Genomic DNA, 922,746 nt, shown 5'->3' on the forward strand with positions numbered 1-922,746 from the left:
ATAACTTTAATTAATCTATCCAAAAATCAGGTTCTATATTACTGCCTAACATTGTACAATCTCCGCATGCAGCCGTAACCATAACAAATGGCCCACCTGGAGCGATAATATCTCCTGGGACGTCGTTAGTATCCACAAATGTCAACCTTCGGGTTCTAATCGTATTAATTAATCCTCCATCTAATAAAGGCGCATCTACTTCACAACTTGTAATATAATCTGGTAATGGTTGAAATGGATCTGGAAATACATCTCTATAATTAAAAAATATCCGCTCCTCTGAAACTGAGGACACATCAAAAAAACCTACTACATTTTCGCTGGGATCAGTAACCGAAATCATATTTCCAGCTAAAAAACCTGGTTGAATTTGAGAAAATAAACTTTCTGAACTAGAAAGCTCATTAAGAACTCGATAAAAAGTAAATGATTCTAAAGATTGCACAAATTGTTTAACTAGTATACTATAACGACTTCGTATAATAAAATCATCTGAAGGTATAAATCTAATGAGCCTATTTGATACACGATCTTCAGAAAGATCAGTGGTTTCTGTTTGGATAATGGTATTGGATTTTATGGTATTATAACAAACTCTTTCTTCTTGACTTCGAGGAGCAACATCTACTTCAGGTGGGGTTTCAGAAATAATTATAGCATCTCTAGCGCTCCAATTTGGTGCAATGATCTGATAAGTTTCCTCATATTCATAACGGTATAATCTAGAATTTCCTGTAGGATCAAAACTAGTAACCTGTATGGACACTCCATCTAAACCTTCAGTTTCGTTTGAATCTTGAATAGCTTTAACTTCTTCTATTTCGGAAGTGTTAGCAGTAAGTGTAACTGTTTGAGACTGGTATTCTCTTCCATTATTAGTTACGATCATCAGTTGGTACTCGTTATTTGGTACGGCATTAAATTGCGTGGTAGATACATATTTTCCAGGTTCAGTTTCTTGAAAAAGAAATACATTTTGTGATCCATCAATAACACGAACATCTGCATTTGATTCGGGTAAAGGCCCATCCTCTTCAAGCATAAATGTTCTGGATAAATTTATCTCTTGATGCTTAAATTCATTGGTAATGGTAGCTTCTACAACTAACGCATCTTCAAAAGTAATGCTTTCAATTTCAATTGGTTCAACACAACTATTTATAACAAGAGTTGTAAAGATTATAAGAAGAGAGAAAAATTTTATTTTTTTCATAAAATAAAAATGATTACTAAAATTTTAAATTATAAGTTATTGTTGGTACTGGAATAGAAAATATTGAACTTTGCAAAGCTCTTATTTCTCCATTATCGGTTACAAAAAATACTGAATATGGATTGTTTCTTCCTAAAACATTATATATAGAAATATTCCAGAAACTATGTGCAAGTTTTTTTATTTTATGATTTCCTTCAATATTTAACCCAATATCAAACCTATAGAAATCAGGAATCCTAAACTCATTACGATTACTAAATATGACTCTTTCTGCACCATTAAAATTAAAACTACCAACAGGAAAAGTTACAGGTCTACCAGTTTGATATACAAAAGTGCCAGAAAGACTAAATCGTTTTGTTAATTTATAATTAGTTACTAAACTAACATCATGGGGTTTATCAAAATTAGAAGGAAAAAAATCTCCATTATTAACACGTTCTTCAGCAAATTCACTATCTAATTGTATCAAAGAACGTGAATAGCTATAGCCTAACCATCCATTGAGACGCCCTTTATTTTTTCGTATTAAGAACTCAACACCATAAGCTTTACCTTTTCCTTGTAAAACTTCAGTTTCTATAGCTTCATTTAGTAATAATTGTGCACCAACTTTATTATCGAGTATGTTTTTAGATCTTTTATAAAACCCTTCAAGACTAAACTCATATGTATTACCGTCTAAGTTTTTATATAACCCTAAAGAGAATTGTGCTGCTTGTTGAGGTTTAATATTTAGGTCAGATAGTTTCCATGTATCTGTAGGCGATACAGTAGTATTATTAGATAGCGTATGAATGTATTGATATGTATTATTAAAACTAGCTTTTATAGAATAATCATTACCTAATAAATACCTAGCTGAAGCTCTAAATTCTGGACCTCCATAAGTTTCAATAACTTCATTTTCTTGAAAATTATCTGTTCTAATTAAAGTCCCTTGGTTTCTTGGCAAGCCGTCAGTATAGACTCTTTGAGCAAAATTGTCTGAAGCACCTAATGAAGCATAAAAAGAATATCTAATCCCTAAATTTAATAGAAGTTTTTCATTCACTTCAAAATTATCCGAGATAAATAAAGCAGACTCTAAAGCTCTTTCTTTAGGGATTTCTAAAGATTCAACTATAGATTCTGTTCCTTTTGGATCAATATTTCCGGGATTAACGTTATATAATTTGCTAGAGATGCCATAATCAAACTTATGAGCATCACTATATAAATATTTGAACTTTAATTTTAATTCTGTTTCTTCGACGGTATACCCTAAATCAAAATTCTGATTTGAATTTCCTTCAAATTCAATATTGAATTTATATTGACTATTGGCTACAATAAGACTCCCTGAGTTTTTATCGTTAAAGGTATGATCCCATTTTAGAGTCGCTAATCTATTTGTGTATCCAAAAATGGTATCTGACGTAATACTAAAATCATCATTGCTAAAATATCCAGTAGCTTCAACAGTATTTTTTTTGTTAATATCATGGCTATATTTAGCAATAAAATCATAAAATGAAGCTTGACTATTTTGTAATGAAGGCTCGTCCAAGGATCTTAAAATCCATTCAGAATATGTTCCTCTACCTCCAATTAATAAAGAAGATTTTTCCTTTATTATAGGTATTTCTGCTGTAATATTACTTGTAACAGGGCCAATTGAAGCTTCGGCTGAGATCTTTTCTTTGTTTGCACTTTTTGTAGTAATATCAAAAACCGATGATAGTCGGCCACCATACTCTGAAGGAATATTACCTTTATATATATTAGCACTACCTGTAGAAAATGGATTTATCGCAGAAAAAATACCAAAAAAGTGAGCAGGATTATAGATAACACCATTATCTAATAAAATGAGATTTTGGTCTTCTTTACCACCTCTTACATTATACCCTGACGAACCTTCACCTGCAGTTTTTATTCCAGGTAAGGTAGTAGCTACTTTTAATATATCTCTTTCACCTAGTATTAGTGGAATATTTTTGATTTCCTCAATTTTTATTTGAGTAACACCGCCAATAGCTTCTTTAATATTTCTATCTACATCTGCCTCGATAACGATTTCATCTAATAATTCGGTATCGTCTTTTAAACTCAAATCTAAGGTGCCATCGTTATATAAAATAACTCTTATTTTTATGTCAGCTACTCCTAATGCTGTGGCTTCAATTATATTTGAACCAGAAGGTAATTCTATAGAATAAAAACCATTACTATCTGTAATTGCACTAATCGTCCTGTTTTTTGCTAATACTGCTACTCCAGAGAGAGCAGCATTTGTATTTACATCACGGATATAACCAGATAGTGTATAACTTCTGTTTCTAGTACCTCTTTTTTCTTTACCTATTCTAAAGGTTTGAATAACTTCATTTTGAGTGCTATTATTTTCTTCTACATATGTAGTAGTTTCTGGAATATCACTTTCAACAATTTCATTACTACTTTTATTTTTAAAAAATGCATTAGGTAAGGTATCATAAATTAATGCGCTTTGTGTTAAGATGATTTTATTGTCTGGAGTTATATAATAGTTTATAATTGTTTTATTAAAGAGGTCATCAAGAATATCATTTAAAAATACATTGTCATACTTACCAGAAATAAGAGTTTTGTCAAACCAATTTTCAATAAAATAAAAGCGATAACCTGATAAGTTCTCGATTTTTTTAATAATATCAACTCGTGTAGAATTTTCATATTCGATAGAAATCCTTTTTTCGTTTTCTATATTTTGAGAAAGAAGTAAATGAGAACTTATACAAAATAATAAAAGTAAAAAATACTTCATCTCTTTATGCTGTTTTATTGATTAAAGTATTTAAATGCATCATAAATTGTGATATAAATTCGTCAAAATTAAATTTCATTAAATGCCTATGTTCTTTATAAAAGGAATTAATACTTTTTTTATGATTTGGAAATACTTGTATAAAATCTCTTTTAGATTTTACTAAGAAGTAATTAGCGTTATAGTGAAGGAAAAGCTTATTTTGATATGTAAATTTAGTATAAGCAAAACTACCATTCAAATCTTGAGCTTTCGTTTTAGTATGCTTACTGAGTAATGCTATATTATTATTTTGATAAATTACTTCATAGAACCCTTCAATTTTCGCTGATGTTATTTTATTGCCTGGATAAGACATATTCACGAATAAATGATTATCAATAGTAAATTGTTTAATTTTTTCTGGGATTAACTGAAATGCAAATTGCCCAGATTGATTTAGCAATCTAACAACTACCAAATTATTATGAATATCGTATTTCAAGTTAATATCATAATAAGGTTGATCGTCATATACAACGTTTCCTATTGGATATTGAGAAGGCGTATAATTAGATAAAAAATATTGATTGTTACCTTCTATTGTGGTATATTTTTCTTTGTATTCAACACCGTTGTAAAGATCAATATTCCCTACACCTACTATAGAGTCAAACCATTTATAATATTGTTTCTCATTGAAAGAGTTTTGAGAATTAATTATAGAGGTGCTAAATAAAAAAATGAAAATTATGAATTTCATTAGTTGGTTGATTGATGATGAGTTAAAAGTAGCTATTAATTATTATATATTTTGTTAATGACTTATTAATATTAAAAAACCCTTAAAAATTTTTAAATAAGATCATGAAATGCTTGCTTTTTTATTTTAAATGCTTAATTATTAATTATTTGAAAAATTATAATTTTTAAAAACATCCAAATGTTAAAACTAGGCGTATATATTTCAAATGAGAGTAAAAGTTACTTTCAATGAAAATTAAAAATGCATTAATAATTTAAATTTAGAAATAACGTTTAATAAAAAAACCCGATACTATTATGGAAGATAAAGCAGCAAATAGCAATAGAAGTTTAAAAGTAATTTTAGGAATAGCAATAGCATTGCTTATAGGTACAGGAGTATATAGTTACACTTTATACAGCAGTGGTTTAGAAACTGAAAAACAATTAACAGAAGAGAAACAATTAGTGTTAAACTCTTTAAATGAAAAAGCAGAACAATTAGATGTAGCCATAGGAGAAAGTCAAGTTGCAAACGAAAAATTAATTGAAGCTAAAGAGCGTATAGAAAGTTTAGCTGCATCTTTAGAAGCATCAGAAGGGACTGTAAGAAACTTAAGAAACTACAGACGTAAATTCCTAGCATTAGAAAAAGAAATGGATGCATTATTAGCAGAAAACGATGCTCTTAAGCTTGAGAATTCATTATTAGCTACTTCTTTAGATAGTACACAAACAGAGCTTAATGAACGCTCTATATTTAATGATTCGTTATTAGCTCAAAACTCAGAATTAGCGACTATTGTTGATGATGCTTCAATTTTATCAGCAGCAAGTTTAAAAGGTTTTGGAGTTATTGTAAGAACTTCGGGTAAATTAATCCCAACAGAACGTGCGCGTAGAGCCGATAAAGTTAGAGTTTGCTATACGATCGCTAAAAACACCTTAGTAGGATCTGGAGATAAAGAGTTTTTTGTACAAGTATTAGATCCAAATGATAATGTTTTAGGACTAAATGAGCAAATAGAATTTGAAGGGCAAATAGTAAATTATAGCTTAATAAGTAAGTTTAACTATGAAGGAAACAATTTAGATATTTGCGAGTTTGTAGAGCCAGATGGAAAAAGTAAATTCGAAAAAGGACGTTATGTAGTTAACGTATATGATGAAGATAGATTAGTAACATCTTCAGAATTTGAATTAAAATAATACCTCCGAACTTAACTTCATAAAAAAGGCTATCGATTTCGATAGCCTTTTTTAATTTCATATAATTATGATTGAATTATTGTAATCCTCCCACCATATCTTCTGGTTTTACCCATGCATCATAATCTTCTTCAGAAACATAACCTAAGTTAATAGCTTCTTCTTTTAGAGTAGTTCCGTTTTTATGTGCTGTGTTTGCAATTTCAGCAGCTTTATAATATCCAATTTTGGTATTTAAAGCTGTGACTAGCATTAAAGAGTTATTAAGTAATTCTTTAATTACTGAGTGATTAGGCTCAATGCCTGATGCACAATTTACATCAAAACTCACGCAAGCATCTCCAATAAGTTGTGCAGATTGTAATAAATTTGAGGCCATCATTGGTTTAAATACATTTAACTCGTAATGTCCTTGTGTTCCTCCAACGGTTATTGCAACATCATTACCCATTACTTGTGCACAAACCATTGTTAAAGCTTCACACTGTGTTGGATTTACTTTCCCAGGCATAATAGAACTTCCTGGTTCGTTTGCTGGAATAATAATTTCACCAATACCACTTCTTGGTCCAGAAGCCATCATTCGAATATCATTTGCAATCTTATTTAAAGATACTGCTAATTGTTTTAAAGCGCCATGAGTTTCAACAATAGCATCATGTGCTGCAAGTGCTTCAAACTTATTATACGCAGAAATAAAAGGTAACCCTGTAAACTCTGCAATAAACTCAGCTACACGTTTGGCATAACCTTTTGGTGTATTTAGCCCTGTTCCTACAGCTGTTCCTCCTAAAGCTAGTTCACTTAAATGAGGTAGCGTATTTTCTAAAGCTTTTAATCCGTGATCTAATTGTGATACATATCCTGAAAATTCTTGACCGAGGGTTAAGGGAGTAGCATCCATTAAATGTGTACGCCCAATTTTAACAACATCTTTAAAAGTTTCAGATTTTGCTTTAAAGGCATCTCGTAGTTGTATTACCCCAGGAATTGTAGTTTCTACTACTTTTTTATATGCTGCAATATGCATTCCAGTAGGGAACGTATCGTTAGACGACTGAGATTTATTAACATCATCATTAGGTTGAATAGTTTTCTCACCTTCTCCAATAACATTTCCAGCAATTTGATGTGCTCTATTGGCGATTACTTCATTCACATTCATATTACTTTGTGTACCAGAACCTGTTTGCCAAATTACTAGCGGAAATTGGTCATCGTGCTTTCCTTCTAAAATTTCTTCACACACTTGAGCAATTAAATCACGTTTTTCAATAGGCAATACCCCTAATTCACAATTGGTAAAAGCTGCAGCTTTTTTAAGGTAAGCAAAACCATATACTACCTCTAGAGGCATTGATGCTGGAGTTCCAATTTTAAAATTATTTCGAGAACGTTCAGTCTGAGCTCCCCAAAGTTTATCGGCAGGTACTTTTACCTCACCCATAGTATCTTTTTCTATTCTATAACTCATAAAAGTTTTATTAATTTTAGGATTACAAATTTACAATTTTATTGTGGATTAACTTAGTCTCTGTTTACCTGATACTTTAACATAATTGTATTTTTTTTAACATTAAAATACTTAAATTAGCTATCGAATTATTTGACAACATATTTTATACATAAAACATAAAAACAATGGCAGCAATTAGACTAGGAGATGAAGCTCCAAACTTTACAGCACAAACTACAGAAGGAGAAATTAACTTTCATGATTGGTTAGGAGATGGATGGGGAATTTTATTTTCACACCCAGCAGATTATACACCAGTATGTACTACAGAATTAGGAACAGTCGCTAAATATAAAGCAGAATTTGATAAGCGTAATGTAAAAGTGGCAGCATTGAGTGTAGATGGTATTGATTCTCATCACGGATGGGTTAAAGACATTAACGAAACTCAAGGAACTACAGTAAACTTCCCAATTATAGCTGATGAAGATCGAAACGTGTCTGAGCTTTATGATATGATTCACCCTAATGCAGATAGTAAGCTAACCGTACGTTCTGTGTTTGTAATCGGAAACGATAAAAAAATAAAACTAACGATTACATATCCAGCGTCAACAGGACGTAATTTTGATGAATTATTACGCGTGGTAGACTCGTTACAGTTAACGGCGTATCATAAAGTTGCAACCCCTGCAAATTGGAATAATGGTGACGATTGTGTAATTGTGCCAGCGGTTGCTAATGAGCAAATCCCTGAGTTATTCCCTAAAGGGCATACAGAAGTAAAACCGTATTTACGTATGACGCCTCAACCGAATTTGAATTAAAAAAATGACCTATTTTAATTTTAAATATAAAAGATGTTTTTAGCTATTGGCCCAATCCAATTGATTTTACTTTTTTTGATTCCTGTTGGTGGAATTTTACTTTTGATATTTTTTTTATTAAAGAAAGCAAGAAAAATAGATAAGGATAAAATATCTAAAATGAAAGATTAATAATTAAACAACTTTTTATTTAATAACCTGTTCATAAATCTTAATTTTAGTATTGTATACATTTAAGCTTTATAGTATCTTTGCCACAGATTTATTAAAAGACACACACAATTATGTTTGATTTCGATCAGTATTTAGGATTTTTAGCATTTTTAACGATATTAACCATCGGATTTTGGTTAATGATATTTCTTATCACTTTTGTAATTCCTTATTGGATTGGAGGAGCTGCAATTGAGCGCGTTAAAGAAATTATGGCTGACCGTAAAGCTAAAAGAGAAGCATAATTTTAAAATACTATATAAAAAAAGTAAAAAAAGGGGAAGCATTTGCTTCCCCTTTTTTTGTTAGTTATTTCATCATTGCAAGGCTTGTTGAACTCGTTTCAGAAACGAAGTAATCTTTTAAACTGGAACTAGAGAGATAAACAGATTGATTGCTTCACGTTCGCAATGACGTTAAAATTAACCTTCAAATTCAAAATCCTCTTCACCACCATTATTATTTCCTTGATTACGACGGCGTTGATTTTTTTGTTGATTGAACCTGTAGGTAAATGATAAGTTTATGCTGCGTTGTCTGAATTGAAATTCACCTTCATTAAAAAATGTAGGAGTTGTTGTTTCAGATCTACGTTTCCTACTATTAAAGACATCACTAATATTAAGTGCGATCGATCCTCTTTCGTTAAATACATCTTTACTAAATGCTAAATTAGCAGAGAATAAACCTTCATTTCTGGTTTGTGCAGTTTCACTAGGCCCACGATAAAATAAACGTGTTTGCCAATCGATGCCTCCTGGTAATGTATATTTATTGTTTAAACGAACAAACCAGCTAAAGTTATCGGCATCAAAATTAGTGCCGTTAAAATCACCACGTGTTTGATTTTCGAATATATTGACATTTCCGTTAATATTCCATTTACGAGTAGGTCTATACGTTACTGTAAACTCAAACCCGTAACGACTACTAGATCCTAAATTTACAGGAGTTCGTCTAATTACAGGAATCTCTTCACCACCAATAAGCACAGTTGTTCCAGTATCTTCTGTAATAAAAGTAAATACATCTGTAGAACGTTGGTAAAAAATAGATGAATTTAATGTTAGCTTTCCGAATCTATTTAAATATCCTAAATCAAAAGCATTAGAAAAACTAGGATCTAAATTTGGATTCCCTTGAAATAAATTTGTTAAACTACTTTGAGAGGGGAATGGGTTAATAAATCGTGATCTTGGTCTTCGTACACGACGACTATATCCTAAAGTAAGGCTTTGTTTCTCTGTAAATTCATACCCTAAATTAACGGTAGGGAATAGGCTAGAGTAATCTATTTCGTTAACATCGTTTGTGGTGCGTTGATCTACAGTAACTTGTGTATCTTCAAAACGTAACCCTAGTAAATAAGAAAACTTATCTTTTACTTTACTACCATATTGTACATAAACCGCATTGATGTTCTCTGTATAAACTAAATTATTACTTAAGTTATTATCTCTACTAAAAGCGCCATTTGCTATAGTGTCTACTGCAAAATCGGTGTCTTGCTCTCTAAAGCTACCGCGATAACCAACTTCGAACTGACTACTTTCTCCAATTGGTTTTACATAATCTGCTTGTAATAAAAATCGATCTTGCTCATCGATTGTGCTTACAGTACGATCAATGATTCCATTTTGAGTAATCGTTGAAAATTCATCATCATCACTATTTTCATATTGAAAATCTGCAGTAAGCTTGTGACTACTGTCTTCTCCAAACTGCTTATCAAAATTCAAACCATATTGAATCGTTTTACTATCACTAACTTCAGGATCTAAACGAAAAGTTTCGGTTGCGATTCCTGCACCATCAATAGTAGTAGTGTTATTACGTGTTTCGCTTTCGTTATCACTATTTCTATAAACAATGTTTCCTGTTAAAGAAGTATTATCATTTAAATACCACTCTGTACCAAAATTAGTATTAAAACCTTTTCGAATACGCTCGGTTTCTCGCTCCTCATTTAAAAAAGTATCTGGATTATCAAACGGAATTCCATTGTCATCAATACCACTATTAAAAAATCGAGAACTATTTGAAGATTCCCCAGGGCTTTCTCGATAACTATATCCCGAAGTATTAAAGAAATTAAAATCTCCGGTTCTGTAGTTGATATTTCCTGAAGCTCCTGCCGTTTCTGGATATCCACCATTTACGGTAATGGCCCCGTTTAATCCTTGCAATTTACTGCGACGTAAAATAATATTAAGAATACCTGCGGTGCCTTCTGCATCGTACCTAGAAGAAGGAGAAGTAATAACCTCTACACGTTCAATAGCTTCTGCAGGAAGTTGACGTAAGGCATCAGTGGAGTTTAACCCAACTAAACCAGAAGGTTTCCCATTTATTAAAATTCGAACATTATCATTCCCTCTTAATGCTACATTACCTTCAACATCAACAGAAACAGAAGGCACATTATCCAAAACATCACTTACTGTACCTCCACGTACGGTAAGATCTTTACCTACATTATATATTTTCTTATCAAGCTTAATTTCTACAGTCGTACGCTCTGCTATCACTTCTACAGCAGCTAAAGATTGTGCATCAATATCTAATATTATAGTGCCGAGATCTTCGTCCTTGCTAAGAGTTTTATTGAGCATTTTTTCTGTTTTGTATGAAATATATTCAATAGAGATATCATAAGTTCCTGTGGGAACAGAAATTTTAAACTCTCCTTTTATATCAGTAATACCACCAGTAATTATTTTATTTTCTTTTTTACTAAAAAAAGCAATAGTAGCATATTCTAAAGGTTCGTTGGTTTCTTTGTCTAAGACCTTACCATTAATAGTAACATCTTTTAAAGCAACATTTGTTGTAGGTTGTTGAGCATTAGTAATTATACTACTTAATGTAGTAAGTAGAAGAGTTAGGAGTAGTTTGTTCATTCTATAATTTTGCTTGTTAGACCGCAAAAGTATAGCAAGGTTTAACCGGCATTGGTTAAAGTTGTGTTAAAAGAAAAACCCTACAAAAGCAAGTGTGTTAAAGTATGCTTAAAACGATTTCAGGTGGCCGACCTATAACAGCTTTATCTCCATTAATAATAATAGGACGCTCAATAAGTTTTGGATTATTAACCATTATAGAAATCAATTCCTCATCAGTTAATGTTTTGCCTTTAAAATTCTCTTTCCAAATAGCTTCACCTTTACGAATAAGCTCTAAAGGTGTAATGCCTAATAAAGAAATGATATGTTTCAATTCTTCAACATTAGGAGTGTCTTCAAGATATTTAACGACTTCAAATTTTTTCCCAGAATTTTCAAGGATGTCTAATCCACATCGAGATTTACTACATCTGTTATTGTGATATATTTTAATCATAATATTTGTTATCTCTTCAAATAAGAGCTCTCTTTTATTTTGTTTATGAACTAGTCTTCATTTTTTTGCCCCATAGCCATTAAATACGATTTTAAAAATGGCTCTAATTGTCCATTCATAACTGCGTCTACATTTCCTGTTTCATGACCTGTGCGTACATCTTTAACAAGTTTATAAGGGTGCATTACATAATTTCGTATTTGACTTCCCCATTCAATTTTCATTTTCCCAGATTCAATGTCATCACGTTCGGCTTGTTGCTTTTTTACTTCGATCTCATACAGTTGAGACTTTAGCATTTGTAATGCACGTGCACGATTATCGTGTTGCGATCGTGTTTCTGAACATGAAATTTGAATTCCTGTAGGTTTATGTGTAAGCTGGACTTTAGTTTCTACTTTATTTACATTTTGCCCACCAGCTCCACTAGATCTAGCAGTTACAATTTCGATATCTGCTGGATTAATATCAATCTCAATGGTATCATCAATTAATGGATACACATATACCGAAGCAAAACTAGTATGGCGTTTGGCATTACTATCAAAAGGAGAAATACGTACTAAACGATGTACACCGTTCTCACCTTTTAACCATCCAAAAGAATAATCGCCTTCAATTTGTAAAGTCACAGTTTTTATACCCGCAACATCACCGTCTTGATAATTAAGTTCACGTACTTTAAATCCGCTATGTTCAGCATACATTAAGTACATACGCATTAGCATTTGTGTCCAATCACAACTTTCTGTACCACCTGCACCTGCTGTAATTTGTAATACAGCACTCATACTATCGGTTTCACTAGAAAGCATATTTTTAAATTCCATATGCTCTAATAACTCCGTAGCTTTAATATATTGAGTAGTGACTTCTTCTTCTGTAGATTCTCCTTCTTTAAAAAAATCATAAAGAATATCTAATTCGTCAACAAGAGTTTCTAGTGAGTTGTAATCACCAACCCATTTTTTATTAACTCGTAATGTTTTAATTATTGCTTCTGCAGCTTTAGAATCATTCCAAAAATTAGGATCAAAGGTTTTTTCCTCTTCATTTTGGATCTCTATAAGTTTGACATCTAAGTCAAAGATACCTCCTTAACGCACCAAGGCGCTCCTGAAGATCTTTAATTTGATCTGATGTTATCATAAGTTAAATTACTTTCTGCAAAAATAGAATTTATAAACTTTTATGGAAATTAAAAAGATGATTATTTAGTTCAAATTATGTAGCTTTATGGGCTAAATTTTTATGATGAAAAAAACAATTCTACATTTCGTTTTATTATTATTTATTACTAGTAGCTTTTCTCAAGGATTAAAAGGAAAAACATTAAAAAATTATAACGGTTATTTTAACTTCTTTTATGAAGAAGCTCAAGATAAAATCTATTTAGAAGTTAAGAATTTAAATGAAGAATTTCTTTATATAAGTTCATTATCTAGCGGTATTGGTTCTAACGATATCGGATTAGATCGCGGACAATTAGGAGGAGAACGTTTAGTTAAATTTATAAAGGCAGGAAATAAATTATTGTTAATTCAGCCAAATCAAGATTATCGTGCGATAACAGATAATGTTCTCGAGCGCAAAAGTATAGAGCAAGCATTTGCAAAATCGGTACTTTTTGGATTTAAGATTGTAGAAACCAAAGATGGAACTCATATTATTGATTTTACACCATTTTTAATGCAAGATACACATAATGTGATTGGACGATTAAAATCAAATAGAGAAGGAACATATAAATTAGATCTAACTAAAAGTGCTTTAGCTTTAGAACGAACAAAAGCATTTCCTAAAAATGTAGAGTTTGAAGCGTTGTTAACTTTTAAAGGAGAACCAACAGGGCGTAATTTACGAACAGTAACACCTACTGCATCTTTAGTAAGTGTTGTACAGCATCATTCGTTTATAGAGTTACCAGATAATAATTATAAACCAAGAGAATTTGATGTGCGTAGTGGTGCGATATCTATGTCTTATTTAGATTATGCAACTCCTGTACAAGAACAAATCAGAAAAAGATACATTACACGTCACCGTTTAGAAAAGAAAAACCCTAATGCAAAAATTAGCGAAGCTGTAGAACCTATTATTTATTATTTAGACCCTGGTACACCAGAACCTGTACGTTCTGCATTACTTGAAGGTGCACGTTGGTGGAATGAAGCTTATGAAGCTATAGGGTACAAAGATGCTTTTCAAGTAAAGATGCTCCCACCAGATGCCGACCCTATGGATTGCAGATTTAATGTGATACAATGGGTACACCGCTCGACTAGAGGATGGAGTTATGGTTCTAGTGTTTCAGATCCACGAACAGGTGAGATTATTAAAGGACATGTAAGCTTAGGGAGTTTGAGAATTCGTCAAGATTTTTTAATTGCACAAGCACTGTTAAACAAACCATTTGCTAAAGATGATGATAATTACAAACCAATGTTAGATATGGCTGTGGCAAGAATTCGCCAATTAAGCGCACATGAGGTGGGGCATACTATTGGTTTTGCTCATAATTTTGCTGCAAGTACTAATAATCGTGCTTCGGTAATGGATTATCCACATCCAACGATAACACTAAAAAATGGAAAGGTAGATTTAAGTAATGCTTACGATACAGGTATTGGCGATTGGGATAAGGTAACTGTAGCTTATAGTTATTCTGAGTTTGATAAAAGTGCAAATGAAAAAGAAGAATTAAATAAAATATTAAACAAAGCCAAAAAAGATGGACTACGTTTTATTACTGATAGTGATGCAAGACCGCAAGGAGGAGCGCACGCTTTAGCTCACCTGTGGGATAATGGAAATAGTGCATCAGAAGAATTAGAAAATGTATTAAAAGTAAGAGCTAAAGCAATCGATAATTTTTCTGTAGATAATATTCGATCTTTTGAACCATACTCAATATTAGAAGACGTATTTGTGCCTTTGTATTTCTTTCATCGTTATCAAGTTGAGGCAGCAGCAAAAGTGGTTGGTGGTTTAGATTATAACTATGCTGTAAAAGATGATGGACAATTAACTACTGAAGCTGTAGATGTAAAAATACAGCGAGAAACTTTAAATGCAATTATGACTGCTTTAAATGCTAAAACCTTAGCTATTCCAAAAGATAAATTAAATTTATTCCCTCCAAGAGCTTTTGGTTATGGACGTACAAGAGAATCTTTTGTAGGTAAGACTGGTGTTGCTTTTGATGCTTTAAGTGCAGCTTCTACAGCAAGCGATATGTCTTTACGTTTATTATTACATACAGAACGCGCAAATCGTTTGGTGCAACAAAAGAGTTTAGATAAATCTCAATTAGGTTTAGCAGATATATTGGATGCATTAATTAATAACTCATTTCGTGCTAAACATAACGATGCTTATTTAAGTGAAGTGCAGCAAAACATAAATGTAAATGTGTTAAAATATGTAATGAATTTAGCTGTGAACTCTAATGCTTATTTTCAGGTAAATGCAATAGCTAATAAAACAATTAATGATCTAGCGAAAGGCTTCGATAAAAATTCAGCTTACGATTTACAGTATTTAACTTTAATAAAAGAATTTAGAACAAAACCAGAAAAATTCACAATAAAAGCATCACCAAGACTTCCTGATGGTTCTCCAATAGGAACTGATGTGTGTTATTATGCTGAAAATTAAAAATTAGATTATGATTATAGATTTAAGAAGCGATACGGTTACAAAACCAACTCAAGGAATGTTAGATGCAATGATGAGCGCTAGTGTTGGTGATGATGTATATAAAGAAGACCCAACGGTTAATGCTTTGGAAGAAAAAGTTGCAGAGATGTTCGGAAAACCTAAAGCTTTGTTTTTCCCTACAGGAACAATGGCAAATCAAGCAGCAATTAATTTACATACGCGACCAGGAGAACAGGTAATTTGCGATAAATATGCCCATATATATAACTACGAAGGTGGAGGAGCTTCCTTTAATAGTGGGGTGTCTTGTAGATTGATAGATGGCGATCGTGGGATGTATACAGTAGAGCAAGCTGCTGCTGCAATTAACCCTCCTGATTTTTATCATAGCCCTCTCACAAGTCTAATAGAAATAGAGAACACAACTAATAAAGGAGGAGGAGCTTGCTGGGATTTTAATGAGATTAAAAAATTGCAAAAGCTAAGTAAAGACAATGGCTTAGGATTTCATTTAGATGGTGCACGACTATGGAATGCATTAATAGCAACAGAAGAAACACCTAAACAATATGGTGAAGCATTTGATACTATTTCGGTATGTTTAAGTAAAGGTTTAGGGTGCCCAATTGGCTCTGTTTTAACTGGAGACGCTGAGTTTATGGATAATGCTATTCGTATCCGTAAAATATTGGGAGGTGGTATGCGGCAAGTAGGATATCTCGCAGCAGCAGGAATTTATGCTTTAGATCATCAATTTGAGCGTTTACAAGAAGACCATAATAAAGCGAAAGAATTAGAAAGTGTTCTAGGAACACTATCATTTATTAAAAAAGTTGAACCTGTAGAAACCAATATTATTATTTTTGAGTTGAATGATACTGTAGATGAAGTAAAATTCATGTCTGAACTCAAAACAAATAATATTCATATTATTGGAATGGGAGGTGGAAAATTACGTATGGTAACCCATCTGGATTATACAGATACAATGCATCAGTTTTTATTAGAGAAACTAAAAGGATTTCAATTCTAAATGAATATGTGTAATTAAAATTTATAGATCTATGAAAATTAAAAATGTAGTTTTATTAGTGCTTATGATTCCTATGTTTGTTATTGGACAAGATTCTAAACTTTCAATGTTTGATAATTTTATTGGGAAAACATGGAAAGCAGATGGAAACTGGGGTGATGGTAGTAAATTCAAACAAGAAATAACATTTAAATATGCTTTAGATCATAGAATTATTATCACCAATGCTAAAGGGTTTATAAATAAAGAACAAACCGAATTAGGGTTAAGAAATCACGGAGTTAGACGATATGACAAAACATCAAACAATATAAAGTTCTGGGAGTTTGATGTTTTCGGAGGCTTAACAGAAGGTATTGTTTTTGCTGAAGGGAGAAATATTGTTTATCAGTATAGTTATGGTGATTCATTTGTTACCGATATGTGGGAATATGTTGATGATTCAACTTATAATTTTAAGATTGGTAATTACAAAAACGGTGTTTGGAAACAAGTGTATTTAAGTACTCAATTTAAAGCTATAGAATAGGAATAGCATTAAATTAATCATTTTTTTACTGATAAATCATTAAATAAAACAATGATTTCAATTAAAAAAGAAGCAATACCTTTTATGGCTATTGCTTCTTTTTTTATAATTATTTTGGAACTACAAACCTTTAAATATATACGTAGTCCCTACGTATTTTATAATTCAATTATAATCTCTAAATTTAAAAAGCAGTAAAATCCAAGTATTAATTCCATTTAAAACACTGTCAATCAAATTGCTTACCTTGCCTTTATTAAAACTATACCTATGAAAACTAAATTATTTTTAATAGTACTCATTATATCAGGATTATACTTTACGAGTTGTACCGAAATACAAAATTCTAATTTGTCTGCAAATATCTCTGTAGACGAATCTGTAAAAAAAACATTTAATACTGAAGGGCGTTTATTTTTATTTTTATCTCAAAATCCAAATGTAGAACCACGAACGCAAATATGGCCTAATCCAAGAAACAAGACTTATATTTTTGCAAAGAATATAAATAATTTCAATTCTAATACAGATTTAATAATATCTCATACTGAAGATTGGGAAAGTACTACAGAGTTTACATTAAGTACTCTTCCTAAAGGAGAATATTATGCACAAGCTTTATGGGATCAGGATACTAGTGAATCTAGAACAGATGCCCCAGGAAACATTTACAGTGAAAAACAAAAAATAATAATTAATGAAGAAGCTATAAATTTTACTGTGTTGTTAGACAAAGTAATTCCGAAAAGAACAATTACTGAGCATAATTTAGCTAAAGTAATAAACTTAAAAAGTGAATTGCTTTCAGAGTTTTGGGGTAAAGCAATGCATTTAAAAGCATCAATATTATTACCACATAATTACAATACTAATAAAGCTTATGCTATTCGTTATAATGTAGCAGGTTATGGTGGGAGGTATACACGAATTAATAGATTACTTAATAATTCTGAATTTATGAAATGGTGGGATTCACCAGAATCGCCACAAATTATTACTGTATTTTTAGATGGAGAAGGCCCTTTTGGTGATTCTTATCAAATGGATTCAGATAATAGTGGCCCTTATGGAGAATCTTTGGTGAAAGAATTAATTCCATATATTGAAAATACTTATAGAGGTACAGATGATATGAAAACTCGCTTTGTAGATGGTTGTTCAACAGGCGGATGGGTATCTTTAGGGTTACAATTGTACTACCCAGATACTTTTAATGGTGTGTTTTCGTATAGTCCAGATTCTATTGAGTTTGAAAATTATCAATTGGTAAATATCTATGCAGATAAAAATGCATTTACTAATGAATTTAATTATGAGAGACCAGTTATGCGAAATACAATGGGCGAACCTGTTTTAGCATTAAGAGAGTTTATCCAATACGAAAATGTATTAGGAAACTCGAACACTTACCTTAATTCTGGCGGACAATTTAGTGCACATACAGCATTATACAGCCCAAAAGGAGATGATGGATTGCCTAAACCTTTATTTGATCCTAAAACAGGCGTTATTGATGCTGAAGTTGCAGAACATTGGAAGAAATATGATTTTAAACTTCACGCTAAAAATAACTGGACAACTTTAGGCCCAAAACTTCAAGGAAAAATTTATGTATGGATGGGTGATATGGATGATTTTTATTTAAACCCGGCAACCAGAGCGTTTGATGAATTTTTAAAAGGAACTCAAAACCCAAAATCAGACGCTATAATTGAATTTTCTGCTATGCAAGGCCATTGCTGGCAATTTTCTGACAGAGTAGTATTGGAACAAATACAAGAACGTATAGATAAATTATGAATTAATAAAAGTTTTGTGAAAGCTAATTGTGATTACTCATAAAATAATAACTAAATTAGTATTTCATTAAAAAACGCTCCAAAAATGAACCTTACAAAATCGCTCAGAAAGCAAGGCTATGATTTAATTGATGGCCCTATTAGAAACCACAATCTCTTACAACTTTGGTTAAAGAAGAGTTTTAATGATGTTCAATTATATTATTCACATATTGATCATGCTTTTACAAGTGATGTGAAATTTAATGAAATTGAAAACACAGCACTTAATGTAGATTCAACAACAAAGAATAAATATGGTTTTAATATTGGAATTACTTTAGTTGAAGAGATTTTAAAATCTCTAGGTATAGGAATGTTTGAGCTTTCGACAGAAGTTTCATCTGGAAAGATGATAACTATAAGTTATGATAACTCTATAACAAAAGAAGTTCCTATAGGAGAAGTGCAAAGTTACTTGTCTAACGCAGATTTTAAACACCCAAATAGACCTCTATTAAATAATGCTAATAGAGATAATATATTAATTATAACGGGTGTATTATGTGCAAAAAACCTCGTAGTTGAAATTGAAACAGATTTTAATTTGAATTCTAATTTAATGACTAAGCTTGATACTATGGCAGGTGGAAAGATTGACTTCTCAATGGAGAATAAAAATATGATGAAAATGGTGTCTAGTAATAATAATTATTTTCCTATAGCTATAAAAGCAAATAGAATAGATTTTGATAAAGGGCACTTTAGTAACACAAACCTCGTAACAGATAATAGAAATTTCTTTTAATTAAAGAAAGTCGATCATGTGTTAAATAAACTAAATCTAAGTGTTATTTAAATAAATCCATACCTGGAATATTAGGCATACCATCTTTAGCAACTGCAGCTAATTCGGTTTCATTTACATTACTAGCTTTTTCAATAGCTTTATTAAGTGTAATAACTAAATAGTCTTCGAGTTGTTCTTTATCTTGAAGAAGATCATCACTAATATCTATGTTTTTTATGACTCTGTTAGCTGTTAAAGTAATTCTTAACTGTCCATCACTACTTTGTTCATCAACAAAAACAGTATCTAATCGTTTTTTAGTGGCTTCGACTTTGGCTTGGGTTTCTTGTAATTTACCCATCATTCCTTTTAAATCTCCAAACATTGGTAAAACTTATATTTTAATTAAAATTTCTCAACAAAAATATAAAATTGCGTGTTTGATAAAACGTTTTTTAATGGAAAAATATATTTATAAAGATTAATTTATAATACTGTGTTTTTCGGATATAAAAATTAATCTTTATAAGTCTATTTTTAATGCTATTTTTGCTATCCTTACATTTAAAGATTAATGAGCAAACATCCTATTCCTCCAATAGCAAGAAAAATCCCTAAAGAACTTTCAATACACAGCGATACAAGAATAGACAACTATTTTTGGCTTAACGATAGAGAGAACCCTGAGGTAATTGATTATTTGAATAAGGAGAATGCGTATTTTGAGGAAATGACATCTCATACGAAAGATTTTCAGAATAATTTGTTTGAAGAAATGAAATCTCGTATTAAAGAAGATGATGAAACAGTACCATACAAATACAATGGGTATTGGTATATAATGAAATTTGAAAAAGGAAAAAATTATCCAATTTATATACGTAAAAAAGAAACATTAGAGGCAGAAGAAGAGTTATTGTTTGATTGTAACAAAATGGCCGAAGGCTTTGCGTATTTTAAATTAGGAGGAATTAGTATTAGTCCAGATAATAACTTAGTAACTTATGGTATAGACACGGTTAGTAGACGACAATATACACTTCACGTTAAAAATTTGGTTACGGGAGAAGTTTATAGTGATACTATAAAAAACACTACAGGTTCTGCAACTTGGGCTAATGATAATAAAACAATTTTTTATACCCTAAAGAATGAACAAACACTTCGTTCTGAAAAAGTATTTAAACATAGAATAGGAGAAGACTCTGCTAATGATACTCTTATTTATACAGAGGAAGATGAAACTTTTGGAGTAACTGTTTATAAAACAAAATCTAAAAAATACCTTGTTATTACTAGTTATAGTACTTTAACGACTGAATCTCAAATTTTAGATGCTGATACACCTAACAATGCATTTAGAATTTTTCAACCTAGAATTAGAGGTTTAGAATATAGTATTAGTCATTATGAAGATTCATTTTTTATTGTTACGAATGCTGATAAAGCAACTAATTTTAAATTAATGAAAACTGATGAGGTTGAAACCTCAAAAAGTAACTGGAAAGAAGTAATTGCACATAGAGACAATGTGCTTATAGAAGATGTTGATATATTTAAGGATTTTCTGGTAATTAGTGAACGTAGCAATGGACTTAACAAAATTCGTATTAGACGTTGGGATACTTTAGAAGAGTATTTTTTACCATTTGATAATGAAACCTATACAGCATATACAACTACAAATGTTGATTTTAATACTACAATATTACGCTATAGTTATAATTCATTAACAACACCATCTTCAGTAATTGATTTTGATATGGTTACTAAAGAAAAAACCATTAAAAAAGAACAACAAGTTCTTGGTGGTAAATTTAATAAAGATAATTATGTGTCAGAACGTTTATGGGCAATTGCTGGAGATGGTACAAGAATACCAATGTCTTTAGTATACCATAAAAACACACAAAAATCTTCAAACACTCCATTATTACAATATGCTTACGGATCATATGGTTCTACCATAGATCCATATTTTTCAACGATGAGGTTGAGCATGTTAGATCGTGGTTTTATTTATGTAATTGCTCATATTCGTGGAGGAGAATACTTGGGACGGCCTTGGTATGAAAACGGTAAACTATTAAATAAACGTAATACGTTTACAGATTTTATAGATTGCTCTAAATTTTTGATTAATGAAGGTTATACATCTGCACAACATTTATATGCAATGGGAGGAAGTGCTGGTGGTTTACTTATGGGAGCAATAGCAAATTTAAATCCAGAATTATACAATGGTATAGTTGCACAAGTCCCTTTTGTAGATGTAATTAGTACAATGTTAGATGACAGTATTCCATTAACGACTGGAGAATATGATGAGTGGGGTAACCCTAATGAAAAAGAATACTATGATTATATCAAAAGTTATTCGCCCTATGATAATATTGAATCTAAACCTTATCCAAATTTATTAGTTACTACTGGGCTTCACGATTCGCAAGTACAATATTGGGAGCCAGCAAAGTGGGTAGCTAAATTGAGAGATTTGAAAACAGATTCTAATCTTTTACTATTACATACTAACATGGATACTGGTCACGGCGGTGCTTCAGGACGTTTTGAGCCACTAAAAGAAGACGCAGAAGAATTTGCTTTCATATTCGATTTAGAAGGAATTAATGCCTGAGTTGATAAAAAAACTACTTATTTTTGCTCCGTTAAATTTACATTTAATAAATTAGAAGTATAATAGGAAACTATTTATGAACGACAACAACAATGTATTTGATAATGTTTTAGATCTCATAGGAAAAACACCACTTATCAAATTAAACAAAATAACAAAGAATTTTAAAGGAGAATATTTAGCAAAAGTTGAAGCCTTTAATCCAGGTCATTCAGCTAAAGATAGAATTGCTTTATATATTATTGAAGAAGCTGAACGTAGAGGTTATTTAAAACCAGGAGATACAATTATAGAAACTACTTCAGGCAATACAGGGTTTAGTATTGCTATGGTGAGCATTATTAAAGGCTATGAGTGCGTTTTAGCAGTTAGTTCCAAATCTTCTTTAGATAAGATTGATATGCTTAAAGCAATGGGAGCTAAGATCTATGTTTGCCCAGCTAATGTAAGTGCAGATGATCCTAAATCATATTATCAAGTAGCACAAAGACTGCATAAAGAAATTAAAGGATCTGTATATATTAATCAATATTTTAATGATTTAAATTCGGAAGCACATTATAGAACTACTGGACCAGAAATATGGGAACAAACAAATGGAGCTATTACACATTTAGTAGCTTGTAGTGGAACAGGAGGAACAATTTCTGGTACAGCAAAATTTTTAAAAGAACAAAACCCTAAAATTAAAGTGATCGGGGTTGATGCTTACGGTTCAATTTTAAAAAAATATCACGAGACAAAAGAAATAGATACGAATGAAATTTATCCATATAGAATTGAAGGTCTTGGGAAAAATTTAATCCCATCATCTACCAATTTCGATATTATAGATGAATTTGTTAAAGTATCTGATGAAGAAAGTGCACATACAGCAAGAGATATTTCTAAAACAGAAGGATTATTTGTGGGGTATACTAGTGGAGCGGTACTTCAGGCTATAAAACAACTTAATGCCATCGGAAAATTTAAAAATACAGATAAAATTGTAATAATTTTCCCAGATCATGGCTCACGTTACATGAGTAAAGTATATTGTGATCAATGGATGGGAGCACAAGGATTTTTAGATTCTGAAAGAGAATCGATGGAAGAACAACAAGTAAAATATATAAAATAAGAGCAATTATAATAATAACTTATTTAATTATTAAATATTTGTTAAAGAAATAATTATGCAAAGAAAATATAATTATATAATTTTGTGCTCTACTAACTAAGATTATTATTGGTGATGAAGGATTTATTTGAAAAGATATATAGAGATAAAGGCCCTTTAGGAAAATGGGCTTCACAGGCAGAAGGCTATTTTGTTTTTCCTAAATTAGAAGGGCAGATTTCTAATAGAATGAAATTTCAAGGAAAAGATGTAATTACTTGGAGTATTAATGACTATTTAGGTTTAGCTAACCATCCTGAAGTTCGCAAAGTAGATGCTGAAGCTGCTGCAGAATATGGGTCTGCTTACCCAATGGGTGCTCGTATGATGTCTGGTCATACATCTCTTCATGAACAATTGCAAAACGAATTAGCTTCTTTTGTAAATAAAGAAGCTGCTTATCTATTGAATTTTGGATATCAAGGAATGGTCTCTACAGTTGATGCTTTAGTATCTAAAGATGATATTATTGTTTATGATGTAGATGCGCATGCATGTATTATAGATGGTGTACGTTTACACATGGGTAAACGATTTACCTATAAACATAATGATGTTGAGAGTTTAGAAAAGAACTTAGAGCGGGCTACTAAAATGGCTGAGCAAACTGGAGGCGGGATTCTTGTAATTTCTGAAGGTGTGTTTGGAATGAGAGGGGAACAAGGTCGTTTAAAAGAAATTGTAGCTTTAAAGAAAAAATTTAATTTCAGACTATTTGTTGACGATGCACACGGATTTGGTACTTTAGGTAAAACTGGAGCCGGAGCAGGTGAAGAACAAGGAGTTCAGGAAGATATTGATGTCTACTTTGCAACATTTGCAAAATCATTAGCAAGTACTGGAGCTTTTATCGCTGCTGATAAAGAAATTATTGATTATTTAAAATATAATTTAAGATCGCAAATGTTTGCTAAATCATTGCAAATGCAATTAGTTGTAGGAGCATTAAAAAGATTAGATATGTTGAGAACAATGCCAGAGTTAAAAGAAAACTTATGGACCATTGTTAATGCATTACAATCTGGCTTAAAAGAACGTGGTTTTAATATTGGAAACACACAAAGTTGTGTAACTCCAGTATATTTAAATGGTAGTATACCTGAAGCTATGGCTTTAGTTAGAGATTTAAGAGAAAATTATGGAATATTCTGTTCTATAGTAGTTTATCCAGTGATACCTAAAGGGTTAATTTTACTTAGAATGATTCCTACTGCCACGCATACCCTAGAAGATGTTAATGAAACTCTAGATGCATTTGATGCAATTAGAGAGCGATTAGAAAACGGAACTTATAAGCGTTTATCTGCTGCTTTAATAGCTGCAATGGGAGAATAATAGTTTTTCTTAACTAACTAACCTAAAATAAACAAAAAAGAGTTGCCTAATAATAAGTAGCTCTTTTTTTAATAAATTTCTTTTTTGAATGTACATCGTCTTTTATGAACTTTTGGGTTAAAATTTTTCCAAATTTTATGAATAGCAGTGTTATCTGCTAACTCTGGCCCTCTAATACATTCAACAATACCTTTTTTTGCAAATTCTTTATAGAATTCATCAAATATAATTGCTGTGACTCCTTTGTTTTGATATTCAGGGACAATCCCTATTAAATAAAAAGTAACGGAATCATTATGTTTTTTCGCTTTTAATAGATGTTTAAACCCAAAAGGAAATAATTTCCCTTTCATTTTTTGAAGCGCTTTTGCATATGATGGAGTTACTATAGCAAATGCAATAAGTTTATTATTTTTATCTGTAACAAACTTCACATATTCAGGATCCAAAAACGGGATAAATTTCTTTTTAAAATAATCTCGTTGTAACTGGTTAATTTCTACAAAAGTGGATAGTGATTCATGAGATTTACTAAAGACATCAAACATCTCATCTGCATAGGGTAAAATATCTTTACTATTATTAAAAACTAATGTTTTTAATTGATATCTCTTTTTTATAATGGCTTGTATTCTTGTAAATGATTCATGTGGAATATCTTTATATAAAAATTTACTTTCTAGATATACTTTTTCGACCTGAAACCCTAATTGCTCATAATGAGATGCATAATAAGGATGATTATACCAAGTTATCATATTACCAATATGATCAAACCCTTCGGTAATCACTCCAACCTTATCTAAATTAGAAAACCCTACAGGGCCTTCTGTATAATCTAAATTATATTCTTTACCAATACGATTAATCTCTTTTAATAAAGCTTTAGAAACATTTATATCATCTATAAAATCAAACCAACCAAACCGCATTTTTTTTAACCCTTGCCCTTTTACTTCTAACCAATTAATGATTGCTGCAATACGACCAACAATTTCTCCATTTTTATAAGCTAAAAATAATTTTGCTTCGGCATCTTTAAAAACAGGATTTTCTTTTTTATTAAAAGTTCTTATTTCTTGATTAATAATAGGGGGGACCCAATACTTGGAATTTTTATAAAGTGTAAAAGGGAATTTTACAAACGCTTTTAAATCTTTTTTAGAATGTATCTCTTTTATTGTAATCATATTCTAATTTACAATCATAGTTTAGCGCTTATTAATATAACAAAATTACTGCTTTATAGGTATCTCTTTGTCTTTATGAAAATCTAAACGATAGGAAGCTCCTAACGTAATATTAAAAACAGAAGGAGTATCTTTTGTGTTAAATGTTACTCCAGTATCTAATTGAAAATTTTTATCAAATAAATAAGCGCCCCCAAATCTAAATAAATTATCAGAATTAAAGTCCCCTTTTATACCTTGAGTTTCAGCAAAAACAACCCATTTTGTGTTAAAAGAGTGAGTTAAAGTTAAAATGTATTGAAAATCAGATGCATCTGTTCCTATTCTGTCTAAAATAAAATTAGTTACAAATACCCAGCCTCCAGCAAAATTATTTTGGGTAGCAAGGAGTACTTTAGGGCTAAATCCTTCTACATCTGGAGCCGTAAAAGGGTTATCTTTTGTATCAAAGTTAGCGCCTGCATATACTGCAACTGCTGGAATTAATGAACTCCATTTAAATTTCCTATTAGCATGATAACTGTATAAATTTGGTTTCTCTTCCTCAGCATTTTTTAATGGATCATATATTAAATATTTTGCACCTATTGTTAAATTAGTAAAATTACTTCGTTTTCTCTCTGCTATAAAAAATGAACGGTTATCTGTAAATGTATCATCTCGATATATTCCTTCTATACTAAGTTCTAATTCTTCTAAGAAAACACCATAACGCCCAGCAAAATCCACTCCAAAACCACTAGTTTCAAAATCTAAAAGTGAATGGTCTTCGTTTATGCTAAAAGCACCTAGCTCTAATTGGGCAACTCCTGTACCAACAGAAAAAGCGCTACGAGATGCTCCAGGTCGATTAGAGTTAATAACCTCTGTATATTGACCATAAACTGTTAATGAAAACAATAAAGAGCTAGCTAATAAAATATTGGTTAAAAATAGCTTCATTTGAGTGTTAGTTTAGTTTTTTATTTTATCAAATATATAATTTTATTATTTTTTTATGTTCTATAAACGTGTTTTAAATCATAAGAATTGTATTTTTGAAAAAATATTTAATCATGTTGCAATATGCATCATTTACTGGGGTTTTTAGAACGATATTAATAATAGCGTTAGTATATTATGGAATGAAAATCTTATCTAGAATATTTGCTCCTGCTTTATTGCGTTATGTTACTAAAAAAGCAGGTGAACGTTTTGGACAACAATTTAATCCACAACAAGAACAGCATACTTCTCAAAAAGAAGGCGAAATAACAATAGATAAAGTGCCACATCAAAATAAAACTTCTAATAATGATGTTGGCGAATATGTGGATTATGAAGAAGTTGATTAACTTTTTCTAAAAATAATTTCACAAGTTATTTAGTTCTCAAGCTGTATTCCTTAGATTTGTTTTTGATAAGTAATATTTGTTTTAAACTTTTTAAAACAGATTTAATAATTCTATATGGAGTTTTCATTTAAAAATTTTTTACCACATTTTTTAATTGTTTTAGGTTTTATACTTGCCTCACTATTATATTTTAGCCCAGTACTTAAAGGAAAACAAATTTCGCAGAGCGATATCAAACAATACATTGGTATGGCTAAACAGCAAAATGATTTTAGAACAGAAACGGGAGAAGAAACTTATTGGACTAATAGTGGGTTTGGAGGGATGCCTACTTATCAGTTAGGTGCAAAATACCCTCATAATTATATTAAAAAGCTAGATTTAACTTTACGTTTTTTACCACGACCAGCAGATTATTTATTTCTTTATTTTATAGGGTTTTATATATTACTTTTAGTGTTAAGAGTAGATTATAAACTTGCTGGACTCGGTGCATTGGCATTTGGTTTTTCCACATATTTAATAATTATTTTGGGAGTAGGGCATAACGCTAAAGCGCATGCAATTGCTTATATGCCATTAGTTTTGGCAGGAATAATCCTCACATTTCAAAAAAAATATATTTCTGGGTTTTTACTTACCACAATTGCATTAGCATTAGAGATTGTTGCTAATCATTTTCAGATGACATATTATTTGTTATTATTAGTTCTTGTTTTAGGTGTGGCTTATTTAATTGATGCATATAAGAAAAAACAGTTATCTAACTTTTTTATATCTGTTGGAATATTATCAGTTGCAGCTACTTTAGCAGTAGGGCTTAATGCTACTAATATTATGGCAACTCAAGAATATGCAAAAGAAAGTACACGTAGTAAAAGTGAATTAACAATTAATCCTGATGGTTCTTTTAAAGAAGTTTCTAGTGGGTTAAGTAAAGATTATATTACTGAGTATAGTTATGGTAAACTTGAAACCTTTAATTTGTTTATTCCACGATTTATGGGAGGAGGGAATACAGAAGATTTAGGTAGAAACTCTAATACTTATGATGCCTATCGAAAATTAGGAGCACAACCAAAGCAAGCATTAGATTTATCGAAAAATGCTCCGATGTATTGGGGAGATCAACCTATTGTAGAAGCTCCAGCTTATATAGGTGCAGTAATTTTATTTTTATTTGTTTTTGCTTTATTCCTTGTAAAAGGACGCTTAAAATGGTGGCTTGTTGGTGGGGTTGTACTATCTCTATTATTGTCATACGGAAAGAATCTAAGCTTTTTAACAAACTTTTTTATTGATTATATACCTTTATATAATAAGTTTCGAGCTGTAAGTTCTATACAAGTTATTTTAGAATTGTGTATTCCAATACTTGGTATTTTTGGATTAGTTAAACTTTTTAATGATTTTGAAAAAGAAGAAACTAAAATCAAAGCTCTAAAATATGCTACCGCCATTACTGGAGGTATAGCTTTCCTCTTTTTATTATTAAAAGGAAGTTTATTTGATTTTGTGAGCTTTAGAGATGGAGGACTTATTCAAGCTTATGGGCCTGATTTTATTGAATCCATTAAAGCAGATCGAAAAGCAATCTTTACATCAGATACAATTAGAACTCTAATTTTAGTTTTACTTTCGGCAAGTTTAATATGGTATTTTTTAAAGAAAAAACTATCTCAAACTTTAGTTATATCAGGATTTGCATTATTAATATTATTTGATCTGATTGCAGTTGACCGTCGTTACGTTAATACAGATAATTTTGTTTCTGGATCGCAAGTTCAAAACCCTTATTTACCTAATGTAGCAGATCAAGAGATATTAAAAGACAACTCGCATTTTAGAGTATTTGACCTCTCTTCAGGAGATACTAGAGCATCTTATTTTCATAATTCATTATCAGGTTATCATGCCGCTAAAATGAAACGCTATGATGAGTTGTATAATTTTCATCTTGTAAATAATAATATTCAAGTATTGAGTATGCTTAATACAAAATATATTATAGTACCTGGACAAGGTGAAAGCAATGAGCCACAAATGTTTGAAAATACTGATGCGAATGGTAATGCTTGGTTTGTAGAAAATATAAAATGGGTAGATACAGCAGATGAAGAAATTAGAACATTAGATAGTTTAAATACAGCTATAACAGCTGTAATTATGAAATCCCAACTCAAAGCTGAACATGAAATTGAGGCAAAACCCCAAGATTCTCTAGCTTCAATTTTATTAACTGATTATAAGCCAAACCATTTGACTTATACATCAAATACTAAAAACGGTGGATTTGCTGTATTTTCTGAAAATTATTATAAACATGGGTGGCAAGCTTATATAGATGGCTCTCCAACGGATCATATTCGTGTTGATTATGTTTTAAGAGGAATGCAAATTCCATCAGGAAATCATACAATAGAATTTAAATTTGAACCAAGTGTTATTAAAAAAGGTAGCCGTATAGCTCTAGGTAGTTCTGTAATTGTAGGGATATTATTTATAATAGGTTTGTTTTTGCAATTCAGGAATACTAAAAAAGATAAAAAAAGTGCATAAAAAAGCACTCATAATAACTTATTATTGGCCTCCAGCTGGAGGGCCTGGAGTACAACGTTGGTTAAAATTTGTAAAATACCTTAGAGATTTTAATATTGATCCCATAGTTTATATTCCTGATAATCCTAATTACCCGATTACAGACGAAAGTTTATTAGCAGAAGTTCCTGAAGGAATTACTATTTTAAAACAACCTATAAAAGAACCATATAAATTTGCAAAATTATTATCTAAAAAGAGTTCAAATACTATTAGTAAAGGTATTATCTCTGAACAAAAAAAACAGAGTTTAATAGAACGTATTCTACTTTACATTAGAGGTAATTTTTTTATCCCTGATGCACGTAAAAATTGGGTAAAACCTTCTGTTGATTACTTATCTAGATATATTGAAAAAAATCAAATTTCAACAATTATTACTACAGGTCCACCACATAGTTTACATTTAATAGGATTGAAATTAAAAGATAAATTAAGTGTAAAATGGTTTGCAGATTTTAGAGATCCTTGGACTTCAATAGGGTATCATAAGCAATTAAAATTAACACAATCATCTAGATTAAAGCATAAAGAATTAGAAAAACAAGTATTGCATAAAGCTGATGAAATTATTGTAACAAGTTTTAAAACCCAAGAAGAATTTCAAGAAATTACTAAGCAACCAATTTCAGTTATTACAAATGGTTATGATATAGAAGTGTTTGAAAAGGAAGAATTAGACAAGCAATTTTCTATAGCACATATAGGGTCTTTATTATCTGAGCGAAATCCAGAAATATTATGGCAAGTTTTAAGTGAACTTATTAAAGAAGATACTGTATTTGCTTCTAAATTTCAGTTAACTTTGGTTGGTGCAGTAAGTAAAGTTGTGATAAATAGTTTAAAAAAATATGACTTATTTTATTATGTGAATTATCTAGGTTATGTTTCGCATAAAGAAGCTTTAAAATATCAACACAAGTCACAATTGTTATTAATGATTGAAATTGATTCAGAAGATACTAAATGTATTATACCAGGGAAATTGTTTGAATATATGGTATCTAACAGGCCAATAATAGCTATTGGGCCTATAGATTCGGATGTAGAGCGAATTATAAAAGCCACAAACACTGGTAAGTATTTTAATTATACAGAGTATAAAGCCTTGAAAGAAACAATTCAAACTCATTTTAATGCCTTTCAAAATAATAATTTGAAAACCCATCCTATAGGTTTACAACAATATAGTAGAAGAGAATTGACAAAAAAACTTTCAGAATTACTAAATTCATAGCCATATTTAATATTGTAAATGGGAATAGTACTAAATCAGAGTTCTAAAAATTTTGTTGTAACCTATTTAGGTTTTGGAGTAGGTGCTATAAACTTATTGTTTTTATACACTTATTTTTTACCAAATGATTATCATGGTTTAGTGAGCTACATTTTATCAACTGCCGCTATTATGATGCCGATATTAGCGTTAGGTACTCATAATACTATCATCAAATTTTATTCTTCTTTTAGAACTAGAAACAGTATAAATAGTTTTTTAACGTTAATGCTATTATTTCCATTTTTAGCAATTATCCCTATAGGAGTTATTGGTTGCTTTTCTTATGAAATGATTTCAAATTCATTATCTAAAGAAAATGAAATTATTAAAAACTATGTTTGGTTAATCTATATCGCAGCGATATGTTTTGCTTATTTTGAGATTTTTTATGCTTGGGCAAAAGTGCAAATGAAAAGTGTATTTGGAAACTTTATGAAAGAAGTATTTCATAGGGTAGGAGTGTTATTACTTTTTATAGGGATTTATTATAAATGGATTACGGTTGATGATTTTATATATGGAGTTATTATAATTTATATATTAAGAGTATTGATTATGATGGGATATGCATTTGCTCTTCGCCGCCCTGTATTACGATTTAAAAAAATCACCAATGTATCTTCAATTATTAAATATAGTTTATTAATTATTATTGCAGGTTCAGTAGCGAGTATCATATTAGAGATTGATAAATTTATGTTAGGACAATATATTGTTATTGATAATATAGCATTTTATGGTATTGCTGTATATATAGCTACAGTAATTGGAGTGCCAGCTCGGTCAATGCATCAAATTACTAATCCTATTACCGCAAAATTTTTAAATGATAATGATAAAGAGAGTTTAAAAGATTTATATAAAAAAAGTTCTATAAACTTATTTATTATTGGAGGGTTTGTGTTTTTACTTATTACATTAAATATTAATGAACTCTATACTATCCTTCCTGAAGAATTTAGAGGGGGTGTTTTGGTTGTATTTCTTATTGGTTTAGCAAAACTTATCGATAATTTAATAGGTAATAATAACGCAATCTTGTTTAATAGCAATTATTATCGAATTGTACTTTTATTAGGCTTTATATTAGCCATATTAGCCGTTATACTTAACGTTGTATTAATTCCAGTATATGGTATTTATGGAGCAGCTTATGCTACTTTTATTTCTATTGTTGTTTATAATATTTGTAAAGTTGGTTTTGTTTATATAAAATTTAAAATGATTCCGTTTACGCTAAATACGTTTAAAACAATAATAGTTTTAGGGGCGTTTATTTGCACTTTTTATTTTTGGGAGTTTACCTTTCACCCGATTTTAAATATCATTTTAAAATCAATGTTTATAAGCTTGTTATATGCTATTATAGTCTATCGTTTTAATCTATCTGATGATATTACCATAATATTAAATAAGTATATAAAAAAATAGAGAATTATATACAAGAGTTTCTAGGTAGGATAAACTAAGTGCGACTTCATTTTATTATTAGTATAATTATTATTGTAATCCATAATACGATAGTATATATCCACTCTTTTTTTAATTTGTTCATGCTTAAATAATTTAGTAGGTTATATAAGGTATTTAACGTGATTCTACTTTAATTGTTTTATTTAGATGATTCCAAAAAAATAGTATTATAAAAGAAAACCCTGCAAGGTGCTTTGAGGCATACGTCCAGCAAGGTTTTCAGTAAGACAAATAGTTTTTTGTTAGTTTATACTTCTTCTTGATCTACTTCTAGATTTTGAAGAATTTGATGGAGAACTACTTTTTTTAGCTCTACTATTACTCGAAGTCGATTTTGCACGTTGCGATCTACTGTTGCTTGAACTAGAACGTTGTTGTACAGCACTCCTCCTGTTTGAGCTGCCTCTAGAGGCTACTCTTGAATTAGAATTTTGTCTAACAGGCGCTTTTCTAATTCTATTATCATTAGAAGATGATCTTCTATTTACACTTGACCTTCTGTTTGTAGATTGATTTCTATTTACTGAGGATCTTCTATTATTAGCATTGTTAGTAGCAACACGTTGTCTTTGAGTTCTGTTAGTAGTTGTAGCTCTACGTGAATTAGAGTTAGCATTTCTATTGTTAGATACTCTACTTCTATTATTAGTTGTAGCTATACGACTTCTACGAGATATACTACCTTGGTTGTATATAGAACTTCTTCTCTTTGAATTGTTTGCATAACCTCTACGATTATTATTATTATAACTATACCTTACGTGACGTCTATAATTGTTTCTATATGGTCTGTAGTAATCATACCTAACAGTTCTATAATACTGTCTGTATGGCCTTACATTAATCACACAGTATTCTCTAGCTGGAACAGCATAATATCTATGCCAAGATCTATAAGTATAATATCTGTTATAAGAATTAATATATCCTGAATAATGAGAATATCTATTATAAAGATCGTAATACGCATATAGATTACCAATTCTATTTATTCTTCCGAAACCATTATAACTAATACATATATCACCAATTTGAGACACTCTTCCATAATAATCATAAAAAATAGGTGTATTTTCGATTTGTACTACAGCCCCATAATCATCATATTGCACATAAGCGTTATAATCATACCCTGAATTAAAACTGAGGTTTACTACTCCTAAATCTATGTGAGCACCAAACTTAGGGCCATAATTTTTTACATTAAAATCGAATTGGCCATCTCTGAAAATTGCGAATTCAATTCCGTTTTCTACAAATATGAAAGAATTATTATATCCTCTTCCATAAGATGTTGATGTAAAACCATTATTGAAGTTGTTGGTAGTTTCTGCATTAACAGTTAATCCTGCAAAGAATAAACTTGTTAAAAGGAATAGTAATTTTTTCATAATCTTTGTTTTAATGTTACTTGTATAGTTGATACCAAACAGCGTGCCAAAAAACACGACTAATATTTACTATTTTGATTTTCAGATGATTAATATGTAAAAAATGTAAATTCTTTTTTATATTTTTATAATGTATTATTTACTCTTTTATGGAAAACAGTCTAACCAATGTTACCAATTGTAAAAACTGCGATAAACAGCACGAAATAGGATTTGAGTTTTGCCCACATTGTGGACAAAAAACAAACGAAGATTTAACTATTGGCGTATTATTTTATAATACTATAAGTAATTATTTTTCTTTTGATGCTCGGTTTTTTAAGAGTTTTATCCCTTTAATGTTTAAACCTGGAGATTTAGCAAAACGCTTTATTGAAGGCAAACGCTTATTATATTTACATCCAGCTCAGATGTATTTATTTATCTCTGTAGTCTTCTTTTTTATTATATCGTTTGCAATTAGGGATACATCTCAAAAATTAGATGAAGGTTTTAAAAATGAAAAAGAGAATTCTACAATAATTTCAGATTCATTGAAACCAACCTTAGATTCTATACAAATTCAACAAACAGAAAAACTATTTAATCAATTAAAAGATAATAAAAAGCTTCTTGGAATTAACGATGAGGATTTAAAGCTAGCAGATTCGATAATTAAAATACAAGCTGCAAATCCTCAAAGATTTAATACTGATTTTGGCTTTGATGAAAAAAAAGTAGACTCCCTTATTGCATCAGGTGCTGAAGATGCAATTATCTATAAACAAATGGGAATGAAAGATGATGCAGGGACTTTTACACGTCATTTTTTTTCTCAAATGCTTAAGTTTTATAAAGATCGTGGAGCTGGTTCTATTTTACAAGCATTTTTTGATAGTATACCGATAGCACTGTTTTTTTTGCTACCAATATTTGCATTTATTTTAAAGTTGTTTCATTATAAAAAAGGGCGTTTTGCGCATCATCTGGTATTTAGTTTTTATTACTTTTCGTTTTTGTTTACAGCATTTAGCCTTTTGTATGGGATTAATCTAATCACAAATATTCCAAATTGGATAGATTTTTTAATTATACTATCTACCTTTTTCTATTTATTTGTAGCAATAAAACGTTTTTATAATCAAGGATGGTTTTTGAGTTTTGTAAAAAGTAGCGCTATTACTTTTATATATTTTATGTTCCTTATCCCATTTACAATATTTGTAGGTTTAGTAGCATTTATGCTCTATTGAAAGAGTTAAGTTTTACGCTGCACTTATACAAAAATAATAAATTATAATTTATCTTTTAAAAAACGACCTGTAATAGATTCTTTGTTTTTTACTAATTCTTCTGGAGTGCCTGAAGCTACTAAATACCCTCCACCTTCACCACCAGTAGGCCCAAGATCTATAATATAATCAGCACATTTAATTAATTCTAAATTATGTTCGACTACAATAATAGAATGCCCTTTTGTAATTAGTGCTTCAAACGAAGTAAGTAATTTTTGAATATCATGGAAATGCAACCCAGTAGTTGGTTCATCAAAAATAAATAGTGTTTTATCTTTTGTATTTCCTTTTCCTAAAAAAGAAGCTAGCTTAATACGTTGAGCTTCACCACCAGAAAGCGTAGAAGAGCTTTGCCCAAGAGTAACATAACCTAAACCAACATCTTGAAGAGGTTGAAGTTTATTTTTAACCTTATTTTTCCCTTCAGTGTCAAAAAATGAAATAGCTTCATCAATTGTCATATTTAAGATATTATCAATAGATTTATCTGCAAAAGTGACCTCTAAAACTTCTTTTTTAAAACGCTTACCTTTACAAGTATCACACTCTAAATGTACATCGGCCATAAACTGCATTTCAATAGTAACTTCACCTTCACCTTTACAAATTTCACAACGACCACCATCAACATTAAAAGAGAAATGTTTCGCTTGGTAATTTCTTATATGACTTAATTTTTGACTTGCAAATAAAGCACGAATATCATCATAGGCTTTTATATAAGTAACAGGGTTAGAACGAGAAGATCTCCCTATAGGATTTTGATCAATAAATTCAATATTTTTTATTATACTAAAATTGCCTTCTATGGATGTAAATTCACCTGGCTTTTCACTATAATCAGAAATCTCTTTAACTAGAGAAGGATAAAGTATCTTTTTTACTAAAGTACTTTTTCCACTCCCAGAAACACCAGTAACAACTGTTAAACCTTCTAAAGGAAATGTAACATCAATATTTTTTAAATTATGCTCACGGGCACCCATAATATTAATATGATATTTTGAAGTACGCCTTGCTTCAGGAACTTTAATCTTTAAAGTTTCATTTAAATATTGGGCCGTTAGAGAATTTGAAGCTAATATATTTTTAAATGTACCAGTAGCAACAACATGCCCCCCAAAAGTTCCGGCTTCTGGACCTATATCTATAATTTCATCAGCAGAAGCCATAATATCTTCATCATGTTCTACTACTATAACTGTATTTCCTAAATCACGTAACGATTGTAATACTGTTATCAAACGTTCAGTATCACGAGGGTGTAAACCAATACTAGGTTCATCTAGAATATACATAGAACCCACCAAACTACTTCCTAAAGATGTTGCTAAATTAATGCGTTGACTTTCACCTCCAGACAAAGTATTTGATTTTCGATTAAGTGTTAAGTAATCTAACCCAACGTTGGTTAAAAAACCTAAACGATTATTTATTTCTTTTAATAAACGTTTAGCAATATGCGTATCGTGTTCGTTGAGTTTTAAATTATTAAAAAATACTGTTAATTGACTTAGAGGCATCTCTACTAGATCAGTAAGCGTTGCATTATTAATTTTAACATAATTGGCTTCAATTCTCAATCGTTTCCCCTTACAAACTTTACATTTTGTTTTACCTCGATAACGAGATAGCATTACACGGTTCTGAATTTTATATGCTTTCGATTCTAATTCTGTAAAAAAAGAAGATAATCCTTCAAAATAATTATTTCCATCCCAGAGAAGTTGTTTTTCTTCTTCACTGAGCTCAAAATAAGGTTTATGAATAGGAAAATCGAATTTATGCGAATTATTAACTAACTGATCTCTATACCAACTCATACTTTCTCCTTTCCAACAAAAAATAGCATTTTCGAATATAGATAACGATGTATTTGGAATTACCAAATCTTTATCAATACCAATCACATCACCATAACCTTCACATTTAGGGCAAGCTCCATATGGGTTATTAAAACTAAATAAATGTACATTGGGTTCTAAAAAACTCATTCCATCTATTTCAAATTTATTACTAAAAGACCTTAAAGAGTTATCTGATAGAATTTCTATACAACATTCTCCTTTACCTTCAAAAAAAGCAGTTTGTATGGCATCTGCTAATCGATTAAAGAAATCTTCTTCATTTCTTGTAATAATTCGATCTACTACTAATGCTATTGATTTATAAGGTTCTTTATAATTTTTTACTTCATCAATACGAAGTACGGTATCATTAATTTTTACTCTAGCATATCCCTGTTGTTGTAGAACGCTTAATTTATCTTCTATTTTTCTACCTTTTTCTAAATGAATAGGAGCGAGGAGTAATAACTTTTCTCCTTCTGGAAAAGATTTTATAAATGTTGTAACATCTGTTACTGTATCTTTTTTTACTAGCCTTCCAGATTCTGGAGAATATGTTTTTCCTATTCTTGCAAAAAGCAGTTTTAAATAATCGTAAATTTCTGTAGTAGTACCTACGGTAGATCTCGGATTAGTCGAATTAACTTTTTGTTCAATAGCAATAGCTGGAGCGATGCCTTTTATATAATCAACTTTTGGCTTGTTAAGACGCCCTAAAAACTGACGGGCATAGCTAGATAAGCTTTCTACATAACGACGTTGCCCCTCTGCATATAAAGTATCAAATGCTAAACTTGACTTTCCAGAACCAGATAAACCAGTGATAATGACTAGTTTATTTCTTGGAATGATAACATCTATATTTTTTAAGTTATGCAATTTAGCACCTTTTATAAGGATGTTTTTTTTAGGATTTGCAGTTGAAATGTCAGTATTCATGGCTATTTACAGAAATAATCTTGCGAAGATAACACTTCTAATTTTAGTTTTAAAACTGCATTTATTATATGAGAAATTGTAAAAAAGATGAATTATTTTTGTTTTTCAGGTATGATTGTTGTTATATTTGAAATATATAACGCAATAATATAATAATTAGCCTATAGCATAACATTACTTTTTTAAAATTCTAAACCCCCAAGCAAAGAACCCAAATTCTGCGCGCAAAAAAGTAATGATTATGAGACAACAACCTATTACAGATGCTGTATTAGTAAGTAACTACATTAAAGGCGATGAAATTGCACTTTCTAAGTTAATCAAAAAACACAAACAAAAAGTTTACAGCTTTATTTACTCTAAAGTATTTGATAGAGATATTACTGAAGATATTTTTCAAGATACGTTTATTAAAGTCATTCGTACTTTAAAATTAGGTAAATATAATGAAGAAGGTAAATTTTTACCTTGGGTAATGCGTATTGCTCATAATTTGGTCATAGATCATTTTAGAAAGAACAATCGTATGCCTAAATTTGATAATAGCACAGATTTTGATATATTTTCTGTAATAAGTGATTCAGCTTTAAATGCAGAAAAGGCAATTATAAAAGATCAAGTCGCTAATGATGTAAAACGATTAATAGAAGAACTTCCTGAAGATCAAAAAGAAGTACTCGTTTTACGTATGTATAATGATATGAGTTTTAAAGAAATCTCAGAAAAAACAGGAGTTAGCATTAATACTGCTTTAGGTAGAATGCGATATGCATTAATTAATTTACGTAAAGTAATAGATAAACATAATATAATATTAACTAATTAATATAATAAAGGAAGTTTTGTTACGTTATGGTATTGTATAAAACAAAAAACCAAAAATAAATGGCAAAACTTTACATTGAAGATTCTAAAAACCTCAAATTACTTAAGCCTAAAGATGAGACGGTAAATTTCATATTGAATTACTCTAGAGCTTTAAGAGTTATTAAGTATAACCATCTAAAGTTTGAATCGCTTCAAAACTAAATTATGAGCTAAAAAAAAGTCCTAATGTGAATTAGGACTTTTTTAACCGCTTATTATTATATTCATCTAGAACAGATTTCCTTCCTATTGTTTTAGTAATAATATCTTTTTCAAGATCCCAACCTCTTGCTGGAGAATATTCTCTTCCATACCATATAATTTGTAAATGTAAATCATTCCACAATTCCTTTGGAAATAAACGTTTAGCATCTTTTTCAGTTTGAACGACATTTTTACCATTAGTCAAATTCCAGCGATACATTAAACGATGTATGTGTGTATCTACAGGAAATGCTGGTATTCCAAATGCTTGAGAAACCACTACACTAGCGGTTTTATGACCAACTGCAGGAAAAGTTTCTAAAACCTCTAATTCTTGCGGAACAACTCCATCATATTTATCAACCAATATTTGTGATAGCCCATGAATACCTTTAGCTTTCATTGGAGAAAGTCCTACAGGTCTTATTATATCTCTAATTTCGTCAATACTAAGTTTAATCATATCATAAGGGTTATCTGCTCTTTCAAACAATAAAGGAGTAATTTTATTAACTCTTACATCTGTACTTTGAGCGGACATTAATACAGCTATAAGTAATGTGTATGGATCTTTGTGATCTAGTGGAACAGGGATTTCTGGATATAATTTATATAGCGTATTTATTACGAAATTTACCTTTTCTTGTTTTGTCATTAGTGTATATTTGTGAAAAAGTTCAAAGATAATAAATATGACTACATTAAAAGTAGGAGATAAGGCTCCAGAGTTCACATCTAAAGATCAAGATGGAAATATAATTACACTAAATGATTATAAAGGGAAAAAACTAGTAGTTTTCTTTTATCCTAAAGCAAATACCCCTGGATGTACTTTAGAAGCCTGTAATTTAAGAGATAATTATACGGAATTACAACAAGAAGGCTATGAGATACTAGGTGTAAGTGCAGATAGTGAAAGAAAGCAATCTAATTTTAGAAATAAATTTAGTTTCCCTTATCCGTTATTAGCTGATGAAGATAAATCTGTAATTAATGCTTTTGGAGTTTGGGGTCCAAAACAATTTATGGGACGTAATTTTGATGGAATTCATCGCATAACATTTGTGATTGACGAATCTGGAATTATCTCTAAAGTAATTGATAAGGTAAAAACTAAAGATCACGCTAATCAAATTTTATAATTTGGTTGGCTTCAAAAATTAATTTCGACTAATTTTATTATTTATAAACATTTAAAAAATGAATATTACAGATTGGTTGGGGTCAATAGGAGTTTTTATGATATTGCTAGCTTACATTTTAAGTGTAAAGGATTTAGTATCTACAAAAGAGCTATCGTTCATACTCCTTAACTTTGTAGGCGCTTTATTGGCGTGTTCTGCATCTATTTTACTTAACTATATTCCATTTATTATATTAGAAGGAGCTTGGGCACTAGTATCCCTAAGTACATTATTAAAATATAAAAAAGTGTAATTACTTACTTTCTTAATTTTTGAGTTAATGGCTTACGAGTATATCCGAAAAGACGGTAATCTTTTATTAAATCAGCTATACCTTCAGGAAGCATATCTTTCCATCCGCTTTCTCCACTTGAAATTTTGTGTAGTACAGATCTTGAAAAAATACTTAATACTGCTGGGTCAAAATTGTCAACATCTGTTACTTTCCCATTGTATTTAAAAAACTTATAAAGCTCTTTCATACGAGGGTGAACTTTTAAATTTTCACTTGTTATAAGTTCACCAGTTTTTTCATCTTTCATTGGATATAAATATACTTTTAAATCCTTAAAAAATAACTTCCCAAATGCCTCTAGAATACCACCACTTAAATGGCGATAGTATTTTTCATCAAATATATCTACTAAATTATTTACACCTAAAGCGAGTCCCATTCTATTTTTAGAGTATTGAGAAAAATATTCAACAAGCTTGTAATATTCTTGAAAGTTAGAGATCAATACAGTTTGTCCTAAAGAGCATAATAAATCGGCACGATCCATAAAATCTTGTTCATCAATCTCACCTTCGGCACGTAAATTAGATAATGTAATTTCAAACACAACTTGAGTTTGAGCTTTATCTACTTTATTTTCTTTCAGAAACATGTCATATGATTTCTGATACATATCCATATTTACTTTGGTTACAGGCCTAAAACTACCTCTAAGTGCGAGGATATTTTTTTTATATAAAATACGAGCAGGTAATACATTATTTCCTTCCGGATCAAACATTACAGCATCGGTCATTCCGTTTTTAACCAGTTGTAAGCTCATTAAGCGATTATCTACTTCTTCAAAAACGGGTCCAGAAAAGTTAATCGTATCAATTTCTAATTGATCTTTATCCAAGTGATCGTATAAATAACGAAGTAATTTTTTAGGCTCATTATATTTATAATAAGCACCATAAATAAGATTAGTGCCTAAAACACCTAATGTCTCTTGTTGTAAACGAGTATCATTTTCTCTAAATCTAAAATGGAGAATAATTTCGTTATATTCTTGATCTGGTTCTACCTGATATTTTATGCCTACCCAACCATGGCCTTTATATTTTTTGGCAAAATCAATTGTTGCAACAGTATTAGCGTAAGAAAAGAAAAGCTTATTAGGGTGTTTATCCCTAGTTATACGATCTTCAATTAACCCAATTTCATGAGCTAACATTTTTCGTAAACGAGATTCAGTAACATAACGCTTATCTTCTTCTATACCATAAATAGCATCACTGAAATCTTTATCATAAGCAGACATAGATTTTGCGATAGTAGTTGAAGCCCCTCCAGCTCTAAAAAACTGCCTTACAGTTTCTTGTCCAGCACCAATCTCTGCAAAAGTGCCATAAATGTTTTCATTTAAATTAACACGAAGTGCTTTCTGTTTTAATGAAGGAACGTTTTCAATAACATGATCTCCTTTTAGAGTAATTTCCATTTCTAAAGTATAAATTAATTATCCCTAAAACAAAGGTATTAAAATAGAGATGCAAAGAGAAAAAATAATCTATTTTTGTAATAAAATTTACACTTTTGAAGATTACTTTTTTAGGAACAGGTACTTCTCTTGGAATTCCTATAATTGGAAGCACCCATCCAGTCTGCTTGAGCAATGATATAAAAGATAAAAGACTAAGAGTTTCTGTACTTATAGAATGGGGCAGTTTTACTTATGTTATTGATTGCGGCCCTGATTTTAGACAACAAATGCTAAATAGTAATTGTAATAAGTTAGATGGAATTTTATTTACACATGAACATTCTGACCATACTGCAGGATTAGATGATATACGGCCATTTTTTTTTAAACAAGGAAGTATACCAATTTATGCACACAAACGTGTTATTAATGCTTTAAAACGCCGTTTTGATTATATTTTTGAAACAAAAAATAAATACCCAAGCGCTCCTAGTGTGATGGAACATACTATTGAAAATACCCCTTTTGTATTAGGAGGTAAAAAAATTATTCCTGTAAATGGCTATCATAATAAACTTCAAGTATTTGGGTTTAAGATTAGTGATTTTGTTTATTTAACAGATATGAAAACTATAGCTGACGAAGAAATTGAAAAAATAAAAAATGTAAAAATTTTAGTAGTTAATGCATTAAGAGAAGAGGAGCATTCATCTCATTTTAATTTATCAGAAGCACTAGCATTTATAAAAAAGGTAAACCCTCAACGAGCTTATTTAACCCATCTGAGTCATTTATTAGGGTTTCATAAAGATGTTGAAAGAAAGTTACCTGAAAATGTGTTTTTAGCCTACGATAACTTACAACTAAAACTATAGAAAATGAAAAACAGATTATTTATATACCTATTTATGTTTGCTTCATTAACGGCATTATTTATATATGTAAACTCTAAAAATATTTTAGATTCTTACGAAGTTGATATAAAAAAATTTGAGGAAAGAGAAATTGCTTATAAAGATTCTATAAATAACTTGATTGACGAAAATTTAGATTTGTTATATTTTAAATTAGAGAATAATGATGATGCTTTAAGTTATTTTGAAAATGACGGAATAGATACTGATGCAATTGTACCTTTTATTAAAGATGAAATTTATAAATTAAATACAGTGAAAGGAGAACATCCTTTAATACCATATGAAGCTGTAGAAGGTAAAATGATTATTAATAAAATTAGACTTTTAAATCATAAATGGATTATTGCCGATTTTTCTGATGGCACTTTTTGGGGAGAACTTTTTATTACTTATGAAATTACAAAAGAGAAGCAATTAAATTTTAAAGTAGCAGAATCTTTTTTGTATCCACCTCAATCATATTAAACTTTAGGATTTAACCAATTTTTTAATTCATAAAAATTTTGAGGAGCTACTCCATGACCAACAGGAAACTCTCGATAAGTATTCTTAATGTTTAAAGTGTTTAATTTTATAGGTGCCTTTTGAGCCCAACCTACAGGTATAACCTGATCTGCACTCCCATGTGAGCAATAAAAATCTAGATGTTTATAATCACTTAAATTTTCCTTTTCAATTAAAATATCTTCGTTAATATAGCCGCTTAATGCAATAACATTTTTTATTTTATTAGGGTAGGTGAGCGCAACTGCATAACTTAAAATAGTACCTTGACTAAACCCTAAAAGGGTTACATTATTTTTATTTACTGGATATGAATTACAAACTTCGTCTATAAAATTTGAAATTTTATCTCGAGATTCTTTAGCTTGATCGTTATCACTCCATTTACCTTGTTGAGCATCAAAATTAATAGCATACCAAGCATTTCCATAAGGTTGTAACGAATATGGTGCTTTAACAGAAATGATCAAAAACTCTTCTTGTAACTCAGTCGCAAATGAAAATAAATCATTCTCATCACTCCCATAACCGTGAAGCATAATAAGTAGCGGAGCATTTGAGCTTAGGGATGATGGTCTAACTATATGCTCTAAAGATAAATTTTGAGTAGTCATTAATTACCGAAATTTGCAAATATTTTTTGATAAAGTGTTCCTAATATAGGAGTAGGTTGTATTTTCCCACTTAAGGCTGTAGTGATTCCAAAGATAAATAATACTCCAAAAAATATGTAAAACCCTAATGTGATTGTCCAACTATCAAAAACCCCAATAATATAGCCTAATGCAAAAAAAGTTAGCCATAAACCTAAAGATTGTCTTATATGAAAGGCAGTGAAAGAATTCTTCTTTTCTGTATTAGAATAAAAAGCAATTACGACACCAATAATAGTAATATAACTTATTAATGCCATTTGCTTACCTTCTTCAATAGTAGTTTGATTCATATAATTATAAAACAATATTATTATTATTGATTATACCGTATACTTTTCCTTTTAACTCCATATTTTCAAAAATTGCATTTTTAGATTTTGATAAAATATCATTTTTTGTGAACACAAATTTTGTGCTTGGGTTAAATAATGTAATGTTAGCAACGTTCCCCTCATTTATTGGTGTAGATACTATACCAAAACGATCTTTCCCTTTTGTAAGCTGTTTTATTGCTGCTTTTGTAGTTAAGATATTATTTAAGGCACCAAATGCAGTTTCTAAACCAATGGTTCCGTAACTGGCATAATCAAATTCTATTTTTTTTAACTCAATATCTAATGGATTATGATCACTTGTAACCATATCTATCGTTCCATCTTTAATCCCCTCTATTAAGGCATCTATATCCTCTTGTGTACGAAGTGGTGGTGTTACTTTAAAATTAGTATCAAATGATTTTAAAGACTCGTCAGTTATTATTAAATTATGTATAGCGACGCTACAGCTTACGTTTAATTTCTTTTGCTTTGCTAACCTAATTAATGCTACAGACTTTGCTGTAGATATAGTTGGTATATGTAGTTTACCTTCAGTATACTCTAACAAACTTAAATCTCTTTCTATTTGTAGTTCTTCAGCAAGATTAGGAATACCTTTTAATCCAATAGTAGTACTCGTAATATGTTCGTTCATTACACCTTTACCAGAAATAGAATTATCTTGAGGGAACGCACAAACAATACCATTAAACGTACTAGTGTATTGCAAAGCAATCTTCATAAGATTAGCATTTGTAATTGGTTTTTGATAATCTGAAAAAGCTATTGCTCCAGCATTTTTCATATCAAATAATTCGGCAAGCTCTTCTCCTTTGCTTTTAGAAGTTAATGCTCCTATAGGATATAAATCTACAGAGTGTTTTTCTGCTTTAGATTTTAGAAAAGTAACATCTGTATTGGTATCAATTACAGGATTAGTATTGGCATTAACCGCAATAGCAGTAAACCCAGATTTTGCAGCAACATTTAAACCATTAATGATGGTCTCACGATCTTCGTAACCTGGCTCACCTAAACTCACACTACTATCAAACCAACCTTGAGAGATATGTAAATTATCTAAAACAATTTCTTTATAATTTTTAGAGTTTTTCAGAGAAGAGCCAATTTTTGTAATAACGCCTTTTTCAATTAATACATCTTGCGTTTTATTATTAAAATCACTTTTTGTATCAATAATTGTAGCAGACTTTATAAGTACGTTCATTTAAAATATTTTAAGATGAGCATTTCTATAATCAAAAAGACTAGTGCAAAAATAGCAAACCATTTCCATAAGGCATTAATATTTAAGTCACTTTTTAAATCATTTATTAAATCTGGTACAGAATCTCTTATATCTACATTCTCTAATTGAGATACATCGAGGTAATTTAAATTGCTTTCGTCGCGATTATAATTATAACTCACATATTTTAAAGTTTCAGCCTTGTTAGTAACAGCATAAATTTCAGCTATATTTGGAGTTTCATTGGTAATGACTTTCACTTTAGTGCTGAATGTTTGTTGTTGAGGAATGATAATATCTGTAGTATTGGCTTTCAATTTTAAGATATCATCTTGTTGCATTATTGTATTAATGTCAAAATTATTTTCTTTTCCAATAGTGTAATATAAATTAGGTAATTGCAGACTTTGTCGACCAATATTATAAAGTGTAGGAACAATTAATGGAGAATTTATAAAATTAGAATTTTCAATATTAATAGCAGAAGAAAATACAAAAACACGATCATCTTGTGATAAAAATGGTTTGCCATCTTCAAACTGTAGAATAGCTCCGCTATTTGTGGCCATATTATAATAACTATTTACTTTAGGGTATTGAAAATTTGTTACTTGTTTATCAAATACATTATTAAAGACAGGATGAGAATAATTAATGGTAGTAACTTTCTTCTCAATTGTAGTGATACCTTGTAATTTATTTACTTTTAATAATTGATTGTATGAAGAAAGATTAATGTTATTTGATGGTATAATTAACAGGTTTCCGCCATTAAGCATAAAAGATTTTAAGCTATTTACTAATGCTACAGAAATATTATCTAATTCATTTAAAATAATTAAATTTTGCGCAGCTAAATCGTTATAATTTAACTGATTATCAGATACTGAAAAATAGTTAAATTCATCATTAGTATAAACTCGTTTTAAAAAATCACTACTTATATTAGAATTTATTGCTAAAACATTAATTTTTTCCTGTTCATTAATATTAAAATATAAAGTATTGTCAAATTGAAGACTAATATCTTCAACAGAAATTTTAGCATTTATTGTTTTATTACTAGGTAATGAAAATGATGCTGTATTATCCTCTTTTGTTACTGAAGTTTTTGCAATGAGCTTCTCTTCTTCAAATAAAGAAATAGGCAAACTATTACTATTTTGATTTCCTGAAATCTTTAATTTAGCAGAGATATCTATTGTTGTCGGACTTACCTTAGAAATATAAACACTATCTACACTAACATTATTTACATTTACTGGTCTTGGTTTTATAAAAAACACATTTAAAAATTGATTGTTATCTATTTTTATAGATGCTTCTTCTTTTTGTTGAAAATCTGATATTAAAATAAAGTTTTTTATAGATGCTACATCTTTACTAAATAATTGTTGCCCTTTTAGAAGCACTGCATTGTATTCTAATTGATTAGAAGAGTATTCTAATTGTAATAATTCATTTTTAATATCACCAATAGTTGTATTTCTAAATGTATTATTGTTTGTAAAAAGAGAGATGTTCTCTTTTTCGTCTAGAGTTGAGATTAAATCTTGTATAGCACGCTTTAATAGTTCTCCTTTATTACCTCTAGCTTGCATGCTAAATGAATTATCTAAATATATTACTGTTTCTATAGTAGTATCTTTAGTATTTGATTTAGAAAAATATGGCTGAGCAAAAGCAATAATAATAGTTGTTAATAGCAATAACCTTGTAATTAATGTAAGCCACTTTTTTAATTGAGAACTCTTTCGAGTTTGAATAATGACGTTCTTTAAAAACTGGACATTTGTAAAATCAACTTTTTGAAAACGGCGTAACTGAAATAAATGAACAATAATAGGGATTAAGAGTAAAAAGAGTGTGTAAAGAAGTTCTGGGTGTTTAAACTGCATTCTTAATTTTAGATTATTCGTGAAACAAACTTAATGTAAAATTGATATTATTTGATTAAACCATATATTTTTTAGCATATTTTTTTGATTTTTGAAATTAGCAAAAGAAAAAATAATCTAACATAGGTTGCTGGTACAATGCTTTTAATTGAGATTTAATTTCTAACTGCTCTTCTGTATTTGCTATAGTAATAATTGTTTGCGGGGAGTCAAATTTTGAGAACTCTTGGGTAGATAGTAATCTTTGTTGATAAATATCTTTTCCTATTTTTTTTAAATTATTACACATCCAATAAAATGAAATATTTTTTTTAAATAAATAATTTGCTACAAACTTTCCTTTTTGCCCAGCCCCCCAAACGATTAAAGGACGAGTAGGAGTATGATGCAATTTTAAAAAATAATGTAGTTTTATTTCTAAAAAATGATTTTGTGCGTAATTCTTATCTGTTCTAGAAGCTCGTACAGGATAATCTCTCCAAAAATGCAATACATTATTACAAGGGATACATTTTAAACCTTGTTGGTAAAACCGAAATGCTAAATCGTAATCCTCTGGATATTTATTTGAGTGAAATGCGTCACAAGCTAAAAAATCACTTCTGTATACCATCCAGCAAGGAGAAGGGATAACACATTCTTTATAAATGTCATTATAATTAGAACCTTCTTGAGTTAAGTTATTTAACCAAGTTTCATATTTAGCATAACCATTTCCAACACCATTTTTTGAAAAGTATCTAATTAATCCAATCGCGACGTGACCTTTACCTGAATTTATCAAGTTGTTACTTAAAACTCCTAATTTGTTAGAAACCATTATGTCATCACTATCCATTCGTGTTACCAAAGAGCCTTTACTCATTTTAAACGCTAACCTCAAAGCTTCAATAATTCCTTTACCATCATTTTTAAATAATTTGATTCGTAAATCCTTTTCAGCAAACTTTTTTACAATAGCATAGCTGTTATCTGTAGAATTATCATCAACAATTAATAACTCCCAATTTGTATATGTTTGATTAATAATTGACTGGAGGCATTCATTTAAATAAATAGATGTATTTTTAAAAGGAATAAGTATACTAATAAGCGGTTGTCGCATAGAGCGAAGATAAGAATTCGTTTTTTTAACAAAAAGATAAGTGAATAATAGTAACAAAACATATCTTTGAGCGTCTTTTAATCAATAATTTATATAAAAATCAAATTACAAACTATAATGAAAAAACAATTAACCATTTTAGGAATTAGTATCATGCTATTTTCTTGCGGACCTAAATCAGTTATTAAAGATGACTCTGCTGTAAATAACCCAATAGTTACTGAAATAGATTTAATTAATGTAAAAGAAGATAGAGTACCTGTAGTTATTAACCCAGGTCGATTTACCACAGAATCGATAACATATAGATTACCAAAGGTTGTTCAAGGTACTTATTCTGTAAGTGATTTTGGTAAATATGTTGATGATTTTAAAGCCATCGATTATGATGGTAATGAACTTGTGGTTAATAAAATTGATACAAATACATGGACTATTAACAATGCTACTAAATTAGATAAGATTGAATATTTAGTTAATGATACTTTTGATATTGAAACCAGAGGTGGAATAGGAGGAGATCAACCATTTTCTCCATCTGGCACAAATATAGCTCCAGATAATTATGTATTAAATCTACATGGATTTATTGGATATTTTGATACTTTAAAAACAAATCAATATAGTTTGGATGTAATATCTCCAACAGATTTTAAGCGTACTTCAGCAATACAAACTACTGGATCTAGAGTTAATGAAGATGGTAGTACAACGACAAGTTATTTTGCGCCACGCTATTTTGATATTACTGATAATCCTATGATGTATGGTAATTTGGATGTAGAAGAATTTCAAGTAGGAGATATTAAAATTGTATTAAGTGTATATTCACCTAATAAAGTACATACAGCTGCAAGTATTAAAGAAACTGTGTTTAAAATGATGCAAGGGCAAAAAGCATATTTAGGAGATTTAAATAGTACACCACGATATGATATTTATTTGTATTTAGCAGATACTCAAAAACAAGATTCCCCTAAAGGATTTGGAGCTTTAGAACATCATACATCTACAATAGTTGTATTACCAGAACAAAGTACTCCAGAAAGACTAGCTAACTCTATGGTAGATGTTGTAGCCCATGAGTTTTTTCATATTGTAACACCTTTAAGTGTACACTCTGAGGATGTACATTATTTTGATTATAATGCACCTACATTCTCAAAGCATTTATGGATGTATGAAGGTCTTACCGAATATTTTGCACAACATTTTCAAATTAAAGAAAGCTTAGTTGAAGCTGATGAGTTTTATGCAACGATATTGGGTAAAATTAATTTTTCTAAGCAAGCATATGATGATACAATGAGTTTTACTAAAATGAGTGAAAATATTTTAGAAGAACCTTATGCTACCAATTATGCTAATGTATATCAAAAAGGAGCACTAATAGGTATGTGTATTGATATTCTAATGAGAGAAGAAAGTAATGGAGAAAGAAGCATGTTGTCTTTAATGAAAGAGTTATCGCTTAAATATGGGAAAGATAAGCCGTTTGAAGATGATAATATCATCACTGAAATCACTGCAATGACTTATCCATCTATAAGTGAATTTTTAAAAACTTATGTTGAAGGTAATACGCCTATAGATTATAATGTCTTTTTTGAAAAAGTAGGATTATCAATTGAAGAAGGAAGAATTAAAACAAATTTTATATTACAAGGAGGAAGGCCTATCGTTAGTGGTAGCCCAGACAAAGGTATATTTTTTGTCGAACAAGTTAATGATAATAGTTTCTGGAATGAACAAGGCGTAAAACCTAATGATGTTATTAAGCAAATTAATGGCACAGATGTTACATTGCAAAATGCAAATACTGTTCTTCAAGAAGTTTTTGGATGGCAAGTAGGGCAGGAAATTGAAGTAAAATTAGATAGAAATGGAGAAGAAATAATTATTAAAACAATTACTACACAACCTTATACAAAAGGAGAAGAGTTAAAAGAAAAAAATGATGCTACATCACAGCAAGTTACTTTAAGAAATGCTTGGTTAAAAGGATAGGTGGTTTTAAAAAAAAATAATGATTTAAAGTAAAAAATGCTGATCATAATTGATCAGCATTTTTTATATTTATTAATACTTTGCAGCTTTACCATTTGCAGAAGATTTTTTAATAAACTCTCTTAAATCATCATTAGCTTTAATTAAATCTTCATTTCGTAAATACATCATATGTCCACTGCGATAACCTTTAAATGTAAAACGATCTTTCATTTTTCCGCTAGGGTCAATTTGCCACATCGAGTATTTAGCACTAAAATAAGTAGTAGCGCCGTCATAGTACCCAGATTGTGTCATGACATGCAAATATGGGTTTTGAGCCATGGCTTGGCGTAGATTTTCTCTAGTATTATCGTTATCATTATTCCACGGACGTACCGGACCAAACATATTGTACTTTACATCTGTTTTAAACTTAAGATGTTCTTGTAAATAAACATTAATGGCAGGAGTAAAAGAGTGTAACCACGAAGTTAGTTCAGAATTATAATCTGGTGAATCTCCAGCCTCAGTTTTATCAATTCCCTTATATCTAGAATCTAAACGTCCAATAGTATGCCCAGAACGATCACGAAGTAAATCTTTCCAAAAAAATGAAGTAGGTACATCTAAGTTGTGTTGTAAAATTACTTTTTTCTTTAACCCTGAATAGTATGCCATTTTATCTGCTACGGCATTACGCTCATTATCCGAAATAAACCCACCTTTAGCTAATGCAGGAATTAGAGTGTTAATGGCAAAACTTTCGGCTTCAGGTAAAATTTCTAACAAATCTTTACTTTGTAGCTCAGGCGTTAACATTTTATGATGCCATGCAGCTGCAGTAAAGTAGGGCAAGCTAATTCCAGAAGAAACAGGTCCACCAACACGCAACACTTTATAATCTGCAGGAGAAACCATAATAACTCCATTTAAATACATCCATTGGCTATTTTGTAATTCTAAAGATAACCCCATAACACGAGTACCTCCATAACTTTCACCAATAATATATTTAGGAGATTCCCAGCGATTTTTTCTAGTCACAAAAGTGTTTATCCATTCTGCTAAGTATTTAATATCTTCATTAACTCCAAAAAAAGCTTCTTTTTTTGCCATCATACCTTTATCATCTTCAACCATTCTTGAATATCCAGTATTTACAGGATTTACAAATACGATGTCTGCAACATCTATGATGGAATTTGGATTATCTTTTACACCATAAGGTTGAATAGGATAACCCTCTTCATCAATTTTTAAAATTTTTGGGCCAGTATAAGCGACATGCATCCATACTGATGCAGATCCTGGACCTCCATTAAATGAAATTATTAGTGGGCGATTTTCTCTATTTTTAACATTAGTACGCTCGTAGTATGTGTAAAATAAAGATGCAGTAGCTTTGCCATGCTCGTCCCATACCGGTTGCATTCCAGCTGTAGCTGTATACGAAATATTGTTACCTTTAATAGTCGTAGTATGTGACGTTACTACCATTGTATCTATTGGTAATGGCCGTTGACTATAACTAATAAAAACTAATAGAAAAAAGAGAAGAGTAATTAATTTTTTCATACGAAAATATTTAATGATGTTAGTAGAGCACTAAAATAATATTTTGTAAGTAGACGAAAAATAAATATGATAATTATTACTTTAAAATCCTTCAAAAACACCTAAGCCAAAAAGCGCATAATCGTATTTTACAGGATCTGTAGGGTCTAATTCCCGTAATGCTATATCTAGTTCTAATAGCGCTTTTCCATCGTTTTGTTTTCGATTTAATAATCCTAACTTACGAGCTGTATTTCCAGAGTGGACATCTAAAGGGCATGATAAAAAAGAGGAGGGAATCTTATTCCAAATGCCAAAATCTACACCAATAGCATCATTACGTACCATCCAACGTAAAAACATATTTATTCGCTTTGCAGCAGAATTTTTTAAAGGATCACTAATATGTTTTTGTGTTCTTGGTAAATGTTCAATTTCAAAAAATATTTGTTTTAATCGATGAATTGCAAATTGTAGAGAATTGTTATCTGCATATTTTTTAAAAATAACCTCTAGGCCATTATATTTTTTATAAATACGTTCTAATCCTTTAACAAAAGTAATAAAGTCAATTCCATTAAAAGTGCGATGTACAAAAGCTTCTAAACCTGCTAAATCTGACTCTTGATGATTAATAATAAAATCATAGGGGGAATAATCCAATAATTGCATCATTCGTTTGCTATTATTAATAATACTTTTTCTATTACCCCAAGCAATTGTTGCAGTTAAAAATCCCGCAATTTCAATATCTTCTTTTAAATCAAATTGATGTGGAACTTGTATTGGGTCGCTTTCGATAAACTTTGGTTGATTATATTCTTCAACTTTTTTATCAAGAAACTCTTTGAGTTGTACTTTGGTAAATTTCACAGTTCTTGCCAATGTTTTTATAAGTCAAAAATATTAATATGTTTCTTTATAAAAAATAAGCACACCCATAAATATAAATGCTACACAAAACTAACTCACCAATAAATATTGAAATTAAAAAAATAGCTAAATTAATTTTTAATGCACCAGCTAAATAACATATAAGGTCTGTTGGAACAAAAGGAAAGAATGCCCACCCAATAATATATATAAAACCATGTTTACCATTAAGTTTGTGTTTAAGGTAAGCTGTTTTTTTTTTGTGTTTAGATAAAAATTGTGAGAACCCTAATTTATCAGAAAAGAAATATATTAATAATGAAGAGCACAAAATTCCAAATAATGAAATCATTAAAACTAGAAATAATTGTGATGGAAATGCTATTATACCAGCAAAAACTAAAGGAGTACTTGGTAACAAAAAGAAGCCCCTTATAATATGAATACTTAAATATATTAAGATTGCATAATCGTATTCTGAGATATAATTGGCAATAGCAGTTCTAGAAAATAAATCGGGATTAAAAAAATAACTTATCAAGCATATTGCAATAAGAAATACCCAAAGGTGTCTTATGAATTTTAATAAAGATGGCTTCAAAGTAGTTGATTGATTGATGACTACTATAAGACGGTAATAGTATTATTTTGTTACAACAGCAATGTCACTATTTTATTGCTAATTGTGTGTTGAGGAAAATTGTCTTTTAATTTAATTGATGCAAGTATAAATAAATGCAGGAGGAACGTTGAGTAAACAAAAATTAGTGTTGAATTTAGAAAAATTACCTTTTAAAAGATTCTTGTCATTTTTAGTGTATTGGTATTGAATAAACTGTCCTTCAGGCTTTAAAACAGTTTTTATATCTGCCATTAGCTGTTTCTTAAAAGCATGATCAATATTAGTAAGTGGTAAACTAGAAATTATAATATCAATATCTCCAATATTAAAATCGTTAGTAATAGTAGAGACACAGCGGTTTAAGATAATTAAACGATCATCATTAATAGCTTCTAATTTTGGTAAAAAAAGATTGTTGATTTCATAAGAGTATAATTTAGATTGCGAATTGATCTTTGATAAGATTTGTTTCGTAATTACACCATCTCCGGCTCCAAGTTCTAAAATTATTAATGGCTTTTCAGGTAATAAAGATGTCGTTAGTTTTTTAGCTAAAAATTTAGAGCTTCTAAATAAGCTACCAGTTTGTTTTATATTTTTAAAAGCACTAACTGTAAATAGTTTCGACATAAATATGGATTGGTAAAATGATTATGATTGATTGATGTTTATTTTATTTTTTTTTTAAAGATATTAATATTTATTCATTAAAGTAGAATAATATTGTAATAGACGACTTAGTTGAATGTTTTGTTACAAATATGTTTAAAATAATTAACTTAGTTTTTGATTTTTAATATTTCAAGATATGATGAAAGTTAATAGCTTATTGGTTCTCGTATTTTTTATTAATGGATTATTTTTTTTAGAAGCTCAGAATTTCCCTAAAATGATTAAAGTTGAAGGAGGAACATTTACTATGGGAGATAACCTTGGGCTAGGTGAGGCGAATGAAAGGCCTACACATAATGTTAAAATTAATACGTTTTATATAAGTGAAACAGAAATTACAGTAGCACAATATCGCACTTATTGTAAAGCTGAAAATATTCTCATGCCTGATGAACCTTATTGGGAGTTAGAAGATGATCAGCCAATAGTAAATGTAACTTGGAATGATGCTATTGGTTATACTAAATGGCTTTCAAATAAACTTGGAAGACCTTTTAGGTTGCCTTATGAAGCAGAATGGGAATATGCAGCAAGAGGAGGCAATAAAAGCAAAGGGTATAAATATAGTGGTACAAATAACATAAATGATGTTTGGTTTGAAGACAATTCAGGAGAAAGAGCGCAATCTGTAGCCTCTAAAATTGCAAATGAATTAGGAATTTACGATATGAGTGGTAATGCATTAGAGTGGTGTATGGATAGATATGACAAAGATTACTATAATAAAAGTTCCGTAAGTAACCCTAAAGGTGCAATAAAAGGAGATCGTCGAGTATTACGAGGTGGAGGTTGGTATTATAGACCAATATATTGTCGTATTACACAACGTACAAATTCAACTCCAGATTATCAAAGTTATGTTTTTGGGTTTAGAATTGCTACTTCTCAATAAAAAGAACTTTAATCTACAATTTTACCATCTATCATAGTTAATTTACGATCCGCCATATTCGCTAATTCTTCATTATGAGTTACAATAACAAAAGTTTGCCCAAACTCATTTCTAAGTTTAAAAAAGAGATTGTGAAGGTTATCTGCAGATTCACTATCTAAGTTCCCAGAAGGTTCATCTGCAAAAATTAGCTTTGGATTATTTATTAGTGCTCTTGCAACCGCAACACGCTGTTGTTCACCTCCAGAAAGTTCATTTGGCTTATGATTAATACGTTCAGAGAGCCCTAAAAATTCTAATAACTCTTTTGCTTTAGATTCTGCATTTGTTTTAGAGGTCCCTTTTATAAAAGCTGGTAAACAAACATTTTCTATAGCTGTAAACTCAGGTAATAATTGATGAAATTGAAAAATAAAACCGATATTTTCGTTTCTAAACTTGGCAAGTTCTTTTTCAGATAAATCGGTAATTTTAGTAGTGTTTATAATTAATTCTGAACTTTCTTTCTTAGAAGCTTTATCTAAAGTCCCTAAAATTTGAAGTAATGTTGTTTTTCCAGCTCCAGAAGCACCAACTATAGAAACAATCTCTCCATTTTTAATATGTAAATCTACGCCTTTTAGAACTTGAAGATTTTCATAATATTTGTGAATATTTTTAGCTTGGATCATTTTCTAAAAAATTTAGAAGTGAAAAATAGGGTTTTATCAGATGATGACCAATACTTATGTGTTTTTCTTCTTAAATAAACTTCCAACATTATTATAATCCAAAAAGTATACAATGCGGAGTGATAATGTATGACGTATTGGTTGATCAAAAAGATTGTTTACACTATCTAAATAATTAATTTGAGATTGTTGATCTCTATTAAATATTTCGTTTCTATATAGAAGTACTGCTTCACTACCAGGAGCAAACCTCCAATTAAAGCTTAAATCAATATTCCAGATATTAAAATTTGTATTCGGATTATTTTGCTCTACATCAAAATTAGTAATTGATCTACTTCCATCATCATTTAAAATAAAAAAAGTATTATCACTATAATCTGCAGTACTCCAAAAATTTCGAAACCTAAGATTCAATGCTTTATACGAATCAAAATTATAACTCGCTTGCAATGTGTTTTCAACACTTGTAATATCACGTTGACCTAAAAATACATCTGTATCATCATTAGTTACAAATCCAAAATTCTTATTTCTTTTTGATAATGCTGTACGCCAAACCAATAAAAAATTGTCCGAAAAACGATAACGAGGTGAAATTTCTAGATTATAATCTATTTGTGGATCTGCAAAAAAGTTTCGATATCTTACATTAACATCATAAGCAAACTTTTTTCTAAAATCCGACGAGACAAAAGCACGGGCTCCAATATTAGAGCTAAATGTTACAAAACGACCTTGAACTCTTGGTTCAAAGAAATCGTCATTATCACTATTGTAATCTACATTAGCTCCAAAAGAAAAACGTTTTGGTGTAGAAAAAAATGAATTTAAAGACAATGAGTTTTGAGTTGCAACTGAAGGATTTAAAAGGCGTCTTCTGTGATTATACCTTAAATTTATACGGTAACGATTAAATAGTTTGGTAGGTTTAAAAATCTCATAAGAGATTTCCGCACTAGAATTATTAAAATTATTTCTAAAAGACCTTCCTAAATCGTTAATGTCATAAGTGTCATCCGCTATGTTATTGTTAATACGCCATCTAAAATTACCTTTAGTTTTACGAATTTGCAAATTAGTACGAATCCCTGTAATACTGGTACCATCTTCTCTAACATTACTATATCTTATACCAGCATCTATATTATAAGAATTTTTTTTATTAGAAAGGTTAGCTAATAACCCTGTAACATTAGCATCTCTAAAACTTCCTGAGCGAGTAACATTAGTATTTATTAAAGTTACAGATGAATTTTGATTAAACTGTTGATCTAATACAAATATATTATAGTTTGCAAAGGATTCTGTTACTACTTCTCGTGATTGCCCGGTAATCGTATCTCTAATAGTAGCGCTAGTTTCTTCAGTAATGGCATTTAAAAAACCTATTCCTAATTTGTTTTTAGTGCGCCCAGATATTTTAACAGCATTTAATACACTAACTTCATTAGGGCTATTGCTTACGATTTCATTCTCTTGTAAATCATCAAATGCACGTCCACTATCCGAAGGAGCATTACCAATTCGTCTACTAAAAAATAAACCACCTCTATTAAATAATTCTGTACCTTCAGTAAAGAATGCTCTGTTTTCCCCAAAAGTTTGCTCAAAAGGTCCTAAGTTTAATGTAACATTATCAAACGCAGCCTGTCCAAAATCAGGAATTAATGTTGCATCTAAAGTAAAATTATCACTCAGACCATATTTGACATCTAAGCCTGCACTAAAACTATTATCTGTAATACCATCAAATCGAGTAACATCAGTTTGTACAAATGGGAATAATATTAAACGAATAGGAGGGTTTATATTTTTTACGCCAGTTACAATACCATTGTAAAGTGTTCTTGACCCTACTTGACGATTTACATAATTCCAAGAATAACGCTCATTAAGATGTACTATGCGTCTAAAAAAGTTAATACTCCAATTTTGTATATCTACTTCTGGGAATCGTAAAGCATTATATGGAATTCTATATTCAGCATACCAGCCTTTGTCATCATAAGAAATGTTGCATTTAAAAACTACATTAAAACTAAAATCTTCGCGACCATTTTCACCTCTTGAATCTGCTATGGTTCCTGCACTTGTAACATAAAAATTAGTTTCATTAATGCCATCATTTAAAGTATTGATATTAATAGAGAAATTATCAGCTTGTACATTTATATTATCTCTTTGACTAAACTGTTTTAAAATATTATCAGGTGCGTTATCATAAAGGTAAACTGCAAAATATACAGCATCGTCATCATATGCCATTTTTACTTCAGTTTTGTGAGTATTACGCTCTTTACCTGTATTATTAGGCTCTAACATTAAAAAATTGCCATAAACTGGTAAGTCTTTCCAGATATCATCGTCCAACTTACCATCAATCTTAGGTGGATTTTTAATTCTCGTCGCTTCAATTGTTTTTTTTACGTTTTGAGAATATGAAGATAATGTAACTAATGAGATGAATAAGATTATAATTTTTTGTAACATTGACCTTACTATGGGGTGATTTTCGTTTTTTAATGATGGCAAAGCTAAAAGACTACAAAAGAATTCCTTCATAATTAAAAGTTAAAAATCAACTATAAAATCTTCCTCAAAATTGAAGAAGAATAAAATTTATTTTAAAGAATATTTATGATAAATAATAATGATTACGATACAGCAATATTAGCAGGAGGATGTTTTTGGTGTACTGAAGCTGTTTATAGAAGAGTAGATGGAGTACATGATGTCATTTCTGGATATACAGATGGATTTATTAAAAACCCTGCATATCGTGAAGTTTGCACTGGACGTACTGGACATACTGAAGCGATAAAAATAATATTTAAACCAGAAATTGTTTCTTTTATGGATTTATTAGAAATATTTTTTGCAACACATGACCCTACTACGTTAAACAAGCAAGGTAATGATGTAGGAACGCAATATCGTTCAGGAATCTATTATGTTAATGAAACTCAAAAAGAAATAGCTGAACAATTTGTTAAAGCATTAGAGGCTGAATCTATATTTAATGATCCGATAGTTACAGAAATCAAACCTTTTGATGTTTTTTATAATGCAGAAGAAGATCATAAAGAATATTATGATAATAATAAAGAACAATCTTATTGTCAATTTATTATCCGCCCAAAAATTGAAAAATTAAATAAACTATTTAACCATAAATTAAAATAACAATATACTATGTCGTATAGGAAATTTGAAGAATATAATATTGAAACAGTTGAAGATGTTAAAAAGAATTATAAAACAATAATAGAGGACCTAGGAGAAGACCCTACTCGAGAAGGTTTATTAAAAACCCCAGAAAGGGCGGCAAAAGCAATGCAATTTTTAACACAAGGATATAAACAAGATCCTGCAGATATCTTAAAAGGAGCAATGTTTAAAGAAGATTATAGCGATATGGTTATTATAAAAGATATTGAGCTATACTCATTATGTGAACATCACATATTACCGTTTTTTGGTAAAGCACATATAGCATATATTCCTGATGGACATATTGTTGGATTGAGTAAAATACCTAGGGTTGTTGATGTATTTGCTCGCAGATTACAAGTTCAAGAACGGTTAACTCATGATATATTAGAATGTATTAACAATACATTAAAACCACAAGGAGTAGCTGTAGTTATTGAAGCATCACACATGTGTATGATGATGAGAGGAGTACAAAAACAAAATTCGGTAACAACAACTTCTGGATTTAGAGGACAGTTTGAAAAAATAGAAACACGTAATGAATTTTTAAAACTAATAAGTTCTGACCTTTCATAAAATAAAACTTTCACAAAAAAATAATAGTATCTTTAGATTTGTTTTTAGTTTTAATGAACTGTTTATATTATGAAAACTATTACTTCTTTATACCTTGTAATATTATGTACAATATTATTTAGTAGTCAAACTAGTTTTTCGCAAAATTTGTATGTCATTGGAGGGTCATATTTTGATGTAACTTCTGGAGAGATGATTAAAAATCAAGGGATTGTTATTAAAAATGGCAAATTCATTTCAATAAACACAACATTAACAAATACAGAAGTTTATAAAGTTATTAAACTTGGAACTACTGAATATATACTTCCTGGTATTTTTGATTTACATGCACATTATCGAGTAACTTTTGATGGTGTTCGCCGAGATGAAGTAGAAGCAAATCCAGTTATTTTTTTAGCTAATGGAGTAATATCAACATTTCCAGGTGGTGAGATTCAACCAGAGGTAATGCTAAAAACAAGGCGATTAATTGATAGTGGAAAAAAAATCGGAGCACGCATTCACAGTTCTGGCCCTTATTTTGGAACTGCGTTTCCAGGGTGGAACCCAAATACTACTGTTGAACAAATAAATAAAAGAGTAGATAAATGGGCGAAACTAGGAGTTTCTGGGTTTAAAGCTAAAGGTATTACACCTATCCAATTAGAAGCTTTAATTAAACGAGCGCATATTCACAAATTAACAGTTACTGGACATTTAGGATCAGGATATAGAAATACAGTTAATCCTCGTGATGCAATTAATATGGGGATCGATCGTGTAGAGCATTTTTTAGGCGGAAATGCTTTGCCAGATAATCAATCTGCATATGCCACGCTACAAGATTTAGATTTAAATGATCCAATTGTTATTCAACAAATAAATCAACAAATAGATTTATTTATTGAAAAAGGAGTGTTTTTTGACGCCACATTAACTGCTTATGGATATTATGGACACCGAAAAGAACTTTATGATTACTGGCATGACGAACGAAAATATCTAACACCATACGCATTAGAAATCACAAAAAATACTCGTCAAAAAATAGACATGTTTCAGAAGATTTTTGATATTAAAAAAATAACTGTAAAACGCTATTTTGATAAAGGAGGGATGATAAGCCTAGGAACAGATCATCCTTCGGTTGGAGAGTATATTCCAGGATTTAGTGCGCATCGTGAAATGGAAGCATTGGTTTCTATAGGGATTCCTAATAAAGAAGTTTTAAAGATTGCAACCATTAATGGGGCAAAAGCACTGCGGCTAGATAAGCAATTAGGAAGTATTGAAATTGGTAAGTTAGCCGATTTGTTTATTGTTACTGGTAACCCTTTAACAGATATCACAAATACCAGAAATGTACAAACTGTAATCAAAGAAGGAAGAGCCTATAGCTCTACAATTTTATTACAAACAGTAGAAGGAAAAATGGGGCCTAAAGATGAAAACGATTGGAAAAATTAATTGGATTTGTTTCCTATGGGAATAGCGGGAAATAAAATAGAAAAATATGTTATAACAACATGCCTTGTGTTATCATTGTTATCGTGTAGGAGTAACTTACTATTAGATAAAAATCAGGAAGTTAATATTGAAAATATAGAAAAGGGAAAAAGCATTATTAATAATGCTGCAAAAACTGCTGGTTATCAAAATTTTACTACTTGGAATTCATACTCATCGAAAATAACAATAAAAGCGACTTCTTTTTTTGGTAAAATTGGACACCCTTTTAAAGATAATCCAGTGCAACTTAAATTAAAGGCTTCACGAGGAAAAGTAGGAGGAGAATTATTAATTACCAATGGGAAACAAAAGGGAGAAATTTGGGGTCACATAAATAATACCACTTATAAGAAAAAGACATTAAAAGAAAATAAAAAGATTAAAAAATTTAAAAAAGAGAAATTTCAAATAGCTACACTTCAATATTTAATAGAATTCCCTTTTAGAATACTTGAAGCAGATAAAATTACTTTTGTTAAGGATAGTATTTTAAATGAAAAAAGCTATGATATTGTTTTTGCTTCTTGGAATACTTTTAAACCTCAAAAAGATATAGATCAATATAGGTTATGGATTAATAAAAAAACTAAACAAGTTGAAATTGTAGATTTTACAGTAAGAGATAAACTTCAATTTGTCTGGTCTCGTATGTTTTTTTCAGATTTTAAAATGTTTGATGGCATTACAATTCCTACTTCTATGAGCTCGTATACAAATCTCAATTTAAAAAAAGAAGCATTACGTATTACCATTAATAGTATTCAAAGAAATTAAAATACAATGCGAGACATAATTAATATAAAAAGGCTACCTTTTTTAAGCAGCCTTTTTATATGTTTTTAGATATTTTATCTATTGAACTGTTATAGGATAATCTGTTTCAATATCAGTGTCTCCACCAGCATTAGTAATATCTCCATCAGATACACCTGCTGCAAACTTGTTTAATAAATGACGTAGAGTTACTCTAAGAGTCCCAGTACTTGCAGCTCCTGTAGTTAATGTAAAATTAATACCTAATGGATTTCCATCACCATCTTGATCACTGTAATTAGTAGTAATAGTAACACCACTTATTGCTTCAAAGAAAAATTGATGTTCATCATCTTCTTCAGCTACTTCTTCAGTAATATCTTCAGCTGGATCTTCAAGTTCATTTAAAGCTTCAACAACACCAGTATAAGTGGTATTTGCTGCTAATGTACCACCTGTAATTACAGGTGCATTTGGCCCGTCACCGTCTATATCTCTACTTGATAATATAATATCAGTTCCACCACCTTGTGGTGTTAAAGTTAAAGTTAACGTAGTTATTACTTCTTCTTCGTTAATAATTATTGGAGCATCATCATCATTAGAACACGATTGACTAATAATTAATATAGCTATTAATGATATAAATTTTATTGTTTTCATAATAAATTGGTTTTTATTTTTTTTAATAATTTAATTTTAATCTTAAAGAAAAGTTTCTTCCTAATTCATCTGCAAAGAGTCTAAATCTATTAAGATATTGTCTGTAATTTGTATTTAAAATATTATTCACGGCAAAACCTATTTCCAATTTGGTAATATTATTCAACTCAAATTGAATTGAAGAGTTAAAATGTAGTAGATGATATCCAGGAGGAGGGGTACTCACATCAACTAAAGTCTCTACAAATTCATTGTTTTCTACAATTTGAGTTGTAAAATTATTATCAGGAAAACGTGTTTGCCTAAAAACACCTTCACTTTTTAGTTCTAAGTGAAGATTGTTTAATTTTTTATTGCTATATGCAATAGTATTAAACCAGTTTGCAGAAGGGATATTAATAAGTGGTCTATCCCTTTCAGTATCATCACCTCTTAAATATGAAAAACTGGTTTTAAATTCGAAATTGTTATTAAAGTCATAAGTAGCATCAAAATCAACACCAAAGAGACGTGCATCATTTTGAATATATTCAAATACTTGAAACGAACCTCTCGATGTAGTTATAATACCATTAGGCTCTAATACAATATAGTCGTCAATAAAGTTAGCATAAGGCGTTAAATTGAAATTAAAACGTTGATTAAATAATGCCCCCTTAAAAGTTATAGCTATTTTATTGGCTATTTCTTTATCAATGCGTAAATCTCCCAATTCAAAAGCAACAGATGATTGATTCAAACCTTCGCTAAATAACTCTGATGGATTTGGTGGCCTACTAGCCAATCCGTAATTGAATTGTAAGTCTAAATTCTCATTAATAGTATAACCTAAGCCAAAAGTAGCAGAAACATTAGTATAATCAAATACAGGGTTTGTTAATATTTGTGTGCCAAAATCTTCAGTAATAAAATTCGCAAAATCAACATCGTAACCTCTGTCTTCAAAAAATGTTGATCTGTAAAATTTTTCAGCATCTATATGAGTAAAATCTACACGAGCTCCTACATCAACTAATAAATTCTCTGTAATATCATAAGAAATACCAGCAAATGCCCCTACGTTATATTTTTCATAATCAGGGATAACCCGTCTCACACCAGTACGTGGATCAGCAAAATTTTCTTGAAATAAACCACTAACACCAGCGGTAATTTTTGAATTTTCAACCGTATCTATTTCAAGTAAAAGATCCAGATTATGTGTTGTTAACTCCAAATCTACAGTAGGAGTGTTATCATCTATAAAACTTCTATTATCAAACTCTTGACGATCATTGAATTGAAAAGCATACTGTAATGATAACTTTCCTAAACGTTTTAATCTGAGATATGAATTTAATTTTGTTAAATGATGAGCTACTTCTTGTCGGGGCAACCCTATATCAAATGAAAAATCTTCTATAATTTCAGGAATAGGAGAGTTAATTGCTCTTACTAAATCAGTAACATTACCAAAATCAGCAGTTTGCAATATGCCTAACTCAGTATCAAAATAGCTATAATATGCTTCGATGCCGTACAAAAATTTGTTAATACCAAAATTTATAGATCCTGCTATTTGTTTTGTTCCAGTATTAGTTAAGAAATAATCTGGAGCTTCGAAATCTCCAAATCGTTTAAAAGACCCTTGAACTCTTAAACCTATTCCATTATCAAACCCTTTATTGATAGTAGATGTAATGTTACCTCCACGACCATTGGAACTACCAGAAAAAATGGTTTTACCAAACAATGTATCCTTTCTTACTAGTGGACTTGGTTTTGCTAATACCACACCACCTATAGCGTCACCTCCATATTGCAATGCTCCAGAACCTTTAACTACAGTTAACCGATCTGCTGTATTTAAATCAACAGTAGGGGCATGCTCAATACCCCATTCTTGATCTTGTAACCTTACATCATTTGTTATAATCAATATTCTACTACTATTTAAGCCTTGTATTACAGGTTTAACAATAGTACTACCAGTATTTAATGAAGAGACACCACTAATTTCTCTCAAAGCATCTCCTAAAGAAGCATCACTAAACTGTTCAATCGTTTCAACTTTTAAAGTTTGAACACTAGTAGCTTTCGAGATACCTTGTTCTCGTTTTTCTCCTGTAATTAAAACTTCATTTAAATTCTCTAAATGATGTTCTAATGTTATTTTTTTAATGGTATTACCTTTTATATCTATAGGAATGACTTTAGATTTACATTCTGGATGTGAAACTTGTAATTTATAATTGCCTATACACAAATTTTTAATTAAATATTTCCCATCAATATCAGATATGATAGATTCTTGTATGTTTCCATTTTTAGTAACAACAAGAGTAGCTCCTATTAAAGGTTTTCCATTATGGAAATCAATAACTTCTCCATTTAAAGTATAATTACATTGCTGTGAAAAAGCTTCTAAAGAAGACCCTATGAATAATAAGGTTAATATAAATAATGATTTCATTAAAATATAAATAATTTAACAAATTGACCCTGAGGTAATTAATTTAATGTGCTAAACTATATAAGGTGGTCCTCTGCGAAGAAATTGAAATGAGAAAGAATTATAATAAAACTGATAATCTGAAATAGATAGTTGTGAATTTATAATAGCACTTGCATAATTTATTTTTTTATTAATAAAAATAAATTGTGTATTAAGCTTAAATTTACAAAAATCACAATCGAGATTAGTATTATGTATGTGCACTGTATCTGTGTCAGTACAGGTTTTATGAACATGTTCTTTAAAAATATGAGAAAACTTAACAGCAGAAGGGACTAGTAATACAAATGCTAATATTACAATGCTGAATTTAAAAATAATATGTTTTTGTATTTGCCTCACTAATTTTTTAAAAATCGCTTTAATCCAAAGCGCTTTAACATTTTCTTTTCAAACTCCCAAAAGAATTTGTGCTGACCAAAAAGCCAGCCAAAAAATACTAAAAGTATTTGATAAAATACCAGGCCAATAATAATAAATAAAACCCAATATAGAACAGAATTTAAGTTTTCTTTAGTAATTCCTAATAATTTGATTATAGGTCTTCCAACAAAAACAGAAGAAGATCCTGTAATAGCAAAAACTATAAAAATACGAATCATTTCCCAACGATAATCGACAATCCATTTTTTTTCTAATTTTTTAAATAAAAATAAAATAAACTTTAGAAGTATAATAAATATGCCTAAACTTATAAGGAGAATTAGAGTAATATGAAAATTTGAAGTTATAACACTTGCTAATTTGTAAGAACTATAATATAATAATAAAATACCTAAAAAAGGAAATATGAGTTGCCAATTAGCTTGTATTTGCCAATTGTTTTTAAACTTTTGCATTACTTAATATTTTCAAGATGCAAATATAGCCTTAAGTTTAAACACGTGGAATATAAGGTCCTAATTTTTGATTAAATTCCAATTGAAAGAACAAAAAGTAATTATATAAGAGATAATTTACTTCATAACCATAATCTGTAAAACTACTATAATCAATACGGTTTTGATAGAGATTAGGATCAAATTGTAGAGGTTGATTTACACGAATATTGTACTCTGTTACTAATATTCTATTCCTGCTTTCTAAAAATTTTTGAGAATAATACCCTCTTTGCCTGGCAATACTTCTTAACCAAGGGTAAAACCCTGGTTCTATAATAATAATTTCGTATTCTAACTCTTCATTAGCAATACGTACGGTATCATTATTAGTTAATGCAGTTTCTTTTATTTCTGGCAATTTATCTACAATAGCTTTATTCGATGTTTTACAACTATACATTGCTAATGCAATAAGGAAGACTATAATTATATTTTTCATTTTCAATCTCTTTAATTAAAGATACGAAAAAACCCTTATAATAGTTTTAAAATCAATGCTTTTAACAAAATATTTAAAAAATATAAGAGCTTTTTTATTTATATTAATTTTTTCAGAGAAATTATTTTCCTCCAAATAAACCACCAAGAATGCCGCCTAATCCACCTTTTTTCTTATTATTACCCATAACCATCCCTGCAACATCATCAATAACACTACCATCGCCATCAGCATCCAAAATAGAAGATAAAAAGCTTTGATCTTGCTGTGTTTTATTTTCTCCGCTTAATAAACCACCGAGCATGCCTGTCAAATCATTAGGGTTATTTACATTTTGCTGTCTAGACTGTTTTCCTAGAAGTCCCATTAATAAAGGAGCTGCAACTTTTAATATATTACCAATAGCTCCAGCATTTATGCCAGATTGTTTACTTAAAGCATTTTGTACATTTTGTTGCTTTTTACCTAAAATATGATTTAAGATTTTGCCTCCATCATCTGTTACACTGGAATCTACACCACCATTAAATAGCCCGCCTAGATTATCTAAAATACTACCATCGTGTTTTTTATTTAAAGCATTTAATAGCCCTTCTGCACCTTGAGAAGATGAAGCATTGCGTTGCATAGCTTGAGTAAGTACTGGTAATGCCATACTTAACACATTACTTGTTTTATCAGTGGGTTGTCCAGTTTCTAAAGAAACACCATTAATAATTGTTTTCCCTATATCGCTATTTAATAAATCTAATAATCCTGCCATTTTTTGTGTTTTTAGTTGAGAATAACAAAATACAAAAAAAAGCCTTAATTATAAACTAAGGCTTTTTATAATTAAAATTATTACAATAATTTTAATTTGATTTAGTTTTTAAAATACTAATAATTTGTGAAGCTAATTCTGTTCCTATTCTATCTTGAGCTTCATTAGTTGCTGCTCCAATGTGTGGAGTTAATGAAATATAATTATTCATTAAAACTTGAATCGCTGGAGTAGGTTCGTTTTCAAATGTATCTAACCCAGCAAAAGCTACTTTACCACTATCGATAGCATTTACTAAAGCTACTTCATCTATAACGCCACCGCGAGCAGCATTAATAATACCAACTCCATCTTTCATCGAATCAAATTCTTTTTTGCCAATGATATAATCTTTTTGTGCAGGAACATGGAGTGTAATAAAATCTGCTGTTTTTAAAATATCTTCCATTGGTTCAGTTTCAATTTCTACATTTATAAACTGACCATTATAAAACTCAACTTTTACATCTGTTTTATCCACAAATTTATCTGAAGCAATAACTTTCATTCCAACACCTAACCCTATTTTTGCTACTTCTCTTCCAATACGACCAAACCCTATGATACCTAGTGTCTTTCCTCTTAATTCAGAACCTTTAGCGTAATTCTTTTTTAAGTTTCCAAATTTAGTATCTCCATCTAATGGCATGTTTCTATTAGCATCAAACAAAAAGCGAACACCACCATATAAATGTGCAAAAACAAGTTCAGCTACAGAACTTGAAGATGCAGCAGGAGTATTAATCACATGTAATTTTTTTTGACGCGCATAATCTACATCAATATTATCCATACCAACACCACCACGACCAATGATTTTTAAATTTGTACAAGCATCAATAATATCTTTACGAACCTTAGTAGCACTACGAACTAATAATACGTCAATATTATTTTCATTTATATAATTTGCAAGTTGTTCTTGAGCTACAGTTGTTGTTTCTACTTCAAACCCTCCTTTGATAAGGGCATCAATTCCGCTTTGCGAAATCCCGTCGTTAGCTAATACTTTCATTAAAAAAGAATGTTTATATTTTTGTAAAAATGGTGTTTGTCAATTTTTTTGATTAAATTCTTTTAAGCTTTACTTTCCAGCTCACTCATTACTTCTACTAATGCTTTTACACTATCAAGTGATAATGCATTATACATTGATGCTCGATACCCACCAACACTTCTATGACCGTTTAAACCACTAATACCTGCCTCTTTTAGCATAGTGTCAAAAGTTTCTTTTAAATAATCGTTTGTTAATGTAAATGTAGCATTCATAGTTGAACGATCTTCCTTGGCTGAGTAACCTTTGAAGAGAGGATTTAAATCGATTTCTGAATACATTAAAATAGATTTTTTATTATTCTCTTTTTCTATTGCTTTTATACCTCCTAAGTTTTTTAACCATTCTAAGGTTAACATTGAAGTATATACTGCAAATACTGGAGGTGTGTTAAACATACTGCTTTTATCTATATGCAACTTGTAATTCATCATTGATGGAATTTTTCGAGATACTTTACCTAATATATCTTCTTTTACAACAACAAGAGTTGTTCCAGCTGGCCCCATATTTTTTTGAGCTCCTGCATATATTAAATCAAATTTTGAAAAATCTAATTGACGAGAAAAAATATCACTACTCATATCACAAACCATAGGTATAGGGCTATTAGGGAATTTTTTCATTTGAGTACCGTAAATAGTATTATTAGAGGTGCAATGAAAATAGTCATAGTCTGAAGGGATATCGTAGCCTTTAGGGATATAGTTAAAATTAGCGTTTTTTGAAGATGCTATTTCGTATACATCATCATAAATTTTAGCTTCTTTTATCGCTTTATCACTCCAAGTTCCAGTATTTAAATACCCAGCTCTTTTTTCTAATAAATTTAAAGCTACCATTAAAAACTGAGAACTGGCACCACCTTGTAAGAATAATACTTTATAACCTTTACCTTCTAGATTTAAAAGCTCTAGAACTAAAGATCTCGCTTTTTCCATTACATCTACAAATGGTTTACTACGATGAGACATTTCAATTAACGATAATCCACTATCATTAAAATCTAATACAGCCTCTGAAGCTTTAAGTAAAACTTCTTTTGGTAAAATAGAAGGTCCAGCACTAAAATTATGTATTTTCATTTGTTAAATTTTATTAGGGTATAAAGGTCTTAATTTATTAAGAACTTCATATTAAATATTTAATAATTTTTAAACTATATTTTTAATAGAAACTCAAGAGTATTAACTCCATCTGCATAATCCCATAATTGCGGCACTTGTGAATCTCCGAAGTTAATTTCTGAATCTAAAATACCATTAGAAACAATACACTGAATTCTATCTGAATCTGCTTCTAATTTTTCTTTGAGTAATTCAATATTTTCATAATACTCATAAAATAATGTAGCTATAGGCGAAGCATAGCTTTCATCTTCTTTTATCATTAAAAATCCATTCTCCAGCATATCAAATTCACTCATTAAATAAACGGCTTTATTATAATCATAATTATTAGCATATTTCGCTTGATTGATAATAGGGTGCCATTTATAAATTGCTTCAAAAAAACGATCAAAATTATAATTTTTAGGAACAAATAGTTTTGAAACATTTCTGCAACCTAATCCGTAATATCTAAAAATGTCTTCAGAAAGATTTTCTAATTGTTCTTTTGTTTCATTTCCAGTTAATACAGCAGCAGCATTCCTGTTTTTTCTTATAATAGATGGCTTACCTTTAAAATAATATTCGAAATAACGAGCTGTATTATCACTGCCAGTTGCGATAACAGCATCGAAACCTTGCAGTTTTTTTTCTGTAAATAGAATGGTATTCTTGAATTCAGGCTCAACATACTCTAAATATTTTGCTAAATAGGGAAGTAGTTGTTTGTCGTTTGAAGATTGTTTTACAATAACATTGTGCCCAGATAATAGTACTGATAAAAAATCATGAAACCCTACTAAAGGAATGTTTCCAGCCATTATAATGGCTATTTTTTTAGAAATAACATTATTAAAGTTATACTTATCTATCCAATTTGTAATTGACTCTATAGTAAGCAATTTAGACCAGCTATTAATAGAAAAACTAATATTCTCATTTGTGAACCAACCATTATGTTCTTGTGCTAATTTTAATTGATGTTTAAAGCCATCATAAAACAAATCATTAAACGCAATACCTTCTTTTTTAGATGGTTCTATTGATGAAAACTGACTAAGAAATTCTCCTAGTTTTACAAAAGCGTTAATTCTTTGTTGTAATTTCATTATTACTCTTGGTTATGAATTGTTTTGGGTTTATTTTTGCAGCTGCAAATTTACGCAAACTAAATATAAATATTGTTATGGCAATTATAATAACAGACGAATGTATAAATTGTGGTGCTTGTGAACCAGAATGCCCAAATACAGCTATTTATGAAGGCGCTGATGATTGGAGATATAAAGACGGTACAAATTTAACAGGAAATGTAATTTTACCTAATGGTAAAGCTGTAGATGCAGAAGAAGCACAAGAACCTGTAAGTGACGAATTATATTATATAGTACCAGATAAATGTACAGAGTGTAAAGGATTTCATGATGAACCACAATGTGCAGCAGTATGTCCAGTAGATTGTTGTGTGCCAGATGATGATAATGTAGAGAGTGAAGAAGTATTATTGGCTAAACAGAGTTTTATGCACCCTGAAGGATAATTGAGTGAATTTTAAATAAGTCATCAAAATAAAAAACCTCAAATATAAATTTATTTGAGGTTTTTTATTTTGATGACTATGATTACCTTTAATTAGAACTACTAAACCTTTTCATTTCTTCTAAGGGTTCTAATGTATTTTGACTTTTCCATATATTTGGATCATAACGCTGCAATACTTGATAAGGTGTTTTCTTTTTTTCGGTAAATGCATTATACGCTTCAAGAGTAATAGATTTTGTACTTATACATAGTAACTCTTCTTTATTACGTGTATTACCTTCAACTTTAAAACTAAACTTAACTTTACTTTTATCACCACCTTGCTCAATAAATTTTAAAGGACGACTCACAAAAAAGTAAGCGCCATCTTCTTCTTTTATATATTGTGGAGTATATTTTTCGGTTTCTAAATCTTTAGTATAAATTACAGTGCCTAATCTTACATTTTGATTAAATTTAACACCTAACAATAATCTTAAGTTTAATTTGCTGCCACGTTTTCCTTTAGAATATTGATAATCTGTTCTTATTACCGCATACGTATCTTCTGTAATATAGAGTTTTCCTGAAAATTTAGATTTTGCTTTTCTAGGTAAATAGCTTATTACATAAATAAAATCGCCATTATAATAAGTTAGATCTTCTAAAGTATGCTTGTATAGTTTTGGATTTAAAATTTTACTTAAAAAAGAATTGTCATAAAACTTGGCTTGAGATAACAAATTATTTGCTCCCCTCCTTAAAAAAGAAGTATTATGCTCATCTTTTCTATTTTCATCTTCTTCAATAAGCTCTTTTAAATTTAATGAATCTTCAAGTTTAAAAAGCCCAGACTTTAATTTATAGTACTTATCTTGATCTAAGTATTTTAACATAATATTTTGTGCTTTCTCTTGGAGACCTTCTACAGAAAAACCATTTTGCCTATCTAATAACTCAGTAGCTTTTACAACATTTAATTTTGCTTTGTTAGAATCATTAACTACAATATTCCCTAAGTAATCGCTAAACTGTTTTGCTTTACTATTTCTAACCACATTACTTAGAGAGTCTAAACTATTATTAGCGCTTACATGATCTTTTTTCCTAAAAGAAGAAGCTTTATCAACTTCAAAATCTAACTTTTTAAAATCTGTAAAATTAGTAGCTCTATAAAATATTTCGTGACTTGAGTAACCAGAACTATAATTATCTTTTAAATGTAAATTTACTTTTGCAATAATAGAATCTACATTAGGCTTAGTTTCGTTTATATAAACCTCTTCTAATGTATTTATTGCTTCTTGTAATATAATTACAAAATTATTGTTTTTAATATCTTCAACAGAAATCACTTTACTTTCATACCCTAGACAGGAAATAGATAAATTAATGATTTCTTTATCTTCAAAATTAATTGCGAAAAAACCTTCTTCATTTGATATAGCTCCAGACGTTTCATCAACTTGTATTGCTGCATAAGGAATGGGTGCTTGGGTTAATGAATCAATAATTTGTGCTTTAAACTCTTGAGCAAAGAGAGTTGTGAAATTTAAAAATAATGCTCCAATTAATAAGGTGTATTTGTTCATTTTTTGTTTGATTGGTTATGTAAGATTGACGATTAATATAAACGTTTGTTACATTAATTAATTTTAAATGTACTATAGTTTTATTGAGTATAAATTACTTTAACTAATATTTAGAGACTTTAACGAATTGTTTGGATTGCTTATAATTTATAAAATAATTTTTAAAAATGATATAATTATGGTTTTTCCGTATTAATATTGAGGTATTTTCTTAATTCAATTGAAAGTTTTTGTGTAATTTTAAAAAATTAATTAAAACTAACTAATCATTAAGATATTCTTTCGCGAAGGATAGGCATATACTGTGAGTGCCTTTAAATGTTCACAGCTTTTAAAAACAATTATAGAAATTTTTAATCATGAAAAATTTGTTAAAATTAGGAAAAGCTTTAAATAAGGCAGAACAAAAATCAATTAGTGGAGGTTTTTGGGGATTTGGTTGTCAACCACAACTTCTTGAATGTGAAACTGATCAAGATTGTCCATCTTGCTCGTTTGGGTGCGGTCGAACTACGACTACTTTACCAGACGGGACAGTTATTACTTTTGATGGTATTTGCTCTTTTTAGGGTAAATATTAAATTATAATTTAACATAAAGACTATCTTTAATTAAGGGTAGTCTTTTTTTATTGTCATATAATAAAAGAATATATTTCGATTTTTATAATTTATAACCTTAACTTCGTTACCTCAAATATATTATTGATGAAAAAAGTCACGTCTTTATTATTAGCGTTTGTGGCATTAGCTGTATTGGTTTTTAGTTTTATAACAAATCAAGAAACCGCACAAATTTTCGGAATTAGCCTTAATGTTTGGTTGTATCGTTTGATTTGGGTCGCAGTTGGAGTTATTTCTTTTTTGGATTATAAAAAGAGTTCTAAAAATAACTAAGTCAAGCTACCTATTTATAAGTTTGATTCTAATCTAATTATAACTAATCACTTGTAATTTCTCTTAGCTACTTTGTTATTCTAATTATCTAATTAATTACATTTGCAATCGCAAAAATCAAAGTCTTGATTCTTGTTTCTTTTTAATATAATTATCTAAAGAATATGAAAGCTGGAATTGTAGGATTACCAAATGTGGGAAAATCAACATTATTCAATTGTTTATCTAATGCTAAAGCACAAAGTGCTAACTTCCCTTTTTGTACTATTGAACCTAATATAGGTGTGGTAAATGTACCAGATTCTCGATTACAAAAACTAGAAGAGTTAGTAAACCCAGAACGTGTGTTGCCAGCGACTGTAGAAATTGTAGATATTGCAGGGTTAGTAAAAGGAGCAAGTAAAGGGGAAGGCTTAGGAAATCAGTTTTTAGCAAATATTAGAGAAACAGATGCAATCCTTCATGTGCTACGTTGTTTTGATAATGATAATATTGTACATGTAGATGGAAGTGTAGATCCAATAAGAGATAAGGAAACGATTGATATCGAACTTCAACTTAAAGACTTGGAAACGGTAGATAAAAAGCTGGATAAAGTAAAACGTGCTGCAAAAACTGGAAATAAAGAAGCTCAAAAAGAAGAAGCTGTTTTATTAAAACTTAAAGAAAATTTAGAATCAGGAATTTCTGTTCGCGCTGTAGAATTTAGTGATGACGATTATAATGATTACGTAAAGCCATCACAATTAATTACAGATAAACCAGTAATGTATGTGTGTAATGTAGATGAAGGAGCAGCTGTGTCTGGAAATGCCTATGTTGACAAAGTAAGGGAAGCTGTAAAAGATGAAAATGCAGAAGTGTTAGTTTTAGCAGTTGGTACTGAAGCAGATATTAACGAATTGGATGATTATGAAGAACGTCAAATGTTTTTACAAGATATTGGGTTAGAAGAACCTGGTTCATCTAAACTTATTCGGTCGGCCTATAAATTATTAAATCAGCAAACTTATTTTACAGCTGGTGTAAAAGAGGTTCGTGCATGGACAATTAACATAGGTTCTACTGCGCCACAAGCAGCAGGAGAGATACATACCGATTTTGAAAAAGGATTTATTAGAGCTGAAGTTATTGCTTACGACGACTATGTTTCATATGGCACTGAAACTAAGGTAAAAGAAGCTGGTAAAATGCGTGTTGAAGGTAAAAACTATGTAGTGAGTGATGGAGATGTAATGCATTTCTTATTTAATGTATAATTAGATCACTTAACCTAGAATACTAAGTCTTTTTTTGAAAAATAAATAGGCGCTATTATAGCTACCTTCTTGCTGTATTTTGCACGATGACATGAAAATTTGTAATTATGCCATTAATAGAGATCAAAACTTTAATAGATTCTGATATCAAAATTTGTTTTGATTTATCACGTAATATAGATTTACATAAACAATCTCTCCAACATTCAAACGAAAAAGCAATAGCAGGTAAAACTTCGGGCCTAATTGAATTAGGAGAATCTGTAACTTGGAAAGCAAAACATTTTGGGATTACTCAAAAACTCACTTCAAAAATCACAGAATTTAATTCGCCTAACTTTTTTGTAGATGAAATGGTTTCTGGAGCTTTCAAATCATTTCGGCATGAGCATATTTTTAAAGAAAATAATGGAAAAACCATAATGATAGACAAATTTTATTTTGAAGCCCCTTATGGAATTTTAGGTCAACTTGTTAATTGGTTATTTCTTAAAAAATATATAACTCAACTCTTAAAAACCCGCAATAAATTTTTAAAAGGAATAGCAGAAAATAACTAATAAATAATAAGTTTTTAGAAGTGAAATAACTTATCAAAACACATTGTTAATTACTTTGTGAAAGCAATATTTCTTTTTTTAAATCGATATATTATATTAGCAACTCATCTAACTTTTTAATACGTTTTATGTCTCAAGAAACCAAGTATACTGAAGATAATATTCGCTCGCTCGATTGGAAAGAACATATCCGGATGAGACCAGGAATGTATATCGGTAAATTGGGTGATGGTTCTTCTGCTGATGATGGTATTTATATTCTTTTAAAAGAAGTACTTGACAATTCTATTGATGAATATGTAATGGGTGCTGGTAAAACCATTGAGATTTCTATACAAGGCGAAAAAGTTACAGTTAGAGATTACGGAAGGGGAATTCCATTAGGAAAAGTTGTAGATGTGGTTTCTAAAATGAACACTGGAGGGAAGTATGACTCTAAAGCTTTTAAAAAATCTGTAGGACTTAATGGTGTTGGTACAAAAGCTGTAAATGCGTTATCTTCTTATTTTAGAGTAGAATCTAATCGAGATGGGAAATCTGCTTCTGCAGAATTTGCGCAAGGGAACTTAACAGATCAAGATTTATTAGAAGATACATCTCGTAGAAAAGGAACTAAAGTTTCTTTTGTGCCAGATGATATTATTTTTAAAAACTATAAATATAGAAATGAGTATATCGTAAAGATGCTCAAAAACTATGTCTATCTTAATCCTGGATTAACTATAGTTTTTAATGGTGAAAAGTATTACAGTGAAAACGGATTAAAAGATTTATTGGCAGAGACCATTAAAGATACAGATTTACTTTATCCGATTATTCATCTTAGAGGAGATGATATAGAAGTTGCATTAACACATAGTAAGACACAATACAGTGAAGAGTATCACTCTTTTGTAAACGGACAAAATACAACACAAGGAGGAACTCATTTAGCTGCATTTAGAGAAGCTTTGGTAAAAACAGTGCGTGAATTTTATGGTAAAAACTATGACGCTTCAGATGTTCGGAAATCTGTTGTATGTGCTATAGCCATAAAAGTTATGGAGCCAGTCTTTGAAAGTCAGACTAAAACAAAACTAGGATCTACAGATATGGGAGGAGATCTTCCTACCGTAAGAACTTATATCAATGATTTTGTTAAAACATATCTCGATAATTTTTTACATAAAAACCCTAATGTAGCCGAAAATATTCAGCGTAAAATACTTCAGGCAGAACGCGAGCGAAAAGAACTTTCTGGAATTAGGAAGCTCGCTAAAGATCGTGCTAAAAAAGCAAGCCTTCACAATAAAAAATTACGGGACTGTCGTGTGCATTTTGGAGATACAAAAAACGAACGAAATTTAGAAACTACATTATTTATTACAGAGGGAGATTCGGCCTCTGGAAGTATTACAAAATCTAGAGATGTAAATACTCAAGCGGTATTCAGTTTAAAAGGAAAGCCTTTAAACTCTTATGGGTTAAGTAAAAAGATTGTATATGAAAATGAAGAATTTAACCTTCTACAAGCAGCTTTAAATATTGAAGAATCGCTTGAAGACCTTAGGTATAATAATGTTGTAATTGCTACAGATGCAGATGTTGATGGGATGCATATTCGCTTGTTATTAATAACATTCTTTTTGCAATTTTTCCCAGAAGTTATAAAAGAAGGGCATTTGTTTATTTTACAAACCCCTTTATTTAGAGTCAGAAACAAAAAAGAAACCATTTATTGTTATTCAGAAGAAGAACGACGTGATGCTATTGAAAAACTGAAACCTAAACCAGAGATTACGAGGTTTAAAGGGCTTGGGGAGATCTCGCCAGACGAGTTTAAACATTTTATTGGAGACGATATTCGTTTAGATCCAATTATGTTGGATGATGATATGTCGATTGAAGAATTGCTGTCTTTTTATATGGGAAAAAACACACCCACTAGGCAAGAGTTTATTATAGATAATCTTAAAGTTGAAATGGATTTAATTGAAGAAGATAAATAAATTCCTAACCTGCACAGAGGAGTTACAAGAAATATGATTGAAGAAAACGACGACCTAACAAACGAAAATTTAGAACATTCTGAATCACAAGAAACAATTACCAGAGTTACTGGTATGTATAAAGATTGGTTTTTAGATTATGCATCTTACGTAATTCTAGAGCGCGCTGTACCAGCGATTGAAGATGGGTTTAAGCCTGTTCAGCGTCGTATAATGCACTCTATGAAAGATCTTGATGATGGGCGTTATAATAAAGTCGCTAATATTGTTGGGCATACGATGCAGTATCATCCGCACGGAGATGCAAGTATTGCAGATGCTATGGTGCAAATAGGTCAAAAAGATTTATTGATTGATACTCAAGGAAACTGGGGGAATATTTTAACAGGTGACCGTGCTGCAGCTTCTCGTTACATTGAAGCACGAATTTCTAAATTTGGTTTAGATGTCGTTTATAATCCCAAAATAACCGAATGGCAAGCATCTTATGATGGTCGTCGTAAAGAGCCAGTTAACTTACCAGTAATGTTCCCATTATTGTTAGCACAGGGAGGAGAAGGGATTGCAGTCGGGTTATCTACAAAAATATTACCACATAATTTTATAGAACTTATTGATGCGTCAGTAAAACACCTTCAAGGAAAGCGTTTTACACTAGTTCCAGATTTTCCAACAGCAGGAATTGCTGATTTCACAAATTATAATGACGGGTTACGAGGAGGGAAAGTGCGAGTTCGTGCAAAAATTTCACAGCGAGATAAAAACACGTTGGTGATTAGTGAAATTCCATATAGTACAACAACATCATCTTTAATAGATTCTATTTTAAAAGCGAATGAAAAAGGCAAAATAAAGATTAAAAAAATAGAAGATAATACTGCAGCAGAAGTTGAGATCTTAATACACCTGCCATCAGGATTGTCTCCAGATAAAACTATTGATGCCTTATATGCATTTACCAGCTGTGAAAATTCTATATCCCCTCTAGGTTGTGTTATTGAAGATAATAAACCGTTGTTTATTGGTGTATCAGAAATGTTACGCCGTTCTACTGATAATACAGTACAACTTTTAAAAAGCGAATTAGAAATAAAACTAGGCGAGTTTGAAGAGCAATGGCATTTTGCTTCTCTAGAGCGTATTTTTATTGAAAATAGAATCTATCGTGATATAGAAGAAGAGGAAACTTGGGAAGGTGTGATAAGTGCTATAGATAAAGGGCTTCAGCCGCATGTTAAACATCTAAAACGCGCTGTAACAGAAGATGATATCACACGTTTAACAGAAATTCGAATTAAACGTATTTCTAAATTTGATATAGATAAAGCGCAACAAAAAATTGATGCTTTAGAAGAAGAGATTGCACAAATAAAACATCATTTAGCAAATCTTATTGATTATTCTATCGCATATTTTAAGCGTTTAAAGAAAGATTATGGAGATGGACGTGAACGTAAAACTGAGATTAGAATTTTTGATGATGTAGATGCAACAAAAGTAGTAATCAGAAACACCAAACTCTATGTAAATAGAGAAGAAGGCTTTGTGGGTACATCATTACGAAGGGATGAATATGTCTGTGATTGTAGTGATATTGATGATGTGATTGTATTTACTAAGGAAGGAAAGCTAATGATCACAAAAGTAGATTCTAAAACTTTTGTTGGAAAGGATATTATTCATGTTGCTGTATTTAAAAAGAAAGATAAGCGTACTATTTATAATATGATCTATCGTGATGGTACAAAAGGAGCATCATACATTAAGCGTTTTGCGGTTACAGGAGTAACAAGAGATAAAGAATACGATTTAACAGCAGGCAATAAAGGTTCTAAAGTATGGTATTTCTCGGCAAACCCTAATGGTGAAGCAGAAATTGTTAATGTGTTATTACGCCAAGTTGGAAGTATTAAAAAGCTAAAATGGGATATGGATTTTGCCGACATTATTATTAAAGGCCGTGCCTCTAAAGGTAATATAGTGACTAAATATTCTGTAAAACGTATAGAGCTCAAAGAAAAAGGAGTTTCTACCCTTAAGCCTCGTAAAATATGGTTTGATGATACTGTGCAACGCTTAAATGTTGATGGAAGAGGAGAGTTAGTAGGTGAATTTAGAGGAGAAGATCGTATTTTAGTAATTACCCAAAAAGGAATAGTTAAAACTATTGTGCCTGAAATAACAGTTCATTTTGACAGCGATATGATTGTTATGGAAAAATGGATTCCTAAAAAACCCATTTCTGCAATTTATTTTGATGGAGAAAAAGAACGTTATTATGTAAAACGTTTTATAGTCGAAAATGAAAATAGAGAAGAATTGTTTATTACAGATCATCAGAACTCACATTTAGAAATTGTATCTACAGATTGGAAACCTTTAGCTGAGGTTGTGTTTTCTAAGGATAGAGGTAAAGAGCGAAAAGATAATCTGGAAGTTAATTTAGAAGAATTTATTGCGATTAAAGGGATATCTGCTTTAGGGAATCAACTAACTAAAGATAAAATAAATCAAATTAATTTACTAGATCCTATTCCGTATGAAGCTCCAGAAGAATTACCGGCAGATCAAATGAATGTTATTGATGAGCAAATTGTAAATTCAGAATCATCGAAACCTATTCAAACATCTCTACCTGAGAGTAACTCAGAAAATAGTGATATAGATGATGAAGGGCAGATAACTTTATTTTAAGTTATTTAACGTGTTTTGCACTTCCTTTTTGTTTAAGTGCCTCTCCAACATAAGAATATTCAAATGTATATCCTGAATCACTTGTATTTAGTATTTTAAGATGAATATCTTTACGTTCTGCCATACTCTTCGGATTAATTGTTTTAAATATAACTTCACAATCGTTTATCCACCTAACAGATGAGGAATCAGTTTTGCCTTCAAATATTTCTATTTGTAAATCGGCTGTTCTGGTAAATGTAGAAACATAATCTTTACCTTCAATAGTTATACTACTTTCAAATGTTCCAATTTTAAAATCTTTGCAGTTGCGTTCAACATTATAACAACTCGTGATTAATATAAATAAAAGAAGGAAAAGTGATTTTTGCATTACATTAAATGTTTTTGCAAAATTAAGAAATACAAAATAGCAGTTGATCTAATTTTTAAAGTTTTTAAATGTACCATCTTTATAAAAAATAATAATACGATCTATATCATCATCGATTTTAATGTTATTTTCATTTTTAGAACTATCTATTGTTTTTGGAGTAGGAGGCTTAGTTCTTATTGTATTTTCTAATTTTTCTTCAGAAGGAAATTTACCTTTTCCATTTAATAACCAGTATAAATTCACTTCAGGAAAGTGATTAAGTATTTTCATTACAAATTCTAAACTTGGTTTATTTCTACCAGATAAGATATGTGAAATGCTAGAACGCTGCACACTAATCTTATCAGCGAATGCAGATGCAGATAAATTATAATAATTTATAATTTTTTGAAGTCTAACTATAAAATCTTCAGTATTTATCATATACACTACAAAAGTAAACAATCTAAATTATTTTGTAACGATGTGATTGATGATTTGTAATGGGATAATAATATAAATTTAATTTAATATTTGAATTTAGACTTCACTTAATTGTATTTAATATATTGATAATTAATTTATTATATATTTAAATGTAAATTAATTTTTTTTGTTTACAGAATTAATTTTTTAATTTAAATAATGTTTACATAATGCAAATTTAATGATTCACTATTGTGAATTTTGATATAATTATTATTTACAATTGTAAATATAGGTTTGATTACTTTTGTAAACTTAATACAGGTAATGATATCAGAAAATTGTATGCAGAATAACTTTAAACTATATAAAGAATCGAACTTGTTAGGTAGATATATCACTAATCAATCTATTGAACCTTTACTCAAAAAATTTGACGATATATCTGAAATTGATATTATTGGAGAATCTGTAAATAAACTACCTATTTATAGTATTAAGATTGGTTCAGGATCAAAAAAGATTTTAATGTGGTCTCAAATGCATGGTAATGAATCGACAACTACTAAAGCTATTTTTGATATACTAAACACATTAAAATCTGAAGAATTTAAAGGTATATTAAAAAGCTGCTCTTTATATATAATTCCAATTTTAAACCCTGATGGTGCATTAACTTATACGAGACTAAATGCAAATAAAGAAGATTTAAACCGAGATGCTCAGAATTTATCACAACCAGAAAGTATTGTGCTTCAAGAGGCATTTAAAAAAATTAACCCAGATTTTTGCCTTAACCTTCATGGGCAACGAACTATATTTAGTGCTGGCTTAACAGATAATCCAGCGACAGTAAGTTTTCTTGCGCCTGCTCAAGATAAAGATTGTACTATAACTCCTAATAGGAAACGTGCAATGGAACTTATAGCAGTTATGAATAAGAAGCTTCAACAAATTATACCTAATCAGATAGGAATTTATGACGATGCTTTTAATGTTAACTGTGTTGGTGATACATTTCAGAGCTATGGTATTCCTACTGTACTTTTTGAAGCTGGGCATATAAATCAAGATTATCAAAGAGAACAGGTTAGGGAATATATGTATATAGCATTATTAACATTGATAAATTATATTTCTGAGAATGAAGTTTCTGGAGAAAAACACCTTCCTTATTTAAGTATCCCGGAAAATGGAAAACAATTTTATGATGTTATTATTAGGAATGCAGTGATTATTAATGATAAAAAAGAAACGAAGATAGATATCGCTATTCAATTTGAAGAAACTTTAATTGATGATGAAGTGCACTTTTTACCTAAAATAGCTCAAGTAAATGAGCTTGAAGATTTCTATGGACATAAAGAAATTGATGCTGACGGAAAAGTGTTAGAATTGGAACACAAAAATTCGTTAACTGTTGGTAATGAAATTGTTTCTGTTATGATCAATAATAAATTATTCTCATTAAAACCTGTAATTAATCGAAAATAATTACATTATTATTAATCTAATTCTTTAATTTTGTTTTTTATTTAAAGAAAAAGAAAAATGGCAAAATTTAGATTAGACGAAATTGATCATCAAATTCTTGATATGTTGATTGACAATACAAGGATTCCATTTACAGATATCGCTAAAAAATTATTAATTTCTGCAGGTACTGTTCATGTAAGAGTTAAAAAAATGGAAGATGCTGGAATCATCAGAGGCTCATCATTAACTTTAGATTATCAAAAATTAGGATACTCATTTATAGCTTATGTTGGAGTGTTTTTACAAAACACTTCACAAACAAAATTTGTTCTAGAGCGTATTAATAATATTCCGTTTGTAACTGTAGCTCACATCACAACAGGGAAATTTAATATTTTTTGCAAAATAAGAGCTAAAGACACTACTCATGCTAAAGAAGTGATTTTTATGCTTGATGATATTGAAGGCGTATACAGAACAGAAACAATGATTTCTCTTGAAGAAAGCATTAATGATAAAAAACGCTTAATGCATTCTATTTTTAACGAAATGTAATTTTAGCCATATATGAAAGCTTCTCAAGTTGGTAAAAATGAATATAATGATTATTATTCTAGATATATCACAACACTAGGTGATACAGAATTAATCGCAGGATTGAAAGATAATTTAAGTAACACCTTATCTTTTTTAGAATCTATTCCTGAAAATAAGTTGGATTATGCGTATGAAGAAGGAAAATGGACAGTAAAAGATGTAATACAGCACACAATAGATACTGAACGCATCTTTAGTTATAGAGCACTTTGTTTTGCTAGAAATGACAATACAGAACTTCCAGGCTTTGAACAAGATGACTATATAAAAACAGCAAATCCTAACTCTAAGAGTAAAGAGGATTTAATTAGGGAGTATAAAGCTGTAAGAATTGCAAGTATAGAGTTATTTAAAAGCTTTACAGATGATGCTTTACAATATGTTGGTAGTGCAAGCGGAAGTCCAATGACGGCTAGAGCAGCTGGTTTTATGCTTATAGGGCATGAGAAGCACCATTATAATGTTATAAGAGAAAAATATCTTTAAATAAATTAAGAGTTATAATAAGAAAAAGCTTCTAATATCAAACTGTTATCTACAGTGCAATCTAATTTGGGAACAGAAATATCTTCTAGTAATACAAAATTAATATTGCCATGAGAGTTCTTTTTGTCAAACTTTAAGAGCTCAATAATAGCGTTGTAATCTTGAGTTTCAAAACTTATCTTATCGTATAAATTAAGAATAGATGATTTTATCATTTCCATTTTATCATCTGGAAACTGAGTTAGTTTATTCGAAATGTAAATAGCTAAGATCATTCCTATGGAGATAGCTTCTCCGTGTAACAAGGAAGGTTTATTTGGATTATCTAAAAAATAAGATTCTATGGCATGACCAAGGGTATGTCCGAAATTTAAAGTTTTACGTAAGCCAATTTCGGTAGGATCTTGTTCTACGATATCTTTTTTAATAAGAACAGATTCATAAATTAAACGATCTAAGTCAGCAACAGTTAGTGTTTTTAAGCTAATCAATTCATTCCAATAATTTTCACTTTTTATTAAGCCGTGTTTAAGCATTTCTGCTAACCCAGAACGCATTTCATTTTGAGGAAGTGTATTTAAAAACTCAGTATCTATTAATACCATTTCGCTAAAATTAACAACACCTACTTGATTTTTAAGAACACCTAAATCTACTCCAGTTTTACCTCCTACAGAAGCATCAACCATAGCTAATAGGGTAGTGGGCACATTTATATACTTAATACCTCTTCTAAATGTAGAAGCTACAAATCCTCCTAAATCTGTAATAACGCCCCCTCCTAAGTTAATAACTAACGATTTTCTGTCTGCGTCTAACTCAGATAAGGCATTCCAAACTCCAGTACAGGTTTCTATAGTTTTGTGTGCTTCTCCTGCGTCAATTTCAATAATTTCAAAATCTACTTGAGAAGTGATTTGCGACATAAAATTTGGTAAGCAAAATTTATGCGTGTTTGTATCAACTAAAATAAAAATTTTAGAAAAATTTGATGCTTCTAAATAATTGTTTAATTCAATATAACAATTTGAATTAAAGTGAATTGCATAATCTTTAGTTGAAATAGATTTCATGTAAAATGCTTAAAATATTTTGGAAGTGAAAATAAGTAGAATTTTATTAAAAAAGGAACTTGCTAATAAATATATTTGTACGATTTTAACTGCTTAAAATGAATACACGAATTTTTGAAAACACTGAAATTGCTTTTCGATTAAAAAGTAATTCAGAATTAAGAAGAGCTTATTTTTTATTTAAAATGATTTCTTATCAACCATTGGTGAAAATAGGATCTTCAATTACAAACCTTGCACTTAAAGCAAATTTACCCGTTAAAGGTTTAATTCGTTCTACAGTTTTTGATCATTTTTGTGGAGGTATAAATGAAATCGATTGCCTGCCTTTAATGGCAAAAATGTATGATGAAGGCGTTTCTTGCGTATTGGATTATTCTGTAGAAGGAAAAGACACTGAAGCACAGTTTGATGCTGCTTTACAAAAAACTTTAGAGCTTATTCATTTTGGTAGCGAAAGCGATGCAATGTCTATTACTGTATTTAAACCCACAGGGTTTGGCCGTTTTTATTTATTTGAAAAGAAAAGTGAAGGACTTCCTTTTACTGCTGAAGAACAGGAAGAATGGAATAAGGTTGTAAATAGATTTAATACAGTATGTAAAATCGCAAAATCTAAAGGAATACAAGTTTTAATTGATGCTGAAGAAAGCTGGATACAAGATGCTGCTGATGAATTGGTAGAAGATATGATGCGCATTTATAATCAGGAAATACCTGTAGTATTTAACACGATACAAACGTATAGATGGGATCGATTAGAGTATTTAAAGCAATTGCATAAAAGAAGTCAAGATGAAGGGTTTAAATTAGGCGCTAAAATTGTTAGAGGAGCTTATATGGAGAAAGAAAGAGATCGCGCTGAGGAAAAAGGTTATAAATCTCCTATTTGTATCGATAAAGAAGCTACAGATAAAAATTTTGATAATACACTAACTTATATTTTAAATAACCTGGAGACCATAGCATTATTTATAGGAACTCATAACGAAAATAGTTGCTATTTGGCTATGGAAATTATGAACACCTTAAATATTGAAAAAAATAATGATAGTGTTTGGTTTGGACAATTGTATGGCATGAGTGATCATATAAGTTATAATTTAGCTTCAGAAGGTTATAACGTAGCAAAATACGTTCCGTTTGGTCCTGTAAAAGACGTGATGCCTTATTTAATTAGAAGAGCAGAAGAGAATACGTCGGTAGCTGGGCAAACCAATAGAGAGCTTAACTTAATAGATAGAGAACGACAACGTAGAAAAAAATAATTTTAATTAATTTATTTCTATAGTTTTAATGGTTGCTTTATGTTCGCAGTTTTCTATAGTTAAGGCAATATCTTGTCCGTTGTAATTATCTTCAATTACATAAATTTTACAAAAATCTAGTTTTGTATTGCTTTTTGAGAAGTTTACATCACCGTGTTTTAAAACATAAGGTATTGCTAAAGAATCTAAATTGTTTTTAATAATCTCTGAGCTAGCATTTGAATATGCCAATCGCTTAGTACTTATATTTTTTAAAACACGAGCATCTGGCCCGTAGCTACAAGATGTTTTTTTACCGCTTAAAAAAAACGCTAAAATTACTAAACCTATAGAAAATCCTCCCAGATAATACCCAACACGTTGAATGAGTTTCATTTTTAAACTTATGTTTTGAATGTTATTGAGAATTCTAATCTAAAAAATAAGAAGATTAGGATCGCTATAATCCAAATCAAACCAATCGGCCACAGATTTACTAGTCAGAATTCCGTGGTAAAAATACAACCCATTTTTTAAACCACGATCAAAACGCAGTGCATTTTCTATACCACCATCTTCAGCTATTTTTAAAAGATAGGGTGTAAAGATGTTACTTATAGATACTGAAGCAGACCTGGAATAACGAGATGGGATGTTAGGCACACAATAATGTAGTACACCATGTTTTTCAAATGTAGAAGTGTCGTGAGATGTAATCTCGCTGGTTTCAAAGCATCCACCCATATCTATACTTACATCTATAATTAAAGCGCCATTTTTCATACTCTCCACCATAGCTTCATTAACGATAATAGGGGAGCGGTTTTTTCCTCGTACAGCTCCAATAGCTACATCACATCGTTTTAAAGACTTTATTAAATTTTTTGGCTGTAAGGTAGAGGTGTATACGGTGCGCCCTAAGTTAGTTTGTAAACGCCTTAATTTTGTAATAGAATTGTCAAACACTTTAATATTTGCGCCTAAACCAATAGCAGATCTGGCAGCAAACTCTCCAACAGTGCCTGCACCTATAATAACCACTTCGGTAGGAGGGACGCCACTTATATTACCAAACATAAGTCCGTTGCCTCCATTAACGTTAGATAAGATCTCTGCTGCAATTAAAACAGACGCTGTACCTGCAATTTCACTTAATTGGCGTACAGCAGGGTAAGTGCCATCGGCGTCTCTAATAAACTCAAAAGCTAATGCGGTAATACGTTTTGTAGCTAAAGCTTCAAAATACGATTTAGATTGCGTTTTTAATTGTAATGCAGATATGATTAGCGATTGTGGGTTAATGAGCTTAATTTCTTCTAAAGAAGGTGGTTCTACTTTTAGTATAGTAGGGCAGGAAAATACTTTGGCAGTATCTTTGGTGATTTCTGCACCCGCTTCGCTATAATTTTTGTCTTTAAAATTAGCGCCACTACCTGCGCCAGATTCTAAAAGTACACGATGCCCGTTGCTTACCAACGCCGAAACGGCATCTGGAGTAAGGCATACACGTTTTTCTTGAAAAGAAGTTTCCTTAGGAATACCTATAAATAGATTGCCTTTTTGTTTAAGAACTTCTAGAGTTTCTTCTTGAGGTAATAATTGCTCTTTGGTGAAAGGAGAAAGTGATTTACTCATAGTTTGGTTATTGATACCAAATTACAAATAAAGTTTGAAATTGTATTTATAAATAAAAACTAAGTTTTTAAAAATAATCTGAAAACTTACCAAAGAAGCTTTTAGGTTTAATTTTAAATTCTTCTTCTAATTCTTCCATGCTTTTATTAGCATCATTTAACTTATTAAACATTTTTGCTCGCATTAAATAAATGGAAGGAATTATAACTGCCATAACAGGTAATAAGTATAAGATTTGGTTTGTTTCCGCAATTTCGATTTCATCATTTAAAATTTCCATTATTTGATAAATATACATTGCAATTGGAACTAAAATGACATGATACCACCATTGTCGACAGGTGAAAATCCAGATGAATAATAAGAGTAGAGGTATAATCTTATTTAATAATGTCCAAATTAAAACTTGAACATCTTCATAATAGCCACTAGTAAATGATCCAAAAAAAGTATCCCAAGTCGGTTGACTTGGGACATTTTGCCATAAAGAAAATAAATAAGGAGTAATAGCAATTAAAGTTGCGATTAAACTACCTATAATTAATTCTTTTTTACCCAAGTTCCCCTGACGAAGAACTATCTCCCCCTGGGATTTTGATTTTTGCTTTTCTCGTTGCTGTGTCTTGGCCATCTAAATTTGTATTTAGAGCATCAACAGTGTACAATACACCTCCGATTAAAATAGCTACAGCTAAAATGATTTTTTTTGTTTTCATAATTCAAGGGATTTAATTAATTAATTATGTTATCAAAGTTAAATAACAGTCTAACTTTTAGTAAGTTAAAATTGTTAAAATTTTGTTAACGAATTAATTTTAAACCGCTCGTATACTACGGTTTTACCGTAGTTTTATGATTTTAATTCGGGGTCTGAGTTCACTATTTCTAGCTATTCATTAAAATTATTTTTTATTTATTTCGTCAAAAACAACCAATTTTAAGGCTCTGGAGCCGTTTTTTAGTGTTTTTAACTCTAAAATTTCAGTTTCAAAAGGCAGAATTCTGCTAATTCTCTCCGGCCATTCGATAAAATTCCAACGTCCAGAGTAAAAATAATCTTCAATTCCGATATCTAAAACTTCAATTTCATTCTCGATTCTGTAAAAGTCAAAATGATATACCAAATCATTTTTAACTTCGTATTCATTAACTAAAGAAAAAGTTGGACTTGAGGTTTTTTCATTACCTCCTAATGCATTTACTAAAGCATTAATAAATGTTGTTTTACCAACTCCCATCTCTCCATAAAACAAAATCGTTTTTGTTTTTACATTTTGAAGTACTTTTTTAGCGACTTCGTCAATGTGCTCAATGTCAAATTCTAATGTCAATCTCTTTAATTAATACACAAATATAATAAAAAAATATTAAAAAGTGCATTTTGTCGGATTTTTTTGCAATTCAAGGATATTATTTAGGATTTAAAGTCACAAAAGGAATGATGACCTCTTCTAACGAAACGCCTCCATGTTGATACGTATTACGGTAATAACTTACATAATGGTTGAAATTATTTGGGTAAGCAAAAAACAAGTCGCTCTTCGCAAAAATAAAGGAACTACTCATGTTTATGGAGGGTAACCCTATATCTTTCGGAGATTTTGAAGCATACACTTCTTTGTTTTCGTAAGTTAAACTACGACCCGTTTTATACCTTAAATTTAAACTGGTGTCCCGATCTCCAACTACTTTAGAAGGGTTTTTTACATTAATAGTGCCATGATCTGTAGTAATCATGAGTTGAAATCCTAATTGCTGTGCTTGATGAATAACGTCTAACAAAGGTGAGTTTTTAAACCAACTAGTGGTTAAAGAGCGATAAGCTTTATCGTTAGAAGCCAACTCTTTAATAACTTCCATTTCTGTTTTAGAATGAGATAACATATCTACAAAATTATAAACGATCACTGTAAGGTCATTATCCTTTTTAGATTTAAAATTATCTGCTAACTTTTTACCACCTCTTAAATTAGTGATTTTAAAATATTCGTATTTTAAATTACTTAAACCTAAACGCTTCATCTGAGCATCTAAAAACTCGCCTTCATAAAGATTTTTACCGCCTTCGTCTGTATCGTTCTTCCAATATTCAGGATGTAAACGTTCCATTTCACTAGGCATTAAACCTGAGAAAATAGCATTTCTAGCATACTGAGTGGCAGTAGGAAGGATACTATAATAAGATATTTCTTCTTCTTTTTTATAGTAGTTGCTAATAAAAGGTTCTAGTGATTTCCATTGATCGTAACGTAAATTATCAATCACAATTAATAATGTTGGTTTCTCTTTAGTGAGTTTAGGTGCTACTTTGGTTTTAAATAAATTGTATGACAATACAGGAGCGTCTTCTGAGTTTTGAAACCAATCTGCATAATTTTTATCTATAAATTTTCCAAACTGTAAATTCGCTTCATTTTTTTGAGATTCTAAAATCTCAAACATTGCGGGGTCATCAATAGCTTCTAATTCAATTTCCCAATAAATTAATTTTTGATAAAGCTCGGACCACTCTTCGTAGGTATTTACTATAGATAAATCCATAGCAATTTTACGAAACTCTTGCTGATAATTAGATGTTGTTTTTTCTGAAACTAATCGTGTATGGTCTAAATTCTTTTTTAAACTTAATAATATTTGATTTGGATTTACAGGTTTTATAAGATAATCGGCAATTTTACTGCCAATAGCTTCTTCCATTATATATTCTTCTTCACTTTTAGTGATCATCACTACAGGGAGGTTAGCGCGCTTTTCTTTTATTTCAGACAGTGTTTCAAGCCCTGTAAGCCCTGGCATATTTTCATCTAAAAAAACAATATCGAAGTTTTTAGTTTCAATAACATCGATAGCTTCTGTGCCGCTTTGGCATTTAGTAACATTGTAATTCTTTTTCTCTAGAAATAATATGTGAGGCGTTAATAAATCTATTTCATCATCGACCCAAAGAATGTTTATGTTATTCATATATTTATATTTGTAAAAATTTAATTGATGTAACGCTCGTATGCTTCTAAATAAAATAATATTGAGTAATACTATTAATAGCCATATTGCTTAATGAACTCTAAAAATAAACTCAAGATATTTAACGACCCAATTTACGGATTTATTACAATACCAAATTCGCTAATTTTTGATTTAATCGAACATCGTTATTTTCAACGCTTACGCAGAATTACTCAAATGGGGATGTCTTATTTAGTTTACCCTGGAGCGCATCACACACGATTTCATCACGCATTAGGGTGTATGCATTTAATGCAAAAAGCAATTAGAATACTTCGCTTTAAGGATGTTGTGATTTCTGAAGAAGAGGAAAATGCCTTGTTAATTGCAATTTTACTACATGATATTGGTCATGGCCCTTTTAGCCATGCTATGGAACACAGTATTGTAAATAATGTAACTCATGAAGAGATTTCGCTATTATTTATGGAACAGTTAAATATTGAATTTAACTCAAATTTAACCTTAGCAATTAAAATATTTAAAGGGGAATATCACAGGAAATTTATGTGCCAGCTTATTTCGGGTCAATTTGATATGGATAGAGCAGATTACCTGAAAAGAGATAGCTTTTATACAGGTGTTGCAGAAGGTAATATTAATAGCGAGCGTTTAATTACGATGCTTAATGTTGTGGATGATGAATTAGTTGTAGAGGCTAAAGGTATTTATTCTGTTGAGAAATTTTTAACAGCTAGACGATTAATGTATTGGCAAGTTTACTTGCATAAAACCAGTTTGGTTGCAGAACAGCTTTTAATTAGGGTTTTAAGACGTGCTAAAGAGTTAACCAAACAAGGTATTGAGTTAAGGGCGAGTAATGCTTTAATGTTTTTTCTAAAGCATACTATTGATAAAGATTCTTTTAATGTAGATGTGTTAAATACATTTGCACAATTAGATGATTATGATATTATATCTGCTATGAAAGAATGGCAATATCATGATGATTTTGTATTAAAAAATCTTTGCGATATGATTATAAATAGGGATCTCTTAAAAATAAAACTTAAGAATAAACCTATTAAAGAGGTTAGTGTAAAAGAACAAATAGCTTCGTTAATGGATAAATATAATATAACTTTCTCTGAAGCTAGTTATTTCGTTTTTAAAGGAGATATTACCAATCAGGCCTATGAAATAAAAAGTCAAAATATTAATATACTATACAAATCAGGTAAAATAGTAGATATTGTTAAAGCTACAGATCTTTTAAATTTAAAAGTTTTATCTAAACCTGTAACTAAATATTATATATGTTATCCAAAGGAGAAACTTTAATGCATTTTTTATACTTTTGCGGATAATGAAATTTAAGGCATCACAAATAGCAGAAATTTTAGAAGGCGACATCGTAGGTAATCCTAATGAAGAGGTTTCTAAACTTGCTAAAATAGAAGAGGGAACAAAAGGATCTTTAACTTTTTTAGCAAACCCTAAATACACACAATACATATATAATACAAAAGCATCTATAACTATTGTAAATAAAGATTTTATTCCAGAATCTTCAATAGACACAACATTGATAAAAGTAGATGACGCCTATAAATCTTTCTCTAGATTATTAGAGTATTATAATCAAATTAAGATGAATAAAACGGGGATAGAACAACCTTGTTTTATAGCTGATTCTGCTTCTTATGAAGATAATGTTTATATAGGAGCGTTTTCATATATAGGAGAAAATGTAAAAATAGGAACTAATGTAAAGATTTACCCAAATAGCTATATAGGAGATAATGTAGAAATTGGAGATAATGTAATTATATTTTCAGGAGCCAAAGTATATTCTGAGTGCATTGTAGGCAATAATTGTGTATTAAATTCTGGAGCTATTATTGGAGCCGATGGTTTTGGTTTTGCTCCTAACGAAAAAGGAGAGTATCATAAAGTGCCACAGATAGGTAATGTTATTTTGGAAGATTATGTTGATATTGGTGCAGCTACAACGATTGATAGAGCGACATTAGGGTCCACAATAATTAGAAGAGGGGTGAAACTTGACAATCAAATTCAGATTGCGCATAATGTGGAGATAGGTGAAAATACAGTTATTGCTGCTCAAACAGGAATTGCAGGTTCTACAAAAATAGGAGAGAATTGTCAGATAGGGGGTCAAGTTGGTATTGTAGGACATATTACTATTGGTAATAATGTGAGGATACAAGCACAATCTGGTATTGGACGTAATATTAAAGACGATGAAGTATTACAAGGTTCTCCAGCACTTACTTATGGAGATTATAATAAGTCATATGTTTACTTCAAAAATTTACCTAAAATAGTAAAGACAGTTAACGATTTGGAAAAAAAACTTAATAGTGATGATTAAAACCCAATTTAAGCAAACTACTATAGCAAAAGAAGTGTCGCTAACTGGCGTTGGTCTGCATACAGGAAAAGATGTTACATTAACATTTAAGCCTGCACCTGAAAATAGTGGATATTCATTTAAACGAATAGATTTAGAAGGGAATCCAATAATAGAGGCAGATGCTTCTTATGTGACAAATACACAAAGAGGTACATGTTTAGAGAAAAACGGAGTGAAAATACAAACTTGTGAACATGTATTAGCAGCCTTAGTTGGATTACAAGTAGACAATGCAATTTTAGAGTTGAATGCTTCTGAACCTCCAATAATGGATGGCTCGTCAAAATATTTTATTGAAGCAATTGAATCAGCTGGAATTGTTGAGCAAGAACAACAAAGAGAAGAATATATCGTAAAAGAGGTTATTTCGTATACTGATGATGAAACGGGAAGCGAAATTACTATTATTCCTTCAGAAGAGTACCAAGTAACAACTATGGTAGATTTTGGAACTAAAGTATTAGGAACTCAAAATGCTACCCTTCAACATTTATCAGATTTTAAAACAGAAATATCTGACTCTAGAACCTTTAGTTTTTTGCATGAAATAGAAATGCTTTTAGAGCATGGCTTAATAAAGGGAGGAGATTTAAATAATGCAATAGTTTATGTAGATAAAGAGTTATCCAGCGAGACAATGGAACGCCTGAAGGTAGCTTTTAAAAAGGACGATATAAAAATAAAGCCTAACGGGATTTTAGATAATTTAACATTACATCATCCTAATGAAGCTGCAAGGCACAAACTTTTAGATGTAATTGGAGATTTGGCATTAATAGGAACTCGAATAAGAGGAAAAGTTATTGCAAATAAACCTGGTCATTTTGTAAATACTCAGTTTGCAAAAAAAATGGCTAAGCTTATAAAAATAGAAAAACGAAATAATGTACCATCTATAGATTTGAATCAACCTCCGCTTATGGATGTAAATCAAATTATGGATATGTTGCCACATAGGCAACCTTTTTTATTTATCGATAAGATTTTTGAACTGAGCAAATCCCATGTTATTGGTGCGAAGAATGTGACGATGAATGAATCCTTTTTTGCAGGACACTTCCCTGGTGCACCTGTTATGCCTGGAGTTATAATTGTAGAAGCAATGGCGCAAACGGGAGGAATATTAGTGTTGAGTACAGTTCCAGATCCAGAAAATTACTTAACTTTTTTCATGAAAATAGATAAAGTTAAGTTTAAACAAAAAGTTGTTCCTGGAGATACATTAATCTTTAAATGTGATTTAATAACCCCTATAAGAAGAGGAATTTGCCATATGCAAGGTTATGCTTATGCAAATGGAAAATTATGCGCAGAAGCTGAACTAATGGCTCAAATAACTAAAGTTAAATAAATATGAATCAACCACTTGCATATGTTCATCCAGGAGCGAAGATTGCTAAAAATGTTGTTATTGAACCTTTTACAACAATCAATAATAATGTAACAATTGGAGAAGGTACCTGGATTGGATCTAATGTTACGATAATGGAGGGTGCACGGATAGGAAAGAATTGTAATATTTTCCCAGGATCTGTAATTTCTGCAATTCCCCAAGATTTAAAATATAATGATGAAGATACAACTGTAGAGATTGGAAATAATGTGACTATTAGAGAATGTGTTACTATAAATAGAGGGACTACAGATAAGATGAAAACAGTTATTGGTGATAATTGTTTAATAATGGCCTATTGTCATATTGCTCACGATTGTATAGTAGGAAATAATTGCATATTTTCTAATAATAGTACATTGGCAGGACACATTAATGTTGGAGATTATGTGGTTTTAGCAGGTATGACAGCAGTTCATCAATTTTGTTCTATAGGTAATCATGCATTTGTTACTGGGGGATCATTAGTTAGAAAAGACGTACCACCATTTGTAAAAGCAGCAAGAGAACCTTTATCATATGTAGGAATTAATTCAGTTGGATTAAGGCGTAGAGGGTTTACTTCAGAAAAAATTAGAGAAGTTCAGAATATATATAGATTACTTTATCAAAAAAATTATAATAACAGTCAGGCTTCAGAAATTATTGAAGCAGAAATGGAAGCTACTCCAGAACGAGACGAAATTTTACAATTTATTAAGAATTCTCATCGTGGTATAATGAAAGGTTATTTTAAATCAAACTAAAAAATACAAAATACTTATGGCAAATACTTCAGATATACGAAATGGATTATGTATAAAATATAATCATGATATTTATAAAATTATAGAGTTTTTACATGTAAAACCTGGTAAAGGCCCTGCTTTTGTAAGAACAAAAATGAAGAGTGTTACTTCAGGTAAAGTAATAGATAATACATTTTCTGCTGGCCACAAAATTGAAGATGTTAGAGTAGAAACTCATAAGTTTCAATATTTATATCCAGAAGGTGATCAATTTCATTTTATGAATGTTGAAGATTATAATCAAATTACACTTGAAAAAGCAACAATTGATAATCCTGGACTATTAAAAGAAGGAGAGGTTGTTACTGTAATTATAAACTCTGAAGATGGAATGCCATTATCTGTAGATATGCCTGCGAGTGTTATTCTTGAAGTTACAGCTACGGAGCCTGGAGTAAAAGGTAATACCGCAACCAATGCTACAAAGCCCGCAACAGTAGAAACAGGAGCAACAGTAATGGTACCATTATTTATTAATGAAGGGGATAAAATTAAAGTAGAAACTGAAAAAGGAACTTATAAAGAACGTATTAAAGAATAGTTAGCTCTATTTATTTTAGATGAAATTTACTCAAACACATACCTTAGAGCAAATTGCGACAATTATTAATTGTCAATTTATAGGCGATAAAAACTTTCCTGTAGAAGGAATGAACGAGATTCATGTTGTATCACCAGGAGATATTGTTTTTGTAGATCATCCAAAATATTATGACAAAGCATTAGAATCTGCTGCAACAATTATTTTAATTAACAAAGAAGTAGAATGCCCTGAAGGGAAAGCGTTATTAATTTCTGATGACCCATTTAGAGATTTTAATAAGCTTACTAATTACTTTAAACCGTTTCAATCTTCAAATCAGAACATTTCTGAAACAGCTAAAATAGGAGAAAATACAATTATTCAACCTAATAGTTTTGTAGGTAACAATGTTGTTATTGGTAAAAATTGTACTATTCACTCTAATGTGAGTATTTATGACGATTCAATTATAGGAGATAATGTAATCATCCACTCAGGAACTACTTTAGGGGCTTCTGCATTTTATTATAAAAATAGACCAGAAGGGTTCGATCAACTCATATCTGGAGGAAGAGTAGTTATTGAAGATAATGTAGATTTAGGAGCTCTTTGTACTATTGATAGAGGAGTTACTGGAGATACTACAATAAAGGAAGGAACAAAAATAGATAACCAAGTACACGTTGGACATGATACGGTAATAGGAAAAAAATGCCTTATTGCTTCTCAAGTCGGAATTGCAGGATGTACTATTATTGAAGACGAAGTCACCATTTGGGGGCAAGTAGGAATTACTAGCGGTGTTACAATAGGTAAAAAAGCAATTATATCTGCTAAAGCTGGGGTAAGTAAATCACTAGAAGGAAATAAGAGTTATTTTGGAATTCCTGCAGATGATTTTAGAAAAAAATATAAGGAAATCGCTGCAATACGACAAATACCAGAAGTGTTACAGTTGCTAAAGAAGGATAAAGATGAGTAAATCTCCAAAAAGTATTGTAAGATCTTTTTATAATCTAGATATTTCTACTGATGGAATAGAAAGTTACAAAAGCTTTTTGCATAAAGACTGTGAGTTAAATTGGAATAGCAGTAAAGGATATACTAAACTATTATTCGATGATATTATAGCGTTATTTAATGATATTGAGACTTCTTACGAATCGGTTAGATTTCAAATAAGTCATTTATTAGAAGATGGTGCTTTTGTAACCACACGATATACATTATATGTAACCCCAATAGAAGATACTGATAATGAAACAGCTTTAGCTCATTTTATTACAATATGGGAAGTTAAAGATGGTAAATTGTATAAAGGTTTTGAAATTAGCCAAACTGCAGATGAGAGTTTACATAGTCTTAATTCGTATTCTGAAATAAATATTTAAAAATAGTTTATAAATAAGTGACAATAAAGTAATTTTGCCGCGTCTTAAATTAATATAATTCAAAAACAAAAATGAGCGTTTTAGTAAATAAAGATTCAAAAATTATAGTTCAAGGATTTACAGGAAGTGAAGGAACTTTTCATGCAGGTCAAATGATTGAGTATGGAACGAATGTAGTTGGTGGTGTAACTCCAGGAAAAGGTGGTCAAACACATTTAGATAAACCTGTTTTTAATACGGTAGAAGATGCTGTAAAACAAGTAGATGCAGATACAACTATAATTTTTGTTCCACCAGCTTTTGCTGCAGATGCAATTATGGAGGCTGCAGATGCTGGTATTAAAGTGATTATAACAATTACTGAAGGTATTCCGGTAGCAGATATGATTAAAGCTTCAGATTATATAAAAAATAAAGATTGTCGTCTAGTAGGTCCAAATTGTCCAGGAGTAATTACTCCAGAAGAAGCTAAAGTTGGTATTATGCCAGGTTTTGTGTTTAAAAAAGGAAATGTAGGGATTGTTTCAAAATCGGGAACATTAACTTATGAAGCAGCAGACCAAGTTGTTAAACAAGGTTTAGGTATTACAACTGCAATTGGTATTGGTGGAGATCCAATAATTGGAACAACTACTAAAGAGGCTGTTGAAATGCTAATCAATGATTCGGAAACAGAATGTGTAGTGATGATAGGCGAGATAGGAGGACAATTAGAAGGAGATGCTGCACAATGGTATAAAACTAGTGGTAGCACTAAGCCTGTAGTAGGATTTATTGCAGGAGAAACAGCACCGGCTGGTCGTACAATGGGGCATGCAGGAGCTATTGTTGGTGGTAGTGATGATACTGCTCAGGCTAAAAAGCGTATTATGAGAGAATGTGGAATACATGTTGTAGATTCTCCAGCAGAAATAGGTAAGAAAGTAGCAGAAGTACTAGCTTAATAAAATAACTTAGCTGTTAAAAACCTCACAAGATTTTGTGAGGTTTTTTTATTTGATGCAACTTGTATTTGTTATATTTGGAGTACAATAAATTACAAGATAATTCATGTAAATGAGTATAACTAATTTTGAGTTTCAACAAAAAAATTATTGTACAAATAATATCTAACTAAAAACAACTATATAAAAATATTAAGTAAATGAAATTACTAGAAGGGAAAACGGCTATAATTACTGGAGCAAGTAGAGGAATAGGAAGAGGAATAGCTACAGTTTTTGCAGAACAAGGTGCTAACGTAGCTTTTACATATAGTTCTTCGGTAGATGCAGCAAATGTATTAGAAACAGAATTAAAAGCATTAGGTGTTAAAGCAAAAGGGTATCAAAGTAATGCGGCCAATTATGAAGAAGCTCAAGAGTTAGCTAAAAATGTATTGGGAGAATTTGGAAGTATAGATGTTTTAATTAATAATGCAGGGATTACAAAAGATAATTTACTGATGAGAATGGGAGAGGAAGATTTTGATAAAGTAATTGAGGTCAATTTAAAATCTGTGTTTAATATGACAAAAGCTGTACAGCGTACAATGTTAAAACAACGTCACGGTTCTATTATTAATATGAGTTCTGTTGTTGGTGTTAAGGGAAATGCAGGTCAAACTAATTATGCAGCTTCAAAAGCAGGAATTATAGGGTTTTCAAAATCTGTAGCTTTAGAGTTAGGCTCTAGAAATATTAGAAGTAATGTTATTGCTCCAGGTTTTATTGAAACAGAAATGACAGCAAAATTAGATGAAGAAACTGTAAAAATGTGGCGTAACGCTATTCCATTAAAACGTGGTGGTTCTCCAGAAGATATAGCTAATGTATGCGTATTTTTAGCAAGCGATATGTCAGCTTATGTTACTGGGCAAACCCTTAATGTAGATGGTGGGATGTTAACTTAAATAAATATTATGAGGATCTTTTTACAATGTATTATTATTTTAATATTTTTCTTTGGAAATGCTCAAGAGAAAGAGTGGAAATTAGTAAAAGATATTGAAAGAGGATACCGAATTAATTTCCCTGGAGAAGCAAAATATGCTAGCCAAAAAGTGCCTACAGATAAAGGAGATGTAACGATGGATTCTTATTCTTATCAACCAGAAAATTTAGAAGCAGATAATTTGGTTTATATGACTGCTTTCACAAAATATCCTACTTTCTTTTTTGAAAATGGTTTAGAGAGTGATGAAAATAAACAGAGAGTACTTGATAATGCTGTTAATGGAGCTGTTACTAATACAAAAGGGACATTGGCGTCATCCGATAAAATAAAGTTTAATGGTTATCCAGGAAGGAGATCTAAAATTAATATTTCTGGAGGATATGTTATTGAAATGAAAACAATTCTGGTAAATTTCACTCTTTATTTGGCACAAGTTATTTATAAAAAAGAAGACGAAGGTAATTTTAATGCTTCACGATTTTTCAATTCTTTCGAATTAATTAAAGTTAATGAATAATAAGTGTCTCTAATTATCAGTAATATTAGTCTACAGAAATAGGATGCAGCAAGGCACTTTACTATATATTATACTAGCAATTATTATTGCTTTTGGAATTGCATATTTTCAATATATGCATAAAGAGAAAAAAACAAAAGCTTATTTGTATACAGGATTACGATTTATAACAATCTTCTTTATTTTATTGTTAATTATAAATCCTAAACTTGAAAAAAACACATTCTTTAACGAGAAACCAAATTTAGTGATAGCTATAGATAACTCAGAATCTGTAAAACATTTAAAATTTGATTCTGTAGTAAGAGATAAAATTGAAGTTTTTAAAAACGATAAAGCATTAAATGAGAAATTTGATATTCAATATTACGCTTTTGGAAAAACCTTAAACAAAACAGATTCTATTTTATTTAATGACTCGCAAACAAACATCGCTACAGTATTTAATGATTTATCTCAAATTTATAGAGGAGAAGTAGCACCAACTGTTGTAATTACAGATGGTAATCAAACTTATGGTACAGATTACGAAATAACTTCCTTACGATATAATCAGCCTATATACCCTGTTATATTGGGGGATACAATTACTTATTCTGATTTGAAAATCCAACAACTGAACGTTAATAAGTATGCCTACTTAGATAATAAATTTCCAATTGAGATTATTACTGTTTATAATGGTAATGCAAATGTAAATTCACAATTACTAATTACTTCAAATGGTGTAACTGTATATCGAGAAAACTTAACCTTTTCTAAAACTCAAAACTCAAAAACGATTAATATAACATTACCAGCAAATACTGTTGGTGTGACTTCATATATTGCTCAAATTGTACCATTAGCTTCAGAAAAAAATAAAATTAATAACAGTAAGCCTTTTGCTGTAGAAGTAATAGATGAGCAAACAAATGTAGCTATAGTAAGTTCAATAATACATCCAGACTTAGGGGCTTTAAAAAAAGCTATAGAAAGTAATAAACAGCGTGGTGTTTCAATATTAAAACCCAATGAGTTTTTAGAGCAAAAAGATAATTTTCAATTAGTGATTTTGTATCAACCAAATAGCGCATTTAAAGCTGTTTTTGATGCTTTAGCACAATCAGGAGATAATAAATTTATAATTACTGGAAATCAAACTCAATGGTCTTTTTTAAATAACATTCAAGACAATTATACACAAGAAATTACACGGCAAGCAGAAGATTTTTTACCTACTCTTAATTCTAACTTTTCTACATTTATTGTTGACGGTTTAGATTTTGATTCTTACCCTCCATTAATATCAGAATTTGGCGAAATAACATTTAATACCCCTTTTGAAACGTTATTATATAAACGTGTAAATAATAGTGTTTTAGGAGAACCTTTATTATCAACTTTTGAAAGTTCAGGAAAACGCGAAGCTATATTGTTTGGTGAGAATATTTGGAAATGGAGAGTACAAAGTTATTTAAATGAACGATCGTTTCAACTGTTTGATAACTTTATAGGAAAATTGATTCAATATTTAGCCTCTAATAAAAAACGCAACAGATTGAACCTTAATTATGAATCGTTTTATAACGGAAATGGTAATATTAAAATAACAGCACAATTTTTCAATAAAAATTATGAGTTTGATACTAAGGCTAACTTATCTATTTTTTTGAAGGATATTAATTCAGGAAATGAACGAACAATCCCTTTTGTACTTAAACAAAACAACTATGAAGTTGATTTGAGCGGATTAACTCCATCTGAATACAATTTTACGGTAAAAGCAAATGGGTCAGAAGTTACGCAATCTGGACGTTTGCGAGTGTTAGATTACAATGTAGAACAACAATTTTTAAATGCTAATGTAACAAAGTTAGAAGCAATAGCTACTAATAGTGAAGGAGCAAGTTATTTTAGTAATAATACAAGTGAATTGTCTAATGATTTAATCAACGATTCACGTTTTGTAACTCTCCAAAAGAGTACTAAAAATGTCGTACCTTTAATAGATTTTAAATTCTTATTAGCACTTATTGCATTAAGCCTTGCAACTGAGTGGTTTTTAAGAAAATACAACGGACTTATTTAATAAACTATAATAAAGAAATAATGGAAAAATTACCAAAAATTGCATTACCACTCATTTTAATAGTGGTTGTATTAATTGTATTAGTGTCTAAATCTGCTATTACCATAGGTTCTGGTGAAGCAGGAGTATTATATAGAACTTTTGATAATGGTGTTGTTACAGATGAACCACCATTAGGAGAAGGATTTCATCTGGTTATGCCCTGGAATAAAGTACATATTTATGAAGTAAGGCAGCAAGAAGTTTTTGAAAAAATGGATGTATTATCTTCTAATGGATTAGATATTAAATTAGATGCCTCTGCTTGGTTTCAACCTAAATATGAGCATTTAGGAAAATTACATCAAGAGAAAAGTGAACAATATAAAGAACGTATTTTATTACCAGCTATTCGTTCTGCTGCTCGTAGTGTAGTAGGACGTTATACACCAGAACAATTATATTCTAGTAAACGAGATGTTATTCAAATTGAGATCTTTGAAGAGACTAAAAAAATTGTAGATGATCAATACATTCAATTAAATGAAATATTAATTAGAGATGTTACTTTGCCTGCAACTATTAAAGAAGCTATTGAGCGTAAATTGAAGCAAGAACAAGAATCTTTAGAATATGAGTTTAGATTAGTAACTGCGCAAAAAGAAGCTGAAAAACAACGAATTGAAGCACAGGGTAAAGCAGATGCAAACCGTATTTTAAGTGCATCATTAACAGATAAAATTCTTCAAGATAAGGGTATTGAGGCAACAATACAATTAGCAGAATCCCCTAATAGTAAAGTCGTTGTTGTAGGTTCAGGAGATAGCGGTTTACCACTTATACTCGGAAATAACTAATTAGTTTAATTTGTTAAAAAACCTTAAAAATTTGCAAACATTAAAGTAAAAGAGTGATATTTGCACAACAATAAAAAGAAATGAATTTAACTCAATTACATCATCACCATTTTCATACTAGCTGTCAAGCGAGCTGAGAATGTATTGAGTAAAATCAAAATATATTTAAAACCCGTTTGAATACAACTCAAACGGGTTTTTTAATACTAGAAATAAAATTATAAGACACTAAAATATAGAATATGCTAAAAATTGCAGTTCAAAAATCAGGACGTTTACACGACGATTCGATGAAAATATTAAAAGATATAGGTATTTCTATCGATAACGGTAAAGATCAATTAAAAGCTTCGGCAAGAAATTTTCCTTTAGAAGTATTTTATTTAAGAAATGGAGACATTCCACAGTATTTAAGAGATGGTGTTGTTGATGTGGCTATTCTTGGAGAGAATATTTTAGTAGAAAAAGGAGAAGATATAACAATTGTAGAACGATTGGGGTTTTCAAAATGTAAGGTCTCTTTAGCTATTCCTAAAGGAGAAATATATGAAGGAATCAAATATTTTGAAGGAAAACGAATAGCAACATCGTATCCTAATACTATCAATAAATATTTAAAAGAAAAAAATGTTTCTGCAAATCTTCATATTATTAATGGTTCTGTAGAGATTGCACCAAATATTGGTTTAGCAGATGGTATTTTTGATATTGTATCTAGTGGAAGTACACTTTTTAAAAATAACCTAAAAGAAGTAGAAGTGGTTGCTAAATCTGAAGCAGTATTAGTGGCATCCCCATTAATTTCTAGTGAGAACCAAGCAATATTGGATAAGATTCAATTCCGTTTTCAATCGGTTATAAAAGGAAGAGATTCTAAATATGTGTTATTAAATGCGCCTAATGATAAATTAGAAGATATTATTAATGTACTTCCAGGAATGAAAAGTCCAACAGTATTGCCATTAGCTAACGAAGGATGGAGTTCTGTACATTCTGTAATTCATAAAAATGAATTTTGGGAAATTATCGACGAACTAAAAGCTAAAGGAGCACAAGGAATATTGGTTTGTCCTATTGAAAAAATGGTACTTTAAAAATATGAATATTATAAACAATCCAAATAGAACTATTTGGCCAGAAATATTAAAAAGACCTACACAAACTGTAGATGATATTGAGACTACAGTAATGGAGGTTTTTAAAGATGTAAAAACTAGTGGAAATACTGCTATTAGTGATTATACCAAAAAATTTGATAGTGTCTCTTTAACAACGAATGTTGTTTCTGAAGAAGAAATTATTACTGCTGAGAATTATGTGTCAGCAGATATAAAAACAGCAATTAATATTGCTAAACGTAATATTGAAGCTTTTCATAAAGCTCAAAAAACTGAGCCTATTCTAGTGGAAACCTCTCCAGGAGTTAAATGCTGGCAACAAAAAAAAGCAATTGAAAAAGTAGGTTTATACATTCCAGGAGGTACAGCTCCATTGTTTTCAACTGTTTTAATGCTAGTTGTACCTGCTCAAATTGCAGGCTGTAAAGAGATCGTGTTATGTTCACCTCCAGATAGAGAAGGAAAAATTGCTAACGAAATTTTATATACAGCGAAACTCTGTGGAGTTACTACGATTATAAAAGTAGGAGGTATACAGGCTATAGCTGGTTTAACTTTTGGTACAGAAACGATTCCTCAAGTATATAAAATATTTGGACCTGGAAATCAATTTGTAACTGTCGCAAAACAATTAGCTACAAAATATGGTATAGCAATTGATATGCCAGCAGGACCCAGTGAATTATTAGTTGTTGCAGATGAATCTGCTAATCCAGCTTATGTCGCTTCAGATTTATTAAGTCAAGCAGAACACGGTGTAGATAGCCAAGTGATTTTAGTGTCTACATCTAAAGAATTAATTAGTTCTGTCTCTAAAGAAGTTGAATTACAAATTAAAAAGCTTCCACGTCAAGCAATAGCAGAAAAGGCTATAGCAAACTCTAAATTAATTTATGTGAAGTCGGATGAGTTAGCACTAGATCTGATTAATGAATATGCACCAGAACATTTTATTATTTGTGTTAATGAAGAAGATTTTTATATAAACGGAATTAATAACGCCGGATCCGTATTTGTAGGAAATTACACCCCTGAAAGTGCAGGAGATTATGCTTCTGGAACAAACCATACATTACCAACAAATGGATTTTCTAAAGCTTATTCAGGAGTTAATTTAGATAGTTTTATGAAGAGTATTACATTTCAAAAAATCACTAAAGAAGGTATACAAAATATAGGTAACACCATCGAGTTAATGGCTGAAGCAGAAGGTTTGCAAGCACATAAAAACGCGGTGACTTTAAGATTAAACGATTTAAAAAATAAAAATGCCAACTAATCAATTTAATATAGATAAGGTTATACGACCAGCTATTGAGTCGTTAAAACCTTATGCTTCAGCTAGAGATGAATTTAAAGATTTTGATCAAGAAATGGTATTTTTAGATGCGAATGAAAACCCATTTGAAAATGGTGTAAATCGTTACCCAGACCCTTATCAATCTAATGTAAAAACATTGCTGTCTAATCAAAAAGGTATTCCACCTAATCAAATTCTTTTAGGAAACGGAAGTGATGAAGTTTTAGATTTAATTTTTAGAGCATTTTGTGAACCTAATCAAGATAATGTCATCACATTACCTCCAACTTACGGAATGTATGAAGTGCTAGCAAATTTAAATGCTGTAGAACTTCAGAAAATAAATTTATCAGAAGATTTTCAACCCAGAATTCCTGAAATAATTGCAGCTGCTAATCAAAATAGTAAAGTATTGTTTTTGTGTTCTCCTAATAACCCTACAGCTAATAGCTTTAATAAAAATAATATTGAAAAACTTCTTAATGAATTTAATGGGCTTGTAGTGATTGACGAAGCATATATTGATTTTTCAGAAGGAGAAAGTTGGTTGAGTAGACTGGATGATTTCCCGAACTTAATTGTAACTCAAACACTTTCTAAAGCTTACGGAATGGCAGGGATTCGTTTAGGAATCTGTTACGCTTCTATGGAAATAATTTCAATTTTAAACAAAATAAAACCGCCATATAATATTAATGAACTATCTCAACAAATGGCTGTAAAACAATTATCTAACCTAAACCTAGTTAAACAACAAGTTAAAGATATTTTAATAGAGAGAACAAAACTTAGTAATACACTTAAATCTGTTAATTTTGTTGAGAAAATATATTCATCCGATGCTAATTTTTTATTAGTAAAAGTTGATGATGCAAACATGAGATATAAACAATTAGTTGATTTGGGTATTGTAGTAAGAAATAGAACTACGCAATATGGTTGTGAAAATTGTTTGCGATTTACAGTAGGAACTACTGAAGAAAATGAAAAACTAATTAATACACTAAAAGGACTATAAATGAAACGTGTACTGTTTATAGATAGAGATGGAACTATCATTAAAGAAACAATAGATGAACAGATTGACTCATTTGAGAAATTAACATTCTATCCAAAAGTATTTCAATATTTAAGTAAAATTGCTAAAGAGTTAGATTATGAGATTGTGATGATTACCAACCAAGATGGATTAGGAACAGAAGTGTTTCCAGAAGAGACCTTTTGGCCAGTACATAATTTTATTTTAGATACTTTTAAAGCTGAAGGTGTTGAGTTTAAAAAGCAATTTATTGATAGAACTTTTGCAAAAGATAATGCACCAACTAGAAAGCCAAATACAGGCCTATTAACACAGTATTTTAGTGAAGATTACGATTTAGCAAATTCGTTTGTTATTGGAGATAGATTAACAGATATAGAATTGGCTAAAAACCTTAATTCTAAAGGAATTTTTATTAATGATAACACTAATTTAGGAACAAATGAAATTACTGTAAAACGTAACGAACTTGATAATTATATCGCTTTAGAAAGTAACGATTGGAAAGCAATATATTCATTTTTAAAAGCAGAACAACGTACAGGAAAGCTAACTAGAAATACTAATGAAACTAAAATTGATATTGAACTTAACTTAGATGGCACTGGAAAAAGTGATATAGCTACTGGAATTGAGTTTTTTGATCATATGCTTGACCAATTAGCACGTCACGGTCAACTTGATTTAAAGCTTTATGTCGACGGTGATCTAGAAGTTGATGAACATCATACTATAGAAGATACTGCTATTGCCTTAGGTGAAATTTTTAATGAAGTTTTAGGAAGTAAATTAGGTATTGAGCGTTATGGGTTTTGCTTACCAATGGATGACTGTTTAGCTCAAATAGCGATAGATTTTGGAGGGCGTAACTGGTTGGTTTGGGAAACCGAATTTAAACGTGAAATGATTGGAAAAATGCCTACAGAAATGTTTATGCATTTCTTTAAATCGTTTACAGATGGAGCTAAGTGTAATTTAAATATAAAAGCTGAAGGTGTAAATGAACATCATAAAATAGAAGCCATTTTCAAAGCGTTTGCGAAAGCAATTAAAATGGCTGTAAAACGTGATGTTGAAAAAATGATTTTACCGTCAACTAAAGGAGTCTTATAACATTTTACATTCTGTATTAGATGCAGAATTCATGATAACACATAAATTTCTAAATGAAATTAATAATAATAGATTATGGTGCAGGGAATATAAAAAGTATTCAATTTGCGTTTAAAAGATTAGGTGTTGAAGCCATTTTATCCAATAACCCTGAAGAGATTAAATCTGCTGATAAAGTAATTTTTCCAGGAGTAGGAGAAGCGAATAGCGCGATGATTAAGCTAAAAGAAAGTAAATTAGATAAAATAATTCCAGAGCTTACACAACCAGTTTTGGGAATCTGTTTAGGAATGCAACTTTTATGCAAATCTAGTGAGGAAGGAAATACACAAGGTTTAGGTATATTTGATGTAGATATTAAACGATTTTCTAACGAAGTTAAAGTGCCTCAAATGGGATGGAACACTATCCAGAATTTAAAATCTGATTTGTTTAAAGGAGTTGATGAAGATGCATATATGTATTTAGTACATAGTTTTTATGCTGAAAATAGCCTTCAAACGATTGCAGAAACAAATTATAATGGATGTTATGCTACAGCATTACAAAATAAGAATTTTTATGGTGTACAATTCCACCCAGAAAAGAGTGGAGATGTAGGTAGTTTGATATTGAAAAACTTTTTAGAACTATAATGTAATGGAAAAACTAGATATTACTGATTTAACAAAAAATATTACAGACGATTGGAAAAATTTTCCTGTAAGCGAAATAAATGATCATGTTGTTAGAGTTAGTGTTTTGCAAAAGGATTTCCATTGGCATAAACACACTAAAAGTGATGAGTTTTTCTATATTGTAGAAGGTGAATTATTTGTTGATTTTAAAGATAAAACAGAACGTTTAACAAAAGGGCAAATGATTAAAGTTCCAAAAAATGTAATACATCGAACACGTTCTAATAAACGAACAACGATTTTATGTTTTGAAACTACGAATAATGATGTTAGTGGAGATATTTAAAATATGAATTCTGAATTACAAAATTTAAGTAGCTATTAATTAAACAAATTCTTGTTATTACAAGAAAAAAATATGAGAATAATACCAGCAATAGACATTATAGATGGAAAATGTGTACGTTTAACTAAAGGAGATTATGATACTAAAAAAATCTATAATGAAAACCCTCTTGAAGTTGCAAAACAGTTTGAAGCAAGTGGCATCGAATATTTACATTTAGTAGATTTAGATGGAGCAAAAGCAAAAGAGATTATTAATTATAAAATATTAGAGCAAATTGCTACTAAAACTAATTTAAAAGTAGATTTTGGTGGGGGATTAAAATCTGATGAAGATTTACATATTGCTTTTAATTCTGGAGCTAAGCAAATTACAGGCGGTAGTATTGCTGTAAAAAATCCAGAAATATTTGAGCATTGGATTTCTAAATATGGCTCGATGAAAATTATTTTAGGAGCAGATAGTTTAAATAATACCATTGCTATTAGTGGATGGCAAGAAAAAAGTGATAAAGAATTGATTCCATTTATAAAAGAATATCAAAAAAAAGGGATTCAATATGTTATCTGTACTGATATTTCAAAAGATGGTATGTTAGAAGGTCCAGCTGTAGATTTATATTCAAAAATATTAGATGATTGTACTAATAGTAGCGACAATCAATCCGTACGTTTAATTGCATCTGGAGGGATTACCTCTATTGATGATATTAAAGCACTAAAAGCTATTGGATGTGAAGGGGCTATTATTGGTAAGGCGATTTACGAAAACAAAATTAGTTTATTCGATTTAGAAAAGTTTTTATAAGATGCTTACAAAACGTATTATACCGTGTTTAGATATTAAGAATGGACGTACTGTAAAGGGTGTTAACTTTGTAGACCTTAGGGATGCTGGAGACCCAGTTGAATTAGCAAAACAATATGCTGAAGTAGGAGCAGATGAGCTTGTATTTTTAGATATTTCGGCAACTTTAGAAGGCCGTAAAACAACCTTAGAGATGGTACTTAAAGTAGCAGAACAAGTTAATATTCCTTTTACTGTAGGAGGCGGGATTTCGTCAATCGAAGATGTAGATGCACTTCTAAAATGTGGCGCAGATAAAGTGTCAGTAAACTCATCAGCAGTAAAACGCCCTGAATTAATTAATGAGTTATCTAATAAGTTTGGAAGTCAATGTATTACTGTAGCTATCGATGCTAAGCAGATTGATGATGATTGGAAAGTGCATTTAGCAGGAGGAAGTATTCCAACTGAGCTAAGTTTATTTGACTGGGCAAAAGAAGTAGAACAACGTGGCGCCGGAGAAATCTTATTTACTTCTATGGATAATGACGGCACAAAAGATGGCTTTGCAAATAAAGCTTTAGCAAGACTTTCTAATGAAGTTAATATCCCTATTATTGCCTCTGGAGGAGCAGGCAATGTGCAGCATTTTATAGATACGTTTAAATTGGGTAAATCAGATGCGGCTTTGGCTGCAAGTGTATTTCATTTTGGAGAAATAGGGATCCCAAAATTAAAAGAAGAATTGAAAGCGAATGATATCGCTATTAGAATATAATGTTATTACCAAAAATAACGATGAAGTAGAGTTTTACGATTAGATGTTGAAACTAGTATATTGTTTTTACACTTATTAAAGTATGATTCGCAATGATAATATAGATTATGAAAATAGATTTTGATAAAAATAACGATGGGCTTGTACCAGCAATCATCCAAGATGCAATTACAAAAAATGTATTAATGCTTGGATATATGAATATAGAAGCTTATGAAAAAACAATAACTACAAAGCAAGTCACATTTTTTAGTAGAACTAAAAAACGTTTGTGGACTAAAGGTGAAGAAAGCGGAAACTTCTTAAATTTAGTTGATGTAAAATTAGATTGCGATAATGATACCTTGTTAATTCAGGTAAATCCAATTGGTCCAACTTGTCATAAAGGTTCTGATACGTGTTGGGATGAAAACAATATTCAAGATTTTGGGTTTATTTCTAAATTAGAAAAAACTATTGAAAATCGTGTAAAAAATGCTGATAGTTCAACATCTTATGTAGCGTCTTTATTTGCTAAGGGAATTAATAAAGTAGCTCAAAAAGTAGGAGAGGAAGCAGTAGAAGTTGTTATTGAAGCTAAAGATGATAATGATGATTTGTTTTTAAACGAAAGTGCAGATTTATTATTTCATTACTTGATGCTATTACAAGCAAAAGGGTTTAAATTAAATGATATTGTAAATGTATTAAGAGAAAGAGAAAAATAAAAGCACTAAATTTTTTATTTAATGCTTTTATTTAAATCAATATTATTTTTAAGATATCAAATCTTTATTGGATGCCATACGAGAGAACCATACAAGAAATATAGAAAATACGACAACTACAATAGGCATTATAGGTTCACCAATTTTAATTACTAATAGTAAATACCCCATTTGTATAACTACAGCTATTGCAGAAATTAATAACATCGTTTTTGCGACATTCTTTCTTAATAAAAGAAAAAGAGAACCTAAAACACCAGCAAATACCGCAATAGCAAATACAGCAATATACCAACTAGGAAGATTATTCATGATTTCGAGCTCTTCGGCAGTGTAAGCCGCTTGGTAACTTTCTGTTTTATAGGTGAATATTAAATATTGAAATACTCCCATAGCATTCCAAATAAGAGAAATTACAGCTACAACCCAAAACCAGATTGCAGGCTTGTTTGATGAATTAGTCATTTTTTAATAGTTTAGTTTGGTTAATAAAGTAAGTTACAATTTAAGAAATTTTAATTTAATTAAGATTTAAGAATCGGATTGTAATAAAACCGATAAGTAATCATTTAAATATTTTGCAATACATAATTTAATAACTTACTTGCCCTGATGTTTAATGAAAAGAAATATTTTTACCTTATTAAAGTCCAATATTTAGGATATCGTTTTCATGGCTGGCAAAAACAGCCTAAACTTAAAACGGTACATTTGATGATAGATCGCACACTTAATTTTATATTAAGTGGAGCTACATTTAAAACTTTGGGTTCTGGACGTACAGACGCTATGGTATCTGCAGAAGAGGCAGCTTTTGAATTGTTTTTAAGCCAACCAATTGAAGATTTAGATGAGTTTTTAGCACTTTTTAATCATAACCTCCCACAAGATATAAGAGCTTTATCTATTAACAAAATAGAAGATGCTAATTTCAATATTATTCAAAGTTCTAAAACTAAAGAATATCTTTATTTATTTACGCATGGACAAAAGCAGCATCCATTTTGTGCGCCAATAATGACAACTATTTTAGATAAGTTAGATATAGAAATTATGAAACAAGGAGCCCAGCTATTTGAAGGGACTCATAATTTTAAAAGTTATTGTTATAAAGCAACAGATAATGGTATTTATGAAAGAACACTTATTAAATGTGAATTAGTTGAAAACACTATTTATAAAGCTAATTTTTTTCCGGAAACTTCTTATCTGTTAAGAGTAAAAGGAAAAGGATTTATGCGTAATCAAATTAGACTAATGATGGGAACTTTGTTAGATTTAGGTAGAGGAGAAATTACATTAGATTATATTAAAAACAGTTTAAAACTAGAAAGCCAAGAAGTGATGAGCTCTATAGCACCAGCATCAGGACTAATATTACATAAACTCGATTTTGAATAAGATTTTTCTTTTTGTAATTTCATCAAAAATTAACACCTATGAGTATTAAAGTTCCTAAAGCTGCATTAGATTTTTTTAAGCAACTAGAAATTAATAATAACAGAGAATGGTTTACAGAACATAAAGTTGAATTTAAAACTGTTGAAACTGAAGTTAAACAATGTTATGCAGCAATTAATAATGTTTTAAATACTCATGACGAGATTGAAAAATTTAAACTCTTTCGTATTTATAGAGATGTGAGGTTTTCTAAAGATAAAACGCCGTATAAAACACATTTTGGAGGAAGTTATGGTAGAAAAAAACCAGAATTAAGAGGAGGGTATTATTTGCATATTGCACCTAATGACAAATCTTTTATAGCTACTGGGTTTTGGGAACCAAGTAAAGAAGATTTATATAGAATTCGTAAGGAATTAGAAATGGACGATGAAGAACTTCGAGGTATAATCAATAAAAGCTCATTTAAAAATATTTGGGGGGATTTAGTAGGAGATGAATTAAAAACTGCTCCTCGTGATTTTAATAAAGAGCATAAAGCCATTGATTTAATAAAGAAGAAGCAATTTATCTTCACTAAGAAATATACAGATAAAGAAGTATTAGGCGATAATTTCTTAGATGAAGTGAATATAGCTTTTAAAGCCATTCGTCCATATTTTGATTACATGAGTGATGTATTAACTACCGATTTGAATGGCGAATCCTTATTGTAATAATAAGTTAAATTATTTGTAATATACCTTCAGGCTTTTCAAAAAGTTGAATACTACTTAAAAGCCTATCTTTTACCATATTCATCATTCGTTTATTCAATGCTGAAGAATTTAGAGTATATACTTTATACTCATCAACAGTAAATTGACCTATTACCATCCCTTTAACACTATTTCTAAACTTCATATCCTTATGAATAGCATTTTCGATATAATCAATACGCTTTTCTAAAGATAGATCATAAAATACACTTTTGTGCTTTGTGATGTAGTTTCGAAACACTTCAATAAATAAAGAATGCTGTAGTTTTAAAATAGGACGGAGCGTAACATTTTGAAATCGTTCATCATCACTCATCTGATTATTAACTGAAGCTGCTAAAATTTGAGGGCGAATACTTAACAAATCGTGAAGTCTTTTATCATTCATTTTGCTTAGATTTGTATCTAAAGTTATGAATTAACCTAATTGAAAATAATTTCAAAACCTATTGTTGTTAACTAGGTTATTAACATTTAATTCCCGCAAACAAAGGCGGGAATCTCAAAATATGAACTTAATTTAAAAGATACTCGCCTTCGTGAGTAATTAATATGAAATTTGGAAGCGTCACTAATCCAGAGCAAATTGATTTTACTTTACCTGTAGATCACCCAAAAACGAAAGTTACTTTAGAGCGATTTAAAGATGATAATATTCCAGAAATATATGTAGGCTGTGCTAAATGGAATAAAGCAGATCTTAAAGGATTTTATCCAAGAGGGACAAAAGATGAGTTAAGTTATTATTCGCGTCAATTTAATTGTATTGAACTCAATGCAACATTTTATAGGATTTTCCCAGCAGAACAATTTTCTACTTGGTACGATAAAACTCCTAATGGTTTTAAATTTTTCCCAAAACTCAATCAAGAAATCAGCCATTGGAAGCGTTTAAATGAGGTTAAGGATGTAGTTGAGCATTATGTGTATAATGCCTCTAATCTTAAAGAAAAACTAGGTGCTATCTTCTTGCAAATGCATACAAATTTTGAACCTAAAGATTTTAATAGAGTTGTTCAATTTATTGAAGCTTGGCCTAAAGACGTAGATTTAGCTGTTGAATTCAGGCATACAGATTGGTATAATGACATTGCTGTTGCTAAAGAATTATATCATTTACTAGAAACTAATGGTATCTCAAATGTAATTGTAGATACAGCTGGTCGTCGTGATTTGATGCATATGCGATTAACAAATGAAACTGCGTTTGTACGTTATGTAGGCGCTAATCACAAAACAGATTATACAAGATTAGACGATTGGATAATCAGATTAAAAGAATGGAAAGAACAAGGTATTAAAGAGATTGATTTTTTTATTCATCAAAATATTGAAAAAGAATCTCCATTATTGGCAGCGTATTTCACAGAAAAATTAAATAAAGAATTGGGGTATAATTTAACTATTCCAAATCAAAATTTACAACAAAAACTACTCTAATGTTGCTGTTAAAATAGAGTTAATTGACGCTTAATCTAGTTTGTCAAGATGAATAAATATTATTTTTATAGAATTATACTATACTAATAATTAAACCATTAAAATATATTAAGATGAAAAAATTAATTTTAGGTATCGTTATTTGCGGAATGGCATTTATTACCATTTCTGCGATAAGCAAAAAAGATACCCCTACAACAACAAATCCATTAACTGCAAATTTCACAGTTGGGAATCCTGGAATAGCTTCAATTAATGCACTTAGCTTTGGTCCGGATGGTATTCTTTTTATAGGTGATTCTAAAAATGCTGCAGTTTATGCATTGGATACTAAAGACAATGCTACAAAAAGCAATACAGATCGTATTGTTGTAAGAGAAATTGATAACAAAATTGCTGCATCATTAGGAACTACTTCAGACAAAATAAGAGTAACGGACATGGCTGTTAACCCTGTGTCAAAAACAGTATACTTTTCTGTAAATGTAGCAGATGGAACTCCAGTGGTTTTAAAGCTAAACGGAGAAAATCTAGAAAACGTTAACTTAAAAGATATTGGTTATTCAAAAATAAATTTAACAAATCCAATTTCTGAAGATAAGAAAGATAGAAGAGGGCGTTCGCAACGTGCTTCAGCAATTTCAGATTTAAAATATCATGATGGAAAAGTAATGGTAACTGGTTTGTCTAATGAAGAGTTTAGCTCTACATTCAGAAGTATGCCTTTTCCTTTTACAGATGCTCAAGATCACGCGTCTTTAGAAATATATCACGCAGCTCATGCACGCTTTGAAACCTATGCACCGATTAGAACTTTTAGTGTTGTAAATATTGAAAACAAAGACTATTTAATGGCTAGTTATACGTGTACTCCACTAGTATTATTCCCTATGGATGATTTAAAAGGAGGAACACACGTAAAGGGGAGAACAGTTGCTGAGTTAGGTGCTGGTAATGCACCTTTAGATATGATTACCTTTGAAAGAGATGGGAAACCACATTTTTTAATGTCAAACTCTAATCGTCCAGTAATGCGTATTGATTATGAGGATATCATCAGCTTTAAATCTGAATTAACAGAACCTGTAAAGGGCTATGATACTGAAGGAGTTTCATACACAAATTTACCAATGGTAAATGTTTTGCAATTAGATAATTTAGATGCAAATAACATTGTTTATTTACAACGTACAGCTGGAGGTGAGCTTATTTTAATTAGCCGCCCAACTAATAGAGTATAATGATATTAAATAATAATATAAAAACGACTAAAGTTTTCTTCTTAGTCGTTTTTTGCTTTTTATTAGGTTGTAAAAATGAACATGACACGCCTGTAGAAGTTATATATAATAAATCAGGCAAAGCCACTGCAATTACATTTTCTTCTAGTCTAGCAACAAAAAATGCAAAAGTATTTTTAAATAGTAATTTAGAAACACCTGTTTTGGGGTCTTATAGTGCAAATGGAAACAATTATACTTTTGAACCAATTATTGCTTTTTCATCTGGAAAAACCTATATATTGATTGAGAATGATAATCAAAAATCTAGCTTCACTATAAACAATAATAGCAATGTGATTGCTCCAGAACTTGTTGCAATTTATCCATCTACCAATACAGTTCCTGAAAACTTATTGAAGATGTATTTTCAGTTTTCGAAACCAATGCAAGAGGTTGATTCTGCTTTAGATTTTATTAAAATCACTAACAATACAACAGGGGAAGAAGTAGATGTTTTTTTAGAGCTAACTACAGAACTTTGGAATAAAGAACATACAAGGTTAACGCTATGGTTAGATCCAGGTAGAATTAAAACCGATTTAATTCCGAATAAAGAAAAGGGATTGCCCATTTTAAAGGGAAATGAATATACATTGACGATTGATTCCAATTGGAGTGATGCTGAAGGAAATACATTAGGTAAACCTTATCAAAAAACATTTAGTGTTATTGAACGAGATGCTAAAAAGCCACGCTTAGAAGATTGGGAGTTATTAGTAAATCTTGATGTGTTAACCGTTCATTTTAACGAGCCTTTAGATGGTGTATTGGCTTCAAAATCATTTCAAGTTAAAAATATTAATAATGAAATAGTAGCTGGAAATTTTGAATTGATCAATAAAGAACAAACACTTAAATTCCAACCAGAACATCCATTTGCTTTAGGTGAATATACACTCATTGTGGAATCAAAATTAGAAGATTTAGCTGGTAATAATATGAATCACCCGTTTGATAATGACTTAACTATTGCGGAAAATCAAAACCCTACAGAAACAAAATCTCTTCAATTCATTGTAGAATAAAGATAATTTTATTTAACGATAAAACTTTTACTATTAGGTTGCTCAAACAATTCTAGACCAAAATAAGGGATAGCAGCAATCAAATGATCAAAAATATCAGACATAATATATTCATAATTCTCCCATCGTTTATCGCTACTAAACGCATAGATCTCTAAAGGAATTCCTTGAGTTGTAGGAGCTAATTGCCTCGCCATGATCATCATTTCTTTGTTAATAGCAGAATGTGATTTTAAATAAGATTCAATATATTTTCTAAATACACCAATGTTGGTCAGGTTTCTACCGTTGAGTAATAAATCTTTATTTATATTATTTTCATTATTAAACTCATTAACATCTGTTTCTCTAATATTTAAATATGAAGTTATTAATTCAATTTTTTTAAGATTATCTATTTCATTTTTAGATAGATACTTTATACTATCTAACTTTATACTTAAAGCACGTTTTATACGTCGACCATCTGAGTTTACCATCCCTCTCCAATTTCTAAAAGAATCAGAAATTAATGCATAAGTAGGAATAGTTGTTATAGTTTTATCGAAATTTTGAACCTTAACAGTCGAGAGGTTAATTTCCGTTACATCTCCATCAGCATCGTATTTATCCATGGTAATCCAATCTCCAATACGAACCATATCGTTAATTGAAACTTGTATACTAGCCACAAAACCTAAAATAGTATCTCTAAATACTAAAATAATAATTGCAGATGCAGCTCCTAAACCAGTAAGAAAATCTCCAAATTCTATATTATATAAAATAGCAACCGAAGACATCATTCCTATTAACCACGCAAAAATCATAAACACCTGAATATAGCTATCTATAGGTTTATCTTTTAAACGAGGTAAAGTTTTAAAGTAATCTTTTAAAGCATTTAATAAGCTTCTAGCTATCCATAAGATTAATATAATACCAAATACTTGTAATGCTTTAGTTATAAATACTTCTACATCATTGTGGAAATCTGTAAGCACATAAGGCAATGCTTTTAATGTAATGATGAGAGGAATAATATGGGCTATATTTCTAGAAACTTTATTTGCTACTAAAATATCATCAAACTGAGATTTAGAACGCTTCGCATAACGTGTAAATGTAGTTAACAATAGTTTTCGAATTAAAAAATCAATTCCAAAAACTACAATCAATAAAGCAATAATTAGCGCAAAAAGATTCAAGTAAATCGCTACGTTCTCAGAAACATCAATAGAAATTAAATAATCGTATAAAAGGTGTTTTATTTTATTCATATTATGCTTTTTTCAAATAAGTTCTATCTATATAAAATGTTCCAAAAGGTATAATAGAGGCTACTAAAACAATTCCAAAAGTTTTACCAGTCCATTGCATTTCAGGTTTTATCAAAAATGCTAAAGCAATATATCCTATAAATAATATACCGTGTGGCATCCCTAATAATTTTACAAACTGCGGTTCATCCAACAAGTATTTTACAGGAGTTGCTATACCTAATAGTAAAATGTATGATAAGCCTTCTAAAAAGGCAACAATTCTGAATATTTTAAACAATGAAAACATAAGCTTTAATTAATGATTGCAAAAATACTATAGATAGATTAAAATTAAGAGGTTAACAAGAGTTATTTTGATTAAAAAAGTCCTTAAAGTTTTGTGAAAAGAGATAAAAACTAAGCTTCTTTAATTACTTTTAGCGGCTAATCACACCAAAATTATCCAATTATGAAAAAAACGTTGTTTTTGACATTAGCATTATTAATATGTCTAATGCCAATTTCTAATCAAGCGCAATCCAAACGAAAAAAGAAAAAACAAGCAGCTATAGCTGCTGCAAAACCTGCTCCCAAGAAAAAAGAGGGAAAAATAAAATCTTACGATAAAGTTATCACTAAAGATGCTATCTCTGATGATGGCTTATTTACAGTACATAAAGTAGGAGAGAAGTATTTTTTTGAAATACCTAAAGAACATTTAGGTAAAGATATGTTATTAGTAAGTCGTATCGCTAAATTACCAGCTAATTTAGGTGGAGGATTTTTTAATGCCGGCACAAAAACAGGTGAACGTTTAGTTGCTTGGGAACGAGTTCATGATAAAATTTTAATCAAAGAGCGTTCTTATAATTCTGTTGCAGATGAAGAATTACCAATAAGCATTTCGGTAAGATCTAATAACTACGAGCCTACATTATATGCTTTTGATATTGCTGCATTTAGTAAAGACTCTACCAACATAGTAGTAGATGTTACTAAATTTTACAATAGTGATGTTAAAGCTATAAGTGGTTTGGCTGGGCGTTTACGTACACAATATAGAGTTCGTAATTTAGATGGATCTCGAAGCTTTATCAATTCTATGAAGAGTTTTCCTCAGAATATAGAAGTGATTCAAGATATGACTTATAATGCTTCAGCACCACCATCGGCTAGAGCTGCAGAATCAATTAGTTTACAAATGAATCAATCGATGATTTTACTTCCTGAAGAACCTATGCAACCTCGTTTTGCAGATGATCGTGTTGGGTGGTTTACAATGAATCAGGTTGATTATGGTAGTGAAGAGCTAAAGGCAGATACTAAAACTTATATTCGTAGATGGCGAATGGAACCCAAAGATCCTGCAGCTTATGCAAGAGGAGAGTTGGTTGAACCTGTAAAACCAATCGTTTATTATTTAGACCCTGCAACACCTGAAAATTTACGTAAATACATTAAAGAAGGTGTTGAGCTATGGCAAGGACCATTTGAAAAAGCTGGATTTAAAAATGCAATTATTGCTAAGTATCCACCAAGTAAAGAAGAGGATCCTGATTTTAGCCCAGAAGATGTACGCTATTCGGTTATCCGTTATGTAGCAAGTACAACTAGAAATGCAACTGGACCAAGTGTATCAGACCCACGAAGTGGTGAAATTATTGAAAGTGATATTATTTGGTATCATAATCATTTACGTTCATATAGAAATCGTTATTTATTAGAAACAGGAGCTGCAAACCCATCAGCAAGAACTTTAAATACGCCTGCTGAAGAAATTGGAGAAATGATGAAAATGGTAATTGCCCACGAAGTTGGACACGCTTTAGGTTTACCTCATAATATGAGTGCTAGTAAAGCTTATGATGTTGAAAGTTATCGAGATGGAGCATTTACTCAAAAATGGGGAATAGCAGCTACAATAATGGATTATGCGCGTTATAATTATATTGCACAACCAGGAGATACAGGTGTTCGTTTTGTTCGTCAAATGGGGCCTTATGACGATTATGCTATTAATTGGGGGTATCGTCATATTCCAGGAGCTAACTCTCCAGAAGCTGAAAAAAGTAAATTAGATGCATGGATTCTTGAAAAAGCTGGTGATCCAAGATATGTTTTTGGAAGACAAGGCAGTCGTTTTGATCCTATTTCTCAAACCGAAGATATTGGAAATGATGCTTTAAAAGCTGGAGATTATGCTTTAAGTAATTTGAAATATGTTGCAGAACATTTACCAGAATGGACGAGTGATGTCACTAATAATTATGATGATTTAGAAGAATTATATGGCGAGTTATTAGGTTCTTGGAATCGCTATATTGGACACGTCGCTACTAATGTAGGTGGAGTTTATGAAAACTTAATTAACCCAAACCAGGAAGGTGTGCCTTATCAAGCGGTTCCCAAAGAACTACAGAAAGCATCCATACAATGGTTACATAAAAATGCTTTTGCTACACCAACATGGTTGGTAGATAAAAAATTGCTAACAAATATTGATTATGCTGGATATACAGAACGTTTAAGACGTTTACAAAATAGATTCTTAAATGGATTATTAAGTTTTGATCGTTTAGGGCGTTTAATTGACCACGAAACGATAGATACTAATAATTATACTGCCTTAGCAATGCTTCAAGATATTAGAAAAGGAATTTTTAGTGAAGCCAATACAACACGGAATGTGGAAGTATATCGTCGTAATTTACAACGTTCTTATATCGATCGTATGGGATTTTTAATGACAGGAGAATTAAACCCTCAAACACAGCGATTTGGTGGACAATTTTTTAGTGTATCTCAATCAGATATCCGTGCTTTAGTACGTGGTGAATTAAATACATTAAAACGAATTATAAATACCGCAGCAAACCGTAATGTAAATACAATTACTAGATATCATTATAGAGATTGTTTAGAGCGTATAAATGCTATTTTAGACCCTAAATAAGTCTAAATAAGTTAAAAGATTTAGCTATTATTAAAAAGCCTTTTTGTGTAAAAACAAAGAGGCTTTTTTCATTATAAAACGAGGAAAAAGCTGTAATTTTATAGAAATAGTAAAAGCTTAGGTTTTATTTTTTGTAATATTTTTTTATAAGGGATAAAATGCTTAAAAACTGTTGTTTATGGAAATGAATATCCCAGAAATTGAGTTGCCAAGAATTGTAATTATTGGATGTGGTTTTGCTGGCCTTAAACTTACCAAAACTTTAAATGATAAAGTTTTTCAAATTGTTTTATTAGATAAGAATAACTATCACACATTTCAGCCTCTTATGTATCAGGTAGCTAGCTCTGGATTAGAACCTGATTCAATAGTCTATCCAATTAGAAAAATCTTTAAAGGCAAAAAAAACTTCCATTTTAGGATGGCTTCGGTTAACAATATAAATGATGAACAGAAAGAAATTCATACAGATATTGGTGCATTAAGATATGATTATCTAGTTATTGCAACAGGGGCAACTTCTAATTTTTTTGGATTAAAAAATATAGAAAAACACGCTTTTACCATGAAAAGCCTAGTAGATTCTTTGGATTTAAGAAGTATTATTCTTCAAAATTTTGAGAAAGCTCTAAATACATCTGATCTTAAAGAAAGAGAAAGCTATATGAATTTTGTTATAGTAGGTGCTGGTGCTACTGGGGTAGAATTAGCTGGAGCTTTAGCAGAACTTAAAAAATATGTGCTCCCTAAAGATTACCCAGACTTAGATATAAGACTGATGCAGATTCACGTTATTGAAGCTGCAGATAGAGTTCTTGCAAATATGAGTGAAAAGGCATCAACAAAATCTATTAAATTCTTAAAAGATTTAGGAATTAATGTTTGGTTAAATACAATGGTTAAAGATTATGATGGAAGCATAGTTAGTACTAGTGTAAATAATATTACTACAAAGACTTTAATTTGGTCGGCTGGGGTAAAAGGAACCTCTATTCCCGGATTAGAAGCTAAACAAACTAAAAGTAGCCGAATTGTTGTAGATGATAAAAATAAAGTTTTAAACCATGATGCAATTTTTGCAATAGGGGATATTGCCTCTATTGAATCTGAGCAAAATGGTATTGGACATGCAATGCTAGCATCTGTTGCTGGACAACAAGGAAAGCATTTAGGAAAAAATTTTAATGCTTTAGCTAAAAATTTAGAAATGAAACCCTTTCAATATAAAGACAAAGGGACAATGGCTACTATTGGGAGGTTTAGAGCAGTGGTAGATCTTTCGTTTGCAAAATTTGGCGGTGTATTTGCTTGGTTTATCTGGATGTTTTTACATTTAATGCTTTTAATTGATTTTAGGAATAGGCTAATTATTTTTGCTAACTGGAGCTGGAGCTTTTTTAATTATGATAAAGGGATTAGATTGATAACTCGTAATGTAAAAAGAATTGATGATTAATGAAAAAGGGAAATTAATTACTATTTATTAAAACGCAATTTCCCTAACTCAATATTGATCGCTGTTTTTGCTAATATAGTGAACACAAAAGCTCCCATTGCCCAAATACCAATAGTAACTCCAACCTCTATAAGTGTAGGTGTATATTCGACAATTTTACCATAAGGACCAGGAATAAAGCCTGGTACAATAAGCCCGAAACCTTTCTCAATCCAGATAGCTACAAAAAGTAAGAAACAGCAGAAATATAAAACTTTAAGGTTGTTTCTTAATTTTCCGAAGGTTAGCATTATAGTAGCTATGATATTCATGGAAATTGCCGTCCATATCCAAGGAAGAAGTACTGTTTTACCTTCGAGTCCAAAGAATAGGTAATAAGCACTTTCACTGTGATGTGTAGGTGCATAAAACTCTTTGAATAATTCAGAAATAAGCATAATAATATTTATTTGCGCAGCTATAGTGACAATCAATGCAATTTTTTTGATGGTTTTATCTTCTATTTTAAATGATGTGAATGATCGAATAACTGCCAAAACTAAAATAATTAATGCAGGACCAGCTGCAAATGCTGATGCTAAAAATCGAGGACCTAATAATGCATTATTCCAAAAAGGGCGTGCTTGTAAGCCCTGATATAAAAATGCTGTTACTAAGTGGATTCCAACAGCCCACAATACTGAAAGAATTGCTCCAGGAACATATATTTTTGGATTGGGTGTTTTTCCTTGATAACGTCTAAAGAGAATATAGAAAGGAATACTAATATTTAAAAATAAATAACCATTTAAAACAATAACATCCCAAGTTAACATAGAGTTAGGGAAATTAAATATACCTATACCAGGAATCATATGCCAAAGCACAGATGGACCTCCCATATCTGCTACAACAAAAGCGAGACACATAATAAGTGCAGCCACAGCCAATCCTTCTCCAATAAGTACAGCTTGTTTAAAGTCTATATCTTTAAGAACATAAGTGGGCATTACAAGCATTACAGCAGCAGCAGCAACACCTACTAAAAATGTAAAATTCGAGATGTACAAGCCCCAGCTAACACGATCTGTCATACCGGTAACACTGAGTCCATGCTCTAACTGAATAGAATAACAATACATTCCTATTAACATCACAAATGTTAAGAATCCCATCCAGATATGATATTTGCCAGATCCTTTTGTAATGATATCTAAACTATCTATAATTAAACTTTTAAAAACTTTTAATCGTCTCATTGTTATATTAAATATGTAATTTTAATTGTAATGATATTGCAGGTTAATCCATAAAATACCAGAACTTTGGTTCAGTACCTAAATCTTCTTTAAGCCTAAATACTTTTTTGTTTTCTAATACCCAACGTATGGTACTATTTGGATCTAAAAGGTTTCCAAATATTCTAGCCCCGGTAGGACATGCTTCAACACAGGCAGGGTTTTTGCCTTTTCTGGAGCGTTGTACACAAAAGGTGCATTTTTCCATAACTCCTTTTTTACGCATTCTATTCCCTAAATAATGTTGATTTTTGTTGATTTCTGCTTCAGGAACTTCGGGCTTACTCCAATTAAATCGCCTTCCATCATAAGGGCATGCAGCCATACAATAGCGACACCCTACACACCAATCGTAATCAATTACTACAAGACCGTCATCTTCTCTCCAAGTGGCCTGCACAGGGCAAACTTCAACACAAGGTGGATTGTCGCAATGAAAGCATTGTGTACCCATATAAAAATGACCTTTTGCTGGTACTTCATGATAGTAATTATCGTCCGCTTCATTAAACTTAAAACCTTTGCCATCTTTCATTTCATGAATTCTGATATATTGCATTTGAGAATTTCTATCTTGATTATTCTCTTCCACACAAGCACTCACACAATCCATATAACCTTGGCACTTAGAAATATTAAAGGCATACCCAAAAAGCACATCTTCTTTAGAGTTTTCAGCAGTCATACTAATATTTTTTCCTGTTCGCAATTCATAAGATCTCATTAACCGCTCTACAGTGGCTTTTCTTTCTTCATCTGTCATTACTTTATAATTACCTTTAAATTGCTCTTCCCAGTCAATTTGTGCTTTCTCTTTGGTGTCATCATCTGTAACAACACTACAAGCAGTGCTAGCAGCGCCTGCGCCAATAAGTAAGCTTGCAGTTAATTTTCTAAAAGCTGTCCTTCTATCCATTTTAACATCAAACACTTGATCAAAACCATCTTTATGACGTTCTTCTCCAATAGAAACATCGATGGTTGCTTCAAGAAAAGCATCATCACTCATTCCATTTTCATGACTATTACAACAACCTCCAGAGGTATTTCCGCATCCACAAGCTTTAGAAGTTTCCTTTTTTTTATGAAACCCTAAATCGAGAGTATACCATTTTTTACTTTCACCCATACCTTATATTTTAGTGTTCTATTTGTTCTTCTCGTTCTTTAACTTTTTCTGTATTATATCTTTTTGGCCATCGTGTTTCAAATCCTGGTTTATGAGGATTATGGCAATTAACACAGGTAAATGATGCTCTTGGAGGCGCCCATCCTGCAACTTTTTTACCATGAGCACCACCTTTCCAATCTTCAAATTGTGAAGAATGACATTGTGCACATAGTTTATAACTTGCATTAAAATCTATAGCATTACCTGTAATTGTATTGAGATTGTTCATATCATTTCCGTTATGACACGTAATACAATTCATTGTAGTATTGCTAGCATGATTGAGCTTTATATCCCAATGTGCTTTTTTTCCATTTAAGCCTTTCATTTGCTTTAAAGGTTTGTTGTGACACTCAATACAAGCAAATGATTTTAATTGCCCTTTTCGTTCTGGAATTAAAAACGTGTGGTCTCCTTCAGTAATCTTAATAAGATCTGTGCCTTCAAGCAATGCTTCAGAACTTATTGATGTACCATGATAGTTTTCGCTTTCAGCTTCTATTTTATCTATGATACCATGATATTCATTTTCTTTATGTTTGCAAGAGGTTAGAAGTACTAGTAATACTGCTAATACATATATGTTATTTTTTTTATTCATTAGTAAATTGCCTTATAAATGTATCGGTATGTATACTCATTGATTGGTGTTCTACTTTTTTTGGTAAATGGCATTGTCTACAATTAATGCGCTCTGGATGCAATACTCTAATTTCTTTTGGAGCACTGGGCCCAGCATGACAAGACAAACAATTTTCCCTCATTTGCAATTGGTGAGGAATCATAGGAGGGCTTCCAGCTAAAGCATTATTGGCACCTTTACCTACACTTGGTGGTTTCATTTTTATAAAAGCGGTTTCTCGAAATTGAGCGTTTGTCTTTTTTGTAACATGACATTGTCGACAATTAATCATTTCTGGATGCGGTGTTACGGGAGCATAGGCGTTAAATTTTTGTACAAATCCACCATTTTGATGACATTGTAAACAAGTATTACCTCCCATACTTCGTTCTTTTACAATAGGGTGTGGTATGCTGGGAGGAGCGCCCAGATATGCCCTGTTTTCATAATAATTATCGATAGAACGTTGATGATTTTCGTCGATAGGCATATTTGAATAATCCAATGCGAAATTAGATCGCCTGAAAACACCACTTTCGGAAGGTATAGAAGGTATAGACGACTCTTTAACTATTGGGATATAAGCTTCTTCTAAACCTTTTTGATAGCTAAAATTCCAAATGATGATAAAAGCTATAAAAATGACAACAAAAAATGATATGATTCCTAATCTTTTTCGCATAATCTAAGCTTTTTCAACTCTTACAGAGCATTTTTTATAATCAGGTTCTTTAGAAATCGGACAAAAAGAATCGAGGGTAATGTCGTTAATGAGCATACTCTCATCAAAAAAGGGTACAAATACTTGTTTTCTGGCCGGTACACCACGCTGATTAACAGATGCTGGTAATATAATGTCGCCACGCCTTGTTGTCAATTTTACTCGATCTCCGGTTCTTATTTGCATCTCTTTAGCATCTTCTGGATGCAACTCTACATAGGCTGCAGGCATTGCTTGATGTAATACTGGTATTCGTCGTGTCATAGAGCCTGTATGCCAATGTTCTACAACGCGACCTGTACATAACCAAAATGGAAATTCTCCATCTGGCTCTTCTGCAGCTGGTTCATAGGGGCGTTGCCATATTACAGCTTTACCATCAGGTTTTCCATAAAAATGAAAATCCTCTCCATTAGAACAAGCTGGGTCGTATTTAGAATTAAATCGCCATTTTGTTGACTTTCCATCCACATAAGGCCATAATGCTCCAGATTGTGATTTTAAAACCTCTAAAGGCGCCATGTTATGTTTTTTACCCACGTGATGCTTACGATATTCATTATAAATTTCTTCAATATGAGTATCATCTTTATAATAAAATTGTTTTTCAAAACCCATACGTTTTGCCACTTCTATAAGCTGTTTGGTATCACTCATTGCTTCTCCAGGTGGCTCCACCATTTGTTCGAAATATTGTGTGCGGCGCTCAGAATTACCATACATACCTTCACGCTCTATCCACATGGCACTTGGCAGAATAACATCTGCTATATCTGTAGTAGGAGTAGGGTATATGTCTGAAACAACTATAAAGCGTCCTTCTTTTTTTGCACCATCGCGATAACGCTTCAATTTTGGCATCGTTACCATTGGGTTAGTTACTTGAATCCACATAAAACGAATATCTCCACGATCGAGTGCTCTAAACATTTCTACAGTATGATATGTGGGTTTAGAAGGGATATTATCAACAGGAACATCCCATATTTTCGCCGCAAATTCACGATGTTCTTTATTGGTTACTAAACCATGAGGAAGTTTATGTGTTAAAGTACCCACTTCTCGTACTGTACCACATGCACTTGGTTGCCCAGTTAATGAAAAAGGACTATTACCAGGTTGCGATATTTTTCCAGTTAGAAGATGAATATTGTAAACAATATTGTTCATCCAGGTGCCTCTAGAGTGTTGATTCATCCCCATACACCATAAAGACATCACTTTTTTATTAGGGTCTCCATAGTAAGATGCTAAGTGTTTTATGTCTTTGGCAGATACGCCTGTGAGTTTTTCTACTTTCTCAGGACTATAATCTTCGAGGAATTTCTTGTAATCTTCAAAAGTGATGGCTTCTGGTTGATCTTTAAAACTATAATTATCTTCAAGGCCATAGCCCATTTGTGTAAGTCCTTTACTAAAGTTACAGTGTTTCTCAATAAAAGAATTATTTACCCAATTATTTTTAATAATCTCATAACAAATAGCATTACCAATAGCTAAATCTGTTTGTGGAGTAAATATGATAGATTTATCTGCCGCCATACTTGTACGAGTAGTGCGAGTAGCTAAATCAATAATTTTCACACCTCTTTTAAGGCGCTGATCTAAGAGCCTTGAAAATAGTACAGGGTGCATTTCGGCCATATTATTTCCCCAGAGTACAAATACATCTGCATAATCTATATCTTCATAACAACCCATAGGTTCATCAAGGCCAAAAGATGTTAAGAAACCTGTTACGGCGGTAGCCATACATAAGCGTGCATTAGCTTCTACATTATTGGTACCTATACATCCTTTAAATAGTTTAGATGCCACATAACCATCTGGGATGGTCCATTGCCCAGAACCATATATAGATACTGAGTCTTTTCCGTAACCTTTTATCGTTTCTTTCATTTTAGAGGCAATTAGATCTAAAGCTTCTGGCATTGAGGTTTCTATATATTCCCCATTCTTTTTAACTAATGGTTTTGTTAAGCGGTCCTTACCATATAATGCCATGATAGAATGGTATCCTTTTACGCAACATAACCCTTTATTAACGGATGAGTTTGGATCTCCTTTTACAGCTACAGCTTTACCTTTTTCTGTTCCTATTAATACACCACAACCTACACCACAAAATCGACAAGGTGCTTTTTTCCAATCTAGGTTTGCATTTTTAGGGATACCTTTTTCTTGCTCACTAGCAAATAAGATTCCGGGAAACATTGTAGCAGCAGCTGTCATTGCAGACATCATGGCCATTTTTTTTATAAAGCTTCTTCTGTTGGATAATGAATTGTACATGGGCTTGCTAATTTTGTGAAGGGGTATTAAATCCTGAAACCATAGCTAATAGTTTTAAGCTTTCAATTTTTTCTAATTTTTCTTTAAGAATTTCTTCAGATACTTTGTTTAAAGTATCTGTTATTAAGATCAAAACATCTTTGTTTTTTGAAGGAATCACTTCACACTCTTCTAATGCTGATAAAGCAAGTATTAAATGCTCTTTTTGACCATCGCAAGGGTGTGCTAAATAGCTTTTTATAGGCATGGTTTTGTGTTAATTTTCTCTTAAACAAGGTACAAAAAAAAGAAGTAGACAGAACATGATTTTTATCATAAAATAAAGATTATCAGGGCGGTATCTTTGTGAAGAGATAGCGCTATATCATAAAATATCTTTAGATCAAGAAGTTAAATAATTGAAAAAAATGCATATGAATATGAACTATACTATAAAAAGTAGGATTTGGATAGAAATTAATGATAAAATCTTCCTTGGAGAGGGGAGAGTTCAACTTTTAAAAGCGATAGAAACGACAGGTTCTTTATCAAAAGCTGCACAAAACTTAAAGATGTCCTATCAAAAAGCGTGGAATTTAATCGACTCTATAAATAGAGTAACTGAAAAACCTGTTGTGATAAAAAACATTGGAGGTAAAAATGGAGGAGGAGCAGAGTTAACACTCTATGGACAAGCCTTGATTAAAGCGTTTGAAAAGATTAATAAGAGTTGTTGGAAATATTTAGATAAGCAAATAAGCAAAATATCAGATTTATAATGTTTAATCAGAAAAGCATTTTATTTATTTAAGTAAGTGTATTAATTAAAATAGAAACAGGAATTTAAGTTCCTGTTTCTATTTATATATTATTTTAAATCTTAAACCTGTTAAAAGCCTCTTTTTCTAATGTTTCTCTATGACCTAGATGAGAAATAGCTGTAATGGAGGTCTATTACTTTTATATTCATTATGTATGATGCTTATTTAGTTACAAATAATGTAGGTTTTATGGTAAGCATCACCCATGCCCAGTTGTTGGTATTCCCATCAAAGTTATTCCGTAATATTTCAAGTCCGTTTACTTCAAAAAGATGAGAATACCCGGCTTTTAATACTACATCTTTATAAATCTTTCTAGTGTAAACTATATCGATTTCAGTACCTAATTGTTTAGAATTATCACCAGGGATATTACCATCAGCAGAAAAATTATGAAAAGCAATTGTTCCATTAGAAACCTTATCTAACTTCACGTTAATTTTAGCATTGAGATCTAATAAACCTACATTATTAATATGGTTACCAACAAAAAAATAATCCATGAGACCGTTAAACTTATGGTTAGTACCAAAAAAAGGATTAAAAGCGTCATTATTTCCGTTAGAAGGAGTAGCATCATCATTACCACTAATTAACTCTATTCCTAAACCAGCATTCCATGTTTTAGACAAGGCATAATTTGCATCTAAAGATAGGAGGTAAGCACTTAAATCATTATTGTTTAGATCATTTCCAAACTGATAATATAAATTGGATTGTAACTTGAGTTTAGATTTATTATAAACCAAATGAGTTCCTACAGTTTGACTATATCTGGTATCTGTATTACTATTGTCTGCAGGATCAATAAATTGCAATCCATTGTTTAAAAATAGGAAACTAACATTAAAATTAGACCAATCCTTATGTAACCATAAATATTGGATTGCTTTATAGTTGTTAGAAACAGTTAATACAGTTCCTGTTAAACTCTCATTATCTTGATTAAACCCAAAACCGAGTTCAAATCTTAGTTTATCCTTTTTAAATTTTAAAAGTGCTAAATCATGACTTCTTGCTTGTTGAGCCCAATCTACATTTCCGAAAATACGGCTATCATCATATATTACTTCTTGTCGACCCAGTTTTATAGAAAAATTTGAATCGAGGAGGAGCTCAGCCCAAGCTTGATGTAATGAAAAACCGTTATTATCTCTTCTGTTAAGTTGTGGAACATCACCCCAAACTCGAATATCTTGAACGCTTAAAAAAAGTTTTAATTTCTCTAGTTTATAGGCAGTATTAATTCTTGTTCTTTGTGAAACAAAGGCTGCAGGATCTTCACCATCTGCAAATAAGTTTGAAAAACCGTGTCTGTACTCAAAACGAGGGCGTAATTCTGTATCAATTTTTAATTGTTGTGCATTTATATTTAAAAAAAATAAAATAAAACACACGAGAAGAAATGGTTGATTTAATTTCATATTTTTTGGTTAATTGTTTGTTCTACAAAATTAAATATAGAGAGTATACATTTATATGATTTTTATCATACTTGTAAAGTTTGTTGGGAGTGTAGTATAGTTTATAAAATTCTATTTTACATAATATAAATTATAGTACATTTTATAATATTGCTTCATCCACTGGATAAACCAATATTATAAGAATGATGGCGTGCTGGGGATTAACGTGCATATTCTATGTAGCTATAATGATACTATGTAAAATAGAGCTTCACGTTAACTTTAATATTCTGTACAAATGAGCAAGATTTTATTTTTTAAGCGATTCTCAGCGATTAGCTTTTTGTATAATTAAAATGTAACTATAATTTGACGTTATGTAAAATATCCGCTGCCAACGCTTATTGTTTTTACAAATCAAATTGCTTAATGCAATTTATTTTAAACACAATTTCCAACCGCTTGCCAGCTACAAAGTAAAAGTTAATCTTCTTAAGTCACCACTTTAATATTAAGAATATTGAAGTTCATTAACAGAATTAATAGCACTAATAAAAACCCAAAAAGTATTAGAAACTTTTTTGGATTTATATTTACCTCATATCTATAATTTTTAGGCTCTACTTTTAAAGAAAGTTTATATCCTCTCCCACGTATTGTTTCTATATTAATTGAGTCCTGATAATTTTCTGAAAGTAATTTTCTTAAATCTGATACTGCCCTAGTTAATGATTCTTCGTTTACAATAGTATCTGCCCAAATGTTATCAACTAAATAATTTCGTGAAACATTAGTATTGACATTATAACTTAAAAAATAAAGAAGCTTCGAAAGTCGAGGCTCAATTAAAAGCGCTTTCCCTTTTGGGCTTTTGGTAATCCCATAGGTCGAAGAAAACTTCCATTTTCCAACTTTTGCAATACCCTCCATTTTAGTATCTGCTTCAATTTTCATATTAATTGGATGTTTAATTCACATTTTTTTTAATTCTATCTAATAAATTTAAACACTTATAACGAATAAATACTTGTTCATTAACACACGTTAACACTGATTAACATAAGCATAATTAATATTAATATTAGCAAATACAATAAAAATGAATATAGAAACAAAAATCACGACATTACTAATTTGCCTAACATGCTTTTTAAGCTCATGTCAAACTAGAAAACAAAAACAGATTAATACTACTGTACAAGAACAAACCAATGAACAAATAAGAAAGCAAAGTACACAAAGCATAGTTATTCCAATGGATTTAAGTTCCCGTCGTCCTGTTGTAGAATTAATGATTAATGGTAAAGGGCCATACAAATTTATTTTTGATACTGGATCTATGACACATGTTATTGATGAAAAATTAGTTCGAGAAATGGAATTAGAAATCGTTGGAGAAGATCCATTAATAACACCTGGATCTAGTAGCAAATTGGTGTCTAAAAGATACCTCGTTCCTAAAGTTGGGTTCTCTCAAACAAATTTATTAAAGGATTTGGAAATGAATGCCATAAACTTAAGGTCAATGTTACCATATGATGGTATTTTAAGTGGTATGTTCTTTGAAGACTATTTATTAACTATGGATTATCCAGATTCTAAATTAGAAGTTGCATTGGGAACATTAAATCAAAATGACAATGATGTCGTATCTTTTTTACAAAAACCAAGAGTACTTAACTTAAATATTGATATCGCTGGTAATACTATAGAAGCACATTTAGATACTGGAAATCCAGCTTTTATTACACTTCCTTATGAGTTGAAAGATAAATTAAAGTTTAAAAAACAACCTGAAAAAGGCAATGGAATTAGAACACCAGCAGCAACTTTTAAAACGTGGAATGCCCAAATAGATGGTGATATAAAAGTGGGAGGTGTTATATACAAAGATGCAAAAATTATTCTTGCTGAAGGGCCAAAAACAGCAAACCTAGGTTTTGGAGTACTCAAAAATTTACGAACTACTATAGATAGAAAAAGTAATTTAATAAAGTTTGAAAAACAGGAGACATCCAATATAACTAACGAAAAACAAACACCTATTCAATCACCTACTTATGCTGGAATTTATGAAGGTGATAGAAAAATATCAAAAAACGATAATGGAGACTGGGTTTATAGAAATGCAGCAGCTCCAATTGATTTAAAACTTGTAGAAATAGAAAAAGATCTTTATGAAATGAAAATACCAGAAGGTGTAAGAGCTCCAATAGAAATTCCTAAAATTCAATTTATAAGGAACGATAAAAACCTAATAACTAGCTTAGCTTTTATTTATAAAGATGGAAGAAAAGATGGGCCTCATAAAAAAATCTCAAATTAAATTTTTTAATTAACTTCATAATTATGAAAAAAATGTTTTTATAAGTGTAAGATTTAGTTTTGACCTTGATGTAAAAATTAAGAATAGTACACTAGTTTTTGATAACAGAAAGAATACTCAAAATCCATTTAAAAGCTAAATAATTAAAATAAATTGATATGATATTTAAAACGTTTACACTTCGTAGAGCTTCAGTTCTGATTTTTTTAACATTATTTATAGTATGTAGAGGCTTTGCTCAAAATCAAAATGATGGCGCCAACATTAATCTTTTAGATGATGTCATTTCGCAATATCATTCAAGTGTAATTGGTATCTCAAAAACTGATCTTATTAAAGGCCAAGAAGCTATGAAGACTTATCTACTTAATCTTTATGGCAATCGAAACAAATTATTAAATTATAAAAGCCATTTTACAATACCAGTTTATGAATTGCTAGAATATGAAATTGGTTTATCTCAAACAGAAAATGATAATCAGTTTGCACATTTGATAATTTGGTCAAAAGAGAATGGATCTAAACAAAGAATAGCTGAAGTAATCTTTGAAAAATCTATAGAAAAAGGTGATGATATTCCGAATGAACTCGCTAAAGCTCGTGAAAAATGGATGAAGTTATGCAACTCTAATAAATCAGGAAAATTGGTAAAGGAACTTTATACGGAAAATGCTATATATTTTAATAGAGGAAGAATTCTAAGAGGCCATACCCAACTAGCAAACGAATATAGTTATATGGACAGTCCTACTTACAAATTACAGCTAAAACCAGAACATATAGAAATGGTGTCAGAAGATATTATATTTGAAATAGGAATGTGTAGTGGATCTTACCCTTTGCCTTATGTCTTGGTTTGGAATAAACAGCCAGATGGAGTTTGGAAGATATATTTTGATTCGAATTATTGATTCTAATAGAATAATCACATTCCACACACATTACGCTTCCCTCCTACGTCGTCGCATAATAAGCGTTCTATTAACTTCAGTAAAGTGTTAATGAAGTCATTAAACTATATAATCGAAATTCTAAAAAGCAATAAAAAAGCTCGAGTATTATACTCGAGCCTTTTTATTGTTATGATGTCTTTGTTAACTTACTTAAAACTGATTGTGCATTTTTATTATTAGGGTTCAACTCTAATGATCTTTTGTATGCTAGCACCCCTTCTTTTCTATATTTTTCTCCAAACTTAAGGAAACACTCACCTAAACTATCAAAGGCATTAGAGCTTTTTGGATAAGAAATGGTTAGATATTTGAAAATCTGTAAGGCTTCTTCTTTTTTATTTTGTTTTAAGAGCTCATAACCAAAGTTTGTAATACTATTTTCATAAAAATCATCAATTAAGTATTTTGATTTAGGATTCTTTAAAGAGCAATTATTTCATCAACACTTTTTCCTTCAGAATATAGTGTTTCCATCGTTTTAGGCAACTGCATTCCATAAAGAATATTTCTAACCTCTTGTTTTGGCATGGTTCTGTTGTAATGGTTTTGTAATATAATTACGGTTTTATCAGTATCTAAATTTCTTTCAATATAAGTTACATAACCAGGCCAACCACCACTATGTCTTGCAATTTTACCAAATGGAACTGTCTCTAATACACGCCAGCCAAAAGCATGCTTTGTTAAACTTCCATCATTTAAACTTCCGTTTTTAAAAATATCTTCCATACTTTCTTTAGAAACCAAAGTATTGGTATACAGTGCTCTATCCCATTTTAATAAATCTATTGTGGTAGAATTGATACTTCCGTCGCCAACAATACCATCTAACCATATTACAAATTTTGTTCTATCAAAATCATCTGGTAATATGTATTTACCTCCTACATAAATATAACCCGAAGCATAATTGCTGATTTTTCTAGTAGAAAGCCTGCCGTTATTTACAAAAGTACGAGTCATTTTTAGTGGCTTAAAAATAGCAGTGTCCAAAAAATCGGCATAGGTTGTACCAGAAACCCTTTCTATGATCGAAGCCAGTAATACATAGCCCGTATTGCTGTATGCTACCTTTGTATTTGGTTCAAAAAGAACAGTAGGGTGTAATTCTTTCAACATGTTGATTACATCCGTATTGGTTGCAATTTTGTTTACATCCCAAATGGGGTTCATTAAAGTCATATAGTCTGGAAGACCGCCTGTATGGTGTATTAAATTCCTAATTGTTATAGTGTCGTAATTAGATAACTCAGGAAGATGTTTTGTTATTTTATCATCAATATTCAATTTTCCTTGTTCCTTCAATATCATTATTGCCATCGCTGTAAATGGTTTAGTAACAGATGCTAATTCAAATATTGAATTCTCATTCAGTTTTTCCTTAGTATCTTCATTGGCAAGTCCAAATGATTTTTTGTAAATGATACTACCTTTTTCGGCGATTAGTATATTTCCATTAAACTGATTGGTATTATAAAGGTTTAAAAAAATGCTATCTATTTTTTGAATACGTTCTTGGCTGAAAATTGCTAAAGAGAACATGAATAATAATAAGGTAAGTATTGATTTCATACTATTTATTTTTAAAGTTTTAATTCTAATTTGTCTATTGTTTAATGTGTGCATATTGCTTATAATTTTAATTCGAAGCAAACATATCCTTACTGTTGCTACTACTCAATTAAAACTGACAAAGAGAATGAAAATCGAGTTACATTATTAAATAATTGTAATCAATTAGGTTCATCTAAAAAAAGAGTTGGTTTGTATAAATTTTTATGGTGTATAGATTATTTAGTAGCAAATACCAGATAACATATTAACTTTTGACGCATGATACAAGATTTAAAAAAACAAGAAAATAGTATTTAGAATAGTAACTTTAATAATATTTCTTTAGTAGTAAACCGCTTAATAGATTTACAAAACAACTCAATAACACTAATTCTTTTAATGATATCTTTATTGTTTTTAAACCCAATTTCCCACCGCTTGGCACGCCAAGAAAAGAAAAATCTTTTAGATTTATTCAAAATTCGCATATGTGATAAAAAATATAGAAGTTTCAATATATCTAATATCCAATCTATTTAGGCAATCGATTCTTTATAGTTAAAATTTGCCCCATATGATTGGCCGAATGTTCCATCACGTGATACCAAATATAATGATAGTTAAGTCCATCTTCTAGACTCGAAGCAAACCAATCATCATCTTTAGTTTTGAGTTCTTTTAGTGTTATTGCACGGACTTGATCCCATAAATCTAAATAATGCTGAATTGGCATACCTTTGAGCATGTTTTTAACCTCTTTGTTAATTTCGCCTGCAATCCCAAATTTATTTTGCTCATTTTCTGTCCACTCGCGACCTTTTAATGTTGCCGTTTGGTAATAGAATTCTGTAGAGACCAGATGCATAATCAACGATCCTATGCTATTGGCATTGTCATCATACAAGAAATCAGTTTGTGATTGATCTAAATCTTTAACGTGCTCGGTAATTCTGTCTTTTAAATCTTCCAACATATAGATCATTATACCAATGTTTGGTGAATAACCCTCAACTGGTTTCATTTCACCTTGCGCGTTCAACAATATCATTGGTAATAAAAGTAGTAAAAGGCTGGTTTTTGTTTTCAAAGATTTCATGGTGTCATTTTAAAATCAAAATCTATATTCAAAGATACTATTTATAATCAGAAGTTTTATGGCCATTCCATACACATTCCTCCCCCTATTCTGTAAATTCGTTAAAATAGGTATTCCATTATTTTTTATCTTCAAAGTAGATAGTTTCAAATTTCATCTATTTTTTCATTAAAGTTAATGAGTAAAGTTAAATTCAAAAAAAATGACTGTTATTTTTAACAGTCATTTAGCTTTTTATAATCCAAATTGGGAACAATCACAATCTGTACCAAATTGTAAAACTCCTTGTCCAGAACCAAACAATTCACATGCTTCACGGCATAACTCCGTAATAGTTCCTCCTGAATTTGAACAGGAACCATTTATTAATTGTAATTCTAGTTTGTTTAAAGTTTTACCTAATCCTTTTAAATTTTTCATAATTAAAGTTTTAATATTAAAACCATGAACATTTAATGGCATTCACGATATCTGCCAATTCCTCGCGCGATTAGTTAAAAGTAAGAAACAATGTACAGGTATTTATATAAGAATTTGTTAAAACTATAGTACGGTAGTTAAGTAAAAACTCTAAGAACTAAAAATATAAGAAAGAATATAATACAAATTATGAAAACTGCTCTTGATTGAAAGGATTCAAATAAACTATAAATCGGTATTATAAAAAGTATTATTAAAATTAATATAAGTTTATTCCCAATTTTTTTCATAATCCAAATAGAAACAAACTAAAAATAGTAAGTTTTAACTTTTTTGTTTTTTTAAATTAGTAAATAAAAAAAATAGTCCCGTAAGAAAAAATGGAAGACTTATTAAAAAATTAGAAGTAAGCCAATAATTCAAAAAAGAAAAGAAGAAAAAAATAATAGAAAAGATTTTCATAAATAATAATGATTTAATCAAAAATACAAACTTTTATAATAAAAAAAGGTTTCGTAAAAGTAAAAGCGAACCGAAGCTCGCTAGTTATCTAAGGCCTAGTATTGGTTGTTATACTATTAGTGCCTCGGACACGGATTTGTGGAGGAGGTGAAGTAATTAAACCTACAGAACCTCCATACACTTTAATGGGGTTCTTAATTTCGAATTCTTTGAATTTTTCTAGCATAAATATATTTTTAAGAATTTAATAAAACTACTAATTTAAAAAAGGATTAACTAATTGAGAGATTAAAAAAGTTAATACTATAAATAAATGTTTAAATTAAACATATAACCAGTGATGTAAATATTGAAATACTGTAGAATTAATGAAAATTATGGAATGAAGAAAGTAGTAACAACTTCGATCTATTAAAAAAGCGAGCCGAAGCTCGCTAGTATCTAATCTTTCTTATACACATATATGACACCCATCAGGCATAATTTGACATACATCAGATCCTGCACATGCGAAATAACTTTCAGGAGGAACACCAGGTAGGCATTCAAAGCATTCATTGCCTTCTCCTCCATTAATTTGTTTCTGTTCGTTTTTGTTTAGGGATCTTCCTAAAGTTTTTAAATTTTTCATAATAAAAAGTTTTAAAATTATTTAAAACCGTGATCATTTAATGGCATTCACGATATCTGCCAATTCCTCGCGAGATGAAATAATAATACATCTAAAATAAAAAATAAAATTAATATGTTAGTATATAAGAAAATAAAAAAACGAACCGAAGCCCGCTTTTCTCTATGTTAATGGAGTACCGGCAGAACCAGGATATTTGGCAATAACAAGCTGGTCCTCTTCTAAAAGATTCGAAGAACTACCTCCAAAAACTTTTATAGGATTTTGAATTTCAAATTGTTTAAATTTTTCTAACATAACTATAATTTTTTTAAATTATTAATAACTCAAGATAATAATTATAACAACAATCAACAACTGCTTTTAAAAAAGATAATTCGCATATAATATTATCACGTTTATAAATCAACAGGCCTTACCTTATGAATGACTTCTGTACTTATCCAATAAATGTTTGACAACTCACCTTCTTCTATAAAGTCGGATTTTTTCATTGCTTAATTTTATACTGTTTATTGTTACTTAATAAAAGCGGGCAGGATTCTTGTCGCTACTACAGATACAGGATCATCAACTTCACGATGGGTAGTAGTCACAATAACCAGATCAAGCTCTTCAATCACAATGATCGTTTGTCCACTGCCGCCTCTGGCTGCTTTACTCAAATAACTTTTACCTCCTACAAACAAATCGGCCTGCCACCAGAAATAACCATAAGCTGTACCAGAAACACCACCAGCGGTACGATCATGTTCATCACTTTGATCAACAATTTTACTGGTCGCTCTTGCAATAAATGTTTCCGGAACAAGTTGTTCTCCATTCCATTGGCCTTTGTTGATCGTCAATATTCCCCATTTGAGCATATCTCGAGATATCATGCTCGTACCACTTCCTGATCTTGGCAAGCTACTAATATCATCAGTCAGCCAACTATAATTAGTGATGGACATTTTGTCAAGGAGTTCATGTTTAATAAAATCTTTGGCCATCCCCGGTACGACAGCGTCAATAACTTGCATTACCAATCTTGGGTTGAAATTGCCGTATAAAAAGTTTTGAGACTCTAAGGTAATAGGCGAACTATATTCAAGAAGAGTCTGAACTAGGCCTTGACCCTTTAACGAAGCAGAAGTTTTTTTGAATCTTTCTCTCTGTTCTTTACTGATGTTAAGCCCTCCACGCATTGTCAATGCTTGGTGTAGTGTAATCTTTTCTACACCTTTCACAAATTTTGTTGAATCTAAGTTTTTGAGAAAACTGACCAGCGGCTTGTCTAAATCGGCCATAGTAAGATATCCTAACTGGATAGCACGACCAAGTGCTAGACTAGTATAAGATTTGGTCACTGACGCTTGTGAATGAGGGAGGTTTATACGACCACGTCTATAGTAGGATTCAAACAAGAGCTTGTTCTTGTGAACAATAAGGAAACTGTCAAAGTTACCATATTTATTATCTGCAATATCCTGCGCCAGTTTAAGAATCATTGCTCTATTTCCACCATCTACACCTAATTTGCCTACTAATATATCATCTTGTCTTTCCATTGGTGCTGCATCAATAAAGGCTTTTTTGAGATAAGGAATCTCACTGTATGAGAGCATGGTTTCGGCGACTGTAACCTCCGGTGCACGGTTATCACTTTGTTGGGCAAAGCCATTATTTGTTAGTATAAGAAGTATTAAAATTAGAAATTCTGTTTTGCTTTTCATAGTTTTTACTATTTCTATTTTCGTTGTTTGACAGCATTAATTTTTAAAATTTTGCATATTAAATATTACACTTATATATCAGATGGCTTTACTTTATGAATAACTTCTGTACTTACCCAATAAAAATTTGATAACCCACCTTCTTCATTATATCTACCAAAAAATAAATATTTACCATCTGGAGTGATGCTAGGACATGTTTCACCAAAGGTAGAGTTTACCGATTCTCCAAGGTTAATTGGTTTTGACCATGTTCCGTTTTTTTTCTTAAAACAGACATAGATTTCGTTGTCATTTCTTGCCTCATCTTCTTTGTTTCTAGCATTTACTACTAAATAATCTTGAGAAGGAGCAATAAAAGCGTGTACCCCAAATTCAATATTAACCTCCTGAGTTTCTGGAAACCTGCCATTCTTGTTGAATGCATTTTGTATTTTAATATTTCGTCTATCTGATATGTTGGTATAAAAAAAGTCTCCGTTTTTTGCTTGATTCGGATAAAAAACTTTGTCATCATTTATAGGTGAATCAAGTCTTCTTGCATTGCTCCAGGAATTCTCTAAACGATCTACATGCCAAATTTTAACATCTGTATTATCTGCGTTAAGCCCTACAAAATAAATCTTTTTACCATCTAAGCTAACGAATGGATGCATTTCCTCGTCTTTCTCGCCTTTGGTAAACTTTGCTTTTTTTACAGGCGTCCATTTTTCACCTTCGAGTTTTGAGAAATAAATATCTGTAAGCCCTCCGTCTTTATTGGCTGAAAAATATACTTCATCTAAATTGGGAGAAAACGAAATACCATGCTCATATCTTCCGTTAAGTGAGATGGTTCCAGGAGCAAAAATTTCTGGAATCAACCTTGGCGGTTTTTGTCCAAAATAAAGATTTTGTATGGCTGATGATTTGTTGTTGTTTTTCTTTTGTTTTTTAGTAGTACAAGCGTTTAGAAATACTGTGAATACTATAAATAAAATATAATAGATTTTTTTCATTTTTTAAACTTTTTAATTATTACAGAAAAATATAAGGTTATAAATCATCAGGCCTGACCTTATCAATAACTTCTGTGCTCACCCAATAAATAAAATTATCATCATCTTCGTTCCATCTACTAAAAAATAAATATTTACCATCTGGAGTGATCCGTGGACCTGCTTCATCAAAAACAGAATTTATCTTATCTCCAAGGTCAAATGGTTTTGTCCATGTTCCGTCTTGCTTCTTGAAATAGACATAAAGATTAAGGTCCTCAGTTTTATTTCGAGCATCTACCACTAAATAGTCTTGAGATGGGGAAATACACGCGTGAACCCCAAATTCAATATTAACTTCTCGTGCTTCGGAAAATTCACCGTTTTTGTTGGGTGCATAATACAGTTTCCTTTTTGAAATATTAAAATAATAAAGATCACCGTTTTTAGCTTCAATCGGATTAAAAATGTTATCATCATTTATAGGTGAATCAAGTTGTATTGCATCGCTCCAAGAATTTTCAAGACGGTTTACGTACCAAATTTTGCTATAATCATTTATAAAATAAATTCTTTTACCATTAGGACTCATAGATGGATGTGATTCATTACTGCTCTTTCCTTTTGTGAAATTTATTTTCTTAAGATTAGTCCATTTTTTGTTTTCTAGTTTTGAGAAATACACAGTTCCATCCCAGTTTTCGCTTTTTTTCTTAGCCGAAAAATAGAGTTCATCTAATTCAGGTGAAAAAGAAATAGCAGCTTCATTTCTTCCTTCTAAAGAAACAATACCAGGAGCAAAAACTTCGGGAATCATGCCTGGTGGTTTTTGTCCAAAATAAGGACTTTCTATAATTAGTGAATCATTTTTTTTTGATTCTTGCTTTTTAGGGTTGCAAGCGTTTAAAAAGGATATCAGTGCAAGTACTACAATTATAGAATTATAATTTCTCATTGTTCTAAGTATTATTGAATGTTTCTAATTAAGAAAACAAACATACTTCTTAAGAAGATTACCAGTCTTGTAAAATCTTGCTGTTCTTTTTATAATTGCCAGGAGTTACTCCAACATATTTTTTAAAACTATGCGTAAAATGACTTTGATCATAAAATCCAGATTCAAGTGCAATCTCTACCAAAGGAACATCACTATAAAAAAGCTTTTTTGAGTTCTCTATTCTAATGGCAGTTAGATATTCCAGAGGAGTTAAACCAATATTCTTTTTAAAGTTTTTTTGTAGTGAAAATTTATTTACTTTAAATTCTTTTTGTAATGACTCTAAAGTGATTGATTGGTTGTAATTTAGAGACAAGTAATTTAGAATATCGTCAAAAGGTTCATTAGTATTTTTCTTTAAGTAAGATGGTTTAACATCGTTTAAAGTATCTAAGAAAAGATTTTCAATGATCTTAAAAATTGAGGTTTCATTTATTTCAAAATCACTATTACGATAGGTGATAAAATAAGGAAAGCTTGCCAGGTAAGAATACTCAATATTTATTTTTTTTGAAACATTTTTGATGACATCGTCACTTATATAAAGTGCTTTATAAGCCCAAGTATTGTTTTTATTGCTCCAGTTTTTATGGATGGAATAAGGAGGGATTAATTGTAAAGCATTCTTGCTGACCAAAAAATTTGTATTGTTAAATGCAATGTTTTCACTACCATATTCTATATAAGCCAAACTCCAAGATTGATGAAAATGAAAAGGGAATTTTTTATCAATAAACGTAGCAGATTTAAGTTCAATGCCGTCTAGTATTGATAGTTTTGTGGTCTTTACTTTGTTTATTTCTATCATTTACACTAATACTTGAATTATGTATCCAGTTGATTTTATATAATTATTTTTAGAAATACCTAAACTATAAAAAAAGAGACTCTGTTTATTAAACTTTTACGTATTTACAATTTCTTTAACCTTTAGGTATGAAGCAAAATAAATACTTTCATTATTTGATTTTAATGGCTGTTCTCGATCAATAAGGATTTGTATCATGATATGTACAAGTAGTTTCAAAATTATGAATACTAAATTTATTGTTCCTTCTTAAAATAAGCCGTTTTTAACTTATGAATAACCTCTGTGCTCACCCAATAAAAGTTTGGTAGTCCACCTTCATCGTTATATCGACTAAAAAATAAATATTTACCATCTGGAGTGATACTCGGGCTTGTTTCACGAAAATTAGAATTTACTTCATTTCCAAGGTTAATTACTTTTGACCATATTCCGTTTTTCTTCTTAAAATAGACATAAATATCGCTGTCATTTCTTCCATCTTCTCTGTTTCGAGCATTTACCACTAAGTAATCTTGAGATGGGGAAATAAAAGCGTGAGCACCACCAATTTCAACTTCTTGTACTTCGGGAAATTTACCATTTTTATTGGGAGCATAATACGTTTTTAGTTTTGAAATATTAAAATAAAAAAGATCTCTATTTTTGGTTAGATTCGGATGAATAACTTCATCATCATTTATTGGTGAATCAAGTTGTATTGCATTGCTCCAGGAATTCTCGAAACGGTTTACATACCAAATTTTACCGTTCTCAAAATTAGAATCGTAAGCGGTAAAATAAATCTTTTTACCATTAGGGCTGACAAAAGGATGCAATTCTCCAGCTTTTTTGTCTTTTGTAAAATTTACTTCTTTAGGATTTGTCCATTTTTTGTCTTCGAGTTTTGAAAAATATACACTTGGATTTCCGTCTTCTTTAAATACTCCGAAATATACTTCATCCAAATCAGGAGAAAACGAAATACTACCTTCACCTCTTCCGTTGATTGAAACAATACCAGGCGCAAAAATTTCAGGAATTAAGCCTGGGGGTTGTTGGCCTAGATAGCGATCCTCTAAGGGTGGAAAATCAGAAGTGTTTTTTTTCTGCTTCGTAGTATTGCAAGCATTTAAAAACATTACAAATACAAGTATTAAAATAAAATACGGTTTTTTCATTATTTAAACTTTTTTAATTATTGAGAATGCATAGCTACAATTGCTCTCGTTATATATTGGTTACTATTATTCGATTTATTTGTTTTATGATTTTAAGTTTCAGTCAATTTCTACTCATAAAAAATGATTAAAATAAAGCATATTGTGTTTTAGATTCGTTATTCTTTTATCAAGTCTGATAACCAAATCACACTCCGGAGTGTAGTCATAGGAAATGATGTTTGATGATTACCCTCAACCACAATGTGTTGTAAGGTTAAACTCTCATCGTTTATGCTTTTAAGCATGGTAATAAATTTTTCGAAATTAGAGGTGTTTTTTTCCTCCAATATACCATAGGAAATAAAAACATTTGCGTTCAGTTTTTTTCGCTCTTCAGCTGTAGTAGACTCAAGTTTGTAAATTTTCTGTATAACTTCATGATCAACCCCAAGATCAGGACTACCAAGAATGAAATTTTTAAAGGTATTGGGGTGATTCGATAATATGTAAGCACCAACTACACCACCCCAAGAATATCCAAAAAAAGTACGTCTTTCATCATCAGCACGGTACTTGCTTTCTACCGTCTTAAAGACATCTTGACGAAGAAAGTCGTTCACATAACTGTCCAAATTCCCATAGTTCATTCCTTTTGGCCAGCTAAGCCCAACAATAATAACGTCTTCTATCAGATTTTCAGTGGCCGCAGATAATATTTCGATATGCTGCACCGGAGAAGTAAAATAGAGTACAGGGTATTTTAAATCTGTGTTTTCTTCATATCCTTCCGGCAGTTTTATGTAAAGTGTATTTAGTGTATCTGTTTCAGAATTACTGACCTGAATGACCTGGGTTCTGGGCATTTCATATGCCATTGGTGTATCATCGTTTACCTTATTTTCTTGAGCAAAGACAGTGTTTAGCGATAATACACAGGTCAATATTAATAATTTTGTTGTTTTCATGTTTTCTTTCTTTTTGTAATTTTATTGAATATTGGTTTGATAATTGGTAGTTAAACTATCTGCACTTAAAGCGATTCGCAACCAATCTTTTTTCTGCATTGATGAACATGTTCTATGGCTTACTATTTGGGCCTAAGTGTCTCAATAATTTGCGCATCCACCCAGAATATCTCTCCCATTAATGAGCTATCAAGATCAAGACTGAAATAGAAAAGATATTTTCCATCTGGCGTTACGTACCCTCCCTTCTGTGAGATACTTGTGTTTACCTTATCACCTAAGTTAATAGCAGTTCCCCAAGAGCCGTTCTCCTGCCGAAAACTAACGTAGATATCAGTACCACCATAGCCACCATCTCTTCTACTCTCCCACAAAATATAGGACTCATCAGGTGCAATGAAGGGGTGGATGTTCACTTTTCCCGCATTTATCTCTTTACTAAATGGCTTCGGCGCTTCACGTACACCATTTATCAGTCGAGAATATCGAAGAACAAAATTTCCATCTTTAGCATATTCATCAAAAACATAAGTGCCTTTGGACGAAGTCGTAAGACGCATGATGTCGATGTCTTCAAATGCGGGACCAAGACTTTTAGGCTCTGACCATCCATCATCGGTTCGCTCCCTATATTGGTTTTTAAAAAACCTAGTTTTACCATCAGGAGAGAAAGACCCACGCACCCCAGGTTCCGCTTCTGATTCGTGCCATCGATTATTCTCGAATTTAAAAGCCAAATCCGAAATTTTTCCGCTTTTGTTGTTTCTCCTACCAAAGTACACCTCTTTCATGTCGGGTGAGAAGAAAAGGCCCCACTCATGATCCTCTGTCGAAACAATACCCGGAGCAAAAACTTCGGGAGTTAAGCCTGGTGGCTTTTGTCCGAAATACCGATCTTTTAAAGGTGGAAAATCAACATCGTTTTTAGTATTGCATGAAGCGAAAAAGATTGTAAATACAAGTATTAAAAATATAAATTTGTTGTTTTTCATGTTTATTTGTTTACTTAAATTTTGAATAAATGTATGGTATATTCAATGTGTAAATTCATCAATAGGGTAAACACAACAATTAAATGATAAAGTCATTTCGTCATTGATATACCGCTTTTGTAAGAAATTAAAGAATATTGTTTTTGTAAATAGTATCTTCATTAGCTATTAAAATAGTTTATGCTTAAAAAGTCAATAAAGAATACAATTTTTATAAACATAGGCGCCTTTTTATTGGTGCTTATTCTTGAACTAATGAGTAATTGGTTATTCATAGATCGATATGAAACTAATTATTCTTTTTTCTTACATGATCTTAATTATACAATAGCCATTATGGCCATCATTTGGATGAATCATTTTGTTCTCATTCCTTTTTTTTTAGATAAGAGACGCTATTTTTTATATGGCATCTTACTCATTGGGATCATATTTTTTATTTCTTATTTAAAGGGAAATAAGAAAGATGGCTGGTTAGATGTTTCTAAATACTTTTTCTATTTTATTTATACTACTGGAGCCGGAATGGCTGCCTTTTTTTTAAGAAGAAATATGATCATCCAAAGAGAAAACGCCGAGAAAGAAAAATTACAAAAAGAAATGGAGCTTAATTATTTAAAAGCACAGGTAAATCCACATTTTTTATTCAATTCTTTAAATAGTATTTATTCGCTTTCGCGGAAACAATCATTAGAAACCCCAGACCTTGTAATGCAACTTTCAGAATTAATGCGGTATCAATTAGAGAGTTCTAAAAAAGAGACCGTTTTATTAAAAGAAGAGCTTGAGTTTATAGAAAACTATTTATTTCTTGAAGAAAAAAGACTAAGCAAGCGTTGTACTATTGAGTTTTTAATTGACGGAGATTTGTCGGACTTAAGAATTTCTCCGATGTTGCTCATCCCTTTTGTTGAAAATGCTGTTAAACATGGTGCCCAAAGTACGAATAAACAGAGTTCCATTGATATTTCTGCCACTATAAAAAACTCCACTCTTCACTTTAGTGTTGATAATTCAAAGCCTCACAAAGTTTCTTCATTGAAAAGAACAGGACTGGGTCTCGAAAATGTGAGAAGACGTTTAAATCTTTTATATCCTAATTCTCACGTATTAGAAATTGATGATAACGAAAAAGAATATTATGTAAATTTATCTATTGATTTATCAGTTTCAAAATTTAAAAAAACAGTTAATGATTAAAGTTGGTATTATAGATGACGAAATACTACCTTCACCTCTTCCGTTGATTGAAACAATACGCAGGAGCAAAGATTTTAGGGGTTAAACCAGGTAATTTTTGACCAAAATAGGGATTTGCTATAATTGATACCTCATTAACTATTGCTTGCTGTTTTTTCTATTACAAGCATTTAAAAACAGAGCTCCTATAAATATTAAAATAAAATATGTTTTTTTCATTTTTGGTTGTTTTAAAGTACCTAAACTATAAAAAAACTAACTCTATTTATTAAACTTTTACGTATTTACAATTTCTTTTAACCTTTAGATAGCAAAGCAAATAAATCTTTTTATTATTTGATTTTAATGACTGTTCTGGATCGGTGAGGATTTGTACTTTGTTGGCTGTAGAAACCAATGACCTCACCTTTTTCATTTCTATTAAAATGAAAATCAAAGTACCTCCCTAAAACCGCAAATTCAGATTTTCTGATTGCTTTAATTTTTTCACCCTGTAGTTCTCCTTCTCGTTTTAAACTTAATTCACCATCTTTAATTACAATCTCACGAATGTAATTACCATCTTTATAGGTCCCACAATATTCTTTTAATTCTTCTTCAGGTAACTTAATAGTTGGTCGTTTAAAAGCAAACCTCATACCTTGATTAATAGCCTCTGCTTCACCACCCAAATGCCCCATATTTTCTACTATTCGAAAATCTATAATCATATTATCATAATCGTGTTTCTTTATCTGATCAACCATCTGAGTAGCACTAGCCATATCATTGAACTCACTATTTAAATATATTACATTAGCATTTAGACTTTTATTGTTTCGGTAAAATTCTTCTTCAAGTTTATATGAATAGCGGTTATCCCACCATAAGGTGGGATTATTAATAATATAGTTATTGAATAAATCAGGTTCTGTAAAAAGTGTATAATGAGTAAATAAACCTGCAAATGACGTACCTGCTAGTGTTCTGTTTGTTTTATCTGAATGATAAAGACTGTCTATTAACGGAATTATTTCATCACTCAATACTTTCAAAAATTTTGAAGCACCACCTGAAGATTCTATTCTTTCTATTACTGTAGGTGTTAAATCTCTTGTTCTATGTAATGTTGGACTTGTTTTTGTACCGTTAGTAATTCCAACAATAATCATTTCAGGAGCAAAACCATCATCCCAGATACCATTATAGACTAACGTAGAAGCACCAAATATACGGTAACCGTCCAGTGCATAAAATACAGGGTATTTTTTCGTCGTATTATTTTTATCATAACTCTCAGGTAGATTGATATGCAATTTATATTCACTACCAGTAATCTTAGATTGAAAGTTGACAGATTCACTACCAACAACGAACAAGTCTTTTCGGTCTTTTGAAATAACTTGAGCACCTCCTAACAAAGGAAGTAGAAATGCTAAAAAAAATAAATTGATATGATTTTTGATAACTTTCATACTTAATGATTTATTCTTTTGGTCTGAGTGTTTCAATAAACTTCGCATCTACCCAATAAGATTTCCCAACCCAATACGCGGTACCATCTTCTTTAGGTTTCCATTCTCCTCTTATAAAAAATAAATATTTTCCATCTTGTGTCACCTTTGGACTACTTTCACTTAATGATGTATTTATCTTATTTCCCATGTTAATTGCTTCTCCCCATGAACCATCCTTCTGCTTAAAACTAATATAACAATCGTTATCACCATATCCTTCTTCTCTTTCAACATCCCATAATAAATAAGATTCATCTGGAGCAATAAAAGGGTGTCCAATATATTCTCCTTTATTAATAGACTCGTTTAGTTTCTGAGGAGCTTCATACTTATCATTTATAAGACGTGAATATCGGATAGAACCAGGTTTGTTGTCTTCTTGGTTATTAAAACCAAAATAATAAGTTCCTTTAGATGAAAGCGAAATACCATGAGCCTGATCTTTCAAAAATTCTCCTTGTTTTTTGCGCTCAGACCAACCCGTATCGGTTCGTTCTCGATACCACTTTTCACCATACATCATAGCACCATCTTCAGAAAAATGAGGCCATTCTATATCTGTCTCAGATTCGTTTCCCCAAATGTCATTTTCATAACGAATCACAAAAAATGTACGTTGTTTATATTTCCCGTTCGTTCTTGTGAAGTAATACTCTTTCATATCTGATGAAAACGAACCTTCTTCAAAAAGCCCTTCTGGAGAGACAATTTTAGGATCAAACAGTTCGGGAATTAAACCTGGTGGCTGTTGTCCAAAATAGCGATCTTCTATAGGTGGAAATTTAGTATGATTTCTAGTATTGCAAGCATTAAAGACTAATACTGTTGCAAGGGTCAAAATAAAATATATATTTTTCATTTTTTTAAATTTTTTAGAGTTACCCTTCTTTTCATTTTTATTTAGAAAATGAAAATTCACCCCAAGTCGACTTATCATCACCTACTCCATTTTTAGGATAAAAAATACGTCCATCACTATCATGACTAATTCCTCCAAGACCAATCATCATTTTCCATGTATTGCCAGGGAATTTTTTACGTGATATTTGCATTTGTCTATGTGTTCCTTGCGCAAATTTAGGTCCAATTCTTTTTTCAACATCCTCAAGCCCATTATAAGGCACCCAGAATCCTGCATAATCTTTAAGTTCCCACTTACCAGATACAGGTTTCCATCCATCTTCTGTTAGCATACTTTCACCCATTTGAGCAGAAAGATGAAATTTGTGTAGACGGCCTGTTTCTACATTTTCTATATAAAGATCTAAGATTGTGTAATCTTCTGATTTGCCTTTGGCTCCAAAGTAGAAGTACTCTTTATCGTGCATAAAATAAATGGAAGCTTCTCCTGGTAAATCGATCTTTGTTGCTGTATCCCATTCATCATTGCCACAATGCCCGTCCAAAAGCACTGTTTTGTTGGTTTGATTTATAGTGATGGTTTTAGGATTTTTATTATTATCCTGTTGAGCAAAGCTATTGTGTGCTAATACTATAAGTATTAGAAGTAACAACCCTATTTTGTTTTTCATGTTTATAAAATTTTTATTAAATGATGGATAAAATTATAGTATAATTCATGTTTAAAATTTTAAATGGGATGAATACTACAATTAATTGACAAAGCCATTTCGTCATTGATATATCGCTTTTATAAAAAAATTATAAAAGTTTATTTGTATAGATAGTATCTTTATTTTCTTTTAAAAAAGTTTATGATTACAAAATCTTTGAAACATACCATACTCATCAATATAGTAGCTTTTTTATTGGTAGCTATGCTCGAAATATTAAGCGGGTGGTTAATCAGAAATCAATTCGATACTAATTATTCTTTTTATTTAAAGGAATTTAATTTTGCAGTTTATATAATGGGTATCATTTGGGTTAATCATTTTATTTTAATCCCTTTTTTTTTAGATAAAAAAAAATATTTCTTATATGTACTATTGCTTGTAGGAAGCATCCTTTTAAGTTCTTATATAAAAAAAGGATATGCAAGTGGTTGGCAAGGTATCTATAAATCATTTTTCTATTTTATTTATACGACAGGAACTGGTATGGCTGCTTTCTTTTTAAAACGAAACATAATTACCCAAAGAGAAAACGCCGAGAAAGAAAAATTACAAAAAGAGATGGAATTGAATTATTTAAAAGAACAGGTAAATCCTCATTTTTTATTTAACTCATTAAACAGTATTTATTCGCTTTCTAGGCAACGATCGCTAGAAACCCCTGATGTTGTTATGCAGCTTTCAGAATTAATGCGATATCAATTAGAGAGTTCTAAAAAAGATACTGTATTATTAAAAGAAGAGTTTGAGTTTATAGAAAATTATTTATTATTAGAAGAAAAGAGGTTAAGCAACCGCTGTACTATTGAATTTTTAATTAGAGGAGATTTATTGGACCTAAGGATTTCCCCAATGCTACTCATTCCATTTGTTGAAAACGCTATTAAACATGGTGCTCAAAGCACGAATGAACAGAGTAAAATTGATATTTATGCTTCTATAAAAAATACTACCCTTTATTTTTGTGTAGAGAATTCAAAGCCTTCTATGAATTCTGAATCTAAAAGAAAAGGATTAGGTCTTGAAAACGTGAAAAGACGATTAAATCTATTATATTATAATTCTCATGTATTAGAAATTGATGATCAAGAAAAAGTATATCATGTAAACTTATCTATCGACTTAAGAGTTTCCAATATTAAAAAATAAATAATGATTAGAATAGGAATTTTAGATGATGAAATATTGGCGCGTAAAGTATTAGAAGAGTATTGTTCTAAAATTGACAATTTTAAACTCGTACTAAGCACGGGTAACCCTCTTGAGTTTATTAATTTTGCTCAGCAAAATGAAGTTGACCTCATTTTTCTAGATATAGAGATGCCTGAGTTGAATGGTATGGAAATTTTACGTTCTATGATACAACCACCTAAAGTTATTTTAACGACTGCCTATTCTGAGTATGCATTAGAAAGCTATAATTATGGTGTTGTAGATTATTTATTGAAACCCATAAAAATTGAACGTTTTTTGAAAGCCATAAACAAAGTTTCAGCTTCAATAATAACACAGGCTGAAAAGGATAGAGGAAGCAAAGAACTTCAAATAAAACACGATGGAATGCCTGTTAATATTACATTTAAATCAATTCTATACATTCAAAGTTTTGGAAATTATTTAAAAATATTTACAGATTTAAGAATGTATTTAATTTCTGAAACGCTTACTAATATTACCACAATATTATCTGATAATTTTCAACGTACACATAAATCATATATCGCCAATTTGGATAGAATTACAAAGACAACCAGGACACATTTGTTAATTGAAAATAATAAAGTCCCAGTCAGTGCTATGTATAAGGTTATTGTTTTTAAAAAACTAGAAGATTTAGCAAAATTATGAAATCGTTTTTTGACTTAATACTTTGCCAAATTTACATAAGAATTAAGGTTTTAAACAATTAAAACAAAGCCCAATGAATTATTTATTGGGCTTTGTTTTTCTACTATTTAGACATTATGGAATCACTTTAAATGACCTACAAAGAACATTAACTGTTTTACCAGTTGGAAGTTGAGCTTTAACATTACTAAATTCAAAAGTATCACCAATTTTCATTTCTTTTAATACAGATTTCATTTGTTTGTTGAGTAAATGAGATGTTCCTTTAAGAGTTTGAGCTTTTTTGTTTTTAGACTTTACTTTGAGTGTAAACTGAGTAACTAATGAACCGGATGCACAACCAGCTACTCCTAATTTATTAGTCGTACTCATTTTTTTGAGTGAAACTTCTCCCCCAAACTCTCCAGCAAATGTCAAATAAGCTCCCCCAATTTTAAAGGCCTCGTTTAAAGTGGTTTGAGTATTCGTGTTGTTTTGATCAGTTTTATTTGTAGTAAAAGAAACTAAAAATAAAGAGGCCATAAGACTAAATAATGCAATGTGTTTTTTCATAATTTTAAAGTTTAATGAAACAATATGTTTTAAAACTATTCAATTTTTATAAACGATTTTTTAATAGTAGACCAATTGTAGAATTCTGTATAGCAATGTTATTTTAAATAGATAAAATCAGTAAATAATGCTAAAAATGTTATTCCTCTACATAGAATGACTGTTTCTCTACTAAGTTTTGCGCTCCACATAATTTTATAGATATTTAAAAAAAGAATATTTAATGAATCTGATTTCAAGAATCAAGACAAGGCAATTCCTCTATCATGTTATTTTTTGGGTACTCTATATTGCTTCAGAATATGGAGCAAATCTTCCACATCTAGAAGGAATAGAGCATAGAAATATGATGCGTTCAATTTTGCTGTCACTACCGTTATTAATGCTGCCAACGTATTTTTTGATTGGTTATGCAATTCCCAAAGTATTGCGAAAGAATAGAATGTTCTTGTTTATAATTATGATAGTTATTATTGGGACGGTTATTCTCTTTGGTAGAGTAAAATGGTTAGAACTCATTAATTACTTAAATAGTGGGTATACTGTTGAAATGCCAGTAGGGAAAGTGTTGAAAAACGTCATCAGAGATTATTCTGTTATTAGCTTGATTATTTGTATTCACATTATTATAGATTGGAGGCAACAGCGTAGCATAAATGAAAAATTGATGAAAGAAAAACAATCTTTAAATGTAGAGTTATTAAAAAAACAACTGCATCCTCATTTTTTGTTTAATACTCTGAATAATATTTATAGCTTATCTTTAAAGAAATCAGATAAAACCACAGAAGGAATTTTAAAATTGTCTCATATACTGGAATATTTGGTGTATCAAACTGGAGGAAAAAAAATCGCTTTTAATGAAGAAATACAGCTGATAACCAATTATATAGAGTTAGAGAAACTTAGATACGGAAAGCATTTAAAACTAGAACTTAAAGTAGATACGTTTAGTGATACTTTAAAAACTGCTCCATTACTATTATTGCCATTTGTCGAAAATTGTTTTAAACATGGTGGAAAAAATGAAAAAGGTGTTTTTTGGATTTCCATCAGCATTCGTTCATTAGCAAATGGGATTCTATTCACTGTAAAAAATAGTAAATCAGTAAAATCTAGAAATAAATCACATAAAGGAATTGGGCTCCAAAATGTTAAACAACGATTAGATTTGCTATACAAGGGCACCTATACTTTAACAATTGAAGATAATGCATATTTTTATGAAACAAGATTAGAATTAAAAATCTAAGCAATGAAAACATATAACTGCTTTATTGTAGATGATGAACCTTTAGCTATTGAAGTTATTGAGGATCATTTGACAAAACTTCAAAATTTTGTAGTTGTGGGAAATCATACAGATTCAGTAGATGCATTTGTACAGTATAAAAATGCAAAAGTAGATTTGTTATTTATTGATATAGAAATGCCCGATTTTACGGGTTTGGAATTTATTAGATCGTTAAAGAATAGACCAGAAATCATCATTACAACTGCTTATAGAAATTTTGCTGTACAGGGGTTCGATTTAGATATTTTAGATTACTTAGTAAAGCCCATTTCTTTTGAGCGATTCATGCAATCCATTAATAAGTTTATTAATAAAAAAGGTAATCAGCATATAATAGAAAGCGTGATTGAAGAACCACAATTTATTATAGTAAGAGCAGATAGAAAAAATAAAAAAATATTTTTAGACGATATTCTATATGTTGAAGGATTGAAAGACTATGTAAAAATTGTTTTGAAAGATAAACAGGTTCTCACAAAGCAATCTATTGGTAATTTTGAAAAATACTTACCTTTTAATCGATTTTTTAGAGTTCATAAATCTTTTATTGTGGCTATTGATAAAATAACGGCTTATACATTAAACGATGTAGAAATTGAACAATTGGAAATTCCGATTGGAAGAAGTTATAAAAAAATATTTTTTGATAGGATGCAACAAAATAAATAGTAGTAAGAATTTTGTATTATTAGCTGTTGTCTATATTCTCAATAATTTCTTTTTTAACTGAATAAAATCTACCCAATAGAGTTTTGATGTCCAATACGTACTTCCATCTTCTCTTGTTTTTTTCTCACTTCTACCGAAAAACAGATATTTCCCATCTGGGGAAACGGTAGCAGCACCTTCACTTTGCTTGGTGTTTATTTTAGGACCCAAATTATAAGATTTTGTCCAAGTGCCATTATGATTAAAGCTAATGAACAAATCGTTATTATCAGGCTCAGTAGCTTTTTCAGAATCGTAAATAAGATAGCTTTCGTCTGGCGCGATGTAAGGATGAGCTATAAATCTACCGTTAGCATTGATAGCATCATCCATTTTTTCAATAGAAGTGTACTGACCATTCTGGTTTATGGCATAATAAATACCTTCATCATCAGCTCCTACTCTAGTACCAGACGTAAAATATAGATTGTTCTTTTCTGATGGTATTGCACCCATAATGTAATTATCTACAAATGGTTGGCCCATGACAATGGGGTTTCCCCAATCTCCATATTCATTTTTTTCAACGTACCATTGATGCAATCGTCTACGTGGATTTGATGTTTTGATCGTATCGGGTATAGGCCTTGTACTTCCATAATACAAACGGTTTCCATCTGAAGTAAACCGAGCATGAAAATCTAAATATTCATTACTTGAAAATGATGCTTGCTTCGGTTTTGACCATTTACCATTCTTAAATCTTATGGTATAAAGATTGGGAAGCTCTCCTTCTTTTCTATAATTAAAAACCAATTCTGTCATATCGGGATTAAATGTTATAGAACCAGGAGTATACTCTTCATTTGTAAGAATTCCTGGCGAAAAAACCAAAGGCGTATCTGTTGGAATATGATTGCTAAGTAAAGTAAGATTTGAGCGTATATTTTTTTGCCCACAAGCACTAATGCTGAGTATGGATATTAAAAATATTACCCTTTTTATATTTATAAATTTCATAAATTAATTCATTAGTTTTAGCTTATTTGTTACTTTTTTTAAAGTACCCAGGCTGCCATCCATAAGGTGTCAACTTTTTTTCATCTGAGCCATCTTTATTAATGATATAGAGACCATTATCATCTTTCCCCTCTTTTTTCCTTTCTGAATGAAATATGATTTGAGAACCATCATGAGACCAACAGGGCCTACCATCGGATCCTTCATTGAAGGTTAACCGTTTCTGATTAGATCCATCAATGTTCATTACATAAATTTCACGGTTTCCATCCCTCTTAGACATAAAAGCGATTTGCTTACCATTAGGTGAAATGTTAGGATCCCACTCTTCAGCTTCATTATCTGTTAAATGGATTATGTTATTGCCATCTATATCTGCAATACTTATTTCACTCTCTTTATCTTTGTGTTCTGAGTGAAAAAGGAGTTTGCCATCGGACGTAAAAGTAGGGCCACCACCGCTTAATGATTTTATTTGCCGTTGTTCACTACCATCGGAATTCATAACCCAGATTTCATAATGCCAAACATTTCCCGAATCTCTATAGTCTCTTCCAAAAATAATTTTTGTTCCGTCTGGTGACCATGTAGGCATATTATCCCATTTGTTTTTTGCATGAGTTAATCGTTTCACATTAGTGCCATCGCTATTCATTGTATGAATAGACCACGTTTTATTATTATCGTATTTTCCATAAAAAGCAATTCGCTTTCCATCTGGTGACCAAGCAGGATAACCATGATGCCCCTCAGTAAGTTTTATTTTTGATGTGCCTTCAATATTAGTTAAGCAAATTCCATCTGCTCCATAAGCAACTGGATATTTTGTAGCTGCAGAATTTTGCAGATCAGGATCAGGTCTTAATGTTTCAATCACCTGTGTACTCACCCAATGTCGCTTTCCTATGTAATTACGACTTCCATCTTCTTTTACTTTCCATTCTCCTCTCGTAAAAAATAGATATTTACCATCGTAGGTCACGCTTGGAGAGCTTTCTTGCATTTCTGTGTTTATCAAGTTCCCCATGTTCATTGCAGGCATCCAGGAACCATCTTTTGCTTTAAAACTGATATATATATCTGCTTGTCCATAACCATCTTCTCGTTTCACATCCCACATTAAATAGGATTCGTCTGGAGCGATGAAAGGATGTGAAATATATTCACCTTTATTGATTGACTCACTCAATTTCTGAGGAGCTTCATACGTGCCATTTATAAGGCGTGAATAACGAATAGAGCCAGATCCATTGTCTTCTTTTCTATAAAAACCAAAATAATAAGTTCCTATAGATGAACGAGAGATACCATGTGCTTGGTCTTTCAAGAATTCTCTTTGATTTTTGAGTTCGGACCAGCCCGTGTCAGTTCGTTCTCGATACCACTTTCCTCCATACATTATAGTGCCATCTTCAGAAAAAGTCGGCCATTTTATATCTGTCTCAGATTCGTTTCCCCAGCGACCATTTTCATATCGAATTACAAAAAATGTACGATTTTTATACTTTCCATTTTTTCTGGAGAAATAGTACTCTTTCATATTTGATGAAAACGACCCTCCCTCAAAAAGCCCTTCTGGAGAGACAATTTTTGGATCAAATAATTTAGGAACTACCCCAGGTGGTTTTTCTCCAAAATATCGATCTTCTAAGGCTGGAAAATCAAGCTCATTTGTTTTGTGATCTTTGATATGGCAAGCATTTAAAAATAGTGTCAATAGCAGTGCTAAAATAAAATGTGGGTTTTTCATTGTTTATTTTAATAAGGTTTATATTTCTCGTTAGATTACTTTATTCAAGATCAAACAGTCCCGATTTGGAAAGTTGTCGAGAAATGATACTAAGTTGATTCCTTTCACGATCTATATTGGCAGTTCCGAAATAAGCAATAACCAAATCTTTTGAAGGCGATATATACAATCCTTGACCTCCATGTGCTCCTTTATACAAATCACCATCTTCATACACCGCGCTCCACTGATAGTTACTATAATAGGTTTCTCTCGAAGTTCGTGACGCTTTTTTGAGATTTTCATTGACATTCCAGATTTTAGATAAGTGTGCATCAGAAATTATTGGAGATTTTCCTTTTCTACCACTAGGAGTAAATGCAAGCCCAAACCTACCCAAATCTCGTAGTGTTGATGACAAGCCATTTAAATAGGATAATGAAACACCATTTTTACTGATTCCTAAAAGCGCACTATATTCTGATCCTATCTTTTTCCATATTTCTTGTTCTAGAAAATCACGAAAAGCAAGTCCACTAATTTTTTCAACTAATAAGGTTAACATAGCAGCATCAAGGTTCGAAGGCTGGAACTTAGTTCCTGGTGGGTGAACAGATTTTTTTGCAGTAGCCAAATCTTTTAGTAGATCAAACCTTTCAAAATGATTCACCAATGTTAATGGACGATCAATTCCAGAACTCATAGAAAGTATATCGGCTATTGGAACACCTTTCCAACCAGAATCTTTAAGAATATCAAAGTAGTGATCAATGGATTTACTTGTATCAATCAAACCTCTATCTTCTAAAATAGCAATTGCAGTACTGACAAAGACTTGAGTCATTATCAAATGTGTATGCAAATCAGTTGGAAACATTCTGGGATAGCCTTCAAAAACAATTTTTCCTTTATGAATAATAATTAATCCATTCACTTCTACTTGCTGCACATAGTCGTTTAATGATAATCCGCCTCCTTTTTTTAAATCTGTTGGAACGATAAAGTTTTTTACATCATCTCTAGGTGTTTCTTCAAGAATTTTTGGTGTATCAGATCGAACGATACGTGAGTAGTTCATTATTTCGGAAGAGTTTAAATAAAAATATCTTTCCTTATCGCCATGTACAGTCCAATTACCACCTTCATAAATATGCTTGTGGAATGCATATTTCTCCTCTTTTGTAAATCCAGTATAATTATAGGTTTCATATTTGGGTTTGTTAGTATCAGTTTCCTGATGCTTAGTATGACAGGCAGTAAAAAATACTGTCAATATGAATATTGTAATTAAATGTGAATTTTTCATTATTGCTGTTTAATGTTGAGTGTTATGTATTAAGGTCTTCTATACCAAGCTACTTGCCAACCACCTTGAGAAGTAATTTTTCGTAGTGAAGAACCGTCTTTGTTTATAATATACACATTGGATTTTCCATTTCCACCCTCCCCTTTTGATTGAAAAATAATTTGAGAACCATCAGGAGACCATGACGGGCCACCACTACGAGTATTCGTCAATCTTTTTTGATTAGATCCATCAATATCCATTACATAAATTTTTCGAGTACCATCTTTATCTGATGAATAAGCGATTTGTTTACCATCAGGTGAAACCTTTGGATGCCATGCATTCGTATTATTATGTGTCAATTGAGTGATGTTTTTACCATCTATATCAGCAATGCATATTTCACTCTTCTTATCTTTAAATTCTGCAGAATAAACAATTCTTCCATCAGGGGTAAAGGAACAGTTCCCTCCTACCAATAGTTTTATTTGCTTTTCTTGACTCCCATCAGAATTCATGATCCAAATTTCATATTTTTTAATTCCTTCTGAGTTTCTATATTCTCTTGCAAAGAGAATTTTCTTACCATCTGCAGACCATGAAGGCGTGCTATCCCATTTGTCTTTAGCATACGTCAATCGCTTCCTATTGGTTCCGTCGCTATTTACTGTATGGATAGACCATGTCTTTTTTTCATCGTGATAGGAATAAAAAGCGATTTGTTTTCCATCAGGAGACCAAGCAGGATAACCATGATCGCCGTTGGTAAGTCTCACTTCTGATGTACCTTCAACATTCGTAAGACAAATACCTTTAGATCCGTATGCAATTGTATGGGAAATTGATTTTGATTTATCACTGACTTGACATAGAGCAACAGAACTATATAATATGAAGTTTAAAATAAATACGATTTTAAGATGTTCTAAATTTTGAATTTTCATTGAATGTCTTTTTATGATATTTTGTATCTTACAAAAGATGTATTTTTCTATCATGTATTCAAACAAAATTTTGTCAACTGCTCTATATTCTAATGAACTGCACTATAAAGTCATTTTATAATGGTTAGTTTGCATTAGTAAAACCAAATGAAAATAAAGTTGAGATCTTTATATTTTTTTCTAGCACTCTCCATACTACTTGTAACTTCTTGTTCTCAAGAATCTACTATCTCAAAGAAGAACGAGACCGTATTTAAAATAGGAGATCAACAAGAATGGGCTTCCTTTAAATTTAATGATCAAAACTGGCAAAAAAGATTACGGTTTGTGTCAGATGGTCAAGTTTTCTGGTCCAGAACCAAAATAGATATTTTAGAAGAACCAAACGCTTTAAAAACGTATGGCGTTTATTTACATACCTATGGAGAATATGAGGTTTTTTGGGATGGAGTATTAATTGGAAAAAACGGAAACCCGGGGCAAGAAGCAACGTCTGAGAAATCAGGCAAAATGTGGACTATTTATAATATACCTGATCATCTTACAAAAAAAGGCGCCCACGTATTGGCTCTACGATCAAGCCTTTATTATTTTCCTGACCATACAAGGATAACTGATTTACAAATAGATTATTATGATGATCTATTAACAGATCGAATTATAGAGTCCTCTTATATGCATCTTTTTGCAGGAGCATTTCTTATAGCTTCTTTTTATTTTCTATTTCTCTTTTTAAGTAATAAAAAGGAGTTTGCTACATTAATTTTCAGCATCAGTTGTTTTTTGTTTTTTGCTTTGATATTAGCGGAATTCATTAAAGCTTATCTTCCTATTCATTATAGTCAACATGTGATACGGTTACAGGTAATAGGTACTCTGATGTTTGGGATTTCTTTTTTAATCCCTTTTTATTTTTCCATGCAGTTTCCATTTCCTAAACGAAAATTACTATTTATTATATATGTAGGTCTTTTATTATACATATTTTTTTCAAAATATGTTTTCGAATTGACAACCAATAACATGGTGTTGAGTATGTGGTTGTTTTCTTTTGGTATTGTGGCATCTGGAGTTTATAAAAAAATAAAAGGAGCTCGATTGGTCCTTATTACTTTATTATTATCAGTACTTATAGGCTTCATCACTCCTTTTAATAAAAGTTTATTTGTAGGTTTTAGTTTGATCCTTTTGGGTATGTTTTATTTACTTTCTCTTAGAATTAAAGAACAACGATTAGCGTATGAAACTTCTTTGGTTCAATCTACACGTCTACGCTTGGAGCTACTCAAAAAGAATATTCAGCCTCATTTTTTAATGAATACACTAACTTCATTAATAGATTGGGTAGAAGAAACTCCTAAAAAAGGAGTCTTATTTATAGAAGCCTTAGCCAAAGAATTTGATCTCTTTAATCAGATAGAAAATCAAACATTGATTCCTATTATGCAAGAGATAGCTCTTTGCCGTTCACATTTAAAGATCATGGAATATCGAAAAGAAATCAATTATTCATGGGAAGAAGAAGGTATAGATGTTAAACAAAAAATACCACCAGGAATTCTTCACACACTATTAGAAAATGGAATTACGCATAGCTTACCTAAGGAAGACAACAGTATCAAATTTAAGCTTGTTTATGAATCGAATACTAACTACAAGTGTTATACTTTTTTAACATTTGCTACTTCTATAAAGCAAGAATTGGGCATAAAAAAAGAAGGCACAGGGTTGAAATATATCAAGGCTCGATTGACAGAGAGTTATCAAGAACAATGGGGATTTACTTCAGAGTCAGTGCATCATGGATGGAAAAATACCATAAAAATATATTCTTAATAAAATGAAGGTTTTAATTATTGAAGATGAATCTCGTATCGCCAAAAGAATTGAACGAATGACTCGTGAAATTCTTGGTGACACCTTACAATCATTATATAATGTTAATACACTTCATGAAGCGTTAAGACATATTGAAAGTAATCCATTAGACCTTGTCCTTTTAGATTTGAATCTTAATGGCAAAAACGGTTTTGATCTAATCACAACAGCGGTTTCTAAATCGTTTCATACTATTATTATTTCCGCTTATAGAGACCAAGCTATTACTGCGTTTGAATATGGTGTATTAGATTTTGTTCCAAAACCTTTTAACAAAGAACGATTAGAACAGGCATTTAACAGAACCATTAAAAAAGAAAAACCAATAACAAGTACAGTTAAATTTTTAGCGGTAAAAAAGCGATATAAAGTACAATTAATAGCTATTGAAAAGGTGCTCTACATTAAGGGCGCTGGCGCCTATACCGAGCTTTTTCTAGCAGATGGAAAAAAAATGTTACATGATAAGTCACTTGAAAAATTAGAACAGTTGTTATCTTCCTCTTTTGAGCGCATTCATAAATCTTATTTGGTAAGGATATCTGAGATAAAAGAAATATTAGTAAAACCTGGAAGCAAGTATATGGCTGAACTCAACAATGGAGAGCTTCTTCCTATCGGAAGAACAAAATACAAAGACATAAAAGCGAAGTGGTTTTAGATTAGTTTCTTTATTAAAGTACTTAATAGCATATATAGTTTTCAAAAAATCTTTCCTCCTTGAAATGAATTAAGTATAAACTCACTGATTTTATCAAATACGCAATTCATCCTTAAAAAAGCGCAATTCAGTACAATCATTTCTGTAAATAATGTAGCTTTCTGGATATTCGAATAACTTAAAACAGTTATTTATGATTCGAGTACAAAACCTTTCTAAATCATTTCAAAATATACAGGCTGTAAATGATATTAGTTTTACCATTAAAAAAGGAGAAATTTTCGGGCTCTTAGGTCCCAATGGTGCTGGAAAGTCTACCACACTCAATATGATGAGTACCATTTTAAAGAGTGATACAGGGCATATTTATGTCGATGGTAAAAATGGAAATGACCATCCAAAAAAATGTAAACACTTGATTGGGGTTGTCCCTCAAGAGATATCCTTATATGAAGATCTTTCTGCTTATAAAAATTTGCTATTCTGGGGAAATTTATATGGGATTCCTTCTCATATATTAAAAGATAGAATTCATACTACGCTAGAGTTGATTGGATTATTAGATCGAAAAAAAGATCTGATCAAAACCTATTCAGGAGGAATGAAACGAAGGATCAATATTGCTGCAGCATTGTTGCATCATCCAAAAGTATTGTTTATGGACGAGCCTACTGTAGGTATTGACCCGCAGAGTAGAAGTCATATTTTTGAAGTTATCGAAACTCTCAATAAACAAGGAATGACGATTGTTTATACTACACATTATATGGAAGAAGTAGAACGCTTGTGTGATCGTATTGCCATTATAGATTCTGGAAAAATCATAGCACAAGGGACACAAGCACAATTAAAAGAATTGGTACCAACGAAAGAAAGTATTCAGTTCGAATTTAATTTTCTTTCAGAAAGTAATGTAAATGAGCTAAGGGAACGTCTTCCTTATACAATGACTCGAAACAAAAACAAGTTGCTAATAGAAAGTACAATAAAAGAACTTTCTAAAATAGTTATAGTTTGTAATGAATTGAAACTAAATATCAAAGACATTCAACTAAACAAAGTGAACTTGGAAGCAATCTTTTTAAGTCTAACTGGAAAACAATTAAGAGATTAATAAATATCACAATCATCCATTTATAAAATAAGCTAGTATGATAATCACTATTTTAAAAAAAGATCTGAGATTGTATTTCTCAGATAAAAAAGGGGTCCTCGTTACCTTTTTATTGCCTATTATTATGATTACGCTATTTGCATTTGCATTTGGAGGTGTCGGGAAAAAGAAAAGTGCTCCCAAACCTTTAGGAATATTAGTTGTTGATAAAGATTCTACAGCAACTTCTCAAGAATTGATAACTAAATTAAACAACCTCCAAACCATTCGTTTGATTCCTTCTGAAGAAGAGAAAGCATTAGATCGTGTTAGAAAAGGAGATAATGTTGCTGCGTTAATTTTTGAAAAAGGATTTTCAGAAGCTATTACTACTGATGCAAATCTGCCAGTAGAATTAAAATACGATGCAGCTAGAGATTTACAAATGCGAATTGTACATACACTTTTAAAAGAAGGTTTTAAATATCATTTAAAAAAAGAAGATGCACCTAACGAAATAAAACTTAAAACAACTTCTTTAATCAAAGAGAGTTCTACTAAGGCACACCCTGGATTGGTGCAAGCAGTAGGTGGTACAGCAATTATGATGCTATTATTTAGTATTGCCGCTATTGGCGGTGGATTGCTAGATGAAAAAGAAGCAGGGACTTTAAAACGTTTATTAATTGCTCCTGTAAAGCCATTATACATTTTACTAGCAAAAATGGGAACCGCCATGATAGTTTCTATTTTGCAATTAACGGTTATGTTTGTTTTTGCTTGGTTAGCATTTGGATTACCTATTTTTATGGACATGTCCTCATTGATTATATTGATTTTATGTATCTCATTTGCAGTTTCTAGTTTTGGAGTTTTCTTAGTATCCACGGTAAAAACACGTCAACAATTACAAGGAATGAGTACTATTATTATTATTCTGATGTCAGCAATTGGAGGAAGTATGATCCCGATTAGTATGATGCCAGCATTCATGCAAAATATTGCAATAATTAGTGTAAATTATTGGGGAATTGAAGGCTTCTTCGATATTTTTTGGAGGCAATTACCTTTGGTAGATGTTCTTCCTAAAATGGGAATTCTGCTAGCTATTGGTTTAGGAATGACATTGATTTCTACCATATTATTTAAAAAGAATATTATTGCAATAGAATAATTTATTTGTTAGATCTAAGATTTTCAATAACCTGTGCATCTACCCAGAAGATATCCATGTTTTCGTATTTATCGGTTGGCTTTACTTTACCTACGTTCCTGTTAAAGAAAAGGTATTTTCCGTCTGGCGTTACACGTGCGCTAGATTCTGAAGCAGTTGTGTTTACCTTGTCACCTAAATTTATGGCCTCACCCCATGAACCATCTTGTTGGCGAAAACTGACATAAATGTCTGCTTTGCCATATCCGCTATCTCTTCAACTATCCCAAAGAATGTATGATTCATCATGCGCAATGAAAGGGTGAGCATTTGTGATTTCTTGAGCGTAATTTAATGTTGTTTTTTTAATGCATCTATTCTTTCTTTATGATTTTTACTATTACTAATTTCATAGGCTTTTGTGGCATATTTAAGTGCATTTTTAAAATCATTTTGATCTTCATAATAATCAATCATTGAATCATAAGCATTGGCATTTTTAGGATAATTTTTAATGTTAAGCTTAAAAAAAGCAAATGATTTTGATTTTGGATTGGGATTTAAAACCGATACCCTAATTGATTGATAAACCCTTCATCAGGTTTTACAGTATAACCAAAGTATTCAGATGTTTTTTTGTAATGATTTTCAATAAAATTTATCAAATAATCCGGAGTAGCAATTGGTTTTCTGAATTCATCATTAATATTGAAATAATATCAAGAAAAAACAGATTTTAATCCGTCATATTCTGCTATGAGAGGAATACTGCCATGATTCTCTTTTTCATAATAATTCCATTCAAATCTCAACTTATTTTGAATATTTTTTGTGGCTGTTTCGTTGAATTTTAAAATGGATCAAATATGGGTTGTTGCATCTGAGGTATCTTGCTTTACTCGTATAATATCCATATGCTCTCTTAATGTATTTGCTACTGCTAAAAATAGTGATTTGTTGTCAAACTTTTTTTGTTTTAAAATGTTTGTTGCTTCTTTAAGTAGTTCTTGATTATCCCACCACAAGCTTGGGTCAATCGCTATATAATTACTAAAAAATTCAGGATGATGAATTAACGTATTGATAACTAATAACCCACCTAAAGAATGCCCTATAACTGTTCTGTGTGATGTTGCAGGATATGTTTTTCCAATATATGGAATGAGTTCTTGATCTAAAAAAGCTGTAAATCTCTCACCGCCTCCATTAGTTCCTTCTGGAATACGACGACCATCCCTAGATACCTCCATAGTTGTTGGTGTTAAATCTAACATCCGATTTGTATTAGGAATCGCGACAATGATCATTTTAAGGATCTGACTATGTCTAACTAAGTAATTCATTAAAGTTATAGCTCCTTCAAAATGCACATTTCCATCAAGAAGATAAAGTACCGGGTTTTTTCGATGTATCTTTAGGTATATGAATCCAAATAGGGCGTTCCTCTCCTAAAATTTCTGAATAGATACGATCAATTTTTCCATTATAAATTTCAAGTATAGTTGTACCCTGTTGTTGAAAAGCATAAAGTTGATAGTTTATACATGAAATAGTGATTAAAAATAATAGAATAATTTTTTTCATCAGTATGTTGATTTTTATAGGCATTAAAGTTATATCTCTCTTTAGATATATAAATGATTACTTACTCTTAAATATTTTTAAAAAATGTAGAAATCTAACTTAAATTTGATTTAATCTATAATTATCAAAATTAAGGGTTTCCATACAATTAATTATACATTGTGTTTGGTGTATTTTTTTTACTCAGCTACCAATATTCAAAGATTCTAGATATTTTTCCTTTTTTAAACTCAAAAAATGTCATTTGAGGATCTCTTTTTATAATTTTATTATTTATTTTATCAATGTAAGCTCTTTCAACTACTACTGCATTTAATCCTGCTATCTTATTTGTTATTTCAATATCTACGGCTGTGCCATCATATCTGCCATTTTTTTGATTTCTTATATATCCATTATACAAATCTTCTCTGATATATGTTCCTCCATATTTTGGGTGGACATAAGTAAAGTCTTCTGTAAAAAGCTCAAAAATTTTATCGATATCTTCTACCATTGAATTTGCTTGAAATACGATTAAGTTTAAATCATAATATTTTTTAACTACAATTTCTAATGAATCTTTATGAGCGCTTGTAGCATCTTGGGCAATAATTTGATTTGTAGCCAAAAGAATTGAAAAAAGAGTAACTAATGTTTTTAGATGAGTTTTCATATTTAATTTTGGTTGTTTATTGAATTTTCACTGATTTACAATTTCTTTAATTCTTAGATTGTATACTAAAAAAAACAGGTTGATATAATTTTTTACAATTTTCATTTTTAATGGTTTATTCTAATGAGTTAGGCAACGTTTTTCTCACGCTATTAAAATACAAGATGAAAGAAATTCCCAAAGTAAAAATGGTTAATAGTACTGCGGAAACTCCAGTTGTAATATCGAATTCAAACATAGCTTTTACAGACGCTCTAAAAATACTCGGCAAATAGAAAGTCCAACTTAAAGCAATGATTATTCCAATAGTTAACAAGAGATTCGGTACTATTTTTCTTGAAGTTCCTATTGGTTTTCCTTTTCTTAACCATTTTTTACAAACCATTATAAAAATAATCAGAAATAATAAAACTAAAAACGGCAGATTTCTTACTGGATTAAAATAAATTTTAGAAGGTTTAAATGGTTCTTTATCTAAAAGAATACTTAAAACACCTAAACTTGTTAAAAATGCACTTTCTCCATAATTATTGGCTAAGACGATAATAGTTTTTTCTATTTCTGGGACAACTACCATAGCCGTATTGAAACTTTGTGTTAAACCGTTGTGAAAAAAGATTTTAGTACCTCTATATTGGTTGGTCGACCATCCTAAAGCATAATCTGCATTATTTTCTTCATTACGCTTAAATAATTGATCTGTTATGTTTTTTGAAATGACTGATGTTGAGTCATTATTAAAAGAATTCATAATTTCCCTTAAATACATTGACATGTCATTGGCATTACTATTTATATAGCCCCCAGAGATATCAACTTTATTATAATTATTTTCTGAAATCGGAATTATAGGATAATACAGAAATGGTTGGTATCCTTGAGCAATATTACTTGGCAATACAGCACTTGTATTTTTCAACTTTAATAAATCCGTTATTTCCTCTTTTAAGACTACACTATATTCTTTACCTGTAATTTCCTCTATTATATAAGTAAGAATTTGATAGTTAGTATTTGAATAGTCAAAATCTTTTATTGGATATTTATCTACTTTAACACTTTTTAATAATTCAATAAGTTTTAATATAACGCGTTCATCACTCATATCCTTATCGGGGAAGAAAGCTAAACCTATTTCGGCCGGTTGACCAGAAGCATGATTCAATAAATTTTTTATGGTTACTTTATCTGACACCTCTTTATTTTTATATTCAAACCACGACAAATACTTGACTACCGGGTCATGAATACTTAATAGTCCCTTTTCCTGAAGGCGCAATATCATCAAAGCTGTAAATGACTTACTGGTTGAACCAATAATAAAATTATCTTCTATAGAGACATTCCCAAAACTTTTAATATATTCTATTCCATCTTTATTTGAAACAGCAACGACCATACCTGGAACATTGTAATTGTTTTTAATTACTTCAAGATATTGAGTTATCTTATTTTTATTACTCTCAGGTGTACTTTGAGAGAAGGCAATGTTCAGCGTTAAACAAAACAATATTATAAAATTCTTCATATTTTAATGTTTTTAAATTTTTCTTCTGATTTCTTACTTTTAACCTCTTTGAGTACCCATTCTAATTCTGGATCTCTTTTTTCTAAACGATCTTGGACTGTTGGCAAGATTTCTATATCAGGCCTCACACCGTATCCATCCGGACTTACTTTAAAAGGAGTATCCATATAAATTAAACCTATACGAGCTCGGATTTTAGTATTTGGCAATTCGTAAATTTTAAATTGCCCTGCTACTGTTCCATTATATGCTCCTCCAGTTTCTTCTCCTACAAGAGTAGCGCGTCTATTACCTTGTAATTGTGTTGACAATGTTGATGATGCTGAAAATGAATTTCCATTAATAAGCACATAAATAGGACCTCTATAATGTAACAGATTTGGTTCTTTTTCTTTAGAAGCAGAAAACTTATAGTATAATTTACCTCCCTTTCTATTTGTTTTTAATAAATCTTGAGTAATAATTATTGGAGAAAGAATAACACTATATATTTTGCTACCAATTGATCTAGTATTACTCATTAACACTTTAAATGTAAGCATACGACTATTCACTTCTCCATAATTAACCATTTTAAAGATTTTATTAGTGAGATAGGTATATAAGTGTGTTATTTCTTTTAATCTACCTCCTCCATTATCTCTTAAATCAATTATTAATGCTTTTGAACCACGCTTATCTATTTCAGCAAAAGTTTCTGCATAAAACTCCTTATATTTTCCATTGGTAAACCCTCTTATTTTTAATACAGCTACTGAGCTATCCTTACCTACAAAATTTAAGTTTCGTGTATATTCTTTTCGAGAAGCAATGTAGCCATACTTGCTATTATACTTCTTTAGTGCTTTTCTTTCAGTTTTTTTGACTCGCTTTTCTTCTTTAGTGAGCTTCTTTTTATTTGAACCTGTTTTAGTTGAATCACTCTTTACTTTTGTTAATTCAGGTTTAAAGGTTTTTCTATATTTTTTAACAAAAATAGAATCAGAATTCTTAAGAGTTAATGTAATACTATCAAAGCGCCCTTTATCTATCCTATAATACCCCATAAACCATCTACCGACAGCTCTATTTTGACGCGTCTTATTATAACCATCTGAACCAATTATTTTTTTATATTTTGTAATCAACTCTTGAGGAGTTTCTTCATTTACTTTTACAACTTCACTACCTATCAATATAGAATCTTTGCCTCTTGCATTAACAATCCATAGTTTTCCATTTAAATACTCATAATCCAAATTATCAATATCAAACTTAGAATCTTTTAATGCTTTACGTTCTTTTTTTAAAAGTCGTTTCTCTGGAAGTCTTAAAGTTATATGTCCTTGACCTATTTGTTTTTTGACTGCTGCCAATTGCATAAAAAATGTACGGCTATCAACAGGTTTATTAATTGCCGTTTTTAAGCTATCAAATTTAAAATCTAAGGTTTCTTTAGATGTAAATTGATATATATGTGGATGGTGACGCTTTAACTGTGTGTAAAATTTATTTATATCTTCGTGTAAATCTGCTACAGGATGTAATTTTGTAATTTGAAGATTGTGTTTCTCTACTGATGCGCAAGAGACACATAAAATAATTAAGCAGAGTAAGGATATTTTTTTTGTCATTCTTAAATTGATGAATTTTAGTTATATAGATATAGACGTTATTTTTATATAAGTAGTTGCCTAAGAAAGAAAACTTAACATATCTTTCATTCCTATAATGAAAAAGCAAATTGATGTAATTTTTGATAACCTTATTTTTAATGATTTATTCTTATAAAGTCATTGCAACTATACGTAGCCTTCCTCTCCTATTGTTTTAATAAGCTTACAACCTTCTAAGTGTCCAGGTTTCATCACCTATATCATTATCTCCAAACTCTATGTCTTCTATTAGTCTAGTTTCAAAAATTAGCGTTGTTTCATTAAGGGTAGTAATTTCAGCAGTCACAGCAAGCGAATCAACAATAAGAGTTAAAGTATTTCCATTAATAATATAAGTAATATTATCCTCTACAAAGACACATTCTGTAAAACTATCAAAAGCTGTGAGAATACCTGTACTACCATTATTAAACACTATTGAAGGCACGTCATCGCAATCGCTCGGAAAAGGTGTTATCTCTCCACTAGAAGTCTCAACAATACTAAGGATTTCAAACTCTCCTACGATAAGCTTTTGTTGGTCATTGTTATCATCATCTGACGAACATGATAAAATAAGTAATGCCATAAGGCTACAAAGTAGTCGATAAGGGTTGTTATACAAGTTTGTTGTTAAAAGAAATCGTTTTTTCATTATTATAAAATATTAAAGGGTTATAAATTAATTGGAATAGAAACACTCGGTGTTCTTACTATCCTGTATCTATCATAGATCAAACTTTATTGATTACGTTTATAAAATTATAGTTTAACCCCACTTTAATGTACTAAATAGGATAAACACCATAATTAAATGATAAAACTATTTCGTCATTGATAAGCTGATTTTGTAAAAATACAGGCACAAAAAATACTGGGTTTGTAAAATCTTGCAAAAGATGCCTTTTTCTCTTAATCTATTCAATGTATATTATGCCAACCGCTCTATATCTTAATGAACTACTCGAAAAAGTTGTTTAATAATAGTCAAGCTTACATTTATAAAATAAAATGATCTTATACTTCAGCTCTATTATTTTTTAGGTCTATATGCTTCGATAATCTTTGCATCTACCCAGAAGATATCTGTGTTTTCGTATGTATCGGTTGGTTTTACTTTACCTACGTTCCTGTTAAAGAAGAGATATTTTCCATCTGGTGTTACACGTGCACCAAACTCTGAAGTATTTGTGTTTATTTTATCGCCTAAATTTATGGCTTCACTCCACGAACCATCTTCTTGACGAAAACTGACATAGATATCTGCTTTACCATATCCGTTATCTCTTCTACCATCCCAAAGAATATAGGATTCATCAGGTGCAATGAAGGGGTGAGCATTTGCACTTCCTGTGTTGATTTCTTTACCAAATGGTTTAGGTTCATCTCGTTTTCCGTTTATAAGTCGTGAGTACCGAAGAATGCCTTCTCCCATAGCGTCAAAAACATAGGTGCTTTTAGAAGAAGTAGTTAAACTCATAATAGGAATATCTTTAAATGGAACACCAAGACTTTTTATCTCTGACCAATCACCAGATTCAGTTCGCTCTTTATATCTTCTGCCCAAATGCATGATCTTACCATCGGGTGAGATAAAAGCTTGCCCTACTCTAGGTGATACAACTAATTTTTGCCATTGATTATCCTCTTTTTTAATCATCATAAACACCTGTTTTTTATCTTCTTCAGTGTTTCCTATTTCTCTAAGGAAATAAAATTCTTTTAGGTCGGGTGTAAAGACACCACCAATCTCCCAGTCATCAGTAGTTACAATGCCTGGAGCAAAAGGTTCAGGTGTAAGACCTGGTGGTTTTTGACCTAAATAAAGATTTTCTTTGTTTGAAGAATCATTCTGTTTTTTAAGATGTTCAATTATAAGTGCATCAACCCAAAATATATTGGCATAACTATCCTCAAAGCTTTCTCCCAATTTTACTCGGTGGAAGAAAAAATATTTCCCATCTGGAGTAACACTTCCAAAAGCGTCCTCCATATCAGAATTTATTTCTTCTCCCATATTAATAGCATTACCCCATGAACCATCTTCTTGACGAAAACTAATATACAAATCAGAGTCGCCATGCCCATTTTCTCTAACACTATCCCAAATTAGATAACTTTCATCTGGTGCAATGAAGGGATGACCTGTATATTTTCCTTTGTTGAACACTCCATTCATTGCTCGTGGTTTTTCACGAATACCGTCAATTATTTTAGAAACCCTGATAGTACCTATTGTATCTCGTTCATCAAAAACATAAGTTCCTAATGAAGAAGATGTAAGACGCATGATAGGAATTTTATCGAAATTAGATCCTAAACTTTTTTCTTCTGACCAACCAGAAGAGGTTTTCTCTCTATATTTATTTCCCAAATGCATTGTTTTACCATCTGTAGATATAGCCACTTCCCCAGTGCGATCTTCTGCGTATGTCTCATGCCACTTACCATTTTCATATTTAATAATATGCGTTTTAGGCTTTTCACCTTTTACCTGTCTGGTAAAAAAGAACTCCTTCATACCAAGTGCAAAAACACCCTCAATTTCCAGATTATCTGTTGAAACCATACCAGGCGCAAACGGTTCTGGAATGAGGCCAGGTGGTTTTTGTCCAAGATAAGAGCTTTCTGAAGCAGAGACATCATTAGTCACAGATTCCTGTTTTTTGGTATTGCAAGCATTAAGAAATAATGTTCCTGCAATAAGGAACGTAAAATGTATTTTTTGCATTGATGACAATTTGTGTTATAGATTATTCTTTAGGCCTTAGATCTTCAATCACCTTTGCATCCATCCAATAAGGGTTACCTGCTAAAACTCTACTTCCATCTTCTTTAGTCTTAAAATATCCTCTCCAAAAAGTAAAATACTTTCCATCGGGTGTTACTTTAGGGCGTTGTTCATAGACTGGGGTGTTTATTTGATCGCCCATATTAATTGCTGTTCCCCATGAACCATCTTTCTGTCTAAAACTAATATAGACATCAGGTCTGTTTTCATTTTCCTTTTCAGCATCCCACATTAAATAGGATTCATCTGGCGCTATAAAAGGATGAGCAATGTACTTCCCTCTATTAATCGCGCTACTCATTTTCTGAGGGGTTTCGTACTTGCCATTTATAAGACGAGAATACCCCATATAACCACTGCCATCCGAATCTAAAACATAGAAATAATACGTTCCTATAGCAGATAGTGTCCCTCCCCAAATAGGAATATCCTTGAAAGGCTCTTGACTATTCAATTCTTTATACCTGGGACTGAACCGCTCTCTATAATTATCGGTGTCAGATGAAGGAATAGATTTTCTAATCCAGTTATCATCTTTGTATTCCATAACAATTAATCTCTCAGGTTCGCCATTTACTCCACTAGCTCTGGCAAAAGAAAGTTCTGTCATATCTGGTAGAAACAAAACTTCAGTTTCAATATGTTCTTCAGTAGAAACAACACCAGGTGCAAACAATTTAGGAGTAAGACCTGGTGGTTTTTGCTTCAGATAGCGATTTTCTATAGGTGGAAAATTGGAATTATTTCCTTTCTGTTTTATGCTATTACAGGCATTAAGAAATAGTGTTCCTGCAATAAGTAAAATAAAATGTGTTTTTCTCATGGTCATTACTTTTTTATTCTGAAGCCACACGAAATCCAAAATACTCATATACTTCACCACTACTATCATTACCTCCATAACGAAAAGCAAGATTGGTATTGAAGTTCCAGCTACCACTTCGAATTACCCTGGCTTCTCCTTCTGCAGCTCCTTTAGGATTTTTTTTAGGACTGTTTGCATAATAATCGGCTGCAAATATATCCATACACCATTCCCAAACATTACCACTCATATCGTAAAGTCCTAATTCATTGGCTTTTTTACCTGCTACTGGATGAGCTTTATTATTTGAATTGTCTCTAAACCAACCTACTTCATCTATATTGTTTCCTCCACTATGCTTATATCCTTTGGATTTTTTGCCTCCACGTGCAGCATATTCCCATTCAGCTTCGTAAGGAAGTCGTACTTTTTTACCTAGTTTATTAGAAAGCCAATTCGTATAATTAATAGCATCTTGCCAAGTTACATTTACTATGGGGTAATTATCTTGCCAACCCCAACTAGGTTCTTTGGGCATAGTTACTCCTGTTTCATTGCAATAATAGCGATATTGTGCAACGGTAACTTCGGTTTCACTTATACGAAAACTATTTAGATTTACTTTGTGAGTAGGTCGTTGATTTTCTCTACCTAAACCTGTTTCGTCTCCCATTATAAAAGCTCCGCCTTTTATATGAACAAATTTTGGCAGCTTTTGTCCAAAGCTAATACCTGTTATAAATAGAAGAATTAAACATAATAATCGTGTTATTTTTTTCATTGTTTTTAGTTTTATTATTTTCAACATATAGTACATACTATTTCAATCTATGTATGTTATTTTACAAACATATCAAGTAAAATCAATGAAAAATTGTAAAATGGACGAACCGTGTCTTCTAACAGAAATAAATGTTTTAGTAACGGAAAATCTGTTAACTCCGTAGAAAGTATAAATTGAGCATTAGATTATTAAGATTCGTCTTTTTTAATAAAGTACCAGGTTCTTATTTTATATATTTATACGCTATGGCTAAAAGGAAAAATATAATTGATTGGGTTGTTCAGAACAGGTTAGTTTCACACTTTATATTTTGGTCTATACTGTTTATAAGTTTACCGTTATTGGCTGCATTAAATGATGGAAGCATAAAAAAAGCTATCATCTTCTCAAATCTAACCTATTTACCTGCCCAATTATTAGCCAGTTATTTTCTACTTTATTATCAAGTTCCTAAACTTTTATTCAAAAAAAAATACTTCAAGTTTGTAGTGTCTTTTTTAATATCTGCATACGTATTTTTAGTTATTTCTGAGCTTTTCTATTTGTATTTGTTTGAAGTATTTAGCCCTAACGATAGCAACGATAAAACTTTTATAGAAATATTAAACTCCCCATTTCATTTGGCTGTAGTTTATTTTCCCAGAGTATATGTTGTTGTTTTCTTAATGTTTATAGTAAAAGCTTTTAAGGATCGTTTTGAAGAGCGTCACCAGTTAGAAGTCTTACAAAAAGAAAAGGCGAATACCGAGCTTAAATTTTTAAAAGCGCAAACTAACCCCCATTTTTTGTTTAATACTCTAAATAATCTATATTCATTAACACTAGAAAAATCTGAAAAAGCTCCTGAAGTCGTTTTAAAATTATCTGATATGCTAGATTATATGTTGTATCGGTGTAAAGATCCTGAGGTGCCAGTAAAGCAGGAAATTGATTTGATACAAGATTATATAGACTTAGAATCATTACGTTATGGTAATAAGTTAACATTGAGTTTTACACACCATCTTCATGACCCTAATGTGATGATAGCGCCTTTAATCTTAATATCATTTGTCGAAAATGCTTTTAAACATGGTGCAAGTAATAATCTAAACAATTCGGTAATTAATATTGAATTAACTACAGATCAAAACCAACTTTGTTTTAAAGTTTTTAACACCCTACCTGTTAATACGCAAGACAATAAAGTAGACTCTTCCCGTTCTGGAATTGGGTTTTCCAATTCGCAAAGGCAATTGGAACTAAATTATAAAAATAATTATGATTTGAAAAACACAAAGACAGGTACTAGTTTTGAGATTGTATTAACTATTAATTTGAAATGATATGGGAATAAAATGTGTTGTTATAGATGATGAACCTCTAGCTATTAAAGTGCTTGAAAAACATATAAAACAAGTTCCTGAACTAGAGCTTATAGCAACCTTTGATAATCCTATTACCGCTGGGCAGTTTCTTCAAAGTAATGTTGTTAATCTCTTGTTTTTAGACATTCAAATGCCTGTGGTTACTGGTATTGACTTTATAAAAAATACGAGTATACAGCCCAAAGTGATATTAACAACAGCCTACAGAGAATATGCTTTAGAAGGCTATGAATTAGATATCATTGACTATTTATTAAAGCCAATATCCTTTATTCGGTTTTATAAAGCCATAAATAAGTACAATGCGTTGAATGCAAGCACCCAACATACTTTAGGTGAGCCATTAGAAATAAATAATGGCACAGTAGATCACATCTTTGTAAATTCAAACAAAAGGATGATTAGAATTGAGCTTGGTACTATTTTATATATAGATAGTATTAAAGATTATGTACGGATACACACTACAAATGATACCATAACCACAAAAGATAAAATAAGCACTTTTGTACAAAAACTATCTGCAGATTTTTTAAGGGTTCATCGTTCTTATATTATAAACACTAAAAAAATTGCTTCTTTAACCGCAAAAGATGTTGTTTTACTTGGAGGTATTGAAATCCCTATTGGCGCTTCTTATAAAGAAATTATTAAATTGATTAATAATTAATAACGTTAAAACTTTAATTATTTAGACCTTTCTGATAACCTTCATCATTTATTTATCTATATTAAAGAATTAAGAACGCCTTATACATGACTGTGAATCAATTAAATGTATGTTTGACTTATATTTATCTTTTTATTAATAAAAAAATATTACTCGATTAATATTTACTTGATAAATATGAAAATAGATTACGTTGTACTAGCTATGTAGTTCATCGATGAAACTCCTTTTCAGCGAAAAAAAACTATAACACAACAAACAAATTTGATATAAAATGTAGCAATTACGATCTTTAATTATGTTAAACCCTTAATCTATGGACGCGAATCTATCACTATTCAATCAGATCAATAGTTTATCGTATTGGTTTTTATTAGAGAGTAATTATAAAAGTTCTATAATGTTTGATGCTGAAAAAGACACCTATTATATAAAAATAAAAAAAGGTAGTCAACGACTTTACACACATCATATTAGTCATTTTAGTACTAAAAACAAACGTTTTTTACAATTTGAATTGGCAGCTATTGTTAATAGTTTACTCCACATTAAAGAAACTATTGTTAGCAAACAAAAAAAAATAGCTAATTGAATGGTTTTGAAACTACATTAGTGCAGGTTTTTTTTAATAAGAAAGACCTCTATTAATATTTTTAATTGCTTTTCAATTTAAATTGATTATTTAAAAAATCTGCCCCTCAAAACTATAAGTAAGATACCATTCAAAGAATAAACAACTATAATATTAACTAAAAAAAAACCTACACAACTTATATTGTTAACTTTTGTGAAACTATTTTAACAAATAGTTAAGCTAATAAATATGAATTTTTATTGGTTGTGAACTAAAAGAACTTGTTCTTTATTTTACTAGTGTAACTTTTACAGCATTCATTCCTTTTTGCCCTTTTTCCAGTTCAAAAGAAACTTTGTCATTTTCAGTAATTTCATCAACTAAGCCACTAACATGGGTAAAGTATTTTTCTTGATTTTCAGCATCAACTATAAATCCAAACCCTTTTGAAGAATCAAAAAACGATACTGTTCCATTTCTAATTGGATCAATTTCTTCTTTATCTCCTGCTAATGTTTTTGGAATACTTATTTCAATACTCTCAGCTTGTACTTTAATTTTTCTAGAAGGATCTGGCGGAGTATCTGTTAAATTACCATTATGATCTACATAGGCAAATTCAATTCCCTTTTTTCCATTCTCTTTCGCTTCAGCTTTTCGAGCTTCCATTTTCTTTCTCTTATCCTCACGTTTTTTTAAACGTTTTTTTTCTTTTTCACTCTTGTTAAATGTCTGTTGCGATTTTGCCATTCTTTTATTTCAAAATTTTAATCAATATTAGTAATTATCATTCAAAGATATCTCTTTACTTTAAACTATAAAGGGTATTATCCCTAGTTTTTTATATTAGCACAATTAAGATACTATATTTTAGATTAAATAATAGTAATTCTTACTTTTTTCTTTTTTAATCGAGTATTATTTAATTTAGAAACTAAGCTAGCAGCAATATTTGCTGGGATAGCTACAAATGCACAATCTTGTTTTAGCTCAATAAGGCCTAACTGATCTTTTGTAATATTACCTTGTTTAAAAAATAATCCAGCGATATCGCCTTTTGATATCTTATCTTTTCTTCCTCCAGAAATAAATAGAGTTTCCCAATTCATTATTTTTTTCTTAGCGTTGGGAAGAAGAGTTACATCTTTCATTTCAGAATTTTGAATAAATTCTGGTAAACTCTCATCTTTCCATTTAATAATATATGCGATCCCTTCTTCAGATACCCTAGCTGTTCTGCCATTTCTGTGAATAAACTCCTCTTTAAATAGAGGTAATTCATAATGAATAATATTTTTCATTTCTGGAACATCAATCCCTCTTGCTGCTAAATCGGTTGCAATTAATAATGGATTGGTTCCATTTCTAAATTTAATTAGAGAGCGCTCTCTATCTTTTTGTTCCATTCCACCATTAAAACAGCTATGACGTATATTTTTACTTTCTAAAAAAGCGCTTACACTTTGTATACTGTTTTTTAAATTACAAAATATAATACCTTGTTGGTTTCCTATGTAATTTAATAGTTGTAATAAAGTATCCAACTTATTTTTATCTGGAGAAATAACTGTTTTTAAGGTTAATTTTGAAGCTGAAACATTTAAATAGTTAATAATATTTGGGTTTTGTAAACCAACAAAATTTGGAATGGATATACCCTGTGTTGCAGAAGTTAATATGCGATTATTTAATGCAGGTAGCTTACTAATAATATACTTCATTTCGTGTTCAAAACCCACTTCTAGTGATTTATCAAATTCATCTAAAATTAAAGTATGAATATTATTTCTTAAAAAACGATTATTATCAAAGTGATCAGCAATTCTTCCAGGAGTACCTATTAAAATTGCTGGTAAATGTTTCAACTCTATTTTATCTTTTGAAATTGATCTACCTCCGTAAACGGCATTTACTTTATAACCGGACCCCATAGAGCGAATGACTTGTTCGATTTGAATTGCAAGCTCTCTAGATGGGACTAATATTAATACTTGAATATCTGCACATTCTATATCTAATTTGTCAAGCAATGGCAACGAAAAAGCTAATGTTTTTCCTGTTCCAGTTGGGGACAATAAAATTGTATTCGCATTTTTACTAATGCTAGAATGTGCTTCTTTTTGCATAGCATTTAATTCAGAAATATTTAATTTATTTAATATCTCTTCTTGCCTTTTTATTTGATTGGTCATTTATTTAAATTATAAATGTAATTTAGTTAACCAAGCAAAGATAGTTACTGTTAAAATTAGATAGCTATAAATAACAATCATAATTTGTGATTACCTTCCTGTTTATTAGGAAAATAATTTATTTTTTTTGCAAAAAATAAAACCTGATTAGCGTAAAAATCATTATAAGTGTAACATTTTAATTAATATTTAATCTGTATGATATTAAACTAAAAATATTAATATGCAACTTATAAAATCAATAAGCTCTTTACTACTACTATTATTATCTTACAGCAACAAAGCACAAAATTTACAAACTCATAATATTATTTACAGTAATCCTATTGACACTACTATAAAAATAGATGGTAATATCAATGATTGGCCATCTAATTTAAATCATTATCCAATTGAAAAACCTTTGCAAAGAATTAATAATAAAAATGAAGGGAATTTTTCTGCTTATTTTATGACTGGATATAATTTAAACCAAAACGCATTGTATCTAGCTATAGTGGTGGAAGACGATATGTATTTTTCAGATAAAGATAACCCAAGTATAAGAAATCAAGATTCGTATTCACTATATCTTAATGAGAAATATTCACGAGTTGGATCAGGTGTTGGTTATTATGCCATTACTGAAAATTATAAAGAGCTTATGAATGCTTCAAATAATTGGGATCCAAAATTAAAAGAACTCCTTGATTGGAAAAAAGTTGATTATAAAATAAGTACAAAAGATAAACAAAGGATTTATGAATTAAAAATTACATTACAAAAACCAATATATGATGGTAGGGTTATTGGATTAGATCATATAATAAATGATGTAGACAAGGACTCACAAACTAGATATGGGTGGGTTAATAGCAGTAATAAAGATGCTACTTCTCAGCCTGGAAAAATAGGTGCTCTAGTATTTCATGAAAACCCTAGAAAGTTAGGAACAATTACTGGTAAGGTTAGCTGGAGGGATAGTGCAATAACTACCAAACCAGAAGGAGTAATTTTAACTTCTAAAAAAAACAATAGGTTTTGGATATATCTTCCAGTTGATAATGATGGAAGATTTTCTACACTTTTACCTAAAGGAGAATATGTTTTGACACCAGGAAAACTTGCTTTTTTTAGCGGCTATACCTTTTATAAAGCAAATAGTTCTATAACTAAAACCATTAAAGTCAAAGAAGGTATTTTAAATGATGAAGTAAATTATTATTTACAACCAGAAAAGACACCCTATTTTGAAGAAGAAGGAAACTTTTTATATGATATAAGTGAAAATGGAAAGCAAAAAATCGACGAAACTATTAAAGCACATATGCAGTTTTACGGTATTGAAGGTGTTGCATTTGCAGCATTAAAAAATGGAAAAATAACTTATCACAATACTTATGGAGTAAAAAACAATTATACTAAGGAGAAAGTTACAGAAGAAACACTTTTTGAAGTGGCATCCATTACAAAACCAGTATTCGCATATGCTGTCTTACGATTATATGAAAAGGGATTAATCGATCTAGATAAACCTTTATATGAATACCTTCCTTTTGATATAATTTCTGATGATGAGTATTCAAAATTGATAACTGCACGAATTGTATTATCTCACCAAACAGGATTACCAAATTGGAGGCGAAATGGAGTTTTAAAATTTAAATTTAAACCTGGGACAACTTTTGGTTATTCTGGCGAAGGTTATGAGTACTTAAAACGAGTTATAGAAAAAATAACTAATAAAGAAATTAATGAAGTTTTAAATGAAGAAGTAGTTACCCCACTTGAATTAGAGCATATGTATTTTAAAAAAAATGAATATGCTGCTAAATACAAATCAAGTGGACATTATAATTCTTATCCTGGGAAAATTGATTTACCTGAAAATCCATGGGTAGCTGGTTGCTTAATTACTAATGCTAAATCTTTTGCAAAATTTATAATTGCTTTGCAAAATCGTAAAGGATTAAAACCAGAAACTTTTGAAATGATGCTATCTTATCATACTAATGTACCTCAGGATTTTAGAGAAAATATTTGGGGATTTGATGAATATATGGGTTTAGGTCTTTTTGTTGAAAAAACACCTTTTGGTAATGTGTTAAGGCATAGTGGCGATAATGGTGATTTTCAAGCTGTTTTTAAACTATATGATGATTTAGATATGGCATACATTATTATGTTAAATAGCAATAGTGGACATTTTCTTCTTGATAATATTGAAAAAATCTTAATAGATGTAGATGAATTAAGTAAAATTAAACAGTGAGTAAATAGAAGTATACCTTTATGACAGTCTTTTTTTGAAAAATACTTTAAGAAACAGCTAGTGGTATTATTGTAATAAATTTGAATAGGTATATTTACAAATGGATTACGAAAAAGAATTGTCTTTTGTTAATGAGATTGATTGTTATTGGGAATCAACTGAAACTGGTAATTACCCTACTCTACCTGAGCCATATATAAATTTATTTTTCCCTATTAAATTACCTCTAGAAGCAAAAATTAAAGGAATTACTTCTAATTATGATTATTTAAAAATAGAATCCAAATTATTTGGAGTTAGACTTTATCTTAGAGGGTTTTATTATCTTAAGTTAACCCAATGCTTTGAAATTTCGGATAAAATCGTTGATTTAAAACAAATTGGTACAGGTGCAGAACTTTTATTATCAAAACAGATATCAAATGCTAAAACGTTTGAAGAAAGGGTAGTTATTTTTAAAACATATTATAATAAGAAAAGAAAAAAGTTTCTTACTAAAAAAGAATTGAATATATCTATAGCTTTACAATATTTAAGAGAATCTTATAAAGATGAAAATATAATTAAAAATTATGCTAGAATAGTAGCTTTATCTCCAAGAACAATTAATCGATGGTTTGTAAAAGATATAGGAATTAATCCAAAAAAAATATCTAGAATTGTTAGATTCCATAATGCTTTATCCTGCTTACATTCATATAATACCAAGGGATTTTATTTTGATTTTGGCTATTACGACCAAGCACATTTTATTAAAGAATTCAAAGAATTTACTGGAAAATCTCCAGAAAGTTATTTAAAGAGAGTGTCCGATTTATACAAGACTTAATAATTTATAATAAATATTTTTGATGTATAAATTTTAAAACATGATACTAAAAAGGATTTATGCATATTTAATTGACTATCTAATTATTCTAATTTATGCCGGATTACTATTTTTATTAACTCTTTTGATTTATAAACTCATTGGAAAATCTCCAAAACCACAAGGTCCTATTATAGGGAATTTAATAAGTTTTTTTACTCTTACGTTGCCAGTATTTTTGTATTTCTATTTATATGAAAGTAGTTATAAAAAAGCAACTTTAGGAAAACAGAAACTTAAATTAATTGTACTTAACAATTCAAAAAAAAATATTTTAATTCGAGTGGTTTTTAAAATAATACCCTGGGAAATTGCACACTTTGGGATACATTGGTCAGTTTTTTATTCAACTCAAAATTCAGATATTCCGCTTTGGAATTGGATAGTTTTAATTAGCCCTCAAGTTATTGTTCTAATTTATTTTATTAGTATTATTATTAGTAAGGGAACAGCAAGTATATATGATAGAATAGCAAAAACAAAAATAGCAACTATTTGATATTTAATGAGAAAACATATGCCATCTCAATGATTAATACACTATTATCATCATTCTTTTCAGAATTTTTATATTTGCTACTAGTCATGAAAATCAAAAAATGATGAAAAAAATTATTAAATGGTTTTTAATTATAGTAATCATTTTGGGTATTGGTTTATTTGGAGCATATAAATACATGATTTCTCAAACAAAAAAGGCAAGCCCAGAAGATACTGTTGTTTATAATCAAGAAGACTTAAATCTTTCTGTTTTTTATAATCGTCCATCAAAAAAAGGACGTGTTATTTTTGGAGACCTTGTCCCTTATGGAAAAGTTTGGAGAACTGGAGCTAATGAAGCTACTACTTTTGAAACTAATAAAGATATTTCGATCAATGGTAAAAAACTTCCTGCTGGCAAATATTCATTATTCACAATTCCAGGAAAAAATAGTTGGGAAATTATCTTCAATAGTAAAAGTTACTCTTGGGGAGTTAAAGGCAGAAACGAAGCTTCTTTAGAAAGAGAATTTGATGCGCTTGTTACTAATGTTTCAGTAAGTGAGATAAGTGAGGTTGAAGAGTTATTTACTATTTCTTTTGAGAACACTCCTGATCTTGCTTTGCTATTATCTTGGGATCAAACAAAAATAGTTATACCTATCCAACAATAGCAATTTTATAGGGTATTTAAAACTCAACTGTTTTTTCTATAGTTTCTTTTATTATCTTTTCTGCTATTTATAAAATATACTCCTGTTAAAAGTACACAAGCTGCTATAATAGATTGAAGTGTAATTTGCTCTTCTAAAAAATACCAACCTAATAATAGAGCTATAACTGGATTCACATAAGCAGATGTAGCTACTTTTTCTGTAGAAACTACTTTTAGTAAATAATTAAAAGAGGTGAAAGCAGCAATACTTCCAAAAAATATTAAGCATATTAGTGAGGTTTGTGTTTCAAAACTCCATACCGTAGGCAGCGTCCATGTTTCTTGAAATATTAAACTACCGACTGCTAACATTACCCCTGCTGTGATCATCTGATACCCTGTAGCAATAAAAAAGTTTTTTGGAATATCTGCTTTAGCAACAAAGAGGCTTCCAAAACTCCAGCATAAGATACAAGTAAAAATCATGATAATCCCTATAGTACTTCCGTCTTGCATTGTTAACTCTTGCTGGCTTATTAATAAATACATACCTATTACCCCCAATAATATTCCTATAATAGATTTAGGCTTTATTCTTTTTCTTTGAATTGCTCTCATTAATATCAATATAATAAGAGGTTGTAAAGATGCTTCTAAAGCAGCAAAACCACTATCTACAAATTGTAAAGCCCAAACTATAACACCATTACCATAACCAAGGAATAAGAAGCCAGCAAAAAAACAATTAAAAAATTGTTTTTTTGTAATAGCTAAACTTTTCCCCATGGATTTAGCTATTAAAAATATGATAATACCAGCTGTAGTAAAACGTATGGAAGCTAACATAAATGGAGGTAATTCAGTAACGGCTATTTTATTCCACAGATATGTGGATCCCCAAAATACATAAATAGAGAAAAAAGCTAGAATAATAAGCATTGTACGCTTTTCCATAGTTGAGATACCTTTTTTACAAGCGCGAAAGTACGTTTTTTAATACATTAATTGAGTTAATGTTATTGAAACTATATATTAAGTGTTTTAAAGATTAAATTTGTTAAACCAATTATATTCAAATAATTATAGATATACATCGTTAAATAAACATACATTAACCTACAAATGATGAAATCAATTTTTAAACTATTTTTATTTTTAAGCATCTTATTTTCTTGTAGTGATAGTATTTTAGATAATGAAATTACTCCTATCGCCACAGATATAGAAATCATAAATGCATTCCCTAATCTTCAATTTATTCGTCCTTTAGATTTGCAGAGTCCAAATGATGGGACTAATCGAATATTTATTGTTGAGCAACGAGGCATTATTAATGTTTTTGAAAATAGCTCTACGGTAACATCCAGTAATATTTTTTTAAACATAGAATCTATTGTTGATGATTCTGAAGATGAAATGGGGTTATTAGCACTTGCATTCCACCCCAATTATCAAACTAATGGTTATTTTTATGTAAACTATTCTTTATCAAGAACATTATCGGTAGTATCTCGTTTTCAAGTTTCACCTCCAAACTCTGCTATAGCAGATCCAAATAGTGAATTGAGGTTATTAGAAATACCACAGCCTTTTACTAATCATAATGGTGGTAAACTAGCTTTTGGACCCGATGGTTTCTTATATATATCTTCTGGTGATGGAGGCTCTGCAGGAGACCCTCAAGGGAATGCTCAAAACAGAACGAATTTGCTTGGCAATATACTTAGAATTGATATTGATAATACTGAAAACGGATTAAACTATGCTATTCCAAATAATAACCCATATGTAGGGAGTCCTACTTTTAGAAATGAAATTTTCGCATACGGATTAAGAAATCCATGGCGAATTAGTTTTGATATACAAACAGGAGTGTTATGGGCAGGTGATGTAGGGCAAGATAATTTTGAAGAAATTGATATTATCGAGAATGGTAACAATTATGGATGGAATATTCTTGAAGGTAATAACTGTTTTCAAATGACTATTTGTGATGCGTCTAACTTAACATCTCCAGTATTTCAATACTCCCATGATAATGGTGATGTGTCAATTACTGGAGGTTATGTTTATCGTGGTAATAATATACCGCAATTACAAGGGCGCTATGTATATGGAGATTTTGTCTCAGGTAGAATTTGGTCTTTTAGTGCAGAATTAAGTAGTAATCCAGATAATGAACTTATTGAAGATACTGATTTAAATATTGCCTCATTTGGTACAGATATGAATAACGAATTATATATCTGTGCTTTTGATGGTGCTATTTATAAATTTGAAGAAAACTGAATATTATTAAAATTTCATGAGAATTGTTAACTGGCACTATTTTTGACGACTATTAAATAATATTTTAAGATATTTTTATATATCTAATTAATCTTAATAAAACTTATTATCACTAACTTTATAAAAAAATAAAAAAATGAAAAAAGCAATTACATTATTAGCCATCTTTTGTATTAGTTTTGGGTTTTCGCAGCGCCCTATATTTGTTGACTTATCAGCTCAAGCTGAACCATTATTCTCTAATAAATTATATCATCCTCCCGTAGCTGCAATTGGTACACCTTATGTAAATGAAGAATTTTCTTTTGCAAAAATAAATAATTCTAAAGAGCTTTATTTAGTACGTTATAATGCTCATCAAGATGTTATGGAAGTTAAAAAAGGTGAAAATACAGAAATAATAGTATTAGATAATGAGAAGAATTATGTTATTTCTATGAATGGAAAAGAATACATAACAACAGCTTTTGATAATGGGGAAAGAGGTATAGCTCATATTGTTTGGGAAGATACTGATCATGCACTGTTTCAAAAAGAAAATGTAAAATTTTCTCCAGCTACTAAAGCTAAAACTAGTTATGAAGCGTCTACAAAAGCTAAATATTCTGAAATAACTAACTCATATTATGTAGATTTTGGTAATGGTTCTTTAGTTCAGGTTCCTAAAAAGAAAAAGAAATTTTATGCTCTATTTTCAGATAATACAAAAAATGTACAACAGTTTGTAAAAAAAGAGAAATTGAAAATTGATAATAAAGAAGATTTAATTAAGATTCTAAATTTTTATTTCTCTTAAACGAATCTTAAGTAATAAATAATAATAAAGACCTACTCTAATCAGTAGGTTTTTTTTATGCTATCATTCTTCTTTTTGATCAAGGTTATAGAATAAAGTATAATTATGAAAGTTTGATTTGTAATAAGTTTATTACATCATAAAGAAATAAAGCATTACTTTAATTGGCATTATTTTTGTCATGTTGCTTGTATCTTATAACTAAATAATTTATAAAATGAAAAAAACAATTATAGTATTAGTCGTTTTTAGTATTACTTTTGGGTTCTCTCAAAATAATGCTGATCAATTTGGTATTAATTCAGGAATTTTTCCACCAAATAAATCGTATGATCTTCCAGAGGAAGCAATTGGCACACCATATGTAGATAATGAATTCTCCTTTGCAAAAATAAATAAATCTAAAGAGTTTTATTTAGTACGTTATAATGCTTATCAAGATGTTATGGAAGTTAAGAAAAATGAGAAGACAAAAATTATAACATTAGATAATAATAAAGATTATGTTATTTCATTAAATGATAAAGAATATATAACTAGAACTTTTGCTTCTGGCGAAAGAGGTATTGTACATATTATTTGGGATGACATAGATCATGCACTGTTTCAAAAAGAAAATGTAAAACTCACTCCAGCGACTAAAGCTAAAACTAGTTATCATACATCTATAAAAGCCAAATACTCTGAAATAAGCAATGAATACTATATGGATTTTGGTAATAAATCTTTAATAAAAGTTCCTAAAAATAAAAAGAAATTTTATGCTCTATTTTCAAATAGTGCAAAAAATGTACAACAGTTTGTGAAAAAAGAAAAATTAAAAATTGATAATAAAGAAGATTTAATTAAGATAGTAAAATACTATTTTTCTTAAAAGAGAAATAATTTTAAATTAGAATACAAAAAAGATCTGCTATAGAGCAGATCTTTTTTTGTGTCATTTTATTTTAATATTATTATTAATTAGAAGCTATCTTTTTTTCAATTTCTTTTAAAGCTACTACTCTTCCTTGATACCGAATACTCTCGCGATTACTACTGTTAACGGTAAGATAAGTATTCCCTTTTGCATTTATAATTAAATGTATTTGCAAACTTTCCTGAGATTTATTAGTTATAAATTTAACATCTATTCTACGCTTAGAATCTTTATATGTAATTTTTAAATCTTCAATATTGTTTTTAAATTCAAAACCGTTATCATCTCTATTGTTATAGCTCGTAACTCTATAGACTTGACCAAAATATGGTAAAGATATATTAGCAAACTCATAATTCAGTTTAATATAATTTGTATTACCTATTAAATTAATCCTATTTCCTTGAAAGATATTATTACCTCCACTAAAATTTATTTTAGTTATATCATTACCTAAAGGAAATGCCCAAGATGCTTCAAATTGAAATTTGCCAGATTCAATTAATTCTTTCATTTCGTTATATGCAGCTATACTTACTTCTTTTTTTAAAGCTCTTTTTTCAGATTTAGATTGTGCAGTAATTATTCCAAATCCAAATAATATCATTAATAATAAAATCTTTTTCATATCTAATTGTTTAATAATCAGTATAAATATAGCAAATATTATACCATATTCAGTGCTTTAAATAAAGTTTAACGTATATGACTTCCAGCATTTACATCTATAGTAGCACCAGTTGCATGATCCATTAATCCACTACACATTAACCCAATAAGTGGTGCTAAATCTTTTGGTTTTGTTAATTCATTTAGAGCAATTTCATTAAGAACACGTTCTTCACCATACTCAGCAATAAACTGTTCAGCCATTTGTGTACGAGTAAACCCTGGAGATACTACAAAAGATTTTATATTATCTTTTCCAAAAGAACGCGCCACACTTCTTGCCAGTGAGGTAACACCTCCTTTAGAAGCTGCATATGCAAGATATTCTTCAGTTTCTCCTCTAAACACAGCACGGCTGCCTATATAAACAAACCTTCCTTGTTTATGTTTTTTATAATGATCTATCCCTAATTTAGTTAATAATCCGACAGAATTTAAATTAATATCTAATGTTTTTCTCCAAACAGACATCCAATCATTAGTGTTAATTTTTGTTGAATGCTCTATAAAAACTCCTGCATTTAAAATAATGGTATCTATGGTTTCAAAAATATTTTCTACTTCTTCAAAAAGACGAAATACATCTGCCTCATTTGCTAAATTAGCTTGAAATATTTGAGATTCATTTCGATATTTATTAGCTAGTTCTTCTGCTGAACTTCTATTACTGTTATAATGAATGGCAACTTGAGCTCCGTTTTGCATTAAAAAATCGGCAACGCCTTTTCCTATACCATCAGAAGCTCCAGTAACTAATATTTTTTGGCCTGTTAAATCAATTTTAGTCATTATTTATAAAATATTTTTAACCCAACCTCCATCTACAGCTAAAGAAGTTCCCGTAATATAACTAGCACGTTCACTAGCTAAAAAAGTAACTGCTGCAGCAAACTCTTCAGGGTTGCCAAAACGTTTTAATGGTATTTCATTAACTGCATTACCAAAATCAGGATTATTATCAATTAATGTTTTTAAACGATTGGTTTGTGTGTAACCAGGCATTACGTTATTAACTGTAATGTTATCTGAACCTAGTTCGCTTGCTAAAGTTTTCATTAAACCAACGACCGAAGCTCTTACTGAATTTGATAGTATTAAATTTTCAACGGGTTGTTTTACTGCTTGAGAAGTAATCGAAATAATACGACCCCAAGGTTGTGATTTCATACCTGGCAAAAAACTTCTAATCATAGATACTGCACTACCCAATAACAATTGATAAGTTGCATCCCATTGTTCTTGTGTTAAAGTTTCAAACCTACCAGCTGGAGGCCCTCCAGTATTAGTAACTAAGATATCTATATATTTAAATTCGTCTAGCGTAGATTTAATCACCGAATTACGCTCTGCTTCAATAGATAAATCCCCTACAAGAGCTAAAACATTTCCGCTACCAATAGCATCAATTTCTTGCCGAGTTTCTTCTAATAACTTTACGTTACGACCATTAATTATAACGTTAGCGCCTTCTTTAGCGAGTTCTAAAGCAACACTTTTGCCAAGTCCTTGACTTGATGCTGCGATAAAAGCATTTTTATTTTTTAAACCTAAATCCATAGAAATTATGAATCATTCCTTAAGTAATCATCGCTTCCATCTAACCAATCTTCACGAATTGGTGTCCATGTGTCAATTTCTTCAACATCTGTTACCATTAAGGCTTCATGAGGGACATTTGCAGGAATTACAACTACATCTCCAGAATGCATATCAAATGTTTCTTCTTTATTCTCTCCAAACCAAAAGCGCATTGTTCCAGAAACAACCTGAGTTACTTGCTCATTAATATGTTGATGTAATGGTACTGAGAATCCAGCTTTAAATTTCATTCTAGCGATCATTACTTTTTCGCCATAAACTAATTTACGTTCCATTTTAGGGCCTACTTGTTCTGTTGGAACTTCATCCCAGTTCACTCTTTTTACTAAGCTACTCATTTTTATATTTGGTTTAGATTAATATTAAAACAAATATATTTAATAGTCTTTAAAAAAATCTTAGTAAAATCATAAACTTATTCTTCTGGGGGATGCCCATGAATTTCTTCAAAAATTGTATCAAAATTTTCTCGTAAATAAGCTCTTAATTTTTTACGATAATCATCTCTTAACCAGTCTACAAAGTTGTGAGTACTTTTACTTATACATTTAGTATAACGTTGTATGCGATAATCAATATCATCACCTAATGATTTCATTAAAATTAAAGCATCAAAAATATCTTCACTATTTTCTATACAAATTTTTGCATGCTGTTCTATAGATCGCTTTAAAACAACTTTAGAAGATTCCCCGTTTCTAATTGATTCTAAGTATGTTTTTCTAATATCAAAATACACTTCCTTAGAGTTAGCAAACTCAGCTCTTAAAGCTTCAGGCATTTCATACCTAAAATTGCTTTCTAATTCCTCATCACTTAACAACCCATTTAAATAATAATCTGGAGATCTAAATATGCGTTGCCAATCTAAATCTGCTCCCCAGGGTCCGAATCGATGAAAATTATTACCTAAATCAATAACATCAAATGTATCTTTATTATCTAAAATACGAGAACCTCTTCCTATCATTTGATAATATAGAGTTAACGATTTTGTTGCTCTATTTAAAATGATTGATTCTACAGTAGGCTCGTCAAACCCAGTTGTTAAAATACTTACAGATGTTAAAATAGCATCAGGAGTATTTTTAAACCATTCTAATATCGCTTTCCTTTCTTTTTTAGATGCAGTATTATCTAGATGGGCAATTGGCAAGCCTAAACGTCTAAAAGTATCATAAACCATTAATGAAGTTTTAATACCGTTATTAAAAATTAAGGTTTTTTTACCTTTTGACCGCTCTTCATACGCACTAGTTAGTTTAAAGAGCATGTCTGAATTAGTATATAAATCTTCAGAAGATTTTACTGTATAGTCTCCATTTGCACCTACTACTAAAGAAGTTAATCCTACATTATAAGAAAACATTTCTGCTCTCGATAAGAATTTATTTTTTATAAGAGATTCTATTGACTCGCCTACAATTAATTCGTCATAGTTATCAGTCATTGGCATGTCAATATTAGAGCTTAAAGGTGTTGCCGTAACTCCTAATATAAATGATTGATAGAAAAATTTGAATAATTTTGTAAAGGAATTGTAATGTGCTTCATCAATAATTACTAAACCTATATCAGAAATATCTAATTTATTGTCATTTAATCTATTATTTAGAGTTTCAACCATAGCGACAAAACAGCTATAATCATTTTGATCATCCAGACTAGCCTTACTATCTATAACCTTATTAATAACACCAAATTCTGTAAGCATATTAGAAGTTTGCTTACATAATTCTATACGATGCGTTAAGACTAAAACTCTTTTTTTATGATGTTTTAAATATTGCCTAACAATTTCCGAAAAAATAACAGTTTTTCCACCCCCTGTTGGTAATTGATATAATAAATGATAATCTTTAGGCGCATCTTCAAAGCTTTTAAAAATTTTACTAATAGCACCTTTTTGATAACTATATAAATCTTTACCTGTTTTTCTTTCTTCTAATTCTGTAGTTGATATTATGGACATAGCAATTTTTGTGACGCACAAAAATACAACGTTTTAAAAGTTTTTAAAGAGTGATATTGTTAAATCTTATTAACTTTTAATACAATTTATTAAAAATTAGAAATTAATTCCATCTAATGTTTGTATTCTGATTTAAACAAGAAAAATCAGGTTCTTTATAAGGGGCATCTAAAAATTCTCTAGATATATTAAAAAAACAAGAATTAAAAAAACTATGCCCGTCAGATTTAAATTCTGCATAGTAAGAATTTGATAAATTCTTACTTGCTAAAATTGCATTTCGAGGAGGTGTTACGGGATCAAATTTCCCATTAGCAATAAGTGTTGGAATGTCAGAAACAACAGGTTCATTTTCAATAGGTAAGGATCGGTAAGGATGCCATTCTTCTAATAGTTTAATATCTGAAGCAAAATAAGCGGGAATTAATGCTTTTTTTGAATTAGAATTTGCGTTAGCAAAAAATGCTTTAGTACGTTCACTTGTAAACGGTAATTCATCATTAGCGTTCATGGACATGTTCATTGCAAAATTTATAAGATTTGATACATTTATCGTTGGTTGTAAACCTCTTTTAATGATATCAACATTTTTATTATTAACAGCTTTAATAAATAAAGGAATTTGTGCTATAGTTGCTCTACTATATAGCATTTGATGCACAGCTAGTAACATATCTTGAGAGTTTAGTATAAACGAATTTCCGTTTAAGTCAAATTCATAGGGAGTTTTGTCTAAAATATCTAAAGCTTTAAAAAGCTCTTTTTTTAAAGCTGGGTAACGCTTACTACAATCAAGATCATTATTACATTCTTGAAAAACACCAAACAGAGATTGTTCAAAATTATTTATTAGATCATCATATAAACTAACCTCTGGTGAAAACACTCCGAAAATGGTTCCAGTTCTAACCGCCTCAGGAAAATCTCTCATAATGGTTAACGCCAATCTTGATCCGTAAGATCCACCATAAACATTCCATTTTTCATAACCAAGATGTTTTCTTAAATCTTCAAAATCAGCTGCATTTTCTTTACTATTGTAGGCAGAAAGATCTATTTCTTTATCTATAGCTATAGATTTACATTTTTTTAGCAACTTGCGCATTTCATGATATTCACCTTCGGGAGAAAGGTTTTTAGCTAAAACTGCAAACATTTTAGAGCCAAAATCAGAACAAATTGAATTAGATAACCCAGTACCCCTTTGATCCATTAAAACAATATCTCTATCATTTCGTAAGTTATTATTTTCCCAAAACCGTTCCATAAAAAGTGTAGGTGCTCCTGGACCACCTTGTAAATATAAAATAGGGTGTTTTTTAGAATTAGAGTTCCTTGATTTTATAACAACATAAGCTAACTTTATCGTTTTATTATTTTTAAGCGTTCTATTTTCTGGAACTTCAATAAACCCTGATTCTCTTGTTTCTGTATTTTCTATTTTTAAACTTAAATCTTTATGTGACGTTTTAGTTGAGCTGTTACAACTTATTAAAAAGAATAAAATAGCAACTAATATTAATTTGATTTTCATATTTTTTAATTTGATCGATATTAACAAAGATAACTGTCATTTTAATACGTTAAGTATTGATTATGGACAAAAAATGCTTATGGTAACATTTATTAAGGTATTGTTAATACTTCCTTATGTTAATTTATAATAAATATATTTGAACACTAACACTAAAATACTACCAAAACTATGCAAGTTTTAAAAGCAATGCTTAGCTTTAAATTTCTTAAGCGATTAGGTTTTATTTCCTTTTTATGTTTAGGTTTAATAAGTACAGCACAAAAAAAAGACTCCTTATCTAATCAAACAAAATTTAAAGGTTTACCTCTTGAAAGTGGAAGAGTTTTAAAGTTTAACACCACAGAAGGTACTTGGTTATCTTTAGATATTAGTCCAGACGGGAAAACAATCATTTTTGATATGTTGGGTGATTTATATACTATCCCTGTAAGTGGTGGTAATGCAACTCGTATTACAGATGGATTAGCTTTAGATACCAATCCACGTTTTAGTCCTGACGGCAAAAGCATTGTTTTTACTTCAGACAGAAGTGGAAATGATAATGTTTGGACAATGGAATTAACTTCTAAGGAAACCCAACAAATTACTAAAGATAAAAAGGGAGAAGTACAATCTGCAGATTGGTCTCCTGATGGTAATTATATAACTGTGGCTAAAGGCAAAAGAAGCTTAAAATTACATTTATACCACAAAGATGGCGGTGGCGGTACTCAACTTATTAAAGAGCCTAGAAATTTAAAAACAATTGAGCCTACATTTAGTCCAGATAATAAGTATATTTATTACTCAAGACGTACTGGAGCATGGAATTACAATGCACAATTACCACAATACCAAATAGCACGTTATGATCTTGAAACTGGGCGTTCTGCGACAGTTACATCTAGATATGGATCTGCCTTTACTACAACTTTATCTAATGATGGAAATTGGATGGTATATGGTTCACGTTATGAAGAAAAAACAGGATTGGTTTTACGTAATTTAAAATCCGGCGATGAGAAATGGCTAGCTTACCCAGTTCAAAGAGACGAACAAGAATCTGTAGCGCCACTAGGTGTTTTACCTGCAATGACATTTACTCCAGACAATAAAAATGTATTAGCATCATATGGTGGTAAAATATATAAAATCCCTGTTTCTGGAGGCAATGCTATAGAAATTCCTTTTAATGTTAACGTAGAATTAGCAATAGGTCCAAAATTAGAGTTCAAATATCCTATTTCTGATGAGAAAGAAATGTTTGCAAATCAAATACGCTATGCAAAACCTTCACCAGATGGAAAACAATTGGTTTTTAGCGCTCTTAATAAATTATATATTATGAAGCTTCCTAATGGAAAGCCAAAACGCTTAACAAAAATGGATATCGCAGAAACTCAACCAAGCTGGTCTCCAGATGGTAAAGAAGTTGTGTATACCACTTGGTCTGAAGCAAATGGAGGACATCTTTACAAAGCTGGAACTGCTAATAATTCAACTCCTGTTAAACTAACTAGAGAATCTGCTTTATATGGTACACCTGTATGGGATGCAAAAACTAACCGTATCTTATTTACTAAAGGAAGTGCGCAGAATTTTAGAAATGCTTATTTAAGAGGCGCTTTTTCTGGTGCTGAAGATTTTGCATGGATACCTTCGAATGGTGGTGAAATTACATTTATTACTAAAACTAATGGAAGGAGGAATCCTCATTTTATTGATACTGATGATCGCATTTATTTGAGTAGTGGTCGTGGATTAAGTTCAATGCGTTGGGATGGTACAGATGAAAAAGATATTATAAGTATTACTGGCATTGTAACTTTTGGAAGTGCTACAGATGATAGTGATCATTCACATTTAGATCAAGATCATATTCCAGAAGAAAATGCTCAAGGTGCTAGACCTGTAGAAATTTATATGGCACCAAAAGGAGATAAAGCAATGGCATTGATCGCTAATGATGTGTATGTAGTTACTGTTCCTAAATATGGACAAACACCTAGAATATCTGTTGCTAAACCTGAATCATCTCAGTTCCCATCTAAAAAGCTTACAATTTTTGGAGGAGAGTTTCCAGCTTGGTCCTCAGATGCCAAAAAAGTACATTGGTCTCTTGGAAGTGCACACTTTATATATGACTTAGAAACTTCTAAAATTGAAGAAGATAGGTTAAAAGCAGAAAAAAAAGCTCGAAAGAAAGAGTTAGAAAACCTTCCAGAAGATAAACGTAAAGAGGAAGAAAAAAAGGATAAAGAAAAAGCTAAGAAGGATAAAAAAGAGACTTATAAAGCGACTGAACTTAAAGTAAAAGTTGAAATTACTAGAGATATTCCTAAAGGAACTGCTTTAATTAAAGGTGCACGTATCATTACTATGAACGGAGATAATGTAATTGAAAATGGAGATATTTTAATTGTAGATAACCGTATTAAAGGTGTTGGTCCTTCAGAAAGTTTAGACGTACCAAGAAATGCAGAGATTATTGATGCTTCTGGAAAGACAATTATTCCTGGTTTGGTAGACACACATTCACATTTAAGAACTTATTCTGGAATTCATAAAAGTCAAGTATGGTCTTATGCAGCTAATTTAGCTTATGGTGTAACTGCTTCTCGAGACCCTCAAACCGGTAGCACAGATGTATTAACATATTTTGATCTAGTAAAAACAGGAGAAATGTTAGGGCCAAGAGCATACTCTACGGGGCCAGGTTTAGGATCTTGGGCATATTACTTAAAAAGTTTAGATCATACACGTGAAGCTTTAAAGAAATATAGCGAGTATTATAATACTAATACTATTAAAATGTATAATGTTGGTAATAGGCAGCACAGACAATGGGTTATTGAAGCTTCAAAAGAGCAACAATTAATGCCTACTACAGAAGGTAGTTTAGATTTTAAACGTAACATTACTGAAATTTTAGATGGTTATCCAGGACACGAGCACTCCTACCCTATTACGCCTATATATAAAGATATTATTCAAGCAGCTGCACAATCTAAAATTGCTTATACACCTACACTTTTAGTGTCTTATGGTGGACCTTGGGCAGAAAATTATTTTTATTCAAGAGAGAATCCATATCACGATAAGAAAATGCAATACTTTACGCCTTATACAGATTTAGCTAGTAAATCTAGGAGAAGACCAGGTTGGTTTATGGATGAAGAGCATGTATTTACTAGACATGCCGAGTTTGTTGAAGATTTAATTAATGCTGGTGGTTTAGCAGGAGTTGGTAGTCATGGTCAATTACAAGGTCTTGGATTTCATTGGGAGCTTTGGGCAACAGCATCAGGAACATCTATCGTAAATGCTCTAAAAGCTGCAACAATACTAGGAGCAAAATCTATAGGATTAGATGGAGATATTGGTTCAATTGAAGTTGGAAAATTAGCAGATTTAGTGATTTTAGAAAGAAACCCACTAGATGATATTAGAAATACAAACACAGTAATTCAAGTAATGAAAAATGGCCGTTTGTATGATGGGAATACTCTAGATGAAGTTTATCCAAGGCAAAAGAAAGCTGATAGTTTTTGGTGGCATCAAGAAAAAAAACCACAAAACTTGCCAGGAGTTAAAAATTAATTATAATATTAATATTAAAAAACCTCGTTCTATTTGAGTTTAGAATGAGGTTTTTTAATTCATTATCTTTACAATCAACTAAAATTGATAAAACTATTATGAAAATTTATAAAATAACATTTATTATTCTGTTTTTAGTAGCTTTTAATTCGTGTGCAGAAAAAGATACTACTCATGAAGATTTAAAAGCAGCATTGACTCTCTACTCTTCTTTTGATAATGGCGTTGAAGCAGATTTTGCTTTAGGAGATAAACAGTTATATACTGTTCCAAATCGTAGAGCAAGAGATTCTGCTAAAGTTGGATTACATAAACCCGATATTAAATTAGTAAAAGGTCAAGGTAAATTTGGTGGTGGGCTTTTATTTACAGAAAGAAGTAGAGGTAACATTTATTATCCAAGTACTAAAAATATTGCTTATTCTAAAACTGATTGGAGCGGAGCTGTATCATTTTGGCTAAGCCTCGATCCAGCTACAGATTTGGAACCTGGATATTGTGATCCTATCCAAATTACAGATGTTAGTTACAATGATGCTGCAATTTGGGTAGATTTTACAAGAGATAATCCAAGAGACTTTAGATTAGGTGTAATTGGAGATCGAGATGTTTGGAACCCTAATCCCGATGGTCCAGATAATGAAAATGAAAACTTTATTAAAGCTTTAGCTGCAGTTAAAAATCCTCCATTTGCAAAAGGACAATGGACACATATACTTATTAATTTTTCTAATTTAAACACCGAGAATGGTCAAGCTTCATTATATATGAATGGTGAACTAAAAGGAACGCGTTCAAATATATCTGATCCTTTTACTTGGGAGTTAGATCAATCAAACATTTATTTAGGTTTAAGTTATATAGGATTATATGATGAGCTATCTATTTTTAACAAACCTCTGTCTGAAAAAGAAATTACAACTTTATATAATTTAGAGAATGGAGTTAAAGAGTTATTAAAATAATTACTTTAAATGAAACATAACAGCTTATTTTCTATAGTGATGCTATTGTTGTTTTTTACGGTATCAGCTCAAGAGCAAACAAGAAAACAGTCTTTTTTAATGGATGCTCCGGATAATTGGAGAAAAGAAACTTTAACTTTACCATTAAGTTTTGCTCCAGAGTTAGATTATAAAGGCTTGGAGTTTGTAAGATTTTCTAGTGGATGGGGTGATAAAAACAGTGAGGAATTCTGGACTTATAAATTTGCTTGGCATCTAGATGTAGATCCAAATATTACAGCAGAAAGTTTAAATAAAGAATTAAAAATTTATTTTGATGGCTTGCTCAATCTTGTAGGTACAGGGAAAGGTTTAACAAAAGAAGCAATCGTACCTACTAAAACGAATATTATTCGTAGTAACAGTGAAAAATTGTTTATAGGTGAAGTAACTATTTTTGATGTGTTTTTTACAGAAGCGCTAAAAATTTTAAATGTAAAAGTATCTACTACCTATTGTGAGATTACAAAAAAGCATATCGCATATTTTGAATTTTCTCCTCAACCCTATCAACATAAACTTTGGGATATAATGAATCAAATTATTATTCCTTGTAAATAATGTAGGGATTCAAGACTTAAAAACTCCAACTTGATTAAGTTGGAGTTTTTTTATATCTACTATTTTACTAATCTTGTATTGGGATAAGCAGATTGCCATCCAAACCAAAAAGCATTAAATGTGTTTATACGCCTCAAAATATTGCCATTATTATCTTCTAATCTATTTTCGTAAACAGTCCATTTTTCACCTTCTATATCTATTGCTGTTATATTTTTATCGTAATTTTTAAACGATTCGTTATTTCGTTCGTATACACGATTTGCTCCTGTATTATCTGTTAATACCACAAACTTTTGAGTACCGATTTTATCTTCATAAATAGGATGTTTTTCTAAATATTTAACAGAAATTGCCAAAGGTTCTTCTTGAAGCTCTGGAAAACGAATCGCTAAGATAGATTGTTTATTTTTTAACTTTTTATTTACTTCCGGGACATTAAACATGAGTTCATCAGTTGCAAAATAATTTTGATAGGCCACACCTTCACCATAATCTCTTCTAAAACCGGTATTTAAAGCTAAAACTGTTGTTTCTGGGTGTCTACGTTTCCATTCTCCCCAAGTTGTCGTTATTACACTCAAATATTCAAATTCAATTCCTTTATCAACCAAAGGCCCTACTACTGGTTTCCCCCATAATGTATTCCAAAGGGATTGTGTTTTTTTATCATACATTAATTTATTAGATCTATATAAAAATCCACTAGTACCCATTTTATATTTTATTCCACTATGCTCTGTTTTGTAAAGAATTACCGTGCCACATAAAGTACAATACACTCCAGCGACAGAAATCCCTCCAATATCATCTGTAAACATTTCATGCCAAGCTAATATACGTTTGGGGTAAGCTCTAAAATCTCCATTAATTTCAACACCAAATACCACATTATCATCTTCTAAATATCTAGCTTTATTAGCTAAAATCATCTTGGGATTCCTCAATGGTGGGATTCCATCTTGTAAAACACCACCCCATCGAATCTCATCTAAGCGAATAGTTCTTTCATTTTGTCTATCTAAGAAATATTTTGAGAAATGAAAATCTATATTTTTATGCAATTCTGCTTTAAATTCGTGATATTCATTAGTTAATTGTTCTTCTTTGTTCCATATCCATTCGTACCATTTATTAAAATCGTAACCAAATTTTTGTTTCGTTTTCTTTTCTAATAAGTTTAAGTAATTATGTCCTGATGATTGGTTTACTTTAAAATAAAAAAGTTCTAATATCATAATTTCGTATTCAGATTTCCAATGTTCATCTATCCACTTAATGGATTTTGATTGTATATCTATATCTGAATTAGAAATTAACGTTTTAAAGTGTTTAAATCCTTCTACATCTGGTAAATAATTCTGGCTGTTAATAGAAATTATGAATGTAAAAAAGAAAATTAATCCAGCTATAAAAGTTTTGTGTATATTCATTTTTGTAAGATCTATTTTATTTTGAGTCGTCTAATTATATAATAGCTAACTCATTGATAATTAAAAAGTGATAATTTGTAACATATTATGAATGTTACAGTCTAGTATGTAAATTAGTTTATGAAAAAGAAAGTTTTCTTAATTATTAAAGTATATATCCTTACTTTTCTTTTAGTATTTATTCTGTTATTTTTTAACACTTCATTTTCAAGATCACTAGAAGCATTATATACTTTAATGACTACTAAACAAGGACTATTATTTTTTCACAGCATTTTTATCGTCGTTTATTTAATCTTTTTAATTTCACGTTACTTTATTAGACTTTATAAAAAGAAAGGAATAAAAATTGCCTTTAAATACTTTTTATTACGTTTGATACTTCCTGTTTTTATTATTGTCATTTCAATAAAACTAATTATTCATAATAATACACAAGAAGATTTCAATTTTATTTGGGATCATAGTGTAGAAAACACAAAAGAGTATTCTAATAACTTATACAAAACAGATGGAAAACACAGAGGAATGAGCGTATATCGCTTGGGAAGGAATAATAATTCTCAAATTAATAATTTATTAAAAACTAATATAGAATGGATTTCCCTGTTTCCTTATTTCTATCAAAAAGATGAGCAATCTAAAACAGTAAATGTTCCTGATGAAGTTGGAAAATGGACTGATAGAGATTCTATTTTTATGAATGATATAAAAGCATTGCAGGATAAAGGAATTCATATTATGCTTAAGCCTCATTTATGGATGTCTGACGGTTGGCGTTCAAACATTAAAATGAATTCAAAAGCAGAATGGGATACTTGGTTTGAGTCTTATAAAAAAAATATATTGCATTATGCAAGAATGGCAGAAGCAACAAATGTAGAATTACTTTGTATTGGCACAGAATTAAGATCTTCTGTAGAAAACCAACCAAATCAATGGAGGGTTTTAATAAAAGAAATTAAAAAAATATATAATGGTAAGCTTACTTATGCTGCAAATTGGGATGGAGAGTTTAATAATATTGATTTTTGGGATGAATTAGATTATATAGGTGTACAAGCTTATTTTCCATTAACATTAACTAAAAACCCAGATTTAGAAACTATAAAAAAAGGTTGGGATAAACACATTAAAGTATTAGAAGATATTTCTATAACCTATAATACTCCTGTTTTATTCACTGAAGTAGGTTATAGAAACGATGCTTACGCTACTGTCGAGCCCTGGGTATGGGGTTCTATATTTACTAGATTATACACTAAAAAATCTGATAAAACTCAACAACTTGCTTATCAAGCACTTTTTGAAAAACTATGGAATAAAAAATGGTTTGCTGGAACTTATGCTTGGCAATGGAGTAGCGGTGATTTTCCTATTCGCTCTAAACCAGCTCAAAATACAATTGCTAAATGGTATGGGAAAGAATAAAATTTTATTAAATGAAGAAAGCCGAGATTATTACACCTCGGCTTTCATTGTTTAAATGTTTACTAACCTAAAACTTAAACAAAATATAACTTATATTAATTATTTGCTGCTCCCAAAGTAGGTGAACTTTCTTCAAACCAATCTGCTGAAGTGTTGCCTTCACCATCAAAAGCAAAACTATAATTAATGTCAGAGATTTGAGGGATAAAATCACCAGCTGTCCAAAGACCAGCACCTACAGCTACTGGTTCTCGTTGGTTACCTCCATCTCCCCATTGTACGAAATCTACCATAGCAGCTGAACTTCCAAAAGCATTACTTGAATATAATCCAAATCCACCATCTGTAACATTTAAATTAGGGTATTCTATTACCAAATATTCACCTGGCGCCAAATCAATATTACCGCTAACAACTGTTACGCTAGCTGCGTTTCCAATTTGTCTATAAGTTCCACTACCTAAACACAACCAGTGATCACTCAAATCAAAATTTACATTTCCATTATTAAATATTTCAATTTGTCCACCAGTACCTGAAGTATTAAATTGGATTTCGTTTATTACCACTGAGCTGTTTACAGCTGGAGGAACTGCATCTCCATTTTCTGCTCCAAATGACGGTGTTGTAGTCTCAGCAAAATCTGCTGCTGTATCTCCTTCTCCATCAAATATTATACTATTGTTTACATCATTTACAACCGTCACAAATTCTCCAGCTGTCCATATTCCTGCAGCTACTGCTGTAGTTTCTCTTACACTTCCTGCTGCTCCCCATTGTACGAAATCTGATATTGTATCTGGATTTGCAAAACCTGTATTATTAATATAAAGACCTAATCCTCCTGTACCATTTACTCCTGATATTTGACCTGCAGTTACATTTAATTGATCGTAAGTTACTACCAAGAACTCTCCTGGTGCTAAAGTTGTTGATCCAGAAACTGCTGGTAATGCACTTAACTGTCTGTATGTTCCAGGACCTAAGCATAAAAAGTATCCACTAATATCTGCTGATACATTTCCGTTATTTAAAATCTCTACACGGTCTCCTAAATATTCTACTTCATTTAACACTATTGAACGTACTGGAGGAACTGCTGCTCCATTTTCTGCTCCAAATGATGGTGTAATTGTTTCTGAAAAATCTGCTGCTGTATCTCCTTCTCCATCAAACACAATACTTGTATCTTCTACATTAGCAACTGACACAAATTCTCCAGCTGTCCATATTCCTGCAGCTACTGCTGTAGTTTCTCTTACACTTCCTGCTGCTCCCCATTGTACGAAATCTGATATTGTATCTGGATTTGCAAAACCTGTATTATTAATATAAAGACCTAATCCTCCTGTACCATTTACTCCTGATATTTGACCTGCAGTTACATTTAATTGATCGTAAGTTACTACCAAGAACTCTCCTGGTGCTAAAGTTGTTGATCCAGAAACTGCTGGTAATGCACTTAACTGTCTGTATGTTCCAGGACCTAAGCATAAAAAGTATCCACTAATATCTGCTGATACATTTCCGTTATTTAAAATCTCTACACGGTCTCCTAAATATTCTACTTCATTTAACACTATTGAACGTACTGGAGGAACTGCTGCTCCATTTTCTGCTCCAAATGATGGTGTAATTGTTTCTGAAAAATCTGCTGCTGTATCTCCTTCTCCATCAAACACAATACTTGTATCTTCTACATTAGCAACTGACACAAATTCTCCAGCTGTCCATATTCCTGCAGCTACTGCTGTAGTTTCTCTTACACTTCCTGCTGCTCCCCATTGTACGAAATCTGATATTGTATCTGGATTTGCAAAACCTGTATTATTAATATAAAGACCTAATCCTCCTGTACCATTTACTCCTGATATTTGACCTGCAGTTACATTTAATTGATCGTAAGTTACTACCAAGAACTCTCCTGGTGCTAAAGTTGTTGATCCAGAAACTGCTGGTAATGCACTTAACTGTCTGTATGTTCCAGGACCTAAGCATAAAAAGTATCCACTAACATCTGCTGTAGAATTACCATTATTTAAAATCTCTACTCGATCTCCTAAATATTCTACTTCATTCAATACGATTGAACGTACTGGTGCTACAGCATTTCCATTAGCTTCTCCAAAAGATGGCGTTGCAGTTTCTTCCCAATCTGCTGCTACATCTCCTTCTCCATCAAATATTATACTATTATCTATACCATTAACAACAGATACAAATTCTCCAGCTGTCCAAATTCCAGCTTCTACTGCTGTAGTTTCTCTTACACTTCCTGCTGCTCCCCATTGTACGAAATCTGATATTGTAGTTGGATCAGCAAAACCTGTATTATTAATATAAAGACCTAACCCTCCTGTACCAGAAACATTATTTATTTGCCCTGCATCTGCATTTAATTGATCGTAAGTTACTACCAAGAACTCTCCTGGTGCTAAAGTTGTTGATCCAGAGACTGCTGGTAATGCACTTAATTGTCTGTATGTTCCAGGGCCTAAGCATAAAAAGTATCCACTAATATCTGCTGATACATTTCCAGTATTTAATATTTCTACTCGATCTCCTAAATATTCTACTTCATTCAATACGATTGAACGTAATGGTGCTACAGCATTTCCATTAGCTTCTCCAAAAGATGGAGTAGTAGTTTCCGAAAAATCTGCTGCTGTATCTCCAGTTCCATCATATATAATACTTGTTCCTGTATTTGTAGTTACAGTAACAAATTCACCTGTTGTCCATATACCTGCATCTACTGCTGTAGTTTCTCTAATACTTCCTGCCGCACCCCATTGCACGAAATCTGCTAATGTACTTGGATCACCAAAAGAACCACCTTGAGTATATAACCCTAAACCTCCTGTTCCTGGAGTATCATTAATTTGTCCAGCTGAAGTATTTAATTGATCATAAGTTACTACTAAAAAGCTACCAGGATCTATACTAGCAGTTTCGTTTGTTAAATCTCCTATTCTTCTATAAGTACCAGGACCTAAACATAAAAAATAATCGTTAATATCTGCTACTGCACTTCCAGTATTTAATATTTCTACTCTATCCCCTAAAAACTCTATTTCATTAAGTACTACAGAAATAGGTGCTTCTGGAATTGGAGCCTCAACGATTGTATCGTCATCATTTGAACATGATGCTATAAACATCATTGTAATAATTGCTAATAATAAGTTTGTTTTCTTCATCACTTACATTTTAATATTTATTTATTTTGATTTAATTTACCTACAAGTAGTCTTTATATATTTTAAAACTTTCATGTATAAAGTTAATGTTTTCTTAAAATATATTTATATATTTTAATTTTTAATTCATTGATTATTAATTATTTATAATTATTTTTTGTTAAATCAATTAATTCAAGCTAAGTATTAAAAGGGGTAAGAAATTTCTTTCCACCCCTTTTCGTGTTTAAATTAATCAACCAACTTAAAAAACCTAAACAAAACTATTTTTAGTAAACAATAAATGCTATACTATTCTTATCGAGGTTGGATATCAATACGAATTAAATTATATCCTCCTCTTGGGTCTTCTAAAAACACTACTCCTGGACCATTATCAATAAGCCCTTTTCCAAACTGTACGTCTGTTAATGCAGCTTGTCTTCTAATAATTGTGTTATCATCTGCAGGTCCTTGATTAGGGCCAGCTTGTCTTGGAGCCTGATTAGAACCAAACCCTACAGGTTCATCTTCTTCAGTACCTAAATCAAATAGGTATGATTCATCACTTTCAGAAGTTCCTGAGAAAGGAGTACCATTTTCATCAAATAAAGCAACTCCATTATTATTATAAGTAATAAACCAATCGTTAGAGTCTACAAACATAGTTCCTATTCCTAATTTATAATTCTGACCTTGTGGTACTTCAATAGTAAAAGTAAGATCTTCACCTGGACCAACATTTGCTGTTTCTGTACTAGCAGATACAGGTAAACCTAAACTTTCAAAATAAGCTACAGCAGGTGCATTATTACCATCTTCTGCCAATTGTTCTAATCCACTTTCAGGGTTAACAGTAGCTCCTTGAGTAAAAAATGGATCTGAATCTGTGTTAAAAGCATATACAAGTCCTGGAGAGAATACTGTTAAAGTAGAAGCTAAACGTAATGGAGCTCCATTTGTTCCAGTTTCATTAAACCAAGCATCTAAAGCATCTGGATTTCCATCTTCTGCTATACCTTCTAAACCTACACCTCTATCTTCTTCACCTAAAGTGAATAATGGTTCTGGTTGAGTATGTAAAACAACAATACCAGGAGTAATTACAAATCCATTTTGAGAACTAACTGGCTGTGCTGGATCCGGAGTTCTAATTGCGGTAATTGTTAACGTAAACGTTCCAGCAGAACTTCCATCTCCTACTTGGTAGTCTAATATAGCAGTCATATAGAAATCTCCTCTACGCCCACCTCTATCTACTAATCTTACTAGTGGGTTAGCATCGTCTGGTCCTACATTTGCACCAGCTGGAGGGAAAGTAGAAGGATCGTTATCTGCTTCAGTACCTAAATCGTATAATACTAATTGGTCTGCAATATCTACACCGTCAAGTGCTGGCCCTCCGTTAGGAAATAAATCAATACCTGCAAGATCTTCTGGCGCTAAGAACCAATCGTTACTGTTACCCATCATAGTTACAGGGAAGAATTGTGTCCCTCTTACTGCTGGGAAAGTAATTTGATATTGATCTCCGTCCATAGTTAAAGGACCACGTGTAGGAGCTTCTCCAGTTCTAATTCTTTCAGTAAACGTATGTACGTTTAAATAATCGATTACATTGCTTATTGTAATATCAAATGTAGTTGTTTGATTTTCTGTATCATTAGCTAAACCTAAAGATGGGTTAATTTCTTCAGCCCAATCTGTAGAAGCGTCTCCTTCACCATCAAATTCAATACTATAGCTTTCTAATCTTACAGTAGGAACAAAATCACCAGCAGTCCAAATACCAGCTTGTACAGCTACATTTTCACGAGCAGTTCCAGCAGCTCCATATTGTACGAAATCTACAATAGCATCTGGATTAGCAAATTGATTTACTGAATATAAACCTAAACCTGCTTCATCATCTGGCATTGAGTATGGCAATGCTAAGAATTCTCCTGGTGCAAGTTGAATATTTCCGCTTTGTGGTGTTATTCCACTAATTTGTTGATATGTTCCAGGGCCTAAACATAACCAGTATGTTTCAAGATCTACAGTAACGTTACCATTGTTAAATAGCTCTACTATGTCTTGATTTCCATATTGTACTTCGTTAATTACTATAGAACGTACTGGCATCATTAATTGATTAGCTTGACCAAAAGTAGGAACAGTAGTCTCTGCCCAGTTAGCTGCACCATTACCATTACCATCAAAAACAATACTATTATCTGAACCTAATACAGTTGGTACGAATTCACCTAAAGTCCAAATACCAGCTTGTACAGCTACACTTTCACGAGCAGCACCAGCTTCTCCATATTGTACGAAATCTACAATAGCATCTGAATTAGCAAATGTATTTGTAGAATATAAACCTAAACCTGCACTATCATCTGGCATTTCATAAGGTAATACTAAAAATCCTCCTGGTTGTAGATTAGTAATCGATCCGCTTTGAGCTGTAATGTCACCAATTCTTTGATAAGTACCAGGCCCTAAGCATAACCAATAATCGCTTAAATCTGCTGCAGATGATCCCGTATTTTGGATTTCTACAAGATCATTTGTTTGATATTGTACTTCACTTAATACAACTTCGATTGCAGCAGGAGCATCCACTATTGGGTCTTCTACTACATTATTGTTGTCATCATCAGAACATGATGAAACTATTAATGCAGACATAGCCAATCCACTTAATAGTGCTTTTCTAAATAAATTTTTCTTTTTCATAGATTTTTTTGTTAAACTTTTATTTTTCTTTCGAATTTTAAATCTGGTACAAATCAATGCTATTACTGGCTTATACATAAATAAAATAGTGTGAAAAGGAATTTTTAGCTTTAAAAGTGAATAAAAATACTTGTAAATTTCACTTCATATTTTAATAAATATCTATAAAGTATTACTTACTTATCTTTTAATTTAAAACATACATTTATATTTGTACAATCTAAAAAAGCAGCATTGAAAATGAGAAAAGATAGACTTTACTTATATACATTTTTAGCAGTAACAACTATTTATATATTAATATCAAGTATTGCTATACAATATTTAATAAAATCCAGTACAAATCAATTAATAGAAACACAGTTGGAATCTAGCAAAAGAGAAGCTAAAGAATTTGCTAGTATGATAGGTTATCAAATAAAAACAGGAATTGACAAAGATTCTATTATTAATGATTTAAGAAATGGAATTGATAAAAATGATATTATTAAAAGTATTAAAAGCGGAATTAATCGGGAAACTGTTAGAAGGAACTTACAAGAAAGTATTGAAAACACTGATTTAGAAACGGGTTTTATAAGTATGTTTAATTGGTCTGGCATTCATATTAGTCATCCAGAAAAAAAACGAATAGGTCAAGAAATAGCTCCAGAAGAATCTTTAGTAAGCACAATAGGCGATAATATTAATCCAGAAGATTTTTATAAAATTTTATTAGATAATCAAGATACCAATACTGATGAACAAGTATCAAGAATTATTTTTCAATTTCCAGTAATTGAAGAAGAATCTGATTGGGTAATAGGTGCACATTTAAATGTTACAAAAATTTTGAGTCAGATTCAAAATTTAAAAAATCGATTTTACGTTATATTCATTATAATAGGATTCGTTTTCGTTTTAGGATCTGTTTCAATTGCACGGCTTATAGGTAGTTTATATGAGAAAAATTTAGAGGCCGAGAATAAAAAATTAGAAGATGAAGTTATTAATTTAGCAAAATTAAATAAAGCTATAGATAAATTTCAACAAAAAGCTAGCGAAGAAAAACAGGAACAAGAATTAGACAAAACAAAAGCTCCATCTACTGAAGGGAATTTAAAAGAAAAAGGGAAAAAACGTATTTTAACCTATTTACGACATGAAATTTTACCTGTTAACACTGAAGATATTGCGTATATCTATACTGAAAACACAATTACATATGTTGTAGATATTAAAGGTAAGCGTTCTACAGTAAACAGTAGTTTAGATGAGTTACAATCCAATTTTGATAATAATCTTTTTTATAGAGCAAATAGGCAATTTATTATTTCGATTACTGCTATTGAAAAAATTATTAGATATGGTAATAGTCAGCTAAAAATATTAATGATACCTGCTTCAGAAACCGATATTATTATTGGAAAAAATAAAGCTTCAGAATTTAAGCAATGGTTAAACTTATAAATAAGTTCAGAGTAAAATTAATTTATAATTAATTAGGGTAGGAAGAGTTAATTAAGTTGTTATAATTTTTTCTTCTTTAAATGCAATGCATAAGTTAAACTTACTCCTATATGAAGATTCCCATTATTGAAGTTAAAATTGTTAAACGTATTCACAACATTAGCTGTTTCAGCAAAATTTCTAGTATTCGTCAATGAAAATTGTACGATAACATTTCTGATATCCCAATTAACTCCTAAAGCAAAAGGTCCAAAAAATGATAAATGTGTATCTTCTATAGGATTAGCGACATAATAATATTCAGAAGCTATAGATACATGATTTGCAACCTTATATCTCACTCCAAATCCTAAAGCAAAATGATTATTAGGTTCTCCTGCAAATTGATCAGAATTTCTGCGAATAAACGTAGGTGTTAGTTGAAATGAGAAATTAGAATCAAATTTACGAGCTAAAATAACTTGAGTTGCAAAAGATAAACGGTCAGAAATGCTATTTTGGAGGTCAATATGGTTAAAACTTCGAGATTGATAGGATGTGCTTTGAAATAAAGTAATACCAATTGGAGCTTTTTTGTCAGAATCTTTTTGTCTTACCAATCTATATTTTCCATATCCATTAAAAATCCCATCAAACGTACCAACACCAAAACCTGTAGTAAAACGATCGGTAATGGCATAATCTATACCAAATCTAGCTGTAACAAAATCTGCTCCAAAGTTCTGTGTTTGACTATCAGGCATATTCCAATACTTAGTCCTAACATTAAATTCTAAAATTCCTTTTTTACGCGTTTCTACAGATTGTCCAAAAGTAATTCTGTTTGCTTTAAAAGTAGCTTGTGTATAACGAGTTATTTTTTGAAGTTCTTTATCTAATTCTTCAAATGGATCTTGCGCTTTAACAGATTGTGTTATTACTATAAAGCAAAAGAATAAGTATGTAAAATTAGTTTTATCCATAGGGTTCGTATTCAAATCTAAATTTCACTTTAATAATTTTTGCAATATTTCCAGCCAGTAATGGCGGAACTTTAATATTATAATCTTTTACACCAACTTCAAAATCACCGGTTAAAATATATTTACCATTCAAATTATCTATATCAACTTTAATTTCTACATCTTTGGTAACACCATGTAACGACATTTTACCTTTAACAATTCTTGTTTGCTTACCTACTATAGATGGATCAAAATCTATAATTTTTCCTTCTAATCTCGATTTTTGATAGATATCAGATTCAATGTAACTTTCATTAAAATGCTCTTCCATTAATGCCTTTTTAAATGTAAAAGCATTCATTAACATAGTCACAAAAATACCTCCATCATCAAGCACTATTATACTTTGAGCTTGATTGTTAACCGCTTCAATATTTTCTACTGAGGTATAAGAAAAAAACGAAACCTGTCCTTGGCTTGCTTTGACTCGTTTTTCGGATTGCGAGAATCCAAAAGATGTTATTAAAATAAAAATAAGTGTTACTATTCTATCCATTTTATTCATCGGCTAATATACAGTTTAACATAATAACGTCCAACAGATATCCTTTACAAATACCTTTAATATTTACCTGTTGACCGGTTCTTAATTTTTTAATTTTTTCGCTATCAGATAAAGACATATCGCATATAATTTGCGAGAACTTATTATTGCCTTGTAGTATAACAGTGTAACGATCATTTAAATAAGTGACATCTTTCACTACTCCTTTTACTGTAATAACTTTTTCTACATAAGTAGTATTAGCATAGTTTTCATTAGTTGCAAATAAAGCTATTAGCTTATTTGAGCTTATTGATTGTTCTGTTTTTACTGTATTAACATCTATAGCAGATGGGGCATTATATAATTTTATTCCTAAATAAACACATACGATTATTATGAGTACGAATACGATACTTAATGCTTGTATTTTAGATTTTCTACTCATTAGTAAGTTCAATTACAATATAAAAAGTTATATAATAAACTCTAAATATTTTTTTTACAAAAGTAATCGATTAAACAGTTCTTGTAAGTAAAAAACTGCTTTGAAGGGAAATTTCATCTTTAAAAGTGAATTATATAAATGGTAAATTGTATATAACATGTGTTATACTTTCAGGAAAACGAATAATTGATAAAAAATACACCTAATTAATTCCTTTAAAATTATTTAACAATTAATGTTTCATAAAAAACTTATTTCAATTTTTATTTATTTATATATTGTCGCTTGAAAAAAAAATATGCCTATGAGAAAACTAGCGTTACATTGGAAAATATTACTTGGAATGTTATTAGGAGTAATAATTGGAATTTTAAGTATTCAATTTTCTTGGGGAGCAGAATTTGTAAAAGATTGGATTAAGCCTCTTGGGCAAATTTTTATAAGTTTACTTAAACTCATCGCTGTACCGCTAGTAATTGTCTCTTTAGCTAAAGGAATTACCGATTTTAAAGATTTAACTGCATTATCAAAAATTGGAGGAAGAACCATAGGGTTTTATATGTTTACTACTGTATTAGCAGTTATTTTAGGGCTTTTTCTTGTAAATACATTTTCTCCTGGATCTAGTATAAACCCAGATACCATTGCAAATTTATCTCAAGATTTTACTGCTATGATGGGTGATAAAATTGCAATGGCAGATATGGCAGACAAAGGGCCTTTAAGCTTTTTTGTAGACTTAGTGCCTCAAAATATGTTTAATGCTTTTACTGATAATGGAAGAATGTTACAAGTTATATTTGTTACCATATTTTTTAGTATTAGTATGTTATTTCTTCCTGCAACACAAAACGAACCTGTAAAGAAATTTATAGATTCAGTTAACGGTATTATGCTTAAAATGGTAGATATCATAATGCTTTCTGCTCCTTATGCAGTTGCAGCACTTATTGCAACACTCATAGCAGAAACTACAAATGCAGAATTATTTATTGCGCTTTTAAAATATGCTGGATTATTACTTTTTGGAATGCTAACCTTATTAGGAGTTTATGTTTTATTAGTTGCTTTGTATGCAAAAAAACCACCTAAGTATTTTTTAAAGGGAATATTACCTGCCCAATTAACTGCTTTAACTACAAGTTCAAGTATGGCCACATTGCCTGTTACTATGAAATGTGTAGAAGAAAACTTAGGTGTAGAAAAAGAAATTAGTAGTTTTGTATGCCCTGTTGGTGCCACTATAAATATGGACGCCACAAGTTTAATGCAAGCTATAGCAGCAGTATTTGTATGTCAAGTTTTAGGACATGATTTAAATTTAACAGATCAATTAACAATTATATTAACAGCAACTTTAGCTTCAATTGGAGCTGCAGCAACTCCTAGTGCAGGAATAATAATGTTAGTTATTGTATTAGAGTCTGTTGGGTTTCCTTCAAATAAATTAGCCATAGCCTTGGCAATGATCATGTCTGTAGACAGGCCCCTAGATATGGCTAGAACCGTTATTAATATTTCGGGAGATAGCTGTGTTTCTGTATTGGTTGCTAAATCTTTAGGGAAATTAAAATAGTTTTTAGTATGCATAAAAATGAAACTGTAAGTTTTACAGCAATGAAAGATGGCTCTATAAGAGATTATCAAATAATTGCAGCAAATGATGAGATTACTGTACGAGAATTGCCTGATCGTCTTATTGAACATTTAAAAGAAATGGCTAAAGATGATGGCGCTTATAAAATAAGTAGATTAGATCATGTCCTTCAATGTGCTACTCGAATTTATAATGATAATGCTGGAGATGATTGGGTTATTGCAGGTTTGTTTCATGATATAGGAGATGTATTAGCACCTTATACTCATGGGCAAGTGGCATCAGAAATTATACGACCGTTTGTAAAAGACGAAGTAAGTTGGGTTGTTCGCAATCATGGAAGTTTTCAAATGTATTATAACGTTAGTCTAGCTGAAGAACTTCGTAATACAAGAGAACAATTTAAAGATCATCCTTATTATAAATCGGCTGTAGATTTTTGTGAGAATTGGGATCAAAATTCGTTTGATCCGGATTATGAAACTAAATCACTAGAGTTTTTTATCCCTATAATAAAAGAAGTATTTTCAAGAGAACCATTTAAACATAACTAAAAAAAGGAAAGTTTACTTAACAAATAAACTTTCCTTTTAAGGTTGTTTTTATTTTTTATATTGCATCTGCACCTGCGGCAGCAACAACATGGTCGTTTTCTATACTACTACCACTAACACCTATACCACCGATAACTTCTCCTTTAAAGTTTTTAATAGGAACTCCTCCCGGGAACGTAATTAAACCTCCATTAGAATGCTCTATATTAAATAGAGAACCTCCTGGTTGTGATAATTGACCTATAACACCAGTTTCCATATCGAAATAGCGAGCAGTTTTAGCCTTTTTTATAGCAATATCTAATGAACCTAACCACGCATCATCCATACGAACAAATGCAAGTAAATTTGCGCCAGCATCAACAATTGCAATATTCATTTTTGTATCTATTTCTTTTGCTTTTGCTTTAGCCGCAGCTATAATTTTTTCAGCTTGTGCTAATGAGATATTATGTAATGAGTTGTCTTTCATAATTTATTATTTTAGTTTCTTGATACGACGATAATTTTAAGAGTTGCTTACTTAATATTTTAATTATTATTCTAATTCTTTTTTTACATTTTCAAATTTAAGAGTCAATTCTTCAAATCTATCTTTAACATCTTGCCCGGGAATTTGGTCTGCATCATCAATAATTCCTTGAAGATATGATATTTGAGCATTAAGTACAGGTTTTGGGTATGCACCATCTTCATTTTTTAATTGAGAAAGTATTTGTTTTATTTTTTGCAATCGTTCTTTATTATTTTCATTCTTTCCATCTTTTAATTTGTCTATTTCTTTTTCAAGATTATCTTGCAGCTTTCGAGATGCTGTCATTAAATTCATAATCTGTTTTTGCAATTCAATTTGTTCTTGAATATTGGCTTCTGTTATTCCTTCCTCTTTAACTCTCGGATCAATTAATAATTCAAAATTTTGTTCGAAAGATTGATCGCCAATTGTTAATTTAGCTGTATAAACCCCCGGTGCAGCAATTGGACCATTCTGATACCTTTGGTTTTTCGATTTTGCCCAGGGTCCGGTATGTTTCATGTTCCAATGAAAACGATTTAATCCTGGTTTTGCATTTAAAGATTTATCTACTAAATAAATAACTTTATTAGTACTCATAACATCTATGACTTGATCTGGTAATTTCTGTTTAGAGCTATCACTAACGATTGTCACAACAATTTCTTTATTGTCATCAAGAATATCAAGTTTTATTCCTGACTTATTCCCTTTAGGTATATAGTAATCAATTGCTACGTTAGCTTGCGGGTACACAGGGAATGTTGTATTTCCATTACGAATTTTAGGGTAACGATACCTAATCGTATTATCTGGTTTAAAAAGCCAGGGGGTATTTCCTAAAGTATTAATTTCGGGTTGTCTTAAAGAAGTAATATTATCTAATATCCAAAACGAACGCCCCATTGTACTTACAATAAGATCACCTCTAAAAATTTTAATATCCGTAATAGGAGTTATCGGTAGATTTTGTTGAAATGCTTTCCAATTTTTACCGTCATCAAACGAGATAAATAATCCAAACTCTGTTCCAGCATATAAAAGCCTTTCTCGCACCGGGTCTTCTCTTATTACTCTTGTTGAATAATCCATAGGAATACCATTAGTTTCCGTCGTAAGCAATTCCCAGGTTTTACCATAATTCTCAGTTTTATATATATATGGTTTTTCATCCCCTAAAAGATGGCGTTCTACAGCTATATATGCTTTAGCTGGATCATAAACAGAAGGTTCTATTGCATCTACTCTTCCTCCTTTTGGTAATCTTGAAGGTGTAACATTTCTCCATGTTTTTCCTCCGTCTTTTGTTAACTGTACAAGACCATCATTAGACCCTGTCCAGATTAAACCTTCTTGAAGTTTTGATTCTCTAATAGAATATAATGTGCTATAATTTTCTTCTCCTGTAATATCTCGCGTAATCGGACTTCCGGAAATAACTTGTTTATCTTTTTCAAAAGCGGTAAGATCTGGTGAAATGGTTTCCCAATTTAAACCATCATTAGTTGTTTTATGTACAAATTGAGAGCCATGATATATTACATTGGCATTATGTGGTGATATATGAATAGGTGCCACACGTTGAAAACGATGTAACATCTCTATAGGATTATGCCCATAATTATTTTTAGCACCCACATAATACCCTCTTTCAATACCTGTTTTTTTGTTAAAAACACCGAAACGTCCTTTACAATTAGAATATACAATGTTATGATTTCCAGGTTTAGGAACAGCAGGTCCGGTTTCACAACCTCCAGTATTTATAATCCATCCAACCCCGGTATTTTGAATAGCATTAGGCGCAAAACTAGGTACAGCAATGGTAGTATAATTGTCTTGTTGGCCTGCATAAAGCCAATATGGATATTGATCGTCAACCTCTACCTGATATAATTCTGCAGTAGGTTGATTAAATTGAGTTGACCACGTTTTTCCTCCATTATGTGTTACATTGGCTCCTCCATCATTTGCTTGTATAAATAAATCAGGATTGTCGGGGTTTATCCATATATCATGATTATCACCATGAGGAGGGCTTAATCTTTTCCATGTTTTCCCTCCATCTGTCGATTTTAGTATCGGGTTTGCATTTGAATACAAAACATCAGTATTTTTAGGATCAACATCAATATTGGTATAATAAAAAGGTCTGTTTACCAATCCAATATTGCTAGATATCTGTTTAAATGATTTTCCTTGATCTATAGATTTGTATAGTCCACCTTCTTTTCCCGGTGCTTCAACAACCGCATATAAAATACTTGAATTAGCAGGAGAAACTGCTAAATCTATTTTACCTATAAGTCCTTTAGGTAGTCCCTTGCTTAATTTCTCCCAGGATTTTCCCCCATTTATAGATTTATAAACCCCACCTTCATTATTATTCCCTCCGGAAATAATAGTCCATGGTTTACGTTCAGCTTTCCAGGCTGCTGCGTAAATTACATCTGAATTTCCAGGTAATAATTCTAAATCTGCAAAACCAACCTTATCTGATATAAAAAGTACTTTTTCCCAGGACTTTCCACCATCAATAGTTTTATAAATACCACGTTCATTATTCGATTTAAATGCATTACCAATAGCGGCAACCCAAACAATATTGTGATTTGTCGGGTCAATTTCTACGGCGCCTATTTGACCTACTTTCTCTAAACCAACAGACTCCCATGTCTTTCCCGCATCAATTGATTTATACACTCCCCGACCAGCAATAACATTACTTCTTAATCCATCAGAACCCGTGCCTGCATAAACTATATTTGGATCATTAGCAGCAACTCGTATTGCGCCAATTGATGGTGTTGCAAAAAAACCATCAGAAATATTCTTCCATGTAATGCCATAATCTTCAGTTTTCCAGACACCGCCACCTGAAGACCCTAAATAAAAAGTAGACGGGATAAGAGGAACTCCTGTTACTGTTGTGACACGCCCTCCTCTGGCAGGCCCAACAGTTCTATACTTTAAAGCTTCAAAATTTTGAGCTGTGATTGACTCTACGATTAATAAAAAAAATACAAAAAGAGATGCGCTAGTATACGATTTCATAATATTGGTAATGTTAGAATAGTTATCATCAAATTTAGGTAAAATTAGTATCAACCAATATTTTCATAATATTATTTTATATAAAGTATCGTTATTAAATTCTTAAAAAAAACTTAATATTTAAAAGTGATTGTTATATAAATAGTAATTTCAACGCTCTTTTTAATTAACATTAACTCATACTATGAAGTTTAAATTTTTATTCATTATAACTGGATGCTTGATTTTTACAAATTCATTCAAGTTATTTTCACAACAAGATTATCGGAATTCAAGTCAGATTACTAATGACTTGAAGTCATTGGTTTCGAAGCATTCATCTAATGCATCTTTAAAATCACTCACTAAAACCATTGGTAAAAAAGATATTTGGGCTTTAACTTTATCTAATGGAAATCCTGATAATAATCCTGCAATTGCTATAGTTGGTGGTGTAGATGGAAGCCATTTATTAAGTGTTGAACTATCGGTTAAACTTGCAGAAAATATTTTGACCAATCATAAAAACCTTTTAGAAACCACAACGTTTTATATTTTTCCAAATATGAGTCCCGATGCTACTGAGCAATATTTCAAAACTTTAAAATATGAGCGCAAAGGAAATAGTAATGCTACAGATGATGATAGAGACGGAACTATTGGAGAAGACGGATTTGAAGATCTTAACAATGATAACTTAATTACATTAATTAGAGTTGAAGACCCTACCGGAGATTATAAAATGTTAGATGATGATAATCGTATTATGGTAAAAGCTAATACTAAAAAAGGAGAAGTCGGATCTTACAAGGTATTTTCTGAAGGAATAGATAATGATAAGGATGGTAATTTTAACGAAGATGGCGAAGGAGGTGTAGTTTTTAACAAAAATATGAGTTATAAATTTCCTTATTTTAAACCTGGAGCTGGAGAGCATCCAGTTTCTGAGAAAGAAAATAGGGCTCTTTTAGATTTTTTATATGAAAAGTGGAATATTTATAGCATTCTTACATTTGGTCCTGCAAATAATTTATCTAAACCTCTTAAATATACTGCTTCTGCTGCTAATAAACGAGTGGTAACCAGCATTCTAAAAAAAGATGAAGCATTAAATAAGTTTATTTCTGAACGTTATAACAAAATTACTAAAACTAAAGGAGCGCCAAATTCAATCGCCAAAGGTGGAGGCTTCTTTGAATGGTCATATTTTCATTTCGGAAAACTAGCAATGAGTACTCCTGGATGGTGGCCTTCAAAAATAAAAGGAGACTCTATTACAAAACCATTTAAGAATCCTAAAGCTAGTTTTTTACAGTGGGCAGAACAAGAAGGGATAAATGATGTTTTTGTAGATTGGACAGAAATTAAACATCCTGATTTTCCTAATCAAAAAGTTGAAGTTGGAGGTATTGTACCTTTTAAAATGAATAACCCTCCTTATAAAGAGATTGATGGTATTGTTGAAACACACTCAGCATTTATTGCAGAAATTGTAAAAATTCAACCTTCAATAGCATTGACAAACGTTAAGCAGGAAGATTTAGGCTCCGGGCTTACAAGAATAACTGTTGATATTCATAACTCAGGGTTAATTCCTACACATACTGAAATGGGGGATCGTTCAAGATGGTTACGTCAAATAAATGTAGATATAAGAATCAATAAAAATCAAGAAATAGTTTCTGGGCGTAAACATCAACTCATTAATGTAATTGCTGAAGACAGTTCGGTTCAATTAACTTGGCTAATTAAAGGAAAAGGAAATCTACAATTAGAAGTTGGTGCGCCACACGTAGGAACTAAAAACTTATCTATCAAACTTTAAATCTATACGTAATGAAAACATATACATATATAATTACAGCATTTCTCGTTTTTGCATTACTTCCTATAAATATTTCTGGACAAACTTCAGAAGATATATTTAGAGCCGTAGGCACGCCTCATAATCCAAAGGTTAGTATTGCATTTAATAAATATTATACATCAGAAGGTTTAGCAGCTTTAGGCAAAAAAATTGCTGATGCTCATCCCAATCTAGTAAAACGTCAATCTATTGGCAAATCTTCTAAAGGAAGAGATATTTGGATGCTAGCAATTACCGATTATTCAGTTGGAAACCCTGATCGCAAACCGGCATTTTATGTAGATGGAAACATCCACTCCAATGAAATTCAAGGAGGTGAAATATGTACTTATACAGCTTGGTATTTAACTGAAGGATTTAAAGATATTACTTATGTAAAAGAATTACTTCGGGACCGTATTTTTTATATCGTACCAACGATAAATCCTGATGCTCGTAATGATTTTATGAAAGAAGCTAATACAGCTAATAGTCCACGATCTGGGTTAATTGCTTTAGATGATGATAGCGATGGACTTTTTGATGAAGATGGTTATGACGATTTAGATGGTGACGGTTCAATTACTCAAATGAGAAGAAAAAACCCAAATGGAAATGTAATTGTTGACCCTAAAGACCCAAGAAGAATGATACGAATTGGTCCGGATGATATTGTTACTGCACAACGTTATGAGTTCTTAGGAGCAGAAGGAATTGATAATGATGGAGATGGGCGTATAAATGAAGATGTATATGGATATTACGACCCTAATAGAGATTGGGGTTGGAAATGGCAACCAGATTATATACAAAGAGGTGCTTATAAATATCCTTTTTCTGCACCAGAAACAAGAGCAGTTGCAGACTTTGTAAAGAATCATCCTAATATAGCAGGGGCACAAAGCTTTCATAATTCAGGTGGAATGATTCTTCGTGGTCCAGGAGCAGAAGAAGATTTAGCAACATATAATAGAGCTGATATTAGAATTTATGATGCTATTGGGGAAAAAGGAGCCGAATTACTTCCTGGTTACAGGTACCTAACAGTTTACAAAGATTTATATTCTGTGTTTGGTGGTGAATTAGATTGGTTTTATGGTGGTAGAGGTATTTATACATTTACTAACGAAATCTTCAATAGTTATGCTTATTATAAAAAAGAAAGAGGCGGTCAAGATGAACGCTACAAAGCTGAAAAAGATTTATTATTAGGAGATGGGTTTACTCCATGGAAAACATTTAACCACCCAACGTATGGTGAAGTTGAAATAGGTGGATTTAAAAAGAATTTTGGAAGAGCAACCCCTGGGTTTTTATTAGAAGAAGAATGTCATCGTAATATGGTATTTACTTTTTATCACGCTTATCATATGCCTAATTTATCTATAAATGATATTTCAGAAAAATCATTAGGAGGTGGTTTAAAAGAAATTACTGCAATTATTAAAAATGATCGTTTAATGCCTACTCATGCTAGTCAGGATTTAAAGTATAAAATTGAGCGTCCTGATTTTATTTCTCTTTCTGGAGGAAATGTAATCGCCGGAATGATCGTTAATAATGATGACTTTAATGTCACCACAGAACAAAAAGTAAATCCAGAAAAACTTAGAGTTAATAATATCTCAGGAAACAGTACTATTAAAGTACGTTGGATAGTAAAAGGAGGTAGTAATTATAAAATAACTGTTGATAGTGCAAAAGGAGGCTTAGTTTCTAAAACTCTTTAATTTAACAGTTATTCAAAAATGTTTTATAAAAACGCTTTATTCTATTTGGTATAAGAATAAAGTGTTTTTAATATAATCAATATATTTAATTCTGAGTAGCTCTAAAAGTGACTCCTTTTTTCATTGTATTTACAGAAATACAACCTTGCTCAGCTATAGCCAATAATTTTTCAAATTCCGAAGGATGACTACAGTTTTCGTATGAAGTATATAAAACTATATCCGTAAAACGTTTTGGTAACTCATCACTCAAAGTTGCTTCTACTATTACTTTTAATCCATTAATTTGTATGTCTCTAGATTGGGCAGCTGCAAACAGGGTACTACAAAAACATCCTCCTACTCCAGTTAGCATATATTGACCTCCCATTAAGCCCTCACTTCCCCCTCCTTTTTCTTTTGGACGATCTACAATAATTTTAAATTGGTCATGCTGTAATTGTACTGAGGTTTCAGAATTCTGCTTTAATATAATCTTTATAGTTCCCATAGTTTTATTTTAATCTAAAATAACATTTTTTGTATAAAATAATAAGTTTTGAATAGCTTAATAACTTAATTAACTATTTTAAATTTATTCATTTTTGAAAACTTATGATGTTTAGTAAACATAAAATAAGATGTTATAGGCCATAATAAAAATTGTTTTTTTAGTACTCAGTATTTTTTAATTTAGTAATTATTAATTTTTCACTGCGAATTCACAAGTATTAAAATAATAGTATTTAAAAAAATTCTGCAAAAAAGTTAGAGTTAAGTATTCATCTAAATAATTAATAAATAATGAATGCAATAGATAAAAGGCAAACAAGTATTAAATTAGAGAATAGTTTTTCAATTCACCACGATTTATTTATCAAATCAGATTCTAAAACTATTTTTGATGCCATAACACAGCCAGAACATCTCAATAATTGGTGGACATTAGAATGCTCTGGAGAACCTAAATTAAATACCGAATATAATTTTTATTTTACACCTGAATATAATTGGTACGGTAAAGTAATTCAATGCATGGTAAACGAATCTTTTTATATTAAAATGACGAAATCTGATACGGATTGGAATCCGACTTCTTTTGGTTTTGATCTCGAAAAAATGGATAATGGAGTACAATTAAGATTTTCACATATTGGATGGCATGAATGTAATAATCATTTTAGAAGAAGTTCTTTTTGTTGGGCAATGCTTCTAAATGGATTAAAAAACTATCTAGATAAAGGGATTATTATCCCGTTTGAAGAAAGAGAATAAAAAAGGTAGAAAAATACTTTAACCTTTCTACCTTTTATAATAAATAAAATTCAAGGAGTATTAAACATAATCTATATATCCTACTTCATCAGCAGTATAAAATGTATTAAAGTCTGGTTGCACTAATGTTTCTTTGGTTTGTAGTTTTTCAACTAAGTTTGGGTTAGAAATAAAAGGACGACCAATATATATCAAATCATACCCTTTGTTTAATAATGCTTCACCTTGTTCAACAGTATGAACATTTCCTCCTACAATGACAGTGCCTTCAAAATTATCTTTTATTGTTTTTTGAATATCTGTAGCAAATTCAGGTGCTTCAAAAGCAACACGCTGATCTACAATATGAATATATGCTAAGCCTAGTTGCTTTAATTCTGACGCCAAATAGGTAAATAAATCTACTAAATCATCATAATTACTTTGAAGATCATTAAATGCTCCATACGGAGAGAATCTAATTCCAACTTTATTACCTCCAATTTCGGCAACTACTTTTTTAGCAGTTTCTAAAACAAATCGCGCTCTATTTTCAAAACCACCACCATATTCATCAGTTCTGATATTTGTTTTAGGGTTTAAAAATTGATTTAATAAATACCCATTCGCACTATGTAATTCAATACCATCTGCACCAGCTTCAACCAATCGTTTAGAAGCGTTTACAAATTCGTTTTGTGCAATCTCAATATCTTCTAAAGTCATTTCTCTAGGCATTGTATGTGGTAGCATTCCTGTATCACTATAAATTTCACCTTCAAGAAAAACCGGAGATGGCGCTACAACTTCACCACCTTCTGGCAAATTAACTTGTGACGTAACACGACCTGTATGCATTAATTGAACAAATACTTTACTGCCATTTTCATGAATGCCTTCAAATACATTTTTCCAACCTTTGATTTGATCATTATTAAAAGCACCAGGAATTCTTGGGTATCCTAAACCATTGATAGAAGGAGATGTACCTTCTGTAATAATTAATCCAGCTCCAGCTCGCTGAGAATAATACGTTCTCATTAAGTCATTTGGGATATTATTTATGGCTCTACTTCGTGTTAGAGGCGCCATTACAATTCTATTCTTTAATTCTATACCACCTAATGTGGTTGGTTTAAATAAGCTCATATTTTTTTTTAATTTTTTATCAATTGTCGAAACAATATTGATTTAATTTCATGTTTTATATATTAATAGTTACCAAAAGTAACTATTATTAGTTTCAAAAAAATATTTTTATACTTTTGTTTAAAATAAAGTAGTAACCTAAAAGTAACTAGTGATGACAAGAAAGTGTATAAATAACCCAAATAATTGCCCTATCACCCACTCTATGAACATTATAGGGAATAAATGGACCTCTATTATTATTTATATACTTGATAATCGAAAATTACGATTTGGAGAACTTGCAGCAAGGATAGAAAATATAAGTCGAAAAGTATTAACCGAACAACTTCGGGAAATGGAAACACGTGGAATTATATTAAGAGAGTCATTTCAAGAAACACCTCCTAGGGTTGAATACTCTTTAACCACAAAAGGTATTGAGTTAATTCCTATTTTAAATCAACTATGTGAGTGGAGTAAAGATATTTATATAGAAAATAAAACTCCTACTTAGTTTTTATTTAAATATTTACCTATGCTATCAATTAATTAGAGTTAATAGTGGATGTTACTCCTAGTGGCTCTGGTTCGGGGAAATCACAAGGAACTTCTATTTGTTGTTCTGGAAGAAGGCTCCCTCCAATTGTATCTATTCTTGTACATTCATCAGATTCACAACTTTGCAAAACCCAGATAGATAATAAAATAGATATAATTAAAGTAGATTTTTTGTTTTTTTTCATAAACTAATATTTATATATAATTCCATTAATGACTTCAATTACGAAACTTACTTAATAAGCTAAGTTAGATTTTAAAAGTTAAAAAATCAATAGATGAGAAGTGCTATATTATTTTAAAATTATAAATAATCAAATTTCTTTTTAAAAATTAGCATTTCTTTTATAAGTCTATTATTTTCACAAGCTAAACATAAATTCTCATGAAATATCTACCATTTCTTTTTCTTTTAGTATTATTTTCTTGTAAAACAGAGAAAAAACTTTCGGACGAGCAAATTCGTTGGCAAAAACATGCAGATAACACAGAAATTATTAGAGATAATTTTGGAGTGCCTCATATTTATGGAAAAACTGATGCTGATGCTGTTTTTGGATTATTATACGCACAAGCTGAAGATGATTTTAATCGTGTCGAACAAAATTATATTTGGGCTACGGGAAGATTAGCAGAGGTTGAAGGAGAAGATGCTCTATATAGTGATTTACGTGCAAAATTATTTATGACGCAAGAAGAAGCTATTGCTAATTATGAAAAAAGCCCCAAGTGGCTAAAAGAACTATGTAATGCGTTTGCAGATGGTTTAAATTATTATTTATATACACATCCAGAAGTTACTCCTAGGTTGTTAACACGATTTGAACCTTGGATGCCAATGTATTTTAGCGAAGGATCGATTGGAGGAGACATAGAAAGAGTACGTACTGCAAAGATAAAAGCTTTTTATGAAGGGGATATGGAAGTTCCCGAAACACAAAAAGTAGCAATGCTATTAGAGGAAGAAGCATTGGAACCAAAGGGTTCAAACGGAATCTCAATTTCTGGAAAATTAACTGAATCTGGAAACCCTATTCTATTAATAAATCCTCACACATCATTTTTCTTTAGAGGAGAAGTACATGTAGTAAGTGAGGAAGGTCTTAATGCATATGGAGCAGTAACTTGGGGGCAATTTTTTGTATACCAAGGGTTCAATGAAAAAACAGGCTGGATGCACACTTCTACTTACACAGATGTAATTGATGAATTTAAAGAAGATATCATAAAAATTGATGATAAATTAATGTATAAGTATGGTGAAGAGTTACGCCCAGTAGAATCTTCAGAAGTGACTTTAAAATATAAGATTGGAGATACATATAAAGAAAAAACATTTCCAATGTATCGTACACATCATGGACCTATAACACATATAACTAATGGTAATTGGACTTCTACTGCTATGATGTGGGATCCAGTAAATGCATTACATCAATCTTATGTTAGAACAAAACAAATAGGTTATAAAGGTTTTCGTGAAATGATGGATATTCGTACCAATTCTTCAAACAATACTGTTTATGCTGATGCCGAAGGTAATATTGGGTATTTTCATGGTAACTTTATTCCTGTAAGGAATACAAAATTTGATTATACACAACCGGTGGATGGTAGTAATCCAGAAACTGATTGGAATGGTTTACATACTGTTGACGAAGCAATTACATTATTAAATCCTGAAAATGGATGGTTACAAAATTGTAATTCAACACCATATACATCTGCTTTAGAGTTTAGTCCTAAAAAAGAAGATTATCCAAATTATATGTCTATCGATAGAGAAAATTTTCGTGGAATACATGCTATAGGTTTACTTAAAAATAGCAATGGCTATACTTTAGATCGAGTGATTGAAATGGCGCATGATACTTACCTTCCTGCGTTTGAAGCATTAATTCCTGGGTTAGTAGAAGCTTACGATAAATCTACAGCTAAAAACCCAGAGTTAAAAGATGCTATTGAAATATTGAGAGCTTGGGATTTTAGAACTTCAAAAACTTCTGTAGCCATGGCATTAGCACATTTTTATGGAACACATTATGGGCGCAAAGGAAAACGACCAAGTAGAATGAATGATATGGAACTTATGACCTATTTTGGATCGAAATCACCTTTAGCTGAACGCCTAGCTATTTTTGAAGAAGTTATCGATCAAATGACAGCAGATTTTGGAACTTGGAATACGCCTTGGGGAGATATTAATAGGTATCAACGCTTAAACGGAGATATTCGTCAAGCATTTGATGATAATAAACCAAGTATTCCTATTGGTTTTGCATCTGGCCGTTGGGGAGCTTTAGCTGCTTATGGTGTAAGTTATACAAATCCAACTGCAAAAAAAATCTATGGCACCCGAGGTAATAGTTTTGTAGCTGCTGTAGAATTTGGTGATAAAGTAAAAGCGAAGACCATGCTTGCTGGTGGACAAAGCGGAGATCCATCATCTCCTCACTTTAATGATCAAGCACAACGTTATGCGGATATGGAGTTTAAAGATGTTCCTTATTATAAAGAAGATGTATTAAAAGTTGCTAAAAAAACATATCACCCAGGCGATAAATAATAAAATGTATCCTTATCATAATAAAATAAAACAACGTATTGCAAATAATGAGCTTGTTAAATATGAATTTATAGAGTGTTACAAGGATATTTCACCCTGTCTATTACTCTATTTTAACACCGAACCTTATGTAAGACCCATACGAGAACATCGTTTTGAAGAATATAAAAGAATACTGAAATAAGGAAATCAAAAAGCCACCATATTTATAAACATGATGGCTTTTTTTTACTAATAAAATTTATAATTTATATTATAATGCAGCTAAAATTTCAGATGGATCTGCTCTTAATTTATAATCTTCTTCTAAAAAATGATAAGAAACTGTTCCGTCTTGCTCAACAACATAAGTTGCAGCAATTGGCAACTCTTGATTTGTATTAGCTTGATTGCTATCTAAATCAATTCCAAATCCTTTATATAATTCTTGTAATGGTTCTGGTAATCTAAAAACTAAATTTAAATCTTTAGCTACTTTATTATCAGTATCTGATAAAACTTCAAATGATAATTCATTCTTTTCTTTTGTGGTTAACGAATTATCTGGAGCTTCAGGAGCTATTGCAATTAGTTTTGCACCTTTAGCTTCAATCTCAGGTAAAGCATTTTGTAATGCTTTTAATTCTAGATTGCAATAAGGGCACCAACCACCTCTATAAAATGCTAAAACTATTTTATTATTTGTTAATATGTTATTTATATTAACCATTTCTCCAGTAGCATTAGGTAACGTAATTTCTGGAAGCTTCCCTCCCGTTTTTAAAGCATTATTTAAAATAGAATCGTTAATCAATTCATCTATTGCCGATCTCATAATATCTTGTGCTGGCTGAGGAATACGTTCTGCGCTTCCTGCTGCGTGTGCTTTAAGTTGTTCTGTTAATGACATATTTATTTTTTATTATATAGTTTTAGACTCGTTTACTACTTCAAAATTACAGCTAAAATAATTTACTTGAGTAATCAGATAAGGCTTTAACAAATTTTAACAGTAGCTTCAAAAAAACAAAACATATTTTATACTCTAAAGTTTTCTCTTTCTTCAATCATCATCATTTTATATTTATATGGTATTGTTTTTGATTCTTTTCTAATACATTAACATATAAATAAATAACTTATGAGAAATTCAAAAGCACCAGAAGTAAATGCAGGATCAATGGCAGATATTGCATTTTTATTACTTATCTTTTTTTTGGTTACAGCAGTAATTCCAAATGATAAAGGTATTGCTAGAAAACTCCCTCCTCTTTGTTTAGAAATGGATTGCAGTGAGGAGTTATCGGAGCAAAACGTCTTAAGAATTTCTTTAAACGCTAGTAATCAAATATTTGTTCAAAATGAGATTATCTCAATAGAAACATTTAAAAATAAAATAAAAGCATTTGTAGATAATAACGGAGACAAAAGCTGTAATTATTGTAAAGGATTAAATTTAAATAAGTCTTCAGATAATCCAAAAAAAGCAGTGATATCATTTCAAGTACACCCAGAAACATTTTATAATACATTTATAAAAGTACAAGATGAATTATCTAAAGCCTATTATGAACTACGTAAGCAATATGCATTAAATATTTTAGGAAAGCATATTGATGTCCTAAATTCTGAAGATATCAAAACATTAAAAAAAGCGTACCCATTTAAAGTTTCAGAAGCAGAAGTAAAGTAATTTAAATACTATTGTTTTATTAGTATATTTGATTTTATAACTAACATATTATTTTATGAAATCATTTGTCCAAAGAAAATATCTTTTAAAGTCAATCACATTCTTAAATTTTGCTTTTTTAACTAGCATTGCATTTATATCTTGTAAACAAGAACCTTTAACTGAAGCAGAACTTATTGCTAAAGCTACTGAGATTCACGAACGCGTGATTACTTTAGATACGCATTGCGATATTAATATCAACAATTTTACAAACAAGGTAAATTATACACAAGATTTAAACAATCAGGTTAATCTTCCTAAAATGAAAAAAGGAGGGCTTGATGTAGCATGGTTTATTGTTTATACAGGTCAAGATTCATTAACTTTAGATGGATATGCGAATGCGTATGACAATGCTATAAGTAAGTTTGATGCCATTCATAAATTAGTAGAGGATATTGCACCTAATGACATAGAATTAGCGGTGACTTCTGATGATGTGAAACGTATTCAAGCTGCTGGTAAAAAAGTAGCGATGATCGGTATTGAAAATGGGTACCCTGTAGGCTTAGATATTAGCAATGTGAAAAAGTTTTACGATATGGGAGGGCGTTATATGTCCTTATCACATAATGGGCATAGTCAACTAAGCGATAGTAACACGGGAGAAGGTGATGGTGTTTGGTTACATAATGGATTAAGTGATTTCGGGAAGGAAGTCGTTAAAGAAATGAATAAATGGGGAATGATGATAGACGTTTCTCATCCATCTAAAGAAGCAATGCGACAAATGATCGAACTCACAAAAGCTCCTATTATTGCTTCACATTCTTCTGCACGAGCATTATGTGACCATAGTCGTAATTTAGATGATGAACAATTACAATGGTTAAAAGAAAATGGTGGTGTTGTGCAGACTGTAGCTTTTAGGAGTTATGTTAGTAAAGAAAAAAGTGATGCACGTAATGAAGCAGCAAACAAATTACGCCATCAAATTGCAAATGAACTTGGTGTAACTTGGTATGGCAGGCGAGAGTTTAGAGATTTAGACAAAGCTGTTCAGGATTCTATTAGAGCAACTGGTAATTTGGAAAAGATTACAGAGCTAGTAACTGCTAAAATTGAAACAATGAACGATTTTCCTGCAGATGTAAATGTATCTGATTATGTAGACCATATTGATTATTTAGTAGAAAAAATGGGATTAGATCATGTAGGTATTAGTAGTGATTTTGATGGAGGCGGCGGTGTTGAAGGTTGGAATGATGCGTCAGAAACTTTAAATGTTACTATCGAGTTAGTACGTCGTGGTTATACCGAAGCACAAATAGAGCAATTATGGAGTGGTAATTTATTACGTGTTTTAGATAAAGTACAAGCTATAGCAAAAGAAATTCAAACACAATCTTAATTATTTACAATTAAATAAATGTATGAAGCAGTAATTAAAAAGATTACTGCTTTTTTATTTCTAAAGCTTAATTTTTATGATAAGTAATATCAACTACAACCTATCTAGTACTTTTGTACATCTTTTTTCAAACTCTAAAAAGTTATAGTTTTATATTTAGCGATATACTTTTGTCTCATAACTTTTAAAAATCAAAAATCATGAAACGAACAGTTAAATTATCAGCAATTCTTATAGTACTATGTTTAAGCACACATCTATCTTTTGCACAAAGCAAAAGCATTGAGAAAACAATTACATTGAATGGAAAATCTAAAACAGAGGCCATTAATATCAATGTAAATAAGAATATAAAATCTCTAGTATCTTTTGCGCAAAGCAAAAGCATTGAGAAAACAATTACATTAGATGGAAAATCTAAAACAGAGGCCATTAATATCAATGTAAATAAGAATATGAAATCCCTAGATTTAAACATTAAATGTGAAATTGATAAAGGTTTTATAATTATAGAAATATTAAGCCCTGAAAAAAAAGAAAAAGGTAAGTTATTGATTTTAAATAAAATAAATGATAAGTTAAGTATTTATAGTCCAATAACTCATGAAGGCAAAAAACAATTTGAAGATAAATTCAAATATTTTTTAACTATAAAAGATACTACACTCTATAAAGGTTATACTCCAATAGATAATTTTAATTCTACTAATGGCGAGATTAATAAAAAATTTAGTTTGCCAACTGAAGGTGAATGGCAAATAAAAGTAAAGTCAGAAAAAGGTAAAGGGAAAATTTCGATTAAAAGTAAAACCAACTAATAGCATATAGTGTTAATGAATCGTTTATTTATAGACATGCCTAAAAATAACAGTTATTTATCTATATTATTTATACTCTATTTTGGTTTATTTGGATACGCTCAATTAGATAAAGATAAAGGATTAATTCAAGGAGAGGTTCAAATAGATACTACAGTTTGGGAATCTACAGTGTATCTTTCCTATATTCCTACTTTCAACTATATGTCTGTTATATCGTATGATATGATTATTACTGCTGCAAAGATAGATAGTACTGGGCATTTTAAATTTGACACTAGTTTTTTACCGGAAGAACAACAGTTATATAGAATACACATCCCTAAGAAGGATACCTCGCCAATTTCTCTAATCATTGGCGGCAAAGAGGAAAATCATATGTTTCTTATTGCTAACAAGACTTCTCATATTACCATTAACTCCGTAAGTTCTATTTCGCTATTTAGTGACGTTTCATTTTCTGATAATCATGTCAACTCAGATTTTCAAAAAGTGATTAACATTGTAAAAAGTGAAGATGATATCGATTTCAATACCACTTTAATGCAACGGAAACTCATTAAAGAAAGCATAAAAAAAGAACTTAAAGCAATTGCAGAGAAAAATCAAAATCCATTAGTAGCACTTTATGCTATATATAAAAGTGATATTGATGACAGCAATATAGAAGATCAGCAATTTATTAAAACATTTGATGATAAATGGCATTCTGAAGACAATCCCTATTTTAATGCATATAGGAATACTTACACAATGCAATCATCTAATAACTATTATTTGGTATTCTTATCTATTGGTGCTTTTCTATTAATTATGGGATATGTTTTTATTTATGTATTCAAAAAGAAAAAGAGCAGCAATAATAAAAAACAATTACAATCGCTTAGCATTCAGGAACGAAAAATATTAGGTTTAATTCAACAAGGGCTATCTAATAAAGAAATCTCTGATGAATGTCATATCGAATTAAGTACTGTAAAAACCCATGTGAGTAATATTTATTCTAAACTCAATATTAAATCCAGAAAAGATGCAATGGGAATTAATTCGTAAATGTTTGATATAAAAAAGAAACTCTGTAAACTACAGAGTTTCTTTTTTAATGAACTTTATTTTAGTTTAATTATTAATTAATCCCTGCCCTTCTATCCAAGGAGCTCCGGCTTGCTTCAAGCTACGTTCAATAGCTGGTAATGTATTCACAATACGTTGAAGTTTAGATTTAACCTCCTGTAATTGTTTCTTGGCTCTATTAAAGGATGCTTTTTGATTGCCTGTTGGTCCATACGTATTTGATAAACCATTAAATACCATTCGATTGCCGTCGTTTGGTGTTGGATTAGAACGTTCTCCAATCTCTCCTTTTACAGGGTGGCCTCGTAATTCTTTTTGTACTTTTAATAAAGCTAATCGCGTATCATTAATTTGTTTTAATAAAGCATCATTAAGTGCTGTCGTTTTATTCGCTGCACGTTTCATAGCGGCGATACGCTGTATACTATTGGTCATCATTAAATTAGTAGCCGTTAAATCTTGTTGGAAGCTAAAGGCCTCTTCTCTAAATTGATTGAATTCATCAAACGACTTACGAGGTAAATGGCCATCATACATCGGTACGACTTTAAATTCTTTAGGTCCTTGTAATTCTGTAGTAACACCATCCACACGTTTTACTAAAGTTACTGTGTAAGTCCCAGGTGTCGCCATTATAAAGCCACTACCAATACCATCACCACGTCCATTTAATCGCTCACCATTTTTATTGGGATGATTTAACCCCCAACTCACACGATTAAATCCTTTTTTATTCGTTCCTCTAACCGTGTTCACTATCTTTCCATCTACATCCTTTACAATTAGTAAAACATCTGGGCCATCTTGGTTATTCTCCGCTTCAAGTGCATCCCATCCAGGGAAATCTGTATTTGTTTTTTCTCGTGTTTTACGTTCTCCTTTTAAAGATTTAATACTATTTGACATAAAATACGTAAACGTGGCTCCAAACGCTGGATTAGGTGCAATGTATTCTGCATCCCCTTGACTTCCCACTCGTGTAGACGGGCGATACCATAAAGCATCTTTAATATCGAATAAAGTCGCTTCAGCTTTTAACATCGAAGCATCAAAATTTCGTATTGGTGAAATATCATCTAAAATAAAGAACCCTCTACCAAATGATGCTCCAACTAAATCATTCTCTCGACGTTGAATCGTAATATCTCTAAAAGCGATAGTTGGCACGCCTCCATTAAGTTTTATCCAGTTACTACCTCCATCATTAGTAAAATAAATACCATATTCTGTAGCGGCAAACAATAGATCTTTCTTTACGTGATCTTGTACCAAACGCCATACTAAAAGGCGTTCTGGTAAGTTTCCGTTAATCAATTTCCAGCTTTTACCTTTATCTGTACTTTTAATAATATAAGGCTTATAATCACCATATTTATGATTATCTACAGCGGCATACACCACATTAGCATCAAATAAATCTGCACGGACATCATTTACAAAAGGTACATTTCCTAGTCCTTTTATCGTTGCTAAATTAAATTTACTCCACGATTGTCCTCCGTTTTCTGTCACTTGAATCATTCCATCATCAGTTCCTGCATAAATTAAGCCTTCTTGTTTTGGCGATTCTGCTAGAGACGTAATGGTATTATAATTAGACATCGCGCCAATATCCCAAGCATTGTCCCAGCTTTGTTGTTTACCAAACATTGGTAAAGTAATACGATCTTGATTTAAAGTAAGGTCATTAGATATTGGTGTCCAATCATCTCCTCTATTTTCAGACCTCCAAACACGTTGTGAAGCAAAATATAAACGTTTAGGATTATGAGGGCTCACTAAAATTGGAGCATCCCAATTAAAACGCTCAAAAGGTTCTCCTTCTCTAGCTTGTGGTTGAATGAACACTGTTTCTTTTGTCGTTTGATCAATTCGCCATAAAGCACCTTGTTGAAATTCGCCATAGGTAATATTAGGATTGCCTGGTTCTACAGCAGATTGATGACCATCAGCGCCTAACGTTTTCCACCAATCAGAATTTGCAATTCCATCTGAACTTGTGGTACGAGATGGTCCGCCGTGTGATCCGTTATCCTGAGTTCCTGCATAAATTTTATAAAATGGCTTGGAATCATCTACACCTAATTTAAAATATTGTGTAATTGGCAAGTTTCTTATGAACTTCCAACTTTTCGTTAAATCAAAACTTTCGTACAAACCTCCATCTGTTCCAAACAACACATAATTAGGATCACCATCTTTAAATGCCATTGCGTGGCTATCAACATGCTTATTACGTTCGTTCATCGTGTAAAACGTTTTTCCATGATCATCAGAAATCAGTACACGATTGTTCATCAAAAATAGTTTTCCTTCATGATGCGGAGACGCATATAACTCTTGATAATAATGTGGTCCTGTTCCACCAGAAACCGCATCTGATTGTTTGGTCCAAGATTCACCGCGATTGTTTGATATAAATACACCTCCTGTTTTACGATCTAATTCTATCGCAGCATAAATCACATCTGGATTAAATGGTGACATTGCTAAACCTATTTTACCTTTATTTGAACTAGGAATACCTTTTTTAAGCTCAATCCAAGTTTCACCACCATCAGTACTTTTATGTATTCCTGTTCCTGGTCCACCACCTAAGTAAGCAGCAACCGTACGTTGGCGCTGCCAAGTAGCTGCATATAATACATCGGGATTTCTAGGATCTATAAGTAAATCAGTTGCTCCAATCCATTCTGCATTTCCAAGTGTTCTATTCCAAGTTTTACCGCCATCTGTAGTTTTATACACGCCGCGTTCTCCTCCACTCGTCCATAAAGGGCCTTGTGATACTGCCCAAACGATATTAGAATCTTCAGGGTGTACAATAATTTTAGATAAGTGCTCAGAATTTTTCAACCCCATATTCTTCCATGATGCACCATCATCGTGGCTTACATAAATACCATCTCCAAAAGCAACGTGACGCCCACCAACATTTTCACCAGTACCCACCCAAATAGTATGTGTATTATTAGGGTCGATTGTAATACAACCTATAGAGTATGATTTCTGGTTATCAAAAATAGGCTTCCATGTGGTTCCTGAATTTACTGTTTTCCAGACACCTCCTGAACCTACAGCGACATACCATACATTTTCATTGTCAGGATGAATTGCAATATCAGCAATTCTACCTGAGGTAAATGCGGGTCCAATGTTTCTAAACGACAAACCACTAAAGGTCTTATCTGTTACTTTTTGTGCCTGTACAGACACAATCATTCCTATAAGACATAGCCATAAGAATGATGCTTTTAAAATTGATTTCATTACTTAAAATTATATTTCTGTGATTGAAAAAGTTAGAACAAGCAATTTAATACAATTTAATAGAAAGGCAATCAGATATTAACAAGTCATATGTTAAATTATAAGGGTTGAGTTCTTACTCATAAATATCTATTAAAATGTTAAAATTTCACTTCAAGTCATAATTAAATGACTCTGTAAAGCCCTGTCAATACTCAATAGTAAGCTTTTAGTAAGATTTAGGGGATATAGGTGTAGATAAATTGTAATTAAAAAACAAGACAAACGAATTACTTCGATCTGTCTTGTTTTTTTAGTAAGAGTAACCTAAAAGAGAAATCTTTTGTCAAGATTGCTTTTGGTATATTTCTCTGAACAGAGCAATCTTGAAATGTTTTTAACATTCATTTATATCGTTAAAATCAACCATTTGTATCTGGAATGCAAACGCTACCCCCACATCTACCTGTTGGACAATGCGGCAAACCTGTAAAGCAAGCAAAACCTTCTGTTCCCGAACCACAATGTTCTATATATTCTATAAGAGTAAAGCCTCCATTAATAGATTTCTGTTCTGTTTTGTTTAGGGCAGCGCCTAATTTTAATAAATTTTTCATAATAAAAAGTTTTAATAATTATTTTAAAACCGTGAACATTTAATGGCATTCACAGCATATGCCAATTCTTCGCGAATGAGAATTAATAATACATCCAAAGTAAGAAAAATATTAAAATACAGCACTATTATTCTTATACTTTTAACAAATACATTTTAAAACAATAAATTTATTTTATCTCATAATATGGCTATAAATGCTCTAACAGTTTATCAATTCTGTTTAAAATAAACTTAGTATATTAGATTAATTAAACCTTAAAAATGAAAAATATTTTTTTGAATATAATTTTACTAATGTCTTTTTCAATAAGTTTTTCTCAAAAAAATACTGATGGTATTTATTTAAATTTTAATCAATTTAAGAATGGAAAACCTTGTCTTGTAGAAAATATTGTATTCAAGAATAAATCTGAAAAACTTTTAACCGTAGATGAAATAATAAATCAATGTGATGGATTTGATAAAATAAATAAATTGATTGCAATTTCTCATAAAGGGAATATCTATTATAATATGAAACATAATATTGAATTTACAACAAAAAATAGATTCTCTAAATTAGTGATTACAGGTAAATATTGTGCTTTTATTGTAGATGAATCATATCCAAGAAATATTCAGGGTCAAGCAGGTTTTACTAACGGGCGTTTTGGTGGATATATAGATGAAGTATCTGAATCAGGGAAGAAAATGGGTAAGAAAAAGGTGTATTTTTTAGATACTAATAGAGATTATAGGCTGCGTGTTTTAACAAGAAAAAGATTGAAAAGCTTACTTTCTGACCATCCTGAAGGTCTAAAAAGATTATCAGATTCAGAAAAATCCACAAAATTATATCTAGAATTATTAAATAGTCTTAACTAGTTAGAAGTACTCTAACGAGCGTACTTAAATCTATATTACTTTGTATTGATTTTTTAAGGTTAATTTCTTTTAGAATTGATTTTTCATCTGCTCACTAATTAATGTATAAAATGTATTAAAATCAGGATCAATAATAATTCGAGTAACGGTATCTACACCCTCTGTAGCATATTCGCTTTTACCCATGGCATTCATACGTTTAGGAGCAATCTCATAATCATTTTGTAAAACTCTTACAACGGAAGCAGCTTGTCTAGCACTGAGATCCCAATTATCAATAAGGTTTTCATCTTTAAATGCCAAAGCATTACTATTACCTTGTACTGTGATTTGCATTCCAGGATTACCACTTAGTATTTTAGCCAATTGTTCCAGTACAGTTTTACCACTTTCATTAACATTAAAATCTTTATCTGTATTTTCAAAGAGTTTTGTATTAGGAATACTTATGATTACACTTCCATTAACAAGTTTTACAGGAATACTATCTCCTATACCCTCTTTAAATTGCGTAAGCGTTACTAGTTTTAAAGAGTCTATTCGCGTTAGAGCACTATTAATACTTTCTACCTGACCCTCTTTTTCTTTTAAAATTTGAAATGTTTTACTAACATTTTCAGATCTCTTTTTAGAGGTTTCTGTCATTAGATTTAAATTGGTTAAAAGCGATGCATTAGTTTGTTTTAAACCAGAAATCTGTTCTTCGAGAGAAGACAACTTAACTTTACTGACTTTCTCATTTTTTTGAGAAGTTGCTAAAGATGCTTGAGTAGATTCTATTTCTGATTTAAGTGCTTCGATCTCTAATAACAAGTCTTTTTTCTTTTGCGCAATGGCTATAATTGCAATTAAAGAAAAGATAAGAGTCAAAAAAGTAGTTTTTTTCATAAGCTTCAATTTTCTGTATTTCTAAATAAAATACTCTGTGCGAAAGTAAAAACAATTTTTCAAAAAAAAATATTATAATCTGTTGATAAAAGTATTTTAACAATTTTAATATTTAGTTTAAGAATAAGCTTCATCAAGCCTATAGGAAAAAGCTAACGCTTTAATGTAAGTAGTACATTATTAAATTATAATAGCGTGTGAAATTAATATGCTAATAACTCTTTTAAAGCAGCTTCAAATCGATTCTTCCCTAAATATTGTTCTTCTAGCTGATTGATAAACGGGATTGGAGTTTCTAAGCTTGCAACTCGTTTTACTGGAGCATCTAAATACTCAAAGCACTCCTCCATTAGCATCGCAGAAATATCTGATGCTATACCACCGAACATAGAATCTTCTTGAAGAATAATAGCTTTCCCTGTTTTTTTAACCGAATTAAAAATAGCGTCTTTATCTAAAGGCTGTAAAGATCTTAAATCGATTAAATCTGCATTAATATCAGTATTCTTATCTAATGTTTCTAAAGCCCAATGCACGGTTGCACCATAAGTGATAATCGTTACATCAGTTCCTTCTTCTATTATAGAAGCTTTACCAATAGGCAATGTGTAATAATCTGTTGGTACATCTTGGCGAATACTACGATATAACGCTTTATGTTCAAAAAACAGCACCGGATTAGGATCATTAATTGCTGTCGCTAATAAACCCTTAGCATCATAAGGAAATGCTGGGTATACAACTTTTAAACCTGGTGTTTTGGTAAACCAAGCTTCATTAGTTTGCGAATGAAAAGGGCCTGCTGCTACTCCTGCTCCACAAGGCATTCTAACAACAACATCGGCATTTTGATTCCAGCGGTAATGCGATTTAGCCAAATAGTTAACTACTGGATTAAATCCAGATGTCACAAAATCTGCAAATTGCATTTCTACTACACTTTTAATTCCATTAATAGATAAGCCCATACCCGCTTCTACAATAGCAGATTCGCAAATTGGGGTATTACGTACACGCTCTTTACCAAAAGCTTTAACAAAACCATCTGTTATTTTAAAAACACCTCCGTAATCTGCTACATCTTGTCCCATGATAATAAGATCTTGATGGCGCTCCATAGATTGTTTTAAGCTTTCAGATATAGCATCTACAAATCGTTTCTCTTCTAATTTATTATTTTCATTAACATGTTGGTAATCAAAGTATTGATAAACATCATTTAATTCGTCACTTAAATTAGGGGTGATTATGTCCTCATCATATGCTTTATCTAAATGTTCTGTAATTTCGTTTGAAAATTCTTCCTTATAAGCAGTAGCTTCAGCTTCAGTTAAAATATCTTTGCTTAATAAATAATTGTAGAAATTCTCAATAGGATCTTTCTTAGCCCACTGCTCCATCAAATCATTAGGCACATATTTTGTACCACTCGCTTCTTCATGACCACGCATCCTAAACGTTTTAAATTCTATCAAAACTGGTCTTGGGGTTTTGCGAACACTCTCTGCAAGTTTGCTTACCTTCTCGTAAACTTCAATAATATTATTCCCGTCAATAATATGAGATTCCATACCATAACCTATACCTCTATCGGCAATATGTTCACAATTATATTGCTCTGATGTTGGAGTAGATAAACCATAGCCGTTATTCTCCACACAAAATAATACTGGTAAGCCCCATACAGAAGCTACATTTAAAGCTTCGTGAAAATCTCCTTCGCTGGTACCTCCTTCTCCAGTAAATACAGCTGTAACTTGATTGTTTTTCTTTAAAAGGTTTGCCAATGCAATTCCATCTGCTACTCCCAATTGTGGCCCTAAATGAGAAATCATACCAACAATATTATACTCTTGAGTTCCAAAGTGAAACGAACGATCCCTACCTTTAGTAAACCCACTTGCTTTACCCTGCCATTGTGCAAACAATCGATACAATGGTATTTCTCTTGTAGTAAACACTCCCAAATTACGATGCATTGGAAGCATATATTCCTCAGGTTTTAAAGCCATTGTTACACCAACAGAAATGGCTTCTTGACCTATACCAGAAAACCATTTTGAAATTTTACCTTGACGTAATAAAATAAGCATCTTCTCCTCTATCATTCGAGGCTTAAGCATATTTTTATAGAGTTGCTTTAAGGTAGTATTGCTTAATTTCTTTTTATCGAAAGTGATAGCAGGTTTTGAGGTGGTTTTTATTCCCATTTGTTGTATTTAATAACTTCAAAAGTAGCAAAATTATGCCTATAGATCATTCTAAATTAACTTTTAAAATCCAAGCTTTTGTCAATTCATTATCTAACCGGATTTCCTTCAAATCATTATAAAGTAAATTAACATCCGTATTATTTTTTATAGATACATAATAATAGCTATTACCTGGTATAGAGAATATATCAGGATTAAAGTTTTTAGACCTTAATTTTTTAGACCATTTTTCTGCATTTGCTTTACTAGAAAACACATTAGTAACTATATAATATCCCGCAGATAGATCTGGTATTTTAATAGAGTTACTCTTACTGATTTTCTTTAATTCTTTAGCTCTAATTTCTTTATTTAATTTACTTTCAACTATTGCGTTTTCTTTTTGTTTCTTTAACGGTTCTGTATCTACAACGTTTTCTTTAATATTATTTTCTTTTACTATTTTTAATGTTGGTGGAGCTATTATGGTTTCCTGATAATATCTTTCACTTAGAGTGGTTTGAAACGCAGTAAAAAATAAAAAGTACTCATCTTTTTGAGTTTCAAACTTTAAACTCACCGATTCAACATTATTAGAGATTAGTTTATTCTCTTCGTTTAGTATCTTAAATTTTGCAATATCAAACCCTAATGTATTCATGCTATTTGGAATTCTCTTATCCAATATATTCTCATCAATAGTAATACTACTATTAAAAAAATTATTTACTTCTCTAACAGAATTACTTAGTGCTACAAATGTGTTTTTTTCTGTATTAAAAACAGACACTCGATCTTTATCTATTGAGTTATCTCCTTCTAATGCGCCAATGGTAATTTCTGTCTGTACCTCTCCTCCCTCTGGTGATTTAAAATTTTTAAAATCTATTATAGGTGATTTTCTATTAATGAATTCAAATCCATCGTAAGTAGTAATGTATTTTAACGAATCTGTATCATTTTCATAAACCACATAAAGCATCCATCCTGCAGAACTACCTCCAGACATTAAGCCTTCTAAAGCAGGAACATTGGCTACTGTATATAATCCATTTGGTGTACTTAATCCTTTTATTAACGCAGTAATATCTTTATAACACACATAGGGTGATCTAATTTTTAAAGCTATTTTATTACCTTCCTTTTTTCCATCATATAAAATCTCGCCAATAATAGACTGATAATTATTATTAGGGAGTTTAAGCTTTATAGTATTTAACGATTTATCTCTTTTTTTTACAGTATCGTAAATTTCACGATTGCCATTAATTCTTTTAATGCCTTTGTTTCCAGGGTAAGTTCCTGTCCAATACAATCCAGCATATACTATATTTGAGCCTGAAGGAATCTCTAATTCGGAAGCGCTTGAGCTAAAAGTACTATTGTCCTTATCTATATCGACATAAGTCATTTTATATTTATCATTAATCTGATTTGCATTATTAAATACTTTAGTTTTATTTTTACTTAAGGTATTATTCCCGATAACTTGTGTATCTCCTCTAAGATAAAATGTTTTGTTTTTAGCAAAAGTTATAGTCTCTTGGCTATTGGCTAAAAATGGTAAAATCAAGAAAATAAATACAATGTTTTTCATTATGGTGTTTCACTATTATTTTCGTTATAAAAATATACTTTTATTTTAATGTTTGCTACTTATGCGTTTATCTAAAACAGATTCTTTAATTGTTTATGGTTTTATCATATTTAAACTTAAAATACGATACCAAATTTGATTTCAATTTTATCTATATTTGTTGCTCTAGTTAAACTTATAAATAATAATGAAACGCATACCTAGTGTTAATCTTGAAGATTTTATTTCAGGAGATTCTAAACGAAAACAACAATTTATAAATGAGATTGGTAAAGCTTATGAAGATATTGGTTTTGTAGCGTTAAAAGGGCATTTTTTGAATACTAATTTGGTTGAAGATTTATATACTGAAATCAAAAACTTTTTCTCTCTTCCTATTGAAACCAAACACAATTATGAAATTCCTGAAATCTCAGGGCAAAGAGGATATGTATCGTTTGGAAAAGAAAGTGCTAAAGGGAAAAAAGAAGGAGATTTAAAAGAGTTTTGGCATTTTGGACAATATGTAGAAAATAACTCAGAATTAGAAAAAGAATACCCGAGTAATATTTACGTAAAAGAGCTACCTAATTTTAATCATGTAGGGAAACAAGCTTATAAGATGCTAGAAAAAACGGCAAAATATGTCTTAAGAGCTTTAGCTTTACATTTAAATTTAAAAGAGACTTATTTTGACGAATTTATAGTTAATGGCAATAGTATTTTACGTCCTATTCACTACCCGCCAATAAAAGAAGAGCCAAAAAATGCTGTTCGTGCTGCAGCTCATGGTGATATTAATTTAATTACCTTATTAATGGGAGCTCAGGGTCGTGGATTACAAGTTAAAAATCATCAAGGTGAATGGGTTGATGCCATTGCTGAGCCTGATGAATTAATGATTAATGTTGGAGACATGTTATCTCGACATACTAATAATAAATTAAAATCTACGATTCATCGTGTAGTAAATCCTCCAAAAGAGCTATGGGGTAACTCACGCTATTCTATTCCATTTTTTATGCATCCTATTAGTAGCATGAAACTAGATGTTTTAGAGGTTTGTATAGACGAGAATAATCCAAAGCAATTTGAAGATATTAATGCTGGTGAATTTTTAAATGAACGCTTAATTGAATTAGGATTGATAAAAAAATAATGGATTTACAAGACCAATTAAAAAATCTTTTTCCAGATCATAAACCATCTGAAACAAATGAGCTTATTGAATCTTCAGATTCTATTTGGATGCAAGATGATCCTATTATCTGTAAATATGAGAAACGAAAAGGAAAACCTATTACCATTTTAGAAGGTTATACTGGTGCGACAGAAGATTTTAAGGCACTTGCTAAAGAGCTTAAAACCAAATTAAGTGTTGGTGGTAGTTTTAAAGATGATAAAATTATTATACAAGGAGATTATCGCGATAAAATTATGACGCTCCTTAAAGCTAAGGGGTTTAACGTAAAACGCGTTGGTGGTTAACATAAATTATTCATGTCTTTAAAAGCGTCAGAACTCATATTAAACTCAGACAATAGTATTTATCACTTAAATTTACGACCTGAACATATTGCTAATACAATTATTACTGTAGGTGATCCAGATAGAGTTTCTCAAGTTATATCGTTTTTTGATACCGTTGAATTTGTAATTCAAAAACGTGAATTCCATACACAAACGGGTATTTATAAAGGAAAGCGGCTTACTGTTATTTCTACAGGAATTGGGACTGATAATATTGATATTGTACTTAATGAATTAGACGCATTAGTAAATATTGATTTCTCTACTCGAAGAGTAAAAGATAATTTAACTTCTTTAGAAATCATTAGAATTGGAACTTCTGGCTCTATCCAAGAAAATATCCCTATAAATAGTTTTTTAATTAGTGAACTTGCAGTTGGTTTTGATAATTTACTTCAATTTTACAATAGTGATCATATACAGGAAAAATCAATTTCTGAAGCAATTCTAACACATATGAGATGGCATGATAGTAAATTAAATCCATATGTGATTTTTGCTAATGACACACTCCTAAAAAAATTTGACTCTCCAATGATTATTAAAGGGTTTACTGCAACAAATTCTGGGTTTTATGGTCCGCAAGGGAGGGTATTAAGGCTACCTTTAAAAGATGAAGATTTAAATCATAAATTAACTAACTTTAAATTTAAAAATAATGTAATTACTAATCTAGAAATGGAAACAGCAGGAATTTATGGCTTAGCAAAACTATTAGGTCATAAAGCTATCTCTATAAATGCTATTTTAGCAAATCGAGCTACTGGAGAATTTAGTAAGAATCCAGAAATAATAGTAAGTAATTTAATAAAATATACACTTAACACATTAGTATCTTAAATCGAATTTATGAAAACGGTTAGAGTCGGTGGCGTACCAGAACATTTTAATTTAGCATGGTATTTAACTTTAAAAGCTGGAGCATATAAAAAAGAAGGGATTAATTTGCGTTGGAAGGACTATCACGGTGGTACTGGACAAATGTGTAAAGCACTTCGTGATAAAGAAATTGATTTAGCAGTAATACTCACAGAAGGTATTATAAAAGATATTACCGAAGGTAATCCTAGTAAAATAGTACAAGTTTTTGTAGAATCTCCATTAATTTGGGGTATTCATGTAGCTAAAGATTCTAAATTTAAATCGCTTGAAGCTATAAAAGGAACTAGAGCCGCTATTAGTAGGTATGGGTCTGGATCTCATTTAATGGCTTATATAAATGCTACTAATAATAATTGGAATCCCACAGAAGATTTAAATTTTGAAGTTATTAAAAATTTGGATGGTGCTGTTGAAGCTTTAACCCAGCAAAAGGCCGATTATTTTTTATGGGAACGATTTACAACTAAACCTCTTGTAGATAAAAATATATTTAGACATATTGGAAACTGCCCTACTCCATGGCCATGTTTTGTGATCGCTGTCAGAGAAGAATTTATAAAAGATGAAAAGGAAGTATTAAAAACTATTTTAAATATTATTAATAACGAAACCAAAAAATTTAAACAAATCTCTGGAATTGATCACCTTATTGCAAATCGTTATGGACAAAAGTTAATTGATGTTCAAGAATGGCTATCCTTGACAGAATGGTCTCAATCTAATATATCCGAACAATTGATTAATAGTATTCAAGAGCAATTATTAACTTTAAATATCATTAAAGAGAAGTTTAATTTTGATGATTTGGTAACAGATTTGAAGCTTTAAATGTTAAAAAAACATACGTAGCGCTACGTATTGTTTTGTATTCTTTTATAACGTAGCTTTACTCCATAAAAAATTACAATTTAAGTATAAGTTTTTCTTATAAAGTATTATTTTTGTACTTTAGTAAAATTATGCGCCCAAAACAAACCAACGATGAACTCAATAGCGATAATTTTTTTATCACTAATTGCTTTAAATTTTTTATTACTAAAATTTAGTTGCAATAAGTTTAAAAAAGAATCAAAACCTACTAAGCCTGAAGTTAAGATTAGTATTAATACTAAAGCAATCTCTACCACTCAATCGGAAGATATCCAGCTTTCTCCAACAGGAAGTTAGTTTTACTGAAATGCTTATTTCCAAACCAATAGCCACGATTAGCGCTTAATGGCGAAGGATGCCCTGATGTTATAATATGATGCTTTTTTGAATTAATTAGCTTTGCTTTCTTTTTAGCAAATCCTCCCCATAATAAAAAAATAACATTTTCTTTATATTCACTAATAATTTTAATTACTGCGTCAGTAAATATTTCCCAGCCTTTATTTTGATGACTTCCAGCTTGATGAGCTTTTACTGTTAATGTTGCATTTAATAATAATACGCCTTGGTCTGCCCAACGTTCTAAATTTCCGCTTTTGGGGTATGTTTTCCCTAAATCTTGTTCTATTTCTTTAAATATATTAATTAAAGATGGTGGGTGTGCTATCTCATCATTTACAGAAAAACATAAACCATTTGCTTGTCCAATTCCATGATACGGATCTTGCCCAATAATTACCACTTTAGTATCTGAAAAAGTACATCGATCAAACGCATTAAAAATATCTGATCCTTTAGGATAACATCGATGGGATTGATATTCAGATTTCACAAAAGCGGTTAACTTTTCAAAATAAGGTTTATTAAATTCTTCCTTAAGGTATTGTTTCCAACTCTGATGTATATTAACATTCATCCCTAATAAATTTTAAATCTATTATTTCAACCACTTTGCAAACCAATTCTCTAATCGCGTATACATATCCACGCGGTTTTGAGGGTTCCTAAATCCGTGTGGTTCGTTTGGATAGGATTTGCTTTCAAATACTTTATTCTTCTCTTTTAAAATCTTAACAGCCAATTTGTATTGTCTATATGGTGCGCGCACATCTGCTTCACCATGCATAATTAATAATGGTGTCTTTACATTTTCAACTCTGGAGAGCGCATTACTTATAGCATAAATTTCTGGCTTCTCCTCTGGTGAACCACTATGCCCAGTTTTTGTAAAAATCTTCCCTATTCTATCGGCATTAGTATACGCATCTCCAAAATCATAAATTCCAGCCATTGGTACTGCAGCATCAAAAGCATCAGGGACTCTAGTAATCGCTGCCATTGAAGTAATACCACCATAACTATAGCCATAAATCCCTACTTTACCATTTGACCATGATTGTGCTCGGATAAAATCGGATGCTGAAGCAGCATCTTTAGCTTGCCCATTACCCCAATCGTTAATACTTAAATTTTGAAATGGGCGTCCAAAACCAGAACCGCCACGATAATTCACCGCAATCACCACATAGCCTTTTTGCGCCATATATTGCTCCGTTAAACTTAAACTTTTATAATAGGTATTGGTTCCTCCTCCATGAACATGTACTAATGATGGATATGTTTTTGATGGGTTAAAATTTGGTGGATAATACACAAAGCCTTGAATATACAAGCCATCCCAACTACGATAACTAATTTCTTCTGGTGTTTTAATACCTTGCCATTCAGTTGCAAAATGAGAAATGCGTTTTGGTGAACCACCAATAGCTGAGATATAATCTACATCTCTACCTCGTGTTGATGTAGAACGTACAAATGTAAACGCTGTAGCATCTGCATTAGCACTATAATTACGGAATACGCCACGCATATTCGTTACACGAGTTGCAACGCCTCCTTTAGATGGTACGCGCCATAATTCTACCTCTGAGCGCTCTTGATAAGGAAAAAACAATTCATTTCCATCACCAGACCAAGTTACGGTGTGGTTAAACAATAAATCCGTAGCGTGGACTTGCATCTTCAATTTTTTATCTTCTCCTTTAACTGGGTCTATCAAATAGATGTATTGTAAATCTTCATACCAATATTCGTCTTTCGCATTGGCAAACAGTGCGATTTGTTTCCCATCGGGTGACCAAACAGGTTTAGACATCGCCATTAAGTTTTTAGAGACTTGACGTTCTTTTCCTGAAGTGACATCTATCACCCAAATATCATCTTCCCAATAATTTCCTTTAAAAGAATAATAGGCAATTTGCTTACTATCCGGTGACCACGATGGTGAAAATCTAAAATCATCATTAGCCATCGCATCTTTAGTCAATTGTTTTAATCCACCAGAACCATCTGCGTTAACTACCCAAATATCTTGATAGCCTGAGCGTCCACTATAAAACGCTATATGCTTCCCATCTGGTGATGGTTGTGGTGCACGTTCACCTTCTCTATCTTCAGTAATTTGTTTTGGTGTTGTACTTCCAACTTCAATAGTCCATAAATCACCTCGGCTAGAAAACACAATCTTTTTACCATCGGCAAACCAAGAAGGTGAGCCGCCAGCCGCCCAAAATTGTGGTGGCTCGTCACTCCCAATTTTTTTAAGAAATATACCGCCTTGTGTGGCTGTTCGCCCTGTAATAGCAACCATACTTCCGTCAGGCGATAATGCCGCTTGAGCTGCTCCTGTATTTTTAGTAAAGATATTTTGCCAAGTTAGCGGCAATTCATCTTGAGCTATAACTGTACTTCCTAATACCAGGAAACATATTAGTAATTTGATAGACTTTTGCATAACTATTTATTTAATGTTTTTCTTTTCAAAATAAGGTTTCCAAGCACTATCTGGTGGCGGTTTTGTTACTAAGCTAAATAATACATAACACAACACACTTACTATAAAACCAGGTAATACTGGGTAAATTAATTCACTTCCAAAAGCTTTCCATAATCCAGTAACCAAAACGCCTCCTATCATAGAAGCTATGGCTCCGTACTTCGTAGCACGTTTCCATAGAATCCCGCCAACGACAGGCGTAAAAAATCCTGCTGCCATAATTGCTGTAAACAAAATGACAATAAATTGAATCAGTTCACCTTCAGCAAAACCTAATATCACAGAAATTAAGGGTACAATACCTACTATTAAAATTCCTATTCGAGCAACTACTAAACGCTTAGATTTAGACGCTTTTTTATCGAGCATGTTTTGATAAATATCTTCGGATAATGCTGAACCAGCCACCAATAATAATGAGTCTACTGTGGACATCATTGCCGATGTAATTGCTGCTAGCATAATGGTTCCTACAAACGTTGGCAGTAATGCTTTTGCGATGAGTGGCATGGCTAAATCTCCTGTTGGTAAATTGGGAAATAACACCATAGAAACCAATGCTAAAATGAATACCATTAGATTAATTCCTGTAACTACTATCACAGCTAATAAAATACCTCGTCGTATCGCTTTCATATCTTTCATGGCATATAAGCGGATTACTTTTTCAGGTGTTGCTACAGAGCCTAAGAAAAATGCTAAACCTAAAGTAATAAGTAATACCGTGGGGAATCCATTCCAATCTAAAGCTAAAGGTTTTATCGCTTCTACTTTATCAATAATAACCGATAGGCTATCAAAATGCATTAAAGCTAATGGCACAGACACCAAAGTACCCACAATCATAATAATCATCTGTAAGAAATCCGTATACGCTACTGCTAGCATCCCTCCTACTAAAGTATAAATCAAAAGAATAATGGTGAAAATAATCATCCCTGTTATGGGTTCAATTCCAAAAACTACATTGGCTACCAATCCACCTGCTACAATTTGTGCTTGAATATACACAACCGTAGCAATTAATATAATAACACCTCCCACACCTCTAGCTGTTTTGCTTTGATATCGGCGTTGTAAAAAAGCGGGTAAGGTTAATTCTTTTATAGTTGTAAATCGTGGTGCTAATACTGCTACCATAAACCAATAGGCCAACGGGATAGATATCAACACCCAACCAAAAGACCAACCTACAGAATAAATGACTCCGATAGTACCTATAAACGTTCCTGCACTGGTATGTGTTGCAGCCATAGTCGCACCACCGATACCCCAACCAAGTTTACCTCCTGCAATCCAATAATCGTCTTCAGATTTGGTCCATTTTAAACTTATCCATCCAATGAGGAAAACGAGCAAAAAATACCCGATGAATATGATGTATTGTAAATCTATCATTCTTCTTTTTTCTCTTTACATTCTACCCAATACATCCAAAGCACATAACCTATAACAATGAGTCCAAGTACTAAAAACAAACCCCAAAAGATAAATTTATCCATACATTAATTGTTTTCGGTTTCTCCAAATTATAATACCAATCAGTACAAAAACTAAAGCAATCACCCAATCTACAATTGCAGTAACTGAAGCTCTAGAAACTGTTTCTGATGTAAATTCCATTCGAAATAACGAAGGTAATGCAGGCACTTGCATTGTGATATTTTTTTTATTGAACTCTACATTTTCTGTAAGTTCTACATTAGGGAAATGCATGATGATATTCTGATTGTTTTGCATTTTAATACGTGCATTGAAAAAATCATTATCTGACGATGACGCTAGCAATTCTGTAAAAAATAAAGGCAAATAAAATTCCTCATTTTCAACTTGAACGCTATAATTCAATTCAATAGTTTGAAATGGCCTACCATTTGAAAAGAGTATTATTTCTTGCAATTCTTTAGAGTCTTCTTTAGTAAAGTTTATCATTTCTTTATTAGAGTTGACTTTATTAAGTGTTACAGATATACCTTCAAACTTTAATAGTTTTAAATTCAATTGCTGAATAGAGTCTGGTATATTTAAAAGTAGTGTTTGTTTGACTTCAATATAAGAAGTGTCCTTTATATCAATTTCTACAGAAGCACTAGTCAATTCACTTTGTGCTCCTATAATAACTGTAAAAAACACTACAAATAAAAATGCGGTCTTCCTCATCTAACTAAACCCAAACTTCTTTTAGTAATCGTAATGTATTTTCGCCCATAATTTTAGCAATCTGCTCTTGTGAGTAATTATGTTTTACTAACCAACGTACAATATTGTATGAGCCTTCGGTTGGGTTTTCTAATCCGTCAACAAACTCTACCGGATTATATTCCATTCCTGGTTTCCCAACATTTTTAGAAGCTTTTAAAGATAACGCCTTAGTATAAGCTTTATGTAAACCTACGTGGTCACCATACAATGTGTCTGGGCCTAAGGTTACATGGTCAATCCCCACTAAATCTTTTACATATTCAAAATGTTCCATCACAGCATCTAAATTATGAGTTCTGTTATTTGGCGTTAATGTGGTATGTGGTGCAGCTTCAATACCAATAACACCGCCTTTATCGGCACAAGCTTTAAATACATTGTCTGGTGCCATGCGATTGGTATTCCAAAGTGCTTTTGCCCCAATATGACTAACTATAATTGGTTTTTTACTATGTTCAATGGTATCCATTGCTGTTTGGTCACCACAATGCGATACATCAATTAACAATCCTACTTTATTCATACGCTCAACAGCACGTTTTCCAAATTGAGTTAAGCCTCCATCGCGAGCTTCTTTGAGCCCTGAACCTAATGCATTAGATTCACTGTAAGTAATCCCTATAGAACGTAGGCCAAATCCATATAATAAATCTAAACGATCTAATTCATTTTCTATCATCATCGAGCCTTCCATTACAGCCACCCAAGCTACTTTTCCTTCTTTATGTGCGCGATAAATATCATCAACTGTTTTACAATGAATTACAAAATCTTGATGGGCAATATCACATAAACGCATTCCTAAATCATGTGTCACTTCACTCCATTTCCATCCACCTTTTGAATGAATCTGACAAACACCATTCATTAAATTATCAAACACACAATCCCAATGTCCTTTAGCTAATCCTTCAAATCCAGTAAACATTCTTCCTTCTTTGATATATGCAGGTGTTTCCATAATATCTTTTGGAAAAGTTCCTAAATGTTCGTGTACACTAATGATAATTTGCTCTTTCAATATTTTAGCAACAAGCTGTTCTTGTTCGTTATTTAGAGATACTTTAGTAGACGGTACTCGATCTACTTGTTGTGCTTGCTCAAAATATTTATAATCCACATCTTTTTCAAGATATTGAAAAGATTGATATCCTTTATAGTTTTTGTTAGAACCCATTATGTATTTTTAGAAAAATTGAGCTTCTAAAGTAGGAAATTTATGTTATATAAATAAGCCATACTACGTTAAAATAATTACGAGGTAATATCTTATTTAAGCGAAATATATTTTATAAATTACACTCTTATTTTAAGTTACATTCTTATCAATCAAATGTTATGAGATATTTAAGCTTTATTTTATTATTATTACTATTTAGTTGTAAACAATCTGAAACCAAAGAAGCAACTACAATTTTGCCTTGGGTATCGTATGATGAATCTAAAGAACTAGCAGAAAGTGCTAAGCATCAATCTAGAAGAATGCGTTACAAACTTATTCAATCTAAGGTATTAGATAAGAATGATATTTGGAACACTATAGCGCCGCAAATTGCAGATTTTTCTGAAGACGATTATAATGTATTAAAGCCTTTGATTTTAGAGCAAGATATTCCAACCATCCAATCTCATATTCAATCAGGAAAATTGACTTATAAAATACTTACACAGTGGTATTTATATAGAATTGTGAAATTTGAAAATAACCAAGAAACATATTTAAATGCTATTATCTCTATAAACCCTGAAGCTGTTTCAGAGGCAGAAAAAAAAGATGCAAATACCTCCAATAATAATCATCCCATATTTGGGATGCCAATCCTTTTAAAAGATAATATTAATACACAAGGAATGTATACGACAGCTGGAGCTCATATATTAAAAAATAACTCTACTCCCGATGCTTATATTACTGAGCGTATAAAAGAAAAAGGGGGTATTATTTTAGGAAAAGCTAATTTAAGTGAATGGGCTAATTACTTAACTCTTGGCGGCCCAAACGGATATAGTGCCATTGGTGGGCAAACTCTAAACCCTTATGGAAGGAAAATATTCGATACTGGGGGCTCAAGTTCAGGAAGTGGTTCTAGTATGGCTGTTAATTATGCAGTGGCAGCTGTAGGCACAGAAACTTCAGGATCTATACTTTCGCCTTCTAGTAAGCATTCTTTAATTGGATTAAAACCTACAACTGGGTTGTTAAGTAGAAGTGGTATCGTACCATTATCGAGTACAGTAGATACTCCTGGGCCCATGACTAGGACTGTGATTGATAATGCTATTTTATTATCTGCTATGACAGGTGAAGATCCAACCGATCCGGCTACTAAAGATAATCCTAAAAATATTGAATATTGGAGCGATTTAAAAGAAAGTTCATTAAGCGGTATTAGGTTTGGAGTGAATAAAAGGTTAACAACAGACTCTACATATATGTTAGTTGTTGAAAAAATAGTTGCTTTAGGCGGTATTGCTATTGAGTTTGAATTTCCTGAGATTAATTCTGAGGGATTTACTAGTTTATTACGAGTAGATATGAATAATGACTTGGCAAAATATATAGATGCTTATCTCCCTAAAGGTTTTAAACACCGCTCGGTAGCAGATATTATTGCTTATAATAAGCAAGATTCTACTTTAAGGATTCCTTATGGGCAAGGGAGGTTAGAAGGTATTTTAACAGAACATGTAAGTGATGAAGAAATGATTACATTAAGAAAACAATTAAAAGCAGAAGGGCTTAAATATTTTGAGACACCAATGAAAGAGCACGATTTAGATGTTGTGCTATCCATTAATAATTTTAATGCAAGAAATGCTGCAATGGCAAATTATCCTTGCTTGACAATGCCTATGGGATATTCAGATGCAGGAGAACCTATCGGGCTTACATTTATGGCTCCATCATATATGGAAAGTAAGCTTCTGAAAATTGCTTATGCATTAGAACAAGAGTATCAAAAACGAGAAACCCCTAAATTATATAATTAATTCCATCCTCATTAAGTAAAAAAATTAACGTTATAAAACAATGAAAAATATATTAATAATACTTGTAATAATTACTCTTACAGGTTGTAAAAAAGAAGTAAAGAAGGATAGTATTCCTAGTAATGAAATTGAAACAGTAGTTGAAAGCAAAATAAATTCACATACTGATCTCATTGAAATAGCACATAAAAAGGCTATTTTTGATATAAGCAAAGCAATTAAATTTGATATTGATCTTACGTTTGGAGGGCAGCAAATTTTAGATGCTACAATTTCTGTATCTACAAATTCAGAATATAGTATTATTGAAATGAAAAATGGAGAGAAAATATACATTCATAACGATAAAGTATTTTGTTCACCAGGATTAAAAGATGATCCATCTGTAAGATTTGGCGCCTACACATGGAGTTATTTTTTCTTATTCCCGTATAAATTAAATGATAATGGTACAAAGTGGTCTTCCTATACGCCTTCAGAATCTGAGAACCAATTTAATGCAAGTAAATTAACTTTTGAAGCCAATATAGGTGATGCTCCAGACGATTGGTATGTTGTGTATTCTGATAAGAATACAAATATTATAGATCACGCCGCTTACATTGTTACATTAGGAAAAACAACTGAAGAAGCCGAAAAAGATCCACATGCTATTCAATATCTAGATTACAAACCTATCAATGACATTCCTTTTGCCCATAATTGGATATTTTGGGAATGGCGAACAGAAGAAGGGTTAACCAATAAAATTGGGAGTGCCACACTTAGTAATATTCAATTTATAGATGATTTAAAAGCTAATTTCAAAATTCCTGATGGATATATTGAAAAATAAATATTTAGAATGAAGATTATATCTTAATGCTGATATTTATGAAATTAAAACATTAATTGAAAATCCATGAAATCACTTTTCTTTAATTTATTCATATTTATTTCAACAATTGCAATATCTCAAGAAAATAAGACCCCAACAATTAATGATGCTTTAAAAAAATATGCTTTTTTAAAGGACCATATTCTTGAAAAATCTGATACTATTACATATTACCTTAAAAAGTATAAAACAAAACCAAGTAAATTAGTAGTATATATTCAAGGTACAGATCCTAACCCTATTTTTTCATTTAAGAAAAAAAATAAAGGAAGTACAATCTCAAGGTGGTTTGGGAGTGACTATAAAACTCTTGATTCTACTTACACTTATGCAATTATTCCAAAACCCGGACTAGAAGGTATAATTAATGAAGATAGCCTTTTTGTTCCAAAAAAATATTATCAAAAAAATTACCAAGAATATAGGGTTAATCAAATTCATCAATCCATCAATCATATTGTTCAAAATCATCTTGTAAAACCTGAAAGAATAATTGTTTATGGTCATTCTGAAGGAGCAGTAATTGCTGCCGAACTTGCTAAAAAGAATAAATATATAACCCACTTAGGTTTTTGGTCCGGAAATGTTTTAAACAATTTTTACGAATTCTCTCTATTTGATAGGATTGAAACTTTACAAGGTAAACAATCAGATTCTATATCTCACAATAATATAATGGGAATTCTTAATTGGTATCAATCTGTTATAGAAAATCCTAATTCTACTGAAGTTGATCATTTTGGATTTACAAACAAGAGATGGTCATCATATGAAACACCTCCGATAGAAAATTTATTAAATATTGACATTCCTATATATGCAGTTTTTGGAACTAAAGATGAAAGTACTCCTATCGAAACTGCTTATTTGATTCCTATTCAGTTTATGGAAAGAAGGAAAAATAATTTAACTTTTGAAGTTTGTATTGATTGCAACCATGGATACATTGTAGAAAAGAATGGAAAAAAAATCAAGCATTGGGATCGAATATTTGAACAATTTATTTCTTGGACAATTAAAAAATAAAGGAGAATAATGAAAAATTGTTATTGTAAATTTTATAGATATTATTCTTAACCGGGATTTTTTTAAAACTTCATAGTTCAATTGTTATATGTAACTTTGTTATATCTTAAAAGCAATAAAAAGAGTTCCATTTTTTGTGGAAACTAAAAGATGATAAACATTCACGAAAAAACATTACAAGATTTAGAATATAATACTGTTTTACAACAAGTAAGTACACATTGTATTACTAATCCAGGAAAGGAACACACATTACAAATTAAACCTTTCAAGACTAAGGAATTAGTTTATAATGCTTTGCAATTAACTCATGAGTATGTTTCTTCTTTTTATAATGATAATCGTATCCCTAATCATGGATTTGATATTATCGATAAAGAATTACAATTATTAAGTATAGAAAACAGTTTTTTAGAAGTTCCTAGTTTTAAAAAGTTAGTTTCCATTTCTTTAACGGTCAATGAGCTAATAAAGTTTCTTAAAAAATTTAATACATATTATCCAAACTTAGCTAAAGTTTCTTCTGAAATTGAACATACTGAAGTTATTATTAAAAAAGTAGATGATACTATTGATAAGTTTGATCAAGTAAAGGATAATGCCTCAGAACTACTTTATAGTCTTAGAAAATCTATAAACGGATTAAAAGGTAAGATCAATTCTAGTTTTGTGTCTGCTTTAAATAGTTATCATAATTTAGATTATTTGGATGAGATTCGAGAATCTGTTATTGATAATCATCGTGTTTTAGCTGTAAAAGCAATGTATAGACGAAAAGTAAAGGGAGCTATAATGGGGGGTAGTAAAACGGGGAGTATCGTTTATATCGAACCTGAAACTACTTTACAATTTACACGAGAACTTAATAATCTAGAATATGAAGAGCATGAAGAGGTTGTTCGCATTTTAAAACAGTTAACCAATTTTATTCGTCCATTTTTATCGCTACTACAAAAATATCAAGAGTTTTTAACTCATTTAGATGTTATTTATGCAAAAGCAAAGTATGCACAATCTATTAATGGTATTCTTCCAGAAATTACAGAAGACCGTAGTTTTTATATTAGAGATGCGTATCACCCATTGCTATATTTAAATAATTTACAGAAGAAAGAAAAAACATTCCCTCAAACTATAGAGCTAAATCAAAACAGTAGAATTATAGTTATTTCTGGACCAAATGCAGGTGGAAAAAGCATCACGTTAAAAACAGTAGGATTATTGCAAATAATGCTACAAAGCGGAATGTTAATTCCTGTGCACGAACGTAGTAAAACTTGTTTATTTGATCGTGTTTTAAGTGATATTGGTGATAATCAGTCTATAGAAAATCATTTGAGCACTTATAGTTATCGCTTAAAACAAATGAACTATTTCTTGAAAAAATGTAATAAAAACACACTCTTTTTAATTGATGAATTTGGTACAGGAAGTGACCCTGAACTTGGTGGAGCTTTAGCTGAAACTTTTTTAGAAGTATTTTACGAACGTGAAGCGTTTGGTATTATAACTACTCATTATTCCAATTTAAAGATACTAGCTAATGAATTACCACATATGCTCAATGCAAATATGATGTTTGATGAGCGTAGCTTAGAACCTATGTATAAATTAGCTATTGGTCAAGCTGGAAGTTCGTTTACTTTTGAGGTTGCACAGAAAAACGGAATCCCATATAGTTTAATTAATAAAGCTAAAAAGAAAATTGAGCGTAGTAAAGTTCGTTTTGATGCGACTATAGCTAAGCTACAAAAAGAACGTTCTAAGCTAGAAAAAACAGAACGTTCTCTAAAAGTAAATGAGCAGAAAAAATTAGCTGAAGCTGATAAATTAGAAGGTATAAACGATAAAATTCAACGTAAGCTCGAAAGTTATCAAGAACTTTACGATAGTAACCAACGTTTAATTTATTTAGGTCAAAAAATTAATACCATTTCTGAAAAGTATTTTCAAAATAAGAAAAAACGAGAATTGATTGCTGAATTTATGAAGATCGTTGAGGTCGAAAATTCAAAACGAAAAAAAGTAACTCCAAAACAGAAAAAAATAGAAAAAGTAAAAGAACAACAAATAAAGGTAGAAGTAGAACAAAAAGTTGCTGTAATCAGAAAAAAGAAAAAAGCAGCAAAACAAAAAGCAATTGAAGCTCCTAAACCAAAGCCTGTATTAAAAATTGGAGATCGAGTACGTATGGAGGATGGACGTGCCGTTGGTAGTATTGACAAAATAGAAAAAAACAAAGCAGTAGTTAATTATGGTATCTTTACTACCAATGTAAGTATCGATAGCTTAGAGCTTGTTGAAACAACTAAAAAATAAATGATAGAAATCCCTGAACATAAAAAATTGATTTTATTTGACGGAGTGTGTAACCTTTGTAATGCTTCGGTGTTGTATGTGATAAAGAGAGATAAAAAAGACGTATTTATGTTTGCTCCGTTACAATCTGATATTGGTAAACAGCTTATTCAAAAATACAACCTAGATATTTCCAAAACAGATTCGATATTGCTCTATAATCCAAAAAAAGGATTATTTTCTAGATCTACTGCTGCTTTAAAAATAGCATCACATTTAGGTATTCCAACAAGTTTACTAAGTATATTTTTAATCCTCCCCTCGTTTATTAGAAACTGGGTTTATGATTATATTGCTAAAAATCGCTATAAATGGTATGGCAAAAAAGATCAATGTATGATTCCTACACCAGAGTTAAAAAGTAAGTTTTTGGAGTGAATTACTTTAAGTTTTTTAAAATAAAGTCTACCGTTTTATTAGTATTATTATTTTCTATATACGCATCTGTAATATGTTTTGCAGGTACTGCTAAACCCTTATTTATTAAATATGTGATATCGTCAGCATAATCTATTGTAACTTTCCCTGTAAGTAAGATACTCAAATCTTTCCCTGCCTGATAATAATCATATACTTTTTTAAGCCCTGTAAGATATAGATAATCTTTTGTAAATCCACCTCCACGATGTACTCTAACAGTAATATAAAATGCTTTCTCCCTATCTAAATCGTATTGATTATGAAGCATTCTAAAGGTTTTTGAGAACGAATATCCTTTTGCTAAGCTATCTACTGCAATTACTCTATAAGCTAGTTCTTTTAAGCGTTTAATAGTTAAGTTATTGCTCATATATTCAGCAAATACAGCCAAACCTTCTTGAGTTTCTTCATTATTAGGGAATCCATGAGAAAACACTTTTAAAGGATGCTCAATACCATTCATAGTAGTTACCATATGCACTCCTATTTCATGATTAGCCAAAACTTTAACCTCATTATCCGAATAAGCATAATTCTTATTTAAAACAAGTGTTTTTATATTATTTAATACCATTGCTATTGCTGACATTTTATCAGACTCTACAATAGCATAATCAAAATCATATTGTTTAGAATAATCTTTAAAAAAACGCGAAGCTTCCCCTGAAGTATATTTAGGAAGAAAATGGGGTTCTGAATCTTCTTCTTCTTCAAAATGAAGAATGAATCTTGCATTTTCTACATCTTTTTCTGTGGGTGTACCATAACTACGTAAACAATTGTAATAAAAATTCTTATTAGCCCCTATACAACCTATAGCTTGAATTAATCCTGAATATGAATAAATAATATCCTCATATAGTTGTCGTATCTGTAGGTCTTCAATTTTTTCAATGGGCTGTGCAAATAAATTCCTCAATAAATTAAAACGATCGAAATCTAACACTGGGTATTTAAAGATAGGGTCTGTTAAATACTTTGAAGAAAAAAAACGTTGCTTCTCTTCTTCTATATTTATAGGATTCACATAATTTAAAAGTTCAATTTTTTTTACTAAACCATCTACTACTTCATCTATTTTTAAAAGATGTTTCGTTGCTATATTCATATCTTTCATCTTCATCATTCTTTTCTATTTCTTATATAATTCATAAAATACAGATGCTTGTTCTGACAATCGTATTTTTAATTCTTCCTCAATCTTATTTACAACATTATTATAAATAGTGCCATCTAACTCATTACAATAAATTTTAGAAACTTCTGTAGCTAAAACTAGAGAATTCTTAAAATTGCTAGTGATATATTTTAAAAAATATCCATTGCCTTGGAAAGTATCATTTATTTTTGAAGTCGATTTAATTTTGTTCGGTAATTTAATTTCAGATAAACTCTGCCTCCATTGTTCTATTATAATTTCAAATCGAGAATTATCAATATTAGTTGTTCCTAAATTCCACGTAGGAACTTCTCTATCCCACCGCTTCCAATTATAACTATGCATATCAAACACAATACTTATACCAAACTTCTTCTCTATTTTTTTGATTAATGAATTTACTACTTTATAAAAATTGTGATGTTTTTGAAGACTTTTTTGCTTCACCTTTTCTGATAATGGATTATGCCATAATTGTTTTCCCCAAGCATCTGTATAAATAGCAGTTTCTGGAGAGCGATTTAAATCATACTCAAAACGAGAGTCCATACCAGCTATAACAATAGGATGTGATTGTATCATTTGTTTCGTTGAAGGATCTTCTTCATACCAACGTTCATATTCTGTGTGAATACAATTGTCTATAAGCTCGTCTCTAAATTGATGACCATCATGTATCGCCCCACAAACATAAGGTACATAACTTTCAATTTTTATAGAAAAAGAGTTATCAAAGGCTATGGCATTAAAAGTTTCTTCGGATTCAATCTTTTTTATAATCTCTTCAATAGAAAGTTGTAACATATTTCACTCATTAATTAAACTTCCCCATTCTGTCCAAGAGCCATCATAAATAGATAAACTTTTATAACCGCTCAGGGTTGCTCCTAGTGCTAAAACACAAGCAGTAATACCTGAACCGCAGCTAAAAATAATTTCATCATCAAGTTTTGCTAATTTGTTAAACTCTTGTTTTAATTCTTCATCAGATTTAAAAACATTACCATTAAATAAGTTAGTATATGGAAAATTAAATGAATTAGGGATTGTACCACTCCTTAATCCAATTCTAGGTTCTTCAACTTCTCCTTTAAATCTAGCGGTTGAACGTGCATCGATAATAATACACTTAGAACTATCTTTTGATGCTAATTTCATATCATCAAAAAATCGCATTGTTCCTGAAGAATATTTAGCTACAAAGTTTCCTTGTTTTCCTTTATATTCTTGAAATGAAGTTGTATTGTAACCCTGACTAATCCATTCTGGAAGCCCACCATTTAAAACTGCTACATTATGATATCCCATCGTTTTAAATAACCACCATACTCTAGGACCGGAATAAATTCCTTTAGTGTCATAAATTACAATAGCACTATCCCTATTAATACCTAAATTTTGAGCTTCTTTAGTAAATTGTGTTTCGGTAGAAATAGTATTTGGGAAAGGTGCAGATGTATCGCTAAATTTATATTTTAAATCAAAAAATCGTGTCGAAGGTATATACTGTATAGCATTTTCATTAGATGAATTTTCTGTAACCACTTTTATTGTTGCATCTAATATAATTAGATTAGTAGCATTTAAATTTTCATTTAGCCATTTAACAGAAACTAACGGTTTATTGATATTAATACTACTCATACATTAAGCTTCTTCTACTGTTTTACGAAGCCTTGTTAATCTATCAAAGGCTTGAAGCTTATCTAACACTTTACTCTCTAAGAAATCTATAACTTTTTCTTCAACTTTAAACTTATTCTTATACACTTTATTTATGTATGTAATTCCTCCAGGAGACATGACATTAACTTCAACTAATTTACCTCCTATAACATCTATCCCAACAAAATATAGCCCATCATTAACCAATTTTGGACCTATTTGTTTACACAATGCTTTTTCTGCTTTAGTCAATGAGTGTCTTTGTACTGATCCACCAGCAGATACATTAGAACGATGATCATCATTACCAGGAACACGTTTCATAGCACCAACAGGTTCTCCGTTTAATAATAAAATACGAACATCGCCTTCATCTGCGCCTTCAATATAATCTTGAAGAATAACATAATTCGATTCTCCATCGCCACTAGAAATATAAAAGTCCAATAATGAATTAATATTACTCATTGCTGATTTTTCAATAAGTATAACTCCAGAACCCCCAAACCCATTTAAAGGTTTTAAAATCATTTTATCAGCCTTAGATTCTTTAATCTGCTGAACCAAATATTTCTTGTTTTTTGACACATGTGTATTTGGTATAATATTACTATGTGCATCACCAAAAGCTGCAGTATATAATTTATTGTTTGCTTCACGCATTCCTTCTAGGGAATTAACTATAAAGACATCATCTTTTACTGAGTCTAAAAAGTTTAACATAATTGGATCTAATGGTGGATTTGCTCTAAAAAAAATGGCATCAAATCCAGCAAGTGGCAACATTTCTTCTCTTAATGTAACTTTGTTATAAAAAGCTTTTAATGTAGTTGGCACTCTATCAATTTTGTCAATGACAGCACAAAATGCATTGGTAACACTATCTCTAATAGTAAGATTTGCAGGTGTGCATATTGCCACACCATGGCCACGTTTTACGCATTCTTTAATTAAAGTCAAACTTGTATCATTTTCAGGATCTATCTGCTCCCAAGGATACATTATAAAACAAACATTCATTTTCATAAAGGTTTTATAGAGATTTAATTTAATGAATTTATTTTACCTCTTCATAATTATCATCCCAGTTTTTAGGTTTTGGGTCATGTAATTTTCCTAAAGATTTTGCTACCATCATAGACACTGTGGCATCACCAGTAACGTTAACTGTTGTTCTACACATATCTAAAGGTCTATCTACAGCAAAAATTAATGCAAGTCCTATTGGTAATAATTCTGCTGGAAAACCAACAGCTTCTAATACAATAACTAACATTACCATTCCGGCACTTGGTACTGCAGCGCTACCTATAGATGCCAACAATGCTGTTAAAATAATAACCAACTGATTTGTAAAGGTTAAACCTTCTGGCCAAATTACTTGCATTATGAACACAGCAGCTATGGCTTGATACAAGCTTGTACCATCCATATTAATAGTAGCTCCAACTGGAAGAACAAAACTAGAAACTTCTTTATCTACACCAATATGCTCTTCTACACGTTCCATCGTAACTGGTAAGGTAGCAGCACTACTACTTGTAGAAAATGCTAAAAGTTGAGCAGGGCTTATCTGTTTTAAAAACCATAATGGTGATTTTTTTGTGTATATGCTTACCAAGAATAAATACACACCTATCATTAACATTAAGCCTCCAACAACGCAAAGCGCATAAACTACTAATTTAATTAAAATTTCTACATCTTCAAAAGCAATTATAACATTTGCTAAAAGAGCAAAGACTGCATACGGAGCAAACATCATAATTAAATCTACCATTTTCATTACAACTTCATTCATAGAGTCAAAAAACTTAACTAAAGGTTTAGCTTTTTTCTTTGGAATCAATAATAAACATACGCCCACAAAGAGTGCAAAAAAGATAATTTGAAGCATTTTAGCATCACCTAATGCTTTAAAAATATTGCTAGGAAATATATCAACTAAAGCTTGAAGTGGTCCAGCTTCTTTTTGCATATTTGCCTTACCCACCATCATATCTGCAGAGCTTTGATAAGTAACTTTAATTTTCTCGATAGTATCTTGAGACATTCCTGAACCAGGCTTAACAATATTTACAATACTTAATCCAATTACAATTGCAATTACAGTAGTACCCATATATATACCAATCGTGCGCAAACCCATTGCTTTAATCTTTGAAATGTGCCCTAATTCTGAAATTCCCTTAACAAGAGAAGCTAGTATTAGTGGTACAGCAATTAATTTTAAAAGATTAATAAAAATTGTTCCAAAAGGTGCAATCCAATCTGTTACAAACCATTTTCCACCTACTGAATTCATAATAAATCCAAAAATGATACCAAGGCCCATTCCTATTAAAATTTTCCAATGCAATGCAAGTTTTTTCATAAAAATTTATTTTAACTCTTAAAAACAGAGTGTATTATAATTATATTGTTTTCAGTCTCAATCATAATAATATCCTTATTGTAAAAAAGGTAGTATTATTTGTATATTTTATTTAACAGCATATAATCTGCAATTACTAACGCTGCCATTGCTTCAACTATAGGTATAGCTCTAGGGACTACGCAAGGATCATGGCGTCCTTTACCCTGCATCTCAACAATATTCCTTTCTTTATTTATTGTATTTTGCTTTTGCATAATAGTTGCAACAGGTTTAAATGCTACATGAAAATAAACATCCATCCCGTTACTTATACCTCCTTGTACTCCACCTGAAAGGTTAGTTTTTGTTGTACCGTCAGAGTTAAAAAGATCATTATGTTGACTCCCTTTCATTTTAGCACCCTCAAATCCGCTACCATATTCAAATCCTTTTACAGCATTAATAGACAACATTGCTTTACCTAACTCTGCATGTAATTTATCAAAAACTGGTTCTCCTAAGCCTATAGGTATATTTTGAATAACGCATTTAACAGTACCACCTATTGTATCTCCTTGTTTACGAATATCTTTAATTTTAGAAATCATTAATTCTGCTGTTTCACTATCTGGACAGCGTACCACATTTGATTCAATATGATTAAAATCTAATTCTTGATAAGGTTTATTTACAGAAATATCACCTACAGAGGATGTAAATGCATTAATCTTAATTGTATTCAGAAATTGTTTAGCAATAGCACCTGCCACTACCCTAGAAGCTGTTTCTCTGGCCGAACTACGACCACCACCTCTATAATCACGATGTCCATATTTTTGATCATATGTAAAATCTGCATGACTCGGACGATATACTTCTTTTATATGAGAATAATCTTTAGATTTCTGATTGGCATTTTCTATAATAAAACCGATAGAGGTTCCTGTAGTTTTTCCTTCAAAAATTCCAGATAAAAACTTAACTTCGTCTGGTTCTTTTCGTTGTGTGACAATTTCTGATTGACCAGGTTTGCGCCTATTCAATTCTTTTTGAATCGCTTCAAAATCTAACTTTAAACCTGATGGGCAACCATCTATAATTCCACCAATAGCTGGTCCATGTGATTCGCCAAATGTGGTTAATTTAAATATGTTTCCAAAGGAGTTTCCAGCCATTAATAAATTTTTATGCTAATGTAAATTTATTCTAAGAGATTACAAAAATAGAATTCAATAATGCTTCTATTTATATCAAAAACTATGCAATACGTACAAGTTTAGCATTTTTTTAAAATAACTCACCTATACAAAGCGTTAATATTTTAAATTTACAGATATAACTCACATAAATTTTTAATTAATTTGCGCTAACAAAAAACAAAATCAATGAAAAAATTATTTTTAATAGTTGTGACCTTTATAGGTTTTACTTGCATTTCTAACTCTCAAAATATAGCTGAAAATGCTATTGGTCTCCGATTAGGTGGAGGCGATAGTTTTGGGACTGAAGTAACTTATCAGAGGTTAATAAGTGAAAACAATCGTTTAGAATTTAATCTAGGATGGCGTAATGGAGATGATAATGGCAATGATTTTAATGCGATACGTTTTGTAGGGGTTTATCAATGGGTTTGGGTTTTAGATGGCAACTTTTATTGGTATACAGGTTTAGGGGCAGGTATAGCTTCTTTTGATATTGACCTACCAGGAGGTGGTGATCGTAATTCTACAGGATTACTAGTAGCTGGTAATATAGGTATAGAATACGATTTTGATATTCCATTACAAGTATCTTTAGATTTTAGGCCAGAATTAGGTCTTGGGAGCTTTAATGATAATTTAGATTTTGATATTGCTTTAAGTTTTAGGTATCAGTTCTAAAGTTAAAATAGCTTAATAAAAAAGCATTGCCAATAATAAGATTGCAATGCTTTTTTTTACTTCTTGAGTTTTTAATTAGAAAGTTTTTTAAATGATAACTGTTTTTAAAACATCTTCATATATTTTTTCATATTGTGCTACAACAGTATAAATATCATAGTATTTAGCTTCATTTTTAGCATTTGTTTTAAATGCATTTAAAACATCTTCGTCTCCAAGAATATGAATTGCATTTTTAGACATATCTTCTATATCTCCAACATTACTAGTAAATCCTGTTATTTTGTGTTTATTCACTTCAGGAATACCTCCTGTATTACTTGACACTACAGGTACTCCAGATGCCATAGCTTCTAATGCTGCTAATCCAAAACTTTCTGTTTCTGATGGCAATAAAAATAGATCTGAAAAGCACAAAATTTTATCAATTTCACGGCTCTTACCAAAAAAAATGACTTTATCTTCAATACCTAATTGTCGTGCTAAATTTTCTGCTGGCAAACGTTCTGGACCATCTCCTACCATCATTAGTTTTGAAGGTATTTTTTTCTGAACCTCGTTAAAAATATTTATAACATCACTTATACGTTTAACTGGTCTGAAATTACTAATATGAGTAATGATTTTTTCATCATTAGTAGCCATCATTTCACGTTGGCAATCTGTATAATCAGATCTATACTTTTCTGTATCAATAAAGTTTGGTACTACTTTAATAGTATTAGTTATATTAAAAAGACGAAGTGTATCATCCTTTAAACTCTTTGATACAGAAGTTACTGCATCAGATTTATTAATACTAAAGGTCACTGCAGGTTTATAAAATGGATGACTTCCAACTAAAGTAATATCTGTACCATGAAGAGTAGTTACAATTGGAAGGTTTATTCCTTCTTCTTGAAGCATCTTCTTTGCCATATAACCAGCATAAGCATGAGGGATTGCATAATGTACATGCAAAACTTCAATACCATGTAGTTTTACCATATCTACTAGTTTACTAGACAGTGCTAATTCATATGGTTGATAATGAAACAATGGATATTCTGGCACATTAACTTCATGATAATGTACATTATTGCTTAACAACTCTAATCTAACTGGTTGACTATATGTAATAAAATGAATTTCATGACCGCGCTTAGATAATTCTAAACCTAGTTCAGTAGCAACAACACCACTACCTCCAAAAGTTGGATAACATACTATTCCTATTTTCATTTGTTTTTTATGCACTTAGTAATAACGAAAGCTATAACATAAAAAAGATTAATTCTTAATCATCTATAGCTTCATAAATTAATCTTTGAATTTCCGTTCTAATATTCTCTCTTAATAATAAATTTTTACCTGGGGTTGGATAGGTTCTATTTGCTAAAAAAATATATACAATTTCTTCTTCAGGGTCAGCCCAAGCATAAGTACCGGTAAACCCAGAATGTCCAAAACTCTTTTTAGACAAGCACCCACAAGTAGGCCCTTCATCTCTAATCTGAGGTTTATCAAACCCAACACCTCTCCTATTATTTTTATTACAATAATAACACGTGTTAAATTTATTTATTGTTTGTGGTTTAAAATAGCGTTTTCCACCATAAAACCCTTTTTGTAAATACATCTGCATTATTTTTGCAACATCGTTAGCATTACTAAATATTCCTGCATGCCCTCCTATTCCATTTTGCATTGCAGCACCCATATCGTGTACATATCCATGTACTTCTTGAAATCGAAAATAATCATCAACTTCTGTAGGGATAATTTGAGTATTACTAAATTTATTTCTTGGATTATATGTCGTATAATTTGCTCCTAAAGATTCATAAAAATGACTTTGGACTAATTTATCTAAAGTTGTATCATAAAAATCTTCTACATATTTTTTAAGAATGTAATAAGGCAAATCACTATATCTATATCGTAACCTATTTAAAAGCTCACTATCTTTAATTGTTTCTTGAATTGAATCTTGATAATCTGATCTTAAATATAAATTATTGGTAACTTGTATGTTAAAAGTATTACTTTTTTTAGAATTATAATATTTAGGGTTTGGGCGTTTAGAAACAGAATCTATTGTATTATAATAAAAGGGTATCCATGGTCTTAATCGCGCATAATGAGATAACATACGCTTTAGCGTTACATTTTCTTTATTTGTGCCTTTATAATCTGGTAACAATTGAGATAATTTGCTATCTAATGAAATACTCCCTTTTTCTTCTAATTCCATTACTAATGGTAATGTCGCTAAAATTTTAGTTAAAGAAGCTACATCATACAAATCTGAAGATTTCACCTTCTTATTTGAATCATATGTATGTTTACCAAAATTTTTATTATAAATTACCTTTCCTTTTCTAGCAACTAATAATTGTATTCCTGGTGTCATTTTATTCTTTATAGCATATTCAGCTACAGAATCAATTTTACTCAATCGCTTTGAGTTTATACCAACACGTTCTGGTATTGTATACCCTAAACGTTTTAAAGAATTTGTTTTGATACCAATACCCAATTTAAAATCTTTACCAGAACTTACAGGCAATTCTCCTTTTGCTCCAATTGCTCCAAACATTAACTGTGCAGTTTTTTGCTGAGCTATATTACTATTTTGATAAGCTACTGTAATATTATTTATATTTTCAGTAGATGTTAAATCTAATAAAGCATAAGGTTTAGTAAATACACTTAAAAGTACAGTATTTGTTCTGGCTATTTCATATAGCCAAACCAACTCTTTATTTTTAAATCTATGAGATTTCCATGGAGTTTCATTAGATTTATGAAAACCTACAATAACTGTATTATAATTTTTTAATTTCGTTACTAGGTCATCTAACGAGTTTGCTTTTATTTCGTGAACTTTAGCATATTTTTTAAGTTCTGATAAAAATGTTGAGCCATCTGCATCTCCCATTTTTACATAAGCAATTTTCTTTTTCTCTAAACCCTGTAATGGCAAAATATCACTTTCATTTTTAACAACGGTTAATGCATTTTCTATAAGCTCTTCATAAAGAATATCATCTTTTAAACGATTTAAGTCTTTAACTAAATTATGAGTTCCAATTGGCTCATAGTCATTTAACCCAACTTTATATTTTGCTTTCAATATTTTTTTAACTGAATGAGCTAAACGCTCTTCTGTAATATCCCCTTTTTCAAAAGCTTCAATTATTTTAGCAATCCCTTTTGGAATGTCTTCAGAAATTAATAATACATCATTCCCTGCTTTAAAAGCTGCTAAATCTATATCTCCTGATTCTGCAAAATTTGAAGCTCCTTTCATGTTTAGAGCATCTGTATAAATAAGTCCCTTAAACTCTAATCTATCTTTTAAAATATCCGAAACTATATGTTTTGAAAGTGATGACGGATATCCTTCTCTAGATTCTAAACTAGGAACATTTAAATGTGCTACCATTACACTCGACAATCCATTTTTAATTAATTCCTTGTATGGATATAACTCAATAGAATCAATTCGTTTTTCATTAAAACTTATAGTTGGTAAAGTTTTATGGGAATCAGAATCTGTATCACCATGCCCAGGAAAATGTTTCGCATTTGCTAAAACACCTGCTCCTTGCATTCCTTTCATAAATGCTAATGCTTTTTCTGTAACATTATTTCTATCTTCTCCAAAAGAACGATTTCCTATAATTGGATTATTAGGGTTCGTATTAATATCTACAACAGGTGCAAAATTAAAGTGTACTCCAACACGCTTACAATGTTCACCTATATGTTTTCCTGCCCTTTCAATTAATTTAGGATCTTTAATCGCCCCTAGTGTCATATTCCAAGGGAATGCATATGTAGAATCTAATCTCATACTTAAACCCCATTCAGCATCCATACCAATTAATAGAGGTAATTTAGATATTGCTTGTAATTCGTTATTAAGTTTTGCTTGACGAACAGGTCCTCCTTTAGAATAAATTAAGCCGCCAATATGATTATTTTTTATAAGCTTAATAGTTGCTGCCTTAGTGGCTGCATCTTGATTAGAAAATACTTGAAGCATATATAACTGTCCAACTTTTTCTTGTAGACTCATATTAGTATATATACTATCTACCCATTTTTGTTGTAGTAATGTGTCTTTAGCTAGTAGAGGGTCTTTAGTCTCTTGTCCAAAAATAATATTTGAAAACAAAAGAGTAATAACTAAGGTTATATAAATACGCATAAAATGGATTAATTAATTTTTATTTTATAATAAATATAAAAACTATGCCAAATTAGCATTTTTAAAAAGAAGAATATAAAACTTTAAGATACTTTTATTAATAAGAAATTAACTATTTTAATTTAAAAAACGACTATGCCAACTATCTTTAGCTGGAACTTCCCAGTTTTCTAAAAATTCAGCTTTATTGGTTACCAAGTTGTTAAACACTATAGTGTTTTTTGATACAGCTTTTTCTTTAGCCATCTTTCTAAACTCGGTCAATGGTTTATAAGCAATGAATTCGCCTTGTTTATAGGAAACATTCATTTTATCCATTAAATCGATATTGAAATCTTTCTCTAGTTGTTGAATAAAATGTACTGAAGCATCTATAGAACATCCAGTTGCTTTATTCAAGTTTTGATTCAAACCAATTATTATAAATCTCTTATACTTAACATTATAACCTGATTGTAAATCACTTCCATGAGCAGTCCAATTTTCAATAAACACATCTAATCTTGATTTAATTTCTTTTATTTCATTTTCAGATAATGAACGATTACATTGATATATCCAAACTCTAGAAGTCTCAGGTAATATATTAAAATCTACAAGCATAATTATTTATAAATCTTGAGCATTAGCTATAAGTTCTGCTATATCCATTACAGCTACATTATTTTCTTTTTCTTTAGCTTTAACACCATCTGTCATCATTGTATTACAAAATGGACAGCCTGCAGCTATAATTTCTGGTTTAATATCTAAAGCTTGCTCTGTACGTTCTACATTAACATCTTTATCTCCTTGTTCTGGTTCTTTAAACATTTGAGCACCGCCTGCACCACAACATAATCCATTTTTACGACAGTTTTTCATTTCAACCAACTCTGCCTCTAATTTACGAATTAAATCTCTAGGAGCTTCATAAACATTATTTGCACGTCCTAAATAACAGGGGTCATGAAATGTAATACGTTTCCCTTTAAATTGCCCTCCTTCAACTGTTAAACGACCATCATCTAACAAGCTTTTTAAGAATTGTGTATGATGTACTACCTCATAATTACCTCCCAATGAAGGGTATTCGTTTTTAATAGTATTAAAACAATGTGGGCAAGCAGTTACAATTTTTTTTATTTCATAAGCGTTCATAACCTCAATATTGGTTACGGCTTGCATTTGAAACAAAAATTCGTTTCCAGCTCGCTTTGCAGGATCTCCTGTACAACTTTCTTCTGTCCCTAAAACTGCAAACTCTACATTAGCTTTATTTAAAAGCTTTACAAATGCTTTCGTTATTTTTTTAGCTCTATCATCAAAACTACCAGCACAACCTGTCCAAAATAATACTTCAGGTTGTTTTCCTTGAGCCATAAATTCTGCCATTGTTGGCACTTTTAATGCATCACTCATATACTTTTTGAGTTATATATTATTATTTACCATCATCAAATACTTGAATGGTTACTTTTTTATCCACTAAATCTGTAAACTTACCTTTATATTGAGTAGCTTTTACTAAATGATTATCTATCCAATGGTAATTACCACCTCTAGGTTTACCCATCAATAAACTATGATATTTAAATCCATGCTTTTTAAGCCAAATCTCTGTATACTCTCTATGATCTTCTGTTCTAGAAGTAAAAAAACAAATAATATGGCCTTGATCATACCATTTATTACATGTTATTAACGCATCTGAATATACTTCAGCTGTTAGCATACGTTCTGGTTCTTCATTTGGAATATCTTCTCCAATGGTACCGTCAATATCTATAAGATAATTTTTTACATTTTCAGGTAACATAGGGCTGATTTTTTCGCCATCAACTATTTTGTCTTGCAATAATTTATTTACATCTTTTTTACTCATAATAGTCGATTTTTGTCAGCTTTTAAATCTTAAATTCTTGACTAAAGTAAATTTTAGTTAAGCCTCATCTTTCCAATTTAAACGATCCATTTGGTTATAAGGCCAAGGTGCACCATTATTTTCGATGTTTGTCATCATATTATTTAATTCAACTGGTGCTGCAGATTCTTCCATAACGAGGTAACGCCTCATATCTAAGATAATGGATAATGGATTTATACTAACCGGGCAAGCTTCAACACAAGCATTACATGAAGTACAAGCCCAAAGTTCTTCTTTTGTTATATAATCATTCAATAACTGTTTTCCATCATCTTGAAAAGTCCCATTATTTGAATCTATATTCTTACCTACCTCTTCCAATCGATCTCTAGTATCCATCATTATTTTGCGAGGCGATAGTTTTTTACCTGTTTGATTTGCAGGGCATTCACTAGTACAGCGACCACACTCAGTACAAGTATAAGAATTAAGTAATTGTACCCAATTTAAATCTTGAACATCACTGGCTCCAAATTTTTCTGGAGCTTCTTCTTCAACATCATCTGCAGGTGCAGCAAATGGATCTGCATTAGGGTCCATCATTAACATGACTTCTTTAGTAACAGCTTCTAAATTATTAAATTCTCCTTTGGGTTTTAAACTGCCATAATATGTATTTGGAAATGCTAATAAAATATGTAAATGCTTAGAAAAGTATAGGTAGTTTAAAAATACTAGAATTCCTAAAATATGAATCCACCAAGCACTACGTTCTATAATGTGAAGTGTTCCTTCAGTTACTCCACTAAATAAAGGCGTTATATATTGACTAATAGTATTACCTGAATTCATTTCTTGAAAATGAATATCTGTTGCATTCATTAACAAAAATAATGTCATTAATACCATTTCAAAATACAAAATATAATTAGCGTCATTTTTTGGCCAACTTTTCATTTCTGCTTTCCAAAAACGTTTTAACTTTATGATATTACGACGTATCCAAAATACGATTACTGATACAAATACTAAAAGTGCTAAAATTTCAAAAGCTCCTATTAAAAATCCATAAAAACTTCCTAAAGAAGAAAACACTCGATGAGTTCCAAAAAGACCATCTATAATAATTTCTAAAACTTCAATATTAATAATTATAAATCCAACATAAACAATAACATGTAATATTCCGGCGATAGGGCGACGTACCATTTTACTTTGTCCGAGAGCTATCATTGCCATATTTTTCCAACGCTGTGATTTATTATCACTAACATCTATATCTCTCCCCAATTTAATATTTCGTCTTAATTTTGAAATATTTTTAATAAAATAACCAACTCCTAATATTAAAGCAATTGCAAAAATTATATTGGGTATGTAATTCATAATTATGGTTAGCTAATTAATTTTTATTGTTTGCTTTAATTTCATTTCCATCTGCATCATATTGCTTTGCTTTCTTTCCAAATAATGAAAAATGCACATAACGTTTTGGGTTGAGTTTCATGTCTTCTAATAATTCTTCAACCTGTTTTGATGCACCAGCTAAATTATCGTATAATGCTTCATCTTTTAATAATTTCCCTACAGTACCTTCTCCATTTTCAATAGATGCTAAAATTTTATCAAAATTATTTAAGGTAGATTTTAATCCATTTATTGTTTCATTAAGGTTTGCAGATGCAATTGAATCTGTAATACTTGATAAATTAGATGAAATATCTTCAACATTTGTTATAGTATTGCTTAATTTTTCTTCATTATTTTTTATGAGATTATTAAGCGATTTAGAAGTTTCTTTAAATGAAGTTATTGTAGTAGTTAACTCTGCAATTGCATTTTTTAAATTATTCTTGGTTTCATAGTCTAAAACGGAGTTTATATTGGTTAAAGTAGAATCTGCACTAACCATAATAGTTTGTATTTTTTCTTGTAATGGCGTTACAGTTTCTCCAATTAAATCTGTTAACCCACCTTTAATACTACCTTCTAAATAATCTCCTTTTTCAGCATTTTCTGCATTGTCAAAAGCTGGAAGTATTTGGATAGCCTTTCCTCCTAAAAGACCATTATCAAAAAGTTCTACAATACTATTTTTTGAAAATTTAAAATCACTATCGACTGTTAAGGTTACTTTTAATTTCCCTGAGCCATCTCCAACAAAATTTACACTTTGTACACGACCTACTGTTAAGCCATTAATTAATACCGGAGCCGAAGGTGCCAATCCCCCAACGTGATTATAAACTGTGTGAAATGTACGTGAAGAGTTTAATAAATTATCTCCTTTTAAATAATTATACATCCATATTAATAATAATAATCCTGAAATTACTAATATGGCGGTCCTGACTTCTCTAGAAATTTTCAATACAAATAGTTATTGTTTAGAGACAAAATTAGTAATTAATTTAAAAAGAATGCTTCTAATTTATCGGAGTTTTTTAATATCGTCTAAAGGAATTTGCTCACCATCTCTAAAAGCTACTATAAAACAAGTTTTATAGCCTTTAATTTTTGCTTCTTCCATGTTTTTTTTAATGGTGGAATAGTTTGAAGTTTCTCCATAAAAATATTTATAGCCGTTACCATAATTAGTTCTAGAAATATTTCTTAAACCATTAAAGTTATAAGGTTTTGTTTCTAATTTACGTGATCCAGCTGCAATTTGCACTTTATAAATAATGTCATTATCTAATACAATTTCTTTTTCCTTTTCAATTACCGAACCATTTGATGCAATTAAAAAATCAGAATTTAGATTATTTTTATATTTTATAATTGCATCTGTTATAGCTGATGCCATTTGAGTTTTTCCTTTTTTAGAATTTAAATATGCACCTTCTTTTTTATAAGATAAAAAGCCAGTTTCAACTAATACGCTTGGCATATATGTTTGATGTAATACTATAAACCCTGCTTGCTTTACGCCTCTACTTTTTCTTTTTATTTTATTCTTAAAACTATCTTGAATATAAGTCGCTAATAAAATACTTTGATCTAAATAATCTTCTTGTAAGAGTGCTAATCCAATTAATGATTCTGGAGAATCTGGATTAAAACCTTCGTAGTTTTTTTCATAATCTTCTTCTAAAAAAATAACTTCATTTTCAGCTTTTGCAACATTAAAGTTAGTCTCATTTCGTTTAGTACCTAATACCCATGTTTCAGTTCCATTGGCTTGGCTAGTATGCCCATTACAATGTATTGACACAAATAAATCTGCATCAGCTTTATTTGCAATGGCTCCACGCTTATGCAAATCAACAAATACATCTGTTTTACGAGTGTATATAACTTCAATATCTTTATGTTTTTCAAGAGCTTTACCTATATTTAAAGCAATTGCTAGAGCTATATCTTTTTCTTTAAACCCATTCCAAGTATTTCCAGGATCATTATCTCCATGACCCGCATCTAAAACTACTTTAAACTTATCTCTAGATGGCTGTGCAAAAACCACAGTTGTTAATAAAAATATAAAGAATACTAAAAGGGATTTCATTTTCGTTTGCATAAACACTTAAACGGCTTAAAAACTAGGTTTATTTTAAATTTTATTTTTTTTGCTTAATAAAATAAACCAAAAAAATATATGTAACTTTGGCAATTCAAAAACCGAGCCATACTTTTACAAAAATACATCTAAAAGCGTTGCAAACAAACATCTTTAATATACTTTTTGCCCTAAGTTTTACAGTGTTTATAAACACTTTTGGTTACACTCAAGATGTAGGTGATAAAAATAAAATTATTAAACCAAAAGAGAATGATTCTATTTCTAATCTAAGGGAACAAGACACAATTAAACAGGATACTTTAAAGGTGAAAAAAGAAGGGGCTCTAACCGATAAAGTAATATATAAAGCAAAAGGCTATATCGCTTCTGAAGGTAAAAAAGCTATTTTATATGATGAAGCAAAAGTAAATTATGGCGTATATGAAATTACTGCAGGAATTATAGTTATTGATAACGCTACAGGTCTTGTTTATGCTGGCCGTATTAAAGACTCGTCTGGAGTGTATTTGCAAAAGCCAATTTTTAAACAAGGTGGACAAGTTATAGAATCTGATTCTATACAGTTTAATATTGAATCAAAAAAAGCATTGATTTGGAATTCTAAAACAGAGCAGGAAGGCGGTACTATTTTCCCTGAATTAAGTAAGAAAGAGAATGATTCTACTTTTTATATATCCAATGCAAAATTTACAACTTCTGAAACTCCTGAAGATCCTGAATATTATTTTTTAGTTAGAAAAGGGAAAGTTGTTCCTGGTAAAAAAATAGTTACTGGTCTTACAAATTTATTTATTGCAGATGTACCAACACCTATAGGTGTTCCGTTTGCTTATTTCCCTTTAACAAAAAAACAAACATCAGGAGTTATATTTCCAACGTTTGGAGAGCAGAATGAAAGAGGGTATTTTATACAAAACGGAGGTTATTATTTTGCTATTAGTGATTATTTAGATCTCGCTGTTCTTGGAGATTATTATACAAATGGTAGCTATGCTCTTAATTTAGAAAGTAATTATAGAAAGCGTTACAATTATAACGGCATTTTTAGTTTTAGATTTGAAAATTTATTAATAAGTGAACGTGGGTTTCCAGATTTTTCACAATCTGAGATTTATAATCTAAGATGGACTCATAGAAAAGATGCAAAATCAAATCCAAATTCTACATTTTCTGCTTCTGTAAATATAGGAAGTAGTACTTTTTTTCAAGAATCTTTAAATCAACTTACAACCTCTAGTTTCTTAAATAATACATTAACGTCTTCCGTATCTTATTCCAGAAGATTTCAAACAGTTCCTGAGGTAAGATTTAGTTTAACTGCGACTCACTCACAGAATACTCAAACCGAAAGTATTAATTTAACACTACCAACATTTCAAGCTAGTGTGGATCGTATTTTTCCTTTTGCTCCAAAAGTAGGAAGTAAAAAGGGAATAATACAAAATATAAACTTGCAGTACAATGTACGGGCAGAAAATAGGATACAAACTACTGATTCTGATTTTTTCACAAGTAGAATGTTTGACAATGCACTTATTGGAGCAAGGCATACCATACCTATTAATACTAATTTTAAATTATTAAAACATCTCAGTTTTAGTGCAAATGCAAATTTTGAAGAAACTTGGACGCTTAATACTATTAATAGGTTTTTTGATGAAACAACACAGGAAATAGTTACTGAAGACATAGATGGGTTTGATTCGTTTAGAACATATAATTTTAGTGCTAATCTAGGTACCACTATATATGGACAAGCAAATTTTGGAGAGAATAGTAAATTACAAGCTATCCGACATGTTATACGGCCTAGTATTTCTTATAGTATTAACCCTGCTTTTAATCAGTTTTTTGACAATGTTGAAGTAGTTGATGCAAATGGAACTACAGTTGGAGAATTAGAACAAGAATTTTCTCGATTTGAAGGCTCGTTATTTGGAGCTCCTGGGAATCAATTTTCCAGTAATATAGGGCTTACTGTAAGTAATAATATTGAAGCAAAAATAAGAAGCAAAAATAAAGATGGAAAAATAGAATCTAAGAAAATAGTTATCTTCAATAATTTAAATTTATCTACAAATTATAACATATCTGCAGATTCCTTAAACCTAAGCCCTATAAGAGTTACTGGTGGTACAAAGTTATTTAAAGATTTAGACATAAATTTCGGAGCTACTTTTGATCCTTATGCTCTAGATAATAACAATAATAGGATCAATACATTTAATATTAATGCTGGTGGTGGTTTGGCTAGGTTAACTACTGCTAACGCCACTGCTAGTTATAATTTCTCGAGTAAAAGCTTTAGTAATAAACGTCAAAAAAACGAAGCAGCAAGGCAAGAATCGTTAAGAAATGGTGGTAGAGAAGATGATTTGTTTGGTGTTTCTCAAAATTTTGCAAATCAACAATTTAATCAAGAAGAAGAAAATAAAAAAGAGCCTGATCAAAAAAATAGTGAATTTTATAATTTTAAAATCCCATGGAGTTTAAGGCTTGCATATACTGTAAATTACAACAATGCAAGAGGTCAGAACGAAATTGCTTCTCATTCAATAATGGCATCAGGGGATATTCAATTATCTCCTAGATGGAGCATTGGAGTTTCTTCAGGGTATGATGTTCTTAATAAAGGAGTAACATTTACTCAATTTAGGTTTACAAGAGATCTAGAAAGTTGGAGAATGGACTTTACCTGGGTACCATTTAGTACTCGTAGTTCATGGAATTTCTTTATTGGAGTAAAAGCACCTATTTTAGAAGCTCTTAAATACGAAAAGCGTAGAGAAAGAGATAGACAGCTTTAGAATCATTTAAACTAATACATATAATAATATATTTTATGAAAACTATAATTACTACATCAAAAGCACCAGCTCCAATTGGACCATATAATCAAGCTGTTTTAAATAACAACATACTTTATACATCAGGGCAAATTGCTTTTCACCCAGAAACAATGGAGCTTATTTATGATGATATAAAAACAGAGACTAAACGTGTAATGGAAAACTTAAAAGCAATTTTAGATGAAGCAGAAATGACTTTTGAGAATATCATAAAAGCGACTATTTTTATTAGTGATATGGATAATTTTGGACAGATAAACGAAGTATATGGAACTTATTTTAATGATGATACTGCTCCTGCACGCGAATGTGTGCAAGTGGCGCGTTTACCAAAAGATGCTAATGTAGAAATTAGCATGATTGCAATGAAGTAAAACAAAATTATAATTTAAATAGATCAAAAAAAGCATCATAATAGTTTATGATGCTTTTTTAATATATTTTTAATTTTTTATTTGTTCATTTAATAAAATTGGATCACCAAACCCTAGATCTTTCAATCGCTCCAATTGTGTTTTCGCATCACCAACAACCAACCAATTCATTTTACTTGGATCTAAATATTTTTTAGATAATTTTTTAATTTCTTCTACGGTCATATTATTAACAATAGCTTCACGTTCTTTAATATAATTATCACTAAAATCATAAGCGCTAATATTTCTTAACATATTTAACTTTGCTCCTGCAGTTTCAAATGCTCTAGAATTACTTTTTACTAAAAACTGTTTTGTCGTTGCCAAATCAGCTTCAGTATAATTAGGTCCATAATTATTGAGGATTTCTTTTATTAATTGAGTAGATTCTAAGGTAACATTGGTTCTTACACGACTAAAAATTGTAAAATCTCCTTTATCTTTAGTTCCAGAAAAACCTGAGCCAATTCCATAAGTATAGCCTTTACCTTCTCTTAGTTCTTGAGTTAACTGTGATGCAAATCCACCGCCACCAAGGATATAATTCATAATTGTTGCCGGATAATAATCTTTATCGTTAACGGCCAAAGCAGGATAACCTATATTTAACACAGATTGTTTTGCTCCAGGAACATCATAAAAATAAATTTTTGATGCTTGAGGTTGTTCAGGAACTGTGTACTCAGGAATAGTTACAACTTTATTTTCCCAGCGATCATTAATATTTTTCAATGAAGTAACAACAGTATTTTGATCTATCGCTCCAACAACGTGCATTTTTGCTATGGAAGGAGAAAAATTATTATTATAATATGCTTTTAAATCTTCAATAGTTATTGTATTTATCGTCTCTATATCCCCAAGAATATTCTTAGATTTAATGTTATCTTCTCCATATGTAAGCACATCATATGCTGCATTGGCTATTGCATTAGGATTTGCTTGTTGTTGTAATAACTGACTCGATACACTTTGTTTTGCTAAATCAAATTCATTAGCGTCCCAACGAGGTTCTAATATAATTTCTTCAAGTAATTTTAAAGTCTCATCATAATTTCTAGCTAAAGTATTTCCCGTTATTGTAATATTCTCCTTAGTAGCAAACATATTAATAGATGCGCCTAATTGTTGAATAGCTTCTTCTAATTCTTTAGGCGTTTTTGTGGCCGTTCCCTTAGTTAACATATCGGTTAATAGGTTAGCAACTCCTGTTTTATTAAAATCTTCTAATAACTGTCCTCCTTCAATCACAATATTAAATTGCACTAGTGGTACTTCATTACTTTCAATTCCATAAAGTTCTAATCCGTTAGATAATTTATCTTTCCATACTTTCGGAATAGTAACCGAAGGTGATTCTCCATAAGGAGGTTCTTCAGTTCTATCAAAAGATGAAGGTGTACGCTCGTATTCAGCTGCAATAGATGCATCAAATGTTTCTTCTGCTCCTTGTGTAATTTTTTCTTCTACAACTTCAGCTTTAATAGATCCGTTTAATGCTAAATCTAATTGCCCTTTTGGAACAAAACTCGTTGCTATAAAATTCTTTCCTTTTATATATTTATTAAAAACATGCATTACATCTTCCTTAGTTACAGCGAGGATGTTTTGAATATCTTCATTGATAAAGCCTGGGTTATCAGCAAAAATATTATATTGTGCTAATTGAAATCCTTTCCCTAAAACGCTTGACAATCCATTATAAAATCCTGTTTCCTGACCTGCTTTAATTCTGTTTAGATCATTCTCAGGGATGCCATCTATTCCAAATTTATCTAACGCTATATTAATTACATTTTCCACCTCATCTAATTGCTTTCCAGAAAATGCTCTAACAGATAAATGTAATTGCCCTGCCAATTCAGAAGTTCGATTAAACATACGTACGTTAGATGTAAGTTTAGCATCTTCAACTAAAGCTTTATACAAGGGAGCATTTTTCCCTCGTGACAAATATTGAGTCAGTACTGTTAAAGCGTAAGCATCTTTACTATATTGTTCTACTGTAGGCCAAACCATTGTTAACTCTGGCAATCTCGCAAAATTATCTTCGTGATATAATTTTATTGTTTCTTGTACAACACCATTTCTTACAGTTAAAGGAGTGATTTCGCCTCCACTAGGAATTTCATCAAAATATTTTTTTACCCAAGCTTTAGCAGTGGCACTATCAAAATCCCCAGATATTACTAAAGTTACATTGTTAGGAACATACCAATGTTTAAAAAATTCTTTTACATCATCTAGAGTTGCATTTTGAAGATCTTCTAGAGAACCTATAACTTGCCAGTTATAAGGGTGATCTTTAGGGTAAAGGTTTTTATCTATGACATAATTGGTATGTCCATAAGGGTTATTATCTACACTTTGACGTTTTTCGTTTTTAACTACTTGTTTTTCTTTCGCCAAAACAGGATCTGTTACTGTATTAATAAACCATCCTAATTTATCTGCTTCTGCCCAAATCATTTTCTCTAAAGCATCTTTTGGAACCGTTTGAAAATAATTAGTACGATCTCTAGAGGTTGATCCATTAGCACCTGAGCCTCCAATGCGTGCACTCATTTTATCTAATCCTCCTTTACCTAAATTCTCTGATTCTAAAAATAATAAGTGTTCAAATAAATGCGCAAAACCTGTACGCCCTTCCTTTTCTCTTGCAGATCCTACATGAGCTGTTAAAGCAACAGCTACTACTGGATCTGAACGATCTATATGAAAGACTACATCTAAGCCATTATCTAATTCAAATTTTTCGTATTCAATATTGAAATCAGTAACTACTTCTTCTTTTGATTCTGAAGAATTACAAGCTATAAGAAATACTAGTAAAAGTCCAAGAATAATTTTTTTAATCATTAGTATATTTTTATAATTAAACACTTTTTTATTTTAAAAAATGAAGTCTAAAGGTAATAACTTTTGTGGATTATTAAGTTATAAATTATCGACATGATATTTTACTAATCCTTCAATAGGTCTTCTTTCGAAATTTCCAACTACGAAATTCATCTCTTTGGCAATCTCACGTATTTGCTCTTGACATAAAAATGCTATAGATCCTGCAAAATGTACTGGTACTTTATCTAACACGTCTTTATATTGCATAATCATTGTTTTAGTAAATAATCGAATTCCTTTTTTTATGAGAGCATCGATATATGTAGAATCTTTATTTAAAAACATGAATTCTGCAAAAGATGCTAAATAAGCATTGGGATTGGGTTGCTTATACAAGTTGTATTTTATAGCATCGGCTTCTAAATTATACTTATCTGTAAATAAATTCTTTATATCATCAGGCATTAAGTTAAAATAATAATCTCTTAATAATTGTTTGCCAAAATAATTACCTGAAGCATCATCCATAATGGAGTATCCTAAGGATTCTACATTTTGATGTAATTCTTCACCATCATAATAACTACAATTAGAGCCTGTTCCTAAAATACAAACTATTGCAGCTTCACTTGGTGTTGTGATAGTAGAATAAACTGCAGCAAAAGTATCTTCTTTTACAGATACTTTTGCTTGAGGGAAAAATTCTTGTAAAACATTTTTAAGCATTTGCCGTGGTTTTTTAGTACCACAACCTGCACCATAAAAAAATACATTATTTACTTTTTCTCTATTTTCTTTAAGAATCTTATTTTTTTTAATATTCTTAAAAAGTTTTTTCCTTTCTAAAATTGCAGGATTTAACCCTTTAGTACGCTGCTTTTCATATAACTGATTTCCTTTATCATCAATTGTTAACCAATCACATTTTGTAGAACCACTATCTACTATTAAAATCATATAAACTTGATATTAAATGTTACAGATGTATTGTGCCAAATCTACTAATTTATTAGAATATGCAAACTCATTATCATACCAAGCAACAATTTTATAGAATTTAGAGTTAAGTTCTATCCCTGCATTAGCATCAAAGATGCTCGTTCGTTTATCACTAACAAAATCTTGAGATACAACTTCCTTATCGGTATATCCTAATATTCCTTGCAACTCATTATTTGAAGCAGTTTTAAATACTTTTTTTATGGCACTATATGAAGTTTCTTTTTTTAATCTTACTGTTAAATCAACAACTGATACATCTGCAGTTGGTACACGAAATGCCATACCTGTTAATTTTCCATTAAGCTTGGGAATAACTTTCCCTACAGCTTTTGCCGCTCCAGTACTTGTTGGTATAATATTATTAATTGCTGAGCGTCCTAATCTATAGTTTTTTCTAGAAGGCCCATCTACAGTAAATTGTGTTGCTGTAGACGCATGTATTGTTGTCATTAAAGCTTCTTCAATACCAAAGTTATCATTTAGTACTTTTGCTACCAATGCTAAACAATTAGTTGTACAAGATGCATTAGACACGATAGTATCTGTAGATTTAACTTGAGTATGATTTACTCCCATTACAAACATGGGGGCATCTTTACTTGGGGCCGAAATTACTACTTTTTTAGCTCCAGCTATGAGATGTGCATTGGCAGTATCTATAGTTTTAAAAATACCTGTACAATCTAATATAATTTCTGCATTAACCTCGCCCCAAGCTAATGTATTTGGATCTCTCTTGGCAGTTACCCTAATAGGATTTCCATTAACTACTAAATTACCGCCTTCAACTTTTATATCACCATTAAAACGACCATGGACAGAGTCATATTCTAATAAATATGCTAGGTGATCTATATCTAATAAATCATTAATCCCCACAATTTCTATATCAGATCTATTTATTGCAGCCCTAAAGGCAATTCTACCTATTCTGCCAAATCCATTAATTCCTAATTTTATTTTTGCCATAATTACTTCCTATATTATATAGTCATTATATCTGATACTCTTAATAGTTCTAAATTTATTTTTGATTTTCCTTTAATTGCATTTTCAAATGGAGTTAGTTCAATTTTATTATTAATAAGTCCAACCATATAATTGGATTTTCCTGCTAATAAACTCTCTACTGCTTTCACTCCCATTCTACTAGCTAACACTCTATCAAAACAACTAGGAGAGCCTCCTCGTTGCATATGTCCTAAAACAGAAACACGTACGTCATAATCTGTCATATGCTCTTCGACATAATCCTTTAACTCGAATACATTCTTTCCTATTTTATCACCTTCAGCAACAATAACTATACTTGAGGATTTTCCAGACTTCTTACTCCTTCTTAACGACTCTAATAAACGATCTAACCCCAAATCTTCTTCAGGAATTAATATTTCTTCAGCTCCAGCTCCAACACCTACATTTAATGCTATATGTCCAACATCTCTACCCATCACTTCAATAAAAAATAATCGGTTATGAGAACTTGCTGTATCTCTAATTTTATCAACCGCTTCTACAATTGTATTTAAAGCCGTATCATATCCTAAAGTATGTGATGTGCCAAAAATATCGTTGTCGATAGTTCCTGGTATTCCAATAACAGGAAAATTATATTCTTGATTAAATATATATGCTCCATTAAATGTACCATCACCACCTATAGTAACTAAGGCATCAATATTTGCATTCATTAAAGTATTATACGCTTCTTTACGTCCTTCTTTAGTTCTAAATTTTTTAGAGCGAGCAGATTTTAATATTGTACCTCCCTTATTAATAATACCCTTTACACTACGCGCATTCATTTCTTTAAAATCGCCTTCAATCGTTCCCTCATAACCTCTATATATACCAATGCATTCTATTTCATGATAAGCGCAAGCTCGAACTACAGATCGGATTGCAGCATTCATTCCTGGAGAGTCTCCTCCAGAAGTCATTACTCCAATTCTATTAATTTTTTTCATTATTTTCTTACCTTAGATAAGGTAAATCTAATAAACTTAAGGAATAAAATGTAATGTTACCTAGCTTTTTAATGAAATAAAAAAATACAAGAATTTGTTTTAACAAATGACTTTCATCATTTGTTTTTTTTGTTGTTTGAAGTTGTTTTTTGTTTGAAACCTATAAAATCTGGCAATACTTTTTCTTCTGTAGCTATTTCTTTTTTATCTCGTTGCTTTTTACGTTTAAAAATCTTCGTAAAGAGTTCTTTTAAACTATCGAATTCTACATTATAAGATAATCCAATACCTTGAGTGTAACCTATTTGTTCTCCAAAATTTCTAATACTATTTTCTCTATTAAAAAACTTTAGAGATAGTGTGCGATCTTCATTAAGCAATACTTCAATTTCAAAATTACCAGCAATTACGGTTTCGCTAACACCTCCAATTGGAACTCCTACATTACCATTAATGAGGATATTATCACTAAGCCTTGTACTTAGGCTAGCAATAAACCGATCGTCAGATTGAAATTCAGGGGTGTTTTCTCCTACTTGATAATCTACTCCAATTTGCAATTTACCATCCTTGGTCGATAGTAAATCGTTTAATATGGCTTTAATACCGTCTGAAAATAACCCGAATGCATCTTGAGATCTAAAGTTAATATCATTCTTGAAAGAGCCTGTAGCAAGTAATGATAATGCTTGAAATTGTTTTGTATCATTATCACTCAACCTATATTGTAATTCAGAGTTAATAGTGGAATTTACATTTGGAAAGTTTAAATTAAAGTTAATATCTGGTTGCTCTAGTTGACCTGTTAGTTCTATTTCTACTTCTACAGGTATGCTTTGACTTGTAGGGTTATCTAATAAAATAGAAGGATTTGCATTAATCCCATCATGTATTGCTCTTATATTCATTTGAGCTTTTAATGGATCTCCTTCCCATACTAAATTTCCACCTTGTTGTACTTTAAACTCTTTTTGTATTTGAATAACTCCAGGAGTAATAAAATTATATATTCCTTCATTAACTATAAAGTCTCCAAACATATTAAATTTTCCGTTTGTATTTATTTGAGTTAGAATACCTCCATCACCACGGCCACGTATAGTACTTCCAGTAGTTTTATCAATTACTATTTCGATTTCTGCATTCTGATTAACATCTAAATCAAAATCCAATTCTAAACCAGATATATTATCTAAAACAACTTCCTCTCCTTTTAACTTTGCTTCTTTTTCTTCTTTAGTTGTAAAATGAATAAATGAATCTGTTCCAAATGTTTCTGCATCATTTAAAGGAATTACAAAAACAGTTCCTTGTTCTGTCTCTACAGAAGCATTAACAACTAATTGATTTACTGGTCCGCTAATTTCAATTTCTCCACCAACAAATGCTGTTCCATAATATAAAGCATCTTCATAATCTGAAGTATTTAAAACTAAAAATCGATTTGAATTAATATCTAGATCTAATGCCCATTTTGAAAAATTTACATGGCTAATACTACCAGATAAATTTGCATTTGAAAAACGATCTGAATCTGTTAATTGAGCATTACTAAAATTAAACGATTGTCGTTCTAAGTTAACTATTGTATTATCTGCAAACTCATAATCTACATTTAAATATGGTACACTCAAACCTCCTTTATCTAAATCTAAGTTTCCTATAATATTAGGTCTATTTAACCTTCCTACAACTCTTACATTACCTTCAACTTCTCCACGAATATTAGTAATTACTCCAGAGCCAAACGGTGTTAATGGATTAAGAATAAATTGGTTAAAATTAACCTCTAAATCTATAGTTGGATTTTTGCCTGCAACGTTTAAATTACCAATAACAGATAATGATTCTTTTTGATCATCTTTTAAACTTACGTTTACATCATAATTTGTTAATGACTCATATCCTACTATATTAGCTTTAAAAGAGCCTAGATTGAAATTATTTATTTTAAAATCATCGACAATGATATTAGATTCAGGCAAGTAAGCCCTTCCTTCTTGTTTAATATTTAGTTTTCCGTTCACATTACCTGCTAATGCCAAACTATCTATGCGCGGTGTAATTTTAATAAGGTCTACATTTTTAAACTCTAAATTTAGGTCTTTATAAGTTGAGTCTCTCATTACTCCCAAAAACTTCATACTTTCATCAAGGTGACTCACGTCTATATTATCAAACTCTATATTTTTAAAATTTCTGTCAAAAATAATTTTATTATTTGCATTTCTCTTTTCATTTATAAACCATTCATTATTTTTAAATAATACTTCTGACTTATTAAATCCAAAAACAGATTTACGATTTTCATTAATCGTGTAGTAGAGGTTTAAGTTAAAATCATCTGCATTTATATCCCCTCCTTTAAATTGAGTTTTTATGATTAAGGTATCATTTACAGTTACATTTATCAAACTAAAGTCTGAAGCTTTATAATACTTGGTATCCACACTATCTACTTCTATATATGTATTAAATAATGGGTTGTCATTATTTAATCTTAATTGAATTCCTTTTGCTAAATAATCTTCTAATTTAATTTTTGGAGAATTAAACACTAAATTGAATTTTTTAGCATCACTTTCTATATGGCCTCTAAAAAAAGTATTGCTTCCTAATTCTAATTCAGGTAAAAACACTTCAGCAATTTTATTATATATTTTAAAGTTAAAATCTATAAATTGATTCTCTTGTATTTCATGAGGATTATAGTTTGCATAAATATCACCAAACGAGTTTTCAATAAGCTTCAAAGCATCTTTAAATACAAATTTACCATTTAAACTCCCTTCTATAATATCTGGAGAGTTTACATTTATGTATCTAATATTATTTTTAAATTCTGATGATATAGCAAAATCTTTAAAATAATACTCTTCATTTTGATTTTTATATAATGTGTTTTTAAATGAAATACTCCCATAAGCATTATCAATGTTGGTGCCTTTCATATCCATTTTAACTAAACCTTGAAAAACAGAAATACTATCCTTTGTGACAAAATTTAACGCGTTAAGATTTGCTTTAGTAACATTTGCTGTAAAATCATAATTGTTTTCTGCTTCAGAAAAATTAATTAAGCCATTAAATTTTAAATCTAAATTTTCATCATTAGCAATTAATTCTCCATTAAAAATATTGTCTTGAATATTACCTGAGATATCAATACCATTATAATCATAATTATTATAATCTAAATTATAAATATTTCCATCTACCTGTGTATTTAACGTTTCTAGTGTAAATCCTTTACCATTTACATCAAGATTTAAAGATGTTTTACCAACACTTGCGTTTTTAATAAGTGTTCCTAAATCAAATTCTTCTAAAACAATATTACCTGAATACGTTAATTTATCTGCATTATTAATATTTAACATCTCTATTGTAGAAATTGCTTGACCTAAACGCGTATCTATAGTAACATCAGTATTAAGCATATCTTTAGTAACTAAAGATTTTCCTTTTATTGTAAAGCGTCCTAAACTATCTAACGATGTAGGTAAATTTCTTTCTCCGAGAATATTTGGTAAAATTGCATTTAAATCTCTCCTAGAGGAGCTTAAGTTATTATAATCACCTTCCATAACAAAATCTCCTTTTCCAAAAATATTTTTGAAATTTAAAGTTCCATTTATGGCTGTTTGGCTAGAAGTAGTTAATAATAAATTACTAGCTGTTAAGTCATTTAAAGTGCCTGTAAAGTTTGCTTTTAGTTTTGCATATTGATTTAATCCAAACTCGTTATAATATTTATTAAGCTCGTTTAAAGCTATTGTAGAATCATCAAAATTTGCTATCAATTGTACTTTATTTACAAACTGAGGCATATCTTTTAATTCATATTCAAATTTTAATTTCCCTTTTAATAAAGATTTTTCAGTTTCAATTTCAAGGTTTTCAAACGTCATATCTTTTATAGAATATGCAAAATTTGTTTGAAGGTTTTTTAGTGTAATTCCTCTTTTTTCAAAAAATGATAATTTGTTTATTCGAGTACTCACATCTGGGCCAAAAACTAAAAAATCAGTAGTATTAAAATTTAAGTTCGTAAAATCTAAAATTACTGGAGTTGAAAGGTTTTCATCTATTAATACGAACCTACTATCTTTAACAGATATATCACTAGACGATAATAAAAACTTCTCTTCTGATTTTGTAGCTGATGTTCCAAATTTAGCAATAAATACATCTAAATTTGTAAGACGCTCTTCTTCATATATTTTTAAATTGAAAAATAAGTTCTCAATATCTATATCGCCAAAAGTCAGTTTTCCTTTATAAAGCTTTCTAAAACTGATAATTGATGTATTGAGTTCTGAAATGCTAATGAGAGTGTCTTGTTTGTGATCTTCAATGTAAATTCCCTTAAGTTCTACATCGCCATTAAATTGAAGTCCAACTTTTTCAATAGTTATATTAGTTCCAAAATCTTCATTAATTTTTTCTGTAGTATATTTTCCTAAACTAGTTTGGATAGCAGGAATAGAAAGTAGCAACACCAATATGATGAAAAGAAGTAGCATAATTGCCACTAGTTTTGACGTTATTTTTAATACTTTTTTAAAGATACTTAAGGTGTTATAATATTGTGCAAATAAACTAAAAATTTAGATGTATAAACTTACCATTTTTTAAACTTTGATTTATCTGCTGTCTACTATTTTTTTCATTTATTTGTATATACGTTAAAAAGCCAAAAAAAGATGGTGATTTAGTGTACAAATAACAATTACTATGCCTAATTTTTATTGATGAATACACAGGATATTTATATTTTGGGAATTGAATCTTCTTGCGATGATACAGCGGCTTCCATAATTTACAACGGTAAAATTTTAAGTAATGTTGTAGCTAGCCAAGAAATACATAAAGAATATGGAGGTGTTGTTCCTGAATTAGCTTCACGTGCACATCAACAGAACATAGTTCCTGTAGTACATCAAGCATTAATAAAAGCTGATATAGATAAAACACAATTAAGTGCTATTGCATTTACTCGAGGACCAGGTTTAATGGGGTCTCTTTTAGTAGGGACTTCATTTGCTAAGTCATTAGCATATGGCTTAAACATCCCCTTAATAGATGTAAACCATATGCAAGCACATATTTTAGCACATTTTATAGATGAAGAAGGTTTTGACAAGCCCAAATTTCCATTTTTAGCAATGACTATTTCTGGGGGACATACACAAATAGTAAAAGTTAATAGTTATTTTAATATGACCGTTATTGGAGAAACTATAGACGATGCAGTTGGAGAGGCATACGATAAAAGCGGTAAAGTCTTAGGTTTGGGTTATCCAGCTGGGCCAGAAATAGACAAGCTTGCACAAACTGGAAATCCAAAAGCGTTTTCGTTTACTAAACCAAAAGTAAAAGGACTAAACTTTAGTTTTTCCGGATTAAAGACTGCTATTCTATATTTTGTACAAAAACAAGTTAAAGAACATCCAGAGTTCATAAAAGATAACTTAAACGACATCTGCGCCTCTATACAATACACCATCATAGGCATTTTAATAGATAAATTAAAATTAGCGAGTAAAGAAACAAGGATTAAACATATTGCTATTGGCGGTGGCGTTTCTGCTAACTCAGGCATACGAAAAGCATTAAAAGAAGGCGAGCAAAAATTTGGATGGACAACTTATATTCCTAAATTTGAATTTACTACAGATAATGCAGCAATGATTGCAATAGTAGGTTATTTAAAATATCTTGAAAATGATTTTGCAGAGGAAGGTATCACTGCTTCTGCACGATTAAAAATTTAAAATGCAGCTATTCTATAATCCTGAAATTACTGAACAGACATCTCAGTTTTCTTTCTCTAAAGAAGAAAGCAAACATATTTCTAAAGTATTAAGAAAAAAAAGTGGTGATATTCTTCATATTACAAATGGTAAAGGTTGGGGTTTTGAAGCTAAAATATTAATAACTGACTTTAAACAATGTACTGCTTCAATAATATCTAAACAATTTCAAAATAAAAAAACTTATAATTTACATTTAGCTGTTGCTCCCACAAAAATGAATGACCGTTATGAGTGGTTTTTAGAAAAAGCAACCGAAATAGGTATTGATAGTATTACTCCTATTATTTGTGATCATAGTGAGCGTAAAATAATAAAAGATGTACGTTTCGAGAAAATTTTACAATCGGCTATGAAACAATCATTAAGCTTTTATTTACCAAAACTGAATTCAGTAATGCCTTTTAAAGAATTTATTAAACAAGAATTTAATGGCCTTTTATTTATAGCACACTGCGAAGAAATAAGTGACAGAAAATCTTTAAAACAAGAATTGAAATCTAATCAAGATATTACTATCCTGATAGGACCAGAAGGTGATTTTAGTATAAATGAAATTAACCTTGCAATACAAAATAATTTTACCCCTGTAACTTTAGGACAAACACGATTACGTACAGAAACAGCTGCAATTGTAGCAGCACATAGTGCTGCATTTAATAATGAATGAATACTATAAACTAACTTGACTAGCTCCAGTAATATTTAAACGTTCATCTTCTACAATAACCACAACCCTCAATTGGTCATCATTTTTTACTAATTCAGGGATACTAATCTGCCCTAAACCAGAAGTTTCTTTTAAGTTAAAATTAAGCTCAGATACTACTATGTTCGAGTTCTTAAGTGTTCGAGTTCTATTCTCTCCACGCTTTACGTAAGTTTCTCTATCGTTAATCACTAATGCTAAACGAATAGATTTATTAGAAATATCTCCTTTAATATTATAATCAAAATTAACTTTACTCCCATCAATTCTTGAATTACTAATAACTACTTGATTTGAAGAAGGTTTAGACAAATACCTTTTTAATTTTGTATTCATAGTATTTCGTTGAGAACCCACAAAATGTTCTTTACCATTTATTACAATTTGTGGTGTATAAATTGAGCTACTATAAAATTTTTGACCGTAAACACGTTGTTTATTCGTAAATGCTGCTTTAGCAAAAGGATCTTTCCAGCCAATATAATCCCAATAATCGACGTGATACGACAATGTTATTACATCTTTAGCATTATATGTTTGTTTTACTTCTTTTAAAAGTTTATCAGCAGATGGGCAACTGGAACATCCTTGGGATGTAAAAAGTTCTAAAACTACCACTGGTTTAAAATTATCTTTTGGGGTATTATCTGCATTAAAAAGTGATAAACTTGCTATAATTAAAGTTAAAAAGAAGTTCTGCATGTTAAATATTTTTATTTTTGAAGTATGATAATATGTCCGAAGCTAAAATTAAATCTTACAGTAATTACTGGTTTTATTGCATTTTTAACATTTTTAAACTGCCATGCGCAAGATATAGCTGTACTCAAATATAGAGGTGGAGGTGATTGGTATGGAAACCCAACAGCACTACCTAATTTAATTAAGTTTAGTAATGAAAATATAGATACTGCAATTAATGATAAGCCACAATCGGTAGAAGTTGGCAGTATAGATATATTTCAATATCCATTTATACATATGACAGGGCATGGAAATGTATTTTTTAGTGAGAATGATGCCGAAAATTTACGTGATTATTTAATTTCTGGAGGTTTTCTTCATATAGATGACAATTATGGGATGCAACCTTATGTTACTAAAGAACTCAAAAAAGTATTTCCAAATCAAGATTTAGTAGAACTTCCCGCTAATCATGAAATATTTAATATTGCTTATAAGTTTCCTAATGGACTACCGAAAATTCATGAACACGATGGTAAACGTCCACAAGCTCTAGGTTTATTTCATGAAGGAAGGTTAGTGTTATTATTCACTGTCGAAAGTGATTTAGGTGATGGTTGGGAAGATCCAATAATACATAACGACCCACCTGAGGTACGCGAAAAAGCTTTAAAGATGGGAGCCAACATTGTAAAATATGCTTTTAAAAATTAATTAATTATCTTTAATTATGAAAAAGAACAGTTTATTTTTTAAAGTCACAGCAATTGTATTAATACTCATACTCATATTTGTTTCAATGTATGAAATGAATGCTCATACCTATACTAGCGGCATTAGGAATTATGATTTGCATTGGGGATTTCTGGAAGCTATTAATTAAAAATGCAACTTACTCACAACACCACTAATTTTATTAAGCGAAAATTCCCTATTACTTTAATTTGTGATAATGTAACTAATGCTCCTAATATTGGAAGTTTGTTTCGAATCTCTGACGCTTTTGGTATAGAAAAACTTATTTTTTGTGGAGAAACAATTCATTTAGGGCGAAAAATGATGAAAACATCACGGGCTACTGAAAATGTTGTGAATTATGAATTAAATAAGAATATTTTTGAAGTCGTAAGAGAATTAAAAGCACATCAATATCAAATTATTGCTTTAGAAATTACAGTTTCTAGTACACCTCTACATCAATTTAAACTGGCAAATCAAAAACAACCTATTGCACTAATTATTGGTGACGAAAATTTTGGAATTTCAGAAGCTATTCTTAATAATGCCAATACAGTAATTCATATCGATATGTTTGGACAAAATAGTAGTATGAATGTAGTGCAAGCAGCCAATATTGCATTATACGAACTTACTAAACAATTAATGTAGCAGATTTTATATATTTACTGGATGAATTCTAACTTTATAACTAAAGGAATTTTAAAAGCTCTTGCCATTATTCTTGGAGTTTCACTTTTACTTTTCTTCTTATATAAAATCCAATCAGTTTTAGTTTATATTGCTATAGCAGCAGTAATATCTCTTATAGGAAGACCTATTGTAGGGTTTTTAAAAACTAAATTAAAATTTAAAAATACTATAGCAGTTGTTTCAACAATGGTTATTTTAATTAGCCTTTTATTAGGTTTAGTTAGAATGTTCATTCCGTTAATTATTGAGCAAGGTCAAAATTTATCCTTGTTAAACATGAATGAACTTCAAGGCAAAGTTGAAGATTTATATCATCAAATTAGCGAGTATTTTGCTATAAACAATATAGATATAGAACAATCTTTAAAAGATTCTGATTTAATTTCTAAACTAGATTATTCAGTAATTCCTGAATTTTTAAATTCTGTAGTTAGTGGTTTTGGTAATTTTAGCATTGGCTTATTTTCAGTGTTATTTATCACATTCTTTTTATTAAAAGACAGCAAGTTATTTGAGCAAGGCATCTTAGTATTTACTCCAGATGCTAAAGAAACACGATTGAAAAAGTCTTTTGAGAAAATTAAAGGTCTGTTATCTCGATATTTTATTGGTCTTATTTTACAAATTTTGATCTTATTTATAATTTATACCATAGTACTTTTAATTTTTGGAATTAAAAACGCTTTGGTCATAGCCTTTTTATGTGCTTTACTTAATTTAATTCCATATGTTGGTCCATTAATTGGAGCAGTTTTAATGATTACCTTAACAATGTCTAGCAACTTAGGAAGCAGTTTTAGCGAAGTGATTTTACCAAAAACAATTTATGTAATGATTGGTTTTATTATTGGGCAATTAATTGATAATTTTGGAAGTCAACCCATTATCTTCTCTAAAAGTGTAAAATCACATCCATTAGAAATCTTCCTTGTTATTATAATAGCTGGGCTTCTATTTGGTGTTATAGGAATGGTAGTAGCAGTACCTGGCTATACCGCTATTAAAGTAATTTTAAAAGAGTTTTTATCAGAAAATAAGATTGTTAAGCAATTAACTAAAGATTTATAGTGTTACTTTGAATATTAATATTTTAAATATTGAAATTCAGGAGTTTATAAATAATAATTTAAATTCAGATATTTCTAAATTATTATTAAAAAAAACTTTTTTTGAAGCAATAAGCAATCACGAACTTATTGAACAAATTGAAGCAAAAAAAAAATCCAAAAAAAAGCTTCCTACTTGGTTTAATACTAAAAAAATATATTATCCTAATAAGCTTAATATTGAGCAGACGTCTTCTGAAATTTCAGCAAAATATAAAGCAAGTTTAATATCTGGGAATTCAATTATAGATATCACTGGTGGTTTAGGTATAGATAGTTATTATTTTTCGAAACAATTTAAAAAAGTAACACATTGTGAAATTAACACCAAATTATCTCATTTAGTTGCTTATAATTATAAACAATTAGAGGTTTCTAATATAAAAACTATAAATCAAGATGGTATCCAATTTTTAAAAACCTCTAATAAAAATTTTGATTGGATTTATATTGATCCATCACGACGCCACGATCGTAAAGGAAAGGTGTTTTATTTAAAAGATTGTTTACCTAATGTTCCTGATAATCTTTATGCTTTATTTAAACATTCAAAAAACATTTTGATTAAAGCTTCTCCAATGTTAGATATTACTGTCGGAATAAATGAGTTACAATTTGTAAAAACAATACACATTATCGCAATTAAAAATGAAGTTAAAGAGTTGCTATTTCATTTAGAAGAAGGATTTACAAAGGAAATAAAAATCGAAACAGTTAATATTAATCAACACAGTTCTCAAAAATTTGATTTTACTTTAAATGAAGAAGCTAATGCTTTTTCAAATTATGGAGATGTTATTAATTATTTATACGAACCTAACAGTGCTATATTAAAATCTGGAGCATTTAATTTAGTTTCTCAAAAATTAAAACTTAAAAAACTTCATAAACATTCACATTTATATACATCTAAAGTTTTAGTTAACTTTCCAGGCAGAACTTTTAAAATAAATAATGCTATTCCATATGATAAAAAAGCGATTCTAAAAGCTATTAGTAATATCAAAATAAATATTAGTACACGTAACTTTCCAGAAAACCCACAGCAACTCAAAGCAAAGTTTAAATTTAAAGATGGTGGAGATATTTATGTATTTTTTACAACACAGGGAAATAAGGAAAAAATAGTTTTGATTTGCGAAAAATTAAAATAAATGTTTAGTAAATGAAAGTTTATTAAAAACAAAAACCCTTACTAATTACAGTAAGGGTTTTGTGATCGCACTAGGATTCGAACCTAGGACCGCCTGCTTAGAAGGCAGGTGCTCTATCCAGCTGAGCTATGCGACCATTTAAGGGTTTCTCCTTAATTTTATTCTGTCGGGGTGGCAGGATTCGAACCTGCGACCTCCGCGTCCCAAACGCGGCGCGATAACCGGGCTACGCTACACCCCGATTGGCTATTGCTTTAATAAATCTTTAAATAATACAGTCGGGGTGGCAGGATTCGAACCTGCGACCTCCGCGTCCCAAACGCGGCGCGATAACCGGGCTACGCTACACCCCGAATTGATTATTTAAAATGCGGAGAGACGGGGATTCGAACCCCGGCGACACTTGCGCGTCGACAGATTAGCAATCTGCTCCATTACCACTCTGGCACCTCTCCTATTTTAATGAACATACACATTCTCTCAAATGCGGATGCAAATGTAACTTTTCATCTTAAAGAACGCAAGCTATTTTTTCAATTTTTTATAAGTAATTTTCTATTCCGGATATTCTATTCGTAAGTGGTAGATATTGGCTAGTTTATGTTTTAAAACTTTTTTAATAGATTGAATTTCTTTAAAAGTAATATTAGCATTTAAAAACTGTTCATTTTCAATTTGTTTATTAATAATCGTTTCTATAAAAGTATCTATTTTTGTAGATGTAGGTTCTTTTAAGCTCTTAGAAGCTGCTTCTACACTATCACACATCATCAATATTGCAGTCTCCTTACTATACGGGCGTGGTCCAGGATATCTAAAATCAGATTCATTAACTTCTGCTTCTAATCCCTTTTCTTTATTATAAAAATAATATACCAAACTAGTACCATGGTGGGTTCTTATAAAATCAATAACTCTATCTGGTAATTTATTCTTTTTTGCAATTTCTATACCATCAATAACATGATCTATAATGATTGAAGCACTCTCTTTTGAAGATAATTCATCATGAGGATTAATTCCAGTTGACTGATTTTCTGTAAAGTAAGTCGGGTTTTTCATTTTACCAATGTCATGATATAAAGCTCCTACTCTGGTCAGCATAGAGTTAGCTCCAATTTCATTTGCAGCTGCTTCTGCCAAATTTGCTACATTTAAAGAGTGATGAAACGTTCCTGGAGATTTATTAGATAACTCTTTTAATAATTTACTATTTGTATCAGAAAGCTCTAATAAAGACACATCTGACACTAATCCAAATATTTTTTCGTAAGCATATATTAAAGGTTGAACAAATAATGTAGCTAAGCCACCAAGAATAAACAATGTAAATGTTTCCCATTTTAAAGTTTCAATACTTCCCTCGTGGATTACAAAAAATGCAAAATAGGCTATAATATATATTAAAGTAATCTGTCCTACAGATATAAATAAATTAGCACGTTTATATAATTCTGATACTGTTAAAATTGTTACGATACCTGCGATAATCTGCAAAAACATATATTCGTAATTGTTTGGCACTACAAAGCCTAAAAGTAAAACAGTAATTACATGAGCAAATAACCCCAAACGAGCATCAAAAAATGCTTTTAATATTAAAGGAAGAATACATAAGGGAACTATATAAATATAAGTTGAATTGTAATTAACTGTTAAAATAGTTAATAATACCATTAAAGCTATATTAAAGAATATGAAAGTAACTTTTGTATTATTTTTATAAACTTCTAATCGGTATTTTCTTAAAAACAACAATAACATCAATAAAGCTAAAGCTACTAAAAGTGCATATGCTATAAGTATCCATATGTAATTTGCCTCACTCCATACTTGTGATTCATATTCAGATGCTAAAGATTCTAATTTTTTGTACTTATCATCATCAACGACTTCTCCTTTAGAAATAATTAAAGTTCCTCTTGCTACACTTCCTCTAACTAACGAAATTGTATTAAGTTCTTCTTCTAAAGAGCTTAAAGTTATAGATTCATTTAAAGACAAATTAGGTTTGACTATATCAAAAAATAATGAAATATATTTAAGTTCATATCCATTTAATTTTAATTGATTAACCTGATTTGTTACAAATGATTCTAAATTATTCTGAATAATAAAATTTGAATAATCGACTATTCGTTTTTGATTTCTATCTACTAGAACTATAATTTGTTTACTTGAGCTATAATCATAAGTTCTGTTTAAAACTCCTTTATCATATATAGCTTCTAATATAGTATTTCCAGACTCATATAAATTGTTTTTAATATTTTCAGGTAAAGAATCTTTAAAAATTAAATCAAACTGAAGCTTGTAATTATTTTTTACCTGACTAAAAACAAGTGTATCTAGATTAAAATATGCCGATGCATTATCGGTAATCTGTTTCCTTTCAGCTTGTATAACTTCATTTGTTTTTTTTATTGCAAAGTCAAAAGGAGCTAATAAGTTTTCAGATTGCCAAGGTTTACCTTTTTCAAAACTATATTTAAATTTTCCACTCTTAGGAAACAAGTATACTATAAGAAATGTAGTTGCTATAAAAAGAAATATCTTATATATTAAAGAATGATTTTTATAAAATTTATTAATAAAGTCTTTCATTTATATATTTAAAGTTCTTTCAAAAGTAATAAAAAAATAGGCAGTAACATAAGTGCAGGATAATAGGTAAATCTTAACAATTTTCTTCTAAATTTTAATTAATTTCGCAACAATAATTTTTTAAAAAAATAAAGATGAATAAAGAGGTTGTTATCGTATCTGTTGCTAGAACTCCTATAGGAAGTTTTATGGGAGCACTATCTACAATTCCAGCACCAAAATTAGGTGCCATAGCTATAAAAGGAGCATTACAAAAAATAAATTTAGAGCCTAGTAAAGTAGAAGAAGTTTTAATGGGTAATGTTGTTCAAGCCGGAACTGGTCAAGCTCCAGCTAGACAGGCAGCTATATATGCAGGAATACCAGATACAGTACCATGTACAACCGTAAATAAAGTATGTGCTTCTGGTATGAAATCTGTAATACAAGCAGCTCAAACAATTGCTCTTGGAGATGCAGAAATTGTTGTTGCTGGTGGTATGGAAAATATGAGTTTAATTCCTCACTATTACAATGCTCGATCTGCAACAAAATTTGGTCCAGCTACATTTATTGATGGGATGCAAAAAGATGGATTGGTAGACGCTTATGATGAAAATGCAATGGGTACTTGTGCGGATTTATGTGCTACTGAACATGAATTCTCAAGAGAAGATCAAGATAATTTTGCTATACAATCGTATAATCGTTCTGCAGCAGCTTGGGATGCAGGTAAATTTGATAATGAAGTAGTTCCTGTAGAAGTACCTCAACGTCGAGGAGATGCTATTATAGTTAGTAGAGATGAAGAATATACTAATGTGAAAATGGAAAAAATTCCTGCTTTACGTCCAGCGTTTACTAAAGATGGTACCGTAACTGCTGCTAATGCTTCAACTATAAATGATGGAGCAGCTGCTATAGTATTAATGAGCAAGGATAAAGCTGATGAATTAGGACTTAAAGCAATTGCAAAAATTAAAAGTTATGCAGATGCAGCCCAAGAACCTAAATGGTTCACTACCGCTCCAGCAAAGGCATTACCAAAAGCATTAGCAAAAGCAAATTTAAGTATTGACGATGTAGACTTTTTCGAACTTAATGAAGCTTTTTCTATTGTTGGTTTAGCTAATATGAAAATATTAGGGATAAACGATGATAAAGTAAATGTAAACGGTGGTGCTGTATCTCTTGGTCATCCATTAGGGTGTTCAGGAGCAAGAATTTTAATAACATTGGCTAGTGTTTTAGAGCAAAACAATGCTAAATTTGGAGCTGCTGCAATTTGCAATGGTGGTGGTGGTGCTTCAGCTATTGTACTTGAGCGTAATTAATTATATAGAATGCAATACGGAATCTGCAATTTAAGCATTGTCCCTTTAAGATCAGAATCGAATGATACTTCAGAATTAGTTTCTCAAGTATTGTATGGTGAAGTTTTTAAAGTTTTAGAGCAACGCAAAAAATGGAGTAGAATTCGATTAGCTTTTGATAAATATGAAGGTTGGATTGACAATAAACAGTATAAGGAAATTATAGAAAATGATTATAAAGTTTTAACTAATACTGAAGACGTGTTGTCTACCGATTTAGTCGAATATGTTCAAGGAAACGATGATGAATTATTATATCCAATTCCACTAGGAGCATCTTTAATGGGACTATCTTTATTAAGGCATTCTTATGATGGCAATTCTTCAAAAGGAGTTGTTGGTAAATCAAACTTAATTGCTACAGCTTACTTGTATTTAAATTCTCCTTATTTATGGGGAGGTAAAACACCTTTTGGAATAGATTGTTCAGGTTTTACTCAAATGGTTTATAAACTTAATGGTTATAAGTTATTAAGAGATGCTTCTCAACAGGCAACACAAGGTGAAGCCTTAAGTTTTATTGAAGAAAGTGAGCCAGGAGATTTAGCTTTTTTTGATAATTCAGAAGGAGATATTATTCATGTTGGTATCATAATGGAAGATAATTACATTATTCACGCTCACGGAAAAGTTAGAATCGATCGTTTAGATCATACTGGTATTTATAATGTAGAAAAGAAAATGCATACTCATAAATTAAGAGTTATTAAAAAAATCATATAAATAAAAAAAGCCATTCCTAAAAAGAACGGCTTTTTTTATTATTTATAATTGAAAATACTATCTTAGTTTCCAGCTTCTATGGCTGCAACTTTAGCTTTCATTTCATTAAATTTTTCAGAGTCATCGATAGCTCCATAAAGATTCATTAATGTTTTTGCAGCATCTAAATATTTAGGATTAACTTCTAATGCTTTATTTAAATATGGAATAGCATCTGTATAAAGTTTTTGTCTCTGAGCTTGTAGTTCATCAAACTTTTTATTATCTGCCGAAGAAGTTCCTAAACTATTCATTTGATCTACAATTCCTTGCTCTTGACTAATTATTAATAATGCATTAGCCATTAATGCATTAATGTATTTAGGGTCTAATTTAAGTGCATGATCATAATGCTTTTTCGCATCTTCAACATCACCAACTTCCGAAGCGACAACTCCTAAATTATATATTAAATCAACATTATCAGGCTCTAATTCAATAGCTTTTTGAATTAACTCTTTGTATTTATCTTTATTCCCAATTTTATATTGAATATTAGCTTCAGCTGTTAACAAACTAAAGTCATTTGGATTAATAGATTTTGCTCTCTCTATAGCCTTAATTGCTTCATCGTTTTTACCTTGAGCTACATAAATTAGAGCAACATTTTTTACTATATCACCAACTTTAGATTCTTTCTTTTCATCTTTAGGGTTACTGTAACTAGACTTAAGAGCTACATCTCTTAAAGATTTGCTAGGAAATAATTCTTCTTTTCCAGATTCGTTATTTGTTGCATAATATTCTGTTGTTATACCTGTATAGCCTAATTTAATCAATTCGTCATAAAGATCTAATGCTCTATCAAAGTTTTGTCCATTCTGAGACAGTAAAGCTGAATTGTATAAGTAAACAGTATCTCTTGGAGATACTCTGTAGGCTTTTTCAAAACTATTAGAAGCTTCTTTAAAATTCTTTTCTTCTAAGAATTGTTGCCCTTTTTCATATAGATTACCAATAATCCCTTGTTTAATGGTTTCTATTTGAGGTTTATAAATAAATTTACCTAACTCATTTTCAATATCAGAAACTTGATTAAAAGCATTAATAGATTCAGTTAGCTCATTATCTGTACCTTTTCCATCAGCATATAGAGCTTGTCCTTTTAAAAAGTAAAACTTTGCTTTAGTTTTATTATCCATTGCAGATAAAAGTCCTTCAGCAACTTGAACTCCAGATTTTGCAGTAGCAAAATCACCAGATTTAATTGCTTTTTCTATTGCTTTAACTTCTTTTTTTTGTGCAAAAATTAATGAGCCAATCATTAATGCTACGCTCATTACAACATATTTTTTCATTTTTAGTGAATTTTAATTATTATCAGTTTGTTTATTGTTATCATTTTCTTCAGTATCAATAGCTGTGCCATTATCAGTAACATTCTCTATTTCATCATTTTCATCAACATTATCTTCATCATGCATCACTTTAGCAACTGCCGCAATAGAATCACTATTTTTTAAGTTAATCAATTTAACACCTTGTGTTGCTCTTCCCATTACTCTTAAATCTTCAACAGCCATGCGAATTGCTATTCCAGATTTATTGATGATCATTAAATCATCATCATCAGTTACATTTTTTATAGATACTAAATTACCAGTTTTTTCAGTAATAGAAATCGTTTTCACTCCTTTACCTCCTCTATTAGTAACTCTATAGTCTTCTAAACTAGAGCGTTTTCCATATCCATTTTCTGAGACTACTAAGATATTACTTTTCATGTCATTTACAGCTATCATACCAATTACTTCATCGGTTTTTTCATTTGCCAATCTAATTCCACGAACTCCAGATGCACCTCTTCCCATCGGTCTAGTTTTAGCCTCTTCAAAACGTATGGCTTTTCCAGATTTTAAAGCTAGCATTACTTGGCTTTCACCTGTAGTAAGTTTTGCTTCTAATAATTCATCCTCCTCCTTTATTGTAATAGCATTAATACCATTAGTTCGAGGTCTAGAATATTGCTCTAATGAAGTTTTTTTAACTTGACCTTTTTTAGTAGCCATAATCACATAGTGATTATTTATGTAATCTTCATCTTTTAAATCTTGAGTACAAATAAACGCTTTTACTTTATCTCCTTGTTCTATATTTATTAGGTTCTGAATTGCTCTCCCTTTAGATGTTTTACTTCCTTCAGGAATTTCATATACACGCATCCAAAAACATTTACCCTTTTGAGTAAAGAACAGCATATATTGGTGATTAGTTCCAACAAATAAATGCTCTAAGAAATCTTCATTACGTGTTGTTGATGCTTTTTGACCTACTCCTCCTCTATTTTGAGTTTTATATTCATTAAGAGAAGTACGTTTAATATATCCAGCATGAGAAATAGTAATTACTACTTTTTCATTAGGAATCATGTCTTCTATAGATAGGTCACCTCCTGCATACTCAATTACAGAACGTCGTTCATCTCCATATTTATCTTTAACTTCTAATAACTCAGTTTTAATAATATCCATTCGACGCTCTTTCTTCTCCAAGATATCTTTTAAATCTGCAATAGTTATTAATAAAGCATCATATTCATTTCTTAATTTATCTTGTTCTAATCCAGTTAATTGGCGCAATCTCATCTCTACAATTGCTTTCGCCTGAATTTCTGTTAATTTAAAAGCATCAATTAATTTTTGTCTTGCTTCATCTGCATTAGACGATCCGCGGATTAATCGTATTACTTCATCTATATTATCAGATGCTATAATTAACCCTTCTAAAATATGTGCTCTTTCTTCAGCTTTTCTTAATTCATATTTTGTTCTGCGAACTACAACTTCGTGTCGATGTTCTACAAAATGATGAATCATATCTTTTAGATTCAATAATTGTGGACGCCCATTTACAAGAGCAATATTATTTACACTAAAAGAAGATTGTAATGCTGTATATTTATATAACTTATTTAAAACGATATTTGGTATAGCATCTCGTTTTAAAACATAAACAATACGCATCCCGCTTCTATCAGATTCATCTCTAATTGTAGAAATTCCTTCAAGTTTTTTATCATTTACTAAATCAGCAGTTTTCTTAATCATATCTGCTTTATTTATTTGATAAGGAATTTCTGTGACGATAATGCATTCTCTACCTTGAACTTCTTCAATAATGGCTTTACCACGCATTACTATACGTCCTCTACCCGTTTTAAATGCTTCTCTAACACCATCATAACCATAGATTGTTCCGCCAGTAGGGAAATCCGGAGCTTTAACATGTGTTATTAATTCATCTACTTCTATATCAGTATTATCTATATAAGCGACTGTGCCATCTACTACTTCAGATAGATTATGAGGTGGCATATTGGTAGCCATCCCAACAGCGATACCCGAAGCTCCATTAACCAAAAGTCCAGGGATTCTAGTAGGTAAAACCGTAGGCTCATTTAAAGTATCATCAAAATTTAATTTATGATCTACCGTTTCTTTATCAATATCTGCAAGCATATCTTCAGATATTTTTCGCATACGTGCTTCCGTATAACGCATTGCAGCTGGGCTATCACCATCGATAGAACCAAAATTTCCTTGACCATCTACTAGCATATATCGTAAACTCCAATCTTGAGCCATACGCACCATAGCGTCATATACAGATGTATCACCATGTGGATGATACTTTCCTAAAACTTCTCCAACAATTCTTGCTGATTTTTTATGAGCACCTGTTGCTCTAACACCTAATTCATGCATACCAAAAAGTACACGTCTGTGAACAGGTTTTAATCCATCTCGTACATCTGGTAATGCACGTGACACAATGACCGACATTGAATAATCAATGTAAGCCGATTTCATTTCATCTTCAATATTAATTGGAATCAATTTCTCTCCTTCTGCCATATAATAAATTAATTAGTTTTTGTAGGTTTTCAAACCGAGCTAATATAAGGATTTTGTTAATCTTGAGTCATTAAAATAAGCTGTTTTTTTAAGACTTTTTATCAACAATTTTTAGAATGTTTTTCGTTAATAAATATGGTGTTAAATATTTTTATTTAATAGAGTTTTTTTGTCAATTAGCCATATACTAAGTAAAAAGGTATAGTTTTTGCCTTTATACTTATGTTTTTTATTATTTTTAATGCAGAAAGAATTGATTTATGGACGATAATTTTTCCCCAAGAGTAAAAGATGTTATAGCATATAGCAAAGAAGAAGCCTTACGTTTAGGCCACGATTTTATTGGTACCGAGCATTTAATGTTAGGTCTTTTAAGAGATGGTAACGGAAAAGCAATAGATATTTTAAGTGCTTTAGATATAGATTTAAGTCATTTAAGACGAAAAGTAGAAATATTAAGCCCTGCTAATCCCAATATCACTGTATCTTCTAACGAAAAGAAGAATTTACATTTAACACGACAAGCAGAACGTGCTTTAAAAACAACTTTTTTAGAAGCTAAATTATTTCAAAGTACATCTATTAATACGGCTCATTTGTTATTATGTATCTTAAGAAATGAAAATGACCCCACTACAAAACTTTTAAATAAACTTAAAGTAGATTACGATAACGTGAAAGAACAGTTTAAATATATGATTACTAATGACAGTAATGATGATTTTATAGAATCACCTAAAGCAGAATCTTTTCCAAATGAAGATGCATCTTCTAGTGAAGAAGGAAAAGATAACCCATTTAGTCAATCATCTGCCAAAGCGACAAAAAAATCCAAAACACCCGTCCTTGATAATTTTGGCCGTGATTTAACAGCAATGGCAGAAGAAGGAAAATTAGATCCTGTTGTTGGTAGAGAAAAAGAAATACAACGTGTTTCTCAAATTTTGAGTAGACGTAAAAAGAATAATCCTCTTTTAATCGGTGAGCCTGGAGTTGGTAAATCTGCAATTGCAGAAGGATTAGCAAACAGAATTGTAAGCCGTAAAGTATCTCGTATTTTATTCAATAAGCGCGTCGTAACTTTAGATTTAGCAAGTTTAGTCGCTGGGACAAAATACCGCGGGCAGTTTGAAGAACGTATGAAAGCAGTCATGAATGAGCTTGAAAAAAATGATGATATCATTCTTTTCATTGATGAGATTCATACTATAGTTGGTGCTGGTGGTGCTACAGGAAGCTTAGATGCTTCAAATATGTTTAAACCTGCATTAGCTCGAGGAGAGATACAATGTATTGGTGCTACTACTCTAGATGAGTACAGACAATATATTGAAAAAGATGGTGCTTTAGAGCGACGATTTCAAAAGGTTATTGTAGAACCTACTACTGTTGAAGAAACTATTGAGATTTTAAATAATATAAAAGAGAAATACGAATCACATCACAATGTAGAATATACTCCTGAAGCAATTGAAGCTTGTGTAAAGTTAACTAATCGTTATATGACGGAGCGTTTTTTACCAGACAAAGCTATTGATGCTTTAGATGAAGCTGGTTCACGTGTGCATATCACTAATATTGACGTTCCTAAACAAATTCTTGAATTAGAAAATCAATTAGAAGATGTTAGATTAACTAAAACTTCTGTTGTAAAAAAACAAAAATATGAGGAAGCAGCAAAACTTCGTGATGACGAAAAGCGATTAGAAAAAAGCTTAGCAGATGCACAAGCCAAATGGGAAGACGATTCTAAAATGCATCGTGAAATAGTTGATGAAGAAAGTGTTGCAGATGTTGTTTCTATGATGACAGGAATACCTGTAAATCGTATTGCTCAAACTGAAAGTAACAAATTAGCTTTATTACCTGAACTTATTAAAGGTAAGGTTATTGGTCAAGATGAAGCAGTAAATAAAGTTGTAAAAGCAATTCAACGTAACCGTGCTGGATTAAAAGATCCTAATAAGCCAATTGGTTCATTTATTTTTTTAGGACAAACTGGAGTTGGGAAAACACAATTAGCTAAAGTACTATCTCGCGAGTTATTTGATAGTGAAGATTCTATTGTACGAATCGATATGAGTGAATATATGGAGAAATTTGCTATTTCTCGTTTAATTGGAGCACCTCCAGGATATGTTGGTTATGAAGAAGGCGGACAATTAACTGAAAAGATAAGGCGTAAACCATATGCTGTTGTTCTTTTGGATGAAATTGAGAAAGCACATCCAGATGTTTTTAATATGCTTTTACAAGTTTTAGATGATGGTTTTTTAACCGATAGTTTAGGGCGAAAAATAGATTTTAGTAATACTATTATTATTATGACTTCAAATATTGGAGCTCGTAAACTTAAAGACTTTGGCACTGGTGTAGGTTTTGGAACTGCGGCACAAAAATCTCAAGCTTCAACCAATGCTAGAGGTGTTATAGAAAATGCGCTTAAGAAAGCATTTGCTCCCGAATTCTTAAATAGAATAGATGATGTTGTTGTGTTTAATGTTCTAGAAAAAGAAGATATTAATAAAATTATTGATATAGAGTTAACAAAGCTTTTAAGTCGCATAAAAGATCTTGGATATATACTCAAACTCAGTAAAAAAGCTAAAGGATTTATTGCAGACAAAGGTTTCGATCAACAATATGGCGCACGTCCTTTAAAACGGGCCATTCAAAAGTATATTGAAGATGCTTTAGCTGAGGAAATTATAACATCAAAAATCAATGATGGGGACGTTATTACTATGGATTTAAATAAAGATGAAACAGAGCTTATTGTAAAAATTAAACGTGCAGAAAAATCAGCAGAATCATAATTGATTTTCAAACTGTTATATAAAAAGCTTCATATATTATCATATGAAGCTTTTTTATTAACCTAAAAAATGATAATTTTAAAGTATGAGAGTTCTTTTAAGCTATGATTTTGGGAATATTAAAGTATTTGAAAATTATATCATATCTGTTATGAATGAAGGAGTTACGGTAACTTCTGAAGTAAACAAGATCATTAATAAAGTGATTGATCAATATTTCCCAAATAAGAACTTTATTTACATAGCACATCGTATTCATTCATATGCTGTAGATCCAGCTGTTTATACAGAAATATCTCAAATAAAAAACCTAACTGGTGTTGCAGTTGTATCTGCAAATAGAATAGCTTTAAACAATGCCGAGATGGAAAAAATATTTACAACCAAGCCTTTTGAGATTTTCTACACCATTGAAGAAGCCGTAACTTGGGCAAATACTTTAAATAATAATAACAATAGTACTATAAAAAAATAAATTATTTAGTTTCAGTTTCTGATTGGTTTATTTGCTCAGGTTGTTTAAACAAACCTAAGTAAGCTTCTCCTAAATAATCGATCACATGGCTAGCTATTAAGCTTTGATACGCAAAATCTTCTAAAGCAATATCGGCAGATTTCCCGTGTAAGTATACACCAAATATTGAAGCCATTAAGGGGTCATATCCTTGCGATATTAATCCAGTAATAACACCTGTAAGCACATCTCCTGTACCTGCAGTGGCTAGTCCCGGATTTCCTGTAGAATTAATATATAATCTGTCATCAAATACGGTAATCGTATGTGCTCCTTTAACCACTAAAACAATATCATATTTCTTTGCAAATGCTTTGGCTTTAGATAATTTATCAAAATCGTTTGCCCAAGCTCCTATTAATCTTTCTAATTCTTTAGGATGTGGTGTTAACACACTTTTCTCAGGCAGTTGCTTTAATAATGTTTTATGTTTGGCTAATATATTTATGCCATCGGCATCTATAACCAAAGGAATTTTATTAGTTTTTAAAAATGCTTTAAATCCATCAATTGTTTTTTTATGAGTTCCTACCCCTACTCCAAATGCAATTACTGTTGGTTCAATGTCAAATTTAATAGTACTTATTAACTCTTCATCAGGATCAGTAATTACCATAGCTTCGGGTAAAGCAGATTGTAATGTAGTATACCCACATTTAGGAATAAAAGCAGTTACCAATCCTGCTCCAGAAACTAATGCACTTTTGCTAGCCAACAACGATGCTCCTATTTTGCCATAACTTCCTCCAATAATTAAACTATGCCCAAAATCTCCTTTATGAGAAAACTTTTCTCTTGGTCTGTAAAGTTGTAAAACTTCTAATTTCCCTAATATTTCTGCTTCGCTAATAGTAGAGTTAATATATTCAAGATCTGCTCCAATATCTATGACTTCCCATTGTACTGTAAATTTTGCTGTTTCTGGTAAAAAGAATACTAGCTTAGGGGTTCCAAAACTTAATGTATAACCAGCTGTAACTACTGCAGCTTCATTTTCAGGAGCTTTGTCTAAAAACAAACCTGATGGAATATCTACAGATAATGTATAAGCTTTAGATGCTCTAAAATGTTCAAAAAGTGCTATAATCCAATCATCAATAGGGCGATTTAATCCTATACCAAAAACGGCGTCTACAATAATATCATCACGACCTATTTCAGGGAATTCTTCTTTACAGGTTAATAATTTAGGCCAATCTTTTGTTACATTTTTTATGCGATCATAATTAATTAAAAAATCTTTAGAACGCTTATCACTACAATTAGTCACATAAGTAATTACATTGTAACCATGTGTTATTAAATGTCTTGCTATTACTAAGCCGCTTCCTCCATTGTTGCCAATTCCACAAAATATATGTATTGGTACTTGAGCACCTTGCATACGAGCATGCAACCAATTAAAAATTTGAGTACCACTTCGCTCCATCAAATCTGTTGAAGAGATACCTTGTCTTTCAGACATTACTCTAATTCCTTCATAAATCTGAGCTTTAGAAAATATTTTCATTTAAAGAAACGCTATTATAAAATTGAAGTAAATTAATCTAGTTTTGGTAATTTAAACCCATCTAATACGCTAGTTTCTTTCATTAAAGCTTCAATATCTTCAGATTTACGTGGTGCTTCTCCAGAGAGATTTACAGGTCCGTTTTCTGTAATTAAAATATCATCTTCTATGCGTACTGCTATTCCCCACCATTTTTCATCACAAGGGCTTCCTTCAGGAATATAGATTCCTGGCTCGACAGTAATTACCATATTAGCTTCATAATCTTGATATAATCCTGGATCGTGGACATCTAATCCTAAATAATGAGAAGTTCCGTGAGGAAAATACCGTCTTACTTCATTTGCGTTTTTAATTATTCCTAATTTTAATAAACCTTCTGTTAATACTTTTGAAGCTGCTCTACCTGGTGCTCTAAAACTATTGCCAATACGAGCTGCTTCAATTCCTGCTTCTTGGGCATCGTATACCAAATCGTAAATTGTTTTTTGCTCTTCAGAAAATTTACCATTTGCTGGAATTGTTCGAGTCACATCTGCAGAATAGCCATGATATTCAGCTCCTAAATCCATTAGCACTAAATCATTTTCTACTTTAAGTTTATTGTTTTCTATATAATGTAGTACACAACCATTTTCTCCAGCACCTACAATAGATGGATAACCTTCATATTCACTACCATACTTTTTATAGATAAATTCATGAACACCTTGTATTTCTATTTCAGACATATTAACGTGCATAGCTTTCATAATTTCACGTTGCCCTATTGCAGAAATACGAATTGCTTTAGTAAGCAATTTCATTTCTTCTTCGGTTTTAATCTGTCTTAAACCAGCCATAATCGTAGAAAGTGTTCGTGTATCTATATTACTTTTTGGTTTAACCGCTATGGCTTGTTGCTTTAATTCTAATCGCAATTTTGGATCAGAAGCGTTTACATAATTATTTATAATCTTATCATTCTTTAATTCAGGATTAGTTTCAATGGCACGACCTATTGTTTGTGCAACATTGGCACTATTCTCAACATTTGTACTTTTTATGAGTTCGTAAATTCTTTCTCGTGTGGCATTATTGGCGTATTCTCCATAATTTACTTGAGTTTTAAAAATTTCAACTAAACTAAATAAGTCGGCTTCATCTCTTGCAGAATCCCTATAATCATTTTGAAAGTTATTAAACATTACTTTGTCAAATTTTTCATATGTGATACCTGAATTTTTAAAATCTCTACCGTTAAACGCCATTTCAAACCCCAACTGTTCTTGTGAGCCTTTTACTCCTAAACGACGCCCTGTCCATTGTTCTGCTGCTGCATTTCTTTCTTGAACATATAAAATTTCGTTATAAGTTTTGCCTTCTGCATTAGTTTGATTTTCCGAAAATATAACCAATACTGCATGAGGTTCTTTATAACCCGTCAAATAATAAAAATTAGGGTCTTGATGATACACATATTCTACATCATTAGCTCGATTACGTACAGGGTTTGCAAAAAATACTGCAACACTATTTTTTTCCATTTTACTACGCAATGCTTCTCTGCGTTCTTTATGAAATTCTTTAGTTAGATAATCTTTAGGAATTCCATTTTGAGCAAAACTTGTAATAACAGTAAGTACTGCAATAATAAAGGTAAGTTGGCTTTTCATCTGTTTGTATTATTTTTTTAGTAATCATTGTATCGTCCATAGAATCATCTTCTTGAATGATTTTTCTTAGTTATAGACTCTACTTTTTTGAAGGTTTGAAATTACGGAATATTACATAATTACGCTCGATTTTTAACAGAAGTTTTATAAAAGAGTTTCATTAGATTTTATGTAGTTTTGCTACTCACAAAAAAAGTAGTTTAATCAAAAAATATTGCATAAACATAAAACAGATATGAAAAATACAGCCTTAACATCAATTCACGAAGCACTAGGTGCAAAAATGGTTCCTTTTGCAGGATATAATATGCCTGTACAGTACGAAGGTGTAAATATCGAACATGAAACCGTACGAAATGCCGTTGGTGTTTTTGATGTTTCGCATATGGGTGAGTTTTTAATTGAAGGCGAAAATGCTTTAGATCTTATACAGAGTGTAAGTAGTAATGATGCTACTAAATTAACGATAGGGAAAGCACAATATAGCTGCTTGCCAAATGACAATGGTGGTATTATTGATGATTTAATTATTTATAGAATAAAAGAAGAAACCTATTTACTAGTAGTTAATGCCAGTAATATTGAAAAAGATTGGAACTGGATTCAATCTAAAAATACAATGGGAGCAGAAATGAAAAATATTTCTGAAGAATATTCATTATTAGCGATACAAGGACCAAAAGCTGTAGAAGCAATGCAATCGCTTACTAGTCATAATTTATCTGAGATTAAATTTTATAATTTTATAGTTGGTGATTTTGCGGGTATCGAAAACGTAATTATTTCTGCAACTGGATATACAGGTAGTGGTGGTTTTGAGATCTATTGTAAAAACTCTGAAGTAGAGCAAGTATGGGAGAATGTATTTAAAGCTGGTGCAGATTTTGGTATTAAACCTATAGGTTTAGCCGCTAGAGATACTTTACGATTAGAAATGGGATATTGTTTATATGGTAATGATATTAGTGATACTACTTCTCCATTTGAAGCAGGTTTAGGTTGGGTTACAAAATTTACTAAAACATTCACAAATAGTGAAGCTTTAGAAGCAGAAAAAGCTCGTGGTCCTGAACGTAAACTTATTGCTTTTGAAATAGATGAACGCGGAATTCCTCGTCAAGGATATGATATTGTTGATGGTAACGGGAATAAAATTGGAGAAGTTACTTCTGGTACCATGTCTCCTTCATTAGGAAAAGGAATTGGGTTAGGATATGTGCCAACTGTATTTACTGCTGTTGGCAGTAAAATAAATATACAAGTACGTAAAAATGCAATTCCGGCTACAGTCGTTAAACTTCCATTTTACAAAAACTAAATGCAAGATTACCAGGCAATTTTAAACGATATTTATTCAACTTTAAGTAAAGCTGAATACAAGGGCAAAGTTGCTTCATATATCCCAGAATTATCTCATGTAAATGATGCTAATTTTGGGATTAGTCTAAATTTGATTAACGGAAAAAGTTATACCGTCGGAAACTCAGATAGCTTATTTTCTATACAAAGTATCTCTAAAGTATTTGCTATTTCCATGGCATTTTCAATATTAGGTGATACTATCTGGAAACGTTTAGGTGTGGAGCCTTCAGGTAATCCTTTTAATTATTTATCATTATTAGAGCAAGAAAATGGTATCCCCAGGAATCCATTAATAAATTCTGGAGCTATTGTTATTGCAGATATTTTAGTTTCAAATTTAGAGAATCCTAAACAAGATTTTTTAAATTATGTAAGGGAACTAACAAGTGACAATAGTATAAATTACAATAAGACTGTTGCACATTCAGAAAAAGTAACAGGTTTTAAAAATATAGCAATAGCAAATCTACTTAAATCTTTCGGTAATTTAAAAAATGATGTAGATGTTGTTTTGGACTTCTATTTTCATCAATGTGCTATAGAAATGAGTTGTAGTCAGCTATCTAAAGCATTTCATCTATTTGCCAACCATGGTAAATGCATGAAAAATAATCAGCATGTAACGCCTAGTCAAACCAAGCGTATTAATGCAATTATGCTTACTTGTGGGTTTTATGACGAAGCAGGAGATTTTGCTTTTGATGTTGGTTTAGCTGGTAAAAGTGGTGTTGGCGGGGGTATTGTTGCTGTATTACCAAATGTTTATACCATTTCTGTTTGGTCGCCAGGATTAAATAAAAAAGGAAATTCTTTATTAGGCATGAAAGCTTTAGAGTTATTCACTTCAAAAACCGGATTGTCAATTTTTTAATCTCTTCACTAAAATATAAGATCTAGCTTTAATGGCTAAAATAAAAAGTAAACATACCGTATTAATTTTAGGAGCTAGTGGTTTTATTGGAGGAGCCATATATGGCGAACTCTGCTCTTATTTTAAAACTTATGGTACTTATTCTAGAGATAATAAAGCTTTGGAAAAAAATCGTCATTTTCTTCAATATAATATTGAGGAAGACGATATTTTCGAAATTTTAGATATTATAAAACCAACAGTTATTATTTCTGCAATACGAGGTGATTTTTCAGCACAAATTACTGCCCATAAGCATTTATATGAGTATGTATTTGAAAACAAAACGAAATTGATTTTTTTATCATCTGCCAATGTATTTGATGCTTATAGTAAATATCCAAGTTACGAAACAGATACAACACTAAGTAATAGCATTTATGGGCATTTTAAAATTAAAATAGAAAATTTACTATTGCGTTTACCTAAAAAGCAAATTGCTATTTTACGTATTCCAATGGTATTTGGCAATCAATCTCCTAGAATTGAAGAGCTTAAAACTCAACTTCACGAAAAAACACCTATAGAAATTTTCCCTAATTTAATTATAAATGTAACTACAGATACTAAACTTACACAGCAAGTACATTATATAGTTAATCAAAATAAGTGCGGCATATTTCATTTAGGGAGTAAAGACCTTGTTCATCACGACGATTTTATAAAAGATATTATAAAAGTTTTGGGCATCTATAATCCAATTTTTAAATTGGTGTATACTACAAATGACGATCGTTATTTAGCAGTATTACCTAAAAAAAATTGTTTACCTAAACATTTACAACTTTATAGTCCAGATATTCTAACCGAGTTAAAAATTTAATCAAATGTTTTTATAAATTTATTAAATTTAGCTTTCATAACATACACTCTATTTTAACAATACTAAAAGCATAAAAATGAAAAAACTTAGCGAAGCAGATATCGAAAAACGCATGTTACGTTTCCCAGATTGGGAATATTATGACAATGCGATTCACGCAGAATTTGAATTCGAAAATTTTAAAGATTGTTTTAGTGCAATGAGTCGAATAGCTTTTGATTGTGAAGCGCTTAACCATCACCCTGATTGGTCTAATGTATATAATATACTCACCATATCATTATCCACACATGATGCTGGAGGGGTTACCGAAAACGATTTTACACTTGCAAAAGCAATTGAAAACATTGTAGAACCAGAAGAATAATTTGTTTTTATAAATTGCATTTTTAAATTTGCGATTCGCAAAACAATAATAATTAGATTTCCATGCCATGCCTATGGAAATTAAAAAATAAAAAAATTAAATGGGAAGAGCTTTTGAGTTTCGTAAAGCACGTAAAATGAAACGTTGGTCTGCTATGAGCAAAGCCTTTACACGTATTGGTAAAGATATTGTAATGGCAGTAAAAGAAGGAGGCCCAGATCCTGCAAGTAATTCTAAACTTAGAGCCGTTATACAAAATGCTAAGGCCGTAAATATGCCAAAGGATAATGTAGAACGAGCTATTAAAAAAGCAAGCGAAAAAGGGCAAGGCGATTATAAAGAAGTACTTTTTGAAGGATATGCACCTCATGGTATTGCAATTTTAGTAGAGACCGCTACAGATAATAATACACGTACCGTAGCAAATGTTCGGAGTTACTTTAACAAAAGTGATGGTAATTTAGGGACTTCAGGTTCTGTAGTATTTATGTTTGATCATACTTGTAATTTTAGAATAAATGCTGAAGGCCTAGATCCTGAAGAGATTGAACTTGAGTTTATAGATTTTGGAGCCGAAGAGGTATTTGCAGACGATGATGGTATTTTAATTTATGCACCTTTTGAGAGTTTTGGATCTATTCAAGCTGAGTTAGAACATCGAGATATCGAAATACTATCTTCTGGATTTGAACGTATTCCTCAAGTCACAAAACAATTAACACCAGAACAGGTTGCGGATGTCGAAAAACTCTTAGAAAAAATAGAAGAAGATGACGATGTACAAAATGTATATCATACGATGGAAGAAACTTCAGAAGAGTAAAACTTTAATATCATCTTATAGTATTTAAGAGGGCTTTTTGTCCTCTTTTTTCTTTTCAATAATAAAAAGATGTGACATCACCTTTTTTTAAATAGCTATATAAAACTTATACACAAAATAACTACAAAAGATATATTGTATATAGTAAATTGTTAGCTCTTTCGTACTCGGAAAATCTATAGAGTTTTATTCTGATTCGCTTTTCTTTTACTAACTTAGTTTCCCAGCAAAACCATAAATGGAAACGTTAATGGCAAGCTATTTTAATGTGAACATAACAATGAAATTATGAGATTTATCATATCCTTAGTGTTCTTTTTATTGATTTGTTTTTTCGTTAAGGGGCAAACAATAGACACAAAATGGTACAGTGAAATTGTGAGTAATGGAGTGGTTATACAAAACAGCTTCCCAAAAGGAGGGCCATATACTGGATTTACAAAAAAACACTATAATTATAGCTACTTGGTATTCTTTACTCGTGTAATTAATGAAACTGGGAATCCGTTTGAACTCAATGTTAATTTTTCTGCCGATTCAATCGCAATTCCCAATTCTCCCAATACCTTTGTAAAATTATTTCTACCTCCAGATACAATGACTCTTGACAAGCAAAACTTATTTAGCTATGGAGTAACTGAGTTGGAGTCTTTTGATAAATCAACTAGATTTCAAAGAATCATAAACCCTAAAGAAGATTGCCTTTTCTATGTCGTAGCGATTTTTTATCAAACAAGAGCTGACGCAAGAAATCAACACAGGGGAGGCAATCGAGCAGAGCTTGTTTTAAAAGGGCAAGAACTTTTTTATAGAATGTCCCCACAAATTGATTTCCTAAGCTGTGGCTATATTAATTTTAACAAAGGTCATTGAATTCAAAAAGCAATATTATAAATAAAATAGCTTCAATAATTTCAATTGGAATTTTTGGATTTATTATATGGCATTATTTAGACTATCTAATTCGATATTTTGGAGGAGAAAACTTTTGCTTTGGTTATCCTACTTGGCAAGTTTTTATAAACATTGGATTATGTCTTTTAGCTATTTTTCTAAGTATTAGATTATTTAATGGAAAAATTAAACTTTTAAAATCAATCTTATTATTAATCTTTATTAGCTTCCTTATATGGATCGTTATCTGTGGTCTGTTTTTTTTCTAAAAGAACATATACCTAACAACTTATATAGTAAATTCTTACAAATTTTCCTCTGATCAATTTTCTTTTATTAACTTAGTTTCAGCGAACACAACGTAACTATAGTCCGATCGTTGGTAACTATTGTGAAACAATTTGCAGCGATTTGTAAAAACAATTGAGGAATGGCAAAAAATAAGACAACTGAAACCGAAATAAACGTAATTGATTTTATAGAGTCATATGTTGATAATGAACAAAAGAAAGTTGATAGTTTTAAATTAATAGAATTAATGAGTGAATGGTCAGGCTTTGAACCTAAAATGTGGGGGCCAACAATTATTGGTTTTGGGAGCTATCACTACAAATATGCTAGTGGGCATGAAGGAGATGCTCCATTACTAGGCTTTTCTCCTCGAAAAGCACAATTTTCACTTTATGTCTATTCTCAAACTGATAAAAGTAAACGTTTATTGAAAGATTTAGGTAAGTTTAAAATGGGAAAAGCGTGCATTTATTTTAAGAAACTTTCTGATATCAATATTGCTGTTGTGGAAAAATTATCCTCGGAAACAATTAAATATCTCAATGAGCATCATGAATGCGCTTGTAGAAATTAGTAACGTCCAGTCAACAAAATACATAACTAACAGTTTGTTCTGTATGTACTCGGAAATCCTGTAGGATTTCCCTCTAATTCGTTTTCTTTCACTAACTTAGTTTGACCAACGTAACTAAACATACACAAATGCGTTGTGTTTATTTAAAATGAAAATTCTACTCACTGGAGCAACAGGATATATTGGAAGAAGGCTTTTACCTATTTTGGTTAAAGAAGGTCACAAGGTAGTTTGTTGTGTACGAGATTCAGATCGATTTAGTGTTCACAATTCTTTAAGGAATAGAGTTACTGTTATTGAAAATGATCTTTTAAACAGTGAATCTTTAAATAATATTCCAAATGATATTGATGGAGCATATTACTTAGTACACTCTATGTCTACATCCTCAGATTATCAAATTCTTGAGCAAGAATCTGCCATTAATTTTCGAAATGCATTAAACAATACCAATGTTAAACACATTATTTATTTAAGTGGAATTGTAAATGAATCTGAATTATCCAATCATCTCACATCACGAAAAACTGTTGAATTCGAACTTAACAAAGGAAATTACAACTGTACTACGCTAAGAGCAGGAATTATAGTTGGATCTGGTAGTGCTTCATTTGAAATTTTAAGGGATTTGGTTGAAAAGCTTCCCGTAATGATTACACCTAAATGGCTTAAAACAAGATGCCAACCTATAGCAATTGCAGATGTCATTTCATTGTTATCTAAATGTCTCTTTAATCCAAAAACATTTAATCAAAATTTTGATATTGGTGGTCCAGATATACTCTCGTATAAGGAAATGCTTTTACAATTTGGTAAAGCAAGAGGTTTAAATAGAAAAATTTATACTGTTCCAGTAATGACTCCTCGCCTATCTTCCTATTGGCTTTATTTTGTAACAGCAACTTCTTATAAGTTAGCGGTAGCACTTGTTAATAGTATGAAAGTCGAAGTTATATGCAGAAACAATGAAATCAATAAAATTTTAGAATTAACTCCAATTAGTTATCGGGAAGCTATTAATAATGCGTTTAAAAAAATAAAATCAAATGAAATCGTTTCCAGTTGGAAAGATGCTTATACCAGTAGTAATAATAACAGTAATATATCTAACCATATTCAAGTACCAACTTTTGGTTGTTTTAAAGATCAGAGAGTAAAACAATTTAAAAGTAAAGAAGCTTTCATAAACAAGCTATGGAAAATTGGTGGGGAATCAGGTTGGTATTATTGTAATTGGCTTTGGAAAGTAAGAGGGTTTATAGATAAAATGGTGGGAGGAGTTGGTCTCAGAAGAGGGCGTACTAACCTTAATGAACTAAAAGTAGGTGATGCATTAGATTTTTGGCGAGTATTATATGCTAATAAAAATGAGGGGCGGTTATTGTTATATGCAGAAATGAAACTCCCTGGTGAAGCATGGCTTGAATTTAATACTGTAAATAATATACTAACTCAAACAGCAACCTTTAGACCATTAGGAATTTCTGGAAGGCTTTATTGGTACTCTGTATTGCCCTTGCATAACATTATTTTTAAAGGAATGATTAAAAAATTAACACAGTCAAATGATTAAGCGCATTATTTTATTTCTCATTATTAATTTTCTGAGCTTAGCTCTAAGTAGCATATTTACTACCGTTGGTGTAGCATCAGATTGGTATCAAGAGTTAAATAAAGCTCCATGGACTCCACCAGGTTGGGTATTTGGAGCTGCTTGGACCACTATAATGGTTTGTTTTTCGATATACTTAGCTTATCTATTTAATTCAAACAATATAAAAAAGAAAAGCTTGCTCTTTAGTATCCAATGGGTTCTTAATATTGGGTGGAGTCCCCTATTCTTTTATTTGCATACCGTTGCAGTGGCTATGATCTGTATTTCAGCTCTTACAATTCTTATTATTTATTTATTTTTCAATTATTGGAAAGAGCTCAAGGTTAAAACATTTTTTTTAACCCCTTATTTTATTTGGCTTATTATAGCAACATCTTTAAACGCTTACATTTTGTTTTATAATTAGGTAATATGAAGGTTAATCTATTTTGGTTTAGAAGAGATTTAAGATTGGAAGATAATACAGCATTAAATGCTGCAATGAATGCAACCAATAATATTTTGCCTCTTTTTATTTTTGATGAAGAGATACTGCATGAACTCCCCGAAAATGATGCGCGTGTTAACTTCATATATAATACGCTTTACAATTTGAATCAGCATTTACTTAAAAATAATTCATCTCTTTTGATCTTAAAAGGAAAGCCTGAAGAGGTTTGGGAAAAACTCATTAAAAATTATACAATAGAAAATGTATTTATTAATAAAGATTATGAACCTTATGCTATAAAAAGAGATCTAAAAATTAAAGGTTTATTATCAAAAAATGGCTGTCAATTAATAAGTTTCAAAGATCAAGTAATTCATGAAGAATCTGAAGTTAAGAAAGCCGATGGAAAGCCTTATACCATTTTCACACCTTATAAAAACAAATGGTTAAAAGTTTATACATCCAAAAAAGTTGAAACATTAGTACATTTCAATAAATTTTATAAAGAAAAACATCTTTTTCCAAAATTAGAAGATTTAGGATTTAAAAGTTCTAAAATTGTTGTAAAACCTTATACACTTAAGGCTATTAACAATTATACTGAAACTCGAAATTTTCCTTACTTAGATTCTAATAGCTATTTAAGTCCACATCTCCGTTTTGGAACAGTTAGCATACGTCAAATTATAGCTGAGCTTAAAGGTAACTACGAAGTGTTTTTAAATGAACTTATTTGGAGAGAGTTTTTTATGCAGATTTTGTTTCATTTTCCAAAAGTAGTGACTCAAAATTTTCGTGGTAAGTATGACAAAATTCAATGGTTAAATAGTAAAATAGACTTTGAAGCTTGGTGTAATGGAAAAACAGGATATCCACTTGTTGATGCAGGAATGAGAGAGTTAAATGAAACAGGTTATATGCACAATAGAGTACGAATGATAACAGCCAGTTTCTTATGTAAGCATCTTTTAATTGATTGGAGATGGGGAGAAGCATATTTTTCAAAAAAGTTACTTGATTATGAATTATCGTCAAACAATGGAAATTGGCAGTGGGTAGCAGGTACGGGGTGTGATTCTGCTCCATATTTTAGAATTTTTAATCCAACAGAGCAGTTAAAAAAATTTGATCCTTATCTAAGTTATGTAAAAAAATGGGTGCCTGAATTTGAAACATCAGACTACCCAAACCCTATAATTGAACATAAATATGCAAGAAAAAGAGCTTTAGAAACATATAAAACAGGGCTAAAAACTAAATAGAATAGATTTAAAGTACAGTTTATTCTGTTAAATTCTTAAATTATTATTGTGCAAATTCATTATCTTTTCATTCGTAAAATTAGAATAACATTTTGCAAACTGTTATGATTAACTATCAAAATCTGCAGTATCACCTAAAAAATATAATTTTGAAGTATTCAAATTATTAACTATTAAAATATATCGTTATGAGGAAATTATTTTTTTTATTAATCTTTATTATATCATTTGGAGCAAAAGCGCAAAGTCTAATTGGAGCTTGGGAAGCATATACAACTTCTAAAAATGGAGAGTCTATAAGAAATGTTATTATTTTTTCAGAAGGATATCAAGTAGCAACTTGGTATCATGCAAAAACAGGGAAGTTTATAATGTCTAATGGAGGAAAATGGAAAATGAGTGAGAATACTATAACAGAAAAAGTAGAATTTGACACAAATAATTCTGAACGTGTTGGTTCTGAAGTTAGTTTTAAAATTTATATAGATGATACAACATTAGGAATTGTTGGAGATACGTTAAAATGGAATAGAATAGATGAGGGTAATCCTGGAAAATTACAAGGAGCTTGGTTAATGTCTGGTAGAATAAGAGATGGTAAAACACAATTAAGAGATGTAAATAGACCAAGGAAAACTATGAAAATTATGTCTGGTACTCGTTTTCAATGGATAGCTTATAATACCGAAACAAAACAGTTTATGGGAACTGGTGGTGGTACCTACTCAACTGTAGATGGAGAATATACCGAAAATATTGAATTTTTTTCAAGGGATAATTCTAAAACCGGGTTAAGTTTAAAATTTAATTATAGCTTAATTGATGGTAAATGGCATCACTCAGGATTTTCCAGTAAGGGAGATCGAATTCATGAAATATGGAGTTTAAGAGAATAAGTTTTGATAGAAATAAAATTGATTAACTTTTTCTATAAAAAACTTAATATATTATATTTTAACACTACAGTGCTATATTACAGTTAGTTATTTTTTTATATTGTAACTATTATTATAGCACTTACCAATTTATCTTAACAAATTACTTCACAATTATGAAAGTTAATATCTTAAAAATTACCAAATTTTATGCTTTGACAGTATTGTTATGCTTTTTTTTAATTCCACAAAATACTGAAGCTCAACGCAAAAAAAGAAAGAAAAAAACAGAAGCAGTCACCACTGTTACAAAAAAACCTGAAAAACCAAAAGAAAAATCTATTACAGATCTAGTAAAAAAAAGCAAAAAAATAGACGGGCTTTTCACAATTTACCAAGATACAGTTACTGGATCTATACAAATGATAATTTCTGAAGATCATATTGGTAAAGAATATATTCATTTTAATCAAGTTGCAGATGGATTAACAGATATAGGTCGATTTAAAGGAGCTTATGGAGGGTCTAAAGTATTTACCATTAAAAAATATTTCAACAAAATAGAGTTTGTAACTCAAAATACATCTTTTTACTTTGATCCAGATAATGCCATATCCAAATCTAAAGCATCAAACACAAGTGAAGGTATTATGGCTTCTTTAAAAATTGAAGCTCATGATAAAGACAAAGGTTTATATTTAATTAAAGCTGATGATATATTTTTAAAAGAGACATTAGCACAAATTAAGCCTCCACGCTTCCCTGGAACTCCTCCATTTGCTTTTACTTTAGGGAATTTAGATAAAGCAAAAACTAAGATTAATGCTATAAAAAATTATCCTGAAAACACAGATTTAGCTATTGAATATGTATATTCTAAAACATCTGTTTTAAACGGAGGATCTAATGCTGTAACTGATGGTAGAAATGTGAGTTTAAAAGTGCATCATAGCTTAATTGCAATGCCTGAAAACGATTATGAAATACGTATAGATGATCCTAGAGTTGGTTTTTTTACAACTCAAGTTAATGACCAAACTTCTACTGGGTCAATCCCTTATCGCGATTTAGTACATCGCTGGAATTTAAAAAAGAAAAATCCTAATGCTGCAATTTCTGAGCCGGTAAAACCAATTGTTTGGTGGATGGAAAATACAACTCCTGTTGAATGGAGGGAAACTATAAAAAAAGGAGTTTTAGAATGGAACAAAGCTTTTGAAAAAGCTGGATTTAAAAATGCAATGGTCGTAAAAATGCAACCGGATGATGCAGAATGGGATGCTGGAGATATTCGCTATAATGTATTACGTTGGACTTCTTCACCTAATCCTCCTTTTGGGGGCTATGGCCCAAGTTTTGTAAACCCAAGAACTGGTGAAATTTTAGGTGCAGACATTATGTTAGAATATGTACATTTTACGAATAGAGTCTTTGCTGATAAATTATATGATTTAGCAACATTAGAAGCCGAGTTTAAGCCTTCACAATTTACAAAAGAAGATCCTTTATTCTGCTCTGTTGGTGATGTTATGCACCAAAATATGATGTTTGGAAATGATGTTTTAGTAGCTTCAGATGCTTCAGATCTTGAAATGGAACGTCAAAAAAAAGAAGGTATGATTGCATTAATCATGCACGAAATTGGGCATACTCTAGGCCTATTTCATAACATGAAAGCAAGTCAGTTATTTTCTCCTGCAGAATTAGCAGATGCTGATTATATAAAAGGGAAAGCGCTTACGGCTTCTGTAATGGATTATGCAGGTATTAATTTAACTAAGGACAGATCTAAACAAGGGCAGTATTATGATACTTCAGTTGGTCCTTATGATGTTTGGGCTATTCAATTTGGTTACACACCTTTTAAATCTGAATCTGAAAAAAATTATATTTTAAATCAGTCTACTAAACTTGAGCATATATTTGGTAATGACGCAGACGATATGCGTGCTCCTGGTAAAGCAATTGATCCAAGAGTTATGATTGGAGATTTATCTAACGATCAAATTGGGTATTCAATAGATCGTTTTGAATTGATAAATACAATGATGAAAGATGTAAAAGATAAGTTTGTAAAAGATGGTCAATCTTATCAAGAATTAAGAAGAGCTTATTATACTTTAAGTAATCAAAGAGCTGTAGCTGGTGGTGTAATCTCTCGATTTATTGGAGGTGTATATGTAGATCGTGCTATGGCTGGGCAAGAAGGAGAAACACAACCTTATACTCCTGTAAGTTTATCTGATCAAAAACGTGCAATGAATGCTTTAAAAAAATACGTCTTTGCTCCTAACGCTTTTAACTCTCCTAAAGAATTATATAATTATTTAGCATTACAACGCCGTGGAGGTAATTTTAGAACTGGCCCTGAAGATCCAAAAATTCATTCCCAAGTCCTTACATATCAAAGAAATGTATTAGCTCATATTTTACATCCAAATACTTTACAGAGAATTACAGATTCTGAACTTTATGGAAATGAATATTCATTAGCAACTTTTATGAATGATTTAAATAATGCTATTTTTAAAGCAGATATAGCTGGAAATGTAAATTCGTTTAGACAAAATTTACAAATTCAGTACACTAATATGCTTATTGCAATGCTAACTGGCAATCAAAATACGAGATATACCAACAATGCAAAATCTATGGCATTATATAATTTAAAGAATATTAGAGGAATGGCAGCTCCATCAGGAAATGTTTCTTCTAGAGCTCATAAACAACACTTAAGAACTCGTATTGATAATGCTTTAAAAGAAATTAAATAAGAATAAAAACTTATAAAACAAAAAGTAGTGATCAGGTTTATCACTACTTTTTGTTATGAATGTTATAATTATTCGTCTTAAATTATAACAAAAATCTTCCAGATGAAAAAAATTCTATTCATATTATCAATATCACTTACAACTAGTTCTATGTTTTCTCAAAATATGGATAATATAAAGCTTGGAGAAATTATTGCATCTGTAAGTGACTCTATTCAAGGAAACATTGGAAGATGGCAGTTTGTAATTAAAAATACACCTTTTATCTGTGTAACAGATGAAACAAATAATAGAATGCGCATTATTTCTCCCATTGCTGAATCTAGTAGCTTAGATGATGAAATGAAAACCAATGCTTTGGTTGCCAACTTTCACAGCGCTTTGGATGTAAAATATGCTATTTCTGACGGTATTTTATGGTCTGCTTATATACATCCTTTAAAGGAACTTACCGAAATGCAAGTTAAAGATGCCATTAGTCAAGTATTTTTTGCTAATCGCACATTTGGCACAACGTATTCTAGTACTGATTTAATTTTTGGAGGAAATCAAAATGGAGAAGCTATTGAAGAAAAGGAAAAAAAACCAATTAAAAAAGAGAAGTTTTAATTAAACTAATAATTAATTAAACTATATAAAAAAAGCTACTTCAAATTAAAATGAAGTAGCTTTTACTATTAATAAGCAAATGTTTCTTTTTAGGGACAACAATGGTTTACTTTATGTTTCATTTGCAATTCGTAATATATAATTCAAATTTTATGCCAAAATATTATAATTACACTTAAATTTGAAAAAGAAAAATATAAAAAGATGAGCTGGATTAAAGTGATTCCTTTTGAAAAAGCTGAAGGAAAGTTAAAATCTATTTATAAAAGAATTAAAGGTCCAAATAACCAGATAGATAATGTATTAAGTATTCATAGCTTAAGGCCTCATACACTAACTGGACATATGAGTATTTATAAAAACACACTTCATCATAGCGATAATACTTTTCCTAATTGGTTTTTAGAATTATTGGGGACATATACTAGTTATTTAAATAATTGTGATTATTGCTATATACATCATTTTACAGGAATGAAGCGCTTTTTAAATAATGATGAGAAATCTACTCTTATTAAATTACATATCGAGAATGATACTTTAGAAAATGTTTTAACTCCTAAAGAATTAGCTTTAGCTAATTATGCTAAACAATTAACCCTTAAAGCTGATAGCATTACTGAAGCTTTCATTAACAATTTGAGAAATCTTAAGGTTAATGATGGAGAAATTCTAGAGGTTAATCAAGTAGTAGCTTATTTTAATTATGCAAATCGTACTGTTTTAGGGTTAGGTGTAAATACAGATAACGAAATTTTAGGGTTATCTCCTAGTAATAAAGATGATGAGAATGCCTGGGATCATAATTAAGTATATTTAGGAATTTTACCTATAGCATCTTTATAAAATGCTTTCATAAACTTAAAATCGGCTTCTTTATCATCTGTAGGATAAAAAGGTTCTGATATTTTATTTTCCTTTTTACCAAAATCTAAGGTAAACATTATAATAGGTACATTAGCTTTTTTAGCAATGTAATAAAAGCCTGTTTTCCATTCAGTAACTTTTTTACGAGTACCTTCCGGAGCTATGGTCATTCTAAATTCTTTTCGATCATTAAAAAGTTTAACAATAGAGTTTACTGTATTTTCGTTAGTACTTCTATCTATAGGAGCACCGCCAATTGCTTTTAAATACCACGCAACTGGGCCAACAAATAATTCTTTTTTTGCTATAAAATTTGATTTTAATCCAATTGTTTTTCTTAAAAGCACACCAATATAAAAGTCGTGCCAACTTGTATGTGGTGCAGCTATAATAACTGCTTTTTTAACAGTATTTATAGACATACTAGTATTACCAACAACTTTCCAGCCTAGTAATTTAAAATATATAAATTTGGCTAGTTTATACATCATAATTTTTAAATTCTCTACAAGTTAAGTGAATTAGTCTAATAAAATACTATTACATTACTGTTTAAAATATTGAAGAAGCTAAGCTAGTTCAGAATTTTTAAAATGTCTTTTAATTTATGTACAGTTTCATATTTTTTCCCATTAGTTTCACTTTCTAAAACTAATTCATGTGCCCAAGTAGTATGAAACGGAACATGTATCGCTTTCGCATTAATATGAATTAAGGGAAGGATATCTGATTTTAAAGAGTTACCAATCATTAAAAATTCAGTAGGATCAATATCTAAATGTTTTAATAACTGTCTGTAATTATCTTCTTTTTTATCACTTAACACTTCGATATGATGAAAATATTTTAATAATCCTGATTTTTCTAGTTTGCGTTCTTGGTCTAGCAGATCTCCTTTTGTAACCAGAATTAATTTATATTGTTTTGAAGCCCTCTTTAAAACGATTTCAACATCATCTAATAGATCTACAGAATGATTTAACATTGTTTTGCCAATATTTAATATCGCTTCAATGGTTTGATTAGAAATAGTGTAATTAGAGAGTTCTAATGCCAACTCTATCATGGATAGCACGAAACCTTTTACACCATAGCCGTAAAGTGAAAGGTTTTCTATTTCTTTTTTAAAGAGTTCTTGATCTATTTTATTAACTGTTTCGTATGCACTTAAAAGTTTAGCAAATTCTAATTCAGCTTCCCTAAAATAAGTTTCGTTTACCCAAAGTGTATCATCTGCATCAAAACCAATGACTTTTATGTTTGAGTAATCTACTTCCATAGTTTTTTTGCTTTTTCAAGATCTTCAGGAGCATCTATACCTATACCATCTACAGTAGTTTCTACCATTTTTATTTTTTTACCATACTCTAGGTATCGGATACATTCAATTTTTTCTGAAGCTTCTAATAATTGCATAGGTAGTTTATAAAAGTCTAGTAAGGCTTCTTTTCTAAAAGCATAAATACCTTTATGTTTAAAGTATTTTGTATCAACTGTCGTATCTCTAGGAAACGGAATCGGGTGTCTTGAAAAATATAGGGCAAAATCTTTTTGATCTACAATAACTTTAACAACATTAGGATTATTAATTTCATCTAAACTTTTAATTTCTACCATTAATGAAGCTAAGTCAATTTCTCTTTCATTATCTGTAAAAAATACACTCAACACTTTTTGTAAACTTTCTTTCTCAATAAATGGTTCATCTCCTTGTACATTAACTACAATATCTACATCTAAATCTTCTACAGCTTCTGCAATACGATCACTTCCTGATTGATGTGCTTTTTTACTCATTAAAACCTTACCTCCTATAGATAGGATTTCTTTATATATAATATCACTATCAGTAACTACATAAACTTCATCAAACAAATTTGTATTAACAGTCGCTTCATAAGTACGGCAAATTACTGTTTTCCCTTCAAGGTCTTGCATTAATTTACCTGGAAATCGTGAAGCTTGATAACGTGCAGGAATCATCGCAATTATTTTCATTCGTGGTGGTTTAGTTTTTTAAAATCGAAATACAAACTTACTATAATTCTTCAAAAGCATCATTTTTAAAACCGATAAGGTATAGTTTTTCTTTTGCCCTAGTAACTGCTGTATATAGCCATCTGAGGTAATCTTTATCAATTCCGTTAGGTAAGTAAGGTTGTTCCACAAAAACAGTATTCCATTGTCCTCCTTGAGATTTATGGCAGGTCATAGCATACGAGAATTTTACTTGTAATGCATTAAAAAACGAGTTATTCTTTACTTTCAAAAATTTTTTATACTTAGAAGATTCATTTTCATAATCTTTTAAAACTTCTTGATATAATCTATTAGAATCTTCATAAGGTAATGAAGGTGCTTCAACATCTATTGTATCTAACATAAGTACAGTTTCAAAAGGCTGCATTTTCGGGTAATCTACCATTCGTACTTTAACTTCCGCAAAACGAAAACCATACAATTCTTTAATATGAAAAATCTCTAAAACTTCAATAATATCACCATTTGCAATAAATCCAGCCTCAGAAGTTGGTTTAATCCAGAAATAATTGTTTTTAACAACCATTAAATAATCTCCAGAAGTAAGCTCATGTTCGTTAAATAAAATTCTTGAGCGGATTTGCTGGTTATATAAATTAGCGCGTTTATTAGATCTTACTATTATTGCTGTTTCCTCATTACCTAAATTATTATATGAATCGTTAATGGCATCCATAATTTCATGACCATCTACCAATCTTACAATATCTTTAAATCCATTTAAATTAAACTTAAAACTGTCGTAAATAGAATTTTTTAATGCTTCTCTTAATAAAGTTGCATTAAATAAAATACCTGAATCTTGAGTTTGACGTACAACTTCATCTAACTCCATTTTAGTAACTTCTTTATTGTAATTTAAGCTTAATTGATTCTCATTTAATGCTGGGCTTAAATCTAGTCTTACAGGAGGCAATTGTGCAGTATCACCTATTAAAAGTAATTTACATTGATGACCAGAATATACATATTGAATTAAATCATCTAATAGTGATCCATTTTCAAATAATTTTGATTCCCCTGGAGTATCAGGAATCATGGAAGCTTCATCAACAATAAAAATTGTCCTTTTATGTTTATTTGGTTGTAAAATGAATTTTACTCCTCCTCCTCTTTCTTTTTTAGGAAAATATATTTTTTTATGAATTGTGAATGCTTCTTTTTTAGAATAATTTGAAATTACTTTAGCTGCTCTTCCTGTGGGTGCCATTAATACTGCGCTTTTTTTAGCTTTCCACAAGTTAGAAACAATAGTTCCTATAATAGTCGTTTTACCAGTTCCTGCATATCCTTTTAAAACATATAACGAATTTTGTGAAGTATCAAATATAAATTCTGAGAGTTGCTCAAGAACTATATTTTGTTTTATAGTAGATTGGAACGGAAATTGATTGTTAATTAAATTATAAAATTCTCTTGAATTCATTAAAAAAAATAAGGTTTATTTTAATTTACCAAAGATAAAAATGATTTTTACGCACAATCATTTTCACGAATAAAAAAAAATTGTAGATTTGCGTTAATCACATAATAAGAATTTAATACAGTAAATATGTTAAAACTAACTATTGCAGCTGTTGCTGTAATCGCACTTACAATTGGTATTGTATGGGTAATCGACAAATTCGTTCCTAAAAAAATCAAACCAGCAATATTATTAGCACTTTGGGCTTTAATTATTTATTTAGGTTATGCAACATTTATGTCTGTTTACGGAGAGATAAAATTTAATAAATTAAAAGATGATCGTTACGCCAAAATAATACCAAGTTTAATTGATATTAGAGATTCGCAATTAGCACATAGAACTGTTACTGGGAGGTTTGAAAGTAATTTTGATAATTTAATTAAATTTATAGATACTGCTCAATTTACATTAACACAACGAAGAGATACTACTGTTTTAGATGAAGAGGCTACACGTCGTTTTAGAGTTGATCAATATAAATCTATTATAGTTATCGATACATTAGGATATAAACCTGTAAAAGATTCTTTATTTAAAGGAGATTCTCGTTATAAAACAATGATGAATGTTCCTGTTGGAAAACCAGGCGCAAAGTTTGAATTAAAATCTGGATTTATAGAGCAAAATGGTATACAAATTCCTGTTTTTGAAGCTAAAGTTTTAAAATCTATTATTCTGCACGATCAACCTGAAGATTTTGTTATTAAAGAAAATCAAGTGATTTCTGTTGATCAAGTAAATGGTAATGCTATTATTGTAGGCTCTATGGAAGAAGTTAATACTAATGGAAACTGGCCAAAAAATTATTCAAGCAAGCAATAACATAAGCAAATTTGCTAATCATAAGTTGTCCATTCAAGTTAGCTTGAGTGGACTTTCTTTTTGCATTTTAAACTGGAGTTCATCAACTTTTATTTATTATAAATCTGTCCGTTTTGATAAAAAACGAACGCCTTCCCAAGTTTTAGATAAACTTATTCATTGCTTTAATAATGAAGAATTATTGCAACAGCAGTTTAAAAATGTAATAGTAATACATAATAATGAGTTATCAACTTTTGTACCTAAGCCATTATTTAGTAAAGAACATTTAGCTGACTATTTAAAGTTTAATTCTAAAATACTTAAAACAGATTTTATAGCCTATGATGAAATATTAATAAATGATAGTATTAATATTTATGTTCCTTATGTAAATATTAATAATTATTTATATGATAAATTTGGGGAGTTTGAATTTAAACATACATCGTCAATATTATTAGAATCAATTTTAAATTTAGAAAAAAACTCAACTTCTCATAAAGTAATAATTAATGTGTCTGAAACTCATTTTGAATTATTTGCATTAAATAAGCATCAATTATTACTTTACAATATATTTGAGTTTCATACTAAAGAAGATTTTATCTATTATATTTTATTTACTTTGGAACAGCTAGAGTTGAATCCAGAAGAAGTTAAAGTAATTTTATCTGGCAATATTTTTGAAAATGATGAATTATATTCTGTAGTATATAATTATATCAGGCATATTGATTTTCTGAATTCGACTACGCCACATAAATTAGCAGAAGGTGTTAGTTCTTCTCTTTTAAACAATCTTACTCTTATAAATAGCTTTTAATGCGTATTATCTCAGGAATTTATAAAGGAAGGCGTATTAATGCTCCAAAAAAGCTACCTGTACGACCTACAACAGATATGGCTAAAGAAGGATTATTTAATATTATAAATAATCTATATTATTTTAATGAAATATCTGTTTTAGACTTATTCTCTGGTACTGGTAACATTAGTTATGAATTTGCATCTAGAGGTGCCACACAAATTACAAGCGTTGATCAAAATTATGGCTGCATAAAATTTATAAATGAAACTGCAGAAGTTTTTAAAATGCCAATACAAACTATAAAAAGTAATGTCTATAAGTTTTTAGAACAAGTAAAATTTAAATATACTATTATTTTTGCTGACCCCCCTTATGGGTTTTCTTTAGATGAGTTTTCTAAAATTCCAGAATTAGTATTTAAAAACCAATTATTAGATTCTGAAGGCATTTTAATTATAGAACATTCTAAACATACTGATTTATCAAATTTAGCTAATTATTGTTATTCCAAAAGTTATGGTGGTAATATGTTTAGTTTTTTTGAAATTTGACAAACACTTCAATTTAGCATAATTCGTTTTATTTCAGTATATTAGCAATCGTTCCTTTTTAATATCACCTTAACCAATTACTAACTTGCTTATCGTTATAAGCTCTATTTTTATCTGTTTTTATTCTTCAGTTATGGTTAATTATTACTAACCAAAAACCAACATTATGAAAATTTTAAAAACAGGATTTTTAACTTTAGTACTATTAGTATTCTCTTTTAGTATAATCCAAGCACAAGACACACAACCAACAATGTTTGCTGTTCATACCGACAATGTTCATTTTTCAATGGCCCCTCAATATGAACAAGTAATGAAAGAGCTTCTCGACAACTTTACAAAATACAATATCCAAGATGTGAGCTGGACTAGCATTAGTGTAGAAGATGGTCGTTATGTACATGTAGGACCTATAAATAGTATGGCAGATTTAGATAAAAACCCAATGGGAACATTATTTGAAAATATGGGAACAGAAGCAGCTACTCAATTATTTAATAAAATGGATGAGTGTTATGATTCTCACACAGACAATGTGGTACATTATATTCCAGAATTATCATTTAACCCAGAGAGTGCAGAATCTATTGAAGATAAAAATCATAGAGAATATCATTTTTTATATTATGCACCTAAAAATGAAGCTGCAATAACAGAAGCAATGAAAGCTGTTAAGGCTCTTTTTGAAGCCAAAGGCATTAAAAACGGTTATAGTATTTATAAAAGTGGTTTTGGGTCTCCTGAAAGTTATTATATGGTATCTGTTGCTGCTAAAGATGGTGTAGAAATGGCTCAAACTGGAAAAGCAAATAATGAAGCTTTTGGAGAAGAAGGAGATGCAACTTTTTTTAATGTTATTAAACTCACAACTCGATATGATCAAGTGGAAGGTACAATAAGGCCAGATTTAAGCTATACCCCAAAACAATAAAATTATAAAACCCTTTTTAATTTTATTAAAAAGGGTTTATTTAAGAGTAAGTAAATCTATAAGCCGAATTCTGTATTCGCTTAGCGAATCCCTATCATTTATCTACGTTTATTGTTACCAATAAACTTTAGCTGTTTACCCTCCAACATCGCACGTGTTACACTTAAACGTTGGTATACATAACATTGCACCACATAGAGTTTACCTGATTTCACTACAGCATTATCTGTACATTCTTTCTGTTGCACTTTTCCTAATCTCACGATTGACGGTCATTAACCGCTATGCTACACTATGGTGTTCGGACTTTCCTCTTTAAGTCAAAAATTGATTTAACATAAAGCGATAAGGCAATTTACTTGACTACAAAGGTACAATTCTCAAGTATTATTTTTGTTAATAACTATCCATAAAATACGCTTTAAGAATTTAAAGTTTTAAACTGAATTTTTAACTTTGTTTTAATTCAATGTATATTTAGATTATACTCAATTAAATATAGAGAAATTGGAACATTTTGTAGTATCGGCCCGTAAATATAGACCACAAACATTTAAAGATGTTGTAGGCCAGCAAGCTATTACAAATACATTACTAAATGCTATTGAAAATAATCATTTAGCACAAGCTCTGTTATTTACAGGGCCGAGAGGTGTTGGTAAAACCACATGTGCTCGTATTCTTGCTAAAATGATAAATAGCGACGGTACAGAAAATGAGAACGAAGATTTTGCATTTAACATTTTTGAGCTCGACGCTGCTTCTAACAATTCTGTGGATGATATAAGGAATTTAACAGATCAAGTTCGTATACCTCCTCAAATTGGAACATATAAAGTGTATATAATAGATGAAGTGCATATGCTATCTCAAGCTGCATTTAATGCTTTTTTAAAAACTCTTGAAGAGCCACCTGCTCATTGTATTTTTATTTTAGCGACTACAGAAAAACACAAAATTATTCCAACTATTTTATCACGCTGTCAGATATTCGATTTTAAGCGTATTACTGTTAAAGATGCAAAAGAGTATTTGAAATATATTGCAGAACAGCAAAGTATTATTGCTGAAGATGATGCATTACATATTATCGCTCAAAAAGCAGATGGAGCAATGCGTGATGCGCTTTCAATATTTGATAGAGTAGTCAGTTTTTCAGGTAAAAATTTAACACGCCAAGCGGTAACGGAAAACTTAAATGTTTTAGATTACGAAACATATTTTACAAGTACAGGTCTAATTTTAGAAAATAAAATACCTGAGTTATTATTACAATTCAACAATACTTTGTCTAAAGGATTTGATGGACATCATTATATTGCTGGCTTAGCATCACACTTCAGGGATCTATTAGTTTGTAAAACACCTCGAACTATAGATTTATTAGAAGTTGGTGAGCAAACTAAAGAAAAATATTTAAAGCAATCACAATTAGCCAGTCAGGCATTCTTGTTAGAAGGTATACGACTCGCTAATGATTGTGATTTAAAATATAAAACAAGTCGAAATCAGCGTTTATTAGTTGAATTATGCCTTATGCAGCTTGCCTCTATCAATTTTGATGGAGAAAAAAAAAATTATAAACATTATATAATTCCTGCATCATACTTTAAAAAGAAAGGTATTACACCTACTCCTGTTAAAATTCCTGATTCTGATTTACAAGAATCACCTAAACAAACTGTTACTATTACAGAAAATATAATAACTGAAGTAGTTTCTGAAAACACACAAAAAGCTGTTAAAGTAGTAACAACAGATTCTGTTAAAGAACTTATAGAAAAAAAGCGTCCAAAAATTATTTTAAATAATCAAACAAAATCTGTTTCAGGCTTATCTTTAAGTAGTATTAAAAAGAAAAAAGAGCATCTTATAAAACAAATGGAAGTCATTCCTGAAAAAGATGATTTACCTAAAGATGACTTTACTGAAGAGCAGATGCAAATTTTTTGGAAAGAATATATAAAAAAGATAGAACAGAAAGGACAGCATAATCTAGCCTCTATTTTAAGTATTGATACTCCTAAGTTAAACGGCACAGCTATTTGTTTAGAGTTTCCAAACGCTACAAATAAAGTAGAATTAGAGCGTCAACAATATGAGCTTTTAGGGTTTTTAAGGCAAAAATTAAGTAATTATGATGTTAGTTTATCCATTACTATTAATGAAGAAATGGATAAAAAATATGCATACACACCTATGGAAAAGTATGAAAAATTAAAATCTAAAAATAAAACTTTAGATCTTTTAAGAACTACTTTTGATTTAGATATATAAAAAACATAGTTTCAATGAAAACAAAATTATTACTTCTTTTTTTATTAACGATAAGTATTATTAGTTGTGATGGTAGGAAACGTACAAAACAAATTCTAGATAATTCTGTTTCTAAGTTTAAAGAAGTTGCACCACAAATAGATTTTAAAATTTATCACCCTAAAGTATATGCTGAAGTAGTAACAGATACATTACTTACCAATGATATGCACATCAATATTAAAAATCACACATTAATGAATGAGCAAATTTTTATTAGCGAAATCATTGATAAAAATAAAATAAAAAAAGCTAAATATCATCGTAAATTCCAGTCAGAAATTAAAATTTATAAGAATTCAATTCCTATAGTAAAAATGATTATTAATGCTAAAGATTTTAAATTAAACACCAAAGATTTATTTTGGAACAATGCAACATTAGAACATGCTTGGGTTAATAAAAACACATCTACTTCAGAATTAATATATATTGATTTTTCGTTTATAAACCCTGTAAATCAATGTCACAAATTTTATAGAATGGAAGTAGATAAAAACGGGAATCAAAATATTTATTTATTAGAAGAACACGTATAATATGCTAGGTTTAAAATTGCCAACAGATCCGCGTTGGGTAAATATTGTAGAGAAAAATATAGAAGAAATTTTAACAGATCACGCCTTTTGTGAGCAAAAAGCAGCAAGTACTGCAATCTCTTTTATTGTAAGTTTCCCTGAGTATACAGAGTTAATAACCGAAATGACTGCCTTGGTAAAAGAAGAGATTAGTCATTTTAAAATGGTACATGATAGGATTATTTCTCGTGGATGGGTTTTAGGAAGAGATCGTAAAGATGATTATGTACTACAGTTAGTTAAGTTTTTTCCTAAAGGCGGAAGCAGGACTACACAATTAGTACATCGACTATTATATGCTGCATTGATTGAAGCAAGAAGTTGTGAACGTTTCAGGTTACTTTCTGAAGAATTAGAAGATAAAGATCTTGCCAAGTTTTATAAAGACTTAATGGTAAGCGAAGCTAATCACTATACTATGTTTTTAGGTTTTGCAAGAAAATATGGAAATAGAAAAGAAGTGGACAAGAAATGGGACCAATTACTTGAATATGAAGCCAAAATAATGGAAGGTTTAAGTACTTCAGAAACTATTCATGGGTAATAGTCTGTTATATGAAAGTTTTGCTAGGCACCTTTTCATAATAAATACTCTTTATGATTCCATCTGACAACCCTATTTTTGGAACATATATATTTTTTGATTTACTCCACTTCATTGCAGACAAATAAATACGCATCGCTGGGATAATTACATCTGCTCTATCTTGATTTAAATCTAATTCTGTAATACGTTCTTCATAAGAATAAGAAGTTAATGTTTGGTAATAACTTGTTAAGTAAAAATAAGTTAAAGGTTTACCAGCTGCCTTTCCTGAGATTTTAAAAATTTTATTAATATTTCCACCAAAACCTAATACATCAACTTTATCATATATTTTGGTATTAGTTTTTATCCAATCTTCAAGCTCTAACCAATCTTTTTGTCTTACAACATCATTTAAAAGGCGTACTGTTCCTATTCTAAATGATCTTGATGCTACATATTTCCCATTATGAGTTATGGTAAACTCTGTACTTCCTCCACCAACATCTACATACAAATAAGTTTTATTATGATCGATAAATGCATTTAAATCTGTTTGAGCTACAATAGCTGCTTCTTCTTTACCCCCAATAATATCGATAGAAATATTTGTTTCTTTAAAAATTTTTGCAGCTACCTCTTTTCCATTAATTGCTTCTCGCATTGCAGAAGTAGCACAAGCTTTATAGTATACAACATTATTAGTTTTCATTAATAATTTAAAAGCTTGCATGGTATCTATCATACGACTTATATTTTCTTCTGAAATTTTTTCATTTAAAAATACATCTGCACCCAAACGCACAGGAACACGTATTAAAGAACTTTTTTTAAAAAGTGTTGGTTTATCCTTTTTTTCAATAATATTAGATATTAAAAGGCGAACAGCATTTGAACCTATGTCTATAGCTGCATACTTTTTTATAGATAATAAACTCATTATGCATTTACTTTATTAAGATAATAATTATAAGTATCAAACTGCGCTCGAACTTTAGGTAAATCGTTTCTTTTATATTTATTTATGATTTCAGTATTTAAAATTCTTGATTTTACATTATCATCCCAACAAATTTCAAAAACATCTATAAGTTCTTGTTTAATAGTATTATCAAAAATAGGACAGCTTACCTCTACTCTATTATCAATATTTCTAGTCATCCAATCAGCAGAGGATATAAAAACCTTCGGATCGTTATCATTACCAAAAATATAAAGTCGTGTATGCTCTAGAAATTTATCTACGATACTAATAACTTCAATATTTTCGCTCATTTTAGGAATACCAGGTATTAAACAGCATATTCCACGAACAATCATTTGTATTTTAACTCCTGCATTACTAGCTTCATAAAGCTTATCTATCATTTTATAGCTAGAAATGCTATTCATTTTTAATTTAATGTACCCTGGTTGCCCCAATTTCACATTTTCAATTTCCTCATCAATTAAAGCAAATAATTGGGATTGTGTATAATGAGGTGACGTTATAATATACTTATATTTATAAATTATGTAGTTCGTATCTAAAAAATCGAAAACTTTATCAATATCTTTTAGTATTTTTTGATTAGAGGTAAATAAGGTAAAATCTGTGTAAATATTAGCGGTAGATTCATTAAAATTTCCAGTACTAATAAAACCGTAACGTTTAATTTTATCATTTTCTTCACGCTCAACTAAACACATTTTGCTATGCACTTTTAAACCTTTTACTCCAAAGATTAAATTAACGCCTTCAGCTTCCATTTGTTCAGCATATTCAATATTTGCTTGCTCATCAAATCTCGCTTGTAACTCGATAGACACAGTAACTTTTTTTCCATTTTTAGCTGCATTTATTAATGCGCTTGCAACATGTGATATTTTTGCTAATCTATAAATTGTAATCTTTATAGTTTTTACTTTAGGATCTAATGCAGCTTCTCTTAAAAACTTTACTATATAAGAAAATGTGTGATAGGGTGTATATAAAAGATAATCTTTTAAAGCTACTGCATTAAATATATTTTTATGCAGGTCTAAGTTCTTTACAGGTAATGGTTTTATCTTATCATAAAGTAAATCCTGTCTTCCTAAACTAGGGAACTTAATATAATCTCTTCTATTATGGTACTTTCCACCTGGTATAATACTATCTGTAGAAGTAATTCCCATTTTATTAAGAAGATATGCTAAGGTATCTTCACTTATATTATGATCATATACAAAACGTACTGGGTCTCCAATTTTTCTATCCTTAACACTATCTTCAATTTTCTTTAAAAAACTTTTACTCATATCACTATCAAAATCTAACTCACCATCTCTAGTAATCTTTATCATATGAGCAGAAATTGATTGATAATCGAAAATATTAAAAATATCACCTAAAAAACATCTAATTAGATCATCAACCATAATGATATTATTCTTATCATCTTCAATAGGTAACACTACAAAACGATCTATCATTTTTGATATTTCTATTAACGCATATTGATTTTCGCAATCTTTAATAGTCATTTTTACTGCTAAATAAGCAGCTGAATCTACTAAAATTGGTAAATCCACGTTATCATTTAAAATAATAGTGACCAATGCTGGGCTTACTTTGTTATAGAAATATGAACGCAGGTAATTATATTGATTAGAGGTAATCTCAGTTTCGTTCAATAAAAAGATACGCTCTTGTTTTAATGACTCCCAAATACCTTTCAAAGTATTTAGGCTATCTTTTTGTTGTTTTATAACTGTTTTGGTAATAATCTCTAATAATTCTGTAGCTTTAATTCCTCCTAATGCATTTTTTCCACTTTTACCTGCTTGCTGAATACGTTTTACAGTTGCATATCTAACCTTAAAGAATTCATCTAAATTATTAGAAAAAATCCCTATAAATCGAAGTCGCTCAATTAAGGGGACATTAACATCTGCTGCCTCCTGTAATACTCTTGCATTAAACTCTAACCAACTAATTTCTCTATTTATATATATATTCTTCTTTATTTCAGGAGTATTCATGAATTTTTGCATTTTATCATTAACAAAGATATTTTATTTATGTTACATTTTTTAGGCTTAAAAAAAATATTAATATTTTAATAAAAGAAATCTAAATCTTACAAATAAATGCATTTTGTCGATTTTTTTATAGTTTTAATGGATTTCATTGTATATTGCATGAGTATTATGCTCCCAAATCGTAATACAAAAAATTAGTCCCAAATCTAATTTTTGACTTTATGAGAACTAAACCTACATTAATAGCTAGTAAGCTAGATAGTTCGTCTTTCAAAATACTGTATGACGTTACTAAAGCGTTGCCATACCTTTTTGTTTGTTTAGATTTTATAATAGATCAAAACAAACAAAAGGGCTTATGAAAAAAACTACTCAATTTACATTAATATCAAAATTATCATTTATTTTTTTAGTACTGTTTGTTGCATTTGGGTATGCTCAAGTACAAAGAAATTTTGTCCCAAGGTTTAATCAAGATTTAAGAGGTGATGTTACTATTATAGCTAATAATATGATCTCTAGAACACCTACATCCAACTACAATGGTACTGATGATAATCATGACTTCTCTGACAATGTTTATGTAGATATTGATGGAGATAATTCGACTTTTAATTCTAGTAGTGCAAATTTTTCTAATCCAGAGCCTAGTCTTTCTTGTGTAACTATAAGAAAAGCATATTTATACTGGGCAGCTGCAGATAAAGAACAAGATAACGGCGATGATAACCAACCAGCTTGGAATTTTAATGATGTTAAATTAATGCTTCCTGGAGAAACAAATTATACTACGTTAACTGCTGATGATGTTATTTATAGAGCTCGAGATGTACATTTTAGTAATGACCCTTATGTTTGCGTTAAAGATATTACCGATGTTGTTACTACATTAGCTGATCCTTATGGTAAATATCAAGTTGCTAATGTTGAAGGTAAAATAGGTGAATTATTTGAGCACGATACTAATGCGAATGTAGGTACTTCAGGAGGTTGGCAAATTGTATTTATTTATGAGAGTCCTGAGTTAAGAACAAAAAACGTAAGTATTTTTGATGGTTATGCTCACGTTACTAGACAAGATGGTCAAAATAATTTTGAAGTTAATTTTAGTGGTTTTCAAACACCGCCTTTAGGAGGAATAGAAGCCAAAGTCGTAATTGGGTCTTTAGAAGGAGATCGTGGTTTAACTGGAGATCGATTACAAATAAGAGATGTAGCTAATAATTTTGTAGATCTTAATACTGTACAAAGAACTACTGATAATTTTTTTAATAGTAAAATTACTACTAATAACACTAATTTTTTAGATAGAAACCCTGCTAGTGAAAACACATTAGGTTTTGACGCTTCTGTTTCTACAATAGATAATACCGGAAATAGTATTATAGACAATAATCAAACTTCTGCCACTATACGATTAACTTCAAATCAAGAGACTTATGGTTTATTTTTATTAGGGCTTTCTGTAGATGTTAGACAGCCAGATTTATATCCCATTAACCTATCTTCAAGTTTAGGAGGAGCCAATACCAATGCAAGTGATAATATTGATTTTACTTTTAATGTATTCAACACTGGTAATGACGATGCAATAAATGTCGAAATTACAACAACGCTTCCCCCTCAATTAGAGTTTGTTTCTGCTACACTTCCTGCTGGGATAACTTATACTTATGATAACCTAACACAGTTACTTACATTTAGAGTCGAAGATGGATTAGTAGATGTTGGAGATCCTAATTTAGACGTAATTTTTCAAGTCGCAGTTAAAGAAGAATGTTATTTTTTAGAAGAGAGCTGCGATTTAGATTTCGATATTCAAATGACTGCTACTTATATAGGTGTCGAAAACCCAGCTCCAAGGACAACTTTAAGTACAAGTGGTTTGGATACTTGTGAATTAGGGAGTGTGCTTCCTGTAGTTATAAATTTACCTCCTCCTGCCATTTGGGCAACTCCTGCTGGTGATTTAGATCGAACTATAGAATGTGGAGATACTACTGGTTTAGAAATAGCACAAAATTTATTTCCAGAAACAGATAAGTGTGATTTTGATATAATTAAAACTTCAGGCGATTTTGTTCCTAATATAGGTTGTGGAACAACGGGAACTTATACAAATACTTGGACATTTACTGACGCTTGTGGAAGAACAATAGCAGACTATGTACAGGTAATCACATTAGAAGATGTGACACCTCCAGTTTTTGATCTTACCCTTCCAGGTGAATCAACAATTGAATGCTCAGAAACACCGCAATTTACTGAAGCAACTGCAACAGATGGATGTGATGTAGATTTTCAATTAACTTTTGAAGATGTTACTACAGATGGTGCTTGTATTGGAGAATATTCCATCACTAGAACTTGGACAGCGGTCGATGCTTGTGGCAATACTGCTACAGCTAGTCAAACTATAAATGTACAAGACACTACGCCTCCTGTTATTGAGGAATTACCAGAAGAAACCACTATAGATTGTTTAGAAGTTCCAGAATTTGCTCAAGCTATTGTATCAGATTCTTGTTCTGATATTATTTTAACTTTTGAAGATGTTACAACTAACGGAGCTTGCCTAGGATCTTATTCAATTACTAGAACTTGGACTGCAATTGATGCTTGCGGCAATACGTCTACAGCTAATCAAACCATTAATGTTGAAGATGCTACTCCTCCAAATTTAAATGGGAGTTTAGAACCAGAAATAACAGTAGTTTGTGGTATTACTCCAGAGTTACCAGTTTTAGAATTTATTGACAATTGTTCCAGTGATATTGATGTGGTTTTTAATGAGGAAGAAGTAGTAATTAATTCTCAAAATACTGATATTGTTAGAACTTGGACTGTTACTGATGAATGTGGAAATGATAATACATTTACTCAAACTGTGCACATGATTACTGAAATATCAACAATATCTACAAACTTGGAGTTATGTATTATAGATGATCCTGTAGATTTAAATGAGCTAATTGGTATAGATGATAATGGTAGTTGGGAAGGCAACGACTTAGATGTATTAAATGGTACTATAATAGATCCTTCAACTGTTGCTAATGGTGAATATACTTTTAGATATTCAGTAATTAATCCAATTAATAATCAATGTATTGAAAATACAGATATTATAATTACTATAAATGATAATTGTGTTGCAGAAACACCATGTATTAGTTCTTCTTTAGATGTAGATATTTCCAAATTAGTAACTCCAAATAATGATTTTAAAAATGAAACTTTTAATGTAGCTTATGTTATAAATCCAAGGTTAGAGAACATAGGCGTTTGTGATATTAAAGTTATTGTAAATATCTATAATCGCTGGGGAACCAGAGTGTTTTCATCTGATAATTATGCAAATGATTGGACAGGAGTTGTTGGAGGAAGAACAGGTGGAGAACAATTGCCAACTGGAACTTATTATTACGTAGTAGAATTAGAAAATAGTGGCTTAAAAAAGCCCATACAAGGATATATTCTTTTAGGAACTGAACAATAAAATGATAAGATATAAAAAAAATACATTCTTTTTAATCACTTTCTGCTTATGCATAGGTTTTAGTTTTGCACAACAGTTACCTCAATTTACACAATATATTTACAATACAGTATCTATAAACCCTGCATATGCAGGTACTAGAGAGAAATTTAATATTACCGTTTTAAATAGAAATCAATGGGTAGGTGTTGATGGTGCTCCAGTAACACAAACATTTTCGTCAGATACAAATCTTGAAGAATCAAATGTAGGTATTGGTTTATCTGTCATTAATGATCGATTGGGTTTTGAAAAAATAACCTATGCTTATGCGGATGTCTCTTATACTATAAATTTAAATGACGATTATAGGTTAACCTTTGGTTTAAAAGCTGGAGGAACAAGATACGGTATCGATTCTGAATTGCTAACAGATCCAGATGCTATTGGTGATATTTTTTTAGATCGAACTTTTAATAGATGGGAGCCTAATTTTGGTGCTGGAATTTATTATAGGTCTGATGATTGGTTTATAGCATTTTCATCTCCAAGAATAATAAACTATGCTGGCAATACTAATACTGATTTTTTAGGTATAGAACGTGTGAGTTATTATCTTAACGGTGGTTATTTATTAAACTTGCATTCTCGAGTAACATTTAGACCTACGTTTTTAGTAAAATATACCAATGGTGCTCCAGCTTCTGTAGATTTAACTGCAAATTTTTTAATTAATAAAAAACTATGGTTAGGAACATCATATCGTGTAGGAGAATCTTTTGGAGGTTTAGCAACATTTCAGGTAACAAATAATTTAAAAGCTGGGTATTCTTATGAATATAATACTTCTAAAATACGACAATTCACGACTGGATCTCATGAAATATTTTTAATCTACGAATTCGAATTATTTAGGCCAAAATGTAATTGTGGAAATAAATTTTAAATTATTTCAAATCTCTAGGGAACAATTTTTTAATTGTCTTTCCAGTTTTTAAATCACCCCAACTAGTAATATCAAATTCTATACTCACAATACCACTTGTGGGTACATTTTCTATATATATATCTCCATAAGTATTTACAATATTAGTTAATGCATAATTATGACCAAAGATTAATATATCATTATAAGAATCATCAATAGATTTAATAACATTTATAACACTAGTACCACTAAAATCATATAAACTATTATTAATAGTTAATGCTTTAGAATTAATATTTAATATTTTAAAAAAAATACGACTTGTTTGTAAGGTTCTTCTTGCTGGACTACAAGCAACATAATCTGGTGCAAAATCAATTGCTTTTAATTCTTTACAAACTAATCTTGCATCGGTTATTCCTCGCTTTTTAAGAGGGCGTTCTATATCTTCTACATCGTATTTCCAAGACGATTTCGCGTGCCTAAAAATTGTAAGTGTTTTCATAAATGATCGTTTAAATGTTTAATTTTATCGACAAAATGTTGTTTTTATCAGTTAAATAACTTACTTTGCGCTCTACTATTAACCAACAATACTTAAATTTAATGAACGGAAATTAAAATATCGTTATAAAGCCCCATATTTATTACTGTTAACCTCATAATCATACGTAGTCGTTGAACTACATTTTTTGTATGATGAAGTGTTTTTCATAATCTCTTTATCGAATTTATGAGTTACTTAACATTTTTATTTGATTACAAAATAGTATATACGTTGATTTGTAGTGCTATTAATCGAATTTAAAATTTAAAAAAACACAAAGTTTTAACATTGAGTTCTTCAATGTTACTCCCTCAAAACATTTTTGTGTCATATTAATTTAAACAATTAAAATGGTCATAAATATGGATTGCTATATCACGACAAATCAAAAATTTCACCTAGTTAATATTCATGATGTTATGAAGAATAAATCTATTATACCAGTTATACAGTTATTATTAATCATTGTATTTTCCTTATTATTTATTAATAAAGGATTTGCACAAGATGATGACGATAATGATATTCAAAGAGCTGAAATTATATTATTAACTGGAGAATCTGCAGATTCAAATAAAGGGGATGCAAGATTTCTTAGTTTAATATATGATTTGCACCCAACAATCTTTATTAATAATAACACTATAAAAAATATTTCTGGAGTAAAACAACCGGTATGTTTAATCATAGATCCTTCATCTTTCAATTTCTTATCAAATAGAAATGATAACTTCAGTAAAATAGAAGTTATTTCCATAAATATTAAAACCAAATCTGATTTAAATCAATCTTTAGATTTATCTAAAATTAATGGGTTTAATAAACTAAAATACATATATGTCTCTAGCGCTATAGATATTAGTTCAAGAGATATTGAATCTTTTATTAAAAATTCAAATGATAGAGTTACGATTTATTGTAAAAAAATAACTCAATCATAAAAGCATATTTAGTTAGAACTAAAGAAGAAACAAATGAAACAACTATACGCTATTTTAATCAATACTAACAAAAACTTTGCTAAATTACTATTAGCAATTTTACTTATAACTACAAGTTTTTATAGTTATAGTCAAGTAAGAGTTCCATTTACTCCTAGACAATCTAATGATCCTGCAAATTCAGGAAAAACTATTTATAGTGTTAGAGGAGACTTTACTATGGCTGGAAATACCAATTTGCAATTGGTAGATCAAACTCAAACACAGAATGGTAATAACCAAATGCAATATGTAGATATTGATGGTGATAACTCTACTTTTAATTCATCATCTGCCTATATATCATTTTCAGAAGAGAATGGAGCAATTCAAGAATGTTCAAATATCATATATGCTGGATTATATTGGACCGGTAGATCTATCTTAGATTCTAACGATCCTTTTACTGTTACCAGAGATATACCAACTGGTAATACTATATTTCAACAAGTAACAGATCAATTGGTGATTAGAAATGGTGAAGGAGTTATTCCAAATACTGATTATACATTAGTTATTACTGATACAGGTGGTAACGATAGTGATATGACATTTACGTTTACATCATCTGGAACTGGAGATACTATTGCATTTATCCATAGAAACAATGGAGGTGATCAATTATTAGATGTTTCTGTAAACGGAGGTGCACCTGTACGTCTTTTAACAGAAGAAGATGGAGATGATGTTAGAGAGAGAAGTGCTGATTTAGATCCTCCTTATTTAATTTTCGATAACCTAGGAGCTAATAGTGGTTTTAGAATTGAACTTGATGAATTAAGTAGAAATGACAATAATGGTAATGTAAATGATGATGATACTAATGCTACAATAAATGTTACTTATATTGATAGTGTTCCAGAAGTAACCTCAGTGAGTAAAACTTTTGACAAGCGTAAAGTATCTATTAAGCATTCATCTGGAACTTATACAGAGGTTACAGCCAATGCTAATGATATATTTTTTCCTATAAATGCTGACGGTAGTATGTTTTCTGCTTATGCAGAAGTTACAGATATTGTAAGAGCTAACGGTATTGGCGAATATACTGTTGCTGACATTGCTTTAGTAGAAGGTAATGGAGGTAGTACTGGATTTTATGGTGGTTGGGGTATGGTTGTTGTTTATGAAAATAATGTGATGAATTTTAGAGACGTCACTGTTTTTGATGGTCATGCTTTTGTAATTGGTGGTAATGCTGAAAATATATTTCAAATTTCTGGGTTTAATGCTGTACAGAATGGCCCCGTAGGAGTAAAATTAGGTGTTATGGCTGGAGAGGGAGATAGTCCAATTTCTGGTGATACATTTAATATACAACGATTAAATAACAATAATGATTTTGTCACATTAGATCGTGACGGTAATACATCTGGTCTTGGAGCTACTGGAGGTAACTTTTTCAATTCTTCAGTACAATCTGATCCAAGAGTTATGAACCCTGGAGGAACAAGAAATCCTAATCTTACAAATAATACAGGGTTGGATATTGGTATATTTAATATTGATAACCCAAATAATTCTATTATAGATAATGGACAAACATCAACACAGTTTAGATATGGTTCTACACAAGATACCTATATTATATTTAATGTAACATTTTCAGTAGATGCTATAGTACCTTCACCTGAAGGTATAATAACTACCGATGGTGTTTCGGTTTCTGATGCTACTGTTGAACCAGGACAAAATTTAGCTTATAAATTTGATATAAGAAATAGAGGTGTTGAAGCAATAAATGATACTCGTATTGTTATTCCTGTACCTTATACAGCTACTTATGTTCCTAATAGTTTACAAGCAACAGGGTCTACAGAATTACCTTTAAATGGAAATTTACCAACTTTTGATCCTAATTTAGGAATGAATGGATCTATTGTTTGGGATTTAGGAACCTTACCTGTTCCCGCTAATATTGATACTATTTTAGCTAGTTTTACATTTAGTTTAAAAGCTACTGAAGAATGTTTCATTCTTTTAAATGATAACTGTAGTCCAGAAATTATAATCACTGGAGATTTATCTGGTATTGGTGCAATTTCTCAAAATCCATTTACTATAGATTTAATTCAAGGTTTTGAGCAAGATGGCATATGTATTGGAAGACCAATACCTACACCTCTTATTACCCCTATTGTAAATATCGATCCTTTTGTAGCTGCAAATTGTGGCACTGCTAATCCTTTAAATGAATTTGCTTTTTGTATTACTTTAGGAGATACTACAATTCCTTTTTCAGATATAGTTGATTTAACAGGAAATGACTTAAATCGCTATCCTGATGGGTTCCGTTTCTTTAATTTACCTAATGCAACTGAGAACCCTGCTGGATTAATTGAGTATACTCAAGCAACTGGATTTCCTGCAACAATTGGTGATATTACTTATTATGCTATTCCTGAAATAATGTTTGGTTTACCTGCAGATCCAAGTATTCCTATTTGTTTTTTCGATTTTACAATAACAATTTTACCTCCTTTAGAAGTTGATGCAATTGATGCTACTAATGTCTCTTGTTTTGGTGAAGCAGATGGATCTATATCCTTAACTATAGGTGGAGGTTCTGGCGACTCTACAAATTTAGCATATGACTGGACTGGTCCTAATGGATTTACAGCCACAACCGAAAGTATTTCTAACCTAGAACCAGGTACATATAATGTAACAATAACAGATACTTCTGGTATTGGTTGTACTACTACAGCTGAAGCAACAATCACTGAACCAATACAAGTAACTGTTGATGCTACAAGCACAAACGTATCTTGTTTCGGTGAAGCAGATGGAACAATAACTATATCTGGTCTTAGTGCTGGAGCAACTACTACAATCACACTTGATGGTGGTAATGGAGATGATCTTAGTGCACAAACTGTGTTCGGTCCTGGTACATATACTATAACAGCTTCTGCAGATGGTGGAAATACTGGAGATGTATGTACTGCAATTGCTCAAGTAACAATCACTGAACCAATACAAGTAACTGTTGATGCTACAAGCACAAACGTATCTTGTTTCGGTGAAGCAGATGGAACAATAACTATATCTGGTCTTAGTGCTGGAGCAACTACTACAATCACACTTGATGGTGGTAATGGAGATGATCTTAGTGCACAAACTGTGTTCGGTCCTGGTACATATACTATAACAGCTTCTGCAGATGGTGGAAATACTGGAGATGTATGTACTGCAATTGCTCAAGTAACAATCACTGAACCAATACAAGTAACTGTTGATGCTACAAGCACAAACGTATCTTGTTTCGGTGAAGCAGATGGAACAATAACTATATCTGGTCTTAGTGCTGGAGCAACTACTACAATCACACTTGATGGTGGTAATGGAGATGATCTTAGTGCACAAACTGTGTTCGGTCCTGGTACATATACTATAACAGCTTCTGCAGATGGTGGAAATACTGGAGATGTATGTACTGCAATTGCTCAAGTAACAATCACTGAACCAATACAAGTAACTGTTGATGCTACAAGCACAAACGTATCTTGTTTCGGTGAAGCAGATGGAACAATAACTATATCTGGTCTTAGTGCTGGAGCAACTACTACAATCACACTTGATGGTGGTAATGGAGATGATCTTAGTGCACAAACTGTGTTCGGTCCTGGTACATATACTATAACAGCTTCTGCAGATGGTGGAAATACTGGAGATGTATGTACTGCAATTGCTCAAGTAACAATCACTGAACCAATACAAGTAACTGTTGATGCTACAAGCACAAACGTATCTTGTTTCGGTGAAGCAGATGGAACAATAACTATATCTGGTCTTAGTGCTGGAGCAACTACTACAATCACACTTGATGGTGGTAATGGAGATGATCTTAGTGCACAAACTGTGTTCGGTCCTGGTACATATACTATAACAGCTTCTGCAGATGGTGGAAATACTGGAGATGTATGTACTGCAATTGCTCAAGTAACAATCACTGAACCAATACAAGTAACTGTTGATGCTACAAGCACAAACGTATCTTGTTTCGGTGAAGCAGATGGAACAATAACTATATCTGGTCTTAGTGCTGGAGCAACTACTACAATCACACTTGATGGTGGTAATGGAGATGATCTTAGTGCACAAACTGTGTTCGGTCCTGGTACATATACTATAACAGCTTCTGCAGATGGTGGAAATACTGGAGATGTATGTACTGCAATTGCTCAAGTAACAATCACTGAACCAATACAAGTAACTGTTGATGCTACAAGCACAAACGTATCTTGTTTCGGTGAAGCAGATGGAACAATAACTATATCTGGTCTTAGTGCTGGAGCAACTACTACAATCACACTTGATGGTGGTAATGGAGATGATCTTAGTGCACAAACTGTGTTCGGTCCTGGTACATATACTATAACAGCTTCTGCAGATGGTGGAAATACTGGAGATGTATGTACTGCAATTGCTCAAGTAACAATCACTGAACCAATACAAGTAACTGTTGATGCTACAAGCACAAACGTATCTTGTTTCGGTGAAGCAGATGGAACAATAACTATATCTGGTCTTAGTGCTGGAGCAACTACTACAATCACACTTGATGGTGGTAATGGAGATGATCTTAGTGCACAAACTGTGTTCGGTCCTGGTACATATACTATAACAGCTTCTGCAGATGGTGGAAATACTGGAGATGTATGTACTGCAATTGCTCAAGTAACAATCACTGAACCAATACAAGTAACTGTTGATGCTACAAGCACAAACGTATCTTGTTTCGGTGAAGCAGATGGAACAATAACTATATCTGGTCTTAGTGCTGGAGCAACTACCACAATCACACTTGATGGTGGTAATGGAGATGATCTTAGTGCACAAACTGTGTTCGGTCCTGGTACATATACTATAACAGCTTCTGCAGATGGTGGAAATACTGGAGATGTATGTACTGCAATTGCTCAAGTAACAATCACTGAACCAATACAAGTAACTGTTGATGCTACAAGCACAAACGTATCTTGTTTCGGTGAAGCAGATGGAACAATAACTATATCTGGTCTTAGTGCTGGAGCAACTACTACAATCACACTTGATGGTGGTAATGGAGATGATCTTAGTGCACAAACTGTGTTCGGTCCTGGTACATATACTATAACAGCTTCTGCAGATGGTGGAAATACTGGAGATGTATGTACTGCAATTGCTCAAGTAACAATCACTGAACCAATACAAGTAACTGTTGATGCTACAAGCACAAACGTATCTTGTTTCGGTGAAGCAGATGGAACAATAACTATATCTGGTCTTAGTGCTGGAGCAACTACTACAATCACACTTGATGGTGGTAATGGAGATGATCTTAGTGCACAAACTGTGTTCGGTCCTGGTACATATACTATAACAGCTTCTGCAGATGGTGGAAATACTGGAGATGTATGTACTGCAATTGCTCAAGTAACAATCACTGAACCAATACAAGTAACTGTTGATGCTACAAGCACAAACGTATCTTGTTTCGGTGAAGCAGATGGAACAATAACTATATCTGGTCTTAGTGCTGGAGCAACTACTACAATCACACTTGATGGTGGTAATGGAGATGATCTTAGTGCACAAACTGTGTTCGGTCCTGGTACATATACTATAACAGCTTCTGCAGATGGTGGAAATACTGGAGATGTATGTACTGCAATTGCTCAAGTAACAATCACTGAACCAATACAAGTAACTGTTGATGCTACAAGCACAAACGTATCTTGTTTCGGTGAAGCAGATGGAACAATAACTATATCTGGTCTTAGTGCTGGAGCAACTACCACAATCACACTTGATGGTGGTAATGGAGATGATCTTAGTGCACAAACTGTGTTCGGTCCTGGTACATATACTATAACAGCTTCTGCAGATGGTGGAAATACTGGAGATGTATGTACTGCAATTGCTCAAGTAACAATCACTGAACCAATACAAGTAACTGTTGATGCTACAAGCACAAACGTATCTTGTTTCGGTGAAGCAGATGGAACAATAACTATATCTGGTCTTAGTGCTGGAGCAACTACTACAATCACACTTGATGGTGGTAATGGAGATGATCTTAGTGCACAAACTGTGTTCGGTCCTGGTACATATACTATAACAGCTTCTGCAGATGGTGGAAATACTGGAGATGTATGTACTGCAATTGCTCAAGTAACAATCACTGAACCAATACAAGTAACTGTTGATGCTACAAGCACAAACGTATCTTGTTTCGGTGAAGCAGATGGAACAATAACTATATCTGGTCTTAGTGCTGGAGCAACTACTACAATCACACTTGATGGTGGTAATGGAGATGATCTTAGTGCACAAACTGTGTTCGGTCCTGGTACATATACTATAACAGCTTCTGCAGATGGTGGAAATACTGGAGATGTATGTACTGCAATTGCTCAAGTAACAATCACTGAACCAATACAAGTAACTGTTGATGCTACAAGCACAAACGTATCTTGTTTCGGTGAAGCAGATGGAACAATAACTATATCTGGTCTTAGTGCTGGAGCAACTACTACAATCACACTTGATGGTGGTAATGGAGATGATCTTAGTGCACAAACTGTGTTCGGTCCTGGTACATATACTATAACAGCTTCTGCAGATGGTGGAAATACTGGAGATGTATGTACTGCAATTGCTCAAGTAACAATCACTGAACCAATACAAGTAACTGTTGATGCTACAAGCACAAACGTATCTTGTTTCGGTGAAGCAGATGGAACAATAACTATATCTGGTCTTAGTGCTGGAGCAACTACTACAATCACACTTGATGGTGGTAATGGAGATGATCTTAGTGCACAAACTGTGTTCGGTCCTGGTACATATACTATAACAGCTTCTGCAGATGGTGGAAATACTGGAGATGTATGTACTGCAATTGCTCAAGTAACAATCACTGAACCAATACAAGTAACTGTTGATGCTACAAGCACAAACGTATCTTGTTTCGGTGAAGCAGATGGAACAATAACTATATCTGGTCTTAGTACTGGAGCAACTACTACAATCACACTTGATGGTGGTAATGGAGATGATCTTAGTGCACAAACTGTGTTCGGTCCTGGTACATATACTATAACAGCTTCTGCAGATGGTGGAAATACTGGAGATGTATGTACTGCAATTGCTCAAGTAACAATCACTGAACCAATACAAGTAACTGTTGATGCTACAAGCACAAACGTATCTTGTTTCGGTGAAGCAGATGGAACAATAACTATATCTGGTCTTAGTGCTGGAGCAACTACTACAATCACACTTGATGGTGGTAATGGAGATGATCTTAGTGCACAAACTGTGTTCGGTCCTGGTACATATACTATAACAGCTTCTGCAGATGGTGGAAATACTGGAGATGTATGTACTGCAATTGCTCAAGTAACAATCACTGAACCAATACAAGTAACTGTTGATGCTACAAGCACAAACGTATCTTGTTTCGGTGAAGCAGATGGAACAATAACTATATCTGGTCTTAGTGCTGGAGCAACTACTACAATCACACTTGATGGTGGTAATGGAGATGATCTTAGTGCACAAACTGTGTTCGGTCCTGGTACATATACTATAACAGCTTCTGCAGATGGTGGAAATACTGGAGATGTATGTACTGCAATTGCTCAAGTAACAATCACTGAACCAATACAAGTAACTGTTGATGCTACAAGCACAAACGTATCTTGTTTCGGTGAAGCAGATGGAACAATAACTATATCTGGTCTTAGTGCTGGAGCAACTACTACAATCACACTTGATGGTGGTAATGGAGATGATCTTAGTGCACAAACTGTGTTCGGTCCTGGTACATATACTATAACAGCTTCTGCAGATGGTGGAAATACTGGAGATGTATGTACTGCAATTGCTCAAGTAACAATCACTGAACCAATACAAGTAACTGTTGATGCTACAAGCACAAACGTATCTTGTTTCGGTGAAGCAGATGGAACAATAACTATATCTGGTCTTAGTGCTGGAGCAACTACTACAATCACACTTGATGGTGGTAATGGAGATGATCTTAGTGCACAAACTGTGTTCGGTCCTGGTACATATACTATAACAGCTTCTGCAGATGGTGGAAATACTGGAGATGTATGTACTGCAATTGCTCAAGTAACAATCACTGAACCAATACAAGTAACTGTTGATGCTACAAGCACAAACGTATCTTGTTTCGGTGAAGCAGATGGAACAATAACTATATCTGGTCTTAGTGCTGGAGCAACTACTACAATCACACTTGATGGTGGTAATGGAGATGATCTTAGTGCACAAACTGTGTTCGGTCCTGGTACATATACTATAACAGCTTCTGCAGATGGTGGAAATACTGGAGATGTATGTACTGCAATTGCTCAAGTAACAATCACTGAACCAATACAAGTAACTGTTGATGCTACAAGCACAAACGTATCTTGTTTCGGTGAAGCAGATGGAACAATAACTATATCTGGTCTTAGTGCTGGAGCAACTACTACAATCACACTTGATGGTGGTAATGGAGATGATCTTAGTGCACAAACTGTGTTCGGTCCTGGTACATATACTATAACAGCTTCTGCAGATGGTGGAAATACTGGAGATGTATGTACTGCAATTGCTCAAGTAACAATCACTGAACCAATACAAGTAACTGTTGATGCTACAAGCACAAACGTATCTTGTTTCGGTGAAGCAGATGGAACAATAACTATATCTGGTCTTAGTGCTGGAGCAACTACTACAATCACACTTGATGGTGGTAATGGAGATGATCTTAGTGCACAAACTGTGTTCGGTCCTGGTACATATACTATAACAGCTTCTGCAGATGGTGGAAATACTGGAGATGTATGTACTGCAATTGCTCAAGTAACAATCACTGAACCAATACAAGTAACTGTTGATGCTACAAGCACAAACGTATCTTGTTTCGGTGAAGCAGATGGAACAATAACTATATCTGGTCTTAGTGCTGGAGCAACTACCACAATCACACTTGATGGTGGTAATGGAGATGATCTTAGTGCACAAACTGTGTTCGGTCCTGGTACATATACTATAACAGCTTCTGCAGATGGTGGAAATACTGGAGATGTATGTACTGCAATTGCTCAAGTAACAATCACTGAACCAATACAAGTAACTGTTGATGCTACAAGCACAAACGTATCTTGTTTCGGTGAAGCAGATGGAACAATAACTATATCTGGTCTTAGTGCTGGAGCAACTACTACAATCACACTTGATGGTGGTAATGGAGATGATCTTAGTGCACAAACTGTGTTCGGTCCTGGTACATATACTATAACAGCTTCTGCAGATGGTGGAAATACTGGAGATGTATGTACTGCAATTGCTCAAGTAACAATCACTGAACCAATACAAGTAACTGTTGATGCTACAAGCACAAACGTATCTTGTTTCGGTGAAGCAGATGGAACAATAACTATATCTGGTCTTAGTGCTGGAGCAACTACTACAATCACACTTGATGGTGGTAATGGAGATGATCTTAGTGCACAAACTGTGTTCGGTCCTGGTACATATACTATAACAGCTTCTGCAGATGGTGGAAATACTGGAGATGTATGTACTGCAATTGCTCAAGTAACAATCACTGAACCAATACAAGTAACTGTTGATGCTACAAGCACAAACGTATCTTGTTTCGGTGAAGCAGATGGAACAATAACTATATCTGGTCTTAGTGCTGGAGCAACTACTACAATCACACTTGATGGTGGTAATGGAGATGATCTTAGTGCACAAACTGTGTTCGGTCCTGGTACATATACTATAACAGCTTCTGCAGATGGTGGAAATACTGGAGATGTATGTACTGCAATTGCTCAAGTAACAATCACTGAACCAATACAAGTAACTGTTGATGCTACAAGCACAAACGTATCTTGTTTCGGTGAAGCAGATGGAACAATAACTATATCTGGTCTTAGTGCTGGAGCAACTACTACAATCACACTTGATGGTGGTAATGGAGATGATCTTAGTGCACAAACTGTGTTCGGTCCTGGTACATATACTATAACAGCTTCTGCAGATGGTGGAAATACTGGAGATGTATGTACTGCAATTGCTCAAGTAACAATCACTGAACCAAATGAGTTAATCATAACTCTAGACTCTCAAACAGATGTAGATTGTACTAATGAAGCTGGTGGTATAATAGTAGTTTCTGTTACAGGTGGTACTGCTCCTTATACTTATACAATTAATGATGCAAATAATACCACTCAAGATAATGGCACATTCTCTGATCTAGTAGCAGGTACATATACGATAACTGTTACAGATAATAATGGCTGTACAGATAGTATTATAGATATTGTAATAGATGCAGCTACAGCCGATACAATTAACCTTAATGGAGCAGCTTGTATTGATGATGGAGTTGTAGATTTAAATAGTTTTTTAGGAAATAATCAAGCTACAGATGGAATTTGGGAATTTACTGCAGGTTTAGGTAATCCTGTTATCTTTAACGAGAGTGAAGTAGATCCTTCTAACCTTCCTTTAGGAGATTATGTATTTACCTATACAAACTTAAATGCTTTAGGATGTTTAGAAACAACTATACTAACATTAGATATTAATGACGACTGTGTTGTTCTTCCTTGTAATCCAGATGATATGGTAATCTCTAAAGCAGTAACGCCTAATGGAGATCAATACAATCAATTCTTTACAATTACAGGTCTTGAAACTTGTGGATTTACTATGCAAGTTCAAATATTTAACAGATGGGGGTCTTTAATTTTCCAATCTAACGATTACCAAAATGATTGGAGCGGAGAGTCTAGTGACAATTCTGTTGGAAGTTCAAACAGAGTTCCAAGCGGAACATATTATTATATCATAAACCTTCAAAATAGTGGATTAAGACCTTTTTCAGGTCCAATCTATGTAGGAACCAGATAAATTTAACCTATTATGAAAAAAATTATTAAGTATAACTTTATTATTGCTGTAGTCGCACTATTTAGCTGTTCATCAGCAATAGCGCAACAACTACCCCAGTTTACGCAATATATGTTTAATACCATATCTATTAATCCCGCGTATGCTGGTAGTAGAGGAACATTAAATTTTACTGGGCTTCATAGAAGTCAATGGGTAGGATTAGAAGGTGCTCCAGAAACTCAAACCGCTTCTTTACATACACCATTAAGGAATGAAAAAGTAGGCTTAGGTTTATCATTTATTAATGATCATTTGGGATTTGAAAATTTCTCTTATGTTTATGGAGATTTTTCTTATACAATTCAAACTGGTCTAAAAACAAAACTTGCATTAGGTCTAAAAGCTGGATTTACTTTTTTTAACCTTGATCAAGAATTATTAACAGATCCAACAGTTATACCTGACCCATTTTTTAATGAATTCTCTAATCGTATTGTTCCTAATTTTGGGGTTGGTGCATATTGGCATTCAGATAGATGGTATGTTGGTTTATCAGCTCCAAGAATATTAAATAATGATTATAATGAAACCAGAAGTAATGTAAATGCAGAGTTTGTTGCTTTAGAAAGAGTAAATTATTTTCTTACCGCCGGATATGTATTTGATCTTAGTGCTCATACCAAATTTAAACCTTCATTTTTAGCAAGAGCCACTAATGGAGCACCGGCATCTTTTGATTTTACTGCTAACTTCCTATTTAATGAAAAATTTTGGTTAGGAGCTGCATATCGTATTAATGAACGTACTGAAGCATTAGGAGCTTTAGCAGATTTTCAAATTTCAAAACAGTTAAGAATAGGCTATGCCTATGAATATCCTTTATCAGATTTAAGATCATTTACAGGTGGAACTCATGAAATCTTATTAATTTTTGAGGTTTTTAAAAGTAAACGTATTAAATCTCCAAGGTACTTCTAAATATAATCAACTATGAAAACAAAATATTTAATCATATTATTAATTTTCAGCAGTTCGTTCTCGTTTGCTCAAAAGAATGTGGCTGATAAATTTTTCAATAACTATGCTTATATTAAAGCTAGCGAGTTTTATGAAAATGCTTATAATAAAGGAGATGATAGCGAGCATGTATTAACACGATTAGGGGATTGTTATTATAATAATTCTAATTCTGAAAAAGCAGCTTACTGGTATAAATTAGCATTAGAAAAATATCCTAAATTAAATACTGAGTATATTCTTAAGTATGTACAAACTCAACAAAGTTTAGGTAATTATGATGAAGTTGATAAATGGTTAACTTCTTTAAATGAATCAAAACGTAAAAATTCTGAAGAGATTAAAGCATTAATTTCTACTGAACAAACTTTTGTTGATATAAAAAATTTAGAGTTAAATTCTGAGTTTTCCGATTTTGGTGCTATAGTTTATAACAATAAAATATTTTTTGCTTCTAGTAGAAATACTTTTGATGATACTGGTAATAGGAAGTATGGGTGGAATGATGAACCTTTTTTAGATATATATGAAGCTACAGTAACTGGAGAAGAACAAGTAATAAGTAATATTAATTTAATTAATGCTTCAAAAGTAAATACTAAATATCATGAAGCTTCAATTGCCCTTACTAATGATGGTAAAACATTATATTTTACTCGAGATAATGTAAATAAGCGAAATCGATTAGGGTATGATGATGAAGGAACAACACATTTAAAAATATATAGAGCAACTTTAGAGAATGGAAGCTGGGAAAATATTGAAGAGTTACCTTTTAATGATGATGTATCTTCAACTGGTCATCCAACTTTAAGTTTAGATAATAAAAAATTATATTTTGTTTCTGATAGAGAAGGTGGTTTTGGGAGCACAGATATTTATGTAGTAGATATTTTAGAAGATGGTAAATTTAGTGAGCCAAAAAATTTAGGGGATAACATTAATACTTCAGGTAGAGAAATGTTTCCTTTTATTGCTAAAGATAATATGCTTTATTTTTCATCAGACGAAAATATAAATATAGGTTTATTAGATATTTTTAAATCAAATATTTTAAATGATAGTAATGCTCAAGCAGAAAATTTAGGAGCACCTTATAATAGCGGATATGATGATTTTGCTTTCTTTATAGATACAGATAAAGAGTCTGGTTATTTCTCATCTAATCGTCCTGGTGGTAAAGGAGGTGATGATATTTATAGCTTTAACACCTACCAATGTCAACAAATAATTAAAGGTACAGCTAGAAATATTAAAACCAATGAGATATTGCCCAATGTAACCGTTAAATTAATTGACAATACTGGAAAAATCATAAAAGAAACTACATCATCTGCAACTGGAGAATATCAATTTGAAGATGTTAATTGTGATGAAGATTTTACTATTTTAGGATCTGTTCCTGATTATAAGGATGATACTAAACAAGTTAGAACATCTGCTATTAAAAACACAGATTCTACTGTCGATTTATTTTTAACTCCTTTAGTAGATAATTGTGAAATTGTAATAAATCCAATATTCTTTGATTTTGATAAATGGAATATTAGAGCTGATTCTAAAGCTGAATTAGAAAATATTGTTGATGTGATGAATCAGCATCCTGAAATGGTTATTAAAATTGAATCGCATACAGATAGTAGAGGTACAAACAGATACAATATGAGGTTATCAGATAGGAGAGCTAAATCTACTAGAGATTATCTAATCTCAAGAGGAATAGATGCTTCTCGCTTTGAAAGCGCTATTGGTTACGGCGAATCTCAATTGATTAACGAATGTAATGACGATAATAGGTTTAGATGCTCTGAAGCTAAGCATCAAGAAAATAGAAGATCACATTTCTATATTGTAGATTGTGAAGAAGATTAACAATAGTAAATATTAACTATAAAAAAGCCATTCTTTATTTAGAATGGCTTTTTTATGACTCTTAATCAATTAAATTACTTTAAATTGTATACATTAAATGATTCTTAATTCTAACAATTATCATCGTTAGTGCCTATTATGGTTTATTAACTAAGTTAAGTTAATAATGAATTACATTCCTATAATTCACATACTATTAAATTAAAAACCTCTTCTCTCAACTTAATTCTTAATTATATACTTTTAGACATTTATAATTTAAATAATCTTTATAAAGTATTTATAAAAAGAAAGATTGCTTTTAATTAAAAGCAATCTTTCTTTTGAATACATTCTATAAACTAAATTTCCTCTATTTTTTTACAAAAATATTAGTGTAATACCATTTCCCTTCTTCATCTTGTTCAGCAGATATATCTGAAGCAGTAAACTCTCCTTCTATATTTTCTCTATGACCTTCACTATTTAACCATGCATTCACTACAGATTCCGCTGTTGTATATCCAAATGCCAAGTTCTCAGATACTCTTACCGCTCCAACAGAATTTTCTAAGTTTGTCTTTCTTCTAAAAAAATTAGCATGAGAAACATCCTCATTCTCTATCATATAATCTGTATGTGTGTATGCCTCTGCTTTAATTCTACTCATATCTTCTAAAGTAGGCAATCCTATATTTATTCTATGTTGATTGATAAGTTCTAAAATTTCAATTTCTATAGTTTTTGTTTCTGGAACAAAAGAACTTGTGATTTCTGCAACTTCATCTTCAATAGAATTTGAGGAGCAGGAAAAAGACAATAATACGATTAATACCATTGCTGGCAATATAGTAGGTAACTTCATTTTGTAGGTTATTTAAGATTTGGTTCAATAAATATAAATCCCTACTTATAAGTGAAGTGTTAATAAAATGTTAAAATCGATAAACTACGTGCATTTTATCGAAAATAAATGTAAAACATCGATGAAATGCATTAAAAATACATATTTAAGTGTTTTTAATCGATTTAAATATACATTTAAACGATAATTTTATTTTTAAAAATCATGGGGCTAATCTATCTATTTTCCAGTTATAATCTTCTAGTAATTTATAACGTAAACGGTCATGTAATCTATTTGCCCTACCTTGCCAAAACTCAATCTCTACTGGCTTTATAATATAACCTCCCCAATGTTTTGGGCGATTGATTACCTTACCTTCCAGTTTAGCTTCTAGAGTTTTTAAAGTAGTTTTTAATTTTTCTCTACTAATTATTTCACTTTGATTTGATGCAAGTGCTCCAAGTTGACTCCCTCTAGGTCTCGATTCAAAATAACCGTCACTAAGGTTTTCTGCAATTTTTTCTGCTTTACCCTTTATTATAATTTGTTTCTCTGCTGTATGCCAAAAAAAAGACAAACATACATTAGGGTTATTAGCTATTGCTTTTCCTTTTTCGCTATTATAATTTGTATAAAAAATAAAACCTTCAAATGTAAACTGTTTAAGTAGTACTACCCTACTCTTAGGAAATCCATCTAAACCGATTGTAGAAACTGTCATAGCGTTTGCTTCGTCGACAGTATTAGATTGATCTATTTCATAAAACCATTTTTGAAAAAGCTCAATTGGGTTTTCTGGAATATTAGTTTCACTAAGGTCTCCTTTTTCATAAGATTTCCTATAAGCGCTTAAATCATTATTCATAATCTTGTAGTATATTTAGATTACAAAATTAAGGAATTAACAGTGTTAAATTCTTATTTAAATTTCAAATACTTTTCCTGCTTTAGCAAGCTCTACATTTTGAAATATTTCACTAGCTTCTGCTCTAAATTCATTTACATCATCATAGCGTGTAGAATAATGTCCTAATATTAATGTTTTTACATTAGCTAGTTTGGCTATATTCGCAGCTTCTTTAGCAGTAGAATGTTTAGTTTTTTGTGTAAGATGTGCTTGTTTTTCTAAAAATGTAGATTCATGATATAGCAAATCTACATTTTGTATTATGGGTATAATAGCTTCGTTATATGCAGTATCACTACAAAAAGCATAACTTTTAGGTTTAGCCCCACTCATAGTCACTGCTTCATTTTTTATGAGTGTTCCATCTTCATTAACAACATCATACCCTTGTTTCAATTTTCTATAATATGCTTTATCAATATTGGCCTCTTCTGCTGCTCCGATATTTAGTTTACGCTCTCCTTCTTTTTCTTTAAATAGAAAACCATTAGTATAAATGCGGTGATCTAACGGAATGGTAAAAACTTTCACTTTTTCATCTTCAAAAATTAATTCTGAAGATTTAGAGGTGAGTTCATGAAATATAAGTTTGTAATTCGTCCAAGAATCAGATAGTTTCATTTGAAGTGTGATTACTTCTTTTATGCCTTTAGGTGCATAAATATGTAAATCTGTTTCGCGTGTTAATAATCTAAATGTAGAAATTAAACCTACTAATCCAAAATAATGATCTCCATGTAGATGAGAGATAAAAATATGTTTTATACGATTAAATTTTATTTTGTTTTTTCGAAGTTGTACCTGTGTACCTTCTCCACAGTCAATTAAGAATTGATGGTTTCGTATATCTAGAACCTGAGATGTTGGGTTAGTATCAATTCGTGGAGTTGCACTGTGACACCCTAAGATTGTGAGTTGCATATTATATCCCTAAATCACGTTCTATTTCTTCCATTTCAATAATATCATGAGCTTCTTGAAGTGTTGGTACAATAATTAATTCATCAGGGATATTATCAAAATCTATCTTATTTGTAACAATGACAAACGAATGACCAGCTTCACGATGTATATTAGAGGTTTGTAAAAATTCAATCACATCTAAAGTTGTTAATTGCTTTAAACTTGTTAGATTAATAATAATATTATCATTCTCAAATCTGGAATAAATAACTTCAAACTTCTTTACAAGTTCAACAATTGATGCTTTTTCTTGGGTAATAATTGTTGTTGTTCCTTCTTGACTAAAAATCATAGCTTATTGTTTTATTTTAGAGGCTAATAGATAAATAATTGCCATACGAATTGCAACTCCGTTTTCAACTTGATTTAAAATAATTGCTTGGTTGGAATCTGCAACATCACTAGTAATCTCTACTCCCCTATTAATTGGTCCAGGATGCATTATTGTAATTTCTTTATCTAAACCATCTAATAATGCTTTGTTGACGCCAAATTGTTGTGTGTACTCTCTAGTAGAAGGGAAATAACTTATTTCCATACGCTCATTTTGTATGCGTAACATATTAGCCACATCACACCAATTTAAGGCTTTTCTTAAATCTGTTTCCACTTTAACTCCTAACTTATTTATATATTTAGGAATTAAGGTTTTAGGCCCACACACCATAACATTGGCTCCTTGAAGTTGTAATGCAAAAATATTTGATAACGCTACACGGCTATGTAAAATATCTCCTACGATAACTACATTTTTTCCTTTTACTTCTCCTAATGTTTCTCTTATAGAATAAGAATCTAATAAGGCTTGGGTTGGATGCTCATGTGCTCCGTCTCCTGCATTTATAATACTTGCATTAATGTGTTTTGATAAAAATAAACCAGATCCAGGGTTTGGGTGGCGCATTACTACCATATCAACTTTCATCGAAAGGATATTATTTACTGTATCTATAAGAGTTTCTCCTTTTTTTACTGAAGATTGAGAGCTAGAAAAATTAATAACATCAGCAGATAGCCGTTTTTCTGCTAATTCAAATGATAATTTAGTACGAGTAGAATTCTCAAAAAATAGATTGGCAATAGTAATATCCCTTAGAGATGGTACTTTTTTAATTGGTCTATTGATAACTTCTTTAAAGTGGTCGGCAGTTTTAAAAATAAGCTCAATATCCTTTTTGTTTAGATATTTTATTCCTAATAAGTGATTTACACTTAATTCGCTCATTGTGTTTTATATTGATAGGCATTTATATATTGCCTATTGTTAGTTATTAATTAGATAAACAGTATCTTCTCCTTCGTTTTCTTTCCAGTTAACTTTTACTTTTTCTTCATTTATAGCATCTACTTGCCTACCTCTATAATTTGGTTGTATAGGTAAATGTCTACTAAATCGTCGATCTATTAATGTTAATAATTCGACTTCGTTTGGTCTACCAAAAGACTGCATAGCAGTTAATGCTGCACGTATACTTCTTCCTGTATATAATACATCGTCAATAAACACTACTTTTTTATCTTCAATTAGAAAGTTAATTTGAGTACTACTTGCTTCTAAGGTTTTGTCTCCACGTCTAAAGTCATCTCTATAAAAGGTAATATCTAGGTGACCAAGTTTTATATTTTTAATTTTATAATCGTTTTTAAGCATTTCTGCTAAACGATTTGCTAAAAAAACACCTCTTGGTTGTAATCCAATTAAAACAGTATTTGTAAAGTCGTTATGATTTTCAATAAGTTGGCAGGCCAGTCGATGAAGAATGATGTTTACCTCTTTTGCATTAAGTAACACTTTTTGACTCATATTGTATCCAAACGTATTTGGTTTACAAAGGTAATCTAAAATTTTAAAAGTAAAAGACAAATTTTGCTTTATGCTTTTTCATGCATAAAAAAAGCCTTTTGAGATTTCAAAAGGCTTTTTAACATTTATATTAGATTATAAAATACTTATATTTTACCATCCATTTTATCTTTAAGCGCTTGCAACGCATCATTAGCATCTCCTAAAGTAGGTTTTGCTTCTGCTGCTGCTGCTTCAGCCTTCTTAGCTGCTTGCTTAACGATTTTTGCTTCTTCTGCTCTAAATATTGCAGTATGAGAAGCTACTACACGTTTAAATTCTTTATTGAATTCAATAATTTTAAACTCAGCTTCTTCTCCTTTTTTAAGCTTCTTACCATCTTCTTTTTCAAGATGACGAGAAGGTATAAAGGCTACGATATCTTCATTGAATACTACTGTTGCTCCTTTATCTACAATTTCTTCAATAGTTCCTGTATGAGTAGAATCTAATGCGAAATCTTTTTCGTAAGCATTCCAAGGGTTTTCTGTAGTTTGCTTATGACCTAAACTTAATTTACGCCCTTCTACATCTAACTCAAGTACTACTACATCTAACTTATCGCCTACTGCACAGAATTCACTTGGATGTTTAATTTTCTTAGTCCAAGATAAATCTGAAATGTAAATTAATCCGTCTATGCCTTCTTCTAATTCAACAAAAACACCAAAATTAGTAAAGTTACGTACAACTCCTGTATGTTTAGAGCTTAATGGGTATTTAGAAGTAATATCTGTCCAAGGGTCTTGTGATAATTGCTTAATACCAAGAGACATTTTACGATCTTCTCTATCTAAAGTTAAAATTTGTGCTTCTATTTCATCACCAACTGTTACAAAATCTTGAGCAGAACGTAAGTGTGTGCTCCAAGACATCTCAGAAACGTGAATTAATCCTTCAACACCATCTGCAACTTCAATAAACGCACCATAATCAGCAATTACAACTACTTTACCTTTCACTTTATCTCCAACTTTTACATCTTCACCTAAAGCTTCCCAAGGATGTTTACTTAATTGTTTAAGACCTAATTGAATTCTTGATTTGTTTTCATCAAAATCAAGGATTACTACATTAAGTTTTTGATCTAATTCTACAATTTCACTTGGATGATTAATTCGCGACCAAGATAAATCTGTAATATGAATTAATCCATCAACTCCTCCAAGGTCCATAAATACACCGTAAGACGTTACATTCTTAACTGTACCTTCTAATACTTGACCTTTTTCTAATTGACCTATAATTTCTTTTTTCTGTACTTCAATATCAGCTTCAATAAGTGCTTTATGAGATACTACAACGTTTTTAAATTCGTGATTAATTTTCACAACTTTAAATTCCATTGTTTTATTAACATATTGATCGTAATCTCTAATTGGCTTAACATCAATTTGAGATCCAGGTAAGAATGCTTCAATACCAAATACATCTACAATCATACCTCCTTTTGTACGGCATTTAACGAAACCGTTAACAATTTCTCCAGTATCATGAGCTCCATTAACACGATCCCAAGCTTTAATTACTCTCGCTTTTCTGTGCGATAATACTAATTGTCCTGTTGCATCTTCACGTACATCAATTAATACTTCTACTTTATCACCTACTTTTAAATTAGGGTTGTAACGAAATTCATTAAGTGAAATAACACCTTCAGATTTTGCATTAATATCAATAATTGCATCTCTATCTGAGATGTGAATTACTTCACCTTCTACAACTTCATCGTTAAGTGTATCTACGAAATTTTCGGCTACTAATTTTTCAAATTCTTCTAATTTGTCATCTTCTACTGGGTCGATACCTTCTTCGTAGTTATGCCAATTAAAATCTGCTAAAAATTGTTCTGGATTCACTTGTACTTCAGTAGTTACTGGAGTCTCAACTGTAGCTTCTGCTTCAGTTGTATTTTTTTTGTTTTCAGCCATTGCTGATTAAAATTTGTATTCTGCATGCCTTAAGAAGAATTAAGCAAACAACACACAGAAGTGTTATAAATTTAATAGAACCCTTTTTATCTTCAAAATATTTGCTAAAAAGGAGTGCAAAAATACATATATTTTATGGAATTGCCTAACTAGCAATAAAAAATATTAACTACTTGATTTTAAACCTTATATTTTCATTATCCATTTACAAAAAATAAGCTCATAATTCGTTATCTTTATAGTTCTAACAAACACAATAAACATTATCAATTATGACTGTTAAAAGTAAATATCAAGACGTTTTAGATTTAGGACAAGCATTAGAAATTCAAAATGGAGATGTACAGGAAGTAAATGGGCAACTTAAAGTTTCTGGGACAACAAAAACACCTTATGAAAAGAATTTATTATGGGACAAGATTAAAGAAATTGGAGGTGAGAATCCACTAGATATTTCAGCAGATATTAAAGTAGCTGATAATAGCGTTTTTCATAGACATACTGTAAAAAGTGGAGAAACCTTAGGTAAAATTGCTAAACAATATTATGGGAATGCAATGAAATATACTGCTATTTTTGAAGCAAATACAGATATCTTAAAAAACCCAGATATAATCCATCCAAATCAAGAATTAATTATTCCTAATTTATAATTTGAAAAGGCAAACAAAGAAAGGAGTGTTAAGCATTCTTTTCTTTGTTTATGATAGATTTTACAAGGTTTAATATCTTTTCAAACTGTTCTTCAAGGCTCAAGTTAGAATTATCTATTTCTATAGCATCTTTTGCTTTTATTAGTGGAGAATCTTCCCTGTTAGAATCTATATAATCTCGTTTAACAACATTTTTTAAAACCTCATCATAATTTACATCATCTCCTCTATTTAAAAGTTCTTCATAACGCCTTAAAGCTCTTACCTCAGCAGAAGCAGTCATAAATAGTTTTAAATCTGCATTTGGAAATACTACAGTACCAATGTCTCTACCATCCATTACAACTCCTTTTTCTTTTCCCATCTCTTGTTGCTGTTCTACTAATTTGTGTCTTACAGCAGAATTTGCAGCAATAATGCTAACAAAATTAGATACTTCTAAAGTTCTAATATATTTTTCTACATTTTCATTATTTAAATGTATCTCTGAAATCTCTAATTCAGGATTAAACCTAAATTCTAAGTTCACTTTATGGAGTTTTGCTTCTAATTTTATACTATCAAATTGTTTTTCAGAAATAAAATCGTTTCTCATTGCATATAGCGTAACTGCTCTATACATAGCTCCAGTGTCCACATATACATAATTTAATTTATTAGCAAGTTGTTTTGCTATTGTACTTTTTCCTGTAGAAGAGAATCCATCTATAGCTATAGTAATTTTTTTCACCTTAATAAGTCTATTTGTAAACCAAAAAAATTAGCATTAGATGCGCTTGCATATCTCGCATGCGTATAACTAAATCTTAATTTATTGAGTTTTATTCCTAATCCAAATGATAGCCCTGAAAAGTTTCGTTGTTCTAAAATACGTAATTCTTCAGCTCTTCTAAAATTGTAACCCACTCGCAAATTAAATCCTTTTTCAGGAAACAACTCTGCTCCTATTATTAAATGACGAATAGCATTATCAAAGAAATTTATTTTTTCTGAAGTTTGATTTCCATCTAAATCTGTTGTAACTCTTGCAGGGTTTGCTCTTGCAATTGGCCACTTTTGTATATTTTCTACTGTTAAATGCCAGCGTAATGGCAGATACTGTAAAGTTTGAGAAATTCCAAAATCAACTTCAAAAGGTAATGGTTCTTGTTGCCCAGCATATGTAGTAATCTGAGTTCCTAAATTCCTTACTGTTACTGCTGCGTTAAAATCTATGTCTTCATTAATATAAATAAGGCCAGCATCAATAGCTACACCTATAGATGAAAATTCTTCTAATTTTGAAGTTATAAATTTGAAGTTTCCTCCTAAATAAAAATCGCTAAACCCAATTTGTCTTGCATAGCCTATAGATATAGCTACTTCATTACCCGAAAAACCTCCAGTTGAAACACCATTTTCATCAAAACCATCAAACGTACCGTAGTTAATATAAGTAACTCCTACATGAATTGTTTGTGTTCTTCTATCCAAAGTATATGCATAGGCAGCTGTACCATAATTTATTCCTCCTAAAAAACTAGAATAATTTAATGCTAATTGATTATCTAATTCTAAATTTATTGTGGCTGGGTTATATAAAGCTTGTGTTACATCGTAATCTACATTAGTTAACACTTTACCTCCTAAAGCTGCTTGACGAGGTGAAGAGATTAAATTCAAAAATTGATAAGTCGATTCACCTCCTATTTGGGCAAAACCAAAAACAAAAGAGCACAAAATAGAAATAGAGGTAAACAGTTTTTTCATTAAGTTACAAAATAACTAAATCTATCTTAAAACGATAGTACGAACCTTTTATTTTTAAAGTAAAAAATAACCCTCAATTTTAAAAAATGAGGGTTGCTCTCTATAATACTTTAGCATTGGTTACTTTTTGAGATGTTAATGCTAAATCTATAACTTCACTCATTTCTGAAACATAATGAAATGTAAGCCCTTTTAAGTAATCTGCTTTTATTTCTTCAATGTCTCTTTTATTTTCTTTACACAATAAAATTTCTTTTATTCTAGCCCGTTTAGCTGCTAAAATTTTCTCTTTTATTCCTCCTACTGGTAATACTTTACCTCTTAATGTAATTTCTCCAGTCATCGCTAAACTCTTTTTTACTTTACGTTGAGTAAATAGAGATACTAAAGATGTTAACATTGTAACCCCTGCACTTGGTCCATCTTTTGGTGTAGCGCCTTCAGGTACGTGAATGTGCACGTTATAGTTATTAAACACTTCGTTATTTATCCCAAACTCGTCTGCATTAGCTTTAATATATTCCATAGCAATTGTAGCAGATTCTTTCATTACTTTTCCTAAATTTCCAGTAATAGTCATATTACCTTTTCCTTTAGATAAAATAGATTCTATAAATAAAATATCTCCTCCAACGCTTGTCCAAGCTAATCCGGTAACAACTCCTGCTACATTATTATTTTCATATTTATCACGTTCTAGCTTTGGACCGCCTAAAACTTCAATAATATCTTCGTTAGTAGTTTTTAAATTATACTCCTCTTCCATTGCAATATTTTTTGCAGCATATCGCACCATCTTTGCAATTTGTTTCTCTAATCCTCTTACTCCAGATTCACGAGTATAACCTTCTACTATTTTTTCTAATTGTGGTTTTGCAATTTTTAAATCCTTGTCAGTTAAACCATGTTCTTTAAGTTGCTTTGGCAACAAATGCTTTTTTCCTATTTCTACTTTTTCTTCAATAGTATACCCAGTAACATTTATGATTTCCATACGATCTCTTAAAGCCGGTTGAATAGTTCCTAAGCTATTTGAAGTTGCTATAAACATTACTTTAGATAAGTCATAACCCATTTCTAAGAAATTATCATAAAATTCAGAGTTCTGCTCTGGGTCTAAAACTTCTAACATTGCAGAAGAAGGATCTCCTTGATGTGAATTTGAAAGCTTATCAATCTCATCTAAAACAAAAACTGGATTTGAAGTTCCTGCTTTCTTTAGACTTTGGAGAATACGTCCTGGCATTGCACCTATATATGTTTTACGGTGCCCTCTTATTTCTGCTTCATCTCTCAAACCCCCTAAAGAAATACGCACGTACTCTCTACCTAATGCTTCTGCAATAGATCTTCCTAAAGAAGTTTTACCTACTCCTGGAGGGCCATATAAACATAATATTGGAGATTTCATATCATTACGTAACTTTAGTACAGCCAAGTATTCTATAATACGACGCTTTACATCATCTAATCCATAATGATCTCTATCTAATATTTTCTTTGCACGTTTTAAATCAAAAATATCCTTGCTAAATTCATTCCAAGGTAACTCTAAAAATAAATCTAAATAATTGCGTTGTATGGAATATTCCGCTACTTGGGGATTCATACGCTGCATTTTAGAAATCTCTTTATTAAAATGTGCTTTTACTTTTTCATTCCAATTTTTCTCAAGCGCACGAGCTTTCATTTCTTCCACTTCTTCTTCATAACTCACACCACCAAGTTCTTCTTGAATAGTTTTCATTTGTTGGTGAAGAAAATATTCGCGCTGTTGTTGATTCATATCGCTTTGAACCTTAGATTGAATATCGTTCTTCAGTTCTAGCTTTTGAAACTCCATGTTCATATACTTTAATGTCATTAAAGCACGTTCTTGTAAATCTCCCGTTTCTAAAAGATCTTGCTTCTCTTGAACCGAAAGATTCATATTAGAAGATACAAAATTGATTAAAAACGAATTACTTTCAATATTTTTTATTGCAAATGAAGCCTCACTCGGAATATTAGGGCTCTCTTTTATAATTTGAAGTGCGAGATCTTTAATAGAATCTATGATCGCTATAAATTCTTCGCTATTAATTTGAGGAGTCGTTTCTGCAACTTCTCTTACTGTTGCATTCATATAAGGCTCTTCTGTAAGAATCTCTGCTACTTTAAAACGTTTTTTACCTTGTATAATTACAGTAGTATTACCATCTGGCATTTTTAAAACTTTTAAAATACGAGCTACTGTTCCGGTTTCATTAATATCTTTAGCTGTAGGGTTTTCAACGGTTTCATCTTTTTGAGATACAACGCCAATAACCTTACTTCCTTTATTAGCATCATTAATTAATTTAATAGATTTATCTCTTCCTGCAGTTATAGGGATTACTACACCAGGAAACAATACTGTATTTCTCAACGATAATATAGGTAAAGTTTCTGGTAAAGCTTCATTATTAATTTCCGCTTCATCTTCAGTAGTCATTAATGGAATTAATTCAGAGTTTTCATCAAACTCTTGAAATGACAAACTGTCAAGGCTTACAAATTTTGATTTCGACATATTATTTATAGGTCATTCTGTCATAAAAACAGAATTATTTTATTTTTTAATTTATATACATTAGTAAAAACACCATTTTAAATCCTGTAAATTAGATGTTTTAAGGCTATATTACATTAATATAAACCAATTGTTATGCCATACTAAACAATATATTCTTAAATAAAAACAAACTTTTTTAATCAAAACTGTAACAGCTATCATTTTTTCTCATCATTCATATAAACAATTAGCTTTTTGCAACTAACCAATCAAAACATCGAGCAGCTTATACAGCTATGTATTGCAGATAATCAATTTGCACAAATGGAGGTTTATAATCGATATTATAAAGCAATGTATAATACCGCTTACAGAATAGTAAAAGATCGTTTTGTAGCAGAAGATGTAATGCAAGAATCGTTTTTAACAGCATTTATAAAGTTAAAAACACTAAAAGAAATAGCAACTTTTGGATCTTGGCTTAAGCGAATTGTAATAAATAATAGTATTCATTATTTTAATGCAAATAATAAATACACAGAAGTTCCTTTAGATAATGTATTGTATAAAACTGAAGATAGTATAGGCATGACGTCAGATTGTGAGTTTACAAACTTAAAAGCTAAGCAAGTTTTAGAAACTATGAAAACCTTGAAAGATAATTATAGGATCTCACTTACATTACATTTAATTGAAGGGTATGATTATGAAGAAATAAGTACGATAATGAATATGTCTAATGCCAATTGTAGAACAACAATCTCAAGAGCAAAAGACAGTTTAAGGAAACAATTACAACACCATATAGTAAGATAAATGAAAGATAATATACATACATTATTTGATAATATAAAAGATGATTTTGATATAGAAATGCCAAATATCGGGCATGATAAGCGTTTTTTAGATAAATTAAACACACAGCATATTGTCACAAATACACCAAAAAGAAATTTTTGGAAGCCTTTTATAGGTATTGCTGCCTCCATTACATTATTAGTGTCATTATCTGTATTAATGCCTAGAGAAGATGTAGTTCCAGATCTTGCTAGTATTTCTCCAGAAATGGCAAAAACAGAATCTGTATTTAATGTTACACTTCAAAATGAATTGAAAAAGATTAATGCAGAAGAATATCCTGAATATCAAGAATTAATTGTAGATGCTTTATTTGAAATTAAAGTATTAGAAGAAGGTTATAATCAATTAATTTATGGATTAAAAGAAAACCCTGAAGATCAACTCATTTTATCTGCAATGATCTTAAATTTTCAAAGTAGAATAGACGTATTACAAGATGTAATGCAGGAAATAGAGAATATGAAAAAATTAAATAACAACACAACTATCATATAAACATTAAATTATTAAATCATGAAAAAATCAATTACACTATTAGCTGTTACTCTAATGTTTGTTAGCGTCACAAATGCTCAAATTTGGGGGAACAAAAAAGTAAAAGGTAACGGAAATGTTACGACAGAAACAAGAAATACTGGAGATTACGATGGTATTAAATGTGCTGGAAATATGGACTTTATTTTAGTAGCTGGTAATGAAGGAAACATTACATTAGAAGGCGAATCTAATTTATTAGAACACATTGTGACAGAAATTAAAAAAGGAGATTTGATTGTTAAGGTCAAAAAAGGAGTTAGTTTAAAGGCTAGCAATGGTAAAACTATAAAAATTACTATTCCTTTTAGAGATATTAATAAAGTATCACTTGCTGGATCTGGAGATGTAGTAACTCAAGATAAAATTAATGCTAATAATTTTAGTGTGTCTTTAGCTGGTTCCGGTGATATGATCTTAGATATCGAAGCGAGAGATCTAAAAGGAAGCTTGGCTGGTTCTGGAGACATTACATTAAAAGGTAGTACAGGTGATTTTAAAGTTAGTTTGGCTGGATCTGGAGACATTCACGCTTTTGATTTACAAGCAGATAATGTTAACGTATCTTTAGCTGGATCTGGAGATATTAAAGTTACAAGTAATGGAAGCCTAAAAGCATCTGTAGCTGGATCTGGAGATATAGAATATAAAGGAAATCCTAAAGTCACTAAAAAAGTTGCTGGATCCGGAAGTGTTTCTAAAAACTAAAAAAGTTTAGATAAAATAAAAAAAGCATTACCTATTAGGTGATGCTTTTTTTATCTCTTATTTTTTTTAATTCAATGTAAAAGAAGATAGCTCTTGGACTTGTGTTGTTGTTGTATTATTATCTATATCTTCTACTGTAGATTCCACTCTAATTATACCTACATCTAAAGCAAAATAATAAGTACTAACAACCTCTGTTGTGGGTAATCCTGGTCCAGAGTCGCTAAACTCGACAGTTAAAGTTTGTTGAGCTTTTATCACTGGAGAAAATAGTTCTCCATTAACCATCAAAGACATGTCTCGCTCTAAAATCTCAACTTCAGAAGTATAATTTGCTGTTATTCCTGGTATTGCGGGTACTGTAGGAGATAAAGGTTCGAAACTAGTTTCTATTTCAAACGCTTCTGTCCAAGTAGAGCCAGTATCAACATTATCTCTTAAAATAGTATACTCATAACCATCTTGTGTTAAACGATATAAGCCTTGCAAATCTGCCGTTAATTGTCCTAATCTAACAAAATAAACACTTTCTTCTTGTCTAACAAATGTATCTAAATCTAAATTATCAAGAGCTCCATTAGCTGCAATAGCTGAGCTTAAAAAATTTTCGACAGTAAAATATGTATTGCCTCCTATAACTTCTGTTCCGTTTAATTCTAAAACAGATGATGTTATAGATTGCCCATCTTGAGTTACATCATAAGTCCAAGTATTATTTATAGCCATTGGCCAATAACTGTCTGTTGAAGCAATAATTGGGTCATTAAAAGGTTCAAAATCTACAGGTTCGTTATCACAAGAAAACAATGCTAAAAAGCATATAGGCAATATTATAAATGAATAAAGAAGTTTTATAGTTTTCATAATAAATTTAAGATTTGGTTAATTATATAAACATAACATATTTTAATTTAAATTATTCTCTCTTGGCACTCTAAAGAGTAAAAGCATCCCAATAATAAAAAATAAAATAAAAAATAAAATTGCATATCTAATACTACCTGTTATTTGCGCCACATACCCATAACTTAACATTCCTATTACTATTCCAATTTTTTCTGAAACGTCATAAAAACTAAAATAAGAAGCGGTGTCAACTGCTCCTTGAGGAATAAACTTAGAATATGTAGATCTAGATAGTGATTGAATTCCACCCATAATAAGTCCTACTATTGTAGCAGTAATATAAAATTGTAAGGGAGTCGTAATAGTATATGCAAAAACACAAACTCCTATCCATATTATGTTTAATACTATTAAAACAGCAATATTTCCAAATTTAGAGGAAGCCTTGGAGGTTAATATTGCTCCTAAAATTGCAACTAGTTGAATTAAAAGAATACTAATAATTAAACCTGTTGTAGGGTCTGTAGTACCCCAGTTTAACTCCTCAATTCCAAAATAAGTTGCTACCAACATAATTGTTTGAACTGCCATACTATAAACAAAAAATGCAATTAGGTATCTTTTTAAAGGAATATTAATTTTAATTTGTTGCCAAATTAATTCTAATTCCTTAAAACCATTAAAAATCACATTTCTTGTAAACTTCTTATTTTCAGAATTTTTGGGGAGATGATAAAAAGTATATTGACTAAATACAATCCACCATACTCCTGTTAAAATAAAAGAAAGTTTTGTGGGTAGTGCTTCACTTTTAAAACCAAACGTATCATAAAACAATATCATTACAAGGCATATAACTAATAAGATTACGCTGCCAAAATAGCCCATCGAAAATCCTTTAGCACTAATACTATCCTGTTGTTCTGGAAAAGCAATATCTGGTAAATAAGAGTTATAAAACACTAAACTAGCCCAAAAACCTATCAATGCCAGAAAATAACACAATAACCCAAACCATAAATAATCTATTGAAAACCAAAATAATCCTATACAAGAAGTTGCTCCCAAGTAACAAAAGAATTTCATAAAAACCTTTTTGTTACCCATAAAATCTGCAATACCACTTAACAATGGACTTAAAATAGATACCATTAAAAAAGCAGCAGCTGTAACATAAGATATTAGAGTATCATTATTAAAATCATAACCTAGAAAAGTAACTGTATCATTAAGGATCTCTCCTGTTTCAGTGTCTTTTACCAGAGTTAAAGCTCCGTAAAAAATCGGAAAAATTGCAGATGCTATAACTAAGCTATATACGGAGTTAGCCCAATCGTAAAACGCCCAAGCATTCAATAATTTTTTATCTCCTTTTTGTAATTGCTTCATAATAAAAAGCTGCTCTTTTTATGAGCAGCTCCTAAAATAAACATTTATTTTTTTCTAGAATGGCTTTTAATTCCTAAAGCTTGTTATTCCAAATTTTTTAGCTTCTAGCTTAGCATTTTCAGAAAGTGATGCTAAATTGGCTATTCTTGAATCGTTAGAAGGATGGGTACTTAAAAATTCTGGTGGAGCTTGTCCTCCACTGTTTTCTTTCATACGTTTCCATAACTCACTAGCTTGATCTGGATTATAACCCGCAATAGCCATTAATAAAATTCCTATTTCATCAGATTGCTTTTCGTGAGCACGACTAAATGGTAATATTCCAGCTACATTGGAAACTACTCCATAAGATTGATTAAAAATATTTCTTGATTGTTCATCTTCTAAAGCAATGTTACCAGCTAAAGAAAGGCCTTGCTGTATCATTCCTGCACTCATTCGTTGTTGTCCATGATTAGCTAAAGCATGTGCTACTTCATGTCCCATAATAGCTGCTACTCTAGCTTCTGTATTTGCTATTGGTAAAATGCCTGTATAAAATACTACTTTTCCACCTGGCATAGCCCAAGCATTTACTACTTTATCATCAACCAAGTTATACTCCCACTTATAATCTTTAAGATATCCTTGATATCCATTGGCATCCAACCAACGTTCAGCTGCTACGGTAATTTTTTGACCAACTCGCTTGATCATTTCTGAATCAGAAGTACCTTTAACCACTTTATTTTCAGATAAAAATTGATCATATTGTTGAAATGCAGTAGGAAACAATGTATTATTTCCAGTGCCAGGGAGTGCTAATGTTTTCTTTCCTGTAAAGGGGTTAGTAGCACAAGATAAAAACAGTAAAAGCATTACTAAAATTACTATTTTCTGTTTAATTTTCATTAATAAAGAGTTTTTAATATTGAATGTTAAAAATACAAAAAATAGACTTTATAAATTAACCTGATTCATTATTTTTATGATCTTATAAGATTTCATAATTTACTACGACTATTTATATAAATATGTAATTTACATTTAAATGAAAAAGCTATTAGTATTTACAGTTTCGTTATTGATTTTTAACTGCAGTGGTAATGCGCAAAAAAATCAAGAAAACAAAGAAGATAAAGTTTATCCAGTTACTAAAACTGAAGCAGAATGGAAAGTACAACTTACTAATTCACAATATTATGTGTTACGTGAAGCAGGCACAGAGCGCCCATTTAGTAGTCCTTTAAATAAAAATTACAATGAAGGAGTTTATGTATGTGCAGCCTGCGAAACACCTTTATTTAAAAGTGAGCACAAATTTGACTCTAGAACTGGATGGCCAAGTTTTGATAGAGAAATAAAAGGAAATGTTGAATTTGATGTAGATTATAAAATCGGTTATGCAAGAACAGAGGAACATTGTGCAACTTGTGGAGGACATTTAGGGCATGTGTTTAACGATGGCCCAAGGAATACTACTGGAAAGCGTCATTGTATTAATGGAGTTGCATTAAAGTTTGTACCAAAAGAAAAAAATGAACAAAGCAAAGGTTAATAAAACAGAAGCTGAATGGAAAAAGCAGCTTACTGAAGAAGAATATAGAGTTTTAAGACAAAAAGGCACTGAGCGTCCTCATACAGGGAAATATAATCTTCATTTTGAAGATGGTACATACAAATGTAATGCCTGCGATCAAGCCCTTTTTGAAAGTGGTAGTAAGTTTGATGCTCATTGTGGATGGCCAAGCTTTGATGAGTCTATTCCTGGTACTGTAGACCGTGTTTTAGATAAAAGTCATGGAATGCTTCGTACAGAAATTATTTGTTCTAATTGTAAAAGTCACTTAGGGCATGTGTTTAATGATGGTCCTACAGAAACTGGTGAACGCTATTGTGTAAACTCTGTTAGTATAGATTTTGAAAAACCAGAGTAATTTCATTCTCAAATAAATTTCTATCAAGCATTTAAAATTCGATTTTGGTTTCGTAAATTCGTGGCTTCAAATTAAGATAAAATTACACAATGAGTAAATACGATATTATAGTTCTTGGAAGTGGTCCTGGTGGATATGTAACAGCAATTAGAGCCTCTCAACTTGGGTTTAAAACTGCAATTGTAGAAAAAGAAAACCTAGGAGGTGTATGTTTAAATTGGGGATGCATTCCAACTAAAGCGCTTTTAAAATCTGCTCAAGTATTTGAATATTTAAAACATGCAGATGCATATGGGTTATCTGTAAAAGAATTTGATAAAGATTTTGATTCTGTTGTAAAGCGTAGTAGAGGTGTAGCAGATGGAATGAGCAAAGGTGTTCAATTTTTATTAAAGAAAAATAAAATTGATGTTATCAACGGTTATGGTAAAGTAAAAACAGGTAAGAAAGTTGCCGTAACTGGAGAAGATGGAAATACTACAGATTATCAAGCAGATCATATTATTATTGCAACTGGAGCTCGTTCTAGAGAATTACCTAGCTTACCTCAGGATGGTAAAAAAGTAATTGGGTATCGTGAAGCTATGACCTTAGAATCTCAGCCAAAAAAGATGATTGTTGTAGGTTCAGGAGCAATTGGTGTTGAATTTGCATATTTTTACAATTCAATGGGAACAGAAGTTACTATTGTAGAATATTTACCAAAGATTGTTCCAGTAGAAGATAATGACGTCTCTAAGCAATTAGAGCGTTCTTTTAAAAAGAGTGGCATTAAAATAATGACTTCTGCTGAAGTAACTAGTGTAGATACTTCTGGTAAAGGTGTTAAAGCTACCATTAAAACTAAAAAAGGAGAAGAAATATTAGAAGCTGATATCGTTTTATCTGCAGTAGGTATTAAAACAAATATTGAAAATATTGGTTTAGAAGATGTAGGAATTGCTATAGATAGAGATAAAATTTTGGTGAATGATTTTTACCAAACAAATATTCCTGGATATTATGCAATTGGAGATGTAACACCTGGTCAAGCTTTAGCACACGTTGCTTCTGCAGAAGGAATTTTATGTGTTGAAAAAATTGCGGGACAACATGTCGAAGCTTTAGATTACGGAAATATTCCTGGTTGCACATATTGTACTCCAGAAATTGCAAGTGTTGGTTTAACCGAAGTACAAGCCAAAGAACAAGGTTACGATATTAAAGTAGGGAAATTTCCATTCTCTGCTTCTGGAAAAGCTAGTGCTGGTGGAAATAAAGATGGGTTTGTAAAAGTAATTTTTGATGCTAAATACGGTGAATGGCTTGGATGTCATATGATCGGAGCTGGTGTAACCGATATGGTCGCTGAAGCTGTTTTAGGTAGAAAGTTAGAAACGACTGGTCATGAAGTATTAAAAGCAGTACACCCACATCCAACCATGAGTGAAGCTGTTATGGAAGCTGTTGCTGATGCTTATGGTGAAGTGATTCATATTTAAATAAAATTAAAAATCATATTATAAAAAAGACGATTCAGAATCTAGAATCGTCTTTTTTATTTTTATCTCAAAATTATATGCTTACAAATAACTTTGTATTGCTAATTCATAACTCTGTAATCCAAAACCAAGAATAACTCCTCTCGCATTAACAGAAATATATGATTGATGTCTAAATTCTTCTCTAGCATAAGTATTAGAGATATGCACTTCAACTACTGGCGTTTCAATAGCTTTTACAGCATCACCTATTCCAATCGACGTATGTGTATATGCAGCTGCATTTAAGATAATTCCGTCATAAGAAAAACCAACTTCCTGTAGCTTATCAATTAATTCACCTTCAACATTTGATTGAAAATAATCAATATGAACATTCGTATATTTTTCTTTAACTATTTCAAGGAATTCAGAAAAAGATAAGCTCCCATAAATATTAGGTTCACGTTTTCCTAATAAATTTAAATTAGGTCCATTAATGATGATTAATTTTTTCATAAGGTAAAGGTATCAAAAAATTGAGCATAAAAAAACCGAAGCTTGTCCTTCGGCTTTTTTATATTCATTAGAAAATTTAAGTGTTAGAAACTAAACTCTAATCCCAATGTTGCAATATTAAAAGCACTTTGTTCTGGAATAGTAATAATTACACCTCTAAACGCTCCTACAATAGCAATAGTATCACTCAATCCTAATTGTAATTTTGGTGAATAATAAAACCCTCCATTATTAGCTCTATCATCCACACCTATAGCATACCCGATATCTCCACCTAATACAAATCGTTTTGATAAATTAAGACGGAGTGTAGCTGCTATAGGGAAAAATTGAATATTATCTAACTCAATTCCATTTATAGTTTCTCCAAAAGAACTATAATATCCAATTGATATTCCTGTTGCAAATGTATCAGAAACTTCATATTGATAAGCTGCATTAATACCTAAAGAAAAAGTTGTAATATCTGCAGCTCTAGCTGTTGGAATTCCTCCAAAAACTTCAATTTTATATTCTTCTTGAGCAATAACATTTGTGAATGCAAGTATAAATAATGCAAAAAGTAATGTAATTTTTTTCATTAAATAATTGTTTAAGATTAATAGCTAAGTAAATATATAAAAACTAATATACGGTTCTAAAATATATAGTCCATCTACTCTATTTCAGGGTTATATCGTTATTTAAAGGTTCTACTTAATAAATCAATTTTTGCCTCTTCTCCTTTTTTTAAATTAGACAGCACATCAATTATTCGCTCTTGCTCTTTAATTTTAACAACCATTGTATTTGGAGAAATGCTTCCATTATTTTGTGCAACAATTTTTATTGTCGCTTTTTTTCCATCAATAACAATAGGGATTATCTTTTCTGAATTGATAATTTCATAATTTCTTAATATTAATTTATCATTTATAAATATTGATACTTTATCTCCATCTTCTTGTCCACCATCATAAATAATCAAATTTACTTTTTCAGATTTTGTAAATACACTTAAGGTTTCATTCTTTCTAAGCATATTCATATTTAAAGTATCTAAAAGTTTAATAGGATTGATTTTTTCTTTTAAACTATCACTAATACGCTTAGATCTATTTATTTTCTTTGTTATTTTCTCTGTTCGTTTTATGATTTTTTCAGCTAATGTCATTTTAATTTCTCCATCGATACATTTTTGTTTATCAGAAAATAAGCCTTCAAAACTCCCTTCTAATAATTTTGACTTTTCTAAATTAAAAGCATTCGATTTAAAGTGAATAAAACAAAAATCGTCTTGTGTTATTGGCGATTTAGTATAAACAATTCCTTTTTCACTAAAATTAAGAGTTCTATCTTTTTCGTCATAGCTACCTGAAATTTCAGATTTTGTTTCATGCTCGCCACCTAAATCTGTTATGGAGTATCCTTCTATATTTCCTTTATTCTCTTGAAATATAATTTTATATGAAATAAAAGAGGTATCGCTAATTTTTATTGCTCCAAAATATTTGTGATCATTTTGTGCATAAACTCCAATAATAAAAAAATAAAAAAGAAGAAATAATTTATAATTCATAAGATTTTTATGTATACTTTAGTAAGAACAAACTTAAACCAATTTTAATTATGAAAGGTAAACTATTTTTCACATTATTAGTATTTTTATTATCAATGTCAGCAAGCTATGCTTCATTTCCTGTTGTTAGAACTGTTAAAGCAGCTTCATTCCCTGTTGTTAGAACAGCAGAAGCAAATACAGAGACAATAACGGACAACTCTGAAAGTGTATTATTAGCAGCTCCAGCATTAAGAGCTTCAAAAGATATGTGGGTTGCTGTTGCATTCTGGTTTTTCTTAGGAGGGTTCGCTGCACATAGATGGTATTTAGGTAGTCCTGTAGGATGGAATATTTTATTTATTCTTACATTGGGAGGATTAGGTGTATGGGCTATTGTCGATCTAATAAATATACTCACCAGAAACTGGGATGGGTTATAAAATTATATTTATTAAAAAATAAATAGTTTTAAATTAATGAAAAAACCACTTTTATAGAGTGGTTTTTTTATATTTAAATATGAATTGGGCACAGGCTTTACATGATTACACGTATTATCTAAAATTAGAGCGTGGTTTATCTCAAAACTCTATTAATAGTTATGCTTTAGATATAAAAAAACTGATCAAGTTTATTGAAATAAATAAAGTTAAAGAATCTCCTTTAAGTATAGATTCTGAAATTATACAAAAGTTTATTTATGAAACCGCTAAAACTGTTAACCCAAGAAGTCAATCTCGAATAATTTCTGGTTTGCGTAGTTTTTTTGATTTTTTAATTTTTGAAGGTTATAGAGAAACAAATCCCTTATCATTAATAGAGTCTCCAAAGGTTGGTCGAAAACTCCCAGATACATTATCTACAGAAGAAATTGATTTGCTCATACAACAAATAGATTTAAGCCACCCTCAAGGTGAACGTAATAGAGCGATTATTGAAACTTTATATAGTTGTGGGTTACGAGTGAGTGAATTAACTCATTTAAAATTATCTGATTTATTTTTTGAAGAAGGTTTTATTAAAGTAACAGGGAAAGGTAATAAACAACGTTTCGTGCCTATAGATTCTCAAACACAAAAATACATTACGATTTATAAAACCGAAATAAGAACACATATTCCAATTGTTTCAGAGTATAGAGATACTTTGTTTTTAAATAGAAGAGGAAAACAACTAACCCGTGCAATGATCTTTACTCTAGTAAAACAGCTAGCAGAAAAAGCAGGTATTCACAAAAGCATCTCTCCTCATACGTTTAGACATTCGTTTGCATCTCATTTATTAGCTAATGGTGCAGATTTAAGGGCAATACAACTAATGTTAGGTCATGAAAGTATAACTACTACAGAAATTTATATGCATATAGACAAAAGTCAGTTAAAAACATTAATGCATACTTATCATCCCAGAAATAAAAACATCCAGTAAAACAAATACCGGATGCTTAAAATAAATCAATAAACTATAATATCTATATTATTTGGCAATATTTACAGCTCGAGTTTCTCTAATTACTGTTACTTTAACTTGCCCTGGATAAGTCATATCAGTTTGAATTTTCTGAGAAATTTCAAACGACAGGTTCGCAGCTACATCATCTGTTACTTTCTCGCTTTCTACAATAACACGTAACTCACGCCCTGCTTGTATAGCATATGCTTTTTTAACTCCGTTAAATGCAAATGCTATATCTTCTAAATCTTTTAATCGTTGTATATACGAATCTAATACTTGGCGTCGTGCTCCAGGTCGTGCTCCAGAAATAGCATCACAAACTTGTATAATTGGAGATAGTAGCGACTTCATTTCTATTTCGTCATGATGCGCTCCAATAGCATTACATACCTCTGGTTTTTCTCCATATTTTTCTGCCCATTGCATTCCTAAAATAGCATGAGGAGTTTCCATATCTGCTTCTGCATCTGGCACTTTCCCTATATCATGTAACAACCCAGCTCGTTTAGCTAACTTTGGGTTCAATCCTAATTCGGCAGCCATAACGCCACATAATTTTGCAACCTCTCTAGAGTGTTGCAATAAATTTTGTCCATAAGAAGAACGGTATTTCATTCTTCCAATTGTTTTAATAAGTTCTGGATGTAATCCGTGAATTCCTAAATCGATTACTGTACGTTTTCCAACTTCAATAATCTCTTGTTCTATTTGTTTTTGTGTTTTTTTGACAATTTCTTCAATTCTCGCTGGGTGAATTCTACCATCTGTAACTAATTTATGAAGTGATAATCTTGCAATTTCTCTTCTTACAGAATCAAAACATGATAATATAATAGCTTCAGGGGTGTCATCTACAATAATCTCTACACCTGTAGCAGCTTCAATTGCTCTAATATTTCTTCCTTCTCTACCAATAATTCTACCCTTAACATCATCCGATTCAATATTAAATACAGATACACAATTATCAACTGCTTCTTCAGTACCTATACGTTGTATTGTATTAATTATAATTTTCTTAGCTTCTTGCTGTGCAGTTAATTTTGCTTCTTCAATTTTATCTTGCACATACCCCATCGCATCATTTTTAGCTTCACCCTTTAAAGCTTCCACTAATTGTGCTTTAGCATCTTCCGCAGATAATCCAGAAATAACTTCTAATTGTTGAATTTGGCTCTTATGTAATTTTTCAACTTCATCTTTACGTTTTTCAAGATAATTTAATCTATGATTATAATCTTTTTCTTTTGCTTCTAACTCTACATTAAGTTTTTTATGTTTTGATAACTCTGAAGATATTTGAGACTCTTTATCTCTTGTTCGTTTTTCTGCTTCAGCCATTTTTTTATCACGAGATAAGATTACTTTTTCGTGTTCTGACTTAAGTTCTATAAAACGCTCTTTAGCTTGAAGCATTTTATCTTTTTTAACAGCTTCTCCTTCTTTATTAGCTTCTTTAACTATAGATGAAGCTTCTTTTTTGGCAGATATTATAAGTTTTGATGCACTATTTTTCTCTAACACCTTAGAGATAATAAATCCTATAACTACACCTGCAATAATCCCTCCAACAATATATACAATTGTATTCGTGTCCATTTCTGTTTATATTAATTTAAAAAAAAAGCCCACATTAGCTTCGTTTTGTATAAACTCCTTAAAAACAAGTTTAGGGTTAACAAACTGATCAAGTATCTGCTCGAGATACTGAATAAAATTCAGTACTAGCAGCTCGCTTTTACAGCTTAAACTCACCCTTTATAAAGAATTAACGTTGAGTTTATCAAAAAATAACTAATGCAGGCAGTAACCTATTTTATTTTAAAGAACGAAAGAGTTTAAAACTCCTTTAAAAGCTGATCTAAAGCACTAAGCCTTTGCTCAACTTCTTCATTTAGATTTGTATTATCAATTTTTTTCTGTTCATTCCGAGATGCAAATTGTAAAGCACACATTGCTAAAACATCTTGCTTATCTCTAACAGAATAACTTTGCTCAAATTGTTTAATCATCTCATCAATCTCTTGTGCCGCTTTTCGTAAACCTTCTTCCTGAGCTGGTGCAATAGTTAAAGGATATACTCTATTTGCTATAGATAGCTTTATTTTAAGCGTTTCTGACATTTAAATCGATTGCATTATTCAGATAATTGAGATATACAATGATCTATTTCTCTAATTAATGCATTTATTTTGAGCTTTGTTTCTCTTTTACTTTCATCACTGCCTAATATTGAATTTGCAAATTTCAATGATTCATATTTTTCTTCCCAAGAGTTTATTTGTGTTTCTTGTTCTGTTATTTTCTGTTTAGAATCTTGTAATTGCTTATTTAAATTGGCATTTGTTTGCTTTAAAACTTCTAGTTTATGCAAAACTTTGCTTACTCTATTCTCTAAAGAATCTACAATAGCTTCGATATTACCCATTTAAAAAATTCAATACTAATAACACAAAGTTAACATTCGAAAACAAATTAGCAATTGTTTTTACATAAAATTTTTAATCTATTTATCTTTATTCAACTACAATATCTTTTTAGAAAGAGAAGTTATAGTATATTAATTACAAATTAATATTTTAGCATCATTAACGTTTATATTTTATGCCCAAAGGATTTTTTTTCTTATTTATTCTCAGCTTACAGTTCTGTTTTGCACAAAATCCTTACCCTCAAGACTATTTTAGAAGCCCTTTAGATATTCCCATAATACTAGCTGGTACGTTTGCAGAACTACGTTCTAACCATTTTCATTCTGGTATGGACATTAAAACACAGCGTCGTGAAGGGTTAAAAGTTATTACTGCTGCTAAAGGTTATATAAGTAGGATTAAAATTTCGCATTGGGGTTACGGTAAAGCTTTATATGTAACACATCCTAATGGTTATGTTTCTGTATATGCTCATCTTCAAAAATTTTCTCCAAAAATTGAAGCCTTTATAAAACAACAACAATATAAAAAAGAGACTTTTGAAATTGAACTTTTCCCAGCTCCCGAAACATTATCTGTAAGCACAAATGAAGTTATTGCATTTTCAGGGAATACTGGAGGGTCTAGTGCCCCTCATTTACATTTTGAGCTTAGAGATAAAAATGAAAGACCAATAAATCCAATGTTATTTGGGATAGATACAAAAGATACAAGACGGCCTGATGTTACTGGTATTTTTGCATACCCAATTAACGATAGTGCCCATGTAGATACATCTAATAATATAAAAAAACTAAGATTAATCCCTTTAGAAAATGGAAATTATACTGTTGAACAAATTAATGCTCACGGTAAAATTGGATTTGGAATAATTACAACAGATAAGTTAGATTTAGCTTCTAATAAAAATGGAGTGAGTAATATTCAGACATTTTTTAATGGAAGCCAAAATTTTGAAATAGATTTTAAGCGTTTCTCCTTTAATGAAACAAAACACATTAATCGATTAATAGATTATTCATACTATCAAGAACATAAAGATCGAATTCAAAAATTATTTCTTCAATCTAACAACCCATTGAGCATTTATAAGAATATTGATAAAGGTGGATATCTAGAAATTCAAGATAGTACATCAAATATTTATAAAATAAAAGTAACAGATTTTAAAGGTAATGAAACAACAGTTTCAATCGAAATTTCTGGAAAAAAAATAAATCATATTCAACCAAAAAGAATTAAAACTACTAATCATTATATTTATACCAATCAATCTATAACTTTACAAGATAAAGGTGTCTCTGTATTTTTACCTAAAGAAACCTTTTATGATGATTTGTTTATAGATTTTAAAGTTAGTAGTGATACCTTAATACTACATAACTCTAATACTCCAACTCAAAAGTATTTTTCAATTAATTATGATATTAATAATTATACAGATGCAGATAAAGACAAATTATTTATTGCTCGTTTAAATAAGTATAACAATAAAACATATATACCTACAACAAGGAAAGGAAATATATTAACTTCGAGAACTAATGTTTTAGGAAGATATGTCATTGCATCTGATACTGAAGCTCCAACAATCACTCCCATAAATTTTAAAAGTCAAAAATGGATTAGTAACGAACGTTACCTAAAATTAAAAATAGACGATAAGTTATCTGGAATAAGTAATTATAGAGCTACAATAAATGGTAAATGGGTACTTATGGAATATGAACCCAAGAAAAAATTATTAGTTCACGATTTTAATGATGCAATTATTACAGATACTGAACAGAATTTAAAATTAATAATTATAGATAATGTTGGAAATAGTTCTACATTTGAAACAACTTATTATAGAAAATAAAATCCTTATATAATCTTTTGAATATTAAACTTTACGCTTTTAAACTTATACTCTTATTACTACCATTATTTAGCTTAGCACAAACTGCTACAATAAAAGGCATTATTTTAGATGAGAATAATACCCCTATTTCTAATGTAAATATCAAAGCTAGAGAATTAGGAACTTCTACAAATGAAAACGGATTTTATCTATTAAAAGTTCCTGCTAATACAGATATTACAATTGTTTTCACACATTTAAGTCATAAAAAAATAAGTGTTAAATTCAATTTTAAAAATGGGGAGTCTATAGAATTTAATCCTGTAATGAAAGTTGATATTGAGCAAATTACAGAAGTAGTGATTAAAAGCAGTGATCGTAAAGCGTTAGAGGGAATTACAACTATAGATCCAGAAATTATAAGAACTATTAAAGGTGCTCAATCGGGGGTTGAAAATATATTAAAAACATTACCAGGCGTAAGTATTACTAATGAATTAAGTACACAATATAACGTTAGAGGAGGGAATTTTGATGAAAACCTTGTTTATGTTAATGAAATAGAGGTGTATCGCCCCCTTTTAATTAGATCTGGTCAACAAGAAGGGTTTAGTTTTGTAAATAGTAATTTAGTACAAAATGTTGATTTTTCTGCAGGAGGTTTTCAAGCAAAATATGGTGATAAATTATCTTCTGTATTGGATATTACTTATAAAAACCCTATTAAATTTAGTCTTAGTGCCGATGCAAGTTTATTAGGAGGTAGTATCACTGGAGAAGTTATATCTAAGGATTCTAAGTTTTCTGGGATTGGAGGTATACGATTAAGAGATAATAGTTTATTAGTAGAAGCTCGACAAACTCAAACTAATTTCGATCCTTTATTTTTAGATGGGCAAGCATTTTTAACTTATCGTTTTTCAGATAAATTTCATTTAAGTTTTTTAGGAAATGCTTCGCTTAATCAATATAATTTTGAACCTGAAACACAACAAACTAATTTTGGAACTATTGATGACCCTATTGCATTGCTTGTTTTTTTTGAAGGTCAGGAACGTGATGAATATCAAACATTATTTGGAGCTTTAAAAGGTTCTTATTTTGTAAATGATGATTTAACCTTAAAATTTATAGCATCTACTTATCATTCACAAGAAAGGGAATTTTTTGATATTCTTGCTCAGTATAGAATAGGGGAAGTTAATAACAACATTGGCAGTGAAGATTTAGGTGATGTAGAGTTTAGTCAGAATATTGGAAGTCAATTAACACATGCCAGAAACGAATTAGATGCATTAATTACTTCTGTTGAACATAAAGGAAATTATAACGTTAAAGAAAATAATTTTGAATGGTCTATAAAATATGTAGATGAAGATATTCGTGATCGCTTAGATGAATTTGAAGTCATAGATTCTGCTGGATTTTTAATTAACCCTCCAGACGTTACACCTAGAAATGATGAGCCTTTTGAACCTTTTGAAGGGCCTTTAGTAGCATTTCAAAGCGTAAATGCTATTAATAATACTAAAATACAGCGTCTACAGGGGTATTTACAATGGAGCAGGCGAGATGAAATTAACGGTCATGAGGTATTTTACAATGTAGGTACTAGGGTACATAATTGGTCTGTTTCTGGTTTAGGTATAGAAAAAACAAATCAAACTGTATTTAGTCCAAGAGCTCAATTTGCAATTAAGCCTGGTTGGAAAAGAGATGTTCTTTTTAGGCTTAGTGGTGGTGTTTATCATCAACCTCCATTTTTCAGGGAATTAAGAGATTCTTCAGGAGTAGTACAACCTAATGTAAAAGCTCAAAAATCTATACATTTAGTTGCAGCAAATGAATATAGTTTTAAAATGTGGGATCGCCCTTTTAAACTAATTACAGAAGCGTTTTATAAAAACATAACTGATGTAAACCCTTATACGCTTGAGAATGTTCGAATTCGTTACAGAGCAAGAAACAGTGGTAAGGCTTTTGCTTATGGTTTAGATGTACGTCTTAATGGTGAGTTTGTTCCAGGAACACAATCATGGTTTAGTTTTAGTTATTTAAAAACTGAAGAAAATATTGATGGACTTGGTTTTATACCTAGACCTACAGATCAGCGCTTAAAATTTGGTGTGCTTTTTCAAGATTATGTACCAAATATTCCTGATTTAAAAGTATATCTTAATTTAGTATATAATACTGGTGTCCCTGGAGGGACACCTCGTTTTGCTGACCCACGTGGGTTTAGAAGGCGTTTACCTGATTACAGGCGTGCAGATGTTGGGTTTTCTTATGATATTGTAAATGGTAATAAAAGATATGATAGTGGTTGGAAAAGCGCTTTTAAATATTTGAGTTTAGGCGTTGAGATTTTTAATATTTTTGATGCTCAAAACACAATTACAAATACTTTTGTAAGGGATGCATCAAGCAGACAACAATTTGCTGTTCCAAATTTTTTAACACCACGAATTTTTAACGTTAGATTAAGTACTAAATTTTAACATCACGTTATTACGTCTTTTAAAAGTTTCTTTATCTTTACCTTTCTTAATTATAAGCATAGTCTTTACCTTATGAAGCTATGATTTCACTATTAAGTTTAATCAAAATCGATCAACCATCGACTTTAAAATGAATAATCTAACTTCTTTATTTTCACAAACAAGACAACGTTCTGAAGATATTTGTTCACCATTATATATAGAAGATTATATTCCTCAATCTGCAGAATTTGCAAGCCCTCCGAAATGGCATTTAGCTCATACTACTTGGTTTTTTGAGGAAATGATTCTAAAAAAATACTTAAAAAACTATAAAATATTTAATAGTGATTTTAATTTTTTATTCAATAGCTATTACAATTCTGTAGGTGATAAAGCAATACGCGCAGAACGTGGATTAATAACACGTCCAACCGTAGATACTGTTTATAAATACCGTGCTTATGTAGATGAGCAAATAAAAATCTTATTATCAGATGCTAACGACGAAATTAATTCGCTAATAACAATAGGTATACATCATGAACAACAACATCAAGAGTTATTGTTAACCGATCTAAAATATGTGCTTTCTAAAAACCCATTACATCCAGTTTACGAATCCAATTTTAACCTAATAAAAGATCGTAACGATAATACTGGTTGGGTTTCTATTACTGAAGGTATTTATGATATTGGGCATAATTCAGGATCGTTTTGTTTTGACAATGAGTTAGGATATCACAAAGTATTTTTAAATAATTATAAAATTTCTAAAACTTTAGTTACTAATGGAGAGTTTATTGAATTTATTGAAGATGGCGGATATGAAAATTTTAAGTATTGGTTAGACGAAGGTTGGACTTGGTGCCATACAACTAAAGCTAATCAACCATTATATTGGGTCAAAAAAGATAACAGTTGGTTTTATTATACTCTATCAGGACTACAACCTATAGATCTAAACGCCATATTATCTCATATTAATTATTACGAAGCTAATGCCTATGCTACTTGGAAAGGGTATCGTTTGCCAACTGAGTTTGAATGGGAAATAGCATCTCATCAATTTAAATGGGGGAAACGTTGGGAATGGACAAATTCTGCGTATTTACCTTATCCTAATTTTAAAATTGCTGAAGGCGCTTTAGGAGAATACAACGGAAAATTTATGATTAATCAAATGGTACTTAGAGGTGCTTCTGTAGCAACTTTTAAAGGACATAGTAGGCATACTTATCGAAACTTTTTTCACCCACAATTACAGTGGCAATTTTCAGGAATACGACTTGCACAATAAAATGATTAAGCAATTTAAAAAAGATGTAGAACAAGGATTAAGCTCTACTCCAAAAACATTATCTTCTCAATATTTTTATGATAAAAAAGGAAGTGAACTATTTATAGAGATAATGAATTTACCTGAGTACTATCTAACACGCTCAGAATTCGAAATTTTCAATAAGCAAAGTAATTCTATTATTGAAGCTTTAAATATAAGTACTTCAACTTATTTCGAGTTGATAGAACTTGGTGCAGGAGATGGCACTAAAACTAAGCAATTATTAAAAGGTTTAAGTAATAAAAATTACAATTTTAAGTATTTGCCTATAGATATTTCTTTGGATGCTTTAAATAATTTAGAGGAGAGTTTAAAAAATGAGCTGCCACAGATAGAGGTTATTAAAAAACATGGTACTTATTTTCAAACTTTAGAATCTATAAAAGATTCTCATCACCCGAAAGTAATTTTATTTTTAGGATCCAATATTGGTAACATGACTGATGATATTGCTGAAGAATTTATGACACAACTCAGTGAAAATCTCAATCCAGGAGATCAACTTCTTTTAGGAGTTGATTTAATTAAATCTAAAAATATTGTATTACCAGCTTATAACGATTCTAATGGAATAACAAAAGAATTCAATCTCAATTTACTACATAGAATTAATAAAGAGCTTGATGGAAATTTTAATATTGAGTATTGGAAACACTCTCCAAAGTATAGCGAAAAAACAGGTGTTGCAGAAAGTTATATCGAAAGCGTAATCAAACAAAGTGTTACCATAAAAAGTATCGGTAAAACTTTTTATTTCGAAGAAGGAGAACAATTAAAAACCGAAACTTCCCGAAAATATAATGATACTATTTTAAAAAATATTATCAAAAATGCAAAATTCAGTATCTTTAAAAAATTCACAGATAGTAATAATTATTTTTGCAATTACTTATTAGTAAGACATTAACTTAGTGCTTAAATCAAATACAAATATTGGAGTTTTAGGATTAGGAAGCTTATCTACACTCTTTTATTTAGAAACATTAAACAAGGTATATAACCGTAATTTTGGTGATTACTCTACTTGCCCATTACTACTTTTAAATACAAATTTTAATGAGATCAATCCTTTTTTACCAGATCAGTACAAATCATTAGAAGCAAACCTTCTACCATATCTAAAAAAAATGGAGGAATTAAATATTTCTCATCTTTTAATTCCAAATATTACACTTCATAAAACATGGGAATTATTGAATAAAAAACAATCTTTTAAATATACCATTTCCCACCCTATAGAGCTTACCATTCAATCTTTAAAAAGAAACAAGCAAACCAAAATTATATTATTTGCTTCTTTCTTTAATATGTCTTCTAATTGTCTGAAAATTTATTTTTTAAATGAAAATATTGAAGTGATTACAGTATCTGACGATAATATGCAGTTTATAGATCATATTCGTAAACAAGTTTATTCCGGAATTACAACTATGATTGAACTTGAAAAATTTAATACTTTAGTAAATTCATATGCAAATGATGTTGCTGTCATTTTAGCTTGTACAGAATTATCAATTGCTTACAAGGGGGCTCATCAAAATGTTTATGATATGGCTCATCATCAAATTAATGATACTATTAAAAAATTAATTACATCATGAGATATTTCTGTTTAAAGCAATTAAAAAATATTGCAGCTCTATTTTTTTTAGGGTTTCTTGTATATAGCTGTGGTACTAGTAAAAAAATACTTCTTGATGAGGAATTTAATTATACAGAATTTAGAAATTCTCAAGATATATTTAAATCTACTGACGGTAATATAAAATATATTGATAAAGGTGAAGGTGAGGTGATTTTATTGTTACATGGCGTTCCTACTTCTTCATGGTTATATCGAAAAATGATAGATGGTTTAGTAAATAAAGGATATCGTGTAATTGCTCCAGATATGCTGGGATTTGGAAACAGTGATAATCCTGAAGGTTATGATATATATGCTCCAGAGCAGCACGCAAAGCGTTTAGGAGCATTAATGAAACACTTAAACATTACAAATTGGACACATATAATGCATGACGCTGGTGGTTTGTGGACTTGGGAATTATTCAAGCAAAATCCTAATAAAATAACCAAGTTAGTTATTTTAAATACTATTATTTATGAAGAAGGATTTAAACCTCCCATACGAATGAAACCAGGGGTTTTTGCTAAATTTAGTATGTGGTTATATGATAATAAATTAACAACAAACACAATGGTTAATAAATTATTTAAAGAAGGTCTTGAAAATACAAAACTAACAGAAGCAGCCCTTGAAGGGTATAGAACTCCTTTAAAAGAAGGGAAAACTAAAGCCCTGTATCAGTTTTTCACCAATACTTGCAATGATTTACCAAATTATGAAAATGTAATTAAAAATATTAACATCCCAGTAGCTGTTATATGGGGAAAGCATGATTCTTTTTTAAAATGGAAACCGCAAAGAGAACGAGTGCTGGCCGATTTAAATATAAATCCTAAATACGAATATATTATTGATACAAGTCATTTTTTGCAAGAAGAAGCCTCAGATTTAGTGAATTCTCATATTCTTAATTTTTTGAAAAACAATTAAATGAAATCCAGAAAACTATTAATGATACCAGGTCCAATTGAATTTGAACCTGAAGTATTACAAGCTATGGGTCAGCCTACAACCAGCCACGTAGCTCCAGATTTTATCGAGTCCTTTGGAAATACTCTAGAAATAATGCGAGACGTCTGGCAAGCACCTAATGGGCAGCCTTTTATAATTGCTGGTACAGGAACATTAGCCATGGATATTGCTGGAGCAAATTTAATTGAATCTGGTGATAATGCTTTAGTTATTTCTACAGGGTATTTTGGAGAACGTTATTTTGAATTATTAAAACGTTACGGAGCTAACGTAGATATCTTACATGCCGATATTGGAAATATTGTTCCTATGGAAGTTATAGACGAACAACTTTCTAAAAAAAATTACAAGCTTCTTACTTTTACTCATGTGGATACCTCTACAGCTGTATTAAATGATGCTAAAAATATTGGGATTTTAGGTAAAAAGCATAATGTACTCACCATTTTAGATGGAGTATGTTCTGTTGCAGGAGAAGATATAAAGCAAGAAGAGTGGGGATTAGACATAGTACTCACAGCTTCGCAAAAAGCCATAGGTGTACCGCCAGGTTTAGCATTATTAGTAGCTTCAAAAAAGGCAATATCTACTTGGGAGAATAGAAACACTCCTGTTTCTAATTATTATGCAGATTGGGGTAATTGGCTTCCTATTATGAAAGCTTATGAAAACCGTAAACCTTCATATTTTGGTACACCTGCTGTAAATTTAGTACAAGCCTTAGAAGTTAGTTTAAAATTAATTCTTGCTGAAGGTTTAGAACAACGTTTCATACGTCATAGAACAATAAGTAAAGCTTTTAGGGCTGCATTAGAAGCTATGGATTTAAGTTTCATCGCCAACTCTGAAGAAATTTCACCTAATACACTTACAGCGCCTTATTTCCCAGACGGAATTAATGGTGGAGATATATTAGCAGCAATTAATAAAGCTGGTGTGATTACTGCTGGTGGTTTGCTCGGAGAAATTAAAAATAAATATTTTAGAGTTGGACATATGGGCGTCGTTAATCGAGCAGATATATTGGCAACTATTGCAGCTATTGAAACTGCATTAAAAAATGCTGATCACTCATTTGTTATGGGTAGTGGACTCAAAGCTGCTATGGAAATTTTAAGTGACTAATTATAATCTTTCAAATGTTATTATCTTTCCGTTTTCTATTTGCTAATAATAATAATTAATCTAAATGACATCCGTTACACAAATATCATCTTACAAAAAAGATTCTTTTACGGCAGTTGCCAAAAATGGTAAAAGTATAACACATGATATTTACACATTGGGTGAAGGAACAAAAACTCTTATACTCATTCAAGAATTGCCTGGTATTGGTCAGGAAACTTTAGCATTAGCCGATCAGTTTGTGAAAAATGATTATACTGTTGTTTTACCACATTTATTTGGTCCTATTGGAAAAACAGCTACTTTCAGGAATCTTTTAAGAGTATTTTGCATGCGAAAAGAATTCAAATTATTTGCAACAAATAAATCTAGCCCTATTGTCGATTATCTTTCTGCATTATGTAGTGAAATAAAACAAAAATATAATGTAAAAGGTGTCGCTGTTATAGGCATGTGTTTAACAGGGAATTTTGCCATTTCTTTAATGGCAAATGATGCTGTATTAGCAGGATTTGCAAGTCAGCCATCTCTCCCGTTAACAAAGCAATCAGCCATACATATTTCACAACGAGAAATAGAACTTATTAAAAATAAATTAGATAATGTTGGTCCTATGCATTGTGGACGTTTTGAAGGTGACACTATTTGTTCTGCAAAAAAACTTAATGCTATAGATCAAACATTTAATAACGATAATAAAAAACGTATCATTCTTCATCAATTACCTGGTAAGGGGCACTCCATTTTAACTTTAGATTTTGTTGATAAAGAAGGGCATCCCACAAAAAAGGCGTTTAATACTGTTTTAAATTATTTCGATGAACATTTGAGTTAATTCTGTGACCTGAAATAAAAAAATATCTTTTTTGTGATTTTTTTGTAATAGTGTATACTTATACTACAAATACAATTCTTTAATGCAAAAAGAACAAGCGTTTACAGATATTATAAAAGAACACGAGGGTGTAATTTTTAAGATTACAAGGGTATACACACATTCTGATGACGATCAGAAAGATTTATATCAAGAAATTGTATATCAGCTCTGGAAAGGGTTTGATCGATTTCGTGGTGAATCAAAAATAAGTACTTGGATGTACCGTGTGGCACTAAACACTGCTTTTACTTTTTTAAGAAAAGAAAAACGGAAAGGACATAAAGTGGAACTTGATCATCTTCACTTAAAATATGAGCCTGACGATCCCATACTGGAAGAACGTTTAAAAGAAATGTATACTCAAATCAGAAAGCTTAATGATTTAGAAAAAGGATTGATTTTACTTCTATTAGAAGGTAAAAAATATGAAGAAATTGCGCAAATTACAGGGCTCTCTAACAGCAATGTAGGAACACGTATTTCTCGTATTAAGCAAAAATTAAAACAACAACTTGTAAAAAAATAAGATTTATGGAATTAGAAGAAATGCAAGCTGCATGGTCACAAATGAGTGGTCAACTAGAAAAACAAAAACAATTAACTAATGAGATTATTATAGAAATGACACAAGAAAAATATAGACGTAAATTTAATAAATTTCAAATTTATGAAGGCCTTGGGGCATTAATATGCTTTATATTCACTATATATCTCATATTAAATTTACACAAGCTTGATACATGGTATTTATTAACTTTTGGTATTATGATACTAGCCTATTTTGCAATTATACCAGCTTTAGTATTGAACTCAATTCAACGCATGAAAAAAATTAATATCATGACTAACAGCTATAAGGAAACTCTTGTTGAGTTTACTAAAAAGAAAAATCATTTATTATTTGTACAACGATTGGGTATCACTTTAAATTTTATTGTAGTAATTGCTATGTTACCTGTAATTGTAAAAATTGGAAGTAATAAAGATATTTTTATAGAAGTCGATAACATTTGGTATATCTATTCTCTTGTAATGATCATTTTTCTTGTTTTTGCATCTCGATGGGGCTACAAATGTTACAAAAACGCCATGACATCTACAGAGCATCTTATTAAAGATATAAATAATACTAACAATCAATAATTTAAGGTTTAAGGTAATTCTTAATCACACATTTTATCATTTTTTAGTTCATTTGTCATAAGCTTAGAATTTTAAAATTTAAGCACTATGAAATCAATAGTTAAAGAGTATTTATTTTAAACTAAGTTCGATTATATTTACAACATTATCTGTAACTTAAAATTAAAATGATTTTTAGAACCTCTCTAACTATTGCTCTATTTTGCATTTTATTTGGAACATATTCATTCAGTCAAAACGAAAATCCTTTAAATCCAAAATGGGATAAATATCATTCTACAGCAGAAGCTGATCGCTTGCTAAAAGCTTGGGCAAATGCATTTCCTAAATTAACCAAGCTCTACTCTATAGGGAAAACTTTAAAAGGTACTGATTTAATGGTACTGGAGATTTCTAATAAAGATACTGGGGCTGCAGATACAAAACCTGCATATTATTATGATGGAAATATTCATGCAGGTGAGCTAACAGGTGCTGAAGTCAGTTTACATTATGCTTGGTATCTTCTTACTAATTATAGTACAAATGAACGTATTAAAAATTTAATCGATTCACGAGTGTTATATATACGTCCTAAGTTTAACCCTGATGGTGCAGATTTAGCATTAAATACAGCAACAGTATTACGAAGTACGCCACGTCCTTATGATCAAGATTTTGATGGGCTACTAGATGAAGATCCCGGTAACGACTTAGATAATAATGGTATTATCACACAGATGCGAGTTAAAAATATTAATGGAAAATATAAAGTTAGTAAAGAAGATTCTCGTGTAATGATTCCTAGATCGTTTGGAGAAAATGGAGGTATTTATTATGATATATATACTGAAGGTATTGATGATGATAAAGATGGAAAGTATAACGAAGATGGTGTTGGTGGAATAGATATGAATCGAAATTTTCCTCGTAATTGGGGCTTAGAGTTTGAGCAATTAGGTGCTGGTCCTTACCCCCTATCTGAGCCTGAAACTAGAGCTACTATTGAATTCATCAATTCTAGGCGTCATATTACAGGTGTTTTTCATGGACACACATCTGGAGGGTTTTTATTTCGTTTACCGTCTACTACCAATTGGGACAATTATAATATGAGCGACCAACGTTTAATCATTGAACTCGCTAATAAATACAATACTACAACAGGGCAACGTGTGATTCCCAGCTATAGTAATCCGCGTTTGCATCGACATGGCACATTAATTAGCTGGTCATATTGGGATTTTGGAGTTCCTGCCTTTGTTCCTGAGTTTTGGGGAGGTTTTGTTGAAGATTATAATGGAGATGGACGTATTTCAGATGAAGAAGAATTAATATGGAATGATCGAGAACTTGATGGCAAAGGATTTATTAATTGGAAATCATACAATCATCCTGATCTTGGAGAAGTCGAAATTGGTGGTTGGAATAGGAAATTTACGTTTCAAAATCCTCCAACAAAATTCTTAAAATCTGAAATTGAGCAATATGTAGAATGGATGCTCTATTTAGCAGAAATTAGTCCTCTACTAACTATCAATCATGCCAAAGTTACTTCAATAGAAAAAAAGAAAATAGTCAATCTTTCTACTGAAATTCAAAATATTGGATATTTGCCCACAAATATTACAGAACGCTCTATCGAAGCTAAACTTTATCAACCAGTGCGTGCAATTTTAAAATTAAAAAATGCTAAGCTCATTTCTGGTAAATTTCGTACCGATTTAGGACACATTTCTGGAAGTCGAGATAGTGGTCAATCTGGAATTAGTAGTAAACGACATGTCAACTACGGAATTCAAATTACTGGTCGTAAAGCCTCAGCTACATTAATTATCCAATCTGATAAAGGCGGAACGGTTAAAAGAGTTATCACATTAAATTAATCTTTTTCAATAGTATTATAATGACAAAGCATTACCCTCTAAAATTAATAACATTAGTAATTCTAATGTTTTTCAGTATCGTTTCTCAAGCGCAACAAACACAAATCGATAGTTATACACAATACGAGTTGTTGGATCCAGATAGTCAATCTTTTCGTATTATTTACGATGTGAGTGGTACGACTGCTAATGCAAACTATTATTGGAATACTTTAAGGCGTGGTAGTGAGCATACTGTAGATAAAGTATGGGATTTATATTCTGGAAAAGAATTAGAATGGGAAATTGTAGAAGGCAAGATTGCTAAACAAAATGGATTGACTTCTGCATCAGAAAATACAGATTATTTACAAGTTACACTAGCAAGGTCAATTCCAAAAGGCGGACAAGCTCGAATACGCATTGACAAAACTTATAAAGATACTGCAAGTTACTTCAGAGAAGGAAAATCCATAGTATTCTCTCGTTCTTTAGGAATTAAACGCAATAGTATTATACTTCCAAAAGGCTACGAATTAACGCATTGTAACTATCCATCACAAGTGCAACTTACAGATGATGCCCGTATAAAAGTTAGTTTTTTAAATCGAGGGCCAGCTGCTGCTCCTTTGGTAATAAAAGCAAAACCATTGGCAAACAATACTGTTATTAAAACTCCGCAAGAAGATCGTTATAATCCAGGTATTGGTACTGCTAGAGATCAATCTAAAGCACGTTTAGGATATCAATTTAATGAGCGTGCTTTTCAAGATCGTGATATTGTATACTTTTTACAACAACCAGAAACACATTCTTTTTTATTATATCACGATTATACAGAAACACGCCCAGAAATGGATCGTTATCTTAATGTTGTACGACCAGGGAGCAAAGCTTCAAATCCTTCAGCAATTATTTTAGATACAGGAGAGCAGCTTAAAGTAGAAACATTTAAAGGAGAAGCAATCACCAAGCGTGGTATTGTTATTAATTCTGAAATTAAACCAGAAACCGAAGTAGTAGCCATTTGGTTTGATCCTGTAAAAAAAGGTGAATCCAGACGTTTACGTATTACTGAGACTTATACAGATCCAAATCGTTATGTAATATATAAAGATCAATTAGTATGGGATCGTAGTTTTGGACGCAATCGAAATACAGTGGTTTTACCCGAGGGTTGGTTTTTAACTACTTCTTCAATCCCAGCAGTGATTGGTCAAAACGAAAACGGTTTAACCACATTGCATTTTGTAAATGATCGTCCAGATAATATAGATGTGTTTATTAAAGCACAACGAAAAAATTAAGCTTTCAATTTGTTTGTATATCAGAGATACGTTCTACAAAAAATGTAGAAGTGCCTACTCCTTCAAGAGTAATAACATTTATTTGTGAGTTTGCATCAAAAATATGGATACTAATCACATCGTTTGCAGAAAATTCAAAAACATCTGCTAAGTGTAATGATGCAAAATCATGACGCGCATTATTAGTCATTAATCCTGTTAATGAAAAACTTCCAGTGTTCACTCCATTTACACGCAAAATAGCGCTTAACCCTGCATCTGTTTGACCACCCGATTGATTTTGTATACTAATATTATATTGTACGCGATAACGTCCAGATTGTGTGACTCTTAGTGTTTCATCATTTAATTGAACAAAAAGTGAAGGATCGTCATTCCATTCTACTGCACCAAAAATTGGAGTTAAAAGATTTGATCCGGTGGGGAAATTTAAATCTGTATTCGTATCTGTATTTGAAAACTTTGCTGATATAGGAGCACTACTAGTAGATGAGCTATTTCCTGTACTTAAACTCACCCAATTAGGAGTAGCTGGAGTACCAACATTATAATCAAACGTATTTGTATTAGAATTAAAAATTAACATTCCTGTTGCTGGAGTAGGAATTGCATCTCTTTGTAAAGTTGTTAATCTCGGAAATAATACTCCAGATGTTGTAGATGTTACATCAAAAGCAGCTTGTGGATTTGTAGTACCAACACCAACCTGACCAGAAAGCTTATTTAGGTTAAAAATTATAACTAAAGCACATATCAATGTGCCTTTTTTAAGTAGGTTTTTCTTTTTCATAGTTTGATTTGGGGGTTAAATCATTCGATTTGTCGATACATTTGTACTTTTTCTTACACCTGCTATCTATTAAATTCGTTAATGTTTACTTAAAAAACACTTCTTATCTTTACGTTTTTAGTTATTAAATGTAATTTATAATCCTAAAACCTACCATCATTAATTCATATTACAATGAAGCATTTTTTGTTTTTACTTATATGTTCAATCTTTATCTTTAGTAGCTGTGATGGCAATAATTCAGAACCTCAACTAAGTGCATTAAATTCTAAGGTTAAAAATGATTCCCTTCCTTCACGTAGGCAACTAAGACGTAATTTTTTTGAAAAACAAGAGTTACTTATCGTATATGGAGCACAAGATGAAAATATCGAAAAAAATTATAAAATTCTATTAGAGGAAATTTCAAAAACACCTCAAATAGGCAGGCGTACAACAGCTATAAACTATAAATCTATTGAAGAGATTACTCAAAGCGATATACAAAATCGTGTATTATTCTTGTTGGGTACACCAGAAAGTAATTCTTTAATTAAAGAATTATCAGTTGATCTACCACTTTCTTTTTCGAGTACAAAATTGATTTTTAATCAGAATGATTACTCAAATAAAAAGGATATTATTTCATTAATGTTTTATCCTAATCCAAAAAACATTAATCTACCTTTTAGTTTTATTACAGGAAATAGTGAACATGAAGTTTTTAATTTTATTAAAAATAAACTAACTCAAAATAGTCGTCGTCGTGGTTTTTTCTTTCAGAATATGGATTATGAAATTTTTAGTAATGACACTAAAGTACAAATGGGAAATTTTGATACCACTTGGAAAATTGACCCTAAAGTATATTTTGATTATTCAACTGGAAATGATACTATTTTAAAATCAGAATATTATAATTTTATATCGCACCAAGAAGCAATATCTACGTTAGGTATCTCTCAATTAAATAATGATATAGAAACTTCTACTAAAGCCATATTAACATTTTTAGGCAAAAAAAATATTTCCTCCAAAATCAATTATCACATTTATAAAACAGCAGAAGACAAAGGTTTAATGCTGGGCAATACAGAGCAAGCACACTTCGATATTAATGATCATTCAGTCCATACCATTATTAATGATAAATATGCCAATAATTTTATTCAAAAAGAAAACGATTTAATAATTCAACATCTTTTAGGAAGTTCTAAATCGTTAACATTAGGGCGAGGTTTACCTGTGTTTTTTACTAGCAAATGGCAACGAGAAGGTTATGAATACTGGGTAGGGCGCTTGGCAAAATCAGGTAATACTTTATCTTTAGAAGAATTGTTTGACAATGAGTTAATTGAAAATGAATCTGATTTAGTAGTAGATTGCATGTCAGCAGCTTTAATTGATTTTCTTATCAAAAAATTAGGTAAGGATCAATTGTTAAATAGGTATCAAAACTGGACCCCTTCTCCTAAGGAAATCTCGAACCTAGAATCTTCTTGGCAACAGTATTTAGATATTATAGCTCGTAATACAAAAGTTGTAGCAAAACGAAACTTTAGTACAACTTATTTAAAAGGTTTTAATTTTGCTCACGAAGGATATGGCATTTACAATGGTTATTTATCTCGTAAAGCTACCGATGCATTAGTAAAACAAAAAGAAATGGGTGCCAATGCCATTACAATTGTTCCTTATAGTTATATTAGAGGTAGTGGAAATATAGAGCCTACTTATCTGTCCTTAAACAAAGGAGCTGGGTCTGAAAATGATCAAGGTGTAATACATTCAGCCTATGAAGCAAAAAAAATGGGAATGTCTACACTATTAAAACCTCAAATATTTGTTGGAGGCAGCTGGCCAGGTGAAATGGATTTTGAAACCGAAGAGCAATGGCAAGCATTCTTTAGTTATTACTATCGTTGGATTAGACATTATGCCTTTTTAGCAGAAATACATAATATTGAAATGTTATCTGTAGGGGTTGAGTTTTCAATTGCAACTTTAACTCACGAGAGTAATTGGACAAGGATGATCAAAAACATTCGAGGTTTTTATTCCGGAAAACTAACTTATTCAGCTAATTGGGGAAAAGAGTTTGAAACCATTAGTTTATGGAAGGATTTAGATTTTATTGGTATTAATTCATATTACCCATTAAGTAATAAAAATGATGCCACAGATGAAGAGTTAAAAACAAGCTTTAATAAAGTAAAATCAAAAATTAAATCGGTTTATAATACATATAAAAAACCTATTGTATTTACTGAGATTGGTTTTAGAAGTATTAATGCTCCATGGAAACAACCTTATTCTGATGGCGATAACACCATTTTTAATGAAGAACATCAAGATCGCGCTTACAAAGTAATTTTTGAAGGCATAGAAAATGAAGAATGGTGTGGCGGGATTTTATGGTGGAAATTCCCTAGTTATCTTGAATATAGAGGAGTTGAAAATACTGCTTTTACGCCTAATAATAAAAGAGCAGAAACTACAGTCAGAAAATGGTTCGCAAAATAAATTATTATCGTTTTAAAGTAAAGTGTCTTGTAACCTCTCTTCCGTCTTGTAAACGTACTCTAAACCAATAATCATTTGTTGGTAAGCTTTCTCCATTAAACGTACCATCCCAACCAATAGATAAAGGAGATAATTGTTTTATTAGCTTGCCATAACGATCAAAAATGTAAATAATAGTATCGGGTTGAAATTGTTCGTTAACTCCTCTTACTTGCCAAAAATCGTTATCTCCATCATTATTAGGTGTAAAAAATCTTGGGAATCCTATAACAGAAACTTCTATAGATACAGTACCACATCCATTTTTATCTCTCACATAAATAGTGTGAAATCCAGGAGCTACATTTTCGAAAAACGGTTCGTCTTGATAAGGCCCAAATTCACTATCTAATGAAAATTCATAATCTCCTAAACCTAAATTATTATTTGTAGTATTGATTGTTATTGTATTATTATCTGAAATATCTACAATGTCTATATCATCTAAAGTAATCGTTGCTAATTCTGATGCGTTTACAAAAATTTCTCTAGTTCGTGAGCAATCTGTACCATCTGTTGTAGTTAATGTTACAAAATAAGTTCCAGGAATAGTTACCGTTAACGTAGATTCATCTGATAGGAAGTCACCGGTGCTATTTGTCCAAAAATATGTAAAATTTTGAGTGGGATTATCTTCTTGAGGGTCTAATACTATACTAAAGTTGGGATCAGATTGGCATAAAATTATTGGAGTCTCTACCGAAAAATCAGGTAATGGGTTTACTATCAAATCAAAACTAGTAGTAGCAACACAGTTTCTGTTAATAGGGTTAACAACTTCTACAGATATTGTTTGTGTTGCTGAAGTAAAAGGGTTTGGTAATGGACTTGGTAATGTATTACCTGATCCATCAAAATAAAAAACTTCCATTCCAGTTTGTCCATTAAGGATAGTACTTTGTATTTGAGATGTATCAAAATCGTGTAATCCATCTGCATCATCAATACCGTCATCACAAACAGGGTCAATAATTACAGTATTTGCTATTGGAGAATCATCGACAATAAATTCTAAAGTAGTTTCATCTGTACATGGGCCATTTAAAGCATTAGTAATATTGTTTGTAAGTACAATTCTGATAGTTTGACTAGTCGTTAGAAATGGATTTGGCAATGGGCTTGGTAACGGATTATTATTCTCATCAAAATAAGTAATTGTTACATCATTAGGATCTTGTCCGTTTAATAAATCTGTTTCAACTTGCGATACATCAAATGGGAAAATTCCATCATCGTCATCATCACATTGCCTTTCAATAGTTACTGTATTTGCAATTGGCAATGCTTCAACATTTAAAGTTACATGTACTCCAAACCCTAAACAATCATTATTAATTTCACTATCAACTCTAATATAGATGTCTTGAGAATTTGGGTATCCAATATTTCTGTAATTAGAGGGATCTGTAATTGCGTTTATTTCTTCTAAAGCATCTGCTTCATTTCTATAATAACTTATTATTGGATTCTGCCCTACAGGAAAAAGAGCTTCTACTAAAGGGGTCACATTGCTAAAATCAAATGTTGCTATACCATCACGATTATCATTATTAGCAGTATCATTTCCATTACTATCTAAAAAATCATCACAAACTGTAAATATATTTTGAAAAGAAGCAGGAATAGCAGTAACTGATACTCTAAGCTGAACTTCAGAAACCACTGCACAGCCAAATTCAGAAGTTATTCTAGCCCAAACTATATCACTACTTGGTGTTCTATTAATATAAGTAGTAGGATTAGCAATGAAACCATTGCTGGATGTATCTCCAGAACGTGCTTCAGCTTCGGTTAAAAAATAAGTAAACGTTTCATTTGCAGCATTAGATGAAATCTCTAAATTTACTTCATTTAGATTAAAAGCACTAAATCCATCAATATCATTATCACATTGCAATAATTCTACTGGTGTATTAATAATAGGCAACGGGTATACTGTTAAGGTTATCTCATCAGAAAATAATCCACAACTATTTCCTATTCTGTCTAATCGAGCTCTGTATTGCGTTGTATTAAAGCTAAGCGGAGTTGTGATAATAGATAAATTAGCAGTTGTGACACCATTATAATTTGCATCATCTGTTAAATTTGTCCAAAGAATCCCATCGTTACTTACCTGCCATTGAATCGTATCAAATTCTGAAGATTCTAAATTAATAATAATATCAGACAGCTCACAAACAGCTTGATTAGTAGGTTGTACATCTATAGAAATAGGTGCAGCAATAATATAATTAGGGTTTGGGGTTATATAACCGTCATTTGCATTAGTAACTACTCCTAAAATATTAACTATAACTGGTGTATCTCCAAGCATAGCATCTCCGTTTCCATCTGAAAAACCAGCTTCAATAACATCACTACACAAGTCAGCATCACTATCGCTATCTCTATAATTAAATAAAATATCTGCATCCGTATTTACTAGCACATAACCTATTTCACCGCTATCAGGATTTGTTTCTGCCGCATCTATCCATCCATTCAATCCAAAGTCTATAATTGGATTATCTACAATACCATCAAAATCTGTATCTGATAATAAGCTCCCTGATTCTTCTATATCGTATATGCCATCGTTATCACTATCTAAATCTATATAATCTGGAACCGTATCTATATCTGTATCAATTTCAATAGCATTAATATCAAAAACATCATCTAATCCATTAGCATCTACATCTACATTAGACACGATAATTCCACCTACCCCTTGAGACTCAATAATATCTGGGACAGTATCATTATCAGAATCTAAATCTAATGCATCTTCTATACCGTCATTATCTATATCTCTAGGCACACAGGTAGTAATTATTCTAAATGTTGCTTGGTTACTACTTGTTTCTGAATTTGTTTTATGTGTATATATAAATGAATCTACTAAGTGAGCAGAGAACGAAAAGGTTCCTGCTCCCAGAGCTAATGAAGGTCCATTTACTCTAAAACGAATTTCAAATGATGAGAACTCGGTAACTCCAGTTTCAAAAATACCGTCAAAATTAGTATCAATTAATATTTGATTATCTGGGTTTAATACAGTAATATTTTTATCATTCGGTACTCTTAATATAAATTCTTCATCATTAGTTAATAACCCATTACCTAAAGTTGTTGTGGAAGCATATTCCAATTGTAAACTCAACTCACTATCAAAATCTAATTGATAAGTCACACTAGTTTCGTCATTCCCAGTTTGAGCAGGCAAATCTGTTCTAAAACTACCATCTGGTGCACCTATAAAAGGTGTTGTTGCTACATTCCCTTGAGTCATAACTATTCCTGTATAAGTATAGTTTCCTATTGGTATTGTACCTCCATTACTATTTGATAAATCTATATCTTGATTTCCAAAAGATTCAGAACAATTAAGAATTCCGTCGTTATCATTATCAATATCAATATTATCATTAACGTCGTCATTATCAATATCTGTTGGGCAAGCACTTACAGGAATAACATCTGATTGCAAAGATCCTGGGCATCCAGAAATTTCTCCTACTACATAATAAAACCCTGGTTCTTGAGGTATAAATGTTATGTCTGTCGCTCCAGGAATAGCTTGATCATTTAAAAACCACTGAAATGTATCAAAAGAAGAAATACTACTCAACCCTAATTGTACATTAGGAATACATTGGCCAGCTTGAGAAACATCTATATCTTGTAATGAGACTTCTGGAGTAAACGAAAATCCTGAATAATATCCTCCAAATGCAGCAGCACCATTAGCTCCGAAGTATGCAACATAAACTTGTCTGGTAGATACTACACTTACGTTTCCTGAAAGGCCTTCAACTATATAAGTTTCTAGATTTGGGTTTCCTGTAATATTTTGTCTAACTCCTCCTAATGCCAAAATATCTGTACCGTTAATTGTTACACTTGCACCAACTTCTGTAACTATCGTTATTCCCCCAGAAAATGTTATTGATCCAATATTATTAATAAAAGGAATATTATCTACAATACGTGGTGTTTGGCAGTTAATTGGAGGAACAAAAAACATTCCTTGATTAGGTTCACTATTAAAAACACCTCCAATTCCTTGATAAGCAAATACATTTTTTGAGGTCGTTACATATAAGTTATTATTTGTTCCATAGTTTGATCCATCAATAGAAATAAATTCACCGGCATCTAATGTTGTTAATAGCGTTGTTCCATTTATAAATACTTCTGTATCATTCTCGTGTGCAACAATTAATGGACGTTCAACCTGATCATTCCCTCTAGCTCTAACAAAAACATACTCATTGCCTATTCGCTCTAATGGCACTAATTGATCAATTCCAATATCTCTCCCCCCGCCTATGTCATTACTACCATTAAAAGAACCACTGTTAACTGCTATTGGTTTTGTAGCCGATACTAAAGTTCCTATTAACCCATCTCCGTTTGCATTGGTGATATTGGTTTGTAAAGCTATAATATAACTCTCTCCAGTATTTAATGTGATATTAGTTGGTGTGTTATTAAGTATGACAACTCCTGGTCCCAAATCTGTAAAACTCACATCTGTATTATCTTCTGTAGCTAATACAGAAACAAAGCTCAAATAATCTGCTGCTGGGTTTGTTGTTTGACTTGTAAATGTTCCTACTCTAAATGTTCTTCCTAAACCAGCCAGTCCTTTACTTACCAACCCACCTGCTTGTGGAAAATTATTACCAGCTAGTAATCTGACCGTTACATATACTAAATCTTCAGCTTCAATAATATATCCCTTATCATTATGTAATGAAGCTGTATCTGAGCTATTTACTACAAGTTGAGAATCATTAGTATTGCTAATAAAAAACTCTATTGGGGATCCATTAGACACTACCATATCTATAGGTGTTCCTCCTAAAGGAATAATCCTCACATTTACATTGGTTGCTGTTGGTGTTGAAATATATAAATACTGTCCCTGAGGAATGGAGCCTGTACTGTTAGATGCTGTTAAAGGAGGAATATAATGAGTTCTACTAAATTGAGAGTATCCCAATTTTGTAAAAAAAAGAAATAAGATTAAAATTAATCCTTTTATGTATTTCACTTTTCTCAAATCATTTATTTATATGAGTGAAATTAAAAAATGACGCTTACAAATAAATATATAAGACTTAAAGTAGATACTAATAGTTTAATTCTTTTGATTTTTTAACAGTTTTATCGATGAAATAATAAAAATCATCGTTTATCTATTTCAATTATAAATATTCAAAATATATTTACAACAATTATTTTTATAAATTATATGGATAAAATTGAAAGCATCATCCAATATTTGGATCTAGCCCCCCATCCAGAAGGAGGTTACTATAAAGAAACTTACAGAAGTGAGGGTGAAATAAATTTAGATAGCCTCAGTGCAAACTATTCTGGAAAAAGAAATTATTCAACAAGTATTTATTTTCTATTAACTTCAAAAATAGTTTCAGCTTTTCATAGAATTAATCAAGATGAGATTTGGCATTTTTATGATGGTCATCCTATAAAAATTCATATGATTTCTGATACTGGAAATTATTCTAATGTAATTATTGGCAATCAATTAAGCAAAGGGCAAACGCCACAATTTGTAGTTCCTGGGCATGTTTGGTTTGCAGCCGAGGTCATTAGTGATAATAGCTATGGGTTAGTAGGTTGCACTGTAGCTCCTGGGTTTGATTTTGATGATTTTATATTACCAACACGAGAAGAATTAATTTTAAGATTTCCTCGGCACAAAAACATTATCACGCAATTTACACGTCAATAAATTAAATATTTCTTAAAGAGCGTACGAAAGTGTATTTTTACACAGAGTTTTGTAGTACATTTTCCTTTTTTAAATAATAATTAATGTCTAAAGTAAAAGTTGCCTTAATACAAGATAGTCCTGCTTTTTTCGATAAAGAAAAAACTATTGCTAAAGTTGAAGATTTCACTAAAACTTATGCAAAACAAGGTTGTGAACTAATTGTTTTTCCAGAGTCATTTATTCCTGGGTATCCTCGAGGATTTGATTTCGGAGCAAAAGTAGGTAGTCGCACACAAGAAGGTCGAGAATTGTATGCCGAATATTCAAGAAACAGTATTAATCTAAAAAGTGACGATTTAAAACAACTAGAACGTATTTCGAAAGAAAACAGTTGTTATATGATAGTTGGTGCTACTGAACAAAAAGAAACGAACGGAAGTTTATATTGTTCGATGTTATATATCTCTCCTACTGATGGTTTATTAGGTGTACACCGAAAAATAAAACCTACAGGAACCGAACGTATTATTTGGGCTGAAGCCTCTGGAGAATCTTTAGTTACTTTTAACACTAAAATTGGAAAATTAGGAGGATTAATTTGTTGGGAAAATTATATGCCTTTAGCGCGTATGGCTATGTATAAAAAGGGAGTTGAAATTTATATTGCACCTACAGCAGATTCAAGAGAAAATTGGATTTCTACGATGAAGCATATTGCTTTAGAGGGACGTTGTTTTGTATTAGGGTGTAATCAATACTTCACAAAGTCAATGTATCCAGAAAAATATCAGCATTTAATTACCGATAGTCCTGAAAATATATGTCCTGGAGGGAGTGTTATTGTATCTCCATTAGGGGAAATAATAGAAGGTCCATTATTTGACAGTTCTGGTGCATTGGTAGCAGAATTAAATTTAAACGATATCAACTCAAGTAAATTAGATTTTGATGTGATTGGGCATTATTCACGAGATGACATTTTTAAGTTTAATGTTGTTAACCAACCAGAAATAAAAAAAGAAAAGTAAAAGCAGTAAATTATTCAACAATGCTTAAAAATCAAAAACATTTATTTAATCTTAACGATAATATCCATTATTTAAACTGTGCTTATAAAGCACCACTTTTAAAAGCTTCAGAAGCTGGAGTTATAAAAGCATTACAACGTGAACATAACCCTATTGATTTTTCTGCAGAAGCTTTTTTTGATGAAGTAGATGAGATTAAAGTTTTATTTGGAAAACTCGTTAATTGTGTACCAGAACAAGTAGCTATGATTCCGTCTACATCATATGGATTTGCTTCGGTTCTAAATAATATTCCATACAAACAAGGGCAGCATGTATTAACAGTTGAAAATGAATTCCCAAGTGATTATTATTCCATCCAACGTTGGTGCAATACTCATAATGCAGAATTACGAATTATTAAACCTGATACAAATTCAGAACAAATTGGTGAACATTGGAACACAAAGCTTATTGAAAACATTAACGAAAATACTGCAATTGTAAATATTTCATCTGTACATTGGATGACAGGGTTACAATTTGATTTAGAAGCTATTGGGCAAAAATGTAAAACAGTTGGTGCAAAGTTCATTATTGACGGAACACAGTCAGTTGGAGCGTTACCTATGGATATTCAAAAGTATAATATTGATGCATTGATTTGCGCAAGTTATAAATGGCTTATTGGTCCATATTCCATGGGATTAATGTATATAAGCCCAGAATTTAATGATGGAGTGCCTCTTGAAGAATCTTGGATGAATCGTTCTAATGCTAAAGATTTTAGAAGTTTGACCAATTATACTAATGATTATACTTCTGGGGCTGCACGTTACAATGTTGGTGAAACAAGTAATTTTATTTCTATGCCTATTTTAAAGGCAGGTTTACAAACTATTTTAAAGTGGACTCCTGAAGGGGTTCAAGAATACACAAAAGAACTAATACAACCGCTTCGTAATTATTTAGAAAATTTAGGTGTTATATTTGAAGAAGATAAATATTTTTCAAATCACCTTATCGGAGTTAAGTTACCAGAAAATATTAATATAGAAGCATTGACCGAAAATTTAGTCAAACAGAACATATACCTATCTGTTAGAGGCTCATCATTACGCATTTCTGTTAATGTTTTTAATACATCAATTGACATCGAACGTTTAATAAATGTTATTGAAACTACAAGAACGTCATCTTGAAGAAAACTGTTAGTATATTAGGTTGTGGTTGGCTAGGCGTACCCTTAGCAGAATTCTTAATACAAAATGGTTATACTATTAAAGGTTCAACTAGAACCGAAGAAAAGTTGCAACCTCTTAAATCTAAAAATATTCATCCATTTTTAATTGACTTAGAAAATTTATCTCATAACATTTCTGAGTTTTTGGATACAGATATTTTAATTATTGCGACTACCTGCAAAAATAATAACGCTTTTAAAAATTTGATTTCTCACATAAGATTATCACGAGCTGAAGCTGTTATTTTTATTAGCTCTACTTCTGTGTATCCAATGTTAAATAGAGTAGTTACTGAAAATGATAAAACTATAGATTCTCCTTTAGCTGCAATAGAAAATCTATTTATTTCAAATACAGATTTATCGAGCATTATTATACGTTTTGCTGGTTTAATAGGTCCTAAACGCAACCCTGCTTGGTTTTTTAGAAATGGAAAAACAATAAAACACCCACAAGGGTTTGTTAATTTAATTCATCTCACAGATTGTATTCACATTATACATTTAATTATAAAGAAGAATATTAAAAACGAAATTTTAAACGCTTGTACAGATGCTCATCCTAAGCGACTTGATTTTTATACAGAAATAATGAAGCGTATAGGAAGGACTACTCCAGCTATCGAAACACCAGAACAATTAAAATATAAAATTATTAGTAACAAAAAAATAAAAAAACTATTAGATTATGAATTTGTGTATCAAAATCTTTTAGATATCAAGTACTAAAATGAGAAAACTTGAACATAAAATTGCTTTAGTTACTGGAGCAAGTAGAGGAATTGGTAAAGCTATAGCAATACAATTAGCTACAGAAGGTGCTTTTGTTATTATACATTATGCTTCAAACGAGAAAGCAGCTAATAAAACTCTTTCAGATATTAATGCCTTAGGAGGAAAAGGGATCACTATAAAATCAGATTTCTCATCTGTTAATGAAATTACATTATTATTTAAAGAACTAGATCAAATTTTAAATAACAAGAAAATTGATTTTCTTATCAATAATGCAGGTATTTTAAATAAATATGACCTCGAGCATATTACTGAAGAACAATTTGATTCTCAATTTGCTATTAATGTCAAATCCCCTTTTTTTATAACTCAACAAGCACTTCCTCGAATTAATGATGGAGGGCGTATTGTAAATATCTCATCTTACCTTTCAAAAAGGCCCAAATATGAATACGGAGCTTATGCTATGACAAAAGCTGCTATTGATAATTTCACTATTTCATTAGCAATAGCTTTAGGTCCTCGCAAAATAACAGTAAATGCAATTGCTCCGGGATCTATCGATACTGATATGAATAAAGATAGATTTAAAGATATAAAAGTAAAAGAAGCTGTTGGTAAAATGGCAGCTTTACAACGTGTAGGAACTCCTAGTGATATAGCAAATACTGTTATATTTCTTTGTTCTCAAGCAGGGGAATGGATAACTGGTCAATATATAGAAGCTAGTGGTGGTTTAGGCCTAATTAAATAAGAAGTTACTTCTCGACAAACTCTTTTAACACATTTATCACATAATCAATCTCTTCTTTTGTATTATATATGCTAAACGAGAAGCGCATTGATGGTTTTTGTAAATCTTCATCACTTAAAATTTGTGACAATACATGAGACCCCTTAACACTACCACTTTGACAAGCACTTCCTTTAGAACAGGCTATCCCTTTTAAATCTAATTGAAATAAAAGCATACTGGCTTTTTTGGAATCTACAGGTAAGTTTATATTAACAGCCATATAAGTACTCTTTTCTAAATCTGCCGAATGACCATTAAATTTTACTTCTGGGATTGCTGTTTCTAATTCTTTTATAAAATAGTGTTTCAATTCTAACACATATGCTTTTTCTTTCTCAAGATTGTCATATGATAAATTTAAAGCTTTATTTAAACCAATTATATTGTGAACACACTCAGTTCCTGCACGATAACCTCGTTCTTGCTCTCCACCTAAAATAAGAGGTTTTACCCCCGAATCTTTACGTATAAATGCAAAACCCACTCCTTTTGGACCATGGAATTTATGTGCACTGGCTGCTAAAAAATCAATACCAATATCTTGCAAGTCCATTTCATAATGACCTATAGATTGAACAGTATCACTATGGAATAAAGCATCGTTAGCTAAGCATAAATCTGCCACTCTCTGAATATCTAAAATATTACCAATTTCATTATTGATATGCATTAAGCTTACTAAAGTTTTTTTAGGAGAATTTAGTAATTGCTCTAAGTGATTAAAATCGATATCGCCTTTTGAGTTTACAGATACATAACTCAACTCAATATTGTATTCTGATTGTAATTGTTCTATAGTATGTAAAACTGCATGATGTTCAATTCGAGATGTAATAATATGAGTTACTTTTAAATCCCTTACTGCACTTTGTAAAACTAAATTATCTGCTTCTGTACCTCCAGATGTAAAAATAATTTCTCCTGGAGATACATTAAAACGTTTAGCAATTTGCTTTCTAGATTGTTCAACTAAAGATTTAGATGATCTTCCAAAACTATGTGTAGATGAGGCATTTCCATAGTTATTTTTCATAACATTAATCATTGCCTCTATTACTTCATCTCTAATTTGTGAAGTGGCAGCGTTATCAAAATATACTTGTTTCATTTATTACTTATCTAGGTTGGTTTCAAAAACAAAAATAAGTGAAATAAAATTATTATTAATATGATACGTTATAAAATACAATTGCATTATTTTTGCTGAAATACTTAAAAAAATGCGTCACGTATTATTTACAATTATTAGTTTGTTTTTTTTATCACTATCGTCTTGTAGTAACACAGATTTAACAGAAATAAGTTTAGATGCTTTTGATCAGGAATTAGGATTTTGTATTGGCCCAAACGGGAATGACTTTATTGTTTTTGATACAACTCCAGATCCATTTCAATCATTAATTCTTGTAATTCCTAATGATACAATGAATGCATTAATATTTAATCCTACAGATCAACCAACTGAAGGGTCTTTAACTATTAACGGAACGACTACTCGTTTAAACTATAGAACATATAATGGTAATCCTGATACTGTGATTTGCCAACCTGTGCCATCTGCAGTAACTATTATTGACGATTTTGATTCTGCTTCTGGCACTATAAATTATTCTTCTACATCTTCTGACTCAGGGAACATAAGAACTGTTATTATTACCTTTTCTGTTAGCGATATAGACCTAGAAGTTTTAAGAATAGCTGGAGAGCAATCTATAGGCACACTAACTTTAACTTTAACGATCTAAATCATTTGACTTAATTTTGATAAATATAGATTTCTGTAGCACCTAATCCATATTTCTGATAATTAGCATCGTAATATTTTATATTATCATAACGTTTGAACAAATATTCTAGTTCTAATTTTAATACGCCCTCTCCCACTCCATGAATAAATACAACTTTTTTGATACGCTTTTTTATTGCAAATTCTAATTGATGCTTTGCAGTATTTAATTGAAGTGTGAGCATTTCATGATTAGACATTCTTTTTGAAAATTTGGTTAATTGATGAATATGCAAATCCACTTCCATTGCTGGTAAGTTCCGTTCTTTAGCTTTAACTTTAATTGATTTATGTTTTTTTATTTCTTTTTCAGAAATAACATCTTCTATCGAAGATTTAGAGAATGCTTTACTTTTTAATGCTATAGAATTATCAGTTTTAATTAATTCTTTTTTAAAAAACTCTAACTCAAACCCATCATCAGTTTCAATAACAACCTTATCATCAATAATTTTAATTATTGTTCCAGAAAAATTTTCATCTAAAACAGTAACAATGTCTCCTTTTTTAAGCATTATAATTTTTCATCAGAGTTATCACTTTCACTAGTATTTGTTTTACTAGATATTCCTCTAGATAATCGATATAAGCCTAGCATTAATAAAAATATACCTAATATTAAAAAATATACATTTTGAGTATCTTCAGAATTTACATATAATGCAATAATACCTCCGATAATTATAAATAAATAATTGATGAGTCTTGAAATATTCATGTTAAACAGTGTTTTACTAATTACAGTATTCTTTTTTTAATTTTTATACTAATTAATTATTCTGAAAGTAATTTTTTAAGCGTACGACTATTAGTCTTGTACTAGAGACCCCAAATTTAGTTAAAAGATACATTTAGTTTACATTTTTCTTTTTTACAGAAGCATTTGTTGTTTTGTAGTACTTCTATACAATTAAAAAAAGCGTTATGAAAATTACTCATAAGTATCTATTTATAATATTACTGACCTTATCTACAAAAACAATTTTTGCGCAATTATATGTAGAAAACTCAAGCTATGTATTTGTAAATGATCAAGTACTATATGTAGAAGATGATATAAACTTAAATAATATAGAAAGCTCTATTTTTTTAAGAACAGAAGCTCAATTAATCCAAGGTTCTGGTATCACCGGGAATTCTGGTATTGGTTCACTTAGTCTTTATCAAGAAGGGAATGTAGATGCTTACGAATTTAATTATTGGTGTTCACCCATAGGAGATAATTCTAATTCTAATTTTAACAACAATCCTTTTGGAATTACATTTTTAAATGATGTAGTTAATTTAACTACTTCTATCCCTGCTGGAACTTCTCGTTTACCTGGATTTAATGGTACAGCTTCTCCTTTAAATATAGAGCCATTTTGGATTTTTAAATTTGTTGCTGGTGCAACTACTTCTTCTTTTGTTCAAGTACAAGCAAATACATCTATTAATCCAGGCGAAGGGTTTACTATGAAAGGAACTAATGGAACAAGTGCTAATAATCCTGGAAATTCACAACGTTATGATTTTAAGGGAAAACCTAATAATGGAAATATAGATGTAACCATTTTAAAAGATAATTTAACTTTAGTAGGAAACCCTTACCCCTCTGCATTAGATGCTGCTGCATATATTCATGATTCAGATAATGCTTTAGTAATAAATGGTACTTTATTTTACTGGGAACAAGATCTTAATGTAAATTCTCATAATCTTATTGATTATCAAGGAGGTTATGCCACATATACTATTGATGCGACTGGAACTTTTGAAACTTTTGTTCCGGCAACATTTAACACTTTTAACACAGATGGTACCATAAATGTTGCAGGAGTAGGAACTGGTATTAAAACTGCAAGACGATTTATCCCTATAGGGCAAGGTTTTTTTGTACAGGCCATAGAAGATGGTAATGTAACTGCAAAAAATAGCCATCGTGTTTTTATAAAAGAATCGAGTTCAGACAGTGAATTTTTTGGAATTGAAAATAACGATAAAAACGTTATTTTAAATAATAATATATCACCTTCTGAAGTAAGTAATAGTTTTAATAATGAAATTACCCCTATTCCTAATGACTTTAAACGTTTTCGATTAAATATTGATTTTAATGATCTGTATACAAGGCAATTGTTACAAAACTTCCATCAATCTGCAACCGATGGTTTTGATTATGGATTAGAAACACGAAGTCCTCAAGGGGTAGCCTCAGATGCATATTGGGTATTTGAAGATCAACTTTATGCAGCTCAAGCGTTTAATTTTAGAGAAGATCTAATCATTCCATTAACTATAACATTAGCTGAACCACAATCTATTCGATTTAGAATTTTTGGAATTCAAAATTTTGATGAAAGCCAACCTATTTATCTTTATGATAATGAGACCGGCTTATACACAGATTTAAGAGAGCAAGATCTTAATATTAACTTGCCTGAAGGTACATTTAGTGATCGTTTTGAAATTAGATTTTTACAAGAAACTTTAAGCACTTCTGATGAGGTTTTTCAGCAGTTTGACGTTTTTCAAAATAACGAAACATCTCAATTAACCATTGAAAATCCTACTGGTTTAGATGTTAGATCAGTAGCATTTTATGATATAACTGGACGACGTGTTTTTATACAAAAAAATTTACCTCAGGAAAGCTCATATCAATTTACTACTAATAAATATAACAATGGCGTTTATATAGTAGAGATAGATCTTGGTCGACAATCCAATTTTACCAAAAAAGTAATTATTAGTAATTAAGAAGCTAAATTCTATTTCGTTTTTTACATTTGTAAGATGCTGAAACAACTAATGTTTATTGCTCCTGAAGATTATATGCTATCTTGTTTATGGAAAAAAACTTTTGATGTAGATTGTCTAGGGTGTGGATTTCAACGTTCTTTATTATTAGTTTTTAAAGGTGAGTTTGTTTCTGCATTTAATATGTACCCAGCAATTTATACGCTTATTATAATGTTTATGTTTTTAATTATACATATACGCTATAATTTTAAATTTGGTCATAAGGTTTTATTAGGATTGTTCATATTAAACGTTAGTATTATGATTGTCAGTTATTACATAAAACATTTTTAAATCAATTTAAATGGAAAAACAACCACTACCCAATGCAACTTTAATACTAGTGATGGGAATTTTATCAATCGTAGGCTGTTGTGTTTACGGAATCCCTGGGCTTATTTTTGGCCTTATCGCTATCATACTTGGCGTTAAATCTACTAGGCTATACAAGCAAGATCCAGAGAATTATTCAAATTATGGGAATGTAAATGCAGGTAAAATAATGGGGATCATAGGGTTGTCATTAAGCATTATATATATCATATTAATTATAATGCTTATTTCTGCAATAGGATGGGCAGCAATTAGCGATCCTGAAACATTTAGAGAGAGTTTTCAAGGTTTATAGAGGGATAGCATATTAATATAAACAAAAAAGCGATCTAAAAAAGATCGCTTTTTTGTTTATAATTGGAATTTTTTAAGCTTCAAATTCTTTTAATGTTTTAGTAATAATATTTACACAATCTAATAATTGTTCTTCATTCATTACTAAAGGTGGTGCAAAACGTATAATATTCCCATGTGTTGGTTTTGCTAATAAACCATTATCACGAAGTGCAATACAAATGTTCCAAGCAGTCTCACTCTCTTCAGCATCATTAATTACTATCGCATTTAATAAACCTTTTCCTCTAACCAATTTAGCAATATTACTAGTTTCAATATACTTGTTAATTTCACTTCTAAATAGTTGACCAAGAGCTTCAGCATTATTTGCTAGATTTTCATTTTTTACAACATCTAAAGCAGCTATTGCAACAGAAGCAGCTATTGGATTGCCTCCAAATGTGCTACCATGATTTCCAGGCTTAATCACGTTCATTATAGGGTCGTTTGCTAGGACTGCAGAAACTGGGTAAGCTCCTCCACTTAATGCTTTCCCCAAAATTAAAACATCTGGAGTTACATTTTCGTGATTTACAGCTAATAATTGCCCTGTTCTGGCAATTCCTGTTTGTACTTCATCTGCAATAAATAATACGTTATATGCTTCACATAATGCTTTAGCTTTAGCTAAATAGCCTTCACTTGGCACATATACTCCAGCTTCACCTTGTATTGGCTCTACTAAAAATCCTGCTATAGTATTACTACTTTTTAAAGCAGATTCTAGAGCTTGAAGATTATCATATTCAATTTTTATAAACCCATCTGTATAAGGTCCAAAGTTTTTACGAGCTATTGGGTCATTTGAAAATGATATGATTGTAGTTGTTCGACCGTGAAAATTATTTTCACAAACAATAATCTGTGCTTCATTTTCTGAAATCCCTTTAACTTCATATGCCCATTTACGACAAAGCTTTAAAGCTGTTTCTACAGCTTCTGCACCTGTATTCATTGGCAACACTTTGTCAAACCCAAAATACTTAGTTACATATTCTTCATATTTCCCAAGCATATCGTTATAAAATGCTCTAGATGTTAAGGTTAAAGTTTGAGCTTGAGATGTCATCGCTTCAACAATTTTTGAGTGACAATGCCCTTGATTTACAGCAGAATAAGCTGATAAAAAATCGTAATATTGTTTTCCTTCAACATCCCAAACATAAACGCCTTCACCTCTATTTAACACAACTGGTAACGGATGGTAATTGTGTGCTCCGTATTTGTTTTCTAAATCTATCGCTTCTTGCGATGTAATGTGGTCTAAAACAGCCATTTTAATAAAATTTAATCAGTGGATAAAATAACCATTCCTACTGTACCTTTATCCTTTCGAAGTATCGAAAATTCAGCGTGGGAGAGAAATCATCCCTAGGGCTCGCAAATTACTAAATATTAATTGCTCTCTAAAATCTTATTTAGACATTTTGCTGGACAAAGATAAAACCTGTAATTCTAAACGTTTCATTTCTCTTAATAAAGCATTTTTATCCATTTGCATCCAAGCAAAAAGTTTTAGCATTCCAACGCCCATCATACAAAACACTCCTCCAATTGCCCATTTAATCAATTCGTTAGTATCTTCTGTTTTAAAAAATTGAATGACACAATACACAAAAAATCCAAAAAATAGTAGTGTAACAAAATTAAGCATATACATGAACCATCTATTTTTACCTTGAAACAAACCACCTAACATTTCAAAAACGTTCTGCTCATCTAACTCATCATAAAATTTTGCTTCTTCTTGTGTAAGTGTATCTTTAATTAATTGATCTATATCTTCTATATTAGTTTTCATAATGTTTTTGTTTTAAAATTGTTTTTAATTTCTCTCTAGCATGAAATATTCTAGATTTTGCTGTACCCATAGAAATATTTAAGATATCACTCATTTCATTTAATGAGTAGGCTTCAACATAAAATAATTTAAGTGCTATTTGTTGATGTTCAGGTAATGTTTTTATTGCTTTTAAAAGTTCTTTTTTTAATTCCGTTTTATCTTGTTTTTCTTCTTCTATGATATTTTTCTCATAATATATTTTTTCTTTTTGAAGTCGTTCTTTTATTATTTTTTTTGTATAATCTATTGATTTTGTATACACAATTCGTAAAGCCCAACTTCTAAAACTTTTTGGGTTTTTAAGTGCATTTATATTAGCAATAATTGTTTTCCAACTCTCTTGAGCTATGTCTTTAGCAACATCAGCATCTTTAACAACCCAATAGGACCTATTACAAAACTCTTTGTGCCAACGTTTCACCAAAACTGATAATGCCTTTTGGTTACCTAACTGGTATTCTAAAACTAATTTAGCATCTGTTATGCCTTGTGTTTTGCTCATTCTATATTAGAGACTTAAAAAAGAAGAAAAGGTTCATTTTTAATTAAAGTTTCTTAAAGATAATTCAAATAACATATTTATATATATACTGCTATTGTTATTTTTGCGCTATGTCTCGAAGAAATAAAAAACAACAGTTTAATAATATTGAAGTCGTTGATGCAGGTGCTAAAGGAAAAACTATAGCGAAGGCTCCAGACGGAAAAGTTATTTTCATTCCTAATGCTGTACCTGGTGATGTTATAGATGTTCAAACATTTAAAAAACGTAAAGCCTATTATGAAGGTAAAGCAATTGCTTTTCACACCTTATCCGAAAAACGTATAGATCCTAAATGTGAACATTTTGGTACTTGTGGTGGATGTAAATGGCAACATATGGGTTATGAACATCAGTTGTTTTATAAGGAAAAAGAAGTTGTAAATAATTTACAACGTTTAGGGCATATTGAGCTTCCAGAAATAACACCAATATTAGGTTCTGAAAAGCAATACTTCTATAGAAATAAAATGGAATTTTCGTTTAGTGATAGCCGCTGGCTAACCTATGAGGAAGTTGCATCCGAAAACGATTTAGGGGATAGAAATGCTCTAGGGTTTCATATCCCAGGAATGTGGGACAAAATTTTAGATATTAAAAAATGTTGGTTGCAAGAAGATCCTTCAAATGCAATTAGAAATGGAATAAAAGCATTTGCAATAAAAAACAATTTAGAATTTTTTAATACACGAAACCAGACAGGACTATTACGCACATTAATGCTTCGCACCACTAGTATTGGAGAGTTAATGGTGCTTGTCCAGTTTTTTAAAGATGATAGTAGTAAACGCGAATTATTATTAGAGCATTTAAAAACAACTTTTCCAGAAATTACATCCTTGCAGTATGTTGTTAACAAAAAAGGGAACGATACCATTTATGATCAAGAGGTGATTTGCTATCATGGGCGTGATCATATTTTTGAAGAGATGGAAGGTTTGCGTTTTAAAATAAATGCAAAATCTTTTTATCAAACCAATTCTGAGCAGGCTTATGAGTTATATAAAATAGCAAGAGATTTTGCTGGGTTAACTGGAGATGAACTTGTGTATGACTTATATACAGGTACAGGAACCATAGCACAATTTGTGGCTAAACAAGCAAAAAAGGTAATTGGTGTAGAAGCTGTACCTGACGCCATTATAGCTGCTAAAGAAAATGCACAATTAAATAGCATTAACAACGTTGATTTTTATGTTGGTGATATGAAAACTGTATTTAACGATACATTTATAGCAACACACGGGCAACCAGATATTATTATAACTGATCCACCAAGGGACGGGATGCATAAAGATGTAGTACAACAAATTTTAAATATAGCACCATCAAAAATTGTATATGTAAGTTGTAATAGTGCCACACAAGCAAGAGATTTAGCATTAATGGATGCGATATACAAAGTAACAAGAACTCAAGCTGTAGATATGTTTCCGCAAACACATCATGTGGAAAATGTTGTACTTTTGGAAAAAAGATAAAACCCAAATACGTGAAGAAACAAAGTTTATTATTTTTAAGTATTATTTTAACCTCAATTTTTGTAAGCTGCGAACGTGATGATATTTGTGCTGCATCTACTCCAACAACACCACAGCTTATTTTACGATTTTTTAATAATGATATGCGTGACGAACTAGAAGTAGTTCCTAATTTATTTGCAATTGGGCTTGATGATAATAATGAGCTTGTAACACTCTTAAATTTAAGCGCAACTACTAGTGATTCTTTAGTATTACCATTACGTACAGATGCAGATCAAACACGTTTTTTACTAATTACAGATTCAGATGGAACAGCAACTGGTGGAAATATAGATACTCTAACAGTATCTTACGACAGACAAGATGTATTTATCTCACGAGCTTGTGGATTTAGTAACAATTTTAACGCGATTAATTTAACAATAACACCAGATGCAGATAATTGGGTTTTAGACTCTGCAATACTTAGAGAAAATGTAACCGATGAAATTTCAGCACATGCACAAATATTCCATTAGTATTTTAATTGCATTGCTGACATCTACATCAGTAATGGCTCAAAACGAAAATAGCGAAATCGAAAACGATAGTATTGCTACTGATTCTACTTCCTATAAATTAAAATATGGATTGCGTTTAGGGTTCGATATTAGTAAAATTGTACGAACAGCTATTGATGATGAATTTAGCGGTTTCGAAATTAATGCAGATTACAGGCTTACTAAAAAATTATTTATCGCAGCAGAAATTGGGAATGAAGAGCGCACAACAACTACAGATTTTTTAAATTCTACAGCTGACGGGAGTTATATAAAAGCTGGAATAGATTATAATTTATATAGGAATTGGCTGGGGGCCGATGATCTTATTTATAGTGGTTTTCGAATAGGATACAGCACCTTTAATCAAACCATAAATAGCTTTTCTGTGTTTAACAGAAATCAATCGTTTGAACAAGGGACATTTACAACACCTATAGAAATTGATGGATTGGATGCTATTTGGGGTGAACTCATTATGGGAATCAAAGCAGAGGTACTTCCTAATTTATATATGGGTGTAAATGTGCAATTTAAATTATTGGCCAGTGAAACAGAGCCTGATAATTTTGAAAATGTATACATCCCTGGATTTAATCGTACTTTCGATAGTGGTTCTTTTGGTATAGGATTTGGTTATAATATCGCTTATTTAATTCCTTTTAAGAAGCGATAATTGAAGTATTAAATTATATACGCTTATAATATTGGATTACCAACTATTTTTAAAAATTCATCTCGATTAAATTTATCTTTAAAACTACCTCCATATTCGATTGTAGTAGTAAAACTATCTTTGTCTTTTATACCTCTTGAAGAAACACAAAGGTGCTTAGCACAAATCATAACAATAACGTCTTTTGTTTCTAATGTGTTTTGTAAATCTTTTAGAATCTGTAGAGATAATCTTTCTTGAACCTGTGGACGATGAGCGTAATAATCTACCAAACGATTAATTTTTGAAAGTCCTATTACTTTACTTTTAGGTATATAAGCAATATGTGCATGACCAGTTATAGGTAAAAAGTGGTGCTCACAAGCAGAGTCAATCGTGATATTCTGTTCAACAAGCATTTTCTTATATCCGTATTTATTATTAAAGACTGAAAGTTTAGGTTTATTATTAGGGTCTAAACCATAAAATAGTTCTTTAACATACATTTTGGCTACACGATAAGGCGTACCGGACAAGCTATCATCAGATAAATCGAGACCTAATTCATCCATTATCTTTCCAAAATGGTATTCAATATTTTTAATTTTTTCGTCATCTGATTTATCAAATGCATTAGGAAGCAACGGCGTCTCTACACTAGAGGAAATATGATTATCTCCTATGATTTCAATTTGTTCTTTATTCATTGATTTGTACAACAGTTATCAGTTTTACACTGACAATAATTAAGATTATAAATATGAAGTATAATAAGTGTTAAAGCAGATATATAAGTGAAGGTTTCAGGTAGCTTATACCATCCTAATTTTTCATTTATTATCATTATAGTAAGCATTATCCAATTAATCCATAGCACTGATTTTACAAAGTTGTTTGAAGTAGTTTGGGTTGAACGATAAACAGCAAAAAAAGAAATAACCAAGAACAGGTAATCTAAATATCGCCACCATATTGGCGCTGCTTCTATAGAAGAAGTCTGTGCAATAAAAAGAAATGGAGTAGCAAAACAATGTAACATACACAATGTGCTTGCAAACGCGCCTAATTTGTCTGGTTTATTTATTACCAATTTCATTATTTACAATTATTAATGCAACTAAGTTGCAAATATAAGAATATGATTTGTTATTGCAACTTAGTTCTAATAAATTTGCACTATGGGTATAATTAGAAAAACAAAGTCAGTTGAGGCTTTATTAAAAGAGTTCCAAAAAGGTTCAAGTGCTATTTCTGCTATAGATTTGATTAAAAGGCTTAGTCATAAATTAAATAAAACTACTGTTTATAGAATTTTAGAGAAACTTGAAGATGATGGAGTATTGCATTCTTTTCTTGGTAAAAATGGAATTAAATGGTATGCAAAATGTAATGGATGTTCTACGTCAGGACATATAGATACACATCCTCATTTTCAGTGTTTGAATTGTGGTAAAGTAGATTGCCTAACAATAGATGTACAGATTCCTAAAATACTTAATCGTGAGGTTACAGTTTCCCAGGTGTTGATCCAAGGTAAATGTGAAAATTGTTTGCGTACATTATAGATGATATTGAAAATAGATTAATGTAATTAAATACCATTTTTATAGGTATATTAAAAAATAACCATTAGTTAACCTTGCTTTTTCGCTTTTTTACTCCCAGCATACATTTCAAACTTTAATAAACGTGCTTCCAGTTTGGCATTAAAGAGTTTTATTTTTCGAGATGGTCGTAAGCCTACAAATTTTAAAGCGTCCATATTAGAAGTAATGAGCCATGCATGAGTACCAGAATAACCATGTTTTAAAGTGCTCCCTATATCACTATAAAATTTCTCCATATCAATATTTAAACGCTCTCCATAAGGCGGATTAAACAGCATATGTAAATGAGTTTCTCCTCCTTTTTGAGTTTTAAAGAAATCTTCGTGTTGTACTTTTATAAATTCATCCAGATGCGCATTCTTTACATTATCTTTCGCTTTCTGTACTGCAGATGGAGACTTATCATAACCTAAAATTCTATGATGAAAATCACGTGTTTTTTTAAGAAGTGATTCTTCAATTTTTTCAAACAACTCTACATCCCAATCTTTCCATCGCTCAAAGGCAAACTCTTTACGCATTAAATTTGGCGGAATATTACAAGCGATCATCGCGGCCTCAATAAGTATGGTACCACTACCACACATAGGATCCATAAAATCGCTTTGCCCATCCCATCCTGAAAGCATAATTAACCCAGCGGCCAACACTTCATTTATAGGTGCAATATTAGTCGCTGTTTTATAACCTCGACGATGTAATGATTCTCCAGAACTATCTAAAGAAACAGTACACATCTGTCTGTCGATATGGATATTAATTTTTAGATCAGGGAAACGTAAATCGATATTTGGACGCTCACCACTATTATTTCTAAAACGATCAACAATAGCATCCTTAGCTTTTAACGCGATATATTTAGAGTGTGTAAACACCGTTGAATGTACTGTAGCATCAATAGCCAGTGAGCCTTTTTCGGAAATATAATTTTCCCAAGGCATTTTATAAATCTGGTTATATAGGTCTTGCTCGTTTGTTACTCGAAATGTTTTTATAGGCTTTAAGATCTTTATTGCCGTACGCAATCCTAAATTAGCTTTATACATAAACCCCTTGTCCCCTACAAAGCTAACATTACGAACACCTTGCTTTACATCTTGAGCACCAAGGTTTCGCAACTCATTTGCAAGAAGCTCTTCAAAGCCAAATAAGGTTTTGGCAACCATTTTGAAATTATTATCCATTAGTTACGTCCAATAAATTGCAAAAATAAATTATTTTTGCTGCAAATAGGAGGTTTATATTTTTAATTAAAATAAGGGTTGCATTAGTACTCCTTTTATATCGAATTGGTTTCGATATTTTTATAAAGGGTATAATTAAAGCCTAACCCGAACTGAGATTATGATGTCGGGAAACTATCAAAAAAACACTATGACAGAAAGCACTAAAGATTGGTTCGCTTCTTGGTTTGACACTCCTTATTATCACATTCTCTATAAGGAGCGTGACGATACCGAAGCGCAAGCATTTATGGAGACTTTAACAGCCTACCTAAATATCTCTGATACATGTGAAGTAATGGATTTGGCTTGCGGTAAGGGGCGACATTCTATTTATTTAAATAGTATTGGCTATCGTATTACCGGAGCAGATTTGTCACCACATAGTATTGCTTATGCTAAACAATTTGAAAATGAGCGTTTAGAATTTGTGGTACACGATATGAGCAAACCTTATACGAAACAATTTGATGCTGTATTTAACTTATTTACCAGTTTTGGTTATTTTGAAAATGAAGAAGATAACTTAAATACCATTAAAGCGATAAAGGCAAATTTAAAACCTCAAGGTGTAGGTGTGATCGATTTTATGAATATTGATTACGTGATTAATAATCTAGTCGCAGAAAACACTAAAGAAGTAGATGGTATTACCTTTAATTTAAAGCGCTATGTAGAGGATGGCTATCTTATAAAAGACATTTCGTTTACAGCAGATGGTCACGATCATAATTACCAAGAACGTGTAAAAGTAATTACTTTAGACGATTTTAAAGTGATGTTTGATAAAGCTGGGGTAACACTTTTAGATGCTTTTGGTGATTATAAATTAAATACTTTTAATAAAGATTCTTCTGAGCGTTTGGTTTTAATTTTTATGTAAAAGCACGATACAGACAACTATGAACACCTATTTACTCCCTATATACGCTGTACTTTTTGGTTATGTAGTCGTTTGGATCACTAAAGAAAGAACGATTAAGAACATTAAATTTTTATTGGCCTTTAGCGGAGCCTTTTTATTATCGATCACTGTTTTTGAATTATTACCCGAAGTGTATTCCAATCTAGATGCTAAAGCTACAGGGCTATTTATAATGCTCGGTATTTTAGTACAAATTCTATTAGAGTTTTTATCAAAAGGTGCCGAACATGGGCATATGCATATTCAGAAGAACGGAAAGGTTTTTCCATGGTTGTTATTTATTAGTTTATGTGTACATTCTTTTTTAGAAGGGTTTCCTATACACGAAGATAATGATATGGTTTATGGAATTTTGGTACATAAAATACCTATCGCCATTTTAGTTACTACATTTTTAATACAATCTGGGTTTAAAACCGTTCAAATCATAGGGTTCTTAGTATTGTTTGCGATAATGACGCCTTTGGGGACTATTCTCTCGCATAATATTTCATTTTTAACTAATTATATCAGCTATTTTAATGCAATAGTTATCGGTATCTTTTTACATATTTCTACCACTATTTTATTTGAAAGTAGTGAAGGTCATAAATTTAACTTAATGAAGGTTCTGGTGATTAGTTTAGCTATTGCCTGTGCATATTTTATATAAATGTTTTCTAAAGAAGAATCTCGATTACTACGTGAAACCTTTTGGACAAGTTTTGGAAAATCGTTTCCTCGCAAATGGATATTATATAATACTAAAATAAAAGGACTATCCTTTAAATTTTATTTCGATACAAAAAAAGCTTTGGTGGCTTTAGACCTAGAAGATGATTTAGAAAATCGTATCGATCATTGGGAAAAATTAATCGCTCTTAAAACTATTTTATTAAACGATTATTTACCTGAAGCTATTTTTGAAGAAGAGCATTATCTGGATAATGGAAAAGAAATATCCAGAGTTTATGTTCCTTTAAATGAAAAGGTGTCCATCCATAATAAAAATACCTGGCAAACAACTATGGAATTCTTTAATGTTACAATGACAGCTTTTGAACATTTTTTTGAAGAGTATAAAGATGTGATCAAAGGTTAAATCACGTACCAGAGCATCATTAAAAAATGACAGATCGCACCCCCTAAAACAAATAAATGCCAGATCACATGATTATAAGGTATCTTTTCGATTGCATAAAATACAATCCCTATAGTATAAAAAATACCAGCACCAAAAAGCAAGTAAACACCTTTTGTTCCCAGGGCATCTGCCACATTTGTATAATCAAAAACAATAAGCCACCCCATTACTAAATACAGTAGTGTGGAGAATACATTAAATCGCCCTGTAAAAAAAAGTTTTAAAATAGTACCAAAAGCAGCTATTCCCCAAACTATATAAAACAAGGTCCACCCCAAACTTTGCTCTAAAATAATTAGTGTTACGGGAGTGTAGGTTCCTGCTATTAATAAGTAAATACTAATATGATCTACAACCTTGAAATAATGTTTTTTTCGTTCACCTTCTACATAGTGATATAAGGTAGAAGCTGTAAATAATATAATCATGGAAAGTCCGTACACAACAATACTAAACGTACTCCACGATGTTTTATAAGTATTTGCATTAATAAGTAGTATAAAACCAATAACACTTAATATTGCTCCTAAACCATGTGTTAGTACATTAAGAGATTCTTCACGCTTAGTTTGAGTCCGCATCAGCATCTATTTGTGATGGCCTTAACCATTTATCAGTAAGGTCATAAAAATCAAACTCTACTGCAGGTTTTTGATATTCTAATCGACCACTCTGAAAATTACGTAGTAAGATATCTTCAATTAAATAATCCTCTTCAACATTGGTTGGATCAAATTCTCGTTTTAAAGAGATCTTAAATAATTTGGCGGTGTTGTTAAACCAAAATGCGCGCCATCCGTTTCTGAGTTCTTTTATAAGTTTAAATGCCGTACTTCCTGTCTGGCGGTGGATTAATTTTATAAGTATTTGTCCTTCAGTACGGGTGAGTTTTTTTAATTCGTCTGCAAATTCTTCTTCAATAAATTTCTGAACTTTTTTAGCATATTTTTTTTGATGACGACGCTTGGTTAAATACACCATGCTATCATTCATAATTTCTAAACGTTCGGCGGCTAATTTTGCATAAGGGTAGACTTTAAGTGTCTTTCGTCGTAATATATAATAACGTCTACGTGCTTCTTTATTATCAAATTTAAGTTTTGGAAGAATAATAACTTCATCTAAGTTTATAGCCTTTTCAGGAATAGAATCTCCTTCAATAATAATATAATGAGTCGCCAACGAATCTTTATTTTTCTCTTTTACTTGAGAAAAAAGATATATCGGGAATAAAAGTAAAATATAGATAATGTTTTTCATTACTTCTAATTAGACTCAAAAATCATTTCAAAATTACTAATTAACTCTATGCTAACAGTAAAATTAATGTGAATATTGTTATTTTAGGCAAAAATTAAAACGAATGGCAAAAAAGAAGATTCTTAATAAAAAGTCGATGGCTTTTTTAGAAAAATACTTAAATAATGCAGCGCCTACCGGTTATGAATGGGATGGGCAAAAAATATGGATGGATTATTTAAAACCTTATGTTGATGAATTTATTACAGATACTTATGGTACAGCGGTAGGTGTTATAAACCCAAAAGCTAAATATAAAGTAGTAATCGAAGGTCATGCCGATGAAATTTCTTGGTATGTTAACTATATTTCTGATAACGGTTTAATTTATGTGATTAGAAACGGTGGTAGTGACCACCAAATCGCACCAAGTAAAGTAGTGAATATTCACACTAAAAAGGGTATTGTAAAAGGAGTATTTGGATGGCCAGCCATACACACGCGTAATCGTGCAAAAGAAGAGCCACCTAAACCAGATAATATTTTTATAGACACAGGATGTAAAACTAAAGAAGAAGTTGAAAAATTAGGCGTTCATGTGGGTTGTGTGATTACCTATCCTGATGAGTTTCATATTTTAAATAAAACCAATTTTGTATGCCGTGCTTTAGATAATCGTATGGGAGGATTTATGATTGCTGAAGTTGCACGTTTAATACACGACAATAAAGACAAATTACCTTTTGGGTTATACATAACCAATTCGGTACAAGAAGAAATTGGATTACGTGGCGCACAAATGATTACAGAAACTATTAAACCTAATGTAGCGATCGTGACCGATGTAACTCATGATACTACTACTCCAATGATCAATCAAAAAATACAAGGTCATGCCGAGATTGGTAAAGGTCCGGTAGTAGCTTATGCTCCAGCTGTGCAACAAAAATTACGTGATTTAATTACCGAAACAGCCGAAAGTAAAAAAATACCATTCCAAAGAGCAGCTTTATCTAGAGCTACAGGTACAGACACCGATGCTTTTGCTTATAGTAATGGTGGTGTTGCCAGTGCATTAATCTCGTTACCATTACGTTATATGCATACTACAGTGGAGACTGTTCATAAAGATGATGTTGAGAATGTAATTCGTATGATTTATGAAACCTTGTTACAAATAAAAGATGGAGATACGTTTAGTTATTTCGACTAAGTAAAAAAGAAAATAAGCCTCATTAATTTGAGGCTTTTCTAAGGCGTTATTTTATGACCTATTTATTAACCGCAGCAGCTATATTACCTGTGTTAATTGTTATCATATATATTTATATGATGGACAAACACGAAAAGGAATGTAAACGGTTTATGTTTTACAATTTCCTTTTAGGAGCAGTAGTAAGTGTTATTCTTACTATGCTAATCTCTATTTTAGTATTTGATAACATTATAATTTTAAAAGATAAACACAGTATTTTTGAGCAGTTTACTAAAGCTTTTTTAGTTGTTGCATTTACTGAAGAATTTAGTAAATATATTATTGTGCGATACTTTGCACAACCTAAAAAAGATTTTAACGAACCTTTTGATGGTATCGTCTATGCTGTAATGGTTTCGATGGGTTTTGCTGCCACAGAAAATATTTTGTATGTACTAAGCGGTGGCGGATATGAAGTTGCTTTATTAAGAGCTTTTACTGCTATTCCTGCTCATGCTACATTTGCTATTTTAATGGGATATTTTATGGGTAAAGCAAAGTTCTCCAAAAATCGTTTTCAATTAAATTTGTTAGGGCTATTACTGGCAGTCATATTCCATGGTGCTTACGATTTTTTCTTATTTATCGATTTTATTCCAGGACTCTCTATAGGTGCATTTATCTCATTAATTATAGGTATTATCCTCTCTTACAAAGCGATGAAAATCCATCAGAAGAATTCTAATTTTAAAATTTAAAAGTGTAGATATTCTTTATATTTGCAATCTTTAAAAACACCCTCTTATGAGTGAAACATATAAAACTAAAGTCAATAATTCATTTGAATTTGAAGTATCAGAATCTGATCTTAAAGATTTAGATAGTGTACAGGTTGATGATTCTAATTATCATATTCTTCACAATAACAGTTCTTATAAAGCTGAGATTATTTCTGTTAATTATAATAAACGCACCTATACCATTCTGGTTAATGGTGCTAAACATGAAGTTGTCATTACCAATCAGTTAGATCAACTTATTAAAGAAATGGGCTTTGAGGTTGGAGCTGGCAAACAAGTAAATGATATTAAGGCACCTATGCCTGGGCTTATTTTAGAGGTGTCTGTAAGCGCAGGTCAGGAGATTCAAGAAAACGATCCGCTATTGATTCTTGAAGCAATGAAAATGGAAAATAGTATTATCTCTCCAAGGGATGGTGTTATTAAATCTATTGCGATCAATAAAGGAGATGCTGTAGAGAAAAATCAATTACTAATCGAGTTTGAATAAGAAGATGAAAAAAATATTAGTAGCAAACAGAGGAGAAATTGCAATTCGTGTGATGCGTACTGCAAAAAAGATGGGGATTAAAACAGTAGCTGTTTTTTCTGAAATTGATAGAAATGCACCTCATGTAAAATATGCAGATGAAGCTATTTGTATAGGTAAAGCACCATCTAACGAATCTTATTTATTAGGTTCTAAAATTATTAAGATGGCTAAAGAACTTCAAGTTGATGCCATCCACCCTGGGTATGGGTTTTTAAGTGAAAATGCTGATTTTGCTGAAGAAGTAGAACAAAACAATATTATTTTTATAGGTCCAAAATCAAAAGCCATTAAAGTTATGGGAAGTAAGCTTGCCGCTAAAGATGCTGTAAAAGCTTATGATATTCCTATGGTACCTGGTATTGATGAAGCTATTACAGATGTAGAGAAAGCCAAAAGTATTGCTAAAGATATAGGTTTTCCTATTTTAATCAAAGCTTCTGCTGGTGGTGGTGGAAAAGGAATGCGTGTGGTAGAAAAAGAAGCTGATCTAGAGTCGCAAATGAATCGCGCTATTAGTGAAGCGACTTCTGCTTTTGGAGACGGTTCGGTATTTATCGAAAAATATGTGGCGTCACCACGTCATATCGAAATTCAGGTTATGGCAGATGCACATGGTAATATAATTCACTTATTCGAAAGAGAATGCAGTATCCAGCGTCGTCATCAAAAAGTAGTTGAAGAAGCACCATCAACAGTATTAACACCTCAATTAAGAGAAACAATGGGTAATGCCGCTATAAAAGTGGCAAAAGCTTGTGATTATTTAGGAGCTGGTACAGTAGAATTCTTATTAGATGAAAATCATAATTTCTATTTCTTAGAAATGAATACACGTCTCCAAGTAGAACATCCTGTTACTGAGATTATTTCTGGAGTAGATCTGGTTGAATTACAGATACGAGTAGCTCGTGGCGAAGCATTAACAATCCAGCAAAGTGATTTAAAAATACAAGGACACGCTTTAGAGTTACGTGTTTATGCAGAAGATCCTTTAAACGATTTCTTACCTAGTGTAGGTCATTTAGACACTTATCAATTACCTGTTGGAGAAGGAATACGTGTCGATAACGGATTTGAAGAAGGAATGGATATTCCTATCTATTACGACCCTATGCTTTCTAAACTTATTACTTATGGGGACACACGAGAAGAAGCTATTCAATTAATGAAGCGAGCTATCGATAACTATAAAATAGAAGGTATACAAACTACATTACCATTCGGGAAATTTGTATGCGAGCACGATGCATTTACCTCTGGTAATTTTGATACACATTTCGTGAAAAAATACTATTCTCCGGATAGTTTAAAAACAAAACAAGAAGAGGATGCTAAAATAGCAGCTCTTGTTGCCGTAAAGCAATATTTAGAAGATCAAAAAGTGTTGCGTTTACCTATTGAATAAGTTGTGTCATTCCGCATTTAATGTGGAATCCAAAAGCATATAAACATAAATTCTACGTCGCGGCGCAGAATGAAAAAATATTAAAGTACAGATTATGGAATCCAAAATAAATAACCTTAACGAAAAACTATCTCAAGCCTATTTAGGTGGTGGGGAATCCCGTATAGAAAAACAGCACCAAAAGAAAAAATTAACGGCAAGAGAGCGTGTTAATTATTTATTAGATGACGGTTCTTTTGAAGAAATTGGTGCTTTAGTAACACATCGTACTAAAGACTTCGGAATGGAAAAACAAGTCTTTTATGGAGATGGTGTGGTTACAGGCTATGGTACTGTTAACGGGCGTTTGATTTATGTATTTGCTCAGGATTTCACCGTTTTTGGAGGCTCGCTATCCGAAACTCATGCAGAAAAAATCTGTAAAATAATGGATTTAGCTCTTAAGGTTGGAGCACCTTTAATAGGGTTAAATGATTCTGGAGGTGCGCGTATTCAAGAAGGTGTGCGCTCGTTAGGTGGATATGCAGATATCTTTTATAAAAACGTTCAGGCTTCTGGTGTGATTCCGCAAATTTCTGCTATTATGGGTCCTTGTGCTGGTGGTGCAGTGTATTCTCCTGCAATGACTGATTTTACGGTTATGGTAGAAGACACTAGTTATATGTTTGTTACTGGACCTAATGTTGTAAAAACAGTAACCAATGAAGAAGTAACTTCTGAAGAATTGGGAGGTGCTAGTACACACTCAACAAAATCAGGAGTAGCACATATTACTTCTGCTAATGATGTAGAGTGTTTAGAAGATGTAAAATCTCTATTGAGTTATTTACCACAAAGTAATAAAGAAACACCTAAGCATTTACCTTACGAGTTATCGGATGAAGTTAGAGATAATCTATCTTCTATTATTCCTGATAATGCGAATAAACCTTATGATATGCATGAGGTAATTTCTGGAATTATTGATGACGATTCGTTTTATGAAATCCATAAGGATTATGCAGAAAATATAATTGTAGGTTTTGCACGTCTCGGTGGCCGCAGTATTGGTATTGTTGCCAATCAGCCTCTATTTTTAGCTGGTGTACTCGATGTAAATAGTTCTAAAAAAGCAGCGCGTTTTGTTCGTTTCTGCGATTGTTTTAATATCCCATTATTAGTATTAGAAGATGTACCAGGATTTTTACCAGGTACAGATCAAGAATGGAATGGAATTATCATTCACGGAGCTAAATTACTATATGCGTTGAGTGAAGCAACTGTACCAAGAATTACAGTAATTACTCGTAAAGCTTATGGTGGTGCTTACGATGTAATGAATTCTAAACATATTGGTGCCGATATGAATTTTGCTTGGCCTAGTGCAGAGATTGCGGTAATGGGAGCTAAAGGAGCAGCCGAGATCATTTTTAAACGCGATATCCAATCTGCTGAAGATCCAGAAGCAAAATGGAAAGAGAAAGAAGCAGAGTATGCCGATTTATTTGCAAATCCATATAGTGCTGCAGAACGTGGTTTTATTGATGAAGTGATCTTACCAAAAGATACTAGAAGAAAATTAATTAAAGGGTTTGCGATGTTAGAAAACAAAGAAGTTACTAAACCGAGTCGGAAGCACGGGAACATTCCGTTGTAAGAAACTTATTTTATGAATAAGAATTGGAGGGTACTAGAAATCATTATTAGTCTGTTACAGATTATTTTTGGTATAGTTATTCTAGTTATTATTCTACCTACAATTAATAAATTTCTTAAAATAACTTTTGATAATTTTACTTGGGAACAAATATCTATTTATAAGCTTATAAGTAATTTTCTATTACCAATTTTTTTATCATTGCTTTGTATTATTTCTGGAATATTATTACTCAGAAGCAAATTATCAGGTTGGATAATTGGTGTTTCCTTTTGGTCTATTAAAATAGTTTCTGGAATATTTACTTTTTATATTGAGGTTAATGATGATAAACCAAATCTTCTATTAATAATAATCATACCGTTATTATTTGCTATTTTGTTAATTTGTTAATTTGTTTGGTAACTAAACCTTTTCGAGAAAAATATGCTCCAACAAAAAGATCTTGGTTGATTATTGGAATTATTTCATCTGTTTTTATTATTGAAGAGCTACTAAACTAAAATATAAACACAGAAATATTACATTGTAAAGCTATAAGGATTCGCTTTTTTTATCATCTATAAATATTTTTTTTGATAATGTTGATGCATGTATATCTACAAGAATATGCACGAAAATTGGTAGCCAAAGCGAATCTGTTACCATATATAACACAGAACAAAAGGTTCCTAAATACAGTGTATTTAAAGCATTTTTTAGGCCTGTACCATAATGGCATAAGCCAAAAATAACATTGGTGGTAATTATTGCTATAATAAAATGCATATGATGGTTTAGTTGCCAAAATAAAAAGCCTCTAAAAATAATTTCTTCTAAAGTTCCGACAATTACAGATATTATAATTGCCCATTTATATTCTCTTAATGTAGTTGGAATAATGTAAATAACATCATCAAACTTCGGTTTCAATGACTCTCTTTTGGAAACAGGTATTTTCATTTTATTTATAATCCAAAAACCTATGAATACAGAAATTATTAAAGCAGTCATCCAAAGTAAGTTCGTTATAAACGAAAGTCCAATTAAACTTAAACCATCATTGTTATAAATTAACCCAACGAGAATTATAAAGCACAACACCACTTGTATTAATGCCGTAGTTTTATAAGCATGTACTTTCTTCTCTGGATTATTAAGCAGGAATTCTTTATCCTTTCCACCCATTAGTATAGCATAGATAGGGTATACTATTGCTATTAAAAATACAAGTGCTGTATATATAAAATTGAATTCCATAAAACACGTTTTAAGCCTTATTAAGTAATGATTTCCAGATTTGTTTTGCCTCAGTCATCTCAAATTTGTTTTTAATAATTTTCTTGAAAGTATTAGAATTTGTTTTTTGAGCGATTTTAAAAATCTTAGCATTTTTAAGATCTTCTTCGATGATATTATTATCCTGAGCGATCTCATTTAATTTTTTTAAAAGCTCATCTTCAGAAAGTTTTTCATTAAAAGTTAATAGTATTGTTTTATCATTCGCTTCCATAGTAGCATTAACTTTATTAGAAATTGCTTTTAAATCGTCTGGAGAAAGGTGAAAGTATTTTTTAAACGCTCTCGAAAATGTTTCGTAATCATTATACCCCAAGTTACTTGCCAATTCTGTGACAAGACGATTCTCATCTGTAAGTAACTGATACGCCTTATTCATTTTAATTTCTTCAATAAACTTAAAAGGCGTTCTTTGAGTTTCTTCTTTAAAAAGGCGATGAAATTGTGATCTAGAAAGACAAGAAACAGCAGCTAATTGATCTAAGCTAAGTGACTCACTCAAGTGATTTTCAATATAATCTAGTGTTTTTCTAATTCTGTCATCCATGGTTATATCAAAGTTAAAAAGGATCAACTCATTACTGTATGATGAATCTTACTATTATTTAAACAGATTACTTCGTCTGTTCCTGAAACAAGTTCAGAGCAAGCCTTGTAATGGCATTAAAAAATTGAGAATATTCTGCTATTATTGATTAACTGATTTATTAGATCTTATTTTGATAAAGTCTATCAATGCTATTATTAAAAATACAACTAAAATAATAGCTCCTATAGGGATTGTAGCCATCATTAGCCAAGGAAGTACTCCCCAAAAACAATTCCCTTCATTACATTGATTTCCAGTTATAAACTCTGTTATTGTTGCTCCTACCATCCCTATCCAAAGTGGAGCTAATGCTGCAAGAATAATAATGATGATTCCGATTGGTAGTTTCCAATAATCTTTTTGTTTTTTAAATACCAACCTTTTCATTCAATTTTTAAATTTCAAACAAATACGATACGATTCTAATATATAATGAATTGCTATAATGATGAGTCCTATGGTCTCTGCAAAGAATATCGAAATAACTTCTCCATCTGTAAAAAAGGCAACGGCTAAACAAGCTAATGAGCCAACAGCAAGAACTCTACTTTTCCAGCGGTCACGTGGATCATGAACAAAAAAGATAACGATAGCACTCCCTACAAAAAAGATAACGGCGAATGCAATGTGTAAAATACTCGATAATTCAGTACGTTGATAATGAAATATTGCAACACCAATCAATGCCAATCCAAATATCAGGTTATACCACTTCCCTATTTTCTTTTTGTTATATATGGTTTCACTTAAAGTGGAGAGTTCTTTTAATTCTGGATGACGTTTCTCATCACTTTCTACTTTAAAATACAAGGCACCATTAAGAGCGAAGGTCATTCCAGCAATCCCAAAGAGTAGTCCAAAAATATAACTGTCTTTCATATCTACATAAGCACTAATACTCGGTCTTATTTGCCCATCTACCGCAAACAGGATGAAAGGAATAAACATACAAATGGCGGTAATAATGATTTCTACCAATAAGAATAGTCTGTCATCATGCGTATAATGGTCGTGAATTTTAAACTCCATAATGTATCATTTAATATTTTGTCATTCTATACTACGACGTAGAATCTATATTTATGGATTGATTCCGTATCAAGTACGGAATGACAATTTCAATTAAAAATATAAAATTAAATCGTCATTGCGAACATAGTGAAGCAATCTACTAATTTTAGAGCTTCATTTAGAAATATTACTTTGTCGCTCACTCCTCGTAATGACATTCTATAGTTTTAACTCCAACTCCAATCGGTCTCGTCAATTATTGAAACATTCAAGTTCTCAAACTCTTTTTTTAAATACTCAGAATTTTCAATTCTATGTTTCGGAATTATTAAAGAAACACCTGTAGATACTTTTAAAAAGAAATGATTTTGAGTTTCACTAATATTCTCAATTTCAGAAATATTTACTTTTCCTTCACTAACACTATCTTTTGAGAGTATAAACTCAGGAGTGATCTCTAAAGTTTCTAGTTGACCGAATCTATTTGCATAATTTGTTCTTACAAACTTTTGATAATACCGCTTATATTTCCAATTTAAAAACTTGGGGTAAAATGCTAAAATTAAAGTTCCGAACATTGCAAAGTAAATTGCCGAGTTAGTCTCTCCTTTAAAATATGTATTAGCGCTTAAAAATATAAATAGTACTAATAAAATAACCCAGCTTCGTTTTCTGCTTCGTTTTACTTGCTCAGATTTTGAGGATGTAAACAATTGGAAATCAATAAAATCTTGTTCTTCTATAGTATATTCAATTTTCATATTTCTTATTACTTAAATTATAAATTAAACCGTCATTGCGAACATTAGTGAAGCTATCTGTCAATTTAGAGCTCTCTTTAAAAAGATTACTTTGTTCGTTCCTAAAACAAGTTCAGAACAAGCTTCATAATGACGTTAATTTTCAAACTGTAAGGCCCATAGGTTTTCAGTAATTCTATTTTTTAAAGTGGACGATACTTTTACTTGATTGGCATACTCTGGCCAACGGCTCACTACTGTTTTAATCTCTTCAATAATCTTCTCCCCTTTTTTAATGCTATTCATTTTTGCAAGATGCATCAAATCAGCTTTGGTTATCTTTTTATGTTTTCCATTAATACTTAGCGTGTGCTGATTCACCCAAACATTGGTAGGATCATAAGAATAGCAGACATCATAAGCTGGTGATAATTCCCATTTACTCCCCTGCTTCAATCTAAATGAAAAGTTTTTGGTATGGTCATCATAATTGGTAGACATCACATTAAATACCATACGCCTAAACATCTGTTCGGCTTCAGGGTAGCTCATTTTAAGGATGCGCATAGTTTGAAACAATTGCTCGTAACTATAAGCGTACAAGTTATTATAATCAAAGTGTTGCATCCCACAAAAGGTTTGTATATGGTGTTTCACATTATTGTCGTCACGATCAAAACGCTTGGTCATAAAATGAGCACGTTTATGCTCTTCTAATAACTCACAGTCCATCATCTCTAAACCACAATCTTTAGCCATTAAATAATACGCATATTCCACACGTCCGTAACCATGACTCACTCCAAACTGTGCATCGCTTACACCATCGAGTTTAATCATCCAATGCTCAAAACCTTTAGGCACTTTGGTTTGTCCAGAACGCACTTCTCCACTCTTTCTATTGTATGCAATTACTGCTTTAGGTCGTGCACCACCAGCAGAAGTTCCTATTTTAAGGATTTCTTGCATTGCTTTTCGCTGCTCCTTATGCAAGTTGGTTGTAAAACCTTCTCTGTTAAACAGCATTTGCTGTGCAACTTCTACCAAACTTTTAATCTCTATAGAAAAAGTTTGCTGGCTTGGTTTTAGTTGTGTGGGTTCAAATTCTAAGGCACCCATTCCACGAGAACCAATAAAACTCAATTGTTCAACAGGATTCATACTATTGGGTGGCCTACCATTTTGTGCAAGCCAAATATTAATCAGTTGATTTCCGTAACGATCAGGTAAAGTATCTGCTAATAGACCTGGTAAGCCTTTAAAAGTTGCAATTTCTTCATCTTTTCCTTTACGGAGCTCTGGAAAGCTATAAATACGATCTCCGTTAGCAATGGGCATTTTAATTGGTGAGAGATCATAGCCCTTACTTAAAAATTGTGGATCATACTGAAAGATGGCTAATTGCCTGTTCGCATCCCAACGTACGGCTCCTACCATTTGCCCCCATAGCTTTATTTCTGCAACATCTACCATCCTAGATCATCTTTTGAGGTTGCATCTTTTGGTTTACTTCTCGCCCGTTGTCGTTTTTGTTTTTGCAATTTTGCATAAGCAATTGGGCTTATCTCTTCTGTTACCGTAAACATATCCATAATATAGAGTAAATCTAAAACGCGTAATACTTGCATCAAGCTCTTTAAGGCTATATTTTCACCACGCTCTAAAAGGCTTAGTGTTGAACGGCTAATTCCTGCGGCTTCCGAAACATTAGTTTGTGATTTATTTTGTAATAAACGATGATGTTTTACAAACTTACCTATGGTTTCCGATAATGATTTGTCGCTCATTGAAGCCCACTCACTGTATGAATTATCACTCATAAGTATATTTATTAATCATTAGTGCATTAATAATCATTCAAATATACAAAAAAATAATTAATTTATATTTTACAATGTATGAAAAATCATTCAAAATACATATAAAATACATTTATTGAATGATTTTTAATTCATAAAACTTCACTTAATCAATAGAAAAATAAATCAGTCGCTTTACTCTTCCCTATAAGGTTGAACTAAATTTGCTCGACAAAATCTGTAAAGACCTTTTTATGCAATTCTAAATCCATATTCGAAGACAATGCTACACGAACAATATAATCTTTATCGCCTTCTTTTGTTGTACCTTGAGTAGAAGTTGCAGGGATCGTCCAATAACATCCTTTTAACTGCCCGTAGCTTACACAGAACTTACTTTCGTCAGGAACTTCGTTAATCATTAAATTGATTAACTTCAGATTTGATGCTCTTTTATAAGTTTCTCTTTCTTCTTCAGTGTTCCCTTTGGTAGGGAGGTCTAAAGAAAATACAGATGGTGTAAACCCTTCTTTTGCTAATGCTTCCGAAACAAAATTGATTTTCGCATCTGGTAAGGTATCATTGATAAAGTTTACAAATTCTCGTGTATAAGTATAAGCATCTTGAATTCTTTGATTCATTGAAGGTAATTGTTCCGCTAATATTTCCATTTGAAGATCAGTAGCTTCATTATCGCAAAGCCTTAGATGCAATTCTATGTTCTCCATCAAAGCCTCGGCTTTTTTATTGGCTGTACAATAGCCTGCAGTACATCGTCCCCCACTCGGGAATTTAGAGCCGCTCACATATGCAATGGTTCTAACCGTAGAGAGTATTTCGTTTTCTCCTAAAAAGTGTACATTAGGGCAAAATGTTTGATCCAAAATAAACACCGGATCGATAGCAATATTTCCATCCTTAGTTTTGCGTTCTTTACTTAAAACTTCTTTTAATTTTATAAGATCCGGAACTTCAACCCTTGGGTTGGTTGGAATCTCTGCAATAATGTATGGTACAGCATCTTCTTCGGCAATTTTATTTAAAACGGTATCGATACTTTGTACCATATCCTGGCCACCATCAACAGGTAAATCCATAACTTCAATAGTATCGCTACAAGCAGCAACACGTCTAGCCTGATCATTGGTTCCACCATAACAATTTGGAGGCACTATAATTTTAATAGCTTTTCCTTTATGCTTTTCTAGTGCATCGTGAACTAGTCCCATCACAATTGCATATTGTATAGATAGTCCGCTAGAGCCTACTAATGCTTTTATATTTGTACCTGTAATATCTGCAATGGAATTTAAAACACTTGTTTTGTTAGCCTCTACATTATTATTGTTAGTATCAACAGAAGGTTGCTCTAAAAGATTTTTTAAAGCCACAAGCGTATTGGCTGGTGTCATTGCAATGGTCTCTCGTCTTCTTACATGCTGAATTTCTGAAATATAACTCTCATTTTGTTTTCCATTTACTAATACAACACTTCCTAATTGTGTGTTGGTATTAATAAAAAAATCAACATTTGGAGTCAGTTGAAAATTACAAACATCATCTTGTTCTGAAATAAAAACAGTACTACCATTAAATTTTGGAATCTCACCAACGTTTTCAACTTTCTTTAATTCAAATGTATATCCGTAGACACTCTTTATAACATCCGTATCAAAAGAGTCAGGCAAGTTGCCAGTATAAGCGATTTGGGTGTTTTTATTAGCTAGTAAGTTTTGCCTTAAAACTGCTAATACAGGAACCGTTTTTGATGAAAAACTAATAACGTTATCTGCGTTTATATTATTTAACTTCGCAACTACCCATTCTAGTACACAAGATAAGGGGTGTCCTAATCGGATATAATCGAACGCCGTAGGTAATTCATTAAGTGCTGTCGATTGAGAATTGTTGCTATTAAATAAGGTTTCAAACTGCTCTAAAAATTGGGTTTTAGCCAAAGCTTCATCATAAATATCTAGCCGATGCGTAGTTAGGTTTAGCCAGTCTGCTGGCATATTATTGATAATATCTTTTATATAGGTAAGCGTTGTATTGTCTTGCATAATTTTCACTCTTAAATAGGCTGGCAATATACTATTAATTCGGTTTTTTTAAAGTGTTTTAGACGTTTTGTTGGATTGTACCTAACGAGTTTGTATATGGCTAGTTTTATTAATTATAATTAAAAAACAAGTCATAGGAGTTCGATAGGATTTTCTGAGTACACATAAGATTGAATAATTAATTATAATCATTGTTGTGTGTAATTTTTTATTCAATCCATATTCTTTGAAATATCTCTTCCCTATATTTAATTATAGAATCGACTTTCAATTCCGATGATTTGGTCAAATTAGAATAAATCCGCTTGTACATAGGTAATTGATTCACTACTTCCATTAATCTATTTTCAATTACTTTTTGTCCATCATAAGATTCAGCTAGTTTATTTAACAACTCTATTTCTGCATTGTATTTATTAAATTCATTGTCCGCACAATGGTCGTGAGTTCTGTAATTGCAAAAATCATTGTTAAAAATCCGCCAGTCGTATTCAATAGTGTGATTTTCAAATTCCAATTTACATTTAAAAGGTGGGTCAAACAGAAACAGCAATAAAGTTCCTGTTATTATAAAAATCGGTATGAATAAAATTAGTTTTCTCATCAAATACAATATATAAAACTAGTTATATATTAGTTATTATGTATTAACTTTTTCCAATTTCTAAATATAAATATCAGACTCGGAATAATCGATAATACTATACTTACACCTAAAATCAGTCCATAATTTATTCCATTCCAATTTAATTTCAAAATTCCATTATCACAAGCTGTGCATTGAGCTAATTTCAAATTCGCATCAATTGCAGAAATTCCAAATGCCAATACTATAAAAATTAAGGCGGTAATAATTAAGTTTTTAATAATCTTTTTTAAACTATTTTTCGAGTTTGCAAGTGAGAAAATCAGAAATGCAATTCCAAAACTCATATAATAAAAGTTTGTATTGAAAAGATGAAAATTTTTTCCAATAAAATTAACTCCATTCGAAGTCGTCAATTGAAAAACGTTCTGAATTTGCTCTCGAAAAAAGGAGTCAGAATAGAGTGAAATTCCAATTCCACAAACAAATACTATAATTCCTATTATTACTATTTTAATCAATGTTTATTTTTTGCTTACTCATAACGTGTTCGTGTATGATTTGTGCGGAATCAGACGTTAGTCAGATTCAGCTGTAAATCAGATGTTGGTTTAAAGATATAATTTTTAATTAAAGTTAGAGTGAAGCATGAATTATACACATTGTTGGCAACTGGCTTTTATTCAATTGTTCTATTTATTGTCAATTTCATTATCTTTCTTTGAAGTAATTGTACCAAATCGTCTGTATTTCTAAATGCTAGAATATCTTCTCGATTAATTACCAAAATTCGGATATTGTCACTGGTCAGTGCATTAATAATTTCACTGTGTGCACTACTCACTCCGTCACTTGCTCCAGTAATTCCGCTCAAAGAAATTATTATTCCTGTCGTTGCAAACCTTTGTTGAAGCTTTCTAATAAACCATCCAACTTGTGCACTACTGACTGGTGTTCCAGTGTTTTTGCATTCAGTTATGATTGCATAATCCAAAAAATAAAGGTCAGAATTTCTTGTATCATTATTGAAAATAACGTCAAGTTCATGAGCTCTTCTATCATCTAAAACATTAGAAGCGTAATGCGTAACATTTGGCACTTTGCAAAAGATATATCGAACTAATTCTTCCAATTTTGCACCTTTAACAGCATTGGTTGGAGCATTGTCAGACTCTCTTAATAGACGTATTATTTTTATTCGTGAATATATTGCCATTATTCAAGTCCGTGTGCTATTTTGTTTCTTTGATTTAACAGCAAAGACTCAAATGAGTTTTCTATTAGTTCATTCACGAAATCTTCTAAATCGTAACTAATTATTAAAGGATAAAGTGAAGTTTTAATTTTATGTCTTTTATTTTCTCTATCAATGTATAGTAGAATTCCAACTTTGGCGTCTGAAACCTCTATATACCTTCTAATTTGATTTTCTGCATTTTGAAGTCTAGCACTATTTAAACTACCATATTTAAGTTCAACAATTATCGGATTACCTAATACTTTACCTAAATTATCATTCCATAAGGCGAAATCAATTCCTTTGTCTTTATTCGTTTTATTCTCAACAAAATTTATTCTAAGAATGTTAAAAATTCTAGCAGTAATATCTTCCATTCTAAAACTCTTTCGAGCCAGACTTGCACCATTTTCAGTGTCGCTAGAGAAGTGCCTCAAATCTTGAATTTCTGGAAGAATATCTCTTAATTGAATTTTTGTTTCAGTATAGTGTTCTATTGTTCTCTTTAATTTATCTTTTTGCTTTGAATAATATGTTTTGGGTTTTTTCTTAATGTCAATGAGCAATTTTAAAATTGAGTTTCTTGTAAATTCAAAATCATTTACATCAGTTCTTATAAATAGCTTATTCTCAATGTAAAATGGAATTTTTAAATCTTTATCAAGTAGAATGAAGTGTTGTTTTCCAAGCCCTTCACAAACACCCATTTCATATAACACGTTCGGATTATTGTCAGTAATAATAAATATCGCGAAGTCAGCTTCCTTGATTTTCCTTTTTAGGATTTGTTGTATTGAATCTCCAATAGAAAAATCATATAGGTCAAAAGTATCCACGCCATTTTCGGCAAGAATATTCTTGATATATGATGTGTCAACATTATGTGACGAAGAGATGAAACATTTCAATTTTTTTTCCATTTAGTTTTTTAGCTTGTTGCCAACAATTGGATATAGTTATTAACTATATATCTTTTATATAATCAATTGCGATCATAAACCTATATTAAATTTCTCACCTATACAATACGTAACCTTACGTACATCTTATTCTTACAAAGAAAAAGAGCAGCTTAAATAAGTTGCTCTTGTATATAAATTCGAAATGTATTTTTGGGGCTTAATTAAGGGTACTGAAACAAGTTCAGTATAAATTCGGTATAATAAAAAAGCAGCACCATTTCTGGTACTGCTTTACTCCTACAAACAGGAACATTTCCTAATTAGGAAATAAACTCTTATCTAATCCAGGTATAATGCGTAATGCATTTTTATAGTATACTTTTTTAAGTACATTATCTGGTAGGTCTAATCCGTACATTGGCCAAAACGCATGGTATTTTTTATGGTATGGAAAATATTCGTCATCACTTTCTAATACTCTAAAATAGGTTGGAAATTCTTCAGGTTTCCAGCTGTCTTTCCCGAATAAAATACGGTCTTGATATTTTATAAAAAAGGCTTTTGCAAATCGTGGTTGACGCCCTAATTCTGCGATGATCGCTCCAATACCTACATTCATATTTGGCATTGCATCTAATAACTGACTTAGTTTTCCTAAATTATTGGCATACCATCCCATATGTGCATTGATAAATGTAGTGTTGCGATGTTTTTTAAACATATTGTGTTGTTCCTGGATAATTTGCTCCCAAGGTACTGGGTTATTAGGTCCACGCTTTCTTCCTGGTCTTGTTTTTAATTCTAGCCAACGTTCGTTATCACCATCAAAATCATCCCAAAACGATTTTGGATCTGCCGAGTGAATTAATACAGGAATGCCTAATTCGCCACATTTTGCCCAAATAGGATCTAATCGAGGGTCGTCTACCGCGACACGTTTTCCGTTAACATCTCTATCTCTTAATCCTAAACCTTTATATATTTTTAAACCTCTGGCTCCGTTTTTTACATCTTGCTCCAGTTGTGCTACTGTAGCTTCGATCCAACCCGCTTTGCCTACATTATTATTAAATCCGATATTCGCAAATACTACAAAACGCTTTGGGTAATTAGCCTTTATATTTGCTACAGATTTTTGTAAATCCGCTCCCGTACGTCCACTTAAATTTACCATCAAGCCCATATTAAGCGTATCCATCGCTGCAATTACAGGTGCCAAATTCTGCGTTGGCATACGGTATTGGTGCCCGTGAACATCTATAAATGGAAACTTAGCACGCTTGATAATTTTTCCTGGAACGACTAAAGTTGATATTGGGTTGTACTCCTCGAAAGTAAGGTCTTGAGCGGTTGCAGAAATACATAATACTAATGTGAGTAGGGATAAAAAACTTGTTTTAAAGTTCATTTTTTTGGTAAGTGTTTTGTTGTTTGCGAGTATAAATATAACACTATGTGTATTGTAGTCTAAAACTTTAGGATGCCTTTAACAAGATCGTCAAGTATTTACAATTCTTCTAAGATATTGTTGTAATCGTATTGTAAATCTTCGTGAAGTGTAGTTATCGCTTTTTTGATGAGCAGGATTTGGCGTTCGTAGATATTTACTAGAGATACATTAGCACGCATTGTTGGTTGCATTGCTTTAAGTTCTGAACAGAAATACAATAGTAATTCCACTTCTGTTTCTTTGCGCTTAGAATAACGAATATAGGTTTTTACACGTCTTAATATTTTACGTACACTCTTTTTAATATAATGATAACTCGAAGTATTGATTTCTAAAAACTGTTCTGACACTTCCGCTTTTACGCCTTCTATAAAATGTGTTTCGTCTGATGCTTCGAATAACAGATAAGTAAGTAACTCTTTATTTTCTTTTTTAAATCGGGATAACCGTAAACACAGATCCACCAATTCGGAATGTGTGCTATCCTTTAATTCGTCCTTGAGTTGTTTAACAGTTGCGGTTTTCATTTAAATTGGGTGTTGGTTATTAGGTTTTGGGTCTTGGGTCTTGGGTTTTAAGATAATAACTCTTTAATAATTCCTTTAAACATCTGCATTCCAGTTTCTAATAATTCTTCCGGGAAATCATAATCGGCATGATGTAGTGCGGGCGTATCTATTCCTGACCCCAATCCAAACATAGCGACTTGATGATCTTGAGAGAACCATCCAAAGTCTTCTCCAAACTTAAATGGCTGCGCATTCTCTTGAATATAAAATCCATTCTGCTTTGCAGATTTAATCACGATCTCATTACAAAAATTGTTATTTATAGAAGCTGGAAAATAATCAAACCAATCTATAGTACAGGTAATTCCTTCCGAAATACTGACATTTTCTAAAATCTGATTGATCTTCGTTTTTAACTCAGTCATTCGATCTTCTTTCCAGGTTCTGAATGTATAATGCACTTCGCCTGTTCCTGCCGAAATACCATAAGCTACCTCTCCCATAGTAATATATACTGGTGTAAAAAGCGTAAAATCCTCATCTTTTGGATCACGTATATTTAGGTCTTCAAAAGCAGTTACAATTTTACTAATTGCCAAAGCAGGGTTAATTCCTCTTTCAGGTTCACAGGCATGAGATACTTTTCCGTTAAGGTAAATCGCAATACTTTGTACTGCAGGCGAAAAGTTATTTTGAATCGGAATGATCTGATGCATTGGTGCTCCAGGAATATTGTGTAATGCAAATATATAATCAGGTTGTAGTTTTGAAAATCTTGGATCTTTTAAAACTGCCTCTGCCCCTCTTCCTGTTTCTTCCGCAGGTTGGAATAATAAAATCACTTTTCCTTTTAAATTGGTTTGTGTCCTTAACCAAAATATTAATCCTGCTACCATGGCCATATGCCCATCGTGACCACATTTATGAGATACGCCTTCTGAAGTTGATTTATAATTGAATGCATTAGGTTCTGCAATTGGAAGTGCATCTAATTCACAACGAATCATTACTGTTGGTCCTTGCTCTTCATACTCATAAATAGCAGCTACACCAGTGCCTCCAAGCTCCTCTATAATTTTAGTATCGTGATGTGTTTTAATAAACTCTCTGATACGTCTGGCAGTCTCTACTTCTTGCCCTGATAATTCAGGGTAAGTATGCAATTCTCTACGAAGTGCTTTTACTTTTTCAAGCATTTACAATGTTTAATTTAGGTTTAATGATCTACAATAGCTGAACGTCCATCACCTCGTCTATCGATTCCTGCTTCTAAAGATATTATATTTCCATCTGCATCTCTATTGATCTTTACGCCATTGGCATTACCAATACTTCCTTTACGGATATCATGCCCTTTTGCTTTTAAAGCGTTTATAGTGTCTTCAGATAAATCTGGATCTACACGAATATAATTAGGTTCTACAAATGAGATTTTAGGAGCATCGATCGCTTCTTGCATCGTCATATTAAAATCTATAAGATTAAAAATAATCTGTGGTACATTTTGCGTAATAGTATGTCCCCCTGGTGAACCTAAGGCTGCCCAAGATTTTCCATCTTTCATTATAATTACTGGACAATCGCCAGATAACTTATGGCGTCCCGGAAAAGCATCCATTGGGTTTCCTTTAGGTTCGAATGTAGAATAGGCCATGGAGTTGTTAAAAAATACACCTGTACCTTCAACCATAATACGACTTCCAAATACATTTCCTAGAGTTTGAGTCGCACTTACGATATTCCCCCATTTATCGATTACCACAAAATGCGTGGTGTTTTTACTTTCTTCAGAAAACGGTGGTACAAAATCGGTTACTTTATCTGTACTTAATTGCGTAGCTATTGTTTTTAAGGTTTCTGGAGCAAACAAACTATCTAAAGGAGCTTTTTGTACATCGGGATCGAACGAATATGCTAAACGCGCTTTATAAGATTCTTTAGTCATTTCTGCAAAACGATGTAAATAGTCAGGTGTATTGTGCTCCAACTCTTCTTTTGGAAATTGTTTCATCACTCCTAAATTTACAAAGGCTGCAAAAGAATTTGCTGGTAGTGATGCGGTATACACATCATAACCTCTATAGTTCATTTTTAAGGGTTCCCACCATTCTGCTTTATTATTTTTTAAATCTTCAATCGATAAAAAACTCCCAACTTCTTTCATTTGAGTATCTATCGTTTTTGCTATCTCTCCATTGTAAAATGACGCACCTCCTTCTGAAGCAATATGTTTAAATGTAGATGCCAGATCAGTTTGAATTAATTTATCTCCTTCTTCTAGTGGCTTTCCTTCTTTACCATAAAAGGATTTGGTATAATCTGAAAAATCATCAAATGCCCTCTTAATATATCTGGATGTGGTTGCAGAAATTGTAAATCCGTTTTCTGCATAATTAATAGCTGAATCAAACAAACCGTTCCATTTTAATGATCCGTAAGTGGAGTGCATCGCTTCCCAAGCATTTAAATTCCCTGGTGTAGATATGGATTTTGGACCAAAACGGTTTATCATAAAATCTGGCGTTGGCGCTCTCATTAAATCTGTATTGGTATTTTCTGGGAAACGACCGCTAGGATTTAAATAACGAATATGTTCCGTTTTTGCATCATAAATCATGATAGTACCATAACCGCCAAGTCCGGACATCATAGGCTCTACCACATTAAGTGCTGCTGCAATAGTAATGGCTGCATCAAATGCGTTACCTCCTTTATCTAATACATCTTGACCTGCTTTAGTTGCTAGTGGATGTGCTGAAGCCACACTTCCAGAGATTAAAGAGACTTCTTCAACTTCTAAAGTTGTAGTTTGTTTGTTTTTTGTGTTACAAGAGATACTTAAACATAAGATTAATATCCATAAGGATTTATACATAGAAGATTTCATAAGTGATGAATTTAATGTTGCTAAAATTATAAAAATATAAATCAGATATTAATTTAATAATAGCTTTTATTTTCTTTTACAACAATTTACCTATACACAGCGCCAATTATAAAGAGATTGAGTCAGTTTTTAAAACATATAAAATTGACTATTTATAAAAATATATTTGATTTTATTTTTTTAGTTAGGATTCCTTACTATATTTGTATCGCAATAATGCATTAATATAAATACAAAAACATGAGTAAATCAATTTTTTATCACGCAGGCTGTCCAGTTTGTATAAGTGCAGAACACGACATCATAAATTTAGTTGGTGCTGAAAACGTTGAAATCGTAAACATAGGAGAAGATAGAAATCGAATATCTGAAGCCGAAAATGCTGGAGTAGAATCTGTTCCTGCATTGGTAACTCCAAATGGCAATGCTTTACACATTAATTTTGGAGCCTCTATGGCAGATGTAAAAGGTTAATTTTTTAATTCATATAGTTAGGATTCCTAACATAAAAGAATTCTAACTATTAAAACAAATAGCAAAATGAAATCAATATTCACATTATTTTTAGCAATAACTTTATTAAGCACATCCAGTTCTTGTGCACAAAAAAGCAGTTACAACAATAACAACTTCGCAATTAAAACAGTGAGCGTAACTCACAAAGCAGATTTAGGAATCACCGTATGGCAAATAGCTGTAAACGGTATTGCTGGTAAAACAACTCCCGTTGCAGTTGGGCAACTTGACGGCGCCCCAGTTTTAGGGTATGTGTTTCCGACAAATTTAAATCCAACTGATGTAGGTTTTAATCAGACTGAAGGAATTGTTGCTTTAGCATTAACCTCTCATCCTGATTTTGATGATACACCATTATGGGATGAAAACAATGATAAAAAGTTTGACAATGATGGTATTATATGGCATCCGCATTGGGTAGTACTTCACGAAGATAAAAGAGTTGCCGGTGGGCTTTCGGTAAAACAGTTTAAAAAAGCTGATAAAACAGTGGTTCTTCCTCCTACTAATCCGGGAATGCCTATGTATATGGATTCTCCAGGATTTCCGGTTACAGCAAAAAGTAATACTATAAAAGTGGTTGTTCCTGATTATAGAATAAATAATCGAACAGATTTTAGTTATGATGGGGTAACCGCTTTTATGAAAGTAAACACTAGTAAAGATAATATGCCTTTATTAGGGGTTTACGAAGTTTATAGTGTTGCCAGTGGCAATTTATCATTACCTTATAAAGTAAATTAGATGGAAATTTCAGTTTGGGATACTTACGTTACAAGAGAAGATGGCAAAATCATGCATTTTGATATTTTGGTACCTAGCAATTTAAAAGACGAAGAAACCATATTAGGATTTGGTAAACACTATCTAAAAAGTAAGCCTTTTAAAATCCTTAAATTAACTGCAAATGAATGTCGTTTTTGTCATATTGAACACGCTACAGGCGATATGATAATTGCTATTAAAGACAAAGGTTATACAATTATAGAAATGGAAAATTGCAATTAATTTAATTAGGATTACTAACTTAGCCTGTCGAACTATTTTTCGGCAGGTTTTTTTTATGAAGAAAAGTATATTTAACCCAGAGCAACAACAAAACGATATTTCTAGTAAGATCGTTGCAGGACTTGAGCGTGTTTCTGAAGTCTTTAAGGTTTTACTATGGGAAAAAGCAAAACTGGTAGGTTTAAGCCCTATTCAAATTCAGATATTGCTTTTTGTAGCATTTCACAAGCAGGAATTATGTAACGTGAGTCATCTTGCAAAAGAGTTTAATGTTACAAAACCAACCATAAGTGATGCTATAAAGATTTTAGATAAGAAGCAAATGATTGTAAAAGATTATTCATCTTTAGACAGTCGCAGTTATAGTATCGTATTATCTGATACAGGAAAAGATATTATTGCACAGACTCATGATCTTGCACAACCTTTAAAACATCATATCGATAGTTTTAGTTCAGACAATTTGGAAAGCTTATTCAAAACATTAAGCGAACTGATCTACAAATTAAATCATACCGGAATATTGTCTGTACAACGCACATGCAAGAGTTGTACATTTTATGAGAAAAATAAAACAACACATTATTGTAATCTGCTTCAAAAAAAATTATCAGATCACGATATTCGTTTAGATTGCCCAGAATATGAAGAAAAAGTATAGATTACTTCAATTCCTTTATTCATCTTAAATTTTCGCCTGATAGGTATATAAATCGTAATAACGTCCTTGAAGTGCAATCAGCTCATCATGTGTACCACGTTCTACAATATGACCGGCTTCAATTACTAAAATTTGATCTGCTTTTTTAATGGTACTCAATCGGTGTGCGATTACAATTGTAGTACGCTCTTTAACCAGTTCTGTTAAACTCTTTTGAATTAAAGCTTCACTTTCAGTATCCAGATTTGATGTTGCTTCATCTAGAATAATCACTTTTGGATCTGCTAAAATAGCTCTGGCAATAGCAAGCCGTTGGCGTTGCCCTCCAGATAATTTAACGCCTCGTTCTCCAATTAAAGTTTCTAATCCATCTTCAAATCGATCTGTAAACTCATTTACATAAGCTGCTTTTACAGCGTTTTGTAATTGGGCTTCGGTTGCATTTGGTCTTGGGAACATAATATTTTCTCTAATAGTACCTTCAAACAAAAATTCGTCTTGTAATACCACTCCTAAATGTTGTCGATAACTACTCAATTTAATTTTAGACATATCTTGCCCATCAATAGTGACTTTCCCTGATTCTGGGTTTAAAAAGGTTGCCGATAAGCCTGCAATAGTTGATTTTCCTGATCCTGAGCTTCCTACTAGTGCCACTACCGATCCTGAAGGTGCTTTAAAGTTAATATTGTGAAGTACTTCTTTACCTTCATCATAAGAGAAAGATACATCATCAAACGCTATATCACCTTTAATTTTGCCTAACTGAATGGTACGGTCTTCATCATCCTCTTCTGCCATTTTATTCATTAATTCTTCGGTACGGTCTAATCCAGCTAAAGCTTCTGTAAGTTGACTCCCTATATTACTCATCTGTACAATAGGTGCAATCATAAACCCAAGCAATAATGTAAAGAATAAAAAATCACCAGTAGTCATTGCTCCTTGAATCATATAATAGCCTCCAATACCCATAATCCCAGTAGTCGCAACACCAATTAAAAATGTGGATGAACTGGTCATAAATGCAGTTGCGGTTAAACTTTTCTTCACATTTTGATACAATTCATCAACTCCTTTTTCGAAAACTTTGTTTTCTTGTTCTTCAGCATTAAATGCTTTAATCACACGTACACCAGCAAGTGTTTCAGTTAAACGCCCTTTTACAACAGCATTTATTTCTCCTCGTTTTCTAAAAATTGGTCGAATATATTTAAAAGCTTTTAGAGCAATAATTCCGAAAATTGATAATGGAACAAATACAAAAAGCGTCATCCAAGGATTTAGATTTATTAAAAGAATTAAAGAAACAATAGCCGTAAAAGTTCCTCCTACCAACTGTACCAATCCTGTGCCTATTAAATTTCGAACGCCTTCTACATCACTCATAATACGAGATACTAAAGCTCCAGATTTAGTATTATCAAAAAAGTTAATAGGGAGTGAGAGTACTTTTTTCTGTACTTGTGCTCGTAATTCACTAATTAAATACTGTGCTTGTACACTTAAAATTCGTGTGAGCAAAAACGAAGTGACCGATTGGATTGTAATCGCAGATATGACGATAATAATTAACGTGTATAATTGATCATAATTTTTATCTGGTACCACCTCATCTAAGAGCACTTTACTTTGCCAAGGTAAAACTAAGCCTGCCAAGCTTCTAAGTACAATTAATACAAGACCAATAAATACTAAATTACGTCGTGGCCATATAATTGTTTTAAATGCTTTACCAATGGTAACTTTAGGTTTTGTTTTTGGGGTAGCTGCAGATTTATTTTGTAGTTCTTTCATTTACTTCTGTGTTATTAATTTAGCACTGTAAAAAGTACATCATTCATAAAAGAATCTTTTAACGTCGTTAAAACGAAGCTTAAAGTATCTTGAATTCGTTCCAGATAGAATCTATCAATTCCTGTACCGAAGGGATATCATGAATATTATTGACACTATGTCCTGCATAATTTGCCATAGTTTCCACATCACCTGTCATACCTTGTAAAGGACTATCAGAATCATATCGCTCTATAGGATCGTTATTGGCACGTCTGGCAACAATATCAAATTCTCCGGGACGCTCTCCAATAACAGGACATCCAGCAGCCTCCCACAGCTCGGTAGTTTTATTTCTTAAAATACGATGTGCAGCACTATCCCACCCTTTATTCATACACACCGTGAAAATAGTATCTTCAGCTTTGGCCTTTACCAGTGCGTTTTTATATTTTAAATGAGCTCCACTCTCTTTAGTAGCTACAAAACGTGATCCCATGACTACTCCAGCAGCGCCCATTGCCATATATCTATGCATTGCTTTAGCATCGGCAATACCTCCAGATGCAACAACTGGAATACCATCTGCAAGCTTAAGTATATTCTCTAAAATTGTAAGCAATGGTCGAGAGGATTGTACATGCCCTCCAGCTTCGATCCCTTGACATACCAGATAATCTGCTCCTAAAGCAATGGCTGTTCTTGATGCTTCAAGATTAGTTACTTGAATTCCCATTACTCCATTAGCTGCTCTTATTAAATCTATCATTTCTGGTGTGGGCATCCCCCAAGAGAATTGTATTGTTTTTACCCCTAAATCTAAAGCAGTTTGTAAAGCAACAGGCTCAAAATTCAACACAAAGTTGGCATAGAATGGTTTATCTGTTTTAGATCTAACTTCTTTAATCATTGCTGTTGCTACTTCAGGACTAGACCAGCTTAATGGTATCCCACCAAAAGCACCAGTATTAGAAACTTCAGCAACTAAATCACTTGTAACCGTTCCTCCTGCTGGAGCTTGGATAATTGGAATTTCAATACCCAATAATTTTGTAAGCTGCTGTGCTCCTTTATTTAATTTATAGTTCATGATTAATCTAGTAGACGTCTGTGATAATTAATTTGCCCTAAATGATAAGATAAATGCATTACTAGGTGTACTAAAAAATATTCTATAGTAGTTTTTTCTTTAAAAGTGCGCCAGATAAATTCTTTTTGTAAATCTTCTGGTGTTAATTTATGTAATGTTTGCTCTACAATTTTAATAGCGTCATCTACTTGACGCAGTAATTCTGCTCTGGGAACATTTTTTTGTGTGAATTCTAAATCTCGTTGTCTTACATATCCTGAATGCCCTAAGTTTTCACCTATGTATGCATTTAAGTTTCCAACAATATGTAAACATAAGTTTCCTGCAGAGTTTTTAATTTTTCCATTTATAAGCCACAGATTAGCTTCTTTTTTATATAATTGGATCTCTGTTTTTAAAGCGTTTAAATCTCTGGTGAATAATTTAATTAAAGTTTCAGTTAGCATTTTCTATTGTATTAATCTATTAGTACTACTCTATTCTTGTCACGAAAATCATTAGTCAAAAGATAATAAGTCTGGTTCTAAAAAAGTAGATTTTGCAATTTTAGAATTAAACACATCTATATTATAATGTGACGCTAACAGTTCTTTAAAATTGTATTTTAATCGAGGTAATTCTGCTATAAATGTTTTAAAGTCATCAGTGTCAGATTTTAGCATAAAATGATATACAGCTCTAACGGCAGCAACGGTTACCGTTTTATTAAACTTATCTACAGCACCTAAAACAGTGACATAATTTAAAAGCTGATTACATATAAGGTCTACAGCAGTTTCTACACCATCTTGAGTAATATAAATCCAAGCTAATCTAAGGTGTGCTTCGTGATTAAATAGTTTAGGGTCTAGAGTTCCGTTTTTAAATTGTTTTTGAAACTCTGCATCATTTAATTGATAATGATTTGTCATCCTATAAAAATAGGAAATATAATTAGAATTTTATTTGAGATACGATACTTACTACCGAAGATATGATATACTCCACTCCTATCGCAATGACTATGAATCCAATAATACGAGATAGAGCGTTAATTCCTGAGGCGCCTAAAAATTTCACTATAAAATGACTGCTTTTTAAAATAAAATAGATAAGTAAGGATACTAAGATCATAGCTCCCGAAAGCACTAAAATATCTTGAGTCATTTGATATTCCTGATTATATGCAATAAGCAACGATATTGTTCCTGGTCCAGCCAGCATAGGAATGGCCAATGGTGTTAGCGAAATACTTTCTCTGGTTTTAATATCGTCTTGTACACGTTGACGTTTCATCCCCTTATGTTCTTTAAATTTACCTGTTAGCAATGCAAAACCTGATGATGCAATAATTAGTCCGCCAGCAATTTTTAAAGCATTTAAACTAATTCCAAAAAAAGAGAGTATAAACTTGCCAGCAAAAAAAGATAATATTAAAATTACAAGCACATCTATTGCTGTCCAAAACGCTGTAATTGAGCGTTCTTTACTCGTATTTTCTTGAGTTAGCCCTACAAAAACAGGTACGGTACCTAAGGGATTCATGATTGAAAATAAAGCACCAAAGCTGGTTAAAAATAGTTCCATGTTTTTTTTACAAAATCACTACTTTTTACGCAATCTTTAATTACAGAATAATTAAACTAAGGTTATGAAACTGTAAAATACTATTCTTTAAATTCTATCACTCGGGCATTGTACATAAACGTGTCTTGCCAACGTTTAAATCGTGCGTCAAATGTTGAAGAAAATACCACATACTGGCATTTGTTAATACTTTCTGGGGTTCGGGATACTTCTCCTTGTGTATTGGTAGTAAATAAAAACTCGGCATCTTCAACAATAAATAATTGTAACTGCCCCAGGTGTATGCCATTAAGGTAAAAGATCTTATTTAATCGTTTTGGAGTAGCGATCACAATATCTGTTCCAACATAAATTTCTTCGCGTTGCGAATCGATATTATGCTCCTCATAAAGTGCATATACTCTTAAATCTGTGCCTTTAGTATAGATCTCGAAGTGCTGTTTTAATTCTAATGCTGCTTTTTTGTCTTTTACAAAAATTAAAGCTCTAGGGGCATCTTCAAAAGCTTTCCCTTTTAGCTTTTGGATCACACTAAGGATTAATGTTGTGGTTTTTCCGCTACCATCAGGGGCAATTGCAAAAACACTGGCGCCACCTTTTATTTTAGGTAAGATCTGCTTCTGGAATGGTAAAGGTGCTTCAAAATTATTTCGATGGATGGCTTCCTTTAAAGGCTCTATTAATTTTTTAAATGACATCTCTTATTTTTTAGTCGTTGTAAATGCTTCTTGTAAAGCTTTAAAACTTTCTATAGGATGATCACTATTCCAAACACCACCTAAAGCACCAACACCTTTGAAACCTAACTTAATAGCATCTGGAGTGGTTTGAGCATTAATACCTCCCATTCCTGTGATAAATTTTGGAATATGGCGCACATCAAAGCCACGTCCTTTCATATCACTTTTAGAAATCGCTCCAAACACTGGGCTTAATATAAAATAATCAAAATCTATTGTTTGTGCTTCCAAGTCTTCAGGTTCGTGATACGAACTGCTTACCGAAAACTCTTTAGATTTAAATCCGTTTACATAATTTTCTAATGCTTCTCCATGACCCCTCCAAATACGTTCTTCTAAATGAATACCTTTTAAGTTGTATTCTTTGGCAAGCTCGTGAAAGTTATGAATCACTATAAACTGATGGTATTTTTTATTGACTTGATCTAAATATTCTCGATGCTCATCAATTGATTTATTAGGCTTTCTAAAATGAAAATGTGTTAATCCAACTTCGAATAATTGATGTAAGATGTTTATTTCATTATGGGTATCATTTTCTGGGGAGATAAGGAAGATCATAAGTTTATAACATTCGTTTAAATATATTGCAATATTAGGAAATCATTTGAGAATGTGTTCACAGAATATCATTTCACTCTTGCATTATTTTAAAACTTTTGTATATTGTTAAAATTCTTACAAAAACCAAAACACTAATCACATGAAACAACTAACCATTACTTTATGCTTTCTTTTTACATTATGCATTTATTCACAAGAAGAAATTGATACTACCGCTTTTGATTTAGAACGTTATAATTTTGTGGTAGATAGCATTGATAGCTCATTTACTTATCTAACTGGAGTTATCGATTTAGATAATGGTTTAGCTACTTTAACAGTTCCTGAAGGGTTTAAATTTTTAGATGCAGCGCAAAGTAAAGTCGTATTAACAGATCTTTGGGGGAATCCACCAAGCAAACCAATAGGTTTATTATTTCCAGAAGATATGACACCAATGCACGATGCGTTTACTTATTGTGTAGAAATTGAATATTCTGAAGAAGGTTATATTGATGATGAAGATGCTGCTGATTTAGACTATGATGATCTTTTGGAAGAAATGCAAGATGATACCAATGCTGCCAATCCAGATCGTATAGCTCAAGGTTATGGAGCTATGGAGCTGGTAGGGTGGGCTTCTCCTCCATTTTATGATATTGACAATAAAAAATTACATTGGGCAAAAGAGCTTCATTTTGAAGGTGAAGATAGTAATACACTTAATTATAACATTCGCGTTTTGGGGCGTAAAGGATTTTTAAATTTAAATGCTATTGGTGAAATTGATGTTTTAGATACATTTAACCAAGATCGAGATAACATACTTAATAGTGTAGAATTTACTAGCGGAAATCGTTATGCTGATTTTAACCCTAGTGTAGATAAAGTTGCTGCCTATGGTATAGGTGGGCTTATCGCTGGTAAAGTACTTGCTAAAGTTGGTTTTTTTGCAGTGATCGCTAAATTTGGGAAGTTTATAGCAATTGGTTTTATTGCTCTTTTTGCTGGATTACGTAAACGTATATTTGGCGGAAAAAGAGAAGCTTAATTTGTTTCATTTAAACATTGATGATTTCAAGAAAAAGATTAGGCCTTATCCTAAATATCACAAGAACCGTAAGTTTTCTTAAGATTATTAATTTTTGATAGTGATTGCAAAAAAAATCCTACTAAAATATATATCTTAGTGGTTTTTAATTCATAAATGCGAATAGCTCACTTATCAGATATACATTTATCAAAACAGAATTATAAGGAATTTAACAACAATGTTCGTGAATCTCTTATATCAGATTTAAGTGGTTATAATTCTGCAGATAAGCCAATAGATCTTATAATCATTACTGGTGATTTGGTTGACAAGGGAGGTCATTCTCTTATGGAAATTCAAGATTTCAATGACCAACAAAACCCTTATAAAATTTTTGAAAAAACATTTATAGAACCTATATCAAATCAATTAGGAATACCAAAAGAAAAATTCCTATTTATACCGGGGAATCATGATATAGACGAAAATGAAATTCGTTGGATTGACGAGAAGAGATTGAAACAATCTTTAAATAGTTCTACAATAAATGACATACTAATTAATAATAAATTCAATTTTAATAATGATAATTATAGAATTAAATTATTCAAAGAATTTGAAAAGGAATATCATCAGAATACCCCAAATTATATTTTCAGTAATAATGAATCTACATATATATATGAAGTTAATAGTGACCTAAATATCGGTTTTATTTTAATTAATGATTCTTGGAGATGCTCAACCTGTAGTTTAGACAATCCTGAACTAAACCATCATTTTTTCGGAACAGACCAGTTATATAATGGAATTAGAGAGCTCAAAAATAAAACACCGAACCTTACGATCTGTTTATTTCATCATTCAGTAGAAGATTTATATGAAAAGGAAGAAGTAAAAAGAATTCTTACGACGAAGGATATATCATTTTTTTTCTATGGTCATCATCATAATACTAATTCTACAAATCATATAAATCCTGTTGGCTCTTGTTATGGGTTTCGTGGTAGAGCAACATTAAATAACCCTAATGAAAAACAAACTGAATATCAACCTGGATATCAATTATATGATATAAACTTTGGATTAAGTAAAATAGAAGCAATTCATTACAGAAAATATGAATATAAAATTTCAAGGTTTGTTGCTGATACTAGTTATGCACCAGAAAGCGGAATAGATAATAATGGTTATAAATTTACTCAGATTCAATCACCAAATAAAGCTCTGTCTGCTTTAGATATGTCAAACTTTAAAATGAAATAAATGGAATATTACGAAGAAAGACATATCGTAAAATTTAGGGGTAATGACATAAACTTTTTCTTCAATGAAGTTTCGACCAATAATACATTAAGTGAAACCTTATCTAATACTAATAAGATTATTTTATTAGGAAGTCCTGGAATAGGAAAAACTACAGAATTAGAACACTTGTTTTCCAAGTTATGGGAAGAAAAAGATGTAAATGGTGTAGTACCAATTTATATAAACTTAAAATACTTTAGAACTGGAGGTAATTTTGAAGAACTAATAGTTTTTGAAGCTTGGAAAGATTTACCACAAGTGGTTTTTATACTAGATGGTTTAGACGAAATTGTAAATATTCAAGATTTTATTTCTGCATTTCAATTATTTACAAATAAAAATGAAAAAGGTAACTCAAAATATGTTATAAGCTGTAGAACAAATATTTATGATAAATATTTAGTTGATATTACTGATTTCGATGTATTCTTTCTAAAACCATTAGGTTCAGAACAAATCAATAATTTTTTAGATAATAAATATGGAATAGACAGGTCAATATTTAATTATAACGATGAGTTTGTCGATTTGCTTAGCTCTCCCTTTTTCCTTGATTTATTTGCGGAATACTATAAAGAAAATTTAAAATTACCTGAATATGTAGGTGAAATTTGGAGCTTGTATATAGACAGAACTCTTAAAAGGGATAAACAAAAATTTGTAAAACGAGGAATTCAAAATAAAGGAAGGGTTATCGATTCATTGAGAAAAATTGCTGTTGTAAATGAATTAAGACATCGAAATTATATAGATGAAACTGAAATGTTCGATGTCTTAGGTGATTTTTCATCAAAAATAATAGAATGCTCTCTTTTAGAAAAAAACTCAAGTTCTGAAAATTGGAGTTTTTTACATAGACAAATTCAAGAATATTTTGTAGCTAATACTCTAATTAATAAGACTTTTGATGAAATATTAAATTTTATTAAAATTGAAAATCTCGATGCTATTTATCCTTCTGTGTATAATTCATTGTCATTTACCATAGATTTATTTGAAAAGGATAATAAAACTCTAGAATTGTTACTTGAATGGCTTGGGAAAAATCAACCTGACGTATTATTTAAGGCGGATTCTAATAGATTAAATAAACCGCTTCGAAATCTAGTTTTTAAGCAGTATTTTACAAATGAATGTATAGAAAAGGAACTTTGGATAAACACTAATAAAACAATTGATGTTAAAGAAATTGCGTCATTTGGAGATACTCAAGAAAATTTCCAATTTTTGATAGGTATCATTTCTGAAAATACTTTTCATTATAGAGCAAGGTTTTCGGCAATTGAATTAATATCCTTTTTCAACTTGTCCCAAACTGATAAAGAATTTTTAAGGAACTTTTTTATTGATATAATACCAAAGTCAGAAAATGGAATTATAGCAGAAATAATTAATGCAATTTTAAGTCTTGAATTTTATAAAGATCCTAAATATTTAAATAAACTTTTGAGTTCTATTAAAGATTTAACAAATAAAGAGATAAATAGGAGTATTCTAAATATATTACTCGAATTGAATATTGATGATTATTTTCAATTTTTATCTAGAGAATTTTTATATGCCCATGGACTAGAACAGCGTAAAGAAATTGATAAGGTTTTAAGAGGTAATAGGTATATTGTTAATGAATTAGTACTTAAGCTTAAAAACCCTGAAAACTTTTTAGAGTTAGCTAAACATTTTTTTAATAATAACATAAACACATCTGGATATGAGGAATTTTACAACAAGCTAATTGAAAGGTTAGTAGATATAATAAAAGAAGACACAAAATATCTTTTCAAATTGTTAAGCTCTGTTGGAGAGGAATATAGATACTTGATTAGAAAAGAAATTTTTCTCAAGATTATAAAGGGTAGTTCCAATGAAGAAAAGATAATTGAGTACCTATTGTCTAGTTATTCATTTGAAAATATAGATTACTTCATTGCAAGAATCGTTACTCCAGAATCTTTGAATATAGTTTATAAGTATATTCAAAGCATGGATTTACCTGCCGATAAAGTTGAACGTTTTAGAAATTTCATTGGAAATATAAATTCTAGAAAAACAGCAAAAATATTTAATGATTCAATGATAGAAAGGGGGTATTCTTTTAAAGAAAAGGTTCTAACAGAAGAGAATGCTACAATACAACAAGGAAAATTTATCTCTTCTCTGAAAACTAATATAGATGTTCTTTTTGATTATGATTATTTAATAGAAGAGTTCAAAAAAATTATATCTGAATATGGTGAAATTACTATAGAAAATATTAGGAAGATAGAAAGTGATTGGTATAAGTCGAATGGTTCTTGGAATTTTATTGAAACTAGAATTTCTATATTAAGTCATATATTATTTAAAACGAGTATACGAAAAATTGATGAGGAGTGTTTTAAGGATTCTTTAGAAGATAAAAATTTAATTTTAACAAAACTTCAATTTTTAATTGAACGTTATAAAAGCTCTAATTGGAATATTGGAATTTCAGATGAACAAAAACAAATTATTATTTCTTGGATTACTTATATCGCTGCGAATATCGATTTTAAGAAGATTATTAAACTTCATAGTGTTGGATCTTACAGTCAACATTATGATTTTGATAAAATAAAAACAGTATTTTATTATCAAAAATTGCTGAGTATTTCTCTTCCAGAAGAATTCTTACTTAACAGTATCAGGTTTTATGAATTGGATAAATCTAGCGAACTTGACGAGAGTTTCAATTACCTTAAGGAATTAATTAATAATAAATTTGCTTTTGATGCTCAAATCATCTCTAATATTAAAGAAGGTAATCTATTCGCATTTTCTTTATCAAAGCATATAGCCTATGCAATAAAATTCGAATTAAAAGAAACCTATAGTATTATAAGAGAATATTTTAAGAATACTGACTCTGTTTATAATGAATCAAGAAAACTTGAAGACTACGTTTTAGTATCTAAGGATATACAATTATTAAAAGAGATAGCAATTGATGATGAATCTTGGAATCATTGGTCAGCATTAAAAATTCTTGTAAAACATAATTGGGAATCTGAATTCTGTAATAAAAGAGCACTTAATTACTTAGAAACTAAGAAGGAAAAATTTACCACAGAAGCTCTATCAATCCTTTTTTCATTAAATTCTCCTAAAGCAATAACTTTATTTTTAGAGAATATAGAGAAAGACGGTTTATCTAAAATGAGATACTTAGACCTTAAAAACTATACTTCTGATATTGATAACGAATTATTAAAAAAATTATATTTTATTTTTTATTCTAAAGAAATTGATAGGTTTGATTCACATCATGCTAGATCATTCTTTTTCTCCTATATTGTGAATATAGGAATAAAACATTTGGATAATTTTGAAAGAATTAATAATCTTTTAAAAGAAATAAAGGAGATAGAAGTAGCAAAGGGGAATGATTTATTCTATATAAACCTTTTAATAGATGATTTTAATAACAATTATATTTTAAGTAAATCCAAACCTTTTACATTACAGGAGGCTCTAGATAGGTGTTCCGTGTTATTAAAATAGAACAAAATCCTATTCCATCTTATGTAAAATATCCCAGAAGCTGTATTTATTCTTAACTTTGAAAATTCATCCTACACCTATAAAATGCCAAAACCTAAAGGACAAAAGAATACCAAAAACAAAGCCAAACATTCTAAGCTTATGGCAAAGAAAGTGAATATGTTTAAAAAGGAAGAGGCGCTTCGTAAAGAGCGTTTAAAAGCTATTGTGCGAAAAGCGAAGGAGGGGAAATAGTTTTTAGTTTTGAGGTCTATTAAACAGATTGCTTCGTCACTTCGTTCCTCGCAATGACGTGATTATTATCAACTCCAATTTAAAAGATTACCAGCGTCGCTCTGCTCCTCGTAATGACGAGGTAAGTGAAAAATTTAAGTTACCATTCAAATTAACTCCAAGATAAACTTATTTACTCGCAGTTCTTACATAGCGCTGACTATATGCAATGGATCGCTTTCCTCCTGCCCAGCTTCCATAAGGTCTATAGGATGTAGGGCTATGTGGATTGTAATCAGAAATTTTCATTCCATGATGATAGTAACCGCCTCCGCGATAACCATACCCGCCTTCTTCTTTAATTCCTTTTGGCCAATCTGTATTTGTTGCTGTTCCTTCTTTAGAGATAATCCCATCTCCGTGTGTACCTGTATAACTTCTGCCTATCGAATCACCTATGCTAACACATTTTTCCCATAAACTTCCTGATAAATCCATTACCCAATAATAAGAAGCTCCATATACAGCTCTATTTACGTCATTGAGATCTTTTTCTGTAATACCATCGGTAAATATTAATTCGTCATTCAGTTCTACTTTACGTTTAAGTTCTTTTGTGGTATCTGTACCCCAAGGAAATTCATGTATAAAAGGATTGGCTGTTCCTCGTGCCGCTTTTGTAAACTCAAACTCTGTCATAGGCCTTAGGCCTGCCCAGTCTGCTAAGGTAGCTCCATCGTCCCATGTAATGAAATTAGCAGGCCTGTTATAGGTTTCTGCTTTATAATAGTTGTTTGTAAAGTGAATACCTCCTTTTTTATCATAATACTCTTCTACGTTATGCGGCGTTAAAGTACTTGCTAACTCTGGTGAAAGGGCATTTAGAAAATCTGAATAAAATCCTTGTGTTGTTTCATATTTCATCATATAAAAAGCATCATGTCCTTTAGGAAATGTAGCTGGAATAGTACCCTTACTATCACCTCTGTACGGAGATCTTCCAGTTACATAATATAAATTACCAGTTGATGGACTTACTTGAATGACTTGCTTTTCATCTGAAATTAAATACGGTTTTACTGGGTTTCCTGTGGCATCAGATTCATAAAATGAAGCATATTTAACAGCATCTGGCTCTGTGGCTCCAACATAAAAGTCTCCTTTTGGAATATAAACCATTTCTAAAGCAAACACGCTCACTTTAAAATCATTGGAGAGTTGTTTTGCAACAGATTCATCTAATTTTAATTGAACTTTCCAGTTTACATCTCCACGATATATTTGAGATAAGTGAACAAAAATACCTACTCTATCTGATGGTAGTTCAAAAGCACCTTGCTGTGCTCCTTTTATAGTATGCTCATCCTTTGCTAGTTTGCCATGAATAGAACTCCCTTTGCTATCTATAAATTTAATAAACACCCATGCTGCATCATAGTTTTTCTGATTCTTCCAGCTATTTTTCCAAGATAAATCGAAATTTACTATTTGCGTTTTCTTATCAAAAGAAATTTGTTTGACTTGAATATCGTTCGCAAAATTTAGCGATGGAATTAATATGCTTATCGCAAGTAATAATTGTTTTAACACTCTCATAATCTGTTGTTTTATCCAAATATTATAAAAGTATATCAAAAAAGTGACTCATTTAGGTGCAAAACGGTTCAAGATTGTTAAAATAGTGTTAAACACGAGTTGTTTGCTATATCATTGCAAAAAGGCATTCATTCTTGATTCTATAATAATCCGTAATTTTGAAGTGATTTCACACCTATAAAATGCCAAAACCTAAAGGACAAAAGAATACTAAAAATAAAGCCAAGCATTCTAAGCTTATGGCAAAGAAAGTGAATAAGCTTAAAAAGGAAGAGGCGCTTCGTAAAGAGCGTTTAAAGGCTATTGTTCAAAAGGCGAAAGAGAGTAAGTAGTAGTTTTTAGTTTTGAGGTTCTATTATACAGATTGCTTCGTCACTTCGTTTCTCGCAATGGCGTGATTAATTTTGTATAGCTTCTATTTGAAAGATTACCGCGTCGCTCTGCTCCTCGTAATGACGCAAGTTTGTAATTATTTTACTCTAATAACATTAAAATATAAAACGTAACGTCATTGCGAACCTAGTGAAGCAATCTGTTTATTATGTAACTCTGATTAGAAAGATTACTTCGTCACTTCGTCACTTCGTTCCTCGTAATGACGAGGTATACTATAGTTTTTAATATTTAATTATACTTAGCTTCTATATTTTTCCATATACCCATTCAGTTTTTCGTTTAATTGATGATAACTTATCTCTAATCCAGATCCTACAATATTAAACGGAGAGTTATATTTATTAATATTAAATTTCATCAATCTTTTTCTAATTAAATTTGTTTCTTTCTCTAACCAATACTCAGGGTTATGAACTCTAACTATCATTATTTTTGTTCTTTTAATTCTTATTTGATCAAAAGCATAAATATCATTCCATTTAATAAACTCTGTTAGTGATTTTTTAGGATTTATATTAAGTCCGTTAGAATCCATAATCAAAATTAATTGAGGCTTTATTAATCTTTTAATCCCTAGAACTACTCCAATTCCAAAAAATAGAATTGCAACAATACCAATGCTTCGATTTAAAATTGAAGATTCTATTTCAATATCCAAAAAATTAGTATCTAAATTATCTGCGTTTATTATAAGCCATACTCCATAAGCAACAAATATGCTTGATATAAGTAACATAGGAATTGACTTTTTTTTACTAGTATACACTTCTGTTTTATCCATAAATTATATAGCTGTTTTAATCGTATGCAATTGATTTTCTTTCCAAAATGGCTATACTACTCTATTTTTTTACCAGGAACATTTTGACCTCCTTGATGTAATGTTAAGCTTTCAACCTTACCATTAGCATCTTTATTAAAGGTTACACTAGCTTCTACTACTTTTAAGAAAAATTCGTTTTGAGCAGATGCAAAAATTTCAAATTGTGGTTGCCCTGTGGCCTGAACAAATAACTGTTGCCCTGTTCTTGTAACCACGATATGAAATTCCGGAGTTAGCTCATATTTACCTACATAAGTTTCTAACACCTCTTCAGCCACAGTAATTTCTTCTACTTTTTTAGGCAGTGTTAGCTTACGAGTAGGATCTAATACTGCTAATCCTAAATCATCTATACTTTCTGTAGAATTGGTTAATACGACTACTCCTTTTTGAGTGCCTTCTATAAATCCAGCAAAAGCCCTATATCCTCCAGTACCTCCGTTATGCCATATAACTTTTTTACTATCACCTGTATTGGCATAATGCCAGCCTAGCCCCATTTCAAAATTTTGTGCTGCATTACTATATGCAGATTGATGACTTAGTTGCATCGCTTTAGACATAGGTGTGTCTTGGGGCGTCATATTTGCTTTAATGAATTTTACCATATCACTAGCTGTAGATCGGATCCCTCCTGCTCCTGCTAAACTATTAATATCCCAATTTTCTGCTTCTCGTCCGGCAGTGTGCCCTTTTGCTAGGCGTGCTTTCATAGCTGGTGTAAAGGCAATTCTAGTATCACCCATACCATAGGTGTTTGCTATTTTTTCTATCATTAAGGCTTCATACCCCTTACCACTTTTTAATTCTAGAATATGCCCTAGTAAGCCCATTCCGTAATTAGAATACTCATATGATTCTCCAATATCTCTACTTAACTCATGTGCAGATAAAAAGCTATATACCTGCTCTACAGAATAATCGGCAAACGGATTATTAGGGTTTGCTGGCGTAAAATTATCTGGCATCCGAGGTAATCCAGATGAGTGTGTTGCCAGATCTTTTAATGTAATCTCTTTATCATTTTGGGTTGGAACTTTTACTCCTTCAGGTAAATATTTAGAGATGGGGTCTGATAATTTCATATTGCCTTGTAGTACTTGATCTGATAACATAATGGTAGTAAACGTTTTTGATATCGAACCGATTTCAAATACCGAATTCTCATTAACATCAGTACCATTGGTTAGTGCAGTTTTACCATAACTAAAATATTCAATAGCATCACCATTGATATACCCGACTACAATACCTACATTTTTATCGGTATCAACTCTGGCTTTTACGAATTCTTTTATTGAGGAAGGTATTTTATGTTGTTGAGCTTTAACTACAACACTCATACATAATAAAACGAGTAATAGAGTAATTTTTTTCATAATGACGTTGATTTAGATAAGATTACAAAAATTATAGTATGCATACAATTTTTTGTAGTAATGATTATTAGCAAACATTAATATGACGTTTGTTTGCTAATAGTGTTACATTATTAGATATGCTTATTTAAAATGCCGCTTAAAAAACTCTTGTTCTCTTAAATATTTAAAGAGCATTATCTATAATATCCTGTACTACTTCTGGGTTTAATAGTGTACTAATATCTCCCAATCTTGAAGTGTCTTTAGCAGCAACTTTACGTAAAATACGTCTCATAATTTTACCCGATCGGGTTTTTGGCAAGCCATTAGTAAATTGAATTTTATCCAATTTTGCAATAGGTCCGATATGTTCTGTAATGATCTGATTGATCTCTTTACGTAAATTATCACGATCTCGATCTGCTCCAGTTTCTTTTAGAGTTACATAACCATACAGTGCATTACCTTTAATATTATGAGGGAATCCAACAATAGCCGATTCGGCAACAGCAGGGTGCTCATTAACCGCATCTTCTATTGGTGCGGTCCCTAAATTATGTCCAGAAACGATAATTACATCGTCTACACGTCCTGTAATACGATAATACCCTACCTCATCGCGTAATGCACCGTCACCAGTAAAATAACTGTTTTCGTAAGCCGAGAAATAAGTGTCTTTATAACGTTGGTGATTGCCCCAAATAGTTCGTGCCATAGATGGCCAAGGGAATTTGATACACAAACGTCCGTCTACCTGGTTACCGTTTACTTCATGACCTTGCTCATTCATTAAAGCGGGTTGAATCCCCGGAAATGGTAAGGTTGCATAGGTTGGTTTTGTAGGGGTTACTCCCGGGATAGGAGAAATCATAATGCCTCCTGTTTCGGTCTGCCACCACGAATCGATAATTGGGCATTTTTTCTTTCCGATATTATCGTTATACCAGTGCCACGCTTCTTCATTTATAGGTTCTCCAACTGAACCTAGTATTTTTAAAGAGGATAGGTCATGACGATTAACCAGATCTAAAGATTCTTTAGCTAAAGCACGAATAGCTGTGGGAGCTGTATAAAATTGATTGATGTTATGTTTTTCTACAATCTCCCAAAAGCGCCCAAAATCGGGATAGCTTGGTACGCCTTCAAACATTACCGTAGTTGCTCCATTAGCCAATGGACCATAAACAATATAACTATGCCCAGTAATCCACCCAATATCTGCTGTACACCAATACACATCATCTTCATTATATTGAAACGCATTTTTAAAAGAAAACGCTGAATACACCATATATCCTGCTGTGGTATGTAGCATCCCTTTTGGCATTCCTGTTGATCCCGATGTGTATAAAATAAATAATGGGTCTTCGGCTTCCATTATTTCGGGAGCACATTCTTTAGAGGCTGCATCTAATAAAGGCTGCAACCATTTATCACGAGAGCTATTCATATTAATAGTACTCTCTATTCGTTTTACGACTAGAACAGTATCTACGCAAGGGCAAGTTTCTAAAGCTTCATCAACAATGCCTTTTAAATCGATAGTTTTTGCACCTCGGTAAGCGCCATCTGATGTGATTACTAATTTACAATCACTATCATTAATACGAGTCGCCAATGCTGTTGCTGAGAAGCCAGCAAATACTACAGAATGGATTGCTCCTATTCGTGCACAGGCTAGTAACGAAATGGCTAATTCAGGGATCATAGGTAAGTACACACATACACGATCTCCCTTTTGAATGCCTTGTGCTTTTAATACATTGGCAAATTGATTAACACGCTCATATAATTCTGAATAAGTAATATGTTGTGCAGCTTCGTCTGGATGATTAGGTTCAAATAAAATGGCTGTCTTATCGCCCCTTGCCTCTAAGTGTCTATCGATACAATTTTCTGTAATATTTAGTTGAGCACCATCAAACCACTTTACTTCAGGTTTTGTAAAATCCCAACTTAATACATTATCCCATTTTTTACTCCATACAAAATTCTCTTCTGCTATAGCCGCCCAAAACGTTTCTGGATTATCTACAGAATCTTTATATGCTGTTTGATAATCTTCGAAATTGGTAATGTGATAGTGACTCATAGCGTTGCAATTTTTATATAGCCAATATTACTATAAAATTTAGCAAATTGGAAATCGAGTACTTATAAAAATCTCATAAATTTTAACTAGAATTGTCCGCTATGATTTAAAGGTTAAAACAATTCCTGAAAGTAGTAGTAAGAACATTAATCCTTTTTTTAGCATCACTTCGTTTAATAAAGAATACATTTTTTTTCCTAAAACTATTGCTAGGATAAAAAATGGGAAAATGTATAAAGAATAATACAAATGTGTTTCATTAAGTAATCCCGTATAAGCCAGTGCAGGAATTCTTAAAAATGTAACCATCCCTAAAACACCAAACATAGTCGCTCTAAAGATTTTCATATTTGGTGTTACATTTTTAACGATAATTACATATAACGGACCGCCTATAGAAAATAATCCAGAAAAGAAACCTCCTAAAAACCCGAACAAAAATTCTAGTTTTGACCAATTACGTGTTTCTTTTTTATCGAAATACGTATAAGCTACATATAGTATGATAAAAACACCTAATCCCTTTTTTAGAACTTTTGGGTTACCAAAACTCAGTACCCAGGTTCCAACCGCTACTCCTATAATAGACGATATGATAAGGCCAATAATAACTTTCTTGTTAATATCCCTCCACTCTCTAGCCACTAAATAAATACTTGCAAAACCATAAAATAGTGTGACGTACGAAATAGCGTCAGGAAGATCTAATACAAACAAAAGTATAGGCATTGCAACTAGCGCCCCTGCAAAACCTACTACGGTTTGCACAAAAAAACCACAAAAAATACCAACGATTATAATAATTAGTGCAGCTGTTTCCATACTTGTTTTTATGATTTAATGAAAACAAATGTAGATTTTAAAAAATCATCTTATTTCTATTTTAAGATGTTTTTATTAACGATTTAAAAAAAATTGTTAATAGTATAAATCATACTAAATCAGTAGGATTACTATAGTAAATTAATGTTTTACAGCTTTATTTGCATTATTAGGAATTCTAATATCATCTACAATATCTTGTACCTCTTGAGGTGGTGTTTTTGTGAATTGCATCACTACAAGGGCAACTATAAAATTAAGGCACATGGCTATCGTTCCAAAACCTTCAGGAGATATCCCGAACCACCATTCGCTTTTGTCTGGTAAAACAGTATCAAACCAACCCAATTTATATTTCATCATATAAAGTAACATGGTTATAATTCCGACAAGCATACCAGCAACTGCTCCTTCCTTATTCATTTTTTTATAAAAAATCCCTAATATAATAGCTGGAAAAAAAGATGCCGCAGCCAATCCAAAAGCAAGAGCTACTACAGCAGCTACAAATCCTGGTGGATTAATACCAAAATAACCCGCTACACATACCGCACCAATAGCAGATAATCTTGCCGCTAATAATTCTCCTTTTTCTGAAATACCAGGTTTTATTACTTTTTTAATTAAATCGTGTGATACTGATGATGAAATGACTAATAGCAATCCAGCTGCAGTAGATAATGCTGCTGCTAATCCTCCTGCAGCTACCAAAGCAATTACCCAATTAGGAAGTTTTGCAATTTCGGGATTTGCCAATACCATTATATCTCTATTAACTACAAGTTCATTCTCGTTCTTGTCAGCTAAATATTGAATGGTTCCGTTATTATTTTTATCTGTAAATGTGATCAACCCTGTAGTTTCCCATTTTTTAAACCATTCTGGTACCTCAGCATAAGGCTCATTAGAAACTGTTTCGATTAAATTTGTTCGTGCAAAAGCTGCTACCGCTGGTGCTGTAGTATATAAAATTATAATTAATAGTAATGCAATTCCGGCAGATTTACGAGCATCTCTAACGCGTTTAACAGTAAAAAAACGAACAATAACATGTGGTAATCCAGCTGTACCCACCATTAAAGCCATTGTAATTGCAAATACATCAATTAATGATTTTGAGCCTTGTGTATATTCAGCAAAACCGAGTTCAGTGCTTAATCCATCCAATTTATCAAGTAAATAAGTTCCTGATCCATCAGCTAATTCGCTACCAAAACCTAATTGTGGAATAGGGTTGCCTGTCATTTGAAAGGAAATAAAAATAGCAGGTACCATAAATGCAAAAATAAGTACACAATATTGTGCTACTTGTGTATAGGTAATACCCTTCATCCCACCAAGAACAGCATAAAAGAGTACTATGACCATACCTATAATAACTCCTGTATTAATATCTACTTCTAAAAAGCGAGAGAATACAATCCCTACACCTTGCATCTGTCCAGCGACATAAGTAAATGATACTAATAAGGCACAAAACACGGCTACAATACGAGCCGTTTTTGAGTAATATCGGTCCCCAATAAAGTCGGGTACTGTAAATTTCCCAAATCTTCTTAGGTAAGGTGCTAATAATAAAGCTAATAATACATAGCCTCCTGTCCAACCCATTAAATATACCGCACCATCATACCCTCCAAAAGAGATAATACCCGCCATAGAAATAAAAGATGCGGCACTCATCCAATCGGCAGCAGTGGCCATTCCGTTAGCTAATGGAGAAACACCTCCACCAGCAACATAAAATTCTTTGGTAGAACTGGCTCTTGACCAAATGGCAATGCCTATATAAAGTGAAAATGTTAGGCCAACAAGAATGTAAGTCCAGGTTTGAACACCTAGTGATCCAATTAACAGCAAGTTATTCGTCATATCCGTACTTTTTATCAAGCTTATTCATTAAGCGTACATATACAAATATGAGAATGACAAATACATACATCGATCCTTGTTGTGCAAACCAAAATCCTAATTTAAAGCCTCCAATTTTGATTGTATTCAATATATCTTTAAAGATAATTCCAGCGCCATAGGACACTAAAAACCAAATACCAAGTAGTATTAAAACATATCTAATATTTTCTTTCCAATAGGCTTTAGCTTTATCTTGATCAGGCTTCATTTAAGCATCTGTTTTAAGTTTCTGAATATATTTTTTCACTTCTTTAACTACACGAGGAGCCATAATAAGTGTTGCAAGCATTGTTGGAATTGCCATTAGTGCAAAGACACCATCAATGAGATTAATCATCATACTTAAGCTCGTAGTAGCACCAAGGATAATACTAATAATATAAAAGTAATTATAGTAGTGTTTTTTATTCGCGCCAAATAAGAAAGACATACACTTTGTACCGTAATAAGAATAAGAGAATAAAGAAGAAATACTAAATACCGCTATACACAATAACAATAAGTATTTACCAACCCCTGGAATAGCATTATTAAACGCTGTAGCAGTTAAACTTACACCATTAGCATCAGATGTTTGCCAAACCCCAGTAACTAAAATTGTTAAGGCTGTTAGTGTACAGACTATTAGCGTATCGATAGCTGGACCTAACATTGCCACTAAACCTTCACGAACAGGTTCTGAGGTTTTTGCTGCCCCATGTGCCATTGGTGCTGTACCAATACCTGCTTCGTTAGAAAATGCACCACGGCGAATTCCCAGTATAATTAATGTTCCTAAAGCGCCTCCAAAAAAAGCATCTGGTTCTATATTATTAGCAGAAAAGGCATCTGTGAAAATTAAACCTAAGTATTTTGGAACAACATCTATATGAACTCCCAGAATAATTAATACCGATACAAAATAAAGTACCACCATTATAGGTACTAATCTAGATGCTGTTTTACTAATCCTGTTAAGCCCTCCTAAAATAACTATCGCTGTTATAGATACCAATATTAAAGCTATAATTAAATTTGAGGTTAACCCTACTTCTACTCCATTAGGAGTTAATAAGATATCGTTTATTGCCTGTGTTAGTTGATTTACGTTAAATACTGGTAATGCCCCTATTAATCCACAGATACTAAACATTATGGCCAATGGTTTCCATGCTTTACCCAAACCTTCCATAATAAAATACATAGGCCCACCTTGTATTTCTCCATTACTATCTTTACCTCGATACATAATAGCTAAAGCAGAAGTAAAAAACTTAGTAGACATTCCCACAATGGCACTTACCCACATCCAAAATACGGCACCAGGACCACCTATGGTAATTGCTACAGCAACTCCAGCAATATTCCCCATCCCTACAGTTGCAGATAATGCTGTTGTTAGAGCTTGAAAATGGCTAATTTGCCCTGGGTCATCCGGATTATCGTACTTACCTCGAAGCACTTGTATAGCATGTCTTAAAAAACGAAATGGTAAAAACTTAGATAGTATTAATAAATATAAACCTCCTCCTATGAGTAATATAAGCAATGGCAGCCCCCAAACAAATCCTGAGAATGCTGAAATAGCTTGATCTAATTTTTCCATATAGTTTTTTAGTTAGTTAAATGAAGTTATAAATGTAAGAAAAACTTAACGTTACTGTTGCATTGTTTATCTCTAGTTCTGTTTATGAAGTATAACTCATTAAGTTAGATGTTTTTAAATTGTAACGCTTATATGTTTCTTTAGACCTATATTTAGAATTCATTTAAATTTTTTAGCTAATCTAAATTTATGGATGCAAATTTGAAAAAAAATAGATCGTTTTTAAAAGATGCTATTTTGCCAATCCTTATTTGGGTGGGGATGATATTTGCATTTTTAAATGTTAAACACATTCCTATTGAATTTAACGGAAGTGATGCTATTGTTTTCCGTTATGCAATAAAGTTTGTATTCACCATAGCCTTACCACTTTTACTTATTTATCTTTTATATAAGGACAAACGTGATTTTGGAATTTATTTTCCTAAATATACTGAGGGATTTAAATTAGCATTTAAGGGGTTTTCTCTTGCTGGACCTGCTTGTATCTCTTTTTTAATTATTGGTGCTTTAGGTTGGAGTTACGAATATTGGCAAGGTGCTTTAGTTTTAAGTATTGCTTTTTTTATAGTGCTTTATTTTATTCCAAAAGTAACAGCCAATTTATCCACAAGGGATGCTATTGGGGTTCCTAATAAAAGAATTACTTTCATGACTTGGTTAAGTGTTCTTACAATAATTATAGCGTATTTTACTTATGACTATGCTCCTGTGATTTCAAAACTATTATACTATACATTTATAGTGGGTTTTGGTGAAGAGTTATTTTTTAGAGGTTATATACAGTCCTCTTTAAATAAGTATTTTGGCAAACCATTTTATCTTAAAGGGGTTTCTTATGGTTGGGGGCTAATAGTTTCCGCTGTTTTATTTGGATTGTCTCATGCGTTAGTTACCGTACCACCAACTTGGCCTTGGGCAATATGGACAGCCATACTGGGGTTTACTTTAGGTTATATTAGAGAAAAAGAAGGTTCGATTTTAGCTGCTGTATTATTACACGCAATGATAGATTTTCCTTTGGCTTTTATATCGTAAATTAACCATTTGAAATCCGTAAATTGTGTTATTGATAAAGGCATTTGTGTTACTGTTAATTCAATAAACAAAATACATTTGTAATTATTAAAAGCTGTGGTATGCAAGAAAAAATAATCAGAATAGAATCCATTAGTCAATTACATGAAATGATGGGGTTTAACAAACCCACACATCCTCTTATAAGCATTATTGATGTTTCTAAACTTGAAATAGGTAAGGAATGGGTTAATGTTAAAACAACATCCAGTTTATATTCTATTGCGCTTAAAGATTCGAGTTGTGGTTTAGAATACGGAAGAAATCATTACGATTTTAATGAAGGTACATTAATATTTACAGCTCCAGATCAGGTGACATCTGTAAATAAAGAACAAAGGTTAAATGAAATTCAAGGGTGGATGTTATTTTTCCATCCCGATTTAATAAGAAATACAGCATTAGGTAAAATTATAGATAATTATACTTTTTTTTCTTATGATGTTCATGAGGCTTTACACTTATCTGATTTGGAACAAACAACAATTACAGATTGTGTCAACATGATTCAAAATGAAATATTAGAACGAATAGATAATCACAGTCAAAAAGTAATTGTTTCGAGTTTAGAATTACTTTTAAATTTTTGTTCAAGGTATTATGAACGTCAGTTCCATACGCGTTCGGCACAACATAAAGATATTCTTTCTCAAGTAGAATCGTTGTTAAAAGATTTTTATAATCGTGATCAATTAACACAGCAAAGCCTTCCTTCAATTCAATATTGTGCAGAAAAAGTACATTTATCTCCTAATTATTTGAGTGATTTACTAAAAAAAGAAACTGGTCGTAGTGCAAAAGATCATATTAATGATTTTATAATAGATAAATCTAAAACAATGTTGTTAAGTTCTACCGATTCTGTTAGTGGTATTGCTTACTCATTAGGGTTTAATTATCCTCATTATTTTAGTAGATTATTTAAATCCAAAACAGGCATGACTCCTCAAGAATACAGGTCTTTAAATTAGTTATTTATAAACTCATTATTAATAAAAAGGAAGCGAATCGCTTACTTTTTTAATTTCTATATGTTTATCTGTAAAATGTGTTGTTATTTCCGCATTCTGTGTTCAGGATCTCTTCATGGTAGGTAGATATTTGCATTAAATAATATTAAATAAATAAACAAATGAAAAATGTAGCATTAATTACTGGGGCTAGTAGTGGAATTGGAGTAGAGTTTGCTCGAATTCATGCAGAAAAAAAAGGAGATTTAATAATTGTGGCTAGAAGAAGAGAAAAGTTAGAGTCACTTAAAATAGAATTGGAAGAAAAACATCAAATTAAAGTAAAAGTTATTGCTAAAGATCTTACACAAATTAATGCTCCAAAAGAGATTTATGATGAAGTTAATAATTTAGGTATTGAAATAGATTACTTAATTAATAACGCTGGTTTTGGTGGGCATGGTAAATTTTATGAAAGAGAGTGGGAAAATGATTTGCAAATGATCAATTTAAACATTGTTGCATTAACAGCACTTACAAGGTTCTTTTTACCAGATCTAGTAAAGAGAAATAAAGGGAAAATACTAAATGTATCTTCAACTGCAAGTTTAATGGCAGGACCGTTACAAGCTGTTTATTTTGCAACAAAAGCATATGTAACATCTTTTAGCAATGCTATAGCAGAAGAACTGCATGATACTAATATTACTGTTACTGCTCTATTACCAGGAGCCACAGAAACCGAGTTTGCAAGAACATCTGGAATGGATAAAACAGATTTATTTAACAAAACAGTAAGTCCATACGATATTGCTAAAGCAGGGTATGATGGTATGCTAAACAAAAAACTAAATGTAATTTCTGGTTTAACTTTCGCGCAAAAAATAATGATGTCTTCAATACCATTTATGCCAAAAAAAGTGATGTTAAAACAAGTTAGAAAAATGCAAGAAATTAGCAATTAGCTCTAACTTATTTATAAAAGTTTTTTACAGATTTTTTATTAGGTTGTTTATTTGTTAAATTAGTAATTTATGTAAAATGCGAAAGCATATATAAATACTAACAACAATTATTAAAACAAATGAGGTGGCAGGCTTAGTTAATAAAATGACAAATAAAAGTGTCTCAAAATTTATTGATAGCATTGAAAGCTCATTAAAAAAGGCAGATAGTAAAAAGCTATTATCTATTATAACCGAAACAACTGGATATGAGCCTAAAATTTGGGGAGATAACTTTATAATTGGATTTGGTAAGTACAAATACAAACGTAAAAATGCCAAGGAAGAGCTAGAGTGGTTTCATGTTGGTTTTGCTCCACGTAAAACTAAATTAACAGTATACTTAACTTTTGATATTAATCAGGAAAGTAAGTTAATTAAAGAATTAGGTAAATGTAAATGGGGAAAAGGGTGTTTGCATATCAATAAATTAGACGATGTGAATCTCGATGTTTTAAAACAATTGATCATAAAAAGTAAAGATGCAAAATGGCATTAAATGTGTTTTAAATAAAAGTAATTAGCAATGCATATTATTAATTGACAGCTTCTAGCTTACTTATACATAATTAATCATTTATAAATCGTAAGTAATAATTAAAAGTATATAATGCCAGTACCAAAAACAAAAAAAGAATTAATCTTGCAAAGCCAAGAAAACTATCAAAAATTAAATGAATTGATTGATTCTTTTACTAAAAAACAGCAGGTCTCTGAGTTCTCAAAAGATACAATGAATAGAAATATTAGAGATGTTCTCGCACATTTACATCATTGGCATAATATGTTTATTAATTGGTATAAAGTAGGGATGAAAGGAATAAAACCTGACATACCAGCAAAAGGCTATAGTTGGAAAGACACAAAACAGTTGAATAAGAAAATTTGGAGCGACTATCAGAATCATAAACTTGACGATATAAGAAAAGCTTTAAATAAATCTTATTTAGAACTTCAAAAAATAATTGGCAAGCATACGGACAATGAATTGTTTGAAAAAAAGCGATATAAATGGACAGGCACTTCATCCCTGGGAACATATATTCGAGCTAATACATCGAGTCATTATAATTGGGCCTATAAACTGATTAAAAAAGCAAAATCTACTATTAATAATTAAAATCAGATAAATGAAAACTTCCTTTTTAGCTGAGTGTTTTCCTGTTCTTGAAAAAGAGCTTTTAACTGAAATTGAAAAGTACTCAACTATAAAAAGCTTTTTGGCCAAAGAGTATATTGTTAAACAAGGAACATTTATTCGTTTTTTACCTATTGTTTTAACTGGTAATATAAAAGTATTTAGTGATGAAGATACTGTGCAATTTTTACTGTATTATATTTCGTCGGGAGGGTCTTGTATTTATAGTTTCGCTCATACATTTAATAATGAGCCAGTAGAATTTTCAGCTATTGCCGAATTAGATAGTGAATTATTATTACTCCCTTTAAATAAAGTTAACCAATGGTTAAAAAAATATCCATCATTTGGTCATTTAGTACTTACTGATTATCAAAAGCATTACAAAGATTTATTAAACACTGCTAAACAAATTACGTGCTACAATTTAGATCAACGGTTATTGCATTATCTTAAAAATAAAGCTCAAATAGAAAACACAAACCTTTTAAATATCTCCCATCAGGAAATTGCTAATGATTTAGGAACATCAAGAGAAGTTATTTCCAGATTATTAAAGAAATTAAGTGTTAACAATAAAGTAATACAAATAGGTCGAAAAATAAAAATACTTTAAAGTAACATTTATCACTGTTTTTGATTATTATAAATTTTAGTTTTGTGCTTTAACTTAAAACTAAATTATGTCTGAGCAAACACAATTAATTCCAGGAAATTCTCTAATTACTAACTCACCAGAAGAAGGTAGGGCTCTAGCTGTAAAAATTGCAAGATTAACCATTAAAATAACTCAACCTGATGCAGAGGTTAGAGAAAAACTAAGGCCAGTATATGCAAATGATGCAGCTATGTTAATCGCCATTGGTCAAACAGTAGCTATGGAATTTACAACTATTGCTAAAGCCAATAACTTTTGGAACGATTAGTAACAACATTTACATGTCATTACCTTTTTATATCATTTTAAAGCAATATAACTAGTTACAAATACTTTATTTATCTTTACGTAACCAGTTATGATTATGAAAAGGGATTTCATTCAACAAATAGATTTTATTAGGTATACTGCAAGAATTAAATGAGTTCTAAAAAATCAACAGAGCGATATGTTGCATTCTTACGTGGAATTAATGTAGGTGGGCATCATAAAGTTCCTATGGCTGAGCTTCGTAAAGAATTAGAAAAATTAGGTTTTGAAAATATAATAACCTTATTAAATTCAGGGAATATTATTTTTGATGGAGATGCTAATGATTTAGAGAAATTAGAAATAACTATTTCTAAAAATCTAAAGAAAACTTTTGGCTTTCCCATACCTACAATTATTAGAAAGTCTAAAACAATTTATCAATTATTTAATGATTCTCCATTTGAAAAAATTGAAGTTAACAAAGACATTCGATTGTATGTTTCGTTTTTAAAAGACAATGCTTCTTCTAATCTTGAACTGCCTTGGGTTAGCTCTGATAATTCATATAAAATACTAGATATAAGGGATAAAGCCATTCTTAGTGTTTTGGATCTTTCGGTTTCAAAAACACCAAAAGCAATGGAGGTTATAGAAAAAACTTTTGGAACAGATATCACAACTAGAAATTGGAAAACAATTGAACGTATTGTAAACAAATTATAAGCTTAGTTCTTTATAATATAATAGTTGTAAAATTACGGTTGATTACTGTTTACTATAAAGCAAAATACTTTCAAGCTTCTTTAGTTTGAAATCCATATCTTTTTATTAAATTAGTTTCGTTAGTAGAAAATTTTCTATTGACATTTACATAAACTAACAGCAGTTATAAGAACATAAAAAATGAATGAAATATTATTATATGGTGCCGATTGGTGTCCAGATTGCAGAAGAGCAAAAAGTTTTTTAAAAGAAAATGATATTGACTATACGTTTATTGATGTAGATTTAGATGAAGAGGCTACAGCTCGGGTAGAATCGATTAATAATGGTAAAAGAATAATTCCAACACTAATAATCAACAAAAAATCTTATACTAATCCTGATAATATTATTTTATCATCTGTTTTAGGTATAAATGAAGTTGGTCGCGTACAACTTTTTGGTGCAGATTGGTGTCCTGATTGTAGAAGAGCAAAAAGCTTTTTAAAAGATAATCATATTAATTTTGAATTTATTGATGTTGATATGTATGAATGGGCTACACAAAAAGTTGAAGAAATTAACAATGGAAAAAGGATAATTCCGACGGTATTAATCAATGATATTCCTTATACGAATCCAGATAATATACAGTTAACAGAATTACTTTCTGTAAATATTGAAAAAGAGCACAAAGTTTTTGATACTATTATTATTGGTGGTGGTGCAGCTGGATTAACAACTTCAATTTATGCGCAAAGAGATCGTTTTGATTCTTTGATTTTGGAAAAATCTACTATTGGTGGTAATGCATTTTTAACAGAAAAAATTGAAAACTATCCTGGGTTTCAATCTATTTCTGGTCCAAAACTTATGGAAAAAATGGAAGAACAAGCCAGAACTTATGGTGCCAAAATAAAAACAGGTGAAGAGGTTATAAATATCACTAAACAAGATAATCTTTTTTCTATCAAAACTAAGAGTAGTTCTTATTTAGGAAAAACCATTGTAATTTCAACTGGTTCTACATATCGAAAATTAGGAATTACTAATGAAGAAGAATTAATAGGATCTGGAATTCATTTTTGTGCTACCTGTGATGGCGCTTTTTATAGAGATAAAGATATTATTGTTATTGGTGGTGGAAATTCAGCTTTGGAAGAAGGCATTTTTTTAGCTGGCTTTTGTAAGAGTGTTAAAATAGTACATAGATCTTCTGAATTTTCAGCTTCAAAAACATATATAGAAAAATTAAAATCTATTGATAATATATCAACTTACATGAATAAAACATCATTAGAATTTGTTGCAAACGAAAAAGGATTATTTAGTAGTCTAAAAGTAGTTGATAATGACACTAAAGAAGGCATGAATTTAACAGCAGATGGTGTATTTATATTTATAGGCTTAATCCCAAACACTAAGCCCTTTAAAGGTATTGTTAATCTTGATGAAAGAGGATTTATTAAGACTAGTGGATTAGCTGAAACATCTGAAAATGGGATTTTCTCTGCTGGAGATTGCAGAGAGGGAGCCATAGCTCAAGTAGCAGCAGCTACAGGCGAAGGTGTTTTAGCAAGTTATGGGATTAGAAATTATCTTAAATAATTATATTATTAATGATTTAGCTATAGCCCAAAGAATAGTATTCTCTAAGTAACTATTCATACAAAATATTGCTTATCATATAAAATGAATTTATGGGATTAAAAACCTCAGAAGGATATTCAGGAACACCATTAGCTAAAAAACTTGGAATTAAACCAGATTTTAAAGCCCTACTTTATAATGCGCCTAAACATTATTTTAATTTATTTACAGATTTACCAGGCAATATATACTTCACAAAAGAAATAGAAACAGATGATATCGATTTTATTCATTTATTCTGTACAAGTTTCGAAGAGTTACAAAATATTGGAGAATTATATAAAAGTGTTTTAAAAAAGAATGGTCTTTTATGGGTAAGTTGGCCAAAAGGAACATCAAACATTAGTACCAATTTAAAAAGAGATCTCATTCGTGATTATTTTATAAACATTGGGCTGGTAGATGTAAAAGTAGCAGCCATAGATAACGATTGGAGTGGACTCAAATTCATCTATCGTTTAAAAGATAGATAATCTTATCATTATAAAAAACTCTAGTAATTTTATTTTTTTCATTTTTATCTCTCAAACCTTTCTTTTGGTATTAAAGATCAAACATGTGTTTTAGTCATTTAATCTTACAATTTGTCCACTTCCCCTTTTTATCGATACACATTTACTATTCTAAGTAGTAAGTTAGATGCAATAAAAGGTGAAATTATGATAAAATTAAAATACTGAACTATTTATGAAAAAAATTATCCTTTTGGGGTTAATAGTAATTATATCTATTAAATGTACTAATACAGCCAGTAAGAATTCAAAAACTATAACATCCTTAGAATCAATTTTAAACGAATTCGGACATCAGCTTCAAAAAGACATAGAAGATGATGGTATTAATGGAAGCATATCGGCAGCAATAGTAAAAGGCAATAAAATTATTTGGTCTAATGCTTATGGTACATCTGATATCGATAATAATACAATAGCTGATTCTACTACTATTTATCGGATTGGTTCAGTTTCTAAGTCTTTTACATCATTTTTAATGATGCAATTAGTAGAAGAAAAGATAATTGAATTAGATGATCCGATAGAAAACTATTTACCTGAAATAAAAGAGTTAAACGGTTATTCTGATTCAACAAAAATTACCTTTCTACAATTAGCTAGCCATACATCTGGTTTACAAAGAGAACCTCAATTAGAAAATGCAACTTCAGGTTCTATTGATGAATGGGAAAATAAGGTTTTGCAATCTATTCCAAAAACAGCATTTCAATCAAAACCAGGAGAACGATATAGTTATTCAAATATCGGTTATGGCATTTTAGGATTAGCTCTCTCACGTGCTGCTAAAAAACCTTTTATTGAGTTGATTAAAACCAAAATATTTAAACCTTTAAATATGAACAACAGCTATTTTATTGTACCAGATGATAAATTAGAAAAACTAGCAAAAGGAATGGAAGGCGGTCCATTTGGAGAACTTAATAAACAAACCCCTAAAAAAGAGCATATGGGACGTGGATATAAAGTACCAAATGGCGCCATTTATTCTACACCAAACGATTTGGCTAAATTTATGATTAGTAATATGGGATATATGGAATTACTTAACAGTGAGAATTTAGCTTTAATGCAAAAACCTGTAATAATTCCAAATGAAGATTGGTGGGACAATTATGGTTTAGGCCTTAGATTATTACGAAATAATTTAATGTCTACAATCGGGCATACAGGTTCTGTTTCTGGTTATACTGCAAATTTTATGTTTGATAAAGAAAGGCAATACGGGGTAGTTATAATGATAAATTATAATTGGGGTATGACGAATGTAGATTTACGAGCTTTTGCTTTATTAAAAAGATTAAAGAAGTTTGATGTTGAATAAATTAACCCAAAAATATATGAAACCTATTTTTAAATTATTGACCTTAATTATTATTTTAATTAATACTTCTGTAGCTTTCGGTCAACCTACTCAGTTTTGGGGAGTAACTTCTGCTCAAGGAGCAAATGGGTATGGAACAATATTTAGCATAAATACGGACGGAACTGGTTTTGTAAAAGTCCATGACTTTAATAAGGCAACTGGATACTCACACGGTAGTCCAAGCTTGTGCAATGGTAAATTATGGGGAACTACTTTAGTAAAATATGGATTTAAAGGCCACGGTACAATTTATAGTTTAGATCTTACTTCTTTAAAATTCACTATTGTACATCAGTTTGATGGTAAAAATGGAAGTACTCCGCTTGGAGATCTAATAGAGCATCATGGGAAATTATGGGGAATGACAAGTCGAGGTGGTAAATACAACAAAGGAACTATTTTTAGTATTAAAACAAATGGTACTGAGTTTGAGAATATATATGATTTTGATAATACAAATGGGGGTGATCCCTATGGCAGTTTGATAGAACATAATGGCAAGTTTTGGGGAACCACTTCTGGCGGAGGCAAAAACGGCATGGGAGTTATTTTTAATGTAAATATTGATGGTACTGGTTATACTAAAGTGCATGACTTTAATGGTATTAATGGAAATCGACCTAGATGCAAGTTAGTTGTTAGCAATGATAAAATTTGGGGAATGACTGACCGTGGAGGAATGTACGATCTTGGAGTGATATTTAATATAAACACAGATGGTACTGGGTTTTCCAAAATATATGATTTAGATAAGATTGGAGGAAATGGTATTGTAAAAAGATTAATGGAAAATAAAGAAAAACTATGGGGACTAACTTTTGTAGGAGGTAAAAATAATAATAAAGGTACCATTTTTAATATTAATACCGATGGTTCTGGTTTTAAAAAAGTTCATGACTTTGATGGCTCTAATGGTAGCCGCCCTGAAGGTGGTTTAATAGAACATAATGGTGAGCTCTGGGGAATGACCAAATTTGGAGGCGATTCAAATACAGGTGTAATATTTCAATTTAATGTTAATGACAAAGGAATTGAGTATAAAAAAATATTTGACTTTAATAAAGATACCGGAGGGCAACCTTTTGGATCGTTAATAGAAGTTCCTTTTAAAAAGTAAATTGAATTATTATCTTGTAATCACTTTTATGTAACTAATAAACGAAATCTTCTCTAATGTTCAAAAAAATACCTACCATTTGGATGATCATTATAATTGCTATTATAATTTCATTACTGGCGAACATTGGATTAATTAATAGAATTCATAAACTCTCTCAAGCAAATGAATTACCAGGAGGAACTGAAGAGGAGCGTCTATTAATATTAAAACAAATAGAAGAACGTTGGTTTATATTTAGGATTGGTATAAAAAATGCAATTACAGAGCTATTAATACTTATTATTTTTATTTTTTTTAATTATTCTTGGAAAGATTATTTAATTTCTATAAAACTAAATTTTAAAAAGCGTATCATTTTAATAATAGGCGGTAACTTATTATTATTATTCTTTTTTATCTATTCTGATTTTGTATTAAGTAATTACTTAGGTACTATAAATTCAAATGCAACGATTCAAGGTAAATTTTTGGAGGATTACTTTTTAAACCATTTGTTCGTTTTGGTCATTGCATTCGTTTCGCCTTATATTTTACTTCGCATACAAAAGGTTAAGCAGATAGAATCTAATCTCATCAAAATAAAAGAAGAAAAAAGTAAAGCAGAACTTTCTGCGTTAAAAGAGCAAATCAGCCCTCATTTTTTCTTCAATACTTTAAGTACTTTAAGTACTATTGTTAGAAATGAGAATAAAGATGTAGGTCTTGAATTCATCCAAGACATGTCTAATACTTATCGCTATACATTAACATCAGCAAACGAGGATTTAGTAAGTTTAAAGCAAGAAATAAATTTTATTGAATCGTATGTTTTTCTGTTACAAAAACGATTTGGTAAAAAACTACAATTTAAAATGAATATTCCAATAGCATTTATGGATACTCCTATTCCACCAATGTCTCTTCAGTTGCTAATTGAAAATGCCATACAACATAATATTATTACTAAAACATTACCTTTAACGATAGCCATTTATATTGAAAATAATATGATTTGCGTGGTTAATAATTTACAAGAAAAAGAATTTGTTGAAAGCTTTGGTATTGGTTTAAAAAATTTAACCAATCGCTATAAGCTCCTCACAAAAAGTGAAATTATTATTGAACGTAATGCTTCAGAATTTATAGTTAAACTTCCTTTATCATGAAAATATTAATTATTGAAGATGAACATAGCGTTGCGCAAAATCTTTGTGATATTTTATTCGAGATTAATCCCAGTATAGAAATAGTAGCCGTTTTAGAAACTGTTATAGATACTGTAACATGGATAGAAAACAATAACAATCCAGATTTAGGCTTTTTTGATATACAGATTGCAGATGGCAATTCTTTTGAAATTTTTGAAAGAACATCAGTAAATTTTCCAATTGTATTTACAACAGCATTTGATGAGTTTGCACTAAAGGCCTTTAAGGTAAATAGTATAGATTATTTAATGAAGCCTATAAAAAAGAATGCGCTCAAAATTGCATTAAAAAAATATGATGCTATCTATAAAAAAAATGACAATGAAAAATTATTAAAGGTTATTCAGGAATTAAAAAGTGAAGCTCAAAAAAAATATAAGAAAAGCTTTCTGGTGTACATAAAAGATAAAATTTTACCTATAGCAACAGAAGATATTGCATATTTTTATTTAGAGAATGAAACCGTTTTTTGTTTTACTCATAAAAATGAGCGGTATAATATTAATCAAGTCTTAGATAAAATTTATAACCAATTAGATCCTGAGGTTTTTTTTAGAGCAAACCGCCAATATATCGTATCTCGAAAAACGATTAATTCTGTATCTATGTATTTTCACAGAAAACTTAAATTAGAAGTTATCCCAAAAAATAATTCAGAAATAATAATTAGTAAAACTAAAGCTAATGAGTTTAAAAAATGGTTGGCTGGTGATTGATTAATAAGGTTATCTCAAAAATTCCAACACATTAGCTTCAATACGCCCTTGTATATTAGAAACATCAGCTTTTATAAAAGTCTCTCCAGTAATATTTTCATAAAGCTCTATATAACGTTCACTCACAGAGTTAATATAGTCATCACTCATCTCTGGTAATGTTTGTCCTTCTAAACCCTGAAACCCATTACTAATTAACCATTGACGCACAAACTCTTTAGAGAGTTGTTTTTGAGCTTCTCCTCTATCTTGTCGTTCTTTATAACCATCAGCATAAAAATAACGTGATGAGTCTGGAGTATGTATTTCGTCAATTAATACAATTTTTCCATCTTTAGTTTTTCCAAATTCGTATTTAGTGTCTACTAAAATTAAGCCGCGTTCTGCAGCAATTTCAGAACCACGTTGGAATAACTTACGTGTATAATCTTCAAGAACAATATAATCAGCTTCAGAAACAATACCTCGACTTATAATATCTTCTCTAGAAATATCTTCATCATGATCACCTTGTTCTGCTTTAGTGGCTGGAGTAATAATAGGTTTAGGAAACTTATCGTTCTCTTTCATCCCTTCTGGCATAGTAACACCACAAAGTAATCGTTTTCCAGCTTTATACTCTCGAGCTGCATGACCAGACATATATCCACGAATTACCATTTCTACCTTAAATGGCTCACACATATGCCCTATTGCTACATTAGGATCTGGTGTAGAAATTAACCAATTAGGAACTAAGTCTTCAGTAGCTTTCATCATTTTTGTTGCTATCTGATTTAAAATTTGTCCTTTAAACGGAATACCTTTAGGCATTACCACATCAAATGCAGATAAGCGATCTGTAGCTACCATAACTAAAACATCGTCGTTCATAGTATAGACTTCTCTTACCTTGCCTTTATAAAGATTTTTTTGCCCTGGGAAATTAAAATTGGTATCCGTAATTGTCATTTTGTATCGAAGTAAAATAGAGTTTTAATTTTTAAGAACGTAAAAATAAACAATAATTGTAAAATTTAATTCTTAAATATTACGAATATGTTAATTAATTATAACGAATAGTTATTAGCCTGTAACTATCTAATTACAAACACTCTAAATAATTAATCATTTAGAGTGTTTGTAAGAAAATATATTCAAATTTAAGGTAGTTTACATTTAATTAATATTCATAACACAACAGTAAGCTTAATTTAAATAAACAGCTAAGGTAGATTAACACAGTTTATAAAACTCTAAGATAAATTTGTTCTAAACAATATAATCAATTAATAAATTTAAAATGAATACACTTAGAAAAATTACTTTAGTATCACTTTTCTTATCTGTTACCGGTTTTTTTATGATTAGCTGTGTAGATGACGGTCTTGATGGAATAGATGGAGAGGACGGAAGAGATGGAGTTGACGGGCAAAATGCTACAACACCTCCAACAATTTTTGAAGATAAATCTGCGACTACTCCTTTAGTAGCAATGATGCCGCAATTTAACTTTGTTAACGCTTATTCTCTAATTTCTACTCCAGATGTAATCACTAATCCTGAAACAGGAGATACTTTCCAATTAGCTGGTTCTGCAGACGGTGCTGGTTTTTTAAGAGATGGAGATGGGTTTATGTATGTTGTAAACTGTGAAGATAGTTATGCTGTAGCAAGAATTCGTTTAGATGAAAATTTAAATCCAATCTCAGGTGATTATTTATTAAACTCTGGAGTTGCAGATTTTGCTAGACAATGTTCTGCAACAATGTGGGAAGCTGAAATTCATGGTGGTGGCTCAGATTTATTTTTATCTGCTTCAGAAAGTATTGCTAACGATGTAAAAGGAATTAATCCACATGTAATTACCCCTACTCCTCAAGCAGATTTTGGATTAGACGCATTAGGTGAGTTCTCTTGGGAAAATGCAGTGCCATTACCACAAAATACTTATGCAGGTGAAACTGTAATTATTGGTGGAGATGATGATTCATCAGGATCTCAAGGACAAATTACATTATATCATTCTACATCTGGTGATGCCGATTTCAATAACGGTAGTATTTATGTATTAAGAACAAAGCAAATTTCTGGTGGTCCAGATGCTAATGGAGATCCTACTATTATTGATGCTGCCCCTAATACTATTTATGACGAATCTAACTACGATTTTGGAGTAGAATACGAAGTTGAATTTGTTGAAATTCCTAATGGTGCAGCTTTAACTAAATCTGAAATGGAAGATGCCAGTGATGCTGTTTATGCATCTCGTTTTATGAGAGTTGAAGATGTTGATTACCAAAAAGGTTCTGACGAAAATGCTCGTAATATTTATGCTGCAGTAACAGGAAGAGGTCCAGGGCGTGGTACTTATAATGATTGGGGAACTATTTATAAAGTCGAATTAGATGCAGATTCTCCACTAACAGGTAGAATGACCCAAATTATTAGCGGTAACGTTGATACTAATAATGCTGATGGTAATCTATCAATTTTACAAAGTCCAGATAATATTACTGTCACTGAAAATTTTGTATACGTTCAAGAAGATCCTAATTCATTTAGCAGAGGACATGCTGCTTTTATCTATCAATCTGATTTAAATGGAAGAAATATTAAACCAGTAATGGAACTAGTAGTAAGACAAGATTTAGATCCTAACAATAGTACAGGCTTTAGTGGTGAGTATGGTTCTTTAATAGACATCTCTGAGAAAGTTGGTATAGATGGAACATTTTTACTAGCTGTTCAACCTCACTATTGGGAAAGTCCAGATTTTATGGAATTAGATGGGCATTTTAACACAACTAGAGAAGATGATCAAGCATCTCAAATTCTAATAATACAAAACTTACCTAGATAGTTTTTTATTTAAAAAATTATTAGCCCAAAGGCCTTTTGCTTTATAGCAAAGGTCTTTGGTTATTAAATATATATTATGATTCCTAAAAATATACTTTCTTTTTGTTTGCTTCAGATTTTAATCATTTCTTCTTGTAAACAAAAAGAAGAAACTTATATCAATACAATTAATTGGAGTATAGTCCAAAACTACTATTTGTTCAATCTAAAAACTTCTATAAGTTATTTAGATTCTTTAACTATGATAGATAAAACATCTGAAAAAGCTAAAATATTTTTTAAACAAAGCCGCTCTGCTTTCAAAAAAGCTGAACCTTATGCTTCTTATTTAAATCCTGAAGTAGGACATCGCGCTAATGGACCAGCGCTTCCTGTTTTTAAAGAAGATAATTCTAAAATATTGATTCCCATTGGATTTCAGAAAATAGAAGAAAGCATTTTTGAAAGCGAAGTTGAAAACAACATATATCTAAATGAACTTATAATTACTAAAGGTTTATTAAATGTACTTAAAAAGAAAATGATAAAGCGAGAATTAAACCCGCAGCGTTTTTTTATCTCTACACATCAACAATTATTAAGAGTAATTAGTCATTCTATTACTGGGTTTGATACACCTGTAAGTAAAATAGGGCTTGAGGAAACCAAACTCACTTTAAACAGTTTATTTGAAGTTTATAAAATGGCGCTTCAGCCTATTATTAAAGAAAAAGATAGCAATTTAGATGCTAATTTTAATGAATCTATTCAAAAAGCAATTACATTTATTGAAAACAATAATGATTTTGAAACCTTTGATCGTTATACATTTTTAAGAGATTATTTTAATTCGATAACTTCAAATTGGACGGAGATAAGAAAAGTTAGTGATATCTGGGATCCTATAAATACCACGCCATTTAATTTTGATGCGTCAACATTTTTTGAAAACGAATCGTTTAATTTAAATTACTTTACTGCTGGAAATAACAGAAATCCTTCTCAAGCTCAAATTGCATTAGGTAAACGATTATTTTTTGATAAAAATTTATCTAAAGCTGGTACCCTAGCCTGTGCTAGCTGCCATAAGCCTGAGTTAGCTTATACCGATGGTCTAAAAACAAGTATTGACAATAGGGGGAGCAATCAATTTAGGAATACACCAACTTTAATTAATACGGCATTTCAAAAAAGTTTTTTCTGGGATGGCAGAGCAGAAAATATGCAAGATCAAATTACTTTAGTATTTACTAACAATAGTGAGTTTAATAAACCATTACACACTTTTTCTGATGATATCTTAAAAGATTCGATTTATATCGAAGATTTTAAAACTGTTTTTGGAAAAATCCCCAATAATAATTTAGACGTTATAAAAGCTATTTCATCCTATGTATCTACCTTAAATGCATTCAATTCTAAATTTGATAAAAACATAAGAGGGGAACAAAATAATTATACGAATGAAGAGAAAAACGGTTTTAATTTATTTATGGGTAAAGCGTTATGTGCAACGTGTCATTTTATGCCAATTTCTAACGGAACTGTTCCTCCATTTTTTTATGAAACCGAAAAAGAAGTTATTGGCGTTCCTAGAACTGCAGCTAATAAAGCTTTAGATAGTGATGTTGGGTTTTATTGGAGATTTGAAGAAGATATTCATTATGGTATGTTTAAGACCCCATCAGTTCGTAATATGGGAATCACTGGTCCTTATATGCATAATGGTATTTACGATACACTTGAAGATGTAATTAATTTTTACAACTCTGGAGGCGGAAGTGGCTTAGGATTTGATATACCTCATCAAACACTTCCTTTCGACGAATTGAATCTTACAGAAGCAGAACAAAAAGCTTTAGTAGCTTTTCTAAAAACGTTAGATGCTACCCCTAAAGAGGGTTCTTATTAATATTGAAAATAGAGGCTAAGAGCAAATATTCTTAGTCTCTATTTTCAATATTCTTATAAGCAGAGATAATCTTCTTCACTAGTTTATGACGAATAACATCTTTATCATCTAAAAATATTATTCCTACACCTTCTACATCTTTTAAAATAAGTAATGCTTCTTTTAATCCAGAAATCGTACGACGTGGTAAATCAATCTGTCCTGGATCTCCGGTAAGTAGAAATTTTGCATTCTTTCCCATTCTTGTCAAGAACATTTTCATCTGGTTATGAGTTGTATTCTGTCCTTCATCAAGAATCACAAAGGCATTATCTAAAGTACGACCACGCATAAAGGCTAATGGTGCAATTTGTATCGTTCCGTTTTCAATATATTGTTCCAATTTTTCTGCAGGAATCATATCTCGTAATGCATCATATAATGGCTGCATATATGGATCTAATTTTTCTTTTAAATCTCCAGGTAAAAACCCTAAGTTCTCTCCAGCTTCAACAGCTGGGCGAGTTAAAATAATACGTTTAACCTCTTTACTTTTAAGCGCTTGCACAGCTAAAGCTATTCCCGTATAAGTTTTACCTGTTCCCGCTGGACCAATAGCAAAAACCATATCGTTTTTACGCATGCTTTCTACTAATTTTCGTTGGTTTGCCGTTTGTGCTTTTATAAGCTTCCCTCTTACGCCATGAACTAAAACCTGGCCGCTAGAATCTGAAGTGGCATAATCATCACTACTTTGACTGGTGAGGACACGCTCAATTACATTTTCATCAAGTTTATTATACTTAACAAAATGCTTTAAAAGCATTGTCATTCTTCGATTAAACTCTTCTAGGAGTTCTTCATCACCGTAGGCTTTAATTTTATTACCTCGGGCGACTAGTTTAAGTTTAGGGAAATATTTTTTTAATAGTGCAATATTAGCGTTTTGAGCTCCAAAAAATTCTTTTGGACTAATCTCTTCTAATTCGATAATAAGTTCGTTCAAATGTAAAAGGGTTTTAAAAATAAATCTGAATTAAATATAAGCAATCTTTAAATTATAATTTTTCGTTTTTTGATTAAAAAATTGACTAGTAAATTTCATTTTACATTAATTAAAATAAAGTATAACTAAATAAAAGGATTTATTAGATTTGTAATTACTCAAAGTTACATAATTTTAAGTCATCATACATTAAATAAATATCAACAATTTGCCAATGGCAATTATTACATTAACTACTGATTTTGGAGAAAAAGATCACTTTGCTGGCGCAGTTAAAGGGGCAATATATAGCGAACTTCCTAATGTAAGAATTGTTGATATCTCTCATTCTGTTTCGCCATTTAGTATTCCAGAAGCAGCTTACATTATTCAAAATGCTTATAGTAGTTTTCCGAAAGGAACCATACACATTATTGGTATTGATTCTGAAATTAATGAAGAGAATAAGCATATAGCAATGAAATTAGATGATCACTATTTTATTTGTGCTAATAATGGTATTATGAGTATGATTTGCGCTGAGATAGCGCCAGAAAAAATTGTAGAAATTAATATTCACGATAAGATAGAAACAAGTTTTCCTGCTCTAGATGTTTTTGTAAAAGTAGCTTGCCATTTGGCTAGAGGTGGAACACTTGAAGTTATAGGTAAGCTTATTAATACCATTAAGCCAATAAAAAATATCATACCGTTTGTTAATGATGAAAAAAATCAAATTATAGGTAATGTTATTTATATTGATAATTATGGAAATGTGGTAACCAATATAAAGCGTAATTTTTTTGAATTGATACAGAAAGGAAGGCAATTCGAGATTTCGGCGAGGAGTTATAAGTTTAAAAAAATACATTCAAAATACAGTGACATCGTTAATTTTAATGTTGATGAAGATAAACGTAATGATGAGGGTCGTGGTTTGGTTGTTTTTAATTCCTCAAATTATCTAGAAATTGCTATTTATAAAAGCAATTGTACAAGTGTTGGTAGTGCATCTTCTTTAATGGGGTTAAAAATGAGAGATACCATTACCATTAACTTTTTAAAAGATTAATATGCTTGTAAGAATTGTAAAAATGAGTTTTGATTCTGTTTATATAAATGAATTTCTAGAATTATTTGAATCTAAAAAACAATTTATAAGAAATTACCCAGGATGCCGTTATTTAGAATTATATCGTGATAAAAATCAAGCAAATATATTTTTCACATATAGTTATTGGGAAACAGAAAATGATTTAGAATCTTATAGGCATTCTGATTTGTTTAAAGATGTCTGGGCAAAAACAAAAATGATGTTTAACAATAAACCTGAGGCTTGGAGTGTTGATAAACTTGTAACGCTTAAATAATAGATTTACGAGTTTTTAATAAGTTGTTGCAGTTGCCAACAATTTAAACTAATATTGAAACGCATTGTTATTAAATACTGAATATAAAAAACTAAAATGTTCGCATTACTCAAAAAAGAAATAAGTTCGTTTTTTGCTTCACCTATAGGCTATTTAGTAATAGCTATATTTTTACTTATTAATGGTCTCTTTTTATGGTTGTTTAAAGGCGAATATAACATCCTCGATTATGGGTATGCAGATTTATCTTCCTTTTTCTTATTAGCACCTTGGATTCTTTTATTTTTAATCCCTGCAGTAACTATGCGTAGTTTCTCTGATGAGAAAAGGCAAGGCACTTTAGAGTTATTACTTACTAAACCTATTTCGCGTTTACAAATTGTTTTAGGTAAATATTTAGGAGCTTTAACACTTATTATTTTATCTTTAATACCAACATTATTATATGTATATACAATACATCAGCTGGGTAACCCTATCGGGAATCTAGACCTAGGTAGTATTATTGGATCTTATTTTGGATTACTTTTATTAATAGCAGCTTACACTGCCATAGGCATCTTTGCTTCTACCTTATCAAAAAATCAAATTGTTGCTTTTATTAGTGCTGTGTTTATTTGTTTTTTCTTTTTTATAGGACTCCAAGGCTTAGCAGATTTTGCATCTAGTACTACAATTGAGAAGTTTGGAATGAATTATCATTTCCAAAGCATTAGTCGTGGTGTATTAGATACTAGGGACATTTTGTATTTTTTAAGTATTACAACATTTTTTATATTGATAACTCTTGCTGGTATTCGTACTGAAAAAATTGGAAAGAGAGTTTTAGTTCGTTTTTTAATCATCTTATTAGGGTTGTTAGCTTTAAATATATTTACACAATCTGCTTATGGACGTTACGATTTAACTCAAGATAAGCGTTATACTTTAAGTGAAGCTTCTTACAATATTATAAAAGACGTAGATTCACCTATAATTATTGATGTGTTTTTAGAAGGAGAAGGATTTCCATCAAATATTAGGCGATTACAAGCCGAAACACGTCAACTTCTGGAAGAATTTGCAGATAAAAATAAAAATGTAAAATACAGCTTCATCAATCCGTTAGAAGATGCTGATGTTAGAGATCAAAACCTAAAACTACTTAATGATAGTGGATTAACACCCATGATGCTGACTGTTCAGGAAAACGGAAGAACTTCTCAAGAGCCAATTATTCCTTGGGCATTAGCAACCTATAATGGGCAAAGAATAGAAATCCCTTTAATAAAAAATAAGCTCAATGCTTCACAAGAAAGTTTAATCCAGAGTTCTGTACAACATTTAGAATATGCATTTTCTGATGGATTTAGTAAGCTCATTTTTTCTAAACAGAAAAAAGTGGCTATTTTAAAAGGAAATGGACAATTAGAGGATAGGTATTTAGCTAATTTTCTTACTACATTAGGTGATTATTATTTTATAGCTCCTTTTACTTTAGATAGTGTAAGTAGTGCTCCCCAGAATACTCTTGATAAATTAAAAGATTTTGATCTTATTATTTCTGCTAAACCCACAGAGGCATTTTCTGAAACTGAAAAATTAGTTTTAGATCAGTATGCAATGAATGGCGGAAAAAGCCTTTGGTTAGTAGATAAAATAGCAATAGACAAAGATAGTTTACTCAATGATGAAGGTAGTAATATTGCCATTGCAAGAGATTTAAATCTCACCGATTTCTTTTTTAAATACGGTGTGCGTATTAATCCTGTCTTAGTTAATGATGTTTATTCTGATCCTATTAATCTAGCAATTGGAGAAGGAAGTGAAGCACAATTTCAGCCTATACAATGGCAGTACTCACCCCTATCTTCAGGTAATGGAAATCACGCTATTACTACCAATCTAGATTTGGTTCGTTTAGATTTTGCTAATCAAATTGATACATTAAAAAATGAAGTTTCTAAAACCATTTTGCTCAAAAGTTCGCCTCTTTCAAAATTAACAGGAACACCTAGAATTATTAGTATTGAAGAAGGAACTAGTAAGCCTGATCCATCCACTTATACTAATACAGGTAATCACAACTTAGCAGTATTATTGGAAGGTGAATTTACATCTGTATACAATAATAGAGTGAAGCCGTTTCAATTTTCAGAAACAAAAAACAAAAGCACTACTACTAAAATGATTGTAGTAGCCGATGGAGATATTATTAAAAATGAAGTAGGTAGAAATGGTCCCTTAGAACTCGGTTTTAATCGCCTTACAGGAAATGTGTATGCTAACAAAGAATTTTTGCTAAATGCGATTAATTACTTATTAGACGATAATGGACTTATAAACATTCGTACTAAAGAAGTTGCAATTGCACATCTTAACCCTGAGTTAATTATTGCACAGAAAACGAAATGGCAAATCATAAATATTGCATTACCATTACTGTTATTAGTAGTATTTGGGCTAAGTTTTAATTTTTATCGTAAGAAAAAATATGCGAAATAAGGTTCTTTTTTTTAGTCATAAATTTCAGCTTTACTAGAGATTAGTTGTTAATAAGTTTGTTTCCAACTTCGGGACTTATAAGATATATTTGTAAGTAGTATCAATACAATCATAAACGCATTCATAGCAATGAAATTTATAGTATCCAGCACTTATTTATTAAAACAATTACAAGTATTAGGTGGCGTTATAAACAGTTCAAACACCTTACCTATTTTAGATAATTTCTTATTCGATCTTGATCAATCTAAATTAACAATTTCTGCAAGTGATTTAGAGACAACCATGTCTTCGACCATTGATGTAGAAAGTGATAGTCAAGGAAGCGTAGCCATACCTGCTAAGCTACTATTAGATACTTTAAAGACATTTCCGGAACAACCATTAACATTTATTGTTGAAGAAAACAATATTGTTGAAATTAGTTCTAATCATGGTAAATATGCTTTAGCTTATGCAAATGGAGAAGAGTTTCCTAAAGCAGTAGCTTTAGAGAATCCTACTGCAACAACTGTATCTGGAGATATTTTAGCAACTGCAATTAGTAAAACAATTTTTGCTGCAGGAAATGATGATTTACGTCCTGTAATGAGTGGTGTATTCTTTCAATTTTCAACAGAGAGTTTAACTTTTGTGGCTACTGATGCTCATAAGTTAGTAAAATATACTCGTGAAGATGTATCGGCTACTGAAACTGCAGAGTTTATTATGCCAAAAAAGCCTTTGAATTTATTAAAGGCCATTTTAGCAACTCATGATGAAGATGTGGTTATTGAATACAACGATTCTAATGCGAAGTTTGTATTTGATAACTCTGTACTTACTTGTCGATTGATTGATGGAAAATACCCAAATTATGAAGCTGTGATTCCAAAAGAGAATCCAAATAAATTATCGATAGATCGTACACAATTTTTAAACTCTGTACGTCGTGTATCTATTTTTTCTAATAAAACAACACATCAGATTCGTTTAAAGATTGCTGGTGCCGAATTAAATATTTCTGCAGAAGATATAGATTATAGTAACAAAGCAGAAGAGCGTTTAACTTGTGATTATCAAGGTGACGATATGCAAATTGGATTTAATTCTCGTTTCTTAACTGAAATGCTTAATAACTTAAACGCAGATGAAGTACAATTAGAGATGAGCTTACCAAATAGAGCTGGTATTTTAACACCAATTGATGGTCTTGATGAAGGAGAGCATGTAACTATGCTTGTGATGCCTGTAATGCTAAACAGCTAACAAATATTATAAAATAAGATTTCCTTATTTATAAGGAGAATATAAAAAAACGCTCACTTTTCAGTGAGCGTTTTTAGTTCATCTCTAAGAGGCTCTCGCTAAAGCGAGAATTCACATAATAACTAACTAATAAAACTAAGAGATAACGGGTAATGAGGAGTTTCCCCATTACTTACTTTTATTGCATTTATAACTGGGTATATAATAGATAATAGTCCTAAAATTAAAAACCCTACTAATCCTAAGCCAAATAGTAGTATTAAAGGAATACATACAATATAGCATACTATTAAACTCAATTGGAAATTGATAATACTTTTTCCATGTGCATTTAAACCATAAATTTTATCTCTGTTAGTCATCCAGATCACTAACGGTATTATTAAACTCCCAAAACCAAGAAGCAATGTTGCTAATTGACTTAAATGAGTTAATACGATAAGTTGTCTATTCTCTTTCATTTTTTATGATTATTTTGGTTAACACCTGTTTGACGCAAACATTCAAAGTTTGTTACAGGTTTTTAAAAAGAAAAAGATTATATTTTTAAAAACATACAAGTTTTATAACTTTAATGATAAATACAATTTAATTTAGAATGCAGTATCAGCAAAAATCACCAAAAGAAAAACTATTAAAGTATATTAAACTCTTTTGGCAAATAGATGGTAGTGATAATATTCAAATTAAAAAAGATAAAATAATACCCGATGGTTTTCCAGAAATAATCTTCCATTATAAAGATTTGTACAAAATAAATATTAATAATAAGTGGGAAGTACAATCTAAATTTTTAATCGCTGGCCAGATTAAAAATCATTTTTATTTAGAAAATACAGGAATTATAGGTATGTTAGGCATAAAATTACAGCCTTCAGCTTTAAAAATACTATTCGACCTAGACATGGTACAATTGGTTGATAATGTTATTCAAATACCCAAAGATTTAGAAAGTACATTAAAATCTATAATATCTATAGCTACCTCAAATCAACCCTTTGAAACTAAAATTGAGATTATTGAAAACTGGTTTGAAAATTATATAAAAACTCATCAATTAAAACCTCACGAAATTGATAAAGCTGTCAATTTAATTATTAGTAGAAAAGGGAATCTTAATGTTAAAGATATATGTAGTTTCATTAACGTTAACGAACGTACTTTAGAGCGTTATTTTAAATCTTACATTGGATTAACTCCTAAGTTTTATTGTAGAATTATACGATTCTCCAACATTTTTAAAACGATAAACGAAACTAATAATTGGCTGGATATAAGCTATATTTCTGGGTTTTATGATCAGTCACATTTTATCAAAAATTTTAAAGAGTTTACTGGAGAAGATCCTTCAAAATATGGTTTTGATAAAGAGAACATGGCAAATTTCTTTTTAAAATAATCTTGATTGTCGGTTTTTTCCAATACAAGATATATATCAAAATATAACTTTGTAGAAAACCAAAATATTATATCATATGAAATCTCTATTCTTGAAAATTATTATTCTAAATTTATTTACATTAAGTTTTTATAGCTGTGCTCAATCTATAGAAAAAGTTGAGTTTTTAACTGGAACCTGGAAAGTTGAAGGTAGAGACACTTATGAGAATTGGCAAAAAGACAATAATACACTAATAGGGAAATCTTATAAAATAAAAGATAACAAAGAACATATTTCTGAAACTTTAAGCATTACTACAACTAATAACATCGTTACTTATACTGCAACTGTTTTAAATCAAAATGATGGAAAAGGTATTGATTTTATACTCAACTCTGAAGTCACTAAAAAATTATCTTTTGAAAATTTGAATCATGATTTTCCTAAAAAAATTCAATATACAAAGCTTAGTAATACTGAGGTTTTTGTTGAAGTTTTTGGGGAAGGAGATAAAGGGTTTTCTTATAAAATGTTTAAACAAGAATAGAGGAAGTGTTATAAAATTATTTAGTTTCTATTCCGTGATCATTTAAAACTTTGATAAAACGAGGATCGTCTTTAAGGAAGTCGAAAAAATCTATACGTTCTCTCTTTAGTGTTCTGGATTGAGGATTCCTTATAGTATCTAAATGATATAATACGCTATCTGTAATTTTAAGGCCTGCATAAGCAACTGCTAATTGGTGACTACGCTCTTCTTCAAGCGCTGTTGCTTTTATAACATCAATTATTTTATACGCATTAATTGTATCTCCGCTTTTCGCATAACAATACGCTAAAAAGCGATTAAAAATAGGTTGTTCTTTAACCATTTCCTTTAATGGCGAGATTGCTTTATCATATAGTTTTTGATCTGTATACAACCTAAAGTAAGATCTATTAATTACAAATTTATTATTATCATCGTCGATTTTTTCAATTTTTTTCATCAACTGTTCAGCTTCATCATATTTAAAATTGGATGCCAATGCTGTAAAATAACTGTTAGCAGTAGCAAATGATAAAGGATCTAAGCGATATGCTATTTCTGCTTGTTCTAATTGCTTATCAAACTGCTGAGTGTAATAAAAATATGTGGAAAATTGATGTCTAGCTGTTAGATCATTAGGAGCTAATTTAATTGCCTTTTCAAAAGCTGCTTTAGCATCATCAGGTCTTCCCTCAATATTATAAATTAAACCTCGTACAGAATAAATTCTAGGGATTTTTGTACTAATAGTTTCAGCTTTATCTAAATATTCGTTGGCAAGTTTAGAAGCTTCTTCTGGACTACGTCCAGAATAGTATGTTTCTAAATAAATAGAATTTGCTATCTCTGCATAAGCTTCCGCATAATTAGAATCAAGTGTTAAAGCTTCTTTATAAAGTAATATGCTTTTTGCAAGACTTTCAGCATTTCGTTTATCTGCTTCTTTTCTTCCTGTTAAAAACAGTTTATAAGCTTCAATATTTGTTGTTGGTACCGATTCAAGGCTCTGCTCTTCTTCAAAGCTAATATTGAGACTTAGTGCATCTACAATTTCTTTAGACACTTCGGTTTGTAAAGCAAAAATGTCAGTTAAAGTTTTATCATAATTTTCCGCCCAAATATGTTCATCTGTTTTAGCATCTATTAACTGAGCACTTACTCGTATTTGATCACCATATTTTCTAATACTACCCTCTAATATATAAGCAACCCCTAATTCTTTAGCAATTTCTGGGGCAGTTTTATTAGTTCCTTTGTACTGCATTACTGAAGTTCTTGAAATTACATGTAAATCTTTAAGTTTAGATAAATGTGTTAGAATATCTTCTGTAAATCCATCAGTAAAGACATCTGAACCTTCATCGGTACTCATATTATTTAAAGGAATTACTGCAATAGATAGATCTGAAGGTTGATGCTGTTTCTGACCCCTTAAACCAAGTATGAGTACTAATGCTATTATAGAGAACATTAACCCCATCCCTATTAAAATATTTTTCCTTTTCTGTTTTTTTATTACAGCTTCTGTTTCATTCTTTTTTTTGAGTTTCCCTTTTATTTCTTTGGGGTCCGGAATCACTAATCCTTTATTTGCTATAGCAAATAATGGCAATGCATTTTCTACATTCTTTAAATCGTAAGCATCTAAAAACTTAGCTTCAATATCGCGATGACTTCTAATTTGATCATGTACTTTATCTGATATTAAAATACTACCTGCTACCGCACAAGATTCTATTCTAGATGCCACATTTACAGCATCTCCTATTATGTCTTCTTTGGAATATAGAATATCTCCAACATGAATCCCGATACGAACAGGAATTTTTGGGTCTTCTTGAAACGCCAACTGCATCTCTATACTACAATTAACGGCTTCGACTGAACTTTTAAAAATACTTAAAGTGCCATCTCCAAAATATTGTACAATAGTACCATTAAACTTTTTGGTAGTTATTTCAAAAATTTCTCTATGCCTATCACGTATAACAACTGCTCCATTTTCATCTTTCTGCATTAAGGATGTGTATCCTTCAATATCAGTAAACATTATTGCTGCAAGTTGCCTATTCTGTGACATTTAAGTGTTTAGTTGAATAAAGTTTCACTAATTTAGGAATTTATCTTAAATATTAACTCTGTTTTATAATTACTTTATATTAAACGTTTTATATATTTATATTTAGTTTAATTATCTATGTCTATAACCGAACTAAAAAATACTATTGCTTTTCTTAATAAGGTCTCTTTTTTTTCTGAAGTATCTACAACTTCTTTATCACATTTATGCGAAAAACTAGATACTGAGGTTTATCGAAAAGGGCAATCTATTTTTAATAAAGGTGATCTTGGAGAAGCGATGTATGTAATTTTAGAAGGAAAGGTTAAAGTTCACGAGAATAAACATATATATGATCATTTGTCTGAAGGTGATTGTTTTGGAGAATATGCTCTGATAGATAATCAAAAACGATCTGCATCTATTACAGCAATAGAATCAACTAAAGTTTTAAAGATAGAACGACATCATTTTATTGATTTAATGACAAAAGATAGTGGTTTTGCTCAAGGAATTCTTTCTGTAATGATCAAACGTCATAGAGAGTTAGATACTATTCAAGAACACTTAGCAACTTCTAAACAAGAATTAGAATTAGCGAGCTCAAAAATGAAAGGCTTAATTAATGGTGCTATGGATGCCATTATTATGTTTAATCGAGATTTTAGAATTGTACTCACTAATCCTTCTGCAAACAAATTGCTAGAAAATAATGATGTATTACAACGTAATGTTTTATTTTTCTTTGATGATGCGAGTGTCGATTTAATTGAAGAATTGATAAGAAAAGATGATATAAAAGCATTAAATAATTACTTACCAAACATTATAAAAGTAATAGGTTCTAATGGTACAGGAACTTTAAATGAAGGTACGATTAGTAAATATGGAAATGATTTTGGCGCTTTTTACACTCTTATCTTGCGTAATATTGAAGAACGATTAATTGCTGAAGACACAATTAATTTGCTTACCAAACAAACACAGTATTTAGAAGAAGAGATTAAAGAGCTCACAAGCAGTTATGGTATAATCGCTGAAGATAAGAGTATGCAATCTGTTTTAAGTCTTATTGAACAAGTAGCACAAACAGATGCGACTGTTTTAATTACAGGAGAAACTGGTACTGGAAAAGAATTGGTATCTCGTGCAATACATAAAGCTAGTCGACGAAATGATAAGCCATTAATACGAATTAATTGCGGTGCTATTCCAACTAATTTAATTGAAAGTGAATTATTTGGTCATAAAAAAGGAGCTTTTACTGGCGCTACAGCTGATAGAAAAGGGCGATTTTTACTTGCAGACAAGGGTACTATATTTTTAGATGAAATTGGAGAACTCCCTTTAGAGCTTCAGCCTAAGTTATTACGTGTGATCCAAGAAGGAGAATTTGATCCTGTTGGAAGTTCTGAAACCATTAAAGTAGATGTACGCATTATTGCTGCTACACATCGTGATTTATTAGAACAAGCCAACAAGGGTAAGTTTCGTGAAGATTTATATTATCGCTTAAATGTATTTCCTATTGATGTTCCTTCTTTACGAAATCGAGGTAATGACATTTGTTTGATTGCTCAAGAAATGATTGAACAATTCTCTGGGAAACTCAACAAAAATCCAGTAATTCTTTCTGATACAGATAAAGTTCTTTTTTTAAATTACCTGTGGCCTGGCAATGTTCGTGAATTACAAAACTTAATAGAACGTGCAGTAATTGTTTCTCAAAACGGAATTATTAACTGGGCGACTATTATTCCAGACAATGAAACTAATATTAATTTACTTCAACCTCAAACAGAAACAGTTTCTATTTTAACAGCAAAAGAAATTAATACTCTTGAAAAGGAGAATATTCTTAAAGCACTGAAACAAACGCGTTGGAAAGTTTCTGGAGTAAATGGTGCTGCGGCTTTATTACAAATTCCTCCCACTACTCTAGCTTCAAAAATTAAAGCCTTTAATATAGAGCGTCCTATATAATATTCAATTTTTCATTACATTAGTGCACTAATTTTTTATTTATGAAACCATCTATTTTTGGCTGTGCTTTTCTTTTTATACTTCTGTTTAGTTGTAAAACTGAAACCGAAGAAGCTGTTATTACTAATGATTCGCTTAGTGTGAAAGACTATTTTGATAATACCGATCGTGACGATCAGTTTACTGGAGGAATTAAAATGATTCCAATTAGTACCCCTAAAGGAGAGTTTAAGGTATGGACCAAACGTGTAGGGAACAATCCAACTATAAAAGTATTATTGCTTCATGGTGGGCCTGGTGTAACACACGAGATTTATGAGTCGTTTGATGGTTATTTCCCGCAAGAAGGTATTGAGTATTATTATTACGACCAATTAGGCTCTTATTATAGTGATCAGCCAGACGATCTAAGTCTTTGGGACCTTGACCGTTTTGTTGAAGAAGTAGAACAAGTTCGTATCGCATTAGGGTTAAACAAAGATAATTTTTATTTGTTCGGACAGTCTTGGGGTGGTATTTTAGGTATGCAATATGCTTTAAAATACCAACAAAATTTAAAGGGGTTAATTATTTCTAATATGGTATCCTCTATTCCTGAATATCAAAAATATGCTGACGAAGTATTAGCGCCACAATTACCTCCAGAAGTATTAAAAGAGATTTTAGAATTTGAAGCTAAAGAAGATTATGGTAACGAACGCTATTTATCTTTAATAGAAGAGCATTACTATCCAAAACACGTACTGCGTTTACCTCCAAACGAGTGGCCAAACTCTGTACATCGCACATTTAAACATGTTAACCCTGATGTATATGTAACGATGCAAGGGCCAAGTGAATTTGGTATTAAAGGTGATGCTACACTTAAAAATTGGGATGTGAGTAAAGAATTGCCTCAGATTACTGTCCCTACTCTAACTATAGGTGGGCAATACGATACGATGGACCCTAAACATATGGAATGGATATCTACTCAAGTACAAAACGGACGTTATTTGCATTGTCCAAATGGAAGTCATTTATCTCAATATGACGATCAAGAACATTTTTTTCCAGGCTTAATTGATTTTATTAAAGATGTAGATAATGGAGAGTTTTAATTAATATTAAATCATTTTTTATTAGCGGTTATAATAAACTCTGTTCCGTTAGTTTTCAGAGCAACTTTTATTTTTGTTAAATATTAATTAATCTCATTATTCATCTAGGAGGTCCTTCCCATAACACTTGTTCAATCATCCATTTATCTCCATCTTTTGAAAGTAATGCATAATCCACACCCCACCAAGCAGTTATTTTAGCAGCTGCTATATGATTCATGATATTTAAAATTTCAACTTTTTTTGGGGCATCTTTCTTAGCAAAATTCTTCTTTTCAAATACTCCCTTTGCATAGGCAATTGCTTGCTTATATGTCATCTGAGCACCTTTATAACTACTTGATTCTTTATTTTTCCAGTAGCCAAATTTATACAAAGAGGGTCTTATACTATTAACAATTTTTAATGTATCGCCTTCATAAAAGCCTTCTAAATAATTCATACAAGCTTTTCTTATAGCTTTTTTATCTACTTCTGATTGTGCATAAGAAATATTTACCAGAAATAAAGACAGAATAATAATAAATAATGTTTTCATAAGGTTTTAAATTTAGTATTGTTTTTATAACATATATAGCGTTATAGTATATAATTAGTTAGATCTTAAAGTAACTAATTTAGTGAATAAAAAATGAACACCATAGCTTACATATATAACTAATGCTTCTTTTGCCATTCATTCTTCACATTTATAATTCACGATATCTCATAAATACAATAACGACATTTCGTTAATTTATGATTTATCGTAACAATAAATTATTACATAAATTATTGTAACATACTATAAATCATTAAGTTATGATTTTTGGCATAGCAATAGTAGTATACTTGTCAAACAAAAAAATTATAACTTAAATTTTAAAACAATGATTACAACAGCAAACATTAAAAACGGAGTAAACGTAGATCAATTAGTAGATACGATTAACCACATTCAAGAACAGCCAGAACTGGCAAAATTCAAATTCAGATCTAAAAATGATTGGATTAACGGAGGGCATTGCGTATCCAGTATCAAAAGTTTTTATGGAGCAGGCCAAGAAGACGAAACACGTGAAGATACTTTTACTATGGAATGTAGTCATCCTAAAGTATTATTAGGTGAAGATGAAGCAGCTACGCCACCAGAAGTAGTATTACATGCTTTAGGATCTTGTTTAACTGGAGCAATGGTATATCATGCTGCAGCCAATGGAGTAGATATTAAAAGTGCATCTTCTACTTTAGAAGGTGGTGCAGATTTACATGGATTCTTAGGTTTAGACACCGAAATACGTAAAGGATTTGATGGTGTTAAAATGGTACTTAAAGTAAAATCGGATGCGACTGCAGAACAGTTAGAAAATTTTGCAAAATTTTCTCCTGTATTTGATATGTTAACTAACCCTACTCCAGTTTCAATCGAAATTGTAAAAGAGTAAACAACCAGTTAAAAATGGCTGTTCAAAGTAATATTGGCAGCCATTTTTTATTTTTTTATTCAACACCACCAATGAAAACTTCAACACACATCATATCAAATGCTAATCAGGCAGTTGCACACATTGCTTATAAAACAAACGAAGTTTGTCCTATTTACCCAATTACTCCAGCTTCAGAAATGAGCGAACTGGTAGAACAATGGAGCTCAGAGCAACAACCAAATATTTTTGGAAGCATTCCGAGTACTTTTGAAATGCAAAGTGAAGCTGGTGTTGCAGGAACAATGCATGGAGCATTACAAACAGGTGCATTGTCTACCACATTTACAGCTTCTCAAGGTTTATTATTAATGCTTCCAAATATGTATAAAATTGCAGGGGAATTAACTCCTAATGTAATTCATGTAGCAACACGAAGTATTGCTACACATGCATTATCTGTTTTTGGTGATCATAGTGATATCATGGCAGTACGTCAATCTGGGTATGCATTTCTTGGAAGTGCATCTGTACAAGAAGCACAAGATTTTGCATTAATTGCACAAGCTGCAACATTAAAATCTCGAATTCCTTTTGTTCATTTTTTTGATGGATTTAGAACCTCTCATGAAATAAACAAAATCATCTCTATTTCTGACAAGGTTATTAAAACTATGATGCATTCAGAAGCTATTGAAACACATCGTAGTAGAGCTTTAAACCCAGAGAATCCTGTAATTAGAGGAACTTCTCAAGGTCCTGATGTATTTTTTCAAAGTCGAGAAGCTGTAAATTTATATTACAATGCATGTCCAGAAACAGTGCAAAGTGAGATGGATAAATTTGGAAAGCTCACGAGACGTTATTACAATCTCTTTGATTATGTAGGGCATCCCAAAGCAGAACACGTTATTGTTTCAATGGCATCTTCAACAACAACTATTGAAACAACCATCAATCAATTAAACAAACAGGGTGAAAAATATGGATTAATTAAAGTGCGACTCTTTAGGCCTTTTAGTGCAAAACATTTGCTGAAAGCTTTGCCTTCTACTTGTAAATCTATTGCAGTTTTAGATCGAACAAAAGAACCTGGGTCAACAGGGGAACCATTATATTTAGATATTGTTCAATCTATTTCTGAAGCATTTCAGAATCAAAAAATTAAAACTTTACCTCGAATTATAGGAGGACGTTATGGTTTATCTTCAAAAGAATTTACGCCAGCTATGGTGATTTCTATTTTTAACAATTTAAAACAAAAACAACCAAAGAACAATTTTACTATTGGCATTACCGATAATGTTACACATCTAAGTTTAGGCACTTCCAAAAGTATTCATTTTAATAATAACACTTATAAAGCTATATTTTATCAAAAAAAATGTAAAGCTGCCAATCAGGGTTTTACAAATACTCTAAATCATATTGGTAAAGAAACAAACATATTCGTCCAAGGATATACGGAATGTGATTATAAAAAATCAAACTCAAGAAACATTTATCATTTACGAATTGATAATCAACCTATAAAAGCCCCATATTTGATTCAACAAGCCGATCTTATTGCTTGTCAAAACTTAAATTTTATTGAAAAAGATAATGTATTACATCTTTTAAAATCTAAAGGAACTCTTTTAGTGAATACTTCTCTTTCTAATCAAGAGTTTTGGCAAGCATTATCGGTAAAAAACCAAAATGAAATTCTTAAAAAACGGATCAAGATACATACTGTAAATTGTGACATTTTAACTGAAAATGATTATCCTATCATTAATCTTTATAATTCTTTTTTAGCATTAAAAAATGATGTTGATTATTCTCATTTAAACGAATTTATTAATGAATTGGATATAACTACTATTTCTGAAAACAATATGGTTACCTCAACTTATGATAACGAGTTTTCTCAAACACTTTTAGGACAATTATTAGCTCATAAAGGAAATGATATCCCAGTAAGTATGTTTCCAGTTGATGGCACTTATAATAGTGATACATCGCAATTTAATCCAATACAAAAAAATGATGCATTACCAATTTGGGACATGGATACTTGCACACAATGTGGTGCTTGTTCTATGGCTTGCCCTCAAGCAGCATTACGCATAAAAGCATATGAGGATCATTATTTAGGCACTACTCCTGCTGATTTTAAATACATAGTTTCTGAAGAGTTTCACCTTTTAAATTACACCGTTCAAATCAATCCTGAACAATGTAATGGTTGTAATAACTGTATAGATGCTTGTTCAGTAAAAGCATTAGTGATGTCTAATAAAGTAGATGTAGTAGATACAGAAAAAGAAAACTGGGATTATTTTAAAACTATTCCAGAATTAGATAGGACACAAATAGATATAACAAAAGTAAGTCAGCAACAGTTACAAGAACCTTTATTTAAATATTCAATTGGTGTTGAAGGTTGTGGGGAAGCGCCCTATTTAAAATTACTCTCTCAATTATATGGTGATCGATTATTAGTTGCAAATGCAACTGGTGCGAGTTCTATTTTTGGGGGTGCTTTACCTACAACACCTTGGTCTAAAAATAGAAATGGTCAAGGTCCAGCTTGGTCCAATTCTTTATTTGAAGATAATGCCGAGTTTGGGTTAGGATATCGTTTAACATTAGATCAGCAAAAACAACAAGCCAAAGTTTTATTAGCAAAACTATTACCAAAACTAGATTTCGATTTGGTATATGACATCATCAAAGCAGAGCAAACCACTGAAACTTTAATTAATCAGCAGCGAAATAGAGTTGATCTGTTAAAACAAAAACTTCAATTAATAGATTCTTTTGAAGCAAACGCTTTATTAACTTTAGCAGATAGTTTGGTTGAAAAAAGTGTTTGGATTGTTGGTGGCGATGGTTGGGCCTATGATATTGGTTATGGAGGTTTAGATCACGTATTAGCCTCAGGGAAAAATATCAATATTTTAGTATTAGATAATGAAGTGTATGATAATACTGGAGGGCAAACATCAAAAGCAACTCCTTTTGGTGCCGAAGCAAAATTCTCTTTTGGAGGAAAACATACACAGAAAAAAGATTTAGGCAAACTAGCCATGCATTACGACAATGTGTATGTAGCTTCCGTAGCAATTGGCGCCGACCAAGAACAAACACTTAAGGCTTTTACAGAAGCAGAAAACTTTAATGGGCCATCAATTATTATTGCATATTGCCATAGTTACTCTCATGGTATCGATATGAAACAACCTAGTAAATATCATAAAGCTGCTGTTGCTTCTGGACAGTGGTTGTTATATCGTAATGATCCTAGACGAATTATAAATAGTTATAATACTTTACAGTTGGATTCAGAATCACCATCTTGTAACATAGAAACTTATTTAAGAATGGAAAAACGTTTTGAAAAGTTATTTAAAGAAGATCATATAACTTTTAATAACAAGATACTTCAAATACAAAAGCAAATTGATAAACGCTATGAAAGTTATCTTAATTTATCGAAACAGCAAGTGAATCAATATATTTAAAACTGTATTCTTTAGATTATTCTAATCTAAGTTCCATTTGAATATTACATCTTTCATAAGGAGTATAATGACCAGCTACTTTTTGAAATCCAAGTTTTTTATACAATGATATAGCAGGTTTTAAAATTGTATTACTTTCAAGATATAAACTTGATGCTCCTAATGATTTTGCTTTTTCTATAATAGATTTACCCATTAGATATCCAATACCTTTACCTTGTGCTTTTGGAGAAACAGCCATTTTAGCAAGTTCATAATCGTAGTTATGATTTTCCATTTTTAATAAAGCACAAACACCTAAAACAGTTTTACCCTGAACCGCTACTAAAATTTTTCCGCCCTTATCTAAAATATATTCTTTAGGATGATCTAATGCTTTTCTATCAGCATTCTCTATTCTAAAGTATTTGGTAATCCATTCTTCATTTAATTCTTTAAAATCTTTATGATATTTTGATGAATAATCTAAAATAGTAATAGTAGATGATTCTCTGATTTTCTTTTGTTCTATAACTCTAGTTAAAAGTGATTTTTCATTCAATAAATATTCAAACTCTTGAATTGCTAGCCAAATATTATGTTTTGTCTGTTTCAATGTCGCTTTTATAGCGTTTTCAACATCAACATACTGCTCTTGTATTTTTACAGAAATATCTATTGCTTTTTGAGTTAAAAGAATATTGTTTATACGTCCATCAGAACTATCTTTTTGTTCTGTAACCAATCCATTTTCAGACATTTCTCTAACAATTTTAATAACCGAAGGATGTGAATGCCTTATCTCGTTAGCAATGGAAGTAATAGATTTTCCTTTATCTTGATTAGATAGAAAATAAAACACTGGAAACCATTTTGGTTTTAGTTCTACATCATAAAGATCATAAACCCGTTTAGCATCTTCTGTTAACGCATCACTTAAAAATCTAAGCCTACTTCCTAGCGCCATTTCTCCAATTTGATCAAAATTCATTTTATATAAGTTTTTAAATACGTAACCAGTTACAAATATAAAAACTTATTTACTATTTTACATTTAAAATGCTCTTAAAAAATTAATTATATGTAAATAAAAAAGACTTGAGTTTCTTATGCAAAAAAGAAAACTCAAATCTTTATAATATTTACTATTCTTTATTTATCAATATATCTAAAACATAATCTAATGCTTTTTCTGATTCAACCTTAACATCTGGAGCTACTCCTATTTTATCTAAGCGCTCTCCATTAGCAGTTTGATAATCTGCAATAGGCAAAAAAATATTAAACTCTTCATTTATTGTGTATTCAAATCCACTTAACATCGCACCTGCAGATTGTACTCCAACTAGAGTCGCTATCTTTTCTTTTTTAAACAAGTCTATCAAAGGTTCACAAGCACTAGCTGTGTGTTTACTTACTAATACATATACATTGCCTTTATATATTGGGCGATCATGCTCAGGAATAACCATTCTGAATGCTGCTTCATTTGCATACATTTTTTGTATAGCTTCAGAAGTAAACTCTTTTAAAAAAGGAAATGACGGTACATCTTTTAGGGTTGCATCTCGTTTATTTTCAAGAAACCATTTACGTGTCATATAATATCCTGCATCTATAGCTTTATTAGTTAAAAATTGTCCAAGGATTACTGGCGCATCTAAAGATCCTCCTGTATTTCCACGAAGATCAATAATTAAATTATTGTAATTACTGTAACCTATTCCTTGTAACGCCTTTATCATGGCTAAACCATTTCCAGAAAACGTTCTGGCGTTTAAGTAAGCTGTTTGCTTATCAATGGCTCTCCATGTAATAGCTGGCCCTTCTTTCTTATTTATTGTACTAGTTGTTCTTGTCTTCTTTCTTTTAAGATAGAAATGTGTAAATGGTAACTTCTCTCGTTCTTTATTAAGTAATGATAAAAAATCATTTTCATTTAATAACAAATTCTTTTCTTTATATAATTTTTTCTTAAATGCTTTGTAACTTTTTGTTTCTAACCAAGCTGGGTTAGCAATACGAGTTTCGAGCTGTTCAAATACTTTATTTAAAAATTTGATACGCTTTTCTTTAGGGTCTTCTTTTATTGGATTAAACAAAATAAATGTTGCAATAAAAATTGTAATAAGTGTTTTCATGATATCTTTTATTTACTGCAAATGAAAGCCGTGAAAATATAATCTAAAAACGAGTGTGATTAGATTGAAGGTTTTGTGATTAAATTGAAATAATTGGGATTATTTTGAAGTTTTGGGATTATTTTGAAGGTGAATTTTTAATGCAGTAAAATGTTTTGGAGACACAGGAATAACTCCTGATACATAATTTAATATTACTGCTCCTTTACGTGTATTGCCTTGCAGGTTTCTAACATAATCTGTATTAATTAAAAACGAACGATGAACTTGTGATGCTCTAGGGATTTGTGATATTAAAGCAGATAATGTATTTCTTAGTATGTGCTTTTCTAATTCACCATTTTTATTAAGGATATAAACGTCAACATAATTGGCTTGCGATTTTGCCATTACAAAGCTACTGCTTTGAAATTCTATCACTTCGTTACTATTAGTTCCCTTAATTACTATCAGTTTCGAAGAGGGTTTTATTTTACTTGGAATCGTTACTTTACACAATCTATATCGAAGATATACCCATATTGGAATAAATATGGGTACAAAAGGTAAAGCAAAGCTTATTAACCAATCATAGAAATCATCAAAATTAAATATTACATCATTAACAACTGTATAGTTATATACATAACAAACTATACAAATAAAAACAAATCCTAAGCTCAAGCTTACAATCTCATTTATTAAAAACCATTTTCTTTTGTTCTTTTTAAACCAAAACTCTTCAAAAACATGTAAGATTAAAACAGGAATGAGCACACAAATACTATAGCCCGATAGTTTTAATTCTTTATAAGGCATTTTGTTAGAATAGGTATCAAATGGTTGTAAAAAGACTAAGACGAAAGCTAATCCTAAAGCCAAAATGAGTCCTATAAAAAATGTATATTTCCAAGAAGAAGTATAAGAAATAGATCGATTTAATTGCACAAACGGTTTACTTTTAATTTAAAAACCTATAAACGAAATTAGTATTTTAATACTCAAAATCAAACAAGATTATAATAAAGCATCAAATAGTATTTCAATAGGATGCATTGCTTCTCTTTTAGTGCCATCTTTTATTTGATGACGACAACTTGTTCCTGATGCAGCAATTAGTGTTGATGGGTTAGTAGAACTCACTTCAGGAAATACTACCATTTCTCCTATTTTTTGACTTAGTTTATAGTGTTCTTTTTCATAACCAAAAGAACCAGCCATTCCACAACAACCAGAATTAATTGTTTTTACAGAATAATTATGAGGTAAGTTTAGTAGTTTTACAGTATAATTAGTTGATGATAATGCTTTTTGGTGGCAATGTCCATGAAGTACTATTTCTTTTGTATCTTGATTAAATTGTGATTCAACAATATTTTCTTTATCAATTTCATTAGCAATAAATTCGTCTATTAAAAATACATTCTTACTTAAATTTAACGCTTTAGGTTTATCTATTTCTGAAACTAAATTTAGATATTCATCTCTAAAACTTAAAATGGCAGAAGGTTCAATTCCAAGTAAAGGAATCTCATCTGAAATTAATTCACTAAATAGAGATACATTATCTTTTGCAATATTCTGAGCATGTTTTAAAAATCCTTTGGAGATGTAAGCTCTACCACTCTCTTTGTGATCGATCAGTCTCACTTCATACCCTAATTTATTTAATAATTTAATAGTTTTTTTACCAATACTAACATCATAATAATTAGTGTATTCATCGCAAAATAGATATACAACTCGTTTAACATTTTGAATTGATTGCAATTCGTTTTTATATTTTTTATACCATCCTCTTAAACTTTGACTTTGCAATTCGGGAAGAGAACGTTTGCTTACTATTCCTAAACTACTTTTAAACCATTTTTGCTTTGAAATGAAATTATAAACTAAAGGAAGTTTTATCCCTAAAGCGTTTAATTTATTATTATTTGCAATGATTTTATCTCGTAAAGGTACCTTATTACTTTTATAATATTGATGTAAGAATTCTGCTTTTAAAGTAGCCATATCTACGTTTGATGGGCATTCAGATTTACATCCTTTACAAGAAATACACAAATCCATTGCAGTTTTAATTTCAGGGTGATCAAATGGATTAACTTTTGTATTCTGTGTTAAAAATTCTCGTAATGCATTAGCTCGGCCTCTAGTCGTATCTTTTTCATTTAATGTTGCTCTATAGCTAGGACACATGGTTCCTCCTGCAAAATTGAGTTTTCTACAATCTCCTGATCCATTACATTTTTCAACAGTTCGTAATATTCCTCCTGTTTCAGAGTAATTAAAAACAGTTTTAATCTCTGGAATTTCAACATCAGGTTCATAACGCAAATGCGTATCCATTGGTAATGCTTCAACAATTTTTCCTGGATTAAAAACATTATTCTTATCCCATGTGTATTTAATACGTTTTAGGAGTTCATAATTTTTCTCTCCTAATGCCAAAGGGATAAATTCTGCTCTTACTCTACCATCACCATGTTCACCACTTAAAGAGCCTTTATATTGTTTTACCAATTTTGCGGAAGCTTCGCTAATGTTTCTGAATAACTTAACATCTTCAGATGATTTTAAATTTAGAATAGGACGTAAATGTAATTCACCTGCTCCAGCATGCGCATAATACACCGCTTCTTGATTAAAAGATTTCATCATATTAGAGAATGCTTCAATATATTCTGGTAAATCTTCAATTGCTACTGCGGTATCTTCAATGCAAGCAACTGCTTTTTTATCTCCAGGAATATTAGCTAATAAGCCTAAACCTGCTTTACGTAAATTCCAAACATTATCTGTTTTAGCTCCTTTAATTATCGGAAATGCATAACCCAAGTTGTTATGTTCTAAATCTTTTATCAAAGTATTAGCTAATGAATTTGAAACCTCGTCAGAATCACTTCTAAATTCAATAATTAAAATTGCTTTAGGGTCTCCTTCTACAAAAAACCGGTTTTGTTGTTGTTCTATATTATCTTTTGTACAATCTAAAATGGTTTTATCCATTAATTCACAAGCTGTAGGCAAATGTTTCATGGCTATAAGTGTCGCCTTTAAGCTTTCTGAAATACTTTTAAAATGCGCAGCAATTACAACAACTTGAGGTTTAGGAAGCGGCACTATCTTTAATTTAATTTCTGTAGTAAATGCTAAAGTCCCTTCCGAACCGCATAGTAATTTTGAAAAATTAAATGACTCATTTGTTTCTGAAAATAACTCTGTTTCTAATAAAGCATCTACAGCATAACCTGTATTTCTTCGTACTACCGTAGTCTTAGGGAATTCACTTTTAATAGATTCACGAATTTCTAGATTTGAAAACTCTTTATATATCTGTTTATATAGTTGAGATTCTAGGGTATCATTTTTTAGTTTTTCTTCAAATTCTGCTCTATCAAGTGATTTAAACACAACTTCACTCGTATCACTTAAAATTGTTTTAAGTTCTAAAGTATTTGTTCTGGTATCTCCATAAACAATAGATGTCGAACCTGAAGAATTATTTCCTGCCATCCCGCCTATTGTTGCACGATTGGCAGTAGACGTATTAGGTCCAAAAAAAAGCCCATAAGATTTCAGAAATTCGTTTAATTGATCTCTAACAATACCCGGCTGAACTCTTACCCAATTTTCAGTCGTATTTATTTCTAAAATTGCATTCATATATTTAGAAATGTCTACCACAATACCGTTACCTACACATTGGCCTGCTAATGAGGTTCCAGCTGCTCTTGGTATTAACGATAATTTATTTTCGTTGGCAAACTTTACTAACTTTTTAATATCATTAGTATTTTTAGGCAAAGCTACTGCTAGAGGCTGCTCTCTATAAACCGAAGCATCAGTAGCATAAAGCGTTTTGGTTAATACATCGTAATGTAATTCGCCTTCTAATTCAAGGTTTAAATTTTGGAATAAAGCGTTCAAATTATTAAATAAAATCGAGTTAGTTTAGCTTATAAATATAGAGTAAACTTAACTGATCTTTATATTTTAATCTGAAAAAGGTAAGATTTTTTAAAAAACTACCACTAATGGAATAATTATTGTTAATAGAACTATAAATTAACTCTAATTAACGTTAATGGTTTTTTAATTTATGAAGCATTAAAAATCTATTATATATCTTTAACGATATAAGTTACCCAATTATATGAAATATTTACTACTAATCATATTATTTATAAGCTTTACAAAAGGTATTGCTCAAGTAGACAAATCTAAAATCAAAACTCTTAAAATTGAGGCTATTGATACTAGTGATGTTCCTAAAAAAAGTATCGCTGTAAAACCATCTGCTATAATTGCTCCAACAAAAAAGAAAACCAATAAACCTATAGATTTTAGCCTTAAAAATGGAACTTCTAGAAAACGATCTGGTGTAGATTTTACAAATAATAGTAGACTCCCATTACCACAATGGAATGTTAAACAAAAATTTGGAGAAGATGTTAGAAATATCGCTCAATATAAAAAAGATTTCTTTTTAGGTAATATAAATACTAAATCTAAGCATTTCCGTATCAGGTGTCGCGATCATGAATATGTTGATGGAGATCGTATAAAACTATTATTAAACGGAGAAGTTATAATCCCTAATATTACATTACAAAGTTCTTTTTATGTTATAGATGTTATTCTTAAAGAAGGTCATAATACAATTGAGTTTCTTGCATTAAATGAAGGAACATCTAGTCCTAATACCGCACAACTTGAAGTCTTTGATGAGAACGAAGTTTTAGTAGCTTCAAACCAATGGTTAATTACTACTGGATATAAAGCTCAACTACGCGTATTTAAAAATTAATTCCTTATTAAAAATATATAATGACTCCTGAAGCTGTTGTTCAAAATCAGTTAGATGCTTATAATAATAGAAATATAGAAGATTTTATAGCTTGTCATGCCAAAAATGTAGAATTGTTCAGTTTTACTGAAAGCATACCTTATCTTAAAGGTAGAGAACATTTAAAAAAGACATATAATGAAATTTTTGAAAGCTCTCCTAACTTATACTCTAAACTTTTAAAACGAATTGTTTTTGGGAATAAAGTTATAGATTATGAAGAAATCACTGGGCGAAAAGGTGTTGAGCTATTAGAATTAGTAGCAATTTATGAGATTGAAAATGAGGTTATTGCTAGAGCACATTTTATCAGGAAATAGCTTTCAAGTTTAATTTACGTAATCGTTCCAGTCTTGTTGTAATAATTTATAGGGTGGTTTATCTTTATAAAGTTTCAATCTATAATTAAAAGATATTGTTTCTCCTAGTTTCATTATATGAGGCTTATTAAAAATAGGAGCTGTACCCATATAACTTAAAGGGATATTTTTTATAGCTGCTCTATACCACGGTGTCGGGTGGTTAAAGCTTTGTGAATGGTCAAAAATCGCTACTCCTATATTTTCGTTATTTTGATTTTTCAATCCATAATAAGACCACAACCCACGTTTACCATGTTGCATATTATTTGAGTCATCAGAGTTAATATAATTTGGAGAGGTTAAATTTTTATTAAACCTAATAGATAAACCTGCATAACCTCCTAAATCACTTCCGTTTTGTTCATCAGGCAATGGTGTTCTGTCTAATTTTACAGTTTCAGCTATCGCAGTAAATTTAAATTCATAATCTATGGTAAATAAACCATTCTCATCTGGTGAAGATATTTGAATAATTCGCTTTTCTTTTAAAACATCAGGATCATCTAATTTATGATACGCAATATCTAGTTCTACAATACAAGAAAAATCTTTTTCAGGAGTAATTTTTATATCTCTTATTTCGGTTTGACCAATATAGTTCCAAGGAGCAACATTTTCAGTTTGATCATACTCCCAATAATTGATCTCATTAATATATTTCCATGAATACCAAAGTCCTAAGTGCCAAGGATGATCGCTTGGACTCAATTCAGTAATTGTAATATTATCAATATTAAGAGGGTGAAAAAATGGTTTACCTTTTTGAGTTTTGAAGTTATATTGCCAAACAATTTTATTTTGATGACAGAGTGTTATCGAAGAATCTGTTTGTTTCCAAGAATACGTTATGGTTTCTTTTATAGATATACTTGCTTTTTTTGAGTTTTGATACGAAAAACACAATGTAATAACAGCAAAACTTATAATTATAAATTGTATATACTTCTTCATCAAAAATGAATTATATCTCAAGTTATTGATCAAGCAAAATCCTTGAAGCTATTAATCTGGATATTTTTTGATTTTAAATCATTCATTAAGTTATATAATCCAAAAAACGATCTGTTAATATATATAAAATGTGTTGATCCTCTATTGCCATTCATATTTCTTAACTCTGTGCTTTTAGAATATTTCTGCCCTAATTCTGCAATTTTATCAAAGAATTCAGAGTTTGAAAAGTCAAATTCTTCCTGGTGATACGGTTGTGTAAAAAGTGATAGCATTTCATGAAACAATTCTTTAAAAAATACTTTTTCCTCTTCTGTATCGTCTTCTCTTAATATTTCTAATTCATAAAGCTTTTGTTCAAAAACAGCAGGGTTATTAATATTTTGTTTTTCAGCAAGTTCAAAATATGGCACATAAAAATCATTTGGTACGGCTTTCATACATCCAAAATCAATAACAATAAGTTCATTGTCTTTAGATACTAAAAAGTTTCCAGGGTGTGGATCTGCATGTACTTTCCTTAAAATATGAATCTGATACATATAAAAATCCCAAAGCGCTTGTCCAATTTTTGTTGCAGCTGCCTCATCTGTATTTGTAGCTGTGAATTCTGAAAGGTGAATACCTTCCATCCAATCCATAGTTAAAATACGTTCAGATGAATACGATTTATAATAATTTGGAAATTTTAGATTAGATATATGTTTACAAGCTTGAGCAACTTCTTCACTTTGAGAAAATTCTAGGTTATAATTTGTTTCTTCTATAAGTTTATCTTCTACCTCTTTAAAATACTTATCAGAATCTTTACCTCTAATATTAAACATTTTAATAGCAATTGGTTTTACTAATGCTAAATCTGATGAAATACTTTCTGCTACTCCAGGGTACTGTATTTTTACAGCATAATTGTTCCCATCCTTAGATGCTCGATGCACCTGACCAATACTAGCTGCATTTTGTGAAGTGGATGAAAACTTATCAAAAATCTCATTAGGGTGTTTTCCAAAATAAGTTTTAAAGGTTTTGATAACTAATGGAGGTGATAATGGTGGTACTGAAAATTGAGATAAGGAAAATTGTTCAACATAAGCTTGAGGAAGTATGTTTTTCTCCATACTTAACATCTGAGCTACTTTTAAAGCGCTTCCTTTTAATTTTTTTAGTCCATCATAAATATCTGATGCGTTAGATTTATTAAGTCGCTCTTTAGCTTCTGTTTCATCATTTACTAACTTATCACCATAGTACTTTATATAATTTACGCCAACTTTAGCTCCAGTCTGTATAAGCTTTCCTGCTCTCTGGATCTTACCAGTAGGTATTCTGTCTATTGTTTTCATAGTATTTGTTGGGGTTACTTATACTTTAAATGGTACTTTTTCTTTAATTATAAACTTCCCTAGATCTAAAATGCTTTTTAAAGGTTGTGTATTAATTACATCAAACGTTGTATTAATAGATTTTTCTATAAAAATGTCTGTTTTCTCAAATGAAGGAGAAGTATCATCTAACCAGAACTTTAAGGTAATTAATAATTGTATCCAAGCGCCTTCTTGGATGCTTTTTTCTTGTATTTTTTGAATCTTTTCTTGTTTGAGTTCTATTTTATCAATATCTAGAGAGTCGATATACGTTTTAAAATGAGTTCTTAAACCTTCTAATGCTGCTAGAGATTTTAGTGTGTTTTTATGTTTATTTAATACGTATACTACATAAGATCGATTAGCTGTTAGCATTTCAAAAAAGGTGAAATAGAAACTTAATAACTTATGCCTGGCATCAAAACTTGTATACTCTTCATTTTTCTCTAAAAGTGATAATGTATTTACTAAAAACTGAGAAAATATTTCTTTTTCTATAGCTATAAACGAACTAAAAAATTGATAAAATTCTGATTCTTCAAAATTATGATCTTTAGAGAATTTATAAACTGAAGACGGGTTTTCTCCATTTTCTAAAACATAATCTATATAATAGGTTATAATTGCTTCTGAAGTAACTTTTTTTGCTTTAACCATGGTGTGAAGTATTTGTTATACAAAGATATTAAATGCCTAGTATTTAGTCGTATCTCAAACGTTAATAATTACATATAAATCAAGCATTAAGGGTTCAATCTTTTTAAAAACATTAGTTTTTTTATATTAGCAATAGAAGAGTGATTAAATAATAAAGAGTTATGCCTAAAATATTTCAAAGTATACGAGAAAACAGTGTTAAAAGTGGTGGTTTAAAAAAATATCTCATTTACGCCTTAGGAGAGATCATACTTGTTATCATAGGTATTTTAGTTGCTTTAAATATTAATAATTTAAATGAAGAGCATAAAGAAGAAAAGCAACAACATGCCATACTAGCAAGTATAAAAAATGAATTAAACACTAATTTAAATTTACTTCAAAAAGCTCATAAAAGAAGGTTACTTTTTTATAAAGGATTAGATAGTATTACAGAACACATGACCGAAGATCTAAAGAAAGTTCTTTTACATAATATTCCAGAAGACAATAACAAGCTTTCTGGTTGGACTGGTCTTAATCCAATATCATTAAACGGTGCTATGTTTGAAACAGCAAAATATAGTGGTATCCTTACTAATATTGATGTCGAATTATTACAAAACCTTTCATACACTTATAATAAACAACAAGAAATTAATACTATTGGAAATACTTTTATTAATAGGTTTTTTGATATGGATACAAATAAGGATATTAATTACGATGAATATATTGGTTTTATGTGGCGAATACGAGAAGAGTTTTTTGGGGCTCAATTTTTATTAATGGATGATTACAAATCATCTATAGAATTAATTGAGAATAAAATAAAAATAACTTCTTAATATGTTATTACTCTATTTAGGATTATAACTGTTAAATAATTTACACGCATTTTTAAAAAGCAATACTATCGTTCTATTAATACTTTTATATTTTTGCATTGTTATCATAGTCTTTTAAAACAAACCTATCCTAACTTTTTAATAGCTAAACAAATTAAATGAAACTATACGATATTCTTATTGTAGGTGGTGGCCCTATAGGTATTGCTTGCGGATTAGAAGCCAAAAAAAAGGACTTAAGTCATATTATTATTGAAAAAGGATGCATTGTCAATTCTTTATTTAATTACCCTATGAATATGCAATTCTTCTCTACTTCAGAAAAGTTAGAAATAGATAATATTCCATTTATTAGTAAAGAAAATAAACCTAGGCGTGCAGAAGCTTTAGAATATTATAGGCGTATTGTTGTTTCAAATAATTTAAACATCAAGCTATTTGAAAAAGTGAATATTATAGAACCAAACTCTAGTTATTTTAAAATAATAACAGAGAAAGGTAGTTATCAAGCTAAACATATTGTAATTGCTAGCGGGTTTTACGATATTCCAAAAACTATAAATACTCCTGGTGAAAACTTAAGCAAAGTATCTCATTATTATAAAGACCCTCATTTTTATGCAGGGCAGAAATTAGCTATAGTAGGTGCCAGCAATTCTGCTGTGGATGCTGCTTTAGAGTGTTACAGAAAGGGTGCAGAAGTTACTATGATAGTTAGAGGCCCAGAAATTGGAAATCGAGTAAAATATTGGGTCAGACCAGATATGATAAATCGTATTGATGAAGGGAGTATAAAAGCATATTTTAATAGTACCGTCAAGGAAATAAAAGATGATGTACTTATTTTAAACACTCTCAGTGGTGAAATCTCTATCGATAATGATTTTGTTTTAGCACTTACGGGTTATAATCCCAATTTCAATTTTTTAAGAACTCTAGGCGTAAAGCTCTCTGATGATGAAAAATTATTTCCGCAATACAATCCAGAAACCATGGAAACCAATGTACAAAACTTATATCTCGCTGGTGTAATTTGTGGAGGTACAGAAACACATAAGTGGTTTATAGAAAATTCAAGAATTCATGCTAAAATAATAATGAAAGATATTTTAAAAAAAATATCAAATGCCTAAAAGAAATATTGTAAAAGCATTTGAAGATATAGCCAATAAATGGCTTGATGATTTGTTAGTTTATGATGATAAACAACTCTATTTTAAACCATCAGAAAATAAATGGTGTTTAGCTGAGTTGTATGATCATATTATAAAAGTGGCTTGGTCATACCAAATGCCTAACCTTTATAAATGTCTTCATAAACGTCCTGTAGAAGGGAAACCTAAAAACATTAAAGGAGTTTTAGTTTTTAATTTAAATATTGTTCCCTATCGTAAAATTACAATTAGTTCTTTTCCTAAAGATATTCAAGATAATTTTACACCTGAAATTAAAGAACGAGAAGAGCTTATTACAGAATTTAAAGGTTTTATTAAAGATATTGTTACTATTAGCGACTTATTAAAAACAGCCGATTTGTCTGTAAAGAATTATCATCCGTTTTTTGGAACCATCAATGCTCGAGAATGGTTTTCTTTAGTTGAAATTCATATGAGGCATCATAACAGGCAAAAACAAAATCTTGAAAAATTAAAATTATGACTGAAGAAAAAATAAAAGTAGATATTGTATCTGATGTAGCTTGTCCTTGGTGTTATGTGGGAATGAAGCGATTAGAAAGTGCTTTACAACAATGGAAAGGTGCTTCTATTGAAATAGAGTGGCACCCCTACCAATTAGACCCGACTATTCCTCAAGAAGGTATTAATAGAATTACTTATTTAGAAAATAAATTTGGAGATATTGAGCGTACAAAACCTATGGCCGATGCTATATCTGATGCTGGGGAAGAACTGGGCATTGCTTTTAACTTTAGTGATAAATGGCTAGCTGTAAACACATTGCCTTTACATCAATTATTGCATGTTGCAGGAGAAGAAGGCTTTAAAGAGGTTTTGAAAGAGCGTTTCTTTAAAGCTTATTTTGATGAAAATCTACATTTAAATAGTATAGATGTACTTTCTAAAATTATGGCAGAATATAGCTGGGATCGACAAAAAGTTGAACGCATTATTAACGACGACACTATTGCATATGCCGTTACCCAAGAGATAAAACACTACCAACAAAGGGGAGTTTCTAGTGTACCTTTCTTTATTATTAATGACAAATATGGTATTAGTGGCGCACAACCAAGTAATGTGTTTTTACAAGTTTTTGAATCTGTTGCTCCTATTAAAACAGAAAATGGAGAAAGTTGTGATTCCACAACAGGAGAATGTTAACACTTAACTATTAGTACATTTATAAACGGTATGAAATTAAAGATAAAAGATACTTTTAATACACAATTACCTGCAGATTCTAATAAAGAAAATAGCAGGCGTCAAGTATTGGAATCTTGTTTCTCGTTTGTTTCCCCTAAAATACCTTCAAACCCTAAATTAATCCATACAGTCACAGAAGTGGCAGATTTAATGGGATTGCCTGAAAAAGATGTACAATCAAAAGAATTTTTAAATATTGTTACCGGAGCAGAATTATTAAACAATACCAATCCCTATGCAATGTGCTATGGTGGTCATCAATTTGGTAATTGGGCAGGGCAATTAGGAGATGGTAGGGCTATCAATTTAACAGAAATCAACTATAATAACCAGCAATGGGCGCTACAACTTAAAGGTGCTGGAGCCACACCATACTCTCGTACAGCAGATGGTTTGGCAGTATTGCGTTCGTCTATTCGAGAGCATTTATGTAGTGAAGCAATGCATCATTTAGGGGTACCTACTACACGATCATTGTCCTTAGCTTTATCAGGAGATAAAGTGCTTCGTGATGTTATGTATAATGGAAACGCAGCTTACGAAAAAGGAGCTATTGTCTGTAGAGTCTCCCCTAGTTTTATCAGGTTTGGGAATTTCGAAATTTTTGCAAGCAGGCAAGACACAGAAACATTAAAAACACTTACCAATTATACTATTAACCAATTTTATCCAGAGATAAAATCTGGTACTAAGGACGGTTATTTAGCATTTTTTAATGAAGTTGTAAATCGCACTTTAGAAATGGTAATCCATTGGCAACGCGTAGGGTTTGTTCACGGGGTAATGAACACTGATAATATGTCTATTCTTGGTTTAACTATAGATTATGGTCCTTATGGTTGGTTAGAAGGATACGATCACGATTGGACACCTAATACGACTGATCATCAATTTAAACGTTATCGATATGGTAATCAATCGCAAATTGCACTTTGGAACCTACTACAATTAGCAAATGCACTCTTCCCTTTAATAGGCGACCCAAAACCATTAGAGGAAATACTTCACACATTTAACTCGAATTATCAAATAAAATACTTGAAAATGATGTGTCAAAAATTAGGATTAGAAAAAGAGGTTGAATCAGACACTCAATTAATTAAGGATTTAGAAAATAATTTACAGCTATCTGAAACAGATATGACCATTTTTTTTAGAAACCTTGCTAATATTTCAAAAGAAACACAAGTTTTAGAAGATGATCGTTTTTTAGAACTAATAAAAGATGCATTTTATGTTCCTGATGAAATACAAGGAGACATTTTAAAAACCTGGAAGTTGTGGTTTAAAACTTATGTCAATCGGTTGACTAAAGAAAATCTTACAGATACAGAGCGAAAATCTAAAATGAATACTGTAAACCCTAAGTATGTTTTACGGAACTATATCGCACAATTAATTATAGATGATGCAGATAAAGGCAACTATTCATTATTAAATGAAATACATACACTACTTAAAAATCCTTATGCTGAACAAGAACAACATCAAAAATGGTTTGCTAAACGTCCAGAATGGGCTCGCCATAAAGTAGGTTGTTCTATGTTATCTTGTAGTTCGTAATAATAGATTCTTCATATCATATAAAATAATTTTTAAGTTGAATTCTCTAAAATAAAAATGATATGTAACACCGTTAGCAAATTGCTTATACCCTACACTTTTCTTGCACTTTAGTTATTGTTTTACTTTTTCGTATAATTGCCGCTTTACTTTTCCCAACATTTCTTCTGGTATAGGACCTATAACCCAAAATTTAAATGTAAAATCTATACGGTCTGACAAAAAATTTGAAAACCCTGGGTGAATATAATTCGTACCTATTTCATAATCACTTCTTAATATGCTAGATTGAACTTCAAATGCTAAATAACGATCTATAGTTCCATTATGCTTTAGTAAAAAAGAAATAGGTTTCAATATTCCATGCATCATAAAATCTCCATTTACTAGATAACCTTCGTTTGTTTTTATGATTTTTTTGCTTTCAAAAAGTATTTCTGGGAATTTTCCTATATTAAAAAATTCTTCACTTTTCAAATGACTATCTCTTCTTTCTATGCCTGTATTAATACTGTTTACATCAATTCTTGCTTTAAAAATAGATTTAGTAAAATCAGATTCAACATAATCTAGGGTTATTAAAAATTTTGTAAACTTTCCCGAAACACTCGTAAGCCCACCAGCTATGGGTATAGTAAATCCAATAGTCGAATGGTTAGGCTCTGTAACATAGTGCTCTATCTTTTGCGCTTGTAATACACTAGTTATTATAAAATAAATTAAACAAACTAGAGGTTTTTGAATAGAATTCTTAAATTTTAATATTATCATATTTTTTGTTTTATAGTACAATAAACAAATCTAGAACTGTTATATCGTATCATTTTATAAAGTGATTCAATCTTTACGAATATCTATAGTCATCAGTATTTAAAATTCAGTTTATTTTTATGTTTGAGGATTATCTTGAGTATGTGGCTTAATAATATTTTTATTTAGAAACAATAGAATAGTAAGCAAACTAAAAATGATTAATGTAACAATAGCTTTCGAAGGTTCTGAATTTATTAAATGTGTTACACAAGCACCCAACATAATGCCTACAAGTACAAAGATGGCTTTATTTGCATATTTTGGAAAAAACATAATAAGGCCTCCTATTGCTTCTAACCCTCCTATTATTAGATAAAGGTTATCTGGGTATCCCCATTTATCAAATTCATTCATCCAGACTTCGGCTCCTTTTCCCCAGAATTTTGCTAGGCCAGCATTGATAAAGAACAATCCCAAAATTGATGTAAGCGTCCATTTAAATATTTTTTTAACTTTACTCATGTTAACACTTAATTTTAATTATTTAATAAAACTAATTATTAACTAAATAGCATTAGTAGTACTTTATAAAGTGATACATAAATTATGAGCTTTCATTTATTAAAGATTGAACTTAATAGTCAACTAGTATTAGCATTTATATCTTTGTTAGGAGTTATCTGGGCATTGTTTCTTTTAATTCATGAAAGAGGAAATAGGCTTGCAAATAAATTTTTAGCAATTCTTATATTTGTCCTTTCTATATTTGTCTTAAGAAGGATAGCAGATATAAATACCTCCATTTTTTTTCAATTAACTTATTTTCTATCACACGCGTTTGTTTATCTAATAGGTCCTTCCATATATCTCTATATCAAAAGCTTAACAGAATCAAAAATAGTATTAAAAAAAATATGGATTCATTACACTCTTTGGGCTCTGGCAATGCTTTTGATGTTATTTACTTTTATTTTTAAAGAACAAATATTAAAAACAGATAATATAGAATTTCTAAAAATATTATCCATATTTCTAATAATCACCCAGGTAATCCATATAACAACATATATTTTCTATGCTAAAAAGCAATTAAAAAACACTGAAAAAAAGCTGGTCAGGAAACAACAAACTTCAATATCAGTAATACGTTTTAAATGGATGGAACATCTTATGATCGTAGCAGTAATATTTGGATTTTTAATTCTATTGATGCACTTTTTAATTATAACAGGAGGTTATTATGAAATAAATAATTCAGTCGATTTTTTATTCCTAACTATGCTTTGCATAATTATTTTAAATATAATCTATAAATCTTGGAAGCAACCAGAAATTATTTCAGGAATTTATAAAGAAAATTATAAGTATAAAAATTCGCAATTATCAGATACTGAATTAAAAAAACTCAAATCTAATTTAGAGGTTTTGATTAAAACTGAAGAAATATATTTAATTCCTGAGTTGAGTTTAAATCAACTTGCAGTAAAAATGAATATTCAAGCACATACTCTGTCTCAGCTAATTAATGAACATTATAATCAAACATTTTTCAATTTTATTAATCGTTTTAGAATTGAATACGCAAAGAACAAAATTAAAGAAGGGGAAATAATAAATATGACATTTGAAGGGATAGCTTATGAATCTGGATTCAATAGTAAAAGTACTTTTAATAGAGCTTTTAAAAAGTATATGAATTGCACTCCAAAACAATATTATAAGACATTAATTAAAGAATAACATCCATCAATATTTTTTAAACCAATCAAAATGAGTGTTCATTATATTTTCTTTATTGATATTAATATGTTCTATAAAAGCTTTAGCGACTAGGGATAGTTTTTTTGAACTTAGCCATATTAAATTCCAATCTGTTATTATAGGCAAATCTTGTACAGGAATAACTTGAAGATCTCCGTTTTCAAGTTCATTCTTAATCCCAATAAGAGGCATAATAGAAAATCCAAGTTCTGCTATGATAGCCTGTTTTAAAGCTTCATTAGATTTAAGTTCCATTTTTTTATAAGTAGAAATCTTATGAGATGTAATATAACGTTCCATTTGATTACGTGTAGCCGACCCTTGCTCTCTATATATAAGTGGCAATCTTTCAATGTCTTTGTTAGATAAATAGTTTTTTTCTTTTTTAAACTCTCTTCCTCCTACAAAAAATAATTTATTCTCCATAAGCTGTATACGTTCAATATTTAAATTCTTAGGGATAGTAGATACCATAGCTAGATCTATATCATTATTTTCTAAAGACTTTATTACTTCTGCCTTATTAGTAACATCTACAGTAACATCTACCCCCTTATGCTTTTTAATAAAATCAGTTAAGAAATAAGGCATTGCATATTTTGCAGTAGAGACTATGGCTATTTTTAATTTTCCAGCTAATTCTCCTTGAAATGACAAACTTTTATAATTAATAGCATTAACCTCTTCCAATATTTTTTCAGCAGCTAAAGCTATTTCTTCACCAAACTCTGTAATATATAAACGTCTTCCTATAATTTCAAACAATGGAATTTGAAATTGATCTTGAAATTTTTTGAGTTGAATAGAAACTGCTGGTTGTGTTAAAAACAATTCTTCTGAAGCTTTTGTAACACTCTTTAACTGAGCTATTTTATAAAAAATCTCTAATTGATGCAATGTATAAGTCATAACTTTTGTTTATGTTTAACATAATAAATATAAATAAAAATAAATAAATAAAACATTATATTTTTGCATCATAAATAAAATTCATGAAAGCTACAGAACTAGATTATTCAAAAGTAAAACAGCAAATTAATTTAATTGATGGTACTTTCACCACTTCAGAAGCCACAGATATTATAAAATCTGTACTTGATATAAAAATTAATTTTCACAAACTTCATCGCTTATCTGTTACAGAAGGTGATAACAGTAATAAATGTATTTATGACTCAAGTAGAATTGATGAGCTAATGAATGAAAGAGAAATTGCTAAAAATTTCTTTGAACAAGCAAAATTCCAAGGTAAAAAACTAAAAATGAATAGTATCATTTATATTAGTTTAGAAGATTAATTATTTAGTTTTTAAAATCGTTCAAAAATGAAAGTTTTTAAAAAACATATTTATATTACTATTAAATTTTTAATGTGTGGATTAATATTTTTCGCATTAATTATTAACCCTACAATAAAAACAGTAAACATTATTAGTAAATCTTATTTAGAGCTTATTGAATTAGATATTGAACAACACAATGATAAACAGGAAAAGCAAGAGGAAAGAGAATCAAAAAATGAAGAATTTAAAATTCTGAATGCTTTTTCAATCACATTATACCAAAGTAAACATACTAACAGTTTAGATATTTATAAAGAAAAGAAAACCACTTATCTTCATACTGACATTATAATTTCTCCACCAGATTTTAAAAGCTAAATCTTTCGGCACTAGTTTATGCAATTTAAATATTACATAAACTTAAATATATTATTAAAAAGGGTTTTAAAAAATTAAAGCCCTAGAGTTCAACAATCTAATTTTTTAAAAAAATGAAACCTACAATGTCGCCTTGGCAACGTTTTATCGGGCTATTAAAGCTAGAAAAAAGAGAAGTCAAACAAATATTCTATTATGCCATTTTTGCTGGTTTAGTAGCATTATCACTACCATTAGGTATTCAAGCTATTATTAATTTAATACAAGGAGCGCAAATTTCGTCTTCTTGGATTGTGCTTGTAGCTTTAGTAACTCTTGGAGTAGCTTTTCAGGGAGCTTTACAATTAATGCAAATTCGAATTCTTGAGAATATTCAACAAAAAATATTTACACGATCTTCTTTTGAATTTGCTTATCGCTTCCCAAAAGTTAAAATGAATGAATTGCGTAACTATTATCCGCCTGAATTAGCTAATCGATTCTTCGACACCTTAACAGTACAAAAAGGGTTATCAAAAATATTAATTGACTTTCCAGCTGCAGCTTTACAGATTATTTTTGGGATAATGTTATTATCACTCTATCATCCATTCTTCATAATATATGGTATATTATTGGTAGTACTTATTTATATAGCATTTAAATTTACTGCAAAAAAAGGCTTAGAAACAAGTTTACAAGAATCAAAAAATAAATACAAAGTAGCCCATTGGATACAAGAAATAGCTAGGTCTCTTATAAGTTTTAAATTATCTGGGAAAACACAATTAGCAATGCATCGTAACGATCAATTTACATCTGACTATCTAGATGCTAGAGAAAGTCATTTTAGAGTATTGGTATTACAATTTATTCAGATGATTGGTTTTAAAATTCTAGTTACTGCTGGTTTGTTAATTATTGGAGGCTTATTGGTTTTAAATCAACAAATGAATATTGGTCAATTTGTCGCTGCAGAAATTATCATTCTTTTAGTTATTAGCTCTGTTGAAAAACTAATTACAGGCTTAGAGACTTTTTATGACGTATTGACCTCTTTAGAGAAAATTGGTCAAGTAGTGGATAAAGAATTGGAAATACAAGAAGGTATAAATCCTTTTGAGGTTGAAAAACCTTTAATAATTGAAATGGATGACGTTGGTTATACTACCTCTAATAATAAAATAATACTTAATCATATTAATTTAAATATCAATCAAAAAGACCGTTTACTGTTAAATGGTTCTTCTGGCTCAGGAAAAACAACCCTATTAAAATTATTATCTGGATTAATAGTACCTACAAGTGGTACTTTATATATAAATAATAACTCTATAGAAGGTGTGTTATTAAATAAGTATCGTGGTAGTGTTGGGCAAGTGTTACCAGAACAGCATCCCTTTGAAGGTAGTATAAAAGAAAACATTACACTAGGTGATCCTAGTATAACCTCAGAGCGAATTAATGATGTTTTAAAGCATATTGGTCTTTTAAATTTTGTTAAAGAGCAAACTAAAGGATTAGATACAACATTATACTCTGAAGGGCAACAAATTTCGTATACTATTTCTAAGCGAATTGTTTTAGCAAGAGCCATAATAAATGAACCCAAACTACTTCTTTTAAAAGATCCTTTAGAATATTTTGATCCAGCTGAAGCTAAAGATATTATTAAATATTTAACTGATGACAAACAACCTTGGGCGCTAATAGTTTCTACTCGTACAGAACTTTGGAAATCATATTGTTCGAAAGAAATAAAACTAGTAGAAGGAACTTTAAAAACGATTAAAAATGCTTAACATATCTCACAATCAGCTGAACAAAAAGGTGATATTAAAAGATTACAAGGCTTACAATAAAGCATTTAAGATTAGTCACTATAAAATATTTAACAGGTTTTTGATTACCTTTTCTATTTTAGGAATCATTATTCTATTTTTACCTTGGACACAAAATGTAACTGGTAATGGATTTGTAACCACCTTAACTCCAGATCAACGACCACAAACCATACAGTCTCAAATACCAGGGCGTATAGAAAAATGGTTTGTTAAAGAGGGTGATTATGTTACAAAAGGAGATACTATTTTATTTATTTCAGAAATAAAAACAGAATATCAAGACCCTCGTTTAGTAGAACGTACCAACGAACAACGAGAGGCTAAAAGTCGTTCTGTAGTCTCATATCAAAATAAAGTTATTACTTTAGAAAGCCAAGTTTCTGCATTAACTAATGAAAGGGAATTAAAATTATCTCAAGCTAAAAATAAACTCAAACAATCGCAATTAAAAGTAAAAAGTGATAGCATCGATTTTCAAGCAGTTAAAACAAATTTAAGTATAGCTGAAAAGCAATTTAATCGTACACAAACATTACAAGGCGAAGGGTTAAAAGCGATAACAGATGTAGAGGAAAAACGATTAAAACTACAAGAAGCGCAAGCAAAATTGATTTCTCAAGAGAATAAGCTTTTAGTAAGTAAGAACAATGTGTTAAATGCTAATTTAGAAATTAGTAGAATTTCAGCAGAATATGCCGAAAAGATAGCAAAATCTAGAAGTGATCTTTTTAGTGCAGAATCAAATCAGTTTGAGGCAGAAGCTCAAGTTTCTAAATTAAATAATCAATCTGTTAATTACGAAATTCGAAATTCGCTGTATTATATTACTGCGCCTCAAAATGGGTTTATAAACAAGGCAATTAAAGGCGGAATTGGGGAAACTTTTAAAGAAGGTGAAAAATTAGTTGGAATAATGCCTGCCAATTATGATTTGGCTGTTGAAACCTATGTAGATCCAATAGATTTACCATTAATGCATTTAGGTGAAGAGGTACGAATACAATTTGACGGATGGCCTGCCATATTTTTTAGCGGATGGCCTAATGCCTCTTTTGGAACTTATGCCGGAAAAGTTGTTGCCATTGAAACATTTATAAGTAGTAATGGAAAATTTAGGATTTTAATTGCTCCAGCAGATAATGAAAGTAAATGGCCAGAAAATGTACGTGTCGGATCTGGTGCATATACTATAGCACTATTAGAAAATGTACCTATATGGTATGAACTTTGGCGAAAACTTAATGGATTTCCTCCAAATTATTACTTACCAGAAGGAAAAGAAAAATCTAAAATAAAAAATAAATGACCACACTTTCTAAACACACAATAACGGTCATCTTATTTATATTTTCGATGATTATTCACTCACAAAACGTTCTAATTCCTCAAGAGCAAGTATTTTCTTTTGAAGAGTTTCTAGGTTACGTAAAACAGCAGCATCCTTTAATTAAGCAAGCCGAACTAATATTAAGTACAGGTGAAGCTAGTGTATTAAAGGCTAGAGGCGGATTTGATCCAAAGATTGAATTAGATTATAGCGGAAAACGATTTAAGGATATTGAGTATTATGACGAACTTAGTACTACATTTAAAATACCAACTTGGTATGGTGTAGAATTTAAAGCCAATTTTGAGCAAAACTCAGGTGAGTTTTTAAATCCAAGATTAGATGTACCTGATGAAGGTTTGTATAGTTTTGGTGTATCTTTAGCATTAGCTCAAGGGTTCTTAATTAATGAGCGCATGGCTACACTTAGAAAAGCTAAGTTTTTTCGAGAGCAAACTATAGCTGATAGAGATTTATTAGTCAATAACTTATTATTTGAAGCAAGTAAAACTTATTTTGAGTGGCTACAAGCAAACAATGAGGAACGTATTTATAAAACCTTTTTAGAAAATGCTAGTGTACGTCTTAAAGCTGTAGAACGTAGTGTTCAAGTAGGCGAAAAACCAGAAATAGATATTACTGAAGCAAGAATTGCTTTTCAAAATAGAAAATTAAATTTAGAAGCTGCCTCACTAAAGGCAAGAAAAGCAGCTTTAATTGTGAGCAATTATTTATGGTTAGATAATATTCCTGTAGAATTACAAGATTATGTAGTACCTCAAAAACCTGAGATAAGTATTTTAGAACGATCACTTCAAATTGAAGGTATTACTAATACAGAAGCTTTTTTAGAGAATCATCCAAAACTACAAAGTTTAGATGCAAAAATTTCTAGTTTAACTGTAGATAAATCTTTAAAAAGGAATAAATTATTGCCAAAGATTGGTGTAGAATATAATTTCATCAGTTCAGACGCAGGTAATATAAACAGTTATAACAATCAAGAATATAAGGCTGGATTAAAGGTTAGCTATCCGATTTTCTCAAGAAAACAACGTGGAGATTTAAGATTAGCAAAACAAAAATTACAAGATGCTAATTATGAACGTACGTCAACAGTTTTGAATTTACAAAACAAAATTAGTGCAGTAAATGCTGAAATAAATTCTCTTCTTACTCAAAATGAACTTATTAATAATATTGTAATAGATTATGAAACATTAGTAAAAGCAGAAGAGCGTAAATTCTTTCTGGGTGAAAGCTCTTTATTTCTAATCAATTTAAGAGAACAAAAGCTTATTGATTCGCAGTTAAAGCAAAACAAATTAACAATAAAGCAATTAAAAGCTATTGCCAATTTATATAACGCTTTAGGGGTTAGGTAATTTTAAAAGTCACTATAATATAAGTTTAGTCAAAAAAATGTCCTATCCATTTTAGCATAAAAAATTAAGCGACCATTTGCTGTTCTTCATTAACTAAATTAAATTTATTTAAAGAAACTACTGGGGTTACATCTTGTGTAAGGTCAAATGTCTTTAGCACGTTATAGGAAAACCATATATTAACTAACATTAATGGGATTTTAAGTGCATCTTTCATCCCTAATTTAGAATCATCCATATGTATCCATTTTTTTAATGGTTGTTCGTATATTTTATGCATTATTTCTGAAGCTCCATAGTACTTCTTCAATCTCACAAATATCTCAACATCAAATAACCATCTTGATAAAAATCTTTTATTATAAGCAACTGGAATAATTTCTCTTTTAAACACTTTTGCACCACATTGTGTATCTTTTATAGATAAACCTAAAATTAAGGATACTATCATTTTAACTATTTTAGAGAAAATATTTCTAAACACATTTCGCTCAATTTGCCCTCCTTCTTTTCCTCTAGAACCGTATACCAATGTCACATCATTTAAGTTTTTTAATTTATATACTAGGTTTTTAAAATCTTCGAAATCGGTTGATAAATCTGCATCAATAAAACCTATATAGTCAATATCCTGTTTATTAAACAAATATCTCGCTCCTACTCTTACAGCTGATGCTTTCCCTGCATTCTTTTTTACATCGATTATACTTATTCTAGAAGAAAATCGGTCCTTCATATCTGCAAGTACTTCTAAAGTATTATCCTTACTTCCATCATTTACAAAGCATAAATAATAATCTTCATTATATTTAATAAACTTTAAAAAAGCTTCAACGTTTAGTCTATTTCCTTCATTGTAGCACGGTATAATAATCCCTGTTTTCATAATAAAATTGTTTTGGTTCTTACTCAAAAATAGAAGTGATTAATGCCTTTTTATAAGCAAATTCGGTGGCTAGAATCGTTGTGTAGGTGAATGAAAAGTTTGTTTCGATAATTACCACTTATCGAAACAAAACTTTATACTATCTTTAAAACATAGAAAGAAACACTTGCTTTTAATGAAGGAAAAATCAAATAAATATTTAATCACCGCTTTACTCTTAGGTATAGTTTTTCATGGTGCTTCTATATTTTTTACTTTAGAAGCGACTTACGATGCATTAATACATTTATTTTTTGCTGATCATTATGCTAATAGTTGGTTTGAACCTTGGAATTATAAATGGTATACCGGTTTTACTGTAATGAGTTATCCACCCTTAGTGCATCAAGTTATTGCTAGTTTAGCACTGATAGGTGGGTTAAAATTTGGCCTTTTCACAGTCGCTTTATTAAGTGTTATCCTTTTTATAACTGGAATATATAGGTTTTCACTATTAATAACATCTAATAGAACTGCAGCTGGGTATGCTGCTATTTTAGCCGTATTTTCTTCTTCGTTTGTTGAAACACTTCACTTATTTGGTCAATTACCAAGTATCATTGGTATTTCAGTTTTAATGCACGCGTTGCCAGAAATTTATTTATGGTTAAAAACAGGTAGGTATCGTTATTTGTTTGCGGCACTATCATTAATGGCAGTGACGGTAACCTCACATCATGTGACTCCAATCTTTGGAATGGTTTTTTTTATTTTCCCATTAATAGGGATGGTAATAATGGATGCCTCCAGAGAACAGGTTGGAACTATAAAAGCAATCTCTTTTAAAATCTTTTTCAGGGGTTTTCTAAAGCTGCTTAAACGCATTTTAGGATTTGGAGCACTCTCATTAGTGATCATTATTGGTTGTATTTTGCCATATTGGATCAATTCAAAAAACAATCCTATTACTCAGGTTCCTATACCACATGGATCTAGAGATAACTTTCTTGAAGTCACATCTTCTGGCTTGGTGTTTTTCTTAATCCCTTGGGGCATTTTACTTATAGTTTTACCATATATATTCTACAGATATTATAGTAAACGTTATTTATTTTTTGGGTTATCTCTAACACTACTTATTATTTTAGGATCTGGTGGTACAACTCCTATCCCTCAAGCTATTTTAGGGGAAACTGCTTTTAATATATTAACATTAGATCGATTTACATTTTGGGCTTCAATCATGTGCTTACCCATATTTGGAGAATTTGTATATCGGTTTGTAGAAACAGATTTAAAACTTTTAATACAGAATAAATTTGGAGCCATCTATCATAGGATGATTGGAGCTATTTTAGTAGGCTTGTTTTTATTTATGACTATTTTTACAATGAGTCTTAGTTATTTTAGACCTTCCCAACCACAGAAAATAAAAATGCTACCGATCGTGAATTTTCTAAATCAAGATCAGCACGATCAATGGCGGTATCTAACACTTGGATTCGGAGATCAAATGGCTTGGCTTTCTGCTCAAACAAATGCAATAACAGTAGATGGAAATTATCATTCTGCCAGACGTTTACCTGAGCTAACCACAAGGCCAATTGAACGTCTAGAAAATTCAAAATTTAAGGGGGTTGAAGGCATTGGTTCCCTTCAACAATTTTTAACGACACCAGAAAAGTATCATTTAAAATATATTTTTTCTAATGATAAGTTTTATGATCCTATTCTTTATTTCTGTGGTTGGCAACGCTTACGTCAACTTGAAAATGGTATTATGGTATGGGAGCGATTAAACATCCCTCCTATGTCTTCTGTTTTACCAAAAGACGATGTTGCTAAATGGCAAAAAATACTTTGGGGAATCATTCCTTTTTTAACTGTTATAATTGCTTTTATTTTAAATATTCAATTAATGTGGATAAGGGCTTTAAAAACGAGAATTAAAACGATTCCTGATTACCTGAAGATTAAAAACAGTTATACTCATTTTTCAACTTCTGTTTTAAAAATTACACATCTCTGGTCTGGTATTCTAATGATTACTGTTATCTACAGTATATATAGTATATATTTAAAAAACGACTCTCATCACTCTCCAAAAAATGCAATTATCGCTTATTACGATGCTTTAGATTTTAAGGAATTTGAGACTGCATATGGTTTAATTAATCCTAAGAGTGATATGACCATTGCCCAATATATGCTTGAAATATCTGTTACTGATGGATTATTGAGCTCTTATGCAAAACTAAATGATATTAAAACAGTTGTTAGCTTTAAAAATGACAGTTTAGCAACAGCTAAAGTAACAACTCATTGGATTACGCCTTTAGAAAAAATTAATAAAACGGATTACAAAACACTTATAAAGCAAAATAATAAATGGTATTTGGAAGCGGAAGATCTAGATTTAGATCTTCCTCCAGATCAATTATACTCTGATAATTCAACAAACTACTTTAATCAAGGGAGGCGTCGCATAACTACTGAGCAAACACATCATGAAGATGTTTTAAAACAACCTGTTTTAGAAATCTTGTCTGCAAAACTGGTTAAAATTGAAAATCATTATGCTATTGTTGGAGAAGTGCAAAACATAGACAATGTCCCTGCAGATGTTGTTTTAAAAGGTACGCTTTATAATAATGATAATAAAGAGTTAGCTACTTATAATGCAAAATACCATATAAAACACAAGTTAATGCCTAAAGAAACATCTAGTTTTAAAATTAATTTTGAAGGGATTGCCTGGTCAAAAATTAAAGATTCTATTCCTAAAACATTTAATCCTGATGAGTTTACTCCAGTTGATTTTGAAGAACAGCCTACTATCTTTAACCTACAAGCTGCGGGGAATGTCTCTAGTTCTGATTTATACAAAGATTTAGTTTTAAATTCTCTACAAATTGATAATAAAACGATTAGCGGTAGTTTATTTAATAGTGGTACACAAGAAATTACAATACCTCAGCTTTTAATTACTTATTATGATGAAAACAAAACTTTACTTTGGGTAGATCATATCTTTTTAAAAGACGGAATCAGACAACAACGTAAAAAAACGTTTGAATATTCTGTTTTGAATAGAGAAAAAGTAAACGTGATTACTGACGATATGAGCAACTGTTATGTAAATGGTTTACCTAATACAGATATATCTCAAAAAGTAGTTCCTAATAGAATTGAAAATCACGTACAAACTCAGTTACAAAAAATTGAACATCCTGAGTATCATTTTATTAAAATTGAAATGAATTCATATATCGGAAATCCCAATTAATGAAAATCAAACACAAACATATCATATTTCTATATTGGTTATTACCTGTTCTGGTTTTGGCTCAAATACCCTCGGTTAATAATGACATTAAATTATTAACTTCTAAAAGTCAATTTACTGCTGGAAATACAATTATTATAAAATTCACAGTCCTTAACGGTATAAAACCTAATCTATATTGCACAAATAGTTATGGTTCTACTTTAATTGCTCCAATAGTTAATGCTAAAGAACTTCACTATAAAATACCTCAGCATATTAGTAATAAATCTGGTAAAGTATATTGGAAGTTATTAAACGAAAACACATCGCTTTCGGGGCAGTTTCACATTAGCCCAAAAGAGAAGGTAACCTCAATGGAAACCTATATAGGGCCTCCTAGTATTCAAGCAGGAAATACAGACTATACAATGGCGGTAATTATCCCTACTGACGCATTGGACAACCCATTAATTGATAGTACTAAAGTTATTGTAAAGCATCAGTTTTTAGATAATAAGAGCATTGATAACGTATTTAGCAAAAATTTAATTGCCTATAAAAACCTATACTCTAAAGAAAAAAGTGGCCGTATGTTAGTGTCTTCAGAAAGTTTAGGAATAAATTCTAAAGAATACACCGTTGATATTTTACCAAGCTTACCCATAAATTTTAATTTGTCTCATAAGCAAAATCATGACTTTGCAGATGGAAATCAAATTACTTCTTTTTTAACTTCAACTATTAAAGATAATTATGGAAACATTATTAGTGATGGGACTTATGTAGAATTTTTTATTACTAATAAATCAGGAAATATTTTAAAAACAACTGGAACGACCATAAATGGAATCGCAACTGCTGAAATGATCCATCCTGATTATGAAGAACAATGGACTGTAAAAGCTTATATAAATGGAATGGCTGAAAGTAATACCATAATATTAGATTACAAGCAAGTAATTGAAAAATTCGAAGTCGATTTTTCTGAAAACAATAGAGATATTTCTGTAGGTCCACTTCAAAGTTTTATGCAACAGATGATTCCTGATGGTCTACAAGTGACGCTTTCTATTTATAAAGGAAACAAGCAATTATATCAAACTATAGAATCTTCTAATAAAGGATTTGTATTTTTTAAGTTGAAAAAAGATATTATAGAAAATGACACGTATGAGATACGCATACATACTGCTGATATAGAAAAAACTTTTAACTCTAAAAAACTGTGGTAAATATTAACAAGATTATATTACGTGGAGTTTTACTGCTATCCTATGTAGCCATTATAGCATTAATTATTTTTGGAATTAGCGCTTTGTTTAGCTACCTAAATACCGGTGCAGATAGAAGTACAATATTACATACCGAAGTAAAAAGAATAGATCAATACCTTCCTAAGATTAATTGGGAGCCTCTTAATAACGAAGGCAGGCAAATAGATTCACAAACATTAAGCACTATTGAAAAAGATTATTTAAATGCTTTGTATGTAAAACACATTGCTTATAAAAGTAATTTGACTACCGGGCTTGATGATTATTATACCGAAAGTGCTCGAGAAAATTTATATAATTTAATAACTACAAATCATTCTCAAAATATCTCTATAGAGGCTACAACATTAGAGCATCACCCAACATTAGAGTTCTTTAGTGAAGACGGTCAGTTAGCTGTTATTACAGATAAAGATGTTATAGAATACAAACGCATATATAAAAATGAAACACTCGTTTTAGAAACAACTGAAAGTGCTACTTATAAAATTATTCTTTTATTAGAAGATGGGTTTTGGCGTATACGCCATATTGTAGTTCAAGATGTATCTGAACATCACTATAAAATTAACCCTGTTTCAGTAGACAAATTAAACATAAAAGGGATTAATTATTATCCGCAAGAAACACCTTGGGATATGTTTGGGCATCACTTTGACGCTAAGGTAATTTCAAAAGATTTTAAAATTATAAAAGATGCCGGATTAAATACTATTCGAATATTTATTCCCTATGAAGATTTTGGTAAAGCAAATGTGAGTTCTGAAAAGTTAGAGAAATTACAACAAGTTTTAGACCTTGCTGTAATTAATAATATTAAGATTGTTGTCACTCTTTTTGATTTTTATGGTGATTATTCCGTTTTAAATTGGACTTTAAATCAGCGTCACGTTGAGGCCATCATTACCAAATTTAAAGATCATCAAGCTATTATTGCTTGGGATATTAAAAATGAACCTGATTTAGATTTTGAATCTAGAAATAAATCTAACGTTATTGCTTGGTTAAGAAATATGACTGCTTTTATAAAAACTATAGATCAAGATCATCCTATAACTATTGGTTGGTCTAACGCCAAAAATGCCTCCCTTTTAAAAGATGATTTAGATTATGTGTCCTTTCATTATTATGAAGATATCGATGATTTGGAAACAACTTTCAAATCATTAAAACAAATCATTGTTGATAAACCTATAATCATTAGCGAGTTTGGCATCTCTTCTTATAAAGGGTTTTGGAAACCTTTTGGGAGTTCTAAAAAAAAGCAGGCCAATTACCATGAAAAAGCGCAAGATATATTTAGTAAAAATAACATTCAGTTTATGTCTTGGACTTTATATGATTACCAAAAAATCCCCAAAGAAGTTGTAGGGAAGCTTCCTTGGAGAAAAAACACTCAAAAACGATTTGGGTTTATTGATGAAAATGGAGCAAAAAAAGAGGCCTTTCAATTTATCTCTAATTAACTGAAGAAAAAGATTCTGATTTTTTTACTTGTTTTTTATTTTCAATAATATCCTGAAATTGTTGGATATACATCTCTGTTATTTTTTGCATAGGATACGCCGTTGCTGCTTTAAAATTTGCTCGTTCTAAACGTTTTCTATAAACATCATTAATTACAATAGCCTCAATAGCTTTTGCTAAACTATCTATACAAGCAGGATCAAAAAACTCACCTTGATAACCCTCGTCTTTTACAAGCAGTGCTAAATCTCCTATATCTGGCATTACTACAGCTTTACCAAAACTACCCGCTTGGTGTAATACTCCCGAACTTCCTGTGGTAGATGTATATGGAAAAACAACTACGGCACTTTCTTTAAACAAAACAGGGACGTCTTTTTCTTTAACATAACCTGTAAAGCGCAGTTGACTAATATGCTTATATTTTTCTTTTACACGCTTTAAATATCCAGGCACATTTGGATTATCTGTACCAGCAATAACAACTTCTAAATTAAGTTGTGTTGCTTCTCTCACTTTTTCAACAGCTTCAATCAGAGGTTCAACTTTTTTATAAGTTCCAAATTTTCCAAAAGTCATAATTTGTAAAGGTCCTTCCGATAAATCATATTGTGACACTTCTAAAGGTATTTCAAAAGTGCCATGAGGTATTAACACTACATTTTTAACATTGTATTTATTTTGTAAAATGGTTACATATTTTTGCATTGTAACCGCTACCACATCTGCTTGTAAAATTAGTCGTGTTAAGCTTGTTCCTATAAAATTATAAACGTTTTTCATAAATTTATTTGATGTGAACCCTGCAGTATTCAAATCTACTTCTTCTAAAATATTATGTAGTAACACAATATTTGGAATTCGTTTTAACTTACACACCAATGGTAACATTAATCCTAAAGCTGCAGCAATTTTGTTATCTCCAAATTTCATAAACTGTAAGTTAAACAATACTGTATCTGGTTGAGATTGTGTAATTGCTCGAGTAACAGATACAATATTTTTATAACTATTAAATGACCAACACGCTCTTATCGTAATTTTACAACCCGTTTCTGTAAATGAAATATCTTTTGCAGCTTCAGTTCTATCTGTTAACAGGATAAGTTCTGTAATAGCTTCTTTTTGCCTAAAGTGTTTTACTAAATGATAGGCATACTCATTAAGTGTTACTTTACTTGGTGGATATGCTGTTACAATTGCTAATCTCATAATTTATCGAATTTGGTTTCAATACAAATTTGGGTTTTAAATTCTTTTAAAACTGATGAACTTAGATAGAATGAATTTTAGTGTAGATGAATGGAAGAAAAACTTAGATATCTTTCTTTTTGTGTTGCAACTTATAATCTATAATAAAAAATAAAATTTGTATGATTAATAGTAATATCATCGCTATAATTTGCATATTTACGACTTGTGCTAAGGTATTATGAAAGAAAGTAACTAAAGTCATTTGTAACACTCCGAAGATTCCTGAAAAAATAACAGGGATATATTTATCTAATGACAAATAGTAATATGCAAAGATGTTTGAAATTGCAAACAAGCTCGTTGCTAAAGCATACTTCCATAATAATGGAGCTATCCCTAAATAACTATTACCAAATAACATTGAGATCATTATTTCTGGAAAAAGTAAACTACTTAAAACAATTACTGAAGCTATTACTGCAATATAGCTTATATACTTAAACAAAATTGGAGCCGTAGCTTCACCTTCCTTTTTTAGTTTTACTACAGTAGGTAATAATAACATGACAAACATCCAGGCAACAAAATAAACAATTCGCCCAATAAGTGCTAAAGAGGCATACAAACCTGCTTCATAAGCTTCAAAATAGTGTTTTACTAAAAGAATATCGCTATTGTTAATTATGATTTGGGTCAATTCGTAAAATGCAGTAATTATAAAAAAGTAACGTATTTGTTTTGTTTTTGCTAGACTAATTAATTGACTTTTCTTTAAACTTATTCTTTTTAATTTAAAAGGTAATAATCCGAAGCCTAATGAAACTAAGATACCTAATGAAATAATTACCGAAGATTGAATTTTAAATAAGGCGATTAAACCCAAAGTAATTAATAATCGACTTAACATTTCCGATTGGTAAGTTATAGATAGGAGTTTAAATTGAGATTGCCCTTGAAAGGCACCTCTGTTTACACTCATCAAAAAATATAAGGGTACACCTATACCAAAAATAACAAACATACTTGAAGTAGATGTTTTAAATACTATCTGCAATTGTTGAGCAAATACAATAATTAAAGCTCCTAAAACAATGCCAACTGTTAAAGCATTTCTATAAATTTTAGAGATAAAACTTATTAACAAACTCATTTCGAAAAATGCTGAGAATTTTGCTGTTACTAATTGGAATGTCATTGCTACAAACGATAATACTAATAAAAAAGTGATCAATACTGCTGCGTCTGCAAATTGCTCTGGGCCTAAAATACGCCCAAGAAAAAGGTTGTACGCATAATTACCCCCATTAACTATTAACGTGCTAAGCATAAATAATTGCTCAGGAGACAACCTTTTTTTGAGTGTATTAATTACAGTAATCATTTCTGAAAATGTTATTTAAATTATTCTTATCAAATTGATTTTTTATTCTTGTGTTATTCTTTCCTAAAACAAACAAAGCCTTACTTCTTCTCTTCGCTTTATTAGTAATAAATTGCATTACATTTAAAGCAGTTTTATCCATTTTATTTACGCTTTTTAAACAAATTACAATCTCGTAATACGTATCTAATAGTTCGCTAAAATAAGTTGCTACTTTATAAGTATTTTCTTTTACAAAGTGACCGTGAATTTCAAAAACCCCTTTGTTATTTATAATATTAAGTTCCATAATAAATTAGATTTAGGTTAGTTGATATATTAATTATGCTGCATCGAAATATCTAAAATCATCATAGATTTCTTTGCAGCCATATCCTACAATAGAAAAATCTTGTTTACGGATAAATGCATTAATATATAGTGCTCTTAAAGCTATCATCCCATCAGCATCAATTTCTGCAACATTGTCTATATCTAATGTTAGATTCCCGTATGTGTTTAAAATGTGTTCAAAATGTGTTCTAAATGAACTCGCTGTTGAAGTATTAATATTTCCTTGAATATAAAATGTTCCTCTGCGTTCTTTAATTGTAAGTGCCATAATTTCTATTTTTTAATTATTAATACTTATTGTTTCTGTTACAAATATCTTCTAAGCTTTGATTAATTTTATTAAATTTCGTTCAGATGCAGTTTACTGTAGACGAGTTATAGGAATTTTCAGATTGTATTGATTAACTTGCATTTACACTAAAACCAGATTATGCCCTGTAAATACTATTCATTTATTTTCTTATTTTTCATTTCAATTTTTGGATTTACTCAGAATATGCAGGAAGGTTTCAATTATCTTGAAACAGGAAATTATAACGCTGCTGAATCTTATTTTGAAAGTGTTTTAAAAGATTACCCAGATAATAGAACCGCTAAACTATGTTACGGAAGAGCAGTTGGCCTCAAAGGAAATTCTAAAAAAGCAATTTCTATATTTACTGAACTAATAAAACTATATCCCGAAGATTTTGAGATTAAACTAAATTATGGTGAAGCCTTACTTTGGAATAAAAGTTTTGATGTTGCTAAAGCTTATTACGAAGATCTAGTATTAGAAGATAATCAAAGTTTTCCAGCATTATTAGGATATGCAAATACACTATCTAACTTAAAATTATTTGATGAAGCTTTAAGTTATGTCAATAAAGCTTTAAGTGTTTCTCCAGGCAATCAAAATGCATTGATCTCTAAAAAATATATTTATTTAGGGTATGCTAATCAACATATTCAAAACCAGAAGTATGCTAATGCAGAATACCTTTTAAACAAAAATCTTACTCTGTTTAAAAACGATAAAGAGACCTTACTCAACTTAGCTAATTTGTATTTAATTTCTAATGATCTAGAAAAAGCAACAGTTGTATACGAAACTATGGGTCAAAAACAAGAAGATATAGTGATTTCATTAAATGGATTAGCGTTAGTTTCTCATTTAAAAGGAAAAGAAAAACAGGCTCTAAAAACAAGTTTAAGAGCTTATAATATGATGACATCATTAAGCGATAAAACATTAATAAATCAAACCAAAGAACGCTATATACAAGCATTGATTTGGAATAAGAAATACAAACAGGCAAGTTCATTAATTAATGAGCTAATATCTGAAATGCCAAACGAAAATTGGGTTTTAGCATTAAGGGCCACACTATACATTTATAAAAGTGATTTTAAAAAGAGCTTAGCAGATTATAATACCATTTTACAAAACGATTCTGCCTCTTTTGATGGAAACTTAGGCAAGGCAAATACATTAAAAGCATTAGGTTTATATAATGATGCTTATAAATCTGCTCACACAACATTATCCTTTTATAATAACCAAAAGGATGCGGTAAATTTTATAAAAACGCTAAACACAAGTTTTACACCCTATTTAGACACCAAAGCTGCTTATTCTTTTGATAATGGAGATAACAATGCGTTTTCGTTTCAAACCGACATAGAAGTTCCTATACATACTAAATTTAAATTACTAGCCAATTACAGTTACAGAACAACTGATAACTCTAATACTAATAACGAAGCTATAGCGAATAATGCATTACTTGGTGTTTCTTATACATTGTTACCTAACCTTACATTTAAAAGTAGTTTTGGGGTGACTTCTGTTGAAGGAGAAACTAATAATTACACTCAATTTCTTACAGATATTACTATAAACATCAAACCTTTTAAATTACAAACTTTGGATATTGGTTATAAAAGGGAAGTACAGAATTTTAATGCGGATTTATTAGATCTCGAAATTGTACAGAATAACATTTATGCAAACTATAATATTAGTACAAATTTTAATCTAGGATGGTTTACACAATACTATTATACATTTCAAAATGATAATAATACTCGTAATTTACTATTTACATCATTGTATTACAATATTTTAAATAAGCCTCTTTTAAAAACTGGTATTAACTATCAATACATTACATTTAAAGATCAAGTTCCTAATATTTATTTTAGCCCAGAACGATTTAATGCTACTGAAGTATTCTTAAATCTTATTAAGGAGGAAATCATAACAGAGTCAAGAGCTTGGTTTTACGAATTAACTTCTGCATTTGGACTACAATTTATTGAAAATAATAGTCAGCAAGGGACGTTTAGGTTTCAAGGTAAATTGGGTTATAAAATCTCTGATCGATCTCTTATCAATTTATATGGTTCTTATAGTAACATAGCATCTACCACAGCTGCAGGATTTACATTTTCTGAAATTGGGTTACGTTTTAAATGGTATCTCACAAATGCTCCAATTTTTATAAAAAAGAAGGGTAATAAATAAAACTTATTACCCTTTTTAAACAAATTATTAACCACTCAATTATTTTATTACAAATGTTCCTATGTATCTATTATTTAAATCATCGTTAAGTATATACTTATAGAGTCCTTGAGACAAATTTGGAACAGTATATCTAATTTCTTTATTATTCGACACTATCTTTATATGTTGTTCATCTACAATTCTTCCTAACATATCAACCACTTTTATATCCGCATAAAGCATTGAAGAAGATGGTAGTTCAATTGTTGTTGTTGTATTAAATGGATTTGGATAATTTTTAAGAGATTTTGTTTTTAAAATAGTGTCAGAAATGGATAATGTTTCTTCAATACCAAAAACTAAATTGTTAATCTCTAAGCTAAAAGGTATATATGTTTCATAATCTCCTATTACAGAAAACACTATCGTTTTAACATCTTCTATTTCTAAGGAATTACCACTAGCATCTACAAAATCATTTAATGAAATGCTGTAATAAGTTTCTTCTGAGTTTGCTTGAATTGTATACCGTAAACGATTATTCCAGTCCAGTAAACTTTCTGGCATTAATACAATTTCTATAGGTTCATTATTTATAATATTAAATTGTAAAGTTTCATAATCTGAAATATCTAAAGTTTGATCACCTGGTAGCAAGTGTCTAAACAAATTCACATTACCTTTAACAATACCAGAAACGCTAGGTTGTCGTTCAATTTCATAAGTATCATCCGAATAATCTACCTCTTGATTATCCACAAAAAAGGAATCTATAGTAGCATAATCTTCTAAATAATCTAAACCCCAAGGACCATCTGCTAAATACAATGCATCTTGTTGACTTGATTGGTTTGTACTTAATGAGAAACCGATATCGAATAGCGTTCCTACTGAAATTGTTATAGATTCATTCCAATCTCCATTTAAATTTATTTGCTGTGATAAAGTATAACGATCAGAAACTTCAGTTGAAGCTATGCTTCCATTAAAAATCGCAGATTCTGCATTTACTTTGTTAATAATATTTAAAGTGATATTACCGTTGGAATAGTATCCAGATTTAACAAACACGGATGGCGTTACATCATCTAATACTTCACTTGTTAACGGTTTTTCATTTGTTAAGGTGTCAATGATATGATTACTTATTGAGAATACTTGAGAAAAAGAGCCTCCCCAAATTTGAAAATTATAATAATCTCCTTCCGGGTATTGAGCAATATTCCAAAAACTAAATAATTGATTGGATGTTTCTCCTAATTTAACCGAAAAGCTTAATGTATATTCTGTTTCTCCTGTAGCTCGTTTTATTTTAGAGCTAATAATTTGGTGTCCTCTAACAATTACTGTTCTCACGTCTTCTAAGCTTGAATTATTTAATCGATCACAGATTACCTTAGAGTGATCATAAATAGAGCCCTCTGTTGCTGTGGCTAAAACTGCAGATACCCTGTTCTCTTCTTCATAAAAATCTATCGAGAATATTTCGTTGGCGTTAGTAATCTCTAATAAATCTTCTGGGCTAGAAACAAATGCAGTTTCGGTTCCAAACATCCCTGTATGTGGTAAATAATCTTCTAAACTTAAATTATTTTCAGTATTTTCTGCAGACAAAGAAACATTAGGAAAGTAAGCTGCTTGACTACTTTTTATATTATTAACAGTACCTCTTTGTTTTCTTTTAAAATTTCTTTTAGCAATTAAACTTGCTAAATCTCCATTACTTTCTAATCCACCATCATTTCCAGACGTAACATCTGTAGCACTATCAACATCTGCATAATTAGTCGTTTTAATTGCCTCATAAGGATTTGCTGTGACATAAAATACCGCGTCATTAAAATCATTATCACATGAACTATAGTCTCTTCTTATATCTTCAAACCCTAGTATAACTCGTTCATTATCTGGATCTAATAATAGTACATTATGATGTCTTAAATCTTCTTGGCTCTCTGGATTAAAATCTGGATTTGAATGTAACTGCCACAGACCATTACCAACAGAGCTTGAATTTGATGACCAGGCATTAGCTAATAAAACCCAGCCTATTCCTGTATCAGGAGCAAAGGTTCCAATTTTCACTTTATCTCCTACCTGTAATCCACCCCCACTTCCTAATGCCGAAACATTTGGAAAAATAATAGTAATCTCTTCTGGAGTTGGAGGAGTTTGTGACGGATTATTAACATCATAGGTATAAAAACCTAACACATTTCTATAACCAGCACCTTCACTTACAAAAGTTACCCAAACATCGGCTTGATCTTCTATAATAATATCTGTGTCGTATCCTGATGATATATAATGTGGGTTATAATCTGGAACAGGATAGCTTTCTGGCAGAGAACTACTAATTAGTTCCTGTGTTTCTACAGAAACAGTATCGCCTGGGTTTTCTAGATATAAAGGTGTTCCGTTAGAAGTATAGCTTCCTAAAAACTGATAATTTTGAGCAACAAGTGGTGATGCACTTATAATTGCTATTAAGAGTAGTAATTTATTCATGGTATTTTGTTTTATACCATAAATTTATTTTAAGAAGTTATTTTAGAGTTATTTTTTCGGTCGCAAGAAATTATGTGTCGACAGATGGTTAATTAATTAGGGTAAACAATTTTAAATTAAAGTAAGTTTAGGCGTTTCATTAGCTCAGGTCTATTAGATCGACTTACAGGAATTACATCTTTTTTAATCAAAACACTATTATCTTCAATATCAATAATCTTTTTCACATTAATAATGTATGAACGATGTATTTTAAGAAATAAAGAGTCTGGTAATTTTTCTTCAATCTTCTTTAATGTTGAATGTACTGTATAATTATTGTCTTCAGTTTTTACATTAATATAATCTCCTTTAGCTTCTATTAAATAAATACTAGGAATATCAATTTTTATAAGACGCCTATCTATATTAATATAAAGATCATTCTCAGATGTTGTTTCTACACTAGAAGAAACAAGAGTATCATTATTTACTTTAACAACATATTTTTCAGCTTTTTGAATGGCCTTTTCAAAACGTGGAAATACAATTGGTTTAACCAAATAATCTACAATACAGTCATATTCAAAAGCTTCAATTGCAAAATTAGAATCTGATGTTGTTAAGATAATTTTAGGAGGTTTTTTTAAAGTTTGGATAAAATCGAAGCCTGTAAATCCTGGCATATGAATATCTAAAAAAATAAGATCTATCTCTTTTTGATTTAAATATTTTATAGCTTCAATAGCATTTGAAAATTCTTCAACTACATTAAGAGTAGGTATATTGCTACATAATTGATTAATTACAATTCTTGCTGTAGCTTCATCATCTATTATTATACAATTCATAAATTTCGTTACAGTATATTTAAATAATCTGTTATGATTTGTAAAACAGTATTAAAATCATCTTTAAGATCTAAATTATCATCTCTAAGATCATTTTCGAATTCTACAGCTAGGGCATAACTTTTTTCAAGCCCTAAAATACTAATTTTATGTTTAAGTTTATGAACATTTTCTGCTGCTTTTTTATAATCTTTAGATTTAATGTTCTTTAAATAAATAGATTTCTCTTCAGGAAATTCAGATTTAATAACTGCTATTATTTTATTTTTAAATGCTGCATCTCCTGAGCTCAGATCATTAATATAATATAGATTAGGTTGTTCCATTTTATACTTTTTTTAATGTAAAATAAAATGTAGTCTCTATTCCTAGTTTTGAATCTACCCAAATTCTTCCATTAAATAGGTCGACAATTTTTTTCACAATAGATAAACCAATACCTGAAGATTTCTTATTATCATTAAGAGCATGAAAGATTTTAAAAATCTTACTATGATATTTTTTATCTATCCCTATCCCATTATCTTTTATTGAAAACTGATAAAACAATTTCTTTTCTGAAACATCAATTTCAATTACTCCTTTCTTTTTATCATTAAACTTTATGGCATTACTCATCAAATTCTGAAATAATTGCTGCAATTTGGTTTTATCTCCTCTAATAATTGGTAGTTTATTAAGTATATCTATAGAGATATGCTCAGGAACAAATAGGATTTGTTTTAAATCTGTAACTAACACATTTAAATCAACCTCTTCAGTTTCATTGTTGTTACCTAAGCTTGAATAATTTAAAATATCTGAAATCAATTGCTCCATTTTTTCTAATGTACTTTCAATCAATTCGAAATTTTGAAGACTAACTTCATCAAACTTTTCTTTATTATCTTCTTTTATCCAATTAACCAATGCATCGATACTTCGCAACGGAGATTTTAAATCGTGTGATACGATGTGGGCATATTCTTGAAGCTCATCATTACTTTTTTCTAATGCTTCTTTTTGTTCTTCGATTAAGTTTGCAGAAAACTTAGCTTCTGTAATGTCTCTTATGATACCTTGAGCGGCAACAGGTTCTTTTTGTTTATTATAAATGATGGATGCATTAATGTGTACCCATTTAACTTCTTTTGCTTTTGTAAAAACTCTTGCAGTATAATCTGTAAAGAATCCTTTTTTAACTAATTCTTTAAACGATTGTATTGCATATCTATAATCTTCCTTATAAATAAGCTTAGTTACATTAATACTTTCGTTTTCAACATTATAACCAAAAAGTTCAATGGCGGCATCATTCATTTTAATAACATTGCCCTTAATATCCATTACTAGATAGGCATCATTAATATTCTCGAAAACACCTTGTAATTGTACTGTTTTTTCATCTAAAAGAAATTCTAATTTATGATTGGCTTCTTTTAATTCTTGTGCTGTATTAAAAAGTGCTAATGATTTTTCTTCAAGAATTTTCTCTGCTTGTTTTCTAGCTAATTTTTCTCGATGTAAAGCTCGTTGTAGTATATCAATTTGGTCTTGGCTCATTAATTTTTATTAATAATGAATTTAACTTCTGTACCATCTTCTTTAATTTTTTCTAAAATAATAGTAGCAGTTGCATTAAAGTGTTCAAAAGTTTTATTCATTAACCCTAATCCAAAATGATGCATCGCTCTGCTAGAACTATAGATCATTATTAATTTGTTCTTTGTCTTTTCTATAACATTAAAAGTAGGTAATTCGGCATCAGGATAAATTTTCCTAACCTCAACATGTATGTGATTTTCTATTGAGGCTAGCATCTCAATAGGGTCGCTGTAAGTGTTTAAAAGCCCTGGATAGCTAACCTCTAACACACTAAAAAAGTGTTCTGCATAAACTAACAGTAGATCATCGATACTAATATTAGTATTAGCGCTTAGATTTTGAAGTAATTGCAACATCTCTGAAAACTTATAAGTTCCTATAGAAGTATATATACCTCCCGAATCTAATTCAGATTGTTCAATAATCTTATCAACCATGGGCAATCCAAATTTATGCTCGACTAAATCTAAAAACTCAGTAAAAACAATACCCTTCATTAAAATTCTATTAATTCGTTAATACTCCAGTAAGATAACACTTTTTCTATTTTAGATACATATTCTTCGTATTTTAATGGTTTTAAAATATATCCAGAAACACCTATTTTATAACACTCTAATAAATCTTTTTTATTGTTTGATGTGGTTAGAATAATTGTTGGAACATGCTTTAATTTTTCATCATCCTTCAAAATAGATAAAAATTCAATACCACTAATTTTAGGCATATTTAAATCCAACAAAATAATGTTAGGTAAACTGTCTTTTTGTTTTAAAATCTTAAGTGCGTCGTCTCCATTATTAGCTTCTATTAGTGTATGATCTAATTGTAATTTCGAAATTGTTCTTTTCAATTTCATAACTTCAATAGTATCATCTTCAATCAACAATACTTTTAAATTATTTTTCATTTTGAGGGTTTTATAATTTGAAAATATCGAGATTTAGATAAAGTGAATATTTATATTCGTTTAATTAAAATTTAGTGTCGATGAATAACTTTTAAGTGTCGACGAATGGTTTTTATGATTTACAGGTAAAAATCTTGAGGAAAAATCATTTATATTTATAGTTACTGCATAATAATGTCTCTGTAGAAAGCTTATTCATATATTGTAGTTAATTAAAATGAATAGAAGGAAATTTATAAAACAAACTTTTTGGGGAACTATAGGCGCTGGGTTTTGCACAGGACTTTATGCCTGGCAAATTGAGCCTTTCTGGTTAGAATTTGTTAAGAAAAAAATGCCTATTTCTAATTTACCTAAAAGCCTTGTTGGTAAAACACTAATGCAAATAAGCGATATTCATGTTGGCAATCGTTTTGATTATAACTACATTATTGATTCATTCAAAAAAGCTCAGGAATTTAAACCAGATTTCGTTGCTTATACTGGAGATTATGTGAGTTACGAAAACGAAGAGCAATTTAAACAACTAGGTGAAGTTTTAAAATATATAGTTAAAGGAAAGATAGCAACAGTAGGAATACTTGGAAATCATGATTATGGCAAGAATTGGTCGGAACAAAAAGTAGCAAATCAAATTTCATCTCAATTAACAAATTCCGGTATCACCTTATTAAAAAATTCACAAACTGACTTTGAAGGATTAAATATTATTGGCTTTGATGATTATTGGGGCTTAAATTTTGCTCCAGAAAAAATAATGAGTAACTACGATAAAACAAAAGCAAATTTGCTTTTATGCCATAACCCTGATGTTTGTGATTTAGATGTTTGGAATGGTTATCAAGGTTGGATTCTTTCTGGGCATACTCATGGTGGGCAATGCAAGCCTCCATTTTTAAAAGCACCAATGTTACCAGTAAAGAATAAAAGGTATTCGCAAGGAGAAATAGACTTAGGGGATGGTAGAAACCTCTATATTAATAGAGCCATTGGACATTTATGGCAGGTAAGATTTAATGTAAGGCCCGAAATCACAATATTTGAACTCGAAGAGGTATAATTAAAAAAATATTCATTATGAATAGGGAAATCTCTAAAAAAATTAAAATCAGACAAACTCCTAAAAAAATTTATCGTAGTCTGATAACACCATCTTCAATTACTCATTGGTGGGAAGCAAAATCAGCAATAGTCATTGAAGAAATTGGAGGGATATATGTAATATCTTGGGGTAATAATATAGATGATCCAGATTTCACAACAGTTTCAAAAATAGCAGAATTGACACCAAACAAACAAATTTCTTTAGAGTATTTATCGTATAAGGCAAAACTAGGTAAATTACCATTTACTTCTAAAATGAATGTTCAATTTACAATCAATAAAATAGATTCAACAGTTTCAGAACTTACCGTCAAGCAATCAGGAATTCCTACTGAAAAGATTGCAGATGATTATTATAATGGATGTATATCTGGTTGGGAAAGTGTTTTGATGAATATTAAAAGATTTTGCGAATCTTTATGAAACAAAATTGGATTATATTATACGATTGAGAATGACTTAATAAGTTAAAAATCTACTATAATACCTAATCAATAAGCAATTTTAAACATTATACACATGTCATAATTCGTTGTTTATTACTTAATAATTTTTTGAGGGTTTTTAATCGATTTTTATACTTTACTTCTTTTTTGTTAACTTAGTTTGTTCACAATCATAACGAAGTCGCATTTAAACATATGATGATAATTTTCATCTCTCGTCATAAATGGAGAAAATAGTACAAATAATTGGAGAATATGCTTTCTTTTTTGATCACTATGGTAATTATGTTTTAATTCCTTTATTTATAGTTATTCTCATAACAGATTGGAAAGTTTCGAAATTAAATTTTTCTAATCTAAAAAAGAAGATATTACGAACCTCTTTAAGTATCTCAGCAATTATTTTGGGAGCTTTGATTTATATGACAAATTTCTCTCTCAAACCAATGATAAGTTCGTTGGCAAAAGTTGATAATGCTATCGGAACAGAAATGGTCCATTTCGAGTATTTAAATGTTGCTAATAACGAAATTGAAACGCTAGAAGATCATAATGGAAAAATTGTACTTTTAAATTTTTGGGGTACTTTTTGCCCTCCATGTATTAAGGAATTCCCGGATTTGAAAAAATTAGAAACCCAATTCTCTGAAGATTTAGTTGTCATAGCTATAAGTGATGAAAATTCAGAAAAAATTAAACAGTTCATTTTAAAAATAGAAAGCCCTTCTATTATTGGGATGCAAAAAAACTACCAATGGATTAATCCTGAAAAATTTCTACCTCTTTCTGTTATTATTGATAGAGGGAAAATAAAAGAGCGTTTTTTTGGTAGGAAGACATATAAAAATTTGGTTGAAATTATAGAACAAGTTAAAAAAGAACATTAAATTAATTAATGATAAAATTCTTTAGAAAATCAGACAATAAATGCTTTATGAAAATGAGTTCAGTTAATATTTTTATAAGCTGTTGGAGAAATTATACTTCTAATTTAATATATAAATTTATTAAATATTACACCATTTATAACTGATATTCATGATGCTTTTTAGAGAAAACAAACAGTTAACTGCATTTATTTTTTTATTTCTTGCAGGTCTTATAATAGCTTCTGCTATATTATTTCAAACTTATACTATTAATTCTAGTTATGAAAAACCATCTCCTTTAATGGTCTTTCCTACTCTATTTTTTTATTTGAGTTTTTCTATTATCGCATTTATATTTCCTTGGAGTTGGAAAAAAGCAAAAGAGACAGTCTATTTAAAAATAATATTTATCATTCTCACATGTTTAGTATTTATTATAGGATTTATATTAATCTCATCTGTATTAGAATGGGCTACCAGTAAGAGAGAATACTCTCTTTGGAAAGGTTTTATGTTTACTTTATATCATTCTAGTATTTTAATATTTTTTATTTACGCTCTCATTTCGTGTCTACTCTACTTTATAGGAGTGACTAAAGAAAAGCCTATTTTAAAAGAATATTTAACAACTATTCCTATTAAAAAAAGAGGAGAAACTTTTTTTATAAATATTAGTGAGATTCAGTTATTTGAAGCAAACGACAATTATATTTCTATCTATACAATTGGTAATAATCAATATCTTATTAGGAAAACCCTAAGTAAACTTGAAGAACAATTAGATCCGTTAGTTTTTCAACGTATCCACAGAAAGTATTTAGTTAATCTTAATTATGTTAAGTCCACCAAAGTTGATCCAAATGGTGGTTATTTTATTTACTTGCAATTTGAAAGAACTGTAAAAATGAGTAAAAGTTATAAGGAAAAACTCAAGTTGTTGTTTCCAAAAAATAATTCATAAGTTTTCACCACAATTATCTTATAATACACCACATTATTGCATTTTAAATTCACCTATATTCTACATTTGAAGCAAACAAAACAACTCAACTATGGTTATAAAAACTATTGACTCAATCAGAACTAGCTTAACTAGAATACAGTCAATCCTTTTATGGTTAATTGCTCTTTGGTTTGCATATAGTCTTGGAATCAATGGAGTTCGAAAATTGGACCCTGATGGCTTCTGGACAAATGCATTTCAAAGATGGGGTTACCCAAATTGGTTTAGAACACTTATTGGAGTTTTAGAATTGTTTGGAGCTTTACTTTTATTAATTCCTAAAATTCGATATATAGGAGCTTTTATTCTTTTCTTTGTTATGATAGGAGCACTAATTACAAGAATAATTCATGGAACAAGTTTGGGTGATGCTCTATCAATTGCTTCTAACGCAATTGTTTTCTTATATCTTATTACATATCACTCAAAGAATGATACTCCTTCGATTACAAAAAGTTAATTATTTGTTTTAGAGATTTCTTGTTACCGAATGACACTTAATCCATTTTCATTAACTTAGTCAGTATCAAAAGAAGAATAGTTAAAACTCAATTATTTATGTTATCTAAAAAAGAAATAGCAATTAATTATATAAATTTTCTTGAAAAAGGGAATATAACAGATGTGTTGAGTTTATTTACTAAAAACGGTATTGTAGATTCTCCTGTATATGGAGTAATGAATGCGCATCAATTTTATAACAAGTTAAATAACGATACAACAAATTCAGAACTAGATTTAAAAGGAATTTTCGAAGAGAAAGATTCAAATAGTTTAGCACTTTATTTTAAATATAAATGGACCTTAAAAAACAATCAAAAAGTAGAGTTTGATGTTGTAGATATTATAGAATTTGATACTTCAAATAAAATTACTAAGCTTAAAATTATATATGATACAGTAATTTCCAGAGAATTGGTAAAACAATTAGAAAGTTAAAGCTGACTCCTATTTTGATAATATTTACAGGAAATAATTTTAATTTAAAGATCATAAATAACCTGCAAGTATAAATTATGGTTGTCATATGATAATTATCATATTTTAACCCTGTTTTGATACCTAATTTTGAAACATTAAAATTTTAGGTATGTGCAATTTGACAAATAAATATAATATTGCTGGTCCTAGGTATACCAGTTATCCAACAGTTCCATATTGGGATATGGACAGTTTTTCTTTAAAACAATGGAAATCTACTTTACAACAATCTTTTAATGAGAGTAATACTTCTGAAAGTATTAGCATCTATATACATTTACCCTTTTGTGAAAGCTTGTGTACCTTTTGCGGTTGTAATAAGCGTATTACAAAACAACATAATATAGAGCGGCCATACATTAACGCGCTTTTAAAAGAATGGAATTTATATCTCGATATTCTTCCTGTAAAACCAAAAATTAAAGAGTTGCATATAGGTGGTGGAACACCTACTTTTTTCTCTCCTAAAAATTTAGAACTTTTAATTAAGAGTTTATTAAATAAAGTATCACTAGCTAATGACTATGAATTTAGTTTTGAGGGGCATCCTAACAATACAACAGAAGAACATCTTCAAACACTTTATAATTTAGGGTTTAGGCGTGTTAGCTTTGGTGTACAAGACTATAATCAAACAGTACAAAAAGCAATCAACCGGATACAGTCTTTTGAAAATGTGAAAAGCGTTACTGAAACTGCTAGAAAAATTGGATATACTTCAATTGGTCACGATATTATTTTCGGTTTACCACTTCAAACAGAAGCGCATCTTATTAAGACTATTCAAAAAACTAAAACTTTAATGCCAGATCGTATTGCATTTTATAGCTATGCACATGTGCCATGGTTAAAAGGAAATGGGCAACGTGGATTTAAAGACAGTGATTTACCTTCAGCAGAATTAAAAAGAAAGCAATATGAGATTGGAAAAGCATTATTAGATGAAGCTGATTATATTGAAATAGGAATGGATCATTTTACTTTAAAAACTGATGCCTTATATAGATCTTTAACAAATAATGAAATTCATAGAAATTTTATGGGGTACACGGCTTCAAAAACACAGGTCATGATAGGTTTAGGAGTTTCTGCAATTAGTGATAGTTGGTATAGTTTTGCACAAAACGTAAAAAGCTTAGAAGCATATCTTCATTTATTAGATAATAATATCTTACCTGTAACAAAAGGGCATATTTTAAACAGTGAAGATTTAATCATCCGACAGCACATTCTCAATTTAATGTGTCAGTTTACAACTTCCTGGGATTCAGAAAAAAACTATTTTAAAGAACTGCCAGATGTCTTAATAAAATTGAAAGAAATGGAAAATGATGGATTGGTAAAAATATCTTCAAAATCGATTACAGTAACTCAAGAAGGTAAAGCTTTTATCAGAAACATCTGTATGGCATTCGATCTATTATTAAAACGAAAACAACCCGATGTAAAATTATTCTCGATGACTATTTAAAATCAAAGCGATGAAAAAAATTATTGTTCCTGTAGATTTCTCATTACACTCAGAATACGCATTAGAGACTGCTGCTATTTTAGCTAAAAAGCATAATGCAGAAATTTTTGCTCTTCATATGTTAGAAATATCTGAAGCTATACTTACTTCGATAGATAGTGAACAACAAATGAAGACCGCATTTCTTATAAAATATGCAAGAGAACGATTTAATAATTTTTTAGATAAAGATTACTTAAAAGGGATAACAATTACGCCCATAGTAAAGCACTTTAAAGTATTTAGTGAAGTTAATGAAGTAGTAGACGAAAATGATGTTGATTTAATTATAATGGGCTCTAAGGGCAATAGTGGACTCAAAGAAGTATTTGTAGGCTCTAATACTCAAAAGGTTATTAGGCATTCAAATATTCCTGTTTTGGTTTTAAAAGATAAGCCAAACTTAAAAAGTTTTAAAAATGTAGTATTTGCTTGTGACTTTTCAGAAGAATCTATTAAAGCTTATATTAATATTACTAGAATGGTGAAAATTTTAGGAGCACAATTAAACTTACTCTACGTTAATCTTCCGTACAACAGTTTTAAAAGCAATACAGAAATGGAAAAGCAAGTGCTTCAATTTTTAAAACGAGTAGATGGAAACGAAAGGCATATTAACGATGTTCATTTTATTTGTGATTACTCTATTGAAAAAGGAGTTTCAAACTTCTGTAATAAAACAGATATCGATTTAATTACAATTGCAACTCATGGCAGAAAAGGTTTGGCTCATTTTATTGATGGAAGTATTTCAGAAGATTTAGCCAATCACTCCACTCTACCAGTAATGACGTTTAAAATATAATAGTAATTAGATACAAGAAAAAATTAACAATTATAATATTTCATTGTTATAACAATACTTTTATTTTTTAAATTCTAAAGACAACTTAGCTAATATAATTAGTTCAGATTTATTTTTGTTAGCAAAACTAGATGCAATAGCATTAGCTGTTTTTAGTATTAAGGTTTTGATTTCTTTAGAAAATAAATCTTCATTATCCCTTTTAAATTTTAAAAAATTGTCTAGATATTTATTTGTACTCTTTTTTTTTAAGTTCCACTTCTTCAAATGTCTTATATACTACTTTTCTATACATTTTATCCACATGTTTCCAGTCGTTTGTAAGTATGTGATTTAAAGTTAACTTTTCTATTTTATTAATGGTATGGTCACAAGCTGCTATAGCATAAAATAGCTTTCCAATACTTTCATACAAATACAATATATGTTTCTCTTTAGTTATCATTTCAAAAAACTTAAAAATAAAACTTATTTAACTGTATTACAATGACATATGTCATATTTATTTATGTTTTTTATATATAACTTAATATTCTAAAATTTAGAAATCATGAAACAAATAGGTATTTGGATAAATAAAGACAAAGCTTTTATTATTGATAATAATCGTGACACGATGATTACAATATCTTCTAATATAGAACATTTTCATATACATGGTGGATCAGGAACACGTTTTAAAGGTGGCCCTCAAGATGTTGTTCAAGATAGTAAGTATTTGGAACGAGAAAAACATCAATTAAGAGTTTATTTTAAAGATATTATATCACATATTAATAATGAATCTCATATTATCATTTTTGGACCTGCAGAAGCTGGGATGATGTTTTTAAAAGCATTAGAAAAAATTAACAAAACAATTTATAAAAATGTATTAAATATTGTAAAAACAGATTTTATGACACCAAATCAACTTAAAGCTTGGGTTAGAGATTTTTACAAGTCTAAAACAGAAAATGAAGTTTAATTTTAAATATATAGAATTATGTCACTTATTAAATTTAACAACCGAAACAAATTGTTTCCTTGGAACAATGAAGCCTTAAAAGGTCTTTTAAGCTCTGATGACTTTTTTAATACTGACTTTTTTGAAGAAAATGGCTTAATGCCTGCATTGAACATTAAAGAAGTTGATAACAAATTTGAGATTGAAATTGCTGCGCCAGGATTTGCAAAAAAAGATTTTCAAATTACTATAGATAATGGTATCCTAAATGTTCAAGGTAATAAGAGTAAGGAAACTGAAACTTCTGAAGATAATTACACTCGCAAAGAGTTTAATTATAATTCTTTTAAACGTTCGCTTAAACTACCTGATTCTATCGATATTAATAAAATGCCTAAAGCAACCTATAAAGACGGTATTTTAAAAGTTTTATTAAACAAAAACAAAGAGGTTATTGAGTCTTCAAAAAAAGTTATTAAAATTACTTAAGATTAATTGTGTTTTATAAAAGAGAATCAATTTAGTTGATTCTCTTTTATATTTTGTTATGAAAAATTAAAAGCGGTGTTTTTAATGAATTGCTAATTTTAGTTTTTGCTGAACTCGAAAATAAGCGTTCAAAAAAGCCTTCTTTATTTATAAAAAGAATGGACATCCCAATATTCTTAATTTGAATAAAACTATTTATAGCATAATGAGTAGGAACATCATTAATAGTATAATATCGATGTGGTATTTTTTCTAAATATGAATGATCATAAAATGTGTACTCTGTTTTGTTTTGATGAGGATTTATACGTAATACATTTAGTAGAAAAGGATGTGTTATCATAAAAGATTTTAATTGCGAAACAATAATATCTGTTACGTCATCACTAGAGTCTAATGCTAATACAGCTCCTTTTATTGGCTGATATATGTATTGTTTTGGAACAACAAGAGTTTTACAATTAACTTTTCGGATTACATTTAAAGTATTACTACCAAAAAGTACTTCTTTCGCTCCTGTAACTCCATTGCTTCCTAAAACTACAAAATCTATCTTCTTAGATACAACTATTTGATTTATTGCATCGGTAAAATCATCAAAATCAACTATAGTCTCAAACTTATGATTAGTTTTTTTTATATTTTCTAAATTTTGTATGATCTCATTCAAGCGTTTTTTTGGTTTTTTCACTATGGAATCATAAACATTTTGATCAGGTGCTAACATTAAATCGTCCATAGTATAAGATCCCATTTTATGAACGTGCATCACATAAAATTGACATGTATCATTTTTAAAAAATTCTAATGCGTAATTAATTGCATTTTGTGAATTCTCTGAAAAATCTGTAAGCAGTACAATATTTTTCATCACTCTTAATTTAAAAGTTAACTAATTAAATATATTTATAATTCTAAAAAATAAATATGATAAATATCAGTAAATCAGAACAATAAATTTATAATCATAAAATTAATTATAACATTTTATTTCACTAGATACTATTTCCATAACTGGTGTAGGAGATACATAAGGGATTCCCAGTCCTAAACCACGCAGAACAAATAACACTCCAATAATCACAACAAATACAGGAATCATTCTCTGGATACGCTGCTTAACCGCGTTATTTAAAAACTTACCTAAATAAATAGCAGTTGTCATTAATGGGATTGTACCTATGCCAAATAATAGCATGTATAAACTTCCTTGTAATATGTCTCCGGTAGCTATAGCTCCAAAAACAGCCATGTATACTAAGCCGCAGGGCAGAAACCCATTTAAAAATCCGATAGTTAAAAATGTATCTGGTGTTTTTTTCTTTAAAGCAGTTCCCAATCCATTTTTAATTTTGCTAATGAATTTAAAAATAGGTTTAGAAAAATTATAAGTGTTAAGTGCTTTATGAGGTAATAACACTACAACAATCATTATCATTCCTGTAATAATTGAAAGCCGTTGTTGTATTCCAAAAATATAAAGGCTTTTCCCAATCAATCCAAAACATAATCCTATAAAACTATAGGTAGCTAAACGTCCTATATGATATAATGCAATTTGATTTATTTTTTTAAAAGAATTACTTCTATCTACTGGTAGCATAAAGGCTATTGGTCCACACATTCCAACACAGTGTAAACTTCCTAAAAAACCTAATATAAATGCAGATAAAAGCATTAGTATATAATATTTTGCTTGTATAAATATTCTTCTTTATTATAACTCCAATCTACTATAATGTTCCAACGACCATCTAACAAACGATTGTCAGGTATGAGCAAAGTGTGATCTGACAATGAAATTGGGATTTCAAAGTCAAACTGCTTATTAGATGGTCTATATAGGAACACTTTTCCTTTCACTTTATGCGCTTCAAGTGTTTTAGGAAAAATTATTTGTAATCCTTTATTTGTTTTTTTCCAGATTACATTTTCAGCTAAAGTTTTAGAGTTCTTTTCTTTATTTATATCGTTTTGATATTCTAGCTCCTGACCATAATAATCTTCAGTCACTAAATCGTGATTATATTTTTTATCTGAATTCATCGTTATCACGAAATACATAATAAAGCTTATAAAGCCTATAAACGCCAGTACTATTCCTGTCCCCCAATTAAATTTCATTATTCTTTTTTTGTTATTCTTTATTTAATTTAGAAAAATCTTACTTGTAACTTCTCGGTCCTAAAAAATTAACACTTGTGGTTTCTATTAGTCCGTCATTACTATAAATTTCGATCATTAGTTTATTTTTATCTCCTTTTAAATCACTCTTATTTATTTCAATAAAGAGTGTTCCTTCTGCAATTCCTTGCTCTGGCACTACAAAGTTATCTGTAGCAGAAACTAGTTTTATAACTCCTTTTTGTTTTCTGAGACTAAATTTTACATTTTCAATTTCTTTGGTAGTTTTATTTACCAATTTATAAGTAAACACATTACTTATAATATTATCATCTTTATGCTCATACAATTGCCCAGGAAGTCTTAACACTCGAGCTTCTATATCATTTCTTAAAAATAACATCCCGATAAAAACACCTGTAAGTATAGCTAATACAGCAATATAACCTTTAAGTCTAGGTGTGAGTTTAAATGGTTCTTTTTGTTCAATATTTGCTTCACTAGTATATCTTATAAGACCTTTAGGTAAATTGATACTTTCCATAATATGATCACATTCATCTATGCATGCGGTACAGTTTACACATTCTAATTGTGTTCCGTTTCTAATATCTATTCCCGTAGGGCAAACATTAACACATTGAAAACAATCTATACAATCTCCAACACCTAAAGCTTTTCTATCTTCGTTTTTTCTAAATTTCTTTCTACCTTCTTCAGCTTCTCCTCGTTTATGATCGTAAGCCACAATAATAGATTTGTTATCTAAAAGCACACCTTGTAACCGTCCATAAGGACATGCAATAATGCAAACTTGCTCTCTAAACCAAGCAAACACAAAATAAAATACAGCTGTAAAAATAATAAGAGGAAGTAGTGTATTTAAATGATTTGATGGTCCTTCTGTGACATATCTAAATAACTTATCGCTTCCTATTAAATACGCTAGAAACACATTTGCAATTAAAAATGAAATTATTAAAAAGAGTGACCATTTTAAAATGCGCTTTCTTATTTTTTCTGCATTCCAAGCTTGTTTATCTAACCGCATTTGTTTACCTCTATCTCCATCAATCCAATATTCAATTCTACGAAAAACGAGTTCTAAAAAAATGGTTTGTGGGCAGATCCATCCGCAAAAAATACGTCCAAAAGCCACAGTAAAGATTGTTACAAAAACAATTCCAATAATCATTGTAATTACCATTAAATGAAAATCTTGTGGCCAAAATGGAAGTCCAAAAATATTAAAACGCCGTTCTAATATATTAAACATTAAAAATTGATTCCCTCTTATTTTTATAAATGGAGATGCTATAAGAAATAGTAAGAGTATATAGCTCACTATTTTCCTTTTTTCATAAAATGGTCCTTTAGGCATTTTAGGAAATACCCATGCGCGTTTCCCTTTTTCGTCAACGGTACCAATAGAATCTCTAAATATTTCGTTTTCTGGGGTTTCCAAGATTGTACTTTATATCATTTAATTAAAAATCTGTCAAATAATATTATTATTCTTTACTCTCTTCTACCCAAACATCGCCTTCTGCGGCTTTTGGATCGGCAGGTGTAGTACCTTGAAATTGTAATACATAACTAGCCACCTGTGCTATTTCCGAAGGTTTTAAACTCTGCTTCCAAGCAACCATACCCTTTCCGTTACGCCCACCTTCAGAAATGGTTTTAAATACATTTTTAATACCTCCACCTAAAATCCAATTCTCATCTGTTAGGTTTGGACCAATACCTCCTCCTCCATCTGCTTTATGACAAGCCACACAATTAGTTTCAAAAATCTTCTTTCCGTTGCTTAAATCTGATGCATCAGTTAATAACTCAACCGTATTATAATCCACAAGGTCTTTTGCAGTCTTCTTATATTCTTCAATCGCTATTTTTGCTTCTGCATACTCGGTTTCTAATTCTTCATATTGATTATCACCATTTAAAATATGGTAACGTATAAGGTATACTGCTGCAAAAATAACAGAGGCATAAAATCCATATAACCACCAAGGTGGAAGCGCATTATCCAACTCTTTTATTCCATCATAATTATGATCTAAAATAATTTCGTGCTCTTCTTCAATCGGTTTTGTTTTTAAAAGCTTTTTATAGGTGTTTTTTATCCAATTAAATTCAGGCAGTTTATTGCGTTTAGCATCATACCTCTCTTTTGCTTCTTTATCTAAACTTTGGTATAACACATTTTCCATAGCTCCTACTATACCTTCTATAGCTATAATAATTAAAAACACTAATACTAAAAAGAGCATTATTATAGGATATTTTAAAAATGCTGGTTCATCTCCAGAATCAATAAAATATTCTATAAGTCCGAAAATGGTAAAAAATACAAAAGGGATTCTCAGCCAGGTAGGAAATAAATTTCTCATAGTTCTGTATGGTTTTGGTTATCTAATGGAAGGTTACTTACTGTAGTGATATAATCTTTTTTAGCGGTAATTACCCACCAAAATAGAACTACAAAAAAGATAAAAAATATAAGTAAAGAAATTAGTGGATATATCTCTATTCCTGTCATACTCTCCATATGGTTTTTCACAAATTTTAGCATCGTTTTTTATTTTTCAGAGGTTAATGTTTCTTCTAATTCTTTTAAGTTTATATCTGTTCCTAATCGTTGTAAATAAGCAATAAGTGCTACGATTTCACGATTTCTCATTTCTATAAAATCTGCACCTCCAGATGCCTTATCAGCTTCATATGTTTTTGCAAAATCTGGATCTGTATAGAGGTTTTTTTCGATTTCAGTTCCTTGTTCTGTCATTTGTTGTTGTGCATTGGCAATATCTTCTTCTGTATAAGGTACTCCTAATTTTACCATTGCACGCATTTTAGTTTCAGTAAGAGATTTATCAAGTTCGTCTCTAACTAACCATTGGTAAGCTGGCATAATAGAACCGCTAGAAGTACTTTGCGGATCGTACATATGATTTAAATGCCAATTATCTGAATATTTACCTCCAACTCGATGTAAATCTGGCCCCGTACGTTTACTCCCCCAAAGGAATGGGTGATCGTAAACGAACTCTCCTGCTTTTGAATATTCTCCATAGCGTTCTACCTCACTTCTAAAAGGGCGAATCATTTGCGAATGACAGGATACACAACCTTCTCTAATGTAAATATCTCTACCTTCTAATTCTAAAGGTGTGTACGGCTGTACACTACTAATAGTAGGGATATTAGATTTCACCAATATTGTGGGTACAATTTGTACAATCCCGCCTATTAAAATAGCTATTGTAGCAAAAATGGTAAGCTTTACAGGTTTACGCTCTAACCAAGTATGCCATCCTTCTCCTTTAACACGTCTTTTTGATACACGTTGCAATGTAGGTGCTTCAGCCAACTCATCTGCTACTTTACGGCGCGCTCTTTTTATTGTTGTAATAATATTATATGCTAAGAAAAACATCCCAATAATATAAAGTGAACCACCAATAGCACGCATCCAATACATCGGGATAATCTCAGAAACAGTTTCTAAAAAATTACCATAAACCAATGTACCGTCTGGATTGAACTGTTTCCACATACTAGCTTGTACAAATCCTGCTACATACATTGGTAATGCATATAAGATAATCCCAAGTGTTCCCAGCCAAAAATGCGCATTAGCTAGTTTTGAAGAATGTAATTTTGTTTTAAATAATCGAGGGACTAACCAATAAATCATTCCGAAGGCTAAAAACCCATTCCATGCTAATGCCCCAACGTGAACGTGTGCTATAATCCAATCTGTAAAATGTGCAATTGCATTTACATTTTTAAGAGAAAGCATAGGACCTTCAAACGTTGCCATACCGTACCCTGTAATCGCAACAACCATAAATTTTAAAACAGGATCTGTTCGCACTTTATCCCAAGCGCCACGAAGAGTTAATAATCCGTTTATCATTCCTCCCCAAGAAGGCATTAACAACATCACAGAAAAAGCAACTCCCAAGTTTTGAGCCCATTCTGGCAGTGCTGTATATAAAAGGTGGTGTGGTCCTGCCCAGATATATATAAAGATTAATGACCAAAAGTGAACAATCGATAAACGATACGAATAAATTGGCCTGTCTGCTGCTTTAGGTATAAAATAATACATGAGCCCTAAAAATGGAGTTGTCAGGAAAAAAGCAACCGCATTGTGCCCATACCACCATTGTACTAATGCATCTTGTACTCCTGCATATACAGAATAACTTTTTAAACCGCTAACGGGTATTTCCAGGCTATTAAAAATATGAAGTACTGCTACTGTTACAAATGTGGCCAGATAAAACCAAATGGCTACATACATATGTCGTTGCCTTCTTTTAAGGATCGTACCAATAAGGTTGGCACCAAAGGCTACCCAAACCAAAGCAATTGCAATATCAAAAGGCCATTCTAATTCTGCATATTCTTTTGAGGTTGTATATCCTAGGGGTAAAGAAATAGCAGCACCCACAATAATAAGTTGCCACCCCCAGAAGTTAATATTACTAAGTACATCACTAAACATTCTGGCTTTAAGTAAACGCTGCGAAGAGTAATAAACTCCAGCAAAAATAGCATTACCTACAAAGGCAAAAATAACAGCATTGGTATGTAATGGTCTTAATCGTCCAAAACTTAACCAAGAAATGCCATCTGTTAAGTTTGGAAATAAAAACATAAATGCTAATAATAACCCTACTAGCATACCAACAACACCCCAAAGCATTGTAGCAAAGATGAATTTTTTAACGATTTTATTATCGTAATAAAATTGCTGTACTTCCATAATATTTATAATTTATTTTTTGTAGTTTGTTTAGATTTTTCAGGTGTTTCTTTAACAAGCTCATCTTCAAAAAGCATTCGTATAGATGGTGTATAATCATCATCAAACTGTCCACTTTTTACGGCTATTATAAAAGCTATAAAAAAGACAATTGCAACAAGAATACTTATGGCAAGTAAAATGTATATAACGCTCATACCTATTTGAAGTTATGGTTCAAAATTATACTCATTTGAGTTCTTAAAATATGACATATGTCATGTTATCATTTATTTTAATTTATTTCCTAAAATGTTTGTAGCAATTGTTGTAAACACAACAATACTAATAGAACTTAATGGCATTAAAATAGCAGCTACAACAGGTGCTAATTGTCCTGTAACAGCAAAATAAAGTCCAATAACATTGTATATAAATGAGAGTAAAAAACTCCATTTTATGATTTTAATAGCATTCTTTGAAGCTTTGATATAGTTATGTAACTGATTAAATTTTGAGGCATCTAAAATGGCATCACAAGCAGGTGAAAATACATTCACATTCTCTGAAATAGCAATTCCAATATTACTCTGTGCTAATGCTCCTGCATCATTTAACCCATCTCCTACCATTAATATATTAGCTCCTTCGGATTGATGGTATTTTATATACTCTAATTTATCATCTGGTTTTTGATTAAAAATAAGCTTGGTTTTGGCCGGTAATAATTTTTTTAAGTTTTCATATTCTCCTTCGTTATCTCCAGAAAGTATTACCAGATCATAATTCTTTTTTAAAGTATTAAAGAGTTTAGATAATCCTTTTCTATAGTTATTATAAAAGATATATTTTCCTTTATAAGTATTATTTGTACTAATATGTACTGTAGTGTTTAAAACAGGTGTTTGTTGTGCTTCTCCAACAAAACTTGCTGAGCCTATTTTAATTTGTGTATTATTATGTGTGGCTTCAATGCCTTTTCCTAAATGTTCTTCAAAATGATCTAGCGTAATAATATTGTGCTCCTCTAAAATAGTATACAAACTTCTGCTTAAAGGGTGATTAGAGCCTCTTAATGTATTTTTTAATAAAAGTTCTTCTGATACTGAAAGTGTATCCCCTTCATAAGTTGCAGTACTCTTTTTATTTGATGTTATAGTTCCCGTTTTATCAAATATAATGGTGTTCATATTTGCTAATTGCTCGATAACTGTAGCGTTTTTAACATAAAATCGAAGTTTACCAAAAATGCGTAGTAAATTACCAAATGTAAAAGGTGCTGATAGAGCTATAGCACAAGGACAAGCGATAATAAGTACCGCAGTAAATACATGTATTGCTTTTGAAGCGTCATAAAACACCCAAAATAAAGTAGATAAAAAAGCAATAGCGAGAATTACAATCGTAAAATGTTTGCTAATTGTATTGGTAAGAGTTGTAAATCTTTCTTCTTTATCTGTGCTAAAAATAGCATTGCTCCATAATTGAGTAAGATAACTTTGTTCTACTGATTTTATAGCTTCTATTTCTATTACTCCAGAGGTTTGTTTCCCTCCAGCAAATAACTTATCTCCAGATTGTTTTTTAACAGTTTCGGATTCCCCTGTAACAAAACTATAATCAATTTTAGCACTTCCATTTATTAATATTCCATCAACAGGAATCAATTCTTCATTTCTAATTAATAATCGATCTCCCTTTTTAATATCATAAACTTGAATTGAAGTTTCCCTTCCTTTGGGTGTTATTTTAGTTACTGCAATTGGGAAATACGACTTATAATCTCTTTCAAAAGATAAAAATGCATATGTTTTTTGTTGAAAAAATTTACCAAGTAATAAGAAAAAAATTAAACCCGTTAAGCTATCAAAAAAGCCAGTTCCTAAATCCAAACTTACCTCTATAGTGCTTCTTATAAAAAGCACAGATATTCCAAGAGCAATAGGCACATCTATATTTAACATTTTAGAACGCAATCCTTTATACGCTGATATAAAATAGTCTTGAGCAACATAAAATACCACAGGTAATGAAAAGAAAAACATTAACCACCTAAACACAACTTTGTATTGCTCTATCCAAAATCCACTAACTTGAAAATATTCTGGGAATGATAAAAACATTACATTTCCAAAAGCAAATCCTGCGATACCTAATTTGTAAATAAGTGTACGGTCTATCTGTTTTTTTCCTGTATGATAATCATCGAGAGAGATGTAGGGTTCATAACCAATAGCACTTAATAGCAATACTAATTCTTTTAAAGAATATGTATTAGTATGATATGAAACTCTAACTGTTTTTTTGCCAAAATTAACCTGAGACGAAGTGATTTCTGAGTTTAGTTTATTTAAATTTTCTAAAATCCAAATACAAGAACTACAATGAATATGAGGAATTGAAAGCGTTACAATTTGTGTTTGTCCATCATCAAACTCTAATAATTTATTGATGATATTTTCCTGTTCTAGAAAATTATATTTCCCATTAATTTCTTTTGGAGTTGCTCCTGGAGAAGTTTGTAAATCGTAATAACATGTAAGATCATTTTCAGAAAAAATTTCGTAAACTGTTTTACAGCCATTACAACAAAATGCTTTTTCGTCTAACCATACTATGTTTCTCTCACAATTATCTCCGCAATGGAAGCATAATGTATCTTGCATAGCTTTGCTCATTTATACCTTTGGCAAAGGTTAAAAATGAGTTGCATTTAAAATATGATATTTATCATACTTTGATTATTTTTACAAGACATCAATTATAATTTAAATGAGCAATTGCGATCAGTGTATCATACGACAATTTAACTCTCTAAAAGCGTTAACTAAAGACGAATTAATTCGCATTTCGGGATGTAAAACTTCTACAAAAGTTAAGAAGGGTGAATTAATTTTTAAAGAAGGTGAGGCTTTAAATGGTGTTTACTGTGTTAGAGATGGAATATGTAAGTTAGCAAAATTAAGTGCTAATGGTAAAGATCAAATTGTAAAACTTGTGGTTAAAGGCGATCTATTAGGTCAACGCTCAATAATTGGAGAAGAGCGTACAAATCTTAGTGCTACAGCTTTAAACGATATGGAAGTTTGTTTTATTCCCAAAAATGAAATTATTAAAGATCTTCATAATAATTCTGCTTTTTCAATGGACATGCTACAGCATATGGCTCATGATTTAAAAGAGGCTGATAATGTTATTGTAAATATGGCGCAGAAATCTGTAAAACAACGTTTAGCAGAAACATTAATTTATATTCATAGCAATTTTGGCACCAATAAAGAAGGGATGTTAAGTGTTGTTCTCTCTAGGGAAGATTATGCCAATATTGTTGGTACTGCTACAGAATCTGCCATTAGAATACTCTCTCAATTTAAAAAAGAAGGGATTATCTCTATGTCTGGAAAGCAGATAAAAATTGAGAAACTTGGCATCTTAAAAAGTATAGAATAATAACTAAGGTAATGGAGATTTTTACTGTAAAATGAGTTACAGAAAAAATATTACCCAAAAGACATTCAGGAAAAAATGAATACTCAAACTAAATCGGTACTAAAATCAGGATTAATTTCTGGAATTGTTTATGCTGGAATTATGGCTGGATTTGATTATTTAGACGGGCAAAGTTTTAGAATATGGCGGTTTATTTTTAATATTTTGTTTTTTGGAATACTTATATCATTAATGACTCAATATAATCTTAAAAAAACAAGTAGTAAAAGAAAGTGATTAATCAATGATAGAGTTCTATAGATTTCTTTAGAAAAATTTGCCAAAAAAAAATGGATGAAATTTTACAGGAAAATAAATAATCCATAGAAAAACAGTAGCCATAATTTAAAATAAGTAAAGCTAGATATGAAAGCCTATTTAAAAACATTCTTCTTGATTTTATCAGTTGTTTTGATAACTCATCAAACTACCGCCCAAGACCTAACCAAAACTCATAGGGATTCTTTAAATAGAATAGTTACAAAATACTATGACTTAAACCTTAACATATTTTAGGCAAGCTCAACAATCTCAGATATCGATAACGTTTTTAAGCTTTTTATAAATGATTTTATATACGTTCATCCAAAATATGGTGGTACTTACACACGAGAAGATTTGTATAATGGTTATGTACGAAATCAAGAAAATGGTGCTTATGATGGGGGAATCACTGATATTAAAATAATCAATAAAATCATCGGGTTAAATGCTGTAATCGTACAAAAAATATTTGTCGAAAAAAAAGATGATGAAATCAAAAATAAAAAACCAGAAATGACACTTTTTGAATTTAAAAATGGAAAAATATCTCGAATATTTGAATATTGGTAGTATAACGATAATGCATCAGGGTTGAACTATAGATGATTCTTTTTATTAATTTAGATGAATACTACAAAACCATACATTAACAATAATTACGAATAATGATAACAAAAGCACTATATTTTTTCATTTTTATATTGAGTTTTTTTTCTTGTCAAACAGATAAAAAAGTAAAATATCTAGAAAAAACTAAAAGCTCTAAAATTGATAGCTTAGCCAATCGATATCTGCAATTAAATAGATTTAGTGGAACAATTGTAGTTGCTAAAGATGAATCGATTATTTACAATAAAAATTTTGGTTTAGCCGATTATGAAAACAATGTCCCCTTTTCTGACGAAACTGCTTTTAAAGTTGGAGAAATAACAGAAATTATCACTGCCAACATTGTCATAAAAATGGCCAATCACAAAAAACTTCAGTTAGCTGATAAAATATCTAAATATCTACCAGAAATAAAATCTGATTTAACAATAAATGATGTATTAAGTCAAAGGATAAAATCGAAAACTCATTTTTCAAATACAACAAAGGAAAGTAATTTAGATTACAATGTTTTAGGTTCATTAATAGAAAAAATAAGTGAGAAAAGTTTTCAAGAAAACATTGAAGATTATAGCAACTACTTAGGGTTAGAGAATACTTATTACACAAAAATAGATCCATCTATTGCTGTTGGTTATCTCTACCATAATTACCGAGGTAATGGACTTGAATTACAGAAATCACCTTCTATAGATCTAGAAAACACATTTAATTTTAATGGGTTAAAATCTACTGGAAGTGATTTAATTAAAATCATAAAATCAAATCCTATAGAGCTAGACATTGATGGTTATTTAGAAAATGATGGATTTAGTTACTCAGTAATAAATAACTTGGAAAATAAGACATCAATTGTTGTTTTGAGTAACCGAAGACAGCCTGTGACAAAGGAAATATCTAGCAGTATTAATGCAATACTTATAGATGAAGAATATAGACTTCCTTTATCAAGAAAACCGTTTGATATTGATAAAACCATTTTAAAAGATTTTTCAGGCACTTACTCTATTAATGAAAATGTAAATATTGAAGTCCTTAATTCAAATGACAGTCTGTTTGTATTAATGGGGCCTAATAAAATATATTTAGTTCCACAATCATCAAATCAATTTTATATGGAGCAAATGGATGCATCTATGAGGTTTTTGAGAGATTCAACAGAAACAACTAACAAGATTGTTCTTTTAGATGGATTTATAGATAGCGATCAACAAGCGATTCGAATAAAAAAATAACTATTGCTAACGATCTATAATCGCAATTACCGAAGTCAATAAGTCAAACTTATAAAAGATCTTAACTATGGCTTAAATATAAAATCTGTAAAATAGGTATGAATGCAAAAAGAAGATTTTAAAACAGAAATTAAGGGTAAGCAACAACATTAATAGTTTAGTGCATCTAGTTTTTTCATTAACTAATTTATAGATTTCTCTCTTTTTCCTATCTTAGTTCTAAAACGATCAAACAAAATATAAAATCATGTCCGTTACAAAACATATCTTCATTCTATTTTTATCTTTTTTTTTGTTGGCATGCCAATCTAATATATCTAAACAGAACTCCAATAACACTAACCTTTTACAACATAGTACAGTTCAGGATACGTTAACCAATGTTCTAAAAATAGCTTATGTTGGAAATATGGGAGTATGTATTGAGTCTGGAGATAAAACGGTAATTATAGATGGATTACATCAGTTTTATAATAAGGAATATGTATATCCTACAAACGACATGGTGAATGAATTAATTAGTGGGAGCTTTAAAAATTTTTCTGCTATAGAGTTTAGTCTGTTTACACATTTTCATGGAGATCATTTTAGCAATGTATACTCAAAAAAGTTTTTGAAAAATAATAGTAATGGAGTTATAATGGGATCATATCAAATAAAAGAAAGTATTGATCAATTACTTTCAGAAACCGATAGCATTTCTCATAAGATTAATATTGTTCCTTATAATAAACAACCTCATACAGTAGAAAGATCTGATATAAAAATTACCGCTATACAATGCGATCATTCAAGTCCAGAATATCACGGTAAAACAGAAAATATTGCATATGTTGTTACTATAGATGGTTATAACATACTTCATGTCGGAGATACAGATTGGGCTTTAACTCTAGAGCCTTTTAAAACTTTAGATATTAAAAACACAAAACTTGATATTGCTGTCCTCCCTTACTGGTTACTATTAGAAAATGGAGCTGCTACCAAAGTTAATACTCTTATTTCCCCTAAACATATTATAGCTACTCATATTCCACCAAATTTTAGCAAACGTTACCAAAAACAATTACATAACAGGTTTTCTAATATAACTTTATTAACTACTTTAGGAGAAGTACATTATTATAAGAAATAACAAGTTCTCTTCTTTTTATTATCTTAGTATTCTCACTAAAAATGAGCTCTAAAGTTAGTATTTTATGAAAAATATAGAGGAACCTATTATTGTAGAACAGATTTTTAATACCTCTGCTGAAAATGTTTGGAATGCAATAACTGTACTCGACGAGATGAAACAATGGTTTTTTAATAATATTGAATCTTTTGAACCTAAAGTAGGTTTTAAAACTCGATTTGTTGTTCAGGTAGAAGATAGAATATTTCCGCATTTATGGAAATTAACACAAGTAATTCCTATGAAAAAAATATCTTATGAATGGCGATTTGAAGGATATTCAGGAAGTGGGATTTCGAGCTTTGAACTTATGAGAAAAGAAAACCAGACAAAATTAAGGTTAACTTTTACAGTTATTGAAAAATTCCCTAACGATATTCCTGAATTTAAAAGAGAAAGTGGTGTTAAAGGGTGGAATTATTTTATTAAAGAAAGTTTAAAGCAATATTTAGAAAAAGCATAGAATACTACTAACAGCTTACATATAAAATAGTTGATCGATATTTAAGTATTTCAAGTAAATTAACAAGCTTTTAAAAGGTTAAGAAAATGGACTTAAAAACAATAGTAAACAAGTGGTTTCATAAATGGGAAGAAGGAGATTTTACTAACTTACCTATTTCTAAAAACTTTAAACATACAAGTCCTTTTGGTACAATAAGCGGAAAAAGCGAGTATATATCTCTTGTTGAAGATAATAAAGACAAGTTTTTAGGCTATCATTTTGAAATACAAGATCAGGTTTTTGGTACAAAAAAAGCTTGTATTAGATATAGAGCTACTAAGGATGACTTTATCTTAGATGTAAGTGAATGGCATTATGTAGAAAATAACTTGATTAAAGAAATTATAGCACATTATCATATTGGAGAGATCAGAGAAGAACGAAAACTTTCAAATCAAAATGGCTAAGAAAAAAACATATCGAGAAAAAATAAATGAAGTCGAAGAAAAAATTCATGATATAACCCCTGAATGGGAGGAAAAATTAGGGAAAGGGAAAATTTTAATTCCTAATGCAATAGATATAGAAAGAATTATAAACAATACAAAAAAAGGAGAGTTATTAACCAACGATACAATTAGAGCAATTTTAACTAAAGAAAAAAATGTACAAGTAACTGCAGCCATACCAACTGGGGTTTATCTCAAATATATTGCTTTAGCTGCCGAAGAAGAAAAAGAATTAAACAAAACGAGTATTACACCATATTGGAGAGTGCTTAGACCAGATGGTTCGCTTAATACAAAATTTCCTATCTCAATAAATGAGTTGACTAATCTTCTTGAAAATGAAGGTCATAAATTAGAACTTGGCAAAGGTAAAAAATCTCCTAAAGTAATTGCATTTGAGTCAAAAATTAGAGTTTATAAATAAAAATTATTATCGTTAATCTATATAGCTTATCATAAAACGACTATGAACATTAAAGAGTTTATTAATTAAATAAGTAATTTTGATAAAACATTACTTGCAAGTAAAACTTAAAATGAAAAATATTCCTTTTTTGCTTATTTATAGCAGAATATTAATTGGTATTTTTATTGGGTTACTAGCGGTTTTAAAAACAAATAATCCCTCTATTTTAATTGTTATTTTGATGACATTAGGATTAATCACTGACATCTTTGATGGGATTATCGCTAGAAAATTAAATGTCTCTAGTGAAAAACTTAGAGTATGGGATTCAAACGTTGATCAATTTTTTTGGTTAATGGTGATTGGTTCAATATTTTATTTAAATATCACTTTTGTAAAAGAAAATAGTATTTGGATAAGTATAATTGTTTTACTTGAGTTTATATGCTATTTAGTGAGTTTTATAAAGTTTAAAAAATCAATTGCTACACATTCTATATTAGCAAAAATATGGACCTTATCATTACTTGGTTTTCTTATTGACTTAGTTCTTAATAACACAAGTCGTATTCCTTTTATAATTTGTATAGGTTTAGGTATTATATCAAGAATAGAAATAATTTTAATTATTATAAAATTAAAAAAATGGGCAACAGATATCCCTTCAATTCTAGTTGTTTCTAAAATTAATCAAGGAATTAAAATTAAAAAGAATAAATTATTTAATAGTTAAAAGTAATGCTTAAAATTCATTATTATTCTTTATGAAAAAACAATACCACATCTTAAATGGAGATGCACTTAAAAATAAATTTCCAAAAACTATTAATGGAGAAATTATCGTTGCACGAGAATGTTTGGTAGACGGCCCAGTAAAAGAAAATAATTTAAATGAGTTATATAAAACTCGAGCTAAGTTCTTAAATAATAATTATGGAGGTTGCTCAGAACAAGATTATTTTAAGAAAGTTGTAGTTGAGTTTCAAAAAATACAAAATATTCCAGAAGATACAGAAATAAACCTTTGGTTTGAGGATGATCTATTTTGTCAGGTAAACTTTTGGTTTGTTAGCTGGCTTTTATATAGTTCTAATAAAGAGAACTCTGTTTTTCTTGTAAGACCTCAAACTCATAATCAATATGGCTTTGGTGGTTTAAATAGTTCTGAGCTAAATTTAATATACAAAAACAGAATATTGCTCACAGAAATCAAAAGCATTACAAATCTTTGGGAGTTTTATCAAAACAATAAAACAGAGCATTTACTTAAAGTAGCTACGAAATTACAACATATATACCCCTTTATACTTCCTGCTGTAAAAGCCCATATAGATCGAATTCCAGCTAAAGGGAAATTAACAAGGCCAATACAATCTCTTATGCAAATAATGAAAGATCTAAAAACTGAAGAGTTTGGCCCTGTATTTATTGAGTTCAATAATCGTGAAAATATATACGGGTTTGGTGATTTGCAGGTAAAAAGAATATTTGATGCTATTAAAAAAAATGCTTAGTCATACTTAATAGTTTCATACCCTTCATTTTCTGCTGTTTTTTTCCAAACATAACTCCCTTCTGTTCTCCAAGAGCCATTTTCGTAGATTTTAGAGATAGTTTTATGTTTGTCTTTAGAAAGCATGATATTTTCTCCTAGGGCAAAATAAATTTTCCCATTTGGTAAATAAGCTTTTTTTCGAGAGACAAAAGTATTGTCAGAAATAAAATAAACTTCAGCTTCTGTAAATCGCCCACCTTGAATGATTTCAAAAAATTTTATCTTTTGCTCACCAGGGTGCCAAATCCACATTCCAGATGAAATAATATGAGCTGTTTCACCAATATAAGTAACAATTGAAAGGCGAAGGTAATTTTCTTCTAACTTGAAGTCAAACCAAAGGCCAACTGCCTGATGAGAGGATGGGTTTTGAGGATTATAATTCGGATTTGGTGCCATCCACTTACCAGATCCTTCAGATAAATATTGAGCCATTTTTAAAAAATCTTGCTTTGATGAGCCTTTAATATCTTTTTGCGCTTGAGCCGTTTGAAACAAGAAACCAGTGAAAATAATTATTAAAAATTTAGAGCAGAGGTTATATTTTATTTTTTTCATTTCGTATGCATTATAATTATACTATAGATAAATTGAAAAATAAGAGAGAATGTTATTTATGTTCGAGTAGCTCCCAAAAATATGGGAATACATCACTATAGAGCCTCCCTTGTTTCCCCCAAAGACGATTTCTATGATCTCCATTGTACTCTTCAAAAATATGATTGATTCCGTTTTTAGTAAGCTCTTTTGAGAATACTCTAGTGTTTAGAATAATAAACTTAAACTCATCATAAAACCCACTATCTAATTTTATCCCTTTTAATTTAGAAGCATTGTTAACATAACGCTTTACTAATTGGCTAGGTGATTGTTTTTTCCACAGTTGGTAAACAGAATTATTACGTATTAATTTTCCATTTTCCATATGATATGGAAGATTAGTATAAAACGGTGGATTGTTAATATTAGGTGAAAATGCTTGCCCCATGGATATAAGGCCAATACTCCATACATCCTGATTAGCTATAAGTTCATTTAAAGATCTTGATGTTGAGATTCTCTCGAATGCTTTATTTTCTGAAGTAAGATCTCCTACGAAATCTATAAGTGCTGGATTAAGGGCATATAAAACGCTATAAGTATCAGGATTTTCCATTGCTAGTGTAATAGCCCCATAACCACCCATTGAATGCCCTACAATCCCTCTATTTTGAGCTTTTTTTATTGTCCTGTAGTTAGAATCTATATAGTTAATCAATTCCTTTGTGGTAAAATCTTTCCAGTTTCCTGTAACCTTCGAATTGACATACCAACCACCTAAAGAGTTCGTACTTTGATTAGTCATCACAACAATCATTTCTCCAAACTTACCATTAGCAATACCTTCATCCATAACACTTTTTATTGTCATAAATTTTTTTCCTTTGTATCTAGGTCTAATCCAATCATCATCAGTACCAGCAAAACCATGGAAAAGATAAACAACAGAATAGTGTTTATTTTTATTATGTGCATAGCTAGGAGGTAAATAAATAGAAACATTTCTATCAGGAGACTCTTTAGTAATTGTTTTTTCAAGTAGTTTACTATGTATTATTTTCTTTATTATTTCGCCTGATTGTTGTGCATTTATAGAAATAAATAAAAAGATAAATACACTAGTAAATATTTTTTTCATGATTCTTAATTTCATTTGATTTGATTTGATATTTTTAAGTATTTCATACAAATGAACCAAGAACAATTAAAGAAATCGACCTTATAGATAAGGTAGGACTTATTTTTGAATAGATTTTTTATACTGAGAAGGTGTAAGGCCAGTGTAATCTTTAAAAATACGATTGAAAGCAGATTTACTATTGAAACCACTATCTAAAGCAATACCATAAAATGTTTTTTTAGTGTCTCCAATGTTGCTTTTTATTTCTTCAACTCGATATTCATTAATTAGCTGAAAGAAATTCTTATTTAATAACTCATTAATTACTTGTGACAATAAATTTGAGTTTATATCAATCATTGAAGCTAAATGATTTAAAGATAAATTTGGGTTTAAATAAGGTTTCTCTTCCTTTAAAGTTTTTTCAAGATTCTTTAATATTAAAAGCTTGTCTTTATGATTAAGAGTTGACTTTTGATATCTGTTTTGTTTAATGATTTGTTCGTCTTCAGGAATTAAATCTTTTGGATATAATACTAATATTAAAGCAAAAAAGAAATATGAAAAAGTAAATATAAAAGCAGAAATTCGATCAGGCTCAATGTTTAGGTTTGGATTTAAATACTCTAGTGTCACAAGTAAATATACGATAACAACAACGATGAGTTGAAAAATAACAAATCGATGAATTAAGGTGATATTAAAATTGTTTTTTATGCTGTTCTTTTTTCGAAACTTGTTAATATAAAATCTGCATATTAAGAAATAGAAAAATGAGTGTAGTCCTTTAAGCCAGCTAAATATAATTGAAATTAATGCTACTCTATTTATATCTGTTTTCGAAAATCCACTGTATGGCAGAAAAAAAATGAAAAAAAAGAGAAAAGGAGTAAAATGCAGTATGTCATTTTTTTTGAGCTTAAAATTAGAATTGAGAACTGAAAAAGTATAGAGTAAAAATATTGGACCTATTAATAAAGGAATCGCTTCGCTCGATCGAAAAACAGAAAAAAAAATTCCTGGAAATAAAATGGAAAAAAACTTTGGAATAATTAAAGTTAAGGGACATATTAAAAGAAGTATAAGCAGCTTTATAGTTAGCTTACGTCCTTTTTTCATTAACAATAGTAAAGTGATTAAGAAAAACCCTTGCACTATACCAATACTATATAAAATCAGCCAAATATCTATCATCGCTTAATTTTAGCTATTTTAATAATTTAAAACTATTTTATAATCACCTTTAATTACAGTTTAATTTAGACGATTTGCAGTCTGGAAAAGTTACAAACTTTATTAAAACTCTTTTCTTTCCTATATGATTTTTTTATATTCCGATATTAAGGATTAACATTATGGGTTATATAAGTCTTTGTACATTGAAGATACAGGATTGATACAATAAAAATCAAAATAGATAAAACATGAATCATTTAATAAGTTAAATTTAGTATCTTTTCGTTCGAAAGGCAGAATTGAGTTTAGCGCTCTGTTAGCGTTAATCAATTCAAAATTAAATAAAAATGAAAGTTACAGTCGAAAAAAATGAAAAGGTTGCCAATATGATATTTGCATCCATTTATCCACTTTACCTGAATAGATTGGAGAAAAATGGTAGAACAAAAGCAGAACTCAACCAAGTAATTAAATGGTTCACTGGTTTCGATCAAGATGTTTTACAAGCACTTATTGATGAAAAAGTAACCTTTAGAACATTTTTTGAAAAAGCAGAAATTCATCCCAATGCACACATGATTAAAGGAGTTGTTTGTGGTTATCGAATTGAAGAAATAGAAGATGAATTTGAATTATATAAACAATGTAGACGTATGGAAAAACTGATTGATGAATTGGCAAAAGGTCGTAAAATGGAGAAAATTTTGCGTGAAGAAAAAAAATAAAAACTGATACTACAATATATAAACGACGTTAAAACGATCTCTTATTTATTATCTTTTCCTTCGCAAAACAGAACTGGGTTTTGCGCTCTATTGCTAGTAAGTTGACCAGGCCAATGAAAATCGAACTTAGATTTTAAAATAATATCTAACTAATTATAAATAATGTAAAAAAGACTCAAATACAAAAAGTAATTGAGCCTTTTAATAAAATGAATTATAACAATTAAGTTCTATATTTTAATCTTTCAACTCATTAACAGATTCAAAAAGCTCTGTAATAAGATATTGCAAATCATCAGGAGTAACCTCTCTAAAGTAGTTTAATAAATCTTTACTAGTTGCATACCTATTCGTATTTAATTTTAGTTTCCCTTTATTAGTATCCCAATCATTAATAAAACGTTTTATAGCAAGGTTTACATTTTTTTCTCCTATAGTTTCTTGCAAAGTATACATATTGATTGCTCCTTTAGCATAGTAAATATAATCTTGATTTTCTACCAATGCTAAAGGTAGTTCTTCCGATGCTTCTCTTATTTTTCCTTCTCCATATCTTTCTTTTTGTAGCTCTAGAAACTGCTGTACTTTTTCTTTAGAATAGTAGTGTTCCAAAACCATTATTGCAGCATATTGTGATAGAGTTTCTAATATAAAATACTGTCCCTGAACATTTGCTGCTTCTATTTGCATACCAAACCATTGATGTGCAAGTTCATGCGCTGTAACATAAAAAGCCATATCTACATCTTTTTCATCATCTATATCTAACACAAAACCAATAGATTCAGAAAATGGTACTGTACCTGGAAAGGATTGCGCAAATTCTGCATATCGAGGAAATTCCATGATACGCAAATGCTCATACTGATATGGGGTGAAATTAGCACTGTAATAATCAAATGAGGCTTTCATAGATTCCATCATTCTATTTAAATTATACTCATGTCCTTTATGATAATATATTTCTAAATTGACTGGTTGGTTTGTTTCATCAAGTTTGGATTGCCAGATATCTTTTTTAATTTCATATTGCGCAGAAACAATCGAATAAAAATCAATAATAGATTGATTGGTTTTATAATGAAAATAATTACGATCGTTTTCTTCCCACTGTTTTAATAGTTTTCCTGACACAACGGCTGTTTGATCTTTATCTGTACCAATTACCATCTCAAAATTAATCCCGTCGGAGTCACTCCCTGATCTCGCGTTTAGCAATTCTTTCGAATTATCTATAGCTGCCTTATTTAATCTCTTCGGTAATTGATAATCAGCTCGATCATCACTATTACGAAGTTCATATCTTCGATTATACCCTAAAGTTGGAAAGTTTTTATTGTTAAAAAAAGTTCCATTTTTAACAACACTAGAATTAGAACCAGATTCCTCAAAACCTTTAGTTTCAAAAGTTTGTTTAAAATTCATTCTAATATCATTCCCAGGCTGTAATGGTTTGTTTAATTTATAAATAAAATAACCATACTCATCGTATTCATTATTTTTTATTGCACCATCTTTAAAAGTGACATATTCTAATGTAACATTTGATTCTATTAGTTTTTGAACATGTATTTCATTAATAACTGTTTCAGTAGTATTTTGAAATATATAATAACCTTCTGCCGTATAATTACGTTCTGAAGGGTACAATTCAACATTTAAATTCACATCTACTATTTTTGGTTGCGGTATGTATTCAAACTTTTTGAGTGTTTTTTCATAAGATGCTCTATACTCCAATTCTTTAGTGCTAGTCCAATATGTATTTAAAATATTGGTGTTATAAAAAATGTAAGTCCCTATTATAAAGAATAACAAAAACGCCAATACTCCAAGTCTTAATAAAGGTTTTGTTAAGTGATATTTACTTAACCTCCATCTCATTTTAAAACTGGTTTCTGTTCCCCTAACGACAAAAGCAGTAGCGACTATAAATAAAAGGACTGAAAAAGATATCCAATACGTTTTTATCAAAAGATAAGGAAATAAAAAATGGCCATAACCATTCATGTCAGAATAAAATGTTAGTATACTACCTCCAAAGCTAAGTAGATCATGTTCTACACCTATAAACCCTAAAATGATAGTGCCTACAAAAAGAATTAAGGTCGCCACAATTCCTGTAAATTTATTATTCATCAATACTTGAGCTAGAAAAGCAACAAAAGTATAAAGTATTAAAAAGGGAAGCATTTCTAGAAAGAAGCCATAAAAATAGACATCTAGTTCATAATGATAATATCCGTTAACCGTTTGGAAGAGAACTCCTGCTAGAATCAAAGATAACATTAACACTGTATAAATTAATATCAGGCCTATAAATTTACCTGATAAGTTTATAAAATTGGATATAGGTGTAGCATCATAAATAAGATTTAATTTTACTATTCTTTCTTTCCAAATAAGTTCTCCTGAATAAAATATTAATATAATAGCGAAGAAAAAACCTGACATCTCTTTTAGCTCTCCAACTATAAGATGTGTTTTAGGATAACTGTCAACGCCATAGACTGTTCCTAAACTAATAGAATTGATGATAATGATAATCATACCACAAATTACTATCGCCCAAAAAGCTGTTTCTTTAAGTATGGATTTAAAATAAAATAACGAATGGTGTATTAATTGAATACATTGTGTTTTTATATTTTCATGTACTATCGCATATGGTATTTTAGTATCAAAGTTTTCTAAATGATTAGATGTATCTAATGATAGTGTTTTTCTTTTTTTATGGGCTTTATCTCTTACCACATTAAAATTGAATTTATAATACCCAATTATTAAAACAACACTACCAATAGCTACCCAAAATAATTTATTATATAAAAGTACATCGTTAAAAGGAATCAATTGTGAATTTCGTTGAGTTATTGACCAACCCTCTACCATATCAGTCAATGATGTTAGAGAAAAAGGGTCTAATAATGCTTGTAAAAATTCATTTTCGATTGACTTAGTAAGCATGAACAATACAAAAATGAAAATAGCTTGTGTATAAACTACTATTAATTTTCTACTTAAAAAACCGGTCACAAAAAATACTGCAGCTCCAAAAAAGACAAGAGGTAAAACAATATAACAGAAAGGTTGCAAGTAAGCTAGAAAGTTAAATGGCAATAAATGACCCGGTTTATGCCAAGGCATAAATTCTCCTAAAGTAAAACCCCATAGCATACCACTAAACACAAAAAGCAACACCGTAAAAGAACCCAAAAACCGACCTAATAAATAGTCTCTTTTCCTTATAGGGTTTACAAACATTAGAGATTCTATTTTATATTCGAAATCTCGCAAAATAGGCACTCCCATTACCATAGATGCGATCACTAAAGAAATACCTGTAATTGCAGCCATTGATCTAGCGATAGTTATAGGCGCATTCCTTTTTATAATATTAAAATCCATTCCTTCAAAAATAAAATCTACACCTCCTATAGAGAATAGAAATAGAAATGCAAAGAATGCATAAGTATCTGGGCGTTTTATTCTGTATTTAATTTCGAATTTGAATATTTCGTACCACATAATTATGCCTTTATAGTATTATTTAAATTATTACCGAAGATTTGAGAAAAGTATACATCTTCTAAACTAGCTTCTATCAATTTAAAGCCATTTCTAGGGTTGTCATCACTTAGGATGTGGAGAATAGGCTTGCCAAGAAATAACCTCTCGCCTATAACATTGTATTCTTGTTTATACGCTTCCAGCTCGCTTTTATGAATTTGTTTTTCATAGATCTTACCTTCAATCTCTTGTATTATTTTTAAAGGGTTACCTTTAAGTAACACTTCTCCTTGATTAATAATAGCCATATTGGTACACAATTCTTTTACATCATCTACAATATGAGTGGATAAAATAACTACTGTATTTTCCCCTAGCTCACTTAATAAGTTATAGAATCGGTTCCTCTCAGCAGGATCTAATCCAGCTGTAGGTTCATCTACAATAAGTAGTTTTGGGTTAGTGAGTAAAGCTTGAGCTATACCAAAGCGCTGTTTCATGCCTCCAGAGAACTCTTTTAAATTCTGAGCTCTTACTTTATATAAGTTTGTTTTGTGTAAAAGTGCTTTTACAATTTCTTTTCGTTCATTTTTATTTGTGATTCCTTTTAAAACGGCTAGGTGATTTAATAATACTTCAGCAGATATTTTAGGATATAATCCAAACTCTTGTGGCAAATAACCCAGAACTTTGCGCACCTCATTTTTTTGAGTAAGTACATCTAAGTTATCTAGAGTAACTGCGCCTTCATCAGCTTCTTGCAATGTTGCCAATGTGCGCATTAATGAAGATTTCCCTGCTCCGTTAGGTCCTAGTAACCCGAACATGCCTTTAGGAATATTTAAAGAAACATTGTTTAGTGCTTTTACACCATTAGAATATGTTTTAGAAAGATTGTCAATAATGAGTTCCATACTGTTCGCTTTTATAATTGATGGAAACAAACATATAAGCGTTTTTAATCTTAAAAAAAGACTAGTGACATAAACAGATTTATAAGGAATGAACACATTATTTTAAGTCATGAAAGTCTTTTAAAACACCTTTACGTTAGTTTATCACTAATTAGATAATGTTTGTCAACTAATTTGTTCTAGGTGTTTTATTTGTTTAATATTGATTTATGTTTTTTAAAATATCCGATAAAAAGAAAATAATAATAAAGCGCATTTATAAAATAGCGCTTATTCTTGTTGGTTTAATCATTGTTATATTCAATGATACTTTTGGTGAACTTGAAGGGTTTGTAGAGTTTATCGCATTTTATTCCATGATTGTATTTATTACAATTTCACATTGGTTATTTAAACAAATCAGATCAATTATTCGGTTAAAAAATGAAAAAGCAAAAACAGAATTAATGCATTTAAAAAGTCAGGTTAATCCACATTTCTTTTTTAATATGCTTAATAACCTCTATGGTTTAGTGGATAGAGATTCTAAGAAAGCTCAAAAACTCATACTGAAACTTTCTGATATGATGCGTTATAGTATTTATGATGGCGAAAAAGATACTGTTTTACTATCGCAAGAGATTACTTATTTAGAAAATTATATAGAACTTCATAAAATGCGCTATCATAAAATTATTGATATTGTATTTAATCACAATATTAAAGATGATAGTATTGAAATAATGCCGTTACTTTATATAATACTTTTAGAAAATGCTTTTAAGCATGGCGTAGAGAATTTACGAGAGAATGCTTATGTTTATATCAATATGACAGCTGAAAATGATCAAATTAATTTTGAAATTGAAAATAATTTTGATTCGACTCAAGAAAAGCAAGAAACAGGAATAGGGCTTAAAAACTTAAAGCGTAGATTAGAATTGGTTTATCCAAAGAATCATACTTTAACCGTTTCTGAATTAGATAATGTGTATAGTGCAACATTGAATATTAAAAATTTATGATCAAATATATCATTATAGATGACGAGCATATAGCACACGATATCATTAAAGATTATTGTGATTTATTGCCCAATATGCAATTTATGATACATTGCTATGATGCTATTGAAGCTCTTGAATATTTAAGTAAAAATAAAGTGGATCTTATTTTTTTAGATCTTAATATGCCTAAACTTAAGGGGTTTGATTTTTTAAAAACATTGCCATCACCACCTAAAGTAATAGTAACTACTGCATACAGTGAATTTGCATTAGAAAGTTATGAGCTTAATGTTATTGACTATTTATTAAAACCTTTTAGTTTTGAACGGTTTTTAAAGGCTGTAAATAAGGCAATAAACTTAAAATCTAAGGAGCAGACTATTTCTTTAAACGAAAACGATTCAGATACAAAAAGTATTTTTCTGCGTTCCAATAAAAAACACACACAAGTTAGTACTGATACCATTCTATATATTGAGGCTTCTGGAAATTATATTAAAGTAATTACATTATCAGAAACTATTATTGTTAGAGAAAAAATTTCTGATTTAATAGAAATTTTACCTAAAGGTAGTTTTATACAAGTTCATAAATCATTTGTTGTAGCTATTAAGTACATTAAGAACATAGAAGGAAATCGATTAATAGTTAATAATGATACAATTCCTATAGGCAAACATTATAAAATGAATGTTAATGCACTTTTAAAATAGCTTATCATTTAATCTTCTTGATAAAGCAAAAGATTTCTATTATAAAACCTCTATCTTATTCATAATAATCATTAAGAAAATATTCTTTATACATCGTTCGCCTTAAAGAAACTATATCTCTACTTAATAGTTATATACTATATTTTACACCACCATATTTAATAATTTTATTTATTCTTGATTACTCAAGAAGTTTTTATTGTAGAAAGTACAAGAAAATATTAAATCTGTTTATTGAAGAGTTATAACAATTCGATTCAATAATGGTAAAATAAAATAGTTATATTTTACATGCTTATACTTATCATATGTTTGCGGTTTATAGCGATTGGTCTACTTAATCTTTTTTCAATCATTTATTAATCTAAGTTTGAATTTCAAATCTTGTTATCTAATTGTAATATATGATTACAAAACTCTTTTTGAAAAAAAGATTATGCACATATAATTGAAAAACTAAATATTATCCTTTAAACAATTTAAAGAAGTTAGATTATGATTAATAAAATTATTGGTATGAAAAAAGCAAGTATGTTATTGATATTTTTTACAACTAAGTTTTTACTTTTCTCCACCGTTACTATGGGGCAGTATCTATATACCGGAGTCTCAGATCAGAACAAAACTGGTTCAAAATGGATCTCATCAGATGGTTTAGTGGCGTCTTACGATTTTGAAACTTATACTAGTACAGGATTATTGAAAGATTTTGGTCCTTTTGAAAATCATGGCAAAACTTTAAGAAATCTTGATACATTAGGATTCTTCGGTAAAGCTCGTATGTTTTCTACTCTTGCAGATATCGTGGTTCTTCCCGATCATAAAAATTTTGATCTTGATGGCCCTATTACGGTAGCAGTTTGGATGAAAGTTTCTACTCTAAATCTACATCAACATATTTTAGCGTGTAGTGATAAATTTGTTCTTTGGACTACAGGAAAAAACCAATTCAGGTTTGCAGACACACGAGGAAATGGTTTTACTACTTTGGAAGGTACTGTTGAAGCTGATGGTTGGCATAGTATTATCGCTGTGTGGTCTGGAGCTAAAGGAGATACTCTTTCTAAAAATAATATCAAAATATTTATTGACGGCGTTCAAATGGACGGTACTTTTGAGAATAACTGGAAACCTGATACTATGCTAGCCAAGAATGCATGTGTCATAGGTTCAACACTTCATGGTGCTAAAGGGCATCAAAAATTACCTTTTGAAGGAGCAATAGACGAGATACAGCTTTTTTCAAGAGCTTTAAATGTTGATGAGATAAAAATACACGCAACTAAATAATGGAGTTGAAAAATCCAGAGAAAGATCTATTGCTACATCATTTATCTTCATCTACAGAGAAGCTGTAAGTGCTTTATGGCTAGTTTTAGAATATTCATCGCCTGTATATGTTATTCGGTAGACGATGAACTTCAAGAAAGAAAATAAAAGTTATTTTTATGCCTTAAGATGAGACATGAATAGACTACTTACATATTTTGAAAGGCCGATTTTGAGGCACCTACTGTTTTGGTTAGTCGTATATGGATATTTTGTATTGTCAGTAAACGATACCAATGTGTTTTTTGCTGATTATAAACATATATTAAAATTTTACGGACTCCTTGTATTCACACAAATTATTATTGCTTATACTTGTATTTATGTATTGCTTCCTAGATTTTTAAATCGAAAAAAAACAATTTTATTCATCTTCTGGATGTTTATCTCATTGTATATGGTATATACATTCGATCAATCTATTAGGGTTTTTTATTTTGATGTGGAGTATTATAGTTTTTATGACGAGAAACATAGAGGCCTTGCCGTAGTACCATTTTGGGATAGATTGACGCATTTTTCTGCTTTTTTGAGTAAATCTATTTTATATCTTACCCCTACCGCTTTGTTATTGATGATTCGATTCTACAAGAATCAACAAAAATTCTCAAAATTGAATGAGCAAAAAAAAATCGCCGAGCTTACCGCTTTAAAACATCAATTAAATCCGCATTTTTTATTTAACACTTTAAACAATCTTTATGCTTTGACATTGGATAAGTCGGATAAGGCACCAGAAGTAATTGAACGTCTTTCAGGTATTTTGGATTATATTCTTTATAAGTGTAAGGAGAATTATGTATCGATCCAAAAAGAAATAGAACTAATAGAGAACTATCTATCTTTGGAAAAAGTACGCTATGGAAATCGTATTAAAGTAAATTTCACATATTCAGTTGTAGCAGAAGTAAAAATTGCTCCTCTTTTGTTACTAACTTTTATAGAGAATGCTTTTAAGCATGGCGTATCACAAGAATTGAAAAAGGCTGAAATTAAAATTTCCCTGAAAATAGACAATGAAGATATTATATTTTCAATTTACAACTCAAAGCCAACTAATACTCATAAAAATAATTTAAAAAAGGAGGATCCTTTGGGGCTCAGGAATGTAAAACAACAATTGGAATTATTGTATTCGAATAAATATGAATTAATAATAAGAAACGAAAAGGATTGTCACCAAGTAACATTAAGACTACAATAAGAATGAAGTATAAATGTGTAATTATCGATGACGAAGCGCTTGCCAGAGGACTCATTAAAAGTCATTTGACTCGATTAGACAATTTTGAGTTAGTCGCTTCTTGTGAAAGTGCAATTGAAGCAAGTAAAATACTAAGAGCGCAACAGGTAGATTTACTTTTTTTAGACATTGAAATGCCTGTTTTAAGAGGCACTGATTTTTTTAGAAATCTAATATACAAACCAAAAGTAATATTCACGACAGCTTATCGAGATTTTGCGCTGGATGGATTTGAGCTTAATGCTATTGATTATCTTCTAAAGCCTATCACGTTCGGGCGTTTTTTCAAAGCAATAGAAAAATTTTTAGAGCTTAAAAAAACTTCTGAAACCCTGACAATAGCTAATAACAAAACAAAAAATGATTATGTCTTTATCAGAAAAGAAAGAAAGCAAGTCAAAGTATTTTTTAATGATATATTATATATTGAAAGTGTTAAGGATTACATAAAGATTGTTGTTAAAAATGATAGTCACTTAACAAAACAAAGCTTGCATTCTTTTGAGAAAAGTCTTGATGATAAATTTCTAAGAATACATCGTTCTTATATTGTAAACAGTAATAAAATAACAGCCTACACTAAAAATGATATTGAAATTGGTAAAATAGAAATTCCTATCGGAAGTAGTTATAGACTATCTACTATAGATTTTTTGAGTACATAAAAAACAACATTTCTGTCGCATCTAATTACTTTCCGATACAAAAAATAACTTCTCTTTATTTTTAATGGTTATAACATAAGAGGTACAAAAACAATACAAATATTACGCAAATAGAATAATATAAATCAATAGAAACTTTTATGATTCAAATCTTGCCTTTAATACTTCTTGGACAAATCAGAATTATTTGATTTGCTCTTCTTTTTATTTTTTTAAGATTTTTTGATTGAACTTATTATTTCCAAAAATTTCAGAACGCATCATAACTAATAATGTAAGTGATATAATAATGGTAGTAAGTAAGCTACCTTCTATTCCAAAATCACCTCCGGTCCATAATATATTTCCTGAATTTTCAAAAGTAAATATCGATACTATCGTTTCTTTACCACTATTAGCGCCTCCATAAACATTATTTTGAAATATATTCCAAAAGGCATGTAGTCCAATCGCAAAACTTAATTTCCCAGTTTTTACAACTACCCAACCAAAAAGCAAGCCTAGTAATATTAGATTAATAGTAGACAACAATGAAGAATTATCATTTCCTAAATGGAGAATTCCAAAAATTGAAGATGTAAGTATATATGAAATCAAAACCGATTTAGAATTACTCAATCTTCCGTTTAATCCTTCTGCAATATTTATTAACAAATACCCTCTATTAAAGGCTTCTTCAAAAACACTACCACATAGATACCTGAAAATTTGACCTATAAAAATTAGTAGGAATGGATAAGTTGAAAATTTATTATACCCTAAATCATTTATCTCTAACCAACCAAGTAAATACATAAGACCAAAAATAAGAGTCACCAAAAAAGCTCCTAGAAATGCTCCCGAAAAGAAAGATTTGACTGGTAGTAAAGTAATTCCAAAATCTACCCATCTTCTCTTATCTATAAAAGTACCAACTATATATATTGAAAGTAATATTGCTGTCATTATTAGAAAATTCAATAACGATTTCTCTAATAATTCATTTAAATCATCAAATGCCAATGAAAGAATATTTGCAAAAATAGCAGTCAATACTATTAGAATAAAAACCCTGTAAGGTGCTCTAATTCGCTTTTCTTCTTTATTCCAAAAAAATGCTTTCATGCTTAAACTGATAACTTAATCCTTTAAATAGGTTTCAGGGATCTTATATTTTTTATTTTCGGCCATCCAAAACATTGATGTAAACCAGTATCGTTTGCCGTCAAAAAATATCTCATAACTCGTAATTCCTCTTCCTGGTTTAATACTATTATCCTGAGAGTGATACTTATAAGAACTAAATACTTGTATAACAGAACCAAATTGATTTTGCGTATTAGAAATTTCTTCTTCGTAAAACCCTTTCTTATCCATATAATTGAGTTTGCTTAAATATTCATCAATTGTTTTGAATACTAATACAGAAGCTTCTGTTTCATCTTCATTCCAGTAACTATAAGTGAATTTAGCAGTTGGATGAAACATGTTTCTGAGTCGTTCAAAGTCTCTTTTTTCTCCTATTGGCCCTGAAATGCAATCATAATAAGCGTCCAAAAGATTCTGTACGCTTTTCGTGTCATTAGAATATGCAACCTCCTTAGATTGTGCATTTAACTGAATGCTGGCAGAAGCTATAATTATATAAATAATTGCAATAAATTTTAATGCCTTCATTTTGTTGATATTTTTGTTTTACAACCAATTCATTTTATAATGAATTAATTTTGATATCCCTCTTTTAAATATTTATTCGGGATTTTGTTTTCAGATGTTTCATTTGCCCAAGTTGTACTTACAATCCACCACCTATTGCTAATAAAGACCAGTTGATAACTATTAATACCTCTTCGTTCATATGTACCCTTTAAATTTTTAGCATAATAACATTGAAAGACATTGGCAATTCCATTAAACTCGTTAATCGTTAACCCGATTTCTATCTCTTCAAAACCATTTTTTTTATACGATGGCCCTACTATTCTAATAAACTCTTCTAAATTCATAGCACGGGTTCTATTATTAGGATTCTTTGCATTTGGGTATAGAATATACTTTTTAGCAGTAGGCAAGAATAAATTTCTATAATTATCCCAATCTCTGGGTTCATCAATATCACCTGAGATTATCTCAAGCATCTTATTTACTGTACCTTCAATTGTTTTCACAGCAACAGTATCTATTTGTGCATCAATATTTAAATACATTGACATAAATAACCCAAGAAGTATTGTTTTTTTCATAAATCAGGTTTTAGTTTTCAAGTAGACTTTTATCTCTAATGATCTTATATTCAGAATTAGGCTTCCAATTGGGCCAAAGGTTAGAATTTGCTACTTCCAGACCAGTTAGAAAGTTAAGTTGAGCATCAAACACAATATTGGCAGAATTAAACCCTTCGTAATACTCATCTGTAACTTTATGATAATGTGATCTTACAAACTGACCTATCTTTTCTGTTTCTGTTTCATCTCCATTCATTGGATTAAAATTACCAATATTCCAAACCGCCGGAACTCCTTTTTTTACAAACGGATAATGGTCCGATCGCTTAAAAACATTGTTTGGAGGCATTTCACCATTTCCCTTATAAATTTCTCTTCCTAATTTTGAAGCGGCTATATTTACCAGCGAATCCATTTCTGTAAACCCTTCAATCACATTTATAACAGTTTTCATCCTTTCAACGGGAAAACTCGCATCAGCATTAATGACACAAACCGTTTTATTTAGCGGGTAAACAGGATGATTTGCATAATATTCAGCACCTAAAAGCCCCATTTCTTCTGCAGAAGTAAATAAAAATACTATAGATCTTTTTGGTCTATTATTTAGTTTCTTAAAAGCATTTGCAACTTCTAACTGCATGGCTGTTCCGGTAGCATTGTCAACGGCACCATTATATATTGAGTCTTTACCTAAACTTGCATCTCTTGTTCCTATATGATCCCAATGTGCTGTATACAAAACATATTCATCAGGATTTTCTGAACCCTCTATAAAACCAATAACATTCTTTGTTTTAATAAAATCTGTAGCTGTTGATTTAAGAGATAAGGAAACATTAGAGTTTAAGGAGAAAATAGAAAAGTCTTTGCTAAGAGCTTTTTTAACGTAATCAGAATTTGGTATCAGACTTTCCATTAAAGATGTTGTAACATATCCTGAAAACTGTAAACCGTCAGAAGCAAGTTCTTCTTCTCCTTCAACAAAAAGAGGCGCATCTTTTTGAATATCAAACGTATTATAATCAACCACCTTATCATGAATGACTAACAAACCAATTGCACCTCTTTTAAGAGCTTCTCTTTTTTTATATTTTAAACTACCATAAAATGTTGGTTGCTTACCTCTGAAAAGGTTAGGATTATCCATATAAAACCCTGGGTCATTATTAAGAACAACTACCACTTTACCTTTTACATCTACAGCTTTGTAATCATCCCAATTATTACTAGGCGCTACAATCCCAAAACCTGCGAAAACCATTTCTATACTATCAATTTTCACATCATCATTTAACTTAAATGATGTACTTGCAAAAAAATCTTTTTTAAATTTATATGATTTACTTATGCCTCTAGTAGTAATCTCCAGGTCGTTACAATCTAAATACTTAACCTTTTTTATTGTAAAATCTTGAAAATAGCTATTCTTATATCCCGGACTAATATTTAATCTTTCTAACTGAGATTTTATATATTCTGTAGTTTTTTCCTCCCCTAAAGTTCCTGGTTTTCTCCCTAGAAAATTATCGGAAGCTAATTCCTTTATATGAGCATTAACATTCTCAGCCAGAATATGATTTTCTGGATCAATACCTGGTTGTTTACAAGAGAAGAGGCATAGAAAAAGTAAAATAAATATGGAATATTTAGTCATAGCGATAACATTAACTATCTAATTTAGTATAATGATAAGGCTCTACCTTAGATTAATTATGTTTTATGATGCAAACCGACAATTAATAGATATAAACAAGTATTAATATGAATCAAATTAACTTGTTAATATCTTCAATAAACTTATGGAGGTGTTGTTTTCTTATTAGTATTTTCTATAAAAGGGATTACTATTTTAGTTAAAACAACAAATTTCTTTTCTTTTAAATTTAAAAAATAAAATTCATGGTCATCTCCGAATAATGTAGATAATCTATTTTGAGTATTTTTAATGCCATGCCCCTCATTTAGTGGTTTTAAAAAGGGTTTGCCATTATTTGACATTTCAATAATTAACTTATCTTCAGATTTATACGCTTTTAAAAGAATTTTTAAATTTTTAATTCTTTGCGAATACCCATGCTTTATAGAGTTCTCTATAATTGGCTGCAATAGCATACTTGGAACTAAAGCGTTTTTTAGTTCTTCAGAAATATCAAATTCAATTGATAGATGATCCGAAAAACGAGTCAACATAATATTTATATACCTTTTTAAAAGCGATAATTCTGTTTCAAAAGGAATGAGGTTAATTTCTTTGAAATATAAAATTTCTCTTAGTAATTCACTCAAATCAACCAATGTGTTTTGAGCTTCATCAGGGTCTGACTTTATTAGTGATGATATGGAATTTAATGTGTTAAATAAAAAATGTGGTTGAAGCTGCGCTTTTAAAATTTGCATTTTTGTTGATACCAACTGATTCTCTAATTTACCTTTTTGTATCTCTGTTTCTCTAAGCTTTTTTACATAATAGTAGATATAAATAATACCGGCCATAAAGAAGTAGGTAATTAAATTTACATCAACAATAGTCATGAAATGTTCAAATGAAGATATGTGTTCTACAACTATTTCATAAGTAATAGTTCCAGCTATCAGTTGCATAATTCCGATAGCTACAAGTAAATACCAACTCATAAAAAAACCTAATACTATATGAATTAAAATTATGTAAGCATACTTTAAGTTTACTTCAAACATTTTTTTTGTAATCCCAGCAGCAACTACCATATAAATCATTACGCACAACCAATCTGAAAATGTTTGCCCAAATATTAAGATACCCCAATCAACATTCTCTAAACGGCCTTTTTTATATAGCATAAATATCCTCTTGGAAAAGGATAGCAGTACAATAAAGCCGTAAAAAACAGCAAGTATTTTAACTAGCCTAAGCTCAATATACTTTTTCATTTGTACTAGATATTCAATTTCTTTGAGAATTCTTTTTTATAACTCTTACTAATCCTGAATAACTTTCCATCTTTCATCTTAACATCCATTTCACCAAAACTAGAGTTTATAATTTCATGCATATACTCCAAATTGATTATTGTAGATCTGTGAATTCTAATAAAGTTATTATTGTTAATCTCTAAAATTAAATTGGCAAGAGACCTCCTGACAAGATGTTTTTTATCTTCTGAAAAAATCTCTGCATAGTAACCTGATGCAGTTATATATTTAATATCTTCGATTTTTAAAAAAGAAATTTTGTTTCCTAACTTAATTGGAATTGATTGTAGCGCATGAGTATCTTTAAGTTTATTCTCCCTTTGTTCTATTGTTTCTAATAACTGAATTAAGTTATCACTAGATTGCCTCTTTTTTAATCTAATCTGTTCAGTTACTTTCGATATTGACTCAAAAAACCTTTCATCTTTGAATGGTTTTAATAAATAATCAAATGCAAAACTATCAAAAGCCTTTATTGCATAATTGTCATAAGCAGTAACAAAAATTATGGTTGGTAATTTCTCTGTTCTCAATTTTTCTAAAACATCAAAACCAGTCATATCCTTCATTTCTATATCTAGAAAGATTAAATCTGGTTTTAAATTCTCTATTTCTATGATAGCTTGCTCACCATTAGAACATTGAGATAACAATTTAAACTCTGAAACTTCATCTATCAAATTTGCTAAGCGTTTTCTAGCTAAATGTTCATCATCAATTATTATAACTTTTATTGGTGTCATTTTTAATATATATGAGTATAATATAAAGAAAAACAAATTATTTTTTTTAATATCACATTTGGAAGAAATTAAATCAGAATATAAACGGTACAAATCAATATTATAGCATTTTAGATCATAAAACTTCTATTTTGAATCAAAAAAAACAAATCAGCATCTAAAGACTCTAACTTAATACTTTCAAAGCTGTTATTTACAAATCTTAATAAGATATTTTTATTAGCTTTTAAACAGTTGATTTTTTAATTATCTCTTGTAATAATTACAAAGCAATCCTATGGATAGAAGAAAATTTGTCGAGAAATCAATACTTTTTAGTTGTAGCGTTGCAGTCTTATCGTCTTGTAAGGCAACGAATTCACTAACTGCGGAATTTGTAAAAAATCCATTAGATATAGAAATTACAAGAGAGTTTGTTTATTATGCGCATTCTGATTTAACCATGGTGAAGCAACTCTTTAATAAGTTTCCGCATATTATAAATTCAACTGTGGATTGGGGAGATGGTGATTTTGAATCTGCCTTGGGAGCTGCTAGCCATGTTGGTAATGAAGGCATTGCTAACTACTTAATTGAACAGGGTGCACGATCAGATATATTTACAATGGCAATGTTAGGTTTAACGGACAACGTCATTAATTATTTAGAAAAATTTCCTGACACAATTAATTGTATAGGACCACACGGTTATACATTATTGCATCATTCGGAGATTGGTGTGAAAAGTCAAGATTTATCAAACTATCTAATAAACAAAGGATTGAAAGATAAATTTATAAAGACTTTTAAAAAGTAAAATCTAATTGATCTAAGAACTTTAATAGAAAATGTATTCAAACAAATAATTTTAAAATGATGAAAATAAATTACAAATGCTTTTTTCTCTTTTTTTCTTTAATTGTTGTATCAATGTATTCTTTCGCTCAAAAGACAGATTACACCTGTCAAAACCGTGTATATGATTATTTAAAAACTACTATAGGTATGTGGAATGTTATAACCAAAGACCGGACATCACCAGGAGTATATGAAAACAACAAAGGTAAATCTAATATTACAAATTTAATAGAGGGTTGTGGGATTAAAGAGTCTTATCGCGGCAAATATAAAGATAAAAACTATGCAAGAGAGGTAATGATTGTTGGGCAAGATTCCATTAGTGTTGAAATGTCTGCGTTAGATTCTGAACATGGATCATTTTCAATCTTGAATGGTAAAGTTGAAAATGACAAACTAGTAATTTATTGGTTTAGAAATAAAGATGTAAAAAAACTACAATCAAAATATATTCTTTCCATTGAGAATAAAGACAAATTTGAGTTTTCTTCATATTTATCAACAGATTACGGAAAAAATTGGGCTCTTACACATGAAAGAATTTACAGTAGAATAGACTAAAACTAATGATTCTGAAAACACAATATGTGAGTATAAGTAACTATAAAAAACTACTGGCAATAATATGTCTAACATATTCATTGGGTTTAGTCTCAAAAGCTAATTCACAAAGTAGATTCCCTTCTCAATTAGCTACAGATTTGCAATTTGAATTAGATAATTGGGCTAAAGACTCAAATCACATAGGAGTAAGTGCTTCAGTTATTCTAAAAGATGGATCTCAATGGACAGGTACCTCAGGTATTTCTGCATTAGGCAAAGATTTAAAAGAAGATGAATTAATATGGATAGCTAGTATTACTAAAACAATAACTGGAGCAATTATTCTAAAGTTGTATGAAGAAAATAAGCTCAGTTTGAATGACTCAATAGCACAATGGCTACCAGTAATGAAAAACATAGATCCTAAAATTACTATTAAACAACTTTTGAATCACACCAATGGTCTTAGTAATTATACGAGAAATCCAAAATTATCTAAAGATATACAAAATGATTCAACTCATATTTTTACAGCTAATGAGTTAATGTCTTATGTTGGTCCAAAAGAATTTGACGCTGGCGAAAAAACCCAATACACAAACACAGCTTTTGTACTTCTAGGAATGATTGCAGAAAGTGTTACAAAAAAAACAATATATGTATTGTACAAAGAAATGATTTGGGAACCACTAGGGCTTACAGATATTTTCCTTCCAGGTTATGAATCAACTGAAAATTCCGTAGCAACTGCATGGTTGAGATTATCTGATAAGTTCGAACCTATAGAGCCGCTTAACAACATGTCTCTATTATCAATTGGTTATTCAGCATTTGGCCTATTGTCCAATACAAAAACAATAGCGAAATGGGGACATACTCTATTTAGAGATTATTTTATAAATGAATCAACATATGAAGAAATGTTGACTTTTGTCCCTGCTGCCGGTAACATTTATGGAGAATCTGGAGCAGGTTTAGGAATACGTAAATATAATTTTCTTAATAGAGAGCAATATGGTCATAGTGGTGGTTCACCTCTAGGCAGCAGCTTAATGTTATACGACCCAACATCTGAAATTACTGTTGTAGTTATTATGAATCAAGGAAGAAATGCGCAACATTTTCAATTAGCGCCTAAGCTATTAGAGGTTTCATCAAAATGATTATAAAATAATTTTAATAAAAAACTGATTTAATATTAAATAAAAAAATATGACAAAAAATCGCTTTTACAATAGTTTTAATAAAATATTTTCAAAAGCTTTAATAATTATTCTATTAGTAGGCATTTCATTATTAGTATATACACAAACAAAGAATACTAAAAGAATGGGGTTATCTACCAATGATTGGAAAGAAGATATCGATTTTCTGGTCAATAAGATAGAGACAGTTCATCCAATGCCCTTTAATTGGTCAGACAGTGCTTCTTTTTACAAACAAGTTTCCAAATTAGAATTAGCTTTAGATAGTCTTGACACTGAGCAAATTGCATTGAAATTAATGTCTTTAGTAGCATCTCTTAAAGATGGACATACAAAATTTCATCCTAGTGGTGATAATCAATTGAATAGCTGGTTTCCTATTCGATTTTATCGATTTAGCGATGGTATATATATTACTGCTATAACAGAGAAGCATAAGCAAGCAGCTGGTTATAAAGTAATGAGTATTGAAGGGAATGATCCTATTGAAGTACAAGAAGAGCTTGCATCATTTAGTTCTGTAGAAAATCACTTTGGTTTATTAGAAGAAGTTTTTCTAATGTCAAACGCAGGTATGTTAAAGAAGCTTGGTATAATAGATAATTATAATAAAATGACACTATTGGTAAAACCAGATGATGGGGAGATTGAAGAATTACAGATTAAAAGTATAGATGCAGGATTTAATATGGATTGGGAGTTTAGAGGAGAGATGTATGGTCCGATTCTTAAACCCAACAATAAAGTCAAATACGTTACAGCTTTTGATAAAAAAATTTCTAGAGATTTTATGAACGAACACAATGAAATAGAAAAGGGCAATCTTAACCTTCCATTACATCTTCAGTCAAGAATTTCTTGGTGGTCAAAATATCTAAAAAGTGATCAAACGCTTTACTTACAAATCAACCATGTTCAAAATAGGAGAAATCAAACATTTAGGGAATATTATACAAGAATGTTTGAGGATGCCGATAAACTCGACATCAAAAAATTTGTAATAGATCTGCGATACAATAGTGGTGGAAATGGTTTACTTGCATATGATTTTATCAAAGAAATAATAAAAAGAGATTATCTACATAAAGAAGGAAAGTTGTTTGTCATTACTGGAAGAAAAACATTTAGTGCTTCAGTTAGTCACATTCTTCCTGAATTATTCAAATACCTTAACCCAATAATGGTAGGCGAACCTCCATCTGCACGATGGAATCATTGTGGTCACCCTATAACATATAATTTACCAAATAGTAAATTTAGAGTAAATATCTCTTCTCGTTATTACCAAGGATCTCATTGGGGTGACACAACGAGTATTATTCCGGTTAACATTCCAATCCTCACATCATCTAAAGAATATTTCTCTAAGAAAGACCCTCAGTTGGAATTCATAATCGATTTAGATACATATAGCGATATAATGAGTATTGCAAAAAACAAAGGAGCAAAGCAAGCCGCTAAAGAATTCCAAGCCATTATAGAAAAATATGGTCATATTAAATGGTGGAAACCCTTTGAAGAATTCGATATGAATAAATTAGGATATGAATTTTTAAGAAGTGGTAAAATAGATGATGCTATTATTTTATTTGAAATGAATACAGTTTCATATTCAAAATCTCCAAATGTTTGGGATAGTTTAGGTGATGCTTACAATAAAAAAGGAGATAAAAAAAATACTATTCGATGTTATGAAACTGCTTTAAAAATTAATCCAGATTACCCTAATTCGGCAATTGCCAAATCAATTTTAAATAAAAATTCAAACTTTTGAAGGAAAAATTGATAATAATAAATTTATCTGGATCGGTAAATAAGTTAGAAAAGATAGGCTATTGCCTTGTAACGAGTAGAAATCTGAAAAAGTGAGTCGAAAACTACAAATGACATATATCTGTATACTGATGATGGTAAAACATGGATATAACTGAGACAAAGATTAGAATACTAAAAGCCATTACAAATCAAATATAAAAGAACATAATGAAATATTGTATGAATAGTAAATATGGTAAAATGGGAGCTCTAATTATTATAGCATTGATATCGATGAGCTTGTGCACTAATTCCTGTACTCAAAATAAATTGCCAGTCAAGGAAATTTTAACCTCTGAAGAACTACGGCAAGATTTTTCAGCGCTTAGAGAAATTTTAGAGGAAACTCATCCAGGGCTTTATACTTATAAATCAAAATCAACTATTGATTCTATATTCGATTCGAATTATTTGACATTAAATAAAACAATGACAAGAAAAGAGTTTATGTTATTAACGTGCAAAGTTGTTTCGCAAATAGGGGATGGACATTTAAAAATAGTTCCTCCCAAAACACAATTAGACTCTTTAGATCTGGGTCGAACTGCTATTCCTTTTAACGTTTATTTAGATAATGACAAATTATATGTTAGAAAAAACTATTCTCCTCTTGAAGATAGAGAATTTCGTGGAGCGCAAATTGTTTCTATTAATGATCATTTAATAGAAGATTTTATTCGCGAATATCTCCAAATATATCCTTCTGACGGAAATAATGTAACCCGTAAATACAGAATACTTTCAAGCTCTCGATATTTTACAAGGTATTTCAGCATGCTATATGGCTATTCAGAGCAGTATAACATAGAATATATTCCATTGAACGAAAAAACTATCAAAACAGCAACACTTCAAGGGCTGGATTTTGATGAGTTACTAGAAATATCTAACAAGAGATACCCTAAAAAAATTGAAGTCCAGAAACCTGCCTACTTTAAAGTAAGCGAGGATAAAAAATACGCTTATCTAAAAGTATATTCTTTTAGCAAAAGTAATTATAAAAGAAGTAAAATGAGTTTCGAAAAGTTTCTTAAAGCTTCATTCGAAAAAATGAGATCAGATAATGTTCCCAACCTAATTCTTGACCTCCTTGACAATGGAGGAGGTACAGATGAATATGGGAAAATATTATTTTCTTATTTTGTAAATCAGCCTTTTAACTATTATAAATCATTACGAATGAATAAAGAAAGTTTTGAAAGCTTTAAATATACAAGTAGACCAAATGCGAAAACTCCAAAGGGAATGTTAAAACCTAATGAAGAAGGAACATTTGACAACATTCAACATCCCAATGTTGGCAGGCAGAACCCATTATCTCCAGTTTTTTCCGGAAATATTTATGTTTTAATAAATGGTAGGTGTTTCTCAACTACAAGTGAATTTTTATCTCAACTTCATTTTAATACTGATGCGGTTTTTATTGGTGAGGAAAGCGGGGGCGGTTATTATGGTAATTTTTCTGGCCTAACGCCTGACTTTACCTTACCAAATACTAAAGTAAGAATTGAAATTCCATTAATGAATTACAGAATGGCTGTAGAAAATTACCAATATACGGATAGAGGGCTGATTCCAAATTTCATTGTAAAGCGAACTATAATAGATGAAATAAACAATACCAACCCAGAATTGAACTTCGCAAAAAAACTCATAGAGGGTAAGTAAAGGTTAGTAGACTATAGTATTTGAAAACAAAATAACATAATTACGAGGAAGTTTTTTTGATTCTACTCAAAATCAATTTTTATAAGTTTAATTATACACAACTGGGTTTCGGCTGTGAAATATACAACTTGTTCTCAAGCTATTCCAACCTTGGACTGAATGATTTATCGCAGAGAACCAACCTTAGTCTAGCTTTTTGTTAAACAAAAAATGCTTAAATATAGGTCAATTAATATAATTCGATTCAGTCTTGAGTAATTTATTCCATTAGGATACATAAAATACTCTTCACCTATTTATAGGTATTTCAATAAAAATGATACAAATATGGAGCAAACTATATCAAACTATTTGCCGATACAAAAAATAATTTCATAGTATTCATATATGCTTATAATTAAACAATACAAATTAGAGACAAATATTTTCAAAATAATTTAAAGTAAAACAAAGTATTTTGCTAAATACAAATTAACCTATAATTAGAAATCTAATTACCTTTTTATGACACTCTCTTAAAATTTGAGTAGATTGATTAGTTCTTGTAGATTACTGGAATTTTATTTATCTATTCATTTTTAAAAATTCTATATCATTTGAAACAAATGACGGTGCATAATTGTAATTTGAGTTAGTGAGCTGTTTAACATTATCTCCATTAGCATCCATAATGTATATATGATGATTATTCCCTTTATTACCTCTTTCGAATACAATTTTTTTATCATCTGATGACCATCTAGGCCTTCTGTCTATTAGAGGGTGATTGGTAAGTCTGATTTGTTTTTTATCGGTTAAGGTCATCGTGTATAACTCCATATTCCCATCAGCATTGCCATAATAGAGTATTGTTTTTCCATCATTAGATAATTGTGGCATTAACTTATCTCCGCTATCATTTGTAAGAGTTTCTTTTTTAGAACCATCTGGTTTCATTCTCACGATTTGATAGATTCCATTGATTTCAGATGAATAATAAATCATATTATCATTCCCCCAACAAGGCATTGTATCAGATTTAGAATCATTAGTAAGATTAATAATATTACTACCATCTTTGTTCATCATAAATACTTCACTATTCCCTGCCTTAGAAGAAACGAAAATAATTTTGTCTCCATCAGGGGACCATGAAGGACTATATTCAGCACTACTTGAATTTGTTAATTGTTTGTATTCATTTTTGTTTATATCTAACAACCAAATTTTCCACCATCCTACTCGTTCTGAAGTAAAAACAATAAAATTCCCATCAGGAGAAATCATCGGACTACTGTCTTTTCTTAGATTATTTGTTATCTGCTTGGTTTTCCCGTTGGCATCTACGAGATAAATATTATCTGAATTATTAATTTGTTTTGTATATAAAACTTCATAAGATTGCGCACAAACATTTATAGTATAAATACACATCAGAAATATTAATATTTTAAACTTATTAGTAATTTCTATCATATTAATTGATTTTTCTTTGTTTTTCTCGGAAATATAAGAACAAAGGGAAGCCTCCTGCTAAACCGAAAAACAGTGTTAATATCCAAACAAAATATACTAGTTTGATTTTATACTTTTTAGATTCATTGAACGACCAAATAAAAAATACTAAAACAGCAAATAATAAATCGATAGAAAATATGGAAGAGATCCTGTTTGCAAACATACTATCTAAAGTAGCTTTTGGATTTGTATACAATAGAATGTTACCTGTTTCTATAGATTCAATAATTACAAAAATTGTTGGCACAATAAAACCTATGACTGCTAATATTAAGTAAAATTTTTTCATCTATTATTATTTTTAGTCACCTATAATTCTGTTTTTATATTTTTAAAAACCAGCTCGTTCATTTGATAATTTATCATATAAGCAATTTTAAAAAGTAACCATTCCATTAATCAATAAACTTATACGCTGCAACCTATAAACCTTAATCATCAATAGATTTATAGCGCAACTAAATTATCAGAATCTTGAGCTATTATTTTCATTATTCACTTAAATGACCAAACTGGCCTTTTGCCTGAAACTAATTCTCTAAACTCGCTTCCGTTTAAATTCATTACCGCTATTTTTTGATTCTTTGAAACGAAAGTAATACTCTTATTATCTGGTGAAAATGAAACATTTGTATATTCTGCAATTGTTCTTAATTTCTTAATATTTGAGCCATCAGCATTTGCCATCATTAAATCTGAGGCGTTAGATTTCACCAGGCAATACGCAATGTATTTTCCATCTTTTGAATATGCTACATTTCTCACTTCGCTATTAGAATGTATTAAAACTACTTTTTCATTTCCATTAATATCTGCTCTAATTATATCCCAACCGTTTTTAGAATTTTTACTTGAATAAATAATATACTTACTATCTGGTGACCATTTAGGAAACGCATCATCTTTCCTACTTTTACTAATATTTACGACATTACTCCCATCTGCATTCATTCTATAGATTTCGACATTATTAGAGCGAGTTGATTCAAACACGTAGTATTCCCCATCTGGCGAAACAACTGTACTCCAAGTACTTGAGCTACCATTTTGAGGCTCTTTTGAAATTCGCTTTACATCAGTTCCATTAGTATTCATTATATAAGTTGACATATAACCGTGATTAACAGGGTCGTAAATAAAGGCAACTTTTCCTTCTTTAGTTGTAGAGGCAGATAGACTGATAGGTGTATGTCCCGGCTCTTTAAAATCGGTTAGTTGTTTTAACCCAGTTCCGTCTGAATATATGCTATGCAGTTCTCTATTTTTTGTGAAAATTATTTTCTCTTTTAATTGTGCGTATGATTGGATTGTAAATACTAATAAAAATACTTTTGTTATATATTTTAATACTACTAGTTTTTTCATGTTTTAATTCCTTTTAAGTTTCTTTACATTACCAAGTAGGCATAGCGTCGAAATATGAATTCTTAGTTAATTGAGTTTCTGATTTATCTTTTAAATTAATCTTAAATATTTCTTGATTACCATTAACAGCTCCTGTAAATAATAATTCATCTCCTGATATTGACCAAGCTGCTGTCGAGTAAGAAATTACATTTTCAGCAATTGTTTCTATTGTATTATCTGCCGTAGATAGCATAATCAAATTATATCCTTCTCCTTTTTTAATTTTTCTATTAACAGCTATTAGTGTTCCGTCTTTTGAAAAAGTTGGGTGCATATAAGAATGATTATTAGGTGAAAGTTGAGTTCTTGCTTTTGTTTTCAAATTCATAGTATACAATACTTTTTCTCTTATATATGTATACACAATTGATTTGCCGTTAGGGTGATAACTACAAACAGCTCCCCAGGTTGGCTGCCTTTCTTTTTTAAAGTTTTCAGAAATGTTTTTCTCATCACTGCCATCACTTGCTATACTCAATATTTCCCAAACGCCATTGCGTCTTCCGCTAAAAATAATGCGTTTTCCATCTGGACTCCAATTGGCAAATAACCCTTCTTTTTGAGTGACTCTTGTTTTATTACTACCATCTATATTCATTGTCCAAATGACATACCTATCGTGATTATCGGTATCGCTATGGTATACTATTTTTTTTCCGTTTGGCGATAATTTTGGACCATTATGATGCGGGTAATGATTTGAACCATTATTAGATGTTAATCGCTTACCTGAACCACCATTAGCAGGTATTCTTACAATATCTCTTCCATCAGAGCCTTCTTCTGTAGTAAAATAAATGTAATTGTTATTTTCATTTTTAGTATTACCATCTATAGCATCATACGATATCAATGCTAACACAAAAAATATAAATATTGTTTTCATAGTTAATAATTTATTAGGCTCACTTTAATTTTTACTAAAATGAGTATTCATTATCCAATCTATTACTGGATCTTGTCCATTGTAAAATCCTTTCCAATCATATTCAATTAGAATGTCTGGGATAATACCAGAGGTATCTTTATCAGAGTATGTATAATATTCGCTAGAATAAGAACAAGGAATGTTTGAATTTGGAAGTGTAAAACTATTATTCTCTTGATACCCATTAGGCCTTGCTGCTGTTGGCTGTCCAATAAATTTTGCATTCAATCCTTTTTGAAAATCACTAGCGTTGCCCATCCCTGCTGAAAAAGTCATATTACCAATACCTACATATACTATAATTTTTTTCGATTGGATAGTTTCTTTTACAATATTAAGTAGACGCTCACCTTTTTTACCATCACCTCCACCATTTGTTCTAAAATCGATTAATAGCACGTTAAAATTGCCTTCTTCAATCCATTTGTTTAACCGTTTTCCAAATGCTTTCATTTCTTTTTTATTGAGGTAACTTATGAAATTGAAATATCCAATTACTCCTTCATCAGTAGTAACTGTTTTATACCATAATTTCTCATTAAAACGCTGAAACCTGAGTGGTTCTTTTTTAAACGTATTGGTCATATTGGTAAGGCTGCAAGGTTGTTTTAAACAAACATCAAAACTGTCTATTATGCCATTCTCGTTTCTTACAGTTAAAGTTAAAACATCTTCTTCCTTACTAACTTTCAAAGCATTCAGCATTTCGGTTAGCCTTAAGACATATTGTGCTTCATTTATAATATATCCTTTAGATTCTCCATTTGCGATATAGTTAGACACTTTATCTAATACCTCTTCTGGGGTAAAACCTCCAAATTTTACGATTTCCCAGCCCAAATATTTCTGTAATGAAGCCTCTACGTTTTGAACATACAATCTATCATTGAACCATCTAAAGTAAAGCGGTATTTCACTAAATGCTTTATAAGGTCTTGCATAGGTATGTCCATCTCCAAACTTTGAAGCAAATGAAGTTAATGCTAAAGCAGCTTCTGAATTAGACCCTAGATTGATGGTCTTTAATGCAGTTGCATATTCGACATCTATCGCTTCTTTACTTAATCTATGGTATGGGTTTAAATGTTTAGTAGTAATCTTCTCTTTTAAATAATCTAAATCTTCTCTCCACAGCTCTTTTGTTAATTTAAGATTAATAGGGCTTTGTCCTTCTGAGCAAGGGCCCAACGAGCAAATAAATAAAATAAAGATGAATTTTTTCATTTTAGTATTTTCTCAGATGAAATTCACTAATAGATTAATCTCTCAATCGTTTTGCTCTTTCCAAAAATCCTTTTCCCACAAGTGGCTTCAATACGTGCTTACCGTTTTTGATGATTTCTATAGAGCTTTCTATACCAAAGTTTTTTAATATTTGATGGCTTTTTTTAGCTGAGCTCATCCAATAAGTATCTTGATCTCCAACAATAAACTGTACTTTAACTCCCTTTAATTGTTTCATTTTTTCTGGGTTGTTATTATTTGGATTTCCAGCCATTCCTGTTATTCCTGCAAAATATTCTGGCATTTCCATGACAAGGTCAAAAATACCTGCACTATTAGCACTGTGACATGTAGTATGAAACTTATTACCCTCTACATTATATTTAGATTTTAAATGTTCAAATAAAGCTTTAACTTCATTTATCCTGTTAGTTGCATTATAGACGCTATATCCTACAAGTATCCAACCTTGACTATCTGTGGTTCCTCTCCAATAAAAACTCTGGTCATTTGCAGAATCGGTTTCTGAAGGTCCGACTAAAACAGGATAGGTTTTGCTAGCGTTAAAATCTAATGGTAAGAGAATGGTGTAATTTAGATTCTTTCCGTTGTAATTAAACGTTTCCAGTTTTTGCTGACTGGAAACAGATGTACAACTGGAACAAAGAACTATAAAAACTAATGAAATTATTATATTCAGCTTTTTCATAATTCTAAGCATTATTTAATTCCTGCGATTATACCATCAAAATAAGCCTGTTGATTTTGGGGCGCCTTAGATTTTGCTATTTTATAATACTTAAGGGCTTTCTTTTTATTACCATCTTTTAAATAAGCTTCACCTAAACTATCTGTAAAACCCCATATAAAAGGATCATCTTGATTATTTTCAACATTATATGTAAAAACTTCAATTGCTTTTTGTGTTCTATTTAATCCAAGCAACTGATATCCGTACTGATTTATTTGATTAGGCGTACCTGTTGGGACAGCTTCATCCATTATCTTTTCAGCTTCAGCTAGATTACCTTTATTTGCCATTAATTGTGCTTTAACAGCGAGATTGCTAAAGCCTTTACTACTCGCAATAGATTTATCTATCCATACCATAGCTTCATCTAAATTGATGTTGTTTTGCACACAGTATCTGGCTGCCTGCATATAACCTCTCCAACCAAATCCGGCTACTCCTTTTAATTCCGCTCTTGCGTTATCCACTACTATTTTTTTAGTGTCAAACTCGATTTTAAATGGGATTTTTGTTTTTTCCCATTGTAAAACTGCTGTAAGGCTAGAAGCGCCTCTATCAATAAAATCATAACTTAACCATTCTTGAAAAGGTATTGCTTCCGGTTTAACAGTTACCATTAACTGTAGATCTTTTTCCTTCGGTGCGTTAGTTCCCCAAGATTTACTATACTTGGATAATAATAATATAGCACTATCTTCTTTAGGCATGATATAAAAGCCATAGATTCCAGCTGCTATTTTTTTTCCTTCAATAGTAGCATCGTGAGTAAAATGAATGGTCGTATTTTCGTTAGCACCTGCTCTCCATATTTGATCGTAAGGGACAATACCTCCAAAAATTTGTCGCCCCTGTACACTTGGGCTGTGATATGTAATAGTAACATCTGAAAGTCCTAATCTCTGTGTAATTACAGATTTTTGACTTACGTTGGGTAGTGTAATATTTTGGGCAGTAATTCCTATGCAAAACGATAAAGCAAATAACAATAACGTTATTCTTGATTTTGGTTTTTTCATCTCTTAATTGATTTAAATTGTTTGTAGAGACAAAATTAGATGCATCTATCCTTTCTAAAAATCAATTTGTGTTAGACTGTTAGTTTTGTGATAAAGTGTGAATATTAGCTTTCAAATTAGTATAAATACTCATGAAACAAATATTTACAAACTACTCATCACAAGCTTAACTACTTATCACATTCCACTATTTAGCAATAGTTAATTGAATTACATTTGTTGAATGCAAAAATGAAGTTTAATTAGTTTCGAAGCCTGCCGAAATTATTTCTTTTTTGATGTTATATTCTTTACCGTTATAACAAAACTTAGAATTACCAACAGAAATTTTTTCATTTGCAGGAAGGACATAAGCTCTAAGCATTTCATTTTCTGGATTACCAGGGAAGTTAAAACTCGACTTTAATGCTAATGTTATACTTTTATTAGATGTATTAGACAAGTACATAATATTTCCACAAACGTCAGCTTCTTCTGAAAAAGATAAATATGAAACAGCCTCTTGACCATATAAATCACCATGAGCATCAAAACCACCATTATTATCCACAAAAAGAGCGCGGTAAATCTCTAAATAAGATAATTCACTTATATTTTTTAAAGCACTTTGCGGGGTATCATCAGAAGTTTGATTATTATTTTTACAATTTATACAAAGTAAAAAGATACATAAAGGCAAAAAGAGTAACTTTAGTTTCATCGAAAAAAATTTATAGTAAATATAACGTATAAAATATAATTTATATTAAAAATAATTTCACTTAAATTGACCTCGAGTATAATTGATAATGAAAAAAAGCATTACATATTATTATAAAAACTTACCAATTAATATATGGAAGCTATTAATTTTCAGCTTTGTTGTTAGTGTATTCTTTATTCTAAAACAATATATTAATCATATTATTAACGAATATAATTACTCATTTAGTTGGCTACTTGTATCTACTAAAATAGTTTTGAATTATTTGCTTTGGGTTCTTTTAGCTCCGTTAATTTATACTTTAACTAAAACGTTTCAAAAGATAAACGTAAAACGTATTCTCCAATTTTTAATTGGATGCCTATTACTGGTTGTTCTTCATCAATTATTATCTTCAAGAGCAGATGATGTTATAAATTATTTTGCTAACGGATACCTAAAAACTTTCTTTGGACATAATAGTACTGTTGTTATCGTTATAGGTAGCTTTTCTAGTTTTATTGAATTGCTTGTTATCATCGCTATTTTTATGGCTATGGATTATCAGAAAAAATATCTTATCAATCAGAAAGCTTTAATTGCTTCACAGCTTAATGCATTACGTATGCAATTACAACCTCATTTTTTGTTTAACACATTACACTCTATAGCTTCAATGATTGATATAGACACCAAAAATGCTCAAAAAATGCTAAGCAAATTAGGGGCATTGCTTAGACATATATTAGAGTATGATGCCGAACAAATGGTTACGGTTAAAGATGAACTTAATTTTATAAAAGATTATTTAGACTTAGAGCAAGAGCGTTATAGAGATCGAATTACTATTAGTTACAATATTGCTGAAGAAGCAATGCAATTGAAAATTCCTAATATGATATTTCAACCTTTAGTAGAAAATGCCGTTAAATATGGTATTATACCTACAGTAGATGATGGTGAAATTAAAATAAATATTCAATTAGAGCATAATACAACGCTACAAGAAAATACATTAGTACTCGAAATATCGAATACTTACAATGTCAATAATCTTACAAAACCCGCTGGCACTGGCACTGGTTTATTAAACATAAAAAAGAGACTTAAACAGTTTTATGGTGACCAATTTTTATTTAATGCAGATTTTAAAACTCCAGAATTATATAATGCAAAAATAACTTTACCCATTATTGAATAACTATGAAATTAAGATGTATTATTATAGATGATGAATTTTTAGCAAGACAACGTTTGCTTAAACTACTTGAGTCTTTTGGGGGTATTATTGTGGTAGGCGAATGCCGAAACGGAAGCGAAGCATTAGAAAAAATAGCCTTAAAAGAGCCTGATTTAATTTTTTTAGACATACAAATGCCTGATATGAATGGTTTTATGGTGTATGATCAAATAAAGAAAAAACCAAAAGTAATATTTACAACAGCATATGATAGTTATGCTATAGAAGCTTTTAAAATTAATGCGGTAGATTATCTTTTAAAACCCTTTGATGAAGAACGTATAGCTATTGCTATTAATCGTGTTTTAGGCATTCAAAAAAGAAGTAACTCTTTTGATATTGAGGGTAAAATTAAGCAGCTTTTACGTCGTTATGAAGCTGATGAATATGCTTTTACCTCTCAAATCTCTATCTCAAGTAAGGGTAGAGAAGTTAATATCGATATTGACGATATTATATATTTTAAAAGTGATGGGAATTACGTTAAAATTATTACTGAACAAAAAACATTTCTTTACCGAAGCACGCTTAATGCTCTAAATGAAGCGCTTAATCCTTCCCAATTTTTAAGGATTCATCGCTCACTAATTTTAAACACTGTTTATATAAAAGTATGTGCATATTTAAATAATAACGAATATAAATTTAGACTCAAAAATGATGAAGAATTTACATCGTCACGTTCTTATAATTCTCAAGTGGCAGAGTATTTATCTAACAAAAAAGATGAGTGATTTCTTAGGATATAAATTTTCAGAAAATTGTTGTCTGAATTGACAAAGCTTTTGTGTTGAACATTGACCTATTTTCGAGCTAATTTATAAGTCTTTTCGAAGAACTATAGTTAATTATAACATCAAATTCTTTTCTCAATTTATACTTATGCAAAAGAAAAGAATACAAAATTTCACCAAGCCCTCTATCCATTTTATATACTGATAACTTCTAAAATTTATAGATTTCACCCTTAGTTTCTAACAAAATTTGTGCTTCTTTCCAATTAGGAAAATCATTCATTTCAATAACAATAGTTTGAATTTTTTTTGCTATTAATTTTGATTTATGTATTGCTTGTAAATGAGCTCCACTATATGTAAATGCCTTTATATCTTCTTCATTTTTCCAAAGTGTCATTGTATAATGTTTTACCCAAAATCCTTTTTTCTTAAACGCTATACATCTTGACTTCTTAAGCTGATTAGAAATATGTAACGCAAAAATGGATAATTTAAAAAAGTGAAGAGGTGATTTTAATTCTATTGATGTGATACTTATTTTCATATCCTACAAGGTTTATTTAATATACCGCATTCTTATGACTTCTTGATTAGCTTGCTCAAAGCTATATCTTTTAACTTCTTTAAATCCATATTTATCATAAAATGCACGTCCAATTTTATTGTTTTTAAATACTTCAACTTCAAGATTCTCATAAACGTCTTTTATATGATCTACCAAAGCTGAACCAATCCCTTTTGAATGATATTTTGGATTAACAAATAAACCTTCTATTTCATTTTCTATCATAGAAATAAAGCCTAAAATATTGTTGTTATTCTCATAAACATAAATGCATGCTTCTGGGTTTGGCAAATATAATTCTCGCATGTCCTTAGTTACTTTTTTAACAAATTCTGTGTCTAAAAAAGGATGAGCCAAATTTGAAGCTTGCTCCCATATATTCATTAGCGCTTCTAAATCTTCTTTATTATATTTCCCATAATGTAATGGTAAACAAAGATGCTTAATTTTCACCTTAAAATGCTTCAGATGGCAAATTGAAACATTTATATAAAATCATATCTTCAAATTCCATTTACTCTAAATATTTTATGGCATTTTTAGCCATCTTTTTATAATCATGACCTACATTTTCAATTGTATCAATCGACCATTTAAATGAATGGTTTTCTCTCTTTGAATATTTTTTCGACCAATTATAGAAATTAGATCCTCTCTCTAATCTATTCCTACCTTGGTTCATTGCTAAATCTGTTTTAATAAATCGACCTGATTTAGAGCTATTATCTAATTCTCCTAATTGAATTATCAATTGTTTTTCAAAATATTTTTCGAGTTGTACATTACTTATATTCTTAATACCATATGGGTATTCTATTTTATCATTAGGATATGTATACACTCCTGCATTAGCTGCGATAGCTGTTCTTATTCTGTTTTCAGGAAACAACATAATCATTCTATGAACAAACTGTCCTCCTGCGGAATGCCCAAAAATATCATAGGTTTCATTTTTAAAAAGATTGACTTGTTTAAGATGTGTGAAAATATTTTCTACAACTGTAAATGCCCATTCATCTTTTGGGTTTTTTGTACCGAAATAAGTGAATAAATTTCCCTCTTGATAATCATTGGTAATGTATTTTGAAAACTTATTAGAAAATTCTGGCGCAACAACTAAAATATTTTCTTCTTGAGATATTGCTTTCCATGCATTGAGATAATCCTTTGCATTACGCTTAACTCCGTGCATTACGAAGAGAATTTCATCACCATTTCTCCATGTATTAGGCCTATAAGTCCATACTCTTATCGATCTTTTTGTTTTGCCTTTATATGCATACATTACAAAAGAATCAGCTTTTTCTTTTATTTGCCTTACTTCTGTTATTTCTGGACCTTTAGGTAGCACATATAGATAAACATAACTAGATACAATTAACACAGAGAGTATAGACAACATTATAATAATCTTTTTTTTCATGACGTTTTTTTCTTACTTAATAAAGAATGAATCTCAAGGAATTAGATTCGTTTAATTTTTATTTTTTTTTGAACACCCAAAAGACATTAATAATTTTCCATTTCTCTTCTTGTTTTACCAAATGAATATATTCAGTCCATCTGGTTTTTGGATATCCAGTCTTCAAACTTGTTCTTGCCATATTTCCATAGATAGTAATATCTTCTACTACGTTCTTTTGATACTTTATTGGAAGTTTTTCCTTTGTAGATATCAGTCTTTTTAACTCTTCTATAGGAAAACCCTCACTTAAAGTATCATCTGGATTTAAACCTCTTTTAGCAAGCCTTGGATGTAATGATTTACTAATCTCATCATAATTATTTTCAAAGAAATTTTCTATGTAATTCAATACGTTAGTCTCAATTGAATGGGTTTCTATAATTGTAGATTGAGACTGACAGTTAATCGCAAAAAGTATTGCAATAACTAGTATAAACATTTTCTTCATCCTACTATTTTTTTAATTTGTATATAATCATTATTGGTTTTTAGTCAACCATCTAAGTGAATTAAGTAGAAGGCCTGCATTATCAGATTCAGGATCATGGATAGTCACAGGTATTCTTTTATTGTCAATTAGTAAATTTAAGCTTCTGAATATTCCTTGATCTGTACAAATTATAATCCTTCCTAAACCATATTTAAAACCAATCATACCTGCATAAGAGTTGGAATTCTCTTCTATATCCATAGGTTCATTTGTAGGGGTATAATTTGTTGTATTCTCAGGAAATCCAAGAATGACATCCTCTGGATTTCTAAATATAGCAGCACCACAATAAAACCTTATATTTTCAGGAATCGTATTAGTGTCCAAAGTACTTGTGAAAATAGGATGATTTTCTTTTAGCATCTTATTCATACTATTCATTAGAAAATGACCACATTTTCCTTTATTACTGGTATGGTATTGATTTTGATAGGCATATCCATCTCTAAATTTCACACCAAATGCTTCTAATAGAGGTAATCCACCACTTCCTCCAGGGAAGTGGCTCAAAAACAGAAATAGCCCACCACCATTGAAAACATAATTCCCGATTGCTTCAACCTCTTCGTTCTTTAGAGGACTTATATATAATGTTTCTGTAATTGAATCTAGTTTTAATCTAACTTTGTTGTTAGGTATTCCATGAAGAATCAATAAATCGAATTTTTCTGGATTCAGTATTTCAGTACTTAAGTTTTTCTTCGTATAATCAACTTCATATCCATCTTCTTTAATGATGCGAAACATTTCTCTTGCTGTTGTTATTCCAACTTCTTCTGAGTAAATTGTGTTATGTCCTTTATCAATTAAAACTCTTTTATTGTTATTGTCTTTTAGAGATTCAAATTGGTAAAAATATGTTGTATCAATTTCGGCTTCTACATTTCTTTGTGAATAAATAAAAGTGTGTACTAAAATTGTTAGAAATATTAAATATTGTTTCATATTATTTGTGTGAAATGAGCCAATTGCTTAATTGTGGAAATAAACTCTTTGGGAAAGATTGTGTGTTGACATCTAGCAGGTTATGATTGGCATTTTCATAAAAGTGAATTGTAAAATTAGATTTCTTCATGCCTTCAACAATATCTTTATCATAATGAGTTGGATGACTATCATCTTTATCACCATAAATAAAAAGTGTTGGTATAATTGTTTTTTCTAATGTTGGCTTTGGGTTGTAACCTAAATCGCCTTTATAGTCATATATTTTTTGATTAGCATCTGTAATTGAAAGTTCAGATTTCTCAATTAAATCCTCATAGTATTGCTCTGCTCTTGTAGAAGTTACTCCACCACTTGACATAATTAACAACCCTATATCATCGCTAATTTTATCATATACAATTGTGCTAACCCAAGTGCCTTGACTTGAGCCAAATAACCCTATTTTGCTTGTTTTAATTTTAGTATGAGTCTTTAAAAGATTAACGATACTAATAATATCATCAGCTCTTGCTGATAAAAAGTCATTTGGATTTTCTAACGTTTCTAATGGATATGTTCCCGTAGAACCGCCAATACCTCTTTTATCATAAATGTAAAGTCCATACCCGAAAGAATTAAAAAATTGAGCAAATGACTTTAAGCCCTCCCTAGTACTGTTGTCAGACCCTGAAACTACTATTAATACAGGAAAAGCTCCTTCTCCTTCTGGTAAAAAAAGCTGTCCTTCGATTGTTACGTTTTTAACTTGAGTAGTAAAAACACCATCTCGAGATATGCTTTTTACATTTTTATTTTGGGAATAGCTAGAGCTTATTACTACCAAAAATAGTATTATTATTAGTTTAATTTGATGCATAATATTGATATACAGTTATTTCATTTAACCCAATAAGGATTAAACTGATTTCCTTTGGTATTTACCAACGCTTTTAGATTACTACCATCTGTATTTATAGTATACAGCTTTTGTTTACCATTTTTCTTTAAAGCAAACACTATGGTTTTTCCATCTGGTGACCACGAAGTACCATACATATAAGATAATTCATCAACATTATTTTGTGTGATTTCAAATTTATCTTTATTATTAGTCAAGTTTCTAATATTACTTCCATCTGTGTTCATTATAAACAAGTCTAAAACTGCTTCTTGCGACACAGAAATAAATGCAATTTGTTTCCCATCTGGTGACCAAGATGGACTTGTATATGCATATGCTTTTGTTTTTTCAGGTATTCTAGCTTGGTTAGAACCGTCACTATTCATTATGTATAACTTATAACCTCCTTCTCTAGGTGACATAAATACTATTTTTGATCCGTCAGGGGAAAAAGATGGCAAATAATTATTCTTAGATTTCTGTGTTAATCTCTTTTTATTCTTCCCGTCTATTCTCACCTTATAAATATCTCTTGTCCCTGTCCTTCCATTTTCTTTTTCAGTATAAACAATCCATTGTCCATTTTTGGAAAAACTTGGGTTATAAGAATAATTTCTTGAATTTGTAATTTGCTTAATTCCTGTTCCATCAATATTTGCAGCAGCGATTTTCCATCCACCAAATTGATACGTATTAAATGCTATTTTTTTACCATCATTTGATATTGCTGGTTGATTTTCTCCACGAGAGCTATTCCCTTTTTTTACTTTGAAATTTTCAAAGTCTTTACCATTGTATGAAACAATATGGATGTTTTTATTTTCATTTTCTCGTAATGAAAAATAAATCTTATAATCTGCTTTTTCATTTTTACTTTGAGCAAAAGTAGTAGTTGTAATGTTCAAAATTAAAATGATTACGATACATGTCTTTATTGATGATTTTATTGAATTCATAATATTATAATTTAATAATTATTAAATCCAAAAGTATTTTACAAAAATTAATTGTAGGCTTTATAATGCTCAAAAATAGTTTCAACTTATAAGTTGAAACATTTTTAGTTGTTTTTTTGAAATTTACTTGGTGTCATTCCTGTTTGTTTCTTAAATGCCCTGTAGAATGTTGTCTTAGAAGAAAATCCAGACAATGCTCCTATATGTTCAACTGTATACAATTTGTTGTTTTGACTCTGAAGTAATTTTTTAGCCTCTTCTACACGGTAGTTATTTACATAATCAAAAAAATTAATCCCTAAACTATCATTAATGGTTTTGGATAAATTGTGTTCTTTAGCATCTACTTTTTGTGCTAACATTGATAATGACAAATTTTGGTTTAAAAACAATTTTTCTTCAATCATCATTTCATTAGCAGCACGTAATATATTTTCTAACCGTTTTGTATCTGGTAAAGATTTAGGTTTTTGTATAGGATGTAGTTTTAATTCTGATTTCTGACTGAATACCATATATGCTATGAGGTATATATGTATTGATAATATTAAAGATTCTATGTTATGGACTAATAATGGATCTATATCTAAAAACACATGAAATCTTTGAATAGGAATCATAATCCAAATAATTAAGTATCCATAAAGAATATTATGAATCCATTTTAAGTTCGTTTTTTCTAAATTAGAATAACGATTTTTAATCTTCTTTCTAAAGTTGTAAAAAATATAAAAAGCAGCTATGATATATATTATTTTATGAAGATCAAAGAGCAAAAAGCCTTTCATTATATCTAAAAATCCTCTGCTTTCAGTAAAATATTGTGGATTGCTATCTATTGCTTTATAATACCTTCTTAAAAAAGATGTTTTTTGTGCATTCGTTTGTAAATAAGACGGAAGCTTGTTTATGTTGTATATAATAAAGGGGATGAAATGTAATACTTGATACCATCTGAATTTGACATCCTTTTTCGTTAAAGAAAAAGTATATAGATAAATAAATGGCCCTATACTATAGGAAAACAAATGACCTGTACTAACAAAGTATGGATATTCAAGAATTAATCTAGAAGAAATCAGTTTGCTATGAATTAATTCAAAAAGTATAGGTATTAATATACAAGCAAGTAAAACATAAGATCTATTTCTAATATGTTTTAACAGAATAAATAAAAATAAAAACAAACCTTGACCAATAGCTAGGAAAGAAAATATTGAGTTAAAATTAAGGTTTAAATACATAAATACATGGTTCCATCATTTTTTTAAGTATATGAGTTAGGTGAAAAATAAGCTTTTTCTTTGTATATCAATTAATAAAAATCTACAAATTATAAATTTAACTTCTTTAAAGAATTTTCATCATTATATTCTTATAATTTTCAAGCTGTAGTATTTGTCTATCAACAGTAATTCAAGAAAAAATCAATTTGAAATCAAATACAACTTACTTATAATCAACTAATTTAGTTCTATCGCATCAATATCAATTAATTTAAAGAAATTATATCTTTGAGTTAAAACTATATGTTCAAAGGTCATTGTTTTCCAAAATCAATTATAATTCAAGCAGTATATTTCAAATTTAGATAGGATTAAGCTACCGTGAAATAGAGAAGCTAATGAGGATTCGAGGCGTTAAAGTAGATCATGCTATCATACAACGATGGGTTTTTAAATTTACTCCTTTATTGGAAAAAGAGTTTCGCAAACGAAAGAAACCTGCTGGCAAATGATGGAGAATGGACGAAGCTTATATTAAAGTAAAAGGTCAATGGTGTTATTTATATAGAGCAGTAGATAAGCAAGGAAAGACAGTTGACTTTCTGGTAACCAGAAGAAGAAAGCGGATGTGTGCTCAATCGTTTCTTATCAAAGCTATTGAGAATAATGGCAAACCTGAATTAATTAATATAGACAAGAGTGGTTCTAATAAGCATGCTGTTAGAGTTTACAACAAACGTACATGTTCAATGATAGAAATAAGACAATGCAAATATTTAAATGATATCATTGAACAAGATCATAGGTTTGTAAAGAAACAGATAATCAGAGGTTTAGGATTTAAAGAGCTTGGATCTACCAAAAGAACTTTAAGCGGAATTGAAATTGTACATATGATTAGAAAGAACCAATTGATTTTGAACAGAATGTCAATGTTTAAATCATTTTATTCATTAGCAAGCTAGACAAATCCAATTATTGATTATCTTAGAATCAGATTTAATAGATGCGACAGAACCTTTTATTTAAATCAAAAATTATAAAAAATGAGTTTTAATTTATAATCATCTATTTAGTTATAATTAATGATGTTGCATTATTGTCTTATCAATCACTTCTGCAATATTATTATTTCTTATACCTTTTAGATTTTTATCTAAAAAAGCAAATACTATTTCATTAATAGACTCATAACACTGTTTAGCATTAATACTACCACCAATCCCTAATTTATTACTTAGAGGTGAAATTAGTGGATACTCAATAAAATTAGAGTGTTGAGTTTTTGGTATTGTAAGCACATAGTTTTGATCTGGCATAGATTTAAAAATAGTATTAGATCGTTCATTTATTAGCTTCCTCGGGGCATCAATAGCTTCTCTTGTAAGTCCCCACGCTTCAATTTGTGCATCCGTAAATATTTGAGGTTCACTAAATATAGCTAAGACAGGGCTATTAGGCTTTTTATCAAAGTTGATACCTCTTGGTGTTCCATCTAAATTAACTGCAGCTTTCACATCCTTTAATTCATAACTACCCAATGATGCCATTGTACCTCCTGCAGAAAACCCCATGAGTCCAATACTTGTAAAATCAATAGTCTCTCCAATTGGTTTTTCTAATAAACTATTCTTAACAAATTTTACGTCATTTATCCATTGTTTTGCAATTATTGTTTTAACACTGTCTATTTTATCTATTGGGTCACCTAATTGTGATAGAGCTTTATATCCTACTAACTTGCCATTAGAAAGTATAGCAAAGTCACTACTATAAGTATGATTTATTGCTACAACTACATACCCCTTACTAGCTAGTTTCATTAAGCGACCAGATGCTTCATTATAATTATTAGTTAAACCATGTGAATAAACCACTAAAGGAAATTGATTATTTTTATGTATTGGAGCTTCTTCTTTGGCATCAATAGTGAACAACTTTAAATAATTGAGTAAGAATGATGGCCAACCTAATTTCTTTTTATAAGTATGACGTATTTTTTCAAAATTAGGAATGTAAGAATATTTATGGTTATGATTTAATGGTGTTGGATAATACACTCTAATGGCTAATTCTCTTAAGTCATTCGGTTCCTTGGTTAAAATTTCTTTTCGATTTGTGTCTACTAACTGGTAGTTTTGAATGCCAATATCATAATCACCGTTTACATTACTAAATTGTAAAACAGGTAGTGCTGTTCCTAAAAATATAGATAAGGTAAAAAGAAAGGTTAAGAATGCTTTTTGCACTATTAAAAATGGTTTTTTATTTTTTTTATTTAATAAATAAATAAAACTCAGATACCCCATAATGATATATGAAGGTATCATCTGCCAACGGTAACCTTCGATAATAAGATGTATAATAAAAACTAAGAGAAGTGATAATATATACCTTTTCTTGTTTTCATCTTTTAATATTTTAATATATAGATCCACTAGCAAAATACTAATAAAGGCTACAAAAAGAATTTCAAATAATCTCATATAATTATTGTTTTATATCTCAAAATTAAAGAACACAGAAGTAGCTTAATGAATTGATTTTAGGAAAAACGAGTCAATATATAAATTGAACTATTTTTTTGTGCGATATTTAGATGGACTAACCTGTTCTACATCTTTAAAAGCACGTTGAAATGTGGACAAGGAGTTAAATCCTGAGTCTTGGGCAATTTTTTCGAGAGTAAAATTTTTATAATCAGATGACTTCAATAGCTCTTTAGCTTTAGATACTTTAAAAGAATTTAAATACTTTGTAAAAGTTATTCCTTTAACATCATTAACTGCATTAGACAAATATTGTCTATTAGTATTTATTCTTTTCGCTAAAGTATTTAAGTTTTCTGATTGATTTAGAAACAACATATTATCCTGTATTTCTTTTTCTAAGGCTAAAACTAATTCCATTGATCTTGAGATTTCCTTTGAGGTCTTAGACTCAGAAGTTATAGCTATAACTTCACCTACTTTTAATGCTCTGTATGCAATAACAAAAAATAAAAGTACTATTACCAAAGGCATCCACAAAATAGTTTCTGCTCCAAAGGAAAGCCAGAATCTTATTATGTTTACAGTATACACTATAAATACAGCAGTTATTATTAAAATAACAGGTTTTAGTTTCTTTTTAAGAGGAAGAATTTTTTGCTTTCTGTTTTGTAAGTAAGCTCTAATTAATACAATTAAAGATATTATTAGGTATAGAAAAATATGAATATTAAAAAGTAAATTAATTTCTATATCTCTAATCTCTGTATAATTCTCATACATTAGATCAAGAACGTTTTTTTTATATGAACTTGATCTAAAGAATAAAGAGGATATTCTATATAAAAAGAAAACAAAAGGGATTAAGTGTAAAAGATGAATCCATTGTAATCTAAATTCTTTTTTTAAAATGCTTAATGCATAAAATAGAATAAGTGGTCCATATAATAATATAAGAGGATCTTTTATTGCAAAGAAATGTGGGAAATTGTAGAACTCTTTTGTATAAGTTAAAACAGAATCTGTTATATGTATGCATAAAAAGAATATTAGAATTCCTAAGAAAAATTTAGATAAACTAAATTTATTCTTTTTTGTTGGCAATAATAAACTTAAGCTTAAAAATAACCCTTGCACTATACCAATAATAGCTATTATGGATATTAAATTCATAAAGTAAAACTATAAATTTTATGAATATAATTAGTCAATTAAAAATTAATTATTTAAAAAAATGAGGATATATAACTATCAAGATAAATAAAAAGCAAATTATCTAATTATATATTAGTTTTCTATGGATTTCTAGGAATTCATTATTTAAGTAAAATCACCTAGGAATAAGGCGATTTAAATTTGATGTGACCTCAATAGTTTAAGATAATATGCGCGCAACGAGAATTTATACTGAGTATCTCATTACTTATTAGGATTTACAACATAGAAGTTTAGATATCCGTAGTTATCTTAATTGACCCATAATTTATGGTGGCTAAGCTTTCTCATTGAAATAAACATTTAAAAAATATTTATCATCATAATGGTTTTTTAAACAATGTTCTATAATTATTGAAATGCCATATGAGTAAAAGTGCATTTCCAATTAACATCATTAAGGTTATAAAAGGAGTACCTCTCATACCTAAACAAACAGAAACCAAAAAAATATTAATAGTAACTGGCATCATTGATAATGAAGAAAAGACAACAAAACGTCTAAAGAAGATTAATATCCCTATTAAAATTTGGAAATATCCAATGAAATTCCAATAGAAACCTGTAGAATGCATTGCTGCAAAATAAAATCCAACAGGATCTTCAAGTGGTAAGATTGTAAATTTAACTCCTGGTAATTTTCTAATTCCTGAAGCAATAAAGGCTAATCCCATTCCAATACGTGCTGTCCAATAGAGAAACTTACTAATTGGATTTGACTTGATTTTTTCAATGATCTCCATATGACTGCCTTAAGTTTTTTGATTTATTTGTGTTCTAATATTTCTTGTGTCCATTCTATTATTTTTTCACGATTATCTTCAAGCCCAGTAAGAAAATCTGTTTCTGAGCAATTCCTTTCACTATCACTAGATTTTTCAATACGCATAACAACCATATTAGAATTTTCAACAATATAGTTGATGTGTTTAGTCCAATTTCCTTTTCTATCAGGATAGGTTTCGATTGACTACAGCTTAATCCTTGGATAAGCATTAACGCAGGTACCTTTCCTTTACTCCCCTTTGGTTTGGTTATTATTATCCGTTGTTTAACCCCATAATCAGTGATAACAAACTCATATGAAGTGTTAACTCTTTCGCTATTTTCAAATTTATGACTGTATTGATAACTCAAAAAGAGTAATCGTTAAAGAAATCTGTCATTTTATAAATTGGATTGTTTTTGAGAACAAACTAATTATTATTGAAACTAAAATGATTTATCTCATTACTTAATAAAATAGAACCCATATTAAATGGATATCTACTAATATAAATAAGTTCGCCAAAGTCGATTTCCACTTATTAAGTTAATTAATATATCATCATAAACATGTAATTCTTTTTATAACAACTTTTCTCAATTCCAGTTTGTACTTCAGAATTAAGTGGAATGATAAGCGAGAATTCTTTAAATGGAAAAATAAATGACTTGTCTGCTTTAGCTATATCTCTTACTAATGAGAAGAATATCAAAATTTAATTTGAAAATCAGACTCTAAATATAATTTAAGAGGTTCTTAAGTCAATGAGAAAGTATTACAAAAGAAGTTTTTGTGAGTATGAACGTTATTATAATGCGGTTTTCATACTTAAAAATACATCTATAGACTACTGATTCAATTTATACTAATTTCAAGGTCAAAAAAAAAGAGTTTGTACCATATTTTAGATTTAGAGGTACGGCTTCTTTTTTTTTGATGTTAAAGATCCTAAAGAATTAATGTACAATGAGAAAAACTAAAACAATTATTAATACATCTATATTATTTTTTCTACTTATTTGGCAAGGATGTTTTTCCCAAGTGAAAAAGAATATTTTGAATGAAAAAGAAATTGCTTCTAAAATTGATGCACTTGTAAAGCAATATACTAGTCTCGATATTTTTTCAGGAGTTGTATTAGTCGCAGAAAATGGAAAACCAATATATCACAAAGCATTTGGATTAGCTGATCGAGAAAAAGGAATACCAAATACTTTAAACACTAAGTTTGATATTGGTTCTATGAATAAAACCTTTACCAAAGTTTTGATTCTGCAATTAATCGACGAAGGAAAGCTCAGCTTTGATGATACAATTGGAAAACATCTTATTGGTTTTCCTGAGATGGCAGCCAATAATATAACTGTTGAACATTTGCTCTACCATTTTTCTGGTTACGGTGATTATTGGTCCCCAGATTTTAAAAAACTTCCTACAAAACAAAAAACCATTCAAGGTTTACTAGAACGTATAAAAAAGATGCCTCTATTATTCGAACCAGGGTCGGAAAATGAATATAGTAATTCTGGTTATATTATTCTAGGAGCTATTGTTGAGAAGATTACAGGTAAATCATACCATAAAAATATACAAGAACGTATTGTTACACCATTGAATCTAGAAAATACTTATGTAGAGTCTACACTAAAATCTAAAATTTCTAATCGAGCTATTGGATATTATAAAGACATAAAAGGCAATTTATTAAACAACAACGATTTTGTTGAACTTCCAAACCCCGATGGAGGTTTCCAAGCCACCACATTAGATATTATGAAGTTTTATAAAGAGTTTTTTTATGGGAATTCAATATTAAGAGAAGAAGCCAAAATGGAAGATGAATTTTACAGACAATTAGAACGTCATAGAACTACAGGAGGAGCTATTCCTCACTATGGTGGGTTTGAAGGTGCCAATACAGCACTTTATGAAATTCTAAGAGACAAAATTACTATTGCTGTTTTTGCTAATATGGACGAGCCTGTAGCTGAACAAATAGGTCCAGGAATTTTAGCTATAATTAGAGGGCAAAAACCAAAAAAACCAAGCCTTCCCGCTATTCAAAACGTATATAAACATTATAATGAGAAAGGGTTAGATTATGTAAAAACTAACTTTAAAAATCTGATTTCTAATTTTCACCCAACAGACCCCAAAAGTCTTATTTTAAATAGAATAGGATATACATTTTTGCGTGAAAATAAAATAGATAAAGCTTTAGATATATTTAAACTAAATACTGAATTATTTCCAGAAAATCCTAACGTATGGGATAGTTTAGGGGAGATTTATCTAAAAAAAGGAGATACTAAAACGGCATTGAAAAATTATGAGAAAGCCCTGACTTTAGATCCTGAATTTGAAAGCGCTAAGAGAAAGGTAGAACAACTTAAATTGAAGAACTAAATATTTCAAATGATATTTTTCTTTATTGATTCATTTAGGTTTTTATAATTTGTTTTATGTGTGAACTATTTCAGTACTGTGTTTAAAATTAACCCTTATTAAAGTCAAAAATTATGAATAGAATAATTATACTGTTGTTTTGTAGCATTTTATTCTCATGCAATATACAATCTCAGGAAATCATAAATAAACACTATCAATTTATTGGTGGCATTGATAAAGTGCAAGAGGTTCAAGGTATATCAGCAAAAGGGGAAATAAACATTAAATCATTTAACATGACATTCCCTTTTAACCTTAATATTAAAGGGAATAAATTACGTTTTGAACAGGAGGCAGTTCAGCAAGGTATGGACTTGAATCCAGCTATAATCAGATTAGTAAATAATAAAGGCTATATCATTATAGACGAATCTAAAATTAACAGAGGTTTTGATATCAATGAGTTGAACGATGATGAGCTTCAAATATGGAAAGAATCTGAATTTCTATTTCCTTTCTCAGTACCCTATCTTAAAAAAGCAGGTTTTAATTTTAAAAATCCACAAAAGATTGAAGACGATCTAATAGTTTTGGAATCTCAACTTCCTTCAACAGAAACTAACAAACTCTATTTTAAAAATAATGGTGAATTGGTTAAACATGAATTCACGATGCATCATGTACAATTGGGGAAGGTTAACATTCTTAGAAAGTACATTTCTTATGGAGAGCATAATGGAATTAAATACCCTAAAGAATGGATAGATTATAGAAACGGAACAGAATTACATTATTCTATTGATGATATCAACTTTAATAATAATATTTCTGAACACATATTTGCTCTACCATCAAAGAATAACGAAAAATCAAAATTAAGTGTAGGAATCGTATCAAAAGTTATAGATTCTTATATCACAGCGCTAGAAAGGTATAGTCCATTTAAAGAATCTATTCAAAAATTTAAATATGAACTTGTCGCAAAATCAAAAGATGGGGAATTCAATAAATTTGATTCTCCAAATAGTTTATCAAGAGCACTATCTCGTTCGGTAGTTGATATATCTGGGGACGCTCATTTCGGGCTTAAATATGATCCTGAACTATTTGATGAATTAAAGAGTCCAGGATTGATTAGAAGAGATAATACTTCTTATTTCAAACAATTGCAAACAAGAATAAAAAAGAATAATTTCTTTTTTACTGAGGCAAGCATTAAAAATGGATATTATTACTTCCATTTTTCTGAATTTGCGCCATTACAATTCGTTAAATCTTATTTTGATAAATTAATGTCAGAGGCAGCAAAGACAAAAGGTATTATTATTGACTTGAGAAATAATTCTGGTGGTGACGGTAATTTTGCTAAATATATGTCTAGTTATTTCTTGCCAGAAAATACAATGCTATATACTGAAGTGAAAAAAAATAGAGAAGATAAAGTTTATTCAGTAGCAACTAAGGCTAAAGCTATTCATAAAAAGATGCCTGTTATTATTTTAACCAATGGTAGAAGTGTATCTGCAGCAGAATATTTTCCTTATGTAATGCAAAACCATGACAGAGCAATAGTAATTGGAGAACGTACTTATGGTGCTGCTCATGCTTCTATTGATGTTCCTCTAGTGGAAGGTATAGTAGGTTTTGTTCCTGTTTCTGCAAGTAAACACATTAAAACTGGAACTGATTGGGAAGGTACCGGAGTAGTACCTAATATTCAATGTACGTCTGACGAAGCACTTAAAGTTGCTATTTCTAAGATGGATACCTTGATTAATGATTAATACACTTTTTGATTTAGATGTATAAGACTTGGTGATTTGATGATAAATGTCAAGCTAAATTCATTGAAATACCTATTCAAAGTGCTCTGGTGATGTTTTAAGGGAAAGATAAATTTAGAATTAATTATAAGAGATATGAAGATTAAAAAAAGGAAGATAAAGACTGACACATTTTTTGATATTGAAGAACCTTTAAAAGGACATTTTATACGTTTTTTTAAAAAGTTAACCCAATTCAACAGAAAAAATCAAATGGATTTTGATAGCTAAAAGCTATCTTTTTTTAAACGATTATTAAAATCTTCTATATATATATAGCGCAATAGGGACTTTATGCTTGCTAATAGTTACTTTATTAACTTCTACAACATCAATTTTATCTAATGAAACCACATAAGGTTTGTTTATCTTTATAAAAGATGTTTTCGGAATTAATTTAAATACATCATTCATAGAAGAACGCATTAGAATCACCTTCTCTTGAGCAGCATAGCTCTCAAGATGATTGCCGTTTTTTTTAAATATAAAATATCGTCTAATTTTAATTAGTACGTTTTACTCTCAGATTTTATTAAAGTGCATTAGCTATCATATTGAACTTCACTTTGTGAATCAACTATTTCTAATAATGTAGATTTATATTTATTACATACCCTGAATAAGAGGCTTCCATTGAAGCTGAATTTGATTTTACAGAGTTTACTTATATTAAATTTCGATTATCATATGCGTGCAGATAATGTACCACCTGATTTTTATGGCGATATTTTAAGTAATACTAATTATATAAAAAGAAGAAATGACAAATATTATACAGTTAAAATAAACGCTAACAGTCAATTCGTTTTTTTAACTATTGAAAACAGAAATAGTAAGATGAATGAGATTCTCATTAAAGAATAAATTAAATTATTTTCAATTTTGTTTTCTAATTATTTTTTAAAATTTCTTCTATAAAAGGATCTATATTATTAAAATAATCAAACGATACATTTTTAATTCTAATATCAGGTGTTTTACTTTTCCTGATATCATTAGCGTATGTGTGTACCCAATAAAAAGATGATATGCTCAATTGCATTTCAAGATTAGGCAAGCTAAAAGATTTTGGATTTCCATAATGATTTAATGATCCTCCTGTTGGCTCACCAACAAATACTGCATTAAGTTCTTTCTCACAAGAAGCTATAAAATCTGTTGTAGCTGAGAAAGAATGACGGCCAATAATTACATAAAATGAAATATTAGGATTATTACTTTGAATGTTTTTAAAAAAATTAACCCAATATTTATTCAAAGAATTATTACCGCCAGGATTAGTTCTAACATCAATTATTATTATTTTTAAATTGACATGTTTAATTAACGAGTCTAATTTAATAAGATAATCAAGAATCTTAATATTATCATTTCTAACAAAGTTATATTGTATGTATAATGAATTTTTAATGAATTTATGCCAATACATTACCCCTGGATTTGAAGTGAAGTACATATTGTCATTTCGTGGTAATCTCTCTGCAAATGTGAAATAATTATGAAAATCTTTATCTAGAAAACGATCAAATTCATTAGGGATTAATTCAAACATTTCAAAATAATCCTTCAATCTTATAGGTGATAGTTCAATTTGAATTTTTTCTCCATTTTCTAATTCAAATTTTAACTCTACGGTTTTATCATTCTTACCTATTATAGAAGTTCCTTTAAGATATTCGAATATTACTAAGTAAGAAGGTAACTTAGCTTTTAGCTGTTCTTTATTATCATGAGGAATTATCTTTGACAACTTCTTATTTACTGAAGTAATGAGCTTATTATTTATCTCTATTAATTTTGATCCAATTAAAAATTTTAATGAGTCTAGAGCTTGAGTGACATATTGACCATCATCAAATATATAAGAGCGTATGGGTAAAACATTAAAGTCTTTTGGACCAATATAAGTATGGCCGTCACCTATAGCTGACACTAATTTTGAATAATTAATTAATACTTTATAATATGAATCTTTTTTTTGTGAATGCTTTATTTTTCTTAGTAGTCTAGAGTATCTTTTTTGATTTATTGAATTAAAAGGCTCTGGATGTATCTCAAGAATTTTATTATTTACAAATTGTAAATCATCACTTAAATTCTTAAATGGAATAGTACCTTGAGAGTAGCTATTATGGATAATAAAGGCTAAAATAATAGTAAGTAGTTTAGTCAATGATTTCATTAGATTTTTTTTGCTTCATACTCTTTCCCTCTACGATCTACCCATATTAATTTCTTTTTATCACCTTCTTTTTTAAATATAATTTTAGCAAACATAGCTCTGTAATAAAATTCATTTGGTTGTTCTAGAACTTTTAAATCTGTACTATAACCAGCTGAGCCTTTTAATTTAGGTTTGCCATTAATTTTTTCCACAGTTAATAAAAATCCAGGGAAAAGTTCATAGTTTCCTAAAAAAGACTCATTTAAATTATAGCTATATGTGTTATTATCGTAAGAGTAGTTGATAATGGGTTTATCCCACATTATGGATGCTATGCTATTTTGAAGTAATCCCAAAAAACCTGATCTAATATTGCCAAGATATACGACTGTTCTTTGTTGATCTACATACCACTCTAAGAAACCATTAAATCCGTTTAAAACACCATCGTGACCAATAACTTTTTTTCCTGCTCTAGTATATATTCCTACCCCATAACCTCTTCCTCCTTCGTAAACTTTAGTTAATTTATCGTAAGACAATCTACTAAGAAAACCATCCCTATGAAGTGCTAAATTCCACTTATGTAAATCTAAAACGCTAGAAAAAAGTGAACCAGCTCCTTTAACATTAGAATAATCAATATAATGTGTTCTTTCAAGTTTGAAATTATTTTCAGCAGGATCATAACCTGTGGCCAAATTTGAATGTAATGAAGAATTATCATTATGGAAGGTCTGATTCAAATTTAATTTTAGAAATATTTCATCTTTTAAAAAGTCACTAAATGTCGAGTTTGACACTTTTTCAATAATTAGAGATAATAATGTAAAGCCTACATTACTATATAAAAGTTTATTGCCTGGTATAAATTGAGACCCTAAGCCATTAATTAAATTTAGTAATTCTTTTGACGAGCGGTATATCTTTAATTGTTGATGATCTTCAAAAAGATTAGTTGGTAATCCAGAGGTGTGACTTAATAATTGATGTATAGTAATCTCACTAATATTATTGTTAAGCTGAGGAAAGAACTTTGCAATTTTGTCTTGAATGTTTAATTTACCTTGTTCTTCTAAAAGTAATATAGAAACAGCAGTAAATTGCTTAGAAATTGACCCAATACCGAATATAGTATTTCTGGTATTAAAAATTTTATTTTCTAAATTAGAATATCCATATTCATTCTGAAAAACTATATCATCCCCATCTGCAATTAGAATAGCGCCGCTAAAATCCTTTGATTCTAGATAAGGTTTAACATAGTCATCTATTTCAAACTTAAATTTTTGGCCGTGAGTAAAATTGACACTAAATATTAACCATGAATATATAATTACCTTTAGATATTTCATTTCTCAAGATTTTTTATTTATTGTTATTGGACCATTTTCTGTAGAGAGAAATAAGAGTGCTCCACCACCATTTATTGAAGTTGTAGTCACTATTGGATCCTTTGAATGTTTAACAACATTAAGATTATTCATAGGGGTTTTTGATTTTAATTTAAAATCCGATAATATGTATCCATTTTTCCTAGAGAGTAACCGTATCTCTCGCTTTGTGTTTTCTGGTAACTCAACCGTTATACCCCCATTCATTGTAACCAAAGAAATGGGCATGCTTTTGTTTATGCTTTTGAAGTTTACTTTGACTTCTCCGTTTGCTGCATTTACAAAAGCATATTCTCCTATATTTTTTAAATCTACGGAACCATTAAAACAGTTAACTTCTATTCCATTATGAACGTCATTTACATTTATATTACCGCCTCTAATTAATTTAATTTCAACAAATAGAGTATTAGGTATTTGAAGATCTAAATCAATAGATTCAAACCCTTTTGGTTTTCTATTAGTTATATAGAGCGTTTTATTTTTTAACTCTACACTTACATAAAAATCAAGTTCTTTTAGTTTTTTAGATTTTTTTGAAATATCTGTATATACTGCATTTAGAGTAAATACATTATTACTTCCTCCTTTTAACTTTATATCTCCCCAATATGAAGTAATGTGTATACCATCTAAGTTATCATACTTAGATAGATCTTTCTGTGAATAACTTAGATTAATTGCAAAAAGCAAGAATCCAGCATGTAATAATTTAATTGATTTCATAACTATTGTTTTTTGATATTATTGATTATTTTCTGAGTTCTATTCCTAACTGTTGGTTGTAGGTTATTTTGTTTAGAGAAATTGATTAACTTATCAGATAAATCTTCTTCTATATACTGTAATGTGTTAAGTAGTGCCATTTGTACTGTTGGGGTTTTTTCTATTTGAAGTAATTCGAAAAAACCAGAATCCAATTCTGTAGAATAATTATTAAGTATATCAATTATTACAATCTTTATATTTGGGTTCTTTTCTATTTTTAATTCATCTTCAAGCCATTTAATATCTTTATTTTCAAGACTTTTATTATTTAAATTATATATAAAAGCTAATTTATCAGTATTACTATTTAACTTAAGATAATTGCTTTCTAAATTATTATAATTGCTGATTTTGAAGAAAATCAGTACTATTGCAGCAATTGCAGTAGCATAAGTAATTGTTCTATTTTTTTTAGAAGCTCTTTTTTGCTTTTCTTCAATAAATTTATAAAGTTTTGAATCTACTTCTGAATTAACTTGCATCACAGACATTGTTTTAATCTCTGAAATGGTATTCTTAACTTTTTTAGCCTCTTCAAATATTTTTTTATCATTTAAATCACTAATAACTCCGTCTAAATAATCCATTATTATTTTATCTTCATCTTTCATATTTCTGAATGTTTTAATAATTTATTTAATTTTTTTAGCCCTCTGCATGTTTTTATTCTCGCATTATTAATTGTAATATTTTCTACATTAGCAATATCTTCATAACTCATTTCGAGAAGATAATACATGCTTATTATGTTTCTCTCTGAAGGACTGAGTTTTGAAATAGCACAGTATAAGAGTTCATCTCTTTGAGCTATTTCTATAGGTAGAACTATGTTTGTTTGCTCTTCATCTACTGCTTGAAAATGGATAGAAGTATATGATCTTTTAATTTTTTTAAAATGATCTTTAATTAAATTATTTGAAATTTGATAAATCCATGAACGAGTCTTAAACCCACCTTTAAATGTATGACTGTACTTATCAATTCTTACAAATGTCTCCATAAGTAAATCATTACTCGTATCATAATCAAGCGTCACTCGCATAAAGTGATTAAAGAGTATTGTTTTATACTTTTCATATAAAACTCCAAGCATCCTCATATCTTTTTCGGATATTCTCTTGATTATTTCTTCTTCTGTTTCGACATTCATATATAATATACTTTATCAAACGATATTCATTTCAAAAAAAATGATTGCTAACAAAATATGATGTGATAGTATTAAGAATTTTATTCTTGCATGTCAATATTCATGCTCTATATTATTGTGGAATATTATGTTATAATTTCACCAAAATATCTGTCCCCTTTTTTTATTTAAAGCACACATCGAAATGATATAATTTATTTTGTAAAGCATATTCAATCTTTAGTGATAAATGTAAGTCCATATTTATTATGTTGGGTACTTATTAACTCAGGTTCAAATACTTTCTTGACCTTAACATGACATTTATGAAAAAAAGCATGGTAAATAGGATGTATATATTTGATTTCGACATTAAAACATATGCCATTCAGAATAATGCATATAAGGAAAGAAAAAAGTTTTTATCTACGGATAGAAGAGATGTAAACTTACCTTTTTTGAGATTCAACCTTCTTTTTATGTTATTTTGAGAAATATTAGTTATGGTATTTAATGGCCTATCAATTTCTAATAAAAAGATTATCAAATGAATACTTCAAAAGTTAGAGACAAAAAAGACTTTGATATAAATGAAACAATAAAAGAACAAACTTTATGTCTCTTTTGAAAAGAGTAAATATGTATATTATTTTTTAAAATAAAATATCGTTGACCTCTATTTGATGATTTTTAAAAACTATCTTTTTTTAAACGACTGTTGAGCTCTTCTCTATATATAGCACCAATTGGGATCTTATGTTTACCAATAGTAATTTTATTAACTTCTAAAATATCAATTTTATCTAACGGCACCACATAAGATTTATGTATCCTTATAAAAGATGTTTCTGGTATTAATTTAAATACATCATTCATCGAAGACCTGATTAGAATGATTTTTTCTTTAGCAGTATAGATCTCAAGGTAATTGCCATCTTTTTTTAAATATAAAATGTCGTCTAATCTTAATTTGTGTGTTTTACTCCCAGACTTTATTAAAGTGTATTGACTATCATATTGAATTTCATTTTGTAAATCAACTATTTCTGACAGTGAAGATTTATATCTATTAATAGCTCTTAAAAACTTTTCAAATGAAATAGGTTTTAAAAGATAATCTAGAACATCAAAATCATAGCTTTCTAAGGCATATTCACTGTAAGCAGTTGTTATTATTATTTTAGGTTTTTTGGTTAATAATTTTAACAACTCAATACCATTTAAATTAGGCATATTAATATCTAAAAAAATAAGATCTGGATTAAGTTTTGGTAATTCATCTATCGCATCAATGCCATCTTTACAATAGCCTATTAATGTAATATCATTTAATTTTTCGATATAACGCTCTAGCACATTTTTAGCTTTAGGCTCATCTTCTATAATTACACAGTTTATCATTTTTTATTATAGATTTAAAATTAAAGTGGCTATGAATATTTTATCATCATCTTGTATTATAAACTTATGACTCTTAGGATATAGCAATTCCAGTCTTTTTTTGAGAGTACTTATCCCTATCCCTCCTTCATTTTGAGCTATACTTTTAGTATTGCGAAATATCTTATTCTCAACATTAAAGAATAATCTATTGTCATTGTATTTTAAATTAATCTTTATAATAGATTCTTCTGATAAATTAACACCATGCTTAAAAGCATTTTCAACGAAAGGGATAAGTAAAAAAGGTTTTATAAGTACACTATTAAAATCGCCTTGAATTTTAAAATTTACCTTTAATTTTTTTTCATCAGAAAATCTTAGTTTTTGTAAATCAATGAACTGCTCTATAAAGGCTATCTCTTTTTCTATCAAGATATCTTTTTCCTTATTTTCATATAGCATATAACGTAATAGATCGGATAATTTCAAAATACTTTTAGAAACTTCTTCTGCTTCATATTCTTGCGATAAGGAATATACATTGTTAAGTGTATTAAATAAGAAATGAGGATTGATCTGATATTTTAAAAAAGCTAATTCTGTATGTAACTGATTTTTTTCCATTGTCAACACCTTCTTATCAAGAGTCATCCATTCACTAATAAAAATAAATAATGAAATAAGAATAAAGAGAATAACATATTCAATAAGATTTGCTCTGACCCATAGGCTAAGAAAGGCATCGTACCTATCATATCGACTTGAAAAATAGAAGATGTCAAAAATATATTCTATAACAAAAACCAAGATAAAACTTAGTATTCCTAAAATTACAAACCACTTATTTTTGGCATTTAAAAATCTTCGATAAAGAAATAGGGTTATAAAATAAGAAAGAACTATTTTAAAAATAGTTCCAAAAAGGATTAAAGGAAGTGGACTTATCGCATTTTCACTATACTCTTGGGTAGTTACCGTGCCATCTTGGAGTAAAATACTATCAACTTCTACAATTCCATCTATATAAGGAGTTATAAGCCTAAAAAACAGTACCCAACATATCCAAAAAATGATATGAAAAATGATTTTTATTTTGTTCATATTCCTTAAATATAAGATTATGATTTATTATACAAAATTGCTTTTAAATTATCGCAGTCTTGTTGAATAGCTTTTAATAGTAATTTTCTTATTATTGTAGAAGACCATTTTAAGAAAATATTATTTACTGTTTCATTAATAAATATATCTAGATGACAACCTCCATCTAAATTAGACTTTACAGATATTTTTTGTGTGATTTGGCATGAAGAATCAATTGATACTATTGTAAACGATTCATTCTTTTTATAATCAGCTACAAAAAAATAGAAATGAATTTTTGCAAATAGAAATTTAATTTTCTGCTCAAAAACAAGCCCTTTTTTTATATCATCCCCATTAACATAAGCTGTGCTTATAACTCTCTTTTTCCATTGATGATCATTTAAAGGGCTTGAAATATATGTGAATACTTTTTCTAAAGAATTCTCAATATCAACTTCATAACTAACTGTCATTATATGTTTTAAAATTGTTAATCACTTATACCCAAGCTGGTAATTTTATTATCTACATCTGATATTTTAAGAGTAATCTTAAGAACTTGATTATTTTTTTTAAGTTTTGAGTTTATTGTGATAGAATTATCATCTAAATCGACTAATTCCACATCATCATTAAAACCTCCACTAAAATTTTTCAAAAAATTATAGTGCCCATCAACACCTTCATGTCTTTCTAAAAAACCTCTCTCAAAATTATCACTGATATATTTTTTTAATTCAGATTCATTACCCGAAAGCGCTTGCAAAAATTCCATTAGCTTATTTTCTACTGGAGAAAAACCTTCCGAAGAATTACCCTCTACAACCTTATTAATTACATCTCCTCCAAATGGGGATAAACCAATACCATCAATTTTAAATGGAGGTGAGGTTACAAACTCTATTTCTAAAGCATAATTTTCGTTTGTCTTTTTACTTCCTACCAATACCTTTAAAAAACCCATTCTATTCTCTAAAGTTTCTAGAACTTCAAACCCTCCTTCTCTTTCTCGTATTGTTTTGAGAAATTCAACATGCCCTTCTAATCCATGATCACTAATAAAACTTTCTGAAAAATTATTTTTCACATAAGATGTCAAATTCCCTTCTGATATGACTTCCAGGAATTCATTAAGTTTTGCTTCTTTTGGAGATGCATTTCCCCCACTATTTTGACTTTGTGTTCTAACAGAATTATTGTCTTGTTCAAGCCCTTCGCCTCTTATTAGCCAAGAAAGGAGGTTTCTAAACACTTCTTCTGGAACATTAAATTTGCCTGTGTTTGATGAAACCACTACAGCTAATTGCTCTATTGGATAATCTGCAATAGATGACGTAAAACCATAAGAAGAACCTCCAGCTCTTATTAATGCTGTTGTTCCTCTAGGAGTTGGGTTTTTAAGCTGTAGTTGATCAAATAAAGCAGTATGTTTTTTATCTAAAACTTTTCCTCCTTTAATAGCTTCTAACCATTGTGAAACACCTTCTGCAGAAGTTACTAGACCTCCTGCTCCCATAATACCCCATTCTGGTTCAGGCCAATACACTGGTGAATTTCTTTTGCCATGACTTAACATATCATATCCAATAGCCACTTTATTTTCTTCCCAGTGGTCATCACTATAGAAACCATGTATAGATATGTCTTTTGGAACTATATATTTCATAATAAAATCTTGATACGATAATTTTGATCTTTCTTCAATAATCATTGCCAGTACAGTATAACCAGAATTTGAGTATTCATTAGCCGTTCCAGGTTCAAAGTTTAGTTTATGATTTAAGATTGCCGTTCTTGCATTCTCTTTTGATATGCGATCAAAATCACCATGTGCACCCGGTACATATTCAGGAAGACCAGACGACATCTCTAAAAGCTGTTGAACTGTAATTTTAGTTTTATCGGTAGGTACACTTTTGAAAATGTTGTCTAGTGACTCATCTAATGTAAGCTTACCCTGTTCAATAAGTTTTATAATTGCAGCCTTAGTATATAGTTTAGTTAAAGAACCTATATCAAATGCTGTATTTTTATTATTTGAAATTTGATTCTCCCTATCTGCATACCCATAACCTTTGTTAAGTAAAGTTTTTCCCTTATATGAAATATAGGCCTGACCGGAAAAATCTTTTTCTTTCTCTAAACCATCTAAAAATTGTTTAGCTTTATCAATATGCAAATCTAAGTTTACTGAGCCTGATTTATTTTGAGCACAGGATACTGATATTAAAAAAGCACAGTAAACTCCTGCCATTAATAATACTTTAAATGTTTTCATAGTAAAAAAAATTAATTACTAAACAAAGAACAAACAAACATTATATGGTTGCACTTATTTGTTATAAATTGGCTAAGGATAGGTACAAACTTTTTGAAAATGATATTGACGAGATTCTCAATATGCCATATTTATTAGCTTGACAGTCAATTTTCATAATCTTTTTAATGTTTTCATAAATTAAAAGTCTACTTAATATATTAAGACTGGTATGCTTGAACAAAATTTTAAAAAAACTTTTTTACCACTAATGGATCAATGGTTTAGATTTTCATTAGCTATGGTTGGTAGTAAAGAAGAAGCAGAAGATATTGTTCAAGAAGTACTTATTAAATTATGGAAGAGAAAACGGCAAATGAATGATGTCAAGAATATTAAGGCCTATAGTTTACAGATGGTAAAAAATCTGTCATATGATAAAATGAAAAAAAGAAAACCTGTACTCTCTCTAGAAAAGTATGATTATGATTCAAGCTTATATACTATAGAAGATAAAATTTTTGCTAAGGATGAAGTAGTTCTTATCAAAAATCTTATTGATAAGCTCACTATTAGACAGAAAGAGATTTTTGTATTAAAAGATATTGAAGGACTTAGTTATGACGAGGTTGTTGAAATCACAAATTTAGATATTCGAAATGTAAGAGCAACACTTTCTATGGCCAGAAAAAGAATAAAGGATTTATATGCCAAAATTGTATCAGATGGAAAATAAAATCACTAAAAAACAATTGAATGATTTCTTTAAAGCATCACTTAATGATAAAGAAGAGGGTGTTATAAAAGAAATAATAAAGAACGACAATACATTACCTTATAAAAAACTTGAGACTTATAGAGACATTAAGCTTGATGATAAAATGTCATTTTTTGAAGGTGTTCAAAAACAATCAAATTATAAAACCTCTATTTACTATATGTCAGCAATAGCAGCTTCTATCGTATTATTTGTTGTTATTGGTTTTTTATTTAAGAAGGACACCGATAATAACTTAATGGCTAATTGGGATACTTATACTACCATAGAAAAACTTAGATCATTGAATCAAATTAATATTGAATCTAATGCTATTTTGGAACCATTACAATTAGTTTCTTTTTATGAAAATGAAACGAATGTTAATGTAAAGCTTCAAATTTTAGATTGCTTAAAACAAATAGATTCTAAAGAAATAGACTTTAACAAATTACTAAAGAAAGAAACGATTCCTATGGCACAATTGGCGCTTGCTAATTTGAAAAATTAAACATTGTATAAAATGAAATTCAAATTAACTATAATAAATACTATTCTGCTGTTAGCATTGAGTAACTTAACATTCTCTCAAGAAAATAAGACTATAACCAATGTTACAGAAGATCAAATTGAAATATCCTTATATCGAGGAATTATACAATTAGATAGTTGTAAATGTAATAAGGTTCACATTGTTCAGCAAATATTAGATTATGATGAATATGATGAAAAGAAAACTATTAGTTTTATTGATGATGATAATGCTAATTTGAAAATAGACAGAACAAATAAAAGCATCCTTAAAATATCTAACGAACAAAGTAGAAACATTCAAAAACTAGTAATAACTGTTCCTGAACAGGTCAAAATAAAAATATTAATAAACCACTATGGCGAAGTATATTTTAATGGAAGTGCTAATGAGTTGGATGTTCAGATATTTAAAGGACGTGTTCAAGGAACAACTACAAAACCTATTAGTGCATCTGTTATAAGAGATGGTAGAATTGATTTAAAAGTTGATGGAGGCGCATTTGAATTGGTTTATGCAAGTATATATAATGGTCCTATTAACTTAGAGCTTCAAAAAAATCTAAGCACTGATTTCGATATTCAAATGGACATAGGCGGCTTTAAAAATTTAACAAACGCTTCATTAAATAAAACAAAAGGACCTAAAGGGGATATTAAAGAAAATGGGGCAGTAACAAATTTCAATACAAAATATTACAAAGGATATCTTAATTCTAAAAACAAAAATCTAATCACTCTTAAAAATGCTAAGGGAGATATCATTATTAAAACTACAAACTGATGAATTTAAAATATATACTATTGCTATTCATTATTCTTTCAATGAAAGGGTTAAATGCTCAAAATGCTAGATTAGATTCACTTAATACTTACTTAGATACTGTAGACAAATTTGGGTTTTCGGGGCAAGTTCTAGTTGAACAGAACGGGAAAGTAATTATAAACAGAGCTTTTGGACAATTATCAGAGAATTCTTCTCAAAACATAACAGATGAAACTCTTTTTGGAATCGCTTCTGTTTCAAAACAATTTACAGCTGCAGCTATTTGTTTATTAGCTCAACGTGAAAAATTAAAATTTGATGATTCATTGGGCGAATTCTTTTCAGGAGTTCCTAATGATAAATCTAATATAACTATTCATCAATTACTAACACATACTTCTGGATTACAGGGTGGTGATCTCATTAGAGATTTTGAAAATATTTCTAAAAAAGAGATGTTGAGTAGAATATTATCATCACAAATGAAAGAGAAACCTGGAGAAAAATGGAGGTATTCTAATATAGGGTATAATGTACTGGCTTTTATTATCGAAAAAGTGACTGGTGTGTCTTATGAAGAATTTCTTACTAAAGAGATATTCAATCCATTAAATATGTTACATACCAGAATTATTGGTGGTAAATATTCATGGGAAGGACTAACGGCTGCAAATGCGATAAATGGATCTACTGATGTAGGTTCACCCATGCAATGGAAATATAATATGAGAACTCTTGGAAGCGGTAATATTGCTTCCACAGTTAGTGACCTCCATAAATGGAATACAGCTTTGCAAAATTTTACCTTATTAAATAAAGAACTCACAGAACGCTTATTTTATCCACATACTCAAATACAAGGCACTGAATTTTATGGCTATGGCTGGTTTGTTTTTAAAGATGAAAATGCGAAAACAAAACTAATAGAACACGGTGGAGATTATGAAAAAGGGTTTAATGGGGTTATTTATAAATATCTAGAGAAAGATGTAACTATATTTATATTAAGCAATAAGTATGAGCCTTTTGGCGCAAATCTCTCTTCAAGGTGGGCGATATTTTATGCTATAAGAAATTATCTCACTAAAGAGGTAAATAAGTTGCCTTATATTAATAAGACTATTTCAAATACAAAAAACCCAGATGTTTTAGGAAATTATAAAAATAAGAATCATTCTTCTTCTATTATTATTTCCAAAACTCAGAATAGTGATTATAGTTTAGAATTTGAAGGTTTGGATGTTACCAATGAAATCTTTCAAGTGCCAGATTCTATAAAACAACTATCTCAAAATGCAATAGACAAAACCAACCATTTAGTAAATGAATTGGTTTGGGGGAATTTAGAAGCATATAAAAAAGTTATTGAAAGACCAGATCGTTGGGATATTACTTTTGCTCAAGAATGGAGGGATATCATAAAAACAAATGGAGAAATAATTTCTTTTAAAATGATAGCAGCTATACCAAATTTTTATAATGACGGCGTAAAATGTATAGTAAAACTTTTTCATGAAAGGGGAACATCTTCTATGACCTTTTCCTGGATGGATTATGGTAGAGATAAGTTATACGAAACAATTCCTAATGATGACATTAAACTAAATAGAGTTATGCAAAAAACAAAATCTGGAACATGGGTAATTTATGATTTGTTTACTAAAAAATGGTTAGAAATACTTGTTGATATACCAAATAGAAATATAAGAATAGGCCCTCTACTTCTAGAAAAACAACAACTCAAACTCTAGTTAAAAAAATAAATAGCATAAAATAGAGTTATTTGTTCAATTCAGAGAACCACTTTTGTTTGATATAGTTATATTTAGATCTTCCCAAAGGTACCCTTGAATTATCCGTCAACAGGATTTCGTATTTCCCTCCAGGATGAATAACTAATTTTAATACATTATTCTTACTTACAATATAAGATTTATGTATGCGTTCATATGTTTCAGGTAAAATCAACGAAATATTCTCTAATGATTTAGAGTGTAATTCTCTATGTCCATTTTTTAGATGTAATTCTGTATAAACTCCAGCGCCTTTTAAAAAAAGTATATCGTTTAATTGAACAGGGTTGACAACACCTCTTTTCTTTATCATTAAATATTTAAGTGTTGGTTCAGCAAAATTTTCACGTTTAAATAATCTGTAAAATGCTTTTTCTAATCGCTCTTTATTAAAAGGCTTAGGAATAAAATCTATTACACCATACTCAAACGCTGTAATTGCATTGTGCTCATATGCAGAAATAATAATGGTTTGAAAGCTTTCACTTAAAAACCTATTTAAAACTTCAAAACCACTTTTGTTATTTAAATTTAAATCAAGTAGTAATAAATTTATTTTAGTGCTTTCAATAAAATAAATAGCTTCTTCTAAGTTATTTTTTACTGTTAAGGAAATTAGTTTACTTCCTAGAATCTCTCTAACAAACCTTTCGATTCGTTTTGAAATGATTTCTTCATCTTCAACAATCAATACGTTCATCCTTTTTTCTAATTATATATTTCTATTTCGGTCAGCCAGATATTGCCTTTAGGTTGCTGATTAAACTTCCATTTATTACCATAAGTTTCTTTAAGTCTGGCTTTTATGTATTTTGTACCTGTTCCCTCTACTATATATTGAACATTTATTTTCTCCCCAATAGTTGTTAACTCATATTGGGTACGTTCTTTATTAATAGATTCACTTAATACAAATGACAATTGTTTTTTTACAATACTATGACTCACCCCATTTTCAATGATTGTATGAATAATTCCAGGCGGTATTTTAGCTTCAGTGGTTACATTAGAATAATCAAAAGAATATGTAATTCCTTTTCTCATATTCATAATTTTAAGATGTAGCTCACATAATTCTAATTCTTCTTTCAGAGTTACCAGTTTTTTATTTGAAACACGCTCTAGTAGTCTAAACTCTTCCGCCAGAGCTTCTACAAATTGCACACTTTTTTTTGGCTCTTGTTCTATCCATTCTATAACAGATGTTAATGTATTCATTAAAAAATGAGGTTGAATACTTTTTTTGATAAGATCTAACTCGAGTCTGGCCGATTGTATTAAAGCTGCATTTTTTTCTTCATTAATTCTTTTTTGATGTTCTGATAGGGATAACAAGTTATATACAATAAAAACAAAGAACGAAATAAATAGAAGTACATCATAATAGTAAAAAATCAAAAAGCTAGGAACAATACTTGCCAAAGCATTTCCACTTCCTTTTATTTTTTTAAAACATGCCCATGAAATAATGATTGTTGAGATAATTAATGAAAAAGCAAATAAATATCGAATTCTAGAATCATGATTTCCTGGAAAAACCCTCATTTCTATTAGGCAAATGATAACCAACATTAATGATAAAATCAATCTTAGTTTAGGGATTTTGAATCTTGAGGCTAAAAATAAAGGAAGTAACAAGCTTATACATATTGTTATGATTTCAATAATAAATAACCGTTTAAAGTGAAATGAATAATGATAGCTATAATAGAATTTTACATATTCAAATATGATAAGTAATAAAAACATAAAGCAAAGTAATCCGAATAAGAAAGAAATTAAACTCTTATCATAAGTGAATTGAAATAAATAGTAAATAGAAATTATTAAAAAAGCACCCCCTAATAGATGCATAAAAATTGTAAAAATTATTGGTGTAGTATAAACTTTTGATGCTGGCCCTATTATAATCCCATGAATTCTAATTTTATTATTTAAGTGAAAGTTAGAAGCTCTTAAAGCTAATGTGTGATATCCATAGTTTGATAAAGAGTCTGGGATGATAAAAATGCGAGTCATACGGCCTTCAATCTCATTATTTTTACTTGCTCCTATTTTGCCATTTTCCCCGATTAATACACCGTCCCAAAAAAACTCATATGATGCTAAAGCATCAATTTTTATTGCTTGCCTTACAAATTTATGTGAGTTGGTATACATCTTTTGCCGCATCCAAAAAACTCCCGTAGTATCAAAATTTACTTTTCTATTAACCCATCTTGAATCATCATATTCTTTTTTAGACCATTTTAAACTATCACCTATTTTAAATAACCTATTTATACTAAAGCCTGAAGTTTCAAAGTTTTCATAATGAGGACCTAACTTAAAATCAATGATAATTTCAGCAATACAATAAAGACTTATTGATAGAATTAAGATTTTAAAGAAAACTTTCATATTGTAAATCTAAATCAAATTATTTAAGGGTTTAGTGCATTATACTCATTTGTAGTGTAGTTTGTATACTTATTAGACTTCTTATTCTCAAATCATCTTTCTTTGATAGAAATGAAAATTATCTGTCATGAAAGTTACATACACAAAAAACAAATTATTTTTCTCTTTGTTGGTTATTGTTTGTTTTATAGCAATAAAATTAAGTGCACAAAGTAAAATGTCTGCTTCAGGGTGGCAGAAAGATCTAAAATTTCTTCAAGCCACTATTCATAATGATTATTCTTTCCTCTTTAAAAAAACTACTGAAGAAGAGTTTGATAAAAAAGTAGAGCAATTATATAACGAAATTCCTGTTTTACAAGATCATGAAATTATAGCTGGATTAGGTAAAATTGTTGCTTCATTTAAATATGGGCATACTACTTTAAATTATAGAAGATTAAGATTTCATAGCATCCCTTTTACCTTATATCATTATAATGATGGCATTCATATAAAAGCTGCACATAAAGATTATAAAGAGTTTATTGGCGCTAAAATAATTGCTGTTGAGGGTATGCCAATTTCAGATGTGTTAAAAGCAATACACCCTGTTATACCTGCAGAGAATGATCAGTTCTTTAAAAAAAGTGCAATGAATTTTCTTTGTATTCCTGAAGTTTTGCATGCACAAAAAGTTATGAAAGAATTAAAAAACTCAATTTCATTTACCCTAGAGCAGAATGGGAAGACATATAAACAAAATTTTAAAGCCATAGAAGCTCGAAAAGCACAGCCAAACAACAAATGGGTAAATGCAAATTCTGAAGGTGAACTTCCTTTATATTTAAAAAATCCCGATAAAGGCTATTATTTTGAATACCTAGAAAAAGACAGTACATTATATGTGAAATTTCAAAGAACTCGTGATGACCGTCAAGAAGATATTGCCACATTTTTTAAACGTGTTTTTGACTTTGTAGAAAAAAATAATGTAGATTGTTTTGTTTTAGATGTGCGACTTAACGGAGGAGGTAATAGCTATAAAAATATACCTATCATTACAGGGATTATTCGTTCTCAAAAGATTAATCAAGTAGGAAATTTATTTGTCATTACAGGAAGGCGTACATATTCTGCGGCTCAAAATCTTGTTAACGAACTTGATAAATACACTAATGCTATTTTTGTTGGAGAGCCTACTAGTGAAAATAAAAATTTCTACGGGGATACTCGTAGAGTGGTCTTGCCAAATAGTAAAATACCAGTGTCATTATCTTTTGCCTGGTGGCAAAGTGGTCCTTTATGGGAAGATGCAGACTGGACTGCTCCTGATTTAGCTGTTGAGATGAGTTATGAAGATTATCACACTAATAAGGACCCCATATTAGATGCAGTTTTAAACTTTTCAGAAAGTGATTTTATCTTAAACCTTGTAAATCATCTTACACAAATTTTTAAATCTAGTGAATTAGGTAAGGCTAAAGATGAAACAAAAAAAATAATACAAGACCCTAGATACAAATATCAACACTCTATAATTGAAGCGCGTTTAAATACAATAGGATATAATTTCATAACTAATAAACAAATTGAGCAGGCTTTATCTGTTTTTTCTTTTAACACTGAACTATTTCCTAATTCTGCTAATGTATGGGATAGCTTAGCAGAAACATTAGCGTTAAAATCGAGACATCAGGATATAGGTAAAGCAATTCAATATTACAAAAAAGCTATTAAACTAGATCCTGATGGTGATACAGGTAAGAATGCTAAAAAAATGCTAGAGCAGATTAATATAAATTAATGTTAATTATAGTAAGTTGTTTTTTCAAATTTTGAAGATTACACCCCATTTATCAGTATTTGATAACAAAGATGTATAGTTTGCTATTCAGAATAGTTATTTTACAACTTAATTAATTAAGTTGTAAAATGAACAAAAAAAATATACTATTCTCTCTATGTATAGGCACTTTCACCTTTCTAAATGCTCAAACATATGTAGGTGAAATACAATTTTTAAATCGGTTTGAATACGTGAAATTATCTTGTAAAGATGGCGTATGTGAATTTTCTGTGCCCTATGTCGATGGCGACAAAAAATTTCCAGTTTCAGGCAATCCGATAGATGTTATTAATACAAGATGGGAAGTTGATAGAGGTATTGAAGATTGGAAATTTACTACAGAACTAAAGGATAATAAGATCAGAGGTAAATTATATACTACTTCAGGAATTCAAAATATCACTTTAACAGAACAATTAGAAGGTATTAGTAAAAATATATTAAACCATTATAATGGTGTATATCAGGATGAAGACGGATTAAATTTAATTATTTATGATCGTTTTGATTTCCTTCATATAATATCACCATATTCTGAAGAAACCATGTCTTTAAAACCAATTGGTGAAAATAGATTTTGGAGTATTTCTGGTGAAAAATCCACGTTCAAAGATTTTAGTAAGAATACATACAATACTATAGAAGTTACAAATAGAAAAGGTTTAAAAAAGATTTTAAAACGAACCTTAGGCTACAAAGTACAAGAAAAATGGATTCCTATAAAAAAAGACACACTTTATGCCAAATTATATATGCCTATAAGTGATAAAAAAGTCCCTGCTTGTTTAGTTTTACCTGGAGGAGGAGCTACAGGAATTGACAATTATGAATTTGAAGCCATGTTGTTTGCTGCTAATGGTATGGCGAGTTTAGTCTTTGATAAATCTGGCAATGGTAAATCTAAGGGGCCAGGTAATTTTCAACTTCAATCATTTGAAGAAAAAAATATACAATACATACAATTATTCAATTATTTAAAAAAACATCCTCAAGTTAATTCTAATAAAGTTGGAGTTCATGGCCCTAGTGAAGGAGGTAGATTATCTTTATTAATGGCTATAGATTTAAAAGATCAAATATCTTTTGTAAATGCTATAGCTGCACCATTAATGACAATGAAAGAAGGGCAGTTTTATGCTATGGATCAACATCATAGGCTCTTAGGAATCTCTGAAATAGAAAATATGGATATTCAAGGAATTTGGTCAATTTATTATCAAGGCATCATCGATGGAAAAATAGATGAAGATATTATAGGCCAGATAAGTAATTATTCTAAAAAGAATAATCGATTATTCCTTCCTCCTCCTTCTACTGTAATACCCAGTTCCCCAACTAAAGAAGATTTGTTAAATGAAAGGGTTGTTAACGAAGCAAATCAGATAACTTGCCCAGTTTTTTTACAATATGGTGAAAACGATCAGCGTGTAAATGCAACTAAAAGCTTAATGAATTTTTACCCAAGAATTACTAATAAAGATTTAATTCAGACTAAGTTTTATCCTCGAGCTTCTCATTCTTTAATGACACCAGAATTTAAAATTAGCCCTGGTTATCTTCAAGATAAAATCAAATGGTTAAAAAAAATACACATTCTTTAAAATATAGATTATATTAAATCTTAATTACAGCAGTATTAATTTCAAATTCGATTTGTGCGCAAAAATACTGATCTATATAACATTCCTTTTTTAGGAAGAATTTCATTTTTAAAAAATGAATCACTCATTCAGCATTATATTTGATTTACTGTTTTTTATATAGCATTTCAAAAATTTAGAATCGAAAGTTTTATTTTTTAAATCAGAATTGATTTCAGAAAAGCCATTGTGAATAGTAAAACTTCTAATAATTCAATTAATTATAATTGTTTATACTAAGAAATTAAATTTAGTAAGGTTATAACAGAATAATTCTCAGCTAAATATGATATAATAAAGAGAAGTATAAATCTATATTGAATCTTTTATTTAAACTTTAGAGTAGTATTATAATTATAATAAAAAAGGTAACCTAAAAAATCAGATTACCTTTTACCTCAAACATATTCACACAACTATACTATTGATTACTTTTTAAAAAGGCAACAATATCTTTACCACTAGGAGCTTTGTCAACTATATTAAAACTTCTTGCTTTTTGAGTGTATCCTTTTTGCAATGTAAAGTCGTCTTTAGATTTTATTTGGTACATTTCCATGCCTAAATAATAAGGAGCTTCTTTGCTGATTAGATAACTGGTTTTAGCTACTATGACTCCTTCTTTTGGATGCCCTTTAGGAGCTCTTTGATGAACATTATCTACAACCCAAACAGTATGAGTTTTTCCGTTTTCATCTTTTACTTTTTTTGTGCCTGACACTTCAAATTCAGGTTCTGCTACATTTCCATCATATAAGCTTAGAGTTCTCAGTTTGAAGTTAACCCCTTTTTTTAAATCCATTGAAGCAAATAGATGAGGTACTATAGCAATGTTAAAAGCTTTAGGGCCATTAACTTCTTTGGAATTTGCTTTTCCTTTTATATAATGCGTTAAAATATGTTTTCCATTCTTATATTGTTGAATTGCTGTATCACCTTCTTCATTTTGCACATCAGGTATATGCCCTTGTATTGGTGCAGTTCTGTAGAGTACTTCAAAAGTATTAGCATCAACAACAGTGTAGTCTAAATAATTAGTCGCTTGTAAATACCAACTTTGAATTATAAGTACATGTTTGCCATCATAGATTCCGTGATCTATACTAGTATATCCATTTCCTCCATAATTATCTACTAAATCTACTCTACAAGATTTGATAAGGTCAGAATCGATTTCTATATTTTCAGGAGATATCAATTTCAGGTTATCTTGACAATAACTAGTAAAAGTCAATAATAGTAAAATTAAGAATAGTGATAATTTATACATTTTTTTCATTTTAATGTTTTTTAATTAATATCACTAATGTATTCTATAACATATAGGAAAAAGTATAAATGTTACAAGTGTGTGTTTTTTGACGTTGAAATAGATAAATTAAGAATGTATTTTCCGCTAGTTACTTTCCGATACAGAAATTAACATAATAAGTTTTATAAAGTTTTAAATATAGACGGTACAAATTTGGTACGTTAATAATCAAAATTATTTAAAATAAAACAAATTACTACTTAAATTAAGCTTGATTATCAATTTTTTCAATTTTGATTTAGGTTATGCTCTATTCAACTAAAGTTATTTTATGATGTTTCTTCTGAAAATTAAAAGGAATAAAATACGTGTTACAACAACGTGTATAATTCATTGCTCCGAAATTCCTCTCCGCTGAATAATCGGTTTCTGTTTATTTGCTAACTTAGTGCAGACGCAACAAAGCCATACACGAACACGCTGGCAAACATTAGAAGCCGACTTGAATTTAAGAACTTAGAATTTATAATATGACCGATTTCCACTATATCATATACGGACTAACAATAGTTTTTGGAATTATAACTTGGTTAGGTATTAAGAATGGTATACAAGGCATATAGGGAAAACGAAAAGGTAGAAAAATACAGGTTTGAAAATCGAACTTCAGGAGGAGTAGTGAATTATGATTCATATGAAAAAGCAAAATCACATAGGATTGTGGAAAAACGACAAAGTTGTGCGTTTAACATTGGATATCTGATAATCGTTTTTGCAGGAATGGCTTTTCTATTTTTTGTCGTAACGAGAACAGTAATTACAGCTCAAGAAATTAGCCAACAAAAAAGACTTAAAAAGCATAGGGGGTATCTTAATTCTAAGGAGTTCGATAGCATTAAAAAAGCTTACAAAATAAAAAGTGACAGTATTAGAAAATTAAAAACAAATAAATAATAGAACCAAAATTTTTGATTTCGATTAAATAGTCCTTTAAAAAATAATAAACTACACACAACAACGTGTATAATTAATACTGCTTTCTACTCTAATTAAAATTGCTAACTTTAAACAAACGATTTGCTACATCTGAAAATCCTGCGAATTCTTAGCCGTACAAATCATACACCAACACGTGGTAAAACATTTTTCTGAATTAGCATATTGCTATTTATAATTCGTAAATCATTTAACTATTAAGCAATTTTTAATTCAAATATTTTGTAAAATCGTATACGATATATTATATTTGTGATTATGATGAAGAAAATAATTTTTAAAGATGAGGTCAAAAAAATCCTCTTAGAGCATATCCTCACAGGTAGTATAAAACCAGGTGAACGCATTTCACTTCCTACAATAGCTAAAGAACTAGAGTTAAGTGTAACACCAATTCGTGAAGCCTTAACCCAACTATCTGAAACTGGAATTATTACTTACATCGCCAACAGAGGTTTTTTTGTTATTGAACTGTCTATAAAAGAAGCTAAAGAGATTTATGACTTGATGGCTGTTCTAGAAGGCAATGCTGTAAAAAAATCACTTTACAATGATCAACAAATAAAAGAACTGAGAATGATCAATTCAGCATTTGTAAAGGCCAAAAGTGCCATAGAAATGTTGGATTATGATAGGCAATTTCATCAAAAGCTTATTGAAACTTATACAAACGAATCGGCTATTAAAATAATTGAAAACTTAAGAGTAAGAATTAGCTTGTATGATTATGCCTTTTGGAATGAAGGTCAAAAAATGACATCTATAACGATGCATGAAAAGATCATTAGCCTTTTAGCTTCTAATGACATTACATCTGCGGTAACTCTTGTTGAAGACAATTGGATACAAGGTGTTCATTACATTATTAATAAGCTTGAAAAAAATCAATCAAAATAACCATTCTCACACTTTGACCAACCAGTCTATTTGTAACAAATATTAAATTCAAAAAATGAAAAAATTATTGTATTTCTCAACGATCTTATGTTTATTGGTTAGTTGTAAACAAGAAGAAAAACAAACACTCTCGCCTGAAGCTCTTGAAATTAAGAATGCATTACTCAAGCAGAAAGGACATTTTGATGCTCCAGGAATCGCATTTGGTCTCATTAAAAATGACACAATTATATATTCTGATGCACATGGTGTTAAAAGTTTAGATACTAAAGCACCACTAACTTCACGGTCATTATTTCATATGGCATCAGTTTCAAAACCTTTTGTTGCAACTGCAATTGTTCAATTAATAGAACAAGGAAAAATTGATTTGAATGAAAAGCTTACTCATTATCTCCCTTATTATACAATGACAGATAACCGCTATAAAGACATTACAATTAAGCACATGCTTACACATACTTCTGGAATCCCTAACATTGATGATTATGAATGGGATAAGCCACAATACGATGATGGCGCCATAGAACGCTATGCTAGGAGCCAAAAGAATTTTAAACTCGATTTTACGCCGGGTGAAAAATTCAACTACAGCAACCCCGCATTTGATATACTATGTGATGTGATCGCCAAGGTCTCAGGCATGACTTTTGAAGATTATATGAAAAAGAACATCTTTGAACCAATTGGTATGAAAAACAGTACCTTCTTCAAACCTGAAGTTCCTAAAGACTTGGCTACACAACCTCATATCTTGGGTGACAGTCTTCAAATGGTTGTTAGTGAAATTTACCCTTACAACAGAAGACATGCTGGGAGTTCAACACTCCACTCTAATGTTGAAGACATGTTACTTTGGGCTCAAGTATATCTTAACAAAGGAGCAATTAATGGTAAACAAATTTTTAGCAAAAAATCCTATGATTTGTTGACAAGTATTTACACGTATGATGGAAAAAGTAAAGTTCATTTAAGTTGGTTTTCAGGAAAGTTAAATGATTCTCCAATATACTATCATAGTGGACAAGATACTGGGTATAATTCATTTTTTGGTTTCATGCCAGAAAAAAAATTGGCAGTAGTAATGATGGTGAATGCTGACGAATTTTGGACTTTGAATAATTGCGCTAGAATTCTAAAAAATTCAATTTTTAATGACAGTATTCATTTAAAGGGACCTATACACTATAAACTAAAAGACCATATTTTGACTCATGGAATAGAAAAAGTGAAAGAGATATATCGAACGGAAGAACAAAAAAATCCTCAAGACTATTATTTCAGAGCAAATTATTTAGATAATTTAGGTTATTGGTTGATTGATAGAAATCACCCAAAAGAAGCCTTAGATGTATTTTTATATCTTGTAGAAGTAGAACCTGATTATGCTGGGTGGGTTTCCAGTGCTGCTGATGCCTATAAAGAAATGGGTAGTATTAATATGGCTATAGAATGGCATAAAAAAGCACTTAAAATAGATCCAAGCTATGAGTACGCGAAAGAAGAGATAGAAAGGCTTTCAAAAAAACGATAAAATAAATGATTTTATGAATTGAAAACTTTATAAAACGTTTTACAACAACGTGTATAGCTAATTATTGGCACAGCTTGTACTCGGAAAATTCTACGGATTTCTCTAATGGTTCGTTCCCTTTTACTATCTTGACCTAGCCAACATAACTAACCATACACGTACACGTTGTAAGCCATTTGAGAAAAACGCCAATGAAAATAATAATCGGAATAATTATAGCAATCGGACTTTTGTTTGTTTACCTAAATAAAAAGAAACAAAATGCGACAGAATCTACATCTGAAAACACAAAACCAACTACTTTCTATTCATTAAATGACGGAAACCAAAGTGAATTACTTATTTCAATGGAAATTCCTCAAACGTGGCTTGATTCAACAAAGACTAAATATGATTGGAATGAATTTGATGAATACGACAACAGAATGTGGGAATATATGTATAAATTCTTTGACGAAACAGTTGCAAAAAGTGGAATTGAAGACTACAACGAATTATGGAACAAATTAACTCGTGAACAAAAAATATTTTGGGCTTTTTTATCATTTAATGGAGATACTGATAATGGCGGAGTTTATCAATTTATTTTCAACCGACCTGAATTTATTGTTGCAGTTGCGGAAACTTGGGACGAATTAAAAATGACGGAATTGGAAACTGACTATGAAAACGTATTGAAAGAATTAACTGGAAAATCGTCAAAAATTAGCGAACTAAAAGCAGTTTTTAATGATGAATCCAAAGATTGGAAAAAAAGATGGGATTCGTTCGAAGATGGATATAAAGAATTAAAATCGACCGAAAAGATTGAGGAATATTATTACGACAAAGAATTTAAGAAAAAACTGTACAAACAAGTTGCTGATTTAATCGAGAATAATATTGATAAATTTGCAACAATAACGAAATAAAAAACGGTTTACAACAATGGCTATAAGTAATTGCTTGTCCTCGTCTACTTTGGAAATTCCTGAGGAATTTCCAACTTGGTGTGTACTTGTAAAGTTAAGTGCTAACCCACGCAACTACTCATATCCGAGACCGTTAGCAACAAGACCGACAAAACAAAATGGCAGTTTGGATTCAAATAATAGGATTACGAAAACCGGACTCAATTGAGAACGAAAAAGAAAAGATTTTCGAAATCCTAAACAAAACGAAATTTGATTTTGATTTTGTAAAGCAGAAAACTGGTGTTGGATTAGAAAAAATCGAATGGAATTTGATTGAATCAAAAGGAATTGAATTCTTTGAATTATCAATGTTTGACCAATCCTTGAAAATTTATTTTGATAATCCGAATTTTATTGAGTTTTCAGGTTCTTTTGAACTTTTTAGTTCTTGGTTTCGTTTTGCTGACAAAGAGCAATCTGAATTGACAAATGGAATTAGGAAAGTGTTTCGGAAAATTGCGTCCGAATATGGAATTTCGGAACTAATCTATTTTTCAGAATGGTTTTTTGAACTCGTAGAAATACGAAACGAAGAAGAAACTTTTGAGGATTTAATGGAACGGATTAAAAATTATCCAGGCCTTAAACGAGAAGATTTTTTTGGACTTGAATCAAATGAATATTACGTTGAAACAACAAGTCCAGTTGCTAACAATGTATAACCGCAATTACGGCGGATTCGACTACGTCCAAATCCACTCGGAATTGCTAAAGTCTGTGCCAAACCGAAAATTAACGCAAATAAACCCGTAACTGACGGTTATACGAGACCGTTGTGCATAAGCTGAACAGACCAATGAGTATTAAAGATAAATCACTAAATTTCCAATACCAATACAGCCGAATTTTCACTTTCGGTCTGAATAGGAAAAAATTTATTTGCTTACCGAAATGTAATAGTTTGTTTGTGTCAAATAATTCAAGAAATACATTTATTGCACTCGGATTTACATTGTTTTCTTGTGGACTATTTTTTTCTGGAATTATAGAAGGTTTTATAAACGAAAATGAAATTACAACGGAATTTATACTTGTGTTTTTTTAGCTCATCCAATTGTTGCGACTATCGGATTACGTCAATTTTTGTGGATGATTAATGGACGACAAGAATTACGGATTGAGAATGGAAAAATGACATTAACTAAAAAAGGAACTTTTCTAACTAAAACACAAACTTTTGAATTGGAACACGTGGAAAACGTTCGGAATGAAATCCAAGAAAATTCATTATCCCTTTATGACAAAACATTGAGGAATATCGCTCTGAATAGGAAATTGCTTTTTAGTCACATAATGGGAGAAATTCTCTTTAACTACAAAGGAAAAAAAGTCAAATTGTTTAATGAATTGACTGAAAATCAAAAAACTGAATTAATAACTGAAATCAATAATCTGAAACAAAAGCCTACGCACAACACCGTATAAAATTAATTGCTAATAGCAAATAAAGAGTGTCTCGGAAATCCTAGCGGATTTTCTAAATTCTATACCTTTTTGTTACCTTATTGCTCATAGAATGATCTCACATCATTGCAAAACATATTGGTTTGGATACATAAAATACTCTTCTCCTATTTATAGGTGTTTCAATAAAAATGATACAAATATGGAGCAAACTATATCAAACTATTTGCCGATACAGAAATTAGCAAAAATATTACCTAATAAATCATCTGAAGTGATTTCCCCTGTGATTTCTCCAAAATGATATAGAGCTTGACGAATATCTATTGCTAATAAATCTCCAGAAAGCTTATCATCCATACCTTGTTGTACTTTTTGTATTTCGGTTAAGGCTTTAAGTAAAGCATCATAATGCCTGGAATTGGTAACAATAGTATCATTATTTCGCAATGCGCCAGTATTTACAAATTCTAAAAGTTTAGTTTTTAATAGCTCTACCCCTATTCCTTTTTTTGCAGATAATGTTATCACATTCGGAATTTGAGATTTAAGATTCAAAATCTGTGCTTTATCTATCTTGTCTATTTTATTAGCAATAATTAATAAAGGTTTTTGAGTGTATTTATTTTTAAGTTTCTCGATTTCTAATTTTAATCGCTCCTCTTGATATTTAAATTCTTCAGCATTAAATAAAAGGATCACCACTTGAGATTGATCTATTTTTTCAAATGTTTTTTTAATTCCAATATTCTCTACAACATCTTGGGTTTCCCGTATCCCAGCAGTATCTATAAATCGAAAACCAATACCTCCTATTGTAATTTCATCTTCAATAGCATCTCTAGTCGTTCCTGCAATATCACTAACAATAGCTTTTTCTTCGTTTAGTAAGGCATTTAATAGTGTAGATTTCCCAACATTAGGTTCTCCAACAATGGCAATTGGTATTCCGTTTTTAATCACATTTCCAATCGCAAACGAGTCGATTAAATGTTTTAGCACTTTAGTAATTCGTATTATCAAACTTTTAAATTGTTCTCGATCTGCAAACTCAACATCTTCTTCTGCAAAATCTAATTCCAATTCTATGAGTGATGCAAAATTTAAAAGCTCATCTCGTAACGATTTAATCTCATTACTAAAACCACCTCTCATTTGTTGTATGGCCAATTGATGGGATGCTTCATTATCACTAGAAATTAAATCTGCAACTGCTTCTGCCTGGCTTAAATCTAACTTTCCATTTAAAAACGCACGTAAGGTAAATTCTCCTGGGTTAGCTATTCTACATCCATTACGTAAAAAAAGTTGAATAATTTCTTGTTGTATGTATATACTTCCATGACAAGAAATTTCGATTACATTTTCTCCAGTATAAGAATTTGGATTTTTAAATATAGAAACCAATACTTCATCTAAAACTTTACCATCATTAACAATATGTCCTAAATGAATTGTATGTGTAGATTGCTGAGATAGAACTTTACCACTAATCGATTTAAAAAACGATTCGCAAATTACAATAGCATCTTTCCCAGATAGCCTGATAATAGCTATGGCTCCAGCACCAGAAGGTGTAGCTAATGCTATAATTGTATCGTTATTTATCATAAAATCTTTGAAAAATTTAAACAAAAGTAGTAAAATTGTACTGTGGCAACACACTCCTAATCTATTAAAAGCTATTTATGACTAGTTTTTAAAAAACTATAAAAGAAAATGAAAAAGTTAATTGTAGTATTCTTAATTATTAGCACTGTGCTTTCTTGTAAAAAAGAAGAGTCTATATCTGACAATACTTATGAAATAAATGTATCTTCAAAAGGAGTTTACAATGGAGTTAGAGCCTATTTAAAACTGGTTTCTAATAATAGTAGAGCACAAACAGTAACAGATACTGCTATTGTAGTGAATGAAACTTTTACATTTAAGGGCAACATTGATAATACATCTATGCGTTTATTAACTATTAATGGCGTTAGTAGTAGTTTACCCATAATTTTAGAATCGGGGGTGACAAATATTGAAATATATAAAGACAGTATATTTGCTTCTAAAGTTAATGGCCAAAAAAACAATACAGCTTTTAGTATTTATAAATCTGAATTAAGAAAAAAGAATACAGCATTAAATGAGTTAAGAGGAAAGATGAATTCTGCTAGATTAGAGAATAATAATGTGTTGTTTGAACAGTTATCTCAACAAAACATTTCTTTAATTCAAGAAGGAGAAGCTTATCCTTATGAATTTATATTGGAAAACCCTAAACTTGATTTTTCGTTATTATTATTAGAAAACTTAGCTTCTGGAATACAACAAGTAGATATTGATAAATTTAAAGAATGTATGCAAAGCTTAACTAGTGTGATTAATAAAAATGATTATAATAGAAGTGTTGCAATTAAATTAAATATTTTCATACAGAATAAAGAAAATGAAGCCAAAGTAGATATTGGTAAAGTAGCTCCTAATTTTACTGGAACAACACCAGAAGGAAATACCATCTCTTTAAATGATATTAAAGGAAAAGTTACTATTATTGATTTTTGGGCTGCATGGTGTGCACCTTGCCGAAAAGAAAATCCAAACGTGGTAAAGGTATATGAGAAGTATCACGATAAAGGTTTAGAAATTATAAGTGTATCACTCGATGGTAGAGCTGGTCAAAATAATCCTAAAACAGCCTGGGTTAAAGCTATTGAAAATGATAAGTTAAATTGGCATCATATCTCTAGTTTAACTTATTTTAATGAGCCAGCTGCTAGGTTATATAGTATAAATGCTATCCCTGCTACTTTTATTCTAGATGAAAACGGAGTAATTGTTTCTAAACGCTTAAGAGGTGATGCCTTAGATCAAAAAATAGGTGAGCTTTTAAAGTAGATTTGTTCTTATTAAATATGACCTGTACGTTTCATTATATAAAGAATTAATATAGGTACCGCCAACATTCCAACCATTAATAGGTTTTCTTTAAAAACCCAAGTTGCTAAAATTAATGTAATTGCATAACCACCAATAGCTCCTCCAAAATGGGCATCATGACCAATATTTCCTGTTTGTTTTTTCATTCCGTAAATAGAATAAAGCAAGTAACCTACACCAAATAAATAAGCTGGAATAGGTATTGGTATAAAAATGAAACCTATTTTTAAATCCGGGCTCAATAATATAGCAGAGTATAATATACCTGTAACTGCACCACTTGCACCAACAGCACTATAATGGTATTCGTTTTTATGAAAATAAAGGGACAATAAATTCCCTACTATCAAGCTTCCAAAATAAATAATTACAAAGTTTACCTGACCTAAAATATCAATAACTTCATTTGCAAAAAAATAGAGTGTAAACATATTAAAAAACAAGTGCATCTCATCTGCATGTAAAAAGCCTGAGCTTACCATACGTACCTGCTCTCCTCTACGTATGCCTCCTATATTAAATTTATAAGTTTCAAAAAAAGAAAAATCTTTAAATCCCTTTAAAGAAAATACAACATTAGCTCCTATAATTATAATTGTAATAAAACTTATTTCTCCCATAAAGTGTTAACGTAAAAACCAAATATAGCATATATTTGTGGAAAATAATGTTAAGTGCAATTATTAGCTTATATACTTGTTTACCCTTTTCTTCTTCTAATTTCTATACTGCCATTTAGGCTATTTTATTTATTCTCAGATATTGTTTATATAATCGTTTATTACGTTATTAGGTATCGAAAAAAAACAGTAGTCAACAATTTAAAATTAGTATTTCCTGAGAAATCTGACATCGAAATTAAACAGATACAAAAAAGGTTTTATAAGCATATGTGTGATATGTTTCTGGAAATGATTAAATCCATTAGTATTTCTGAACAGCAACTCAACAAAAGGTTTATTATTAAAAACCCTGAAGAGCTTAAACGCTTAGAAGCGTTAAATAAAAGTGTAATTGTTACTTATGGTCATTATGCAAGTTACGAATGGTCTGTAGTTGTTGTTAATAATATATCGTTTAAAGGTTTTGGTGTTTATAAGCGAATCGCAAATACATATTTTGATGCATTAGTAAAACGTATACGTACAAAATATAATACAACTTTAATTCATACCAGAGAAGCTATTTCAAAAATTACTAAGAGTGAAGCTGAAGGGCAAAAATCTATGATTGCATTTTTAAGTGATCAATCTCCAAAAAATTTTAAAACAAGCTATTGGTCAGAATTTATGGGAATTCAGGTACCTTGTTTTACTGGAGGGGAGAAATTAGCTAAAAAGTTAGATCTATCTGTAACTTATTTAAAAATTGAAAAAGTAAAACGTGGTTATTATGAAGCTACACTAGTACCGCTTACAGATAATATAAAAATGTGTGATGATTTTGAAATAACAAACAAATTTCTTCAAGAACTTGAATTACAAATACATAAAACTCCGGAATACTATTTATGGACACATAAACGCTGGAAACACAAAGACAAATATCACCTTAGAAAAAAGTAATTAATGATTATTTTGCAATTGTTTGAATCTCAGAAATAATCTGATCTGCTAATTCATCTGCTTGAGTTTGTGTTTTTGCTTCTGTGTATACTCTAATAATTGGTTCTGTATTACTTTTACGCATATGCACCCAACTATCTGAAAAATCTATTTTAACACCATCAATTGTCGTTATTTTTTCATTACCATAATTTGATTCGATCACTTTTAAAATACCATCAACATCTAAATCTGGGGTTAACTGAATTTTCTTTTTACTCATATAATAATTAGGGTATGATTGCCTCAAAGCATTGACTCCAACTCCTTTTTCAGCAAGTAAATTTAAAAAGAGTGCTACTCCAACAAGTGCATCTCTACCATAATGTAATTCAGGATAAATAATACCTCCATTACCTTCTCCTCCAATAATAGCATTGTTCTTTTTCATTAGTTCTACTACGTTAACTTCTCCTACAGCACTAGCTTCATAGCTACCATTATGCATTTCTGTAACATCACGTAAAGCCCTTGTCGAGCTCATATTGCTTACTGTATTACCTGGAGTTTTACCTAATACATAATCTGTGCAAGCAACTAAAGTATATTCTTCTCCAAACATTTCGCCTGTTTCATCTACAAATGCCAAACGATCAACATCTGGATCGACTACAATACCAAAATCGGCACGTTTATCGACTACCATTTTTGATAAATCGGTTAAGTGTTCTTTTAAGGGTTCTGGATTATGAGGAAAATGCCCATTAGGGTCGCAATATAATTTAATAGTTTCTACACCTAATCTATCCAATAAAAGAGGAATAGCAATCCCTCCTGTAGAATTTACACCATCTACAACAACTTTAAATTTTGCTTTTTTTATAACCTCAACATCTATCAAATCTAAATTTAAAACTTCATCAATATGCATATCTATATAGGCCTCATTAATAGTAATCTTTCCTAAATGATCTACATCATTAAAATCCATATTATCAGATTCAGCAATTCTCAAAATTTTTGCCCCCTCCTCAGCATTTAAAAACTCTCCTCTAGCATTTAGTAATTTTAATGCATTCCATTGTTTTGGGTTATGGCTTGCAGTTAAAATAATTCCACCATCTGCATGCTCCATAGGTACAGCAACTTCTACTGTAGGAGTTGTAGATAATCCTAAATCAATAACGTGAATGCCTAAACCAACAAGTGTGTTCATTACTAAATTCTGTATCATTTCTCCAGAAATCCTAGCATCTCTTCCTACTACAACTCTATAATTTTCTTTATTTCGTTGTTGTTTTACCCAAGTTCCATATGCCGATGCAAATTTAACAGCATCAATTGGTGTTAAATTATCTCCTACTTGACCGCCAATAGTTCCTCTAATTCCTGATATAGATTTTATTAATGTCATTCTCTTAATTAATTTTCAACAAATATAGTATTTCATAATCGTATTCTTCGTTATGAATTTGTAAATTCGGGCAATGAATTTCTTAGCACATATTTATTTATCTGGGGATAGTATACCAGTAACAATTGGAAATTTTATAGCAGATGGCATTCGCGGAAAAGATTACAAAAAATTTCCATTAGAGATACAAAAAGGTATTTTATTACATCGACAAATAGATACATATACTGATGCACATCCTACAGTTAGAAAAAGCACAAAGCGTTTACATAAAAAATACGGACATTATTCTGGAGTTATAGTAGATATTTTGTACGACCATTTTTTGGCTAAAAATTGGAGTTCATATAGCGAAATTCCTTTAGAAACATATATAGATGATTTTTATGATATGTTAGATGACAATTTTAAAATTTTACCATTACGTATTCAAAAAATGATGCCACATATGATTGCCGATAATTGGTTGTTAAGTTATGCTTCTATTGAAGGGATTACAAACGTATTAGAAGGGATGAATCGCAGAACAAAAAATCGTTCTAAAATGAATTTTGCCGTTAACGAGCTCAAAGAATTTTATGAGGACTTTGAAAATGAATTTACACTCTTTTTTGATGAGCTTATCAATTTTTCTGAACAACAACTAAAAATAGTATCTTCACAAACTAATCAATAATTTCATAATGAAAAAAATAATATTTCTCTCTCTTTTACTTTCCTTAATTCTATCCTGTAATACAAATAGTAAGCCCAAAGTTGACGAAACTAAACGAGGTTTGATCGTCGATAAAGCAATGGTAGTTTCTGCTCGTGTAGAAGCCTCTAATATTGGAAAACAAATTTTAGAACAAGGTGGAAATGCTTTTGATGCCATGGTAGCTACAGAACTAGCTTTAGCAGTTGCTTATCCTTACGCTGGTAATATTGGTGGTGGTGGTTTTATGGTGTATCGTAAAAGTAATGGAGAAATTGGTGGACTAGATTATCGAGAAAAAGCACCATTAGCAGCTACTAAAGAGATGTATTTAGATGAAGAAGGTAATGTAATTCCTGGTAAAAGTACTGAAGGCGGTTTAGCTGTAGGAGTTCCTGGAACTATAGCTGGAGTGTTTGCTGCTCATGAGAAATTTGGAACATTGCCAATAGAAACTATTATGACTCCTGTAATTGAGCTCGCAAATAGAGGTATTACACTTACTAAACGAGACGAACGTAGCCTTAAAGGATACCAATCTATTTTTGCAAAAGTTAATAAAGATAGTATGCTATTTATGAAAGATTGGAAAGAAAATGATGTTATTAAACATACTGCACTCGCTGAAACGTTTACTCGAATTATGAAGGGTGGAAAAGACGAATTTTATAAAGGCGAAACAGCTAAGCGATTAGTGTCTTATTTGCAAGATAATGGAGGCATTATTACTGAAGAGGATTTAGCACGTTATGAGGCAAAATGGAGGACTCCAATTACATTTGAGTATGATGATCTAAAAATAATTTCTATGTCACCACCATCAAGTGGAGGAATATGTTTAGCTCAAATTATGGAAATGATCGAACCTTACGATTTACATTTATACGGTCATAATTCTCCTAAGTCTATCCAGGTAATTACGGAAGCTGAACGTCGTGCTTACGCCGATAGAAGTTATTATTTAGGAGACCCTGATTTTGTAACTATTCCTGGAGATGAATTGATAAGCGAAGCTTATTTAAAAGATCGTATGGCATCTTTCTCATTTGATAAAGCTACAGCATCAAGTGATGTATCACACGGAGATGTACAAATTGTCGAAAGTAATGAAACAACACATTATTCTATTATAGACCAATTTGGCAATGCTATTTCTGTAACTACAACACTTAACGGTGGTTTTGGTTCAAAGTTATATTGTGCAGATTTAGGGTTCTTTTTAAATAACGAAATGGACGATTTTAGTAGTAAGCCAGGAGTACCAAACTCTTATGGTTTAATTGGTGCCGAAGCTAATAGCATTGTACCAGAAAAGCGTATGTTAAGTTCTATGACTCCCACTATCGTTGAAAAAGATGGAGAATTGTTAATGAGTGTTGGTACTCCAGGAGGATCAACTATTATCACTTCTGTTTTACAAACCATTTTAAATGTACATGAATATAATATGACAATGCAGCAGGCTGTTAATGCTTCTCGTTTTCATCATCAATGGTTACCAGATTTAGTTCAATTTGAACCAAATTCATTTTCTCCTGATCTTATTTCTGAATTAAAAGAAAAAGGATATCTCATCAACGAACAAAATTCTCCTGTTATTGGAAAAGTAGATGGTATTCTTGTTTTAAACGATGGTAAACTTGAAGGTGGTGCAGACCGTCGTGGTGATGATACCGCAGTAGGGTTTTAAAACTTAATAACTATAAATTAAACCAAATAATTATATAATGAAACATATTCTCGCGTCTCTAACACTCCTATCTTCGCTTTTGAGTTTTTCTCAAGGCACTCAACTATTACGACAACCTACTGTTTCTGATACACATGTAGTTTTTGTATATGCAAACGACCTTTGGAAAGCACCAATAAATGGTGGAAATGCAATTCGGTTAACCAGTGACGAAGGCTATGAGTCGAGTCCACATTTTTCAAACGATGGACAAACTATTGCTTTTACTGCTGAATATGACGGAAATACAGACGTATATGTTATTCCTGCTAATGGTGGAGAACCAAAACGAATGACATATCACCCTTCTCCAGATGTAGTACAAGGTTGGACGCCTGATAATAAAATATTATTTCGCTCAAGCAGAGAATCTCGACCTACAGAAACTAACAAATTCTTTACAGTAGGTTTAAATGATGTATATCCTAAATCTCTAGATATTAGAAGAGCAGCTTATGGAGAAATTTCTGAAGATGGTAAACATATTGCTTACACACCTATTACAGGTTGGGATGCCGAATGGCGTAATTACAGAGGTGGACAGGCAATGCCTATTTGGGTGGTAAATTTAAAGACTAAAGAGCTTATTACTACACCTCAACCTGATAAAGAGCGTCACTTAGATCCTGTTTGGCATAATGGTATTATATATTATTTATCTGAACGTGATTATGCCAGTAACATTTGGTCTTTTAACCCTGCTACCAAAGAAGAAAAACAAATTACATTTCATAAAAAATTTGATGTTAAAAGCTTAGATGCTAGCAAAAATAATATCATTTACGAGCAAGGAGGGTATTTACATTTATGGAACCCTACAGCAAACACAACAAAGCAATTAGTTATTGATGTTAAAGGAGATTTAAATTTTTCAAGACCTCGTTGGGAAAATATTACAGCTAGAAATTTATCTAATCCAAATGTATCTCCTAAAGGAAAACGTGCATTATTTGAGCACCGAGGAGAAATTTTTAGTGTCCCTAAAGAAAATGGAACCTGGCGTAATTTAAGTAACTCTTCGGGAGTTGCAGATCGTTACCCTATTTGGTCTCCAAAAGGCGATAAAATTGCTTGGTTTTCTGATGAAAGTGGAGAGTATCAATTAACTATTGTAGATCAGGATGGTCAAAATAAAACTAGTATTAAACTTCCTGATCCTACATTTTACTTTAGGCCAGATTGGTCTCCAGATGGGAAACATATTGCATTTACAGATACCGATTATAATATCTGGGTAGTTACTATTGAAACTAAAAAAGTAATTAAAGCGGATGCCGATAGCTATGCACACCCTAACAGAAGTATGAATCCTGTTTGGTCTCCAGACAGTAAATGGATTGCTTATGCAAAGCAACAAAACAGCCATTTTAAAGCAATATTTACTTATAATATAGATTCTAAAGAAACTATTCAAATTACAGATCCTATTGCAGATGCCATTTCTCCAGTTTGGGATGCATCTGGAAAATATATTTATACATTAACAAGTACAAACTATGGCTTAGCATCTGGTTGGCTAGATATGAGTTCATACGACCCGCAAACTACACGTAGTTTATATGCTATCGTTTTAAGTTCTAAAGACAAAGCACCTAATCTACCAAAAACAGATGAGGAAGAAATTAAATCAAATTCAGATAAGAAAGAAGAGAAAAAAGAAGCAATTACAGTTACTATTGACAAAAATGGTATTTTTGATCGTGCAGTAGCATTAAATTTACCTGCACGTGTATATACAGCACTTTTAAAAGGTCCTAAGCATAAAGTTTTTATTGCTGAAGCTGTTCCTAACACTCCTGGTTTTACTGTACATAGTTATAATGTAGAAAAAGAAAAAGCTACTGAATTCTCCAAAAGTGTTACTCAGATGGTAGCTTCAAACGATAGAAACTCTATTCTGTTAGGTAAAAGAGGAAGTTGGAATTTAGTTAGTACAAAATCATCTCCAAAACCAACTGCAGGTCGCTTAAATACAAATATGAAATTAAAAGTTGACCCGAAGGCAGAAGCACATCAAATCTTTAAAGAAGGTTGGCGTTTTATGCGCGACTTTTTATATGTAAATAATACACATGGAGCACCTTGGGATGATATATACAAATGGTATTCACCATGGATAAATCATGTACGTCATCGTACCGATTTAAACTATGTAGTCGATATTATGAGTGGAGAAATTGCTGTTGGTCACTCTTATGTATCTGGAGGGGATTTTCCAGATATTGATCGCGTACCAGTAGGGTTACTAGGAGCAGATTTTGAAATCTCTAAAAATCATTATCGTATTTCTAAAATTTATGGTGGAGAGCGTTGGAATCCTAATATAGAAGCACCTCTTGGTTTACCTGGTATTAATGTAAATAAAGGAGATTATCTTGTTGCTATAAACGGAAATAAATTAACAGCAGATACTAACATTTATAATTTATTGGAACAAACTGCTGGCAGAGAAATAAACATTACAGTAAATAATAAACCCTCTATGGATGGTGCCAGAACTGTATTAGTAAAGCCTGTTAGAAGTGAGGCAAGATTACGAAATATTGATTGGGTTGAAGGTAATCGTCGTAAAGTTGATGAGCTATCTGGAGGTAAATTAGCTTATGTATATGTACCAAATACTGGACAGCCTGGATTTACATCATTCAATCGTTATTATTTTTCTCAGCAAGATAAAAAAGGAGCTATTATAGATGAGCGTAATAATGGTGGTGGGTCTGCAGCAGATTATATGATTGATATCATGGAACGTGAAGTCATCGGGTATTTTAACAGTAAAGTTGAAAGTAATAATAATCGCCCTTGGACAACTCCTATGGCTGGTATCTGGGGTCCAAAAGTTATGATTATTAACGAGCGTGCTGGATCTGGTGGTGATTTATTACCTTTTATGTTTAAAGAGAAAAAAATTGGCCCTATAGTAGGAACTCGTACCTGGGGTGGATTAGTAGGAACTTGGGATACTCCTCCATTACTCGATGGTGGTCGTATGGTAGCTCCTCGTGGTGGATTTTATAATACTAACGGTGAATGGGATGTTGAAGCTGTAGGTGTAGCACCAGACATTAGAGTCATTCAAGATCCTAAATCAACAACTCAAGGTTTAGATCCACAATTAGAACGTGCAGTTAAAGAAGCTTTAAAGCTTTTAGAAACTCAAGAGTTTCAATTACAACCTGAACCAAAAGCACCAATACGCTCGAAACGTCCAGCTGGTTATAAAAATGATAACTAAAATATAAAAAAGACGAAGTAATTACTTCGTCTTTTTTATTTATACTAAACTATCAATAACAATTTGTACTTTTAATCCTCTTTAAAACTAACCAACTAATTGATTAGATGAAAAAAATATTTGCAAAACTTAAAAAAGCTGGTTTAAAAACTGCAACGTTTATAGGTAATCTTTTACCTAGTATTATCATAGGGATGATGTTAACTCTAATGATTTTTACATTTGGTAATCTTCAATCCTTAAACATTGGATATGGAAAACTTTTAGACATTCTAATTTTTATCACTTTATTTATAGTAGTGTTTCTTGCTTCTTTCTATTTATCAAAACTCATCTTATATATATTAAGAAAATTACCTTTTAAAACTAGACATTTTGCTTTTCTAGGAGTTATTTATGGATTTATATCGGTTATAGATGCTAATAGTACAATTATAAATTATGTATTGCTTATTGGGAGTGTTTTTGCATTATTATTCTATTTTATTACAAAAAAAGGGATTCACAAATACATTAAATACACATTATTCTTAGGAACAGTAACATTATTTGTATTCTTAATATTTCAATTAAGATCTGATGGAAAAGACAATTACACTAAATATAAAGAGGGTTTTTACACTAACTTAACTTTAAAAAATACAGAAACACCTGCAAAAGAGGGGACCAATAAATACAAGCAACTTACTTATGCAAGCAAAAAAGATCGACATCGCAATGAATTCGCTGAAAATGCAACTCTAAAAAGTGACTCAGTAGACCTTAGTCATTTTTTAAAGCTTAAAGGGTTTAATAATACGGTACGTAAGACGTTTTGGGGGCATGATTTAAAAGAAGCACCCTTAAACGGTCGTGTATGGTATCCCGAAACAAATGATAAATCTCCTATTGTATTAATTGTTCATGGTAATCATAGCATGCATGATTTTTCAGATATTGGATATGACTATCTAGGAGAATTATTAGCATCTAAAGGAAATATTGTAGTTTCTGTAGACGAAAATTTTTTAAATGGTGCTTCTATGTTTCATGATTTTAGACAAAATGAAAACTTATCTAGAGGGATTATTTTATTAGAACATTTAAAACAATGGCGAAAATGGAATTCTGATGAAGCTCATATATTTTTCAACAAAGTTGATTTAAATAATATTGTATTAGTTGGTCATTCTCGTGGTGGTGAAGCTGTTGGTATTGCTGCTGAAATGAATAAGTTGAATAAATACCATAAAGATGGTAATGTAGACTTAGATTATAATTTTAATATTAAAGGGATTGTACAAATTGCGCCTACAGATTTTCATGATTTAGTAAAAGGGCAAGATCTGGTAATTAAGGATATGAATTATTTATTGATTCATAGTCTTTTTGATTCGGATGTTTCTACTCCAGTAGGCAATAGAATATATAATCGCTTACGAATAAGTGATTCTACAAATTACTTTAAATCTGTTATTTCGTCATATCGTTCTAATCATGGGCAATTTAATACCTCTTGGGGGAGTTATGATTCTGGGTTTCCTCGAAACTTAACGTTAAATGTAAAACCTCTATTGCCTGAAGAGCAACAACGAGAAATTGCGAAAGTTTACATTAGTGCATTTGTAGAAACCGTTACTGAAAAATCCAATACGTATAAAAATTTGTTCAAAGATTTTAGATATGGATTAGATTGGTTACCTAAAGATTATTACACATCTCAATATGAAGATGCTAATGTAGAGAATATAGTTGATTATGAAGATGATATGGATATTCTCAACTCTGAAAGAGCTACACTATTTGGAGAAAATTTAGTAACTTGGAAAGAGAATGCTCAAACAATGAGAAACTCAGGGAAATCATCTTACGATAATCGTGTGGTGACCTTAAAATGGGATAAAAAAGATACCATAAATACAAAAGGATTAGCCAAATATGATATTAATTGGGAGCCTAAAAATGATTCTTTATCTAATTCATCCTTATCTTTTTATATGGCCAATATTGGAAAAACAAAAGCCGATTCATTGGATTTTACGATTCAATTGCGTTATAAAGATAGTACCTCAAAAGAGATAAGTATTAAAGATATCGGTCATATTAACCCTCACTTAGAGCTTAATTTATATAAATGGGAATTTTTAAATGATTTTGATCGATTTTCGAGTAAAAAAGAATATTTATTACAACGCTATGTTATAGATCCAAAATTTAGCGGAAATGCTAATGATCTAACTGGAATGAGCTTTATTTTTGATAAAGCAGAAAAAGGAACCATTATTTTAGATAAAATTAGTTTGATTAATGACTAAAAAAACAATAAAAAAGAAGAAACGTAAATACAAGCGTACTATTAAAATAATAGTTGGCATTATTATCTTTTTCACTTTACCAAGTGTATTGTTTTTTGGGTTTGTTTATTTTAAATATAGTGAAGATTTGCCTCAAGGCATACAGGGAGAAGCTGCAGATGCTTTAGCAAATAAAATGCTAAATGCCTTAGATTATGAAGCTTATAAAAACACCAATTATATTGAGTGGACTTTTAAAAATAAGCATCATTATAAATGGGAAAAATCTAAAAATAAATGTACTGTATATTGGAAAGATTATAAGGTTGATCTCAATTTAAAGGAATATTCAAAAAGTAAAACTTATGTTCATAATTTTGAAGTTGGCGGTGAACAAAAAACAAAGCTTTTAGAAAAAGCAATTAACTATTTCAACAACGACTCCTTTTGGTTAGTGGCACCTTACAAAGTGTTCGACAAAGGTGTCGAACGACAATTAGTTACTTTAGAGAATAATAATAAAGCGCTTTTAGTTACTTATACCTCTGGAGGCAATACCCCTGGAGATTCTTATTTATGGCATTTAGGTTCTGATGGTAAACCTATAAGTTATCAAATGTGGGCATCTATTATTCCTATAGACGGTTTAAAGGCTACTTGGAATGATTGGGTTACAACAGAAAGTGGTGCACAATTACCAACTAATCATAAATTCTTCTTTTTTAATTTAGATATGGGTAATGTTAAAGGTGAAAATTAATACCTTCCCTTTTCATAATTATATAATTCATCTTATTAATTATAATCAATTATTTAACACTTACTAAATAACTCTCACTTTCGTTTGAATAGTAAAAAATGTATCTTTGCGACTTTGCATTTTTATGACGAATTTCGAAGAATATATTGAAGTACAAGGCGCTAGAGTTCACAATCTTAAAAACATTGATGTTACTATCCCTAGAGAAAAATTAGTGGTTATTACTGGGCTTTCTGGTAGCGGCAAATCGTCATTAGCTTTCGATACAATTTACGCCGAAGGACAGCGTCGTTATATCGAAACATTTTCGGCTTATGCTAGGCAATTTTTAGGGGGTTTAGAACGCCCAGATGTTGATAAAATTGATGGACTTTCTCCTGTTATTGCTATAGAGCAAAAAACAACTAGCAAATCTCCCCGTTCTACCGTAGGAACTATTACCGAAATTTATGATTTTTTACGTTTATTATATGCCCGTGCCAGTGATGCATTTAGCTATAATACTGGAGAAAAAATGATAAGTTATACTGATGAACAAATTAAAGATTTGATTATTAAAAGCTTTAACGGAAAGCGTATTAATATTTTATCCCCAGTTATTCGTTCTCGAAAAGGGCATTACAGAGAATTATTTGAGCAAATCGCAAAACAAGGTTTTGTAAAAGTACGTACTGATGGAGAAATAATAGATATCGTAAAAGGAATGAAACTCGATCGTTACAAAACTCACGATATCGAAATTGTTATCGATCGGCTTAAGGTTGATGATAGTGAAGACAATAGTAAACGTCTTACTGAAAGTATAAATACTGCAATGTACCATGGAGATAGTGTACTAATGGTGATTGACAATGACACTAATGAGTTACGTTATTTTAGTCGTAATCTAATGTGTCCTTCTTCTGGAGTTTCTTATCCAAATCCAGAACCAAATAATTTTTCTTTTAATTCCCCAAAAGGTGCTTGTGATAAGTGCAATGGTATCGGTACCGTTTATGAAGTAAATACCAAAAAAATTATTCCAGATGATTCTATTTCTATAAAAAGTGGTGGTATTGCTCCTCAAGGCCCTCAAAAAAACACTTGGATCTTTAAGCAATTAGAGTTTATAGCCTTACGTTATAATTTTGATTTGGCAGATCCTATAAAATCTATCCCTAAAGAAGCTATGGAAATTATTCTTTATGGAGGTAATGAAAAATTTAACATCGATAATAAAGTAGTTGGTGTAAAAAAGAATTATAGTATAGAGTTTGAAGGTGTTGCTAATTTTATAGAAAGCCAATATAAGCATACAGATTCAACATCTATCAAGCGTTGGGCGAAAGAATATATGGATAAAGTTTCTTGCTCAAAATGTGGTGGTTCACGTCTTAAAAAAGAATCGCTTTATTTTAAGGTTAACGATAAAAATATTTCAGAATTAGCACATTTAGATATTAAAGATTTAGCTGATTGGTTTAATGATTTAGGAAATCATTTATCTGAAAAACAAAACTCAATTGCTTCAGAAATAATTAAAGAAATTAGAACTCGCATTCAATTTTTATTAGATGTAGGGTTAGATTATTTAACTATTGATAGAAGTTCTAAATCTCTCTCTGGTGGTGAAGCTCAGCGTATACGTTTAGCAACACAAATAGGATCACAATTAGTAGGCGTACTTTATATATTAGACGAACCTAGTATTGGGTTACATCAACGTGATAACGAAAAACTAATCAATTCGCTCATTTCTCTTCGCGATATCGGAAATTCTGTAATTGTAGTCGAGCACGATAAAGATATGATAGAGCGCGCTGATCACGTTATCGATATTGGCCCTAAGGCTGGAAAATATGGCGGCGAAATTATTAGTGAAGGTAATCCAAGTAATTTAAAAAACCAACATACTTTAACTTCAGATTATCTAAATGGCACTAAGGAGATAGAAGTACCAAAAACAAGGCGAAAAGGTAATGGTAAAGTAATGACACTTAAAGGGTGTACAGGGAATAATCTAAAAAATGTATCAGTAACATTACCACTCGCAAAAATGATTGGTGTTACCGGTGTTTCTGGCAGTGGAAAATCAACACTTATTAACGAAACGCTTTATCCTATTTTAAATAACTATTATTTTAATGGTGTAAAAAAACCAATGCCTTATAAAAGTATTAATGGTTTAGATCACATTGATAAAGTTATTGATATTAATCAATCGCCTATAGGAAGAACGCCGCGAAGCAATCCAGCTACATACACAGGTACTTTTAGTGAAATTCGTAGTTTGTTTTCCAAAATTCCTGAAGCAATGATTAGAGGTTATAAGCCTGGACGTTTTAGTTTTAATGTTGCTGGTGGACGTTGTGAGACCTGTAAAGGTGGAGGGCTAAGAGTTATTGAAATGAATTTTCTTCCTGATGTTTATGTAGAATGTGAAACATGTCAAGGCAAACGTTTTAATAGAGAAACTTTAGAAATTCGCTATAAAGGAAAATCTATTAGCGATGTGTTAAATATGACAATAAACGAAGCTGTTCCATTTTTTGAACATATCCCTAAAATATATAGAAAACTAAAAACCATACAAGATGTAGGCTTAGGCTATATTTCTCTGGGCCAACAAAGCACAACACTTTCTGGTGGTGAAGCTCAGCGTATAAAACTTGCTACAGAACTTTCTAAAAGAGATACTGGTAATACATTTTATATTTTAGATGAGCCTACTACAGGATTACATTTTGAAGACATTAGAGTGCTAATGGAGGTTTTAAACAAACTTGTAAATAAAGGTAATACCGTGTTAATTATTGAGCATAACTTAGATGTTATAAAAATGGTTGATCATATTATTGATATTGGATATGAAGGAGGAAAAGGGGGCGGACAAATTGTTGTAGAAGGAGCTCCTGAAGAGGTTATTAAACATAAAAAAAGTTATACCGCTAGGTTTCTAAAAAAAGAACTACATTAACTTCAAATATTAAATGTATGAAAAAATCGCAGCATCCTAAAGGATGGAATGATAAGAAAACTAATGATTCTTGGGCTATTTTTAAGATCATGGGAGAATTTGTTAATGGGTTTGAAAAAATGAGTCGTATAGGGCCTTGTGTATCTATTTTTGGATCAGCAAGAACCAAACCTGAAGATCCTTATTACAAATTAACTGTTAGTATCTCCGAAGCAATAGTAAAAGCAGGATATGGTGTTATAACTGGAGGTGGCCCCGGTATTATGGAAGCTGGTAATAAAGGAGCTCATTTAGGGGGTGGTACATCTGTTGGTTTAAATATAGATTTACCGTTTGAACAAAATGACAATCCTTATATTGATTCTGATAAGAGCTTAGATTTTGATTATTTTTTTGTACGTAAAGTTATGTTTGTAAAATATTCTCAAGGTTTTGTTGTAATGCCTGGTGGTTTTGGCACCTTAGATGAGTTATTTGAAGCTATCACTCTTATACAAACACACAAAATAGAAACATTTCCAATTATTTTAGTTGGCACAGAATTCTGGAAAGGCTTATTAGCTTGGGTTAAGGAAGTTTTATTAAAGAACAATAAAAATATAAGCCCTAAAGATTTAGATTTAATTCATTTAGTAGATACAGAAAAGGAAGTTATTGATATTTTAGATAGTTTCTATAAACAAAACGAGTTAAGTCCTAATTTTTAATTAAAATTAAAACCAGAAATAGGTATATTTCGTAAACATTATAGAAGTATCGCTTACCAAATTTGTTAAAGTAATCGTATAACTTTTATAATTTACATTAATGGCACATATTATGATGTCATTTAAAAACCATTATATTATTTCGATAGATTGAATTTTAAACCCCTATACATATTTACACTGTTTTTATCGTGTTTTTGCGCACTAAGTCAAAATAAAATTGATATTGATGCACATTTAAATGCAGATCTTAATCAAATATCTGTTAATCAAACTATAGAATATACAAATACATCAGATGATACCTTTAATATTATTTATCTAAACGATTGGAATCATAGTTTTTCTCATAAGAAAACACCTTTGGGCGATCGCTTTGAAGAAGAGTTTAGTTCAGCTTTTAGGTTTGCAAAAGATAGAGAACGAGGTTTTACTCATATTTTATCAATCCGAGACAAAGATAATAACAGTTTAAGTTTCGAGCGTTTAAAAGATCATCCAGATGTTATAAAAGTGATATTATCAAACCCTATAACAGCTAATAAGAGTTATACATTACATTTATCTTACAATCTTCAAATACCTAGAGACAAATTTACTAGGTATGGTGTAACTTCTGATAATGATTATTTTTTAAAATATTGGTATATCTCCCCTTCTGTTTATAATAAAAATTGGCAATATTACAGTAATAAAAATTTGGATGATTTATTTCATCCAAAAGCAGATATTTCGCTTAAATTAGAGTTTCCAAAAACTCACCGTATTGTTTCAGAATTAGATCTTATAAATGTTTCTGAAAACACTTCTACTAAAACAATAACCTTAAAAGGAAAAAATCGCATAGATAGTAAGTTATTTATTATAAAGGAATCTGATTTTACAACAATAGAGACTGATGATTTTTCGATAACTACAGATATTTACGAAAAAGGGCTAGGTTCAACAGAACAAGCTATAATTACAGATAAAATCACTCAATTTATAACCACTTTTTTAGGTAAATATCCTCATAAAAATTTATTAGTAAGTGATATTGAAGCTAAAAAAGACCCTATTTATGGTCTTAATCAACTTCCTAGTTTCATTAGACCATTTCCAGAAAATTTCCAATTTGAATTAAAACTTTTAAAAGCTACTTTAAATAACTATTTAGAAAACACTTTACAATTAAACCCTAGAAAAGAGCAATGGTTAAAGGATGGAATTCAAATTTATTTTTTAATGAAATATGTTGAAGAAAATTATCCTGATATGAAACTTGTAGGGTCGTTGGCAAAAGTTTGGGGATTAAAATCATTTCATTTAGCAGATTTAGATTTTAATGAACAATATACATTACTATTTATGAATATTGCTCGCATTAATCGAGACCAACCGTTAACAATGCAAAAGGATTCTCTTATAAAGTTTAATACTAATATCGCTAATAAGTATAAAGCAGGTATTGGATTAAAATATCTTGATGACTTTGTTGGTTCAAATATTTTGGATACTACTATTAAAGATTATATTGAAAATTATAAGTTAAAAGAAACATCATCTTTAGATTTTGAAACTTTATTAAAATCAAAAACAGATAAAGATATCACATGGTTTTTTAAGGATTATATTTCTACCAGAAAAAAAATTGATTTTAAAATTAAAAAAGTACAAAAAACTAAAGATTCGATCACTCTTACTATAAAGAATAAACGAAATTCAAATACTCCTATTTCTTTATTTACATTAAATAATGACTCTATAGTTTCGAAACAATGGGTTTCAAACATAAAAGATGAGAAAACTATAACTATAGCGAGAGATAGCACAGTTACTAAACTGGCTTTAAATTATGATAAGATTATACCAGAATTCAATTTAAGAGATAATTGGAAATCTTTAAAACGGGTTTTATATAATAAGCCTTTACGATTTGGGTTACTAAAAGACGCAGAAAACCCTAATTATAATCAAGTATTCTTAACCCCTTTAATAGAGTTTGATAATATTTATGACGGGCTAACATTTGGGCTTAAATTTAGTAATAAAACATTACTAAGAAAACAATGGAATTATAGAATCACACCTCAATATGGTAGTAATTCTGAAGCTTTAATTGGGAGTGGAACAATATCTTATACTAAATATTTCGAAAATAGTAATTTGTTTTCAATCAATTCTGGGTTTACTGGATCTTATAGTTCATTTGGTCCAGATTTATTCGTGCGTCGTTTAATACCATTTATTAATTTTAGTTTTAGAGATGATTCTAATTTAAGATCTAACAAATTTCAATCTTTAAATTTCAGATATATAGATATTACACGTGATGATGATTTAAGAAATATTTCTGGTAATACAACTCCGGATTATCGAGTGTTTAATGCAAGGTACATTAACATTAATTCAGAGTTAATTGATTTATTTAGATGGTCTGCAGATCTACAGTTTTCTGAGGATTTCGGAAAACTATCATTTAATTATATTTATAGAAAGCGTTTTAAAAATGATCGACAGTTAAGCATTCGCTTCTTTAATGGTTTCTTTTTATATAATAATACAGAAGAAAATTCGGATTTCTTTAGTTTTGCTTTAGATCGTCCCACAGATTATTTATTCGATTTTAATTATTTAGGACGTTCAGAAAATGATGGCATTGTTAGTCAACAAATTATAATAGCTGAAGGAGGTTTTAAGTCAAGGCTAAATACTCCTTTTGCAAATCAATGGATTTCTACCGCAAATGCAAGTACCACAATATGGAAAGATATTCAAGCATATGGAGATATTGGATTTGTTAAAAATAAAGGATTTGATCCAGAGTTTGTTTACGATTCTGGGATTCGATTAAATTTATTAACTGATTATTTTGAATTGTACTTCCCTGTATATTCCAGCCTAGGATTTGAGCTCGGAGAAAGTAATTACGCTGAACGCATTCGTTTTAAATTTACTGCAGACCTAAACGCTCTGATATCACTTTTTACTCGAAAATGGTATTAAAAATATTGAATTATTCTTAATAAAATCTAATAATACTTTATTTTTATGTGTTTTTTTTAATAAAAAATCATTTTTAATGATGATTTAGCAATATATTAACTAAGTGAAATGTTGTAAAATCCATTAAAAACGACTAAATTTGCAGTTCAATTAAATTCACTTAAATGCAAACAAACCCCAACACAAAAACTGACATTTCTTTTGATGATTTTAAATCAGAAATTATTAACGACTATACAATTGCGGTTACTAGTCGAGAATGTAGTTTACTTGGGCGTCGCGAAGTTTTAACTGGAAAAGCAAAGTTTGGGATTTTTGGAGATGGAAAAGAAGTACCTCAGTTAGCCTTAGCAAAAGCATTTAAAAATGGAGATTTTAGATCTGGATACTATAGAGATCAAACTTTCATGATGGCTATAGGAGAGCTAACCGTTGAACAATTTTTTGCTGGTTTATATGCCCATACAGATATAGAAGCTGATCCTATGAGTGCAGGTCGCCAAATGGGCGGGCATTTTGGCACACATAGTTTGGATAATGATTATAATTGGAAAGACCTAACCAAACAAAAAAACTCTAGTGCAGATGTATCTCCTACAGCTTCACAGATGCCACGTTTACTAGGTTTAGCGCAAGCTTCAAAAATATATAGAAACATAAAAGGGATTAATACCGATAAGTTTTCTGTAAAAGGAAATGAAGTTGCCTGGGGAACTATTGGTAACGCTAGTACTAGTGAAGGTATATTTTTTGAAACTATAAATGCAGCTGGAGTTTTACAAGTACCAATGGTAATAAGTGTATGGGATGATGATTACGGTATCTCAGTACATGCTAAAGATCAAACTACCAAAGAAGATATTTCGGAGATTCTTAAAGGATTTCAACGTAATGAAAATGATAAAGGTTATGAAATCTTTAGAGTAAATGGTTGGGATTATCCTGCTCTAATAGAAGCTTATCAAAATGCTTCTAAAATTGCCAGAGAAGAACATGTACCTGTGTTAATGCACGTGTTACAATTAACACAACCACAAGGACATTCTACATCCGGATCTCATGAACGTTATAAAAGCAAGGATAGATTAGATTGGGAATCAGAATTTGACTGTATTGTAAAAATGCGAGAATGGATGATTGCAAACAGTATTGCAACAAATGAAGAATTAAATATTATTGACAAAGATTTAAAGAAAGTCGTCAGAGATGGAAAAAAAGCAGCTTGGAGTGCCTTTATTTCACCAATAATAGATGAAAGAAATGAACTTGTATCTTTAATGCAAAAAGTTGCAGAAACAAGTTCTAACAAAGTATTTATTACTAAAATAATAAATGATTTAAGCGAAATAAAAGAACCAATTCGCAAAGATATTTTATCTGCTGCTAGAAAAACATTACGTTACATAACGCTAGAAACTTCAACAGAAAAACAGCAATTACAAGATTGGATCAATTCATATTTTGAAAATATCCAGCCAAAATATAGTTCACATCTTTACAGTGAATCAAAATATAAAGCCGAAAACATTAAAGCAATTGCTCCTATTTATGACGATAATGCCGAAATGGTAGATGGTAGAGTAATTATAAGAGATAATTTTGATGCTATTTTCAATAAATATCCAGAAACTTTAGTTTTTGGTGAAGATGCAGGAAATATAGGTGATGTTAACCAAGGATTAGAAGGTTTACAAGAAAAATATGGTGAATTACGTGTTGCAGACACAGGTATTCGTGAAGCTACTATATTAGGTCAAGGTCTTGGTATGGCTATGCGAGGTTTACGCCCTATTGCAGAAATACAATATCTAGATTATTTAATGTATGCGCTTCAAATTATAAGTGATGATTTAGCAACTTTACATTATAGATCTAAGGGAAAGCAAAAAGCACCGATGATTATCAGAACACGAGGCCATCGTCTAGAAGGTATTTGGCACTCTGGCTCTCAGTTAGGTGGGATTATTAATCTAGTTCGTGGAATTCACGTTTTAGTACCTAGAAATATGACTAAAGCTGCTGGGTTTTATAATACCCTTTTAGAAAGCGATCAACCAGCTCTATTAATAGAGTGTTTAAACGGTTATCGTTTAAAAGAAAAAATGCCAACCAATATAGGTGAATTTAAAACTCCAATTGGTGTTGTAGAAATTGTAAAAGAAGGAACAGATATCACATTAGTTTCTTATGGTTCTACATTGCGCATGGTAGAACAAACTGCTAAAGATTTATTAGAAGTTGGTATAGATGCTGAAGTGATTGATATACAATCTTTACTCCCTTTTGATTTAAATCATGATATTGTTAAAAGTGTTACTAAAACAAATCGTTTAATGATTATTGATGAAGATGTTGCCGGTGGTGCTTCGGCTTACATATTAAATGAAGTTTTAAACACACAAAACGCATATCAATATTTAGATAGTCAGCCACAAACATTAACTGCTAAAGAACATAGGCCAGCTTATGGTACTGATGGTGATTATTTCTCTAAACCATCAAATGAAGATATTTTTGAGGCAGTATATAGTATAATGCACGAAGTAAACCCTAAAGAATATCCAAAGTTGAGATAAAAAGTTATATATCATAATTTAAAAGACCATTCTTAAAAGAGTGGTCTTTTTTTATATATTTAGATTTCTTTTAACTCAACATATGCTAACAAAACAAAGTAAAACAGAATTAAGAGCTACTATATTTAGACATCTAGATGGTATCGCTACAACTACTACAGCGTTTTCATTACATAAAAAAGGGGTTCTAAACTATTTATTAGAGCATAAAAAAGTTAATCTAACAGATTTAACCTCTTATTTTAATGCCAATGAAGGGTACTTTAATATTGCACTACGTGTTTTATGTTCTCAAGGGTGGCTAATTCAGCATCTAGATAATGTATCAGATACAGTTTCTTATGAAACAAATGATAAAAGTACTACAGCTTTTTCTTTAGTACATTTATATGAAGATGCCGTTAATTTACTTTCTTACTCTGTAGCCTTTCCAAGTGAACGCATAGGTCCTGATGCTTTTATTGTATTAGAAAAAATATTTAAAAAATATGAAGAGAATTTTGGGTTTACTGATAATCTTCAAAAAGATAGCATAGAATATCAAATATTAAAACATATTGAAGGAGTTATCGTTGGCCCTATTATTGTCTTATTAGGTGTTAATGGTTTTTTTCACAAGTATTTTATGGATGCTTCATTTAGTGCTCATGAATATCATAAAGATCCTGAAAGTTTTAAAAAAATTCTTGATTTCTTAGCCCTTTTAGGATGGTTTTCTAAAAAGAAAAATACATATCAATTTACTGATCAAGGATTGTTTTTTGCTAAACGGGCTAGCGCTTATGGTGTTACGGTTTCATATTTACCTACATTTTTAAGGTTAGATGATCTTATTTTTGGTGACCCATTAGTTTTAAAAACTCAATCGCCAGATGACATAGAGAAGCATGTTCATCGAGAGATGAATGTATGGGGAAGCGGTGGTGCACATTCAACCTATTTTAAGGTAATTGATGAAATTATTATTAAACTCTTTAATAAACCAATAAATGAGCAACCTAAAGGGATTCTCGATATGGGATGTGGAAATGGTGCATTTATACAACACATATTTGATATTATAGAGCATCAAACTATAAGAGGAAAAATGCTAGAAGAATATCCATTATTATTAGTTGGAGCAGATTTTAACAAAGCAGCTTTAAAAGTAACTAGGGCAAATTTAATAAAAGCTGATATTTGGGCAAAAGTAATTTGGGGAGATATAGGTAGGCCAGATTTGTTAGCTAAAGATTTAGAAGATGATTATGGTATTCAATTAAAAGATTTACTTAATGTACGTACATTTTTAGATCATAATCGCATTTGGGAGACTCCAAAATCAGAAACTAATAGAACAAGCCTTTCGAGTGGAGCATATACATATAAAGGAAAACGCATCAGTAATAATTTAGTAGAAGATTCTTTATTAGAGCATTTAAAAAAGTGGAAACCTTATGTAGAACAGTTTGGTTTATTAATTATAGAGCTTCATACTATCAATCCCAAATTAGTAGCACAACATCTTGGAGAAACAGCTACGACTGCTTATGATGCGACACATGGTTATTCAGATCAGTTTATTTTAGAAGTAGATGTTTTTAACAAAATAGCAACGGAAGCAGGTTTGAGTCCAAATCCTAAATATTTTTCTAGATTCCCTGATACAGAATTAGCTACTGTTAGTGTGAATTTATTGAAAGGTGAATATTAGTTTTGGTAAATTTACATTTTAAATTTCTAGGTCTCTTCTACCCGTTTCTAAAAAGTTTTTCTTAAACTTGTTAACTAACTATAAATAAAACAGATGAAAAACAACAAAACAGATTTAGCGTTGGCTATTTTACGTATTGGAGCTTCTGCCCTACTTTTAACACATGGTATTCCAAAAATTAGTGGGCTCTCTGCAGATCCCATTCAATTTGCAGACCCTATAGGACTTGGAGCTACTATCACTTTAATTTTAGCTATTATAGGCGAAGTTGTAGGTCCAGCATTGATTATTATTGGATATAAAACAAAATTAGCAACTATTCCTGTGATCTTAACAATGGCAGTAGCTGCATTTGTTTATCACGCATCTGACCCAATAGGAACAAAAGAAAAGGCATTACTATATCTAATAATCTTTATTACGATATTCTTTGCAGGCCCAGGTAAATATTCAATCGATAAAAAATAAAACAATATAAACTAATACTAAAATGCTTCAAGAATGATTTTGAAGCATTTTCTTTTATTATATATTTACTATCAATCTTTTTCAGGACTAAGTAAGCTATGTGTAAATCTTTATTTTTTTCTTTTTTAATTACTGCATTATTTAATAGTTGTAATTCTTCTTCCGCAGAAAAGCTAACTGATCTAAATACTCAAGTTTGGATTCATGGATCAGAAAATTGTGATACAAATACAGATCCAAGCATACAAGTTGTGCAATACAATGCAAATACCTGGATATTACGACAGAACAAATGCTTAAATTATGAAGCTCCATTTATGTTTTTATTCATTGGACAAGAAAAGACCTTATTAATAGATACCGGAGCAACTAAAGAAGCTGAAAGTTTTCCTTTATATAATACTGTGAATAAAATTATACAAAATTGGCAGAACCATAATAATACGACAGTAGAGTTAATTGTAGCACATACACATGGTCATGGCGATCATTTTGCAGCAGATGAACAGTTTCAAAATAAACCTAATACAACCGTTATAGGATTAAAACAAACCGATGTTTCAAGTTTTTTTAATATTAAAGATTGGCCAAACGAACAAGTTATTTTTAATTTAGGAAATCGTGAATTGAACATTATACCTATTCCTGGGCATCAAAAAGCATCTATTGCAATTTATGATCCAGAAACTCAATTATTACTTACTGGAGATACTGTTTATCCAGGGCGTTTATACATTGAAGATTGGCAGGTTTTTAAACAGAGTATTAAAACTTTAGTAGAATTTACTAAAATAAATAGCGTTTCGTATATTTTAGGTAATCATATTGAAATGACAACAGCACCAGGTGTAGATTATCCTATTGGAACAAAATATCATCCCGAAGAACAAACATTACCTCTAAAAGTTTCTGATTTAGTAGAATTGCATACTACACTTGAAACATTAGGAGATACACCTACCCGAAAGGCATTAAATAAGCTCATAATTTTTCCAGTAAATTAATAATTACATACGATTAGGCACTTGTATTCCTAATAAACTAAATGCGTTTTTAATAGTATTGGCAACACTATTAGAGAGTTGTACTCTAAATATTTTTTCGTTAGTGCTATCTGCTCCTAAAATCGATACATTTTGGTAAAATGAATTAAATTCTTTTACAAGATCATAAGTATAGTTCGCAATTAATGCTGGGCTATGATTTTGTGCTGCATTTTGGATGACTTCTGGAAATAACTGTAATTGTTTGATGAGTTCCTTCTCTTTTGGATGCAACATTATTTCCACTTGGTTCAATGTAACATTAGTACCTATATCTGATTTACGCATAATAGATTGAATCCTCGCATAAGCCATTTGAATATATGGCGCTGCATTCCCCTGAAAATCTATAGATTCTTTTGGATCAAATAAAATTCGTTTTTTAGGATCTACTTTTAAAATATAATATTTTAAAGCTCCTAATCCAATAGTTTTATATAATTCTAGTTTTTCAGTTTCAGAATACCCTTCTAGCTTTCCTAATTCTTGAGATATTTCCTCCGCTGTTGATGCCATTTCAACAATTAAATCGTCGGCATCCACAACAGTTCCTTCTCTACTTTTCATTTTTCCGCTAGGTAAATCAACCATTCCATAGCTTAAATGAAATAAGTTTTTGGCCCAATCAAAACCAAGTTTTTTTAATATTAAGAATAAAACTTTAAAATGATAATCTTGCTCATTACCTACAGTGTAAACCATACCACCAATGTCTGGATGATCTTTTATACGTTGTATAGCTGTACCTATATCTTGAGTCATATATACAGCTGTACCATCAGCTCTTAATACAATTTTTTCATCAAGACCATCATCTGTTAAATCACACCAAACCGAACCATCTTCTTTTGTGAAAAACACATTGGTTTTTAACCCTTCAGAAATAAACTCTTTCCCTAAGAGATAGGTATCACTCTCGTAATAATAATTATCAAAGTTTACACCTAAATTTTTATATGTTTGTTCAAAACCATCGTATACCCATCCATTCATCGTTTTCCATAACGATACTGTTTCTTCATCTCCAGCTTCCCATTTTAAAAGCATTTGCTGAGCTTCAATTAATATTGGCGCTTCTTTTTTTGCTTGCTCTTCAGGTTTTCCTTGTGTAACTAAACTATTTATTTCTTTTTTATACTCTTGGTCAAACTTTACATAATAATTACCTACAAGCTTATCACCCTTCAACCCAGTACTTTCAGGAGTCTCTCCATTACCATATCGTTTCCACGCCAACATACTTTTGCAAATATGTATACCTCTATCGTTTATAATTTGGGTTTTATAAACTTTTTTACCAGATGCTTTAATAATTTCGGCAACACTATAACCTAATAAGTTATTTCGAATATGTCCTAAATGCAGAGGTTTATTTGTATTAGGTGACGAGTATTCTACCATTACCGCTTTATCTCCTTCAATAGGGTTTATAAAGCCATATTTTGAATTGTTTTTAATAGAATTAAAGAAATCAAAGTAAAACGAATCTGCAATAACAATATTTAAAAACCCTTTAACAACATTAAATGCTTTAACTAGTTCTACGTGTTCCACTAAATAGTTTCCAATAGCCTCCCCTAAACTTACAGGGTTTGTTTTAATCACTCTAAGCATTGGAAAAATCACTACAGTAATATCTCCTTCAAATTCTTTACGGGTTGCCTGAAACTCAACTGAATCTAGAGTTACATTATGCAAAGACATTAAGGCTTGTTTAATATGAATAGATAAGGAATCTTGAATCGTCATTAAATAGATAAATTAGGCTGCAAAGATAGAATTTTTATTAAAGTATATAATACAGAAATCATCTTCAGTTGTTATCTATTTTTATTACTATAAAAGTTGAGGTTTCACAATTATTCTCACATGATTACTTTGTCAGATTTTCTTTCAATATTAATTAAAAAATGCTATACAATTAATGTAGTTTTTTAATTCAAAAAATAATTAACTATTTGATAATCAATACATTAATTTAAACATGCATTTCATCGATAAAAGTGTAGTTTTTCCATGTTTTTTACCATTGGTCGATAATGATTTTTATAAAAATAAATTATCTTCCATTTCATCTAATTTTTTAGCATTAAAACGCAGAAATTAGGCATTTAAAAGTCTTTTGTTAATTTTTGTCTTCTAAATGCTATTGACCAATTATAATAAATTTTATAGCACTTGCATTTTGTTATAAAAATATTATTCTGTTTTGTAGTGTATACTTAATTTTCCTCTCCCTCAAGGCAAGTTTAGGTAAGGATTTTTGTTGCACCTAAAACCACTTGCGGTATATGAAACAGTTAATTACTTTAACTGCTATTTTATTGATCTCTCTCTCTGGAGTCTCTCAGACATCCGAGCAAGATAGTCTCGCACTACAATTATCTTTTCAAGCACAAGACACAACTAAAGTAAATACTTCAATACTACTTATTGAATCCTTTTATAATTCTGGTGATTATAGAAAAGCACAATCATACATTGATGAAACAGAAAAATTATCGTCAGATCTAAAGTATAAAAAAGGAGATGCAGATATAATGTATTTTAAAGCACTTATCTATGCTCAAAAAGATGATTACTATAATGCTTTAGATTATTACGACAAGTCATTAAACTTATATAAGCAACTAAGAGATTCTTTAAGTATTGCTAAGGTAAATAACAATTTAAGTCTTATAGAAATTAAAAGAGGTAATTTTTCAAAAGGATTAAAGTATTCGTTGTCTGCCATAGGTATTTTTGAACGTAAAAATCTAAAAAACGAACTTAGTTTAGCTTATAATAATCTAGCTGAAGCTTATTATAATACCAATCGAATAGAGGATGCTATAACATTTAACCTTAAAGCCCTTGAAGTTAGAGAACAAATATTAGATACTGAAGGAATAAAGAATTCTACCAATAATATTGCTTCACTCTATTCTATTCAAAAAGAACATCGTAAAGCGATTGAATATTATAACAAAGTATTAGATCTCGTTAGTGATTCTAGAGAAGATAGAGAAATGAGAGGTGATGTGTTATCTAATTTAGGAGATGAGTATTTGAGTTTTAATGATTTTGTAAATGCAGAAAAATTTCTAGTTCAAGGTTTAAGATTAAACAGAACTACAAAAAACAAAAAAGGAATTTTAAAATCTTTAAATGGAGTTGCAAGAATTAATATAAGAAAGGAGAAAGTAATATTAGCACAAGGTCAAATAGATGAAGCTTTTGCAATAGCTAGAGAAATTAATGATGACGATGAGTTACTTAAAAATTATAAACTCAGAATAGATATTGATTTATTGAAAAAAAATTATAGAAGAGTTATCAGGTGGCAAACAGAATATTATGACTTAAGAGAAAAAATTAGAATAGAAAACACGCCAGTTCCTATTATTAATATTGAAGAACCTGACCCTACAGAAACTAATTTTGGAGAAGAAGAACCTTCAACAACACTTTCCAATAATTCTGAAGCTAAAACGACATCTTTTTTTAAAAACCCTACTTATTTATTATACGGTTTAATTGGAGCGCTAGCGCTTTTGGTAATTTCTATAATTATTGCAATAGCTAAAGTTAAAAACAAAGATTCACATGCAAAAAAATTAGAAGTTGAAAACAATAAACTTAAGGAAGAAAGTGACTCTACTGTAAAACAAATCTCTAATCTTGAGGAAACAAATTTTGTTAAAGATAGGTTGTTTTCTATTGTTTCTCATGATCTAAAAGATTCTATAACTTCCATAAAAGCATTTTTAGATCTATTAAAAGAAGATAGTATTTCTAAAAAAGAATTTGATGAGCTCATTCCCGAACTTAGCAATAATGCAGATAATGCTTCTGCTCTCCTTTTAAACTTATTAAATTGGTCTAAATCGCAAATGCAAAATTTAGATCCTAAACCTGAGTTATTCAATATTCAGGATGTATTTAACGAAAAAATTAGTTTAATTAAGAAAAAAGCTGAAAAAAAGAAGCTCGTATTAATTAACGAATCCTATAAAGATTTCATTTTTGCTGATCGAAGTATGATTGAAATTGTTGTACAGAATTTATTAGCTAATGCTGTTAAATTTTCTAGTGTTGGGGATGTTATAACAGTATCTAACAGACAACGAAACGGTCACGCTTTAATTTCTATTGAAGATACTGGCGTAGGTATTTCTAAAGAAAATCAAGAAAAATTATTTAAAAATCAAGGATTTACTACACAAGGTACTGACCATGAAAAAGGTACTGGCTTAGGATTATCTATTTGTAAGCAGTTAATAGAGTTAAATAAAGGAAGTATTTGGGTAGAAAGCGAACCTAATTTAGGAAGTCGTTTTTATGTAGAACTTCCTAAAAGTGAAACTATGCATGAGTATTATAAAAATATAGAAGTTAATTCTCCAGTTTTTGTAAAAGCACCTCAATCATAAGGCATCTTATACTTCCACCACCACAAGCTTCAATAGTACTAATTTCACTAGATATAATATCACAATTCGATTTAATTGCATTAATTTGATTATTTGTTAGCGAATTACAAGCAGATTGACTCATCACTAAATAACGTTTATTATTACTCCCTTTAACTTGTAACATATTACCAGCAAACTGTGCTACTTGATCTTCAGAAATCTCTATAATTTGTTTTCCACTAGTTTTAAGGTGTTTTATAACATTTTTTCGTTCTTTTTTATCATCTATGCACTCTAAGCAAATTATTGCAAAAGTTTCAGCTATACACATCATCACATTGGTATGATAAATTGCTTTTCGTTCTTCATTAACAGTTTGATTGGCAATAAATACAATAGGTGTATACTCAAAATCTTCACAAAATTCAATAAATAAGCTTTCGTCAGAACGAGGTGATATTGCACAATACGCCTTATGATTATCTCTATCCAGTACTATACTACCAGTTCCTTCTAAAAATACGCTTTCATCTTCAGCGCTCGAATAATCAATTACATTTTCGATTATAAAGCCATTTTGTTCAATAAAATCGAGTACATCTTCACGGCGCTCTAAACGTCTATTTTTTGCATACATAGGATATAAAGCTACATTTCCATTACTGTGTAGTGATATCCAATTATTAGGAAAATGAGCATCGGGCGTATCTAAGTCATCATCACTTTCATAGACGATAACATTTACACCAGCATCTTTGAGTTTATTTACATAAGTATCAAATTCAAATTTTGCACGAACTTGCAAAGCATCATTTACTATAACTTTTTTTTGATAATAATTACTAGAAACTGTTTGCTCATTGGCTCTAATATTATTAGGGCGAATCATTAAAATGGTATCTGTAATCTGTTGCATTTTTTAAATTTTAAAAACCAAAGTTACTATTTTAATAGTGTTTGGCATGAGTAAGCTCTTGTTTGTCGAAATATTTTTATTCTCTATTACCATTACGTTTGTTTTGACATCATAATCATTAAATTTATAATCATGAAATTCAAGCACATTTTAGTATTACTCACATTTATAATGTTTAGCTCTTGTATAGTCAAATCTCTAAAGCCATTTTATACACAAGAAGCTATAGAGTTTCAAGAAAATCTTTTAGGGAAATGGGAAGCCAGCAATGGATCTAAATGGCTTGTATTTTCTATTATAGATATTTATACAGAACAAAAAAAAGATTCGCTATTTAATAGTTTAACACAAGAAGATTTAAAAATCTACAAAGAGCTTAAAGATGCTTATCTTATAGGTTATCTTGAAAAAGAACAAGAAAATATTGAAGATGCTGAAACATATATGGCTGTTCCTTTTAAAATAAAAGATGAAGTCTTCATTGATTTTATTCCTTATGATTTTGTAGACTTAGGTACAAGTGATTTATTAGAAAATCATCTATTAAAAACACACTCAGTAGCAAAATTAGAATCTTTAGATAACAAGAAAATAAAACTAACTTGGTTAGATAGTAGTAGGCTAAATGATCTTTATAAAGAGAGTAAGGTTAAATTAAAACGTGAAATTGTTAGCCCGACTGAAAGCGATAGTGATAATAGTGATTATGTCTTATCTGCATCTTCAGAAGAGCTTTACCAATTTTTAGAAAAATATGTGAAATCTGATATTAAAAATAAATGGGAGTCAGATACAAAATTTACATTGAGTAAAGTAAGCAATTACGAAACCTTAAAAGAGAGTTATAAATAGATTAACATGTTATTAAATCAATATTTAATAAAACTAAATAACAACCACAGACCTATTGTATTTAATATAATCCTGTGGTTTGGTTCTTTTATAATTTTATTATTTCTTTTTACTAAAGGAAATGCTCCTATAAAAATTGATTATATCTATACAAGTGCTTTTCTTGCTACTCTAATCATTCCTGTACTTATTAATTTATATATATTAATTCCAAAATTTTTAAAAAAAGAAAAATACATACTATTTGTAATTTTATTTTTATTAAACTTATTAGTATTTAATCAATTGCATATCTATTTTTTTAATCCGTTATTGGACATAATATTCCCTAATTATTTTTTTATATCTTATCATTCAAATACAAAACTCATTATTATTTTTAGTGTATTTTTAATTGGTACTGCATTAATTAAATTATCAGAAGATTGGTTTTATTTTAATCAAAATGAAAATAGATTATTAAGAACACAAAACCTGCAAATTCAAACACAATTAGCATCGCTTAGGTCACAAATAAATCCTCATTTTTTATTTAACTCTTTAAATGTAATTTATGCATTAGCTCTTGAAAAAAAGGAAGAAACTAAAGATGCAATTGTACAGTTATCAGATATTTTACGATATGTTATTTACGATTCAAATACAGAACGAGTTTTGTTAAAAGAAGAGCTTTTATTGTTAAAAAATTATATAGCATTCCAAAAATTCAGACAGCAATCTACAGAGCATATTAAATTAAATTACAATATCGAAAATGACACTTATCGTATTTATCCAATGCTTATACTCCCTTTAGTTGAAAATAGTTTTAAACACGGTATAAAAGGTGATACAAAAAACACATTTATAAATATAAACATCATACAGAATGGGAATCAATTCAACTTGACCATAGAGAACAATCGTTCTGAAAGTGAGTTAGATAAAATTGATGAACATTCAGGTTTAGGTATAGAGAACATCAAACAAAATTTAGAGATTGTTTATCCTAATACACATACATTTGAGATTAAAGAAACAAATAATACATTTACAGTAATACTAAACTTGGAAACTATTGAAAATTAAATGTATAATAATAGATGATGAGCCTACTTCTCAGAATGTACTTAAAAAATTTATTTCTGACATAGATTTTTTAGAACTAGTTTCTGTGTGCGATAATGCTATAGAAGCTTTACAGGTTTTAAAAAATAATACAACGATAACTCTTTTGTTTTTAGACATTAATATGCCTAAAATTTCTGGACTTACCTTTTACAAGTCATTACAAAATTCGCCAAATGTTATTTTCACAACAGCTTATCCACAATATGCTGTTGATGGTTTCGAATTAAACGCTATTGATTATTTACTCAAGCCTTTTTCGTTTGAACGTTTTTTTACAGCTGTCAATAAAGTTCTTCATAAACAAACAACAGTTAATACAAGATTTAAAGCACAAGAATCAATTATAATCAAATCTAATAAAGTACTACATAAAATTACTCCATCTTCAATTATATATCTCGAAGCTTTTGGAGATTATGTAAAAGTTCATTTAGAAAATAAATTTATACTTACCAATAGTACTTTTAGTAATCTATTAAAATCTTTAGAGAAATATAAATTTGTTCGTACTCACAAATCATTTGCCATAAATTTAGAAAAATTAAACACTGTAAATGGCAATCAAATTACAATTAACGAGCAAACCATTCCTATTGGTCAGAAGTATAAATCAGAATTTTTAAAACTACTAAATAGTAATTAATTTAATATTCTAAATAGAAGTTCTTTTAATAAATCACCTTGTGAAACTGCATTAGCACCTACTCCTTTGCTTTTAACATCAAAATCTCTTAAAATACCAATAACTTGACTCACTTTTTTCATAGGATAGTATTTCGCAGCAGTTATATAATCATTTACAAAGTAAGGATTAACTTTTAATGCAGAAGCTACGGCTCTTGGAGATTTATCTTTTAATCCATGAAAATGCAATAGCTGTGAAAAGAAACTAAATAGCAAAGAAACAGTCACTACCATTGGGTTATCTTTAGGGTTCTCAGCAAAATAATTTGCAATACGATGTGCTTTTAATACATTTTTTTCTCCAATAGCTTTACGTAATTCAAAATTATTATAATCTTTAGAAATTCCAATATTCTCTTCAATAAGCTCAGGTGTGATTTGAGTATCTTTTGAAATAATTAATTTTAGTTTATCTAACTCATTACTAATCTTACTTAAATCGGTTCCTAAAAACTCTACAAGCATTTGAGCTGCTTTTGGAGTTATTGTATATCCTGATGGAGATAATACACGACGAATCCAATCTGCAACCTGATTTTCGTAAAGCTTTTTACTTTCATAAACAACGCCTATTTTTTTAAGTGTTTTATAAAGCGCTTTACGTTTATCAATTTTTTTATATTTATAATTAATAACTAAAACTGTTGAAAATTGAAGGTTTTCGGCATAATTAGAGAGTTTTTCTATCGATCTTGATAAATCTTGAGCTTCTTTAACTACTACTACTTGTCGCTCTGCCATCATAGGGTAGCGCTTAGCATTTGAGATAATATCATCTACAGTAACATCACGCCCATATAGTACTATTTGATTAAACCCTTTTTCTTCTTCAGTCAACACATTACTTTCAATATAACTAGAGATCTTATCGATATAATAAGGTTCTTCTCCCATTAAAAAATAAATAGGTTTTATATGTCCATTCTTAATATCTGCAACAAGCTGTTTAACGTCGTCCAAAATACCTAAATTCTGATTTTTAAAATCCCAAACTTCAATTTTACACTTAGAGGTTGGGTATTTGATTATTGAAGGTTAACTTTGAAAAAAATGTAATCCTTTTTAATGCAAGATCTTAACTTTTCAAAGTTTTCATTTCGACTCAAAAATAGGGAAAATAAAACGTTTATTTTTGATGAGATTCGTAAAAAATTCATGGTTTTACAGCCTGAAGAATGGGTTCGACAGCATTGTATAAAACATTTGATTTTGGAGAAGTCTTGTCCAAAATCTTTAATAAATGTTGAAAAAGAACTCATTATTAATAATTTAAAAAAACGTTATGATATAGTGGTATACAACCCTGATGGAAGTATTTATCTTATAGTAGAATGTAAATCCCCTAAAATAAATATTACTCAACACACTTTTGATCAAATTGCTAGATACAACCTTTCACTAAATGCCAAATATTTAATGATTACCAATGGAATTAATCATTATTATTGTAAAATGGATTTAAACAAAGAGCGTTACGAGTTTTTAAAAGAAATTCCACGGTATAGCTTATGAAACTTGCAGTAGTTATATTAAATTGGAATGGGAAGCAATTGTTAGAACAATTTTTACCTTCTGTTGTAAAACATTCTCAAGAAGCAGATATTTATGTTGCAGATAATGCATCAACTGATGATTCTATTGCTTTTCTTTCAAAAGTATTTCCAGTAATTCAAATTATTCAAAATGCAGAAAATGGAGGATATGCAAAAGGTTATAATGATGCTTTAAAACATATTGAAGCAGATGTGTTTTGTTTATTAAATAGCGATGTAGAAGTTACCAAAAATTGGCTTGCACCAATTATAAACACTTTTAAATCAGAAGTCAGCACAGCGATTATTCAACCTAAAATTCTTGATTACAAAAAAAAAGATCATTTTGAATATGCTGGTGCAGCTGGCGGGTTTATCGATAAATATGGATATCCCTATTGCAGAGGACGTATTTTTGATACCGTTGAAAAAGATAATGGCCAATATGATGATTCTGTAGATATTCTTTGGGCTTCTGGAGCTTGTTTATTTATAAGAAAAAGAGTTTTTAATCAACTTAATGGCTTTGACGAATCATTTTTTGCGCATATGGAAGAAATAGATTTATGTTGGCAAGCAAAAAATTTAGAGTATGATATAAAATATGTGGCAACCTCAACTGTATATCATCTTGGAGGAGCTACTTTAAATGCTTCAAATCCAAAAAAAACATATTTAAATTTTAGAAACAATCTTTTTATTTTAATTAAAAATGCAAAAAGAAATCTCTTTCTATTAATATTTACCAGATTGTTATTAGATGGCTTAGCTGGATTAAAATTTTTAACTCAATTAAAATTAAATCATATCATAGCAATATTAAAAGCTCACTTTTCATTTTATAAGTATTTGCCTCAACTATTAAAAAAGAGAAAAGAATTAAAACAAAGTTCCAATTATTATAAAAAAACATCGATTATTTGGCTGTATTTCGTAAAAAATAAGAAGACTTATAAAAGTTTATAACTTAGTTAGCAAAAATTTTGTTAATACAGGGGTTAGCAAGCTATTTTTATATACTTTTGAGATATTATAAAGGAAATTGAATTAACAAATTATGAAAAAAATTTTAGTATTTAGTGTATTAGGAATGTTATTGATGAGTTCTTGTGTTTCTAAAAAAGAATACGCTGCTCTTGAAGCAAAACAAAAAGAAACTCAAGACTTACTAAATTCTGCAACCGTTAAGCTTAATGCGTGTTTATCTGATGCAGCTGCTGCTAATGCTCGTGTAGAATCTATGAAAGAACAACTTGCTGATTTACGTAGAAGTAATGATGCTTTAATTAAAAGTTCACAAGATCTTACAGAATTAACATCACAAGGTGCTACAAACCTTGAAAAATCTTTAGAAAGCCTACAAGAAAGAGATTTAAAAATCACACGTTTACAAGATGCAATTTCTAGAAAAGATAGTGTTACTTTAGCATTAGTAACTAGTTTAAAACGTGAAGTAGGGATTAATGATCCTGATATAGAAGTTAATGTAGAAAAAGGAGTTGTATTCATTTCTATTGCTGATAAATTATTATTTAAGACTGCTAGTTATAATGTAACTACTAAAGCTAAAGAAGTATTAGGTAAAGTTGCTAAAGTTATAAATAGCAAACCTGATTTTGAAGCAATGATTGAAGGACATACAGATAGTAGATCTTATCAAAAAGGAGTGTTATTAGATAACTGGGATTTAAGTGTAAAACGTTCTACATCTATTATTAGAGTATTACAAGAGCTTGGTGTTAATCCAGGTCAATTAATTGCTGCTGGACGTAGTTCTTATGTTCCTTTAGTAGATAATGATACTGCAGAAAATAGAGCAAGAAACAGACGTACACGTGTTGTTGTGCTTCCTAAAATTGATCAGTTTTATGATATGATAGAAACTGAAATGAAAAATTTAACTGCAGGAGGTAATTAGTCACTTCTAAAGAATTAAAATAAAAAAGCTCAATCAAAAGATTGAGCTTTTTTCATGGTGCTTGGTGTTCTTCTTAAATAAATTCAGAATCAAGTTCTATTAACAACCTATACATATTTCTAGGTTTTCATTGGATAATAAATCTTCAAAAAATTGAGTTATAAATAGATTAGATCGTCTAACTCTCAAATTCTTGGGATTTTTAAATTCAATAATGTATTCTCCTTGTTCTGAAATATCTAAAATTAGTATTCTTTTTGCTCTCATTTTAAATGCATATGATTGAACTCTCCATTTTGTATTTCTAGGTTTAATTATTAAATCACTTTCAACCTTTTTTAGCGAAAAACTAAAACCATTTACCTCAACACCCCAACCTCCTAGTACATTTACATTATATATCCCTGCTGATAGATAGATTTTAGCTCCTGAATTGTGAATATTAATTGGTACTGTCATTATCAAATGTTTGTTTAAATATTTATAAATTGAGATTCCTTTATCCAAAAGGATCTGTTAAAAAATCTCCAAACTCCCTTTACCTTCTCTTATTATTTCTGGAGTATCTTTTGATAAATCTATTACTGTTGAGGCTTGATTATCTCCATAACCACCATCAACTACCAAATCAACAAGGTTATCCCATTTTTCTAATATTAATTCTGGATCAGTTGTATATTCTAAAATTTCATCTTCATCACGAATAGAAGTAGATATAATTGGGTTCCCTAATCGTTTTACAATCTCTAGTGCAATATTGTTGTTAGGGATGCGTATCCCAACTGTTTTTTTCTTTTTAAATGCAGAAGGTAAAGTCTTTGCTCCAGGTAAAATAAAAGTATAAGGCCCTGGAAGTGCTCTTTTTAATATTTTAAAAGTAGACGTATTTATTTGTTTTACATAATCACTTAAATTACTTAAATCATGACAAATAAATGATAGTTTTGCTTTCTCTAATTTTATGTTTTTAATTTTTGCAATACGCTCTAAAGCTTTGGTATTTGTAATATCACAACCTAGTCCATAAACTGTATCTGTAGGATAAATAATGAGTCCTCCACTTTTGAGAACATTAACAATTTTGTCAATCTCTTTTTCGTTAGGATTTTCCTCATATATTTTTATAAACTCAGCCATCTTTTATTATTAAAATACGTATTCATATACAATATAGGATGTTGTTAGTTAAAAAAAACACTTCATTATCCTATGACATCAAGCTTTGCAAACCGCAATAATAACTTCTTTACGCCTCCTTTTTCAAAATTAATCTCTGCTTTAATATCTGCACCCATACCTTCAATTTTTATTACCTCTCCTTTACCAAAGCGCATATGCTCAACAAAATTACCAACTACAAGTTTATTATCAAACAAATTTGATTTTCCATTAGCCTTAGCTACAGGTTTTAAATTTTTCCCTACATTAATTTTTGGAGCATTTGAACTTGCTTTGATAGCTCCTTTCTTTTTAAATGTAGGCTGTTTTGCTGGTTTAAAACGGATTTTATTTTGAGGAATATCATCTCCAAAAATATCTGCACTTAGCATTGGGTTAAAACGACGTTCTTCAATAGGAGTTAATATCTCTAAATATTTATCATCTATTTCTTCAATAAATCGACTCGGTTCAGCATCTATTAACTTTCCCCAACGGTAACGTGATAAAGTATAAGTTAAGTAGGCTTGCTTTTCTGCTCTTGTTAATGCTACATAAAATAAACGACGTTCCTCTTCTAATTCACTTCGAGTATTCATACTCATTGCACTAGGAAACAAATCTTCTTCTAAACCAACAATATACACATACGGAAACTCTAATCCTTTTGCCAAATGTATAGTCATTAATGCTACGTGATTTTCGTCTCCTTTGTCACTATCCAAATCAGTATCTAAAGCTACATCTTCCATAAATTCAGCTAAAGACCCTGTTGCATCTGCAAGCTCTCTTTGCCCTTCTACAAAATCCTTCATTCCGTTTAGAAGTTCTTGGATGTTCTCCATTCTAGTAACTCCTTCTGGAGTACCGTCTTTATTAAACTCTCTTATGAGCCCACTTGTTTTTACTACATGTTCAGATAATTCAAATGCATTAGTACCTTCATTCATTACCTGAAAACTTTCAATCATTGTTACAAAATCTTGCAGTTTAGTTTTTGTACCAGAATTAATTTTAACATCTGTTTTATCAATGTGCTTCATCACTTCAAAAATGGAGCGATTATATCCATTGGCAGCAACAATTAATTTATCTATAGTAGTTTGACCGATTCCTCTGGCAGGAAAATTAATAATACGTTTTAACGCCTCTTCATCAGCTGGGTTGATAACTAAACGTAAATAAGACAGTACGTCTTTAATTTCTTTGCGCTGGTAAAATGATAGCCCACCATAAATACGATATGGTATTTCTCGTTTACGTAAAGCTTCTTCTATAGCACGAGATTGTGCATTGGTACGATATAATACAGCAAAGTCACTATTGGGTAGTTGATTTTCCATTTTGTTTTCAAAAATGGAACTTGCCACATAACGCCCTTCATCCCCGTCGGTTAGCAAGCGATTTACCTTTACTTTATTCCCTTCATCATTAGCCGTCCAAACTACTTTATCTAACTTAGTTTCATTTTTATCAATAATAGAATTTGCAGCATTAACAATATTTTTTGTAGAGCGGTAATTCTGCTCCAATCTAAATACTTTTACATCGTCATAATCACGTTGAAAATTGAGAATATTATTAATATTTGCTCCACGAAATGCATAAATACTTTGTGCATCATCACCAACTACACAAATGTTTTGAAATTTATCCGATAAAGCTCTCACAATTAAATATTGTGAATGATTGGTATCTTGATACTCATCAACCAAAATATATCTAAATCGATTCTGATATTTCATTAACACATCCGGGAAGCGTGTTAATAATTCATTTGTTTTTAATAATAAATCATCAAAATCCATTGCTCCAGCTTTAAAGCAACGATTAACATATTCTTGATAAATATCTCCTAATTTTGGGCGCCTTGCCATTGTATCGGCTTCAATCAATTCTGGATTTTGACGATAGGCTTTAACCGTAATCAAGTTATTTTTATAAGAAGAAATCCTGGAGTGTATCTGTTTGTATTTATAAATCTCTTTATCCAGATTCATCTCTTTAATAATTGAAGAGATTAAACGTTGTGAATCCTGTGAATCATAAATCGTAAAATTGCTAGGGAATCCTAATTTATCTGCTTCAATACGTAAAATCTTAGCAAATACAGAATGAAATGTCCCCATCCATAAATTCTTAGCTTCACTTTGTCCTACAATAACAGCAATTCTCTCCTTCATTTCTCGAGCTGCTTTATTGGTAAAGGTTAATGATAAGATATTAAACGGATCTACACCCTGATGCATTAAATATGCAATTCTATAAGTCAAAACACGTGTCTTTCCAGAGCCTGCACCTGCAATCACGATCATAGGTCCATCTTTCTGTAATGTTGGCGCCAACTGCGCCTCATTTAACTGACTTAAATACTTCTCCAAACTTCTATCATTTTAAAGCTTAAAAATAAGTATTGTGCTACTTTTAAAAGTGCGGATTTATTAATAATTATGAACAATCTAAATTCTATAGAATAGGTCATAAAAAATTAAATATCTTTAGTCCTTTAATTTAAATTTAATTCAAAATATAATGAAGCAACTACTTTTAACCATTGCAATGGTAGCATTTACATTTGGGTATGCACAACATGGTCTTGATAAAGACATTCAAAATATAGAATCTAAAGTAATCGAATGGCGTCGTGATTTTCATAAAAACCCAGAATTATCTAATAGAGAATTTAAAACAGCCGAGAAAATTGCAACACATTTAAAGTCTCTTGGGTTAGAAGTACAAACTGGAATAGCTCATACTGGAGTTGTAGGGATTTTAAAAGGAAAGAAATCAGGTAAAGTATTAGCATTAAGAGCAGACATTGATGCTTTACCAGTTACTGAACGTACAGATGTGCCCTTTAAATCTTTAGTAACAGCAAATTTTGATGGCGTTAATACTGGAGTAATGCATGCTTGTGGCCACGATACACATATAGCTATTTTGATGGGTGTTGCAGAAATTATGGCAAACAATAAAGATAAAATTAAAGGAACTATTAAGTTTATTTTTCAACCAGCAGAAGAAGGTGCTCCAACTGGCGAAGAAGGTGGTGCTAAATTAATGGTAAAAGAAGGTGTATTAAAAAATCCAGATGTAGATGCAATTTTTGGGTTACATATAAGTGCAGGAAATGATGTTGGTACAATTTCATACAAACCAGCAGGTATTATGGCTGCTGTAAACAGTTTTGAAATTAATGTAAAAGGGAAACAAAGCCATGGTTCTACACCTTGGACTAGTGTAGACCCTATTATGGCCTCTGTGAAAATAATAGATGGGTTACAAACTATTATTAGCAGAGAATCCCCTTTAACTACAGAAGCTGCTGTATTATCTATCGGAAAAATAACAAGTGGTGTTAGAAGTAATATTATTCCTGAATCGGCACAAATTATTGGTACGTTACGTACACTAGATTACGATATGCAGTCACAAATACATAAACGTATGAAAGAAATGATTCCTGCTATTGCTAAAGCATATCGTGCAGAAGCTGTTGTAGATATTGATGAAGGTTATCCTATTACTTATAACGACCCTGCACTTACTGCACAAGTCGTATCATCATTTGAAAAAGCGGCAGGAAAAGAAAATGTTATACTTATGAAGGCAATTACAGGAGCTGAAGATTTTTCATTCTTTCAAAAAGAAGTTCCTGGAGTATATTTCTTTTTAGGTGGGAAACCGGTATCTACACCTAGATCTGAAGCTGCTCCGCATCACACGCCAGATTTTTATATTGACGAAAGTGGTATGCTTTTAGGAGTTAAAACCTTTGTACAAATGTCTTTTGATTATTTGAATAACAACTAATTTATTACCATAGTGGGCATTGCAAAGCAATCTGTATGAATTATAAAAAACATACAGATTGCTTTGTTATTTCTAATAACTATCAATAAGTTGGAAAATCAACGGTTCAATCGATAATACTCTAAATAATTTCATATTTTTGGTTAAATCACTCTTTTACAAATGGACTCATTTTTAAATTTCTTATCTAATATCCCTTGGTGGTTATGGATTATTATCGTTTTAATTTTAATAGCAATTCGAGATATTTTTGTTCAACGTAAACATACTGTTAGTCACAATTTTCCAATTATAGGTCATTTTAGGTATATTTTAGAACATATTGGTCCAGAATTAAGACAATATCTCGTTTCAAATAATCGCGAAGAGTTACCTTTTAATAGAATAGAACGCGGTTGGATTTATGCCTCAGCAAAAAAGGAAAATAATTATGAAGGCTTTGGAACTGATAGAGACATTTATGCCCATCAACATGTGTTTATCAGTAATGCGATGATGCCTTATAAAATGGACAAAAATCACCCGAACATTGAGGATCATTGTTTTTTACCTTGTGCTAAGGTAATGGGAGCGTATAATAAGCGTAAAAAACCATTTCGCCCTGCATCTGTTATTAATGTATCTGCAATGAGTTTCGGATCATTGTCAGCAAAAGCGGTAGAATCACTAAATAAAGGTGTTAAAATTGCTGGTGCTTATCATAATACTGGTGAAGGTGGATTATCTCCATATCATAGTAATGGTAGTGATGTTATTTTTCATTTTGGAACAGGGTATTTTGGTGTAAGAGATAGTAATGGGAATTTCTCTATGGAAAAATTAGTGAAATTAATTGAAGACAATCCATTTGTTAAAGCTATTGAAATTAAACTATCGCAAGGTGCTAAACCTGGAAAAGGTGGTGTATTACCTGGCGCTAAAATTACAGAAGAATTAGCTGCTATAAGAGGCGTTGAAGTTGGTAAAGATGTACTTTCTCCTCCAAATCATACAGCATTCACAAATGTTCCTGAACTTGTTGATTTTATTGAAAATATTGCTGAAGCTACTGGCTTACCCGTAGGAATAAAAGCTGCTATAGGAAAACTAGATCAATGGGAAGAATTAGCGGATTTAATGGTTAAAACTGGTAAAGGTCCTGATTTTATTACCATAGATGGTGGCGAAGGTGGTACTGGAGCAGCGCCTCCAAGTTTTGCAGATCATGTATCTTTACCTTGGGTGTATGGTTTTAGTGCTTTATACAAACTATTTCAAGATAAAAAATTAACTGATCGTATTGTTTTTATAGGCAGTGGTAAGCTTGGTTTTCCTGCTAAAGCTGCAATGGCCTTTGCTATGGGAGTAGATTGTATAAATGTTGCTAGGGAAGCTATGATGAGTATTGGATGTATTCAGGCTCAGATTTGTCATACTAATCGTTGCCCTAGTGGTATTGCCACACAAAGTAAATGGTTACAAAATGGAATTAATATTCCTTTAAAATCTGAACGTTTAGCTCAATACTTTAAAACTTTTAGAAAAGAATTTATAGAAATTACACACGCAGCTGGTCATGAACATCCTGCACAGTTTACTATGAAAGATGTGCAAATTAATGTAGATGATCACAATTTATCTAAAGAACTTAATAAAACGTATTGTTACGAAAAAACCCCTGTTCCTTTTAATGGAATGCAAGAATTAAAAGATTGTTTATATCTAGGAGGGAAAGATTGTTAAATTTAAAACTATGAATGACGCACTACAAACGATGATTAATAATATGCCTGAAAAAACAGGTAAATCTTTAGATGAATGGAAAGCTATTTTAAAAGATAAAGCTTTTGTTAAACATGGAGAAGCAGTAAAGTTTCTCAAAGAAAAGCATAATGTTACTCATGGTTTTGCTAATACTATAGTAACTTTATCTAAAAATAATGATGATACACCAGATGATTTGGTTAGTAATCAATATAAAGGGAAAGAAAGTTTACTTCCTATCTACGAAAAACTAATTGCTGTAATACAAGCTTTTGGGGATGATGTTACAATTACTCCTAAAAAAGGAAGCGTGAGCATTATTCGTAAAAAACAATTTACGCTAATAAAACCCGCAACAAAAACACGAATTGATTTAGGTTTAAAACTAAAAGATAAAGCTACTACAACTCGATTAGAAAACTCAGGCCCTTTTGGAACAATGTGTACACATCGTGTAAAGATTGAAACAGTTGAAGATATTAACGATGAGTTAGTTAACTGGATGAAAGAAGCCTATGAAAAAGCAAATTAACTAGAAAGTGTCAAAAACTTTAGGTTTTTCTAAACATAATTTAGCTTCAAAGAAATTTACACTAAGAGATACAGATTTGTTCAATTAATAAAAACACATTATGTTTGTTCTATTAACCAAATCAACCTACACAAATGGAATCAAAAATTTTTGACTTACTTCTCTATAGTATTCCTACTATTATTACAGGAATAATTGCTTTTTACTTTTTTAAAACACATACAAAAAATGAAGATGGGAGAAGGCGTTATTTACTTCAAAAAGGATTACAAAAAGATGCAATGCCAATACGTTTACAAGCTTATGAACGAATGGTTTTGTTTTTAGAACGTATTTCTCCAAGTAAACTTTTAGTACGCATTACACCTATAGGAAGTGTAAAAGAAGATTATGAATCATTACTTATAAAAAGTATAGAGCAAGAGTTTGAGCATAATTTATCACAGCAAATTTATTTAAGTGATGATTGTTGGGGAGTTATCTCTGCAGCAAAAAATGCTACCATACAGCTTATCAGAAAAGCAACATTATTAGAAAGCACAGATACGGCTGATAAACTTCGCGAAGTAGTTATTACTGAAATGATGGAAAAACGCCCTCCTAGTGATACAGCTCTTTCTTTTATAAAAAAAGAAGTAAGTGAAATGTGGTCGCTTTAATTAATTAGAAATTATTTTATAAAATTATAAATACAATTTAGCTTTCTATTGCTTCGCTTCCATCCATAGATGATCCTTCATTATGTTTAATCTCTGCATAAGTAAAACCTTCTTGCCACCATTTTTCCATTAAAGCTTTATTAAAAATAAGTACATTTTCTGTGAGTTTTGTTGGTGTATAATATAAGTTTAATTTCACATTTCTATGTAATGCTGCAAGTTTACCAATAGCAATATCTCCTTTTTCAACCTGATCTAGCAAATGTCCAAAAAGATTAATCATTAAAGAAAATGGGTTCTTACCTAATACTTTATTATAATCTAAGTTTTCACTTTCTAAAACTATAGCATCTACTTCTGTTGCTCCTCTTTTAATTGCTTCTCGTATGGGAATTACACACCCTAAACCACCATCTGCATATTCAAATTCATTTTTTTTTACTAATGACATAAATGGAATATAGTTACAAGAGATCCAAATCCAATCACAAAACTCTTCATAATCAAAATCATTAATCGATTTGTACTCTGTTCTGTTTTTGGATAAATTTGTTACTGTTACAATAACATCTTTTTTCATTGCCTTAATCTTATCATATTCCTCCCTTGTAAAACTTTTCTTTATATGATTTCTTAAGGCTTTACTTTCACCAAATGTTCGCTTTTTTTTAATAAATTGAATTAAAGAATTAAAATAATTAATAGATACATATTCTCTGTTTCCTTTCTTTTTTACAACAAAAGGATTAATACTAAAAATAGTATGCTGTTTTACATGAGTAAAAATATCATACAGTTTACCTATATCGTTAACAGCTAAATGTGGAGATAAAAGGCTTCCCGTAGAAGTTCCTAAAAACATATCGTATTCTTTACCTTCTTGCTCCATTAAGTATTGTGCTACACCACCTGCAAATGCGCCTTTACTACCACCACCTGAAATTACCAATGCTTTCATAAATTATCCGTTTATTTGCCCTAAAAGTGTTGTTGCCATTTTTTTAAATCTCCAATTGTGATGAGTTGTAGCCTCTTTTAAATTTTCTACACACTCAAAACCACAATTTCTTATCAATTTTAAATATCGAAATGCATTTTGCCTTATTTCAAAGGCATATTTTGGTGATGTATAATTAGTAAGTTCTATCATAAAATCTATTTTATGTTTTGGTTCATAATTCGGGGTTATAATCGCTAAAGCTAACCAAAGCGTTCTAATATTTTTATCACTAAATCCTTGAATTTCCTTAGTTTTATTTAAATATAATATTTGATCTTCTTTAAAATTATTCCATAAGTTAAATAATGCAGACTCTACAGTTTGATAGGATTCATCATTTAATAAAGTTTCGTAATTTGATTTAAACTTTAATGGAATTTTAACCATATATGCTGCAATGGCTTGACGTACTTCTATACTATTTTTAAAAGTATTAGTCGTTATTCTGTCTGGACGCTGCGAAATAAGTTTTATTTTAGCCTTATCAGAAATTGGATATGTTAGATGTCTATCACATTTAGAATTCCATACTTCGCAATCTACCATTTCATATTCTGATAAAAAAGTTGCTTTCTGTTTTATTTTTAGTATTGCTTCTTCAAGTGGAAACACATCATTAATTATCCATTTAGATACAAAATCACTTAAATCTTGCTCGCTTTCAATTTCAATTTCTGATATAAAATCATTTGTTTCTACATTTCCAAATTGATACTTTTGCAAATAGTTCTTAATTCCTGATTTAAAAGCTATATCACCTACTCTATCTCGTAATAAATGTAACACCCAAGCTCCTTTTTGGTAAAAAGTTAAACTACTAGATTTTGGGTCTAACAAAGAAGTTCTTTGTTTCTCTATATCTTGTTGATGTAATTGTTGAGCACTTTCGTATAATCTCCAATAGTAATAATCATCTCCAAAAATATTTTTTTCAGCTAATAATGCATAATAGGTAGCAAAACCTTCCTGAAGCCAATGATGAGTTCCCGAAACTTCAGTAACTAAGTTTCCAAACCATTGGTGTGCCAATTCGTGAGCATTTACATTAACATAATTTCTATCTATAAACCCTATGGAATCGGTTACAAAACTGTCTGAAAATATGGTAGTACTAGTGTTTTCCATACCAGCATATAAAAAATCTTTCACAGGAACTTGTTTATAGTTTTGCCAAGGATAAGATATTCCTATTTCTTTTTCAAGAAAATCAAATATTTGTTTGCTATAGCGATATGTAGGTTCTATTTTAAGTGAATCTTTAGGGTAATAATACATCTCTAAAGGTATTCCTGTTTTAGAATATTCTACTTTCTTCTCATATTCACCAATAGCAAAAGCCACTAAATAACTTGACATTGCTTCTTGCATATCATAATGCCAACTAATAGTAGTATCATTTTCAACTTTAGTTATCAGCTTTCCGTTGGAAATAACTTTATAATCCTTATCAAACGTAATGGTTAGATCAAATTCTACTTTTTCATTCATATCATCAAAACTTGGCAGCCAATTACTAGTATATTTTCCTTGCCCTTGAGTCCAAATTTGTTTATCTACAAAGTATAATGCTTTTTTAGGAATTGATTCGTAATTAAATGATATTGAATATGTTCTCCCTTTTTTAAATGAATGTATTAGCCATAATTTTTTTTCATCATTTTTAAAATTTACTTTTTCATTATTTAAAGCAACATTATAAAATTTTGTTTTAACTGCATCAATATAAATTGAGTCTATATTTTCGAGGATTTCAAAATCGTAAATCACTGTTCCTGTAATGCTTTTATTTTGAGCATTAGGAGTTACATGAACTTCTCCAATTTTAAAGTCCACATAATTAGTCTGTTGCGAAAACCCTAAAAAACCTATATAAAAGAAAAAAAGAAAAAGAATTTGTTTCATACCTCAATTATAACAACGATTAAGCCAAAATAGTGTTTTTATCTTTTCATTTGTTTAAGTTTTATCTTTTATATCTATCAGATGTAATTCACTATTAAAAAATTTCTATTGCTATAAATTTAATCGTGATGCTCATTTCACACTTTATAAGAAATGGTTATTTTAGTAGGCTATGAGTATAAATCTTCAAACTCCTATTGATTATCTTAAAGGTGTAGGGCCAAATCGTGCAGATTTGCTTCGAAAAGAGTTAGGTATTCATACATATCAAGATTTGATTAACTTATTTCCAAATCGTTATATAGATCGCACACAATATTATAAAATCAATCAATTACAGCGTAATAATGCCGATGTACAAATTATTGGAGAAATTACTGGTTTGAAAGAGATTAGTCAGCAACGTGGAAAGCGTTTAGTAGCTACTTTTAGGGATAACACAGGAACAATGGAGTTGGTATGGTTTAGAGGCCATAAATGGATTAGAGAGAGCATAAAATTAAATACACCCTATGTGATTTTTGGAAAATGCAATTGGTATTCTGGAAAATTTAATATGCCTCATCCAGATATGGAACTTCAAAATGAGCATGAGAGAAATTTACGTTCTGCAATGCAGCCTATTTATCCATCTACCGAAAAATTATCTAACAAAGGAATTTCTAATCGCGTTATTGGAAAAATAATGCAACAATTATTTTTAGAAACCAAAGGAAGGTTTATTGAAACGCTTTCTGAAAATTTAATTTCTGAATTAAAATTAGTATCAAAAAGTGAAGCGCTTTTTAATGTTCATTTTCCAAAAAATCAAGATCTATTATCACGTTCACAATATCGATTAAAATTTGAAGAATTATTTTATATTCAATTACAATTAATTTTAAAAAATTTAATTCACAAATCAAAAATAAAAGGGTTTTCGTTTACAACTGTTGGAACTTATTTTAATGTATTTTTTTCAGAGCATTTACCTTTCGAATTAACTAATGCTCAAAAACGAGTACTGAAAGAAATTCGTCACGATTTAGGAAGTAATGCGCAAATGAACAGGCTTTTACAAGGAGATGTAGGCTCTGGAAAAACTATAGTTGCTCTAATGTCAATGTTAATAGCACTTGACAACGATTTTCAAGCTTGTTTAATGGCTCCGACTGAAATTTTGTCAGTCCAACACTATAATGGATTACAAATGCATTGTAAAAAACTGAATATCAGTATAAAAATATTAACAGGTTCAACTAAAACTTCAGAAAGACGGAAAATTCATGAATCTTTAGAAAATGGCGAATTACAACTCTTAATTGGAACGCATGCATTGCTTGAAGATAAGGTGAAATTTAAAAATTTAGGGCTTGCTATTATTGATGAACAGCATCGATTTGGTGTTGCGCAACGGAGCAAGTTATGGAAAAAAAATGATATCCCTCCACATATTTTAGTAATGACCGCTACCCCTATTCCGAGGACTTTAGCAATGTCTGTTTATGGTGATTTGGATATCTCTATTATTGATGAATTACCTCCAGGGAGAAAGTCGATAAAAACGGTACATCGATATGATAATAATCGCCTCAATGTATTTAAATTTATTCGTGATGAAATTAAAAAAGGTCGTCAAATTTATATTGTATATCCGTTAATTCAAGAAAGTGAAAAATTAGATTACAAAGATTTAATGGATGGTTACGAAAGTATCGTTAGAGATTTTCCGATGCCTGAATATCAGATCTCAATTGTTCATGGAAAAATGAAACCTGCCGATAAAGAATTTGAAATGCAACGTTTTATTAAAGGAGAAACACAAATTATGGTTGCAACTACAGTTATTGAAGTTGGTGTAAATGTACCCAATGCTTCTGTAATGATTATTGAGAGTGCAGAACGTTTTGGATTATCACAATTACATCAACTTAGAGGACGAGTAGGCCGTGGCGCAGAACAAAGTTATTGTATTTTAATGACTAGTCATAAATTGAGTAACGATAGTAAAACACGTTTGGAAACAATGGTTAAAACTAATGATGGTTTTGAAATTGCAGAAGTAGATTTACGTTTGCGAGGCCCCGGAGATATAATGGGGACACAACAAAGTGGTGTTTTAAACCTTAAAATAGCAGACATAGTAAAAGATAACGATATTTTACAGCACGCTCGTTACTATGCAAAACAAATTTTAAAACAGGACCCTTCTCTTAAAAAATTAGAAAACAGCAATATTCTTAATACCTATAAAGCAATGAGTAAATACAAAAACATTTGGAATTACATTAGTTAAACTGTACACTTTAATTTAGTAAAAATTTCAAGTAACTGCTTTCATATAAAGAATTATAAACTCGATTAAATTATATTATCTAAAAAAGATAGCAAGCCATCTAAAAAAATAAATTAAGCCTATAAAATTCATTATTTTGCTTCTAAATGAAGAATCAAAATAAATTAGCTTTCTTAAAAAAAAATAAAGTTCATATATATATTTGGCTTACGGTTAGCTTATTTTCAAATATTAGACTTTATGAAACTTTTGGAGCTAAAGAAATATTGTTTGGATTTGTAGTTGATTCTATCTTTTTATTTTGGATTGTTTTTTCTCATTTAAAATGGGGATTACCATATTTGGTGTTAAAATCTAAAAAATATTTACGATATTTTTTATCATTAGTATTAATTGTCTTTGTTAGTTACATTATCAATCATACACAAAGATTAATCACCATTGAATTCTTTCCAATTATGGGAAAGAATTTAGATTTAGATTTTTTACTGGTATTAGGTGATACATTTTTTGATATGCTTCCAGTTGTAATTGTAAGCTCTTTAATCAAGCTTTCTTTTGACTTCTTTAAATTACAAGCAAAACAAAAAGAGATTGAAAATCAAAGGTTAGAAACTGAGTTAAAATATTTGAAACTACAGATTAGTCCTCATTTTTTATTTAATACTTTAAACAATCTTTTATTTCTCACTAACACAAAGTCTGATCAAGCCTCTAAAGTAGTTGAAAAGCTTGCCTATCTGATGCGATATTTGTTAGAAAAGGATCGTAGAGAAAAAACACCTCTAATGAAAGAAGTTGAATTTGTTAAAGCATACATAGAATTAGAACAGATTCGTATAAAAAATATAGATGTAAGTTTTGATATAGATGGAAATATCGATAAACATCAAATTGCACCTGCGCTATTAATCACATTAGTAGAAAATGCATTTAAACACGGAGTTAAAAAAGCAGATAAACATAATTATGTTTATCTTGAATTAATTGCTTTTGAAAATAAAGTTCATTTTAAAGTGACAAATCCTCTAAGAAATAGAATAAAGAATAATGATTCACACTCTATTGGATTACGAAATTTAAGAAAGAGATTAGATCTAATTTACCCAAATAAACATACATTAATAACAGAAATTAATGAAGGTAATACTTTTACATCAAGTTTAGAATATCTATCAAATTAAAGAGATGAAAAAAATAGATTGCATTATTGTAGATGACGAACCTATGGCTATTAGTCTTCTGGAAGATTACATGAACAAGGTTGAATATATTAATCTTATTGGAAAATTTAATAACCCCATAGAAGCCATCACCTTTATTAATAAAAATAGTGTAGATCTTATATTTTTAGATATTGAAATGCCAGACATAAATGGGTTTAAGCTTGCAGAAATGATATCTCAAAATTCTGCTATCATTTTTACAACAGCGTATTCAAATTATGGAGCAGGAAGTTATGATTACAATGCTTTAGATTATTTGTTAAAACCTATAAGTTTTGAACGCTTTCTAATTTCTGTAAACAAGTTTGATTCAAGTTCTAATAATCAAATTAAATTGGAAGATGACACTATTTTCATAAAAAGTAACAAGGCTTATATAAGGTTAAAATACGAAGATATTGGGCATATTGAATCGTTAAAAGATTATGTAATATTTCATACAGAAAACGAACGCTTTATAGTATATCATAGCCTAAAAAAACTAGAAAATATTCTTCCTACTAATTTTAAAAGAGTTCATTATTCCTATATGGTGAATTTGGAAAATGTTCATAAATTAAAAGACAACCACCTATATATTTTTGATAAAAAAGTTTCTATTAGCAAAAAGCACAGACATAGTGTTTATGAGTTGATTGAGAAAAAGAAAATATAACCCTCTTTACTATTCACTGTTCTTATTATAAACTTTTTTATTCAATTTTCCCAACTGTCGAATAAATAACAACAAGCATCTTTATTTTTTTAAAAAACATCTCTTAACACATAGATTTAAGTTATTAAATTTCAAAACTTATGTATTTTAAAAAGAATATTTTAATAGTTATAATCTTAATAATTCTTCAGTGTACAAATGCTCAATCACAGAAAAATGATAGTGAATTTACAACTAAGCTCTCAAAAGTTAATGAAAAAACAAAAAGCATTTACAAAGAGTATAAAATGTATGGGGATTTTATTATTGGGGTAATTAATGAACAAGGTTTAATACATTCCTATTTATTAAATAAAGAAGCTATAGAGGGCAAAAAAACCTCTTTAACTAAAGATTCTCCTTTTTATATAGCGTCACATACAAAAGCTTTTACGGGGACACTTTTAAAAATAATGGAAGATCAAAATCAAATTGACCTCAACAAAACAATTGCTGATTATTATCCTGAATTAATACAAGACGAGAGAATTGATAATAAATCTATATCTATAAAAAAATTACTCACTCATACTTCAGGCTTTGTCTCAGCAATGTTTCAATTAAAAACAAGTTTTCTAGGGTATCAAGACCAAGGAGATCTTTTGGCCTCAGCTAGTAACAAAATAATGATAGATCCATCAGGTCGATTTAGGTATTCTAATACAGGTCCGATACTAACCTCTATGATTGTTGAAAAGAAATTTGGCACATCCTGGAAAAATATTATGAAAGCTGTTGTTTTTAAGCGTTTGGGTATGACAAATACAAGTGCTAACGTAAGTGATTTTAACAATAACAAAATTCGTCCAGCTGTACATAAAAATGAAAATAATGGCATTCTTAAAACAGGTCTGTACAAAACTGATCAAACGATGACAGCAGCTGGCGGAGTTATATCTACATTAAATGATCTTTCTAAGTGGTTGAAGGTAAATATTAATCAAGACAATGTTCTTTTATCTAAAGGAGCCTGGAAAGATCTTCACGAACCACTAGTTAAACAAAATAGAAATTATTTTACTTACCAAAGGCACGGATATAGTTTGGGTTGGGATATTGCTACCTATATGAAAGATACCATTCTAACTCGATTCGGTGGCTGGGGAGAGATTAGTTTTCATGCGTCATTTATCCCATCCAAAAAATTAGGAATCATTGCTTATAGCAATGACGATAGAGCCGCAGGACTCCCCCATTTAATTGCAAATTATGCATACAACTTAATGAATGATAATGTAGATGCTGAGAAGGTTTTTTCTGAAGAGAAACTAATTTTTGATAAAGCGTTTAAAAAAACAATAGAAGACTTAAAGCGAATACCTAATAATTATTTATCTGCTTCAGGATTTAACGATGAAATTATAGGAAAATATAAAAATGATGAAGGCTGGCCAGAAATTATAATTAAAAAAGAGGCAGATTATTATATCATTAATTGGGGGGTTTTACCAGGTGTAATTTATCCTTTAAATGAAGCTCAAAGAGATTATGTATCACCATTTTCTGGGTTTATGGGTAGAAGGTTTCAAATAAAAGAAAATATATTGAAAACAGGATCTATAATTTATAAAAAACAGAACTAGTTTTATCTAAAAAATAAGATGAATAAAAATGCTAACTCTAATAGACAAAAATTTGAAAGTATCCAAAAGCATAGAGATTAATGCTAAAACTAAAGAAGTTTGGGATGCTTTAATAAATCCAGAGAAAATAAAATTATATTTATTCGAGACAGAAGTAGTAACGGATTGGAAGATAGGAAACTCGATAGTCTTTAAAGGAAAAGATAATGATGAAAAATATATAGACAAAGGAACTATTATAGAAAATAAGAAAGAAGAGCTTTTAAAATACAGCTATTGGAGTGAGTTTTATAAGCTTGAAGATACAGCCAAAAATTATGCATTAGTAACATATAAAATTCAAAAATTAACACATAATAAGGTTTTATTAAAATGGGAACACGAAGGGTTTGTAAATGAAATAAATCAGAAACATTCTGAAGGTCTAATACAAGAAATACTTGAACAGGTTAAGAAAATAACCGAAGGTCAATAAACGTAAAACCTATTAAGAAGAAAGCATATTTATTAGCAAAACAATAAAAAGTGATGAAAATACTAAAAACTAGTAACCTTACTTACTTTGCAGAACAAATCATGAAAGGTTATGGTTTAATATTTAATCTTATAGATATCCTGCTATAAAAAATCCAATATAGGTGCCTAATGCATTTCCTATAGATCCAATAATTATTGCTGGTAATATGAGTTCATTTCTCTTAAAATTCTTGGCTAAAGCAAGGGCAGAAGTACTCCCCCCTACATTTGCTTGAGAAGCTATAGAAATTATTTGCCAATCAATTTTTGTAAAAGCACCAGCAGTATATATAAAGATACCATGTACAAATACAATAATTGTAACAAAAATAAGCAATGCGATGGATAAACTTCCTGATTGACCTAAAGCAGCAAAATCACAATAAGCTCCTACCACAGCTAGAAAAATATAAACCGCCCAACTTCCTAATAACATATTTCCTTTTAATTTAGAAATTGCTGGTATTTGTGCCATCAATAAAGCTAATGATGTTAAAATCAATATTGATGGAATAATTATACCTTCATTTGCAAAAGCTTTTGCAATAGTATCGGAAACAAAAAGCACCATACAAGTCATGGCTATTAATAAGGTTAGTGATTTTAATGTAATAGTTTCAGATTCGTCATTTGACAACTCTCCTTCTGTGTTATCATTCTCTTTATTTATAGCCTGTTTTCGAGGAAAAAATCGTTGTAAGATTACAGGAACAGCAATCGTAAAGAAAAACCAAACTGTTGTGAGCACATTATCAACTGCTACAGCATTGGTATAAATCACTCCTTTATCTACCACTTTATAATGTAAAGCCACAGCATTAAAATTAATACTCCCACCAGTGTAAGTTCCCGCAAACATTCCTGCTAGAGCATTATAAACTCCATCAAAATGCGCACTATCTTTTATAATTAAGCTTGCTACCAAAACACCCAATACCGTACCTGCACTACCTAAAATAAATGCAAATATTATAGGGAAACCTATTTTTTTAAGTTGACTAAGATTAACATCCAAAAGCAGCAAAAATAAAGCTGCTGGCGCTACGTAGTCAAAAATACCATCATATACAGGGTTTGCACTTTTAGGCACTAAATTAATATTAGCAATAATTGCCGTAAGGATAATAACTGTTAAAGCAATTCCGAATTTATTAAAGAACGGTTTTTTAACCAACCAATCGGATATAAAAAGAATAAAAGCGAGCATTGCGATAATATACATCGCATTCGTGGTAAACTCCATAAGTTGATCTTAAATTAAAAAAGCTTCAATTTAAACAAAATAAATGAACCACTTATAAAACAAAAACAGGCAAGAGCATATCTTGACTGTTTCCATATAATTTTAATGAGTTATTTTTTATAACCCTCCTCTTCTATTATCGTTAGAATTAGTATCGATTAATTTATTATAAGGATCTATACCAGCTTCAACAGGCTTTTTATCTACAATAATTTTAATTTTATTATTTATTTCAGTAATATGATGTTTTTTAAGATAAAGTTCTTCGTCATCTTCTCCAAAAACACCTACATCAATATAATCATCCAATATTACAGATAAGATAGGTCGTCTCATAGATTCTGTTTGATAAGATAGTGTGTCCCCTACCTTATCAGCATAATAACGTTTTCCTTTATCATTATTCCTATACTTACTTACCTCAAATTCTATCTCCACTTCATATTTTCCATTATCTAATTCAGTAGAGTTAACATCTACAACTCTATTTCTATAAAGTGTTATTGTTTCAAACATATCTTTGATAACATACTGTAACGAATCTGGAGTAACTGCTTTAATATCTGCTACAAACTCGGTTGATACTGGATAAGGAGCTCCTTTAAATTGATATTTCTCAGCAAACCGTTTCACTACATTATTAAATTTCTTTTCTCCTAAATAATCACTCATTGCATATAATACTAGTGACCCTTTTTGATAATGGATATATTGTTGATTTTCATTATACATTAAAGGATTTTCTTTTATCTGTTCAACAGTTCTTCCCAAAAGATAGCCATCCATGGCATCTTTAAGAAACTTACGCATTTGTGATTTACCATTCGTTTTTTCTAACACTTTAAGTGAGCTATATTCCGATAAACTTTCTGAAAGTAGAGTAGCTCCTTTAGCATTAGCACCTATAACTTGATGTGCCCACCATTGATGTGCTAGTTCGTGTGCAGTAACACTAAACGGGTAATCTACTGCATCTTCATTCTTATCATCTACATCAGCAATAAATCCTATAGCTTCACTAAATGGGATGGTATTAGGGAATGCTTGCGCAAATCCCCCTCCGGTTCTAGGAAACTCTATAATGCGAGCTTGTCTATGCTGATAAGGCGTATAATTATCATTAAAATAATTCAATCCATCTTTTAAACCATTCATCATACGATCTATATTATAGTGATGATCTGGGTGATAATAGATTTCTAATTTCACTCCATCGTGCTCATCTCGTTTCACTTCATAACGTCCGCTTAAAAATGCATAAAAATTTAAGATTTTAGAATCCATTTTATAATGGAAATACTTTCGTCCATCTTCCTCCCATTCCTTAATAAGATATCCTGGAGCTATAGCTATTTGATCGTTTGATGTACTTACCGTTGCTTCAAAATCTATCCAATCGCTGTTTCCACCTATATAATTATTATCTCTAGCGCCAGGAGCATCTGGAGCAGGCAACCTATCTTTAAGTGGCAAGTCGTATTTCTTACGTACTTGTGGATTGCGTAATTCTCCTTGCTCATTATATCCTATAGAAGGAAATATACCGCTATTTATAAAAGTACCATTACCTACTACTGGGGAGTTGTTATTATCAAAAAATGTATTAGGTTTATTATGAGTAGTAAATGTCATCATAAGTGTATCCCCAGGTTGTAATGGTTTATCAAATCGATACATTCGATAATCATAATTTTCTTGATCATAAACAATCTCAGTAGCGCGATCTAACTCAATAGTATTTGGTTGACTTGGGTAGTTAACATGTAATGTATCTATAATAACATCTGTTTGATTGACTAATGTATATGTTCCTCCCGCTTTGTAGTCCCTTGATTTTGGAAAAATATCCATAAATGTATTAACAGCAACTAATCTAGGTTGTGGTACTTTATAGAATTTTCCAAGTTCTTTTTCGTAATTAACTCTACGCTCTTCTCTTTCTTTACCTGTTGTACGTTCGTTATCAATATTATTAACTTTCCAGATATAACCTCCAATTGCAAAAAAGCCTATCAAACATAGTGTAATCACACTAATTAATGGTTTAGTAAATCTTGCTTTAGCAAAAGCAAAGCGCTCTCTTATATTTGATCCCATGCCTCGACGATAGAACATAATCGCTAAAACAAATAATGCAACACCTAATAAGGTCCAATAGAGACGATATGTAAAATATCGTGGTAATCCACTTCCATAACCATTCATATCGCTAGGGCTTGGTGATCCAGCGCCTTGATTAAAGATAAATTGACTTTGCTCTACACCTATTACATCTAATAATGGTATCAGACCTGAAGCCGTTAAGCCCATGATTGATAATACAATCAAACCCAGCCATTTATTCTTGATTAATGTATGAATTAATAACGACATCAATATCCACGGGATAAAATTCCAAATATTAATAATATATAGATCGAACACGTATAATGGCAATTCAAATTCAAAAAAACCATTATAAGTTTGTATAATAACACCACTTAAAATAACTATAAGTAGTAAGATTGCTATCATTACTACTATGGCTATAAACTTAGAAAATAATAAAGTCCAATTTTTAGTAGGAGTAGTATCTACCAATTGATTAATATGAGCAGTTTTTGCCCTATTCATAATTAACCCTGTATAAAGATATATTAGTAAATAGGTAAATGCACTAAAAATCCCTCCTGCAAATTGAAGCATTACCCAAGTTTTAGGTAAAACATCTGTACCATATATTTGCCCTGTAAGAAACATAGTAGGCAATGTAAGTGCAAAAGCTACAGATGCAATAATTATAAATGGCCAGCCTTTTACAATAAAAGCAATGTCCGATTTTGCGACTATCCAAGCAGTCTTTAATTGGCCTAAAAAAGATAAATTTTGAGTAACTTTTGGCAATACGATTTTCTCTATGGTTCCAAAATTCTTTTTTACAACACGCTGTGCTTTAGCTTTAACAAGTGATAAGGTAGATGGGTTTTGAGAAAAACTAAATTTAAATAATACACTTATAAACACTACTAATGAAATACTTAACCATATTAATCGGTTATATAACAACGTACCTATTACAGGGATAAGCTGTGTACTTTGCTCTTCTGGCGTCCAGTATTTAATTTGACTATATGTTGCACTATCTCCAGTAGGCTCTAGTAATTCAATCCAAAATGTATTCTCCATATTAGGCAAGCTAGATTGTGCAGCAAACTGTAGAATGACCATTACTAAAACAAACATAAAGCCAACATTTACATTACGTAAAAAAGCAGTGATTGCAAATATTATTGCTCCATAAAAAAATACATTTGGTATAATGTAAAGTAAAAATGGTTGTAGATAATTCATTATTTTAAAAGGTCCTATTAAATCTGGATTTGCTCCTGGCAAATAAAACCCTAATGTAATCCCTACAATACTAGCTATAATGACTAATAGTGTCATCACCATCCCTGCACTAAACTTAGCTAATAAATAATTTATTTTAGTTAACGGATAAGAATATAATACATTATGCATGTTGTTTTTAAAATCACGCTGTATTGTTCCTCCTATAATAGATGGAATAAGCAGATAGGTTAATATTGCAAAAAAGCCTAATAGTCCATAAATACCTACTGCTCCATTTAATTTTATAGAACTTGTAACCGTTACATTATTACTATCAAAAACACCAACAGCTAATGCTGATAATAATAATGATAATAAGAATAATATTCCTGCGTATATATATAAAAGCGGTTTCTTAAACCACGTTTTTATTTCGTGTCTAAATATTATTGAAAACATAATTAAGCAATTTCTGATTGAGCAATAAACTTGTCATTACTTAAAGTAGTAAAATAAACATCTTCTAACGTAGGTTTTACTTTTTCAAATGCTGCTCCAGGAGAAGTTTCTCCATAAACACGCACATTAAGCATATTTTCTTCATTATAGTTAGAGGAAATCACATTGTAATCCTTTTGCATTTGCTCAATTTCTTCTCGTTCAATAGTTGTCATCCAAATCTTGTCTGATAATGCAGCCGTCATTTGTTTAGGTGTAGCTTGAGCCAGTATTCTACCACCGTTTAATATTGCCATATCTGTACATAGTTCTTTTACATCATCAACTATATGTGTAGAGAAAATCACAATATGGTTTGTTCCTATTTCTCTCAATACATTTAAAAATCGATGACGTTCTGCTGGATCTAAACCAGCCGTAGGCTCATCTACTATAATTAATTTAGGATTGTTCAATAATAATTGAGCAATTCCAAAACGTTGTTTCATTCCCCCAGAATATCCTGCTACATTTTTATTACGTACATTACTTAAATTAGTAACTTCAAGTGCTTTATCTACTATTACATTTCGTTCTTTCTTATCAGTAATCCCTTTAAGGCTAGCAAAATAATGAAGTAAATCGTTTGCACTCATTTTTGGATATACTCCAAACTCTTGAGGCAAATATCCAAGTGTTTTTCTAAACTCTATTTTGTTATTTAAGATATCTAATCCATTAAAATCTATACTTCCACTATCTGGTGACTGCAACGTTGCTATGGTTCGCATTAATGACGATTTCCCAGCTCCATTAGGTCCTAAAAGACCAAACATCCCTGCTTCTATTTCTAGATTTAAATTATCAATAGCTTTTACACCATTTTTATATGTTTTTGTTAAATTTTCGATGGTTAATTTCATAGTACCGTATTTATAATTTGATTGTTAGTGTAACGATCTTATTTTTTGTTACACTATTTATAAAGAAAAGCAAGTATACAAAAAAGTCTACGAAATAAATTTCGTAGACTTTTAAAATCAAACATTATCTAATGTTATGATTAGTTAATATATTCTCCTTTTTTAAGCTAACCTTAATTAACCCTGATGACTAGTTTTAAATATTACTTTTTTATGCATTCATAAAGTTAAAAACTAAATTCAGTTAATTGCAAAAAAAAGGTAGCTTCAAAGAAATCTATTAATTAAATGAAGCGCCTTCATCTAAGTCACCTGTGGTGCAATGAGTATTCCAACCATCTAAACTCCAAATATCACCCCAAGCGCCAACAAAACTCTCAGTAAATTCACCAGAAAGATAAACTGTTTGATGACCTGTTTTTGTCCTTGTACAAGTCCAATTACTTCCTGCAGCTATTTTTTTTAACTCTTCTCTTTTTAGTACTGTTCCTAAATTTAAAACGTTTTTTAGCATAATTAATATTGATTAAATTAAAATTCCCATAAACATTTATAGACATCTATAGTTTATGTCTTTTCCTACGAATTTATATAAAATATAAGAATACTAATGTTAAATATTTGTTAACAAGAAAATTTTTAATCTTTTTAAAAAATAAAAAACGCTTAAAAATTACTTTTTAGAATACCTAAGGTTATTTCAATTCTTAATTTAATTAATATCTTCTCCTTTTTTAAGTTTCTCTATTTCATTATTCAAACGTGTTTTAAATCGAGTCGGTGTAGCTTCAGCATTAAATGCTATATTCATAGATTTAAGTGCTTTCTTAAAATCTCCTTTAGCTGAGTATGCTCTGGCTAATGCATAATTAGATATCCAATCTTTTTTGTTCTTATTTAAATTATTCTTTGCAATTGTAAGTGCTACATCTTTTTCGTTTGCAGTAATTAACTGCCTAACCAATGCAAACACTTCATTATTAGCTCCATGAGTTGCTGCTTTTTCAAAGCTTTTAATAGCATCAGCTTTATTACCTCTTTGCATTAAGATTTGTGCTTTTAATGATAGGTTAGCAAAGTTTTCTTTGCTAAAAAAATTCCCCTCAATAGAAGCATTTGTCCATTCTAATGCTTTTTCCATATTACCTGCACGGAAAGCGTATCCAGCTGCTTGATCCCAAGTAGTTTGCTGAAACCCTTTAGGGTTTCTTAAATCATTTTCAATACCAGCCATAACAATATCTGTTACTGCTACATCAATTTTAAATGGAATTTCTTTTTTATCCCAATGTAAAGTTGCCGTAGCGCTTGTTGGAGTGACAGTATTAAATTCGTATGTTAATAATTCTCTACTTTGTTCAACATCTTTAGATTGCACTTCTACACGTAATACATCTTCAGCTTCATCATAATAAAAACTTCCCCAAGAAGTTGTATTAGACGATAAAACAATAGTTACACTACCATCTTCTTTAGGCGCCATAAACAACGCGTATTTTCCAGCTTTAACATCTTTGCCTTCTAATTTTACATCATGAGTAAATTCAATCGTAGTATTATAATCTGCTCCTGCTCTCCATGGTGCCGATTTAGATGTTCCAAACCCTAAATCATTAAATCCATACTGTACTAATCCTCCCCAAATAGCTCTACCTCTTTTAGTTGGTCTATTATAATGGATCGTTATATCTGTAATCCCTACACGTTGTGTTACTTCTGCTTCTTGACTTGTTGCAGGAACTGTAATTTGTGCTGTAGTTTGTTCTGTAAATAATAAAGCAACTCCAACTGCTACTGTTAAGATTGCTTTGTTAGTAAAAATTTTCATGTGATACAATTTTAAATGTTTAGTTATCAGCATACTTGCATTAAGTATGCTTAATTATCTTAAGTATAGCAAGATAATCACAAGGAAAGCTATTTTGTGTTATAATATCGTTAAATTAAATGTATTGCAGAATACTTATTCATCAATAAGTTCTGAAACAAATGTTTCAAATTCTTTTTTAAAAGTAATGTATTTATCTCCCGTTGCAGGCCCATCAAACCCTGTATGTATTTTACGAACATTTCCTTTTTTATCTACAAAAACAGTAGTTGGATATGACAATATATGATTTAGCATTGGTAATTTTTCTTGAGCTAATGTTTTGTCGTCTGTTCCAAATTGTGCCAGTACTATTGGATAGTTAATTCCAATTTTATCTCTTAATCGTTTTATACTTCTAAAAGCACTCTCTTTTGTTTTGGCATACTCAAATGCCAAGGCTATAAATTCTACATCTTCATCTTTATGATTATTATAAAATTGTGTGTAATATCTGCTCTCATCCAAACAGTTAGGACACCACGATCCCATAATTTGTATTACAACCACCTTATTTTTAAAACGTTCATCTTCCAAAGAAATGTTATTTCCATTAGCATCAGGAAAAGAAAATGCTAGTTTATCATAACCTTCTTTTAAATATGTTAAATGATCTCCATTTGGTAAATCATAATCGTTATTACGCTTTGCAACAAAAGGTTCTTTCCAATGGTTCCCAGAATAAAATACACCTTGTAGTGTACTATCAGTTATCTTTGCTGTAAATAAAAACGCATGCGCTCCATCAAAAGTAGAAAGTCGTAATTCATCACCATCTACAACTCCTTCAAGGTAACGATAATCCCCAGTTTGAGTTCTAAATGTACCTGTAACTTTATTTTCTTCTTGCTTAAAAATACCTTTAGCAATATATTCATCACCTTCTATACCTTCACTAAATATCGTTTCCCATATACCACTAACATCTACTAACGGCTTAGATGTAATATTAAAACGAGCGCTATTATTATATTCAGCTTTAAAGCTTGTAATTTTATCCTCATTTTCTTTTATAAATTGTCCTTTTAAATTATTTCCTTCAAACTTAGCTACAATGAATCCTTCAAATACAGGGGTTTGAATTTTTACTGAATCTTTAAAATATTCTATTTCATCTACTTCAATAACTTCTTCAGCATTAAAAATCTTTAATTTGTTTTTTGAAACTACTTCAAAAATAAAAGGCAGTTCTTCATTATCTTGAACTTCAATAACTGCCCTATATTTTCCTGGCAACAATTCTAGTTTTTGTTTCTTAGCACAAGAAAAGCTAGTTGTAAAAAGTATTAATATTATTAACTTTTTCTTCATCATTTTATTTAAAAATAAGATCTTCAAATTACCATAAAATAGTTCTATAAAAAAAACTTTTTACACTATCGTTAACAGGCAAGTATTATTATCTTTGCCCCATTGAAGTAAATAGATTTTAGAGAATGAAGATTTCATATAATTGGCTAAAGCAATTTATTAATATTGATTGGAGTGTTGAAAAAGCTAGTGAACTCCTTACTGATTTAGGACTAGAAGTTGAAGGAGTTGAAAAGTATCAATCTGTAAAAGGCGGCTTAGAAGGTGTTGTCGTTGGAGAAGTATTAACTTGTATTCAGCATCCAAATGCTGATCGTTTAAAATTAACTACAATAAACATTGGAACTGAAGCTCCTCTACAAATTGTTTGTGGTGCACCAAATGTAAATGCTGGTCAAAAAGTTCCGGTGGCAACTATCGGCACAGTATTATATGATGCTAATGGAGAATCTTGGACTATTAAAAAAGGTAAGATTCGAGGAGAAGAAAGTCAAGGTATGATATGCGCCGAAGATGAATTAAGTTTAGGCGAAGATCACGATGGGATTATGGTATTAGATAAGTCTATAAAAGTAGGAACTAATGCTTCTGAAATCTTTGATATTGAAAATGATTATGTATTTGAAATAGGATTAACTCCTAATCGAGCTGATGCTATGAGTCATCTAGGAACAGCGAGAGATCTAAAAGCCGGATTACTACAATACGATGTAAATAAAGAATTAATTACACCTTCTGTAAGTTCTTTTCATGTTGAAAATAGAACATTAAAGATAGATATTGATGTACATCAAAAAGAATTAGCACCTAGATATTGTGGGGTTACTATTTCTGGAATAAAGGTAGCTACTTCGCCTGATTGGTTACAACATCGTTTAAAGGCCATTGGTTTAAACCCTATTAATAATATTGTAGACATTACAAATTATGTGCTTCATGAATTAGGACAACCTCTGCATGCTTTTGATGCCAACCAAATTAAAGGAAATAAGATTGAAGTAAAGACAGTAACGGCTGGCACAAAATTTATTACACTGGATGGAATTGAACGTGAGTTGCATGAAGAGGATTTAATGATTTGTGATGCTGAAAAACCAATGTGTATTGCTGGAGTTTTTGGAGGGATAGATTCTGGAGTTACAGAAAAAACAACTAGTATATTTTTAGAAAGTGCGTATTTTAATCCGATAAGTGTTCGTAAAACTGCGAAACGCCATGGGTTAAATACTGATGCTTCATTTAGGTTTGAACGCGGTATAGATCCTAATATAACTGAATATGCTTTAAAGCGTGCTGCTTTATTAATACAAGAAATTGCAGGTGGGGAAATCACTAGTGATTTGATGGATTTATACCCTAAGAAGGTTGAAGATTTTCAAGTGCGTTTAAGTTTTGAAAACGCAGAAAAGTTAATCGGTCAAGAAATTCCTAGAGAAATCATTAAACGTATTTTAACATCTCTAGATATTAAAGTTAACAATGTTACCGAGACTGGTCTTGGACTTACCGTACCTGCTTATCGTAATGATGTACAGCGTGAAGCAGATGTTATTGAAGAGATTTTAAGGGTTTATGGTTATAACAATATAAATACTACTGAAAAATTAAATGCATCTATTTCAAATTCGTCACGATTTGAAGATTACAAAGTGCAAAACGTAGTTGCAAATCAATTGGTATCATTAGGTTTTTATGAGATTATGGCGAATTCTTTAACATCGCCTGAATATATAAAATTAAGTGAGCAACTTAAAGAAGAGCATAATGTAATGATGCTAAATCCGTTAAGTAACGATTTATCTGTATTACGGCAATCTATGCTATTTTCTGGATTAGAAACTATATCCCATAATATAAATAGGAAGCAAAACGATTTAAGGTTGTTTGAATTTGGTAAAACATATCACAATTACGAAAATCGTGAAGAATTTAAGCATCTCACATTGTTTTTAACAGGTAATAAATCAACTGAACGATGGAATACCTTACAATCTCCAAGTGATTTTTTCTATTTAAAAGGAAACATTACTGCTATTTTTGAGCGCTTAGGGATTTCTAGATTAAAAGAAACGCCTGTTAAAAATGATATTTTTAGCGAAGGTTTAAGTTTAAATTTAGGTAAAACTAAGCTTGTAGATTTTGGAGTTATAAAAAAACCTATTTTAAAATCTTTTGATATTTCGCAAGATGTTTTATATGCAGATTTTAATTGGGATAATATTTTAGAGATTGCAAAACGCAATACAATTAAGTTTAGAGATATCCCAAAATATCCAGAAGTTCGTCGCGATTTTGCTTTGCTACTTGATGAAAATGTAACTTTTGAATCCATCTATACTATTGCAAAGCAATCTGAAAAACAGTTACTTAAAAATGTAAATCTATTTGATGTTTATCAAGGTAAAAACTTACCAAAAGGGAAAAAAAGTTATGCAGTAAGTTTTACATTACAAGATGAGCATAAAACACTTACTGATAAACAAATTGATAAAATTATGAATAAACTCCAAAATAATTTTGAAAAACAATTAGGAGCTGAATTAAGGTAATTATGACATATAAGAAAGTACTATTTACAATTTTCATCATTTTCTTTATTAGCAAGCTGAATTCACAAAATATTTTAGGAGGTGAAAAACCTGCAGATACAGCTTCTGTTGGAAAGTTAGCTCTATATGACTTGAAACAAGGCATAAAAAGTGTTGGCCATTCATTCTCGAGACCTTTTCACTGGAAAAAGAAAGATTTCACAACATTAGGTACTGTTATTGTAGGTGCTTTGGCTTTATCAACAATTGATGATGAAACAAGTGAACTTTTTGTGCGAAATGAACCTAATGTACCTAATTTTTTACAAGAAGCTGGTACTCGATTCGGTAGCCCTCAAGTTTATTTTATTACCAATGCTACTTTATATGGAGTTGGTTTATTTACAAAGAATGAAAAGCTCAGAAAAACAAGTGTTTTAATTATATCATCATCTTTTACCACTGGATTAATACAAAGTTTTACAAAAACTGCGATTGGAAGGGCTAGGCCTGGAAACGAAGCTGATGGTCTTAATAGCAGAGATTTTAGATTTTGGGATAACAGAGCAAAGTTTCACTCTTTCCCTTCTGGACATACTGTGCTATCAATAACTATGGCACATTCAATTGCAAAACAGTTTAATAATACTTGGACAAAGGTTGGTATTTATACATTGGGCGCTGTTGCTCCAGTTTCTAGGTTGTTTGCCGGAGCACATTGGTTAACAGATATTGGTGTAAGTGCAGTTTTAAGTATTGCTGTTGTAGATAGTATTGATAAATTTTTGTTTAAAACAAAAGCTTATGATTATCCTCAAAAAGAAAAATATATTTCTTGGAACTTTGCTTTTACTGGTAATCAAATGGGAGTTATTGGGAGGTTTTAATTGTATCAGATATTTTCTTTCTAATTTTATCGATCATCATCATTGCTTTATCAATAGTTTCTAATTTGGTTCTAAATGATAGAATTGCTATTCGAATTACAAATTTGCCATTAATTTTTGTAGAGCTCAAAAACACTTTTCCATTATTATGAACTTCTTGCATAAGACGTTCATTAAATTCATTTTCATTATCATCATTAGTTGGGTACCAAAAATAACTCACTGAAAGATCAGGTTTTGGACCGACTTTAAACCCACAATTCATTAGTTGTTCTCTAAAATAAGTAGTCAATAATAATTTTTCTTCCAAACATGCTATAAAGGGTTCTATTCCATGCAATTGCAATGGAATCCATAATCTTAATCCTCTAAAATGTTTTGTTAATTCTGGCGAAACATCAGCTGGATTAACAGGCATGTTTTCATTTATAGCATCTTGCATATAATTTGCTGTATACTGATTAGATTGATATACTGCTTGCCTATCTTTTATTAAAACTGTTCCAATACCATAAGGTAAAAATAAGCTCTTATGCGGATCAACTACTAAAGAATCTGCAAGTTCAATACCCTTAAAAAGAGATTTACGTTGTTCTGTTAAAATAAAAAACCCACCATAAGCTCCATCTATATGATACCAAATATTATGTTTTTCTGCTATTAACCCTATTTCATTAAGAGGATCAATAGCTCCAGTATCTGTAGTACCAGCTGAAGCTATTATCATAAACGGATTAAGTCCATTAGCTATGTCTATTTCAATTTTTGAAGTAATATCTTCAGGTATTATCTTAAAATTATCATCTAACTCTAAATATCTGATAACAATATCGCTAAGCCCTATAATTTGTAATGCTTTAAAAATGCAATGATGTAATTGTTCACTTACATAAATCACACTGCTTTCAATCAAGTTTCCTTTTATGTTTTTTTTATCACGAGCAGCTGTTAATGCAATTAAATTAGCTATTGATCCACCAGAAGTTAAATTCCCTATTGCATTTTTTGGAAAACCAAAAATAGTTTTCATCCAATCTATTAATTCATTTTCAATTTCTACCCCTCCAGGAGAGGCATAATGTATTCCAGCATATTCGTTAGTTATAGCTGCTAAATAATCTGCAATTGATGAAGTATAAATTCCTCCACCAGGAATATACCCTAGATGTGCGCCAGATGCAGGTTTAATACCTTTTGAAGCTACTTCTCTATCGTAAAGTTCAATAATATCTCGTAATGATTTTTTTTTAGGATTGAGTTTGAAAATATTTGGAGTTACCTTTTCATCAGAAAAAGCATTGACTCCATTCAGGTTGTTAACAAAATTATTTGCATAATCACTAGCTTCTTTTATATATTCTTTTCGTCTTAATTCAGAAGGTTCTAAAGCTTCAGATATACTTTGCAATTCTAGAATTCGCTCTTTTATATTTTGCACTCTTAACCTATTTAATATTTGCTGTCTAAATTTAAGTTTTTTTGTGAATATAGTATGTAATTAGTGTTTTTAAAATTAGACAAATTCAATAGAATTCCTTATCTTTAAAAGGAACTCTTAATTTTTTTGAATATGGAATCTAATTATATTAAAATATATACTGGAAGTTTTATTATCGCACAATTAATTATAACACGCCTTCAAGAAATTGGAATTTCTCCTGTAGTAAAAGATGAATCTGAATCTGGTCGTCTTGCAGGATTTGGTGCTGCTGTTCCTGGTAATCAAGAATTATATGTTCGTAATGAAGAATTAGATAAAGCTACACCAATAGTTAATAATGCTATCTCAGAAATGTCTGTATAAAAAACATCACTTAAAAAGTGATGTTGAGTAATTTATAAGTTAGTATTTATATTAAACTGTATACATTTTTTCTCTTAATTCTTTTACTTTAGGGTTTTGCATATACTCATCAAAAGTCATATAGCGATCAATTACTCCATTAGGTGTTAATTCCACTACTCTATTTGCAACAGTTTGTGCAAACTCGTGATCATGTGTTGTAAATAATATTGTTCCTTTAAAATTTGTAAGTGAGTTATTAAATGCTGTAATACTCTCTAAATCTAAATGATTTGTTGGCTCGTCTAATTGCAATACATTAGCTCTAGTCATCATCATACGAGACAACATGCAACGTACTTTTTCACCTCCAGACAAGACACTTGATTTTTTAAAAGCTTCCTCTCCACTAAAAATCATCTTTCCTAAGAAGCCTCTGATATGAACTTCTTCTCTTTCTTCTTCTGTTGTCGCCCATTGACGTAACCAATCAATCAAAGTTAGATCGTTATTAAAATATTCGCTATTATCTAGCGGTAAATATGATTGTGTGGTAGTAATTCCCCAATTATATTTTCCTGAATCTGCTTCTTGCTTGCCATTTAAAATTTGATAAAATGCTGTTGTAGCTCTTGAATCTCTAGAAAAAACAACAACCTTGTCCCCTTTAGCTAAATTTAAATCAATCTCTTTAAATAATAATTCTCCATCTGTTGAAGCGCTAAGCTTCTCAATATTTAATATTTGATCTCCAGCTTCTCTATCTCGTTCAAAAATAATTGCAGGGTATCGTCTACTCGAAGGCTTAATTTCTGAAACGTTAAGTTTATCAATCATTTTTTTTCTACTAGTAGCTTGCTTAGATTTTGCAACATTAGCAGAAAAACGTCTGATAAATTCTTCTAGTTCTTTTTTCTTGTCTTCAGCTTTTTTATTTTGTTGTGCACGTTGTTTCGCAGCTAATTGAGAAGATTCATACCAAAACGTATAGTTTCCTGAAAAATGATTAATTTTCCCAAAATCAATATCAGAAATATGTGTACAAACAGCATCTAAAAAGTGACGGTCGTGAGATACTACTATGACACAGTTATCATAATTTGCCAAAAAATTTTCTAGCCAAGCAATAGTTTCATAATCTAAATCATTGGTTGGCTCATCCATTATTAATAAATCTGGATTTCCAAATAGTGCTTGAGCTAATAATACTCTTACTTTTTGTTTTCCATCAATATCTTTCATTAAAGTATAGTGTAAATCTTCTTTAATCCCAAGATTTGATAACATTGCTGCAGCATCACTATCAGCATTCCATCCATTCATTTCTTCAAATTCTACCTGAAGCTCTCCTATTTTATCTGCATTCTCATCAGAATAATCAGCATAAAGCGCATCAATTTCAGATTTCACTTTAAATAAAGGTTTATTACCCATAATTACAGTTTCCAAAACTGTATGTTCATCATATAAATTATGATTCTGCTCTAAAACAGACATACGTCTTCCTGGTTCCAAGTGTACATGGCCAGAAGTAGGGTCTTGTTTTCCAGCTATTATTTTTAAAAATGTAGATTTTCCAGCACCATTAGCGCCAATAATTCCATAACAATTTCCATTGTTAAACGTTGTGTTTACTTCATCAAAAAGAACACGTTTTCCAAATTGCACTGATAAGTTAGAAACTGATAACATTTTTTAGTTTTTTAAATTTACTCAGATGATTTTACTCTATATAAATACGTTTTCGTGAACTTGCAAATCCATATATTTACTCCTTGACATAAACATTTTTGCAAGTTTGCCGCAAAAGTAGAAAAATGAAACCATACAACAAATAAAACCTACTGTTAATAATATTTAACAGCGCCTTAACAACACCTTTCACATCCAAAACATATTTTTGTCAATATAGGGTATTGCATAATATTTCTATCACAGCTTAATATTGTATGAGACAAACATTACTATTATTATTTATATTTTCATTACATTTTTCTTGTGACTCCAATGGTAAAACTTCTGGTGAAGCTTTTATTGGCGGGGAAATTGTAAATCCAAATAATGATTACCTCATTCTATATGATATTAATAAAGCAGTAGATACTTTATATTTAGATGAGAACAATCGTTTTTCTTATAATGTAAGTGATTTAAAATCTGGGTTACATTATTTTGCACATGGTGGTGAATCTCAAATAGTTTTATTAGAACCTCAAGATAGTGTATTGATTAGGCTTAACACGTTAGAATTTGACGAATCTCTAGTATTTTCTGGAAAGGGATCAAAAAAAAACAATTACCTTATTAGTTTGTTTATGACTCAAGAATCTGAGTTTAGGGATGTTTTTCAATACTCTAAACTGAATCCTAAAGTATTTCAATCAAAATTAGATTCTATTCGAAGTAAAAAATACACTAAACTTAATGCTTTTAATGAAAAGTATGATCCTAGTGATTTATTTAAAAAAATAACTAAAGCAAATATTGATTACAATTACTATAGAAATAAAGAATTATATTGTTCTTGGCATTTTGGGAATAATAAAATTATAGACCACAGTTTGCTTCCTAGCGATTTTTTTGATTTTAGAAAAGATGTAAATTATAATAACGAAGATTTAGAAGCTTTTTATCCTTATAGAAACTTCCTATTTCCTCATTTTAACAATTTAGCTAAAGACCGGTATTTTAAAAACAATAAAGGAGAGACAATTTTAAATAGAAGGAATATTGAGTATAATTTAATCAAATTACAATTAATGGATAGCTTAATTCAAAGTAAATCTATGAGAAACAGATTAATGAGAGATGTTACTCGTTCATTTTTATCGAATAGCTATTCTATTGAAGATTCTGAAGCAATGTACAATTCTTTTGTAGCAAAAAATACTAATGAGCGCTACGCCGATCAAATCAATGATCTTTATAACACACAAAAACGCTTACAACCTGGACGTCAACTTCCAGAAGTTGAAATTATAAATAGTAATAATGAGATGCTAACTATTAGTTCTGTTGCAAAAGAAAAGCCTACTGTTATTTATTTTTGGGAAAATGCAAACGCGAATCAATTTATAAATAGTCACGAAAAAGCAAATAGGTTTCGCAAAGAATATCCTAATGTGAATTTTATAGCTATTAACATCAGTCAAACTTCTAATTACAGTTGGAAACGAATATTAGCTCAGCATGATTATGAGTTAACCAATGAGTACAAGTTTAGAAATCCAAGAACGGCTAGACATATTTTAGCAGTAAATAGTGTTTCTAAAGTAATAGTTATAGATACAGATAATACAATCATTACTTCTAATACAAGTTTATTTCGTCAAGATATTTTAAATATTCTTAAAAAAATTAATTAGAAATTATTTTTATATAAATACAAAAAACTCTTCAATAAATTGAGGAGTTTTTTGCTATATATTAATAGGTTTTACTAATTCCCTTTTTTGTAATCTGCTAAAAACTTAGCTAAACCAATATCTGTAAGTGGGTGACGTAATAATCCTTCGATAGAACTCAAAGGTCCAGTCATTACGTCAGCACCAAGTTTAGCACAATCTATTACATGCATTGTATGACGAACTGAGGCAGCAAGAATCTGAGTTTCAAAACCATAATTATCATAAATCTGACGAATTTCTGCAATTAAATTTAATCCGTCTGTGGATATGTCATCCAAACGCCCAATAAAAGGAGATACATAAGTAGCACCAGCTTTAGCTGCTAGCAAAGCTTGCCCTGCAGAAAACACTAATGTTACGTTTGTTTTAATTCCTTTATCTTTAAAATATTTTGCAGCCTTTACACCATCTTTTATCATTGGTAATTTTACTACAATTTGAGGGTTTAATGCTGCTAATTCTTCTCCTTCTTTTACCATTCCTTCAAAGTCTGTTGAAATAACTTCGGCAGATACATCACCTTCAACAATATCACAGATAGCTTTATAATGATTTATAATGTTATCTTTTCCAGTAATCCCTTCTTTGGCCATTAATGATGGATTTGTAGTAACCCCATCAAGAACTCCAAGACCTTCTGCTTCTTTAATTTGCTCTAAGTTAGCTGTATCAATAAAAAATTTCATAAAATGTAGTTTAGTTGTATTGCGAAATTACAATATTGGATCATTTACTAAATAAAAACATATTAAATAATATTAACAGCTATAACTTATAATGTTTTAAAAGCATTTTCTCATATACTTTACTCGGTAAGATACGTTTTAATACAACTGAGAATTTCTGTAAAAACACTCCCACTTTATAATGGATCTTAGGATTTTTTGTATTTATAATTTTGTACACAACTTCTGCCATTAAATTTGGATTGCTACCACTATTAACATGGTTATCCATAAGCTTTAAAGTATTTCCATAAGGTATTTTATATGGTGAATCATCTTTTAAGGGTTCGTGATAACGACCAGCAGCAATATTAGTAGCAAAATCTCCTGGTGCAACATTAGTCATCTCAATATTAAAATTTTTAATCTCCATTCTAAATGCTTCAGTTATTAATTCTAAAGCACCCTTACTAGCACTATACACACCACGATATGGTAAACCCATATAACCTGCAATTGAAGTAATGTTTATAATTAAACCTGAATTCTGTTTACGCATTTGAGGCAAAACTGCTTTTATGACGTTAATTGGTCCAAAAAGATTTGTTTCAAAATTGCGTTTAATCTCAACTTCTGGAATTTCTTCAATAGGTCCTGTGATCCCAGCTCCTGCATTATTAATAACAATATCTAATCGCTCTTCAAATTTGATAACTTCTCTAACACAATTCTGTATACTTTCATTATTGCAAACATCTAAAGCAATAATTTTAAATTTACTATCAGGATAATTTTGAGGGTTTCTACTTGTTCCATAAACAGTTAATCCTTTTTTTATTAAATGCTCTCCTATAGATTTACCAATTCCGGAAGATCCTCCAGTTATTAAAACTACTTTAGACATAAATTACATTATGGTGTTATTACGATTTAAAAATACAATAAAATAAGTGAAGTTTTCATACACTTTTTCATCTTGGTTTTAGAGAATTTAGGGTACAAAAAAAGGCAAGCTACCTACATCACACCGCTACAACCGTCTACCTTTGCTGCGTTCCCGCCCTGGAGGATTAAACAGGAGCTGGTTGTGTAGGACTTGCCGGCTGCAAAGATACAATCTTTTAATAGTTTCACAATGATTTTTTTAAGTGAATTTAAATAAATAACTTGCTCAAAAAATTAATAAAACTTATGCGATTTTTTAAATTTCTAACAGTCATATTATTAACCTCAATATTCTTTTCTTGTGGAAGTAATTCTGCCAATAAAGTATTAAGTGATTTTTCGATCACAACAAACACTAAAGGAAATACACATACAATTAGTGCAGGCGAAACACTTACTATTTCTATAAATAATCCAAAAAACCATACTATAGAATCGATTGAATATACACTTAATGGAAAGAAAATTGAAAATAAGCTACCACTTAATAATATCAAATTAGGGAGGCAAATTATTGAAGCGACTGTTCATTATAATGGTCAAACACAAACAGCAAAGCAAACTGTAACTATATTAAGTAATATCACTCCTAAAATTTATAGTTTCAAAATTATAAATGAATATCCTCATGATATTACTTCCTTTACACAAGGCTTAGAGTTTTATAATGGTGATTTATATGAAGGAACTGGGCAACCTAAGGAATCTAAGCTTAGAAAAATAAATTATAAAACAGGTGAAGTTTTAAAAAACATTGATTTAGCAGATGAGTATTTTGGAGAAGGAATAACTGTTTTAAATAATAATATTTATCAATTAACTTGGAAACACAATATTGGTTTTATCTATGATGTTACTACATTCAAAAAGAAAAGTAGTTTTAAGTATAATCAAAGTAAAGAAGGCTGGGGGTTATGTAATGATGGTGATGTAATTTATAAAAGCGATGGTACTGAAAAAATTTGGATACTAGACCCAGAAACTTTAGTCGAAAAAGAATATATTGAAGCTTATACTAATAATGGTAGAGTAAATGAGCTCAACGAATTAGAATGGGTAAACGGTAAAATTTACGCGAACAGATGGCAGTTAGATGGGGTTGCAATTATTAACCCCATAAATGGTGCTGTAGAAGGTGTTATTGATTTTTCTTCGCTTAAAGAAAAAGTTACTCAACATGAAAATCTAGATGTCTTAAACGGTATTGCATACAATTCAGACACAAACACTCTTTTTGTAACAGGGAAATATTGGGATAAAATTTTTGAGGTTGAAGTTATAAAAAACTGAGTTTTATAACTTATTACATGAGAGCATACGAAATTCTTAAAATTGTTACTAAAGATGATTTAGATAATCTCAATCACGTTAACAATGTACGCTATGTACAATGGGTGCAAGATATTGCGGAACAGCATTGGTTTCATAATGCATTTAAAGAAATTAACATGCATTACTTTTGGGTAATGACTAGTCATTTTATTGAATATAAGGCATCTGCTATTTTAAACGATGAAATTAGATTAAAAACTTATGTCATCAAATCTGAAGGTGTTATATCTACTAGAATTGTAGAAATGTACAATAATGCAACAAATAGATTATTGGTAAAATCTGAAACCAAATGGTGTTTTATAGATATACAAACCAAACGTCCTACAAGAATACCTAAGGAAATTATAACATTATTTGATTAAATAAAAATGTGTAAAATATACTATTTCATCGTTTCTAAAGTTATATTTTTACAAAAATTGCAATAATTAAAAAATTGAAAAAATACTTATACTTTATTCTTTGTATTGGCATTATAACAATGTGGAGTTCCTGTAGAAATGATTTTGAATTCGATTTAAATACAGGTAACTTAGAATTTTCAAGAGATACTGTATTTTTAGATACCGTTTTTACTAATATAGGGTCCAGTACATTTACTCTTAAAGTATTTAATCGTAGTGATGATGATATTGTTATTCCTACATTACGTCTAGGAGAGGGACAAAATTCATTTTATCGTTTAAATGTATCTGGACGAACTGGTACAGGTTCAGTTTTAGGCAAAGAATTTGAGAATATAGAAATTTTTGCAAGAGATAGTATTTTTATTTTTATTGAAACAACCATAGATATAGAAGCTTTATCAGCTTCAGAAACTCAATTTTTATATACTGATGTCATTGAATTTGATTCTGGCACAAACCTACAAACTGTAGATTTAGTGACTTTAGTTAAAGATGCTGTTTTTATTTTTCCATCACGCTCTGTAGATCCAAATACTGGAGAAACAATTACTGAAACTTTAAATTTTGATGTTGATGGTGACGGTATTAATGATGAAACTACCATACAAGGGCGTTTTTTAACAAATAATGAGCTTACTTTCACTAACGAACGACCTTATGTTATTTTTGGGTTTGCAGCTGTAAATGAAAATCAAACATTAACTATAGATCCTGGGGCTCGAATACATTTTCATGCAGATTCAGGTATTTTAGTAACTAATGGAGCTTCTATTCAAGTAAATGGCGAGCCTAGTTTAGATCCAGATTTATTAGAAGGGGAAGTTATTTTTGAAGGAGATCGCTTAGAACCTAGTTTTTCTGAAATTCCAGGGCAATGGCAAACTATTTGGTTATTTGAAGGGAGTACTAACAATATGTTTAATCATACTACCATTAAAAATGCTACTGCTGGCATTTTAGTAGATGGCAATCAAACAGATATTACCAAGTTAAATATTACCAATAGTCAAATCTACAACTCTAGCAATTTTGGTATTTTAGCTCGCGCATCTAATGTAAATGGAGAAAATGTAGCCATAAATAATAGTGGGCAATCATCTTTTGCTGGTACTTTTGGAGGACGTTATAATTTTGCAAATTCTACTTTAGTAAATTATTGGACACGTAGTTTTAGACAGTTTCCTTCGGTATTACTAAACAATTTTACTACAGATACAGATAATAATACATTCACCAATGCTTTAGTAGAAGCTAATTTTACAAACTGTATTATTTATGGTAATGATAATCCAGAATTTATTTTAGACGCAAATCCTGGCGATGAGTTTAATTTTAAATTTACAAATTGTTTAATTCGCTTTCAGAATACCAATAATAATTTTACTGGACCTCTTTACGATTTCGATAATATCGCATTATATGAAAATGTAATTTTTAATGATGATCCAGATTTTTTAGATCCGTTTGCAAATCGATTAGAAATTCCTAATGGATCTTCTGCAGATGGTACTGGGATTATATTTGGTAATTTACTCAATGATATTATTAATACGCCAAGAGCATTACCACGAGATCTTGGAGCTTATGAAAGTATTGATTTTTAGCAACACTCACTTTTAATAGAAATAAAAAACCTCAGAAGATTAATCTTCTGAGGTTTTTTATATAAAGCTAATTTCATCAACTAGTCTAGGTAATTCTTAATTTAAGCAACAAATAATGATAAATCCTGCATCATATCGTTTACTTTTTCTCTTACACTTTCTAGTTTAGCATTATCCTCATAATTCATAATCACTTCATCAATTAAAGCGACAATAGCCTCCATATTATGCTCCTTTAAACCTCTAGTTGTTATCGCTGGAGTACCAATTCTAATACCAGAAGTTACAAAAGGTGATTTGTCATCAAAAGGCACCATATTTTTATTTACAGTAATATCTGCAACTCCTAAAGCTTCTTCGGCGGCTTTCCCAGTAATATTCTTATTACGCAAATCTATAAGCATCATATGGTTATCTGTTCCTCCAGAAATAATATGATATCCTCTATCTACAAATGCTTTAGCCATTGCTGCAGCATTTTTCTTTACTTGTAATGTGTAGGTCATAAACTCATCGGTAAGCGCTTCTCCAAATGCTACAGCTTTAGCAGCAATAATGTGCTCTAGAGGGCCTCCTTGATTTCCAGGGAATACTGCAGAGTTTAATAATGATGACATTTTTCGAAGATTTCCATTTTTTAATTTCAATCCAAACGGATTATCAAAATCTTCTCCCATCATAATTAATCCACCTCTAGGCCCGCGTAACGTTTTATGAGTTGTTGTGGTAACGATATGACAATGTGGTATAGGATCGTTTAAAATACCTTTAGCAATTAAACCTGCAGGGTGAGAAATATCTGCAATTAGTATCGCTTCAACGCTATCTGCTATAGCACGAAAGCGCTTAAAATCCATATCTCTAGAATATGCTGATGCCCCAGCAATAATTAATTTAGGCTGTTCTTTCTCAGCAATAGATTGCATTTTATCATAATTAATCAATCCATTTTCTTCATCCACTCCATAAAATACAGGATTGTATAATTTTCCTGAAAAATTAACAGGAGAGCCATGAGTTAAATGTCCTCCGTGAGATAAATCGAACCCTAAAATCTTATCGCCAGGCTTTAAGCACGCTGCAAAAACTGCTGTATTAGCCTGACTTCCTGAGTGTGGTTGAACATTTACATATGTAGCCCCAAATAATGCCTTTGCCCTATCTATAGCTAATTGTTCTACTTCATCAACTACCTCACATCCACCGTAATAACGTTTTCCAGGATATCCTTCTGCATATTTATTAGTTAATACCGATCCTGCAGCTTCCATAACCTGATCGCTTACAAAATTCTCAGAAGCAATCAACTCTAAACCATGCAATTGGCGTTCGTTTTCTGCTTCTATTAATTCGAAGATTTGTTCATCTCTCTTCATAAATTATTTTTAATATTAAATTTCTGTCCAAAAATAATAAATTGATTAGTTTAATACCGCAAAAAACATATATTTGATATAGAAAAACCAATCTAAAAAACAAAATATGCCTTTATCTGCTAACAATCCTGATAGAACGTCTTGGCTGCACGTCGACAAGAACTCAGATTTCCCTATTCAAAATATTCCGTTCGGAGTATTTTTAACTCGAGATGATATTATTACCATAGGTACCCGAATTGGTGATACTGCAATAGATCTAGGTGCTTTACATCAATTAGGATATTTTGATGGAATCCCTTTAACGGATGATATTTTTCTTCAAGATTCTTTAAACGATTTTATTGCTGATGGTAGAAAAACCTGGCGTTTGGTCAGAAATCGAATCGCTGAAATTTTTGATGCTGAAAACAATATTTTAAAAAATAATAAAAAGAATAAAGAAACTGTATTATTTCGATTAGATGAAATAGAAATGCAACTTCCGGTTCAAATAGGCGATTATACAGATTTTTATGCAAGTAAAGAACATGCTACTAATGTTGGTAAAATGTTTAGAGGCGAAGAAAATGCATTAATGCCTAACTGGTTGCATTTACCTGTAGGCTATCATGGCCGTAGTTCTTCAATTATACCTTCAAAAATACCAGTACACCGTCCTCAAGGACAAATATTACCCAATGAAGCTACAGAACCCACTTTTGGGCCTTCAAAATTAGTAGATTTTGAGTTAGAAATGGCTTTTATAACCACAGACGCAAACGATCTAGGGGAACCAATTCCTATTGAAGAAGCTGAAGAATACATTTTTGGTTTAGTATTGTTTAATGATTGGAGTGCAAGAGATATTCAAAAATGGGAATATGTCCCACTTGGACCATTTTTAGGTAAAAATTTCGCATCATCCATATCTCCGTGGATAGTTACACTTGATGCTTTAGAACCTTTTAGAGTAGAAAGCCCTAAACAGGATCCAAAACCACTAGAATATTTACAATATAAAGGTAAAAAGAGTTTTGATATTAATCTTGAAGCTGCTATACATCCTAAAGGTGCTAAGGAAACGATAGTTAGTCGCTCTAATTTTAAGTATATGTATTGGAATATGTCTCAGCAATTAGCACATCATACTGTAAATGGTTGTCCAGTTAATTCTGGAGATATGATGGGAAGCGGCACTATTTCAGGAGTCACGGAAGATGCTTATGGTTCTATGTTAGAAATTACATGGAAAGGTGAAAAACCAATTACAATGTCTGATGGTACAGAACGTAAATTCATTAATGATTATGATACTGTTATTATGAGAGGATATTGCGAAAAAGATGGTACTCGTATTGGTTTTGGTGAAGTAGAATCGCAATTACTTCCTGTTTTCAAGCATAAAAACAAGAAATAATTCAGAGTTTATTAAATAGCTAACAGTCAAATATTTAAATCATTTTTTTTAAATCAGAAATTTAATTTATTTTTTTGGCATCACTATTGAATACCCCTAATTAACTTAAAACTAAAGCTTATGAAAAAACTACTACTCTTAACAGTATTTCTTTCAGTATTGGTAGCCTGTGGTGGAAGAAAACAAACAGAAAAAGCATTAAACTCTGGTAATTATGACCAAGCAATTTCTAATGCTTTAAAACGTCTTAGCAATAACAAAGATAAGAAGCGAAAACAAGAGTTTATCATTTTGTTAGAAGATGCTTATCAAAAAGTAATTGCTCGGGATTTAAGAACTATTGATGGTCTAAAAAAAGATGGTAATCCAGAATTTTATAAATCTATTTATGAAACTTACTTAAGTTTAAATTCTAGGCAAGAAGCTATAAAACCTGTGTTACCTTTATATATTGACAATAGAAGTATTAATTTAGATTTTAAAGATTATACTAAGGATATTATAGACTATCGCTATAAAGTATCAGATTTTCTTACAGACAAAGGTTTAGATTTATTAGACACTAATAATAAATATAATGCTAAAGAAGCTTATGAACTCCTTAGTTATGTTGAACAAATCAATCCAAACTTTGAAGATGTAAGAGATTTAATGGCTGAAGCACATCGTAAAGGTACTGATTATGTATTTGTATCTATTGAAAATCAAACAAATCAAATTATTCCCAAGCGATTGGAGGATGAATTATTAGATTTTGACACATATGGGTTGAATAAATTTTGGACTGAATATCACGCTTCAAAAGCTAAAGATGTAAATTACAATTACGAAATGGAGTTACAATTAAGACAGATTAATATTTCTCCAGAGCGTGTATACGAAAAAGAATATATACGAGAAAAAGAGATTATTGATGGGTGGGAATATAAAAAAGACAGAAGAGGAAATGTGGTTAAAGACAGCTTAGGTAATGATATTAAATTAGATAAAATTATTACTGTAACATGTGGTTTTTACGAATTCACACAATCTAAAGCTACTCAAGTTATCGCAAAAGTAGTTTACTCAGATAAGAATACAAATCAAGTATTGGATGATTTTACAATAGATAGTGAGTTTGTTTTTGAAAATATTTATGCTGAGATAGAAGGAGATAGAAGAGCCTTAAATAAAGATGATAGATATATTTTAAAAAATAACCGAATTGTAGATTTTCCTTCAAATGAACAGATGGTTTATGATACTGGAGAAGATCTTAAACAGAAACTCAAAAACATTATTAGATCTTATAATTTTAAATAAAAACAAAAAAGCTCTCAAATTTAATTGAGAGCTTTTTTATTATATACTTATATATGTATTATTCTAAATAAATTTATTTAAATCAATTTGATTAATAGCTCCATGAGATGCATTTGCAACGGTTGTTCCATTTTTTATAATTAACATTTGAGGAGATTGATGCATTACTTGAAATTTATATCCTACCTCATCAGAAACATCCCTATAACTTAATAAATCTAAGTAATATAGGTCTAAATCTTCTTCAGTTAAATCAAAACTATCAACAAACTGTTTAATTACCATTCTGCTAATTCCACAACGTGTAGAATGCTTAAAAATAACTTGTGTTTTAGTTTTAGATTTTTTCTCTATATAATTTAATTGAGGTACTGTGTTTAAAGGAATCCAAGGCAGTGTTTTTTCTTCTCGAGGTTCTGATCCTTTAAATATTTTATTTAATAATCCCATCTATAATGTTTCAATTTAAAATTTTAGTCGTATAACCAATAAAATCTTACATTGACAAAAAGTCATTAAAAATCATCGATATACAGACATTTTGTCTTTAAAAATATGATGGTAAGATAATTGATTTATGCCTAATCTAAAATACAAAAAAATAAAGTTATGAACTTTAACAACTATACTATAAAATCACAAGAAGCTATACAATTATCACAACAGTTGACACAGAGCTTCGAACATCAACAAATAGAAAACGAGCATCTATTTAAGGCAATCTTTGAGATAGATAAAAACGTTTTGCCATTTATTTTAAAAAGATTAAACATTAATGCTTCTATACTTCAACAAGTATTAAATAAAGAGCTTACTCACTTTCCAAAAGTTTCTGAGGCAGATATTGTACTATCTCAAAATACAGGAAAAACAATAAATGAAGCATCAATTATTGCAAAAAAAATGAATGATGAGTTTGTGTCTATAGAACACTTAATTTTAGCAATTTTTAAATCTAAAAGTAAGATTGCTCAGATACTAAAAGATCAAGGTGTTACAGAAAAAAAATTAACCTCAGCTATTACCGAATTAAGAAAAGGCGAACGCGTCACTTCGCAATCTCAAGAGAATACTTATAATGCTTTAGAGAAATATGCTAAAAACTTAAATCAATTAGCTAAAAATGGAAAATTAGATCCAGTGATTGGTAGAGATGAAGAAATACGTCGTATCCTTCAAATTTTATCACGCCGCACTAAAAACAATCCAATTTTAGTTGGAGAACCTGGTACTGGTAAAACCGCTATAGCTGAAGGTTTAGCACATCGTATTATTGATGGCGATATCCCTGAAAATTTGAAAGACAAACAAATATTTGCCTTAGATATGGGGGCATTAATTGCTGGTGCAAAATTTAAAGGAGAATTTGAAGAACGTTTAAAAAGTGTTATCAAAGAAGTGACAACTAGCGATGGAGACGTAGTATTATTTATTGATGAAATCCATACACTTGTTGGTGCTGGAGGTGGTGAAGGTGCAATGGATGCAGCTAATATTTTAAAACCTGCTTTAGCAAGAGGTGAGCTTAGAGCCATAGGAGCAACAACATTAGACGAATATCAAAAATATTTTGAAAAAGATAAAGCATTAGAACGTCGTTTTCAAAAAGTAATAGTAGATGAGCCAGATAATGAAAGTGCTATTTCCATTTTAAGAGGCATTAAAGAAAAATACGAAACACATCATAAGGTTCGCATTAAGGATGACGCTATTATTGGAGCAGTAGAACTCTCCAGCAGATATATTACTAATAGGTTTTTACCAGACAAAGCTATCGATTTGATGGATGAAGCTGCATCAAAATTACGAATGGAGATTAACTCAAAACCAGAAGAGCTTGATGTTTTAGATAGAAAAGTAATGCAATTAGAAATTGAAATTGAAGCTATTAAACGCGAACAAGATGAATTAAAATTAAAATCACTTAAATCTGAACTTGCTAATCTAAAAGAAGAACGCAATACTATTAATGCTAAATGGAAAAATGAAAAAGAAGTTGTAGATAATATTCAAAACACAAAACAAATTATAGAGAATTATAAACTAGAAGCAGAACGTGCAGAACGTGATGGAGATTATGGTAAAGTAGCAGAATTAAGGTATGGTAAAATAAAAGATGCTCAGGTACAGCTTGAAATATTTCAAAAGCAATTACAAGAACAACAAAACACTTTAATAAAAGAAGAAGTTACTTATGATGATATTGCCGAAGTTGTTGCAAAATGGACTGGTATTCCAGTTAGTAAGATGGTGCAAAGTGAGCGAGAAAAATTATTAAAACTGGAAAACGAATTACATAAGCGTGTTATAGGGCAAGAAGAAGCTATTATTGCTGTAAGTGATGCAGTAAGACGTAGTCGAGCTGGATTACAAAATCCGGGTAAGCCTATCGGTTCGTTTTTATTTCTTGGAACTACTGGTATTGGAAAAACAGAACTAGCTAAGGCTTTAGCTAATTATTTGTTTGATGACGAAAATGCAATGACACGTATTGATATGAGTGAATATCAAGAACGTCATTCTATTAGTCGCTTGGTAGGAGCACCTCCAGGATACGTGGGCTATGATGAAGGTGGTCAATTAACTGAAGCTGTTCGTAGAAAACCTTATTCTGTTGTATTATTAGATGAGATTGAAAAGGCACACCCAGATACTTTTAATATTTTATTACAAGTATTAGATGAAGGGAGGCTAACAGATAATAAAGGAAGAATTGCTGATTTTAAAAACACTATTATTATCATGACATCTAATATAGGAAGTCAAATTATTCAGGAACGTTTCGAAACTTTAAAAGATATCGATACTGCTACTGAGTCTGCAAAACTAGATGTATTAGGATTATTAAAACAATCTGTGAGGCCAGAATTTTTAAATAGAATTGACGATATCGTAATGTTCAAACCTTTAAGTAGAAAAGATATTATTGACATTGTTGGGTTACAATTAAAAAATGTTACAAAAATGATTGCCAAACAAGGCATTACATTTGACGCTACAGAACAAGCTATTGCTTATTTAGCAGATAAAGGTTATGAGCCTGAATATGGTGCAAGACCTGTAAAACGTGTTATTCAAAAACAAGTTTTAAATGCATTAAGCAAAGAAATGTTAGCTGGAAAAATAACAACAGACAGCATTATTCTCTTAGATGCATTCGATGATAAATTAGTTTTTAGAAATCAAAATGATTTGGTTGCAGAAGAGTTTTAAAAATAAAAACAACAAGAAAAGTATTTTTTAGCACTCATATAGTTAATTGGTTAGTTGAAAAATAGCATGAATCTTGCTTTAGATAAATGCTGTTTTTTTTATAGATTTCTATTTTGTTATTTATATCATTCATAATAATAGAAGGATAAATAAAGTAAAATATACCAATTAGTATATTTTATATATATTTGTATTTATGCAAACAAAAGCAGAACAAACAAAATTATTTATTTTAGAAACTGTTGCTCCTATTTTTAATCGAAATGGTTATGCAGCAACTAGTATGAGTGATATTACCAAAGCTACAGGTTTAACAAAAGGTGGTATTTATGGGAATTTCCAAAATAAAGAAACACTTGCAATTTCGGCTTTTAAATTTACAATCAAAAAACTGATGAAGCGCATAGCAAACCATTTAGAGCTTAGCGATTCCCCTATTCAAAAATTATTTTTGATTTCAGATTTCTACAGAAATTACTATACTTACAGTAAAGAATTAGGGGGTTGCCCTGTTTTAAACATTGGTGTAGATGCAAATAATCAAAATACTTTATTGCTTAAAAATGTAAAAATTATAATTGAAAAAATTCAAGATCAGATCGCCTCTATAATAGAAAATGGAATTGAAGCTAGAGAAATTTCGACTGAAATAAACGCAATGCAATATGCAAAACGTCTAGATACAATGATTCAAGGTGCTATATTTATGACTTATACTATGGATGACGAATTTTATATGAAAGATACAATGAATCAAATTGATCAAATGATTCATAACGAATTGAAAATTTAAAAAAATTTAATTAGTTATATACCAATTGGTATATAAAAGCATATATAAATAATTAAAAAATGAAGAAAGTTGTTAATAGTAAAACCAAAATCAGATTTCAGCATTGTGATCCTTTTAACCATTTAAATAATGGAAATTATATTGATTATTTTATGAATCATCGTGAAGATCAATTATTAGAGCATTATAATATTGATATTTATAAAATAGCCAAAAAAACTGGATTGAGTTGGGTTTCTAATAGTAATCAAATTGCTTATTTAAAACCTGCCTTTTTAATGGAAACAGTTTTGATAGAATCACAACTCATACATTTTAACGACAGTGAGTTAAAAGTAGAAATGCGTATGTTTAATGAAGCCAAAACACAATTAAAAGCAGTTATTTGGTGCGGATTTGTTCATTTTGATTTATTAAAACAATCTAGAGCGAAACATTCTGACGAACTAAGTAAATTGTTCAAAACTATTATTAATCCAGTAAATGCAATTAGCTTTGAAGAGCGTCTTTTAGAATTTAAAGCTATGAAAATAAAAATTTAGATCTGTGTAACAAATAACAAACATGCAATACTTATGATTAAAACACAATCATGATGAAAAAAATCTTTTACTTTTTAGCTCTAAGCATCTCTACATTTTTTAGTTCTCAAGCTCAAGAGTTGGATAAAGCGCTTCTTTGGAAAATCTCAGGAAACGGATTAGAAAAACCTTCTTATTTATATGGAACAATACATATAACTTGTGATGCTAGTTTAGATAATAATGTAAAAAAAGCATTAGATGAAACTTCACAATTAGCTTTAGAAATAGATATGGATGATCCTAACATGCAAACTGCAATGTTTGGAGGTATTAATATGAAAGACGGAAAAACTATTAAAGAAATGGTAAGTGAAGAAGACTATAAATTATTAAATACTTTAGTTACTAAAAACATTGGTGCCTCAATAGAGGCTTTTAATACTATGAAACCATTTTTTATAACAGCATCTATGTATCCTAAAATGATTGATTGTGCTAATTTTCAATCTTTTGAACAAGCATTAATGCAAGTTACAAAGGCACAAGGTGAAGGGATAGTAGGATTAGAAACCATACAAGATCAATTAGATGTTTTTGATGCTATTCCTTATGAAGAGCAAGTAAAAGATTTATTAAGGTCTGCTAAAGATGATTTAGCTAATGACAAAAAGCTTCTTAAAGAAATGCTTGCTTTATATGCTGATAAAGATATTGTTGGATTAGAAAGATTAATGAATAGTGATCAAGAAACCAGTACAGCAAAATACAAAGATATTATGTTAGATAATCGTAACAAGAACTGGATATCTAAAATTGAAAGTTTATCCAAAAAACAGCCTACATTTTTTGGTGTTGGTGCTGGTCATTTACCAGGTAAAAATGGAGTAATTACACTTTTAAGAGATAAGGGCTATACTGTAACTGCAGTTAAATAAATCGTTTAATATTTTATTTAATTAACAATACGATTTATATTTGAGTACACAAAAAACAAACTCCCATGAGGCATCTATTTATATTCACTTTAATTGTATTATTAGCAACACCAGCTTTCTCTCAACAAAAAGAAAATACTGAAACAAGTACATTTTATTTCATCCGTCATGCTGAAAAAGATAGAAGTGATGCCAAAAACAGAAACCCTAATCTTATTGAAAAAGGCTTATTGCGTGCAGCAAAATGGAGTAAAGTTTTAGAAAATGTAAAATTCGACAACGTATATTCTACAAATTACAACCGTACAAAACAAACTGCCCTCCCAACAGCAGAAAAAAATAATTTAGAGATTACTTTATACGACCCTAGAAATATAGATGGATCAGCTTTTATTAAAAACAATAAAGGAAAAACTGTTTTAGTTGTTGGACATAGTAATACTACTCCAGCCTTTGTAAATGCTGTTATTGGTAGTAAAAAATATAAAAATATTGATGATAGTAACAATGCTAATCTTTATATAGTTACTATTTTTCCAAATGGCAACTTATCAGATACTATGTTAGTGATTGATTAGTATTATAATATCTTACTGAGAACCAAACACCTTAAATCTTAAACCTAAAGAAGGATAAATAGATTGCGCATTATCAAAAAAAGATTGATCTTGAGAAGCAGATTCTATTCTAAAAAAATCAAAGTAATTAATGATCGATATATTTAATTCTAAACGATGATAAATTTCATAATTAAATTGGACTTTAACTCCAAAAAAAAGACCATCATCTCTTGGTTTATCATTAGTAAAATTCAAATTATGCCGTAACTTTATATATCCAGTGTGCAAAGATGGTGTGATATCAATTTTTCTATGAATTGTTAATGGGTAACCTAAACCAAATGAAACTCTATTAAAGTTAGAAGAACGTATATTTCCTATTAATTCTGGTCTTTCAACATTTCCAGAAGAAATACTGAAATCCAAATAAGCTCTCATATTATAAAAAAATGTTGTAGCTACACCAAAGTTAATACCTCCATCTAAATCATAAGTTGCATTAATAAAATTATCTCCGTAAAATATAGGTTGGACATAATTAACAGAAAAAAAAATCTCAAAACCTGGTTTAATTTCTTCTTTTACATTATTTTCTTGTTGAGTCCAAGCTATTTGAACAAAAAACAATAATCCTAATAATGTAAATATAGGTTTAGTATTCAAATACATAGTTTACTACGTCTTGATTAATTGGGATTTGAATAACTCCAGAGTCTATTAAGTTATCGCTATCGTCTGATAGTGTATATGAAAATGTAGCTATCGTATTCTGAAGCGTTTCATTTACCATTGAGAGAGATAAATCTTCAGGGAATAAATTCTTTTGAATTATGTTAGATACATTATCAGAGCCATCTATAAGATTAAATATTTGATTCCTTCTATCTGTTTCTAATGAAAAACGAAGAATATTTTGAGAGCCCGAAGTATTATTAATATCAAAGTTTAACAATGCAACTCTTCTTAATATAACATCAGGTAAATCAATTGTATTTGATTCAGGGTCATCATCTATTTCAAAAATAACAGCTCCAAAATTCTCATTTACCGAATTTACAAATGTATTATCATCTGTCACTCCATTAATAATAATCGCTAAACTTCCATTATTTCTATCTGGTGCTAAAGAAATCAATCTAAGCTCGCCATCAGTATCAGTATTGCCAAAACCTAACACACCATTAAAATTTGGCAAAAAAAGTGGTAACACAAATAATACATCAAAAACCCCTATTTCTCTACCATTTGCAAATACAACAACATTAACATTAGGTATGGCTACATTGTTTATGTCAACAACATTAATATCAAAACCTAAACGTCTATTATTTTCAACATCTTCACATGTAAAAAGTAATATACATACAATAAAGAAAATTATTGGCTTAAAGTTCTTCATATTTTTAAGATATGAAAAAAATAATTTGGTTGCGTTTTTAAATGTTAATTTAAGATAAATTAAGTAAAGTTAAAATTATAAAAAAGTTTTTAATAAAGCTTTACAGAAACGTTTTCTAATTCAATTTTAGAAAGTAACTTCATTTCATTTTCTTCATACATTTTATCTAGATCTAAAACAGAAACAGATTCGTCATTTGGCTTATAATTATTATAATCTACAACTCGAATACCTTCTACAATACGTTCATTATATGCTTCTCTAAAACGTAAGCCTAAACCATCGTCTTCATTATAAGAATATGCTATATAATCTGTTTTATAAGTTTTGGTATTAACCCAATATACAAATACATCTTCAAAATCTTCTCCTCCTCCATCTTGATCAAAAGTCACTTTAATTTTATGGTATTTATTTCCTTTTATGCTTATTTCTCCTATATAATCTTTATTTACTGCAGCGTCATTTAACCCAAAAGGTAATACCGAAAAATAGTGCACAGAATTTACCGAAGCAGTATAGCGTGGTACCATACTATCTGGAACAGCCACTACGGTATTATTGATTAATCTTTTATAACCTTCGTTAGATACTGCATCAACAATAGTATTAACTGAATCTTTTCTTATACGTTGTAGTTCAAACTTACCATTATTACGAATAGATTTATAATGTACTTTTCTGAAGTCAAAATCCATATCAAAATGATTAAACTTATTTCCTCCAGCAATAAGTATAGCTTTGTCAATAATATTTTGTGCAGTAGGTTCTACTTCATTTTTACAAGAGATTACAAGTAATGATATCGTTAGTAATAAAATAAGCTTTTTCATTAGGGTCATTTTAAATTATGCCACGAAATTAATCAATTTTAAAGTTAAATAGAGTTAATAAAATTATGTAGTTTTGGCTTCAATGCAAAAAAATGTTAACATACAAAACAAGAAAGCTCGTTTTGAGTATGAGTTATTAGATAATTACACTGCAGGTATTGTATTGTCTGGTACTGAAATTAAATCTATTAGACAAAGTAAAGCATCTATTACAGAGAGTTTTTGCGAGTTTAACGAGCAAGGAGAGCTTTTTGTAGTTAATATGTCCATTGAAGAGTACATTTATGGTACACATTATAATCATTTACCTAAAGCAACTCGAAAATTACTTCTTAATAAAAAAGAGCTTCGTAAATTAGAAAAAGAAGTAAAAAACACTGGGCTAACCATAGTACCTTTAAAATTATTTATCAATGACAAAGGATTTGCTAAACTTAATATTGCTTTAGCAAAAGGTAAAAAACTTTATGACAAGCGTGAATCTCTAAAAGATAAAGATAACAAGCGCAACTTAGATAGGATTAAGAAAAGTTTCAAATAGTTTAATCTTAGAATTACTATATTTACTTTTATAACTACATTAAAAATGAAACAATTAGCTCTTTTAATATTATTTTTATTTACTTCAACTAACATAATAAATGCTCAAAATACTTCAAAATATCTCAATAAAGTAAAAACGTTAGATTCTACAATTGAAACTTTATATGGTGTCATCTCTGGTGAAAAAGGAGAAGCTCGTAATTGGGAATTATTTAATTATCTATTTCATCCAGATGCTAAATTAATTCCATCAGGTAAAAACAGAAACGGGAATTATACAGCACGCTATATGTCTGCAGAAGATTACATAAAAACTTCAGGAGAGTTTTTAGTTAACAATGGCTTTTTTGAAGAAGAGATTCATCGTGTTACTAATACATTTGGAAACATTACACAAATATTTAGCACTTACGAATCTTATAAAAGCAAAAGTGATACAAAGCCTTTTATGCGTGGTATTAACAGCATTCAATTATTAAATTCTGGAGATCGTTGGTGGGTTATTAATATTTACTGGACTGCAGAAACATCTGAAAATCCTATCCCTAAAAAATATTTACCGAAACAATAAGTAATTTAGTTTTTATCTTCAAGTAAAGGTACAAATCTAAATTCCCCTAATTCATGTTTTTCAAATTCTTTAATATCCTTACGGATAAACAGAGTCATTACTTGAACATCATTACCAACTGGGATTACCAGTCTACCTCCTATTTTTAGTTGGGATAATAATGGTTTAGGTACAAATGGTGCCCCAGCAGTAACAATAATACCGTCAAAAGGTGCTTCTTCTGGTAACCCTTTATAGCCATCTCCAAAAATAAATTTCTTGGCTGAATATCCTAGTTTAGGTAAAAATTTGCTTGTTTTTTTAAATAGTTCCTGTTGGCGTTCAATTGAAAATATTTTTGCTCCAAGCTCATATAATACTGCAGTTTGATAACCACTACCCGTTCCTATTTCTAATATTTTGTCGCCTTTTTTAATTTGAAGTAATTCTGTTTGAAAAGCAACAGTATAAGGTTGAGATATCGTTTGATTTGCTCCAATAGGGAATGCTTTATCTTGATAAGCATGATCTAAAAACCCTGAATCCATAAATAAATGACGAGGAATTTTCCCTATAGCATTTAACACACTTTCATCAGTTATTCCTTTTGTTTTTATAACATTTATTAGTTGTTGTCTTAATCCTTTATGCTTAAATGTATCTTTCAATTTTACTTCAATTTTTCAGCGCTAAAAATAGTCAAACATTTTAAAGCTAAAAATTAATTTATCTATTAATAAAGCTATAAAATAGCATCAATATTTTATTATTAAATTCACATTAATAAACCTTTAAAAAGTTTATTTTTGTGAAAAATAGAAAAACGATGCTAAAAGCTGGTGTTCTTGGTGCTGGTCATCTAGGAAAAATTCATTTAAGACTTCTTAATCAATCAGAAAAATATGAGCTTATAGGCTTTTATGATGCAGATAAAGAAAATGCAAAAAAAGTAGTAGACGAATTTGGTTATACATATTTTAACACCATCGAGGGGCTTATTAATGCTGTAGATGTTGTAGATATTGTTACACCAACACTTTCTCATTATGATTGCGCAAAACAAGCCATAGCTAAAGGCAAACATATTTTTATTGAAAAACCAATAACAAATACTGTTGAAGAAGCAGAAGAAATTCGAACTTTAGTAGCTTCTAATAAAGTAAAAGGACAAGTAGGGCATGTTGAGCGATTTAATCCCGCGTTTATTGCTATTAAAGATGATATTGAATCTCCTATGTTTATCGAAACACATCGATTAGCTGAGTTTAATCCTCGAGGCACTGATGTTCCGGTAGTTTTAGATTTAATGATTCATGATATCGATATCATTTTAAGTGTTGTTAAATCTAAAGTTAAAAATATATCTGCAAGTGGTGTTTCAGTAATTAGTGACACTCCAGATATTGCGAATGCTAGAATTGAATTTGAAAATGGTTGTGTTGCTAATCTCACTGCGAGTCGCATTTCATTAAAAAATATGCGTAAAACAAGATTTTTTCAAAAAGATGCATATATATCAGTAGATTTTTTAGAAAAAAAATGTGAGGTTGTTAAAATGAAAAATGCACCCAAACAAGCAGGAGATTTTGATATGATCCTACAAAACGCTGAAGGAGTTAAAAAACAAATTTATTTCGACAATCCTGAAATATCGAGTAATAATGCCATCTTAGATGAGCTAGAAACTTTTGCAAACGCTATTAATAATAATACAAAACCAATTGTAACGCTTCATGATGGTACTGAAGCCTTAAGAGTAGCCACAATGATTATTAATCAGTTCTAAAATAAAGCAATTAAAAAATAAATAAATTTATATGAAAAACGTAGCTGTTATAGGTGCAGGAACAATGGGTAATGGAATTGCACATACTTTTGCTCAAAGTGGATTTAAAGTACAACTAATAGATATTAGCGAACAATCTCTTAAACGAGGTATAGATACTATCACTAAAAACTTGGATAGGATGGTTGCTAAAGAAAGGATAACTGAAGCAGACAAAGTAGAAACTTTAGCAAATATTACCACTTATACTGATATTACAAGCGGTGTTGAATATGCAAGCTTAGTTGTTGAAGCTGCTACCGAAAATTTAGATTTAAAACTAAAAATATTTAAGCAACTTGATGAAGCTTGTCCAGAAGACACTATTTTAGCTACAAATACTTCTTCAATTTCTATCACACAAATTGCTGCTGTGACCTCTCGCCCAAAAATGGTTATTGGGATGCATTTTATGAACCCTGTGCCAATTATGAAATTAGTTGAGATCATTCGTGGATATAACACTAGTGATGAAGTAACAAGTATTATTATGGAAATGTCTAAAACTTTAGGGAAAATTCCAGTAGAAGTAAATGATTATCCAGGTTTTGTAGCCAATCGAATTTTAATGCCAATGCTTAATGAATCTATTGAAACTTTATATAACGGTGTAGCTGGAATACAAGAAATAGATACCGTTATGAAGTTAGGAATGGCACATCCAATGGGGCCATTGCAACTTGCTGATTTTATTGGATTAGATGTGTGTTTATCTATACTTAACGTAATGTATGATGGATTCAAAAACCCTAAATATGCTCCTTGTCCATTATTAGTAAATATGGTAAGAGCTGGCAAGTTAGGTGTGAAATCTGGGGAAGGATTTTATGATTATTCAGAAAGCAAAAAGGCAGATAAAATTGCTTCTCAGTTTTTAAAATAAAAATATTAAACTAAACAGTATACGGATTTATCTGAATTACTAAAAATTAATAAGAATGGCTAAAGTAATTCCGTTTAAAGCAATTCGACCTACACGAGATAAAGTGAGTTTAGTTGCGTCTCGCTCTTATCAAAGCTATACTCAAGCCGAAAGAGAAGCTCGATTGGATTACAATCCATATTCATTTTTGCACATTGTTAATCCAGGTTATAAATACGATAGAGAGGTTAGTGGAAAAGATCGTTATAATTTAGTTAGAAATCGATACTTAGAATTTAAAGAAGATGAAATTTTCGTGCAAGATGAAACATCTTGCTATTATGTTTATAAAATTGTAAATCGTGATGGATATATATTATCTGGCATTATAGCTGCAGCAAGTGCAGAAGATTATGAAAACAATATCATAAAAAAACACGAAGACACTATTGAGTATCGTGAGCATATTTTTAAAGATTATCTAAAAACTGTTGGGTTTAATGCTGAACCTGTATTATTAACTCATCCTGATAATAACACTATTAGCAGTATTATTTCTGATACTCAAAAGCATCGTGCAGAGTTCGAATTTACCACTACATATAGAGACACTCATTATTTATGGCTTATCGATGATATTGACATCATAAACAAGCTTGAAAAAGAATTTAAATCTATTGAAACACTTTATATAGCAGATGGTCATCACCGTTCTGCTTCATCTCATTTATTATTTAAAGAAGATAATACTAAAGAATCTTCTAAATATTTTATGAGCTATTTAATTTCTGAGTCTGATTTACGTATTTATGAATTTAATCGAATAGTAAAAGACTTAAATAATTTAAGTAAAGAAGAGTTTTTAATACAATTAGATACGATGTATCGTATTGAAAATAGAGGTGCTGAATTATATAAACCTTCTAAAAAGCATCATTTTAGCATGTATTTAGATGGTGAGTTTTATTCTCTATATTTAAGGCACTCTGAATATGAATTTAATTCATCTCTGGATGCTTTAGATACACAGATTTTATATAAAACAATTTTGGATCCTATTTTAGGAATTACAGATTTACGTAACGATACTCGTATTGAATATTCACATGGTAAAAATGATTTGGTATCTATAAAAACAAAAGTAGATAGTGGGGAATTTACAGTTGGGTTCGGATTATTACCTATCACTATCGATGAATTAAAACAAATTGCAGATGATGAATTAACAATGCCACCAAAAAGTACTTATATCGAGCCTAAACTTAGAAGTGGTATTACTATTTATGAATTTTAAATGAGTATACAAAAAAACTTAAATACTATAAAATCATCATTACCAGATCACGTTACTTTGGTTGCTGTTTCAAAAACTAAACCTATAAGTGATTTAATGGAAGCTTATAATGCTGGACAACGCATTTTTGGGGAAAATAAGATCCAAGAAATGGTAGAAAAGCAAGCTGTTATGCCAAAAGATGTTGAGTGGCATATGATTGGTCATATACAAAGCAATAAAGTTAAGTATATGGCGAGTTTTGTTAATTTAATTCATGGTGTAGATAGTTTAAAATTATTAAAAGAAATAAATAAACAAGCTCAGAAACATAATCGAGTTATTGATTGTTTATTACAAATAAAAATAGCTTCCGAAGATTCTAAATTTGGTATGACTCCTGAAGAGGTAAAAAGTTTATTATCATCTATAGTTTATTCTGAATGTGCTCATGTTAAAATTATTGGTGTAATGGGGATGTCAACATTTACTGATGACACCAATCAAATTAAAAATGAATTTAATTCATTGAAAACACTTTATGAAGAGTTAAAACAAACTAACCCTGCTTTTAATATAATATCAATAGGTATGAGTGGTGACTATCAACTAGCAATAGATTGTGGTAGTACGATGGTTCGCCTCGGAAGTAGTATCTTTGGACATCGAAATTACAATTAAGTATTTGTACGCAATTTTAGACATAGAAACCACCGGGGGCAAGTATAATGAAGAAGGAATTACAGAAATTGCGATCTACAAATATGATGGCCATCAAGTAATAGATCAATTTATAAGTCTTGTTAATCCAGAGCGAGAAATCCAACCTTTTGTCGTTAACCTTACTGGTATTAATAGTAAGATGCTTCGTAATGCGCCTAAATTTTATGAAGTAGCAAAACGTATTGTTGAAATCACTGAAGATTGTATTATAGTTGCTCATAATGCATTGTTTGATTATCGTATTCTGCAAACAGAATTTAAACGTTTGGGGTTTAATTTTACTAAAAAAACACTCTGTACAGTAGAACTTTCTAAAGACTTAATTCCTGATCAACCTTCTTATAGTTTAGGAAAACTTACAAGAGTACTAGGCATTCCTGTTAGTGATAGGCATCGAGCTTCTGGAGATGCTCAGGCTACAGTGAAGCTTTTCAAGTTATTATTAGACAAAGATTTAGATAAAAAAATAATAAGTGAATCTGTAAAAACAGATTCTAGAGATACAATAGCTCCGAAATTATTAGATATTATAGAATCTCTACCAAGCATTACTGGAGTGTACTATATACATAATGCTAATGGGGAAATCATTTATATCGGAAAAAGCAAAAATATTAGACAACGTGTTAATCAGCATTTCACTAATGATAGCACAAAATCTAAAAAAATACAGCTACAAGTTTCATCTATTACATATGAAGCTACTGGTAGTGAACTTATAGCTCTATTAAAAGAAAGCGAAGAAATTAAACGCAATAAACCTATTTTTAATCGTGCATTAAAACGCACTCATTTTTCGTATGGTTTATATCAGTTTACAGATAGTTTAGGTTATTTAAATTTAAGAGCATATACAGTTAAAAGTCAAAGCGAAATCGAAACTCCAATTACTACATTTTCTAATTTACAAAGTGCTAAGAGCTTTTTAAATCGTATGGCTATTAGATACAATTTATGTCAGAAGTTAACAGGGCTTCAAAAAACAAGTAGCAATTGTTTTAATTATACTATAAAAGAGTGTTTTGGAGCTTGCATTAAAAACGAGACTCCCGATATATATAATAAAAGAATAAGAAACCTTATTGCTGATTATAGTTTTGAAAACAAAAGTATAGTTATTGTAGGTAAAGGTCGTTCAATAGATGAACGTAGTGCTATTCTTATAAAAAATGGTATATTTATAGGCATAGGGTTCTTTAATCTCAATTATCAAATAAACAATATCGATGTTTTAGAATCCTTTATAACACCTATGGAACATAATAAAGATGTACAACATATTATTCAGAGTCATCTTAGGAAAAATAAAAAAATGAAGGTTATTACTCTACATTCATAAATCGTTTTTTATAGAATGAAAAACAGCAAATCAAACAATAATTGGAAACTAAAACTTCATGAGATCATTTATGAAGCTGATACTCCTATGGGAAAATTGTTTGATGTTGTTTTATTATTTTTCATCCTAGCAAGTATTATACTTGTAATGTTAGAAAGTGTAAATTCTATTGATAATAAATATCATGATCTATTAAATATTGGCGAATGGGTTGTTACTATTTTATTTTCTATAGAATATATATTACGGATTATTTCTGTAAAAAAGCCAATAAAATATATTACTAGTTTTTATGGTGTTATTGATTTATTATCAACCATTCCAAAGTATTTATCTTTAATTTTTGTAGGGACTCATGCATTAGTTTCACTTCGTGCTTTACGATTATTGCGTATTTTTAGAATATTAAAATTAACTCGCTATTTAGGCGCTTCAAATCAATTATCATCAGCAATAAAAGCAAGTCGTGCAAAGATTTCAGTATTTCTATTTGCTGTCTTAATATCATCAGTTATTTTTGGCACTTTAATGTATTTAGTTGAAGGGGAAGAAAACGGATTTACTAATATTCCTAAAAGTATTTATTGGTGTATTGTAACTTTAACTACTGTTGGTTTTGGAGATATAGCCCCTCAAACACCTCTTGGGCAATTTATTGCCACAATCATTATGATTTTAGGTTATGGAATTATTGCTGTCCCAACCGGAATCGTTTCTGCAGAGTATACTAAAAGCGCTACTAGTAATAAAAAAGACGATAATGAAACACTTCAATTAAATACTCAAGTCTGTAGTAATTGTTTAACTGAAAAACATAAAGATGGTGCCAAACATTGTTATAATTGTGGGCATCATCTTCACATAGAGTGATTAATCATTGAGCAAGACTAATAAATATTTAATATCAATTGTTGGCCCTACTGCCATAGGTAAAACAGCATTAAGCATAAAACTAGCACAATATTTTAAAACAGAAATAATATCTGCAGACTCTAGGCAATTTTTTAAAGAGATGCAGATAGGTACTGCTGCACCAACTTTTGATGAATTATCTTCAGCACCACATCATTTTATACATCATAAATCTATTAATGATGAATATAGCGTAGGAGCTTTTGAAAAAGATGCTATTAATAAATTATCTGAACTATTTAAGGCTCATAATATTATTATTTTGGTTGGTGGATCTGGACTATATGTAGATGCAATAACTAAAGGGTTAGATTATTTCCCTGAAGTGGATAAAAATATTAGGAAAGAGCTTAATACTAAGTTACAATTAGAAGGGTTATCTTCTTTGCAAAGACAATTAAAAAATTTAGATTATAAAGCTTATAATTCTATAGCTATAGAAAATCCACATCGTGTTATTAGAGCACTAGAAATATGTATTGGATCAGGAAAACCTTATTCTTCGTTTTTAAATAAAAACAAAAAACTACGTGCTTTTAAAACTTTAACTATTGGTTTAATGGCCGAACGTGAAATTATCTATAACAGAATTAATAATCGTGTAGACAAAATGATTAAAGATGGACTAGTAAATGAAGTAAAAACACTTTTGCCTTATCAACAATTAAATGCATTAAATACTGTTGGTTATAAAGAGTTATTTAATTATTTAAATGATAAAACAGATTTGGATTTTGCTATTTCAGAAATTAAAAAGAATACCCGTAGGTTCGCTAAACGCCAACTAACTTGGTTTAAAAAGAATGAAAACACATTATGGTTTGATTATCAAACTAATGCCTCAAAAATCATAAGAGCAATCAATTTAAATATAGAAAAAGAGTAATAAAAAAAAACCAGCTCATACAAGCTGGTTTTAACATTAACAATTTTATATTTATTTATAATATTAAGCTCCTTGATTAACTACTAACCTAAATCCTTCACCATGAATATTTAAAATTTCGACATTCTCATCAACTTTAAGGTATTTACGCAATTTAGCAATGTACACGTCCATACTTCTAGATGTAAAGTAATTATCATCTCTCCAAATTTTAGTTAATGCCAATTCTCTTGGCATTAAATCGTTTTCGTGTAATGCTAATAATCTTAATAACTCATTCTCTTTTGGTGATAATTTAACTGGTTCTCCTCCATTAAACTTTAAAAATCTAAGTTTAGAATTTAAGTGAAAATCTCCAATCGTAAATTCAAATTGTTTACTATCTGCAACACTATCAGTAGCTTTTCTTTGAATAATTGCTTTAATTTTCATTAGCAATACTTCACTATCAAATGGTTTGTTAAGGTAGTCATCAGCTCCAACTTTATAGCCTTTTAAAACATCTTCTTTCATAGCTTTAGCAGTTAAAAAGATTATAGGTACATCGGCGTTTTTTTCACGAATTTCTTTAGCTAATGTAAATCCATCTTTATAAGGCATCATTACATCTAATATGCATAAATCGTAATCGTCTTTTTTAAATTTTTCAAAACCTTCCATACCATTTTTAGCATGAACGACATCATAGTCATTCATAGATAAGTAGTCTTTTAAAACTGTTCCGAAATTCGGATCATCCTCTACTAAAAGTATTTTTTTATTTAATTCCTCCATAATTATGATATTAATGGTAATTTTATAATAAAGGTACTACCTTTTCCTTTTTCACTTTCTACACTTATATGACCATGATGATCATCTACTATACGTTTTACGTAAGCCAGTCCTAAACCATGGCCTTTTACATTATGTACATTTCCTGTGTGTTCTCTATAAAATTTCTCAAACACTTGTTTTTGAACGGATTTTGACATTCCGTTACCCTGATCTTTTATTTTTATAATAATGTTGTTTCCAACATTCTCTGTATTAACATCTATTTTTGGTTCATTTTCGGAATACTTTACAGCATTGTCCAAAATGTTTACCAAAACATTAGTAAAATGAGATTCGTTTGCTAGCACTGTTGCTTCTTTTGCATCTAAATGCAAATTTATATATCCATTACGATTTTCAACAATAAGTGCTATGTGCGTTTCGGCATCAAGCAATAAGTCGTGCATACTTATACTATCCTTACTAATGTTTAATTCATTCTTTTCTAGTTTAGATATTCTAAGTACATTTTCAACTTGAGCATGCATTCGTTTATTTTCTTCTTTTATCATTCCCAAATAGCGTTTCACCTTAGTCTCATCTACAATTATTGCTGGGTTTTTAATTGCATCTAATGCTAAATTTATTGTTGCTATAGGGGTTTTAAACTCATGCGTCATGTTATTAATAAAATCTGTTTTTATCTGTGATATTTTGCGTTGTTTATTCAATTGAAAAATAGCACTTGTATATGCTATAATAATAATCAAAGTAAACAGAAAAGATAATAAAGTTATCCCTATAACTGAAGAAAAAATGTATTTGTTACGTGTTGGAAAACTAACATACAATACATAATCACTCAATCCATTATTATCTAAAAAAATAGGGAATCCTTTAGATTGATCTCCCAAAAACTCAAAGTCATCAGATTGCACTTTTGTTGCTAAATCATTGCCGTAAATTGCAAATTCATAAGGTATTTCTATACCTTCTTCTTTTAAGCCTTTATTGAGTAATTCATTAATTTCTTCTTCAGAAACACGCCTGTGTATAGGAATGCTTTTAGCTTGTTCTCTATATTGAGATTTAAATAATTCAATTTCAATTTCATTTAGATCATAAACATTAGAATATGATTCTTCAGATTGAATTGAAGTATTACCATCTACTCCTAAATTTTTAAAAATTTGTGTACTTGTTATTCCCGTAAATTGTCTAACATTCACACTATCTAAACCTATGTCAATGAGCGTTGGGATTTTATAATTTTCTTCTAAAATCCCTGTATCAAATACTGTTATTCCATCATCATGATCATTATGCTTATATGCAATTAACCTTGTTATATTAGATGAGTCAGGTTTTATACCTTGAGCAGCTATAGTTTTTAATTGATTTATAGATTCTTTAGCCTCTCTATCACCTATAGTAGTGGTGGTGTGATTAAGTATTTTTTTAACTTTAAACCAAAACTGATCTTCTTTATTCTCTAACGTGTTGTTAATATAATAAGCTTGCACAAATATTATACCAATTAACGATAAACTCGTCAATAGAATTAATAAGACGAATAGTTTTTTACTCATCGTTCAAAATTAACATTTTAACATTTAGAGCTACCTCCATTTAACCTTACATTAACAAAAATGTTAAAGTTTTGATTATCAATTAACTTTAAGTAATTCTTCATGAATTTGAAATACTTGTTTTCTTGTTTCTAATATGTCGCTATTAGTAATAACAAATTGCGAAAGCTTTATTTTTTTTTCATCAGCCCATTGGTTTTCCATTACTGATTTCACTTTTTCTTCAGATGAATTATCTCTAGAAATTACTCTTTTTATCCGTTCTTCTATAGGAGCAATAACAGTAATAACGAAATCACAAGATGTAAAACTTCCATTCTCAAATAAAATTGCAGCTTCTTTAATAACATAAGAGCTATTTTGCTTTGCTTGCCATTTTTTAAAATGTGATGCAACTTTAGGATGTACAATTCTATTCATCTTTTCTAGCAATATTTTATCTTTAAAAATCTTATTTGCCAAAAATTGACGATTCAATTTATCATCTTTATAAGCATTGTCTCCAAAAAGTGCAATCAATTTTCTTTTAATTATTTTTGAAGTGTTCATTAACTTTTTAGCTTCAACATCTGCTATATATATTGGTACTCCTAATTCCAAAAACATTTTAGCTACTGTTGTTTTTCCACTACCAATACCCCCAGTTAAACCAACTATTTTCATTGTATCAAAATAAACTCTATACGTTTAACATTAAGCTTTACATTTTTAACCTCATCAGGTTGTCGCATTATTTTTGGAGTAAGATAAGTACTTTTTGTGTTCAATTCTTTAAAATCACATTCAACTACAAAACTATTTGATGTAACGGATTTATAATTATTTAAGCTTGTATAATAAAGAACAGGAATGGTCTTAGGGTAATATTTAATTTGAATTGAATCTGGTATATTTTTAACTATTACAGGGACTTCCACAGATCCTTCAGTAAATTTTTCTATTTTACCTTCTAAATTAATTTCAGAAACTGAAAAAGATAAATCGTTATTTGATGTCGGCAATTTTAATTGTACTGTTTTAGATATATTTTTTTTTACATCTTTAAATATTATATTTTCTGTTTCTATTTTAGAAATTGTATCTATTATTGCTAATGGCCCTATTATTTTTACCGAATCTGGTTTTATTTCTAGGTTTTCAGTTAAATCAAACCCAGTAGAATAACTAATTTGACTATTTAATATTATTGGTACTGTTTTTATAGTATTAATTCCATATTGAAATGCTATCGTATCTGGAGTTATATTCTCTATTTTAATTTTAGCATCAAATTGAGAAATAATATTTGATTTTTTTTGCTTTTCAACCCAAAGATATTCGGTTTTGTTTTTTTGAAGATTTGAAAAATCAACATCAATAGTAGGTGTCTTAAAATAGTATTTAATTAGTTTAAAACCATAAGTTGCTAATGTAATATCAATAACTTGACTTGAATCTATTACAATAACTTCATCTTCAGGAACATTAACAGTATTAATATTAAATACAATGGTTTTAGTATAATTATTTGAAAGCTTTGTAAGTACCGAAAACAATAACGCTAGTATAATGAAAGTTGCAAAAACATTTAGTTTTTTCTTTCTAAAATAAGTTTTTATTTTGTTTTTAAAACTTGTCATTTATTATCTTTAAAAAATAACTCTGGAAATTGATCTTCGGCTTTAATATTTGAAATACTGAGCTTAAACGTCGATTTTAAAAACCCATAACCATAACCAAAAAATTGTATTATAATCGCTATTATAGAAAGTAATGCTACTGTTAATTCTTTGGTACTTATTAATGATAATATAAAGCTTAACGCAAAGTAAGCTCCATAAAGTATTAAAGCGTATTTAAATCCTAAACCAAAAAGTATAATAGAGCATACTAATCCTAGTATAAATATTGAAGGAAACCAATATGTTATTTTTCTAGTTTCTGGATACCAAGAATTGAGTATAGGTCGAGTCATTCCAAATTTATAGACTTGCTTGTAAAATTTGGACCAAGATATACGACGTTTATGATATACATAAGCTTCAGAAATTAATACTGTTTGAAAACCTAGCTTATTTAACCTTATTGATAGATCTGGGTCTTCACCTGGGTGAATTTGTCCAAAACCATTTGTTGCTTCAAAGGCTTTTTTTGAAATTCCCATGTTAAAACTACGAGGTTGAAATTTATCTATACTAGATTTCTTACCTCTAATCCCACCAGTAGTAATAAATGAGGTCATCGAGAAATTTATCGCTTTTTGCAAACTTGTAAACGATTCGTGAGCCGAGTCTGGACCGCCAAAACAATCTATATAATCTCTATTTAAACGCTCTAAAACAATTACTAAATAATTTGGAGGTAATATACAATCTGAATCTAAAATTATGAAATAATCACCTCTTGCAGACCTCATTCCATAATTCCTCGAGCTCCCAGGTCCTGAGTTTTCTTTAAAAAAGTAAGATATATTTAAAATACTTTTATATGTGTTCGCTATGGGTTTAGAAGAAATAGTTGACCCATCCTCTACCAGTACTATTTCAAAAGATTTATCTCCATTTAACTTTGTAAAACTTTCTAACAGCTCTTTAACTTCGTCAGGCCTATTATAAACTGGGATTATAAAAGAGATATCTTTTGTTTTCATACTCATAGGTAACAAAGATAATTAAACCTAATTGAAGATTTATCGAGTTTGAATTTAATCTAAAAACAAAAAGGCATACTAATTAGTATGCCTTTTATATATCTATTTAAAAATCTATTCTTCTATAAATTTATCCATCACAGCTTCACTCACCCCCATATTTGAAAACCCTCCGTCGTTATATAAATTTTGCATGGTTACACGTTTTGTTAAATCACTAAATAGCGTTACTGTATAATTTGCACAATCTAATGCTGTAGCGTTACCTAACGGAGACATTTTTTCTGCATATGAAATAAAGCCATCAAAACCTTTTACTCCCTGACCTGCTGTGGTTGGAGTAGGAGATTGAGAAATTGTATTCACACGTACATTTTTATCTTTACCAAAGAAATAACCAAAACTACGAGCAATACTTTCTAAATAGGCTTTATTATCTGCCATATCATTATAATCTGGAAAAACACGTTGTGCTGCCATATAAGTTAATGCAACTATACTTCCCCATTCGTTCATAGCATTATTTTTATATAAAGTATGCATTACTTTATGAAAAGACATTGCAGAAACATCTGTTCCTTTTTGAGTCCAATCATAATTTTGATCTGTATACGCTCTTCCTTTCCTAACATTAACCGACATACCTATAGAATGTAAAACAAAATCAATCTTGCCTCCTAATATCTCTATAGATTTTTCTATAAGGTTTTGCAAATCCTCTATAGAAGTAGCATCTGCCGGGATAATTTGAGATCCTGTTTTTTCTGCTAGTTCATTAATTTGCCCCATTCGCATTGCTATTGGTGCATTTGTTAACACAAATTGACCTCCTTCTTCGTGAACACGTTCTGCCGTTTTCCAAGCAATAGAATTAGCGTCTAATGCTCCAAATATGATTCCTTTTTTTCCTTTTAGTAAATTATATGACATTACTTTTTGTTTATTTATTTAAATAGTATTTTAATTTTTTGAAAAAAATTCATTTTCCCTTGTATTCTTTGTAAAGATGAATTAATCTCTTCTATATAATTCGAAGCAGTACAATTCATTTTTGCTTGTTTATAAAAATCATAAGCCTTCATAAGGTCATATTTTAATTCATAAGCTTTAGCCATTTGATTAAGAATAACACCTTTATCTACACCTTCAACTTTTAATGATTCTTTTCCAAACTTCAACATTTCTGAATACTTACTTTTATCTATAAGTAAGTAAGAATAATTAGAATAAGCCGAATAATAACCTTTGGAGTATTTTAATGATAATTTATAATGTTTTTCAGCTTTATCATAATTTACCATTTTATAATGATAAATCCAACCTAAATGGTTATGAGCTTTACCATAATCAGGAGAGGTCGTTAATATTTCTAATAATAAATCTCTCCCATCTACAATTTTATTGTCAGTCAATAAAGCATCTGCTTCAAAGAATAAGTTATCTATATCTGACTCACCCATTCATACTTTTAATTTAAATTATGATTCAAATATAACACTAATTCAATAATTGTTTGGCGTGTGCCATCGCTGAAGTTGATATTTCTTTACCTCCAAGCATTTGTGCAATCTCGACAATACGTTCTTCAGAACTTAACTTAACTAAATCTGTATTTGTCTTATCTTCTATATCTGTTTTATACACTTTAAAATGTGTATCGCCTTTTGCTGCAATTTGAGGTAAATGTGTAATCGTAAATACTTGCATACTTTTACTCATTTGTTTCATTATAACTGCCATTTTATTAGATATTTCACCAGATACCCCAGTGTCTATCTCATCAAACATAATCGTAGGCAATTGAATATATTTTGATAAAATATATTTAATTGCAAGCATAATTCTAGAGAGTTCTCCACCTGAAACTGCTTTTTTAAGAGGTTTGAATTCTGTTCCTTTATTTGCTGAAAATAAAAATGAAATATTATCTTTTCCTTCAGGCAAAAACTCTGTCTCTAATTGAACTGAGATATTAAACCTAGCATTTAACATTCCTAAATCTGAAAGAATATTTTGTAATTGTTTTGTTAGTTCTGGGATTACTTTTTCTCTTTGTTGATGTATTATAGTTGCTATTGAATTTAAATCGTTCTCAATTATATAAAGTTCTTTTTTCTTTTTTTCAATATCAGCATCTACATTTTCAGTTACAGCTACTTTTTCGGATAAATTAACTTGTATTTCTAATAGTTCTTCAATAGTTAATGCAGAATGTTTCATCAATAAATTTTGAATAACCTGTAATTTATTGTTTACTTCTTCTAATCTATTAGGGTTTGTTTCTAAGCTTTCTTCTGCATTATTTATTTCTGATGCAACATCGTCTAGTTCTATTAAAACGCTATTGATGCGATTAAATAATTCTGTATAATTACCTGATATATTTGAAAGTTTCTGAAAGCTATTTTTAAGCGTTATAAGTGTGTTTAATATTCCTATTTGATCTTCACTTAATAATTGACGAGATAATTGAAATTCTTCCTTTATATCTTCTATATTATTAAGCATCTCATACTCTGTTTCTAAACGTTCTAAATCGTCAGGAACTAATTTTGCTTCTTCTAATTCGTTTAATAAAAAAGAATTATAGTCGTGTTCTTTTATTGCTTCAGATTTTAATACTTGTAATTGTTCTAATTCTGCTTTACAATTTTTGTATTTCTTAAATGTATTTTTGTAATTTGATAAATTACTTGAATTGTTAGCCAAAGCATCAATAATTTGAAATTGAAACTCGTCATTAATCAATTCCAATGTTTGGTGTTGTGAATGAATATCTATTAAATGTTCACCAAGCACAGCTAATTTATTTAAATTAACTGGAGTATCATTTATAAATGCTCTTGATTTTCCTGAAGGTAGTATTTCTCTCCTAATAATCGTTTCCGGTTCATAATCTAAATCAGCAGCCTTAAAAATAGGTTTCAAATCATAATTAGCAATATCAAAAACAGCTTCAACTATGCATTTTTTAGATACATTTTTGGCATTAGACAAATCTGCTCGCTTTCCTAAAATTAATGATAATCCACCTAAAAGGATAGATTTTCCTGCTCCAGTTTCTCCTGTGATAATAGTTAAGCCATTTTTAAAACTGACTTGTAAATCATCTATTAATGCGTAATTTTTTATAGATAATGATGTTAACAAATGCTATAAATTAAAATTTGAATCTTAATTACAAATGTAACTTAAAAATAAAAATGAAATGAGGCTAAAAGTTAATATTTCGCCACTTGTTAGAATATGTAGGAGCTATTTTATATAATGCATCTACCATATCTTTTATATCTACAGAAGGTCCTCCAGAGAATATATTTTGTATTTCTTCTGCTTTGGCATCAAAAAAAACTCTTAATAGAAATGAATTTGGACGTCTTCTATTCATAACTACAAGTTCATCCATAGTGCTTCCAACAATTTCTTTTCCCTCTTTAGGGTTTTGATGCATTTTATCTAAACCTTCAATATGATATTTATATAACACATTTCTAAATTCTTTAAATGTTGGAGATTGCACGTTATCTATTAAAACAAAGCGTGATTGCAATCCGTCTTGAAGTTTCCATCCTCTAAAATTCTCTTGTTGAGAATAGTTTAAAATTGCTCTTGCTTGATCATAATACTCATCACCTCCATTTAAAGCAAACGCATCTGCATCCATACCTAAAATCATATATACATGAAATGCCAAAACAGAAACTAAATTAGATTCAAATTGATTAGCGCTGTACAACAAATTTTGAAACTCTACATATTCAAATGAAAAATCTCTATCATTAAAATTATAAATAGGTGTACTATAAGATGAGTTATATACAGGTCTAGAAGATTGTACTTGAAGCGAAGCACTAAACTCGTCTCCATTATTACTATTTATAGTAATAAACATACTGCAATTAATACGCTCTTGAGGCTTAAGGGTTTTATTAGTCCATTTACGGTTGTTAATAAATTCTCTTAATTGATTTTCTAAAGTTTTATATACTTGAGCGTTTTCATTCCCTGTTTGTTGAGCATTTACAACAATATTACAATTTAGTTCTTGTGAAAAAGTAACTATTGTAAATAATAATGACAGTATAAATATTATGTTACGCATTTAGTTTTTGTAAAATTTCTCTCATCAAATCTTTTGCTACCTCTGTTTTCGTTTTTAATGGGTATTCATTATAGGTTTCATCTTTATTGATGATAGTTACTTTATTATTTTCACCACCAAAACCAGCTTCCTTATCTTGTAACGAATTTAGTACAATTAAATCTAAGTTTTTTTTCTTAAGTTTTTTTACTGCATTTTCAAATTCATTATTAGTTTCTAGAGCAAACCCTACTAATATTTGATTTTGCTTAATATCACCTAGTGATGCCAAAATATCTTTAGTTTTCTCTAATTCTAATGTTAACGTAGAGTCTTTCTTTTTTATTTTCTGATTTTCAATAAATTTAGGTCTATAATCTGCTACTGCTGCTGATAAAATAGCTACATCTGCATTATTAAAATATTGATGTGTTGCATCATACATTTCTTGAGCACTAACTACTGGTATAACATTAATTAAATTATGATTTGCTGTTTCATGAGTAGGTCCAGAAATTAAAGTTACTTCAGCTCCTAAGTTAGCCGCAGCTTTAGCAATTTCATATCCCATTTTACCACTAGAATGGTTTCCTACGAAACGAACAGGATCAATCGCTTCATAGGTAGGCCCTGCTGTGATTACAATTTTTTTATGATGTAATGGTAGTTTCTTTACAATATCATTTTCCATAAATGCAACAATATCTTCTGGCTCTGCCATTCTTCCTTCACCTATTAACCCACTAGCTAACTCTCCGCTTGTCGATGGTATCATAATATTTCCAAAACTTTTTAATGTAACAAATGAATCTTTTGTTGATTGATGTTTATACATATCTAAATCCATTGCTGGTGCAAAATATACAGGGCACTTAGCTGATAAATATGTTGCTAATAAAAAATTATCACTATTGCCTGTAGCCATTTTAGATAATGTATTAGCTGTAGCTGGTGCGATAAGAAAAAAATCTGCCCAAAGCCCTAAATCAACATGGTTATTCCAAGTATCATTCTCATCATCTTCATTAGTAAAAGATGAAAGTACTGGGTTTTTAGATAGTGTAGATAATGTTAAAGGAGTAACAAAATCTTTTGATGCAAGTGTCATAATGACCTTAACATTTGCACCTGCTTTTATAAATAGTCTTACTAAAGGTGCAGTTTTATAAGCAGCAATGCCTCCTGAAACACCTAAAAGCAAATTTTTGCTTTTTAAAATGGACATCTTTTTTTATTCTTGAGTATCGTTGTCCTTAGTATTTCTATAATAGATTTTATCGTTTAACCACTCTTGAACAGCTAAAGCATGTGGTTTAGGCAATTTTTCATAGAATTTAGATACTTCAATTTGTTCTTTATTTTCAAAAATTTCTTCAAGACTATCATTGTAAGTAGCAAATTCTTCTAATTTATCAATAAGTTCTTTTCTTATTTCTGTATTAATTTGTTCTGCTCTTCTAGATATTACTGAAATTGCCTCATAAATATTTTCTGTAGGTGCATCAACAGCATTTCTATCATAAGTTTCTGTATTTACTGGAGCATTAACTTTCTTTAAATCCATCTTTTATTTTGAATTAACTTTTTGTTCTTTAAAAATTTGCGATTGCTTGGTTAGTTCTTCAAACATTACATTTGCCTTTTCCATATATTTAGATTCAGCAAAAGATTTTTTAAGTGCTTTATAATTTGAAATTGCATTATCTAAACGTTCTTCTTTTTTTATTTCAATACTATTTATTGCTAATTTGTATGAAGAATCTAATCTAAGAAACATTGCTTCTTCTTTTAAAGAAGTTCCTGGGTATTGAAAAATAAAATTATCAAATGATTTTATAGATGCTTGAAAATCCGATATAGTATTATATTGTTTAGCAATACTAAATGCTTTTTTTTCTAGTTTAAAGTCCAACTCTTTAACTAATTCGTTAGCTTCTTTTGTAAACTCTGAATCTGTATATGCATTAATAAACTCTTGTAATTTTCCAATTGCAATTGTGGTAGCTTCTTGTTCTTTTGAAAAAATAGGTGATTGATTATAATAACTCTTAGCTGATAAAAAAGCTAACTCAGCAGCTTTTTCACTTTCAGGATAAACATCAGCAAAAAGTCGCATATGATATGCGGATGCTGCATAATCCCTTTCTTCATAAAATGTAAGAGCATATAAATAATTTAGTTTCTCTGCTTGAGGTTTACCTCTGTACTTTGGTATAATAGGCTCAAATAATTTTTGAGCTTTATCATATTTTCCAGCATCAAAAAGCTCAGTTCCTAAGTTAAATCTAGTAGCTATATCTTCAGATTTCAGTGCTTTTTGATATTCACTACATGAATTAAATGTAATAATTACTAATAATATATAAACAAGCTTTTTCATAAGTTTTTACAAGTTGCAAAAATAGGCATTTATATTGTATTTAAAAAAACTATTATTTAAAGCTAATTTAAATTAGAATTATCACTGTAAATAGCGTTTAAGTAATATTTAACTTTTAAACGTATTTAATTCTTTTATTATTTTATTTCTTAATGTAGCTGAAGCACTAACTAAGGGAAGTCTAACAATATTTTTACACAATCCTAACTCCTCAAATATGGTTTTAATACCTGCTGGGTTGCCTTCTTCAAAAATTAAATTAATACTATTCATTACCTTATAATGAATTTTGTATGCTTCTTTTCCTTTTCCTTCTAAACCTAAATTAATCATAGTAGAAAATTCTTTTGGCAACCCCTCTCCTATTACAGAAATTACTCCAGATCCTCCTGCTAATGTCATTGGTAATGCAATCATATCATCTCCTGAAATAATATGAAAACCTTCTGGTTTGTTCTTTATTAACTCCATAGCTTGTACAATATCTCCTGCAGCTTCTTTAATTGCTACAATATTATCAAAATCGTTAGCAAGTCTTATTGCTGTTTCTGGAAGAATATTACTAGATGTCCTACCTGGAACATTATATAAAATAATTGGCTTAGGAGATACTTGTGATATTGCTTTAAAATGTTGATAAATACCTTCTTGAGTAGGTTTATTATAATATGGAGAAACAGATAATACGGCATCAAAATCTGTTAAATCTGTATGCTGCATTAAACTTACAGCCTCAGCTGTATTATTACTAGCAATACCTATCACTAATGGCAAACGCTTTGCATTAGTAGTGACTATCGTATTTATTACATCTTGTTTTTCTTGTTTTGATAAAGTAACACTTTCTGCTGTTGTTCCTAAAACAACTAAGTAATCGATATCATTATCTATATTATAATTAACTATATTTTTTAATGCATCATGATCAACACTAAAATCATCTTTAAAAGGAGTTACTAAAGCTACTCCTGTTCCTACTAATTTATTCATTATTATATTTTATTAAGTACTTTTAAATATTTAATAACCTCTGTTTTAAAAATTTCGATATCCTTGGATTTTACATCAATAATAAAATCATTAAGTCTTAAATTATTATTTGAAATTCCAATTTTAAAATTAGCTTTTGACGCTGCGCTAACAAGGTTTAATTCTAAATTGTCTTCATTATAATAACTTATTAAAGCATCATACTTTGTATTAATAAATTGCTCTAACTCTACATTATTAATTTTGCCATTCCATCCAAAATCTTTCGAAGAAAAACAAGAATCCCAAGAATTTACTATAGCTGATTTTTCATCAGAAATAAAAGTTATAGTTTTTATATGATTCTCTTTTACTTCAATATCTTTAAAAAAAGATTTAAATGCTTCTTTATCATGAAACTCATTAAAATTAAAAATAACCCCTATTGACTCTATAGGTTTATTATTTATTAATACCTCTCTAGAATCTAGTACTTTATTAATAAATTTAAGGTTAGATTTTTCTTTAAATCGTTTTAGAAACATTTTTTTATTATGTTTTGCAAAGGTACTAAAGAACTTAAATAAATTACACTTGTGTAGTTAAGTTATTAAGTGAATTACAACTATCTAATATTTGTATATTATCTAACAGTAAGGATTAAGAAAAATTGCTAAGAATTGAATTAAAAAAGAGTAGAGATATTCTATTTAGTTTAAACCTCAAGTTGGTTTACATTTGCACTTTCTATTACTTTTTCTTCTCCAACACCACTTAAATTAGCTTGAATATGAAAAAACAAAAAGGCAATAATTAATAAGACAGAATATATCACGCTTAGCATCTCCATGTCAACAACATAAAAATATGCTATTTGTATAACTTCAGAAAAAACGATACACAAAGATCCCAACAATAAATTCATAGCCTTCTTAGAATCTTTATACATATAATTCATTAATGCAACAGTTAAAAGTAGCATTGTTATTATATTATATGAAAACTCCATTAAATGAGTACCGAAATCAGAAAAATAACCGCTTTTTAATGTAACATCAGAGACCAACATAACACAATACACATCAAGAGCTAATAAAACTATTAAATATGTAATATATTTATTGATTATCAATTTAACGTTCATATACTTAAGTATCTCAAACATTAAAAATATATAAGCAACTATATAAAATGTATTTAGTACGTAATAAAGAATATTATCTAGTAGGATATTGGGTTTAAGTAGTTCTAACGAAATAAAGTCAAAAATTTGCGGTATCGAATATAGAATCAAAAAGATTAAGAAACATTTACTCTTTTGTTTAACTGATTTATAATACAATAAGATTAGCATTGGTAATAAAAGCATTTTAACTATACCTGATGCTAAGGATGCATTAAACACCTCAAAAGCAACGAATAGAGTCGCTAGTATTATTAATAATGTTGATATTACCTTTGTTTTACTCAAACGATTAGTTTTTAATCGCTCAAACATAGAAAAATAATTCACTTTATCGATAAAAAAAATCACTTTATCGATGAAATACATATTTTTTTAAGATTTTAAATCAATTTTAAGTAGGAATTCTTCTTCAGATAATATTGAGATATTTAAGTTTTCTGCCTTAGCTTTTTTACTAGGTCCCATATTTGCCCCAGCAATTAAAAAGCTAGTTTTAGAAGAAATAGAACTAGATACTTTACCTCCATTATCTTCTATCAGTTTTTTTAGCTCATTTCGAGATACTTTTTCAAATACACCAGACACTACAAAAGTTTGCCCTTTAAGTTTTTCTGTATGATTAGCTAACTTATCTGCAGAAATTTCAAACTGCACTCCAAATCTGTTTAATCGTTCAATAATTATTCTGTTCTTTTCAATACTAAAAAAATCAATAATACTTTTAGCTATTCGATCTCCAATTTCATCAACAGCAATAAGGTTTTCTATATCAGCATCAATTAAGGAGTTTATAGATTTATAATGCTTTACGAGCTTTTTTGCTACTGTTTCTCCTACATATCTAATTCCCAAGGCAAAAAGCACGCGCTCAAACGGGATTTGTTTAGACGCTTCAATACCATTTATTAAATTCTCAGCAGATTTCTCAGCCATACGTTCAAGTGGAATTACTTGCTCTTTAGTTAACTCATATAAATCCGAATAATTGGTAATCAACCTTTGATTGACTAAAAGTGCAACAGTTTCTCCGCCTAAACCATCAATATCCATAGCCTTTCTGGATATAAAGTGTTGAATACGTCCAATAATTTGTGGCTTACACCCATTATAATTGGAGCAATAATGTTGTGCTTCTCCTTCCTTACGAATTAACTGTGTATCGCATTCGGGGCATTTGGTAATATACTCTGTTATTCGAGAAGTACTCTGACGTTGTTCAAGGTTTACAGCAATAATTTTAGGAATAATTTCTCCTCCCTTCTCAACAAAAACTGTATCTCCTACTCGAATGTCTAATTTTTCAATCTGATCTGCATTATGTAATGAAGCACGCTTTACCACTGTTCCAGCTAATTCAACTGGCTCTAAATTTGCAACGGGAGTGATCGCTCCTGTTCGCCCGACCTGATACGAGATACTATTTAATAGTGTAGATACGCGTTCTGCTTTAAATTTATAAGCCATAGCCCAACGTGGTGCTTTAGCTGTATGCCCCAACTCTTCTTGTTGTTGTAAATCATTAACTTTAATAACAACTCCATCGGTTTCATAAGGTAAATCATGACGATGTACATCCCAATAACTCACAAAATCTAACACCTCATCTATTGAGTTAACTAATTTTGCAGCATCTGGTACTTTAAATCCCCAAGCTTTCGCTTTTTTTAAATTTTCGAATTGAGTTTTAATTCCCAAACGCTCCCCTTTAATACTATATAATAAACATTCTAACGGGCGTTTTGCAACTTCTGCGCTATCTTGTAATTTTAAACTTCCAGAAGCGGTATTTCTAGGGTTTCGATATGGTTCTTCTCCTAAAGCAATTCGTTCTTCATTCATTTTGTGAAATCCAACAAAAGGCAATACAATTTCTCCCCTTATATCAAACCGTTCTGGGTAATCTCCTTTTAGTTGTAAAGGCACAGATTTAATAGTTTTTATGTTAGTAGTAACGTTATCTCCCTGAAATCCATCTCCTCTAGTTACTGCTCGCTTTAAAGCACCATTTTCGTAAGTTAAATTAATAGAAGCTCCATCATATTTTAATTCACAAGTGTACTGTATATCCCCATCTATTAATTTCTTAATACGCTTTTCCCAATCTAATAAATCATCTTTAGAGTATGAATTATCTAAAGAGTACATTCTATTTGCATGAGTAATAGTTTCAAAGTTTTTTGTTACTTCTCCTCCAACTCGTAACGTAGGAGAATTAGCATCGTAAAATTCTGGATGTTTAGCTTCTAACTCTTGGAGTTCTTTCAATTTTACGTCAAAATCAAAATCGCTTATAGTAGCATTATCTAAAACATAATAGTTATAATTATGCTGCCTTAACTCTTCTCTAAGTGTATTTATTTGTACTTCAATAGTCATTAATAGGTGAAGAAATTTATGTTATATTTAAAGCATCTAATATAGTAAAATGCAATTCAAGAAAATAGCTCTCTTTTTAGTTTTTATAAGTTTTTTATCAAGTTGTAATGACACCAAAAACAATGCAGTTATTCCTCAAATTATTCCAATCCCGTCTTCACAAATTCTTTTAAAAGGTGTCTTTAATTTAAATAATTCTACAAGTTTAATTTACGAAGAAGAGTTTAAAGTTGCAGCCCATTTTCTAAAAGAGTTTGTAGAGAATGGAAGCTCTATAAAGCTAAGTACTAGACCTTCTAAACACACTATTTCGTTTATAAAAGATAATTCTATTGTTAACGAAGAAGGCTATATACTTGATATCTCTACGAATATTGTTAACATTAAAGCGAGTACACCAAAAGGAGCTTTTTATGCTGTACAAAGTTTAAGACAATTATTACCTCCTACATTTGAAAATAACAGCTATAAAAATAAATCTGTATCCATTCAAGCATTAAAAATTAAAGATAATCCTCAATTTAGGTATAGAGGAATGCATTTAGATGTTGGCAGGCATTTCTTTTCTGTAGATTTCATAAAGAAATACATTGACGCATTGGCCTTATTAAAAATGAACACGTTTCATTGGCATCTAACGGAAGATCAAGGATGGCGTATTGAAATAAAAAAATACCCCAAACTTACTGAGATTGGTGCCTATAGAAATGAAACACTTATAGGCCATTACAATGATCAGCCACAGCAGTTTGATGGTAAACGTTACGGGGGTTATTACACACAGGAGCAAATTAAAACTATCGTAGCATATGCTAAAAATAAAAATGTAACGATTATCCCTGAGATAGAATTACCTGGGCATTCTCAAGCGGCGATTGCAGCTTACCCAGAGTTAGGGTGCACAGATCAAAAAGTAGAAGTAGCAACTAAATGGGGTGTTTTTGAGAATTTATATTGCCCCAAAGAGAGTACTTTTAAGTTCTTAGAAAATGTTTTAGATGAAGTTATTCAACTCTTCCCGAGTAAGTATATTCATATTGGTGGTGATGAAGCTCCAAAAACACAATGGGAACATTCTAAATTCTGTCAAGACTTCATAAAATCTAAAGGCTTAAAAGATGAACATGAACTTCAAAGTTATTTTATAGCGCGAATAGAACGTTATCTCAACAGTAAAGGCAAACAAATTATTGGCTGGGATGAGATTTTAGAAGGTGGTTTAGCTCCCAATGCCACAGTAATGTCGTGGCGAGGTGTTAACGGGGCTGTTGAGGCTGCAAAAGCACATCACGATGTAATATTAACCCCTACTTCGCATACTTATTTTGATTATTATCAATCTGATAATAATGATGAACCTTTAGCTATCGGTGGTTTTTTACCATTAAAAAAAGTGTACAATTTTAATCCAATTCCCGAAGCTTTAACTTTTGAAGAGTCAAAATATGTTTTAGGAGCTCAAGGTAATGTCTGGACGGAATATATGCCTACTCAAAAACATGTAGAATATATGGCATTTCCAAGAATACTTGCTTTAAGTGAAGTAGTTTGGTCTTTAAATAAGAATAAAAATTATTTAGATTTTGCTAGTCGTGTAGAAAATTTCAATAACCGGCTAGATGCACTTGATATTAATTATGCAAATCATTTGTACGAAATTGATGGAAAGCTTTTAAATAATAATCATATTTCATATCAACTTAATACAATATTACCAGGAAAAGATATTAAGTATACGATAGATGGATCTAAACCAACAATTAATTCTGAAGTTTATACAGAAGCGATTCCAATAACAAAAAGTGTTAATATTAATGCTGCTGTATTTAATAAAAAAATGCAAATAGGTCGCTTATTTACAGAACACATTAATTATCATAAAGCTGTTGGGGGAAAAGTTATCTTAAACGTAAATCCAAATGCAGCTTACAATGCAGGCGGAATAAAAGCATTAATAAATGGTATTAATGGAAATAACAAACGTTACGGTGATAAAGAATGGTTAGGATTTTGGGGTGACGATGTAGAGATTATTATTGATTTAGGTAAAGAAACAGAAGTCAATTCTATTGCAACTCGTTTTTATAATGCTAATGGACAATGGATTTATGCACCTAAGCATATAAAAATTGGCTTTAGTTTAGATGGAAACATGAACAATTTCAATATCAGCTCTTCTGCAGAAATCACTATTTCAAGTTTTAAAACTGAGTTTAATTCAATCAAGGCAAGATATATTAAATTGGAAATTCCTAATTATGGAGTTATTCCAAAAGATCTTCAAGGTGCAGGCAATAAAGCTTGGACATTTATTGATGAAATCGTTATAAATTAAATTATGATCTTAGAAGTTTGTGCAAACTCTTATCAATCTGCTATGAATGCTCAAAATGCAAGAGCACATCGTATTGAACTCTGCTCTGAATTAGCTTTAGGAGGTATTACTCCTTCTTACGGATTATTAAAGCAGGTGATAAAAAATATTAAAATTCCAGTTTTTGTACTAATAAGGCCTCGCAGTGGCAATTTCACTTATTCAGATATAGAGTTTGAAATTATGAAAGAGAACATTAAGTTTAGTAAAAGTTTAGGCTGTGCAGGGATTGTTTCTGGTATTTTAAATGTTGATAACACCATTGACATAAAACGTACTCAAGAATTAATTGAGCTATCTAAACCGTTATCTTTCACTTTTCATCGTGCTTTTGACAGAGTATCAAATCCATTTAAAGCACTACAGCAATTAATTAATTTAGGAGCTGATAGAATCTTAAGTTCAGGGCAATCAAATTCGGCTAGAGATGGTATTGGGCTTTTAAAGGATTTAAATATTGAAGCTAATTCTAGGCTAATTATAATTCCTGGAGGTGGAATAAATTCAGAAAATATATCGTTATTTAAAATTACGGGGTTTAATGAAGTTCATTGCTCTGCAACAACTATAAAATCAGTTATTGAATCACCTAAAATCTCTATGAATAGTGTTAAGTTTTTTGACGAAACAATAGAAGTGGTTTCCGATGTAGACAAGATTAAAGATCTTATAAAGAAAGTTAAAGATTAAGTTCTATCATTTTTTAACCACCTAGCTAGCACTGGGGATTTAAAATCTCTCATTCTTTGGAGAAGAGTTTCAATATTGTTTTCGACAAGTAATAAATTTAAATGTTCCATTTTCAAGAATCCCTTAACTACCATTTGCTCTAACATCTTAATCAAATCATCATAAAAACCATTAATATTCAATAACCCTATAGGCTTTTGATGTAATCCCAATTGAGACCAAGTAATAATTTCGAATAACTCTTCAAACGTACCATAACCACCAGGAAGTGTAATAAACCCATCTGATAAATCATGCATTTTTAATTTTCTCTCATGCATGTTTGTAGTTGTAATAAGTTCACTCAAACCTAAATGAACCACTTCTTTTAATTTTAAAAACTCAGGAATCACACCAATTACTTTTCCGTGATGAGATAGAGTTGTTTCTGCAACAATTCCCATAACTCCTATCTTTGCTGCACCATATACCAAAGTAATATTTTCTTCGGCTAATATTTTCCCTAATTGTTTAGCTTCAGAAAGAATTTTAGCATCATTACCTTCCCTACTACCACAAAACAAAGTAATTGATTTTAATTTGTTCATAATTTCATCGCTTTAATCATTCTATCTTTTCCAAAAAAATCTTGCTTTAATTCAATATTTAAAAACCCTTCATTTTCTAATAATTGAATCATTTCTCCTCCTAGATATTCATTAATTTCAAAATATAAGGAGCCTCCTAAATTTAGTGATTTTTTAGCAAACTGGCTAATTTTGCGATAAAACAATAAAGGATCATTATCAGGTACAAACAGGGCTAAGTGAGGTTCGTTATCTAAAACATTAGGTAGCATTTTTGTTTTTTCTAAATCACGAACATAAGGCGGGTTAGATACAATTATATCAAAGTTTCCGTTTAAATTACCCGTTTGTTTTAAAATATTTACTTCAATAAACTCAACCTCTGCTTTATTAATATCAGCATTAGTTTGAGCTATTTTCAATGCTTCTGCACTTACATCTACACCAGCAAATTTACCATTATGTATTGTTTTAGCTAAAGCAATAATAATACAGCCACTACCAGTTCCAATATCCAATATTTTCTTTTCTGAAGTATTATTTTTTAAATCGCTTACAATCCAATCGACCAACTCTTCAGTTTCTGGTCTAGGAATTAGTGTATTTAGATTTACTTTAAATGGTAAACCATAAAACTCCGTTTCGCCTATGATATATTGTATGGGTTCATTAACTAATAATCTATCAACAGCTTGGCTGAACTGAAATTGCTCTTTTTCAATAATTATTTTATCAAAATTTAAAGGAACATCTATTTTATTTAACTTCAAATAATGCTTAGTAAGCATATAAAAAAATGAATTAGCCTCCTCTTGAGAGTAGTTTTTAGATAACGAACTTAAAATATGTGTTCTTAATTGTTTTAATATCACTATAAATCTTTTAGCATCCAAATATTACAAGAATGATGTCCAGTATTTCCTAATGGTTCTGTTAAATGTTTAAATCCAATTTTTTCATAAAGCGAAATCGCAGTCGTTAATTGTTGTCCTGATTCTAAATAACATTTCTCATACCCCATTTCCCTCGCTATATTAAGGCATTTTTCTAGTATTACCTTACCATATCCTTTACCTCTTAATTCTGGTAAAAAATACATTTTCTGTAATTCACAAATATCGCCATCACCACCTAATAAAGGTTTTATTCCCCCTCCTCCAACAATTTTATAATCCATTTCTATAACATAAAATACTTCTCTATTTCCTTGATAAAAGTCAAATAAATTTAACATCTCTTCATCTTCAAAAGTAGAATTCACTAAAGAAATTTCAAATTCAATAAAAATAGATCGAATAAGCGTTTCCAATATAGCATTATCTTGAGGTTGAATTTCCCTAATTATTATATTGTTGATACTCATTTAATATCTTATTTTTACGCCTGTGAAGATACAGGAAAAATACATAAAACGTTGTATTGAAATTGCTAAAAACGGGTTAGGATCTACAGCACCAAATCCAATGGTTGGTAGCGTTATCGTTTACAAAGATGTCATTATTGGAGAAGGGTATACAAGCTCATATGGAGGTAATCATGCTGAAGTAAATGCGATAGAATCTGTTATCGATAAATCGTTATTATCTAAGGCAACTTTGTATGTCACTTTAGAGCCTTGCTCACATTTTGGAAAAACACCTCCTTGTAGTGATTTAATTATCAGATACAAGATTCCTAACATTGTTATTGGTACTATCGACACTCATTCTAAAGTAGCAGGAAAAGGTATTGAAAAATTAAAAGCTTCTGGTTGTAATGTTACTGTAGGTATCCTAGAAAACGAATGTAAAATGCACCATAAACGCTTTTTCACATATCACAATAATAAACGTCCTTATATTATATTAAAATGGGCAGAAACTAGTAATGGCTTTATTTCTCCAAATCAAAGAGATACAAACCAACCTGTTTGGATCACCAATACAACCTCTAGGCAACTTGTCCATAAATGGAGATCGGAAGAGCAAGCTATATTGGTAGGTACTAATACAGTTTTACATGATAACCCCAGTTTAACGACTAGAGGTTGGAGTGGCAACAACCCAATACGTATAGTAATTGATAGAGAAAACAAATTATCAAAAAAACATAACATTTTTGATGCAGCCGCTAGAACAATTGTTATCTCTGAAAAGAATTCAAATTTTAAAACAGATTTAGCAAAACAGATTTGTGACATTTTATTTGAAAATGAGATTAATTCTATTATAATTGAAGGCGGTTCAAAAACACTTCAAACTTTTATTAATGAAAATCTCTGGGATGAGGCGAGAGTATTTATAGGTTCGAATACATTTAAAAAAGGGATAAACGCTCCTCAGTTAAAAGGGAAATTAATTTCTGAACAAAATATTGATGGTGATTTGCTTAAAACATTCAACAACATAGCTGGTTAAGAAATCCTGCTTTTACGAAAAACATATATGATAAAAACAATTGTATTTGATTTTGGAGATGTCTTTATTAATTTAGATAAAGCAGCTACAGTAAAAGAAATTAATCGTTATTTCGGTTCATTTACTATCGATTATCAATTAGTAGAAATCAATAATGCCTATGAAACAGGAAATGTCACTTCTGAAGATTTTATTAAATTCTATTCAGATTATTTTAAAACAGATAATTCTCAAGTTTTAATTGAAGCTTGGAATGCTATCATTTTAGATTTTCCCGAGTACCGCTTAAAATTTATAGAAGCATTATCTAAATCAAAAAATTATAAACTTATTCTTTTAAGTAACACTAATGCACTGCATATAGAACGTGTAATTAAAAATATGGAGCCTGCCAGATATACTCGTTTTAAAAACTGTTTTGATGCGTTTTACTTGTCTCATGAGATTCATTTAAGAAAACCAAATAATAACGTATATGAATTTGTGTTAAATGAAAATAAATTGATTGCAAATGAAACTTTATTTATAGATGATACAATAGAAAATACAAAAGCTGCATCACAGTTAGAAATTTATACTTGGACACTTCACCCTGATACAGATGATATTATAAATTTATTTACAGCTAAAGCAGAGTTATTTTGATGTATTTATTACTTAGCGTCTCGGCATCTACACTTTTATTTGTCATTTTTAAACTATTTGAAAAATATAAAGTTAACACGCTTCAAGCCATTGTTGTCAACTATATTACGGCATGTATCACTGGTATTTTAAGTTATAATTCTCCAATACATATTAATGAGATCATAAGTTCAAAATGGTTTTATGGCGCTTTAATTCTGGGGTTTTTATTTATTTCGGTATTTAATTTAATGGCACTTACAGCTCAGCGTAACGGATTGTCCGTAGCTTCTGTTGCCAGTAAAATGAGTGTTATCATTCCTGTAATTTTTGGAATTTATATCTATAAAGAAAGTATTGGTATGCAAAAAATAACAGGTATTATCATTGCTTTAATAGCTGTTTATCTTACTTCTGTGAAATCTCAAAAATCCTCTAAAGGATTAAATAAAAGCTTATTATTTCCTTTTTTATTATTTTTTGGATCTGGAGTTATTGATGCCTCCATTAAATATTTAGAAACAACATATGTGTCAAAAAATGGTATTCCAATATTTTCTGCTACTATTTTTAGTTTTGCAGCTACAATTGGGGTGGTTGTATTGTTTATAAAGGCAATAAAAGGGCAATTTAAATTCAATTATAAAAGCATACTTGGAGGTATCTTATTAGGAATCGTAAATTACTATTCCATTTACTTCTTATTAAAAGCTCTTCAGTATAAAAATCTAGAAAGTTCTACATTATTTACCGTAAATAATGTAGCTATTGTAATGGTATCTACTTTAATTGGACTGCTACTTTTTAAGGAAAAAATATCTAAAATTAATTGGTTAGGAATTTTATTGGCTATCATTTCTATAATTATGGTTACTTTGTCATAAAATGAGCGAAAAAGACACTTATAAAACTTTAGCAACCGCTTCAAAAGTTGTTTTATTTAAAGATAAGAATAGTAAATTTTTTGGATACGCTTTCCCAATCTTAAATACCGATGATGTAAAAACTCATATTGAAGCCTTAAAAAAACAACATCATAGTGCCAGACATTGGTGTTATGCTTATCAAATAGGAATAGAAAAGATCACCTATCGAGCTAACGATGATGGGGAACCAAGTAATAGTGCAGGACAACCTATATATGGGCAAATACAATCGTTTGATCTCACTAATATTTTAATTGTTGTTGTTCGTTATTTTGGAGGTGTTAAATTGGGTGTTGGTGGTCTCATAAACGCTTATCGAACAGCTGCGCAAATGGCATTAGAAACTTCTACAGTGATAGAGAAAACTATAAACAATGATTTTTTAATCACGTTTGATTATAAGCATATGAATAAGGTAATGCGAGTTATTAAAGAAAAACAGATTAACATCATTAATCAAAAATTAGAATTAGATTGTCAAATTCATATTTCTGTTCGAAAAAAAGATTCAGAATCTGTGTTTAATCTTTTTGAAAATTTATTTGAAATTAAAATTGAAAACTTATAACGAATAGTTTTGCAGTTTGTCTAAAATAAATTGTGGGCATTTTACAGGTTTATTGGTTTTCATATTTATAAATACCAAAACAGTGTTTCCAAATGTTAAAATTTCATTAGATTGATTTGTAATTTCATATTTAAATTCAATAGCTGCAGTAGGCTCTTTTATAAGTTGAGTTTTTACATTAATTAAATCATCATAATATGCTGATTTTTTGTATTCTAAAGATAAAGAAACTACCGGAAGCATAATCCCATTTTTTTCCATTTCTCTATAAGAAATACCCAAGTTTCTCAACCATTCAACTCTTCCTATTTCTAGGTACTGTGCGTAATTCCCGTGATATACTACCCCCATCTGATCTGTCTCTCCATATCGCACCCTAATTTGAGTTATATGAGAAATTTCGTTGACTATTTTCAATTTTATATAAAATATTTTTGTACATTCATCATCCGATAAACATGAGAAAAAAAAACTTAAAATTCAACTGTTTTGAATTTTTTTATTAAGAATATTGTTCACATATTTGTCTCAAGAAAAATAATAGAGGGAAAACTTATTTTTTTTCATTTCAACTAACTAATTAACTAAAAAACTTTCACTCAAATGAGTCAAACTGCGCAAACGGTATGGGGTAATTGTCTAGAATTTATAAAAGATAATATTCAACCTCAAGCATATAAAACATGGTTTGCGCCAATAAAAGCAGTTAAGTATACTGACAACTCATTAAGTATTCAGGTACCTAGTAAATTCTTTTACGAATGGCTTGAAGAGCACTATGTTAAAATTTTAAAAGTTGCACTCACAAAAGAGTTAGGGGAAAATGCCAAACTTGTTTACATTATTAAAATGGAAAACACTTATGGTAATAAACAACCATTTACTGAAAAAATACCAAGCGCAAATAGAAGTGGTTTAAAATCTCAAAATGTAGAAGTTCCTCTAAAGAACAAAAATCCTGAGCTTAAGAACCCATTTGTAATTCCTGGTATTAGAAATGTAAAAATTGAATCTCAATTAAACCCTAATTATAGCTTTGAGAACTTTTTAGAAGGAGATTCTAATAGACTAGCCAGAAACGCAGGTATTGCTGTAGCAAATAAACCAGGAGGCACATCCTTTAATCCATTACTTATTTTTGGAGGTGTTGGATTAGGTAAAACTCATTTAGCTCATGCTATTGGGGTAGACATAAAAGATAAATATCCTGAAAAAACTGTTTTATATATTTCTGCTGAAAAATTTACTCAGCAATATATAGATGCTGTAAAGAAAAACAATAGAAATGATTTTATTCATTTTTATCAAATTATAGATGTTCTTATTATAGATGATGTTCAGTTTTTATCTGGAAAATCTGGAACACAAGATGTATTTTTTCACATATTTAATCACTTACATCAAAATGGCAAACAAGTTATTTTAACAAGTGATAAAGCACCTGTAGACATGCAAGATATTGAACAACGTTTATTATCACGTTTTAAATGGGGACTATCTGCAGAATTACAAAATCCTGATTTTGAAACTAGAGTTTCTATATTGAAAAACAAATTATATCGTGATGGCGTAGATATGCCCGATGATATTGTTGATTATGTAGCAAAAAACATTAAATCTAATGTAAGAGAGCTAGAAGGTGCTATAATTTCTTTGATTGCTCAATCTTCTTTTAATAAAAAAGAAATTACTATTAATCTTGCAAAAGATGTTGTAGAGAAATTTGTAAAAAACACTAAACGAGAGGTTTCTATAGATTATATACAAAAAATAGTATCAGATTATTTCCAGATGGATGTAGATACACTTCAATCTAAAACAAGAAAACGTCATATAGTTCAAGCAAGACAATTAGCGATGTTTTTTGCAAAGAAATTCACTAAAGCTTCACTTGCAAGTATAGGGTCTCAAATTGGGAAACGTGATCACGCTACTGTTTTACATGCATGCAAAACAGTAGATAACTTATCCTCTACCGATAAACAATTTAGAAAATACGTAGAAGATCTCACTAAAAAATTATCTATTTAATTCAAATACACTTTAATATGATTAAAGTATTAATGGTTTGCCTGGGAAATATTTGCCGCTCACCATTAGCAGAAGGTATTCTAAAATCTAAATTACCTAAAGACAATTTTTTTATTGATTCTGCTGGAACTGCAAATTACCATGTTGGAGAGAAACCAGATAAACGTTCGATAGCTATAGCTAAACAATATGATATAGATATTTCTTTTCAAAAAGGAAGGCAATTTAAAACATCAGACTTTGACACTTTTGATTTGATATATGTTATGGATAATTCTAATTACAATAACGTAATTGCATTAGCCAGACACAATACTGATATCAAAAAAGTAAAACTAATTTTAGATGAATTAAATACTGGCACTAACTTAGAAGTACCAGACCCATATTATGGAGGCGACAAAGGATTTGAAAATGTATATCAAATGTTAGATAAAGCTTGTAATAATATAGCAAAAAAACTAAACTAACTATCAGTTATAAATTGCAATAACATAGATTTTTGTAAATTTAGATCAGCTAACTTAAAAACCTAAATCGTGGATAGTGAAAAAGGGAAATTATACTTAATTCCTACTAGACTTGGAGAAAATGCGCCTTTAGAAGTACTTCCAATATCTGTAAAGAAAATTATAGAACAAGTTGATTATTATATTGTTGAAAATGAAAAAACAGCACGTCGTTTCATAAAAGCCATTAGCTCTAATAAATCTCAACAATCTTTAAAAATAAATATCTTAAATAAGTTTACAGATCAGAATGAATTATCATCTTTTCTTAATCCGTGCTTAGAAGGTAAAAATATAGGCTTGTTATCTGAAGCGGGATGCCCTGCTATTGCAGATCCAGGTTCAGATATTGTAAACATCGCTCACCAAAAAGATATTAAAGTTATTCCTCTGGTCGGTCCTTCATCAATTTTATTAGCATTAATGAGTTCTGGCATGAATGGCCAAAGCTTTACTTTTAACGGGTATCTTCCTATAGAAAAAAATGAACGAAAAGCGTATTTAAAAAAATTAGAACGTTTATCTTTTGAAAATAATCAATCACAATTATTTATTGAAACACCTTATCGAAACAATAAAATGCTACAAGATATTTGTATTGCTTTACATAAAAACACAAGAGTATGTGTAGCTTGCGATATTACTCTTCCTACTGAATATATAAAAACAAAAACTGTATTAGACTGGAAGCATACAAATGTAGATTTACACAAACGCCCAGCAATGTTTATTATTCATAAAGATTAGAAACTTATTAAAGTAGAGAAATTTTAGCTTTTTTGTCGCCAACGATATCTGTAGTATCATAACCTGAGAAACGTTTCAGGTAATATCTTAAAGTTGTTCCGTATGCATCAGTAAAACCAATAGCACCGTAACTTCTTAAATATTTTTTCACACTCCCCGGCCCCGCTAAATGTGCTGCTGCTAAGATACCCGATTCAGTAACGAGAACGCCGTCTATAGTTCTACCTACAAATTGCTTAATATCTCTTCTAAGAACCCATTTGTTACGTTCTGCATTGGCTATAAAAGCTTTTTCTTGCAATTCTGGATTATTTAAAAAAGCTCGTGTATTATATATTCCTAGTACATTTAAAGTACTTCTTCCAAACTGATATTTACCTAAATACCCTAGTGTATTAACCACAAAATAATTACCTCTAGACTCTTTAAACGCTAAAGCTTCTTTAAAACCAACAAAAGATTTACCTAATTTTGGTGTTAAAAACTGTTCGTTATCATCTTCAATATTCATAGCAATATCTTCAGAAACAGTATAATTTAACTCTAAACACTGAGTTGCATATGTTTCCAAATCAATCTCATTATCAGCACTTAAAGCAATATACAAGCTTGCAAAAAGCACTAACGGAATCACTGAATAATATATTACATGTTTATACATAATATGAATTTTAAAAGCACTTTGTAGGGCTTTAAATTTCAGCGTGCAAAATTAGATTTTTTTTTGATAATATCAAAATTATTCGTTTAAGAGCTATTTTTTGAAGTACAATAGATGAAATGCACTCCTTATTTGGCTATTAATTCTTAAAAAATCGAGAAGGTTTGATCTCATAAAAACCTTGAAATTGATTATAGCTTATTAAACGAAGTTGTAACCTTCATAAAATCAATAACTAAATTAAATTAAAATATTTTGTGATTTTTAAATAGCCCTTAAAGTTATTAACGGCTTCATTAACAACTCATTGTTTACAAGAAGTCTAAAATATAATCTATTATTAAAAAAGAATTTAAATTCTAAAAAACGAGCTATTATCGTGCAGTTTCATCAACTAAAAGCTATTTTCTAATTCCTTTTTGATTTAAATACCGTTGATATTCACGAGCATTTTGACCGTGCTGAGCTATAGTTTTTGCGAATTTATGGAATCCTGGTTTTTGTGCATTTGCAGCAAAGAAAAAATAATCATGCTTTTCATAATTTAAAACAGCATCTATTGCAGAAATATCTGGCATAGCGATTAAACCTGGAGGTAATCCCGCATTTTTGTATGTATTATAAGGAGAGTTTATCGCTTTATGAACATTTAAAACACGTCTAATAATAGTGTTTTTATATTTAGGTAGTTGGTATGCTGCAAACTTTATAGTTGGATCCGCATCTAAAGTCCATTTATTTTTCAAACGATTAATATACACGCCAGCTATTTTTGGTTGCTCTGTTTTTTGTTTTGATTCCTCATATACAATAGATGCTAATGCAATAACCTCATCACGATTTAAACCTAAATCTTTAGCTTTTTTTAATCGAGAGTCGTTCCAAAAACGATTGTATTCTTTCAACATTCTGTTTCTAAATTCATCTGCAGATGCATTCCAAAACAATTCATAACTATTAGGCAAATACATTCCTAAAGCTGTTGCTGTTGTAAATCCATTTTTTAAATAAAAATCTGAATCCTTAAACGAATTAAGTAACGAAAGACTATCTATTTCTAATTGACTAGCTACTCGTCCAGATAAAGCTTCTAATGAATTCTGATTATTAAAAGATACACGCACAGGAATATTATTGCTCCGTATAGAATTAATAATATCATTATTAGTCATATTCTTTTTAATAACATATTTACCTGCTTTAATATTAGTGGTATATTTTTTTCTAGCGGCCAAAGCATCAAAAGTTTTAATATCTTTTAACAATGGGATCAAATCTTCACGCACATCATTATAAGTAGCATTTGTATTCACATAAATATAAGCTTCATTATTACTAAATGCTGTATTTGCCACAAACATTGCAGAGTACACATAATACGCAAAGTAAGCAGCTATTACCAATCCTATTAAAGCTATCGCAAGAAATATTTTTTTAAAGTACATTTGTATGTATAAGTTGAAATAAATATTCGTTTTTAAAAACTCCGTTTACAAGGTTCCAATCTTTTTTTAATCCTACCTTTTTAAACCCTTGCTTAACAAATAAATTAATACTTGCAGTATTCTCTTCGGAGATATTACAATAAAGCTGATGCAAATTTAAATGCTTAAAACAGTAATCGGTAAGCAAATTTAAGGCTTCAAACCCATATCCTCGTTTTCTATCGGTCTCATTTTTTATCAAAACACCTATCCCAGCACGATGATTTGCGATATCAAAATCAAAAATATCGATCATTCCTAAAGCTTCATTTTCATAATCAGAAATCACTAATCTAAGTTGTTTCACTTCATAAATATCTTTATGTGAGTGTTCTAAATATTGTTTAATTAGAAATTTAGAATATGGAGTTTTTGTATTGCTAATTTCCCAAATAGTTTCATCATTTTCAATCTTATGAATAAACTCAAGGTCGTCAGGTTCAAGAGCACGAAGATATATATGTTCTCCTTTTAAGGTTACCATTCTATTTCACCTTTAAATACTTGAGTTGCTGGCCCAATAAGCCAAATATCGTGATAAATATTATTTTCTTTATTAAAAGATACCTGTAGAGTTCCTCCTTTAGTTTTTAGATTTATAAGATCATTATCCGTTTCTTTATTATGATGCATTGCTAGGGCTACTGCCGTAACTCCAGTTCCGCAAGACAATGTTTCATCTTCTACGCCACGCTCATAAGTTCTCACAGAAAATGTATTATCATTTAATTTTTCAACAAAATTCACATTAGCGCCAGCATTATTGTATGGACTTCCATAACGTATCTCAGATCCTTTTGTTTTTACATCTAAATCAGGTAAGTTGTTTTCAAATTGAACATGATGTGGTGATCCCGTATCTAAAAATAAATGTGAATTATAATTTTCAATATTGGTTACATCTTGCATTTGTAACTTCACTATATCGCCATCTACAATGGCATGATGTACACCATCGATAGCTTCAAAACTAGCTTTATCATTAATAACACCTAAATAGTTTGCAAATGAAGTTATACATCTTCCTCCATTTCCACACATAGAGCTTTGGTTACCATCAGCATTATAATAAACCATTTTAAAATCTAATTCAGAATGATTTTCTAACAAAATTAAACCATCACCACCTATGCCAAAACGTCTGTCGCATAAAAAATGAACTAATTTGGTATCTTTTTTGTTGAAATTATTTTGACGATTGTCAATTATTACAAAATCGTTACCTGTACCTTGATATTTATAAAAAGTATGTGTCATATAATAATGTTTATTCTAAAAATTAGGATTTATATGCAACACTCATAATAATTATAAGTCTTTATATTTAAAACTAATAGTTACAAATGTTTATTGAAAGATTTAGATATAAACTGGGACAAAGATATAAATATTAACTCGTATTTTATGCTGTTAAAAACGCGTTAAATTTAAAAAAACGAATCAATATTTAATTAACTTTAATCGTTAGTTAATTATAAATTTATAAAACCGAAAACGAAGATGAAAAAGACTTTAACACTTATTTTAGTTTCTGCTTTAGGCGGAGTTTTAACATTAGTTGGCTATAAAACTTTAATTGAACCAAATAATAGCATTGCTTATGAAGAAGTGCAACAGCCTGTTACTAGGTTCATTCCAGCTTCATACTCTACTACAAACACTAATTTAACTTCCTTAGAAACCCCTGATTTTGTTTTTGCTGCAGACAAAACAATCCATTCTGTAGTACATGTTAAAAATACTGCTAAAAGCAATAATTCTGGATTAACAGCTTTTGAGTTATTCTTTTCTGGAGGCAGGGAGTCAAGACCACAAATAGGCACTGGTTCTGGAGTTATTATTTCTCCTGACGGTTATATTATAACAAACAATCATGTTATAGAAGGTGCTGAATCTATTTCAATTACTACCAACGACAATAAAATTTACGAAGCAAATTTGGTTGGCACAGATCCAAAAACAGATATTGCTTTATTAAAAATAGATGCTGATGAAGATTTACCATATACTGCTTTCGGAGATAGCGATACTGCCAAAATTGGTGAATGGGTATTAGCGGTTGGAAATCCTTTTAATTTGACATCTACCGTAACTGCTGGAATTATTAGTGCTAAATCTAGAGATTTAGATAAACGTGGCAGAAATACACAATCTTTTATACAAACAGATGCTGCCGTAAATCCAGGGAATTCTGGTGGAGCTTTAGTAAATATTAATGGTGATTTAATTGGTATTAATACAGCAATTACATCACAAACTGGATCTTATGTAGGGTACTCATTTGCAGTACCAAGTAATATAGCTCGTAAAGTAGTTGAGGATCTTTTAGAATTTGGAAATGTTCAAAATGGAATTTTAGGGGTTTCTGGAGAAGCTCTTAATAGTGAAAATGCTGCAATTTTAAATATTGATATCACTGAAGGGTTTCATGTTAGTGATGTTGAAATTGATTCTGGAGCAGATAAAGCAGGGGTTAAAAGTGGAGATGTTATTAAAAAGCTGGATGATGTAAAAATTTCTAAATTCTCAGATTTAAGAGGGTATTTAGGAGCTAAACGCCCTAATGATATCGTAAATCTAACCATCCAAAGGGGGAATACAGAAAAAATAATTCCTGTCACTTTATCTAAAAGTGAAATATCTACTATAGAAATATTAGATATGAATTTAAGAAATATTCCTCAAGGCATAAAAGACGAATTTGGCTTAGATAATGGTGTAATCATTTCTAACACAGAGAACTATCAACTATATAGAAATTATGGCGTGAAAACTGGCTATATTATAACACATATTAATGATACTCCTATTAAAAAGATAAGTGATATTAATAAACTAAAAGAAAAATATGGTACTGATTTTGAGAAAAAGATTTATAAAATTAAAGTACTTAATCGCTCTGGAGAGCAAAAAAGAGAAATTACTTTAAAATAAAAAATATTTTTTTTCTCAGAAAAACCCTTAAAACTTGGTAATAAGTTTTAAGGGTTTTTTAATTAAAAAACACAACTAAAACGCTTGAAATGTATTATTTTTGCGGCAAATTTTAACAACACAACTAAAATCATAATACAATGAGTGTTAACGAAACTTACGAAAAAGAATTAGCATTTCAAGCAGATCGTAGAAGAGCTACTGTAGAGTTTATTAAAATAGTTAGTGATTTATGGTATGACAAATCCATAGAACTAGTTATTTTTAGAAACCCTTTGATCGATAAAAATGTTAGCGAGATATTAAACCTTCACGAATATGCTGGAGAATTTGTTCAAAAACCGATTTCTATTTTTGATTCTGTTGAGATTGCACAAGCAATTAAAACTCTAGACATTCCTCCTGCTAAACTTGACATCGGTAAGTTAACTTATGAGTATCATTTAGAAGATGATAAATACAATAATGCTACTGCATTTGTTGCCGATAAATTAAAAGATGCAAGTGACAATGAAACAATCACCCCTAAAGATGTAGTATTATATGGTTTTGGTAGAATTGGACGCTTGGTTGCTCGCGAATTAATGACAAAAACTGGGAAGGGTAGTCAATTACGTTTAAGAGCTATTGTTACTCGTGGTACAATTAACGAAACTATATTAGAAAAAAGAGCTTCGTTATTACGTAATGATTCTGTACATGGCGATTTCCCTGGAACGGTGATCGCAGATGTAGCAAATGAAGCTTTAATTATTAATGGAACTACTGTTAAAATAATTTCTGCAAATGCACCTGAAGATATCGATTATACTATTTACGGTATTAACAATGCTTTAGTTATAGATAATACTGGGGCATTTAGAGATAAAGAAGCATTAAGTTGTCACTTAGCCTCTAATGGCGCAGATAAAGTATTATTAACTGCACCTGGTAAAGGAGTACCAAATATTGTACATGGTGTTAACCAATTCGAAAATAATCCAGACGAGATTGATATTTTCTCTGCGGCATCTTGTACTACAAATGCTATTACTCCTATTTTAAAAGCCATAGAAGATTCGTTTGGTGTAAAGCACGGGCATTTAGAAACAATCCATGCCTATACTAATGATCAAAATTTAGTAGACAATATGCACAAAAAATACCGTCGTGGTAGAGCAGCTGCATTAAATATGGTTATTACGGAAACTGGTGCTGGTAAAGCAGTAAGCAAAGCATTACCTGTTTTAGAAGGTAAATTAACCTCTAACGCAATTAGAGTTCCTGTTCCTAACGGATCTTTAGCAATATTAAATTTAGAAATAGAAAAAGAAACTTCAACAGATGCTGTAAATGCGATTATTAAAAAATATGCATTAGAAGGTGATTTAGTTGAACAAATAAAATATGAGTTAAGCGACGAATTAGTATCAAGTGATATTGTTGGAAGTTCTGCTCCAGCTATTTACGACAGTAAGGCTACAATTGTTCGTGAAGATGGTAAAAATATTGTATTATATATATGGTATGACAATGAGTATGGTTATAGTCATCAAGTAATCAGGTTAGCTAAACATATCGCTAAAGTAAGACGTTTTACATATTATTAGTGATTTAAAACGTCCAAAATTTTAGTTTCATCGTATAATAATTAAGCCCCACATTTCGTGGGGCTTAAAAATTTAATATTTATATTGCTAACGTTTTTAATCAACTCTAAATCAACTATCAAATGAAACATTTCTTTACTCTTGTTTGCCTTCTTATATTTAGTATTTCTATCGGTGCTCAAGATAATACTGAAAAACAACCTACAACATCAATTAATGAAGGCACTATAGCAGATCAATTTGAATTTGTTATAAAAAAATCCAGTAATTGGAGGGATGAAAAAGGGCAATCTTATGAGGTTATTAAAAGAAATTTAATGATAACTCTTAAAGAACATACTTTAGACTCTATAAAAGCATTTCAAAAAAGATTAGATGACACAAACAAAATTGTTAATACACAACAGAACGAAATAAACGATTTAAAATCTAATCTAACGACTACTCAATCTACATTAGATGCTACAAATATCGAAAAAGATAGCATGTCTTTGTTAGGTTTGCAATTAAGCAAAACATCTTATAATGTATTAATGTGGTCTATTATTGCTGCTTTGTTAGCTTTTTTGTTAATGTTTATTTTTAGGTTTAAAAATAGCAACGTCATTACAAAAGCAGCTAAAAAAGCATTAGCAGAAACTGAAGAAGAATTTGAAGAGCACCGACGAAATGCTCTCGAACGTGAACAAAAAGTGCGTCGCCAATTACAAGATGAAATTAATAAACAAAAAGGCATTTAAAACCCCTTCTATTTTATATTTAAAAAATCCGTAATTTTCGTTACGGATTTTTTTATACCTTAAAATTTATCAAATGAAAATTTTAAAAGCACAACTAGAACATTTAAATGATATTGCTCCACTATTTGACGGTTATAGAGTTTTCTACAGGCAACTTTCTAATTTAGAAACCGCGAAAGCCTTTATAAAAGAGCGCATAGAAAAACAAGAGTCCATTATTTACATCGCATATATAGATAATACTGCGGTAGGCTTTACACAATTATACCCTCTATTTTCATCAGTGTCTATGAAACGGATGGAACTACTAAACGATTTATATATCCATCCTGATTATAGAAATAGAGGTATTGGTAAAGCTCTTATTGGTAAAGCAAAATTATTTTGCAAAAATAATAACAGTAAAGGTTTAGCAATACAAACTGAAATAACTAACAGAGCTCAGCATTTATATGAACGTTTAGGTTTTATAAAAGACCCTGATTTGCATTTTTTTTGGACTAATAATGAATAAAATGCTACTAAAAAAGATTTGGTTTATCTAACAAAACCACGATAGATCAATAATCAAAACCTCAAACAATTCAATTATCTTTGCATTTATAAAGAATGATTAATGCGAATTGATATTATCACCGTTTTACCAGAATTATTAAAAAGCCCATTTGAAGCTTCTATTTTAAAACGTGCTATTGAAGCTAATCTAGTAGAAGTACACTTACATAATCTTAGAGACTATACCGCTAACAATTATAAATCTATAGACGACACACAATTTGGAGGTGGTGCAGGAATGGTAATGACTATCGAACCTATCGATAAATGTATTTCTAAACTTAAATCTCAAAGAGATTATGATGACATAATCTATATGACTCCAGACGGAGAAACATTAAATCAAGGAATTTCTAATACACTTTCTTTAAAAGAAAACATCATTATTCTTTGTGGTCATTATAAAGGAGTCGACCAACGTGTACGAGACCATTTTGTAACTCGAGAGATATCTATTGGTGATTATGTACTCTCTGGAGGCGAATTAGGAGCTGCAGTATTATGTGATTCTATTATAAGATTAATACCTGGGGTTTTGGGTAATGAAACTTCTGCCCTAACAGATTCGTTTCAAGATGGATTATTAGCTCCGCCTATTTATACAAAACCAAGAGAGTATAAAGGGCTAAAAGTTCCAGAAGTGTTATTTAGTGGTAACTTTCCTGAAATCGAAAAATGGCGTGAAGAACAAGCTTACAAAAGAACAAAAGAGCGGCGTCCAGATTTATTAAATGATTAATTTCAACACTATTACATTATAAAATATTTAATTGAGAGCTTTATTTTTTATAAAGAGTTTCAATTAGCTATAAAAAATAAATTTATAATTGTACATTCTTAATTATTAACTATATTTGCACGCAATTTTGGATTAACCTCTGGCGAGAATCGTGAATGTTATTTCAAACTAACTATAAAATAGATTTAAAATGGAATCTTTAATAAAGTTTGTACAAGACGAATTTGTAACAAGAAAAGATTTTCCTGAATTTGGAGCTGGTGATACTGTTACAGTATACTACGAAATTAGAGAAGGAAACAAAACGCGTACACAGTTCTTTAGAGGTGTAGTATTACAACGTAGAGGGACTGGAAGTTCTGAGACTTTTACAATTAGAAAAATGTCTGGAACGATTGGTGTAGAACGTATTTTTCCTATTAACTTACCTGCACTTCAAAAAATTGAAGTGAATAAAAGAGGTAAAGTCCGTAGAGCTAGAATCTTTTACTTTAGAGGTCTTACTGGTAAAAAAGCAAGAATTAAAGAAAAAAGACACTAGTAGTACTAGAGTACTTTTAGGAGTTAAAATAATAAAAAGCCTTTATTTCAAAAATATTGAAATAAAGGCTTTTTCATGCTTATTAACAATTGTTAATAAAATTGGTTTATAACAGGTTGATATCTAATTGTTTAAAAAATTTGGATTTTTAAAATGTTATACTAAATTAGCAAAAGAGTTAAGGAAAAAATTATGAAAATTAATTTTAAGTTATTTCGATAACTTGTCTTAACTTAAATAAAGAAACGTTCTTTATATAATTGTTTTTTGAAGTTTTTAGATAGCATATGTATGTATGAATAATCGAAAAAACTATGATATTTTAATAATCACTTCACACCTTTGGTAGGGAATGGTTAATGAGATTGAAAGCTTCTAAGTTAGTTTAATCGAAAGAAAAAATTAATAACGAAACAACGCTTTTGAGAAAATAAGTCGTGAAAACGAAGTGTTTTTGATTTGGGGTCAAGAAAAACAATTAACGAAACATTTTAGTAACAGGTCAATACATTTTGGCGTTACATTATAAAATGTTTCATTTGAAATAGTAATACTTGAATTGAAACCAGTTTGTATTAAGTGTAAGCTTATTAAACTAAGTGCTAACTAAACGTTAGATAGATCACGTAACTATTTCAAAAGAAAGCCATGTCAAAATAGTTAAATCTATACTGATATGGCTTTTGTTATTATATCCTTTTTGTATATTCAACTATATACTAATTAGTTCTAGTAATGAATCTTCCATTTATATCTGATAAAACATTTAAAAGTATTAACCATAATATTAATCTACTAGCTAAAGGCGAATATGATAATTGTAAATTTTATGATTGTAATTTTGAAAACTCAGATATTTCTAATATTGTATTTTTAGAATGCACATTTATTGATTGTAACTTTAGCAATGTAAATATAAAACATACTACTTTTAAAGATGTTGAATTTATTAATTGCAAACTTCTTGGGTTACAATTTCAGAATTGTAATGATTTTCTTTTATCATTCAGTTTTAAGGAGTGTTCTTTAAATCTATCATCGTTTTATAATGTAAAAATAAAAGGAACTTTGTTTGTAAATTGTAAATTACAAAACGTAGATTTTACAAACACAGATGCTTCTTTAGTACAATTTAAAAATTGCGATCTAAGTAATGCTATTTTTGAAAACACTAATCTTGAAAAAGCAAATTTTAAAACAGCCTATAACTTTTCTATCAAGCCAAAATTAAACCATTTAAAACAAGCTAAGTTTTCTAAAGAAAATATCATTGGACTTTTAGATACTTATAACATTATTGTAGAATAACTTGTAATTAATCTTGTAAATTAAAGACTCAATAATTGCTAATTACATAAAATTAAACATTGATTATTAAGAGGATCATAAAACTAAGCCTATACATAAGTTTCACACTAAATAAGCGTAGCGAATTATGTATATTTGCTCTTCTTAAAATGAAATAGTTCTCATTTAAACTACTAACATATAACTATGGCAAATACTCCAACAATTATTTATACAAAAACAGATGAAGCGCCTGCATTAGCAACACATTCACTGTTACCTATTGTAAAATCGTTTACAGCATCATCTGGTATTAATATCGAAACAAGAGATATTTCTCTTTCTGGACGTATTATCGCAAACTTTCCAGATTTCTTAAATGATGATCAAAAAATATCAAATGCATTAACCGAATTAGGAGAATTAGCAAAAAATCCAGAAGCTAATATTATAAAACTACCAAATATTAGTGCTTCAATACCTCAGTTAAAAGCTGCAATTGTAGAATTACAATCTCATGGATATGATTTACCAAATTATCCAGATGAGCCTCAAAATGATGATGAAAAAGAGATAAAGCAACGTTATGATAAAATTAAAGGTAGTGCTGTAAATCCAGTATTACGAGAAGGTAACTCAGATAGAAGAGCTCCTAAAGCAGTAAAAAGCTTTGCTCGTAATAATCCGCATAGTATGGGTGCTTGGTCTTCAGATTCTAAAACACACGTAGCTACAATGGAGCATGGCGATTTTTGTCATAACGAAAAATCAATTACCATTCCTGAAGCTTCAGATGTAAAGATTGTACATCAGGATATTAATGGAAATACAACTGTTTTAAAAGAAAATGTATCGCTTCTTGCTGGGGAAATTATTGATGCATCAGTAATGAGTAAAAAAGCATTATTAGAGTTTTTATCAAAACAAGTTGCAGATGCTAAAGCTAAAGATGTTCTGTTTTCATTACACATGAAAGCGACTATGATGAAAGTTTCTGATCCTATCATTTTTGGTCATGCAGTAACTATATTTTTTAAAAATCTTTTTGAAAAGCATGAAAGTACTTTAAACGAAATCGGAGTTGATGTTAATAATGGTTTTGGTAATTTATTAGCAAATCTTCAAGAATTACCTGAAGATAAGCGTAAAGAAATAGAACAAGATATTGAAGCTGCTTATAATAATGGCCCCGCTTTAGCAATGGTAAATTCAGATAAAGGTATTACTAACCTTCATGTTCCTAGTGATGTTATTATTGATGCTTCCATGCCTGCAATGATTCGTACTTCAGGGCAAATGTGGAATGCAGAAGGAAAACAACAAGATACTAAAGCTGTGATTCCAGATAGTAGTTATGCAGGAATTTATACAGCAACTATAGATTTTTGTAAGCAACATGGTGCTTTTGATCCAACAACCATGGGTACAGTTCCAAATGTTGGTTTAATGGCTCAAAAAGCTGAAGAATATGGATCTCATGATAAAACATTTGAGATTCCTTCTAATGGAAAAGTAAGTGTTATTGATGTTTCTGGAAATACATTAATTGAGCATTCTGTTGAAACTGGAGATATTTGGAGAATGTGTCAGGTTAAAGACGCTCCTATCCAAGATTGGGTTAAATTAGCAGTAACAAGAGCAACTGCAACTCAAACACCTACAGTATTTTGGTTAGATCATAACAGAGCTCATGATGCAGAATTAATTAAAAAAGTAAATACTTATTTACCTAATCATAATACTACAGATTTAGATATTAGAATTTTATCTCCTATTGAAGCAACACTTTTTACTTTAGATAGGATTAAAGATGGAAAAGATACTATTTCTGTAACAGGAAATGTATTAAGAGATTATTTAACCGATTTATTTCCAATTCTAGAATTGGGTACAAGTGCAAAAATGTTATCTATTGTGCCATTAATGAATGGAGGTGGTTTATTCGAAACAGGAGCTGGTGGTTCTGCTCCAAAACACGTGCAACAATTTGTAGAAGAAAATCATTTACGATGGGATTCATTAGGAGAATTTTTAGCTTTAGCTGTATCTCTTGAGCATTTAGGAACTTCTAACAATAATTCTAAAGCATTAGTATTATCTGAAACATTAGATGATGCAACAGAAAAATTATTAGCTAATAAAAAATCTCCTTCAAGAAAAGCTGGCGAATTAGATAATAGAGGGAGTCATTTTTATTTAGCATTATATTGGGCAAAAGGTCTAGCAAATCAATCTAAAGATGATGCTTTAAAAGCACAATTTACACCTATCTATGAGCAATTAAATACAAATGAAGAGGTTATCGTTAATGAGTTAAATTCAATTCAAGGTCAATCTATAAACATAGGTGGATATTATGAATCTAATGAAGAGTTAACAGGGAAGGCAATGAGGCCAAGTGTAACTTTAAATAAAATTATTGATGCTATTATAGTATAGATAATTCATTATAAAATAAATATAAAAGCTCCTTCTTGGGGCTTTTTTTATATTAATCATCTTCAATTAATTTGAAAATTAAAATTGTATTTTTGAAAGTATGGATTTTATTAAAACAACAGAGCAAGATTCTAATTATAATAACCTAGAAAGCATGCCGCTTCTTGAATTATTAACCAATATAAATAATGAAGATAAATCAGTACCGTTAGCAGTAGAGAAAGTATTACCACAAATAGAAAAGCTAATTGCTCAAATTGTTATTAAGTTAAAGTCTGGAGGACGTTTATTTTATATTGGAGCGGGTACTAGTGGGCGTTTAGGTATTTTAGATGCTTCTGAATGCCCTCCTACTTTTGGTGTCCCGCACGAACTAGTAATTGGTTTAATTGCTGGTGGGGATACTGCTATAAGAAAAGCTGTTGAATTCGCTGAAGATTCAAAAACTCTTGGTTGGGAAGATTTACAAAAATTTAATATTACAGATAAGGACATTGTCATTGGTATAGCCGCATCAGGAACAACACCTTATGTGATTTCTGCCTTAGAGCAATGCAATCATCATAATATTGCTACAGGTTGTATAACTTGTAATTATAATAGCCCATTATCACAAGTTTCACAATTTCCTATTGAAGTAATTGTAGGTCCTGAATTTGTTACAGGAAGTTCAAGAATGAAAGCTGGTACTGCTCAAAAACTAGTATTGAATATGCTAACAACCGCAAGTATGATTCAATTAGGCAAAGTAAAAGGAAATAAAATGGTGGACATGCAATTAAGCAATCATAAGCTCTTAAATCGTGGTGTTAAAATGCTTATAAATGAGCTTGGTATTTCTGAAAAAGAAGCAATTAAACTATTAGAAAAGCATCAAAATGTACGTCAATCTATAATTCAATATAAAAATGAACACAGATAGAAATATTCTAGCACAAGGCTTAAAGTTTATGGGATTAACTTTAATATTAATGTTTGTAGGCCCTACACTTCTTTATATTGGCTTTTCTAATGAAGACAAACCACTTTACATACCTATTTTAATTGTTGGTTTTTTAATTTGTATCGGAGCTGTATATTTTGCTTTTAAAGGATTAAGAACAATAATGAACAGTATGTTTAAAAAACCTTAATTTTAACTAGCTTTCTCTACTTTATTTATAGGAGATGTAGGATTATATCCAAACGAAGCATCTTCAATAGTAATTCCTAAATTAGTTAATATGTAACTTATTATCGCATAATGATGTGTAGCATGAACTGCCATTTGAGCAAATAATGCACTTAAGGTATATTCAATTTCAATGTTCCCCAAACCTAAATCATCTATAACTTTGACTCTTTTAGAAAGATCTAAATCATTAATACTTTTAATTTTATTTATAATACGATCTACATTTTGAGTAGCATAACTACATTCTGTACGAATACGTTCATCTCTTGTTCTTGTAGTCAAATCTACAGTATTTTCATTTATACCATTTAATACACAGTCATAAAAATCTAATACGTGTCTTAAATGTGATCCTACACAAGAATAATAAGGTGCTATACCTCTATTAGAGAGTTGATCATCTGTTAAGCCATTTAAAAGTGATTTTGATTTTTCTAAAGTAGTTACTGAGGCGTTTAAAATATCATTCATGAGGCGAATATATATGAATTAATTATAAAATTGAAATTCTAGGACAATTAGTCCATATTATCTATTAAACTTTACATCAAAACGAATAATAAATAGAAACAAAAAACCCTTCATTAAATAATAATGAAGGGTTTCTAAAAAAGGCAGCGACCTACTCTTCCACAATGTAGTACCATCGGCGCTAATGGGCTTAACTTCTCTGTTCGGAATGGTAAGAGGTGAGCCCCATTGCTATAACCACCTTAAATCTTTATCTCATATCTATTAAATACAAGATCTAATATCTTAACATATTGAAAAAAGTATATACATAAATTCATTGTAATTGAACTTTTAAAAAAACAGGCGTACAATAAGCCTATGGGTTATTAGTACTACTTGGCTATGACATTACTGCCTTTACACCTATAGCCTATCAACGTGGTAATCTCCCACGACCCTTTAAAGAAATCTCATCTTGTGGTGGGTTTCGCGCTTATATGCTTTCAGCGCTTATCCCTTCCCAACGTAGCTACTCTGCAATGCTCCTGGCGGAACAACAGATACACCAGAGGTTAGTCCAACTCGGTCCTCTCGTACTAGAGTCAGATCCACTCAAATTTCTAACGCCCACTGTAGATAGAGACCGAACTGTCTCACGACGTTCTGAACCCAGCTCGCGTGCCACTTTAATGGGCGAACAGCCCAACCCTTGGGACCTTCTCCAGCCCCAGGATGTGACGAGCCGACATCGAGGTGCCAAACCCCCCCGTCGATGTGAGCTCTTGGGGGAGATCAGCCTGTTATCCCCGGAGTACCTTTTATCCTTTGAGCGATGGCCCTTCCATACGGAACCACCGGATCACTATGCTCTACTTTCGTACCTGATCGACCTGTATGTCTCTCAGTCAAGCTCCCTTATGCCATTGCACTCTACGCACGGTTACCAAGCGTGCTGAGGGAACCTTTAGAAGCCTCCGTTACTCTTTTGGAGGCGACCACCCCAGTCAAACTACCCACCAAGCACTGTCCTTCGCAAGAAGTTAGACTCTAGATAAGCAAAGGGTGGTATTTCAACAATGACTCCACAACGCCTAGCGACGCCACTTCAAAGTCTCCCACCTATCCTACACATTACTTATCCAAAGCCAATACTAAGCTATAGTAAAGGTTCACGGGGTCTTTTCGTCCCACAGCGGGTAATCGGCATCTTCACCGATACTACAATTTCACCGAGCTCATGGCTGAGACAGTGTCCAGATCGTTGCACCATTCGTGCAGGTCGGAACTTACCCGACAAGGAATTTCGCTACCTTAGGACCGTTATAGTTACGGCCGCCGTTTACTGGGGCTTCATTTTAGACCTTCGCATTGCTGCTAAGCCCACCACTTAACCTTCCAGCACCGGGCAGGTGTCAGGCCATATACGTCATCTTTCGATTTAGCATAGCCCTGTGTTTTTGATAAACAGTCGCCTGGACCTTTTCACTGCGGCCCATCCGAAGATGGGCGACCCTTCTCCCGAAGTTACGGGTCGATTTTGCCTAGTTCCTTAGCCATGAATCTCTCGAGCTCCTTAGAATTCTCATCCCAACTACCTGTGTCGGTTTAGGGTACGGGCTGCTTCACTTGTTTTTCTTGGAAGTCGATTTGCTAGATTATCACCTTGACCGTAGTCTCAGTGTACTATCGCAGTGTTACCACTTGCTTCAACGTACTATTCCGTCAGTACGCACTAACTTCTCGCCTCCGTCACGTTTAGTGTGAGCAGGTACAGGAATATTAACCTGTTGTCCATCCACTACCCCTTTCGGGTTCGCGTTAGGTCCCGACTAACCCTCAGCTGATTAGCATAGCTGAGGAAACCTTAGTCTTTCGGAGTGCGGGTTTCTCGCCCGCATTATCGTTACTTATGCCTACATTTTCTTTTGTAGCTTCTCCAGAAAAGCTCACGCTCTTCCTTCGACGACACTACAATGCTCCCCTACCGATATTAAATATCCCATAGCTTCGGTAATATGCTTATGCCCGATTATTATCCATGCCGAACCGCTCGACTAGTGAGCTGTTACGCACTCTTTAAATGAATGGCTGCTTCCAAGCCAACATCCTAGCTGTCTAAGCAGTTCAACCTCGTTTATTCAACTTAGCATATATTTTGGGACCTTAGCTGATGGTCTGGGTTCTTTCCCTTTCGGACATGGACCTTAGCACCCATGCCCTCACTGCATTACATCATTTTATAGCATTCGGAGTTTGTCAGGAATTGGTAGGCGGTGAAGCCCCCGCATCCAATCAGTAGCTCTACCTCTATAAAACTAATAATACGCTGCACCTAAATGCATTTCGGGGAGTACGAGCTATTTCCGAGTTTGATTGGCCTTTCACCCCTACCCACAGGTCATCCCAAGACTTTTCAACGTCAACGGGTTCGGGCCTCCACTATGTGTTACCACAGCTTCACCCTGCCCATGGGTAGATCACACGGTTTCGCGTCTACCGCCACTAACTATAGCGCCCTATTCAGACTCGCTTTCGCTACGGATCCGCACCTGAAGTGCTTAACCTTGCTAGAAACGGTAACTCGTAGGCTCATTATGCAAAAGGCACGCCGTCACCCCAAAGGGCTCCGACCGCTTGTAAGCGTATGGTTTCAGGTTCTATTTCACTCCTTTATTCAAGGTTCTTTTCACCTTTCCCTCACGGTACTAGTTCACTATCGGTCTCTCAGGAGTATTTAGCCTTAGCGGATGGTCCCGCCAAATTCATACAGGATTACACGTGTCCCGCACTACTCAGGATACCACTATCAATAACGCTCTTTACTTATACGGGACTATCACCCTCTTTGGTCACTTTTTCCAAAGTGTTCTAATTCATTACGCATCAAATATCGTGGTCCTACAACCCCACAATTGCCGTAACAATTATGGTTTGGGCTAATCCGCGTTCGCTCGCCACTACTAACGGAATCACTTTTGTTTTCTTCTCCTCCGGGTACTTAGATGTTTCAGTTCTCCGGGTTCGCCTCCTTACGGATACTATATCTTCAATATAGTGGGTTGCCCCATTCGGAAATTTGCGGATCAATTCTTGTGTGCAGATCCCCGCAACTTATCGCAGCTTATCACGTCCTTCATCGCCTCTGAGAGCCTAGGCATTCCCCATACGCCCTTATTTAGCTTATTGTACTTTTTGCTTTTTTAATGAGTTACTCTTTATTAACTTCAGCTCGTGACTTTAGTTAATAAAGTATTACTTTTCTAAAGATTATCTCTAATCTTTAATTTTTGATTTTTATGTATCTTTTTTCAATATGTCAATGAACTTTCAGTTATCCAATCTTGTTGGATACTTTGGTGGAGAATATCGGAGTCGAACCGATGACCTCCTGCGTGCAAGGCAGGCGCTCTAGCCAGCTGAGCTAATCCCCCATTATCAATTCCGAATGTTGAATTCAGAATTATAAATTTAGAATTTTCAACTTCTAGAATTTCCTTTTAAAATAAAAAAATTAGTAGTCTCAGGCAGACTCGAACTGCCGACCTCTACATTATCAGTGTAGCGCTCTAACCAGCTGAGCTATGAGACTCTACTTTTTTATTTAGTTCTTTTTTAATTAACAGCTTTGAGAATAAACAATTTCTTGTCCTCTTGATTTCCTTTAGTCGTCTTTCTCTAGAAAGGAGGTGTTCCAGCCGCACCTTCCGGTACGGCTACCTTGTTACGACTTAGCCCTAGTTACCGATTTTACCCTAGGCCGCTCCTTGCGGTGACGGACTTCAGGCACTCCCAGCTTCCATGGCTTGACGGGCGGTGTGTACAAGGCCCGGGAACGTATTCACCGGATCATGGCTGATATCCGATTACTAGCGATTCCAGCTTCACGGAGTCGAGTTGCAGACTCCGATCCGAACTGTGATAGGTTTTATAGATTCGCTCCTACTCGCGTAGTGGCTGCTCTCTGTACCTACCATTGTAGCACGTGTGTAGCCCAGGACGTAAGGGCCGTGATGATTTGACGTCATCCCCACCTTCCTCACAGTTTGCACTGGCAGTCTTGTTAGAGTTCCCGACTTGACTCGCTGGCAACTAACAACAGGGGTTGCGCTCGTTATAGGACTTAACCTGACACCTCACGGCACGAGCTGACGACAACCATGCAGCACCTTGTAAGTAGTCCGAAGAAAAGAATATCTCTACTCTATGCAACTTACATTTAAGCCCTGGTAAGGTTCCTCGCGTATCATCGAATTAAACCACATGCTCCACCGCTTGTGCGGGCCCCCGTCAATTCCTTTGAGTTTCATTCTTGCGAACGTACTCCCCAGGTGGGTCACTTATCACTTTCGCTTAGCCACTCAGACCGAAGTCCAAACAGCTAGTGACCATCGTTTACGGCGTGGACTACCAGGGTATCTAATCCTGTTCGCTACCCACGCTTTCGTCCATCAGTGTCAGTATATTATTAGTAATCTGCCTTCGCAATTGGTATTCTATGTAATATCTATGCATTTCACCGCTACACTACATATTCTAACTACTTCATAATAACTCAAGATAACCAGTATCAAAGGCAATTCTACAGTTGAGCTGCAGGATTTCACCTCTGACTTAATTATCCACCTACGGACCCTTTAAACCCAATGATTCCGGATAACGCTTGGATCCTCCGTATTACCGCGGCTGCTGGCACGGAGTTAGCCGATCCTTATTCTTACAGTACCGTCAAGCCTCTACACGTAGAGGTGTTTCTTCCTGTATAAAAGCAGTTTACAACCCATAGGGCAGTCTTCCTGCACGCGGCATGGCTGGGTCAGAGTTGCCTCCATTGCCCAATATTCCTCACTGCTGCCTCCCGTAGGAGTCTGGTCCGTGTCTCAGTACCAGTGTGGGGGATCCCCCTCTCAGGGCCCCTATCTATCGTCGCCATGGTATGCCGTTACCATACCATCTAGCTAATAGAACGCATACTCATCTTTTGCCGTAACCTTTAATGTTTGTATGAGGCCATACTAACATACTATGAAGTATTAATCCAAATTTCTCTGGGCTATCCTTCAGCAAAAGGTAGATTGTATACGCGTTACGCACCCGTGCGCCGGTCGTCAGCAAATAGCAAGCTATCTCTGTTACCCCTCGACTTGCATGTGTTAAGCCTGCCGCTAGCGTTCATCCTGAGCCAGGATCAAACTCTTCATCGTTAAATTTTTAAGCATCTCTGCTTGTCTCTTTAACAACTAAAAGAAATTATTTCAATTGTACTCAAAATGGTTTATTCTCTGTAATGAATTGTATCGTTTCCAATACCATTCTTACGCTGTCAATCAATATGTTTAATGAACTTTTTTATTTCTTACTTTTAGCTCGTTTCCTTGCTAAGCGGGTGCAAATATAAAACCCTTTTTTATTCTCACAAAACTTTTTAAAGAAAATTTGATTTTATTTTTTATAACCCTTTTAATGAACTTTTCACCTCCCTCGTTTCCTCGTTAAGCGGCTGCAAATATAAAACCCTTTAATTAACTTCCTAACCTTTTTTAAACTATTTTTTAATCTATTTTTTTATCCCAACCAAAACACCTTAGTAACAGCATTTTGCACCTCCAATAAATTACAAAAAGAAATTCCATACCAAGCCAAACCTAATCACAAAATCTCTGTAGGGCTGGTTAATATTTATACCTTAATATATATACTATAAACACATTTTAAATATATACTTATATGATTGTGTGACTTTGATTATACTATTATCTTTGCAGCTTAATATTTAAATTCACTATGATTAAGATTACTTTACCAGATGATTCAATAAGAACATTCAATAATAGCATCACTGCTATGGATGTTGCTAAGGATATTAGCGAAGGGTTTGCAAGAAATGTAATTTCTGCAAAATTTAACGGTATAACTATTGAGACATCCACTTTATTAACCACAGATGGCAATCTTATATTATATACTTGGAACGATGACGAAGGTAAAACAGCTTTTTGGCATTCGTCTGCTCACATATTAGCACAAGCGTTAGAAGAATTATATACTGATGTAAAATTATGGGTAGGGCCTGCTATTGAAAATGGTTTTTATTATGATGTAGATCTAGGTGAAAATACTATTTCTGATAAAGATTTCAAAACCATTGAAGATAAAATGTTAGAAATCGCTAGGGAAAAACACGATTTTAAAATGCGTACAGTTTCTAAAGCAGATGCTTTAGCTTATTACAAAGGTAAAAACAATTATAAGGTTGATCTTGTAGAAGGTCTTGAGGATGGTACAATTAGTTTTTGTGATCATTCAACGTTTTCAGATTTATGTCGTGGCGGTCACATTCCTAATACAGGAATTGTAAAAGCTATAAAAATATTAAGCGTAGCTGGTGCCTATTATAAAGGAGATGAAAATAACAAACAATTAACAAGAGTTTATGGTATTTCGTTTCCTAAACAAAAAGAATTAAAAGAATATTTAGAACTTCTTGAAGAAGCAAAGAAAAGAGATCACAGAAAATTAGGGAAACAGTTAGAGTTGTTTACTTTTTCTCAAAAAGTAGGGCAAGGTTTACCATTATGGCTACCTAAAGGTGCAGCTTTACGTTCTCGATTAGAAGATTTTCTTAAAAAAGCTCAGCAAAAAGCTGGCTATGAAATGGTAGTAACTCCACATATTGGTCAAAAAGAGCTCTATGTCACTTCTGGTCATTATGCAAAATATGGAGAAGATAGTTTTCAACCTATTAAAACACCTAAAGAAGATGAGGAGTTTTTATTAAAGCCAATGAACTGCCCTCATCATTGTGAAATTTATAATGCAAAACCATTTAGTTATAAAGAACTTCCAAAACGTTTTGCAGAATTTGGCACTGTATATCGTTACGAACAAAGCGGAGAGCTTCATGGTCTAACTCGTGTAAGGGGGTTTACTCAAGATGACGCCCATATTTTTTGTACTCCAGATCAATTGGATCAGGAATTTAAAAATGTAATTGATTTATCCCTATATGTTTTAGGATCTTTAGGGTTTGAAAATTTTACAGCTCAAGTTTCTGTTAGAGATTTAGACACTCCTGACAAATATATTGGTAGTGTTGAAAATTGGGAAAAAGCAGAACAAGCAATTATTAATGCCGCTAAAGACAAAGGCTTAAATTATGTTATAGAATCTGGTGAAGCTGCATTTTATGGGCCAAAACTTGATTTTATGGTTAAAGATGCGCTTGGAAGACAATGGCAGTTAGGAACTATTCAAGTTGATTATAATTTACCTGAACGTTTTGATTTAACTTACAAAGGTAGTGATAATGAGTTACATCGACCTGTTATGATTCACCGAGCGCCTTTTGGTAGTATGGAGCGTTTTATTGCGCTTTTATTAGAGCATACAGGCGGTAATTTCCCACTTTGGTTAATGCCAGAACAAGCTATTATCTTATCTATTAGTGAGAAATATGAAAAATACGCTGAAAAAGTTTTAAATTTGTTAGAAAATGCCGAAATTCGCGCCCTTGTTGATAACAGAAATGAAACTATGGGTAAAAAGATTCGGGAAGCCGAAATGAAAAAAATCCCATATATGATTATTGTTGGGGAAAATGAAGAGAATGAAATAAAGATAACTGTTCGTCAGCACGGTGGAGAAGATTTAGGTATGATTACTGTAGATGAATTTTCGAAAATAGTTGATACAGAAATAAATAAGACATTAAAACAATTTAACGTTTAACTAAAATTATAAAGCCATAGCAATACGTAGAAAAAGGTCTAGAGGGCCACTTAGAGTAATTAAAGAAGATCAACACAGAATCAATTCTAAAATTAGAGTTGAAGAAGTGAGACTTGTTGGAGACAACATAGAAGTAGGTGTATATCCTACAAGAAAGGCAATGGAGTTTGCTGAAGAACAAGGATTAGATCTTGTAGAAATTTCTCCTAAAGCTGTTCCTCCCGTATGTAAAATTATGGATTATAAGAAGTTTCTTTACGAACAAAAGAAACGTGATAAGGCTTTAAAGTCGAAAGCAACTAAGGTAATTGTTAAAGAAATTCGTTTTGGTCCTCAAACAGATGATCACGATTACGAATTTAAGAAAAAACATGCTGAAAAGTTTTTAAAAGATGGCGCAAAGCTTAAAGCTTTTGTATTTTTTAAAGGACGTTCAATAATATTTAAAGAACAAGGACAAATACTACTATTGCGTTTAGCGCAAGATTTAGAGGAGTTTGGAAAAGTTGAACAAATGCCTAAATTAGAAGGTAAACGTATGATTATGTTTATTGCTCCTAAAAAGGCAAAGTAAGCATTAAAAGAAAATAAGCGAAGTAATTAAATAAGGAGAAAATGCCTAAAATGAAAACAAAATCTAGTGCCAAGAAACGCTTTAAGTTAACGGGCTCTGGAAAAATTAAAAGAAAGCACGCTTTTAAAAGTCACATCTTAACAAAGAAGTCCAAAAAGCGTAAGTTAGCTTTAACTCACAGTACTTTAGTACATGAAAGTGATGAAGCAAATATTAAACAACAATTACGTTTAAAGTAATTATTTGTTTAGGTTAAAAATTATTTATAAACCATGGAGTTAGGCCAGTACAAGAATCTCATAAAAGATCGCCTACTACAAAAAATTTAAAATTATGCCAAGATCAGTAAATTCAGTTGCGAAAAGAGCCAGAAGAAAAAAGGTTCTTAAGCAAGCAAAAGGTTACTTCGGACGTCGTAAAAACGTTTGGACAGTAGCGAAAAATGCGGTTGACAAAGCGATGTTATATTCGTATAGAGACCGAAGAAATAAAAAGAGAACATTTCGTGCACTTTGGATTACACGTATAAACGCTGGAGCTAGAGAACATGGGTTATCTTATTCTCAATTTATGGGTAAATTAAAAGCTAATGATATCGAATTAAACCGTAAGGTTTTAGCTGATTTAGCAATGAATAACCCTGAAGCTTTTAAAGCAATTGTAGATAAAGTAAACTAAGGCGTTTTGCCTATTGTATAACAATATTCGCTTATTAAAAAGCCAACTCATATGAGTTGGCTTTTTGTTTTATATCAATTATAGTTTTAACACTTCTATATATAAATTGAAGAATAAAAATTTCAAATTTTATAATTACCTTTCCGCTTCAATTAAAACAACATAAAATGTATCGTATTAAGCTTGTAATTCTATTTCTATTCATCATTCAATTTAATATAAACGCTCAGGATAAAACAGAAAAAAAATCTTGGGATGTATCAAATCCAGAAGGTGATTGGAATTTTAAAGATTTAAAACTTTCAACAAATCAAGGTACTTGGATGAATTTAGATGTTAGCCCAGATGGAAAACATATTGTTTTTGATTTATTAGGCGACATTTATATTATGAATAGTGCTGGAGGAAAAGCAACAATTTTAAGAGAAGGGCTACCTTTTGAAATACAACCTCGATTTAGTCCAGATGGCAAAACAATTTCGTTTACAAGTGATGCAGGTGGTGGAGATAATGTTTGGACCATGAACTTAGATGGTAGTAATGCCAAACAAATCACAAAAGAAACGTTTAGGTTATTAAATAATGCTACGTGGATGCCTGATGGCAATTTTTTAATTGCTAGAAAACATTTTACTTCTGGAAGATCTTTAGGAGCAGGAGAAATGTGGATGTATCATAAATCTGGCGGTAGTGGCATACAACTTACTAAAAGAAAAAACGATCAGCAAGATGTAAATGAACCTTCTATTTCTCCTGATGGAAAGTATTTATATTATAGTGAAGATGTCTATCCAGGTGGTGCTTTTCAATACAACAAAGATCCTAATAAACAAATTTATGTAATTAATCGTTACAACTTAGAAACTAGCGAAATAGAAAGAGTTACTGGAGGCCCTGGTGGAGCTGCTAGGCCTCAAATATCTAGAGATGGAAAAAAACTGGCTTTTGTAAAAAGGGTAAGAACTAAATCTGTATTATATATTCATGATTTAGAAACTGGTGAAGAATGGCCTATTTATGATGGCTTAGATAAGGATCAACAAGAAGCTTGGGCTATTTTTGGAGTATATACTAATTTTAACTGGACTCCAAATAATAAGGCTATTATAATATGGTCTGGAGGAAAAATTAATAAAGTTGATGTTAATACTTTAAAAGTTACTAATATTCCTTTTCAAGTTGATACTTCTATAAAAATTGCAAAAGCTGTAGAGTTTGATACTCCTGTAGCTCCAGATACTTTTGATGCAAAAGTTATTAGGCATGCTGTTACTTCTCCAGATGAAAAAACAATTGTTTTTAATGCACTTGGATATTTATGGATTAAAAAAATGCCTAAAGGCGCTCCTAAAAGATTAACTTCAGGCACAGATTTTGAATTTGAACCTTCTTTTTCTCCAGATGGAAAGACAATTGTTTTTGTCACTTGGAATGATGAAAATTTAGGTGCTGTACATACGTTATCGATTAATGACGGAACTTCTACCAAACTCACTAAAGAAAAAGGAATCTACAGAACTCCAACTTTCTCTAATGATGGAAAACACATTACATTTAGAAAAGAAGGAGGAAATAATGAGCAAGGATTGGCTTTTGCAAAAAAATCTGGATTGTATTTTATGAATTCTGATGGTACAGATATAAAGTTTTTAACTAAAGAAGGTGAGTATCCAATGTTTAATAAAACTAACAATCGTATACTTTATCAAACTGGTGGAACTTATTTTGGTGCTTTAACAAAAGAACTCAGAAGTGTAGATTTAAATGGTGGCACTAAAAGAACATTAATAAAATCTAAGCACGGTAATCGATTAGTGCCTAGCCCTGATAATAAATGGATTGCTTTCCAGCATTTGCACAAAGTATATATGGCACCAATGCCTAGTTCTGGTCAATCTATTGATTTAATAGATAAAACTAAATTTATCCCAGTGACACAGTTATCTAAAGATGCTGGTATTAACTTACATTGGTCTAATAATAGCAAAAACATACATTGGACATTAGGTAACGAATATTTTACAGCTTTAGCTTCAGAAGAAACCAAAGCTATTGTTGAATCTGGAATTAAAATTGATTTAAAAGTTAAAACTGATAAGCCAGAAGGGACAATTGCTTTTACTGGAGCTCGAATTATAACCATGGAAAGTGATCAAGTTATCGAAAATGGGACAATTATTATTAAAGAAAATAAAATTGTAGCTATTGGTAATACTCTTGATGTTAAAATTCCTGCTAATGCAAAAACTTATGATGTAACTGGAAAAACTATCATGCCAGGAATTGTAGATGCACACGCACACATTGGAGGGTTTCGTTATGGGTTAACCACACAAAAGCATTGGCAGTTTTATGCTAACTTAGCATTTGGGGTTACAACTGCGCATGATCCTTCTGCTAATACAGAAACTGTATTTGCATTATCCGAATTACAAAAAAACGGAACCTTAGTAGGTCCACGTCTCTACTCTACTGGGTTTATACTCTATGGAGCAGAAGGTGATTTTAAAGCGGTAATTAATAATTTAGATGATGCTCGATCTTCAATACGCCGTACTAAAGCTTTTGGAGCTTTATCTGTAAAAAGTTATAACCAACCACGTCGCGAACAACGTCAGCAAGTATTACAAGCCGCTCGCGAAGAAGGTATTTTTGTAGTTCCTGAAGGTGGGTCCACTTTTTTTACTAATATGTCTATGATAATGGATGGACATACTGGCATAGAGCATAATATTCCTGTAGCTCCTGTATATAAAGATGTGATTGAGCTTTGGAAAAACAGTAATTCTGGCTATACTCCGACCTTAATAGTTAATTATGCAGGTTTAAATGGTGAATATTATTGGTATCAAAACACCAATGTATGGGAAAACGAAAAATTATTAAAATACACACCTAGAAGTATTATTGATTCAAGATCGAGACACCGGACAATGGTGCCTCAAGAAGAATATGAAAACGGGCATATTAAAGTTTCTAAAGTTGCAAAGCAATTAAATGACAATGGAGTTACTGTAAATCTTGGAGCTCATGGGCAATTACAAGGCTTGGGTGCACATTGGGAGTTATGGTTATTACAACAAGGAGGAATGAGTAATCTACAAGCTTTAAGAGCCGCTACTCTTAATGGAGCAGAATATTTAGGAATGAGTAATGATATTGGGTCTCTTAAAGTTGGTAAGCTTGCAGACCTAGTAGTTATGAATAAAAACCCTTTAGAAGATATAAAAAATACCGAAAGTATTATTTATACAATGGTTAACGGTCGTTTATACGATACCAATACAATGAACGAAATAGGTAACTCTCCTAAACCACGAACAAAATTTTATTGGGAAAGTGGAACTTATAATCAAGCTTTTAAATGGCATGAAGCAAGTAATAGTTTTACACGTGAATCTTGTGGGTGCCATGTTGGGAGTCATTAAATAGAAGTTAATTTTTTTGTTAAAATAACGCAACCTTTTATTTTGGTTAGTATCTTTATATAAACTAACAATTTATGAAAACAAAGTTTTTTGCTTTATCCTTTTTATTTATTACTCTTTTTAGTTGTAGTAATAGTGATGACGTTATACAGGAAATTCCTGCCCCTGTATTACTATGGTCTTTAGACAACACAGCGAACAATATTATTAGCAATGATTTTACTAGCAGACTTATTACTTGGGAGTTTAATCCAAATAATCTAATGCTAACCGTTGTTAACGGCAATACTGATGACAGTATTTTTGACGGCCTTGATTCTGATGTCTATGCATTTGATATTAGAGAAATTGATGAAGGTTCATTTCTTTTTATAAATGGAGAAGAATATGGCGGTATAGAAATTTCTACTGAACAACGTTTAGTTATCGATAGAAATGCCACCTCTGATGGAGGGGATGATACCATGGAAGATAGATTTGTTTTAACCTTTACAAGGATTAATTAATTTCAAAAGATTTATATTTTTGCGTAAATAAAAGAACCTAATTAATTAGGTTCTTTTATTATTTATTGAATGTATCACAACTGTATTTTGCTTTCCTTTTAATTGAGTTTCACCAAGAAGCTTTAATATATATTTTTCTTTTAGTTGAATATTTTTTAATAATTTATCAGAAATCAATAGTTCTTCTGAATATCTATTACATTCTGCTTGTATTCTAGCTGTTGTATTAATCACATCTCCATGAAATGCTAATTCTTTTTTAATTGTTCCAACCTCAGCAACCATCAATTTTCCTCCATGTAATCCTGCTTTGAATTTTGGGATTGTATTATATTTTTTTTGATAATAATGATTTCTTTTTTGAAGTTGTTCTTTAAAAGAGAAAAAAACTTCTATACATTTATTTTTATCCACTCCAACTTTATATTTCCAGCTTAAAACTGCTTCATCTCCAACATATTGATATACTTCGGCATTAAATTTATTAATTATTTTATTTAAATCTAAAAAGCAATCTTGTATAAATTGACTGTATTTAAAGTGACCTAATTGTTCTGCTATTGAAGTTGAATTTTTTAAATCTAAAAACATGAAAATCCGTTTCTCCTCTTGTGGGTTTCGATATTTTCCTATTAACATTTTAAGAAACACTCCTCTTCCAAATTTTTCGTTTGCAATTTTTATAAATGAAAATATTAAAGAGCATATAAAAAAATATAAAACTGTAATCCTAAATACCTTACTAAGCCTCCAATCATCAACTAAATTTATGTCCATTAATTCTTCTACATAAAAAAATATATTAGGAGACAACACAATTAATATTAATAAGTATAATGTATTTTTTAATATAAGTGTAACACCTATTGATACTTTATTAGTGATAAATCTATTAAAAAGAAGTTCTATTAATGCATAACTAAACCCAACAAAAACTCCAATATAAATGGGTACATCAAACCATTGAAAAATTGGAATTTCATTATTAGCTATTATAACTTGATATTCTTCTTCATTAAATCCGTAATATCTAAATACTGTAAAAAGTATAAAAGCTATAGTCCAAAATAAAATAGATTGGACGGCAGATATCAAGAATTGTTTAAGGTTCATAGAAACTTTGTAATATTATCAAGTTTTCTGTTTCTTCTTTTTAGCTGCTGGAAATAATATATTATTAAGTATTAAACGGTATCCTGGGGATGTAGGATGTAAATCTAATTCTGTTTTAGGGTCGCCTACTCTATGAGTATAATCTTCTGGGTCATGACCTCCATAAAATGTAAAAAAACCTTTTCCTTTAATTCCATGAATATAACGAGCCTCCCCATTTGTTTTATTCTCACCTAAAACTAAGACATTTGATTTTATTTGATCCCTTTTAAATGAAGTTGTTTGCCCCATAAACCCTTTAACTAACGCTGTATGATTTTGATTTAACATTGTTGGAATTGGATCCCATTTGGCAGAAAAATCCATTAAAGAAAAATAATCTGTTGTTTTCGGTATTCTACGTTGGCTAGTCATATCTATAGAAGAAAACTCATACACATTAGGACTTCTTTCTAAGGTATAATTTGTAAATGCAAACGTTTTATTATAGTCTATTTTATTTTGATAATTTGCTTCGCTTCCATCTCCGTCAAACATAGGTTCACATATATCAATACCTTCAGCAGATAATGCTATGTCAAAGCTATCTGTAGCACTACACATAGCAAACATAAACCCACCACCAACAACATAATCCCTAATTTTAAGGGCTACATCAAGTTTCTCTTCAGATACTTTGCTATATCCTAAACTACTAGCTAACTCCTCTGCTTCTCTCTTTTCCTTTATGTACCAAGGAGCGCTTCTATATGTTCTATAAAATTTACCATATTGTCCAGTAAAGTCTTCATGATGTAAATGCAACCAATCATAAAGTAATAATCCATCATTTATAACTTCTTTATCATAAACAGTTTCATAAGGAATTTCGGCATAAGTAAGCACCATCGTTACTGCGTCATCCCAAGGTTGTTTTCCATATGGTGTGTATACTGCAATTTTAGGTGCCTTTTCTAAAGTTACAGCTTCCATATTTTTGCTAGGACTACTTATCTCTTTTAAAATACTTTCGGCTTTTGCATCAGATATTACCTCGTAAGACACGCCTCTAATCTGACATTCCCTTTGTATCTCTTCGAAATCTGGAATTAAAAAAGCTCCTCCTCTGTAGTTAAGTAGCCATTGTACTTTTTGTTGTTTTTCTAGAGTCCAATAGGTAATTCCATAAGCTTTAAGATGGTTTTTTTGAGATTCTGCATCCATAGGTATTAATATATGTGATGCAAAACTCTTTACAGAAATTAATAGCAGTAAAATGACGGCAATTTTTTTCATCTATATTTCTTGTTATTCATATTACAAATCTAAATGTAATCAAAAAATGTATGTAGAAAAGTTTTTTAAGGAAATATTAGCTTAAACGCTATTCTCATTAAGTTATTTTAACCCTGATCCAGAAATTAAAGATGCAATAACTTTAGTATTTGGAAATTGATCTAAAATAATTTTAAGAAATACAGTTATAGGTATTGCCATTATAAGGCCTGGAACGCCCCATAAAAAGCCCCAAAACATTAACATTACTAGAACTGCTATAATATTTATAGAAAATGATTTCCCCATAAAAATAGGTTCTAAAATAGCTCCAAATAGTATTTGAACACCAGTTATAGTTAAAATGAAAAATAATAAAACCCCAGTTGGATCTAACTCTACAAAAGCAAATATTGATAATAAAATCACAGAAACAAATGAGCCTACCATTTGTACAAAGTTAATCACAAAAGCAAATAATCCCCAAAATATAGGGAAACTCACATCAAAAAATAAACAGGCTAAACCAATTCCTATTCCTGTAAACAAGCTCATCAAAAACTTAACTTTTATAAACTTAATTAAATCTTTTTCAATTTTACCAAATGCTTTAACTGATGAATATTTTTGTTTAAGTATTGTATGATTAAGTAATTTTTGCATATTTATTGATTCTCCTAACCATAATACTACAAAAAAAGCAGTCATTAATATTGTAGTTAATAGATTAGTAATAAAACCTAAAGTAGAGCCAAAGTTTTTAATAAACATATCTTTTGGCAAAAATTGGTTCAATTGAATTCCTTCATTTTTAGGTTTAATACCAAAAAATTCTTGAATTGAAGCTATTAAGTTTACAATTTTATCTTCGGCTTTAATAAAAAACATATTATCATTAGATAAAATTTGTTTACTAGATAATTGTACTAATTCCCCTATTATTGTTAGTATGGCTCCTATAATAAGAAGTATAATTGTTATACTTATAAATTTCGGAAATTTTCGTTTGTTAAACCATCTCATAAGTGGTAAAAACAAAAGTGCAATAAACATTGAAAACACTAAAGGTATAAATATGAACGACAAGATTTTAAGCAAATAAAATATTATTGGAATTACTATAGCTAGTAATAACATATTTGTCGTTCTCCTTTTATCCATCATCAATTTTACTATTTAGTATTATAACATCAAAGTTAATTTAAATATTTAGTTTTGATTTATAAAGAAAACTTAAGAATTTATATTATTAGAGTAACTTAAAACGGAACATCATTATCATCATCATTTAAAGGATCATCAAATGCTTGATCTAATGTTGGCAAATTATCAGGTTTAAAAGTATCGTCATTAGCAGCAGCGTTCATTTTACTATGAAATTCAAAAGGAGAATCAAAATCATCTAAGTTATCAAATTTCCCTAAGTGACCAATAAATTTTAATCTTATATTTTCTAAGCCTCCGTTTCTATGCTTAGCTACAATAAATTCTGCTTGCCCTTCAGTTGGAGAACGATCTTCATCATCCCATTCATCAATTTTATAATATTCTGGCCTATAAATAAACGATACTATATCAGCATCCTGTTCAATAGCTCCAGATTCACGTAAATCTGACAGTAAAGGACGCTTACTTCCACCACGAGTTTCAACTGCACGAGACAATTGAGATAATGCTATTACAGGAACACTTAACTCTTTTGCTAATGCTTTAAGGTTACGAGAAATTGTTGAAATCTCTTGTTCTCTATTCCCTCCTTTTTGACTTCCTCCTGCGGTCATTAATTGTAAATAATCAATAATAATCATTTTAATACCATGTTGTGAAGCCAAGCGTCTTGCTTTTGCACGTAAATCAAAAATAGATAGTGAAGGTGTGTCGTCTATAAACAAAGGTGCTTTTTCTAAACTTTTCACCTTTACATTTAATTGTTCCCATTCATGCTTTTCTAGACGTCCTGTTCTTAATTTTTCTGAAGATAAACCAGTTTCAGAAGAAATTAAACGTGTTATTAACTGTACAGATGCCATCTCTAAAGAGAAAAAAGCAACAGGTATATTTTGGTTAACGGCTATATTTCTAGCCATGGATAATGTAAGTGCAGTTTTACCCATACCTGGTCGAGCTGCAACAATAATTAAATCACTTTCTTGCCATCCTGAAGTTAGTTTGTCCAGTTTATCAAATCCAGAAGGGATTCCACTTAACCCTTCTTTATTTGATATTTCTTCGATTTTTTTCTTTGCTTGAATAACTAATGCTTGAGCTGTTTCTGAAGATTTTTTAATGTTACCTTGAGTCACTTCATATAATCTCGATTCTGCTTTGTCCAAAAGATCAAAAACATCTTTAGTTTCATCATAGGAATCTTCAATAATTTCATTCGATATTTTTATTAAACTACGCTGAATGAATTTTTGTAAAATAATTCGCGCGTGAAATTCAATATGTGCAGATGAAGACACTTTTTGAGTTAATGAAATTAAATAAAAATCTCCACCAATACTATCTAGCCTACTATCCTTACGAAGTTGACTAGAAACCGTTAATAAGTCAATTGGTTCACTATTTTCGAACAATGTAAAAATAGCTTCAAATATATGTTGATGTGCTTCTTTATAAAACGCTTCTGGGCTTAATATATCAATAACCTCATCCACTCCTTTTTTATCAATCATCATAGCACCTAACACAACTTCCTCTAAATCAATTGCTTGAGGAGGTATTTTACCTTTCTCCAAATTAATAATAGTGCTTTTATCAATTTTATAGCCTTGTATTTGATTAGGTTGTTTCATATAGGCGAAAGTAATTAAATTGTTAAGTAAATCTAAAATTTATGATTTAAGCTTGTTAACTATAAGTAAACAATTTAATCGTTAATAAGTTTTAAATATTGTTAATAAAGGTAAAAAAACCGAAGTTAATAACTTCGGTTTTTTAATGAGTTATGATAAATACTGAGTTAATCTTTAAACTCTCCCATTTGAGCATATTTATCTATACGCTGATTCACCAATTCTTTTGGTGATAAGTTTTTGAGTTCTTCAAAGGTTTTTACAATAGTGTCTCTAACTGTTATAAAAGTTGTTTCTCTATCATTATGAGCACCTCCTAATGGTTCTTTAATAATTTGATCCACTAATTTCATACGTTTCATATCTTTCGCAGTAAGCTTTAGTGCTTCAGCGGCTTGTTCTTTGTATTCCCAGCTTCTCCATAAAATTGATGAACAGGATTCTGGTGAAATTACAGAATACCATGTATTTTCTAGCATTAATACTCTATCACCAACACCTATACCTAAAGCTCCACCTGAAGCACCTTCTCCAATAATAATTGTTATTATAGGCACTTTAAGACGAGTCATTTCTAAAATATTTCTAGCAATAGCTTCTCCTTGACCTCTTTCTTCAGCTTCAAGACCTGGATAAGCACCAGGAGTATCTATTAAAGTTACCACTGGGATTCCAAATTTTTCTGCCGATTTCATTAAACGTAATGCTTTTCTGTATCCTTCAGGATTAGCCATACCAAAATTACGATACTGTCTGGTTTTAGTGTTGTAACCTTTTTGTTGACCGATAAACATATAACTCTGATCTCCAATTTTCCCTAAACCACCAATCATCGCTTTATCATCTTTAAAACTACGATCACCGTGTAATTCTAAAAAGGAGTCTCCAAAAATTGCATTAATATAATCTAATGTATAAGGTCTATTGGGATGGCGTGACATTTGTACGCGTTGCCAAGGTGTTAAATTCTTATAGATGTCTGTTTTTGTGTCAATTAATTTTTTTTCAATTTGACTACATGTTTCAGATACATCAACATCACTTTCTTTTCCAATAATCTGACATTTATCTAATTGCTCTTCTAGTTCTTTAATTGGGAGCTCAAATTCTAAATATTCCATAGGAATTTAAGTTTTTATTTAGTTAGCTTACAAATATAAAAACTTTAATCGTGATAACTTATCTAGATGGTTTTCTTTTTAACTTATTTGAGTTTTTAAGTATTCCATTACATATTACTGTACTAATAATTAAAATAGCGCCTATATAAAATTCTATACTCATTTTCTCTTTTTCGGGAAATAGCAAAAATGCTAAAACTATTCCATATACAGGCTCTAGGTTAAAAGTTAAAACCACAGTATATGGATTTATCTTTTTCATAACATGCACTCCCGCAATAAAAGCATAAGCAGTACAAATCGACCCTAAAACAAGAATGTATTTCCAGTCAAGCAATGATAGATTAAAAAAACCACTCTCAAAACCTAATCCAAAAATCAGAATAAAAAGGCTTAAAAAAAATACTCCACTTATAAATTCGTAAAATGAAATGACAGATGCTTTGCTTTTTTCTACAAATTTTCCGTTTATGACTGCAAACATGGATGAAAACAATGCAGATAGAATTCCTAAAATAATACCATTTATATATTTAATCTCTGCTTGTACTATTAAACACACTCCAAGTATAACAGTAATTCCAAAAAGAATTTCATATCCTCTAATTTTCCTCTTATAAAATATAGGCTCTATAAAAGCTGCAAAAAAAGCTCCTGATGAAAACATTGCTAGTGTAATGGATATATTAGATTGTTTTATCGCTTCAAAAAAAGTAACCCAATGTAACGCTATAATAATGCCTGCCAGAGAAAATCTAACAAAAAGCTTAGAGGTAATTTTTAAATTTATCTTCTTAAGTTTTAAATATAAAAACATTAATATAGAAGCAATTACCATTCTATACCAAACTAATTTTATTGCACTTATTGATATAAGCTCTCCTAAAATAGCAGTAAACCCAGCTATAAAAACTAATAAATGTAGATGTAAATAATTTTTTAAATTATCGTTTTGCATTATATAACAAGTAGATTGCTAAAATAGCAAAAACTACATTAGGCAGCCATACAGCTATTATAGGAGGAAAATCAGATTGTTGTGCCATGACTCCAAAGATTTTATCGAAAAACACATACACCAATGCTATGCTAACACCAAAAACAAGATTAACTCCCATTCCTCCTCTACGTTTAATCGAAGATACTGCTACTGCTATAATAGTTAAAATAAATATTGAAATTGGTAAGCTCCATTTTTTATATAATACTACTTTATATCGACCAACATTAGAGGTGCCTCTAAATTCTTCTTTTTCTATAAATTCTGTTAACTCATTATATTCTAATATTTCTGCAATATATTCTACTGGAGTTAAATCTTCGAGTTCAAAAGGAAAAATTGTATCAAAAACTCTTTTATTAATTATAATATCATTATTCTCACCTATAATTCTTTTTGTATAATCTCCTAATTTGAATACACTATCTTTTTCTACAAATTTTATGGTTTCAGCTGTGATTTTAAATTGTAACGTATTATCTACAACATGTTCCAAACGAAATTTTAACCCTGTTCCTGAACTAGCCACAAATTGACTAACATATATGTAATCATGTTCATTTATTTGCCTATAAATGTTTTGTGTTTCTCTATCTTTTCTATTTTTATTTAAATGTTCATATTTAAATTCATTAAATCCTTTACTGGCTTTCGGTGCTAAAAAAACACCTAAAATAAAAGCAAAAACTGCTATAATTATTGCTCCAATAATATAAGGTCTTAAAAATCTAGAAAAAGAAACACCTGAGCTTAAAAATGCAATAACTTCAGTATTATTAGCTAATTTTGATGTGAACCAAATTACTGAAATAAAGAGAAATAAGGGGAATAGTAGATTTGCAAAATATATTGTAAAGTCCAAATAATAGCCTGCTACATCAATAAAAGCGACATTGTTCTCTAATATATTATCTATCCTATCTGCTAAATCTACTATAATAGCAATAGGTATAAAAAGCAATAACATTAATAAAAATGTAACCAAATAGCGTTTTAATATATACCAATCTAATATTTTCATAAATTACAAACGCTTATCCATTTGCTTTACCATTTTATTTTTCCAGTCTTTAAAATCTCCTGCTAATATATGTTTTCTAGCTTCTCTAACCAACCATAAATAAAATCCTAAATTATGAATTGTAGCAATTTGCTTTCCTAAATATTCATTAGCCATAAACAAATGCCTTAAATAAGATTTTGAATATTCTGTATCAACATAAGTAATATTCATATCGTCAATAGGAGAAAAATCATCTTCCCATTTCTTATTTTTAATATTTATTGTCCCGTGAGCTGTAAACAACATACCATTTCTAGCATTACGAGTTGGCATTACACAATCAAACATGTCTATACCCAACGCTATATTTTCCAAAATATTTATAGGAGTCCCTACTCCCATTAAATATCTTGGCTTTTCTTCTGGAAGAATATCACAAACAATTTCAGACATTGCATACATTTCTTCAGCAGGTTCTCCAACAGACAATCCTCCGATAGCATTTCCTATTGCTTCGGAACTAGCAATATATTCAGCAGATTGGGCACGTAAATCTTTATATGTGCTACCTTGTACAATAGGAAAAAATGCTTGATTATGTTTATATTTTAAGGGTGTTTTTTCAAGGTGATTAATACAGCGATCTAACCAACGATGTGTCATATGCATTGATCGTTTAGCATAATTATAATCACATGGGTAAGGTGTACATTCATCAAAAGCCATAATAATATCTGCTCCAATAGTTCGTTGTATCTCCATTACGTTTTCTGGTGTAAACGTATGGTAACTACCATCGATATGACTTTTAAATTTAACACCTTCTTCTTTTATTTTTCTATTCCCTGATAATGAATATACTTGATAGCCTCCAGAATCTGTCAATATATTTCTATCCCAATTCATAAACTTATGTAACCCACCAGCAGCTTCTAGAATATTTGTTTTTGGACGTAGGTATAAGTGATATGTGTTTCCTAAGATAATATCTGGATTAATATCGTTCCTCAATTCACGCTGGTGTACACCTTTAACTGTTGCTACTGTACCTACAGGCATAAAAATTGGAGTTTCTATATCTCCGTGATCTGTTGTAAAAACACCTGCTCTGGCTTTACTTTGAGGGTCTTTTGCTTTTAATTGAAATTGCATATTTTAAAATCGTCAAGGGCAAAGATATATAACAAAAAGTCAATCCCTAAGTAATACTATTAAATTGTTAGCAAGTGATATCACTTCGTTAATAAAAGCTTTACTACATTCTTTGCTAAACTTAGTTAAAGGCTTACTTTTGACAGCGAAATTTGTAACTAACATTAATATGTCAAACACACAACAATTAGAAAATTTAACCACTCAGGTTCGTAGAGATATACTTCGAATGGTTCATAAAGTTAATTCTGGTCATCCTGGAGGTTCATTAGGATGTGCTGAGTTTTTTGTAGCGCTTTTTAATGAAGTCATGAACAGAAATGATGGTTTTGATATGAATGGAAAAAATGAAGATTTATTTTTCTTATCAAACGGTCACATATCTCCTGTATTTTATAGTGTTCTTGCTAGAGCTGGTTATTTTTCTGTTGATGAATTAAATACATTTAGGTTAATCGATTCTCGTTTACAAGGTCATCCTACTACACATGAAGGGTTACCTGGGGTAAGGGTTGCTTCAGGATCTCTTGGTCAAGGGTTATCAGTAGCTATAGGAGCAGCGGAAACTAAAAAATTGAATAAGGACAATAATTTGATTTATACATTACTTGGTGATGGTGAATTACAAGAAGGGCAAAATTGGGAGGCCATTATGTATGCAGCGGGTAATAAGGTTGATAATTTAATTGCAATTGTAGATTTAAATGGTCAGCAAATTGATGGATCTACCGATGATGTTTTACCAATGGGAAGTATGAAAGCTAAATTTGAAGCTTTTGGATGGGAAGTGATAGAAATTGAAAAAGGTAACAATATAAACGCAATATTAGACGGAATGTCTAAAGCTAAAAACAAAACTGGGCAAGGAAAACCTATTTGTGTTTTGTTAAAAACTGTAATGGGTAATGGTGTAGATTTTATGATGTATACCCACGCTTGGCACGGAAAAGCACCTAATGACGAGCAATTAGCAATTGGTTTAACTCAAAATCCTGAAACTTTAGGAGATTATTAATATCTAGACAGATACATTATGAAAACATATATAAATACAGGAAATAAAGATACACGTTCAGGTTTTGGGGCTGGATTAACAGAGTTAGGCAAAACCAATACTGATGTTGTTGCACTTTGTGCAGATTTAACAGGATCTCTTAAAATGGATGAATTTAAAGCTAATCATCCAGAACGTTTTTTTCAGGTTGGAATTGCTGAAGCTAATATGATTGGTATGGCTGCTGGAATGACCATAGGTGGCAAAATACCTTTTACAGGAACTTTTGCTAATTTTTCTACTGGTAGAGTTTACGATCAGATACGACAAAGTGTTGCTTATTCTGGAAAGAATGTGAAAATTTGCGCATCGCATGCTGGTTTGACTTTAGGAGAAGATGGTGCAACACACCAAATTCTAGAAGATATTGGACTCATGAAAATGTTACCAGGAATGACCGTTATTAATACTTGTGACTTTAATCAAACTAAAGCAGCAACAATAGCTATAGCAAATCATAATGGTCCAGTATATCTTCGCTTTGGAAGACCAAAAGTAGCTAATTTCACCTCTGAAGATCAAAATTTTGAAATCGGAAAAGCAGTGAAATTAACAGAAGGTAATGATGTGACAATAGTAGCTACTGGACATTTAGTTTGGGAGGCTTTAGAAGCTTCAAAAATATTAAACGATAATGGTATTTCTGCTGAAGTGATAAACATACATACTATTAAGCCTTTAGATGATCAAGCTATAATTGACTCTGTTAGTAAAACTGGATGCATTGTTACGGCAGAAGAACACAACTATATGGGAGGTTTAGGAGAAAGTGTTGCAAGAGTTTTAGCGTTACACAAACCAACTCCTCAAGAATTTATTGCTACTAATGATACTTTTGGAGAATCTGGCACACCAGCGCAATTAATGGATAAATATGGTTTAAACAGTAATTCAATTATTGATAAAGTGAAAGCTGTTATGAAAAGAAAATAATTTATTATTTATTTCGTTTTTATACCATAACTCAAAAAACGAATGAACTTATGAAAAAATTATTTTTATTAACTGTATTTAGTTGTTTTGCAATATGCTCTTGGGCACAAGTTGGATCATCGTATGGTTTTAAGGGCGGATTAAATTATAATAGTAATGGCGATTTAATTGAAACTGCAACCTCAGCAGCTGAGAATCCTGACAGAAATATTGGTTTCCATATCGGTATATTTGGTAAATTAGGAAATAAATTATATTTCAGACCTGAATTAATATATACAAATACACAAAGTGAATATAGTGATGAGGATTTTAAACTTCAAAAATTAGATGCCCCTCTATTGGTAGGTTTAAAATTAATTGGACCTATTAGTGTATTTGCAGGACCTTCACTACAATATATTTTAAATTCAGACTTTGATGGTATTGATATTGATGACGTTGAAAACGACCTTACAGTCGGTTTTAATTTTGGGGTATCGTTTAGCTATAAAAAATTTGGTGTTGATTTAAGGTATGAAAGAGGCTTTAATGATAATGAAGCTCAGTTTTTAAACAATAATAATATAGATATTAGTAGGTTAGACACAAGGCCAGAACAATTTATATTAAGCTTATCCGTAGCTATTTAAAGTTAACCACATAAAAATAAAAAGAGCTATTCTCAAAGAATAGCTCTTTTTATTTTTTATATAAAGTTTTATTAAGAATCATTTCTAGATTGTGTACTATCTGGGTCTAAGTAATTAGGGATTCCATCTCCATCTGTATCGTCATTAAGCGGGTTTCCATCTCCAATATCATTAGTCGGATCACCATCTCCATCTCTATCTACCGTTAAATCAGTGTCAGGTTCTAAATCTTCGTCTATAGTTCTTACCCCATCATTATCATCATCTGTATCTAAAAAATTAAAAGAACCATCTTCATCTGTATCATCAGTTCTTACATCTAAATCATTGTTAAGATCTTCTAAATAACTAGGTATTCCATCATCATCATGATCATTAACTCGAGTACTAAATAATTCGAATTTAAATATTAAAGGTGCAAAAAACGGAATTCCTGAACTGGCAGATGGGTTATCAAAAAACCCTAGCCCAGAAGGCATAAAAACAACTCCAATTCCTGGGTTAATAAAATCTACTGTTCCATCAGGATTTATATTAAATGATTCAGCTTCATTAAAATCTAAAAAAGCTCTACTAAATCCTGGCACTACACCTATTAAATCAAAATCAATAGGGTTTACAGAATCATCAAATACTTCTCCATCTAGTAAACTTCCAGAAAAATTCACTAACACATTATCTGAAACATTAGGGCTATTAGTTCCCCCTCCTGTTCTAATGTTTAAAATATAGAACTCATAATCGACTCCTGCAAAAACAGTTTGTCTTATTTCAACAGCATCTATTAAAAGTGTATTATTAGCCGGGTCTGGCAACCCTCCAAGTGGTGGGACCTCAGAAATAATAATATCATTTATTGTAGGGTTTGGGTTATTAGCTAAGCTTGCAGAATTATAAAAATGTGTATTTAAATATTCTAATAAAGTATCCCTATCAATTACCTGTTGTTCAGCCCTATCTCTAGGAGGTTGAATATTTATATCATCATCATCATTACCACAAGAATTCAAGATTACTGTTAAACATAAAATAAAAAATATTATTTTTCCTATTTTCATTATAAATTAAATTTTGGACTGCAAGATACAATTTTATAATATTGTTGTACAACTACATTAACGTAGTTTTTTATATTTTATGCGGGTAGATAAATATCTCTGGTGTCTTCGTTATTTTAAAACACGAAGTATCGCAACGACAGCTTGTAAAAAAGGACAAGTAAGAGTAAATAATGCTATAGTAAAGCCTAGTAGAGAGGTATATGCTACAGATAAAATAATTATTAGGAAGAATCAAGTGAATTATCAATTAACAGTAAATGATATTCCTCCTAATAGAGTTGGAGCTAAGCTAGTAGATATTTATAGAATAGATACCACTCCTAAGTCTGAATTTGAGGCTCAAGAATTATTAAAATTTTCTAAAGATTATTATCGAAAAAAAGGTATAGGAAGGCCTACTAAAAAAGACCGAAGAGATATTGATGGTTTTTATGACGAAAATGAGTAGTTTTATATTTTTAAACTTCTTAAGTACTATATTATGACAGTTAAGAACAATGCCATTTTAACTCATCAAGAAATTAATCATAAAATAAAACGTATTGCATATCAAATTTATGAAAGCAATATTGATGAAAATGAAATTATTTTAGCTGGTATTGATTATAACGGATATTTATTAGCTAAAAAATTAAAAACAATTTTAGCTAATATATCTCCTATAAAGCCTGTTCTCTGTAGAGTACTCATAAATAAAAAAGAGCCTAGAAACGAAATTAAAACATCATTAAAACTTGAAGATTATAAAAACAAATCGATTGTTTTAATTGATGATGTTTTAAATTCTGGTACAACTTTAATTTATGGGGTTAAGCATTTTTTAGAAGTCCCTCTTAAACAATTTAAAACTGCTGTGTTAGTAAATAGAAATCACAAAAAATATCCTGTAAAAGCAGATTTTAAAGGGATTTCACTCTCAACATCTTTACATGAACATATAGAAGTTGTTTTAGAAGGGAAACAATTTGAAGTTACTTTAAAATAAATTTAAAATTATATCATCTACAATCGTTCTAGTAGTTTTTAAATCTGTAGTAATAGTTATATCTGATTGATTATAAAATTGAGTACGCTCAAATAAATGTTTTCCAATAAACTCAATTAATAATTCTCTAGAAGTTAAATGCGAAATTAATGGTCGTTTATTTGTTTCGTTTTCTAAACGTTCTACAATACTATTAATTGAAGATTTTAGGTAAATAGATGTAATAGCTTTGTTATTTGTTATCTTATCCATATTTCCTGCATAACATGGAGTACCTCCTCCTAGTGCAAGTATTAACTTTGTATTGTCAACAAGAATTTGATTCAGTGACAAAGCTTCTTTTTTTCTAAAATATATCTCTCCTTTATCTTTAAAAATAGAGCTAATAGTTTTACCTTCAGATTGTTCTATAAAATCATCTAAATCAATAAAATTATATTTTAATTTTTCTGCTAATTCTCTTCCTATTGTAGACTTACCAGAAGCCATATAACCTAATAAAATTATAATCATTTTTCGTTATAAATTGATTCTTAAAACTTTGCATTTATGCTTCACAAAAAAACAAAAATTTATCTAAAAAAAGTATTGTTTTATAAATTAAACATTTTATATTTGCACCCTCGTTAGAGAAAATTATTGACCTGGTAGCTCAGTTGGTAGAGCATCTCCCTTTTAAGGAGAGGGTCCTGGGTTCGAGCCCCAGCCAGGTCACAAAAAGTTAAGCTTATTCGCTTAACTTTTTTAGTTTAAATACTTTTTTAAAGCGCACGTGGCGGAATTGGTAGACGCGCTAGCTTGAGGGGTTAGTGATCATTAGGTCGTGGAAGTTCGAATCTTCTCGTGCGCACTTTAAAATTAATAAAAAGCTCCATAATTAATAAATTATGGAGCTTTTATAATACTTAATCTAATTATATATTTTATATAATATCATCTGGTCTACCTTTAAGGCGTTTCTCTATTCTACGTTTTTTTTCAGTTAATCGTTTCATAAGGTCCATTAAATCAGAATCTTTACTTTCCTTATAAACTTCATTAAGTGCAAGAATAAGTCGTTTCGCTTCTCTAGAAGCTGATACTCTTTCACTAGTTGTCATATTACTCATTTTAGCATTTTCAAATGCAATCGCTTCTTCCAACAAACTCATAAATATTAAATTTTGCCCTAAAACTATTTAAAATAATATTAATAATGAAATTAAAAAGCATTAAGCGTATTATTTTTTTCTATATACTTATATAAAATATTGATTAACTCTAGTTATATATACAAAAACTAGGTCATTCTTTTTTATATCTTTACAAGACTATATGAGTCATACAATTTCAATTATCGGTTCTGGTTTCTCTTCATTATCTGCAGCATGTTATTTAGCAAAAAGCGGTAATACTGTTACCATTTACGAAAAAAACCCAACAATAGGCGGTCGTGCTAGACAGTTATATAAAGATGGTTTTACTTTTGATATAGGACCGACTTGGTATTGGATGCCTGATGTATTTGAGAAATTCTTTTTAGATTTTAATAAAAAACCTTGCGATTATTATACATTAGAAAAACTTAATCCAGCGTATAGCGTTTATTTTGGAAAGAATGATTATATCACCATTGAAGACACTTTAGATAAGATAAGTGCTGCTTTTGAAGCTGAAGAACCTAATAGTTCAATAAAACTTAAAAAGTTTATAAACAAAGCTAAAAGCAATTATGATATTGCTATTAAAGATTTAGTTTATAATCCTGGAGTATCTCCACTTGAATTAATTACTCCTGCTACCATAAAAAAACTCAACCAGTTTTTTAGTAACATAAAAAGAGATGTACGAAAAGAGTTTAAAAATACTCGTCTTGCTCAAATATTAGAATTTCCTGTACTATTTCTTGGAGCCAAACCAAGCAAAACACCATCATTTTACAATTTTATGAATTATGCTGATTTTGGCCTCGGAACATTTCATCCTAAAAAAGGCATGTATCAAGTTATTCTTGCTATGCAAGCACTAGCTATTGAATTAGGAGTTACAATTAAAACAAATTCACCAATTGATAAAATCCACATAGAGAATGGAAGTGCTTCTGGAATAACATGTAATGGTAAAATTTATAAATCTGATATTATTTTAAGTGGTGCTGATTATCACCATACAGAAACCTTATTAGAAAAAAAATATAGGCAATATTCTGAATCTTATTGGAAGAAAAAAGTCTTTGCCCCTTCTTCTCTACTCTTTTATGTTGGATTTAATAAAAAGTTGAAACATGTAAATCATCATACCTTATTTTTTGATGTGGATTTTGATATACATAGTCATGATATTTATGACGTTCCAAAATGGCCAGAAAACCCTTTGTTTTATGCTAGTTTTCCCAGTATAACAGATAATAATGCTGCACCAAGCGGAAAAGAAGCTGGCATATTTTTAATACCATTAGCGCCAGGCATAAAAGATACTAATGAAATTAGAGCAAAATATTTTAATAAAATTATTGATCGATTTGAAAAATTAACTTCACAAAAAGTTTCTGACAATATTCTATTTAAAGAGTCTTTTTGTATAAATGATTTTATAAAAGATTATAATTCTTATAAAGGAAATGCATACGGAATGGCTAACACCTTATTACAAACAGCATTTTTACGCCCTAAGTTAAAAAGTAAAAAAGTAAAGAATTTATATTTTACAGGACAGCTCACTGTTCCTGGACCTGGAGTGCCTCCATCATTAATTTCTGGAAAGCTAGTTTCAGAATTAATTAATAAACAATTTGAAAAACAAAAATTAAGTTCTAACTTAGAAATCGTTCAAACAAAAGCTTAACTATGAAATCTATTTTTGATTCTGTATCTAATAATTGTAGTAAGATTGTAACTCAATCTTATAGCACTTCATTTACATTAGCTACAAAAATGCTATCAAAATCTATACGACAAGATATTTATAGTTTATATGGTTTTGTTCGTTTAGCTGATGAGATTGTAGACTCGTTCCACGATTATGATAAGAGCACGTTATTTGAAAAGTTTGAAAAAGATTTAGAATATGCCATAACACATAAAATAAGTTTAAACCCTGTATTAAATGCATTTCAAAATACATATCATAAATACAAGATAGAACAGCATTTAGTAAATTCTTTTATGGATAGTATGCGATTAGATTTGCATAAAACAAATTATCTAACTGAGGAAGAGTTTAAAAATTATATTTATGGTTCTGCAGATGTTGTGGGTTTAATGTGTTTAACAATTTTTGTTAAAGGTGATAAGAAAAAATATGACGAATTAAAAAATACAGCAATGTCTTTAGGTTCTGCATTTCAAAAAGTAAATTTTTTAAGAGACTTAAAAGCAGATCATGATGATTTAAACCGTACTTACTTTCCAAATACTGATTTAAACAATTTAAACGAAAACTCTAAACAGTCTATTATAAAGGATATTGAAGCAGATTTTGCTAAAGGATTAAGTGGTATTCGCAAATTACCAATTGAAGCAAAGTTTGGTGTTTTTATGGCATACAGATATTATAGTCAACTTCTAAAAAAACTTAAAAAGACTCCAGCTTCTCAAATAAAACATACGCGTATTAGAGTTCCAAATTATAAAAAAGTAGAGCTTTTAACTCGTAGTTATGTAAAATATCAACTTAATTTAATGTAATTAAAACAATGCAAACCTTATATTGGATATTAGCTTTTATTCTAACTTTTTGTATTATGGAGTTTATGGCATGGTTTACCCATAAATATGTTATGCATGGCTTTTTGTGGAGTTTACATAAAGATCATCATAAAAAAGATCATGATAGTTGGTTTGAGCGTAATGATGCTTTTTTTATTTTTTATGCTGTAGTCAGTATCGGATTTTTTTTATTATGGAGATATAACGGATTATGGGTAGGATTACCTATTGGTATCGGAATATTTGCATATGGTTTAGCGTATTTTATAGTACATGATATATTTATTCATCAACGTTTTAAACTATTTAGAAATGCTAATAACATATATGCAAAAGGTGTACGTAGAGCCCATAAAATGCATCATAAACATTTAGGTAAAGAAAAAGGAGAGTGTTTTGGGATGCTTTTTGTTCCATTTAAATATTTTAAAAAATAAGTACAGATGGTTTATTTGTATTTATTATTAAACTTAAGCTCTCTATTGATTCCTTTTTTATTCAGTTTTCATCCTAAAATACAGTTTTATAAGTATTGGAAATTTCTTTTTCCTTCTATTTTAATAACAATGTTGGTATTCATACCATGGGATATTATTTTTACTCAGCAGGAGTTTTGGGGATTTAACACTACTTATTTTTTAGGCATTGAATTATTTAAACTTCCAATAGAAGAATGGTTATTTTTTATATGCATTCCATATGCATGCGTATTTACGCATTACGCATTACTACATTATTTTCCTAATACAATATTTTCTGTAAAGCATACAAAACTTATTAGCTGGTTTTTAATTACTGTATTGTTTATTGGTGTGATCTTTAATTATAATAAATGGTATACTTTAATTAACTTTTCATATGCTATATTACTGCTAATCCTTATTTATAATTTAAATTTTAAATTACTACAAGAATATTATTTCACATTTATTATAATGCTAATTCCGTTTTTTATTGTGAATGGAATTTTAACTGGAAGTTTTATTGATAATGAAGTTGTATGGTATAATAATTCTGAAAATCTAAATATAAGATTATTTACCATTCCTATTGAAGATACTATTTATGCATTAACTCTTATCCTCTCAAATTTGTTTTTAATGAAGATTTTTCAAAAAAAGCGTGTTAAAAAGAATTGATTAAGTCATCAATTACATTTCTAACTTTATTACTATTCCAATTTGAAGCACCAGTTTTATCAATAACAATATTACCATTTTTGTCTAACAGAAATGTTCGTGGAATACTTGTAACGCTAAGCATTTCTGGAGCAGTAGATATAGGCACATATGACTTGAAATTATAATTGTTATCCTCTAAAAAATCCTTAACTGTTTCTTGCTTTTCATTAGATATAAATACAAATTCTATTTTATCTTTATAATCGTTATGCAATTCTTTTAAATTGGGCATTTCTGCTATACACGGTGGACACCATGTCGCCCAAAAGTTAATTAGTACAATTTTGTCTTTATTATTTTGAAAATTAAAACGATTACCATTAATATCTTGCAATTGCCAATTGTAATTGGTTACTACATTTCTTTTTTCTGCTTTTATAATCGAAGGTCCAAACAAGGCTAACCCTTTATGTAGCATTACTTGTATAGGTGTTCTGGTTTGTGGTATAATTAATAATGTAATCCCTATTAAAAAAATAACATTACTTAATTTAGGTTTTTTAATATTCATATAACTTTTCAAAAACTTATTGTTAATGCTAAAATTACATTAAAGTGATTAATAGTCTTATGGTTTAACATTTTATTTTTATAAACTATTACAAAAAGTTAAGGTGTTACAATCATAAGTAGAAGTAACACCTTAATCTAACAAAAAACAAAATTTAATTTTATCCTTTTAAACTTAATATTAACCAACAATTACCAAGTTTAAGAATAAACAATCAAATGAATTTATGACTCATTCGTTATATCACAAATATAATAGGTATGCTTATTTCAAAATGTTAGCTACATAACACAAATATGCTATTTTTTTAAAATTCTTATTTCGTTTCTATTAAATTCTATAAATTTTTCTGACTTTAATTCATTTAAAAGAATATTTAGTGTAGATCTAGAAGTACCTATTAAAGAAGCTATGTCTTTTTGGGTATAAGGATTATGAATTACTTTATCTCCCGTTGTTTTGCATTCTGTACCATATTCATTTTCTAATTCGCCTAAAAATTCTATCAGTCTAGTTTTCGTATCTTTAAATAATAACAATTGAAGACGTCTCTCTAATTTTTTTAGTTTAAAACCAATAAATTTATAAACCTTCAAGCTAAATGTTTGATTAGTTCTCATCAAATCATGCATTGTATCTACTTTTATAGGACAAATAGATGTTTGGTTATCTAAAGATTGAGCAAATTCATCTCTCTTATTTTCTCCCAATATTGCTTTTTCTCCAAATAATTCTCCTTTGGTAAGTATCGCTTTTACTACTTCTTCACCACTTTCAGTATAATATCCAATTTTAACTTTACCGTTTTCTATAAGATAGACTTTACTTGCTGAATCTTCTTCAAAATAGATATAATCCTTTTTTTTATAAGCGTCAAATTTGTGAGTTTTTTTAAATGAACGGAATTTATGAGGGCATAACGTCTTAAAAAGATTTACCCCATCAAAATACCATAATGCAGTCATTGTTCATTTACTTAGTTATAAATTGTGGTCGCCTATTTAATTATACACTTACAGTATAGCGCATAAAAAAACTCCTAATAACTAGGAGTTTTTTGTTAAATATTTATTTAAGAAATTAAGCGTTAGCTTTTTTAATTAAATTTAATGCTGAGCCTTCATTATACCAATCAATTTGTCCTTGATTATAAGTATGATTTGTTATAATTATGTTTGAAGTTCCGTCGGTATGCACCACTTCAATTGTTAATGGTTTACCAGGAGCAAACTCATTTAAATCAAGGAAATTAAATGTATCATCTTCTTGAATTAGGTCATAATCACTTTCATTAGCAAATGTTAAACCTAACATTCCTTGTTTTTTAAGGTTTGTTTCATGTATACGTGCAAAAGATTTTACTAGTACTGCTGCTACACCTAAATGACGCGGCTCCATTGCTGCATGTTCTCTAGAAGATCCTTCTCCATAATTATGATCTCCAACAACTATAGTTTTAATATTTGCAGCTTTATATTCACGTTGTGTATCTGGTACACCTCCATACTCTCCTGTTAATTGATTTTTTACAAAATTTGTTTTCTTATTATAAGCATTTACAGCTCCAATTAAACAGTTGTTAGATATATTATCTAAATGCCCTCTAAAACGCAACCAAGGTCCCGCCATTGATATATGATCTGTTGTGCATTTCCCAAATGCTTTAATTAAAAGCTTAGCTCCTTTTATTTCGTTACCTATAGGTATAAAAGGAGTTAAAAGTTCTAATCTTTCAGAATCAGGAGAAACTTTTATTTGTATTTGACTACCATCTTCTTCTGGTGCTAAATAACCATTATCCTTAACATCAAATCCTTTTTGAGGTAATTCCCATCCAGTTGGTTCATCAAACATTACTTCTTCTCCATTATCATTAAGTAGTTTATCTGTTAACGGATTAAAATCTAATCGTCCAGAAATTGCAATAGCAGCTGTTAATTCTGGAGAGGCGACAAAAGCATGTGTATTAGGATTACCATCAGCACGTTTAGCAAAATTTCTATTAAAAGAATGTACTATACTATTCTTTGGTGCATTTTTAGGGTCGCTATATCTCGCCCATTGTCCAATACATGGACCACAAGCATTAGTGAAAATTTTAGCATCTAATCTTTCAAATACATTAAGGATTCCATCTCTTTCTGCAGTATAACGTACTTGTTCAGATCCAGGATTAATTCCTAATTCTGCTTTCATCTTTATACCCTTATCTAAAGCTTGTTGCGCTATTGAGGATGCTCTTGATAAATCTTCATAAGAAGAATTAGTACACGAACCGATTAAACCCCATTCAACTTGTAAAGGCCAATCGTTAGCTTGTGCTTTCTCAGACATTTCTTTACCAACAGTAGTAGATAAATCTGGCGTAAAAGGTCCATTTAAAAGTGGGCCTAATTCAGATAAATTAATATCTATGACTTGGTCAAAATATTGTTCCGGATTTGCATATACATCTGCATCAGCTGTTAAATAATCTTTAACTTGGTTTGCAGCATCTGCAACATCACTTCTGTCTGTAGCTCTTAAATAACGTTCCATTGATTCATCATATCCAAATGTAGATGTAGTTGCTCCAATTTCTGCTCCCATATTACAGATTGTACCTTTACCAGTACAAGACATTGCTGTAGCTCCAGGTCCAAAATACTCTACAATAGCACCAGTACCTCCTTTAACTGTTAATATTTCTGCAACTTTTAAAATCACATCTTTTGGTGCTGTCCAGCCTGATAATTTCCCTGTTAACCTCACTCCGATTAATTTAGGAAACTTTAATTCCCAAGGCATACCAGCCATTACATCTACAGCATCTGCCCCTCCTACACCAATAGCAATCATTCCTAAACCTCCAGCGTTTACAGTATGAGAATCAGTTCCAATCATCATCCCTCCAGGAAATGCATAATTTTCTAATACTACTTGATGTATAATTCCTGCGCCTGGTTTCCAAAAACCAATTCCATATTTATTAGATACTGATTCTAAAAAATCAAATACTTCACTACTCACATCATTAGCATGTTTTAAATCTACTGAAGCACCTTCTTTAGCTTGTATTAAATGATCACAGTGCACTGTAGTAGGTACTGCAACTTTTTTCTTTCCAGCTTGCATAAACTGTAATAATGCCATCTGAGCTGTTGCATCTTGGCAAGCAATACGATCTGGTGCAAAATCAACATAATCCTTACCTCTGGTAAATCCTTTATTAGTAGTACCATCCCAAAGGTGTGAGTATAAAATTTTCTCTGAAAGTGTCAATGGTTTCCCCACTATTTTTCGAGCTTCATTTACTCTAGAAACCATATTTTTATACACATCTTTAATTACGTCAATATCAAATGCCATATTCTTTGTTTTTTTAGTTTTTGTTGAATATTAAGTCTGACGAAATTACAAAAAATTACATATAATTATAAAATATCTAATGAATAAACCTTTCAGCTCATTTATTATTATAGAATAGTTATTTTTAGTTGTTATTTTTCAAAGAAATCGGATTTTAGAGTTAAAAAAATGAGAATTCCCTAATATTAAAATCGCAGTTATTTCAAAAAATATTCACTTTATATTTTAAAATAAGAGTTTTATAATACAAAAAAGTAACTGTAATACGATTAATGTAATGCTCAAGAGCGAGAAAATATTTTAGCTTGCAAATAATTAAAATAAGCTTTTAATTATTTGTTCTTCTGTAATCCCTTCAGCCTCAGCTTTATAATTTTTTATAATTCGATGACGAAGAATACTATTAGCAACAGCTTGAATATCTTCAATATCTGGAGAAAATTTTCCTTGAATTGCTGCATGTGTTTTAGCTGCTAAAATTAAGTTTTGAGATGCTCTTGGTCCTGCTCCCCAATCTATATATTGTTTAACCAAATCTGCAGCAGATTTACTATTTGGTCGTGTTTTAGCTACCATAGTTACTGCGTATTCTACAACATTATCTGCTACTGGAATGCGACGAATCAATTCTTGAAAATTAATGATTTCTTCTGCAGAAAACAAAGAATCTACTTTTACTTTTTTATCCGTAGTTGTCGATTTAACAACTTCAACTTCTTCCTTAAATGTTGGGTATTCCAAATTTATGGCAAACATAAATCGATCTAACTGTGCTTCAGGTAATGGATAAGTTCCTTCTTGTTCTATTGGATTTTGTGTTGCTAAGACAAAATAAGGTAAATCTAATTTATAATGATGACCAGCTACCGTCACAGCTCTTTCTTGCATTGCTTCTAAAAGGGCTGCTTGTGTTTTTGGTGGTGTTCTATTAATCTCATCAGCTAATATAATATTACCAAAAATCGGGCCTTTAATAAATTTAAATTGCCTATTCTCATCTAATATCTCACTTCCTAGAATGTCGCTTGGCATTAAATCAGGAGTAAACTGAATACGCTTAAAGTTAAGTCCTAAAGCTTGTGCTATAGTATTAACCATTAATGTTTTTGCTAAACCTGGAACACCAACTAACAACGAATGTCCGCCTGAGAAAATAGAAATCAATATTTGATCTACAACTTCATCTTGTCCAATAATTACTTTAGCTATTTCAGATTTTAGGGTTCGATACTTTTTTACAAGTTGTTCAATGGCAGTAACATCAGACATATATTATTTTTCTTTTTTCAACCAATTACTATTAAACTCACATTTGCGATGCTCTCCGTTAAGCTTAACATAAGTCTCAATGATTTTTTCTTTCTGCCATTTTTCAATAGCTTTTAGTTTTTTATCGTTTAAAGCAAATTCTCTAACCTTAACATAATCTCTTGCAAACTCAGCTTCGTGCTCATCTACTCTATCGGATACTGTTAACAACTTAAATCGCATTTCATTAACTCTATCTGCATCATTTAATACTTCACTAATCTCTCCATCTTTAAGTCCTTCTATCTGAGCATAAAGACTAGGTTCCATGTTAGTTAAATCAAAACTATAATCTCCGGTTTGGCTATTTAACAATAATCCGCCTTCAAATTTAGTTTCTTTTTGTTCACTTACTTCTCTAGCTGCATCAGCAAAAGAAATCTCTCCTGCTATTATTTTTTTTCTAACATCTTTTAGTTTTTGTTTTGCTTCATCTATAGCAATTTGTGGTATTTCTGGTCTTAACAATATGTGTCTTACATCATATTCTTGGCCTCTAATTTTTTCCAGATAAATAATATGGAATCCATAGATAGTTTCAAAAGGCTCTGAAATTTCTCCTTCTTGCAAAGAAAAAGCAACATCTCTAAACTCTTTTATATTTCTAGGTCTACTTCTAATCATTGGATCTAATTTCCCGCCTCTAGCTTTAGATCCAGTATCTTGAGAATATAATACCGCTTTTGTATTAAAACTAGCTCCATTTTCAAGTATATCTGTTCTAAACTCATTAAGTCTATCAATTACTTTTTGTTTTTCTTCTTGAGTTATTTTTGGAATTACTATTATTTGAGCAATTTTCAATTCAGTTCCTATAATCGGGCGCTCACTTTTAGGAATGTCATTATAATACTCTCTAACTTCTTCAGGAGTTACTTCTATTTCTGCTATAACTTTCTCCTGCATTTTTTGTGCTAGGCTATTATTTTTATTTATCTCATAAATATCCGCTCTTAGTTCTTGTTCAGACTTTTTACTGAAAATTTTGAGCAACCTTGGCATAGAACCGTTAGCTTGTCTCAGGAAAGCATTCAACTGTTGGTCAGTATATGATCGTATTTCTGCATCATTAATTACTATACTATCTTGAATAGCTTGATGTATATACAATTTACTCTCTAACAATTGCCCAACCATTTGACATCGTGTTATATTTTCGATCGAAACCCCTCCAGCTTTAAGTTGCTTAAATTGTTCATCTATATCTGAATCTAATACAACAAATTCACCTACTACAGCAGCTACTCCATCAATTTTTATACGACCATCAGAGCGAGTTTCAACTTTCTTTTCTTCTTTCTTCACCTCTTCTTCTATAATTTCTTGTGCAGTTATTGTAGTATATGACAATAACATTGAAACACAAATCACTATATATTTCATTCTATTTAAAAATTTCAAATTGTTTATTTTTAATTGCATCTTTTGTAATATCTTTTTCTAATTCTTTAATAAACTCTAGTTTTCGTTTATTAATAATTATCTGTTTTATTGTAGGCATTACATATTCAATTGGAGCTATTTCATTTCTATTCAACACTTCATTTACCTGCATCAAATATAATCCTAAAGAGTCTTTAAGCTGTATAAAATTAGATTTTTTTAACAGTTCTTTTTTATTATCAATTGTTATTACTGGGATTTTAGAAATTGCTTGATCTAACCTTATCCAGATAGAGTCATTTAACGAATATGATTTAAACTGAATAGATATAGAATCTAATATTTGTTTATCTTCTTTATTAAAACGTTTAAATCGTCTTTCTACTTCATCTACACCTTCGTTATTCTCATTAATGTTTATATATCTAAATTTAATAAGTTCTTCATTTAATTTAAATGTTTCTATGTTTTCGTTATAAACTTTTACAGTTTCAGCTTTATCAATAATCGTATCTAAACTTCGTTTAACTAATGCTTCCAAATATGCTTTAATATATAAATCTTCTTTATACTGATTGACCAAATTATCATATTCAATTTGCGTTTCTTCTGGTAAATTAAATTTTGCTCCAGCTATAAGCAATTCTTTAGTTGCCCATTGATTTATATAATTATTTATTCGTAAAAGACTATCTTCTTTTGTAATGTCATCAACAAGTAACCCTTCGACATCTTCAAAATATAAATAGGAATTATTTACTCTTGCAATTGGTTTTTCTTCTGTTTCTTTTTTTAAAAAATTACAGGAGCTTAAAACAATTAAACAAGTTAATAATAGTATGATTTTTTTAAATTTCAATGTGACAATAATTGGGTTTTAATATTATTTAAAACGTTATTATTAATTTTTATTTTATATTTTTTCGCTAAACTATCTATTAAACTAACTTCTTTTTGAGCTTGAAAAGCACTTACTACAATTCCTCTGGCTTCATTAAATGTTTTTGTTCTTTTTGGTAAGATTTTATTTACTTTAATAACATAATATGCATCATTGTGATAATAAACGTTGGAAACTCCTTTTTTAAAATTAAATCCTTCTGGAATAATGCTATGGTCTTTACCAACAATATCTTTTGTAAAAAGGACATTTTGTCTTCCATTTTGATTTAATTCTTTCTTTATTATATCAATATCATCATTTTTTAACCACAATTTTTGAAGGTATTCGCTAGTTTTTTCACTAGACGACCTTGCAATAATCGCATCAATTCTCTCTTTAAAAATATAATTGCTTTTATTGTTCTCATAAAACTTCATCAATTCAATTGAATCATTTTTTACACTATTCCACACTTTAGCTTCCATCAACTCAAATAACAATAATCCTTCTTCAAACTCTTTAATAGTATTTGCAAATTCAAGATTCTCAAGATGTAAATTATCTTTATAATAGCTTAATATCTTTTCGTTTATAAAAGCTTTATACTCTGAACTCACATATGTATCTAGTTCTTTTTTTTCTAAATTTCTCTTTTCAGATTCCTTTAAAAACTCAACAAAATCAGTGTATTTATATTCGTTTTGCCTAATTTTAAAAAGAACTTTATTTTGAGAAAGGTTAAAAGTTAGGTTCCAGTTTTCGTTTAACAAATTCTTTTCGAAAGTCGATATAAAATCAGACAAATCTGAATTATCATATCTAACATGATATACATTTAATAACTTATTAATCAATGCTGTATTTATTCGTTCCGAACGACTATCACGTTTCACTTCTATTTCAAGCTTATGTTTTAAAGTTTCAAAAGGTTCTAATGGCTTTTTTTCATACAGTTTTATAATATGCCATCCAAAATCACTTTTAAAAGGTTTAGATATTTCTCCCATATTATTTAATGCAAATGCAGCATTTTCAAAACTTTGAGATCCCAAATCTCCGCTCTTAAAAGGGTTTAATTTCCCTCCTCGTTTTGCTGAGTTTGCATCATCAGAAAATTGTTTTGCCAAGTTTTCAAAATTTTCTCCCTGCTTAATTAAATTATAAATTTCATTAATACGATCTTCTGAATTTAGTAATGCATCATTTTTATTAAATGAAGTCATAATATGCCCTATAGTAACTTCTCCTCTGGTTTTTCTCTTATCAAATACTTTTACAACATGATATCCAAATTGTGTTCTAAAAGGTTGAGAAACTTCATTTATATTTGTGCTATACACTACATTTTCAAAATCATAAACCATTTTAAATCCAGAAAAATAGCCTAAATCTTCTGCAAAAATTGAATTCCCATCATGAAATTCATCTCTCACAGATTCAAATCCATCATTAATTAATCGTTCGCGTAATTTTAATATTTGAGAATACACTTGTATTGTATCTCTCTCGTATTCTGGAATAGATACAAGTATATGACTAGCTTTAATATCGTATTTAATCCTTTCGTAAGCTTCTTTAACTAAATCCTCAGTTACCTCATGATCAGTTAGATACTTTTTAGCTAACTGTTCTCTATAATTATGTAGTTCTTTTTTTAAAGATGCAGTTTTATCATAACCTAAAACTCTAGCTTCTTTTATTTTTAATTTATAATTTATAAATAATTTAAGATATTCATCTACATTTTTTGAGATTCTTCTTTAACAAGGTTTAAATTTTTATTATAAATCCTGATAAATTCTGATGAATAGATTGGAGTTTCGTTTATGGTTAATAAAACAGAATCATTTACTATTTGAGCATTACTAAAAATTGAAAAGCTTATAAAATAGCATATAAATAAAAAACTAACTTTCATCTCCAATTTTATTAGCATAGAGCACAAAAATAAGATATTTAAAACACAAAGCAAGTGATTCTTTAAGTAGTTAAAATGGAGTTTTAATTGTATTTTTATTTTATATTTAACAACATAAAAAATTTATTTTCATGAAATATACTATAGAAACAATCATTAAGTTGCCTCGAGATGAAGTTATCAAAAAAATGGATAATACAGATAATATGAAACATTGGCAGAAAGGATTGATTTCTGCAGAGCATATTTCTGGAACACCCGGTGAAGTAGGCGCTAAAATGAGATTGAATTTTAAATTTGGAAAGCGAGAAATGGAATTAATAGAAACTATTGCCAAACGTAATTTTCCTAAAGAATTCCATGCAACTTACGATACTAAAGGAATGCATAATATTCAACAAAACTTTTTTGAACAAACCCCTCAAGGGCATACAAAATGGGTTTCTGAATGCGAATTTTTACCAACAAGCTTTACATTAAGGATGATGACATTATTAATGCCTGGAACATTTAAAAAACAATCTAAAAAATATATGGCTGATTTTAAAAATTTTGCTGAAAACGGAATTTCTGTAGCTAATGCGTAAATTAAAACTTATTTGGGACTTTCGTGGACCTAATGCAAGTAAAACTGCTGAGCATCATGAAATACATTTAAAAGAATATATTACTGCCGAACAATTAAGTATAAATATTACTGGATTTGAAGTAATTTCTGAAATGCACTCCATCGCTTTTATGATTATACAAGAAAATAAAATGAAATCCATACGAGATGCTCTAAAACCTCATCGTGGTCAAGTATATTTAGGATAAAGCACATTATTAATTATGAAAAATAGAAGATCTTTTGTTAAATACTTACTTACTGGTATCGCCGGAACTACATTACTTCCAACTCAAGCATTAAACAGTATAAAATTATCGCCTAAATTACTAGATTATACTGATGATTCTGAAGATTTCTGGCAGGCCGTAAAAGAACAATTTATTTTTGCTGATGGTTTGCATTATTTTAATAATGCTTCCTTAGGGCCTTCTCCTATTACAGTTCAAAAAGCTACTAAAAAATTCAGAGAAACTTTAGATGGATTTCCTTCAAAGTATATGTGGGGTGATTGGAGCGACGAAAAAGAAACCGTTAGAAAACAAATTGCTAGCTTATTTTCTGTATCTAAAGAAGAGATTGCGATCACGCATAATACTACTGAGGGAATGAATTTAATTGCTAGAAGTTTTGATCTTCAACCTGGTGACGAAATTATTTTAGCAGATCATGAACATGCCAGCGGGACTATATGTTGGGAGGTATGGCAAGAAAGTAAAGGTATAAAAATTGTACGCCCAGTTTTACCTATAACTCCCAAAACAGTTGAAGAAGTTGTTAGTGCATACAGAAAAGCAATAACCTCAAAAACTAAAATTATTTCAATGTGCCATATAGTTAATACTAATGGAATGATTTTACCTATTAAAGAAGTTTCAAAAATGGCACATGAGCAAGGTATCTTGGTAGCTGTAGATGGTGCACAAGGAGCAGGGATGTTTGAGTTCAATTTACATGACTTGGAATGTGATTTTTACACAGCAAGTGCCCATAAATGGCTGTTTGCTCCTAAAGGTATTGGTGTGTTTTATGCAAAATCAGAAAGTCAAGCGTATTTAAAACCATTAATGGTAGCTAGAGGGCATACCGATAAAAGCATACGTCGTCTCGAAAATTACAACACACGTAACTTACCTGAATACTTAGGCTTAGGAGCTGCTGTTGAGTTTCATACCAATATAGGAAAAGAAAAAATATCCAAACGATCATATGAGCTTAAAGATTATTTTAGATCTAAAATAAAAAACAACTCCAAATTTAAATTAAAATCCCCTGAGAAAGATACTTTATCTTGTGCCATACAAACTGTAGAAATTGTTGGTAAAAATGTATCTGAAGTTAAAAAGAAGCTTTTTAATGATTATGGAATTGATACGCGACCGATGTCCAATTTTGGATTAAATGGAGTTCGTATTTCATTTGCAATTTATATCACAAAAAAAGATATTGATTATTTAGTTAATGCCTTAGAAGTTATTGCTGGATAATAAACTTTAATTTTATAAATATTTCATTTAACACATTTTTAAAACTACAAAAATAGTTTATTAACTATAAAAATAGTCGTATATTTATTACATGAAATATTACATATCAATTATTACAATCTTATATTCAATAAGTTTTTACTCTCAAGAACAACAAACAACTTTATATGGTGCTGTAACATATGATCATATTATAAAATCAGATGAAAGAAAAGAGTATAGAGTTTCTATAACATTACCTCCAGGTTTTAGTCCAAAATTATCATATGAAACACTTTATTATTTAGATAGTTGGGGTTTAAAAGAACTGGTATGCGGTACATATGCATTAGCAAATCTTTCTGATTATGTTAAATCAATAATTTTAGTTGGTATATCGACAAATGGTGACGAATATGATCATTATGTTCAAAGAGCTTTAGATTATACACCATCTCCTTTTCATACAGAATTAAACAATGGAATGATTATACAGTTAAATTCAAGAAATGGGCAAAGCTTTTCGATTGATTCATTAAATACTGGAGGGGCAAAAAAATTCATTAATTTTTTAGAAACCAAAGTTTTTAGTTTGGTTAAAGAAAAATACCCAAATGTCTCAGAAGTAAAAGGGCTTATTGGTCATTCACTTGGTGGCTTATTTGGGGTTTATGTTACTAATAAACGACCTGATATTTTTAAAAACTTAATTATTATTTCACCATCTATGTGGTGGAATAATAAAGAGTTATTCAATGATGAATTCGACAAAAACTATAAATCTATAAGTACAGAAATTAAAATGTATACTGCTATTGGCAGTAATGAAGATAAAAGATTAATTAAAGAACCTTTTTCTAAATTAAGTAATATTTTAAGTTCAATAGAAAACACGAACTTCTCTTATAAAGTTAAATCATATGAAGGTCAAAATCACAATTCAGTTTTACTTCAAAGTATTTTTGACGGACTTATATATTTATATGGATTTAATAATAATTGAAAAGATTACCTTCTACTATAATTAGGTGCTTCTTTAGTGATTGTTACATCATGAGGATGACTTTCATGTATCCCCGAAGCAGTAATTTTTATAAATTTTCCGCTTTCTTTTAATGTATCTATATCTTTAGCGCCACAATATCCCATTCCTGCTCTTAATCCTCCAACAAATTGGTGGATACTTTCGTATAATTCACCTTTATATGGTACACGTCCTACAATACCTTCTGGCACTAGTTTTTTAATATCGTCTTCTACATCCTGGAAATAACGGTCTTTACTACCTTGCTTCATCGCCTCAACAGACCCCATCCCGCGATACGATTTGAACTTACGTCCTTCATAAATTATAGTTTCTCCAGGAGATTCTTTTGTTCCTGCTAAAAGCGATCCTAACATTACTGTATCTGCACCTGCTGCAATAGCTTTAGGAATATCTCCTGTATAACGGATACCTCCATCTGCAATAACAGGAACTCCGCTACCTTTTATAGCTTCTGCGACTTCTAATACTGCTGAAAATTGAGGAAATCCTACACCTGCAACTACACGTGTTGTACAAATAGACCCTGGGCCTATACCCACTTTTACAGCGTCTGCACCAGCTTCTACCAAATATTTAGCGGCTTCGCCTGTAGCTATATTACCTACAATTACTTCTAGAGTTGGGAATTTCTTTTTTATTGATTTTAAAATAGTAATTACTCCTTTTGTATGTCCATGCGCAGTATCTATCACTACGGCATCTACATCTGCATTGACTAATGCTTCTGCTCTATTAACAGCATCACCTGTTACACCAATAGCAGCTGCAACTCGTAAACGCCCATAAGAATCTTTATTTGCAATCGGTTTCTGTGTTACTTTAGTAATGTCTCTAAACGTAATAAGACCAACTAATTTATTGCCTTTAACAATCAATAGTTTTTCAATCTTATTCTCTTGTAATATTTTTTCTGCATCTTTTAACGAAGTGCCTTCCGGAGCAGTCACTAAATTTTCGCTAGTCATCACTTCGATAATCGGACGCTCATTTTGATGTTCAAAACGTAAATCACGATTGGTAACAATACCTTTCAAAACTCCATTATCATCAACAATAGGAATACCGCCAATACTATGCTCTCTCATTGCATTATTAGCATCAGATACAATAGCATCCATTGGTAAGGTTACAGGATCGATAATCATTCCGCTTTCTGCACGCTTTACTTTACGCACTTTAGCAGCTTGCTGGTCAATTGTCATATTTTTATGCAATACACCAATACCACCTTCACGTGCCATTGCTATTGCCATTTTACTTTCCGTTACCGTATCCATAGCTGCAGAAACCACAGGAATGTTTATGGTAATATTTCTCGTAAATTTTGTTTGAATACTGACTTCTCTTGGAAGAATTTCTGAGTAAGCAGGGACTAAGAGTACGTCATCATAAGTAAGACCTTCTCCTAGTATTTTATTTTGATGTGCGATCATTGCAATTACATTATAATTGCGTGCAAATCTAAGCATTTTTTTTGACTTAAAGCTTTATAAATGCTTAATGAAATTTTAAATGTTATGAATTGTAAGTAAGATTATTTTCTATTCTTCTTGAGCAGAAATCATTGTATTAATATCTCTATCAAATAAATATTGTCCAGATTTATCATCTCCAATAATATTCAATTTATCTAACAATGTTCTTGCTACTGATTCTTCTTCTAATTGTTCTGTAACATACCATTGCATAAAATTATGAACATTATAATCTTTATGTTGAAGGCATTCATATATGATATGATTAATTTGTTCAGTAACAAAAATCTCACTATTTAAAAATAATTCAAACAAAGCGTTTAATGATTGGTATTCTCCATCTGGTTGTTCAATTTGAGGAATAATTGCATTACCACTACGTTCGTTTATAAACTTGACAAGTTTAGTCATATGTAAACGTTCTTCTTCAGATTGTGCATAGAAAAACTCTGCAACACCATTATATCCTTTTGCATCTGCCCATGAAGCCATCGCTAAATATTGAATAGAAGCATTCGCTTCATATTTTACTTGATCATTTAATAATTTTTCAATTTCTGGAGTCATAAATTTAATCTTTTCGCGAAGATAACTAAAAGCTAAATAATCTCTTTTATTATTTAGATTTCTTTAGCAATTGATAACAAATAATAAATGTAGAACCGGTAAATGTAAGTGTCATTAAAGTTCCAGAAATCATTACAATATATTTAGCCCAAATTAATTCTTTCCAAATTAAATAAATACCTCCAAAAGTTAAAACAATAGAGATAAAAGGTTCAACTATTAAAGCTATTTTTAGTTTTTTATGAAGCTTGGTTATACTTAACAACCCTCCAACCAAAAAGAAAATTATTGACATTGATAAAATGTGATTATGAACTAACGTAAGCATTTCTTGTTCACTTTTTCTAAATTTCATCACTTCTACACTATCATCATCTTCATTTCCTAAATATTGTTCTTCAATACCATTAGGATCTGCAGACGAAGTTTCTTTAACAAATAACAAACCTGTATAAAACCCAATACTCAATACTACTATAAATGCTGCAATTAATAATTTCAGCTCTTTAGGAAGAGTGTATATGAATCCGTTTATTTCCATATTAAATTACGTTTTCTGAATGAAGTATTTTTACTGTTTTTAGAAAGTTATTCATTGCATTGGTCATAGAACGCACAGAAATGGTTGCCCCAGAGATTGCAATTATATTTTCGCCATGAGCGAGTTTATCATTTTGAGTTTTTCCTATAAATTGTTTTAGCCAACGCGTGCTTCCTATTTCGCCGCCATACTCTTCGCGGTAAATCAATACTTTTGTTTTAATTACTATTAAATCTTTATCTAAAAGTACTAAATAATCAAACTGTGCAGTTTTACTAGGTGCTTTATCAATAAAAGCGTAACCTAAAAAAGTATTATCATTTATTATTTTAAACAAGTTATCAGTTTCAATTTTTGTAGGCAGTGTTTTGTTTAAAGCTTCAGTTATTGTAATATTTTCAAGTATATAACTTTCTATTTCAAATGTTTTTTTTAATTCTTTATCTAGTTTCTTTTTAATATTTTTTGGTAGTCCAAAAGCACTCAATAAAACCAATAAGTACATTAAAACAACAACTCTATTTTTCATTTTGCAAAAGTATTATTCTTATTTATTTTTAACCACTATAGCCAAGTTAATTAACTTGGCTATAGTTAGCGACTAAACTAATTCAATCATAATTAAAGATTAGAACCACACACCTAATCCAAAATTAAGTCTATTATCAACATTTCCTCCAGCTACAGCATTATCTCTAAACTGATAATCTCCTTTTAAAACTACTCCAGGAGCAAAATGATAGCTTAATCCAACTGTTATATCATCTCTATCAAAAGCATCATTTTTAGTTAAGGCTCCTTCTGTATCTAAATGCGTATCAAATTCTTCATAACGTACAAATGCAAATAAACGCTGTTCATTTGTTGACGGTAGTAAATTGTATGCACCCTCTAAATACCAACCCTGCACTTCACTACCTAAATCAAGACCTGTTAAATTGTTATATGCTTCAGTTCCGGAAAATGAACCATAAGTATATTGACCTCTAGCTGTAAATCGTTTGTAAGCATAACGAGCATCTAATCCTAATAAAGATACACCAATATTTGCGCCATCTAACTCTTCAATTTCATCTTCTGCCTGAGTATCTCCAAAATATCCTGATAATCCTAAACGAAGTCCTGGAATACCATAATAATCAAATTTAACAGATAATGTTGGACTATCTACTGTAGATTGTATTGCGCGTTGTCTTCCTCCTCGAAGCCCATTACGTCCTTGAAGAAACCCGTTTACTCCACCATTACCATCACTTTCGGTAGAACGGAATCCATTAAATATATAAGCTTGATATCCTAAAGATAAATCATTAAAACGACCCGAAACACCAAATCCAATTTCTCTCCATGTTGTTGGAATAATTGCATTATCTACAGCAGGGCGTTCAACACCGTTAAATGTTGTTGGTTCATGAAATTCATTAATAATACCAAAAGGTACTAGCATTAACCCTCCTCGTAAGTTTACATTAGGTGCTACGGCATAATTTATAAATGCTTGTTCAATAAATACTTCATTTACATGTTCAAACTCAACCTCAGTAACAAACTGTGTTTTCTCATTAAATTTGTATCCAAAAAGTAAAACTAAACGCTGTACATCTAATTCTCCGTTATCACCTTCTGGTTGATTATATGTTACTTCACCATAAGCACCAACAGTTACAGCTTTACCATAGTTTCCTGAAAGGATACGCTGTGCTGCATTTAATTGTTTTTGCGGATCAAAAGTTATTGAATCTTGTACAGTTTGAGCAAAACCTAATGTGCTTGCTAAAATAATTAAAAGTAATATTGGTTTTTTCATTGTTTTTATTTAGACTTATTATAAATAATATATTTTTACAAGTGCAAATATAAACTCAAAAATGGATTCAACAAATTTTATTTAGATTAAATATAAATAATTTTTTAGCCTAATAACACTTAGAACACAACTATAACACTATCAACAAGTTAAGTTTAAATATAATTTAATGATACTGTGTAAATACTTTGGTGGCTTCATTATAAGCACTTTCAAAACTTAATGCATTTAAATTAGTTTCAGTTTTTTTTGAAGTAAAGTATGATAATAATTTTTCGGTTGGCATATTACCTGTCAATTCATCGGCTGCCATTGGACAACCGCCAAACCCTTGAATTGCGCCATCAAAACGTTTGCATCCAGCTTTGTATGCTGCATCAACTTTTTCGAACCAAGAGGTAGGTGTGGTATGCAAATGGGCACCAAATTCAATATCTGAATATTGAGGTATTAAATTGGAAAATAGGTAATTTATATTTTCAGGGTTTGAAGTCCCAATAGTATCGCTTAAAGATAAAATTTTTACCCCCATTTTGCTTAAACGCTCAGTCCACTCACCTACGATATCTACATTCCAAGGATCGCCATATGGGTTACCAAACCCCATAGATAAGTAAGCAACAACTTCTTTATTATTCTGATCTGCAATATTTAAAATTTCTTGAAGCGTAACAACCGATTGCGCTATCGTTTTATGTGTATTACGCATTTGAAAGTTTTCTGAAATCGAAAATGGATATCCTAAATATTTAATTTCGGAGTGTTTTGCGGCATCTGTTGCTCCTCTAGTATTAGCGATGATTGCAAGTAATTTACTTCTTGTTTTTGATAAATCTAATTGAGCCAGTACCTCAGCAGTATCAACCATTTGCGGTATTGCTTTAGGCGATACAAAACTTCCAAAATCTAACGTATCAAACCCTACACGAAGTAACGATTGAATGTATTGTACTTTTTTCTCTGTAGGAATAAAGTCTTTAATGCCTTGCATTGCATCTCTCGGACATTCAATAATTTTAATTGTATCGGGCATATTTCAATTTTAAAAGCAGTTAAAAATACTATTATTTTTATAAGAAAAATTAATCTAAAATATAATTAAATTAATATAAAAATAGCTATTCCTATAAACACAATAATTTGTAGCCATTTTAAAGTTAAACTTACACGTTCGTTTTCTTTTAAATACTTAGAAATAGAGCCTGAAAGAATAGCGATTAAAGAGAAAACAACTAATGATACTAACATAAATAAAAACCCTAAAACATAAAATTGAGTTACTGTACTTAATGTGTTACTAAACAGAAATCCTGGGAAAAAAGCCAAAAAAAACAAAGATACTTTGGGGTTTAATACATTCATTACAAAACCTTGTTTAAACAACTGAACAATAGTTTTTTTAGGAACAGAAGACAAAGTTACTTTTGAGTTGCTTTTATATACTCTATAAGCTAAAAATATAAGATATATGGCACCTAGCAATTTAATAACAAAAAATAAAGTCTCGTTTTTTTTAATAATGGCAGATACTCCAAAAGCAACTAAAGTAGTATGAATTAAACAACCAGATATTAATCCTGCTACAGTAGCGAGTCCAAATTTCTTTCCATTAGTAATACTTTGTATAAGCACATAAATATTATCTGGTCCAGGAGAGATTGCCAATACTGAGGTAGCAAATACAAATGATATTAAAGTTTCATAATTCAAACAGGTCACCTTTTAAGGAGTGCTTTGTTTATATTCTTGATTAATCTTGGCCCTTCATAAATAAAACCTGTATAAATCTGTACTAAATCTGCACCAGCGTCAAGTTTTTCTATAGCATCTTTAGCAGTGTGTATCCCTCCTACTCCAATTATAGGGAATGCTTTATTACTTTTTTCTGCTAAAAATCGAATTACTTCAGTCGAGCGATTTGTTAATGGTTTTCCACTCAATCCTCCTATTTCTATTTTATTATCTGATTGTAATCCATCTCTAGAAATAGTGGTGTTTGTTGCTATTACTCCATCTATCTGAGTTTCTTTTACAATATCAATAATATCTAATAATTGCTCATTAGTTAAATCTGGGGCAATTTTTAATAAGATAGGTTTAGGACTATTTTTTTTAGCATTTTCTTGTTTTAAAACTTTTAAAAGATCTGTTAATGGTTCTTTATCTTGGAGTGCTCTTAAATTAGGTGTATTTGGCGAGCTTACATTTACTACAAAATAATCTACATAGTCAAACAATGCTTCAAAACATATTTTATAATCTTCAACTGCAGATTCGTTAGGAGTTATTTTGTTTTTTCCAATATTACCTCCTATTAAAACAGTTTTATTTTGTTTTAAACGCTTAATAGCATCTGTAACACCTCCATTATTAAATCCCATTCTGTTAATAATCGCTTTATCTGCTTTTAATCTAAATAAACGTTTTTTAGGATTGCCATCTTGTGCTTTAGGTGTTAATGTTCCTATTTCTATAAATCCAAAACCAAAATTACTAAGTTCTCTAAATAGTTTTGCATCTTTATCAAAACCTGCTGCCAGCCCAACAGGGTTTTTAAATTTTAATCCAAAAATGGTTCGCTCTAAGCGTTCATCTTTCACTTCGTATAAGCTCTTATATAATGATTTTACAAAAGGGATTTTTGATGTTATTCGAATTAAAGCAAAAGTAAAATAATGCACTTTTTCAGGATCGAAACAAAAAAGTAGCGGACGAATTAATAGTTTATACATTAAATTGTAGTTGGTTTAACATCAAAATTTATAAGCGCAAAAGTAACGCAAATCCCTTCAAGAAAAAAGAAACAAAGTTAAGACTTGCCTCTTAGTAATGGGTTCGCTATTTTTGGGTAAATTGAAAATTACGAATGATAAATAAACAACATATAATAGATCGTTTTATAAGTTATATTACAATAGATACTGAAAGCGATCCTAATAGTAATACAACACCTAGCACAGAAAAACAATGGGATTTAGCCAATAATTTAGTTAAAGAGTTAAAAGCTATAGGCATGTCTGATGTAAGTATTGACGAGAATGCCTATATCATGGCAACATTACCTAGCAATGTTTCTCATAAAGTACCAACCATAGGGTTTATTTCTCATTTTGATACTTCACCAGACTTTACTGGAGCTAATGTAAACCCTCAAATTATTGAAAATTATGATGGAAAAACTATCGTTTTAAATAAGAAAGAGAACATTGTATTATCACCTGATTATTTTGAAGATCTATTACTTTATAAAGGGCAAACATTAATTACCACAGATGGTACCACGCTTTTAGGAGCAGATGATAAAGCTGGGATCTGTGAAATTATAAGCGCTATGGAATACTTAATACAGCATCCAGAAATAAAACACGGTACTATAAAAGTTGGGTTTACTCCTGACGAAGAAATTGGTCGAGGTGCTCATAAGTTTGATGTTGAAAAATTTGGTGCAGAATGGGCATATACTATGGATGGTAGTCAGGTTGGAGAATTAGAATATGAAAATTTTAATGCAGCTGGTGCCAAAATAAAAATAAATGGTAAGATTGTACATCCTGGGTATGCTAAAGGAAAAATGATTAATTCGATGTATTATGCTTCTGAATTTATGAATGCTTTGCCTAAAAACGAAACCCCTGAACAAACTGAAGGTTATGAAGGTTTTTTTCACTTATATGCTATTAAGGGTGAAGTTGAAGAAACCAATTTGCAATACATTATTAGAGATCACGATAAAAACAAATTTGAAGCTCGTAAAGCTTTAATGCAAAAAGTAGCTGATGACATGAACGAAAAATACGAGAGTAATATCATCGATATCGAAATTACAGATCAATACTACAATATGAAAGAAAAAGTTGAACCTGTAATGCATATTGTAGATATTGCTGAAGAAGCAATGTTGCAATTAAATATTAAGCCTCTTATAAAAGCTATTAGAGGTGGAACAGATGGTTCTCAACTAAGTTTTATGGGATTGCCATGCCCTAATATTTTTGCAGGCGGACATAATTTTCATGGACGTTACGAGTATGTTCCTGTAGAAAGTATACAAAAAGCAACTCAAGTAATTTGTAAAATTGCAGAATTAACTGCTAAAAAATATAAATCTTAAAGGTTATGCAAAAAGTAGGTTCTGTTGAAGAATATATTGAACGCCACGAAAACTATACTGAAGCTCTTACAGTTTTAAGAGATCTATTTAACACAACTGAATTAGTAGAAACTCTTAAATGGGGAGCTCCTACATATACTATTAATAGTAAAAACGTTGTTGGTTTAGGGGCTTTTAAACATCATTTTGGGATATGGTTTTTTAATGGTGTGTTTTTAAAAGATGCTTCCAATGTTTTAGTAAATGCTCAAGAAGGTAAAACCAAAGCAATGCGACAATGGCGATTTACATCTATTGAAGAAATTAATAAAGATTTAGTAATGCTTTATATAAATGAAGCTATAGAAAATCAGAAGTTAGGAAAAGAAATTAAAGTTGATCGCTCTAAAAAAGAAGTTATTATTCCTATTGAATTACAACGCGAATTAAAAACTGATTCAAAACTCAACACAGCTTTTGCAACTTTAACACCTTATAAACAACGTGAATATTGTGAATATATAGATACTGCAAAACAGGAAAAAACTAAATTAAATCGTATAGAAAAAATGAAACCTATGATTATAAATGGTATAGGTTTAAACGATAAATACAAAAATTGTTAAACTAAAAAGAGCTACTCGTTGAGTAGCTCTTTTTTTATACTATAAAATTAAAACTTATTTTTTAGCAACGGTTGCTGGTGTATTAAGTTTCATGCTCATTTCCATAGAAATTGCCGAACGTTCAAACTTAATTTTACCTGCTAGAGTTTCTATAACACAAGAGCGATCTTTATCATTTAGTTCTAAAACTTTTCCGTGCATTCCACTTTTTGTTACAACTCTATCTCCTTTTTTTAATTCAGCTGCAAAAGCTTTCTCTTTTTTTGCGCGTTTCATTTGCGGTGCAATCATAAAGAAATACACAACTGCAAACATTAATATAAAAGGTGCAAAAGAACTTAATCCTTCCATTTATTATTATTTATTGCCTAATTAAATAAGCTATTTATTTTTAAATTATTTTTTAATTGGAAAATTATCCCGCTGTTGGTTCTGGAGAGATAAATGCAGAAATTTTTACTGTTTCTGTTCCTCTTTGCGTATTTGCCGTTAACGTTATTGTTTTAGATACTTTATTAGCACCTTTACCATTAAAGTTTACAGTAAACTGAGCTGTTTCTCCCGGAGCTAAAGGCTCTCTACTCCAGTTACTTGGTACAGTACATCCGCAAGTTGCTTTAATATCAGAAATTACTAAATGTGATTTCCCAGTATTTGTATAAGAAAACACTGTTTGAACTGGAGTACCATTTGTAATAGCTCCAAAATCGTGTTCTGTTTTATCAAATGTAATTACTGGATAATCTACAGAAACTGCATCTCTAGCCGCAGCTTGAGTTACATTTGCACTTTTTACTTTATTAGATGCATCTTCTTTGCAAGACGTAAAAGCTACCATACATAGTGCGCTTAAACCTAAAATTACTTTTTTCATTTTTTTAAATTTTTAAGATAAACTTGTGGGTTATTTTTTTAATTATATTATGTTCTGCCGATAAAAGTAATACTTTTTTGTGATTACATCAATCCGCGACCTATTTTATTTAACGTTCCATTATCACTGTACTCTTTTACCAGTTTGTCTAAAATGCCATTAATAAATACATTACTTTTGGGCGTAGAATACTCTTTTGCAATTTCTAAATACTCATTTATTGTTACTTTTACTGGTATTGATGGGAATTTTTGAAATTCACAAATTGCCATCTGTAGTAATACAAAATCAATATTAGCTATTCTATCTTTATCCCAATTAGTCGTTTTATCAGAAATAGTTTCGCTAAATGTTTTCAAATTTAGTGCTGTCTTTTTTAATAATTCTACTGCAAATTCTTTATCTTCAGTATCTTTAAATAATTTTGGTGTAAAATGAACAGCACTTGAGTTTGCTTTTATTTTACGTAATAATTTTACAATAGCAGTATTTACAACAGGTAAATCATCTACCCATGTAATATTTTTATCTTCTAAATATTCGTAAAGTTTATCGTTTGGTGCTATTATTGTTTTAAAAAAATCAATTATAAATGTTTTATCTTCTTTAAATGTAGAAACTTTAGTAGACATATAATCTTTATATATATCGCTTTCTAACAATGTTTTAAAAATAACATCTACATATTCATCATCTAACTCCCAATTAGTAATTTTATAATCTTCAAATTTATTTTGTAATAACGTATTCTCTTTTAGGTACAATAGTATCTCATTATTAATAAATTTACGATTAGGATTTTTCTCTTCTGAGGTTGCTAAATGTTTTTGTTGGGATTTTATGAGATAATCTTCGGCTTTCTTATGTACTTCTATTAATAAAGATATTAATAATAAATACAAATTATACATTCCTTCCATACTCTTTAAAAGAGAGCGTTCGTCAACTTTTAAATCACTCCCTTCATTACCATTAAGAGCGTAGATAATTTGCATTACTTTAATACGAATATGTCTTCGATTTAGCATTTTTTAAAGAACTTTTTAAATATTTAAAGAGGCGAAAGAGATATCTCTTTCGCCTCGCAAAAATAGTATTATTTTTTAAAATTGAATTTATTTAGAATTTTCTTTTTTTCTAATTTCAATTCTATTTTTAGCAATATTTAATGCTGCTTCATTAGTTGTAATTCCATTAGTTTCAGCATTAGTCAATATTTCTAAAGTTGTATTATATATATTTTCTGTTTTACGAATAATTTCTTGCTTTCCGTAACCCTCTAGTTCTGCATATACATTAATTATTCCGCCAGCGTTAATTAAAAAATCTGGTGCGTAAACAATACCCCTTTTTTGCAATAAAGGTCCTTGTATATTTTCGTTAGCCAATTGGTTATTAGCAGCTCCAGCAATAATTTGGGCATTCAATTTATTTACAGTATCATCATTTACTGTTGCTCCTAAAGCGCAAGGTGCATAAATATCCATAGTCTCAGAGTATAAATCGTTTCCTCTATAAATATCTGCTCCATATTTACTACTTACTGCTTGCAAGCGATCTTCATTAATATCAGATATTACCACTTTAGCGCCTTCATTAGTTAAATGTTCTACTAAAGATTCTCCAACATGACCAATACCTTGTACATATACTTTTCTATTTTCGAGAAGATCACTACCAAATTTATATTTTGCAGCAGCTTTCATACCCATAAATACGCCATATGCAGTAATGGGTGAAGGGTTTCCTGCACCTCCTTTATCTTCTGAAATTCCAGTTACATATGGAGTTACTTCTCTAACTAAATCCATATCAGAAGTTTCCATACCCACATCTTCTGCAGTAATATATTTACCACTTAACGAGTGTACAAACTCTCCAAAACGTTTCATTAACTCTGGAGTTTTTTGAGTTTTAGCATTTCCAATAATAACAGCTTTACCTCCACCAAGATTTAACCCAGTAATAGCCGATTTAAATGTCATTCCACGAGATAACCTAAGTGCATCATTTAAAGCTTCAGCTTCTGTATTATAATCCCACATTCTAGTACCTCCTAAAGCTGGTCCTAAAACTGTATTATGTATTCCTATAATTGCTTTTAATCCTGTATCTTTGTCATTACAAAAAACAACTTGTTCATGATTATCAAAAGAAAGTTGTCCAAATACTGGGGCAGCTTTTTTAATTTCGTTAGAGTTGATTACGTCTGAAATCATTTAAAAAAATATTTAATTTAGTGTTTTACTATTGAATTATATCTAATAGTAGCCCGCAAAAATAACCGAATATTACAGTATTAGCAACAAATTTATTGTTAAAATATGAAAACACTAAAAACAAAGCTTCAGCTTAAAGATTATAAATGAAAGAATTACAATACATCAATAAGTTTTTTAAACGGTATAAGTACAGTCTTTTACTTGGAGTATTTATTACCATAGTTTCTAAAATTTTTGCACTTTTCACACCTCGTTTAATAGGACAATCTATTACTGTTATTGCTGATCATATAAATGGTAAAATTCCAGCAGATGTTTACAGTTCGGAACTCACAAAAAATATACTGTATTTAATTGGCGCAGCAATAATAGCTGGAGTGTTTTCATTTTTAATGAGACAAACTATTATTACCGTATCCAGACATATAGAATTTGATTTAAAAAACGAAATATATCAGCAATATCAGAAACTATCTTTAAATTTCTACAAAAAAAATAGAACTGGTGATTTAATGAATCGTATTAGTGAAGATGTAGGTAAGGTACGTATGTACACTGGACCAGCAATTATGTACTCTCTAAATATGATTACTTTATTTGTTGTTGCTTTAATTTACATGTTTAGTCAAGCTCCAAAACTTGCATTTTATACAGTTTTACCACTTCCTGTATTATCAATTACAATATATGTATTGAGCAAACTCATACACCAACGTAGTACAATAGTTCAGGAATATTTGTCAAAACTTTCAACCTATACACAAGAAGCATTTAGTGGAGTATCTGTAATTAAAGCTTATGGTATGGAGCCCCAAACTAATATTTCTTTTGAGACATTATCTACTGAAAATCGTCAAAAACAAATTGATCTTAATAAAGTACAAGCTTTATTTTTTCCATTAATGATCTTACTTATAGGTGTTAGTAATCTTATTGTAATTTATGTTGGAGGAAAACAATATATTAATGGTGAAATTGAAAGCTTTGGTACTATAGCAGAATTTATCATTTATGTAAATATGCTAACTTGGCCTGTAGCCATTTTGGGTTGGGTTACTTCTATCGTTCAGCAAGCTGAAGCATCACAAAAGCGTATTAATGAGTTTTTAAACGAAGTTCCTGAAATTAAAAATTTAGCTAGTTCACCAATTACTATTAATGGTGATATTGTATTTAAAAATGTACATTTTACTTACGATGACACAAATATTGAAGCTTTAAAAGGAGTTAGTTTTAATTTAAATCAAGGCAAGAGTTTAGCAATTATTGGTAAAACAGGCTCAGGGAAGTCTACTATTCTAGATCTAATAGGGAGATTATATGATATTAAGAAAGGTACAATAAGCATTGATGGCAACTCTATAGAGCAAGTCCACTTAGAGAGTTTAAGAAATAGCATTGGTTACGTCCCTCAGGATGCATTTTTATTTTCCGATTCGATTAAAAACAATATTAAATTTGGATCTGTTGATGCTACAGACGATGAAATTATACAAGCAGCAAAAAATGCTGTTGTACATAGCAATATCGAAAATTTCTCCGAAGGCTATAATACTGTTTTAGGAGAGCGGGGTATTACGCTATCTGGTGGGCAAAAACAGCGTATTTCGATCGCCAGGGCCATTATTAAAAATCCAAAGATTTTATTATTAGACGATTGTTTATCTGCTGTAGATACTGAAACCGAAGAAAAAATCCTTAAAAACTTAGATAAAGTTACTCAAAACAGAACTACAATTATAGTAAGTCATCGTATTTCTTCAGCAAAAAATGCAGATCATATTATAGTTCTTGATGATGGAAAAATAATACAAACAGGAGACCATCAAACCTTAATAAATCAGGATGGCTACTATAAAGAGTTATATTTAAAACAACTTGCCGAAAAAGAAATGTAACATTTTGTTGGTTGCTAATATTTTTTTTTAGATTTTTGAGTCATTAAATTTATTAATATAATATAACAATACAATTATGAGTAATAATGATATGATGGAGAAAGAAGAGATATTTTCTAAAGTATTGAGAGCGGGAAGACGTACTTATTTTTTTGACGTAAGAGCTACCAAAGCTGGAGATTATTACCTTACAATTACCGAGAGTAAAAAATTTACAAATGATGATGGCTCTTTTCATTATAAAAAGCACAAGATTTATTTATATAAAGAAGATTTTGCTGAGTTTAAAGAAATTTTAGGAGATATGATTGATTATGTGATTGATGAAAAAGGAGAAGAAGTTATTAGTGAGCGTCATCAAAAAGATTATAAGAGAGAAAATTATGGTTCTGTAAACAATACTACTAATGATGAAACACCAGCTTCACCAGAAAGTTTTACAGATGTAAATTTTGAAGACATTTAATTTCTGAAAGAAATCTTAAAATATTAAAAACCACTACATAATCGTAGTGGTTTTTTTTATATTTATCCCCTAACTAATTTATATAATGAAAAAACTTCTCTTATTTTGTTTACTATTGAGTACAATAGTTTATTCTCAAAAAAAACTAGATTTATCGTATTACCTTCCTCAAAACACTACTTATAACCAGAGTATTCCAACTCCAGAAAGTATTATTGGACATCAGGTTGGTGAATGGCATGTTACTCACGATAAGTTAATGCAATATGCTTATGCGTTGGCTAATGCTTCAGATAGAATTACAATTGAAAATCGTGGAAAAACATTTGAAGGCAGACCAATATTATTAATGACTATTACTTCTCCTAAAAATCATCAAAATTTAGATGCCATTCGTGAAGCACATATTAATGCTACAGAAAGTAATACAGCAAATACAGCTAATAGACCTATAATAGTATACCAAGGGTTTTCTATTCATGGTAATGAGCCTAGTGGTGCTAATGCAGGGTTGTTAGCAGCGTATTATTTAGCAGCAGCTCAAGGCACCTATATTAACGAACTTTTAGATAATACAGTTATTTTATTTGACCCATCATATAATCCAGATGGTTTACAGCGTTTTGCTTATTGGGCAAATACAAATAAGAGTATAAATTTAAGTAGTGACCCTAACGATAGAGAATATAGTGAAGTATGGCCAGGGGGAAGAACAAACCACTATTGGTTTGATATGAATCGTGACTGGTTACCAGTACAGTTACCAGAGTCTAGAGCTAGGATTGCATCATTTCACAAATGGTTACCTAATATTCTAACAGATCATCACGAAATGGGCAGTAATGCAACTTTCTTTTTTCAACCTGGGATTCCATCAAGGACTCATCCACTAACACCAAAATTAAATCAAGAGCTTACAAGACGCATTGGGGATTATCATGCTAAAGCATTCGATAAAATTGGATCTTTATATTATACTGAAGAAAGTTATGATGATTTTTATTACGGTAAAGGTTCAACATTTCCGGATATTAATGGAAGTATAGGTATTTTATTTGAGCAAGCGAGTTCTCGCGGACATGTTCAAGAGACTGAAAATGGATTATTAACCTTTCCGTTCACTATACGAAATCAGTTTACGGCAGCGCTTTCTACTTTAGATGCAGCTAAAAATATGCGAGAAACACTTTTAACTTATCAGCATAATTTTTATAAAAATGCCAGAACTGAAGCCTCTAAAGAAAACTCTAAAGCCATTGTTTTTGGAGACGAAAAAGATGCAGCAAAAACCTATCATTTAGCTGAGATTTTAAAACGACACAGTATTAAGTTTCATGATATAAAACAAGATTTTACAGCAAATAGTAAGCGTTTTAAAAAAGGATATAGTTATATAGTTCCTAAAAATCAAAAAAACACACGTTTAATAAACGCTATGTTTGAAAAGCGCACCACATTTCAAGATAGTTTATTCTACGATATTTCTGCTTGGACCTTCCCTTTAGCTTTTAATTTAGATTATGCCGAAGATGTATCTACAAATAATTTAGGAACAGAGGTTACTAACCTTCAATTTAAAGAAGGTGGTGTAGATAACAAAAGTAACTATGCTTATTTAATGGAATGGCACGAATATTATACTCCTAAGCTTTTAAATAAAGTATTAGCAAAAGGAATTCGTGCTAAAGTAGCTATGAAACAATTTAGTACAAGTGGGAAACAATATGATTACGGAACTATTTTAATCCCTGTACAGAATCAAAAAATAAAAGCTAATGATATTTATACTTTTTTAAATACGCTGGCAAAAGAAAGTCATATTACAATTAATAGTGTCGGTACAGGTTTAACAGAAGGTATAGATTTAGGAAGCAGACAGTTTAGAGCATTAACTCAACCAAAAATTGCATTATTGGTAGGAGATGGTATGAATTCTTATGATGCTGGAGAAATTTGGCATTTATTTGATACACGTTATGAAATGACTGTAACCAAATTAGATACTAAAACTATTGGGCGAGCAGATTTAAGTCGTTATAATGTTATTATTGCTGTTAATTCTGGTAGTGGTGCTTTAAATGCTAACAATACTAAAAAAATGAAAACTTGGGTACAAAATGGAGGTACCTTATTAGGCTATAGAGGTGCGTTAAACTGGTTAAAATCTAAGGAATTTGCTAAGTTCGAATTTAAAAAAGTAGAAGTACCGGCAAAGAATGTCACTTTTGAGCAACGAGGTGACTTTAACGGAGCACAGGTTATTGGAGGTGCTATTTTTGAAGCTAATATTGATCGCTCACATCCTATTAACTTTGGATATAAAAACAATAAAGTATCATTATTTAGAAATACTACTTTGTTTATGAAACCAGATAAAAGTAGTTATAACAATCCAATAAAATATACCAACAACCCTATTCTAAGTGGATATATTTCTAGGCCAAATTTAGATAGTTTGGCGAATACAGTGCCATTACAAATAAAACGATTAGGGAGAGGTAAAGTTGTTGGATTTACAGATAATACTAATTTTAGAGCCTTTTGGTATGGTACCAATAAACTTATGATGAATGCGATTTTCTTTAGAGAAGAATTATAAAAACATATTAATTTTAAAAAAGCTGCTTTTCTTAATTGAGAAAAGCAGCTTTTTTATTTAAGAAACTATTGTACCATTCTTGACTTTATGCTCTGGATTTAACAAAATTACGTCTTTAGCATTAACAGCACCTAATACTAAACACTCACTCATAAAATTAGCTATTTGTTTTTTAGGAAAATTAACTACTGCTACTATTTGGCGATTAAGCAAATGTTCTTTTTGATATAAACTTGTTATTTGTGCAGATGTTTTTTTTATCCCTAAATCTCCAAAATCTATTGTTAATTGGTAGGCAGGATTTCTTGCTTTGGGAAAATCGGCAACCTCCAATATGGTTCCTATTCGTAAATCTATTTTTGTAAAATCTTCAAAAGTTATGGCATTATTATTCATAATTTATTTTTTAGAAAAAAGCTAAAGTAAACATACAAAAAAGGTAACACACTTATTTATCGATAAACTATTATTACTAAAAACATAATAACTCTTTAATATTTGTTTATGTTCTCAAATCATTGTTATTCAAATTTAGTATCTTTTCATTCGCAATACAGAACTACGTTTTGCGCTGTATTAGGAAAAATACCTGTGGCCGTTGTAGCCAATTAAAATAAAAAAAATGAGATCACTTGGATTAATCGGAGGGACATCATGGCATTCAACAATAGAATATTATCGAAATATTAATCAGCTCGTTAATGACTATTTTGGAGATAACACAAATCCGCCTTTGATTATATATACTTTAAATCAATCTTTAATACATCAATATCAAAGAGAATCCAATTGGATTGGTATAGCTGAAATATTGATTAACGCAGCAAAAAACCTCGAAAAAGCAGGAGCTGATATGGTAATGTTTTGTGCTAATACTCCTCATAAAGTTTACGATATTGTAGAAAAAGAAATTAATACTCCAATATTACACATAGCAGATGCAACAACAAAGGAAATTAAATCAAAAAATATGAAGAAGGTTTGTTTCCTGGGTACAAAATACTCTATGATAGAGAGTTTTATTACCAATAGAATATCAAATAATGGAGTTGAGGTACTTACTTCAAATAAGGAGAAAGAAATCAATGAATTACATCGGATAATTCAAGAAGAATTGACTTATGGAAAAATTATCACTCAGTCCAAAGAATATGTTATTAACATCATTCAATCATTTACAGAAAAAGGAGCTGAGGGTGTCATTTTAGGCTGTACGGAATTTCCATTGATGATAAATGATACTGATTTACAAATTCCAATTTTCAATACAACAAAGATACATGCAAAAGCAGGAGTGAATTTTATATTGGAAGGTTTGAAAAAATAAAAACTGGCTACAACAACGTGTATGATGTTCATTGCCAGCAAAAGCTGGCAACACTACTCGCCGTAGCCGTGTGACCGTTGTAAAACATTTGACTAAATAAAAAGGCCATTTCACTCGAGCTAAAGTTTCTCTTACTAATTTAAACTCTCAAAATTCTTTCAAAGCCATTACATTTGAAATATGAAAAAATTATTTCCTCTAATATTATTGTTTATAATTTCCTGCAAAACGACAGATATTAGGACAGAATCCGAATTTAAAATCCAGAATGAATCTGTAAATTTATACGCATTTATTGGACAAAAAATATCAGTAACGGAATTTGACCCAAACGAAAACAACAAGCGAAAAGTAATTGATCCAATATCTGGAGATACTTTGATTCGCCAGAGCTACATTATGGATAGCGGGTTTCGTGCTAAATATAGAATAGTCAAAAACGTATTTAACGAACTAAAAACAGACACTATTGAATTCATAGCTTATGATCATTATGGAAGGCCTGGGTTTGAGAATTTCGAGAATGTACTTTTATACATATCATTAAACCAAGAGAAAGGTAATTACTATCATCAAAAATATCAGTTTGATCCATTGAAAAAAACAAAAAATGGAATTTATAGAGGGCTGAAAGGAGAAACTATCGAAAAACTTTTTACGGAAAAGAAGAATGGAGTTTTGACAGCTCGCGGGCTTTTTGAAGAATAAAGAAGAATAAAAACGTTTTACAACAATGGCTATAATTCATTGTGGTGGAATTTTCCACAGAAAATCCTTACCTTTCAATCATCGCTTGGTTCTCGCGGAATGGTTCTAACGGACAATTCCACAACGAAACCATAGCCCAACCGTTAGAGCACATTCAGCTGAAGCTGACTTGTGTTGTTACGTGCTTCGCACTATCTCCCCACAAGTGAAATATGCTCTAACGACCTGCTAAACCAAATTGCTTAAAGCTCTTATATGAACTACAGCTCCAACTGACGCACTCAAGTGCTTAACGTGCCATAACAGTTGCTAAAAGCAATTTGATTCTGTCTCTTGAACTTTCAATCTAATTAATTTGACAAAATACGATTGTTTCACAATCTCTTTGATAACCAATAATTTGAGACACTAAACTCAACATTTGTCTATGTTCTCAAATTATTGTTGTTCAAATTTATTATCTTTTCCTTCGCAATACAGAACTGCGTTTAGCAGGTCGTTGTGGTGCATTTACCACTCAAACTTCTGAATTGAATAAATGAAAAAACTAATATTTCGACTGACTTTACCTCTGACTTTAATTTCATTCGGAATTATTACAAAGTGGAGTTACGGAATTGTAATTGATGGAACTGATGAATTCTTTTACGGATTTCCACTAATTTATAAATGTGATGGGTTTCACACATCTTTGTCAACACAATATTTTCTGACTGAAATGGCAATTAATTTGCTAATTTATTTTGCCTTTTGGTTAATAATAACTTGGACTATACACCGATTTTGGAAAATCAATATTCCTAAATTGATTTCTAAAATATTCTGGATTGGATTTGGAATTTTATTTTTAGGATTTGTATACTTATCAAGGGACTTGGGCGACCGATATAAAATAAAACGTGATTTTGATGTTAAAATCTTTGACAGTGGAATTTCAATTTTCGGAATCCACTCAACGGACAGAGAAAAATATCAATCTGAAATAGAAAAATTGGAATGGAAAATAAAAACGTCACCACAACATTGTATAACCGCAATTACGGCGGATTCGACTACGTCCGAATCCATTCGGAATTGCTAACGTCTGTGCTAAACCGAATTAGCGTCTAATGGCTAATCTAGCTAATGCCAGTAAACTGGCAACGCTACTCGCCATAGCCGTGTGGCCATTGTGAATAATTCGCTAAAGGCGAACTTTGGTATGTGCTGCTTCGCAAGCTATACACCCCAAGGTAAATTGTTCACAAGACAGCGCTAAACCAAATTAAATCTATTACTCCTTTCTAACTACCTCCTTTAGCGGCTCACGCTTAGAACTGTACACAACTTCTGCAAAAAGTAATTTGATTCTGTTTCTTGAACTCTCAAGCTAATAAATTTGATAAAGCACGATTGCCATACAATCTCTTTGATAACCAATAATTTGAGACCCTTATCTTTATATTTAGTCATATTCTCAAATCATTGTTACTCAAATTTATTATCTTTTCGTTCGCAATACAGAACTACGTTTAGCGCTGTATTGTGGGTAATTTAAACATACCAATGAATAAACTGACAATAATTACACTTTGCTTATTCGTTTTGATGAGCTGTAATCGGAAAAACCCTAGGCAAAATGTGCCTGATTCGTTCGAGATTCAAATGGATTCAATATTCTCAGAATTCGATAATTTGAATTCCCCAGGTTACGCAATAGGAATATCGAAAAATGGAAATACTATATATAAGAATGGATATGGAGCGGCAAATTTAGATTACAATATCCCTATAGAAACAAATTCAGCTATTAGTATTGCTTCAGTTTCAAAACAATTTACTGCTGCTTGTATAGCTTTACTGATTATAGAAGATAAAATAACATTAGAAACTATTGCTGCTGATTATATTCCAGAGCTTAAAAAATATTCTGACACTCTTCGAATTAAGCACCTTATCTATAATACAAGTGGACTTCAAGATTACAATAAAGTGAAAAGAAAAAGCGGGAAATCTTGGGTAACATTTAACTATTTTGATATTGAAGAATGCATCAATACTTCTATCTCAGAGGATAGCTTACTCTTTAAACCGGGAGAACAATGGAACTATAGTAATGTCAATTTTATGCTTTTAACTAAAATTGTAGAAAAGGTAAGTGGGCAATCATTTAGTGACTTTATTAAAACAAGATTATTTCAACCACTTAATATGAACAATACCTTAATAAATGATGACATTACAAGTATTATAAAAAATAGGGTAACCCCTTATAATCCTAGAAATAAACTCTATTTGGACGCATATGCTGAACAAGGTTTCAAACTAAAAAATGAAGGGATGTACATACAACATTCGAGAAACTCACCTCATTATGGAGGTAGTGGTATAGTTTCTACAATAGATGACCTACTTAAGTGGACCTCAAATATGGAAACAAAGAAGTTTGGAGGGCAAAAATTTTATGACTTGATGCATAAAACAATGAAATTCAAACACGAAAGAAATAATCAAGCTTTTGGGTTGTATATCGGAAATTACAGAGATAGAAAAATAGTGGCTTGGGAAGGTGGAGATTATGGTATAAGTTCTCAGATTTTAAGATTTCCAGATGAAAACGTTTCAATAATCGTTTTATCTAATCTTGGTTCAGGTGAAGCTTCTAGGAAAGCGAATTCTATAGCCGATATTTTAATAGAAAAAGGTGTTTTGCAATAAAAATTACCCACAACAATGTGTGTATAAGTAATAAAACGATAGTATAAATATAAAACAAAGATCAGTGCAAAACTGAAAATTTAGAGTGTAGAAATCCACTACTACTCATACGCCAGACCGTAATATACATTAAGACAGACTTATGAATAATTTTAAATACGTATTAATAGCTCTAATTACCTTATCCGTTTTATTTTCTTGCAATAAAAAAAATGAAGAACGCACTAAATTGAAATTGTTTGAACAATATAATTCTGCATTAAAAAAAGGGGACGAAGATAAGTGGAGCTATACATCTGATACAATTAAGGTATGGTTTGATAACAAAAAAGGGAAGCCAAGTTTACGTATTAAAGGGAAAAAATCAACAGGAAAATGGAAAGAATGGGATGAAGAGATGCATTCATCTTCTTACTATGATACTATATGGTATGACCAAAGAGAAAATAGTATCAAGGGCTATTTTTATGAAAACAATGATTTTTATGAATTGATTGGAAAAGCCCCGACAAAAACACTTAGAACATATTGGCTAAATCAAAACAATAAAATAAATGAAATTTTGATGTATTGGATTCCAGAAGAAAACACAACAACTGATCAGCATTTAAAGCCTATAGTTGAGTGGGCTATTTTGAATGATTCTAGCGAAATAAAGCAATTATACCCAAATAATAGAATAGTACCTTCAAAGGAAAATGCTAAAAGGTGGAAAAATTTATTGAATAAATATAAAATGTATACTAATAATGGCCATAAGTAATTGCTTGTTATCGCCTACTTCTGAAAATCCTCGCGAATTTTCAGTTTGGTGTGTAATTGCGGTGTTGAGTGCTAAACCAAATTAAGTTTCATTCCTCATTCTGACTATCGCCTTTTGCGGCTTACGCTTAGAACTGTACACAACTTCTGCAGAAAGTAATTTGATTCTGTTTCCTGAATTCTCAAAATAATGAATTTGACAAAGTACGATTACTATACAACCTCTTTGATAACCAATAATTTGAGGCACACCTTTTAACATTTAGTCAAATTCTCAAATCATTGTTACTCAAATTTAGTATCTTTTCATTCGCAATACAGAACTGCGTGAAGTGCTGTATTGTGCATCATTCGAGAAAAACCGCAAAAAATAAAATGAAAGGAAAAATATTTATCACAATTTTGGCTTTGACCTTAGGTATTGTATCCTGCAAAAACAAAGGAACTTCTGTCACTAATTCAAATCCTACCACAGAAACAACTATCAAAAACGATAAGAATATGAACAGTTTTATATCAATATTTGAGATTCCAGCAACAGACATTTCAAGAGCGATTAACTTTTACAAAGAAATTTTAGGTGTCGAAATTGAAAAAATGGAATTCTCAGGAATAGAAATGGGCTTATTTCCCTACCAAGACCAAATGGTAACAGGAGTAATTATGAAAGGAGAAGGTTACGAACCTTCTGCCAAAGGAATTACTATTTATCTAAATGGTGGAGATAACTTGCAAACGATTCTTGATAAAATAGAAGGAAATGGCGGAAAAATTATTGTTCCTAAAACACCTCACGCTGACGAGAGTGGATTTTTTGCAATTTTCCACGACTCGGAAGGAAACAAAATCGGACTTCATTCACCAAATTAAAAAAGAGCGAACGCACAACACGGTATATAGGTAATGTGGGTTTTTAGAGTAAATAATTAAGGTTTCATTCCTCTATCCCACTCGCAATAATTATATTTATGAACGAAACTAATAAATAAAATTAAGGCCGTTAGCAGACGTGCGAATTTCGAAATCCTGCTACTAGTCATACACTAAACCGTTAGTGATAATTTTAAATAATTATTTTACCGATCGTTTGGTAATTAATTCTTTTTAACTATATTTGCACTATGAGACCACAGAAAGTATTAGACATTGAAATCTTAATAGGGTTGACTAAAGTTTTTCGTTCTAAAGGATATGAAGGAGCAAGCTTAAAAGAATTATCAGAAGCAACAGGTTTAAAAAAAGCTAGTTTGTATCACAGATTTCCAAATGGAAAACAAGAAATGGCTGATGCCGTTTTAAATCATTTAGGCGAATGGGTTAGCAATAATGTGTTTCAGTCTCTTTTGGATAATAATATTGAACCTCAAATAAGGTTAAAAAATGGACTATCAGAAATTCGAACTTTATATAATCACGGAAAAGAAACTTGCATTTTTAGGGCTCTATCTATGCAAACAGGTATTGAACTATTTGAGGAGCAAATAAAAAACGGAATGAATGAATGGCTTTACGCTTTTAAGGAAATTGGAACGGCGTTTCAGTTAAATCACAAAGAAGCTGAACAAAAAGCTTTACAAGTGTTAATTGAAATTCAAGGTAGTTTAATAGTGACTAAAGGATTAGGAGATATTTCAATTTTCGAAAACACATTAAAAAATATTGAACAGAAATATACTAATCAATAAAATTTACTTAATAATTTTACCGAATGTTCGGTAATTACAATTTATAATCATGAAAAAATACCCACTATCACCTATGGTAATGAAAATTGGGAATTTGATCAAAATAGATTAATGCTAAAACGATATGCTAACATTAACGACTTAGAAATAAAAGAATCTAAAAGAAAATTTTAAATATTTATTACAATGAAAAAAATCAAATTTATTTATCTACTTGCCTTGATGCTAATAGTATCCTGTCAAGAAAAACCGAACACATTAAGTGGCGAGAATACAAGTTCAAGCCAAAAACAAACAAATCTAGTATACTACAAATCATTAAGTATTGATGGTGTAAAAATAGCTTATAGAGAAGCTGGTAATAGTAAAAATCCAACACTAGTTCTTTTGCATGGGTTTCCATCTTCTTCTCATCAATATAGAAAAGTATTAAGTCAACTTTCTGATGAGTTTCATCTGATAGCGCCAGATTATCCTGGTTTTGGAAATAGTGATTTTCCTTCTGAAAGAGATTATGAATACACTTTTGACAATATTTCTAAAACTATAAATTCGTTTTTAGAGTTAAAAGAAATCAATACCTATACCTTAATGATTCAGGATTATGGTGCACCAATTGGTTTTAGGATAGCAACGGCACATCCAGAAAGAGTAACTGCAATAATTAATCAAAACGGTAATGCTTATGAAGAAGGACTTGGAGAAGCTTGGAAAGATATTAGAACTTTTTGGGCTAACAGAAATGAGCAAACAGAAAATACTCTGTTGCCAGTTTTCTCTTTAGAAGGTTTAAAATGGCAATATACACATGGCACTAGAAACCCTGAAAATGTAAATCCTGACTCATGGCATTTAGATTATTTAAGATTATCTAGACCCAACGCCCATTCTGTAAACTTTGATTTATTTTATGATTATCAAAACAACTTAAAATTATATCCAAAGTGGCAGCAGTATTTAAGAAATAATCAGCCACCCCTATTGATTGTTTGGGGTAAGAATGATGCATTCTTTCCTGAAAGTGGAGCAGAAGCCTTTAAACAAGATGTAAAAAATATAGATTATAATATTTATAACACGGGACATTTTGCTTTAGAAGAAGATGGAAATGAAATCATCAATAAAATAAGAACATTCATGAAGAAAGTATCAAAATAGCCAGATGCCAACAACGTGTATAAGTAATAGCGATTTGAGTTCTAACTCAGGTCGCTATTCTATTTTATTTTGTAAATTACTTTCCAAAAAAGGACCATATACAAGGTCGCTACTACTCATATACAAGGCCATTAGAGCACATTCAGCTGAAGCTGACTTGTGTTGTTACGTGCTTCGCACTATCTCCCCACAAGTGAAATATGCTCTAACGACCTGCTAAACCAAATTGCTTAAAGCTCTTATATGAACTACAGCTCCAACTGACGCACTCAAGTGCTTAACGTGCCATAACAGTTGCTAAAAGCAATTTGATTCTGTCTCTTGAACTTTCAATCTAATTAATTTGACAAAATACGATTGTTTCACAATCTCTTTGATAACCAATAATTTGAGACACTAAACTCAACATTTGTCTATGTTCTCAAATTATTGTTGTTCAAATTTATTATCTTTTCGTTCGCAATTCAGAATTGCGTTTAGCAGGTCGTACAATCTCCTTGACAGCCAACAATTTAAGACACAATCTTTTACATTTAGTTAAATTCTCAAATCATTATTACTCAAATTTAGTATCTTTTCATTCACAATACAGAGCTGCATGTAGCGCTGTATTATAAGTAATTTAAAAACTCTAATCTTGAAACTAAAAAAACGATTTCAATTCAAAAATTGGAAAAAATACCTATTCGAATTTCTTTCTATTTTTCTTGCCGTTACTTTAGCTTTTCTATTGGACAGATGGAACGACGATAGAAAAGATGGAATAGCTGAAAATAAAATCTTAGAAGAAATTTATAATGGGCTAGAGCGTGATAGTTTAGATATTGCAAACGATGAACAATATTTCAAGATTGCGTTTAGAGGTATTAATTATTTCAATGAAATCATTGACTGAGAATCTGTACAAAATGATTCTTTAGTCACTTTCTATTATCTTTTTTCTAGAGAAAGTGTAGTTGTTCAAAACAAATCTGGATATGAATCTTTAAAATCGCAAGGTTTAGAAACTATTAAAAATGATTCAAAAATATTGGGCTGACTTAAAAAAATGCTGTATGAATGAAACTGCATTTCATTAGATTTCTGATATACGTACTATGAAAGAGAAGGATTATCTAGCTACTTACTATTATGCAGAAACATTAAAATATTTTTACTTAGCAGCAGTAGATAAAAATATTTTTGATTTTAATGAATTTATTTTTAATACTAAAGCTCATCCATTTAAAAAAAGTAATTTCAATAATAAAAAAGCAAAAATATATTTAGGAATTAACTAAACGCAACAATGTATAATCATTCGTAAACATTTAGAGAAATTTCATTTTTTACATATAATCAAACATTCTTAATATTTTTTCTATTTTAACTGTAATTTCCATTGTTGGATATGGCCTTATATTACCAAGGACTATTATAGTCACTTCATCATCAAGATATCTGTGAATATTACAAATATAGCCATACATAGAGCCTCCATGTCTTACTAGTTTTCCGGGCTTGTTTTCATCTAGATTTCTAGCATATTCTTTTACTTTAAATCCATAACCATAAGTACCAAACTTATTTGGTTTACCATCAAATAATAATTGTTTGCTTATACTATTAACTAAATTATTTGTGTACAATGCTATATCCCATTTTAAAAGATCTAAAGCTGTACTATAAATATCACCTCCACCCATAGCGTAACTCATATAATTATCATCTGCTTTTTTAAATTGATCTTCGACTAAATTATACCCAAGTGCTTTATCTTTTGCTATTTCGTTTACTCTTTCGATACCAGAGTTATACATTTTTAAAGGTTTAAAAATGTGAGATTCTATATACTCTTTATAAGATTTTCCTGAAACCCTTTCTAATACAATAGCACATAATTGATAATTAAGATTTGAATAATCATATTTACTTCCGGGTTTAAAAGAAAGTTTGGTACGATTATACAATTTTATCAACTCAATACTACTTATATCTCTATACTGCAACTCTGTAACTCTATTAAGATGTACGGGCAATCCGGAAGAGTTTTTCATTAAAAGATGTAAAGTTAAATTACCTAATTCTTTATTTAACTCTGGAATGTATGTTTTGATTGGCGCATGCAGGTTTAAAAGCCCTTTTTCTTTGGCTTTCATTACAGCAATAGCAGTAAATGATTTTGTTGCTGAGCCTATTAAAAATTTGGTATCTATATTATTTTTAAGCTTCTTTTCAAAATTGGCATAGCCAAACGCTTTCTGATAAATAATACTTCCTTTTTTAGCAACTAATATTGTACCATTAAATTGTTTATTATTGTAATATACATTTAAAACACTATCTAGTTTGAGTATTATACCTTTCTGGTTTTGGCTTTTTACGTCACTATTATTTAAAAATAGTATCACCAATAATATAATAAATCGTTTCATTGATTTTTAAAGTATTATTAAAGTTTCTTTCCATCTTTATCAAACCGTAAAATATCAGTTTGCTTTCCTTCATTATCATATTGATAACTGAAATATGAAATTCCATTATCTCTTCTATTTACCAATGCATAACTCGTATCTAAATAACTAATTTTTATAAGATTGTTTCCATTGTATTCATATTTTACAGCATGATATCCTCGTGTTTTATGAATAACAGGGTTATTATCAATATCATAATAGGTAAGTAAATTTCTATCATTACCAGGTTCATCCCATTCAATAATTAATTTATGATAACCAGCTTCTTTATGAACCGAAGGCTCATTTGCTTCATTGTAAAAAGTTCTTTCATAGATGTTACCATATTTATCAAATTTGGTTTTACTTCTACAAATGCCATACGCACTGTAAATAGGTTTATTATTTTCATCTAGATGCTCTAGTCCTATTTCATAACCAAATTCGTTAAACTCTTGAAGACCTATAGCTACATCTGGACCATTACCTTTTTCTAATTGATATTGATTATTTAAAACTTGCCATTGTAAAAAATTACCATTAGAGTTTGTTGTAATATTATCTTGTGATGCGCCAGAATTATTTTCTACAAGGTTACCTTCTTTATCTATATTTTGCATTAAAGAAATATGTCCAGCATTATTGAAATATAATTTTAATCTATAGAATTCAAAACCTGGTCGAATTGAAACTTGTTTTTTCTCTTCATTAAAACGGTTTTCAATGACTCCTCCATCATTTAAATATTCCCAAGTATATTCAAAAATATTCCAGCTATTTTCAACTCTATTTTCAAAACTATCAAGAAAATGAAGAGATTCCCGAAATCCTAATTGGTTTTTTGTATAAACAAATTCACTACAATTGCCTAAAACAGTTATTCGCTCACCTCTTGTATTAAAAAAGATCACTTTTTCGGTCTCATCATCATAAGAGAACTCCATGCGATGTGCTAGTGTAAATAAATTAGCTGTATGGTTAGGGCTTTTAGGTGTTGAACCATTATAGAAAGCTATTGAAACTAGTTCATTCTTTGAATTATAGCTAAATCTATAATGATTTCTGTTTAAAGCTATTTCCTTTTCCAAAGGAATACTTCCCTTTATATATGACAAAGGTGTTTCAACAAATTCAACAGTAGAATAATAATCAACTCTTAATTTATTATCTCTGATATTGGATGTCTTAATTAAATTTGAAGTAAGCAAGCAAATAATTAATGCTAGGCAGTTTTTTTTCATTTCGATTAAATTTTAATGTAGGGTAAATATCGAAACGAAAAAACAGAAAGTACTTTAAATTAAAAGCAATAAAGATTCAATTCATGAATTGGAACTATTTTTTGATTTCACGAATTGATTTGGAGTAATATTTGTTGCTTTCTTAAAAGCTCGAAAGAAAGCCGATTTAGATTTAAAACCTGCCATTAAACCAATCGCTTCAAGGGTTAAGGAAGCATTTTCCTTATTTAACAACTGTTTTTTTGCTTCTTCCACACGATAATTATTTAAGAAATCAACAAAGCTTAATTTAAGATGATGATTAATTGCTTGGGATAGGTATTTTGAATTGATATTTAAACCTTTTGAAAGTTCATTAAGCGTTCCTTTATCTTTTTTGTATAATTCATTATGTTCAATGTATTTTTTAGCCTTACTGATAATACTTTCATAATGACTTTTATCTAGTGCACTTCCAGAATATTTTAAAGGTGGAAAAAAAGTACTTCCTGTATTTACTAAAAGTGTAATTATAGATAATAAAGTGATTATAATAGACAAAAAAGCAATATCAATGGGCCATTCAATCATAGAATACTTAGTAACATTATAAATCCACTTATACATTACATTCGAAAACAGATTATATAAAAAGTAAAATACAATTATAACAGAAAGTATATGCACTAATCTTTTGCTTTGAATATTTACATTTCTTTTTTTGAATCTAAAAAAATCATAAACCATTATACTTAAAAACGGTAATGGAATAATGATTGATTTAACTAAAGTTTTAGAGTTTAACCAATAATTAAAAGGCCCAGGTCTCATATCTTTATAGAATGAGTTTAGCATTTCCAATTTCTCATTTAAAGAGATAAACTGTCCGGTAACAAATACATATACGCCATAAATCACAAAAAATAGTAATAGTGATTTGTGGATTATTTTCATTTTAAAACCTACCTTAGTTATTGACCAAATAAAATAAAGAAAAACAGGATATATTAATAAGTTATAAAATCTTCTTGGAATATACAGTACGCTAAAATCATATATTAAACGACTGTGTATTGAAACTTTATAAAACAACTCAAATCCTAAAATAATGATAGAAACATATAAAAAATAGTACCCATCGTTTTTAAACTTCTTTTGAAAAATGAAAAATAAACTTAAAAAAAATGCAATAGATGAAATCCCTAAACCTAACAGTGTAAATAAATCAAACTTGTATTCCATAAAACTATAAGAAAAGAGAAAGATATAAAATAAGTGAGGTAAATCTCAAAAAATAGAAACTTTAGAATATAGGTGAAGAATTTTTTATTGGAGAAGGCAAAAAATCTCTATTTAGATTGTAATCTCTAAGCCGATATTAATGAAGCAAATAAAAAATTAAACGCCTCATCATTAGGTAATAAAACTATACTTATAAAAAAGTACAAGAAATAGCGTGTTTTTTATATCAAACAATTTTTCTTCTAAATATATTTTTGCATCGTAAAATGTATAATCATTATACTAAAATTTTAATAATCATTTAAAACGTAAAATTATGCGATTCATCACTAAAAAAATTCATGCATTTTTAGATTACCCTGTTGCAATAGCTTTGATAGCACTTCCTTTTTTGTTAGGATTAGGTAGTTCTAATTCTTTAGCACTACAAATTTCTGTAGTTGTTGGGATTGCAGCATTCATTTTAACTTTTTTAACCGATCACCAACTAGGAGTAGTTCGTGTTGTTTCTTATCGATTACATTTAATTGTCGATTTTCTAGTAGCAGTAGTTTTTATCTTAGTTCCATTCATTTTTTCTTTTGAAGGATTGGATGCTTATTATTATTGGATTAATGGAGGTGCAGTACTTCTTGTAGTAAGTATGCATAAACCTGAAGCTGAAACTTCTAATTAAATAAATCTCATGACCTTGTTTTAATTCCTTCTTATTTAAGAAAGTAAAAAATTAAAATATTAATGAGCAATTACCCTTCAGGGTTATTAGAGATTTGAGTAAATATTCAAGATTTAATAACCCTGAATATTTTTAGTTTAAAGAATACTATATTAAACCTAAATCAAAAAAATACTAAATAGTGTTCTGTTAAGAGATAAATTCAAGGGAATAAAATATTAAATTAACTGTTTAATATTGGCATATGAGTTTTTCATCGCTTTTTCTATTTTCTTTTCGCTCAGCCATTTTACCTTTGTAATACCTTCGTTTTCTTGAGGAAAAAGCTTGCCTATATAATTTGTTTTCATCTCAAACCAATAGGTAATCTTTATTTTATAATTTCCGTTACGCTTAAAAATATGATATGTAGTAGGTAATGGTTTTACTATTTCTAAATTTATAACACCAGTTTCTTCTTCTACCTCTCGAATTGCAGTAGTTTCAATACTTTCTTTACCCTCAACTTTTCCTTTAGGCAAATCCCATTTATCATTTCTGTAGATAAATAATATTTTTCCATCATCATTATATACTTTTCCTCCACCAGCAACAACATTGGGTAATAGTTTTAAAAATTTCTTTAAAAGTTTTTTTTCTTTATGATGTATAAGCTTTATCCCTTTAATTTTTTTCTTACTTAATAATATATTTAAGATACCTTCAATATTAACTTCTTTTAAAGGGAAATTCCAATAGCCTTCTTTTTCTTCATCTATGGTTGTTAAGACTATAGGTTTGTCGTTTACAAAAACTTGATACATTAGCTTTTTAAAAAGATTTTATATTGTAAAAATATTAATTTTATGTAGTTTTGCGCTATGCTTTTCGATAAATATACTGCAAAAAAAACTGCCGAAGTTTTACTTCAAATTAATGCAATTAAATTAAACCCAAAAGATCCATTTAAATGGGCCTCTGGTTGGAATTCCCCTATTTATTGCGATAACAGAATTATACTATCATTCCCCCCTATTCGTAATTTTATTAGGGAGAAAATGTCTGAACAAGTTGAAAATCTTTATGGTAAACCTGACGTTATTGCTGGTGTTGCTACTGGAGCGATAGGCATCGGAATGCTCGTAGCAGAACAATTAGGGCTTCCTTTTATTTATGTTAGACCAGAAGCCAAAAAGCATGGTCGACAAAATCAAATCGAAGGTTTTTTAGAAAGTGGTCAAAATGTAGTAGTTATTGAAGATTTAATAAGTACTGGTAAAAGTAGTTTAAATGCTATTAAAGCGTTAAAAACTGCTGGCGCAAATGTAAAAGGTATGATCGCTATTTTTTCGTATGGATTTGATATTGCAAAACAAAATTTCGAAAAAGAAAACATAGCTTTATCTACTCTAAGTAATTATGATAATTTATTAGAGCAAGCTTTAGATACCAATTATATAAATACTACAGAATTAGAAACTTTGTCACAATGGAACTCTAATCCTAGCGAATGGAACGCTAATTGATATTTTTCTTTATACTAGAATTTAATTAAATATTATATATGAATTTAGAATCATCTAAAGTAATTATAGATAAATCCCCGCAAGAAGTTTTTGATTTTTTATCTAACGTTAAAAATTTCGAACAATTAATGCCTGAAAGCATTAGCAAATTTGAACTTTTAGAAGATGACAAATTTTTATTTGCTTTAAAGGGAATGCCAGAAATTGTACTCAAAAAGAAAGAAGTTACTCCTCCTAATAAAATAATATTAGGTGCTGCTGGTGGAAAATTAGATTTTTCATTGATTGGAAATATTTCAGAAATTGAAGCTAATAAAAGTAATGTTCAATTAGTATTTAATGGTGATTTTAACCCAATGATGTCGATGATGATTAAAGGGCCTATCAGTAAATTTATTGAAACATTAATTACTAATTTAAAGACTATTTAATACAGTAACTGTATTTCTTTTAGAACATACTCCTTTAGTATATTATCTTCTAATAAGATTTTCAGAGACCCAGTTTCGTTTATTCCTTTTATAAATCCACTAAAAACGGTTCCTTTATTACATTTAAAAGTTGAAGGTTTATCTTTTCTAAACAAATAGTTTTCATATTCAGTTTTCAAAAATTTTAATTCTCCTTTTTCTAAATATAAAAAGTAGTGATTTAAATATTCTATTATATACTGTAATAATTCATCTAAATCGTAAACCTTTCCTGTAATATTTTTTAATGATGATGCATTAGGTAAATCTTTAAATTCAACTTGATTAACATTTAAGCCAATACCAATAATTGAAGCTTCAAGCATATTCACTTTTATGACATTTTCAATTAAAATACCTGAGATCTTTTTATTCTCTGACAAAATGTCGTTAGGCCACTTTATATGTAATTTGGGTATTTGTAACTTCTCTAAAGCTTTAATTAAAGCTAAAGAAGTGACTATACTAATATAAAATTGCTGCTCTACAGAAACATTAGAAGTATCTTTAAACACACTGCACATAAGGTTTTTAGATATTTCAGACACCCATTCTGCGCCCATTTGCCCTTTACCATCTGTTTGATGTTTAGCAACTACAACAGTACAATCTTTTAAAGCTTTAGTCATACTTAATGTCTTTAAATAAGTATTTGTAGAATCGATGGCATTAAGTTTGATTATATGCATAAAATATTAAAGTAAGTAAATTATAATTTTCTTAGGGATTTTAAAGGTATTAAGAACTAAAAAAATAATAACTTTGTACAAATTAAAACAATTTAATGACGAAAGAGAATAGTACTGCTAATCATTTAATAACAATTATATTAAATGGTATTGAAGATGTAAAGGGGCAGCATATTAATATACTAGATTTAAGAGAAATAGAAAACACAGTCTGCGATTATTTTATTGTTTGTGAAGGGACTTCCAACACACAAGTTAATGCCATAGTTAATTCCATTCAAAAAAAAGTAAGTAAAGAAGCCAAAGATAAGCCTTGGCATATTGAAGGTGCTGATAATGCTGAATGGGTGTTAATGGATTATGTAAATGTTGTTGTACATGTATTTCAGAAACATATTCGAGAATATTACGATATTGAAAGTTTATGGGGAGATGCCGTTACAACAGAAATAAAAACCAGTTACTAAAACTTAATTAATGTCAAAAGATAAAAAAGTAAACTCTAAAAAACCAAAGCTTAATCCTTATTGGATTTACGGAATCATCATTGCTATATTTTTAGCAATAAATCTTATTGGCGGTATGGGATCTTCAAAAGGAATTCCGTCATCTCCATCTCAATTTATTGAGTATCTTAAAAATGGAGATATTTCTAAAGTCGAAATTGTTAACCGAAAACAAGCAAAGGTTTATTTAACAAAAGAGGCTCAAGATAAAGAAATTCATAGAGGTTCAAAGCCAAACAGTATTATTCCGTCTGCAACACCTTCTCCAAATTATAGTTTTGAATTTGGTGATCTTCAAAACTTTGAAGATGATATTAATGAAGCAATGAAAGAAAGTGGTAATACTATAGAAGTAAAATATGATACTGAAGAAAATCTTTGGGGTAATTTCCTATTATCTATACTTCCTTTCGTGCTCATCATAGGAGTTTGGATTTTTATTATGCGTCGTATGTCATCTGGTGGCGGAGGCGGTGCTGGAGGTCAAATTTTTAATATCGGAAAATCTAAGGCTAAACTTTTTGATCAAAATACTGAAGTAAAAACAACATTTAAAGACGTAGCAGGATTAGAAGGAGCTAAAGAAGAGGTACAAGAAATTGTAGATTTCTTAAAAAACCCTGAAAAATATACATCCCTTGGAGGTAAAATACCAAAAGGAGCTTTATTAGTTGGTTCTCCAGGTACAGGTAAAACATTATTAGCCAAAGCTGTTGCTGGCGAGGCTAAAGTGCCTTTTTTCTCATTGTCAGGTTCAGATTTTGTTGAAATGTTTGTTGGAGTTGGAGCATCTCGTGTACGGGATTTGTTTAAACAAGCTAAAGAGAAATCACCCTCTATAATTTTTATTGATGAGATCGATGCTATTGGTCGTGCAAGAGGTAAAAATGCAATGTCTGGAAGTAATGATGAACGTGAAAATACGTTAAATCAGCTGTTAACAGAAATGGATGGTTTTGGCACAAATACCAATGTTATTGTTATAGCTGCTACAAATAGAGCAGATATTTTAGATAAAGCCTTGATGCGTGCTGGTCGTTTTGACAGACAAATTTTTGTTGATCTACCAGATGTTAGAGAACGTAAAGAAATTTTTGAAGTTCACTTAAGACCTCTTAAAAAAGCTGATGGTTTAGATATTGATTTCTTATCTAAACAAACACCAGGTTTTTCTGGAGCTGATATTGCTAATGTTTGTAATGAAGCAGCTTTAATAGCAGCTCGACAAGGTAAAAAAGCAGTAGATAAACAAGACTTTCTTGATGCTGTAGATAGAATTGTTGGTGGGTTAGAAAAGAAAAATAAAATTATTACTCCTGAAGAGAAAAGAGCTGTAGCTTTTCATGAAGCTGGGCATGCTACAGTTAGCTGGATGCTTGAACACGCTGCACCGCTAGTAAAAGTGACTATTGTACCTCGTGGACAATCTCTTGGAGCTGCTTGGTATTTACCAGAAGAGCGCCTAATTGTACGTCCAGAACAAATGTTAGACGAAATGTGTGCTGCTTTGGGTGGTAGAGCCGCAGAAAAAGTTATTTTCGATAAAATTTCTACAGGAGCTTTAAGTGACCTAGAAAAAGTAACCAAACAAGCTAGAGCAATGGTTACAATCTATGGCTTAAGTAATAAAATAGGAAATTTAACGTATTACGATTCGTCTGGGCAAAGTGAATATGGATTTACTAAACCATACAGTGAAGAAACGGCTGTTCTTATTGATAAGGAAATATCTGATATTATAGAAGAACAATATCAACGCGCAATAAATTTACTAGAAAGTAATAAAGATAAACTTACAGAACTTGCTGAAGTTTTACTTGATAAAGAAGTTATTTTCAAAGACAATCTAGAGAAGATTTTTGGTAAGAGGCCTTATGATAAAAATAAGGAACCCTCTGAAGAAGAAGAGTAAAGGTCAATGTAAAAACTTCAATTAAACTCATTATTTAGTTGAAGTTTTTATATATTTGGTAAAAGAAGTCCAGATTGATTAATAGCAACCCCATTTAAATGAGTTTATTTCGTAAATTTTTTGGGATTAAATCTGAGGGCAATAAGGAGCATAACACTCATTCTGATGAGCGTAGCAAATATATGCCTGATATTAAAATACCTTTAGACGAACGTTTCACCATTAACTTTAAAGCTAATGGAGGTAAATTCTTATATTCTGAAAATTTAAACGAAGTACGTCACAATTTAAATAGCATACTTGCTGAAAATGATTGGAATGACAAAAAGGTTTTTTTAATTGACAATCAATTGGCAGATAAGTTTAATGATTTTAATTTATCGATTAGTAGAAATACTAATGAAAGTACATTTTTCTTTTCTACCTGTGAACATTTAATAGCTAATGACGGTTCCTTGCTAATTTCGTCTCGACAAATAGCAGAAAAGAAACTTAAAGACTTACCTGACAACTTTATAATTTTTGCAACGACCAGCCAGCTTGTTGATACTATTAGTGAAGGATTGAAAGGGATTAAGGAAAAAAGCAAAAAAAAAATACCAAGTAATATTACTACAATTAAGCACTTTAAAACTTATGAGGATAAAGATTTTTTAAGCTATGGAAGTAGTTCAAAAAACCTATATTTGCTCCTGTTAGAAGACTTATAAATGAAAGAATTAATTGTTAGGGCATTCTCAGGTCTGTTGTATGCAGCTCTGTTTTTAATTTCATTACAATCTCAATATACTTTAATAATATTATTTTTTGTTTTCGGGTTAATTTCTTTAGTTGAATTTAATAAGCTTATCGGTTTAAAAAGCTTTCTCTCTTATGTTATTTTTTCCATTCTATATTTATTTGTCGCATATTGGCAGTTATTTATAGATTCTAACGATGGATTTATGGAAGTTATTCAGATACTACATGTATTAAGTATTTTTGTGCTCTTATTCTTAATTAAAGATCTATTTTCTGAAAAGACACTACCTTTATTCTCGACCAAACGTTATATAAATACAACATTTTACCTTTCTAGTGCTTTTATTTTTATCATTCTTATTGCGGGATATTATGATGAGTTTAACCCCAATATACTTTTAGGGTCTTTTATTTTAGTTTGGATCAATGATACGTTTGCATATTTGGTAGGTAAAAATTTTGGTAAACAAAAGCTCTTTTCTGCCATATCCCCTAAAAAAACAGTAGAAGGGTTCTTAGGAGGTTTATTATTTTCATGTATAGGAAGTTATTTCATTGCAGAATATACATATACATTAGATTTTACAAGTTGGCTAACTTTAAGTATAATTATTAGTGTTTTTGGAACTCTAGGCGATTTAATAGAGTCTAAATATAAACGTCAAGCTGGAGTAAAAGATAGTGGTGTTATTATGCCTGGTCATGGTGGATTGTTAGATAGATTAGATAGTATTATTTTTGCAGCTCCTTTTATTTATTTATTTCTAAGAGTTATTAAATATGTTTCATAAAGAAGGTTTTAAGATTATATTCATATCCTTTACGATAACAGTAATTTCATTTTTAATTATTGATAAGTTTATAACTATAGGCTGGTTACAAAAACTGTTAGAACTTGTTATTCTTATTTTATTTGTATTGATATTACAATTTTTCAGAAACCCGAAACGTAATACCATTATAAAAGAAAATCAAATTTTATCGCCTGTTGACGGGAAAGTAGTTGTTATAGAAGAAGTATTTGAAAAAGAATATTTTAAAGAAAAACGCATACAAGTTAGTGTATTTATGTCTCCCTTAAATGTACATGTTACACGTTATCCAATTAGTGGTAATATTATTTTTAGCAAATATCATCCGGGAAAATACTTAGTAGCATGGCACCCTAAAGCTAGTGAAGAAAACGAACGTACAACAGTGGTTATAAAAAATGAAACTTATGGATCTGTTCTTTATAGGCAAATAGCAGGTGCATTAGCCAAACGTATTGTTAATTATGCAATAGAAAACAATACTGTGATTCAAGGTGCAGATTCTGGGTTTATAAAATTTGGTTCAAGAGTAGATTTATTTTTACCTTTAGACACCAAAATAAAGGTACAACTCAACGAAAAAGTACGAGGTGGAGAAAGTATAATTGCCGAAGCTTAATAATAATGATTTCAGATGAGTTAGATAAGGAATTTAAAGATGCTGTAGAGCTTGTTAATGCTCATCAGGAGCCATTTCCTGCAGATTTCTTATTACGCCTTTATGCATACTATAAAAAGGCAACTAATGACTATGGGAGACCCCGTAGTAAAGTGCCAATAATAAATGCATTTAAAACCAATGCTTTATTTCAAGCTCAAGATATCACAGAAAATGAAGCTAAACGAGCATATATAGATTTAGTAAATAATTATTTTTTATATAGAAAATAAAAAAGAGCTAAATACAAATTAGCTCTTTTTTTATCTAATACATTTTAATTCTTCTTCATTATAAATTAGCTAAACTCGTCTTTAAGGTTTCTATTTTTGCTAGTGCATCTGCTTCTTTTTTCTTTTCAACAGCTACAACTTGTTCTGGAGCATTATTAACAAAACGTTCGTTTGCTAATTTTTTCTGTACAGATTTTAAAAACCCTTCTGTATAATTTAATTCTTCGGTGAGCTTTCCTCTTTCTTCTTCGATATCTATAGTACCTTGCATTGGCACAAAATATTCATTAGAATTAACCCTAAATGTTAATGCGCCTTCAACTTTATTTTTGGTATAACTTAATAATGAAATATTACCCATCTTAGTAATAATAGCATCAAAAGTTTTTGAAGTATTTTCATTATTTATTACAAACATCTCTATCGCATCTTTAAATGCAATATTTTTTTGTTTTCTAATTGTTCGAATTCCTGAAATTACTTCTGAAGCTAATTCAAATTCAGAAATTAAAGTTTCATTTATCGGTTTTGCTTCTGGCCATTTTGCAATTATTAGTGCTTCATTAGGAGTTCTTTCAGATATTTGCTGCCATATCTCCTCAGTAATAAATGGCATAAATGGATGCATTATTTTTAAATTGTTTTCAAAAATAGACATTAAATTATCTAATGTCTTCTTATCTATTGGTTGTTGATATGCTGGTTTAACTATTTCTAATAACCATCCACAAAAATCATCGTAAATGAGTTTATAAATAGCCATTAAAGCATCACTAAGTCTATATTTACTAAAGTGATCTTCAATTTCTAATAATGCTTTTTGAAATTTAGACTCAAACCATTCTAATGCAATCTTACTAGAATTTGGTTGCTCTATAGCTTCAACTTGCCATATTTTAGTTAAATTTAATGCACTCCATAATTTAGTTCCAAGTCCTTTTCCTTGTTGACACAAAGCTTCATCAAACATTAAATCATTACCAGCTGCACTACTTAATAAAAGACCTACTCGAACACCATCTGCACTATATTTCTCTATTAATTTTAAAGCATCAGGAGAATTCCCTAATTGTTTAGACATTTTACGACGCTGTTTATCCCTAACAAGTCCTGTTAAATAAACATTTGAAAATGGTTTTTCTCCTTTATACTCATATCCAGAAATAATCATACGTGCAACCCAAAAAAATAAAATATCTGGTCCAGTAACTAAATCATTGGTTGGGTAATAATAATTAATATCTTTATTTTCAGGGTTACGAATTCCGTCAAACACACTTATAGGCCATAACCAAGAAGAGAACCAAGTATCTAAAGCATCTTTATCTTGTTTTAAATCTTCAAGGTTCAAATTATTATTTTTTGTTTTTTCTTGAGCTAATTCTAAAGCTTCTTCCTTATTTTTTGCAACTACAAAATCATTCTTTCCATCTCCAAAATAATATGCAGGAATTTGTTGCCCCCAAATTAATTGACGAGAGATATTCCAATCACGAATATTCTCCATCCAGTGACGGTAAGTATTTTCGAATTTCTTAGGAAAAAGTTTAATATCATCATCTTCTAAAACTGCTTTAATAGCCGGTTTTACTAATTCTTCCATTTTAAGAAACCACTGATCACTTAATCTTGGTTCTATAACCGCATGTGTACGTTCACTAGTTCCAACTTTATGAGTAATATCTTCTGTTTTGACTAATATATCTAATTCTTTAAGTTCTTTAGCTACATCTTTACGTGCCACTACCCTATCTTTTCCTTCGTGATGTAGGCCAAAACTATTTAATGTAGCATCATCATTTAAAATATCAATAACTTCTAAATTATGACGCTCTCCTATTTCTTTATCATTTACATCATGAGCTGGAGTTATTTTTAAGCATCCCGTACCAAATTCAATATCTACATAGCCATCTTCAATAATTGGAACAACGCGATTACAAATAGGAACAATAACATTTTTCCCTTTTAAATGTTTAAAACGTTCGTCCTTAGGATTTACACAAATTGCAGTATCTCCTAGAATGGTCTCAGGACGTGTAGTAGCAATAGTAACATAATCTTCTTCATTTTCAATTTTATAATTCACATAATACAGTGTATCTGTACGCTCAATGTGATTTACTTCTTCATCAGATAAGGTTGTTTTTGCTTCTGGATCCCAATTTACCATACGATAACCACGATAAATAAGACCTTTATTATATAAATCGACAAATACTCTAATCACACCTTCACTCATATCATCATCCATAGTGAACTTTGTACGATCCCAATCACATGAACAACCCAATTTTTTTAGCTGCTCTAAAATAACACCTCCATATTCATGTGTCCATTCCCAAGCATGTGCTAAAAACTCTTCTCTTGAAAGGTCATTTTTATCTATTCCATTCTCTTTAAGTTTTGCAACAACTTTAGCTTCGGTAGCTATAGATGCGTGATCTGTTCCTGGTACCCAACATGCGTTTTTACCTTGAAGCCTTGCACGACGTATTAAAACATCTTGTATGGTATTATTAAGCATATGCCCCATATGTAATACTCCCGTTACATTAGGTGGCGGAATTACAATTGTATAAGGCTCTCTTTCGTCTGGTTCTGAATGAAAATAATTATGTTTCATCCAGTAATCGTACCATTTATTTTCTACTTGAATTGCATCGTATTGAGATGAAATAGACATACTTTGGAATAGTTTTTGAGTATTGATTCGCAAAAATACTTATATTTCTTTTTCTGTAAAATTATAATGCTATTATTATATCTTATATACGTTAAATGTATATGCAATACATCTAATATTTTTGCAGATTGAATAAAAAGTGATTAAGTTTACATAGAATTTAAATTAAAAATTATGAAACATTTAGTTACAATATTGTTTATTGGACTTATTAGTTTTTCTATTAAAGCACAAGATAAAGTTGCTAAAATTGAATTTAAAACTGATGTGATAGACTACGGAACTATTGAAAAAGGTGCTAATGGTGTTAGAGTATTTGAATTCACTAATACTGGAAATGCTCCACTTATAATTTCAAAAGTTAAATCTAGTTGTGGATGTACAATTCCTAAAAAACCGGAAAAACCAATTATGCCAGGTGAGTCAGGCGAAATTGAAGTTAAATATGATACAAATAGAGTGATTCCTTTCAGAAAAACCATAACAGTTACTTCAAATGCAGATACCCCAAATGTAGCATTAAAAATAAAAGGTACAGTAGTGGAATCTACAGCAAATTAGATAAATTCAAAAAATATCAATAATAAAAAGAGGTTTTAATTTAGAACCTCTTTTTTATTTTAATAAGCTTTCTAAAGTAAAAGAGAAACTACGTTTTTCGCCATCTCTCTCTATTAATAATTTTATTCGCTTCCCATCTTCATCATAAAACAATTTCACAATGTCTTGTAGTGAATAATCATGTGCTTTTCTACCATTTACTGATAAAATCACATCATTTATTTTAAGTCCAGCTCTTTCAGCTGGAGAATTTTTACGTAATTCGACTATAGAAAAAGATGGTGCAAAAAAGTATTTAAAAGTTTTACCTACTTCTATTTGCCTTGCTCCAGCGGCTTGGCTAACTGATGCTCCATAAATTTGAGCTTCTTTTTCTTCTAATTCTCTAACAACTCTAATCCCATTATGCTCTAAAGCAATTCCACTTTTATTATAATAAAATTCATCAGAAAAATACTTATTCTTTCGTAATCTCATTTTTTTATTATGAATATCAAAAATGATATTAAAACGCTTTAATATCCCTCCTGATAAACTACCGTTTCTATCTTGAATTTTCTTAGCATTATCAATTGACGTTGAATCTGGAAAAGCAACATTTACTTTTCTCAATTTAAAATCATCTAAGAGAAAAGCATCTATTTTGGAACGTTTTCCATAAATGCTACCACTTAAACCATGTCCTAAAAAATCTTGAAAATACTTATTAGGTAGTGTAATATCTTTTGTTTCATCTTCAAATAACCAAATAGCATCGCTACTACCAGAATCAACCAAAAGTTTAACAGGTTTATTATTCCCGTTTTGAGAAACTACACCTTTAATATAAGGCTTATTGCTATGGAATTCTAAATCAAATGATTTACATTTTCTGCATTTTTTATACTTGTAATTATTGTGGTTAGATATTTTTAAATATTTATATGAATAATTAATTTCAACTATAAAATCTTTTAAAAAATCATATCCAATAATTCCATGCACAGGAACACCTAATCTTGGTGAAAAATTTAGATTTGGGTCAAAGACAGCATACAAATCTTGATTAAGATTTATAGCATTTCCAATTTTAAAAATATTATTTCTAGATCTTAACGCTTCTACAGGTTCTCCTTCCCCTAAGCCTCTTAAATAAATTCGTTCTGTTTGATTAATTTGAAGTTCTTCAGTTAAATTAACAAAATTGAAAATTATGGGTTTACTTACTCCAGTATCTAATAAAAATGAAAGCTCAACACCATTCACTTCAACAGGGAATATTATTAAGTTATTAATAAGTTTAAAATTTATTTTATCAGATTTGCCACCAGATAGCATAAATTTACCCTGAGACCAACTACTTGACCATATAAAAAGAAACGAAATTATAAATAGATAATGCTTTTTCATTTAGAAATTTAATATACAAAAAACTTTGCTGGAAAAATACTTTATTTTCATTTACTCATAACATTTAACTCTATATTTTAAACAAAATTTAAGATAAATTTCGCAAATTTGCTCTACTTTAAAATACAACTATAATGCCAAAAATTTCCAAAAAAGGTAAATCTATGCCTCAATCACCAATTCGCAAATTAGTTCCTTATGCTGAAGCTGCAAAAAAGAGGGGTACGAAAGTGTTTCATTTAAATATTGGGCAACCAGATATTAAAACTCCGCAAGTTGCGTTAGATGCTGTTAAAAATAATGATTTAGAAATTGTAGCTTATAGTCGTTCTGAAGGATCTGAGCAATATCGCGAAAAAATTGCAGCATATTATGCGAAAAATGACATTCATGTTAAAGCAAATAATATAATTGTGACTACTGGAGGTAGCGAAGCTTTACTATTTACTTTTGGAAGTATTATGGATGCAAATGATGAAGTTATTATTCCAGAACCTTTTTATGCAAATTATAATGGGTTCTCAACTGCTTCTGGTGTTAACATTGTACCCGTAATTTCAAAAATTGAAAATAATTTTGCCTTACCTCCTATCGAAGAATTTGAAAAATTAATTACTTCAAAAACAAAGGCAATTCTTATTTGCAACCCTGGTAATCCTACTGGATATTTATATAGCAAAGAAGAAATCAAAAAACTAGCTGCTATTGTAAAAAAACATGATTTATTTTTAATTGCTGACGAAGTTTATCGTGAGTTTGCTTACGATGGTACTGAGCATTATTCTATTCTGCAAGAAGGTGGACTTGAAAAACATGCCATTGTTATTGATTCTGTATCTAAACGTTACAGTATGTGTGGTGCAAGAATTGGATGTATTGTCTCTAAAAGTGATGATGTTATAAGTACAGCTTTAAAATTTGCTCAAGCTAGATTATCTCCTCCAACTTATGCACAAATAGCATGTGAAGCTGCCTTAGAAACTCCTCAAAGTTATTTTGATGATGTTATAAAAGAGTATGTCGCAAGGAGAAATACTCTTATTGAAGAATTACAAAAAATTGAAGGAGTTAAGGTCGCTAAGCCCAAAGGAGCGTTTTACTGTATAGCAGAGCTTCCTGTAAGAAATGCCGATGATTTTGCGCAATGGATTTTAGAAAAATTTGACCTTAATGGAGAGACAATTATGGTAGCTCCTGCTGCTGGATTTTATTCAACAAAAGGGTTTGGTTTAAACCAAATTAGAATTGCATACGTACTTAAACAAGAAGATTTAATTCGTTCCGTTGCCATTTTAAAGCAAGCACTTAGAGAGTATAATGCATAAATGATTATCTCACAAAACATATCTTTAAAGTCCTATAACACTTTTGATATTGATGTTAAGGCAAAGCACTTTATTTCCGTAAATACTATTGACGAACTTAAATATGCATTATCTTTAAAAGAGTACACAAAGCATTTTATTTTAGGAGGAGGAAGTAACATGTTACTTACAAAAGATATCGATGCTCTTGTTATTCACTTAAATTTAAAAGGCATTGAAATTATTTCTACTGATCCTTATTCAGTAAATGTGAAAGTTTCAGCAGGAGAAAATTGGCATCAATTTGTATTATGGGCTATAGAACATAATTTTGGAGGTATTGAAAATTTATCTTTAATTCCTGGTAATGTAGGAACGGCACCTATTCAAAATATTGGTGCATATGGAGTTGAACTTAAAGATACATTTGTAGAATGCTCTGTATTAGAAATTGCTACACAATCTATAAAAACATTTACTAACAAAGAATGTAATTTTGATTATCGTAGTTCAATATTTAAGGAAAATGTTAAAGGTGATTTTATTATTTTAGATGTAACTTTTAAATTAGCTTCAAAAAACCATCAATTAAAAACATCTTACGGAGCAATTAAGAATGAATTAGGGTTAATGGGAGTTGATAAAAATCCTACTATTAAAGATATTTCAAAAGCGGTAATTACTATTCGAAGCTCTAAATTACCAGATCCAAAAGAGATAGGTAATAGTGGTAGTTTTTTTAAAAACCCAATTATTTCGAATACAATTTTTGAAGCTTTAAAAATAAATTTTCCAAACATTCCAAGCTATCCTATTTCAAAAGATTTAGTAAAAATACCTGCAGGATGGCTTATTGAACAAGCTGGTTTTAAAGGAAAACGTTTTAATAATTATGGGGTTCATAAAAATCAAGCTCTAGTGTTAGTAAATTATGGAGGAGCAAAAGGTAAAGACATTTATGAACTCTCTTTACTAATACAAAACACTATAAAACGAATTTATAATATAAATTTAGAGGCTGAAGTAAATATTTTTTAGAGTTTTTAAACGTTATCCTAAAAATTTATCTTTTTTTTATTAGAAGTAATTTGTAGATTTCAAACGTGGTTACAAAATTAGAACAACATATTGTATCGTTATTAAAAAAGGGGGATAAGAAAGCTATTACTCTGATTTACGAGAACTACTCAAACTCTTTATTTGGAGTAATTAACAAAGTAACTAATGACAGTGCTTTAGCAGAAGACGCTCTACAAGAAAGTTTTATTAAAATATGGAAAAATGCAAAAAAATACGATTCAAGTAAAGCAAAACTATTTACTTGGATGTATCGAATCGCTAGAAATACCGCAATAGATAAATTAAGAAGTCACAATTTAAAATTCGATAAGGAAGTCCAAATTGCAGATTCCAACGTATATAAAATAGCTACTTCTGGGTTAAATCCAAATACAATGGATTTAAAACAACATTTAGCAACCTTAGATTTAAAATACCAAACTGTGCTTAATGCTTTGTTTTTTGAAGGCATGACGCAGCAAGAAGCCAGTGACGAATTAAACATTCCCTTAGGTACAATTAAATCTAGATTAAAAATTGGATTACGAGAACTTAAAAAAATCTATAATCCTTAAAACTGTACAATTATGAAACAAAAGGTACAAGAATTTTTAGAGTCTGGCATATTAAATAAATATATAATTGGAGATATTTCTATTTCAGAAACAAGTAATGTAGAGAATTTTATTAATACTTATCCTGAGGTAAAAGAAGAATACGATTTACTTCAAGATCAATTAGAATTAGCTGCTAAAACATATTCAAAAGAAGCACCGACACACATTTTAGGTTCTATTTTAGATACATTAGATGATAGTCCAGTTATTCAACTTCAGCAAAAAACAAAAAAATCACCTTGGATTGGTATAGCTGCAAGTATTGCTGCATTAGTTTTTGCAGGCACATCTTATTTATTTTATAATCAAAACCAAAAGCTTCTAGACGAGAATAATACTATTGCTGAGGAGATTTTTGATTTAAGAGGAGATATTGAAAAAAATAATGATAAATTAGATGGGGTGATGCGTGAATTTTTAAAGCTCAACAATCCTGAAACTCAAAAATATGTTTTGAGAGGTAATGAACGTGCTAAAGAGTTAAAAACTGTTGCATACATTAATCCTATCGAAAAATCAACATTAATAGATATTGTAGCCTTGCCTGAACTCTCAGATGAGCAATGTTATCAGATGTGGGCACAATTACAAGATAAAATGATAAATTTAGGAGTATTGAGTGAAGCAGATAGAAAACTCAAGCCTATTCCTTATATTAAAGATGCTTTAGCTTTAAATATTACTATTGAACCTAAAGGTGGTAATAAAAATGCTTCTTTAGAAAATTCTGTTGCAGAAATCCCTATAAATAAAGATAATTAATATTGTTTTTAGCATAACAGTTTGTTAAACTCAATCAATAGAACTTAGATTATCATATAAAATATTTACTTTTGCATAAAGCATTTTATAGATGAAACTTTTCTTAATTACATTATTTCTTTTAGGTTTAGCTGTTGCAGGTATTGCAATAAAAATTTGGGCAAAAAAAGATGGTAAATTTGCAGGAACTTGTGCAAGTCAAAATCCAATGCTTAATAAAAATGGAGATGCTTGTGGCTTTTGTGGAAAAATGCCTGATCAGTTCGATAGTTGTAACGAACCTCAACATTCGTAAATAAAGTGATTGTATTAATCACTTTATTTTACATTTTTATTGGTATTGTTTTTATTCAGCTATTTTATTATGGTTTTTTATTCTCACAATTTGCAGCTTCAAAACATCATATTACTACTCAAAAAAAACATCCTGTATCTGTAATCATTTGTGCAAAAAATGAAGCTAAAAACCTCAAACAATTTTTACCTTTTGTATTAGAACAAGATTATCCCAATTATGAAATTATCTTAATTAATGATGCTTCTAGTGATGAAACATTAGAAGTAATGGAGTCATTTAAGAATTTACACAATAAGATTAAAATTGTAGATGTTGAAAACAATGAAGCTTTTTGGGGTAATAAAAAATATGCTTTAACGCTAGGGATAAAATCTGCTTCTAATAATATTTTATTATTTACCGATGCTGATTGTAAACCTATTTCTAAACATTGGATTAGTGAAATGGCAAATAATTTCATTAACTCAAAATCAATAGTACTAGGATATGGAGCTTATAAAAAAAGTAATTCTTTATTAAATAAGCTTATTCGATTCGAAACTTTAATGACTGCTGTTCAATATTTTTCTTATGCCAAAATAGGAATTCCTTATATGGGTGTTGGGAGAAATTTAGCGTATTATAAAAATGAGTTCTATAAAGCAGATGGATTTATAAGTCATATGCAGGTTCGTTCGGGTGATGATGATTTATTTATTAATCAAGTTTCAACTGTTCACAATACTAATATCTGCTTCTCAAGAAAAAGTTTTACAGAATCTTTACCAAAGAGATCTTTTAAGGATTGGATTATTCAAAAAAGACGTCATGTTTCTACTTCAAAATATTACAAGATTAAACATAAATTTCTACTTGGATTATTTTATAGTTCTCAGTTATTTTTTTGGGTTTTAGCGATTATTTTATTGTTATTTTCATTTAACTGGAAAGTTGTTTTATCATTAATTATTTTACGTTTTGTCATTCAATTTATTAGTGTAGGTTTTTCAGCAAAAAAACTCAATGAGTTAGATACCATTTTTCTTCTACCCTTCTTAGAATTATTTTTAATTGTCACACAATTATTTATCTTTAGCTCTAATATCATTTCAAAACCGAATCATTGGAAATAAAAGAAGCCATTAAAAAGGCAAAAGAAAACAATCAAATCGCATTCAATTTTTTGCTAGATACATATTGGAATGACGTTTATGCTTTTTTATTAAAGCGTACTGAAAACGAAAACGATGCTGAAGATATTACAATTCAATCTTTTTCTAGAGCTTTTGACAAAATCAGCTCTTTTGATGAAACTTATAAATTTAAAACGTGGTTAATCACAATTTCTAAGAATATTCATGTTGATTTATTAAGAAAGAAAAAAACATCTATTTCTAGTGATAGAGATTCTCATGTAGATAAGCAGGTACAAAATATTATAGATGAATCCCCCACTCCAGAAGATAAATTAATTACTGAGCAAAATTTAGCAAAATTATTGCGAGATATAAAAAAACTAAAACCTCATTATCAAGAAGTTATAAATTTAAGATATTTTAGAGAGTTGAGTTATCATGAAATTTCAATAGAACTCAATGAACCTATGAACAATATTAAAGTGAAACTACTTCGAGCTAAAAAATTATTAGCAGAAATAATACAAGGAAAATAATAATGTATTTAATACGCTATAATCTTTCACTTTTCGAGTTTATTTTATTTAGATACCATATATTTGAGATGAGTTATAAAATTCTATAATTTAAAAACACTTCAGTATTTGAAATTCAATCTAAAAAAACTTGGCCCAGGATTGTTATTTGCTGGTGCTGCCATTGGAGTATCTCATTTGGTACAATCTACAAGAGCTGGAGCTGATTTTGGTCTAGGTTTATTATGGGCATTGTTATTGGTAAACCTATTTAAATATCCATTTTTTCAATTCGGAGCTAGATATGCTTCAGCTACAGGAGAGAGTTTATTAGATGGGTATAAAAAATTAGGGAATGGTATTTTAATAACCTATTATATACTAACATTTGCCACAATGTTTACCATTCAAACTGCTGTAACTATTGTAACAGCGGGACTTGCCACAACACTTTTCGGAAATTTTTCAACCATTACTATTGGTGGACTTTCAATTTCTAGCATTCAAATTTGGACTGTGATAATCACTTTAATTTGTATGACTATTTTGTTTATTGGAAAGTATAAACTATTAGACGGTATTATAAAAATAATTATAATTACTCTTACGATTAGTACTATAGGAGCTGTAATTGTTGCTTTGACTAACAATAATGATTCACTTTCATTTGTTCAGGTCTTACCTAAAGGCACCATTGAAATTGGTTTTTTAGCAGCTTTTATGGGTTGGATGCCAGCACCATTAGATATTGCTGTTTTTCATTCGTTATGGACAGTCGAAAAAAGAAAAGACAATAATACTTTCAATACAAAAACTGCTCTTTTCGATTTTAATATTGGGTATATCAGCACTATTGTTTTAGGAATTTGCTTTGTATTTTTAGGATATCTAGTTATGTATGGAAGCGGAGAAACATTTAGTAGTTCTGGTGCCATATTTTCAAACCAACTTATAGAAATGTATACTTCTAGTTTAGGAAGTTGGTCTTATGTATTTATAGGTATTGCTGCATTCACTACAATGTTTAGCACGACATTAACAACATTAGATGCTTCACCAAGAGCAATGCATAGAACATCTCAACTATTATTTAAAAAAATATTTAAAAAAGGATTTTTATTCTGGATTATAGTACTAGCCATTGGCACTGTTGTTATCTTTTTTGCCTTTGCTTCAGAAATGGGGTTGTTAATTAAAATAGCTACTATTTTATCTTTTATTACTGCTCCTTTTTATGCGATTATAAATTATAAACTTATTATAAGTACACATACTCCAAAAGAAGCAAAACCTTCATCTTGGTTACATGTTTTAAGCTGGGGAGGTATCCTATTTTTAACAGGATTTAGTGTTTGGTATCTTACCACATTATAGAGTTTTCTTAACAGAATACTTTGTATCTTTGTTTCAAATTATCACATAATTCATGAGTGCAGAAATTGCTTCAAACACAAAGCCTGAACGCCAAGCAAAACCTAAATGGTTACGCGTTAAACTTCCAACAGGAAAAAAGTATACAGAACTTAGAGGTTTAGTAGATAAATATCAACTAAATACTATATGTACATCTGGTAGTTGCCCTAATATGGGTGAATGCTGGGGAGAAGGAACAGCTACATTTATGATTTTAGGCAATATTTGTACAAGATCCTGTGGCTTTTGTGGTGTAAAAACTGGACGACCAGAAACTGTAGATTGGGATGAACCAGAAAAAGTTGCTCGTTCTATTAAGATTATGCAGATTAAACATGCTGTTCTAACTAGTGTTGATAGAGATGATTTAAAAGACATGGGAAGTATTATGTGGGCAGAAACGGTTAAAGCTGTTCGTAGAATGAACCCTCAAACAACGCTTGAAACACTTATACCTGATTTTCAAGGTATAGAACAACATATCGATAGGATTTTAAATGTTGCACCAGAGGTCGTATCCCATAATATGGAAACAGTTCGCAGGTTAACGAGAGAAGTGCGTATTCAAGCAAAATATGATAGGAGTCTTCAGGTTTTAAATTATTTAAAAACCCAAGGACAACGTCGTACTAAAACTGGAATTATGTTAGGTTTAGGAGAAACCAGAGAAGAGGTTATCGAAACTCTTCACGATCTTAAAGATGCTCAAGTAGATGTAGTTACTATTGGTCAATATTTACAACCAAGTAAAAAGCATTTACCTGTAAAACAGTTTATCACTCCAGATCAGTTTACTGAATACAAAGAGATAGGATTAAATTTAGGGTTCCGCCATGTAGAAAGTAGTGCTCTTGTAAGATCTTCATATAAAGCTCAAAAACATATTAATTAAAGTATGATTAATATAGCCATAAATGGTTTTGGAAGAATAGGAAGGCGTGTTTTTAGATTAATTGAGGCACAAAAAGATATTCAAGTTGTTGCTATTAATGATATAGCTAATACAAAAACACTAAGTCATCTATTAAAATATGATAGTATTCATGGAGTTCTTAATGCTAAAATTGGTTCAAATGAAAATCATATCATAGTTAATAATAAACAAGTTCCTTTATTAAATTCAAAAGACATCTCTACAATTAGCTGGAAACCATATAATGTAGATTATGTTATTGAATGCACAGGAAAATATAAGACAAAAGAAAGTTTAAAGCATCATATTAATAATGGAGCTGCTAAAGTTATCTTATCTGTACCTCCACAAGATGATGATATAAAAACGATAGCTCTAGGAGTTAATGAGCATACTCTTACAAAAGACGAAACAATTATCTCTAATGCGTCTTGTACAACAAATAATGCTGCTCCGATGATAGATATTATAGATAAGCTTTATAATATTAAGCAAGCCTATATTACTACAATACATTCTTATACTACAGATCAAAGTTTACATGATCAACCTCATCGTGATTTACGTCGTGCTAGAGCAGCTGGGCAATCTATTGTACCAACTACTACTGGAGCTGCAAAGGCAATTACTAAAATATTTCCAAAATTATCCAATGTTATAGGAGGTTGCGGTATAAGAGTACCTGTAGCCAATGGTTCACTTACAGATATTACATTTAATGTTCGCAAAGTAGCTACGGTTCAAGAAATTAATAAAGCTTTCAAAAATGCTTCAAAAAACAAGTATGAAGGTATTTTAGAGTATACTGAAGATCCAATTGTATCTATTGATATTGTTGGAAATACACACTCTTGTATTTTTGACGCACAAATGACTTCTGTTATTGGAGATATGGTTAAAATCATTGGATGGTATGATAATGAAACAGGGTATTCAAGTAGGATCATTGACTTGATTCACTATTTATCAAGTAAATAAATCATCTAAAAAGCTACAAAAAAATGCATTTTATCGAATATATTACTATATTTGTCGATAAAATGACTCTAAATGTCCCGAATCAAATATTACATATTTGTATTTTTAGTTTCAATTGCTTCTCATCATTATGCACAAAATAATAGTGGGCAAGATTCTGCATTAAATAAAAATACTATTGAAAATAGTATTAATAAAGCTGAATTAGAGATACAAAACGGCAACTTATTTGATGCTGGAAGTACACTTAGAAATGCTTTAATTAATGCCGAAACAATTGATGATAAAAAGCTTCAAGGAATAATACAATCGAAAATAGCAAAGCTTCAATATTTAATTGAGGATAATGACAAAGCTAAAATTACAATCATTAAGGCAATTAATATACAAAGAGAACTTAATGACAAAAACAATTTAGCAATATCTAGATATATTTCAGGGTTAATTCATTTAAAAATTAAAGAATATGTAACTGCACTCGATTTATTTAAATCGGCTAAAACAATATTTGAAGAAGAAAATCGCAATGAATTTATTGCAGAGATTGCATTAAATCAAGCTATTTGTCATATAGAATTAAACAATTTGAGCTCTGCTTCATTTTTTATAGATGAATCTATTTCATTAGCAAGAAAACATAATATTCCAAAAGTAGAAAGCGCTGCGTTAATTAAAAATGGTATTGTTACTTCTAAAGAAGAAAATTATAATAAAGCATTATTTTTAACTCAAGAAGGGTTAGAAAAAGCAAGGCAAATTGGTTCGTTAGAATTGATTAATGATGGTTACAAAGCATTAAGTGATATATATACATTACAAGAAAACTATCAAGAAGCTAATATTAACTTAAGACATTATATTGCTATAAATGATTCTATTCAAACTATAAGGAAAGAAACTTTATCTCCAGAAAAGAACGCACAATCTCTTCTTAATGATAGAGATGCGCTTATAAATAAATTAGAGGCTGAGGGGTTAGAACAAAAAAAAGAGGATAATTTATCACAATTAACAACTATACTAAGTGTTGCTTTAATTACGATATTATCACTTTTAACATTGTCATTATACAAAAACAATAATATTAGAATTAAAACTAATAATATGTTGTATCGTAAAAATGATGAACTTTTAACTGAAAAAGAAAGAGCGGAAATTGCTGCAAAAACTAAAACAAATTTTTTATCTACAGTAACACATGAGCTAAGAACTCCACTCTATGCAGTAACAGGTTTAACCAATATGTTATTAGAAGAAAATCCAAAAAAAGAACAAATACAACATTTAAAATCTCTTAAATTTTCTGGAGATTATCTACTTACATTTATTAATGACATTCTTCAAATCAATAAAATTGAAGCTAATAAAGTTGAACTTGATCCAGAAATATTCAACCTTAAACATAAAGTAGAAAATGTAATTTCAGCATTAAATAATTCAGCACTAGATAATAATACAATGATTCACTTTGAGTATGATAAGCATCTCCCTGAAACATTTAATGGTGATCAATTAAAGATATCTCAAATTCTCATTAATTTAATTGGTAATTCAATCAAGTTCACAAAAAATGGAGATATCTGGGCTAAAGTAACGCTTGTTTCAAAAAATAAATCAATGCATAATGTCCGATTAGAGATTAAAGATAACGGTATAGGAATTACTAAAGAGAAGCAAGATAACATGTTCGAGAGTTTTTCTCAAGGTTCGGTGCAAATTAATCGTAAATACGGTGGAACCGGATTAGGGCTTTCTATCGTAAAAGGATTGGTAGATATTTTAAAAGGAAAAATTTATTTAAAAAGTGAGCTCGGTAAAGGAACAAGTTTTTTCATAGAATTTCCATTAGAAGAAGCAAAGGAACTAGCAATTCCTGTAAAAAAGGACTATTCTAAAAGCATTAGTGATTTAGATTTAGGTAAGGTTAAAATTTTGGTTGTAGAAGATAATAAAATCAATCAAATGATTACCAAAAAAATACTAACTAAAATGGGCATCAATTGTGAGCTCGTAGATAATGGTGAAGATGCAGTTGAAAAAGTTAAAGAAATTAAATATGATGTTGTATTAATGGATATACACATGCCAGGTATTAGCGGGTTAGAAGCCACAAAACGCATTAGAGCATTTAATAAAGAACTTACTATTTTTGCACTTACAGCTGTTACTCTTGAAGATAAAATGCAAGAATTTGATGATGCTGGTTTTAACGATATTATTTCTAAACCTTTTAAACAAGAAGATTTTGAAAAGAAATTGTACGAAGCCCTATCTGGTGGAGCTTCATCTATTTCAGCCTAACGTTTTTGAAGTTTTACTTATTACATAATCTTTTATACACTTATTAAATTCTTCTTCTTGAAACATTTTTGTTTCAATAGGCAGATAGTAAAGTATATCACTATTCATTTTATCTTTTAATCTCATAAAATCTTTTTCAGTAGTAAGTATAAAAGATTTAGACTTAAGTATACTTATTTCATTAACAGAAAATTCATGATGATCTTTAAACCTTAAATGTTCAAAAGAAAATCCTTCAGAGTTTAAAAAATCTATTAATGGTTTAGGATTTGCTATTCCAGTAACCAAAGTAAACTCATTTACTTTTAATTTAGATAATGATATATCACTATCTAAAGAATATACTTTGTCAGAATACTTAATACTACTAAAAAACACATCTTGATGACTTAATGGTTTTATTTTTTTAATAATCGTTTCTTGTTCTTGTATACTAATTGTAGGAGGGCATTTGGTAACTATAATTATATTAGCACGTTTTGCTCCAATTTTTGGTTCTCGTAAATCTCCTGTAGGTAATACAAAATCATCTACATAAAGTTTACTATAAGTAGTAAGCAATATATTAAAATTTGCATTAACTTTTCGGTGTTGAAAAGCATCATCTAATAAAATAACTTCTGGGGGCTCAGCTAGATTTTCTAATTCTGCTATTCCATTTTGTCTGTTAGCATCAACACTTACAATTACATCTTTAAATTTCTGATAAAATTGAAAAGGTTCATCTCCTAGGGATAAAGCAGAAGATTTTTCATTTGCTAAAATAAAACCAGTAGTATTACGCTTATATCCTCTACTTAAAGTTGCAATTTTATAATGGTCCTGTAATATTTTTATGAGATATTCAATCATTGGTGATTTTCCAGTTCCACCAACACTCAAATTACCGACAGTAATTAATGGCAATTCATATGATTTAGAATTAAAAATCCCTTCATCATAAGCTTTATTGCGCAACCAAGTAACAGCGTAATAAATAGGTACTATAGGAAACAATATTTTTCGCACCAATTTCATAGCAACGAAAGTAATTATTTATATTTGAACTTAAACAGAAAAAACTTATGATTGTTCAAGATGTTATTACTCATTTAAATGAATTATCGCCAATAAGCTATGCAGAAGATTTTGATAACGTAGGCTTGTTAGTAGGAAATAAAAATAGCAAAGTTACTGGCATTTTGGTAACCTTGGATACCCTTGAACCTGTAATTGATGAAGCAATAGAAAACAATTGTAACCTTGTTGTTAGCTTTCATCCTATTATTTTTAAAGGGTTAAAAAAACTAACTGGTAATTCTTATGTTGAACGTGTTGTAATGAAAGCAATAAAGCATGAGGTAGCTATTTTTGCAATCCATACAGCTCTAGATAATGCGTTTTATGGTGTGAATGATATGATTTGTAATAAAATTGGATTAGTAAATCGAGAAATCTTAATTCCTCAAAGTGGAAGCATAAAAAAGCTAACAACTTATGTCCCTAAAGATGAAGCAAAAACGCTTCGTGAAGCTCTATTTAATGCCGGAGCAGGAAGCATAGGTAATTATGACCATTGTAGTTTTAATGTTGATGGAATAGGTACTTTTAATGGTAACGAAAATTCAAATCCTACAAAAGGTAAAAAAGGTATCACTCAAAACGAAAAAGAAACACAAATATCCATAACATATACAAAACATTTGGAGTCTAAAATCATTGATACACTATTAAAATCGCATTCTTATGAAGAAGTCGCTTATGAGATTTCAACTCTAGATAACAAAAATCAAAATATCGGTATGGGAATGATCGGAGTTTTAGAAAACCCTATGGACGAAAATTCTTTTCTACAACATATAAAATCTACAATGCAAGTACATACGATTAGGCATTCGAAATTATTTGATAAGCCTATTCAAAAAGTAGCTGTACTAGGTGGTTCAGGTAGTTTTGCAATTACTGCTGCAAAAGCAGCAAAAGCAGACATTTTTATCACTGCAGATCTTAAGTATCATGATTTTTTCTCAGCTGAAAATGATATTGTTTTGGCTGATATTGGTCACTATGAAAGTGAGCAATTCACAAAAAACCTTTTAGTTGCTTATCTTACAAAAAAAATTCCTAATTTTGCAATCGTTTTATCAAACACAAACACAAATCCTGTAAAGTATATATAAGCATGGCTAAAAAGAAAGAAGTTACTGTAGAAGAGCGGTTAAGAGCATTGTACGACCTACAATTAATCGATTCTCGCGTTGACGAAATTAGAAATGTAAGAGGAGAATTACCTTTAGAAGTTGGTGATTTAGAAGATGAGATCGAAGGTTTAAATACTAGGCTTCAAAAATTAAATGATAGTCTTACAAATATAGATGATCAAATTAAAGCGAAAAAAAATTTAATTGAAGAAGCTAAAACTTTAATTAAAAAATACGCTGAACAGCAAAAAAATGTTAGAAATAACAGAGAATACAATTCTTTAACCAAAGAAACTGAATTTCAAGAATTAGAAATTCAATTAGCAGAAAAACATATTAAAGAGTTTAAAATTCAAATCGAACAAAAAAATGAGGTAATCGATGAGAATAAAAACCGTTTAAAAGAACGTAATGAGCATTTAAAGCACAAGAAAAGTGAATTAGATGCTATTTTAGCCGAAACCGCAAAAGAAGAAGAAGCATTGCTAAAAAAATCTGACGAATATAAAAAATCTATAGAAGAACGTTTAGTTGTAGCTTATACTAGAATTCGTTCAAATGTAAAAAATGGATTAGCAGTTGTAGCTATAGAGAGAGGTGCTTCTGGAGGATCATTTTTCACAATTCCACCACAAGTACAAATGGAAATTGCATCACGTAAAAAAATAATTACTGATGAACATAGCGGTCGTATTTTAGTAGATGAAATTTTGGCAACAGAACAAAGAGAAAAAATGGAAAAATTATTTTCGAAACTATAATTTCAATTTTATAAAACAAAAAAGCCTTTACAAATTGTAAAGGCTTTTTTGTTTTATAAAGTCTTCCTAATAATGTTAAGATTTATTTTTTTATCCGACATAAATATTAAATAAATAATAGATGAATTTTAAAAACTTAATCTTTGCGATACTTTTGATAACAGCATTTAGCTGTCAAAATAACGCTCAAGTTAATCCGCAAAAATTAGCACTACAAAATGCAACTCCTATAGAAGTTCCTTTACAAAATGGTAAAGCTAGAGCGTATTTCGCTAGTGGTTGTTTTTGGTGTGTTGAAGCTGTTTACGAAAGTGTAAATGGTGTAGACGAAGTTATTAATGGATATTCTGGGGGGCACACAGACAACCCAACTTATGAGCTTAGTAATACAGGTAGAACTGGCCATGCAGAAGCTGTAGAAGTTATTTACGATCCAAAAGTTATTAATTTCTCTACTCTAGTAGATATCTATTTTGGCTCACAAGATCCTACTCAATTTTTTGGACAAGGACCAGATAGAGGTTCTCAGTACCGCTCTATTATTTTTTATCAAAATGATGAACAGAAACAAATTATCTTAAATAAAAAAGAAGCTGTTGCCAAACAACTTAATGCAAAAGTAGCAGCAGAAGTTTTACCTTTTCAAAAGTTTTGGGTTGGAGAAGCTTATCATCAAAATTACGAAAAACTACACCCTAACAGTGGCTATATAAGAAATGTTTCTATTCCAAGATTAAGGCGTTTTCAAGCAAAGTTCCCTGAATTATTGAAAAAAAATGCTCATTAAATACTAAACCTTAGTAGCTTTTAATGTAAAAATTAGTGGATACAATGTATCCTTCCTTATATAACTACCCGATTTAGTTTCTACTAGGTCGGGTAAAACATTATATGGACTCTCATCATGCTCTTTCAAATATTCAATATACAAACCCGCATCAGCTAATGCAGTAACAACATCTCCCAATCCGTGATTCCATCCATATTCTTTACTCATCATATCTGATAAAGGATCGGCATAAGTTCCTTTATATTCTTCATAAATTACTTCTTTTTGATGATATCCATATTTTAAAACTGGAGGTATTTCTAAATAATCAAACATCCAAACTATAGGATGAAACTCAACTATAAAAAATACACCTCCTAATTTTAAACGTTCTGCAATCATTTTACCCCATGGCTTTAAATCTGGTAGCCAACCAATCACACCATAACTTGTAAAAACAATATCAAAAGTTTCTTTAATGTATTTTGAAGTTTCTAAAACATTACAGCATGTAAATTCTGCATCAAGTCTTAATTTTTCATTCAATTTTTTAGCCAACTTTACTCCTTCTTCACTAATATCAATACCAACACACTTTGCTCCCTTCCTACTCCAACTTAATGTATCTTGACCAAAATGGCATTGCAAGTGTAATAATGATTTTCCTTTAACATTCTTCAATGCCGTAAGCTCATAATGCTTTAATGAAGTTTCTCCTTTAATAAAAGCATCAATATCATACATCTTACTTTTAGAATGAACCTTAACTTTCTCATTCCAAGTCTGTTTATTAGTTTCAAAATAATGATTGATTTTATTCATAATATTATCTTAAAATATCAAAAATAAAATATGTTCTTTAATTATAACTCATTATGGTTTTTTACATTTGGCAAAAATTAGAAAAAATGCGATACATCCTTATTTTATGTCTTGTCTTTACAATTATATCTTGTAAATCAGACAAAAACGCCCAAGAAACTAAAAATGAAGAAGCAAAGCCTTTATCTGCTGCTCAAAAAATAGCAAATGCTTATGGCTTTGAAAACTGGAGTAACGTATCTAAAATAGATTTTGTTTTTAACGTAGATGTTAATGGTCAAAATCGTTCTAAACGCGCTTGGCAATGGCAACCAAAAACTAATGATGTAACTCTAACAACTGGAGAAAATGTTGTTAATTATAATCGAGCATCAATAGATAGTACTAGTTTAGGTGCTGACAGAGGGTTCATTAATGATAAATATTGGTTATTATCTCCTTTTAATTTAATTTGGGATGAAAGTGCAACAGTAAGTGAACATCCAAAAGAAGAAGCTCCTATAAGTAAAGAGCTACTCAATAAAATTACCATTACCTATTCTAACGAAGGAGGTTATACTCCTGGGGATGCATATGATTTCTATTATGGTGATGATTTTTTAATTAAAGAGTGGGTTTTTAGAAGAGCTAATGCTCCTGAACCTTCATTAGTTACTGCTTGGAAAAATCATCAAGATTTTAATGGCATTAAAATCGCAACAGAACATCACAGAGGAGAGGGCGATTGGAAGCTTTATTTCACAGGTGTAAGTGTAGAAATCAAATAATTAATTATTTGGTTTAAAAATCCTATTTTTGTGTAAAACGTAAATACACAAAGATATTGCTTACCTATAAATTAGGTCTCGATTATGCTAAACAGCAAGACCAATTAGATAAATTATCTAAATATAAAGATGCTTTTCACATTCCTAAAGACAAAGACGGTAATAATTTAATTTATTTCTGTGGAAACTCTCTTGGGTTACAACCTAAATCTACAAAAACCTATATTGATCAAGAACTCAAAGATTGGGCTAATCTTGGTGTAGATGGACACATAGAAGCTAAAAATCCTTGGTTGCCTTATCATGAGTTTTTAACTGAAAGTACTGCAAAGTTAGTTGGAGCAAAGCCAATTGAAGTGATCACAATGAATACACTTACCACTAACTTACACCTTATGATGGTATCTTTTTATAAACCAACAAAAAAAAGATATAAAATTCTTATTGAGAGTGACGCATTTCCTTCAGATAAATATGCAGTTGAATCTCAACTACGTCATCATGGTTATGATGATAAAGAAAGCCTTATTTTTTGGAAGTCTCGAAAAAATGAGGAATTATTACATTATGAAGATTTAGAAAATATTCTTAATAAACATGGTGATGAAATTGCGCTAATTATGATTGGCGGAATTAATTATTATACTGGGCAATTTTTTGATTTAAAGCGTATTACACAATTGGGGCATAAATATAATTGTATGGTCGGTTTTGATTGCGCTCATGGTGCTGGAAATGTAAACTTGGATTTACACAATTCGGGAGCAGATTTTGCAATTTGGTGTACCTACAAATATTTAAATTCTGGCCCAGGAAGTTTAAGCGGTTGTTTTGTTCACGAACGTCACGCCTTTAATAAAACTCTCAACCGATTTACAGGTTGGTGGAGTCATAATAAAGAAACACGTTTTAATATGCGTCACGAATTTGACGTATTACCTGGAGCTGAAGGTTGGCAATTAAGCAATCCACCTATATTATCTATGGCGGCAATTAAAGCTTCTTTAGATATTTTTAATGAAATCGGTATTGAAGCACTTGTAGAAAAATCAAAAAAACTAACAGGGTATTTTGAGTTTTTATTAAAACAATTAGGAGAAGAAGCTGTACGAATTATTACTCCTGAAAATCCAAATGAAAGAGGCTGTCAGTTATCAATACAAGTTAAACAAGCAGATAAATCTTTGTATAATAAGCTTACCAAACTTGGAGTAGTTGCAGATTGGAGAGAACCAGATGTAATTCGTTGCGCACCTGTTCCACTTTATAATTCTTTTCAAGATGTTTATGATATGATAAATCGATTAAAAAGTGTATTATAATGACTAATAAACAACAAAATATACTTATTATAGGAGCTGGACTTTGTGGAAGCCTTTTAGCTTTACGATTAGCACAAAGAGGATATAATATTACTGTTTATGAAAAACGACCTGATTTACGTAAAGTAAAATTAAGTGCAGGTCGTTCAATCAATCTTGCGTTTTCAGATCGAGGTAATAAAGCAATGAAATTGGTTGGCATTGAAAAAAAAGTAAATGCGTTATGTATTCCTATGAATGGAAGAATGATTCACGACAAAAAAGGCAATACCACCTTATCTAATTATAGTGGTAGAGCACACGAATATATCAATTCTATCTCCCGTGGTGATTTAAATACTTTATTACTTAATGAAGCTGAAAAACATAAAAATGTTACTATACATTTTAATAAAAAATGTATTTCTGTAGATTTTGAAAATACTACTGCACTTTTTAAAGATTATGAAACTAATTCAGAATTTATAGAAGATTCTGATGTTATTATTGCTACAGATGGAGCAGGTTCAGCTCTACGAAAAAGTTATTATTTAGGTAAAAAATTCTTGTTTAGTTTCTCACAAGATTATCTTACACATGGATATAAAGAACTTACGATACTTCCTACCAAAACTGGAGATTATAAAACTTATAAAAATGCATTACACATTTGGCCAAGAGGTGATTTTATGCTCATTGCGCTTCCAAATATGGATGGTAGTTTTACAGTTACTTTATTTTTAAGTTATAATGGAGGTGAATACAATTTTAACAATCTAACAACTCCAAAAATAGTTACAGAATTCTTTAAAAAAGAATTTCCAGATGCGTTAGAGTTAATGCCAAACCTTACTAAAGATTTCTTTAAAAACCCTACTTCTCCTCTAGGTACCGTAAAATGTTCGCCTTGGCATTTTAAAGGCAATACTTTACTCATGGGAGATTCAGCACATGCTATCGTTCCTTTTTATGGGCAAGGAATGAATGCATCTTTTGAAGATGTGGTAGAATTTGATGCCGTTTTAGATCAAAGCGAAGGTGATTGGGAAACTGTTTTTAAAATTTATGAAAGCATTCGTAAAAAAGATACTGACGCTATAGCAGATTTGGCAATCGATAATTTTCATGAAATGAAAGATCATATTGCTAATCCTATATTCCAAAAAAAGCGTAAATTAGAAATGACTTTAGAAGAAACATTTCCTGATGAATATTCATCAAAGTACTCGTTAGTGACTTTTAATGAAACTATTGGTTATAGGGAAGCAATGTTAAAAGGGAGGGCTCAAGATAAAGCCATTTTAAATATGTTATCAGATAATGAATTAGATTTAAATGGTGATTTCAAATCTATTTTAGAAAAAATAAAACAAGAAACTGAAGCTATATTAGAAGATGACCGAATAGCCGGATTAAAATAATCGTCATTACGAGGGGTGAAAATGATGTGTTAATCTCATAAATTGGATTCCAATTAAAAGATAACACAGTATTAGAAACTTACTTTATCATGGCATAAGTAAGACAATTATGAGTAAAGTAACACCAAGAGGTGCATATCCACATACTAAACGTGTAGGTGATTTTATATTTGTATCTGGTACAAGTTCTAGGCGACCAGATAATACTATTGCTGGTGTTGATATAATTGATGAGATGGGTACCAAACATCTAAATATTGAAGTTCAAACACGAGAAGTCATAAAAAATATAGAACATAATCTCATCAAAGAAGGTGCAACACTTGCAGATGTAGTTGATGTCACTTCTTTTTTAGTAAATATGAACGATTTTGCTGGTTACAATAAAGCTTATGCCGAGTTTTTCACAGCTGAAACTGGACCAGCTCGCACAACCGTTGCTGTACATCAGTTACCTCACCCAGATTTGGTAGTAGAGATTAAAGTAATGGCTTATAAAAAATTATAATTGATTTATTTTTATCTGTAATATTGAAATAAACAAACTTGAATCAATCGAGATCAAGTAATAAAAATGAATATTAAAAACTACATCAACGGACAATTTCATAATCCAATCAATAATGAGTGGTTAGATAACTATTGTCCAGCTAATGGAGAAATATATGGGCAAATACCCAACTCATCTAAAGCTGATGTAGAAAACGCATATATCGCTGCAAAATCAGCATTCCCTATTTGGTCTCAAACCACTTTAGAAGAGCGCAGCCGTATTTTAATTAAAATATCAGAGTTATTAGAAGACAATCTAGAGCGTTTTGCTGCAGCTGAAAGTATTGATAATGGCAAACCTATTGTTTTAGCAAAATCAATTGACATTCCAAGGGCAGCAAGTAATTTTCGTTTTTTTGGCAATGCCATTACACAATTTGCAAGCGAAAGTCATGAAAGTGTAGGGCAAGAAGCTATTAACTATACATTAAGACAACCTATAGGGGTCGTGGGGTGTATTTCGCCTTGGAATCTTCCATTATATCTGTTTAGTTGGAAAATTGCTCCTGCAATTGCTGCTGGAAATTGCGTAATCGCCAAACCCAGTGAAATTACACCAATGACGGCTTATCTTTTAGGCGAAATATGTACCGAAGCTGGTTTACCTAAAGGAGTGCTAAACATTGTACATGGCTTAGGTACTACAACCGGACAAGCTATTATTGAACATCCAGATATTAAAGCTATTTCCTTTACTGGTGGTACAACTACAGGAGCACATATCGCTAAAACTGCAGCGCCAATGTTCAAAAAATTATCTTTAGAATTAGGAGGTAAAAACCCTAATATTATTTTTGCTGATTGCGATTATGAAGATATGTTAATTACAACGGTTAAATCATCTTTTTCTAATCAGGGACAGATTTGTTTATGTGGTAGTCGTATTTTTATAGAAGATTCTATTTACGAAAAATTTAAAACAGATTTTATTAAAAAAATAAAACAGCTTAAAATTGGACATCCATCTGAAGAGTCTACCAATATTGGGGCATTAGTTTCGAAGTCGCATCTCGAGAAAGTAATACATTATATAAATATAACCAAAGAAGAAGGTGGAACTATTGTTTGTGGAGGGAATAAAATTACAATAGAAAACTATGAAAATGGTTACTATCTTGAACCAACAATTATTGAAATCACTAATAATAAATGCAAATTAAATCAAGAAGAAATCTTTGGTCCAGTAGTTACTATTATGCCATTTCATAGAGAAGATGATGTATTACAAATGGCTAATGATGTAAAGTATGGTTTATCGGCTATACTTTGGACCAGTGATTTAAAACGTACTATACGAATGAGCAATCAATTACAAGCCGGAATTGTTTGGATAAACACTTGGATGATGCGTGATTTACGTACCCCTTTTGGAGGCATTAAAGCTTCTGGTGTTGGTCGTGAAGGAGGTTTTGAAGCATTACGATTCTTTACAGAAGCTAAAAATGTGTGTATAAAATACTAGTTATTAGAATATTAAAAATTAAAATAACATAAAAAAAAAGATTCTTGTTTTTACGAGAAATATTATGAATTTAAACCTCAAAAATAAAAATGCTTTGGTTTGTGGAAGTACACAAGGCATAGGAAAAGCAACAGCTATAGCATTAGCAACAGAAGGCGTAAATGTTATACTTGTGGCTAGAGATGAAATTAAATTACAAAAAGTAGTGTCTGAATTGCCAAGCAATAATCAAATACATAACTATATTGTTGTAGATTTTTCTAATCCTGAAAATTTAAGAACTAAGATTTCTAATTACATATCAAATTATCACGGATTTCATATTCTAATAAATAATACAGGGGGACCAAAAGGAGGTCCTGTATTTTCAGCAGAGTTAGACGAGTTTCAAAATGCTTTCACACAGCATTTAAAATGCAATCATATACTAGTACAAGCTCTTGTTCCTTTTATGAAAAGTGAAGGTTACGGGCGTATTATTAATGTAATATCTACATCTGTAAAACAACCTTTAGATGGATTAGGGGTTAGTAACACTATACGTGGTGCAGTAGGCAATTGGAGTAAAACTTTAGCTAATGAATTAGGGCAGTTTGGCATTACCGTAAACAATGTATTACCAGGTGCTACAGCAACTGAACGCTTATCTGAGATTATAAAAAACAAAGCCTCAAAAACAGGTGTTTCTATAGAGGATGCAACAAAAACTATGCAAAATGCTATTCCAGCGAAACGCTTTGCAAAACCTGAAGAAACAGCTAGTGCAATTACATTTTTAGCAAGTGAAGTAGCAAGTTATATTAACGGAATTAACCTTCCTGTTGATGGTGGGCGTACAAAATCTTTGTAACTTTATAACTTGTCATCCTGAACTTGTTTCAGTATCTCATTAAAAATAGATTCCGTATCAAACACGGAATGATAGAATTTTAAAAACCAATATTATTATGAGTAATCTAGTTACGCCTATAAATTTTAAAGCTTGGATTGAAGAAAATCGTCATTTATTAAAGCCACCCGTTGGCAATAAAGTCGTTTGGAAAGATGGCGATTATATTGTAATGGTCGTTGGTGGCCCCAATAGCAGAAAAGATTATCATTATAATGAAACACCTGAGTTTTTTTACCAGGTAGAAGGTGATATAGTATTAAAAGTTATTGACGAAGGTGAACCTAAAGACATTCATATTAAAGAAGGAGAGATTTTTATTTTACCGCCAAAAGTACCACACTCCCCTCAGCGTGGTGCTAATACTGTTGGATTAGTTATAGAATACCCAAGGCCTAAAGGTGTAAAAGACAAATTACAATGGTATTCTGAAAAGAATGGAAGTTTAATATATGAAGAAGAATTTACTTTAGAAAATATAGAGACTGATATGCCTGCAATTTTTGACAGATATTATAACAATATAGAGAAACGAAATTCTACGAGTGAGAAATAATCATAGGGTCACAAAAAAAGTAAAAATTGATGGCTAAAAGAAAATTACGTATTAACGGTCATTCACATTTATTGCCTTATCCAGAGCAAATTCCCGATTTTATGAAAGAAAAGGAAATATTCTGGGTAGATGATGAACGTAAATATATGTTACAAAAAGGATGGAAACGTCCTGTGACCGATTCTAGTTTTTTCTTAAATGAAAAGTTAGAATGGATGGAGCGAAATCGTTTAGACCATGCTGTTGTTTTAAACCTATCACAACTGTATGGGAATGGTCTTCGTCTTGAAGAAATGAAAAAGGCATTACGTTTTCAAAATGATTTTAATGCTAAAGTTCAGCACGATCACCCTAAGAAATTTACTTGTGGTTTTGTGGTACATCCAGGTTTTATTCACGGGGCATTGTATGAAATTGAGCGCTGTGTGGAAGAATTAAATTTAAGGGTTTTATGCTTACCAACTCATTTTATGGATTCTATTGGGCAATGGCGCTCGGTATTTGATAAAGAAAATGATCGCATTTTTGAATTGGCCGATAAATATAAACTCGCTATAGAAATTCATCCTTACGATGGTGATAAAATGATAAACCTTGAAAATACCGCCTGGCGTTTTCATTTAATATGGATGCTAGCACAATGTGGTGATGCTTATCATTTTTATACGCTTAATGGAATACAAGAACGTTTTCCAAATATCAGAACGTGTTTTGCACACGGCGGACAATTAGCACAAATGAATTTAGGGAGGCGCATACAAGGTTTTGATGGTCGCCCAGATTTGTTTGAAGGCAAACATCACCCAAGAAAAGCAGTTGGGCACCCTAACATTTATTTTGACACCTTAGTTCACGATACTAATTCGTTAAAATTAATGATTGAGAATCAAGGCTCAAGTCAAGTAATTTTAGGGTTAGACGATCCTTATCCTTTAGGAGAAATGGAAAGTGATGCTCAATCTTCATATCCAGGAAAGATTCTTGATTTAGCAATAGATAGAAAAATTATCACTCAAGAAGAGTATGATGAAATATGGGAGTGTAATGTATTGCGTTGGCTATTTGGAGATGATGAAGCTTCTAAAAAGAGTTTAGTTAATCGAATTTTATCTTAATGCATTTTATACCTAAAAACCTAGATGATTATGTTGTGACACATTCTGAAGACGAACCAGAATTACTACAACAACTAACTAGAGAAACCTATCAAAAAATATTACAACCTCGCATGCTTAGTGGGCATTATCAAGGTCGTGTTTTAAGTATGATTTCTAAATTAATACATCCAAAAAACATCTTAGAAATTGGAACCTATACAGGTTATTCTGCATTATGCTTAGCAGAAGGTATCCAACATGATGGAGAGTTACACACCATTGATATTAATGAAGAATTAGTTGATTTTCAACGAAAATATTTTAATAAATCTGATTATGGTTCTCAAATTATTCAACATTTGGGAAATGCATTGGATATTATTCCTAACCTTGATATAACTTTCGATTTAATTTTTATTGATGCAGATAAGCCTAACTACCCTAATTATTTTAATTGTATTATAGATAAACTTAATCCAAGTGGAATTATTTTATCTGACAATGTATTATGGAGTGGAAAAGTAGTTGAAGAAATAAACCCTGATGATCTCTCTACAAAAGCTTTATTAGAATATAATAGTTTATTAAAAGAAGATACAAGGGTTGAAACAGTACTGCTACCTATACGTGATGGGTTGACAATTAGTAGAAAATACTAATTATAATTTTCGTTTTACAGAACCAGTAAAATCTTCAAGACCATCTTTTACTTTATTAACTTCTTCATTAAGTTCTTTAGTAATTTCAGTATCTATACCATGCTTTTCAGCACTTTTAGTGATTTCTTGCTTAATATCGTTAGTTGCATCTTTAAGTGTACGCATTCCTTTACCTAATCCTCTTGCAATCTCAGGGATTTTGTCTGCACCAAATACCATTACTACTATGAATAGTATAAATGTTATTTCTGCTCCGCTAATAAACAAAAAAGTTGCTTGTTGTATCACTTTGCAAATATAGTGAGTAAGTTTTATACTCATAAAAAAACCGGCTTTTTTTAAGCCGGTTTTTAATTACTTTAAGAAATTTTTTAATTTAATTTCTTACTCTATTTTTAAACTGATCAAATTGATCTTGCTTAATTTCTCTAGGCCAAGAATTGTTTGACGTATCAACATCTGCAGTTTCTTGATTAGGATCTACCTTAAAAGATACAATTTCTTTATCAGAAGCAATTGCTTTACTTACTTGGTTATCGTTAAGTCTCCATATTTGAGCAGGGTATGTTTCTGTTTTTGATGTTCCGTCTGCATATGTATATTCAACTATAATCGGCATTACCAATCCTCCTGGTTTTTGAAATGTAACATTATAAAAGTATTTAGGCTTATCTATTGCTTTACGTTGTTCAGCAGTAAAATTATCCATTAAATATTCTTTTAATGTTGCAGATTGTTTTGATGCTAAAGCACCTTTCATATTGTTTTTAAATTCATCACTTCCTTCTTCTACTAAATATACTAAAGGAGGTAAGTCACTTATATTAACATTTCTTTGTTTAGCTGCATTTTTCACAAACTCATTTGGTTCTGAAGATACGTGATATTTTTTTACATCAGATATTGAAATATCTACATAGTCTGTGGTATAAAACCACCCTCTCCAATACCAATCTAAATCTACAGCAGAAGCATCTTCCATAGTTCTGAAGAAGTCTTCAGGTGTTGGATGTTTAAATTTCCAACGGTTAGCATATTCTCTAAACGAATAATCAAATAATTCACGCCCCATTACAGTTTCGCGAAGTATATTTAATGCAGTACCTGGTTTACCATAAGCATTATTACCAAATTGATATGTATTTATTCCTTTAGTCATAATAGGTGCTATAAAATCTTGATCACCACCCATATAAGCAGTAATATTTCTAGCTGGTCCACGACGAGAAGGATATGTTTTATGTTCTTTAGACAATGCCGTTGGATTCCATTCTCCAAAATCTTGCTCTGCAACATATTGTACAAATGTATTAAGTCCTTCATCCATCCATGTCCATTGGCGTTCATCACTATTCACAATCATAGGAAAGAAATTGTGCCCTACTTCATGAATAATAACACTAATCATCCCATATTTAACTCTATCACTATATGAACCATCTTTATTAGGACGGCCATGATTCCAACAAATCATAGGATATTCCATACCTTGTTGTTTTGCATGTACAGAAATTGCTTTATGATAAGGGTAATCAAAAGTCATTCTAGAATAAGATTTAATTGTAGCCGCTACCGCTCTTGTTGACCATTCTTCCCATAAAGGATTTCCTTCTTTAGAGTAAAGAGATACAGCCATAACATCTTTATTTCCAACTTTTACAGCCATCATATCCCAAATGTATTTTCTTGAAGTTGCAAATCCAAAATCACGTACATTCTCAGCATATAATTTCCAAGTTTTAGTATCTGTACTCTTTTTCTTTTCGGCTGCTTCAGCTTCTTTTTGAGTAACTATAACTACTGGCTTATCGTATGACTTTTTTGCTTTCTCATAGCGTTTCATCATATCTTTAGAAAACACTTCAGATCTATTCGTTAATCTACCTGTACCGTCTAATTTATGATCAGCTGGCACTGTAATATTAACTTCAAAATTTCCAAATGGTAACGCAAATTCATCGCGTCCAAAAAATTGTGAATTTTGCCATCCTTCTACATCATTATATACTGCCATTCTCGGATAAAACTGTGCGATAACATAATTTCTATTATCTGTGTCGGGAAAATATTCATATCCGGAACGTCCTCTTCCATCTACGTGATCATTAATATTATACCACCATTTAATTGAGAAAGAAAACTTATCACCAGTGCTCATTGCTTTTGGCAATTCTACACGCATCATTGTACCATTAATTAAATGCGGTAATGCATTTCCATTTGTATCTTTAACTTCTTGAATATTAAACCCACCATCAAAACGCTCTTTCAAAAATGTATTTGCAAATCCTCGTGGTGATACAGCTGGGCCTACTCCACTACTTTCAATTAAAGGTGTTTTAGAATCTTTAGCTCTCATATTTTGATCTAACTGTACCCATAAATATGTTAGCTGATCTGGAGAATTATTGGTATAAGTAATTGTTTCAAATCCTGAGATTTTTGCATTTACATCATCAAGAGTGATGTCCATCTTATAATCTGCTTGTTGTTGATAATATGCAGGTCCTGGAGCTCCAGATCCAGTTCTAAACATATTAGGAGTTGAAAACTCATCATACAACTGTTTAAATTTGTTATTGTTTGTATGGCCTGGGCCACGCTCTGGTTGTGTTTGATTCTGTGCAAATGCATTAACAGAAAGAAATACAACAGAAATAAATAAATACTGAAGTTTTTTCATTGCTTATATTAATTACTAAATTTAAGCACGGAAAATAATAAATTTTAACAAGTATTAAGAGTTTTAATCGAACTTTAACACGCCTTTATCATTAGTAGGTATAAGGATAAAACTCTTATTTTTAGAATAAATTTTTGTTCTAACTATGTTTTGTTGTTCTTCAAATAAATCAAACAAAACTTTATTGGTAATTTCTAAGGAATTTATTTTAGTTACATTCTCAATTTCTAAATAAAAGTAAACAATATCATCTTCGTATTCTTTTCCTAAAAATTTAAAATCTATTGATTCTCCATTCAATTTTACAATAATCTTATCTGTAATATATTTTTTAGAATAAACATCTACTTCTTTAGATTCGTTTGGAATATTTAAAGTAATATTTTCATCATAACGTTCTCTTAAAAGTTGCTCAAAATCATCAATAAACACACGCATTATAAATTGAAGAGATTTTTGTTCTTCCTTATATTCAACTTTTGTAACACTTACATAAAATTTATGTACAGATGTAGCCAGAAATAATGGCATTATTAAAATTACAATCAGTTTTATAGGCAATCGCATATTTTAAAATATTTTTTAGCAAATGTAATTATTTTGAATCTTCAAAACGTATACCAAATTAACTTAATCTTTATTTGAAGCTAGATTATTTTTATATATGATAAGTTTTTCTTGTAAAAATTTTAAAGCTTCAAAATCATTACTTCCACATCTTCTTAAAAAATCTTTATCTTCTGAACAAAAATAAAAAAAATCTGTACGATGCTTTTTATCCAGAGCATTAGTATTAAAAAATATTTCTGACAATTCTTCTTTTATTCTATTAATAAGGTTTGTGCGTCTCTCTAAATCAACATTTCTCTTTAATTTTTTTGTTCTACCAGATACTGCATTTAATATTTTATTTAAATTAAGTGCACCACCTGCTCCTAAACCATTAGTAGACACATCAGAGATCCAACCGCCTCCGTCTGCATCAAACAATTCCCTTTCTGCTAATGTTTTTTTAGGTCCTGTATAACCTGGAATACCTAAATCGTAAAAATCTAAAGGTCGTTCAGCATCTGAATTAGCTATATCGGAATTTAAATTACCCGTTAATATTTTTCCAACAAGCACTTCATTTAATTGATTAATAGCTTCATTTAAATACACATTTATTCTTTTATTTTTAAAATCTTCAAAAGAAACTATAATGGTTTTTGTTTCATATAAAATAGAAGAAACTTGAATAGTATCTAGAGCTTTAGCAGATATTGTAAACACGCCCTCTGCATTTGTAGTTGCATAAGTTTTTGAGGACTTGTTTATAACATGAATCCCTTCTAAACTACTGTTCCCAAAAACAATCCCTTTAATCTGAGTTGTTTGTGCTTTTAATATAAATGATAATAACCCAAAAAATAAAATTAAGCACTTAGTTTTTAACATTCTTTATTTTTTGAAAAGCATTGCGTTGTTTTAGAATAAAATCTAAAAAATCAAACTCTCTTTTATCGTTAAGTAATGATTTATCAAATCCATTCAACTCAACAAAATAAACAAAAGATGAAACTTCGTTTTTAGAAATACCAACAGTATTTATATAGAAATCTTCAGTGTATTTTTTATTAAGAAGGCGATTTTTTAAAGTTTCTTTATTTTGATCATTCTTAACCTCAGTATCATTATCTTTATTTTTTGATTTTAAAAATAATCCTACTAAACCTATTACATCTACTCCATTTATATACTCTCTTCCATATACTTCTGTATTTCGTACAGCATCTTTATTATCTTCTAAAAATTCAAACTCATCAAGATTTGCTAATCCAAAATATAAGGCATCATAATTAGGGTTTAGTATTTTTGCATTTGCAATATCTTCGTTAATATTACCTGAGAGCCCGAAAGGCAAGATTACAACTTCAGGTAGATCGTTAACCTGTTCTATCAATACAATTGTAACTGATTTAGATTTTAGAATTTTTTCATCTATAGTAAGTGTTATTTTTTGAAATTGTAATGCAGAAATTTCTAATATGTCGTTTAAATATACTTTAATAGTAAACTTTCCTTCATTATCAGATATACTACCACTACTAGCAGTTGTATTAAATATTGTTACGCCTTCTACGTCTAGACTATCTACTATTATTTGTCCAGAAATTTCAATACGCTCTTTATTTTGAGAAAAAGAAACTATACAAAATATAAAAAAGAGATAGGTAATGTATTTAAATTTCATAAGCATAAAGAAAGTTATTACTGATCATAATAAAATGTCAACATCATTTAATTTTTTGTTAAATCAGCTATTTATCTAAATTTACAAAAAAATAAATTTGCAAACTTATGTTTCACAAATTTTAACTAAAATTGATTTCAAAGAACAAAAGCTAATCATATTTTATTGATAAAATATTATAAATGAAAGATATTATTATTGCTAGTACATCCACCGTTCATAATAGTGAATTTTTAGAGTATCTTTTAGAAGATCTAAAAATTCATTTTAAAAACACCAATACTATTTTATTTATACCCTATGCAAGACCAAGTGGAATATCTCACGACGATTATACAAAAAAAGTTAAAATTGCATTTTCTAAAATTGGAAAAGATATTGTTGGTATTCATCAGTTCGATGACCCTGTAAAGGCAATCTCTCAAGCAAAAGGTATATTCGTTGGTGGAGGTAATACTTTTGTTTTAGTAAATCAATTATATAAAAACAATTTAATGTCCATACTCAATAAAGTAGTTACAAATGGAACACCATATCTGGGTACTAGTGCGGGAAGTAATATTTGTGGCCTTACTTTGAATACAACCAATGACATGCCTATAATTTATCCTCCAAGTTTTAAAACTCTTTCTTTAGTACCATTTAATATTAACCCACATTATTTAGATCCTGATCCAAAAAGTAAACATATGGGAGAAACTCGAGAAACTCGAATAAAAGAATTTCATAATTTTAATACTCAGCCAGTAATTGGCCTTCGAGAAGGGAGTTACTTATTAGTGAAAGGAAATAAAATTATACTAAAAGGAAAATTAACTGCAAGGATTTTTGAATTAAATAAATCGCCTTACGAATTAGAGACTAATTCTAATTTATCTTTTCTAAATTAAAATAATTCACTCTTTAAGATTTTAAATTATAAGTTATTTTTATATCTAAAAATCAAATAGTTACAATAAAATCATTTCATTTTCTGAATTGCGTTTCAAGAATTTATAAGTTTCTATTTTTGATTGAATAATGTTTATATTTCTGTAATTAATAGTCAAATTAAGATTACAGTTAAACGTTAAATTTTGTATTTTATCGTAAAAAATTACATTTAATCGATAATATATACATATATTTGCCTCAGATCAATCAACCATAATCTAAAAAACAAAATCAATATAGTACAGATGTAAAAAATAAAATATAGAAAACCCTACAATTATGAAACAGAAAATTGCGCTAATTCTAATCATAGTATTAAGTATTTGTGCCTCTAATGCACAAGTAAAAATAGGAGATAACCCCAATACAATAAACTCCTCTTCCCTATTAGAACTCCAGAGTTCAGATAAAGTTTTAGTAGTTACAAGAATTTCTAATGTAGAAATGAATGCACTCGCTCCTCTAAACGGTGCTCTTGTGTATAATACCGATGAAAATTGTTTATTTCAATTTAGCAACAATTCTTGGGTTAGTTTATGTGTAGACGTTATGTCTGGAGAAACCATTACATCTTTAATGGATAATAATGATGGTACTATAAGCTACACAAACGAATCTAACACACTTACAATAATAAATAAAGCTGTTTTAACAGATAATACAGATGGCACATTTACTTTTGATAATGGAAATGGGTCACCTATAACATTTAATGGTTCGCAAACCATTCTTACTGGAACTGGTATAACTACTATTACAGGTACTGGGACTACTATTGATCCTTATATTATTACTAGCACTGAAGTAGATGGCTCTCTTACTAATGAACTACAAACCATTTCTATTAATGGTCAAGATCTAACTTTAAGTAATGGAGGTGGAACAATAACCATCCCTACTTCAGTTGGACCTCAGGGGCCTATTGGATTAACCGGGGCTACTGGACCACAAGGACCTGCTGGGAACGATGGGGCTGATGGCGCTGACGGAGCAGTTGGACCTCAGGGACCTATCGGATTAACTGGTGCTACTGGACCGCAAGGGCCTGCTGGGAACGATGGGGCTGATGGCGCTGACGGAGCAGTTGGACCTCAGGGACCTATTGGATTAACTGGTGCTACTGGACCGCAAGGGCCTGCTGGGAACGATGGGGCTGATGGCGCTGACGGAGCAGTTGGACCTCAGGGACCTATTGGATTAACTGGTGCTACTGGACCGCAAGGGCCTGCTGGGAACGATGGGGCTGATGGCGCTGACGGAGCAGTTGGACCTCAGGGACCTATTGGATTAACTGGTGCTACTGGACCACAAGGGCCTGATGGTAACGATGGGGCTGATGGCTCTGACGGAGCAGTTGGACCTCAGGGACCTATTGGATTAACTGGTGCTACTGGACCGCAAGGGCCTGCTGGGAACGATGGGGCTGATGGCGCTGACGGAGCAGTTGGACCTCAGGGACCTATTGGATTAACTGGTGCTACTGGACCGCAAGGGCCTGCTGGGAACGATGGGGCTGATGGCGCTGACGGAGCAGTTGGACCTCAGGGACCTATTGGATTAACTGGTGCTACTGGACCGCAAGGGCCTGCTGGGAACGATGGGGCTGATGGCGCTGACGGAGCAGTTGGACCTCAGGGACCTATTGGATTAACTGGTGCTACTGGACCGCAAGGACCTGCTGGGAACGATGGGGCTGATGGCGCTGACGGAGCAGTTGGACCTCAGGGACCTATTGGATTAACTGGTGCTACTGGACCGCAAGGGCCTGCTGGGAACGATGGGGCTGATGGCGCTGACGGAGCAGTTGGACCTCAGGGACCTATCGGATTAACTGGTGCTACTGGACCGCAAGGGCCTGCTGGGAATGATGGTGCCGATGGTGCTGACGGAGCAGTTGGACCTCAGGGACCTATTGGATTAACTGGTGCTACTGGACCGCAAGGGCCTGCTGGGAACGATGGGGCTGATGGCGCTGACGGAGCAGTTGGACCTCAGGGACCTATTGGATTAACTGGTGCTACTGGACCGCAAGGGCCTGCTGGGAACGATGGGGCTGATGGCGCTGACGGAGCAGTTGGACCTCAGGGACCTATTGGATTAACTGGTGCTACTGGACCGCAAGGGCCTGCTGGGAATGATGGTGCCGATGGTGCTGACGGAGCAGTTGGACCTCAGGGACCTATTGGATTAACTGGTGCTACTGGACCACAAGGGCCTGATGGTAACGATGGGGCTGATGGTGCTGACGGAGCAGTTGGACCTCAGGGACCTATTGGATTAACCGGTGCTACTGGACCACAAGGACCTGCTGGTAACGATGGGGCTGATGGCGCTGACGGAGCAGTTGGACCTCAGGGACCTATTGGATTAACTGGTGCTACTGGACCACAAGGGCCTGCTGGGAACGATGGGGCTGATGGCGCTGACGGAGCAGTTGGACCTCAGGGACCTATTGGATTAACTGGTGCTACTGGACCGCAAGGGCCTGCTGGGAATGATGGTGCCGATGGTGCTGACGGAGCAGTTGGACCTCAGGGACCTATTGGATTAACTGGTGCTACTGGACCACAAGGGCCTGATGGTAACGATGGGGCTGATGGTGCTGACGGAGCAGTTGGACCTCAGGGACCTATTGGATTAACCGGTGCTACTGGACCACAAGGACCTGCTGGTAACGATGGGGCTGATGGCGCTGACGGAGCAGTTGGACCTCAGGGACCTATTGGATTAACTGGTGCTACTGGACCACAAGGGCCTGATGGTAACGATGGGGCTGATGGCGCTGACGGAGCAGTTGGACCTCAGGGACCACAAGGAATACAAGGACCTATTGGACCACAAGGGCCTGCTGGGAATGATGGTGTAGATGGGGTTACACCCACAATCACAACAACAGCAATACAGGTAGATCAATCTTTTTTAGCCAAAGCGAATGTAACTGGGGATTCAAATCAACCAAATCAAATTTTGACTTTAGGAAGTGTACGTACAGATACTGGATGGAGCATAACAGGAAATCAGGCAATATTTTCAGATACCGCAGATTATGTAAAAATTGATGCTATGGCATATATGCAACAAAATATAAATAATACGTTCGCAAGAATAAACCCTGAATTAGAATTATTAAAAAATGGAACTGTGGTAGCTAGAAGCGCATCAGCTTATCAACGTCATGCGGGAGGTCACGATTCAAGTAGTAATACCATCTCGTATGTAGATCACAATCCAGTTTCAGGAGATATTTATCAACTAAGAGCTCAACAAGGTTCTGCTCAAAATGATGTATTAAATATTGACTTAGGTCATTTTGATTTAATAGCTGTTAAAAAAATATCTGTAATACAAACAGTCGTAGCAAATTAATTATAAGATGAGAAAAGTAGTAATATTCTTTTTGTTTATTTCTAATATATTGATTGCACAAACTGCATTTCATAATTATGGAAATTTACAAATACATAATCAAGGAGAGGTTGGTTTTCATATAGATTTAATAAACGATGGTGTTTTTAATGAAAATTTAGGATTAGTAGGGTTTTATAATACCAATAATCAATTATCAATTTCAGGGACAGAAATTCCAAGGTTTTTTGATGTAGATATCGATGTAGATAATAATTTATTTTTAACAATAAATACAGAAGTTTCAAATTCTCTTAATTTTATTAATGGTGATGTTGTTACTCCCAGGGATAATCCCAGTATTTCACTTGACTTTTTAAATAATACATTATTTATTCTTGAAGATAATGCAAAACATGTAGATGGATATACTTCTTTCTTTGGGAGTGATCAATTTTCTTTTCCAATAGGTGATGATAATAGATTAAAGCCTTTAATAATTCCTTTTCAAAATGAAAAGTTGAAATTTAGTGCTGCATATTTTAATGAAGATCCTAATTTCCCTTCAACATTTACTAACGCTTTTGATACTTCAAATTCAGAAGTAATTATTAATGCTGTCAGCATTAATGAATTTTGGGATTTTAATGGAGTTAATGAAACTCAAGTAACTTTAACTTGGAATCAAGAAAGTCAAATAAGCACTCTTGTTGATGATTTAATAAATTTAAGAGTTGTCGGTTGGAGCTTATCAGAAAACAAATGGTTAGATCTAGGTAATGCTGAATTTACTGGAACATTAAATTCTGGAACAATTACTTCTAGTCCATATATTCCAAATGATTACGAAATTATAACTTTTGGAGCTTTAATAGGCAGCGAAGGTTTAGCCATTTATGATGGTATGTCTCCTAATGGTGATGGTATTAATGATTTTTTTGTAATTGAAGGGATAGAACTATTTGAAAACAATTTAAAAATATATGATAGACTTGGGAGACTAGTTTTTGAAGCTAAAAATTATCAAAATAACTGGGGAGGTGTTGCAAATCAAAATGTGTTTTTAAATACAAATGACGGAGTTCCTACTGGTACCTATTTTTATGTTTTAAATTTACCAACCGAGGGAAAAAACTATGCTGGACCTATATATATTCAACGTTAAAATAATTCATTTTATCATCAGGTAATAAAGTCTATTTTAATCAATTTTAAGTTTCTATTTTTAATCAAATAGTATTTACATTTCTATAATCAATGTCAAATTAAAGTTACACTTAAACGTTAAATTTTGTATTTTATCGTTTAAAAATTACATTTAATCGATAATATATACATATATTTGTTTGACATCAATCACCAATAATTAAAAAATAAAATCAATTTATAATATACATGTAAAAAAATAAAACATAGAAAACCCTACAATTATGAAACAGAAAATTGCGCTAATTCTAATCATAGTACTAAGTATTTGTGCCTCTAATGCACAAGTAAAAATAGGAGATAACCCCAATACAATAAACTCATCTTCCCTATTAGAACTCCAGAGTTCAGATAAAGTTTTAGTAGTTACAAGAATTTCTAATGCAGAAATGAATGCACTCGCTCCTCTAAACGGTGCTCTTGTGTATAATACCGATGAAAATTGTTTATTTCAATTTAGCAACAATTCTTGGGTTAGTTTATGTTCAAACATTATGTCTGGAGGAACTATTCTTACCGGAGCTGGTATAACTACTATTACAGGTACTGGAACTACTATTGATCCTTATATTATTACTAGCACTGAAGTAGATGGCTCTCTTACTAATGAATTACAAACCATTTCTATTAATGGTCAAGATCTAACTTTAAGTAATGGAGGTGGAACAATAACTATCCCTACTTCAGTTGGACCTCAGGGACCTATCGGATTAACTGGTGCTACTGGACCGCAAGGGCCTGCTGGGAATGATGGTGCCGATGGTGCTGACGGAGCAGTTGGACCTCAGGGACCTATTGGATTAACTGGTGCTACTGGACCACAAGGGCCTGATGGTAACGATGGGGCTGATGGTGCTGACGGAGCAGTTGGACCTCAGGGACCTATTGGATTAACCGGTGCTACTGGACCACAAGGACCTGCTGGGAACGATGGGGCTGATGGCGCTGACGGAGCAGTTGGACCTCAGGGACCTATTGGATTAACCGGTGCTACTGGACCGCAAGGGCCTGCTGGGAACGATGGGGCTGATGGCGCTGACGGAGCAGTTGGATCTCAGGGACCTATTGGATTAACTGGTGCTACTGGACCGCAAGGACCTGCTGGGAACGATGGTGCCGATGGTGCTGACGGAGCAGTTGGACCTCAGGGACCTATTGGATTAACTGGTGCTACTGGACCACAAGGGCCTGATGGTAACGATGGGGCTGATGGCGCTGACGGAGCAGTTGGACCTCAGGGACCTATTGGATTAACTGGTGCTACTGGACCGCAAGGACCTGCTGGGAACGATGGGGCTGATGGCGCTGACGGAGCAGTTGGACCTCAGGGACCTATTGGATTAACTGGTGCTACTGGACCGCAAGGGCCTGCTGGGAACGATGGGGCTGATGGCGCTGACGGAGCAGTTGGACCTCAGGGACCTATTGGATTAACTGGTGCTACTGGACCGCAAGGACCAGCTGGGAACGATGGGGCTGATGGCGCTGACGGAGCAGTTGGACCTCAGGGACCTATTGGATTAACTGGTGCTACTGGACCGCAAGGACCTGCTGGGAACGATGGGGCTGATGGCGCTGACGGAGCAGTTGGACCTCAGGGACCTATTGGATTAACTGGTGCTACTGGACCGCAAGGGCCTGCTGGGAACGATGGGGCTGATGGCGCTGACGGAGCAGTTGGACCTCAGGGACCTATCGGATTAACTGGTGCTACTGGACCGCAAGGGCCTGCTGGGAATGATGGTGCCGATGGTGCTGACGGAGCAGTTGGACCTCAGGGACCTATTGGATTAACTGGTGCTACTGGACCGCAAGGGCCTGCTGGGAACGATGGGGCTGATGGCGCTGACGGAGCAGTTGGACCTCAGGGACCTATTGGATTAACTGGTGCTACTGGACCGCAAGGGCCTGCTGGGAACGATGGGGCTGATGGGGCTGACGGAGCAGTTGGACCTCAGGGACCTATTGGATTAACTGGTGCTACTGGACCACAAGGGCCTGATGGGAACGATGGGGCTGATGGCTCTGACGGAGCAGTTGGACCTCAGGGACCTATTGGATTAACTGGTGCTACTGGACCGCAAGGGCCTGCTGGGAACGATGGGGCTGATGGCGCTGACGGAGCAGTTGGACCTCAGGGACCTATCGGATTAACTGGTGCTACTGGACCGCAAGGGCCTGCTGGGAATGATGGTGCCGATGGTGCTGACGGAGCAGTTGGACCTCAGGGACCTATTGGATTAACTGGTGCTACTGGACCGCAAGGGCCTGCTGGGAACGATGGGGCTGATGGCGCTGACGGAGCAGTTGGACCTCAGGGACCTATTGGATTAACTGGTGCTACTGGACCGCAAGGGCCTGCTGGGAACGATGGGGCTGATGGCGCTGACGGAGCAGTTGGACCTCAGGGACCTATTGGATTAACTGGTGCTACTGGACCGCAAGGGCCTGCTGGGAATGATGGTGCCGATGGTGCTGACGGAGCAGTTGGACCTCAGGGACCTATTGGATTAACTGGTGCTACTGGACCACAAGGGCCTGATGGTAACGATGGGGCTGATGGTGCTGACGGAGCAGTTGGACCTCAGGGACCTATTGGATTAACCGGTGCTACTGGACCACAAGGACCTGCTGGTAACGATGGGGCTGATGGCGCTGACGGAGCAGTTGGACCTCAGGGACCTATTGGATTAACTGGTGCTACTGGACCACAAGGGCCTGATGGTAACGATGGGGCTGATGGCGCTGACGGAGCAGTTGGACCTCAGGGACCACAAGGAATACAAGGTCCAGCTGGAGCAGATGGAGTAAGTCCTACTTTTACAATCACTCGAGAAACCATAGGTTATATTTTTGCTGCTGGCCTTACTCAAGGTGATGGCACAAATTTATTTAACATCAATAGTACTGTAGTTAGAAATAGTCAAGGAAGATATACTGTTACTTTTCCAACACCACATCCAAATGGAGCTAATTATGTTGTGACATTAGGACCGGAAGGTGATAGAGATTTAATTACTTCAAATCCACATGTAAATGATAATAATAAAACTGCAAATGGATTTGAAATTTCAATTGTACAAGGAAATGCTTTAGTTGATGTTAACTGGTCATTTAATGTAACAGCAACTAGAAGTGTAATTGTTGATATTGTTCAAAATTAATTGTAAAATAAAAAAGCTTCATCATAAATAAATGATGAAGCTTTTAGAGCGAGAGACCGGGTTCGAACCGGCGACATTCAGCTTGGAAGGCTGACGCTCTACCAACTGAGCTACTCTCGCAATTACTCGGCAAATATATAAAAAGTGAGGTTTAAAAAAAACAAAATATGCAAGTCTTCATTTAATTATTAATAATAAAAAATAATTCATTAATAGCTAAATACTTATGATTTATAAAGAAGTTATAATGAGCATTAAAAAACGCCTTAGTATTTAATACTAAGGCGTTATAATAATTATTGATTGACTAATTCAAATAATTATTTAGCTTCTTCTTTTTTTCTTAGCAGCTGCTTTTAATTCGTTCAATACTGCAATAGCATCTTTTGCATTAGATAACTTTGCATATTCAACTGCTGTATTTCCTTTATCACATCTTTTATTCAATTTTGCCCCGTTTTCAACTAAAAGCTTTAAAATTTCTACGCGATTGTATTTTGCTGCATAATGTAAAGGTGTCATACCATTAGACTTTTCATTAACATCAGTACCTAAGCTGATTAATTTTTTTACAGTATCAATGTCTCCTTTTGCTACAGAAAGGCAAAATGCATTTACTTTGCCTTCAACAAAGGATGCTTCTGAATTTGTCTTAGTTTCTAAAAATGTTGATGCATTTGCAGGCATTGCAGTAAATCCTAATGCGATAGCGATAATAACTAGTGATTTTCTCATGATGAAAGATTTTTAATTGTTTATTTTTTGATTATATATAAAGGACGCTAGAAAAGAATAAATGTTACATAGAAAAGTTACATATAACATATAATTAACATTTTAATAGAAAATATGTTAACAATTATTAATTTATAATAAATTTATTTCAATATAATAAACATTTCATAACATATAATTTACATTATTCTTATTTAAGTTATCAAATTCATAATCATCTCCTTTTATTTATCTTTGTGCCTTTATTTAATTCGTTTTAAATTATGAGTAAAAAAGTTATTTTAATGATACTTGACGGATGGGGAACTTCACCAAATCCAAAAGTTTCTGCCATAGATCATGCTCACACTCCTTATATAGATTCATTATATAAAAATTACTCTAACGCAGCTTTAAGAACAGATGGATTACATGTAGGATTGCCAGAAGGTCAAATGGGAAATAGCGAAGTCGGGCATATGAATTTAGGAGCTGGACGTATTGTGTATCAGGATTTAGCAAAAATTAACCTAGCCATTCAAAAGAAAACATTACATAATGAAGCTACTATAATTAATGCTTTTAAATATGCAAAAGATAATGGCAAGAATATTCATTTCTTAGGATTATTAAGTGATGGTGGCGTGCATTCTCATATTAATCATTTATTTGGATTAATAGATGCTGCTGAAAATTTTGGATTAAGTAATATTTTCGTTCATGCATTTACAGATGGTCGCGATGTAGATCCAAAATCTGGATATGGTTTTATTACTGCTTTAGAGTCTCATATAGAACATTCTAATACAAAACTTGCAAGTATTACAGGACGTTATTATGCAATGGATAGAGATAAACGTTGGGAACGTATAAAATTAGCATATGATGCATTAGTTAATGGTATAGGTAATGTATCTAAAAATGCTACTAGATCTATCGAAAATAGTTATGAAGATGATATTACAGATGAGTTTTTAAAACCTATAATAATGGTTGATAAAAACAATAACCCTATAGCTACAATTAAAAATGAAGATGTTGTAGTTTTCTTTAATTTTAGAACTGATCGTGGGAGGCAATTAACACAGGCATTATCACAAGAAGATTTTCATGAGCAAAATATGCATCAATTGGATTTACATTATGTAACAATGACAAATTATGATGATTCGTTTAAAAACATTAATGTTATTTTCAATAAAGATAACTTAACTCAAACATTAGGTGAAGTTTTAGCTCAGCATAACAAAACACAAATCAGGATTGCAGAAACCGAGAAATATCCTCATGTTACTTTTTTCTTTTCCGGAGGACAAGAAACACCATTTAAAGGTGAAAAACGTATTCTTAAAAACTCTCCCAAAGTTTCAACTTATGATTTAAAGCCAGAAATGAGTGCATACGAATTAACAGATGCTCTTATTCCAGAATTACAAAAAGAGGGTGTTGATTTTGTTTGTTTAAATTATGCAAATGGAGATATGGTTGGTCACACAGGTGTTATGAGCGCTGCTATTAAAGCTTGTGAAGTTGTAGATGAGTGTGTAAAAAAAATAATTACAACAGCTTTAGATAACAATTACACAACAATATTGATAGCAGATCATGGCAATTGTGAAACTATGATTAATCCTGATGGATCTCCACATACTGCTCATACAACGAATCCAGTTCCTGTTATTTTAATTGATAAAGATTTAAAACATATTAATGATGGTATCTTAGGTGATATTGCACCAACAATTTTAGATCTTATGGATATAAAAAAACCAAAAGAAATGACACAAAAATCTTTAGTTCAATTGTAGTTCTCTAGAAATCAACGATTCTTATCGAACAATAATTGTTGTACTTTTGTGGGCATATTTCATAGTTTATGAATTTTAGTGACAGATTTATTATAGCCATAGATTTTGATGGTACCATTGTAGAAGATGCTTACCCTAATATAGGTAAGCCAAAGATCTTTGCTTTTGAAACATTAAAAAAATTACAGAATGATGGTCATAGGCTTATCCTATGGACCTATCGTTGTGGAAAAAAACTAGAAGAAGCTGTTTTATTTTGTAAAGAAAATGGTATTGAATTTTATGCTATAAATAAAAGTTTCCCTGAAGAACAATACACAAATGATGTAAGCAGGAAAATTAATGCAGATTTATTTATAGACGATCGTAATATAGGAGGGTTTAAAGGTTGGGGAGAAATCTATCAAATGCTAACAAATACTAAATTAAATATACCACAAAAAAAGAAAGGTATTTTTTCCTTTTTAAAACGTTAAGATGATTATAGTAAAAACCAAAGAAGAAATAGAGTTAATGCGTGAAAGCGCACTAATTGTATCAAGAACTTTAGGCATTATTGCTAAAGAGGTAAAACCTGGTGTTACAACATTGCAGTTAGATAAAATGGCTGAAGAGTATATTCGTGATCAAGGTGCAGTTCCGGGTTTTCTGGGGTTATACGATTTCCCAAATACTTTATGTATGAGTCCTAACTCACAAGTAGTACATGGTATTCCAAATAATACACCTTTAGAAGAAGGAGATATTATTTCTATTGATTGTGGTGCTATTAAAAATGGTTTTTACGGGGATCATGCTTACACGTTTGCAGTTGGTGAGATTGCTTCTGAAACTAAAAAATTACTTCAAGTTACCAAAGAATCTTTATATAAAGGAATTCGTGAGTTTAAAATAGGGAATCGTGTAGGTGATGTTGGTTATGCCATACAGCAGTATACCGAAAGTTTTGGTTACGGTGTGGTTCGAGAATTAGTAGGTCACGGGCTTGGTAAGACCATGCATGAAGATCCAGAAATGCCAAACTATGGACGTCGTGGTCGTGGGAAAAAATTTGTAGAAGGGATGGTTGTTGCTATTGAGCCTATGATTAATTTAGGAACTCAACGCATTAAACAGCATCGAGATGGTTGGACAATTACTGCTCTAGATGGAAAACCGAGTGCGCATTTCGAACACGATGTTGCCATTGTAAATGGTAAACCAGAACTACTTTCAACATTTGCTTATATTTATGATGCTTTAGGTATCAAGAGTGATGAAGAGGATGAGTTTCGGCAAAAAAAGTTAACCTTTAGCAGTTAACAATATTCTGTTGAAAAAAGTTTTTAAAATAATTCTCAATATAGTTCCTAGGCCTTTATTAATTAGGTTAAGCTATATAGTGCGCCCTATTTTGGCCTTAATCTTAAAAGGAAATAAATATATAGACCCTATAGATGGTAGAGGGTTCAAGATATTTTTACCTTATGGTTATGGCAATCAACGTAATAACGTTTTATCTCCTTCTACGTTATCATTAGAACGTCACAGGTTATTATGGTTGTATTTAAAAAATGAAACGGATTTCTTTTTTGCTAAAAAGAAAGTATTGCATTTTGCGCCAGAACAAGCGTTTTATAAACGATTTAAAAAAATGAAACATCTGGAATACACAACTACAGATTTGTATTCTCCTTTAGCAGATGTAAAAGCTGATATTTGTAACCTTCCATTTAAAAACAATAGTTATGATATTATACTCTGCAATCATGTATTAGAACATATTCCTGATGATACAAAGGCTATGCAAGAATTATATCGTGTATTAAAACCTGGTGGAATAGGAATCTTTCAAATCCCTCAAGATTTATCTAGAGCAATTACTTTTGAAGACGATAGTATTACCGATAAAAAAGAGCGTGCAAAGGTCTTTGGGCAATATGATCATGTTCGTGTGTATGGCCGTGATTATTTTGATAAGTTGAGAAGTATCGGTTTTAAAGTAAAAGAAATAGATTATACCACTACATTTACAGAAGAAGAAGTTTCTAAATATTGCCTAGCAAAAGGAGAAATTATCCCTGTAGTTTCTAAATAAATTAATCTTCTGGAAAATTATTTAATGCTAACGTTTCCAATTCTTTAGATTCATTTTCAAAAATTAAAAACACTTTAAGTTCAGGATGAGTATTTAAAAACTCTGTTATTTGCTCAATTCTCATGGCCTGAAACGCTGTAGCATAAGCATCAGCTATCATACAATTATCGGCAATAACAGAAACACTTAACACATTAGTTTTACTAGGATATCCTGTTTTTGTATTTATAATATGGGCGTAACGATTTCCATTGTCATCTATTTTAAATTTTCGATACGTCCCTGAAGTCGCCATAGATCTGTTGAGATCTATAGTTTTTAAAATAGCTTGTTTTCCGTCAAAACGTGGTTGTTCAACGCCAACTTTCCATGATTGTTGTTTGTCAGTATTTCTACCCTTTACACGTAACTCTCCTCCTATTTCTACTAGATAATTTTCGATATTTTGACTATTCAAAAATTCAGCAATCATATCTACTCCATAACCTTTTGCAATAGCATTAAAATCTAGAAATGTATTTTCTAGTTTTAATATTTGATCATCTATCCGATTTACTTTATCAAACCCAACAAAAGTCATTAAGCTATCAATTTTCACACTATCTAGTTTTACAATATTATTTTCAGGGCCAAAATCCCAAGCGTTAACTACTGCTCCAATAGTAGGGTCAAAAACTCCATTTGTTTGTTCATAGATTTCTTTAGAAGTTTCGTATACTTTAATAAAATGATCGTCTACAGTAACAGGTTCATTTCTATTTAATTTAGAGATATTTGAATTTACCTGATACGTAGACATCGATTTATTGATCTCATAAAATATACTATCAAATTGTGTCTCAAAATCTGTCTTCGACTCGTATACTATAGAATAAGAAGTTCCAAAAACTGGACCTGAAATCATTTTGTTTTTTGGTACTTGTTTACAAGAAAAACATATTATTATAAAAAAATGAATTATGATTCTTTTCATAATCAATCTCTTTTAATTTAAGTTAGTTTCCAATACTTGAATACCATTATACTCTATCAAATACTCTTTATTCAAGTAAATAGGCAATTCTTCTCCATCAGGATTTCCTAAGCCAACGCCTGCATACAGTACTTTTGCATCTTTTTCTCTAGCATGTTTTTTAAAGGTTTCCATCCATACTACATCATAATTATTGGGATTATCGGGAAGCATTACTGCTTTTACAATCACAAAAAAATATTGATTGTTTTTATCAATACAGACAAATTGTGGGTGTTTTTTTAGCTTACTATTAATGGCCACAAATTCGAAGCCTCGTTGTTCGAGATCTTTACCTACATGATTCATGGCTAGATTATGTAATTCTTGTTCGGTAAGAGGTGTATTCATTATTTAAATCGTACAAACTTTGAGCTTGCAAAGGTATAGCCTGGAATATTGATTTCCGAATTTAATTCCAGTTTATGCCAAGGAGATATAGAAGGTTCTTCTAAATTTTTAAGCAAATGTACACTTTGAGCAGGTGTATTACCTTGAAATAGTAAAAAACGCCGCTCACCATTATCATTCACAATTACATCTGCGATCATAACAACGTGACCTGGTGAACCGCTAACAATCAACATATCTCCTATTTGCAACTCATCTATTGAATTTATTTTGTCTAATTCTTGAAATAACGATATTGTACCAGAATAAGTGAATATTAAATTTAAATACTTATAAAAATTAGTTTTAGAATGATTTTTATAAGCCGTTTTATGAAAACTAACTTTATTGCCATTAATCTTAGGGCGATAACCTTCAGCATATTTTTGCCAAGAACAGTAATGTCCACTTGTAAAATTAAATCCTATTTCGTCTTTTCGGTTATTATCCCATAAATACTCACTACGAATTCTAATTAGTGCATCTGCACATTGTTGTAATCCATTTTCAGGCACTGGAATATCTAACACTCCATAATGTCCTATCTGATTAAAGTATAAACTCCCATCGTAATTAATAACTTTGGCTCCATAAGGTTTTAATTTATAATCTAAAATGTACTTTTGAAAAGATATATCTTGTAATAAATCTCTTTTAAACCCTTCTGGTAAAATTACTCTATCTTTTATTGTAAGTCCTTCTTTATTTATATAAGTAGCTTTGGTAACAACTGCAATGGCCATTTGTTTTACAGGTTTAAACTGAAATATTATAGTTACAATTGTTACAAGAATTAAAAGAATAATTACAATTTTCCTCATATATTATGTAAAACGTCACTAGGTAGTAATTTTGTATATAACAAATAAAATTTGTAAGGTTATTATCTTAATAACATATAACATTTTTATATCTTTAACTACTGATAATTAATCTTTATCAACCCAAAACCATTAACATCGTCTGCTTGTAATTAACAAGTCAATGATTCAACTCTTCCGAAAGATTCGGCAAAATCTACTATCTCAAAATAAATTTTCAAGATACCTTTTTTATGCCATTGGTGAGATTATTTTGGTTGTGATTGGTATTTTAATAGCCATACAGATTAATAATTTAAATGAAAGTAGAAAAATTAGAACTGTAGAAAATGGATATTTGAAACAGCTTGTAATTGACCTCAAAGAGAATGAAATACTTTGGAAAGAAACATTGGATCGTAAACAGAAACAATTAGAAGCTTCACATGCTTTCTTAAACATGCGATTTAGTAAGAATCAAGATACGATTATGAAGATCATGCCTCATTTTTCTAATCTAGGAACTTGGGAAGACATTAATATCAACCAAGTTACTTTTAGTGAAATGGTAAGTAGTGGAAACTTAAATATCATTAGCAATGACTCTATAAAAATTAAATTACTAAGCCTAGATAAGTTATACAAAGCAATTTTAAATCGTCAAGATGTTATAGAAGCAGAATATCGAGCTCGCATCCTTGAACCTATTATGGCTATCTTAAACACTACTAATATATTACCACAAAATAATAAACAAAGTAAGATTATAAAACGTTTCTTGTCTCAAAATGAAATGTCTTTTTATGCCGATGAATTTAAAAAAGATATGATTTCTTTACTCAACGATAAAGTATTTATGAACGGAGTAATTGGAATTGATTTTAATGCTGACACTCAATTTAAAGAATTTATACAAGCCAAAGAGAAGGTAAATAATCTTATTACTTTAATTGAAAAAGAATTAGAGCAATAATATAAAGCTATGCAAAAAAAACATTTTATCATTACAACTTTCATTACCTGTTTATTTTTAAGTTCATCCATTTCTTTTGCACAAAGTGCAGAACAAAAGGCCATGAAAAAACTTTCATTTATGATTGGAGATTGGAAAGGTTCCGGAACTAGTTATCCAAAAGAAAAAAATACACCTTATAATGTCATGAGTACAGTGCAGTATGATTTGGATGGAGAATTGATTGTTTTGCGACATCGCTCTATACGCAATAACAAAACTATTTTAGCTTTGCATACTTTAATCTATTACAACAAAGAAGATGGCTTTTACTATTACAATGCGTATAGAAGAAGTGGTGCACGACCTTTTAAATGCAAACTAAACGATGAAAAATTGATTTGTGAAATCAATGGAAACTATCGGCTTACGTTTCAACAAACCAAAAAAGGAGAATTTAATGAATTTGGACAACGTTTAACTGATGGAAAATGGATCAAGAATTTTGAAGATATTTTACAACCCGCTTCAGAAGTTAAATTTTAATTTGTTATTGTGAGAGTGCAGTATGGCAATCTTTTTGAAATTGAATAAATAATAAACAGATTACTGTATCGCTTCACTCTTAGTAATAATAAAATAGTACTATTTTTTAAAATAAAAAACCCAACACATCATTCGTATTGGGCTTTATCTTTATTTAGATTCTGCATCAAGTGCAAAATAATAACTCTTGTTATATGACACTTAGCGTTTATCCACCAAAATCATCAAATCGGATATGCTCATCTGGAATACCAAAATCTTCTCCCATTTTCTGTACCGCTTGATTCATTAGTGGAGGTCCACAGAAGTATAATTCAATATCTTCTGGAGACTCATGATGATTTAAATAATTATCAATTACACAATTATGTATAAACCCAACAAATCCATCTCCCGGCGCATCAATATTCTCTTTTACTTTCCAATTATCTTCTTCCATTGGTTCAGATAATGCTAAGTAAAATTTAAAATTAGGAAACTCTCTTTCTAATTCGTTAAAGTGCTCTAAATAAAATAATTCACGTTTAGAGCGACCTCCATACCAATACGTTACTTTACGTCCAGTTTTTAAAGTTTTGAATAAGTGATATAAGTGGGAACGCATTGGTGCCATACCTGCTCCACCACCAACATAAAGCATTTCAGATTCTGATTCATTAATAAAGAACTCTCCATAAGGTCCTGAGATAATTACTTTATCTCCTGGTTTTTGGTTAAATATATATGATGATGCAATACCTGGATTTACATCCATCCATCCGTTTTTAGCACGATCAAATGGAGGTGTTGCTATACGTACATTTAGCATAATTTCGCGTCCTTCTGCCGGGAATGATGCCATAGAGTAAGCACGTTCAACAGTTTCTGTATTTTTCATTACCAATGGCCAAAGTTTAAACTTATCCCATTCTGCTTGAAATTTATCAGGAGTTTCATGTTCTTCAGGATGTGCTGTAATGTCCATATCTGAAAACTTTACTTCACATTCAGGAATTTCAATTTGAATATATCCACCTGCTTTATACCCCATATCTTCAGGGATTTCGACTACAAACTCTTTTATAAATGATGCTACGTTATAATTACGAACTACTGTAGCTTCCCATTTTTTAATACCAAATACTTCTTCAGGAATGGTAATTTCCATATCCTGTTTCACTTTTACTTGACATGATAAACGTGCTCCATGTGCCAATTCTTTACGGCTAAAATGAGGAGTCTCTGTTGGAAGTGCTTCTCCTCCTCCAGATAATACATGACATTCACATTGAATACATGTACCACCACCACCACATGCAGATGGTAAAAATATTTTATTCCCTCCTAAAGTAGATAATAGTGTTCCTCCAGATGCAACTTCTATTTCACGTTCTCCGTTAATAGTTATTTTTACTGGCCCAGAAGGCGATAATTTTTGTTTTACAAATAATAGTAATCCTATTAATATTAGGGATACCAGTAAAAATGCTGCTACCGTTGCTACTATTGTTCCTAGTGTACCTGCGGCTAAAATCATGTTATTCGGCTACTTTTATATTATTAGCTAAGTCTTTTTTGTCGTCTTTCTCTTCTTCTTCAACATCTATTATTGTTGCTGCTTTTTCTTCTTTAACTGGTGCTTCATCTCCTCCTGTTAACATTCCTCCAAAACTCATAAACCCTATTGCCATTAATCCAGTAATGATAAACGTAATTCCTAAACCTCTTAAAGGTGCTGGGACATTAGAGTATCTAATTTTTTCACGAATTGCAGCAATAGCAAGTATCGCTAAAAACCATCCAATTCCAGATCCTATACCATAAGTTGTTGCTAATCCTAAGGTTGGAATTTCACGTGATTGCATAAATAACGACCCTCCTAATATTGCACAGTTTACTGCAATTAAGGGTAAGAAAATCCCAAGTGAATTATATAATGAAGGTGAAAATTTCTCTACTACAATTTCTACTAATTGCACCATGGTTGCAATGGTAGCAATAAACATAATAAAAGATAAGAAACTTAAATCATAATCTGCATACTCAGGACCTAACCAAGTTAATGCTCCTGGTTGTAGTAAATATTGATCTAATAACCAGTTTAATGGTACAGTAATCGCTAGTACAAATATTACAGCAGCTCCTAAACCAACAG

Annotated in this window: 837 protein-coding genes, 9 tRNA genes, 3 rRNA genes, 3 other RNA genes and 9 pseudogenes (2 of these 861 only partly in view); 446 read left to right on the forward strand and 415 right to left on the reverse strand. The window is 30.6% G+C overall.

What is annotated here, in order from left to right; all coding sequences use genetic code 11:
• The 4 genes in view from D1817_08420 to D1817_08435 are tightly spaced (at most 16 nt apart) and all read right to left on the reverse strand, a layout consistent with a single transcriptional unit that may run on beyond the window.
• Positions 1-23: the 5' end (the start) of a hypothetical protein gene (locus D1817_08420; GenBank protein ID AXT19906.1), read on the reverse strand. It extends 1,771 nt beyond the left edge of the window; 23 of the gene's 1,794 nt are visible here — the first part of the coding sequence; it begins with the start codon at positions 21-23; its stop codon lies off the left edge, out of view.
• Positions 11-1,213: a DUF4249 domain-containing protein gene (locus tag D1817_08425; protein ID AXT19907.1), complete on the reverse strand. Its 1,203-nt coding sequence runs from the start codon at positions 1,211-1,213 to the stop codon at positions 11-13. The genes D1817_08420 and D1817_08425 overlap by 13 nt, the downstream gene beginning before the upstream one ends.
• Before the next feature lie 16 nt (positions 1,214-1,229).
• The gene (locus D1817_08430; GenBank protein AXT19908.1) at positions 1,230-4,004 is read right to left on the reverse strand and encodes a TonB-dependent receptor; all 2,775 of its coding nucleotides are present in this window, start codon (positions 4,002-4,004) and stop codon (positions 1,230-1,232) included.
• Between the two features lie 4 nt (positions 4,005-4,008).
• A complete protein-coding gene (locus tag D1817_08435) occupies positions 4,009-4,746 on the reverse strand; it encodes a hypothetical protein (protein AXT19909.1) in 738 nt (245 codons plus the stop codon).
• A gap of 299 nt (positions 4,747-5,045) precedes the next feature.
• Between D1817_08435 and D1817_08440 the strand changes: the two genes are divergently transcribed.
• Positions 5,046-5,936, forward strand: a complete 891-nt coding sequence (locus D1817_08440; protein ID AXT19910.1) for a chromosome partitioning protein ParA — start codon at positions 5,046-5,048, stop codon at positions 5,934-5,936.
• Between the two features lie 76 nt (positions 5,937-6,012).
• On the opposite strand, the gene fumC is transcribed toward D1817_08440, so the two are convergent.
• A complete protein-coding gene (gene fumC, locus D1817_08445) occupies positions 6,013-7,410 on the reverse strand; it encodes a class II fumarate hydratase (GenBank protein AXT19911.1) in 1,398 nt (465 codons plus the stop codon).
• Between the two features lie 167 nt (positions 7,411-7,577).
• Here fumC and D1817_08450 point away from each other — a divergent pair, with 167 nt between their 5' ends.
• Entirely contained in the window at positions 7,578-8,219 is a 642-nt protein-coding gene (locus tag D1817_08450) for a peroxiredoxin (GenBank protein ID AXT19912.1), read from the forward strand.
• Positions 8,220-8,854: 635 nt separating this feature from the next.
• Here the strand turns inward: D1817_08450 and D1817_08455 are convergent.
• The 3 genes from D1817_08455 to prfB form a co-directional block, all read right to left on the reverse strand.
• Complete coding sequence (locus D1817_08455) at positions 8,855-11,332, reverse strand: TonB-dependent receptor (protein ID AXT19913.1); 2,478 nt, start codon at positions 11,330-11,332, stop codon at positions 8,855-8,857.
• Positions 11,333-11,429: 97 nt separating this feature from the next.
• Complete coding sequence (arsC, locus tag D1817_08460) at positions 11,430-11,771, reverse strand: arsenate reductase (glutaredoxin) (protein ID AXT19914.1); 342 nt, start codon at positions 11,769-11,771, stop codon at positions 11,430-11,432.
• A gap of 50 nt (positions 11,772-11,821) precedes the next feature.
• Positions 11,822-12,920 (reverse strand): peptide chain release factor 2 gene (gene prfB, locus D1817_08465; protein AXT19915.1). Its coding sequence is split into 2 segments (ribosomal slippage): positions 11,822-12,856 and positions 12,858-12,920, totalling 1,098 coding nucleotides; the frame shifts between segments, so codons are not numbered across the junction.
• 105 nt (positions 12,921-13,025) lie between these two features.
• On the opposite strand from prfB, the gene D1817_08470 reads away from it, so the two are divergent.
• The 5 genes from D1817_08470 to D1817_08490 all read left to right on the forward strand — a co-directional run bounded on the left by D1817_08470 (position 13,026) and on the right by D1817_08490 (position 19,579).
• Complete coding sequence (locus D1817_08470) at positions 13,026-15,428, forward strand: DUF5117 domain-containing protein (protein AXT19916.1); 2,403 nt, start codon at positions 13,026-13,028, stop codon at positions 15,426-15,428.
• 10 nt (positions 15,429-15,438) lie between these two features.
• Positions 15,439-16,464: a threonine aldolase gene (locus tag D1817_08475; GenBank protein ID AXT19917.1), complete on the forward strand. Its 1,026-nt coding sequence runs from the start codon at positions 15,439-15,441 to the stop codon at positions 16,462-16,464.
• 31 nt (positions 16,465-16,495) lie between these two features.
• Positions 16,496-16,993: a hypothetical protein gene (locus tag D1817_08480; GenBank protein ID AXT19918.1), complete on the forward strand. Its 498-nt coding sequence runs from the start codon at positions 16,496-16,498 to the stop codon at positions 16,991-16,993.
• 270 nt (positions 16,994-17,263) lie between these two features.
• The gene (locus tag D1817_08485; GenBank protein ID AXT19919.1) at positions 17,264-18,793 is read left to right on the forward strand and encodes a hypothetical protein; all 1,530 of its coding nucleotides are present in this window, start codon (positions 17,264-17,266) and stop codon (positions 18,791-18,793) included.
• A gap of 84 nt (positions 18,794-18,877) precedes the next feature.
• Entirely contained in the window at positions 18,878-19,579 is a 702-nt protein-coding gene (locus tag D1817_08490) for a hypothetical protein (GenBank protein ID AXT19920.1), read from the forward strand.
• 43 nt (positions 19,580-19,622) lie between these two features.
• Here D1817_08490 and D1817_08495 read toward each other — a convergent pair whose 3' ends face one another.
• Entirely contained in the window at positions 19,623-19,946 is a 324-nt protein-coding gene (locus tag D1817_08495) for a YbaB/EbfC family nucleoid-associated protein (GenBank protein AXT19921.1), read from the reverse strand.
• A 189-nt stretch (positions 19,947-20,135) separates the two neighbouring features.
• Here D1817_08495 and D1817_08500 point away from each other — a divergent pair, with 189 nt between their 5' ends.
• From D1817_08500 to D1817_08510, 3 genes are all read left to right on the forward strand, one after another.
• Positions 20,136-22,196: a S9 family peptidase gene (locus D1817_08500; protein ID AXT19922.1), complete on the forward strand. Its 2,061-nt coding sequence runs from the start codon at positions 20,136-20,138 to the stop codon at positions 22,194-22,196.
• Positions 22,197-22,272: 76 nt separating this feature from the next.
• Positions 22,273-23,316: a cysteine synthase family protein gene (locus D1817_08505; protein ID AXT19923.1), complete on the forward strand. Its 1,044-nt coding sequence runs from the start codon at positions 22,273-22,275 to the stop codon at positions 23,314-23,316.
• A gap of 114 nt (positions 23,317-23,430) precedes the next feature.
• Positions 23,431-24,690 (forward strand): aminotransferase class I/II-fold pyridoxal phosphate-dependent enzyme, encoded by a 1,260-nt coding sequence (locus tag D1817_08510; protein AXT19924.1) that lies wholly within the window; start codon positions 23,431-23,433, stop codon positions 24,688-24,690.
• Between the two features lie 68 nt (positions 24,691-24,758).
• On the opposite strand, the gene D1817_08515 is transcribed toward D1817_08510, so the two are convergent.
• On the reverse strand, positions 24,759-25,880 hold the full coding sequence (locus D1817_08515) for a GTP cyclohydrolase (GenBank protein ID AXT19925.1): 1,122 nt from the start codon (positions 25,878-25,880) through the stop codon (positions 24,759-24,761).
• Positions 25,881-25,925: 45 nt separating this feature from the next.
• Positions 25,926-26,822, reverse strand: a complete 897-nt coding sequence (locus tag D1817_08520) for a transporter (protein ID AXT19926.1) — start codon at positions 26,820-26,822, stop codon at positions 25,926-25,928.
• A gap of 113 nt (positions 26,823-26,935) precedes the next feature.
• Between D1817_08520 and D1817_08525 the strand changes: the two genes are divergently transcribed.
• The 4 genes from D1817_08525 to D1817_08540 all read left to right on the forward strand — a co-directional run bounded on the left by D1817_08525 (position 26,936) and on the right by D1817_08540 (position 32,522).
• Positions 26,936-27,214, forward strand: coding sequence for a DUF4834 family protein (locus D1817_08525; protein AXT19927.1), 279 nt, complete (start codon positions 26,936-26,938; stop codon positions 27,212-27,214).
• A 114-nt stretch (positions 27,215-27,328) separates the two neighbouring features.
• On the forward strand, positions 27,329-29,773 hold the full coding sequence (locus D1817_08530; protein AXT19928.1) for a hypothetical protein: 2,445 nt from the start codon (positions 27,329-27,331) through the stop codon (positions 29,771-29,773).
• Positions 29,745-31,049, forward strand: a complete 1,305-nt coding sequence (locus tag D1817_08535; GenBank protein ID AXT19929.1) for a glycosyl transferase family 1 — start codon at positions 29,745-29,747, stop codon at positions 31,047-31,049. Before D1817_08530 ends, D1817_08535 begins: the two co-directional genes overlap by 29 nt.
• Positions 31,050-31,067: 18 nt before the next feature.
• Positions 31,068-32,522 (forward strand): polysaccharide biosynthesis protein, encoded by a 1,455-nt coding sequence (locus D1817_08540; protein ID AXT19930.1) that lies wholly within the window; start codon positions 31,068-31,070, stop codon positions 32,520-32,522.
• Between the two features lie 284 nt (positions 32,523-32,806).
• Here the strand turns inward: D1817_08540 and D1817_08545 are convergent, their stop codons facing one another.
• The gene (locus D1817_08545; GenBank protein ID AXT19931.1) at positions 32,807-33,955 is read right to left on the reverse strand and encodes a hypothetical protein; all 1,149 of its coding nucleotides are present in this window, start codon (positions 33,953-33,955) and stop codon (positions 32,807-32,809) included.
• Between the two features lie 149 nt (positions 33,956-34,104).
• Between D1817_08545 and D1817_08550 the strand changes: the two genes are divergently transcribed.
• A complete protein-coding gene (locus D1817_08550; GenBank protein ID AXT19932.1) occupies positions 34,105-35,187 on the forward strand; it encodes a DUF3667 domain-containing protein in 1,083 nt (360 codons plus the stop codon).
• A gap of 41 nt (positions 35,188-35,228) precedes the next feature.
• Here D1817_08550 and uvrA (D1817_08555) read toward each other — a convergent pair whose 3' ends face one another.
• Positions 35,229-38,015 carry an excinuclease ABC subunit UvrA gene (uvrA, locus tag D1817_08555; GenBank protein ID AXT19933.1) on the reverse strand — a complete coding sequence of 929 codons (2,787 nt, stop codon included), beginning with the start codon at positions 38,013-38,015 and terminating at the stop codon, positions 35,229-35,231.
• Positions 38,016-38,256: 241 nt separating this feature from the next.
• Here uvrA (D1817_08555) and D1817_08560 point away from each other — a divergent pair, with 241 nt between their 5' ends.
• Positions 38,257-38,841, forward strand: a complete 585-nt coding sequence (locus tag D1817_08560; GenBank protein ID AXT19934.1) for a sigma-70 family RNA polymerase sigma factor — start codon at positions 38,257-38,259, stop codon at positions 38,839-38,841.
• Positions 38,842-39,075: 234 nt separating this feature from the next.
• Here the strand turns inward: D1817_08560 and D1817_08565 are convergent, their stop codons facing one another.
• The gene (locus D1817_08565; GenBank protein AXT19935.1) at positions 39,076-39,741 is read right to left on the reverse strand and encodes an endonuclease III; all 666 of its coding nucleotides are present in this window, start codon (positions 39,739-39,741) and stop codon (positions 39,076-39,078) included.
• A 37-nt stretch (positions 39,742-39,778) separates the two neighbouring features.
• Between D1817_08565 and D1817_08570 the strand changes: the two genes are divergently transcribed.
• Positions 39,779-40,228 carry a thioredoxin-dependent thiol peroxidase gene (locus D1817_08570; GenBank protein AXT19936.1) on the forward strand — a complete coding sequence of 150 codons (450 nt, stop codon included), beginning with the start codon at positions 39,779-39,781 and terminating at the stop codon, positions 40,226-40,228.
• Positions 40,229-40,286: 58 nt separating this feature from the next.
• Entirely contained in the window at positions 40,287-40,523 is a 237-nt protein-coding gene (locus tag D1817_08575) for a hypothetical protein (protein ID AXT19937.1), read from the forward strand.
• Positions 40,524-40,527: 4 nt separating this feature from the next.
• Here D1817_08575 and D1817_08580 read toward each other — a convergent pair whose 3' ends face one another.
• Positions 40,528-41,988 carry a TonB-dependent receptor gene (locus D1817_08580; protein AXT19938.1) on the reverse strand — a complete coding sequence of 487 codons (1,461 nt, stop codon included), beginning with the start codon at positions 41,986-41,988 and terminating at the stop codon, positions 40,528-40,530.
• A 95-nt stretch (positions 41,989-42,083) separates the two neighbouring features.
• On the opposite strand from D1817_08580, the gene D1817_08585 reads away from it, so the two are divergent.
• Both D1817_08585 and D1817_08590 read left to right on the forward strand, forming a co-directional pair.
• Complete coding sequence (locus D1817_08585) at positions 42,084-42,845, forward strand: MBL fold metallo-hydrolase (GenBank protein AXT19939.1); 762 nt, start codon at positions 42,084-42,086, stop codon at positions 42,843-42,845.
• 3 nt (positions 42,846-42,848) lie between these two features.
• Positions 42,849-43,352, forward strand: a complete 504-nt coding sequence (locus tag D1817_08590) for a hydrolase (protein ID AXT19940.1) — start codon at positions 42,849-42,851, stop codon at positions 43,350-43,352.
• Here D1817_08590 and D1817_08595 read toward each other — a convergent pair.
• From D1817_08595 to D1817_08615, 5 genes are all read right to left on the reverse strand, one after another.
• Positions 43,349-44,005, reverse strand: a complete 657-nt coding sequence (locus D1817_08595) for an alpha/beta fold hydrolase (protein AXT19941.1) — start codon at positions 44,003-44,005, stop codon at positions 43,349-43,351. The two genes, D1817_08590 and D1817_08595, sit on opposite strands and share 4 nt — an antisense overlap.
• Positions 44,005-44,337 carry a hypothetical protein gene (locus D1817_08600; GenBank protein AXT19942.1) on the reverse strand — a complete coding sequence of 111 codons (333 nt, stop codon included), beginning with the start codon at positions 44,335-44,337 and terminating at the stop codon, positions 44,005-44,007. Before D1817_08600 ends, D1817_08595 begins: the two co-directional genes overlap by 1 nt.
• Before the next feature lie 4 nt (positions 44,338-44,341).
• The gene (locus D1817_08605) at positions 44,342-45,592 is read right to left on the reverse strand and encodes a dihydroorotase (GenBank protein AXT19943.1); all 1,251 of its coding nucleotides are present in this window, start codon (positions 45,590-45,592) and stop codon (positions 44,342-44,344) included.
• On the reverse strand, positions 45,589-47,511 hold the full coding sequence (locus D1817_08610; protein AXT19944.1) for a hypothetical protein: 1,923 nt from the start codon (positions 47,509-47,511) through the stop codon (positions 45,589-45,591). The genes D1817_08605 and D1817_08610 overlap by 4 nt, the downstream gene beginning before the upstream one ends.
• 97 nt (positions 47,512-47,608) lie before the next feature.
• Entirely contained in the window at positions 47,609-48,616 is a 1,008-nt protein-coding gene (locus D1817_08615; protein AXT19945.1) for a glycosyltransferase family 2 protein, read from the reverse strand.
• 117 nt (positions 48,617-48,733) lie between these two features.
• Between D1817_08615 and D1817_08620 the strand changes: the two genes are divergently transcribed.
• Positions 48,734-50,623: a peptidase M61 gene (locus tag D1817_08620; GenBank protein ID AXT19946.1), complete on the forward strand. Its 1,890-nt coding sequence runs from the start codon at positions 48,734-48,736 to the stop codon at positions 50,621-50,623.
• Between the two features lie 72 nt (positions 50,624-50,695).
• Here the strand turns inward: D1817_08620 and D1817_08625 are convergent, their stop codons facing one another.
• The 4 genes from D1817_08625 to D1817_08640 all read right to left on the reverse strand — a co-directional run bounded on the left by D1817_08625 (position 50,696) and on the right by D1817_08640 (position 54,284).
• A complete protein-coding gene (locus tag D1817_08625) occupies positions 50,696-52,180 on the reverse strand; it encodes a carboxypeptidase (protein ID AXT19947.1) in 1,485 nt (494 codons plus the stop codon).
• Positions 52,181-52,261: 81 nt separating this feature from the next.
• The gene (locus D1817_08630) at positions 52,262-53,053 is read right to left on the reverse strand and encodes a TIGR02757 family protein (protein AXT19948.1); all 792 of its coding nucleotides are present in this window, start codon (positions 53,051-53,053) and stop codon (positions 52,262-52,264) included.
• Positions 53,054-53,078: 25 nt separating this feature from the next.
• Positions 53,079-53,660: a DedA family protein gene (locus tag D1817_08635; GenBank protein ID AXT19949.1), complete on the reverse strand. Its 582-nt coding sequence runs from the start codon at positions 53,658-53,660 to the stop codon at positions 53,079-53,081.
• Between the two features lie 84 nt (positions 53,661-53,744).
• On the reverse strand, positions 53,745-54,284 hold the full coding sequence (locus D1817_08640; GenBank protein ID AXT19950.1) for a methyltransferase domain-containing protein: 540 nt from the start codon (positions 54,282-54,284) through the stop codon (positions 53,745-53,747).
• 178 nt (positions 54,285-54,462) lie between these two features.
• Here D1817_08640 and D1817_08645 point away from each other — a divergent pair, with 178 nt between their 5' ends.
• Positions 54,463-55,218, forward strand: coding sequence for a hypothetical protein (locus tag D1817_08645; protein AXT19951.1), 756 nt, complete (start codon positions 54,463-54,465; stop codon positions 55,216-55,218).
• Between the two features lie 8 nt (positions 55,219-55,226).
• On the opposite strand, the gene D1817_08650 is transcribed toward D1817_08645, so the two are convergent.
• Both D1817_08650 and D1817_08655 read right to left on the reverse strand, forming a co-directional pair.
• Positions 55,227-55,889 (reverse strand): ABC transporter ATP-binding protein, encoded by a 663-nt coding sequence (locus D1817_08650; GenBank protein AXT19952.1) that lies wholly within the window; start codon positions 55,887-55,889, stop codon positions 55,227-55,229.
• A 54-nt stretch (positions 55,890-55,943) separates the two neighbouring features.
• On the reverse strand, positions 55,944-58,382 hold the full coding sequence (locus D1817_08655) for a hydrolase (GenBank protein AXT21248.1): 2,439 nt from the start codon (positions 58,380-58,382) through the stop codon (positions 55,944-55,946).
• Positions 58,383-58,529: 147 nt separating this feature from the next.
• Here D1817_08655 and msrA (D1817_08660) point away from each other — a divergent pair, with 147 nt between their 5' ends.
• The 4 genes from msrA (D1817_08660) (at position 58,530) to D1817_08675 (ending at position 61,946) form a co-directional block, all read left to right on the forward strand.
• Positions 58,530-59,075, forward strand: coding sequence for a peptide-methionine (S)-S-oxide reductase (gene msrA, locus D1817_08660; protein ID AXT19953.1), 546 nt, complete (start codon positions 58,530-58,532; stop codon positions 59,073-59,075).
• A gap of 9 nt (positions 59,076-59,084) precedes the next feature.
• Positions 59,085-59,681: a GTP cyclohydrolase I FolE gene (gene folE, locus D1817_08665; GenBank protein AXT19954.1), complete on the forward strand. Its 597-nt coding sequence runs from the start codon at positions 59,085-59,087 to the stop codon at positions 59,679-59,681.
• Between the two features lie 69 nt (positions 59,682-59,750).
• Positions 59,751-61,130 carry an amidohydrolase gene (locus D1817_08670; protein AXT19955.1) on the forward strand — a complete coding sequence of 460 codons (1,380 nt, stop codon included), beginning with the start codon at positions 59,751-59,753 and terminating at the stop codon, positions 61,128-61,130.
• Positions 61,131-61,145: 15 nt separating this feature from the next.
• On the forward strand, positions 61,146-61,946 hold the full coding sequence (locus D1817_08675) for a hypothetical protein (GenBank protein AXT19956.1): 801 nt from the start codon (positions 61,146-61,148) through the stop codon (positions 61,944-61,946).
• A 78-nt stretch (positions 61,947-62,024) separates the two neighbouring features.
• Here the strand turns inward: D1817_08675 and D1817_08680 are convergent, their stop codons facing one another.
• The 9 genes from D1817_08680 to D1817_08720 all read right to left on the reverse strand — a co-directional run bounded on the left by D1817_08680 (position 62,025) and on the right by D1817_08720 (position 70,482).
• Positions 62,025-62,588: a type 1 periplasmic binding fold superfamily protein gene (locus tag D1817_08680; protein AXT19957.1), complete on the reverse strand. Its 564-nt coding sequence runs from the start codon at positions 62,586-62,588 to the stop codon at positions 62,025-62,027.
• A gap of 22 nt (positions 62,589-62,610) precedes the next feature.
• Positions 62,611-65,040 carry a TonB-dependent receptor gene (locus D1817_08685; GenBank protein ID AXT19958.1) on the reverse strand — a complete coding sequence of 810 codons (2,430 nt, stop codon included), beginning with the start codon at positions 65,038-65,040 and terminating at the stop codon, positions 62,611-62,613.
• Between the two features lie 51 nt (positions 65,041-65,091).
• The gene (locus D1817_08690) at positions 65,092-65,424 is read right to left on the reverse strand and encodes a hypothetical protein (protein AXT19959.1); all 333 of its coding nucleotides are present in this window, start codon (positions 65,422-65,424) and stop codon (positions 65,092-65,094) included.
• Entirely contained in the window at positions 65,424-65,921 is a 498-nt protein-coding gene (locus D1817_08695) for a hypothetical protein (protein AXT19960.1), read from the reverse strand. Before D1817_08695 ends, D1817_08690 begins: the two co-directional genes overlap by 1 nt.
• Positions 65,922-65,958: 37 nt before the next feature.
• Positions 65,959-66,402, reverse strand: a complete 444-nt coding sequence (locus D1817_08700) for a hypothetical protein (GenBank protein ID AXT19961.1) — start codon at positions 66,400-66,402, stop codon at positions 65,959-65,961.
• A gap of 121 nt (positions 66,403-66,523) precedes the next feature.
• A complete protein-coding gene (locus D1817_08705; protein ID AXT19962.1) occupies positions 66,524-67,165 on the reverse strand; it encodes a DUF937 domain-containing protein in 642 nt (213 codons plus the stop codon).
• Positions 67,166-67,256: 91 nt separating this feature from the next.
• A complete protein-coding gene (locus tag D1817_08710; protein AXT19963.1) occupies positions 67,257-68,219 on the reverse strand; it encodes a 3-phosphoglycerate dehydrogenase in 963 nt (320 codons plus the stop codon).
• A gap of 62 nt (positions 68,220-68,281) precedes the next feature.
• Entirely contained in the window at positions 68,282-69,346 is a 1,065-nt protein-coding gene (locus D1817_08715; GenBank protein AXT19964.1) for a 3-phosphoserine/phosphohydroxythreonine transaminase, read from the reverse strand.
• A gap of 74 nt (positions 69,347-69,420) precedes the next feature.
• Positions 69,421-70,482, reverse strand: a complete 1,062-nt coding sequence (locus tag D1817_08720) for an acyl-CoA reductase (protein ID AXT19965.1) — start codon at positions 70,480-70,482, stop codon at positions 69,421-69,423.
• 74 nt (positions 70,483-70,556) lie between these two features.
• Here D1817_08720 and D1817_08725 point away from each other — a divergent pair, with 74 nt between their 5' ends.
• A complete protein-coding gene (locus tag D1817_08725) occupies positions 70,557-70,910 on the forward strand; it encodes a 4Fe-4S dicluster domain-containing protein (protein ID AXT21249.1) in 354 nt (117 codons plus the stop codon).
• An 88-nt stretch (positions 70,911-70,998) separates the two neighbouring features.
• Here D1817_08725 and D1817_08730 read toward each other — a convergent pair whose 3' ends face one another.
• Positions 70,999-72,483, reverse strand: a complete 1,485-nt coding sequence (locus D1817_08730; protein ID AXT19966.1) for a carboxypeptidase-like regulatory domain-containing protein — start codon at positions 72,481-72,483, stop codon at positions 70,999-71,001.
• Between the two features lie 359 nt (positions 72,484-72,842).
• Here D1817_08730 and D1817_08735 point away from each other — a divergent pair, with 359 nt between their 5' ends.
• The 6 genes from D1817_08735 to D1817_08760 all read left to right on the forward strand — a co-directional run bounded on the left by D1817_08735 (position 72,843) and on the right by D1817_08760 (position 79,880).
• A complete protein-coding gene (locus tag D1817_08735; GenBank protein ID AXT19967.1) occupies positions 72,843-73,052 on the forward strand; it encodes a hypothetical protein in 210 nt (69 codons plus the stop codon).
• A gap of 138 nt (positions 73,053-73,190) precedes the next feature.
• Positions 73,191-73,379 carry a hypothetical protein gene (locus D1817_08740; GenBank protein ID AXT19968.1) on the forward strand — a complete coding sequence of 63 codons (189 nt, stop codon included), beginning with the start codon at positions 73,191-73,193 and terminating at the stop codon, positions 73,377-73,379.
• A gap of 164 nt (positions 73,380-73,543) precedes the next feature.
• Entirely contained in the window at positions 73,544-74,638 is a 1,095-nt protein-coding gene (gene ychF / locus D1817_08745; protein AXT19969.1) for a redox-regulated ATPase YchF, read from the forward strand.
• A 107-nt stretch (positions 74,639-74,745) separates the two neighbouring features.
• Positions 74,746-75,198, forward strand: coding sequence for a cell division protein (locus D1817_08750; protein ID AXT19970.1), 453 nt, complete (start codon positions 74,746-74,748; stop codon positions 75,196-75,198).
• Between the two features lie 128 nt (positions 75,199-75,326).
• Positions 75,327-77,186: a type IIA DNA topoisomerase subunit B gene (locus D1817_08755; GenBank protein AXT19971.1), complete on the forward strand. Its 1,860-nt coding sequence runs from the start codon at positions 75,327-75,329 to the stop codon at positions 77,184-77,186.
• A 33-nt stretch (positions 77,187-77,219) separates the two neighbouring features.
• Positions 77,220-79,880 carry a DNA gyrase/topoisomerase IV subunit A gene (locus D1817_08760; GenBank protein AXT19972.1) on the forward strand — a complete coding sequence of 887 codons (2,661 nt, stop codon included), beginning with the start codon at positions 77,220-77,222 and terminating at the stop codon, positions 79,878-79,880.
• A 1-nt stretch (position 79,881) separates the two neighbouring features.
• Here the strand turns inward: D1817_08760 and D1817_08765 are convergent, their stop codons facing one another.
• Together D1817_08765 and D1817_08770 are read right to left on the reverse strand one after the other, a co-directional pair.
• The gene (locus D1817_08765) at positions 79,882-80,253 is read right to left on the reverse strand and encodes a DNA topoisomerase IV (GenBank protein ID AXT19973.1); all 372 of its coding nucleotides are present in this window, start codon (positions 80,251-80,253) and stop codon (positions 79,882-79,884) included.
• A gap of 48 nt (positions 80,254-80,301) precedes the next feature.
• A complete protein-coding gene (locus tag D1817_08770) occupies positions 80,302-80,679 on the reverse strand; it encodes an XRE family transcriptional regulator (GenBank protein ID AXT19974.1) in 378 nt (125 codons plus the stop codon).
• Between the two features lie 309 nt (positions 80,680-80,988).
• Here D1817_08770 and D1817_08775 point away from each other — a divergent pair, with 309 nt between their 5' ends.
• The 3 genes from D1817_08775 to D1817_08785 are packed head-to-tail and all read left to right on the forward strand — an operon-like array spanning position 80,989 to position 83,220.
• Positions 80,989-82,155 carry a peptidase M14 gene (locus tag D1817_08775; GenBank protein AXT19975.1) on the forward strand — a complete coding sequence of 389 codons (1,167 nt, stop codon included), beginning with the start codon at positions 80,989-80,991 and terminating at the stop codon, positions 82,153-82,155.
• A 57-nt stretch (positions 82,156-82,212) separates the two neighbouring features.
• The gene (locus tag D1817_08780; protein ID AXT19976.1) at positions 82,213-82,692 is read left to right on the forward strand and encodes a winged helix-turn-helix transcriptional regulator; all 480 of its coding nucleotides are present in this window, start codon (positions 82,213-82,215) and stop codon (positions 82,690-82,692) included.
• Positions 82,693-82,704: 12 nt separating this feature from the next.
• Positions 82,705-83,220, forward strand: coding sequence for a DinB family protein (locus tag D1817_08785; protein AXT19977.1), 516 nt, complete (start codon positions 82,705-82,707; stop codon positions 83,218-83,220).
• A 5-nt stretch (positions 83,221-83,225) separates the two neighbouring features.
• On the opposite strand, the gene aroB is transcribed toward D1817_08785, so the two are convergent.
• A complete protein-coding gene (gene aroB / locus D1817_08790; GenBank protein ID AXT19978.1) occupies positions 83,226-84,293 on the reverse strand; it encodes a 3-dehydroquinate synthase in 1,068 nt (355 codons plus the stop codon).
• Positions 84,294-84,391: 98 nt separating this feature from the next.
• Between aroB and D1817_08795 the strand changes: the two genes are divergently transcribed.
• A complete protein-coding gene (locus D1817_08795; protein AXT19979.1) occupies positions 84,392-85,561 on the forward strand; it encodes a proline dehydrogenase in 1,170 nt (389 codons plus the stop codon).
• Positions 85,562-85,567: 6 nt separating this feature from the next.
• Here the strand turns inward: D1817_08795 and D1817_08800 are convergent, their stop codons facing one another.
• The 5 genes from D1817_08800 to D1817_08820 all read right to left on the reverse strand — a co-directional run bounded on the left by D1817_08800 (position 85,568) and on the right by D1817_08820 (position 90,139).
• On the reverse strand, positions 85,568-85,936 hold the full coding sequence (locus tag D1817_08800; GenBank protein ID AXT19980.1) for a DUF4258 domain-containing protein: 369 nt from the start codon (positions 85,934-85,936) through the stop codon (positions 85,568-85,570).
• Positions 85,937-85,975: 39 nt separating this feature from the next.
• Entirely contained in the window at positions 85,976-87,175 is a 1,200-nt protein-coding gene (locus D1817_08805; GenBank protein AXT19981.1) for an alanine dehydrogenase, read from the reverse strand.
• Between the two features lie 67 nt (positions 87,176-87,242).
• Entirely contained in the window at positions 87,243-87,734 is a 492-nt protein-coding gene (locus D1817_08810) for a hypothetical protein (GenBank protein AXT19982.1), read from the reverse strand.
• 343 nt (positions 87,735-88,077) lie between these two features.
• Complete coding sequence (gene tsaE, locus D1817_08815) at positions 88,078-88,506, reverse strand: tRNA (adenosine(37)-N6)-threonylcarbamoyltransferase complex ATPase subunit type 1 TsaE (GenBank protein ID AXT19983.1); 429 nt, start codon at positions 88,504-88,506, stop codon at positions 88,078-88,080.
• Between the two features lie 79 nt (positions 88,507-88,585).
• Positions 88,586-90,139 carry a PglZ domain-containing protein gene (locus D1817_08820; protein AXT19984.1) on the reverse strand — a complete coding sequence of 518 codons (1,554 nt, stop codon included), beginning with the start codon at positions 90,137-90,139 and terminating at the stop codon, positions 88,586-88,588.
• 93 nt (positions 90,140-90,232) lie between these two features.
• On the opposite strand from D1817_08820, the gene D1817_08825 reads away from it, so the two are divergent.
• The 21 genes from D1817_08825 (at position 90,233) to D1817_08925 (ending at position 109,816) form a co-directional block, all read left to right on the forward strand.
• Positions 90,233-91,462: an HD domain-containing protein gene (locus tag D1817_08825; protein ID AXT19985.1), complete on the forward strand. Its 1,230-nt coding sequence runs from the start codon at positions 90,233-90,235 to the stop codon at positions 91,460-91,462.
• A 25-nt stretch (positions 91,463-91,487) separates the two neighbouring features.
• Positions 91,488-92,516, forward strand: coding sequence for a UDP-3-O-(3-hydroxymyristoyl)glucosamine N-acyltransferase (lpxD, locus tag D1817_08830; protein ID AXT19986.1), 1,029 nt, complete (start codon positions 91,488-91,490; stop codon positions 92,514-92,516).
• Positions 92,503-93,909, forward strand: a complete 1,407-nt coding sequence (locus D1817_08835) for a bifunctional UDP-3-O-[3-hydroxymyristoyl] N-acetylglucosamine deacetylase/3-hydroxyacyl-ACP dehydratase (GenBank protein AXT19987.1) — start codon at positions 92,503-92,505, stop codon at positions 93,907-93,909. Before lpxD ends, D1817_08835 begins: the two co-directional genes overlap by 14 nt.
• Positions 93,910-93,911: 2 nt before the next feature.
• On the forward strand, positions 93,912-94,697 hold the full coding sequence (locus D1817_08840) for an acyl-ACP--UDP-N-acetylglucosamine O-acyltransferase (GenBank protein AXT19988.1): 786 nt from the start codon (positions 93,912-93,914) through the stop codon (positions 94,695-94,697).
• A 16-nt stretch (positions 94,698-94,713) separates the two neighbouring features.
• Positions 94,714-95,280, forward strand: a complete 567-nt coding sequence (gene efp, locus D1817_08845; GenBank protein AXT19989.1) for an elongation factor P — start codon at positions 94,714-94,716, stop codon at positions 95,278-95,280.
• A 19-nt stretch (positions 95,281-95,299) separates the two neighbouring features.
• Positions 95,300-96,244 carry a UDP-3-O-(3-hydroxymyristoyl)glucosamine N-acyltransferase gene (locus D1817_08850; GenBank protein AXT19990.1) on the forward strand — a complete coding sequence of 315 codons (945 nt, stop codon included), beginning with the start codon at positions 95,300-95,302 and terminating at the stop codon, positions 96,242-96,244.
• Positions 96,237-96,653, forward strand: coding sequence for a nuclear transport factor 2 family protein (locus D1817_08855; protein AXT19991.1), 417 nt, complete (start codon positions 96,237-96,239; stop codon positions 96,651-96,653). The genes D1817_08850 and D1817_08855 overlap by 8 nt, the downstream gene beginning before the upstream one ends.
• Before the next feature lie 71 nt (positions 96,654-96,724).
• A complete protein-coding gene (locus D1817_08860; protein AXT19992.1) occupies positions 96,725-97,597 on the forward strand; it encodes a succinate--CoA ligase subunit alpha in 873 nt (290 codons plus the stop codon).
• 200 nt (positions 97,598-97,797) lie between these two features.
• On the forward strand, positions 97,798-98,544 hold the full coding sequence (fabG, locus tag D1817_08865; protein ID AXT19993.1) for a 3-oxoacyl-[acyl-carrier-protein] reductase: 747 nt from the start codon (positions 97,798-97,800) through the stop codon (positions 98,542-98,544).
• Between the two features lie 9 nt (positions 98,545-98,553).
• Entirely contained in the window at positions 98,554-99,105 is a 552-nt protein-coding gene (locus D1817_08870; protein ID AXT19994.1) for a hypothetical protein, read from the forward strand.
• A gap of 43 nt (positions 99,106-99,148) precedes the next feature.
• Entirely contained in the window at positions 99,149-101,176 is a 2,028-nt protein-coding gene (locus tag D1817_08875; GenBank protein AXT19995.1) for a VWA domain-containing protein, read from the forward strand.
• A 20-nt stretch (positions 101,177-101,196) separates the two neighbouring features.
• A complete protein-coding gene (locus tag D1817_08880) occupies positions 101,197-102,012 on the forward strand; it encodes a prohibitin family protein (protein AXT21250.1) in 816 nt (271 codons plus the stop codon).
• 242 nt (positions 102,013-102,254) lie between these two features.
• Positions 102,255-103,106 carry an ATP phosphoribosyltransferase gene (locus tag D1817_08885; protein ID AXT19996.1) on the forward strand — a complete coding sequence of 284 codons (852 nt, stop codon included), beginning with the start codon at positions 102,255-102,257 and terminating at the stop codon, positions 103,104-103,106.
• Between the two features lie 4 nt (positions 103,107-103,110).
• Positions 103,111-104,409 carry a histidinol dehydrogenase gene (gene hisD / locus D1817_08890; protein AXT21251.1) on the forward strand — a complete coding sequence of 433 codons (1,299 nt, stop codon included), beginning with the start codon at positions 103,111-103,113 and terminating at the stop codon, positions 104,407-104,409.
• Complete coding sequence (hisC, locus tag D1817_08895) at positions 104,399-105,448, forward strand: histidinol-phosphate transaminase (protein ID AXT19997.1); 1,050 nt, start codon at positions 104,399-104,401, stop codon at positions 105,446-105,448. Before hisD ends, hisC begins: the two co-directional genes overlap by 11 nt.
• Positions 105,449-106,582 carry a bifunctional histidinol-phosphatase/imidazoleglycerol-phosphate dehydratase HisB gene (hisB, locus tag D1817_08900; protein ID AXT19998.1) on the forward strand — a complete coding sequence of 378 codons (1,134 nt, stop codon included), beginning with the start codon at positions 105,449-105,451 and terminating at the stop codon, positions 106,580-106,582.
• 53 nt (positions 106,583-106,635) lie between these two features.
• Positions 106,636-107,217, forward strand: a complete 582-nt coding sequence (gene hisH / locus D1817_08905) for an imidazole glycerol phosphate synthase subunit HisH (GenBank protein AXT19999.1) — start codon at positions 106,636-106,638, stop codon at positions 107,215-107,217.
• A gap of 4 nt (positions 107,218-107,221) precedes the next feature.
• On the forward strand, positions 107,222-107,545 hold the full coding sequence (locus D1817_08910; GenBank protein ID AXT20000.1) for a cupin domain-containing protein: 324 nt from the start codon (positions 107,222-107,224) through the stop codon (positions 107,543-107,545).
• Between the two features lie 72 nt (positions 107,546-107,617).
• Positions 107,618-108,352 (forward strand): 1-(5-phosphoribosyl)-5-[(5-phosphoribosylamino)methylideneamino]imidazole-4-carboxamide isomerase, encoded by a 735-nt coding sequence (gene hisA / locus D1817_08915; protein AXT21252.1) that lies wholly within the window; start codon positions 107,618-107,620, stop codon positions 108,350-108,352.
• 1 nt (position 108,353) lies between these two features.
• Positions 108,354-109,109 carry an imidazole glycerol phosphate synthase subunit HisF gene (gene hisF, locus D1817_08920; protein AXT20001.1) on the forward strand — a complete coding sequence of 252 codons (756 nt, stop codon included), beginning with the start codon at positions 108,354-108,356 and terminating at the stop codon, positions 109,107-109,109.
• A 107-nt stretch (positions 109,110-109,216) separates the two neighbouring features.
• The gene (locus D1817_08925; GenBank protein AXT20002.1) at positions 109,217-109,816 is read left to right on the forward strand and encodes a bifunctional phosphoribosyl-AMP cyclohydrolase/phosphoribosyl-ATP diphosphatase HisIE; all 600 of its coding nucleotides are present in this window, start codon (positions 109,217-109,219) and stop codon (positions 109,814-109,816) included.
• Between the two features lie 48 nt (positions 109,817-109,864).
• Here D1817_08925 and D1817_08930 read toward each other — a convergent pair whose 3' ends face one another.
• A complete protein-coding gene (locus D1817_08930) occupies positions 109,865-110,281 on the reverse strand; it encodes a hypothetical protein (protein ID AXT20003.1) in 417 nt (138 codons plus the stop codon).
• A 147-nt stretch (positions 110,282-110,428) separates the two neighbouring features.
• Between D1817_08930 and D1817_08935 the strand changes: the two genes are divergently transcribed.
• Positions 110,429-111,217 (forward strand): tRNA pseudouridine(38-40) synthase TruA, encoded by a 789-nt coding sequence (locus tag D1817_08935; protein ID AXT20004.1) that lies wholly within the window; start codon positions 110,429-110,431, stop codon positions 111,215-111,217.
• Positions 111,218-111,255: 38 nt separating this feature from the next.
• Positions 111,256-111,933, forward strand: coding sequence for a DUF2461 domain-containing protein (locus tag D1817_08940; protein AXT20005.1), 678 nt, complete (start codon positions 111,256-111,258; stop codon positions 111,931-111,933).
• A gap of 7 nt (positions 111,934-111,940) precedes the next feature.
• Here the strand turns inward: D1817_08940 and D1817_08945 are convergent, their stop codons facing one another.
• Positions 111,941-112,363: a glyoxalase gene (locus D1817_08945; protein ID AXT20006.1), complete on the reverse strand. Its 423-nt coding sequence runs from the start codon at positions 112,361-112,363 to the stop codon at positions 111,941-111,943.
• 164 nt (positions 112,364-112,527) lie between these two features.
• Between D1817_08945 and D1817_08950 the strand changes: the two genes are divergently transcribed.
• The 3 genes from D1817_08950 to D1817_08960 all read left to right on the forward strand — a co-directional run bounded on the left by D1817_08950 (position 112,528) and on the right by D1817_08960 (position 115,723).
• A complete protein-coding gene (locus D1817_08950) occupies positions 112,528-113,415 on the forward strand; it encodes a DUF72 domain-containing protein (GenBank protein ID AXT20007.1) in 888 nt (295 codons plus the stop codon).
• 113 nt (positions 113,416-113,528) lie between these two features.
• Positions 113,529-114,656: a hypothetical protein gene (locus D1817_08955; GenBank protein ID AXT20008.1), complete on the forward strand. Its 1,128-nt coding sequence runs from the start codon at positions 113,529-113,531 to the stop codon at positions 114,654-114,656.
• Positions 114,656-115,723, forward strand: a complete 1,068-nt coding sequence (locus D1817_08960) for a hypothetical protein (GenBank protein ID AXT20009.1) — start codon at positions 114,656-114,658, stop codon at positions 115,721-115,723. The genes D1817_08955 and D1817_08960 overlap by 1 nt, the downstream gene beginning before the upstream one ends.
• 8 nt (positions 115,724-115,731) lie before the next feature.
• Here D1817_08960 and D1817_08965 read toward each other — a convergent pair whose 3' ends face one another.
• Together D1817_08965 and D1817_08970 are read right to left on the reverse strand one after the other, a co-directional pair.
• Positions 115,732-116,982, reverse strand: coding sequence for a mechanosensitive ion channel family protein (locus D1817_08965; protein AXT20010.1), 1,251 nt, complete (start codon positions 116,980-116,982; stop codon positions 115,732-115,734).
• Position 116,983: 1 nt separating this feature from the next.
• Complete coding sequence (locus D1817_08970) at positions 116,984-117,262, reverse strand: DUF3817 domain-containing protein (protein ID AXT21253.1); 279 nt, start codon at positions 117,260-117,262, stop codon at positions 116,984-116,986.
• A 171-nt stretch (positions 117,263-117,433) separates the two neighbouring features.
• Here D1817_08970 and D1817_08975 point away from each other — a divergent pair, with 171 nt between their 5' ends.
• Together D1817_08975 and D1817_08980 are read left to right on the forward strand one after the other, a co-directional pair.
• Positions 117,434-119,917, forward strand: coding sequence for a DUF5117 domain-containing protein (locus D1817_08975; GenBank protein AXT20011.1), 2,484 nt, complete (start codon positions 117,434-117,436; stop codon positions 119,915-119,917).
• 184 nt (positions 119,918-120,101) lie between these two features.
• Positions 120,102-121,373 (forward strand): NAD(P)/FAD-dependent oxidoreductase, encoded by a 1,272-nt coding sequence (locus tag D1817_08980; GenBank protein ID AXT21254.1) that lies wholly within the window; start codon positions 120,102-120,104, stop codon positions 121,371-121,373.
• A gap of 20 nt (positions 121,374-121,393) precedes the next feature.
• On the opposite strand, the gene D1817_08985 is transcribed toward D1817_08980, so the two are convergent.
• The 6 genes from D1817_08985 to D1817_09010 are packed head-to-tail and all read right to left on the reverse strand — an operon-like array spanning position 121,394 to position 127,703.
• Positions 121,394-122,611, reverse strand: coding sequence for a polysulfide reductase (locus D1817_08985; protein ID AXT20012.1), 1,218 nt, complete (start codon positions 122,609-122,611; stop codon positions 121,394-121,396).
• A gap of 43 nt (positions 122,612-122,654) precedes the next feature.
• On the reverse strand, positions 122,655-123,779 hold the full coding sequence (locus D1817_08990; GenBank protein ID AXT20013.1) for a 4Fe-4S dicluster domain-containing protein: 1,125 nt from the start codon (positions 123,777-123,779) through the stop codon (positions 122,655-122,657).
• A gap of 10 nt (positions 123,780-123,789) precedes the next feature.
• A complete protein-coding gene (locus D1817_08995) occupies positions 123,790-124,422 on the reverse strand; it encodes a cytochrome C (GenBank protein AXT20014.1) in 633 nt (210 codons plus the stop codon).
• Positions 124,415-125,125: a cytochrome C gene (locus D1817_09000; protein ID AXT20015.1), complete on the reverse strand. Its 711-nt coding sequence runs from the start codon at positions 125,123-125,125 to the stop codon at positions 124,415-124,417. The genes D1817_08995 and D1817_09000 overlap by 8 nt, the downstream gene beginning before the upstream one ends.
• A 3-nt stretch (positions 125,126-125,128) precedes the next feature.
• Positions 125,129-127,456, reverse strand: coding sequence for a periplasmic nitrate reductase subunit alpha (locus D1817_09005; GenBank protein ID AXT20016.1), 2,328 nt, complete (start codon positions 127,454-127,456; stop codon positions 125,129-125,131).
• A 7-nt stretch (positions 127,457-127,463) separates the two neighbouring features.
• Positions 127,464-127,703, reverse strand: coding sequence for a hypothetical protein (locus D1817_09010; GenBank protein AXT20017.1), 240 nt, complete (start codon positions 127,701-127,703; stop codon positions 127,464-127,466).
• 172 nt (positions 127,704-127,875) lie between these two features.
• Between D1817_09010 and D1817_09015 the strand changes: the two genes are divergently transcribed.
• Positions 127,876-128,214, forward strand: a complete 339-nt coding sequence (locus tag D1817_09015) for a LysR family transcriptional regulator (protein ID AXT20018.1) — start codon at positions 127,876-127,878, stop codon at positions 128,212-128,214.
• A gap of 203 nt (positions 128,215-128,417) precedes the next feature.
• Here the strand turns inward: D1817_09015 and D1817_09020 are convergent, their stop codons facing one another.
• Together D1817_09020 and D1817_09025 are read right to left on the reverse strand one after the other, a co-directional pair.
• Positions 128,418-129,680, reverse strand: a complete 1,263-nt coding sequence (locus D1817_09020) for a hypothetical protein (protein AXT20019.1) — start codon at positions 129,678-129,680, stop codon at positions 128,418-128,420.
• 474 nt (positions 129,681-130,154) lie between these two features.
• Positions 130,155-130,616 (reverse strand): hypothetical protein, encoded by a 462-nt coding sequence (locus D1817_09025; protein ID AXT20020.1) that lies wholly within the window; start codon positions 130,614-130,616, stop codon positions 130,155-130,157.
• Positions 130,617-130,761: 145 nt separating this feature from the next.
• On the opposite strand from D1817_09025, the gene D1817_09030 reads away from it, so the two are divergent.
• Both D1817_09030 and D1817_09035 read left to right on the forward strand, forming a co-directional pair.
• Entirely contained in the window at positions 130,762-131,988 is a 1,227-nt protein-coding gene (locus D1817_09030) for a hypothetical protein (protein AXT20021.1), read from the forward strand.
• A 158-nt stretch (positions 131,989-132,146) separates the two neighbouring features.
• Positions 132,147-132,899, forward strand: coding sequence for a hypothetical protein (locus D1817_09035; protein ID AXT20022.1), 753 nt, complete (start codon positions 132,147-132,149; stop codon positions 132,897-132,899).
• A gap of 462 nt (positions 132,900-133,361) precedes the next feature.
• Here D1817_09035 and D1817_09040 read toward each other — a convergent pair whose 3' ends face one another.
• The 11 genes from D1817_09040 to D1817_09090 all read right to left on the reverse strand — a co-directional run bounded on the left by D1817_09040 (position 133,362) and on the right by D1817_09090 (position 144,700).
• Positions 133,362-134,513, reverse strand: coding sequence for a class A beta-lactamase-related serine hydrolase (locus tag D1817_09040; protein ID AXT21255.1), 1,152 nt, complete (start codon positions 134,511-134,513; stop codon positions 133,362-133,364).
• Between the two features lie 514 nt (positions 134,514-135,027).
• Positions 135,028-135,591 (reverse strand): DinB family protein, encoded by a 564-nt coding sequence (locus D1817_09045; GenBank protein ID AXT20023.1) that lies wholly within the window; start codon positions 135,589-135,591, stop codon positions 135,028-135,030.
• A gap of 234 nt (positions 135,592-135,825) precedes the next feature.
• Positions 135,826-136,053: a hypothetical protein gene (locus D1817_09050; GenBank protein ID AXT20024.1), complete on the reverse strand. Its 228-nt coding sequence runs from the start codon at positions 136,051-136,053 to the stop codon at positions 135,826-135,828.
• A gap of 871 nt (positions 136,054-136,924) precedes the next feature.
• The gene (locus D1817_09055) at positions 136,925-137,104 is read right to left on the reverse strand and encodes a hypothetical protein (GenBank protein ID AXT20025.1); all 180 of its coding nucleotides are present in this window, start codon (positions 137,102-137,104) and stop codon (positions 136,925-136,927) included.
• Positions 137,105-137,622: 518 nt separating this feature from the next.
• Positions 137,623-138,819 (reverse strand): class C beta-lactamase-related serine hydrolase, encoded by a 1,197-nt coding sequence (locus D1817_09060; GenBank protein ID AXT20026.1) that lies wholly within the window; start codon positions 138,817-138,819, stop codon positions 137,623-137,625.
• Between the two features lie 71 nt (positions 138,820-138,890).
• Entirely contained in the window at positions 138,891-139,817 is a 927-nt protein-coding gene (locus tag D1817_09065) for a hypothetical protein (protein ID AXT20027.1), read from the reverse strand.
• Positions 139,818-139,854: 37 nt separating this feature from the next.
• Complete coding sequence (locus D1817_09070; protein ID AXT20028.1) at positions 139,855-140,751, reverse strand: hypothetical protein; 897 nt, start codon at positions 140,749-140,751, stop codon at positions 139,855-139,857.
• A gap of 58 nt (positions 140,752-140,809) precedes the next feature.
• Positions 140,810-141,601, reverse strand: coding sequence for an AraC family transcriptional regulator (locus D1817_09075; GenBank protein AXT20029.1), 792 nt, complete (start codon positions 141,599-141,601; stop codon positions 140,810-140,812).
• Between the two features lie 236 nt (positions 141,602-141,837).
• The gene (locus D1817_09080) at positions 141,838-142,761 is read right to left on the reverse strand and encodes a hypothetical protein (GenBank protein AXT20030.1); all 924 of its coding nucleotides are present in this window, start codon (positions 142,759-142,761) and stop codon (positions 141,838-141,840) included.
• Between the two features lie 158 nt (positions 142,762-142,919).
• Complete coding sequence (locus D1817_09085; protein AXT20031.1) at positions 142,920-143,708, reverse strand: alpha/beta hydrolase; 789 nt, start codon at positions 143,706-143,708, stop codon at positions 142,920-142,922.
• Positions 143,709-143,830: 122 nt separating this feature from the next.
• Positions 143,831-144,700, reverse strand: a complete 870-nt coding sequence (locus tag D1817_09090) for a hypothetical protein (GenBank protein AXT20032.1) — start codon at positions 144,698-144,700, stop codon at positions 143,831-143,833.
• Positions 144,701-144,880: 180 nt separating this feature from the next.
• Between D1817_09090 and D1817_09095 the strand changes: the two genes are divergently transcribed.
• Positions 144,881-145,900: a hypothetical protein gene (locus tag D1817_09095; GenBank protein AXT20033.1), complete on the forward strand. Its 1,020-nt coding sequence runs from the start codon at positions 144,881-144,883 to the stop codon at positions 145,898-145,900.
• A 332-nt stretch (positions 145,901-146,232) separates the two neighbouring features.
• On the opposite strand, the gene D1817_09100 is transcribed toward D1817_09095, so the two are convergent.
• Genes D1817_09100 through D1817_09110 form a run of 3 tightly spaced genes read right to left on the reverse strand, consistent with a single transcriptional unit; the run spans position 146,233 to position 148,928 of the window.
• Entirely contained in the window at positions 146,233-147,402 is a 1,170-nt protein-coding gene (locus D1817_09100) for an alpha/beta hydrolase (GenBank protein ID AXT20034.1), read from the reverse strand.
• Complete coding sequence (locus tag D1817_09105) at positions 147,365-148,255, reverse strand: hypothetical protein (protein ID AXT21256.1); 891 nt, start codon at positions 148,253-148,255, stop codon at positions 147,365-147,367. Before D1817_09105 ends, D1817_09100 begins: the two co-directional genes overlap by 38 nt.
• Before the next feature lie 37 nt (positions 148,256-148,292).
• Positions 148,293-148,928 (reverse strand): hypothetical protein, encoded by a 636-nt coding sequence (locus D1817_09110; protein ID AXT20035.1) that lies wholly within the window; start codon positions 148,926-148,928, stop codon positions 148,293-148,295.
• 183 nt (positions 148,929-149,111) lie between these two features.
• Between D1817_09110 and D1817_09115 the strand changes: the two genes are divergently transcribed.
• On the forward strand, positions 149,112-150,119 hold the full coding sequence (locus D1817_09115) for a GHKL domain-containing protein (protein ID AXT20036.1): 1,008 nt from the start codon (positions 149,112-149,114) through the stop codon (positions 150,117-150,119).
• A 3-nt stretch (positions 150,120-150,122) separates the two neighbouring features.
• Positions 150,123-150,818, forward strand: a complete 696-nt coding sequence (locus D1817_09120; protein ID AXT20037.1) for a DNA-binding response regulator — start codon at positions 150,123-150,125, stop codon at positions 150,816-150,818.
• Positions 150,819-150,932: 114 nt separating this feature from the next.
• Here the strand turns inward: D1817_09120 and D1817_09125 are convergent, their stop codons facing one another.
• On the reverse strand, positions 150,933-151,370 hold the full coding sequence (locus tag D1817_09125) for a hypothetical protein (GenBank protein ID AXT20038.1): 438 nt from the start codon (positions 151,368-151,370) through the stop codon (positions 150,933-150,935).
• A gap of 223 nt (positions 151,371-151,593) precedes the next feature.
• Between D1817_09125 and D1817_09130 the strand changes: the two genes are divergently transcribed.
• Positions 151,594-152,622 (forward strand): hypothetical protein, encoded by a 1,029-nt coding sequence (locus tag D1817_09130; protein ID AXT20039.1) that lies wholly within the window; start codon positions 151,594-151,596, stop codon positions 152,620-152,622.
• 3 nt (positions 152,623-152,625) lie between these two features.
• Complete coding sequence (locus tag D1817_09135) at positions 152,626-153,333, forward strand: DNA-binding response regulator (protein AXT20040.1); 708 nt, start codon at positions 152,626-152,628, stop codon at positions 153,331-153,333.
• Between the two features lie 30 nt (positions 153,334-153,363).
• Here D1817_09135 and D1817_09140 read toward each other — a convergent pair whose 3' ends face one another.
• From D1817_09140 to D1817_09155, 4 genes are read right to left on the reverse strand one after another with little or no spacing between them, the layout of a single operon-like run.
• Positions 153,364-154,332 carry a hypothetical protein gene (locus tag D1817_09140; GenBank protein AXT20041.1) on the reverse strand — a complete coding sequence of 323 codons (969 nt, stop codon included), beginning with the start codon at positions 154,330-154,332 and terminating at the stop codon, positions 153,364-153,366.
• A gap of 22 nt (positions 154,333-154,354) precedes the next feature.
• Entirely contained in the window at positions 154,355-156,082 is a 1,728-nt protein-coding gene (locus D1817_09145) for a DUF5050 domain-containing protein (protein ID AXT20042.1), read from the reverse strand.
• A gap of 40 nt (positions 156,083-156,122) precedes the next feature.
• Positions 156,123-157,367, reverse strand: a complete 1,245-nt coding sequence (locus tag D1817_09150) for a class A beta-lactamase-related serine hydrolase (GenBank protein AXT20043.1) — start codon at positions 157,365-157,367, stop codon at positions 156,123-156,125.
• Positions 157,368-157,396: 29 nt separating this feature from the next.
• On the reverse strand, positions 157,397-158,347 hold the full coding sequence (locus D1817_09155; protein AXT20044.1) for a DUF5050 domain-containing protein: 951 nt from the start codon (positions 158,345-158,347) through the stop codon (positions 157,397-157,399).
• Positions 158,348-158,440: 93 nt separating this feature from the next.
• Between D1817_09155 and D1817_09160 the strand changes: the two genes are divergently transcribed.
• From D1817_09160 to D1817_09175, 4 genes are all read left to right on the forward strand, one after another.
• Entirely contained in the window at positions 158,441-160,129 is a 1,689-nt protein-coding gene (locus D1817_09160; protein ID AXT20045.1) for a regulator, read from the forward strand.
• A 4-nt stretch (positions 160,130-160,133) separates the two neighbouring features.
• The gene (locus D1817_09165) at positions 160,134-160,832 is read left to right on the forward strand and encodes a DNA-binding response regulator (GenBank protein AXT20046.1); all 699 of its coding nucleotides are present in this window, start codon (positions 160,134-160,136) and stop codon (positions 160,830-160,832) included.
• 193 nt (positions 160,833-161,025) lie between these two features.
• Positions 161,026-161,946 carry an ABC transporter ATP-binding protein gene (locus D1817_09170; protein ID AXT20047.1) on the forward strand — a complete coding sequence of 307 codons (921 nt, stop codon included), beginning with the start codon at positions 161,026-161,028 and terminating at the stop codon, positions 161,944-161,946.
• A gap of 37 nt (positions 161,947-161,983) precedes the next feature.
• Positions 161,984-163,099 carry an ABC transporter permease gene (locus D1817_09175; protein AXT20048.1) on the forward strand — a complete coding sequence of 372 codons (1,116 nt, stop codon included), beginning with the start codon at positions 161,984-161,986 and terminating at the stop codon, positions 163,097-163,099.
• A 1-nt stretch (position 163,100) separates the two neighbouring features.
• Here the strand turns inward: D1817_09175 and D1817_09180 are convergent.
• The 10 genes and pseudogenes from D1817_09180 to D1817_09225 form a co-directional block, all read right to left on the reverse strand.
• A pseudogene (locus D1817_09180) lies at positions 163,101-163,448 on the reverse strand (hypothetical protein).
• 490 nt (positions 163,449-163,938) lie between these two features.
• Positions 163,939-164,502 carry an alpha/beta hydrolase gene (locus tag D1817_09185; protein AXT20049.1) on the reverse strand — a complete coding sequence of 188 codons (564 nt, stop codon included), beginning with the start codon at positions 164,500-164,502 and terminating at the stop codon, positions 163,939-163,941.
• Positions 164,456-164,662 carry a hypothetical protein gene (locus D1817_09190; protein AXT20050.1) on the reverse strand — a complete coding sequence of 69 codons (207 nt, stop codon included), beginning with the start codon at positions 164,660-164,662 and terminating at the stop codon, positions 164,456-164,458. Before D1817_09190 ends, D1817_09185 begins: the two co-directional genes overlap by 47 nt.
• A 187-nt stretch (positions 164,663-164,849) precedes the next feature.
• On the reverse strand, positions 164,850-165,317 hold the full coding sequence (locus D1817_09195; protein AXT20051.1) for a nuclear transport factor 2 family protein: 468 nt from the start codon (positions 165,315-165,317) through the stop codon (positions 164,850-164,852).
• A gap of 115 nt (positions 165,318-165,432) precedes the next feature.
• Positions 165,433-166,845: a class A beta-lactamase-related serine hydrolase gene (locus D1817_09200; protein ID AXT20052.1), complete on the reverse strand. Its 1,413-nt coding sequence runs from the start codon at positions 166,843-166,845 to the stop codon at positions 165,433-165,435.
• Positions 166,842-168,458 carry a peptidase S41 gene (locus D1817_09205; protein AXT20053.1) on the reverse strand — a complete coding sequence of 539 codons (1,617 nt, stop codon included), beginning with the start codon at positions 168,456-168,458 and terminating at the stop codon, positions 166,842-166,844. The genes D1817_09200 and D1817_09205 overlap by 4 nt, the downstream gene beginning before the upstream one ends.
• Before the next feature lie 205 nt (positions 168,459-168,663).
• Positions 168,664-169,134 carry a hypothetical protein gene (locus tag D1817_09210; protein ID AXT20054.1) on the reverse strand — a complete coding sequence of 157 codons (471 nt, stop codon included), beginning with the start codon at positions 169,132-169,134 and terminating at the stop codon, positions 168,664-168,666.
• A 378-nt stretch (positions 169,135-169,512) separates the two neighbouring features.
• Positions 169,513-171,210, reverse strand: coding sequence for a hypothetical protein (locus D1817_09215; GenBank protein AXT20055.1), 1,698 nt, complete (start codon positions 171,208-171,210; stop codon positions 169,513-169,515).
• Between the two features lie 22 nt (positions 171,211-171,232).
• Positions 171,233-171,979, reverse strand: a pseudogene (locus tag D1817_09220) (hypothetical protein).
• A gap of 127 nt (positions 171,980-172,106) precedes the next feature.
• Positions 172,107-172,892, reverse strand: coding sequence for a hypothetical protein (locus tag D1817_09225; GenBank protein ID AXT20056.1), 786 nt, complete (start codon positions 172,890-172,892; stop codon positions 172,107-172,109).
• A gap of 212 nt (positions 172,893-173,104) precedes the next feature.
• Here D1817_09225 and D1817_09230 point away from each other — a divergent pair, with 212 nt between their 5' ends.
• The 3 genes from D1817_09230 to D1817_09240 all read left to right on the forward strand — a co-directional run bounded on the left by D1817_09230 (position 173,105) and on the right by D1817_09240 (position 175,488).
• The gene (locus D1817_09230) at positions 173,105-174,184 is read left to right on the forward strand and encodes a sensor histidine kinase (protein ID AXT20057.1); all 1,080 of its coding nucleotides are present in this window, start codon (positions 173,105-173,107) and stop codon (positions 174,182-174,184) included.
• A gap of 1 nt (position 174,185) precedes the next feature.
• Positions 174,186-174,896 carry a DNA-binding response regulator gene (locus tag D1817_09235; protein AXT20058.1) on the forward strand — a complete coding sequence of 237 codons (711 nt, stop codon included), beginning with the start codon at positions 174,186-174,188 and terminating at the stop codon, positions 174,894-174,896.
• A gap of 400 nt (positions 174,897-175,296) precedes the next feature.
• Positions 175,297-175,488 (forward strand): hypothetical protein, encoded by a 192-nt coding sequence (locus D1817_09240; protein AXT20059.1) that lies wholly within the window; start codon positions 175,297-175,299, stop codon positions 175,486-175,488.
• A gap of 270 nt (positions 175,489-175,758) precedes the next feature.
• On the opposite strand, the gene D1817_09245 is transcribed toward D1817_09240, so the two are convergent.
• Complete coding sequence (locus D1817_09245) at positions 175,759-176,220, reverse strand: cold shock domain-containing protein (GenBank protein ID AXT20060.1); 462 nt, start codon at positions 176,218-176,220, stop codon at positions 175,759-175,761.
• Positions 176,221-176,345: 125 nt separating this feature from the next.
• Complete coding sequence (locus tag D1817_09250) at positions 176,346-177,662, reverse strand: ATP-dependent helicase (protein AXT20061.1); 1,317 nt, start codon at positions 177,660-177,662, stop codon at positions 176,346-176,348.
• Positions 177,663-177,885: 223 nt separating this feature from the next.
• Between D1817_09250 and D1817_09255 the strand changes: the two genes are divergently transcribed.
• The 4 genes from D1817_09255 (at position 177,886) to D1817_09270 (ending at position 181,935) form a co-directional block, all read left to right on the forward strand.
• Positions 177,886-179,913 (forward strand): hypothetical protein, encoded by a 2,028-nt coding sequence (locus D1817_09255; GenBank protein AXT20062.1) that lies wholly within the window; start codon positions 177,886-177,888, stop codon positions 179,911-179,913.
• Positions 179,914-180,013: 100 nt separating this feature from the next.
• Positions 180,014-180,742, forward strand: coding sequence for an AraC family transcriptional regulator (locus D1817_09260; GenBank protein AXT20063.1), 729 nt, complete (start codon positions 180,014-180,016; stop codon positions 180,740-180,742).
• Between the two features lie 40 nt (positions 180,743-180,782).
• A complete protein-coding gene (locus D1817_09265; GenBank protein AXT20064.1) occupies positions 180,783-181,280 on the forward strand; it encodes a hypothetical protein in 498 nt (165 codons plus the stop codon).
• 103 nt (positions 181,281-181,383) lie between these two features.
• Positions 181,384-181,935, forward strand: coding sequence for a DUF2911 domain-containing protein (locus tag D1817_09270; GenBank protein AXT20065.1), 552 nt, complete (start codon positions 181,384-181,386; stop codon positions 181,933-181,935).
• Positions 181,936-181,958: 23 nt separating this feature from the next.
• On the opposite strand, the gene D1817_09275 is transcribed toward D1817_09270, so the two are convergent.
• Positions 181,959-182,870, reverse strand: coding sequence for an EamA family transporter (locus D1817_09275; protein AXT20066.1), 912 nt, complete (start codon positions 182,868-182,870; stop codon positions 181,959-181,961).
• Positions 182,871-183,041: 171 nt separating this feature from the next.
• On the opposite strand from D1817_09275, the gene D1817_09280 reads away from it, so the two are divergent.
• The 3 genes from D1817_09280 to D1817_09290 all read left to right on the forward strand — a co-directional run bounded on the left by D1817_09280 (position 183,042) and on the right by D1817_09290 (position 185,875).
• Entirely contained in the window at positions 183,042-184,205 is a 1,164-nt protein-coding gene (locus tag D1817_09280) for a glucose sorbosone dehydrogenase (protein ID AXT20067.1), read from the forward strand.
• A 136-nt stretch (positions 184,206-184,341) separates the two neighbouring features.
• On the forward strand, positions 184,342-185,001 hold the full coding sequence (locus tag D1817_09285; GenBank protein AXT20068.1) for a hypothetical protein: 660 nt from the start codon (positions 184,342-184,344) through the stop codon (positions 184,999-185,001).
• Between the two features lie 217 nt (positions 185,002-185,218).
• Positions 185,219-185,875: a hypothetical protein gene (locus D1817_09290; GenBank protein AXT20069.1), complete on the forward strand. Its 657-nt coding sequence runs from the start codon at positions 185,219-185,221 to the stop codon at positions 185,873-185,875.
• Between the two features lie 85 nt (positions 185,876-185,960).
• Here the strand turns inward: D1817_09290 and D1817_09295 are convergent, their stop codons facing one another.
• The 6 genes from D1817_09295 to D1817_09320 form a co-directional block, all read right to left on the reverse strand.
• Complete coding sequence (locus tag D1817_09295; protein AXT20070.1) at positions 185,961-186,548, reverse strand: DUF4251 domain-containing protein; 588 nt, start codon at positions 186,546-186,548, stop codon at positions 185,961-185,963.
• A 68-nt stretch (positions 186,549-186,616) separates the two neighbouring features.
• The gene (locus D1817_09300; protein AXT21257.1) at positions 186,617-187,369 is read right to left on the reverse strand and encodes an SDR family oxidoreductase; all 753 of its coding nucleotides are present in this window, start codon (positions 187,367-187,369) and stop codon (positions 186,617-186,619) included.
• 12 nt (positions 187,370-187,381) lie between these two features.
• Positions 187,382-188,146, reverse strand: a complete 765-nt coding sequence (locus tag D1817_09305; protein AXT20071.1) for an SDR family oxidoreductase — start codon at positions 188,144-188,146, stop codon at positions 187,382-187,384.
• A gap of 5 nt (positions 188,147-188,151) precedes the next feature.
• Positions 188,152-188,526 carry a cupin domain-containing protein gene (locus tag D1817_09310; GenBank protein ID AXT20072.1) on the reverse strand — a complete coding sequence of 125 codons (375 nt, stop codon included), beginning with the start codon at positions 188,524-188,526 and terminating at the stop codon, positions 188,152-188,154.
• Positions 188,527-188,603: 77 nt separating this feature from the next.
• Positions 188,604-190,160, reverse strand: coding sequence for a DEAD/DEAH box helicase (locus D1817_09315; protein ID AXT20073.1), 1,557 nt, complete (start codon positions 190,158-190,160; stop codon positions 188,604-188,606).
• Positions 190,161-190,263: 103 nt separating this feature from the next.
• On the reverse strand, positions 190,264-191,694 hold the full coding sequence (locus D1817_09320; GenBank protein ID AXT20074.1) for an alpha/beta fold hydrolase: 1,431 nt from the start codon (positions 191,692-191,694) through the stop codon (positions 190,264-190,266).
• 189 nt (positions 191,695-191,883) lie between these two features.
• Here D1817_09320 and D1817_09325 point away from each other — a divergent pair, with 189 nt between their 5' ends.
• From D1817_09325 to D1817_09335, 3 genes are read left to right on the forward strand one after another with little or no spacing between them, the layout of a single operon-like run.
• Complete coding sequence (locus tag D1817_09325) at positions 191,884-195,276, forward strand: amidohydrolase (GenBank protein ID AXT21258.1); 3,393 nt, start codon at positions 191,884-191,886, stop codon at positions 195,274-195,276.
• Between the two features lie 44 nt (positions 195,277-195,320).
• Positions 195,321-196,241 (forward strand): hypothetical protein, encoded by a 921-nt coding sequence (locus D1817_09330; protein AXT20075.1) that lies wholly within the window; start codon positions 195,321-195,323, stop codon positions 196,239-196,241.
• Positions 196,242-196,289: 48 nt separating this feature from the next.
• Complete coding sequence (locus tag D1817_09335; GenBank protein ID AXT20076.1) at positions 196,290-196,841, forward strand: hypothetical protein; 552 nt, start codon at positions 196,290-196,292, stop codon at positions 196,839-196,841.
• 59 nt (positions 196,842-196,900) lie between these two features.
• Here D1817_09335 and D1817_09340 read toward each other — a convergent pair whose 3' ends face one another.
• A complete protein-coding gene (locus D1817_09340; protein ID AXT20077.1) occupies positions 196,901-198,274 on the reverse strand; it encodes a DUF3179 domain-containing protein in 1,374 nt (457 codons plus the stop codon).
• A 237-nt stretch (positions 198,275-198,511) separates the two neighbouring features.
• On the opposite strand from D1817_09340, the gene D1817_09345 reads away from it, so the two are divergent.
• Positions 198,512-199,705 (forward strand): hypothetical protein, encoded by a 1,194-nt coding sequence (locus tag D1817_09345; protein ID AXT20078.1) that lies wholly within the window; start codon positions 198,512-198,514, stop codon positions 199,703-199,705.
• Between the two features lie 95 nt (positions 199,706-199,800).
• On the opposite strand, the gene D1817_09350 is transcribed toward D1817_09345, so the two are convergent.
• A complete protein-coding gene (locus tag D1817_09350) occupies positions 199,801-202,905 on the reverse strand; it encodes a hypothetical protein (protein ID AXT20079.1) in 3,105 nt (1,034 codons plus the stop codon).
• 297 nt (positions 202,906-203,202) lie between these two features.
• Positions 203,203-205,683, reverse strand: a complete 2,481-nt coding sequence (locus D1817_09355) for a hypothetical protein (GenBank protein AXT20080.1) — start codon at positions 205,681-205,683, stop codon at positions 203,203-203,205.
• Between the two features lie 162 nt (positions 205,684-205,845).
• On the opposite strand from D1817_09355, the gene D1817_09360 reads away from it, so the two are divergent.
• The gene (locus tag D1817_09360; GenBank protein ID AXT20081.1) at positions 205,846-207,054 is read left to right on the forward strand and encodes a LytTR family transcriptional regulator; all 1,209 of its coding nucleotides are present in this window, start codon (positions 205,846-205,848) and stop codon (positions 207,052-207,054) included.
• Between the two features lie 59 nt (positions 207,055-207,113).
• Here the strand turns inward: D1817_09360 and D1817_09365 are convergent, their stop codons facing one another.
• Genes D1817_09365 through D1817_09375 form a run of 3 tightly spaced genes read right to left on the reverse strand, consistent with a single transcriptional unit; the run spans position 207,114 to position 208,990 of the window.
• On the reverse strand, positions 207,114-208,016 hold the full coding sequence (locus D1817_09365) for a hypothetical protein (protein ID AXT20082.1): 903 nt from the start codon (positions 208,014-208,016) through the stop codon (positions 207,114-207,116).
• Positions 208,009-208,554 (reverse strand): YceI family protein, encoded by a 546-nt coding sequence (locus D1817_09370; protein ID AXT21259.1) that lies wholly within the window; start codon positions 208,552-208,554, stop codon positions 208,009-208,011. Before D1817_09370 ends, D1817_09365 begins: the two co-directional genes overlap by 8 nt.
• 1 nt (position 208,555) lies before the next feature.
• A complete protein-coding gene (locus D1817_09375; protein AXT20083.1) occupies positions 208,556-208,990 on the reverse strand; it encodes a hypothetical protein in 435 nt (144 codons plus the stop codon).
• 304 nt (positions 208,991-209,294) lie between these two features.
• On the opposite strand from D1817_09375, the gene D1817_09380 reads away from it, so the two are divergent.
• On the forward strand, positions 209,295-210,566 hold the full coding sequence (locus tag D1817_09380; GenBank protein AXT21260.1) for a dicarboxylate/amino acid:cation symporter: 1,272 nt from the start codon (positions 209,295-209,297) through the stop codon (positions 210,564-210,566).
• An 8-nt stretch (positions 210,567-210,574) separates the two neighbouring features.
• A complete protein-coding gene (locus D1817_09385) occupies positions 210,575-211,141 on the forward strand; it encodes an HD domain-containing protein (protein AXT20084.1) in 567 nt (188 codons plus the stop codon).
• Positions 211,142-211,196: 55 nt separating this feature from the next.
• Here the strand turns inward: D1817_09385 and D1817_09390 are convergent, their stop codons facing one another.
• Together D1817_09390 and D1817_09395 are read right to left on the reverse strand one after the other, a co-directional pair.
• Positions 211,197-211,613 (reverse strand): heme-binding protein, encoded by a 417-nt coding sequence (locus D1817_09390; GenBank protein AXT20085.1) that lies wholly within the window; start codon positions 211,611-211,613, stop codon positions 211,197-211,199.
• A 66-nt stretch (positions 211,614-211,679) separates the two neighbouring features.
• Positions 211,680-214,709 carry a hypothetical protein gene (locus D1817_09395; GenBank protein ID AXT20086.1) on the reverse strand — a complete coding sequence of 1,010 codons (3,030 nt, stop codon included), beginning with the start codon at positions 214,707-214,709 and terminating at the stop codon, positions 211,680-211,682.
• A gap of 184 nt (positions 214,710-214,893) precedes the next feature.
• On the opposite strand from D1817_09395, the gene D1817_09400 reads away from it, so the two are divergent.
• Both D1817_09400 and D1817_09405 read left to right on the forward strand, forming a co-directional pair.
• Positions 214,894-216,513, forward strand: coding sequence for a peptidase (locus tag D1817_09400; protein ID AXT20087.1), 1,620 nt, complete (start codon positions 214,894-214,896; stop codon positions 216,511-216,513).
• An 11-nt stretch (positions 216,514-216,524) separates the two neighbouring features.
• On the forward strand, positions 216,525-218,264 hold the full coding sequence (locus tag D1817_09405) for a peptidase M14 (GenBank protein AXT20088.1): 1,740 nt from the start codon (positions 216,525-216,527) through the stop codon (positions 218,262-218,264).
• 85 nt (positions 218,265-218,349) lie between these two features.
• On the opposite strand, the gene D1817_09410 is transcribed toward D1817_09405, so the two are convergent.
• On the reverse strand, positions 218,350-218,754 hold the full coding sequence (locus D1817_09410; GenBank protein ID AXT20089.1) for an OsmC family peroxiredoxin: 405 nt from the start codon (positions 218,752-218,754) through the stop codon (positions 218,350-218,352).
• 293 nt (positions 218,755-219,047) lie between these two features.
• Here D1817_09410 and D1817_09415 point away from each other — a divergent pair, with 293 nt between their 5' ends.
• Positions 219,048-219,518 carry an SRPBCC domain-containing protein gene (locus tag D1817_09415; protein AXT20090.1) on the forward strand — a complete coding sequence of 157 codons (471 nt, stop codon included), beginning with the start codon at positions 219,048-219,050 and terminating at the stop codon, positions 219,516-219,518.
• 60 nt (positions 219,519-219,578) lie between these two features.
• Here the strand turns inward: D1817_09415 and D1817_09420 are convergent, their stop codons facing one another.
• On the reverse strand, positions 219,579-220,646 hold the full coding sequence (locus tag D1817_09420) for an alkene reductase (GenBank protein AXT20091.1): 1,068 nt from the start codon (positions 220,644-220,646) through the stop codon (positions 219,579-219,581).
• A gap of 154 nt (positions 220,647-220,800) precedes the next feature.
• Here D1817_09420 and D1817_09425 point away from each other — a divergent pair, with 154 nt between their 5' ends.
• On the forward strand, positions 220,801-221,142 hold the full coding sequence (locus tag D1817_09425; protein AXT20092.1) for a transcriptional regulator: 342 nt from the start codon (positions 220,801-220,803) through the stop codon (positions 221,140-221,142).
• Between the two features lie 31 nt (positions 221,143-221,173).
• On the opposite strand, the gene D1817_09430 is transcribed toward D1817_09425, so the two are convergent.
• Positions 221,174-221,371 carry a hypothetical protein gene (locus D1817_09430; GenBank protein ID AXT20093.1) on the reverse strand — a complete coding sequence of 66 codons (198 nt, stop codon included), beginning with the start codon at positions 221,369-221,371 and terminating at the stop codon, positions 221,174-221,176.
• A 200-nt stretch (positions 221,372-221,571) separates the two neighbouring features.
• Between D1817_09430 and D1817_09435 the strand changes: the two genes are divergently transcribed.
• Both D1817_09435 and D1817_09440 read left to right on the forward strand, forming a co-directional pair.
• Complete coding sequence (locus D1817_09435) at positions 221,572-223,752, forward strand: acylase (protein AXT20094.1); 2,181 nt, start codon at positions 221,572-221,574, stop codon at positions 223,750-223,752.
• A 4-nt stretch (positions 223,753-223,756) separates the two neighbouring features.
• Complete coding sequence (locus D1817_09440; GenBank protein AXT20095.1) at positions 223,757-223,936, forward strand: hypothetical protein; 180 nt, start codon at positions 223,757-223,759, stop codon at positions 223,934-223,936.
• A gap of 69 nt (positions 223,937-224,005) precedes the next feature.
• Here D1817_09440 and D1817_09445 read toward each other — a convergent pair whose 3' ends face one another.
• Positions 224,006-224,641, reverse strand: coding sequence for an AhpC/TSA family protein (locus D1817_09445; GenBank protein ID AXT20096.1), 636 nt, complete (start codon positions 224,639-224,641; stop codon positions 224,006-224,008).
• A 231-nt stretch (positions 224,642-224,872) separates the two neighbouring features.
• On the opposite strand from D1817_09445, the gene D1817_09450 reads away from it, so the two are divergent.
• The 4 genes from D1817_09450 (at position 224,873) to D1817_09465 (ending at position 228,688) form a co-directional block, all read left to right on the forward strand.
• Complete coding sequence (locus D1817_09450) at positions 224,873-225,424, forward strand: biopolymer transporter ExbD (GenBank protein AXT20097.1); 552 nt, start codon at positions 224,873-224,875, stop codon at positions 225,422-225,424.
• Positions 225,425-225,479: 55 nt separating this feature from the next.
• Positions 225,480-226,817, forward strand: a complete 1,338-nt coding sequence (locus tag D1817_09455; GenBank protein AXT20098.1) for a membrane dipeptidase — start codon at positions 225,480-225,482, stop codon at positions 226,815-226,817.
• Positions 226,818-227,017: 200 nt separating this feature from the next.
• The gene (locus D1817_09460; protein AXT20099.1) at positions 227,018-227,635 is read left to right on the forward strand and encodes a hypothetical protein; all 618 of its coding nucleotides are present in this window, start codon (positions 227,018-227,020) and stop codon (positions 227,633-227,635) included.
• 543 nt (positions 227,636-228,178) lie between these two features.
• Positions 228,179-228,688, forward strand: coding sequence for a LuxR family transcriptional regulator (locus D1817_09465; GenBank protein ID AXT21261.1), 510 nt, complete (start codon positions 228,179-228,181; stop codon positions 228,686-228,688).
• A gap of 66 nt (positions 228,689-228,754) precedes the next feature.
• On the opposite strand, the gene D1817_09470 is transcribed toward D1817_09465, so the two are convergent.
• Together D1817_09470 and D1817_09475 are read right to left on the reverse strand one after the other, a co-directional pair.
• The gene (locus tag D1817_09470) at positions 228,755-231,979 is read right to left on the reverse strand and encodes a glycosyl hydrolase (protein AXT20100.1); all 3,225 of its coding nucleotides are present in this window, start codon (positions 231,977-231,979) and stop codon (positions 228,755-228,757) included.
• Positions 231,980-232,380: 401 nt separating this feature from the next.
• On the reverse strand, positions 232,381-232,575 hold the full coding sequence (locus D1817_09475) for a hypothetical protein (GenBank protein ID AXT20101.1): 195 nt from the start codon (positions 232,573-232,575) through the stop codon (positions 232,381-232,383).
• Between the two features lie 263 nt (positions 232,576-232,838).
• On the opposite strand from D1817_09475, the gene D1817_09480 reads away from it, so the two are divergent.
• Positions 232,839-233,441 (forward strand): hypothetical protein, encoded by a 603-nt coding sequence (locus D1817_09480; protein ID AXT20102.1) that lies wholly within the window; start codon positions 232,839-232,841, stop codon positions 233,439-233,441.
• A gap of 69 nt (positions 233,442-233,510) precedes the next feature.
• On the opposite strand, the gene D1817_09485 is transcribed toward D1817_09480, so the two are convergent.
• The 3 genes from D1817_09485 to D1817_09495 all read right to left on the reverse strand — a co-directional run bounded on the left by D1817_09485 (position 233,511) and on the right by D1817_09495 (position 238,118).
• Entirely contained in the window at positions 233,511-234,329 is an 819-nt protein-coding gene (locus D1817_09485; protein AXT20103.1) for a cell envelope biogenesis protein OmpA, read from the reverse strand.
• Between the two features lie 203 nt (positions 234,330-234,532).
• Positions 234,533-236,539 carry a dehydrogenase gene (locus D1817_09490; protein AXT20104.1) on the reverse strand — a complete coding sequence of 669 codons (2,007 nt, stop codon included), beginning with the start codon at positions 236,537-236,539 and terminating at the stop codon, positions 234,533-234,535.
• A gap of 46 nt (positions 236,540-236,585) precedes the next feature.
• Positions 236,586-238,118: an SPOR domain-containing protein gene (locus tag D1817_09495; GenBank protein ID AXT20105.1), complete on the reverse strand. Its 1,533-nt coding sequence runs from the start codon at positions 238,116-238,118 to the stop codon at positions 236,586-236,588.
• A gap of 187 nt (positions 238,119-238,305) precedes the next feature.
• Between D1817_09495 and D1817_09500 the strand changes: the two genes are divergently transcribed.
• Genes D1817_09500 through D1817_09515 form a run of 4 tightly spaced genes read left to right on the forward strand, consistent with a single transcriptional unit; the run spans position 238,306 to position 241,337 of the window.
• Positions 238,306-239,256, forward strand: coding sequence for an isopenicillin N synthase family oxygenase (locus tag D1817_09500; protein ID AXT20106.1), 951 nt, complete (start codon positions 238,306-238,308; stop codon positions 239,254-239,256).
• Complete coding sequence (locus tag D1817_09505; protein AXT20107.1) at positions 239,256-239,585, forward strand: translation initiation factor; 330 nt, start codon at positions 239,256-239,258, stop codon at positions 239,583-239,585. Before D1817_09500 ends, D1817_09505 begins: the two co-directional genes overlap by 1 nt.
• A gap of 12 nt (positions 239,586-239,597) precedes the next feature.
• Positions 239,598-240,467, forward strand: a complete 870-nt coding sequence (locus tag D1817_09510) for a phosphorylase (protein ID AXT20108.1) — start codon at positions 239,598-239,600, stop codon at positions 240,465-240,467.
• Positions 240,468-240,476: 9 nt separating this feature from the next.
• Entirely contained in the window at positions 240,477-241,337 is an 861-nt protein-coding gene (locus D1817_09515) for an ABC transporter substrate-binding protein (protein AXT20109.1), read from the forward strand.
• 107 nt (positions 241,338-241,444) lie between these two features.
• Here the strand turns inward: D1817_09515 and D1817_09520 are convergent, their stop codons facing one another.
• The 6 genes from D1817_09520 to D1817_09545 all read right to left on the reverse strand — a co-directional run bounded on the left by D1817_09520 (position 241,445) and on the right by D1817_09545 (position 247,594).
• Positions 241,445-241,636 carry a hypothetical protein gene (locus D1817_09520; GenBank protein ID AXT20110.1) on the reverse strand — a complete coding sequence of 64 codons (192 nt, stop codon included), beginning with the start codon at positions 241,634-241,636 and terminating at the stop codon, positions 241,445-241,447.
• The gene (locus tag D1817_09525; GenBank protein ID AXT20111.1) at positions 241,630-242,295 is read right to left on the reverse strand and encodes a uracil-DNA glycosylase; all 666 of its coding nucleotides are present in this window, start codon (positions 242,293-242,295) and stop codon (positions 241,630-241,632) included. Before D1817_09525 ends, D1817_09520 begins: the two co-directional genes overlap by 7 nt.
• Positions 242,296-242,316: 21 nt before the next feature.
• Positions 242,317-244,173: a S9 family peptidase gene (locus D1817_09530; GenBank protein ID AXT20112.1), complete on the reverse strand. Its 1,857-nt coding sequence runs from the start codon at positions 244,171-244,173 to the stop codon at positions 242,317-242,319.
• 6 nt (positions 244,174-244,179) lie between these two features.
• Positions 244,180-245,613 carry a hypothetical protein gene (locus D1817_09535; protein ID AXT20113.1) on the reverse strand — a complete coding sequence of 478 codons (1,434 nt, stop codon included), beginning with the start codon at positions 245,611-245,613 and terminating at the stop codon, positions 244,180-244,182.
• 96 nt (positions 245,614-245,709) lie between these two features.
• Positions 245,710-246,375, reverse strand: coding sequence for a hypothetical protein (locus D1817_09540; GenBank protein ID AXT20114.1), 666 nt, complete (start codon positions 246,373-246,375; stop codon positions 245,710-245,712).
• A 4-nt stretch (positions 246,376-246,379) separates the two neighbouring features.
• Complete coding sequence (locus tag D1817_09545) at positions 246,380-247,594, reverse strand: diguanylate cyclase (protein ID AXT20115.1); 1,215 nt, start codon at positions 247,592-247,594, stop codon at positions 246,380-246,382.
• A 161-nt stretch (positions 247,595-247,755) separates the two neighbouring features.
• Here D1817_09545 and D1817_09550 point away from each other — a divergent pair, with 161 nt between their 5' ends.
• The 5 genes from D1817_09550 (at position 247,756) to D1817_09570 (ending at position 254,047) form a co-directional block, all read left to right on the forward strand.
• Positions 247,756-249,408 carry an amidase gene (locus D1817_09550; GenBank protein ID AXT20116.1) on the forward strand — a complete coding sequence of 551 codons (1,653 nt, stop codon included), beginning with the start codon at positions 247,756-247,758 and terminating at the stop codon, positions 249,406-249,408.
• Between the two features lie 40 nt (positions 249,409-249,448).
• Entirely contained in the window at positions 249,449-250,243 is a 795-nt protein-coding gene (locus tag D1817_09555; GenBank protein ID AXT20117.1) for a hypothetical protein, read from the forward strand.
• A gap of 66 nt (positions 250,244-250,309) precedes the next feature.
• Positions 250,310-251,311 carry a hypothetical protein gene (locus D1817_09560; GenBank protein AXT20118.1) on the forward strand — a complete coding sequence of 334 codons (1,002 nt, stop codon included), beginning with the start codon at positions 250,310-250,312 and terminating at the stop codon, positions 251,309-251,311.
• Positions 251,312-251,461: 150 nt separating this feature from the next.
• Complete coding sequence (locus D1817_09565) at positions 251,462-253,630, forward strand: DNA mismatch repair protein MutS (protein ID AXT20119.1); 2,169 nt, start codon at positions 251,462-251,464, stop codon at positions 253,628-253,630.
• The gene (locus D1817_09570; GenBank protein AXT20120.1) at positions 253,631-254,047 is read left to right on the forward strand and encodes a DUF393 domain-containing protein; all 417 of its coding nucleotides are present in this window, start codon (positions 253,631-253,633) and stop codon (positions 254,045-254,047) included. It abuts the gene before it with no gap.
• A gap of 1 nt (position 254,048) precedes the next feature.
• Here D1817_09570 and D1817_09575 read toward each other — a convergent pair whose 3' ends face one another.
• From D1817_09575 to D1817_09600, 6 genes are all read right to left on the reverse strand, one after another.
• A complete protein-coding gene (locus D1817_09575) occupies positions 254,049-255,206 on the reverse strand; it encodes a DUF1704 domain-containing protein (GenBank protein ID AXT20121.1) in 1,158 nt (385 codons plus the stop codon).
• Between the two features lie 15 nt (positions 255,207-255,221).
• Positions 255,222-256,052, reverse strand: a complete 831-nt coding sequence (locus D1817_09580; GenBank protein AXT20122.1) for a hypothetical protein — start codon at positions 256,050-256,052, stop codon at positions 255,222-255,224.
• A 3-nt stretch (positions 256,053-256,055) separates the two neighbouring features.
• On the reverse strand, positions 256,056-256,892 hold the full coding sequence (locus tag D1817_09585) for a sulfurtransferase (protein AXT20123.1): 837 nt from the start codon (positions 256,890-256,892) through the stop codon (positions 256,056-256,058).
• A gap of 3 nt (positions 256,893-256,895) precedes the next feature.
• Complete coding sequence (locus tag D1817_09590) at positions 256,896-257,933, reverse strand: glutathione synthase (protein AXT20124.1); 1,038 nt, start codon at positions 257,931-257,933, stop codon at positions 256,896-256,898.
• Between the two features lie 37 nt (positions 257,934-257,970).
• Entirely contained in the window at positions 257,971-259,287 is a 1,317-nt protein-coding gene (locus tag D1817_09595; GenBank protein AXT20125.1) for a dicarboxylate/amino acid:cation symporter, read from the reverse strand.
• Between the two features lie 95 nt (positions 259,288-259,382).
• On the reverse strand, positions 259,383-260,444 hold the full coding sequence (locus D1817_09600; protein AXT20126.1) for a chorismate synthase: 1,062 nt from the start codon (positions 260,442-260,444) through the stop codon (positions 259,383-259,385).
• 210 nt (positions 260,445-260,654) lie between these two features.
• Here D1817_09600 and D1817_09605 point away from each other — a divergent pair, with 210 nt between their 5' ends.
• The gene (locus D1817_09605; GenBank protein AXT20127.1) at positions 260,655-261,149 is read left to right on the forward strand and encodes a hypothetical protein; all 495 of its coding nucleotides are present in this window, start codon (positions 260,655-260,657) and stop codon (positions 261,147-261,149) included.
• An 87-nt stretch (positions 261,150-261,236) separates the two neighbouring features.
• Here D1817_09605 and bshA read toward each other — a convergent pair whose 3' ends face one another.
• From bshA to D1817_09645, 8 genes are all read right to left on the reverse strand, one after another.
• Complete coding sequence (gene bshA / locus D1817_09610) at positions 261,237-262,370, reverse strand: N-acetyl-alpha-D-glucosaminyl L-malate synthase BshA (GenBank protein AXT20128.1); 1,134 nt, start codon at positions 262,368-262,370, stop codon at positions 261,237-261,239.
• 55 nt (positions 262,371-262,425) lie between these two features.
• Entirely contained in the window at positions 262,426-265,344 is a 2,919-nt protein-coding gene (locus D1817_09615) for a beta-N-acetylglucosaminidase (GenBank protein AXT20129.1), read from the reverse strand.
• Between the two features lie 117 nt (positions 265,345-265,461).
• Entirely contained in the window at positions 265,462-265,947 is a 486-nt protein-coding gene (locus D1817_09620) for an ABC transporter ATPase (GenBank protein AXT20130.1), read from the reverse strand.
• 6 nt (positions 265,948-265,953) lie between these two features.
• Positions 265,954-266,745: a (Fe-S)-binding protein gene (locus D1817_09625; GenBank protein AXT20131.1), complete on the reverse strand. Its 792-nt coding sequence runs from the start codon at positions 266,743-266,745 to the stop codon at positions 265,954-265,956.
• A 22-nt stretch (positions 266,746-266,767) separates the two neighbouring features.
• Entirely contained in the window at positions 266,768-267,208 is a 441-nt protein-coding gene (locus D1817_09630) for a phosphoheptose isomerase (protein ID AXT20132.1), read from the reverse strand.
• Positions 267,209-267,265: 57 nt separating this feature from the next.
• Positions 267,266-268,576 carry a (Fe-S)-binding protein gene (locus tag D1817_09635; protein ID AXT20133.1) on the reverse strand — a complete coding sequence of 437 codons (1,311 nt, stop codon included), beginning with the start codon at positions 268,574-268,576 and terminating at the stop codon, positions 267,266-267,268.
• Between the two features lie 16 nt (positions 268,577-268,592).
• Positions 268,593-269,561: an MCE family protein gene (locus D1817_09640; protein ID AXT20134.1), complete on the reverse strand. Its 969-nt coding sequence runs from the start codon at positions 269,559-269,561 to the stop codon at positions 268,593-268,595.
• A gap of 60 nt (positions 269,562-269,621) precedes the next feature.
• Entirely contained in the window at positions 269,622-270,707 is a 1,086-nt protein-coding gene (locus D1817_09645; GenBank protein AXT20135.1) for an N-acetylmuramoyl-L-alanine amidase, read from the reverse strand.
• Between the two features lie 86 nt (positions 270,708-270,793).
• Between D1817_09645 and D1817_09650 the strand changes: the two genes are divergently transcribed.
• Together D1817_09650 and D1817_09655 are read left to right on the forward strand one after the other, a co-directional pair.
• Positions 270,794-273,517 (forward strand): LPS-assembly protein LptD, encoded by a 2,724-nt coding sequence (locus D1817_09650; protein AXT20136.1) that lies wholly within the window; start codon positions 270,794-270,796, stop codon positions 273,515-273,517.
• A 35-nt stretch (positions 273,518-273,552) separates the two neighbouring features.
• The gene (locus D1817_09655) at positions 273,553-273,933 is read left to right on the forward strand and encodes a RidA family protein (protein AXT20137.1); all 381 of its coding nucleotides are present in this window, start codon (positions 273,553-273,555) and stop codon (positions 273,931-273,933) included.
• A gap of 69 nt (positions 273,934-274,002) precedes the next feature.
• Here D1817_09655 and D1817_09660 read toward each other — a convergent pair whose 3' ends face one another.
• The 5 genes from D1817_09660 to D1817_09680 form a co-directional block, all read right to left on the reverse strand.
• Positions 274,003-276,831, reverse strand: a complete 2,829-nt coding sequence (locus tag D1817_09660; protein AXT21262.1) for an insulinase family protein — start codon at positions 276,829-276,831, stop codon at positions 274,003-274,005.
• A gap of 81 nt (positions 276,832-276,912) precedes the next feature.
• On the reverse strand, positions 276,913-277,773 hold the full coding sequence (locus D1817_09665; GenBank protein AXT20138.1) for an N-acetylglucosamine kinase: 861 nt from the start codon (positions 277,771-277,773) through the stop codon (positions 276,913-276,915).
• Between the two features lie 12 nt (positions 277,774-277,785).
• Positions 277,786-278,787 carry a type I glyceraldehyde-3-phosphate dehydrogenase gene (gene gap / locus D1817_09670; protein AXT20139.1) on the reverse strand — a complete coding sequence of 334 codons (1,002 nt, stop codon included), beginning with the start codon at positions 278,785-278,787 and terminating at the stop codon, positions 277,786-277,788.
• Between the two features lie 14 nt (positions 278,788-278,801).
• On the reverse strand, positions 278,802-279,788 hold the full coding sequence (gene pfkA, locus D1817_09675) for a 6-phosphofructokinase (GenBank protein ID AXT20140.1): 987 nt from the start codon (positions 279,786-279,788) through the stop codon (positions 278,802-278,804).
• A gap of 113 nt (positions 279,789-279,901) precedes the next feature.
• Positions 279,902-284,311 (reverse strand): translocation/assembly module TamB, encoded by a 4,410-nt coding sequence (locus tag D1817_09680; protein ID AXT21263.1) that lies wholly within the window; start codon positions 284,309-284,311, stop codon positions 279,902-279,904.
• Between the two features lie 228 nt (positions 284,312-284,539).
• Between D1817_09680 and tsaD the strand changes: the two genes are divergently transcribed.
• Both tsaD and D1817_09690 read left to right on the forward strand, forming a co-directional pair.
• Positions 284,540-285,562 carry a tRNA (adenosine(37)-N6)-threonylcarbamoyltransferase complex transferase subunit TsaD gene (gene tsaD, locus D1817_09685; protein ID AXT20141.1) on the forward strand — a complete coding sequence of 341 codons (1,023 nt, stop codon included), beginning with the start codon at positions 284,540-284,542 and terminating at the stop codon, positions 285,560-285,562.
• Between the two features lies 1 nt (position 285,563).
• Entirely contained in the window at positions 285,564-286,271 is a 708-nt protein-coding gene (locus D1817_09690; protein AXT20142.1) for a 16S rRNA (uracil(1498)-N(3))-methyltransferase, read from the forward strand.
• A 3-nt stretch (positions 286,272-286,274) separates the two neighbouring features.
• On the opposite strand, the gene D1817_09695 is transcribed toward D1817_09690, so the two are convergent.
• Positions 286,275-287,012, reverse strand: a complete 738-nt coding sequence (locus D1817_09695) for a DUF1223 domain-containing protein (GenBank protein ID AXT20143.1) — start codon at positions 287,010-287,012, stop codon at positions 286,275-286,277.
• 24 nt (positions 287,013-287,036) lie between these two features.
• Between D1817_09695 and D1817_09700 the strand changes: the two genes are divergently transcribed.
• The 4 genes from D1817_09700 (at position 287,037) to D1817_09715 (ending at position 290,685) form a co-directional block, all read left to right on the forward strand.
• Positions 287,037-287,708 carry a DUF4159 domain-containing protein gene (locus tag D1817_09700; protein AXT20144.1) on the forward strand — a complete coding sequence of 224 codons (672 nt, stop codon included), beginning with the start codon at positions 287,037-287,039 and terminating at the stop codon, positions 287,706-287,708.
• A gap of 171 nt (positions 287,709-287,879) precedes the next feature.
• Positions 287,880-288,383: a TrmH family RNA methyltransferase gene (locus tag D1817_09705; protein ID AXT20145.1), complete on the forward strand. Its 504-nt coding sequence runs from the start codon at positions 287,880-287,882 to the stop codon at positions 288,381-288,383.
• Positions 288,384-288,404: 21 nt separating this feature from the next.
• The gene (locus tag D1817_09710; protein ID AXT20146.1) at positions 288,405-289,493 is read left to right on the forward strand and encodes an AI-2E family transporter; all 1,089 of its coding nucleotides are present in this window, start codon (positions 288,405-288,407) and stop codon (positions 289,491-289,493) included.
• Positions 289,494-289,500: 7 nt separating this feature from the next.
• Entirely contained in the window at positions 289,501-290,685 is a 1,185-nt protein-coding gene (locus D1817_09715) for a class I SAM-dependent methyltransferase (protein ID AXT20147.1), read from the forward strand.
• A gap of 59 nt (positions 290,686-290,744) precedes the next feature.
• Here D1817_09715 and D1817_09720 read toward each other — a convergent pair.
• From D1817_09720 to D1817_09740, 5 genes are all read right to left on the reverse strand, one after another.
• A tRNA-Arg gene (locus D1817_09720) sits at positions 290,745-290,821 on the reverse strand.
• Between the two features lie 30 nt (positions 290,822-290,851).
• Positions 290,852-290,926: transfer RNA gene (locus tag D1817_09725), tRNA-Pro, on the reverse strand.
• Between the two features lie 37 nt (positions 290,927-290,963).
• Positions 290,964-291,038 (reverse strand) — tRNA-Pro (locus D1817_09730).
• 18 nt (positions 291,039-291,056) lie between these two features.
• Positions 291,057-291,140: transfer RNA gene (locus tag D1817_09735), tRNA-Ser, on the reverse strand.
• A 100-nt stretch (positions 291,141-291,240) separates the two neighbouring features.
• Positions 291,241-293,289: an HDIG domain-containing protein gene (locus tag D1817_09740; protein AXT20148.1), complete on the reverse strand. Its 2,049-nt coding sequence runs from the start codon at positions 293,287-293,289 to the stop codon at positions 291,241-291,243.
• A 134-nt stretch (positions 293,290-293,423) separates the two neighbouring features.
• Here D1817_09740 and D1817_09745 point away from each other — a divergent pair, with 134 nt between their 5' ends.
• The gene (locus tag D1817_09745) at positions 293,424-294,602 is read left to right on the forward strand and encodes an acetyl-CoA C-acyltransferase (GenBank protein AXT20149.1); all 1,179 of its coding nucleotides are present in this window, start codon (positions 293,424-293,426) and stop codon (positions 294,600-294,602) included.
• A gap of 9 nt (positions 294,603-294,611) precedes the next feature.
• Positions 294,612-295,364: a hydrolase Nlp/P60 gene (locus tag D1817_09750; GenBank protein AXT20150.1), complete on the forward strand. Its 753-nt coding sequence runs from the start codon at positions 294,612-294,614 to the stop codon at positions 295,362-295,364.
• A gap of 62 nt (positions 295,365-295,426) precedes the next feature.
• On the opposite strand, the gene D1817_09755 is transcribed toward D1817_09750, so the two are convergent.
• Both D1817_09755 and D1817_09760 read right to left on the reverse strand, forming a co-directional pair.
• On the reverse strand, positions 295,427-296,701 hold the full coding sequence (locus D1817_09755; protein AXT20151.1) for a tetratricopeptide repeat protein: 1,275 nt from the start codon (positions 296,699-296,701) through the stop codon (positions 295,427-295,429).
• 12 nt (positions 296,702-296,713) lie between these two features.
• On the reverse strand, positions 296,714-299,257 hold the full coding sequence (locus D1817_09760; protein AXT20152.1) for a DNA gyrase subunit A: 2,544 nt from the start codon (positions 299,255-299,257) through the stop codon (positions 296,714-296,716).
• 260 nt (positions 299,258-299,517) lie between these two features.
• Here D1817_09760 and D1817_09765 point away from each other — a divergent pair, with 260 nt between their 5' ends.
• The gene (locus tag D1817_09765) at positions 299,518-302,073 is read left to right on the forward strand and encodes an ATP-dependent Clp protease ATP-binding subunit (protein ID AXT20153.1); all 2,556 of its coding nucleotides are present in this window, start codon (positions 299,518-299,520) and stop codon (positions 302,071-302,073) included.
• Between the two features lie 85 nt (positions 302,074-302,158).
• Positions 302,159-302,548 (forward strand): hypothetical protein, encoded by a 390-nt coding sequence (locus D1817_09770; GenBank protein ID AXT20154.1) that lies wholly within the window; start codon positions 302,159-302,161, stop codon positions 302,546-302,548.
• A 1-nt stretch (position 302,549) separates the two neighbouring features.
• Here the strand turns inward: D1817_09770 and D1817_09775 are convergent, their stop codons facing one another.
• Together D1817_09775 and D1817_09780 are read right to left on the reverse strand one after the other, a co-directional pair.
• Positions 302,550-304,097: an NAD(P)H-hydrate dehydratase gene (locus tag D1817_09775; GenBank protein ID AXT20155.1), complete on the reverse strand. Its 1,548-nt coding sequence runs from the start codon at positions 304,095-304,097 to the stop codon at positions 302,550-302,552.
• Between the two features lie 32 nt (positions 304,098-304,129).
• Positions 304,130-305,752 (reverse strand): M24 family metallopeptidase, encoded by a 1,623-nt coding sequence (locus D1817_09780; protein AXT20156.1) that lies wholly within the window; start codon positions 305,750-305,752, stop codon positions 304,130-304,132.
• A 235-nt stretch (positions 305,753-305,987) separates the two neighbouring features.
• Between D1817_09780 and gcvT the strand changes: the two genes are divergently transcribed.
• The 14 genes from gcvT (at position 305,988) to D1817_09850 (ending at position 320,171) form a co-directional block, all read left to right on the forward strand.
• Complete coding sequence (gene gcvT, locus D1817_09785) at positions 305,988-307,070, forward strand: glycine cleavage system aminomethyltransferase GcvT (GenBank protein AXT21264.1); 1,083 nt, start codon at positions 305,988-305,990, stop codon at positions 307,068-307,070.
• A complete protein-coding gene (locus D1817_09790; protein ID AXT20157.1) occupies positions 307,071-307,985 on the forward strand; it encodes a glutaminase in 915 nt (304 codons plus the stop codon).
• Between the two features lie 31 nt (positions 307,986-308,016).
• Positions 308,017-308,847, forward strand: a complete 831-nt coding sequence (locus tag D1817_09795) for an NAD-dependent epimerase/dehydratase family protein (protein ID AXT20158.1) — start codon at positions 308,017-308,019, stop codon at positions 308,845-308,847.
• 76 nt (positions 308,848-308,923) lie between these two features.
• A complete protein-coding gene (locus tag D1817_09800) occupies positions 308,924-309,214 on the forward strand; it encodes a 4a-hydroxytetrahydrobiopterin dehydratase (protein AXT20159.1) in 291 nt (96 codons plus the stop codon).
• A gap of 100 nt (positions 309,215-309,314) precedes the next feature.
• Complete coding sequence (locus tag D1817_09805) at positions 309,315-310,037, forward strand: YebC/PmpR family DNA-binding transcriptional regulator (GenBank protein AXT20160.1); 723 nt, start codon at positions 309,315-309,317, stop codon at positions 310,035-310,037.
• A 321-nt stretch (positions 310,038-310,358) separates the two neighbouring features.
• On the forward strand, positions 310,359-310,910 hold the full coding sequence (locus D1817_09810; protein AXT20161.1) for a hypothetical protein: 552 nt from the start codon (positions 310,359-310,361) through the stop codon (positions 310,908-310,910).
• 451 nt (positions 310,911-311,361) lie between these two features.
• Positions 311,362-311,796: a DUF1801 domain-containing protein gene (locus tag D1817_09815; protein AXT20162.1), complete on the forward strand. Its 435-nt coding sequence runs from the start codon at positions 311,362-311,364 to the stop codon at positions 311,794-311,796.
• A 148-nt stretch (positions 311,797-311,944) separates the two neighbouring features.
• On the forward strand, positions 311,945-313,369 hold the full coding sequence (locus tag D1817_09820; protein AXT20163.1) for an SDR family oxidoreductase: 1,425 nt from the start codon (positions 311,945-311,947) through the stop codon (positions 313,367-313,369).
• A complete protein-coding gene (locus tag D1817_09825) occupies positions 313,362-313,817 on the forward strand; it encodes a tryptophan-rich sensory protein (protein AXT20164.1) in 456 nt (151 codons plus the stop codon). Before D1817_09820 ends, D1817_09825 begins: the two co-directional genes overlap by 8 nt.
• Before the next feature lie 5 nt (positions 313,818-313,822).
• A complete protein-coding gene (locus tag D1817_09830) occupies positions 313,823-315,103 on the forward strand; it encodes a deoxyribodipyrimidine photo-lyase (GenBank protein ID AXT20165.1) in 1,281 nt (426 codons plus the stop codon).
• A gap of 188 nt (positions 315,104-315,291) precedes the next feature.
• A complete protein-coding gene (locus D1817_09835) occupies positions 315,292-315,999 on the forward strand; it encodes a membrane or secreted protein (protein ID AXT20166.1) in 708 nt (235 codons plus the stop codon).
• A gap of 155 nt (positions 316,000-316,154) precedes the next feature.
• Entirely contained in the window at positions 316,155-318,752 is a 2,598-nt protein-coding gene (locus tag D1817_09840) for a DUF5117 domain-containing protein (protein AXT20167.1), read from the forward strand.
• A gap of 150 nt (positions 318,753-318,902) precedes the next feature.
• Positions 318,903-319,361, forward strand: coding sequence for a hypothetical protein (locus tag D1817_09845; GenBank protein ID AXT20168.1), 459 nt, complete (start codon positions 318,903-318,905; stop codon positions 319,359-319,361).
• A 204-nt stretch (positions 319,362-319,565) separates the two neighbouring features.
• Positions 319,566-320,171 (forward strand): alkylhydroperoxidase, encoded by a 606-nt coding sequence (locus D1817_09850; protein ID AXT20169.1) that lies wholly within the window; start codon positions 319,566-319,568, stop codon positions 320,169-320,171.
• Here the strand turns inward: D1817_09850 and D1817_09855 are convergent.
• From D1817_09855 to D1817_09870, 4 genes are all read right to left on the reverse strand, one after another.
• A complete protein-coding gene (locus D1817_09855) occupies positions 320,168-320,716 on the reverse strand; it encodes an acyltransferase (protein ID AXT20170.1) in 549 nt (182 codons plus the stop codon). The two genes, D1817_09850 and D1817_09855, sit on opposite strands and share 4 nt — an antisense overlap.
• 86 nt (positions 320,717-320,802) lie before the next feature.
• Entirely contained in the window at positions 320,803-321,507 is a 705-nt protein-coding gene (locus tag D1817_09860) for an HAD family hydrolase (GenBank protein AXT20171.1), read from the reverse strand.
• A complete protein-coding gene (gene kdsB, locus D1817_09865; GenBank protein AXT20172.1) occupies positions 321,498-322,226 on the reverse strand; it encodes a 3-deoxy-manno-octulosonate cytidylyltransferase in 729 nt (242 codons plus the stop codon). The genes D1817_09860 and kdsB overlap by 10 nt, the downstream gene beginning before the upstream one ends.
• A 40-nt stretch (positions 322,227-322,266) precedes the next feature.
• Positions 322,267-323,694 (reverse strand): ATP-dependent endonuclease, encoded by a 1,428-nt coding sequence (locus D1817_09870; GenBank protein AXT20173.1) that lies wholly within the window; start codon positions 323,692-323,694, stop codon positions 322,267-322,269.
• A gap of 225 nt (positions 323,695-323,919) precedes the next feature.
• On the opposite strand from D1817_09870, the gene D1817_09875 reads away from it, so the two are divergent.
• The 4 genes from D1817_09875 to D1817_09890 all read left to right on the forward strand — a co-directional run bounded on the left by D1817_09875 (position 323,920) and on the right by D1817_09890 (position 326,830).
• Complete coding sequence (locus D1817_09875; GenBank protein AXT21265.1) at positions 323,920-324,558, forward strand: hypothetical protein; 639 nt, start codon at positions 323,920-323,922, stop codon at positions 324,556-324,558.
• Entirely contained in the window at positions 324,521-325,363 is an 843-nt protein-coding gene (locus D1817_09880; protein AXT20174.1) for a DUF3822 family protein, read from the forward strand. Before D1817_09875 ends, D1817_09880 begins: the two co-directional genes overlap by 38 nt.
• Positions 325,363-325,899, forward strand: a complete 537-nt coding sequence (locus D1817_09885; GenBank protein AXT20175.1) for a 16S rRNA (guanine(966)-N(2))-methyltransferase RsmD — start codon at positions 325,363-325,365, stop codon at positions 325,897-325,899. Before D1817_09880 ends, D1817_09885 begins: the two co-directional genes overlap by 1 nt.
• Positions 325,900-326,065: 166 nt before the next feature.
• Positions 326,066-326,830 carry a hypothetical protein gene (locus D1817_09890; protein ID AXT20176.1) on the forward strand — a complete coding sequence of 255 codons (765 nt, stop codon included), beginning with the start codon at positions 326,066-326,068 and terminating at the stop codon, positions 326,828-326,830.
• Between the two features lie 43 nt (positions 326,831-326,873).
• Here the strand turns inward: D1817_09890 and rnpB are convergent.
• Positions 326,874-327,192, reverse strand: an RNA gene (rnpB, locus tag D1817_09895) — RNase P RNA component class A.
• Positions 327,193-327,337: 145 nt separating this feature from the next.
• On the opposite strand from rnpB, the gene D1817_09900 reads away from it, so the two are divergent.
• Genes D1817_09900 through D1817_09910 form a run of 3 tightly spaced genes read left to right on the forward strand, consistent with a single transcriptional unit; the run spans position 327,338 to position 330,268 of the window.
• Positions 327,338-329,107 (forward strand): DNA polymerase III subunit gamma/tau, encoded by a 1,770-nt coding sequence (locus D1817_09900; GenBank protein ID AXT20177.1) that lies wholly within the window; start codon positions 327,338-327,340, stop codon positions 329,105-329,107.
• Between the two features lie 14 nt (positions 329,108-329,121).
• Entirely contained in the window at positions 329,122-329,685 is a 564-nt protein-coding gene (locus tag D1817_09905) for a hypothetical protein (GenBank protein AXT20178.1), read from the forward strand.
• Between the two features lies 1 nt (position 329,686).
• Positions 329,687-330,268: a tRNA-(ms[2]io[6]A)-hydroxylase gene (locus D1817_09910; protein AXT20179.1), complete on the forward strand. Its 582-nt coding sequence runs from the start codon at positions 329,687-329,689 to the stop codon at positions 330,266-330,268.
• 7 nt (positions 330,269-330,275) lie between these two features.
• On the opposite strand, the gene D1817_09915 is transcribed toward D1817_09910, so the two are convergent.
• Both D1817_09915 and ppk1 read right to left on the reverse strand, forming a co-directional pair.
• On the reverse strand, positions 330,276-331,190 hold the full coding sequence (locus D1817_09915; GenBank protein ID AXT20180.1) for an exopolyphosphatase: 915 nt from the start codon (positions 331,188-331,190) through the stop codon (positions 330,276-330,278).
• The gene (gene ppk1 / locus D1817_09920; protein AXT20181.1) at positions 331,190-333,253 is read right to left on the reverse strand and encodes a polyphosphate kinase 1; all 2,064 of its coding nucleotides are present in this window, start codon (positions 333,251-333,253) and stop codon (positions 331,190-331,192) included. The genes D1817_09915 and ppk1 overlap by 1 nt, the downstream gene beginning before the upstream one ends.
• 358 nt (positions 333,254-333,611) lie before the next feature.
• On the opposite strand from ppk1, the gene D1817_09925 reads away from it, so the two are divergent.
• On the forward strand, positions 333,612-336,752 hold the full coding sequence (locus tag D1817_09925; protein AXT20182.1) for a hypothetical protein: 3,141 nt from the start codon (positions 333,612-333,614) through the stop codon (positions 336,750-336,752).
• Between the two features lies 1 nt (position 336,753).
• On the forward strand, positions 336,754-337,677 hold the full coding sequence (locus D1817_09930; GenBank protein AXT20183.1) for a type IX secretion system membrane protein PorP/SprF: 924 nt from the start codon (positions 336,754-336,756) through the stop codon (positions 337,675-337,677).
• Position 337,678: 1 nt separating this feature from the next.
• On the opposite strand, the gene D1817_09935 is transcribed toward D1817_09930, so the two are convergent.
• Positions 337,679-338,164, reverse strand: coding sequence for a histidine phosphatase family protein (locus tag D1817_09935; GenBank protein ID AXT20184.1), 486 nt, complete (start codon positions 338,162-338,164; stop codon positions 337,679-337,681).
• Between the two features lie 392 nt (positions 338,165-338,556).
• On the opposite strand from D1817_09935, the gene D1817_09940 reads away from it, so the two are divergent.
• The 4 genes from D1817_09940 to D1817_09955 are packed head-to-tail and all read left to right on the forward strand — an operon-like array spanning position 338,557 to position 352,986.
• Complete coding sequence (locus D1817_09940; GenBank protein ID AXT20185.1) at positions 338,557-339,147, forward strand: hypothetical protein; 591 nt, start codon at positions 338,557-338,559, stop codon at positions 339,145-339,147.
• Between the two features lie 33 nt (positions 339,148-339,180).
• Positions 339,181-350,115: a hypothetical protein gene (locus tag D1817_09945; GenBank protein AXT20186.1), complete on the forward strand. Its 10,935-nt coding sequence runs from the start codon at positions 339,181-339,183 to the stop codon at positions 350,113-350,115.
• 12 nt (positions 350,116-350,127) lie between these two features.
• Positions 350,128-351,075 (forward strand): type IX secretion system membrane protein PorP/SprF, encoded by a 948-nt coding sequence (locus D1817_09950; protein ID AXT20187.1) that lies wholly within the window; start codon positions 350,128-350,130, stop codon positions 351,073-351,075.
• A 12-nt stretch (positions 351,076-351,087) separates the two neighbouring features.
• Positions 351,088-352,986 (forward strand): hypothetical protein, encoded by a 1,899-nt coding sequence (locus D1817_09955; protein AXT20188.1) that lies wholly within the window; start codon positions 351,088-351,090, stop codon positions 352,984-352,986.
• Positions 352,987-353,338: 352 nt separating this feature from the next.
• Here the strand turns inward: D1817_09955 and D1817_09960 are convergent, their stop codons facing one another.
• From D1817_09960 to D1817_09990, 7 genes are all read right to left on the reverse strand, one after another.
• The gene (locus D1817_09960) at positions 353,339-353,803 is read right to left on the reverse strand and encodes a CAP domain-containing protein (protein AXT21266.1); all 465 of its coding nucleotides are present in this window, start codon (positions 353,801-353,803) and stop codon (positions 353,339-353,341) included.
• A gap of 229 nt (positions 353,804-354,032) precedes the next feature.
• A complete protein-coding gene (gene pdxH, locus D1817_09965; protein ID AXT20189.1) occupies positions 354,033-354,677 on the reverse strand; it encodes a pyridoxamine 5'-phosphate oxidase in 645 nt (214 codons plus the stop codon).
• 57 nt (positions 354,678-354,734) lie between these two features.
• A complete protein-coding gene (locus tag D1817_09970; protein ID AXT20190.1) occupies positions 354,735-355,640 on the reverse strand; it encodes a ribonuclease Z in 906 nt (301 codons plus the stop codon).
• Between the two features lies 1 nt (position 355,641).
• Positions 355,642-355,974 carry a ribonuclease Z gene (locus D1817_09975; GenBank protein ID AXT20191.1) on the reverse strand — a complete coding sequence of 111 codons (333 nt, stop codon included), beginning with the start codon at positions 355,972-355,974 and terminating at the stop codon, positions 355,642-355,644.
• Positions 355,975-355,977: 3 nt separating this feature from the next.
• Positions 355,978-356,907 carry an aspartate carbamoyltransferase catalytic subunit gene (locus tag D1817_09980; GenBank protein AXT20192.1) on the reverse strand — a complete coding sequence of 310 codons (930 nt, stop codon included), beginning with the start codon at positions 356,905-356,907 and terminating at the stop codon, positions 355,978-355,980.
• A 39-nt stretch (positions 356,908-356,946) separates the two neighbouring features.
• Positions 356,947-357,486, reverse strand: coding sequence for a bifunctional pyr operon transcriptional regulator/uracil phosphoribosyltransferase PyrR (gene pyrR / locus D1817_09985; GenBank protein ID AXT20193.1), 540 nt, complete (start codon positions 357,484-357,486; stop codon positions 356,947-356,949).
• Positions 357,487-357,632: 146 nt separating this feature from the next.
• Positions 357,633-359,456: a 30S ribosomal protein S1 gene (locus tag D1817_09990; protein AXT20194.1), complete on the reverse strand. Its 1,824-nt coding sequence runs from the start codon at positions 359,454-359,456 to the stop codon at positions 357,633-357,635.
• A 272-nt stretch (positions 359,457-359,728) separates the two neighbouring features.
• Between D1817_09990 and D1817_09995 the strand changes: the two genes are divergently transcribed.
• Positions 359,729-360,109 (forward strand): LysM peptidoglycan-binding domain-containing protein, encoded by a 381-nt coding sequence (locus D1817_09995; GenBank protein AXT20195.1) that lies wholly within the window; start codon positions 359,729-359,731, stop codon positions 360,107-360,109.
• A gap of 28 nt (positions 360,110-360,137) precedes the next feature.
• On the opposite strand, the gene D1817_10000 is transcribed toward D1817_09995, so the two are convergent.
• The 3 genes from D1817_10000 to lon all read right to left on the reverse strand — a co-directional run bounded on the left by D1817_10000 (position 360,138) and on the right by lon (position 364,409).
• The gene (locus D1817_10000; GenBank protein AXT20196.1) at positions 360,138-360,839 is read right to left on the reverse strand and encodes a (d)CMP kinase; all 702 of its coding nucleotides are present in this window, start codon (positions 360,837-360,839) and stop codon (positions 360,138-360,140) included.
• Complete coding sequence (locus D1817_10005) at positions 360,836-361,858, reverse strand: penicillin-binding protein (protein AXT20197.1); 1,023 nt, start codon at positions 361,856-361,858, stop codon at positions 360,836-360,838. The genes D1817_10000 and D1817_10005 overlap by 4 nt, the downstream gene beginning before the upstream one ends.
• Before the next feature lie 100 nt (positions 361,859-361,958).
• Complete coding sequence (gene lon / locus D1817_10010; protein AXT20198.1) at positions 361,959-364,409, reverse strand: endopeptidase La; 2,451 nt, start codon at positions 364,407-364,409, stop codon at positions 361,959-361,961.
• A gap of 237 nt (positions 364,410-364,646) precedes the next feature.
• On the opposite strand from lon, the gene D1817_10015 reads away from it, so the two are divergent.
• Genes D1817_10015 through D1817_10025 form a run of 3 tightly spaced genes read left to right on the forward strand, consistent with a single transcriptional unit; the run spans position 364,647 to position 366,494 of the window.
• Positions 364,647-365,207: an RNA polymerase sigma factor gene (locus D1817_10015; protein AXT20199.1), complete on the forward strand. Its 561-nt coding sequence runs from the start codon at positions 364,647-364,649 to the stop codon at positions 365,205-365,207.
• Positions 365,208-365,747, forward strand: coding sequence for a hypothetical protein (locus D1817_10020; GenBank protein AXT20200.1), 540 nt, complete (start codon positions 365,208-365,210; stop codon positions 365,745-365,747). It begins immediately after the preceding gene.
• An 18-nt stretch (positions 365,748-365,765) separates the two neighbouring features.
• Positions 365,766-366,494: a DUF2807 domain-containing protein gene (locus D1817_10025; protein AXT20201.1), complete on the forward strand. Its 729-nt coding sequence runs from the start codon at positions 365,766-365,768 to the stop codon at positions 366,492-366,494.
• Positions 366,495-366,560: 66 nt separating this feature from the next.
• Here the strand turns inward: D1817_10025 and D1817_10030 are convergent, their stop codons facing one another.
• From D1817_10030 to D1817_10040, 3 genes are all read right to left on the reverse strand, one after another.
• Positions 366,561-367,358, reverse strand: a complete 798-nt coding sequence (locus D1817_10030) for a hypothetical protein (protein ID AXT20202.1) — start codon at positions 367,356-367,358, stop codon at positions 366,561-366,563.
• A 42-nt stretch (positions 367,359-367,400) separates the two neighbouring features.
• Complete coding sequence (locus D1817_10035) at positions 367,401-368,729, reverse strand: MFS transporter (protein ID AXT20203.1); 1,329 nt, start codon at positions 368,727-368,729, stop codon at positions 367,401-367,403.
• A 66-nt stretch (positions 368,730-368,795) separates the two neighbouring features.
• A complete protein-coding gene (locus D1817_10040; protein ID AXT21267.1) occupies positions 368,796-369,614 on the reverse strand; it encodes a M48 family peptidase in 819 nt (272 codons plus the stop codon).
• Between the two features lie 145 nt (positions 369,615-369,759).
• Between D1817_10040 and msrB (D1817_10045) the strand changes: the two genes are divergently transcribed.
• The 3 genes from msrB (D1817_10045) (at position 369,760) to lpdA (ending at position 372,126) form a co-directional block, all read left to right on the forward strand.
• Complete coding sequence (msrB, locus tag D1817_10045; protein ID AXT20204.1) at positions 369,760-370,266, forward strand: peptide-methionine (R)-S-oxide reductase; 507 nt, start codon at positions 369,760-369,762, stop codon at positions 370,264-370,266.
• Positions 370,247-370,645, forward strand: a complete 399-nt coding sequence (gene msrB / locus D1817_10050) for a peptide-methionine (R)-S-oxide reductase (GenBank protein AXT20205.1) — start codon at positions 370,247-370,249, stop codon at positions 370,643-370,645. Before msrB (D1817_10045) ends, msrB (D1817_10050) begins: the two co-directional genes overlap by 20 nt.
• A gap of 89 nt (positions 370,646-370,734) precedes the next feature.
• A complete protein-coding gene (gene lpdA / locus D1817_10055) occupies positions 370,735-372,126 on the forward strand; it encodes a dihydrolipoyl dehydrogenase (GenBank protein AXT20206.1) in 1,392 nt (463 codons plus the stop codon).
• 81 nt (positions 372,127-372,207) lie between these two features.
• Here lpdA and aroQ read toward each other — a convergent pair whose 3' ends face one another.
• The 3 genes from aroQ to D1817_10070 form a co-directional block, all read right to left on the reverse strand.
• Complete coding sequence (gene aroQ, locus D1817_10060; GenBank protein ID AXT20207.1) at positions 372,208-372,624, reverse strand: type II 3-dehydroquinate dehydratase; 417 nt, start codon at positions 372,622-372,624, stop codon at positions 372,208-372,210.
• 83 nt (positions 372,625-372,707) lie between these two features.
• On the reverse strand, positions 372,708-373,205 hold the full coding sequence (locus D1817_10065; GenBank protein AXT20208.1) for a hypothetical protein: 498 nt from the start codon (positions 373,203-373,205) through the stop codon (positions 372,708-372,710).
• Positions 373,206-373,303: 98 nt separating this feature from the next.
• The gene (locus tag D1817_10070) at positions 373,304-374,182 is read right to left on the reverse strand and encodes a hypothetical protein (protein AXT20209.1); all 879 of its coding nucleotides are present in this window, start codon (positions 374,180-374,182) and stop codon (positions 373,304-373,306) included.
• Positions 374,183-374,232: 50 nt separating this feature from the next.
• On the opposite strand from D1817_10070, the gene D1817_10075 reads away from it, so the two are divergent.
• Both D1817_10075 and xerD read left to right on the forward strand, forming a co-directional pair.
• Positions 374,233-374,604, forward strand: a complete 372-nt coding sequence (locus tag D1817_10075) for a TM2 domain-containing protein (GenBank protein ID AXT20210.1) — start codon at positions 374,233-374,235, stop codon at positions 374,602-374,604.
• Positions 374,605-374,683: 79 nt separating this feature from the next.
• The gene (gene xerD, locus D1817_10080; GenBank protein ID AXT20211.1) at positions 374,684-375,592 is read left to right on the forward strand and encodes a site-specific tyrosine recombinase XerD; all 909 of its coding nucleotides are present in this window, start codon (positions 374,684-374,686) and stop codon (positions 375,590-375,592) included.
• 48 nt (positions 375,593-375,640) lie between these two features.
• Here the strand turns inward: xerD and rny are convergent, their stop codons facing one another.
• The 4 genes from rny to D1817_10100 form a co-directional block, all read right to left on the reverse strand.
• The gene (gene rny / locus D1817_10085; protein ID AXT20212.1) at positions 375,641-377,218 is read right to left on the reverse strand and encodes a ribonuclease Y; all 1,578 of its coding nucleotides are present in this window, start codon (positions 377,216-377,218) and stop codon (positions 375,641-375,643) included.
• A 51-nt stretch (positions 377,219-377,269) separates the two neighbouring features.
• Positions 377,270-377,399: non-coding RNA, 6S RNA (gene ssrS, locus D1817_10090), on the reverse strand.
• Positions 377,400-377,457: 58 nt separating this feature from the next.
• Entirely contained in the window at positions 377,458-377,742 is a 285-nt protein-coding gene (locus D1817_10095) for a cell division protein ZapA (GenBank protein AXT20213.1), read from the reverse strand.
• Between the two features lie 14 nt (positions 377,743-377,756).
• A complete protein-coding gene (locus tag D1817_10100; protein AXT20214.1) occupies positions 377,757-378,047 on the reverse strand; it encodes a hypothetical protein in 291 nt (96 codons plus the stop codon).
• Positions 378,048-378,223: 176 nt separating this feature from the next.
• Here D1817_10100 and D1817_10105 point away from each other — a divergent pair, with 176 nt between their 5' ends.
• The 12 genes from D1817_10105 to D1817_10160 all read left to right on the forward strand — a co-directional run bounded on the left by D1817_10105 (position 378,224) and on the right by D1817_10160 (position 392,608).
• Positions 378,224-379,912, forward strand: coding sequence for a M23 family peptidase (locus tag D1817_10105; protein ID AXT20215.1), 1,689 nt, complete (start codon positions 378,224-378,226; stop codon positions 379,910-379,912).
• A gap of 17 nt (positions 379,913-379,929) precedes the next feature.
• Positions 379,930-382,392, forward strand: a complete 2,463-nt coding sequence (locus D1817_10110; protein AXT20216.1) for a TonB-dependent receptor — start codon at positions 379,930-379,932, stop codon at positions 382,390-382,392.
• Between the two features lie 130 nt (positions 382,393-382,522).
• Positions 382,523-383,671, forward strand: a complete 1,149-nt coding sequence (locus tag D1817_10115; GenBank protein ID AXT20217.1) for an ergothioneine biosynthesis protein EgtB — start codon at positions 382,523-382,525, stop codon at positions 383,669-383,671.
• A 1-nt stretch (position 383,672) separates the two neighbouring features.
• Complete coding sequence (egtD, locus tag D1817_10120) at positions 383,673-384,620, forward strand: L-histidine N(alpha)-methyltransferase (protein ID AXT20218.1); 948 nt, start codon at positions 383,673-383,675, stop codon at positions 384,618-384,620.
• Positions 384,616-385,314 (forward strand): hypothetical protein, encoded by a 699-nt coding sequence (locus D1817_10125; protein ID AXT20219.1) that lies wholly within the window; start codon positions 384,616-384,618, stop codon positions 385,312-385,314. The genes egtD and D1817_10125 overlap by 5 nt, the downstream gene beginning before the upstream one ends.
• Entirely contained in the window at positions 385,311-386,270 is a 960-nt protein-coding gene (locus D1817_10130; protein AXT20220.1) for an alpha/beta hydrolase, read from the forward strand. Before D1817_10125 ends, D1817_10130 begins: the two co-directional genes overlap by 4 nt.
• Positions 386,271-387,437, forward strand: a complete 1,167-nt coding sequence (locus D1817_10135; protein AXT20221.1) for an alanine--glyoxylate aminotransferase family protein — start codon at positions 386,271-386,273, stop codon at positions 387,435-387,437.
• A gap of 64 nt (positions 387,438-387,501) precedes the next feature.
• Entirely contained in the window at positions 387,502-388,272 is a 771-nt protein-coding gene (locus tag D1817_10140) for a hypothetical protein (GenBank protein AXT20222.1), read from the forward strand.
• An 82-nt stretch (positions 388,273-388,354) separates the two neighbouring features.
• Complete coding sequence (locus D1817_10145) at positions 388,355-388,840, forward strand: sigma-70 family RNA polymerase sigma factor (protein AXT20223.1); 486 nt, start codon at positions 388,355-388,357, stop codon at positions 388,838-388,840.
• A gap of 5 nt (positions 388,841-388,845) precedes the next feature.
• The gene (locus tag D1817_10150) at positions 388,846-389,457 is read left to right on the forward strand and encodes a hypothetical protein (protein AXT20224.1); all 612 of its coding nucleotides are present in this window, start codon (positions 388,846-388,848) and stop codon (positions 389,455-389,457) included.
• 167 nt (positions 389,458-389,624) lie between these two features.
• On the forward strand, positions 389,625-391,322 hold the full coding sequence (locus D1817_10155; protein AXT20225.1) for a hypothetical protein: 1,698 nt from the start codon (positions 389,625-389,627) through the stop codon (positions 391,320-391,322).
• A gap of 20 nt (positions 391,323-391,342) precedes the next feature.
• Positions 391,343-392,608 carry a hypothetical protein gene (locus D1817_10160; protein AXT20226.1) on the forward strand — a complete coding sequence of 422 codons (1,266 nt, stop codon included), beginning with the start codon at positions 391,343-391,345 and terminating at the stop codon, positions 392,606-392,608.
• A 4-nt stretch (positions 392,609-392,612) separates the two neighbouring features.
• Here the strand turns inward: D1817_10160 and D1817_10165 are convergent, their stop codons facing one another.
• Positions 392,613-393,398: a hypothetical protein gene (locus D1817_10165; protein AXT20227.1), complete on the reverse strand. Its 786-nt coding sequence runs from the start codon at positions 393,396-393,398 to the stop codon at positions 392,613-392,615.
• A gap of 174 nt (positions 393,399-393,572) precedes the next feature.
• Between D1817_10165 and D1817_10170 the strand changes: the two genes are divergently transcribed.
• Complete coding sequence (locus D1817_10170) at positions 393,573-395,900, forward strand: hypothetical protein (GenBank protein AXT20228.1); 2,328 nt, start codon at positions 393,573-393,575, stop codon at positions 395,898-395,900.
• Between the two features lie 4 nt (positions 395,901-395,904).
• Here the strand turns inward: D1817_10170 and D1817_10175 are convergent, their stop codons facing one another.
• Positions 395,905-400,980: a gliding motility-associated C-terminal domain-containing protein gene (locus tag D1817_10175; GenBank protein ID AXT20229.1), complete on the reverse strand. Its 5,076-nt coding sequence runs from the start codon at positions 400,978-400,980 to the stop codon at positions 395,905-395,907.
• Between the two features lie 201 nt (positions 400,981-401,181).
• On the opposite strand from D1817_10175, the gene D1817_10180 reads away from it, so the two are divergent.
• The 5 genes from D1817_10180 (at position 401,182) to D1817_10200 (ending at position 405,406) form a co-directional block, all read left to right on the forward strand.
• On the forward strand, positions 401,182-401,685 hold the full coding sequence (locus tag D1817_10180) for a cupin domain-containing protein (GenBank protein AXT20230.1): 504 nt from the start codon (positions 401,182-401,184) through the stop codon (positions 401,683-401,685).
• Between the two features lie 83 nt (positions 401,686-401,768).
• Positions 401,769-402,695 carry a carbon-nitrogen hydrolase family protein gene (locus D1817_10185; GenBank protein ID AXT20231.1) on the forward strand — a complete coding sequence of 309 codons (927 nt, stop codon included), beginning with the start codon at positions 401,769-401,771 and terminating at the stop codon, positions 402,693-402,695.
• 20 nt (positions 402,696-402,715) lie between these two features.
• A complete protein-coding gene (locus D1817_10190) occupies positions 402,716-403,876 on the forward strand; it encodes an aminotransferase class V-fold PLP-dependent enzyme (protein ID AXT20232.1) in 1,161 nt (386 codons plus the stop codon).
• On the forward strand, positions 403,873-404,646 hold the full coding sequence (locus D1817_10195) for a dTDP-glucose 4,6-dehydratase (protein AXT20233.1): 774 nt from the start codon (positions 403,873-403,875) through the stop codon (positions 404,644-404,646). The genes D1817_10190 and D1817_10195 overlap by 4 nt, the downstream gene beginning before the upstream one ends.
• Position 404,647: 1 nt before the next feature.
• Complete coding sequence (locus D1817_10200) at positions 404,648-405,406, forward strand: SDR family oxidoreductase (GenBank protein AXT20234.1); 759 nt, start codon at positions 404,648-404,650, stop codon at positions 405,404-405,406.
• 4 nt (positions 405,407-405,410) lie between these two features.
• Here D1817_10200 and D1817_10205 read toward each other — a convergent pair whose 3' ends face one another.
• On the reverse strand, positions 405,411-406,556 hold the full coding sequence (locus tag D1817_10205; GenBank protein AXT20235.1) for a cysteine desulfurase: 1,146 nt from the start codon (positions 406,554-406,556) through the stop codon (positions 405,411-405,413).
• Positions 406,557-406,668: 112 nt separating this feature from the next.
• Between D1817_10205 and D1817_10210 the strand changes: the two genes are divergently transcribed.
• Positions 406,669-407,193: a hypothetical protein gene (locus tag D1817_10210; protein ID AXT20236.1), complete on the forward strand. Its 525-nt coding sequence runs from the start codon at positions 406,669-406,671 to the stop codon at positions 407,191-407,193.
• A gap of 10 nt (positions 407,194-407,203) precedes the next feature.
• On the opposite strand, the gene D1817_10215 is transcribed toward D1817_10210, so the two are convergent.
• Together D1817_10215 and D1817_10220 are read right to left on the reverse strand one after the other, a co-directional pair.
• Positions 407,204-407,749 (reverse strand): DNA mismatch repair protein MutS, encoded by a 546-nt coding sequence (locus D1817_10215; protein ID AXT20237.1) that lies wholly within the window; start codon positions 407,747-407,749, stop codon positions 407,204-407,206.
• On the reverse strand, positions 407,749-407,952 hold the full coding sequence (locus D1817_10220) for a hypothetical protein (protein AXT20238.1): 204 nt from the start codon (positions 407,950-407,952) through the stop codon (positions 407,749-407,751). Before D1817_10220 ends, D1817_10215 begins: the two co-directional genes overlap by 1 nt.
• Before the next feature lie 206 nt (positions 407,953-408,158).
• Between D1817_10220 and D1817_10225 the strand changes: the two genes are divergently transcribed.
• The 3 genes from D1817_10225 to D1817_10235 all read left to right on the forward strand — a co-directional run bounded on the left by D1817_10225 (position 408,159) and on the right by D1817_10235 (position 410,643).
• On the forward strand, positions 408,159-409,973 hold the full coding sequence (locus D1817_10225) for a T9SS C-terminal target domain-containing protein (GenBank protein AXT20239.1): 1,815 nt from the start codon (positions 408,159-408,161) through the stop codon (positions 409,971-409,973).
• 75 nt (positions 409,974-410,048) lie between these two features.
• Complete coding sequence (locus tag D1817_10230; protein AXT21268.1) at positions 410,049-410,309, forward strand: DUF2752 domain-containing protein; 261 nt, start codon at positions 410,049-410,051, stop codon at positions 410,307-410,309.
• A 10-nt stretch (positions 410,310-410,319) separates the two neighbouring features.
• Positions 410,320-410,643, forward strand: a complete 324-nt coding sequence (locus D1817_10235; GenBank protein AXT20240.1) for a DUF4190 domain-containing protein — start codon at positions 410,320-410,322, stop codon at positions 410,641-410,643.
• A 72-nt stretch (positions 410,644-410,715) separates the two neighbouring features.
• Here the strand turns inward: D1817_10235 and rocD are convergent, their stop codons facing one another.
• From rocD to D1817_10250, 3 genes are all read right to left on the reverse strand, one after another.
• A complete protein-coding gene (rocD, locus tag D1817_10240; protein AXT20241.1) occupies positions 410,716-411,960 on the reverse strand; it encodes an ornithine--oxo-acid transaminase in 1,245 nt (414 codons plus the stop codon).
• A gap of 138 nt (positions 411,961-412,098) precedes the next feature.
• A complete protein-coding gene (locus D1817_10245; GenBank protein AXT20242.1) occupies positions 412,099-412,485 on the reverse strand; it encodes a hypothetical protein in 387 nt (128 codons plus the stop codon).
• Entirely contained in the window at positions 412,475-413,029 is a 555-nt protein-coding gene (locus tag D1817_10250) for an RNA polymerase sigma factor (GenBank protein AXT20243.1), read from the reverse strand. Before D1817_10250 ends, D1817_10245 begins: the two co-directional genes overlap by 11 nt.
• A gap of 110 nt (positions 413,030-413,139) precedes the next feature.
• Here D1817_10250 and rlmD point away from each other — a divergent pair, with 110 nt between their 5' ends.
• Genes rlmD through D1817_10265 form a run of 3 tightly spaced genes read left to right on the forward strand, consistent with a single transcriptional unit; the run spans position 413,140 to position 415,767 of the window.
• Positions 413,140-414,549, forward strand: a complete 1,410-nt coding sequence (gene rlmD / locus D1817_10255; protein AXT20244.1) for a 23S rRNA (uracil(1939)-C(5))-methyltransferase RlmD — start codon at positions 413,140-413,142, stop codon at positions 414,547-414,549.
• Between the two features lie 11 nt (positions 414,550-414,560).
• On the forward strand, positions 414,561-415,070 hold the full coding sequence (locus D1817_10260; protein ID AXT20245.1) for a hypothetical protein: 510 nt from the start codon (positions 414,561-414,563) through the stop codon (positions 415,068-415,070).
• Positions 415,036-415,767 (forward strand): hypothetical protein, encoded by a 732-nt coding sequence (locus tag D1817_10265; protein AXT20246.1) that lies wholly within the window; start codon positions 415,036-415,038, stop codon positions 415,765-415,767. Before D1817_10260 ends, D1817_10265 begins: the two co-directional genes overlap by 35 nt.
• Before the next feature lie 23 nt (positions 415,768-415,790).
• Here the strand turns inward: D1817_10265 and folE (D1817_10270) are convergent, their stop codons facing one another.
• Positions 415,791-416,453, reverse strand: coding sequence for a GTP cyclohydrolase I FolE (folE, locus tag D1817_10270; GenBank protein AXT20247.1), 663 nt, complete (start codon positions 416,451-416,453; stop codon positions 415,791-415,793).
• Positions 416,450-416,842, reverse strand: a complete 393-nt coding sequence (locus D1817_10275) for a MerC domain-containing protein (GenBank protein ID AXT20248.1) — start codon at positions 416,840-416,842, stop codon at positions 416,450-416,452. Before D1817_10275 ends, folE (D1817_10270) begins: the two co-directional genes overlap by 4 nt.
• 82 nt (positions 416,843-416,924) lie before the next feature.
• On the opposite strand from D1817_10275, the gene D1817_10280 reads away from it, so the two are divergent.
• Positions 416,925-417,311 carry a transcriptional regulator gene (locus tag D1817_10280; GenBank protein ID AXT20249.1) on the forward strand — a complete coding sequence of 129 codons (387 nt, stop codon included), beginning with the start codon at positions 416,925-416,927 and terminating at the stop codon, positions 417,309-417,311.
• A 68-nt stretch (positions 417,312-417,379) separates the two neighbouring features.
• Here the strand turns inward: D1817_10280 and D1817_10285 are convergent, their stop codons facing one another.
• Positions 417,380-418,537 carry a class I SAM-dependent RNA methyltransferase gene (locus tag D1817_10285; GenBank protein ID AXT20250.1) on the reverse strand — a complete coding sequence of 386 codons (1,158 nt, stop codon included), beginning with the start codon at positions 418,535-418,537 and terminating at the stop codon, positions 417,380-417,382.
• 190 nt (positions 418,538-418,727) lie between these two features.
• Here D1817_10285 and D1817_10290 point away from each other — a divergent pair, with 190 nt between their 5' ends.
• From D1817_10290 to D1817_10300, 3 genes are read left to right on the forward strand one after another with little or no spacing between them, the layout of a single operon-like run.
• Entirely contained in the window at positions 418,728-419,459 is a 732-nt protein-coding gene (locus tag D1817_10290) for a class I SAM-dependent methyltransferase (protein ID AXT20251.1), read from the forward strand.
• 19 nt (positions 419,460-419,478) lie between these two features.
• Complete coding sequence (locus tag D1817_10295; protein ID AXT20252.1) at positions 419,479-420,153, forward strand: ZIP family metal transporter; 675 nt, start codon at positions 419,479-419,481, stop codon at positions 420,151-420,153.
• Positions 420,154-420,582, forward strand: a complete 429-nt coding sequence (locus tag D1817_10300; protein AXT20253.1) for a DUF4268 domain-containing protein — start codon at positions 420,154-420,156, stop codon at positions 420,580-420,582.
• Here the strand turns inward: D1817_10300 and D1817_10305 are convergent.
• Positions 420,579-421,205: a hemolysin III family protein gene (locus tag D1817_10305; protein AXT20254.1), complete on the reverse strand. Its 627-nt coding sequence runs from the start codon at positions 421,203-421,205 to the stop codon at positions 420,579-420,581. The genes D1817_10300 and D1817_10305 overlap by 4 nt on opposite strands.
• The gene (locus D1817_10310; GenBank protein ID AXT20255.1) at positions 421,189-421,884 is read right to left on the reverse strand and encodes a DUF4294 domain-containing protein; all 696 of its coding nucleotides are present in this window, start codon (positions 421,882-421,884) and stop codon (positions 421,189-421,191) included. The genes D1817_10305 and D1817_10310 overlap by 17 nt, the downstream gene beginning before the upstream one ends.
• 103 nt (positions 421,885-421,987) lie before the next feature.
• On the opposite strand from D1817_10310, the gene D1817_10315 reads away from it, so the two are divergent.
• The 6 genes from D1817_10315 (at position 421,988) to D1817_10340 (ending at position 427,824) form a co-directional block, all read left to right on the forward strand.
• On the forward strand, positions 421,988-423,076 hold the full coding sequence (locus tag D1817_10315; GenBank protein AXT20256.1) for a M42 family peptidase: 1,089 nt from the start codon (positions 421,988-421,990) through the stop codon (positions 423,074-423,076).
• Between the two features lie 53 nt (positions 423,077-423,129).
• On the forward strand, positions 423,130-423,816 hold the full coding sequence (locus D1817_10320) for a protease PrsW (protein ID AXT20257.1): 687 nt from the start codon (positions 423,130-423,132) through the stop codon (positions 423,814-423,816).
• Between the two features lie 46 nt (positions 423,817-423,862).
• On the forward strand, positions 423,863-424,348 hold the full coding sequence (locus D1817_10325) for an acetyl-CoA carboxylase biotin carboxyl carrier protein subunit (protein ID AXT20258.1): 486 nt from the start codon (positions 423,863-423,865) through the stop codon (positions 424,346-424,348).
• A gap of 4 nt (positions 424,349-424,352) precedes the next feature.
• Positions 424,353-425,795 carry an acetyl-CoA carboxylase biotin carboxylase subunit gene (accC, locus tag D1817_10330; GenBank protein AXT20259.1) on the forward strand — a complete coding sequence of 481 codons (1,443 nt, stop codon included), beginning with the start codon at positions 424,353-424,355 and terminating at the stop codon, positions 425,793-425,795.
• Positions 425,796-425,889: 94 nt separating this feature from the next.
• Positions 425,890-427,431 carry an acyl-CoA carboxylase subunit beta gene (locus D1817_10335; protein AXT20260.1) on the forward strand — a complete coding sequence of 514 codons (1,542 nt, stop codon included), beginning with the start codon at positions 425,890-425,892 and terminating at the stop codon, positions 427,429-427,431.
• A 12-nt stretch (positions 427,432-427,443) separates the two neighbouring features.
• On the forward strand, positions 427,444-427,824 hold the full coding sequence (locus D1817_10340; protein AXT20261.1) for a hypothetical protein: 381 nt from the start codon (positions 427,444-427,446) through the stop codon (positions 427,822-427,824).
• A gap of 141 nt (positions 427,825-427,965) precedes the next feature.
• On the opposite strand, the gene D1817_10345 is transcribed toward D1817_10340, so the two are convergent.
• From D1817_10345 to ggt (D1817_10420), 16 genes are all read right to left on the reverse strand, one after another.
• A complete protein-coding gene (locus tag D1817_10345) occupies positions 427,966-428,670 on the reverse strand; it encodes a CPBP family intramembrane metalloprotease (GenBank protein ID AXT20262.1) in 705 nt (234 codons plus the stop codon).
• A 10-nt stretch (positions 428,671-428,680) separates the two neighbouring features.
• A complete protein-coding gene (locus D1817_10350; GenBank protein AXT20263.1) occupies positions 428,681-429,256 on the reverse strand; it encodes a helix-turn-helix domain-containing protein in 576 nt (191 codons plus the stop codon).
• Positions 429,257-429,397: 141 nt separating this feature from the next.
• Complete coding sequence (locus tag D1817_10355; GenBank protein AXT20264.1) at positions 429,398-429,685, reverse strand: hypothetical protein; 288 nt, start codon at positions 429,683-429,685, stop codon at positions 429,398-429,400.
• A complete protein-coding gene (locus tag D1817_10360) occupies positions 429,686-430,246 on the reverse strand; it encodes a hypothetical protein (GenBank protein AXT20265.1) in 561 nt (186 codons plus the stop codon). It lies immediately after the preceding gene.
• A gap of 290 nt (positions 430,247-430,536) precedes the next feature.
• Positions 430,537-431,070, reverse strand: coding sequence for a hypothetical protein (locus D1817_10365; protein ID AXT20266.1), 534 nt, complete (start codon positions 431,068-431,070; stop codon positions 430,537-430,539).
• Positions 431,071-431,205: 135 nt separating this feature from the next.
• On the reverse strand, positions 431,206-432,522 hold the full coding sequence (locus tag D1817_10370; protein ID AXT20267.1) for a type II toxin-antitoxin system HipA family toxin: 1,317 nt from the start codon (positions 432,520-432,522) through the stop codon (positions 431,206-431,208).
• Complete coding sequence (locus D1817_10375; GenBank protein AXT20268.1) at positions 432,516-432,869, reverse strand: XRE family transcriptional regulator; 354 nt, start codon at positions 432,867-432,869, stop codon at positions 432,516-432,518. The genes D1817_10370 and D1817_10375 overlap by 7 nt, the downstream gene beginning before the upstream one ends.
• Before the next feature lie 197 nt (positions 432,870-433,066).
• Positions 433,067-434,911 carry a cystathionine beta-synthase gene (locus tag D1817_10380; protein ID AXT20269.1) on the reverse strand — a complete coding sequence of 615 codons (1,845 nt, stop codon included), beginning with the start codon at positions 434,909-434,911 and terminating at the stop codon, positions 433,067-433,069.
• 208 nt (positions 434,912-435,119) lie between these two features.
• Positions 435,120-435,515 carry a hypothetical protein gene (locus D1817_10385; GenBank protein AXT20270.1) on the reverse strand — a complete coding sequence of 132 codons (396 nt, stop codon included), beginning with the start codon at positions 435,513-435,515 and terminating at the stop codon, positions 435,120-435,122.
• A 29-nt stretch (positions 435,516-435,544) separates the two neighbouring features.
• Positions 435,545-435,844, reverse strand: a complete 300-nt coding sequence (locus tag D1817_10390) for a hypothetical protein (protein AXT20271.1) — start codon at positions 435,842-435,844, stop codon at positions 435,545-435,547.
• 332 nt (positions 435,845-436,176) lie between these two features.
• A complete protein-coding gene (locus D1817_10395; protein AXT20272.1) occupies positions 436,177-436,713 on the reverse strand; it encodes a hypothetical protein in 537 nt (178 codons plus the stop codon).
• Positions 436,713-437,654 carry a hypothetical protein gene (locus D1817_10400; protein ID AXT20273.1) on the reverse strand — a complete coding sequence of 314 codons (942 nt, stop codon included), beginning with the start codon at positions 437,652-437,654 and terminating at the stop codon, positions 436,713-436,715. The genes D1817_10395 and D1817_10400 overlap by 1 nt, the downstream gene beginning before the upstream one ends.
• A 298-nt stretch (positions 437,655-437,952) precedes the next feature.
• Positions 437,953-439,044 (reverse strand): amidohydrolase, encoded by a 1,092-nt coding sequence (locus tag D1817_10405; GenBank protein ID AXT20274.1) that lies wholly within the window; start codon positions 439,042-439,044, stop codon positions 437,953-437,955.
• Positions 439,045-439,142: 98 nt separating this feature from the next.
• Positions 439,143-439,613, reverse strand: coding sequence for a hypothetical protein (locus D1817_10410; protein AXT20275.1), 471 nt, complete (start codon positions 439,611-439,613; stop codon positions 439,143-439,145).
• A gap of 47 nt (positions 439,614-439,660) precedes the next feature.
• Positions 439,661-440,791 carry an amidohydrolase gene (locus tag D1817_10415; GenBank protein AXT20276.1) on the reverse strand — a complete coding sequence of 377 codons (1,131 nt, stop codon included), beginning with the start codon at positions 440,789-440,791 and terminating at the stop codon, positions 439,661-439,663.
• Positions 440,792-440,811: 20 nt separating this feature from the next.
• Positions 440,812-442,482 carry a gamma-glutamyltransferase gene (gene ggt / locus D1817_10420; GenBank protein AXT20277.1) on the reverse strand — a complete coding sequence of 557 codons (1,671 nt, stop codon included), beginning with the start codon at positions 442,480-442,482 and terminating at the stop codon, positions 440,812-440,814.
• 240 nt (positions 442,483-442,722) lie between these two features.
• Here ggt (D1817_10420) and D1817_10425 point away from each other — a divergent pair, with 240 nt between their 5' ends.
• From D1817_10425 to D1817_10440, 4 genes are all read left to right on the forward strand, one after another.
• Positions 442,723-442,956, forward strand: a complete 234-nt coding sequence (locus D1817_10425) for a thioredoxin family protein (protein AXT20278.1) — start codon at positions 442,723-442,725, stop codon at positions 442,954-442,956.
• Between the two features lie 66 nt (positions 442,957-443,022).
• Positions 443,023-443,742, forward strand: coding sequence for a hypothetical protein (locus tag D1817_10430; GenBank protein AXT20279.1), 720 nt, complete (start codon positions 443,023-443,025; stop codon positions 443,740-443,742).
• Positions 443,743-444,006: a DUF2024 family protein gene (locus D1817_10435; GenBank protein ID AXT20280.1), complete on the forward strand. Its 264-nt coding sequence runs from the start codon at positions 443,743-443,745 to the stop codon at positions 444,004-444,006. It begins immediately after the preceding gene.
• Positions 444,007-444,061: 55 nt separating this feature from the next.
• Positions 444,062-444,667 carry a MarR family transcriptional regulator gene (locus D1817_10440; protein AXT20281.1) on the forward strand — a complete coding sequence of 202 codons (606 nt, stop codon included), beginning with the start codon at positions 444,062-444,064 and terminating at the stop codon, positions 444,665-444,667.
• Between the two features lie 24 nt (positions 444,668-444,691).
• Here D1817_10440 and D1817_10445 read toward each other — a convergent pair whose 3' ends face one another.
• The 7 genes from D1817_10445 to D1817_10475 form a co-directional block, all read right to left on the reverse strand.
• Positions 444,692-446,464 carry an ABC transporter ATP-binding protein gene (locus tag D1817_10445; GenBank protein ID AXT20282.1) on the reverse strand — a complete coding sequence of 591 codons (1,773 nt, stop codon included), beginning with the start codon at positions 446,462-446,464 and terminating at the stop codon, positions 444,692-444,694.
• A gap of 79 nt (positions 446,465-446,543) precedes the next feature.
• Positions 446,544-447,533 carry a nitronate monooxygenase gene (locus tag D1817_10450; protein ID AXT20283.1) on the reverse strand — a complete coding sequence of 330 codons (990 nt, stop codon included), beginning with the start codon at positions 447,531-447,533 and terminating at the stop codon, positions 446,544-446,546.
• Between the two features lie 2 nt (positions 447,534-447,535).
• Positions 447,536-447,979, reverse strand: a complete 444-nt coding sequence (locus tag D1817_10455) for a DinB family protein (GenBank protein ID AXT20284.1) — start codon at positions 447,977-447,979, stop codon at positions 447,536-447,538.
• Between the two features lie 51 nt (positions 447,980-448,030).
• Complete coding sequence (locus tag D1817_10460) at positions 448,031-448,444, reverse strand: hypothetical protein (protein AXT20285.1); 414 nt, start codon at positions 448,442-448,444, stop codon at positions 448,031-448,033.
• 22 nt (positions 448,445-448,466) lie between these two features.
• The gene (locus tag D1817_10465; protein ID AXT20286.1) at positions 448,467-449,099 is read right to left on the reverse strand and encodes a MarC family NAAT transporter; all 633 of its coding nucleotides are present in this window, start codon (positions 449,097-449,099) and stop codon (positions 448,467-448,469) included.
• An 80-nt stretch (positions 449,100-449,179) separates the two neighbouring features.
• Entirely contained in the window at positions 449,180-449,797 is a 618-nt protein-coding gene (locus D1817_10470; protein AXT20287.1) for a DEAD/DEAH box helicase, read from the reverse strand.
• A gap of 3 nt (positions 449,798-449,800) precedes the next feature.
• Positions 449,801-450,400, reverse strand: coding sequence for a thiamine phosphate synthase (locus tag D1817_10475; protein AXT20288.1), 600 nt, complete (start codon positions 450,398-450,400; stop codon positions 449,801-449,803).
• A 142-nt stretch (positions 450,401-450,542) separates the two neighbouring features.
• Between D1817_10475 and D1817_10480 the strand changes: the two genes are divergently transcribed.
• From D1817_10480 to D1817_10490, 3 genes are all read left to right on the forward strand, one after another.
• Positions 450,543-451,433: a DUF2167 domain-containing protein gene (locus D1817_10480; protein AXT20289.1), complete on the forward strand. Its 891-nt coding sequence runs from the start codon at positions 450,543-450,545 to the stop codon at positions 451,431-451,433.
• A gap of 156 nt (positions 451,434-451,589) precedes the next feature.
• Complete coding sequence (locus D1817_10485) at positions 451,590-452,681, forward strand: metallophosphoesterase (protein AXT20290.1); 1,092 nt, start codon at positions 451,590-451,592, stop codon at positions 452,679-452,681.
• A complete protein-coding gene (locus D1817_10490) occupies positions 452,682-456,242 on the forward strand; it encodes a hypothetical protein (GenBank protein ID AXT20291.1) in 3,561 nt (1,186 codons plus the stop codon).
• Positions 456,243-456,644: 402 nt separating this feature from the next.
• On the opposite strand, the gene D1817_10495 is transcribed toward D1817_10490, so the two are convergent.
• The 8 genes from D1817_10495 to D1817_10530 all read right to left on the reverse strand — a co-directional run bounded on the left by D1817_10495 (position 456,645) and on the right by D1817_10530 (position 467,044).
• Entirely contained in the window at positions 456,645-458,051 is a 1,407-nt protein-coding gene (locus D1817_10495) for a hypothetical protein (protein ID AXT20292.1), read from the reverse strand.
• 634 nt (positions 458,052-458,685) lie between these two features.
• Positions 458,686-459,228, reverse strand: coding sequence for a hypothetical protein (locus D1817_10500; protein ID AXT20293.1), 543 nt, complete (start codon positions 459,226-459,228; stop codon positions 458,686-458,688).
• A 56-nt stretch (positions 459,229-459,284) separates the two neighbouring features.
• Positions 459,285-460,649, reverse strand: a complete 1,365-nt coding sequence (locus D1817_10505) for a serine hydrolase (GenBank protein AXT20294.1) — start codon at positions 460,647-460,649, stop codon at positions 459,285-459,287.
• 166 nt (positions 460,650-460,815) lie between these two features.
• On the reverse strand, positions 460,816-462,723 hold the full coding sequence (gene acs / locus D1817_10510; GenBank protein ID AXT20295.1) for an acetate--CoA ligase: 1,908 nt from the start codon (positions 462,721-462,723) through the stop codon (positions 460,816-460,818).
• 99 nt (positions 462,724-462,822) lie between these two features.
• Positions 462,823-463,545, reverse strand: a complete 723-nt coding sequence (locus D1817_10515; protein AXT20296.1) for a sulfite exporter TauE/SafE family protein — start codon at positions 463,543-463,545, stop codon at positions 462,823-462,825.
• 141 nt (positions 463,546-463,686) lie between these two features.
• Entirely contained in the window at positions 463,687-465,417 is a 1,731-nt protein-coding gene (locus tag D1817_10520; protein AXT20297.1) for a cation acetate symporter, read from the reverse strand.
• Positions 465,407-465,667, reverse strand: a complete 261-nt coding sequence (locus tag D1817_10525) for a DUF4212 domain-containing protein (GenBank protein AXT20298.1) — start codon at positions 465,665-465,667, stop codon at positions 465,407-465,409. Before D1817_10525 ends, D1817_10520 begins: the two co-directional genes overlap by 11 nt.
• Entirely contained in the window at positions 465,668-467,044 is a 1,377-nt protein-coding gene (locus D1817_10530) for an alanine:cation symporter family protein (protein ID AXT20299.1), read from the reverse strand.
• 189 nt (positions 467,045-467,233) lie between these two features.
• Between D1817_10530 and D1817_10535 the strand changes: the two genes are divergently transcribed.
• From D1817_10535 to D1817_10600, 14 genes are all read left to right on the forward strand, one after another.
• Positions 467,234-468,082: a CPBP family intramembrane metalloprotease gene (locus tag D1817_10535; protein ID AXT20300.1), complete on the forward strand. Its 849-nt coding sequence runs from the start codon at positions 467,234-467,236 to the stop codon at positions 468,080-468,082.
• A gap of 101 nt (positions 468,083-468,183) precedes the next feature.
• On the forward strand, positions 468,184-469,092 hold the full coding sequence (locus D1817_10540; protein AXT20301.1) for an AraC family transcriptional regulator: 909 nt from the start codon (positions 468,184-468,186) through the stop codon (positions 469,090-469,092).
• 161 nt (positions 469,093-469,253) lie between these two features.
• A complete protein-coding gene (locus D1817_10545; protein AXT20302.1) occupies positions 469,254-470,036 on the forward strand; it encodes an SDR family oxidoreductase in 783 nt (260 codons plus the stop codon).
• Positions 470,037-470,181: 145 nt separating this feature from the next.
• Complete coding sequence (locus D1817_10550; GenBank protein ID AXT20303.1) at positions 470,182-470,574, forward strand: DUF1801 domain-containing protein; 393 nt, start codon at positions 470,182-470,184, stop codon at positions 470,572-470,574.
• A gap of 111 nt (positions 470,575-470,685) precedes the next feature.
• Positions 470,686-471,195 carry a DfsB family protein gene (locus tag D1817_10555; GenBank protein AXT20304.1) on the forward strand — a complete coding sequence of 170 codons (510 nt, stop codon included), beginning with the start codon at positions 470,686-470,688 and terminating at the stop codon, positions 471,193-471,195.
• Between the two features lie 10 nt (positions 471,196-471,205).
• Entirely contained in the window at positions 471,206-471,829 is a 624-nt protein-coding gene (locus D1817_10560) for a Crp/Fnr family transcriptional regulator (protein AXT20305.1), read from the forward strand.
• A gap of 67 nt (positions 471,830-471,896) precedes the next feature.
• A complete protein-coding gene (locus D1817_10565; protein AXT20306.1) occupies positions 471,897-472,139 on the forward strand; it encodes a hypothetical protein in 243 nt (80 codons plus the stop codon).
• Between the two features lie 152 nt (positions 472,140-472,291).
• Positions 472,292-472,846: a DUF1697 domain-containing protein gene (locus D1817_10570; protein AXT20307.1), complete on the forward strand. Its 555-nt coding sequence runs from the start codon at positions 472,292-472,294 to the stop codon at positions 472,844-472,846.
• Between the two features lie 180 nt (positions 472,847-473,026).
• Positions 473,027-474,433 (forward strand): pyridine nucleotide-disulfide oxidoreductase, encoded by a 1,407-nt coding sequence (locus D1817_10575; GenBank protein AXT20308.1) that lies wholly within the window; start codon positions 473,027-473,029, stop codon positions 474,431-474,433.
• 92 nt (positions 474,434-474,525) lie between these two features.
• The gene (locus D1817_10580) at positions 474,526-474,948 is read left to right on the forward strand and encodes a DUF3052 domain-containing protein (GenBank protein ID AXT20309.1); all 423 of its coding nucleotides are present in this window, start codon (positions 474,526-474,528) and stop codon (positions 474,946-474,948) included.
• Positions 474,949-475,162: 214 nt separating this feature from the next.
• Positions 475,163-476,311, forward strand: coding sequence for a class A beta-lactamase-related serine hydrolase (locus tag D1817_10585; protein AXT20310.1), 1,149 nt, complete (start codon positions 475,163-475,165; stop codon positions 476,309-476,311).
• The gene (locus D1817_10590; protein AXT20311.1) at positions 476,301-477,470 is read left to right on the forward strand and encodes a hypothetical protein; all 1,170 of its coding nucleotides are present in this window, start codon (positions 476,301-476,303) and stop codon (positions 477,468-477,470) included. Before D1817_10585 ends, D1817_10590 begins: the two co-directional genes overlap by 11 nt.
• Before the next feature lie 56 nt (positions 477,471-477,526).
• Positions 477,527-478,618, forward strand: coding sequence for a hypothetical protein (locus tag D1817_10595; protein AXT20312.1), 1,092 nt, complete (start codon positions 477,527-477,529; stop codon positions 478,616-478,618).
• Positions 478,615-479,376, forward strand: a complete 762-nt coding sequence (locus D1817_10600) for a DNA-binding response regulator (GenBank protein ID AXT20313.1) — start codon at positions 478,615-478,617, stop codon at positions 479,374-479,376. The genes D1817_10595 and D1817_10600 overlap by 4 nt, the downstream gene beginning before the upstream one ends.
• Before the next feature lie 9 nt (positions 479,377-479,385).
• Here D1817_10600 and D1817_10605 read toward each other — a convergent pair whose 3' ends face one another.
• Positions 479,386-480,327, reverse strand: coding sequence for a phosphoribosylaminoimidazolesuccinocarboxamide synthase (locus D1817_10605; protein ID AXT20314.1), 942 nt, complete (start codon positions 480,325-480,327; stop codon positions 479,386-479,388).
• Between the two features lie 331 nt (positions 480,328-480,658).
• Here D1817_10605 and D1817_10610 point away from each other — a divergent pair, with 331 nt between their 5' ends.
• Together D1817_10610 and D1817_10615 are read left to right on the forward strand one after the other, a co-directional pair.
• Positions 480,659-482,218, forward strand: coding sequence for a hypothetical protein (locus tag D1817_10610; protein AXT20315.1), 1,560 nt, complete (start codon positions 480,659-480,661; stop codon positions 482,216-482,218).
• Between the two features lie 75 nt (positions 482,219-482,293).
• Positions 482,294-484,108: a cytochrome-c peroxidase gene (locus D1817_10615; protein ID AXT20316.1), complete on the forward strand. Its 1,815-nt coding sequence runs from the start codon at positions 482,294-482,296 to the stop codon at positions 484,106-484,108.
• A gap of 31 nt (positions 484,109-484,139) precedes the next feature.
• On the opposite strand, the gene D1817_10620 is transcribed toward D1817_10615, so the two are convergent.
• Positions 484,140-485,093, reverse strand: a complete 954-nt coding sequence (locus tag D1817_10620) for a PhoH family protein (protein AXT20317.1) — start codon at positions 485,091-485,093, stop codon at positions 484,140-484,142.
• A 214-nt stretch (positions 485,094-485,307) separates the two neighbouring features.
• Here D1817_10620 and D1817_10625 point away from each other — a divergent pair, with 214 nt between their 5' ends.
• The 4 genes from D1817_10625 (at position 485,308) to dnaN (ending at position 490,174) form a co-directional block, all read left to right on the forward strand.
• The gene (locus D1817_10625; protein AXT20318.1) at positions 485,308-486,144 is read left to right on the forward strand and encodes a hypothetical protein; all 837 of its coding nucleotides are present in this window, start codon (positions 485,308-485,310) and stop codon (positions 486,142-486,144) included.
• A gap of 1 nt (position 486,145) precedes the next feature.
• A complete protein-coding gene (locus D1817_10630; protein AXT20319.1) occupies positions 486,146-486,442 on the forward strand; it encodes an antibiotic biosynthesis monooxygenase in 297 nt (98 codons plus the stop codon).
• Between the two features lie 96 nt (positions 486,443-486,538).
• Positions 486,539-488,926, forward strand: a complete 2,388-nt coding sequence (gldG, locus tag D1817_10635; protein ID AXT20320.1) for a gliding motility-associated ABC transporter substrate-binding protein GldG — start codon at positions 486,539-486,541, stop codon at positions 488,924-488,926.
• A 129-nt stretch (positions 488,927-489,055) separates the two neighbouring features.
• Positions 489,056-490,174 carry a DNA polymerase III subunit beta gene (gene dnaN / locus D1817_10640; protein ID AXT20321.1) on the forward strand — a complete coding sequence of 373 codons (1,119 nt, stop codon included), beginning with the start codon at positions 489,056-489,058 and terminating at the stop codon, positions 490,172-490,174.
• Between the two features lie 122 nt (positions 490,175-490,296).
• On the opposite strand, the gene D1817_10645 is transcribed toward dnaN, so the two are convergent.
• Entirely contained in the window at positions 490,297-490,635 is a 339-nt protein-coding gene (locus D1817_10645; GenBank protein ID AXT20322.1) for a DUF4870 domain-containing protein, read from the reverse strand.
• Between the two features lie 137 nt (positions 490,636-490,772).
• Here D1817_10645 and D1817_10650 point away from each other — a divergent pair, with 137 nt between their 5' ends.
• Together D1817_10650 and D1817_10655 are read left to right on the forward strand one after the other, a co-directional pair.
• Positions 490,773-491,573 carry an AraC family transcriptional regulator gene (locus tag D1817_10650; GenBank protein AXT20323.1) on the forward strand — a complete coding sequence of 267 codons (801 nt, stop codon included), beginning with the start codon at positions 490,773-490,775 and terminating at the stop codon, positions 491,571-491,573.
• Positions 491,574-491,649: 76 nt separating this feature from the next.
• The gene (locus D1817_10655; protein ID AXT20324.1) at positions 491,650-492,102 is read left to right on the forward strand and encodes a hypothetical protein; all 453 of its coding nucleotides are present in this window, start codon (positions 491,650-491,652) and stop codon (positions 492,100-492,102) included.
• Between the two features lie 16 nt (positions 492,103-492,118).
• Here D1817_10655 and D1817_10660 read toward each other — a convergent pair whose 3' ends face one another.
• Complete coding sequence (locus D1817_10660) at positions 492,119-494,164, reverse strand: hypothetical protein (protein AXT20325.1); 2,046 nt, start codon at positions 494,162-494,164, stop codon at positions 492,119-492,121.
• 117 nt (positions 494,165-494,281) lie between these two features.
• Between D1817_10660 and D1817_10665 the strand changes: the two genes are divergently transcribed.
• Positions 494,282-496,126 (forward strand): AAA family ATPase, encoded by a 1,845-nt coding sequence (locus D1817_10665; GenBank protein AXT20326.1) that lies wholly within the window; start codon positions 494,282-494,284, stop codon positions 496,124-496,126.
• A gap of 41 nt (positions 496,127-496,167) precedes the next feature.
• The gene (locus D1817_10670; GenBank protein AXT20327.1) at positions 496,168-497,226 is read left to right on the forward strand and encodes an alpha/beta fold hydrolase; all 1,059 of its coding nucleotides are present in this window, start codon (positions 496,168-496,170) and stop codon (positions 497,224-497,226) included.
• A gap of 100 nt (positions 497,227-497,326) precedes the next feature.
• On the opposite strand, the gene D1817_10675 is transcribed toward D1817_10670, so the two are convergent.
• Positions 497,327-497,764 carry a hypothetical protein gene (locus tag D1817_10675; protein AXT20328.1) on the reverse strand — a complete coding sequence of 146 codons (438 nt, stop codon included), beginning with the start codon at positions 497,762-497,764 and terminating at the stop codon, positions 497,327-497,329.
• 331 nt (positions 497,765-498,095) lie between these two features.
• Between D1817_10675 and D1817_10680 the strand changes: the two genes are divergently transcribed.
• Positions 498,096-498,650 (forward strand): OsmC family peroxiredoxin, encoded by a 555-nt coding sequence (locus tag D1817_10680; GenBank protein AXT20329.1) that lies wholly within the window; start codon positions 498,096-498,098, stop codon positions 498,648-498,650.
• 14 nt (positions 498,651-498,664) lie between these two features.
• The gene (locus D1817_10685) at positions 498,665-502,135 is read left to right on the forward strand and encodes a 4Fe-4S dicluster domain-containing protein (protein ID AXT20330.1); all 3,471 of its coding nucleotides are present in this window, start codon (positions 498,665-498,667) and stop codon (positions 502,133-502,135) included.
• A 16-nt stretch (positions 502,136-502,151) separates the two neighbouring features.
• Here the strand turns inward: D1817_10685 and D1817_10690 are convergent, their stop codons facing one another.
• From D1817_10690 to D1817_10705, 4 genes are all read right to left on the reverse strand, one after another.
• Complete coding sequence (locus D1817_10690) at positions 502,152-503,105, reverse strand: GNAT family N-acetyltransferase (GenBank protein AXT20331.1); 954 nt, start codon at positions 503,103-503,105, stop codon at positions 502,152-502,154.
• Between the two features lie 154 nt (positions 503,106-503,259).
• Positions 503,260-504,255, reverse strand: a complete 996-nt coding sequence (locus D1817_10695; GenBank protein ID AXT20332.1) for a hypothetical protein — start codon at positions 504,253-504,255, stop codon at positions 503,260-503,262.
• Positions 504,256-504,354: 99 nt separating this feature from the next.
• Positions 504,355-505,182: a LytTR family transcriptional regulator gene (locus D1817_10700; protein ID AXT20333.1), complete on the reverse strand. Its 828-nt coding sequence runs from the start codon at positions 505,180-505,182 to the stop codon at positions 504,355-504,357.
• 69 nt (positions 505,183-505,251) lie between these two features.
• A complete protein-coding gene (locus D1817_10705) occupies positions 505,252-508,179 on the reverse strand; it encodes an FAD-binding oxidoreductase (GenBank protein ID AXT20334.1) in 2,928 nt (975 codons plus the stop codon).
• A gap of 211 nt (positions 508,180-508,390) precedes the next feature.
• Between D1817_10705 and D1817_10710 the strand changes: the two genes are divergently transcribed.
• Both D1817_10710 and D1817_10715 read left to right on the forward strand, forming a co-directional pair.
• The gene (locus D1817_10710; protein ID AXT20335.1) at positions 508,391-509,044 is read left to right on the forward strand and encodes a hypothetical protein; all 654 of its coding nucleotides are present in this window, start codon (positions 508,391-508,393) and stop codon (positions 509,042-509,044) included.
• A gap of 20 nt (positions 509,045-509,064) precedes the next feature.
• Complete coding sequence (locus tag D1817_10715; GenBank protein AXT20336.1) at positions 509,065-509,403, forward strand: hypothetical protein; 339 nt, start codon at positions 509,065-509,067, stop codon at positions 509,401-509,403.
• 9 nt (positions 509,404-509,412) lie between these two features.
• On the opposite strand, the gene D1817_10720 is transcribed toward D1817_10715, so the two are convergent.
• Genes D1817_10720 through D1817_10730 form a run of 3 tightly spaced genes read right to left on the reverse strand, consistent with a single transcriptional unit; the run spans position 509,413 to position 512,417 of the window.
• Complete coding sequence (locus D1817_10720; GenBank protein ID AXT20337.1) at positions 509,413-510,396, reverse strand: hypothetical protein; 984 nt, start codon at positions 510,394-510,396, stop codon at positions 509,413-509,415.
• 29 nt (positions 510,397-510,425) lie between these two features.
• The gene (locus tag D1817_10725) at positions 510,426-511,739 is read right to left on the reverse strand and encodes an AarF/ABC1/UbiB kinase family protein (protein ID AXT20338.1); all 1,314 of its coding nucleotides are present in this window, start codon (positions 511,737-511,739) and stop codon (positions 510,426-510,428) included.
• Between the two features lie 18 nt (positions 511,740-511,757).
• Positions 511,758-512,417, reverse strand: a complete 660-nt coding sequence (locus D1817_10730; protein AXT20339.1) for a TetR/AcrR family transcriptional regulator — start codon at positions 512,415-512,417, stop codon at positions 511,758-511,760.
• 161 nt (positions 512,418-512,578) lie between these two features.
• Between D1817_10730 and D1817_10735 the strand changes: the two genes are divergently transcribed.
• From D1817_10735 to D1817_10755, 5 genes are all read left to right on the forward strand, one after another.
• Entirely contained in the window at positions 512,579-513,244 is a 666-nt protein-coding gene (locus tag D1817_10735; protein AXT20340.1) for a hypothetical protein, read from the forward strand.
• A gap of 158 nt (positions 513,245-513,402) precedes the next feature.
• On the forward strand, positions 513,403-514,377 hold the full coding sequence (gene ypdA, locus D1817_10740) for a YpdA family putative bacillithiol disulfide reductase (protein AXT20341.1): 975 nt from the start codon (positions 513,403-513,405) through the stop codon (positions 514,375-514,377).
• Positions 514,370-514,903 (forward strand): hypothetical protein, encoded by a 534-nt coding sequence (locus D1817_10745; protein ID AXT20342.1) that lies wholly within the window; start codon positions 514,370-514,372, stop codon positions 514,901-514,903. The genes ypdA and D1817_10745 overlap by 8 nt, the downstream gene beginning before the upstream one ends.
• Entirely contained in the window at positions 514,900-515,586 is a 687-nt protein-coding gene (locus tag D1817_10750) for a DsbA family oxidoreductase (protein AXT20343.1), read from the forward strand. Before D1817_10745 ends, D1817_10750 begins: the two co-directional genes overlap by 4 nt.
• Positions 515,587-515,616: 30 nt before the next feature.
• Positions 515,617-517,191: a YdiU family protein gene (locus D1817_10755; GenBank protein ID AXT20344.1), complete on the forward strand. Its 1,575-nt coding sequence runs from the start codon at positions 515,617-515,619 to the stop codon at positions 517,189-517,191.
• A 114-nt stretch (positions 517,192-517,305) separates the two neighbouring features.
• On the opposite strand, the gene D1817_10760 is transcribed toward D1817_10755, so the two are convergent.
• Positions 517,306-517,962 (reverse strand): polyisoprenoid-binding protein, encoded by a 657-nt coding sequence (locus D1817_10760; protein ID AXT20345.1) that lies wholly within the window; start codon positions 517,960-517,962, stop codon positions 517,306-517,308.
• 117 nt (positions 517,963-518,079) lie between these two features.
• Entirely contained in the window at positions 518,080-518,466 is a 387-nt protein-coding gene (locus tag D1817_10765) for a DoxX family protein (GenBank protein ID AXT20346.1), read from the reverse strand.
• 84 nt (positions 518,467-518,550) lie between these two features.
• Here D1817_10765 and D1817_10770 point away from each other — a divergent pair, with 84 nt between their 5' ends.
• Positions 518,551-519,684 (forward strand): AraC family transcriptional regulator, encoded by a 1,134-nt coding sequence (locus D1817_10770; protein AXT20347.1) that lies wholly within the window; start codon positions 518,551-518,553, stop codon positions 519,682-519,684.
• Positions 519,685-519,690: 6 nt separating this feature from the next.
• Here the strand turns inward: D1817_10770 and D1817_10775 are convergent, their stop codons facing one another.
• Positions 519,691-520,614, reverse strand: coding sequence for a LysR family transcriptional regulator (locus D1817_10775; GenBank protein ID AXT20348.1), 924 nt, complete (start codon positions 520,612-520,614; stop codon positions 519,691-519,693).
• A gap of 83 nt (positions 520,615-520,697) precedes the next feature.
• Between D1817_10775 and D1817_10780 the strand changes: the two genes are divergently transcribed.
• From D1817_10780 to D1817_10800, 5 genes are all read left to right on the forward strand, one after another.
• Positions 520,698-521,003 (forward strand): hypothetical protein, encoded by a 306-nt coding sequence (locus tag D1817_10780; GenBank protein AXT20349.1) that lies wholly within the window; start codon positions 520,698-520,700, stop codon positions 521,001-521,003.
• 27 nt (positions 521,004-521,030) lie between these two features.
• Positions 521,031-521,366, forward strand: coding sequence for a hypothetical protein (locus D1817_10785; GenBank protein AXT20350.1), 336 nt, complete (start codon positions 521,031-521,033; stop codon positions 521,364-521,366).
• Between the two features lie 113 nt (positions 521,367-521,479).
• On the forward strand, positions 521,480-523,147 hold the full coding sequence (locus D1817_10790; protein ID AXT20351.1) for an ABC transporter ATP-binding protein: 1,668 nt from the start codon (positions 521,480-521,482) through the stop codon (positions 523,145-523,147).
• Positions 523,140-524,495: a biotin/lipoyl-binding protein gene (locus D1817_10795; GenBank protein AXT20352.1), complete on the forward strand. Its 1,356-nt coding sequence runs from the start codon at positions 523,140-523,142 to the stop codon at positions 524,493-524,495. Before D1817_10790 ends, D1817_10795 begins: the two co-directional genes overlap by 8 nt.
• Positions 524,492-525,901 carry a TolC family protein gene (locus tag D1817_10800; GenBank protein ID AXT20353.1) on the forward strand — a complete coding sequence of 470 codons (1,410 nt, stop codon included), beginning with the start codon at positions 524,492-524,494 and terminating at the stop codon, positions 525,899-525,901. Before D1817_10795 ends, D1817_10800 begins: the two co-directional genes overlap by 4 nt.
• Before the next feature lie 64 nt (positions 525,902-525,965).
• Here the strand turns inward: D1817_10800 and D1817_10805 are convergent, their stop codons facing one another.
• The gene (locus D1817_10805; GenBank protein AXT20354.1) at positions 525,966-526,787 is read right to left on the reverse strand and encodes a glycosyltransferase; all 822 of its coding nucleotides are present in this window, start codon (positions 526,785-526,787) and stop codon (positions 525,966-525,968) included.
• A 175-nt stretch (positions 526,788-526,962) separates the two neighbouring features.
• Between D1817_10805 and D1817_10810 the strand changes: the two genes are divergently transcribed.
• The 3 genes from D1817_10810 to D1817_10820 all read left to right on the forward strand — a co-directional run bounded on the left by D1817_10810 (position 526,963) and on the right by D1817_10820 (position 532,774).
• Entirely contained in the window at positions 526,963-530,052 is a 3,090-nt protein-coding gene (locus tag D1817_10810) for a hypothetical protein (GenBank protein ID AXT20355.1), read from the forward strand.
• 86 nt (positions 530,053-530,138) lie between these two features.
• Positions 530,139-531,266 carry a hypothetical protein gene (locus D1817_10815; GenBank protein AXT21269.1) on the forward strand — a complete coding sequence of 376 codons (1,128 nt, stop codon included), beginning with the start codon at positions 530,139-530,141 and terminating at the stop codon, positions 531,264-531,266.
• Positions 531,260-532,774 carry a glycosyl hydrolase family 5 gene (locus tag D1817_10820; protein ID AXT20356.1) on the forward strand — a complete coding sequence of 505 codons (1,515 nt, stop codon included), beginning with the start codon at positions 531,260-531,262 and terminating at the stop codon, positions 532,772-532,774. Before D1817_10815 ends, D1817_10820 begins: the two co-directional genes overlap by 7 nt.
• Here the strand turns inward: D1817_10820 and D1817_10825 are convergent.
• The 4 genes from D1817_10825 to D1817_10840 form a co-directional block, all read right to left on the reverse strand.
• Positions 532,767-533,987 carry a glycosyltransferase gene (locus tag D1817_10825; GenBank protein AXT20357.1) on the reverse strand — a complete coding sequence of 407 codons (1,221 nt, stop codon included), beginning with the start codon at positions 533,985-533,987 and terminating at the stop codon, positions 532,767-532,769. The two genes, D1817_10820 and D1817_10825, sit on opposite strands and share 8 nt — an antisense overlap.
• 103 nt (positions 533,988-534,090) lie before the next feature.
• Positions 534,091-535,350, reverse strand: coding sequence for a sugar isomerase (locus D1817_10830; GenBank protein ID AXT20358.1), 1,260 nt, complete (start codon positions 535,348-535,350; stop codon positions 534,091-534,093).
• A complete protein-coding gene (locus D1817_10835; protein AXT20359.1) occupies positions 535,334-535,639 on the reverse strand; it encodes a hypothetical protein in 306 nt (101 codons plus the stop codon). Before D1817_10835 ends, D1817_10830 begins: the two co-directional genes overlap by 17 nt.
• Positions 535,640-535,672: 33 nt before the next feature.
• Positions 535,673-535,951 carry a hypothetical protein gene (locus D1817_10840; GenBank protein AXT20360.1) on the reverse strand — a complete coding sequence of 93 codons (279 nt, stop codon included), beginning with the start codon at positions 535,949-535,951 and terminating at the stop codon, positions 535,673-535,675.
• Between the two features lie 228 nt (positions 535,952-536,179).
• Between D1817_10840 and D1817_10845 the strand changes: the two genes are divergently transcribed.
• Positions 536,180-538,189 carry a hypothetical protein gene (locus D1817_10845; protein ID AXT20361.1) on the forward strand — a complete coding sequence of 670 codons (2,010 nt, stop codon included), beginning with the start codon at positions 536,180-536,182 and terminating at the stop codon, positions 538,187-538,189.
• Between the two features lie 39 nt (positions 538,190-538,228).
• On the opposite strand, the gene D1817_10850 is transcribed toward D1817_10845, so the two are convergent.
• The 6 genes from D1817_10850 to D1817_10875 all read right to left on the reverse strand — a co-directional run bounded on the left by D1817_10850 (position 538,229) and on the right by D1817_10875 (position 544,003).
• Positions 538,229-540,679: a DUF4114 domain-containing protein gene (locus tag D1817_10850; protein ID AXT20362.1), complete on the reverse strand. Its 2,451-nt coding sequence runs from the start codon at positions 540,677-540,679 to the stop codon at positions 538,229-538,231.
• 116 nt (positions 540,680-540,795) lie between these two features.
• Complete coding sequence (locus D1817_10855) at positions 540,796-541,509, reverse strand: DNA-binding response regulator (protein AXT20363.1); 714 nt, start codon at positions 541,507-541,509, stop codon at positions 540,796-540,798.
• An 8-nt stretch (positions 541,510-541,517) separates the two neighbouring features.
• Entirely contained in the window at positions 541,518-541,835 is a 318-nt protein-coding gene (locus D1817_10860; GenBank protein ID AXT20364.1) for an Hpt domain-containing protein, read from the reverse strand.
• A 1-nt stretch (position 541,836) separates the two neighbouring features.
• Positions 541,837-543,051 carry a PAS domain S-box protein gene (locus D1817_10865; GenBank protein ID AXT20365.1) on the reverse strand — a complete coding sequence of 405 codons (1,215 nt, stop codon included), beginning with the start codon at positions 543,049-543,051 and terminating at the stop codon, positions 541,837-541,839.
• Positions 543,051-543,590 (reverse strand): hypothetical protein, encoded by a 540-nt coding sequence (locus tag D1817_10870; GenBank protein AXT20366.1) that lies wholly within the window; start codon positions 543,588-543,590, stop codon positions 543,051-543,053. Before D1817_10870 ends, D1817_10865 begins: the two co-directional genes overlap by 1 nt.
• Positions 543,590-544,003: a response regulator gene (locus D1817_10875; GenBank protein AXT20367.1), complete on the reverse strand. Its 414-nt coding sequence runs from the start codon at positions 544,001-544,003 to the stop codon at positions 543,590-543,592. The genes D1817_10870 and D1817_10875 overlap by 1 nt, the downstream gene beginning before the upstream one ends.
• Before the next feature lie 217 nt (positions 544,004-544,220).
• On the opposite strand from D1817_10875, the gene D1817_10880 reads away from it, so the two are divergent.
• From D1817_10880 to D1817_10915, 8 genes are all read left to right on the forward strand, one after another.
• A complete protein-coding gene (locus D1817_10880; GenBank protein ID AXT20368.1) occupies positions 544,221-545,063 on the forward strand; it encodes a phosphoesterase in 843 nt (280 codons plus the stop codon).
• 17 nt (positions 545,064-545,080) lie between these two features.
• A complete protein-coding gene (locus D1817_10885) occupies positions 545,081-545,530 on the forward strand; it encodes an SRPBCC domain-containing protein (protein AXT20369.1) in 450 nt (149 codons plus the stop codon).
• 247 nt (positions 545,531-545,777) lie between these two features.
• Positions 545,778-546,440, forward strand: coding sequence for a TlpA family protein disulfide reductase (locus tag D1817_10890; GenBank protein AXT20370.1), 663 nt, complete (start codon positions 545,778-545,780; stop codon positions 546,438-546,440).
• A 151-nt stretch (positions 546,441-546,591) separates the two neighbouring features.
• Positions 546,592-547,383 (forward strand): LytTR family transcriptional regulator, encoded by a 792-nt coding sequence (locus D1817_10895; protein ID AXT20371.1) that lies wholly within the window; start codon positions 546,592-546,594, stop codon positions 547,381-547,383.
• Between the two features lie 91 nt (positions 547,384-547,474).
• Positions 547,475-547,885 (forward strand): hypothetical protein, encoded by a 411-nt coding sequence (locus D1817_10900; GenBank protein ID AXT20372.1) that lies wholly within the window; start codon positions 547,475-547,477, stop codon positions 547,883-547,885.
• Positions 547,886-547,983: 98 nt separating this feature from the next.
• Positions 547,984-548,364 (forward strand): nuclear transport factor 2 family protein, encoded by a 381-nt coding sequence (locus tag D1817_10905; GenBank protein ID AXT20373.1) that lies wholly within the window; start codon positions 547,984-547,986, stop codon positions 548,362-548,364.
• A gap of 151 nt (positions 548,365-548,515) precedes the next feature.
• Positions 548,516-549,877 carry an oxygen-independent coproporphyrinogen III oxidase gene (hemN, locus tag D1817_10910; GenBank protein AXT20374.1) on the forward strand — a complete coding sequence of 454 codons (1,362 nt, stop codon included), beginning with the start codon at positions 548,516-548,518 and terminating at the stop codon, positions 549,875-549,877.
• Positions 549,878-549,887: 10 nt separating this feature from the next.
• A complete protein-coding gene (locus D1817_10915) occupies positions 549,888-550,721 on the forward strand; it encodes a universal stress protein (protein AXT20375.1) in 834 nt (277 codons plus the stop codon).
• Positions 550,722-550,781: 60 nt separating this feature from the next.
• On the opposite strand, the gene D1817_10920 is transcribed toward D1817_10915, so the two are convergent.
• Together D1817_10920 and D1817_10925 are read right to left on the reverse strand one after the other, a co-directional pair.
• Positions 550,782-550,988 carry a hypothetical protein gene (locus D1817_10920; protein ID AXT20376.1) on the reverse strand — a complete coding sequence of 69 codons (207 nt, stop codon included), beginning with the start codon at positions 550,986-550,988 and terminating at the stop codon, positions 550,782-550,784.
• Complete coding sequence (locus D1817_10925; protein AXT20377.1) at positions 550,951-551,166, reverse strand: hypothetical protein; 216 nt, start codon at positions 551,164-551,166, stop codon at positions 550,951-550,953. The genes D1817_10920 and D1817_10925 overlap by 38 nt, the downstream gene beginning before the upstream one ends.
• A gap of 105 nt (positions 551,167-551,271) precedes the next feature.
• On the opposite strand from D1817_10925, the gene D1817_10930 reads away from it, so the two are divergent.
• On the forward strand, positions 551,272-551,688 hold the full coding sequence (locus D1817_10930) for a hypothetical protein (GenBank protein AXT20378.1): 417 nt from the start codon (positions 551,272-551,274) through the stop codon (positions 551,686-551,688).
• A gap of 18 nt (positions 551,689-551,706) precedes the next feature.
• Positions 551,707-552,156, forward strand: a complete 450-nt coding sequence (locus D1817_10935) for an Hsp20/alpha crystallin family protein (GenBank protein ID AXT20379.1) — start codon at positions 551,707-551,709, stop codon at positions 552,154-552,156.
• Positions 552,157-552,202: 46 nt separating this feature from the next.
• On the opposite strand, the gene D1817_10940 is transcribed toward D1817_10935, so the two are convergent.
• The 9 genes from D1817_10940 to D1817_10980 form a co-directional block, all read right to left on the reverse strand.
• Positions 552,203-553,027 (reverse strand): universal stress protein, encoded by an 825-nt coding sequence (locus tag D1817_10940; GenBank protein ID AXT20380.1) that lies wholly within the window; start codon positions 553,025-553,027, stop codon positions 552,203-552,205.
• A 102-nt stretch (positions 553,028-553,129) separates the two neighbouring features.
• Positions 553,130-553,834 (reverse strand): sulfite exporter TauE/SafE family protein, encoded by a 705-nt coding sequence (locus D1817_10945; GenBank protein AXT20381.1) that lies wholly within the window; start codon positions 553,832-553,834, stop codon positions 553,130-553,132.
• Positions 553,834-554,280 carry a cytochrome C oxidase Cbb3 gene (locus tag D1817_10950; protein ID AXT20382.1) on the reverse strand — a complete coding sequence of 149 codons (447 nt, stop codon included), beginning with the start codon at positions 554,278-554,280 and terminating at the stop codon, positions 553,834-553,836. Before D1817_10950 ends, D1817_10945 begins: the two co-directional genes overlap by 1 nt.
• Positions 554,281-554,320: 40 nt before the next feature.
• Entirely contained in the window at positions 554,321-555,745 is a 1,425-nt protein-coding gene (gene ccoG / locus D1817_10955) for a cytochrome c oxidase accessory protein CcoG (GenBank protein ID AXT20383.1), read from the reverse strand.
• Between the two features lie 46 nt (positions 555,746-555,791).
• On the reverse strand, positions 555,792-556,676 hold the full coding sequence (locus D1817_10960; GenBank protein ID AXT20384.1) for a cytochrome C oxidase subunit III: 885 nt from the start codon (positions 556,674-556,676) through the stop codon (positions 555,792-555,794).
• Entirely contained in the window at positions 556,673-556,858 is a 186-nt protein-coding gene (locus tag D1817_10965; GenBank protein ID AXT20385.1) for a CcoQ/FixQ family Cbb3-type cytochrome c oxidase assembly chaperone, read from the reverse strand. The genes D1817_10960 and D1817_10965 overlap by 4 nt, the downstream gene beginning before the upstream one ends.
• 6 nt (positions 556,859-556,864) lie before the next feature.
• The gene (gene ccoN, locus D1817_10970) at positions 556,865-559,060 is read right to left on the reverse strand and encodes a cytochrome-c oxidase, cbb3-type subunit I (protein AXT20386.1); all 2,196 of its coding nucleotides are present in this window, start codon (positions 559,058-559,060) and stop codon (positions 556,865-556,867) included.
• A gap of 5 nt (positions 559,061-559,065) precedes the next feature.
• Positions 559,066-559,257, reverse strand: a complete 192-nt coding sequence (gene ccoS / locus D1817_10975) for a cbb3-type cytochrome oxidase assembly protein CcoS (protein ID AXT20387.1) — start codon at positions 559,255-559,257, stop codon at positions 559,066-559,068.
• A 72-nt stretch (positions 559,258-559,329) separates the two neighbouring features.
• The gene (locus D1817_10980; protein AXT21270.1) at positions 559,330-561,705 is read right to left on the reverse strand and encodes an HAD family hydrolase; all 2,376 of its coding nucleotides are present in this window, start codon (positions 561,703-561,705) and stop codon (positions 559,330-559,332) included.
• Positions 561,706-561,811: 106 nt separating this feature from the next.
• Between D1817_10980 and D1817_10985 the strand changes: the two genes are divergently transcribed.
• The 10 genes and pseudogenes from D1817_10985 to D1817_11030 all read left to right on the forward strand — a co-directional run bounded on the left by D1817_10985 (position 561,812) and on the right by D1817_11030 (position 568,684).
• Complete coding sequence (locus D1817_10985) at positions 561,812-562,489, forward strand: Crp/Fnr family transcriptional regulator (protein AXT20388.1); 678 nt, start codon at positions 561,812-561,814, stop codon at positions 562,487-562,489.
• A 75-nt stretch (positions 562,490-562,564) separates the two neighbouring features.
• On the forward strand, positions 562,565-562,765 hold the full coding sequence (locus tag D1817_10990; GenBank protein AXT20389.1) for a hypothetical protein: 201 nt from the start codon (positions 562,565-562,567) through the stop codon (positions 562,763-562,765).
• A gap of 129 nt (positions 562,766-562,894) precedes the next feature.
• Positions 562,895-563,362 (forward strand): annotated as a pseudogene (locus D1817_10995) (nuclear transport factor 2 family protein).
• A 95-nt stretch (positions 563,363-563,457) separates the two neighbouring features.
• Positions 563,458-564,636: a class A beta-lactamase-related serine hydrolase gene (locus tag D1817_11000; GenBank protein ID AXT20390.1), complete on the forward strand. Its 1,179-nt coding sequence runs from the start codon at positions 563,458-563,460 to the stop codon at positions 564,634-564,636.
• Positions 564,637-564,883: 247 nt separating this feature from the next.
• Positions 564,884-565,771 carry an MBL fold metallo-hydrolase gene (locus D1817_11005; GenBank protein AXT20391.1) on the forward strand — a complete coding sequence of 296 codons (888 nt, stop codon included), beginning with the start codon at positions 564,884-564,886 and terminating at the stop codon, positions 565,769-565,771.
• A 64-nt stretch (positions 565,772-565,835) separates the two neighbouring features.
• Complete coding sequence (locus D1817_11010; protein AXT20392.1) at positions 565,836-566,273, forward strand: SRPBCC domain-containing protein; 438 nt, start codon at positions 565,836-565,838, stop codon at positions 566,271-566,273.
• 86 nt (positions 566,274-566,359) lie between these two features.
• The gene (locus tag D1817_11015) at positions 566,360-566,722 is read left to right on the forward strand and encodes a nuclear transport factor 2 family protein (GenBank protein AXT20393.1); all 363 of its coding nucleotides are present in this window, start codon (positions 566,360-566,362) and stop codon (positions 566,720-566,722) included.
• Positions 566,715-567,188, forward strand: coding sequence for a hypothetical protein (locus D1817_11020; protein AXT20394.1), 474 nt, complete (start codon positions 566,715-566,717; stop codon positions 567,186-567,188). The genes D1817_11015 and D1817_11020 overlap by 8 nt, the downstream gene beginning before the upstream one ends.
• A 112-nt stretch (positions 567,189-567,300) precedes the next feature.
• Complete coding sequence (locus D1817_11025) at positions 567,301-567,903, forward strand: CDP-alcohol phosphatidyltransferase family protein (protein AXT20395.1); 603 nt, start codon at positions 567,301-567,303, stop codon at positions 567,901-567,903.
• Positions 567,904-567,934: 31 nt separating this feature from the next.
• Positions 567,935-568,684, forward strand: coding sequence for a DUF1835 domain-containing protein (locus D1817_11030; protein AXT20396.1), 750 nt, complete (start codon positions 567,935-567,937; stop codon positions 568,682-568,684).
• Here the strand turns inward: D1817_11030 and D1817_11035 are convergent.
• From D1817_11035 to D1817_11045, 3 genes are all read right to left on the reverse strand, one after another.
• On the reverse strand, positions 568,681-569,283 hold the full coding sequence (locus D1817_11035) for a hypothetical protein (protein ID AXT20397.1): 603 nt from the start codon (positions 569,281-569,283) through the stop codon (positions 568,681-568,683). The genes D1817_11030 and D1817_11035 overlap by 4 nt on opposite strands.
• 52 nt (positions 569,284-569,335) lie before the next feature.
• Positions 569,336-570,418 carry an esterase family protein gene (locus D1817_11040; protein ID AXT20398.1) on the reverse strand — a complete coding sequence of 361 codons (1,083 nt, stop codon included), beginning with the start codon at positions 570,416-570,418 and terminating at the stop codon, positions 569,336-569,338.
• Between the two features lie 84 nt (positions 570,419-570,502).
• The gene (locus D1817_11045) at positions 570,503-571,579 is read right to left on the reverse strand and encodes an AraC family transcriptional regulator (GenBank protein AXT20399.1); all 1,077 of its coding nucleotides are present in this window, start codon (positions 571,577-571,579) and stop codon (positions 570,503-570,505) included.
• 329 nt (positions 571,580-571,908) lie between these two features.
• Here D1817_11045 and D1817_11050 point away from each other — a divergent pair, with 329 nt between their 5' ends.
• Complete coding sequence (locus D1817_11050) at positions 571,909-572,286, forward strand: DUF2200 domain-containing protein (protein ID AXT20400.1); 378 nt, start codon at positions 571,909-571,911, stop codon at positions 572,284-572,286.
• 237 nt (positions 572,287-572,523) lie between these two features.
• On the opposite strand, the gene D1817_11055 is transcribed toward D1817_11050, so the two are convergent.
• Positions 572,524-575,814 (reverse strand): peptidase M1, encoded by a 3,291-nt coding sequence (locus D1817_11055; protein ID AXT20401.1) that lies wholly within the window; start codon positions 575,812-575,814, stop codon positions 572,524-572,526.
• Positions 575,815-575,816: 2 nt separating this feature from the next.
• Positions 575,817-576,710, reverse strand: coding sequence for an ABC transporter ATP-binding protein (locus D1817_11060; GenBank protein ID AXT20402.1), 894 nt, complete (start codon positions 576,708-576,710; stop codon positions 575,817-575,819).
• A 209-nt stretch (positions 576,711-576,919) separates the two neighbouring features.
• On the opposite strand from D1817_11060, the gene D1817_11065 reads away from it, so the two are divergent.
• From D1817_11065 to D1817_11085, 5 genes are all read left to right on the forward strand, one after another.
• Complete coding sequence (locus D1817_11065; protein ID AXT20403.1) at positions 576,920-577,714, forward strand: sensor histidine kinase; 795 nt, start codon at positions 576,920-576,922, stop codon at positions 577,712-577,714.
• A complete protein-coding gene (locus D1817_11070) occupies positions 577,711-578,409 on the forward strand; it encodes a DNA-binding response regulator (GenBank protein ID AXT20404.1) in 699 nt (232 codons plus the stop codon). The genes D1817_11065 and D1817_11070 overlap by 4 nt, the downstream gene beginning before the upstream one ends.
• Before the next feature lie 495 nt (positions 578,410-578,904).
• Positions 578,905-579,699, forward strand: coding sequence for a LamG domain-containing protein (locus tag D1817_11075; protein ID AXT20405.1), 795 nt, complete (start codon positions 578,905-578,907; stop codon positions 579,697-579,699).
• 175 nt (positions 579,700-579,874) lie between these two features.
• Positions 579,875-580,942, forward strand: coding sequence for a hypothetical protein (locus D1817_11080; protein ID AXT20406.1), 1,068 nt, complete (start codon positions 579,875-579,877; stop codon positions 580,940-580,942).
• A gap of 2 nt (positions 580,943-580,944) precedes the next feature.
• Positions 580,945-581,646 (forward strand): DNA-binding response regulator, encoded by a 702-nt coding sequence (locus D1817_11085; GenBank protein ID AXT20407.1) that lies wholly within the window; start codon positions 580,945-580,947, stop codon positions 581,644-581,646.
• Positions 581,647-581,850: 204 nt separating this feature from the next.
• Here the strand turns inward: D1817_11085 and D1817_11090 are convergent, their stop codons facing one another.
• The 6 genes from D1817_11090 to D1817_11115 all read right to left on the reverse strand — a co-directional run bounded on the left by D1817_11090 (position 581,851) and on the right by D1817_11115 (position 587,539).
• A complete protein-coding gene (locus tag D1817_11090) occupies positions 581,851-582,750 on the reverse strand; it encodes a CPBP family intramembrane metalloprotease (GenBank protein AXT20408.1) in 900 nt (299 codons plus the stop codon).
• A gap of 15 nt (positions 582,751-582,765) precedes the next feature.
• Positions 582,766-583,302, reverse strand: coding sequence for a hypothetical protein (locus D1817_11095; protein AXT20409.1), 537 nt, complete (start codon positions 583,300-583,302; stop codon positions 582,766-582,768).
• 44 nt (positions 583,303-583,346) lie between these two features.
• Positions 583,347-583,832: a hypothetical protein gene (locus D1817_11100; protein ID AXT20410.1), complete on the reverse strand. Its 486-nt coding sequence runs from the start codon at positions 583,830-583,832 to the stop codon at positions 583,347-583,349.
• A 46-nt stretch (positions 583,833-583,878) separates the two neighbouring features.
• The gene (locus tag D1817_11105; protein AXT20411.1) at positions 583,879-585,507 is read right to left on the reverse strand and encodes a M20/M25/M40 family metallo-hydrolase; all 1,629 of its coding nucleotides are present in this window, start codon (positions 585,505-585,507) and stop codon (positions 583,879-583,881) included.
• Between the two features lie 143 nt (positions 585,508-585,650).
• A complete protein-coding gene (locus D1817_11110; GenBank protein ID AXT20412.1) occupies positions 585,651-586,763 on the reverse strand; it encodes a histidine kinase in 1,113 nt (370 codons plus the stop codon).
• Positions 586,764-586,768: 5 nt separating this feature from the next.
• Entirely contained in the window at positions 586,769-587,539 is a 771-nt protein-coding gene (locus D1817_11115) for a response regulator (GenBank protein ID AXT21271.1), read from the reverse strand.
• Between the two features lie 286 nt (positions 587,540-587,825).
• On the opposite strand from D1817_11115, the gene D1817_11120 reads away from it, so the two are divergent.
• The 5 genes from D1817_11120 to D1817_11140 all read left to right on the forward strand — a co-directional run bounded on the left by D1817_11120 (position 587,826) and on the right by D1817_11140 (position 593,616).
• Positions 587,826-588,344 (forward strand): hypothetical protein, encoded by a 519-nt coding sequence (locus D1817_11120; GenBank protein ID AXT20413.1) that lies wholly within the window; start codon positions 587,826-587,828, stop codon positions 588,342-588,344.
• A 56-nt stretch (positions 588,345-588,400) separates the two neighbouring features.
• Entirely contained in the window at positions 588,401-588,946 is a 546-nt protein-coding gene (locus tag D1817_11125) for a DUF1579 domain-containing protein (protein AXT20414.1), read from the forward strand.
• 5 nt (positions 588,947-588,951) lie between these two features.
• Entirely contained in the window at positions 588,952-590,091 is a 1,140-nt protein-coding gene (locus D1817_11130; GenBank protein AXT20415.1) for a class A beta-lactamase-related serine hydrolase, read from the forward strand.
• Between the two features lie 49 nt (positions 590,092-590,140).
• Positions 590,141-591,907 carry a hypothetical protein gene (locus D1817_11135; protein ID AXT20416.1) on the forward strand — a complete coding sequence of 589 codons (1,767 nt, stop codon included), beginning with the start codon at positions 590,141-590,143 and terminating at the stop codon, positions 591,905-591,907.
• Positions 591,908-592,116: 209 nt separating this feature from the next.
• On the forward strand, positions 592,117-593,616 hold the full coding sequence (locus D1817_11140) for a hypothetical protein (GenBank protein AXT20417.1): 1,500 nt from the start codon (positions 592,117-592,119) through the stop codon (positions 593,614-593,616).
• A 564-nt stretch (positions 593,617-594,180) separates the two neighbouring features.
• Here the strand turns inward: D1817_11140 and D1817_11145 are convergent.
• From D1817_11145 to D1817_11180, 8 genes are all read right to left on the reverse strand, one after another.
• The gene (locus D1817_11145; GenBank protein ID AXT20418.1) at positions 594,181-595,071 is read right to left on the reverse strand and encodes a DUF5050 domain-containing protein; all 891 of its coding nucleotides are present in this window, start codon (positions 595,069-595,071) and stop codon (positions 594,181-594,183) included.
• A gap of 1 nt (position 595,072) precedes the next feature.
• Positions 595,073-595,402 carry a DUF2834 domain-containing protein gene (locus D1817_11150; GenBank protein ID AXT20419.1) on the reverse strand — a complete coding sequence of 110 codons (330 nt, stop codon included), beginning with the start codon at positions 595,400-595,402 and terminating at the stop codon, positions 595,073-595,075.
• Positions 595,403-595,608: 206 nt separating this feature from the next.
• Complete coding sequence (locus tag D1817_11155; GenBank protein AXT20420.1) at positions 595,609-596,478, reverse strand: DUF5050 domain-containing protein; 870 nt, start codon at positions 596,476-596,478, stop codon at positions 595,609-595,611.
• A 28-nt stretch (positions 596,479-596,506) separates the two neighbouring features.
• Positions 596,507-597,406, reverse strand: coding sequence for a hypothetical protein (locus tag D1817_11160; GenBank protein ID AXT20421.1), 900 nt, complete (start codon positions 597,404-597,406; stop codon positions 596,507-596,509).
• A gap of 24 nt (positions 597,407-597,430) precedes the next feature.
• Positions 597,431-598,636 carry a hypothetical protein gene (locus tag D1817_11165; GenBank protein ID AXT20422.1) on the reverse strand — a complete coding sequence of 402 codons (1,206 nt, stop codon included), beginning with the start codon at positions 598,634-598,636 and terminating at the stop codon, positions 597,431-597,433.
• A 70-nt stretch (positions 598,637-598,706) separates the two neighbouring features.
• Positions 598,707-599,393, reverse strand: a complete 687-nt coding sequence (locus tag D1817_11170) for a hypothetical protein (GenBank protein ID AXT20423.1) — start codon at positions 599,391-599,393, stop codon at positions 598,707-598,709.
• On the reverse strand, positions 599,393-600,439 hold the full coding sequence (locus D1817_11175) for a DUF2911 domain-containing protein (GenBank protein ID AXT20424.1): 1,047 nt from the start codon (positions 600,437-600,439) through the stop codon (positions 599,393-599,395). The genes D1817_11170 and D1817_11175 overlap by 1 nt, the downstream gene beginning before the upstream one ends.
• A 238-nt stretch (positions 600,440-600,677) precedes the next feature.
• Positions 600,678-601,139, reverse strand: a complete 462-nt coding sequence (locus D1817_11180; GenBank protein ID AXT20425.1) for a hypothetical protein — start codon at positions 601,137-601,139, stop codon at positions 600,678-600,680.
• Positions 601,140-601,227: 88 nt separating this feature from the next.
• On the opposite strand from D1817_11180, the gene D1817_11185 reads away from it, so the two are divergent.
• Both D1817_11185 and D1817_11190 read left to right on the forward strand, forming a co-directional pair.
• A complete protein-coding gene (locus D1817_11185; protein ID AXT20426.1) occupies positions 601,228-602,322 on the forward strand; it encodes a hypothetical protein in 1,095 nt (364 codons plus the stop codon).
• A 2-nt stretch (positions 602,323-602,324) separates the two neighbouring features.
• Positions 602,325-603,095 (forward strand): DNA-binding response regulator, encoded by a 771-nt coding sequence (locus tag D1817_11190; GenBank protein ID AXT20427.1) that lies wholly within the window; start codon positions 602,325-602,327, stop codon positions 603,093-603,095.
• A gap of 211 nt (positions 603,096-603,306) precedes the next feature.
• Here the strand turns inward: D1817_11190 and D1817_11195 are convergent, their stop codons facing one another.
• The 8 genes from D1817_11195 to D1817_11230 all read right to left on the reverse strand — a co-directional run bounded on the left by D1817_11195 (position 603,307) and on the right by D1817_11230 (position 609,646).
• Positions 603,307-603,642 carry a DUF3291 domain-containing protein gene (locus tag D1817_11195; protein ID AXT20428.1) on the reverse strand — a complete coding sequence of 112 codons (336 nt, stop codon included), beginning with the start codon at positions 603,640-603,642 and terminating at the stop codon, positions 603,307-603,309.
• Between the two features lie 12 nt (positions 603,643-603,654).
• Positions 603,655-604,116, reverse strand: coding sequence for a GNAT family N-acetyltransferase (locus D1817_11200; GenBank protein AXT20429.1), 462 nt, complete (start codon positions 604,114-604,116; stop codon positions 603,655-603,657).
• Positions 604,117-604,177: 61 nt separating this feature from the next.
• Positions 604,178-605,086 carry a hypothetical protein gene (locus D1817_11205; protein AXT20430.1) on the reverse strand — a complete coding sequence of 303 codons (909 nt, stop codon included), beginning with the start codon at positions 605,084-605,086 and terminating at the stop codon, positions 604,178-604,180.
• A 58-nt stretch (positions 605,087-605,144) separates the two neighbouring features.
• Entirely contained in the window at positions 605,145-605,576 is a 432-nt protein-coding gene (locus D1817_11210; GenBank protein AXT20431.1) for a hypothetical protein, read from the reverse strand.
• Between the two features lie 30 nt (positions 605,577-605,606).
• Positions 605,607-606,563 carry a hypothetical protein gene (locus tag D1817_11215; protein AXT20432.1) on the reverse strand — a complete coding sequence of 319 codons (957 nt, stop codon included), beginning with the start codon at positions 606,561-606,563 and terminating at the stop codon, positions 605,607-605,609.
• Position 606,564: 1 nt separating this feature from the next.
• A complete protein-coding gene (locus D1817_11220) occupies positions 606,565-607,422 on the reverse strand; it encodes a hypothetical protein (GenBank protein ID AXT20433.1) in 858 nt (285 codons plus the stop codon).
• Positions 607,423-607,442: 20 nt separating this feature from the next.
• Positions 607,443-608,402: a DUF5050 domain-containing protein gene (locus D1817_11225; protein ID AXT20434.1), complete on the reverse strand. Its 960-nt coding sequence runs from the start codon at positions 608,400-608,402 to the stop codon at positions 607,443-607,445.
• A 104-nt stretch (positions 608,403-608,506) separates the two neighbouring features.
• Positions 608,507-609,646 carry an AraC family transcriptional regulator gene (locus D1817_11230; protein AXT20435.1) on the reverse strand — a complete coding sequence of 380 codons (1,140 nt, stop codon included), beginning with the start codon at positions 609,644-609,646 and terminating at the stop codon, positions 608,507-608,509.
• Between the two features lie 285 nt (positions 609,647-609,931).
• Between D1817_11230 and D1817_11235 the strand changes: the two are divergent.
• A pseudogene (locus D1817_11235) lies at positions 609,932-610,593 on the forward strand (IS6 family transposase).
• A 117-nt stretch (positions 610,594-610,710) separates the two neighbouring features.
• Here D1817_11235 and D1817_11240 read toward each other — a convergent pair.
• The 3 genes from D1817_11240 to D1817_11250 form a co-directional block, all read right to left on the reverse strand.
• Positions 610,711-612,114 carry a hypothetical protein gene (locus D1817_11240; GenBank protein ID AXT20436.1) on the reverse strand — a complete coding sequence of 468 codons (1,404 nt, stop codon included), beginning with the start codon at positions 612,112-612,114 and terminating at the stop codon, positions 610,711-610,713.
• Positions 612,115-612,204: 90 nt separating this feature from the next.
• Positions 612,205-613,290 carry an AraC family transcriptional regulator gene (locus D1817_11245; protein ID AXT20437.1) on the reverse strand — a complete coding sequence of 362 codons (1,086 nt, stop codon included), beginning with the start codon at positions 613,288-613,290 and terminating at the stop codon, positions 612,205-612,207.
• 362 nt (positions 613,291-613,652) lie between these two features.
• Positions 613,653-614,075, reverse strand: coding sequence for a DoxX family membrane protein (locus D1817_11250; protein AXT20438.1), 423 nt, complete (start codon positions 614,073-614,075; stop codon positions 613,653-613,655).
• A 989-nt stretch (positions 614,076-615,064) separates the two neighbouring features.
• Here D1817_11250 and D1817_11255 point away from each other — a divergent pair.
• The gene (locus D1817_11255) at positions 615,065-616,504 is read left to right on the forward strand and encodes a tetratricopeptide repeat protein (protein ID AXT20439.1); all 1,440 of its coding nucleotides are present in this window, start codon (positions 615,065-615,067) and stop codon (positions 616,502-616,504) included.
• A 113-nt stretch (positions 616,505-616,617) separates the two neighbouring features.
• Positions 616,618-618,270, forward strand: coding sequence for a hypothetical protein (locus D1817_11260; GenBank protein AXT20440.1), 1,653 nt, complete (start codon positions 616,618-616,620; stop codon positions 618,268-618,270).
• Between the two features lie 294 nt (positions 618,271-618,564).
• Here the strand turns inward: D1817_11260 and D1817_11265 are convergent, their stop codons facing one another.
• From D1817_11265 to D1817_11310, 10 genes are all read right to left on the reverse strand, one after another.
• Complete coding sequence (locus D1817_11265; GenBank protein ID AXT20441.1) at positions 618,565-618,816, reverse strand: hypothetical protein; 252 nt, start codon at positions 618,814-618,816, stop codon at positions 618,565-618,567.
• A 382-nt stretch (positions 618,817-619,198) separates the two neighbouring features.
• Entirely contained in the window at positions 619,199-620,491 is a 1,293-nt protein-coding gene (locus D1817_11270) for a hypothetical protein (protein ID AXT20442.1), read from the reverse strand.
• Positions 620,491-621,828: a class A beta-lactamase-related serine hydrolase gene (locus tag D1817_11275; GenBank protein ID AXT20443.1), complete on the reverse strand. Its 1,338-nt coding sequence runs from the start codon at positions 621,826-621,828 to the stop codon at positions 620,491-620,493. Before D1817_11275 ends, D1817_11270 begins: the two co-directional genes overlap by 1 nt.
• 3 nt (positions 621,829-621,831) lie before the next feature.
• The gene (locus tag D1817_11280; protein AXT20444.1) at positions 621,832-622,593 is read right to left on the reverse strand and encodes a hypothetical protein; all 762 of its coding nucleotides are present in this window, start codon (positions 622,591-622,593) and stop codon (positions 621,832-621,834) included.
• A gap of 2 nt (positions 622,594-622,595) precedes the next feature.
• Positions 622,596-623,246 (reverse strand): hypothetical protein, encoded by a 651-nt coding sequence (locus D1817_11285; protein AXT20445.1) that lies wholly within the window; start codon positions 623,244-623,246, stop codon positions 622,596-622,598.
• A complete protein-coding gene (locus tag D1817_11290; protein ID AXT20446.1) occupies positions 623,243-623,785 on the reverse strand; it encodes an RNA polymerase sigma factor in 543 nt (180 codons plus the stop codon). Before D1817_11290 ends, D1817_11285 begins: the two co-directional genes overlap by 4 nt.
• A 669-nt stretch (positions 623,786-624,454) precedes the next feature.
• The gene (locus tag D1817_11295) at positions 624,455-625,165 is read right to left on the reverse strand and encodes a DNA-binding response regulator (GenBank protein AXT20447.1); all 711 of its coding nucleotides are present in this window, start codon (positions 625,163-625,165) and stop codon (positions 624,455-624,457) included.
• 6 nt (positions 625,166-625,171) lie between these two features.
• Complete coding sequence (locus D1817_11300; GenBank protein ID AXT20448.1) at positions 625,172-626,248, reverse strand: histidine kinase; 1,077 nt, start codon at positions 626,246-626,248, stop codon at positions 625,172-625,174.
• A gap of 17 nt (positions 626,249-626,265) precedes the next feature.
• Positions 626,266-626,706: a hypothetical protein gene (locus D1817_11305; protein AXT20449.1), complete on the reverse strand. Its 441-nt coding sequence runs from the start codon at positions 626,704-626,706 to the stop codon at positions 626,266-626,268.
• Positions 626,707-626,723: 17 nt separating this feature from the next.
• Complete coding sequence (locus D1817_11310; protein AXT20450.1) at positions 626,724-628,511, reverse strand: class A beta-lactamase-related serine hydrolase; 1,788 nt, start codon at positions 628,509-628,511, stop codon at positions 626,724-626,726.
• Positions 628,512-628,722: 211 nt separating this feature from the next.
• On the opposite strand from D1817_11310, the gene D1817_11315 reads away from it, so the two are divergent.
• The 4 genes from D1817_11315 to D1817_11330 are packed head-to-tail and all read left to right on the forward strand — an operon-like array spanning position 628,723 to position 632,295.
• On the forward strand, positions 628,723-629,226 hold the full coding sequence (locus tag D1817_11315; protein ID AXT20451.1) for an RNA polymerase sigma factor: 504 nt from the start codon (positions 628,723-628,725) through the stop codon (positions 629,224-629,226).
• A complete protein-coding gene (locus tag D1817_11320) occupies positions 629,216-629,758 on the forward strand; it encodes a hypothetical protein (GenBank protein ID AXT20452.1) in 543 nt (180 codons plus the stop codon). The genes D1817_11315 and D1817_11320 overlap by 11 nt, the downstream gene beginning before the upstream one ends.
• Positions 629,759-629,770: 12 nt before the next feature.
• Positions 629,771-630,562: a hypothetical protein gene (locus tag D1817_11325; protein AXT20453.1), complete on the forward strand. Its 792-nt coding sequence runs from the start codon at positions 629,771-629,773 to the stop codon at positions 630,560-630,562.
• Positions 630,562-632,295 (forward strand): class A beta-lactamase-related serine hydrolase, encoded by a 1,734-nt coding sequence (locus D1817_11330; GenBank protein ID AXT20454.1) that lies wholly within the window; start codon positions 630,562-630,564, stop codon positions 632,293-632,295. Before D1817_11325 ends, D1817_11330 begins: the two co-directional genes overlap by 1 nt.
• Positions 632,296-632,323: 28 nt before the next feature.
• Here the strand turns inward: D1817_11330 and D1817_11335 are convergent, their stop codons facing one another.
• Together D1817_11335 and D1817_11340 are read right to left on the reverse strand one after the other, a co-directional pair.
• Positions 632,324-633,037 (reverse strand): DNA-binding response regulator, encoded by a 714-nt coding sequence (locus tag D1817_11335; protein ID AXT20455.1) that lies wholly within the window; start codon positions 633,035-633,037, stop codon positions 632,324-632,326.
• 8 nt (positions 633,038-633,045) lie between these two features.
• Positions 633,046-634,737, reverse strand: a complete 1,692-nt coding sequence (locus D1817_11340; protein ID AXT20456.1) for a hypothetical protein — start codon at positions 634,735-634,737, stop codon at positions 633,046-633,048.
• Positions 634,738-634,864: 127 nt separating this feature from the next.
• On the opposite strand from D1817_11340, the gene D1817_11345 reads away from it, so the two are divergent.
• Together D1817_11345 and D1817_11350 are read left to right on the forward strand one after the other, a co-directional pair.
• Complete coding sequence (locus tag D1817_11345; GenBank protein AXT20457.1) at positions 634,865-636,523, forward strand: hypothetical protein; 1,659 nt, start codon at positions 634,865-634,867, stop codon at positions 636,521-636,523.
• 128 nt (positions 636,524-636,651) lie between these two features.
• Positions 636,652-638,166: an alpha/beta hydrolase gene (locus tag D1817_11350; GenBank protein ID AXT20458.1), complete on the forward strand. Its 1,515-nt coding sequence runs from the start codon at positions 636,652-636,654 to the stop codon at positions 638,164-638,166.
• 460 nt (positions 638,167-638,626) lie between these two features.
• Here D1817_11350 and D1817_11355 read toward each other — a convergent pair whose 3' ends face one another.
• Complete coding sequence (locus tag D1817_11355; GenBank protein AXT20459.1) at positions 638,627-639,403, reverse strand: hypothetical protein; 777 nt, start codon at positions 639,401-639,403, stop codon at positions 638,627-638,629.
• Positions 639,404-640,060: 657 nt separating this feature from the next.
• Between D1817_11355 and D1817_11360 the strand changes: the two genes are divergently transcribed.
• From D1817_11360 to D1817_11385, 6 genes are all read left to right on the forward strand, one after another.
• A complete protein-coding gene (locus D1817_11360; protein ID AXT20460.1) occupies positions 640,061-640,411 on the forward strand; it encodes a hypothetical protein in 351 nt (116 codons plus the stop codon).
• A 300-nt stretch (positions 640,412-640,711) separates the two neighbouring features.
• Positions 640,712-641,350 carry a GntR family transcriptional regulator gene (locus D1817_11365; GenBank protein ID AXT20461.1) on the forward strand — a complete coding sequence of 213 codons (639 nt, stop codon included), beginning with the start codon at positions 640,712-640,714 and terminating at the stop codon, positions 641,348-641,350.
• Positions 641,351-641,405: 55 nt separating this feature from the next.
• Positions 641,406-642,884, forward strand: a complete 1,479-nt coding sequence (locus D1817_11370; protein AXT20462.1) for a hypothetical protein — start codon at positions 641,406-641,408, stop codon at positions 642,882-642,884.
• 191 nt (positions 642,885-643,075) lie between these two features.
• A complete protein-coding gene (locus tag D1817_11375) occupies positions 643,076-643,795 on the forward strand; it encodes a DUF4375 domain-containing protein (protein ID AXT20463.1) in 720 nt (239 codons plus the stop codon).
• 158 nt (positions 643,796-643,953) lie between these two features.
• On the forward strand, positions 643,954-644,499 hold the full coding sequence (locus D1817_11380) for a hypothetical protein (protein AXT20464.1): 546 nt from the start codon (positions 643,954-643,956) through the stop codon (positions 644,497-644,499).
• A gap of 427 nt (positions 644,500-644,926) precedes the next feature.
• Positions 644,927-645,262, forward strand: a complete 336-nt coding sequence (locus D1817_11385; protein ID AXT20465.1) for a hypothetical protein — start codon at positions 644,927-644,929, stop codon at positions 645,260-645,262.
• Between the two features lie 201 nt (positions 645,263-645,463).
• Here D1817_11385 and mnmE read toward each other — a convergent pair whose 3' ends face one another.
• Positions 645,464-646,852 carry a tRNA uridine-5-carboxymethylaminomethyl(34) synthesis GTPase MnmE gene (gene mnmE / locus D1817_11390; protein ID AXT20466.1) on the reverse strand — a complete coding sequence of 463 codons (1,389 nt, stop codon included), beginning with the start codon at positions 646,850-646,852 and terminating at the stop codon, positions 645,464-645,466.
• A 108-nt stretch (positions 646,853-646,960) separates the two neighbouring features.
• Between mnmE and D1817_11395 the strand changes: the two genes are divergently transcribed.
• Complete coding sequence (locus D1817_11395) at positions 646,961-648,124, forward strand: AhpC/TSA family protein (protein ID AXT20467.1); 1,164 nt, start codon at positions 646,961-646,963, stop codon at positions 648,122-648,124.
• Positions 648,125-648,135: 11 nt separating this feature from the next.
• Here D1817_11395 and D1817_11400 read toward each other — a convergent pair whose 3' ends face one another.
• A complete protein-coding gene (locus D1817_11400; GenBank protein ID AXT20468.1) occupies positions 648,136-648,786 on the reverse strand; it encodes a rhomboid family intramembrane serine protease in 651 nt (216 codons plus the stop codon).
• A 54-nt stretch (positions 648,787-648,840) separates the two neighbouring features.
• On the opposite strand from D1817_11400, the gene D1817_11405 reads away from it, so the two are divergent.
• A complete protein-coding gene (locus D1817_11405; GenBank protein AXT20469.1) occupies positions 648,841-649,731 on the forward strand; it encodes a lipid A biosynthesis acyltransferase in 891 nt (296 codons plus the stop codon).
• Between the two features lie 7 nt (positions 649,732-649,738).
• Here D1817_11405 and glmM read toward each other — a convergent pair whose 3' ends face one another.
• The gene (glmM, locus tag D1817_11410) at positions 649,739-651,124 is read right to left on the reverse strand and encodes a phosphoglucosamine mutase (GenBank protein AXT20470.1); all 1,386 of its coding nucleotides are present in this window, start codon (positions 651,122-651,124) and stop codon (positions 649,739-649,741) included.
• A 73-nt stretch (positions 651,125-651,197) separates the two neighbouring features.
• On the opposite strand from glmM, the gene D1817_11415 reads away from it, so the two are divergent.
• From D1817_11415 to D1817_11470, 12 genes are all read left to right on the forward strand, one after another.
• The gene (locus tag D1817_11415; GenBank protein AXT20471.1) at positions 651,198-651,800 is read left to right on the forward strand and encodes a DUF479 domain-containing protein; all 603 of its coding nucleotides are present in this window, start codon (positions 651,198-651,200) and stop codon (positions 651,798-651,800) included.
• Positions 651,801-651,807: 7 nt separating this feature from the next.
• Positions 651,808-653,508, forward strand: coding sequence for a gamma-glutamyltransferase (gene ggt / locus D1817_11420; GenBank protein AXT20472.1), 1,701 nt, complete (start codon positions 651,808-651,810; stop codon positions 653,506-653,508).
• A 37-nt stretch (positions 653,509-653,545) separates the two neighbouring features.
• Positions 653,546-656,782, forward strand: a complete 3,237-nt coding sequence (locus D1817_11425; GenBank protein AXT20473.1) for a protease — start codon at positions 653,546-653,548, stop codon at positions 656,780-656,782.
• Positions 656,783-656,889: 107 nt separating this feature from the next.
• Positions 656,890-659,076: a hypothetical protein gene (locus D1817_11430; protein AXT20474.1), complete on the forward strand. Its 2,187-nt coding sequence runs from the start codon at positions 656,890-656,892 to the stop codon at positions 659,074-659,076.
• Positions 659,069-659,815: a hypothetical protein gene (locus D1817_11435; protein AXT20475.1), complete on the forward strand. Its 747-nt coding sequence runs from the start codon at positions 659,069-659,071 to the stop codon at positions 659,813-659,815. Before D1817_11430 ends, D1817_11435 begins: the two co-directional genes overlap by 8 nt.
• Before the next feature lie 124 nt (positions 659,816-659,939).
• A complete protein-coding gene (uvrA, locus tag D1817_11440; GenBank protein AXT20476.1) occupies positions 659,940-662,771 on the forward strand; it encodes an excinuclease ABC subunit UvrA in 2,832 nt (943 codons plus the stop codon).
• A gap of 17 nt (positions 662,772-662,788) precedes the next feature.
• Complete coding sequence (locus D1817_11445) at positions 662,789-663,478, forward strand: TIGR00730 family Rossman fold protein (protein ID AXT20477.1); 690 nt, start codon at positions 662,789-662,791, stop codon at positions 663,476-663,478.
• 150 nt (positions 663,479-663,628) lie between these two features.
• Positions 663,629-666,463, forward strand: a complete 2,835-nt coding sequence (locus D1817_11450) for a metalloprotease (GenBank protein AXT20478.1) — start codon at positions 663,629-663,631, stop codon at positions 666,461-666,463.
• 164 nt (positions 666,464-666,627) lie between these two features.
• Positions 666,628-669,039, forward strand: coding sequence for a transketolase (locus D1817_11455; GenBank protein AXT20479.1), 2,412 nt, complete (start codon positions 666,628-666,630; stop codon positions 669,037-669,039).
• Between the two features lie 82 nt (positions 669,040-669,121).
• The gene (locus tag D1817_11460) at positions 669,122-670,732 is read left to right on the forward strand and encodes a class I SAM-dependent methyltransferase (GenBank protein ID AXT20480.1); all 1,611 of its coding nucleotides are present in this window, start codon (positions 669,122-669,124) and stop codon (positions 670,730-670,732) included.
• A 93-nt stretch (positions 670,733-670,825) separates the two neighbouring features.
• Positions 670,826-671,200 (forward strand): DoxX family protein, encoded by a 375-nt coding sequence (locus D1817_11465; GenBank protein ID AXT20481.1) that lies wholly within the window; start codon positions 670,826-670,828, stop codon positions 671,198-671,200.
• 98 nt (positions 671,201-671,298) lie between these two features.
• Positions 671,299-672,204, forward strand: a complete 906-nt coding sequence (locus tag D1817_11470) for an MBL fold metallo-hydrolase (protein ID AXT20482.1) — start codon at positions 671,299-671,301, stop codon at positions 672,202-672,204.
• Between the two features lie 3 nt (positions 672,205-672,207).
• Here D1817_11470 and D1817_11475 read toward each other — a convergent pair whose 3' ends face one another.
• A complete protein-coding gene (locus D1817_11475; protein ID AXT20483.1) occupies positions 672,208-673,992 on the reverse strand; it encodes an arginine--tRNA ligase in 1,785 nt (594 codons plus the stop codon).
• 542 nt (positions 673,993-674,534) lie between these two features.
• Here D1817_11475 and D1817_11480 point away from each other — a divergent pair.
• On the forward strand, positions 674,535-676,655 hold the full coding sequence (locus D1817_11480) for an ATP-binding protein (protein ID AXT20484.1): 2,121 nt from the start codon (positions 674,535-674,537) through the stop codon (positions 676,653-676,655).
• Here D1817_11480 and D1817_11485 read toward each other — a convergent pair.
• Positions 676,618-677,553 (reverse strand): amidinotransferase, encoded by a 936-nt coding sequence (locus tag D1817_11485; protein AXT20485.1) that lies wholly within the window; start codon positions 677,551-677,553, stop codon positions 676,618-676,620. The two genes, D1817_11480 and D1817_11485, sit on opposite strands and share 38 nt — an antisense overlap.
• 132 nt (positions 677,554-677,685) lie before the next feature.
• Between D1817_11485 and D1817_11490 the strand changes: the two genes are divergently transcribed.
• The 3 genes from D1817_11490 to D1817_11500 are packed head-to-tail and all read left to right on the forward strand — an operon-like array spanning position 677,686 to position 680,158.
• Entirely contained in the window at positions 677,686-678,405 is a 720-nt protein-coding gene (locus tag D1817_11490) for a hypothetical protein (protein ID AXT20486.1), read from the forward strand.
• 6 nt (positions 678,406-678,411) lie between these two features.
• Positions 678,412-679,473, forward strand: coding sequence for a hypothetical protein (locus D1817_11495; protein ID AXT20487.1), 1,062 nt, complete (start codon positions 678,412-678,414; stop codon positions 679,471-679,473).
• Positions 679,463-680,158, forward strand: a complete 696-nt coding sequence (locus D1817_11500; protein ID AXT20488.1) for a DNA-binding response regulator — start codon at positions 679,463-679,465, stop codon at positions 680,156-680,158. Before D1817_11495 ends, D1817_11500 begins: the two co-directional genes overlap by 11 nt.
• Here D1817_11500 and holA read toward each other — a convergent pair.
• Positions 680,155-681,159, reverse strand: coding sequence for a DNA polymerase III subunit delta (holA, locus tag D1817_11505; protein ID AXT20489.1), 1,005 nt, complete (start codon positions 681,157-681,159; stop codon positions 680,155-680,157). The genes D1817_11500 and holA overlap by 4 nt on opposite strands.
• Positions 681,160-681,264: 105 nt before the next feature.
• On the opposite strand from holA, the gene D1817_11510 reads away from it, so the two are divergent.
• The 3 genes from D1817_11510 to D1817_11520 all read left to right on the forward strand — a co-directional run bounded on the left by D1817_11510 (position 681,265) and on the right by D1817_11520 (position 683,649).
• Positions 681,265-681,711 (forward strand): restriction endonuclease subunit R, encoded by a 447-nt coding sequence (locus D1817_11510; GenBank protein ID AXT20490.1) that lies wholly within the window; start codon positions 681,265-681,267, stop codon positions 681,709-681,711.
• Positions 681,708-682,697 carry a glycosyltransferase family 2 protein gene (locus D1817_11515; protein AXT20491.1) on the forward strand — a complete coding sequence of 330 codons (990 nt, stop codon included), beginning with the start codon at positions 681,708-681,710 and terminating at the stop codon, positions 682,695-682,697. The genes D1817_11510 and D1817_11515 overlap by 4 nt, the downstream gene beginning before the upstream one ends.
• 91 nt (positions 682,698-682,788) lie before the next feature.
• Positions 682,789-683,649, forward strand: a complete 861-nt coding sequence (locus tag D1817_11520; protein AXT20492.1) for a hypothetical protein — start codon at positions 682,789-682,791, stop codon at positions 683,647-683,649.
• Positions 683,650-683,748: 99 nt separating this feature from the next.
• Here the strand turns inward: D1817_11520 and D1817_11525 are convergent, their stop codons facing one another.
• From D1817_11525 to D1817_11535, 3 genes are all read right to left on the reverse strand, one after another.
• Positions 683,749-684,108 carry a hypothetical protein gene (locus tag D1817_11525; GenBank protein ID AXT20493.1) on the reverse strand — a complete coding sequence of 120 codons (360 nt, stop codon included), beginning with the start codon at positions 684,106-684,108 and terminating at the stop codon, positions 683,749-683,751.
• A 57-nt stretch (positions 684,109-684,165) separates the two neighbouring features.
• A complete protein-coding gene (locus tag D1817_11530; GenBank protein AXT20494.1) occupies positions 684,166-684,786 on the reverse strand; it encodes a threonylcarbamoyl-AMP synthase in 621 nt (206 codons plus the stop codon).
• A 65-nt stretch (positions 684,787-684,851) separates the two neighbouring features.
• Complete coding sequence (locus tag D1817_11535; protein AXT20495.1) at positions 684,852-687,188, reverse strand: ATP-dependent DNA helicase; 2,337 nt, start codon at positions 687,186-687,188, stop codon at positions 684,852-684,854.
• 151 nt (positions 687,189-687,339) lie between these two features.
• On the opposite strand from D1817_11535, the gene D1817_11540 reads away from it, so the two are divergent.
• From D1817_11540 to D1817_11555, 4 genes are all read left to right on the forward strand, one after another.
• Entirely contained in the window at positions 687,340-688,620 is a 1,281-nt protein-coding gene (locus D1817_11540) for an amidohydrolase (GenBank protein AXT20496.1), read from the forward strand.
• A 162-nt stretch (positions 688,621-688,782) separates the two neighbouring features.
• Positions 688,783-690,342, forward strand: coding sequence for an FMN-binding glutamate synthase family protein (locus D1817_11545; GenBank protein ID AXT20497.1), 1,560 nt, complete (start codon positions 688,783-688,785; stop codon positions 690,340-690,342).
• A gap of 10 nt (positions 690,343-690,352) precedes the next feature.
• Positions 690,353-690,895, forward strand: coding sequence for a DUF4287 domain-containing protein (locus D1817_11550; GenBank protein ID AXT20498.1), 543 nt, complete (start codon positions 690,353-690,355; stop codon positions 690,893-690,895).
• Between the two features lie 134 nt (positions 690,896-691,029).
• Positions 691,030-691,554 (forward strand): hypothetical protein, encoded by a 525-nt coding sequence (locus tag D1817_11555; GenBank protein AXT20499.1) that lies wholly within the window; start codon positions 691,030-691,032, stop codon positions 691,552-691,554.
• 37 nt (positions 691,555-691,591) lie between these two features.
• Here the strand turns inward: D1817_11555 and D1817_11560 are convergent, their stop codons facing one another.
• Complete coding sequence (locus tag D1817_11560; GenBank protein AXT20500.1) at positions 691,592-692,512, reverse strand: patatin-like phospholipase family protein; 921 nt, start codon at positions 692,510-692,512, stop codon at positions 691,592-691,594.
• 3 nt (positions 692,513-692,515) lie between these two features.
• Positions 692,516-694,456, reverse strand: coding sequence for a M1 family peptidase (locus D1817_11565; protein AXT20501.1), 1,941 nt, complete (start codon positions 694,454-694,456; stop codon positions 692,516-692,518).
• A gap of 172 nt (positions 694,457-694,628) precedes the next feature.
• Between D1817_11565 and recG the strand changes: the two genes are divergently transcribed.
• The 5 genes from recG to D1817_11590 all read left to right on the forward strand — a co-directional run bounded on the left by recG (position 694,629) and on the right by D1817_11590 (position 700,709).
• On the forward strand, positions 694,629-696,731 hold the full coding sequence (recG, locus tag D1817_11570) for an ATP-dependent DNA helicase RecG (GenBank protein ID AXT20502.1): 2,103 nt from the start codon (positions 694,629-694,631) through the stop codon (positions 696,729-696,731).
• A gap of 146 nt (positions 696,732-696,877) precedes the next feature.
• Positions 696,878-697,915, forward strand: coding sequence for a hypothetical protein (locus D1817_11575; protein ID AXT20503.1), 1,038 nt, complete (start codon positions 696,878-696,880; stop codon positions 697,913-697,915).
• 4 nt (positions 697,916-697,919) lie between these two features.
• Positions 697,920-698,612: a DNA-binding response regulator gene (locus D1817_11580; protein AXT20504.1), complete on the forward strand. Its 693-nt coding sequence runs from the start codon at positions 697,920-697,922 to the stop codon at positions 698,610-698,612.
• Between the two features lie 140 nt (positions 698,613-698,752).
• Complete coding sequence (locus tag D1817_11585) at positions 698,753-700,234, forward strand: class C beta-lactamase-related serine hydrolase (protein ID AXT20505.1); 1,482 nt, start codon at positions 698,753-698,755, stop codon at positions 700,232-700,234.
• A 28-nt stretch (positions 700,235-700,262) separates the two neighbouring features.
• The gene (locus D1817_11590) at positions 700,263-700,709 is read left to right on the forward strand and encodes an SRPBCC domain-containing protein (protein ID AXT20506.1); all 447 of its coding nucleotides are present in this window, start codon (positions 700,263-700,265) and stop codon (positions 700,707-700,709) included.
• Positions 700,710-700,838: 129 nt separating this feature from the next.
• Here D1817_11590 and D1817_11595 read toward each other — a convergent pair whose 3' ends face one another.
• The 6 genes from D1817_11595 to D1817_11620 form a co-directional block, all read right to left on the reverse strand.
• Positions 700,839-701,993, reverse strand: coding sequence for a DUF819 family protein (locus D1817_11595; GenBank protein ID AXT20507.1), 1,155 nt, complete (start codon positions 701,991-701,993; stop codon positions 700,839-700,841).
• Positions 701,994-702,110: 117 nt separating this feature from the next.
• Positions 702,111-705,764 (reverse strand): hypothetical protein, encoded by a 3,654-nt coding sequence (locus tag D1817_11600; GenBank protein AXT20508.1) that lies wholly within the window; start codon positions 705,762-705,764, stop codon positions 702,111-702,113.
• 2 nt (positions 705,765-705,766) lie between these two features.
• On the reverse strand, positions 705,767-706,666 hold the full coding sequence (locus D1817_11605; protein ID AXT20509.1) for an ABC transporter ATP-binding protein: 900 nt from the start codon (positions 706,664-706,666) through the stop codon (positions 705,767-705,769).
• Positions 706,667-706,946: 280 nt separating this feature from the next.
• A complete protein-coding gene (locus D1817_11610; GenBank protein ID AXT20510.1) occupies positions 706,947-707,180 on the reverse strand; it encodes a hypothetical protein in 234 nt (77 codons plus the stop codon).
• A 198-nt stretch (positions 707,181-707,378) separates the two neighbouring features.
• Positions 707,379-708,527 carry a DUF2911 domain-containing protein gene (locus tag D1817_11615; protein AXT20511.1) on the reverse strand — a complete coding sequence of 383 codons (1,149 nt, stop codon included), beginning with the start codon at positions 708,525-708,527 and terminating at the stop codon, positions 707,379-707,381.
• Between the two features lie 102 nt (positions 708,528-708,629).
• Positions 708,630-709,844: a TlpA family protein disulfide reductase gene (locus tag D1817_11620; protein ID AXT20512.1), complete on the reverse strand. Its 1,215-nt coding sequence runs from the start codon at positions 709,842-709,844 to the stop codon at positions 708,630-708,632.
• A 125-nt stretch (positions 709,845-709,969) separates the two neighbouring features.
• On the opposite strand from D1817_11620, the gene D1817_11625 reads away from it, so the two are divergent.
• Both D1817_11625 and D1817_11630 read left to right on the forward strand, forming a co-directional pair.
• Positions 709,970-712,393 carry a phenylalanine--tRNA ligase subunit beta gene (locus tag D1817_11625; protein ID AXT20513.1) on the forward strand — a complete coding sequence of 808 codons (2,424 nt, stop codon included), beginning with the start codon at positions 709,970-709,972 and terminating at the stop codon, positions 712,391-712,393.
• A gap of 2 nt (positions 712,394-712,395) precedes the next feature.
• Positions 712,396-713,259, forward strand: coding sequence for a phosphatase PAP2 family protein (locus D1817_11630; protein ID AXT20514.1), 864 nt, complete (start codon positions 712,396-712,398; stop codon positions 713,257-713,259).
• Here D1817_11630 and D1817_11635 read toward each other — a convergent pair.
• A complete protein-coding gene (locus tag D1817_11635) occupies positions 713,243-714,697 on the reverse strand; it encodes an aminotransferase class V-fold PLP-dependent enzyme (GenBank protein AXT20515.1) in 1,455 nt (484 codons plus the stop codon). The genes D1817_11630 and D1817_11635 overlap by 17 nt on opposite strands.
• A 132-nt stretch (positions 714,698-714,829) precedes the next feature.
• Here D1817_11635 and D1817_11640 point away from each other — a divergent pair, with 132 nt between their 5' ends.
• Positions 714,830-715,063, forward strand: a complete 234-nt coding sequence (locus D1817_11640) for a DUF2007 domain-containing protein (GenBank protein AXT20516.1) — start codon at positions 714,830-714,832, stop codon at positions 715,061-715,063.
• Positions 715,064-715,114: 51 nt separating this feature from the next.
• On the opposite strand, the gene D1817_11645 is transcribed toward D1817_11640, so the two are convergent.
• Positions 715,115-716,734, reverse strand: a complete 1,620-nt coding sequence (locus D1817_11645) for an ATP-binding cassette domain-containing protein (GenBank protein ID AXT20517.1) — start codon at positions 716,732-716,734, stop codon at positions 715,115-715,117.
• Between the two features lie 257 nt (positions 716,735-716,991).
• Here D1817_11645 and D1817_11650 point away from each other — a divergent pair, with 257 nt between their 5' ends.
• Positions 716,992-718,407 (forward strand): hypothetical protein, encoded by a 1,416-nt coding sequence (locus D1817_11650; protein AXT20518.1) that lies wholly within the window; start codon positions 716,992-716,994, stop codon positions 718,405-718,407.
• A 74-nt stretch (positions 718,408-718,481) separates the two neighbouring features.
• Here the strand turns inward: D1817_11650 and fsa are convergent, their stop codons facing one another.
• From fsa to ffs, 3 genes are all read right to left on the reverse strand, one after another.
• The gene (fsa, locus tag D1817_11655; GenBank protein AXT20519.1) at positions 718,482-719,135 is read right to left on the reverse strand and encodes a fructose-6-phosphate aldolase; all 654 of its coding nucleotides are present in this window, start codon (positions 719,133-719,135) and stop codon (positions 718,482-718,484) included.
• Between the two features lie 79 nt (positions 719,136-719,214).
• Complete coding sequence (locus D1817_11660) at positions 719,215-720,018, reverse strand: SDR family oxidoreductase (GenBank protein AXT20520.1); 804 nt, start codon at positions 720,016-720,018, stop codon at positions 719,215-719,217.
• Between the two features lie 99 nt (positions 720,019-720,117).
• Positions 720,118-720,216: signal recognition particle sRNA small type (gene ffs / locus D1817_11665), an RNA gene on the reverse strand.
• Positions 720,217-720,305: 89 nt separating this feature from the next.
• Between ffs and D1817_11670 the strand changes: the two genes are divergently transcribed.
• The 3 genes from D1817_11670 (at position 720,306) to D1817_11680 (ending at position 723,405) form a co-directional block, all read left to right on the forward strand.
• Positions 720,306-721,349: a glutaminyl-peptide cyclotransferase gene (locus D1817_11670; GenBank protein ID AXT20521.1), complete on the forward strand. Its 1,044-nt coding sequence runs from the start codon at positions 720,306-720,308 to the stop codon at positions 721,347-721,349.
• 17 nt (positions 721,350-721,366) lie between these two features.
• Positions 721,367-721,756 (forward strand): acyl-CoA thioesterase, encoded by a 390-nt coding sequence (locus tag D1817_11675; protein AXT20522.1) that lies wholly within the window; start codon positions 721,367-721,369, stop codon positions 721,754-721,756.
• Between the two features lie 74 nt (positions 721,757-721,830).
• On the forward strand, positions 721,831-723,405 hold the full coding sequence (locus D1817_11680; protein ID AXT20523.1) for a hypothetical protein: 1,575 nt from the start codon (positions 721,831-721,833) through the stop codon (positions 723,403-723,405).
• A 101-nt stretch (positions 723,406-723,506) separates the two neighbouring features.
• On the opposite strand, the gene D1817_11685 is transcribed toward D1817_11680, so the two are convergent.
• A complete protein-coding gene (locus D1817_11685) occupies positions 723,507-724,781 on the reverse strand; it encodes a serine hydroxymethyltransferase (protein ID AXT20524.1) in 1,275 nt (424 codons plus the stop codon).
• 106 nt (positions 724,782-724,887) lie between these two features.
• Between D1817_11685 and fahA the strand changes: the two genes are divergently transcribed.
• Both fahA and D1817_11695 read left to right on the forward strand, forming a co-directional pair.
• Positions 724,888-726,180: a fumarylacetoacetase gene (gene fahA, locus D1817_11690; protein ID AXT20525.1), complete on the forward strand. Its 1,293-nt coding sequence runs from the start codon at positions 724,888-724,890 to the stop codon at positions 726,178-726,180.
• A 120-nt stretch (positions 726,181-726,300) separates the two neighbouring features.
• Complete coding sequence (locus tag D1817_11695) at positions 726,301-727,482, forward strand: hypothetical protein (GenBank protein AXT20526.1); 1,182 nt, start codon at positions 726,301-726,303, stop codon at positions 727,480-727,482.
• A 63-nt stretch (positions 727,483-727,545) separates the two neighbouring features.
• On the opposite strand, the gene ytxJ is transcribed toward D1817_11695, so the two are convergent.
• On the reverse strand, positions 727,546-727,932 hold the full coding sequence (ytxJ, locus tag D1817_11700) for a bacillithiol system redox-active protein YtxJ (GenBank protein AXT20527.1): 387 nt from the start codon (positions 727,930-727,932) through the stop codon (positions 727,546-727,548).
• 159 nt (positions 727,933-728,091) lie between these two features.
• Between ytxJ and clpB the strand changes: the two genes are divergently transcribed.
• From clpB to D1817_11725, 5 genes are all read left to right on the forward strand, one after another.
• Positions 728,092-730,695, forward strand: a complete 2,604-nt coding sequence (clpB, locus tag D1817_11705; GenBank protein AXT20528.1) for an ATP-dependent chaperone ClpB — start codon at positions 728,092-728,094, stop codon at positions 730,693-730,695.
• 196 nt (positions 730,696-730,891) lie between these two features.
• Positions 730,892-731,488: a TetR/AcrR family transcriptional regulator gene (locus D1817_11710; GenBank protein ID AXT20529.1), complete on the forward strand. Its 597-nt coding sequence runs from the start codon at positions 730,892-730,894 to the stop codon at positions 731,486-731,488.
• Positions 731,489-731,547: 59 nt separating this feature from the next.
• A complete protein-coding gene (locus D1817_11715) occupies positions 731,548-732,030 on the forward strand; it encodes an acyl-CoA thioesterase (protein ID AXT20530.1) in 483 nt (160 codons plus the stop codon).
• 53 nt (positions 732,031-732,083) lie between these two features.
• Positions 732,084-732,947, forward strand: coding sequence for a TraB/GumN family protein (locus D1817_11720; protein AXT20531.1), 864 nt, complete (start codon positions 732,084-732,086; stop codon positions 732,945-732,947).
• Positions 732,948-733,012: 65 nt separating this feature from the next.
• Positions 733,013-733,525: a phosphoglycerate mutase gene (locus D1817_11725; protein ID AXT20532.1), complete on the forward strand. Its 513-nt coding sequence runs from the start codon at positions 733,013-733,015 to the stop codon at positions 733,523-733,525.
• Between the two features lie 12 nt (positions 733,526-733,537).
• On the opposite strand, the gene D1817_11730 is transcribed toward D1817_11725, so the two are convergent.
• The 3 genes from D1817_11730 to D1817_11740 all read right to left on the reverse strand — a co-directional run bounded on the left by D1817_11730 (position 733,538) and on the right by D1817_11740 (position 735,739).
• The gene (locus D1817_11730; protein ID AXT20533.1) at positions 733,538-734,176 is read right to left on the reverse strand and encodes a hypothetical protein; all 639 of its coding nucleotides are present in this window, start codon (positions 734,174-734,176) and stop codon (positions 733,538-733,540) included.
• The gene (locus tag D1817_11735) at positions 734,160-734,906 is read right to left on the reverse strand and encodes a hypothetical protein (GenBank protein ID AXT20534.1); all 747 of its coding nucleotides are present in this window, start codon (positions 734,904-734,906) and stop codon (positions 734,160-734,162) included. The genes D1817_11730 and D1817_11735 overlap by 17 nt, the downstream gene beginning before the upstream one ends.
• Positions 734,907-734,995: 89 nt before the next feature.
• Positions 734,996-735,739, reverse strand: coding sequence for a deoxyribose-phosphate aldolase (locus D1817_11740; GenBank protein ID AXT20535.1), 744 nt, complete (start codon positions 735,737-735,739; stop codon positions 734,996-734,998).
• An 82-nt stretch (positions 735,740-735,821) separates the two neighbouring features.
• Here D1817_11740 and smpB point away from each other — a divergent pair, with 82 nt between their 5' ends.
• Both smpB and D1817_11750 read left to right on the forward strand, forming a co-directional pair.
• Positions 735,822-736,280, forward strand: a complete 459-nt coding sequence (smpB, locus tag D1817_11745; GenBank protein ID AXT20536.1) for an SsrA-binding protein SmpB — start codon at positions 735,822-735,824, stop codon at positions 736,278-736,280.
• Positions 736,281-736,325: 45 nt separating this feature from the next.
• The gene (locus tag D1817_11750; GenBank protein ID AXT20537.1) at positions 736,326-736,853 is read left to right on the forward strand and encodes a hypothetical protein; all 528 of its coding nucleotides are present in this window, start codon (positions 736,326-736,328) and stop codon (positions 736,851-736,853) included.
• 5 nt (positions 736,854-736,858) lie between these two features.
• Here D1817_11750 and D1817_11755 read toward each other — a convergent pair whose 3' ends face one another.
• Complete coding sequence (locus tag D1817_11755; GenBank protein ID AXT20538.1) at positions 736,859-737,500, reverse strand: protein-L-isoaspartate(D-aspartate) O-methyltransferase; 642 nt, start codon at positions 737,498-737,500, stop codon at positions 736,859-736,861.
• A gap of 158 nt (positions 737,501-737,658) precedes the next feature.
• Between D1817_11755 and D1817_11760 the strand changes: the two genes are divergently transcribed.
• From D1817_11760 to miaA, 7 genes are read left to right on the forward strand one after another with little or no spacing between them, the layout of a single operon-like run.
• A complete protein-coding gene (locus tag D1817_11760) occupies positions 737,659-738,618 on the forward strand; it encodes a gfo/Idh/MocA family oxidoreductase (protein ID AXT20539.1) in 960 nt (319 codons plus the stop codon).
• A 31-nt stretch (positions 738,619-738,649) separates the two neighbouring features.
• Positions 738,650-739,540: a 3-hydroxybutyryl-CoA dehydrogenase gene (locus D1817_11765; protein AXT20540.1), complete on the forward strand. Its 891-nt coding sequence runs from the start codon at positions 738,650-738,652 to the stop codon at positions 739,538-739,540.
• Positions 739,541-739,595: 55 nt separating this feature from the next.
• Positions 739,596-740,813 carry a DUF1015 domain-containing protein gene (locus D1817_11770; protein AXT20541.1) on the forward strand — a complete coding sequence of 406 codons (1,218 nt, stop codon included), beginning with the start codon at positions 739,596-739,598 and terminating at the stop codon, positions 740,811-740,813.
• Positions 740,814-741,473 (forward strand): YggS family pyridoxal phosphate-dependent enzyme, encoded by a 660-nt coding sequence (locus tag D1817_11775; protein ID AXT20542.1) that lies wholly within the window; start codon positions 740,814-740,816, stop codon positions 741,471-741,473.
• A 4-nt stretch (positions 741,474-741,477) separates the two neighbouring features.
• Entirely contained in the window at positions 741,478-742,854 is a 1,377-nt protein-coding gene (locus D1817_11780; protein ID AXT21272.1) for an exonuclease, read from the forward strand.
• Positions 742,855-742,869: 15 nt separating this feature from the next.
• A complete protein-coding gene (locus D1817_11785) occupies positions 742,870-743,724 on the forward strand; it encodes an ion transporter (protein AXT20543.1) in 855 nt (284 codons plus the stop codon).
• A 7-nt stretch (positions 743,725-743,731) separates the two neighbouring features.
• Entirely contained in the window at positions 743,732-744,652 is a 921-nt protein-coding gene (miaA, locus tag D1817_11790; GenBank protein AXT20544.1) for a tRNA (adenosine(37)-N6)-dimethylallyltransferase MiaA, read from the forward strand.
• Between the two features lie 63 nt (positions 744,653-744,715).
• Here the strand turns inward: miaA and D1817_11795 are convergent, their stop codons facing one another.
• The 16 genes from D1817_11795 to ligA form a co-directional block, all read right to left on the reverse strand.
• On the reverse strand, positions 744,716-745,426 hold the full coding sequence (locus tag D1817_11795; GenBank protein ID AXT20545.1) for a DNA-binding response regulator: 711 nt from the start codon (positions 745,424-745,426) through the stop codon (positions 744,716-744,718).
• Between the two features lie 2 nt (positions 745,427-745,428).
• Positions 745,429-746,997, reverse strand: a complete 1,569-nt coding sequence (locus D1817_11800) for a sensor histidine kinase (protein AXT20546.1) — start codon at positions 746,995-746,997, stop codon at positions 745,429-745,431.
• A gap of 78 nt (positions 746,998-747,075) precedes the next feature.
• Positions 747,076-747,660: a dephospho-CoA kinase gene (locus tag D1817_11805; GenBank protein ID AXT20547.1), complete on the reverse strand. Its 585-nt coding sequence runs from the start codon at positions 747,658-747,660 to the stop codon at positions 747,076-747,078.
• Positions 747,657-748,616, reverse strand: a complete 960-nt coding sequence (locus D1817_11810) for a YbbR-like domain-containing protein (protein AXT20548.1) — start codon at positions 748,614-748,616, stop codon at positions 747,657-747,659. The genes D1817_11805 and D1817_11810 overlap by 4 nt, the downstream gene beginning before the upstream one ends.
• Positions 748,613-749,626: a glycosyltransferase gene (locus D1817_11815; protein ID AXT20549.1), complete on the reverse strand. Its 1,014-nt coding sequence runs from the start codon at positions 749,624-749,626 to the stop codon at positions 748,613-748,615. Before D1817_11815 ends, D1817_11810 begins: the two co-directional genes overlap by 4 nt.
• A 114-nt stretch (positions 749,627-749,740) precedes the next feature.
• Positions 749,741-750,556 (reverse strand): SDR family oxidoreductase, encoded by an 816-nt coding sequence (locus D1817_11820; GenBank protein AXT20550.1) that lies wholly within the window; start codon positions 750,554-750,556, stop codon positions 749,741-749,743.
• Between the two features lie 14 nt (positions 750,557-750,570).
• The gene (locus tag D1817_11825) at positions 750,571-751,086 is read right to left on the reverse strand and encodes a hypothetical protein (GenBank protein AXT20551.1); all 516 of its coding nucleotides are present in this window, start codon (positions 751,084-751,086) and stop codon (positions 750,571-750,573) included.
• Positions 751,087-751,123: 37 nt separating this feature from the next.
• Positions 751,124-752,776 (reverse strand): DNA repair protein RecN, encoded by a 1,653-nt coding sequence (gene recN, locus D1817_11830; GenBank protein AXT20552.1) that lies wholly within the window; start codon positions 752,774-752,776, stop codon positions 751,124-751,126.
• Positions 752,777-752,840: 64 nt separating this feature from the next.
• Positions 752,841-753,728: a DUF4835 family protein gene (locus tag D1817_11835; GenBank protein ID AXT20553.1), complete on the reverse strand. Its 888-nt coding sequence runs from the start codon at positions 753,726-753,728 to the stop codon at positions 752,841-752,843.
• Positions 753,721-754,932 carry a bifunctional phosphopantothenoylcysteine decarboxylase/phosphopantothenate--cysteine ligase CoaBC gene (coaBC, locus tag D1817_11840; protein ID AXT20554.1) on the reverse strand — a complete coding sequence of 404 codons (1,212 nt, stop codon included), beginning with the start codon at positions 754,930-754,932 and terminating at the stop codon, positions 753,721-753,723. The genes D1817_11835 and coaBC overlap by 8 nt, the downstream gene beginning before the upstream one ends.
• Before the next feature lie 6 nt (positions 754,933-754,938).
• A complete protein-coding gene (locus D1817_11845) occupies positions 754,939-755,271 on the reverse strand; it encodes a hypothetical protein (GenBank protein ID AXT20555.1) in 333 nt (110 codons plus the stop codon).
• Between the two features lie 3 nt (positions 755,272-755,274).
• Positions 755,275-756,087, reverse strand: coding sequence for an outer membrane protein assembly factor BamD (gene bamD / locus D1817_11850; GenBank protein ID AXT20556.1), 813 nt, complete (start codon positions 756,085-756,087; stop codon positions 755,275-755,277).
• Positions 756,088-756,195: 108 nt separating this feature from the next.
• Positions 756,196-757,077: a 4-hydroxy-tetrahydrodipicolinate synthase gene (locus D1817_11855; GenBank protein AXT20557.1), complete on the reverse strand. Its 882-nt coding sequence runs from the start codon at positions 757,075-757,077 to the stop codon at positions 756,196-756,198.
• 2 nt (positions 757,078-757,079) lie between these two features.
• Entirely contained in the window at positions 757,080-757,601 is a 522-nt protein-coding gene (locus tag D1817_11860) for a hypothetical protein (GenBank protein ID AXT20558.1), read from the reverse strand.
• A 170-nt stretch (positions 757,602-757,771) separates the two neighbouring features.
• Positions 757,772-758,608 carry a hypothetical protein gene (locus D1817_11865; protein AXT20559.1) on the reverse strand — a complete coding sequence of 279 codons (837 nt, stop codon included), beginning with the start codon at positions 758,606-758,608 and terminating at the stop codon, positions 757,772-757,774.
• A gap of 6 nt (positions 758,609-758,614) precedes the next feature.
• The gene (gene ligA / locus D1817_11870; GenBank protein AXT20560.1) at positions 758,615-760,618 is read right to left on the reverse strand and encodes an NAD-dependent DNA ligase LigA; all 2,004 of its coding nucleotides are present in this window, start codon (positions 760,616-760,618) and stop codon (positions 758,615-758,617) included.
• Positions 760,619-760,667: 49 nt separating this feature from the next.
• Between ligA and D1817_11875 the strand changes: the two genes are divergently transcribed.
• Together D1817_11875 and D1817_11880 are read left to right on the forward strand one after the other, a co-directional pair.
• Positions 760,668-762,953, forward strand: coding sequence for a beta-N-acetylhexosaminidase (locus D1817_11875; protein ID AXT20561.1), 2,286 nt, complete (start codon positions 760,668-760,670; stop codon positions 762,951-762,953).
• A 3-nt stretch (positions 762,954-762,956) separates the two neighbouring features.
• The gene (locus D1817_11880) at positions 762,957-763,682 is read left to right on the forward strand and encodes a copper homeostasis protein CutC (GenBank protein AXT20562.1); all 726 of its coding nucleotides are present in this window, start codon (positions 762,957-762,959) and stop codon (positions 763,680-763,682) included.
• On the opposite strand, the gene D1817_11885 is transcribed toward D1817_11880, so the two are convergent.
• From D1817_11885 to D1817_11895, 3 genes are read right to left on the reverse strand one after another with little or no spacing between them, the layout of a single operon-like run.
• A complete protein-coding gene (locus D1817_11885) occupies positions 763,679-764,269 on the reverse strand; it encodes a TIGR00730 family Rossman fold protein (GenBank protein AXT20563.1) in 591 nt (196 codons plus the stop codon). The two genes, D1817_11880 and D1817_11885, sit on opposite strands and share 4 nt — an antisense overlap.
• Entirely contained in the window at positions 764,266-765,120 is an 855-nt protein-coding gene (gene prmC / locus D1817_11890; protein ID AXT21273.1) for a peptide chain release factor N(5)-glutamine methyltransferase, read from the reverse strand. The genes D1817_11885 and prmC overlap by 4 nt, the downstream gene beginning before the upstream one ends.
• On the reverse strand, positions 765,120-765,611 hold the full coding sequence (locus D1817_11895) for a GNAT family N-acetyltransferase (protein ID AXT20564.1): 492 nt from the start codon (positions 765,609-765,611) through the stop codon (positions 765,120-765,122). Before D1817_11895 ends, prmC begins: the two co-directional genes overlap by 1 nt.
• A gap of 22 nt (positions 765,612-765,633) precedes the next feature.
• On the opposite strand from D1817_11895, the gene ribD reads away from it, so the two are divergent.
• Genes ribD through D1817_11915 form a run of 4 tightly spaced genes read left to right on the forward strand, consistent with a single transcriptional unit; the run spans position 765,634 to position 768,762 of the window.
• Positions 765,634-766,644 (forward strand): bifunctional diaminohydroxyphosphoribosylaminopyrimidine deaminase/5-amino-6-(5-phosphoribosylamino)uracil reductase RibD, encoded by a 1,011-nt coding sequence (gene ribD / locus D1817_11900; GenBank protein AXT20565.1) that lies wholly within the window; start codon positions 765,634-765,636, stop codon positions 766,642-766,644.
• 27 nt (positions 766,645-766,671) lie between these two features.
• A complete protein-coding gene (locus D1817_11905) occupies positions 766,672-767,289 on the forward strand; it encodes an HAD family phosphatase (GenBank protein AXT20566.1) in 618 nt (205 codons plus the stop codon).
• Positions 767,286-768,152: a DMT family transporter gene (locus D1817_11910; GenBank protein AXT20567.1), complete on the forward strand. Its 867-nt coding sequence runs from the start codon at positions 767,286-767,288 to the stop codon at positions 768,150-768,152. The genes D1817_11905 and D1817_11910 overlap by 4 nt, the downstream gene beginning before the upstream one ends.
• A 1-nt stretch (position 768,153) precedes the next feature.
• Complete coding sequence (locus D1817_11915; protein AXT20568.1) at positions 768,154-768,762, forward strand: YigZ family protein; 609 nt, start codon at positions 768,154-768,156, stop codon at positions 768,760-768,762.
• On the opposite strand, the gene D1817_11920 is transcribed toward D1817_11915, so the two are convergent.
• Positions 768,757-769,113 carry an acyl-CoA thioesterase gene (locus tag D1817_11920; protein ID AXT21274.1) on the reverse strand — a complete coding sequence of 119 codons (357 nt, stop codon included), beginning with the start codon at positions 769,111-769,113 and terminating at the stop codon, positions 768,757-768,759. The two genes, D1817_11915 and D1817_11920, sit on opposite strands and share 6 nt — an antisense overlap.
• Positions 769,114-769,365: 252 nt before the next feature.
• Between D1817_11920 and dnaA the strand changes: the two genes are divergently transcribed.
• From dnaA to D1817_11935, 3 genes are all read left to right on the forward strand, one after another.
• Positions 769,366-770,793 (forward strand): chromosomal replication initiator protein DnaA, encoded by a 1,428-nt coding sequence (gene dnaA, locus D1817_11925; GenBank protein ID AXT20569.1) that lies wholly within the window; start codon positions 769,366-769,368, stop codon positions 770,791-770,793.
• Positions 770,794-770,810: 17 nt separating this feature from the next.
• Positions 770,811-771,263 (forward strand): low molecular weight phosphotyrosine protein phosphatase, encoded by a 453-nt coding sequence (locus tag D1817_11930; protein AXT20570.1) that lies wholly within the window; start codon positions 770,811-770,813, stop codon positions 771,261-771,263.
• 69 nt (positions 771,264-771,332) lie between these two features.
• Positions 771,333-772,049 carry an SAM-dependent methyltransferase gene (locus tag D1817_11935; GenBank protein ID AXT20571.1) on the forward strand — a complete coding sequence of 239 codons (717 nt, stop codon included), beginning with the start codon at positions 771,333-771,335 and terminating at the stop codon, positions 772,047-772,049.
• A gap of 7 nt (positions 772,050-772,056) precedes the next feature.
• On the opposite strand, the gene D1817_11940 is transcribed toward D1817_11935, so the two are convergent.
• The 4 genes from D1817_11940 to D1817_11955 all read right to left on the reverse strand — a co-directional run bounded on the left by D1817_11940 (position 772,057) and on the right by D1817_11955 (position 775,451).
• Positions 772,057-772,710 (reverse strand): peptidoglycan-binding protein LysM, encoded by a 654-nt coding sequence (locus D1817_11940; GenBank protein ID AXT20572.1) that lies wholly within the window; start codon positions 772,708-772,710, stop codon positions 772,057-772,059.
• A gap of 401 nt (positions 772,711-773,111) precedes the next feature.
• Positions 773,112-774,155 carry an endolytic transglycosylase MltG gene (gene mltG / locus D1817_11945; GenBank protein AXT20573.1) on the reverse strand — a complete coding sequence of 348 codons (1,044 nt, stop codon included), beginning with the start codon at positions 774,153-774,155 and terminating at the stop codon, positions 773,112-773,114.
• On the reverse strand, positions 774,145-774,678 hold the full coding sequence (locus D1817_11950; GenBank protein ID AXT20574.1) for an N-acetyltransferase: 534 nt from the start codon (positions 774,676-774,678) through the stop codon (positions 774,145-774,147). The genes mltG and D1817_11950 overlap by 11 nt, the downstream gene beginning before the upstream one ends.
• Positions 774,672-775,451 carry a diaminopimelate epimerase gene (locus D1817_11955; protein AXT20575.1) on the reverse strand — a complete coding sequence of 260 codons (780 nt, stop codon included), beginning with the start codon at positions 775,449-775,451 and terminating at the stop codon, positions 774,672-774,674. The genes D1817_11950 and D1817_11955 overlap by 7 nt, the downstream gene beginning before the upstream one ends.
• Positions 775,452-775,694: 243 nt before the next feature.
• Between D1817_11955 and D1817_11960 the strand changes: the two genes are divergently transcribed.
• From D1817_11960 to D1817_12005, 10 genes are all read left to right on the forward strand, one after another.
• A complete protein-coding gene (locus D1817_11960) occupies positions 775,695-777,128 on the forward strand; it encodes a PDZ domain-containing protein (protein AXT20576.1) in 1,434 nt (477 codons plus the stop codon).
• A 140-nt stretch (positions 777,129-777,268) separates the two neighbouring features.
• Positions 777,269-778,717, forward strand: coding sequence for a glyceraldehyde-3-phosphate dehydrogenase (locus D1817_11965; protein ID AXT20577.1), 1,449 nt, complete (start codon positions 777,269-777,271; stop codon positions 778,715-778,717).
• 122 nt (positions 778,718-778,839) lie between these two features.
• On the forward strand, positions 778,840-779,457 hold the full coding sequence (locus D1817_11970) for a tRNA (guanine-N1)-methyltransferase (GenBank protein ID AXT20578.1): 618 nt from the start codon (positions 778,840-778,842) through the stop codon (positions 779,455-779,457).
• Between the two features lie 73 nt (positions 779,458-779,530).
• On the forward strand, positions 779,531-779,971 hold the full coding sequence (locus D1817_11975) for an N-acetyltransferase (protein AXT20579.1): 441 nt from the start codon (positions 779,531-779,533) through the stop codon (positions 779,969-779,971).
• A 102-nt stretch (positions 779,972-780,073) separates the two neighbouring features.
• The gene (trmD, locus tag D1817_11980; protein ID AXT20580.1) at positions 780,074-780,751 is read left to right on the forward strand and encodes a tRNA (guanosine(37)-N1)-methyltransferase TrmD; all 678 of its coding nucleotides are present in this window, start codon (positions 780,074-780,076) and stop codon (positions 780,749-780,751) included.
• Positions 780,752-780,941: 190 nt separating this feature from the next.
• The gene (locus D1817_11985; GenBank protein ID AXT20581.1) at positions 780,942-781,292 is read left to right on the forward strand and encodes a 50S ribosomal protein L19; all 351 of its coding nucleotides are present in this window, start codon (positions 780,942-780,944) and stop codon (positions 781,290-781,292) included.
• A 735-nt stretch (positions 781,293-782,027) separates the two neighbouring features.
• Positions 782,028-782,600: a pentapeptide repeat-containing protein gene (locus tag D1817_11990; GenBank protein AXT20582.1), complete on the forward strand. Its 573-nt coding sequence runs from the start codon at positions 782,028-782,030 to the stop codon at positions 782,598-782,600.
• A gap of 186 nt (positions 782,601-782,786) precedes the next feature.
• Positions 782,787-785,018 (forward strand): NADP-dependent isocitrate dehydrogenase, encoded by a 2,232-nt coding sequence (locus tag D1817_11995; protein ID AXT20583.1) that lies wholly within the window; start codon positions 782,787-782,789, stop codon positions 785,016-785,018.
• 100 nt (positions 785,019-785,118) lie between these two features.
• Positions 785,119-785,940, forward strand: a complete 822-nt coding sequence (murQ, locus tag D1817_12000) for an N-acetylmuramic acid 6-phosphate etherase (protein ID AXT20584.1) — start codon at positions 785,119-785,121, stop codon at positions 785,938-785,940.
• 28 nt (positions 785,941-785,968) lie between these two features.
• On the forward strand, positions 785,969-786,151 hold the full coding sequence (locus D1817_12005) for a hypothetical protein (protein AXT21275.1): 183 nt from the start codon (positions 785,969-785,971) through the stop codon (positions 786,149-786,151).
• A 2-nt stretch (positions 786,152-786,153) separates the two neighbouring features.
• Here the strand turns inward: D1817_12005 and D1817_12010 are convergent, their stop codons facing one another.
• The 6 genes from D1817_12010 to D1817_12035 all read right to left on the reverse strand — a co-directional run bounded on the left by D1817_12010 (position 786,154) and on the right by D1817_12035 (position 791,846).
• A complete protein-coding gene (locus tag D1817_12010) occupies positions 786,154-786,663 on the reverse strand; it encodes a hypothetical protein (protein AXT20585.1) in 510 nt (169 codons plus the stop codon).
• A 138-nt stretch (positions 786,664-786,801) separates the two neighbouring features.
• Positions 786,802-786,908, reverse strand: a 5S ribosomal RNA gene (gene rrf, locus D1817_12015).
• Positions 786,909-787,007: 99 nt separating this feature from the next.
• A 23S ribosomal RNA gene (locus D1817_12020) occupies positions 787,008-789,834 on the reverse strand.
• Between the two features lie 165 nt (positions 789,835-789,999).
• Positions 790,000-790,076: transfer RNA gene (locus D1817_12025), tRNA-Ala, on the reverse strand.
• An 81-nt stretch (positions 790,077-790,157) separates the two neighbouring features.
• Positions 790,158-790,234: transfer RNA gene (locus D1817_12030), tRNA-Ile, on the reverse strand.
• Between the two features lie 88 nt (positions 790,235-790,322).
• Positions 790,323-791,846: ribosomal RNA gene (locus tag D1817_12035) — 16S ribosomal RNA — on the reverse strand.
• The 16S, 23S and 5S rRNA genes sit together here with 2 tRNA genes alongside, the layout of an rRNA operon.
• Positions 791,847-792,426: 580 nt before the next feature.
• Between D1817_12035 and D1817_12040 the strand changes: the two genes are divergently transcribed.
• The 6 genes from D1817_12040 (at position 792,427) to D1817_12065 (ending at position 799,556) form a co-directional block, all read left to right on the forward strand.
• Complete coding sequence (locus tag D1817_12040) at positions 792,427-794,370, forward strand: threonine--tRNA ligase (GenBank protein ID AXT20586.1); 1,944 nt, start codon at positions 792,427-792,429, stop codon at positions 794,368-794,370.
• Between the two features lie 22 nt (positions 794,371-794,392).
• Positions 794,393-794,944, forward strand: coding sequence for a translation initiation factor IF-3 (locus D1817_12045; protein ID AXT20587.1), 552 nt, complete (start codon positions 794,393-794,395; stop codon positions 794,942-794,944).
• A 41-nt stretch (positions 794,945-794,985) separates the two neighbouring features.
• Positions 794,986-795,183, forward strand: a complete 198-nt coding sequence (locus D1817_12050) for a 50S ribosomal protein L35 (GenBank protein AXT20588.1) — start codon at positions 794,986-794,988, stop codon at positions 795,181-795,183.
• A gap of 94 nt (positions 795,184-795,277) precedes the next feature.
• Complete coding sequence (locus tag D1817_12055) at positions 795,278-795,622, forward strand: 50S ribosomal protein L20 (GenBank protein ID AXT20589.1); 345 nt, start codon at positions 795,278-795,280, stop codon at positions 795,620-795,622.
• Positions 795,623-795,789: 167 nt separating this feature from the next.
• A complete protein-coding gene (locus D1817_12060; protein AXT20590.1) occupies positions 795,790-799,050 on the forward strand; it encodes an amidohydrolase in 3,261 nt (1,086 codons plus the stop codon).
• A gap of 74 nt (positions 799,051-799,124) precedes the next feature.
• A complete protein-coding gene (locus tag D1817_12065; GenBank protein AXT20591.1) occupies positions 799,125-799,556 on the forward strand; it encodes a hypothetical protein in 432 nt (143 codons plus the stop codon).
• Between the two features lie 45 nt (positions 799,557-799,601).
• Here the strand turns inward: D1817_12065 and D1817_12070 are convergent, their stop codons facing one another.
• The 8 genes from D1817_12070 to D1817_12105 all read right to left on the reverse strand — a co-directional run bounded on the left by D1817_12070 (position 799,602) and on the right by D1817_12105 (position 808,997).
• On the reverse strand, positions 799,602-800,669 hold the full coding sequence (locus D1817_12070; protein ID AXT20592.1) for an adenylate/guanylate cyclase domain-containing protein: 1,068 nt from the start codon (positions 800,667-800,669) through the stop codon (positions 799,602-799,604).
• A gap of 18 nt (positions 800,670-800,687) precedes the next feature.
• Positions 800,688-801,872, reverse strand: a complete 1,185-nt coding sequence (locus tag D1817_12075) for an asparagine synthetase B (protein ID AXT20593.1) — start codon at positions 801,870-801,872, stop codon at positions 800,688-800,690.
• Between the two features lie 174 nt (positions 801,873-802,046).
• Positions 802,047-803,084, reverse strand: a complete 1,038-nt coding sequence (locus tag D1817_12080) for an AI-2E family transporter (protein ID AXT20594.1) — start codon at positions 803,082-803,084, stop codon at positions 802,047-802,049.
• Positions 803,085-803,182: 98 nt separating this feature from the next.
• Positions 803,183-804,721: a replicative DNA helicase gene (gene dnaB, locus D1817_12085; protein AXT20595.1), complete on the reverse strand. Its 1,539-nt coding sequence runs from the start codon at positions 804,719-804,721 to the stop codon at positions 803,183-803,185.
• Positions 804,722-804,888: 167 nt separating this feature from the next.
• Positions 804,889-805,842 (reverse strand): acetyl-CoA carboxylase carboxyltransferase subunit alpha, encoded by a 954-nt coding sequence (locus tag D1817_12090; GenBank protein AXT20596.1) that lies wholly within the window; start codon positions 805,840-805,842, stop codon positions 804,889-804,891.
• A 58-nt stretch (positions 805,843-805,900) separates the two neighbouring features.
• On the reverse strand, positions 805,901-806,800 hold the full coding sequence (locus D1817_12095) for a DMT family transporter (GenBank protein AXT20597.1): 900 nt from the start codon (positions 806,798-806,800) through the stop codon (positions 805,901-805,903).
• A complete protein-coding gene (locus tag D1817_12100; protein AXT20598.1) occupies positions 806,787-807,863 on the reverse strand; it encodes a YjgP/YjgQ family permease in 1,077 nt (358 codons plus the stop codon). The genes D1817_12095 and D1817_12100 overlap by 14 nt, the downstream gene beginning before the upstream one ends.
• A 3-nt stretch (positions 807,864-807,866) precedes the next feature.
• Entirely contained in the window at positions 807,867-808,997 is a 1,131-nt protein-coding gene (locus D1817_12105) for a tRNA guanosine(34) transglycosylase Tgt (GenBank protein ID AXT20599.1), read from the reverse strand.
• Positions 808,998-809,166: 169 nt separating this feature from the next.
• On the opposite strand from D1817_12105, the gene D1817_12110 reads away from it, so the two are divergent.
• The 3 genes from D1817_12110 to D1817_12120 are packed head-to-tail and all read left to right on the forward strand — an operon-like array spanning position 809,167 to position 811,616.
• Positions 809,167-810,012 (forward strand): transketolase, encoded by an 846-nt coding sequence (locus D1817_12110; protein ID AXT20600.1) that lies wholly within the window; start codon positions 809,167-809,169, stop codon positions 810,010-810,012.
• An 18-nt stretch (positions 810,013-810,030) separates the two neighbouring features.
• Complete coding sequence (locus D1817_12115; GenBank protein ID AXT20601.1) at positions 810,031-810,984, forward strand: transketolase family protein; 954 nt, start codon at positions 810,031-810,033, stop codon at positions 810,982-810,984.
• A gap of 50 nt (positions 810,985-811,034) precedes the next feature.
• Positions 811,035-811,616, forward strand: coding sequence for a PorT family protein (locus tag D1817_12120; GenBank protein AXT20602.1), 582 nt, complete (start codon positions 811,035-811,037; stop codon positions 811,614-811,616).
• Positions 811,617-811,687: 71 nt separating this feature from the next.
• Here the strand turns inward: D1817_12120 and D1817_12125 are convergent, their stop codons facing one another.
• Positions 811,688-812,674: a peptidylprolyl isomerase gene (locus D1817_12125; GenBank protein ID AXT20603.1), complete on the reverse strand. Its 987-nt coding sequence runs from the start codon at positions 812,672-812,674 to the stop codon at positions 811,688-811,690.
• 79 nt (positions 812,675-812,753) lie between these two features.
• On the opposite strand from D1817_12125, the gene D1817_12130 reads away from it, so the two are divergent.
• Together D1817_12130 and D1817_12135 are read left to right on the forward strand one after the other, a co-directional pair.
• Positions 812,754-813,125 carry an RNA-binding S4 domain-containing protein gene (locus D1817_12130; protein ID AXT20604.1) on the forward strand — a complete coding sequence of 124 codons (372 nt, stop codon included), beginning with the start codon at positions 812,754-812,756 and terminating at the stop codon, positions 813,123-813,125.
• Positions 813,126-813,158: 33 nt separating this feature from the next.
• Positions 813,159-813,662: a phosphoribosyltransferase gene (locus D1817_12135; protein ID AXT20605.1), complete on the forward strand. Its 504-nt coding sequence runs from the start codon at positions 813,159-813,161 to the stop codon at positions 813,660-813,662.
• On the opposite strand, the gene D1817_12140 is transcribed toward D1817_12135, so the two are convergent.
• Positions 813,654-814,175, reverse strand: a complete 522-nt coding sequence (locus D1817_12140; protein AXT20606.1) for a shikimate kinase — start codon at positions 814,173-814,175, stop codon at positions 813,654-813,656. The genes D1817_12135 and D1817_12140 overlap by 9 nt on opposite strands.
• A 128-nt stretch (positions 814,176-814,303) precedes the next feature.
• Here D1817_12140 and D1817_12145 point away from each other — a divergent pair.
• Positions 814,304-814,379, forward strand: a tRNA-Lys gene (locus D1817_12145).
• A gap of 49 nt (positions 814,380-814,428) precedes the next feature.
• Positions 814,429-814,512: transfer RNA gene (locus tag D1817_12150), tRNA-Leu, on the forward strand.
• Between the two features lie 73 nt (positions 814,513-814,585).
• Here D1817_12150 and D1817_12155 read toward each other — a convergent pair.
• Entirely contained in the window at positions 814,586-814,813 is a 228-nt protein-coding gene (locus D1817_12155; GenBank protein ID AXT20607.1) for a hypothetical protein, read from the reverse strand.
• A gap of 163 nt (positions 814,814-814,976) precedes the next feature.
• On the opposite strand from D1817_12155, the gene crtI reads away from it, so the two are divergent.
• From crtI to D1817_12175, 4 genes are read left to right on the forward strand one after another with little or no spacing between them, the layout of a single operon-like run.
• Complete coding sequence (gene crtI / locus D1817_12160; GenBank protein ID AXT20608.1) at positions 814,977-816,485, forward strand: phytoene desaturase; 1,509 nt, start codon at positions 814,977-814,979, stop codon at positions 816,483-816,485.
• A gap of 2 nt (positions 816,486-816,487) precedes the next feature.
• Positions 816,488-817,327, forward strand: a complete 840-nt coding sequence (locus D1817_12165; GenBank protein AXT20609.1) for a phytoene/squalene synthase family protein — start codon at positions 816,488-816,490, stop codon at positions 817,325-817,327.
• An 8-nt stretch (positions 817,328-817,335) separates the two neighbouring features.
• Positions 817,336-817,785, forward strand: a complete 450-nt coding sequence (locus D1817_12170) for a beta-carotene hydroxylase (GenBank protein ID AXT20610.1) — start codon at positions 817,336-817,338, stop codon at positions 817,783-817,785.
• 6 nt (positions 817,786-817,791) lie between these two features.
• Positions 817,792-818,487 carry a lycopene cyclase domain-containing protein gene (locus D1817_12175; GenBank protein ID AXT20611.1) on the forward strand — a complete coding sequence of 232 codons (696 nt, stop codon included), beginning with the start codon at positions 817,792-817,794 and terminating at the stop codon, positions 818,485-818,487.
• On the opposite strand, the gene D1817_12180 is transcribed toward D1817_12175, so the two are convergent.
• The 8 genes from D1817_12180 to D1817_12215 form a co-directional block, all read right to left on the reverse strand.
• Entirely contained in the window at positions 818,474-819,040 is a 567-nt protein-coding gene (locus tag D1817_12180; protein ID AXT20612.1) for a TlpA family protein disulfide reductase, read from the reverse strand. The two genes, D1817_12175 and D1817_12180, sit on opposite strands and share 14 nt — an antisense overlap.
• Positions 819,041-819,339: 299 nt before the next feature.
• Complete coding sequence (locus tag D1817_12185; protein AXT20613.1) at positions 819,340-820,005, reverse strand: Crp/Fnr family transcriptional regulator; 666 nt, start codon at positions 820,003-820,005, stop codon at positions 819,340-819,342.
• A 115-nt stretch (positions 820,006-820,120) separates the two neighbouring features.
• A complete protein-coding gene (locus D1817_12190) occupies positions 820,121-822,388 on the reverse strand; it encodes an aconitate hydratase (protein AXT20614.1) in 2,268 nt (755 codons plus the stop codon).
• 315 nt (positions 822,389-822,703) lie between these two features.
• A complete protein-coding gene (locus D1817_12195) occupies positions 822,704-823,657 on the reverse strand; it encodes a MoxR family ATPase (GenBank protein ID AXT20615.1) in 954 nt (317 codons plus the stop codon).
• Between the two features lie 3 nt (positions 823,658-823,660).
• Positions 823,661-825,118 (reverse strand): peptidylprolyl isomerase, encoded by a 1,458-nt coding sequence (locus D1817_12200; GenBank protein AXT20616.1) that lies wholly within the window; start codon positions 825,116-825,118, stop codon positions 823,661-823,663.
• Positions 825,081-825,938, reverse strand: coding sequence for a peptidyl-prolyl cis-trans isomerase (locus tag D1817_12205; protein ID AXT20617.1), 858 nt, complete (start codon positions 825,936-825,938; stop codon positions 825,081-825,083). The genes D1817_12200 and D1817_12205 overlap by 38 nt, the downstream gene beginning before the upstream one ends.
• Positions 825,935-827,452: a peptidylprolyl isomerase gene (locus tag D1817_12210; GenBank protein ID AXT20618.1), complete on the reverse strand. Its 1,518-nt coding sequence runs from the start codon at positions 827,450-827,452 to the stop codon at positions 825,935-825,937. Before D1817_12210 ends, D1817_12205 begins: the two co-directional genes overlap by 4 nt.
• Before the next feature lie 248 nt (positions 827,453-827,700).
• Positions 827,701-827,880 (reverse strand): hypothetical protein, encoded by a 180-nt coding sequence (locus D1817_12215; GenBank protein ID AXT20619.1) that lies wholly within the window; start codon positions 827,878-827,880, stop codon positions 827,701-827,703.
• A 131-nt stretch (positions 827,881-828,011) separates the two neighbouring features.
• Here D1817_12215 and D1817_12220 point away from each other — a divergent pair, with 131 nt between their 5' ends.
• From D1817_12220 to D1817_12235, 4 genes are all read left to right on the forward strand, one after another.
• The gene (locus tag D1817_12220) at positions 828,012-828,467 is read left to right on the forward strand and encodes an SRPBCC family protein (GenBank protein AXT20620.1); all 456 of its coding nucleotides are present in this window, start codon (positions 828,012-828,014) and stop codon (positions 828,465-828,467) included.
• Positions 828,460-828,696 carry a hypothetical protein gene (locus D1817_12225; protein ID AXT20621.1) on the forward strand — a complete coding sequence of 79 codons (237 nt, stop codon included), beginning with the start codon at positions 828,460-828,462 and terminating at the stop codon, positions 828,694-828,696. Before D1817_12220 ends, D1817_12225 begins: the two co-directional genes overlap by 8 nt.
• 15 nt (positions 828,697-828,711) lie before the next feature.
• Positions 828,712-829,974 (forward strand): aminotransferase class V-fold PLP-dependent enzyme, encoded by a 1,263-nt coding sequence (locus tag D1817_12230; GenBank protein AXT20622.1) that lies wholly within the window; start codon positions 828,712-828,714, stop codon positions 829,972-829,974.
• A gap of 91 nt (positions 829,975-830,065) precedes the next feature.
• Positions 830,066-830,956 (forward strand): alpha/beta hydrolase, encoded by an 891-nt coding sequence (locus tag D1817_12235; GenBank protein ID AXT20623.1) that lies wholly within the window; start codon positions 830,066-830,068, stop codon positions 830,954-830,956.
• 5 nt (positions 830,957-830,961) lie between these two features.
• Here the strand turns inward: D1817_12235 and D1817_12240 are convergent, their stop codons facing one another.
• The 8 genes from D1817_12240 to D1817_12275 form a co-directional block, all read right to left on the reverse strand.
• Entirely contained in the window at positions 830,962-832,434 is a 1,473-nt protein-coding gene (locus D1817_12240) for an IMP dehydrogenase (GenBank protein AXT21276.1), read from the reverse strand.
• A gap of 108 nt (positions 832,435-832,542) precedes the next feature.
• Entirely contained in the window at positions 832,543-833,043 is a 501-nt protein-coding gene (locus tag D1817_12245) for a ferritin (protein ID AXT20624.1), read from the reverse strand.
• A gap of 49 nt (positions 833,044-833,092) precedes the next feature.
• A complete protein-coding gene (locus tag D1817_12250) occupies positions 833,093-833,584 on the reverse strand; it encodes a hypothetical protein (protein AXT20625.1) in 492 nt (163 codons plus the stop codon).
• 1 nt (position 833,585) lies between these two features.
• Complete coding sequence (locus D1817_12255; GenBank protein AXT20626.1) at positions 833,586-834,113, reverse strand: FMN-binding protein; 528 nt, start codon at positions 834,111-834,113, stop codon at positions 833,586-833,588.
• Between the two features lie 99 nt (positions 834,114-834,212).
• Positions 834,213-835,391 carry a hypothetical protein gene (locus D1817_12260; protein ID AXT20627.1) on the reverse strand — a complete coding sequence of 393 codons (1,179 nt, stop codon included), beginning with the start codon at positions 835,389-835,391 and terminating at the stop codon, positions 834,213-834,215.
• Positions 835,392-835,557: 166 nt separating this feature from the next.
• Complete coding sequence (locus D1817_12265) at positions 835,558-836,424, reverse strand: hydroxymethylglutaryl-CoA lyase (protein ID AXT20628.1); 867 nt, start codon at positions 836,422-836,424, stop codon at positions 835,558-835,560.
• A 65-nt stretch (positions 836,425-836,489) separates the two neighbouring features.
• Entirely contained in the window at positions 836,490-837,101 is a 612-nt protein-coding gene (locus tag D1817_12270; GenBank protein ID AXT20629.1) for a LysE family translocator, read from the reverse strand.
• A 5-nt stretch (positions 837,102-837,106) separates the two neighbouring features.
• On the reverse strand, positions 837,107-838,123 hold the full coding sequence (locus tag D1817_12275; protein AXT20630.1) for a quinone-dependent dihydroorotate dehydrogenase: 1,017 nt from the start codon (positions 838,121-838,123) through the stop codon (positions 837,107-837,109).
• Positions 838,124-838,257: 134 nt separating this feature from the next.
• On the opposite strand from D1817_12275, the gene pepT reads away from it, so the two are divergent.
• Positions 838,258-839,502, forward strand: coding sequence for a peptidase T (gene pepT / locus D1817_12280; protein AXT20631.1), 1,245 nt, complete (start codon positions 838,258-838,260; stop codon positions 839,500-839,502).
• A gap of 5 nt (positions 839,503-839,507) precedes the next feature.
• Positions 839,508-840,107 carry a hypothetical protein gene (locus tag D1817_12285; protein ID AXT20632.1) on the forward strand — a complete coding sequence of 200 codons (600 nt, stop codon included), beginning with the start codon at positions 839,508-839,510 and terminating at the stop codon, positions 840,105-840,107.
• Positions 840,108-840,161: 54 nt separating this feature from the next.
• Here D1817_12285 and yajC read toward each other — a convergent pair whose 3' ends face one another.
• The 4 genes from yajC to D1817_12305 form a co-directional block, all read right to left on the reverse strand.
• Positions 840,162-840,458: a preprotein translocase subunit YajC gene (yajC, locus tag D1817_12290; protein AXT20633.1), complete on the reverse strand. Its 297-nt coding sequence runs from the start codon at positions 840,456-840,458 to the stop codon at positions 840,162-840,164.
• Positions 840,459-840,522: 64 nt separating this feature from the next.
• Positions 840,523-840,981, reverse strand: a complete 459-nt coding sequence (locus D1817_12295; GenBank protein ID AXT20634.1) for a DUF1573 domain-containing protein — start codon at positions 840,979-840,981, stop codon at positions 840,523-840,525.
• Positions 840,982-841,064: 83 nt separating this feature from the next.
• Positions 841,065-841,976: a transcription antitermination factor NusB gene (gene nusB, locus D1817_12300; GenBank protein ID AXT21277.1), complete on the reverse strand. Its 912-nt coding sequence runs from the start codon at positions 841,974-841,976 to the stop codon at positions 841,065-841,067.
• Between the two features lie 120 nt (positions 841,977-842,096).
• Positions 842,097-843,200 carry a Glu/Leu/Phe/Val dehydrogenase gene (locus D1817_12305; protein AXT20635.1) on the reverse strand — a complete coding sequence of 368 codons (1,104 nt, stop codon included), beginning with the start codon at positions 843,198-843,200 and terminating at the stop codon, positions 842,097-842,099.
• A gap of 146 nt (positions 843,201-843,346) precedes the next feature.
• Between D1817_12305 and D1817_12310 the strand changes: the two genes are divergently transcribed.
• From D1817_12310 to D1817_12320, 3 genes are all read left to right on the forward strand, one after another.
• Entirely contained in the window at positions 843,347-845,101 is a 1,755-nt protein-coding gene (locus D1817_12310; protein AXT20636.1) for an ABC transporter ATP-binding protein, read from the forward strand.
• A gap of 76 nt (positions 845,102-845,177) precedes the next feature.
• Positions 845,178-845,567, forward strand: coding sequence for a DUF3276 family protein (locus tag D1817_12315; protein ID AXT20637.1), 390 nt, complete (start codon positions 845,178-845,180; stop codon positions 845,565-845,567).
• A gap of 85 nt (positions 845,568-845,652) precedes the next feature.
• Positions 845,653-848,166: a zinc carboxypeptidase gene (locus D1817_12320; protein AXT20638.1), complete on the forward strand. Its 2,514-nt coding sequence runs from the start codon at positions 845,653-845,655 to the stop codon at positions 848,164-848,166.
• Between the two features lie 57 nt (positions 848,167-848,223).
• On the opposite strand, the gene D1817_12325 is transcribed toward D1817_12320, so the two are convergent.
• Positions 848,224-848,562 (reverse strand): tRNA-binding protein, encoded by a 339-nt coding sequence (locus tag D1817_12325; protein AXT20639.1) that lies wholly within the window; start codon positions 848,560-848,562, stop codon positions 848,224-848,226.
• Between the two features lie 226 nt (positions 848,563-848,788).
• On the opposite strand from D1817_12325, the gene D1817_12330 reads away from it, so the two are divergent.
• The 5 genes from D1817_12330 to D1817_12350 all read left to right on the forward strand — a co-directional run bounded on the left by D1817_12330 (position 848,789) and on the right by D1817_12350 (position 853,661).
• A complete protein-coding gene (locus tag D1817_12330; protein ID AXT20640.1) occupies positions 848,789-849,493 on the forward strand; it encodes an amino acid racemase in 705 nt (234 codons plus the stop codon).
• Between the two features lie 180 nt (positions 849,494-849,673).
• Positions 849,674-850,201 carry a hypothetical protein gene (locus D1817_12335; GenBank protein ID AXT20641.1) on the forward strand — a complete coding sequence of 176 codons (528 nt, stop codon included), beginning with the start codon at positions 849,674-849,676 and terminating at the stop codon, positions 850,199-850,201.
• A gap of 538 nt (positions 850,202-850,739) precedes the next feature.
• Positions 850,740-851,282, forward strand: coding sequence for a hypothetical protein (locus D1817_12340; protein ID AXT20642.1), 543 nt, complete (start codon positions 850,740-850,742; stop codon positions 851,280-851,282).
• Between the two features lie 464 nt (positions 851,283-851,746).
• Positions 851,747-852,898: a class A beta-lactamase-related serine hydrolase gene (locus D1817_12345; protein AXT20643.1), complete on the forward strand. Its 1,152-nt coding sequence runs from the start codon at positions 851,747-851,749 to the stop codon at positions 852,896-852,898.
• Positions 852,899-853,133: 235 nt separating this feature from the next.
• Complete coding sequence (locus tag D1817_12350; GenBank protein ID AXT20644.1) at positions 853,134-853,661, forward strand: hypothetical protein; 528 nt, start codon at positions 853,134-853,136, stop codon at positions 853,659-853,661.
• Between the two features lie 81 nt (positions 853,662-853,742).
• Here D1817_12350 and D1817_12355 read toward each other — a convergent pair whose 3' ends face one another.
• The gene (locus D1817_12355) at positions 853,743-853,922 is read right to left on the reverse strand and encodes a hypothetical protein (GenBank protein ID AXT20645.1); all 180 of its coding nucleotides are present in this window, start codon (positions 853,920-853,922) and stop codon (positions 853,743-853,745) included.
• A 113-nt stretch (positions 853,923-854,035) separates the two neighbouring features.
• Here D1817_12355 and D1817_12360 point away from each other — a divergent pair, with 113 nt between their 5' ends.
• The 6 genes from D1817_12360 (at position 854,036) to D1817_12385 (ending at position 857,783) form a co-directional block, all read left to right on the forward strand.
• A complete protein-coding gene (locus tag D1817_12360) occupies positions 854,036-854,530 on the forward strand; it encodes a VOC family protein (protein AXT20646.1) in 495 nt (164 codons plus the stop codon).
• Positions 854,531-854,781: 251 nt separating this feature from the next.
• Positions 854,782-855,345: a TetR/AcrR family transcriptional regulator gene (locus tag D1817_12365; GenBank protein ID AXT20647.1), complete on the forward strand. Its 564-nt coding sequence runs from the start codon at positions 854,782-854,784 to the stop codon at positions 855,343-855,345.
• A 33-nt stretch (positions 855,346-855,378) separates the two neighbouring features.
• Positions 855,379-855,519, forward strand: a complete 141-nt coding sequence (locus D1817_12370) for a DUF1348 family protein (GenBank protein ID AXT21278.1) — start codon at positions 855,379-855,381, stop codon at positions 855,517-855,519.
• Positions 855,520-855,531: 12 nt separating this feature from the next.
• Positions 855,532-856,503 (forward strand): alpha/beta hydrolase, encoded by a 972-nt coding sequence (locus D1817_12375; protein ID AXT20648.1) that lies wholly within the window; start codon positions 855,532-855,534, stop codon positions 856,501-856,503.
• Positions 856,504-857,140: 637 nt separating this feature from the next.
• Positions 857,141-857,398: a hypothetical protein gene (locus D1817_12380; GenBank protein ID AXT20649.1), complete on the forward strand. Its 258-nt coding sequence runs from the start codon at positions 857,141-857,143 to the stop codon at positions 857,396-857,398.
• 202 nt (positions 857,399-857,600) lie between these two features.
• Entirely contained in the window at positions 857,601-857,783 is a 183-nt protein-coding gene (locus tag D1817_12385) for a hypothetical protein (GenBank protein ID AXT20650.1), read from the forward strand.
• 48 nt (positions 857,784-857,831) lie between these two features.
• Here the strand turns inward: D1817_12385 and D1817_12390 are convergent, their stop codons facing one another.
• The 3 genes from D1817_12390 to D1817_12400 all read right to left on the reverse strand — a co-directional run bounded on the left by D1817_12390 (position 857,832) and on the right by D1817_12400 (position 861,400).
• Positions 857,832-858,917 carry a class A beta-lactamase-related serine hydrolase gene (locus tag D1817_12390; protein ID AXT20651.1) on the reverse strand — a complete coding sequence of 362 codons (1,086 nt, stop codon included), beginning with the start codon at positions 858,915-858,917 and terminating at the stop codon, positions 857,832-857,834.
• A 17-nt stretch (positions 858,918-858,934) separates the two neighbouring features.
• A complete protein-coding gene (locus tag D1817_12395; GenBank protein ID AXT20652.1) occupies positions 858,935-860,179 on the reverse strand; it encodes a hypothetical protein in 1,245 nt (414 codons plus the stop codon).
• A gap of 81 nt (positions 860,180-860,260) precedes the next feature.
• Positions 860,261-861,400 (reverse strand): AraC family transcriptional regulator, encoded by a 1,140-nt coding sequence (locus D1817_12400; GenBank protein ID AXT20653.1) that lies wholly within the window; start codon positions 861,398-861,400, stop codon positions 860,261-860,263.
• A 316-nt stretch (positions 861,401-861,716) separates the two neighbouring features.
• Between D1817_12400 and D1817_12405 the strand changes: the two genes are divergently transcribed.
• Positions 861,717-862,076 carry a hypothetical protein gene (locus D1817_12405; GenBank protein ID AXT20654.1) on the forward strand — a complete coding sequence of 120 codons (360 nt, stop codon included), beginning with the start codon at positions 861,717-861,719 and terminating at the stop codon, positions 862,074-862,076.
• A 218-nt stretch (positions 862,077-862,294) separates the two neighbouring features.
• Here D1817_12405 and D1817_12410 read toward each other — a convergent pair whose 3' ends face one another.
• The gene (locus D1817_12410; protein ID AXT20655.1) at positions 862,295-862,879 is read right to left on the reverse strand and encodes an NUDIX domain-containing protein; all 585 of its coding nucleotides are present in this window, start codon (positions 862,877-862,879) and stop codon (positions 862,295-862,297) included.
• Positions 862,880-862,936: 57 nt separating this feature from the next.
• Between D1817_12410 and D1817_12415 the strand changes: the two genes are divergently transcribed.
• Both D1817_12415 and D1817_12420 read left to right on the forward strand, forming a co-directional pair.
• Positions 862,937-863,581 (forward strand): orotate phosphoribosyltransferase, encoded by a 645-nt coding sequence (locus D1817_12415; protein AXT20656.1) that lies wholly within the window; start codon positions 862,937-862,939, stop codon positions 863,579-863,581.
• Positions 863,582-863,619: 38 nt separating this feature from the next.
• Positions 863,620-864,012, forward strand: coding sequence for an SRPBCC family protein (locus tag D1817_12420; protein ID AXT20657.1), 393 nt, complete (start codon positions 863,620-863,622; stop codon positions 864,010-864,012).
• Here the strand turns inward: D1817_12420 and D1817_12425 are convergent.
• Positions 864,009-864,740 carry a biotin--[acetyl-CoA-carboxylase] ligase gene (locus tag D1817_12425; protein ID AXT20658.1) on the reverse strand — a complete coding sequence of 244 codons (732 nt, stop codon included), beginning with the start codon at positions 864,738-864,740 and terminating at the stop codon, positions 864,009-864,011. The two genes, D1817_12420 and D1817_12425, sit on opposite strands and share 4 nt — an antisense overlap.
• 95 nt (positions 864,741-864,835) lie before the next feature.
• Between D1817_12425 and rsfS the strand changes: the two genes are divergently transcribed.
• The 6 genes from rsfS to D1817_12455 all read left to right on the forward strand — a co-directional run bounded on the left by rsfS (position 864,836) and on the right by D1817_12455 (position 869,602).
• Positions 864,836-865,207, forward strand: coding sequence for a ribosome silencing factor (rsfS, locus tag D1817_12430; protein AXT20659.1), 372 nt, complete (start codon positions 864,836-864,838; stop codon positions 865,205-865,207).
• A 10-nt stretch (positions 865,208-865,217) separates the two neighbouring features.
• Positions 865,218-867,158 carry an ATP-dependent metallopeptidase FtsH/Yme1/Tma family protein gene (locus tag D1817_12435; GenBank protein ID AXT20660.1) on the forward strand — a complete coding sequence of 647 codons (1,941 nt, stop codon included), beginning with the start codon at positions 865,218-865,220 and terminating at the stop codon, positions 867,156-867,158.
• A 98-nt stretch (positions 867,159-867,256) separates the two neighbouring features.
• The gene (locus D1817_12440; GenBank protein ID AXT20661.1) at positions 867,257-867,868 is read left to right on the forward strand and encodes a lactate utilization protein B/C; all 612 of its coding nucleotides are present in this window, start codon (positions 867,257-867,259) and stop codon (positions 867,866-867,868) included.
• Positions 867,869-868,690 (forward strand): phosphatidate cytidylyltransferase, encoded by an 822-nt coding sequence (locus D1817_12445; protein ID AXT20662.1) that lies wholly within the window; start codon positions 867,869-867,871, stop codon positions 868,688-868,690. It abuts the gene before it with no gap.
• Complete coding sequence (locus D1817_12450; protein ID AXT20663.1) at positions 868,680-869,330, forward strand: phosphatidylserine decarboxylase family protein; 651 nt, start codon at positions 868,680-868,682, stop codon at positions 869,328-869,330. The genes D1817_12445 and D1817_12450 overlap by 11 nt, the downstream gene beginning before the upstream one ends.
• A 5-nt stretch (positions 869,331-869,335) precedes the next feature.
• A complete protein-coding gene (locus tag D1817_12455; GenBank protein ID AXT20664.1) occupies positions 869,336-869,602 on the forward strand; it encodes an acyl-CoA-binding protein in 267 nt (88 codons plus the stop codon).
• 58 nt (positions 869,603-869,660) lie between these two features.
• Here D1817_12455 and D1817_12460 read toward each other — a convergent pair whose 3' ends face one another.
• Positions 869,661-872,288: a valine--tRNA ligase gene (locus tag D1817_12460; GenBank protein ID AXT20665.1), complete on the reverse strand. Its 2,628-nt coding sequence runs from the start codon at positions 872,286-872,288 to the stop codon at positions 869,661-869,663.
• A 174-nt stretch (positions 872,289-872,462) separates the two neighbouring features.
• Here D1817_12460 and D1817_12465 point away from each other — a divergent pair, with 174 nt between their 5' ends.
• The gene (locus tag D1817_12465) at positions 872,463-872,849 is read left to right on the forward strand and encodes a DUF1573 domain-containing protein (protein ID AXT20666.1); all 387 of its coding nucleotides are present in this window, start codon (positions 872,463-872,465) and stop codon (positions 872,847-872,849) included.
• Positions 872,850-872,903: 54 nt separating this feature from the next.
• Here the strand turns inward: D1817_12465 and D1817_12470 are convergent, their stop codons facing one another.
• On the reverse strand, positions 872,904-874,238 hold the full coding sequence (locus tag D1817_12470; protein AXT20667.1) for a PDZ domain-containing protein: 1,335 nt from the start codon (positions 874,236-874,238) through the stop codon (positions 872,904-872,906).
• Positions 874,239-874,372: 134 nt separating this feature from the next.
• On the opposite strand from D1817_12470, the gene D1817_12475 reads away from it, so the two are divergent.
• The 11 genes from D1817_12475 (at position 874,373) to D1817_12525 (ending at position 885,513) form a co-directional block, all read left to right on the forward strand.
• A complete protein-coding gene (locus D1817_12475) occupies positions 874,373-875,563 on the forward strand; it encodes a pyridoxal phosphate-dependent aminotransferase (protein ID AXT20668.1) in 1,191 nt (396 codons plus the stop codon).
• Positions 875,564-876,580, forward strand: coding sequence for a UDP-N-acetylmuramate dehydrogenase (locus tag D1817_12480; protein AXT20669.1), 1,017 nt, complete (start codon positions 875,564-875,566; stop codon positions 876,578-876,580). It begins immediately after the preceding gene.
• A 65-nt stretch (positions 876,581-876,645) separates the two neighbouring features.
• A complete protein-coding gene (locus D1817_12485) occupies positions 876,646-877,176 on the forward strand; it encodes a sigma-70 family RNA polymerase sigma factor (GenBank protein ID AXT20670.1) in 531 nt (176 codons plus the stop codon).
• Between the two features lie 12 nt (positions 877,177-877,188).
• Positions 877,189-877,980 (forward strand): RNA polymerase subunit sigma-70, encoded by a 792-nt coding sequence (locus D1817_12490; GenBank protein AXT20671.1) that lies wholly within the window; start codon positions 877,189-877,191, stop codon positions 877,978-877,980.
• Positions 877,981-878,071: 91 nt separating this feature from the next.
• The gene (locus D1817_12495) at positions 878,072-878,275 is read left to right on the forward strand and encodes a membrane or secreted protein (GenBank protein ID AXT20672.1); all 204 of its coding nucleotides are present in this window, start codon (positions 878,072-878,074) and stop codon (positions 878,273-878,275) included.
• 5 nt (positions 878,276-878,280) lie between these two features.
• Entirely contained in the window at positions 878,281-879,390 is a 1,110-nt protein-coding gene (locus tag D1817_12500) for a glycosyltransferase (GenBank protein ID AXT20673.1), read from the forward strand.
• Complete coding sequence (locus D1817_12505; GenBank protein ID AXT20674.1) at positions 879,381-879,929, forward strand: sigma-70 family RNA polymerase sigma factor; 549 nt, start codon at positions 879,381-879,383, stop codon at positions 879,927-879,929. The genes D1817_12500 and D1817_12505 overlap by 10 nt, the downstream gene beginning before the upstream one ends.
• 108 nt (positions 879,930-880,037) lie before the next feature.
• Positions 880,038-881,282 carry a divalent metal cation transporter gene (locus tag D1817_12510; GenBank protein AXT20675.1) on the forward strand — a complete coding sequence of 415 codons (1,245 nt, stop codon included), beginning with the start codon at positions 880,038-880,040 and terminating at the stop codon, positions 881,280-881,282.
• A gap of 52 nt (positions 881,283-881,334) precedes the next feature.
• Entirely contained in the window at positions 881,335-882,213 is an 879-nt protein-coding gene (gene lipA / locus D1817_12515; GenBank protein AXT20676.1) for a lipoyl synthase, read from the forward strand.
• A gap of 3 nt (positions 882,214-882,216) precedes the next feature.
• The gene (gene gap / locus D1817_12520; GenBank protein ID AXT20677.1) at positions 882,217-883,212 is read left to right on the forward strand and encodes a type I glyceraldehyde-3-phosphate dehydrogenase; all 996 of its coding nucleotides are present in this window, start codon (positions 882,217-882,219) and stop codon (positions 883,210-883,212) included.
• A gap of 72 nt (positions 883,213-883,284) precedes the next feature.
• Positions 883,285-885,513, forward strand: coding sequence for a response regulator (locus D1817_12525; protein AXT20678.1), 2,229 nt, complete (start codon positions 883,285-883,287; stop codon positions 885,511-885,513).
• On the opposite strand, the gene lpxK is transcribed toward D1817_12525, so the two are convergent.
• Complete coding sequence (lpxK, locus tag D1817_12530; protein ID AXT20679.1) at positions 885,505-886,530, reverse strand: tetraacyldisaccharide 4'-kinase; 1,026 nt, start codon at positions 886,528-886,530, stop codon at positions 885,505-885,507. The two genes, D1817_12525 and lpxK, sit on opposite strands and share 9 nt — an antisense overlap.
• Before the next feature lie 47 nt (positions 886,531-886,577).
• On the opposite strand from lpxK, the gene D1817_12535 reads away from it, so the two are divergent.
• The 3 genes from D1817_12535 (at position 886,578) to msrA (D1817_12545) (ending at position 889,241) form a co-directional block, all read left to right on the forward strand.
• Positions 886,578-887,672 (forward strand): Nif3-like dinuclear metal center hexameric protein, encoded by a 1,095-nt coding sequence (locus D1817_12535; GenBank protein ID AXT20680.1) that lies wholly within the window; start codon positions 886,578-886,580, stop codon positions 887,670-887,672.
• 2 nt (positions 887,673-887,674) lie between these two features.
• Positions 887,675-888,454: a hypothetical protein gene (locus D1817_12540; protein AXT20681.1), complete on the forward strand. Its 780-nt coding sequence runs from the start codon at positions 887,675-887,677 to the stop codon at positions 888,452-888,454.
• A gap of 121 nt (positions 888,455-888,575) precedes the next feature.
• Positions 888,576-889,241: a peptide-methionine (S)-S-oxide reductase gene (msrA, locus tag D1817_12545; protein ID AXT20682.1), complete on the forward strand. Its 666-nt coding sequence runs from the start codon at positions 888,576-888,578 to the stop codon at positions 889,239-889,241.
• A 3-nt stretch (positions 889,242-889,244) separates the two neighbouring features.
• Here msrA (D1817_12545) and D1817_12550 read toward each other — a convergent pair whose 3' ends face one another.
• Positions 889,245-890,045, reverse strand: coding sequence for a class I SAM-dependent methyltransferase (locus tag D1817_12550; protein AXT20683.1), 801 nt, complete (start codon positions 890,043-890,045; stop codon positions 889,245-889,247).
• Positions 890,046-890,131: 86 nt separating this feature from the next.
• On the opposite strand from D1817_12550, the gene D1817_12555 reads away from it, so the two are divergent.
• The 9 genes from D1817_12555 (at position 890,132) to D1817_12595 (ending at position 898,749) form a co-directional block, all read left to right on the forward strand.
• Positions 890,132-890,812 carry a hypothetical protein gene (locus D1817_12555; protein ID AXT21279.1) on the forward strand — a complete coding sequence of 227 codons (681 nt, stop codon included), beginning with the start codon at positions 890,132-890,134 and terminating at the stop codon, positions 890,810-890,812.
• Between the two features lie 56 nt (positions 890,813-890,868).
• Positions 890,869-892,134: a kynureninase gene (gene kynU, locus D1817_12560; GenBank protein AXT20684.1), complete on the forward strand. Its 1,266-nt coding sequence runs from the start codon at positions 890,869-890,871 to the stop codon at positions 892,132-892,134.
• The gene (locus tag D1817_12565) at positions 892,134-893,534 is read left to right on the forward strand and encodes an FAD-dependent monooxygenase (GenBank protein AXT20685.1); all 1,401 of its coding nucleotides are present in this window, start codon (positions 892,134-892,136) and stop codon (positions 893,532-893,534) included. Before kynU ends, D1817_12565 begins: the two co-directional genes overlap by 1 nt.
• Positions 893,535-893,643: 109 nt before the next feature.
• Entirely contained in the window at positions 893,644-894,042 is a 399-nt protein-coding gene (locus D1817_12570) for a RidA family protein (protein AXT20686.1), read from the forward strand.
• Between the two features lie 66 nt (positions 894,043-894,108).
• Positions 894,109-895,548, forward strand: a complete 1,440-nt coding sequence (locus D1817_12575) for an aldehyde dehydrogenase (GenBank protein AXT20687.1) — start codon at positions 894,109-894,111, stop codon at positions 895,546-895,548.
• A 64-nt stretch (positions 895,549-895,612) separates the two neighbouring features.
• A complete protein-coding gene (locus D1817_12580) occupies positions 895,613-896,398 on the forward strand; it encodes an SDR family oxidoreductase (GenBank protein AXT20688.1) in 786 nt (261 codons plus the stop codon).
• Between the two features lie 97 nt (positions 896,399-896,495).
• Positions 896,496-896,993: a 3-hydroxyanthranilate 3,4-dioxygenase gene (locus tag D1817_12585; protein AXT20689.1), complete on the forward strand. Its 498-nt coding sequence runs from the start codon at positions 896,496-896,498 to the stop codon at positions 896,991-896,993.
• 29 nt (positions 896,994-897,022) lie between these two features.
• Positions 897,023-898,108: an amidohydrolase gene (locus D1817_12590; GenBank protein AXT20690.1), complete on the forward strand. Its 1,086-nt coding sequence runs from the start codon at positions 897,023-897,025 to the stop codon at positions 898,106-898,108.
• Positions 898,108-898,749 carry an O-methyltransferase gene (locus tag D1817_12595; protein ID AXT20691.1) on the forward strand — a complete coding sequence of 214 codons (642 nt, stop codon included), beginning with the start codon at positions 898,108-898,110 and terminating at the stop codon, positions 898,747-898,749. The genes D1817_12590 and D1817_12595 overlap by 1 nt, the downstream gene beginning before the upstream one ends.
• On the opposite strand, the gene D1817_12600 is transcribed toward D1817_12595, so the two are convergent.
• The 5 genes from D1817_12600 to D1817_12620 form a co-directional block, all read right to left on the reverse strand.
• Positions 898,750-899,070: a twin-arginine translocase TatA/TatE family subunit gene (locus D1817_12600; protein ID AXT20692.1), complete on the reverse strand. Its 321-nt coding sequence runs from the start codon at positions 899,068-899,070 to the stop codon at positions 898,750-898,752.
• 55 nt (positions 899,071-899,125) lie between these two features.
• Positions 899,126-901,432: a M1 family peptidase gene (locus D1817_12605; GenBank protein AXT20693.1), complete on the reverse strand. Its 2,307-nt coding sequence runs from the start codon at positions 901,430-901,432 to the stop codon at positions 899,126-899,128.
• Between the two features lie 63 nt (positions 901,433-901,495).
• Entirely contained in the window at positions 901,496-901,999 is a 504-nt protein-coding gene (locus D1817_12610) for a peptidase E (protein ID AXT20694.1), read from the reverse strand.
• Between the two features lie 63 nt (positions 902,000-902,062).
• Positions 902,063-902,869 carry a hypothetical protein gene (locus tag D1817_12615; protein AXT20695.1) on the reverse strand — a complete coding sequence of 269 codons (807 nt, stop codon included), beginning with the start codon at positions 902,867-902,869 and terminating at the stop codon, positions 902,063-902,065.
• Positions 902,856-903,665, reverse strand: coding sequence for a hypothetical protein (locus tag D1817_12620; protein ID AXT20696.1), 810 nt, complete (start codon positions 903,663-903,665; stop codon positions 902,856-902,858). Before D1817_12620 ends, D1817_12615 begins: the two co-directional genes overlap by 14 nt.
• 182 nt (positions 903,666-903,847) lie before the next feature.
• On the opposite strand from D1817_12620, the gene pepE reads away from it, so the two are divergent.
• Positions 903,848-904,555: a dipeptidase PepE gene (pepE, locus tag D1817_12625; protein ID AXT20697.1), complete on the forward strand. Its 708-nt coding sequence runs from the start codon at positions 903,848-903,850 to the stop codon at positions 904,553-904,555.
• A gap of 954 nt (positions 904,556-905,509) precedes the next feature.
• Here pepE and D1817_12630 read toward each other — a convergent pair.
• Together D1817_12630 and D1817_12635 are read right to left on the reverse strand one after the other, a co-directional pair.
• Positions 905,510-905,731: pseudogene (locus D1817_12630) on the reverse strand (hypothetical protein).
• Between the two features lie 48 nt (positions 905,732-905,779).
• Positions 905,780-906,601 (reverse strand): annotated as a pseudogene (locus D1817_12635) (hypothetical protein).
• Between the two features lie 1,370 nt (positions 906,602-907,971).
• Between D1817_12635 and D1817_12640 the strand changes: the two are divergent.
• Positions 907,972-909,108: a gliding motility-associated C-terminal domain-containing protein gene (locus D1817_12640; protein ID AXT20698.1), complete on the forward strand. Its 1,137-nt coding sequence runs from the start codon at positions 907,972-907,974 to the stop codon at positions 909,106-909,108.
• Positions 909,109-910,113: 1,005 nt separating this feature from the next.
• Here D1817_12640 and D1817_12645 read toward each other — a convergent pair.
• The 5 genes and pseudogenes from D1817_12645 to D1817_12665 all read right to left on the reverse strand — a co-directional run bounded on the left by D1817_12645 (position 910,114) and on the right by D1817_12665 (position 913,048).
• Positions 910,114-910,350 (reverse strand): annotated as a pseudogene (locus D1817_12645) (collagen-like protein).
• 33 nt (positions 910,351-910,383) lie between these two features.
• A pseudogene (locus D1817_12650) lies at positions 910,384-911,025 on the reverse strand (hypothetical protein).
• Between the two features lie 78 nt (positions 911,026-911,103).
• Positions 911,104-911,745 (reverse strand): annotated as a pseudogene (locus D1817_12655) (hypothetical protein).
• Between the two features lie 612 nt (positions 911,746-912,357).
• Positions 912,358-912,433, reverse strand: a tRNA-Gly gene (locus D1817_12660).
• Positions 912,434-912,637: 204 nt separating this feature from the next.
• Positions 912,638-913,048, reverse strand: coding sequence for an ankyrin repeat domain-containing protein (locus tag D1817_12665; GenBank protein AXT20699.1), 411 nt, complete (start codon positions 913,046-913,048; stop codon positions 912,638-912,640).
• 263 nt (positions 913,049-913,311) lie between these two features.
• Here D1817_12665 and D1817_12670 point away from each other — a divergent pair, with 263 nt between their 5' ends.
• From D1817_12670 to D1817_12685, 4 genes are all read left to right on the forward strand, one after another.
• Positions 913,312-914,835: a 2,3-bisphosphoglycerate-independent phosphoglycerate mutase gene (locus tag D1817_12670; protein ID AXT20700.1), complete on the forward strand. Its 1,524-nt coding sequence runs from the start codon at positions 913,312-913,314 to the stop codon at positions 914,833-914,835.
• Positions 914,836-914,903: 68 nt separating this feature from the next.
• Entirely contained in the window at positions 914,904-915,311 is a 408-nt protein-coding gene (locus D1817_12675; GenBank protein ID AXT20701.1) for a hydrolase, read from the forward strand.
• A 1-nt stretch (position 915,312) separates the two neighbouring features.
• Positions 915,313-916,137, forward strand: coding sequence for a type I methionyl aminopeptidase (gene map, locus D1817_12680; protein AXT20702.1), 825 nt, complete (start codon positions 915,313-915,315; stop codon positions 916,135-916,137).
• Positions 916,138-916,147: 10 nt separating this feature from the next.
• Entirely contained in the window at positions 916,148-916,912 is a 765-nt protein-coding gene (locus D1817_12685) for an SAM-dependent methyltransferase (protein AXT20703.1), read from the forward strand.
• 1 nt (position 916,913) lies between these two features.
• On the opposite strand, the gene D1817_12690 is transcribed toward D1817_12685, so the two are convergent.
• Genes D1817_12690 through D1817_12700 form a run of 3 tightly spaced genes read right to left on the reverse strand, consistent with a single transcriptional unit; the run spans position 916,914 to position 919,135 of the window.
• Positions 916,914-917,885 carry an FAD:protein FMN transferase gene (locus D1817_12690; GenBank protein AXT20704.1) on the reverse strand — a complete coding sequence of 324 codons (972 nt, stop codon included), beginning with the start codon at positions 917,883-917,885 and terminating at the stop codon, positions 916,914-916,916.
• A 12-nt stretch (positions 917,886-917,897) separates the two neighbouring features.
• Positions 917,898-918,275 (reverse strand): Na(+)-translocating NADH-quinone reductase subunit F, encoded by a 378-nt coding sequence (locus tag D1817_12695; protein ID AXT20705.1) that lies wholly within the window; start codon positions 918,273-918,275, stop codon positions 917,898-917,900.
• Positions 918,275-919,135 (reverse strand): hypothetical protein, encoded by an 861-nt coding sequence (locus D1817_12700; GenBank protein AXT20706.1) that lies wholly within the window; start codon positions 919,133-919,135, stop codon positions 918,275-918,277. Before D1817_12700 ends, D1817_12695 begins: the two co-directional genes overlap by 1 nt.
• Positions 919,136-919,298: 163 nt before the next feature.
• On the opposite strand from D1817_12700, the gene D1817_12705 reads away from it, so the two are divergent.
• Both D1817_12705 and D1817_12710 read left to right on the forward strand, forming a co-directional pair.
• Complete coding sequence (locus tag D1817_12705; GenBank protein ID AXT20707.1) at positions 919,299-920,087, forward strand: hypothetical protein; 789 nt, start codon at positions 919,299-919,301, stop codon at positions 920,085-920,087.
• A gap of 9 nt (positions 920,088-920,096) precedes the next feature.
• Complete coding sequence (locus tag D1817_12710; protein ID AXT20708.1) at positions 920,097-920,612, forward strand: hypothetical protein; 516 nt, start codon at positions 920,097-920,099, stop codon at positions 920,610-920,612.
• A gap of 208 nt (positions 920,613-920,820) precedes the next feature.
• Here the strand turns inward: D1817_12710 and D1817_12715 are convergent, their stop codons facing one another.
• Both D1817_12715 and nqrE read right to left on the reverse strand, forming a co-directional pair.
• Positions 920,821-922,128, reverse strand: coding sequence for an NADH:ubiquinone reductase (Na(+)-transporting) subunit F (locus D1817_12715; GenBank protein ID AXT20709.1), 1,308 nt, complete (start codon positions 922,126-922,128; stop codon positions 920,821-920,823).
• 1 nt (position 922,129) lies between these two features.
• A protein-coding gene (gene nqrE, locus D1817_12720) for an NADH:ubiquinone reductase (Na(+)-transporting) subunit E (protein AXT20710.1) crosses the window boundary here: on the reverse strand, positions 922,130-922,746 show its 3' portion. 109 nt of this gene lie beyond the right edge of the window; the window shows 617 of its 726 coding nt (coding positions 110-726); the start codon falls outside the window, past its right edge — the gene reads right to left on this strand; its stop codon occupies positions 922,130-922,132.

The organism is Flavobacteriaceae bacterium, from assembly GCA_003443635.1.
Classification (GTDB): Bacteria; Bacteroidota; Bacteroidia; order Flavobacteriales; family Flavobacteriaceae; genus AU392.

What these genes read in the sequence shown, in the direction of transcription:
- D1817_08425 (AXT19907.1), bottom strand. Translation starts at nt 1,213, where the DNA reads ATGAAAAAAATAAAATTTTTCTCTCTTCTTATAATCTTTACAACTCTT.
- D1817_08430 (AXT19908.1), bottom strand. Translation starts at nt 4,004, where the DNA reads ATGAAGTATTTTTTACTTTTATTATTTTGTATAAGTTCTCATTTACTT.
- D1817_08435 (AXT19909.1), bottom strand. Translation starts at nt 4,746, where the DNA reads ATGAAATTCATAATTTTCATTTTTTTATTTAGCACCTCTATAATTAAT.
- D1817_08440 (AXT19910.1), top strand. Translation starts at nt 5,046, where the DNA reads ATGGAAGATAAAGCAGCAAATAGCAATAGAAGTTTAAAAGTAATTTTA.
- fumC (AXT19911.1), bottom strand. Translation starts at nt 7,410, where the DNA reads ATGAGTTATAGAATAGAAAAAGATACTATGGGTGAGGTAAAAGTACCT.
- D1817_08450 (AXT19912.1), top strand. Translation starts at nt 7,578, where the DNA reads ATGGCAGCAATTAGACTAGGAGATGAAGCTCCAAACTTTACAGCACAA.
- D1817_08455 (AXT19913.1), bottom strand. Translation starts at nt 11,332, where the DNA reads ATGAACAAACTACTCCTAACTCTTCTACTTACTACATTAAGTAGTATA.
- arsC (AXT19914.1), bottom strand. Translation starts at nt 11,771, where the DNA reads ATGATTAAAATATATCACAATAACAGATGTAGTAAATCTCGATGTGGA.
- D1817_08470 (AXT19916.1), top strand. Translation starts at nt 13,026, where the DNA reads ATGAAAAAAACAATTCTACATTTCGTTTTATTATTATTTATTACTAGT.
- D1817_08475 (AXT19917.1), top strand. Translation starts at nt 15,439, where the DNA reads ATGATTATAGATTTAAGAAGCGATACGGTTACAAAACCAACTCAAGGA.
- D1817_08480 (AXT19918.1), top strand. Translation starts at nt 16,496, where the DNA reads ATGAAAATTAAAAATGTAGTTTTATTAGTGCTTATGATTCCTATGTTT.
- D1817_08485 (AXT19919.1), top strand. Translation starts at nt 17,264, where the DNA reads ATGAAAACTAAATTATTTTTAATAGTACTCATTATATCAGGATTATAC.
- D1817_08490 (AXT19920.1), top strand. Translation starts at nt 18,878, where the DNA reads ATGAACCTTACAAAATCGCTCAGAAAGCAAGGCTATGATTTAATTGAT.
- D1817_08495 (AXT19921.1), bottom strand. Translation starts at nt 19,946, where the DNA reads ATGTTTGGAGATTTAAAAGGAATGATGGGTAAATTACAAGAAACCCAA.
- D1817_08500 (AXT19922.1), top strand. Translation starts at nt 20,136, where the DNA reads ATGAGCAAACATCCTATTCCTCCAATAGCAAGAAAAATCCCTAAAGAA.
- D1817_08505 (AXT19923.1), top strand. Translation starts at nt 22,273, where the DNA reads ATGAACGACAACAACAATGTATTTGATAATGTTTTAGATCTCATAGGA.
- D1817_08510 (AXT19924.1), top strand. Translation starts at nt 23,431, where the DNA reads ATGAAGGATTTATTTGAAAAGATATATAGAGATAAAGGCCCTTTAGGA.
- D1817_08515 (AXT19925.1), bottom strand. Translation starts at nt 25,880, where the DNA reads ATGATTACAATAAAAGAGATACATTCTAAAAAAGATTTAAAAGCGTTT.
- D1817_08520 (AXT19926.1), bottom strand. Translation starts at nt 26,822, where the DNA reads ATGAAGCTATTTTTAACCAATATTTTATTAGCTAGCTCTTTATTGTTT.
- D1817_08525 (AXT19927.1), top strand. Translation starts at nt 26,936, where the DNA reads ATGTTGCAATATGCATCATTTACTGGGGTTTTTAGAACGATATTAATA.
- D1817_08530 (AXT19928.1), top strand. Translation starts at nt 27,329, where the DNA reads ATGGAGTTTTCATTTAAAAATTTTTTACCACATTTTTTAATTGTTTTA.
- D1817_08540 (AXT19930.1), top strand. Translation starts at nt 31,068, where the DNA reads ATGGGAATAGTACTAAATCAGAGTTCTAAAAATTTTGTTGTAACCTAT.
- D1817_08545 (AXT19931.1), bottom strand. Translation starts at nt 33,955, where the DNA reads ATGAAAAAATTACTATTCCTTTTAACAAGTTTATTCTTTGCAGGATTA.
- D1817_08550 (AXT19932.1), top strand. Translation starts at nt 34,105, where the DNA reads ATGGAAAACAGTCTAACCAATGTTACCAATTGTAAAAACTGCGATAAA.
- uvrA (AXT19933.1), bottom strand. Translation starts at nt 38,015, where the DNA reads ATGAATACTGACATTTCAACTGCAAATCCTAAAAAAAACATCCTTATA.
- D1817_08560 (AXT19934.1), top strand. Translation starts at nt 38,257, where the DNA reads ATGAGACAACAACCTATTACAGATGCTGTATTAGTAAGTAACTACATT.
- D1817_08565 (AXT19935.1), bottom strand. Translation starts at nt 39,741, where the DNA reads ATGACAAAACAAGAAAAGGTAAATTTCGTAATAAATACGCTATATAAA.
- D1817_08570 (AXT19936.1), top strand. Translation starts at nt 39,779, where the DNA reads ATGACTACATTAAAAGTAGGAGATAAGGCTCCAGAGTTCACATCTAAA.
- D1817_08575 (AXT19937.1), top strand. Translation starts at nt 40,287, where the DNA reads ATGAATATTACAGATTGGTTGGGGTCAATAGGAGTTTTTATGATATTG.
- D1817_08580 (AXT19938.1), bottom strand. Translation starts at nt 41,988, where the DNA reads ATGGAAATTACTCTAAAAGGAGATCATGTTATTGAAAACGTTCCTTCA.
- D1817_08590 (AXT19940.1), top strand. Translation starts at nt 42,849, where the DNA reads ATGAAAAACAGATTATTTATATACCTATTTATGTTTGCTTCATTAACG.
- D1817_08595 (AXT19941.1), bottom strand. Translation starts at nt 44,005, where the DNA reads ATGACTACTCAAAATTTATCTTTAGAGCATATAGTTAGACCATCATCC.
- D1817_08600 (AXT19942.1), bottom strand. Translation starts at nt 44,337, where the DNA reads ATGAATCAAACTACTATTGAAGAAGGTAAGCAAATGGCATTAATAAGT.
- D1817_08605 (AXT19943.1), bottom strand. Translation starts at nt 45,592, where the DNA reads ATGAACGTACTTATAAAGTCTGCTACAATTATTGATACAAAAAGTGAT.
- D1817_08610 (AXT19944.1), bottom strand. Translation starts at nt 47,511, where the DNA reads ATGCAGTTTAAACACCCAGAACTTCTTTACACACTCTTTTTACTCTTA.
- D1817_08615 (AXT19945.1), bottom strand. Translation starts at nt 48,616, where the DNA reads ATGCGACAACCGCTTATTAGTATACTTATTCCTTTTAAAAATACATCT.
- D1817_08620 (AXT19946.1), top strand. Translation starts at nt 48,734, where the DNA reads ATGAAAAAACAATTAACCATTTTAGGAATTAGTATCATGCTATTTTCT.
- D1817_08625 (AXT19947.1), bottom strand. Translation starts at nt 52,180, where the DNA reads ATGAAAAAATTAATTACTCTTCTCTTTTTTCTATTAGTTTTTATTAGT.
- D1817_08640 (AXT19950.1), bottom strand. Translation starts at nt 54,284, where the DNA reads ATGTCGAAACTATTTACAGTTAGTGCTTTTAAAAATATAAAACAAACT.
- D1817_08645 (AXT19951.1), top strand. Translation starts at nt 54,463, where the DNA reads ATGATGAAAGTTAATAGCTTATTGGTTCTCGTATTTTTTATTAATGGA.
- D1817_08650 (AXT19952.1), bottom strand. Translation starts at nt 55,889, where the DNA reads ATGATCCAAGCTAAAAATATTCACAAATATTATGAAAATCTTCAAGTT.
- D1817_08655 (AXT21248.1), bottom strand. Translation starts at nt 58,382, where the DNA reads ATGTTACAAAAAATTATAATCTTATTCATCTCATTAGTTACATTATCT.
- msrA (AXT19953.1), top strand. Translation starts at nt 58,530, where the DNA reads ATGATAAATAATAATGATTACGATACAGCAATATTAGCAGGAGGATGT.
- folE (AXT19954.1), top strand. Translation starts at nt 59,085, where the DNA reads ATGTCGTATAGGAAATTTGAAGAATATAATATTGAAACAGTTGAAGAT.
- D1817_08670 (AXT19955.1), top strand. Translation starts at nt 59,751, where the DNA reads ATGAAAACTATTACTTCTTTATACCTTGTAATATTATGTACAATATTA.
- D1817_08675 (AXT19956.1), top strand. Translation starts at nt 61,146, where the DNA reads ATGGGAATAGCGGGAAATAAAATAGAAAAATATGTTATAACAACATGC.
- D1817_08680 (AXT19957.1), bottom strand. Translation starts at nt 62,588, where the DNA reads ATGAAAACAATAAAATTTATATCATTAATAGCTATATTAATTATTAGT.
- D1817_08685 (AXT19958.1), bottom strand. Translation starts at nt 65,040, where the DNA reads ATGAAATCATTATTTATATTAACCTTATTATTCATAGGGTCTTCTTTA.
- D1817_08695 (AXT19960.1), bottom strand. Translation starts at nt 65,921, where the DNA reads ATGCAAAAGTTTAAAAACAATTGGCAAATACAAGCTAATTGGCAACTC.
- D1817_08700 (AXT19961.1), bottom strand. Translation starts at nt 66,402, where the DNA reads ATGAAAAATATAATTATAGTCTTCCTTATTGCATTAGCAATGTATAGT.
- D1817_08705 (AXT19962.1), bottom strand. Translation starts at nt 67,165, where the DNA reads ATGGCAGGATTATTAGATTTATTAAATAGCGATATAGGGAAAACAATT.
- D1817_08710 (AXT19963.1), bottom strand. Translation starts at nt 68,219, where the DNA reads ATGAAAGTATTAGCTAACGACGGGATTTCGCAAAGCGGAATTGATGCC.
- D1817_08715 (AXT19964.1), bottom strand. Translation starts at nt 69,346, where the DNA reads ATGAAAATACATAATTTTAGTGCTGGACCTTCTATTTTACCAAAAGAA.
- D1817_08725 (AXT21249.1), top strand. Translation starts at nt 70,557, where the DNA reads ATGGCAATTATAATAACAGACGAATGTATAAATTGTGGTGCTTGTGAA.
- D1817_08730 (AXT19966.1), bottom strand. Translation starts at nt 72,483, where the DNA reads ATGAACAAATACACCTTATTAATTGGAGCATTATTTTTAAATTTCACA.
- D1817_08735 (AXT19967.1), top strand. Translation starts at nt 72,843, where the DNA reads ATGAAAAATTTGTTAAAATTAGGAAAAGCTTTAAATAAGGCAGAACAA.
- D1817_08740 (AXT19968.1), top strand. Translation starts at nt 73,191, where the DNA reads ATGAAAAAAGTCACGTCTTTATTATTAGCGTTTGTGGCATTAGCTGTA.
- ychF (AXT19969.1), top strand. Translation starts at nt 73,544, where the DNA reads ATGAAAGCTGGAATTGTAGGATTACCAAATGTGGGAAAATCAACATTA.
- D1817_08750 (AXT19970.1), top strand. Translation starts at nt 74,746, where the DNA reads ATGCCATTAATAGAGATCAAAACTTTAATAGATTCTGATATCAAAATT.
- D1817_08755 (AXT19971.1), top strand. Translation starts at nt 75,327, where the DNA reads ATGTCTCAAGAAACCAAGTATACTGAAGATAATATTCGCTCGCTCGAT.
- D1817_08760 (AXT19972.1), top strand. Translation starts at nt 77,220, where the DNA reads ATGATTGAAGAAAACGACGACCTAACAAACGAAAATTTAGAACATTCT.
- D1817_08765 (AXT19973.1), bottom strand. Translation starts at nt 80,253, where the DNA reads ATGCAAAAATCACTTTTCCTTCTTTTATTTATATTAATCACGAGTTGT.
- D1817_08770 (AXT19974.1), bottom strand. Translation starts at nt 80,679, where the DNA reads ATGATAAATACTGAAGATTTTATAGTTAGACTTCAAAAAATTATAAAT.
- D1817_08775 (AXT19975.1), top strand. Translation starts at nt 80,989, where the DNA reads ATGATATCAGAAAATTGTATGCAGAATAACTTTAAACTATATAAAGAA.
- D1817_08780 (AXT19976.1), top strand. Translation starts at nt 82,213, where the DNA reads ATGGCAAAATTTAGATTAGACGAAATTGATCATCAAATTCTTGATATG.
- D1817_08785 (AXT19977.1), top strand. Translation starts at nt 82,705, where the DNA reads ATGAAAGCTTCTCAAGTTGGTAAAAATGAATATAATGATTATTATTCT.
- aroB (AXT19978.1), bottom strand. Translation starts at nt 84,293, where the DNA reads ATGAAATCTATTTCAACTAAAGATTATGCAATTCACTTTAATTCAAAT.
- D1817_08795 (AXT19979.1), top strand. Translation starts at nt 84,392, where the DNA reads ATGAATACACGAATTTTTGAAAACACTGAAATTGCTTTTCGATTAAAA.
- D1817_08800 (AXT19980.1), bottom strand. Translation starts at nt 85,936, where the DNA reads ATGAAACTCATTCAACGTGTTGGGTATTATCTGGGAGGATTTTCTATA.
- D1817_08805 (AXT19981.1), bottom strand. Translation starts at nt 87,175, where the DNA reads ATGAGTAAATCACTTTCTCCTTTCACCAAAGAGCAATTATTACCTCAA.
- D1817_08820 (AXT19984.1), bottom strand. Translation starts at nt 90,139, where the DNA reads ATGAATAACATAAACATTCTTTGGGTCGATGATGAAATAGATTTATTA.
- D1817_08825 (AXT19985.1), top strand. Translation starts at nt 90,233, where the DNA reads ATGAACTCTAAAAATAAACTCAAGATATTTAACGACCCAATTTACGGA.
- lpxD (AXT19986.1), top strand. Translation starts at nt 91,488, where the DNA reads ATGAAATTTAAGGCATCACAAATAGCAGAAATTTTAGAAGGCGACATC.
- D1817_08840 (AXT19988.1), top strand. Translation starts at nt 93,912, where the DNA reads ATGAATCAACCACTTGCATATGTTCATCCAGGAGCGAAGATTGCTAAA.
- efp (AXT19989.1), top strand. Translation starts at nt 94,714, where the DNA reads ATGGCAAATACTTCAGATATACGAAATGGATTATGTATAAAATATAAT.
- D1817_08850 (AXT19990.1), top strand. Translation starts at nt 95,300, where the DNA reads ATGAAATTTACTCAAACACATACCTTAGAGCAAATTGCGACAATTATT.
- D1817_08855 (AXT19991.1), top strand. Translation starts at nt 96,237, where the DNA reads ATGAGTAAATCTCCAAAAAGTATTGTAAGATCTTTTTATAATCTAGAT.
- D1817_08860 (AXT19992.1), top strand. Translation starts at nt 96,725, where the DNA reads ATGAGCGTTTTAGTAAATAAAGATTCAAAAATTATAGTTCAAGGATTT.
- fabG (AXT19993.1), top strand. Translation starts at nt 97,798, where the DNA reads ATGAAATTACTAGAAGGGAAAACGGCTATAATTACTGGAGCAAGTAGA.
- D1817_08870 (AXT19994.1), top strand. Translation starts at nt 98,554, where the DNA reads ATGAGGATCTTTTTACAATGTATTATTATTTTAATATTTTTCTTTGGA.
- D1817_08875 (AXT19995.1), top strand. Translation starts at nt 99,149, where the DNA reads ATGCAGCAAGGCACTTTACTATATATTATACTAGCAATTATTATTGCT.
- D1817_08880 (AXT21250.1), top strand. Translation starts at nt 101,197, where the DNA reads ATGGAAAAATTACCAAAAATTGCATTACCACTCATTTTAATAGTGGTT.
- D1817_08885 (AXT19996.1), top strand. Translation starts at nt 102,255, where the DNA reads ATGCTAAAAATTGCAGTTCAAAAATCAGGACGTTTACACGACGATTCG.
- hisD (AXT21251.1), top strand. Translation starts at nt 103,111, where the DNA reads ATGAATATTATAAACAATCCAAATAGAACTATTTGGCCAGAAATATTA.
- hisC (AXT19997.1), top strand. Translation starts at nt 104,399, where the DNA reads ATGCCAACTAATCAATTTAATATAGATAAGGTTATACGACCAGCTATT.
- hisB (AXT19998.1), top strand. Translation starts at nt 105,449, where the DNA reads ATGAAACGTGTACTGTTTATAGATAGAGATGGAACTATCATTAAAGAA.
- hisH (AXT19999.1), top strand. Translation starts at nt 106,636, where the DNA reads ATGAAATTAATAATAATAGATTATGGTGCAGGGAATATAAAAAGTATT.
- D1817_08910 (AXT20000.1), top strand. Translation starts at nt 107,222, where the DNA reads ATGGAAAAACTAGATATTACTGATTTAACAAAAAATATTACAGACGAT.
- hisA (AXT21252.1), top strand. Translation starts at nt 107,618, where the DNA reads ATGAGAATAATACCAGCAATAGACATTATAGATGGAAAATGTGTACGT.
- hisF (AXT20001.1), top strand. Translation starts at nt 108,354, where the DNA reads ATGCTTACAAAACGTATTATACCGTGTTTAGATATTAAGAATGGACGT.
- D1817_08925 (AXT20002.1), top strand. Translation starts at nt 109,217, where the DNA reads ATGAAAATAGATTTTGATAAAAATAACGATGGGCTTGTACCAGCAATC.
- D1817_08930 (AXT20003.1), bottom strand. Translation starts at nt 110,281, where the DNA reads ATGACTAATTCATCAAACAAGCCTGCAATCTGGTTTTGGGTTGTAGCT.
- D1817_08935 (AXT20004.1), top strand. Translation starts at nt 110,429, where the DNA reads ATGTTTAATGAAAAGAAATATTTTTACCTTATTAAAGTCCAATATTTA.
- D1817_08940 (AXT20005.1), top strand. Translation starts at nt 111,256, where the DNA reads ATGAGTATTAAAGTTCCTAAAGCTGCATTAGATTTTTTTAAGCAACTA.
- D1817_08945 (AXT20006.1), bottom strand. Translation starts at nt 112,363, where the DNA reads ATGAATGATAAAAGACTTCACGATTTGTTAAGTATTCGCCCTCAAATT.
- D1817_08950 (AXT20007.1), top strand. Translation starts at nt 112,528, where the DNA reads ATGAAATTTGGAAGCGTCACTAATCCAGAGCAAATTGATTTTACTTTA.
- D1817_08955 (AXT20008.1), top strand. Translation starts at nt 113,529, where the DNA reads ATGAAAAAATTAATTTTAGGTATCGTTATTTGCGGAATGGCATTTATT.
- D1817_08960 (AXT20009.1), top strand. Translation starts at nt 114,656, where the DNA reads ATGATATTAAATAATAATATAAAAACGACTAAAGTTTTCTTCTTAGTC.
- D1817_08965 (AXT20010.1), bottom strand. Translation starts at nt 116,982, where the DNA reads ATGAATAAAATAAAACACCTTTTATACGATTATTTAATTTCTATTGAT.
- D1817_08975 (AXT20011.1), top strand. Translation starts at nt 117,434, where the DNA reads ATGAAAAAAACGTTGTTTTTGACATTAGCATTATTAATATGTCTAATG.
- D1817_08980 (AXT21254.1), top strand. Translation starts at nt 120,102, where the DNA reads ATGAATATCCCAGAAATTGAGTTGCCAAGAATTGTAATTATTGGATGT.
- D1817_08985 (AXT20012.1), bottom strand. Translation starts at nt 122,611, where the DNA reads ATGAGACGATTAAAAGTTTTTAAAAGTTTAATTATAGATAGTTTAGAT.
- D1817_08990 (AXT20013.1), bottom strand. Translation starts at nt 123,779, where the DNA reads ATGGGTGAAAGTAAAAAATGGTATACTCTCGATTTAGGGTTTCATAAA.
- D1817_08995 (AXT20014.1), bottom strand. Translation starts at nt 124,422, where the DNA reads ATGAATAAAAAAAATAACATATATGTATTAGCAGTATTACTAGTACTT.
- D1817_09000 (AXT20015.1), bottom strand. Translation starts at nt 125,125, where the DNA reads ATGCGAAAAAGATTAGGAATCATATCATTTTTTGTTGTCATTTTTATA.
- D1817_09005 (AXT20016.1), bottom strand. Translation starts at nt 127,456, where the DNA reads ATGTACAATTCATTATCCAACAGAAGAAGCTTTATAAAAAAAATGGCC.
- D1817_09010 (AXT20017.1), bottom strand. Translation starts at nt 127,703, where the DNA reads ATGCCTATAAAAAGCTATTTAGCACACCCTTGCGATGGTCAAAAAGAG.
- D1817_09015 (AXT20018.1), top strand. Translation starts at nt 127,876, where the DNA reads ATGAACTATACTATAAAAAGTAGGATTTGGATAGAAATTAATGATAAA.
- D1817_09020 (AXT20019.1), bottom strand. Translation starts at nt 129,680, where the DNA reads ATGAAATTAAATCAACCATTTCTTCTCGTGTGTTTTATTTTATTTTTT.
- D1817_09025 (AXT20020.1), bottom strand. Translation starts at nt 130,616, where the DNA reads ATGAAAATTGAAGCAGATACTAAAATGGAGGGTATTGCAAAAGTTGGA.
- D1817_09030 (AXT20021.1), top strand. Translation starts at nt 130,762, where the DNA reads ATGAATATAGAAACAAAAATCACGACATTACTAATTTGCCTAACATGC.
- D1817_09035 (AXT20022.1), top strand. Translation starts at nt 132,147, where the DNA reads ATGATATTTAAAACGTTTACACTTCGTAGAGCTTCAGTTCTGATTTTT.
- D1817_09040 (AXT21255.1), bottom strand. Translation starts at nt 134,513, where the DNA reads ATGAAATCAATACTTACCTTATTATTATTCATGTTCTCTTTAGCAATT.
- D1817_09045 (AXT20023.1), bottom strand. Translation starts at nt 135,591, where the DNA reads ATGAAATCTTTGAAAACAAAAACCAGCCTTTTACTACTTTTATTACCA.
- D1817_09050 (AXT20024.1), bottom strand. Translation starts at nt 136,053, where the DNA reads ATGCCATTAAATGTTCATGGTTTTAATATTAAAACTTTAATTATGAAA.
- D1817_09055 (AXT20025.1), bottom strand. Translation starts at nt 137,104, where the DNA reads ATGAAAAATTTAAAAACTTTAGGAAGATCCCTAAACAAAAACGAACAG.
- D1817_09060 (AXT20026.1), bottom strand. Translation starts at nt 138,819, where the DNA reads ATGAAAAGCAAAACAGAATTTCTAATTTTAATACTTCTTATACTAACA.
- D1817_09065 (AXT20027.1), bottom strand. Translation starts at nt 139,817, where the DNA reads ATGAAAAAAATCTATTATATTTTATTTATAGTATTCACAGTATTTCTA.
- D1817_09070 (AXT20028.1), bottom strand. Translation starts at nt 140,751, where the DNA reads ATGAGAAATTATAATTCTATAATTGTAGTACTTGCACTGATATCCTTT.
- D1817_09075 (AXT20029.1), bottom strand. Translation starts at nt 141,601, where the DNA reads ATGATAGAAATAAACAAAGTAAAGACCACAAAACTATCAATACTAGAC.
- D1817_09080 (AXT20030.1), bottom strand. Translation starts at nt 142,761, where the DNA reads ATGAAAAAACCGTATTTTATTTTAATACTTGTATTTGTAATGTTTTTA.
- D1817_09085 (AXT20031.1), bottom strand. Translation starts at nt 143,708, where the DNA reads ATGAAAACAACAAAATTATTAATATTGACCTGTGTATTATCGCTAAAC.
- D1817_09090 (AXT20032.1), bottom strand. Translation starts at nt 144,700, where the DNA reads ATGAAAAACAACAAATTTATATTTTTAATACTTGTATTTACAATCTTT.
- D1817_09095 (AXT20033.1), top strand. Translation starts at nt 144,881, where the DNA reads ATGCTTAAAAAGTCAATAAAGAATACAATTTTTATAAACATAGGCGCC.
- D1817_09100 (AXT20034.1), bottom strand. Translation starts at nt 147,402, where the DNA reads ATGCGAAGTTTATTGAAACACTCAGACCAAAAGAATAAATCATTAAGT.
- D1817_09105 (AXT21256.1), bottom strand. Translation starts at nt 148,255, where the DNA reads ATGAAAAATATATATTTTATTTTGACCCTTGCAACAGTATTAGTCTTT.
- D1817_09110 (AXT20035.1), bottom strand. Translation starts at nt 148,928, where the DNA reads ATGAAAAACAAAATAGGGTTGTTACTTCTAATACTTATAGTATTAGCA.
- D1817_09115 (AXT20036.1), top strand. Translation starts at nt 149,112, where the DNA reads ATGATTACAAAATCTTTGAAACATACCATACTCATCAATATAGTAGCT.
- D1817_09120 (AXT20037.1), top strand. Translation starts at nt 150,123, where the DNA reads ATGATTAGAATAGGAATTTTAGATGATGAAATATTGGCGCGTAAAGTA.
- D1817_09125 (AXT20038.1), bottom strand. Translation starts at nt 151,370, where the DNA reads ATGAAAAAACACATTGCATTATTTAGTCTTATGGCCTCTTTATTTTTA.
- D1817_09130 (AXT20039.1), top strand. Translation starts at nt 151,594, where the DNA reads ATGAATCTGATTTCAAGAATCAAGACAAGGCAATTCCTCTATCATGTT.
- D1817_09135 (AXT20040.1), top strand. Translation starts at nt 152,626, where the DNA reads ATGAAAACATATAACTGCTTTATTGTAGATGATGAACCTTTAGCTATT.
- D1817_09140 (AXT20041.1), bottom strand. Translation starts at nt 154,332, where the DNA reads ATGAAATTTATAAATATAAAAAGGGTAATATTTTTAATATCCATACTC.
- D1817_09145 (AXT20042.1), bottom strand. Translation starts at nt 156,082, where the DNA reads ATGAAAAACCCACATTTTATTTTAGCACTGCTATTGACACTATTTTTA.
- D1817_09150 (AXT20043.1), bottom strand. Translation starts at nt 157,367, where the DNA reads ATGAAAAATTCACATTTAATTACAATATTCATATTGACAGTATTTTTT.
- D1817_09155 (AXT20044.1), bottom strand. Translation starts at nt 158,347, where the DNA reads ATGATAGAAAAATACATCTTTTGTAAGATACAAAATATCATAAAAAGA.
- D1817_09160 (AXT20045.1), top strand. Translation starts at nt 158,441, where the DNA reads ATGAAAATAAAGTTGAGATCTTTATATTTTTTTCTAGCACTCTCCATA.
- D1817_09165 (AXT20046.1), top strand. Translation starts at nt 160,134, where the DNA reads ATGAAGGTTTTAATTATTGAAGATGAATCTCGTATCGCCAAAAGAATT.
- D1817_09170 (AXT20047.1), top strand. Translation starts at nt 161,026, where the DNA reads ATGATTCGAGTACAAAACCTTTCTAAATCATTTCAAAATATACAGGCT.
- D1817_09175 (AXT20048.1), top strand. Translation starts at nt 161,984, where the DNA reads ATGATAATCACTATTTTAAAAAAAGATCTGAGATTGTATTTCTCAGAT.
- D1817_09190 (AXT20050.1), bottom strand. Translation starts at nt 164,662, where the DNA reads ATGAAAAAAATTATTCTATTATTTTTAATCACTATTTCATGTATAAAC.
- D1817_09195 (AXT20051.1), bottom strand. Translation starts at nt 165,317, where the DNA reads ATGAAAACTCATCTAAAAACATTAGTTACTCTTTTTTCAATTCTTTTG.
- D1817_09200 (AXT20052.1), bottom strand. Translation starts at nt 166,845, where the DNA reads ATGAAGAATTTTATAATATTGTTTTGTTTAACGCTGAACATTGCCTTC.
- D1817_09205 (AXT20053.1), bottom strand. Translation starts at nt 168,458, where the DNA reads ATGACAAAAAAAATATCCTTACTCTGCTTAATTATTTTATGTGTCTCT.
- D1817_09210 (AXT20054.1), bottom strand. Translation starts at nt 169,134, where the DNA reads ATGAAAAAACGATTTCTTTTAACAACAAACTTGTATAACAACCCTTAT.
- D1817_09215 (AXT20055.1), bottom strand. Translation starts at nt 171,210, where the DNA reads ATGCAAAAAATACATTTTACGTTCCTTATTGCAGGAACATTATTTCTT.
- D1817_09225 (AXT20056.1), bottom strand. Translation starts at nt 172,892, where the DNA reads ATGTACTATATGTTGAAAATAATAAAACTAAAAACAATGAAAAAAATA.
- D1817_09230 (AXT20057.1), top strand. Translation starts at nt 173,105, where the DNA reads ATGGCTAAAAGGAAAAATATAATTGATTGGGTTGTTCAGAACAGGTTA.
- D1817_09235 (AXT20058.1), top strand. Translation starts at nt 174,186, where the DNA reads ATGGGAATAAAATGTGTTGTTATAGATGATGAACCTCTAGCTATTAAA.
- D1817_09240 (AXT20059.1), top strand. Translation starts at nt 175,297, where the DNA reads ATGTTTGATGCTGAAAAAGACACCTATTATATAAAAATAAAAAAAGGT.
- D1817_09245 (AXT20060.1), bottom strand. Translation starts at nt 176,220, where the DNA reads ATGGCAAAATCGCAACAGACATTTAACAAGAGTGAAAAAGAAAAAAAA.
- D1817_09250 (AXT20061.1), bottom strand. Translation starts at nt 177,662, where the DNA reads ATGACCAATCAAATAAAAAGGCAAGAAGAGATATTAAATAAATTAAAT.
- D1817_09255 (AXT20062.1), top strand. Translation starts at nt 177,886, where the DNA reads ATGCAACTTATAAAATCAATAAGCTCTTTACTACTACTATTATTATCT.
- D1817_09260 (AXT20063.1), top strand. Translation starts at nt 180,014, where the DNA reads ATGGATTACGAAAAAGAATTGTCTTTTGTTAATGAGATTGATTGTTAT.
- D1817_09265 (AXT20064.1), top strand. Translation starts at nt 180,783, where the DNA reads ATGATACTAAAAAGGATTTATGCATATTTAATTGACTATCTAATTATT.
- D1817_09270 (AXT20065.1), top strand. Translation starts at nt 181,384, where the DNA reads ATGAAAAAAATTATTAAATGGTTTTTAATTATAGTAATCATTTTGGGT.
- D1817_09275 (AXT20066.1), bottom strand. Translation starts at nt 182,870, where the DNA reads ATGGAAAAGCGTACAATGCTTATTATTCTAGCTTTTTTCTCTATTTAT.
- D1817_09280 (AXT20067.1), top strand. Translation starts at nt 183,042, where the DNA reads ATGAAATCAATTTTTAAACTATTTTTATTTTTAAGCATCTTATTTTCT.
- D1817_09285 (AXT20068.1), top strand. Translation starts at nt 184,342, where the DNA reads ATGAAAAAAGCAATTACATTATTAGCCATCTTTTGTATTAGTTTTGGG.
- D1817_09290 (AXT20069.1), top strand. Translation starts at nt 185,219, where the DNA reads ATGAAAAAAACAATTATAGTATTAGTCGTTTTTAGTATTACTTTTGGG.
- D1817_09295 (AXT20070.1), bottom strand. Translation starts at nt 186,548, where the DNA reads ATGAAAAAGATTTTATTATTAATGATATTATTTGGATTTGGAATAATT.
- D1817_09305 (AXT20071.1), bottom strand. Translation starts at nt 188,146, where the DNA reads ATGGATTTAGGTTTAAAAAATAAAAATGCTTTTATCGCAGCATCAAGT.
- D1817_09310 (AXT20072.1), bottom strand. Translation starts at nt 188,526, where the DNA reads ATGAGTAGCTTAGTAAAAAGAGTGAACTGGGATGAAGTTCCAACAGAA.
- D1817_09315 (AXT20073.1), bottom strand. Translation starts at nt 190,160, where the DNA reads ATGTCCATAATATCAACTACAGAATTAGAAGAAAGAAAAACAGGTAAA.
- D1817_09320 (AXT20074.1), bottom strand. Translation starts at nt 191,694, where the DNA reads ATGAAAATCAAATTAATATTAGTTGCTATTTTATTCTTTTTAATAAGT.
- D1817_09325 (AXT21258.1), top strand. Translation starts at nt 191,884, where the DNA reads ATGCTTAGCTTTAAATTTCTTAAGCGATTAGGTTTTATTTCCTTTTTA.
- D1817_09330 (AXT20075.1), top strand. Translation starts at nt 195,321, where the DNA reads ATGAGGTTTTTTAATTCATTATCTTTACAATCAACTAAAATTGATAAA.
- D1817_09340 (AXT20077.1), bottom strand. Translation starts at nt 198,274, where the DNA reads ATGAATATACACAAAACTTTTATAGCTGGATTAATTTTCTTTTTTACA.
- D1817_09345 (AXT20078.1), top strand. Translation starts at nt 198,512, where the DNA reads ATGACTACTAAACAAGGACTATTATTTTTTCACAGCATTTTTATCGTC.
- D1817_09350 (AXT20079.1), bottom strand. Translation starts at nt 202,905, where the DNA reads ATGAAGAAAACAAACTTATTATTAGCAATTATTACAATGATGTTTATA.
- D1817_09355 (AXT20080.1), bottom strand. Translation starts at nt 205,683, where the DNA reads ATGTATAAGCCAGTAATAGCATTGATTTGTACCAGATTTAAAATTCGA.
- D1817_09360 (AXT20081.1), top strand. Translation starts at nt 205,846, where the DNA reads ATGAGAAAAGATAGACTTTACTTATATACATTTTTAGCAGTAACAACT.
- D1817_09365 (AXT20082.1), bottom strand. Translation starts at nt 208,016, where the DNA reads ATGGATAAAACTAATTTTACATACTTATTCTTTTGCTTTATAGTAATA.
- D1817_09370 (AXT21259.1), bottom strand. Translation starts at nt 208,554, where the DNA reads ATGGATAGAATAGTAACACTTATTTTTATTTTAATAACATCTTTTGGA.
- D1817_09375 (AXT20083.1), bottom strand. Translation starts at nt 208,990, where the DNA reads ATGAGTAGAAAATCTAAAATACAAGCATTAAGTATCGTATTCGTACTC.
- D1817_09380 (AXT21260.1), top strand. Translation starts at nt 209,295, where the DNA reads ATGAGAAAACTAGCGTTACATTGGAAAATATTACTTGGAATGTTATTA.
- D1817_09385 (AXT20084.1), top strand. Translation starts at nt 210,575, where the DNA reads ATGCATAAAAATGAAACTGTAAGTTTTACAGCAATGAAAGATGGCTCT.
- D1817_09390 (AXT20085.1), bottom strand. Translation starts at nt 211,613, where the DNA reads ATGAAAGACAACTCATTACATAATATCTCATTAGCACAAGCTGAAAAA.
- D1817_09395 (AXT20086.1), bottom strand. Translation starts at nt 214,709, where the DNA reads ATGAAATCGTATACTAGCGCATCTCTTTTTGTATTTTTTTTATTAATC.
- D1817_09400 (AXT20087.1), top strand. Translation starts at nt 214,894, where the DNA reads ATGAAGTTTAAATTTTTATTCATTATAACTGGATGCTTGATTTTTACA.
- D1817_09405 (AXT20088.1), top strand. Translation starts at nt 216,525, where the DNA reads ATGAAAACATATACATATATAATTACAGCATTTCTCGTTTTTGCATTA.
- D1817_09410 (AXT20089.1), bottom strand. Translation starts at nt 218,754, where the DNA reads ATGGGAACTATAAAGATTATATTAAAGCAGAATTCTGAAACCTCAGTA.
- D1817_09415 (AXT20090.1), top strand. Translation starts at nt 219,048, where the DNA reads ATGAATGCAATAGATAAAAGGCAAACAAGTATTAAATTAGAGAATAGT.
- D1817_09420 (AXT20091.1), bottom strand. Translation starts at nt 220,646, where the DNA reads ATGAGCTTATTTAAACCAACCACATTAGGTGGTATAGAATTAAAGAAT.
- D1817_09425 (AXT20092.1), top strand. Translation starts at nt 220,801, where the DNA reads ATGACAAGAAAGTGTATAAATAACCCAAATAATTGCCCTATCACCCAC.
- D1817_09430 (AXT20093.1), bottom strand. Translation starts at nt 221,371, where the DNA reads ATGAAAAAAAACAAAAAATCTACTTTAATTATATCTATTTTATTATCT.
- D1817_09435 (AXT20094.1), top strand. Translation starts at nt 221,572, where the DNA reads ATGAAATATCTACCATTTCTTTTTCTTTTAGTATTATTTTCTTGTAAA.
- D1817_09440 (AXT20095.1), top strand. Translation starts at nt 223,757, where the DNA reads ATGTATCCTTATCATAATAAAATAAAACAACGTATTGCAAATAATGAG.
- D1817_09445 (AXT20096.1), bottom strand. Translation starts at nt 224,641, where the DNA reads ATGTCATTAACAGAACAACTTAAAGCACACGCAGCAGGAAGCGCAGAA.
- D1817_09450 (AXT20097.1), top strand. Translation starts at nt 224,873, where the DNA reads ATGAGAAATTCAAAAGCACCAGAAGTAAATGCAGGATCAATGGCAGAT.
- D1817_09455 (AXT20098.1), top strand. Translation starts at nt 225,480, where the DNA reads ATGAAATCATTTGTCCAAAGAAAATATCTTTTAAAGTCAATCACATTC.
- D1817_09460 (AXT20099.1), top strand. Translation starts at nt 227,018, where the DNA reads ATGAAACGAACAGTTAAATTATCAGCAATTCTTATAGTACTATGTTTA.
- D1817_09465 (AXT21261.1), top strand. Translation starts at nt 228,179, where the DNA reads ATGCAACGGAAACTCATTAAAGAAAGCATAAAAAAAGAACTTAAAGCA.
- D1817_09470 (AXT20100.1), bottom strand. Translation starts at nt 231,979, where the DNA reads ATGAAATCAATTTTAAAAGCATCATTCTTATGGCTATGTCTTATAGGA.
- D1817_09475 (AXT20101.1), bottom strand. Translation starts at nt 232,575, where the DNA reads ATGAAAAATTTATTAAAATTAGGCGCTGCCCTAAACAAAACAGAACAG.
- D1817_09480 (AXT20102.1), top strand. Translation starts at nt 232,839, where the DNA reads ATGAAAAATATTTTTTTGAATATAATTTTACTAATGTCTTTTTCAATA.
- D1817_09485 (AXT20103.1), bottom strand. Translation starts at nt 234,329, where the DNA reads ATGAAAAAAACTACTTTTTTGACTCTTATCTTTTCTTTAATTGCAATT.
- D1817_09490 (AXT20104.1), bottom strand. Translation starts at nt 236,539, where the DNA reads ATGGGAATAAAAACCACCTCAAAACCTGCTATCACTTTCGATAAAAAG.
- D1817_09495 (AXT20105.1), bottom strand. Translation starts at nt 238,118, where the DNA reads ATGAAAAACATTGTATTTATTTTCTTGATTTTACCATTTTTAGCCAAT.
- D1817_09500 (AXT20106.1), top strand. Translation starts at nt 238,306, where the DNA reads ATGAAACGCATACCTAGTGTTAATCTTGAAGATTTTATTTCAGGAGAT.
- D1817_09505 (AXT20107.1), top strand. Translation starts at nt 239,256, where the DNA reads ATGGATTTACAAGACCAATTAAAAAATCTTTTTCCAGATCATAAACCA.
- D1817_09510 (AXT20108.1), top strand. Translation starts at nt 239,598, where the DNA reads ATGTCTTTAAAAGCGTCAGAACTCATATTAAACTCAGACAATAGTATT.
- D1817_09515 (AXT20109.1), top strand. Translation starts at nt 240,477, where the DNA reads ATGAAAACGGTTAGAGTCGGTGGCGTACCAGAACATTTTAATTTAGCA.
- D1817_09525 (AXT20111.1), bottom strand. Translation starts at nt 242,295, where the DNA reads ATGAATGTTAATATACATCAGAGTTGGAAACAATACCTTAAGGAAGAA.
- D1817_09530 (AXT20112.1), bottom strand. Translation starts at nt 244,173, where the DNA reads ATGCAAAAGTCTATCAAATTACTAATATGTTTCCTGGTATTAGGAAGT.
- D1817_09535 (AXT20113.1), bottom strand. Translation starts at nt 245,613, where the DNA reads ATGATAGATTTACAATACATCATATTCATCGGGTATTTTTTGCTCGTT.
- D1817_09540 (AXT20114.1), bottom strand. Translation starts at nt 246,375, where the DNA reads ATGAGGAAGACCGCATTTTTATTTGTAGTGTTTTTTACAGTTATTATA.
- D1817_09545 (AXT20115.1), bottom strand. Translation starts at nt 247,594, where the DNA reads ATGGGTTCTAACAAAAACTATAAAGGATATCAATCTTTTCAATATCTT.
- D1817_09550 (AXT20116.1), top strand. Translation starts at nt 247,756, where the DNA reads ATGAGATATTTAAGCTTTATTTTATTATTATTACTATTTAGTTGTAAA.
- D1817_09555 (AXT20117.1), top strand. Translation starts at nt 249,449, where the DNA reads ATGAAAAATATATTAATAATACTTGTAATAATTACTCTTACAGGTTGT.
- D1817_09560 (AXT20118.1), top strand. Translation starts at nt 250,310, where the DNA reads ATGAAATCACTTTTCTTTAATTTATTCATATTTATTTCAACAATTGCA.
- D1817_09565 (AXT20119.1), top strand. Translation starts at nt 251,462, where the DNA reads ATGATAAACATTCACGAAAAAACATTACAAGATTTAGAATATAATACT.
- D1817_09570 (AXT20120.1), top strand. Translation starts at nt 253,631, where the DNA reads ATGATAGAAATCCCTGAACATAAAAAATTGATTTTATTTGACGGAGTG.
- D1817_09575 (AXT20121.1), bottom strand. Translation starts at nt 255,206, where the DNA reads ATGAAAGATATGAATATAGCAACGAAACATCTTTTAAAAATAGATGAA.
- D1817_09580 (AXT20122.1), bottom strand. Translation starts at nt 256,052, where the DNA reads ATGTTACAACTTTCTATTGAAGAGATTATAAAAAAGATTGAATCCGAA.
- D1817_09585 (AXT20123.1), bottom strand. Translation starts at nt 256,892, where the DNA reads ATGAGTAGTATTAATATCAATAAACCGTTAGTTTCTGTTAAATGGCTA.
- D1817_09590 (AXT20124.1), bottom strand. Translation starts at nt 257,933, where the DNA reads ATGAATGTTTGTTTTATAATGTATCCTTGGGAGCAGATAGATCCTGAA.
- D1817_09595 (AXT20125.1), bottom strand. Translation starts at nt 259,287, where the DNA reads ATGAAAAAACTTGCATTGCATTGGAAAATTTTAATAGGAATGGGCCTT.
- D1817_09600 (AXT20126.1), bottom strand. Translation starts at nt 260,444, where the DNA reads ATGGCTGGAAACTCCTTTGGAAACATATTTAAATTAACCACATTTGGC.
- D1817_09605 (AXT20127.1), top strand. Translation starts at nt 260,655, where the DNA reads ATGAAAAAATTATTTTTAATAGTTGTGACCTTTATAGGTTTTACTTGC.
- bshA (AXT20128.1), bottom strand. Translation starts at nt 262,370, where the DNA reads ATGAAAATAGGAATAGTATGTTATCCAACTTTTGGAGGTAGTGGTGTT.
- D1817_09615 (AXT20129.1), bottom strand. Translation starts at nt 265,344, where the DNA reads ATGCGTATTTATATAACCTTAGTTATTACTCTTTTGTTTTCAAATATT.
- D1817_09620 (AXT20130.1), bottom strand. Translation starts at nt 265,947, where the DNA reads ATGCTTGTAGATTTTAATATATTACCTGAGACTTCTAGAGTTTGGATA.
- D1817_09625 (AXT20131.1), bottom strand. Translation starts at nt 266,745, where the DNA reads ATGAGTGATGCATTAAAAGTGCCAACAATGGCAGAATTTATGGCTCAA.
- D1817_09630 (AXT20132.1), bottom strand. Translation starts at nt 267,208, where the DNA reads ATGAGTAAAAAAGATGTAAATAAATTATTGCAAGACAAAATAGTTGAT.
- D1817_09635 (AXT20133.1), bottom strand. Translation starts at nt 268,576, where the DNA reads ATGAATTACATACCCAATATAATTTTTGCAATTGCTTTAATATTAGGA.
- D1817_09645 (AXT20135.1), bottom strand. Translation starts at nt 270,707, where the DNA reads ATGCAAACGAAAATGAAATCCCTTTTAGTATTCTTTATATTTTTATTA.
- D1817_09655 (AXT20137.1), top strand. Translation starts at nt 273,553, where the DNA reads ATGAAAACTATAATTACTACATCAAAAGCACCAGCTCCAATTGGACCA.
- D1817_09665 (AXT20138.1), bottom strand. Translation starts at nt 277,773, where the DNA reads ATGATTTTAATAGTAGATAGTGGTTCTACAAAATGTGATTGGTTAACA.
- gap (AXT20139.1), bottom strand. Translation starts at nt 278,787, where the DNA reads ATGGCAAAAATAAAATTAGGAATTAATGGATTTGGCAGAATAGGTAGA.
- D1817_09680 (AXT21263.1), bottom strand. Translation starts at nt 284,311, where the DNA reads ATGCTACTTCTTTTCATCATATTGGTGTTGCTACTTTCTATTCCTGCT.
- tsaD (AXT20141.1), top strand. Translation starts at nt 284,540, where the DNA reads ATGAATACACAGGATATTTATATTTTGGGAATTGAATCTTCTTGCGAT.
- D1817_09690 (AXT20142.1), top strand. Translation starts at nt 285,564, where the DNA reads ATGCAGCTATTCTATAATCCTGAAATTACTGAACAGACATCTCAGTTT.
- D1817_09695 (AXT20143.1), bottom strand. Translation starts at nt 287,012, where the DNA reads ATGCAGAACTTCTTTTTAACTTTAATTATAGCAAGTTTATCACTTTTT.
- D1817_09700 (AXT20144.1), top strand. Translation starts at nt 287,037, where the DNA reads ATGATAATATGTCCGAAGCTAAAATTAAATCTTACAGTAATTACTGGT.
- D1817_09705 (AXT20145.1), top strand. Translation starts at nt 287,880, where the DNA reads ATGCAACTTACTCACAACACCACTAATTTTATTAAGCGAAAATTCCCT.
- D1817_09710 (AXT20146.1), top strand. Translation starts at nt 288,405, where the DNA reads ATGAATTCTAACTTTATAACTAAAGGAATTTTAAAAGCTCTTGCCATT.
- D1817_09740 (AXT20148.1), bottom strand. Translation starts at nt 293,289, where the DNA reads ATGAAAGACTTTATTAATAAATTTTATAAAAATCATTCTTTAATATAT.
- D1817_09745 (AXT20149.1), top strand. Translation starts at nt 293,424, where the DNA reads ATGAATAAAGAGGTTGTTATCGTATCTGTTGCTAGAACTCCTATAGGA.
- D1817_09750 (AXT20150.1), top strand. Translation starts at nt 294,612, where the DNA reads ATGCAATACGGAATCTGCAATTTAAGCATTGTCCCTTTAAGATCAGAA.
- D1817_09755 (AXT20151.1), bottom strand. Translation starts at nt 296,701, where the DNA reads ATGAAAAAATATGTTGTAATGAGCGTAGCATTAATGATTGGCTCATTA.
- D1817_09760 (AXT20152.1), bottom strand. Translation starts at nt 299,257, where the DNA reads ATGGCAGAAGGAGAGAAATTGATTCCAATTAATATTGAAGATGAAATG.
- D1817_09765 (AXT20153.1), top strand. Translation starts at nt 299,518, where the DNA reads ATGGACGATAATTTTTCCCCAAGAGTAAAAGATGTTATAGCATATAGC.
- D1817_09770 (AXT20154.1), top strand. Translation starts at nt 302,159, where the DNA reads ATGAGAGTTCTTTTAAGCTATGATTTTGGGAATATTAAAGTATTTGAA.
- D1817_09775 (AXT20155.1), bottom strand. Translation starts at nt 304,097, where the DNA reads ATGAAAATATTTTCTAAAGCTCAGATTTATGAAGGAATTAGAGTAATG.
- D1817_09780 (AXT20156.1), bottom strand. Translation starts at nt 305,752, where the DNA reads ATGAAAAGCCAACTTACCTTTATTATTGCAGTACTTACTGTTATTACA.
- gcvT (AXT21264.1), top strand. Translation starts at nt 305,988, where the DNA reads ATGAAAAATACAGCCTTAACATCAATTCACGAAGCACTAGGTGCAAAA.
- D1817_09790 (AXT20157.1), top strand. Translation starts at nt 307,071, where the DNA reads ATGCAAGATTACCAGGCAATTTTAAACGATATTTATTCAACTTTAAGT.
- D1817_09795 (AXT20158.1), top strand. Translation starts at nt 308,017, where the DNA reads ATGGCTAAAATAAAAAGTAAACATACCGTATTAATTTTAGGAGCTAGT.
- D1817_09800 (AXT20159.1), top strand. Translation starts at nt 308,924, where the DNA reads ATGAAAAAACTTAGCGAAGCAGATATCGAAAAACGCATGTTACGTTTC.
- D1817_09805 (AXT20160.1), top strand. Translation starts at nt 309,315, where the DNA reads ATGGGAAGAGCTTTTGAGTTTCGTAAAGCACGTAAAATGAAACGTTGG.
- D1817_09815 (AXT20162.1), top strand. Translation starts at nt 311,362, where the DNA reads ATGGCAAAAAATAAGACAACTGAAACCGAAATAAACGTAATTGATTTT.
- D1817_09820 (AXT20163.1), top strand. Translation starts at nt 311,945, where the DNA reads ATGAAAATTCTACTCACTGGAGCAACAGGATATATTGGAAGAAGGCTT.
- D1817_09825 (AXT20164.1), top strand. Translation starts at nt 313,362, where the DNA reads ATGATTAAGCGCATTATTTTATTTCTCATTATTAATTTTCTGAGCTTA.
- D1817_09830 (AXT20165.1), top strand. Translation starts at nt 313,823, where the DNA reads ATGAAGGTTAATCTATTTTGGTTTAGAAGAGATTTAAGATTGGAAGAT.
- D1817_09835 (AXT20166.1), top strand. Translation starts at nt 315,292, where the DNA reads ATGAGGAAATTATTTTTTTTATTAATCTTTATTATATCATTTGGAGCA.
- D1817_09840 (AXT20167.1), top strand. Translation starts at nt 316,155, where the DNA reads ATGAAAGTTAATATCTTAAAAATTACCAAATTTTATGCTTTGACAGTA.
- D1817_09845 (AXT20168.1), top strand. Translation starts at nt 318,903, where the DNA reads ATGTTTTCTCAAAATATGGATAATATAAAGCTTGGAGAAATTATTGCA.
- D1817_09850 (AXT20169.1), top strand. Translation starts at nt 319,566, where the DNA reads ATGAGCTGGATTAAAGTGATTCCTTTTGAAAAAGCTGAAGGAAAGTTA.
- D1817_09855 (AXT20170.1), bottom strand. Translation starts at nt 320,716, where the DNA reads ATGTATAAACTAGCCAAATTTATATATTTTAAATTACTAGGCTGGAAA.
- D1817_09860 (AXT20171.1), bottom strand. Translation starts at nt 321,507, where the DNA reads ATGGAAGTAGATTACTCAAACATAAAAGTCATTGGTTTTGATGCAGAT.
- kdsB (AXT20172.1), bottom strand. Translation starts at nt 322,226, where the DNA reads ATGAAAATAATTGCGATGATTCCTGCACGTTATCAAGCTTCACGATTT.
- D1817_09870 (AXT20173.1), bottom strand. Translation starts at nt 323,694, where the DNA reads ATGAATTCAAGAGAATTTTATAATTTAATTAACAATCAATTTCCGTTC.
- D1817_09880 (AXT20174.1), top strand. Translation starts at nt 324,521, where the DNA reads ATGGAAACTGGCCAAAAAATTATTCAAGCAAGCAATAACATAAGCAAA.
- D1817_09885 (AXT20175.1), top strand. Translation starts at nt 325,363, where the DNA reads ATGCGTATTATCTCAGGAATTTATAAAGGAAGGCGTATTAATGCTCCA.
- D1817_09890 (AXT20176.1), top strand. Translation starts at nt 326,066, where the DNA reads ATGAAAATTTTAAAAACAGGATTTTTAACTTTAGTACTATTAGTATTC.
- D1817_09905 (AXT20178.1), top strand. Translation starts at nt 329,122, where the DNA reads ATGAAAACAAAATTATTACTTCTTTTTTTATTAACGATAAGTATTATT.
- D1817_09910 (AXT20179.1), top strand. Translation starts at nt 329,687, where the DNA reads ATGCTAGGTTTAAAATTGCCAACAGATCCGCGTTGGGTAAATATTGTA.
- D1817_09915 (AXT20180.1), bottom strand. Translation starts at nt 331,190, where the DNA reads ATGAGTTTATTATCTATAAAAAAGTATGCAGCTATAGACATAGGTTCA.
- ppk1 (AXT20181.1), bottom strand. Translation starts at nt 333,253, where the DNA reads ATGAATACTCCTGAAATAAAGAAGAATATATATATAAATAGAGAAATT.
- D1817_09925 (AXT20182.1), top strand. Translation starts at nt 333,612, where the DNA reads ATGAAAAAAACTACTCAATTTACATTAATATCAAAATTATCATTTATT.
- D1817_09930 (AXT20183.1), top strand. Translation starts at nt 336,754, where the DNA reads ATGATAAGATATAAAAAAAATACATTCTTTTTAATCACTTTCTGCTTA.
- D1817_09935 (AXT20184.1), bottom strand. Translation starts at nt 338,164, where the DNA reads ATGAAAACACTTACAATTTTTAGGCACGCGAAATCGTCTTGGAAATAC.
- D1817_09940 (AXT20185.1), top strand. Translation starts at nt 338,557, where the DNA reads ATGGTCATAAATATGGATTGCTATATCACGACAAATCAAAAATTTCAC.
- D1817_09945 (AXT20186.1), top strand. Translation starts at nt 339,181, where the DNA reads ATGAAACAACTATACGCTATTTTAATCAATACTAACAAAAACTTTGCT.
- D1817_09950 (AXT20187.1), top strand. Translation starts at nt 350,128, where the DNA reads ATGAAAAAAATTATTAAGTATAACTTTATTATTGCTGTAGTCGCACTA.
- D1817_09955 (AXT20188.1), top strand. Translation starts at nt 351,088, where the DNA reads ATGAAAACAAAATATTTAATCATATTATTAATTTTCAGCAGTTCGTTC.
- D1817_09960 (AXT21266.1), bottom strand. Translation starts at nt 353,803, where the DNA reads ATGGTATTAATCGTATTATTGTCTTTTTCCTGCTCCTCAAATTCTATT.
- pdxH (AXT20189.1), bottom strand. Translation starts at nt 354,677, where the DNA reads ATGAATAATGATTTAAGCGCTTATAGGAAATCTTATGAAAAAGGAGAC.
- D1817_09970 (AXT20190.1), bottom strand. Translation starts at nt 355,640, where the DNA reads ATGCAACTCACAATCTTAGGGTGTCACAGTGCAACTCCACGAATTGAT.
- D1817_09975 (AXT20191.1), bottom strand. Translation starts at nt 355,974, where the DNA reads ATGATTTTTAGTCAAGAAGGAACAACAACAATTATTACCCAAGAAAAA.
- D1817_09980 (AXT20192.1), bottom strand. Translation starts at nt 356,907, where the DNA reads ATGAGCGAATTAAGTGTAAATCACTTATTAGGAATAAAATATCTAAAC.
- pyrR (AXT20193.1), bottom strand. Translation starts at nt 357,486, where the DNA reads ATGAGTCAAAAAGTGTTACTTAATGCAAAAGAGGTAAACATCATTCTT.
- D1817_09990 (AXT20194.1), bottom strand. Translation starts at nt 359,456, where the DNA reads ATGGCTGAAAACAAAAAAAATACAACTGAAGCAGAAGCTACAGTTGAG.
- D1817_09995 (AXT20195.1), top strand. Translation starts at nt 359,729, where the DNA reads ATGACTGTTAAAAGTAAATATCAAGACGTTTTAGATTTAGGACAAGCA.
- D1817_10005 (AXT20197.1), bottom strand. Translation starts at nt 361,858, where the DNA reads ATGAAAAAACTGTTTACCTCTATTTCTATTTTGTGCTCTTTTGTTTTT.
- lon (AXT20198.1), bottom strand. Translation starts at nt 364,409, where the DNA reads ATGTCGAAATCAAAATTTGTAAGCCTTGACAGTTTGTCATTTCAAGAG.
- D1817_10020 (AXT20200.1), top strand. Translation starts at nt 365,208, where the DNA reads ATGAAAGATAATATACATACATTATTTGATAATATAAAAGATGATTTT.
- D1817_10025 (AXT20201.1), top strand. Translation starts at nt 365,766, where the DNA reads ATGAAAAAATCAATTACACTATTAGCTGTTACTCTAATGTTTGTTAGC.
- D1817_10030 (AXT20202.1), bottom strand. Translation starts at nt 367,358, where the DNA reads ATGAAAACTATAAAACTTCTTTATTCATTTATAATATTGCCTATATGC.
- D1817_10035 (AXT20203.1), bottom strand. Translation starts at nt 368,729, where the DNA reads ATGAAGCAATTACAAAAAGGAGATAAAAAATTATTGAATGCTTGGGCG.
- msrB (AXT20204.1), top strand. Translation starts at nt 369,760, where the DNA reads ATGAAAAAGCTATTAGTATTTACAGTTTCGTTATTGATTTTTAACTGC.
- msrB (AXT20205.1), top strand. Translation starts at nt 370,247, where the DNA reads ATGAACAAAGCAAAGGTTAATAAAACAGAAGCTGAATGGAAAAAGCAG.
- lpdA (AXT20206.1), top strand. Translation starts at nt 370,735, where the DNA reads ATGAGTAAATACGATATTATAGTTCTTGGAAGTGGTCCTGGTGGATAT.
- aroQ (AXT20207.1), bottom strand. Translation starts at nt 372,624, where the DNA reads ATGAAAAAATTAATCATCATTAATGGACCTAATTTAAATTTATTAGGA.
- D1817_10065 (AXT20208.1), bottom strand. Translation starts at nt 373,205, where the DNA reads ATGAAAAAAATTACATTACTTTTTGCATTATTTATACTTGCATTCACA.
- D1817_10070 (AXT20209.1), bottom strand. Translation starts at nt 374,182, where the DNA reads ATGAATTATAAATTATTTCTTCTTTTTTATTTTTTTATTATTGGAGTT.
- D1817_10075 (AXT20210.1), top strand. Translation starts at nt 374,233, where the DNA reads ATGAAAGGTAAACTATTTTTCACATTATTAGTATTTTTATTATCAATG.
- xerD (AXT20211.1), top strand. Translation starts at nt 374,684, where the DNA reads ATGAATTGGGCACAGGCTTTACATGATTACACGTATTATCTAAAATTA.
- rny (AXT20212.1), bottom strand. Translation starts at nt 377,218, where the DNA reads ATGGACACGAATACAATTGTATATATTGTTGGAGGGATTATTGCAGGT.
- D1817_10095 (AXT20213.1), bottom strand. Translation starts at nt 377,742, where the DNA reads ATGTCAGAAACGCTTAAAATAAAGCTATCTATAGCAAATAGAGTATAT.
- D1817_10100 (AXT20214.1), bottom strand. Translation starts at nt 378,047, where the DNA reads ATGGGTAATATCGAAGCTATTGTAGATTCTTTAGAGAATAGAGTAAGC.
- D1817_10105 (AXT20215.1), top strand. Translation starts at nt 378,224, where the DNA reads ATGCCCAAAGGATTTTTTTTCTTATTTATTCTCAGCTTACAGTTCTGT.
- D1817_10115 (AXT20217.1), top strand. Translation starts at nt 382,523, where the DNA reads ATGAATAATCTAACTTCTTTATTTTCACAAACAAGACAACGTTCTGAA.
- egtD (AXT20218.1), top strand. Translation starts at nt 383,673, where the DNA reads ATGATTAAGCAATTTAAAAAAGATGTAGAACAAGGATTAAGCTCTACT.
- D1817_10130 (AXT20220.1), top strand. Translation starts at nt 385,311, where the DNA reads ATGAGATATTTCTGTTTAAAGCAATTAAAAAATATTGCAGCTCTATTT.
- D1817_10135 (AXT20221.1), top strand. Translation starts at nt 386,271, where the DNA reads ATGAAATCCAGAAAACTATTAATGATACCAGGTCCAATTGAATTTGAA.
- D1817_10140 (AXT20222.1), top strand. Translation starts at nt 387,502, where the DNA reads ATGACATCCGTTACACAAATATCATCTTACAAAAAAGATTCTTTTACG.
- D1817_10145 (AXT20223.1), top strand. Translation starts at nt 388,355, where the DNA reads ATGCAAAAAGAACAAGCGTTTACAGATATTATAAAAGAACACGAGGGT.
- D1817_10150 (AXT20224.1), top strand. Translation starts at nt 388,846, where the DNA reads ATGGAATTAGAAGAAATGCAAGCTGCATGGTCACAAATGAGTGGTCAA.
- D1817_10155 (AXT20225.1), top strand. Translation starts at nt 389,625, where the DNA reads ATGATTTTTAGAACCTCTCTAACTATTGCTCTATTTTGCATTTTATTT.
- D1817_10160 (AXT20226.1), top strand. Translation starts at nt 391,343, where the DNA reads ATGACAAAGCATTACCCTCTAAAATTAATAACATTAGTAATTCTAATG.
- D1817_10165 (AXT20227.1), bottom strand. Translation starts at nt 393,398, where the DNA reads ATGAAAAAGAAAAACCTACTTAAAAAAGGCACATTGATATGTGCTTTA.
- D1817_10170 (AXT20228.1), top strand. Translation starts at nt 393,573, where the DNA reads ATGAAGCATTTTTTGTTTTTACTTATATGTTCAATCTTTATCTTTAGT.
- D1817_10180 (AXT20230.1), top strand. Translation starts at nt 401,182, where the DNA reads ATGGATAAAATTGAAAGCATCATCCAATATTTGGATCTAGCCCCCCAT.
- D1817_10185 (AXT20231.1), top strand. Translation starts at nt 401,769, where the DNA reads ATGTCTAAAGTAAAAGTTGCCTTAATACAAGATAGTCCTGCTTTTTTC.
- D1817_10190 (AXT20232.1), top strand. Translation starts at nt 402,716, where the DNA reads ATGCTTAAAAATCAAAAACATTTATTTAATCTTAACGATAATATCCAT.
- D1817_10200 (AXT20234.1), top strand. Translation starts at nt 404,648, where the DNA reads ATGAGAAAACTTGAACATAAAATTGCTTTAGTTACTGGAGCAAGTAGA.
- D1817_10205 (AXT20235.1), bottom strand. Translation starts at nt 406,556, where the DNA reads ATGAAACAAGTATATTTTGATAACGCTGCCACTTCACAAATTAGAGAT.
- D1817_10210 (AXT20236.1), top strand. Translation starts at nt 406,669, where the DNA reads ATGCGTCACGTATTATTTACAATTATTAGTTTGTTTTTTTTATCACTA.
- D1817_10215 (AXT20237.1), bottom strand. Translation starts at nt 407,749, where the DNA reads ATGCTTAAAAAAGGAGACATTGTTACTGTTTTAGATGAAAATTTTTCT.
- D1817_10220 (AXT20238.1), bottom strand. Translation starts at nt 407,952, where the DNA reads ATGAATATTTCAAGACTCATCAATTATTTATTTATAATTATCGGAGGT.
- D1817_10225 (AXT20239.1), top strand. Translation starts at nt 408,159, where the DNA reads ATGAAAATTACTCATAAGTATCTATTTATAATATTACTGACCTTATCT.
- D1817_10230 (AXT21268.1), top strand. Translation starts at nt 410,049, where the DNA reads ATGCTATCTTGTTTATGGAAAAAAACTTTTGATGTAGATTGTCTAGGG.
- D1817_10235 (AXT20240.1), top strand. Translation starts at nt 410,320, where the DNA reads ATGGAAAAACAACCACTACCCAATGCAACTTTAATACTAGTGATGGGA.
- rocD (AXT20241.1), bottom strand. Translation starts at nt 411,960, where the DNA reads ATGGCTGTTTTAGACCACATTACATCGCAAGAAGCGATAGATTTAGAA.
- D1817_10245 (AXT20242.1), bottom strand. Translation starts at nt 412,485, where the DNA reads ATGAAAACTAATATAGAAGATATAGATCAATTAATTAAAGATACACTT.
- D1817_10250 (AXT20243.1), bottom strand. Translation starts at nt 413,029, where the DNA reads ATGAGCAAAACACAAGGCATAACAGATGCTAAATTAGTTTTAGAATAC.
- rlmD (AXT20244.1), top strand. Translation starts at nt 413,140, where the DNA reads ATGTCTCGAAGAAATAAAAAACAACAGTTTAATAATATTGAAGTCGTT.
- D1817_10265 (AXT20246.1), top strand. Translation starts at nt 415,036, where the DNA reads ATGAAATTTCAGCACATGCACAAATATTCCATTAGTATTTTAATTGCA.
- folE (AXT20247.1), bottom strand. Translation starts at nt 416,453, where the DNA reads ATGAATAAAGAACAAATTGAAATCATAGGAGATAATCATATTTCCTCT.
- D1817_10275 (AXT20248.1), bottom strand. Translation starts at nt 416,842, where the DNA reads ATGAAATTGGTAATAAATAAACCAGACAAATTAGGCGCGTTTGCAAGC.
- D1817_10280 (AXT20249.1), top strand. Translation starts at nt 416,925, where the DNA reads ATGGGTATAATTAGAAAAACAAAGTCAGTTGAGGCTTTATTAAAAGAG.
- D1817_10285 (AXT20250.1), bottom strand. Translation starts at nt 418,537, where the DNA reads ATGGATAATAATTTCAAAATGGTTGCCAAAACCTTATTTGGCTTTGAA.
- D1817_10290 (AXT20251.1), top strand. Translation starts at nt 418,728, where the DNA reads ATGACAGAAAGCACTAAAGATTGGTTCGCTTCTTGGTTTGACACTCCT.
- D1817_10295 (AXT20252.1), top strand. Translation starts at nt 419,479, where the DNA reads ATGAACACCTATTTACTCCCTATATACGCTGTACTTTTTGGTTATGTA.
- D1817_10300 (AXT20253.1), top strand. Translation starts at nt 420,154, where the DNA reads ATGTTTTCTAAAGAAGAATCTCGATTACTACGTGAAACCTTTTGGACA.
- D1817_10305 (AXT20254.1), bottom strand. Translation starts at nt 421,205, where the DNA reads ATGCGGACTCAAACTAAGCGTGAAGAATCTCTTAATGTACTAACACAT.
- D1817_10310 (AXT20255.1), bottom strand. Translation starts at nt 421,884, where the DNA reads ATGAAAAACATTATCTATATTTTACTTTTATTCCCGATATATCTTTTT.
- D1817_10315 (AXT20256.1), top strand. Translation starts at nt 421,988, where the DNA reads ATGGCAAAAAAGAAGATTCTTAATAAAAAGTCGATGGCTTTTTTAGAA.
- D1817_10320 (AXT20257.1), top strand. Translation starts at nt 423,130, where the DNA reads ATGACCTATTTATTAACCGCAGCAGCTATATTACCTGTGTTAATTGTT.
- D1817_10325 (AXT20258.1), top strand. Translation starts at nt 423,863, where the DNA reads ATGAGTGAAACATATAAAACTAAAGTCAATAATTCATTTGAATTTGAA.
- accC (AXT20259.1), top strand. Translation starts at nt 424,353, where the DNA reads ATGAAAAAAATATTAGTAGCAAACAGAGGAGAAATTGCAATTCGTGTG.
- D1817_10335 (AXT20260.1), top strand. Translation starts at nt 425,890, where the DNA reads ATGGAATCCAAAATAAATAACCTTAACGAAAAACTATCTCAAGCCTAT.
- D1817_10340 (AXT20261.1), top strand. Translation starts at nt 427,444, where the DNA reads ATGAATAAGAATTGGAGGGTACTAGAAATCATTATTAGTCTGTTACAG.
- D1817_10345 (AXT20262.1), bottom strand. Translation starts at nt 428,670, where the DNA reads ATGGAATTCAATTTTATATATACAGCACTTGTATTTTTAATAGCAATA.
- D1817_10350 (AXT20263.1), bottom strand. Translation starts at nt 429,256, where the DNA reads ATGGATGACAGAATTAGAAAAACACTAGATTATATTGAAAATCACTTG.
- D1817_10355 (AXT20264.1), bottom strand. Translation starts at nt 429,685, where the DNA reads ATGAAAAGGTTGGTATTTAAAAAACAAAAAGATTATTGGAAACTACCA.
- D1817_10360 (AXT20265.1), bottom strand. Translation starts at nt 430,246, where the DNA reads ATGTTTATTCCTTTCATCCTGTTTGCGGTAGATGGGCAAATAAGACCG.
- D1817_10365 (AXT20266.1), bottom strand. Translation starts at nt 431,070, where the DNA reads ATGAAAATTGAATATACTATAGAAGAACAAGATTTTATTGATTTCCAA.
- D1817_10370 (AXT20267.1), bottom strand. Translation starts at nt 432,522, where the DNA reads ATGGTAGATGTTGCAGAAATAAAGCTATGGGGGCAAATGGTAGGAGCC.
- D1817_10375 (AXT20268.1), bottom strand. Translation starts at nt 432,869, where the DNA reads ATGAGTGATAATTCATACAGTGAGTGGGCTTCAATGAGCGACAAATCA.
- D1817_10380 (AXT20269.1), bottom strand. Translation starts at nt 434,911, where the DNA reads ATGCAAGACAATACAACGCTTACCTATATAAAAGATATTATCAATAAT.
- D1817_10385 (AXT20270.1), bottom strand. Translation starts at nt 435,515, where the DNA reads ATGAGAAAACTAATTTTATTCATACCGATTTTTATAATAACAGGAACT.
- D1817_10390 (AXT20271.1), bottom strand. Translation starts at nt 435,844, where the DNA reads ATGAGTTTTGGAATTGCATTTCTGATTTTCTCACTTGCAAACTCGAAA.
- D1817_10395 (AXT20272.1), bottom strand. Translation starts at nt 436,713, where the DNA reads ATGGCAATATATTCACGAATAAAAATAATACGTCTATTAAGAGAGTCT.
- D1817_10400 (AXT20273.1), bottom strand. Translation starts at nt 437,654, where the DNA reads ATGGAAAAAAAATTGAAATGTTTCATCTCTTCGTCACATAATGTTGAC.
- D1817_10405 (AXT20274.1), bottom strand. Translation starts at nt 439,044, where the DNA reads ATGAACTTTAAAACAAGTTTTTTATCCCTACTCACATTAGTATTATGT.
- D1817_10410 (AXT20275.1), bottom strand. Translation starts at nt 439,613, where the DNA reads ATGAAAACCGCAACTGTTAAACAACTCAAGGACGAATTAAAGGATAGC.
- D1817_10415 (AXT20276.1), bottom strand. Translation starts at nt 440,791, where the DNA reads ATGCTTGAAAAAGTAAAAGCACTTCGTAGAGAATTGCATACTTACCCT.
- ggt (AXT20277.1), bottom strand. Translation starts at nt 442,482, where the DNA reads ATGAAATCTTCTATGTATAAATCCTTATGGATATTAATCTTATGTTTA.
- D1817_10425 (AXT20278.1), top strand. Translation starts at nt 442,723, where the DNA reads ATGAGTAAATCAATTTTTTATCACGCAGGCTGTCCAGTTTGTATAAGT.
- D1817_10430 (AXT20279.1), top strand. Translation starts at nt 443,023, where the DNA reads ATGAAATCAATATTCACATTATTTTTAGCAATAACTTTATTAAGCACA.
- D1817_10435 (AXT20280.1), top strand. Translation starts at nt 443,743, where the DNA reads ATGGAAATTTCAGTTTGGGATACTTACGTTACAAGAGAAGATGGCAAA.
- D1817_10440 (AXT20281.1), top strand. Translation starts at nt 444,062, where the DNA reads ATGAAGAAAAGTATATTTAACCCAGAGCAACAACAAAACGATATTTCT.
- D1817_10445 (AXT20282.1), bottom strand. Translation starts at nt 446,464, where the DNA reads ATGAAAGAACTACAAAATAAATCTGCAGCTACCCCAAAAACAAAACCT.
- D1817_10450 (AXT20283.1), bottom strand. Translation starts at nt 447,533, where the DNA reads ATGAACTATAAATTAAATAAAGGAGCACAGCAGCTTACAAAATTATTG.
- D1817_10455 (AXT20284.1), bottom strand. Translation starts at nt 447,979, where the DNA reads ATGCTAACTGAAACTTTAATTAAATTATTCACCAGAGATTTAAACGCT.
- D1817_10460 (AXT20285.1), bottom strand. Translation starts at nt 448,444, where the DNA reads ATGACAAATCATTATCAATTAAATGATGCAGAGTTTCAAAAACAATTT.
- D1817_10465 (AXT20286.1), bottom strand. Translation starts at nt 449,099, where the DNA reads ATGGAACTATTTTTAACCAGCTTTGGTGCTTTATTTTCAATCATGAAT.
- D1817_10470 (AXT20287.1), bottom strand. Translation starts at nt 449,797, where the DNA reads ATGTCATTTAAAAAATTAATAGAGCCTTTAAAGGAAGCCATCCATCGA.
- D1817_10475 (AXT20288.1), bottom strand. Translation starts at nt 450,400, where the DNA reads ATGATCTTCCTTATCTCCCCAGAAAATGATACCCATAATGAAATAAAC.
- D1817_10480 (AXT20289.1), top strand. Translation starts at nt 450,543, where the DNA reads ATGAAACAACTAACCATTACTTTATGCTTTCTTTTTACATTATGCATT.
- D1817_10485 (AXT20290.1), top strand. Translation starts at nt 451,590, where the DNA reads ATGCGAATAGCTCACTTATCAGATATACATTTATCAAAACAGAATTAT.
- D1817_10490 (AXT20291.1), top strand. Translation starts at nt 452,682, where the DNA reads ATGGAATATTACGAAGAAAGACATATCGTAAAATTTAGGGGTAATGAC.
- D1817_10495 (AXT20292.1), bottom strand. Translation starts at nt 458,051, where the DNA reads ATGAGAGTGTTAAAACAATTATTACTTGCGATAAGCATATTAATTCCA.
- D1817_10500 (AXT20293.1), bottom strand. Translation starts at nt 459,228, where the DNA reads ATGGATAAAACAGAAGTGTATACTAGTAAAAAAAAGTCAATTCCTATG.
- D1817_10505 (AXT20294.1), bottom strand. Translation starts at nt 460,649, where the DNA reads ATGAAAAAAATTACTCTATTACTCGTTTTATTATGTATGAGTGTTGTA.
- acs (AXT20295.1), bottom strand. Translation starts at nt 462,723, where the DNA reads ATGAGTCACTATCACATTACCAATTTCGAAGATTATCAAACAGCATAT.
- D1817_10515 (AXT20296.1), bottom strand. Translation starts at nt 463,545, where the DNA reads ATGGAAACAGCTGCACTAATTATTATAATCGTTGGTATTTTTTGTGGT.
- D1817_10520 (AXT20297.1), bottom strand. Translation starts at nt 465,417, where the DNA reads ATGACGAATAACTTGCTGTTAATTGGATCACTAGGTGTTCAAACCTGG.
- D1817_10525 (AXT20298.1), bottom strand. Translation starts at nt 465,667, where the DNA reads ATGAAGCCTGATCAAGATAAAGCTAAAGCCTATTGGAAAGAAAATATT.
- D1817_10530 (AXT20299.1), bottom strand. Translation starts at nt 467,044, where the DNA reads ATGGAAAAATTAGATCAAGCTATTTCAGCATTCTCAGGATTTGTTTGG.
- D1817_10535 (AXT20300.1), top strand. Translation starts at nt 467,234, where the DNA reads ATGGATGCAAATTTGAAAAAAAATAGATCGTTTTTAAAAGATGCTATT.
- D1817_10540 (AXT20301.1), top strand. Translation starts at nt 468,184, where the DNA reads ATGCAAGAAAAAATAATCAGAATAGAATCCATTAGTCAATTACATGAA.
- D1817_10545 (AXT20302.1), top strand. Translation starts at nt 469,254, where the DNA reads ATGAAAAATGTAGCATTAATTACTGGGGCTAGTAGTGGAATTGGAGTA.
- D1817_10550 (AXT20303.1), top strand. Translation starts at nt 470,182, where the DNA reads ATGACAAATAAAAGTGTCTCAAAATTTATTGATAGCATTGAAAGCTCA.
- D1817_10555 (AXT20304.1), top strand. Translation starts at nt 470,686, where the DNA reads ATGCCAGTACCAAAAACAAAAAAAGAATTAATCTTGCAAAGCCAAGAA.
- D1817_10560 (AXT20305.1), top strand. Translation starts at nt 471,206, where the DNA reads ATGAAAACTTCCTTTTTAGCTGAGTGTTTTCCTGTTCTTGAAAAAGAG.
- D1817_10565 (AXT20306.1), top strand. Translation starts at nt 471,897, where the DNA reads ATGTCTGAGCAAACACAATTAATTCCAGGAAATTCTCTAATTACTAAC.
- D1817_10570 (AXT20307.1), top strand. Translation starts at nt 472,292, where the DNA reads ATGAGTTCTAAAAAATCAACAGAGCGATATGTTGCATTCTTACGTGGA.
- D1817_10575 (AXT20308.1), top strand. Translation starts at nt 473,027, where the DNA reads ATGAATGAAATATTATTATATGGTGCCGATTGGTGTCCAGATTGCAGA.
- D1817_10580 (AXT20309.1), top strand. Translation starts at nt 474,526, where the DNA reads ATGGGATTAAAAACCTCAGAAGGATATTCAGGAACACCATTAGCTAAA.
- D1817_10585 (AXT20310.1), top strand. Translation starts at nt 475,163, where the DNA reads ATGAAAAAAATTATCCTTTTGGGGTTAATAGTAATTATATCTATTAAA.
- D1817_10590 (AXT20311.1), top strand. Translation starts at nt 476,301, where the DNA reads ATGTTGAATAAATTAACCCAAAAATATATGAAACCTATTTTTAAATTA.
- D1817_10595 (AXT20312.1), top strand. Translation starts at nt 477,527, where the DNA reads ATGTTCAAAAAAATACCTACCATTTGGATGATCATTATAATTGCTATT.
- D1817_10600 (AXT20313.1), top strand. Translation starts at nt 478,615, where the DNA reads ATGAAAATATTAATTATTGAAGATGAACATAGCGTTGCGCAAAATCTT.
- D1817_10605 (AXT20314.1), bottom strand. Translation starts at nt 480,327, where the DNA reads ATGACAATTACGGATACCAATTTTAATTTCCCAGGGCAAAAAAATCTT.
- D1817_10610 (AXT20315.1), top strand. Translation starts at nt 480,659, where the DNA reads ATGAATACACTTAGAAAAATTACTTTAGTATCACTTTTCTTATCTGTT.
- D1817_10615 (AXT20316.1), top strand. Translation starts at nt 482,294, where the DNA reads ATGATTCCTAAAAATATACTTTCTTTTTGTTTGCTTCAGATTTTAATC.
- D1817_10625 (AXT20318.1), top strand. Translation starts at nt 485,308, where the DNA reads ATGGCAATTATTACATTAACTACTGATTTTGGAGAAAAAGATCACTTT.
- D1817_10630 (AXT20319.1), top strand. Translation starts at nt 486,146, where the DNA reads ATGCTTGTAAGAATTGTAAAAATGAGTTTTGATTCTGTTTATATAAAT.
- gldG (AXT20320.1), top strand. Translation starts at nt 486,539, where the DNA reads ATGTTCGCATTACTCAAAAAAGAAATAAGTTCGTTTTTTGCTTCACCT.
- dnaN (AXT20321.1), top strand. Translation starts at nt 489,056, where the DNA reads ATGAAATTTATAGTATCCAGCACTTATTTATTAAAACAATTACAAGTA.
- D1817_10645 (AXT20322.1), bottom strand. Translation starts at nt 490,635, where the DNA reads ATGAAAGAGAATAGACAACTTATCGTATTAACTCATTTAAGTCAATTA.
- D1817_10650 (AXT20323.1), top strand. Translation starts at nt 490,773, where the DNA reads ATGCAGTATCAGCAAAAATCACCAAAAGAAAAACTATTAAAGTATATT.
- D1817_10655 (AXT20324.1), top strand. Translation starts at nt 491,650, where the DNA reads ATGAAATCTCTATTCTTGAAAATTATTATTCTAAATTTATTTACATTA.
- D1817_10660 (AXT20325.1), bottom strand. Translation starts at nt 494,164, where the DNA reads ATGTCACAGAATAGGCAACTTGCAGCAATAATGTTTACTGATATTGAA.
- D1817_10665 (AXT20326.1), top strand. Translation starts at nt 494,282, where the DNA reads ATGTCTATAACCGAACTAAAAAATACTATTGCTTTTCTTAATAAGGTC.
- D1817_10670 (AXT20327.1), top strand. Translation starts at nt 496,168, where the DNA reads ATGAAACCATCTATTTTTGGCTGTGCTTTTCTTTTTATACTTCTGTTT.
- D1817_10675 (AXT20328.1), bottom strand. Translation starts at nt 497,764, where the DNA reads ATGAAAACATTATTTATTATTATTCTGTCTTTATTTCTGGTAAATATT.
- D1817_10680 (AXT20329.1), top strand. Translation starts at nt 498,096, where the DNA reads ATGATTACAACAGCAAACATTAAAAACGGAGTAAACGTAGATCAATTA.
- D1817_10685 (AXT20330.1), top strand. Translation starts at nt 498,665, where the DNA reads ATGGCTGTTCAAAGTAATATTGGCAGCCATTTTTTATTTTTTTATTCA.
- D1817_10690 (AXT20331.1), bottom strand. Translation starts at nt 503,105, where the DNA reads ATGAATTTTGATCAAATTGGAGAAATGGCGCTAGGAAGTAGGCTTAGA.
- D1817_10695 (AXT20332.1), bottom strand. Translation starts at nt 504,255, where the DNA reads ATGAAAACACTTATTACAATTTTTATTGCAACATTTATTTTGTTTAAT.
- D1817_10710 (AXT20335.1), top strand. Translation starts at nt 508,391, where the DNA reads ATGAAATATTTACTACTAATCATATTATTTATAAGCTTTACAAAAGGT.
- D1817_10715 (AXT20336.1), top strand. Translation starts at nt 509,065, where the DNA reads ATGACTCCTGAAGCTGTTGTTCAAAATCAGTTAGATGCTTATAATAAT.
- D1817_10720 (AXT20337.1), bottom strand. Translation starts at nt 510,396, where the DNA reads ATGAAGAAGTATATACAATTTATAATTATAAGTTTTGCTGTTATTACA.
- D1817_10725 (AXT20338.1), bottom strand. Translation starts at nt 511,739, where the DNA reads ATGAAAACAATAGACAGAATACCTACTGGTAAGATCCAGAGAGCAGGA.
- D1817_10730 (AXT20339.1), bottom strand. Translation starts at nt 512,417, where the DNA reads ATGGTTAAAGCAAAAAAAGTTACTTCAGAAGCAATTATAACCTATTAT.
- D1817_10735 (AXT20340.1), top strand. Translation starts at nt 512,579, where the DNA reads ATGCCTAAAATATTTCAAAGTATACGAGAAAACAGTGTTAAAAGTGGT.
- ypdA (AXT20341.1), top strand. Translation starts at nt 513,403, where the DNA reads ATGAAACTATACGATATTCTTATTGTAGGTGGTGGCCCTATAGGTATT.
- D1817_10745 (AXT20342.1), top strand. Translation starts at nt 514,370, where the DNA reads ATGCCTAAAAGAAATATTGTAAAAGCATTTGAAGATATAGCCAATAAA.
- D1817_10750 (AXT20343.1), top strand. Translation starts at nt 514,900, where the DNA reads ATGACTGAAGAAAAAATAAAAGTAGATATTGTATCTGATGTAGCTTGT.
- D1817_10755 (AXT20344.1), top strand. Translation starts at nt 515,617, where the DNA reads ATGAAATTAAAGATAAAAGATACTTTTAATACACAATTACCTGCAGAT.
- D1817_10760 (AXT20345.1), bottom strand. Translation starts at nt 517,962, where the DNA reads ATGATAATATTAAAATTTAAGAATTCTATTCAAAAACCTCTAGTTTGT.
- D1817_10765 (AXT20346.1), bottom strand. Translation starts at nt 518,466, where the DNA reads ATGAGTAAAGTTAAAAAAATATTTAAATGGACGCTTACATCAATTTTG.
- D1817_10770 (AXT20347.1), top strand. Translation starts at nt 518,551, where the DNA reads ATGAGCTTTCATTTATTAAAGATTGAACTTAATAGTCAACTAGTATTA.
- D1817_10775 (AXT20348.1), bottom strand. Translation starts at nt 520,614, where the DNA reads ATGACTTATACATTGCATCAATTAGAGATTTTTTATAAAATAGCTCAG.
- D1817_10780 (AXT20349.1), top strand. Translation starts at nt 520,698, where the DNA reads ATGAAAGCTACAGAACTAGATTATTCAAAAGTAAAACAGCAAATTAAT.
- D1817_10785 (AXT20350.1), top strand. Translation starts at nt 521,031, where the DNA reads ATGAAAGTTTTTAAAAAACATATTTATATTACTATTAAATTTTTAATG.
- D1817_10790 (AXT20351.1), top strand. Translation starts at nt 521,480, where the DNA reads ATGAAACCTACAATGTCGCCTTGGCAACGTTTTATCGGGCTATTAAAG.
- D1817_10795 (AXT20352.1), top strand. Translation starts at nt 523,140, where the DNA reads ATGCTTAACATATCTCACAATCAGCTGAACAAAAAGGTGATATTAAAA.
- D1817_10800 (AXT20353.1), top strand. Translation starts at nt 524,492, where the DNA reads ATGACCACACTTTCTAAACACACAATAACGGTCATCTTATTTATATTT.
- D1817_10805 (AXT20354.1), bottom strand. Translation starts at nt 526,787, where the DNA reads ATGAAAACAGGGATTATTATACCGTGCTACAATGAAGGAAATAGACTA.
- D1817_10810 (AXT20355.1), top strand. Translation starts at nt 526,963, where the DNA reads ATGAAGGAAAAATCAAATAAATATTTAATCACCGCTTTACTCTTAGGT.
- D1817_10825 (AXT20357.1), bottom strand. Translation starts at nt 533,987, where the DNA reads ATGAGATTAGCAATTGTAACAGCATATCCACCAAGTAAAGTAACACTT.
- D1817_10830 (AXT20358.1), bottom strand. Translation starts at nt 535,350, where the DNA reads ATGATTACTGTAATTAATACACTCAAAAAAAGGTTGTCTCCTGAGCAA.
- D1817_10835 (AXT20359.1), bottom strand. Translation starts at nt 535,639, where the DNA reads ATGGAACTTAATATTATAAATAACAAAGGGGTTTTTGAAATTCACGGT.
- D1817_10840 (AXT20360.1), bottom strand. Translation starts at nt 535,951, where the DNA reads ATGGCACTTACAATTAAAGAACGCAGAGGAACATTTTATATTCAAGGA.
- D1817_10845 (AXT20361.1), top strand. Translation starts at nt 536,180, where the DNA reads ATGCAGGAAGGTTTCAATTATCTTGAAACAGGAAATTATAACGCTGCT.
- D1817_10850 (AXT20362.1), bottom strand. Translation starts at nt 540,679, where the DNA reads ATGAATAAATTACTACTCTTAATAGCAATTATAAGTGCATCACCACTT.
- D1817_10855 (AXT20363.1), bottom strand. Translation starts at nt 541,509, where the DNA reads ATGAATTGTATAATAATAGATGATGAAGCTACAGCAAGAATTGTAATT.
- D1817_10860 (AXT20364.1), bottom strand. Translation starts at nt 541,835, where the DNA reads ATGGAACAACCTAATCTATATTATATTAATGATCTGAGCTCAGGAGAT.
- D1817_10865 (AXT20365.1), bottom strand. Translation starts at nt 543,051, where the DNA reads ATGAGCCAAGACCAAATTGATATACTACAACGAGCTTTACATCGAGAA.
- D1817_10870 (AXT20366.1), bottom strand. Translation starts at nt 543,590, where the DNA reads ATGAAGGGTATTGTTTTTACTGAGTTTTTAGATTTAGTCGAGCATAAA.
- D1817_10875 (AXT20367.1), bottom strand. Translation starts at nt 544,003, where the DNA reads ATGAAAAATAATTTAAAAGTATTGTTGATTGAAGATGATACTATTGAA.
- D1817_10880 (AXT20368.1), top strand. Translation starts at nt 544,221, where the DNA reads ATGAATAGAAGGAAATTTATAAAACAAACTTTTTGGGGAACTATAGGC.
- D1817_10885 (AXT20369.1), top strand. Translation starts at nt 545,081, where the DNA reads ATGAATAGGGAAATCTCTAAAAAAATTAAAATCAGACAAACTCCTAAA.
- D1817_10890 (AXT20370.1), top strand. Translation starts at nt 545,778, where the DNA reads ATGGAGAAAATAGTACAAATAATTGGAGAATATGCTTTCTTTTTTGAT.
- D1817_10895 (AXT20371.1), top strand. Translation starts at nt 546,592, where the DNA reads ATGATGCTTTTTAGAGAAAACAAACAGTTAACTGCATTTATTTTTTTA.
- D1817_10900 (AXT20372.1), top strand. Translation starts at nt 547,475, where the DNA reads ATGGTTATAAAAACTATTGACTCAATCAGAACTAGCTTAACTAGAATA.
- D1817_10905 (AXT20373.1), top strand. Translation starts at nt 547,984, where the DNA reads ATGTTATCTAAAAAAGAAATAGCAATTAATTATATAAATTTTCTTGAA.
- hemN (AXT20374.1), top strand. Translation starts at nt 548,516, where the DNA reads ATGTGCAATTTGACAAATAAATATAATATTGCTGGTCCTAGGTATACC.
- D1817_10915 (AXT20375.1), top strand. Translation starts at nt 549,888, where the DNA reads ATGAAAAAAATTATTGTTCCTGTAGATTTCTCATTACACTCAGAATAC.
- D1817_10925 (AXT20377.1), bottom strand. Translation starts at nt 551,166, where the DNA reads ATGATAACTAAAGAGAAACATATATTGTATTTGTATGAAAGTATTGGA.
- D1817_10930 (AXT20378.1), top strand. Translation starts at nt 551,272, where the DNA reads ATGAAACAAATAGGTATTTGGATAAATAAAGACAAAGCTTTTATTATT.
- D1817_10935 (AXT20379.1), top strand. Translation starts at nt 551,707, where the DNA reads ATGTCACTTATTAAATTTAACAACCGAAACAAATTGTTTCCTTGGAAC.
- D1817_10940 (AXT20380.1), bottom strand. Translation starts at nt 553,027, where the DNA reads ATGAAAAATATTGTACTGCTTACAGATTTTTCAGAGAATTCACAAAAT.
- D1817_10945 (AXT20381.1), bottom strand. Translation starts at nt 553,834, where the DNA reads ATGCTTTTATCTGCATTTATATTAGGTTTTTTAGGAAGTTTACACTGT.
- D1817_10950 (AXT20382.1), bottom strand. Translation starts at nt 554,280, where the DNA reads ATGAAATTTAATTGGGGGACAGGAATAGTACTGGCGTTTATAGGCTTT.
- D1817_10960 (AXT20384.1), bottom strand. Translation starts at nt 556,676, where the DNA reads ATGAGAAATTTATTTCCTACCTGGCTGAGAATCCCTTTTGTATTTTTT.
- D1817_10965 (AXT20385.1), bottom strand. Translation starts at nt 556,858, where the DNA reads ATGCTAAAATTTGTGAAAAACCATATGGAGAGTATGACAGGAATAGAG.
- ccoN (AXT20386.1), bottom strand. Translation starts at nt 559,060, where the DNA reads ATGGAAGTACAGCAATTTTATTACGATAATAAAATCGTTAAAAAATTC.
- ccoS (AXT20387.1), bottom strand. Translation starts at nt 559,257, where the DNA reads ATGAGCGTTATATACATTTTACTTGCCATAAGTATTCTTGTTGCAATT.
- D1817_10980 (AXT21270.1), bottom strand. Translation starts at nt 561,705, where the DNA reads ATGCAAGATACATTATGCTTCCATTGCGGAGATAATTGTGAGAGAAAC.
- D1817_10985 (AXT20388.1), top strand. Translation starts at nt 561,812, where the DNA reads ATGAGCAATTGCGATCAGTGTATCATACGACAATTTAACTCTCTAAAA.
- D1817_10990 (AXT20389.1), top strand. Translation starts at nt 562,565, where the DNA reads ATGAATACTCAAACTAAATCGGTACTAAAATCAGGATTAATTTCTGGA.
- D1817_11000 (AXT20390.1), top strand. Translation starts at nt 563,458, where the DNA reads ATGATAACAAAAGCACTATATTTTTTCATTTTTATATTGAGTTTTTTT.
- D1817_11005 (AXT20391.1), top strand. Translation starts at nt 564,884, where the DNA reads ATGTCCGTTACAAAACATATCTTCATTCTATTTTTATCTTTTTTTTTG.
- D1817_11010 (AXT20392.1), top strand. Translation starts at nt 565,836, where the DNA reads ATGAAAAATATAGAGGAACCTATTATTGTAGAACAGATTTTTAATACC.
- D1817_11015 (AXT20393.1), top strand. Translation starts at nt 566,360, where the DNA reads ATGGACTTAAAAACAATAGTAAACAAGTGGTTTCATAAATGGGAAGAA.
- D1817_11020 (AXT20394.1), top strand. Translation starts at nt 566,715, where the DNA reads ATGGCTAAGAAAAAAACATATCGAGAAAAAATAAATGAAGTCGAAGAA.
- D1817_11025 (AXT20395.1), top strand. Translation starts at nt 567,301, where the DNA reads ATGAAAAATATTCCTTTTTTGCTTATTTATAGCAGAATATTAATTGGT.
- D1817_11030 (AXT20396.1), top strand. Translation starts at nt 567,935, where the DNA reads ATGAAAAAACAATACCACATCTTAAATGGAGATGCACTTAAAAATAAA.
- D1817_11035 (AXT20397.1), bottom strand. Translation starts at nt 569,283, where the DNA reads ATGAAAAAAATAAAATATAACCTCTGCTCTAAATTTTTAATAATTATT.
- D1817_11040 (AXT20398.1), bottom strand. Translation starts at nt 570,418, where the DNA reads ATGAAATTAAGAATCATGAAAAAAATATTTACTAGTGTATTTATCTTT.
- D1817_11045 (AXT20399.1), bottom strand. Translation starts at nt 571,579, where the DNA reads ATGATAGATATTTGGCTGATTTTATATAGTATTGGTATAGTGCAAGGG.
- D1817_11050 (AXT20400.1), top strand. Translation starts at nt 571,909, where the DNA reads ATGAAAGTTACAGTCGAAAAAAATGAAAAGGTTGCCAATATGATATTT.
- D1817_11055 (AXT20401.1), bottom strand. Translation starts at nt 575,814, where the DNA reads ATGTGGTACGAAATATTCAAATTCGAAATTAAATACAGAATAAAACGC.
- D1817_11060 (AXT20402.1), bottom strand. Translation starts at nt 576,710, where the DNA reads ATGGAACTCATTATTGACAATCTTTCTAAAACATATTCTAATGGTGTA.
- D1817_11065 (AXT20403.1), top strand. Translation starts at nt 576,920, where the DNA reads ATGTTTTTTAAAATATCCGATAAAAAGAAAATAATAATAAAGCGCATT.
- D1817_11070 (AXT20404.1), top strand. Translation starts at nt 577,711, where the DNA reads ATGATCAAATATATCATTATAGATGACGAGCATATAGCACACGATATC.
- D1817_11075 (AXT20405.1), top strand. Translation starts at nt 578,905, where the DNA reads ATGATTAATAAAATTATTGGTATGAAAAAAGCAAGTATGTTATTGATA.
- D1817_11080 (AXT20406.1), top strand. Translation starts at nt 579,875, where the DNA reads ATGAATAGACTACTTACATATTTTGAAAGGCCGATTTTGAGGCACCTA.
- D1817_11085 (AXT20407.1), top strand. Translation starts at nt 580,945, where the DNA reads ATGAAGTATAAATGTGTAATTATCGATGACGAAGCGCTTGCCAGAGGA.
- D1817_11090 (AXT20408.1), bottom strand. Translation starts at nt 582,750, where the DNA reads ATGAAAGCATTTTTTTGGAATAAAGAAGAAAAGCGAATTAGAGCACCT.
- D1817_11095 (AXT20409.1), bottom strand. Translation starts at nt 583,302, where the DNA reads ATGAAGGCATTAAAATTTATTGCAATTATTTATATAATTATAGCTTCT.
- D1817_11100 (AXT20410.1), bottom strand. Translation starts at nt 583,832, where the DNA reads ATGTATTTAAATATTGATGCACAAATAGATACTGTTGCTGTGAAAACA.
- D1817_11105 (AXT20411.1), bottom strand. Translation starts at nt 585,507, where the DNA reads ATGACTAAATATTCCATATTTATTTTACTTTTTCTATGCCTCTTCTCT.
- D1817_11110 (AXT20412.1), bottom strand. Translation starts at nt 586,763, where the DNA reads ATGAAAAAGTATATTGAGCTTAGGCTAGTTAAAATACTTGCTGTTTTT.
- D1817_11120 (AXT20413.1), top strand. Translation starts at nt 587,826, where the DNA reads ATGGATAGAAGAAAATTTGTCGAGAAATCAATACTTTTTAGTTGTAGC.
- D1817_11125 (AXT20414.1), top strand. Translation starts at nt 588,401, where the DNA reads ATGATGAAAATAAATTACAAATGCTTTTTTCTCTTTTTTTCTTTAATT.
- D1817_11130 (AXT20415.1), top strand. Translation starts at nt 588,952, where the DNA reads ATGATTCTGAAAACACAATATGTGAGTATAAGTAACTATAAAAAACTA.
- D1817_11135 (AXT20416.1), top strand. Translation starts at nt 590,141, where the DNA reads ATGACAAAAAATCGCTTTTACAATAGTTTTAATAAAATATTTTCAAAA.
- D1817_11140 (AXT20417.1), top strand. Translation starts at nt 592,117, where the DNA reads ATGAAATATTGTATGAATAGTAAATATGGTAAAATGGGAGCTCTAATT.
- D1817_11145 (AXT20418.1), bottom strand. Translation starts at nt 595,071, where the DNA reads ATGATAGAAATTACTAATAAGTTTAAAATATTAATATTTCTGATGTGT.
- D1817_11150 (AXT20419.1), bottom strand. Translation starts at nt 595,402, where the DNA reads ATGAAAAAATTTTACTTAATATTAGCAGTCATAGGTTTTATTGTGCCA.
- D1817_11155 (AXT20420.1), bottom strand. Translation starts at nt 596,478, where the DNA reads ATGAAAAAACTAGTAGTATTAAAATATATAACAAAAGTATTTTTATTA.
- D1817_11160 (AXT20421.1), bottom strand. Translation starts at nt 597,406, where the DNA reads ATGAAAACAATATTTATATTTTTTGTGTTAGCATTGATATCGTATGAT.
- D1817_11170 (AXT20423.1), bottom strand. Translation starts at nt 599,393, where the DNA reads ATGCTTAGAATTATGAAAAAGCTGAATATAATAATTTCATTAGTTTTT.
- D1817_11175 (AXT20424.1), bottom strand. Translation starts at nt 600,439, where the DNA reads ATGAAAAAACCAAAATCAAGAATAACGTTATTGTTATTTGCTTTATCG.
- D1817_11180 (AXT20425.1), bottom strand. Translation starts at nt 601,139, where the DNA reads ATGAAACTAAAGTTACTCTTTTTGCCTTTATGTATCTTTTTACTTTGT.
- D1817_11185 (AXT20426.1), top strand. Translation starts at nt 601,228, where the DNA reads ATGAAAAAAAGCATTACATATTATTATAAAAACTTACCAATTAATATA.
- D1817_11190 (AXT20427.1), top strand. Translation starts at nt 602,325, where the DNA reads ATGAAATTAAGATGTATTATTATAGATGATGAATTTTTAGCAAGACAA.
- D1817_11195 (AXT20428.1), bottom strand. Translation starts at nt 603,642, where the DNA reads ATGAAAATAAGTATCACATCAATAGAATTAAAATCACCTCTTCACTTT.
- D1817_11205 (AXT20430.1), bottom strand. Translation starts at nt 605,086, where the DNA reads ATGAAAAAAAAGATTATTATAATGTTGTCTATACTCTCTGTGTTAATT.
- D1817_11210 (AXT20431.1), bottom strand. Translation starts at nt 605,576, where the DNA reads ATGAAGAAAATGTTTATACTAGTTATTGCAATACTTTTTGCGATTAAC.
- D1817_11215 (AXT20432.1), bottom strand. Translation starts at nt 606,563, where the DNA reads ATGAAACAATATTTAATATTTCTAACAATTTTAGTACACACTTTTATT.
- D1817_11220 (AXT20433.1), bottom strand. Translation starts at nt 607,422, where the DNA reads ATGCATCAAATTAAACTAATAATAATACTATTTTTGGTAGTAATAAGC.
- D1817_11225 (AXT20434.1), bottom strand. Translation starts at nt 608,402, where the DNA reads ATGAATTCAATAAAATCATCAATAAAGACATGTATCGTAATCATTTTA.
- D1817_11230 (AXT20435.1), bottom strand. Translation starts at nt 609,646, where the DNA reads ATGTATTTAAACCTTAATTTTAACTCAATATTTTCTTTCCTAGCTATT.
- D1817_11240 (AXT20436.1), bottom strand. Translation starts at nt 612,114, where the DNA reads ATGAGATTATTTGAAATTCTTTTTGTAGCCTTTATTAGTATTTTGCTA.
- D1817_11245 (AXT20437.1), bottom strand. Translation starts at nt 613,290, where the DNA reads ATGAATTTAATATCCATAATAGCTATTATTGGTATAGTGCAAGGGTTA.
- D1817_11250 (AXT20438.1), bottom strand. Translation starts at nt 614,075, where the DNA reads ATGGAGATCATTGAAAAAATCAAGTCAAATCCAATTAGTAAGTTTCTC.
- D1817_11255 (AXT20439.1), top strand. Translation starts at nt 615,065, where the DNA reads ATGAGAAAAACTAAAACAATTATTAATACATCTATATTATTTTTTCTA.
- D1817_11260 (AXT20440.1), top strand. Translation starts at nt 616,618, where the DNA reads ATGAATAGAATAATTATACTGTTGTTTTGTAGCATTTTATTCTCATGC.
- D1817_11270 (AXT20442.1), bottom strand. Translation starts at nt 620,491, where the DNA reads ATGAAATCATTGACTAAACTACTTACTATTATTTTAGCCTTTATTATC.
- D1817_11275 (AXT20443.1), bottom strand. Translation starts at nt 621,828, where the DNA reads ATGAAATATCTAAAGGTAATTATATATTCATGGTTAATATTTAGTGTC.
- D1817_11280 (AXT20444.1), bottom strand. Translation starts at nt 622,593, where the DNA reads ATGAAATCAATTAAATTATTACATGCTGGATTCTTGCTTTTTGCAATT.
- D1817_11285 (AXT20445.1), bottom strand. Translation starts at nt 623,246, where the DNA reads ATGAAAGATGAAGATAAAATAATAATGGATTATTTAGACGGAGTTATT.
- D1817_11290 (AXT20446.1), bottom strand. Translation starts at nt 623,785, where the DNA reads ATGAATGTCGAAACAGAAGAAGAAATAATCAAGAGAATATCCGAAAAA.
- D1817_11295 (AXT20447.1), bottom strand. Translation starts at nt 625,165, where the DNA reads ATGATAAACTGTGTAATTATAGAAGATGAGCCTAAAGCTAAAAATGTG.
- D1817_11300 (AXT20448.1), bottom strand. Translation starts at nt 626,248, where the DNA reads ATGAACAAAATAAAAATCATTTTTCATATCATTTTTTGGATATGTTGG.
- D1817_11305 (AXT20449.1), bottom strand. Translation starts at nt 626,706, where the DNA reads ATGACAGTTAGTTATGAAGTTGATATTGAGAATTCTTTAGAAAAAGTA.
- D1817_11310 (AXT20450.1), bottom strand. Translation starts at nt 628,511, where the DNA reads ATGAAAACATTTAAAGTATTATTAATGGCAGGAGTTTACTGTGCTTTT.
- D1817_11315 (AXT20451.1), top strand. Translation starts at nt 628,723, where the DNA reads ATGCTTGAACAAAATTTTAAAAAAACTTTTTTACCACTAATGGATCAA.
- D1817_11320 (AXT20452.1), top strand. Translation starts at nt 629,216, where the DNA reads ATGGAAAATAAAATCACTAAAAAACAATTGAATGATTTCTTTAAAGCA.
- D1817_11325 (AXT20453.1), top strand. Translation starts at nt 629,771, where the DNA reads ATGAAATTCAAATTAACTATAATAAATACTATTCTGCTGTTAGCATTG.
- D1817_11330 (AXT20454.1), top strand. Translation starts at nt 630,562, where the DNA reads ATGAATTTAAAATATATACTATTGCTATTCATTATTCTTTCAATGAAA.
- D1817_11335 (AXT20455.1), bottom strand. Translation starts at nt 633,037, where the DNA reads ATGAACGTATTGATTGTTGAAGATGAAGAAATCATTTCAAAACGAATC.
- D1817_11340 (AXT20456.1), bottom strand. Translation starts at nt 634,737, where the DNA reads ATGAAAGTTTTCTTTAAAATCTTAATTCTATCAATAAGTCTTTATTGT.
- D1817_11345 (AXT20457.1), top strand. Translation starts at nt 634,865, where the DNA reads ATGAAAGTTACATACACAAAAAACAAATTATTTTTCTCTTTGTTGGTT.
- D1817_11350 (AXT20458.1), top strand. Translation starts at nt 636,652, where the DNA reads ATGAACAAAAAAAATATACTATTCTCTCTATGTATAGGCACTTTCACC.
- D1817_11360 (AXT20460.1), top strand. Translation starts at nt 640,061, where the DNA reads ATGGTATACAAGGCATATAGGGAAAACGAAAAGGTAGAAAAATACAGG.
- D1817_11365 (AXT20461.1), top strand. Translation starts at nt 640,712, where the DNA reads ATGATGAAGAAAATAATTTTTAAAGATGAGGTCAAAAAAATCCTCTTA.
- D1817_11370 (AXT20462.1), top strand. Translation starts at nt 641,406, where the DNA reads ATGAAAAAATTATTGTATTTCTCAACGATCTTATGTTTATTGGTTAGT.
- D1817_11375 (AXT20463.1), top strand. Translation starts at nt 643,076, where the DNA reads ATGAAAATAATAATCGGAATAATTATAGCAATCGGACTTTTGTTTGTT.
- D1817_11380 (AXT20464.1), top strand. Translation starts at nt 643,954, where the DNA reads ATGGCAGTTTGGATTCAAATAATAGGATTACGAAAACCGGACTCAATT.
- D1817_11385 (AXT20465.1), top strand. Translation starts at nt 644,927, where the DNA reads ATGATTAATGGACGACAAGAATTACGGATTGAGAATGGAAAAATGACA.
- mnmE (AXT20466.1), bottom strand. Translation starts at nt 646,852, where the DNA reads ATGATAAATAACGATACAATTATAGCATTAGCTACACCTTCTGGTGCT.
- D1817_11395 (AXT20467.1), top strand. Translation starts at nt 646,961, where the DNA reads ATGAAAAAGTTAATTGTAGTATTCTTAATTATTAGCACTGTGCTTTCT.
- D1817_11400 (AXT20468.1), bottom strand. Translation starts at nt 648,786, where the DNA reads ATGGGAGAAATAAGTTTTATTACAATTATAATTATAGGAGCTAATGTT.
- glmM (AXT20470.1), bottom strand. Translation starts at nt 651,124, where the DNA reads ATGACATTAATAAAATCTATATCAGGAATTAGAGGAACTATTGGCGGT.
- D1817_11415 (AXT20471.1), top strand. Translation starts at nt 651,198, where the DNA reads ATGAATTTCTTAGCACATATTTATTTATCTGGGGATAGTATACCAGTA.
- ggt (AXT20472.1), top strand. Translation starts at nt 651,808, where the DNA reads ATGAAAAAAATAATATTTCTCTCTCTTTTACTTTCCTTAATTCTATCC.
- D1817_11425 (AXT20473.1), top strand. Translation starts at nt 653,546, where the DNA reads ATGAAACATATTCTCGCGTCTCTAACACTCCTATCTTCGCTTTTGAGT.
- D1817_11430 (AXT20474.1), top strand. Translation starts at nt 656,890, where the DNA reads ATGAAAAAAATATTTGCAAAACTTAAAAAAGCTGGTTTAAAAACTGCA.
- D1817_11435 (AXT20475.1), top strand. Translation starts at nt 659,069, where the DNA reads ATGACTAAAAAAACAATAAAAAAGAAGAAACGTAAATACAAGCGTACT.
- uvrA (AXT20476.1), top strand. Translation starts at nt 659,940, where the DNA reads ATGACGAATTTCGAAGAATATATTGAAGTACAAGGCGCTAGAGTTCAC.
- D1817_11445 (AXT20477.1), top strand. Translation starts at nt 662,789, where the DNA reads ATGAAAAAATCGCAGCATCCTAAAGGATGGAATGATAAGAAAACTAAT.
- D1817_11455 (AXT20479.1), top strand. Translation starts at nt 666,628, where the DNA reads ATGCAAACAAACCCCAACACAAAAACTGACATTTCTTTTGATGATTTT.
- D1817_11460 (AXT20480.1), top strand. Translation starts at nt 669,122, where the DNA reads ATGCTAACAAAACAAAGTAAAACAGAATTAAGAGCTACTATATTTAGA.
- D1817_11465 (AXT20481.1), top strand. Translation starts at nt 670,826, where the DNA reads ATGAAAAACAACAAAACAGATTTAGCGTTGGCTATTTTACGTATTGGA.
- D1817_11470 (AXT20482.1), top strand. Translation starts at nt 671,299, where the DNA reads ATGTGTAAATCTTTATTTTTTTCTTTTTTAATTACTGCATTATTTAAT.
- D1817_11475 (AXT20483.1), bottom strand. Translation starts at nt 673,992, where the DNA reads ATGACGATTCAAGATTCCTTATCTATTCATATTAAACAAGCCTTAATG.
- D1817_11480 (AXT20484.1), top strand. Translation starts at nt 674,535, where the DNA reads ATGAAACAGTTAATTACTTTAACTGCTATTTTATTGATCTCTCTCTCT.
- D1817_11485 (AXT20485.1), bottom strand. Translation starts at nt 677,553, where the DNA reads ATGCAACAGATTACAGATACCATTTTAATGATTCGCCCTAATAATATT.
- D1817_11490 (AXT20486.1), top strand. Translation starts at nt 677,686, where the DNA reads ATGAAATTCAAGCACATTTTAGTATTACTCACATTTATAATGTTTAGC.
- D1817_11495 (AXT20487.1), top strand. Translation starts at nt 678,412, where the DNA reads ATGTTATTAAATCAATATTTAATAAAACTAAATAACAACCACAGACCT.
- D1817_11510 (AXT20490.1), top strand. Translation starts at nt 681,265, where the DNA reads ATGCAAGATCTTAACTTTTCAAAGTTTTCATTTCGACTCAAAAATAGG.
- D1817_11515 (AXT20491.1), top strand. Translation starts at nt 681,708, where the DNA reads ATGAAACTTGCAGTAGTTATATTAAATTGGAATGGGAAGCAATTGTTA.
- D1817_11520 (AXT20492.1), top strand. Translation starts at nt 682,789, where the DNA reads ATGAAAAAAATTTTAGTATTTAGTGTATTAGGAATGTTATTGATGAGT.
- D1817_11525 (AXT20493.1), bottom strand. Translation starts at nt 684,108, where the DNA reads ATGACAGTACCAATTAATATTCACAATTCAGGAGCTAAAATCTATCTA.
- D1817_11530 (AXT20494.1), bottom strand. Translation starts at nt 684,786, where the DNA reads ATGGCTGAGTTTATAAAAATATATGAGGAAAATCCTAACGAAAAAGAG.
- D1817_11540 (AXT20496.1), top strand. Translation starts at nt 687,340, where the DNA reads ATGAAGCAACTACTTTTAACCATTGCAATGGTAGCATTTACATTTGGG.
- D1817_11545 (AXT20497.1), top strand. Translation starts at nt 688,783, where the DNA reads ATGGACTCATTTTTAAATTTCTTATCTAATATCCCTTGGTGGTTATGG.
- D1817_11550 (AXT20498.1), top strand. Translation starts at nt 690,353, where the DNA reads ATGAATGACGCACTACAAACGATGATTAATAATATGCCTGAAAAAACA.
- D1817_11555 (AXT20499.1), top strand. Translation starts at nt 691,030, where the DNA reads ATGGAATCAAAAATTTTTGACTTACTTCTCTATAGTATTCCTACTATT.
- D1817_11560 (AXT20500.1), bottom strand. Translation starts at nt 692,512, where the DNA reads ATGAAAGCATTGGTAATTTCAGGTGGTGGTAGTAAAGGCGCATTTGCA.
- D1817_11565 (AXT20501.1), bottom strand. Translation starts at nt 694,456, where the DNA reads ATGAAACAAATTCTTTTTCTTTTTTTCTTTTATATAGGTTTTTTAGGG.
- recG (AXT20502.1), top strand. Translation starts at nt 694,629, where the DNA reads ATGAGTATAAATCTTCAAACTCCTATTGATTATCTTAAAGGTGTAGGG.
- D1817_11575 (AXT20503.1), top strand. Translation starts at nt 696,878, where the DNA reads ATGAAGAATCAAAATAAATTAGCTTTCTTAAAAAAAAATAAAGTTCAT.
- D1817_11580 (AXT20504.1), top strand. Translation starts at nt 697,920, where the DNA reads ATGAAAAAAATAGATTGCATTATTGTAGATGACGAACCTATGGCTATT.
- D1817_11585 (AXT20505.1), top strand. Translation starts at nt 698,753, where the DNA reads ATGTATTTTAAAAAGAATATTTTAATAGTTATAATCTTAATAATTCTT.
- D1817_11590 (AXT20506.1), top strand. Translation starts at nt 700,263, where the DNA reads ATGCTAACTCTAATAGACAAAAATTTGAAAGTATCCAAAAGCATAGAG.
- D1817_11595 (AXT20507.1), bottom strand. Translation starts at nt 701,993, where the DNA reads ATGGAGTTTACCACGAATGCGATGTATATTATCGCAATGCTCGCTTTT.
- D1817_11600 (AXT20508.1), bottom strand. Translation starts at nt 705,764, where the DNA reads ATGTTTTCAATAATATTTAGACACGAAATAAAAACGTGGTTTAAGAAA.
- D1817_11605 (AXT20509.1), bottom strand. Translation starts at nt 706,666, where the DNA reads ATGAAATTAACCATCGAAAATTTAACAAAAACATATAAAAATGGTGTA.
- D1817_11610 (AXT20510.1), bottom strand. Translation starts at nt 707,180, where the DNA reads ATGCTAAAAAACGTTTTAAATTTAGGAACAGTACTAAAAAGAGAAGAG.
- D1817_11615 (AXT20511.1), bottom strand. Translation starts at nt 708,527, where the DNA reads ATGCTGATAACTAAACATTTAAAATTGTATCACATGAAAATTTTTACT.
- D1817_11620 (AXT20512.1), bottom strand. Translation starts at nt 709,844, where the DNA reads ATGAAGAAAAAGTTAATAATATTAATACTTTTTACAACTAGCTTTTCT.
- D1817_11625 (AXT20513.1), top strand. Translation starts at nt 709,970, where the DNA reads ATGAAGATTTCATATAATTGGCTAAAGCAATTTATTAATATTGATTGG.
- D1817_11630 (AXT20514.1), top strand. Translation starts at nt 712,396, where the DNA reads ATGACATATAAGAAAGTACTATTTACAATTTTCATCATTTTCTTTATT.
- D1817_11640 (AXT20516.1), top strand. Translation starts at nt 714,830, where the DNA reads ATGGAATCTAATTATATTAAAATATATACTGGAAGTTTTATTATCGCA.
- D1817_11645 (AXT20517.1), bottom strand. Translation starts at nt 716,734, where the DNA reads ATGTTATCAGTTTCTAACTTATCAGTGCAATTTGGAAAACGTGTTCTT.
- D1817_11650 (AXT20518.1), top strand. Translation starts at nt 716,992, where the DNA reads ATGAGACAAACATTACTATTATTATTTATATTTTCATTACATTTTTCT.
- fsa (AXT20519.1), bottom strand. Translation starts at nt 719,135, where the DNA reads ATGAAATTTTTTATTGATACAGCTAACTTAGAGCAAATTAAAGAAGCA.
- D1817_11660 (AXT20520.1), bottom strand. Translation starts at nt 720,018, where the DNA reads ATGTCTAAAGTAGTTTTAATAACTGGAGGATCTTCCGGAATTGGTAAA.
- D1817_11670 (AXT20521.1), top strand. Translation starts at nt 720,306, where the DNA reads ATGCGATTTTTTAAATTTCTAACAGTCATATTATTAACCTCAATATTC.
- D1817_11675 (AXT20522.1), top strand. Translation starts at nt 721,367, where the DNA reads ATGAGAGCATACGAAATTCTTAAAATTGTTACTAAAGATGATTTAGAT.
- D1817_11685 (AXT20524.1), bottom strand. Translation starts at nt 724,781, where the DNA reads ATGAAGAGAGATGAACAAATCTTCGAATTAATAGAAGCAGAAAACGAA.
- fahA (AXT20525.1), top strand. Translation starts at nt 724,888, where the DNA reads ATGCCTTTATCTGCTAACAATCCTGATAGAACGTCTTGGCTGCACGTC.
- D1817_11695 (AXT20526.1), top strand. Translation starts at nt 726,301, where the DNA reads ATGAAAAAACTACTACTCTTAACAGTATTTCTTTCAGTATTGGTAGCC.
- ytxJ (AXT20527.1), bottom strand. Translation starts at nt 727,932, where the DNA reads ATGGGATTATTAAATAAAATATTTAAAGGATCAGAACCTCGAGAAGAA.
- clpB (AXT20528.1), top strand. Translation starts at nt 728,092, where the DNA reads ATGAACTTTAACAACTATACTATAAAATCACAAGAAGCTATACAATTA.
- D1817_11710 (AXT20529.1), top strand. Translation starts at nt 730,892, where the DNA reads ATGCAAACAAAAGCAGAACAAACAAAATTATTTATTTTAGAAACTGTT.
- D1817_11715 (AXT20530.1), top strand. Translation starts at nt 731,548, where the DNA reads ATGAAGAAAGTTGTTAATAGTAAAACCAAAATCAGATTTCAGCATTGT.
- D1817_11720 (AXT20531.1), top strand. Translation starts at nt 732,084, where the DNA reads ATGAAAAAAATCTTTTACTTTTTAGCTCTAAGCATCTCTACATTTTTT.
- D1817_11725 (AXT20532.1), top strand. Translation starts at nt 733,013, where the DNA reads ATGAGGCATCTATTTATATTCACTTTAATTGTATTATTAGCAACACCA.
- D1817_11730 (AXT20533.1), bottom strand. Translation starts at nt 734,176, where the DNA reads ATGTATTTGAATACTAAACCTATATTTACATTATTAGGATTATTGTTT.
- D1817_11735 (AXT20534.1), bottom strand. Translation starts at nt 734,906, where the DNA reads ATGAAGAACTTTAAGCCAATAATTTTCTTTATTGTATGTATATTACTT.
- D1817_11740 (AXT20535.1), bottom strand. Translation starts at nt 735,739, where the DNA reads ATGAAAAAGCTTATTTTATTACTAACGATATCATTACTTGTAATCTCT.
- smpB (AXT20536.1), top strand. Translation starts at nt 735,822, where the DNA reads ATGCAAAAAAATGTTAACATACAAAACAAGAAAGCTCGTTTTGAGTAT.
- D1817_11750 (AXT20537.1), top strand. Translation starts at nt 736,326, where the DNA reads ATGAAACAATTAGCTCTTTTAATATTATTTTTATTTACTTCAACTAAC.
- D1817_11760 (AXT20539.1), top strand. Translation starts at nt 737,659, where the DNA reads ATGCTAAAAGCTGGTGTTCTTGGTGCTGGTCATCTAGGAAAAATTCAT.
- D1817_11765 (AXT20540.1), top strand. Translation starts at nt 738,650, where the DNA reads ATGAAAAACGTAGCTGTTATAGGTGCAGGAACAATGGGTAATGGAATT.
- D1817_11770 (AXT20541.1), top strand. Translation starts at nt 739,596, where the DNA reads ATGGCTAAAGTAATTCCGTTTAAAGCAATTCGACCTACACGAGATAAA.
- D1817_11775 (AXT20542.1), top strand. Translation starts at nt 740,814, where the DNA reads ATGAGTATACAAAAAAACTTAAATACTATAAAATCATCATTACCAGAT.
- D1817_11785 (AXT20543.1), top strand. Translation starts at nt 742,870, where the DNA reads ATGAAAAACAGCAAATCAAACAATAATTGGAAACTAAAACTTCATGAG.
- D1817_11795 (AXT20545.1), bottom strand. Translation starts at nt 745,426, where the DNA reads ATGGAGGAATTAAATAAAAAAATACTTTTAGTAGAGGATGATCCGAAT.
- D1817_11800 (AXT20546.1), bottom strand. Translation starts at nt 746,997, where the DNA reads ATGAGTAAAAAACTATTCGTCTTATTAATTCTATTGACGAGTTTATCG.
- D1817_11805 (AXT20547.1), bottom strand. Translation starts at nt 747,660, where the DNA reads ATGAAAATAGTTGGTTTAACTGGGGGTATTGGTAGTGGAAAAACAACA.
- D1817_11810 (AXT20548.1), bottom strand. Translation starts at nt 748,616, where the DNA reads ATGACAAGTTTTAAAAACAAAATAAAAACTTATTTTAGAAAGAAAAAA.
- D1817_11815 (AXT20549.1), bottom strand. Translation starts at nt 749,626, where the DNA reads ATGAAAACAAAAGATATCTCTTTTATAATCCCAGTTTATAATAGGCCT.
- D1817_11820 (AXT20550.1), bottom strand. Translation starts at nt 750,556, where the DNA reads ATGTCATATAATTTACTAAAAGGAAAAAAAGGAATCATATTTGGAGCA.
- D1817_11825 (AXT20551.1), bottom strand. Translation starts at nt 751,086, where the DNA reads ATGGGTGAGTCAGATATAGATAACTTATTCTTTGAAGCAGATGCTTTA.
- D1817_11835 (AXT20553.1), bottom strand. Translation starts at nt 753,728, where the DNA reads ATGCGTAACATAATATTTATACTGTCATTATTATTTACAATAGTTACT.
- coaBC (AXT20554.1), bottom strand. Translation starts at nt 754,932, where the DNA reads ATGTCCATTTTAAAAAGCAAAAATTTGCTTTTAGGTGTTTCAGGAGGC.
- D1817_11845 (AXT20555.1), bottom strand. Translation starts at nt 755,271, where the DNA reads ATGGATTTAAAGAAAGTTAATGCTCCAGTAAATACAGAAACTTATGAT.
- bamD (AXT20556.1), bottom strand. Translation starts at nt 756,087, where the DNA reads ATGAAAAAGCTTGTTTATATATTATTAGTAATTATTACATTTAATTCA.
- D1817_11855 (AXT20557.1), bottom strand. Translation starts at nt 757,077, where the DNA reads ATGAATAAATTAGTAGGAACAGGAGTAGCTTTAGTAACTCCTTTTAAA.
- D1817_11860 (AXT20558.1), bottom strand. Translation starts at nt 757,601, where the DNA reads ATGTTTCTAAAACGATTTAAAGAAAAATCTAACCTTAAATTTATTAAT.
- D1817_11865 (AXT20559.1), bottom strand. Translation starts at nt 758,608, where the DNA reads ATGTATTTCATCGATAAAGTGATTTTTTTTATCGATAAAGTGAATTAT.
- ligA (AXT20560.1), bottom strand. Translation starts at nt 760,618, where the DNA reads ATGACTATTGAAGTACAAATAAATACACTTAGAGAAGAGTTAAGGCAG.
- D1817_11875 (AXT20561.1), top strand. Translation starts at nt 760,668, where the DNA reads ATGCAATTCAAGAAAATAGCTCTCTTTTTAGTTTTTATAAGTTTTTTA.
- D1817_11880 (AXT20562.1), top strand. Translation starts at nt 762,957, where the DNA reads ATGATCTTAGAAGTTTGTGCAAACTCTTATCAATCTGCTATGAATGCT.
- D1817_11885 (AXT20563.1), bottom strand. Translation starts at nt 764,269, where the DNA reads ATGAACAAATTAAAATCAATTACTTTGTTTTGTGGTAGTAGGGAAGGT.
- D1817_11895 (AXT20564.1), bottom strand. Translation starts at nt 765,611, where the DNA reads ATGAGTATCAACAATATAATAATTAGGGAAATTCAACCTCAAGATAAT.
- D1817_11905 (AXT20566.1), top strand. Translation starts at nt 766,672, where the DNA reads ATGATAAAAACAATTGTATTTGATTTTGGAGATGTCTTTATTAATTTA.
- D1817_11915 (AXT20568.1), top strand. Translation starts at nt 768,154, where the DNA reads ATGAGCGAAAAAGACACTTATAAAACTTTAGCAACCGCTTCAAAAGTT.
- D1817_11920 (AXT21274.1), bottom strand. Translation starts at nt 769,113, where the DNA reads ATGGGGGTAGTATATCACGGGAATTACGCACAGTACCTAGAAATAGGA.
- dnaA (AXT20569.1), top strand. Translation starts at nt 769,366, where the DNA reads ATGAGTCAAACTGCGCAAACGGTATGGGGTAATTGTCTAGAATTTATA.
- D1817_11930 (AXT20570.1), top strand. Translation starts at nt 770,811, where the DNA reads ATGATTAAAGTATTAATGGTTTGCCTGGGAAATATTTGCCGCTCACCA.
- D1817_11940 (AXT20572.1), bottom strand. Translation starts at nt 772,710, where the DNA reads ATGTATAAACATGTAATATATTATTCAGTGATTCCGTTAGTGCTTTTT.
- mltG (AXT20573.1), bottom strand. Translation starts at nt 774,155, where the DNA reads ATGTACTTTAAAAAAATATTTCTTGCGATAGCTTTAATAGGATTGGTA.
- D1817_11950 (AXT20574.1), bottom strand. Translation starts at nt 774,678, where the DNA reads ATGGTAACCTTAAAAGGAGAACATATATATCTTCGTGCTCTTGAACCT.
- D1817_11955 (AXT20575.1), bottom strand. Translation starts at nt 775,451, where the DNA reads ATGACACATACTTTTTATAAATATCAAGGTACAGGTAACGATTTTGTA.
- D1817_11960 (AXT20576.1), top strand. Translation starts at nt 775,695, where the DNA reads ATGAAAAAGACTTTAACACTTATTTTAGTTTCTGCTTTAGGCGGAGTT.
- D1817_11965 (AXT20577.1), top strand. Translation starts at nt 777,269, where the DNA reads ATGAGTGTTAACGAAACTTACGAAAAAGAATTAGCATTTCAAGCAGAT.
- D1817_11970 (AXT20578.1), top strand. Translation starts at nt 778,840, where the DNA reads ATGAAACATTTCTTTACTCTTGTTTGCCTTCTTATATTTAGTATTTCT.
- D1817_11975 (AXT20579.1), top strand. Translation starts at nt 779,531, where the DNA reads ATGAAAATTTTAAAAGCACAACTAGAACATTTAAATGATATTGCTCCA.
- trmD (AXT20580.1), top strand. Translation starts at nt 780,074, where the DNA reads ATGCGAATTGATATTATCACCGTTTTACCAGAATTATTAAAAAGCCCA.
- D1817_11985 (AXT20581.1), top strand. Translation starts at nt 780,942, where the DNA reads ATGGAATCTTTAATAAAGTTTGTACAAGACGAATTTGTAACAAGAAAA.
- D1817_11990 (AXT20582.1), top strand. Translation starts at nt 782,028, where the DNA reads ATGAATCTTCCATTTATATCTGATAAAACATTTAAAAGTATTAACCAT.
- D1817_11995 (AXT20583.1), top strand. Translation starts at nt 782,787, where the DNA reads ATGGCAAATACTCCAACAATTATTTATACAAAAACAGATGAAGCGCCT.
- murQ (AXT20584.1), top strand. Translation starts at nt 785,119, where the DNA reads ATGGATTTTATTAAAACAACAGAGCAAGATTCTAATTATAATAACCTA.
- D1817_12005 (AXT21275.1), top strand. Translation starts at nt 785,969, where the DNA reads ATGGGATTAACTTTAATATTAATGTTTGTAGGCCCTACACTTCTTTAT.
- D1817_12010 (AXT20585.1), bottom strand. Translation starts at nt 786,663, where the DNA reads ATGAATGATATTTTAAACGCCTCAGTAACTACTTTAGAAAAATCAAAA.
- D1817_12040 (AXT20586.1), top strand. Translation starts at nt 792,427, where the DNA reads ATGATTAAGATTACTTTACCAGATGATTCAATAAGAACATTCAATAAT.
- D1817_12050 (AXT20588.1), top strand. Translation starts at nt 794,986, where the DNA reads ATGCCTAAAATGAAAACAAAATCTAGTGCCAAGAAACGCTTTAAGTTA.
- D1817_12055 (AXT20589.1), top strand. Translation starts at nt 795,278, where the DNA reads ATGCCAAGATCAGTAAATTCAGTTGCGAAAAGAGCCAGAAGAAAAAAG.
- D1817_12060 (AXT20590.1), top strand. Translation starts at nt 795,790, where the DNA reads ATGTATCGTATTAAGCTTGTAATTCTATTTCTATTCATCATTCAATTT.
- D1817_12065 (AXT20591.1), top strand. Translation starts at nt 799,125, where the DNA reads ATGAAAACAAAGTTTTTTGCTTTATCCTTTTTATTTATTACTCTTTTT.
- D1817_12070 (AXT20592.1), bottom strand. Translation starts at nt 800,669, where the DNA reads ATGAACCTTAAACAATTCTTGATATCTGCCGTCCAATCTATTTTATTT.
- D1817_12075 (AXT20593.1), bottom strand. Translation starts at nt 801,872, where the DNA reads ATGGATGCAGAATCTCAAAAAAACCATCTTAAAGCTTATGGAATTACC.
- D1817_12080 (AXT20594.1), bottom strand. Translation starts at nt 803,084, where the DNA reads ATGGATAAAAGGAGAACGACAAATATGTTATTACTAGCTATAGTAATT.
- dnaB (AXT20595.1), bottom strand. Translation starts at nt 804,721, where the DNA reads ATGAAACAACCTAATCAAATACAAGGCTATAAAATTGATAAAAGCACT.
- D1817_12090 (AXT20596.1), bottom strand. Translation starts at nt 805,842, where the DNA reads ATGGAATATTTAGAATTTGAGCTCCCAATTAAAGAACTAGAAGAGCAA.
- D1817_12095 (AXT20597.1), bottom strand. Translation starts at nt 806,800, where the DNA reads ATGCAAAACGATAATTTAAAAAATTATTTACATCTACATTTATTAGTT.
- D1817_12100 (AXT20598.1), bottom strand. Translation starts at nt 807,863, where the DNA reads ATGAAAATATTAGATTGGTATATATTAAAACGCTATTTGGTTACATTT.
- D1817_12105 (AXT20599.1), bottom strand. Translation starts at nt 808,997, where the DNA reads ATGCAATTTCAATTAAAAGCAAAAGACCCTCAAAGTAAAGCCAGAGCA.
- D1817_12110 (AXT20600.1), top strand. Translation starts at nt 809,167, where the DNA reads ATGTCAAACACACAACAATTAGAAAATTTAACCACTCAGGTTCGTAGA.
- D1817_12115 (AXT20601.1), top strand. Translation starts at nt 810,031, where the DNA reads ATGAAAACATATATAAATACAGGAAATAAAGATACACGTTCAGGTTTT.
- D1817_12120 (AXT20602.1), top strand. Translation starts at nt 811,035, where the DNA reads ATGAAAAAATTATTTTTATTAACTGTATTTAGTTGTTTTGCAATATGC.
- D1817_12125 (AXT20603.1), bottom strand. Translation starts at nt 812,674, where the DNA reads ATGAAAATAGGAAAAATAATATTTTTTATTTTATGTTTAACAGTAATC.
- D1817_12130 (AXT20604.1), top strand. Translation starts at nt 812,754, where the DNA reads ATGCGGGTAGATAAATATCTCTGGTGTCTTCGTTATTTTAAAACACGA.
- D1817_12135 (AXT20605.1), top strand. Translation starts at nt 813,159, where the DNA reads ATGACAGTTAAGAACAATGCCATTTTAACTCATCAAGAAATTAATCAT.
- D1817_12140 (AXT20606.1), bottom strand. Translation starts at nt 814,175, where the DNA reads ATGATTATAATTTTATTAGGTTATATGGCTTCTGGTAAGTCTACAATA.
- D1817_12155 (AXT20607.1), bottom strand. Translation starts at nt 814,813, where the DNA reads ATGAGTTTGTTGGAAGAAGCGATTGCATTTGAAAATGCTAAAATGAGT.
- crtI (AXT20608.1), top strand. Translation starts at nt 814,977, where the DNA reads ATGAGTCATACAATTTCAATTATCGGTTCTGGTTTCTCTTCATTATCT.
- D1817_12165 (AXT20609.1), top strand. Translation starts at nt 816,488, where the DNA reads ATGAAATCTATTTTTGATTCTGTATCTAATAATTGTAGTAAGATTGTA.
- D1817_12170 (AXT20610.1), top strand. Translation starts at nt 817,336, where the DNA reads ATGCAAACCTTATATTGGATATTAGCTTTTATTCTAACTTTTTGTATT.
- D1817_12175 (AXT20611.1), top strand. Translation starts at nt 817,792, where the DNA reads ATGGTTTATTTGTATTTATTATTAAACTTAAGCTCTCTATTGATTCCT.
- D1817_12180 (AXT20612.1), bottom strand. Translation starts at nt 819,040, where the DNA reads ATGAATATTAAAAAACCTAAATTAAGTAATGTTATTTTTTTAATAGGG.
- D1817_12185 (AXT20613.1), bottom strand. Translation starts at nt 820,005, where the DNA reads ATGACTGCATTATGGTATTTTGATGGGGTAAATCTTTTTAAGACGTTA.
- D1817_12190 (AXT20614.1), bottom strand. Translation starts at nt 822,388, where the DNA reads ATGGCATTTGATATTGACGTAATTAAAGATGTGTATAAAAATATGGTT.
- D1817_12195 (AXT20615.1), bottom strand. Translation starts at nt 823,657, where the DNA reads ATGTCTGATGTTACTGCCATTGAACAACTTGTAAAAAAGTATCGAACC.
- D1817_12200 (AXT20616.1), bottom strand. Translation starts at nt 825,118, where the DNA reads ATGCAATTAAAAATAAACAATTTGAAATTTTTAAATAGAATGAAATAT.
- D1817_12215 (AXT20619.1), bottom strand. Translation starts at nt 827,880, where the DNA reads ATGAAAGTTAGTTTTTTATTTATATGCTATTTTATAAGCTTTTCAATT.
- D1817_12220 (AXT20620.1), top strand. Translation starts at nt 828,012, where the DNA reads ATGAAATATACTATAGAAACAATCATTAAGTTGCCTCGAGATGAAGTT.
- D1817_12225 (AXT20621.1), top strand. Translation starts at nt 828,460, where the DNA reads ATGCGTAAATTAAAACTTATTTGGGACTTTCGTGGACCTAATGCAAGT.
- D1817_12230 (AXT20622.1), top strand. Translation starts at nt 828,712, where the DNA reads ATGAAAAATAGAAGATCTTTTGTTAAATACTTACTTACTGGTATCGCC.
- D1817_12235 (AXT20623.1), top strand. Translation starts at nt 830,066, where the DNA reads ATGAAATATTACATATCAATTATTACAATCTTATATTCAATAAGTTTT.
- D1817_12240 (AXT21276.1), bottom strand. Translation starts at nt 832,434, where the DNA reads ATGATCGCACATCAAAATAAAATACTAGGAGAAGGTCTTACTTATGAT.
- D1817_12245 (AXT20624.1), bottom strand. Translation starts at nt 833,043, where the DNA reads ATGACTCCAGAAATTGAAAAATTATTAAATGATCAAGTAAAATATGAA.
- D1817_12250 (AXT20625.1), bottom strand. Translation starts at nt 833,584, where the DNA reads ATGGAAATAAACGGATTCATATACACTCTTCCTAAAGAGCTGAAATTA.
- D1817_12255 (AXT20626.1), bottom strand. Translation starts at nt 834,113, where the DNA reads ATGAAAAATAGAGTTGTTGTTTTAATGTACTTATTGGTTTTATTGAGT.
- D1817_12260 (AXT20627.1), bottom strand. Translation starts at nt 835,391, where the DNA reads ATGAAAAAACCAATATTACTTTTAATTATTTTAGCAAGCACATTAGGT.
- D1817_12265 (AXT20628.1), bottom strand. Translation starts at nt 836,424, where the DNA reads ATGCCCGATACAATTAAAATTATTGAATGTCCGAGAGATGCAATGCAA.
- D1817_12275 (AXT20630.1), bottom strand. Translation starts at nt 838,123, where the DNA reads ATGTATAAACTATTAATTCGTCCGCTACTTTTTTGTTTCGATCCTGAA.
- pepT (AXT20631.1), top strand. Translation starts at nt 838,258, where the DNA reads ATGATAAATAAACAACATATAATAGATCGTTTTATAAGTTATATTACA.
- D1817_12285 (AXT20632.1), top strand. Translation starts at nt 839,508, where the DNA reads ATGCAAAAAGTAGGTTCTGTTGAAGAATATATTGAACGCCACGAAAAC.
- yajC (AXT20633.1), bottom strand. Translation starts at nt 840,458, where the DNA reads ATGGAAGGATTAAGTTCTTTTGCACCTTTTATATTAATGTTTGCAGTT.
- D1817_12295 (AXT20634.1), bottom strand. Translation starts at nt 840,981, where the DNA reads ATGAAAAAAGTAATTTTAGGTTTAAGCGCACTATGTATGGTAGCTTTT.
- nusB (AXT21277.1), bottom strand. Translation starts at nt 841,976, where the DNA reads ATGCAAATTATCTACGCTCTTAATGGTAATGAAGGGAGTGATTTAAAA.
- D1817_12305 (AXT20635.1), bottom strand. Translation starts at nt 843,200, where the DNA reads ATGATTTCAGACGTAATCAACTCTAACGAAATTAAAAAAGCTGCCCCA.
- D1817_12310 (AXT20636.1), top strand. Translation starts at nt 843,347, where the DNA reads ATGAAAGAATTACAATACATCAATAAGTTTTTTAAACGGTATAAGTAC.
- D1817_12315 (AXT20637.1), top strand. Translation starts at nt 845,178, where the DNA reads ATGAGTAATAATGATATGATGGAGAAAGAAGAGATATTTTCTAAAGTA.
- D1817_12320 (AXT20638.1), top strand. Translation starts at nt 845,653, where the DNA reads ATGAAAAAACTTCTCTTATTTTGTTTACTATTGAGTACAATAGTTTAT.
- D1817_12325 (AXT20639.1), bottom strand. Translation starts at nt 848,562, where the DNA reads ATGAATAATAATGCCATAACTTTTGAAGATTTTACAAAAATAGATTTA.
- D1817_12330 (AXT20640.1), top strand. Translation starts at nt 848,789, where the DNA reads ATGAGATCACTTGGATTAATCGGAGGGACATCATGGCATTCAACAATA.
- D1817_12335 (AXT20641.1), top strand. Translation starts at nt 849,674, where the DNA reads ATGAAAAAATTATTTCCTCTAATATTATTGTTTATAATTTCCTGCAAA.
- D1817_12340 (AXT20642.1), top strand. Translation starts at nt 850,740, where the DNA reads ATGAAAAAACTAATATTTCGACTGACTTTACCTCTGACTTTAATTTCA.
- D1817_12345 (AXT20643.1), top strand. Translation starts at nt 851,747, where the DNA reads ATGAATAAACTGACAATAATTACACTTTGCTTATTCGTTTTGATGAGC.
- D1817_12355 (AXT20645.1), bottom strand. Translation starts at nt 853,922, where the DNA reads ATGTTAAAAGGTGTGCCTCAAATTATTGGTTATCAAAGAGGTTGTATA.
- D1817_12360 (AXT20646.1), top strand. Translation starts at nt 854,036, where the DNA reads ATGAAAGGAAAAATATTTATCACAATTTTGGCTTTGACCTTAGGTATT.
- D1817_12365 (AXT20647.1), top strand. Translation starts at nt 854,782, where the DNA reads ATGAGACCACAGAAAGTATTAGACATTGAAATCTTAATAGGGTTGACT.
- D1817_12375 (AXT20648.1), top strand. Translation starts at nt 855,532, where the DNA reads ATGAAAAAAATCAAATTTATTTATCTACTTGCCTTGATGCTAATAGTA.
- D1817_12385 (AXT20650.1), top strand. Translation starts at nt 857,601, where the DNA reads ATGAAAGAGAAGGATTATCTAGCTACTTACTATTATGCAGAAACATTA.
- D1817_12390 (AXT20651.1), bottom strand. Translation starts at nt 858,917, where the DNA reads ATGAAACGATTTATTATATTATTGGTGATACTATTTTTAAATAATAGT.
- D1817_12395 (AXT20652.1), bottom strand. Translation starts at nt 860,179, where the DNA reads ATGAAAAAAAACTGCCTAGCATTAATTATTTGCTTGCTTACTTCAAAT.
- D1817_12400 (AXT20653.1), bottom strand. Translation starts at nt 861,400, where the DNA reads ATGGAATACAAGTTTGATTTATTTACACTGTTAGGTTTAGGGATTTCA.
- D1817_12405 (AXT20654.1), top strand. Translation starts at nt 861,717, where the DNA reads ATGCGATTCATCACTAAAAAAATTCATGCATTTTTAGATTACCCTGTT.
- D1817_12410 (AXT20655.1), bottom strand. Translation starts at nt 862,879, where the DNA reads ATGTATCAAGTTTTTGTAAACGACAAACCTATAGTCTTAACAACCATA.
- D1817_12415 (AXT20656.1), top strand. Translation starts at nt 862,937, where the DNA reads ATGCTTTTCGATAAATATACTGCAAAAAAAACTGCCGAAGTTTTACTT.
- D1817_12420 (AXT20657.1), top strand. Translation starts at nt 863,620, where the DNA reads ATGAATTTAGAATCATCTAAAGTAATTATAGATAAATCCCCGCAAGAA.
- D1817_12425 (AXT20658.1), bottom strand. Translation starts at nt 864,740, where the DNA reads ATGCATATAATCAAACTTAATGCCATCGATTCTACAAATACTTATTTA.
- rsfS (AXT20659.1), top strand. Translation starts at nt 864,836, where the DNA reads ATGACGAAAGAGAATAGTACTGCTAATCATTTAATAACAATTATATTA.
- D1817_12435 (AXT20660.1), top strand. Translation starts at nt 865,218, where the DNA reads ATGTCAAAAGATAAAAAAGTAAACTCTAAAAAACCAAAGCTTAATCCT.
- D1817_12440 (AXT20661.1), top strand. Translation starts at nt 867,257, where the DNA reads ATGAGTTTATTTCGTAAATTTTTTGGGATTAAATCTGAGGGCAATAAG.
- D1817_12445 (AXT20662.1), top strand. Translation starts at nt 867,869, where the DNA reads ATGAAAGAATTAATTGTTAGGGCATTCTCAGGTCTGTTGTATGCAGCT.
- D1817_12450 (AXT20663.1), top strand. Translation starts at nt 868,680, where the DNA reads ATGTTTCATAAAGAAGGTTTTAAGATTATATTCATATCCTTTACGATA.
- D1817_12455 (AXT20664.1), top strand. Translation starts at nt 869,336, where the DNA reads ATGATTTCAGATGAGTTAGATAAGGAATTTAAAGATGCTGTAGAGCTT.
- D1817_12460 (AXT20665.1), bottom strand. Translation starts at nt 872,288, where the DNA reads ATGTCTATTTCATCTCAATACGATGCAATTCAAGTAGAAAATAAATGG.
- D1817_12465 (AXT20666.1), top strand. Translation starts at nt 872,463, where the DNA reads ATGAAACATTTAGTTACAATATTGTTTATTGGACTTATTAGTTTTTCT.
- D1817_12470 (AXT20667.1), bottom strand. Translation starts at nt 874,238, where the DNA reads ATGAAAAAGCATTATCTATTTATAATTTCGTTTCTTTTTATATGGTCA.
- D1817_12475 (AXT20668.1), top strand. Translation starts at nt 874,373, where the DNA reads ATGCCAAAAATTTCCAAAAAAGGTAAATCTATGCCTCAATCACCAATT.
- D1817_12480 (AXT20669.1), top strand. Translation starts at nt 875,564, where the DNA reads ATGATTATCTCACAAAACATATCTTTAAAGTCCTATAACACTTTTGAT.
- D1817_12490 (AXT20671.1), top strand. Translation starts at nt 877,189, where the DNA reads ATGAAACAAAAGGTACAAGAATTTTTAGAGTCTGGCATATTAAATAAA.
- D1817_12495 (AXT20672.1), top strand. Translation starts at nt 878,072, where the DNA reads ATGAAACTTTTCTTAATTACATTATTTCTTTTAGGTTTAGCTGTTGCA.
- lipA (AXT20676.1), top strand. Translation starts at nt 881,335, where the DNA reads ATGAGTGCAGAAATTGCTTCAAACACAAAGCCTGAACGCCAAGCAAAA.
- gap (AXT20677.1), top strand. Translation starts at nt 882,217, where the DNA reads ATGATTAATATAGCCATAAATGGTTTTGGAAGAATAGGAAGGCGTGTT.
- D1817_12525 (AXT20678.1), top strand. Translation starts at nt 883,285, where the DNA reads ATGTCCCGAATCAAATATTACATATTTGTATTTTTAGTTTCAATTGCT.
- lpxK (AXT20679.1), bottom strand. Translation starts at nt 886,530, where the DNA reads ATGAAATTGGTGCGAAAAATATTGTTTCCTATAGTACCTATTTATTAC.
- D1817_12535 (AXT20680.1), top strand. Translation starts at nt 886,578, where the DNA reads ATGATTGTTCAAGATGTTATTACTCATTTAAATGAATTATCGCCAATA.
- D1817_12540 (AXT20681.1), top strand. Translation starts at nt 887,675, where the DNA reads ATGGCTAAAAAGAAAGAAGTTACTGTAGAAGAGCGGTTAAGAGCATTG.
- msrA (AXT20682.1), top strand. Translation starts at nt 888,576, where the DNA reads ATGAATTTTAAAAACTTAATCTTTGCGATACTTTTGATAACAGCATTT.
- D1817_12550 (AXT20683.1), bottom strand. Translation starts at nt 890,045, where the DNA reads ATGAATAAAATCAATCATTATTTTGAAACTAATAAACAGACTTGGAAT.
- D1817_12555 (AXT21279.1), top strand. Translation starts at nt 890,132, where the DNA reads ATGCGATACATCCTTATTTTATGTCTTGTCTTTACAATTATATCTTGT.
- D1817_12565 (AXT20685.1), top strand. Translation starts at nt 892,134, where the DNA reads ATGACTAATAAACAACAAAATATACTTATTATAGGAGCTGGACTTTGT.
- D1817_12570 (AXT20686.1), top strand. Translation starts at nt 893,644, where the DNA reads ATGAGTAAAGTAACACCAAGAGGTGCATATCCACATACTAAACGTGTA.
- D1817_12575 (AXT20687.1), top strand. Translation starts at nt 894,109, where the DNA reads ATGAATATTAAAAACTACATCAACGGACAATTTCATAATCCAATCAAT.
- D1817_12580 (AXT20688.1), top strand. Translation starts at nt 895,613, where the DNA reads ATGAATTTAAACCTCAAAAATAAAAATGCTTTGGTTTGTGGAAGTACA.
- D1817_12585 (AXT20689.1), top strand. Translation starts at nt 896,496, where the DNA reads ATGAGTAATCTAGTTACGCCTATAAATTTTAAAGCTTGGATTGAAGAA.
- D1817_12590 (AXT20690.1), top strand. Translation starts at nt 897,023, where the DNA reads ATGGCTAAAAGAAAATTACGTATTAACGGTCATTCACATTTATTGCCT.
- D1817_12595 (AXT20691.1), top strand. Translation starts at nt 898,108, where the DNA reads ATGCATTTTATACCTAAAAACCTAGATGATTATGTTGTGACACATTCT.
- D1817_12600 (AXT20692.1), bottom strand. Translation starts at nt 899,070, where the DNA reads ATGAGTATAAAACTTACTCACTATATTTGCAAAGTGATACAACAAGCA.
- D1817_12605 (AXT20693.1), bottom strand. Translation starts at nt 901,432, where the DNA reads ATGAAAAAACTTCAGTATTTATTTATTTCTGTTGTATTTCTTTCTGTT.
- D1817_12610 (AXT20694.1), bottom strand. Translation starts at nt 901,999, where the DNA reads ATGCGATTGCCTATAAAACTGATTGTAATTTTAATAATGCCATTATTT.
- D1817_12615 (AXT20695.1), bottom strand. Translation starts at nt 902,869, where the DNA reads ATGTTAAAAACTAAGTGCTTAATTTTATTTTTTGGGTTATTATCATTT.
- D1817_12620 (AXT20696.1), bottom strand. Translation starts at nt 903,665, where the DNA reads ATGAAATTTAAATACATTACCTATCTCTTTTTTATATTTTGTATAGTT.
- pepE (AXT20697.1), top strand. Translation starts at nt 903,848, where the DNA reads ATGAAAGATATTATTATTGCTAGTACATCCACCGTTCATAATAGTGAA.
- D1817_12640 (AXT20698.1), top strand. Translation starts at nt 907,972, where the DNA reads ATGAGAAAAGTAGTAATATTCTTTTTGTTTATTTCTAATATATTGATT.
- D1817_12665 (AXT20699.1), bottom strand. Translation starts at nt 913,048, where the DNA reads ATGAGAAAATCACTAGTTATTATCGCTATCGCATTAGGATTTACTGCA.
- D1817_12670 (AXT20700.1), top strand. Translation starts at nt 913,312, where the DNA reads ATGAGTAAAAAAGTTATTTTAATGATACTTGACGGATGGGGAACTTCA.
- D1817_12675 (AXT20701.1), top strand. Translation starts at nt 914,904, where the DNA reads ATGAATTTTAGTGACAGATTTATTATAGCCATAGATTTTGATGGTACC.
- map (AXT20702.1), top strand. Translation starts at nt 915,313, where the DNA reads ATGATTATAGTAAAAACCAAAGAAGAAATAGAGTTAATGCGTGAAAGC.
- D1817_12690 (AXT20704.1), bottom strand. Translation starts at nt 917,885, where the DNA reads ATGAAAAGAATCATAATTCATTTTTTTATAATAATATGTTTTTCTTGT.
- D1817_12695 (AXT20705.1), bottom strand. Translation starts at nt 918,275, where the DNA reads ATGAATACACCTCTTACCGAACAAGAATTACATAATCTAGCCATGAAT.
- D1817_12700 (AXT20706.1), bottom strand. Translation starts at nt 919,135, where the DNA reads ATGAGGAAAATTGTAATTATTCTTTTAATTCTTGTAACAATTGTAACT.
- D1817_12705 (AXT20707.1), top strand. Translation starts at nt 919,299, where the DNA reads ATGATTCAACTCTTCCGAAAGATTCGGCAAAATCTACTATCTCAAAAT.
- D1817_12710 (AXT20708.1), top strand. Translation starts at nt 920,097, where the DNA reads ATGCAAAAAAAACATTTTATCATTACAACTTTCATTACCTGTTTATTT.
- D1817_12715 (AXT20709.1), bottom strand. Translation starts at nt 922,128, where the DNA reads ATGATTTTAGCCGCAGGTACACTAGGAACAATAGTAGCAACGGTAGCA.